This is a genomic window from Serratia sp. P2ACOL2, from assembly GCF_003691565.1.
Taxonomy (GTDB): Bacteria; Pseudomonadota; Gammaproteobacteria; order Enterobacterales; family Enterobacteriaceae; genus Serratia; species Serratia liquefaciens.
The window spans coordinates 4,359,732-5,282,477 of sequence record NZ_CP033162.1 but is presented as its reverse complement, the minus strand read 5'-3'; the positions used below and the strand labels follow the sequence as shown (position 1 = coordinate 5,282,477).

Genomic DNA, 922,746 nt, shown 5'->3' with positions numbered 1-922,746 from the left:
ACTGTTGCACGGTTTTCTTGCCGTGAAGAGAAAAAATCGCCTTGGGAAGTGACAAAATGCCTTCAACGTTGTCAAAACCAGGCACTAAAGTCGTTTGCCCTGGCGAAACGCCCTGCGTAACATAATGCATTCTGTTGATATCAGGCCCGATATTTATGACCAAACCGGCATTTCTCATCACCATTGATACCGAAGGCGACAATCTGTGGCAAAACCACGATCGCATTTCGACCGATAACACGCGCTTTTTGCCGCGCTTTCAGGCGCTGTGTGAGAAATATGGCTTTAAGCCGGTGTACCTCACCAACTATGAAATGGCGATGGATGCAGAATATGTCGAGTTCGCTCGCGATGTGATTGCCCGCGGTACCGGCGAAGTGGGAATGCATCTGCATGCCTGGAACAGCCCGCCGCTGACGCCGTTGACCGAAGATGACTGGCGACACAAACCCTATCTGATCGAATACCCGGCCGAGCAAATCCGCGCCAAGGTCGATCACATGACCAAACTGTTGGAAGACAGCTTCCAGACAAAAATGCTCAGCCATCGCGCCGGGCGTTGGGCGTTTAACGAATACTATGCCGCCTTGCTGCTGGAGTATGGTTATCAGGTGGATTGCTCGGTTACGCCGCGCGTTAACTGGCAGTACTCACCGGGCAACCCGCAGGGTAACGGCGGCACTGACTATCGCCATTTCCCATCGCAGGCCTATTTTATCGATCCGGAAAATATCGCCAAAGCGGGCGCGTCGTCGCTGCTGGAAGTGCCGATGAGCATTCAATATAAGCATTCTGCGCTGATGAATACGCTGAAGCAGGGTTACGATCGGCTGCGTGGCAAACAACGTTCGCCGTCGGTCAACTGGCTGCGCCCAAGCGGCGGCAACCTGGAAAAAATGAAGCTTGTGGCTGAGCGCTGTTTGGCGCAGGGGCATGATTACGTGGAATTTATGCTCCACTCTTCCGAGTTTATGCCGGGTGGCAGCCCAACCTTTAAGACCGAGCAGGATATTGAAGTGTTGTACCGTGATCTAGAGCAGCTGTTCGTCTGGCTGCAGCAGCGTACGGTTGGCATGACGCTGGCCGAGTATTATCAACTTAAAGTGAACTGACATGTCGAAAAAATGGAAAATTAAGGTCGCGGATTGGTTTTTGCGACGTTATACCGCAAAGTCCGGCCGTTTCCAGGATAAGGCGACTTTCGACAGTCGGCTTCAATTTGACAATATCGTCATCTATTCCACGACGGCGTTGGGCGACTTTATGTTTAACACGCCTGCGCTGCGGGCGATGCGTGAACGCTATCCGAACGCGCATATTACTCTGGTGGTTCACAAGAAGAATCAGGAGCTGGTGGAAAACGGCCGCTACTACGATCGCGTGGTGTATTGGGACAGCAAAATCAAAAGTCTACGTCCGCTGTTGAAATCGCTGCGCGAACATCAGCCGGATTTGGCGCTGATCCTGCACTCACATCTGCCGTACGACATTATCAGCGCCGTCTTATCCGGGGCTAAATACATTATCCGGGATAACTACAGCTCCGGAATTTGTGGGCTGGAACCTTGGTTGACCAACTATATCTTCCATTACTACGGCCATTTTATTCGCCGCAAGTTGGAGCTGATTTCCATTTTGGGTTGCCGCAGCGACGATCCCACCATGGAAATTCCCGCGCCGTATCAACCGGGCGTCAAAAGCAGCGAGCACTGTACGATAGGCTTTCAGTTGGGCGCGTCTACCGAATCGCGCTGTTGGCCGGTATCGCATTTTGCCCGGTTGGCCGATGAGCTGGTGGCCAAGCATGCCAATGTGCGCATCGTACTGATTGGCGGGCCTTTCGACGAAGGGAAAGCGCAGCAGTTTCTGAGCCAGGTTAGCCCTCAAACCCGGGAGTGTGTAGACAACCGCATCGGCAAAACGGGGCTGCAGACGTTGCTGACGCTGATCGACAGCTTCCATGTGTTGGTTACCGGCGATACCGGCCCACTGCATTTAGCCGTGGCGCTGAAGGTAAAAACCATCAGCCTGTTTGTCACCGCGGATTCGCGTTCTACCGGACCGATTCAGGATCCGGAGCTGCATCGGATCATTCAGGTTTCCCGTACCGGCTATACTATGGCGCTGGAGGCTGAAAGCCCGATGGGCGTGATCCAACCACAGCGTATTTACGCTGAGGTGGTGGATCATTTATCGCTGAATAAAGAGTGAGTTAGCGCTTTTTCAGTTGCCAGCGCATTTTTGACAGCCAGGTGTCCACTCGTGCGTACCGCATTTGCCGGATCTTTTTTCGCGGTACGCCGCTGTTGCTGCAGACTTCAGCCAGGCGTTTGAAGGTACGTAGTGTTTCCGGTTCATAGTGATAGTAACCGTACAGCGCTTTCGACATCGCTCTGATTTCTGAAAAACAGTTCCCGAGCATCAGAGCCGCCAGCTGGCGCAGTGGCTCGTCATCTCGGTGCTGTTCGACAAAACTCAACATTTTCCCCGTCGCAAAAAGCATGTCCTCAATATCCTTGGGTTTGATATTGCGGGTGATCCCCTGACTGTTATCTCGATAGAAATAGAGCACGTGGTCGAGATGCGCAATTTTGCGCGTCTTGAAATATTGAAAAGGCGTGAAAATGACATCTTCATAGCGTCGGCCGTCTTCGAATCGGTCACCTTCCAACAATGAGCGTCGATAGACACGGCTCCACAGGTGCCACATTGAGTGGGCAAATAACGGAGTGAGACAGGCCAGGCCCTGGCCAGTAAAGTCATAAGTGCTGCTGCGGAGCGCGGTGCCAACAGGCTGTACCGGCGGACTGTCAGCAAACTTCTGATAATTAAAATCGATCAGGTCGTCTTCGTTTGCCAGCAGCAATGGCCGCAGAATGGCCAGATAGTCGCTGCTCAGCAAGTCGTCGCCGTCGAGGAAGGTGACATAGCGCCCGGTAGCCAGCTGCAAGCCGACGTTGCGGGCGTGGGCGATACCGCTATTTTCTTGCGAAATAAAGACCACCTGGGGATGCCGGCGTTCGGCTAACAGTTGGCGCACCAGCGAGGCGGACTTGTCGGTCGAGCCGTCATCAATGATGACCACCTCGATATCATCGCCGATCTGGTTAAACAGCGAGCTCAGGCTGGCAACGACGAAATTTTCGTTGTTGTAAAATGGCACGATAACGCTGAGCAGAGGCGGCGATGAGTTCATGAGGTTAATCCTGAGCGACCGACGTTTTTTTCACTGAAAGCACGCTGGCAACGATCGCCAGGCAAAAAATCGCCGTACCTTCAGTGCTAAAGAATATGACGTCACTGAGCCCATAAACAAACAGGCTGAAGGTCACACCCAGCAACAGTGCATTGCGGTGAGGCTTTAATGAGGAAACAAATAAGCCGATGTACAGCGCCAGTAAAAACAGGGCCCCCCAGACGCCTTTGAGCGAGTAGGTTTCCAGCAGCTCATTGTGCATATGAACATTGATATAAGGCATTACGCCATACAGTTCGGGCTGCTTGGCAACTATAGCTTTGATTTCCTCTCCGCGCTGTTCTGCCGATTGTCCCAACGGAGCCAGGTTTCCGGTACGCACCCCGATTATTTGCATCGTAAGGCGTGACATAATGGAATTGTCGATTTCTGGATTATTCGCTTGCTGCATGTTGGTTTTAAAATCGGCAATACGCTGTTCAATTTGTGGTTTAAAGATGAACCCGCAGGCGACCAACAATAAAGGTACTGAAGCTATCAGCAGGATTTTGTGCTTATGGGAAATCAGGTTTTTCGTCGCCAGTATCGACAGGCCTACCGCGACCGGGTAGACCAGCATTGCCGCCCGGGTGCCGGTCAGCACCAGCGTGGATAAGGTGACCAGAAAGCCGATGATATAGAGCGGAATGCGGTATTTCGTTCGCAGCATCAGAATTGCCTGCAGCATGACCAGATTGATGGCGGTAATCAAATAGGCGGCAACGGTAGCGCGATCGAAGTTAATCTCTACGCGGCCAATATCCAGCCACAAGCCCTGATAAAGGGAATAACCGTTGACCGCAATACCCGTCACCAACGCAATAACAATAAAGGCGCGTTGCATGCAAAGGCGTTCATTTAACGCAATCAGCAGAATAAAGGCGGTGGCGATCTGCAACTTGCCGGTCGACATGTATGAGCGGTAAATATTGATGTAATCGCCCGGTTGTTTAAAGTGCTGCAACCAGAAAATGCTCCCCATGCCTACGCAGAAAAACAGAACGGGTACGATAAGGTTTTTTTTGTTTTTAAAGTAATACTTCAGGTTTAAACACACGGCGATAAATGAGATATAGCTGGCGACATAAAAAAGATTGCGCCCGGTGTCGGAACCGAAGGGGATAGTACAAAACGCGATAGCGCATCCCAAATAGATCAGATAACTGAAGACAGGGTGCGGTGTGGTTTCTTTGAGTAGTTGCATGGGGCTGGGTTTCCGGCTCGCATTAATGTTAAGCAGTAAATGATTTCAGCGCGTCGTCAAATTCTGTTTTGAACATAGCGTAGCTGAAATGTTCAACCGGGTAACGCTGCGCATTTTGACTCATACTTTGATATGTTTCCGGCACTATCAGCTTTTCCACTGCATCTGCGCACTCAAGATGTGACAGCAGTTTCGGCAAGACCAAGGTATCGCTGAGCGGATCATAGACATCGTGAGGGAAATCCACCTTGATACCCGTTAGCCGTTGATGTTCTTCAATCGTTACCGAGGGGAGCAAGCCAATACCGCAGTGCCCATCTTTGATCACCTCTGGCTGACCATCGACCTGCGGGAATATGACCGGCACGCCGAAATACAACGCTTCCATACAGGATAAGCCGAAGGGCTCGGTGATCGGCGTACTCATATAGATATGTGTGCGGTTGAAGAAATCCGCAACGTTATCCTGAAAACCGCTGAAGATGACCCGGTCGCCCAGCTCGAGCTTTTCCGCCAAGGCTTCAAATTCTGCCCTGTCGGGTCCCTTGCCTGCAATTTCCAGAGTGACATCATGCCCGCGGCGCAGCAGTTCCTGCATCATCAGTAACGACACGCTGATGCCTTTCAGGCTGACCAGGCGCGAGGCGGTGCCTATTCTGATCGGCTTGCCAAGTGGTTTCAGGCTATCGCTGATACCGGAGGGCGTTTTCAGTCGGTTGATCACCACGTGATTCGGACAGGGCAAATTAAAGCGCAGTTCCATCACCCGTTTTGAGGCAAATGAAGCCGATATCACCCCGTCCAGCATGGCGAGAAAACGCAAGGTTTTGTGATTCTTCGGGTAGCGCCATGAACAACCGTGATCGTAGTAAACCAGCTTACCGCGTTTAGGTTTGGCGGCCAGACCGGGTACCAGATCCCAAACGATGACCACGTCGGCATTGGCCTTTTCGATTTTACTTTTCAGCAGGTATTTGCGCAAAAACTGCGGGCAGCGCAGTGGCAAAGCGTTCACCAGCCGGTTGGCAAAGGTAACTTTTTGGTCAGGCATTTGCCGGCGGATCTCTTCACCGACCTCGCTACTGATGCAAATCACCTCGTTACTGCCGTCGGTGGTGTCGTTGATATACTGCAGGAACAGGCGTTCGACGCCACCCATCTTCCCTAAATTGATAACGTGCAGCTTTTTCATCCAATAACCTTTTGCAACTCGGCCCAGACTGAACCGGCGGAGAGCGTCGCCATGCTTTTTTCTGGGGAAATCAGAGAATGTTGATTCTGACCGTAACCACCGATCAATCCTGGATCGGTGGGACCAAACAGCGTGATATTCGGCCTGTCTAGCGCGGCGGTCAGGTGGCTAAGGCCGGTATCAACCGAGACCACGCATTTCGCACCGGCCAGCACTTCGGCCACCTGCTGCAGACTGAGCTTGGGTAAAACCTCGACGTGCGGGAAACCTTCCGCCAGACGCAGTGCGCGTTGACGCTCGTGCTCTGCGCCCCACGGTAGTTTGATCTTCAAACCGGTTGGCTCAGTTAACGCGATCAGATCGCGCCAGTGTGTTTCCGGCCAGTGTTTCTCATCGCGAGTGGTAGCATGCAAAAACACCAGATACTGGCCGGCATCGGCCGGCAGATGGCTGAGAAAGCGGGCCGCAATGGCGTAATCGCCGACGCTGTCGGGTTTTTCATAGCCCAGGCTTTTGGCAAACAGCTCGCGCGTACGCTCAACGGCATGTTGCTGTTTGTCGATATCGTAGCGGTGGTTGTAGAACCAGCTGGCGAAGGGCTCACGGGCGCTTTTGCTGTCCTGACCGTGTTTGCTACCTTTGGCGATGCGAGTGATCAGCGCGGCGCTTTTGATTAGCCCCTGGGCGTCGATCACCGCGTCGTAATTTCGCTCCTGCACCACGCGTTTAAAGTCGCAGCGTTGCTGGCGAGTTTCACTGCCAAACCAGTTTTTGCGCCAGCGGCGAATCGCCACTGGGATCACGCGGTCCACCGCCGGATGCCAGGTGGGGATTTGGCTGAAGCTTTCCTCAACCACCCAATCAAAGCGAATACCGGGAATGGCCTGCATGGCGTCGGTTAGCGCAGGTAGCGTGTGGAGTACATCTCCCATGGAAGAGGTTTTTACAATCAACACCTGCATGCTTATTCCTCGCTGGCGGCAAGTAACGGCGTCAGCGCGTCCAACACCTGCTGTGGCTGAATATCGATCAGGCTTTGATGGTAACCCTGATCGGCATCGCCTTTGCGTATCTTATGGTAACCGCTAATTAAGCGGATCACTTTGGCCTTGTCGGACAGCGGCGGCGTGAAGTCCGGGCTGCTCGGGCCGTACAAGGCTATCAGCGGTTTATTCAACGCCGCCGCAACGTGCATCAAACCTGAGTCGTTACTGACCACGGCCGAACAGGAGGCCAACAGGATCACCGCTTGCTCCAGCTGAGTTTCCCCAGCCAGGTTCATGCAAAAGCCGCGGGCGTCGTCATCCAGCGCAGCGCGGATCTGTTCGCCCGCCTCATTATCCTTGGCGGAACCGAACAGGGCGATTTGATAACCCTGATCGATCAGCTTCTGTGCCAGAGCGGCATAGTGATAATGCGGCCAGCGTTTGGCCGGACCGAACTCGGCGCCGGGGCAAAAGCCGATGATCGGCCGATGATCGGTCAGGTTGAAGGCGGCGGTAGTTTCGGCAATCTCTTCGTCGCTGACCTGCAGTTGCGGCCACAGTAGCGGCTGCGGCAGATCTTCTGCGCGTTGAATGCGTTGCTTGTCATAGGCTAGCGCGACATAACGCTGCACCATCAGCGGGAAGGCGGCCTTGTCCAGTACGCGAATATCATTCAGCAGGCCATAGCGCATTTCCCCGCGCCAACCAACGCGCCGTGGCACCTGGGCAAAGAAGGGCACCAGCGCAGATTTGAAGGAGTTCGGCAGCACATAAGCGCGATCGTATCCGTTAGCGCGCAGGGCATGCCCGAGACGTCGACGCTCACCGAGTGCCAATGCGCCGTGGCCTAACGGCATCGACAGGGCCTGGTTGACCTCCGGCATACGCGCCAGCAATGGACGGCACCAGGCCGGCGCCATCACATCAATTTCTGCCGTCGGGTGCTCGGCCTTCAGGGTGCGGTAGAGACTTTGCGACATCATCATATCGCCAACCCATGAAGGGCCGATAACCAGTATTTTCATACCCTACGTTTGTTCCTTCAGCTTAGGCGGTGCGGTTCAACCAGGCCATGTACTCTTTCACGCCTTCGGCGACCGTTTTGAACGGTGCGTCATAGCCGGCGGCGCGCAGCTTGGTCAGGTCGGCCTGGGTAAACGCCTGATAACGACCTTTGAGTTTTTCCGGGAACGGGATGTTTTCCACTGCGCCTTTCTGATGGAAGTCGACTACCGCGTCGGCCACCGCCTGGAAGGTTTCCGCACGGCCGGTGCCGCAGTTGAAGATGCCGGAGACGCCGCTTTTCCAGAACCACAGGTTCACTGCCGCTACGTCGCCGACGTAGATGAAATCACGCTTGAAGTTTTGGCTGCCGTCGAACAGTTTCGGGTTCTCGCCGCGGTTGATCTGGCTGTTCAAGTGGAATGCCACGCTGGCCATGCTGCCCTTGTGGCCTTCGCGCGGGCCGTAGACGTTGAAGTAACGGAAGCCGCAGATCTGCGAGTCTGCCTCAGGCAGAATTTCACGTACGTACTGGTCGAACAGGAATTTCGAGTAGCCGTAAACGTTCAGCGGCTCTTCAAACTGGCGCTCTTCGATAAACTCTTCACGACCGCCGTAGGTGGCTGCAGAAGAGGCGTACAGGAACGGAATTTCGCGATCCAGGCAGTAGTGCAGCAGATCTTTAGAGTACTGATAGTTGTTGTCCATCATGTACTTGCCGTCCCACTCGGTGGTGGACGAGCAGGCACCTTCGTGGAAAACCGCGTCGATTTCACCCAGATCGTCACCGGCCACGATATTGGCGATGAAATCTTCTTTGTCGATATAGTCGGCGATGTCGAGATCGACCAGGTTGGCGAATTTGGTGCCATCTTTCAGGTTATCTACCACCAGGATATCGCGATACCCTGTGTCATTCAGCGCTTTAATGATATTGCTGCCGATCATGCCGGCGCCACCAGTGACGATAATCATTGGGTTACCCCTGTTATTCTGCCCGGTGGGACACGGTGTCCCACGCTCAATGCCGCTTATAATAGCATTTCATGCCGCTGCAAACATCGGACGGGCTCTGAATATCCCGTGATGTCGAGCACTGCAGTACTTTGCCGTGATATCTGCTGCAATTTTCATATTCTCTCCCGCTGATTCTCGTCAGTTTGGTTACAAATCAGTAAAATATGTTGAAAACAGCCCAATCCTGGAGATAACCGAATGTCCGCGTCTTTTTATCAGCAGTTGGAACAACAACTTGAGACCACCCGTAGCGAGGGATTGTTCAAAGAAGAGCGCATTATTACTACCGCTCAGCAGGCTGATATCGCCGTAGCCGACGGCAGCCATGTGATCAATTTCTGCGCCAACAACTACCTGGGCCTGGCTAACCACCCGGCGATGATCGCGGCGGCCAAGGCCGGTATGGACAGCCATGGTTTCGGCATGGCGTCGGTGCGCTTTATTTGTGGCACCCAGGATAGCCATAAACAGCTGGAAAAAAAGCTGGCCGATTTCCTCGGGATGGAAGACGCCATCCTGTATTCCTCTTGTTTTGACGCCAACGGTGGTCTGTTCGAAACCCTGCTGGGTCCGGAAGACGCCATTATTTCTGATGCGTTGAACCATGCTTCGATCATCGACGGTGTCCGCTTGTGCAAGGCGAAGCGCTATCGCTACGCCAACAACGATATGACTGAATTGGCCGCACAGCTGAAGCAGGCCAAGGCTGACGGAGCACGCCATATCATGATCGCCACCGACGGCGTGTTCTCAATGGACGGCGTGATCGCCAACCTGAAAGGCGTGTGCGATTTGGCGGACCAATATCAGGCGTTGGTGATGGTGGATGACTCCCACGCGGTTGGTTTCGTTGGCGCCAACGGGCGTGGCACCCACGAGTATTGCGAAGTGATGGGGCGCGTCGACATCATTACCGGTACCTTGGGCAAGGCGTTGGGCGGCGCTTCCGGCGGGTATACCGCGGCGAAGAAAGAGGTTGTGGAGTGGTTGCGTCAGCGGTCGCGCCCTTATCTGTTCTCCAACTCGCTGGCGCCGGCGATTGTCGCAGCGTCGATCAAAGTATTGGAATTGCTGGAAGAGGGCGATGCACTGCGCGATCGCCTGTGGGCCAATGCGAGCCTGTTCCGTGAAAAAATGACCGCGGCGGGCTTTGAGCTGGCCGGGGCCGATCACGCCATCATCCCGGTGATGTTGGGTGAAGCAAAACTGGCGCAGGAATTCGCCAATGCGTTGCTCAAGGAAGGCATCTATGTAACAGGTTTCTTCTATCCGGTGGTGCCGAAAGGCCAGGCACGCATCCGTACCCAGATGTCTGCCGATCATACCCCGGAGCAAATTGAGCGTGCTGTTGCGGCGTTCATTCGTATCGGTAAAGATCTTGGCGTTATTGCATAAGGTAAAACCATGAAAGCATTGTCAAAACTGAAAGCGGAAGAAGGGATTTGGATGACCGATGTGCCTCAGCCGGAGCTGGGTCATAACGACATCATGATTAAAATCCGTAAAACCGCGATCTGCGGTACCGATGTTCATATCTATAACTGGGATGAATGGTCACAGAAAACCATCCCGGTGCCTATGGTCGTCGGCCACGAATACGTGGGTGAAGTGGTTGCCATCGGCCAGGAAGTCAAAGGGTTCAACGTCGGCGACCGCGTTTCAGGCGAAGGCCATATCACCTGCGGCCATTGCCGCAACTGCCGGGGTGGCCGCACGCACCTGTGTCGCAACACCACCGGTGTGGGCGTGAACCGTCCAGGGTCGTTTGCTGAGTATCTGGTGATCCCGGCGTTCAATGCCTTCAAGATCCCGGACAATATCTCCGATGAACTGGCGTCAATCTTCGACCCGTTCGGCAATGCGGTGCACACCGCGCTGTCGTTTGATTTGGTGGGCGAAGACGTGCTGGTTTCCGGTGCCGGCCCGATTGGCATCATGGCCGCTGCGGTATGTAAGCACGTTGGCGCTCGCCACGTGGTGATTACCGACGTCAATGAATACCGTTTGGATCTGGCGCGTAAAATGGGCGTGACCCGTGCGGTGAACGTCAGCAAAGAAAACCTGAACGACGTGATGGCCGAGTTGGGCATGACCGAAGGGTTTGACGTTGGGCTGGAAATGTCCGGTGCGCCACCGGCGTTTCGTTCGTTGCTCAATGCGATGAACCACGGTGGGCGTATTGCCATGCTGGGTATTCCACCGTCGGATATGTCGATCGACTGGAATCAGGTGATCTTCAAAGGGCTGTTTATCAAAGGGATTTACGGTCGTGAGATGTTTGAAACCTGGTATAAGATGGCGGCGCTGATTCAGTCTGGTTTGGATCTGACGCCTATCATTACTCACCGTTTCTCGATCGACCAATTCCAGCAGGGCTTTGATGCCATGCGTTCCGGCCAGTCCGGGAAAGTGATTTTGAGCTGGGATTAACAGTAAAAAGGGCCGGAATTCCGGCCCTGATTTTATGCTTTAGGTTTGTCTGGCGTTGAGTCCGTCCAGCGTTGCCACTGACGTTTAATGAAGGTCACGGCCGGCGACTGGGTCACGCTTTCGCCGATCACACTCATGACCTTGCCCGCGTTGACTTTTTCCTTCGGCAACTTGACCTTACACTGCTTGATCCCGCCATTGAACGGGTTCTTCGGCTGCGGTTTCTGCGGTTTGACCGGTGGTGGAACATAGCTGCCGCCACTACCGCCGCCCTGTGGTTCGTTCAGCAGCGAGCTGGGTTTCACCAGCACGATGTCGCTTGGCAGCGTAGGCAGCATTTGCTGCAGCACTTTCACCGTCGCCGGCCGCGGGTGGCCAATGGCAATAGCGGAACCGTTGCGCCGTGCCAATTCGACCGCCCGGTTGAACTGGCGGCGAATATCGGCTTCGCTGGCCGTATCGTCCAGGAACACCTTACGCTTGATCACCTTCACATGGGTGCCGGCCGCCGCTCGGGTGGCCTGGCTGTTGCCGATGGTCATGCTGTCGAGGAAATAGAGCTGATAGCTGTCGAGCGCCTGCATGACTTTCTGCATACCTGGCAGGCTGGAGGTCATGGCGCTGCCCATGTGGTTATTCATACCCACCGCATAGGGCACATTATTGACCGCATTGCGGATAATGCGCTGGATCTCTTCGCTGCTCATGGAAGGCTGCAGCGTGTCACGCTCCAGCGGTTGCTTACTGAGCGGAGCCATCGGCATATGGATCAGTACTTCCCGGCCCTGACTGTGGGCGCGGGTGGCCATTAAGCGGGCATGGGGGGCGTTGGGCAGCACTGCAACGGAGATGGCCGTCGGCATTTGCAGCACCGCACTCTCTTCGTGCGGGCGGTAGCCCACGTCATCGATGACGATGGAGAGTTTCCCTGCCTGTGCGGCGCAGACCTGCAGCAGACAGCCAATCAAGACGGCAGTACGGATTTTGTTATAGCGCAAATCTATCTTCCCAACCACGGTAGTGGGTTAACGGCCTGACCCTGGCGACGAATTTCGAAATAGAGCGATGGCGTTCCCTGGCCTCCGCTGGTGCCTACCAGGGCTATCGGTTGGCCGGCGCGCACCTGTGCCCCGACGTTGACCAGTGCACTTTGGTTGTAGCCATACAGACTCATGTCACCCTTACCGTGTTCGATGACGACAACCAGGCCATAGCCCTGCAGCCAGTCGGCCAGTAGCACGCGACCGTCGGCGATAGCTTTCACTTCGCTGCCTTCGGCGGCGGAGATCACCATGCCTTTCCAGCGTAGTTCACCTTGCAGCTGTTCACCGAAACCATGCAACGTGCGGCCGCGGACCGGCCATATTGCCTGCCCACCCGGTCTGCCAAGGCCGCCGGTGCGGGCCATCAGTGAGCGGTCGGCTTCGCTTGGCTTATAGCTGGTGCCGGTTTTCTTCGCCTGCTGTTCTTTGACGCGAACCTGCTCGCGAACCTTGGCGGCCTCACGCGCTTCGCGTTCCGCTCGGGCACGGGCTTCTCGTTCGGCCCGGGCAATCTTGTCGCGCATGCGGGTTTCGTTCTGGCGCAGTTCCACCAGACGCTGCTGATCTTTTTCCAGCGAGGCTTCCAGCGCGGTCAGCGTTTTCTTACGTGCGCCGCGTGCCTGCTCCAGCTTCTGCTGCTGCGTTTGTTGTTCGCCTAGCAGCGATTTCTGTTGGCCCTGCTTGGCCACCAGCGTGGTTTTTTGCTTTGCCAGCTCGGCGCGAGTTTGCTTCAGTTCTTCAATGGTTTGCTGACGCGCGTCGTTCAGGTAGCCGAAGTAAGCCAAAATACGCTCGCTACGCTGGCTCTCTTCACCGCTGAGGATCAATTGCACGGCGCTGTGCTGGCCTTGGCGGAAGGCGGCATCGAGCTGTTTGGCGAGGATTTCCTGCTGGGTGGATTGCTGCTTTTGCAGCTTGGCGATTGAGGCATTCAGGCCGGAGATATCTTTCCCCAGTTGGCTCAATGTGCTTTGGGTGTCACGCAGCAGGCGGCTGGCCTGCGCGATGGTTTTTTCTTGCTGCTTAAGCTGATCCTGCAATGAGCTGCGCTGTTGCTGCTGCTGCTTAACCGCCTTTTCTTTCTCGGCGATGCTTTGCTGGATGTCTTTGAGCTGGGATTTATTGTCTTCCGCCGCCTGGCTGGCTAACGGCAACAACAAGACGCCAGCGTAAAATACGCTGGCGCACAGGGTGGTTAACTTCCTTGGCGCGGTGCGTTCAGGCAGCGGTTGGCTGCCTGGGTTTGCGCTTCGGGTTACCCTTGATAGTGCAAAAAACGCCTTTTCCCTCATAGGGAAGGATTATTCCACGATGAACAGCGGCTTACCAGTCATCTCTTGCGGGATTTCCATTCCCATCAGCGTCAGCATGGTCGGCGCGATGTCCGAAAGCTTGCCGCCGTTGACGGCGCGGGCAGGCTTGCCGATGTAAATCAGCGGTACCGGAAGGCTGGTGTGGGCGGTGTGCGCCTGACCGGTCGCCGGATCGCGCATTTGCTCGGCATTACCGTGGTCGGCGGTGATCAGCAGTTGCCCGTCGACGGCTTTCACCGCTTCGACGACCTGGGCGATGCAGCCGTCCAGCGTTTCCACCGCTTTCACTGCCGCGTCGTAAACCCCGGTATGACCCACCATATCGCCATTTGGATAGTTGCAGATGATGGCGTCGTACTTGCCGCTGTTAATGGCGGTCAGCAGTTTGTCGGTCAGTTCGGCGGCGCTCATTTCTGGCTGCAGATCGTAGGTCGCGACCTTCGGTGAGTTGATCAGCACACGTTCTTCCCCGGCAAACGGCTCTTCAACGCCGCCATTATAGAAGAAGGTGACGTGGGCGTATTTTTCGGTTTCCGAAATGCGCAGCTGGGTTTTGTCGTGCTTCATTAACCATTCGCCGAAGGTGTTATTCAACGATGCCGGCGGATAGGCGCAGGGAACTTTGATGTCGGCAGCGTATTCGGTCAGCATCACGAAATCACCAAAGTTGATGACTTTGGCGCGTGGGAAACCGTCGAAATCCGCATTCACGAAGGCACGAACGATCTGGCGTGCGCGATCGGCGCGGAAGTTCATGAAAATCAGTGCGTCGCCGTCGTGCAGTTCGGCAGTGGCCTCCACGGCAGTCTGGAGAACGGTCGGCTTGACGAACTCGTCGTTCTCGCCGCGCTGGTAAGCGGCCTGCAGGGCAGCAACGGCGTTGTCGGCGACAAAGTCGCCCTTGGCCTGGGTCAGTAAATCATAAGCCAGTTGAACGCGATCCCAGCGGTTGTCGCGGTCCATGGCGTAGTAACGGCCGATCAGCGATGCGATACGCCCGCAGCCGAGGCTGGCAAAGGCATCGCTAAAGCGTTGCAAGGAGGGTTCAGCACTGCGTGGCGGGGTATCGCGACCGTCGAGGAAGGCATGCAGATAAACGGCTTTGGCACCGCGTTGCGCGGCCAGTTCAATCATGGCCAGAATATGGTCTTCGTGGCTGTGCACGCCGCCCGGCGACAGCAACCCCATGATATGCACTGCTTTGCCGGCCTGTACGGCCTTATCGACCGCTGCCGTCAGCGTTGGATTCGCGAAGAAATCGCCTTCTTTGATTTCTTTATCCAACCGGGTCAGATCCTGATAAACGATGCGCCCGGCCCCCAGGTTGACGTGGCCGACTTCCGAATTGCCCATTTGACCGTCAGGCAGGCCAACATCCAGCCCGGATGCGGCGATCAGCGTGTGTGGCTGCTGTTGCCACAGGCGATCCATCACCGGCGTTTTGGCGTTCACAATGGCGTTGTCCTGTTGCTCCTCGCGGTGGCCGTACCCGTCCAGGATCACCAGTACCATCGGTTTTTTGTTGCTCGACATTGCATTAACCTCGTTATGAATTTTAAGTTGTGAATAGCCATCTGCCCGATGCCGGAGTGATGGCTATTCACCCTAAAAACCGGCCGATTTTACAACGCCGACGGTTAAAAAGAGCCCAGAGAGATCAAAGTTGCGGTCAACAAGGGCGGCTTTTAGGCTGTGGCGCAGAGAATTTCTCAGCGTAGCCCGCAGTTTCTGCACTAGCACTTGCTTATTGGCTGTATTTGCTGCACTCGGCAGGTATACTCTGGAACCTTGAGTTATTTTTTCCTTAAACTGACGGGAGTTGTTACACCCCATGCTGCAAGAAATTATGCAATTCGTTAGCAAGCATCCCATACTGAGCCTGGCCTGGATCGCCCTGCTGGTTGCGGTGATCGTCATGACGTTCAAGAGCAGTTTCTCCAAGGTGAAAGAGATCACCCGTGGTGAAGCCACCCGACTGATTAATAAAGAAGATGCCGTTGTGGTGGATACCCGCAGCCGTGATGATTTCCGCAGAGGCCACCTGGCCAACGCCATTAACCTGACCGCCAGCGAAATCAAAAGCGGCAGCCTGGGCGAGCTGGAAAAACACAAGGCTCAGCCAATCATCGTGGTGTGTGCCAACGGCACCACTTCACGTGAGCCGGCAGAAAACCTGCACAAGGCGGGCTTTGAAAACGTCACTACGCTGAAGGACGGGATTGCCGGCTGGAGCGGGGAAAACCTGCCGTTAGTACGCGGTAAGTAATTATTTAACGTAGTTGAGGTGGTAATCCATGGCTAACATTGATATCTACACCAAAGCGACCTGTCCGTTCTGCCATCGCGCTAAAGCGCTGCTGAACAGCAAGGGCGCCGCGTTTAACGAAATCGCCATCGATGGCGATAATGAAAAACGCGAAGCGATGATTGCGCGCAGTGGGCGCACCACCGTGCCTCAGATTTTCATCGATGGCCAACATATCGGCGGCTGCGATGATTTATATGAACTCGATGCTCGTGGTGGTCTGGATCCGCTGCTTTAAGCGGGCCGCTACCGGTTACTGAGTGTCAATAAGGACGTTTAACCAAGGGTATTACACACATGTCAGAACAAAACAGCACAGAGATGGCTTTCCAGATTCAGCGCATTTACACCAAGGATATCTCCTTCGAAGCGCCAAAAGCGCCGCAGGTTTTCCAGCAGGAATGGCAGCCAGAAGTTAAACTGGATCTAGATACCGCTTCCAGCCAGTTGGCTGACGAAGTGTATGAGGTTGTACTGCGCGTAACCGTGACGGCGTCTCTGGGCGAAGAAACTGCGTTCCTGTGTGAAGTGCAGCAGGCGGGCATCTTCTCCGTAGCGGGCATCGACGGCACGCAGCTGGCGCATTGCCTGGGCGCATACTGCCCGAACATTCTGTTCCCGTATGCGCGTGAGTGCATCACCAGCCTGGTTTCTCGCGGTACATTCCCGCAGCTGAACCTGGCACCGGTTAACTTTGACGCGCTGTTCATGAACTATCTGCAGCAGCAGGCGGAAGGCGAAGGTGCCGCACCACATCAGGATGCCTGATGAACAGCGTCAATGCTTCAATGACAGTGATCGGTGCCGGCTCGTACGGCACCGCATTAGCTATTACGCTGGCGCGTAACGGCCACTCCGTGGTGCTCTGGGGCCATAACCCCGAGCAGATTCAAAAAATGCAGCACGATCGCTGCAATCAGGCCTTTCTTCCCGACGTCACCTTCCCCGATACGCTGTTGCTTGAAGCCGATTTGGCCCGTGCGCTGGCGGCTAGCCGCGACGTGCTGGTGGTGGTGCCAAGCCATGTATTCGGTGATGTGCTACGCCAGTTGAAACCGCATTTGCGGCCGGATGCCCGTATCGTTTGGGCGACCAAAGGGCTGGAGGCAGAAACCGGTCGGCTGTTGCAGGACGTGGCGCGCGAAGCACTGGGCGAAGCCATTCCGCTGGCGGTGGTCTCCGGACCGACGTTCGCCAAAGAGCTGGCTGCCGGGCTGCCTACCGCCATTGCGTTGGCCTCTACCGATGCGCAGTTCGCCGATGACTTGCAGCAGTTGCTGCACTGCGGAAAAAGTTTCCGCGTCTACAGCAACCCCGATTTTATCGGCGTGCAGTTGGGCGGGGCGGTGAAAAACGTGATTGCCATTGGCGCTGGGATGTCAGACGGTATCGGGTTTGGTGCTAATGCCCGTACCGCATTGATTACCCGCGGCTTGACGGAAATGACACGCCTTGGCTCTGCGCTGGGTGCCGATCCCTCGACCTTCATGGGCATGGCCGGGCTGGGCGATCTGGTGTTAACCTGCACCGATAACCAATCGCGCAACCGCCGCTTCGGTATTATGCTGGGGCAGGGAAAAGGCGTGCAGGAAGCGCAGGACAGTATAGGTCAGGTGGTCGAAGGCTATCGCAATACCAAAGAGGTATTGGCGTTGGCGCAGCGGCACGGCGTTGAAATGCCGATTACCGAACAAATTTACCAGGTGCTGTACTGCCATAAAGATGCCCGCGAGGCTGCGCTAAGCCTGTTGGGGCGGACCAGAAAAGACGAAAAACACAACGCTTGACCTATAAAATAGAATGCGGGGCGGCATGCTGACCCCGGCAACTGAATTGGGCTGCCTGATTGCTTTGCGATGAGGCAGCCTGTTTTGCAAGGCGGAGAGGAACCTGATGTCGTCAGAAGAGTTAGAGCAGGTCTGGAATAGCATTAAATCAGAGGCGAGAGAGCTGGCTGAGTGTGAACCGATGCTGGCTAGCTTTTATCATGCGACGTTGCTCAAGCACGATAACCTGGGCGGTGCGCTCAGCTATATTCTGGCAAACAAGCTGGCAAATCCCATTATGCCGGCCATTGCGGTGCGTGAAGTGGTGGAAGACGCCTACTTAGCCGACCAGCAAATGATCGCTTCGGCCGCCCGTGACATCCTGGCCGTGCGCCTGCGAGACCCGGCGGTAGATAAATATTCAACGCCGCTGCTGTACCTGAAAGGTTTTCATGCGCTGCAGGCCTACCGTATCGGCCACTGGCTGTGGCTGCAGGGGCGGCAAGCATTGGCGATATACCTGCAGAATCAGATTTCGGTCGCTTTCGGCGTGGATATCCACCCGGCGGCCACGATTGGCTGCGGCATTATGCTTGACCACGCTACTGGTATCGTGATCGGTGAAACTGCCGTAGTAGAAAATAACGTGTCTATTCTGCAGTCGGTTACCCTTGGTGGTACCGGAAAGACCAGCGGCGATCGCCATCCGAAGATCCGTGAGGGCGTAATGATTGGCGCCGGGGCTAAAATTCTCGGCAATATCGAAGTGGGTAAAGGCGCTAAAATCGGTGCTGGCTCGGTGGTGCTGCAGTCTGTTCCTGCGCATACGACCGCCGCGGGCGTGCCTGCACGCCTCGTCGGCCGGCCAGAAAGCGATACGCCGTCGATGGATATGGACCAGTACTTCAACGGTACTAATCACGGTTTTGAATACGGTGACGGGATTTAATCCGGTGAGTTGACGAATAAAATCGGGGGAGCTTTGGCTCCCCCGATTTTTTTCTTCGCAGGGTTAACCCTGTTTAGGGAAGTTGGTGATGTCTTTAACCATGTCGTCGATCGCTGCTTTGACGTCTTCCGCTGTTACCGGTGAGCTGTCGTTGCTGACGGTTTTACCATAGGCTTTACGAGCGACTTCCAATACCGTTTTGCCGGTATCCTGATCGATCAATTCACCTTCGATATACAGCGTGGTGTTTTGGGTTCTGTGACCGCTGGCTGCCATGGTGCTGGCAACCACAGCCGCGACCGGTACCACCTCATAGAATTTCATATCTTCGTTTTCTGCAGACACTGCCGTGATGGCGAGTTTAGCCACCAGCACGCGTGATCCGGCCGGACTATTGAGTACGGTAAAGCGATCTTGAAGCGCGGTTTTAATCCGCTGAGAAGCGTAAGCCTTTATTTTATTCAGCGTTTCTTGGCTAACGCGCGTCGTCGGTTTTTCAGCAGGGAAATAGACTACTGGCTCAAAATACAGGCCGCGGTAGTTGGACTCTTTGTAGCTTGGGTCGATCCAGCGCAGCGTTTTGTGGCCGCTTGGTGATGTGGTTTCCTGCAGTTTGCTGTAGTCAGACAGGAATCCCGAGTACTGATCCGTTTTGGTTACTTTGGACGAACAGCCCGCCAGTAACAGGCCCGCTGCCAAAACCGCCATGGCAACGCCCAAACGTTGTTTTTTCATACGATTTCCTATGATGAATGTCGATTACCCTTACAAAACATAGCTTATTATCCTCCGGGGCAGTGAATGTTTTCGGCGCTCGCCGTGCCCTGTTTCTGCATTCTTTTGACAGTATCGTGATACGCCGCTGGTTTTAGGCACTCAGCGTTCGCGAAAGTGAAAGCAGTGCCTTTTCTGCTTGCTCCCGCGTCGTCTCCAGCGCCATTTGCCACTGCGGCAACAGCGGCCAGAGATCTTGCTGGTTTTCGGCCTGCTGGCACCAGACAAAACGATCGTGCCAATCTCCGAGTGCGCTTTGTGCCGTTTTCAGGCTGGCGACGGTTTCAGGCGTGATGAGGGAGAGTTGAGAATAGGCTTCGGCAAAATAACGCAGACGCTTAACCAGCAGGCGCAGTTGGTGCCGATCGTAATGTATGTCGGCCAATGCCAGGCGTAGCTGTTTTACCTGGAGGCGTAGGCGGAGGGCAACACGACGTTTGATGTGTCGGGGTTGAGTTCGGCGGAAGATTTTTGGCCAGGTATGTAGCAGAGTGGGAAAATGGGTCAGCAACGGGTGTGACATCAGCGCGAGTTTGCGGCGGTACAGCTCGGTTTTGCGCGTATTGGCCTGCCATGCCAACTGATGCAGTTCCAGCTCGGCGATCAGCACTTCCAGATCGCGTATCGGCGTAGTGATTTTTCCCAAGTCGGCAGCAGCGCTGCTGAGGCCAGTTACGCCAGGGATACCGCGTAATGGTCGCAGCAGACTTCTGATACGCTGCAGGTTGATGCGTACGTCGTGCAAGGCCTCAACGTCTGAGGGGGCCTGCAAACGCAGCAGCGCCTGATTCATCGCGCGCTCGAGCCTGCGTATCTGCGCAATAATGCTCTTAGCCAAAGCCATGCGATGTCCCCGGAGAGGAAACCTTTCAGTATTATCGTCTCCGCAGGAGCGGTTGTCATTGATTAAGACTTAATCAGCGCGCCCGCGTAGTCCAACTGCCGCCAGGCTTCGTACACGACTACCGCGACAGCATTGGACAGGTTCATGCTGCGGCTTTGTGCCTGCATGGGGATGCGGATTTTCTGCTGTGCCGGCAAGGCGTCAAGGATCTCGGCGGGCAGACCGCGAGTTTCCGGTCCGAACAACAGGTAGTCGCCGGCCTGGTAGCTGACTGCGCTGTGTGCCGGGGTGCCTTTGGTGGTCAGGGCAAACAGACGCTGCGGATTTTCGCTGGCGATAAAGGCGGCGTAGTCGGCATGACGTCGGATACTGGCGAATTCATGGTAGTCCAGCCCGGCGCGGCGCAGGCGTTTATCATCCCACGGGAAGCCCATTGGCTCTATCAGATGCAGTTGAAAACCGGTATTGGCGCACAGACGGATGATATTGCCGGTATTGGGTGGAATTTCAGGTTCGAATAAAACGATGTTCAGCATGTAAAAAGCCCCTCATGACGAGGGGCGCAGAATAGCAAAATCTTACCGGCCTGTCTTAGGCTATCAGCGTTGGTGGAGCGGTAACCACAGCACCAGACGCAGGCCGCCGAGCGGACTGTCTTCCGCTTTCACCCAGCCACGGTGCTGGTTAACCGCCGCCTCTACGATGGCCAGGCCCAGACCTGTCCCGCCGGATGCGCGATCGCGTGCTTCATCGGTTCGATAGAACGGTCGGAATATTTGCTCGCGATCTTCCGCGCTGACACCGGGACCGTCGTCGTCGACCACAATGGTGATGCCTTGGTTGTCTGCGCTGAACGCCACGGCAATATGGGTGTTCGAATAACGCAGGGCATTACGCACGATATTTTCCAGCGCGCTATCCAGCGCACCGGCGTTACCGTACAGGGTCCACGGGCCGGGAGGGGAGGTGATCTCCAGCTGTTTGCCCATTTGTTCGGCTTCGAAGCTGGCGTCGTCCAGCACGTCGGCCCACAGTTCGTTGGCCAGCAAGCGCTCACGCACCAACTCACTTTTCTGTTGCCCACGCGACAACACCAGTAAATCGTTAATCATCGAGTCCAGGCGCTGTGCTTCGGTTTCGATACGTGCCAGCTCGTGCCCTTCGCCGTGGCGACGGCGCATTAATGCCGTGGCCAACTGCAGGCGGGTCAGCGGCGTGCGCAACTCATGCGAAATATCGGAGATCAGCCGTTGCTGAGCGGTCATCATGCGTTCCAACGCGCTGACCATTTGGTTAAAACTGGCGCCGGTCGCCAGGAACTCTTGTGGCCCGGCCTCCAGCTCAGGATGCTGTTTCAGGTTGCCACGTGCGACATCGTCCGCCGCATTCTTCAGCTTGCGCGCCGGTTTTGCCAGGCTCCAGGCCAGCCATAGCAGCAAGGGGGCGCTGATCAGCATAGTGACGATCAGCAGCAGCAGCGGCCGGTCGAACATCAGGTTGATAAAATCGGATTGTGGGCTGTTGGCAGGGCGGATCAGGTACAGCTGGTAGTTGTCTTCACCATCCCGCACCGAGAAAGGGCCGACCAGTTCGACACGGCCATATTTCTTCTTCTTCGGATGATCGGCGTTATCGGATTGGCCGATAAAATTGCGCACCAACTGCATTTCGTTGCGCTGCATGTTGCCAATCACCCGGCCTTCGCTGGTGACCAGCAGCAGGCGCTGCCCTGGCGGTGCCCATTTTTCAATGGCGCGGAATAAGCGCCGCCACCACATCAGATCGTTGGCCGGATCGTTTTGCAACTCGGCTTCTACGTGTTGTTCCAGCATCAGCCCTTGCCGCTGTTCGCTGTCCAGCAGCGAGGTCATTTGGCGGGAGTCTAACTTGGGCACCATCAACACCAACATCAGCACCAGAGCCAATGTGAACCAGAAAATGGCGAAGATGCGTGCCGTCAAACTGTTGATCATGTTGCAGATACCATTAAGTAACCCCGACCACGCAGCGTTTTGAACCACGGATGACCGTCTTTGCGGTTCGGCAGCTTACGTCGCAGGTTGGAGATGTGCATATCGATAGCGCGATCAAAAGGCGTCAGCCGTTTACCCAGTACTTCCTGGCTCAGCAGTTCGCGTGACACCACTTGACCAAGGTGCTGCGCCAGCAGGTACAGCAGGGTAAATTCGGTGCCGGTGAGATCCAGCGTTTGGCCGTCGAAACTGGCTTCCTGGCGACCCGGATTGAGCTGCAGGCCGTCTACGTCCAGCGTTGGTGCGCCGGTATCGACATTCTGCTGTTGTTCGCTCCAGTTGGAACGGCGCAGAATTGCGCGGATACGTGCCACCAGTTCGCGATCGTTAAAGGGTTTTGGCAGGTAGTCATCGGCGCCCAGTTCCAGGCCCAATACGCGGTCAAGTTCACTGCCGCGGGCGGTCAGCATGATGACCGGCGTCTGGTGATGCTGACGCAGCTCTTTCAACGTATCGATACCGTTTTTCTTCGGCATCATGATATCGAGCAGCAGCAGATCGATGGAGCTGTCCAGTAGCGACAACGCCTGTTCGCCATCGTAAGCAACCACGATGGTAAAGCCTTCCATTTCAAGCAGTTCTTTTAACAGCGAGGTCAGCTCGCGGTCGTCGTCAACTAACAGAATTTTATTCATTATGTTTTACCTCCTGACGCAAAATACGTCATCAACTGTTGGCATTCCATGACTTTACGTAGTTTTACATGCACTGACGCATGTTTGCAGGTGCAGCAGTACACTGCTCCTCGTTGATTCGCAAAGTGAGAAAGCACGAGGAGTTGAAATGCGTAAGGTGACCGCATTAGTTATGGCATCAATGCTGGCAATAGGTTCTACCGCTGCGTTCGCTGCCGACACTACATCGGAAACTGCACCGACTCCCGGAAACGATGCGACCACCAGAACACCTGGCCAACACCACATGTTTGACGGTGTCAGCCTGACTGAGCAACAGCGCCAGCAAATGCGCGATTTAATGCGCCAGGCGCGCCACGATCTGCCAGGTGTCAATGTAGCTGAAATGGAAGCCATGCATAAGCTGGTGACCGCAGACAAATTTGATGAAGCCGCCGTGTATGCCCAGGCGGAACAGATGGCCCAGCAGCAGGTTAAGCGTCAGGTCGAAATGGCCCGGGTACGCAACCAAATGTATAACCTGCTGACACCACAGCAAAAAAGCGTTTTAGACCAGAAACATCAGCAGCGCATGCAGCAGATGGAGCAACAGATTTCTGGTTTGCAGCAAACTTCTGCCCAGAAGTTAAGTACGACTGAGTAGTCCCCTGTTTTTTCCTTGCCATAGACACCATCCCTGTCTTCCCCCGCCATGATGGCGGGGTTTTTTTTATCCATCAATTACAGCTTGATAGCCCGCCAGGCAACTCTGCAAGGTTAAACCACAGAGTATGGACCATGACGACGTTTAGCGCCGGTCGCACGGATTGTTTGCATCGATATGGCGACATCCCTTCGCGATATGCACTGCGTTGGCGACGGTTATCTGAAGGGCTTTTTTGCTCATCATTCCGTTATACTGACCCTCTGAACGTTTAACCGGGATGGGTTATGGAACCGCAATATGCGCGTTTGGTTAAATCCGCCGCGTTAGCGGCCACCGTTTTGGCCTCAACGCTGTTACTGATCAAAATTGTCGCCTGGTACCGCACCGGTTCGGTGAGCCTGTTGGCCGCGCTGGTGGATTCGCTGGTGGATATTGCCGCGTCGTTGACCAACCTGCTGGTGGTACGTTACTCGCTGCAGCCGGCCGATGAGGAACATACCTTCGGGCACGGCAAGGCCGAATCGTTGGCGGCGCTGGCGCAAAGTATGTTCATTTCTGGTTCGGCGCTATTTTTGTTTCTCACCGGTTTTCAGCATCTGTACTCACCGGAAACCTTGCGTGACCCTGGCATCGGTATTGCCGTGACGATAGTGGCGTTGGTCAGCACCCTGCTGTTGGTCACCTATCAGCGTTGGGTGGTAAGAAAAACTCGCAGTCAGGCCGTCCGAGCAGATATGCTGCATTATCAGTCAGATGTCATGATGAATAGTGCTATTCTTATAGCGCTTGCGCTAAGCTGGTACGGTTTTCACCGGGCAGATGCGCTGTTTGCACTGGGAATAGGCGTCTACATTCTTTATAGCGCGCTGCGAATGGGTTATGAAGCCGTGCAATCGCTGCTGGACCGGGCATTGCCGGACAACGAGCGCCAGGCGATTATCGACGTGATCTCCTCATGGCCTGGGGTCAAAGGCGCGCACGATCTACGCACTCGCCAGTCCGGTCCGACGCGTTTTATTCAGCTGCATCTGGAGATGGACGATGCGTTACCGCTGATGCAGGCGCATATTCTGGCTGAACAGGTGGAACAGGCGCTGTTGCACCGTTTCCCGGGGGCTGATGTTCTTATCCATCAGGATCCTTGTTCTGTAGTGCCCGCGGGCCGACAGGGGTGTTGGGAGCTATAATTAATGCAGGACAACGGGAACTCGCACAGCGGATAGATAATGGCATTAGCTCCGCGTGCCATGACGCTTTTTTACCGCAATATTGCGTGACTTGAATCAATTCAGCTGGGTGTTTTTGCTATAATATCCAGCAATAAAGCCGTAAAGCTGGTTTTCTGCAGCCGGAGAGGTTTCAAGACAATCGGCGAATACAGAATTCTTAAGAAATTGCATCTACAGTTCAGAGGTAGTCATGATCAAGAAAATCGGTGTACTGACGAGTGGCGGTGATTCGCCGGGTATGAACGCTGCAATCCGCGGCGTTGTGCGTGCTGCACTTTCGGAAGGTCTGGAAGTTTTTGGTATTTACGATGGCTACCTTGGCTTGTACGAAGATCGCATGGAACAATTGGACCGCTATAGCGTGTCCGATATGATCAATCGCGGCGGCACTTTCCTCGGTTCAGCCCGCTTCCCTGAGTTCAGAGACGACAGCGTACGCGCCAAGGCAATTGAGAATCTGAAAAACCGCGGTATTGACGCGCTGGTGGTGATCGGCGGCGACGGTTCCTATATGGGCGCCAAACGCCTGACGGAAGAAGGTTTCCCTTGTATCGGCCTGCCAGGCACCATCGATAACGATGTGGCCGGTACCGACTACACCATCGGCTTCTTCACCGCGCTAGAAACCGTCGTGGAAGCTATTGACCGTCTGCGCGATACCTCATCTTCTCATCAGCGTATTTCCATCGTTGAAGTGATGGGGCGCTACTGTGGCGATCTGACCCTGGCGGCGGCGATTGCCGGTGGTTGTGAATTTATCGTATTGCCTGAAACCGAGTTCAACCGCGAAGACCTGGTCTGCGAAATCAAGGCCGGTATTGCCAAAGGCAAAAAACACGCGATTGTGGCGATCACCGAACACATCTGCGATATCGATGAGTTGGCTCGCCATATCGAACAAGAAACCAAGCGTGAAACCCGCGCGACCGTGCTGGGCCACATACAGCGCGGCGGCTCGCCGGTAGCTTATGACCGTATTCTGGCTTCCCGCATGGGCGCTTACGCGATTGAGTTGCTACTGCAGGGCTACGGCGGTCGTTGCGTCGGTATCCAGAACGAGAAGATGGTGCACCACGACATCATCGATGCGATCGAAAACATGAAGCGTCCGTTCAAGGGCGACTGGCTGGATACAGCGAAAAAGCTGTACTGATCCCGCATTAATTCAGCTCGAGAAGCCTCCGCACGCGGAGGCTTTTTTTATGCCCGTGGTAGTTATATTCCATAATCGTCTAGCCCAACATTTTTTATTCTTTAATTGGCGGGAAAGTTTCTGGCAGGCTCTGATGCTAAATCAACCGATTGAGGTTGTGATTAATTTTCCTGGGAGAGCGAGTCGATGCGTATGCGTAAATGGGGTGTAGGTCTGACAATAATGCTGTTGGCGTCCGGCGCCATGGCGAAAGATATCCAACTGCTGAACGTTTCGTACGACCCGACACGCGAGTTCTATCAGGAATATAACACCGCATTCGGTAAATATTGGCAGCAGCAGACCGGCGATAAAGTGACGGTACGTCAGTCACATGGCGGCTCCGGCAAACAGGCGACCTCGGTGATTAACGGCATTGAAGCCGATGTGGTCACGCTGGCGCTAGCCTATGACGTGGATGCCATTGCCGAACGCGGACGCATCGATAAAGATTGGATCAAACGCCTGCCGGACAACTCGGCACCTTATACCTCGACCATTGTATTTCTGGTGCGTAAAGGCAACCCAAAACAAATTCACGACTGGCCAGATCTGATTAAGCCGGGCGTCTCGGTGATCACCCCGAACCCGAAAACTTCCGGGGGTGCACGCTGGAACTATCTGGCGGCCTGGGGTTACGCACTACACCAGAACAATAACGATCAGGCCAAAGCGCAGGAGTTCGTTAAAAACCTGTATAAGAACGTCGAAGTGCTGGATTCCGGCGCACGCGGTTCAACCAATACCTTCGTTGAGCGTGGTATTGGCGATGTGCTGATCGCCTGGGAAAACGAAGCTTTGCTGGCGGAGAAAGAGCTGGGTAAAGACAAGTTTGAAATTATCACCCCAAGTGAATCGATTTTGGCGGAGCCGACCGTCTCGGTGGTGGATAAAGTGGTTGATAAGCGCGGTACCCGTGATGTGGCGACGGCTTACCTGAAATATCTGTATACGCCGGAAGGACAAACCATCGCGGCGAAAAACTACTACCGTCCGCGTGACGCGGCTGTGGCGGCCAAGTTTGCCGAGCAATTCCCGAAACTGAAGCTGTTCACGGTGGATGATACCTTCGGCGGCTGGACTCAGGCACAGAAGGTACACTTCGCCACCGGCGGTGTGTTCGACGAAATCAGCAAACGCTGATGCCTTGATGACAATAATAAAAAACCCCGGCAAGCCGGGGTTTTTTATTTAGCAGCCAGAGAAAGAAATCAGGCTTTTTTAGCAGCGGCAGCGGCTTTGACGATCACAGCGAAAGCATCGGCTTTCAGTGATGCGCCGCCAACCAGCGCGCCGTCGATGTCCGGCTGGGTGAACAGCTCGGCGGCATTTTTATCGTTCACAGAACCGCCGTACTGGATGATCACTTCTGCAGCTACTGCAGCGTCCTGTTTGGCGATGTGATCGCGGATAAATTTGTGTACTGCCTGAGCCTGCGCAGGGGTGGCGGATTTACCGGTACCGATAGCCCAGATTGGCTCATAAGCGATAACGGCGCCTTTGAAGGCTTCTGCGCCCTGAGTTTTCAGCACGGCGTCGATCTGGCGTGCACAAACTTCTTCGGTTTTACCCGCTTCGTTTTCTGCGTCGGTTTCACCGATGCACAGCACTGGGATCAGGCCGGCTTTTTTCAGCACGGCAAATTTCTCGGCGATCGCTGCATCGGTTTCTTTGTGGTAAGTACGACGCTCGGAGTGGCCGATGATGATGTATTGCGCACCGATATCTTTCAGCATGTCGGCGGAAACTTCACCGGTGAATGCGCCGGACAGGTTCACGTCTACGTTTTGAGCGCCCAGAGCAATGCGGCTGCCGGCCAGTGCGTGTTTCGCCTGGTCCAGGTACATCACAGGCGGTGCGATAGCGACGCCACAGCCGTCAACGCTGCTCAGCTCATTGCGCAGAGCGGCGATCAGTTCGTTAACCATGTGAGTGCTGCCGTTAAGCTTCCAGTTACCCATAACTAATGGATGACGCATGTTTTTTCCTCCAACAAGGGAACGCGAGAGTCGAAATAACCACTGCCGGACCGGCAGTTTACCTGCCCAACAGTATAGAGATGATTAAGCGCGAAGGCTTTGCTTTTTGTCATTAAATAGCCTGCCGTTACGGCTCGGATAACGTCAGCTTAACCGGTTCAACAGCGAAAGTTACTCCTTTATCGCCGTTGTCTGCCACTACATAGCGGATCGCGCCGACCTGCTGTTGGTAAAAGCGCTGGCCTTTGCCTTTTTCCAGCAGGTTGGCCACTTTACTCAGGCTTTTTTCCACCGTCAGCGTCGGTTCAAACTGGCGCATCAACGCGGCCATATAGCTGACGGCAATGGTGCGAGCGGCTTTTTCTTCGTTGCTCTGCTGTAGCGGCAGGTGGGTAATTTGCAGCGTTTTGATTTTTCCGGTGCCTTTTTCCAGCGCGGTTGAGGCATAGAGATTTTCATTTAGCTTGCTGGCAGCGCGCGTCAACAGCGGCGTATCGTCTTCGGTGGTGGCAATAGCGCGGAATTCGCCGATCGGTAGCGTCGGGTTATCGCGGTTATATTTTTCGCGGAACTTCACCACCGTCAGATCAAACGTTGGCGCTCCGGCCAGCAGGTAGGGCGCGGTAGGCGAAGCGTTGGCGGGGGCATCCGGCGGATCGGCCCAGGCGCTGCCGATGCCCAGCAACAGGCAGGCAATGGCGATGGTTTTTCTCAGCATGGTATACACGGCATCAATGACAAAGATGGCTCCGATTAAAGCGAGAACAGAGGGGGGTGTCAAAGATCCCGCGCCATTATCGCTCGCTGACAAGAAAGCTGTGCGTTACTCCGCGTAATGCAGGGCAGAAATCTTCGCCCGGCAGCGCCTATGTTACACTGCACGGCAGAATATGGGCAGGCAAACAACGCAGGATTCAATGACAATACAACAGTGGTGTTTTTCGTTTAAGGGCCGAATTGGGCGGCGTGATTTCTGGATTTGGATGGTGCTGTGGGTAGTGCTGATGGCGGTGGCTTTTTCACTCGCCAGCAATAAGCTGGTGGATATCCAAACCATCGCCTTTTTTATCGTTGGGCTGCTGTGGCCAACGGCGGCGGTGCTGGTGAAGCGTTTGCATGACCGCAATAAAGCCGGTTGGTGGGCGTTGTTACTGATTGTGGCTTGGTTGCTGGCGGCGGGTAACTGGCAAATGCTGGCGCCGGTTTGGCAGTGGGGCGTGGGGCGTTTTATCCCGACGTTGATCATTGTGATGATGATGATCGATTTGGGCGCGTTTGTCGGCACGCCCGAGGATAATCGTTTTGGTCCGCCGGCCAAACCCGTCAAGTTCGGCGCGGATTAAAACCAGAGGCTATCAATTACCAATAGTGTTCGCTGGTGATATGGCCCGGTTTGCGGCGCAGGTGCTTGCGCATCTGGCGCTGATCTTTCAGCGTTTGCTGGGTATCGCGCACCATTTGCGGGTTACCGCACAGCATGACGTGGTCAGTTTCGGCATCGAGGGTCAAGCCTACCGCCGCTTCCAGCCGGCCATCCTCAATCAGCGCGGGTACGCGTCCCGTCAGCGAGCCGGGGACTTCTTCACGGCTGACGATGGTTTGAATGCGCAGTTTGCCATTGTAACGCTGTTGCAACTGCTGCATCAGCGGCAGGTAGCTGAGATCGCGCGCAAAGCGTGCGGCATGCACCAGCACCAGGTTTTTGAAGCGCTCCAGGCCTTTGCCTTCCTGCAGAATCGACAGGTAAGGGCCGATGGCGGTACCGGTGGCCAACATCCACAGGGTGTCGCATTCCGGCACCTCGTCCAGCACGAAAAATCCGGCGGCCTCTTTGGTCACCATCACGTCCGAACCCGGCTGTAGCTGATTGAGCCGTGGGCTCAGTTTGCCTTCCGGCACGGTAACCAGGTAAAACTCCAGATTCGGATCGCTGGGGGCGTTGACGTAAGAATAGGCGCGCTGCACGCGTTCGCCGTCAACTTCCAGCGCCAGCTTGGCAAACTGCCCGGCAATAAAGGGATCTATGGGGGCGTCGACGATAATGCTGAACAGCCCGTCGGTCCATTGTTTGACTTGCGTAACCTTGCCATTAACCCAATCAGCCATACTCTAAAGCTCCAATGGTCGAATCAAATAAGCGCAATGTCGTGAGCCGGAAATAGCATGCGCAGTACGCTCTATACGATAGCCGTGGCCAAACAGGCGGTGAAACAGCTGCAGCTCCGAGTTGCACAGGCTGCTGCAGGCGGTGGCCGCTACGCCGATGGGGCAGTGGTTTTCCACCAGCAGCACGCCTTGCGGATGCTCAAGCAGTTCGGCCATGTAGCCATCGTGTTGCCGCAGACGCACTAACCGGGCGAGTTTCGCCTGATGACAAGTCTCTTCCGACAGCTCTTCGGCATAGCGCTGATAAAGTTTTTCTTCGCGCGCACTGAGTAACTGTTCAACCGCTTCAGTGCCAAACAGCTGATGGGCGGAATCCAACAACGTCGTCGCCAAAGTATCGTGACCATCGGCAAACCGGCTGTGTCCCTCATGGGTCAGCGACCAGTAGCGCGTCGGGCGGCCCACTTTGGTGCGCGCTTCCTCATAACAAACCAGCTCACGTTTTTCCAGGGATTGCAGATGCTGACGAATGCCCATGGGGGTGATATCCAGATGCTCGGCCAGCATTTTGGCGGAGTGTGGCCCCAGGGTTTTTAACTGCAATAAAATCAGCTCTGGTGTCTTCATTGTCCAAATCCCTATGGTGTTATTTTATTTCAAGATGATGAAAATAATTATCGATTAAATGCTAAAGCTAAACTACTGAAAATTTACCCTTTTTAACCCTTAAGCGGTAGACGTACAGTTTAATTTACGAGGCTGGTTGCCTTTGCTGCCACTGTGACGCAGATCAATATCTGTCTGAAACTCGCTAAAAAAATCAGATTTGTTAGCTTATGCCGCCATAGAGAGCTGCTCGCCGTTCTGGCTGAAAGTGGGGCCATACCGGGACGCTGTGACGAGTTAAAACGTTAACGAAGATAATGAGAAAAATAGAAAACTTTCACCTGCTGGTGATGCTTATCCTGTTGGTGGCCGTCGGTCAGATGGCACAAACCATTTATGTTCCTGTTATTGCTGATATCGCCAAGGATCTGTCGGTGCGCTCCGGCGCAGTGCAGCGCGTGATGGCGGCGTATCTGATGACCTACGGGTTCTCGCAGCTGATTTACGGCCCGTTGTCGGACCGCATAGGCCGCCGTCCGGTGATCCTGGCCGGGATGATGATCTTCCTGATGGGGGCCCTGGGCGCGCTGTTGTCCAACAGCCTGACGATGCTGGTTGCCGCCAGCGCCATTCAGGGGATGGGCACCGGCGTGGCGGGGGTGATGGCGCGTACCATGCCGCGCGACCTGTATGCCGGCACTTCGTTGCGGTATGCCAATAGCCTGCTTAATATGGGCATCCTGGTGAGTCCGCTGTTGGCACCGATCATCGGCGGTGCGTTGGCGATGCTCTTTGGTTGGCGCGCCTGTTATGCCTTCCTGTTGGTATTGTGCGCCGGTGTAGCCTTCTCCATGTTCCGCTGGCTGCCGGAAACCCGGCCGCAGCAAACCGAAAAGCGGCGTATGCTGGCAAGTTTCCGCAAGCTGCTGGCTGACGGCACGTTCAGTTGTTATCTGGTCATGCTGATTGGTGCGCTGGCGGGGATCGCCGTATTTGAAGCCAGCTGTGGCGTGTTGATGGGTGGCGTGCTGGGTCTGAGTGGCCTGACCGTCAGTCTGCTGTTTATTCTGCCGATCCCGGCGGCGTTCTTTGGCGCCTGGTATGCTGGTCGCGACGGTAAAACCTTCCATACTCTGGTGTGGCATTCGGTTATCAGCTGCCTGTTGGCGGGTCTGATGATGTGGATCCCGGGCTGGTTTGGGGTGATGAACATCTGGACGCTGATTGTGCCGGCTGCGCTGTTCTTCTTCGGCGCGGGGATGATGTTCCCGTTGGCCACCACCGGTGCGATGGAGCCGTTCCCCTATCTGGCCGGCGCGGCGGGGGCATTGGTCGGTGGTATGCAGAATATGGGGTCTGGCCTGGCGACCTGGCTTTCTGCCATGCTGCCGCAAACCGGGCAGTTCAGCCTCGGTCTGCTGATGTTTGCCATGGCGCTGCTGATATTGCTGTGCTGGTGGCCGCTGTCGAATCGAATGCAGCATCAGGGCCATACCGCATAAAGCGTGTAGGGAGTTTGATGACAAAGTGGTCTGTGGACCCGAGATACTCGGGCCTAGCGCACCGAGGGGCCATTATGGGACACATCCTTGTGTCCCACCCTACGGGCCGACTGGAAGTCGTTCCCATTTGCTCCCGGCAAATGGGTCGGCGGGCAAGCCGCTACGACCCCATCGGCACGCTCTCCCTAATAACGGGCTTTGTCAGCAGTCTGAGGGCGCCAATCGGCGCCCTGTTTCATTACAGCAGGAACTCGTGCAGCGCCGGGTCTTTGCGATCCAGATAATGGGTCGAACGAATGCGGCGGATAGTGCGTGATTTACCGCGGATCAGCAGGGTTTCCGTGGTGGCCATATTTCCCTGGCGGCTGATGCCTTCCAACAGGTCGCCCTTGGTGATGCCGGTTGCGGAGAAAATAACGTTGTCGTTGCGCGCCATGTCATCCAACACCAGCACTTTGCCGGCTTCGATGCCCATCGCTTTGCAGCGTGCCAACTCTTCTTCGCCAATACGGCGATTTTCGGCGCTGTCGCCTTTCACCTGATGGCGTGGCAGCAGGCGAGCCTGCATATCGCCATCCAATGCGCGGATCACCGCGGCAGAAATTACCCCTTCAGGCGCGCCGCCGATGCCGTACATCACGTCGACTTCGCTGTCAGGCATACAGGTCAGAATAGAAGCTGCTACGTCACCGTCAGGAATGGCAAATACGCGAACCCCGAGTTGTTGCATCTGGGCGATAACGCCGTCGTGACGCGGCTTGGCCAGAATGACCACGGTCAGTTGAGTCAGCGGTTTGCCCAGGCAGGCCGCCACCTTATTCAGATTTTCCGCCAGCGGCAGGTTAAGATCGATAGCGCCGCGTGCCGCCGGGCCAACCACCAGTTTTTCCATATACATGTCCGGCGCGTGCAGGAAGGTGCCGCGATCGCCGACCGCCAGCACCGCCAATGCATTGGGCTGGCCCATGGCGGTCATGCGGGTACCTTCAATCGGGTCGACCGCGATATCTACCGCATCGCCCTGACCGCTGCCGACCTGCTCGCCGATATACAGCATCGGTGCTTCATCAATTTCGCCTTCGCCGATCACGATGCGGCCATCGATATCCACTTTGTTGAGCATAATGCGCATTGCGTTGACCGCGGCGCCGTCGGCGGCATTCTTGTCGCCGCGTCCCAGCCATTTGTAGCCCGCCAGCGCGGCGGCTTCGGTAACACGGGAAAATTCGATGGCTAATTCACGTTTCATGGCAAAACCTGTCTGTGAGAAAGGAAGAAAATATCGGCAAAGTTTATCACAGCGGGCGACGGCGGGGGCGGGGCAAAAAAAACGCGCCGCCCGAAGGCAGCGCGTGATCAGGTTAACCAAGCAAAACAGCGTTAGTCGTGCTCTTCCCACGCTTGTGCGCGGGCAACCGCTTTTTTCCAGCCGCTATAACGGAAGTTACGCTCGGTGGTTTCAATGCTTGGACGGAACTCGCGTTCGATAACCGCCTTGCTCTTCACCTCATCCAGGTCATTCCAGTAGCCGATAGCCAGGCCCGCCAGGAATGCGGCACCCAGCGCAGTCGATTCACGCACTTCAGGGCGCTCGACACGGGTACCGAGGATGTCTGACTGGAACTGCATCAGGAAGTTGTTGGCGACCGCGCCACCGTCCACACGCAGCGATTGCAGACGGGTATTGGAGTCTGCCTGCATGGCATCCAGCACGTCGCGCGTCTGATACGCAATGGATTCCAGCGTTGCACGGATGATGTGGTTGCTGTTCGCGCCGCGGGTCAGGCCGAAGATCGCGCCACGGGCATACGGGTCCCAGTAAGGAGCGCCCAGGCCGGTGAAGGCCGGGACCACATACACGCCGTTGCTGTCTTTCACCTTGGTGGCGAAGTACTCGGAGTCGGCCGCATCGCTGATCAGTTTCAGTTCGTCGCGCAACCACTGGATAGAAGCACCGCCGATGAACACAGCACCTTCCAGTGCGTAATTCACTTCGCCGCGTGGGCCGCAGGCGATGGTGGTCAACAGGCCGTGGCTTGAGCGTACCGCTTCTTTACCGGTGTTCATCAGCAGGAAGCAGCCGGTACCGTAGGTGTTTTTCGCCATGCCCGGTTGAACACACAGTTGGCCGTACAGCGCCGCCTGCTGGTCACCGGCGATACCGGCGATAGGAATACGCGTACCGCCTTTACCACCGATGTTGGTCTGGCCATACACTTCAGAAGAAGGACGGACTTTAGGCAGCATGGCGCGTGGGATATCCAGCGCTTCCAGCATGCGGTCATCCCAATCCAGCTCATGGATGTTGAACATCATGGTACGTGAGGCGTTGGTGTAATCGGTCACATGCACCCGCCCTTGGGTCATTTTCCACACCAGCCAGGTATCGACGGTACCGAACAGCAGCTCGCCGCGTTTGGCGCGTTCGCGGGCGCCTTCAACGTTGTCGAGGATCCATTTTACCTTGGTGCCGGAGAAGTATGGGTCAACCACCAGGCCGGTATTGTGACGGATGTACTCTTCCAGGCCGTCACGCTTGAGCTTTTCGCAGATGTCGGCGGTGCGGCGGCATTGCCAGACGATGGCGTTGTAAATCGGTTTGCCGGTCTCTTTTTCCCAGACGATGGTGGTTTCACGCTGGTTGGTGATGCCGATACCGGCGATCTGATCGGAATTGATATCGGCTTTCGCCAGCACTTCCACCAGCGTGGAGCTCTGTGATGACCAGATCTCCATAGGATCATGCTCAACCCAGCCGGCTTTTGGGTAAATCTGCGTGAACTCGCGCTGGGATACCGCAACAATGTTGGCATCGTGGTCGAGTACTACGGCACGTGAACTGGTGGTACCCTGGTCGAGAGCGACAATGTATTTTTTTTCTACAGTCATGATCTTAGTCCTGCTGTTGTTAACCGTTTTAAAACTGTGCCAATCACGCTTTACGCTGCTGGGCCTTGGCGGCGGGTTGTTCTTCGCCTACACAAACGTCACACGGCAGATTGCGGCCAATGAGCATGCGGTAGCCGAAGGCACCCAGGCAGGCACCGATGATTGGACCAAAGATTGGCACCAGGAAGTACGGAATATCACGTGCACCGGTGAAGGCCACTTTGCCCCAGCCGGCCAGATAAGCGAACATTTTCGGACCGAAGTCACGCGCCGGGTTCAGCGCAAAGCCGGTTAATGGTCCCATAGAGGCGCCGATCACGGCAATCAGAATACCGATCAACAGCGGGGCCAGCGGGCCGCGCGGGATGCCGTTACCGTCATCGGTCAGTGCCAGGATCAGGCACATCAGGATTGCGGTAATGACCGTTTCAACCAGGAACGCCTGGCCAACGGAAATGTGCGCATTCGGGTAGGTAGAGAAGATGCCGGCCAGGGCCAGGCTTTCGTCGCTGCCGCGTACCATATGATTGGCCGCTTCGAAATCGAAGAACAGGTTGTAGTACAACCCGTAGACCAGGGCTGCTGCACAGAAGGCTCCGGCGATCTGCGCGACAATGTAAGGCAGTACTTTGCGTCCGTCAAAGCAGGCGAACAACCACAGCGCAATGGTCACGGCCGGGTTGAGGTGCGCGCCGGAGATGGCAGCGGTCAGATAGATGGCCATGGCGACGCCCAGGCCCCAAATGATACTGATTTCCCATTGGCCGAAGCTGGCGCCTGCCAGTTTCAGCGCGGCAACGCAGCCTACGCCAAAAAAGATCAACAGACCGGTGCCGAGGAACTCAGCGATGCACTGGCCTTTTAGGGTCGGACTGGTGGTTTGGCTCATAATGTTGTTGTCCTGCAAAACGGCGGTTATAGGTTTATAGGCTCGGAAGGTGTATCGATCCGTCCTAGGGGTACAGTTTTTTTCATCTCGTCCAATTATTAATTGAGGACGTGATGTAAATTTATCGTTAACGAACATAAACGAGAAATAGCGAAATCAAAATGTGTGTGCTTCGTCATAAAATTGAGCGAATTCGCGTCGTTCTGTGTTCTTTCTGCTCCATAAAACTGTGATCTGACCAGTGCTTTTATCCCCGACTGTTAACAAATCAATTTATGACCGAGAGGCATTTTCGGTTTTTGCTGATGGTGGGGGCAGGAAAATTGCAACAGACTGCGCGATGAGCCGGATGTTGCTAGACAGCCGGGGACAGGCTACTTACAATCGTTTTTATCGAAAGAAGCGTTTTATCGAGACAGGCGCGTTATTTTCAATAAAAGCGTGTGTCACTTGGCGCGATGCATATTCGCAGCAGTTGCAACCTGAGTTGCGGCCGTTACCTATAGATGTACGCCTTGCTATCATGAGGGGACTGAAGAATGTCATTTGAAGTATTTGAGAAATTGGAATCAAAAGTTCAGCAGGCGATCGATACCATCACCCTGCTGCAGATGGAAATTGAAGAGCTGAAAGAAAAAAACAATACTCTGTCTCAGGAAGTTCAGGCTGCCTCCGGCAACCAGGAATCGCTGGTACGCGAGAACCAGCAACTGAAAGAAGAGCAGCACGTATGGCAAGACCGCCTGCGCGCGCTGTTGGGCAAAATGGAAGAAGTCTGATTCCGTATTGCACGATCGAAAAGGGCGCCTGAGGCGCCCTTTTTCATGTCGGAAGATTACTCGATATCGAGCGGGTCTTCGGACAGAATAATACCGGTGTTGTCGGCATACAGATGATCGCCGGAGAAGAAGGTCACGCCGCCAAAGTTTACGCGGATGTCGCTTTCGCCGATGCTTTCACTGGCTGCGCCGACCGGAATGGCCGCCATCGCCTGAATGCCGATGTCCAGTTCTTCCAGATCGTCCACCTGGCGTACCGCACCGTAAACCACGATGCCTTCCCATTCGTTCTGGGTAGCCAGGCGCGCCAGTTCTGCGTTGATCAGGGCACGGCGAACCGAACCACCGCCATCAATCACCAGAACACGGCCGCGACCGTTTTCTTCAAGCAGCTCGAATAACAGGCCGTTATCCTCAAAGCATTTCACCGTAGTGATTTGCCCGCCAAATGAAGTACGCCCGCCAAAATTGGAGAATAGAGGTTCAACAACGTTTACCTCTTCATGATAGATGTCGCAAAGTTCGGAAGTATCGTATTTCATAGGATTTTACGTCTGTTTGCCGCTGGAATAACCAGTATATCCCTTTATCCGCCCTGTTGGCAAAATCATCAGTTCGATGGCTAACTGAGCACCACGCCAATCGCGAACAACACATTGGCCAACAGCGCCGCTTTGACCATATGTTCCAGCATCGGGCGCATGCCTGCCGGCGTTGGATCGCGTAACACGCGCAGGCCGTGGCGCACCAGTAACGGGATAGCCAGGACAAACAGCCAGCCCCACGGGCTATGCAGGTTAAGCAGCGTGAACAGCGCGAAGCAGGCTACTGCGCCGATCAGCAGCGCCACGTGGTAATAGCGTGCATTCTGTGGCCCAAGGCGTACCGCCAGCGTATTTTTGCCGTTGGCGCGGTCGCTTTCGATATCGCGCAAATTATTGATGTTCAGCACCGCGGTGGCCAGCAGGCCGCAGGCCGTGGCCGGCAACATCACGATACTGTCGAACGCATGGGTTTGCAGGTAGTAGGTGCCCGCCACGCTCAGCCAGCCAAAGAACACCAGCACCGAAATGTCACCCAGCCCCAGATAGCCATAGGGTTTGGTGCCGACGGTATAGGTAATGGCGGCGACGATAGACAGCCCGCCCAGCACCAGGAAGCCCACCACGTCGCTGGGTTGTTCGCAGGCCACGGCGATCAATGAACAGCCGGCAATCGCGATCAACACTACCGTCACCACCAGCGCGCGCTTCATTTGTGCCTGGGTGATCATGCCTTTCTGCATGCCGCGCAACGGCCCGATGCGATCTTCTTTATCGCTGCCTTTTACCGCATCGCCATAGTCGTTCGCCAGGTTGGAGAGGATTTGCAGCAGGCCAGCAGTCAGGAGTGCCAGCAGCGCCACGCCGGGTTTCAGGCTGCCTTGCCAGGCGGCAATGGCGGAACCGACGACGATCGAGGCAAAGGCCAGCGGCAGGGTGCGCGGTCGTAAACTTTCAAGCCAGGCTCTGGCCGGGGAGGTGGTAGTTGATGAGCTCATTTTTCGCTTCAGAGTTAGTGGCTGTGTCCGTTAGAAATAATTGTGGGAGGCAATGCCTCCCACAGATGACTGACTGGACATGATTGAGCGATTATAGGATAAAACGACTCAAATCTTCATCCGCTACCAGTTCATCCAGATGATTACGTACGTAATCCGCATCAATTGTAATGGATTGACCATTAATTTCACTCGCATCATAGGAAATATCTTCCATCAGACGCTCAAGCACGGTGTGCAAACGACGCGCGCCGATGTTTTCGGTGCTTTCGTTAACCTGCCATGCGGCTTCTGCGATGCGGCGGATGCCATCGGCGGTGAAGTCGATATTGACGCCTTCGGTACCCATCAGCGCTTTGTACTGCTCGGTCAGCGACGCGCTTGGCTCGGTCAGGATGCGCTCGAAATCTTCGGTGGTCAGCGCCTGCAATTCAACGCGGATCGGCAGGCGGCCCTGCAGTTCCGGGATCAAATCTGACGGGCTGGCGGTCTGGAATGCGCCGGAGGCGATAAACAGAATGTGATCGGTTTTCACCATGCCGTGCTTGGTGGAGACGGTACAGCCTTCCACCAGTGGCAGCAGATCGCGCTGAACGCCTTCACGTGACACGTCCGGGCCGGAGCTCTGGCCACCGCGCTTACAGATTTTGTCGATCTCGTCGATAAACACGATGCCGTGCTGTTCAACCGCTTCAATCGCCTGTTCTTTCAGCTCTTCCGGGTTCACCAGTTTGGCCGCTTCTTCTTCCACCAGCAGTTTGAAGGCTTCTTTAATCTTCAGCTTGCGCGGTTTCTGCTTTTGGCCGCCGAGGTTCTGGAACATCGACTGCAGCTGGTTGGTCATCTCTTCCATGCCCGGAGGAGCCATGATCTCCACGCCCATCGGCGCGGCAGCCAGATCGATCTCGATTTCTTTATCGTCCAACTGGCCTTCACGCAGTTTCTTGCGGAATGCCTGACGTGCAGCAGAAGGCTCTTGATGCTCTTCCGCCTGGCCCCAGTTGTTCTTGGCCGGCGGGATCAGCACATCGAGGATACGCTCTTCGGCCAGCTCTTCGGCACGGGTGCGGTTCTTGTCGATTGACTGCAGGCGCACCATTTTGATCGCGGCATCGGTCAGATCGCGGATGATGGAATCCACTTCTTTACCGACGTAGCCCACTTCGGTGAACTTGGTGGCTTCAACCTTGATGAACGGCGCGTTGGCCAGCTTCGCCAGACGGCGGGCGATTTCGGTTTTACCGACGCCGGTCGGGCCGATCATCAGAATGTTCTTTGGCGTGACTTCATGGCGCAGCATCTCGTTGAGCTGCATCCGGCGCCAGCGGTTACGCAGGGCGATGGCAACGGCACGTTTGGCTTTGTTCTGGCCAATGATGTAGCTGTCCAGTTCGCTGACGATCTCGCGCGGGGTCATTTCAGACATAGTATTCGATCCTTACGCTTTGGAAGGCAATTCTTCAATGGTGTGGAAATGGTTGGTGTAAATACAGATGTCGCCGGCGATGTTGAGGGATTTATCAACAATTTCGCGGGCGCTCAGTTCGGTATTTTCCAACATCGCACGAGCGGCTGCCTGGGCGTACGGACCGCCGGAGCCAATCGCAATCAAATCGTTTTCAGGCTGGATCACGTCACCGTTACCGGTGATGATCAGCGATGAGTTTTCATCCGCGACGGCCAGCAGCGCTTCGAGCTTGCGCAGCATGCGGTCGGTACGCCAGTCTTTCGCCAATTCAACGGCTGCTTTCACCAGGTGACCCTGGTGCATTTCCAGCTTGCGCTCGAACAGCTCAAATAGCGTGAAGGCATCCGCGGTGCCACCGGCAAAACCGGCAATCACTTTATCGTTATACAGGCGACGTACTTTCTTGACGTTGCCCTTCATTACCGTATTGCCCAAGGTGGCCTGGCCATCGCCACCGATCACTACCTGGCCGTTGCGGCGTACGCTTACAATTGTTGTCACGAGCAGACCCTCGTTGAAGACGGAAAGAAGCCCTCGCAGCATCTGCTTGCGCAGACACTACGAGGCATATTGAGAGTATAGATGGGGGGGATTGACGCTTTTCAACCCCCAACGGAGAGGGGAATGCAACTTGACATGCCTACGCCCTTCAGGCGCGACAGGGTTTTGTCCGCAGCAGCCCGGCTGCTGTATGGGCCAAGTACCACGCGATTCCAGCCTCCGCCGGCGGTAATACGGCTTTCGATACCTTCAAACGCCAGGCGCGCACGTACGGATTCTGCCTGATCGGTGGCGCGGAACGAGCCGCATTGCACCATCCACTTCTGCTTCGATTCTGGCTTGGTTTCCGTTTCCTGCTTGGCCGTTTCCTGTTTCACTTCCGGTTTCGGCTGCGGTTTTGGCTCAGGATGCTTAACCTGCGCAGGCGGCGGTGTGACCGGCTGCGGTTTGGGTTGCGGCTTAGGCTGTTGCTGCACCGGCTGTGTCGTCGCACCGTTGTTAAATGGATTACGCGGCTGAGTCACCTGCGGCTGCTGTTGGACCTGTTGCTGCTGGATTGGCTGCTGTTGCATCTGCTGTTGCTGCTGGCGGTTGTTACGCGCAGCGGCTTGTGAAGGGTCGTTATACGGCACTTCATTGAGCTGCGTCGGGCGCTGTTGCATATCCGCCTGCATTTGATCCAGCAGTTGGCGCTGCTCGGCGGTCAGCTGAGTCTTGGAGTTGGCTTCGCCGCCGGCCGTCGGTTCGGTCGGGGTTTGTACGCCAATCTGGCGATTCTCCAGCTCTTTGATATAACGCCAACGTTCTTCCGGCTTCGGCGGTAGGCCATTGCCCGGACGATTGGTGTGCGCAGGCAGCAGCGGCACGTCATCCGGCTTGTTGTGCGTAATGAAATAGAGGCCACCGACAAATATCACCAGAAGTGCGACGGCCAGCGCCAACACGGTTTTGGAGACCTTCGGAGAACTGCGTTTTTTACGGCTGGGGGTTTTTCGCTTAGCTCCTGCTGCGCGCCCACGGCTTACATAGTCTTTTTGTGCCACTATTATTCCGCTGTGTCCTGATGAGGGGATAAGTCCGTCATGTTACTGAACCCTAAAATGTTTGACTAGCGTTTAGGGGCAGCCGTGCTGCCTCTGATAATCAATTCACTGTCCAAAAGCCGGGAGCCGCTGGCCACGTTCTGTCCGTGCAACTGCTCCAACAGCAACAGCATTGCCTGCTGGCCAATCTGGTAGCGCGGTTGAGCCACCGTGGTTAACGGCGGATCGCAATACTGCGCCAGTTTAATGTCGTCAAAGCCGACGATGGAGAGGTCCTGCGGTACCCGCAGCCCCATTTTTTTCGCCTGCGACAGCACGCCAATCGCCATTACGTCGCTATGGCAGAAGATTGCCGTCGGTGGTTTTGGTTGCGCCATCAGCGCCGCTAGCGCCTGCGCGCCAGCTTCGTAGGTGAAATCACCTCGGGTAATATAGCTGCTTTCGACGCTAATGCCATTACGACGTAGCGCCTGAATGTAACCTTGCAGCCGATAATGGCTCAACGGCATCTGTTCAGGCCCGGCGACACAGGCGATTTGCTTGTGTCCGAGCTGATGTAAATAATGCACGGCCTCGAAGGCGGCGGTCAGGTTATCGATGTGTACCGTCGGCAGTTCCAGCTCCGGGGCAAACTCGTTGGCCATCACCATCGGCGGCAGATTGCGTTGTTCTTCCTTGCTGGCGTCGAACGGCAGGTTGGAGCCGAGCAGCAGCATGCCATCGATTTGCTTGGTGATAATCAAATTGACGAAGGTGCGTTCCTGTTGGTTTTGTTGCGCGCAGTCGCCAATCAGCACCAGATAACCCTGTTGTGCCGCAGTTTGCTCGATCCCCTGGATCACATCGGCGAAAAAGGGATCGCAAATGTCGGGGACGATCACCAGGATGGTGCGGGATTCGTTGCGTTTGATATTACGGGAGAGGGCATGAGGAGAATAGCCTACGGCCAGCACGGCCTGTTCCACTTTCTGACGCGTCGGCGTTGACACCTTTTCCGGATTCATCAACGCACGCGACACGGTTGCCGTTGAAACGCCCGCCATTTCGGCAACGTCTTTCATGGTTGCCATGGATAATTCTTTCTTGTGTTCCAACGCCTTTCTCCTTGCGTTAGCCCCATGCCAACGCGACTACTTCAGTTTGCTCACAAATTCTGGCGTGCGGTGGAGTTGTTATGATTTAGCGCCATCCGCGCTTAAACATTCGGTCACGGTAGTGCAGCGGTGACAAAATTGCCTTCACAGACATTCTAAACAGAATATGTCCTGCCTTTGTTACCTAATTTGCATAAAAAGTGTGACCTGAGGAGGTTTTTTAGCGTTCGCTCGCAATTTCAAGGGTAAACGTTTGCCTGGCAGGAACTGAATCAGACTTTTCTGGGTTCAGCTGTCTATCGGGTCGATGTCCAGCGTCCATTTCACCTTGCGTGCCTGCGGCAGGGTACCGACTAACGGCAGGGTGCTCTTCATCAGCCGTTGTAACACCTGCCGTGAAGGGTGCTGCAACAGCAACTGCCAACGAAAACGGCCGCCGCGTTTTGACTGCAGCGCGGGAACCGGCCCCATCACCCACAGTGAATCGTCCTTCAGCGGGCTGGCTTCCAGCAGATTGCGCAATTGCTGCAGGAATTGCGGAGCCTGTTGGTTGTCGTGATCTTCCGAACGGACAATGATATGGCTGGTATAGGGTGGCAGGAATACGCTGTTGCGCTCTGCCAGCGTCTGTTTGGCAAAGGCGTCGTAGCCCTGTTGCAACAGAATTTGCAGCAGCGGATGTTCCGGATGGTGGGTTTGCAGCAACACTTCGCCGGCTTTACCTGCCCGGCCGGCACGACCGGAAACCTGGGTATACAACTGGGCAAAACGCTCGGCGGAACGGAAGTCGGCCGAGAACAGCGCACCGTCAACGTCCAGCAAGGCCACCAGCGTGACATCCGGGAAATGGTGCCCTTTTGCCAGCATCTGGGTACCGATCAAAATACGCGCTCCGCCGCGGTGAATATCCGCCAGGTGCTGTTCCAGCGAGCCCTTGCGGCTGGTGGTGTCGCGATCGATGCGGGTGATGGGCGTTTCCGGGAACAGCGGCGCCAGTTCGTTTTCCAACTGTTCGGTGCCGACGCCCACCGACACCAGATGCGTCGAACCGCACTGCGGACACTGGTGCGGTACCGGGCGCTGGCTGTCGCAGTGGTGGCAGCGCAGTTGACGTTGGTTTTGGTGGAAGGTGTAATAATGATCGCAGCGCTGGCATTCGGCAATCCAGCCGCATTCGTGACACAGCAACGCCGGGGCGTAGCCACGACGGTTAAGGAACAGCATCACCTGGTTACCGGCCTTCAAATGGTGCTGCATGCTTTTCAGCAACGGCTGCGACAACCCTACCTTCAGCGGCAGGCCTTTCAGATCGATCAGGTGCTGAGCCGCCGGTTTGGCGTTGCCCGCACGCTGGGTGAGTTTCAACTGGCGATATTTGCCCAATTGCACGTTGTGCAACGTTTCCAGCGCCGGTGTCGCGGAGCCCATCACCATCGGGATGTTTTCCTCGCGGGCGCGAAACACCGCCAGATCGCGTGCGTGGTAGCGCCAGCCTTCCTGCTGTTTATAAGAGCTGTCGTGCTCTTCGTCGATGATGATCACGCCCAGGCGTGCAAACGGGGTAAACAGCGCCGAGCGGGTGCCGATGACAATCGCCGCTTCGCCGCTGCGGGCGCGCAACCACACCGACAGCCGTTCGCTGTCGTTAAGACCGGAGTGCAGCACCTCTACCGGCGCGTTGAAGCGTTCGCGAAAGCGGGCGATGGTTTGCGGCGTCAGGCCGATTTCCGGCACCAGCACCAGCGCCTGTTTGCCGGCCGCCAGAATGTTTTCCAGCACGCTGAGATAGACCTCGGTTTTGCCGGAGCCGGTGACCCCGGCCAGCAGCCAGGCGGCGAACTGAGTATCTTCGCTGCGGATGGCACCCACGGCGGTTGCCTGCTCGGTGTTCAATCGTAATCGTTCGCCCAGCACTTCAAAGCCGGGCCGCCAGTCTTGCGTTGCTACCGTCTGGGCCCGTAAATCGACCAGCCCCTTGGTGCGCAAGGCCTGCAAAGCGCTCTCGGTTAACGCCAGTTCATTGACCTGGTGGCGATAAACCGGGCGTTGCAGCAATGCCGCCAGCGCCTGCTGTTGTTTGGGGGCGCGCTTCAGGCTTTCCGGCGGCGTGGCGCGGCCCTGTTCAGTCGCGAACCATTGCCACAGCGGGGCCGTTTCCGCCGCTTTCCCCTGACGCAGCAGGATGGGCAGCGCGTGGAACAGCACTTCGCCGATCGGGTAATGGTAATAGTCGCTGGCCCAGCGAAGAATACGCCACAGGCTGGAGGAAAATAAGGAGGCGTCGTCGATCACGCTGTCGATCGGTTTGAGCTTATCCAGCGGCAATTCGCTGGTTTCGCTGCATCCGGTGACGATACCGATCGCCCGCTGCTTGCCCCAGGGAACGCCTACGCGCGCGCCGACCGCAGGCTGCAGGCCTTGCGGCAGCAGATAGTCGAAGGTGCGGGCGAGGGGTACCGGCAAAGCAACGTGAACAACAGGCATTGAGGTCATCCAGAGTAAAAAAACAGTCCATCAGTTTACACGGCGCATCGGCAAATGTACGGTTCCGATTGCGTGGTACTTTTAATTCTGTATAATTTGCCGCCTTTGGTATAATTCGATACCAAATTTTATTATCAACCACGTGTGGTGTCTGGCGAAACAGGGCTGGATAGCGACACGGCCTTAACTGAGGTTTCCCATGAAACAAGGTATCCACCCAAAATACGAAGAAGTTACTGCTAACTGCTCTTGCGGTAACGTGATCAAAATCCGCTCTACCGTGGGTCACGATCTGAACCTGGACGTTTGTGGCGAATGCCACCCGTTCTACACTGGCAAGCAGCGTGACGTTGCTACCGGTGGCCGCGTTGACCGCTTCAACAAGCGTTTCAGCGTGCCAGGCGCTAAGAAATAAGATTTCTTATCGTCAGATGAAAAAGGCGCCTTCGGCGCCTTTTTTCGTTTCTACCGTCTGCTTTCGCAGACCGGCGCTTAGTATTCCCAGGTATCGGGATCCACACCCAATTCACGCATCAACAGCTTCGCGGCTTCCGGGATTTCATCGCTGCGTTCTTTGCGCAGGTCTTCGTCGTTCGGCAGCGGCTGGCCGGTAAAGGCGTGCAGAAACGCTTCACACAGCAATTCGCTGTTGGTGGCGTGGCGCAGGTTATTGACCTGGCGACGGGTCCGTTCATCGGTGAGGATTTTCAGGACCTTCAGCGGAATGGATACCGTGATCTTTTTGACTTGCTCGCTTTTTTTACCGTGTTCAGCGTAAGGGCTGACATACTCGCCGTTCCACTCAGCCATGGGACACCTTAAATTTGTCAGAAAAATTACAAAATTCTAAAAACCGGCCAATTATGCCCGATCTTCACTGTTCTCACTAAATAAATGTCAATTATACGCGACCAGGGTCACTGAATGCGGACGATCAATAGGTGTCGCCTATGCATTCCGGGTTAACATTGTATCGTCATATCAAACCGGCATAATTTTAGCGGGTATTAGGGCATTGCTCAATCTATACGCAAAGAAGTTTAGATGTCCAGATGTATTGACGTCTATCCTCGCTGCGATTAATCTTTAGGCCTCATTCATCCGAATCCCGAGAGCCGAGCGACCCTATGACGCGTAAACCTGCCACGATTGCCGTACGTAGCGGCCTGAACGATGACGAACAGTACGGCTGCGTTGTTCCGCCGATCCACCTTTCCAGCACCTATAATTTTACCGACTTCAATCAGCCTCGCGCTCATGACTACTCGCGCCGCGGTAACCCGACGCGTGACGTGGTCCAGCGTGCGCTGGCGGAACTGGAAGGCGGTGCCGGTGCGGTGATGACCAGCAGCGGGATGTCGGCGATCCATCTGGTGACCACCGTATTGCTGCAGCCCGGCGATCTGCTGGTGGCGCCGCATGATTGCTACGGCGGCAGCTACCGGTTGTTCGATAGCCTCAGCAAGCGTGGCGCTTACCGCGTGCTGTTTGTCGATCAGGGGAATGAAGAGGCGCTGCAGCAGGCGTTGGCGCAAAAGCCCAAGCTGGTGCTGATTGAAAGTCCAAGTAACCCGCTGCTGCGCGTGGTGGATATTGCGGCGATATGCGATGCAGCGCACGCAGTGGGGGCCTTGACGGTGGTGGACAACACCTTCCTCAGCCCGGCGCTGCAGCAACCCATCGGGCTGGGTGCCGATCTGGTGGTGCATTCCTGCACCAAATATCTTAACGGCCATTCCGACGTGGTCGCCGGTGCGGTGATCGCCAAAGATAAAGATCTGGCGGTGGAGCTGGCGTGGTGGGCCAATAATATCGGCGTGACCGGCGGCGCGTTCGACAGCTATTTGTTGCTGCGCGGCATGCGTACCCTGTCGCCGCGTATCAAGGCGGCGCAACAAAACGCCGAAGCTATTGTCAGTTATTTACAGCAGCAACCCTTGGTGAAAAAGCTGTATCATCCTTCTCTGCCACAGAACCCTGGGCACGAGATTGCACGTCGTCAGCAACGCGGTTTTGGCGCGATGCTCAGCTTTGAACTGGACGGTGATGAAGCGCTATTGCGCCGTTTTCTGTCTGCCCTTGAGCTGTTTACTCTGGCAGAATCGTTGGGCGGCGTAGAAAGCCTGATCTCGCATGCAGCGACCATGACCCATGCAGGTATGGCGGCAGAAGCCCGTGCGGCGGCCGGTATTTCCGAGAGCCTGCTGCGTATCTCCGTGGGTATTGAAGACAGTGAAGATTTGATTGCCGATCTGGAACGTGCCTTCCAGGCGGCGGCAACGAGGTAAGCATGAATGCAATTGCGGTAGCAGGGCCGGTGAGCGGGCGTCAACTGCACAAGTTTGGCGGCAGCAGCCTGGCGGACGTGAAGTGTTATCTGCGGGTGGCCGGGATCATGGCCGAATACAGCCAGCCAGGCGACATGATGGTGGTGTCGGCTGCCGGCAGCACCACCAACCAACTGATTAGCTGGCTGAAGCTGAGTCAGAGCGATCGCCTTTCTGCGCATCAGGTTCAGCAGACGCTGCGTCGTTATCACAGCGATTTGATTAGCGGTCTGTTACCGCCGGAAACCGCTGAACCCTTGATCGCCGAGTTTATTCAGGATCTGGAGCGTCTGGCCGTGTTGCTGGACGAAAAGCTCGACGACGTCATCTATGCCGAGGTGGTTGGTCACGGCGAGATCTGGTCGGCGCGCCTGATGGCGGCGGTACTGAACAAACTGGATATGCAGGCGGCCTGGTTGGACGCGCGCGATTTCCTGCGGGCGGAACGTGCTGCCCAGCCGCAGGTTGATGAAGGCCGTTCTTATCCTCTGCTGCAACAATTGCTGGCACAGCATCCGGGCAAACGCCTGGTGGTGACCGGTTTTATTTCACGCAATGACGCCGGTGAAACCGTGCTGTTAGGGCGTAACGGCAGTGACTATTCCGCCACGCAGGTCGGTGCGTTGGCCGGTGCGGAGCGCGTGACCATCTGGAGCGACGTGGCTGGGGTCTACAGCGCCGATCCCCGCAAGGTGAAAGACGCCTGCCTGCTGCCGCTGCTGCGCCTGGACGAAGCCAGTGAACTGGCACGTTTGGCGGCTCCGGTGCTGCACACCCGTACTTTGCAGCCGGTATCCGGCAGCGATATCGATCTTCAACTGCGTTGCAGTTATCAGCCGGAACAGGGTTCAACGCGTATCGAACGCGTGCTGGCCTCGGGCACCGGTGCGAAGATCGTCACCAGCCATGACGACGTGTGTTTGATTGAGCTGCAGGTTGCCAGTCAGCATGATTTTAAACTGGCGCAGCAAGAGTTGGATTTGGTGCTTAAGCGCGCGCAGATCAAACCGTTGGCGGTCGGGGTTCATCCAGACCGCAGTCTGGTTCAGCTGTGCTACACCTCCGAAGTGGTGAACAGCGTCCTGCACACGCTGCAAAACGCGGGGCTGCCGGGTGAGCTGCAACTGCGCGAAGGCTTGGCGCTGGTGGCGCTGGTAGGTGCCGGCGTTTGTAAAAACCCGCTGCACAGCCATCGCTTCTATCAGCAACTGAAAGACCAGCCGGTAGAGTTTATCTGGCAGGCTGAAGACGGCATCAGCATGGTGGCGGTGCTGCGTCAGGGGCCAACCGCGCTGCTGATCCAGGGCCTGCATCAGACCCTGTTCCGCGCTGAAAAACGTATTGGTCTGGTGCTGTTCGGCAAAGGCAATATCGGCGCACGCTGGCTGGAGCTGTTTGCCCGCGAGCAGAAAAACATCTCCGCCCGCAGCGGCTTCGAATTCAGCCTGGCGGGCGTGGTGGACAGTCGCCGCAGCCTGCTCAATTACGACGGGCTGGACGCCAGCCGCGTATTGGCCTTCTTCGAGGACGAAGCGCAGGAACTGGACGAGGAGTCGTTGTTCTTGTGGATGCGCGCGCACCCGTTTGACGATCTGGTGGTGCTGGACGTGACCGCCAGTGAAAATCTGGCCGAGCAGTATCTGGACTTCGCCAGCTACGGTTTCCATGTGATCAGCGCCAACAAACTGGCGGGAGCGTCGTGCAGCGCCAACTATCGCCAAATTCGCGATGCCTTTGCCAAGACCGGCCGCCACTGGCTGTATAACGCTACCGTCGGTGCCGGTCTGCCGGTCAACCATACGGTGCGCGACCTGCGCGACAGCGGTGACAGCATTCTGGCCATTAGCGGCATCTTCTCCGGGACGCTGTCCTGGCTGTTCCTGCAGTTCGACGGCACGGTGCCGTTCACCGACCTGGTGGATCAGGCCTGGCAACAGGGGCTGACCGAGCCGGATCCCCGCGTCGATCTCTCCGGCCAGGACGTGATGCGCAAGCTGGTGATTCTGGCGCGCGAAGCGGGCTACGACATTGAACCGAATCAGGTGCGGGTGGAGTCGCTGGTGCCAGCGGGCGCAGAGCTTGGCTCCGTGGATCAGTTCTTTGAAAATGGCGATGCGTTGAACCAACAGATGCTGCAGCGTTTTGAGGCCGCCAGTGAAATGGGGCTGGTGCTGCGACATGTGGCGCGCTTCGATGCTAACGGCAAGGCGCGGGTCGGTGTAGAAGCGGTCCGCCCTGAACATCCGCTGGCGTCGTTGCTGCCTTGCGATAACGTATTCGCTATTGAAAGCCGCTGGTATCGTGACAATCCGCTGGTGATCCGCGGACCAGGGGCCGGGCGCGACGTCACTGCCGGGGCGATCCAGTCAGACCTTAACCGTTTGGCGCAGCTGCTTTAATTTTCTTGTGGGCGCGCATCCGTCGCGCCCCTCGTTTTTCCTGCCATAATTCTCTGTGTTGCGAACATGAAATTCCTTCTCTTAACGGGTGAGGATTAATCATCGTATTCCCCTCACTTTCCTGTTGACTCTTTAGCCAACATGCGGCATTTTCTATCTAGACGTCTAAACGTATAGACGCTTATCAAAACAAGCAGAACAGCGATCGACAAGAGGCGGACAGGGTATGAGTTTTTTCCACGCAAACCAGCGGGAAGCGCTGAATCAGAGTCTGGCGGAGTTAAATGGCCAGATTAACGTATCATTTGAATTCTTCCCGCCGCGTACCAGCGAGATGGAAGACACCCTGTGGCAGTCCATTGATCGTCTGAGCAGCCTAAAACCTAAATTTGTCTCCGTGACCTATGGCGCAAACTCCGGCGAGCGCGATCGCACCCACAGCATCATCAAAGGGATTAAGGATCGCACCGGTCTGGATGCAGCCCCACACCTGACCTGCATCGATGCCAGCCCGGCTCAGTTGCGTGAAATCGCGACCGATTACTGGAACAGCGGCATCCGTCATATTGTGGCGTTGCGTGGCGACCTGCCACCGGGCAGCGGCAAGCCGGATATGTACGCGACCGATTTGGTGACGCTGCTGAAAGATGTTGGCGATTTCGATATCTCGGTTGCCGCTTATCCTGAAGTGCATCCGGAAGCGAAAAGCCCGCAGGCGGACCTGATTAACCTGAAACGTAAAATCGATGCCGGCGCCAACCGGGCGATTACCCAGTTCTTTTTCGATGTGGAAAGCTACCTGCGCTTCCGCGATCGTTGCGTCGCTACCGGCATTGATGTGGAAATCGTCCCGGGCATTCTGCCGGTATCCAACTTCAAGCAGCTGCAGCGTTTTGCCACCATGACCAACGTACGCGTACCGAGCTGGATGACCAGCATGTTTGAAGGGCTGGATGACGACGCGGAAACCCGCAAAATGGTCGGCGCCAATATCGCGATGGATATGGTGAAGATCCTCAGCCGCGAAGGGGTAAAGGATTTCCACTTCTATACGCTCAACCGTGCCGAGATGAGCTACGCCATTTGCCATACGCTGGGTGTGCGTCCGGTCGCGGCCTGATTCACTCTATTCATCATCATCGGGAAGGGCGCTGGGTCAATGCAGCGCCCTTTTTGTTGGGCGCAATTTCTTCCAATACCGCTACCGCTGCTGGGCAACCCGTCGAGATGAAGCATCCGTCAGCGAGGGATAAAAAAAAGGCCCCTGCAAGCAGGAGCCATGCTTTTGGCGCTTAACCTAGCCGGTATTGCGCATCCCGGCGGCAACGCCGGCAATGGTGACCATCAGCGCCTGCTCAACGCGGGCGTCCGGGTGCTCCTGCTGGCGCGAACGGTGCAGCAGCTCAGCCTGCAGGACGTTCAACGGGTCGGTGTACACGTTACGCAGCGCAATGGATTCGGCGATCCACGGCAGGTCTTCCATCAGGTGCGCGTCATTGGCGATGGTCAGCACCACCTTGATGTCGCTTTCCAACTGATCGCGCAGCTGCTGGCCCAGTGGCCACAGCGATTTGTCCACCAGGCGTTGGTCGTAATATTCCGCCAGCCACAAGTCGGCCTTGGCGAACACCATTTCCAGCATCGCAATACGGGTGGAGAAGAACGGCCAGTCGCGGCACATGGCTTCCAGCTGATCCTGCTTGCCGGCTTTTACCGCTTCTTGCAAACCGGCACCGGCGCCCAGCCAGGCCGGTAACATCAGACGGTTCTGCGTCCAGGCGAAGATCCACGGAATGGCGCGCAGGCTCTCTACGCCGCCGTTTGGCTTGCGCTTGGCAGGGCGGGAGCCCAGCGGCAGTTTGCCCAGCTCCAGTTCCGGCGTGGCGGCGCGGAAATAAGGCACAAAATCCGGGTTTTCGCGCACGTAGCCACGGTACATTTTGCATGAGGTGTCTGACAGTTCATCCATCAGCGTACGCCACTCTTTTTTCGGCTCTGGCGGCGGCAGCAGGTTGGCTTCCAGGATGGCACCGGCATACAGCGCCAGGCTGCTGATGGTGACTTCCGGCAGACCGAATTTGAAGCGGATCATCTCGCCCTGCTCGGTCACGCGCAGGCCGCCTTTCAGGCTGCCCGGCGGTTGCGACAGCAGTGCCGCATGCGCAGGTGCGCCGCCGCGGCCAATCGAACCGCCACGGCCGTGGAACAGAGTCAGCGCTACGCCAGCCTTTTCGCAGGTTTTGATCAGTGCGTCTTGAGCGCGGTATTGCGCCCAGGAGGCGGCCATCACCCCGGCGTCTTTCGCCGAGTCGGAATAGCCGATCATCACCATCTGTTTGCCCTGGATAAAGCCGCGATACCAGTCAATATTCAGCAACTGGGTCATCACGTCGTCGGCGTTATTCAGGTCGTCGAGAGTTTCGAACAGCGGCGCGACCGGCAGCGGGAACGGACAACCGGCTTCTTTCAGCAGCAGGTGAACCGCCAGCACGTCCGAAGGCGTGCGCGCCATGGAGATCACGTAGGCGGCAATCGAGCCTTCTGGCGCCTCGGCGATCACCCGGCAGGTTTCCAGCACTTCCTGGGTATCGGCGCTCGGTTCCCACTTCAATGGGACCAGCGGGCGTTTGGAATTCAGTTCACGGATCAGGAACGCCTGCTTGTCGGCTTCTGACCAGCTTTCGTAGTCGCCAAGGCCCAGGTAGCGGGTCAGTTCGGCGATGGCTTCGGTGTGGCGCGTGCTTTCCTGGCGAACGTCGATGCGTACCAGCGGCACACCAAAGCAGCGCACGCGACGCAGGGTATCCAGCAATTGGCCGTTGGCGATGATGCTCATGCCGCAGGCTTGCAGCGACTGGTAACAGGCGAACAGCGGTTCCCACAGCTGTTCGTTATTCACCAGCAGATCGTGCGGCTTCAGTACGCGCTCGCCTTTCAGGCGGCCTTCCAGATAAGCCTGAGAGCTCATCAACTGGCTGCGTAGCTGCTTCATGATTTCGCGGTACGGCTCTTGAACCTCGTCGCCACCGGCCCGTGCGCGCAGTTCCGGAGTACATTCGGTCATCGACAGTTCGGACACCAGCACCTGAATATCGCGGGTGAACAGATCGCAGGCTTTCCAGCGGCTCAGCAGCAGCACGTGGCGGGTGATCTCGGCCGTGACGTTCGGGTTGCCGTCGCGGTCACCGCCCATCCAGGACGTGAAACGCACCGGCACCGCTTCCGCCGGCAGGCTGTAATCGATGGAGTTTTCCAACTGTTCGTTGAATTCACGCAGGAAGGCAGGCACTCCTTCCCACAGGCTGTTTTCCACCACCGCAAAGCCCCACTTGGCTTCGTCAACCGGGGACGGACGGTGTTTGCGGATCTCGTCGGTATGCCACGATTGAGCCACCAACTGACGCAGGCGGCGCATGATCTTGTTGCGCTCGTAGTCGGCCAGATCGTTATGGTCGAGCTGGCTGAGGCAGGTGTTCACCTCTACCAGTTTGTGGATCAGGGTGCGGCGGGTGATTTCCGTCGGGTGCGCAGTCAGCACCAGCTCGATAGAAAGTTGAGACACCGCATTCTGCAGCTCTTTGGTGCTGAGCTTTTTGTCTTTCAGCCGGGTGAACAGTTCGGCCAGCGCTTCCGGGTTGCTGGCGGCTTCACCGTTGGGTGAAATGCTGTGGTACTGCTCGGCGGTATTGGTCAGATTGAGAAACTGACTGAAGGCGCGTGCGACCGGCAGCAACTCGTCGTTGGACAGGTTTTGCAAGGTGGAAAGCAGCTCCTGACGGTGCGCTTCATTGCCTGCACGTGAAGATTTGGAAAGCTTACGGATAGTTTCAACGCGATCGAGAATATGCTCGCCCAGCGCTTCTTTGATGGTATCGCCGAGCAATTTGCCGAGCATACTGACATTACTTCGCATTGCCGAATATTGTTCGTTCATATAACCCCTGACCCAGTTCTGTATTTACCCTTCATCTTTCAAGCCACAGCGGTGTTGGCTTCGCGCTCTCACCCCGTTCACTTGGTTGATCCAAGCTCCCGGGGATTCAAGCGTTCGCCGCCTAGCTGCAACTTGAAATCTATTGGGTAGATGATTTTTATCTTGTAAGTAAGTTTCACATGTCAGGCGAAGAGCGCCTGTTTTATCTCGCCACGTTCCTGTCCAATCGTCAATTGACACTATTTTTAGCAAAAAAACATCAAAATCGGCGCATTTTCTGAAATTTAATTACGGCACGCCGGTTATCAGTCTGGCTTATTTCATTGGTTTAATACGTATTTTGAGGTAGGGGAAATGATAAATCATAACCCCTACTTTGTATCAGGTTTATTGACGGCAGAAATGATCGACCAGTTGGCCCAGCAGTTTGCGCGTGGGTTCGATAAAGCCGGTATCGATGTATTCATCCGGCTGATGCGCCTGGTCGATAGAGCCGGGGCCCAGCACCAGGGTCGGACAGACCTGCTGGACGAACGGCGCCTCGGTGCAATAGTTGACCACCTGTGTACGGGTGCCCAGCAGTTTCTCAATCACCGCCACCATCTGATGATCGGTCGGACACTCGTAGCCCGGTACCGAGGCATGCAGTTCTTCAATGCTCAGGCGGCCCGGCCAGCGTTGGCTGATGGGTTCCAGCGTTTGGTGCATCAGTTCGTTGATATTGTCGAGCGTCATGCCCGGCAGCGGACGGATATCCAGATGCAGTTCACAGCAGGCGCAGATGCGGTTAGCGGCATCGCCGCCGCTGATATGGCCGAAGTTCATGGTGGGATAAGGCACGGCGAATGCCGGGTTGTTGTAGCGCTCCTGCAGCGTTTTACGCAGCTCCATCAAACGGCCGATGGTGTCATGCATCAGATCGATGGCGTTCACGCCGCGCGCCGGGTCGCTTGAATGGCCGGATTGGCCGACAATGCGAATGGCGTTGGCCATATGGCCTTTGTGCGCACGCACCGGCTGCAATGAGGTCGGTTCGCCGATAATCGCGAATTCAGGGCGGATGCTGGTCGAGGCGGCGAAGTAACGTGCGCCGGCCATCGTCGTTTCTTCATCTGCGGTGGCCAAAATGTACAGCGGCTTGGTCAGCTGGCTGGCATCGATGTCACGCACCGCATCCAAAATAAAGGCAAAGAAGCCTTTCATGTCCGCGGTACCCAGTCCATACAGCTTATTGTCGTGCTCGGTCAGGGTGAAAGGATCGCGTGTCCAACGGCCTTCATCATAAGGCACGGTATCGGTGTGGCCCGCCAGCAGCAGGCCGCCACTGCCTTCGCCAATGCTTGCCAGCAGGTTGAATTTGTTGCGGCTGTCCGGCACCGGCTGCACGTCGACGCGGAAACCCAAATCGGCAAACCAGCCGGCCAGCAAGTTGATTAACGCTTCATTACTCTGATCGAGGGCACCATCGGTGGCGCTGATCGACGGAGTGGCGATCAACGCCCGGTACAGCTCAATAAATGGAGGTAATTTCATCTTCACTGTTGACAGCCTTTGGTTAGGTTGGTATCAATATTCATGCAGTTATTGTGAATAAAAATACAGTAAGCTGGAGCGTAAGGGAACCCGATTCCCGGATGATTATAAAAACATCAACGCTCGACCTCGTGGGTGAACGGCAAAACAACGCTGGTGAGCCTGGAAACCTGAGTCGAATACGACCAAACGCAAGTCAAGAAGGTGAAAGGCCCCATGTTGAATACGCTGATTGTCGGTGCCAGCGGTTATGCCGGAGCGGAGCTCACGGCGTACCTTAATCGTCACCCACACATGAACATAACCGCTTTAGCGGTTTCAGCGCAAAGTGCAGATGCAGGAAAATTGCTTTCCGATTTGCACCCTCAGTTAAAAGGCATCGTTGATCTGCCGTTGCAACCACTGGTTGACGTTGCGAAAGCGGCTGAAGGTATCGACGTGGTGTTTTTGGCCACGGCGCATGAGGTCAGCCACGATATCGCGCCGGCGTTCTTGGCCGCCGGTTGCGTGGTGTTCGATCTTTCCGGTGCATTCCGCGTAAAAGATACCGCTTTCTACAGCCAGTACTACGGTTTTGAACATCAGCATGCCGAGCTGCTGGAGCAGGCGGTATATGGCCTGGCGGAGTGGCAGAGCGACGAAATCAAACGGGCGCAGCTGATAGCCGTGCCAGGCTGTTACCCAACGGCAGCGCAGCTGGCACTGAAACCGCTGATCGACCAAGGTTTGCTGAACCTCGACCAGTGGCCGGTCATCAACGCCACCAGCGGCGTTAGCGGCGCGGGCCGCAAGGCCAGCGTCACCACCAGCTTCTGTGAAGTGAGCCTGCAGCCGTACGGAATTTTCAACCACCGTCATCATCCGGAAATCGTCGCGCATCTAGGGGCTCCGGTCATCTTTACGCCACATTTGGGTAACTTCCCGCGTGGTATTCTCGAAACCATCACCTGTCGCCTTAAAGCCGGCGTGACCGCGCAGGACGTGGCCGCCGTTTATCACGCTGCCTATGACGACAAACCGCTGGTGCGGCTGTACGACAAAGGCGTGCCGGCGCTGAAGTCAGTGGTTGGGTTGCCTTTTTGCGATATCGGCTTTGCCGTGCAGGGCGAACACCTGATTGCCGTGGCGGTGGAAGACAACCTGTTGAAAGGCGCAGCCGCCCAGGCGGTGCAATGCCTGAATATCCGTTTTGGGTTCCCGGAAACCCAGTCATTACTTTAATAAATCACCAGCGTGGGATGTAAACAGCGATGAACCCGTTAATTATCAAGTTAGGTGGCGTGTTATTAGACAGTGAAGAAGCGCTGGAGCGTTTGTTTACCGCGCTGGACAGCTACCGCCAGCAGCATCAGCGCCCACTGGTTATCGTCCACGGCGGCGGTTGCGTGGTGGACGAACTGATGAAGCAGCTTTCCCTGCCGGTGGTGAAGAAAAATGGGTTGCGGGTCACCCCGGCCGATCAGATCGACATTATCACCGGCGCACTGGCCGGTACGGCCAACAAAACCTTGCTGGCATGGGCGATCAAACACCAGATTAATGCCGTAGGCCTGAGCCTGGCGGACGGCGGCAGCGTCACCGTCACCCCGCTCGATCCGGCGCTTGGCCACGTAGGCAACGCGCAGCCGGGGTCGCCGGCGTTGCTCAATACCTTGCTGGGTGCCGGCTACCTGCCGGTGATCAGCTCTATCGGTATTACCGCCGATGGGAAGTTAATGAATGTAAACGCCGATCAGGCGGCGACCGCGTTGGCCGCCACGCTGGGTGCGGATTTGATCCTGCTGTCGGATGTCAGTGGCATCCTCGACGGAAAAGGGCAGCGCATCGCAGAAATGACGGCGCAAAAAGCGGAACAACTGATTGCCCAGGGCATCATCACTGATGGTATGGTGGTGAAGGTGAATGCGGCGCTCGATGCGGCCCGCACCCTCGGTCGCCCGGTAGATATCGCCAGTTGGCGCCATGCCGATCAGCTTCCTGCACTGTTTAACGGCGTGTCGATTGGCACCCGGATCCTCGCTTAAATTTAGAATTAAAAAGGAAAAGACCATGCAAAACCAAGGCATCAAAAAAATCGTTCTGGCGTACTCTGGCGGTCTGGATACTTCGGCCATCATTCCCTGGCTGAAAGAAAACTACGGCGGCTGCGAAGTGGTGGCGTTCGTGGCAGATATCGGCCAGGAGCGCAGCGATCTGGAAGGCGTGGAGCAAAAAGCCCTGCAATCCGGTGCCTCTGAGTGTCACGTTGTTGATCTGCGTGAAGAATTCATCAGTGATTATGTTTACCCCGTGCTGCAAACCGGTGCTCTGTATGAAGGCAGCTACCTGCTGGGGACCTCAATGGCCCGTCCGATCATCGCCAAGGCGCAGGTTGAGCTGGCGCTGAAGGTCGGTGCTGACGCGCTGTGCCACGGCGCAACCGGTAAAGGTAACGACCAGGTGCGTTTCGAAACCACCTATACCGCACTGGCGCCGCACCTGAAAGTGGTAGCCCCTTGGCGCGAGTGGAACCTGCGTTCCCGTGAAGCGCTGCTGGACTACCTGAAAGAGCGCAACATCCCGACCACGGCGTCGCTGGAAAAAATCTACAGCCGTGACGAAAACGCCTGGCATATCTCTACCGAAGGCGGCGTGCTGGAAAGCCCGTGGAATGCACCGAATAAAGACTGCTGGGTCTGGACCGTCGATCCGCAGGAAGCTCCGGATCAGCCAGAGCAGGTGACTGTCACCGTCGAGAAAGGTCGGGTAGTGGCGGTAAACGGCGAAGCGTTGAGCCCGTACAAGTGCCTGGAAACCCTGAACGTGTTGGGCGCCAAACATGGTGTGGGCCGTATCGATATCGTGGAAAACCGTTTGGTGGGTATCAAATCCCGCGGTTGCTACGAAACCCCGGGCGGCACCATCATGGTGGCGGCACTGCGTGGCGTTGAGCAGCTGGTTCTGGATCGCGATAGCTTCAAATGGCGTGAGCAGCTGGGCCTGGAAATGGCTTACGTAGTGTACGATGGCCGTTGGTTCGCGCCGCTGCGTCGTTCACTGCAAGCATCTGCTGAAGCATTGGCCGAAGAAGTGAACGGCGAAGTAGTGCTGCAGCTGTACAAAGGCCAGGTAACGGCCATTCAGAAGAAATCTGCCAATAGCCTGTACTCTGAAGAGTTCGCCACCTTTGGCGAAGACGAAGTTTACGATCACAGCCATGCCGGTGGCTTTATCCGCCTGTTCTCGCTCTCTTCACGCATCCGTGCGCTGAACGAGAAAAAGAACAAGTAACTTTATTGATTATTCGGCGTGACTTGATAAGGGCGCAGCGTGCTGCGCCCTTATTCGCATAAAATTCAGGAGTAAGGTATGGCACTTTGGGGCGGACGGTTCAGTCAGGCGGCAGATCAGCGGTTCAAGCAGTTAAATGATTCTTTGCGCTTCGATTATCGCCTGGCGGAACAGGACATCGTAGGGTCAGTGGCCTGGTCGAAAGCGCTGGTGACCGTCAACGTATTGACGGCGACCGAGCAGCAACAGCTGGAACAGGCGTTGAGCGTGCTGTTGGAAGAGGTACAGGCCGATCCGCAGGCGATTGTCAGCAGCGATGCGGAAGATATTCACAGCTGGGTGGAGCAAAAGCTGATCGACAAGGTCGGCGATCTCGGTAAAAAGCTGCACACCGGCCGTAGCCGTAACGATCAGGTCGCGACCGATCTGAAATTGTGGTGCAAACATCAAATTGGTGAACTGCATCAGGCCATCGTGCAACTGCAACAGGCGCTGGTGGAAACCGCCGAAGCCAACCAGGATGCGGTGATGCCGGGTTATACCCACCTGCAGCGTGCGCAGCCGGTGACCTTCGCGCACTGGTGTCTGGCCTATGTTGAAATGCTGGCGCGTGATGAAAGCCGCCTGCAGGATACGCTGAAACGCCTGGACGTCAGCCCGCTGGGCAGTGGCGCACTGGCCGGCACTGCGTACCCGATCGACCGTGAGCAATTGGCCGGTTGGCTGGGCTTTGCTTCGGCAACCCGTAATAGCCTGGACAGCGTTTCGGATCGTGACCACGTGCTGGAACTGTTGTCTAACGCCTCCATCAGCATGGTGCACCTGTCGCGCTTTGCCGAAGACCTGATCTTCTTCAACAGCGGCGAAGCGGCCTTTGTCGATCTGTCCGACCGCGTGACTTCCGGCTCCTCGCTGATGCCGCAGAAGAAAAACCCGGATGCGCTGGAGCTGATCCGCGGTAAATGCGGGCGTGTACAGGGCGCATTGACGGGCATGATGATGACGCTGAAAGGCCTGCCGCTGGCGTACAACAAAGATATGCAGGAAGACAAGGAAGGGCTGTTCGACGCGTTGGATACCTGGATGGACTGTCTGCAGATGGCGGCGCTGGTGCTGGATGGCATCCAGGTGAAACGTCCGCGTTGTAAGGAAGCGGCAGAGCAGGGCTACGCCAACTCGACCGAACTGGCGGATTATCTGGTCGCCAAAGGCGTGCCATTCCGTGAGGCGCACCATATCGTCGGTGAGGCGGTGGTAGAGGCGATTCGCCAGGGCAAGGCGTTGGAAGCCCTGCCGTTGGCTGATTTGCAGAAATTCAGCGCGGTGATTGGCGACGACGTATACCCAATTCTGGCACTTCAATCATGTCTGGATAAACGTTCGGCCAAGGGCGGTGTTTCTCCTCAGCAGGTCGCCAGTGCGATCGCCGCAGCGAAACAGCGTTTGGCTTGAGTGGCGTAAGGGCAGCCCGGTGCTGCCCTTTATCGATTATCCCGCCAGCCGTGCGCAAAGATAGCGGTTCAGGCTGACACCTTCCTCTATAGCGTTGATCGCCAGACGTCGATGTTGTTCCGGTGTCATACGCAATACCAGTTTGCCGCTGAAAACTCTCTCGGCCAGCGCCTGTGGCGGTGTTTCACCCTGTGCCAACAGGTCATTGATCACCTCGCTGACCAGTTTTTCAATACCTTCAAGCGCTGCGGTACGCGTTGCGGCCAGCCACGACAGAGAAGGAAATTCTGTGCAGAGGCCGACATATTCGTTGTCCTCTTCCGACCAGGTGATGCGATAAGTGTAATGCTCATGCTTTTCCATGTTCATCCTCCATTTTGACCAATGCGGCAATGACCTGTTTAACCTGATATACCTTTGCCGTGCCTCCATTTCCGCGTTGTATATTAATCCGGGGATCGCCTTGCCAGGGCATGCGGTAAACGTGATGACTGCCGCCGTTCAAACGCGGTGGGCCGAACCAGCGCGTACAAATTGTTACCAACTCAGTGAATCTGATGCTGTTCTGCCGTTGTTGCAGATCTTCAATGGCACTCCTGATTCCTTTCATGCATGCACCTTATTTTAGTATCATTATTGATATCATTTCAATGTGGCGACGTAAAAATGACCTGACATGCGCTGAGCGGCAAGCAGCAAGCGACAAGAGTGGAATTCGAAGCGCAAAAAAAACCGGGCACGAAGGCCCGGTGGGGATAGATAGCAGGGGGAAGAACTACTCGCCCGGACAGCGTTGGCAGCGTTCCGCCTCGGCTTCGCCCAGTTTCAGTTTTGACTGCAAGTCACGCAGTGCGGTACGCAAGCCTTCTTCGATCACCGGGTGATAGAACGGCATGTCCAGCATCTGGTTGATGGTCATTTTCTGCTGATGTGCCCAGGCTAACAGGTGAGCAATGTGCTCGACGTCCGGCCCCATCATTTCTGCGCCGAGGAAACGCCCGGTACCTTGTTCGCCGTAGACGTGCAGGATGCCTTTATTACGCAGCATCACCCGTGAACGGCCCTGATTTTCGAATGACACTTCACCGATTTCGAAACAGCCGCAGGCGCTGAATTTTTCATTCAGCTCACGGAAGGTGGAACCGACCATGGCAATCTGCGGATCGGAAAATACCACCGAGATCGCACTGCGGCGCAGGCCCGGGGTCACTTCCGGGAAGCTCCCGGCGTTGGTTCCGGCAATGCGCGCCTGATCGCTGGCTTCGTGCAATAACGGCAGCTGGTTGCTGGCGTCACCGGCGATAAAGATATGCGGCACGTTGGTTTGCATCGTCAGGCGATCGGCCTGAGGCACGCCCCTGGCATCGAGCACCAGACGGGTGTTCTCAAGACCCAGATTATCGACGTTCGGTCGACGACCGGTGGCTGCCAGGACGTAATCCACCATGATCTCCTGCGGTAAGCCGTTCAGACCCTGATAGCGGATAAAGACCTTGTCGCCTTCGCGCTGCATCATGTCCACTTTCACATCGGCATCCAGATAGAACTCTTCGCCCAACGCTTTGGCGGCATAGTTGCGTACCGTACTGTCGGTTAGCGGCCCAACGGCACCACCAACGCCAAATACTTTGGTTTCGACGCCGAGGCGATGCAGCGCCTGACCCAACTCCAGGCCAATTACGCCGGGCCCGAACACGGCCACCGAGTCTGGCAAATCAGTCCAGTTGAACACGTCATCATTGACAATCAAGCGGTCGCCCAGCGCATTCCATGCTGCCGGCCAGCTTGGGCGGGACCCGGTGGCGATAACGATGCGTTGCGCCACAATGCGGGTGTGATCGTCCACCTGCAAAGTATTGTCGTCGATGAAACGGGCGTAACCCTGAATTTTGTCGGTGGCCGGGATTTCGTCGACACCTTCCAGCACGAAGCCGACGAAACGGTCGCGCTCGCGTTTAACACGGTCCATGACTTCACGGCCGTTAATGGTAGTTTTTCCGGCGGGATACACGCCAAAACCCGGTGCCCGCTCGATTTGATGCACCGCCTCGGCGGCGGCAATCAGCAATTTTGATGGCATGCAGCCAACGCGGGCACAGGTGGTGCCATAAGCTCCGCCTTCGATCATCACCACGCTTGGGGTGGCAAGCTTGGCGGCGCGATAGGCGCCCAGACCGGCGGTGCCGCCGCCGATGACCGCGACGTCAACATTCAACTGTTTCATATCCGCTCCTGAAAGCTAAAAAAAGGGCGGGCCGAAGCCCGCCAAAAGTTCACGTTGGCTTTGTTATTACTTATAAATCAGGCTGACAGGAAGGTTTCCAGGTCATCGCTACCGCCGATATGACGACCGCCGATGAAGACCTGAGGTACGGTTGCACGGCCGGTGACGGCGCGCAGGCTGACGGTGGTGGCGTCCTGACCCAGTACGATCTCTTCATACTGGATGCCACGTTCCTGCAGCATTTGTTTGGCTTTGGCGCAGAATGGGCAGCCCGGTTTGGTGAACAGGGAAACCGACTCCTGTACTTTGAATTCCGGCGCCAGGTATTTCAGCATGGTGTCGGCGTCAGACACTTCAAACGGGTCGCCCGGCTTGTTAGGTTCGACGAACATTTTTTCCACCACGCCGTTGCGCACCAGCATGGAATAACGCCATGAGCGCGGGCCAAAACCCAGATCTGCTTTCTCGACCAGCATGTCCATGCCTTTGGTGAACTCGCCGTTGCCGTCTGGAATGAAGGTGATGTTCTCTGCGTGCTGATCGGCCTTCCAGGCGTTCATTACGAAGGTGTCGTTCACTGAAACGCACAGAATGCTGTCAACGCCGTGCTGTTTGAATACGCTGGACAGTTCGTTGTAGCGCGGCAGATGGCTGGAAGAACAGGTTGGGGTAAACGCGCCCGGCAGTGAAAACACGATGACGGTTTTGTCTTTGAACAGGTCGTCGGTGGTGACGTCAATCCATTGGTCGCCCTGACGGGTGTGGAAGGTAACCTGAGGGACTTTTTTGCCTTCTTGACTGGTAAACATGAATTAACCCCTTAATTAGGAAAAATAATTTTTAGCTGTTAGCGCGGTATCGCTTCGTTGGGTGACATTATTGACGTCGGGGCTTGATAGATCTAATCGCTCATTGCTATCTTATCTATCGCCATGAGCTATCGTGGTCTGGAGGGAAACAATGAATATTCGTGATTTAGAGTACCTGGTCGCTTTGGCCGAGCACCGGCATTTCCGCCGTGCCGCCGATTCTTGCCATGTTAGCCAACCCACGCTGAGTGGGCAGATCCGTAAGCTGGAAGACGAACTGGGTGTGATGCTGCTCGAACGTACCAGTCGCAAGGTGTTATTCACCCAGGCGGGCCTGTTGCTGGTGGAACAGGCGCGTACCGTGCTGCGCGAAGTCAAAGTTCTGAAAGAGATGGCCAGCCAGCAAGGTGAAGCTATGTCGGGGCCGCTGCATATCGGCCTGATCCCCACCGTCGGGCCTTATCTGCTGCCGCAGATCATACCTACGCTGCATAAAACCTTTCCCAAGCTGGAAATGTACCTGCATGAAGCGCAAACCCAACAGCTGCTGGCGCAGCTCGACAGCGGTAAACTTGACTGCGCCATTCTGGCGCTGGTGAAAGAAACCGAAGCCTTTATTGAAGTGCCGCTGTTTGACGAACCGATGAAGCTGGCGGTGTATTCCGATCATCCATGGTCGCAGCGTGACCGCGTGGCGATGCCGGATCTGGCCGGTGAAAAGTTGTTGATGCTGGAAGATGGCCACTGTCTGCGCGATCAGGCGATGGGCTTTTGTTTCCAGGCCGGGGCTGACGAAGATACTCATTTCCGGGCGACCAGCCTGGAAACGCTGCGTAATATGGTTGCGGCTGGCAGTGGGATCACTTTGCTGCCGTCACTGGCGGTACCGCCGCAGCGTGAGCGCGACGGCGTGTGTTACCTGGACTGTTTCAAACCTGAACCCAAGCGCACCATTGCGCTGGTGTACCGCCCCGGCTCCCCATTGCGCAGTCGTTATGAGCAATTGGCCGAGGCGATCCGCGAGCACATGCAAAGCTACATGGGCACCACGTTAAAACAGGCGGTTTAAGCCGTTCAGCGCAGCCACCCGGTAGGCTTCGGCCATGGTCGGATAGTTGAAGGTCGTATTAACGAAGTATTCGATAGTATTGCCTTCACCTTTCTGTTCCATGATCGCCTGGCCGATGTGGATGATCTCTGCCGCACGCTCGCCGAAGCAGTGGATCCCAAGGATCTGCAGGGTGTCGCGATGGAACAGGATTTTCAGGCTGCCGACGTTCATGCCGGCAATCTGCGCGCGGGCCAGATGCTTGAACTGTGCACGACCCACTTCATACGGCACTTTCATCGCCGTCAATTCCTGCTCGGTTTTACCGACGGAGCTGATTTCCGGAATGGTGTAGATACCGGTCGGGATGTCTTCAATCAAATGTCCGCTGGCTTCGCCGGAGGAAATCGCCTGTGCGGCAATGCGGCCCTGATCGTAGGCGGCAGATGCCAGACTCGGGTAGCCAATCACGTCACCCACGGCATAAATGTGCGGCAGCGCGGTCTGGTACATGCTGTTCACTTTCAGCAGGCCACGGCTGTCTGACTCCAGACCGACGTTCTCCAGCCCCAGCGAGTCGGTATTACCGGTGCGGCCGTTGGCGTACAGCAGGCAATCTGCCTTCACTTTCTTGCCGGATTTCAGGTGAACAATCACGCCGTCTTCGGTGCCTTCTATCTTCTCGAACTCTTCGTTGTGGCGGATCACCACGCCGTTGTTCCAGAAGTGATATGACAGCGAGTCCGACATTTCCTGATCGAGGAACGCCAGCAGACGATCGCGGGTGTTGATCAGATCCACCTTCACGTTCAAACCGCGGAAGATAGATGCATATTCACAGCCGATCACCCCGGCGCCATAGATGATGACGTGACGCGGTTCGTGGTTCAGTTCGAGAATGGAATCACTGTTATAAATACGCGGATGGTTAAAATCGACGCTCGACGGGTTGTACGGGCGTGAGCCGCAGGCAATAACGATGTGATCGGCGCGGATGGTGTCCTGGGTGCCGTCCATATAGCTGACGCTAACGGTGTTGGCGTCGATAAAGCGCGCATCGCCGGCAAACAGCTTGCACTGGTTGCGCTCATAGAATCCCTGACGCATCCGGGTTTGCTGATTTATGACGTTATCGGCGTGGCGTAAAATGTCAGGGAATGTCGCGCTGAGCGTGCGTGAATTGTTATAAAGCGGGTTCTGGTTGAATTCGATAATGCGGCTAACGGCGTGGCGGAGGGCTTTGGATGGGATGGTGCCCCAATGGGTACATCCACCGCCTACGTTGTTGTACCGTTCTATCACGGCCACGCGGGCGCCCTGCTTCACCAACCCCATAGCGGCACCTTCACCACCTGGGCCCGAGCCAATGACTATGGCATCAAATTGATAGTGCTGTTGCATAGGGGAGAGACCTGTCTTATACAAAATTACAACGGTATCTTAACATCATAGCGCTGAGTGCCCAATCACCATTAGGCTTTTTGAGGCAAAGCACAAATGGTGCAGGCTGAAACTGTGACAGGGCGCGTTTGTATAAATGCTGTTGCAATAAAATTTGCTATATTGCCGGGTCTACGGCGTTAGACTGAGAAAATGGATCTTATCTGGATATGCATATGGGCGTCAGAGCACAACAAAAAGAACGGACTCGTCGTTCCCTCATCGAAGCGGCCTTCAGCCAACTGAGCGCTGAACGCAGCTTTGCCAGTCTGAGCCTGCGTGAGGTCTCGCGTGAAGCGGGCATCGCGCCGACGTCATTTTATCGCCACTTCCGTGATGTGGACGAGCTGGGGTTAACCATGGTGGATGAGAGCGGCCTGATGCTGCGTCAACTGATGCGGCAGGCGCGGCAGCGTATCGCCAAGGGGGGCAGCGTGATCCGCACCTCGGTCTCCACCTTTATGGAGTTTATCGGCAATAATCCCAACGCCTTCCGCCTGCTGTTGCGTGAACGTTCCGGGACCTCGGCGGCCTTTCGTGCGGCGGTGGCGCGTGAGATCCAACATTTTATCGCCGAACTGGCGGATTACCTCGAGCTGGAAAACCATATGCCGCGCAGTTTCACCGAAGCGCAGGCGGAAGCTATGGTCACCATCGTCTTCAGCGCCGGTGCTGAAGCGCTGGATATCGACATCGATCAACGGCGTCGGCTTGAGGAGCGCTTAGTGTTGCAACTGCGGATGATTTCCAAAGGCGCTTATTATTGGTATCGCCGCGAACAAGAAAAAACTTCTGTATCCCACGTATAAAAAGGTAGAAAGCGATGGAAAAACCAGGCCGTGAGAATGGCACCTTACTGCTGGCGTTGATTGCCGGCCTTTCAATCAACGGTTCGTTCGCCGCGCTGTTCAGCTCGGTGGTGCCGTTTTCGATTTTCCCGATTATTGCTTTGGTGTTGGCGGTGTATTGCCTGCATCAACGGTATCTGCACCGCGCGATGCCGGATGGCATACCTAAGCTGGCGGCGGCGACCTTCCTGCTTGGGGTGCTGCTGTACAGTGCGATAGTGCGTGCCGAATACCCGCAGATCGGCTCTAACTTCCTGCCGGCGATTATTTCCGTGGCGCTGGTGTTCTGGATTGGCATGAAGCTGAAGGCGCGCAAGGCGCTGGATGAGAATACCCCGGCGTAAGGGGAAAACCAGGGGCGCAGCAAGCGCGGCGCCCCTGTGAGATTAAACGCGTTTTTCCAACAGTACGCCGCATTCCATGTGATGGGTATACGGGAACTGATCGAACAATGCCAGACGGCTGATTTGATGAGTTTCCTGCAACGTCTCCAGATTGGCGCACAGCGTCTCCGGGTTGCATGAGATATACAAAATTCGCGGATAAGCCTGCACCATTTTTACCGTTTCATCATCCAGTCCGCTGCGCGGCGGATCGACAAAAATGGTTTCGCAGTTATAGCTGCTCAGATCGATACCCTTCAAACGATTAAACTCGCGTACTCCGTTCATCGCCTGGGTAAAGTCTTCCGCCGCCATACGGATAATCTGTACGTTGTCGATATGATTGGCGGCAATGTTGTACTGCGCCGCGGCAACGGAAGGCTTGGCGATTTCAGTGGCCAGCACCCGCTCGAAGTTACGCGCCAGCGCCAGGGAGAAGTTGCCGTTGCCGCAATACAGCTCCAGCAGATCGCCTTTAGAGCCGGCGGTCACGTCCAGCGCCCATTCCAGCATCTGTATGTTCATCGCCGCATTCGGCTGGGTGAAGCTGTTTTCCACCTGACGGTAAATCATGTCGCGGCCGGCGACCGGCAGGACTTCATCGACGTAATCCTGATCCAGCATGATTTTCATCTTCGACGCACGACCAATCAACTGCAGGTCAAAGCCCTGGGCGCGGAGATCATCCCGCAGCTTTTCTGCCTGCTGCTGCCAGGCGTCGTCCAGCTTACGGTGATACAGCAGCGAGGCGATGATTTTGCCGCTGCGGGTCGACAGGTAATCAATCTGGAACAGCTTGCGGCGCAAAATAGGATCCGGCTTGATGGCGGCGATCAGTGCGCTCATCAGGCGGTTAATCAATTCGCTGGCGGCAGGAAACTGCTCGACGCGGATGCGTTGCTTGGTCTGCTGGTCAAACATGATGTGGTACATCTCGTCTTCATCATGCCAGATGCGGAATTCTGCGCGCATGCGGTAGTGTTCGACTTGCGAGCGGAACACTTCCGGCTCGGGTGCCGTGAACGGTGACATCAGCGTCTTCAGCCGGGCAGTTTTTTCCGCCAGTTGGTCATCGTAACGTTCAATAGGCAAATTCTCGGGCGTCATGTTTCTTCTCGTCAGGCAAATTTGATCAGCGGGGATTGTAGGGAATCAGTCCGTGAAGTCCAGTTTTGTCGTGTTTATTATTTGTAACATTGATAGCAGTCTAGACATCTATTTACATTGATCGTAGCATTGTCGTCCGGCCTCAAGCAGTGAGTGAAAAGGGAATCCGGTGTGAATCCGGAGCTGACGCGCAGCGGTAAGGGGAAGTCACGGCGATAGCGTTTTACGCAGACACTGTCCATTGCAGGACGGGAAGTCATCGCCCGGTGCTGGTAGCTAAGAGGCCGCCCGCAACTCCCAAGCCCGAAGACCTGCCGGTGTTACGTCGCAATGTCCGTGGCCGTCGCGAAATACCGGCCATGATCCTGCGGCATCCGCCAATTAAGTTTGGATGCTTTTTCATGACAATTACAAAAAATACGCTGCTGGCGGTGGTTTCTTCCGTCACGGCTTTTTCTGGCTGGGCGCAAGACAACACCACAGCGAATAACAGCGAAAATCTGGTGGTTTCCGCCAACCGCTTCCCGCAGCCGGTTTCTTCCGTGCTGGCACCCACTTCCGTCGTCACCCGTGATGAAATCGACCGCTGGCAGGCAAAAAGCCTGACCGATGTGATGCGCCGCCTGCCGGGTGTAGACGTGGGGCAGAACGGTGGCCTGGGGCAAAAAAGCTCGCTGTTCATTCGCGGCACCAATTCCAGCCATGTGCTGGTGCTGATCGACGGTATCCGTCTTAATCAGGCCGGTATCAGCGGCTCTTCCGATCTCAGCCAGATCCCGATTTCGCTGGTGCAGAAAGTTGAATATATTCGTGGCCCACGTTCGGCGGTTTATGGCTCCGATGCCATCGGCGGCGTGGTTAACATTATTACCACCCGCGAAAAGAACGGCACTACGCTTTCCGCCGGTGTGGGGTCTAACGGCTACCAGGCCTATGACGCGTCTACTCAACAACAGCTGGGCGACAGCACGGTTGCCACGGTCGCCGGTAACTACACCTATACCAAAGGTTATGATGTGGTGGCCTACGGCAGCACCGGCATGCAAAGCCAGCAGGATCGCGACGGCTTTATGAGCAAGTCGCTATACGGCGCTGTTGATCATCAGTTCAACGAGGCTATCAGCGGTTTTGTTCGTGGTTACGGTTACGATAACCGCACGGCTTACGACGCGTATTACTCTTCGCCTACCAGCGCGCTGGTCGATACCCGCAAGTTGTACAGTCAAACCTGGGATACCGGCCTGCGTTATAAGGAAGGCATCTACGCGACGCAGTTGATTGGCAGCTACAGCCACAGCAAGGATTATGATTACGATCCTCGTCGCGGCATGTATGACAGCTCAGCCAGCCTGGTGGACTCCGAGCAGTACAACCTGCAATGGGGAAATACTCTTCAGGTAGGTCAGGGTACGGTCAGTTCGGGGATTGACTGGCAGCATCAGCAAATCAAGCCAGACTCCACCACGGTTAACGGTGAAAAAACCCAACGCAACGCCGGTGTTTATCTGACTGCGCAGCAGTTGGTCGGGCCGGTCACTCTGGAAGGGGCGGTTCGCGGCGACGATCATTCCGAATTTGGCTGGCATGGCACTTGGCAAACCAGTGCGGGCTGGGAGTTTATTGAAGGGTACCGTTTCATCGCTTCCTACGGCACGGCATTCAAAGCCCCTAATATGGGTCAGCTGTATGGCAACTTCGGCAATAATACCGATCTAAAACCGGAAGAAAGCAAACAGTGGGAAGGGGGCTTTGAAGGTTTGACCGGGCCGGTAACCTGGCGCGTGTCCGGCTACCGCAACGATATTGATAACCTGATTGATTCCACCGGCGAGACCAACTACGTCTATTACAATGTTGGCAAGGCCACAATTAAAGGTATTGAAGCTACAGCTTCATTCGACACGGGTCCGTTAACCCATCACATTGGTTACGACTATGTCGATCCGCGTAATGCCAAAACCAATGAAGTGCTGCTGCGCCGTGCCAAACAGCAGGTGAAGTATGAGCTGGATTGGCAGGTCTATGATTTTGACTGGGCAGTGACCTATCAATACCTGGGTGAGCGTTATGATAAAGACTACAGCACCTATCCAGAGCAAAGCGTCAAACTTGGCGGTGTCAGCCTGTGGGATCTCGCAGTTTCGTATCCTGTCACATCTCATCTGACAGTTCGTGGTAGAATCGCCAACCTGTTTGATAAAGATTATGAGACGGCTTATGGCTACGCTACTCCAGGAAGAGAATACTACCTCACTGGAAGCTATACCTTCTAACACCCCTGCTATGGCCCGTCCGACGGTGCTGGTATTTGATTCCGGCGTCGGCGGGTTATCGGTGTATCAAGAGGTTCGGCAACTGCTGCCGGACCTCCACTATATATACGCCTTCGATAATGTGGCGTTTCCCTACGGCGAGAAATCCGAAGAGTTTATTGTTGAGCGCGTGCTGGAGATTGTCAGCGCGGTGCAGCAACGGCATCCTCTGGCGATAGTCATCATCGCTTGTAACACGGCCAGTACGGTCTCCCTGCCGGCCCTGCGCGAACGCTTTACCTTCCCGGTTGTCGGCGTGGTGCCTGCCATCAAGCCTGCTGCCCGCCTGACCGCCAATGGTGTGGTGGGCCTGCTGGCTACCCGCGGTACCGTACAGCGTACTTATACCCATGAGCTGATCGCCCGTTTCGCTACCGATTGCAAGATCGAGCTGCTTGGCTCCTCTGAGCTGGTGGAACTGGCAGAAGCCAAGCTGCATGGTGAAGCCGTACCGCTGCCGGCGCTGAAGAAAATTCTCCATCCATGGCTGAGCATGCGCGAGCCACCGGATACCGTGGTACTCGGTTGCACCCATTTCCCTTTATTAGCAGAAGAGCTAATGCAGGTGTTGCCTGAGGGAACTCGACTGATCGATTCCGGCGCGGCGATTGCCCGTCGTACCGCATGGCTGATTTCGACGCAGGAAAATCTGGTGTCGACGCAGGAAGAGAATCTGGCGTATTGCATGGCGTTAAATGAAGATACTGACGCTTTATTGCCCGTTCTACAGGGATATGGCTTTAAATCGTTGAAAAAACTGCCTCTTTAAGGCTGTTTTGGTTAAATGTTCAACGGTCGGAAAAAATATTGAAATTAGGGGTTGCGGCCTTCTGAGAACTCCCTATAATGCGCCTCCACTGACCGGGAACAACGACTCCTCTAACGAGAACCAGTCGCCCAGCCAGGAAGAAGCAAGCCGGTGAAAACACCGTTTCTTAATAAGAAAAAAGCTTGACTCTTCAGCGGGAAAGCGTAATATGCACCTCCCGCGTTACCGAGAAATATCTTAGTAACGAACGCTCTTTAACAATTTATCAGACAATCTGTGTGGGCACTCCACAAGACGATATCCAGAACCTTCGGGTTCAAAAAAATATCAAGTCTTGAAGAGTGACCAAGCAGTAATTCATTTAGTTGAATTATTACGAAAGTTAATTTTCGAGCATCGCTTCACGAGTTGAAGCAAATCAAGCTTTTAATTGAAGAGTTTGATCATGGCTCAGATTGAACGCTGGCGGCAGGCCTAACACATGCAAGTCGAGCGGTAGCACAGGGAGCTTGCTCCTGGGTGACGAGCGGCGGACGGGTGAGTAATGTCTGGGAAACTGCCTGATGGAGGGGGATAACTACTGGAAACGGTAGCTAATACCGCATAACGTCTACGGACCAAAGTGGGGGACCTTCGGGCCTCATGCCATCAGATGTGCCCAGATGGGATTAGCTAGTAGGTGGGGTAATGGCTCACCTAGGCGACGATCCCTAGCTGGTCTGAGAGGATGACCAGCCACACTGGAACTGAGACACGGTCCAGACTCCTACGGGAGGCAGCAGTGGGGAATATTGCACAATGGGCGCAAGCCTGATGCAGCCATGCCGCGTGTGTGAAGAAGGCCTTCGGGTTGTAAAGCACTTTCAGCGAGGAGGAAGGGTAGTGTGTTAATAGCACATTGCATTGACGTTACTCGCAGAAGAAGCACCGGCTAACTCCGTGCCAGCAGCCGCGGTAATACGGAGGGTGCAAGCGTTAATCGGAATTACTGGGCGTAAAGCGCACGCAGGCGGTTTGTTAAGTCAGATGTGAAATCCCCGCGCTTAACGTGGGAACTGCATTTGAAACTGGCAAGCTAGAGTCTTGTAGAGGGGGGTAGAATTCCAGGTGTAGCGGTGAAATGCGTAGAGATCTGGAGGAATACCGGTGGCGAAGGCGGCCCCCTGGACAAAGACTGACGCTCAGGTGCGAAAGCGTGGGGAGCAAACAGGATTAGATACCCTGGTAGTCCACGCTGTAAACGATGTCGACTTGGAGGTTGTGCCCTTGAGGCGTGGCTTCCGGAGCTAACGCGTTAAGTCGACCGCCTGGGGAGTACGGCCGCAAGGTTAAAACTCAAATGAATTGACGGGGGCCCGCACAAGCGGTGGAGCATGTGGTTTAATTCGATGCAACGCGAAGAACCTTACCTACTCTTGACATCCAGAGAATTCGCTAGAGATAGCTTAGTGCCTTCGGGAACTCTGAGACAGGTGCTGCATGGCTGTCGTCAGCTCGTGTTGTGAAATGTTGGGTTAAGTCCCGCAACGAGCGCAACCCTTATCCTTTGTTGCCAGCGCGTAATGGCGGGAACTCAAAGGAGACTGCCGGTGATAAACCGGAGGAAGGTGGGGATGACGTCAAGTCATCATGGCCCTTACGAGTAGGGCTACACACGTGCTACAATGGCGTATACAAAGAGAAGCGAACTCGCGAGAGCAAGCGGACCTCATAAAGTACGTCGTAGTCCGGATCGGAGTCTGCAACTCGACTCCGTGAAGTCGGAATCGCTAGTAATCGTAGATCAGAATGCTACGGTGAATACGTTCCCGGGCCTTGTACACACCGCCCGTCACACCATGGGAGTGGGTTGCAAAAGAAGTAGGTAGCTTAACCTTCGGGAGGGCGCTTACCACTTTGTGATTCATGACTGGGGTGAAGTCGTAACAAGGTAACCGTAGGGGAACCTGCGGTTGGATCACCTCCTTACCTAATGATATTGATTCGCGTGAAGTGCTCACACAGATTGTCTGATGAAAAAGTAACGAGCAGAAATACCTTTATAGGCTTGTAGCTCAGGTGGTTAGAGCGCACCCCTGATAAGGGTGAGGTCGGTGGTTCAAGTCCACTCAGGCCTACCACTTCTCGAAGTGGAAAAGGTACTGCACGTGACTGTATGGGGCTATAGCTCAGCTGGGAGAGCGCCTGCCTTGCACGCAGGAGGTCAGCGGTTCGATCCCGCTTAGCTCCACCATATAGTCCTGTATTTCAATACTTCAGAGTGTACTGGCAACAGTATGCTGCGAAGTATTTTGCTCTTTAACAATCTGGAACAAGCTGAAAATTGAAACATGACAGCTGAAACTTATCCCTCCGTAGAAGTATTGGGGTAAGGATTAACCTGTCATAGAGTCTCTCAAATGTAGCAGCACGAAAGTGGAAACACCTTCGGGTTGTGAGGTTAAGTGACTAAGCGTACACGGTGGATGCCTAGGCAGTCAGAGGCGATGAAGGGCGTGCTAATCTGCGATAAGCGTCGGTAAGGTGATATGAACCGTAATAACCGGCGATACCCGAATGGGGAAACCCAGTGCAATTCGTTGCACTATCATACGATGAATACATAGTCGTATGAGGCGAACCGGGGGAACTGAAACATCTAAGTACCCCGAGGAAAAGAAATCAACCGAGATTCCCCCAGTAGCGGCGAGCGAACGGGGAGGAGCCCAGAACCTGAATCAGTTCTTGTGTTAGTGGAAGCGTCTGGAAAGTCGCACAGTAAAGGGTGATAGTCCCGTACACTAAAATGCATTAACTGTGAGTTCGATGAGTAGGGCGGGACACGTGACATCCTGTCTGAATATGGGGGGACCATCCTCCAAGGCTAAATACTCCTGACTGACCGATAGTGAACCAGTACCGTGAGGGAAAGGCGAAAAGAACCCCGGCGAGGGGAGTGAAATAGAACCTGAAACCGTGTACGTACAAGCAGTGGGAGCACCTTCGTGGTGTGACTGCGTACCTTTTGTATAATGGGTCAGCGACTTATATTTTGTAGCAAGGTTAACCGTATAGGGGAGCCGTAGGGAAACCGAGTCTTAACTGGGCGAATAGTTGCAAGGTATAGACCCGAAACCCGGTGATCTAGCCATGGGCAGGTTGAAGGTTGGGTAACACTAACTGGAGGACCGAACCGACTAATGTTGAAAAATTAGCGGATGACTTGTGGCTGGGGGTGAAAGGCCAATCAAACCGGGAGATAGCTGGTTCTCCCCGAAAGCTATTTAGGTAGCGCCTCGTGAACTCATCTTCGGGGGTAGAGCACTGTTTCGGCTAGGGGGCCATCCCGGCTTACCAAACCGATGCAAACTCCGAATACCGAAGAATGTTATCACGGGAGACACACGGCGGGTGCTAACGTCCGTCGTGAAGAGGGAAACAACCCAGACCGCCAGCTAAGGTCCCAAAGTCATGGTTAAGTGGGAAACGATGTGGGAAGGCATAGACAGCCAGGATGTTGGCTTAGAAGCAGCCATCATTTAAAGAAAGCGTAATAGCTCACTGGTCGAGTCGGCCTGCGCGGAAGATGTAACGGGGCTAAACCATGCACCGAAGCTGCGGCAGCGACGCTTAGGCGTTGTTGGGTAGGGGAGCGTTCTGTAAGCCGTTGAAGGTGACCTGTGAGGGTTGCTGGAGGTATCAGAAGTGCGAATGCTGACATAAGTAACGATAAAGCGGGTGAAAAGCCCGCTCGCCGGAAGACCAAGGGTTCCTGTCCAACGTTAATCGGGGCAGGGTGAGTCGACCCCTAAGGCGAGGCCGAAAGGCGTAGTCGATGGGAAACAGGTTAATATTCCTGTACTCGGTGTTACTGCGAAGGGGGGACGGAGAAGGCTAGGCTAGCCGGGCGACGGTTGTCCCGGTTTAAGCGTGTAGGGGGAGTGACCTGGTAAATCCGGTTACTTATCAACCCTGAGGCGTGATGACGATGCACTACGGTGCAGAAGTAGTTGATGCCAAGCTTCCAGGAAAAGCCTCTAAGCATCAGGTAACACAGAATCGTACCCCAAACCGACACAGGTGGTCAGGTAGAGAATACCAAGGCGCTTGAGAGAACTCGGGTGAAGGAACTAGGCAAAATGGTGCCGTAACTTCGGGAGAAGGCACGCTGGCGCGTAGGTGAAGAGACTTGCTCTCGGAGCTGAAGCCAGTCGCAGATACCAGCTGGCTGCAACTGTTTAATAAAAACACAGCACTGTGCAAACACGAAAGTGGACGTATACGGTGTGACGCCTGCCCGGTGCTGGAAGGTTAATTGATGGGGTCAGCCGCAAGGCGAAGCTCTTGATCGAAGCCCCAGTAAACGGCGGCCGTAACTATAACGGTCCTAAGGTAGCGAAATTCCTTGTCGGGTAAGTTCCGACCTGCACGAATGGCGTAATGATGGCCAGGCTGTCTCCACCCGAGACTCAGTGAAATTGAACTCGCTGTGAAGATGCAGTGTACCCGCGGCAAGACGGAAAGACCCCGTGAACCTTTACTATAGCTTGACACTGAACATTGAGCCTTGATGTGTAGGATAGGTGGGAGGCTTTGAAGCGTGGACGCCAGTCTGCGTGGAGCCAACCTTGAAATACCACCCTTTAATGTTTGATGTTCTAACTCGGCCCCATAATCTGGGGTGAGGACAGTGTCTGGTGGGTAGTTTGACTGGGGCGGTCTCCTCCCAAAGAGTAACGGAGGAGCACGAAGGTTAGCTAATCACGGTCGGACATCGTGAGGTTAGTGCAAAGGCATAAGCTAGCTTGACTGCGAGAGTGACGGCTCGAGCAGGTACGAAAGTAGGTCTTAGTGATCCGGTGGTTCTGAATGGAAGGGCCATCGCTCAACGGATAAAAGGTACTCCGGGGATAACAGGCTGATACCGCCCAAGAGTTCATATCGACGGCGGTGTTTGGCACCTCGATGTCGGCTCATCACATCCTGGGGCTGAAGTAGGTCCCAAGGGTATGGCTGTTCGCCATTTAAAGTGGTACGCGAGCTGGGTTTAGAACGTCGTGAGACAGTTCGGTCCCTATCTGCCGTGGGCGTTGGAAGATTGAGAGGGGTTGCTCCTAGTACGAGAGGACCGGAGTGAACGCACCACTGGTGTTCGGGTTGTCATGCCAATGGCACTGCCCGGTAGCTAAGTGCGGAAAAGATAAGCGCTGAAAGCATCTAAGCGCGAAACTTGCCTCGAGATGAGTCTTCCCTGGGCCTTTAAGGCCCCTGAAGGAACGTTTAAGACTAAGACGTTGATAGGCTGGGTGTGTAAGTGCAGCGATGCATTGAGCTAACCAGTACTAATGATCCGTGAGGCTTAACCTTACAACACCAAAGGTGTTTTAGAGAGATTGTAGAGATTTTCAGCGAGTTCCGAGATTGGTTTCAATGGCTACGGGAGTAGCGGTTGGAATGAAACAGAATTTGCCTGGCGGCAATAGCGCGGTGGTCCCACCTGACCCCATGCCGAACTCAGAAGTGAAACGCCGTAGCGCCGATGGTAGTGTGGGGTCTCCCCATGCGAGAGTAGGACACTGCCAGGCATCAAATAAACGTTATCAGCCTGACAACTGGTAATGAGCAGGATCGCCAAGCGCGGTTTTGCCCACATCGAAAGATGTGACGTAAAAGAATCGGTGGAGCGGTAGTTCAGTTGGTTAGAATACCTGCCTGTCACGCAGGGGGTCGCGGGTTCGAGCCCCGTCCGTTCCGCCACTTATTTAAATTATGCCTGCTATCTTAGCGGGCATAATGTTAAGCGAGATTTAGGGGCGTAGCTCAGTTGGTAGAGCACCGGTCTCCAAAACCGGGTGTCGCGAGTTCGAGTCTCTCCGCCCCTGCCATATTAGAAACCCTTTGCGAAAGCGAAGGGTTTTTTTTTGCGTGAAATTTCCCCATCTCCCATAATTCCCCTGAAAGATCGCTTAAAACTCCCACCGAAATCGTTCCCAATTTAGACATTTTTAGCTGGATCCATGTACAAAATGGTTGTTCTGCCGTGATGTGATGCCGCGCATTATTCCTGCCCGATTTTCGACTACACCTTATGTGTGTCCAACCCTAAGGACACCCACTTCACCAGAAAAAATGCAGCATACACAACAACGATAATCCCTGCCCGGTGTGGTTCCATGCCAGGGCAACGCGAGGAGAACAACATGGTTAGACGTCTGCTGTTAGCGGCCGCCATTACTGGCGCTTTGGTAGGTACGGGACAGGCGGCACCGCTGGTCGTCGGCTTTTCACAGATTGGTTCCGAATCGGGTTGGCGTTCGGCGGAAACCAAGGTTTCGAAACAGGAAGCTGAAAAGCGGGATATCACGCTGAAAATCGCCGATGCGCAGCAAAAACAGGAAAACCAAATCAAAGCGGTCAGATCTTTCATTGCTCAGGGTGTTGACGCCATTTTCATTGCACCGGTTGTCGCCACCGGCTGGACGCCTGTGCTGCAGGAAGCCAAGGAGGCCAAAATCCCGGTATTCCTGCTCGACCGAATGATTGAGGTAAACGACCCTTCGCTGTATACCGCGGCGGTGGCTTCTGACAGCGTGCACGAAGGTAAAGTCGCAGGAGAATGGCTGGTGAAAGAGGTCGCCGGCAAGCCTTGCAACGTAGTCGAGCTACAGGGCACCGTGGGCGCCAGCGTTGCCCTCAACCGTAAGAAAGGTTTTGCTGACGGCATAGCCTCCGCCGCCAACGTTAAGATCATCCGCTCGCAATCGGGTGATTTTACGCGCAGCAAAGGTAAAGAAGTGATGGAAAGCTTCATCAAGGCTGAGCAAAACGGCAAAAATATTTGCGCCGTTTATGCACATAACGACGACATGGCAATCGGCGCCATCCAGGCGATCAAAGAGGCGGGCTTAAAGCCGGGCTCACAGATCAAAATCGTTTCTATCGACGGTGTGCCTGACATATTTAAGGCAATGATGAACGGTGAAGCCAATGCCACGGTCGAGCTAACGCCGAATATGGCCGGTCCGGCGTTTGATGCGCTGCTGGCGATGAAAAAAGAAGGTACCCCGCCGCCGAAGTTTATCCAGACCGAGTCCAAGCTGCTGCAACCGGATACGGCTAAACAGGAGTTCGAGCTGAAGAAAAGCATGGGCTATTAATCTACTCACCGACGGAACAGCAGATGGCTAACTCTCAGACGACGTTATTGACGATTAAGGGATTATCCGTTGAATTTCCTGGCGTAAAAGCGCTGGAGCAGGTTGATGTCACGTTGCAGCGCGGAGAGATCATGGCGCTGCTGGGCGAAAATGGCGCGGGGAAATCCACGCTGATCAAAGCGTTGACCGGGGTTTATCAGCGTTCCGCCGGCGAGGTATTACTGGAAGGCATCGCCATTGCCCCGCAGAGCACCGCGCAGGCGCAGATACTGGGCATTGGTACGGTTTATCAGGAAGTTAACCTGCTGGCGAACATCTCGGTGGCCGCCAACCTGTTCATCGGGCGAGAGCCCACGCGCTTCGGCCTGATCGATCAAAAAAAACTGCTGCGTCAGGCTCAGCAACTTTTACTGGGGTATGGGCTGCAGTTGGACGTCAGCCAGCCGCTGGGTAATTACTCCATTGCCATCCAGCAGATTATCGCTATCGCGCGGGCCGTCGATCTGTCCGCCAAAGTCTTGATTCTTGATGAGCCAACCGCCAGCCTGGATGCCAAAGAGGTCAGCATGCTGCTGGACATTCTCAGCCAGCTCCGTAGTCAGGGAATGGGAATGATCTTTGTTACCCATTTTCTCGATCAGGTTTATCGCATCAGCGATCGCATCACCGTACTGCGCAACGGCAAGTTAGTGGGAACGAAAGCCACCGCCGACTTACCGCGTATGGAACTGGTACAGATGATGCTCGGCCACGCGTTTGATGAGTCATTACTGAAACGCAGCGAGCATACGCCCTCAAAGGCGCCATCGTTGGTTGAATTCAGCGGTTATGGGCGGCGCGGGATGGTTGAGCCCTTTGATCTGCAGATTCGCCCGGGTGAGATTGTAGGGCTGGCCGGGCTGCTGGGATCGGGGCGTACCGAAACGGCCCAGCTCATATTCGGTATCAAACCGCGCGACAACGGCAGTGTAAAAGTCGAAGGGCGTGCGGTGAACATCCGGACGCCACGTAACGCTGCCAGCCTCGGCTTCGGGTATTGCCCCGAAGATCGTAAGACCGATGGAATCATCGGCGCTGCGACCGTGCGGGAAAATATCATTTTGGCCCTGCAGGCTCAACGCGGCTGGCTAAGGCCGCTCTCGCTGAAAGAGCAAACCCGCATTACTGAAAGCTATATCCAACTGTTGGGCATTCGTACTCCTGGGCCAGAACAGCAAATCCAGTATCTGTCCGGCGGTAATCAGCAGAAGGTGCTGTTGTCACGTTGGCTGGCGACGAAACCCCGTTTTCTGATCCTGGATGAACCGACGCGCGGCATTGACGTTGGTGCGCATGCCGAAATCATTCGCTTGATCGAAAAGCTCTGTGACGAAGGTCTGGCATTATTGGTGATCTCCTCCGAACTGGAAGAACTGGTGGGTTATGCCGATCGCATCGTTGTGCTTCGAGACCGGAAACACGTAGCGCAGCTTGAACATAACGCCATTACGGTGCCTGCAATCATGCAGGTAATAGCCGCACAACAGGGGGCAGGATGAACCTCAGGAGTCTCTCCATGACCAGTGGGCCGCGTAAAGTCAGGTGGGTCATCCCTGCCGGAGCAACGCAACTGGGGGCGCTGGCGGTGATTTTGCTTATCGACAGTCTGGTCGCCCCGAATTTCTTTTCCCTGCATATTCAAGATGGTCGACTGTTTGGCAGCGTAATCGACATTGTTAATCGCGGCGCACCGGTCGCGTTATTGGCATTGGGCATGACGTTGGTGATCGCCACTGGTGGTATCGACCTTTCGGTGGGAGCGGTGATGGCGATAGCCGGTGCCACGGCGGCAACGCTGACCAGCGCCGGTTATCCGCTGAGCTATGTACTGGCAGCCGCCCTGGCGGTTGGCACACTGTGTGGCCTGTGGAACGGGTTTTTGGTGGCGGTGCTGCAGATACAGCCGATTGTTGCCACGCTGATGCTGATGGTGGCTGGGCGCGGCATTGCCCAACTGATTACCGAAGGGCAAATCGTCACCTTTGAGCGAGAGGGGTTGGCGTGGCTCGGCAGCGGTACGCTGATGTATTTGCCGATGCCGGCGATCATTGCTGCGGTCATGCTGCTGTTGATCTGGCTGTTAACGCGTAAAACGGCGTTGGGACTGTTTATCGAAGCCGTAGGCATCAATCTGCGTTCCGCGCGTAATGCAGGTGTCAGCACCGGCTGGGTGGTGATGGCGGTGTATGTGATCTGCGGGCTGTGCGCCGCCGTTGCCGGCGTTATCGTCACGGCGGACATCCGTGGCGCTGATGCCAACAATGCCGGGTTGTGGTTGGAGCTGGATGCGATCCTGGCGGTTGTGATTGGCGGCGGTTCACTGTTGGGCGGTCGTTTTAACCTGTTGCTGTCGGTAGTGGGGGCATTAATTATTCAGGGGATGAATACCGGCATTCTGCTGTCCGGCTATCGGCCTGAGTTTAATCTGGTGTTGAAGGCGATTGTGGTGTTGGCGGTGTTGATGGTGCAATCGCCCAGCTTCACGCTGCGCCACCTGCTTGGGAGAAGAAAACCATGATCAAACGTAATCTTCCGCTGCTGATTACCGTCCTGGTGTTCCTTCTGGGCTACGCTTTTTGTCTGACGCAGTTTCCCGGCTTTGCCTCAACGCGGGTGTGGTGCGATTTGCTGACCGACAACGCCTTTCTGGGCATCGTCGCGGTCGGCATGACGTTTGTGATCCTTTCCGGCGGTATCGATCTGTCTGTCGGCTCGGTGATCGCCTTCACCGGGGTGCTGCTGGCCAAGTTGATCGGAACTTACGGCATTGCACCGGGTTATGCGTTCATCATCGCGCTGTTGATGGGGGCGTCGTTCGGCGCGCTGATGGGTTGGATCATTGATGTGCTGAAGCTACCGGCGTTTATTATTACGCTGGCCGGAATGTTCTTCGTACGGGGCATGAGTTTTATTGTTTCAGAGGAGTCGATTCCCATCGATCATCCGCTGTATGTGACGCTGGCGAACTATGCCTGGAAAATGCCGGGCGCTGGGCGCTTTACATTGTTGGCGCTGGTGATGCTATTGGTTGTGGCGGTCGGCATGGTGCTGGCGCACCGTACGCGCTTTGGGCATAACGTCTACGCCATCGGCGGTAATCGGGTCTCTGCCGCGCTGATGGGCGTACCGGTACAGCGTACCACCGTACTGATTTATATGCTCTCAAGCACGCTGGCGGCACTATCAGGGATCATTTTCTCGCTGTATACCTCGGCAGGTTATGCCCTGGCGGCCAGCGGCGTGGAGTTGGATGCCATTGCTGCCGTCGTGATTGGCGGTACCTTGTTGACCGGCGGCGTGGGCACCGTTTTGGGCACGCTGTTTGGCGTGCTGATCCAGGGATTGATTCAGAGCTACATTACCTTCGACGGCACGCTCAGTTCGTGGTGGACCAAAATCGTTATCGGTATTCTGTTGTTCTGCTTTATCGGCCTTCAGAAGGCGATAAGCGCGTTTTGGCTCAGCAGGCGAACCCAACCCCGACATCCTCGTTTGAAGCCGTTATAGCGCCTCATGCTGAGGTTTTCAAAGGTATTTTCAGCAGTTGCCGGATCAGCGGCTGCTGGTCGCTATTTTGCAACCAGACGGCGTACAGCGGGCGGATAATGGCCGGGATCTCGGCGATGGCGGTTAACTGCGGGTAATCATTCTCCCACTGACTGGGCAGGAAGGCGCAGCCACCGGTGGTTTCCAGCAGTTGCCGGGTCAGATGCGCAGAGGTAGTGGTGAGCACCGGCAGAGTGTCGCTCTCCAGCATGCGGCTTTCCTGCTGATGGAAATCCGCCCCCCATTCCAGCTTGATATAGGGCATTGGCGCATGTTGATCGCGCAGGGTGGAAGAGAACAGCCGCAACGAGAAATTCCCCAACAGCTGGCTGGCCAGTTCATCCATCTTTGGCGGCTCGGTGGTGATGAGCAAATCGAGCTGTCTTTCATGCAGCTGTTTTACCAAAGAGTGCCGTAGCGCCACCCTGGCCTCCAGCTGCAACGCCTCACGCTGCTGATAGAGCGACTGCAGCCAGGGGGTCAAATAAGCCTCCCACAATGACGCCGTGGCACCGATGGATAACTCGGTATGTTGCAGTGAACGCACCACCTCTTTTTTCGCCAGTTGCCAGGTCATCATCAGGCTCTCTGCATAGGGCAAAAGCCGCTCTCCAGCAGGCGTCAGGCGGATATTGTTGCGGTGACGGGTGAACAGATTCGCGCCCAATTGGTTTTCTAACTGGCGGATGCGGAAACTGACGGCAGACTGCGTTAAGTACAAGGATTCTGCGGCTCGGCCAAAGTGACGCGTTCTACTGACCTCCAAAAAGGTTTTCAGTAATTCGGTATCCACACCCATCTCCAGTAATTTTTATCGTTAAGATTTAAATGTTTTGTTTTACACAATGTCAAGCCTATCTAATACTCCGCGCCATAAACAGCACGGCCATGAGAGAATTAGGAGCGTGTCAGATGGCGGATAGCTTCACCACGACCAGTCGATTTTTTGATAATAAACATTACCCTCGCGGGTTCTCCCGTCACGGCGATTTCACCATTAAAGAAGCGCAATTGCTAGAGCGTTTCGGGTATGCGTTCAACGAGCTGGATACGGGTAAACGCCAGCCGGCCACTGAAGAAGAACAGTTGTTCGTCGCAGTGTGCCACGGTGAGCGCGAGCCGGTTACCGAGCAGGAAAAAGTATGGGCTAAATATCTGGCGCGCACACGTCGCCCGAAAAAATTCCATACTCTGTCCGGCGGTAAGCCGCAGGCTGATGCGGTGGAAGATTACACCGACAGCGAGGATTGATTTTAATGGGGCCTTTGGGCCCCATTATTATTCAAGGCTGCGGTGCAGCTGCAGCAGCAGGCGATCCATACTGCGGTAGCCAAGCGCTTCACTCAAGTGTCGCTTATCAATAGCCCGATCTCCTGCCAAATCCGCCAGCGTGCGAGCCACTTTCAGGATCCGCTGCCAGGCGCGAACCGATAATCCCAACCTGTTTAACGTCGTTTCAAGAAAATCCGCGTCCGCGTCGTTAAGTCGGCAATCCCGTTCGACCTCATGATTGTTCAGCAGGGCATTAATCTTCCCCGCTCGACTGAGCTGCCTTTCACGCGCCAACAGCACTCGTTCCCGTACCTGAGCGCTGTTTTCACCGGCAATGCGCTTTTTGCTAAGCAGGCCTGGTGGCAACAATGGCACTTCAATCGAGAGATCGAAACGATCGAGAAAGGGCCCTGAAAGCCGCCCCAGATAGCGCAGGACTTGCTGTGGCGATGCGCGGTTATGCATGCCCTGGTAATGCCCGGTAGGGCTGGGGTTCATGGCGGCGATCAGCTGTACCCGTGCCGGGAAGCAGACTTTGGCGCTGGCGCGTGAAACCACTATCTCGCCGGACTCCAGCGGTTCGCGCAGCGCATCCAGTACCCGCCTTTCGAATTCGGGCAGTTCATCCAGAAACAGGACACCATTGTGCGCCATGGAAATTTCACCCGGCCTCGGCAGCGAACCCCCGCCGACCAGAGCTGCCATCGAGGCGCTATGGTGCGGTGCGCGAAACGGCCGCTGTCGCCATGGCAGCGCTTGCGCAGCATGATGCAGCAGGCTGGCCACCGCGATGCTTTCCAGTGCTTCCTGATCGGTCAGCGGCGGGAGAAGGCCATTCAAGCGGCTGGCCAACATGGTTTTCCCGGTCCCTGGCGGTCCCACCAGCAGCAGGTTGTGGCCGCCGGCCGCGGCGATTTCCAGCGCGCGCTTTGCCTGTTCCTGACCCAGAATATCCTGCAGATCGGCCGGTTCGGGCGCGTTGTTCATTGCCGGCGGCGCATGGGCTACCGGTAAATCCTCTTTACCCAACACAAAGGCGCACACCTCCAACAGGTGGTCCGCCACCAGGGTTTTGCTCTGCGTAATTAGCCCCACCTCCGGCCCATTGGCGGTCGCCAAAACCAATTGCCGTCCTGACTCCATGGCGGCCAGCGCTGCGGGGATGGCTCCGCTGACGCCCCGTAGAGCGCCAGATAATGCCAGTTCGCCAAGGAATTCATAGTGAGCCAGCTTATCGGCCGGCAGCTGTTCGGAAGCCGCCAGGATAGCCAGCGCAATCGGTAGATCATAGCGACCGCCTTCCTTGGGCAGATCGGCCGGTGCCAGATTGACGGTAATACGCCGTGCGGGAAAGGTGAAACCGTTATTGATCAAGGCGCTGCGCACTCGATCACGCGCCTCTTTAACCGTAGTTTCCGGCAGGCCGACCATCGTCAGGCCGGGCAACCCATTGCTGATATGCACTTCCACCGTAACCGAAGGGGCCTGAACGCCCAGTGTGGCCCGGGTATAGATCACTGCCAGTGACATATTGCTCTCCTTGCTGAAGGCAACATGATGCGGGATGTGTTGCGACGTCGCGCTTTACCCTTGGAATATTTGCGCGATAAGCCGTAATTAAAATTATTGGTTTCAGATAGATAGCCTTTTTTTGTGCAGGGCTTCGCAAAGGGCGGCAATACCCCTTAACAATTACGCGAACGCTGCAACACATTAGCAGGCTAACCATGTTGCGACCGGAGGGGAAATGGGTGTATTTAACAATTGATTAAAATAAAAATCACCTATTTAACACAATCCGACCGCCGCTGCATTCTGCCGCGGCAGCCGCTAAACCTCATGACTTCGTACTCTACGGTAGGGATAACATTATGTTTGGTTGGACACCGCTGCAACGCAATGCAGCTATCGCCAGCTTTTCAAGCTGGACGCTTGATGCTTTCGATTTCTTCGTGCTGGTCTTTCTGCTCAGCGATATCGCGCAATCTTTCCATGTCGGTATGGAAGAGGTCACGCTGGCGATCCTGCTGACGCTGGCGGTACGCCCGATTGGTGCGCTGATCTTTGGCCGTGCGGCGGAAAAATATGGCCGCAAACCGATTTTGATGCTGAATATCGTGTTCTTCTCGGTGTTTGAACTGCTGTCCGCGGCGGCACCCTCGTTGACGATATTCCTGCTGCTGCGGGTACTGTACGGCGTGGCGATGGGCGGGATCTGGGGTGTGGCCTCATCGCTGGCGATGGAAACCATTCCCGATCGTTCACGTGGCCTGATGTCGGGGATTTTCCAGGCCGGCTACCCCTTTGGTTACCTGTTGGCGGCGGTAGTGTATGGCCTGCTGTTTGAAATTATCGGCTGGCGCGGCATGTTCGTGATCGGCGCGGCACCCATTTTATTGCTGCCGTTTATTTACTACTGCGTGCAGGAGTCGCCGGTGTGGCTGGCGGCCCGAGAACGCAAGGAAAGCAGCGCATTGCTGCCGGTGCTGAAGAGCCATTGGAAGCTGTGCGGCTACCTGGTGCTGCTGATGGCGGCGTTCAATTTCTTCTCGCACGGTACTCAGGATATGTATCCGGTGTTTTTGAAAGTTCAGCACGGTTTCGACCCTAAAACCGTCAGTATCATTGCCATTAGCTACAATATCGCGTCAATCATTGGTGGCGTTTTCTTTGGGGCACTGTCGGAAAAAATCGGCCGTAAGAAGGCGATCATCATTGCCGCCTTGCTGGCGTTGCCGGTGATCCCGCTGTGGGCGTTTTCCAGCGGTTCGCTGATGCTGGGGATTGGCGCATTCCTGATGCAGTTCATGGTGCAGGGGGCCTGGGGCGTGGTGCCGACTTACCTTACCGAATTGGTGCCGGCCAATACCCGCGCGGTACTGCCGGGGTTTGTTTATCAATTGGGTAATCTGATTGCTTCGGTCAACGCCACGCTGCAGGCGACGATAGCCGAGCATCATGGCCATAATTATGGGCTGGCAATGGCGATGATTGCCGGTACGGTGGCGATCGTGATTGCGTTGTTGGTGTTCTTCGGCAAGGACACGCGCGGTAAAGCGATCTCGGGTGCCGTGAAGTCCTCAGGCGTGCAGGCTAACGTTTGAATACCGGACATTTTGCGCGAGGTATGACCAGATTGCGCCGAATAATAACGCAAAAAAAGTGTTGTCATGCCGCGCGGGACTATGGTACCTCTGTAGGTATTAGTTCGAAACGAGCACAGTGAACAAACCCATTATGAAAGCCTTTGCCCAAGTGATTAGCCTAGTCGTGATTAGCGTGGTGGTGATTATTATCCCACCGTGCGGGGCTGCACTTGGACGAAGAATGGCTTAGAAAACAAGCCGGAATCGCAAGAGAACCCCCGCACCGAAAGGTCCGGGGGTTTTTTATTGGCAAGAGAAAAGTGAAGCGAGGATAAGAATATGAATAACAGAACAAAATCCTGCAGTTGTCGAAGTAAGGCGGGGAAATAACTATGAACGGGGCTCAGTGGGTAGTACAAGCATTGCGTGCACAGGGAGTTGATAAGGTATTCGGCTATCCAGGTGGCGCAATCATGCCGGTCTACGATGCATTGTATGACGGTGGGGTAGAACACCTACTGTGCCGCCACGAACAGGGCGCCGCAATGGCTGCCATTGGTTATGCCCGCGCAACCGGCAAAGTCGGTGTTTGTATCGCCACCTCTGGTCCCGGTGCCACCAATTTGATCACCGGCCTGGCCGATGCGCTGCTGGATTCGGTTCCGGTAGTGGCCATCACCGGCCAGGTGGGTTCCGCGCTGATTGGCACCGATGCCTTTCAGGAGATCGATGTTCTCGGCCTGTCTCTGGCCTGCACCAAACACAGCTTCCTGGTGGAATCACTGGACGCGCTGCCGGGCATCATGGCGGAAGCCTTTGCCATCGCCTGTAGCGGCCGCCCTGGCCCGGTACTGATCGACATCCCGAAAGACATCCAACTGGCCCACGGCGAGCTGCACCCGCACCTGGTGCCGGTCGTCGAAGAGTTGCATTACCCGGCGGCGGAGGTGGCGCAGGCCGCCGAGTTGCTGGCGCAGGCTCACAAACCGATGTTATACATCGGCGGCGGCGTAGGCATGGCGCAGGCGGTACCGGCACTGCGTGAGTTTATCGCGGTGACTCAAATGCCCAACGTTGTCACGCTGAAAGGGTTGGGCGCGGCGGATGCTGCTCACCCGTATTACCTCGGTATGCTGGGCATGCACGGTACCAAGGGCGCAAACCTGGCGGTGCAGGAGTGCGATCTGCTGATCGCTGTCGGCGCGCGTTTCGACGATCGCGTGACCGGGAAACTGAATGCGTTCGCGCCGCATGCCAAGGTGATCCACATGGATATCGACCCGGCGGAAATGAGCAAATTGCGCCAGGCACACGTCGCGCTGGAAGGCGACTTGAAGGCCTTGCTGCCGGCGTTGCAGCAGCCGCTGAAAATTGCCGCCTGGCAGCAGCGGGTGGTTGAGCTGAAGGAAGCCCACACCTGGCGTTATGATCATCCGGGCCAGCCGATCTACGCGCCGCTGTTGTTGAAACAGCTGTCCGAGCGCAAGCCGGCCAACAGCGTGGTGACTACCGACGTGGGCCAGCACCAGATGTGGAGTGCGCAGCACATGACCTTCGAGCGCCCGGAGAATTTCATCACCTCCAGCGGCCTGGGCACTATGGGGTTCGGCGTACCGGCCGCGGTTGGCGCCCAGATGGCGCGCCCTGAGGATACGGTGATCTGCGTATCGGGCGACGGTTCCTTCATGATGAACGTACAGGAACTGGGCACCATAAAACGCAAACAGCTGCCGCTGAAAATCGTATTACTGGATAACCAGCGTTTAGGCATGGTTCGCCAGTGGCAGCAGCTGTTTTTTGACGGGCGTTACAGCGAAACCAATCTCTCCGATAACCCCGATTTCCTGATGTTGGCCAACGCCTTTGGCATTCCCGGCCAGCGTATCACCCGTAAAGACCAGGTGGCAGACGCGCTCGACGCCTTATTCAACAGCGAAGGGCCTTACCTGCTGCATGTGTCGATCGATGAACTCGAAAACGTCTGGCCGCTGGTGCCGCCGGGTGCCGGTAACGAAACCATGTTGGAGAAAATCTCATGATGCAGCATCAACTCTCGATCCAGGCCCGTTTTCGCCCTGAAATGTTAGAGCGCGTATTGCGCGTCGTGCGTCATCGTGGCTTTCAGGTTTGTGCTATGAATATGGTTTCGGCGTCAAATACCGACAAGATTAATATTGAATTGACCGTTGCCAGCCAGCGCCCGGTGGATCTACTGTCATCTCAGTTGAGCAAACTGATGGACGTCTCCTGCGTTGAGATCCAACAGCAAACATCACAACAAATAAGCGCCTGATGCGTGAGAAGGATAAAGAACAATGACGAAGAAAGCCGATTACATTTGGTTCAATGGTGAGATGGTTCCCTGGGCTGACGCCAAAGTGCACGTGATGTCGCATGCGCTGCACTACGGCACTTCGGTGTTTGAAGGCGTTCGTTGCTATGACTCCCATAAAGGCCCGGTGGTGTTCCGTCACCGCGAGCATATGCAACGCCTGCACGACTCGGCAAAAATCTACCGCATGCCGGTATCACAAAGCGTTGATGAGCTGATGGAAGCCTGTCGCGCTACGCTGCGTAAAAACAACCTGGTCAGCGCTTATATTCGCCCGCTGGTGTTTGTGGGCGACGTCGGCATGGGGGTTAACCCGCCGGCCGGCTACAAGACAGACGTGATTATCGCGGCGTTTCCTTGGGGCGCGTACCTGGGTGAAGAGGCGCTGGAGCAAGGCATCGATGCGATGGTTTCGTCCTGGCACCGCGTGGCGCCAAATACCATCCCCACCGCGGCCAAAGCCGGTGGTAACTACCTTTCCTCCCTGCTGGTGGGCAGCGAAGCGCGCCGCCACGGTTATCAGGAAGGGATTGCGCTCGACGTGCACGGTTATATTTCCGAAGGAGCAGGTGAGAACCTGTTTGAAGTGAAAGACGGCGTGTTGTTCACCCCGCCGTTCACCTCTTCCGCGCTGCCGGGCATTACCCGCGACGCCATCATCAAATTGGCGAAAGACATGGGCTTCGAAGTGCGTGAGCAGGTGCTGTCCCGCGAATCGCTGTACCTGGCCGACGAAGTGTTCATGTCCGGCACCGCGGCGGAAATCACCCCGGTGCGCAGCGTCGACGGCATCCAGGTCGGCATTGGCAAATGCGGCCCGGTGACCAAACAAATTCAACAGGCGTTCTTTGGCCTGTTTACCGGCAAGACCGAAGACAAATACGGCTGGCTGGATCCGGTAAACCCATAAATAACGACGTTACCTGTTAGGGTAAAACGACAGACAGACAAGAATATCCAGGCGGTTCGTTCGCCGCCTGTAATAAATACATTTGGAGTGAAGAGCATGCCTAAGTACCGTTCCGCCACCACCACCCACGGCCGCAACATGGCGGGTGCCCGCGCATTATGGCGCGCGACCGGAATGACCGACGACGATTTTGGCAAACCCATTATTGCGGTGGTCAACTCATTTACCCAGTTCGTTCCGGGCCATGTGCATCTGCGTGATTTGGGCAAGCTGGTTGCAGAACAGATCGAAGCCTCAGGCGGCGTTGCCAAAGAGTTCAACACCATTGCGGTGGATGACGGTATCGCCATGGGCCACGGCGGTATGCTCTATTCCTTGCCGTCACGCGAACTGATCGCCGACTCGGTGGAATACATGGTGAATGCCCACTGTGCGGATGCGATGGTGTGCATTTCCAACTGCGACAAAATCACCCCGGGCATGCTGATGGCGTCATTGCGCCTGAACATTCCGGTGATTTTCGTTTCCGGCGGCCCGATGGAGGCTGGTAAAACCAAGCTCTCCAATCAAATCATCAAGCTGGATCTGGTGGACGCAATGATCCAGGGGGCTAACCCGAATGTCAGCGACGCCGACAGCGAACAAATCGAACGATCCGCCTGCCCGACCTGCGGTTCCTGTTCCGGCATGTTCACCGCCAACTCAATGAACTGTTTGACCGAAGCGCTGGGCCTGTCGCAACCGGGCAACGGCTCGCTGCTGGCGACCCATGCCGACCGTAAGGATCTGTTCCTCAACGCAGGTAAACGCATCGTTGCCCTGACCAAGCGCTATTACGAACAGGACGATGAAAGCGCACTGCCGCGCAGCATCGCCAACAAGGCGGCGTTTGAAAACGCCATGACGCTGGATATCGCCATGGGCGGCTCGACCAACACCGTGCTGCACCTGTTGGCTGCAGCGCAGGAGGGCGAAATTGATTTCACCATGGAAGATATCGACCGCCTGTCACGCAAGGTGCCGCACCTGTGTAAAGTGGCGCCAAGCACCCCGAAATACCATATGGAAGACGTGCACCGTGCCGGTGGCGTGCTGGCGATCCTCGGTGAGCTGGATCGCGCAGGCCTGTTGAACCGCGATGTGAACAACATACTGGGCCTGACCCTGCCACAGACGCTGGAGCGGTATGACATCATGCTGACCAAAGATGAGGCGGTGAAAAAAATGTTCCGCGCCGGCCCGGCGGGCATTCGTACCACCCAGGCGTTCTCGCAGGACTGCCGCTGGGATACGCTGGACGACGATCGCGCAGAGGGCTGTATCCGCTCGCTGGAAAATGCGTTCAGCCAGGATGGCGGCTTGGCCGTGCTGTACGGCAACATGGCGCAGGACGGCAGCATCGTTAAGACCGCCGGCGTCGATAAAGACAACCTGACCTTCCGCGGTCCGGCCAAAGTGTACGAAAGCCAGGACTCGGCGGTGGACGCTATCCTCGGCGGCAAAGTGGTTGCCGGTGACGTGGTGGTGATCCGCTACGAAGGGCCGAAAGGCGGGCCGGGCATGCAGGAAATGCTTTACCCAACCACCTACCTGAAATCCATGGGCCTGGGCAAAGCCTGCGCGCTGATCACCGACGGACGTTTTTCCGGCGGCACCTCGGGCCTGTCAATCGGCCACGTTTCACCGGAAGCGGGCAGCGGCGGCCTGATTGCGCTGATCGAAGATGGCGACATGATCGACATCAATATTCCTCAACGCAGCATGGTGCTGGACGTTTCGGACAGCGAACTGGCGGCACGCCGTGAAGTTGAGCTGGCACGTGGCGATCGCGCCTGGACACCGAAAAACCGTGAGCGTCAGGTTTCCTTGGCGCTGCGTGCCTATGCCATGTTGGCAACCAGCGCTGACAAAGGTGCAGTACGCGACAAGAGCAAGCTGGGAGGCTAAGTATCATGGCGGTATCGCAACCCCTACCCGACGCCCCCTGCGGCGCGGAGTATTTGCGAGCGGTGCTCCGCTCGCCGGTATATGAGGTGGCTCAGGTCACTCCGTTACAGGCCATGAGCAAAATTTCTTCGCGCCTCGGCAACACCATTCTGGTGAAGCGCGAAGATCGTCAGCCGGTGCACAGCTTCAAGCTGCGCGGGGCCTATGCCATGATCGCCAGCCTGAACGAAGAGCAGAAAGCGCGCGGCGTGGTAACGGCTTCGGCCGGCAACCATGCGCAGGGCGTGGCCTACTCCGGAAAACGTCTGGGGATCAAAACGCTGATCGTCATGCCGGTGTCCACCGCAGACATCAAAGTGGATGCGGTACGCGGTTTCGGCGGCGAAGTACTGTTGCACGGCGCCAACTTTGATGAAGCCAAGGCCAGGGCAATTGAGCTTTCGCACAAGCAGGGCATGACCTTCGTTCCCCCGTTCGATCACCCAACGGTGATCGCCGGGCAGGGCACGTTGGCAATGGAGCTGCTGCAACAGGACGCGCATCTCGACCGGGTGTTTGTTCCGGTTGGCGGTGGTGGTCTGGCGGCGGGTGTTGCGGTGTTAATCAAACAGCTGATGCCGCAGATCAAAGTGATCGGCGTGGAGGCGGAAGACTCCGCCTGCCTGCGCGCGGCGCTGGATGCCGGGCATCCGGTAGATTTGGCGCGAGTCGGACTGTTTGCCGAAGGCGTGGCGGTGAAGCGCATCGGTGATGAAACCTTCCGCCTGTGCCGGGAATATCTGGACGACGTGATCACCGTCGACAGCGACGCTATCTGCGCGGCGGTCAAAGATTTGTTTGAAGACGTGCGTGCCATTGCCGAACCCTCCGGCGCGCTGGCACTGGCCGGGCTGAAGAAATACGTTCAGCAGCACAACATCCAGGGCGAGCGCCTGGCGCACGTGCTGTCCGGTGCCAACCTGAACTTCCACGGCTTGCGTTATGTATCTGAACGCTGCGAATTGGGCGAACAACGCGAAGCCCTGCTGGCAGTGACCATTCCTGAGCAGAAAGGCAGCTTCCTGAAGTTTTGCCAACTGCTGGGCGGCCGGTCGGTGACCGAGTTCAACTATCGTTACGCCGATGCGGACAACGCGTGCATCTTCGTCGGTGTCCGCCTGACGCGTGGCCATGCCGAACGCCTGGAAATCATCGATGAGCTGAACGCCGACGGTTATCAGGTGGTGGATCTGTCCGATGACGAAATGGCCAAGCTGCATGTGCGCTACATGGTGGGTGGGCGTCCTTCGAAACCCCTGCGCGAGCGGCTGTACAGCTTTGAGTTCCCGGAGTCGCCGGGCGCGCTGCTGAAGTTCCTGCAAACTCTGGGCACCCATTGGAACATCTCGCTGTTCCATTACCGCAGCCACGGCACCGATTTTGGCCGCGTGCTGGCTGGTTTTGAGCTGTCGCAGACCGAACCTGAGTTTGAGCAGCATTTGCAGGCGCTGGGCTACGACTGCCACGATGAAACCGATAACCCGGCGTTCCGCTTCTTTTTGCAGGGCTAAGGGAACCGACAAGGACGGTGCATGACGGATAAATTTAACGGCTTTAGCCAGCAGGGCCTGAATTTTCTTCAGCAGGTGCGGATCGAGAACGACAAGGAATGGTTTGAGGGCAATCGCGGCGTTTACGAGCGTGAGCTGCTGACGCCGTTCCGCTCGCTGGTGGCTGAGCTTGCCCCGACGATGCTGGCGATCGATCCGCAGTTTGAAACCCGCCCGGCGATCGGTAAAACGCTGTCGCGTATACACCGCGACACGCGTTTTTCTCACGATAAATCACGTTATCGCAGCCGCATGTGGTTGACGTTCAAACGGCCGAGCAAAGACTGGAAGGATGCCCCGGTTTATTTCTTCGAACTGGGGCCGGACATGTTGCGCTATGGGCTGGGTTATTACAGTGCCAACAAGCAAACCATGGATCTGTTTCGTCATACGCTGCAGCGTCGTCCGCAGCCTTTTCTCGAGGTCGCGGCCTGTTGTCAGCCGCCGTTCGAGCTGGTGGGAGAAAGCTACAAACGCCCGCTGGTTAAAGAGCAGGCGGCAGACATTGCCACCTGGTACAACCGCAAATCTTTTGCGGTGATGGCTACCGACAGCCAGGTGGAGACGTTATTCAACGCCGGGCTGACGCAGAAGCTGGCGCAAGCTTTTCAGCAGTTGGAGCCGCTTTACCATTGGTTGATGCAGGTAGAGGCGATGAAACAAGTCGATCCGGCAGATCTCTAAATACCCGTCGTCTTTCAAGCTGCAGCGTTGTTGGCTGCACTAGCTGCAGCATGAAATCCCTGGGGTATTTCTATCTCGCGTTTCAAATGATCGTGTTTAAAAGCAATGGTGTCGTTTTAAGGATTTTTGACCGTTAATAACAAGCGCCAGAAAGCGTCGATCAGCGGATCGCTGAGGCGTTTTTTCTGCACGCAGACGCCCAGTTCGAACGGTTCGACCATAGAGATATTTTCTAACTGTGAGATGCGGTTACGTACCGGCTCGGGGCTGTTGTCCACCACCACGCCGGGGATCAGTGCGATGCCGCAGCCCAGCGCCACCATGGAAACAATCGCCTCGTGGCCGCCGACGGTGGCGTAAATCAGCGGATTGGCGATGCGCTGGCGACGGAACCACAGCTCGATACGTTTTCGCGACGGGCCATGCTCCGGCAGGATAAACGGAATATTGGCCCAGTCGGGCTGCTCGGCAAATGCCTGGCTGCGCACGGCGCAGGGCAGCGCCGGGGCAATCAATACCAGCGGGATCTCGCCGATTTTGGTGAAGGCTACGCTGGTGGGCAGGGTTTCAGGCCGGCCGGCAATGCCCAGATCGGCTTCGTTGGACTGAACCTTATCGACGGCGTCAGCAGCGTCACCGGTGGTGAGTTTAATTTCCACCAGCGGATGTTGCGCGCGGAAGCGATCCAGGATCGGCGGCAGGTGGCTGTAGGCGGCGGTGACCGAGCAGAACAGCCGCAGCTCGCCGCTCAGCGAAGGGCCGTGCTGGCCGAGAGAATGCTTCAGTTGCTGGTATTGCAACAGCGTCTGCTGGGCAAAGTCTTTTAGCTGCTCGCCGGCATCGGTGAGCTGCACGGTGCGGTTATCGCGTAAAAACAGCGGCTGCCCGAGGATCTCTTCCAGCCGTTGGATCTGGCGGGAAAGCGTCGACGGACTGACGTGCATCGCCTTGGCGGTGCGGCCAAAATGGTGGCTTTCGGCCAGATGAAGGAACAGCTTTAAATCACGCAAATCCATATCAGTACGCTCGCAGCAAGAGTGTTGCATAAATTGCAATATCACATTCGTAATATATCAATTTAAGCAACGCGTTTCCTGTTATACATTGAGTTTAACGAATCTCCGCACAGACAGGCGGGGAATGAAAATAACATGCAAGACACAACATCTAACTGGAGTACCACCATGGCTAACTATTTCAACACATTGAACCTGCGTCAGCAGTTGGCGCAATTGGGTAAATGCCGTTTTATGGCACGTGACGAATTCGCTGATGAAGCCGGCTACCTGAAAGGCAAAAAAGTGGTGATTGTCGGCTGTGGCGCACAGGGTCTGAACCAAGGCTTGAACATGCGTGACTCGGGGCTGGATGTGGCTTATGCCCTGCGTAAAGAAGCTATCGACGAAAAGCGTCCTTCATGGCGTAAAGCGACCGAAAACGGCTTTAAAGTAGGGACTTACGAAGACTTGATCCCACAGGCCGACCTGGTGGTTAACCTGACGCCGGACAAGCAGCACACCTCGGTAGTGCGTGCCGTACAGCCGCTGATGAAAGACGGCGCGGCGCTGGGCTACTCTCACGGCTTCAACATCGTTGAAGTGGGTGAGCAAGTACGTAAAGACATTACCGTGGTGATGGTTGCGCCAAAATGTCCGGGCACCGAAGTGCGTGAAGAATACAAACGTGGTTTCGGCGTACCGACCCTGATTGCGGTTCACCCGGAAAACGACCCTAAAGGCGAAGGCATGGCGATTGCCAAGGCATGGGCTGCCGCGACCGGCGGTCATCGCGCCGGCGTTCTGGAGTCTTCCTTCGTCGCCGAGGTGAAGTCTGACCTGATGGGCGAGCAGACCATTCTGTGCGGCATGCTGCAGGCGGGTTCACTGCTGTGCTTCGATAAACTGGTTGCTGAAGGTACCGACCCGGCTTATGCAGAAAAACTGATCCAGTTCGGTTGGGAAACCATCACCGAAGCGCTGAAGCAGGGCGGTATCACCCTGATGATGGACCGTCTGTCCAACCCGGCTAAACTGCGTGCTTATGCGCTGTCCGAGCAACTGAAAGAGATCATGGCGCCGCTGTTCCAGAAGCACATGGACGACATCATCTCCGGTGCCTTCTCCAGCGGCATGATGGCCGACTGGGCAGAAGACGACGTGAAGCTGCTGAACTGGCGTGAAGAGACCGGCAAGTCGGCGTTCGAAAACGCGCCGCAGTTCGAAGGTAAAATCAGCGAGCAGGAATACTTTGACCACGGTGTACTGATGGTGGCAATGGTGAAAGCCGGTGTTGAGCTGGCGTTTGAAACCATGGTTGATGCAGGTATCATCGAAGAATCCGCTTACTACGAATCACTGCACGAACTGCCGCTGATCGCCAACACCATTGCGCGTAAGCGTCTGTACGAAATGAACGTGGTTATCTCTGATACCGCCGAGTACGGCAACTACCTGTTTGCCAACGCGGCAGTGCCATTGCTGAAAGAGTTCATGACTACCCTGCAGGCGGGTGATCTGGGCAAATCCGTGGCCGGGACTTCCGTAGATAACGCGCAACTGCGTGACGTGAACGAAGCGGTGCGCAATCACCCAATCGAATCCGTTGGCCGTAAGCTGCGTGGTTATATGACGGATATGAAACGTATCGCGGTAGCAGGCTAAATACCCGTCGTCTTTCAGGCTGTAGCGTTGTTACCTGTACTATCACACCCCAGTCGCTGACTAAGGTAAGCTCCTGGGGATGAGATAGCTTGGCGCTTGGCTACAACCTGAAATCCATAGGGTATTAAGATGGGTTTTCGAGCCCAATAAAAAGGCCAGCATTATTGCTGGCCTCAGATTGCTGACAAAGTCCTATGCAGTTAAAAACCCTGATCTGAGGACGAATAAAAACAAAGGATTATGTCTTCTGATTTACCCCAAACATCCGAAAACCACGTTTTTCGGGTGTTTGTCATCAGACTAAGGCCAGCATTATTGCTGGCCTTTCGCATTTCTACGGAACAGGATTCATTGCGGCATGGCGGCGAGTGGGATAATGGCGCCACGATGCTGGATCACCGTGCTGGCGGTGAGATGACCGCGCTGCGCCGCCTGTACGGCGTCGCCGCCGGTTAAGCGTACCGCCAGGTAACCCGCGCTGAAAGAGTCCCCAGCCGCCGTGGTATCCACTACTTTTTCTTTCGGCAGCCGTACCGCCGGGATTTCAAATTCGGTGCCTTCGGCGCTGAACACCAGGCAGGCCTCTGCCCCGCGTTTGATCACAATCTCCATTACGCCCAACTGCTGCGTGCGCTGCACCACCTGTTCCACCGGCTGTTTGCCCCATAGCAAATCCTCGTCATCCAGCGTCAGGAAGGCGATATCGGTGCAGGCCAGCACTTCGCGATAAGCCTGCTGCGTTTCTTCCCGATTTTGCCACAGCCGCGGGCGATAGTTGTTATCGAAAATGACTTTGCCACCGTTGGCGCGGCACTGGCGCAGTAATGCCAGCAGCTTGGTGCGGCTGGCCGCGTCGAGGATCGCCACGCTGATGCCGCTAAGGTATAGATAATCGAAGTGGGCCAGTTGTTCGCATAACGTCTCCGCCTGTGGGCTGGCCAGCCAGTAACGGGCGGCGGCGTCATTGCGCCAGTAATAGAAAGTGCGTTCGCCGGCCTCATCGGTTTCGATCACGTACAGGCCCGGCAGCTTGTTTTCCAGCCGTTGAACCAGGCGCGTATTGACCTTCTCCTGTTGCCAGGCGTGCAGCATCTCATCGCTGAAACTGTCGGTGCCGAGCGCGGTAACGTAATGCACCTGCAGCGTGCTTTCTGCCACCTGGCGGGCGATGTATACGGCAGTATTTAGCGTATCGCCGCCAAAGCCGCGGCTAAGGTCCGCGCCTTTTTGCGATAGTTCAATCATGCATTCGCCGATCACGGCAAGATTCTGGGTGGTCATAGTCAACGAGCCCTGGCTGAAAGAAGAAGGTGAATGAATGCGAAACCCATCCAGTCTCAAGGCAAGGGGCGAGGGAGTCAACGAAAATAAAACAACGTTTTAATTTAATTATGACGACGATCGGGAAACTGAAAAATTTCCCGATCCGCAGACAAGAGTCCGCCGTTATTTAGCGGCTGCGCGCAGCTCGGTGACGCATTTGCCGCCGATACCCCAGTTGTCGGTTTCTACTTCATCGATGACGACCACGGTGGTGGCCGGATTCTTCCCCAGCGTATCCACCAGCAGTTGTGTCACGCCGGCGATCAGCTGTTTCTTTTGCTCCGCTGTCGCACCTTCACGGGTAATTTTGATATTTACGTAGGGCATGTTTTTTTCCTTGGTTTTTTGTTATCGCTATTCACTGTAGAAGGCTTTTGCCGCCGCTTAAAGTTTTATCGCCTGCTGCCGATAAACCCAGGGAAGCAATCACGCAGACTGAGCGTTTTCATGTCCCTTCGATGGCGATAGTCCCAATGACAACCAAGATGATTTCTGGTCTGCTGGCGCCATTCCTTGCCGTATGCACACATATAAAAGCACAGCATTTTTGGCGGCAATGCCGGCGGCAGTATACTTTTCAGCCGATCTACCGCACCTGTGGCACTCTGCTGGCACTCGAACTGCTGACGGCGGTGTCTCATCCTGACGCACCGGACAAACCGCTGTCGCCGGAGCACTATTTTGCTGCCCTTGACGTGCGCAAGCGCCTGCAGATCATTCAGGAACAGCTGACGTTGCTCCAGCACTGGCAGCCGTTGTTGACCCGTCACGCGTTGATGGTGTCGGTCAATATCGACGGCATTGCATTGCAGGCGCTTCAGCGGCACGAGGTGTTGCAACGACAGATTGCCAGCATGCCTTATCTGCGCTTCGAGCTGGTGGAGCACGCGGGAATGGCGTTGAACGGCCCGTTGCAGCAAATTGCCGGGGCCGAGCGGCTGTGGTTGGATGACTTCGGTAGCGGGTTGGCGAATTTCTCCGCCGTCAGTACCTGGCGCTATCAATACATCAAGGTGGCGCGTGAATTGTTCACCCTGCTTAAGCAGACGGAGGATGGCATTCAACTGCTCTCCACGCTGGTCAGAATAATGAACCAGCACAGCGAAGGAGTGATTGTTGAAGGGGTGGAAACCGAGCAGGAATGGCTGCTGGTGCAGCGCTCTGGTGCCCTGGCGGCGCAGGGGTACTACCTTTCCCGTCCGGCCCATTTCGACACTCTGCAAACTTTGCCCAGATTGTTTTCCGTGCCGACTGCCTGATCCTCGTCCCCTAAAGCGTGAACTCTGGCCTATCCTCGGCTAGGCTTGATAACAGTTGCTTATCAATTGTTGGCAAGTTTCGCGTTCAGGGAGCCATTATGACAAAAACAGGAAAGGCGTTCACTTGGGTGGGCGGTATTGTGCTGCTGATCATCGTTGCGTTGGTGATCTTTGCGCTGGCCTTCGACTGGAATCGCCTCAAACCGACCATTAATGACAAGGTGTCTGCCGAATTGCACCGTCCGTTCGCTATCCGTGGCGACTTGGGTGTGGCCTGGACACGTGATAAGGATGAAGGCGGTTGGCGTGCCTGGGTGCCATGGCCGCATATTCATGCCGAAGATATCGTACTGGGTAACCCGGAAAATATCCCGGGCGACACTATGGTCCAGTTGCAGCGCGTCGAAGCCAGCATCTCGCCATTGGCGTTGTTGGGCAAAGAGGTGCTGATCCCGCGTATTTGGCTGAAGCAGCCGAACGCGAGCCTGCGGCGTCTGGCCAATGGCGAGAATAACTGGACCTTTAACCTGGCCGGCGATCCCAATCAGCCCCCGTCCGACTGGACGGTGAACGTTCATGACATCGTATTCGATAAGGGTCAGATTGCTTTTAAAGACGCCACGCTGAAGGCCGATTTCCGCGCTGAGATTGACCCGCTCGGCAAACCTTTGCCGTTCAGCGAAGTGACGGGCAAAAAAGACGCCAGCAAAGCCATCACACCTGACTATGTTTTCGGTTGGAAGGTGAAGGGGACCTATAACGGTGAGCCGCTGGCGGGCAGCGGCAAGATCGGCGGTATGCTGTCGTTACAAAGTGCCGACTCGCCATTCCCGCTGCAGGCAGATGTGCGTTCCGGCTCAACCCGGGTGGTGGTAGCAGGTACGCTGTCCGACCCGATGAACCTCGGTGGGCTGGACTTGCAGCTTAAATTCTCCGGTGACAGCCTGGGGAATCTGTATGGCCTTACCGGCGTGCTGCTGCCGAATACTCCGCCTTACTCCACCGATGGTCACCTGAGTGCTCGCCTGCACGAGAAAGGCGGAGCCGTATTCCAGTACCAAAAATTCGACGGCAAAATCGGCGACAGCGATATTCACGGTGATTTGACCTATGTCGCCAGCAAACCCCGGCCGAAGCTAAGCGGTGAGGTACTGTCGAAGCAGCTGCGCTTCGCCGATCTGGCGCCGTTGATTGGTGCGGACTCCAACACCGAAAAAGCCGGACGCGGCGAAAAAAGCCGTCAGCCGGCCGGCAAGGTGCTGCCGGTAGAAAAGTTTGAAACCCAAAGCTGGAAGGTGATGGATGCGGACGTCAAATTCACCGCCAAGCGCATTGAGCACGGCAGCTCGCTGCCGCTGAGCGACCTCTATACCCATCTGCAGTTGAACAACGGCGCTATCCTGATGGATCCGCTGCGGTTCGGCGTGGCGGGCGGTAACCTCAACGCCACCCTGCGCCTCGACGGCAGCAAGAATCCGATGCAGGGTCGGGTGGATATGCACGCGCGGAAATTCCAGCTCAAGCAGCTGTTGCCGAACGTGGGATCGATGAAACGTAGCCTGGGGCAACTGAACGGCGATGCCAAACTCACCGGCACTGGCAACTCGGTGGCGGACTTGCTGGCGACCAGCAGCGGCGATCTGCGGATGGTGATTAACAATGGGGTTATCAGCCGTAGCCTGATGGAAATTCTCGGGTTAAACGTCGGTAACTATCTGGTAGCGCAGCTCTTTGGCGACGACGTCGTGGGCATTAACTGTGCGGCGGCGGACATCGGGATCAGCACCGGTGTGGCGGCACCGCGGCTGTTTGTGTTCGATACCGAGAACGCGATTATCAATATCAGCGGCAATACCAATCTGGCCACGGAGCGGTTGGACCTGTCCATCGATCCGGAAAGTAAGGGGATGCGGGTGCTGACGCTGCGTTCGCCGCTGTATGTGAAAGGCACCTTCGCGCATCCGGACGCTGGGGTGAAGGCTGGTCCGCTGATTGCGCGCGGTGCTGCGGCAGTGGCGCTGGGCGTGGTGTTGACGCCTGCAGCGGCATTGTTGGCGCTGGTTTCGCCGAGCGAAGGCGGTGAGGAAAACCAGTGCGGACAAATTCTGCAGCAGATGAAGAAGAAAAAATGATCGCTAATGGCCCGCACTGCGGGCCATTTTTATTGCAGAACCCGGCAGTCGTGATCCTGAATTTCTTCCGCCGAGGCCAGGGTAAACGGCAGCAGGCTGCGCTCGGTGGCCAGCAGTAGGAAGTCGCCGCCCGGCAATGCGGTCATTGCCAGGCCAAAACTGCCCATACGGCCTTCGGATCGTGGTACCCCTTCTGCCAGCAGGCGGAAAGCCCCCTGTTTTTTCAGATCATTAGCGGTGACCTTGCGCACCAGATAGTCATGCCCCAGTAAACCGCCGGGCATGGGTTCCCACTGTTCACTGTATTCTGTCGCATATCGCGCCAACTGCGTTTTTACCGCCGGTAACAGGCAGGAGATATGAATATGCAACTGATTCTGCGTTCGGCCATATTGCGAGTTAATCGCCAGCGAAATATCGGCGTCATCAATCTCTTTGCCGTATTTATCCGCCATAAAATGCCGTGCGGCCCAGGCTTGCTCAAAGAAGTTTGGGGTGGTGGCTTCCAGCACCTGCGGGCTTTCAATGCCGGTGATTTTGGCCGTTGGCATCAGTAAATACTGCAGTGGCCCGTTGCGATCCTTAAACACCACAAAACCGGCCTGTGGGTCGACCTGCGCGCAGGGGGCGGGGTTGTTATGCGCTTGTTGATTGGGCAGGCACTGTTGGCTGACGATACGCCATAGCGCGTTTGAATTGGAGGGTATTAGCCAGAACCAGCCAGCCAGCGCAATGGCGATCACCACCAATGGCACAACGTACCAAAACAGTCTGCGGCGCAGAGACATTATTGATTTCCATTTCTGTCAAAGAGGAAGGGTTCAGCATAGTCCGATTTTATGACAGGAGACAATACGGGAAGTGCGGCCCACCTGATGGGGGCCGCGTAAGCGGGGTTACAGCGACTTGTCTCGGGTCTCTTTCATCAACAACAGGGCGATCAGCGTCAGGCTGGCCATGGCCGCCAGGTACAGACCGACATAGAACAGGCCGTAGTGCGTTGCCAGCCAGGTGGCGATATAAGGCGCTACCGCGGCCCCGAGGATTGACGCGACGTTATAGGAGAAGGATGCGCCGGTATAGCGAACCTCCGTCGGGAACAGCTCCGGCAGCAGCGCGCCCATCGGGCCGAAGGTCAACCCCATGATGCTCAGGCCGCACAGCAGGAAGCCCATCACCAGAGCCTGGTTTCCGGAACCCAGCATGCTCGGGAACAGGAAAGCGAAGGCGATCATCAGCAGAGTAATGACGATCATGGTCTTGCGACGGCCAAAGGCATCAGCCAGCAGACCGGCAATCGGTACCATAACGCCAAAGCCGATCACCGCCACCATCAGCATCCACAGGAAGCTGTTGCGCGAATAGCCCAAGCCCAGCGGCTGCGGCGTGGTGCCGTAGGTCATCGAGTAGACCGTCATCAGGTAGAACAGCGTATAGGTTGCCAGCATGATGAAGGTGCCGAGGATCGTCACCTTCAGGTGCTTGCTGAGCAGGGTGCCGAGCGGAATTTTCACCTGCTTGCCGGCTTTTGCCACCTTGGCGAATACCGGTGTTTCATGCAGTGACACTCGTACGTACAGCCCGATCAGCACCAGCGCGGCGGACAGAATAAACGGCACGCGCCAGCCCCATTCCATAAACTGCTGGTCAGTCAGCAACCAGGAGAGCAGCAGGAAGGTCCCGTTGGCGAAGAAGAAGCCGATAGGCGCACCCAGCTGCGGGAAGGAACCGTACAGCGCCCGTTTTCTGGCCGGGGCATTCTCGGTGGCCAGCAAGGCTGCGCCGCCCCATTCCCCGCCCAGGCCCAGACCCTGACCGAAGCGCGCCAGCGCCAGCAGGATTGGCGCGAAGATACCAATGGTTTCGTAGCTTGGCAGCATGCCGATCAGCACGGTGGAAATCCCCATGGTCAGCAGTGAGGCGACCAGGGTCACCTTACGCCCAACGCGATCGCCGAAGTGGCCGAACAGCGCCGAACCAATAGGGCGCGCAACGAAAGCGACGGCGAAAGTGGCCAGCGACTGCAGCGTGGCGGTGGTGGGATCGCCCTGTGGGAAGAAGATATGCGGGAAAACGATCACCGCAGCGGTGGCGTAAATGTAAAAATCGAAAAACTCGATAGCGGTCCCGACCAGCGAGGCGACAATCACTTTTCCGCGTGAGTTAACCGGTGTTGACGCGTCGTCGGCGTCCAGAGTTGGTGCGATGGAGGCTTGCATAATATTTCTTATATTTTGAATTTGTAAAAATCCATCTTAGTCACAGCAAAATGCCTTTTCAATGACGAAACTTTGTACAATGCGGCGATTAACCGGTTAAAAAGCTTAATGTTTCATCACTGCGTTTCTGCATAGATTTTAACGTTGCCAAATGAATGATTCGCAGACTGAACATCTGTAAAAGGCGAAAAGAAAAGTTAGGCTGTAGTTTGTTATGCTGATTCTGGCAGGTGAGTTGGTTTCTTATTGGTTTTATATGCTGGTTTAATTGCTTAAATGCAAAATAAAAAACCGGCCACAGGAAAGTGGCCGGTATGATTGCGTTGATTTACGGCGCGGATTGTTCTGAGGTTGGCAGGGTTTTATCCTCTTTATATTGCGCGGTGGCGATCCAGGCGGCGCAAAACAGCGTCAGACGGGCGAAGAAATAGAAAAACGCCATCAGCCCAATCACCGAACCAAAGGCGGCCCCAGAAGGGGATTTGGCCACCTGTGGCAGCGTCATGGTCATCACAAACTTAATCACTTCGAAACCGATAGCGGCAAGCAGCGTACCGCGCAGCAACGCCTTTTTCTTCGGCTTATGCCGTGGCAGCATCCAGAAGATCCACAGAAACAGCAGGTAGTTGGCAAAGATGGAGATCGACAGCGCAATCAGCGTCATGGCCGGCCGCAGCCATTCTATGCCTTCCAGACCCAGCGCCTGCACAATCGCCGCCTGCGCCGAACCGGCAATGGAGGTCAACGTCAGGGTGATAATCAGCGCCACCACCAGACCGGTCAGCGAGATAAAATCGCGGGTGTATTTGAAATAGATTTTTTCCTGATCCTGCGGATTGCGCTCCCAGACGTCACGCGACTGTGCACGGATCGCCTCTCGCAGGTTGCCCATCCAACTGATCCCCGAATACAGCGCCAGCGCCAGGCCGGTCAGCCCCACGGTGGTACGTTGCTGAATGGCGGTATTGACGGTGTTTTTCAGCGTGCCGGCCAGGGTCGGATCGCTGATGCTGCCGACGATTTTATTGATCAGCCCGGTTAGCAGGTCCGGATTGGATGCCAACACAAAACCGACGGCGGCAAATGACACCATCAGAATCGGGATCAGCGAAAGAAACGAGAAATAGGTGATGGCAGCGCCGAATTGGCTGCCCAGGCGATCGTTAAAGCGCTCGGTGGCGCGCAGCAGGTGAGCGATGCTTGGCCAGGCCTTGATGCGTTCGACCAGGCGTGAAAATCCGGAAATGCGCCGGTCAAGGGTCTGGTGGCCGGTCTTGATGTCGATCAGCGGTTTTTGCGGCGCTTCACTGTTGGTCTGACGGGGGTCTTTATCTGATCCTGTAGGCATTACGTCACGATATCCTTAACGATAAATAGGCTGTCTCAATGTGATTATAGCCAAAAGGCTCGCCGTTTTGGCCGCCGGGGCCGGTAACCGGCTAATTTGTGAGCTTAGCGCGTTCACTCCCCAGGTGAAATGTTGCAGCCTGCCGATGGGTAAAATTCTTATGTCAGCCGCGTTCCAGCGCGGTTTTTTTCATTCTCCGACCTTCAATTTTTATCTGTTTCATCACTAAGAAAGCGTTTACTCATGATGTGGCGCGACGGTTTACCAGTCGCCGCGCAACTGCAGCCGTAGGGGTTGGAACGGTTTCAACTGTTAACACGAGAGAAAATGGAAGGTCATATGAAATTACTTAATCACCCCACCTGTCGCCCGTTTACCGAAGCGGGCAATTTGACCCAGATATCCGCCTACTATGAGGAGGAACGGCACATCATGTGGATGCTGCTGCGTGCTGAACCGCGCCCTTGCTTCAATCAGGCGTTAATCGAAGACATCATGACGCTGGCGCAGGCAGCAAAAGAGTCTTCATTGCAGTTTGATTTTTGGGTCACCGGATCGCTGGTGCCCAATATGTTCAACGTCGGTGGCGATCTGCAGTTCTTTGCCGAGGCCATTAAAAACCGCAAGCGCGAGGCGATGATGGCTTACGCACGTGCCTGCATTGACTGCGTGCATGCGGCGGCGCGCGGGTTTGATACCGGTGCGGTAAGCATTGCGATGGTGGAGGGCAGCGCCCTGGGGGGCGGCTTCGAAGCGGCGCTGGCGCACCATTTCGTGCTGGCACAGAACAACGCGCGGATGGGTTTTCCGGAAATTGCGTTCAACCTGTTCCCCGGCATGGGGGGATATTCGCTGGTGGCACGCAAGGCAGGTATGCGCCTGGCGGAAGAGCTGATCTGGGGGGGCGAGTCGCACACCGCGGAATGGTTTGAAAGCCGTGGCCTGGTCGATCAGTTGTTCCAGCCCGGCGATGCTTATGTGGCGACCCGCACCTTCATCGATACCATCCGGCCCAAATTGAACGGGATGCGCGCCATGCTACGCGCCCGTCAGCGGGTATTGCAGCTCACGCGTTCGGAGCTGATGGATATTACCGAGGATTGGGTGCATTCGGCCTTCACCATCGAGGAGAAAGATCGTGCCTATATCGAGCGTCTGGTTATGCTACAAGACCGCCACACGCTAAACCTGCGTCGTGCAGGCTAACATTACCCGGCCCGCATCAGGCTGAGGAGGGATGCGGGCAATAAGATTGCAGCCAATGTTCCAACTGGTCCGGGAGCATTGGCCGCGCAAACAGAAATCCTTGTTTCTCATCCACACCGACTTCATCCAGAAACTGATTCTCGCTTTCGGTCTCTACACCTTCGGCAATCACCCGGAACCTGAGCGCTTCGGCCGCCGCGACGATGGCGCGCACCAGCGACTGCGAAACCGGATTGCAATTCACCCCGCGCACGAAGCTTTTATCCAGCTTGATGGCATCCAGCGGAATGCGGGCCAACTGGGCCAAAGAAGAGTAGCCGGTGCCAAAATCATCGAGATGCACCTGCGCCCCCAGATCGCGTAACCGCGTGATCACTTCGCGGGCACGTTTTTCATCCTCAATCAGGCTGCTTTCCGTGAGTTCGAAGTCGAGCAGGCAGGGGGCCAGGTGATTGCACTGCAATACCTGAGCGAGATCTTCAACGATGGAATCATCAACCAACTGCCGTGCGGAAAGATTCACTGCCACCCGCAGATTCAAGCCTTGTCGCTGCCACTGTGCGGCCTGTCTGGCGGCGGTTTGCAGCACCCAGCGCCCGAGTGGGCCTATCAGACCGGATTCTTCGGCATAAGAGATAAACTGCAACGGTGGGATCAGGCCGCGCTCGGGTGAATCCCAACGCACCAAAGCTTCTACGCTGCACACCTTGCCGCTGAGCGCCTCGATTTTGGGCTGGTAGTACACCACCAGTTGATCTTGTTCCAGCCCCTTTCGCAGGTTGGTATCCAGCCACATGTATTCCGCGACGCGTTTGTTCATTTCCGGCGAGAACACGGTATAGGTGCGTTTGCCGTGTTCTTTGGCGACGTACATGGCGGTATCAGCACTGCGGATCAGGCTGTCGAGATCGTTGCCATGTTCGGGGCATAGCGCAATGCCAATCGAACAGCCGGTATAGACCTCGATAAGGCCGATACGAAAGGGGGTCTTCAAGCGGTCGATAATGCGCTGGGCCAGCCGTTGCAGCATCTCGCGATCGGCCTGCTGGGCAAGCACCAGAAACTCATCGCCCCCCAGGCGAGCCAGGGTTTGGTCTGGTGCGAGACAGCCAAGCACCGCCAACGACACCTCCACCAATAAACGGTCGCCGAACATATGGCCGTAGGCGTCATTCACTTTTTTAAAGTTGTCGAGATCGAGATACACCAGACCGACATGATTGCCGTCGCGTGCGGCGATTGCCTGGGTGATTTTGTCCTGAATGGCATTGCGATTGGGCAGGCCGGTAATAATGTCGGTATTGGCCAACACCCGCAGTCGTTCCTGAGCGCGACGCTCTTCGGTGATGTCGGTGCCGGAGCAAATCAGGAACACCTCATTTTTACCGCTGCCGCTGTGGACGAACTTGTTGCGAAACAAGAACAGCCGTTCCCCCTTCACCGTTTTAATCCAACGTTCCACCTCATAGGATGATCCGTTGCGAAAAAAACCGGCGATGTTTCGCCGCGATGCCGCCGCTTCTTCCGGGCTCATAAACAGCTGAAAGACGTTTTTACCAATAACATCATGTTCGTGCAGGCCGGTGTACTCTTCGCTCAGTCGGTTAAAGCGCTGAATACGGCCGTGCTGGTCAACAATCACAATCACCGAATTGGCTTCTGACACCACCTGTTCGGCAAAAGACAGGCCGTGTACCAGGTCGCGGGCGACCGATTGGGTGTCGCTGAAGGCCGAGGCGGTACCCGCCCATTCCTGATTATTGATCCTGCGCCCGACCAGATGCAGATGTATCGGCTCACCCCCCAGCGTGATGGTGATATCAAGGCTGGCGGTAATGCCGGTCAGACGGCGGATTTTGGCTGCCTGCATGGCGCTGAGCGCCACGGCCATATGGGTTTTGCCTTTCACTGCCGACAGCGCCAGGGCATTGCTGTCAAACGCCAACCGCCAATATGGGCTGTTGGTGCCGAAGTGGGCATTAAGAAGCATAGGGCCTTGGTCTGCGAACATGATGATTCCTCAAAATGGCACGACAGCCAGCCTGTGCGATGGGCACAGCAGCAAATTCTGGCTCGGTAGTGGCCGTAGTGCACGTATCTCCATCATATAACACGTTTTTCACGGGCAGAGGATGAAACTATTATATAACCAATAATTAGTTTTGCAGTGTAAACGTCGCGTTGCCGCCGCTGCAGAAGGCTGCGTTGCGCACCGGATCCTGACGATCTCACTGGGGGTGGATACAATCTTAAGTGTAAGTGAGAACCTGCGCTTTCGAGAGATTCGTACGATTGCTGCTTTCGATGCCGTCGTCATTTTGTTGCAGGACGGTTGCAGTGGATAAGCCTAAATTATAATAAAGACGGGCTTTGACAGGAATAACCCCATCGGGGGGAAAGCAAAATCAGGTGATCGTCAGGCCAGGGGAAACCAAAATTTCCAGATAATAAACAACATCTCCATAATTCATTCATTATTGTCGAATAAACCTGTTTCGGGCTTTAATAAATTTACACACCATCGCATTACTATATGTTTATCGGCCTATTATTATCTCCGACGAAAGATGAGCCTGTTCACGTACAGCGCTCCTGATGAAGAATAATTTTAAGGAAATGATCATGCGTAAACTGACCGCTTTATTTGTCGCTTCTACTCTGGCTCTGGGTTCTGCTTCCATGGCTTTCGCTGCAGATACGACAGCGGCACCTGCGACGACAGATGCCACTCCGATGAAAATGATGCACCACAAGGGCGAGGGTAAAGGCGGGCCATTCGCCGGTCTGAACCTGACTGAACAGCAGCGCCAACAAATGCGCGATATCATGAAAGAGTCGCATCAGAAACGCGGTGCGGGCATGAAAGAGGAGCGTCAGGCCTTGCATAGCCTGGTCGCCTCCGACAGCTTCGATGAAGCCAAAGCGAAAGCCCAAATTGACGCCATCAGCAAAACTCAGTCCGAGCATATGCTGGAGCGCGCCAAAGCTGAAAATAAAATGTACAACCTGCTGACCCCAGAGCAGAAAAAACAATACAATGAGAATTATCAGAAACGCGAACAGAAAATGATGGACCACATGAATAACATGAAGTCGAAAATGACGACTGAACAGAAATAATTTCATGCGGTAAGTAAAAAGGGCCAGATTAATTCTCTGGCCCTTTTTTTGGATTTAAAGAACCTTTTCCGTTGATAAGGCCCGTGGAAGAAACTCATTCGGCACGCCAGTAATCGAGCGGAATTGTTTGATCACGGTCTGGGCAAAATGCGGATCGTTAATATGATAAGCGGTTTTTACCAACACATCTTTTGCTGGTGGGCAGCACGTGGATCCCGGCGCATCGATAAAAGCGGCCAGTGCCTGTGGATCCCGAAACGGCTGCCGCGGCGCGTCCAATGTGGGTCCACCGCCACCCGGGATCATGAAGCGCACTTCGCCTGTGCAGGCATTTATTACTGGCGAAAGCCATTTTTCCGCAAGGTGAAGAAGATGCGATGAACAGCAAAAAACCGTTAGCATGATAATCCAATTTTCAATGGTCTGCTCCGTGTAAACCAGCATATTTCACTGAGTGAATATTGATAATTCTTATAATTAAAAGAAATAATAAACGCATTTTATGCTTTTTTTTAATGGTCGACGGAGGCGAGTTTATCGGCTTTTGTTATTTGATTTATTTCTATTTATCATTTAATTAGCTTTTCCTCTCGCCAGGAGGGGCTCATTCTTCTCGCCCGTTTTCGGCCATTCAAAATCCTTATGTCTTTCCTTCCTTTTTTCTAACAATGACGTTCCCACGTTAGGCGTTTGCCTTATTGACCCATAAGGCGTGCTTGAGATTGTTGTGCTTTATTTATTTGGTGTTACGAAACTGTTACACAAAAAAACCAATAAAACATTTGCAAACAACAATGGACGGTATCTGGGATGGAAAATAAACGTAGAGGAGTCAAGCCTGTTCAGGCGGCCTTCGGCTGGCCTGAAATTGGCGTTAGCCGCGCCCAGTGGAGCGCGATGCTTTTTTGCCTGGCAACCATCGGTGGGGCGCAGGCTGCGCCCTATGTAGAGAGCGGAAAGCAGGGCGATCCCGCCAGTTGGCGCAGTAAGGAATTTAATGCCGAATGGGGGCTGGGGGCCATCCACGCCGATCAGGCCTACGCCGCCGGTTATACCGGCAAAGGCGTTAAGCTCGGCATTTTCGATCAGCCGGTATATGCCAAACACCCGGAGTTCGGCAGTCAGGACAAAGTGATCAACCTGGTCACGACGGGGATCCGCGAATATACCGATCCCTATATCCCGGTGAAGAAAGGCGATGCATTTCGCTATGACGGCACGCCAAGCGTGGATTCCGACGGCACTCTCGGCTCGCACGGGACCCACGTAGGCGGCATCGCCGCCGGTAACCGCGACGGCGGCGAGATGCACGGTGTGGCATTTAACGCGCAAATCATCAGTGCCGAAAACGGGGATCCGGGGCCGGAAGACGGCATCATTCTCGGCAACGATGGCGCGGTATATCAGGCAGGTTGGAATGCGTTGATCGCCAGCGGTGCGCGCATCATCAACAACAGCTGGGGTATCGGCATTACCGAGAAATTTGATCAGGGTGGTAAGGATCCAGCCTATCCGCATTTCACCCTGGCCGACGCGCAGAAACAGTTCGACCAAATCAAACAGATCCTCGGTACTAAAGCCGGTGGTGCTTATCAGGGGGCGATCGATGCGGCGCGCAGCGGCATTGTCACCATCTTTGCCGCCGGTAACGATTACAACCTGAATAACCCGGACGCGATGGCCGGTTTGGCCTATTTCGTGCCGGAGATCGCGCCGAATTGGCTGTCGGTCGCCAGCCTGCAGGATCCGAATAACACCGGTGATTACAGCATCAGCAGCTTCTCCTCCCGCTGTGGCTATACCGCCAGCTTCTGTGTTTCCGCTCCGGGCAGCAAGGTGTACAGCTCGATTATCGAAGGCAACAGCGTAGATAACCTGACCACCGGCTATGCCAAATACAGCGGAACTTCAATGGCCGCACCACACGTGGCAGGCAGCATTGCAGTGCTGATGGAACGCTTTCCCTATATGACCGGCGCACAGGTGGCTTCGGTGCTGAAGACCACTGCGGTTGATATGGGCGCGCCGGGCATCGATGCGCTTTACGGCTGGGGGATGATTGATCTGGGCAAAGCGATCCACGGCCCGGGGATGTTTGTCACCGAACAGGATATCCCGGAGGAGTTCCGCGTGAGCGGTGCCTACGGCCCGGAGCAATTTGTGGTGAATCTGCCAGGCATCGGTGCAGTACTGGACAAAGGCAAACCTACCGAGCGTGTGTGTGACGATATTCATTGCGGGTTGGATGTCTGGAGCAACGATATTTCCGGCCATGGCGGCCTGACCAAATTGGGCATCGGCACACTGGTGCTGACCGGCAATAACAGCTACGCAGGGCCAACCCTGGTCAATCAAGGCCTGCTGGCGGTAAATGGTTCGGTGACTTCGGACGTGACGGTGCAAAGCGCCGGCGTGCTGGGCGGTTCCGGTACGCTGGGTTCGTTAACTGCCCGTAGCGGCGGTACCGTGGCGCCGGGCAATTCGATCGGCACGCTGAACGTGACTCGTGACGTCAGCTTCGAACCAGGCTCCCGTTACGCGGTGGAAGTGGCACCGAACGGCCAGAGCGATCGGATCCAAAGCAACGGATCGGCGACGATCGGCGGCGGTGAGGTGGCGGTATCGCTGGAAAACAGCAGCAACCTGTTGTCGCAAAACGAGGTTCGCAGCCTGCTGGGTCAGCAGTACAACATTCTGACCGCCCAGCAGGGTATCCGCGGGCAGTTTGACTCTGTGGCGCCAAACTACCTGTTCCTGGGCACCGGCCTGACCTATCAGCCGAATCAGGTAACGCTCAACGTCGGCCGTAATGACACCAGCTTCGCCAGCGTGGCGGCAACGCAGAACGAGCGGGCGGTGGCGGCAGCGGCAGATGCGCTGGCGGCGGGCAATCCGGTGTTTGAAAGCATCCTCAACGCCGGTTCGGCGGGGGAAGCGCGGCAGGCGTTCCGTCAGCTGTCAGGGCAGATCCACGCGGATATCGCTTCGGCACAGGTGAACGACAGCCGCTACCTGCGCGACGCGCTGAACGGCCGTTTGCGTCAGGCGGAAGGGCTGGCGACCTCGCCGGACATCAAGGCTGACGACGACGGTGGCGCCTGGGCGCAGCTGTTGGGGGCCTGGGACCACGCGTCGGGCGATGCCAACGCCACGGGCTATCAGGCATCCACCTACGGCGTGCTGGTGGGGCTGGACTCTGCGCTGGCGGACGAATGGCGGTTAGGGGTCGCGACCGGTTATACCCGCACCTCGCTGGACGGCGGTTATGGCTCGAATGCTGACAGCGACAACTACCACCTGGCGGTGTACGGCGGCAAACAGTTCGGTGAACTGGCGCTGCGTGCCGGTGGGGGTTACACCTGGCACCGTTTCGATACCTCACGCTCGGTGAACTACGGCATGCAGTCAGATCGCGAAACCGCGAAGTACAGTGCGCGCACCGAGCAGGTGTTCGCCGAAGCGGGATACAGCATAAAAGCGGCCTGGGTGAATCTGGAGCCGTTCGCCAACCTGGCGTACATCAACTTCCAGAACAACGGCATCGCGGAAGACGGTGGGGCGGCGGCGCTGCACGGTGACAAGCAACACACCGACGCGACGGTCTCGACGCTGGGGCTGCGTGCGGACACCGAGTGGCAGGCGAGCAAAACCACCGCGGTGGCGCTGCGCAGCGAGCTGGGTTGGCAGCATCAGTACGGCGATCTGGCTCGCGGTACTGGGCTGAAGTTCAACGGCGGCAGCTCACCGTTCGTGGTGAACAGCGTGTCGGCGTCGCGTGACGGTGCGGTGCTGAAAGCCAGTGCGGAAGTGGCGGTGAACAAGAACGCCACGCTGTCGCTGGGCTACGGCGGGCTGCTGTCGCAAAACTACCAGGACAACAGCGTTAACGCCGGTTTTACCTGGCATTTCTGATCTTAAAAAACAAACGGAACAACCGTCCCACTGGGGCGGTTTTTACCAAAAACAATAAGGGATAAGGGAATGAAGCAATCTGCAGGAAACAACAAACCGGCATTGGCGCCGACATGGAAACTGAACGCCCTGTTATGCGCGTTGTTGGCCGCCGGTGGTGCACAGGCCGCGACCTATACCGAAGGGGGGAAGAGCGGCGATCCGGCCAGTTGGCGCAGCAATGAATTCAATGCTAACTGGGGGTTGGGGGCTATCCATGCCGACGAGGCTTACGCGGCAGGTTATACCGGCAAAGGGCAAAAGGTGGGGATCTTCGATACCCCGGTGAACCAGCATCCGGAATTTGCCGGTGATGGCAAGCTGACTAACGTTGTCACCGAAGGCTATCGCGCCTATACCGATCCGCATCGTGAGGGGATTAAGGCCGGCGATCGTTTTTACTTTGACGGTACTTTCCATTTTTACAGTGGTTCACAGGGGCAGTTAAGTAACCACGGCGTCCACGTTGCCGGTATCAGCGGTGCCAACCGTGACGGCACCGGCATGCACGGCGTCGCCTTTGATTCGCAAATCATCAGCGTCGATAACGACAATGACGGCCCGGCCTACGGTGAGTTCCTCGGGCTGGATGGCAGCGTGACCAACGCGGGCTGGCAGGCGATGATCAACAACGGCGTGCGGGTGATCAACAACAGTTGGGGCGTCAGCATTCCGGATTTTCTTTCGGATAATGGCAAGAAACCCGATGCGCTGCATTTCGAGCTGAAGGACGCGCAGGAACAGTTTGATCAGGTGAAACCCTTGCTGGGCAGCCTTGCGGGGGCGGGTTATCAGGGGGCTATCGATGCGGCACGTAAAAATATTCTGGTGCTGTTCGCCGCCGGTAACGACGGTAACTACAACCAACCGGATGTGATCAGCGGCCTGGCCTATTTTGTGCCGGATATTGCGCCTAACTGGCTGTCGGTTGCCAGCGTCGCGCAGGATGACGCCTCCACCAACAGCGTGCCTTACACCATCAGCAGCTTCTCTTCGCGTTGCGGCTATACCGCCAGCTTCTGCGTCTCCTCGCCGGGCAGTAAAATCTACAGCACCGTAGCCAACGGTTCAGATCCGAACCAGTTGGTCTCCGACTATGGCAATAAAAACGGTACCTCAATGGCGACGCCGCACGTGACCGGCGCAGTCGCCGTATTGCTGCAGCGTTTCCCGTACATGACGTCGGCGCAAATTGCCGATGTGCTTAAAACGACCGCGACCGATATGGGGGCTCCGGGCATCGATGCCTTGTATGGCTGGGGGATGATCAATCTGGGCAAGGCGATTAACGGCCCGGGCATGTTCTATACCGTCGATGATATCCCCGAGGAGTTTCGTATTCCGGACCCGACGGGCGTGGCTTACGGCTCGTCGCAATTTGTCGCCAACATTCCTGGCATGGGGGCGATCATCGATGAGGGTACGTTGCATGCCAGAGTCTGCGATGACTACCACTGCTCGCTTGAAGTGTATTCCAATGATATCAACGGCCATGGCGGCCTGACCAAAGAGGGCCAGGGGGCGTTGGTACTGACCGGTAACAACACCTACTCCGGCCCGACGTGGGTCAATACCGGCCTGCTGGCGGTAAATGGTTCGGTGACTTCGGACGTGACGGTACAAAGCGCCGGCGTGCTGGGCGGTTCCGGTACGCTAGGGTCGTTAACTGCCCGTAGCGGCGGTACCGTGGCGCCGGGCAATTCGATCGGCACGCTGAACGTGACTCGTGACGTCAGCTTCGAACCAGGCTCCCGTTACGCGGTGGAAGTGGCACCGAACGGCCAGAGCGATCGGATCCAAAGTAACGGATCGGCGACGATCGGCGGCGGTGAGGTGGCGGTATCGCTGGAAAACAGCAGCAACCTGTTGTCGCAAAACGAGGTTCGCAGCCTGCTGGGTCAGCAGTACAACATTCTGACCGCCCAGCAGGGTATCCGCGGGCAGTTTGACTCTGTGGCGCCAAACTACCTGTTCCTGGGCACCGGCCTGACCTATCAGCCGAATCAGGTAACGCTCAACGTCGGCCGTAATGACACCAGCTTCGCCAGCGTGGCGGCAACGCAGAACGAGCGGGCGGTGGCGGCAGCGGCAGATGCGCTGGCGGCGGGCAATCCGGTGTTTGAAAGCATCCTCAACGCCGGTTCGGCGGGGGAAGCGCGGCAGGCGTTCCGTCAGCTGTCAGGGCAGATCCACGCGGATATCGCTTCGGCACAGATGAACGACAGCCGCTACCTGCGCGACGCGCTGAACGGCCGTTTGCGTCAGGCGGAAGGGCTGGCGACCTCGCCGGACATCAAGGCTGACGACGACGGTGGCGCCTGGGCGCAGCTGTTGGGGGCCTGGGACCACGCGTCGGGCGATGCCAACGCCACGGGCTATCAGGCATCCACCTACGGCGTGCTGGTGGGGCTGGACTCTGCGCTGGCGGACGAATGGCGGTTAGGGGTCGCGACCGGTTATACCCGCACCTCGCTGGACGGCGGTTATGGCTCGAATGCTGACAGCGACAACTACCACCTGGCGGTGTACGGCGGCAAACAGTTCGGTGAACTGGCGCTGCGTGCCGGTGGGGGTTACACCTGGCACCGTTTCGATACCTCACGCTCGGTGAACTACGGCATGCAGTCAGATCGCGAAACCGCGAAATACAGTGCGCGCACCGAGCAGGTGTTCGCCGAAGCGGGATACAGCATAAAAGCGGCCTGGGTGAATCTGGAGCCGTTCGCCAACCTGGCGTACATCAACTTCCAGAACAACGGCATCGCGGAAGACGGTGGGGCGGCGGCGCTGCACGGTGACAAGCAACACACCGATGCGACGGTCTCGACGCTGGGGCTGCGTGCAGATACCGAGTGGCAGGCGAGCAAAACCACCGCGGTGGCGCTGCGCAGCGAGCTGGGTTGGCAGCATCAGTACGGCGATCTGGCTCGCGGTACCGGGCTGAAGTTCAACGGCGGCAGCTCACCGTTCGTGGTGAACAGCGTGTCGGCGTCGCGTGACGGTGCGGTGCTGAAAGCCAGTGCGGAAGTGGCGGTGAACAAGAACGCCACGCTGTCGCTGGGCTATGGCGGGCTGCTGTCGCAAAACTATCAGGACAACAGCGTCAATGCCGGTTTTACCTGGAAGTTCTGATCCAACACATTTCACTTTCGGGATTTAAACCCACAGGGCCAGCTTGCTGGCCCTATTTTTTTGCATGGTTTCCCCGCAGGCGGTGTGGAGCGGCAGGGTTAAGATAAAAATAAGGCAAGAAAAAACCGAGACCCTTGCGGATCTCGGTTCAAATGCGGGTAAAACAGATTAGCGCTACGGCTCAAGTTTCGGTGAGGGTCTGTTGCATACATTCTCTCAGTACAGCAACCGAAATGAGCTTTCCCTGGTGTTATTGTGATTATTGGTGATGCGATTTCACTATTGTTATATTTTTATTGTGGTGTTGCTGTGTGTCTCTTCTGATACCATGTTTGACTATATAATGTGGTATGTCAAGCAATGTTTAGATAATACATTGTACCATATACCAGTTTTAGATCGCTTTTTTGCACGGCAAGTATGAAAACGACTGAAAAAACAGCAAAAAAAATCGAAGGAAAAAATGGATAACAATCATCAGAAATTCGATTCACAGTCGATTGCAAACCGGGTCAGGGAACTGTTTGTACATTATGGGATTGGTAAGCGGCAGCATGCCAAGGAGCTCAGCCGTATTCTGGATCTGAGTTTTTCGCATGCGCATCGCAAGCTGAAAGGGCAAAGTCCCTGGACTCTGGAGCAGATTAACGACGTCGCGGCGGCGTTAGGGGAAACGCCGGCTGCGATCGTAGATACCGGAGCTGAACATGACGTCTCCGCGCAAACTATTGCACGTGATGCCATCTTTTACGTGGGCGGGGTGGAATTAGCCTGCGTCGGTTATATCGGCCATGAGCTGATTGGCGGGCGGACTGCGGAATATGTCGCACTTCAGCAGGCTGGGCAATGGGGCATTTATCGCGCGGATGATGCACCGCAGGGGCAACGCTATTGTGTGGAACTGATAGAGGTTCGCCCCGCCGCCGTCGAAGACGAGCGTTTGAGCATTGCGGTGCTCGATGATTCGCATCTGGCGGCCGATGAGTTGACCAAATACCTAAACGGGCGCGGTTTCCATGCCGTGGCATTCTACGACGTCAGCAGCTTTTGTCAGGCACTGCAGCAAAGTCTGTTCGATGGTTACGTGGTCGACTGGTTGATTGGTCAGGAAACGGCAGATCGCTGTATTGAAACCATCCGCGCGTCGGATAACCCAGACGCGCCGGTTTTAGTGCTGACCGGTCAGTTGGGTACCGACCAGCGTGAGTCTGAAATCGCCAGGGCGATGCGTGACTATGACGTTCTGGGTCCCTATGAGAAACCCGTGCGGCTCCACGTTATCGAAGCCGCACTGTTGCGGTGCTTCAACCTTTAGCGGCGAGCAGTGAAGCCAGTGCGGATGACAAGGCGTCCAGCCGAACCGGTTTCATTAAATAGTTGTCGAACAGCGCCCGCTGTTCGACAGACAGTTGCTCAGGGGTGTAGGCGCTGATGCCGATAATCGGGATATGGCGGTTGGGGCCACGTTGGTCACGCAGTTTTTTAGCCAGTGCGGCCCCATCGATTCCCGGCATTTGCAGATCCAGCAGCAACGCGTCGTAAGGACGCCGCAGCAGTTTTTGCAGCGCTCTTTCAGACGAGTTGCACAGCTCATGCTGATAGCCGAGCTTGTCCAGCAGCGCCGAGAAGGCGTCACTCACCGATTTATTGTCATCGACGACCAAGATATGCTGCTGTTTCTGCGGCAAACTTTGCTGGTGGAGCGGTGTTTCACCCAACTTTTCCTCGTTACTGACTTCTACCGGAATGCTGACGATAAAGGTGCTGCCTTTTTTGATTTCGCTGTAGACGGTAATGGTGCCGTTGAGCAGCGTCACCAGCCCGTGCACAATCGCCAACCCCATGCCGACGCCCCCATACTGGCGGGTATGTGATTGATCAAGCTGGGTGAAGGGCCGGAATATCTGATCCAGCATTCCCTTTTCGATACCAATCCCGGTATCGGTGACCTCAATAATCAGCGAACTGCCGGTAGCCTGGCTGCGCAAGCAACTATGCAGCGTGATGGTGCCGCTTTCGGTGTATTTGAACGCATTGGTCAGCAGATTGACGATAATTTGCCGGATGCGCAGCGGATCGGAATGTATCTGCAGATGGCCGCATTCCACTTCACACAGCAAAGTGACCTGATCTTTCTGGCGCAGCGTTTTGATTTCATTCGCCGTTTCTTCAACCAGCCGCTGGGCATCGAAGGGAGCGATACGCAGTTCCATCATACCGCTGTCGAGATGGGCGTAATCGGTCAGGTCTTTCATCTGACTTTCAATTTGCTGTGCGGCGGTTTCCAGCCTTTGGAAAGTGTCCGCGTGCTCGGCCGATACCTGGGTATTCACCAGCACATCAATGGCGGACATGATGCTCTGTAGCGAGGTGCGTAGCTCGTGACCGATGGCGCCCAGAAAGGCATTTTTGGTGCGGGTGGCTTTTTCCGCCTCAATCGCCTTGGCCTGCTGGCGGATAGTCAGGCGCTGCTGACGCAGCACAATCAGCGTGATGGCGATCAGCGCGATCACTGAAAACATCACGATCACCAGACCATAGAAAATGATGTGTCGTTTCTCGATATAGTCTTCGTAGGCCGCGGTGCGCTGCTTCACTTCGGCATGATCGGTCAGGTTAGCCATTTCAATCGCATAGGGCTTGATTTGCTTCATCGCCTGCGAAATCAGAGAGAAATCAATTTTCGGGCTGTTCAGCAAATTATCAATCTGATCCATTTTCTCGCGCATGTGCGTGACGACTTCGGGATAACCCGGTTCGGCATACAGCGGCTGGGTGGATTCGGAGACCGTTTCCAGCACGTAAAAACGCGAATAAAGGATTTCAAATTTGAGCCGAAGGTCTTCGCCATCCACCTGCGGTGCGTTTTTCAACTGTTCGACCAGCGTGTCGAATTCCGCCAGCTTGATCGAGAATTTGGCGATCGACCAGGAGTAATTTTCCTGCGTGCCGGCGATAGCATACAACCCTTTTTTCGACAGGGTCGCGCTGTAGTAATACAGCGTCACCGTAGAGGCAACCAGAAACAGTGCGGCAAAGATAGCCGGGATCGCCAGCCTGCTGCCGCTTTTAAACCCTGTGAGCTTCATTTGATTACGATCCTGTCCACTTGCCAGATGAAGCGCGAGTTGTAGAGCGGAGAATTTAACTCAGGCCCGGCGGCATCCCTCGGGTAAACCAAAAACAGCGGGCCGAAGTTTCTGATCTTCAGCATGACGCCGTCCATTTTGTAAGCCAAAATCATGTTGTATTTTTCGACATCTGACAGCGGCACGTCGATGTAATAATCGTTCAGCGCATAAAATGTCAGCGTGCTGCCTTTGGCGCCGACGCGCGCCAAAATGTCCGCCACGCCAATCCCCTCGAACTTTCTTTGCGGCGTCCAGGAGGTAGAGGTGGTGATGCTGCGCACCGGCATTGCCAACAGTTGTTTATCGGTAAACAGATAGCTTTTCTTTACCGGATCGGTGGTGTTTTCGATGTTTCCCGCGACTTCCAGGGTGAAACTTAGCGCGCTGGTTTGAAGGATGGCCAGCGCAAAAAATGCCCACAGCGTGTTTTTAAACAGATTGAACAGCATCAATGTTCTCCAGAGTCGCGGATGCTTGCATGAGCCTTGCCCATATATCAGGCAAAATAATGGCAGAAAATGAAGGTTTGTGTCGAAGTAAAGGGTAAAGAGGACCAAAAGAAAAGGCCAGGGGGTTAACCTGGCCTGAGTTTTAGCGGGTGCCCAAGCTTAGCGCATGGTCACAAACTCTTCTGCGGCGGTCGGGTGGATCGCCACGGTGTTGTCGAAGTCTTTCTTGGTCGCGCCCATTTTAATGGCTACGGCAAAGCCCTGCAGGATCTCGTCCATGCCGAAACCGATGCCGTGCAGGCCGACGATTTTCTCTTCCTTGCCCACGCAGACCAGCTTCATGCGGCACGGTTGGCGGTGCTGCGTTACGGCGCTGTACATGGCGGTGAAGGAAGATTTGTACACTTTCACGTTGTCCGCACCGAATTTCTCAATCGCTTCCGGTTCGGTCAGGCCAATGGTGCCGATCGGCGGGTGGCTGAACACCACGGTGGCGATGTTGCTGTAATCCAGGTGCTCTTCCGGCTTGTTGTTGAACAGGCGTTCGGACAGGCGACGGCCTGCGGCTACGGCAACCGGAGTCAGTTCGACGGCGCCGGTGTTGTCGCCTACGGCGTAAATCCCTTTTACGTTGGTGTTTTGGTATTTATCGACGTCGATGTAGCCTTTTTCGTTGGTTTTCACCCCGGTAACGGCCAGGTTCAGGTTATCGGTTGCCGGTTCGCGGCCAATCGCCCACACCAGGCTGTCGACGGTGAATTCCTTGCCGTTTTCCAACTGTAACGTCAGGCTGCCGTCGGCGTTTTTGACGATGGCTTTTGGCACGGATTCCGTGTGCAGGCTTGGCCCTTCGGTGTTCATCACTTCCACCAGGGTCTCGACAACCATAGGGTCGAAAGTCCGCAGTGGCGCGTGTTTACGCACGAACAGGTGGGTTTCAGCCCCCAGCGCGTTCAGCACGCCAGCGATTTCTACAGCGATATAACCAGCACCCACCACCGCAACGCGTTTTGGCATGGCGTCCAGATCGAAGAAACCGTCTGAATCGATGCCGTATTCTGCACCCGGAATGTCAGGGTGGCTTGGACGGCCGCCGGTGGCGATCAGGATATGGTCGGCGGTGATTTTTTCACCGTTCACTTCCACCGTGTGGGCGTCGACAAAGCGCGCGAAGCCTTTGATCACGTCGACTTTGTTTTTACCCAGCACGTTGTCGTAGGAATTATGAATGCGGTCGATATAAGCGGTGCGGTTGGCGACCAGCTTCTTCCAGTCAAACGCGTTGACGGTGGTATCGAAACCGTAATCCGGGCCGTACAGGTGGATGGCCTCGGCGATTTGTGCCGCATGCCACATAACTTTTTTCGGTACACAACCCACGTTTACGCAGGTGCCGCCCAGTTCTTTGGCTTCAATCAGTGCGCATTTCTGGCCGTACATGGCTGCCCGGTTGATCGATGCGATGCCGCCGCTGCCGCCGCCAATTGCTAGATAATCGTAATGTTTGGTCATCTGGGATTTCCATGAATTGTGTGAATCGAAGAGCGTAAGAGTTTAACGCCTGATGCAGGTTTGTCGCAAAGATTGCGTCAATGGCTGTGATAGGTGGGGTAAAGGCGCGGCAGGCCGCGCCCCGGAAGCTTATTCCGGCACTACCCAGTTCACCAAATGGTGGCCATTGCCTGACGGCACCAGGGTTTTGTGCAGCCATGGCAGCACGTTTTTCATCTGCTGTTCCAGCTTCCACGGCGGGTTAATCACAATCATGCCTGAGGCGGTCATGCCGCGCTGGTCGCTGTCGGGTCTTACCGCCAGTTCGATCTGCAGAATATTGCGGATGCCGGTGGCTTCCAGGTCTTTCAGCATGCGCTTGATTTGCTGGCGCATCACCACCGGGTACCACAGCGCGTAGGTGCCGGTGGCAAAGCGCTTGTAGCCTTCCTGCAGGCCTTTTACCACGTCCTGGTAATCGGTTTTCATTTCGTACGGCGGGTCCATCAGGATCAGCCCGCGGCGCGACAGCGGCGGCAGTTGGGATTTCAATTGCTGGTAGCCATCGGCGCGTTGCACCTTGGCACGCTCGTCCTTCTGGAACTCACTGCGCAGCAACGGGAAGTCGCTCGGGTGCAGTTCGGTCAGGTGAATTTTATCCTGCGGACGCAGCAGCTGACGGGCAATCAGTGGCGAGCCAGGGTAGTAACGCAGCCTTTCGGTGCGGTTAAAGTTGTGCACTACGCTCATGTAGGCTGCCAGCTCTTGCGGCAGGTCATCACGTTGCCACAGCAGACCGATGCCTTCCAGGTATTCCCCGGTGCGCTCGGCGTGTTCACCGCTCAGCTGATAGCGACCTGCGCCGGAGTGGGTATCCAGGTACAGGAACGGCTTCTCTTTTTCTTTCAGCGATTCGATGATCAGGCTTTGAACGGTGTGCTTAAGCACGTCGGCGTGGTTGCCGGCGTGGAAACTGTGGCGGTAACTTAACATGGCTTGTGGTAATTCCTTGTGCTCCCGACGGAGCCTGCTGAACAGAATAAAGGCTTATATTCTGCACAGTATAAACTGTCTGGGCGGGAAAAAGTGAAATGCGTGACCTCAGCCCTTCAATCAAGGAGAAAGGCGATGACTAAAGCGGCCATTTTGGCTAAATACCCTGGCGCGTCTCGCTGGGCGTTCGGCGACAGCCCCATTCTGGCGGACGAGCTGTTGCAACGGGTGCTCGAAGGGCAAAAAACCGCCACCTGCTGTTCTTATCTTTCATATCGGCAAGAGCAAGAGCCGATGCTCGGGGATTACAACGTCGTGCTTGACGGCCGCGGCGAACCGGCCTGCGTCATCAGGATCCTGTCATTGAAGCTGACTCGCTATTGCGACGTTACGGCCGAGATGGCGGCACAGGAGGGCGAGGGGGATAAAAGCCTCGCGTTCTGGCGACAAGGGCACCAGGATTTTTTTACGCGTGAAGGCACTTTTTCGCCCCAGATGTGGCTGGTGTTTCAACAGTTTGAGCTGGTTGAAGTTTTACAGTGATGTCGATGGGGCCTCCAGGGCGTTAACCACCTGCTCACGCAACCAGCCATGGGCCGGATCCAGGTGCGAGCGTTCATGCCACACCATTACCATGTCATAGCCGGGTATTGCCAAGGGGGCCGGCCAGGTGCGCAGGTCGCCAAGCAGTTCGCCCAGCATGCGTGAAGGCAGCATCGCGACCATATCGGATCTCGCCAGCAGTGCGGGGATGAACAGGAAGTGCGGCAGTGACATCACTACACGCCGCGCTAATCCCTGCGCTTCCAACAGCGTGTCAATCAGGGTGCGAAAACCGCCGCCGTCTTGCGAAACCATCACGAACTCCAATTGACAAAACTGCTCCAGCGATGGGGGGCTTTGCAACAACGGATGGTCACGGCGGCCTACCAGCAGGTACTCCTCGCGAAACAACTGCCGGTGGCGCAGCGCGGCGGGGGCTTCTTCTCGGGACAAAAAACCGAGGTCGATCACGCCGTCCGCCAGATCGCGACTCATGTGTTTCGGCGATGCTTCGCGGATCGCCAGGCGGGATTGGGGTGCTGCCTGCCGCAGTTTGGGCAGCATCGGCAGCAGGATGGCATATTCGGCGGCGTCGGCTGCGGCCAGTTGCCAGGTCATTTCGGCCAGCAGCGGATCAAAGGGGTGTTCCGGCGCCAGCAGGCGGCCGAGGTCGGCCAGCGTCTGGCGCAGCGGCGTCAACAGGCCGAGTGCGCGTGCGGTGGGCAGCATACCCCGTGGGCCGGGCAGCAGCAGGGGATCGTGGTAAATCTCGCGCAGCTTGGCCAGTTGAATGCTGACCGACGGCTGGCTCAGATTGAGGCGCGCCGCCGCCCGCGTCACGTTGCGTTCGCTGAGCAGCGCTTCCAGCGTGACCAGCAAGTTGAGATCGACCCGCTTTAAATTGTTGATAACTATTCCTCGTATTAAATCTATCAATTTCAACTATAGCGCCAATCCTCCTACCGTGGAACGGACGTCGGAAAAGCCGGCGAAACCATAACGGATGAAGGAAGAGACGATGAAACTGAGCGAGTACGTTAGCTACGACGCGCTGGGGTTGGCAGCATTGGTACAGGCGGGTGAAGTCAGTGCACAAGAGCTGCAGCAAACGGCGAGGGCAGCGGTTGAGGCGGTAAACCCGGCGATCAACGCGGTGGTGGAGCATTGGTCGCAGCCGCAGTGGGAGAAGCGGGGCCCGCTGTCGGGGGTTCCCTTTCTGATCAAGGATATCGCTATCAGCATGGCCGGTAAGCGTCTTGAATTGGGGAGCCGGTTGGCGCAGGGGCATATTGCCGCGGAAGACAGCTATCTGATGAGTAATATCCATCGCGCGGGGCTGGTGACCTTTGGCCGAACCACCACGCCTGAGATGGCGTTCAGCACCACCACCGAAGCGGTGTTGTACGGTGCTACGCGCAATCCCTGGAACCCTGATTTCAGCGCCGGAGGTTCCAGCGGCGGAGCCGGTGCGGCGGTTGCTGCCGGGGTTGTGCCTATGGCGCATGCCACTGATGCTGCCGGTTCTATTCGCGTGCCTGCGTCGTCGAATGGGCTGTTCGGCCTTAAACCGACGCGCGGTCGGGTATCACATGGCCCGGCGATGGATGAAGTGTTCAACGGTTTTGGCGTTCAGTTGGGGCTGAGTCGCACGGTACGCGACAGCGCCGCGTTACTGGATGCGCTACAACACCCCCATCCCGGTGAACCTTATTACACGGCACCGCAGGCAGATAGCTGGCTGTCGCAGGTCACCCGAGACCCTGGCCGGTTGCGTATCGGCATAATGACCCAGGCCTGGAATGGCGGGAAAACCGATCCGCAAATCACCCAGGCCACTAACGACACCGCGGTGCTGCTGAGCGAACTGGGCCATCAGGTCACCGAGGCGGAGATGCCGATCGGCGTCAGCTGGCAGGAACTGGTATTCGCCAATGCGCAGATCTGGTGCGCCAATCTGGTCGGTTGGGTCGAGGGGCTGAGCCAAACCACCGGACGGGCGATTTCAACCGAGATGCTGGAGCCGGAAACCTTGGCCTGTTACCGCTACGGATTGACCGCCAGGGCGGTGGATATGGTTGCGGCGCTTGAAGTGCGTAACCGGGTGACTCGTGCCGTGGGCGCCTATTTCCAGCAGTACGATCTGTTTTTGACCCCGACCATGCCTGACTTGCCCTGGCGGATCGGTCGCTACGGTACCGGAACGGCGGACATGAGTGGCCTGGAGTGGACCGCGCACTTGTTCGACCATTCGCCGTTCACACCGGTGTTTAACGTAGCCGGCGTGCCGGCGATGTCGGTACCGCTGGCGCATGATACGCAACATAATCTGCCGATAGGTATGCAATTCGTCGCCGGTTTTGGCCGTGAAGATCAGCTGCTGCAATTGGCAGGGCAACTGGAGCGGGCAGCGCCGTGGCATCAACGGCGTCCGGCCGTTTGGGCGGGAAATGCAGGGGAATAGCAGTCAAAAGGCAAAATATCCGCTATGTTGCTGAAAGGCTTTTTACGGCGAGCTTTTGGCTCGCCGTACCATTCAGGAGGAGACGATGAGCTGCATCTTTTGCGAAATGGTGGCGGGCAGAGTGCCGTGCCATAAAATTTGGGAGGACGAGAGTCATATGGCGTTCCTTTCCATTTATCCGAATACCGAGGGGTTCAGCGTAGTGATCCCCAAGGCGCACTACGAGAGCTACGCCTTTGCGTTGCCGGACGAGGTGCTCAGCGAGCTGATGTTGGCGACCAAGCGGGTGGCGCAGTTGCTCGATCGGGCGTTTGACGACGTGGGACGCTGCGGCATGGTGTTCGAAGGTTTCGGCGTCGACCATGTGCATGCCAAGCTGATCCCGATGCACGGTACCGCTGCGCTGGAACAATGGCAGCCTATCGAATCGACCTCGGCGAAATTCTTCGACCGCTATGAAGGCTACCTTTCGTCCCACGACGCGGCGCGCGCCGACGACCAGCATCTGGCCGCGCTGGCCGCGAAAATCCGCCAGAGTGCCGTTTAAGGCACTATCTATCAACGTCGGGCCATTGATTTTCCTGCTGCTTGGCTCCATGTTAGATATTCATACGCATTTTAAGGCCTTCCCGTCGTGGCGGGCCCCAACGCTAATCAGGACTGCCCTATGACAAATCCGTTGCTGACCCCGTTTTCCCTGCCGCCGTTTTCCGCCATTCGTCCAGAAGATATCGTGCCCGCGGTGCAATCCGCCCTGGATGACTGCCGCGCTACGGTAGAGCGCGTTGTCGCGCAGCCGGGGCCATTTACCTGGGATAATCTGTGTCAGCCGCTGGCGGAGTCTGACGATCGCCTGTCGCGCATCTGGTCGCCGGTGGGGCACCTGAACTCGGTGAAAAACAGCCCGGAACTGCGCGCCGCCTATGAGCAGGCGCTGCCGTTGCTGTCCGAGTACGGCACCTGGGTAGGGCAGCATGAAGGGCTGTACCAGGCGTACCGCAGCCTGAAAGAGGGCGAAGCCTTCGCGCAACTGACCGCGCCGCAGCGCAAGTCGGTAGAAAATGCGCTGCGTGATTTCGAACTGTCGGGTATTGGCCTGTCGCCGGAAAAACAGCGTCGCTACGGCGAGATCGTGGCACGCCTGTCCGAGCTGGGTTCTACGTACAGCAACAACGTGCTCGACGCCACCATGGGCTGGAGCAAGCTGATCACCGATCAAGCCGAACTGAGCGGCCTGCCGGAAAGTGCATTGGCTCAGGCCCAGGCGATGGCGCAGGCCAAAGAGCAGGACGGCTGGTTGCTGACGCTGGATATGCCAAGCTATCTGCCGGTGCTGACCTACGGCGATAACCGCGCGCTGCGTGAAGAGATGTATCGCGCTTTTGCCACCCGCGCCTCCGATCAGGGGCCGAATGCCGGCAAATGGGACAACAGTGAAGTGATGGCGGAAACGCTGGCGCTGCGCCACGAACTCGCCCAGCTGCTGGGCTTTGACAGCTATGCCGACAAGTCACTGGCGACCAAAATGGCGGAAAACCCTGAGCAGGTACTGGGTTTCCTGAGCGATCTGGCCAAACGCGCCCGTCCACAGGCCGAGCAGGAACTGGCGCAGCTGCGTGCCTTCGCCAAACAGCATTACGGTGTGGATGAGCTGGAAGCCTGGGACATTACCTATTACGGCGAAAAGCAGAAACAGCACCTGTTCTCGATCAGCGACGAGCAACTGCGCCCTTACTTCCCGGAACAGCGCGTAGTTGAAGGGTTGTTCGAAGTGGTCAAACGCATTTACGGCATCACCGCCAAAGAGCGCAAAGATGTGGATACCTGGCATCCAGAGGTGCGTTTCTTCGATCTGTTCGATGCTAACGGTGAGCTGCGCGGCAGCTTCTACCTCGACCTGTATGCCCGTGAAAACAAACGTGGAGGCGCCTGGATGGACGACTGCGTCGGCAGCCTGCGCAAGGCTAATGGCGAGTTGCAAAAACCAGTTGCCTACCTGACCTGTAACTTCAACCGCCCGCTGGGCGACAAGCCGGCGCTGTTCACCCATAACGAAGTGACCACGCTGTTCCACGAGTTCGGCCACGGTCTGCATCATATGCTGACCCAAATCGATACCGCCGGTGTTTCCGGGATTAGCGGTGTGCCATGGGATGCGGTCGAACTGCCAAGCCAGTTTATGGAAAACTGGTGCTGGGAGCCGGAAGCGCTGGCGTTTATCTCCGGCCATTATCAAAGCGGCGAACCGCTGCCGAAAGAGATGCTGGACAAGCTGCTGGCAGCGAAAAACTATCAAGCGGCGCTGTTCATCCTGCGCCAGTTGGAGTTTGGCCTGTTCGACTTCCGCATGCACGCCGAATACAGCCCGGAGAAAGGTGCGCAGATCCTGCCAACGCTGGCAGAAGTGAAAAAGAGTGTGGCGGTCGTGCCTTCGCCAAGCTGGGGCCGTTTCCCGCATGCTTTCAGCCATATCTTTGCCGGCGGTTACGCGGCGGGTTACTACAGCTATCTGTGGGCAGAAGTGCTGTCGGCCGATGCCTATTCGCGCTTTGAAGAAGAGGGGATTTTCAACGCCGAAACCGGCAAATCCTTCCTCGACAATATTCTGTCGCGTGGTGGTTCCGAAGAGCCGATGGAACTGTTCAAACGCTTCCGTGGCCGTGAGCCGCAGCTGGATGCTATGCTGCGCCATTACGGCATTAAAGGATAACCCCACCGGTGAGCGTGTGTTTATTGTGTGAAGAAGGCGCCGATCCCGGCGCCTTGTCTATTCTGGCGGAACGCTGGCAGTTGGTTTCGGACGACGACGCGACGATGGCGCTGGTGCTGACGTCGGAACGTCTGGAGTTACGTAAGCGTGACGAACCCAAGCTGGGGGCGATCTACGTCGATTTCATCTCCGGCACTATGGCGCACCGACGCCGCTTCGGCGGCGGGCGTGGCGAAGCGGTGGCGAAAGCGGTCGGCATCAAGGGCAGCTATCGGCCAAACGTGGTGGATGCCACGGCCGGGCTGGGGCGCGATGCCTTTGTGCTGGCATCGCTGGGCTGCCGGGTGAGGATGCTGGAGCGTAATCCTGTGGTGGCTGCCTTGCTGGACGATGGACTGCAACGCGGCTATCAGGATGTGGAAATCGGCGCATGGCTGCGCGAGCGCATGACTCTGCTGCATGCCTCCAGTCTGACGGCGTTAGCCGAGCTCGACTCACCACCCGAGGTGGTGTACCTGGATCCTATGTACCCGCACAAGCAGAAAAGCGCGCTGGTGAAGAAAGAGATGCGGGTGTTCCAGTCGCTGGTGGGCAGCGACGACGATGCCGATGGTCTGCTGGAGCCGGCACGCCGTCTGGCGACCAAGCGCGTGGTGGTTAAACGGCCGGATTACGCTCCACCATTGGCTAACGTGCCCGCGCATGCGGCCTCGACCACCAAGAGTCACCGTTTCGATATTTATATGCCCTATCCCCTTCATACTTGAGGCTGTATCTGTGTTGGCTGCATTACTCGGCCCGGCCACGGGCCTCGCCCCTTAACGGGGCCAACGCAAACGTTGTTCAAATCTGTTCCCGACAGATTTGTTGTGCGCCCCAGTCACTTACTTGAGTAAGCTCCTGGGGACTGACAAACTTGCCGCCTTGATACAACGCCAATTATTTAGGGCATAGAGGGCGAAATAGGGAGGTATTCATTGATCCACCTCCCAATTTTATTTTTTACCTTGCAAAGATACTGGCAAGCTTGTGTTCCAGATCGCATGATTCCTGTTCGTTCCCCTCCCTATAATTAGATGATAATGAAGAAGACACTCCTTGCTGTTTTGCTTTGCCTGGGTACCTCTGCAATGGCTTCTGAACCAGTCAATATCACCATCCTCGGCACGTCCGATCTGCACGGTACCTTTGTGCCCTGGGATTATTCGACCGACACCGAAAACCTGGCCGGCAGCCTGAGCCAAATCGCCACTCAGGTGCAACAGGTACGGGCGAAGCAGCCCAACGTGATCCTGGTCGATGCCGGCGACACCATCCAGGGCAACTTTGTCGAGACTTTTAAAAACGACAAAACCAGCCCGATGATCCTCGGGTTTAACGCGCTGGACTATGACGTCTGGGTGATGGGTAACCATGAGTTCGATTTCGGCCTCAAACCGCTTTCCACCTCACTGAACCAGTTCAAGGGCACGGCATTGGCCGGCAATATTCTGTGGGAGAGCGGCAAACCCTACCTGCCGGCGTATAAAATCATTGAACGTCAGGGAGTGAAAATCGGCATTATTGGCATGGATACGCCGATGACCGCAGAGTTCGCCAAAGGTACCGACCGGGTGAAAGGGCTGAACTTTACCGATCCGGTACAGGCGGTGAAGCAGGTCATTCAGCAAATTCAGGGTGAAGTGGACGCTATCGTGCTGGTGGCGCACATGGGCATCGACAACGAGAACCAGCGCCCTGGCACCGGCGTTGGCGATATCGCTCGTGCGAACCCGGAACTGGCGGCGATCGTCGCCGGGCACATGCACGTAAAAGTCGATAAAGAAGTGATTAACGGCGTGATCGTTACCGAACCGGACAAATATGGCCGTGCGCTGTCGCGCATCGATTTGCAGTTTGAGCAGCATAACGGCAAGTACGTGCTGATCAACAAAGACAGCTATACCTACCCAATCAAAGGCATCGCGTCGGATAAAAAGCTGGAAGAGATTTATCAGCCTTATCACAAGATTTTGCGCGCCAACGCCAACCGGCCGATTGCCCAGCTCAGCGGCCAGGATCTGGTGCCGCCGGATGCGGTGAAGGGGATCCCGCAGGTACACGTGCAGGATACCGGCATCAGCAAACTGTATCAGGAAGCAAGCCGTTACTATGCGCCACAGGCGCAGGTGATCGCGCTGCAGATTGATAATGACCGGCCGAAATTAAACGTCGGTACCATTACGGCCAAAGATATCGCCTTCAATTATCAATATGCCGGCGGCGAGATCACCGTGTACCAACTCAGCGGCAAAGAGCTGAAGAAGTACATGGAATGGTCGGCGGGCTACTTCAATCAGCTGCAGGACGGCGATGTGACCTACAGCTTCAACCCGCAGCGCCGCGCGTCCAAGTATTCCACCAATGATTTCTTCGATGGCGTGACCTATAAAATCGACCTGCGCCAACCGGTCGGGCAGCGTATCCGTGATTTGCGCATGGCCGACGGCACGCCGGTGACTGACAGCATGCCGATCCGTCTGGGCATGAACAGCTATCGCATGGGACACCTGACGCAAAAAGGCGGCGCACTGGAAGGTATGCAGTTCCCGGTATTGTCGGACAGCAAGGCTGAATATGGCGAAGAGGCCGGAACCATCCGCAACCTGACTATCCGTTATCTGACCGAAGTGAAAAAAGGCCAGTATCAGGGACAGGCGGTGCAGCGCTGGCAGTTGGTTGGGTTGGAAGGCTACGAACGTGAGCGTAAAATTGTCGAAAAACTGCTGAACGACGGCAAAATTAGCGTACCTACCAGTGAAGATGGGCGTTACGGTAATGTCGCGTCGTTCAACGTGAAGCCACTGCTGATCGGCGAGCCGAAGGCCCGTCAGCAGCAACAGGCGGCATTGAAGGCAGAATTGGCCGCCGCCAGCGATCCGGTGGCGAAAAAACGCCTGAGCGATCGGTTAGTGATTCTCGAGGCGATTAACAAAGCCTGATAGAGATAATGGGCTCGGCGTAGGTATGCTGAGCCCTACCAACACCCTTGGATTACTTCCCCTGCAGCAAGCGCTTGCCGACGTCACCGCCTGGGTGTACCGCCAGCAACGTTTCTTTGTCGTAGCCACTGCGTTCCATCAGGCAAGTACAGGCCGCGTCGAAGATTGCCAATACCAGCACGATAGACGTTGTTGCCAGCATATTCAGTGGATCTATCTCATTTTCTACCCCGGTGCGGATCACCAACCGTGCTGCTTTGGCGATCGCCGAATCCGGATTTTCCGTCACGCCGATCAGCGGCACACCCTTGGCCTGCAGCGTTGGCAGCAGGCGGGTCAATTCGTCGGAATTTCCACCGCGCGAAATCAGAATCATCAAATCATCGCTGCGCAAAAAGCCCAGATCGCCGTGTGCTGCATCGGTGGCGTTCAGGTAGATGGCTGGCCGTTCCACGCAGGCCAGCATATGGGCTATCTTGCGTGCCGCAATACCGGAAGTCCCGACGCCGGTGACCACGATTTTCCCCCGGCAATCGGCCAATGCCGCCAGCAACCGTTGCCAGCTTTGTGCGTCGATGCGCTGGCTCAGCTGTGCCAGTTCCCGGCTGTAGATTGCCCAGGCTTCAGTGGCCCGCTGCCATTCCTGCTGCATCAGGCTTCCTCCTGCATCAGTTGGCGGTATTTCATGTGGTCGTTATACAGCTCATGGAACACGCGGTATTTACGGTCGTAATAGCGTTTGATTTTGTTGGTCTGTGGCGTCACGGTTTTACCGATGCGACTCATGGCGCTCATGGCTTCCGGCAGCGTGTCGTATACCCCGGCCGCCACCGTGCCCATCATCGCTCCCCCCAACAGCATTGCCTCGCTCTCTTCGGGTAACAGCATGGCGCAGCCGGTGGCATTGGCATGTTCCTGCACGAAAATCGGGTTTTTGGTACCGCCGCCGCTGGCCATGATGGTGTCGATGCTGTAGCCACTTTGGTTCATGGTTTCAATAATATGGCGGGTACCCAGCGCAATCGCCTGGATGGTCGCCAGATAATGCAAGGCCATATCTTCCGGGGTACGCGACAGCTTCAGCCCGGTCAGAGTACCGGTCAACGTCGGGTTGGCACGTGGTGAACGGTTGCCGTGGAAATACGGCAGCATATGAATATCCTGGGTGAGGAAGGCAATCTCCTCCGGTTCACCTGCCATGCGGCGCAGCAGGGCATTCAGCACTTCATAAATCGTCTGTCCCTGGGTTTTTGCCTGTGCCAGCAGCTCCGGGTAGCAAGGATGCGACTGGATCACGTGGTCAATCAGCGCACCGGTGGCGGACTGGCCGCCCTCGTTCAGCCAGTATTCCGGCAGGATCGCCGAGTAATACGGCCCCCATACGCCGCCAATAAAACGTGCGGTACGGGACATCGCCATATGGCCGGTGGAAGTACCGCCAATCAGCGCAACGCGGCGGTTAAAATCTGCCACTTCACCGGAAACCCCGGTAGCGCCAAGCGTGCCGAGCGTCCCGGCGTGGGCGTCAATGATCGAGACGCTGACCGCCGTGCCGGCAATCAGGCCCATTTCACTGGCGGCACGCTGGGTGAGGCCGTGGCCGAGCGGTTCGCCCATCATTTTGACGTCGCTGCCGATCTTGGCGGCATCGTGCTCCAGCACGTCTTCCAGTCCAATCTGTTTGAAATAGCTTTTGTCCCAGCGCTGTTCATGGCCGAGATAGGTCCATTTGCACACCGTCGAACACAGTGAACGGGTGGCGTCCTGGGTGGCCCGCCAGGTGAGGAAGTCCGGCAGGTCAAACAGGTAACCGGCATTGGCCCAGGTGGTCGGCATATGCTGTTTCAACCACAGCATTTTGGGGGTCTGCATTTCCGGCGAAATGATGCCGCCGACGAAATCCAGTACCCGGTGTTTGGTGGCGTTGATGCGTTCGGCCTGGGTGATGGCCCGGTGATCCATCCACACGATGATGTTCTGCTCGGTACGGCCGGACGGGCTGACGGTCAGCGGTTGGCCCTCTTTGTCCAACACCACCAGAGAACAGGTGGCGTCAAAACCCACTCCTTTAACCTGAATCGGGTTGATGTCGGCCTGGTTGACCGCATCGCGCACCGCGTTGCACACCGCCTGCCAGATATTGTCCGAAGACTGCTCAACGAAGTCCGCTTTCGGACGATACAGGTCGATGGTTCGGCTGGCCTGCCCGACCATGTGACCGTTGAGATCGAATACCCCTGCGCGCGCACTTCCGGTGCCTACATCTACGCCAATAAAATAGCTCGCCATTGTTTTTCTCCAGTCAGGCTTTTCGATTCTGTAATGCGATAAACAGGATCAGCACACCGCCCCACAGGGCCATAGTCAGATAGCTGCTGACGCCCAGCAGGTTGAGGCCGCTTTCCAGCATTTGCAGCACAATCAGCGCCAGCACCAGACCCAGCACCCGGCCAAACCCACCGTCCGGGTTAATGCCGCCCAGCACCGAGGCCAAAATGGTCACCAGCAGATAGGATTCGCCGTAACCGGCCTTGGCCGAGTTGAATTTGGCCATCATCAGCAGCGCCGCACCCCAGCCGAGCAGGGCGGACAAAATATAGACCGCAATCTGTACCCGGGCGGTGTTTACGCCGCTAAAACGGGTGGCTTGTTCGTTGGAGCCAATCAGATACAGGCTGCGCCCGAGCGTGGTGTGCTCCAGCAATAGCCACAGGCCAACGGATACCAGCAGGAACAGCAGCAGCGCTACCGGAATGCCGAGCAGACTACCGTTGCCGAGATACTGAATCGCCGCCGGGAAGCCGGAGATCACCGCGCCGTTGGACAGCAGAATATTCAGGCCGGTGATCAGCGTCATGGTGCCGAGCGAAGCGAGGATGGGCGAAACGCCAATCCAGGCGACCAGCACGCCGTTAAGCGCGCCAATGGCGACGGCGACCAGCAGCCCGGCCAGCAGTGCCAGCGCCAGAAACAGCGGTTGGTCCGGGTGGCTGACGATAATGGCTGCCATCACCAGCGAGCAGGCGTTGGCACCGGCGATAATCGACAGATTGATGCCGCCGGTCAGCATGGTAATGCCCATACCGAGCGCCAGCATGCCGAGGATAGGAAGCTGCGAGGCGATCGACTGGAAATTGCCGAGGCTGAAGAAGCGCGATCCGAGCAGCCCGGCGAACAGCAGCGCCACGGCGATAATGATCGCGCTCTGCAGGCGGATGATCCGATCGTTGGGGATCAGACGGGTTAACTGGATCATGTCATAGCTCCTTGGCCAGCTTGCGTTTTTCATTCCAGGCGGTGCTGCTGATGCTGATCAAAATGATCGCGCCGCTGAACACCTGGTGCCAATAGGCCGACACGCTGAGCAGCGTCAGGCCGTTTTGCAGGAAGGCCAACAGCACCACGCCCAGCAGCGTGCCGGTCAAGGAGCCGCGCCCACCGGTCATGCTGGTGCCGCCCAGCACCACCGCAGCCAGCACCGTCAGCTCAAAACCGAGCAGGGAGTTGGGGGCTACCGACTGGGTTATCTGCGCCTGCACCACCGCGGCGATACCCGCCAGAATGCCCATGTAGCCGTAAACGTAGAAGTGCAGCCGCAGCAGGTTCAGCCCCAGGCGCGACGCCGCATCGCGGTTGCCGCCCATGGCGAAAATTTGGCGGCCGAGGCGGGTAAAGTTCATCAGCACGCCGGTGACGATAATTACCGCCAGCAGGCACAGCAGCGGCAGCGTCAGGCCGTAGTCATAACCGTCGGCCCCCTGGAACGAGAACCAGCTGATGCCATCCATAAACCAGTCTGGGAAACCGTACAGCCAGGTGCCGTTGGTGGCGTAAACCAGTAAGCCGTAGAACAGGTTCAGCGTGGCGATGGTGATGATGATCGCCGGCACCTTCAGCCAGTAGACCAGAAAACCGTTCACCAGCCCGAGCAGCAGGCCGACGCCCATTGCCAGTGCGAACGCCAGCGGGAAGCCGCCACCGTGTTGAATGACCCAACTGGCCATCACGTACTGCGCGATGGCGGTGATCGCCGGGAATGAAATGTCGATGCCGCCGGCTATCAGCACCACGAACAGGCCGCAGGCGAGAATGCCGAGAATGGCGTAGCTGGTGGCGACATCCGTCAGGTTACCCAGCGTCAGAAACTCGCTGGTGCTGACGCTCAGGCCTATTGCCAGCAACAACACCAGCAGGCCCAGGTAAAACTCGTGCCGGCCGGCCAGGCGGGCCAATAATGACTTATCCATTCACCACCTCGGCGATCTGTTGTTCGGTGCTGTGGTGCGGCGAAAACTCGGCGATCAGCTCGCCCTTGCGCATCACCATCACCCGATGGCTGTTGTAATAGGCTTCCGGGATTTCGTCGCAGATCATCAGCACCGCCATGCCGAGCGCGGCCAGATCTTTGGCGATCTGGTAGATCCCCTCTTTGTTGGCGATGTCCACTCCGACGGTAGGCGAATCAAGGATCAGGATCTTCGGCTGCGTTGCTACCCATTTGGCGATGGCGATACGTTGCGCATTGCCGCCCGACAGGGTTTTTACCGGCAGTGCGCTGTCGGAAACCTTGATGTTCAGATCGCGAATCAGCCGGTTAACCAGCTCGGTCGCTTTGGCATGGTCCAGCAGCCCGAGCGAGGTGTGCAGTTGATCGAACACCGTGACGATGGTGTTGTCGTAGATCGACTGCTCCATGATCAGCCCTTGCGTAAGACGATCCTCCGACACATAGCCGATACCCTGGCGCACCGCTTCACGGTTGTTGTGCAGTTGGACCGGATGGCCGTCGATGCGAATTTCTCCGCTGTCGGGACGGGTCATGCCGAACAGGCTGAGGCACAGCTCGGTACGGCCCGCGCCAAGCAGCCCGACGATCGAGACGATCTCGCCGCCGTGCAGTGAAAGATTGATGTCCTGGTATTTTCCGCGTCGGCTGAGATTGCGAACCTCGAGCAGCGGTGCGCTGTCGGTGGACGCCAGCGCCGGCAGTTGGCTGTAATGGAAGCGTTGGCCGGTCATCAGGAACGCCAGCTCATGGCTGTCCAACTGGCTGGCGGGATAAGTGCCGACCAGCTTGCCGTCGCGCATCACGCTGATGCGGTCGGCGACCTCCATCACTTCATCCAGTCGGTGGCTGACGAACACCACGCAGATGCCCGCCGCTTTCAGTTCGTTGACCACCCGCAGCAGGCCGTCGACCTCTTGCCGCGTCAGCGAAGCGGTTGGCTCATCCATGATCACCAGCCGTGCGTCGGCGGCAATGGCACGGCATATGGCCACCAGTTGGCGATCGGCAATCGACAGTTTTTCGACTTTCTTGTCGGGATCGATATGCACGCCAACGCGCGCCATGGCATCCAGCGCCGTCTGGCGCATCACCTGCTTGCGCACCCAGAAATGGCCGCCGGGCAGGTAGCGGTGAATGGCGATATTTTCCGCCACGGTCAGGTTGGGGAATAACGACAGATCCTGATAAATTACCTGAATACCGTAATAGCCGGACAGCTGCGGTGTCAGAGAATGAAAAAGTTTACCCTCAAGCGAAATATTGGCGCCTTTTTCCGGCTGATAAACGCCGGAAATAATTTTAATGATGGTGCTTTTTCCGCAGCCATTTTGCCCGGCCAGGCAATGCACTTCGCCAATATTTAGCGTCAGGTTGATCTGGTCCAAGGCCAGCACGCCTGGGAATCTCTTACTGATATTTTCCAGGGTGATAAATGCGGTGGATGTGGTCATAGCGTTAACCTGTGCAGGTTTTTATTATGGTAGTGACTGAAACTCGGGGCGCACTATATTGCGCCCTTCGTTGTTTCATGACTTTCCCGGTGTGGCGTAATATTACTGAAAATTAAAATCCTAGCGATTTGGCATTATCTTTGGTGACTTCAAGAATTTTATTAAACCGAATCACTTTTTTATCCATGTCGACGTCGGCTTTACCCAAACCTTCGATCGACAAATCTTTGGTCACTTCTTTGCCCTGCAAGAGTTGATCGGCCACCGTCACCAGGGCATAACCGGCGTCTTTCGGGTCCCACAACAGGGCTTTCTTGATGTCGCCGCGTGCCAGGTAAGGCGCGGCCTGTGCCGGCATGGCAATACCGACTACGGCGATCTTGTCCTTGGCGCGTTTCTTGGCGACTGCCTGGCCGGCACCGATCGGGCCGAGGGAGCCGAAGCCGATAATGCCTTTCATCTGCGGATAGGTTTTCATCAAATCCAGCGTGGTGGCGTAGGACTTATCGATGCTTTCCGCCACCGGCAGGCGCGAAGTGACTTCGAACATGTCCGGATATTTGGCTTTCTGGTACTTGATGGCGGAATCCGCCCAGGCGTTGTGCAACGGCACGGTCAGCGAGCCGACATAAATGGCATAGCCGCCTTTGCCGCCCATGTCTTTCGCCAGCTCATCGACGTTGGCCTGCGCATACTTCTCGCTGTCGATGGTTTCAATGTCCCACTGGCCAATCTGCTGGTCCGGGGATTCATGCGTCAGCACCACGATGCCTTTCTCGCGCGCCTTCTTCAGCACCGGCTCCAGCACCTTGGCGTCGTTAGGCACCACGATGATGGCGTTGACGTTCTTGGCGATCAGGTCTTCAATCACTTTCACCTGTGCGGCCGGGTCTGGGGTGGACGGCCCGGTCTGGTAGGCATTGACGTCGAGCTTTTTGGCCGCGTCGTTAACGCCGACTTCCATACGGTTGAACCAGGGAATGCCGGTCACTTTGGCAACCACGGCAATCTCGTACTTTTCAGCAGCAAAGGCAGGTGTTGTCGATAACATGCACGCAGAAACCACACATGCATTTAATAATGCGAGGTTAAATTTCATTCGCTGTACCTTTTTTATCTGTAGGGGTGGCTGTTTTTCCACCTGAGCAGATTACAAAGGAATGGAAGAGGGGACGTAACGAGAGTTGGGAAATTGTGATCTGTGCACATTGGAGTAAAAATATGACGGTTTTAATGTTAATTAATTGTTTAATAATTCAGTGGTGGTAATTTTACCACGAAAAATCATCATAAAATTAACAATAAAAACCATAATTATTTACATATATAAAACAAATGAGGCGGGGCAATCGGGTTTTGCAGGGGTAAAAATGCCGGACTGAGCGCCGGCATTGAAGCATTTTAGCAATGTGTGAACAAGATCACCTTATGAACCTGTTACAACACGCCCTGCGCCAGCATGGCGTCGGCTACCTTGACGAATCCGGCGATATTGGCGCCGTGTACGTAGTGGGTTTGCTTACCCTCGCCGCCGTATTCCACGCAGGCGTGATGAATATCCGCCATGATATGTTGTAAACGTACATCCACTTTCTCGGCGCGCCAGCCGATGCGCGCGGCGTTCTGCGCCATCTCCAGCCCGGAGGTAGCAACCCCACCGGCGTTGGCCGCCTTGCCCGGCGCAAACAGCACCCCGGCGTCCAGGAATGCATCGGTCGCCTGAATGGTGGTCGGCATATTTGCGCCTTCCGCCACAGCTTTGACCCCGTTGCGGATCAGCGTCTGTGCGGCAGCCAAATCCAGCTCGTTTTGGGTGGCGCACGGCAGGGCGATATCCACCGGCACGTTCCAGGGCTGCTGGCCGGCCAGATAGGTCAGGCCACGTTCGCGGGCATAATCTTCCACGCGACCATAGCGCTGATTCTTGATCTCCACCAAATGGGCCAGTTTTTCGGTGGTAAAGCCGGCTTCATCGACCAGAGTACCGCCAGAGTCTGATACGGTGATCACACGCGCATCCAGCTCCAGTGCCTTCTCAATGGTGTATTGCGCCACGTTACCTGAACCAGAAACCGCAACCCGCATGCCTTCAAAACCCAGCCCGTGACGTTGCAGCATGGCGTCGGTGAAATAGACCAGCCCATAGCCGGTGGCCTCTGGACGGATCAGGCTGCCGCCGAATGAAAGCCCCTTGCCGGTGAACACGCAGGCGGTGTTGTTGGACAGCTTTTTCATCATGCCGCTCATAAAGCCGACCTCACGACCGCCAACGCCGATATCGCCGGCGGGCACGTCGGTATCCGGCCCGAGGTGACGGTACAGTTCAGTCATCAGCGCCTGGCAGAAACGCATGATCTCCGCCTGGCTTTTCCCCTTGGGATCAAAGTCCGAACCGCCTTTTCCGCCGCCCATCGGCAGGGTGGTCAGGGCGTTTTTAAACGTCTGTTCGAAGCCGAGGAACTTCAGAATCGACAAATTGACCGAAGGATGAAAGCGCATGCCGCCTTTATAAGGCCCGATGGCGGAGTTGAACTGCACGCGCCAGGCGCGGTTAACCTGCACCTGGCCGCGATCGTCGACCCAACTGACGCGGAACTGGATGGTACGCTCGGGCTCTACCAAACGCTCCAGCAGCGCATATTCGCGATAGCGCGGATTACGCTCGATAAAAGGCCACAGCGAAGTGAAGACTTCCCTGACCGCCTGTAAAAATTCCGGCTGGTGGGGATTATGTTGTTGAAGCGAGGACAAGAAAGACTCTACCGATACGGTATTTTCCATGGATAACTCCTTTATACCCGTTTCCTTTCAAGCTGCCGCGTTGTTGCCCGGCTACAGCCCGAAATTCATAGGGTAATACTATTAATTTCCCCCATTATTTTTATAAATATTGGTATGGATAAAACCTGGGGGAGGATGTTGTGTCTTTAGCGACTATATCACTGGAGGGCGGTTGATTATCAAGCGATTATTGATGTCGGCGGAATGAAAAACGCCCGCAATCGCGGGCGTTGGGCAAGTCTGTTTAGCGGCGCCGACTTAATCTTCGGCTTTTTCGTCTTCGTCACGCAGCGGCACAATCAGCATGTCGATGTGCACGGTGTTGATCAACTGACGTGCGGAGGACATCAGCTTGCTCCAGAAATCCTGATGGTGGCCGCACAGGACCAGGTCCATATCGTATTTCTTGATGGCATCAACCAATACCTGCGCCAAATCGCCGCTGCCGCTAAGGGTTTCGGTGATCGGATAGCCGGCATTCTGCGACAGTTCGGTCAATGCGTGGTGAGTTTCTTCGGAAATGCGTTTTTGCATATCGCCGAGATTAACGTCGATCAGGCCGGTATACAGGTCGGAATAGTTAACATCTACGTGGATCAGGGAAACTTTGGCGTTGTACGGACGCGCCATAGATACGGCTTTCTCCACCAGGATTTTACTTTCCGGGGATAGGTCTACCGCAATCAAAATGTGTTTGTAAGCCATGAGAATACTCCTTCCATATAATGCCGATTAAAAGGTTAGCAGGCATTTAGCGTACCAGCCTGGCGCTTCAGGTTTCATTTTATCATTCAGATAACACAATGATATGTTGAGGCGATCACACTGCACCGCATCAAAAAACTCTCTTTATCTTCCTACCGTCAGTTTTACACCCGCTGGGCAGAAAAGCCTATCGCCCATGATGCGGTTGCTGGGTTGACCGATTGAAATATAAGCATTCTTAAACAGAGTATAGCCCCAAATGCCCTTTAGGGCAGTGGAAAACTCCGGCGGCCTCAGGCAGGGCGGTTATCAGTTATAACCAATAGATGGATGACAAATGGATGGCTTGCGGTAAATTTTATCTACTGCTCAGGCCAGTTTGCGTTTCATTAACCTACAATAATGACTATAGGCCTTATCATTTCTCCTCTGTATCAAACCTGCGCGTGTGCATCTGCATGGCGATGGGGTGTTTCCAGAGGCGGTGGGTTATGCGCGGCCTGTGCTGTGCAAAGGGGATCGGAGCGGTAAGCTCCAGCAGTAATGGGTGATAGAGGTAGGGCAGTTGGACCCGGCGGAGCGCCGTGGATAACAACGCCTTGAGGAGGCAATCATGATCAGTACCGTCGCGCTGTTTTGGGCTCTGTGTGTGGTGTGTGTGTTAAACATGGTGCGGTATTACTCTTCTCTGCGCGCGCTATTGGTGGTTCTGCGCGGCTGTGACCCGCTGCTGTATCAATATGTCGACGGCGGTGGTTTCTTTACCGCTCATGGCCAGCCGAGCAAGCAGATACGGCTGGTGCGCTATATCTTCTCGCAGCGTTATGTCGAGCACCATGATCCGGAGTTTATTCGCCGCTGTGAGCGTGTGCGCGGGCAGTTTATGCTGACCTCAGCCCTGTGCGGACTGGTGGTGATCAGCCTGGTTGCGCTGATGATTTGGTATTGAATCCGGCCGATTCTTTCTGCAACAGACAAAGAAAAAGGCGGCCACTAGGGCCGCCTTTCTCATCAGGCAAACTGCTTAGATCACCTTAAGCGCCAACCAGTACAGCGAACCGGAAAGCAGAATCGAGATTGGCAGGGTTAACAACCAGGCCAACAGGATGTTCTTCACGGTTTTGCTTTGCACGCCGCCGCCGTCCACGATCATCGTCCCGGCTACCGCCGAAGAGAGTACGTGGGTGGTGGAAACCGGCATGCCGGTATAGCTGGCAACGCCAATCGACAAGGCAGCGGTCATCTGAGCCGACACGCCCTGAGAGTAGGTCATGCCCTTCTTACCGATTTTCTCGCCGATGGTGGTGGCGACGCGACGCCAGCCAACCATGGTGCCGAGTGACAACGCCAGAGCAACCGAGACGATAATCCAGATCGGTGCATACTCAACGGTTTGCAGCAGATCCTGACGCAGGTTTTTCAGGAAACGTTGGTCCTGGGCCGAAGTTTCCGGCAGCTTGGCGATCTTGTCTGCGGTATCCGTTACGCACATCAGCAGGCGGCGCAGATGACTACGCTGTTCTACCGTCAGTTGATCGTAACTTTGCAGATTGTTCAGCAAGCCCTGAGTCAGCTCAATCGCCGGCATGGCGCGCGCGCTGTCACAGTGGAACTCGATAGGTTTATCCGGCGAGACGTCCTCATCCGGGCTTGGCACCAGTGGGGTCAGAGTGACCACGTGCGCCAAGGCGTCGCTGTGCTGCTGGTAATATTGCTGCAGGTGGGTCACGGCATCACGCGTACGGGTGATGTCATAGCCGGTTGCATTCATATTGACCACGAAGCCGGCCGGCGCAACGCCGATCAGCACCAGCATGATCAAGCCGATGCCTTTCTGACCATCGTTGGCGCCGTGCGAGAAGCTAACGCCGATAGCAGACAGGATCAGTGCGATACGGGTCCAGAACGGCGGCTTGCGTTTGCCGTCGACCTTTTCACGTTCCGCAGGGGTCATGTGCATACGCTGGCGTTTCTTGGTGCCACTCCAATAGCGGCGCAAGGCAAACACCATCAACCCGGCGACCATCATGCCGACCAGCGGCGAGATGAGCAATGACAGGAAAATACCGATCATTTTCGGGACGTTAAGCGCATCCACTACCGAAGTGTGGGTCATCAGTGCGTTGGTTAAACCCACACCGATAATTGCGCCAATCAGCGTATGAGAGCTGGAGGCCGGCAGACCGAAATACCAGGTGCCGAGGTTCCAGATGATAGCCGCCAGCAGCATGGAGAACACCATGGCTAATCCGTGCGCTGAACTGACGTTCAACAACAGATCGGTTGGCAGCAGATGAACAATGGCGTAAGCAACACTCAAACCACCGAGCATAACGCCAAGAAAGTTGAACAAGCCAGCCATCACAACCGCAAGTTGCGAACGCATGGCACGGGTATAAATTACAGTAGCAACCGCATTGGCCGTGTCATGAAAACCGTTGATGGCTTCATAAAACAACACGAACAACAATGCGAGAATTAACATCAGGCCGGTATGGAAATCCAGGCCAGCGAACAAATGCAGCATAAGCGTTACGCCAGTTTGTGGACATGAACGCCGCGCATTATCAGTGACAACCGGGGCCGGGGAAAAGGAAAATATGACGTTTTTTTGATTTCGATATGACGAAATGATGGCGTTGGTATGACAAATACATGAAATATCAGCGCGTTATGCTGAATGTCTCGCTGTAATATTTTCTTACTATGGCGTTGAGGGCGGCATGGCTTTACAATCTGCCGCCGTAAAGTTGTCGGTTACCGGTAGCGATACGGCGTAAAATAGCGGCCTTTTGTCGCGATTGTGGTTTTTATTCAGAGAGGCGCAGGTGGAACAGTTTGATGTCGTGGTAATAGGTGCGGGCGCAGCGGGCATGTTTTGCGCGGCGCAGGCAGGGCAACTCGGCTGCCGGGTGCTGCTGCTCGACAACGGCAAAAAACCGGGGCGCAAAATCCTGATGTCCGGCGGCGGACGCTGTAACTTTACCAACATGTACACGGAGCCTGCCGCTTACCTGTCGAATAACCCGCATTTCTGCAAATCCGCGCTGGCCCGTTACACCCAGTGGGACTTTATCGATCTGATCAACCGTCATGGCATCGCCTACCACGAGAAGACCCTGGGGCAACTGTTTTGCGACGACTCGGCGCAGCAGGTGGTCGAACTCCTGGTGAAAGAGTGCGAGCAGGGTCAGGTGACGACACGCATGCGCAGCGAAGTGCTGGGCGTAGAAAAAACCGCAGAAGGCTTCGAACTGGCGCTGAATGGTGAGAAAGTGAGCGCTCGCTCACTTGTGGTGGCCAGCGGTGGTTTGTCGATGCCGGGCCTGGGCGCGACGCCGTTCGGCTATAAGCTGGCGGAGCAGTTTGGCCTGAAGGTATTGCCAACGCGCGCCGCGCTGGTGCCTTTTACGCTGCATAAACCGCTGTTGGAGCATTTGCAGACCCTGTCTGGCGTCTCTGTGCCGGCAGTGATCACCGCAGAAAACGGCGTCAGCTTCCGCGAAAGCATATTGTTTACCCATCGTGGCCTGTCCGGGCCGGCGGTATTGCAACTTTCCAGCTACTGGCAGCCCGGTGAGTTTGTGAGTGTTAACTTACTTCCTACGCTTGATCTGGCGGGCTTCCTCAATGAGCAACGTCAGGCACACCCTAATCAAAGCCTGAAAAATACCCTGGCGCTGCACCTGCCGAAGCGGTTGGTGGAATGTTTGCAGACCTTGGGCCAACTGCCGGAAGCGACATTAAAGCAACTGAACCCGACGCAGCAGGCAGCGTTGGTGGAAACTTTGCAGAACTGGCGCGTACAACCCAACGGTACCGAAGGCTACCGCACGGCGGAAGTGACGCTCGGCGGCGTCGACACCAAAGAGCTGTCCTCCAAGACCATGGAGGCCGCCAAGGTGCCGGGCCTGTACTTTATTGGCGAAGTGGTGGATGTGACAGGGTGGCTGGGGGGATATAACTTCCAGTGGGCCTGGAGTTCTGCCTGGGCTTGCGCTCAGGCGCTGGCGGCTCAAAAGCAATAATTTCCGCCGGGGTGATGTAAAAGCCGGCATTTGCTGCGTCGGGCGGAACCGACGCAGCAAATAAAATTATGGTGTAAGACCGATAAATAAATCATGCGTACCGCACGAAACAGAGTAATCCGTCGATATTCAATTTATTGTATTTAGTCGTATTTAAATTATTTGTAAATAAAGTTTTTTGGTATTATTTTTAGCTTAATTATTTTGTTTAAATTAATTTAATTAATGATGGATAACTTGATTTTTATTATTTACAGCGAGTGAAAAACCTCATCTATAATTATTTTTCATGTTTTCGAGTGAGAAATTATTATGAGTGGCGTTTTCTTTGTTCGGCAAATACCTATTACCCCAGAACTTCAGGTTACAGAATTAAAAAACCACGCCAATGGTTTCCTGCGCTATAACAATATCAACGATCTGGCACACAGTGGTCCAGAAGCCCTGACCTGGTTCCTGAACCGCGCCAATACGCTGTTTAAAAGCAATTATCCTTCTGCGCTGCCCACTGCCTCATTGCAATTGTCGTATTTGTCGGTTTTTTGCCGTGCGGAACATGAAGCGGATAGCCAGGCATTACCTGTTTACGATTTCCTCAAAATCGATATTCAACCCACAGGAAAAAGCGGCTACGGCGTGATGTTCTCTTCGCAGATGCGCGAGTATTATCGCGATCGGCTTGAAAATGGCATGGATACGTCGGAAATTCCGGTCGATCAGGCGTTCTTCAACTCTATTTTCAAGCAAGACTCGCCCAAGACCGGCGTACTGGAAAGTTATCCGGTGATCATGATCCCCCGTAGCGCAAATGAGCAAGCTCCTTCGCTTACGCATACCTATCTCAGCAGCCTGGGGCTGGATTCCCGGCATGTCCAGCCGCCTGCGTCGGCTTATCCTTTCCGGTTTTACTTCAAACAGGATCTTGCCACGCAGGATCCCGAAGTCATCGCGGCAATCTCAGCCTGCGGGCAGGCGATGTTTGAAATCGTACGCCCGCAACTTTATCCGTTGGATCAGCAGGATATGCCGCGTTTTGACATGGCGCACCTGACGGACATCAAGTGGGAGCAGCACAATACGGCGCGCAGGTGGGTGGCTGAGCATCAGCCCTGCGTCGAGGCGCTGATGGCGCTGCACGGTATCAGGCACTAGGGTTAAGCCGGCGGCGGGAGCCAATCATTCAACTCTGCGGAATATCCTTGCGACGCTACGCCGCTGGGCCTTTCAGCTCCACGCGATTGCCGTCTGGATCGGTGAAATAGAGAGACGGCCCGTCGCCCTCTGCGCCAAATCGGGATTCGGGGGATCAACGCTGATCCCCTGCGATCGCAAATATGCTAACAGTTCGCCCTCGTTGAAAGGATCGATGCGCAAACAGAAGTGATCGACATTCTGCTGGCGAGCGTCGGGATACTGGCCGCCTTTTTTCCCCAGCACGCCCTCGACGTCGACCAGATCAAGCATGGAAACGCCGATGCGCAGATGTACCAGCCCCAGATCGGGACGCCGTCTGGCGATTTCACACCCCAGTATCTGGGTATAAAATTGAAGGCTTTTTTCCAGGTCGGTGACGCGCAGTACCAGGTGATCGATTTTCTTCAGGCTGAATGGGCGCACGCTGATGTCCTCAGATCGACGGATAATTAATCAGTATAATATACCCGTCGCCTTTCACGTTGCAGCGTCGTTACCTGCACTAAGTTACGCGGCCCTACCTGAATTTGTCAGTGCCCGCCATTGCCGGCAAGGGTTGCCACTATGGCTTCCAGCGCGGCATGCGGCGCGGCTGCGAGTGTAGATCCCGCCTGCGCATTTTCCGCCAGCAGCCGCTGCAGCCCGACCAGCCAGTCGTAGATATAGAAGGCGGCATTTTTCGCCGGCGTGGGCGCCAGTTTGGTCAAGCGCTGCTGATTGCCCCAGTCGACCGCGGGCTGCGGTGGTGGGGTAAAGATTGGCTGGCCGGGATTGATGCGGCTGGCGGGGCGTAAAGCCGCCTCGCGCTGCTGGAAGCCCAGCCAGGCAACGAAATCGCTCAATACCGTCAGCGCCTGGCTGACCTGACGATCCTCCCCCTGTTCCGGCAGGGTGCCTGCGGCCAATGCGTGCTCCAGCGTTGCGTCAATCTCCAGGCGGCAGGCGGCGCTAATCAGCGCATCGACCAGCAGTTCCAGCTGCGGTTTTTCGACGCCCAACAGGGCCAGCAGTTGGGCATTGTCCGGCAGGCAACGCAGATGGTTAACCCAGTCGGCGAATACCTTTTGGGCAAAGGAAGAACGCCCATGTTCCACCGAGCCGGTCGCGGCGCTATCTTCCTCACCAAACAGGTCGATCTCCATATCGAACGGCGGTGCGGCGACAGTCGGTGCCGGTGAAGCATGCTGTTGCTGCACGAAGAGTTGGCGCAGCCTGTCGCGCTGCGGCAACAACCATTCCAGCAATTCACCATGCGCCCCAGCCTGCGCCTGCAAGGCTCGCAGCAGTTGTTGGCTGCGCTGTTGCACACGCTGCGGATCCGCTGCGGCAAGCCAGTTGCCGAGCAGGCTTTCACTCAGCTCACGCCGCAATTCTTGTTGCAGTTCCTGAATGCGCGCTTGTTTCAATGCCGGGCGCGCCTGTGCCATCAGATAGTCCGTCATGCGGCGGCAGTCGCGTTCATCCATGGCCAGCAGGGTGGCCCAACTGTCGCCGGGCTCACCGACGTAGCGCTGAACGGCGTCGTCGGGGCGGGCTTTCCCTTCGCGCGACGCGTCGAACGGCGTGATTGCCCAGATTAAACCGGGCTTACGACGGCTGCGTACCGCAGCACTTTCCCCCTGGGTGCGTTTAACCCAGTAGGCCAGCGCATGGCCGGTTCGACTGGCCTCCTGTGGCGTGCCGGCGGCATCGCTGACCAGCAACAGACTGGCCTGCAGATTATCGGCGTAGTGGGTCAGCAGATTGGCGCGTTTGGCCTGTTGCATACGCCATGTCAGATCGCCGTCTGAACGACGGAGACTGGCTGGAATGTCGAGAAGCTCAGCGTCGACGGGCAGCCCAGCGGGCAGAAGTGTTGCCACTTCGGCAGCTAACCACGCCAGATCGGCCTGCGCGACATCCACGACGGCGCCGTTTTCTGTCAGTACGGAAAGTTTCACCTCGGCTGGCGCGGTGACCGCGTGGGCATGCTGAATACCCGTATCGGGATCCAAAGCTTGCAGAGCGGCCTGTACGCGTTCACTGCAGCCCAGCGTCTGGAGGCTATGCGCCAACTGACGATAGAGCATGGTCAGCGCCGGGTCTTCACCCCACAGCGGTGCGAACAGGCGGGCCCGGTCGTCAATGCTCAGATAGGGGGCCAATGAGACGGCCTGCGGCCAGAAGTGGCGGTCCAGCGCCTGTTGCCATTTGCCGCCGTGGTGACGAAGAGTGTCCCACAGCGCCACGATGGCATTGCTGTCCATGCCGTCAATCGCCATGGGCTGGCGATGGCGTTCCAATGTATTCAGGTGTGCGGCAATAGCTCTTGCGTCTCCATCCGGGCGAAAGCCGTTCATCAACGCTGCACTGGCCGTCATGGCGAGCAACTGCGCGTTATCCAGCAAGGTGATGGTCACCGGATAAGCTGGGGATGTTACGACGGCGGGCGCGCAGTAGCGTACTGCCAGCGGGCAATTCTCTGATAGCAGCGCGGCGCCGGGGGCCAATGCCGCCAAGAGGTGGGCTTTGGCAGCCGCGTTATGACCATAAAGGCCGATGGCGACGCGGTGAGGCGTGGCGGTGTCCAACTTCCGCGCCTGATTGTAGCTGCGGCGCAAACGGATCGTCAGGTTATCGGCTTCCCGGTCCAGGCGAGCGGACTGTTGCCGTGCGCCGGCGACCCAGTCAATGGCCTGGATAATTCCGTCGCTGAGGCGGTTTATCGGGTCTGAAGTGATAGGTTTCATCGTTGATAAATGCTCCCACTGTCGATCCAGTAATGGGTTGCACCAGAGGCGCTGGCAGCCAGGGTATTGAGTTTAAGCTGTAGCTGATGTGCGTGAACCGGGCTGCCGTCGGCCAGCATGGCCTGGGCAATTTTAACGCCCTCGGCACCTTGCGCTTCACTGCCGGTAATGGCCAACCGCAGGCTGATGACCGCATCGCCAGCCAGCTTGCGTGCCAACAGGGGATCGGTGATGGTCAGCGTATATAACGGCGATGCCGGCCAGCGCGGGTTGTCCAACTGACGGAACCCAAGGCGCAAAGGACCGCGCAACTGGAAGCAGCCGGCGGGATCCAGCGCAAAATCGGCGCGATCCAGATCGATATCGCGATAGTAGACGTTATCGTCCGCCAGCATGTTATTGCCGTCCAGCATGCCCAGATGGCGAACGGTGGAATAGGGCTGGAAATCCCCAACGTTGAAGTAAAAACTCTCCAGGCGCAGGTCGATGGCCAGCAGGCACAGCATCGCTCCCACGGCGGCGGTGGATTTGGGGTTATCGATACGCCCACGCTTGTTAAACGGATACCAACTGCGGGTGTGATAGCCTTCGAGCGGCAAGATGCGGCTGGCGGGCAGCGGCTGCAGATGGCGCAGCAGGGCCTGGACGCCGGGGAAACGTGCCGGGCGGCCGGTCAGCAGCAACACATCGCAGGCGTACAGCGCCACCACTTCACACAGCAGCCGCAGGCAGCGGCCAATGCCGATCCGGTCAGACAAGAAGGCGCTGTGCAAGTCACCCAGGCGGACGACCAGCGGCGTGTGCAAAATATCGAAAGAAGAAGTGCCGGTTTCGCGCTGGATCTCGCCGTTGATAAACGTCAGCACTTGCGGGGTTGGGGCTTGAGGCAACAGATCGCCCAGGCTGGCGGCCACTTCGGCCTGGGCATCCAGCGGGTCGTAATCCTCATAGGCTGCCAACAACGCACGCCCGACAGGCATGAAAATCTGTAGCGCGGCCTGTTGGCGCAGGGTGGAAAATCCGTCCATGCGGCCTTCATTGCCGAAAAGCTTATCCATCACGGCCACCGGGGCCGCGACCCCAGCGTCCTCGATAGCCTGCTGCACGGCGGGCAAGATAAACAGCTGGATCACGTCCAGCAAAATATCGTCACCGGCGACTTTAAAGCCTTCGCGGAACAGCAGGCGAGGGTTGATCTTGATGTTATTGCCTACGCCATCGTCCAGCCTGTACTGGGTGATTGCCAGATCGGTGGTGCCGCCGCCGATATCGATGGAGGCGATACGCAGCGTTTTTCCTGCCGGTTCATCGGCTGCCAAAGGGCGATCCGGTCGGGCCATGCTGGCAAAAAAGGCGTCGGTACGGCCGGCGAAGTTCACCTGGGTTTCGTTGTACAGATAAACCATCTGGCCGCAGGTCGCCTCGTCCCATTCCATGTGCACCTGCGGAACGGGGAAGCGGGTTTGCTTGCCGTCGAACGGTGCGTCCAGCGGGTGCCAGCCCATGGCTTTCCACACCAGGCCAATCGCCTCCTGCATACGGCGGCGGAAAATTTCCCGTTCCGGTTTCGGCATCGCCGAAGGCAATGTCAGGATGATAGTTCGCAGGCGGCGCGGGGCGGTGGCATTCGGCATTTTTGCCCGTTGGGCGACGCTGTTGATCTGCATCAGCGCCTGCGCCAGCAACTCGGTCAGCATCAGCGTCATAACCGCGCTGCGGCTGTAATGGGCGGCGAATACCGGTAGCCGTTCCGCTAACGGCAGCGCAGAAAGCGGAACGCCTTCATCGTTTAACAGGGTGGTCAAGGGAGCGGCGGTGGCCATCGGCTCCTGCTTGCCGTTAAAACGCCAGCCAGGCGCATAGCGTTCTTCGTCCCACAGGTAGCGGCGGGGGCTGGAAATACCGGTGGTGCCTTCACTGCCCTGCCGTTGTTGCGCCAGCTGTGCGGCCTCGCGGCCCACGCGGGTGATGGAAGGCCAGACAAAGGCGTCGTCGCGCCCGCTCTGGAACGAGAGGCCGGGTTTGCCGAACGAGACCTGAGAAAACTCGACCCGGCTTTCGAACAGTTCGTTGTACACGCAGTGCGGCGCGCTGAGCGAGCGTAGCTGCAGTTCATAGGTCTGCTTCAGGCCGTTGCTTTCTTCCGGATGGTCTTCGACCAGCACGCCGCAGGTGTGGGAGTTGCCGACGTCCAGAATCACGTCCACGTTGACCGCGGGCTGCTGCAGCGTAGCCGCGATGATCTTTATCTGCGGCACCGCCAGTTGGTCGCCGAGCATGTTCAACACGTTAAGGTAGTGCGCCTGATATTCGAAAGTTTTCAACCCGGTGTAGATCTGAGCTTCGGCACGTTGTTCCAGCGTGGTGGCGCCTTCGGTAAAGACTTCGCGCAGCCAGCCGTCCACCCAGGTCAGATCGAGAAACTCGCCCAGATCGTGATTGCGGTGGGCCAGCGCGAAGCTTAGTCCGGTGTCGAGATCGCTTTCGCTCGGGGCTAACGCCTCCTGGCCTGGCGTCGCGATACGGGTATCGAATGCCAGCACCACCCGCAGAGAGTTGCCGTCCTGATCGGGGGTATCCAACTGAAGGATCTGCATGCGCGCCCAGTTGTCCGGCCCGGCCAGAAACGCCCCGGAAGGGGTGTAGCGAAAGAACGGCAGTGGCAGCCAGGTCTTATCCAACAGCCGCAAAGATTGCTGCAGGGGATAACTGAATTCAGGGCGCACCACTTCATCGACCTGCCCCGGCTGCGCGGGCAACAGGTATTTGCCGCTGTCGGCATGCCACTGCAGGCGTAAAAGTGGGCCACTCGCCGTCTGGCGGACAAACTTGCCCGGAAAATCGGCATCCAAAACCGGCGTCAGGGCAAAGTCCAGAAATTGGATGCCGCTGTCCTGAATCAGCGTAATGGCGTTTTTATAGTCCGTAAGGGGGGCCAGCATCATTTACTCTCGCGCTTTAACGTCATGGGATAAACCGTGTCCGCAGCGTAACGGCCGGTGCATTCCGCCGGGCCGGTCTCATTTTGCCTGCAGACGATTTCCGGCAGTGGGTAGCGGCTGCCGTCGCTGCAACGCGCTTTGGTGCGGCTGTTGATCACCAGATTGCCTGACTGCATCAGCCCGGCCTCTATCGGCGCCCGGCAGGTGATGGCGTCGCCGTAGGTGATGCTGGCGGTGCCTTTGCCGTTATTGAGACGGTATTGCAGGCTGGGCCGTTTGCCGGTCAGCGGATCTTTCCACGCCACCGTCGCGCGCCATCTGCCGTTGAGAAAACGGGTGGAGCCGGCCTTGACCGCTTCAGCTGGCAGTACCAGCGAATTTTTGTCCGCCGGCGGCAACACCACCGGGACGGGCGGCGGCGGCATTAGCGTGGCGTGCGCCAATGGCAGATGCAGCGTGGGGATCGGCTTGGCGACACCGACAGGCGAAGGTGGTGGTGCCAGCACCGCCGGAGATGTGGCTGGTGGGGGATTCGTTTGGCTCAGCCAACCCGCCAGCAAGGCCATGATCGCTGCCATCCACACATAGCGGCGCCACGGCCGGCGCACCGGCGTGGGGATAATTTCTGGCGTCAGGGCTTCGGGTTCCGCAGCAGGTTGAGGCTCGGGGGCCGCCTCTACGCGCGGAGTGGCGGCGATTGGCGTCGGTTTTTCTGCCGGCTCTTCGGCTGGGCGCAGGCAGGCCAGCGGATCGTCCTGACACTGTGCCTGTGGCCTGATAAAGCCCCAAAAGGTCAGCACTGGTTTATCGTCGACCAGATAAACATGGTTGGGATCGGGTATTTGCATCGCCTTGCTTAACAAGGCGCCGAAAAGGCGTTGGCTGGGATGGTCGGTCGTCTGTGTCTCGGCGATCAGGGTGTTGAAGGTTGCCAGGCTACGCTCCAACAGGTGCACGGCCTGAGCGCGTTGAGCCTCGTTCGCCGCCAGCCAGGAGGTGACTTTTCCTGGGAAAGGCGAGTACCAGTCAATGTGAGTGCCCGCCTCGTTAGGTTGCGGGATAGCCAGACAATCAGCGGCCAGCTGCTGTTGGCGAATGCGCAGAGTTTCCCGCAGCTGCAACGCGCAGGCGTAAACCGGCTGTCCATTCTCGCCCAATGCAAGCACATCATCCAAACGGCCACTGCGTAAAAAGGGTTTTCCCACTGCCAAGCACCTTGTCCTGTTACCGATAAACGCATAAACGGTCATGGTAACCCGCGAACTAAAGCGGCAAACGGCCAAGGACAGGCGTAAAAAGGCACCTCTTGCTTTAATGGGCGAGGCAGAAAACGCATAGAGCCTGTTTATCGTGGCAATACCGCAGCCTGTTTCCTGATGCCGTGAGGCGAAAACCGACTCATAGGCTAAGCTGGCTTGAAGAGAGTTTTTCATTAGGTGACCCGCATGCAGATCATTCTGGCCCCGACCAATCTGGGGCTGCGCCCTCTGTGGCCCGGCCATATCCCCGGTACCTGGCGAGCGCCACAGGCGCTGATGGCACAGGGGTTGGCTCAACGGCTGGCGGCGGAGGCCATCCATGAGTTAGTGTCGCCGACCTATTCGCCGCTGGCCCCCTCGGGCACCCGCATACGGAATGGCCATGCCATTCGCGCTTTCAATTTAGAGCTGGCTGCAGAGGTGGCCGCGGTGCAAGCGCGTGGTGACTTCCCGCTGGTGATTGGCGGTGACTGCTCAATTTTGTTGGGCGCGCTGGCGGGCGGGCGCCGCGCAGGGCCGCTTTCGCTGGTGCACATTGATGGGCACAGCGACTTTCGTCATCCCGGCAACTACGACCCTCAGCAGATGTTGGGCGCGGTGGCGGGGATGGATCTGGCATTGGCAACCGGCCGCGGGGAGGCGTTGTTGACCGAATGGCCCGGCGTGGCAGGGCCGCTGGTACCGGATCGCCAGGTTTTACAATTGGGTGAGCGAGAGTGCCGCGACGCGGACTTCGCCTGGCCGGATATCAATCAGACTGCCATCACGCGTATCGATGTTTTTGCCGCGAACCTGATGGGCAGGGCGGAAATTATACGGCATATCGACCAGATGCTGGCCGCCGAGCCAGCGTGGCGATTTTGGTTGCACCTTGATGTGGACGTGCTGGATCAGGCCGTGATGCCGGCGGTGGATTCCCCCGGCAGCCCCGGTATCGATCGTCTTTGGCTGGAAAATATCGGGGCTAAGCTGCTGCAAAATCCGCTGTGCTGCGGCATGACGGTATCGGTATTCGACCCGGATCTGGATCCCGATAACCGCTACGCGGCATTGATCGTGGAAATGCTCGCGGCGATGTTCCATCGGCACAAACCTTAAGTCAGGCCTTGTGTGTCGACAGCAGGATGCTGGTTTCGGTGCTGGAAATGCCGGCAATGCGCCGAATTCGCCCCAGGATTTTGTCGAAGTTCTCCAGGCTGTCGGTGCGGATCTCCACCAAAATATCCCATTTGCCGTTGGTGGTGTGCAGGGTAAACACCGCGGGCTCGCCGCGCAGCTGTTGCAACACGCTTTGCGCCTTGGTGCCTTCGACCGCCACGGACATCCAGGCGCGGATGCGGTTATGTTCCACCCCCGGTTTTACACGGATGGTGTAGCCGGTAATGATCCCTTGCGCCTCCAGAGCCTCAATTCTTTTTTGCACCGTAGCGCGTGATACCCGGACCTTATTGGCCAGTTCGGTCACCGAGCTACGGGCATTTTCGCGCAGCAGCGCGAGGATTTGGCGGTCGGTATCGTTCATGGTGTCAAAGTGTCGGTTCGAAGTGGCGATTTGTAAAAATATAGAGCAATTTAGCCAGTTATCACACTGTTTGGCGTCAAATTGATTTTCCATAATAGGGCGGCGTCGCTATCCCGAACCCTGTGAGAAACATCATGCAAACCACCCAATCCGTTTTAATGGTGCGGCCATTCGGCTTCGCCGCCAATCAAGAAACCCGGCACAGCAACTTCTTTCAAAAAATCACGGAACATAATGAAAATCAGGCAACGTTGGCATTAACTGCCTTCAATGATTACGTCGACGCACTGACGCAAGCCGGTATTGACGTTACGGTGATAGAGGATAATGGCGAGCAGGAAACGCCGGATGCGTTATTTCCCAATAACTGGATTGCTCTGCTGGGGGACGGCAGCCTGTTCACCTTTCCGATGGAAGCGAAGAACCGACGACGGGAGCGCCGCCAGGACATTATCGCGCAGCTCGCCAATGATTTTGTGGTTGAACGGCAAATTGATCTTTCCGCCCACGAACTGGCGGGGCGCTTTCTGGAGGGTACCGGATCGCTGATCCTGGATCACCGGCATAAGCTGGCTTACGCCTGCCGGTCTTCACGCAGTTCGCCGGAGGTAGGCCGCGAATTTGAACGACACTCCGGCTACCAGATTGTCTGGTTCGAGGCTGCGGACCGCCATAATCGGCCCATCTATCACACCAACGTGATGCTGAGCGTCGGTGCGGAATATGCCATTGTTTGCCTTGAAAGCATTCGCAACGAAACGCAAAAAAGTGCGCTGATCGTCTCGCTCACACGCAGCGGAAAAACCATTATCGATGTCAGTTTTGCCCAGATGGAGGCCTTTGCGTGCAACGTGCTGGAGCTGCGCGCCAAAGACGGCCACCCGGTTTACGCCATGTCCACCCGGGCCTGGGCTCATTTCACCCCGAAGCAGCAAACGCTGATCGGCAGCTATGCGCGCCTGGCGCTTGGACCTATTGATATCATTGAGGATCTGGGCGGCGGCGGGGCGCGGTGCATGCTGGCGGAAATTTTCCTGCAGCGTAAATTCGCACCGGCCTGACTGCGCCGGCCACTCAGTTCAATCCCAATTGATTCAGCAGCATCTTGTTCAATTCAATGCTTTTGTGGACGTTCAGCTTGCGCATCGCCGAGCGCTTATGGGCGCTGATGGTCTTCTGGCTGCGCTGCAGCATACCGGCGATGGTACAGGCGGACATGCCGGAGCTCATCAGCTTCAGCACCTTCTTTTCGCAGCTGCTCAGGGCGGCAATACGGCACTGTCGGCATTTCCAGATGCCGCTGGCGTGCAGGGCGACCCAGGGCTGCTGGCAGAAGCGCTCCAGCGCCAGCTGCAGTTTTGCGCGAACGACGGCATCATCATCGCGCCGATTAATGCTAAACAGCGCCGGATGCTTGTGCTCGTAGTGAGCATCTCGGTCGTTGAGGATCAGCACGGTCATTTGCCGATGGCGCGGCGTCTGATAAGGGCTCTGGTAGCAGCGGGCACAGCCGCAGCTGTCTTCCAGCGTGCGGAAGACGATTTCTATCGGCTCCATATTTAGCAAATCGGCCGAGGCGCCGCGGCTGCTTGCATTCAGGTTATGGAGGTAATCCTCAACCAGCAGGCGCAGTCCGAGCTGATAAAAGTTATCGCTGCCCAACAGGGTGAACCGGATATTAAGCATAGTTACTCCTCAAAGCGCGCATCGTGCGGAAACAGTCGCTTGGCCTGGCGTTGCAGATCGGCGGCTCGCTGGGGCTGTTGCAGTAGCCGGCTGACCGCCATCAAATTGATGTAAATATTGGCGTCTGGCCGCACGCGGATTTCGTTTTCAGCCCATTGCTGGTAGCTCAGCAACGTAGCCATATCGCGGGTTTGCGGGTATTGCAGCAGCTGTCGCAACTGCATGTCATAGTCGTAACGGACCTGCCAGGGCGTCGGTGTGATGACCTGGCTCATGGGGCCGAATTGCCGCAGGCCGCTTTTTTCCACAGCGGTAATGATCAGCGCGCTGTGCAGGCCATTAAGCAGATACGGCACCATCAATGCAGCGATGCCCGCAGTGGTCAGCCGCAGCGGGAGCTGCGAATGGGAGGGCAGCCGCAAACGGCGTCGGAGGTCGCTAACGCGCAGAATCACCAGCAGCAGCACCGAGTGGGCGGCGGAGAGATAAAGCGGGTATTCCACCATCATGTGCAGCAGGATCGGCAATGCCGCCAGCCAGGGCGCGGGCCGTAGCGGAACGGGGCGGCTGTGCCGCAGCAAACGGCATAGCCCCCAGACGATCAGGGCGATACCGCTCAGGCTCAGCAGACCGCCTTCGACGCCCCACAGCAATATCTCGTTGTGCGGGTGGCTGATGGCAACGCTTTCCATACCGCTGCTGTGAGTGGTGTAAAAATGATGCAGAAAATCGTGCTGAAAATGGCCGTAACCCCAACCTAACCAGGGACGCTCGGCGATCATGTCTAGCGCCTCTTGCCAGTAGGTAAGTCGGTAAAAAATCGGTTCCGGCAGCATAAGCGCCCGCGTAGCGCCATTTAGCATCACCAGCAACAGCCCGGCGCTTACCCCGGCCATCAACAACAGCAGGGCGATGCCGGCGCGGCGGCGGTTAAGGCGGTACAACATCCACAGTTGGAGCGGAGACAGCAGCAGGGCCGCCAGCAGTCCGACGCGGGAGGCGATAACGATCAACAACAGCGGTGCCAGTAGCAGCATGGCGGCGGCCAGCGATTGCAAACTGCGCGACAAAGGGCGACGGGCGCTCAGCAGATACAGCGCCAACGCCAGGCCGGTAGCCATAAAGCTGGCCATCAGGTTCCACTGCTGGAAGATGCCGTAAGGGCGGTTTTTCAGGGTGTTGTAGCCCATCCAGTTGCCCGGCTGCAGCAAACTGTATTGCACCAGGCCCAGCAAGGCTTCGATAACCGTCGCTGCCAGCAGCAGCATCAATAGCCTGCGCCGCCACCGGCGATCGAGCGGGATTTGCAGCAGCGCAAAGTAGGCCAGAACACCCAGCACCAATCCCATCAGGCGCGGCAAGGCTTCGCTTAACCAGGGCTGTTGAGCCCACAATAGCGGCAAGAACAAAATCAGGCTGCCGGACGCCAGCAGGTTAAAGAAGCCGGAGGTGGCCAGCGGCGGACGGCTGAACAGCATCGCACCTATGATCAACAGGGCGATGAAGATCCCGCCGACCAGATTCCACGGCAGATAGAATCCGCTGCCGCCGCGATTGGGCCAGTAAATGTGCATGGCGATCAGGCAATAAAATGCCGCCAACCCGAATAACCAGGCTGCTTTAGATTTGGACATCATGACGTGTTCCTGCGGCGCCGACTTACTGATAAGCCAGTACGAAATTGGCTACCGAGCTGAACTCACCCTCGGTAATGGTTTTATTCTGTATCGCGCTGGGATGGCCCTGCACATAGGCGGTGAAATTCAGAATATTGGCACCGTCTTGCAACGTCACCGCGCTGGTGGCCTGGTTCAAATCAATGTCCGCGCCCTTGCTGTCAAACAGGGCGATCGCGGCACCGTTGGCGCCGTTATTGATCGCCAGCTTGCCCGGCAGTTCGCTGTCCTCGTTCCCGCTGAAGGTGATATTGACGGTTTTAAACACCGCCGTTTTACAGTCGGTCAACTTGATGTTGAACGGCACCGGGTTGCTATGGCCGTAGCGGTACAGGGTTTTGACGATCACCGTGTCCATTTCCACCACCTGATCGGCCGATTGCGGTTCGATATTGCAGGGGCGACTCACCACGGTGCCGTGGAACTGCAGCGGTGAGCCGACCAGCTCGGTATCCGCCAGCGTCGGCAGTGCCGAAAAGAGTAGCGGCGTGCAACTGAGCATCGCTAAAGCGCGTAAACGCATCGTCTGTTTCTCCCTGAATTACTCGAAGGCCGCCACAATGGTGGCAGAGGCGTTGAATTCCCCTTCCGCGATTTCTTTACCGCCGTTGGCCAATGGTGCGGCAACCAGGTTCCAGCTACCGCCGTTACCGATATTTGGCACCGGGTAAAACTCATTCGGGATCACCAACTGGCCGTTATGTTTGATCTCGATACCGAGGTCGGTTTTATCGGTTTTAAATGCGTTATTGGTGAAGGGCGCCGGGGTGCCGGAGACCGCCAGTTTGATGTTCAGCGTACCGTCTTCGAAGCTGCCGCCTTCGCATTGGAAGCGCACCGGGATACTTTGTGGGTAGCTGGCGCCGTTCAGATTGCTGCCGCCGATTTCACCGAACTCGACGTTGATCAGTTGGCCTTCGTTCACCACGCATTTATCCGGCACGTAGAGAATGGCGGACTGAATAAACACCTGCGCCATCGGATTGGGGCCGAAACCGGCGTCGGTTGACCCCAAACGGCCATACATCTCGATGATCTGCCGGTCATTGATCTGTACGCCGTTAATAATTTTTTTGCGTACCCGGAAGGTGACCCGACCTTTGGATCCACTTTCGTAGTTATTGATTTGTGCATATGGCGGATTGCAAGAGTGGTTGGTGTATTCATTTGAGACGTTATAAAACGGCACGGTGACATAGGCTTTTTTATTGCCGGCGATCCAAACCTCGGCTTTTAGGTCCAGATAGTCATTCAGTTTCAAATAGCCGTTGCCGTAGTCGGAGGCGGGCAATGCCGAATCCGACTTATAAAAGTGCGGGCTACGAGGGATCGGCGTATCGCAATAGGCCTTGCCGGTATATTGGCCACCTAACGAATAGGGAAACTCTTTGGTAAAACCGACCTTGTTGGTGATATTGCTTTCATTCAGGTCGATATAAAACGGCTTTGCCCCGCCGTCCGGCGTGACGTAGCCGTTGGCCCACACGGCTGGAGCCGTCAGCGCCAGTGCCAGCGGCAGGCAGGAGTTAAGGTAGGTTTTTTTCATCACGTTTGTGAACCTCACAGGTAAATCACCTGAATGTGCGCCACGCCGGAAAAACCGGCCGCCATCACCGCTCGCTGCGTGGATTCCACGCTGGCGCTGAACCACAGCGTATTGCTGCCGGGCTGCAGAATGTAAGGCCGGCTCTGCTGGTTGAGCGATAGTGCATGGCCCTGCTGATCCTTCAAACGCAGGCCGATGCCCTGTACGCCGCCGTTCAGTTTCAGCAGATCGGGGTTGTTGATATCGCTTTCGCCGAGAAACACCAGCGTGGCGGCCTGTTCACCCTGCAAATAGAGCTGCCCGGCATCGCCGTTACGTTGCCCTGCCGGGTTATCCGCCAAGGCTTTGGCCCCCAGCAGGCAGTTGCGGAACGAGAGGCGAAAACGTACCGGCGCACTCTGATCGCCAGCGTTTTGAAAATCGCGCGCGTTAACATCACCCAAATCAATCGACTGATCCTGGCTGTCCGGCGTCAGGCTGCACGGGGAGCTGAGCAGGCCGCCATGAAAGCTGACGGTGCCGGTGGTGCCTTGGATCACGCCCAGTGGCGTTGCCGCCGTCGCGCTGCCGCTAACCAGCAGCGCGGCGATCAGCAGGGGCCGCAGGCGGCCGCCGGTGAATTCAGCCATGCGGAATCTCCTTATTTTTTGGTCTCGGGCACGGCGTTGCATACGCTGCCGTTACAGGCAAAGCGCAGCTCCGGGTGACCGCCGTAGTCATTGATATAGGTGATGACAAAGCTGTTGAGGCCGTTGTCGCGCACCTTAATGGTTTCGCTCGATTTCGGTTTCAGCATCACCGGCTGGAAGTCGCCCAGCGCGCCGCCGCCCTGTTTCTGCGTTTGGCGGGTCATGCCGGTCAGGGTGATATAAAACGGCGTAGGGTTTTCAACGGTGAAACCGCCGGTGCTTTTGCGAAATACCAGCTTCTCCTGCCACACTTCGCCTTTTGGCGCGACGATGGCTTTTGGCCGATAAAACAGTTTGATCTGGGTTTGCAGTGCCAACTGCATCACGTTGGTTTTACTGCTTTTCGGCGGAATTTCACGCAGGTTGAAATAGAACACCGACTCGCGATCTTGCGGCAGACGATCGGCCTCCGGCGTCTTGGTGATGCGCACCACGCTGCGTTCATTGGCTTCAACCCGCTGCAACGGCGGTAACACCACCAGCGGCGAAGTGATTTTCTGGTGCTGCTCGTTTTCCAGCCAGGACTGCGCCAGGAAAGGCAGTTCCTTGTTTTCATTGACGATATTCAGGCTGATTGATTTCGCGTCGCTGAGGTAAACGGCGCGAGTACGATCCAGCGATATCGCTGCGTTGGCGGCCGGTACTGCTGCGGTCAAAGCCAGGCCCAGCGCGGCCATTTTTGCTAACGGAACGTTGTTCATAATCATCAATTCTCTGCGTTACGGATTACAGTTTGGCGCACGGCAGCAGTAGCTGATCCAGCGGCTTGGCGGCGCCCGGTATAACAATGCGGCACTGGCGTTGGCCTTCCCAGGCGACGTCCAGCTGCTCTTGCGGCTGCACGCCGGTCAGGTAGACCGAGCCGCCGTCGTTCACGACCGCCACCTCACGGCCTTTTTCGCTCAGCACCGTGGCGCCGAACGGCGGCTCGCTGCCATCGGCAAGCTTGATGGTGGCCAGCAGCTTGCTGCCTTTCACCACCTCAAAGTGGCGGTAGCCGATGGCGCCCTCGGTCAGCGTGCCTTGCACTACCGCTCGGGTGGCCTCCACGTCGTCCGCCAGGGTATTGACGTCGATGCGGGTGTCGGTGTTGTAGTAGCTGGTGATATCGGAGATCACCGCCAGGCCGAAGCGGTTGCTGTAGGCGCGGCCGTTGTTGATCGGCACCCCGGCGATGCCGTCGGTGTCCAGCATCATCCGGCTGCCACCGTTGCTGGAGTTCTGGTGGGCGGCGATGCCGTGTCGGGTAGCGGTAATGCCGCTGCGGAAGGTCCCGCCGATCGACGAATAGCTGTCCTGCTGGTAAGAGGCGCTGGCGTTGAGCGAGCCGAACGAGGCGTTATGGCTGTAGTAGCCGCGGGCCAGCGATTTGCCGGACTGGTTAAAGCCGCCGCTGACCTGCCAGGTGTTGTTCGGGTCGGTATAGTCGTTGTAAGACGCCATCTGCGTTACGTCGCTGTTGCTGGTTTGCAGTGAGTAACCGAGCCGGCGGCGATCGCCGATCGGCACGCTGAAGTTCAGCATCACGCTGTCATCGGTGCGGCCGTGATAGGTGGTACGGTAGGCCGACAGCGATGCGGTCACGTTGCTGACATTGCCGACGTTGAACAGCTTGCTGGCGGATAACCCGTAGCGATCCTGCGCCCTGGCATCCCAATAGGTTTGGTGCGAATAGGTCAGGTAAGCGGTGATCGCCTTGGCGCTGTCTTCCGCCATAAAGGTTTTGCTGGCGGTAATGGTGTACAGCTCTTTTTGGCGGCCGTTGTAGCGTTCGTCATAGTCGTTGTAGCGCTCTTGCAGATACTGCGACATGTTCATGAACTTGCGCTGTGAGAAACGGTAGCCGGCGAAGGTGATCTGGCTGTTCAGCTCATCGAAGCGCTTGGCGTAGTTGACCTTGAACGACATGCCGCTGGCGGTAGGCTCATTGGGCAAGCGGGCGATGGACTGCGTCACGTCCACCGACATGGCGCCGAACACGTTAAGATCGCGACCCAGGCCGAGCGCCCAGGCGTTGTAATCGCCGCCGAGCAGGGCGCCGCCGTACAGCGACCAGGCGCTGGTCAGCCCCCAGGAGAAGTCGCTGGCGGAAAACAGTGGCCCTTGCGTGCGGTGATCGTATGCCGAAGGTTTACCCACCGCGACGTTGTAGCGGACATAGCCGGGGCGCGTCAGGTAAGGGATGGTGGCGGTGTCGACCTGGAAAGTGGAGACGCTGCCGTCTTGTTCTTCCACCTTCACGTCTAACCGGCCACGTACCGAACTGTTGAGATCCTGAATGGCAAACGGCCCGGCGGGCACGGTGGTTTCGTACAGCGTACGACCTTCTTGCGAGACGGTGATCTTGGCGTTGCTCTTGGCAATGCCGCGTACTTCCGGCGCATAACCCTGCAGGTTTGGCGGCAGCATGCGCTCGTCGCTGGCCAGATTCAGACCGGTAAAGCGGTAAGAATCAAAGACCCCGGAGTCGAGAAAGATTTCACCGAGCGTCAGCTTGGCAGCCTGCATCGGCAGCGCCCGGTAGGCGTAGATCTGGTTCCAGTCGAAGTTGTTGTCTCGCTCGCCGGCCTGCTGATTGTAATTGGCCTGATAGTCGGCGCGCAGGCGCCAGGCACCCAGGTTGGCCCCCACCGTCCCGTAGCTGCTGAGATTTTCGGCGGTGTTGTTATTGTGGCTCTGCTTGCCGACCTGGCCGCTGATGCTGTAGTCCAGCAGCAGTCCGGGAATGCCGTCGTCCCACTGCTCCGGCGGTGTCCAGTCCGGATCGGAATATTTCATCCAGGCCTGCGGGATGGTGATGGCCAAGACGCCGCCGCCGATGCGGTCGGAGATGGTCGCCCCTTTGATGCCGCTGATATCGGCGCAGCTGTTGTCGTGCCACAGAGTGATTTTTTTGAGGACGTCTTCTTTCAGCGCCATTTTCTCGACCAGATCCGGCGGCAGGCAGACGCGAGAGCGATCCTTTTTATCCGGCGACGGATAATATTGAATGCTGCGCTGCGGCAAGGTTTTCTGGTTGATTTTGATATCCAGCAAATAGGCGCCGGGCATGACGTAATCGGCGTCGGAAAAACGCGATAAATCCACTTTGCTGCGATCGCCAATATCCAATACGTCGGTATTGAATTCCGTGGCGGAAAAAGCCGAATGCACCCAGAGGAAAGATAGAATGACGGTAAGGGGTATTTTTTTCCGTGTCAGTAATGACGTCATAGAATAATCACTCATGGCAAATCCGCGCCCAATAGCAGGTCATCCTGTACGACCTGAATACGTAATACGTGATGTCATTCAGTGCCTGACGGCGGCACCCGCCTAACGAGGCGTTACTTACAGATAAGACAGGGTGAATTTCGCCAGTGAGCTGAATCCGCCGGCCCTGGCCCTGTCGGGATGAATGCGTAACTGAGCGCCAAAGCGCAGCGTGTTGTCGCCGGCGACAATCTGGTAATCCGCGGTGGTACTGCCCAGCGGTATCTGAACGCCGTTGGCGGTCAGTAGCTCAATAGCCACGCCCTGGGCTTCGCCATAAACCCCCAAGAGATCGGGATCTCGGCTGTCGGCGATGCCGTTGAAAGTGACGGTGGCCGCGCGGTAGATAAAGTCGGGTTTCACGATGCTGGCCAATTCGCAGTTCACCAGCTTGATCTCAAAGTTGCGGCGGCTGCCGATCAGTACCGGTTGCGTATCCAATGCCGCATCGGTCATCGAGATCAGGCCGAAATCAACGGTCTGGTCCAGGCTTTCGCTGGCAATCCCGCAGGGGGTTTCGACGATCTCGCCACCCAGGTTGAGTGTGCCGTGGCCCTGATTTTTCGCCGTCGCCTCTGCGCTGCAAAGGCTGAGCGCGATAAGCAGTACGCCCGAAATCCGGTTTGTCATGCTGGCGTCTCCCTGTAGCCGTTGGTCCCGTTACCCAATGTCCGTGCAGGTAAAACGGGGACACCAAAGTGGCGTCCCCGAGGGGGGATTACAGGTAAGCCAGTGTGAAGTTTGCAACGCTGGTGAATTCGCCTGGGACCACGGCGCCAGAAGCGCTGCTGCCTTGCAGATAAGCGGCGAATTTCAGGGAGTTATTACCTTCGGTCAGACCCTGGCCATCGGTTGCGGTGCCCAGTTCAACGTCTTTGGAATGCAGGTTGTCATAGATTCTGATGCCAGCGCCGGTTGCGGTGCCGCTCAGTGCCAGCAGTTTGCTGTTATCTGGATCCGGCGTACCGGTGAAGGTCACCTGGACGTTCTTCATGGTCGCAATAGAGCAATCTTTCAGTTCGATGCTGAATGGCTCAGAGCTGGATTTGCCTTCTTTAGCCAGCAGACGGCTGCTGATTTGGCCCATAGGGACAGTTTGATCAACAGATTCCGGTGCTACGCTGCATGGCGCATCAATAATTTCACCGGTAAAAGTGACTTTACCGCTGCCCTGGTTAGATGCGGCGTGAGCAACAGATGCAGAAGCGAAAGCAATCACGGTTGCCAGCATTAATTTATTCAGTTTCATTTCTCAAGTTCCTGTAGAGAGTATTTAAATAAAAAGAACAGCACATCTAAATCCCCCACAACAGCGGCAACGTCATGTCGCCGACGCCGTAGTTGGAGCCAGATCCTTTTGCTCTGGGCAATACGCCACCCTCCGTTATTCATGAGTGAATAACGAAATATTTTGGAAGTCGTACAAGCGAAATCCATAAAAGAAAAATAGGTATATCACCATAGCGTCTTGCTGGGATTATTATTGCAAATAATAGGTGCGGTTGGAAATAGCTTTTATTAAGTTAAGTCAAATACAGAATATAAAACCAAAAGGAAAAAGAAATATATATAATTGAAAATCAATAGATCGTATACAAATATTATCCAGAATAAATGACTATATAAATAGCAATATGCGAGATATTAGATCGCCAGAATTAGTGTTCGCACTACAATTAGCAATATTGTTTTGATAATATCGCCCTCAGACAGCAGATGATGAATTCTGCGCGTTAATCGCGGGTAAAAAGTTAACTCTTTGTTTTTATTGGTTAACGCGCCGGTAATACTGGCCTTGGATGTGACTTTCATTCATTGTGGCTACGATAATTTCTTTTTGAGTTTTAACAAAAACATAACAATACAGATGTGTATCGGATTATTACCAATACCCGACTGTTATTGTGCGTTTTTGTTATTTAACTCGTTAGGATTAATCAGAAGCAGTCAGATAAAGCAGGGCTTCGCGACATAATAATGACCTAAGTGATAATTAAGGGATGATAAACGGAATGATTACCATAATTAATGATTCAACTCGCCGTTCCACCGTCGCTACGGCGCTGATGATAATGTCCTGTTTACTGCTGTCCGGTTGCGTAGGAAAAAATGGCACCGGCACGGTTGCCATGAAAAAAGTTTCACAGAGTAATCCTAAGGAAAACACTGATGAGCAACGGATCGCGCTTTGTCAGCAACGGGTCAACTCACTTAAGAATATTAATCCGCAAAGCTATCAGAAACGGATTGCTTATTTTAACGGGCTGTTGTCCAACGCCTCGGGGTATGCCGGCATTCGCAGTAATGTCGATGAAAGCACCCGTAAAGCCATAGATGCGCTTTATAAATATAAAACCGAGAAATTCTGCGCCGACGTTGAGCATGAGCTGATGTCCGATCTGTCGAGCCGGGTGGAGAGCCTGTAATCATGAGAAGGTATGCGGAAGGAGCCGCTGCTTTGCTGCTGTTGTTGGTAGGGGGCGCTGCATCGGCGGCAGAGACTGCACCTGGCAAGGATGACGGCATTCCCGCATTGCTGAAATTTGCCGAGCAACAGCAGGCGGTGCCGGTGGTGGAAAGTGCACCTGCAGCGCCTCAGCCGGTGACTGCCAAGCCCAAACCCGCCGCTGTTACGCGCGGAGACAACGCCCGTCTGACTGCGCTGAATCAGGCCCTGCAACGGCAAGCCGAAACCATCCGCCAATTGGAACAGCAGCTGGCGGCTCAGGCTCAACCGGCGGCGCCAGCCCTCAAGGCAACACCCAAACCAGACCCGATTGATATCCGGCCGCTGGTGGCCGCGTTAAAAGGGATCCGTAAGGCCATCGCCACGCCGCCAGACTTGATCGCCATGGCGGCGGCTCTGGCACGGCAGCAGCGGATCGTCACGCAGCAAGAGCAGCAGTTGCAGCAGCTCAACCGTCAGCTAGCCGCGCAGCGACAACCGCCGGAGCTGGCCAGCGATGCCGATAAGCAGGCCTACGCCGCCGGGGTTTCGCTGGGGCGTGACATTCTGCATTTACAGGAAGAGAACCGCCGCTTGGGAATTGAAGCCGATCGCCCGCGCTTGCTGGCGGGCATTGCCGATACGCTGGCGGGGCAGCAACGGTTGGATGATGCCGCCATCGACCGCGCGCTAAAGGCCGCAGACGCTGCCTTGCAGCAGGCCCAACAGCAGCGACAGCAGGCGATACGGGGGGAGGGTAAAACCTACCTCGCCGATTTCGCCAAGCAGCCTGGTGTGCAAAAAGATGCGCTCGGTTTTTATTACCGTGTGGACTATGCCGGCAGCGGGCAGATAAACGCCAATGACAACGTCGATATCGTGGTACGCGAGAGCCTGCCCGATGGGCAAGTGATCAAGGATATGGACTTGGCCGGCACCACTATCTCTTTGCCTTTGTCGCAATATCCACCGCTGTTTCGCGCCGCCATCGGCAAATTGAACAAGCATGGGTCCATGACGCTGGTGGTGCCGCCAGTTCTGGCATACGGCGACAAAGGAAGCCCGCCCGCAATCCCCCCGGGCGCCACGATGATTTACACCTTGCGCGTGGCCGACGTGCTGCCGCAGGACAGGAGCAGGCAAAAGTAACCCAAGGAGTACGCGATGGCCAAGGCGCCGATAACATATGAAATCAGGAAGTCACATATGCTAAACGTGTTACGAAAACTCTGTATGGAGCGCGCGTCGGGGGCAGGGGAACATCACCCTCCGGCACCGGAACACTGGCCTAAAACCAGGGAGCTGGCAGACAAATGCGGTGAAAATATTTACACCACGCGCACGCTGTTATTGGCATTGGAAAAAGAGGGTAAAGTTCGTTGTACTCATCGCAGCATCAATAATTCGTTACGCTGGTATATTTGTGCATCACCCAAAAAAATGTAATTCCTTTCCTGTTTCGTCATTTTGACTACCCTTCACAGCGGATCAACACAGGGCTGACGGAGCGAAAAGCGCCTCAGCCCGACTCCTTTGTTACGACTAATGACCAGCCATTGGCAGTGCAATTTTTGAGGCCGTATACTGAGGGCCTGGGTGCAAATATTTTCATGAGGGATGCGTGCATATAATGAAGGAAAGCAAAGAAATACTGTTATTGGATGATATTCATTATCAAATAGACGAGCAGGTTATTTTAGATTCCGTGTCTTTCGGTCTGAATCAGGGCGAATTTAAACTGATTACCGGCCCGTCTGGCTGCGGAAAAAGCACCCTGCTAAAAATCGTATCTTCCTTGATCGACCCGACCCGTGGAAAAATTATTTTTTCCGGTAAGGCCATTACCGATATACCGCCGGAAGAGTACCGTCAACAGGTGTCGTACTGTTTTCAAACCCCTTCGCTGTTTGGCGACAGCGTGTATGACAATATCGCGTTGCCCTACCAGATTCGCAAACAAAAACCGGACAGGAAAAAGATGCAGGCCGACCTGGTGCGCTTTGGGCTAGCGGAAAATATGCTGGATAAAAGCGTTAACGAATTATCGGGCGGCGAGAAGCAGCGAATTTCGTTGATCCGTAACCTGCAGTTTATGCCCAAGGTTCTGTTATTGGATGAGATCACCAGTGCGCTGGATGAAGATAATAAACGCAACGTTAATGAAATTATTCATCAACTGGTCGCACAGCATGGCGTCGCGGTGTTGTGGGTTACGCATGATAAAGATGAAATCAAACATGCGGATGATGTGATTACTTTGAGTGCGCATGGCGCTCGGGCGCAGGAGACGACCAATGAACCAGCATAACATCAGCAATGAATCTTTGGCTTTGTCGATGGTATTGGTGATTATTGCTATTTTAATCAGCCATAAAGAAAAGCTGGCGCTGGAAAAAGACATTATCTGGAGTATTTGCCGGGCGGTGGTGCAACTGATCATTGTCGGCTACGTGCTGAAATACATTTTTGATGTAAATAACGCCATTCTGACGGTGCTGATGGTGCTGTTTATCTGCTTTAACGCTGCCTACAACGCGCAAAAGCGCAGTAAATATATCGATCACGCATTTATGACGTCGTTTATTGCCATAACCACCGGCGCGGTATTAACGTTGGCGGTGCTGGTACTGACCGGTTCGATTGAGTTTACCCCAATGCAGGTGATCCCGATTTCCGGCATGGTGGCCGGCAATGCGATGGTGGCAGTTGGCCTGTGCTACAACAACCTGGGGCAGCGTTTCAAAAGCGATCAGCAGAAGATTCAGGAGATGCTGAGCCTGGGCGCCTCGCCGAAGTTCGCTTCGGCGGCGCTGATCCGCGACAGTATCCGTGCTTCGTTGATCCCTACGGTGGACTCTGCCAAAACCGTGGGGTTGGTCAGCCTGCCGGGTATGATGTCGGGTCTGATCTTCGCCGGTATCGATCCGGTCAAGGCGATTAAGTACCAGATTATGGTGACTTTCATGCTGTTGTCGACCGCCAGCCTGTCGACCATCATCGCCTGCTACCTGGCCTACCGGAAGTTCTACAACGAGCGCCATCAGCTGGTGGTCAGCACGTTGAAATAATCTGGAGAAAATAAGGGTAGGGGCGCCCGGTTAAATCAGGGGCGAGCATGCTCGCCCCTTTGCGGCCGCTACCCTTGCAGCAGAGCGATGCTCTGACGGATTTCACGTTCTATATCCGCTGCCGTCCAGCTGTCCAGTTGCGACGAAAACGGCTCGAAGGCGTAAATGCCGGTGTAGCCCAGGCGCTCCAGATCCTGCACCTGCTTTTTGCTCTCCAGCCGATCTTTGTCACTCAGCATGATGCGTTCTTCGTCGCTTAATGCGCTTTTAGCACGCAGATCTTCCACCCCGGAAAGGTGCACCAGCCCAATGCCGTCGATCTGAATTTGCGCATCAAATTCAGGCTGCGTGACGTCGCTTAAATAGTGGTGGAAGGTATCCAGCACGATTTTGTACGGCGCGCCAGAATCCCGGATCAGGGACTGCGTCAGCAGCGATGAGCGCAGTGAGCTGATACCGAACCCCAACGGCTCCACATAGCCCTGTACACCGTATTGCCTGAACAGCGGAGCCAGCAGCTTAAGGGCCGCCAGCGTGTCGGTTTTTTTCTGCTCTTCGCTGCGGTTATCGCCCGCGCTGCAATGCGGGCACAGTACCAGCGCCTTGCTGCGGATTGCCTGAGCTTGTGACAACAGCGCCTCGGCGTTTTTCAGCAACGCGGCTTGATCGTCCAGCAGGTTAAACATGCCGAGCGCGTTAATGGTGACGATTTCGATACCGTATTTTTCTGCCAACGCATTTAATTGATCGTTGCTCAGGTTATCGGTCACCTTGCCGCTCGACATATCGTTGCGCAGCTCTACTTTGTTGAGCCCGCACTTTTTCACCAGGCTGAAAAACTGTTCCAAATCGAGATTTGGCGCGATCTTGCGGTTGATGCAAAAACGGTCTGGCGCAATGGTCATGATGCATTACTCCTGAATGAGTTGATAAAGCCTGATATTTACAGGTCTATAGCGGCGTGCGTTGTATTTCGGGTTGAGGTTGGCGATAGCGTTTTGCCATGACCACGTCCTCCATTTTTTCCAGCGATACCCCTCGTGTTTCAGGAATATAGCGGCCGATAAACCAGTAACTGAACAGGCAGCAGACGGCGAACACCCACATCGGGAAGGCACCGTGGAAGCTGGAGAACAGATAAGGGTTATCGTTGATCATCGGGAAGGTCTGAGACACGACAAAGTTGGCCAGCCACATGCAGCCGACGGCAATGCTCATGCCCTGAGAGCGCATGCGATTGGGGAAGATTTCTGACACCAGGACCCAGGCGCCCACGCCCCACGACAGCGCATAGAACACCATAAAGAACAGCATGCCAAACAGCGCGAAGTAGCCGGTGGCCTCGGTATAGAGCGCATAGGAGGTGATCAGCAGGCCGGCGATGACGCCCAGCGTACCCCAACGCATCAGCGGGATGCGGCCCATGCGATCCATCAACATGGCACCGATGACGGAACCGACCAACTGCATCACGCCGATCCAGATGGTTTGGAACAGCGCTTCCTGCGCGTTTACGGTGACGGTTTTCAGCACCACCGGCGCGTAATACATCATTACGTTAACCCCGGTGACCTGCTGCAGCATGGCGATCATGCAGCCAACGAACAGAATGAAGCGTACCCGTTTATCGGCATAGCTGAGTTTTTTCTGGCTGGCTTGTTGATCCTGTTTTATCGAGTCTTTGATTTCCTGCAGCACTTTTTTCGCATGTTCGGCGTTGGACACTTTGGTCAGCATCGCCAGCGCCTGATCGTCCCGGCCGACCATCACGCTCCAGCGTGGCGACTCTGGAATGATAAATACCAAAATGCAAAACAGGATGCAGGGCAGCACGCCGGAGGCGAACATCCAGCGCCAGCCCATCTCCACCAGCCAGGCTTCACTGGCGATGCTGGCGATTTTGAAGTTAACGTAGAAGATCACGATTTGGCCGAACACGATGGCGAATTGCTGCATGCTGAGCGCACGGCCGCGCATGTCTTTGGGTGAGACTTCCGACATGTACATCGGCGAAACGGTCGCGGCGATACCCACCGCCAAACCGCCGATAATGCGGTAAATCACAAACCAGGTGAAAGTTGGCGCCAGTGAAGAACCCACCGCCGAAATGGTGAACAGCACTGCCGCCAGCATCAGGGCCTTCTTACGACCGTATCGCCCGGCCAGTGGCCCGGCGGCAAAGGCACCGACCACGCAGCCGATCACCACGTTGGAAACGGCCCAGCCGGTTTCGGCGGGGCTGAGATTAAAATAGGTTTTCAGGGATTCGATCGCGCCGGAGATCACGGCGGTGTCGTAGCCGAACAAAATGCCGCCAAGTGCCGCAATGCCGCATATTCGCAGTATGTACCCGGTATTATGCTTACGCTGAGATGACATGTGTTGCTCCGATTTTTTTCCTGGCTTCCACCCGCGCTGTTGGTTGTAGGGAAGAGGAGGCGGAAGGGGTTGGACCCTGCCTGTCATTAAGGCGGTGATAGTCGAATTAACGCTTCGGTAAACAAGAACATTTATTTCATAATTAGTGAATAATGAAATATTGATTTTTAGATCCAGTTCAAAAAAAACCGCAAATGCCCCTCAAGCGTTACCGCGCGATCCTTTAGCGTCTGGCCGGGTCGTCTTTCCCCGTGGGCTGCCTGTTTCTGTATAAAAGTCAGGGCTAATTCCCTGCCGTTAGCACGTGAACACAGGGACCGCTTTTTTTCCTTCATGTAATGGCCTTGCACGGTGACGTGGCAAAACTGCGACCTTCCGCACTAAAAACAAATTTTCTAAAATAATTTATTTGAAACTTTTTTTTCAATGAAATAGAGTTTGCTTCATCCGGTCAGGATTTAGCCTGCTTGCGGGCAGTCTCCGGCAAGCGGTGTGATGAAAACGCTACGGCCGCAGACGGTCAGGCGACAGCGGACTTAAAAGAGGGTGAGACATGAAAACCGTGGGTAACTTTATTGGCGGGCAGGTGTGCCTGAGCAGCAGCAATCAAACCGTCGACGTGCATAATCCGGCTTCCGGGCAGGTTGAACGCCGCGTGACGCAGAGCACTGCCGCCGAGGTGAAGCAGGCCATTGACGTGGCCCACCAGGCATTTGCCGACTGGTCGCGCACCACACCGCTGCGCCGTGCGCGCATCATGTTCAATTTTAAGGCGCTGCTGGAACAGCATCGCGACGAGCTGGCGGCGCTGATTGTCAGCGAGCATGGCAAGGTGTATTCCGATGCGCTGGGCGAACTGACCCGCGGCATCGAAGTGGTGGAATTTGCCTGCGGCATTCCACATCTGATCAAGGGCGAATATTCTGCGGACGTCGGCAGCGGCGTTGACAGCTTCTCGCTGATGCAGCCATTGGGCGTGGTCGCGGGTATCACCCCCTTCAACTTCCCGGCGATGGTGCCGATGTGGATGTTCCCTATCGCGCTGGCCTGCGGCAATACCTTTGTGCTCAAGCCCCCGGCGCTGGTGCCTTCGGCCTCGGTTCGCATGGCCGAACTGCTGAAAGAAGCCGGGCTGCCGGACGGCGTATTCAACGTGGTGCATTGCGCAAACGAAGAAGCCGCGCAGCTGTGCACCGATCCCCACATTCAGGCGGTGAGCTTTGTCGGCTCCTCTGCGGTGGCTGAACATATCTATACTACCGCCAGTGCCCACGGCAAGCGGGTGCAGGCCTTCGGCGCGGCGAAAAACCAGGCCATCATCATGCCTGACGCCGATCTGGACGCGACGGTCAATGCCCTGATGGGCGGCGCATTCGGCTCGGCCGGCGAGCGTTGCATGGCGTTGCCGGTGGCGGTGGTCGTCGGCGACGACACGGCCGATAAACTGATTGCCAGACTGAAGCCGCTGATCGCTCAGCTGCGCGTTGGTCCAGGGCTTAAACAGGGTGGCGAAGAAAACGAGATGGGGCCGCTGGTATCCTCGGCGCACCAGAAGAAAGTCCTGGGTTATATCGATCTGGGCGTGGAAGAGGGCGCTACCCTGGTGGCCGATGGCCGCAACTATCAGGTGGCGGGTTACCCGGACGGCTACTACGTTGGCGGTACCCTGTTTGACCACGTTACGCCGGAGATGCGTATCTATCGCGAAGAGATCTTCGGGCCGGTGTTGGGCATTGTTCGCGTGCCGGACTACCAGACCGCCATCGATACGGTGAATGGGCATGAATTTGGTAACGGCAGCGCTATCTTTACCAGTAACGGTCACTACGCGCGCCAGTTCGTGCAGGAAGTGCAGGCCGGCATGGTGGGAGTCAACGTCCCGGTGCCTGTCCCGATGGCGTTCCACAGCTTTGGTGGCTGGAAGCGCTCGGTATTCGGTGCATTAAACGTTCACGGTACCGACGGCGTGCGTTTCTACACCCGGATGAAAACCGCCACCGCCCGCTGGCCAACCGGGCAGCAAACGGTGTCTGAATACAGTATGCCGACGCTGGGTTAAGGCACTATACCCGTCGTCTTTCAAGCCGCGGCGCTGTTACCTGCTTACAAGACCCATCCGTGGGTCTTACCCCTTCGGGGCCGCAGCAAGCAGCGTTCAAATCTGTTCCCGACAGATTTGTCATTCACCTCAGTCACTTACTTAAGTAAGCTCCGGAGGATGAATAAGCTGGGCGCCTGGCTGCAACTTGAAATCCATAGGGTATGTGCATCTACCCTGCATACTTGAAGCCGCATCTGTGTTGGCTGCGTGCATTCGGCCCAGTCACCCGGTAGGGGGCGAATAAATTCGCCCCGGTTAATTCGGGCGCAGCATGCAGCGCCCCTACGATGATGCAACGCCAATTATTTGGGGTCTATTCATACTTAATTGGGAGAATTACCATGTCTTCATTGCTCGCCAAATGTCAGCAGCCAAATGCCGAGGGGCGCATCCAGCACGTCACCCCGGAGAATGCCGACTGGCGCTTTGTCGGGTTTGACGTCTATCGTCTCGAAGCCGGTCAGTCGCTGCAGTTGGAAAGCGGCGACAAAGAACTGTGCCTGGTGCTGGTCGCCGGTATCGCTTCTGTCGCTACCCTGCGAGCGGAATACCCGAGCATCGGTAAACGGATGAGCCCGTTTGAGCGCACCCCGCCTTATGCGGTGTATGTGCCGCATCACGATCGAATTGAAGTGCGCGCGGAAAGTGCGTTGGAGTTGGCGGTTTGCAGCGCGCCGGGCCACGGGCACCTGCCATCGCGGCTGATCACTCCGGCAGACGTGGGCGTAGAGCGGCGCGGTAAAGGGCGCAACCAGCGTCTGGTACACAATATCTTGCCGGACAGCGCGCCCGCCGACAGCCTGTTGGTGGTGGAAGTGTACACGGATGAGGGCAATACCAGCTCTTACCCTAGCCACAAACACGATCAGGAAGATTCGCCGGATGAAACCTATCTGGAAGAGACTTACTATCACCGGATCCAGCCGGAACAGGGCTTTTGCATGCAACGGGTCTATACCGACGACAGGTCGCTGGACGAGTGCATGGCGGTCTATAACCGCGACGTGGTCAAGGTGCCGCGCGGCTACCACCCGGTGGCAACGCTGGCCGGTTACGACAACTACTATCTCAACGTGATGGCCGGGCCGGTGCGCCTGTGGAAATTCACCTGGGAAAAAGACCACGCCTGGATTAATAGCGACGGATACCCAGCGGCGAAATAATTCGCATCAGGCCCGGCTAGCCGGGCCTTGTTGATCCTGCCCGTATTACTCTTCTTTGGCGTTATTCAGCGCCAGCGATACCGCCAGGGTTTGCGCCAGACACATAGAGGCGACCTGGGAGCGGAAACCGTCCACCTGCGCTTCGCGCACCACAAAGCACACGTCGCTGAAGGCGGCCAGCGGGCTGACCTGGCTGTCGGTAATGGCAATCTGCTGTGCGCCACGCTTGGCGCCCAACTCCACCAGTTCCAACGCTTCCTGCGCATACGGCGAATAGCTGATGGCGATCACGACGTCATTGGGTTTCACCATGCTGAGTTGCTCGGTAAACATGCCGCCCAAACCGTCGATCAGAAAGGCCCGGCGCTCCAGGTGACGCAAGGCATAGGTGAGGTACGAGGCGACGCTGAATGAACGACGCAAACCGATCACGTAGATATTTTCGGCGTTGTTCAGCAACTCAACCGCGCGATCCAACTGCTCGGGGCTGGTTTGCATCGCCAGCTGTTGCAGGGCCTGAGCATTGACCATGGTGAAAACGTTAAGAATTTCCGCCGGTTTTTCCGGCGCAACGTTATCGTCGGTAGAGGTCTGGCGAAACAGGCGAGCGCGTTCGGTATAGTTGACCGTTTCTTCCATCAGGTGCTGGCGAAAAACCTGTTTCATTTCGTTGAAACCGCTGAAGCCAAACGCGTTGGCAAAGCGGATCAGGGTCGACGGCGGGACGCTGGCCTGTGCGGCGATGGAGGCGACGGTATCGAAAGCAATGCTGTTACTGTTATCCAAAATGTAACGCGCCACCTGTTTCAAACGCTTGCTCAGCGTTTCATAACGGTGGCGGATCTCGTCCTGTAACAGCGAAAGTTGAGTTGGGTTGTTCATCCATTCGGCTCGCAGTGTGGGCTAAGGCGTATTGGCCTGACGCCTGAATTATTGACAGCTCATTCTAACAGATGGAGCGGAAGTTTCATTTCACCAAAAAGCGATTTATTCGATTGCAAGTTGCGTTACTTCACAGAAAACCGGCAAAAAAATCCCCTTAAAGCGGCGAAAATCGTTTAAGGGGAGGGTTTGTCGATTAAGACGAGTGAGAGGTTGGGCGGTATTGGCGCCAGAAGCCAATCAGCGTCAGGTATTTTTGTTTCACCTGCTCGATTAAGCCGGCGTCATCCAGTTCGCCCTGCAACCAGCGGCGTGAAGGCTGGCCGAAGATGGTGCGGCCGACGGCAAAACCTTTTACCCAACGGGCGTCTGCCGCCGCGGCGAAACCGGCCTTCAGCGTTTCTTCCGGTGAGTCCAGCCCCAGTATCAATACGCCACGGCAGAATGGATCGTTCGCCTCTATCAAAGCCCCCACCCGCTGCCAATTTTCTGCGCTCAGCGGCGGCAATTTCCACCAGTCGGGCTTGATGCCCAGCGTGTAAAAATATTGCAGCATCTCCAGATAGTAGCTTTCGGCCTTGTCGGCGTTGCTTTCCGGCAGGATCACCTCCAGCAACAGTTCGTGGCCGGACTTGCAGCAACCGCGATACACGTCGGCAATCAGTTCATCCTGCTCGCGACGCAGTTCGGCGGCGTCATGCGGATGGTAAAACACCAGGCACTTCACCACGTGCTCCTGCGGCCAGTCGATCAGCTGCGAGCCAATATTGCCGTGCTCCAGTCGTAGCGGGCGTGAACTGGGCAGCTCGATCGGTCGGCCAATCCACCAGCCCTGCCCGGTGATGCTGTTCAGCGCCGCCTGCCCATAGGTGGTATCGGCCAGAATGCCGCTGTTGCCCTGCAACCCGGCAACCTCGGCGGCCTGTTGCGCCGCGGTCAGCAGCAGGGTTTTCAGTTTGGGAATGCGTTCCTCGCTGACGTTGGCTTCTCGCGCCATGTCCGCCAGCTGTTTGCGGTGGTCGAAAGCGAACACGCACAGCTCCGGCCACTGCTGTTTACGGGTAGTGACCCGGTGCAGATGGTTAAGCCGCGCATCGCGATCCGGACGTTTCACTTCCTGCTCGCGCTGCAGGTAGTCATCCAGTTCCTGCTTGGTTGGCATCGCCGGCGCACAGCCGTGACGCGAAACCACCAGTGCGCCGCAGGCATTGGCATAGCGGCAGGCCTGATCCCAACCTTCATCGTTCAGGTAACCGCGCAGCAGGCCGGACATAAAGGCATCGCCCGCACCCAGTACGTTCAGTACCTCAACCCTTACGCCGGAGTGCAGTTTGACCTGCTGCCAGCTTGTCGGGATCTCCGCTTCAAATACCGAACAGCCCTGGGCGCCGCGTTTGCAAACCAGCGTGGCCTGGGTCGCCTTGCGCACGTTTTTCAACGCGGTCAGGGTATCGGTGCTGCCGCCGGCAATATGAAACTCTTCTTCGGTGCCGACGATCAGATCAAAGTGATGCAGCACTTCTTGCAGTTCGCGGGTCACTTTTTCTGACTCGACGAAACGGGTTTCACCGTCGCCCAGCGATGTCAGGCCCCACAGCACCGGCCGATAATCGATATCCAACGCGGTGCGCAGACCGTGGCGTCGGGCGTATTCCAGCGCCTTTAACACTGCCGCGCGGGTGTTCGGATGCGACAGGTGGGTGCCGGTAATGGCCAATGCCCGTGACGATGCAATGTAGGCCTCGTCGATATCGTCCGGCGTCAACGCCATATCGGCGCAGTTTTCGCGGTAGAAAATCAGCGGGAAGGTTTCCTGATCTTTAATGCCGAGGATCACCAGGCCGGTCAGGCGCTGGGGGTCGGTAATCAGGCTTTGGGTGTCGGCCCCAACGCGTTGCAGTTCTTCGCGCAGGAAACGGCCCATATGTTCGTCGCCGACGCGGGCCAGCATGCCGGACTTCAGACCCTGAATGGCCGTGCCGTAAGCCACATTGCCGGAAGAGCCGCCGAGATATTTTGAGAATGTGCTGGCATCTTCCAGGCGTGCGCCGATTTGCTGTGCATAGAAATCGACGGCGATACGCCCGAGACAAATGACATCAAGCTGTTTTTCTTGTGTAGCCATACCCGTTTCCTTCTGTATTAAGCGAAACCCCGACTGCGAAGCATTTTTGGAGTATGAGGAATAAAAATTTCAATTTCAAGATTGAATGAAATTTACACCCCAAAAATGTGATGCATTTAAAACCCCGTTGCTACAACGGTAAAGGGCATCGAAAACCCCGCCCGCCCTGAGGTGAAAACGCCGAGGGTCGGCAAGGGGATCCTTGGTGTCACAGGCTGATGGTGCCAAGGGTTGCTGTGAGTTCAGGCGGTGTTGGATGGACGCCTCAACGGGTGAAAGGGTGGCTAAGTCAGTGAATTCTAAAGGCATGGATGAAACGGGGTTTTCATCATTATGGGATCTTTATCGCAAAATGAAATGTTTCTTCTGTAATGTGATTTTATGAAAAATATATTTGTTTATAATCCCAACACGTTTCAGGTTGTCGGCTTAAGCAGGACACAGCGCTTGCTGACGGCGAGTATCACACAGCTTATCTGGTTCGGCATGTAACTGGTGCCGGCGCGGGCGAGACTAATCTAAAAGGGTGAGTAAATGGGCAAGATCCGGTTAACCATGGCACAGGCACTCGTCAGGTTCCTCGACAACCAGTACCTGTTGGTCGACGGCGTGGAAACCAAATTCGTCAAAGGCATCTTTGCGATTTTCGGCCACGGCAACGTCCTCGGTCTGGGGCAGGCGCTGGAGCAGGACAGCGGTGAGCTGGTGGTGCATCAGGGGCGTAACGAGCAGGGTATGGCCCACGCAGCGACCGGCTTCGCCAAGCAGAAGCTGCGTCAGCAGATCTATGCCTGCACCTCTTCCGTCGGGCCCGGCGCCGCCAATATGATCACCGCCGCCGCGACCGCCACCGCCAACCGCATTCCTTTATTGCTGCTGCCGGGCGATGTTTACGCCTCACGCCAGCCGGACCCGGTGCTGCAGCAGATTGAACAGTCTTACGATCTCAGCATCAGCACCAATGACGCCTTCCGTGCGGTGAGCAAGTACTGGGACCGCATAGTGCGTCCTGAACAACTGATGAGCGCCTGCATCAATGCGATGCGCGTGCTGACCGATCCGGCGGAAACCGGCGCGGTGACGCTGTGCCTGCCGCAGGACGTGCAGGGCGAAGCCTATGACTACCCGGACTATTTCTTCCAAAAGCGTGTGCATCGGCTCGATCGCCGCCCGGCGACTGCAGGCATGCTGGAGGATGCGTTGGCGCTGCTGACCGCTAAACGTCGCCCGCTGCTGGTGTGCGGTGGCGGGGTGAAATACTCGCAGGCCGGCCAGGCGCTGCGTGACTTCGCCGAGCGTTTCCACATCCCGTTTGCCGAAACTCAGGCAGGCAAAGGCACGGTGCCTAGCAGCCATGAATTCAACCTGGGGGGCATCGGTGAAACCGGCTGCCTGGCGGCGAATACGCTGGCACGTCAGGCCGATCTGGTGATTGGCGTGGGCACCCGTTATACCGACTTCACCACTTCGTCAAAATGGCTGTTCCAGGATCCGGACGTCGATTTCCTCAATATCAACGTCAGCGCTTTTGACGCCGGCAAGCTCGACGGCGTGCAGGTGTTGGCCGATGCCCGCGAAGCGCTGTCCGCACTGAGCGAACGGCTGGCACAGGCAGATTATCGAGCCGGCTGGGGTAATGCCATTGCCGACGCACGCAGCGCGCAACAGCAGGAAACCGCCCGGGTTTATGCGGTGGAATACACCGGAGAAGGTTTTGTTCCTGAAATTGACGATCACCTCGATCGTGACCGCGTGTTTGCCGAATTTATCGAAAAGACCGACTCCTTGTTAACCCAAAGCCGGGTGCTGGGGGTACTGAACCAGCATCTGCCGCAGGACAGCGTGATCGTCGCCGCCGCGGGCAGCCTGCCGGGTGATTTGCAACGGGTGTGGCACAACCACGGCGAACAGGGTTATCACGTGGAATACGGCTACTCCTGTATGGGCTACGAGGTCAATGCCGCGCTGGGGGTCAAGCTGGCTGAGCCGAACCGCGAGGTGTATGCGATGGTCGGCGACGGCGCCTTTATGATGCTGCATTCCGAACTGGTCACCTCGATTCAGGAAGGCTGCAAAATCAACGTGGTGCTGCTCGACAACATGACCAACGGCTGCATCAATAACCTGCAGATGGAACACGGCATGGACAGCTACACCACCGAGTTCCGCTTCCGCAACCCGCAGGGCGGCAAGCTCGACGGCAATTTGGTGCCGGTCAACTTTGCCATGCTGGCTGCGGCCTACGGTTGCAAAACCTACAGCGTGACCACCGAGCAGCAGCTGATCGAAGCGCTGGCTGATGCCCGTCGGCAAACCGTGTCGACCCTGCTGGACATCAAGGTGCTGCCAAAAACCATGGTGCACAAATATCTCAGCTGGTGGCGCGTGGGCGGTGCCCAGGTTGCCGACAGCGAAAAAATCGTCGCCGTGGCCCGCAAGCTGCAGGAAAACATCGATAAGGCCCGCGACTACTGATCAGGATCCCGTTTGATTACCCAGACCTTGCGTCTGCCGCAACTATTTGAAGAGGATAACGAAAATGACATTGAACATTGGGGTTATTGGCACCGGCGCAATCGGTCGGGATCACATTCGCCGCTGCAGCAAAGTGTTGCAGGGCAGCCGTATCGTGGCGGTCAACGACATCAATCGCGACAGCGCCGCCAAGGTGGTGAGCGATCTGAAGCTGGACGCCAAGGTGTATGACAACGGCCACGATCTGGTCAATGCGGCGGACGTGCAGGCGGTGCTGGTCACTTCCTGGGGCCCGAGTCACGAAGAGTTTGTGTTGGCCGCGATTGCCGCCGGTAAGCCGGTATTCTGTGAAAAGCCGCTGGCGGTCACCGCTCAGGGCTGCAAAAACATCGTCGAGGCCGAAGCGAAACACGGTAAACGTCTGGTGCAGGTCGGCTTTATGCGCCCTTACGATCAGGGTTACCGCGCGTTAAAACAGGTGCTGACCAGCGGGCAAATTGGCGAACCGCTGATGCTGCACTGTGCACACCGCAACCCGACCGTCGGCGAAGCTTACACCACGGATATGGCGATCACCGACACCCTGATCCACGAGATTGACGTGCTGCGCTGGCTGCTGGATGACGACTATGTCTCGGTGCAGGTCGTGTTCCCGCGTAAAAGCCCCAAGGCGTTCCCGCACCTGAAAGATCCGCAAATTGTGCTGTTCGAAACCGCCAAAGGCACGCGCATCGACGTCGAAATTTTCGTTAACTGCCAATACGGCTATGACATCCAGTGTGAGGTGGTGGGTGAAACCGGCATTGCCAAGCTGCCAGAGCCGTCTTCGGTGCAGATGCGCAGCGGCGCCCGACTGTCTACCGAAATTCTGACCGACTGGAAAGACCGCTTTATCGATGCTTATGACGTCGAGCTGCAAGGCTTTATCAATGACGTCTTGGCCGGCAAGCTGACCGGGCCTTCCGCCTGGGATGGTTATGCCGCTTCTGTCACTGCCGACGCCTGCGTGGCCGCGCAACTCAGCGGTGAAATTGTGCCGGTGACCTTGCCGCCGCGCCCGGCTTTTTACGGCAACTGATGGGTTGAGCGCCGCACTTACGTTTAAAGAGGAATGACCATGAAGATCGCTTTTGATGTGGATGTCATCAGGGACCTTGGCATCACTAAAATGGTTGAGCAGGTGGCGGACTGGGGCTATCAGTATATTGAGCAGTCGCCACACCCGCAGATCAATCCGTTCTACAAGCATCCGAAAGCCGGGCGCGAAGTGATGGCGGAATACAAAAATGCGCTGAAGGCCACCGGCGTGGAGATTTCCTCGTTTATCGTGGTGTATCGCTGGTCCGGTCCGGGGGAAGATCGCCGCCAGGCGGCGGTCAAAAACTGGCGCCGGATGATTGAAATCGCAGTGGAAATGGGCGTACAGGTGATCAATACCGAGCTGGCGGGTAACCCCAATGAGCCGGAGATCTGTGAAGAGCTGTGGTATCGCTCAATGGAGGAGCTGCTGCCGATTATCGAGCGTGAAGGCATCCGCATGGAAATCCAATCGCACCCGTGGGATTTCTGCGAGCTGAGCAACGAAACCGCCGATATCGTCAAGTCGTTACGCAGCGATCACGTGAAGTATCTCTACAGCGTGCCGCACACCTTCTACTACGACAAAGGTCAGGGCGACGTGGCCGGCATGCTGAAATATGCCGGTGACGATCTCTCGCACGTGTTGATCGCCGACACCATGAACCATACCAAGCACTGCCGCTATATCGTCAACCCGCCGGGTGTAGACGCCGCCGTGCACCAGCATATGGGTATCGGCGAAGGGGAAGTGGATTTCGATGCCCTGTTCCAGACGTTGCGCGATATGGAGTTTGCCAATCGTAATTTTAAGGTGGGCGGCGAATCCATTATCTGCACCTCGCTGTTTGGCTATCCGGAACGAATGAAAACTCAGGCGGTAGCGACCCGAGAGCGCATCGAAAAAGAGCTGTTGGGTAAATAAATTTCTCGGCTGCGTGGGTGTGAAATCACCGGCGTGCTGCTCCTATGATTGAGGCTGAAAATGAATAAAGACAACGTAAAACTGGCCATCGCCCCGATTGGCTGGACCAACGACGACATGCCCGACCTGGGCAAAGAGAACACTTTCCAGCAGTGCGTCAGCGAAATGGCGCTGGCCGGGTTTACCGGCAGCGAAGTGGGCAGCAAGTATCCGCGCGATCCGGCGGTGCTCAAGCCGATGCTGGATATCCGCGGCATTCAAATCTGCAACGCCTGGTTCAGCACCTTCTTCGCCGATGGTCTGAAAGAAAAAACCATTGATGAATTTATTAACCATATGAATTTCCTGCATGCGATGGGTGCCAAGGTGATTGGCTGCTCCGAGCAGAGCAAAAGCATTCAGGGCACCACCAAAGGGGTGTTCGAAGAGAAGCCGTATTTCAGCGATGAAGAGTGGCAGCGAGTGGCCGATGGCTACAATGAGCTGGCCAAGATTGCTGCCGGTAAGGGCATGCAGGTCTGTCTGCACCACCATATGGGTACCGGCATTCAAACTACCGCCGAGATCGACCGTTACATGAGCATGGTGAACGACGACGTCTACCTGCTGTTTGATACTGGCCATGCTTACTATTCAGAAGGCAGCCAGCAGGCGATGATGGCGATACTGGAAAAATACCTGCCGCGTATTAACCATGTGCATCTGAAAGATGTGCGTGACGACGTGGTGGCCGAGGTAAAGGCCAACAAACTCAGCTTCCTCGACGGCGTGAAGAAAGGCACCTTTACCGTGCCGGGTGATGGGGTGATCGACTTCCGTCCGGTGTTTAAACTGCTGGATGAGCGCGGTTACAAAGGGTGGATGGTGGTGGAGGCGGAGCAGGATCCGGCGCTGGCCAACCCGTTTGAGTATGCGGTGAAGGCGCGCCGTTATATTAAAGAGACCGCCGGCATTTAATTCGCAGGCGATCGGCAAGGGGCGCTCGAGTCATCGATGCGCCCTTTTTTATTGGCAACGTCAGGCGAGGGTTTTCCAGGTGGTTACCTGTCCGCCGGGCCATGAGGTTGCCGCATAGACACCACGGGCGATGGCCCGTGCCAGGGTGTCCGCCGCCAGTGCACCTATCTGCAGCACCGCCAGCTCTCGGCTGCCTTGTACCTCACGCTGCCCGGTGGATAAGGCAAACACCACATCGCCGTCGAACGGGCTGTGTAGCGGGCGGATGGCGCGTGCCATGCCGTCCTGCGCCATCATCGCCACGCGTTTCAGCTCCACCCGGGTCAACGCCAGATCGGTGGCGATGCAAGCCAGGGTGGTGTTCTTCCTGCCGCCCGTCGGTTCTTCTGGCATCCAGTCTTCGCCCTGGCCATGCAACTGCGCCAGCGCTGCGGCACCGCCATTGCCAAACTCGCCGTCGATTTCATAAGGCGTCGCCCAGAAGGCACGGGTCCCGGGGGCGACGACCGACCCCAGGCTATTGACCGCCACCAGTGCGCCGACGGTAGCGCCATTGGTCGCCACGATCGACGCCGAACCCAGCCCGCCTTTCAGCTTGCCCATGCCGGTCATGGCACCATAGCCTGCACCCACGGTGCCGAGCGGAAAGTCGTGGCCGGCCTTGCCGGCGGCCTCTATCCCCAATTGGCGATAGGGCGGGTCGAGCTGCCAGTTTTTATCGCCAGCGTTGCTTAGATCATACAGGCAGGCGGTGGGTACGATGGGAGAGACCGGTACGCCCGGTGCCGGACGAAGGGCGTAACCACGCCCCTGTTGCCCCAGCCAGGCTGCGACGCCATCTGCCGCCGCCAGGCCATAAACCGAACCGCCGCTCAGCACCAGTGCATCAAGGGTTTGTACCAGATTGTCTTCCCCCAGCGCATCGGTTTCGCGGGTTGCCGGGCCGCCACCGCGCACATCGACGGCGGCGATCGCCGGGCTATCCGGCAGGATCACCGTGGTGCCGGTACGCACCCGGCTGTCCTGAGCGACCCCGACCTTCAGGCCGGGTACGTCGGTAATCAGGTTACGGGTGCCGGTTCGAACGGCGGGAGAACTTGGCATTGCGGCCCCCAGGAAGGTGGTGGGAGAGAGGATGCCGATAGCACCCGTTACGCAGGCCAGCGTTTGCACGAAGGTGCGACGGCTGACGGTGAAGGGGCGGTTTGCCGCCCCTGATTCACTTTTTATCTCACTCATGAGGCTGATTTTTTCTGCTGTTCACTGCGAAAGCGAGCCATATGGTAAGAATCTACCAGTACGCCGTCGCGCATGGCGTAAGCGCGGCTGGTCCCTTCGATTTCAAAACCGAACTTGCGGTATAGCGCGATGGCTGCCTGATTATCGGTAAATACCGTCAGCTCTATGCGTTCGATGTCTGCCCAATTGTCGCACAGGTCAATCATCGCTTTCATCAGGCTGCTGCCGACGCCTTTGCCGTGGTGGTGGTCATCGACGCCGATGCCAAAGCTCGCCACGTGGCGGCGGCGTACACGCTGATTCAGCATCACGCTCAACTGACCGACAATCTGTCCGTCGATGCAGGCCACCAGGCTATGCGTGCCCGGTTCGAGATTGGCGAGGCGCTTGTGCCATAGTTCGACCGACGGTAGCGGAAGATGTAGCGTGTCACGGTAAGCCTTCGGCTGAGAATAGAGTTGATGCAGGGCCTGTGCATCTGCCGTTTCCACGTGACGAACTACGATTTCACTCATTACGCTGCTCCTTTGGCTTACCGGTTGAATAACCTCTGAATTTATCGGTTTATTGTGTCGAGTCAATATTATTCCGGATTGGTTAAAAAAACGCTTTACAGGTGCGAATGATAATGATTATTATTGCGATGCGTTCCGGGGAGAGTATCAACCTTTGATACCCTCGCTGCGAAGGCACGACATTGCTCACATTGCTTCCAAGTATTACTTAGCCAGCTCGGGTGCTGGCTTTTTTTTTGCCTGTTTTCAACTCACCCGCCTTCAACAAATTCCCTGCCAATGGCTTCGCAACTCCATCTAAATTTTTGAACAGAGGGATGAGTTTTTTACGCTTTCATATTCTGCTGTCAGGACTAGACTGTAAAAAACATTGAGGAGAGTTGAATATGATTTATCTACGTAAGGCAGAAGATCGCGGTCATGCCAATCATGGTTGGCTGGATAGCTGGCACACCTTCTCCTTTGCCAACTATTACGATGCCGATTTTATGGGCTTCTCGGCGCTGCGGGTGATCAACGAAGACGTGATCGACGCAGGGCAGGGTTTTGGCACCCACCCGCATAAAGACATGGAAATCCTGACCTACGTGCTGAGCGGCACGGTAGAACATCAGGACAGCATGGGCAATAAAGAGCAGATCCAGGCCGGTGAGTTTCAGATCATGAGTGCCGGCACCGGGGTGCGTCACTCCGAGTACAACGGCAATAACGATCGTCCGTTGCACCTGTACCAGATTTGGATCATTCCCGATCGGGTCGGGCTGGAGCCGCGCTATGAGCAACGCATGTTTGATGCGCCACAGGGCCGCCAACTGGTGTTGTCGCCGGATGCGCGCGACGGTTCACTGAAAGTGTTCCAGGACATGACGCTGTCCCGCTGGGCATTGAAGCAAGACGAACAGGCAGAATGCCCGATTGAAGCCGGTCGTCGCGTGTGGATCCAGGTGGTGCGTGGCAAGGTAGTGGTCAATGGTCAGCAGGCCGGCACCAGCGATGCTTTCGCGGTGTGGGATGAAGCTGCGCTGTCGATTCATGCCGATGAAGACAGTGAAATTCTGCTGTTCGATCTGCCGCCGGTCTGATAAAGCGGTAAATACTGAGGGCTCACACAGTGAGCCCTTTTTGCGTTGTGACGTCCGATAACCAACAATATCGGCAGCGGTTTTTTTTTGCTAAAATGAGCGCCCATTCACGGTTAGCCAGTTCATTGATAATGAAGAAAAAACGGCCGGTACTTCAAGATGTCGCAGACAAGGTTGGCGTTACCAAGATGACGGTGAGCCGTTATCTGCGTAATCCCGAGCAGGTTTCTGCCATCTTGCAGCAAAAAATTGCCGTCGCGCTGGATGAGCTGGGCTACATTCCCAACCGTGCGCCGGATATCCTTTCCAACTCCACCAGTCGCGCCATTGGCGTATTGCTGCCGTCGTTGACCAATCAGGTGTTCGCCGAAGTGCTGCGCGGCATCGAGAGCGTCACCGATGCGCACAATTACCAGACCATGCTGGCGCACTACGGCTATTTGCCGGAGCGCGAAGAACAGCGCCTGACCTCGCTGCTGTCTTACAACATTGATGGGCTGATCCTGTCTGAACGCCACCATACGCCGCGCACCATGAAGATGATTGAGGTGGCAGGGATCCCGGTTGTCGAACTGATGGACTGCGTTTCACCGTGCATTGACCTGGCCGTGGGGTTCAACAACTTTGAGGCGGCACGCCAGATGACCCAGCAAATCATCGCGCACGGTCATCGCCACGTGGTGTATTTCGGGGCGCGTCAGGATGAACGTACCATTATCAAGCAACAGGGCTATGAACAGGCGATGCGTGAATCCGGTCTCGAGCCGTACAGCGTCATGACCGCGCGTTCGTCGTCCTATTCCGCCGGTGGCGAACTGCTGCGTCAGGCGCAGCGCGATTATCCGCAGATCGACAGTATTTTCTGCACCAACGATGACCTGGCGATTGGCGCGACCTTTGAGTGCCAGCGCCAAGGGCTGTCGATCCCCAAAGATATGGCGATTGCCGGTTTCCACGGCCACGATATCGGTCAGGTGATGGTGCCAAAACTGGCGAGCGTCCTGACGCCGCGTGAACGTATGGGGCAGATCGGGGCTGAACGCCTGTTGGCGCGTTTGCGGGGCGAAACGGTCAGCCCGCGCATGGTGGACGTCGGTTTTACCGTGATCCCCGGCGGCAGCATCTGATCGCTTTTAACTCTTTGTTTCATCAATTTTAATTTGAAAATCGCGCCGCCCGGCGCGTTTTGCTAGTCATCTGTAAGCCCACCGCGCGTTACCCCCATAAGTTTGATCTCTATCCCAGAACGCGAATTTTAGCCCGTTACCCGGTTCCGACACTGCTGTTGTTACCGGTATCATGATACCGGTAACAACGAGGTCAATGACCTTGTGGCGGCGCGATAGGGTCGCTACAGGGAGAAATAGAACCCTTGACTCAGCACCACCTACAGCTCGTCTTCTAACACCGGGAAGAGCCTAAAAATACAACAAACGCGCGCTTTACGGCCTATCGTAAAGAGAGTCTGCGATAAAAAGGTTGGAGAAAAATTATGCCATTAGTGATTGTTGCAGGCGGCGTCGCGCTGCTGTTGCTGCTGATGATCCGCTTTAAGCTGAACGGCTTTATCTCTCTGGTTCTGGTTGCTCTGGCGGTGGGTATCGCTCAGGGTATGCCAGTCGATAAAGTGATCGGCTCCATCAAGGCCGGCGTGGGCGGCACCCTGGGCAGCCTGGCGCTGATCATGGGCTTCGGCGCCATGCTCGGCAAGCTGCTGGCGGACTGCGGCGGCGCCCAGCGCATCGCCACTACGCTTATCGAGAAGTTCGGTCAAAAATACATTCAATGGGCGGTGGTACTGACCGGTTTTACCGTCGGTTTTGCGCTGTTCTATGAAGTTGGCTTCGTGCTGCTGCTGCCGCTGGTCTTCAGTATCGCCGCGTCTGCACGCGTGCCGCTGCTGTATGTCGGCGTGCCGATGGCGGCTGCGCTGTCGGTGACCCACGGTTTCCTGCCGCCGCACCCTGGCCCAACGGCGATCGCCACCATCTTCCATGCCGATATGGGTAAAACCCTGCTGTACGGCACGCTGCTGGCCATTCCGACGGTGATCCTGGCCGGTCCTGTCTATGCCCGTTTCCTGAAAGGCATCGACAAGCCGGTTCCTGAAGGCCTGTATAACCCAAAAATCTTCACCGAAGAAGAAATGCCAAGCTTTGGCATCAGCGTTGCCACCTCGTTGGTGCCGGTGATCCTGATGGCGCTGCGTGCGGTAGCGGAAATGGTGCTGCCGAAGGGCCATAGCCTGCTGCGCTTTGCCGAGTTCTTCGGCGATCCGGTGATGGCGACGTTGATTGCGGTACTGATCGCTATCTTCACCTTTGGCTTGAACCGCGGCCGTACTATGGATGAAGTGATGGGTACCATCACCGACTCCATCAAAATTATCGCCATGATGCTGTTGATCATCGGCGGTGGCGGTGCGTTCAAGCAGGTACTGGTCGACAGCGGCGTGGAGAAATACATTGCCGCCCTGATGGAAGGCAGCAACGTCTCACCTATTCTGATGGCCTGGTCGATTGCGGCTGCGCTGCGTCTGGCGCTGGGTTCCGCTACCGTGGCGGCGATCACCGCCGGCGGCATCGTGGCCCCGTTGATCGCCACTACCGGCGTCAGCCCGGAGCTGATGGTGATCGCGGTCGGTTCAGGCAGCGTGATTTTCTCTCACGTCAACGATCCGGGGTTCTGGCTGTTCAAGGAGTATTTCAACCTGAGCATCATGGAAACCATCAAGTCCTGGTCGGTGCTGGAAACCATCATTTCCGTCTGCGGCCTGGTAGGGTGTTTGCTGCTGGCGACGGTGGTCTAATATTCCTGTCGTTTTTCAGGTTGGCGCAGCGTTGACTGCCACTTGAAATGCAAAGGGAATAGCGAGGTTATCCGGCACCCCGTGGGGGTGTCGGACATTCTTTTGAGTTTGGGGCGCATTTGATGGCGCAGGCGGCGTATCCCGTTGCCAGAACGTACATCTGACTCCGTAAGGGCATGACATTATGAGTAATCCACAGCACCACGTATTTATTTTGATGGGCGTTTCAGGCAGCGGAAAGTCTGCCGTCGCCAGCGCCGTTGCCCATGAAGCTCATGCCGCGATGCTGGACGGAGACTACCTGCACCCGCGCGCCAACATTAACAAAATGGCCGCCGGGCATGCGCTGGACGATAACGATCGCGCCCCGTGGTTGGCCGCATTGAATGACGCTATCTTTGCCATGGAACGCACCAATGACGTCTCTCTGCTGGTGTGTTCGGCGCTGAAAAAAAGCTATCGCGACCGTCTGCGTGAAGGCAACCGCAACCTGCATTTCATCTATCTGAAGGGTGACAAGGCGGTGATTGAAGAGCGCCTGAAGCAGCGCAAAGGGCATTTCTTCAAGCCGCAGATGCTGGTTTCCCAATTTGCCACCCTGGAAGAGCCGGGCGCGCAGGAGCCGGATGTGCAGGCGATTGATATCGATCAGCCGCTGGATGGCGTAGTCGCCGATACTCTTGCCTATATTCGGCATGTTGCAGCCGAGTAATCCGGGCTGCCACCCTAAGCCGGCGCCGCACAGGCGCCCGTTTATTCACTACAGCTTCATGTAAGCCCGCACGCCGTCCAGGAACATCTGGGTCGACAGCATCACCAGAATCAGCCCCATCAGCCTTTCCAGCGCGCTCACGCCTTTACTGCCCAGCAGGCGCAGGAACAAGTCCGACATCAGCAAAATAGCGGCAGAAATCCCCCAGGCAATCAGCAGCGCCACTACCAGATGTGAAATCTGGTTCGGATACTGGTGTGAGAGCAGCATCAGCGCCGCCAGAATCGAAGGCCCGGCGACCAGTGGGATGGCGAGCGGGACCAGGAAGGGTTCTTCCCCGGCGGAAAGCCCGCTGCTGTTGCCCTCCTGCGTAGGGAAAATCATTTTGATGGCGATCAGAAACAAAATAATCCCGCCGGAAATGGACACGGTTTCGGTTCGCAGGTTGAGGAACGCCAGAATTTTCTCGCCGGCGAACAGGAATATCAGCATTAACAACAGGGCGATCAGCAATTCGCGGATCACCACCACCCGGCGTCGGCGCGGTTCCAGATGTTTGAGTACCGACATGAAAATCGGCAAGTTGCCTAGCGGATCCATGATTAAAAACAGCAACACCGTGACGGAAATCATCTCTGTCATCATTACCTCTGCATCTGAAAAACGTGTCGGCCATCCCGACCCACGCACTAACCCATCCCCGATGGCTTGAGAGACAACGGGGTATATAAGAAGGATTGCTGAGAATCGTTCAGCTATCGAATAAATTCACTTTGCGCCTGCGCTGACATTTTGTAAGGTGGAGAGATAGTGCACACAACTTATAGCAGTCATCCTCCAAGGCAGGACAGTCATATGAAAAACGTTGGTTTCATCGGTTGGCGCGGAATGGTCGGCTCCGTACTCATGCAACGCATGACGGAAGAGCGCGATTTCGACGCCATTCGCCCGGTCTTTTTCTCCACTTCGCAGCACGGTTCTGCGGCGCCGGCATTCGGCGGCCAGCAGGGCATGCTGCAAGATGCTTACGATGTTGATGCGCTGAGCGCGCTCGACATCATTATTACCTGCCAGGGCGGCGATTATACCAACGAAATTTACCCGAAGCTGCGTGAAACCGGTTGGCAAGGCTACTGGATTGATGCCGCTTCTTCACTGCGCATGCAGGATGACGCGATTATCATTCTGGACCCGGTCAACCGCGACGTGATTCAGCAGGGCCTGGACAAAGGCATCAAGACCTTTGTCGGCGGCAACTGCACCGTCAGCCTGATGCTGATGTCGCTGGGCGGCCTGTTCGCCAACAACCTGGTCGAGTGGGCATCCGTTGCGACCTATCAGGCCGCTTCCGGCGGCGGCGCGCGTCACATGCGTGAGCTGCTGACTCAAATGGGCATGCTGCATGCAGACGTGGCGAAAGAGCTGCAGGATCCGGCATCGGCCATTTTGGATATCGAACGTAAAGTCACTGCGGCCACCCGCAGCGGCAAACTGCCAACCGATAACTTTGGCGTGCCGCTGGCCGGCAGCCTGATCCCATGGATCGACAAGCAGCTCGATAACGGCCAGAGCCGCGAAGAGTGGAAAGGCCAGGCGGAAACCAACAAAATCCTCAACAGCAGCAGCGTGATCCCGGTTGATGGCCTGTGCGTGCGTGTTGGTGCGTTGCGTTGCCATAGCCAGGCATTCACCCTGAAACTGAAAAAAGACGTTTCGCTGCCGGAAATCGAGCAGATGCTGGCGACCCACAATGATTGGGTGCGGGTGATCCCTAACGACCGTGAACTGACCATGCGTGAACTGACGCCGGCTGCGGTTACCGGGACGCTGAATACGCCAGTCGGTCGTCTGCGTAAGCTGAATATGGGGCCGGAATACCTGTCTGCGTTCACCGTGGGTGACCAGTTGCTGTGGGGTGCGGCTGAACCGCTGCGCCGCATGCTGCGTATCCTGCTGTAACCTGAACTGTACTTCCCGAGGGCTGAGCTCTTTCAGCCCTCAAAAGCCTTATTTTCTTCCTTTTTCTCCGTTTCGGCGCGCTATGGACTAAGTCGCTGCAAAGGGGAGAAAGCACACAAGCCATCGGCACTCCACCATGCGGGCAGCAGCGCAAAGACGCTGTCAGGCTGGCAGTTTTCTTAATGAAGCTTTTTCCTGGTAATGCGGCAATGTTTTTAACTGACATTAGCTATGCTTAAAGGGCTGGCGGATAAATTTTCGCCAGCACCAAAAATAAGCATAAAGAGCGGTATTCGGGTCGGTAGGGTGAAAATTGATCAATAACCGACTGTAATCACGCTTTAGAAACCGAATGAATTGCATGATAACCAAAACGGCTATGGATTAAGCGTTACGCCCTGTGGATCTCAAGGTACAGCCAACGCCGCTGTAACCTGAAAGGCGATGGGCTGCGTGGCCTCTTATAAATCATGCTCTTAATCTTAGGAAGAAGACTATGCCTGTACTTCCCGATCGTGACGTGATTGATCAGCTTTTCTCCGGCAACTCTGCCGATCCTTTTTCCCTGCTTGGCATGCATGCGGTCGATAACGGCCTGCAGGTGCGTGCGCTGTTGCCTGACGCCAGCGAAGTCTGGCTGCGGGATCAGCAAACCGGCCGCCGATTGGTGCAGCTGAACTGTGATGATGAGCGGGGTTTTTTCAGCGCCACGGTGCCGCGCCGTAAAACGCCGTTCCGCTATCAGTTCGATGTGCGCTGGCACGATCACCAACAGGTCGTCGACGATCCCTACCGCTTCGGCACCCTGCTGCAGGATATCGACAGTTGGCTGTTGGCTGAAGGGACCCATTTGCGTCCTTATGAACGTTTGGGCGCTCATCTCGCCACGCTCGATGACGTCGAAGGCGTCAGTTTTGCCGTCTGGGCACCCAACGCCCAGCGAGTCTCGGTGGTGGGGGAATTCAACTTTTGGGACGGACGCCGCCATCCGATGCGCCTGCGTCGTGAAAATGGCATTTGGGAGCTGTTTCTGCCGGGCGTGAAGGCCGGGCAGTTGTACAAATATGAAATCATCGACTGCTACGGCAACACCCAGCTCAAGGCCGATCCTTACGCATTTGAAGCGCAGATGCGACCGGACACCGCGTCGTTGGTCACTCCGTTGCCTGAGGTGGTAGAAAACACCCCGCAACGTCAGCGGGCCAATGATTTTGACCGCCCGATTTCTATCTACGAAGTGCATCTTGGCTCGTGGCGCCGCCACACCGACGATAATTTCTGGCTCAGCTACGGCGAACTGGCCGTGCAGCTGATTGATTACGTCAAGGACATGGGATTCACCCATATCGAGCTGCTGCCGATTAACGAGCACCCGTTTGACGGCAGTTGGGGTTATCAGCCTTTAGGTCTGTACGCGCCGACCCGGCGTTTCGGCACTCCGGCCGACTTTAAGGCGTTTGTGGCTGCGGCGCATCGGGCCGGCATTAACGTGATCCTCGACTGGGTGCCGGGGCATTTTCCCAGCGACGCCTATGGCCTGGCGAACTTCGACGGCACCGCGCTGTATGAATACGCCGATCCGCGCGAAGGCTTTCATCAGGACTGGAATACCCTGATCTATAACTATGGCCGCAACGAGGTGCGTAATTATCTGGCAGGTAATGCCCTTTACTGGCTGGAGCGTTATGGCATAGATGCGCTGCGCGTCGATGCGGTAGCCTCGATGATCTACCGTGATTACAGCCGCGCTGACGGCGAATGGGTGCCGAATTACTACGGCGGTAACGAGAATCTGGAGGCCATCGCCTTCCTGCGTTATACCAACCACACCGTCGGCAAGGAGCGCCCCGGCGCGGTGACGCTGGCGGAAGAATCCACCGATTACCCTGGGGTGACGCTGCCGCCGGAATCCAATGGCCTGGGGTTCCATTACAAATGGAACCTGGGGTGGATGCACGACACGCTTAACTACATGAAATGCGACCCGGTGCACCGAAAATATCATCACAATCAGATGACTTTCGGCATGTTGTACGCCTACACCGAGAACTTTGTGCTGCCGATTTCCCATGACGAAGTGGTGCATGGCAAGAAATCGGTGCTCGACCGCATGCCCGGCGATGCCTGGCAGAAGTTTGCCAACCTGCGCGCCTACTACGGCTTTATGTGGGCGCATCCGGGCAAGAAGCTGCTGTTTATGGGCTGCGAATTTGCCCAGGGGCGCGAATGGAACTTCGACAGCAGCCTCGACTGGCACCTGTTGGAAGGGTTGGACGGTTGGCACCACGGCGTGCAACGGCTGGTGCGCGATCTCAACCATTGCTATCAACAGCAGGCGCCGTTGTATGAGCGCGACTATCGCCCTGACGGCTTTGAGTGGCTGGTGGTGGACGACCACGACAACTCGGTGTTCGCCTTTGCCCGTTACGATTCGCAGGGTAATGAGCTGATTGCCGTCAGCAACTTCACTCCGGTACCGCGCCATCATTATCGCATCGGCATTTCGCGTGCCGGCGAATACCGGGAAATCCTCAATACCGACTCGCATCATTATCACGGCAGCAATACCGGCAATCAGGGCCGCGTGGTGTCTGAACCGATAGGCAACCACGGCCGCGAGCATTCGATCAGCGTGACCGTACCGCCATTGGCGACTATCTACCTGCTGCGGGAGGCGCAATGACTGAGCTGACGCCCGGCATCGCCGCGCCTCTCGGGGCGCGCTATGACGGTAACGGCATCAACTTTAGCCTCTATTCCGCCCGAGCCACGGGGGTGGAACTGTGCCTGTTTGACGAGCAGCAGCAGGAGGTTCGGCTGCCACTGACGGCGCGCAGCGGTGATATCTGGCACGGCTACCTGCCGGGCGGTAAACCGGGGCAGCGTTACGGTTTCCGCGTGCATGGTCCGTTTGATCCTGCGCAGGGGTTGCGTTTTAACCCCAACAAGCTGCTGTTGGATCCCGCCGCACGCGCGGTAGAGGGACCGGTTGCAGATGATCCTTACCTGCATGGCGGCTATGACCGGCCGGATCAGCATGACAGCGCCGAACTGATGCCCAAGTGCGTGGTGATTGACGAAGCTTACGATTGGCAGGATGACCGCCCGCCGGCCACGCCCTGGGGCAAAACGGTGATCTACGAAGCGCATGTGCGCGGCCTGACCTTGCAGCATCCGGAGATCCCACCGGTGTTGCGCGGTAGCTTCGCCGCGCTCGGTCACCCGGTGATGATTGCCTATTTCAAGCGGCTCGGCATCACTGCGCTGGAGTTGTTGCCGGTGCAGCAGCACAGTTCTGAACCGCGTCTGCAGCGGCTCGGACTGATTAATTACTGGGGCTATAACGTACTTGCGCCCTTTGCACCGGATAACCGGTATTCCAGCCTGCGCACTGATACGACGCCGCTGCGCGAGTTTCGCGATGCGGTGAAAGCTCTGCATAAGGCCGGTATTGAGGTGATCCTTGACGTGGTGTTCAACCACAGCGCCGAGCTGGATACCGATGGGCCGACGTTGTCGCTGCGCGGTATCGATAACCCGGGCTATTACTGGCTCACGCCCGACGGCGACTATGTGAACGATACCGGCTGCGGTAACACGCTGCGATTGGATCAGCCACAGGGCGTGGCCTGGGTGATGGACTGTCTGCGTTTTTGGGTGGGCGAATGCCACGTTGATGGCTTCCGCTTCGATCTGGGCAGCGTACTTGGCCGTACGCCTGCGTTCGACCGCGATGCGCCGTTGTTCCAGGCGTTGCTGGCGGACGACCTGCTTTCTCGCTGCAAGCTGATCGCCGAGCCGTGGGATATCGGGCCTGGCGGTTACCAGGTGGGCCAATTCCCGGGGCGCTTCGCCGAGTGGAACGACCATTACCGGGACGATATACGTCGTTTCTGGCTGCAGGACGGCATATCGTTGGGGCAGTTCGCCCAACGTTTCGCCGCTTCCAGTGATCTGTTTAACCAACGCGGGCGTGCGCCGTACGCCAGCATCAACATGCTGACCGCTCATGACGGGTTCACCCTGCAGGACTTGGTCAGTTTTAACCGCAAGCACAACCAACTGAACGGTGAAGGTAACCGTGACGGCAGTGATCGTAACTTTAGCAATAACCACGGTGTTGAAGGCCCGATTGCCGACGATGCCATTTTGCAACGCCGCAGGGCCAGCCGACGAGCGCTGCTCGCCACGTTGTTGCTGTCCCAGGGGACGCCGATGCTGCTGGCCGGCGACGAGCATGGACACAGCCAGCAGGGCAACAACAATGCCTATTGTCAGGACAACGCTATCACCTGGCTCGACTGGGCCACGGCAGATGACGCTCTCACCGATTACACCGCGGCACTGATCCGTTTACGCCAACAAATCCCTGCCTTGCAGCAAGACCGCTGGTGGCAGGAGGGTGACGGCAGCGTGCAGTGGCTGAACGCGCAGGGGCAACCCCTCGACGCACAGGAGTGGGAGCAGGGTGAGCTGCGTTTGCAGATCTGTCTGTCGCAACGCTGGCTGGTGGTCGTGAACGCCACGCAGCAGGCGGTGGAGATGACGTTGCCCGTCGGCGATTGGCAGCTTGTCGCTCCCTTTACTCAGGAAGATTCGCGGGCGGTTTTACCCGCCTGGCACCAGGCTGCGCACTCGATTTGCGTGCTGGTAAAGAAAAAATAAAAGGAGTCAGCTATGGTTAGGTTTGAAAATAAAGACCCCCTGATGTTGGCACGCCAACTGCCGATTAAGTCCGTCGCCCTGATCCTGGCCGGTGGCCGCGGTTCGCGTTTGAAAGATTTAACCTCAACCCGGGCCAAGCCGGCCGTCCACTTTGGCGGTAAATTCCGCATTATCGATTTTGCCCTGTCGAACTGTCTGAATTCGGGCATCCGCCGCATCGGCGTGATCACCCAATACCAGTCCCATACTCTGGTGCAGCATATCCAGCGCGGTTGGTCGTTCCTCAACGAAGAGATGAACGAGTTTGTCGATCTGTTGCCGGCCCAGCAACGCCTCAGTACCGAGCACTGGTACAAGGGCACGGCGGATGCGGTGTACCAGAACCTGGATATCATTCGCCGTTACGACGCCGAATATGTGGTGATCCTGGCGGGCGATCACATCTACAAGATGGATTACTCGCGCATGCTGATCGACCACGTGGAGAAGGGCGCGCAATGCACCGTTGCCTGCTTGCCGGTACCCCGTGAGGAAGCCAGCGAGTTCGGCGTGATGGAAGTGGACGAAAACGATCTGATCCTCGAGTTCCTGGAAAAACCCAGCAACCCGCCGCCGATGCCGGGCAACCCGGATATGTCGCTGGCCAGCATGGGGATCTACATCTTTAACGCTGACTACCTGTTCCAACTGCTGGAAGAGGACATGTCGACGCCGGGCTCCACCCACGATTTCGGCAAGGATCTGATCCCGAAAATCACCGCCCAGAAAGCGGCTTGGGCGCACCCGTTCACGCTGTCCTGCGTGACCTCCAACCCCGATCTGCCGCCGTACTGGCGTGATGTGGGTACGCTCGAGGCCTACTGGCGCGCCAACCTCGATCTGGCTTCGGTGACACCAGAGCTGGATATGTATGACCGTGCCTGGCCGATCCGCACTCATATGGAACCGCTGCCGCCAGCCAAATTCGTACAGGATCGTTCCGGTAGCCACGGTATGACCATGAACTCGCTGGTGTCCGGCGGTTGCATCGTCTCCGGTTCGGTGGTGGTGCATTCGGTGCTATTCCCGCGGGTGCGGGTGAACTCGTTCTGCACCATCGACTCTACCGTATTGCTGCCGGACGTTAACGTCGGCCGTTCCTGCCGTCTGCGGCGCTGCATTATCGACCGTGCCTGCCATATTCCCGAGGGCATGGTGATTGGCGAAAACGCCGACGAGGACAGCAAACGCTTTTATCGCTCGGAAGGTGGCATTGTGCTGGTTACGCGCGAAATGTTGTCAAAGTTGTGAGTTAAGGTAGTCGGCAGCAAAAACTGCCGCCTGCCGCTATATATATCCAAAATAATTCGAGTTGCTTGTAGGCGGTAACTGAGTGAATCCCCAGGAGCTTACTCAAGTAAGTGACTGGGGTGAGTGAAGGCAGCCAACACCCAAGCAGCTTGAAGTATGACGGGTATAACGGACTGATGGCTTGCACAACGCGGGATTAACAACAGCGGCAAGCCTGCTTTTCCAGAGTAATTTTGCCGATTCTCAGGAGTGATAATGCAGGTTTTACACGTATGTTCTGAAATGTTCCCCCTGTTGAAAACCGGCGGGCTCGCAGACGTGGTTGGCGCATTACCGGCGGCTCAGATCGCCGAGGGCGGCGATGTTCGGGTGTTATTGCCCGCTTTTCCTGACGTGCGCAACGGCATACCGGACTCGGTGCTGGTGGCAGAAATCGATTCTTTCGCCGGCCGGGTCGGCTTGCGTTACGGCACCTACCACGGCGTGGGCATTTACCTGATTGATGCGCCCTGGCTGTACGAGCGGCCGGGGAGCCCATATCACGACCAATCAATGAATGCCTATTCCGACAACCACCGGCGCTTTGCCCTGCTGGGCTGGATGGCCTGTGAGCTGGCCAAGGGGCTGGATCGGTACTGGCGCCCGCAGATAGTGCATGCCCATGACTGGCATGCGGGGTTGGCCTGTGCCTATCTGGCCGCCAATGGCCATCCGGCGCGATCCATCTTCACCGTGCATAACCTGGCCTATCAGGGGTTGTTCTCCGCCCATCACGTGGCAGAGCTGTGGTTACCGCCTTCGTTCTACAACGTCTATGGCCTGGAGTTTTACGGCCAGATGTCATTCCTGAAGGCGGGGTTGTACTACGCCGACCATATCACCGCCGTCAGCCCGACCTACGCGCGCGAAATCACCCGGCCGGAGTTTGGCTATGGCATGGAGGGGCTGCTGCAGGAACGCCAGCATCAGGGGCGCTTGAGCGGCATTCTTAACGGCGTAGATGACAAAATTTGGGACCCGTCCCACGATCCGCGGCTGACTGCCCGTTACGACGCTGACGATCTGAAGAACAAGGTCAAGAACAAGCTGCACCTGCAAAAAGCCATGGGCCTGAAGGTGGATGAGTCGTTGCCGGTGTTTGCGGTAGTGAGCCGCCTGACCAGTCAGAAAGGGCTGGATCTGGTGCTGGAAGCCCTGCCGGCACTGCTGGAGCAGGGCGGCCAACTTGCGCTGCTGGGGGCCGGCGATGCGGTACTGCAACAGGCGTTTCTCGCCGCTGCCGCCGACTATCCGGAGCAGGTTGGCGTACAGATTGGTTACCACGAAGCCTTCTCGCACCGCATTATCGGCGGGGCCGATGTGATCATGGTGCCGAGCCGCTTTGAACCCTGCGGGCTGACTCAACTCTATGGCTTGAAATACGGCACGCTGCCGCTGGTGCGCCGCACCGGGGGGCTGGCGGACACGGTGGTGGACTGCGCGTTGGAGAATCTGGCCGACGGCAGCGCCAGCGGATTTGTGTTTGATGATTGTGACGCCACCGCACTGGGCAACGCCATTCGGCGCGCCATGGTGCTGTGGAGCAGGCCGAAGCATTGGCGTCACGTCCAGCGCCACGCCATGAGCGTGGATTTTGGCTGGCAGGTCGCGGCAAAGGAATATTTGTCGCTTTATTCCCGTCATATTTGACGCTGCCTCTGTGTTGGCTGCACTCACTTACCCGAATCACTTACCAGTGTAAGCTCATCGGGATAAGTTTTTTTGCCGCCTTGATGCAGCGCCAATTATTTTGGGTATATCAACACCTATTGTAATGCTCTATGAATTTCACGTTGCAGCCAGGCGGCCAGCTTACTCATCCCAGGCGCTTACTTTAGTAAGTAACTGGGTGAGCAAGTGCAGGTAACAACGCTGCGGCTTGAAAGGCGACGGGCAGCCACAAACTTGGGATCGAAAAGCTATGACTTCACCGATTAGTTACACCTCACCCACGGTCAGTGTTGAAGCGCTGAAACACTCCATCGCCTATAAGTTAATGTTTATCGTCGGCAAGGATCCGGCTATCGCCAACCAGCATGACTGGCTGAATGCCGTGCTGTTTGCGGTGCGTGACCGTATGGTGGAGCGCTGGTTACGTTCTAACCGTGCGCAACTTTCGCAGGATGTGCGCCAGGTTTATTACCTGTCGATGGAGTTTCTGATTGGCCGGACGCTGTCCAACGCCTTGTTGTCGATGGGGATTTATCAGGATATCGACGACGCGTTGAATGAGATGGGGCTGAGCCTGGGCGAGCTGCTGGAGGAGGAGAACGATCCAGGGCTGGGCAATGGCGGGCTGGGGCGATTGGCCGCCTGCTTCCTGGATTCGCTGGCGACGCTGGCGCTGCCGGGTCGGGGTTACGGCATTCGTTACGAATACGGCATGTTCAAACAGAATATCGTAAACGGCCAACAGATGGAGTCACCGGACTATTGGCTGGAATACGGCAATCCGTGGGAGTTCCCGCGTCATAACACCCGCTATAAGGTGCGCTTTGGCGGACGGATCCAGCAGGAAGGCGCCAAGGCGCGCTGGGTGGAAACCGAAGAGGTAGTCGCCACCGCTTACGATCAGGTGATCCCCGGTTTTGATACCGACGCCACTAATACGCTGCGGCTGTGGAGCGCGCAGGCCAGTAATGAAATCAACCTGGGTAAATTCAATCAGGGCGATTACTTTGCGGCGGTTGAGGACAAAAACCATTCTGAAAACGTATCACGCGTGCTCTATCCCGATGACTCGACGTATTCAGGGCGTGAGCTTCGCCTGCGGCAGGAGTATTTCCTGGTGTCGGCCACGGTGCAGGATATCCTCAACCGCCATTGGACGATGCATAAAAGCTTCGACAACCTGGCAGACAAGATTGCCATTCACCTCAATGATACCCACCCGGTTTTATCTATCCCTGAGCTGATGCACCGGCTAATCGACGAACATAAGTTCAGCTGGCTGGATGCCTGGGCGGTGGTCGAGCAGGTGTTTTCTTACACCAACCACACGTTGATGAGTGAAGCGCTGGAAACCTGGCCGCTGGACATGATTGGTCGGATCCTGCCGCGTCACCTGCAGCTGATTTTCGAGATTAACGATCACTTCCTCAAACAGGTGCAGGAAGTGGCACCGGGCGACAATGAGCTGCTGGCGCGGGTGTCTATCATTGATGAAACCAATGGTCGCCGGGTGCGTATGGCGTGGCTGGCGGTCGTGGCGAGCCACAAGGTTAACGGCGTTTCAGCGCTGCACTCCGAACTGATGGTGCAATCGCTGTTTGCCGATTTCGCCCGTATTTTCCCTGATCGCTTCTGCAATAAAACCAACGGCGTCACCCCACGCCGCTGGCTGGGGCTGGCTAACCGACCGCTGTCTGACGTGCTGGACGACAGCATCGGTCAGACCTGGCGTACCGATCTCAGCCAACTGAGCGAGATCAAGGCCAATATCGATTACCCCAGCTTCCTGAAGGCGGTGCAAAGCGCCAAACGGCAGAACAAGGAGCGACTGGCGACCTACATCGCCAAAACGTTGAATGTGGTGGTCAACCCGGACGCGCTGTTCGACGTACAGATTAAGCGTATCCACGAGTACAAACGGCAGCTGCTTAACGTACTGCACGTGATCACGCTGTATAACCGCCTGCTGCAGGATCCGGAAACCGAACGGGTGCCGCGCGTGGTGATCTTTGCCGGCAAGGCGGCTTCGGCTTATTACGCCGCCAAACAAATCATCCGCTTGATCAACGACGTCGCCAAGGTGATCAACAACGATCCGCGAGTGCATACGCAGCTGAAAGTAGTGTTCATTCCAAACTACAGCGTCAGCCTGGCGCAAATGATCATTCCGGCGGCGGACCTGTCCGAACAGATCTCGCTGGCAGGCACCGAGGCGTCCGGCACCAGTAACATGAAATTTGCGCTGAATGGCGCGCTGACTATCGGCACGCTGGATGGGGCTAACGTTGAAATGCTGGAACACGTGGGGGCGGAGAACATCTTCATCTTCGGCAATACCGCCGAGCAGGTGGAGGAGCTACGCCGCAACGGTTACAACCCGCATCTGTACTATGAGCAGGATCCGGAGCTGCATCAGGCGCTGACCCAGATTGCCACCGGCGTTTACAGCCCTGAAGAACCCAAGCGCTACAGCAACCTGTTTGATTCACTGGTAAATCTGGGCGATCACTATCAACTGCTGGCAGATTACCGCAGCTATGTGGATACGCAGGACAAGGTGGATGAGGTGTATCGCAATCAGGACGACTGGACGCGTCGGGCGGTGCTGAATATCGCCAATATGGGCTACTTCTCTTCCGACCGCACCATCCAGGAGTATGCGGACGAAATCTGGCACATCAAACCCATCAAGCTGTAATGTAAAAAAGGGCCGGATATCCGGCCCTTTTAACGTTTAGCGGTTTACGATGCCAGAGACAGCGTTTTCGCTTTCGCGTGTTCTGCCAGCCAGGCCTTGACTCGTGCCTGCTGCGTTTCGTCCAGCCACATGCCCAACTTGGTGCGGCGCCAGATAGCGTCATCCAGCTCGACCACCCATTCTTTTTCGATCAGGTAGCGCAGCTCGGCTTCATGCAGGCCGTGACCGAAATCTTCGCCCAGATCGTTGAGGCTGTTGGCACCGGCCAGGATCAGCTCACTGTGGCTGCCGTAGGTGCGTGCAAAGCGACGCGCCAGTGATTCAGGCAGCCAGCTGTGCTCGCGGCGCAGTTTTGCGGCGTAGCTATCGCGATCGCCACCGATGTCGCCGCCTGGCAGCGAACCGTTTTTGGTCCACGCCGGGCCGCAGCCAGGGTAGTAGTGCGACAGTTTTTCCATCGCATGCTCAGCCAGCTTGCGATAGGTGGTCAGTTTACCGCCGAACACCGACAGCAGCGGCGCTTTGCCCTGTTCGTCATGCACGTCCAGCGTGTAGTCGCGGGTGACCGCCTGCGGCGAGTCCGATTCGTCGTCGCACAGTGGGCGCACGCCGGAGTAAGTCCAGACGATATCGTCACGGCCCAGCTGTTTCTTGAAGTGGTCGTTATACACTTTCAGCAGGTAGTTGATTTCGTTATCGTCAATCTTCACGTCTTTCGGATCGCCGTGGTATTCCACGTCGGTGGTGCCGATGATGGAGAACTCGTCATTCCATGGGATCACGAAGACGATACGGTGGTCTTCGTTTTGCAGAATATAGGACTGCGGCTGATCGTGTACGCGCGGCACCACGATGTGGCTGCCTTTGATCAGGCGGATACCGTAAGGTGATTTCAGCTTCAGGCCGTCGTCGAAGAAGTGTTTCACCCATGGGCCAGTGGCGTTCACCAGGCCTTTGGCGCGCCAGGTAAAGGTTTTGCCGCTGTCGACGTCGACCGCTTCTACCATCCACAGGCCATTCTCACGCCATGCGCGGGTGACCTTGGTACGGGTACGCACTTCGCCACCGCGTTTTTCCACTTCCTGGGCGTTCAACACCACCAGGCGAGCATCGTCGACCCAGCAGTCGGAATATTCGAAACCGCGCTTCAATTCAGGTTTCAGCACCGATTCTGGTCCAAAGCGCAAACCCTTGCTGCCTGGCAGGCTGGTGCGTTTGCCCAGGTGATCGTACAGGAACAGACCGATACGGATCATCCAGGCCGGACGCAGGTGCGGCTGGTGCGGCAGACGGAAACGCATAGGGAAGGCAATGTGCGGGGCCAATTTCAGCAGCACTTCACGCTCTGCCAGCGCTTCGCTGACCAAACGGAATTCGTAGTGTTCCAGGTAGCGCAGGCCACCGTGGATCAGTTTGGAACTGGCGGAAGACGTAGCACAGGCCAAGTCTTGCGCTTCCAGCAGCAGTACGGACAGGCCGCGCCCGGCAGCATCCGCCGCGATGCCGGCACCGTTGATGCCGCCACCGATAACGATCAAGTCTTTGGTTTCCACGTCAACTTCCTCCAGATGTTCGAAATAGCTCTTTCATGTTCGTTTTCGCTCATGATTGTAATCAAAAACCAACAAACAAGCCAAGACTTAACCAAACAAAAACATTTAGGCGTGATAGAGGTAACAGTTTGGTGATAGTAGGTATACAAAAAGAAGGGGTATTTCGGATGGCAATGACCGGGGCCAGCAGGCTGAACCCCGGAGAAAACGGCAGGAATAACGGAGGTAAAAGCGGTACCGCAGGGTTAAACGTGACGGAGAGGGCTTAGCACAGTTCGAGCTGTACGTCGTACTGCTCGATGATTTTCATCACGCTTGGCGGTGGCAGTTGGTCGGTAAACAGATAGTCGATCAGGTTCATGTTACCGAGGTTGACCATCGCGTTACGGCCGAATTTGGAGTGGTCGGTCACCAGCATCACGCAGCGTGAGTTTTCGATAATTGCGCGTTTGGTGCGCACTTCGTGATAATCGAATTCGAGCAGCGAGCCGTCCATATCGATGCCGCTGATACCGAGAATGCCGTAATCGAGACGGAACTGGGAGATAAAGTCCAGCGTGGCCTCGCCCATGATGCCGCCATCGCGGGTGCGCACTTCACCACCGGCCAGGATCAAACGGAAATCTTCTTTGGCGGTCAGCAGGGTGGCGACGTTCAGGTTATTGGTCACCACGCGCAGGTTCTTGTGGTTCATCAGTGCATGGGCGACCGCTTCCGGCGTGGTGCCGATGTCGATAAACAGCGTGGCACCGTCCGGGATTTGGCTGGCGACGCGTTGGGCAATACGCGCTTTCTGTTCCGACCACATCACTTTACGATCGTTATACGCGGCGTTCACCGAGCTGGAGGGCAGCGCGGCGCCACCGTGGTGACGTTGGATTTTGTTCTGATCGGCCAGGTCATTCAAATCACGGCGAATCGTTTGCGGGCTGACGTCAAAATGTTCGACCAGTTCTTCCGTGCTGACATACCCCTGCAGGCGCACCAGCTCGATAATTGCGTCATGACGCTGTGTTTGCTTCACGATAATCCCCTAAAACGCCCGGCTTGTACCTGGCTGTTATTGTTCGTTGTGCGCGCGATGACGCGTGTCCCAAAATGCCATCAATAACCCTAACACTAAACCGGCTACGTGTGCCGCGTTAGCGATCGACATTCCTAAAATATCGAAATATCCGGCCACCAGCCACAGAACCGAAAACACCATCAGGCCGCGTGGCAGCATCAGACCGCGTTCCGGTGCACGTTCGCCGCTAAGCCAACAGTAACCCATCAGCGCATAGACTACGCCGGACAGGCCACCGAACAAGGCACCGCTGAACAGCGACTGCGCCCAACCACTGAAAAAGGCCGAGACCACCGCCAGCACGAACAGCTTGCCGGCGCCGAGGCGTTTTTCCATCGGGCCGCCGAGATACCACCACCACATCAGGTTAAAGGTGATGTGCAGCAGCGAGAAATGCAGGAAAGCATGGCTGACCCAGCGCCACAGTTGCGTGTACTGCTCGCTGTTCTGCGGCCAGGACAGCCAGTACATTACCGCGTCGTCGCCCAGTATCTGCATCAGGATATAGACCACAATGCACAGCGCCATCACGCTCAGCGTCAGCGGGCCGGCCTTGCTGCGCAAGGTGTGCAGATAAGAATAGCCCTGGTAGTGCAGCTCGGCGTCGGTCTTGCCGGCCTGCCAACTGGCAGCCCGGTAGCGGCTGTTGAGTGGATCGATCAGAAACTGCTGCAGCTCATGTTGTACCTGCTCCAGATGGCTGTCGTCAGCCAGCCAGATCTCTGCCGCTTCGCCGCTGTTGTGCACCCGTAGCTCGATGCCCTGCGTCGCCATATAGTCGACAAAGGCCTGCGCCAGGCGGGGGTTGGATACGGCGATTACTCTAACCATGGCTTTTCCGTCTAAGTGAATGATTTTAGCCGCCGGTTTACCCCGATGGCGTTGACGGCCGATTATACCGTCGAAATCCTGAGCGCAGGCAGCAGATCTGCGAAAAACCCGCAAAAACACTCACTAAAAGCGCGAAAAAGGAACCCGCCGCAGACGGCGGGGGGAGGATTATGCGGAGGTTTCAACGTCCTGAGGATATTGGCGTGCCCAGGCCTCGAAGCCGCCGTCAATGCTGTACACCGCGTCAAACCCCTGATGCAGCAGGTATTGCGCCGCGCTGCGGCTGCTGTTGCCGTGGTAGCACATCACCATCACCGGACGATCAAAGTCGTTTTGCTGCATAAAGGTCTGCAGGCTGGCGTTGGTCAGGTGGAAGGCGCCTGGCGTGTGCCCGGCTTCAAAACTCTGGGGATCGCGGATGTCGACCAGCGCGGCGCTGTCGTCTTTCCAACGGCTGTGCGCCTGCTCAACGTTGATCGCTTCAAACTGTTCCATAACTGCCAACTGCCTCGTAATAAGAATATGCCGCCATTGTAGTCAATTTCGCGGCAATTAAGACCAGATGAAAATTGTGGTTTATTACACCAGTTGTACTTCAACACCTTGCAGGCGAAGCTGCTCAACGATAGCTGGAGATGCGTCACGGCCAGTGATCACCATGTCGATTTGCTCGGTGCGGCTGAACAGCATGCCTGCGCGCTGACCAATCTTGCTGCTATCGACCAGCACCACCAGTTTACCGACATAGTTCAGCATCTTCTGTTCGGCCATGGCGGTCAGCATATCGGTTTTGTACAAGCCGTCGGCGGTCAGGCCGATACCGCTGGTGAACATCCAGTGGCCGGCATACAGAGAAGCGTCGCCGTCCTGCGGTGCCAGGGTGATGGACTGAGTTTTATTGTACTGGCCACCCATGATCACTACGCTGTCGTGCTCTTGTTCGATCAAGTAGTTGGCCAACGGCAGGTAGTTGGTGATCACCTGCACGTCTTTACCGCACATCTCACGCCCCAGCAGGAAAGCGGTCGAGCCACAGTTAATCACTACGCTTTCGCCCGGCTGGCACAGTTGCGCTGCCGCTTTGGCAATACGCATTTTTTCGTCCAGATGCTGGGCCTGGTGGATATTGAGTGGCGTCCATGCTGCGCGAGGGGTACTGGTGGCTTCTGCGCCATTGCGAACCTTACGCAGTTTACCGATTTCATTCAGTTTGTTGATATCGCGGCGCGCGGTGGCGGGGGATATTTCAAATGCCGTAATCACGTCCGCTACGGAGATCTGCCCCTTATGCTGTAAGAGATCGAGAATGGCATTATGGCGTTGGGACTCAGTCATGCAGGCTCCATCAGGGAGTGGGGACACTTTTTTTGATTATATGCGCACCTTCTGACGATTTGAATCATTGCTGTTCAAAAGTGCGCATAGGTATGACATCAAAATGCCCCATAGCCTGGTTACAGGAAGGATTTGAAAGGCAAATCGGGTTCAAGGGTGAAACAGTCTTCAAAACCGCGTGGGTAGTGGTATTCCAGATTATCTTTATCCAGCGGCCAGGTAAATTTGCCGCCAACCTGCCAGATAAAAGGCTTGAATCCGTATTGGAGCCGATCCTTTTTCATTTCCCAAAGCATGCGGATTTCCTGTGGGTCCGCCTGGAAATTAGACCATATGTCGTGATGGAACGGGATCACCAGTTTGGCGTTCAATGATTCCGCCATGCGCAGAATGTCGGCGCTGGTCATTTTGTCGGTGACGCCACGTGGGTTCTCGCCGTAGGAACCCAGCGCCACGTCGATCTGATGATCATTACCGTGTTTGGCGTAGTAGTTGGAATAGTGCGAGTCACCGCTGTGGTACAAGTTGCCGCCCGGTGTTTTGAACAGATAATTCACCGCTCGCTCGTTCATGCCGTCCGGCAGCACGCCCGCGGCTTTTTGTTCCACCGGCAGCGTGATCAAGGCTGTGCGATCAAAAGCATCCAGCGCGTGGATTTCCACATCCTTGATTTTGATTACGTCCCCCGGTTTTACCGTGATGCAGCGTTCGCGTGGTACCCCCCAGCCGATCCAGATGTCCACGCAGCTTTGCGGCCCGATAAAAGGCACCGAAGCCGCGCAGTTCTGCATCACGGCGGCGGCGACGTTCACGTCGATGTGATCGTTGTGATCGTGGGTGGCCAGGACGGCATCAATGTCCTTGATCGCAAAAGGATCGAGCACAAAGGGGGTGGTGCGCAGGTTGGGTTGTAATTTTTTCACTCCGGCCATGCGTTGCATCTGGTGGCCGTTTTTCATCAATGGGTTGCTATGGCTTTGTTTGCCGGTACCGCACCAGAAATCAACGCACAGGTTTGCGCTTTCCTCCGACTTCAGCCAGATGCCGGTGCATCCCAGCCACCACATGGCGAAAGTGCCTGGCGCGACCTGCTCGCGTTCAATTTCTTCATTCAGCCAGGTTCCCCATTCAGGGAAGGTGTTCAGTATCCAGGATTCGCGCGTAATCGTTGCGACTTTGCTCATGGTTAACCCCTCATCATTTGCAGTTCAGTGTTTTAAATAATCACATTTAATCATTTAAAGATTTAATGTGATCGATTTTGACTGAATCTAGCACCGTTTTTTTATGCTGGCAATGCAGTAAAGCGTTTGGCTTGTCATCGGGTAATCTGCAGGTCATGGATTGAAAATGCGTAAAAGGTAATTTAATTCAATGGGTAATCAGCGGGGTGAATCTTAGGGCGTTGAATCAACATAGAATTGTTTTATATCTTGCGAGGTTGTTCACAAATAATCATTTATAATCTTTTTGTGATTCTTGGTGATTGGTATGGTGAGGCTGTTCCTGCGTGACTGCGACGCCTGGTTTGGTGCTGGTGGCGTCCGCCAATGCGCAACAAGCATGCAAACGCTACCAGGAGAGCCAGATGGACACCCTTTACACCATTTTCACCGTTTTTTTTAATCAGGTGATGACTAACGCCCCGCTGCTGCTGGGGTTAGTCACGCTGCTTGGCTATGTGCTGCTGCGTAAAAGCGCGGCAGTGATCATCAAAGGCACCATCAAGACAATTATCGGCTTTATGTTGCTGCAAGCCGGTTCCGGCATTTTGACCAGCACCTTCAAACCGGTGGTGGCGAAGCTGTCGGAGGTGTACGGCATCAACGGGGCCATTTCTGATACCTACGCCTCAATGATGGCCGCCATTGAGCGTATGGGGGACGCCTACAGCTGGGTCGGATATGCGGTGCTGCTGGCGCTGGCACTCAATACCCTCTATGTCCTGCTGCGGCGCATTACCGGTATCCGCACCATCATGCTCACCGGTCATATCATGTTTCAACAGGTTGGGTTGTTGGCCGTATTTTTCTACATCATGGGCTACGGGATGTGGACCACCGTATTGTGCAGCGCGCTGTTGGCCTCGCTGTATTGGGGGATAACCTCCAACATGATGTTCAAGCCGACGCAGGCAGTAACCGAAAACAGTGGCTTTTCTATTGGCCACCAGCAGCAGTTCGCCTCATGGGTGGCCTATAAAATCGCCCCTTATCTGGGCAAAAAAGAAGACAGCGTGGAAGCATTGAAACTGCCGGGCTGGTTGAATATTTTCCACGACAATATCGTCTCCACCGCCATCGTCATGACGCTGTTTTTCGGCATCATTCTCTGCTCATTTGGCCTGGACACGCTGCAGGTCATGGCCGGGAAAACGCACTGGACGATTTACATTCTGCAAACCGGGCTGATGTTTGCGGTGGCGATTTTCATCATTGTTCAGGGCGTGCGCATGTTTGTGGCCGAGCTGACGGAAGCCTTCAATGGCATTTCTCAACGGCTGATCCCCGGCGCGGTGCTGGCGATTGACTGCGCCGCCATTTATAGCTTCGCACCGAATGCCGTGGTCTGGGGCTTTATGTGGGGCACCATTGGCCAATTGATTGCGGTGGCGGTACTGCTGGCGCTCGGCTCCTCCATCATGATCATTCCCGGTTTTATTCCGATGTTTTTCTCTAACGCCACTATCGGCGTGTTTGCCAATCATTTCGGCGGCTGGCGTGCCGCCATGAAAATCTGCCTGGTGATGGGCATGATTGAGATCTTCGGCTGCGTCTGGGCCGTCAAGCTGACCGGCCTGAGCGCCTGGATGGGCATGGCGGACTGGTCGATTCTGGCACCGCCATTGATGCAGGGCCTGAGCCTGGGCCTGTGGTTTATGGGGGTGGTGATTGTGATTGCACTGCTTTACATGTTCTTCGCCGGGCGCGCCCTGCGCGCGGAAGAAGATGCGGAAAAACAGCTGGCTGAAACGGCCTCACAGTAACGGGAGAGCACCATGACAGTACGAATTTTGGCGGTATGCGGCTGCGGACAAGGCAGCTCGATGATCATGAAAATGAAAGTCGGTCAATTCCTTACCCAGCAGGGCGTTAATCATACGGTGAACAGCTGTGCGGTCGGGGAGTACAAATCCGAACTGGGCGGCGCTGACATCATTGTCGCGTCGACCCATGTGGCGGATGAGATTGTCGTCAGCGGCAACAAGTATGTGGTTGGCGTGCGCAATATGCTTTCTGCGACCGACTTTGGCCCCAAGTTGATGGAAGTGATTGGCGCGCATTTCCCCAAAGACCTGAGCCAGTGAGGGAACGGCCATGAAACTGAGTGATTCACTGGCACAGAACAAATCAGTCCTGCTGCAGGCGGAAGCCACCGATTGGCAGCAGGCGGTGAAATTGGGCGTCGATCTGTTGGTCGCCGCCGAGGTGGTGGAACCCCGCTATTTCAACGCCATCCTCGCCGGCGTTGAACGACACGGCCCCTATTTTGTATTGGCTCCGGGGCTGGCGATGCCGCACGGTCGTCCGGAAGAAGGGGTACTGAAAACCGGTTTTGCTTTGGTCACGTTGAAAACGCCAGTGTGCTTTGGCGATGAGGATAACGACCCGATCGATATCTTGATCACCCTGGCTGCGGTGGACAGCCGTACGCATCAGGAAGTTGGCATTCTGCAGGTGGTAAACCTGTTTGAAGACGAAGCCAATTTTGATCGCGTGCGTGCGTGCCGCACGGTGGTTGAGGTGCTGGATTTAATCAATCAAACATCCGCGGCAGCGGCTACGCATTAACCAGGAGAGCATGATGACCCGACATTTACCTATGCTGCAGGTGGCGCTGGATAACCAGTCAATGGACGATGCCTATCGTACGACACGGCTGATCGCCGACGAAGTCGACATCATCGAAGTGGGCACCATTTTGTGCGTGGCTGAAGGGGTGCGTGCCGTGCGCGACCTGAAAGCCTTGTACCCGGATCGCATCGTATTGGCGGACGCTAAAATTGCCGATGCGGGTCAGATCCTGGCGCGCATGTGCTTTGAGGCGCATGCGGACTGGATCACCGTGATTTGTTGCGCCGATATCAATACCACCAAAGGTGCGCTGGCGGTGGCGAAAGAGTTCGATGGCGACGTGCAGATCGAACTGACCGGTTTTTGGACCTGGGAACAAGCGTTGGCGTGGCGTCAGGCGGGCGTGCAGCAGGTGGTTTATCACCGCAGCCGCGATGCACAGGCTGCCGGTGTGGCCTGGAGCGATGAAGATATCGCCGCTATTCGGCGCCTTGCCGATATGGGCTTCAAGGTGACCGTCACCGGTGGGCTGGCGTTGAGCGATCTGCCGCTGTTCCAGGGCATTCCCATTCATGTGTTCATCGCCGGGCGCAGCATTCGCGATGCTGCGGATCCGGTGGCAGCGGCACGTGAGTTCAAGCGCGCTATTGCTCAACTGTGGGGGTAAATCATGGCTATGTTGCAAAAGGCCGTCCCGTTGGGCATCTACGAAAAGGCACTGCCGGCGGGAGAGGACTGGCTGACGCGTCTGCAACTGGCGGGTGAACTGGGATTTGATTTCGTAGAGATGTCGATAGATGAGAGCGACAGCCGTCAGGCACGGCTGGACTGGAGCAGCGAGCAGCGCCTGGCGCTGGTACAAGCCGTTGCGACCAGCGGCGTACGCGTGCCTTCACTGTGCCTGAGCGCCCACCGTCGGTTTCCTTTAGGCAGCGAGGATGATGGGGTGCGCAACCAGGGGCTGCTGATTATGCAAAAAGCCATCCGGCTGGCGCAGGATCTCGGTATCCGGGTGATTCAATTGGCGGGTTATGACGTTTACTACCAGCAGGCCAATGACAACACGCGCGAGAGGTTCCGCGACGGTTTGAAACAGGCGGTGGAGATGGCCAGCCGTGCCCAGGTGACGCTGGCGATGGAAATTATGGATTACCCGTTGATGAACTCGATCAGCAAGGCGCTGGGCTACGCCCATTACCTGAACAACCCGTGGTTTCAGCTGTATCCGGATATTGGCAACCTGTCGGCCTGGGACAACGACGTGCAGATGGAACTGGTGGCCGGTCGCGGACATATCGTGGCGGTACATGTAAAAGATACCCGTCCGGGCGAGTTTAAAAACGTAGCCTTTGGCGAAGGGGTGGTCGATTTTGAACGTTGTTTTCGTACCTTATTGCACAGTGGCTACCGCGGGCCCTATCTGATTGAGATGTGGAGCGAAACTGCGACCGACCCGTTACAGGAGGTGAGGGCGGCGAAAGCCTGGGTGACTGAACGTATGGCAAGGGCAGGGTTGGCTATAGGAGCTTAGTATGCTGGAACAACTGAAACAGCGGGTCTATGCCGCGAATATGACCCTGCCTGCGCATGGGCTGGTGACTTATACCTGGGGCAACGTCAGCGGCATTGATCGTGAACGGGGGTGGGTGGTCATCAAACCCAGCGGCGTGCCTTATGAAAGCATGCAGCCGGAGGATATGGTGGTGGTAAATATGCAGGGAGAGGTGGTGGAAGGGCATTTACGGCCTTCCTCCGATACGCCCACGCATTTGGCATTGTATCGGGAATATGCACAAATTGGCGGTATCGCGCATACCCACTCTACTCATGCCACCGCCTGGGCACAGGCCGGTAAATCCATACCGGCGCTTGGCACTACCCATGCCGATTATTTTGCCGGGGATATTGCCTGCACTCGTGCCCTGACGGCGGAAGAAGTTGCCGGCGAATACGAGTTGAACACCGGGCAGGTGATAATCGAAACGCTGGGTTGCCATCAGCCGTTGTACACGCCGGGTATTAACGTGTTTCAGCACGGGCCTTTCAGTTGGGGAAGTACGCCGGATGAGGCGGTACATAATGCGGTGGTGCTGGAAGAGGTGGCGAAGATGGCCTGGATCAGCTGCGGCATCAACCCTCAGCTGCGGCGTATTGATGGCCATCTGATGGAAAAGCACTTTAATCGTAAACACGGCGCTGCTGCTTATTACGGGCAGGGGTAAACCAGAAGGAGTTATCCCCGTTGGCGATTACCCTGGGTTGTTATGGCGGGTTCAATCAACGATCTCAGGAAAAGGGCGCCCTTTTCCTGACTCATTAAACTCCCGTTTCGACCGTCATCTTTTCGTAGCGATCGTTGAGGAGCTCTATCTCCGCCGTCACCTTGAACCCTAGCTTGCGATAGAGTGCTTTCAGATGAGGTTTTTTCGTGTCTGCCAGAAGGCCGACTTTATTGAGCCCTTGTCGCCCGGCTTCCTCAACAACACGGCTTATCAGAGATTTTGCTATCCCTCGTCCTCTGCACTCCGGCAGGACGGCCAGGGAATCTATATATATTTCATCGGGGTCTGATTCATTTTCCATTTCAGCTCGATGTTCTGTTATGGCTGTGAACCCTGACTCATCTTCTCCTTTGAAATACAGGATACAGCCAAGTATTTTTTCCTGGTCCCGAGCCACGAAGACGTTTTTATAGCCAAAATAGACATCATGGCGGCCGAAGTTCACTTCGTACTGAAACAGGGCTTCGTTGATATCGTCTTTGCCAGACAGGGCCAGTACCGCATCTTTATCCGCCAGTGCGATAAGCCTTACCACCTCTCCCGCATCAGTTTTTTTAGCGTTGCCAATAATGACATCTTCCATAATCGATGAGTCCTTTCTGTATTCGTCAGGCGCCGTACCCCATCATCTTCAGCAGTTGCTGCGCCTGCTGTACCGCTTCCTGGCGATGGGCTACGCCCAACTTCTGGTACAGGTTACGGATATGGGTTTTGATGGTGGTAGCCGCCACGTCCAGTTCGCCGGCAATTTGATCGTTGCTGTAGCCGGAATAAATCAGCCCCAGAACCTGCCATTCGCGCTGCGTCAGCGGGCTGGTGCGGATCAGTTCCGGTACCTGTGGATGAGTTAGCAGCTTATCGACGAAGTTCTCGTCAAAATGCGCGAACTTATGCCGGTGATGTTGATTGATGTCGCGCAGAATACGTTGGGCGCGATGATTTTCCAACTCCGGCAGCGTATTAAGCTGAATCAATTGGCGCAGTTGCTGCGCCATCGCTTCGCCTTCAATGACGAAATGGCTGATAAATCCGGTACGGCTGGCCAGTGAAAGCGCCTCCATCAGGACCTTCTGCGCGTCGCTTTTACGCTCCATCTGCCAGTAAAGCTGGTTGCTGAGCAACAGGTTACGGTTCAGATCGCTGACCAGGCGCAGGCGGCGGGCATTGTCGTTGAGCTCATCGAGCACCACTTCGGCCTCTTCATACTGGCCCAGCATGATCTGTACCCGGGCAATGTTGCGCCACTGGCCTTGCATAAAGTGGTTGTCCGCCATGCCGGGTTTTTCGGTCTGGCGCAGCCATTGGGCCGCGGCTGCGGTGTCGCCGGTCATCTGCCAGTGGATCACCCGCGGTTTGTCGGCATTGGTCAGCCAGTCGCGGTGGTATTGAGAGCCGTGCAGCAGGACTTCACAACGTTGCATGTGCGCATTGGCGTTATCCAGATCGCCACGCGCCAGCGAGCACTTGGCCAACATGGCCATGCACTGCAGCTGCTGTTGAGGCTGATAGTTGGCCAGGATTTTCAGGCCTTCGCGGGCGGCGTCTTCCGCTTCGTCCAGCCGCGACCAGGACCACAGGATTTGTGAACGGATACGCAGCAGGAACTCATGCATCGGCAGCTGTTCCAGATGCTGTTCGCGCACCAGCTCAAAAGCTTTGTCCTGCGTTTCGTAGGCGGCCTGCAGGAACCCCTGTGCAATCAGAATTTCGCTCTGCTGCAGCAGCGCCCAAAGCGCGTAGTGGTAAGCCTGATGGCGTCGGGCCATCTGCTCGGTCTGCTGCATCATCGGCAGTGCGCGAGCCAGTTCGCCCTTGCAGTGATGGACTTCGCCGGTGACCGAGGTGGCGACGATGCGGCTGTAATAGCTGGAAAGCGGCAGGAATTTCAGCGCTTCGGTGGCCAGGCGTTCGGCCTCTTCCGGCTTGCCGGCGTTGATCGCCACCTGGGCGCGCAGGGCATCAAATTCGGCGTGCAGGGTGCGATCGACGTCAATTTTATGCTCGCGCATTGCCTGTTCGGCGCGCTCCAGCAGGGTATTCACTTCGATATAGCGGTGCTGGCTTTGTGCCAGCCAGGCCTGCAGCAGTGCAAGCTTGGGGTTTTGGATCAGCTTTTCGTAGGGAAGCGCGTTCAGACACTCTTCCAGCAGGGCCAGTTCACTGTGGTGGAACAGCGACCAGGCATGCTGCAACAGGATATCGCGCAGCATGCTGACATCGCTGGCCGCCAGCGCGTGGTGGATTGCCTCCGCCGGATACCCCAGCGCCAGCCAACCTTCGGCGGCGGCCCGGTGCAGGCCCGGCAGTTCCAGCGCCAATTCCCATTGGCAACGCTGACGCAGGAAGGTGGCGAATAACGGGTGGAAACAGAACCACTCGCCGCTGTCGTCCATGCGGTGGATAAATAAGCCCTGACGCTCCAGCTCTTCCAGCCGTTGCTGGCCGTTGTCTTCGCCGGTCAGGCGGACGATCAGCGCATCGTTCATGGAACGCAGCACCGAACAACGCAGCAGGAAGGCGCGCGCCTCGGCATCGACGTGATCCAGCACTTCGTCCACCAGATAATCCGACAGGTGGCTGGCATTAAGCCCCGCCAGGCGTTTGGCCGACTGCTGGGCGGAAGAAGTGGATTGACGGGCGGATAACGCAATGAGCTGCAGCGCGGTAGCCCAACCTTCGACCTCATCGCACAGCCGGCTGCTGTCATGCTGTTCCATGGGGGCCGTCAGGCGGCAGTCAAAGAACTGTTTGGCTTCGTGATGGGTAAACGCCAGCTGTTGCGTGCCCATTTCCAAAAGTTGGTCACGCACGCGCAGATTGGCAATGCCCAACGGCGGCAAGGTGCGGGACAGCAGGATCAGCGTCAGATTTTCCGGCTGGTGGCGCAGGAAAAAGCGCATGGCTTCATGAATCACGTCATTGGTGATCAGGTGGTAGTCGTCAATCACCAGATACAGTGGCTGATGCCAGTCGGAAAGCTCGATAAACAGCTGGGCGAACAGTGCCGACAGGCTGGCGTACTGATGCTTTTGACTCAGTGCTTCGCTTTTGACGCAGTGGCCGCCGCTGGCGTGTTGCAAGGCGGCGATCAGGTAGCTGGCGAAGCGCTCGGGTTGGTTGTCACTTTCATCCAGCGAGTACCAGCCCAGATCTGATTTACCGGCCGCCCACTGTGCGACCAGCGTCGTTTTCCCGTATCCCGCAGGGCAATTGACCAATGTCAGGCGATAGTTGGCCGTGCTGGCTAATTTGGCCAGCAGGCGATCGCGGATCACGGTATTTTGCAGCCGTACCGGACGGCTCAGTTTCGATGGGATCAGCATAGTATTCCAGAGTGAAAATCGCGGTTTCCGTAGCCGTTGGCCTGCCCGTTGGCGTTCATCGCAGCGCGACGCCTGCCGGGATCGGAGTAGGGTTAATTATTTTATGGCTCGTAATTAATCCCCCTCCTAACTTCTGACAACGTTAAACGTATTGCAACAAGGTTCCGCATTGGCTTGGAGTTATATTGCTATTGATCACACTTTTTTACGTTTACAGCTAAAGCCCTGTGGAACCGTGGTGTTTTAGCGCGCTTGAGTGACGCAGGTACAAGAAAGCATTTATGGGCGCGCAGGCGACTGTAGCCTCTGCGATAACTGTGCTAACGTCATTGAACAAGTTTTCGCCTGGTTCTCAGTGCTCGCCGCGTCCGTCGGTGGGCTTTTTTGCATGATGCAAGGGAGTCAAAAAGTGCCTGAGATCACAATTTTAGCTACGCCCCAATCCTCCTCCCCAGCTAATCCCCAGGCGGGATGATGCCTTCACTCTTTCTCCCCGGCACGATAACGCTAATTTGACCCACTTACTGGATAGAGAGTTCTTTATGTCCCAGCCTACGCTTAAAAAGGATGCTTTCCTGGCGGCACTGACCCGTCAGTGGCAAAAGTTTGGCCTCAGTTCTGCACAACAAATGACTCAGCACCAATGGTGGGAGGCAGTAAGCGCGGCGTTGGCCGAGCAGTTGGCTGCGCAGCCTGCACCGCGCAAAAGCAGTAAGCCGCTGCGCCACGTGAACTACATTTCGATGGAGTTTCTGATTGGTCGCCTGACGGCCAACAACCTGATTAACCTGGGCTGGTATGACACCGTCGAGCAGGCATTGGCGGAGCAGGACATCAAGCTGGCGGATCTGCTGGAGCAGGAAACCGATCCGGCGTTGGGCAATGGTGGGCTGGGGCGTTTGGCGGCCTGTTTCCTGGATTCGATGGCAACGGTGGAACAACCGGCCACCGGCTACGGGTTGAATTACCAATACGGGCTGTTCCGCCAGTCGTTTAGCGACGGCCAGCAGCAGGAAGCGCCGGATAACTGGCAGCGCGAAAGCTATCCGTGGTTCCGCCACAACGCCGCGCTGTCGGTGGATGTGGGCATCGGCGGGAAACTGGAGAAATTGGCCGATGGCCGTGAACTGTGGCGTCCGGCATTTACCCTGCGCGGCGAGGCCTGGGATCTGCCGGTATTGGGCTTCCGCAATGGCGTGACTCAACCGCTGCGCCTGTGGCAGGCGACGCATCAGCATCCGTTTAATCTGAGTGATTTCAACGACGGTAAATTCCTGCAGGCGGAGAAGCTGGGCGTTGAAGCGGCCAAGCTGACCAAGGTGCTGTATCCGAATGACAACCACCAGGCAGGCAAGCGCCTGCGCCTGATGCAACAATACTTCCAGTGCGCCTGTTCGGTGGCGGATATCCTGCGTAAGCACCATCTGGCAGGCCGCAAAATTGAAGATCTGCCGAAGTACGAAGTGATCCAGCTTAATGACACTCACCCGACCATCGCCATTCCGGAAATGCTGCGCATTCTGTTGGATGAGCATCAGTTGGAGTGGGATGCCGCCTGGGCCATCACCAGCAAGACCTTCGCCTACACCAACCATACCCTGATGCCGGAGGCGTTGGAGTGCTGGGATGAGAAACTGGTACGCAGCCTGCTGCCGCGCCACTTCTCCATCATCAAGCAGATCAACGCCAACTTCAAAAAGCTGGTGGACAAGCACTGGCCGGGTGACGACGCGGTGTGGGCCAAGTTGGCAGTACACCATAACAAGCAGGTCCGCATGGCTAACCTGTGCGTGGTCAGCGGCTTTGCGGTCAACGGTGTGGCGCAATTGCACTCCGATCTGGTGGTGAAAGATCTGTTCCCGGAATATCACCAACTGTGGCCGAACAAATTCCACAACGTCACCAACGGTATCACGCCGCGCCGCTGGCTGAAGCAATGTAACCCGGCGTTGTCTGGGCTGATTGACGAAACGCTGAAGGTAGAGTGGGCTAACGATCTTGACGCGCTGAAGGGGTTGGAGAAGTACGCCGATGACGCGGCGTTCCGTCAGCGTTATCAGCAAATCAAGCGCGATAATAAAGTCGTATTGGCCAATTACGTGCACGACGTCATGGGGTTGAAACTGAACCCGGACGCGATTTTCGACGTGCAGATCAAGCGCCTGCACGAATACAAACGCCAGCACCTTAACCTGCTGCATATCCTGTCGCTGTATCGTCAACTGCGCGATAACCCGCAGCTGGATATCGTGCCGCGCGTGTTCCTGTTCGGCGCCAAAGCGGCTCCGGGCTATTACCTGGCGAAAAACATCATTTATGCGATCAACCAGGCGGCTGCGAAGATCAACAACGATCCGCTGGTGAAGGATCGCCTGAAAGTGGCGTTTATTCCTGACTACCGCGTTTCTGTCGCTGAGCTGATGATCCCGGCCGCGGATATCTCCGAGCAGATCTCCACAGCCGGTAAAGAAGCTTCAGGGACCGGCAATATGAAGCTGGCGTTAAACGGCGCACTGACCGTCGGCACGCTGGATGGCGCTAACGTGGAAATCGCCGAGCAGGTGGGCGAAGACAACATCTTTATCTTCGGCAATACCGTGGATCAGGTGAAGGCGCTGCTGGCGAAAGGCTACGATCCGCTCAGCTACCGCAAGAAAGACAAACATCTGAAAGCGATTCTGGACGAATTGGCGAGCGGCGCATTCAGCAACGGTGACAAGCATGCTTTCGACATGATGCTGCACAGCCTGCTGGAAGGCGGCGACCCCTATTTGGTGCTGGCGGACTTTGCTTCTTACTGTAAAGCTCAACAGCAGGTAGACGAACTCTATCGTGACCGTGATGAATGGACGCGTCGTACTATTCTTAACACCGCACGCGTTGGGATGTTCAGCTCGGATCGCTCGATCCGCGACTACCAGCAGCGTATCTGGCAAGCCAAGCGTTAAGGAGAGCGAATGGATCGCAAGGTCATCGATCAGGCGGCAGCTCAGGCGGGTATCGCTGCCGATTATATTAACGCCCATGGTCAACAGCAGGCGATCGCTGAAGACACCAAGCGCAGGCTGCTGGACGCCATGGGCCGAAGCGCATCACCGCAGGAGGCTGCGGTGACGCCGCTGCCAGCGGTGAAGGTGTTTTATCAGGGCGCGCCGGTGGCTTTGCCGCTGGCGGGCAGCGGAGAGTATCAGTGGACGCTGCTGCGCGAAGACGGCGGCCGGCAGCAAGGCCGCGCCAGCGCACGCAAAACGTTCACCCTGCCGGCTGAATTGCCAACGGGCTATCATCAACTGACGCTGACACAGGGTGAACAGCAGTGGCAGTGCCGGTTGATTGTGGCGCCGAAACGCTGCTTCGAACCGGATGCCTTGTTGACCGGCAAGAAGCTGTGGGGCGCTTGCGTCCAGCTTTACACTCTTCGCTCCGATCGCAACTGGGGCATCGGTGACTTTGGCGACTTGCGCCAGATGGTGGAGCAGGTCGGTGAACGGGGCGGCGCTTTTGTCGGGCTGAATCCGATTCACTCGCTGTACCCGGCTAACCCGGAAAGCGCCAGCCCGTATAGCCCGTCGTCGCGACGCTGGTTGAACGTCATCTATATTGACGTGAACGCGGTGGAAGATTTCCAGCGCAATGAAGCCGCCCAGCAATGGTGGCTGAAACCGGCAACGCAAAAAAAGTTGGCCGAGGCCCGTGCCAGCGATCGGGTGGATTACGGCAAGGTGACGCAGCTTAAGCTGGCGGCGTTGCAACTGGCATTCCCGCTGTTCCAGGCGCGTAAAGCCGCTGACTCTCAACGTCAGGCATTCGAGCAGTTTGTTATCGACGGCGGCGAAAGTTTGTATCAGCAGGCGGCATTCGACGCGCTGCATGCTCATCTTGCGGCTGCGGATGACAGCCTGTGGGGCTGGCCGGCCTGGCCGGAAGAATATCAGCAGGGTGATAGCGCTGCGGTAAAGCAATTTTGTCAGCAGCAGCAAGAACAGGTGCAATTTTACCTGTGGCTGCAGTGGTTGGCTGCCAGTCAGTTCGCCGATTGTTTCCGCCAAAGTCAGCAACAGCAGATGCCGATTGGCCTGTATCGCGATCTGGCGGTCGGCGTGGCGGAAGGGGGCGCGGAAACCTGGTGCGAACGCGAGCTGTATTGCCTGAAGGCCTCGGTTGGCGCACCGCCGGACATTCTCGGGCCGCTGGGGCAAAACTGGGGGCTGCCGCCGATGGATCCGCATGTGATGGCGGCGCGCGGCTATCAGCCGTTTATCGATCTGCTGCGCGCCAATATGACCAGCTGTGGTGCGCTGCGTATTGATCATGTGATGGCGTTACTGCGTTTATGGTGGATCCCTTACGGTGAAACCGCCGTTCACGGCGCCTACGTGAAATACCCGGTCGATGACCTGCTGGCGGTGCTGGCGCTGGAAAGTCAACGTCACCGCTGCATGGTGATTGGCGAGGACCTCGGTACCGTTCCGGTGGAAATCGTCGGCAAGTTGCGCGACAGCGGCGTTTATTCCTACAAGGTGCTGTACTTCGAACGCGACGGCGAGAACCACTTCCGCGCCCCGCAGGCCTATCCGGTTCAGGCGATGGCGACCATCACCACGCACGACCTGCCGACGCTGCGCGGCTATTGGCAAAGTGGCGATCTGAAGCTCGGCAACAAGCTGGGGTTGTATCCGGATGCGGAGATCCTGAAAGAGCTGTTCGCCGATCGCGAACGTGCCAAGCAGGGGCTACTGGATGGCTTACATCACTATGGCTGTGTGCCGCAGAAAGTGGGCAAAAAGGCGGCGTTGTTGAATATGAGCCCGCTGCTTAATCGTGGTTTGCAGCGCTATGTCGCCGACAGCGCCAGCGCCTTGCTGGGTCTGCAGCCGGAAGACTGGTTGGATATGGCGGATCCGGTCAATATTCCCGGCACCAGCGATCAGTACCCAAACTGGCGGCGAAAACTGACCAAAACGCTGGAGGAGATGTTTGCCGATCAGCAGGTCAATCGCCTGCTGAAGGATTTGGACAAGCGGCGGCGCAAGGTCTCGGTGGGGTAACAGAGAGCCATTGTGGTATTAAAGACGGAGCATGAGAACTTTAGCTCTCATGCAAATGGTAGATACCCAAATTAATTGGAGTTGCAGCTAGGCGGCAAGTGCGAGCATCCCCAGGAGCTTACTCAGGTAAGTGACTGGGGTAAGTGCACGCAGCCAACAACGCTGCAACTTCAAGTAAGAAGGGTATCAGTAGTAAGAGTGCTCGCCGCGCTGGTGCTCGGTCAAATCGCGCACGCCTTTCAGTTCAGGGAACTTCTGCAGCAGCTCTTTCTCGATGCCTTCCTTCAGGGTCACATCGACCATTGAACAACCGTTACAACCGCCGCCAAACTGCAGGATAGCCAGGCTATCGTCGGTGATTTCCATCAGGGTCACACGGCCGCCGTGGCCAGCCAGCTGTGGGTTGATCTGCGACTGCAGCACGTATTCAACACGCTCCATCAGCGGCGCATTGTCGTCTACCTTGCGCATTTTGGCGTTTGGCGCTTTCAGCGTCAGCTGCGAGCCCAGTTGGTCGGTGACGAAGTCGATTTCGGCATCTTCCAGATACGGTTTGCTCAGCTCGTCAATATAGGCGGACAGCTTTTCGAACTTCAGCTCGGTATCTGTCGCTTCAACGGCGTCCGGCGGGCAATAAGAGACACCGCATTCGGCCGTAGGCGTACCCGGGTTGATCACGAATACGCGGATTTGGGTGCCTTCCTCTTGGTTTGCCAGCAGTTTGGCAAAGTGTTCCTGTGCAGTATCTGTTATACGAATCATGGCATTAGCTCGTTAGTTCAAATAGTTGACTTTAATACTAGGTTATAATACGCCCATTGCCCTGGTACTACAACGTGCGGCAAACGCACCAGATCTGGATCGATGCGGCACCCTGCTGCTGCAACAACTTGGCGATTTCCATGACCGTACTGCCGGTCGTCACCACATCATCCAGCAGCGCGACGTGTCGGCCCGCCATGGCTTCATGGCAACGAAACGCACCACGCAAATTGCGCCGCCGCGCGCGGGCCGATAGCCGTTGCTGCGGAGCCGTTTTACGCACCCGGCTCAGGGCGGCGGGGCGGTAATCGCACCCTAACCAGTGGGCCAGCGGCCGCGCCAGCAGATCGCTCTGATTATAGCCGCGCCGCCAGCAACGTTTTGCCTGTAAGGGTACCGCTAAAATGATATCGGGTCTGTTCAGATATTGCTCTCGATGCGCCTGTTGCCAGTTCAGCAGGATTAGCCGCGCCAGCAGCGGGGCCAGTTCCGGCGTGTGCTGAAACTTGAACTTTTTTATCAACTGGCGCAGCGGCGCGGCGTAGTCATTGACGAACACCAGCGCCTGCCAGGGGGGCGGCTGTTGCAGGCAGCGGCCACAGGGCAATCTGGCATCGCCAGCGGGCAGGCCGCAGCGCGGGCAGCACAAAGGTTTGGCGGGCATGTGACGCAGGCAGTAGCTGCAGATACCCTGACCATAAAGACGCAGCGACTGTCGGCATAGCCAACAGCGGCTCTGGATTGATAGCATAACCGTCCTCCCTGACGGATGAGAATGAAAGGACAATAACGGATGAGTGCGTTGTACTGGCAAACAATAGGTGAAGGCGATCGCGATCTTGTGCTGCTCCACGGCTGGGGGCTGAATGCCGAAGTGTGGCATTGCATGATTGAGCGGCTGACGCCGCATTTCCGCCTGCATCTGGTCGACCTGCCGGGCTATGGCCGTAGCCAGGGGTTTGGCCCTATGTCACTCGAACAGATGGCGGAAACCGTGATGGCCGCGGCACCGGCGCAGGCCTGGTGGCTGGGCTGGTCGCTGGGCGGGCTGGTGGCCAGCCAGATTGCGCTGTTGCAGCCGCAACGGGTGAGCGGGTTGATCACCGTGGCTTCATCACCCTGCTTTGCCGCTCAGGATGACTGGCCGGGGATCCGTCCGGAGGTGTTGAGCGGTTTCCAGCATCAGCTGGGGCAGGATTTTCAGCGTACCGTAGAGCGTTTTCTGGCATTGCAGACGCTGGGAACGGAAAGCGCGCGGCAAGATGCCCGCCTGCTGAAATCGGTGGTGCTTAACCAACCGATGCCAAGCGTTGAGGTATTAAACGGCGGGCTGGAAATACTGCGAACGGCCGATTTGCGCCAGCCACTGGCCAAGCTGCCGTTGCCGCTGTTGCGGGTTTACGGTTATCTGGACGGTTTGGTGCCGCGTAAGGTGGCAGAACTGCTTGATGCCAAGTGGCCAAACTCGCCATCAATCATCATTGCAAAAGCAGCTCATGCACCATTCATTTCCCACCCTGATGAATTTGCAGAAATTATTGGCACTTTTGTGGCAGAAAATGGGATCTGACCCAAAATCGCACAATAAAGCGCTAAAAAAAGAGCCGCTTAGTGGATAAAAAATAAACCTGTTCAATACTTAGGTGGGTAACTGCGTTGGCTGCACAATGAAAAAACGCGTGCGTATTTTCATTCGGCGTTTCGTCTCTGGGAAAACGGTCTCGTCAGGGAAAGCAACGAGGTCCGAAGATGTCACGGCAGCCAGTGTTATCGCGCATTTACTCTGGACGGCTTTCATAACAAATAAATTATCCCTTGAGAGGTATGGTAATGAAATCTTTGAAAATGATTGTTGCAGCGTTAGTTGTGGGTTCCGTGTCTTTCAGCACCCTGGCGGCAACCTTGCTGACCAAGGAAGACCTGGATAAGAATCCGGGTAAATATGAGAAGATCGGTACGGTAACTACCACCGCACAAACCACATCGCCGATGGATGCAAAAGAAGAACTGTCCAAACTGGCTGATGAAAAAGGCGGACAATATTACGTGATCCTGGCAGGCCGTGAGCACGGCAAGTTCAGTGCTATCGCCGAAGTGTACAAAGACAAGCAATAATCAAGAAGGGGGCGCGCCTCGTGCCGCGCCCCACCTCTCAGTGTTTTAACCGATATATCACCGTGCTGCTGCACGCTTTGCCTTCCGGACAGCTTTTGCAGCTGCCGCTCAGGCAGGCGCTGTTATCCTGCTCGATGCGCTCCACTTTCCCCATTGCGACCAAACGCTCCAGCATTGCCTGCACCAGCGGCAGCGGAGCCGCCAGCTGACGGCTAAGCTGAAGCGCTTGTACGCTACCGTGCAGCGCCAATGCGTCGCGGATCTGCAGCAGGCCGGCCATCAGTGGCAGTTGCCCTTGGCGCCCTGACAGCAGGCTGCCTGGGTGGCGTTGCTCAGGCGTACCGTGACCCGACTACGTGCCCGGCGCAGGCCGAACAGAATCAGCAGATTGAACAACACCACGATGGCGATCGCCGCCAGACTGTACTGCGGATGCTGGCTGAAGGTGGCAATCTGATAAAACAGCGTGGCCAGCGAGTAGGCCACGTTCAGCCCCCAGAGAATGGAGAAGGTCATCCAGCCGCGACTGGATTCGCGGGCAATGGCCCCCATTACCGAGACGCAAGGGACGTACAGCAACACAAAGATCAGGTAGCTGTAGGCGGAAACCCCGGAGCCGAATTTGCTGCTCATAACGCCCATTGAGCCGACGTCCATTTCCCCATCGCCCTTGCTGGCCTCAATCGGGTTGGACAGTACGCTCAGGCTGAAGGTGTCTTTCAGCCCTTGCCAGGTGGTGTCCAATGCGCCACCCAGTTCATCCAGCAGGTTAAAGTTGGCGGCATCAAATTCGGTACTGTTGATATGTTCGGCGGTGTACAGGGTATTTAGCGTACCGACCACCACTTCTTTCGCCATGGCCCCGGTCACCAGGCCGACGGTAGCCTGCCAGTTGTCACTGTGCACGCCCATCGGTTTCAGCAGCGGCGTCAATACTTTGGACACCGACGCCAGCGCCGAGTCATTAATGTTATCTACCGGCTTGCCGCTGAACGAAAAGCTGTTCAGGCCGCCAATAAAGATGCTGGCAACCACAATCACCTTACCGGCACGCAGCACAAAGCCTTTCAGGCGCTGCCAGGTTTGCAGCAGCAGGCTTTTCAGGTGTGGCACGTGGTAAACCGGCAACTCCATCACGAAGGGGGAAGCTTCACCGCGCATGATGGTGTACTTCAATACCAGACCGGTGAGGATTGCCACCACAATACCCAGCATATACAAAGAGAAAACCACGCCTGCGCCGTCCTGGCCAAAGAAAGCAGCGGCAAACACGGCGAAGATCGCCAGCCGAGCCCCGCAGGACATGAAGGGCGCCATCATGATGGTAATCAGGCGTTCGCGCTGCGCATCCAGCGTACGTGCGCCCATGATCGAAGGCACGTTACAGCCGAAGCCGACGATCAGCGGCACGAAGGACTTGCCGGGCAACCCGAGCGCCTGCATCAGACGGTCCATCACGAATGCCGCACGCGCCATATAGCCGGAGTCTTCGAGGAACGACAGGAACAGGTACATCATGCCGATTTGCGGCACCAGCGGCAGCACGGTGTTGATACCACCTCCGACCCCCTGAGCCAGGAAAATGGTCAACCATTCAGGGAAGTGCAGGGTATAGCCCAGCCATTGAATACCCTGAATAAAAATTGCCGCCGACCCGATATCGAAGATCGGCTGCAGTGCGCCGCCGAGGTTGATGGCCAGCAGGAACATCAAATACATCACCAGCAGGAAGATGGGCACCCCTAACCAGCGGTTGAGGATCACTTTATCCAGCGCTTCGGTCAGACGGTTCGGCATGGCCTGTTGTGAATTGCTCACGGCATCGCACAGGGTGGCGATTGACTGATAACGCGCATCGGCAATCACCAGTGCAGGATCTTCCTGCTGTTGCCGCTGCAGCGCCTGTTTGGCCGCCGGCAGCAGGGCCGCCGCAGGGCCGGCAAGCTGGTGGCTGTAGATATCGCCTTCCAGCATCTGCAGCGCCAGCCAGCGACGTTGTTCGCTTGGCAGGGTATGCGGCATGGCGTCGCTCAGCGTGGTCATTTCCTTGAGCAGCAGCGGCGGGTAGTTCACCAGCGCTTTTAATTCATTGAATTGATGATTGTCGATCATCTGCTTCAGCACGCCAATGCCGTCGGCTTTGGTGGACACCATCGGCACCACCGGACAGCCGAGACGCGCCGACAGTGCCGCGATATCGATATTAATTTTTTGGCTTTTGGCGATATCCAACATATTCAGCGCGACAATGCAGGGGATGCCCAGCTCCAGCAGTTGCAGCGTCAGGTATAGATTGCGTTCCAGATTGGAAGCATCGACCACGTTGATCAGCAGATCGGCATCGCCGCTCAGAATGTAGTGGCAGGCAATTTGTTCGTCGAGTGAGGTTTGCTCCGAGATAGTGGTCAGGGAGTAAGTGCCGGGCAGATCGACCAGTTTGACCTGTGATTGCGGCGTGGTGAACAGGCCTTCTTTGCGTTCTACCGTCACGCCCGCCCAGTTACCGACCCGCTGGCGTGCCCCGGTCAGCTGGTTGAACAGCGTAGTTTTGCCGGAGTTGGGGTTGCCTATTAAGCCAATAGTGAGTTTTTTCATAATTTAGCGTGATATCAGTCAATGGAAATTGGGCCAGGCAAGATGCATGGCCAAGGCAAGGCGGCTCAGGACTAGCCGTCGAGCAGGATCAGGGCCAGATCTTTCCTGCGCAGCACCAGGCTGACGCGGCGGGTTTTTATTTCTATGGGATCACCCAATGGTGCGACGCGTACCACTTCAAAAGACGAGCCCGGCAGCATGCCGAGGGATAAAAGTTTTTGGCGATAAGCCGGGCCGATTTCATTGGCGAAGCCGGCGATCTTATAAGACCGTTTAGGCAGAAGATGCATGTAACCTTCTCTAAGCCCAGGCTATTGGGCTGGTGATGATAAAAGAACGTTCCAATGGCAGTCCCGAGATAAAAACCACGGGCTGCCGACGCTTTCAATCCATGAGGCAATGCAGTGAACACGCAAAATAATAATAGTGAGAATAATTATCGTATTCAATACAAAAAATAGGGGTATTGGTAACCAAAGGTTGTGGCGATCACATTTAGAGAATGCAATTGCCTGACAGCGCTATTTTTATCACCCAGCCTGGTGGGGTGCAAATGCGAATGGTGAGTTAAATCAGTTACGTATTTGTAGTGAATTTTTCCGGTTTGAAAAAAGTAGTGACAGATTCGACAGCTTTGATTCGGTGACGTCAATATCGGTATTTATTAGGCAACATATTGCCGGCTGAATACGAGCGCTAAGCATTTGTGTTTCGCTGAGAAATACCGGAATGAGAATTTAATGTTAATAGAGATGTTAATAAATGGCTATTTAGCGTGGCTTTCAGGCTTAAAACCGGAATTATCAGGGCTGTCGGCGGCAGCGAATAAAAATGCGGGTTTATTGAGGCGGGTCAAAAAATGATGAGGGTATTTAGCGGAAAAGGGAGGGGTTAACCCCCTCCCTGTGTCTCATGCGTTTTCTGCTGGCCGCCTGACTACGACTTTCTGCCAAAGGCCGCCGCCAGTGCGTCACCCATGGCGCTGTTGCCTGCCGAGGTGTTAGCGCCACGCGGTTTGGACTTATTGGCCTGCGGTCGCGAGGTGTTGTCCTTGGCCGGCGCTGAATTGCTACCGCGCCGTGGGGAGCCTTCACCCGGTTGCTCATCCAGACGCATGCTCAATGCAATGCGTTTACGTTGCAGGTCCACTTCCATCACCTTCACTTTGACGATGTCACCGGCTTTCACCACGGTGTGCGGATCTTCGACAAACTTGTCCGCCAGCGAGGAGATATGCACCAACCCATCCTGATGCACGCCGATATCAACAAAGGCACCGAAGTTGGTGACGTTGGTGACCGAACCTTCCAGGATCATCCCCGGCTGCAGGTCGTTGAGGGTTTCCACCCCTTCGGCAAAGGTTGCGGTTTTGAATTCCGGACGCGGATCGCGGCCTGGCTTCTCCAGCTCCTTCAGGATGTCGGTCACCGTCGGCACACCGAACTTCTCGTCGGTAAAGTCGCTGGCCTTCAGGCTGCGCACCGCCGCCGGGTTACCCATCAGATCCTGCAGAGCCTGATGAGTTGCGGCCAGAATGCGTTCGACCACCGGGTAGGTTTCCGGGTGAACGGTTGAGGCGTCCAGTGGGTTGTCGCCGTGGTTGATACGCAAGAAGCCGGCACACTGTTCAAAGGCTTTCGGCCCCAAGCGACTGACTTTCAGCAGCTGTTCGCGGTTGCTGAAGCGGCCATTTTCGTCACGCCAGGTGACGATATTCTGCGCCATCATGCGCGTCAGGCCGGCTACGCGGGTCAGCAGCGGCACCGAGGCGGTATTCAGATCCACACCGACGGCGTTCACGCAGTCTTCGACCACGGAGTCGAGTTTTTTCGCCAGTTGGCTTTGGCTGACGTCATGCTGATACTGGCCGACGCCGATGGATTTCGGATCGATTTTGACCAGCTCGGCCAGCGGATCCTGCAGACGACGTGCGATGGATACCGCACCGCGCAGCGAGACGTCGAGGTTAGGGAATTCCAGCGCCGCCAGTTCGGAAGCGGAGTACACCGAAGCGCCGGCTTCGCTGACGATCACCTTTTGTGCTTTGACTTCGCTGAACTGCTGTTGCAGGTCGAGGTAAAAACGTTCGGTCTCGCGCGATGCGGTGCCGTTGCCGATGGCGACCAGCTCCACTTTATGCTTGATGCACAGTGCGGCGACGATGGCGGCGGCTTTAGCGGCCTGACCGGTGTGCGGGTACACGGTGTCGGTGGCGACCAGCTTGCCGGTAGCATCGACTACCGCCACTTTGACCCCGGTACGCAGGCCCGGATCCAGCCCCATGGTGGCGCGCATACCGGCCGGTGCCGCCATCAGCAGGTCATGCATGTTACGGGCAAAGACGTTGATCGCTTCATCTTCCGCGCGTTCGCGCACCGTGCTCATCAGTTCGGTTTCCAGATGCAGCAGCACCTTGATACGCCAGGTCCAGTTGACCACCGCTTTGCGCCAGGCGTCCGCCGGAGCATCATTCAGGCGCAGATCCAGGTGGCTGATGATGATCTGCTCCGCCTGGCTTTCGCGTGGGGCTTCTTCAAACTGCGGATCGGCATTCAGCGCAAGCTGCAGTACGCCTTCGTTACGGCCGCGGAACATGGCCAGCGCACGGTGCGATGGCACCTGGGCAATGGGTTCATGATGATCGAAATAGTCGCGGAACTTGGCCCCGGCTTCTTCCTTGCCTTCCACCACTTTGGACACCAGGTGCGCATGTTTCCACAGGTAGTTACGGACCTTGGCCAGTAATGCGGCGTCTTCGGCGAAGCGCTCCATCAGGATATAACGCGCGCCGTCGAGGGCGGCTTTTACGTCCGCTACGCCCTTGTCTGCATTAACGTAACCTTCGGCCAACTGTTCAGGTTGTTGCTGAGGATCCTGCCACAGTGTGTCCGCCAGAGGCTCCAGACCGGCTTCAATCGCGATCTGGCCACGGGTGCGGCGCTTCGGTTTGTAAGGCAGGTAGAGGTCTTCGAGTTCGGTTTTGCTTTGCGCGGCGGTGATCGCCGTCGCCAGCTGTTCGGTCAGTTTGCCCTGCTCGTCGATCGATTTAAGGATGGTCTGACGGCGGTCTTCCAGTTCACGCAGATAACCCAGGCGGGTTTCCAGCTGGCGCAGTTGGGTATCGTCCAGACCCCCGGTGACTTCCTTACGATAGCGTGCAATAAAGGGCACGGTATTACCTTCATCCAGCAGACGGATGGCGGAGTCAACTTGCTCCGGCCGGGCCTGCAGTTCTGTTGCAATAATGCGGCTCAGTGGGTCATTCATAAGTCTGGTATCTGTTGAGAACGGTTGGTAAACAGGGGGACAGTTATACGGATTGCGCGGGGAAAATGCCAGTGGAGCGGGCCGCCTCTCGACAGTCATAGCGCGTAAAGCGGCCTGTACTGCGGCGGCGGGCGGTCGCTCGGAAAAAACTGAAATCTTATTTTACGTACTCGATCTCATTCACGTACCACAGGGCATCGCCGACTGGCGTATTAACGGTGGCGGCATCACCCACTTCTTTTTTAAGCAGCGCGCGGGCCATGGGCGAATCGATGGAGATGTAGTCTCGGCGGCCAAAAATCTCGTCATACCCGACGATGCGGAAGCGTTTAGTGTCGCCGTCCTCGTTTTCCACTACCACCCAGGCACCGAAAAACACTTTGCCTTCCTGCTGCGGGGAGTAATCGACAATCTTTAATTGTTCGAGGCATTTGGTCAGGTAGCGTACGCGGCGATCGATTTCCCGCAGCCGTTTTTTGTTGTACTGATAATCGGCATTTTCACTTCTGTCGCCGAGGCTGGCTGCCCAGGTCACTTTTTTGGTGACCTCTGGCCGATCTTCGCGCCAGAGAAAGTCTAATTCCTGCTTTAGCTTGTCGTAACCTTCGCGGGTTATCAGCTGCGTTCTCATCGTGGTTCCGCCTTTAGGGACATATCAAAGGGAAGGACGTCATTGCGTTGGCAAAGTGTCGCACAAACTCGCATCGGGCTGTAGGCTGCTGTTGCACAATCCAATGAGCGTTAATCATCAGCCACGCGCAAAATTGCCGGTGCTCGCGTTTCTTATCGCCCCGGCTGAGTTACACTGCCGAATCAGCCGTCGGGTATGCCGCCAGCCAAAAGACGCAGTGCTTCTAAATTTAACCTATGCGCATCGTGATTTTGGCGAATCGTCGCGGGCATTTTGATGAAAATTGTTGATAAATGGGCAAAAGAATAAGCTTTGTAACAATTTCGTCTAGAATATATACCATTAAACGCTGTCCGAAATGACAGGGTTTTTTAACAATATTCACGTCAGGCAATAAAGCCTTTGGGAGTAATACAATGCAAGAGAATCATAAGATTCTGGTCGTCGATGATGACATGCGCCTGCGTGCGCTTTTAGAGCGTTATTTAACCGAACAGGGTTTTCAGGTTCGCAGCGTAGCCAACGCTGAGCAAATGGATCGCTTGCTGACTCGTGAATCATTCCACCTGATGGTGCTTGACCTGATGTTGCCGGGCGAAGATGGTCTTTCCATCTGCCGCCGTCTGCGCAGCCAAAGCAACCCTATGCCGATCATTATGGTGACCGCCAAAGGTGAAGAAGTCGACCGTATCGTTGGCCTGGAAATCGGCGCTGACGATTACATCCCAAAACCCTTCAACCCGCGTGAATTGCTGGCCCGCATCCGTGCGGTGTTGCGCCGTCAGGCCAATGAACTGCCGGGCGCTCCTTCACAGGAAGAGGCGGTGATCGCCTTTGGTAAATTCAAACTGAACCTCGGCACCCGCGAAATGTTCCGCGAAGACGAGCCTATGCCGTTGACCAGCGGCGAATTCGCAGTGCTGAAGGCGCTGGTGAGCCATCCTCGCGAACCGCTTTCGCGCGATAAGCTGATGAACCTGGCCCGCGGCCGTGAATACAGCGCCATGGAACGCTCCATCGACGTGCAAATTTCTCGTTTGCGTCGCATGGTTGAGGAAGATCCTGCGCATCCACGCTACATCCAGACCGTTTGGGGTCTTGGCTACGTTTTCGTCCCGGACGGCAGCAAGGCATGAGACGATTGCGCTTTTCACCGCGTAGCTCGTTTGCCCGAACCCTGCTATTGATCGTCACCTTGCTGTTCGTCAGCCTGGTGACGACCTATCTGGTGGTGCTGAACTTCGCCATCCTGCCCAGCCTGCAGCAGTTCAATAAGGTATTGGCCTACGAAGTTCGTATGCTGATGACCGACCGACTGCAGCTGGAGGATGGTACTTTGCTGGAAGTACCGCCGGCGTTCCGTCGCGAAATCTATCGCGAACTGGGCATTTCTCTCTACACCAATTCTGCGGCGGAAGAGAGCGGTCTGCGCTGGGCGCAGCACTACCAATTCCTCAGCCAGCAAATGGCGCAGCAGCTCGGCGGGCCCACCGACGTGCGAGTGGAAGTAAACAAAAATTCACCGGTGGTGTGGCTGAAAACCTGGCTGCAACCGGATATCTGGGTGCGTGTTCCGCTGACTGAAATTCACCAGGGCGATTTCTCGCCGCTGTTCCGCTATACCCTGGCGATTATGCTGTTGGCCATAGGTGGCGCCTGGCTGTTTATCCGTATTCAGAACCGCCCGCTGGTGGAGCTTGAGCACGCCGCTTTGCAGGTGGGTAAGGGCATCATTCCACCGCCGCTGCGTGAGTATGGCGCATCGGAAGTCCGTTCGGTAACGCGGGCCTTTAATCAGATGGCGTCGGGCGTCAAGCAGCTGGCGGACGACCGCACATTGCTGATGGCCGGGGTGAGCCACGACCTGCGTACGCCACTGACGCGTATCCGTCTGGCGACCGAGATGATGAGTGCCGAAGACGGCTACCTGGCGGAGTCGATCAATAAAGATATTGAAGAGTGCAACGACATCATTGAGCAGTTTATTGATTATCTGCGCACCGGCCAGGAGATGCAGACAGAAATCAGCGATTTGAATAGCATTCTGGGCGAAGTGGTGGCTGCCGAGAGTGGCTATGAGCGGGTGATTGAAACCGCTTTGGCGCCGGGCGAACTGATGATGAATGTGCATCCGTTGTCGATCAAGCGTGCGGCAGTGAATATGGTGGTGAATGCGGCGCGTTACGGCAATGGTTGGATCAAAGTCAGCAGCGGCCGTGAGCTGCAGCGCGGCTGGTTCCAGGTGGAAGACGACGGCCCGGGCATTAAACCGGAAGAGCTGAAGCATCTGTTGCAGCCATTTGTTCGTGGTGACAGCGCGCGCAGTACCAGCGGGACCGGGTTGGGCCTGGCTATCGTACAGCGTATTATCGATGGGCATCATGGCGCACTGGATATCGGCACCAGCGAACGCGGTGGGCTGTTGATTCGGGCTTATATTCCGTTACCGATGGAGAAAAAAGAGTCGGGCAATGGGCATCAGAACCCGAAGGACAGCGCGTAATCTTTTTGTCTGGGGGCCGCAGTTTGCGCCCCCGTCAGGACTTCCTGCTCATCACGTAGTATTCCGCTGCCTCTTCATGCAGACGCCGGCCCGTCGTGGCCTGCCAGGGATCGATTAACTCAATGCCGCAATGGATAAAGTTTTGGGTATTGCGCGTGGCCAGGGTGGCACCGTAATGCAGGCAGGTGGCGGCGATTTGGGTATCGACGATGCCCATTAACCGGCCCTGACGCTGATTTTTCTCCATAAGTTCCGCGTATTGCAGTGCGCAGAGTGTATCAAATGGCAGGGTTTGCTCATCAAATCTAATCTGCACTGCCTCCGCCAGCTTGTGTTTGAATTCGCGCTGCCGTTTCCCATCAGGCATACAGGCAACTCCACTGAACAACTCGGCGAGAACTATCGCACTCAGATAAAGCTCATCATTGTCTTTTTCATTCAGCCATCTGATGACGTTATAGTGCGGGTTGGGGCGCAACGTTTCTGAAACCACGTTGGTATCGAGAATAATCATAATTGGTCATCGTCGTCGTCAAAGGTGACAATACGCGGCGGCGTGGCATCGCGCGGTGGGATCTCCAGTTCAACCCCGCCCAACTCGGCAAAGTGTTGATGCATCCAGGTGCCTAACCCATAACGCGGCGGTTTCTTCAATAATGCCTGTTTCAAAATCATGCGAGCTTCCTCCTCCATGGAATGGCCATTTTTTGCTGCCGAGACGCGCAGCAACTCCTTTACTTCGTCGTCCAGATTTCTGACGGTTATGGTAGCCATTGAAACCTCCGTTGCTATCAATGATTGCACTGCATTATTATCTCTTTGCGTCGTTCAAGAAACAACCAATAAAAATAAAAAAAGGCGTGATATCCACGCCTTAGCTGAAGCTGTAAAAGGAAGCTATTACAGTTTTGGACCGGCGCTGACCAGCGCTGCACCCGCTGGAGTGTCGGTGTATTTGTCAAAGTTGGTGACAAAACGCTCTGCCAGATCCTGTGCCTTCTCTTGCCATTGCTCAATGCTGGCGTAAGTGGCGCGCGGATCCAGGATATCCGGGTTGACGCCCGGCAGTGAGGTTGGCATCGCCAGATCGAAGATAGGCAGGGTAATGGTTTCTGCCTTATCGATTTCACCGCTGAGGATCGCATCGATAATACCGCGAGTATCTTTGATCGAAATGCGTTTACCGGTGCCGTTCCAGCCGGTGTTGACCAGGTAGGCCTGGGCACCCGCAGCCTGCATGCGCTTCACCAGGACTTCGGCGTATTGCGTTGGGTGCAGCGACAGGAAGGCTGCGCCGAAGCAGGCGGAGAAGGTTGGGGTCGGCTCGGTCACGCCGCGCTCGGTACCGGCCAGCTTGGCGGTAAAGCCGGACAGGAAGTGGTACTGGGTCTGGTTGGCGGTCAGGCGAGAAACCGGTGGCAACACGCCGAAGGCGTCCGCAGTCAGGAAAATCACCTTGGTGGCGTGGCCGGCCTTGGAAACTGGCTTGACGATATTCTGGATGTGATAGATCGGGTAGGAAACACGGGTGTTTTCGGTTTTCGAGCCGTCGTTGAAATCAATCGTACCGTCGGCCAGCACCGTGACGTTTTCCAGCAGCGCATCGCGTTTGATGGCGTGATAGATATCCGGCTCGGCTTCTTCGGACAGCTTGATGGTTTTGGCGTAGCAACCGCCTTCGAAGTTGAACACGCCGTCGTCATCCCAGCCGTGTTCGTCATCGCCAATCAGCTGGCGTTTTGGATCGGTAGACAGGGTGGTTTTGCCGGTGCCGGACAGGCCGAAGAACACCGCCACGTCACCTTTTTCACCCACGTTAGCCGAGCAGTGCATGGAAGCGATGCCTTTCAGCGGCAGCAGGTAGTTCATCATGGAGAACATACCCTTTTTCATTTCGCCGCCGTACCAGGTGCCGCCAATCAGCTGCATGCGTTCGGTCAGGTTGAAAGCGACAAAGTTTTCCGAGTTCAGGCCCTGTTGCTGCCAGTTCGGGTTAGTGCATTTGGCGCCGTTCATCACCACGAAGTCCGGTTCGAAATCCTGCAGTTCTTCTTCCGTCGGGTGAATGAACATGTTTTTGACGAAGTGCGCCTGCCAGGCCACCTCGGTGATAAAGCGGACTTTCAAGCGTGAGTCGGCGTTGGCGCCGCAGAAGGTATCCACCACAAACAGGCGTTTGCCGGAGAGCTGCGTGGTGACCAGCTGTTTCAGGTCAGCCCAAATTTCCGGACTGAGGGGTTTGTTGTCGTTTTTGCCTTTACCCTGATCGGCCCACCAGACGGTGTCGCGGGTGATGTCGTCACGGACGATGTACTTATCTTTCGGGGAACGGCCGGTAAAAATACCGGTGTCGACGGATACAGCACCCAGCTTGGTTACGACCCCACGCTCATAACCTTCCAGAGATGGGTCTGTTTCTTCCTTGAACAGCAAGTCATAACTCGGGTTGTGAACGATTTCGCCGACGTTATGAATCCCATAAGCGGCCAGATCCTGAGGGGTTATACCTTTAACACGCATGTCACTACTCCTTGGTCACAGAATTTCTGGCGCCAATTGTAGGGATTCAGCAGCGAGTAACCGCGATAGGTATCAAATATTTAACGTTTTAGTCGGTTTTTCGTTACGATCTGAGAGATAGCACACGGAAAAAAGCAAACGTGCAAACGAGGTGAATGAGCGGGCGCAGGGCGCGCCCGCCGATATGGGGTGCTACTTAGTGCAACTGATCGCTGTCACCGGTGTTACCAGTGTACAAGGCGGCGACGTCTACGGCGTCAAACACATAGTGATTGCCGCAGTAATCGCAGTGCATATCGATATTGCCATCCTGCTCCAGCATTTGGGCCACTTCGTCGGTTGGCAAGGTGACCAACGCATCAGCGCAGCGCTGACGTGAACAGGTACAACGGAAGATCACGTCCTGTGGTTCATACAGAGTGACTTCTTCCTGGTGATACAGGCGATACAGCACTTCATTGGCCGGCAGGCTGAACAGCTCTTCGCTTTTCACCGTGTTGGTCAGTTGTACCAGATGATCGAAATCATCGGCATTGCCGTCCTGTGCCGGCAGCACCTGCAGCAACATACCGCCCGCGGCCGGTTGGCCTTCGAACTCGCCGGTGCGAATGAACAGACGGGTTGGCAGCTGTTCGGACTGGCGGAAGTAAGCCTCAAGGCATTCGGCCAGCGTTTCGCCTTCCAGTGCCACTACGCCCTGATAGCGCTCGCCTTCGGTTGGCGCGATGGTGATCACCATGACGCCGTTGCCGATCAACTGATGCAGCGTGCTGTCATCGGCGATTTCGCTCTGTACGCGCGCTACGCCACGCATTTCCTGGCGGTTGTTGCCGTTAATCACGGCCAGCTTCAGCGGGCCATCACCCTGTAATTGTACGGTGATATCGCCGTCGAACTTCAAGGTTGCGGTCAGCAGGCTGGTGGCCACCAGCAGTTCACCCAGCAGTTTTTTAACCGGCGCCGGATAATCATGGTTGTTCAGGACCTGCTGATAGGTTTCGCTGACGGTAACCAGCTCACCGCGCACCGCGTAGTTTTCAAACAGGTAACGGTGCAATTGGTCATGGTTAGACATAGTTTTCTCTCATTGCGGCGAGGGGTTATTCCTGCTCACCAAATTTAAATTTAATCAGGTCGCGCCGCTCTTTCTTGTCCGGACGGCGGTCCGGATGCGGCATGGTCAGCGCATTCATCTTGCGTGCGAGCGCCACTTTCTCTCGATTGGCGATGCTGGCTTCGGTTTCCTGATACATTTGCTGCGCCTCGTCGGCGCCGCGCCGTTGGCTGGCCAGAGCCAGAACGATCACCGTGCGTTCATCGTTACCCTGACGCAGCTTGATCTCGGCATTGAGCTCGACATTCTTGCTCGGCTTACCGCGCTGTCCGTTATAGTGCACCTTGCCGCCGTCGATCATGTCCCGCGCCAACGCGCGGGTTTTGTAGAAACGAGCCGCCCAAAGCCATTTATCCAGCCGGACCGCGTCGTCCCGTGTTTCCTTATCTTTCATTGCTCCCCCTTGGCTAACGCCGGTATCAACAGGCGGTAGTCGCGCATTGCCGGGTAGTGTCGAAAGGTTTTCTCCGCCATGCTGGAGTCCGGATTCTGCACGCCCAGGCAATAGCGAATACCGAAGGTGTGGGCAGCATCCAGAATAGGTTCACCGTCGTCGACGAACAGGGTGCGTTGCGGATCAAATCCGGTGTGTTGCTGCACGGCCTGCCACAAACGCTGATCTTCTTTCGGATAACCAAATGTGTGGGTAGAAAGTAATAAATCAAGGTGGCGATCCAAACCGGTATGCTCAATTTTTACCGCCAGGCTGTGCGGATGGGCGTTGGTCAACAGGATAGTCCGGTGACCTGCGGCTCGCAATGCCTGCAAAAAGGGCTCGGTATCCTCACGCAGGCGGGCTCGGCTGCCAACCTCAGTGGTCATGCGGTAAATATCAAGATCCAGCCGTTCGCTCCAGTAGTCGAAGCAGTACCAGTTCATGGTGTGCTGCACCGCCAGATATTCCTGGTGAATGATTTTACGCGCTTCGTCGAAGGGAATAGCACGCTGCTCGCTCAGGGCTTGTGGCACCAGGCTGAGCCAAAAGTGGCTGTCGAACTCCAGATCGAGCAGGGTGCCGTCCATATCCAGCAGCACGGTATCAATTTCACGCCAGTCAAACTCGGGAACCATGAAAACTCCATAGGCGAACCGTCGGGGGTCCGCAGGATAAGGGGAATAGCGTTAGCGTAGCATAAGCGGATGACAGGAAGCAGGCCTGCGAACGACTCAGGGCATTGGCCGCAATGACATCGGGGACAGTTGCGGGTTAAAGCAGCTTTCGTAATAGCGCTGGATATCGGCGGTTCGGTGCTGGTTGATGCGGCGGCGCTGCACCAGTCGCCAGGTGTTGTAACCCAGAACGACGGCGACCGTCAGCAGCAGCAGGCTGGTACCGAGATAGCGCCACAGGGTGATGATATCCGGCTCGCTGTGCAGCGCAATATGGCGTGTACCATTGGCGTCGACGCTGATATTGGTGATCACGCCCTGAGCTTCAAACGGCGTATGCAGCAGCATGCTGGCCAGACGTTGCAGCTCATTCCATTGATCGAGCGCGTTGTACTCGTTTAAGGGGACCGCAGGCTGTGGGTGATTGACCAGCTGCTTGCCTTCATCGCTGCTGATCAGGAACCCGCCAGGTGGAGGGCTGTTGAGCGCGGCGGCAGCCTGTCGGGTTTCGCTGTAGACAAACGACGATGCGGCAACCTTGGTCAGGCTTTCCAGCGATTCGGCACTCACCGGGCGCAGCAACACGTTGACCCCCTGCAAAGCGCCCGACTTGGCGCGTTTTACCAGGGTAGCCCAGTTCTTGACGTTACCTAGGTTCACCAGGGCGTTTTTCAGCCGAACGCAGTCGTTGTCCGCCTGGCACAGATCCTGCGTTTTCAGCACGATATCGGAAAAATCGTCCAGCAGGATCATGCCGGATTTCTCAATCGCGCTGGCCAGCTGCGGGTTGAGTTTCTGATCGGTACCGTCGGGATGTAGCTGGGTATTGACCGTCGCCAGCAACGCTGAAGCTTTGTCGATGATATCGGATTCCGGCTGTGGCAGAGGGGCTGCGTTGTTCCAGTAAATGCCTGAGCAGTCGAAAGGCATAAAGCTGGAGGTGTGCGAACCGTTGACCGGTGGCGGCACATAACACATACCGTTGCCTTGAGCTTTCAGGGTATCACCGATGTGCAAGGTTGCGCCTTCGAGGGCCTGAACGTTGGTCACTTCAATTTTTTGCGCGCCCTGCAGCCAGGCCATGCTCAGCTTAAGCGGCAGGCTTAGCGGAATATAGGTCAGCAGCAGCACCAGCACCAAAAAAGAGCTGGCCATCAGCACCGCGTTTCTGCCCCACTGCTGCAACGGGAAGTTTTTCACCTCATCATGCAGAGAAAGGAAGCGTCCCTGGCGCAACACCTGACGGTTAAGGTAGATATCCACGTCGGTGGTCTTGCCCAGATCCTGGGTGATATAAGGCTGCCAGTGTGGCGGATAAATCAGATCGATGATGCCGAGAGAGATATTACTGATTTGCCCCTGATTGGATTCGCCAAACAGTCCCCAGCGCTTGGGGGTGCCTCGCAGGCAGTGCACTTCTTTCAGTTCTCGCGTTGTCGGCCGACGGAACAGGTTCCAGCAGCCCCAGGCGATCATCAGCACGGCGACCAGGATCATCCAGGGGATAACCACCACCGGGCTTATCAGGCTGAAGAACAGCAGCAGCAGGGCGGCCGAGATAACGGCAGCTTCCTTGATGCCGTTCGGGCGAGTCAGCGCGTGTTCTTCCGGCGTTTCCTTGCGGATATTCACCAGCTCGACATGCTCACTCTCTTCCTTGCGAATGGAGGCATTTTGAATTGGGGGCGCTTTCACCACCGGCGGTTGCGGTCGATCGTGAATATGGTCTTTCAGCGAATGCCCGTTAAGGGAGATAACCAGCGGTAACGTCTGGGTTCTGATCACTTCCACATGGTTATCGGCGCTGATGTACTGTTCCCAGAACGGCGGCAGATGCACCTCTTCGGCGTCCAGATAATAGCGCCACTTGTTGGGTTCATCGCTGGCCAGCCCGTAGCGGGTAATGGCGTGGGTAATGGGGTAGACGTTGTCGCTTTGCGGGGTCAGCGCCAGCTTGGCGGAAGGCAATGAGCTGTTACCGGGCAACAGTTTGTTGCTCAGCTTATTTTGCTGGCCGAGATAATGCTCGACGGCGGCGCGCTCTTCGCCGGTCAGTTTACGGTGTGTGGGTTTGATAAAGGGCAACGCGCGCGTGAGCAGCGGCTGATTGCGGGCTTTAAACCAGAGATACAGGCCGGCGGCAATCAGGCAGGCAAGCACTAAGGCCAATATCAACACTATTGTGCTCATGCTATCCCCATCTTGGACCCGTGAACCTCACCAACCTGATGAATCGTGGCGCATTATACGCAGTCAAATCACCAAGAGACACCCTGAACAGTGACGGGAGGAAAGATTCTCCGCCGGGATCTCATTTATTGATAATAACTGCCCGTTTTATCGCCATGTCTTACCTGTGTGATGATAGCAATCGGGCTCTTCTATCGGTATCGGCATTATCTTATTTTAATGCACTCTTTTTTACCTGAGAAAGACAGAAAATCGGCCTGAGCTGGCTACGGTTGTTAAAAAAAAGTAAATTACTGCTTGTGCTCGTTGCGGCAAAGGTTCTCATTAACGCACAATGTGATCAAGATCGGATTTGGTCAGCGTTTGAACGCAAGTGAACTGCGCGTCACGCCAATCATTATTCTGGTTATCTGCGTCATCACGCATGCTGTTGTGGCCTGCCGCCGGATAACTCATTTGAGGCAATCATGGATAAACACCTGCAAAAACCTAAAATTCTGAAAGTTGAAACGGTCGCACGTTCGCGTTTATTTAACGTTGAGTCCGTCGATTTGGAGTTCAGTAACGGTGTACGGCGGGTGTATGAGCGGATGCGGCCCTCGGACCGTGAGGCCGTGATGATTGTGCCGGTGATTGGCGATGACTTGCTGCTGATCCGTGAATATGCGGTGGGCACTGAATCCTATGAGCTGGGGTTCCCCAAAGGGTTGATCGATCCTGGTGAAGGCGTGCTGGAGGCGGCCAACCGTGAACTGATGGAAGAGGTGGGTTTTGGCGCCAAACGCTTTGATTTCCTCAGCAAGCTGACGATGGCCCCCTCGTACTTTTCCAGCAAAATGAATATCGTGCTGGCGCACGATCTCTACCCGCAGAGTCTGGAAGGGGATGAGCCGGAGCCCTTGCCGCAGGTACGCTGGCCGATTGCCGATATGATGGCGTTGCTGGCCGAACCGGATTTCCGTGAGGCGCGCAATGTCAGTGCGCTGTTCCTGACCGAGGCATTTTTACGCGGTTCACGTTAATCGTTGATTGCTAGATAAAAAAAGGGCCAGATTTCTCTGGCCCTTTTTTTGTTAGAACAGCTCGTGGCTCTCGCCGCCGGGATCCGTCAACGTCGTGCCGGTATCTCGCGATGGGTAGTCCGTTGGCTGAGTCCCTTCGATGAAGTACTCGGAGCGACTGCCGCCGCCGCCGCCAGAAAGCTTGCCGCTGCTCTTGTCGATGGTGACGCTGATGATGCCCGGTGGTGGAGTGACCTTCTGCTCCGGAATGCCTTCCAGCGCGGTTTTCATAAAGTCGTCCCATGCCGGCTGTGCACTCTTCGCACCGCCTTCGCCGCCGGAAATCTGATCCGGTATCGCGCCTGAAGCCGTAGCACGGCCAAGATCACGGCGATGGTCATCAAAGCCAATCCATACCGAGGTCACGGTATCCGGGCCATAACCGGAGAACCAGGCATCTTTCGAGCTGTTGGTGGTACCGGTTTTGCCGCCGATATCACGACGCTTCAGGTCACGGCCCGCACGCCATGCGGTGCCCATCCAGCCCGGTTCGCCGAAAATGTTACTGTTCAGCGCGTCATGCATCAGGAACGCCAGCGGGGTGCTGATCACGTGTGGCGCATACTGCTGATCGCCATCTTGGAGCACCTGAGCCGGAGTCACCTGCTCCAGTTGCGGCATCGGCACGCTGCCATTCTTGCCTTCCTGCGACGTAGCGACATTTTCAATATTGTCTTCAGAAAGTACGGCGGAACGGTGGGTATCACCGTAGATCACCGGCAGATTACAGCTGCTGCAGACAATCTTCGGCTTGGTTTCGAACACCGTGTTGCCGCTATCGTCTTCAATCTTGGTGATAAAGTACGGATCCACCAGGTAACCGCCGTTAGCCAGAACCGCATAGCCGCGCACCAGTTGCATAGGGGTGAACGACGCGGAGCCTAACGCCAGTGATTCGGTGTGCACGATGTTCTGCGCCGGGAAGCCGAAACGCTGCAGGTATTCTGCCGCATAGTCGACGCCCATCGCACGCATCGCACGTACCATTACCACGTTTTTAGACTGCCCCAGCCCCTGACGCAGGCGAATCGGCCCATCGTAGGTTGGCGGTGAGTTCTTCGGTCGCCAGTCAGTACCGGCGCCCGGATCCCAACGGGTGATCGGCAGGTCATTCAGAATGGTTGCCAGGGTGAGGCCCTTGTCCATCGCGGCGGTGTACAGGAAAGGTTTGATATTGGAACCGACCTGACGCAGCGCCTGGGTAACGCGGTTGAACTTGCTCTGGTTGAAGTCGAACCCGCCGACCAGCGCCTTCACGGCCCCGTCATTCGGATTGATCGACACCAGGGCCGAGTTGACGTCCGGCACCTGTGACAGCCACCAATTTTCGCCCACCTTACGTACCCAGACTTGCTGACCGGCCTGCACTACGTCGGTGACGCGTTTCGGCGTTGGGCCCTGCTGAGTATCTGATTTGTAAGGACGCGCCCAACGCATGGTCGTCATCGGTAGCGCAATGTGGCTGCCGTCAGCCATCATCGCCGTCGCTTCTTCGGCGTTGGCCGAGACAATCACCGCCGGAGACAGCGGGCCGTAGTTCGGCAGATTCTTCAACGAATCGACGATCTGTTTTTGATCCCACGCCGCTTCACCAACTTTCCACAGCACGTTGGACGGGCCGCGGTAACCGTGGCGCATATCGTAGGCCAGCACGTTGTTGCGTACCGACTCCTGCGCCGCCAGCTGCAGCTTTTTGGTGATGGTGGTGTAGACCTTGTAACCGTCGGTATAGGCGTTGTCGCCATAACGCTTGATCATCTCCTGGCGCACCATCTCGGAGAGATACGGGGCGGAGAAGCTGATTTCCGGTGCATGGTAGTTGGCCACCAGTTCTTCGCTACGGGCCTGATCGTACTGCGCCTGAGTGATGTAATGCTCATCCATCATGCGCGACAGCACCACGTTGCGGCGCGCAACGGCGCGATCGTGGGAGTAAAGCGGGTTGAAGGTAGACGGTGCTTTCGGCAAGCCGGCGATGGTCGCCATTTCGCTTAAGGTGAGCTGGCTAACGTCTTTACCGAAATAAACCTGAGCCGCGGCACCCACGCCATAGGCGCGATACCCCAGATAGATTTTGTTGAGGTACAGCTCGAGAATTTCGTCTTTGCTCAGCATCTGTTCGATGCGAATCGCCAGGAAAGCTTCCTTGATTTTTCGCATCAGGGTGCGTTCCGGGCTTAAGAAGAAGTTTCTCGCCAACTGCTGGGTAATGGTACTCGCCCCCTGGGACGCATGGCCGGAGACCAGCGCAATAGAGGCGGCACGGAAGATACCGACCGGGTCGACGCCATGATGCTCATAGAAGCGGCTGTCTTCGGTGGCGATAAACGCATGCACCATAACCGGTGGAATTTGGTTCAGCTTCAGCGGAATACGGCGTTTCTCACCGTATTGGGCGATCAGTTCGCCGTCGGCGCTGTAAACCTGCATCGGTATTTGCAGCCGCACATCTTTCAGCGTCGCAACGTCAGGCAACTGCGGCTCGACATATTTGTACAAGCCAAAGATCGAGGCTGCCCCCAACACGATGCAACACACTGCAAGGATTAGTAAATACTTTACGAACTTCACCTGAGATTTCCCATTTTCATGTCATTTGGGCAGTTTATAAACAACCGCGCGGTAGTATAAAGGCAAGCCTGCAACATGGATATGTTCTTTTATCATCTGACGATATGGAGGTCGGGCGAAATATGTTCACTCAAGCATGGCAGGTGGGGCTGGATATACAAAGTCACTGCATTCGCGCCCTGGCGGTACAGCGCCGCCGCAACGGTTGGCAACTGCGTCACTGGTGGCAACAAAGGCTACCGCAACCGGTGTTGCGAGAAGGCTGCCTCGAACACCCCGAGCTGCTGATTCAGGCGCTGCGACAATGGCGAATTCAGTTACCAAGACATATTTCCTTACGCATTGCTTTGCCCGCGCAGCGGGTTTTACAGCAGCAGATGCCGCTGCCGGACGCCAGGCTGAAAGAGCCGGCTCGCGGTGAATACATCACCAACCAGGGATTAAAACAGTTCCCGCTGGACAGCCAGTCGCTGGCTCTGGATTACCGTCCATCACCGGCAGACGCTGCCACTTTGCTGCTTACCGCTGCGCGACAGCAGGAGCTGGAACAGTGGCTGCATTGCTTGCACCAAGCCAATTTGCAGCCGCAGGTAGTCGATATTACCCCTTGCGCGCTTCGCACGATGGCGACAGCGGCAGGCGTGTCGCCCGAAACCGGTTTGCTGCATCGCCTCGAGCTGGAGTGGTTATGGGTTGCATCACCTTCTAGGTCCTTTGCCTATGGGGTTGTCCCAATGGTGGAGGCCGCAGAGGCGGGTCAGGCGCAGGCGGCAATGCATGCCGCCTGCCCGCCACTTGCTACGCAGCAAATTTACTATAGCAGCGTGCTGGATGAGCTGCCTCCGCCAGGATGTTTGTCCTGGTCTCCATTTAGCGCTTTTAGTCAGCTGCGTCCACCGCAGCCCCTTATACCGGCGGCATTTGTATTAGCCGGGGGTTTGGCGCTGCGCACAGAGGACAACTAGCTGATGTATCAGGTTAATCTTTTTCCCTGGCGCACTCGAGCTCAGCGTCGGCGCGCCACTTTCTGGTTGCGCCTGTTGGTGTTGCAACTGGCGCTGGCTGCGGCGGTGCTGACGGGGGTTTTGGGGTTGTTAAACCGTCAGCAGGATCAAGAGTATCTGGCACTTTTGACGCTGGTCCGGCAGCAGACGGAATTGACGGAACGTTTTCAGCAACGGCAACGGGCAATGGCTCGCCTGGCAAGCTTAACCGCGCAGGTGGAGCAACAGGGCATAAATGGGGTGCACAACCGACGTTACCTTCAATTGCTGCAACAGCTGTCGCCCCTGTTGCCCGCAGCGTTGTGGCTTATCGCATTGGATACTAATGCACAAAATATCCGTCTGCGGGGCCTGAGCCGCCGTTATGAGGCGGTGACTCAGTTTGAACAACGGCTAGTTGCGTTGCCGTTGTTGCAGCACGGCCGCCTGACTGAGGTGGTGCAGCGTCAGGATGGTTTGTTTTCATTTACCCTGACGGCACAGTGGGGGGGGGATGAATAAGCCTCTACCGCGCTGGCTAACGAGATGCTTGCACCTGCCGGGGTGGAAGCTGTTGCTGATGCAGTGGCTGGCGTTGAGCGGCCCGATCCTGCTGTTCGGCCTTCTGCTGCTACAGGACAAATGGCAGCAACTGGGGCAGACCCAGGTGGAGCGGCAACGCCTAACGCAACAAATGTCTCCGCTGTGGGCACAATTGGCCCGGATGCCGACAATGGAGGCTCTCAATCAACAACTGCAACAGATTAAGCCCTCACCGGTGGCTAATGAAGCGTTGCTGGACGTATTGCAGCGAGTGGGGGCCGGGCTGCAACGCTGGCAGCAGCAGGAAAATGCCTCGCGGCAAGCCCTACGGCTGCATCTTGAGTACGGCAGCTTATTAAGGCTGCTGGAAAAATTGCCTACCAGGCTACGCATCGATCAGATGACTGTTGAAACGCAGACGGAGGGGGTGTCGGTGCATTTCACTTTCCAGGATGTGGCTGAGGCTGCGCGGGTTGCCCCCTATGAATAAAAACCTTGGATTCTGGCTGTTGTTGCTACCGATGGCGCTGCTGGCGCAGCCACGGGATCCTTTTCGACCGCTGCCTTCCCCCGACTGTCCTGCAGCGGCAGAGTCGCCGGTGAATTGGCGCTTAAAAGGTACCCTCGGACACGAGAGGCTGCGTTTTGCCTGGATAGTTACGCCGGGCGGAAAGTGGTTGCGAGTCAAACCCAGCCAAACGCTACTGGCTGGGCGTTGGCAGGTTGAGCAGATACTGGAGCGGCAAGTGACGTTAAGCGCGGTTCAGAGTAATCCGGCCTGTTCGGTTGCCGAGGATAGGGTGGTGTTGGCGTTGGGAAAGCATAAGGAAGAAAAATGAAAGGATGTCGTTGGCTTGCAGTTTTGCTGTGGGGGAGTGCGTTCGCAAACATAGCACAGGAGCCTGACCCCATTTCTCTGGAGTTTCAGGATGCGCCTGTGGCTGTGGTATTGCAGGCGCTGGCGGATCATCAGCAGCTTAATGTCGTCACCGCCGCAGGCGTGGGGGGAAACCTGACGCTGCGGTTGGATAAGGTACCCTGGCGGCAGGCGCTGGCCGTGATTTTACGCATGGGGAAACTGACTATGACGCTGGAGGGCAACGTGATGATGGTGTTTCCCGAACCAAGCGAACAGGAAAAGCAACGACAACAGCTGGCTTTAGCGCAAAAACAGCCATTACACAGCGTGACCCTGCCGCTGAATCATGCCGACGCGACGGAGATTGCTGAAAATCTGAATGCTCAGGACGGTACCTTGTTGAGTGAGCGGGGCAGCCTGGTGGCGGACAAACGCACCAATGCCGTGCTGCTCCGCGATACCGCGCCGATAGTGGCATTATTGACGCAGCGGATCGCGGAGATGGATGTGCCATTGGCGCAGGTGCAGTTAGCGGCGCATATCGTCACTATTAACAACGAAAGCTTGCGGGAGCTTGGTGTGCGTTGGGGGCTGGCGCCGGACGAGCGGCCAGCAAAGTCGTGGCAATTGGATGGCTTCAACGTGGCGTTGCCGTTGGAGCGTAGCGCCGTCAGCGCCGGTTTTCATCTGGCACGAATCGGTGGCCGTTTGCTCGATCTGGAACTGATGGCGCTGGAACAGGAGAACCGGGTGGAAATTATCGCCAGCCCGCGCCTGCTGACCGCTAATCTGCAGACCGCCAGCATCAAGCAAGGGACGGAAATTCCCTATGAGGTGAACAGCGGTGCCAGCGGGGTGACATCGATAGAATTTAAAGAGGCGGTGCTGGGCATGGAGGTGACGCCAAAAATTTTGCCGAATGGCCGTATTACCCTGACGTTGCAAATCAGTCAGAACATGCCGGGGCGCTCCATCAGCCGCGCGACAGGCGAGACGCTGGCGATAGATAAGCAGGAGATCAAAACCCAGGTGACGGTGAAAGATGGCGAAACCATTGTTTTGGGCGGCGTATTTCAGCGCCATAGCGCCCAGGGAGCAGATAAGGTGCCCGGTATTGGCGATGTGCCACTGCTGGGATCTTTGTTCAAACAGAGCAGCAAGCAGCATAAACGGCGTGAGCTGGTGATATTCATTACTCCGACATTGATTAAGGCCTGAGCGGCAATGTGTCAGGTTCGTGGGAAATCACCTAAAGTTGATGAGCAGATGCACTTTTTTATCGCCTTGGGGGCATCTGCGTTTGACGCTGCGACCGATTTAGCTTACAAGGGTTACCGAATTGAGCACCGAGGTTTTTTTGTTAGCGCCAAGACGCCGTTAAAAACGTATGGTTTCCCTCCTGCGGCGTGGATTGCGATTTATTCGGTTGCCAAACTACCAAGAGTGTTGAGATAATTTTCCGTCTGATCTCGCACTATCGTTCATGAGGTTTCAGTTTAGGTCCCGCCGCTGATTTGATTGGCGGGGCGGGTTAACATTAACGAATTGTCTTAGTAATACCGAAAAACATGGCAGAGAAACGCAATATCTTTCTGGTTGGGCCTATGGGTGCCGGCAAAAGCACTATTGGCCGTCAGTTAGCTCAGCAACTCAATATGGAGTTTTTCGACTCCGATCAAGAAATTGAGCGACGTACCGGAGCTGACGTGGGCTGGGTATTCGACGTGGAAGGTGAAGAAGGTTTCCGCGATCGTGAAGAAAAAGTCATTAATGAACTGACGGAAAAGCAAGGCATCGTGCTGGCTACCGGCGGCGGTTCGGTTAAATCGCGTGAAACGCGTAACCGTCTGTCGGCGCGTGGCGTAGTGGTGTACCTGGAAACCACTATCGAGAAGCAATTGGCCCGAACCCAGCGCGACAAAAAGCGTCCGCTGCTGCAGGTTGATTCTCCTCCGCGTGAAGTGCTTGAAGCGCTGGCGAAAGAGCGCAATCCGTTATACGAAGAAATTGCAGATGTCACCATCCGCACCGACGATCAAAGCGCCAAAGTGGTTGCCAACCAGATTATCAACATGCTGGAAAGCAACTGATTGCGGTTTCCGTGTTCGCCACGGCAAATGCGGAAAGACTGATTGTGTTCCCCGCAGTAGCGGGGATAAACCACACTGAGAACTGAGCGCGACATGGAGAGAATTACCGTAACGCTTGGGGAGCGCAGCTACCCGATTACCATAGCCGCCGGATTGTTCAACGATCCGGCTTCTTTTATGCCGCTGAAGGCGGGTGAGCAGGTTATGCTGGTCACCAACCAAACCCTGGCGCCACTCTATCTGGACCACGTCCGGAAGGTGCTGGAACAGGCTGGCGTCATGGTGGATCAGGTGATTTTACCTGATGGCGAACAGTACAAATCTCTTGCCGTGCTCGAGCAGGTGTTCTCGGCGCTGTTGGAAAAACCGCACGGTCGCGATACCACGCTGATTGCCCTTGGCGGCGGCGTGGTAGGCGATCTAACCGGTTTTGCCGCCGCGTGTTATCAGCGCGGAGTCCGCTTTATTCAGGTCCCTACCACTCTGCTGTCGCAGGTGGACTCTTCCGTTGGCGGTAAAACCGCCGTCAATCATCCGCTCGGTAAAAACATGATCGGTGCCTTCTATCAACCCGCTTCAGTCGTGGTTGATCTGGATTGCCTGAAAACCTTGCCGGCGCGTGAGCTCTCCTCTGGTTTGGCTGAAGTGATCAAGTACGGGATTATTCTCGATCGCGATTTCTTTGTCTGGCTGGAAAACAATATTGATGCTCTGGTGGCGTTGGACATGCAGGCTTTGGCCTATTGCATCCGCCGTTGCTGTGAACTTAAGGCTGAGGTCGTTGCCGCTGACGAACGCGAAAGCGGTCTGCGTGCGCTGCTGAATTTGGGCCATACTTACGGCCATGCTATCGAAGCCGAAATGGGCTATGGTGTATGGTTGCACGGTGAGGCCGTCGCTGCCGGCATGGTGATGGCGGCAGAAACCGCGCACCGTCTCGGTCAGTTCTCCGCCGAAGATATTGAACGTATCAAAGCACTGTTATTACGCGCTGGCTTGCCGGTGTGTGGTCCGCAGGAAATGGCACCGGAATCTTATTTGCCACATATGATGCGCGATAAGAAAGTACTGGCCGGTGAACTACGTCTGGTACTGCCGACGGCCATTGGCCAGGCGGAGGTCCGCGGCGGAGTTGGGCATGAAATGGTGCTTGCTTCCATCGCAGCTTGCCTTCCTGCAGGGAATGCCTAAGTAAATCGGACGAAGTAACAGTGGCTTAGCCGCCGTTTACATCTATATTAATTATGTGCAAAGCAGGCATGGCGTCGCTTTGACATCATCGGGTTAATCTGCCCGTGCCACGGTAGATCTACAGTGGTGGGCTTTTGCCTCTAGTTGGAGGGTTTCAGATGGATGAGTTTAAACCGGAAGACGATCTCAGACCTGATAGCAGCGATCGTCGTCCTGCACGTTCGCGCAAACCGGCTCCGGGACCGCGTTTTGCCGTTTCGCGTCAGCATTTAATGATTGGTATCGGTATTTTGGTGCTGTTATTGCTGATTGTCGGCATTGGCTCGGCGCTGAAAGCGCCAACCAAGCATGAAGCGGCCCAGGAAGGCGCGCAAAATGGCGCGGCCAAAGACATTAACCTGTCCGGTTCTTCGTCGCTGACGGCCGGTAATTCCGGCGTTCCGGGTGGTACTACCGACACCAATGACAATAACGGTGTGAGCAGCAGTTCGCAGCCGCAAACCGTCAGCGTTCCACCGATCGCCAGCACCCCGACGGAAGCGCAACCGCAGCAGCCGCAGGGCGGCGCGCAGCAACGGGTCGATTTGCCGGGCAATATGTCGGACGCGCTGTCGGCCCAGCAGGGGCAGATTGATACCGCGACGCAGGGCATGACGGGGCCGGCTTCGACCCTGCCGACGGCTCCTGCGACTCTGATGAACGGCGCAACGGCGAAAGAAACCGTACGCCCGGTTCAGGGAACGGCGCCACAGCAACACAAAACGCCGGCAAAAACCGTCAGCAAGCCGACGGCTACGACCTCGCAGCACAAAGCGCCAACCACGGTGTATACACCGGCGCCGACCTCTTCCGCCAAAGCGGGAGCGGCAAGTGCCAAGGCGGGAGCCGTAAGCGGCAACGCGGGTTCGCTGCAATCTGCACCGGCAGGCCATTACACTCTGCAACTGAGCAGTGCCTCGCGTTCCGATACGCTCAATGCCTACGCCAAGCAGCAGAAACTGCAGCATTATCTGGTGTACGCAACCCAGCGTGACGGTAAACCTTGGTATGTGCTGGTGAGTGGCAACTATGCCTCTTCGGCAGAAGCGAAGCGCGCAATCGCGACGCTGCCAGCGGATGTTCAGGCGAAAAAACCATGGGTTCGACCTGTACGCCAGGTACAGCAAGATCTGAAAAAGTAACCCGGTAGATTTCAAGCTGCATTCAGTTGGCGAAGGCAGGGATTTCAGACATTTAGGGGCGCAGCATGCTGCGCCCATGTTAATCGGGGCACGCAATTTAGCCCGCGACAGATGACTGAAGTGGCCTGGAAACAGGCTGAACAACCGTGCGTGGCCAGCGATGCTGCGGCTTGAAGTATGAAGGGTATCAATCACTTAAATTTGTGCGCTGATGTGCTGTCTGAAACAGAGTACAATCCGCCGCTCTGAATTGTATAATAAGTAGCTAATTGACGGCATGAAGAAAAACCGCGCTTTTTTAAAATGGGCTGGTGGAAAATACCCGCTGGTGGACGAGATTCGTCGTCATCTGCCAGCAGGCGACTGCTTAATCGAGCCCTTCGTGGGTGCGGGTTCAGTCTTTCTGAACACGGAATACGATGCCTATATTCTCGCCGACATCAACAGCGATCTTATTAACCTGTATAACATCGTTAAGCTGCGTACGGATGACTTCGTGCGTGATGCCCGCCTTCTTTTCACCGATGAATTCAATAAGTCGGATCAGTTTTACCTGCTGCGCGAAGAGTTCAATACTAGTGCCGATCCTTATCGCCGCGCGCTGCTGTTTCTTTATCTGAACCGCCACTGTTATAACGGCCTGTGCCGATATAACCTGCGTGGCGAGTTCAACGTTCCCTTTGGACGTTACAAGAAACCGTACTTCCCCGAGGAAGAGCTGTACTGGTTCGCCGAAAAATCCCGCAACGCCACTTTTGTCTGCGAGCATTACCGGGATACCATGGCAAAAGCCGAGCGTGGTACCGTGGTGTATTGCGATCCGCCGTATGCGCCATTATCGGCTACGGCGAATTTTACCGCCTACCACACCAACAGCTTCAGCATGGCCGATCAACAAAGCCTGGCGTTGATGGCACATCAGCTTTCGGTTGAAAGCCAGGTGCCGGTATTGATTTCCAACCACGATACCGAACTGACGCGTGACTGGTATCAGCACGCCTCGCTGTTTGTTGTGAAAGCGCGTCGCACCATCAGCCGCAATATTCTCGGCCGCAGCAAAGTGAATGAACTTTTGGCGCTTTATCGTTAAACCGGGGTTACGCCCCGGCGTATAACAAATTCGAACCCTACGTTTGGAGATAGCGGATGAAAAAATTTTTGATTGCCCCGTCCATTTTGTCGGCAGATTTTGCTCGCCTGGGTGAAGACACAGCCAACGTGCTGGCCGCAGGTGCCGACGTAGTGCACTTCGACGTGATGGATAACCACTACGTTCCCAATCTGACCATCGGGCCGATGGTTTGTCAGGCGCTGCGTAACTACGGCATCACCGCACCGATTGACGTGCATCTGATGGTGAAGCCGGTAGACCGCATAGTGCCGGACTTCGCCGCAGCGGGTGCCAGTTACATCTCTTTCCATCCGGAAGCCTCCGAACACGTCGATCGCACCATTCAATTGATTAAAGAGCACGGCTGTAAAGCCGGCTTGGTATTCAACCCGGCGACGCCGCTGAGCTATCTCGATTACGTGATGGACAAAATCGACGTGATCCTGCTGATGTCGGTCAACCCTGGCTTTGGCGGCCAGTCGTTTATCCACGGCACTTTGGATAAGCTGCGCCAGGTGCGCAAGCTGATCGACGAAAGCGGTCGCGATATCCGTTTGGAAGTGGATGGCGGCGTGAAAGTCGACAACATCGCCGAAATCGCCGCAGCCGGTGCAGACATGTTTGTCGCCGGTTCAGCCATCTTCGGCAAGCCGGACTATCGCCGGGTGATTGATGATATGCGCAGCGAACTGGCGAAGGTGACGCATGGCTGATTTCAGTGCCATCCGCGCTCTGGCCTTTGATCTCGATGGCACGCTGGTAGACAGCGCGCCGGGATTGGCGGCCGCTATTGATATGGCGCTGGCGGAAATGGGTTTGCCACAGGCCGGCGAAGACCGGGTTAGCACCTGGATTGGCAATGGCGCAGACGTGCTGGTACAACGCGCGCTGCGCTGGGCTGAGGTGGAAGCCACCCCAGAACACTGCCAACAACTGCGCGAACGTTTTGATCACTTCTATGCGCAAACCGTGGACAGCGGCAGCCGCCTGTTTCCGCAGGTGAAGGAAACGCTGGCCCAATTAGCTGCGCAAGGGTATCCAATGGCGCTGGTGACCAACAAACCGACGCCGTTTGTCGCACCACTGTTGGCCACATTGGGCATTCTCGATGACTTTTCGCTGATTATCGGCGGCGATGACGTGGTGGAAAAGAAACCGCACCCGGCACCGCTGTATCTGGTCCTCGGCAAATTGGGCCTGCGCACCAACGAGTTGCTGTTTGTGGGCGATTCCCGCAACGATATTCAGGCGGCGCAGGCGGCTGGCTGCCCTAGCGCCGCGCTGACCTACGGTTATAACTACGGCGAGGCGATTGCCCTGAGCCATCCCGACCGCGTGTTGGAGCGCTTTGCCGATTTGTTGCCCGCTCTTGGGCTGTCATCTTTAGAGAATCAGGAAATTTAAACATGAGTAAGCCCATCGTATTTAGCGGCGCACAGCCGTCCGGTGAACTGACCATTGGCAACTACATGGGTGCCCTGCGTCAGTGGGAGAAAATGCAGGACGATTATGACTGCATCTACTGCATCGTTGATTTGCATGCGATCACCGTACGTCAGGACGCAGAAAAACTGCGCAAAGCTACGCTGGACACGCTGGCGCTGTATCTGGCCTGCGGCATCGATCCGCAAAAGAGCACCATCTTCGTACAGTCTCACGTGCCGGAGCATACGCAACTGAGCTGGGTGTTGAACTGCTATACCTATTTCGGCGAACTGAGCCGCATGACCCAGTTCAAAGACAAATCCGCACGCTATGCGGAAAACATCAACGCCGGCCTGTTCAGCTACCCGGTGCTGATGGCGGCGGATATCCTGCTGTACCAGACCAACCAGGTTCCGGTCGGTGAAGACCAGAAGCAACATCTGGAACTGAGCCGCGACATTGGTCAGCGTTTCAATGCGCTGTACGGTGACGTGTTCAAAGTCCCTGAGCCGTTTATTCCCAAGTCCGGCGCTCGCGTGATGTCGCTGCAAGAGCCGACCAAGAAAATGTCCAAGTCGGACGATAACCGCAACAACGTGATTGGCCTGCTGGAAGATCCGAAAGCGGTGAGCAAGAAAATCAAACGTGCGATGACCGACTCCGAAGAGCCGCCGGTAGTGCGTTACGACGTGGCGAACAAGGCAGGGGTATCAAACCTGCTGGATATTCTCGCCGGTGTGACCGGCAAGAGCATCGCTCAGTTGGAAGCCGAGTTTGAAGGCCAGATGTACGGCCACCTGAAAGGTGCGGTAGCCGAAGCGGTATCAGGCATGCTGGGTGAGCTGCAGGAGCGTTACCACCGTTTCCGCAATGACGAGGCCTTGCTGCAGCAGGTGATGCGTGACGGTGCGGCCAAGGCTCGTGCGCGCGCACAGGAAACGTTGGCCAAGGTTTACCAGGCGGTTGGCTTCGTGTCGCCACAGTGATCCTCGCCATAAAAGAAAAGCGGCCATTGGCCGCTTTTTTTACGTCTGGATCAAGCCATTTGCGCCAGTGGCTGTGGTGATTCCTGGCTGGAGAACCAGTTCAGCTTGCTGCGCAGGCTCACCACGCTGCCGACGATGATCAAACTTGGGCTGGCAGCTCGCAAGGCCAGGGTTCCCAACTGCTTCAGTTCCCCTTCGATCACCCTTTGACGACAAGAGGTGCCGTTTTCTACCAGCGCCACCGGGGTGGAGGCCGGCATACCGTGCGCGATCAGTTGGCGTTGGATCTCTGCCGCCTGCGTCAGGCCCATGTAAAACACCAACGTTTGCTGCCCGGCGGCCAGCGTTGACCAGTTTAACCCGCCATCGCGCTTGGCGTGCCCCGTCACCAGGCGTACGCTTTGCGCATGGTCGCGATGGGTGAGGGGAATACCGCTGTAGGCTGAGCAACCGGAAGCAGCGGTAATGCCCGGCACCACCGAGAACGGAATATTGGCGTCGGCCAACGTTTCCAGCTCTTCGCCGCCGCGGCCAAAGATGAATGGGTCACCGCCTTTCAGTCGTACCACGCGCTTACCTTGTTGCGCCTGCTCGAGCAGGATTTGGTTAATCTGATCTTGCGGCACGCAATGGTTGCCGGCACGTTTGCCGACGAAAATGCGCTCGGCATCGCGACGCACCAGCGTCATGACCTCATCGGAGACCAGGCGGTCATAAACCACCACGTCAGCCTGCTGGATCTGCTGCAGGCCTTTCAGGGTCAACAGGCCAGCGTCACCCGGTCCGGCACCCACCAGTACCACTTCACCGCATTGTTGCTGTTGATGGCTAAACAGCTCTTCGATCTGCCGATCCGCCAGCGGTTGGTCATCATTGGCCAAAGACTGCGCCAGGCGGTCGTGGGCAAACAGTTTTTCCCAAAAACGACGGCGTGCGCCGATGTCAGAGAAGTGCTTTTTTACCCGTTGGCGCAATGAGCCGCCCAGTTGCGCCAGCTTGCCAAGATGCTGAGGCAGCATGGCCTCCAGCTTCTCACGCAGCAGCCGCGCCAGCACCGGCGCTTTACCGCCGGAAGACACCGCGACCATAATCGGCGAGCGATCGATAATCGACGGCATGATAAAGCTGGCGCGCTTGGGATCATCCACGACGTTGCAGAACACCCGTTGCTGGTTGGCGCATTGATACACCAACGCGTTGACTTCCACCCGATCGGTGGCGGCGATTACCAGCCACTTTTCCGCCAGCAACGCCGCGCTGAACTCGCCTTCTGCCAGCGTGACGCGGCCAAGCGCGGCCCATTCGTGAAATTGCGGGCTGAAGCTGCAGGCGTTGACGGTCAACGCCGCGCCGGCATCCAGCAGCAAACGGGCTTTGCGTTCGGCAATCTCGCCGCCACCGACCAGCAGGCAGGCTTTGTGTTGCAGTTGGCAGAAAATCGGCAGGTAATCCATCGGCAATCCTCGGGGCAATCAGCAGTGGGGCGCAAAGCGCCCCGGAATATTATGCGGCTTGACGCGTTACGGCTTTTTCAGCCTGCGGCCGTTCGGCACGCGGTGTGGCGTACCAGTAGCCCAGGCCCATCAGCACCGAGCCGGACAGGATATTACCCAGCGTCACCCACAACAGGTTATGGCCGATGCCACTCAGGGTATAGGCTTCGCTGTGATGGCCGAACCAGGACAGGGCGAACAGCGTCATATTGGCAACCGAGTGTTCATAGCCGGAAGCGATAAAGGCCAGCAGACACCACCAGATGGCGATGAACTTGGCGGCACCTTCCACGCGGATCGCCATCCAAATCGCCAGGCAGACCAGCCAGTTACACAGCACGCCCTTGAAGAACAGCACTTCCGCCGGTGCGGTGGTTTTTGCCAACGCCGCGGTGTGTACCAGACTGGTATCCACCGGCAACAGGCTGCCGCCGCCGTAATAGTACATCAGCGCCACCAGCACCGAGCCCAACAGGTTGCCTAACCAGGTCTGCGGCAAGACCGCCCACATTTGGCCCTGCGTGATGGTGCCGGCCTTGACGCCGAGCGTCAGGAACATGGTGTGGCCAGTGAACAGTTCGGAACCGGCGATGATCACCAGCGTCAGCGCGATGCCGAAGGTGGCCCCCATCACCAGCGGCCGCAGGGAGGGATCGACCAGATTGCCGAGGGTGAAGATCAAAATGATGCCGAGGCCGACGTAGGCCCCGGCCATTGCCGAGCTGATCCAAAAGCCCAGCGGGCTGTGTTTTGCCAGCCGGACGATGCGCGCCGCATTGGCGGCGCATTTGTTGATGGTATCGGTGAACATGCTGCTTCCCCTGAGGTTAAAGTAGAAATATCAGGCCGCGACCTGCACCATGCCGTCCAAAACCCGGCTGGCGAAATGCGCGACGGAGCGGCTGTCATCTTCCAGACAGTAACCGTCGTGCAGGCGGAAATGTTGTTTTTTTAACGGGCTGGCGACCCACAGCTCACCCTGATGTTCGGCGATCAGCCCGCGTGATAACACGCTGGCCTGGGCGAAGGGATCAATATTGCTGATGGCAAAGACCTGATCGTCGGCGTAGGGGCGGAAGATGGCCACCTGTTGGTCGCCAATCAGGGCACACACGCCGGTACCGGGCAGGATATCGCTGATAGGGCAAAGGGTTGTCCACTGGCTCATGCGTTGTTCTCCTCGGTTTCCAGCAGGGTGACGGGAATGCGTTCATCCGGACGTGCCGGGCGGTGCTGCTCGCGTTCGGCGACCACCTGGACGTTCGGATCGCGCTGGCTACTGTTGATAAAGTGGGCGAAGCGGACCTGAGATTCGGGGTGCTCAACGGTTTCTTTCCACTCGCAGATCACCGCATCGCGCAGGCGGGCGATTTCGGCTTCCAGTTGAGCGTTGATGCCCAGTTTGTCGTCAATGATCACTTTGCGCAGGTAATCGATGCCGCCTTCCAGGCTTTCCAGCCATACCGAGGTGCGCTGCAGCTTATCGGCGGTGCGGATATAGAACATCATAAAGCGATCGAGGTAGTGCTCCAGCGTCACGCTGTCGAGGTCAGCCGCCAGCAGATCGGCATGGCGCGGTTTCATGCCGCCGTTGCCGCAGACGTACAGGTTCCAGCCGTTCTCGGTGGCGATAATGCCGACGTCCTTGCCCTGCGCCTCGGCGCATTCACGGGTGCAACCGGAAACGCCAAACTTCATTTTGTGCGGGGTGCGAATGCCTTTGTAGCGGTGTTCCAGCTTGACGCCAAACCCGACGCTGTCGCCGACGCCATAGCGGCACCAGGTGCTGCCAACGCAGGTTTTCGACATGCGCAGCGCCTTGGCGTAGGCGTGGCCGGTTTCAAAACCGGCGGCAATCAGTTTGCTCCAAATAGCCGGCAGGTCGTCTTTTTGCGCGCCGAACATGCCGATGCGCTGAGAGCCGGTCATCTTGGTGTACAGATTGTATTCCTTGGCGATCTGGCCGACCGCCATCAAACCGTCCGGCGTGATTTCACCGCCGGCGGAGCGTGGGATCACCGAATAAGTGCCGTCTTTCTGGATATTGCCGAGGAAGTTGTCGTTGGTGTCCTGCAGCGGCGTATGTTGCGGTTTGAGCACGTACTCATTCCAGCAGGAGGCCAGCAGTGAGCCAACGGTAGGTTTACACACTTCGCAGCCGTAACCCTTGCCGTATTTGGCCAGCAGTTCGTCGAAGGATTTGATGCCTTCGACGCGGATCAGGTGGTAGAGCTCCTGGCGTGAATAAGCAAAGTGCTCGCACAGGTGATGGTTGACTTCGATGCCCTGTTTGGTCAGTTCGGCATTCAGCACCTGGGTGATCAGAGGAATACAGCCACCGCAGCCGGTACCGGCCTTGGTTTCAGACTTGATGGCGGCGACGGTGTGGCAACCCATGCTGACCGCCTTGATGATATCGCCTTTGCTGACGTCGAAGCAGGAGCAGATTTGCGCGGTTTCCGGCAGCGACTCGACGCCAATCGCCGGCTTGCTGCCTGCGTGCGACGGCAGGATCAGACCGTCCGGGTTTTCCGGCAGTTCGATGGCGTTTAACGCCAGCTGCAGCAGGTTGCCGTAGTCACTGGTGTCGCCCACCAGCACTGCGCCGAGCAGGGTCTTGTTGTCTGCGCTGACGACGATGCGTTTATAAATTTCTTTGCTTTCATCCAGATAAACGTAGCTGCGCGCCCCTTCGGTGCGGCCATGGGCATCACCGATGCCGCCGACGTCTACACCCAGCAATTTCAGCTTGGCGCTCATGTCTGCGCCCAGGAAGGTGTTTTCGCGCCCCAGCAGATGGTCAGCCGTTACCTGTGCCATTTTATAGCCCGGTGCAACCAGGCCGAAGGTGCGATCGCGCCATGAGGCGCATTCGCCGATGGCGTAAACGTCCGGATCTGAAGTTTGGCAACTGTCGTTTATCACGATACCGCCCCGGCGTGCGGTGGCTAGCCCACACTGATGGGCCAGTTTGTCCTGGGCACGGATACCGGTGGAGAAGACGATAAAGTCGACTTCCAGTGCGGTGCCGTCGGCGAACTGCATGGTCTTGCGCGCCTGCTCCCCGCCGTTGACGATTTCCTGGGTATTTTTGCCGGTATGGACTTTGACGCCCATGCGTTCGATTTTACGACGTAGCTGATCGCCGCCCATCGGATCCAGCTGTTCTGCCATCAGTACCGGCGCAAACTCAATGACGTGGGTTTCTACGCCCAGGCTTTTCAGCGCGCCTGCGGCCTCCAGACCGAGCAGGCCGCCGCCGACTACGGCACCGCGTTTGCTGCGGCGTGCGCAGGCTTCGATGGCGTTGAGATCTTCAATGGTGCGGTAGACGAAACAGTCCTGGCTGTCTGAACCCTTGATCGGTGGGATCCACGGGTAAGAGCCGGTGGCCATGATCAGCTTGTCGTAGTACACCGTGCGGCCGGTGTTGGAGTGAATGACTTTTTCACTGCGGTTGATGGTGATGGCCCGCTCGCCGACCAGCACTTTTACGCCCTGTTTTTCGTAAAAGCCTTCGCGAACCAGCGAGAGCTCTTCGGCGGTGTGGTGGGAGAAATAAGAAGACAGGTGCACGCGGTCGTAGGCGATGCGCGGTTCTTCACAAAATACGGTGATGTCGAACTGGTCTTTGTCTGCTTTTTCCAACAGATCTTCGATAAACCGGTGGCCGACCATGCCGTTACCGATGACAGCAAGTTTGACTCTGCTCATTATTGCCTCAAAATTCTGATTTCCTAGCGTTACCTTATTCCTCCCTACGGGCAATTTATTGATGCAAATCAATCGCCCCTCCATATACCTCTTATGTGGTATATGGATGATTTTTATCGATATTTGATAAGTTGCGGTTTTTATTCACCTTTAGCTGAAACGAGCCAGTTAATGCGAATTCTACTTATTTGGGAGTAAGGGGTGGGGTAATAACCGCAAGGGCGCTTTGTCAGTCTGATCCGCTGCCAGTATGATGAATAAAACAGGCTGGAACAGCAGAGGTGAAGCGTGGCCAAGAGTCCATTGAAGTTTATCGATAACCTGCGTTTAAGCGGGCATGAAGGGCTGTGGCAACTGGCCATTGAACAGGGGCGCATCGCTCATATCGTGCCGCAGCCGGAAGGGCAGGAGTGGCGCAACGACGTGCTGGATGCGCAGGGCGGGCTGGCGCAGCCGGCATTTGTCGAGCCGCATATCCATCTGGATACCACCCAAACCGCCGGGCAACCGGCCTGGAACCAGTCAGGTACCCTGTTTGAAGGCATTGAACGCTGGGCGGAACGCAAGGCACTGCTGACCCATGAGGACGTCAAGCAACGCGCCTGGCAGACGCTGAAATGGCAGATCGCCAACGGCGTGCAGTACGTGCGTACCCATGTTGACGTTTCGGACCCGACCCTGACAGCGCTACGTGCGATGCTGGAAGTGAAGCAGGAAGTGGCCCCCTGGGTTACGCTGCAAATCGTCGCCTTCCCGCAGGAGGGCATCATGTCTTATCCCAACGGCGAAGCCCTGCTGGAAGAGGCGCTGCGGTTGGGAGCCGACGTGGTAGGGGCCATCCCGCACTTTGAATTCACCCGGGAATACGGCGTGGAGTCGCTGCACAAGGCGTTTGCTCTGGCGCAGAAATACGATCGGCTGGTGGATGTCCACTGCGATGAGATTGACGACGAACAGTCGCGATTTGTCGAGACCGTGGCGGCGCTGGCGCTGAAGCTGGGCATGGGTGCCAGGGTGACCGCCAGCCATACCACGGCGATGCACTCTTACAATGGCGCTTATGCTTCACGGCTGTTCCGCCTGCTGAAAATGTCAGGCATCAACTTTGTTGCTAACCCGCTGGTGAATATCCACCTGCAGGGGCGCTTCGACAGCTACCCGAAGCGGCGCGGCATCACCCGGGTGAAAGAGATGCTGGAGGCGAATATCAACGTCTGCTTTGGTCATGACGATGTGTTCGACCCCTGGTATCCGCTGGGGACCGCCAACATGCTGCAGGTGCTGCATATGGGGCTGCATGTGTGCCAACTGATGGGATACGGCCAGATCGACGACGGGCTGAAACTGATCACCAGCCACAGTGCCCGGACGTTGAACCTGACCGATTACGGCCTGGCGGCAGGGAACAGTGCCAACCTGGTGATTCTGCCGGCGGAAAGCGGTTTTGACGCGGTGCGCCGACAGACGCCGGTGCGCTATTCGATACGGCAGGGGGCGGTGATTGCCGAGACTCAGCCAGCCGAAACCACGCTGTATCTGGCACAGGATGAGAAGGTGGATTTCCGGCGTTAAGGCACCGGTTGCAGCATAAAAAAAGGGCGCCAAGGCGCCCTTTTTACATCACGTCGGCAGGTTAGTGCGTCACGTGACCGTGGCTGCGGTGCTTGGTCACGAAACCGAGCAGCAGACACATGACGAATACCGCCAGGTACAGGCCGTTAGCGGTAGTCAGCGCTGCATGCGCGCCGCCTTTCGCTACGATCGGGCCGGTGACCACGAAGGTCAGCATGGTGCCGATGGTGCCGCAGGTCAGGATGAAGTTAACCAGTTTCGGTGAAGAAACCTTGGTCTGCAGCGAGCCCAGAGTGATCAACGTGGTGTAGATCGCGCTGGAGACGAAGCCCAGAGCCATAATGTAGTAGCCCAGGTGTTCCGGATTGTCGGTGCTGACGAACATGTACATCGCACCGGTCGCCAAAGCGGCCAGAATGGTGACGATGCGCTGCAAATCGAAGAAGCGCAGAATAAAGCTGAACACCCACATGCCCACCATGTATGAGGTCCAGAAATCGCTCACCAGTTTACCGGCCTGGCTGATATCCATACCGAATGACTTGGTGGCGTATTCCGGCACCCACTGGATGAAACCAAGCTGGCCGAGGATGTAGCACAGTGCGGCGATCGACAGGAACAGCACGCCGATACCCCATTTTTCTTTCGCTACCAGCTGGCCGGCGTCGGCGCCTTTGTTGCCCAGCACCGGGAACTCGGAGAACAGGGTCAGCACAAAGATACCTACATACAGCAGGCCGATGCAGGCGTACACCCAGTACCAGCCGATCTGACGAGCCAACAGCATTGCGGCAACAATCGGGAAGATCATCCCGGCCATGCTGAAGAAGGAGTCAGTGAACAGCAGGCGCGAACCGCGTTGGCGGCCGGCGTACATATGGGTGATCAAGAAGGTGCCTATCGACATGGTGATACCGCTGACCACGCCAAGGACGAACATGCACAACGAGAACATGGTCAGGCTTTTGCCGACCATCAACCCGGCGACAGCCAGCACCATCAGCACAAAGCCGAACATCAATTGACGTTTCAGCGGGATGATTTCCATCAGCCAGGCATTGAGGAAGATCGAAATCAAAATACCGGCGTTAAGAAAGGTAAAGGTATTGCTCATGCTGGAAACCGGCAGATTAAAGTACTCTGCAATGTTCCCCATCACCATCCCTGTGACGATAACTAAAGCACCGGTCAGCGCGTAAGAAAAATAGCTGATCCAGGTAAGCCGTAGACGGTTGCTGTCATTCATTATATAGGCCTGATTATGTCTGTTAGGATTATTCCCGTCGCCTTTCAAACCGCAGCGTTGTTACCTGCACTCAGTTACGTGGCCCATCCGTAGGCCACGCCCCTTAAGGGGCCGCTGCAAGCAGCGTTCAAATCTGCTCCTGGCAGATTTGTCCCCCAGTCACTTACCTAAGTAAGCTCCAGGGGATGAGTAAGTTGGGCGTCTAGCTGCAATTTGAAATTCATAGGGTATAACGCTGGATTAAGGCCGCTGGCTTTTCCTGGCAAAAGCAGAAAAAAGTCCCGATCAGGCCACCAGGGAGCGGATCCTAGCACAGACAACGGGAGTTTTTGTGATGGCTGTCGATTTTTTGATGCAATGAATGAGCGGTGGTGAAATATTTTTGTGATCTGTTAGCTCACCGTCACGATGGAATCTCGACTGATGACGATCGGTGAGAAGCTGACCTCAGGCGTGGTCGGATCAATCAGCCGCCTTGCTGCGTATTGCGCCATTTCGGTAATCGGGAAATGTACGCTGGTCAGCGCCGGTCGAACGAAAGGTGCACGTTCGCCGCTGTCGTAACAGATCAGCGAGATATCTTGCGGAACCCGTAGGCGGTGTTCGTTGATTGCCAGCAATGCGCCGATGGCCATTTCTTCGTTGCAGCAATAGATAGCGGTAGGCGTGGTTTTCATTTGCAACAGCAGATCGGCGCAGCGATAGCCGCTTTCCAAATCGTAAAGCCCTTCGACGCAGGCAACCGGTTTGATGTGCGCTGCCTGCATTGCCTGTTCAAATCCCTGCAGGCGCAAGTGGCTGGAGGGGCGATCGCGGGGGCCGCTGATGCAGGCGATGTGTCGGTGGCCGGCATCAATCAACTGTTGGGTCGCCATGCGGCTGGCGCGCGGATGATCGAAAGTGACGCAGCGGTCTTCCAGACCGGGCACCAGACGATCGAGCAGGATAAAAGGGCGTTGCTCTGTTGCCAACTGACGCAGTTGGTCGTCGCTGAGGAAGCGGACATGGAGGATCACACCGTCGCAACGCAGACTGAACAGCCGTTGAATCGCCTGCCATTCGTTTTCGGCGCTGTTGCGGCCCTGGGTCACCAGTAACTGTTTGCCATGGGATTCTGCTTCGGTTTGCACGAAGTCCATCAGCGCGCCGAAGAAGCCGCCGCGATATGAGGTCGTGACTAGCCCGAGGGTATTGCTGTGGCTGGAGGCCAGTGCGCGTGCTGCAGGGTTGGGGGTGTAACCGAGCTGGGCCACCGCGCGTTCCACTTTCTCGCGGGTCTGCCCTTTAACGTTGGTGTCGCCATTCACTACGCGGGACACGGTGGCGCGGGACACGCCCGCCAAGGCTGCGACATCTTCCAGTGTCACCATCATCCGACTCCTGATTACGACAAAAATGGGGTCGACGTATCGACCCCCTACAGATTAGTTATAGCAATGTATCAGCAACCGCGGCTGGCCCGGTGGTTATTTAAACTGTGGCAGATAAGGCGCATTCACCGCCAACACTTCATCCAGCAGCGGCTGGGCCACATTGGCATTACCGACCAGCGGATTGGTCACCAACGCCAGCAGACCACTACGGCGATCGCCATGCACTGCGGCTTCGATAGTCAGACGCTCGTAGGCTTTCACCTGTTGAGTCAGCGCATGCATGGAATCCGGCAGCGTGCCGAAGGTCAGCGGGTGGGCGCCCTGAGCATCGACAATACAGTTGGTTTCTATCACAGCATCGTCCGGTAAACCGCGAATGGCACCACGGTTTGCAGTATTGACGACTAATTGCGTGCCGAGATTATTATGGATCGCACGAATTAGCTCCAGCGCGACTTCCGAATAATATGATCCGCCGCGGAAACTTAATTGTTCCGGTTTGCTGTCGAGGTGCGGATCGGCATACAGCTCAAACAGCTCTCTCTCTACTTTCATCACCTGCTCGGCACGGGTGCCGCGTTCGGCCGCCGCGGCAATTTCTTCGGCCAGCATCTCTTTGGTTTGGTAGAAATAGCGGTGGTACGGGCAAGGGATTGCCCCCACGGCGCGCAGGAAGTCCGGCTGCCAAGGCTCTTCCTTGATGTTGTTCATGGTCAACGCGGCACCATCGCACAGCATGTCGATCACCTTACCGGTGACGTCTTGCCCCTTTTGCAGCACCTGATGAACCCAGACCATATGGTTCAGCCCGGCAAATTGCAGCTGTATTTCTTGAGAAGGGCTTTTCAGCATGTTGGCAATCATATGGTGCATGCTGATCGGTACGTTACACAGCCCGATGATTTTCGCTTTGGTGTAACGTGAGACCGCTTCGGTAACGATGCCGGCCGGGTTGGTGAAATTGATGATCCAGGCATCCGGCGCCAGTTTTTCCACTCTGCGGGCGATATCCAGCATCACCGGTATGGTGCGCAGCGCCTTGGCAAAGCCGCCGACGCCGGTGGTTTCCTGGCCTATCAGATCGTATTTCAGCCCCAAGCGCTCGTCGGCGGCGCGTGCCGGCAACTGGCCGACGCGGAACTGGGTCAGGACGAAGCTCGCGTCCCGAATAGCCTCATCCAGCTCGAAATGCACGCTGACTTTGACCTGCTCCAGGCCATGGCGTGCCAGCATGCGTTCGGTCAGCGCGGCAATGATCTCTACCTTTTCGCGGCCGGGTTCAACATCTACCAGCGCCAGTTCGGTCACCGGCAGTTCTTCGATACGTTGGATCAGCCCATCAACCAATTCTGGCGTGTAACTGCTGCCGCCGCCGATCACGGCGATTTTCAAGGCGCTCATGCGCGAACCTCCATCTGGGCCTGGCGGCGGTAGAGTTCAATCATGTCATCCGCCAGATCCTGGATCACCATAGCGTTCATCAGATGATCCTGGGCATGAACGGTAATCAGGTTGATGGCCAGTTTGCCGCAGCCTTCATCCATGCCGATCAGTTGGGTCTGGATAAGGTGTGCCTTTTTCACCGACTGTTTGGACTCGGCCATGTGCTTGGCTGAGGCGGTAAAGTCACCGGCACGCGCCTGCTGCAAGGCCATCAACGCACTGCTGCGGGCACCACCGGAGAACACCAGCAGCTCCATGATGGTGCTTTCAAAATCGGGGCTGATTTCAGTCATCAATTCACTCACATTATTTCTCCTGTTATTGCGCGGCGGCAATGCCGGCGGATATTCGTTACTTTCGCTGTCATTCTCAAAATGAGAGCGCTCTCATTTCTTTAGATTAACCGGAACAGGAAATGAAACCGGGAGTTGTGTCGCAAAAAGCGAGCAAGGCGTAAAAAGGGCAAAAAATGCGTGATGCAGTTGGCAAAAAGGTCTAAGGCGATCATACTTTTGGCAGTAAAATTCGGGGCTGGCTGAGATAAGTCCCACAATTGCGTAAATATAGGTAAATGGCTGGCACTCGCAGGTTCAGCTCTTTAGAATCAAAGCGCTTTTCCGTTGTTTGTCTCTTAGAGAAAGGACCCGTTAATGTTCAAACGTACTTTAGTGACCCTCGTTGCGCTGTGTTCCCTGACAGCAATGGCACCCGCTGCGCTCGCTGCCGGTGAAACTCATGTCATGCTGACCACCTCAGCAGGGAATATCGAATTGGCGCTCGACAGTCAGAAGGCTCCGGTTTCCACCAAGAACTTCATCGACTACGTGAACAGCGGCTACTACAACAACACTATTTTCCACCGCGTGATCCCGGGCTTTATGGTTCAGGGCGGCGGCTTTACTGCCGATATGCAGCAAAAATCCACCCAGGCACCGATCAAGAACGAAGCGGATAATGGCCTGCGTAACCTGCGTGGCACTATTTCGATGGCGCGTACCGCCGATAAAGACAGTGCTACCAGCCAGTTCTTCCTGAACGTGGCGGATAACGCCTTCCTGGATCACGGCCAGCGCGATTTCGGTTACGCGGTGTTTGGCAAGGTGGTTAAAGGCATGGACGTGGTGGATAAAATTTCCCAGGCGCCGACCGGCAACGTGGGGCCATACCAAAACGTTCCAAGTAAACCTATCGTCATTCTGTCAGCGAAAGTGCTGCCATAATGATTTTGCGCCGGCCCCCGGTGGGCCGGCTGCATTGCTTTCCCCGGAAGCCTTGCCTGCATCACTGTTTTTTTCCCCGTCGCATGCTTTAATCGCCAGCTTATAATCAGACCGGAAACCCGGCGTTCTGCATCTGTTTTGTTAAGGGATGAGCTGCTGCCATGTTTGAATTTAGCCAGGTTCTGCTGCTGCTACAGCAGATGTGCGTCTATCTTGTCATTGCTTATTTACTGAGTAAAACCCCGTTATTCATTCCGCTGACACAGGTGACTATCCGCCTGCCGCACAAGCTATTGTGCTACGTCATTTTCTCGGTGTTTTGCATCATGGGCACCTATTTCGGGCTGCATGTCGAAGGATCGATTGCCAACACTCGCGCGATCGGCGCCGTGCTGGGCGGCCTGTTGGGGGGCCTTCGGTAGGGTTCCTGGTGGGTTTGACCGGGGGCTTGCATCGCTACACGCTGGGCGGCATGACCGACATCGCCTGTGCGGTCTCTACCGTGGCGGAAGGGTTGGTGGGCGGGCTGGTGCACAGCATCGCCATGCGCCGGCGGCGTATCGACCTGCTGTTTAACCCCTTGTTTGTCGCCGGGGTGGCATTGGTGACCGAAGTGCTGCAAATGGCGATTATCCTGGCGATTGCACGGCCGTTTGACGAGGCGCTGCGGCTGGTGGAACACATTGCTTTGCCAATGCTGATTGCTAACACGCTGGGGGCGGCGATGTTTATGCAGATCCTGTTGGACAGGCGGGCGATGTTCGAGAAATACACCGGCGCGTTCTCCGCCAAGGCACTGAAAATTGCCGAACGTACCGAAGGCATCTTGCGCCAGGGGTTCGATCAGGAAAACAGCATGCGAGTGGCGCGGGTGCTTTATCAGGAGTTGGGGATTGGTGCGGTCGCGATAACCGACCGTGAGAAGCTGCTGGCGTTTATCGGCATCGGCGACGATCACCACCTGCCGGGCACGCCGATCTCATCAAAGCATTCGCACCGCGCGATCGACAACAACGAAGTGGTTTACGCCGACGGCAATGAGCTTTCCTACAGCTGCTCGATCAACGCCAACTGCAAACTGGGTTCGACGCTGGTGATCCCGTTGCGCGGTGAGAACCAGCGGGTGATTGGCACCATCAAACTCTACGAGCCGAAGAGCCGTTTGTTCAGCACCATCAACCGCACGCTGGGTGAAGGTATCGCCAACCTGTTATCCGCACAGATCATGGCCGGCCAGTATGAGCGCCACACGCAGCTGCTGGCGCAGTCGGAAATCAAATTGCTGCATGCGCAGGTCAATCCGCATTTCCTGTTCAACGCCCTGAATACGCTGGTGGCGGTGATCCGTCGTGACGGGGACCGGGCCTGTGAGCTGGTGCAGTACCTTTCGACCTTTTTCCGCAAAAACCTCAAGCGTTCGGACGACGAAGTCAGCCTGGCAGACGAACTTGAGCACGTTAACGCCTACCTGCAGATCGAACAGGCGCGTTTTGCCGATCGGCTGGAGATTGCGGTATCGCTGCCGGAAGAGCTGTTGGCGGTACGTCTGCCGGCCTTTTCACTGCAACCAATCGTTGAGAATGCCATCAAGCACGGCACTTCGCAGTTGCTGGGCATCGGGCGTATAGATATTGGCGCTCGGCTCGAAGACGGCTGTCTGTTATTGCAGGTGACCGACAATGCGGGTCTATACCAACCTTTGCCGAACAACAGCGGGCTGGGAATGAACCTGGTAGATAAACGTATTCGCGTACGCTACGGCGACGGCTATGGCGTACGGGTGGCCTGTGAGCCACAAACCTTCACCCGCATTACGCTCAATGTACCCTTGGCGAGGGCTGCCTGATGTTAAACGTACTGATTGTCGATGATGAACCGTCTGCACGCGATAACCTGCGACATTTGCTGGAAGCGGAAGAGGGCATCAGCATTGTCGGCGAATGCGCCAATGCGATAGAAGCCATCAGCGGGATCCATCGCCTGCAGCCGGACGTGGTGTTTCTGGATATTCAGATGCCGCGCATTACCGGGTTGGAGATGGTAGGCATGCTCGACCCTAATCGCATGCCGCATATCGTGTTCCTGACCGCCTATGACGAATACGCGGTGCAGGCCTTTGAAGAGCATGCGTTTGATTACCTGTTGAAACCGGCGGAGCCGAAGCGGCTGAGCAAAACGCTGCAGCGCCTGCAGCAACAGCGCGGGCAGCAAAACATCGCCGCGCTGGACGAAAGCGCCGGCTACCTGAAATACATCCCTTGTACCGGCCACAGTCGCATCTATTTGCTGCGCTTTGACGAGGTAGTAGCGATACGTTCGCGACTGAGTGGCGTATTTGTGGTGCGTAATGACGGCATGGAATGTTTTACCGAGCTGACGCTGCGAACGCTGGAGCTGCGGACACCGCTGGTACGCTGCCACCGTCAGTATTTGGTCAATCTGGAGCAGGTGCGTGAAATTCGCTTCGATGAGGGCGGCGCTGCGGAAATGATCATGCCGGTTGGGGAGCCAGTCCCGGTCAGCCGCCGCTATCTGAAAGCCTTGAAAGAGGAGCTGGGGCTGCGGGGGTGATTAATCCTTTGGCCATTGCCGGCGGGAATGTACGACTGCCAAAATAATAAGAAGGTCATTTTTTACTTCATAAGTCAGTAGGTAAAAATGATGAATGACCCATTCACGTGTACCTGAAACCCGGCCCACTTTGCCACTTGATGGGTTTCGGGATAGTTGGCTTGCCGCCGCAGAAATCAAAGCATCAATCTCTGCGGCAGCTATCGGGTTCTTTGACGCAAGATAGTCATAAATTGCCATACGGTCAGCAATTGCGGGATCCGTCCACTTTAGCTTCACGATATTTCCTTATCGTTTTACCGCATTGATTTTGCCCTGCGCTCGGCGAAATAAGCCTCAACGTCCTCATTATCAACCACTCTTCCTTCCTGGAGCGCTTTTCGGCTTAAATCGACCTTCTCCTGCAACCACTGTTCATACTCTTTTTGCTGCGATTGTCGACTGACAAAATCTCGCATGAAATCGCGTAAAAGCTGAGATGCCGTTCGATCCGCTGCTTTGGCCGCGCTGGCAAAAGCTATTTTTAACTCGTCATCCACGCGGATAACCACGGTAGATTCAGACATGGTAAATACCTCGTATATACAGCGTACTGCTTACTATATCACCGGTGTTTTATTGTTCAAGTGGGTTATGGCATGGCCGCAATGGGCTAAGCGGAATCCTAAATTTACCTGTCCAGTTGGCGGGTTAAGGGGGCGATTTTTGTTTGTCCTTGACGGGGTTAAGTCCCCCTTATAGCTTTATTGACATCAACAGGCGCTTTTTGCGTCGCGTCCAAGGAAAAGAAAATGAGTGAAGCACGGATTATCGCCAAAGCGATGAAAGACGGGAAACCGGTACAGGATCTGGTTATCCTGCCGGCATTGGCGAACCGCCATGGTCTGATCACCGGAGCGACCGGGACAGGTAAAACCGTGACGTTGCAAAAAATGGCCGAGCAGTTTTCGCGCATTGGTGTGCCGGTCTTTTTGTCTGACGTAAAGGGAGACCTGTCGGGTATTGGTACCGAAGCCGTGCCTTCCGAGAAGCTGCAGGCGCGTTTGGCGGCAATTGGCGTCACTGACTGGCAGCCGCAGGCCTGCACTATTATTCCGTGGGACATTTATGGCGAGAAGGGCCACCCGATCCGCGCCACCGTTTCCGATCTGGGGCCGTTGCTGCTGGCCCGCTTGCTGGATTTGAACGAAGTTCAAAGCGGCGTGCTGCAACTGGTGTTCAAAATAGCCGACGACAATGCGCTGCTGCTGTTGGATATGAAAGATCTGCGCGCCATGGTGCAGTACGTTGGGGACAACGCCAAACAGTTCCAAACCCAATATGGCAATATCTCTTCGGCTTCGGTCGGCGCTATCCAGCGCGGATTGCTGACGCTGGAAGAGCAGGGGGCAAACCAGTTCTTCGGCGAGCCGATGCTGGACATCAATGACCTGATGAAAACCGACGCCAACGGCCACGGCATCATCAACCTGCTGGCAGCGGACAAGCTGATTAATCAGCCGAAACTCTATTCGGTGTTCCTGCTGTGGCTGCTGGCCGAGCTGTTCGAACACCTGCCGGAAGTGGGCGATCCGGAGCAGCCGAAGCTGGTGTTCTTCTTCGACGAAGCTCACCTGCTGTTCAACGACGCACCGGCGGCGCTGCTGACGAAAATCGAACAGGTGGTACGCCTGATCCGTTCCAAAGGTGTCGGCATCTACTTTGTTACCCAAAACCCGCTCGACATTCCGGACAGCGTGCTCGGTCAGTTAGGCAACCGCGTGCAGCACGCGCTGCGCGCCTTTACCCCTCGCGATCAGAAAGCGGTGAAAGCCGCGGCGCAAACCATGCGCGCCAATCCGGCCTTCGATGCGGAAACGGCGATCACCGAGCTGGGCGTCGGCGAGGCGCTGGTTTCTTTCCTCGACGAAAAAGGGCGGCCAAACGTGGTGGAACGGGCGATGGTGATCGCGCCGGAATCCAAGATGGGCATGCTGGGGGCGGAAGGGCTGAACAGTGCGATCAATAAATCGCCGCTGTACGGTCGTTATGAGGATATGGTGGACCGCGAGTCCGCCTACGAGAAGCTGTCTGCCGAAGGTTTCGCCACCGTCGGTGCACCGCAAGCGGGCCAACCGGCGCAGCAACCCCAGGCGCAGCAGCAGGCGGGTGGCGGCCTGATGGGCGGCCTGAACGAAATTCTGTTCGGCTCTACCGGCCCACGCGGCGGCAAGCGCGACGGCATAGTTCAAACCGCCGCCAAGAGCATGGCACGCGATCTCGGTCGACAGATCCTGCGCGGCGTGCTGGGCTCGATCATGGGCGGTCGCAAGAAGTAAGCTGAAATTATCGGTAGCGGCAGTATCGTGAGGGCGTTGTATACTGCGCCCGTGTAAATCGGGGCGGCATATTCGCCCCTGCGATTGCGATGATGTCTGTTGGAAACACTATGCTGCTGTTGATCGATAACTACGACTCTTTTACCTATAACCTTTACCAGTACTTCTGCGAATTGGGCACCGAGGTGCTGGTGAAGCGTAACGACGAGCTGCAACTGGCCGATATCGAAAGGCTGGCGCCGCAGCGTCTGGTGATCTCTCCTGGGCCCTGTACCCCGAATGAAGCCGGCATCTCATTAGCCGCCATCCAACATTTTGCCGGCAAGCTGCCGATCCTCGGCGTTTGTCTGGGGCACCAGGCGCTGGGGCAGGCATTCGGTGCCAAGGTGGTGCGCGCCCGCGAGGTGATGCACGGCAAGACCTCGGCGATCCGCCATCTCGACAGCGGTATTTTTCGCGGGTTGAACAACCCGCTGACCGTTACCCGTTACCATTCGTTGGTGCTTGAAGCTGCTACTTTGCCGGATTGTTTTGAAGTTACCGCCTGGAGTGAGCGCGACGGCGTACGCGATGAGATCATGGGCATCCGCCACCGGCAGTTGGCGCTGGAAGGGGTACAGTTCCACCCAGAAAGCATCCTCAGCGAACTGGGGCATCAGCTGTTGGATAATTTCCTTAAAAGTTAATTGCTTAGATTTTTTTTAGTCGCCAAGGTGATTTGCGTTTGCCCTTTAATGGTTTTTTATGCATATTTTGTGATTATATTTTCATTCAATTGCCATTAAAAAACTGAGTTACTTTCAGGGTGGACCCCATAATGACCGAAAAATCTGCAGTAACCCGCAGCACCTTTGATCAGGTTATCCTGCCTGTTTATGCACCTGCTCAGTTTGTCCCGGTCAGGGGCAAAGGCAGCCGCGTATGGGACCAGCAAGGGAAAGAGTACATCGATTTCTCCGGCGGCATTGCGGTGACGGCGTTGGGGCACTGCCACCCGGCGTTGGTTGAGGCGCTGAAACAGCAGGGCGAAACCCTGTGGCATACCAGCAACGTGTTCACCAACGAACCGGCGCTGCGCCTGGCGACCAAGCTAATTAACGCCACCTTTGCCGATCGGGTGTTTTTCGCCAATTCCGGCGCAGAGGCTAACGAAGCTGCCTTCAAACTGGCGCGTCATTATGCGATTACCCGCCACAGTCCGTACAAAACCAAAATCATCGCGTTCTATAACGCGTTTCACGGCCGCACGCTGTTTACCGTCTCCGTCGGCGGACAGGCCAAATATTCCGACGGCTTTGGGCCGAAACCGGCCGATATCGTACACGTACCGTTCAACGATTTGGCCGCGGTGAAAGCGGTGATGGACGACCATACCTGCGCGGTGGTAATGGAGCCGATCCAGGGTGAAGGGGGGATTACCCCGGTAGACGCCGACTTCCTCAAGGGCGTACGCGAACTGTGCGACCAGCATCAGGCGCTGCTGGTATTCGACGAAGTGCAAAGTGGCATGGGGCGCAGTGGCAAACTGTTCGCCTATATGCACTATGGCGTGACGCCAGATATCCTGACCACCGCCAAGGCGCTTGGCGGTGGTTTCCCGGTTAGCGCGATGCTGACCACCGAAGAGATTGCCTCGGTGATGCAGGTGGGCACCCATGGCACCACCTACGGCGGCAACCCGTTGGCCTGCGCGGTGGCGGAGGCGGCGCTGGACGTGATCAATACACCGGAAGTGCTCAGTGGCATTGAACTGCGTCATGGACTGTACGTGCAGGCGTTAAAACAGATTGGCGAGAAATATGGTGTTTTCAGCGATATTCGCGGCATGGGCCTGCTGATTGGTGCCGAATTGACGAAAAATTACCACGGCAAGGCGCGTGATTTCCTGACTGCCGCCGCTGCACGCGGGTTGATGATCCTCAATGCCGGGCCAAACGTGATTCGTTTTGCGCCTTCGCTGGTGGTAGCAACCGAGGATATTGACGAAGGGATGGCGCTGTTTGAACTGGCCGTGCAGGACGTGATTGGCGCTTAATGCATAAGGGCACCGAGGGGCGGTCTCCCTAATAACAAGCTTTGTCAGCAGTCTGAGGGCGCCGGCGGCGCCCTTATTGATCGCGCAGTTTGCGTTTCAGCCAGATACCATGGTGCGGACGCTGGCGCCAGGCCAGTGACGAGATGGTGTGCATGACGCTCAGGTGGGACAAAATCCGCCGCAGATGGCGTTCCATTTCAGTTACCGGCATATCCGGCTGCAAATCCGGTGGCTGCATAATGCCGTTGCCACTGCTCGGCCCGTCGTATTCAAGCCGCTGCTGACAGCTTTGCAGCGCGATTTCACAAGACTGCAGATACTCCTCCGCCAGCTTTGGCGTCAGCATATAGTGCTCGCGCGCCAGAATGGTCATCGCATTCAGGTGTTCGACAATAAACTGGCTGTGCGTAACCCACAGGCGCATATCTGCCAGGTAGCTCGATTCAAAACCCGGCTCCTGCATCGCCTGATTGAGTGAGGTGAACAGCGCGTTATGCGCCTGATTGACCTGCATGCGAGCATAAGCCAGCGCGCTGGGATCGGGTTCTTGCTCTTCCAGCAACAGGCGCAGCGCCTGTTGATCGTTTTCCAACGCCTGATGGGCGTTCTTGCGTAGCAGACCGCTTTGCCACTGTGGCCACAGCCAGATGGTGCTGCCGAACACCAGTACGCAGCCGATCAGCGTGTCGATCAGGCGCGGCACCAGGAAGTGGGTGCCGTTCAGTGCCAACAGTTGCAGGGTGTAAACCGCCGTCACCGTAAAGCCAATTACCGCCAGCCCGTAATTTTTACGTGAAACCAGATAGGCCAGCAGCGTGATCACCAGCATCACGCCCAGCGTCTCAGCCTCGGGCAGTTGCAGCTGCAGTAATCCGGCGGCAATCACCAACCCAACCAAGGTGCCGAGCGCACGGTGCTGGATGCGCACCCGGGTGGCGTTGTAGCCGTTTTGGCTCACCAGCATGATGGTCAGCAAGATCCAGTAAGGTTTTGGCAGATTGAAAATCATCCCCAGGCTGCTGCCCGCCGCCAGGGTGACTCCCAGCCGAGCCGCATTGCGCAGGGCGTTGGATTTGAACGACAGGTAACTGACCAGCGCGGGCCAGAATGGCAGACGGTTTTGATTGGCCATCAGATCGCGTCGGTAGAGTGGGTGCTGGGTGCGCAGCAGGCGGGCGATGCGGCTGAAGTGGTAATAACAGAATTGGCCGACCGGGTTGTCCGGGTGTTGCGCCGCCACTTTTTCCAGGGCTGCCAGCTCATGGTCCATGTTGAAGCGCTGAGAATGCTGATGATAGAGGATATCGTGCGCTACCGTGCGCAGCCGATTGGCAATCACCTGTGCATTGCGGCGGATAATGGCTTCGGCCTGGCTCTGCTCTACCAGTTTTTGGACCTCTTCCGGCAGGTGCAGGCTGACGGTGATATGTTCCTGCAAATCCAGCGCGACCTGAAAGGTGCGTTGCAGGCGCTTTTGTTCGAGATTGCTGGCATGGGGCAGAAAATTAAGCTGCTGATACAGCAAGGTGATCAGATCCATGACCTTTTGCTGGCGCACCAGCAGCGGTGGTAAGGCGGTCTGCGGATCGGTGTGCTGGGTCAACAGCGAATATTTGGCTTCGAAGTAGTCCGCCAGCTCCAGATAGAGCTGATTGAGCGACTCGCGCATCGGTTGCTCTTTCCACAGCTTGAACCAGAACCAGGTAAACAGGCCGTACCAGGCGGTACCCACGATATATAACACCGGCGCGTGCCAAAGCGGCACCGTACCGGCCATGCTGAGGGAGAAGATGGCGGCAACCAGCGCGGCGGGCAGCAGGCGGGCGTGCAGTGGGCTGATTTCGCCGCTGACGCCAAGCAACAGTGCCAGACCGAGCATCAATGCGGGCAGCGGTACTTGCCACAGCAGTGCCTGTTGCAGCAGCAGGCTGCTAAGCGCAAAGAGCGAGCCGCCGACGATCAGGCGTTTAAAGAAGCGTTTGTGGGGCGTGTCCAGCCCGGCGATGTTGCAGCAGGCGGGAACCAGGGAAAATAGTAGGCCGTATTGCAGTTGGCCGATCAGCAGCCCGAGCAGAACCGGCAGGCACAGCACCAGCGTTTGTCGCAGTGCATAGTTGACTTCCGGATGATAAATCAGTCGGCGCCACATGATAAATCGGGGCATAAAAAAACGGCGCGAATTATCGCGCCGTTTTTTCAGTGATTAACGGGTGCCGTAAACGACAATAGTTTTGCCGTGAGCGGAGATCAGGTTTTGATCTTCCAGCATTTTCAGAATACGACCCACGGTTTCACGAGAGCAACCGACGATCTGGCCAATTTCCTGACGGGTGATTTTAATCTGCATGCCATCCGGATGGGTCATGGCATCAGGCTGTTTCGCCAGGTTCAGCAGGGTTTGCGCGATGCGGCCCGTAACGTCCAGGAAGGCGAGGTTACCCACTTTCTCAGAGGTTATCTGCAGGCGGTTTGCCATCTGGGCAGACAGGCGCATCAGGATGTCCGGGTTTACCTGAATCAGCTGGCGGAATTTCTTGTAGGAAATTTCAGCCACTTCACAGGCGGTCTTCGCCCTAACCCAGGCGCTACGCTCCTGACCTTCTTCAAACAATCCAAGCTCGCCGATGAAATCCCCCTGGTTAAGGTAGGACAGGATCATCTCTTTACCTTCTTCATCCTTAATCAGCACCGCGACGGAGCCTTTGACGATGTAGTAAAGCGTTTCGGCTTTTTCACCTTGGTGAATCAGCGTACTTTTGGATGGATATTTGTGGATATGGCAATGAGACAGGAACCATTCGAGAGTAGGGTCTGTTTGCGGTTTGCCGAGAACCATTCGCTGTTATCCTCTGTTGTTATCGCTGCCTTGTGTCACAGGGGTCAGAGTTCCCTGTAAAACGTGCTGTCGCCGTTGTTTTAATGGTGGCTATCAGCAGGTTTTGAGGCGTGTCATAAATATACGCTGTCGCTCTAGCATATTAACTTGCCGGGAGAGCTGCAAGCTACATTCTGTTAACATACCGGTAAAGGAGCCTTTCCCTGGGAGTTTCCCTGAAATCAGTGTCCCGGAAAGATTTATTGCGGCTCTGTTTGTAGCACAGAGTGAGGCGGGTGTCTCGTGTTGTCTCGCTTCAGCATGATTAGCATCAGGTTCCGTTGCCAGTTTCTATGCGAAAGCGTACTCTGATTTTAAGAAATTAACCGGAGTGACCAGCATGCAGGCAAGAGTTAAGTGGGTGGAAGGGTTGACGTTTCTGGGTGAATCCGCGTCTGGCCATCAGGTATTGATGGACGGCAACGCCGGCGATAAAGCGCCCAGTCCGATGGAAATGGTGCTGATGTCAGTAGGGGGCTGCAGTGCTATCGACGTGGTGTCGATCCTGCAAAAAGGACGCAACGACGTGCGTGATTGCGAGGTGAAGCTGACCTCTGAACGCCGCGAAGAAGCGCCACGGTTGTTTACCCACATCAACCTGCATTTTATCGTGACCGGCAAAGATTTGAGCGACAAGATCGTGGAACGTGCGGTCAACCTGTCAGCCGAGAAATACTGCTCAGTTTCACTGATGCTGAGCAAAGCCGCCAGCGTTACCCACAGTTTTGAAATCCGCGACCTGGCGTAACGGATAAAGGGGCGCGGTTGTACCGCGCCCCGTAGATTACTCGATTTTTTTCCCTTCCAGCAGTCGCTGCACCAGCGGCGCCATGATCAGTTCCATCGCCAGCCCCATTTTGCCACCCGGCACCACCAGCGTATTGATATGCGAGATAAAAGATCCCTGCAGCATTGCCAGCAGATAAGGGAAGTCGATCTGGTCCAGCCCGCGGAAGTGGATCACCACAAAGCTCTCGTCCAACGAAGGGATAGCCTTGGCGGCGAACGGGTTGGAGGTGTCTACCGTCGGCACCCGTTGGAAGTTGATATGGGTACGTGAAAACTGCGGCGTGATGTAGTTGATGTAGTCTTCCATCGAACGAACCACCGAATCCATTACCGCTTCGCGGGAGTGACCGCGTTCACCGGTATCGCGGATCAGCTTCTGGATCCATTCCAGGTTTACGATCGGTACTACGCCGACCAGCAGATCGACGTGTTTGGCCACGTCGATGTGTTCGGTCACGACGCCACCGTGGAGCCCTTCGTAGAACAGCACGTCGGTCGGTGCCGGCAAGGCTTCCCATGGGGTGAAAGTGCCGGGAACCTGATTATAGGGTACCGCTTCATCGTAGGTATGAAGATACTTGCGTGAGCGACCGGTGCCGTTTTTGCCGTAGTCGAGAAAGCTTTGTTGCAGCAGGCCGAAGTCATTGGCTTCGGGGCCGAAATAGCTGATATGGCGGCCGAGATCGCGCGCTTTGCGGATCGCCGCGTCCATTTCCGGCCGGGTGTAGCGGTGGAAACTGTCGCCTTCCAGCTCGGCGGCGCGGATGTTCAACTGCTGAAAGATTTTACGGAACGCCACGCTGGTGGTGGTGGTGCCGGCCCCGCTGGAGCCGGTCACTGCGATAACGGGATGTTTGGCGGACATGGTGGTAGGTCACTCCGTGTTAAATGCGCAGGCGTCAGATATGATTATTGGTCTGTTTGACGCCCTTTCGCCAAGGGCAAAATTCCGCGCGTTGGTTTGCAATAACCCATTGTTACCTGATTTTTTCCGTCAGTCATAGAACCGATCGCCACTAAATTTCTTCCTGCCCGGCGCGGAACTGGCCGCGCGGCATGATGTTGACGGTCTCATGCAGTTCTGACCAAACCAGGAGCACCTCGCCGTTTTTCAACTGGCGGCGCACGTCTTCCACTTTCTGTTCCAGCGAGCGTTCGTGCTCGCCGTAGTCGGTGCCTTCGCGTAACACAAAGGACTCGATCAGGCTGTTTAGGGTCTCAGTTTCCAGTTCTTTCCAGGGGATAATCACGTGGTTGTGTCCAGATAAGGGGAAAGCCAGGATGGAATACGGTATTCCAGCCACATTTGGGGGTGTTTCAAGGTACCGCCGACAAAACCGACGTGGCCGCCAAACTCGGTCAACTGATACTCAATGTTGTGCGGCAGCTTGGTGACCTCGGGGATCACTTCGTCGGTCATAAAGGGATCGTCTTTGGCATGGATGATCAATAACGGCGTCTGGATCGCAGGCAACAGCGGCAGGGCGCTGCAACGGCGATAATAATCACTGGCGTCGCTGAAGCCGTGAATGCGCGAGGTAATGGCGTCATCAAAGTCGCGGATCCGGCGCAACGCTTTGAGCTGCGGCAGCTTGAGCGGCAACGTGTCAGGATAGTGCAGCAGCTTGCGGGTGGCATTTTGTTTGAGTTGCCCAAGCAGATAGCGCTGATAAACGCGCGAAAAGCCTTGTTCCATACGCCACGAACAGGGCTCCAGCATCAGCGGTGCCGAGACCACGACCGCCGCCTGCAGCAGACTGTCCGCCCCCTGCTGTGCCAGGTAGCAGGCCAGCATGTTGCCGCCGAGCGAGACCCCGACCGCGGCGGTGGGGGCTTCGCCGTAGGTTGCGCGCAGCCACCTCAGAAAGAAACGCGCATCTTCCGTTTCTCCGGAGTGATAGATGCGCTGCTTGCGGTTCGGCACGCCGCTGCAGCCGCGAAAATGCATCACCACGCCAAGCCAGCCTTTTTCACGCCAGGCGTTGAGTTGACCGTGAGCGTAGGGGCTGTAGAAATTGCCTTCCAGTCCGTGGAACAGCACCACGCGCGGCTTGCCGGCAGCCTGAGCCGGATCTTCGCTCCAGGCGAGATCGACAAAGTCGCCGTCGGGCAATTCCAGCCGTTGCCAATGTGGTTTTAGCTGCACGCGGCGGCGCACCAGCCTTGGCAGCAGCGTCTGCAGATGCGGATTACTGGCCCCGGTCAAAGGGCGAAAGGATTCATGCATAACCTGAGTAAAAATCTTATTGGCGGCTATTGTGGGATTAATAGTGCGCTGTTAGCTTCACTATCCTGAACTGACAATAATACTGCAAAAAATCACCCTGGGTGAGGAGCACCCACCTCATGGAACCGAGTTTATTTCTTTCGATGTTAGGCTTCCTGTGGGTCGCCGCAATCACGCCAGGCCCTAATAATATGTTGCTGACCACCTCCGGCGCCAATTTTGGTTTTATGCGCTCGCTGCTGTTGATGATAGGCATCATGCTGGGGATGCAAAGTATATTGCTGCTGGTGGCGTTCGGGGTCGGCAGCCTGATCCTGGTTTATCCTGCGCTGCACCTGGTGCTGAAAATCCTCGGCAGCCTGTACCTGTTATGGCTGGCGTGGAAAGTGGCCACTGCCGCCTATGAAAAGCTGGAGACCGACGTGGCGCCGCCCAAACCGATACGCTTGTATCAGGGCTGGCTGTTGCAGTTCCTTAATCCCAAGGCCTGGCTGATGGCGCTGGGGGCGGTGGCCAGTTTTAGCCTGGCAGGCGACAGGTACAACACGTCGATTGTGGCGATCTCGCTGGGCATTTTGGTGGTGAATATTGTCGCCGGGGTGATTTGGCTCGGCTTCGGCACGGTGATTGGCCGCCTGTTACGCAGCAAAAAGGCCTGGATCATCTTTAATCTGTCTATGGGGCTGCTGACGGCGGCCTGTGTGTTACTCATCTGGCATTAAGGAGTTGCAGATGGCAGAAAATTACTTCCACGTAGTGGCCTTCACCGGCGAAGGGCTTCGCGGCAATCCGGCCGGCGTATGCCTGCTGAAACAGCCGTTGTCGACCGCCGAGATGCAAGCGATCGCCAATGAGCTGAGCCTGCCTGAAACCAGCTTCGTCTGGGACGATGGCGATATGTCGGCCATCCGCTGGTTTACTCCCCATCGTGAGGTGGATCTGTGCGGCCACGGCACGCTGACGGCGGCGCACGTGATGTTCAGCGCGGTCAATCCGGCGTTGCAGGATATCCGTTTCCGTTCGGCAAGCGGTGATTTGTACGTTAAGCGCGACGCCGAAGATGGCGAACGCTTGATCCTGGATTTTCCGTCCCGACCGCCGCAAAAAATCGCGACGCCTGCCGGGTTGAGTGCGCTGTTGGGTGTTGAACCGCAGGAAGTGTGGCAAGCCAATGCGCTGCTGGTGGTGCTGGAAAACGAAACGCAGGTGCGAGCGTTGCAGCCGGATATCCCGGCGTTGATTGCTTTGGCCGGGCGTGCGGTGATCGCCAGCGCACCGGGCGAAACGGTGGATTTCGTTTCGCGCTATTTCACGCTGGACGGCGGTGAGGATCCGGTTACCGGCTCTGCACACTGCACGTTGATGCCTTACTGGAGCGCACGTCTCGGCCGCCATCAATTACACGCGCGGCAGATTTCGGCGCGCGGCGGTGAGCTGTTCTGCGAACTGAAAGGCGACCGTACCCTGATAGGCGGCTATGCGCAGATTTTTTTGCGTGGCGAACTGCGCCTGTAAGCAGATGGGGTTCGTTTCAACCAGCCACCGCCCGTGACTTTTTATCTTAATGTGAGAACACTGACGCGGGCCCCTAAAAGATTCCCTGGAGGGATTCCGCCACATTGGGATGATTTGATTAAATATTCCCATAAGTAATAACGCAGAGTTTTTTATTCTTTTATAGCTCGCCAACGCTCGGATAAAACTGTCAGCAACTGAACAGACTTTTATCAACGGAGCGATCATGGCGAGCAAACTTTTTTCTCTACGCAGTGCGGCGCTGCTGGTGTTGTCACTTAGCGCAGCCAGCGCCTATGCGGTGGACGTGACCGTGGCCTACCAGACTTCGGCGGAGCCCGCCAAGGTGGCGCAGGCGGAAAACAGCTTCGCCAAACAGTCCGGCGCTACCGTTGACTGGCGCAAATTCGACAGTGGCTCCAGCGTGCTGCGCGCATTGGCTTCGGGTGACGTCCAGATCGGCAACATCGGCTCCAGCCCATTGGCGGTGGCCGCCAGCCAAAAACTCCCTATCGAAGTGTTTCTGATCGCCTCCCAGCTCGGCAGTTCCGAAGCGCTGGTGGTGAAAAAAGAGATTAAAAGCCCGCAGGATCTGATCGGTAAGCGCATCGCCGTGCCCTTTATCTCAACCACGCACTACAGCCTGTTGGCTTCTCTGAAGCACTGGGGCATCAAGCCAGAGCAGGTCAAAATCCTCAATCTGCAACCGCCGGCCATCGCCGCCGCCTGGCAGCGCGGCGATATCGATGGCGCCTATGTTTGGGCTCCGGTGGTCAATGAGTTGGCCAAACAGGGCAAGGTGCTGACGGATTCTGCCCAGGTCGGACAGTGGGGCGCCCCGACGCTCGACGTTTGGGTAGTGCGCAAGGACTTTGCCGAGAAGCATCCTGAAGTGGTGACGGCCTTCGCCGCCAGCGCACTGAACGCCCAAAAAGCCTATTTGGCGCAGCCGGAACAGTGGCTGAAGGACAAGGGCAACCTCAGCACGCTCTCCCGACTGAGCGGCGTGCCGGAAGAGCAGATACCGGTGCTGGTGCAGGGCAATACTTACCTGCCGGTCGCCGAGCAGATCACCCAGCTTGGTCAGCCGGTGGACAAAGCCATTCATGACACCGCCGAGTTCCTCAAACAGCAGGGCAAAATTCCCCAGGTCGACAGCGATTACAGTGCCTATGTCACCGATCGCTTTGTGAAACAGGTGCAGGCTGCGCCGCAGTCGTAAGGGAGCAGAATGCTAAACGTTAACCATCTTTCAGCAGAGTACCAGGGGCGTCCTGCGCTGCGTGACGTCTCGTTCCAGATTGACGCCGGACAACTGGTGGTGGTGCTTGGCCCTTCGGGCTGCGGCAAAACCACGCTGCTGAATTTGATCGCCGGGTTTATCGAGCCTTCAGCTGGCAGCATCACGCTTGACGAAGTTCCCGTTAAAGGCCCCGGGGCCGAGCGGGGCGTGGTGTTCCAGCATGAAGGTTTACTGCCGTGGCGTAACGTGGTGGATAACGTCGAATTTGGCTTGCAGCTGGCTGGGATCGGCAAGCCGCAGCGTCGGGAAGTGGCGCTGCAGATGCTACAGCGCGTCGGCCTGGCCGGTTATGAGCAGCACTTCATCTGGCAGCTTTCCGGCGGCATGCGCCAGCGCGTGGGCATAGCTCGCGCACTGGCGGCCAATCCGCGTTTGCTGTTGCTGGATGAGCCGTTCGGTGCATTGGATGCTTTTACCCGTGAACAAATGCAGGAACTGCTGCTGACCATCTGGCGGGATACCGGCAAGCAGGTGTTGTTGATTACCCACGATATTGAAGAGGCGGTGTTCCTTGCCAGTGAGCTGCTGCTGCTGTCGCCGGGGCCGGGGCAGGTGGTGGAGCGTCTGGCGCTGAATTTCGGCCAACGCTATGCCGACGGTGAGCCTTGCCGTTCGATCAAGTCTGATCCTGAATTTATCGCCCAGCGTGAATACGTGCTGGGTAAAGTTTTCCAACAGCGTGAGGCCTTGTTATGAGCCTGCATTCTGCCCTTAAAGAGGTTGCCCAGCCGAAGGCTGCGGCACCGCGGCGCTTTAGCGTGCCACGCAACGTCTGGTTGAGCAGCGCCACCCTGTTGGTGGTGCTGGCTATTTGGTGGGGCGTGACCGCGTTGAACCTGATCAGCCCGTTGTTCTTGCCGGCGCCGAAGCAGGTGCTGCATCAGTTGATCACCATAGCCAGCCCGCAGGGTTTTATGGACGCCACGCTATGGCAGCATCTGGCCGCCAGCCTGGGGCGCATCCTGGTTGCGCTGCTGGCCGCGGTGCTTATCGGGGTGCCGGTGGGTATTGCCATGGGGCTGAACGAGACGGTACGCGGCATTCTCGATCCGCTGATTGAAATTTATCGCCCGGTGCCGCCGCTGGCCTATTTACCGCTGATGGTGATTTGGTTCGGCATCGGTGAAACTTCAAAGATCCTGCTGATTTATCTGGCGATTTTCGCCCCGGTGACGCTGTCCGCCGTGGCGGGAGTGCGCAGCGTGGCTCAGGTCAGGGTGCGCGCGGCGCGTGCGCTGGGCGCCAACCGCTGGCAGGTGCTGCGTTTTGTGGTGCTGCCGAGCGCCTTGCCGGAGATTTTAACCGGTATTCGCATTGGGCTGGGGGTCGGCTGGTCGACGCTGGTCGCAGCAGAACTGATTGCCGCCACCCGCGGCCTGGGATTTATGGTGCAATCCGCCGGTGAGTTTCTGGCTACCGATGTGGTGTTGGCCGGTATTGGCGTGATTGCGATTATTGCATTTGGGCTGGAGCTGGGGCTGCGTGCCTTGCAGCGTCGATTGACCCCGTGGCACGGAGTACAGCAATGAACGAACGTTTGAGTATCACCCCCCTGGGGCCTTATATCGGTGCGCTGGTGGAGAATGTTGACCTGGCGCGTCCTTTGGGCGACGGCCAGTTCGAGCAGCTCTACCATGCGTTGCTCAAACATCAGGTGCTGTTCTTGCGCAATCAGCCGATCACGCCGTTGCAGCAGCGCAACCTGGCCGGCCGCTTTGGCGACCTGCACATCCATCCGGTCTACCCGCAAGCCGCCGATGTGAAAGAGATTATCGTGCTGGATACCCATGACAATAATCCGCCGGACAACGATAACTGGCATACCGACGTGACCTTTATCGAAAACCCACCGCTGGGGGCGATTTTGGCAGCGAAAACCCTGCCTACCACCGGCGGCGATACGCTGTGGGCCAGCGGTATCGCGGCTTATGAAGCCTTGTCCGCCCCTTTAAAGCAGCTGCTGGCGGGCCTGCAGGCGGAGCATGACTTCACCAAGTCATTCCCGGAATACAAACATCGTGGCAGCGAAGAGGAACATCAGCGCTGGCAGTTGGCGGTACAGAAAAACCCGCCGCTGTTGCATCCGGTGGTGCGCACCCACCCGGTCAGCGGCCGGCAGGCGCTGTTCGTCAATGAAGGTTTCACGACCAGAATTGTTGATTTGGCTCCGAAGGAAAGTGACGCGCTGCTGAACTTCCTGTTTGCTCACATTACCAAGCCGGAGTTCCAGGTGCGCTGGCGCTGGCAGGAGAATGACATTGCCATTTGGGATAACCGCGTGACGCAACATTACGCCAACGCGGATTATCTGCCACAGCGGCGCATCATGCACCGTGCGACCATTCTGGGGGATAAACCCTTTTACAAGGGCTGACATGCAGGGGCGGCAGGCCGCCCCGTAGCCCTTAGGATTCGAACTCTTGCGTGAATCGTTCCAGTTGCTCCTGCGCGTCCAGCCAGGTCATTTCCGTTTCTTCCAAGGCGGACTTGGCCTGACTTTGTTGCTGTAGGCAGAGGGTCAGATCGGCCTTGCGGCTGATGTCGTACAGCGCGGAGTCCGCCAGCTTCTCTTCTACCGCTGCCAGTTCGGCGCCCAGTTTTTCCATCTGTTGTTCCAGCTTGGCAATTTGCTTGCGCAGTGGCTGAGTCTGGCTGCGGAACTCGGCTTCGCGACGCTTCTGGTCTTTACGTGCCTGCGCACTGTTGCCGTTGTTCTCTTTATCCGGGGCGTCCTGCTGATTTTCCTGACGTTGCAGGTCGCTCAGCCATTGCTGGTAGTCGTCCAGATCGCCTTCGAACACTTCCACCTGGCCATCATGCACCAGATAGAGATCGTCCGTGGTGGATCGCAGCAGGTGACGGTCGTGCGAGACCACCACCAATGCGCCCTCGAAATCGATCAGCGCTTCGGTCAACGCCTGACGCATGTCCAAATCCAGGTGGTTGGTCGGTTCATCGAGCAGCAGCAGGTTGGGGCGCTGCCAGACGATCAATGCCAGTACCAGCCGCGCTTTCTCACCGCCGGAGAACCGCTCGGTGGCTTCGGTGACCTTATCGCCCTGGAAGCCAAAGCCGCCGAGGTAATCACGCAGCTGTTGTTCCAGCACCCGTGGGGCGATGCGACTCAAGTGCTGCAGAGGGGATTCGTCGGCCCGCAGGAACTCCAACTGATGCTGGGCGAAGTAACCCAGTTTAATCCCCTTTGCCAGACCAATTTCACCGCTCAGCGGCTCAAGCGAACCGGCCAGCATTTTGATCAGGGTCGATTTACCGGCGCCGTTACGGCCCAGCAAACCAATGCGTGAGCCGGGCACCAGGTTCAGCTTGATCGAGTTGAGGATCACCTTGTCGCCGTAGCCGGCACTGACCTTCTCCATACGCAGCAACGGGTTCGGCAAGCTTTCCGGCTGGCGGAAGCTGAAGCTGAATGGGTTATCCACATGGGCCGGCGCGATCAGCTCCATGCGTTCGAGCATCTTGATACGGCTCTGTGCCTGCTTGGCCTTGGTGGCCTGCGCGCGGAAGCGGTCAATATAGCTTTGCAGATGCGCCACTTTCTCTTGCTGGTTCAGGTACAGCGACTGCTGCTGGGCCAGCTTGGTCGAACGTTGACGCTCGAACGAGGAGTAGTTGCCGGTGTATTCGTTGATGGTCTCTTGTTCGATATGCAGAATTTTATCGACGATCGGATCCAGGAAGTCGCGGTCATGCGAAATCAGCACCAGCGTGCCGGGATAGCCCTTCAACCAGCGCTCGAGCCAGATCACCGCGTCCAAATCCAGGTGGTTGGTCGGTTCGTCGAGCAGCAGCAGGTCAGAACGGCACACCAGCGCCTGCGCCAGGTTCAAGCGCATACGCCAGCCGCCCGAGAAGGCCCTGACTGGATTTAGCAGCTGTTCGTTGGAGAACCCCAGGCCGTGCAGCAGGCTGGCGGCGCGCGAGCGTATGGTCCAGGCGTCGATGGCATCCAGCTTGCCGTGCAGCGTGGCGATGGCGTGGCCGTCGTTTTTGTCGTTTGCCAGCTGCAGGTCGGCTTCAAGCTGGCGGAATTCGCGGTCGCCGTCGATAACATACTCAAGTGCCGGCACGTCGAGCGCCGGCGTTTCCTGGTTTACCCAGGCCAGGGCCCAGTTGCTTGGAAAGGTGTAGCTGCCGCCGTCTGCGGCCATCTCACCCTTCAGCAAGGCCAGCAGGGTAGATTTGCCACAGCCGTTTTTACCCACCAGGCCGACCTTCTGACCTGGATTAACCGTCGCCGTGGCGTTGTCCAGCAGGACGCGGGTGCCGCGTCGGATTTGTAGCGAGGAGAATACAATCATAAAGCGCCGTATGTTCAGAGTATGTTAAATTGAATGGATTCTAAGTTAACAGGACACAGACTGTCCTATTATTAGTCTTTGCGGAGCATGGTAACGGAAAACCGCTACCCTGACGACGCTTTGGAGGGGAATGATGTCGCAGCCGCCCAAGGTCTTGCTGCTGTATGCCCATCCGGAATCCCAGGACTCGGTCGCGAATCGGGTTTTGCTTCGACCGGCACAGCAGTTGGAACATGTCACCGTGCACGATTTATACGCGCACTATCCTGATTTTTTTATCGATATTCACCACGAACAACAACTGCTGCGTGAACATCAGGTCATTGTTTTTCAACATCCTCTCTATACCTACAGTTGTCCGGCCCTGTTGAAAGAGTGGCTGGACCGCGTGCTGTCGCGTGGTTTTGCCAGCGGCATGGGCGGCAATGCGCTGGCGGGAAAGTATTGGCGTTCGGTGATCACCACCGGGGAACCAGAGGGGGCCTATCGTACCGGCGGTTATAACCGCTACCCGATGGAAGATATTCTGCGGCCGTTTGAGTTGACCGCCGCCATGTGTCATATGCACTGGCTGACGCCGATGCTGGTGTATTGGGCGCGCCGTCAAAAGCCGGAAGTGCTGGAAAACCATGCCACGGCGTATGGCGACTGGCTGCGTAACCCGTTGCCGCACGGAGGAAGGTAAACATGGAAGGCTCAACGTTACTGACCGCAATTTTACTGTTTCTGTTCGCCGCCGTGGTCACGGTGCCGATTGCCCGACGCCTGGGGATTGGCGCGGTGCTGGGTTACCTGATTGCCGGTATTGCCATTGGCCCCTGGGGATTGGGTTTCATTCGCGACGTCGACGAGATCCTGCACTTTTCCGAATTGGGCGTGGTATTCCTGATGTTTATCATCGGGCTGGAACTGAACCCGAGCAAGCTGTGGGAACTCAGGCGCTCAATCTTTGGCGTCGGTGCCGGGCAAGTGCTGATCACCGCCGCCGTGCTGGGCGCGCTGCTTTATCTGACGCATTTTGCCTGGCAGGCCGCCGTGATTGGCGGTATCGGGCTGGCGATGTCCTCAACCGCGATGGCGCTGCAACTGATGCGCGAGAAGGGCATGAACCGCAACGAAGGCGGCCAGTTGGGGTTCTCGGTGCTGCTGTTCCAGGATATGGCGGTGATCCCGGCGTTGGCGCTGATCCCGATCCTGGCCGGTGCCGGCGGCAGCAGCGACGATTGGGCACAAATTGCACTCAAGGTGGCAGCATTCGGCGGCATGCTGATCGGCGGACGGTACTTGCTGCGTCCGCTGTTTCGCTATATCGCCTCTTCCGGAGTTCGCGAAATCTTCACCGCTGCCGCCCTGCTGGTGGTGCTGGGGGCGGCGATGTTTATGGATGCCCTTGGTCTTTCTATGGCGCTAGGGACCTTTATCGCCGGCGTGCTGCTGGCCGAAAGCGAATATCGCCACGAGCTGGAAATCTCCATCGAGCCTTTCAAAGGGCTGCTGCTGGGGCTGTTTTTTATCTCGGTGGGCATGGCGCTGAATATCGGCGTACTCTATACCCATCTGGCCGAAGTGCTGCTGGGCGTGGTGCTGTTGGTGGCGATTAAGTCGGGGGTGCTGTACTCGCTGTCGCGCATTTTCGGCCTGCGCAGCTCAGTGCGCTTGCAGTTTGCCGGCGTGCTCAGTCAGGGCGGAGAGTTTGCCTTCGTGCTGTTTTCGGCGGCGGGGGCGCAGAAGGTGTTGCAGTCCGATCAGCTTGCGCTGTTGCTGGTGGTGGTGACCCTGTCGATGATGACTACGCCGCTGCTGATGCAGATTATCGATCGCATCCTGGTGCGCCGTTATAACGCCCGGGATGAGGACGAAGAGACCCCGTATGTGGAAGACGACGATCCGCAGGTGATCATCGTGGGCTTCGGACGTTTTGGTCAGGTGATCGGCCGCCTGCTGATGGCCAACAAGATGCGTATTACCGTCCTGGAGCGCGATGTCAGCGCCGTCGGCGTACTGCGGCGCTATGGTTATAAGGTGTATTACGGTGACGCCACCGAGCTGGAGCTGCTGCGTGCGGCCGGCGCGGCGAAGGCCAAGTCGATTGTGATCACCTGTAATGAGCCGGAAGACACCATGGAAATTGTTCGCCTGTGCCAGCAGCATTTTCCCGAGCTGAGTATTTTGGCGCGGGCGCGCGGCCGTGTGGAAGCGCATGAGTTGTTGCAGGCAGGGGTCAAGCAGTTCAGTCGCGAAACTTTTTCCAGTGCGCTGGAACTGGGGCGCAAGGCACTGATGGAACTGGGCATGCATCCTCATCAGGCCTATCGCGCACAGCAGCACTTCCGTCGATTGGATATGCGGATGTTGCGTGAGCTGATGCCGCCGCATCACGGCGATGTGGCGCAAATTTCCCGCGTGAAGGAAGCGCGGCGCGAGCTGGAAGAACTTTTCCACCGGGAAATGCAAAAAGAGAGTCGCCAGTTCGACGGCTGGGATGAATACGAATAATTTGGAGCACTGAGATGTCTGCAACACGGAAAAGATTTATCGCCGGGGCGGTCTGCCCAAGCTGTAAGGCTATGGATACGCTGGCCGTTTGGCGTGAAGACCAGGTCGAAGTGGTGGAGTGCGTCAAGTGCGGCCATCATCAGCGGCAGACCGAACAGCAGGTGGAAAAGCACGTCCGGCCGCAGGAGCAGGTGATCGGTATTTTCCATCCGGAATAGCGTTATCGAGCGCGTTTTTTTATGCTGGAGGGTACAGCGGGGCAGATTTCCGATACAATCTGTCCGGTAAAGGCGCGGCCTCATGACGGCTGCGTCCAAGTATCCAACGGTAGGAGATATCATGAAAGTAGCAAAAGACTTGGTGGTCAGCCTGGCTTATCAAGTACGTACAGAAGACGGTGTGTTGGTTGATGAGTCTCCGGTGAGTGCGCCGCTGGACTATCTGCACGGGCATGGTTCTCTGATCGCAGGTCTGGAAAAAGCACTCGAAGGCCACGAAGCGGGCGATCGTTTTGACGTTAACGTTGGCGCTAACGATGCGTACGGCAACTACGACGAAAACCTGGTGCAGCGCGTGCCGAAAGACGTCTTTATGGGCGTTGACGAGTTGGAAGTTGGCATGCGTTTCCTGGCTGACACCGATCAGGGCCCAGTGCCGGTCGAAATCACCGAAGTGGACGGCGATCACGTAGTGGTTGACGGTAACCACATGCTGGCTGGTCAGAACCTGAACTTCAACGTAGAAGTTGTCGCGATCCGCGAAGCTACCGCTGAAGAATTGGCGCACGGCCACGTACACGGCGAGCACGATCATCACCACGAACACGGTGAAGGTTGCTGCGGCGGCCATGGCCACGATCACGACCATGACCACGCGCATGATCACGGTCAGGCCAAGAAAGGCGGTTGTGGTAACGGCGGTTGCGGCTGCCACTAATCGCGGCGCAGTAACGGCAAAAAAAAGGGCGGCCCTCAGGCTGCCCTTTTTTATGGCTTATCAATAATGTGGCGGCGGCGTTTCTTCCGACTGCGACGCGATCATCGACGTTTGGGTCGATCGCAGCTTGTCGGTCAGCACGCGCAGGTGATCCTGCAATTTCAGCATTTCAAGCTGGTGTTTCACCACGGTCTGATTGAGCTCTTCAATAGTGACTTCCTGAAAGGCCTGACGACTTTCCAGTTCTTCAAGCCGCAGTAACAGGCTTTGGATATCGGCGTTGTGCATGATGCTACCTCTGACGCGGTTAAATCCTGAATCTGACGCTATGGTAACAGCTGCCGACGGCTTTGCGCTGCGCTATTTCACCCCGCTGTGTGCGGGGGCAGACGGAAAACGCGGGTGCACTGTGTAAAGTGCTGAAAAATAGAGCGCTCGGTGTGGCGGTTTTTGTTACTGTGGATACCACGGGCGCAGGAAAAATCTGACTTATCATACGGGTAGCACATTAAACGAAACTTCTGTTTAAAGCTGGAGTCACACTTTGACTCGATTGGTTACCTGTGTGACTGTTTTGTTTTGTTTCGGACAGCTATAGTAGCCCGGTTATCTTACTTAATGATTGTTTGGGGCACCGCTTCAGACACTGGAGAAATGGATGAAATCTTTGTTTAAAGTCACGCTTCTGGCAACCACCATGGCTTTTGCTTTGAATGCGACCCAGGTCATGGCTGCCGATGCAGCTAAACCGGCAGAAGCAGCTAAAGCCGCAGACGCAGCACCAAGCACCGGCAAGTTCAAGAACGATGACGAGCAAGCGGCTTACGCACTGGGCGCATCCCTGGGCCGTTACATGGACAACTCGCTGAAAGAGCAAGAAAAACTGGGTATCAAACTGGACAAAGACCAGCTGATCTCAGGCGTTCAGGACGCTTTCGCCAACAAGAGCAAGCTGAACGACGCAGATATCGAAAAAACTCTGCAGAGCTTTGAAGCGCGCGTGAAGGCTTCCGCTCAGGCGAAGATGGAGCAGGATGCGAAAGATAACGAAGCGAAAGGCACCAAGTACCGCGACACCTTCGCGAAAGAAAAAGGCGTGAAGAAAACCGAGTCCGGCCTGCTGTATCAGGTAGAGAAGCCAGGTACCGGTTCTGCGCCTAAAGACAGCGATACCGTTGTAGTAAACTACAAAGGCACCCTGACTGACGGCACCGAGTTTGATAACTCCTACACCCGTGGTGAGCCACTGTCATTCCGTCTGGACGGTGTGATCCCAGGTTGGACCGAAGGCCTGAAACACATCAAGAAAGGCGGCAAAATCAAGCTGGTTATCCCACCGGCGCTGGCCTACGGTAAAACTGGCGTTCCGGGCATCCCGGCCAACTCCACACTGGTGTTCGACGTTGAACTGCTGGATGTGAAAGCCGCTCCTAAAGCGGATGCCAAGGCTGAGAAGCCGGCTGACGCAGCGGCAGACGCCAAAGCGCAATAAGCCTGTCTGAGTCCCCACACCGCCGCGAGTTTCCCTCGCGGCGGTGTTCATTTTAATCCGCCAAATCAGCGCTAACTTTCGCTTCCTGCCCACTGATCGCTTGACGCCTGCCGGGCATCGGGCTTAACGTCAATACCACGCGCAAACGCAAGGACTTTACTCTGGCTGTTTTGCTAGACTAATAATCCGGACTTATGAGTCATGCGCCTGCCCCTTAGGGCGTGTACCTAAAACTGTTCCTGGTCATCTCGGCCTGCGGACGCTCGTCGTGCTGTTTCAGACTGATATCAGCCAGCCCATCCCGCGTAACTTCAAGGGTGTGCCGCCTGTGGAAAGGAACCCGCACGAGCAGTTTTAGCTGCGCCCCCTGGCACAGGCGATCTTTGAGGGTGGTATTTTCGATGTCTAATTCGCTTTTATCCAGCGAAGCCAGCGAACTTGATTTGCTGAATGAACGTCCGTTTACCCAGACGGATCATGAAATCCTGAAGTCTTACGAAGCGGTTGTTGACGGCCTGGCGATGTTGATCGGCGGGCACTGTGAAATCGTGCTGCATGCTTTGGAAGATTTGAAATGTTCGGCGGTACGGATTGCGAACGGTGAGCATACCGGGCGGCAGATCGGTTCGCCGATCACTGACCTCGCGCTGCGTATGTTGCATGACATGGCCGGCGATGACAGCAGCGTGTCCAAGGCCTATTTTACCCGTGCCAAGAGCGGCGTCCTGATGAAGTCGGTGACTATCGCCATCCGCAATCGCGAGCAGCGGGTGATCGGTTTGTTGTGTATCAACATGAACCTCGACGTGCCTTTCTCCCAGGTGATGCAGACCTTTATGCCGCCGGAAACTCAGGATGTGGCACCCTCGGTCAACTTTGCGTCTTCCGTTGACGATCTGGTGGCGCAGACGCTGGAGTTTACCATTGAGGAAGTTAATGCCGATCGTAATGTCTCCAACAATGCCAAAAACCGCCAGGTAGTGCTGAATCTCTATGAGAAGGGCATTTTTGATATCAAGGACGCCATTAATCAGGTGGCGGACCGTCTGAATATCTCAAAACACACCGTGTATCTGTACATCCGCCAGTTCAAAAGCGGCGATCTGTTGGGAACTGAGCGCGGATGCTGAATTACTGCCTTTTGGTCACCGGTCCGGCTTACGGCACTCAACAGGCCAGCAGCGCCTATCAGTTCGCGCAGGCTTTGCTGGTCAAGGGACACCACCTCTCCAGCGTGTTTTTTTACCGTGAAGGGGTGTTGAACGCCAATCAACTGACTGCACCGGCCAGCGACGAATTCGATTTGGTACGGGGTTGGGTGCAGTTGGCACAGCAGCATGGCATTGAGCTCAACGTCTGCGTGGCTGCGGCGCTGCGGCGCGGTGTGACCGATGAGCAGGAAGCCGCACAGCAAGGATTGCCCAGCGCCAATCTTCAGCCGGGTTTTACCCTTAGCGGGCTGGGCTCGCTGGCGGAGGCTTCGCTGAGCTGTGACCGCCTGGTGCAGTTCTGAGAGAGTTTATGAAACGAGTCGCTTTTGTTTTTACCCAGAGTCCACACGGCAGCGCCAGCGGCAGGGAAGGTCTGGATGCGTTGTTAGCCACTTCGGCGTTGAGCGAAAATCTGGGCGTGTTTTTTATCGGTGACGGCGTGTTGCAGATTATGCCGGGGCAGCAACCGGAAAAAATTCTGGCGCGCAATTACATTGCCACTTTTGGCGTGCTGCCGCTGTATGACGTTGAACAGTGTTATCTTTGCCAGGCATCGCTACAGGAACGCGGCCTGAGCCAGGTGACCGACTGGGTGCTGGACGCCGAGATTTTGGCACCGGATGCGCTGAGTCGCCAACTGGCCAGCTATGACGTGGTGATGACATTTTAGGAAATCCTGATGCTGTATACCCTTAGCCGTTCCCCCACTCAATGTGATTTGCCCGCGCTGCTGCGTTTGACCGCACCGGGCGATGACCTGTTGCTGTTGCAGGATGGCGTGCTGGCCGGCCTGGCCGGTAGCGTGCACCTTGAATTGCTGCTCAATGCCCCCATATCCCTTTATGCGCTGCAGAACGACCTGGATGCCAGAGGGGTGTCTGGTCATTTTTCACACAAAATCACTGTCATCGGCTATAATCACTTCGTTGAATTAACCGAAAAACATCGCAGCCAAATGGCCTGGTGATGAGAGTGATGTTGTATATTTCTTGACACCTCTACTACTCAGCCATAAAATTCTGCGTCCTCGTACTTTGCCAGTAGTGCATACGAGGGGATTTATCACGTGTTTACGAAGCAAAAACCAGGAGCTTTTTAATGGCAACAATTAATCAGCTGGTACGCAAACCACGCTCTGTGAAGGCTGCTAAAAGCAACGTTCCAGCGCTGGAAGCCTGCCCGCAGAAACGTGGCGTATGTACTCGCGTATATACCACCACTCCTAAGAAACCAAACTCCGCACTGCGTAAAGTATGCCGTGTGCGTTTGACTAACGGTTTTGAAGTTACCTCCTACATCGGCGGTGAAGGTCATAACCTGCAGGAACACTCCGTGATCCTGATCCGTGGCGGTCGTGTAAAAGACTTGCCAGGTGTGCGTTACCACACCGTTCGTGGTGCACTTGACTGCTCCGGTGTTAAAGACCGTAAGCAAGCTCGTTCCAAGTACGGCGTGAAGAAGCCAAAGGCTTAATGGTTCTCCGTTAAGTAAGGCCAAACATTTTCACTTTAATGTCAAAATAAACTCGTAGAGTTTTGGACAATCCTGAATTAACAACGGAGTATTTCCATGCCACGTCGTCGCGTAATCGGCCAACGTAAAATCCTGCCAGATCCTAAGTTCGGATCCGAACTGTTGGCCAAATTTGTAAACATCCTGATGGTAGATGGTAAAAAATCTACTGCAGAAGCAATCGTCTATACCGCGCTGGAGACCCTGGCTCAGCGTTCTGGTAAAGATTACCTGGAAGCTTTCGAAGTAGCCCTCGACAACGTTCGCCCGACTGTAGAAGTTAAGTCTCGCCGCGTTGGTGGTTCTACTTATCAGGTGCCAGTTGAAGTTCGCCCGGTCCGTCGTAATGCTCTGGCAATGCGTTGGATCGTTGATGCTGCTCGTAAACGCGGTGATAAATCCATGGCTCTGCGCCTGGCGAACGAGCTTTCTGATGCAGTTGAGAACAAAGGTTCTGCTGTTAAGAAGCGTGAAGACGTTCACCGTATGGCCGAAGCTAACAAGGCGTTCGCCCACTACCGCTGGTAATTGCCACGCAGTAGTTATGCTAACCAAGCGGGCGCTTCAAGAAGCCAACCCGCTTGGGTTAACCGAACTTGAACGCCTAAGGCAATAGAGGAATCAAATGGCTCGTACAACACCCATTGAGCGCTACCGTAATATCGGTATCAGCGCCCACATCGACGCCGGTAAGACGACCACTACCGAACGTATTCTGTTCTACACCGGTGTAAACCACAAAATCGGTGAAGTTCATGACGGCGCTGCCACCATGGACTGGATGGAACAGGAGCAGGAGCGTGGTATTACCATCACTTCTGCAGCGACTACTGCTTTCTGGTCTGGTATGGCCAAGCAGTTTGAGCCGCACCGCGTAAACATCATCGACACCCCAGGACACGTTGACTTCACCATCGAAGTAGAACGTTCCATGCGTGTTCTTGATGGCGCTGTAATGGTTTACTGTGCTGTAGGTGGTGTTCAGCCTCAGTCTGAAACTGTATGGCGTCAGGCTAACAAATACAAAGTTCCACGCATCGCGTTCGTTAACAAAATGGACCGCATGGGTGCTAACTTCCTGAAAGTTGTTGGTCAGATCAAATCTCGTCTGGGCGCGAATCCAGTGCCATTGCAGCTGGCTATCGGCGCAGAAGAGAAATTCACCGGTGTTGTTGACCTGGTGAAAATGAAAGCGATCAACTGGAACGAAGCTGATGCTGGCGTGACCTTCGAATACGAAGACATCCCTGCTGACATGCAAGAGCTGGCTGAAGAATGGCGCCAGAACCTGGTTGAATCTGCAGCTGAAGCTTCAGATGAGCTGATGGACAAGTACCTGGGCGGCGAAGAGCTGACCGAGGAAGAAATCAAGACTGCTCTGCGTCAGCGCGTGCTGAACAACGAAATCATCTTGGTTACCTGTGGTTCCGCCTTTAAAAACAAAGGCGTGCAGGCGATGCTGGATGCGGTAATTGATTACCTGCCATCCCCAATTGACGTCCCTGCAATCAACGGTATCCTGGACGACGGTAAAGATACTCCGGCTGAGCGTCACGCTAGCGATGAAGAGCCGTTTGCTGCTCTGGCATTTAAAATTGCTACCGACCCATTCGTGGGTAACCTGACCTTCTTCCGCGTGTACTCCGGTATCGTTAACTCCGGTGACACCGTTCTGAACTCAGTGAAGGCTGCTCGTGAGCGTCTGGGCCGTATCGTTCAGATGCACGCTAACAAGCGTGAAGAGATCAAAGAAGTTCGTGCGGGCGACATCGCTGCAGCAATCGGTCTGAAAGACGTGACTACCGGTGACACTCTGTGTGATCCAAACCACGTGATCATTCTGGAGCGTATGGAGTTCCCTGAGCCGGTAATCTCCGTTGCAGTTGAACCAAAAACCAAAGCTGACCAGGAAAAAATGGGTCTGGCTCTGGGCCGTCTGGCGAAGGAAGACCCATCATTCCGCGTATGGACTGACGAAGAATCAGGTCAGACTATCATCGCAGGTATGGGTGAACTTCACCTGGATATCCTGGTTGACCGCATGAAGCGTGAATTCAACGTTGAAGCTAACGTGGGTAAACCTCAGGTTGCTTACCGTGAAGCGATTCGCGCGAAAGTTACCGATATCGAAGGTAAACACGCCAAGCAGTCTGGTGGTCGTGGTCAGTATGGTCACGTTGTGATCGACATGTACCCACTGGAGCCGGGCTCAAATCCGAAAGGTTACGAGTTCATCAATGACATTAAAGGTGGTGTGATCCCAACGGAATACATCCCTGCCATTGATAAAGGCCTCCAGGAGCAGCTTAAGTCTGGTCCACTGGCTGGTTATCCGGTAGTTGATCTCGGTGTGCGTCTGCATTTCGGTTCTTTCCACGATGTTGACTCCTCCGAATTGGCGTTTAAACTGGCCGCTTCTATCGCCTTTAAAGATGGCTTTAAGAAAGCAAAACCTGTTTTGCTTGAGCCTATCATGAAGGTTGAAGTTGAAACGCCGGAAGAGAACACTGGTGACGTCATCGGTGACCTTAGCCGTCGTCGTGGTCAACTGAAAGGTCAGGAATCCAACGCTACTGGCGTTCAGATTCACGCTGAAGTTCCGTTGTCCGAGATGTTCGGATACGCAACTCAACTGCGTTCTCTGACCAAAGGCCGTGCTTCTTACTCCATGGAGTTCCTGAAGTACGATGATGCGCCGAACAACGTCGCTCAGGCCGTTATTGAAGCCCGTGGTAAATAAGCTTTCGGGTTTAACACATTGATCAGTGCTCTCTCCATGAGGGGAGAGCATAAGAGTAAGGAATATAGCCGTGTCTAAAGAAAAATTTGAACGTTCCAAACCGCACGTTAACGTTGGTACTATCGGCCACGTTGACCACGGTAAAACTACCCTGACTGCAGCAATCACCACCGTTCTGGCTAAAACCTACGGCGGTTCTGCACGTGCTTTCGACCAGATCGATAACGCACCAGAAGAAAAAGCTCGTGGTATCACCATCAACACTTCTCACGTTGAGTATGACACCCCGACTCGTCACTACGCGCACGTTGACTGCCCAGGGCACGCCGACTACGTTAAAAACATGATCACCGGTGCTGCTCAGATGGACGGCGCTATCCTGGTTGTTGCTGCGACTGACGGCCCAATGCCTCAGACCCGTGAGCACATCCTGCTGGGTCGTCAGGTTGGCGTTCCTTTCATCATCGTATTCATGAACAAATGCGACATGGTTGATGATGAAGAGCTGCTGGAACTGGTAGAAATGGAAGTTCGTGAACTTCTGTCTGCTTACGACTTCCCTGGTGATGACCTGCCGGTTGTTCGTGGTTCAGCGCTGAAAGCACTGGAAGGCGAAGCTGAGTGGGAAGCTAAAATCATCGAGCTGGCCGGTTACCTGGATTCTTACATCCCAGAACCAGAGCGTGCTATCGACAAGCCGTTCCTGCTGCCAATCGAAGACGTCTTCTCCATCTCCGGTCGTGGTACCGTTGTTACCGGTCGTGTTGAGCGCGGTATCGTTAAAGTTGGCGAAGAAGTTGAAATCGTTGGTATCAAAGACACCGTTAAGTCTACCTGTACTGGCGTTGAAATGTTCCGCAAACTGCTGGACGAAGGCCGTGCTGGTGAGAACGTTGGTGTTCTGCTGCGTGGTATCAAGCGTGAAGACATCGAACGTGGTCAGGTACTGGCTAAACCAGGTTCAATCAAGCCACACACCAAGTTCGACTCAGAAGTGTACATCCTGAGCAAAGAAGAAGGTGGTCGTCATACTCCATTCTTCAAAGGCTACCGTCCACAGTTCTACTTCCGTACAACTGACGTGACCGGTACCATCGAACTGCCAGAAGGCGTTGAAATGGTAATGCCAGGTGACAACGTGAACATGGTTGTTACCCTGATCCACCCAATCGCGATGGACGACGGCCTGCGTTTCGCAATCCGTGAAGGCGGCCGTACTGTTGGCGCTGGTGTTGTTGCTAAAGTTATCGCTTAATCGCGAATAATTTTTCGACACAAAAGAGGGCACTTCGGTGCCCTTTTTTTATGCAATTTGGTCAAATCTTAATTGAAATAAAAAGCATTCCTATTTAGACTTACAGAATTGGTTAAGAAGTGAGTCTCTTATGTACGTATGTCTGTGTAATGCCGTGACTGACAAAGCGATCCGTAAAGCCGTGCGTCAGCACAACCCGCATACCATGAAACAACTGCGTGAACTTGTGCCGATTGGTACCGATTGCGGAAAGTGCATTCGTCAGGCAAGACAGATTATGGTGGAGGAAAGCGGAACCATTATCCCAATGCATGAAGTTGCCTAACTAAAGGTAAGGTTATTTTTTGACTCTTGGCTTACAGCTTCTACACTTTTAGAACTGGCCAGGAGGATTTACCTATGAAAGGCGATAAAAAGATCATTGCTCATCTCAACAAACTGCTCGGTAACGAGCTGGTTGCCATCAATCAATATTTCCTGCACGCCCGAATGTTCAAGAACTGGGGGCTAACACGCCTCAATGAAAAGGAATACCACGAGTCGATCGATGAAATGAAGCATGCCGATCGCTATATCGAGCGTATCCTGTTTCTGGAAGGCCTTCCGAATTTGCAGGATCTCGGCAAGCTGAACATTGGCGAAGATATCGAAGAAATGTTGCGTTCGGACCTGGCCCTGGAATTGGATGGCGCCAAGAATCTGCGTGAAGGCATCGCCTATGCTGATTCTATCCATGACTATGTCAGCCGTGACCTGATGATAGAAATTCTGGCCGACGAAGAAGAACATATCGACTGGCTGGAAACCGAACTGGATTTGATCGCGCGTCTGGGTATCCAGAACTATGCCCAAGCTCAGTTGTAGGCAGTAAATACCTTTTACAACGATGTTCTCCTGCCGGCATGAGTTTCTCCGGCAGGGCAGGGGAGCAGCGACAAAGCCTTGCCCTAATCCCGACGAATTTCCCCCTCGGTTTTCACCCGTTAGTTACCCGCCGGTAAAAAATGCCGATATCCTGAGCATATTTCCATCTGTGCCTTGCTTCTCGCTCTGTTTTGCGTATAATGCGCGGGCTTACCTAATCTTGGTAAGCCTGATTTTAGCGAATCAGTCGATAGGCAGGACTTTCTGCTCTTCGAACAATACTCCCGATATGGGGGTTATATGTTGACGATTACACTCCCCCATCAATCGAAATGGGTGTGAGGAGTAATTATTTACGTTTATAAATAATTGGAGCTCTGGTCTCATGCAGAACCAAAGAATCCGTATCCGCCTGAAAGCGTTTGATCATCGTCTTATCGATCAATCAACCGCGGAAATCGTCGAGACTGCAAAGCGCACTGGTGCGCAAGTCCGTGGTCCGATCCCGCTGCCAACTCGCAAAGAGCGCTTTACCGTTCTGATCTCTCCGCACGTTAACAAAGACGCGCGTGATCAGTACGAGATTCGCACTCACAAGCGTCTGGTTGACATCGTTGAGCCAACCGAGAAAACCGTTGATGCTCTGATGCGTCTGGATCTGGCTGCCGGTGTAGACGTGCAGATCAGCCTGGGTTAATCAGGTCATTGAGCGATTGAGAGGTTGAAACAATGATTGGTTTAGTCGGTAAAAAAGTGGGCATGACTCGTATCTTCACTGAAGATGGCGTTTCTATCCCAGTAACCGTGATTGAAATTGAAGCGAACCGCGTGACTCAGGTTAAAGACCTGGAAAACGACGGGTACCGTGCCGTTCAGGTTACCACTGGTAGCAAAAAAGCTAACCGTGTGACCAAACCGGAAGCGGGCCATTTCGCTAAAGCTGGCGTTGAAGCTGGCCGTGGTCTGTGGGAATTCCGCCTTGCAGAAGGTGAAGAGTTCACTGCAGGTCAAAACATCAGCGTAGAAATCTTCGCTGAAGTTAAAAAAGTCGATGTTACCGGTACTTCTAAAGGTAAAGGTTTTGCTGGCACAGTTAAGCGCTGGAACTTCCGTACCCAAGACGCTACCCACGGTAACTCCTTGTCTCACCGCGTTCCGGGTTCTATCGGTCAGAACCAGACTCCGGGCAAAGTGTTCAAAGGCAAGAAAATGGCTGGCCACCTGGGTGACGAGCGTGTAACCGTTCAAAGCCTGGACGTAGTACGTGTTGACGCTGAGCGCAACCTGCTGCTGGTTAAGGGTGCTGTACCGGGCGCAACCGGTGGCAACCTGATCGTTAAACCAGCTGTGAAGGCGTAAGGGGATAGCAATGGAATTAGTATTGAAAGACGCGCAAAGCGCGCTGACTGTTTCCGAAACTACCTTCGGTCGTGATTTCAACGAAGCGCTGGTACACCAGGTTGTTGTTGCTTATGCAGCAGGTGCCCGTCAAGGTACCCGTGCTCAGAAGACCCGCGCTGAAGTGACTGGTTCCGGTAAAAAACCGTGGCGCCAGAAAGGTACCGGCCGTGCGCGTTCAGGTTCTGTAAAGAGCCCGATCTGGCGTTCAGGTGGCGTGACCTTTGCTGCTAAGCCTCAGGACCACAGTCAGAAAGTAAACAAAAAGATGTACCGCGGCGCGCTGAAAAGCATCCTGTCCGAACTGGTACGTCAAGATCGTCTGATCGTTGTCGAGAAGTTCTCTGTAGAAGCGCCTAAAACTAAGCTGCTGGCACAGAAACTGAAAGATATGGCTCTGGAAGATGTGCTGATCGTGACCGGTGAACTGGATGAGAATCTGTTCCTGGCTGCTCGCAACCTGTACAAGGTTGACGTGCGCGATGTAGCAGGTATCGACCCGGTTAGCCTGATCGCCTTCGACAAAGTGGTTATGACTGCTGATGCTGTGAAGCAAGTTGAGGAGATGCTGGCATGATCCGTGAAGAACGTTTGCTGAAAGTGCTGCGTGCACCGCACGTATCTGAAAAAGCATCCGCTGCGATGGAAAAAAGCAACACCATCGTACTCAAAGTTGCCAAAGACGCGACCAAAGCAGAAATCAAAGCTGCAGTGCAGAAACTGTTTGAAGTCGAAGTCGAAGACGTGAACACCCTGGTAGTTAAAGGGAAAGTGAAACGTCACGGTCAGCGTGTTGGTCGTCGTAGCGACTGGAAAAAAGCTTACGTCACCCTGAAAGAAGGCCAGAACCTGGACTTCATCGGCGGCGCAGAGTAAGTCGGAGGAGTAAGAACAATGGCAATTGTTAAATGTAAACCTACATCTCCGGGTCGTCGCCACGTTGTTAAAGTGGTTAACCCTGAGCTGCACAAGGGTAAACCTTATGCCCCGCTGCTTGAGAAACTGAGCAAAAGCGGTGGTCGTAACAACAATGGCCGTATCACCACCCGTCATATCGGTGGTGGCCACAAGCAACATTATCGTCTGGTTGACTTCAAACGCAACAAAGACGGTGTGGCTGCAGTGGTTGAGCGTCTGGAGTACGATCCGAACCGTTCCGCGAACATCGCGCTGGTTCTGTACAAAGACGGCGAACGCCGTTACATCCTGGCGCCGAAAGGCCTGAAAGCTGGTGACCAGATCCAATCTGGCGTTGATGCTGCAATCAAGGTAGGTAACACCCTGCCAATGCGCAACATCCCAGTGGGTTCAACGGTTCACAACGTAGAAATGAAACCAGGTAAAGGCGGCCAGATGGCTCGTTCTGCTGGTGCCTACGTTCAGATCGTTGCACGTGATGGTTCCTACGTAACTCTGCGTCTGCGCTCAGGCGAAATGCGTAAAGTTCCAGTTGATTGCCGCGCCACCTTGGGTGAAGTCGGTAACGCTGAACATATGCTTCGCGTTCTGGGTAAAGCAGGTGCTGCACGTTGGCGTGGTGTTCGTCCTACCGTTCGCGGTACGGCGATGAACCCGGTAGATCACCCGCACGGTGGTGGTGAAGGTCGTAACTTTGGTAAGCACCCGGTAACCCCGTGGGGCGTTCAGACCAAAGGTAAGAAGACCCGTAGCAACAAGCGTACTGATAAGTTCATCGTACGTCGCCGTAGCAAAAAATAATTAGAGGATAAGCCATGCCACGTTCTCTCAAGAAAGGTCCTTTTATTGACCTGCACTTGCTGAAGAAGGTAGAGAAAGCGGTGGAAAGCGGTGACAAGAAGCCTTTGCGCACTTGGTCCCGTCGTTCAACGATCTTTCCTAACATGATCGGTTTGACCATCGCTGTCCATAATGGTCGTCAGCACGTACCAGTGTTCGTTTCCGATGAAATGGTCGGTCACAAACTGGGTGAATTCGCGCCGACTCGTACTTATCGCGGCCATGCGGCTGATAAAAAAGCTAAAAAGCGCTAAGGTAGGAGGAAGAGATGGAAACTATCGCTAAACATCGCCACGCTCGTTCTTCTGCTCAGAAGGTTCGCCTTGTTGCAGACCTGATCCGCGGTAAGAAAGTGTCGCAAGCTCTGGAAACTCTGACCTACACCAACAAGAAAGCTGCTGGTCTGGTTAAGAAAGTACTGGAGTCTGCCATTGCTAACGCAGAACACAACGATGGCGCTGACATCGATGATCTGAAAGTCACGAAAATCTTCGTAGACGAAGGCCCAAGCATGAAGCGCATTATGCCGCGTGCAAAAGGTCGTGCAGATCGCATCCTGAAGCGCACCAGCCACATTACTGTGGTTGTGTCCGATCGCTGAGACTCTGGAGACTAGCAATGGGTCAGAAAGTACATCCTAATGGTATTCGCCTGGGTATTGTCAAACCTTGGAACTCTACTTGGTATGCGAATACCAAAGAATTCGCTGACAACCTGGACAGCGACTTTAAAGTTCGTCAATTCCTGATTAAGGAACTGGCGAAAGCTTCCGTTTCTCGCATCGTTATCGAGCGTCCTGCGAAGAGCATCCGTGTGACTATTCACACTGCTCGTCCAGGCATCGTTATCGGCAAGAAAGGCGAAGATGTCGAAAAACTGCGTAAGGTCGTAGCGGATATCGCTGGCGTTCCTGCGCAAATTAACATCGCCGAAGTCCGTAAACCGGAACTTGACGCTAAATTGGTTGCTGACAGCATCACTTCACAGCTGGAACGTCGCGTTATGTTCCGTCGTGCTATGAAGCGTGCTGTACAGAACGCAATGCGTCTTGGCGCTAAAGGTATCAAAGTTGAAGTAAGCGGCCGTCTTGGCGGTGCTGAAATCGCGCGTACCGAATGGTACCGTGAAGGTCGTGTTCCGTTGCACACACTGCGTGCGGATATCGATTACAACACATCTGAAGCGCACACCACTTATGGTGTAATCGGCGTTAAGGTATGGATCTTCAAAGGTGAGATCCTGGGTGGTATGGCTGCAGTTGAACAACCGGAACCGGCTGCTCAACCTAAAAAGCAGCAGCGTAAAGGCCGCAAGTAAGGAGAGTCGCTGATGTTACAACCAAAGCGTACAAAATTCCGTAAGATGCACAAAGGCCGCAACCGTGGTCTGGCGCAGGGTACGGATGTTAGCTTCGGCACTTTCGGTCTGAAAGCTGTTGGCCGTGGCCGTCTGACTGCTCGTCAAATCGAAGCAGCTCGTCGTGCAATGACTCGTGCAGTTAAGCGTCAAGGTAAAATTTGGATCCGTGTATTCCCGGACAAACCAATTACCGAGAAGCCGCTCGAAGTGCGTATGGGTAAAGGTAAGGGTAACGTGGAGTATTGGGTTGCCCTGATCCAACCTGGGAAAGTCCTGTACGAAATGGACGGTGTACCAGAAGAGGTCGCCCGTGAGGCATTCAAGCTGGCTGCAGCTAAATTGCCGATCAAAACCACCTTTGTAACTAAGACGGTGATGTAATGAAAGCACAAGAGCTGCGTGAAAAAAGCGTTGAAGAGCTGAACACTGAGCTGCTCAACCTGCTGCGTGAGCAATTTAACTTGCGCATGCAGGCGGCAAGTGGCCAGCTGCAACAAACTCACCTGTTGAAACAAGTGCGTCGTAATGTCGCACGCGTTAAGACTTTACTGACTGAAAAGGCGGGTGTGTAAATGACTGATATTATCCGTACTCTGCAGGGTCGTGTTGTTAGTGACAAAATGGAGAAATCCATGGTTGTTGCTATCGAGCGCACGGTGAAGCACCCGATCTACGGGAAATTCATCAAGCGTACGACCAAGCTGCACGTACATGACGAGAACAACGAATGTGGTATCGGTGACGTGGTAGAAATCCGCGAATGCCGTCCACTGTCTAAGACTAAGTCTTGGACGTTGGTTCGCGTTGTAGAGAAAGCGATTCTGTAATAGAGTAGCTGGCTCTAACTTAATAAACGGCTCAGAAAATGAGCCGTTTATTTTTTCTACCCATACTCTGGAAGCGGTGTTATAATGCTGCGCCCTCGGTTATGGGGCTTTTCAACGACCTAGTAATAGGTCCTAAAGTTGTAGTTGACATTAGCGGAGCACTAACATGATCCAAGAACAGACTATGCTGAACGTGGCCGACAACTCCGGTGCACGTCGCGTAATGTGTATCAAGGTTCTAGGTGGCTCGCACCGTCGCTACGCAGGCATCGGCGACGTCATCAAAATTACCATCAAGGAAGCAATTCCTCGCGGTAAGGTGAAGAAAGGCGATGTGCTGAAGGCGGTAGTGGTGCGCACCAAGAAGGGTGTACGTCGCCCGGACGGTTCTGTCATTCGCTTCGATGGTAATGCATGCGTTATTTTGAACAATAACAGCGAGCAACCTATCGGTACGCGTATTTTTGGGCCGGTAACTCGTGAACTGCGTAATGAGAAGTTCATGAAAATTATCTCTCTGGCACCAGAAGTACTCTAAGGAGCGAACCATGGCAGCGAAAATCCGTCGTGATGACGAAGTTATCGTGCTTACCGGGAAAGACAAAGGTAAACGCGGTAAAGTAAAAAATGTCCTGTCTGCTGGCAAGGTCATTGTTGAAGGTATCAACCTGGTTAAGAAACATCAGAAGCCGGTTCCGGCCCTGAACCAACCAGGTGGCATTGTTGAAAAAGAAGCTGCAATTCAGGTTTCTAACATTGCTCTCTTCAACACGGCTACCGGTAAGGCTGACCGTGTAGGCTTTAGATTCGAAGACGGCAAAAAAGTCCGTTTCTTCAAGTCTAACAGCGAAACTATCAAGTAATTTGGAGTAATACGATGGCGAAACTGCATGATTACTACAAAGACGAAGTAGTTAAAAAACTCATGACTGAGTTTAGCTACGCTTCTGTCATGCAAGTCCCTCGGGTCGAGAAGATCACCCTGAACATGGGTGTTGGTGAAGCGATCGCTGACAAGAAACTGCTGGATAACGCAGCAGCTGATCTGGCAGCAATCTCCGGTCAAAAACCGTTCATCACCAAAGCCCGCAAATCTGTTGCAGGCTTCAAAATCCGCCAGGGCTATCCGATCGGCTGTAAAGTAACTCTGCGTGGCGAGCGCATGTGGGAGTTCTTTGAGCGTCTGATTTCCATTGCTGTTCCACGTATCCGTGACTTCCGTGGCTTGTCCGCTAAGTCATTCGATGGCCGTGGTAACTACAGCATGGGTGTGCGTGAGCAAATCATCTTCCCAGAAATCGACTACGACAAAGTCGATCGCGTTCGTGGCTTGGATATTACCATTACCACTACTGCGAAATCTGATGATGAAGGCCGCGCGCTGTTGGCTGCTTTTAACTTCCCGTTCCGTAAGTAAGGCAGGGTTACTGATGGCTAAGCAATCAATGAAAGCACGCGAAGTCGTTCGCGTGAAACTGGCTGAAAAGTACCGCGCAAAACGCGAGGAACTGAAAGCTATCATTTCTGGTGTGAACTCGTCCGACGAAGAACGTTGGGATGCTGTTCTCAAGCTGCAAACTCTGCCGCGTGATTCCAGCCCGTCTCGTCAGCGTAAGCGCTGCCGCCAAACTGGCCGTCCACATGGTTATGTGGGCAAATTCGGGTTGAGCCGTATCAAGTTACGTGAAGCCGCTATGCGCGGTGAAGTACCTGGCTTGAAAAAGGCTAGCTGGTAATTACCAATTGAATCACGGGAGTAAAGACAGATGAGCATGCAAGATCCGATCGCGGATATGCTGACCCGTATCCGTAACGGTCAAGCCGCGAACAAAGTTGCGGTCACCATGCCTTCCTCCAAGCTGAAAGTGGCAATTGCCAACCTGCTGAAGGAAGAAGGTTTTATTGAAGATTTCAAAATCGAAGGCGACGCCAAGCCTGTTCTGGAACTGGTACTGAAGTACTTCCAGGGCAAGGCAGTGGTAGAAAGCATTCAGCGAATCAGCCGTCCAGGTCTGCGCATCTATAAGAAAAAAGATGAGCTGCCAAAAGTTATGGCCGGTTTGGGTATCGCTGTTGTTTCTACCTCTAAAGGTGTTATGACCGATCGTGCAGCTCGCCAAGCAGGTCTTGGTGGCGAGATTATCTGCTACGTAGCTTAATTCGGGAGGAAAGAATGTCTCGTGTTGCAAAAGCACCCGTCGTCATTCCTGCCGGCGTAGAGGTAAAACTCAACGGTCAGGTTATTTCGATTAAGGGTAAGAACGGCGAGCTGACTCGTACTGTCCACGACGCCGTTGAAGTGAAGCAAGAAGCTAACGCACTGACTTTCGCTCCGCGCGAAGGTTTTGCTAACGCCTGGGCCCAAGCGGGTACTACGCGCGCTCTGCTGAACGCAATGGTAGTTGGTGTTACCGAAGGCTTCACCAAGAAGCTTCAACTGGTAGGTGTTGGTTATCGTGCTGCTGTTAAAGGCAACGTGGTGAATTTAGCCTTAGGCTTCTCTCACCCAGTCGATCACCAGCTGCCAGCAGGTATTACTGCTGAATGCCCAAGCCAAACTGAAATCGTGCTGAAAGGCGCTGATAAACAAGTTATTGGCCAGGTTGCTGCAGATCTGCGTGCCTACCGCCGTCCTGAGCCTTACAAAGGCAAGGGTGTCCGTTACGCCGACGAAGTCGTGCGTACCAAAGAGGCTAAGAAGAAGTAAGGTAACACTATGGATAAGAAATCTGCTCGTATCCGTCGTGCGACCCGCGCACGCCGTAAGCTCAAAGAACTGGGTGCAACCCGCCTGGTGGTACATCGTACCCCGCGTCACATTTACGCACAGGTAATTGCTCCAAATGGTTCTGAAGTACTGGTAGCCGCTTCTACTTTAGAAAAAGCTATCACTGAGCAACTGAAGTATTCCGGTAACAAAGACGCAGCAGCTGCCGTAGGTAAAACTCTGGCTGAGCGCGCGTTGGAAAAAGGGATCTCTAAAGTTTCCTTTGACCGTTCCGGTTTCCAATATCATGGTCGAGTCCAGGCACTGGCAGATGCTGCCCGTGAAGCTGGCCTTCAGTTCTAAGGAAGAGGTTTAAGATGGCTCACATCGAAAAACAAGCTGGCGAACTGCAGGAAAAGCTGATCGCGGTAAACCGCGTATCTAAAACCGTAAAAGGTGGCCGTATTTTCAGCTTTACCGCACTGACAGTAGTTGGTGATGGTAACGGTCGCGTTGGTTTTGGCTACGGCAAAGCACGCGAAGTTCCGGCAGCGATCCAGAAAGCGATGGAAAAAGCCCGTCGCAACATGATGAATGTCGCGCTGAACAGCGGCACCCTGCAGCACCCTGTTAAAGGTGCTCATACGGGTTCCCGTGTGTTCATGCAGCCGGCTTCCGAAGGTACCGGTATTATTGCCGGTGGTGCAATGCGCGCCGTCCTGGAAGTCGCTGGGGTGCACAACGTATTGGCTAAAGCTTATGGTTCCACCAACCCGATCAACGTGGTTCGTGCAACTATTGATGCTTTGGCAAATATGAAGTCCCCTGAAATGGTCGCTGCCAAGCGTGGTAAATCCGTTGCAGACATTCTGGGGTAATTGACCATGGCTAAGACTATCAAAGTAACACAAGTTCGCAGCTCCATTGGCCGTCTGCCGAAGCATAAAGCTACACTGCTCGGTCTGGGTCTGCGTCGTATTGGTCACACCGTAGAGCGCGAGGATACTCCTGCTGTACGCGGTATGATCAACCTGGTTTCCTACATGGTTAAAGTTGAGGAGTAACAGATGCGTTTAAATACTCTGTCTCCGGCTGAAGGTGCCAAGCATGCGCCGAAGCGTGTAGGTCGTGGTATTGGTTCTGGCCTGGGTAAAACCGCTGGTCGTGGTCACAAAGGTCAGAACTCACGTTCTGGCGGTGGCGTACGTCGTGGTTTTGAAGGTGGTCAGATGCCTTTATATCGTCGTTTGCCGAAATTCGGCTTCACCTCGCGCAAAGCTATGATCACGGCAGAAGTTCGTCTGTCTGAACTGGCTCTTGTTGAAGGCGACGTAATCGACCTGAACACGCTGAAAGCCGCTAACGTTGTTGGTACCCAGATCGAATTCGCGAAAGTTATGCTTTCTGGCGAAATCGCTCGTCCGGTTACCCTGCGTGGTCTGCGTGTCACCAAAGGCGCTCGTGCTGCTATCGAAGCTGCTGGCGGTAAAATTGAGGAATAAGTAGCAGATGGCTAAGCAACCAGGATTAGATTTTCAAAGTGCTAAAGGCGGGCTCGGCGAGCTGAAGCGCAGACTTTTGTTTGTCATCGGCGCGCTGATTGTCTTCCGTATCGGCTCTTTTATTCCGATTCCTGGTATCGATGCCACTGTGCTTGCCAAATTGCTTGAGCAGCAGAGAGGCACTATCATTGAAATGTTTAACATGTTCTCTGGTGGTGCCCTCAGCCGTGCTTCTATCTTTGCTCTGGGGATCATGCCGTATATTTCGGCATCGATCATTATCCAGCTGTTAACGGTGGTTCATCCAGCGTTAGCAGAAATCAAGAAAGAAGGGGAGGCTGGCCGTCGCAAGATTAGCCAGTACACCCGCTACGGTACGCTGGTGTTGGCCATATTCCAGTCGATCGGTATTGCTACCGGTCTGCCGAATATGCCTGGTATGCAGGGTCTGGTGTTAAACCCAGGCTTTGCATTCTACTTTACTGCTGTAGTGAGTCTGGTTACCGGGACAATGTTCCTGATGTGGCTGGGCGAACAGATTACTGAGCGCGGTATCGGTAACGGTATTTCGATCATTATCTTCGCAGGTATTGTAGCGGGACTTCCGCCGGCAGTGGCCCATACTATTGAGCAAGCCCGGCAAGGCGACCTGCACTTCCTCCTGTTGCTGTTGGTTGCAGTATTAGTGTTTGCAGTAACCTTCTTCGTTGTTTTCATAGAACGTGGTCAACGTCGTATCGTCGTTAACTATGCGAAACGTCAACAAGGTCGTCGTGTTTATGCAGCACAGAGCACACACTTACCGTTGAAAGTGAATATGGCAGGGGTAATCCCGGCAATCTTCGCTTCCAGCATTATTCTGTTCCCGGCCACGATTGCATCATGGTTTGGGGGCGGTACCGGTTGGAACTGGCTGACAACGATTTCGCTGTATTTGCAGCCAGGGCAACCGCTTTATGTGTTACTCTATGCGTCTGCAATCATCTTCTTCTGTTTCTTTTACACGGCGTTGGTTTTCAACCCGCGTGAGACAGCAGATAACCTGAAGAAGTCCGGTGCCTTCGTACCAGGAATTCGTCCGGGAGAGCAAACGGCGAAGTACATCGATAAAGTAATGACGCGTTTAACCCTGGTGGGCGCGATGTACATTACTTTCATCTGCCTGATCCCGGAGTTCATGCGTGATGCAATGAAAGTACCATTCTACTTTGGTGGTACCTCGCTACTGATCGTGGTTGTCGTCATCATGGACTTTATGGCTCAAGTGCAAACTCTGATGATGTCAAGTCAGTACGAGTCTGCATTGAAGAAAGCAAACCTGAAAGGCTATAACCGCTAATCAGGTGTGTTTGAGAAGTTACGGAGAGTAAAAATGAAAGTTCGTGCTTCCGTCAAGAAATTATGTCGTAACTGCAAAATCGTTAAGCGTAACGGTGTCGTTCGTGTGATTTGCAGCGCCGAGCCGAAGCATAAACAGCGTCAAGGCTGATTATCTCGCATATTTTTCTTGCAAAGTTGGGTTGAGCTGGCTAGATTAGCCAGCCAATCTTTTGTATGTAGCTGCAACATTATTTGAGTATCCTGAAAACGGGCTTTTCAGAATGGTGTTGCCGTATAAAATAGTAGGAGTGCATAGTGGCCCGTATAGCAGGCATTAACATTCCTGATCATAAACATACCGTAATCGCCTTAACGTCGATCTTCGGAATCGGTAAAACCCGCTCACAGTCTATCTGTGCAGCTACGGGTATTGCTGAACATGTTAAGATCAGTGAGCTGTCTGAAGAGCAAATTGAACAGCTGCGTGAAGCAGTCGCCAAATTCACTGTAGAAGGTGATTTGCGTCGTGAAGTTACCCTGAGCATCAAGCGTCTGATGGATCTTGGTACATACCGTGGTTTGCGTCATCGTCGTGGTCTGCCAGTTCGCGGTCAGCGTACGAAGACCAACGCACGTACCCGTAAGGGTCCGCGTAAACCGATCAAGAAATAATCAGGGTGATTGAATAATGGCAAAGGCACCTGTTCGTACACGTAAGCGTGTAAGAAAGCAAGTCTCTGACGGCGTGGCTCATGTCCATGCTTCTTTCAACAACACCATTGTGACTATTACCGATCGTCAGGGTAACGCACTGGGTTGGGCAACTGCCGGTGGTTCTGGTTTCCGTGGTTCTCGTAAGTCAACTCCGTTTGCAGCTCAGGTTGCAGCCGAGCGTTGTGCTGACGCAGTAAAAGAATACGGTATCAAGAACCTGGAAGTTATGGTTAAGGGACCGGGTCCGGGTCGCGAATCAACTATTCGTGCACTGAACGCCGCAGGTTTCCGCATCACTAACATTACTGATGTGACTCCTATCCCTCACAACGGTTGTCGTCCGCCGAAAAAGCGTCGCGTATAACGCTGCTTTTAGGTTAGTTGGAGAAAGAAAATGGCAAGATATTTGGGTCCTAAGCTCAAGCTTAGCCGCCGTGAGGGCACAGACTTGTTCCTGAAGTCTGGCGTTCGCGCGATCGATACCAAGTGTAAAATTGAGCAACCGCCTGGTCAACACGGTGCGCGTAAACCGCGTCTGTCTGACTATGGTGTACAGTTACGTGAGAAGCAAAAAGTTCGCCGTATGTACGGTGTTCTGGAGCGTCAATTCCGTAACTATTACAAAGAAGCAGCACGCCTGAAGGGCAACACCGGTGCAAACCTGTTGCAACTGCTGGAAGGTCGTCTGGACAACGTTGTTTACCGTATGGGCTTCGGCGCTACTCGTGCAGAGTCACGTCAGTTGGTTAGCCACAAAGCAATTATGGTAAATGGTCGCGTTGTTAACATCGCTTCTTATCAGGTATCTCCGAATGACGTAGTCAGCATCCGCGAGAAAGCTAAAAAGCAATCTCGTGTTAAAGCTTCTCTGGAGCTGGCTGAGCAGCGTGAAAAGCCGACTTGGCTTGAAGTTGATGCTGCTAAGATGGAAGGCGTGTTCAAGCGTATGCCTGAACGTACCGATCTGTCTGCGGACATTAACGAACACCTGATCGTCGAGCTTTACTCCAAGTAAGGCTTAGTACCAAAGAGAGGACACAATGCAGGGTTCTGTGACAGAGTTTCTAAAACCGCGCCTGGTAGATATCGAGCAAGTCAGTTCGACGCACGCCAAGGTGACCCTTGAGCCTTTAGAGCGTGGCTTTGGCCATACTCTTGGCAACGCACTGCGCCGTATTCTGCTTTCATCTATGCCGGGTTGCGCGGTGACCGAGGTTGAGATTGATGGTGTACTGCACGAGTACAGCACCAAAGAAGGCGTACAGGAAGATATCCTGGAGATCCTGCTCAACCTGAAAGGGCTGGCGGTGAGAGTTCAAGGCAAAGATGAAGTTATTCTTACCCTGAATAAATCTGGCATTGGCCCTGTGACCGCTGCCGACATTACCCATGATGGTGATGTCGAAATCGTCAAGCCTCAGCACGTGATCTGCCACCTGACCGATGAAAACGCTGCTATCAGCATGCGTATCAAAGTTCAACGTGGTCGTGGTTATGTGCCGGCTTCTGCCCGAATTCATTCGGAAGAAGATGAGCGCCCGATCGGTCGTCTGTTGGTTGACGCATGCTATAGCCCTGTAGAGCGTATTGCCTACAATGTTGAAGCAGCGCGTGTAGAACAGCGTACTGACCTGGACAAGCTGGTAATCGAAATGGAAACCAATGGCACGATCGATCCTGAAGAGGCGATCCGCCGTGCGGCAACCATCCTGGCCGAACAACTTGAAGCCTTCGTTGACTTGCGTGATGTACGTCAACCGGAAGTTAAAGAAGAAAAACCAGAGTTCGATCCGATCCTGCTGCGCCCTGTTGACGATCTGGAATTGACTGTCCGCTCTGCTAACTGCCTTAAGGCAGAAGCTATCCACTACATCGGTGATCTGGTACAGCGTACCGAGGTTGAGTTGCTGAAAACGCCGAACCTGGGTAAAAAATCTCTTACTGAGATTAAAGACGTGCTGGCCTCCCGTGGACTTTCTCTGGGCATGCGCCTGGAAAATTGGCCACCGGCAAGCATTGCTGACGAGTAACCGGATCACAGGTTAAGGTTTTACTGAGAAGGATAAGGTCATGCGCCATCGTAAGAGTGGTCGTCAACTGAACCGTAACAGCAGCCATCGCCAGGCTATGTTCCGTAACATGGCCGGCTCTTTGGTTCGTCATGAGATCATCAAGACGACCTTGCCAAAAGCGAAAGAGCTGCGTCGCGTTGTTGAGCCGCTGATTACTCTTGCCAAGACCGACAGCGTAGCTAATCGTCGTCTGGCATTCGCCCGTACTCGTGATAACGAGATCGTGGCAAAACTGTTTAACGAGCTGGGCCCGCGTTTCGCGAGCCGTGCCGGTGGTTACACTCGCATTCTGAAGTGTGGCTTCCGCGCAGGCGACAACGCGCCGATGGCATACATCGAGCTGGTTGATCGTGCTGAGTCTCAAGCAGAAGTAGCAACTGCAGAGTAATCTGTAGACGCGTAAAAAAACCGGGCTTGCCCGGTTTTTTTACGTCCATAATCAGCCAAACGTGCGTTCTTTCCCCGCCAGGCTTAAGATCCCCCTCCCTATCCGCTATGCTAACGCTATTCATTAGTCAGTTGAGAGAGTATGTTATGTGGCTACTTGATCAGTGGGCGGAGCGCCATATTCTTGATGCGCAGGCGAAAGGTGAGTTAGATAACTTGCCCGGCCAGGGGCAGCTTCTAGAGTTGGATGATGACAGTGCCGTGCCCGCTGAATTGCGAACAGGTTTTCGCCTGCTAAAAAATGCTGGCTATCTACCTGCTGAGCTCGAAGATCGTAAAGAGGCTTTGAACATTGCCCGTTTGCTACAGGGAGTTGATAGCGAACATCCAGACTATGCCGAACTTGGCAAGCGAATGGCCCTGTTGGAACATCGTCTTCGTCAGGCTGGAATGAGCACAGATTTTTTACACGGTGAATATCAGAGAGCATTGAGCAGCAAATTTTCGCCGGAGGAAGAGTGATGTTTAAGATAGGGCAACTGGCAAAACTTGCCGATGTGACGCCGGATACCGTGCGTTATTACGAGAAGCAGGGAATGATGGATCATAACATTCGTACCGAAGGCGGCTATCGCTTGTACAGCGATCAAGACCTGCAGCGGTTGCGCTTTATCCGTTATGCCAAGCAGCTCGGTTTTACGCTGGAAACCATTGCTGAACTGCTGTCGATCCGTGTCGATCCTGAGCATCATACCTGCCAGGAATCGAAGTCGATCGTCGATGCGCGTCTGAGCGAAGTCGAGAACAAGCTTAAGGAATTAACGCGGATGCGTGAGTCGCTAAAGCGCCTTAGTGATGCCTGCTGCGGAAGCGCACATACCAGCAATTATTGCTCGATTCTGGAAGCGCTAGAACAGGGCGCCAGCGATGAAAAAGTGAAAAAGGGTGCCTGACAGGCTTGCCGGCCCTTTAATTTTTATACTGCTGGCAGTATTATCTTCTCGTTTTATAACCATAGACAAATAAGGTGAATTACCATGACTCAATACCGACATACTAAAGGTAAGATCCAGGACAATGCCATTGAGGCACTGTTACATGATCCACTATTTCGCCAACGGGTAGAGAAAAATACCAAAGGGAAAGGCAGCTACCGGCGTAAAGACAAACACGCAAAAGGCGGTAATTGGGAGGCCAGTGGCAAACTATCAAATGATAATTTACCACTGGCCTTCTGGTTTTAAGGCATTAAAAAAGCCATCTGATTTAGATGGCTTTTTATTAGCGCAGGATTAACTGATTTACAGTTTTGGTTGCTGCTGATGACTGAGTAAATCGCGAATTTCAGTCAGAAGCTTCTCTTCTGCAGTTGGCACAGGTGGTGCGGCTGGCGCTTCTTCCTGTTTGCGACGTACTTTGTTCATTAACTTAATTGCCAGGAAAATAGCAAAGGCAACAATAACAAAATCAAAAACGGTTTGAATGAATGAACCGTAGTTCATCACTACTGCAGGCACTGCGCCCTGAGCTTCGCGTAACACCAGGTGGAACTGTTTGAAGTCAACGCCGCCGATCAGTAAACCCAGCGGTGGCATGATGATATCTGCAACGAAAGACGATACGATCTTGCCGAATGCTGCACCGATAATCACACCGACTGCCAAATCAACCACGTTGCCACGCATGGCAAACTCACGAAACTCTTTCATCATACTCATAGAACGCACCCCTTGCAGAATTAATAACTCAAGTTTAACAAAGCAATTTCCCTTTGCCACAATAAGCAGAGAAAAGTTTTTATCTCTTCTTACCCACGGCAACGAATATCAACCTGATTATAGACCATGGGACAATTAATTCGTTCTACAGGAAGAACGGACTTGGTTGGAACAAACGTTCAACGTCAGGAACGAACTTTTTATCGGTAATAAACATAATGACGTGATCGCCCTGTTCGATTTTGCTGCTGCCGTTGGCGATAATTACGTCATCACCGCGGACAATGGCGCCAATGGTCGTGCCCGGCGGTAATTTAATATCTTCAACGATACGCCCAACTACTTTTGAGGTGCTCTCGTCACCGTGTGCAATAGCTTCAATGGCCTCTGCCACGCCGCGCCGTAGCGATGAAACACTGACGATATCTGCTTTACGTACGTGGCCCAGCAACGCTGAGATCGTGGCTTGCTGAGGGGAAATGGCAATGTCGATGACGCTGCCCTGCACCAGGTCAACGTAGGCACGACGCTGAATTAACACCATCACCTTTTTGGCACCCATACGTTTGGCGAGCATGGCAGACATGATGTTGGCTTCGTCATCATTGGTGATAGCGATAAAAACATCTACCTGATCAACATGTTCTTCCGCCAATAACTCCTGGTCGGAGGCATCTCCATAGAACACGATGGTGTCATGCAGTTGTTCGGCCAGCTCCGTGGCGCGTTGTTGATTACGTTCGATCAGCTTCACGTTGTAGGATTTCTCCAAGCGCTGCGCCAGGCCAGCACCGACGTTACCGCCGCCGACAATCATGATGCGTTTATAAGGTTTTTCCAGCCGTTGTAGCTCACTCATTACCGCACGGATATGCTGTGAAGCCGCAACAAAGAACACTTCGTCTCCGGCTTCGATAATTGTAGAGCCCTGTGGGCGGATCGGCCGATCCTGACGGAATATAGCGGCAACGCGGGTATCGATATGCGGCATATGCTCACGCATAGAAGACAGGGCATTACCCACCAACGGGCCGCCGTAATAGGCTTTTACTGCAGCGATGCTGACTTTGCCTTCTGCAAAGTTCACCACCTGTAATGCTCCAGGGTATTCAATTAATTTATAGATGTAATCGATAACCAGCTGTTCAGGCGAGATCAAATGGTCGATGGGCACCGCTTCAGGTTGAAACAGTTTCTCTGATTCGCGGATATATTCAGGCGCGCGGATACGGGCGATTCGGTTCGGCGTATTAAACAGCGAATAGGCAATCTGACAGGCAATCATGTTGGTTTCGTCAGAGTTAGTGACCGCAACCAGCATGTCGGCATCTTCTGCGCCTGCTTCTCGCAGTACGCGTGGATGGGAACCGTAGCCCTGAACAACCCGCAGGTCGAACTTATCCTGCAGCTGACGCAGACGGCCAGAGTCGGTATCCACGACGGTAATGTCGTTGTTTTCGCCCACCAGGTTTTCCGCCAGTGTTCCACCAACCTGACCGGCACCAAGAATAATTATTTTCATTCGCTTCTCTGCTTCACACTGAAACCGCTGAAGGTTTTCTGAAAGGGCGCAACAGCCGCGCCCTGAATACTGAATAGCTACATTTTAATCAGCTTAGCGTAAAAGAAGCCATCTCCATCCTCCGGATGGGGAAGATTCTGTCGGCCAGGCTGCTGTTCATCGCCGGTTTCAACCAGACGGGCTTCGGGATGGCGCTGGAGGAAGGCGGTAATCTGCTCCGCGTTCTCTGCCGGCAAAATTGAGCAGGTAGCGTATACCATCACACCGCCCTTTTTGAGATGTGGCCAAATAGCTTCGATAATCTCGGCCTGCAGCGCAGCCAGTTCAGCGATGTCACTATCGCGACGCAACCATTTGATATCCGGATGACGGCGGATCACACCCGTGGCAGAGCACGGTGCATCCAGCAAAATACGATCGAATTGCTTATCACCACACCAGTCTTGCGGTGTACGTCCATCGCCTTGCCTGACCTCGGCGTGTAAACGCAGGCGTTGCAGGTTTTCTTTGACTCGACTCAGGCGTTGCTCATCGATATCGACCGCCATGACATGAGCTTTGGGCGCAGCTTCCAGAATATGCGTGGTTTTGCCGCCGGGAGCCGCACACAGATCGAGGATCTGTTCTCCGTCTTGCGGATCCAGCAGATCGACACAACCCTGCGCGGAAGCATCCTGCACGGTAACCCAGCCGTCGGCAAATCCCGGGAGGTCGGTAACGGCGCATGGCGCCAGCAGGCGTATTGCATCGCGATATTCGGTATGGGGTTCGGCTGCAATACCCGCCTGCGCCATCAGCTGCAAATAATCTCCACGGGTGTGATGAAGTCGGCTGACACGCAGCCACATCGGGGGCTTCTGATTATTGGCATCGACGATTTGTTCCCACTGCGCGGGGTAGGCTTGCTGGATACGTTTCAAAAGCCAGCTTGGATGCAGATAGCGGCTGTCATTATTGGCGGCGCGTTGCAGCAACTCTTCCTGCTGTCGTTGGAACTGGCGCAATACACCGTTGATCAGCCCTTTAAGCTGCGGCCGTTTCAGCGCGACGGCGCCTTCTACCGTTTCCGCCAGCACTGCATGAGCTGGGATGCGGGTATACAGCAGTTGGTACAGGCCGACCATCAGCAGATAGTGCAGCGTGCGCTGTTTGCCGGTCATTGGCTTGGCCATCAATTGCTGAATACACCATTCCAACTGCGGCAGCACGCGCAGGGTGCCGAAGCATAACTCCTGCAGCAGAGCGCGATCTTTGTCAGAAATGGATTTTTGCAGTGGCGGCAAGACAGTACTGAGAGACTGGCCCTGATCCAGCACCTGGCCGATGGCTTTGGCTGCGATGCTTCGGAGATTGTAGTTGTTTTTCATAGGCTAAAGCGGGTAGCGATCGGCATTAAGAAAGAAACAGCCCGGCGATTATCGGCCGGGCAGTGAGGGCGGCTTATAACCGGTTACCCGGTGTAAACCATTCACGACGTGAGTTCAGCAGATCCTGTGCCGACATGGGTTTTTTGCCCGCGGGCTGCAGCTGAGTCAGGTTAAGGATACCCTCGGCGGTAGCAACCTGGATGCCGTGTTTGTCGGCATGAACGATGGTGCCGGGTTCCGCATTGGCGTTTTGTTCCAACACCGTAGCTTGCCACACTTTTACCGGCTGATCGTCAATGGTGAAATAGCTGACTGGCCACGGGTTAAAGGCGCGGATGCAGCGTTCTAGCTGCACGGCTGACAAGCTCCAGTCGAGGCGAGCTTCTTCTTTGCTCAGCTTCTCGGCGTAGGTGACCAGCGATTCATCCTGCACTTCACGTTTGGCAGAACCTTCAGCCATTTGCTGCAGTGTGGTCAACATGCCCTGCGGGCCGAGCTGCGCCAGTTTGTCATACAGACTGGCACTGGTGTCATCGGCTTCAATCGGGCAGGCGATTTTGTACATCATATCGCCGGTGTCAAGACCTACGTCCATTTGCATGATGGTGACGCCAGTTTCGTTATCGCCGGCCCAGAGTGAACGCTGGATCGGCGCGGCGCCACGCCAGCGTGGCAGCAGGGAACCGTGGACGTTGATGCAGCCAAGTCGCGGCATATCCAGCACCGCTTTCGGCAAGATCAGCCCATAAGCCACGACGACCATCACATCGGCGTTGAGATCGGCCACCAGGTGCTGGTTTTCTTCCGGGCGCAGTGATTTTGGCTGAAATACCGGTAATTGATGCTGCTCGGCCAAAACCTTGACCGGGCTTGGCGTCAGCTTGTTACCGCGGCCGGCGGGGCGGTCAGGCTGGGTGAAAACCCCGACAATCTGGTGCCCAGATGACAACAGCGCGTCAAGGTGACGCGCTGCGAAGTCTGGAGTTCCGGCGAAAATAATCCGTAAAGAGTCAGACACGTTGATTTCCTGATCGGTTAGGCGCGCGCGTTAAACTTGGCCAGTTTTTCCAGTTTCTGGCGGATACGCTGGCGCTTGAGTGGCGACAGGTAATCGACGAACAGTTTGCCAACCAGGTGATCCATCTCGTGCTGAATACAGATGGCCAGCAGATCGTCGGCTTCCAGCTCAAAAGGCTTGCCGTCGCGATCCAGCGCTCTGATTTTCACGTTAGCGGCGCGCGGAACTAAAGCACGCTGCTCAGGAATGGAAAGGCAACCTTCCTCGATCCCGGTTTCGCCGCTTTTTTCCAGCAGCTCCGGGTTGATCAGCACCAGGCGCTGATCGCGGTTTTCAGAAACGTCAATGACGATAATGCGCTGATGGATATCCACCTGTGTCGCAGCCAGGCCAATGCCTTCCTCTGCGTACATGGTTTCAAACATATCATCCACGATGCGCTGGATATTCGCATTGACTTCTTTTACCGGGGCCGCAACTTTGCGCAGCCGGTCGTCTGGGTAATGTAATACCTGCAATACTGACATATATCTTGAGATCTGTATCCGAGTGATAAACGAGGTTTAGCTTCTATTCTAGACATTTCCCGGCCTGATTGACAGCATTGCGCACCAATTGCTCGAATTGGTAATACCACCATTTTTTGCGAGGGAACAGGCGATGCAGGCACAGGAAATCGGCTTACGGATGCGCGGAGTCACTGGGCTTGGCACAGCGCAGGCCAGCCAGATAATACGGCAGTTGATCTGGGCCGGTGGAGAACCTTCCCGCTTGCTGCAAGAACTGGGACTGAATGCCCGACAGCAGGCGCAGTTTCGCCAGGCGGATCCGCGTTATCTGGCTGCCACGCTTGCCTGGCTGGAACAGCCCGACCATTTTCTGTGGATCTACGGTGAGTGCGGCTATCCAGAGCGGTTGCTTCATATCGACGATGCCCCCTTGCTGCTGCTGGTCAAAGGCAACCCGGAAGCGGTGCAGCAGCCGCAAATCGCCATGGTCGGCAGCCGCCAGTTTAGCCACTATGGTGAGCACTGGGGCAATTACTTTACCACCGGTCTGGTTCACTGTGGGTTTACCATCACCAGCGGGTTGGCTCTTGGCATTGATAGCGTCTGCCATCGCGCAGCATTTGCGGCGGGAGGACATACGGTGGCCGTTCTGGGCAGTGGGCTGGCCAATATCTATCCGCGCCGACATCGCCGTCTGGCCGAAGAGATCGCTGATAGTGGCGGGGCTTTGCTCTCAGAATATTTGGTCACCGATTTGCCGATGCCGGACCATTTCCCACGCCGTAACCGCATCATCAGTGGGTTAAGTCTGGGCGTGGTGGTAGTTGAAGCCTCTCTGCGCAGCGGGACGCTGATTACTGCCCGCTGTGCGCTTGATCAGGGACGTGAGGTTTTCGCTTTACCCGGTGCGCTGGGTAACCCAATGAGTGAGGGTACACACTGGCTGATCCAACAGGGTGCTTATCTGGTTACCGGGCCGAAAGAGATCGCGGAACAGCTGGGAAGCGGCCTGCATTGGCTGTCGTTGAACGAAAATACAACTATTTGTGCGTCAGAAGCCGAAGTTGAATTGCCATTTGCCGATGTGTTGGCTAACGTAGGAGATGAGGTGACACCTGTTGACGTCGTCGCTGAACGTGCCGGCCAACCTGTGCCAGAGGTAGTAATCAAATTACTCGATCTGGAGTTAGCAGGGTGGATCGCAGCTGTACCCGGCGGCTATGTCCGAATAAGGAGGGCAGGCCATGTTCGACGTACTGATGTACTTGTTTGAAACTTATATCCACAATGAACCAGAGATGCGCGTCGATCAGGATCAACTGACTGATGATCTCGCTCAGGCGGGGTTTGATCGGGATGATATCTACAACGCGTTGAATTGGCTTGAAAAACTCGCTGACCTGCAGGAAGGCGAAAATGCGCCGTATTTTATGGATGCCGATCCGCTGGCCATGCGGATTTACACCGAAGAAGAAGGCGTGCGTTTGGATGCCAGTTGCCGTGGTTTCCTCCTGTTCCTGGAGCAGATTCAGGTATTGAACCTCGAAACCCGTGAAATGGTTATCGATCGTGTTATGGCTTTGGATAATACGGAATTCGATCTCGAAGATCTGAAATGGGTAGTGCTGATGGTGCTGTTTAATATCCCTGGGTACGAAAGCGCCTATCAGCAAATGGAAGAACTGTTGTTTGAAGTAAACGAAGGTTATCTGCACTGAGCCGATAACATCTATAGAAGAAGTTATGACAAAAGCCGCGATTTTTGCCGCCAGGCAAAATGAACCCTGTCCGGAATGTGGGGCCGAATTGGTGATCCGCAGTGGTCGCCACGGCCCTTTTCTCGGCTGTTCCCGTTATCCTGAGTGCCAACATATTCGACCGCTAAAAGCGCAGGCCGATGGGCATATCGTCAAGATGTTGGACGGGCAGGAATGCCCCAAATGCCAGGCGACGCTGGCATTGCGCCAGGGCCGTTACGGTATGTTTATCGGTTGCAGCAACTATCCGGAGTGCGATCACACCGAAGTCATCGATAAACCGGACGAAACCAGCATCAGCTGCCCGCAGTGTGGTCAGGGCAAACTGCTGCAGCGTAAATCACGCTATGGTAAGGTTTTCCACGCCTGCGATCGCTACCCTGAATGTCAGTTTGTCCTCAATTTTAAACCCGTCGCCGGTGAGTGCGAGTACTGCCACTACCCGCTGCTGATGGAAAAGCGTTCGGCAAAAGGCCCAGTCCTTTGCTGTGCCAGTAAGCTTTGCGGAAAACCCGTAGCAACCACAGAATAATGACGCCATGAACTCAGATACCACTCCTCTCTTTACACCCATTATTGACGCGCTGCATCTTCAGCAGGTTATCGCTTACCCTACAGAAGCCGTATTTGGCTTAGGGTGCGATCCTGACAGTGAACAAGCGGTAAATGCATTGCTGGCCCTCAAACAGCGGCCTTGGGAAAAGGGACTGATCCTGATCGCTGCCGATTATACGCAGTTAGCACCTTATATAGATGACAGTGTACTCAGCGAGCGGCAGCGGGCTGCCATTTTTGCCAGTTGGCCTGGTCCGGTCACATGGGTGATACCTGCTCGTCCGGAAACGTCGCGCTTGTTGACCGGCCGTTTCAACTCTCTGGCTGTACGTGTCAGCGATCATCCACTGGTTCAACAGCTTTGCCGAGGATTCGGGAAACCGCTGGTCTCGACCAGCGCCAACCTCAGCGGGCAAGAGCCTTGCCGTAGCGCCGAGGAAGTGCAGAAGCAGTTTGGCGCCGCTTTCCCGGTGTTAGCCGGCAGCGTTGGTGGCCGCCTTAATCCTTCAGAAATCAGAGATGCCCTGACCGGCGAACAGATCCGTCAAGGCTAGAGGTAATGTGAATGGAGAAGTTTGCGGTATTCGGTAACCCTATCAGCCACAGTAAATCACCGCGCATTCATGCGTTGTTTGCCGCTCAAACTGGCATAGAACATCCCTATGGTACGGTGTTGGCACCGCTGGACGGTTTCGAAACGGCGCTGCAAGCGTTCATTCACGCTGGTGGTCAGGGGGCGAACGTCACAGTACCTTTTAAAGAGCATGCCTACGAGGCTGCGTCTGAATTGAGCGAGCGTGCCTCGTTGGCCGGAGCGGTCAATACGCTCAAGGTGCTGCCGGACGGTGGGTTGCTGGGTGACAATACGGACGGGATCGGCCTGCTGACCGATCTGGAACGCCAAGGGCTGATCAAACCAAAGGATCGCATTTTGCTGGTGGGGGCGGGGGGCGCAGCACGGGGCGTGATCTTGCCGCTGTTGTCTTTTGGTTGTGAGATGACGATCACCAACCGCACTTTCAGTCGTGCGCAAATGCTGGCAGAAAGTTTTCAGCATCTCGGTGAAATCACCGCCTTGCCTCTGGATCAACTCGATCAACAACAGTTTGATTTAGTGATCAACGCTACGGCGTCCGGGATCAGCGGCGAGATCCCGTCATTGCCGGTTGGCACTATCACTGGCAACACGCGCTGTTATGACATGTTTTATCAGCAGGGGTTAACGCCGTTTCTGACCTGGGCACAGCAACAGGGTGCTACAGAATATGCTGACGGATTAGGGATGCTGGTGGGGCAGGCCGCGCATGCGTTCCTGTTGTGGCACGGCGTGATGCCGGAGATAGAACCAGTACTGCGCCAACTGCGCCACGAGTTGGCGGCATAACCTTGTGCCCGTTCTCTTGCCAGGGAACGGGCGTTTGTCAGATGTCTTCAGACAAATATTCGTCTTTCCAACGTACATAGTTAGTAGAAGAGTAGAGCAGCCCTTCCAACTCAGCTGCAGTCAATGGCCTAATCTGACGTGCCGGACTTCCCATATAAAGATAACCGCTCGCCAGACGTTTACCCGGAGCCACCAGGCTGCCGGCACCAATCATCACATCATCTTCTATTACTGCACCATCCAGCAGGATCGATCCCATCCCTACCAATACCCGGTTGCCTATGGCGCAACCGTGCAGCATGGCTTTGTGGCCTACGGTCACGTCTTCCCCGATCAACAGCGGGTAACCTTCTGGGTTATGTTCGGACTTATGAGTCACGTGCAGCACGCTGCCATCCTGAATATTACTGCGCGGACCGATCTTTACCGCGTTGACATCGCCGCGGATGGCAACCAGCGGCCAGATACTGACGTCATCGGCCAGCTTAACGTTGCCGATCACCACGCTGGAAGGGTCGATCATTACGCGTTGACCCAGTTTTGGAGAGTAATGAAGATAAGAACGCACTGCATCGGACATGGTAATAGCCTCACGTCGGGATCATATTTACCGGCAATACTAGACGTTGGCGGTGGAATTACAACCAACTGAAGCTACGGATCTTAAGGAAAATGGCGCTGATCGCGCAAGATCCGCCCGAAAGGGCTGAAAAGTGCGCAAACGGAAAGAAAAGATCAAAAAAGGGGTTGTGCAAAAAACTCGGATCCCTATAATGCGCCTCCATCGACACGGAACATGTGAACAACTTCACAGAGTCTCCGGGGTTCGAAGAGAAAAAATCCTGAAACTTAGGGGTTGACTCTGAAAGAGGAAAGCGTATTATACGCCACCTCGAGATAGCAAGCTACGGCGGCTAACTCACTGCTCTTTAACAATTTATCAGACAATCTGTGTGGGCACTCCACAAGACGATATCCAGAACCTTAGGGTTCAAAAAAATATCAAGTCTTGAAGAGTGACCAAGCAGTAATTCATTTAGTTGAATTATTACGAAAGTTAATTTTCGAGCATCGCTTCACGAGTTGAAGCAAATCAAGCTTTTAATTGAAGAGTTTGATCATGGCTCAGATTGAACGCTGGCGGCAGGCCTAACACATGCAAGTCGAGCGGTAGCACAGGGAGCTTGCTCCTGGGTGACGAGCGGCGGACGGGTGAGTAATGTCTGGGAAACTGCCTGATGGAGGGGGATAACTACTGGAAACGGTAGCTAATACCGCATAACGTCTACGGACCAAAGTGGGGGACCTTCGGGCCTCATGCCATCAGATGTGCCCAGATGGGATTAGCTAGTAGGTGGGGTAATGGCTCACCTAGGCGACGATCCCTAGCTGGTCTGAGAGGATGACCAGCCACACTGGAACTGAGACACGGTCCAGACTCCTACGGGAGGCAGCAGTGGGGAATATTGCACAATGGGCGCAAGCCTGATGCAGCCATGCCGCGTGTGTGAAGAAGGCCTTCGGGTTGTAAAGCACTTTCAGCGAGGAGGAAGGGTAGTGTGTTAATAGCACATTGCATTGACGTTACTCGCAGAAGAAGCACCGGCTAACTCCGTGCCAGCAGCCGCGGTAATACGGAGGGTGCAAGCGTTAATCGGAATTACTGGGCGTAAAGCGCACGCAGGCGGTTTGTTAAGTCAGATGTGAAATCCCCGCGCTTAACGTGGGAACTGCATTTGAAACTGGCAAGCTAGAGTCTTGTAGAGGGGGGTAGAATTCCAGGTGTAGCGGTGAAATGCGTAGAGATCTGGAGGAATACCGGTGGCGAAGGCGGCCCCCTGGACAAAGACTGACGCTCAGGTGCGAAAGCGTGGGGAGCAAACAGGATTAGATACCCTGGTAGTCCACGCTGTAAACGATGTCGACTTGGAGGTTGTGCCCTTGAGGCGTGGCTTCCGGAGCTAACGCGTTAAGTCGACCGCCTGGGGAGTACGGCCGCAAGGTTAAAACTCAAATGAATTGACGGGGGCCCGCACAAGCGGTGGAGCATGTGGTTTAATTCGATGCAACGCGAAGAACCTTACCTACTCTTGACATCCAGAGAATTCGCTAGAGATAGCTTAGTGCCTTCGGGAACTCTGAGACAGGTGCTGCATGGCTGTCGTCAGCTCGTGTTGTGAAATGTTGGGTTAAGTCCCGCAACGAGCGCAACCCTTATCCTTTGTTGCCAGCACGTAATGGTGGGAACTCAAAGGAGACTGCCGGTGATAAACCGGAGGAAGGTGGGGATGACGTCAAGTCATCATGGCCCTTACGAGTAGGGCTACACACGTGCTACAATGGCGTATACAAAGAGAAGCGAACTCGCGAGAGCAAGCGGACCTCATAAAGTACGTCGTAGTCCGGATCGGAGTCTGCAACTCGACTCCGTGAAGTCGGAATCGCTAGTAATCGTAGATCAGAATGCTACGGTGAATACGTTCCCGGGCCTTGTACACACCGCCCGTCACACCATGGGAGTGGGTTGCAAAAGAAGTAGGTAGCTTAACCTTCGGGAGGGCGCTTACCACTTTGTGATTCATGACTGGGGTGAAGTCGTAACAAGGTAACCGTAGGGGAACCTGCGGTTGGATCACCTCCTTACCTAATGATATTGATTCGCGTGAAGTGCTCACACAGATTGTCTGATAGAAACGTAATGAGCAAAAGCGCTACCTGTTGATGTAATGAGTCACTGACTCATGCTGATACGAACCGATTAAGACAGTCAGTTTAATCGGATTTTCGTGTCCCCATCGTCTAGAGGCCTAGGACACTGCCCTTTCACGGCTGTAACAGGGGTTCGAATCCCCTTGGGGACGCCATCCGATAATGAGTGAAAGACATTATCACCGGTTCTTGAAACCGAAAACATCTTAAAGATGACTCTTGCGAGTCGTGTTTAAGATATTGCTCTTTAACAATCTGGAACAAGCTGAAAATTGAAACATGACAGCTGAAACTTATCCCTCCGTAGAAGTATTGGGGTAAGGATTAACCTGTCATAGAGTCTCTCAAATGTAGCAGCACGAAAGTGGAAACACCTTCGGGTTGTGAGGTTAAGTGACTAAGCGTACACGGTGGATGCCTAGGCAGTCAGAGGCGATGAAGGGCGTGCTAATCTGCGATAAGCGTCGGTAAGGTGATATGAACCGTAATAACCGGCGATACCCGAATGGGGAAACCCAGTGCAATTCGTTGCACTATCATACGATGAATACATAGTCGTATGAGGCGAACCGGGGGAACTGAAACATCTAAGTACCCCGAGGAAAAGAAATCAACCGAGATTCCCCCAGTAGCGGCGAGCGAACGGGGAGGAGCCCAGAACCTGAATCAGTTCTTGTGTTAGTGGAAGCGTCTGGAAAGTCGCACAGTAAAGGGTGATAGTCCCGTACACTAAAATGCATTAACTGTGAGTTCGATGAGTAGGGCGGGACACGTGACATCCTGTCTGAATATGGGGGGACCATCCTCCAAGGCTAAATACTCCTGACTGACCGATAGTGAACCAGTACCGTGAGGGAAAGGCGAAAAGAACCCCGGCGAGGGGAGTGAAATAGAACCTGAAACCGTGTACGTACAAGCAGTGGGAGCACCTTCGTGGTGTGACTGCGTACCTTTTGTATAATGGGTCAGCGACTTATATTTTGTAGCAAGGTTAACCGTATAGGGGAGCCGTAGGGAAACCGAGTCTTAACTGGGCGAATAGTTGCAAGGTATAGACCCGAAACCCGGTGATCTAGCCATGGGCAGGTTGAAGGTTGGGTAACACTAACTGGAGGACCGAACCGACTAATGTTGAAAAATTAGCGGATGACTTGTGGCTGGGGGTGAAAGGCCAATCAAACCGGGAGATAGCTGGTTCTCCCCGAAAGCTATTTAGGTAGCGCCTCGTGAACTCATCTTCGGGGGTAGAGCACTGTTTCGGCTAGGGGGCCATCCCGGCTTACCAAACCGATGCAAACTCCGAATACCGAAGAATGTTATCACGGGAGACACACGGCGGGTGCTAACGTCCGTCGTGAAGAGGGAAACAACCCAGACCGCCAGCTAAGGTCCCAAAGTCATGGTTAAGTGGGAAACGATGTGGGAAGGCATAGACAGCCAGGATGTTGGCTTAGAAGCAGCCATCATTTAAAGAAAGCGTAATAGCTCACTGGTCGAGTCGGCCTGCGCGGAAGATGTAACGGGGCTAAACCATGCACCGAAGCTGCGGCAGCGACGCTTAGGCGTTGTTGGGTAGGGGAGCGTTCTGTAAGCCGTTGAAGGTGACCTGTGAGGGTTGCTGGAGGTATCAGAAGTGCGAATGCTGACATAAGTAACGATAAAGCGGGTGAAAAGCCCGCTCGCCGGAAGACCAAGGGTTCCTGTCCAACGTTAATCGGGGCAGGGTGAGTCGACCCCTAAGGCGAGGCCGAAAGGCGTAGTCGATGGGAAACAGGTTAATATTCCTGTACTCGGTGTTACTGCGAAAGGGGTGACGGAGAAGGCTAGGCTAGCCGGGCGACGGTTGTCCCGGTTTAAGCGTGTAGGGGGAGTGACCTGGTAAATCCGGTTACTTATTAACCCTGAGGCGTGATGACGATGCACTACGGTGCAGAAGTAGTTGATGCCAAGCTTCCAGGAAAAGCCTCTAAGCATCAGGTAACACAGAATCGTACCCCAAACCGACACAGGTGGTCAGGTAGAGAATACCAAGGCGCTTGAGAGAACTCGGGTGAAGGAACTAGGCAAAATGGTGCCGTAACTTCGGGAGAAGGCACGCTGGCGCGTAGGTGAAGAGACTTGCTCTCGGAGCTGAAGCCAGTCGCAGATACCAGCTGGCTGCAACTGTTTAATAAAAACACAGCACTGTGCAAACACGAAAGTGGACGTATACGGTGTGACGCCTGCCCGGTGCTGGAAGGTTAATTGATGGGGTCAGCCGCAAGGCGAAGCTCTTGATCGAAGCCCCAGTAAACGGCGGCCGTAACTATAACGGTCCTAAGGTAGCGAAATTCCTTGTCGGGTAAGTTCCGACCTGCACGAATGGCGTAATGATGGCCAGGCTGTCTCCACCCGAGACTCAGTGAAATTGAACTCGCTGTGAAGATGCAGTGTACCCGCGGCAAGACGGAAAGACCCCGTGAACCTTTACTATAGCTTGACACTGAACATTGAGCCTTGATGTGTAGGATAGGTGGGAGGCTTTGAAGCGTGGACGCCAGTCTGCGTGGAGCCAACCTTGAAATACCACCCTTTAATGTTTGATGTTCTAACTCGGCCCCGTGATCCGGGGTGAGGACAGTGTCTGGTGGGTAGTTTGACTGGGGCGGTCTCCTCCCAAAGAGTAACGGAGGAGCACGAAGGTTAGCTAATCACGGTCGGACATCGTGAGGTTAGTGCAAAGGCATAAGCTAGCTTGACTGCGAGAGTGACGGCTCGAGCAGGTACGAAAGTAGGTCTTAGTGATCCGGTGGTTCTGAATGGAAGGGCCATCGCTCAACGGATAAAAGGTACTCCGGGGATAACAGGCTGATACCGCCCAAGAGTTCATATCGACGGCGGTGTTTGGCACCTCGATGTCGGCTCATCACATCCTGGGGCTGAAGTAGGTCCCAAGGGTATGGCTGTTCGCCATTTAAAGTGGTACGCGAGCTGGGTTTAGAACGTCGTGAGACAGTTCGGTCCCTATCTGCCGTGGGCGTTGGAAGATTGAGAGGGGTTGCTCCTAGTACGAGAGGACCGGAGTGAACGCACCACTGGTGTTCGGGTTGTCATGCCAATGGCACTGCCCGGTAGCTAAGTGCGGAAAAGATAAGCGCTGAAAGCATCTAAGCGCGAAACTTGCCTCGAGATGAGTCTTCCCTGGGCCTTTAAGGCCCCTGAAGGAACGTTTAAGACTAAGACGTTGATAGGCTGGGTGTGTAAGTGCAGCGATGCATTGAGCTAACCAGTACTAATGATCCGTGAGGCTTAACCTTACAACACCAAAGGTGTTTTAGAGAGATTGTAGAGATTTTCAGCGAGTTCCGAGATTGGTTTCAATGGCTACGGGAGTAGCGGTTGGAATGAAACAGAATTTGCCTGGCGGCAATAGCGCGGTGGTCCCACCTGACCCCATGCCGAACTCAGAAGTGAAACGCCGTAGCGCCGATGGTAGTGTGGGGTCTCCCCATGCGAGAGTAGGACACTGCCAGGCATCAAATTAGTGTGCTGATATGGCTCAGTTGGTAGAGCGCACCCTTGGTAAGGGTGAGGTCCCCAGTTCGACTCTGGGTATCAGCACCACTTTATTTAAAGTGGGTTTAGAAGTTCGGCAAAAAGAATTAAAAGAATTTGCTTGGCGGCAATAGCGCGGTGGTCCCACCTGACCCCATGCCGAACTCAGAAGTGAAACGCCGTAGCGCCGATGGTAGTGTGGGGTCTCCCCATGCGAGAGTAGGACACTGCCAAGCATCAAATAAGCAACAAGCCCTACGTGAAAGCGTAGGGCTTTTTGTTTTATCTGCTGTATGTCGTTCTGCTCGAGCATGGGCATGCGAAAAGCCCGTCGGGAACGGGCTTTAACGCCGCTTGCGGCGGCCCCGAAGGGGTGAGTCTCAGGATGAGACGAATCGTGTAGGACACTGCCAGGCATCAATTATGCCAAGAGGCCATCCGCAAGGATGGCCTTTTTGCTTTTTAGCGTCCAAAAATACGTTTAACCTCCCGTCATCGCCGCGATGAAACATTTTCACCTTTCCGTTGAACACTCGACATTACGGTAAAAAACCGCTATCTTCGGGCATCTAGAAGTCTAAACGTTTAAACGGATGTGTGGGGATTAAGCAATGCCGATTCGTGTTCCTGATGAGTTACCTGCAGTAAGTTTCTTGCGCAATGAGAATGTCTTTGTGATGACATCCTCACGGGCAAAAACACAGGAAATCAGGCCGTTGAAAGTGCTGATCCTTAACCTGATGCCAAAGAAGATCGAGACGGAAAACCAGTTTTTACGTCTGCTTTCTAACTCGTCTTTGCAAATCGATATCCAGTTGCTGCGTATCGACAGCCGCGAGTCGAAGAACACGCCGGCGGAGCATCTGAACAACTTTTATTGTGATTTTGAAGACATCCAGGATCAGAACTTTGATGGTCTGATCGTGACGGGGGCCCCGCTAGGGTTGGTTGATTTCTGCGACGTTGCTTACTGGCCGCAGATTGAACGCGTAATAGATTGGGCCAAGAATCACGTGACCTCCACGCTATTTGTCTGTTGGGCCGTGCAGGCCGCTTTGAATATTCTGTATGGCATCCCGAAGATGACGCGTGAAGTGAAACTCTCTGGCGTTTACCAGCACCAAACCTTGCAGCAGCATGCCTTGCTGACGCGTGGTTTTGATGAGACCTTCCTGGCCCCTCATTCGCGCTATGCGGATTTCCCTACCGAGATTATTCGGCAGTACACGGATCTGGATATCCTGGCCGAGTCGGAGCAAACCGGGGCCTATTTGTTCGCCAGCAAGGATAAACGGCTGGCGTTCGTGACTGGGCACCCAGAGTATGATGCGCTGACGCTCGCCGGTGAGTACTGTCGCGATAACGAAGCAGGTCTCAACCCGGTAGTGCCGCTCAATTACTTCCCCGACGATAACCCCGAACTTACCCCCAAAGCGACCTGGCGCAGCCATGGCCACCTGTTGTTCGCCAACTGGCTTAACTACTACGTTTACCAGATCACACCTTACGATCTGCGTCATATGAACCCGACCCTGGAATAACATTTTTTGCTTTAACCGGCGGCTGAATCGAGGCCGCCGGCACTCCTCTCCCAGCGCGTTTCTCCTTATTTATCTGCCATTCTTACTAAAACTCATTATCTAACAAACACTTGATATAACCATCGACAGGGAATGGAACCGGTTTCCTTACCCTCTGACATTGTTATTTTCAATAACCAATTGATAATAAAAGGTTAATAAAATATTTAATAATAAAATGGAAATCGTTTTTGATTTTTATTTTTAGTTGAGTATTCTTAGATCCAGCGAGATGAGATCTGACCAGTTGAGGATCATTTTATTCATCCTGATCCGCACTGATTTCTGATGAAGATGTGCCCGCCTGACTTGCAGCGGCGGTGCACAATGATGCGAAGGAGCAAGACAATGACGCAACAGATAGCAGGCACGGAGTTAACGTTTACGCAGGGTTTTACCGCTGCTGAACGGCAGGTGTTGACGGATGACGCGGTCGAATTCCTGGCGGATCTGGTGAGTAACTTTACTCCGCAGCGCAATAAGCTTTTGGCTGCGCGTGCCTGTTGGCAGCAGAAGATCGATCAGGGCGAACTCCCAGACTTTATTTCGGAAACTGATTCCATTCGAAATGGAGAGTGGAAGATCCGCGGCATACCCGAGGGTCTGCGCGACCGTCGGGTCGAAATCACCGGGCCGGTTGAACGCAAAATGGTGATCAATGCCTTGAATGCCAATGTGAAGGTGTTTATGGCGGATTTCGAAGATTCACTGGCGCCGAGCTGGGACAAAGTGATCGATGGGCAAATCAACCTGCATGATGCAGTGAATGGCACCATTTCTTACACCAATGAAGCCGGCAAGATTTATCAGTTGAAGCCTAATCCAGCGGTATTGATAGCGCGCGTACGTGGCCTGCATTTGCCGGAGAAACACGTGCAGTGGCAGGGCGAAGCGATCCCTGGCGGTCTGTTCGATTTCGCACTGTATTTCTTCCACAACTACCGTCAATTGCTGGCAAAAGGCAGCGGCCCTTATTTCTACCTGCCGAAAACCCAATCCTGGCAGGAAGCCGCCTGGTGGAGTGAGGTATTCAGCTTTGCCGAGGATCGTTTCTCCCTGCCGCGCGGCACCATCAAGGCCACGGTATTGATCGAAACGTTGCCGGCGGTATTCCAGATGGACGAGATCCTTTACCACCTGCGCGATCATATCGTCGGGTTGAACTGCGGCCGTTGGGATTACATCTTCAGCTATATCAAAACGCTGAAAAACCACGCTGACCGGGTCTTGCCGGATCGCCAGTCGGTCACGATGGACAAGTCGTTCCTCAGTGCTTACTCCCGGTTGCTGATCAAGACCTGCCACAAGCGAGGCGCTTTTGCCATGGGGGGCATGGCCGCGTTTATCCCTAGCAAAGACGCCGAGAAAAATGCCTGGGTATTGAACAAGGTACGGGCGGATAAAGAGCTGGAGGCCAATAACGGCCATGACGGCACCTGGGTGGCGCATCCGGGGCTGGCGGATACCGTGATGGAAGTGTTCAGCAAAGTGCTCGGCGAACGCCGTAATCAGCTGGAAGTCCTGCGTGAAAACGATGCGCCGATCAGCGCCGCGCAGCTGCTGGAACCCTGTGATGGCGAACGAACCGAAGCGGGCATGCGCGCCAATATTCGTGTGGCGGTGCAATACATCGAAGCCTGGATTTCCGGCAATGGCTGCGTACCGATTTACGGCCTGATGGAAGATGCCGCGACGGCGGAAATCTCCCGTACCTCAATCTGGCAGTGGATCCATCACCAAAAGAGCCTGAGCGATGGCCAGTTGGTCACCAAGGCGCTGTTCCGCCAGATGCTGAAAGAAGAGATGTTGGTGGTACGTGAAGAATTGGGTGAGGCGCGCTTTAACGCTGGCCGTTTCGAAGAAGCTGCGCGCCTGATGGAACGTATCACTACGCAAGACGAATTAATCGATTTTCTGACCTTATCCGGCTATGAGCTTCTGGCCTGAACCTGTTCCTGACCATTAACCCTACATTATTGAAAAGGATAAAAATTATGTCTACCTCTCGTGCTCAACAGATTCAACAACTGGAACAGGAATGGAAATCGGCTCGCTGGGAAGGCATTACGCGCCCATACAGCGCTGAGGACGTGATTAATTTGCGCGGATCGGTCAATCCGGTCTGCACGCTGGCACAAAACGGTGCCGCCAAGCTGTGGGAACTGCTGCATGGTAAATCACGCAAAGGCTATGTCAACAGCCTGGGTGCGCTGACTGGCGGGCAGGCATTGCAGCAGGCCAAAGCCGGCATTGAGGCGATTTATCTGTCTGGCTGGCAGGTCGCTGCGGATGCCAACACCGCGTCGGCCATGTATCCGGACCAGTCGCTGTACCCGGTTGATTCCGTGCCGGCGGTGGTTAAACGTATCAACAATACTTTCCGCCGTGCCGATCAGATCCAGTGGGCCAATAAAATTGAACCGGGCAGTAAGGGTTACACCGACTACTTCCTGCCGATCGTCGCCGATGCCGAAGCCGGTTTTGGCGGCGTGCTGAATGCTTTTGAACTGATGAAAGCCATGATTGAGGCCGGCGCTGCCGGGGTGCATTTCGAAGACCAATTGGCGGCGGTGAAAAAATGCGGTCATATGGGCGGCAAAGTGCTGGTACCAACCCAGGAAGCGATTCAGAAGCTGGTTGCAGCGCGTTTGGCTGCTGACGTGCTCGGGGTGCCAACGCTGGTCATTGCGCGTACCGATGCCGATGCCGCCGATTTATTGACGTCTGACTGCGATCCATACGACAGCGAGTTTGTCTCCGGCGAACGTACTGCGGAAGGTTTCTTCCGTACCCATGCCGGCATTGAGCAAGCAATCAGCCGTGGCCTGGCGTATTGCCCTTACGCCGACCTGGTGTGGTGCGAAACCTCCACGCCGGATCTGCAGGCAGCCAAGCGTTTCGCCGATGCTATTCACGCCAAATTCCCAGGCAAACTGCTGGCATACAACTGCTCGCCGTCGTTCAACTGGAAAAAGAACCTGGACGACCAGACGATTGCCCGCTTCCAGGAAGAGCTGTCGGCGATGGGATACAAATACCAGTTCATCACGCTGGCGGGCATCCACAGCATGTGGTTCAACATGTTCGACCTGGCGCACGCTTATGCACAGGGCGAGGGCATGAAGCACTACGTCGAGAAGGTACAGAAACCTGAATTCGATGCCGTTTCACGCGGCTACACCTTCGCATCGCACCAACAGGAAGTGGGGACCGGCTATTTCGACAAGGTCACTACCATCATTCAGGGCGGCACCTCTTCGGTAACGGCGCTGACCGGTTCGACGGAAGAACAGCAGTTCTGAGGCCGCAGAGCTAACAAAATCTAAATCAGGGCCTGCTTATGCAGGCTCTCTTTTCTGGCGGGAGGTAAGGATGGCGGCGAAACTGGAGCTGTTGATCGCACAGACGATACTGCAGGGTTTTGATGCGCAATACGGCCGCTTCCTTGAAGTGACCGCCGGTGCACAGCAGCGTTTTGAGCGAGCAGACTGGCCGGCGGTGCAACAGGCGATGAAAAAGCGTATTCACCTGTATGACCATCACGTCGGCCTGGTGGTGGAACAACTGAAGTGCATCACCGGGCAAAAGTACTTCGATGCTGATTTCCCCAGCCGGGTGAAGGCGGTGTACACCGAGTTGCTGCCGGAATATCCCCGTTTTGAGATTGCCGAAAGCTTTTTCAATTCGGTTTACTGCCGCCTGTTCAAGCACCGCGATCTGACGCCGGAAAAGCTGTTTGTTTTCAGCTCTCAACCTGAGGGACGCTTTCGCGATATCCCGCGCCCGCTGTCGCGTGATTTCACCGCTAACGGCGACGTGTCGGCGATGCTGTACAACCTGCTGACCGATTTGCCCTTACGGCTACCTTGGGAAAATTTGTCGCGCGACATTGATTACATCACTCGGGCGTTGCAACAGAGCTTTAGCGTGCAGCAGCTGGCGGGGGCGACATTCCAGATCGCCAATGAGCTTTTTTATCGCAACAAGGCCGCCTGGTTGGTGGGTAAGCTGCGCGTGGCGGATACGGTCTATCCTTTCCTGCTGCCGATCCATCACAGCGATTCCGGTGCCTTGTTTATCGATACCTGCCTGACCAGTAAGGCCGAGGCCAGTATCGTCTTCGGTTTCGCACGTTCTTACTTTATGGTTTACGCACCGCTTCCGGCAGCGATGGTAGAGTGGCTGCGAGAAATACTGCCGGGCAAAACCACCGCCGAACTGTATATGGCGATTGGCTGCCAGAAGCACGGTAAAACGGAATGTTACCGTGAATACCTGACGTTTATGGCCGGCTCGCAGGAGCAGTTCATCATCGCGCCGGGGGTGAAAGGCATGGTGATGCTGGTGTTTACCCTGCCGTCGTTCGATCGGGTGTTCAAGGTGATCAAAGACGAGTTCGCACCGCAAAAAGAGGTGACGCAGGCGCAGGTGATGGCCTGTTACCAGTTGGTGAAAGAACACGACCGCGTGGGGCGCATGGCGGATACCCAAGAGTACGAGAATTTTGTCGTCGACAAGGCGCGCCTCAGCCCGGAGCTTTTGGCTGAATTGCAGCGTGAAGTGCCGGACAAGCTGGAGGATCTGGGCGATCGCATCGTGATCAAGCACCTGTATATGGAACGGCGCATGACGCCGCTGAACCTGTATCTGGAGCAGGCCAATGAGCAGCAGATGCGCGACGCTATCGAAGAGTATGGCAATGCGATCAAACAACTGGCCGCCGCCAATATTTTCCCCGGCGACATGCTATTCAAGAACTTCGGCGTGACCCGGCACGGGCGGGTGGTGTTCTACGATTACGATGAAATTTGCTATATGACCGAGGTGAACTTCCGCGATATTCCGCCGCCGCGTTACCCGGAAGATGAACTGGCCAGCGAGCCGTGGTACAGCGTGTCGGCGAACGATGTATTCCCGGAGGAGTTCAGGCATTTTCTGTGTGGCGATCGGCGCATTCGGCAGGTGTTTGAAGAGTTGCACAGCGACCTCTTCGAAGCCGATTACTGGCGCGGGCTGCAGCAGCGCATTCGCGACGGGCATGTGGAGGATGTCTTCGCTTACCGCAAGAAACGGCGTTTTAGCCAGCGCAGCGGGGTGGCACTGCCTGCTACCTCGGCAGCGACGTAAGGGCGCGGCACGCCGCGCCCGATAGCATTAAGCTTTTGCACCCGCAACGGCGGCACGCGCCAATTCGGTGATGCGTGCGTAGTCGCCGCTTTCCAGCGCATCCGCCGGCACCAGCCAGGAGCCGCCGATGCACAGCACGCTTTTCAGCGCCAGATAGTCACGGTAGTTGCTCGGTGAAATACCGCCGGTCGGGCAGAAACGTACCTGCGGGAACGGGCCGCCGATCGCCTGCAGTGCTTTCACGCCGCCGTTGGCTTCCGCCGGGAAGAATTTAAACTCACGCAGCCCATGATCCATGCCCAACATCAGTTCAGACACGGTGCTGATACCCGGAATTAACGGGATTGAACCGGCCGTGGCCGCTTGCAGCAGATCGGCAGTCAGGCCCGGGCTGATGGCGAATTGCGCCCCGGCATCGGTCACTTCCTGCAACTGCTGCGGGTTGATGACGGTACCGGCGCCGATGATGGCATCAGGCACTTCTTTGGCAATAGCACGGATCGCGTCCATTGCGCAGGCGGTGCGCAGGGTGACTTCCAATACCCGGACGCCACCGGCCACCAGGGCTTTCGCCAGCGGGATCGCGTGTTCCAATTTGTTGATGACGATCACCGGGACTACCGGGCCGGCCATCAGGATCTGCTCTGCGCTGGTTTTCCAATTGTTCATTAAGGGTTCTCTCCAGTTATAGCCGTCGCCTTCGGGCTGCCCGGCCATGCTATCGGTTAAAATTTAATGCAGCAGGCGCCCTGTTCGGCACCGGAAAGCTGGCTGCGTAATGCGCCGAACAGTTCACGGCCGCAGCCGATATGTTCGGCGCTCAGGTCCGGTTGGTAAGGCGCTCGCTGGGCCAGAATGTCGGCATCGACCAGTAATGCCAATTCACCGGTGCGGCCGTTTACGCGGATCACATCGCCGTCCTGCACCTTGGCCAGCATGCCGCCGGTATAGGCTTCCGGGGTCACGTGGATAGCGGAAGGGACCTTGCCGGAGGCGCCTGACAGGCGGCCATCGGTGACCAGCGCGACTTTAAATCCGCGGTCCATCAGCACGCCCAGCGGTGGCATCAGCTTGTGCAGTTCGGGCATGCCATTGGCCTGCGGCCCCTGGAAGCGAACCACCACCACGCAATCGCGATCCAGCTTGCCGGCTTCAAATGCCGGCACGATGTCATGCTGGCTGTCAAATATCACCGCCGGCGCTTCGATAATCTGATTGTCGGCCGGCACCGCCGAGGTTTTCATCACCGCGCGACCGAGGTTGCCTGCCAAAACCTTGGTGCCGCCGTGATGTTCGAAAGGCTCCGCCACGCTGGCGATAACCTGGGTATCGAGCGAGCTTTCCGCGCCCTCGCGCCAGGCCAACTGACCGTTATCCAGCCACGGCTCCTGGGTATAACGCGTCAGGCCAAAACCGGCCACGGTGTGTACGTCTTCGTGCAGCAGGCCGTGCTTTAGCAGTTCGCGCACCACTAGGGCGACGCCGCCAGATGCCTGGAACTGATTGATGTCCGCCGGGCCGTTCGGGTAGATACGGCACAGCAGCGGTACGGCGTCCGACAGTTCGGAGAAGTCGTCCCAGTTGATGATGATGCCGGCGGCGCGCGCCATCGCCACCATATGCATGGTCAGATTGGTGGAGCCGCCGGTGGCCAGCAGCGCAACGATGCCGTTAACCACCACCTTTTCATCCACCAGTTTGCCGATTGGCAGATAGTTGCCGGCGGTTTCGGTCAGGCGAGTGACCTGGCGTGCGGCAGCGTCGGTCAACGCATCGCGCAAAGGGGTGTCCGGGTGAACGAAGGAGGATCCCGGCAGGTGCAACCCCATCACTTCCATTACCATCTGGTTGGTGTTGGCGGTGCCGTAGAAGGTGCAGGTGCCGATGCCGTGATACGAAGCGGCTTCGGCCTCCAACAGCGCCAGTCGATCGGCCTTGCCTTCGGCGTACAGCTGACGCACGCGCACTTTCTCTTTGTTCGGTAAGCCGCTGCTCATCGGGCCGGCAGGCACAAACAGCGACGGCAAATGGCCAAATGACAGGGCGGACATCACCAGACCCGGCACGATTTTGTCGCAGATGCCGAGGAACAGCGCGCCGTCGAACATATTGTGCGACAGGCCGATGGCTGAGGACATGGCGATTACGTCGCGGCTCATCAGCGACAGCTCCATACCATCCTGCCCCTGGGTCACGCCGTCACACATCGCCGGTACGCCACCGGCTACCTGACCGACCGCGCCCACGGCATGCAACGCCTGTTTCAGCCGTTGGGGATAGTTTTCGTAGGGCTGGTGGGCAGACAACATATCGTTATAAGCGGTGATGATGGCGATATCACTGCGCACCATGTTTTTCAGTGCGGTTTTGTCGTCCGGCTGACAGGCGGCAAAACCGTGCGCCAGGTTGCCGCAGGCCAGCTGTGCACGGTGCACGGTTTGGGAACGCGCCGCTTCAATGCGTGCCAGATAGGCGGCGCGGCTCTGTTTGGAACGGTCGATGATGCGTTGCGTGACACGGGATAGGGTGGGATTAAGCATACCTTCCTCACATGGCTATTGTTATAGACGCCGCCTGTGGCGGTGCCCCCGGTGGAATATTGCAGCCCTGATGTGCAAAGGCCGGGGGCGGTGTTGTGTCGTTATCGTGATTTAAAACAGGGTGAAAGCAATCATGCCGATGATGCCACCCACGCTGCCAAGGATGGTTTCCATCACCGTCCAGGTTTTTAGCGTTTGCAGCTCATTGGCGCCGGTAAATTTGCCGAACAGCCAGAAACCGGCATCGTTGACGTGGCTGAGCACGATAGACCCCCCGGCAATACAGATAGCCAGCGCGGCCAGCTGCCCACCGCCGAGCCCCAACTGGCTGGTCACCGGCAGCACCAGGCCAACGGTGGTCAGGCAGGCAACGGTGGCGGAGCCTTGGATCACGCGTACCATAGCGGATAATGCAAAGGCGGCTACGGCGATCGGCAAGCCGGTGCCAATCATGGCGTCACCCAGTGCCGGACCTACGCCGGAATCCACCAGGATTTGTTTGAATACGCCGCCGGCACCGGTCATCAGCAGGATGATCCCGGCGGGCTGCACTGCAGCCGAACAGATGGCCAGCGTTTGTTCGTTGGTCATGCCGCGCGGTTTTGCCAGCCCATAAATCACGATCAGACAGGCGATTAAAATGGCGGTGAACGGATGGCCAATAAACTCCAGCCACTGCTGCAACTGAGAACCTGGCGTGACCAGACGTGCACCAATGGTTTTCATGCCGACCAGCACCAGTGGGCAGAGTACCAGCGCCAGGCTAAAACCAAATGACGGCAGGTTGCCTTTGTTGAGTGTCGGTTCGTTTTCGTCTGCCGGCATTGGCCAGTTAACGAAGCGGCTAATAAAGCTGCCGTACAATGGGCCTGCAATCAGCATGCCGAGGACGGCGGCGACCAGGCCGATGGCGATCATCCAGCCGAAGTCGGCTTTCATTTGCGCCGCCAGCAGCATTGGGACCGGCCCCGGCAGCAGGAAGGAAGCCGCAGCGGCGACGCCGGCGAACAAGGGAATGGCCAGCTTGACGATATTGCCGTCGGTGCGACGTGCGACGGCAAACACGATGCCGATCAGCAGTACCACCGCCACGTCAAAGAACAGCGGCAGGGCGCAGATCAACCCGGCGATACCGAGCGCGTAATGGGCTTTACTTTGGCCGAAACGTTTCAGCAAATGTGCCGCAATTTGATCGAGTGCGCCGACCTCATGCAGTATCTTGCCGAACATGGCGCCCAGCGCCACGACGATCGCCAGAAAACCCAGCGTATCGCCCATGCCTTTTTGCATGGTATCGGCGATGCGGTCCAACGGCATGCCGGAAAAAATACCGGCAGCGATAGACACCAACATTAACGCGACGAAGGCATGCATGCGTGCCTTCATCACCAGAAACAGCAGTAATAGAACCGAGCCGACTGCAGTACCGACCAGCGTTACAGTATTCACGCGCACACGTCCTGAGGCAGGAAACTCTGAATATGTCGCACGGTATCGGCGATGACGGCTTCCAGCGGCTGGTTGATGTCCACGGACATGACGTCGCTTTCGTCCGCGCCCGGTTGCTCCAGCGCCGCGAACTGCGTTACCAGCATCTGTGGCTTGAAGAAGTGGCCGTTACGCGCAGCCAGGCGGGCTTCGATCACCGGAAAATCGCCGTGCAGGTAGATGAACGACAGGTTACCGTTACCGGCGCGCAGGCGATCGCGGTAGTGCTTTTTCAGCGCCGAACAGACAATGACCGAAACAGTATTGGTTCGTTGCATCGCAAAGGCAGCATCGTTGAGGGCGGCCAGCCATGGGGCGCGATCGTCATCGTTCAGCGGTTCACCGGCGGCCATTTTCAGGATATTGCTGCGCGGGTGAAGAAAGTCGCCGTCAAGAAACCCGGCAGACAGTTGGCGGGCCGCTGCGGCGGCCACGGCGGACTTGCCGCTGCCGGAAACGCCCATAATGACGTAAATACGGTTTTGATTATTGCTCATGGCTTAGCTCCAAAACGACAAGTGGCGTTACCCTGCATAAGTTGTTACCGGTAACATGTTATCGGTAACATTGTCGAAGGAAGTTTCGCCGGTTGCAATCGGCTTCCGTTGGCAAAGTCATTATTTGTGATCGGCTTCAACTATTTCAGGCTGTCATCCAGACATGAAACCTCGTTGAAGTTGAGCAGTGCGCATGCGTCACGATGGGATAATCGTCATGGAGAAAGGCTTGCGCAGCCACACTCTCTGCGCAAACCTCGGCATTTTTACGATGATGACTTTCGTCTAATGTGCTGGGCAATCAGCGCTAACGTTATTTACTGCCTTGTTTTTTAGCTAATAAGCGGTCGACTTCCAGCTTGGCTTCGCGGAATTGTTTTTGATATTCGGGGCTGGCCTGCAGGCGAGCGAAAGCGCCGGCAGCAAGGAAGCGACCCGCGTTGACATCGCTTTCCCAATGTACGCCGCAGATCAGACGACTACGACCAAACTCATAGCCTTTTTTCATTAACGGGGTTGCCAGCTGTGGCTCCATGGCGGTTAACGTCATGGCCCACATCATCCCGGTGACGGCATGACCAGAGGGATAAGAGCCGCCGTCGTTACTTAACGCGCTATGTTCTTTGGGCGTGCAACTGTCGATACGTAATGCCGAGTAGGGCCGAATTCGGCTAAACGCTTTTTTGGTGTCATTGGAGGCATAACCTGCATCGGTAAAAACTCGGCTGAGCAGCAGGTGCAAATGAGGCGTATTTTTACGTGAAATAGTGATGCCCAGCGCCGGCGAAAATGCGCTGCCAATATGGTTGAAGGAGAGCTTGGCATCTTGGATTGCCAGCTGGCCACGTGGCGTATCGCGCAGCTGTCGTAATTCATGGAACGTTTCAATATCGCTTTTTGCTGCTGCGGAATGCTCTTTTGGCGGCGGCGGCAGAATTTTTGCGCCGTCAGGGTAATCTGCCGGTGTCAGATAACCCTTAATCCACCCTTTGATATAAGGGGAAAAACCCACGTCCGGATAACCGATATCGCTATAATCGGTGCGCCAGGTTTCAGTTGGATCGTTATTGGGTGCAGTATCGTTGTTTGCGTGGGCCGCCGATAAAAATGCCGTAGAACCCAAGAGTAATGCTAATGCTGCAAAGCACTTTGAGCGGGTTGCGTTTTTATTATTCTCTATTTTCATTATGATTCCCCTGTGTTTATATTCCATTTTTGGTCAGACATTCCGTTTAATACACTTGGTTAGCTAACGACGAACAACCCTAAGAAATACAAAATGTTTAATAAAATACCGCATATTATGGTTGCCACTACCGGGGCGGCAATTTTCAATATAGGACGCCCCAGCGCTTCATTAAGGAAGTACAGGGCAGCGGTGATGCTGAAGCCGGTATAGCCCGCCATCTTGATAGAGGCGAAAATAGCGCCGATCAGCAAAGCAAACTCCATCAGCATGTTCATGGCATTGCGGATGCTGTCCGAGGCATTACGAACCGAGGGATAGTTGCTTAACCAACGGCCGATAGTCCGCAACAACAGCACTTCCAACGTGATGGTCAGGGCACCTAAAATGGCGGCTAACCAGGGCGAGGGGGCCAGATAACCGACGGTAAAGACGAAGGTAAAACCGGCGACGGCGTACACCCCAGTGGCTAGCGCGGTGGTTGCGATGAGCGGAATAAAGCCCAAGCCACGCATAAACTCAGCCAGCGCAGCTTGATTGACCAACGCAGCGGATTCTTCCGGTGATACGCCGGGAGCCCAGGCTTTTGCCAGCGTATAAATCGAAACCTCCGAGCCTCCAAACAGCTTAAGGCTGGCAACGGTCGAGATTAACGCACCGGTAATGGCGAGCAGCGGCAGATTCTTGATAATGCGTGAGGTTCTTTCCTCGAAAACGGAGGTGCCATGGTTTTCTTCATGATGCTTGCGCTGTGAGATATCACGAAATATCGCAATCCCCAGCAGCATCACCATTCCGACGAATATCTCAATCGACTCTGGAAAGAGTGAAGGATAAAAGCGCACGACAATGACGCGTGACATCAGTACGGCGACGGCGGCCAGCAGGCTATGGCGCCAGCCGAATTGATAGAAAATAGCCACCAGTGGGAACAGCGCGAAGGCCGAAATAACCGGGCTGGAAAGCTCGCCCAGTGAACCGAGGATATCCACAGGAAGCGCGGTCAGCAGGGTATTGATCGGCACCAAACTGGTCAGCACCAATACTCCCCAGGCCATGCCTAAAGCGAAAGCCAGGTAGCTGTTAAAGGCCAGTACGCCGATGATGTCGGTGGGTAAAAACAGCAACCAACTGTTCAACAGCCCGGTTGAGAGGGTAAAGGAGATCCCGACGGATGCGACGAAGCCGATGCTCAAACCAAATGCAATGCTGCCGGCTTCACGGCGATTCATATTCCCTTCAACCAGCTGCGGCAGAATCGGACGAATGCCGTCGTGAAATACGGCAACGGAACGATGAGAAAGCAGCGAGGTCATTCCCGTTAGCAAAGCGACAATAACAATATGCAAATACTGCTCCATGGATAGCCCCTTAATTCAAATGACCCATCAGCATCGGGATGGCATGTTCAACATGTTCCACCGAAAGGCCAAAGGCCACTTTGCCTTCGTTGACCCATTTTATTATTTGTTCTTCTTTTGCCTGTATTCCCGGTTTGGCAATGGTGCAACAGCGGTTATAACCGATAATCGCGATAGCGATGGATAACGCGGCACCGGCACCGGTATTGCAGGCGCCAATAAAGTAATCCAGCTCGCCACTTTTGACTTTGCTGGCCGCTTCCATGTCGTTTTGAATAAAACACTCAAATTTACCGGGGGCGGCTGATTCGATAGCCTGTTTAATTTGCTCGCGTTGTAAACCTGCAATACCGATCTTTTTCATTATTCTTGTCCTCTGAAGAAAGTGTTTGGGTTGGTGCACAGCATATGGTCAATATCTTGTTGCGGTATCCCAGCTTGCAGCAGCATGGGGACGAATCTATCAATGAGATAACTGAATCCCAGACCGCCATTTGCGGCCAGGTGGGAACGCCGGGTGATATCCATGGAAAGCATTACCTGGCCCAATAGTCCGCGTTGAGAAAGCGCCAGCAATGTCGCCACGCGTTTTTCGTCCGGGTAGTAATCGTTTTTGCCGATCGTGTCGAATTGAATAAAAGCGCCGGTTTCAGTAATCCTCAGCAAGGTGTCCAGCTGATCGCGTAAATCGCAGTGGCCAATGACAATACGTTCGGCGGATACACCATGGCGCATTAATAGCTGCAACTGCTCCAATCCCATGGTGCTGAAGCTGGTATGCGTAGAAATGGGTTTTCCGGTGGCTAAATGTGCCAGGGCAGCAGCATGGAATACTTTCTCTTCCGTTGGGGTAATGGTGCCTTCGCTGCTGCCAATTTCTGCAATTACGCTGGCGCGAAGCGTTGTGCCGTCAATGCCGAGCTCAATTTCGCCGATCATTTCTTGCGCCAACTGCTGCACGCTGTGCTGAGCAACATGTGGCGGATAGAAATCCTGTTGGTAGTAACCGGTTGATGCCAGAATGTTTATGCCGGTTTCTTGCATCAAATCCAGCATAAATTGAGGATTACGCCCCATATAGCGGTTCGTGACCTCGACCAGGTTCAATACACCTTTATTGACCAGCGCTTTCATTTCATCCACGAGGAGTGCGTAACAATCCAGCCGGCAATCTATATTGTGTTTGAACGGCGACAGATCAATGTGCAGATGTTCGTGCGCATAGGTATAGCCACGTCGATCAAATTGCGATGAAGGATTCATGGTTGTCCCTTATTCATTTGCGGGAAGAACGAATGGCCGCTTTGAGGTGCCGGAGCGCCAAAGGCGTCGCAGACCGTAGCCCCGACGTCAGCCAGGGTTGAACGCTCGCCCAAATAGACGCCTTGAACGCCGGGGCGCCAGAAGAGTAATGGTACTTTTTCTCGGGTATGGCGCGAGTGACCAATCGTCGGATCATTTCCATGGTCGGCCATCACCAGCAGGGCGTCGTCTTCGCCGAGTCGAGCCAGTAATTGCGCCAGGTAACCGTCAACGACCTGTAATCGCTCAGCGTAGCGATCGCTGTTTTCGGCATGACCGGCCAGATCTGTTTCCTGGATATTGGTACAGATAAAGGCCTGTCCCGGCTGTTCGACCGCCTGCAAGGTTAATTGCATGATCTCTTCCGAATTGGAAATGCCCTGATAATTTATTCCGTGAGGATTGATGACGATATCTGCGACTTTGCCGATTAACACCGTCGGTACGCCTGATGAGTGCAAACTGGCGGCGGTTTGCTGGCTTGCATCGACGCCATAACCGAGATGGACAACGGTAAAGCCATGGCCATAGACGCCAGACTTGGGGGCGTTGATCCCGACATAGCGCTTTGCGCGGGTTTCGGCGGCCTGGTGCAAAGCGGCATTACTGCCAATGTTGCCGCCAAAGACAATCACCCGGCCGACTTGAACCTGGCTGCGAACGATGTCACCAATGGCGCGAACGGTGGCGAAATCAATGGCATCCAAATTGGCAGTCACATTATAAACCTGGCCGGGATCGGTCTCGAGGTTATCGCCGATGGCGACGCATCCGTTAATTCGCAGGTAGCATAAACCGTCCTCGACCGCGACACGTTCAACCTGGAACCCGGCATCACTGAGCGCCGAAGCCACCTGTTCCCTGACTTGAGAAAAGGGCATCAACAATGGGATGTCAGGACGAGTGCCCATGATTTCCTGATGTCCCATAAAGGAATCGGCCCCCTGATGCTGCAAATTTGCGCTGCCGTAATTTGCCGCCGGATTGGGGTGCATCACATTGTCTGGCTGATATCCCAAAGCGTTAATCAGGCCCAATTTCTCTAATGTCGGTAACCGTAGCAGGCCGTATTTTTGCAAGATATGGCCGCAGGTATTGGCCCCAATATCAAGGGGGCGCTGGTGGGCGACATCGTCCATGGCGCCGATACCGAATCCATCTAAAACAATAACCACAAATTTATTCACCGGGCATCTCCTGAATGGCTGAGTCTGTTTCCCTGGCTGTCGAAGACCCCGGCAAGCTGCGGGGCACCCCGCGAAATACCGCACACCATGGCGACGTCGCTGCGGGTAACGAAAATTTGGGTGCGAAAACACATGATGACTACGCTACCAATAGGGAACGTCCCGCGCAGCCCCAGGTAATAATCAATACTGTGGTCCTCCGGCGGCACCACTTCGGTTTGGCTCATCTGGCCATCAGGGGTGAACACCAGCGCGTGTTGGACGTGGCTGCGGCGATAGTGTCCGCCGCCATAGCAAAAACTGAGATCTTTATAATGATGAGATATTTCAGTCAGATATAGCATTGCCAGGCGTTCTGGCTCAGTACCAAAAACGTTCGCCGGGAAGGTTCCTGTGAACGCGTGCCCCGGCTCTATGTGGGTCACGCCAAGCTGTGCGAGCATCGGCAACGACGAGCAGCTATTGGCGGAGGGGGCATTGATTTGGCAGATCTGGAAGCCGGCCTGACGCAGGCGAGCCACTGCTTCAATCAGGGTGGCAAAGTTGGGGGTCGTCTGCGGGATATCGCCGGCTTGGTGGCTAAGCAGGCAGGGGAAATGGGTGACGCCGACCACCTGCACGTGCCCCAGCTGTGTTATTTGTCTGGCGGCGGTCACGACATCATCAAGCAGAAAGCCGCCCTCTTGCCCAGGGTAGAGGAGGTCGCCTTCCTGATAGACTTTCAGCAACAAGGATTGCGTGGTGCCTATTTTTTTTGCTTGTTCAGCGACGCTGCGGGCTTTTTCAACCGAAAAGACGGTGATCGCTTCTGGCCGCTGCTTCAGAATGGCGGCGATCTCACCGTCAGGGATCTGAACCAGATGCCCTGCATGGCACAAGGGAACGCGATGCTGCATTAGCTGCTGCGCTTCTTTGAAATCGACAGCGGCAGCACCCGGAAAACCCTGATTGATAATGCGTTGGCATAACCAGGGATTGCGGCCAAATTGTTTGCTCATGACATAGGGCGTCAGGTGATGCTGCTGAGCGATTTGCAATATGTGTCGGGCGTTTTCCTCTACGGTATCAACATCGATCACGTAGCTGTCCGGGCGAAGGATTCGCTGTTGCCACAGTGATACGGCAGTGCCGATCAGCGCAGGATTTTGCCGTTGTAACGCAGTAATAAACATCGTTCCCTTTACTCCTGGTTTGTCATCCTTGTGGAAAATATTCATTTATTTGAATATTTAAGAGAAATTATTCATGGCGATTATGCTTTGCTCAAGCTGTACCAATTGACCAGCAGGTAGCCTTCTTCATCGGGATGGAGTTCGAGGGTAAAGTTTTTCATCAGGGCATTATTGAGCTCGCGCAACACTTCCAATTTCCCTGCTTCCGCTATTTCCGCCAATATTTCGTTGTCCAACGGTGAGACGGTTTGCTGCTGCCGGCAACGCATTAGTGCATTGGCCATGTGTGCGATCGCCAACCAGCCTTGCTCTGCGGGTAAGGGGCATTGGCAATGCTGTTGCAGTTGTTCGACGACGGCCAGCATTCCCTGATAAATGTCCTCATCAATCACTTTGGCTTGTCGCAGCGTGTTCAGGCCCTGGTGTATCATTTTATATCCTCATTTTTTTGAATATATAAATGAAATGGTAAGTGAGCGCATAACGGACGACAACGGGGAAGCGATTATTACTTGAACAAGATCACAAACTATAATGAGGCGCCATACCCGACGCCTGCCAATCTCATACCGGATTTACTGGTCATAAGGCGTACTGTAGCCGCTAAAATCATAGACATACTGCAATATGGCCGTTTTGTTCTCATCAGCATGATTTTCATGCTTGACCAACAGGGCGACAACGCCTTCCGCCCCACGTAAATGAGCGCCGGCCAGTAAGCCGGATAAAGTGAGGGTTACCTCATCAGGACGGCCACCGGGTGGGGCTAATTTGGGCTGGCATTCACTCCAGCGTAGCGTACTCCCCAGATAATCATTCAGGGTTTTGCCATGGTCGGCTAACTGCAAAACAATATTTTGGTATTTATTGTCGAAATGGTCGAGGGCAATAAATTCTTGCTTATCCGGATCGATAACATCGGCGAAAGAATTGATGCCATGTTTGCCGGTAAATGTCCCCTTCCAGGTATTCACGTCGGTAACATGGATTTTCCCGTCCGGAAGATCCATTATTTTTTCTCGCACTCCATTGGACCAATTGCTGACGTCGACATCTGAATAGTACATGGGGAGCTGTTCATTATCATAATGGGAGTAATAACCAAGATCCCAAAGGTCATGCTCACTGAATTGATAACCGACAAAACCCAGATAATTCATCACAGCATACTGCATCTGGCGAAACATCTCAGGATCGCTGGAGCCACGCGTATAGAGTTTATCAACGCCAAGCTTAATGAAATAGCCTTTTATTGACGTGGTGCTGTGTAGGGGAACGCCATTTTTATCGCGAATTACGCGGCCTGGATACTCAACTTGTTGATAGGTTACTGCTTTGTCATCTTCATAATGCTTGTCATAATAGTCGGCATCTTTAGGATCAATAGAGCATTCAAAGGTTCTTATTGCCGTTAGAAAATCAGTGTAGTCACCGTGATTATATTTATCTTCGCGTTTCATTTTCACATTCCTTATCTCTATTCCTGACACATTGGATATGATTCCGGAACAAACTAACGCGGTTATTTTATACCTCTTTAAAGGTATTAATATGGCATGAAGGGTTTTATTATCGGAAAGCTGTAAATAACGGCTGGCATTAATTATATACAAAGCCTAATCAGTAAAAAGGTTCTTCCTTTCCCGAAACGACATTTTTCTGGTGTTGCAGCAGTTGCTTCTTGTCAACCTGACGTGCCACAAGACGCTGAATGAGAGCGTCATCGCTGCGAATAAGCAGCACGGCTTCAGAGGCTTGAATATAGGAAGGGTGACCTTGCAAGGGGATCGCGTCCAGGGTGTCACTGGCAAAGTTCTGCACCAGGTTCCAGATAGCTGAATCAATATTGCCTTTTTCTATTTGGTTTAAACAGTCGTGATAAGGCGTATCGACATATTCGATCTCTTGCCCCTGGAAATAGAGTTCGGATAATTGACGTTGATCTGGCGAGCGAGGATCCAGGCCCACACGACGGATGCTGTTTTCTTCGCCACGGCGGTAAACCATCTGGTGGCCTGAAACATAGGATCCCGCGCCTAACTCCAGCGCAATACGGGCTTTGCCCTCCTGTAAGACCTGTCTGGCGGCCAGATGGGATACGACGGCCATATCGTAGATACCATCCAGCAGGCATTCGATACGTACGCTGGCTCCGCGCATATGCGCGTAGTAAAGCGGTATTTGCCCAAACTGTATTTTCAGACCGCTGGCTAAGCCCTCATAAAGTTTGGTGTAGGGCAGTGGCATCGCACAAACAATATTGCCAATATCGGCCTGGGTAAGGAGCGCCTGATAGTTTAACTGTTTTAATTGCGTCCCGTTGCGGCCGCGCCGTTCCAACTGAATGCAGCCACTGCTTTCCAGCGATTTAAGTGCGTTTTGCACAATGCCGACGGAAAGGCCAAAACTTTCAGAGAGTTCATCGATAGTGCGTAACCGGTTCATCGGCTTCTCATCCAGCAAATATCTGGCGAGTTGGATAAGCGCAATACCTTCTTTCTTAATGAATTTATCTCTCATTGGCGGCTCGTTGGGGGCGATAAAACGTCTAATATTCGATTATTTGAAGGTTTAATGCAACGGCATTGCTCCACTTTAACGTACGCCACCGTATTCCAGGCTGATCTCTTTTGCAGCATGGATCACCAAGGCGCCCAGCTCAATCACGCGGTTGTCGGTGATGCGCGATACGGGGCCGGAAATCGAAATGGCAGCGAAGGCTTCGCGGTGCTCGTCAAAAATGCAGGCCGCCACGCAGCGCAGACCCAGCGCATGCTCTTCATCGTCAAACGAGAAACCCTGCTTGCGGATCTGCGCCAGCCCTTCCTTCAGGTTGTGCGGCGTTAGCGTATGCTGGGTATAGGTTTGCATGCCCTTTTTATGCAGCAATTTGGTGACCTGATCGTCCGGCAGGGTGGACAGAAAAGCTTTGCCGGCACCGGAGGCGTGCATCGGCAGTTTGCCGCCGATGGGCGCAGACATGCGCATCAGCGCGGTGCATTGCACCTGGTCGATAATAATCGCCTGGTACTCGCTGGTATCCAGTACAGCCAGGTTAACCGTTTCGCCAGATTCTTCCATCAGGCGACGCAGCGTGGGGTGCACCATCGCCAGCAGATTACGGCTTTGCAGAAAACTGCTGCCCACCACAAAGGCGTGTGAACCTATAGTCCACAGACCCAGATCGCCGACCTGACGCACGAACCCTTGCTGTTGCATGGTGGAAAGCAGACGGTGAGTGGTGGAGTTCGGTAACCCCGCCTGTTGGGCCAGATCGGTCAGCGCCACGTTGCCCTGGGCTTCGGCAATGTATTCCAATAATTTCAGGCCACGGGTCAGCGACTGTACCTGACCGGTTGCCGCACTGGCGCTTGGAGATGCAGCGCGGGGCTTCTTGCCACGTTTGGCGGGAACGGGGGTGACCATGATTCACATTCCTTTTTCCGTATGATGGAATTCATTTTCGTTTTTTACGTGTGAAATGCAAGCCGTCAATCAGCTCATCGGATGTGTTGCCAGACAACCTGAAAAACTCTCAATAACCGCTCACCCCTTTAGCGGCACAACCTGTGCTAGGATGACCGATACCCGTCGTCTTTCAAGCCGCAGCGTTGTTGCCTGCACGTGTTCACCCCAGTCACTTACCTTAGTAAGCTCCTGAGGATGAACAGGCTGGGCGCCTAGCCGCAACTTGAAATCCCTAGGGTATGGGTGATGGTGACATAGTGACCCGGTAATTTTACATAGGGGTCAATATAGCAGTGGCTTGAAAGATAAAGGGGATAGGGGTGGTGAATCGAGTAGAACAACTGCGCCGGCAGTTAGCGCAGCGAATTTTGGTGTTGGATGGCGGCATGGGCACCATGATCCAAAGCTACCGTCTGGAAGAGAGCGACTTTCGCGGTGAGCGTTTTGCCGACTGGCAAAGCGATCTGAAAGGCAATAACGACCTGTTGGTGCTGACCAAGCCCGAGGTCATTACCGCCATTCACTACGGCTATCTGGAAGCGGGAGCCGACATCCTCGAAACCAATACCTTCAACTCCACCTCCATCGCCATGGCCGACTACCATATGGAGTCGCTGTCCGCCGAGATTAACTATCAGGCCGCCTGCCTGGCACGTGCCTGCGCAGACGAATGGACTGCGCGTACCCCAGAGCAGCCGCGCTACGTGGCCGGGGTGCTGGGGCCGACCAACCGCACCGCCTCTATTTCGCCGAACGTCAACGATCCGGCTTTTCGTAACGTTTCTTTCGACGAACTGGTGGAAGCCTACCGCGAGTCGACGCGTGCGCTGGTGGAGGGCGGTGTCGATCTGATCATGATCGAAACCATCTTCGATACCCTGAACGCCAAGGCCGCCGCCTTCGCGGTGGAAACCGAATTCGAAGCCTTGGGCGTTTCGCTGCCGATCATGATTTCCGGCACCATCACCGATGCTTCCGGCCGAACCCTGTCCGGTCAAACCACCGAAGCCTTCTATAACTCGATGCGCCACGTCAAACCGCTGAGCTTTGGCCTGAACTGTGCGCTGGGGCCGGATGAACTGCGTCAATACGTTGCCGAACTGTCGCGTATATCGGAAAGCTACGTCACTGCACACCCCAATGCCGGTTTACCTAATGCGTTCGGTGAATACGATCTGGATGCGCAAGAGATGGCGAGGCAGGTTGGGGAGTGGGCGCAAGCCGGCTTCCTGAATATCATCGGTGGCTGCTGCGGTACCACGCCGGAGCACATTGCCGCCATGGCCAAGGCCGTTGCGGGCGTGCCACCGCGCAAACTGCCGGAGATCCCGGTGGCCTGCCGTCTGGCGGGGCTGGAACCGCTAAACATCGATGCCAAAACGTTGTTCGTCAACGTGGGTGAGCGTACCAACGTGACCGGCTCGGCACGTTTTAAGCGGCTGATCAAAGAAGAGAAATACAGTGAAGCGCTGGCGGTTGCTCGCCAGCAGGTGGAAAGCGGCGCCCAGATTATCGACATCAACATGGATGAGGGGATGCTCGACGCGGAAGCGGCGATGGTGCGTTTTCTCAACCTGATCGCCGGTGAGCCGGATATCGCGCGGGTGCCGATCATGATCGACTCCTCCAAATGGTCGGTGATCGAAAAAGGCCTGAAGTGCATTCAGGGCAAAGGCATCGTTAACTCCATCTCGATGAAAGAGGGCGAAGAGGCCTTTATTCATCACGCCAAGCTGGTGCGTCGTTACGGTGCCGCGGTGGTGGTGATGGCGTTTGACGAAGTGGGCCAGGCCGATACGCGCGAGCGCAAATTCGAGATTTGCCGACGTGCCTATAAAATTCTGACCGAGCGCGTCGGCTTCCCGCCGGAAGACATTATTTTCGACCCGAATATTTTCGCCGTTGCTACCGGTATTGAAGAGCATAACAACTACGCCGTCGACTTTATCGAAGCCTGTGCCGACATCAAAACTCACCTGCCGCACGCGATGATTTCCGGCGGCGTGTCCAACGTGTCGTTTTCATTCCGCGGCAACGATCCTGTACGCGAAGCGATCCACGCGGTGTTCCTGTATCACGCGATCCGCAATGGCATGGACATGGGGATCGTTAACGCCGGGCAGTTGGCGATCTACGACGATCTGACGGCTGAGCTGCGCGATGCGGTGGAAGACGTGATCCTCAACCGTCGTGACGACGGGACCGAACGGCTGCTGGAACTGGCGGAGAAATACCGCGGCAGCAAAGACAACGAAGTGGCGGTACAGCAGGCGGAATGGCGCGGCTGGCCGGTCGAAAAACGGCTGGAATACTCGCTGGTAAAAGGCATCACCGAGTTTATCGAGCTCGATACCGAAGAGGCCCGACAGAGGGCGGATCGCCCGATCGAAGTGATCGAAGGGCCACTGATGGCGGGCATGAACGTCGTCGGCGATCTGTTCGGCGAAGGCAAGATGTTCCTGCCGCAGGTGGTGAAATCCGCCCGCGTGATGAAACAGGCGGTGGCCTATCTGGAGCCGTACATTGAGGCCAGCAAGCAAAAGGGCTCAACGGCAGGCAAAATCCTGCTGGCGACGGTGAAGGGCGACGTGCACGACATTGGCAAGAATATCGTTGGCGTGGTGCTGCAGTGCAACAACTATGAAATTGTCGATCTGGGCGTGATGGTGCCGACGGAGAAAATCCTGAAAACCGCGCGCGAGCAAAATGTGGATATTATCGGCCTGTCCGGACTGATCACCCCGTCGTTGGACGAGATGGTCAACGTGGCGAAAGAGATGGAGCGTCAGGGCTTTACCCTGCCGCTGCTGATCGGCGGCGCTACCACCTCCAAGGCCCATACTGCGGTGAAGATTGAGCAGAATTACAGCGGCTCAACCACCTACGTACAAAATGCCTCGCGTACCGTGGGCGTGGTGTCGGCATTGCTTTCCAGCGCTCAGCGCGACGATTTTGTGGCGCGAACCCGTAAAGAATACGAAACCGTCCGCATTCAGCACGCACGCAAGAAACCGCGAACTCCGCCGGTTGACCTGCAGAAAGCGCGCGCGAATGCCATGGTGCTGGATTGGGAAAATTATCAGCCACCGGTACCGAAGCAACTGGGCGTTTACCCGGTCGAAGCCAGTATCGAGACGCTGCGGCATTACATCGACTGGACGCCGTTCTTTATGACCTGGTCGCTGGCGGGCAAATACCCGCGCATTCTGGAAGATGAAGTGGTGGGGGAAGAAGCCAAGCGGCTGTTTGCGGACGCCAACCAGATGCTGGATATGCTGGCCGCTAACGGCAGCCTCAACCCGCGCGGCGTTTATGGCCTGTTCCCGGCTAACCGGGTCGGTGACGATGTCGAAGTTTATCGCGACGAAAATCGCGATGAGGTGCTGGTGGTCAGTCGCCATCTGCGCCAGCAGACCGAAAAAACCGACTTTCCGAACTATTGCCTGGCCGACTTTGTCGCGCCGAAAAGCAGCGGCACGGCCGACTACTTCGGGGCTTTCGCGGTGACCGGTGGGTTGGAAGAGGATGAACTGGCGGCGGCCTATGACGCGCAGCACGATGATTACAATAAAATCATGGTGAAGGCGCTGTCCGACCGTTTGGCGGAGGCTTTCGCCGAGTACCTGCATGAACAGGTGCGCAAGGTGCACTGGGGCTTTGCCAGCGACGAGAACCTGAGTAACGAAGAGCTGATCCGCGAAAATTACCAGGGCATTCGTCCGGCGCCGGGGTATCCGGCCTGTCCGGAGCACACCGAGAAAGCGGAGATCTGGCGACTGCTGGACGTTAACCGTCATACCGGCATGGAATTGACTGAGTCCTTCGCCATGTGGCCGGGGGCGGCGGTATCCGGTTGGTACTTCAGCCACCCGCAAAGCAAATATTTCGCGGTGGCGCAGATCCAGCGCGATCAGGTTGAAGATTATGCGGCGCGCAAAGGCATGAGCGTCGGCGAGGTTGAGCGCTGGTTAGCGCCTAACCTTGGTTACGACGCCGACTGATCCTCTCCTAGATGGGCGCAGCAATGCGCCCATGTCATTACAACGCTTCGACGTCAATGTGCAGCGCGTCGTATCGCCAGTATTCCAAATCGCAGTCAATCACCCGATCGTGCTGATCGCGGTTAACCCGGGTAATAAATAACGCCGGGCTGCCGTAGGTGACCTTCAGCATGGCTGCCGCTTCCTCCGACAGCAGGGTTGGCAGCATATCGAAACGTACCCGCCCGTAGCGAATGCCGTAGCGTTCGGCATACAGCCCGGTCAGCGACTGGGTTAAATCTGCCTCCAGAATGCCGGCAAAGTAGGCCGGGTTGAGGTAGTGCTCACAATACAGCACCGCGCGGCCATCGATGTAGCGCAACCGACGAATGCGATAGACCTCGCTACCGGACGGTAAAGCCAGTTTTTGGCTCAGATCTTCGCGCAGCGGCACGGTGGCGCTGTCGATCACTTCGGTATGGGCATCACGCCCTTGCTGTTGCGCCATGGCGTGGAAGTGGCTGCGCTGCAGAGGGTTGTAAATCAGCCGCGGCGGCGAGATAAACCAGCCGCGCCTCACCTGACGGTAGATCACACCCTGCGCCTCCAACTGACCGAGCGCTTCCTGCAGCGTAATACGGGTGGTGGAAAACTGTTCGCTCAGAGCACGTTCCGAAGGCAATTTGCCGTCGGCGCTGAACTCCCCCACGGCGATCCGGGCGTTCAGCGTCTGGCAGATGGTCGCCACGGTTGTCGATACTTCACTCATGCAACAGATGCCCCATTTTAGTGCGTTTATCCCCGCTAAAGGTAGACCAGCGAAGGGCTGTCGAACACGCCAAATGCGATAAAACCGCTGCTTTTTTAGACTGACATATAATTATCACATTCGTCCGTTAGATTGGCTTGGTTCTTGCTGGACTAGTCCAGTCACTCCCACACTACCACCCGGAGCATCAGTTATGAAACGTTTGTGCGCTTCTGTGTTAACCAGTGCCATTGTCCTGACCAGTCAAATGAGCTGGGCAGCCGATTCCGATCTGGCGGCGCTGGAACAGGCTGCCAAGAAGGAAGGGGAAGTCAACAGCGTCGGCATGCCGGACAGCTGGGCTAACTGGAAAGATACCTGGCAGGATCTGCTGAGCAAGTACGGCCTGAAGCATGTCGATACCGACATGAGCTCGGCGCAGGAAATTGCCAAGTTTGATGCGGAAAAGAGCAATGCTACGGCGGATATTGGTGACGTGGGCGCGGCATTCGGCCCTATCGCGGTACAAAAAGGGGCGACCCAGCCGTATAAACCTTCCACCTGGGAACAGGTACCTGACTGGGCCAAAGACAAGGACGGCCACTGGGCACTGGCCTATACCGGCACCATCGCCTTCATTATCAATAAAAAACAGGTGAAAGAGATCCCCCACAGCTGGGCAGATCTGTTGAAGGGCACTTATCAGGTCACTATTGGTGACGTCGGCACCGCTTCGCAGGCGGCCAGCGGCGTGCTGGCGGCAACCTACGCGATGGGCGGGAACGAAAAGAACCTGAAACCGGGCCTGGAATTCTTCGGCAAGCTGGCCAAGGCCGGGCGCCTGAGCCTGAGCAACCCGGTGATCGCCTCGCTGGAAAAGGGCGAAGTGCAGGTGGGGGTGGTTTGGGACTTTAACGGTTTGAACTACCGCGACCAGATCGACAAAACCCGCTTTGAAGTGCTGATCCCCTCTGACGGATCTATCACTTCCGGTTACACCACCATTATCAACAAATACGCCAAACACCCGAATGCCGCCAAGCTGGCACGCGAATACATTTTCTCAGACGCAGGCCAAATCAACCTGGCGCGCGGCTATGCGCGTCCAATCCGAGCGGAACACCTGACGTTGCCAGACGATGTCAAAGCCAAGCTGCTGCCGGCCGAACAGTATAAGAATGCTCACCCGATCGCCGATCCGGCGGCCTGGGAGCAAAGTGCCAAAACGCTGCCGCGCCAGTGGCAGGAAAACGTCATTATGTTTATGCAGCAGTGAGTTAAACCATCATGAAAACTATCCTCGTGCTGCTGGACGGTCTGAATTATCAGGTGGCACACGACGCCATGGGCTATCTGCAGGCCGAATGTGCGGCAGGGCGCGGACGGTTGTATCAGTTGGAGAGCGAGTTGCCCTCGCTCTCCAGACCGCTGTACGAATGCATCCTCACCGGTGTGCCGCCGGTGGAGAGTGGCGTGGTGCATAATCAGGTGTCACGCCTCTCGCATCAGCAAAGCGTGTTTCACTACGCTCGTGCCGCGGGCTTGACTACCGCGGCAGCGGCCTATCATTGGTTCAGTGAGCTGTACAATCGTACCCCGTTCGACCCCGCGCGCGATCGCCATACCGACGATGCCGAGCTGCCGATCCAGCACGGCCATTTTTATTACGACGACCGTTACCCGGATTCTCACCTGTTTGACGATGCGGAAAGCTTGCGCCGCCGTCATCAACCCGATTTCTTACTGATCCACCCGATGAACATTGACGACACCGGGCACCGCTTTGGCCTGTCATCGCCGCAGTACCGCAATGCGGCGCGCAACGCCGACGGCGTACTGTCGCGCTATTTGGCCGACTGGCTGAATGCGGGTTATCAGGTGATGGTCACCGCCGATCACGGCATGAATGACGATCGCAGCCACGGCGGCGTGTTGCCGGAAGAGCGACAGGTGCCGCTGTTTGTCTTCGGTGACGCCTTCAGCCAGAGCGACGCTAATCCGCAGCAAACCGACCTGTGTGGCACCCTGTGCGAAGTGCTGCAGATACCGCACGACAAGCCGCGTTGCCGTGCGCTGTTGGCCTAAGGGTGAGCCATGAAAGCTAAGTGGATTGCCGCGCTGTGCCTGCTGCCGTTTATCCTGCTGTTCGGCGCGTTTCAAATTGCGCCGCTGGTGTGGATTGCCGTCAGCAGCTTTTTCAGCCAGACCAGCGGCTGGGGGCTGGGCAACTATGTTGACGTACTGACCTCGCCGTTCTATTTGCAGGCGTTTCAGTTCTCGCTGGAGATCTCTCTTTGGTCGAGCGTTTATGGGCTGCTGATTGCGTTAGTAGGCAGTTACTCACTACGCCGACTCGGTCAGACGCGGTTTCATGATTTTGTGATGTCGTTTACCAACATGACCAGCAATTTCGCCGGGGTCCCCTTGGCGTTTGCCTTTGTCATTCTGCTGGGGTTGAACGGCTGCCTGACGCTGCTGCTGCGCAAATATGGCCTGATGGAAAGCTTCAACCTGTATTCCAAAACCGGACTGATCGTACTTTATACCTACTTCCAGATCCCGCTGGGTGTGCTGCTGCTGTACCCGGCGTTTGACGCGCTGCGCGAGGACTGGCGCGAATCGGCATCGCTGCTTGGCGCCAGTCCGTGGCGCTACTGGCGGCATATTGGCTTGCCGATGCTGGCGCCGGCGTTGATGGGCACCTTTGTCATCCTGCTGGCCAACGCACTGGGGGCTTATGCCACGGTGTATGCGTTGACCACCGGCAATTTCAACGTGATACCGATCCGCATATCGGCGCTGGTCGCGGGGGATATCTCCCTCGACCCTAACCTGGCCAGCGCGCTGGCTATGCTGCTGGTGGTGATGATGGCGTTTATTACTCTGATCCATCAATGGCTGTTGCGCAGGAGCTACCTCAATGCGCGCTCATAATGTTGCGGAGGGCGGCCATGTCGCGCTTTGAAACCGGCTATCACCGCGTAGTAAGCGGTCTGCTGTTGCTGATCCTGCTGTTGCCGCTGGCGGCGACGCTGATTTATGCGCTGGCCACCCAGTGGGGCGCGACTATTCTGCCGGACGGCTTTACCCTGAAATGGTTGGTGGCCTTATGGAGCGATCCCCGCTTCCTGCTGGCGCTGTGGCACTCGCTGCTGATCTGCTTTGGCACCCTGGTGCTGGCGGTGGTGGTGATTTTGCCAACGATGTTTGTGATTGCTTACTATTTTCCCAAACTGGATGCGGTAATGAACGTGCTGATCCTGCTGCCATTTGCCGTGCCGCCGGTAGTGTCGGCGGTCGGGTTGATGCAGCTGTTCGCCGCCGATCCGCTGCCGCTGCTGGGCACGCCGTGGATCCTGATCGGCTGCTATTTTTCTATTACGCTGCCGTTTATTTACCGTGCCATCAGCAACAACATGCAGGCGATCAACCTGCGCGACCTGATGGACGCCGCACATCTGCTGGGCGCCAGCACCTGGCAGGCGGCGCTGCTGGTGGTGCTGCCGAACCTGCGTAAGGGCGGGATGATTGCGGTACTGCTGTCGTTCTCTTTCCTGATTGGCGAATTCGTCTTCGCCAACCTGCTGGTGGGCAGCCAATACGAAACGCTGCAGGTTTACCTCTACAACATGCGTAACGGCAGCGGCCATTTCACCAGCGCACTGGTCATTTCTTATTTCGCCGTGGTGCTGATTGTCACCTGGTTGGCGAATTTGCTGAACAAAAATAAGGGCTAACCGCATGGCTTACCTCAATGTCACCCGCCTCAATAAACACTATGGCCAAACCCAGGTGTTTCAGGATATCGACTTCACCGCCGAGGAGGGCGAGTTTGTCACGCTGCTCGGGCCGAGCGGCTGCGGTAAATCGACGTTGCTGCGCTGTCTGGCGGGGCTGACCCCGGTCGACAGCGGACAGATCCTGCTGCAGGGCCAGGATCTGGTACCGCTCCCCCCGCAAAAGCGCGGTATCGGCATGGTGTTCCAGAGCTATGCGTTATTCCCGAACATGACCGTTGAGGGCAACGTCGCGTTCGGGCTGAAAATGCAAAAGCTGGCGGTCGGTCAGATCCAGCAGCGGGTGCAAGAGGTGCTGGCGTTGGTGGAGCTGACTGAGCTGGCGAAACGCTATCCGCATCAGCTGTCCGGTGGACAGTGCCAACGGGTGGCGCTGGCACGTTCGCTGGTGACCCGTCCGCGGCTGCTGTTGCTCGACGAGCCCCTTTCGGCACTGGACGCGCGTATTCGTAAGCACCTGCGCGAACAGATCCGTCGGATCCAGCGTGAACTGAACCTGACGGCCATCTTCGTTACCCACGATCAGGAAGAAGCGCTGACGCTGTCGGATCGCATTGTCTTGATGAACAAAGGACAAATCGTACAAAGCGGTGACGCGGAAACTCTGTATACCCAGCCGGCCGACGTCTTCGCCGCCGGGTTCATCGGCAACTACAACCTGTTGAGTGCGGAACAGGCGACGACTTTGACCGGCAGCCCTTACCACGGTAAGGTAGCTGTTCGACCAGAGTCCATTACCCTGGTGCCTGCCGGGCAGGGGATTGCCGCGGTGATCCTTAACCACAGCCTGTTGGGCAACGTGGTGCGCTATCGGGTACGGGCCCGCGGTGTGGAGCTGCTGGTCGACGTGCTCAACCGTTCGGTCGAAGATTTGCGGCCCGACGGCAGTGAAATTGGGCTACACTTAGAAACTGTTACATTACGGGAAGTTGCATGACATCGCTGCGGCATTCAATGATAACTCCAGGGTAATTCCTGCCGTTGCGTTAACCCTCCAATAGCGGTCTGCAGCCTGTTGCCGCTGTCCTGCCTTTATGCACGCCTGGCAGGCAGGATAGCCTGCTGTGTCTTGCCGGGCGTGAAGGGAGCGTTCCTTCCGTGTTGACCCTTCTTCACCTGCTTTCTTCCGTTGCCCTTTTGGTATGGGGTACCCACATCGTGCGCACCGGAATTATGCGGGTTTACGGCGCTAATTTGCGCCGGGTATTGAGCGACAGCGTAGAGAAAAAACCGCTGGCGTTCGTCTCCGGTATCGGCGTGACCGCGCTGGTGCAAAGCAGTAACGCCACGGCGTTGCTGGTGACCTCTTTCGTCGCGCAAGGGCTGGTGGGACTGACGCCCGCACTGGTGATTATGCTCGGCGCCGATGTCGGTACCGCGCTGATGGCGCGAATACTGACCTTTGACCTCTCCTGGCTGTCACCGCTGCTGATCCTGGTCGGCGTCTTTCTGTTTCTCAGCCGCAAGCAAACCCGTGTAGGGCAAATGGGGCGCGTGTGTATCGGCCTCGGGCTGATCGTACTGGCGCTGGAGCTGATTGTTGCCGCCGCGACGCCAATCACCCAGGCGGCGGGTGTGAAAGTGTTGTTCTCGTCACTGACCGGTGATGTGATGCTGGATGCCCTGACCGGTGCGCTGTTCGCCATTGTCAGCTATTCCAGCCTGGCGGCCGTACTGTTGACTGCCACTCTGACGGCCTCCGGGGTGATCTCGCTGAAGGTGGCGCTGTGCCTGGTGATCGGTGCCAATCTTGGCAGCGGTCTGTTGGCGATGATCAACACCAGCGGCCAGAATGCCGCCGGTCGTCGGGTGGCGCTCGGCAGCCTGTTGTTCAAGCTGATGGGCTGTGTGCTGGTGCTGCCGTTTGTCTCTTATCTGGCGGACGTGATGACTCGGTTGCCTGGCGGCAACGAAGAGTTGGTTATCTACTTCCACGTGTTCTACAACCTGATCCGTTGCCTGGTGCTGATCCCGTTGGCCGGGCCGATGGCGCGCCTGTGTGAAACGCTGATTGCCGACGTGGCGGCGGACGATCCCCGATTGCGACCGCGGCACCTTGATGCCAGTGCACTGGATACCCCGACGCTGGCATTGGCCAACGCGGCACGTGAAACCCTGCGTATGGGCGACGTGGTGGAGCACATGATGATTCTGCAGCGCGAAGTGCTGCACGGTAAGCAGGGGCAGGATAAAGAGGTTCGCCGGCTGGATGATGACGTCGACGTGCTTTATACCGCCATCAAGCTGTATCTGGCGCAGATCCAGAAAGAGGATTTAGGCGAGGAAGACTCTCGGCGCTGGGCGGAAATCATCGAGATGGCGCTGAATCTGGAACAGGCGGGTGACATTATCGAGCGCATGGCCGGGGACGTGGGGGCGAAATCACACGCGGCGCGGCGAGCATTCTCCACCGAAGGGCTGGCCGAACTGGATGCGTTGCATGAGCGGCTGATAGGCAATCTGCGTCTGGGACTGTCGGTGTTCTTGTCCGGTGACCTTACCAGCGCCAAACGGCTGCGGCGCTCCAAGCATCGGTTCCGGATTTTGGATCGTCGTTACGCCCATGCGCACGTTGATCGCTTGCATCAGCAGAATGTTCAAAGTATTGAAACCAGCTCGCTGCACCTGGGGCTGTTGGGGGATATGAAACGCCTGAACTCACTGTTCTGTTCGGTGGCATATAACGTGCTGGATCAAGATGAAAAGGATGATGAGCGTGAGTGGGAGGATACGCCCAGCACGCTGTAAGTCATGCCCCCGGCGTGGCCGGGGGCAGTACCTCAATTATTTACCCGAAAAGACCCCCGCTTTGGCATCGGCGGCCTGGTTATTGATATAACCGCCGACCGGTGTCTCCAGGTTCACCACGCTTTTACCGGCGATGCCCAGCAGTGCGCCTGCCGAGGCAGCGGCATCGAGATGACCGCCACCCTGATAGCGGTTGCCGGCCACGTCCTGCTGTTCCAGTTTACCGTTACCCAGCGTCACTTCACCTTGCTGGCTGCGGATCTCGCCGCCGGTGAGACGAGTGGTGCCCTGAACGTTGAGCGCAACGTCATTTTTCCCATTGATGGCCGACTGCACGCCTACCGCATCGTTATTGACTACGTCGGCCTTGACCTTGAACTGGCCTTGCAGCCCGGCAGGACCGGTCAGGCTCTCTTTGGATTTGTTGCCCAGGAAGCGAGCGCCGCGATCCCACAGTGGCCCCTTTTCTTTTTCGCCGGCCAGCGTTTCCGGCAGGGTGACCTTACCTTCGGCCTTGCTGAAGCTGACCGCGCCGGTGGTGTCCTGCTTCGGATCGAGGCGACGAGCTACGCTGTTGTACTTGTCGGTGGTGGCGTCAGCGACCTTGTTGATGCCGCCCTCCAGCTTCTCCTTCACCTTACCCGCGTAGTGCGGGGTACCCACTTTCGACAGTTTGCTGGTTATGCTGCTGGCCGGGTCGTTGGTGTGGCTCAGACCGACATCCACATCGACTTTCACGCTGCTTTCGCTGTCTTTGCGACTTTCGACGCGCAGATCGCCACCGATGTTGCCTTGCACGCTGTCGGCATCGATTCGGGCGCCGGCCAACTGGGTGTCTTTACCACTGTTGATCGTGACTTCTCCTGCGCTAATCAGGCTGTTGCCCTGAGTGGTTTTTTGCAGGTTATCCACACCGACTTTCACCCCGGCGCCCAGGGTATGGGTGTCGCTGCCGCTGGTGGTATCCACCTTGCCGTTGGCGTCCTTATTGAAGGATTGGCCGCCTTTGGCGTTAGCCTTCAGTCCCAGGTTCCAGTTGTTTTTCTGCTCCTGGTTTTGCACCGACTCCAGCACCACGCCGCCGTTCTCGGCGTTCAGGCCAACGCTGCTGCCCTTGACCTCGGTTCCCTGCAGATGCAGGGCATGCGCGTCGTTGCCTTTGGCGGTAATGGTCACTGCGCCGCCGCTGGTGATTTTGCCACCTTGCTGGGTCGTCGAGGTCTCATCTACCTTGGCAATGTCAAACGCGCCGCCGAGAGAAAGGCCGCCCGCGCTCTTTTTGTCGTTATCGGTGCTGTTGCCGCCGATATCGATATTGCCGGAGAGCGTATCGTCCTTGCGGGTCTGCTGCGATTGGGCTGCCTGTAGCGCGACCTTGTCTCCCGCTTTCAGCGAAACGTCGCCCTGGCTGGTGACATTACTGCCTTGCAGCGTCAGCCCACGGCCGGCATCCAGTTCTACGCCCTGTTTGCCGCCGATGTTGCTGACTTGCGCGCTGCTGCCGTCACTCTTCCCGTTGCTGTAGCCGCCACCCAGCCCAAGGCCGAAGCTTTTGGTTTCCGGTGTGGTGCCGCCTTTGGCCGACACTTTGACATTGAAGCCGTTGTGGCTTTCATGGCTGGTATCGGTGGCCTGGTCGAAACGGATGTTGCCGTCTTCCGCTTTTACCTTCGCCTTGCCGTCGCCGGCCTCCAACGAAGTCCCCTGATACACCGCATCTTGCTTGACCTTGATGTCGATGCCATTGGCGGCGGTGATGCTACCGGTCACGGCCTGGCTGCCGGTGCTTTCGCTGTGCTTATTGCCGCCTTCGCCTTTGGCATCGACGGTCAGATCGCTGCCGGTGGTGGTATAAACGCGCACGCTGGCGCCGCCGCGAGTTTCGCTGCTGCTTTCCTGCTGGCTGTTTTTCGCCGCTTCACTGTGGTGGCTATCGGCTGTCAGCGCTACGCTCCCTTGAGTCGCCTGATACTGTGTTCCAGTATCCTGCAATTTTCCGCTGGCTTTTACGTCGATGGATCCGGCGGTAATTTTGCTGACTACGGCTTGGGAGCTGCTATTGCTCTTTTCGCTGCTGCCGCCATTGGCGCCAATATCCAGCCCGATATTCGGTGCGCCGATGCCGCCGATCTCGTTAATCACGCCGTTGGCGTCCAACTTGGCGACTTTCCCTACCGCACGCTCTACCGGGCGGGTGACGGCGCTGTAATCGACGTTGGCACCGATGTCTACGCCGACGTCGGTTTTAGTGGTGTTGCTGCTTTCGCTGTTGACGGCGGCCAGGTGATCAACGCTGTTGGCATTCTCCTGATATTTGCCGCCAACCTGGTGCTGCGCACCTTGCTGGGTCAGTTTGTCTTTGGAATTAATCGTCAGATTGCCCGCGATATCGCTGCCGGAAGTCACGGCCTTGCTGCTTTGTGAGTGCGTCTTGCTGTTCTCGTAACCGCCTTCAATGCCGGAGCCAACTTTATCTATGCCGCCGGTGTAGTAGACTCCGCCGCCGATTTTGGTTTTTTCGGTATCGCTGGTGGTCTTGTTGTCGGCTGCCAGGAAGGCCACGTTGTCGCCGCTGATGCTGGCGTCACCCTGGGTGGTCACCAGTTTGGATCCGCTGAAGGTCACGTCCTTGTCTGCTTTCAGCGCGACGCTGCCGCCGCTCAGCGTTGATGACTGTTGTTCGCTGCGGGTGGTTTTCTCGCTGTCGCTGGTATGCTCAATACGTAAACCGGCACGGTATTGCTTGTCGCTTTTCTCGTTGGCATAGCCGTTGATGGCAAGGGCAGTTTTTTGCTCATCAATGTGCTGCTGCTGTTCTCCGCTGCTGACATTGATATTACCGCCGGCATTGACTTCCAGCTTACCGGTGCTGGTCACCTTGCTGCCCACCACGTCGGTATCCTTTTTGCTGACCAACTGCAGGTTGGTATCGGAAACCAATTCGCTGGCGGTGGACTGTTGGTGGCTGTTATTGGACTTTTGCGAGCTGCTGGTGATATTGAAGACGGTGCCGGTACGGGCATCCACCTTGTCAACCGTGGTGCTGAGGGCGTTATCGATCCGCAGACCGCCGTCGGTGGCGGCGACAAAACCGCCTTTGGCGCCCTTCACGGTGCTGCCGGTAATGGTCACGCCCTGTTTGCCGTTCAGCCACAGGGTGCCGTCGGCCGTCACCTGAGAAGCGTTGCTGACTTCGCGACGGTTGCTGTTGTCCTGGTTGTTGCCGCCGCCGATACCGCCCCATGAGGTTTTATTGTCGCGAACGGTTTTCTCATTGGCGGTTTTTTGTACGCCGATATTGATTTGGTCGTTGGCATCCACCTTGAGGTCGCCTGACGCGTACACTTTGGTTCCCTGGCCTACGACGCGATTACCGGCTTTTATCGCCAAATCACCGCCGGAGAAGACGCTGCTGGACTTCAGGCTTTCGGTTTCATTGCTGTTGCTCCAGCTGCCGGTACGCAGGCTGGAGGTATGGTTGCGCTGATTACCGCGCTCGCTGGTTTTTTCTCGCTCGATCAATCCGCTGAGCTGCACGTCGCGCTTGGCGTCGATGTTCAATGCATTGCCCGCCGAAACCTTGGCGCCACGCAGCGTCACATCCTGCTCGGTGGCGATCAGCGTGGCATTTTTCGTGGCCTCAATGTTGCTGGTGGCCTGTTGAAGCTGCTCATTCTCACGGGTGACGTTGTATTTCCAACTGTAGAACCACTGCTCATCGGTGTGGCCCTGAGTCTGCTTCAGTTGCCGACCGTCGAGCGTCAGGCTGGCGCCTTGCAGCGTGATCTCTTCGCCACGAACGTCGGTGGCGGTCAGGTGGTTGCTGTTATCGGCCACCAGGCTGATATTTTTGCCTTTCAGCTCGGTGCGGGCCAGTTGCTGACCGGTGCTGCGGTCGTTGATGTAGATCCCGCCGCGGTAGTTTTGGTAATTCTCGCCGCTATTGCGGTTGCTGCTGCTGTCGTTGACCTGGCTGTCGGTGCGGATGTTGTAAGCTTTCACCCGGATTTCATCACTGCCATCCAGCTTGCCCGCCAGCTTTACGCCGCTGCCGGTGACGGTATGGATGATATTGATGCGCCCTGCCTGCATGCTGCCAAGATAGTAGCTGTCCGTGGTGCCTAATAACTGGTCCCAGACTGTGAGCTCAGGTTGTTCGCTGCTGAGCACCTGTGCATCGCGCGATACGCGATTGTTGCCGCTGATGGCGTTGATCGCCGAGATCATTTTATCGCTTTTTTTATCGTACAGCGGTGCGACGATAACCTCGCCGCGGCTGTTGATTCTCGGCGCGATCAAATCCAGCACGCCGCTGGCGTTCAGCCGGCCATCAAGGCTCAGGGTGTTGCGATTGCCCAACGTGCTGTAGCCCTGCAGCATGCCGTTTTCCACCAGGGGGTTACCCACCACCAGCGACGAGCGGCTGGTATTGATAAAGCCGCAGCCGTCGCAACTGATGCCGTTCGGGTTAGCCAGCACGTAGTCGGCCGCCATGCCGAAGATTTCTTGCTGTCCGTGCAACAGCGACGGGTTGCGGCTGATCACTTCATTGAGGATCACGCTGGCCGCCTGGTTGTTCAGGTTCGGGTTGGCAGCCAGTTGGCCGGCCAACTGAGACCGCCCGGCATCGAGCGAGTTATTCAGCACCGCGCCGGGTTGGTTGACGTTGAAATCCTGATACTGGTTATGTGACAGCCCGTGGTCGTTAGGCGTCACGATATTGACCACCTGCGCGCCGTTACCGGCAGTTGAAACACCGGGCCCGTTAGCGCCGTTGGCCGCTACGATCTCGCCGGCGTACGCGCTGCCGAGGGAGGCGAGAATGATCGCCAGTGAAGCGGCTAACTTGCCCGCTCCCGAGAGCCTGAAGTTATTATTTTTCATCCATGTATCTCCATATATCGCTGTGGTAGTGCAAAAAAACGCAAACTAAAAGGTGTACGAAAAGCGTGCCAGTACCTGTATCGGATCGTCGGGCATTGAGTGGCTGGACAGTAGCCAACCGCGGCTGGCTTCAACGTCGAACATGGCGCGTTGGTAACGCAGGGTGACACCGGCGCTCAACCCCGCGCTGCTTTGCCAACCGGAAGGTCGGTTATCGCGAGGCAGCACCCGGCCGACGTCGCCGCCGATACGTGGAGTGAGGCTGCTCTGGCCCAGGGTGAAGCTGCGGGAAAGGGTGTTTTGCAGATACCAGCCGTTATCACCGGACAGCGTGCTGCGGCTGAAACCCCGGATCGCACTGCGGTCCGTCAAGCTGAGCCATTCCACGCCAGGCAGGCGATCGCGGCTGTATTGCCCGTACAGCAAGTTGCTCAACTGGTAAGTGGTACCGGCAAGCTGGAGGCGTTGGTTGAGGTTGACGAACAGCTTGCCCTTGGTGAATTGGGCATCGGGCAGGCCGGCCCCCTTTTGACGGTCGGCGCCAAACCAGGGCAACCCTTGCTCCACGCTGAGGTTGGCGCTGATCAGCCCGGTAGGCAGGATCTGCAGATGGTTAACGCCCAGCTCAAACAAGCTGAGCGTTGGGCTGCCGAGGCCAATACGTACGGTTTCGAAATAGTTAGTGATGCGCTTATGGGTCAGTTGCCCGTTCAGGGTATTGATCTGGTCGCGATCGCGATAAAACACATAGTCGCCGCGCAGACCGTACTGTTGGGTCTGGCCGTGCAGTTTGTAGCTGTTGAACACCAACTGCTGGTGGTTCAGGTATTGCGAGTAGCTGGCAAAGCCGCTGAAGGTGAAAGCGCCGTAGGGCAGGGAATAGAGCAGGGTATAGGCGCGATTATAGCGTTGCGCCGGGTTGTCCAGCGTGCCGGCAACGTTCAGGCTGGCGAAGTCCGACAGGCCGAAAGGGCTGTCCAGCGTTGCTGTGCTGCGTGCCAGCCACTGGCCGGTATTCTTCTGGCCGTAATTATCCACAGTGGCGGACAGCAACCAGGGTTTAGTATGTTGATTATGCAGCCGAATAATGGAGGTGCCCACTTTGCTGCCCGGCAATATATCCAATCGGGTTTTATTCGATTGCAAACGATTGGCCTGATCTAATCCCTGATCGAGCTGGGTTAATTTTAATGGCTGACCTTCCAATCCAGGGAATAATAATTGGCTGTTAACCCAACGATCGCCCCCCTCTATTTTTTCGATAAATCCTTCTGTGACACGCAGGCCTAATTCACCCTCGGCATTGGGGCGAATAAATTGCACGCGTGCGGTGATATAACCTTTATCCAGGTATAAGCGGGTCAATTCACGCGTCAGGCGATTGATGTCGTTGCTGCTGATGCAGTGCTCTGGCAGTGCACTCAGCGTTGCCAAATCTTTCGCCGACAGCAGCGTTATCCCCTGCAGATACACGCCGCCGATCGGCAGGCATTGAGCCGAAAGTGGCAGTGCCGGTGCAGCGGGTTCGGGGTCTTCCAGCAACTGTTGCTGTTTAAGCTGCTGGTAGCGCCGCTGCTCTATTTGTTGATTCACTTCACGCGTACCGTCTTGCAAAGCGCGACGCGATTCGCTCATCGGTGAGAACCCCCCCATTTCCGGCAGGGTGGCGGCGGGGAGTGCGGTGCTAAACAGCAGCGCCAGGGCGGCGGTTTTTCTGATCATTGTAATCCATTATGAGAAGCCGCTGGGGCGGCCTGCTCAATCCATGAGGTCAATAAACGGACGGCCAACGGCCGGCCCGGAATCGCGAGCGACAATCACATTGCGGGGTTCTTATTCGCCAGTGGAAAATAAGAAGTTGGGTTTTATTTTTCTAAATAATAATTAGGCTGCTTGTTTATATTTTTAATAATTACCCTTCAATTACTCATAATGAGGTAATTAAAAAAGTAAATTAATTGGACTTTTCCGCTCTCGTCGTTATAGGCGGTTATCGGCAGCTCTGGGAAAAATCTGAATTTTTATTTTGTGCGGGGATAATAGAGGATGGGGATAATTCTGACAATCCGACCAGTGGGAAATACGAAATTTCGTAGGAGAGTCCGGGGCGCAAATGTGAACTGCACCCCGAGGTGAAATTATTTTTTAGTGATTGGTCGGCCGGACCAGTAACCCGCCAACAGGGATCCGGACAGGTTATGCCACACTGAGAACAGGGCACCCGGCAACGCGGCCAGCGGTGAGAAGTAGATTTTACCCAGCGTCGCGGCCAGCCCGGAGTTCTGCATGCCGACTTCAATTGCCAGCGTACGGCAGGTCGATTCGTCGAAGCCGAACAGCTTGCCGCCCCAGTAACCACTCAGCAACCCGATGCCGTTGTGCAGGATCACCGCCACGATCACCACCAGCCCGACCGAGGCGATATGGCTCTGGCTGCCGGCAACCACGGCGCTGATGATCGCCAAAATGCAGATCATCGACAACGCCGGCAGGATCGGCTCAATGCGTTTGACGGTTTTGGTAAAGGTGTGATGGACGATCAAACCCAGACCAATAGGGATCACCACGATCTGCAGAATACTCAGCAACATCCCCATGACGTCGACGCTGATCTCGGTATCGACGTACAGGCGGGTCAGCAGCGGCGTCGCGAAGACGCCCACCAGCGTGGAGACTGCCGAAATGGTCACTGACAGCGCCACATCCCCTTTGGCCAGATAGATCATGACGTTGGACGCGGTACCGCTGGCAACGCTGCCAACCAGCACCATGCCGGCGGAAAGATCCGGGGGCATATGGAACAGCATTGCCAGCAGCCAGGCCGCCAGCGGCATGATCAGGTAATGCAAAAAGATCCCCGCGGCAACCGGGCCCGGGCGGGACAGTACGCGTTTAAAGTCATCGAGCCGCAGCGTGACGCCCATGGCGAACATGATCAGCATCAGCAGCGGGCTGACGTAGGGGCCGATACCAGTAAAGGTGGTGGGCGTGCTGTAGGCGGCGACGGCGAGCAGCACCGCCCACAGGGGGAATAATCGGGTAAATTTTGCCAGCATGAGTGAGGTTTTCCTTAGCCAAATAACAACGATGGGGTGATGTTGTGTTTTTTTGCGGGTTCGGTGAATTGAACCCCTACGGTTATGGACTGATTTTTTAGATGTAGGGGCGCAGCATGCTGCGCCCGCAGAGGATGATAATAGTTTATTCGAACAGGTTGTGGTGAAGGGTGCGAACGACTTGTTCGGCGTCGTCGCCCGGTACCAGGAAGCACAGGTTGTAGCTGCTGGCGCCGTAACAGATCATGCGGATATTGAACGGGTCGAGCACGCCGAACACTTCTTTGCCCACGCCGCAGGCCTGGGAAAGCTTGTTGCCGATCAAGGCGACCAACGCCAGGTTTTCTTCCACTTCTACCCGGCACAGTGACGACAGTTCGGTCAGCAATGAAGTGGTCAGCAGGCTGCCGCCGGTGGAGGTGGAACCCGTGGTATCCATGGTCAGCGCTACGCTAACTTCGGAGGTCGTGATCAAGTCCACCGAGATATTGTGGCGCGCCAAAATGCTGAACACCTCGGCCAGGAAACCGCGTGCGTGCAGCATGTTGAGGCTGTGCAGCGTCAGCAGGGTTTGTTTGCGGCGCAGCGCCAGCGCACGGAATAGCGGTGGGTTCTCGGTGGTGTTGCACACCAGAGTACCGCCGGCGGACGGATCTTTGCTGGAGCCGACGAACACCGGGATATCGCTGCGAACGGCCGGTAACAGGGTGGCCGGGTGCAGGACTTTTGCGCCAAAAGTGGCCATTTCAGCGGCTTCTTCGAAGGCGATTTTATCGATGCGTTTTGCCGCCGGAACCACGCGTGGATCGGTGGTGTAGATGCCCGGCACGTCGGTCCAGATATCGACCCGGCTGACGCTCAGCGCTTCGCCCAGCAGGGCGGCGGTGTAATCGCTGCCGCCGCGGCCCAGCGTGGTGGTGCGGCCTTTCGGCTCGCTGCCGATAAAGCCCTGGGTAACCACCAGGGCTTCCTGCAGGCGTGGCTTGAGCAGCGACTGGGCCAGTTGGTTCAGCGCTGCGCTGTCCGGCGTTGCGCGACCGAAATGATCGTCGGTGTGCATCACTTTACGTACGTCAAACCACTCGGCCTGCACATCACGACTGCGCAGGATCTCAACGAACAGCAGGGTAGACATCAGTTCGCCGTGGCTGACCAGTTCGTCGGTCAGCGCCGTGGAGGTGGCCAAGGAGGCCGCTTCGGACAGCATGGCGATATTTTCCAACATACGGTCGATTTCGTCGCGCACTACCGCCGGATTATCGAGGCGATCGAGAATGGCGTATTGAATGCGGCGGATTTCGTCGAGCTGATAGTGACGCTTGTCGGCATCGCTGCCTTCGGCCAGAGCCACCAGCAGGTTGGTGACGCCCGCAGACGCGGACAATACCACCAGACGTACGTTCGGATTGGCGAGAACGACGTCGGCGCTGCGGTTCATGGCTTCATAGTCGGCAACGCTGGTGCCGCCGAATTTGGCGACAACGGTGGCATTCTGGGGTGCTGCTTGGTTCATGTAAAAACCTCGTGTCAGGGTGGCCCTCTTCAGAGAGCACTTTTTTCATAGCCTTGGCACAAGGGGGGAGCGATAAACGGGAGCAGACGTAGAAGTGAAAGCTACGATACACCCAGAAGCGCCCCACCTTGTTGATTGCCCTTACGGACAATTCTGGTGACAACCCAGGGGATTCAGCCCCTGTAGTCGATACGATGAATGCCGCGCATCACCTTACCTCGGCGTCGCTCCCCCTCAAGCGTCGTCATTGGAAAACGGCTCCTCTGACACTCTACCTGGGCGACGCGCCTCTTCTGGCTTGCACACCGGGTGCGCAAGTAGGCTGTTAGGAATAGCCCGATATCGTGCCGCTGTCAACGTCCGGAAGTTGAGGGATTTTCATCTTGTACCAGTGCAATCAGCGTACAGGGCATTGCCGGGACAAAACCGGCGCCGATCGGCTGCAGCGTGCCGTCTTCCCGCTGGCTGAAAAGCGGAATAACGCCATGATTTTTCTCTATATATTCCAACCAGCCAAAGTTCTCGTTCAGCTTGGTGGCTTTGATGGTGGCGCCCTGGGCAATCAGGCTGCTTAGCCGACCGTAGGTGGCCTCTTGATTGAACAGGATCTCATGCCGGCGGAAGCGCGAACTTTCCGCACTGTTGCCGCGGCCTTTCAGCGGGGCGCCGGAGCGGATGGCGAACACCTGTCCTTCGCCAAAAATATGGCCGAAGTGATAGACCGCCAACGCATTTTGGTGGCGGTTGGGAGAGAGCGCCAGTACTTGTGCGGTGTCGCTGAGATCGAGATAGTTTTCGGCATGCTCAGAGTAAGCATGGCCATAATAGGCGGGGATGCCGTCCATACGCGCCTGGCGATAATATTCCCAACTGCTGTCGGTGACGAGCACCGGAATATTCAACTTCATCAGGGCCTGTGCCAGCATACGTGCGACGCTATTGGCGCCGACAATCAGCACCCCACGTGGTTTTTGCTGCTGTACCCGCAGCCAACGCGCCATCATGCCGCTGGTCAGGCTTTGCAGTACCACGGTGCCGATGATCACGGCGAACACCACGGTCACCAGCCGATCGGCTCCCGGATAACCGCTGCGCTGCAGCGTTAGGGCAAACAGCGAACTGACCGCCGCGGCGACGATGCCACGCGGAGCGATCCAGCATAGCAGCAGGCGATCGCGCCAGTGCAGGGAAGAGCGCCAGGTTGATACCGCAATACACAGCGGGCGGGCGACGAACTGCACCACCAGCAACAGGCCCAATAATGGCCAGCCCATGTTCCACAAGGCCTGAATGTCGAGCCGCGCCGCCAAAATGATAAACAGTGCTGAAATCAGGATCGCCGACAGCTCTTCCTTGAACGCCAGAATGTCGCTGGTATCCACATCGCGCATATTGGCCAGCCAAATGCCCATTACGGTAACGGTCAGCAGGCCGGATTCATCGGCAATGGCGTTGGACACGCCAAAGGCGGTGAGCATGATCGCCAGTACCGCCAGGTTTTGCAGGTAGCGCGGCAGCCAGACGCGGCGCAGCGCCAGGCCCAGCAAATAGCCGAACAGCGCGCCAGCCACCAGGCCGACGGCGGCGGTAATGCCCAGCGTCCAGAACAGATGGGTGTAAGATTCTGAATGCTGTTTCAGTACGATAAATTCGAACACCAGCAGGGTAAAAATGGCGCCGACCGGATCGATGACGATGCCTTCCCAGCGCAGTACCTGGTTGATATTGGCATTCGGTCGCACCACGCGCATCAACGGGGCGATCACCGTTGGGCCGGTGACCACCGTGACCGCGCCGATCAGTGCCGCCAACTCCGGTGGAAAGTCCAGCAACCACCAGCAGGCCACGCCGATCACCAGGAAGGTCATCAGCATGCCAATGGTTACCAGGTTACGTACCACGCCGCCGAGGCCGCGTATTTCCTCGACCCGTAGCGTTAGCGCCCCTTCAAACAGAATAATGGCGACCGACAGCGACACTAGCGGGAACAGCAAATCGCCGAACAACGCGTCCGGCTGAACCCAATGCACCACAGGCCCCAGCACGATGCCAAATACCAGCAACGGCAGAATGGCCGGCAGGCGTAACACCCAGGCTAGCCACTGCGCCAGCAATGAGCTCAAGCCAATAACCACCAACATCAATGGGGCAGATAATTCCATAGTCATGTCCTTCGTCGTTCACACCGCAGCCTGGCTGGCCGCGCATCCTTAGCCTAATTACGTCATTGACGTGGTGATAACCTGACACAGTTTAGTGACAGTTAAGCAACCCTGATAACAGGCTGTTATCCAAAAGTATAGGGGAAGTGCTGAAACGATGCGGCGGCAATTGACAGTTAGCGCCTATCGCAAGAAAAGAGATCATAATCACGGTCGAACAGGCTACAATCGGTCAACCACGTCACATTTATTCTCAAGCCTAAGAGTGTTGCTATGAAAAATATCAATCCTAGTCAAACCGCTGCTTGGCAAGCCCTGCAGCAACATTTTGAACAGATGAAAGACGTACAGATCAGCGATCTGTTTGCTCAGGACAAAGAGCGTTTCTCCAAGTTTTCCGCCACCTTCAACGATCAGATGCTGGTGGACTACTCTAAAAACCGCATCACCGCGGAAACCCTGGAGAAGCTGCAGGCACTGGCGAAAGAAACCGATCTGCAAAGCGCGATCAAATCCATGTTCGCCGGCGAGAAAATCAACCGTACTGAAGACCGTGCGGTGCTGCATATTGCCCTGCGTAACCGCAGCAACAGCCCAATCATCGTTGATGGCAAAGATGTGATGCCGGAAGTGAATGCGGTGCTGGCCAAAATGAAACAGTTCTGTGACCGCGTGATTGGCGGTGACTGGAAAGGCTACACCGGCAAAGCGATTACTGACGTGGTAAATATCGGTATTGGCGGTTCAGATCTCGGCCCTTATATGGCTACCGAGGCACTGCGCCCGTACAAAAATCACCTGAACATGCACTTCGTCTCCAACGTTGACGGCACCCATATCGCCGAAACGCTCAAACCGCTGAACCCGGAAACCACTCTGTTCCTGGTGGCGTCCAAAACCTTCACCACCCAGGAAACCATGACCAACGCCCACAGCGCGCGCGACTGGTTCCTGAGCACCGCCGGTGATCAAAAACACGTAGCGAAACACTTCGCGGCGCTGTCCACCAACGGCAAGGCCGTCGGCGAGTTCGGCATCGACACCGCTAACATGTTCGAGTTTTGGGACTGGGTTGGCGGCCGTTATTCCCTGTGGTCGGCGATTGGCCTGTCTATCGCCCTGTCAGTGGGTTACGAGAATTTTGAACAGTTGCTGAGCGGCGCGCACGCGATGGACAAACACTTCGCGCAAACGCCGGCAGAGCAAAACCTGCCGGTGCTGCTGGCGTTGATCGGTATCTGGTACAACAACTTCTTCGGTGCAGAAACCGAAGCTATCCTGCCGTACGACCAGTACATGCACCGTTTTGCCGCTTACTTCCAGCAGGGCAACATGGAATCCAACGGTAAATATGTCGATCGCAACGGCAATCCGGTGGACTACCAGACCGGCCCAATCATCTGGGGCGAGCCGGGCACCAACGGGCAGCACGCGTTTTACCAACTGATCCACCAGGGGACCAAACTGGTGCCTTGTGACTTTATCGCGCCGGCCATCAGCCATAATCCGCTGAGCGACCACCATGCAAAACTGCTGTCGAACTTCTTCGCACAGACCGAAGCGCTGGCGTTCGGTAAATCACTGGAAGTGGTAGAAGAAGAATTCGCCGCCCAGGGCAAAACGCCGGACGAGGTTAAGCACGTAGCGCCGTTCAAGGTATTTGAAGGCAACCGCCCAACCAACTCCATCCTGCTGCGTGAGATTACACCGTTCAGTCTGGGCAGCCTGATTGCTCTGTATGAACACAAGATCTTCACCCAGGGCGCGATCCTCAACATCTTCACCTTCGACCAGTGGGGCGTGGAGCTGGGCAAACAGCTGGCTAACCGTATCCTGCCGGAACTGGCGGGTGATGAAGCGGTCAGCAGCCACGACAGCTCAACCAATGCGCTGATCAACCGCTTCAAGGCATGGCGTTAATTAGCGTCTGAATTGACACCAATAAAAAACCCGCCTTGGCGGGTTTTTTTACGTCTGAAGGAATTACAGATTGATAGGCACTTCGAAACTGATGCCTGCGCCTACGTCATCGGCGGTGCTGGCGTTGTTGTCGGTGTACCACAGGCTGGTATCAAACTTGACCTGAGAGTCGAAGTTGTAACCCCAGCCTAACTGAATGCCTTTCAGCGTGTCGGATTTCGGGAACGCCTTGTTCACGGTTTGGCTGTTCGGATTCACTTTGGCGTACACCAGGCGGGTGCTCCAACGTTGGCCATCGTCCAACACCATCTCTACGCGGCCGGACAGCATTTGCCCGTCGCCGCCCATAGCGTGGCCCAGTGGATAACCTTGCTGGTAGTAGCCACCTTTATAGGTGTAGTGGGTGTAAACATAGTTTTTACGGCTCATATCGGAGCGGGTATCTGCCCCTTCAATAGACCAGTTGATAGTGGTTGGGCCCCATTCAGGATGGCCTTCCAGCCCCAGCAGGTAGGTATTTTGCGATGGCAGGAAGCCCGCTTCATCTTCACCCACTAACTGACCGTACAGGCTGACAGGCAGACCAATCAACGGCTGCATTTTCAGCTTGAAGTCGAAACCGGCGAGCTGGTTGCCGGGATCGTTGCCTTGTCCTGAGTCATCGTTGTCCTTGCCGGTGAAGGCGTCCCAGAAGGAGCTAAAGGACTGTGGTCGGCCGCTGCCGCCCCACTGCATGATGCGCGAAGCACCCAACTCGAGGAAGTTGGTCGGCATCATGGTCAGACGGCCGCCGATCAACTTGGTATCAGGTACGGAAGAGTATTGCGACAGCTGACCCGCCGTCAGTTGGTACTGCCAACGGCCAATCCAGGACAGCCAAGGGGTTTCAAACGGCGATTGGTCGGCGCGCTGCAGCATAAAGCCGGCAACCGGGCGTGCGGCGTCGGAACGGATCAGGCTGCCGTCGTAGCCAGGTCCCCACCACTGGGATACCTCACCGAAGGACAACCACTGGTTCCAGATTTTCACTGCGCCGTAGGAGCCGTTGAGGTTGAATTTGGAACCGTCGCTGACGCGTTGATCGCCTTCGACTGAGCCCTGGAGACGCACGTCCCAGAATTCGCCGTTGGCGCCGGCGCCAACGGTCAGGCTTTGGTCAGCATATTGGTTTTGACCGAAACCCTGTGGCGTGCCGGGCTTATCGGTAGCGGCGTAACCGCTGACGCGGATATTGGCTTTCAGTTCGCCGACGCGGCGTTGAACGCGGTCGATGACGTTTTTCTCGGTATTGGTTACCGGTTTGGCCTGAGAAATGACCGAGCTAATTTCTTCCTGGCTCAGTGGCCAGGTGGACAGGCTGACGTTGATGACGCCGCGATCCGACAACCAGGCAAGGTCGTTGCGCAGGTCATTATCAGGGGTTACCAATCCGCTGGCATGGCCGGTTAATGCACAGGTAAACAGGCCTGCGGCGACCAGTCCGTTAAGCTTAGCGCGCATAAATATTCCCTTGTTAATTCGAGTTGTTTGTTTTATGTAAAGATCTATGACCCATCATAGTTGACATTTCAATTTGCTACAAATATATCCATATGAAACGTTTTATTATAACCTATTGAATAATATTTATTTTTTCTCTGTTTCGTGCAGATGTTAATTTTTAAGATAATGCCTATGTTAGGATGCGCGGATAATTTCAATAAGTTTTATGGGGAATAACTATGGCAAAAACCTCCCGCTCCGTGATGGTGGCCAAAGGGCTGCAACGGGTGCTGAACGTTGGGCTGTTGCTGCTGGCAGCGATCCTGATCGTTTTTTTGGTGAAAGAAACCATTCATTTGGCGAAAGTTTTATTTGTCAACAACGAGGAATCCACGTCTTATCTCTTGATTGAAGGGATTGTGATTTACTTTCTCTACTTTGAGTTTATCGCGTTGATTGTTAAGTATTTTGAATCTGGCTATCACTTTCCGCTGCGCTACTTTATTTATATCGGCATCACCGCAATTATCCGTTTGATCATTGTGGATCATGAAAACCCAATCGATACGCTAATTTATTCCGCCGCGATATTGTTACTGGTGGTGACGCTCTACCTGGCTAATACCGACCGCTTAAAACGCGAATAGCAGAAATAAAAATGGCGGCCCGATAGGGCCGCCGAAGACACAGGTATCGATCGGAAAGAACTGAAGTACATCAAGCGCAGTAGGGCCTCACCCTTGAGTGAAGCCCGAGAAAATCTAACCTTTCACCCCACCTGCCGTCAGGCCTCCTACCAGCCAGCGTTGCGCCAGCAAGAATACGGCGGTAATCGGGATTGCCGACAGCACCGCCGCAGCGGCAAAGTCGCCCCACAGATAGTTTTGTGGATTCAGGTATTGCTGCATGCCCACTGCCAACGTGTAGCTGTTAACGTCACGCAGCAACAGCGAGGCGACCGGCACTTCGGTGATGGCCGCGATAAACGACAGGATAAACACTACCGCCAGGATCGGTACCGACAGCGGCAACAGCACCAGGCGGAACGCCTGCCAAGGGCTGGCACCGTCCAATGCCGCCGCCTCCTCCAGCGAGTTATCGATGGTTTCGAAATAGCCTTTGATCGTCCAGACGTGCAGTGCGATCCCGCCCATGTAAGCGAAGATCACGCCGCCGTGGGTGTTCAGGCCGATAAACGGAATGTATTGGCCCAGACGATCGAACAAGGCGTACAACGCCACCAGCGACAGCACCGCCGGGAACATCTGGAAAATTAGCATGCTTTTCAGCAGCGTGCTCTTGCCGCGAAAACGCATGCGGGCAAAGGCGTATGCGCAGGTGGTGGACAGCGTGACGATGCCGATCGCCGTGATCACCGCGATCTTGATTGAGTTCCACAGCCACAGCAGCACCGGGAACGGCGGCGGGGTAACGCTGCCGTCGGCATGGGTCACGCTCATGCCGAGCGCCAACCGCCAGTGATCCCAGGAAATCTGTTCCGGTATCAGGCTGCCGGTGGCGAAGTTGCCGGAACGCAGCGAGATGGTCACCACCATCAGCAGCGGGAACATGATCAGGGCGATAAAGCACAGCATCAGAATATGGGTCATCCACAGGCGCAGGCGCTGGGACTTAGGTTGGACCATGGCCATTATTTTTCTCCCTAGTCGAAGTTCATCTTGCTGGCTTTCAGATTCAGGATCGCCAGGGCGCCTACCAGCAGGAAGATCAGCGTGGCAATGGCGGCTGCCAGTCCGAAGTCCTGCCCGCCGCCGCCTTCGAAGGCGATGCGGTAGGTATAGCTGACCAGCAGGTCGGTATAACCGGCCGGCGTGGTGGTGCCAATCATGTCCGGCCCGCCGTTGGTCAGCAGCTGAATCAGGACAAAGTTATTAAAGTTGAAGGCGAAACTGGCGATCATCAGCGGCGTCAGCGGTTTGATCAGCAGCGGCAGCGTGATGCGGAAGAAGTTCTGCATCGGGGTGGCGCCGTCCATTGCCGAGGCCTCGTACAGATCGTCGGGTATTGCCTTCAACAGCCCCATGCACAGGATCATCATGTAGGGATAACCCAACCAGGTGTTGACGATCAAAATCATGCTTTTGGCGGTGATAGGGTCGCTGAACCAGGCCGGTTTGATGCCAAACAGATGGCTAAGCATCATGTTGATTTCACCGAAGCTTTGGTTGAACAACCCTTTGAAAATCAGTATCGAAATAAACGACGGTACCGCGTAGGGCAGTATCAGCATCACGCGATAAACCGCTTTGCCTTTCAGCGCTTCCCACTGCACCACGCAGGCCAGCACCATACCCACCGCCACGGTGAGGATCACGGTCATGACCGAGAACACGATGGTCCAGATAAAAATCGACACAAACGGCTTCTTGATGCCTTCGTCCTGCAGCACGCGCAGGAAGTTTTTCCATCCGATGGTGACGGTATAGCCTGGGCTCAGGGTCTCTTTGGCCCAGTTGCCCTCGGCATTCACCGCCTGATAGAAGCCAATGTCAGGGTTTGGGCGGTATTGAGTATGGGTCTGTTGGTCGGTCAGCGTATTGCTGTCCTTGTCCAGCGCGTAGAGCGGGGTGGTGCCGGAAAATTGGCGCAGGGAACTCATGCGCAGCTCGCCGCCGTCCGGAAGTAATGCCACCAGTTGGCTCAGCGCCTGACGATTTTGCGTGATCACTCGCAGCGTGGCGCGTTCGCCGGCCGGTTCTGCGCTTTCCTCCGTCAGTTTCAGCGTTTGCGGCGCACTGGCGTCAAAGCTGAACGGTTCGGAAATCAGTTTTTGGTCACTGTCAGGGTGGGTTAACTGCAGGTGCCAACGTTGATTTTCTGCCGGATACAGCCCGAAGGTGAAGGTTTTGCCGGTTTGGAACTGGCGCTGCATCAGCACCGACTGAGCGCGTTCAAAGGTGAGCTGGTTGGTGCTGCTGTAGTTGGTAAAGGCGATGGCGATGGTGCAAATCAGCGGAAACAGGACAAACAGCCCCATGCCGGCGATGCCCGGATAAACGTAGCGCCAGGCGTAAGCCCGGCGATTGGCGAAGACGTAAAGCCCGGCGCTGACCAGTATCAGCGTCAGAATGGCAAACAGGTATTCACCCTGTGCATACATCAACACAATCAGATAGCAGGTAACCAGGCTGAACAGGCCGATGACCAGCCATTTCAGTACGTCACTCTGCCACCACTTCGACTTTTTGCGCGCAGGCAACCCGGCGTGAGCTAATTGCATAGGGCGTTCCTTTCTGTGAAGCCACAGCGGGGCGCTTCTCCCCTTCATACTTGAAGCGACACCTTTGTTGGCTGCGTCCGCTCACCCCGGTCACATAGCTGTCTATGCTCCCAGGGATGTGCGTACTTACCGTCGCGGTGTAACTCCAATTATTTTGGGGATGCTAATCCCGCACAACGTTGTGTGTTACTTGGTGATACGGGTCTGCACATCATCCAACGCGGCTTTCACCGTCTGGCGGCCGCTGACGGCGTTGATTACCGCGCTGCGTTCGGCGTACCAGAAGGCGCTCATCTGCGGGATATTAGGCATGATTTCGCCGTTTTGTGAGTTTTCCATGGTGGCGGCGATTTTCGGATCCTTCGCCAGTTGCTCCTGGTAGGACTTCAGGGCCACCGCACCGAGCGGTTTGTCCTTGTTGACGTCGGCCAGGCCTTCGTTGGTCAACAGATAGTTTTCCAGGAATTCTGTAGCCAGCTCTTTGTTCGGGCTGGCGGCGTTGATCCCGGCGGTCAGTACGCCAACGAAAGGTTTGGACGGCTTGCCTTTAAAGGTCGGCAGCAGGGTTACGCCGTAGTTGATTTTGCTTTGCTCGATGTTTGACCAGGCCCATGGACCGTTGATGGTCATGGCGGTTTGGCCCTTATTGAAGGCGGCTTCGGCAATGGAGTAATCGGTATCGGCGTTGATCTGCTTGTTTTTCACCAGATCGACGATGAACTGCAGACCGGCCTGCGAACCGGCGTTGGCGACGCCAACGTCCTTGATGTTGTATTTGCCATTTTCATACTTGAAGGCATAACCGCCATCGGCGGCGATAATCGGCCAGGTGAAGTAGGGTTCTTGCAGGTTCCACATGATGGCGCTTTTGCCTTTGGCGCGCAGTTCTTTGTCCAGCGCCGGGATCTCTTCCCAGGTTTTTGGCGCCTGTTTGATCAGGTCTTTGTTGTAAATCAGCGACAGCGCTTCCACGGCGATCGGGTAGCCGATCAGCTTGCCGTCGTAGCGCACTGCGTCCCAGGTGAACGGGAACAGCTTGTCCTGGAAGGCTTTGGAAGGATGGATTTCCGCCAGCAGGCCGGACTGCGCGTAGCCGCCAAAGCGGTCATGGGCCCAGAAGATGATGTCCGGGCCGTCGCCGGTGGCGGCAACCTGCGGGTATTTCTCTTCCAGCTTGTCCGGGTGTTCGATGGTCACTTTGATGCCGGTGTCTTTCTCAAACTTTTTGCCGACCTCGGCCAGGCCGTTATAGCCTTTATCGCCGTTGATCCAGATAACCAGTTTCCCTTCCTCGATCTTGGCGAAGGCGGAAGAGGAAAGCACCAGGGTGGTCAGAGCCGAAAGCACCAGTGTGCGGGCGGTGGTAAAGCTGCGAGTCATAATCCAATCCTTCTTTTTTGTGGGCACGTAAGTCAAGGAGAGAGGTTTCGCGGTAATAGTGGGTCACAAAGCGACACATTCTCATCCTCCCCCCCTCTACGCCCCACGCCTGCGTAGTGTGATCCAGTTAACATTGCTCCCTATTCTGTGGTGTCAGACACAAAATAGGGGGACGATTTTTGCCAGGCAGATCACAGATTTGTCTTAAGCGTGGAACTTCTCGTCCCCGCGGTCGTTCTCTCATCCTCCCATCTCCTCCCCCATGAAAAATCCTGTTACGGATGATTACCCTTTGTGGGGTTTACCGCACTATCGGCCACATTGATTTTATCGCCACGTGCAGCAGGGAACCGGATTTATGTCGCCAATGCCTACCGTCACTCAGCCAACCCTGTACCGGATCCACCCGGTCAGTTTCCGTGATGGAAACGGGGATGGCGTGGGTGATGCTCACGGCATGATTGCGGCGCTGCCCTACCTGAACCAGCTGTCGATAGACGGCCTGGTCCTGCCGCAGCCATTGGCGGAGCAAGAGGGGGCGGCGGTCGCCGCGCAGGGTCTGGCGCTGTGGTATTGCGACGGGCCGCATCACATTCGTCGCGCCGCCGCGTCGCAGCAGTACCTTCGTAGCCCATTGGCGCTGGAGGTCGTGCCCTTCAGCGTAGAGAAACTGATTGAGGTGTTGAATGCTCGCCGCGCCACTCTGGCAGACAGCCTGTGGAGCACCGGTGATGCGGATCAGCCGCGAGTCGTTAGCCATTGGGGCCAGGGTAATCTGCGTTCTGCTGATGCCTTTTTGACGCTGCTGGCGATGTTGCCTGCGCCCATCTGCCTGTATCAGGGCGAAGAATTAGGTCTGCCACACGCCGCCGGCCTGCAGGATCCGCTGGGTGCGCAAACGCCGATGCCCTGGCATGAAGCGCCGGAACAGGTGACCAACGGTGAGATCCACTGGTACCAACAGGTGGCCATCGAACATCGCGCGCTGGCCATCAGCCGCCAGCAGCAGGACAACCAATCCACCTTGCGTTACTGCCAATCTCTGTTGGCGCTGCGCCGCTTGCCGGTGATCCAGCAGGGCCAACTGAGCGTGGCCAGCCAGCATAACGGCGTGGTTCGTTTACTTATTACCCATCAGGATCAATGCCTTGAAGCGCTGATTAACCTGCAGCCTTATACTCAGGCGGCCGCGCCGTCTGAGGCGACCTTGCCACTGGCATGGCAGCACGGTGCGCAGCAAGAGGGTCATCAATGGGTTTTGGCGGGTTTTGCGTCCGCCATTTTTACACGAAATGTTAACTGCGAAAGCAGGGGAGTAACGCATGGCTAGCGTCACATTGCGCAGCGTTTATAAGGCCTTCGGCGAAGCTGTGATTTCCAAAGACGTCAATCTGACGATAGATGACGGTGAGTTTGTGGTGTTTGTCGGGCCGTCGGGCTGCGGCAAATCGACACTGCTGCGCATGATTGCCGGGCTGGAGGACATCACCTCTGGCGACCTGATGATCGGCGATAAACGCATGAATGAGGTGCCGCCTTCCGAGCGCGGCATTGGCATGGTGTTTCAGTCCTATGCGCTGTATCCGCACCTGTCGGTGGCCGACAACATGTCGTTCGGCCTGAAGCTGGCCGGTGCCAAGAAAGCGGAAATCAGCCAGCGGGTCAATCAGGTGTCGGAAGTGCTGCAACTGGCTCACCTGCTCGACAGGCGGCCAAAAGCGCTGTCCGGCGGGCAGCGTCAGCGGGTGGCGATCGGCCGTACGCTGGTGGCGGAACCGGACGTGTTCTTGCTCGACGAGCCGTTGTCGAACCTCGACGCCGCGCTGCGGGTGCAGATGCGCATTGAGATTTCGCGTCTGCACAAGCGCCTGCAGCGCACCATGATTTACGTGACGCACGATCAGGTGGAAGCGATGACGCTGGCCGACAAGATCGTGGTGTTGGACGCCGGGCGTGTCGCCCAGGTCGGCAAGCCGCTGGAGCTGTATCACTATCCGGCCAACCGCTTTGTCGCCGGCTTTATCGGCTCGCCGAAAATGAACTTCCTGCCGGTCAAAGTGACCGCCGCAGAGCCGCAACAGGTCCAGGTCGAGCTGCCTAACCGCCAGTTGGTGTGGTTGCCGGTGGAAGGCTCCGACGTTCAGCCCGGTACCAACATGTCTCTGGGCATTCGCCCGGAGCATCTGCTGCCCAGTGATGCCTCTGAAGTACTGCTTACGGGTGACGTACAGGTGGTGGAGCAACTCGGTAACGAGACGCAAATCCACATCCAAATCCCGGCAATTCGTCAAAACCTGGTTTACCGCCAGAACGACGTGGTGCTGGTAGAAGAAGGTGCAACATTCGCCATAGGCTTGCCGCCTCACCGTTGCCATCTGTTCCGTGAGGACGGTACGGCATGTAAACGGCTGCACCAGGAGCCGGGCGTTTAAAGCATCACAGTCTGTATAACAGGAGAATAATGATGACTACTCTGCGCAAACTTCCTCTGGCACTGGCAATCGCCGCTGGTGTGCTTACCACTCAGGCGATGGCCGTCGATTTTAAAGGCTACGCCCGTTCCGGCATCGGCTGGACCGGCAGTGGTGGCGAGCAACAGTGCTTCCAGGCTACCGGTGCCGGCAGCAAGTACCGTCTCGGCAACGAATGCGAGACCTACGCCGAGCTGAAACTGGGACAGGAAGTGTGGAAAGAAGGCGATAAAAGCTTCTACTTCGATACCAACCTGGCTTACTCCGTTTCACAACGCTCCGACTGGGAAGACGTGACGCCAGGCTTCCGTGAAGTGAATGTGCAGGGTAAAAACCTGATTGAATGGTTGCCAGGTGCCAACATGTGGGCCGGTAAGCGTTTCTATCAGCGTCATGATGTTCACATGATTGACTTCTACTACTGGGATATCTCTGGCCCAGGTGCCGGTCTGGAAAATATCGATCTGGGCTTCGGCAAGTTGTCTGCTGCCGTGACCCGCAACTCAGAATCCGGCGGCTCTTACGGTTACCTGGATAACGAGTGGGATCAACGTCCTACCGTCAACGACACCTTCGACGTGCGTTTGGCCGGGCTCGAGTTGAACCCGGGCGGCACCCTGGAGCTGGGCGTGGACTACGGTCGCGCCAATACTCAGGACGGATACCATTTAGCTGACGGCGCCAGCAAAGACGGCTGGATGTTCACCGCGGAACATACCCAGAGCATCCTGACCGGCTACAACAAGTTTGTGGTGCAGTACGCCACCGACTCCATGACTTCGCAGAACAACGGCCGCAACCAGGGCTCAACCATCGACAACAACGGCAAGATGATCCGCGTGCTGGACCACGGTGCCATCGACTTCAACGATCAATGGGCGCTGATGTACGTCGGTATGTTCCAGGATGTCGATCGTGACAACAATAACGGCACCACCTGGTACACCGTGGGCGTGCGTCCAATGTACAAATGGACGCCAATCATGAGCACCCTGCTGGAAGCCGGTTACGACAACGTGAAATCCCAGCGCACCGGCGATCGCAACGGTCAGTACAAAGTGACCCTGGCGCAACAGTGGCAGGCGGGCAACAGCATCTGGTCACGTCCGGCTATCCGCGTATTCGCGACCTACGCCAAGTGGGATGAGAAGTGGGGCTACGCCAATAACGACTCCGGCGCCGGTTACACCTCGGGCACTGCGTACAACGACACCAGCTTACATACCTTCAGCCGCGGCAATGACGACGAAGTCACCTTCGGCGCCCAGATGGAAATCTGGTGGTAATGAGATAACGGGGAGGGCCAGGTGCTCTCCCCAGCCTGTATTCGCCGGCGTCGTCTCTCTTGCCTGAGCCGCGCCGGATATCATGGGGTATAACAATGAAAAAGAATCTGCTGTCACTTTGCCTGTCACTGGCTCTGACCCTTGGCACACCGCTGGTGGTCAATGCCGATACGCCGGCCAATGTTTCCATCGCGCCGGCCATTAGCGCCAGCACGCTGCAAAGCCTGCCGTGGCAACCGCTGATGCCGCCGGTCAGCCAGGACATCAAACTGGATAATGTCAGCCCACAAATCAATCAGGGTGACATTCAGGGCGCTATTGCCGCTTATACGCTGCCGGCCGATCGCGGTTCGCTGGAAGTCACGCTGAGCAGCATCAGCAAGAACAACTCACTTTACGCGCCGAGCGTGTTGGTGCTGGATGAGCACCTGCGCCCTGCGGCCTATTACCCGAGCAGCTACTTCCCGTATCAACCACCGGGTGCGATGTCATCCGATCGGCTGGAGGGCACGCTGAAACTGACCCCGGCACTCGGTCAGAAACAAATTTATCTGCTGGTGTACACCACCCGTCAGGATCTGGCGAAAACCACGCAACTGACCAACCCGGCCAAGGCTTATGCGCAGGGCGTGGGCAACGCGGTGCCGGATATTCCGGATCCGATCGCCCGGCATAGCACCAGCGGCACTATCAAACTGAAGGTCACGGCAGAGCAGGGCAGCGGCAACATCATGATCGGCATGCTGCAGCCGGCACCGTCGGCGACGCCAGTGGTGGTGGGATCAACGGCCGCCGTCGCAGCAGCACCGGCCCCGGCGCCGACTCAACCGGCGGAACCCATGTTGAATGACACCGAAGCTTACTTTAACAACGGCATCAAACAGGCGGTGAAGGCGGGCGATATCGATAAAGCGCTGAAACTGATGAATGAGGCTGAAAAACTGGGTTCCACCACAGCACGTGAAACCTTTATTGGTAGCGTGAAAGGCAAGGGGTAGTACCCGACGCTGTCGATGCTGGCTCGATGATTGGTGCGCCCCGGCGCACCTTTTTTCATCCGCGGGCCAGGGTGGTGCCGATCAACGCCAGCAGGCGGGCATTATCCACCTGCTGCATCACCCGCAACGGCTTGCCTTCGGGTTCCGGCATGCCGACCGTCAGACGCAGGCTTCCGGGACGCCAGCGGCGAGAACTGCCGCGCGTCATAGCGCCTTCCAGTGCGACATCTACATAATATTCCTCCGTGGTCACCAACTGTGGCTCAAGCAACCAGGCAATCACCAGCGCATCGTGGATCCAGCAACCCGGCAGATGGCGGGTATGGCGGGAATAGTCGATCCAGGGTTGAGTGGTGGTTCGCAGATAGCGACACAGCGGCGTGTCCGGTTGGGTCATCTGCGCCAGGCTTTCCTGAGTCAACATGGTTTGCGTAGTAACGTCCAGTGGGGCGAGCGTAATATTGGCACCGCTGGTCAGCACCTGCCGTGCGGCTTCCGGATCCAGACCAAAATTGGTGTCCTTGATGTAGCCTTCCAGGTTGAAGACTCCGCCCATGATCACAATTTCCTTCACCGCCTGTGCCATCTGCGGGTACAGCTGCAGAGCATGGGCGACGTTGGTCAGGGGGCCGATTGCCGCCAGGGTGATCTCGCCGGGGTTATTGCAGATCAACTCGCCGATCGCCACGGCGGCGTTCGGCGTTGGCGTGGTCGCGGCCTGTGGGTAAGGCGTATTGCGCCATAGTGCCGCCAGATCAGGATCGGCAATCGCGCGGTCGAGGTGGGCGCGCCAGGGTTCTGGCGGTTCGCTCAGCGCGCGCGCCGCGCCGACGGCAATCGGCACCTGATAGCCGGTTTGTTGCAGCAAATGTTGTGCCACGGCAAAGCCAGCGTCACGTGGCGTATTGCCCGCAACAATGCTGATCAACTCCAGTGAGAGTCGCGGGCGGGCCGCCAGTGCCAATGCCAGCGCCAGCCCGTCATCAACGTTGGCGCCGGGAATGCCGTTGCCGGGATCGCAATCAATAATCAAACGCATAGCGGTTACCTGAATCAATAAACTAACAGCCGCACGATCGGCGGATATGCAGTTGGAAAGCGAATTCGTGCAGCTCTGGCTGTGCAGCACCGGCGGCCAGCATGGCGATGGCTCGCTTGGCCATGGCGTCAATCGGTTGTTCGACCGCACTGAGCGGTGGCACGCTGAACTCGGACTGCTGGGTGCCGTTAAAACAAATGATCGCCAGATCGTCCGGCACGCGAAGCCGGTGTTCTGCCAGTGCCGACAGGCAACCGAGCGCCTGTTGTTCGTTAGAGGTGAATATGGCCCGCGGCCGTGGGGCTTGCAGCATTTTCTGGCTGGCCTGATAGCCCCCCTGACGGGTATAGGGCGCTTCGAATATCCACTCTTCGCGTGGCGCAATGCCCGCTTCCTTCAGTGCATCACGCCAGCCGTTAAGGCGGTCCTGCGCGTTGAGCATGGTCAAGGGGCCCACAAAAATGCCGATGTCCTGATAGCCGTGCTGCAACAGATGGCGAGTTGCCTGACAGGCTGCATCACGCTCGTCGACGCGAATGGCGCAGACGCCGGCATGGCTGTCTATGGTGTCAATCATTACGCATGGCGTGCCGGATGCGCGGATCAGATCGAACCAGGGATGGCGATCGACGCTGGTGTACAGCAGCCCGTCAACCTGACGGCGCAGCAGATGATTAATCAGATCGTGCTCGCGCTGGCGGTCGTCACCGGCGTCACCCAACAGCAGTACCCGACCGTGGCTGAAAGCCTCTCGCTGCAACGCCTGGGCCAGGGTGGCAAAAAACGGGTTGGAGATATCGGGTACCACCAACCCGTAGGTCAGGGTGTTGCCTGAAGCCAGTGCCCGGGCGATATCGTTTGGTCGGTAACCGGTTTTTTCGATCGCCTCCAGCACCCGCAGACGGGTGGCTTCCGCCACCGGGCGCGGTCCGTTGTTGATCACGTAGCTGACGACCGCAACCGAGGTGCCCGCTACGCGGGCGACGTCGGCACGGGTGATGCGTCGCGCAGATTGATTATCCAAGTTGGGTTCCTGTGCGCCCTGATTACGCCGCGTCCTGCGGCAGGTTTAGATCGCGGCCGCGTGTTTCCGGTGCAAAGAAGGTGGTGATTAAGCCAATGGCCGCCATTACAACAAAATAGCAGGCGACAGGCCACCAGTGACCGAAGCCGGACAGCAACGCGGTGGCGATCAGCGGAGCGGTACCGCCGGAAAGGATCGACCCCAGCTCCTTGGCGAACGCCATTTTTGAATAGCGATTTTTGACGCCGAACAGTTCCACGCCGTAGGCCGCCTGCACCCCAAAAATGCCGAGTGACGCAATGCACATGCCGACCACAATCACTGAAATGACGGTTGCCGGTTCGCGGCTGTCGAGCAGCCAGAACGCCGGGAAGGCATACAACACCAGCAACAGACAGAACCAGCGGTAAGTGATGCGACGGCCGAAGCGATCGGAAAGCCAACCGGCCAGGGGGATCACCAGGAAACCGCACAGTGAGGCGATCATCACCGCCAGCGCGGGCACCGATTTGTCCACCATCAGCACTTTGGCGACGTAACCGACGATAAAGCCCTGACACAGATAGGAGGGGCCATTCTCACCAATGCGCAGGCCAAGCATGATCCAAAAAGCTTTGGTGCGCTGCAAGTAACTGCGGTTATCCGGCTCGGTGGGGGTATTTTCCAGCATCCGCTGGTGGTTTTGCTGCAGCTCGCGTTCAAACACCGGCGTTTCGCGTACGTGGCGGCGCAGGTACAGTGCTCCTGCGGCGATCAGGATGCTGGCAAGGAACGGAATACGCCATCCCCAGGCGATAAGATCCGCTTTGTCCAACTGCAACACTAACAACCACACCAGCGACGCCAGCAGGGTGCCGCTGTTGGAACCGATGGCGATGATCGACGCGACTAGACCGCGTCGTTTTGCCGGCGCGTATTCTGCCAGCATCACCGCGCCGCCGGAGAGCTCCGCTCCGGCACCGAAACCTTGCGCAAAACGCAGGATCACCAGACAGACAGGCGCCCAAACGCCAATTTGTGCGTAGGAGGGGATCAGCCCGATCAGCGTGGTAGAAACGCCCATCAACGCGACCGTGGTGAGCAGTACCACGCGGCGGCCTTTGCGATCGCCAATCCAGCCAAAGACCAACGCACCGATTGGACGGGCGACAAAGCCGACGGAGTAAGTGGCAAAGCTGGCCAACAGCGCCACTATCGGTGTGGCTTCGGGAAAGAACACGTCGCCGAACACCATACCGGCCGCCAGGCCATACAGTGCGAAATCGACATATTCCATCGCGGTGCCGAGCCAGCAGGAAAAAGTGGCACGCCAGAATTGGCCGCGCCCTTCTTTGGTGGCCAGGCGTTCGTCGGCCGCCAGCGTATCGCCGGCGGCCTGTTGGTGTGCAAGCGTTGTTTCGCTCATGGCATTGATATCCTCTTTTCGTCATGCGCCATAAATGGCGCCGTTAAAGATGGTTTCCCTGGTGTCGGCAAGAAGGTTTGCTGACAAAGTGTTGGACTGATGGCGATTCAACGCTGCGGCACAAGAGTATCTACGCGCGTAGATAAAACAATGTGGCAGAGGCGAAAGTTTGCAGGCGATCACAGAATCCCCATCGCTCCGGTGGACGAAGGTAAAGAAAACAGATGGCAGAAAGATGACATTGCGCCGCTTTTTTGGGCGTTATTTTGCTGCGCGTCACGCCACGAATCAGCCTGCCGCTTTTGAATTTCTGCGTTACAATGGTCGACTGTTAACAGTTTGTCTGGTCTGGCGCGGCCGCAGGGCGCGGCGTCAGGCATGGAGTAGAGCAATGTCTGGCAATAAGGATTCCATCCTGCCGCCGTTGGAGTGGTTATCCGCACAACAATCTCCGCCACCGGCCGCCGTCAGTGATTGGCTGATGGAGTTAGGATCCATGACCCGCCGCTTTGAACGTCACTGCGGGCGCGTGCACGTTGAGCCGCAGCGCGAGTGTTTTATCACCCGCGATCAACTGGGCGAAGAAGCCGACCATCTTCCTGAGAGCCCACGATACTGGCTGCGTGAAATCGTGCTGTTGGGCGACAACCAGCCCTGGCTGCTGGGGCGTACGGTGATCCCGCAGGAAACTCTGACCGGCCCGGATTTGGCGCTGGTGGATTTGGGCACATTGCCGTTGGGGCGCTATCTTTTTAGCAGCGACGAGTTAACTCGCGATTACATCCATATCGGTCGGCAAGATGCGCTGTGGGCACGCCGTTCCCGCCTGCGGCTGGCGGGTAAACCGCTGTTGCTGACCGAACTGTTTCTACCGGCTTCGCCGCTGTACGCCGCGGGCAGTACTGACCCCGAATGATGAGGAGAGGAAATACCTTGGAGGGAAGCGTGATTCAAAGTAAATGGCAGGCTTATAGCCATCTGATGCGCATCGATAAACCTATTGGCACCTTGCTGTTGCTGTGGCCGACGCTGTGGGCGCTGTGGCTGGCGGGGAAGGGCGTGCCGTCGTTGTCTATCCTGCTGGTGTTTGTGGTCGGGGTTTTTCTGATGCGTGCCGCCGGCTGTGTGGTGAATGATTATGCCGATCGCGCCGTCGATGGCCATGTGAAGCGTACCGCCGGACGCCCAATGCCCAGCGGCCGGGTGAGCGAAAAAGAGGCCAAGATCCTGTTTGTGGTGCTGGTGCTGATTTCGTTCGCGCTGGTGCTGACGCTGAATGCGATGACCATCTGGCTGTCTCTGGCGGCGTTGGCGCTGGCATGGGCCTATCCGTTTATGAAGCGGGTCACTCATTTGCCGCAGTTCGTATTGGGCGCCGCGTTTGGTTGGGGCATTCCGATGGCCTACGCCGCCGTCAGCGAATCGCTGCCGCTGAGCTGCTGGCTGCTGCTGCTGGCCAACATCTGCTGGACGGTAGCTTACGATACGCTGTATGCCATGGTCGATCGCGACGATGATCTGAAGATTGGCGTGAAATCCACCGCCATTTTGTTCGGCCGTTACGACAAACTGATCGTCGGCCTGCTGCAGTTCGCCACCTTGCTGCTGATGCTGTGGGTGGGCTATCTGGCACAGTTGAGCGGCGCGTTTTATTGGTCGCTGTTGCTGGCGGGAGCCCTGTTTATCCATCAGCAAAAACAAATTGCCGGTCGTGAACGGGATGCCTGCTTCAAAGCGTTCCTGGATAACAACTACGTCGGGCTGGTACTGTTTATCGGTATTGCGTTGAGTTACTGGCAAAGTTGACCGCGTTCGGACAGTAAAAAAGGCACCCTGGGGTGCCTTTTGTTTTCTTTATCAACGTATTACTGGTCTTTCTCTTCCAGTTCAACCGCTTCTGGCAGAGCGTTGGTTTCCGCCGGCATGCTGACGCTTTCAATGGTCAGTTTGATTTCCGGGGTAATCAGGTCGCTCAGCATGTTGTACACCTCTAGGGTGTGCTCACGCACCGCATCGCCAATATCATTGATGTAGCCCTCTTCACGCAACGTAGCCACCAGAGTGGAGAATACCGCCTTGTCGAAGAACTCCGGTGCGTTGATGCCGTGCAACACGGATAAACGCTGCGCCATGATACGGCTCTCTTTCTCCAGCGCACCGCGGTTAATGCTCGGGTTGGCGCTGAGGATAGACATGGTGATGGCGTAGCGCTGCAAGGTTTCACGGACACCGGCGGCCAGCAGCTGCAACGGACGGATGCGTGCTGGATTCAGTACCAGATCGTCGCCTTTATCGCAGATCAATTGCTGACGGATCATTTCCTCGATCAGCGGTTGCAGCACTTCCGGCAGTTGTTCCTTGTCGTTGTGCAGGAACAGCTCGGCTTTCAGCATCGGGTAAATCAAACCAATCTGGCGCAGCAGTTCAGCGCGAGATACCCGGCGATGGTGCATCACGATAGTGGCAATCAGAGACGGCAGAACCAGCAGGTGATGGATATTGTTGCGGTAATAGGTCATCAGCACCGCCTGCTCGCGCGGCAGAATGATGATATCGCCGATGTTATCCTTCTCCACCTCGAACTTGTTCATGTTCAGCGCGTGATCCAGCAACTCATCCGGCGTTTGAGTCGGCACGGTAACGTCATCGGCATAAGGCACGTTGCGCATCAGTTGCAGATAGCATTCCAACTGTTCAAGCAACTGCTCGCGGGTCAACGAGCGCTGGCGAGAAGCCAGTAACGCCGTGGAACACAGGTTCATGGCGTTGGCCGCTGCGGCATTGTTGATGCGCACCATAATCTTGGCCGCCAGATCGTTGACCGTCGGCGTCAGCCAGCTTGGGCGCTGGGATTCGATCGGGTCAATCGATTCGCGCCACTGCGGCACATTCTGGTTCAGGTAGGTGGTCAACGGCAGGGGATCGCCGAAGTTCACGTAGCCCTGGCCGAGATTACGCAGTTTGCGCAGGCCGCGCAGCATCTGCAGCAGGCTCTCTTTTTCCTTGGTGGCACCACGCAGCTCTTTGGCGTAGGTTCCCACTTCCATCACGTGCTCGTAACCGATGTAGATCGGCACCAGCGTGATAGGGCGGGCCCCGCCGCGCAGCATCGCCTGAATGGTCATCGACAGGGTGCCGGTCTTCGGCTCCAGCAAACGCCCGGTACGGGAACGCCCGCCTTCGACAAAATATTCCACCGAGTAACCGCGGGTAAACAGCTCGCCGAGGTATTCACGGAACACCGTCGAGTACAGCTTGTTGCCTTTGAAGGTCCGGCGGATAAAGAACGCGCCCAGGCGGCGGAAGATCGGCCCGGCCGGCCAGAAGTTGAGGTTAATACCTGCAGCAATGTGCGGCGGCACCAGGCCCTGGTGGTACAACACATAGGACAACAGCAGATAGTCCATGTGGCTGCGGTGACAGGGCACATACACGATCTCGTGGCCGTCCTGCGCCAGCTGACGCACGCGTTCGGCGTTGGTGACGTTGATGCCCTGATACAAGCGGTTCCAGGTCCAGCTCAGCACACGGTCGGAAAGGCGCACCGTCTCATAAGAGAAGTCGGCGGCAATCTCTTCCATCAATGCAATGGCATTTTGCTGGGCTTTTTCGTGGGAGATTTTTTTACTGCGCGCTTCGTCTTCGACCGCTTTTTCGATCGCTTTGGACGCCAACAGCTTGTTGAACAGGTCCTGACGGGCCGGCAGGCTTGGGCCTACGGCGGCCAGACGCTGACGTGAGAAGTGCATCCGGGCTACGCGAGCCAGCTTTTGCGCGATGATCTTGTCCGTACCGTGCTCGGTCGCCATGCGGCGCAGCGAAACGGTATTGGAGAAGCGCACAAAGCTATCGCGGCCGAGCCACAGCACGGCGAAGAATTTCTGCACGCCATTTAGCAAGCGCAGATGCGGTGTGCCGTGGCCTTCGCGCCCCGGAGAGCGGCCAAACATCACCGAAACCGGCAGCATCTGAATATCGAGATCCGGGTTACTGCGGTGCAGATCCAGATAGTCGTGGAACAGTTTTACCGACTCTTCTTTCGGCGTGTAGTAGCGGAATACGCGCGGGCCGTCGTGAATAAACACGTGGCTGGGCAGCACGGTGCCGTCTATTTCCAGCGGTTCGAGAGGATCGGGCAAATCCTGCGCCAGGCACTGGGTGCGCAGCGTCAGTAAATCCGCCTTGGAATTATAAGGTAAAACATACAAAATCGGCCGTGAGGGATCCAACCCTAACTCCGTGACCGGATCTGAAGGGATAACCTTACTTCTTACCAACAATTTGAGTGGTAAATTCAATAGTTTATAATAAATTTTACGCCAACCTGACATAACAACGTGAAGCCTCTTGTTAGCAATGCGCCGCAAGCATACCAGAAACCGGGTAGCAGATCTGTGGTGTTGGAAAACCGGGAGTCGTGAGCGCTTCCTGGCCTAGACTGTTTAATTATGACTTACCTCTGCGAAAGGCACTAAAAACATGACGAACCAAGCAACCGGCCTGACCCGTATTATTAAAGCCGCCGGCTACTCTTATAAAGGTTTTTCCGCTGCCTGGCAGCACGAAGCGGCGTTCCGCCAGGAGTTGGTGGTAACCGTGCTGGCTATCATACTGGCGATTTGGCTGGACGTGGGTGCGATAGCGCGCATTTTACTGATTGGGTCGGTGGTGCTGGTGATGATTGTCGAGATGCTCAACAGCGCGATTGAGGCGATTGTTGACCGGGTGGGGACCGAGTATCACGAGCTGTCCGGCCGGGCCAAGGATATGGGGTCGGCGGCGGTATTGTTGGCGGTGATTTTGGCGCTGTTTGTTTGGGGCACGGTGCTGTGGCAGCACTTTGTCTGAGCAGAGCAAGCTCGTTGCGATCCGGGTCGCTAATCCCTGATTTTTATTCATTCTTCGGTTCCCAAGCCGCACTTACCTGTATATACTCACAGCAAGACTGTATAAACAAACAGGGGGCGGAATGAAAGCACTAACTACCAGACAGCAAGAGGTCTATGATCTGATTCGCGATCATATTTCGTCAACTGGCATGCCGCCGACGCGTGCCGAGATCGCCATGCGTCTGGGGTTCCGTTCGCCAAATGCCGCAGAAGAACATCTGAAAGCGCTGGCGCGTAAAGGCGTCATCGAAATTGTCTCCGGCGCTTCGCGCGGCATTCGGTTGCTGATGGAAGATGAAGAGGGTTTACCGCTGATTGGCCGTGTGGCTGCCGGTGAGCCGCTGCTGGCGCAGCAGCATATCGAAGGCCACTACAAGGTGGATCCTTCCCTGTTCAAACCGAGCGCGGATTTCCTGCTGCGGGTTAACGGTATGTCGATGCGTGATATCGGTATTCTGGACGGTGATCTGCTGGCGGTGCATAAAACTCAGGACGTGCGTAATGGCCAGGTGGTTGTGGCGCGCATCGAAGATGAAGTTACGGTCAAGCGGCTGAAAAAGCACGGTAACGTGGTTGAGCTGCTACCGGAAAACAGTGAATTCCAGCCGATTGTGGTTGATCTGCGTCAGCAGAACTTCACCATTGAAGGCTTGGCGGTCGGCGTGATCCGCAACGGCGACTGGGTTTAACCCATAAGCCTGCACGCTGCCCTTTGATTTAAATCGCCCCAGCTCTGGGGCGATGTCATTTCTGACCGATTAAAACCGCATTGCCACGGGAACATTTCACTATGCGCCTGCTCTCCGCCTTCACCAGCGATACCGATAAAGCCTTGTGGCGCCTGGCGCTGCCAATGATTTTCTCCAATATCACCGTGCCGTTGCTTGGGCTGGTGGATACCGCAGTGATCGGTCACCTCGACAGCCCTGTTTATCTGGGCGGTGTGGCGGTGGGAGCGATGGCGACCAGCTTCCTGTTCATGCTGTTGTTGTTCCTGCGTATGAGCACCACCGGTCTGACTGCGCAGGCTCTGGGCGCACAAAACCCACAGGGATTGGCGCGCGCCTTTATGCAACCGCTGCTGCTGGCGGCGTTGGCCGGTGTGGCCATTGTCTTGCTGCGCCATCCGCTGATCGAACTGGCGCTGAAAATCGTCGGTGGCGACGAGGCGGTGCTGGAGCAGGCCCGATTATTCCTCGAGATCCGCTGGCTGAGCGCGCCGGCGGCATTGGCGAACATGGTTATCCTGGGCTGGCTGCTTGGCGTGCAATACGTACGTGCGCCGGTGATCCTGCTGATTGTCGGCAATTTATTGAATATTGTACTGGATATCTGGCTGGTGATGGGGCTGGGCTGGAACGTGCAAGGTGCGGCGACGGCGACCGCTATTTCTGAGTATGCCACGCTGCTGCTGGGCTTATGGCTGTCCTGGCGGGTCATGCGCCTACGTGGCATTTCCATGCCGATGCTGCGCACTGCCTGGCGTGGCAACCTGCGGCGTTTGCTGGCGCTGAACCGCGACATTATGCTGCGTTCCCTGCTGCTGCAGCTGTGTTTCGCTTCTTTGACCATCTTCGGTGCCCGGCTTGGCGGCGAAGTGGTGGCGGTGAATGCGGTGCTGATGAACTTACTGACCTTTACCGCCTATGCGCTCGACGGTTTTGCCTACGCGGTTGAAGCGCATTCTGGCCATGCCTATGGCGCGCGTGACGATAGCCAACTGCGCAAGGTGTGGCGTGCGGCTTGCCGACAAGCCTGTCTGGTCGCGTTGGCCTTTGGCCTGGTTTATGCCGTTGCCGGTCAGCATATTATCGCCGCCTTGACCTCGTTACCGGAACTGCGTGCGCTGGCCGGCCACTATCTGCCGTGGCAGGTGGTGCTGCCATTGGTGGGCGTATGGTGCTATTTGCTGGACGGCATGTTTATTGGCGCCACCCGAGGAGCAGAAATGCGCAACAGCATGGCCGTGGCGGCGGCCGGCTATGGTTTAACGCTGCTGACCGTACCCGTCTTGGGCAATCATGGTTTATGGCTGGCGCTGGCGGTCTTTCTTTCTCTGCGCGGCATCGCGCTCGGCTGGATTTGGCACCGCCACAGGCTGCGCGGTACCTGGTTTGCCGCGGATCCAACGGCTCACAATGAGACGTTATCATAAAATTAACTAATGTTTTGTATTCATATTGAGTTACATATTATCGCGTCGATTTAGTCCCGCTTACTGACTGTTATTTCGGGTGTTTTACTGCATTTTGTTAGTTTGTTGAATTTTTATTCTGGTTTTTTGTTCTTTATCGATATCTGTTGCTATAGTTAATCATGTGGCTGGCGGAATGAATTGGAATGACATTCCCTTCATTTTAGGTCAATTGACCATGATTATTACTCAGTTAAGCCCAGCGACAAGTTTTTAAAACTGACTAATCACAGGTAACGGAGAGGTTATGAACAAAGATCAAGCCGACGGTAACTGGAAGCAGTTTAAAGGGAAAGTGAAGGAAAAATGGGGCAAGCTGACCGATGACGATTTGACGGTCATTGAAGGGAAACGCGAACAGCTTGTCGGTAAAATTCAGGAACGCTACGGCTACCAGAAAGAGGCGGCCGAGAAAGAAGTGAAATCCTGGGAAGACCACAACAAGTATCGCTGGTAGTGCGATAGGCCGCAGCGGATTGCGGCCGTAAACTATGCTGATGGCCAGGCGTTTCATCCCCTTGACGCTATGGCCGAAGGTACAGGGAGGTACCTGATACCCTCTTATTTCTTCTTGATCGCGATGCTGTGATCGTGTTCGCCGCAATCATGTTTGCTATCGCAGGCTTCTACCTCAACGCAACCCTCACACAGGCCATGGGCTTCTACCACGCTGTGACGCAGGGCAAATCCTGACTCTTTCGCCAGCTTTTGCAGCGTCTCTTCGATCCCTTCGGTCGTACGCTCAGTCACCTGGCCGCAACGATCGCAAATAAACAGTGCGGAAGTATGCATCGGCTGCTCGAAATGATGGCACAACACATAGCTGTTCGCCGATTCCACGCGATGAATAAAGCCTTGTTCCAACAGGAAATCCAATGCACGGTAAACCGTGGGGGGTTTGGCCTGGGGTTCGGCTACGCGCAGCAAATCCAGCAGGTCGTAAGCGCTGATGGCACCGGGCTGTTGTGCCATCAGGCGTAACACTTCCAGCCGCTGCGGTGTCAGCCGCACATTGCGTTGCTGACAGAGTTGTTCAGCCTGCGCCAGCAGCTTTTCCTGGGTGCTTGAGTTCATGGCAAATTTCCCGGTACGTAAAAAAGCCGATTTTACCATGCTTCAGCCAAATCGCCGAGAGTCGACCACTTTTCTGCCAGTATGGCGCATTAAACGTCCGGTTTAGCGCCCGTTGTTAGCCAGAAATGTGATGGTATTCACGATGTTCCGTGCCGTTCTCGCAGGCTATGGCTTTGCGTGGGCTCTTAGGCAGTCAGCGAACGCTGTAATTGACTGGCCAATCTGACCATTTCCACTGCCGGATTATGGCCAATCAGCATGAAACTGTGTCTGCTATCGGACCAATAGACCACATTCATTCCCAGGCGTTGTTCGCTCTCGGCGGGCTGCGACTTGCCCGGTTGCTGGATAATACACAGTGCCAATACACCGTACCGCGCATCCAGCCAGGTCAATTGAGCAATACGGCGATCGTCGTACGCCAGCACACGGGCGTTTTTCAGTTCGGCCCCTTGCAACGTCAGTTGCGACAGAGGAAGCGCGATGCCCAGCCGATCACTGGTGTGCTGTAGTTGATTGGCAATCTGCGCTGCGGAGCCTTCAAAGCCCATCAGCGTTTCCGGGGTGTACAACGCCATATATTGAGCGACCAGGCTCCGCCAGTTGTCATCCGGTTGGCTGAGCTGCAGATAGGCGCGATCGCCTGCGATGCCCAATGCCAGAAAAGCGACGGCGGCGGCAATCAGGCCACGGCGGCTGATAGCGTGCGGTGGCGAGGGGACGATAAGTGGCAATTTTGACTGCAATCTTTGCACCGGCGCTTCATCAAGCAAAGGCGCAAAGGCTTGCTTAAAGGGCAAGCTGCTGCGCTCCAGCAACGACAAGCGTTCTGCCAACGCCGGTTCGCCGGCCAGACGCTGTTCCAGCCGGTGGCGTTGCTGTGGGTCCAACTGATTATCCAGATAGGCGACCAGCAGTTCATCCGTTGCGTAGGCTGAACTCATGATTGTTCTCCTTTTACCTGCGGGGTACGGGTTTGCAGCAGGCTGTCGTTCGCCAACCGCAGCCGTGCCGCCGCCAGACGGCTCATGATGGTGCCAATGGGCACACCCAGCACCTCAGCGGCTTCCCGGTAAGAAAGTTCCTCCACGTACACCAGAAACAACGTATTGCGCTGCGCCTCCGGCAGTTGATTAACCCGTTGCATCACCTCATTGGCCCAAATCGGCTGCTCGCCGTTTTCCGCACCGGCCAGTTCGTCAACGTCGACAAAGCCCTGTCCCTGGCGAATGTGCTGAGAGCGGACCTCGTTCAACCAGATGGAGTGAAGAATGGAAAATAACCAGCGGTCCATACGCGTTCCCACGGCAAACTGTGCGGCGCGTTCCAACGCCCGCACGCAGGTGGCCTGAACCAAGTCGTCGGCTACGTCCCGCCGGTGGGTCAGCACCAAGCCATAGCGCCACAGGCGGGAGAGATATTGGCCGATTTCGTTGCGGATCGCGTCGCTGCTGATGTTTGCCTCCGGGTTTTACGATTCAGGGTGATGATCGATAGCCGCCGCCAGATCTCGGTACTCTTCACAACCGGTACCGCACAGCGATTGAATAACCTTAAGCTGCTCCTTCGCCAGGTCCTGACGCCCTTTGATCATATAAGCCTCACCCAGGTATTCGCGGACTTTGGGGTATTTCGGATCGAGCGCCACTGATTTTAAATAGTAGCCGATCCCTTCGTCGGTGCGGCCGAGCTTGCGGGTGGCATAGCCGCGGTAATTCAGCGCCACGGCAGTGTTGGGATCTTTGAGGGTATTCAGCACATCCAGCGCTTCCTGATAGCGGCCGCTTTTGGCCAGCGCATAGGCATAGTTCGTGCGATCGTTGTCGCTGACCATGCTGCTTTTATCCACCATGCAGGTTTTGGTTTTCGTATCGTATATCTGGCCTTTGGGGCAGGTTGGCGTGGTTTGACCGCTGCCATCGCCGCCCATCGCCAGAGCGGTACAGGAAAACAGCAGTGAACCGGCAATGACTGGCAGCAGCAGGCGTTTAACGAAACTGTTCATGGTTATTTCCTCATCATGAAGGACGCAGAACTGCGGCCTTACAGAGAGAACACCTGACAGCCTCTTTTTATTCGCTTTTGCCGGTGCTTTTTTATCGGCGACACAGCGGTTTTCCCAACGCCGCCGATTGTCGTTATAATAGCCGTTTGCGGCAGCATGCCGTTCGTTGAACCCCAGACAGAATCAGGTAGCCAGTAGCCCAGCATGACGACAGACAATAACGCCCCAAAATACGCCGCCAATCGTTTTTCCATCGCGCCGATGCTCGACTGGACCGATCGTCATTGCCGTTACTTCCACCGCTTGTTGACCAAGGAAACCTTGCTGTACACCGAGATGGTGACTACCGGCGCGATTATCCACGGTAAGGGCGACTATCTGGCCTACAGCGAAGAAGAACATCCTGTGGCGCTGCAACTGGGCGGCAGCGATCCGGCTGCGCTGGCGCACTGCGCCAAACTGGCTGAGCAGCGCGGCTATGACGAGATCAACCTCAACGTCGGTTGCCCGTCGGATAGGGTACAGAACGGCATGTTCGGTGCCTGCCTGATGGGGCAGGCAACGCTGGTTGCCGACTGCATCAAGGCGATGCGCGACGTGGTGTCGATCCCGGTGACGGTGAAAACCCGCATTGGTATTGACGATCAGGACAGCTACGAGTTTCTGTGCGATTTCATCGCCACCGTCGCCGGGCGCGGTGAATGTGACATGTTTACCATTCATGCCCGCAAGGCATGGCTGTCGGGCCTGAGTCCGAAAGAAAACCGCGAAGTGCCGCCGCTGGATTATCCGCGCGTGTACCAGTTAAAAAGGGATTTCCCGACGCTCACTCTGGCGATTAACGGGGGGTGAAAACGCTGGAAGAGGCGAAACAGCATCTGCAGCATCTGGATGGCGTGATGATGGGGCGCGAAGCCTACCAGAACCCGGGCATTCTGGCGCGGGTCGACAGTGAACTGTTTGGCTGCCAAAGCGAAGTTATGGACAGCATAGCGATTATCGAATCGTTGTATCCGTACATTGAACGCGAGCTGTCGAAGGGCACTTATTTGGGCCATATCACCCGCCATATCCTTGGGTTGTTCCAGGGCGTGCCCGGTGCCCGTCAGTGGCGCCGTCACCTGAGTGAGAATGCCCATAAGCCAGGGGCCGATGCACGCGTGGTTGAGCAGGCGCTGGATTTGGTTCGCCTACCGCGCACCGAGATGGCGTAATAGAGATAAAATTCTGACTAACAGTTAGTGTTTTTGACCAGGCATGTTGCGTGATGTGGCATGCCTTTTTTCAATTTCAATAACTTAGTCCTCTCACCATTTTGGCACGCTTCTTGTAATACCTTCGCAGATACTTTGTTTTGCGAAGGAGCAAAATCATGTTGGAACTCTTCTTTCTGGTCGGCTTTGTCGTCATGCTGATGGTGACGGGCATTTCGTTGCTGGGCGTATTCGCGGCGTTGCTGGTGGCCGCGGCATTCATGCTGATTGGCGGGCTGTTTGCGATGGTGATTAAGCTGTTGCCGTGGCTGATTTTGGCGGTGGTTGGCGTTTGGATCTACCGTTCAATGCAGAAGCCTTCAATACGCCGCTATTAATTTTTTGTCGAATAATCAGTCGGTCACGCTGAAAATCGAGCAACAGAGGCGTTCTTAATGCGGCAGCGATCACAGCTTGACGTTTAAACGGCCGGTGCGGCGTATTAGCCATTTTTTTTGCGCCTCGGGGCTGTTAGGATGTTTGCCGATGCAGCGATGCGACCGATTTCATCACCGCAAGAGACAATAATACCCAATACGAGCGTTGCTCAAGCAACCCACTGTCTCTGGCGGACTCTGCTCTACCCCTACAAACGCAGTAACAAAAAGGGCTCCTTACGGAGCCCTTTTTGTTACTGATAATCCAGCAATATTAAGATCTTGGCCAGTTGTCGCTTTCAAGTTGCAACGTACGTTCAATGGTCATGTTCAGTTCGCATGAAGCCGCATCCAACGCATCGCCGGAGCCATGCGGTGCTGCCACCAGCGCCTGGCATTGGCTGTCTTTGAACTTCAGCCAGTTACGCTGTGCCTCACGCCAGGCTTTTGGGGCTGCCTTAAACTTGAGCGCTTCCTTATAGGACTTGTTCAGGCGTGCATCCCAGAGCTTGAACTCTGTTTCAATGCAGGCAGCCATACTTGGTGTATTGAGATCTGGTTTGCTCATACATTGCGTATAGGCGGCAGAGTAAGGGTATTTCATCAATGCGTCTTTTTCTGCGTTTGGCGTCGCTGCCTGCGCTGCGGTGGCCAACGCTGGAGCTGCGGCGAAAACCAGCGCTGTAACCAGCATTTTTATTTTCATTTCAGAGCTATTTCCCTATTGAACAACGTGAATTGCCGGAAGATCATATTCCACTCTTCGCCTTTAGACGATGTACCACCGCACGTTATACCTAATTTTACCGATCTTTTTTCCAACTCAACGACCAGGGATCAGCAGGCTTGAGCCGCTGGTATTACGGCTTTCCAGCACCTGATGCGCACGTTGTGCGTCAGCCAGCGCAAACTTCTGCTCTTCTTTCACGTCGACCTTGATAGCCCCGCTGCCGATCAATGAAAACAGCTCATTGCTGGCAAAGTGCAGCTCCGCGCGGCTGGTGATGTAGCCATTGAGGGAAGGGCGGGTGACATACAGAGAGCCTTTCTGGTTAAGCAATGCCAGATCGACTCCGGTAACCGGGCCGGAGGCATTGCCAAAACTCACCATCAGCCCACGTCGCTTGAGGCTATTGAGCGAGGCTTGCCAGGTACTTTGGCCCACAGAGTCATACACCACGCCGACTTTTTCGCCCTGGGTCAGTTCGGCGACGCGCTGGGCGATGTCTTCCTTATGGTAATTGATGGTGGCCCAGGCGCCGGCACGCTTCGCCAGCTCGGCTTTTTCGTCGGAACCGACGCTGCCGATTAACCTCGCCCCGAGCGCTTTGGCCCACTGGCAGGCAATCAACCCGACACCGCCTGCGGCAGCATGGAACAGGAATACTTCACCCGGCTGCACCTCATGGGTTTGACGCAGCAGGTAATGCACCGTCAGCCCCTTCAGGAATGAGGCTGCCCCTTGCTCGAAACTCAAATTGTGCGGCAGGATGGCCACTTTTTCCTGCGCGACGTTGTGCACTTCGCTGTAAGCACCGAGCGTTGACTGGGCGTAAACCACGCGGTCACCCGGCTTCAGCGCGCTGACTCCTGCGCCGATCTTGGTGACCACCCCGGCCGCCTCGGTGCCCAACCCACTTGGCAGGCTGGCGGGCGGGTATAACCCGCTGCGTATGTAGGTGTCGATATAGTTGATGCCGATCGCCTTGTTCTCGATCTGCACCTCACCGGCTGCCGGGTCTGGTGGGGTAAAATCAACGTATTGCAACACTTCAGGGCCGCCGGTGGCGGAGAATTGAATGCGCTTGGCCATATCAGTACCTCGTGTGGGTGTCTGATTTCACCCTACGCGTTTTAGTATTGGCGATCCAGTTTGTCCGCGCGCGGATTGATACCTTTTTTGCATCGGTTATGCCGCAGGAATCACAGATAAAAATCACGTATACTCTCGCGTCAGGATCCTTCATTCGCAACCGGATTAAGAATACGCTTCATGGCAGGAAAAAAACCAACCAACAAAACAAACGCAGACGAAGCCAGAGAACGTCCACGCGATCGCCAGATGGAAGGGCTGAAGATGCCGCCACATTCGCTGGAGGCTGAGCAGTCAGTGTTGGGCGGTTTGATGCTGGATAACGAACGCTGGGATAACGTGGCGGAACGCGTGGTCTCCAATGATTTCTTCAGCCGCCCGCACCGCCTGATCTTTACCGAGATGCAGCGCCTGCTGGAGATGAGTCGGCCTATCGATTTGATCACCCTGTCCGAATCGCTGGAACAGCGGGGCGAACTGGACTCTGTCGGCGGCTTCGCCTATCTGGCCGAATTATCGAAAAACACCCCAAGCGCTGCCAACATCGGCGCTTATGCGGATATCGTGCGTGAACGTGCGGTAGTGCGCGAGATGATCTCGGTGGCCAATGAGATCGCTGACGCCGGCTACGATCCGCAAGGGCGCAGCAGCGAAGATCTGCTCGATTTAGCCGAATCGCGGGTATTCCAAATCGCGGAAAACCGCGCCAGTAAAGATGAGGGTCCGAAAGGGATCGAGCGTATCCTGGAAGATACCGTTGCGCGTATTGAGCAGCTGTATCAGCAGCCGCACGATGGCGTGACCGGGGTAGATACCGGCTATCAGGATCTCAATAAGAAAACCGCCGGTTTGCAAAAATCGGATCTGATCATCGTCGCTGCCCGTCCTGCAATGGGCAAAACCACCTTCGCCATGAACCTGTGCGAACACGCCGCGATGACGCAGGACAAGCCCGTGCTGATTTTCAGCCTGGAAATGCCCTGCAATCAGATCATGATGCGTATGCTGGCCTCGCTGTCACGTGTGGACCAGACCCGTATCCGTACCGGCCAGCTCGATGACGAGGACTGGGCGCGAATTTCCAGCACCATGGGTATCCTGCTGGAGAAGCGCAATATGTACATTGACGACTCCTCCGGCCTGACGCCAACCGAAGTGCGCTCCCGTGCGCGGCGTATTTTCCGTGAACATGACGGCATCAGCCTGATCATGATCGACTACCTGCAGTTGATGCGCGTGCCGTCGCTCTCCGACAACCGAACGTTGGAAATTGCCGAGATCTCCCGCTCGTTAAAAGCCCTGGCGAAAGAGCTGCAGGTACCGGTGGTGGCGCTGTCGCAGCTGAACCGAAGCCTGGAGCAGCGTGCCGACAAGCGCCCGGTCAACTCCGACCTGCGTGAGTCAGGCTCCATCGAGCAGGACGCCGACCTGATTATGTTCATCTACCGTGATGAGGTTTATCACGAGAACAGCGATCTGAAAGGGATTGCCGAAATTATTCTGGGTAAGCAGCGTAACGGCCCAATCGGTACCGTACGCCTTACCTTTAACGGCCAGTGGTCGCGCTTCGATAACTATGCGGGGCCACAGTATGATGACGAATAATCAGCTAAGGAACTGAAATGAAAGCGGCAACCGCTGTAATCGACCGCCGCGCTCTGCGACATAATCTGCAACAGGTGCGCCGTCAGGCGCCGCAAAGTCGCCTGATTGCCGTTGTGAAAGCAAACGCTTATGGACATGGCCTGCTGGAAACAGCCCACACCCTGCAAGATGCCGACTGTTACGGCGTGGCCCGCATTGGCGAGGCGTTGAAGCTGCGCTCCGGCGGCATCGTCAAACCCATCCTGATGCTCGAGGGCTTCTTCTCGGCCGAGGATCTGCCGGTGCTGGTGGCCAATAACATCGAAACCGCCGTGCACAGTATCGAACAGCTTGAAGCGCTGGAGCAGGCCACGCTGGCGCGTCCGGTGCCGGTGTGGATGAAGCTGGATACCGGCATGCATCGTCTGGGGGTCCGCCCTGAGCATGCCGAGGCGTTTTATCAGCGTCTGAGCGCCTGCCGCAATGTGGTGCAGCCGGTCAATATCATGAGCCACTTCAGCCGTGCCGATGAGCCGAGTTCCGATGCCACGCTCAAACAAATGCAGTGCTTTGAACAGTTTGCCCGCGGCAAACCGGGCCAGCGTTCTATTGCCGCCTCCGGCGGTACCCTGCTGTGGCCGGATGCGCATAACGACTGGGTTCGCCCAGGCATTATCCTGTATGGCGTCTCGCCGATGGAGGACGCCAACGGCAGCCAGTTTGATCTGCAGCCAGCGATGACGCTCAAGTCCAACCTGATCGCGGTGCGTGAGCACAAGGCCGGCGAGTCCGTAGGCTACGGCGGTACCTGGGTCAGTGAAGGTGATACTCGCTTGGGCGTGGTGGCGATGGGTTACGGCGACGGTTACCCGCGCAGCGCGCCTTCCGGTACGCCGGTGTGGCTCAACGGCCGTGAAGTGCCGATTGTGGGCCGGGTGTCGATGGACATGATGTCGGTCGATCTGGGGCCGAACGCGACCGACAAGGTCGGGGATGAGGTGGTGCTGTGGGGGCAGGAGTTACCGGTCGAACGCATCGCCGAATGCACCGGCATCAGTGCTTATGAACTGATTACCAAACTGACGCAGCGCGTGGCGATGGAATATATCGGCGAATAAGTCCATTGAGGGGCCGCCAGGCAGCGGCCCCGTTATATTGAGTTACTTCTTCACTGCCAACCACTGATCGATAATGCTTTGATACTCACCGGTCTCCTTGGCCAGGTGCAGCCACTGATCCACATACAGCTTCCAGCTCAAATCGTCACGCGGCAGCATGTAAGCCTTTTCGCCATACTGCATCGGCTTTTTCGGGTTGACCGCGCACAGCTTCGGATAGCGTTTTTGCTGATACTGCGCCTCGGAAGCGTCGGTGATCATCACATCGGCTTTCTTGTCGACCAACTGCTGGAAAATCCCCAAATTATCATGGGTCAACGTCAGTTTGGCCTTGGGCAGATAGGCGTGGACAAAGGCCTCGTTGGTGCCGCCTGCCGGCTCAAGCAGGCGCACGGACGGTTTATTGATCTGGTCAATGGTGCGGTATTTCTTCACGTCGGTGCAGCGCACCAAAGGGATCTTGCCGTCGGTATCCAACGGGTCGGCGAAGAACACCTGCTTTTGACGTTGCAGCGTGACCGAGATGCCGCCCATGGCGATATCACATTTGCCGGCGACAAAGTCCGGCGTCAGGGTTTTCCAACTGGTTTTCACCCATTTCACCTTGGCGCCCAGGCTTTTTGCCAGCGATTCCGCCATGGCGATATCAATGCCTTCGTAGCTGCCGTCTTCTTTCAGGAAGGTATAGGGTTTGTAATCGCCGGTGGTGCACACTTCCAGCGTGCCTTGTTGTATCACCTTATCCAAATGCGATTGTGCGCTAGCGCTTCCGGCGGCAACCAGCAGTGCGAGAGGGAGAAATCTTTTCATCGGCGTCCTTATTATACATTCGTGGTTTTATGCGCTATTTAACCGCTCATTGTTGCTGACTTGCGCGAGTTACCCGTTTTTTATGCCATTGGCAGGCGGAAACGTCCGGCATTGCTGCTGTGCGCTTCACAACCTCGGCGCGGGAAGGGTATCCACAGTCAAAAAACTGATAGGCTGTAACGTCAACATTTATTAACACAGTTTACAGGTGGCTATGTACAACATTGACGATTTTGATATGAAAATCCTGACGCTGTTACAGGCCAATGGCCGTCTGACCAATCAGGAGCTGAGCGATCTGGTGGGGCTGTCGGCATCCCAGTGTTCGCGGCGGCGTATCAGCCTGGAACAGGCGCAACTGATCCGCGGTTACCACGCGCGACTGGCACCGGAGGCCGTCGGGCTAGGGTTGGTTGGCCTGATAGAAGTGAGCCTGACCCACCATGCTCAGGAGCAGATCGACAGTTTCCATCAGATGCTGGAAGAAGTGAACGCCATTCTTGACGCTTACAAAACCACCGGCGATGCTGATTATCTGCTGAAGGTTGCGGTGGCGGACCTGCCGGCACTGGACGATTTGATCAGCCAGACGCTGTCCCGCCACAAAAGCGTGGCGCATATCAAAACGGCGGTGGTGCTCAACCGAATCAAGGAAAATGGTTTGTTGCCGGTTGCGAGATAAAGCTCAAACTGAACGGCCTTTTCCGTCTATATTAGGAGCGTAACGCTGTGCCTACTCACCATAATCCAGGAGAATAATCCGTGTTCCAGAATGTTGATGCCTACGCAGGTGACCCGATCCTGTCGCTGATGGAAAAATTCAAAAAAGACTCACGTGCGCACAAGGTTAACCTGAGTATCGGCCTTTACTATGATGAGCAGGGCATTATCCCACAGATGAAAGCGGTTGCTGCGGCAGAAGCGCAGCTGAACAGTGTGGATCATGGGGCATCGGTGTACCTGCCGATGGAAGGTCTGCTGCCTTACCGCACGGCGATCCAACATTTGCTGTTCGGTGCCGAACACCCGATGCTGCAGCAAGGGCGCATCGCCACCATTCAAACCGTGGGCGGTTCCGGCGCGCTGAAAGTCGGTGCCGACTTCCTGAAAAGCTACTTCCCGGATTCGCAGGTGTGGGTCAGCGATCCGACCTGGGAAAACCACGTTGCCATCTTTGGCGGCGCTGGGTTCAAAGTGAACACCTATCCGTACTTCGACAGCGAAAGCCTGGGCGTGAAATTTGACGTCATGCTGAGCGCGTTGAAACAGCTGCCGAAGCACAGCATCGCACTGCTGCACCCGTGCTGCCATAACCCGACAGGTTCCGACCTGACCCACACTCAGTGGGATGAAGTGGTCAAAGTGATCGCCGAGCGTGAACTGATCCCATTCCTCGATATCGCTTATCAGGGCTTCGGCGGCGGCATTGCCGATGACGCCTACGCTATCCGCACTATTGCCGCGGCCGGTTTGCCATGCCTGGTGAGCAATTCCTTCTCGAAAATTTTCTCGCTGTACGGCGAACGCGTCGGCGGCCTGTCGGTGGTGTGTGAAAGCGAAGAAGCGGCCGGACGCGTGTTGGGGCAACTGAAGGCCACGGTGCGTCGCAACTACTCCAGCCCGCCGAACTTCGGTGCGCAGGTGGTGGCGAAGGTGCTGAACGACACGCAGCTGAAAGCCCAGTGGTTGGCCGAAGTGGAAACCATGCGTACCCGTATTCTCGAGATGCGCAAGACGCTGGTGGAAGCGCTGAAAATCGCCCTGCCGCAACGGAACTTCGATTATCTGCTGGCACAGCGCGGCATGTTCAGCTACACCGGCTTCAGCGCCGCACAGGTTGATCGCCTGCGTGAAGAGTTCGGCGTGTACCTGATCCACAGCGGACGCGTTTGCATGGCGGGCCTGAACCACCACAACGTGCATCAGGTGGCCGAGGCGTTTGCCGCCGTGCAGTAAAAGCTGTTAGGGTAAACTGACGTTAGCCAGGGAGCGATAGCGATATCGCTCCTTTTTTGTTGTCGGTTTGCCGCCAGAGTTGCCGCAAACTGGAGAGAGAATATACTGATTGAGGGGCGCTCACTTATGTGGCATCAGCAAACGCTAATCCTCAGCGCAAAAGCGCGTGGTTTTCATCTGGTTACCGAAGAGATTACTGACCAGCTAACCCACTTACACCGCCTGCAAACTGGCCTGCTGCATCTGTTATTGCAGCATACCTCGGCCTCGCTGACGCTGAACGAGAACTGCGATCCTACGGTGCGAGCCGACATGGAGCAGCATTTCCTGCGTCAGGTGCCAGAGAACGCACCCTATCAGCACGACTATGAAGGGCCGGACGACATGCCGGCGCACATCAAATCCTCTCTGTTGGGCACGTCGTTGACGCTGCCTGTCGGTCACGGGCGGCTGATGCTGGGCACATGGCAGGGAATTTGGCTGGGGGAGCACCGCATCCACGGCGGTTCACGCCGGGTTGTGGCCACGTTACAGGGGGAATAACCCAATGAATAACACAGCACTGCTGGAATACTGCATGGCGAAGCCGGGCGCGGAACAGAGCGACCAGAACCAGTGGCAGGCCAGTCAGATCAAAGTCGGCGACGTTATGTTCGCCATGGTGTGCGAGGTACAGGGACGACCTGCTTTGGCGGTAAAATCCAGCCCGGAACTGGCGGAAAGCCTACGGGAGCATCACCCGGAGATCGTCCCCTGCGTCGGTCTGAACAAGGCACACTGGAATACGGTGTTTCTTGATGGCAACCTGCCGAACTCGCAGTTCTATACGTTGATCGACAGTTCCTATCAGCTGGTGCTGGAAGGGTTACCCGACCACGTTCGCCAGGAGCTGCGCGCCTAGCCATAAAGGGCAGGTGTAGCGCCTGCCTGAGCCCTTCGTTTATTTCTTCTGTTTTCCCGCCAAACTGTGATCGCGATTCGATATTGGGAACGTTCCCGTTTTATTGTGGATGAGGAAAGACTAGGCTTTTTAATCAATAAGCCGAAATACCAAAGGATGCCGCGAGATGGCGATGAGTGAAGAAAAACGCAAAATGATTGCCGGTGAATTGTACGACGCCGGCGACGAACTGTTGCGCAGCGAGCGCAAGCGCGCACGCCAATTGGTCCACCGTTACAACCATTCGTCACCGGATGAGGGCGACCTGCGTAAACAGGGATTGGCAGAATTGTTGGGCCAGTATCAGGGGGGCACTATCGAGCCGACGTTTCGCTGCGATTACGGCTACAACATCTATCTGGGGAAGAATTTCTACGCCAATTTTGACTGCGTGATCCTCGACGTATGCGAAGTGCATATCGGTGATAACTGCCTGCTGGCACCTGGAGTGCATATTTATACCGCCACTCATCCGCTGGATGCGGAAACCCGCGTGGGCGGGGCGGAGTTCGGCAAGCCGGTGCGCATTGGCAATAATGTGTGGATTGGCGGTCGTGCGGTGATTAATCCCGGCGTTACGCTGGGGGATAACGTGGTGGTGGCGTCCGGTGCGGTGGTGACCAAGGACGTGCCTGCGAACTGCGTGGTCGGCGGCAATCCGGCGCGAGTGATAAAGCAGCTGTAAGAAAATCGGGCGCCGCTGTGGGCGCCCGAGAGGCTTAGGCTCGCAAAGAGTCGATATCCACCACGAAGCGATATTTCACGTCGCTTTTCAGCATCCGCTCGAAGGCTTCATTGATTTGCTGCATCGGGATCAGTTCGATATCCGAGGTAATGCCGTGCTGGCCGCAGAAATCCAGCATCTCCTGGGTTTCTGCAATGCCGCCAATCAGTGAACCGGCGATGCGACGACGCTTCATGATCAGGTTAAACACCTGCGGTGACGGGTGGTCATGCTCCGGTGCGCCAACCAGCGTCAGGGTGCCGTCACGGCGCAGCAGATTGAGGAACGGGTTCAGATCGTGCTGGGCCGCCACCGTGTTAAGAATAAAATCGAAACTGTTGGTGTGCTGCGCCATCTCTTCCGGATTGCGTGAGATCACCACTTCGTGAGCGCCGAGGCGTTTGGCATCTTCGACTTTGGACGCTGAAGTCGTGAACAGCACCACATGCGCTCCCATCGCCCGGGCCAGTTTAACGCCCATGTGCCCCAGCCCGCCGAGACCGACGATGCCCACCTTTTTACCCGGACCGGCGCCCCATTGACGCAGCGGGGAATAGGTGGTGATACCGGCGCACAGTAAGGGGGCGACACCGGCAGGATCGAGGTTTTCCGGTACGCGAAGTACAAAGTCCTGATCTACCACCATATCGGTGGAGTAGCCGCCGTAGGTGGTGGCGCCGGTTTGTCGATCCTCACCGTTATAGGTGCCGGTAAACCCATTTTCACAATATTGCTCCAGACCCTCGTCACAGCTCGGACAGCTGCGGCAGGAGTCCACCATACAGCCCACGCCGACCAAATCGCCGACCTGATAGCGTGACACATGGTTGCCGACGGCACTCACGCGCCCCACAATTTCGTGGCCGGGAACCACCGGAAAAAGGGTGTTGTTCCATTCGTTGCGGGCCTGGTGTAAATCCGAATGGCAGACGCCACAGAACAGAACCTTGATTTGCACATCGTGGTCGCGCAAGGTGCGCGGCGTGTAATCAAAAGGAACTAACGCTGATTTGGCGTCATGCGCGGCATAGGCGTGCGTAATGTTCATGGTAACTCCAGTCATCAGTGTATGGGGGGAACGGCTTCCGGCAGTAGGGTGCCGGTAGACGTGGCCTGAGTACGGCAAAGGGCCACAGAGGGAACATTGATGATAAAAGCTGAGAGCGGGGAGGGAAATGCCTGAAAATGTCTAAATCTTGCCTGTTTCTGTTCAATTTGACCGAAACGGGTAAGCGTGCGGGCCGCTACAGTAACGGCCCGCCTGGCAGGGGATTATTTCTTCTTCAGTAACGGCTTAAGGAAGCGCGCGGTGTGCGACGTTTCGCAGTTAGCCACGGTTTCCGGCGTGCCGGCAACCAGGATCTCACCGCCGCCGCTGCCGCCTTCCGGCCCCAGGTCGACAATCCAGTCCGCGGTTTTAATCACGTCCAGGTTGTGCTCAATCACCACGATGGTATTGCCCTGATCGCGCAGTTGATGCAGCACCGCCAGCAGTTGCTGAATATCGGCGAAGTGCAGCCCGGTGGTCGGCTCATCCAGGATGTACAGCGTTTGACCGGTACCGCGTTTTGACAGCTCACGAGCCAGCTTGACGCGCTGCGCCTCCCCGCCGGACAGCGTGGTCGCCGACTGGCCGAGACGGATGTAAGACAGGCCGACTTCAATCAAGGTTTGCAACTTACGCGCCAATGCCGGTACCGCGTCGAAGAAATCACGAGCCTCTTCGATGGTCATCTCCAGCACTTCGTGGATGCTTTTGCCTTTGTACTTCACTTCCAGCGTTTCGCGGTTATAGCGTTTGCCTTTGCACTGGTCGCACGGCACATAGATGTCCGGCAGGAAGTGCATTTCCACCTTGATCACACCGTCACCCTGGCAGGCTTCGCAGCGGCCGCCCTTGACGTTAAAGCTGAAGCGGCCCGGGTTGTAACCGCGGCTGCGCGATTCCGGCACGCCGGCGAACAGCTCACGCACCGGGGTGAAGATGCCGGTGTAGGTCGCCGGGTTGGAACGCGGCGTGCGCCCGATCGGGCTTTGATCGATGTCGATCACCTTGTCGAAGTGCTCCAGACCGGTCACTTCGCGGAACGGCGCCGGTTCGGCGATAGTGGCACCGTTGAGCTGGCGCTGGGCGATCGGGAACAGCGTGTCGTTGATCAGCGTGGATTTGCCGGAGCCGGATACCCCGGTAATGCAGGTAAATAGCCCCACCGGCAGCGTCAGCGTCACGTCCTTCAGGTTGTTACCGCGAGCACCGCTCAGTTTCAGCACCTTGGTCGGGTCCGCCGGTACGCGTTGCTCCGGAATGGCAATCTCGCGTTTGCCACTGAGGAACTGGCCGGTCAATGACTCAGGCTGCGCCATGATGTCTTCGACGGTGCCTTCCGCCACTACCTGGCCGCCGTGCACGCCGGCACCGGGACCGATGTCGATGACATGGTCGGCGGCGCGGATGGCGTCTTCGTCATGTTCCACCACGATCACCGTATTGCCGAGGTTACGCAGATGGATCAGGGTTTCCAGCAGGCGTTCGTTGTCGCGCTGATGCAGGCCGATTGACGGCTCATCGAGCACGTACATCACGCCCACCAGGCCGGCGCCAATCTGGCTGGCCAAACGGATACGCTGCGCTTCACCGCCGGAGAGGGTTTCCGCCGAACGCGACAGCGACAGGTAGTTCAGGCCGACGTTCACCAGGAATTTCAGGCGATCGCCAATCTCTTTCAGCACTTTTTCGGCGATCTTGGCGCGCTGGCCGCTGAGCTTCATGTTCTGGAAGAAGGTCATCGCATGGCCGATGCTCAGATCGGAAATTTCCGGCAGCGTGGTGTCTTCAACGAACACGTTTCGCGCTTCTTCGCGCAGACGGGTGCCGTGGCACGAGGCGCAAGGACGGTTGCTGATAAACTTCGCCAGCTCTTCGCGCACCGCACTGGATTCGGTTTCTTTATAACGGCGCTCCATGTTGTGCAGCACGCCTTCGAACGGATGGCGGCGCACGGTGGTGTCACCGCGATCGTTGATGTATTTGAATTCGATCGATTCTTTACCGGAGCCGCTGAGCACCGCTTTCTGCACGTTGGCGTCCAGGCTGTTGAAAGGCGCTTCAACGTCAAACGCGTAATGCTCTGCCAGCGAACGCAGCATCTGGAAGTAGTAGAAGTTGCGACGATCCCAACCGCGAATGGCACCGCCGGCCAGCGAAAGCTCGGGGTTTTGCACTACGCGTTCCGGATCGAAGAACTGCTGTACGCCCAGACCGTCGCACGTTGGGCAGGCGCCGGCAGGGTTGTTGAACGAAAACAGGCGCGGTTCGAGTTCGCGCATGCTGTAGCCGCAGATAGGGCAGGCGAAGTTGGCGGAGAACAGCAGCTCATCCGCTTTTTCGTCGTCCATATCAGCCACAATGGCGGTGCCGCCGGACAGCTCCAGCGCGGTCTCGAAGGATTCCGCCAGACGCTGCGACAGATCATCACGCACTTTAAAGCGATCGACTACCACTTCGATGGTGTGCTTTTTCTGCAACTCCAGCTTCGGGGGATCGGAAAGATCGCACACTTCGCCGTCGATGCGCGCACGGATATAGCCCTGGCTCGCGAGGTTTTCCAGCGTTTTGGTGTGCTCGCCCTTGCGGTCTTTTACCACCGGGGCCAGCAGCATCAGGCGTTTGCCTTCCGGCTGGCTGAGCACGTTATCCACCATCTGGCTAACGGTCTGCGCCGCCAGTTCGACATGGTGATCCGGGCAACGCGGTTCGCCGACGCGGGCAAACAGCAGACGCAGGTAATCGTGGATCTCGGTGATGGTGCCGACCGTCGATCGCGGGTTATGCGAGGTCGATTTCTGCTCGATGGAAATTGCCGGTGACAGACCTTCAATGTGGTCGACGTCCGGTTTTTCCATCAGCGAAAGGAACTGGCGTGCATAGGCGGAGAGCGATTCGACGTAGCGACGCTGCCCTTCGGCATACAGGGTATCAAAGGCCAGCGAGGACTTGCCTGAACCGGACAGACCGGTGACGACGATCAGCTTGTCACGCGGGATAATCAGGTTGATGTTTTTGAGATTATGGGTTCGAGCACCACGAACTTCGATATTGTCCATTTACACTTCCCGTCTTGATGATACACCGCGCCTGTCTGGGTGATTTACACACGATTATGTGATCGAACGCGCAAAAAACCGGCACAGCCAGTACGAAACGCATAATTATGACACAAAAAAACCTGAATGAATATCCAGTACATGAATGCAAACAGGTCGATCGAAAGGACAATTCCGGAATACAGCACGCAGTAATCAACACGGGTGTCGTTTCAGGCTGAGCGTGTTAAACTTACTCGTTTATACTGTGTAAAAATCAATCATCAGGAGAGTTCTCATGGCCAGCAGAGGCGTAAACAAAGTAATTCTGGTCGGGAATCTGGGCCAAGACCCGGAAGTCCGTTACATGCCGAATGGCGGTGCAGTGGCCAACATTACCCTGGCAACCTCCGAAAGCTGGCGTGACAAGGCGACTGGCGAGCAGAAAGAAAAGACCGAGTGGCACCGTGTCGTGCTGTTCGGCAAGCTGGCTGAAGTGGCGGGCGAATATCTGCGTAAAGGTTCCCAGGTGTACATCGAGGGCGCGCTGCAGACTCGCAAATGGACCGATCAGGCCGGCGTAGAAAAATACACCACCGAAGTTGTGGTTAACGTTGGCGGCACCATGCAGATGCTGGGCGGCCGTCAAGGCGGTGGCGCACCGGCAGGCGGTGGTCAGGCTTCCGGCGGCCAGGGCGGTTGGGGTCAACCTCAGCAGCCACAAGGCGGCAACCAGTTCAGCGGTGGCCAGCAGGCGCGCCCGGCGCAGAACAACGCACCGGCAGCCAGCAGCAATGAACCGCCAATGGACTTCGACGACGATATTCCTTTCTGATATCAGGTTGTCCTAAGCCCAAAAAAAGCCCCGAAAGGGGCTTTTTGCTTTTCAGAACATTTAAGCCGAAAAACCGCCGTCGATGCTCAGGCTGGCGCCGGTGATATAGCCCGCCTCCGGACCGGCGAGGTAAGCGACAAAGCTGGCGATCTCCTCATCTTTGCCGTAACGGCTGATGGCCATCATGGCTTTTAACTGTTCGGCGAAATCACCGCTGGCCGGATTCATGTCGGTATCGACCGGGCCGGGTTGCACGTTATTGACGGTGATGCCGCGTGGGCCCAGATCGCGCGCCATGCCTTTGGTCAGACCGACCAGCGCGGATTTGCTCATGGCATAAACTGCGCCGCCGGCAAAGGGCATGCGTTCAGCGTTGGTGCTGCCAATATTGATGATTCGGCCACCGTCATTCATATGGCGCGCCGCTTCCTGGCTGGCGACAAATACGCTGCGCACGTTGACAGCCAGCGTGCGATCCAGATCTTCCAGCGGCAGCTCTTCGGTACTGCCCATCGCAAGCACGCCGGCGTTGTTCACCAGAATGTCCAGATTACCCAGGCTGTTTACTGCCTGGCGTACCGCTTGTTGCAGGGCCGCGGCATCGGCACTGTCGGCCTTGATGGCGAGCGCTTTACCGCCGGTGGCGCTGATTTCGGCCACCAGGGCGTCTGCTTTTTCGGCGGAGGCGACGTAGGTGAAGGCTACGGTGGCGCCTTCACGTGCCAGGCGCTTAACGATGGCGGCACCAATGCCACGTGAGCCGCCCTGAATAAATGCGACTTTGTTTTGCAGAGGATGTGCTGTTGTCATGGTGCTTCTCCAGAGTGGGGTGAGGTTAAACATCTACCGGATCAGTATCTGGGAAACACCGGGTCGCCACTAGCCACAAAGAGCTATAATCAGCTTAAACCGTGGGTTTGAAATCAACAGGAGCAACCATGCTTGGCCACCTGGAATGTTTTGTTTGCAGCGCAGAGAACGGCAGTTTTTCCGCTGCCGGGCGCAAGCTGGGCATCAGCTCTGCGGCCGTCGGGAAGAACGTGACCAAGCTGGAGACGATCGTCGGGGTAAGGCTTTTCCAGCGCAATACGCGCAAATTGATCCTGACCGAAGAGGGCGAGCGTTTTTTGCAGGAGGTCAGCGGCGGCCTGTTGTCGATCCAGTGCGCATTAAAAGGAGTAAGCAGCGGCGGCGGGGTGGCGGCCGGCACGCTGAAGGTCAGCATGGGGACGGCGTTCGGCCTGCATTTTGTCATGCCGATGCTGCCCGACTTTCTGGCGCGGTACCCGGCAATTGTCCCCGACTGGCATTTCGACAACCGCAAAGTGGATCTGATTGGTGAGCATTTTGATGCTGCAATGGGGGGCGGTATCGAATTGGCGCAGGGCATGATTGCACGTGAACTGGCTCCAGCCCACGGCGTCCTGGTGGCTTCTGCAGCGTATCTGCAGCGCAACACTGCCATCCGGCAGCCGGAACAACTGGTGAACCATGCGGGCATTTTTATCCGCTCACCGCAAACCGGGCGGATCCGCAATTTGCCGCTGCGCAATGCGGAGAATGAGCAGCGAGCGCCGTCGATGGAAGTCAAAATGATGGTAAACGAACCGGATGCCGCAGCGCAGGCCGCAGAACTGGGATTGGGTATTGCGCTGATCGCCATGCCGAATGCCTTGCCTTATCTGGAAAGCGGCCGACTGGTGCGGGTTTTGCCGGGGTGGTATGTCGATCGCGGCAGTGTGTACCTGTACTTTCCGACCACCAAGTTTCTGCCGACCAAAACCCGGGTGTTTGTCGATTACATGGCCGAGCAGTTTCGTCTGCAGAAGCTGGCGACGCGATTTGATGCCCGCTAGAAACAAGAAATGCCCCTTGCGGGGCTTCTTTCTTCCATCAGTTTACTGTCTGACGATCAGTTGAAGATTTCTGCGGTGCCGTACAGTTTGTTCTGGCCACCGGCGGAGATGATGCGGTAAGAGCTGGCGCCTGATGCAGCGGCTTTGCTGGCCAGTTCATTTTCCAGCGTGCTCAGGTTGGAAGCGCCGCTCACGGACACCACACCGATTTTCTGGGCACCGGCCGCAGGCTGGTTAGCAGGTTGGTCAGCGGCAACGCTGGCGAAAGAAGCGGTGGTCAGCAGAAGAGCGGTAGCAAAAAATTTGATGTTTTTCATGATTCAATCCTCAGGGTATTTTTTAGGTGAGAGGCTGTTGTCTCTCGATGTGTTAGATAATAGGCCGTCATGCCCAAAGAGAAAATCGGAGAGTTTTGAGTATCTCTGTCAAATTTATTGATTTAATTTTGAGCGATAGATGACCTTGTTGGCGGGTGGGATAATTCACCACTACCCTTTAACCAGAAGCCTCGACATATAACGGGTATGGCAACAGAGTGGAGAAGCCCCATGATTATCGTGCACCATCTAAATAACTCGCGGTCGCAGCGCATCCTGTGGTTTTTGGAAGAATTGGGAGTGCCGTACCAGGTGCAGCGCTATCAGCGCGATCCGCAAACCATGCTGGCGCCTGCGGAGTTGAAAAAGATCCATCCGCTCGGCAAGTCGCCAGTGATTGTCGATGGCGATCTGACGCTGGCGGAGTCCGGCGCCATTATTGAATATCTGCAGGAAGCCTACGATGCGCAGGGGCAGTTTATCCCCACCGACTATCATGCCCGGCAACAGTATCGTTACTGGCTACATTATGCCGAAGGGTCACTGATGCCGCTGTTGGTGATGAAGCTGGTGTTTAGCCGCTTGGGCCAGCCGCCCATTCCCTGGCTGTTACGACCAGTGGCAGGGGCTATTGGCAAAGGCGTACAGCGGGAGTATCTGGATAAACAGATTGCTCCGCACCGCGACTATCTTGAACAGCACCTGGCCAAAAGCACCTGGTTTGTCGGCAATGAATTCAGCGCGGCGGACATCCAGATGAGTTTCCCGCTGGAAGCGATGGCGGCACGTGGCGCATTGGATGGCTGTCCAAAGCTACGCGACTATCTCCAGCGTATCCATGCGCGGCCGGCCTACCAACGGGCGCTGGAGCAGGGCGGGCCTTATGACCTGCTGAAATGAGCGGGTGGGCTATACTCGATGAGGTCACTCTTCGTCGGAGGTAGCCCATGGCTACGCAAATTTTTGTTAACCTGCCGGTGGGCGATTTGCCCGTATCCATCGAGTTTTTCACTCGTCTTGGTTTCAGCTTTAATCCACAGTTCACCGATGACACCGCCGCCTGCATGGTGGTGAGCGACAGCATCTATGTGATGCTGTTGACCCACGACAAATTCAAAATGTTCACCCCGAACCCGATCAGCGATGCCAGAAAGGCGACCGAAGTGCTGATATGCCTGTCACAGCCTAACCGGGCAGCGGTGGACGATCTGGTGCGCAAAGCGATCGCCGCCGGCGGCAATACCTATAATCAGCCGCAGGATTATGGCTTTATGTACGGACACGGTTTTCAGGATCTGGACGGACACATCTGGGAACTGATGTACATGGATGAAAAGGCGGCCCAGGCTCAGTAGTCGTTTTGCCCTCCGAAAGGGGGGCCTTCCCATCGGATTTACCTATGAGACAAATACCGTATTTTCGATAATGATTGATCCCAGTGCTTTTCCGCATAAATTGGCGCGATCTTTGGTTGATCAGACGGTATGGAAGGCTGGATAATCGTTTGCCTTGAATAAACCACCATAAATTACCCGCACCATTCACTGTGAGTTAAACGTTTGCCTTTGATGCGACGCCCATTGGCGACGTGAGCAAAGGGCAGAAAAGCAAACGTTACCCTAATGAACATGCGTGGGCGGAATAACAAGCCTCTTTAAACGGGCTGGCAATGAAACACAGGGGACAGCAACATGTCGAATTCTCAAGCGAATAACGCCGTTAAACCAAAAGGCGGGCTTGATGGCTATTTTAATATTTCTGCGCGCGGCAGCACCGTGCGTCAGGAAGTGGTGGCGGGGCTAACCACCTTCCTGGCGATGGTGTACTCGGTGATCGTGGTACCGAGCATGCTGGGCAAAGCCGGCTTCCCGCCTACGGCGGTGTTTGTCGCCACCTGCCTGGTGGCGGGGCTCGGTTCGTTGCTGATGGGGTTATGGGCCAATTTGCCGATGGCCATCGGCTGTGCGATTTCCCTGACCGCTTTCACGGCGTTCAGTCTGGTGCTGGGCCAACACATCAGCATTCCGGTGGCGTTGGGGGCGGTATTCCTGATGGGGGTGCTTTTTACCATTATTTCGGTAACCGGTATTCGCGCCTGGATCCTGCGTAATTTGCCGATGGGCGTCGCTCATGGTACCGGCATCGGTATTGGTCTGTTCCTGTTGCTGATCGCCGCTAACGGCGTTGGCCTGGTGGTGAAAAACCCACTGGACGGCCTGCCGGTGGCTTTGGGCGCATTCACTTCGTTCCCGGTAGTGATGACGCTGCTCGGGCTGGCGGTGATTTTCGGGCTGGAAAAACTGCGCGTTCCCGGCGGTATCCTGCTGGTGATCATCACTATTTCGGTGGTGGGGTTGGTGTTTGACCCGGCGGTGAAATACCAGGGCTTATTCGCGATGCCAAGCCTGGCGGATGCCAACGGCAATTCGTTGATTTTCAGCCTGGATATCATGGGCGCATTGCAGCCGGTGGTCTTGCCGAGCGTGCTGGCGCTGGTGATGACCGCGGTATTTGACGCTACCGGTACTATCCGTGCGGTGGCCGGTCAGGCCAACCTGCTGGATAAAGACGGGCAAATCATCAACGGCGGCAAGGCGCTGACTTCGGACTCCCTGAGCAGCATTTTCTCTGGTCTGGTCGGTGCGGCCCCGGCGGCGGTGTATATCGAATCCGCAGCGGGCACGGCTGCGGGCGGTAAAACCGGTCTGACAGCAACCGTAGTCGGTTTGCTGTTCCTGCTGATCCTGTTCCTGTCGCCGTTGTCTTATCTGGTGCCGGTTTACGCGACCGCACCGGCGCTGATGTACGTTGGCCTGCTGATGCTGAGCAACGTCACCAAGCTGGACTTCAATGATTTTGTCGATGCCATGTCCGGCCTGCTGTGCGCCGTGTTTATCGTGCTGACCTGCAATATCGTCACCGGTATCATGCTGGGCTTCAGCTCATTGGTGATTGGCCGCATCTTCTCCGGCGAATGGCGTCGGCTGAATATCGGCACCGTGCTGATCGCCGTGGCGCTGGTGGCATTCTATGCCGGCGGCTGGGCAATCTAACCGCTATGTCGTTTCCCCCGTCGCTCTGGCGGGGGATGTTTGCCCTCATACCCTATTCAGATAAATCTCCTTCTGCCGATGCTGCATTTTGAAAGGCACAACAAGCTTTAACCGCCGTAAAAAAAGTGATCTACTATCGGGTATACATCAGAGATGTAGTCTGAACCCAAGAGTCTAAGGAAAGCATGGAAATCTTTTTTACAATCCTCATTTTAATCCTGGTGGTCTCCCTGTCCGGGGTGGTGACGCGCATGTTGCCGTTCCAGGTGCCGCTGCCGTTAATGCAAATCGGTATCGGGGCCCTGTTGGCCTGGCCGCATTTCGGGTTGCACGTCGACTTTGACCCTGAACTGTTCCTGGTGCTGTTTATCCCGCCGCTGCTGTTTGCCGATGGCTGGAAAACCCCGACGCGGGAGTTTTTGCACCACGGTCGTGAAATTCTTGGCCTGGCGCTGGTATTGGTGCTGATCACCGTGGTCGGCGTCGGTTATCTGATTTACGCCATGGTGCCGGGCATTCCTCTGGTGGCGGCGTTTGCGCTGGCGGCGGTGCTGTCGCCAACGGATGCCGTGGCGCTGTCCGGTATCGTCGGTAAAGGGCGTATTCCGAAGCCGATCATGGGCGTGCTGGAAGGCGAGGCGCTGATGAACGATGCGTCCGGCCTGGTCTCACTCAAATTCGCTATCGCGGTGGCGATGGGCACCATGGTGTTTACCGTGGGCGGCGCGACGCTCGAATTCCTCAAGGTGGCGATCGGCGGCCTGCTGGCCGGCGTAGCGGTCACCTGGCTCTACAGTAAATCTTTGCGGATCATGAGCCGCTGGAGCGGCGATGACCCGGCGACGCAGATAGTCTTCCTGCTGCTGTTACCTTTTGCTTCTTACCTGATTGCCGAACACATTGGCGTGTCCGGCATCCTGGCGGCGGTGGCAGCGGGGATGACCATCAGCCAGTCCGGCGTGATCCGCAACGCGCCGCTGGCGATGCGCCTGCGCGCCAACAGCGTCTGGGCGATGCTGGAGTTTGTGTTCAACGGCATGGTGTTCATCATGTTGGGCCTGCAACTGCCGGGGATCCTTGAAACCTCCATCCTGCAGGCGGAGCTGGATCCGACCATTCAGACCTGGTACCTGTTTGCCGACGTGGCGATTATCTACGCGGCGCTGCTGGTATTGCGTTTTACCTGGCTGTGGCTGATGAAAAACGCCAGCCGTCGCTTTATGAAAAAACGGCCGTTGCAGTTCGGCGATTACACCACCCGCGAACTGTGGGTAGCGTCGTTTGCCGGGGTACGCGGGGCGATTACGCTGGCCGGTGTGCTATCAATCCCGCTGTTGCTGAGTGACGGCACCGCCTTCCCGGCGCGTTACCAACTGGTGTTTATCGCCGCTGGGGTGATCCTGCTTTCATTGATTGCCGGCGTACTGGCGCTGCCGCTGTTGCTGCGCGGCGTTCAGGTGGCGGATAAGAGCGTCAGCAAAAGCGAAGAGCGGATGGCAATCGCCATGGCGGCTGAAGTGGCGATCGAAAGCATCAACAAAATGGAAGAGCGGTTGGCGGTTGATACCGAGGAAAACCTCGATCCGCAGGTGCTGAAAGAGATCAGTTCGCGAGTGGTGGGGACGCTGCGGCGCCGTATCACCACCAAAGACGATATCGAGAATGCGCTGATGCTGGAAAACCTCGAGCGTCGTTTCCGCCTGACGGCGCTACGCGCTGAGCGCGGTGAGCTATATCACCTGCGCGCTACGCAAAAAATCAGCAACGAGACGCTGCAAAAGCTGTTGCACGATCTCGACCTGCTGGAAGCGCTGTTGATAGAGCGAGAAGGATAATACTCACGGGGCCGCATATGCGGCCCTGATTTGATGAAAAACACCCGAAAAGCGTGGTTTTCGGGTGTTTGGGGTAAAACAGAAGACATCATCCTTTGTTTTTATCAGCACGCAATCCATGACTTTTAAGTACAAAGGAATTATCAGCAGTCTGGGGCCGCATATGCGGCCCTTGTTATTTGTGGTGACTGGTACTGGCTGCGGGCCAGTAGTCGCGGCAGCAGGCTATCCAGGCCTGTGCACTGTGCGACAGGTAGCTGCCCTGCCGCCAGATCAACCCGACTTTCCATTCCATACGGGGTTCCAGCGGCAGCCAGATCAGGTTTTCCTTATCCAGCCATTGGCAGACCGGCTCCGGCAGGGTGGCGATGCCGACCCCGGCCTGTACCATCGAAGCCAAAAAATCCCACTGTCCGCTGCGCACCGCAATCTGTGGCTCAAACCCGGCCTGACGGAACGCTTTCATCAGCATTTTGTACAGCGCGAAGTCCTCGTTATAAAGCAGGATCGGCCAGTTAGCCAACTCGGTGATATTGATGCTGGTGCGATTAAGCCAGTGTGGCGTACGCGGCGCAACCACGCACATGGGGTGGACGAGTAACGGCAGGAAGGTCAGTGGTTGATCCGAATCGACCGGCAGTATGGTCATCGCCAGATCCAGCTCGCCGGACATCACCGCCTGCTCCACCGACAGCCCACCCAGCTCGGAGATTTTCAGTTCGATGCCAGGGTAGGTTTGGCGGAATTGACGGATCAGATCGGCAATCTGCCGGCCGACCATGGGGGGAATACCCAGCCGCAGCACGCCTTTTTTAACCGAACTGATGTCTTCCAGCTCCGCCTCCAATTGGCGGAACTCATCAATGATCGCCAGCCCGCGCTGGTATACCGCTTGCCCGCTGTCGGTCAGGTGCAGTTTGCGGCCTTCGCGGATCAGCAGCGTGCATTCCAGTTCTTCTTCCAAATGGCGCAGCATCTTGCTGATGGTCGGTTGGGTGACGAACAGTTTCTCCGCCGCGCGGGTAAAGCTTTGCTGGCGCACCACTTCCACGAAGTAGCGCAGGGTGCGGACATCCACGTTGGATTCTCCTGGGGGAAGTACCGTCGGGAAACTATTCCCTGATGGCATGATGTCGATAATTTTAATTCATTTCAGGCGAGGTTTCCTGGCTGCGTATACTGTAAACCGTGAATTTTTTGTTTAAGGCCTTCCCCCATGTTATTGGCGTTCCGCCACGCAGCTCCCTCTTTGTTGAACCGGCTGCAGGTGCCGATCCAGGTTGCTTTATATGCAGTGTTATTTTTGATTGCCGACCGATTGGTGCAGCAGTTCCATCTGCCGCTGCCCGCCAACATTGTTGGCATGTTGATGTTGTTGGCGCTGATCCTGTTGCGCATTCTGCCGCTGAACTGGGTCAAGGCCGGTTCGCGCTGGTTGCTGGCCGAGATGCTGCTGTTCTTTGTTCCAGCGGTGGTGGCCGTGGTGAACTATGCCCAGCTGTTAATGGTGGAGGGCTGGAAAATTTTCCTGGTGATTGCCATCAGCACCATGCTAACGCTGGGCGCGACCGGATTGATGGTCGATCGCGTCTATAGACTGGAAGTCTGGCTGCAACGGCGTAAACAACGCGATGAATGATTTTATCCTTAGCCTCGCCTGCTTTCTGGCAACCCTGGTGTTGTACTTCGCCAATAAAAAACTCTACCGACGCCGTCGTACCTTGTTGTTGATGCCATTGGTGTTGACGCCGATGATCCTGGTGCTGCTGCTGGTGGTGACCCATATTTCCTACCAGGACTACATCGGTGAAACGCACTGGCTGCTATGGCTATTGGGGCCGGCGACCATCGCCTTCGCGGTGCCGGTCTACGAAAATCTGCATATCATTCGTCGCCATTGGTTATCGCTCAGCGCCGGGGTGCTAACGGCGGTGTTGGTGGCGGTTTACAGCTCGGTGTGGCTGGCTCGCCTGCTGACCTTGCCGGAAGAAGTGCAACGCAGCTTGGCGGTGCGATCCATCACCACGCCGTTTGCACTGGAGGCCGCCAAACAGATGGGCGGCCAGCCGGATCTGGTGGCGCTGTTCGTGGTGATCACCGGAGTATTCGGTATGGCGGTGGGGGACATCCTGTTTCTGCGGCTGTCAGTGCGCAGCAGTCTGGCGAAAGGGGCCGGGCTGGGGGCTTCGTCGCACGGCGCCGGTACCGCGAAAGCCTATGAGATGGGGCAGGAAGAAGGCGTCGTCTCCAGCCTGGTGATGATGCTGGCGGGGATTATCACGGTGATTGCCGCCCCACTGATAGGGAAACTGATGTGGTGAGCCTGCGGCACAAGCGCCGCAGGCGGGGGAACGTTAACGGATACCGGTCGATGCGGCGGGCGCTCGCGTAGACTCGCGCAGAACACGACCGATTTCCTCATGGCTGAAAATAATAGAGTGGTGGTTACAAGCCAGAGGCTGTATCTGCAAAGACGGGCTGATGGATGACAGCCCGTTGTCGGCAATCGCCAGCAGCTCGCGCCCATCCCCTTGGTCGCTCATACTCAAATTCACGTCTTCCGTGGCTTTGAATAGCGTGATCCGTGCGTGCCTCAATGGCGCACTGAGCCTTTCCTTATTCAAAGATAACTCCGTAGGCTCCGCCCGTAGCGCTCTGGCGGCGACCTCGCCATCAATGCCCAGCATCGCCAGCATGGCCGCCAGCAGGCCCGGTTCGCTGCGGAGCTGGAAGGCGGTTTGGTAGAAGGTATCCAGCAGGAAGACCTGCACGTCACTAAAGCCGCGGCTTTCAAGCTGCGCCGCCATTTCAAGCGCAATCAGCCCCCCTAGCGACCACCCCAAAAGGCGCACGGGTCGGCTGGGAGCCAGTTTCATATGGCCGAGATAATATGATGCCAATTCGCGTAATGACGTGATGGGCGTTGGCATAAACAGGTTGTAATTGTTAATGCCAAAGGCGTTAAACTCACCCTCCAGCGAACTGGCCAGATCGTGGTAAATATCGCAGCCGGTGACCGCAGGATGAACCATCCAGATATCGTTGGCGGCCTGGGTGCGGTTAAGCCGCAGTACCTGCTTGAAGGCCAGGCTGGTTTGGTTCAGTCGCGCCAACAGCTGTTGTAGCGGTGCTGCCGTAATCGGTGCATCAATGTCAGAGTCCTTCTCGCTGGCCAGTGCTTGCGCTTGGGCGCGTAACGACGGATGAGCGAACAGCGTTTTTATCACCACCGGGTAGCCACGGCGTTTCAGTTTGACCAGCAGTTGAATGGCATGCAGCGAGTGGCCGCCGAGCTCAAAGAAATCATCGTCCAGGCCAATTTGCGCAACGCCCAGCAGTTCGGACCAGAGTTCGGCAAGCTGTTTTTCCAACGCAGTTTGGGGCGCTTCATAGCGCAGTGAAACTTGCGTAACCGGTGCGGGGGCAGGCAGGGCTTTGCGATCCAGCTTCCCATTAGGCGAGAGGGGTAATGCTTTCAGCCTGACAAAGCTGGAGGGCACCATAAAATCGGGTAACTGCTGTTGCAACTGCTGACGCCACTGTGTCGAATGGACATTCTCGTCCGGTGCCACCACGTAGGCTATCAGCCGTTTTCCGCCCTGTCCGTCTTCCTTTGCCAGTATTGCAACATCTTCCACGCCTGTGCACTGCCGCAGTTGCTGTTCGATTTCACCCAATTCAATACGTACCCCATGGATCTTGACCTGGAAATCATTTCTGCCAAGGTACTCAATGTTGCCATCCGGCAGCCAGCGGGCGAGATCGCCGGTTTTATACAAACGTGCATCGGACTCGGGGCTAAAGGGGTCGGCAATAAAACGCTCGGCGTTCAATTCCGGGCGATTAAGGTAACCGCGGGCGACCTGGATACCGCCGATATGGAGTTCGCCGGCGACGCCGGGTGGCAGCGGCTGTAGCTGATGGTCCAGAATATGGAGCTGCGTATTGGCTATGGGTTTGCCGATCGGCACCAACGGCCGTTCGTCATTGGGCAGACATTGCCAACTCGAAACATCTACTGCGGCCTCCGTCGGTCCGTAGAGGTTGTACAATTGCGCCTGAGGCAACTGTTGCAGGCAGCGTTGCACTGTCGCCAGGGGCAAGGCTTCGCCGCTGCAGAGTATGCGACGCAGGGACGCGCACTGTGTCATTTCGCCATGCCGCAGGAATAATTGCAGCATCGAAGGGACAAAATGCAGCGTGGTGACGCGGTTTTGTGCGATGCAGGCGCTCAGATAGTCGGGGTCCTGATGGCCGCCGGGTTTGGCAATGACCAGTTGCGCACCCACCATCAGCGGCCAGAAGAATTCCCAAACTGAAACGTCGAAACTGAACGGCGTTTTTTGCAGTATCACGTCGTCATGCGTCAGAGGATAGGCTTGCTGTGTCCAAAGCAGGCGGTTGATCACGCCCCGATGTTCATTCATCACGCCCTTGGGTTTTCCTGTCGAGCCTGAGGTATAAATCACATAAGCCAGGCTGCGTTGCGGATCGGATGCCAAAGGGGCAAGGTTTTCCGTGGCTCCCTGTTGCCAGCGATGACTATCATGCTGCAGGTGCAGACGCGGAATAACGACGTCATGGATCGAATGCAGCGCCTGCTCACCGGCCTCGTCAATCAGCACGAATTTCGCGCCGCAATCCTGCAGCATATGGCGCAAGCGATCCTGCGGGTAGTCAGGATCGATTGGCACATAGGCGGCCCCCGATTTTAAAATGGCATACAGCGCCATCACCATCTCCGGGCTGCGGTTGACGCAAACCGCGATGCGATCGTCCGGCTGTATCCCTTGCTGACGCAAGAATCCGGCAAACTGGTTCGCCTGCTGATTCAACTGCAGATAGCTTACCTGTTGTTGCTCATAGCACAGTGCCGGGGCGTTAGGCGTGCGCAGAACCTGTTGCTCTAAAAATTGATGAATGCCCTGCGGCATGGCCCAGGATTGCTGCGTATGATTCCATTCGCCAAAAATCTGTTGCCGTTCAACGGGCAGTAACAGCGGCAATTGACCCAGGGGCAGGTCAGGATCGCCTTCTAACAGGCTATCGAGCATTTGCAGGATGCGGCTGGCGATACGTTCACCGTCTTTATCGCTAAACCAGGCTTGGTTGAGGTTGAACTCCAGCAGCGGATCGTCACTCGGGTGGTAATGGCGCAGATAGATACCCAATGGCAGCTGTTCATAGCCATGATGGATGTTTTCTACCTTGAACTGGCTTCCCTCCAGCTCGATATCGGTTGGGAAGGCCTCAAGCGAAAAGCTGATATCAAACAGCTGGCGTCTTCCCTGTTGATGCAGGTTCAACTGACGGTTCAGTTCGGCAATGGGAAAGCGCTGGTGGCGATAGCATCTGCGCAGCTCGCTGCCCACTTGTCGCAGCAGGTGGTGAAAGGGCTGCTGCAGATCCACGTCGATATTGAGTGGGATCATGGAGGAGAACATGCCCAGCGTTTGTTTATGATCCTGAGTGCTGCGGTTATGCACCGGGACGCCCAGGGTGACATTATCCATCTGCCAAATTCGGGCGAACCAATTTGCCAACAGAGCCACCATAAAATGCATGGCCGAACCGCCGTGCTGAGCTGCATATTGCTCCAACCGCAGGAAACGTTCACGCGGTAAACGCTTGATGATTTGGCTGCTGGGATAGGCTTGCTGCTCTGAGTAATGTGGTCGCCGCTCCAGCACAGAAGATGGTGCCGTTGCAAAACGTTCCAGCCACCAGTCACGGTCGCGTTGATAACGTAATGATTGGAGATAAGCCTGATCGCTAACGACGAAATCCCCGTAGTGTGACTTGCTGGCCTCACTTTTATCCCCAGCTTTTAATTGCTTATAGCGATCCATGATCATACGGCTTAATAAAGAGATCGAGGTGCCATCGGCAATCAGATGGTGCGAGGCCAATAACCATAGCGTAGTCGAATCATCGATTTTGGTTAAATGGCAGCGCCAGAGCAGGTCTTCATAGAGTTGATAAGGTTGGATAAACATGTCACGCAGATGGTTCTGCGCCAGGCTGGCGGCATCTTCTTGCTGCGAAAAGTCGGTGTAGTGAAGTTCAATGGATCTTTGAGAAAGAGGTTGCTGAATGATGCCTTGCGGTGTTTCCTTCAGGGTGGTTTGCAATGCATCATGTCGTTGCTGAACCTGTTGGATGGCTTCTTTAAACAGAGGGAAAGAGATCTCCCGCTCCACTCGCCATAAACACCCCACATTATAGAGAGGAATATCAGGATTTAATGTCTGGTCGAGCCATACGGCCTGTTGTACCGTCGTGAGAGAATAAGCGGACACGGAACCACCTCCATAAAAATAGGAAAGAGTCGACTTAAATAGGTGCGTAGTCGGTAAGTACTCGAACATTATAAGAGGTGATGGTAAATTCGCCCAATTTCACATTAACTATTTTAAATTGTTTGTTTGAATAATTTAAATTGGATTTGTTTGTGATTGAATTGTTTTGTGTTTAATTGATTTCGTCGTGTATCGTTAGTAACGATATAAATAGCTATTTTCAATTGTTTGACGAGAAAAAATAAGTGGGGTTATCAAGGGGTTTCCTGAGGTCTTGATGGTTTTTTTATGTGTAATATGTTGATTTTAATTGGTTTGTTTTTGTTGTGTTGTCGGCGTTCTTTTTCTGAAAAATTTAGGCGGGGATGTTGTCGTTGTAATGATGGCTTAATTTACTTCTGATCTCCTATCAAAAATGACAATAGTTTATTGCTATTCTTGCTACTTCAGATTTATCGCCAGGTTCTCCGCGAGTACAATTTTTGCATCAAACTGCAGGGTTTCTAATGATATATTATTTAGTAATAAATAAGAGCATTATCAGATTATTGTCGGGTCGGCGTGTGAAAATATGGCATGCGCATGACGGAACAATTAATTTGGAATGAATTAAGTTTCTTTATCACAAACCAGCTTACGCTATCTTATTTTCCTGGCCCTGTTTGGAATTAAGGCAAGGAGGGCCATTATGCCATGACCCTCCCAGGGGCTATCAGGCCGTTGCCGTGGTCCTGATCAGTTCCACCACCAGTGGCGAAAGCTCGTTTCGCAATGCCGCACGTTCGGACTGAAACAGCGTGGCAGCGTAAAAACGGTGTCCCGGTAGTTCTACCGAGCGAACGTCACCTTCACTGTCGTGGCCGCTGATTATCAGCGGGTGCCGTTGCAGATCGGCGACAAACTCCGGGTTGACGCCAAAGTTGCAGTGGTAGCCTTCGTGCGTTTCCAGCTTGCCGTAGACACGGGCTGCCAGCGTATTGGATTGGAAAATAATGACCCCGCTTTTTTCAACCAGCGAACAGCTCAGGGGAGCTATTACCAACCGACCCCCGCTGTCGGTTTCCGCATGCCCGGCATCGTGCCAGCCCATCACGTTACGGGCGTACTCTACGATCGCATATTGGAAACCACCGCAAGAGCCCAGGAAGGGAACGTTTTGCTCGCGCGCATGGCGGATAGCCATAAAGGCACCATCGTCATGATTATACGGGCTGCCGGGTACCACCCAGATGGCATCGTAGTCCTGCAGAACCGACGTGTCGGTAATGGTTTCTGTGGGCAGCCAGTGGGATTGAATGTCGACGTTAAGATGGGAGGCGGTGAGCTGGAGAGCAATGGGGATGGCCTGGTGAGAAATGGCCTGAGGTTGGTAGTCACCGACCAGAGCGATACGGACTTGAGCTTTCATCATTTCCTTTTCCTGTGCGGGTAAAAAAGGAGGTTACAGCAAAGATCGGCGCTCATCCGCAATTTTTTAAATCCGGCGCACAAAAAAGCCCGGCATTGGCCGGGCTCAGACTGTGGAGGGAATTCTGTGTGACTAAAATCATGATGATGATTCGGTTAAAAACAAAGGATTATGCCTTCGGTTTCCCCCAAACATCCGAAAATCCCATTTTTCGGGTGTTTGCCACTAAACTAAGCCCGGCATTGGCCGGGCTGATAAATATGGTTTTTGGGCTCAGTACAATGACGGAGCCCCGACCGGCCGGGTTTTAAAGCGACGATGCAGCCACATGTATTGCTCAGGTGCGCGCATGATCTCTTTTTCCACCACTTTATTCATGTAAGCCGCCGCGGCAATCTCATCGCCGATAGGATAATTTTCCAGCGCCGGTTGGATCAGCAGGTCATAACCCCGACCTTTTTCGCGGCGGATCAGAACCACCGGCACCAGCGCCGGCTTGGCCATGCGCGCCAGCATAAAGGTACCGCTGGTGGTCGCGGCCTGATCGACGGCGAACAGTGGAGCGAACACGCTACCGCGTGGGCCGTAGTCTTGATCCGGGGCGAACCATACGGCCTCGCCGCGCTTGAGGGCATGAACCATGCCGCGCAGATCTTTGCGATCGAGCATCGCCTTGTTGGAACGCATGCGACCTTTGGTCTGCGCCCATTCCATCGCTTTATTGTTGTGTGGGCGGTACATCGCCATCATTGGCTGACACAGGCCCATGGCACGGCCACCCAACTCCAGCGACATAAAGTGCACGCCAATCACCAACACACCGCGCTGGTTCTGCTGCGCCATTTTCAGGTGGTTGATGCCGGAAACGTTGAACCAACGTTTGACGCGCTTATCTGACCAGAACCAGGCCATGCCGGTTTCCAGCAGGCCCATGCCGAGGGATTCGAAGTTGCCGACCACTTTACGCTCGCGCTGAGCCTCGTCCATATCCGGGAAGCACAGTTCCAGGTTGCGGCGGGTGATGGAAACGCGGCGCTTCAGAAAGCGCATCGAGGTGCGGCCCATCCACACGCCGAGCTTGTGCAGCACCGGGTAGGGGAGTTGGACCAACAGGAATAAGCAGGCCAGGCCGAACCAGGTAAACCAGTAGCGCGGATGCAGCAGGGCCGATTTGAATTTTTGCGGACGCTTCATATGAACTCATTTATGCGTTAAGGGGGCAGCAACCTGTAACGCATAAAGATCCACTCAATTGCGATACAACCACTCAGACACCCAGATACCACTATGGTTTAGCCAGATTCCATAATTGACTAAATCTTTACACTCGAAGGGCGGTTCGCGCTGCTATCAGGCTTCGGGAGGAGGGCTGTAGGCCAGCGAAGGCGGTCCAAGACGGGGCATTTTACCACACAACATCAGGGGGAGGATCCGAATATTCCGATTCCCATGGGAAGAGAACGACGCATTTTCGTTGGTTTGCTTTTGTGCAAAACATGCGAGAGAAGATCAAAAAATAAGCATGTAAATGCGCGGAAATACGGTGGGATATAAAGTTTGATCTTTGTTTTATATCATGGCGAAGTCAGTTCATTTGCATTATGCGTTTGTGGATTTTTTCCCCTGCAACAGAAGGTGTTAGTACTATTGATTTTTAATGGTCATCTTTTCTCAAAATTTTGTTTTTATTGTTTTTTTTATTAAAATAAAATCAGAGGGAAACTTTTTGATACAGGGTGATACATTTCATTTTATTTTAATGCCCATTTAAAATTCTCAGCCAGTAAAATTGCGTCTGTGGATTCTTGCACTGGATTTTTATCTCAAGAGGGAATATTGTTTTTGGCGTAGTGCTGGTGGTCAAAATGAAATTTTCAAAAACTCAGTGGGATCGCTCACTGCTACTGCATTGGTAAAACGCCAACTCGTACTCTGACTAGACCCAATCTCGATAAATACCCTATCCAAACTCCTGATAACGCCTGGGGATTATTTCCTGGCGAAAATAGCCATCTGATCAATGAAAACTAATGTGCTGATTCAGCTTTGTTCCTAAGAACAATGGCTGCGGATGGCTATTTCCATTCGCCTGATAAGCAATGGATTGGTTTTCCATCACAAGCAATGAAATGAATAAGGGGCAGAAATGTACTCATGGTATCTCATTTGCTATCGTTCCAGATTACATGCGAAGGTTATTGATGAAATAGAACGTATTGGTGTTGAATGTTATATGCCAATGAAAACCAGGTTAACATTACGTGCCGATCGGAAAAATTCGTTTAGAACTCACACCACTCCATTGTTCCCCGGTTATTTATTTGTGCGATTCTCACCAGAGATCACCCATACCACTTTAATTGCTAAGCAAAGTAGCGTGCAGGGGTTTGTTCGTCTTGGAAGAGAAATTTGCACCGTCCCCCAAAATATTATTGATGCTATCAGACGTCTTTCTTTTCGATTAGAGAATAAGGATGAAAGATTAAGCTATATAGAATGTAAAAATGTTTCTCCTGGCATGTTGAAAGAGATAGAGAAAATAATAAAGGTGGAAAAGCCAGAGGTTAGAACACAAACATTATTGCAATATCTCTCTTATTCAATACAACATCCAACGGCTTTATTGGCAAGCGGTTAATGAACCTCATGGGCATGGCTTGAAATGCCACCTGATATTGGCAGGTGTTATCTCTGGCGCTGTTTTAACCCCGCAATGCTTGAAGTTGCTTCAGGGTTGATGAATGTGTTTATCACCTTGATGCAATGCTCATTATTTGGGGTTTTATTCAATAATAAGGAGTTCTCTAATGAGCGTAAGAACAAGGTTTGCGCCCAGCCCAACGGGTTTTTTACACGTAGGCGGGGCAAGAACAGCTCTCTATTCCTGGCTCTATGCACGCCATAATCACGGCAAATTTATTCTGCGTATTGAAGATACCGACGTGGAACGGGAAAAGGAGGGTGCAGTCGACGCCATCCTGGACTCGATGAAGTGGTTGGGTATGTATTGGGACGAAGGCCCCTTCTACCAGACTAAACGCCTGGAGCGTTACAACGAGGTGGTCGATCAACTGTTGGCGTCTGGGCAGGCCTACCGCTGCTACTGCAGCGAGGAGCGCTTGAATGCACTCAAGGCTCAGCAGGAAAAGAACAAAGAGAACTTCATTTACGACCGCCACTGTCTGCATCATCTGGGGCACGATCCCAGCCTGCCTCACGTGGTGCGTTTGAAAAGCCCACAGCAGGGTATTGTGGCCTGGGACGACATGATCCGCGGACGTATTGAGTTCAGCAACAGCGAGTTTGATGACTTTATTATTCGCCGCACCGACGGTTGGCCAACGTATAATTTTTGTGTGGTGGTCGATGATATCGACATGCAGATGACGCATATCATCCGCGCCGAAGAACATATCAATAATACACCGAAGCAAATTTATGTTTACCGGGCGTTGGGGCTGGAGCCGCCTGTGTTTGCTCATGTTTCGCCAATACTCGGGGATGACGGTAAAAAACTCTCCAAGCGCCACGGTGCAGCCAACGTTATGCAATACCAAGAGGAAGGTTTTTTACCTGAGGCATTGCGTAACTATTTAGTGCGTTTGGGGTGGGGGCATCAGGATAAGGAAATTTTCTCTTTGGATGAGATGATCTCTCTTTTCGATATTAACAATGTCAGCAACTCACCGAGCGCGTTCAATACAGAGAAATTACTGTGGCTCAACAAGCATTATATCGCTGCCGCTACGGCCGAACATTTATTACCCGATTTGCAATGGCAACTCCAACGGCTGGCTATCAGTACGGAGGACGGCCCACCGCTGGAACGGGTTGTTATGCTGTTAAAAACCCGAGCCAGAACGATGAAGGAAATGGCGGAAGCCTGCCGTAGTTATTACGGTGAATATCAGTGTAACAACCAGGAAACTTACGAGCAGTTGCTTGCCTCGGCACATCCGACGGTTTTCTGTGAAATCTATCAGCACTTCTCCACGATAAACGACTGGCAAAGTGCCGAGATTAACCAAGTGATTGGCGATATTTCCAAGGAATTCGGCACGTCGTTAAAAGACATCAATATGCCGTTGCGATTATTTATTCTCGGGGCGAAAGATACACCATCGTTAAATGATTGTCTGGCCGTATTGGGAAAAGAAAAAACGTTGAATCGCTTACATGCGGCAATAGAGAATATGTCGTGTAAATAGCAGGTAATAGGGCCGGCCATCGTAAGATTAATCACGATGGTCGGAATGTATAAGGCTGGGATGACAACCAATATTAATTCCTTAAGGAGGTAAGTCGAAGCGTAATTATTAGCGGTATCCACGGCAACTTTCATGAAAACACATCAAATAAAAAGAGGTGATTTATTATGACTAATCAATATATGCCTATCTATTCCACTGAGGTGGCTCAACACACTTTATCTGAGGGAAAGATCCCAGAATCATCCAGCTGCCCGAGTTCTGTTTTGAATTTGATTAAAGATCGTTTAATGCTAGACGGCAATGAAAAACAGAATTTGGCGACGTTCTGCACCACCTGGTCAGAGCCCGAAGTCGACGAACTGATGAAGCTGGGATCGGTAAAAAACCTGATTGATAAAGAGTTGTACCCAGAAACGGCAAAAATTGAAGTGTGCTGTACAAAAATGCTGGCGGGGTTGTGGCATGCGCCAGACGTGAATAATTCGATTGGTACTTCCTGCGTGGGGTCCAGCGAAGCGGCAATGTTGGGCGGTTTGGCGTTGAAACGCAACTGGCAGCAAAAACGCAAGGCGAAAGGGCTGGACACTTCCAAGCCAAACCTGGTCACTGGCCCGGTACAAATTTGCTGGAAAAAATTCTGCACCTATTTTGAGATCGAGCACCGCGAGGTGCCCATCCGCGAAGGCGCCCTGTGCGCCCACCCCGACGACATGGTTAATTACATCGATGAAAATACCATCGGTGTGGTGCCGACTTTCGGGACGACCTTTACGCTGGTGTACGAAGACGTGCTTGGCCTGTCCAATGCGCTGGACAAGCTACAGAAAGAGCGTGGCCTGGATATTCCGATCCACGTTGATGCGGCATCCGGCAGCTTTATTGCGCCTTTCGTCGAAGAGCAAAGCCACATCGTTTGGGACTTCCGTCTGCCGCGCGTAAAATCCATCAACTCTTCCGGCCATAAATACGGTCTGGCCCCGCTGGGTCTGGGTTGGGTGGTATGGCGTGAAAAACAAGACTTGCCTGACGACCTGGTGTTCTACGTTAACTATCTCGGCGGCAACATGGCGACTTTCGCCCTCAACTTCAGCCGTCCCGGCGGTTCCGTCATTGCTCAGTACTACCAACTGCTGCGTCTGGGCAAAGAAGGTTATTCCGAGATCCAGCAGACCTGTGTGGATACCGGCAAGTTCCTGGCGCATAAATTGGCCGACTTCCCAGAATTTGAAATGCTGTACAGCAGCGAAGGGGGGTTGCCTGGCGTGGTCTTTACCCTGAAAGACGATGTAAAAGGCTTCACCCTGTATGATTTGCAAAACCAGGTGAAACAGCGCGGCTGGCAAACGGCGGCATACCCGCTACCGAGCAACCGTCAAAACACCATCATCATGCGCGTTCTGATCCGCTACGGCGTCAGCACCACATTGATGAACCTGCTGGCGCAGGACATTCGCAACATTGTTGACCAGCTAAAGGCCAACGCCACTACCCATGAGTCCGTGCTCTGCTGAGCGCTTCCTGACGGCATTCACGCCGTATCCCAATGGGGACGTCAAACACACTGACGTCAGTGCTCAGCGTGCCGGCAGGCCCCGTTGCTGCCGATGTTCTGAGCTACTCCCGTCTTTGCTTTGACAGACCTTCTTACTGAGCGTCCGGGCACCTAATGCTGGTGCCTGGGCGTTTTGTCTCGCAAAGGTGAATAATGAGCACTCAAACAACGACCTCGGGCAAAATGAAGTTCGGGACGATAGTCCTGTTCGGCATTAACTGCCTGCTGGGGGCAGGGATCTTCATCACCCCCGGCAAAGCTTATTCTGAACTCGGTATGAACCTGTTTCCGGTACTGGTGGTCTGTGCCGTTCTGGCGCTGATCATGGCATTGGCTTTTGCCGAAATGGCCGGGATTTTTACTAAAACCGGCGGGGTGTACGTTTACGTAAGCGCCACTTTTGGTCCTTTCCTGGGATTTAACATTGGCTTTATGCGTTTTCTTGCCGCCTGCGTAGCATTGGCAGTACAGGTGGCCGCATTGCCGGGGATCATTACGACCGCGTTAGGTATCCATTTGGCGCCAGCCAACTCGGCGATGATCAGTATCGCTTTTGCCTGCGTGCTTTGCGGTATCAACCTGATCTCGGTAAAAGTGATGTCGGTGTTTACCCGCGTGAGCAGTTGGCTGGTATTGGCGGCATTAATCAGTTGCATCCTGGTCTCTTTCAGCCATTTCGACCTGGCTAATTTTACCGATGTGCCAGGGTTGGTGGCACAGTCGACCGGGGTTGAAGTTCCCGCGTTTGGCCATTTGACCTCGGCAGAATTTTCAGGCGGCTTCCTGCTGTTGTTTTACGCGATGGTGGGTTTCGAGAATATTGGCGTGGCCTCGCAAGATATGGAAAACCCTACTCGCGATATCCCAAGGGCGATCATTCTGGTGCTGTTATCGGTCACGGCGCTCTATTTCCTGCTGTTTGCTTCCATTATCGGGTCTATGGGGGGCGAGCATCTGGCGTTTTCCGATAACTCCGTGGCGGACAGCGTGGGGATGGTTCTGGGCAATGGCGCTCGTGCGATCATGTCCTTAGGGTCGGTGGTTGCCCTGTTTGGTATCGGTCTGGCCATGTGCTTTGCCGGGCCGCGAAATCTGGTGCCGCTGGCGGTGGATGGCTTCCTGCCAGAGTCAGCCGGTGCCAATAACAAACGTGGGGTACCGGCCAAGTCGATCATTGCGATGCTGGTGGTGACTATCATCTTTATCGTCTTGGCGAATGCGATGTCGAAAGAGTCCTTTGTACTGCTGGTGGAGGTCGCAACGGTTTGTCGTCTGCTGCAGTATCTGGCGGTGATTGTCGGTATCTTTGTGGTGCGCAAGAAAAAGATGCAAGGGACTTACCGCATGCCGTGGTTCAAGGTACTGGTGCCTATTTGCGTATTGGTTTGCCTCTATCTCGGTTCATGCACCCCGCCAACCGTGCTGTTGATTACGCTTGGGTTGATAGTGATTTCCCTGCTGGTGTACTTCCTGTACGCGCAACCGCGAGCAAAACGGATGGATGAGTCGGGAGATGACGGCCACCACCACGGCCATCATCACGCGGTTTAATAAGGCTTAATAAACACAAAGGCGCTGCTCCTGAGGGAAAAGCGCCTTTTTTGCGTTCTGATGGGACGGCCCACAAGAAAAAGGCGCCGCCTCTTGCGAGGTTGCGCCTTTTCAACATGCCAACTGACTAGTATCAGTTCATGCCGTATTTTTTCAATTTCTTACGCAGCGTACCGCGGTTGATGCCCATCATCAGGGCTGCACGGGTCTGGTTGCCACGGGTGTATTGCATCACCATGTCCAACAGTGGCTGTTCAACTTCAGCCAATACCAGCTCATACAGATCGTTAACGTCTTGACCATTCAGTTGAGCAAAATAGTTCTTCAGTGCTTGTTTAACCGAGTCACGCAGAGGCTTTTGAGTCACTTGATCCTGTGAGTTCACGGTTGAAACGGTCAGTACGTCAGAATTTACGCGTTGTTCGAACATAGTTCTGTCAGCTCTTTTTTGTTACGCAAGATTTTCGAAATATGCCTCCAACGCCTCCAGCTGTTCGCTGGCATCCTCTATGGCGTTGAATGTGCGCCGAAACTGGTCATTCGGGGCGTGCTCCTGGAGATACCAGGATACGTGCTTACGAGCAATCCGGAATCCCTTGCCTTGGCCGTAAAAGCCGTGCAATTCCCGAATATGCCCTATCAACAAACGCTTAACCTCGCCAAGTGGCAGAGGGGGCAGCAGTTCCCCAGTGTCCAGATAATGCTGGATTTCCCGGAAGATCCAGGGTCTCCCCTGAGCAGCGCGGCCTATCATCAGGGCATCAGCCCCAGTGTAGTCGAGCACTGCTCTGGCTTTATGCGGGTCAGTAATGTCACCATTCGCGATAATCGGAATGGAAACATTCTGCTTAACTGCCCGAATGCTGTCGTACTCCGCGTTGCCGTTGAACAGGCAGGCGCGGGTTCGGCCATGAATAGTCAGGGCCTGTATACCACAGTCTTCGGCCAGTTGGGCAATCTCTACACAGTTACGGTGTTCTGGCGCCCAGCCAGTGCGGATCTTAAGCGTTACCGGCACATCCACGGCGTTAACCACCGCGTGGAGGATCTGTTTAACCAGATCCGGGTACTGCAGCAATGCAGACCCTGCAAGTTTCCGGTTCACTTTCTTGGCCGGGCAACCCATATTGATGTCGATGATCTGTGCACCACCGGCCACGTTAATACGCGCCGCTGCGGCCATATCATCCGGATCGCATCCGGCAATCTGCACGGAACGGATCCCTGGTTCATCGCTATGGACCATACGCAGACGCGACTTATCCGTCCGCCACACCTCCGGATTGGAGGAGAGCATTTCGGATACAGCCATCCCAGCACCCATCGCATGACATAGGGTCCTAAATGGGCGATCTGTAATGCCGGCCATCGGGGCCGCAATCAGGCAATTTGTAAGCTGGTGGTGTCCAATGCGCATAGACAAAGAGTAACCATACTGTGTCCGCAAGGGCGCGTATATTACGCATTTTTGCGCTGAGATGAAAGGCCAAACTTTGACCAATTGGCCGCTATTCGCCATTAAAAATGCGGTTTGCCGGGATTCATAAAAATATTATATATACTTAACAATGGCTTGCCTGATTTTGGTTAATTAGTGCGCTATAAAATATTCCCAATACAACAGGATTTTATCTGTAATGAGTCTCGATTCAGCTCGAGAACGGCAGTGATTTAAGTCGTTTCTCAGGGTTTTTCATTGAGAATGGGCTGAATTATGCTGAAATCGCGTGGTGAAGGCTTAGGCAGAAAATATTCAGGGTCACGTGAATTTGGCATGGCGTTTCAAAGGAGCGGGGTGTCGCCGTCGCGTAGACAGGAAAACAAAAAACCACCGCCACGGGCTACGTTGGCGGTGGTTTTTATCAGGGCAGTAAGGGGATTACTTGCGCTGACCGGTGATGCGGCACCACTCTTCACGCTCTGCGACCGGATCCAGCGTGAATTTCTCTTCATAGGCTTGCGCCACGCTTGCCGCTTGTGTTGCCAGCACGCCGGACAGGCCCAGATAACCGCCGGACTTCGGCAGACAGCCGATCAAGGGGGCCAGCTCACGCAATGGGCCCGCCAGGATGTTGGCGACGACCACGTCGGCCTGCAGATCGGCAGGCTGGTCTTTTGGCAGATACAGCTCCAAACGCTCTGAAACGCCGTTACGCTGCGCGTTGTCGCGGCTGGCCTGAATGGCCTGGGGATCGATATCGATGCCGATAGCGCGCGCTGCACCGAGCTTCAACGCGGCAATTGCCAGGATGCCGGAACCACAGCCGAAGTCGATAATGGTTTTACCGGCCAGATCGAGGCCGTCTAGCCATTGAAGGCACAGTGCAGTCGTTGGGTGAGTGCCGGTACCAAATGCCAGGCCCGGGTCCAGCATGACGTTGACCGCGTTCGGGTCGGGCACGTCGCGCCAGCTTGGGCAGATCCACAGACGTTCGCCGAAGCGCATCGGGTGGAAGTTGTCCATCCACTCGCGCTCCCAGTCCTTGTCTTCCAGCTGTTCAATTTTATGGCGGAAGCCGACGCCCAGCAGCGGGTGCTGTTCCAGCATGGCGACCACGTCGGCCATGTCGGTTTCGGCATCGTACAACCCGATCACATCAGTGTCGCCCCACAGCAGGGTCTCGCCCGGCAGCGGTTCGAACACCGGATTGTCGTGGGTGTCCTGGAAGGTGACCGATACGGCGCCGCTTTCAACCAGCGCGTCGCTCAGGTCTTCCGCCTGGCTGCCGGTGGTGTTCAGTTTTAGTTGGATCCAAGGCATAACAATTCTCTTTAAGAGGCTAATGATGACGCCACTCGGCGCTTTTCGCCTATGACGTTACCGATATAAAACGCCAGCAGGCTAAGCAGCAGCGAAGGCACGATAGGGTGCAACCCCGCTAGCTGCAGATTGAAGCTGGCCAATAGCGTATAGCATACCGCACCCGTCACCATTGAGCTAAGTGCTCCCTGCGCATTGGCGCGTTCCCAGTACAGGCCCAGCACCAGTGGCCACAGGAATACCGCTTCCAGGCCGCCAAATGCCAGCAGGTTCAGCCAGATGATCATTTCCGGTGGCCGCCAGGCTGCCAACAGCACCAGCAAGCCCAAAATCAACGTGGTCAGGCTGGAGAAGCGTTTGATCAGGCGCTCGTTCTGCATGTGCTGTGGGCGTACGCCAAGGTAGAGATCTTTGATGATGGTGGCGGAAGATTGCAGCAATTGGGCGTTAATGGTCGACATGATTGCCGCCATCGGCGCCGCCAGGAAAATACCGGCGGCATAAGGCGGCAGCACGGTGATCATCAGCGTCGGGATCACCTGATCGGGGATCTTCAGGTCCGGCAATACCGCACGGCCCAGCGCGCCAGCCAGATGCATGCCAAACATCAGCACCGCGACCACCATGGTGCCGAGGATGATCCCGCGATGCACTGCTTTGCTGTCTTTGTAGGAGATGCAGCGCACCGCCGTGTGCGGCAGGCCAATCACGCCAAAGCACACCAGGATCCAGAACGATGCCATAAACGGCAGGCTGAGGATCTGTTCACCGCCCTGCGGTGATACCAGCGCGGGGTCAATCTGTTGCAGCTTATCCACGGCGCTGTGCAGGCCGCCGGCGGCGTGAATCACCGCAACCAGCAGCAGCACGGTGCCGATCAGCATCACCAGCCCCTGCATGGCGTCATTGAGCACGCTGGCGCGGAAGCCGCCAAAGGCGGTATACAGCGCGATGCTGATACCGAAGATCAGCAAACCGGTGTCGTATGGAATACCGGCTGCGGTTTCCAGCAGGCGCGCGCCGCCGATAAACTGCACCGTCATGGCACCCAGGAACGCCACCAGCAGGCTGAGGCTGGCCAGCCAGACCAACAGACGACTTTGATAGCGGCCGTAAAGCATGTCGTTCAGGGTAATGGCGTTGTAGCGGCGCGCCAGTATGGCAAACTTCTTGCCCAGCACGCCGAGTGAAAGCCAAACCGCCGGCAGTTGGATCATCGCCAACAGCACCCAGCCAAGGCCGTATTTATAGGCGGCGCCGGGGCCCCCGATAAAGGAACTGGCACTGATATAGGTGGCGGTCAAGGTCATGGCCAGTACGAAGCCGCCCATCGATCGGTTGCCCAGAAAATATTCGCTGAGGAAGTTGCCGCTCTGGCGTCGGCTATAGGCGTAAACCGACAGCCCGAACACCAGCACCAGATAGGCGACCAGCGGCAGAATGACTTCAGTTTGCATCGCCGTCCTCCAGCGAAATATCGCGGAATATGCCGCGTACCATTAGCCAACACAGGCCGATGAACAGCAGCGGAACCAACAGGCAGGCCATTTCGAACCAATGCGGCAGACCGGTAATACCGGATGCGCTGTCCGGCAGATAGGCTGCCAGCGACCAGGCCAGCAGATAAAGCAGCGTCAGGCCCAGAGCCCAGCGCGCCTCGCGGTGAGCTTGAATAAAACGTGTGTCCATCCGTTTCTCCAATATACCCGTCATACTTGAAGCTGCCTCTGTGTTGGCTGCGCTCACTTACCCGAATCACTTACTACAGTAAGCTCATCGGGATGCGCTCCTTTGCCGCCTTGATGCAACTCCAATTATTTAGGGTATACAACTATTATGGATTTGATCATCCATTGAGTGACCCAAAGCAGTAAAGAAAAAGGCCGGTGATTAACCGGCCTTCTATCAGGCGATGCGAATAGCTTGCCTTAGGTTTCCTGCAGACCGAGCTTTTTCTCCAGATAGTGGATGTTGGTGCCACCGTGCTGGAAGTTTTCGTCGCTCATGATCCGCTGTTGCAGTTCAACGTTGGTTTTGATGCCATCGATGATCAGCTCAGCCAGGGCGTTCTTCATGCGGGCAATCGCCACGTCACGGTTTTCACCGTAGGTGATCAGTTTGCCGATCATGGAATCATAGTACGGCGGTACGGTATAACCGGCGTAAATATGAGATTCCCAACGCACGCCGAAACCGCCTGGCGCATGGAAACGGGTGATCTTGCCTGGGCTAGGCAGGAAGGTGTTCGGGTCTTCGGCGTTGATACGGCATTCTACCGCGTGGCCGTGAACCTTCACTTCTTCCTGTTTGATCGACAAAGGCTGACCGGCAGCGATACGCAGCTGCTCTTTAATCAGATCCACGCCGGTGATCATCTCGGTAACCGGATGCTCAACCTGAATACGGGTGTTCATTTCGATGAAATAGAACTCGCCGTTTTCATACAGGAACTCGAAAGTGCCCGCGCCGCGGTAACCGATTTCCACACAGGCTTTCGAGCAGCGCTCGCCGATATAACGGCGCATTTCGCTGGTGATGCCCGGTGCCGGAGCCTCTTCAACCACTTTCTGGTGGCGGCGCTGCATGGAGCAGTCGCGCTCGGCCAGATAGATGGCGTTACCCTGACCGTCCGCCAACACCTGAATTTCGATATGGCGTGGGTTTTCCAGGTATTTTTCCATGTAAACCATGTCGTTGTTGAAAGCCGCTTTGGCCTCCGCCTTGGTCATGGAAATGGATTGCTCGAGGTCTTTGTCGCTGCGCACTACACGCATGCCACGACCGCCGCCGCCGCCGGATGCCTTGATGATAACCGGGTAGCCGATGCGCTTGGCGAAGGCACGGTTTTTATCCATGTCGTCGGTCAGCGGGCCATCAGAGCCAGGTACGCAAGGCACGCCAGCTTTCTTCATGGCATTGATGGCAGAAACCTTGTCGCCCATCAGGCGGATAGTTTCGGCTCTTGGGCCAATGAAGATAAAGCCGGAGCGTTCGATCTGCTCGGCGAAATCGGCGTTTTCAGACAGGAAGCCGTAGCCCGGGTGGATCGCCACTGCGCCGGTGATTTCAGCCGCAGAGATGATTGCCGGGATATTCAGGTAACTTTTTACCGATGGCGCAGGACCGATACACACGGTCTCGTCAGCCAGCAGTACGTGTTTCAGATCGCGATCGGCTGTCGAGTGCACGGCAACGGTTTTGATGCCCAGCTCTTTACAAGCACGCAGGATACGAAGCGCGATCTCGCCACGGTTGGCGATAACAATTTTATCAAGCATGTTCGCCTCGTTATTCGATGACGACCAGTGGCTCGTCAAATTCTACCGGTTGGCCGTTCTCTACCAGGATGGCTTTCACCACGCCGGATTTGTCCGCTTCGATCTGGTTCATCATTTTCATTGCTTCAACGATGCACAGAGTGTCGCCGGCGTTCACTTTCTGGCCGACTTCGATGAAGGCTTTCGCATCCGGGCTTGGCGTGCGGTAGAAAGTACCGACCATTGGGGAACGAACGACGTGGCCACTCATGGCCGCTGGTGCTGCAGGCGCTTCGGCTGGCGCGCTGGCAACGGCGGTAGCCAGTGCTGGCTGCGGCTGTGCCGGCATTGCGTATGCCTGTGGCATCATTGGGTAAGCCTGCGCTGGAGCAGCGCGGCTGATGCGAACTGACTCTTCGCCTTCAGAAATTTCCAGTTCAGAAATACCTGATTCTTCAACCAGTTCGATCAGTTTCTTGATTTTACGAATATCCATGAGTGTGATTCCGTACTCTTTTGCGTAGCAATTAGTGGGTTTTCGACAGACGGTTAACCGCTGCCTGTAAAGCAAATGTGTAGCCATCCGCGCCGAGGCCGCAAATCACGCCTACCGCAATATCAGAGAGGTAAGAGTGATGGCGGAAAGGCTCTCGGGCATGCACGTTGGAGAGGTGGATCTCGATAAACGGGATCTGCACCGCCAGCAATGCATCACGCAGCGCCACGCTGGTATGCGTGAACGCGGCAGGGTTAATCAGAATAAAATCTGTGTTGCCGCGCGCCTGATGTATGCGGTCGATCAGCGCATGTTCGGCGTTAGACTGCAGATGGCTCAGGGTAATATCCAGTGCGGATGCCTGGTTTTCCAATCCGTTAACAATCTCTGTTAACGTCGTGCTGCCGTACTTCTCCGGCTCACGCGTCCCCAGCAGATTCAGATTGGGGCCGTTCAGAAGCAAAATGTGAAACTTATCCGCCATTGTGCTGGTATCTCCGGCAATAAAACCATCATCGTAGAAAATAACCCGACGTCACAGATTTGTCACCTGTTAAGGGGAAAATTCACCCTGAGAACAGGAACAAGGTCGGGCATTATAACGATATCGTAGCAATTCGCAGCTAAATACTGGTCTTATCAGCGAAGATATTCAACCCTAAATCAGTAAACTGGCCAGGGCGATATTGCATTATGAGGGGTAGAACACAGAAAAGTTCCGGCTTTTAACGCCACCAATTGCGGAATTTCTTGTATCGCAGCGCCAGTAGCGCGACGGCCAGCAGAGCATAAATGAAGGGCTGCGGCGAAAAGGTTTTTACCGACCACAGGTAGTGAATCGGTGCCAGAATCGCCACCAGATAGACCAGATTATGCAACGTCTGCCATTTGGCCCCCAGTTTACGCATCGCCCACAGCGTGGAGGTTGCGGCCAGCGCCAGCAGGATCAGCCAACTGACAATGCCGAGCGTCAGGTAAGGGCGGGTGACCAGTTCACGCCCCAGCAGGCCGATATTGCTCAGCCCCAGCTCCAGCGTCGAATAGCTTATCAGATGCAGCGTGCCCCAGGCAAAACACCATAGTCCCACCAGACGACGACAGCGAATCAGCAGCGGTTGCCGGGCATAGCGCGCCAGTGGCGCAATCATCAAGGTCGCCAGCAACAGTTTCAACGTCATTCTGCCGGTAAAGTGTTGAATGTCTTTGGCCGGATCGGCGCTGAACCAACCCTGGTCCACCGACAGCACCAGCCAGAGAAAAGGCAGGAATGCCGCCAGATAAATGGCGACCTTAATCCACTTGATATGAGCCGGAGTTAAACGCACCTAAAAATTCTCCCTTAGATCCAGGCCGCGGTACAGCGACGCTACCTGTTCGCCATAGCCGTTAAACAGCAGCGTGGGTTGGCGTTTAACGTCCAGAATGCCGCCGGAGCCGATAAAGCGTTCGGTGGCCTGTGACCAGCGTGGATGATCGACGTTCGGGTTTACGTTGGCATAGAAGCCGTACTCATTCGGCGCAGATTCATTCCAGGTGGTGGGCGGCTGATCGCGCACCAGACGGATATGGACTATCGACTTAATGCCTTTAAAGCCGTATTTCCAGGGGGTGATCAACCGCAGCGGCGCACCGTTTTGCGGCGGCAGCGTTTTGCCGTATACGCCGACGGTCAGCAGGGCCAATGGGTTCATGGCCTCATCGAGACGCAGCCCTTCAACATAAGGGTATTTCAGCCCGCCGCCGATAAAACGATCCTTCTGGCCCGGCATCTGCTCCGGGTCGTACAGCGTTTGGAAAGCGACGTAGCGGGCATTGCTGTTCGGCTCCGCCAGCTTGATCAGCTTACCCAGCTCAAAGCCAATCCAGGGCACGACCATCGACCAGGCCTCCACGCAGCGCATACGGTAGATGCGTTGTTCCAGCGGGAAGCGTTTGATCAAGTCATCGATGTCCAACGTGATCGGTTTGGCGACCTCGCCGTCGATACGCACTTTCCAGCCTTCGGTTTTCAGGCCGCCGGCATTCGCGGCAGGATCGGCTTTATCCAGACCGAATTCGTAGAAGTTGTTGTAACCGGTGACTTTGTCTTCCGGCGTCATGGCCAGTTGCGCCTGCCAGGCCGCAGGCTTGCTGAATGCCAGCGGTTTGCCGGCGGGGGCCTTGGGCCGATCGTTGCCTTTGAACCATGACAGCAAATCGGCCTGCGCATTAAGCGGCAAGGCCAGCGACGCGGCGGTGATACCCAACGCCTGCAGCACTTTGCGCCGCTGATGGAACACGCTCTCGGGCGTGACATCGGCTTCGGTCAATTTAGGGGGCTTTCTCATGGTGTTTTCTCCGCGTTTCATCCCCGCCGCCTTTCAGGTGCGGGTACTCAAACCTGCTCCCGTCAGAGTGACTGTAGGGGGTAACCTTCTGAGCCCGATTAACGCGGACGCAGCATGCAACGCCCCTACAGTATGCTGGGGTATCTGTGTTGTAAGCATGGCGTGAAATCAGGCTATATGCGAGAGGGCGCGGGAAAATATGAAATTTCGCAGGCGAATGTTCCCCCCCGTTGCCGGGGGCGATTTAAGCTTTAGCGGATTTTAACCAGAGTGCGTCCGGTCACTTGATGATTCAGCAGCGCGGCGGCGGTGGCCGGTGCCTGTTCCAAAGTGATTTCCTGGGTGGCCTGTTGGTAGAAACTGTCCGGCAGAATACCCGCCAGGCGCTCCCAGGCGGTCTGGCGGCGATGCAGAGGCGTATGAACCGAGTCCACGCCCTGCAGGCGAACGTTGCGCAGGATAAACGGCATCACCGTGGTGGGCAGGTGATAGCCACCGGCCAGGCCACAGGCGGCGACCGTGCCGTTATAATTCATCTGTGCCAGGACTCGCGCCAGCAGCGTGTCGCCAACGGTATCGACCGCCCCGGCCCACAGTTGCTTTTCCAGCGGACGCGGGGCTTCCAGGTAGCCGTCGCGCGACAGGACTTCTTTGGCGCCCAGCGCTTTCAGATACTCGGTATTGCTCTCGCGGCCGCTGATGGCGGTGACGTGATAGCCCAACGCCGCCAGAATGGCGATGGCCGTGCTGCCTACGCCGCCGCTGGCACCGGTAACCAAAATATCGCCGTCGTCCGGGCGCACGCCACCTTCTTCAAGCGCCATCACGCACAGCATGGCGGTAAAGCCGGCGGTACCCAGGATCATCGCTTTGCGTTCATCCAGCCCGTTTGGCAAGGGCACCAGCCATTCGCCTGAGACTCGTGCCTGTTCAGCCAGGCCACCCCAGTGGTTTTCACCCACGCCCCAACCGGTGAGCACCACGCTTTGGCCTTCTTTAAAACGATCGTCGCGGCTTTCGCGTACCGTACCGGCGAAATCGATGCCTGGCACCATCGGGAAGTTACGCACGATCTTGCCTTTGCCGGTGATCGCCAACGCATCTTTATAGTTAAGGCTGGACCAGTTGACGTCTACCAGGACATCGCCGTCGGGCAGCAGATCGCTGCTGATATCCTTGATGTGAGCCAGAGTTTGATCGCCTTGTTGTTCCAATAACAGTGCACGCATGTCACTCTTCCTCTTGTTTGCATTTTTGCCATGGATGGCTGAACCAGATTTAATTGACTATATGCATATAAGAAATTTATGTCCTGATAAAAGACAAAAAAGGGTGATTGAAGGTTTTCTTCGTTGTCGAGGCTTGGTAGCTTGGGTGGCGTGAACCGACAACGGGTATCGCCGGAGCGGTACCCGCTATTCATTAAAAAAATCAGGATATTGTGTTGGATTCATTTGAGCGGATTCGGGGCCTTTATACTTCCAAAGGTGAAAACTCACGTAACCATACCGGACAAGGCACAGGGATGCGATTCACCACCAAACTCTCTGCATTGATCACCTTGCTTGTTGCTTTGGCGATGTTTTTGATGCTGATGGGCTGCTCATACAGCTTCTTTTACGTCACTCAGGAGCGTCTGGATCGCCGCTTCGATTCGCTGATGACCTCACTCGACCAAGCGATGCTGCACGAATCCCCAGAGGAACAGAAACGCTGGTTGCCGTTGGTGATGCGTCCACTGGGTATTGTGGCGGTCAGCGTGGATACCAGCCACAGTAACCTCCTTTCCTATAAATTGCCGACGCTCAACAAACAGCCCTGGGATCCGCTCAACGGTTACAGGCAGGTGGCTTTGCCGCTGATGCAGCATCCCGGAGCGGCACTGCAAATTACTTATATCGATCCTTTCGCCAGCGACGTACGCTCGTTGCAATCTACTGCCGCCGTGACGCTTTCGATCGTTGTGATGGTGGTGATCTTGCTGTTTAGCCTGCGCTGGCTTCGCGATCAGGCCGACGGAGAGGATCGGCTGGAACGCCGTGCACGACGCATTCTCAACGGCGAAAGAGAGAGCGTGATGCAGGGCGATATGCGCGAATGGCCGGCGAACGTCAGTGGCGCGCTCGATCGCTTGCTGGCAGATTTGGCGGAAGCGCGCGAGGAACGCAATCGGGTCGATACCTTGATCCGCGCCTTTGCCGCTCAGGATGCCAAAACCGGCCTGAATAACCGCCTGTTCTTCGACAACCAGCTAACCACCCAACTGGAAGAAGAGGGCTCGCACGGTATTGTGATGATGGTGCGATTGCCCGATTTTGACACGCTGCGGGAAATTCACGGCAACGGCGCGGTGCAGGAACTGATGTACTCGCTGGTCAATCTGCTGTCGACCTTCGTGATGCGCTATCCGGCGGCGCTGCTGGCGCGTTATTTCCACAGCGACTTCACCGTCCTGCTGCCGCACCGTACGCTGAAAGAGGCGGACGGCATTGCTTCACAGCTGGTCCACGCGATTGACGCCTTGCCTTCAACGGCGCTTATCGATCGTGAAGCATTCCTGCACATTGGCATCGTGGCGTACCGCAGCGGACAAACCACCGAGCAGGTGATCGATTACGCGGAGCAGGCAACGCGCCATGCTACGTTGCAAGGCGAAAACGGCTGGTATGTTTATGACAGCCAGGTGCCGGAAAAAGGGCGCGGCAGCGTCAAGTGGCGCACCCTGCTGGAACAGGTGCTGGCGCGGGGAGGCCCGCGTTTGTATCAGAAACCGGCGGTGACGGTGGAAGGGGAAGTGCATCACCGTGAGATCATGAGCCGGATCTACGATGGCACCCAGGAACTGCTGCCATCGGAGTATATGCCTCTGGTACGGCAGTTAGGGCTGGCGGAAAGCTACGATCGTCAACATCTGAGCCGTATTCTTCCCTTACTGACGCTGTGGCCCGAAGAAACATTGGCTTTTACGCTGAGCGTAGACTCACTGTTGCAGCGTAGTTTCCAGCGTTGGCTGCGTGATAGCCTGTTACAGTGTGAAAAAAGTCATCGTCGGCGAATTCTGATTGAACTTGCAGAGGCAGACGTGTGTCAACATATCGACCGTTTACGTCCGGTACTGAAGTTACTGTCAGGGTTGGGCTGTCGTCTGGCGGTGTCCCAGGCCGGGTTAACCGTGGTAAGTACCTCCTATATCAAGTCCTTACCGGTGGAATTGGTTAAGCTCCATCCGGGTCTGGTGCGGAGTATTGATAAGCGTGATGAAAATCAGCTGTTCGTTCAAAGCCTGACCGGCGCCTGTGAAGGCACCAGCACTCAGGTTTTCGCCGCCAGCGTGCGGACGCGTAATGAGTGGCAGACGCTGAAAGAGCGGGGGATCCTCGGTGGACAGGGCGACTTTTTCGCGTCGCCGGAACCGATAGACGTCGGGCGTAAAAAATATTCGCGTCGTTATCGTGTTTAACCTGAATACCGAACAAAAATTAACGTAGAATGAGCGCCAATTCATCTGGGCTTTTTTCTCTGTCATTTTGGGATAACCCCCAAACTGCCTGCGACAATGACGCCTATTTGATATAGGCTCTTGTCAGTCCTTTTCTGTTGAACGTTGGTAGGTGCTTACCACCAGCGGCAATCAGGGAATATGTTAGATTTTATGAGCTGTGTTACGCCGTTTCGTGCGCTGACAGGGTGGTAAACTGAGCCTTTGTTCAGGGAATTCAGGCCTCATCCAATTTCCGTGCATTCGAGCAGAAACAATACAGACTATTTTTCACCGAAGTAGAACGTTTTTGCGCCTTGTCGCTGCTTCGTGTGGTTGGTAAAGTAGGCGGATTTTATTTTCCGCCCCCAGCTTGCAGGATTATCCTTTAGTTATGTTTAAGAAATTTCGTGGCATGTTTTCCAATGACTTGTCCATCGACTTGGGTACCGCCAATACCCTGATTTATGTTAAAGGGCAAGGCATTGTACTGAACGAACCGTCGGTGGTTGCCATTCGCCAGGATCGTGCCGGTTCACCCAAGAGCGTTGCGGCCGTGGGTCATGAGGCTAAACAAATGCTGGGGCGTACGCCCGGCAACATCGCGGCTATTCGTCCGATGAAAGACGGCGTGATCGCCGATTTCTTCGTGACCGAAAAAATGCTGCAGCACTTTATCAAACAGGTTCACAGCAACAGCTTCATGCGGCCAAGCCCGCGCGTGCTGGTGTGTGTGCCGGTTGGCGCAACTCAAGTTGAGCGCCGCGCCATCCGCGAATCTGCCCAAGGGGCCGGTGCGCGTGAGGTGTTTCTGATTGAAGAACCTATGGCTGCCGCAATCGGTGCCGGCCTGCCGGTTTCTGAAGCGACAGGTTCCATGGTGGTGGATATCGGTGGCGGTACCACTGAAGTGGCGGTGATCTCACTGAACGGTGTGGTCTACTCTTCTTCTGTACGTATCGGTGGTGACCGTTTCGACGAAGCTATCATTAATTACGTGCGTCGTAACTACGGCTCACTGATCGGTGAAGCAACTGCCGAACGTATCAAGCATGGCATCGGTTCCGCTTATCCGGGCGATGAAGTGCATGAAATCGAAGTTCGCGGCCGTAACCTGGCTGAGGGCGTGCCACGTGGCTTTACCCTGAATTCCAATGAAATCCTTGAAGCGCTGCAGGAGCCGTTGACCGGCATCGTCAGTGCGGTGATGGTGGCGCTGGAGCAGTGTCCACCAGAGCTGGCTTCCGACATTTCCGAACGCGGCATGGTGTTGACCGGCGGTGGCGCATTGCTGCGCAACCTGGATCGCCTGCTGATGGAAGAAACCGGTATTCCGGTGGTCGTGGCAGAAGATCCGCTGACCTGCGTAGCCCGCGGCGGTGGCAAGGCGTTGGAAATGATCGACATGCATGGCGGCGATTTGTTCAGCGAAGAATAGTCAGCCCCAAGAAGGAGGAATCGTATCGGGTGAATGCGCAAAGCGAAAATCAGGTACGGTTCCTCTTTCTGTTGTCGAGGAACACGCATAATTTATGAAGCCGATTTTTAGCAGGGGGCCTTCCCTGCAACTACGACTTTTTTTGGCGGTGATCGTGGCCATTGGCCTGATCGTTGCCGATAGCCGTCTCGGTACGTTCGTGAAAATACGTAACTACATGGACACGGCCGTCAGCCCTTTCTATTTTTTGGCCAATGGGCCACGTAAAGTTTTGGACAGCGTTTCAGAAACGCTGGCTACCCGCCAACAGCTGGAGCTGGAAAACCGGGCTCTGCGGCAGGAACTGCTGCTGAAAAACAGCGATATTCTTCTTCTTGGCCAATTCAAGCAGGAAAACGCCCGCTTGCGTGAGCTGTTAGGCTCGCCGCTGCGCCAGGACGAACACAAAATGGTCACTCAGGTGATCTCGACCGGCTCGGATCCTTACAGCGATCAGGTAGTGATCGACAAAGGATCGGATAACGGCGTTTATGAAGGCCAGCCGGTCATCAGTGATAAAGGCGTAGTGGGCCAGGTGGTGGCGGTGGCTAAAGTCACCAGCCGTGTGCTACTGATCTGCGATGCTTCACATGCGCTGCCAATTCAGGTGCTGCGCAACGATATCCGGGTGATTGCTGCAGGCAGCGGCTGTGCCGACGATTTACAGCTTGAACATCTGCCGAACAATACCGATATCCGCGTGGGTGATGTGCTGGTCACATCCGGCCTTGGTGGTCGCTTCCCTGAAGGCTATCCGGTGGCGGTGGTGTCCTCGGTCAAAGTGGATAATCAGCGCGCCTATACCGTGATTCAGGCTCGACCAACCGCAGGGCTACAGCGCTTGCGCTATCTGCTGCTACTGTGGGGGGCCGATCGTAACGGCGACATGCCGTTGCCGCCCGATGAAGTTCATCGCGTCGCCAATGAGCGTCTGATGCAGATGATGCCGCAGGTTCTGCCGCCGGCTGATGCGGTGGGGCCGCAACTGCCTCTGCCTGCTCCGGCAACCGGGGCCGCGGTACAAACCGCTGCTCCTGCTGCGGGAGTCACGCAATGAATCGTTACCGCAGCAACGGGCGCTGGATAATCTGGCTGTCATTCCTGGTGGCGCTGGTGCTGCAAATCATGCCGTGGCCGGAACAGATCTACATGTTCCGTCCCTCCTGGCTGGCTTTGATCCTGATCTACTGGGTGATGGCGTTGCCTCATCGGGTTAACGTCGGCACCGGCTTCGTGCTGGGGCTGATTATGGATCTGATCCTCGGTTCCACGCTGGGCGTACGCGCACTGGCGTTAGGTATTATTGCCTATCTGGTGGCGTTCAAATTCCAGCTGTTCCGCAATATGGCGCTCTGGCAACAGGCGCTGATCGTCGTGCTGCTGTCACTGGCGATGGACGTTGTGGTGTTCTGGGCCGAGTTTTTAGTGATCAACGTTTCTTTCCGCCCAGAGGTGTTCTGGAGTAGTGTGGTAAACGGCATCCTGTGGCCATGGTTGTTCCTGTTGATGCGAAAAATTCGCCGTCAGTTCGCCGTACAGTAAGGGTATAACAATGACTTCGCTTTATCTGGCCTCCGGCTCTCCCCGTCGACATGAATTACTGACCCTGTTGGGCGTCCCCTTTGAAGTTATCCTGACGGATACCGAAGAGCAGCGGCAGGAAGGGGAATCCGCGGAAGCCTATGTGCGCCGTCTGGCGCAGGATAAGGCCAAAGCCGGCGTGGCGCTGGCACCGCAGGCGTGGCCGGTGCTGGGTGCCGATACCATTGTGGTGCTCAATGGCCGGGTGTTGGAAAAACCTCAGGACGAGACGCACGCGGCGCAAATGCTGGCGGCGCTGTCGGGTAAACAGCATCAGGTGATGACTGCGGTGGCGATCGCCGATCGCCATGACGTTCTGTGCCAACTGGTGGTGACGGACGTGACATTCCGCAACCTGTCACAGCAGGATATCTGCGACTATATTGCTACGGGCGAGCCGATGGATAAAGCGGGCGCCTACGGAATTCAAGGAAAGGGTGGTTGTTTCGTCAGAACGATAACCGGGAGTTATCATGCGGTGATGGGCCTGCCGTTAGTCGAAACACATGAGCTGCTCAGTAATTTTGTCGCATTACGTGATGTAAGAACCGGTTGATGGGCGCTGCCATTATCGACCGGCTCTGAGGAGAAGGCATGACAGCTGAGCTACTGGTTAATATCACACCGTCTGAAACGCGGGTTGCCTATATTGATGGCGGCATCCTGCAAGAGATCCATATCGAACGCGAATCCAAGCGCGGCATCGTCGGCAATATTTATAAAGGGCGCGTAAGCCGCGTGTTGCCGGGCATGCAGGCGGCATTCGTCGATATCGGCCTGGATAAAGCGGCCTTCCTGCACGCTTCCGATATCATGCCGCACACGGAATGTGTCGCCGGCGATGAGCAGAAAAATTTCCACGTGCGTGACATTGCCGAACTGGTGCGCCAGGGACAGGATCTGATGGTCCAGGTGGTGAAAGATCCGCTCGGTACCAAGGGCGCACGCCTGACCACCGACATCACTTTGCCTTCGCGTTACCTGGTGTTTATGCCAGGGGCGGCGCACGTTGGCGTTTCGCAGCGTATAGAAAGTGAAGCCGAGCGCGATCGCCTGAAAAAAGCGGTGGCCGGTTACTGTGATGAGCTGGGCGGCTTTATCATCCGCACCGCGGCTGAAGGTATTGGCGAAGAAGAGTTGGCGCAGGACGCCGCTTTCCTCAAACGCCTGTGGACCAAGGTGATGGAGCGTAAAAAACGCAACCAGACCAAATACAAATTATACGGTGAGTTGGCGTTGGCGCAGCGCATTTTGCGTGACTTCGCCGGCGCGGCGCTGGACCGGATCCGCGTGGATTCCCGCCTGACCCACGATCTGCTGGTGGAGTTTACCGGTGAGTACATCCCGGATATCACCGCCAAGCTGGAGCTGTACACCGGCAGCCAGCCAATCTTCGATCTGTACGACGTCGAAAACGAGATACAGCGTGCGCTGGAGCGCAAGGTCGAGCTGAAGTCCGGCGGTTATCTGATCATCGATCAGACCGAGGCGATGACGACCGTGGATATCAATACCGGCGCCTTTGTCGGCCACCGCAATCTCGACGAAACCATCTTCAACACCAATATCGAAGCGACCCAGGCCATTGCCCGCCAACTGCGGCTGCGCAACTTGGGCGGCATTATCATCATTGACTTCATTGATATGAATAATGAAGAACATCGCCGTCGAGTATTGCATTCGCTGGAGCTGGCGCTGAGTAAAGATCGGGTAAAAACCACGATCAACGGCTTCTCTCAGCTAGGCTTAGTGGAAATGACGCGTAAACGTACACGGGAAAGCATTGAACATGTGCTGTGTAACGATTGTCCTACCTGTCAGGGACGCGGCACGGTGAAAACAGTGGAAACCGTGTGCTACGAAATTTTGCGTGAAATTGTGCGCGTGCACCATGCTTATGATTCAGATCGTTTCCTGGTTTACGCCTCTGCGGCGGTGGGTGAGGCGCTGAAAAGCGAAGAGTCCCATGCGCTGGCCGAAGTGGAAATCTTTGTGGGCAAGCAGGTGAAGGTACAAATCGAACCTTTATACAGCCAGGAACAATTTGACGTTGTCATGATGTAGTTCACCCGTTGGTGGCTAAAGTCAGACATGAGTGGGGCTCAGCATACTGAGCCCCATCGTGCATAGATATTCCCGTTGCCAGGCAGCGGAAGCAAGGAGAACTGCGTGAGGCGACTGCCTGGGATTTTGTTAGCTACAGGCGCCACTCTGATTGTCATCGTGGCGTTGCTGATCAGCGGGCTGCGTCTGGCGCTGCCTGAACTGAACAACTATCGCCCTCAATTGCTGGCAAAGGTTGAAAGCCTCTCCGGCGTGCCCGTACAGGTCGATTTCATCCAGGGCAGTTGGGAAACTTTTGGCCCACAGCTTGAAATGCGCAACGTGCGCGCCACGCTGCCCAAAAGCAATCTGAAGATTGAACGCGTGACCTTGGCGCTGGACGTGTGGCAATCGCTGCTGCATTGGCGCTGGCAGTTCCGCGATCTTACCTTTCACCAACTCCAGTTCGATCTTAACACCACGCTGGGCGGCGATGAGCACCAGGGTAGCACCATCGAACCGGGTAAAATCACCGATTTGCTGCTGCATCAGCTGGATCATTTCGACCTGCGCGACAGCCGCATCTCATTCCTGACGCCCGCCGGCGCGCGTGCCGAATTCGAAATCCCGCAGTTGACCTGGCTGAACGGCCGCGATCGTCACCGGGCAGAAGGGCAGATCAGCCTGTCGACGCTGAACGGTCAGCATGGCGTGGTGCAACTGCGCATGGATCTGCGTGATAACCAAGGGCTATTGAATACCGGCACTGTCTATATGCAGGCCGACAATATCGATATGAAGCCCTGGTTCACCCGTTGGCTGCGTGCCAATACCGGGCTGGAAAGCGCAGACTTCAGTCTGGCGGCCTGGCTGCAGATCCAAAATGGTGAAATCGCCACCGGCAGTGCATTACTGAAACAGGGGGCGGCCAACTGGAACGTGGGGACTCAAGCTCATCGGCTCGACGTGGACAACCTGGCGCTGACGCTCAGCCGTCAGGGTACCGGCTGGCAGGTGGACGTTCCGCAGTTGAACCTGGCCACCGACGGTCAGGCCTGGCCACAGGGTAAACTGTCTGCGCTGTGGTTGCCGGAAAACACCGAGTTCCTGGGCCCAGGGCAAACCGAAGAGCTTCGCGTGCGCGCCACTGACATTCAGCTTGAGCGCCTGGCCGCGCTACTGCCGACCTTCTCTTTCCTCAGCCCGGACGTGCTGGATCGCTGGAACGATCTGCAGCCGCAAGGCAAGGTCAACGCGCTGGCGTTGGATATCCCGCTGAAACAACCGGAAAAAACGCGTTTCCAGGCCCTTTGGCAGGATGTCAGCTGGCAGCACTGGAAACTGTTGCCCGGCGTGAATCACTTCTCCGGCGCACTGAGTGGCGGTGTGGAAAATGGTCGTCTGCAGCTTGATCTCAAAAACAGCACCTTGCCGTATGGCGATATGTTCCGGGCACCTCTGGAAATCAGCAGCGCGCGGGGGCTCTGACCTGGCAGAACAATGACCAGGGCTGGGAACTGGCGAGCCAAAACCTGGATGTGAAAGCCAAATCGCTGTGGGTTAACGGTGACTTCCGCTATCAGCAGCCGGCCAAAGGCGACCCGTGGCTGAATATTCTGGCAGGTATCCGCCTGTACGACGGCGCGGACGCCTGGCGCTACTTCCCTGAGCCCCTGATGGGCAAGCATCTGGTGGATTACCTCAGCGGCGCCATCCAGGGTGGGCAGGTGGATAACGCCACGCTGATCTACAACGGCGATCCGCAGCATTTCCCATACCGCAAAAACGAAGGTCAGTTTGAGGTGTTTGTCCCGCTGCGTCATTCCACCTTCCAGTTCCAACCGGATTGGCCGGCGTTGACCGATCTGGCTATCGATCTCGACTTCGCCAATGAAGGGCTGTGGATGAACGCTCCGCAAACCAAATTGGGTAAAGTCGATGGCAAAAATGTCAGCGCCGTCATTCCGGACTACCTGAAAGAGCGTTTGTTGGTGGATGCCGAGGTCGCGGGTCAGGGGGGGAAATCCATGACTATTTCAAACAGACTCCGCTGCACGATTCATTGGGCTCGGCCCTGGACGAACTGCAGATTGGTGGTAATGTCAGTGGGCGCTTACACCTTGATATTCCCTTGAACGGCGAGCTGGTGCGCGCCACCGGTGAAGTTGCACTGAACAATAACTCACTGTTGGTGAAGCCTATCGACAGTGAGCTGCAAAAGGTCAGCGGCAAGTTCCGTTTTGATAACGGCAACCTGAGCAGCGATACCCTGTCTGCCAATTGGTTTGGACAGCCGGTGGCGGTGGATTTCAACACTCAGGAAGGGAAAAACGATTACAAGGTCAACGTTGGCCTGAAAGCTGACTGGCAGCCGGGCAAATTCCCTGGCATCCCGCAGGAAGTGAGCGATGCACTGAGCGGCAGCGCCCCTTGGCAGGGTCAGGTGGCCATCGTCTTGCCTCATCAGGGCGCGGCCAGCTATGACATTGGCGTTGATGCGGATCTTAAGAAAGTAAGTAGTCACTTACCTTCGCCATTAGATAAACCGGCGGGTGAGCCATTGCCGCTGAGCGTAAAAGTGAAAGGTGGCCTGAATGGATTCATGCTGACCGGCAGTGCTGGCAAACAAAACAAATTCAACAGCGAATGGACCTTCGCCAAACAGCAAGTCACGCTGGCACGGGCGGCCTGGCAGACCGCTGGTAGTGGGATCCCACCGCTACCGAACGGAAAATCGCTGACGCTTAACCTGCCGCCGCTGGACGGTGAGAAATGGCTGGGCCTGATGGCACCGGCGCTGAAACAAAGTGGCGGTATGGGCAAGGTGGGCGGATTTAACTTCCCGACCACCGTCGCACTAAAAACGCCACAGCTGCTGCTAGGCGGTCAGGCGTGGCATAAGCTGACGCTGTCGGCAGAGAAGCAGCTGGGGGCCACGCTGGTCAGCGCCAAGGGCGATGAGGTTGACGGCAGTTTGCGGGTGGCGGACCGGGGGCCGTGGCGCGCCGATATCAATTATCTCTATTACAACCCGCAGTTTGACGCCGCTAAGAGCACTCCGACGGCGACCGCAGCTGCGCAGGTGGCCGCAGACAAGGTTTCCTTCCGCGACTGGCCGTCGCTGATGCTGCGCTGTAAGTCGTGCTGGGTGATGGGGCAGAACCTCGGCAAGGTTGAGGCTGATTTGACCAATCAGGGGGATACCCTCCTGCTGACGCACGGGTTAGTCGATACCGGCAAAGGGCGCATGACCGCCAGCGGTTTGTGGAAACAGAATGCCCAGGAAGAGCGCAGCTCGCTGAAAGGTAAACTGCTGGGTGCCAAAATTGATGAAACCGCGGCTTTCTTCGGCATCACCACGCCGCTGAAAGGCGCACCTTATGACGTCGATTTCGATCTCTACTGGCGCGGCCAGCCGTGGAAACCGCAGTTGAATACCCTGAGTGGCGCGCTGAAAATCAATATGGGCAAGGGCGAAATCGACAGCATGGGCGGCGGTCGTGCCGGCCAGCTGTTGCGTCTGGTGAGCTTCGATGCCCTGTTACGCAAGCTACAGTTCGATTTCAGCGATACCTTCGGCAAAGGCTTCTACTTTGACTCCATCCGCAGCACCTCGTGGTTGAAAGATGGCATAATGCATACCGATAACCTTTTGGTTGACGGGCTGGCAGCGGATATTGCCATGAGCGGGCAAATTGACCTGGCGCGTCGGCAGATTGATATGGAAGCGGTGGTGGCGCCGGAAATTTCAGCCACCGTCGGCGTGGCGACGGCATTCGTGATTAACCCGATTGTCGGTGCTGCGGTGTTTGCCGCGTCCAAAGTGCTGGGGCCGCTGTGGAACAAGATTTCGCTGATTCGTTACCATATCGGCGGCAGCCTGGATCAGCCGAAGATCAATGAGGTGTTGCGTAAGCCAAAGGAGGATAAGGCGTCATGAGAAATGCTAACGTTGCGTTGTTACAGTTGTGCAGTGGCGATCGGGTGCGTGACAACCTGGCCCAGATTGAACAGCAGATTAAGCAGCTCAATGCCGGGGTAAAACTGGTAATGACGCCGGAGAATGCGCTGCTGTTCGCCAACTCTGCGGCCTATCGTGAGCATGCGGAGCAACAGGGCGACGGGCCGTTGCAAAACGCGGTGCGTGAAATGGCGCGACGCTATGGCGTGTGGTTGCTGGTCGGTTCCATGCCGCTGGTCAGCCGCGAAAATCCTGCGCTTATCACTACCAGCAGCCTGCTGTTTGACGATCAGGGCGAGATCCGGGCGCGTTACGACAAACTGCACATGTTCGACGTGGACATTAACGACTCCCACGGCCATTATCGTGAGTCGGACACCTATCAACATGGCCAACAGCTCACGGTAGTGGATACCCCGGTCGGTCGGCTTGGCATGACCATCTGCTACGATTTGCGCTTCCCGGCGCTGTTCCAGGCGTTGCGAGCGCAGGGCGCTGAACTGATTTCCGTGCCTGCAGCCTTTACCCGCGTGACCGGTGAAGCGCACTGGGAAATACTGCTGCGCGCAAGGGCGATTGAAAACCAGTGTGTGATCCTCGCGCCGGCGCAGGTCGGCAGCCATGGCCCGACTCGCCGCACCTGGGGCCACTCGCTGGCGGTAGACGGTTGGGGCAAGGTGCTGGCCGAAAACGCGGATGCGGTCTCGGCGTTGAAAGTGCGGGTTGACACTACCGGCCTCAAAACGATTCGTGAGCAGATGCCGGTGTTGCAACACAACAGATTCCAGATGTCGCTGACGGCGCCGTTTGAAAAAAACTCCTCCATTAAAGAGTGAAAAAATTATGAGCCTGACGTTTGTCAGTGAGCAGTTACTTGCTGCGAATAAGTTGAGCCACCAAGACCTGTTTTCCGTCCTGGGGCAACTGGCAGAACGCCGCCTCGATTATGCCGATCTCTATTTCCAGTCGAGCTACCATGAAGCCTGGGTGATTGAAGACGGCATTATCAAGGATGGTTCTTACAATATCGACCAAGGGGTCGGGGTACGCGCCGTCAGCGGCGAAAAAACCGGCTTCGCCTATGCCGATCAGATCACCCTGAACGCTTTGCAGCAGAGCGCTCAGGCGGCGCGCAGCATCGTACGTGACAAGGGCAACGGCCAGGTACATACCCTGGGCGAAATCAGCCATAAGGCGCTGTACCCGCTGCTTGATCCGCTGCAAAGCCTGCCGCGTGAAGAAAAAATCGCCTTGCTGCATCGCGTTGATAAGGTGGCCCGCGCTACCGATAAGCGCGTACAGGAAGTCAGCGCCAGTATCACCGGCGTATATGAGCAGATCCTGGTCGCGGCTACTGACGGCACCCTGGCGGCGGACGTGCGCCCCTTGGTGCGTTTGTCCGTCAGCGTGCTGGTGGAACAAGACGGCAAGCGTGAGCGCGGCTCCAGCGGCGGCGGTGGTCGTTTTGGCTATGACTATTTCCTGGAAATCGTCGAGGGTGACGTTCGCGCCGATGCCTACGCCAAAGAGGCGGTGCGCATGGCGTTGATCAACCTGTCTGCCGTTGCGGCGCCGGCGGGCAATATGCCGGTGGTGTTGGGCGCCGGCTGGCCAGGCGTACTGCTGCATGAGGCGGTAGGCCACGGCCTGGAAGGTGACTTCAACCGTCGCGGTACGTCGGTGTTCAGCGGTCAGATGGGCCAACTGGTGGCCTCCGAGCTTTGCACCGTGGTGGATGACGGTACTCTGCAAGGGCGTCGTGGGTCACTGGCTATCGATGACGAAGGCGTACCGGGTCAGTACAATGTGCTGATTGAGAACGGCATCCTGAAAGGCTACATGCAGGACAAGCTCAATGCGCGCCTGATGGGCGTTGCACCGACCGGTAACGGCCGCCGCGAGTCTTATGCGCACCTGCCGATGCCGCGCATGACCAATACCTACATGCTGGCGGGTAAGTCGACGCCGGAAGAGATCATCGCCAGCGTCGAGTACGGGCTGTATGCGCCTAACTTCGGCGGCGGTCAGGTGGACATTACTTCGGGCAAGTTCGTGTTCTCCACCACCGAAGCCTATTTGATTGAAAATGGCCGCATCACTAAACCGGTGAAAGGCGCTACGCTGATTGGCTCCGGTATCGAGGCGATGCAGCAGATTTCAATGGTCGGCAACGATCTGGCGCTGGATAAAGGCGTTGGTGTATGTGGCAAAGAGGGGCAAAGCCTGCCGGTGGGCGTCGGCCAACCGACCCTGAAGCTGGACACCCTGACCGTTGGCGGTACCGCGTAACCGTCTCCTGGGGCCGGATCCCGGCCCCTATCAAACGCCATTTTGCGGCCTGCATCGCATTAACGGCAATGAGTTGGCTTTGCTTAAATTAAGAGCGATTCACTGTTTTTCCCAGCCTCAGTAAATCAATAAATTAGATTTAACTATTTGAAGCTATTTTCTGCGGTTTTCTCTAAGAGCTTTCTGTATCGATTGCCCTAATTGCCTCTCCAGCTAATGATTCACAGCTTGTTACATTCTTCCTTCCGTCGTTAAAATGCTGAAAAAACACACGGATGATCTTCTGAATGGATTCAGTGACTCAACGGCTTTCGACAGCTTTGCTGTGCATTTTCTTTTCCTCCGCGGCGTGCGCTAACCTGCTTAGCCCGGCAGATCGTGACACCATTCAACAACAGCAGCGTGAATTGCTGGAGCAAAACCAGCAGCAGCGGCAGGAGCTGCAACGTAGCCTGACGCCGGCCTTGCCGCCCCCTGCATCACCCAACGCCAACGCTGGCGGACCTTGTTTTAGCATCACCCATATCCGGCTGGAAGGCGCGGCTCATCTGCCCGCCAGTGCACAACGTAAACTCACGCAGCCTTATCTGCAGCAATGTCTGAATCTGGGCCAAGTCCAGACGCTGGTGCAGCAGATCTCCGATTGGTATATCAACCGTGGCTATATCACCAGCCGCGCATTCCTGACCGAACAGGATCTGTCGCGCGGCGAGCTGCGGTTGCTGGTGCTGGAGGGCAAGCTGGAGAACGTTCTGCTGGAGCAACGAGACGATCGCATGCTGAAAATGGCCTTCCCGGGCCTGCAGGGCAATATTCTTAATCTGCGTGATATCGAACAAGGCATGGAACAGATCAACCGACTGCGTCAGCAGCCGGTACAGATAGAAATTCTGCCGGGTAGCCGGCCGGGTTACTCGGTGGTCAATCTGAGCGCCAAACCTGAGTTTCCTCTGACGCTGGGGGCAGGGTTCGACAACAGCGGGCAAAAAAGTACCGGTGCCGGTCAGATCAACGGATCGCTGACCGGCAATAACCTGCTGGGGCTGGCGGATCAATGGTTTGTCGCCGGTGCCCGCAGCAGCGATTTTGCCAACGATCACAATGCGCGCAGCGTGCAGGCCGGCCTCAGCTTGCCTTACGGCTACTGGACGCTGGATTACAACTATTCCTACAGCGACTACCTGGCTACCCTCAACAACCAAGGCTTTGACTGGCGTTCCAGCGGTGACAGCCAGATCCATCGGTTGGGCGTTTCGCGGGTGTTGTTCCGTGACGGCGAAATGAAAACCGGCCTGTCGCTGGGGGTCACGCACCGCATCAATCGCAATTATCTCAATGACACCCGACTGGAAAGCAGCAGCCGCAAACTGACCAGCGTGACGCTGGGTGTTAGCCACAGCCAAAAGCTGTTGGGCGGTTTCGCCACCCTGAACCCGGCTTACAGCCGCGGGGTGCCGTGGCTAGGGGCAGAGAACGACAGCGGAAAAATCAAGGAAGCCCCCCGCGCCGAATTTCATAAACTTTCGCTTTCCGGCAGCTACTACCTGCCGCTGGCACAGGATTGGACTTACCTCACCAGCCTGTACAGCCAGTGGAGTAATCACCGCTTATACGGCAGCGAACGTCTGACTATCGGTGGTGAGAGCTCGGTACGTGGTTTCAAGGAGCAGTATCTTTCCGGTGACAATGGCGGCTACTGGCGTAATGAAGTTAACCGGGCGCTGGTGACCTTGCCGTATGTCGGCAGTGTTAACGCCCTGGTGGCGGTGGACGGCGGCTATCTGCACCGTGACGCGCTGGATGCCAATGCCTCGGGGACGCTGTGGGGCGGCGCCCTGGGTCTGGGGAGCCGTAGCCGCTATTTCAGCAGTCAACTGACCTTCGGCTGGCCACTGGCTTACCCGGATGGAATGAAGCCGGATCGTGTTTCGGTCTATTACCGGGTCAATATCGTAATTTAACGCTAACGCACAGGAAGGTTTCAAGGATGAAACATAATGATAATCAAAACCTTAATACCACGCAGCGCCTGCTGAGTTATACCCTGTGCACATTGCTGGCGGGGCAACCGTTGCTGCCTGTACTGGCCGAGGGCATTAACGTAGCCGAAGGCAATACCCGAGTGGATCAGGCCGCCAATGGTGTGCCGGTGATCAATATTGCCACGCCGAACCAGGCCGGTATTTCGCATAACAAATACAACGATTTCAACGTTGGCAAAGAGGGGACGATCCTCAACAACGCCACTGGCCAGCTCAATCAGAGCCAGCTTGGCGGGCTGATCCAGAACAACCCCAACCTGCAGGCCGGCGGGGAAGCGCAGGGCATCATCAATGAGGTGGTGGCACCGAACCCCTCACAGCTGCGCGGTTACCTGGAGGTCGCGGGCAAGCAGGCCAGCGTGATGGTTGCCAACCCCTATGGCATCACCTGCGACGGCTGCGGCTTTATCAATACCCCCAACGCGACGCTGACGACCGGCAAGCCGGTGCTGGGTGCTGACGGCAAGCTGCAGGCGCTGGAAGTCACCCAGGGGGCAATCACCATTCAGGGTAAAGGGCTGGACGCCGGCAAGAGCGAAAAATTTGCCTTGATCGCCCGCGCAACCGAGATTAACGCGCAACTGCACGCCAAGGACCTCAGCATCACGCTCGGGGCCAACCGGGTAGATGCTACCGGCAAGGCCAAGGCGATTGCAGGCAGCGGCGACGCGCCCAAGGTGGCGATTGATACTGGTGCGCTTGGTGGCATGTACGCCAACCGCATCCACCTGGTCTCCAGTGAAAAAGGCGTTGGGGTCAACCTCGGCAACCTCAACGCGCGTGAGGGCGATATTCAATTGGATGCCAATGGGCAACTGCGGCTGAATAATACGCTGGCAGAGGGGAGCCTGAATGCTACGGCGGCAGGAATGACGCTGAGCGGCAACCATAAGACTGGCCAGGCGATGAGCCTGAACAGCCGGGGTGAACTGGCTCTGGACAAGGCCGCGTTGAACGCCAAAGGCGATATGCAGCTTGCCGCCGCAGGCAAATTGCAGGCGGGCAAAGCCAGTACTGACGGCAAACTGCAGCTGACCGCAGACACCCTGAGCAGCGCTAAAGACAGCAGCCTGACTGCCGAAGGCGACATCAATATGACGCTTAACGGTGACGGCGACTGGCAGGGCGTTCTGACCGCCGGGCGCGATCTGCACCTGCAAGCCAATAACCTCAGCAGCAGCGGCCAGCTGGCCGCCAACCGCGACAGCCACATTCAGACACAGGGCCTGGACAACAGCGGGCGGATACAGGCACAGGGCACGCAGACGCTGATCGGCGAACGGCTTGATAATCGGGGGCAGCTGCAAGCGGGCGGTGTTCAGCGGATTACGGCCAAAAGCGTCGATAACCAGGGGGCCATCGGGGCCAGGCAGCAGCTTGAGCTGCGCGTGCGCGACAAGCTTAACGTGGCAGGTTCCCTGTCTGCAGATGGCCCCTTAACCGTACAGGCCGGGGAATTCTTGCTGGCGGGCCGCGCCAGCGGCAAACAGGGCATCACCCTCAACGGCGGCATACTGAGCACAGTTGCAGGCTCATTGCTGCTGAGTGATAGCGATATTGTCATTCAGGCTAATGACGTGCGGTTGGGTGGGCTGCTTTCCAGCGAACTCGCCCTGACGATGGACAGCCAGAATTTGTCGACCACCGCAGGCGCCCGCACCCAGGCCAAACAGGGCATGGCGTTAAAAATTACGCAGGATGCGCAGTTGGCGGGCGTGTTTAACACCTTGGGGGATTTGAACTTTTCCGCTGCGACTGCCGATAACAGCGGCCAAATCAACGCACTTAACATTGACTGGCGCGGTGGTTCACTGCGCCAGCGAGGGCATCTGCAGGCCGATAATGGCTTCACGCTGAAGGTAAATCGGCTCGATCAACAAGGCGAACTGCTGGCCGGCAAACGGCTGACGGTGAATGGCACTACCCTGATCAACAGTGGGCAGATCGGCGCCTCCGGAGTAGAGCTGAGCTTTAGTGAAAAGGTGGACAACCAGGGCAAGCTGGTGGCGGACAATACGCTGACGTTAAAGGCTCCAACGTTGAACAATACCGGCACCCTCGCGGCAAACAGCATGAAGCTCACGGCGCAAGACGTGGAGAACAGTGGGCTGATACAGGCCAAGGGGCTGGCGGAGATTACAGCGAAAGATCTGCAAAACCGCGTGGCAGGGCGAGTGCTGGCCGGGGGGGCGTTGGCGCTGCAGGGGGAACGGTTGAATAACGCCGGTAAGCTACAGGGACAGAACATTGATATCGGCGTACAAGGTTGGGCCAACACTGGCAGCACCCTGGGGGAAAATGGGCTGACGGCAACGGTTGAACAGACGTTGCACAACAGTGGGCAAGTGCTGAGCCAGGGGCCACTGAAACTGACGGCTGCTACGCTGAATAATGACGGCAAGGTATTGAGCGAAGGCGCATTACAGCTTTCGGCCGACAGCATCAGCAATCAGGGGGAAGCGCAGGGTGCGGCGACCACCGTCACGGCCAACACGGTGAACAACAGCGGCAATCTGATTGGTCTACGGCAGTTGGCGTTGCAGTTGCAAAAGGATCTGAACAACACGGTAAGCGGCAAGTTGCTCAGCGAAGGGGAACTGACGGTAGGGGCGGCGACCGTCGATAACGACGGAGTATGGCAGGGCGACAGCATCAGGCTGGCGGCTCAGCAGTTGGATCATAAAGGCGTGTTGCAGGCGGGCACGGGAGGGATCCATTTGGATCTCAGTGACAGCCTCAAGACGGAAACCAGCAGCAAGATCTTCTCCAGTGGGAAAATGGATCTGACGGCGCAGACCTTGAACAATCAGGGCCATGTACAGGCGGGCGAGTTGACGTTAAAAGCCGCTGAACTGACCAACACCGGCAGGCTGCAGGGGCAGAAAAATCTGGAGGCCAAGCTGAGCGGCATATTCCATAACCTGGCTGGTGGCACGGTGCGCAGCCTGGGAACCCTGCGGGTAGAGGCGGCAGAGCTAAACAACGCTGGGGATCTGCAGGGAGATGGTGGCAGCGTATTGCGGTTGGATCGCCAGTTGATCAACTCAGGCAAAATGATCGTCGGCGGCGCACTGGATCTTCAAGCGCCTTCGCTGAATAACCTCGGCTGGCTGCAGGCCAATAGCCTGACGTTCAGGGGCACCCGGTTGGATAACAGCGGCACATTGAGCGGTATCGGCGATACCCGGTTTACGCTCGATGTTCTGAATAATATGGGAACCCTGCAGGGCGGCAATTTAACGCTACAGACAGGCAGCCTGGATAATACCGGCACGCTATTGGCGACAAGCCAGATGAGCGTTAACGCGCGGCAGATTGATAACCACCAGAACGGCAAGCTGTTCAGCGGTGGCGATGCGACATTGGTGAGCAGCCTGCTGAATCAGTACGGTCAACTGGTGGCGCTGGGCAATATTACGCTGACGTTAAAGGAAGCCTTCACCCAGAATGGCACCTTGGCGGCAGGTAAAAAGCTGACCCTGAGCAGCGACGGCGATGTTGTGCTGCTGGGTACCCTCCAGGGCCAGAGCATCGATGTGCGTAGCGCTGGCCAACTGACCCATGCCGGTACCCTGCGCGGCGGAAGCGGCGACGTGCGGATCGAAGCCGCCGGCATCACGCAAACCAGCACCGCCAGTCTGCAGTCGGGTGGCTGGGTACAGTTGCTGAGCCGTGGCGACATCAATAATAACGGGTTTATCGGTACCGCCGGCAATTTGCTGCTGAGCGCGGCTAACCATCTGCTCAACATCGGCATGTTGTACGGCGGTGGCGATGTGCAACTGTTGGCGGAACGTATCACTAACCAGCGTGGCGACGTCCTGGCGGGCAACAACCTGTGGATGCAAAAAGACGCGGCCGGCAATGCCAACAGTGAGATCGTCAACACCTCCGGCACCATCGAGACCGAAAATGGCAATATTCAGATCAACACCGCGCATTTGCTCAATCAGCGTGATGGCTGGTCGGTGAGCACCGAAAAGCAGACGACGGCGAAAGATCCGCTGTGGAATGGTCAGACGCTGGTCAATATGAAACTGGGGGATTTGGCTGAAAGCGAGCTCGGTTATTACATCAAAACGGTGCGCACCGGCGGCAGCATGGGGCATGGCAACGGTTCCGTTGATGATTACTATTATTTAGCGCCTAAAGCGCCTGCCATTGATAAAAAGATCCTGGTTGAATCATCCAGCGTAACCGTCACTGCGAACGGGGGCGCTGGGCGAATTGCCGCAGGAAAGGACATTGTCGGCACCATTACGCGTTTTGACAATATTGCCAGCGACATGCTGGCCAATGGTGATATTTCGCTGAGTGGCGGCTCGCTGAATAATGAGAGCACCCAGGCAGGAAGTCAGAATAAATACCTGAATTACCGTTATGACGGCGAAATCGCACAGTATGATTTCGACAAGCACCGCTCGTTGGCTGACTTCAAAAAGAGCGGCCATTACATCAGTGATAACGTCAATACCCCCATTCAGTACCGCTTAACCGGACAGCCAGAGTACCAGAACGAAAACACCGCTGTTTATCGCAGCGTGATCCAGGCCGGTGGTGCCGTTAACGTCCATTTTACCGACGATATCAGCAACAGCATGGTGACACCGAACGCCGGCAGCCTGAGCCATACCCTGGCTAGACCAACGTTGGACAGCCTGCAGCAGCCGGAGGCTATCAGCGGTGTTCAACAGCAGGATCTGGCGGCGGATCAGAGCGTTGCCTTCGGTTCAGCGGAGTGGAAAGACAACCTGCAGGCGGTCCTGGGCTCGCTGGGTAATAACGCCGTAGCCTTGGCGGACTACCCACTGCCGGGCGGGGATAGCGGCCGTTTTGTCGTCAGCGCGGATCCCAATAGCCCATACCTGATCACCACCAACCCGAAACTGGACGGCCTGGGGCAGTTGGATAACAGCCTGTTCAACGATCTCTACGCCATGCTGGGCCAACAGCCGGGTGCCGCTCCGCGTGAAAACGACCGCCGTTTTACCGATGAAAAACAGTTTATCGGTTCGGCCTACTTCCTCGATCGGCTGCGACTTAATCCGGACTACGACTATCGGTTCCTGGGGGATGCGGCGTTCGATACCCGCTATATCAGCAACGCCATGCTCAGCCAGACCGGCAAGCGCTATCTCAACGGTATCGGTTCCGATTTGGCGCAGATGCAGCAGTTGATCGACAACGCCGCACAAGCGCAGAGCGGCCTGAATTTGCAGTTTGGCGTTAGCCTGACGCCGGCCCAGGTTGCGCAGTTGGAGAAAAGCATCGTCTGGTGGGAGAAGGTAACGATCAACGGCCAAACGGTGTTGGCGCCAAAACTCTATTTGGCCAAAGGTGACGCCGCCCAGCTCAACGGCAGCGTGATCACCGGCAATATCGTTAACCTGAACGGCGGCAGTATTCGTAATGACGGCAGCTCGCTACAAGGGGGTGAACGGCTGAACGTTAATAGTAAAACGGGTATCAGCAACCTTAACCAGGGGCTGTTCGACGCCGACGGCAATTTGCAGCTCAGCGCCATTGGCGATATCAGCAATATCGGCTCGACCATCAGCGGCAAACGGGTCGTGATTGAAAGTCTGGATGGCAGCATTATCAATAAAACTCAGGCTCGCCAGTGGGATGCCACAGGGACTCAGGGCGGCCAGACGTTGTCGCTGTCGCGTACCGAAGTTGGCGATACTGCTGTCATTAGCGCAGAAGATGCGTTGATCATGCGTGCCGACAAAAATATCGATGTTATCGGCGCGAGGATCGCCTCTGATGGCACGATGAATCTGCAGGCGACGGGTGATATCAACCTGCTTGTCAATCACACGGAATCCAGTGATAAAACCAGTAATAGCGAGCGCATCAGCAGCGGTGCCGATCGCAGCATCATCACCAGTAGTGGGAATATGACGCTACATGCCGAGCATGATTTGAACTCACAGGCAGCGATGTTGGTGAGCGACAGCGACATCCTCCTGAGTGGCAAGCGAGACGTAAATCTTAACAGCGTGGAAAGCCGGGAGTATCAAGCAAGCTATGGCGGCGGCCAGCAGCGGGTGAAAGAGTCCATACGCCAACAGGTCACCGAAATCGCCGGCGGCAGTTTGCGTGTTGAGGCCGACCAGGATGCCATTTTCAAGGGGACGCAAGCACAGGTCAGTGGCAATTTGGTGGTTAACGCCGACCGTAATATCGTGGTGGACAGCGTCACTGAAAGTGACTACAGCTTCTTCGAAGAGACCAGGGTCAAAAAAGGGTTTATGTCCAAAACCACCACCCATACGGTGGAGGAGGACTACGCGACCCGTGAGAAAGGAGCGGTACTAAGTGGCGACAACGTTTTGTTCAAGGCCACTAACGATCTGACCGTACGGGGCTCGACGGTGGTGGGCGACGGCCAGGTCACATTAAAGGCCGACAATAACATCGGTATTTTTGCCGCCACCGAGGAGCAATCCCGTTACCGGCTGAATGAGAAAAAAACCAGCGGCGTGTTCAGCGGCGGCGGCATCGGCGTGACCCTCGGCAGTAAATCTTCGCGTCATCAATTGAACGAAGATGGCACTACCCAAAGCCAGAGCGTCAGCACCCTAGGTTCGACCGGCGGCAGCGTGGATATCGAAGCGCGCGGCAAGGTGCATATCAGTGGCGCAGATGTGATTGCGGATAAGAACCTTAACGTAGTGGCGGGCGAAATCACTATCGACCCGGGCAGTGACGCGCTGCGCAACAGAGAACGTTATGAGCAGAAGCAAAGTGGGTTAACGCTGTCAGTTTCCAGCCCCATAACCGATACCTTGTTGGCGATTAATGATTCGCTGAAGCGAGCTAATGAAACCGGTGATGACAGGCTGAAAGCTTTATATGCGGTGCAGGCGGTCCGCGCTGGTTGGATAAACTCCGAGGCCAATGCCGATCAGGCGCAAGGGTTGGCGAAAGGTGAGTTTTCCAATAGCGTGAAGTTGCAACTTAGCGTTGGCGCCAGTAAGAGTGTTTCCGAGTCTGAACTGACACAGAACCAGGTGCGCGGCAGTAACGTGGCTGTCGGGGGAGATGCCATCTTTATGGCTACCGGCTCAAAAGGTACCAGCGGCGATCTCCGAGTCAGCGGTAGCGGAATCACCGGCAACAAGGTGACGCTTGTAGCCAAAAATGATCTTCTGGTGGATGCCGCAGAAAACAACCGTGAGCAGACCAGCAAAAATAACAGCAGCGGCTGGAATGCAGGGGTACATATTTCACTTGGCGATGAGACTGGCATTGGCGTTTCGGCCAGTGGTTATCAATCGAAGGGGGCATCCGACGGTAAGAGTACCGAATACGTTAACTCACGGATAAATGCACGAGACGAACTGAGGACGAGCAGCGAACGCAATACTACGCTTGCTGGTGCACAGTTGCTCGGTGACAAGGTCAAGATGGATGTAGGCGGTGAACTGTTTATCGGCAGCTTGCAGGATACCGACGATTATCACAGCTGGCAGAAAGATGTTAGCGGTGGTGCAAGCTTTACCTTTGGTTCAATGAGCGGTTCTGCCTCGCTGAATATGAACCAGACTAAAATCGACAGCAAATATGCCAGCGTCGGCGATCAAAGCGGTGTGTTTGCGGGTGATAAAGGGTTTGAGATCAATGTCACTAATCATACGCAGCTGAATGGTGGAGTGATAGCGTCGACTGCTGACAGCAGCAGAAACCAACTTTCTACGGGGACGCTGGGGTGGAATGCGATAGATAACAAAGCCGAATATAAAGCCAATAGCAGCGGATTTGGTCTTTCGACCAGTGGACCCACTGGTGGCGGTCTGGCGAAGGACAAGGGCAAAGCATCCGGTATCACGCAATCTGCGGTAGCCGCAGGCACTATCACTATTCGCAATGAGACAGAACAGAAGCAGGACGTCGCAACCTTGAGCCGGGATACGGATAATGCCAACGGCCGTATCAATAAAATTTTTGATGAACAGAAAGTTAAGGATAATCTGGCCTTTACCCAAGGAATGACCCAACTGGCGACGCAGTTGGTGAGCGACTACAGCAACAAACAGCTGCTGCAGGCGCAGCGTGCAGCAGCAGAGAAACTGAGTAAGGATCCGGCCTATCTGAGCGCCAGCGCCCAGGAACGCGAGAGAATGCTGGAGGCGTCACCAGAGTACCGGGCAGCGATGAAAGAGTACGGGGTCGGCAGTGATTTTTGGCTGGCGGGCTCAGCCGTCAGCGCGGCGTTGGGTGGGATTAGTGGTGGCAATCTTGGTGCGGCAGCGGGCGGTGCGCTGGCTCCTTATTTGGCGCGTGAAATCAAAGCGAGAACGCAGGGCAATGCGGCGGCGAATCTGGCAGCGCATGCGGTAGCGGGTGCGTTGGCTGCATTGGTTTCGAACAACAGCGCACTGGCAGGTGCGGTAGGGGCGGCAGGCGGAGAACTGGCTGCTAAAATTATCAGCGAGCAGTATTATGGTAAAGATCCGTCGGCGCTGACGGAAGCTGAGAGGAAAAATGTTAGCGCGCTGAGCCAATTGGCGGCAGGGTTGGCAGGCGGGCTGTTGGCAGACAGTGCTGGAGGGGCGGTAACGGCTTCGCAAGCCAGTAAGAATGCGGTGGAGAATAACTTGCTGGGTGGCAATGAAGAGGCCCAGACCAAGTTCGTGCAGGAGCATGGCAAGAATATCGCGTCCTGCGCAGACAATCCGGGGTCAGCGTCGTGCCAGAAAGGGCTGGCGATGAATGATGCGCTGATGGTGGCGTTACCGGCGGGTCTTGGCGGTGGTGTTCTGGCAGCAGCGACTCCGGAACTAGCGGCAGCAGCCAAGGCGGCGATACAAGCCTGTGCGGGTAATGTGGTGCTGTGCCTGAATAATGCCGGTATCCAGATGTCGGAAGCCATCGTGCCGGGTGGTGTTGGGGCTGGCGGTGCGGTAGGTATCGGTAAGACAGCAGCAGAGGCGACGGCGGCTAAGGCTGAAGCTGCGGCGGCCAATACTGCGAAGGAAGTTTGGAAAGGCTCTATCGTTCAGTCCAGGGTCAACCTCAGAAATGGTGATGGTTCGACAGGCTCAGGGCTAGAATATGCTTGGATGAAACACGGTGGTGATTGGGGTTCTAATAAGTCACACTTCACCGTAACGAAGGATGAACTGAAGACGATCTTGCAATCAGATACTGTAGTGAATACATCTGCCCAATATTCTAAAACAACAGGAAATTACATGCGCTTTGTTGATGTAGGGCATCCAATTGGTATTGATGCTAAAAGTGGAGGGGTTCCTACGTCGATAATGACGGTAATAACGGATAAACAAGGAAACCTAGTTAATACGTTCCCTGGCAGAACGGGGGTTAACTAATTATGTTTACGATTGTATTATGGGATATTGAAAAATATCAACAGGTTAAGTTGATAGAAAATTATACTGGTAATGAGGTTTTTTTAGCCCAACCTGATCAAGATAAATATCCGCTTTTATCACAGCTAACATATTGTGATGAAGAATTATTTAGTAATGACGAGTTAATTGAATTATTAAATGAAATTAATAAGTTAAAAATTGAAAGTGTTGATACAGAAATATCGGCATATCTTGAGAGTGTGGAGAATATTATCGACGAGGCTATTAACACGCATAAAAGTATTTTAATAACACCTTTTGTTGATTGAGTTTAACCCCGGCCTTGGCCGGGGTTACTGTATCTAAGCCTTAAAAAACCTCATCTTCCCGCCGCTGCAACCGGATCACACCGGGTGCGACGGTGATCTCCAGTTGTTCCGCATCGGTGATGCCGGACCCGGTCAGCCAGTCCCCACCAATCACCAGTTCGCCGTTCTGCCGTACCCAATCCGCCCCTAAATCTTGCCGCTGCTGGCTGGCTTCGCATAGCGCGTTCCAGGTGGCGTCATCGGTGACGGTGGTGATCCACAGCCCATCGGGCCGCAGGGTGAGTTGCAATGGTTCACCGATGCCAAAACCCAGTTCAGCCAGCACACAGCCTGTGATCGTCAGCTCGGGGATCGGTTCTGGGGTAAAGGTGATGTTCATGCGGCAGTTCCTTCCGTGGTGGGTGTGACGCGGATGATCAACTGGCCCGGCCCTGTGATCACCTCGATCCGCTGGCCGGTGGTAAAGCCCAGCGGTGCCAGCCATTGACCGGCAAGGATCAGCTGTGGCGGCGGGTTGGGTCTGCCGCCGTTGGGGCGGTAGCCGACAATGCACTTGCGTGCTTGGGGTGTGGCGGGTTCTGACGTAGAATCTGTTCTAGCCATAGTAACTACCTCGTATAGTTGCTTGTGGTGAGCAGTAACAGCAGGGTGCAACCTGTTGTTACTGCGTTATTTTCATTTCCCTTCTTTTGTAATCTTTCTTGCTGTGTCCCAACGTCGGGTTTGATAGCGGATAATCAAACTTTCCAGCACTTCGCGGATCACTGCTTGTTCGCTTTCGTTCAACTGACTGGCAGCTTCGAATTGTAATGTCAGTGTATCAATATGCTCACGTTCATGTTCATCAAAGAGCAAGGAGTCAGTACTGACCTGCAATGCTATCGCTATCTTTTTGATGGCATCCAGCGATGGGAGTGACAGTGAGTTTTCATATTTTTTCCAGCTATTTACATGTATTCCAATCATGTCTGCCATAGCTTGTTGGGAAAGCCCTAGCTTTTTACGTAACGCAGTTAATCGGGCACCTAATGACATAGAAACAGAGTCCTGTTAAAAGAAATTACCCAAATAGTACCCGATTGCGACCTTCTGGAAGGTGTTTATATTTTCATTGTAACTTAATGTATAAAGTAACACATCATAGTGTTCTGTTATTTGAGGGGTGCTTCGCAAAACTGTTAAGAGCGAGGAACCTTTACATTGGTATCATGGGGACATGCAGGCGGGATACCCCAGCAGGGCGGTAGCTTTTCTGCGAATTAGGTCCCCGCTCCTTACTGCATCTGCGTCACCGGATAAACAAGCAGGAGACCGACGGCCGACTGGCTGCCCTGCAGGGGGTCAAAGCGGCATTATCCGGCGTGCAGGCCGCTCAGGCGGGTCGACTGGCAAAAGTCGGCGATACCGATACTGAAGAAGGCAGCATGGTAGGGGTCAGTATTTCTCTTGGCGGCCAGAAATCGTCGTCGAAACAGCATCAGGAACAAACTAACGTCGCCGGTTCAACATTCAGTGTCGGTAATAATCTGCAGGTGACGGCAACCGGCAAGGGCAATACCGCTGAAAGCGGTGACATTGTCGTTGTCGGCAGTCAGTTTAAAGTGGCGGGCAACACCGCCTTGGCCGCCGAGCGTGACATCTTGCTGTTGGGCGCAGCCAATACTCAGAAGACCGAAGGAAGCAACAAGAGCAGCGGCGGCAATATCGGCGTCAGCATTGGTTTAGGAAAACAGACGGGATTGAGCGTCTTCGCCAATGCCAACAAAAGCCAGGGCAGTGAACATGGGGATGGAACGTTTTGGACTGAGACAACGATGGACACCGGTGGCGTGATGTCAACGCGCAGTACCCGGGATACTCTTTTGTCAGGGGCACAAATCAGTGGCGAAAGGGTGGAGGTGGATGCCGGCGGTAACCTGATAATGCAAAGCCTGCAGGATAGCGACAACTATGACGCCAAACAAAGCAGCGTCAGTGGTGGTGTCAGTGTGGCTATCTTCGGTGCCGGCGGCTCGGCGAGTCTGAGTATGAGCCGTGACAAATTGCACAGCAATTATGACAGCGTGCAGGAGCAAACCGGTATATTTGCCGGCAAGGGCGGCTATGATATTAAGGTTAACCAGCATACGCAGTTAGACGGCGCGGTTATTGCCAGTACTGCCGCGCCAGAGAAAAACCGTCTTGATACCGGCACCCTGGGCTTCAGTGATATCCATAACCAGGCGGATTTCAAGGCCGAGCATCAGGGGGGCAGCATCAGCAGCGGCGGCCCGGTGGGATCAGATTTGCTGACCAATCTGGCGGGTGCGGTTCTTTCCGGCGCGGGCAATAAAGGGCACGCAGAAGGCACGACCAAGGCTGCGTTGTCGGGCGGTAGCGTGGTTATTCGCGATCGGGCCAACCAGCAGCAAGATATAAATCAGCTGAGTCGGGATACGGATAACGCCAATGGCAGCATCGGGCCGATCTTCGACAAGGAGAAAGAGCAGAACCGGCTGAAGCAGGCGCAGTTGATCGGCGAGATCGCCGGGCAAACGATGGATATTGTCCGTACCGAGGGTGATATCAATGGTTTGCAGAAGGCGAAGGACAAGCACCCGGGGCTGGATGCGAAAGCGTTGCGTAAAACGCCGGAATATCAGGCCGAGATGCAGAAATATGGCACCGGCAGCGATATGCAGCGGGCCGCACAAGCCGTAACGGGCGTGCTGCAGGCTCTGGCGGGGAACAATCTGGCCGGCGCCCTGGCGAGCGGAGCGGCACCGTATCTGGCGAGAGAAATCAAGGCGCGGGTCGGTGAAGATAACGTGGCTGCGAACGCAATGGCGCATGCGTTACTGGGGGCGATAACTGCGCAACTGAACAACCAGTCTGCGGTAGCCGGTGCGGTGGGTGCGGGCGGTGGCGAGCTGGCTGCACGGGTGATAGTAGAGATAAGGTTCCCGGGCCGTGACATAAGCAGCCTGACAGAAGGTGAGAAGCAGGAGGTGAGTGCTTTGAGCCAACTGGCGGCAGGACTGGCAGGGGGGATAGCCTCAGACAGTACGGCAGGGGCGGTAACGGCTTCGCAAGCCAGTAAGAATGCGGTGGAGAATAATGCGCTGAATCCGAATGACTTCGGTAAAAGCATGGCAGACATAGGGATGTCGCAAACCTCGCTCGGTGCTTCCATGCTGCAAAGTGGAGCTTCACCGGATGAAATAGCAGCGGCTCTGGTCAAAAATGCCCAGGGAGATATGCCAGAAGGTCAGGATGCAGTTAAAGGTCTGTTGATTGCCTGGGGCGAGTTCTTCGGGGTGCCGGTCAGTGCATTAACTGCTGATGGAGAAATGACGCCGCAAAGAGCAGCGGAGATCGTGGCAAGCGGTGTGCCGACCAGTGAAGCTAAGTTAGTTCAGTATGTGGCGGCGAAAGCTGTTCTGGCCGTGACGAAGACACCAAGTACAGGCTCTACAAGTACCGCTGAAAATGCGACCAAAACAGTTATTGATCCCAAGAAGTTTGACTATCTCTTTGGCAATGTGAAAAGTAGTGAGCATAACGCTGATCGCTCTACTCAGTTAGCTCAGACAATGAATCGTTTGGGATTAGAAACCAATGAGAAAGGGGCCAGTGTACTTACCGAACACTTAAAGCAGGTAGCAAATACGAAAGGTAATGTTGTAGATACCTATACGAAAGGAAATCAAGCCTTTGAAGTGCGGGAGTCATTGCTTATTGGCCCTTCAGGAAAGGCGGCTAAATTAGAAACTGCTTTTGAGATCATGCCTGATGGTTCTCGTAGATTTGTCACAACTATTCCTAAAGATGGTAAAAAGTAATGTTTATTAAGTCATTCCCTGATGAAATTGATTTATTGGGCTTTTTTGAGTCACAGCCCATGGCAACTAGTGAAGTTGCTGATTTACATTTTGCATATCAAACCAATGATGATAATGGGTTAGAGATTATTTTTTCATTCTGTGCTACGGCTGGCTGGATACAAACGGTCATCTCGTTTAATGGGAAAGAAGTGTCTAAGTACCTTTCCGAAAATGTTAGCGAGATAAAGCTGCAAAAGGATGCTACAGGCGAATATCTATACTCTGAAATTATTACCGATGAGTTAATTACGAAAGTCGTAATACGTGTAAGGCCATATATATCAGTAAGTAGTAGCTCTTTAGTTAGATAAAAAGATCCCGGTCAACTGGCCGGGATCTTCGCTTCTACGCTATAAATCCCCCATCGTCCCGCCACAGCAACCGAATAACACCGGGTGCGGCGGTGAGCTCCAGTTGTTCGGCATCGGTAATGCCCGGCTTGTTAACCGTTTATTAAATCTTCACGTCCCCAATCCTCTCTAGAGCATCCACCACCAAACCCCAGAATTTATCCTGATCCAGCGTTACGGCCACCTGCGTATGGCAGTCGGGCGGCGGCGCTGCGCGGAAATCGGCTACCGTCATGCCCAGCGTCAGGGTGCCGGTGAGTTCGATATCTACCGGGACTTTTCGCACCGTCATCACATCGGGGGCAATAACGTAGGCCACCGCACAGGGATCGTGCACCGGCGGTGCACTGAACCCCTGCGCCTGCTGGTACATTTTGCCAAAGAACTCGAGCAGTTCGCCGACAAACCTGGCCGGCCCGGTGTGGATGGCGGCAATGCGTGCACACACCTCTGGGGTGGCGAGCGCCTGATGGGTCAGATCCAGCCCGACCATGGTCAGCGGCCATTTCTCATTAAAAACGATGTGCGCGGCTTCCGGATCTATCTTGATATTGAATTCCGCTACCGCGCTCCAGTTCCCCACGTGATAGCCACCCCCCATCAGCACCACTTCCTTCACCCGTTCGGCAATCCGTGGTTCTTTACGAACTGCCATGGCGATATTGGTCAGGCCGCCGGTGGGGACCAGCGTCACGCTGCCTGGCGGATGGGCCATGATGGTGTCGATAATCAAATCTACCGCGTGTCGCGTTTCCAGCGTCAGCGTTGGCTCAGGTAAAACCGGGCCGTCCAGGCCGGACTCGCCGTGAATATCGGGCGCGACCTCGATTTGCCGCACCAGCGGCCGTGGGCAGCCGGCGGCGAAGGGCACGCCGGTGATATTGGCGATGCGTGCAACAGCCAGCGCGTTGTGGGTCACCTTATCCAGCGTTTGGTTGCCCACCACGGTGGTGACGGCCAGCAGCTCGATCTGCGGATTGCCCCAGGCCAGCAGCATGGCGATAGCATCGTCATGCCCCGGATCGCAGTCCAGTATGATTTTTTTCATTTTTATTCCTGATGCAGGGAGAGGTCTCCGCAGCATAGCGCACCGGCAACAGGCCAGGTAATGACAGATGATGCTTTTTGCTAGCCACATCAAAGCGTTGCTGCTCTAAGGATGTAATTAAACGTAAATCCCTCTCGCAGCGCTTTACCCTGGAGTTTACTCCAGGGTTTACATTGAGCCCTGGCGTAAAGCAGAGAGGGGAAGTGCGATGAGCATGTTGAAAAAGCTTTTGGGACAAGGTGGCTTTGGTAGCGGCCACTCACGTTCGCGGCACGGGGGCGGACACCATGGTAACCGTTATAACCAGCATGGCGATCAGGGCCCGCAATGCCTGCAATGTCAGGCGCCAAATCGGCCCGGTGCTCGTTACTGCCACCGCTGCGGCCAACCTTTCGGGACGGAGTCAGCGACCTGTCGTGGGTGTTCGGCGCCGCTGCCGCCGGGGAGCCGTTTCTGCCAGCAATGCGGTACGGCGGTCAGCGGAGGGCAACCATGACCAAATCAGGATGGAGTCTGGTCGTCTTGTTGGCGGCCATGGCGTTATGGACGCTGCTGGCCTGGGGAGCTTCCGGCGTGTTGGCCTGGCTGCCGTCGTTGACGGGGCTGGCACAAAGGGGTTCTGCGGAGCTGGCGCCCCCGTTGGCGGGGTTGCTTAGCCTGGTGCCGCAGGCGCTGTTGGAAAGCTGGTTACCGTTGTTGCAGCAACTGGGGGATTGGCTGGCGAGTTATTTCCCGCAGTTGATCACCTGGGCTGGGTATCTTGTCTGGCTGGTTTGGGGGCTGGGCATGCTGGCCTTGCTGTTGCTTGGCGCGTTGGCACGCCGTATTTTGCTCAGCGATACTCCTGATAAACTTCCGCCACGCGCTTGAAGTAATCGCTCAGGTAGTTGATGCACACCTGCACCTTGAGCGGCAGCTTATCTTTCTCGGTGTACACCGCGTACACCGGGCGAGGATCCGCATGATAGCTTTTAAACAGGATCTCGATTTCACCACGTTTGATCTCTTCGATCACCCACATCAGTGGCGCATAGGCGATGCCGGCACCGGCTTTCAGCCAGCGGATCATGGTCTGTGAATCGTTGGTGACAAAACGTCCCTGCGGCGCAATGCGCGTGCTGATGCCTTCGGGTGCGATCAGTTCGAATTCACTATCCGGCCGTACGCTGTATTCCAGCCAGGAAAAATTGACCATGTCGCTGGGCTTCTGCGGCGTGCCGTGCTGGCTGAGATAGCTTTTTGCGGCGCAGACCACCATCGGCATGGAGCCCAGGCGTTTGGAAAACAGGCTGGAGTCCTGCAGCGCACCGGTGCGGATCACCACGTCCAGCCCGTCAGCAATCAGATCCGGCGCCGGAATACCGGTTACCAGGTTCACCGTCAGGCCAGGATATTCTTTCAGCATATCGGCAGTCATGGTCGCCAGCACGTTTTGCGCCATGGTGGAGGAGCTACCAATGCGCAGCGTACCGGTCGGCGTATTGTTAAACGCGTACAGCTGTTCGTGCACCTCGCTCACTTCCAGCAACATGCGCCGACAACCCTGATAATAGATTTTACCGGCTTCCGTCAGGCCAATGCTGCGCGTGCTGCGGTTAAGCAGCTTAACCTGCAGCTCATTCTCCAGTTTGGAGACGGTCTGGCTGATAGACGAAACGCTCATATCGAGTTGGCGCGCCGCCGCAGTAAATGACCCGCATTCAACCACTTTGGCGAATACCGACATCCGTTTTAATCTTTCCATTATTCACTCTGGCTTAAAAGTGATTTAGATCACAGATTGTTGATGAGTTGATAGTAAGCACGCTAATATAACGGGGTCGGGTGGAAAGACCTTACCAACGCGCGAGTGCGATCGGCGCCGACGTCGTGGCCGATCCCTCCGGTATCCTCGCATTCCCTATCGCGGATGTACGCTCCAGAGTTTACCTTTTTTTCAGGTTCGTGGCCTGGACAACCTGTCTGGGGCGGAATTTGTGGTGCGTGTCAGCTAAAATGTAAAGAGAATGTGAATGGAAATAAAGGTTAACGCCCGGTGTAGTGAACAATAAGGAAAAATTGATGAGTTTGCTTCCGGTTATGGTCATTTTCGGACTGTCGTTTCCCCCGGTATTTTTTGAGTTGCTGGTCTCGCTGGCGCTGTTTTTTTTGCTGCGTCGCTTGCTGCAACCTACCGGGATCTACGATTTTGTCTGGCATCCAGCGCTGTTTAATACCGCGCTGTACTGCTGTTTGTTCTATCTGATTTCATGTCTTTTCGTTTGAGGTCGCTGTGAAAAATTTTTCAATAAAAATAACCCGAATCGCGATCACTCTGATTCTGGTCCTTTTGGGGATCGTCGCCGTATTCAAAGCCTGGGTGTTTTACACCGAGTCCCCCTGGACGCGTGATGCCAAGTTTACCGCTGACGTAGTGGCGATAGCGCCGGACGTTACCGGTCTGCTGACCGACGTGCCGCTGGTGGATAACCAGTTGGTCAAGAAAGGACAGGTGCTGTTGGTGATCGACCAGCCGCGCTACCAACAGGCCCTGGCGGAAGCTAACGCTGACGTAGCCTATTACCAGACCCTGGCAGCGGAGAAAAGACGTGAGGCGGGCCGTCGCGTTCGCTTGGGCGTGCAGGCAATGTCGCAGGAGGAGATTGACCAGGCGAATAACGTTTTGCAAACCGTAGAACATCAGTTGGCGAAGGCAGTAGCGACTCGTGAACTGGCGAAGCTGGATTTGGAACGCACCACGGTGCGTGCACCGGCCGATGGCTGGATCACTAACCTGAACGTACATGCCGGGGAGTACATTACCCGCGGTTCTGTCGCTGTGGCGCTGGTGAAGAAAAACAGTTTCTACATTCTCGCCTACCTGGAAGAAACCAAGCTGCATGGCCTGAACAAGGGCGACCGTGCGGAAATCACTCCGCTGGGCAGTAACCGTATCATGCATGGCACCGTCGACAGCGTGGCTGCCGCCGTCAATAACAGCAGCAGCACCGTGAACAGCAAAGGGCTGGCGTCGATCGACAGCAACCTGGAGTGGGTGCGCCTGGCACAGCGCGTGCCGGTGAAAATTCTGCTGGATGACAAAGACCAATTGCATCCGTACCCGGCAGGTACCACGGCTACCGTGGTGATCACCGGCAAGAACGATCGCGCTACCGACAGCGGCTCGCCTTTTGTGCGTTTGATGCATCGGCTGCGTGAGTTCGGTTAATGAATAACCCAACCTTTATCAGGCTGAGATTTGCCTTCAAGCTCAGCTTTGCCATTGTGTTTGCCCTGTTTGTCGGCTTCCACCTCAATCTGGAAACGCCACGTTGGTCGGCGATGACCGCCGCCATCGTGGCCGCCGGCCCGGCCTTTGCCGCCGGTGGCGAACCCTTCTCCGGCGCTATCCGCCACCGCGGCTGGCTGCGTATCATCGGTACCTTTATCGGGTGTTTCGTCGGTCTGGCGATTATCGTCACTACGGCGCGTGCGCCGGTTGTGATGCTGTTGCTGTGCTGCATTTGGGCCGGTTTTTGCACCTGGCTTTCCTCGCTGATTAAAGTCGAGAACTCCTATGCTTGGGGGCTGGCCGGCTATACCGCGCTGATCATTATCGTGACGGTCGCCACCAGCGAAGCCCACCTGCTGGAAGCGCCGCAGTTCGCCATTGAACGCTGTAGCGAGATCGTGCTCGGGATCGTCAGCGCAGTGCTGGCGGATCTGCTGTTCTCGCCGCGTTCGATCAAACAAGATATCGATCGCGCCGTGGATCAACTGCTGGTGGATCAGTACCGGTTGATGCAGATGTGCATCAGCAATGCCGAGAAAGAAGATATCGACCGCGCCTGGAGCAACCTGGTGAAGGGCACCACTGCGCTGAACGGCATGCGCAGCAACCTGATGATGGAGTCTTCGCGCTGGCAAAAGGTGAACCGCCGTGTTCTGGCGTTGCATACGCTGTCGCTGACGCTGATCACCCAGGCCTGTGAGACGTATTTAATCCTGTTGAATCACCCGGATGCGGTGAAAGAAAATATCCGCGAACTGCTGATGGTACCGGCGGACACCCCGCAGGAAATCCATAAACGCATGAAGCTGTTGCGCCAGGTGCTGACCACCAACCGCACTGACGAAACCTTGCTGACCATCACCAGTTGGGTGGGGGCGGCCACGCGTTACCTGCTGTTGGCTAAAGGCGTGCATACCAACAGCAGCATCAGCGCGGTGGAAGAGGGGGTGTTGAGCAGCGAGGTGGTGATCAAACCGACTTCGGCTGAAGGCCACCACGCGATGATTAACGGCCTGCGCACCTTTGTGGCGACGGCCTTTGGCTGCCTACTGTGGCTGTGGACCGGCTGGACCTCTGGCAGCGGCTTTATGGTGATCATTGCGGTGATCACCTCGCTGGCGATGCGTACCCCCGCGCCGCGCATGGTCGCAATGGACTTTGTGCTGGGCATGCTGGCGGCAATCCCGGTCGGTTCGCTGTTCTTTATGGTGATCCTGCCGGCGACCCAGCAAAGCATTTTACTGCTGTGCCTCAGTCTGGGGCTGCTGGCGTTTTTCATCGGTATCGAAGTGCAGAAAAGACGGCTGGGGTCGCTCGGCCTGCTGGCGGGGACCATCAACATTTTGGTGTTGAGTAACCCGATGGAATTCAACGTCACTCAGTTTCTCGACGGTGCGCTCGGTCAGTTCCTCGGCAGCTGCGTGGGGCTGATGGTACTGCTGCTGATCCGCGATAATTCACGTGAACGTACCGGTCGCACGCTGCTGAACCAGTTTGTCGGCAGCGCGGTCTCGGCGTTGACCACCAAGGCGTCGCTGCGTCGACAAAACCATCTGCCGGCGCTGTATCAGCAGCTTAACCAACTGCTGATGATGTTCCCGAACGACATCGCCAAATACCGGCTGGCGCTGAACCTGATCATTGCGCATCAGCGCATGCAGCGGGCAGAGATCCCGGTTAGCGAAGAGCTTTCGGCCTTCCACAAACAGATCCGCAAAACCGCCGACCATGTGGTTTCAGCCAAGACCGACGTGAAGCGTGCCTACTATTACGATCGGCTGTTGGATGAAATGAATGACTATCAGCAAAAGCTGGTGGATTATCAGGCACCGCTCAGCGTTACCGGACCGGTAAAACGTTTGGCCGACATGCTGCACCGCTACCGCCACGCGCTGATCGACTGAGACGCCAAATGCCCCTGCCGGGGCTATACTTGCCTGATAGAGGCCTGTTTCAGAGTTGCACTGAGTGCCAGACGCGCTGCACAATGGCATGATTAGCTTGAACGGGTGTTGCAGGTTGTGGGGCGTGGTTTCCCTGAAGTGAAAACGTTACATGCCAGTCATCTCTGCTTCATCCTCTTCATCTATAAATCCAACTAGCATGGGTGCCAGTGCACCCTTGTCGGCCATAATTCAGGGACAGCAATGAATAAGCGGATCCTCGTGGCGGTAGTCATCGCCGTTGTGATAGCCGGTTTTAGCGCACTGCGTGGTAACGATCGGGCGATTACCAACGTACCGGCGGTGGCCGAAGGCCAGAGTATTGACCAACTGACGCAGCAGAAAAGGGTGGTGAGCTACCTGCAGCAGCATCAGCGGCTGCCGGACTATTACATCACCAAAAAACAGGCGCGCGAGCAGGGATGGGATGCACGTAACGGCAACCTGTGTTCGGTGCTGCCGGGCAAGGCAATTGGTGGCGACCGTTTCTCAAACCGTGAAGGACAACTGCCTGTGGCCCGCAGCCGGGTATGGCGCGAGGCGGATATCAATTACCAATGCGGCCGGCGTGGTGCCGATCGCCTGCTGTATTCCAGTGATGGCCTGATTTTTGTCACGCGTGACCATTATAAAAACTTCATTCGGGTGGAGTGAGCTTGATGGCAAAAGTAGAGTTCGATTTTAATCAGATTAGCGATCTGCCGGCGTTTTACCGCGTTTTTGCGCATAAGTTTGCACTGGATGAGGCTTTTGGTGCCAATCTTGACGCGCTGTGGGACGTGGTGACGGCGGATATCGGCCTGCCGGTCGAGATTGAGTTTACCCATCTCAACGCCCGCAGCAAACGTCGCTTTGGTGCGATTATCCTGTTGTTTGAAGAGGCGGAAGAAGAACTGGAAGGCAGCCTGCGTTTCAATATCCGTGAAAGCAGCGGTGAACCTGCACATCACCGGGGATGAATCGGGTTCATCCCGTGGTGACGGCGGCGATTATTCGGCGGTTTCGGCCAGATCGCGCAGGTATTGGAAAATTTGACGGTAAGCTTTCGGTGGCTTGTTAGCGGCTTTCTCTTTCTGTGCGTTACGCACCAGTGAGCGCAGCTGTTGGCGGTCGGCTTCCGGATACAGCGCCAGAATCGACGGGATCGCGTCATCACCTTCTTCTACCAGACGGTCACGCAGCGCTTCCAGCTTGTGGAACAGCGAAACCTGTTGGTTATGGCGGTTCTTCAGCTTGTCGAGCGCGGTTTGGATCGGCTCTACATCGCGGGCGCGCAGCATTTTGCCAATCAGCTGCAGCTGACGGCGGCGGCCTTCTTTCTTGATTTTCTGCGCCAGCTCAACTGCGGCGCGCAAATCTTCGTCCAGCGGGATGCGTTCCAGCGCGTTTTTACCCAGTTCGACCAGTTCGGTCCCCAGGTCTTTCAGGGCTTCGGCATCACGTTTAATTTCACTTTTACTGACCCAGATAATCTCGTCATCGTCCTCGTCCGTGTTCTCCGGGACATCGTCGAGCCAGTCTTCAGGCTGTTTGTTCATGGTAGGCTCCGTTAAAAAGAGGCTAATCCTAACAGGTTGTCCAGCAACCCGCCAATTGCGCGCCAGAGCAGATTGAGTATAGCTGCCGATGCGACAAGAAATCCGCCTTATTCACCGACAGTTATTTTTTGATTTGTTGTTTTTATCACCACGCGCGTATAAGATTTTATACATATGGAGGTGGGGCTCATGGATGATGAGAATGAAAAGGCCATAGACTGGCGTGGCTCCTCGTTGGCGGATCTATTAGCGTTTCCGGCGGACGCACGTAGAGCTGCCGGGTTTGAATTAAGTAAAGTGCAAAAGGGAGTAGAACCCGGCAATTGGAAACCGATGAAGGGGTGTGGCACCGGCGTTTGCGAAATTCGCTTATATGCCCTTGCAGGAGCTTTTAGAGTGATTTACGTGGCTAAATTTAATGAAGTTATTTATGTTTTGCACAGTTTTCAGAAGAAAACGGCGAAAACCAGTCAGCACGATATTCAGATTATCAAAGCGCGTTATGACGCAGTGATAGAAGAGCGGGGTAAGAAAAAATGACCAAGCCAATTGATACCCATTCCAGGCATGTTACGCCACAAGGTGGCAATGTGTTCGCTGACCTGGGTTTTGCCCCTGACGAGGCGCGGCAGTTGCAGAAGCAATCCAACGCAGAGATTGAACACATCATCGCGCTTAAAAGGCAACTGATGGGAGAAATAAGCGCGTGGATAGAGGACGAAGGGTATCGGCAAGAGGAAGCCGCAAGGTATTTACACACTTCACGACCGCGCGTGTCTGATGTGGTAAACCGGAAAACAGATAAATTTACGCTTGATGCATTGATCAACATGCTCGCCAATATAGGCAAATCAGTAAAATTGGTGATTGAGTGATAAGCCTGCTGTTTTAGCGATCATTCTGTGTCCCTGTTCTCGCTTTATGCGAAATTCCACGCGGTTCCTGTTAGACTCAAAAGTATAAATCACATGATTTTTGCGCGTGACTCCGCGCGCAACCACGCCGCCACGGCACTTTTCTCAACGATTTTCTGATTAAGTATGGCAGATTGATGAAAGTAGTCACTCAAGTTGCAGAACAGCGCAAGGCGCTGGAACAGGCCGTTTCACAGGCTTTGGAACTGGCGCGCGCCGGTTCTGATGCGGCAGAAGTTGCCGTGACCAAATCTACCGGTATCAGCGTCAGCACTCGCTTTGGCGAAGTGGAGAACGTTGAGTTCAACAGCGATGGCGCGTTGGGCATTACCGTCTATCACCAGCAACGCAAAGGCAGCGCTTCTTCCACCGATCTCAGCCCGGATGCCATTGCCCGCACCGTGCAGGCGGCGCTGGATATTGCCCGTTACACCTCGGTAGATCCGAACGCCGGCCCGGCGGAAAAGGACCTGTTGGCGTTTGATGCACCGGACTTGGATCTGTTCCATCCGGCAGAACTGGACGCCGAACGCGGTATCGAATTGGCTGCTCGCGCAGAGCAGGCTTCGTTGGCGGCTGACAAGCGCATCACCAATACCGAAGGCGGCAGTTTTAACAGCCACTACGGCATCAAGGTGTTCGGCAACAGTCATGGCATGCTGCAAAGCTACTGTTCCAGCCGGCACTCGCTGTCGAGCTGCGTGATTGCCGAGCAGGATGGCGATATGGAGCGCGACTACGCCTATACCATCGGCCGTGCGATGGGCGATCTGGAAAGCCCTGAATGGGTGGGTCAGGAATGTGCCCGCCGCACGCTGTCGCGTCTGGCACCGCGCAAGCTGTCTACCATGACCGCCCCGGTGCTGTTCGCTTCTGAAGTGGCTACCGGCCTGTTCGGGCATTTGGTTGGCGCCATCAGCGGCAGCAGCGTTTACCGTAAATCCACCTTCCTGCTGGATTCTTTGGGCAAGCAGATCCTGCCGGACTGGCTGACCATTGAAGAACACCCGCATCTGCTGAAAGGCCTGGCTTCCACGCCGTTCGACAGCGAAGGTGTACGCACCCAACGGCGCGACATCGTTAAAGATGGCGTACTGCAAACCTGGCTGCTGACCAGCTATGCGGCCCGCAAGCTCGGTATGCACAGCACCGGACACGCAGGCGGTATTCACAACTGGCGCATTGCCGGGCAGGGTAATGACTTTGCCGGCATGCTGAAGCAACTGGGCACGGGCCTGGTGGTGACCGAACTGATGGGCCAGGGCGTTAGCGGTATTACCGGTGACTATTCGCGTGGCGCCGCCGGTTTCTGGGTGGAAAACGGCGAGATCCAGTATCCGGTCAGCGAGATCACCATCGCCGGCAACCTCAAGGATATGCTGCGCAACATTGTCAGCGTGGGCAGCGACATCGAAACCCGCAGCAATATTCAGTGCGGCTCCGTTTTACTGCCGGACATGAAAATCGCCGGTCAATAATGTTCGCCACGGCTGGCCGCTCCCGTTGCCAGCCGTTTCCCCTTCCTCTGTTTTAACCTTGCTTACAAATCTCCGGTTTCGGTTTTCTGCTCCCTTGCCTATGTTTAGGCTGTGCTGCGTCATGGCGTGGTCAATGGCGGCGCACGGCCCTAAAAGGGGACCACTAAAACAATAACTGGAAGGTGAGCAAGCATGTCGAACAAACTGAAAGCGCTGATGGCGCTGGCGCTGCTGGGCGCCAGTTCACTGGCGGTCGCGGCCGATCTGGCCGACGATATGGATACCATCGCAGGCAATTACAAAACGGTGCTGAGCACTGACTCCACGGATACCTTGAAGCAAAGTTTGCAGAACATGCGCGCCGCCGCAGTGGATGCAAAGCAAAGCACGCCGCCCAAGCTGGAGGACAAAGCGCCCGATAGCCCGGAGATAAAAGATTTCCACCACGGGCTGGACACGCTGATCGGTCAGATCGACCAATCGCTGGCGCTGGCCAACCAGGGCAAGCTGGCCGAAGCCAAGCAGGTCGCGCAGGGCTTCAAACAAACCCGCGACGCTAACCACAAGAAGTTCCGCTAACCCCTTTCGCGCCGTTCTGAAGCCAGATAGCAGGACGGCGCCTGCCCCAGCACGCGGCGAAACATGGTGGCAAACGCCGCGCTGCTTTCATACCCCAATTCCAGAGCCACCTGCGTCACGCTGCTGCCTTCGGCCAATTGGGCCAGCGCCAACACCACGCAGGCACGCTGACGCCATTGTGAGAAGGACATTCCTGTCTGAGCGCGAAACAGGCGGCTGAAACTGCGGATGCTCATATACAGCCGCGAAGCCCATGCCTGAGGTGAATCGTGCGCGTCAGGGTGTTGCAGGAATTGCTGGCAGAGTTCACTCAGCCGCCGGTCCGCCGGCAGGGGGATATGCAGCGGCAGAGGCGGTAGATTGGCCAGCTCATGCAGCAGCAGGCTAACCAGCGCGCCATCCCGGCCTTGCTCATTGTAATCCAGTGGCATATCGACGGCGGCCATCAACAGTTGGCGCATCAGCGGCGTTACGCTGACCACCTGGCAATCCTGTGGTGGGTCAACCAACAACGCGACCGGTTCAATGTACAGGCTGCGGGTCGTGACGCCGACCATTCTTACTTCATGCGCCATCTGTGGGGGCAGCCACACCGCATGCTGAGGCGGCACAATCCAGTTCCCCTGACGGGTGAACACGTGCATTACCCCGGTGGCGCCGTAAAGCAATTGAGCGCGCCGATGCTGGTGCATAGGCAGCAGGTAACCCCTTGGGTAGTCGGTGCCAATAGCAATCACGGGCCTTTGCACCGAGTCGAGATCGTCAATATGTCGATTGCGCATAAAGCCTTTCGCTGAACAGTTGGCCGAAACGCAATGATAGTTGGCCTTTGATATGAAGCAAGCCAAAAGCCGGTGTTTTATGCTGCCGCTCGACATCTTTACTCAGGAGCGCCTGCGGCTATGGTGGATATTATTTTCGTGCTGTTGACCGGCGTTGTTACCGGTATGACGACCATCGTGTTCGGTTTTGGCGGTGGTTTTGTGGTGGTGCCGCTGGTTTACCATCTGGTGATCGCCTCGGGGGAACAGCCTGGTCAGGCGATGCATATCGCAGTGGCCACCTCGACGGCGGTGATGATTTTCACGGCAGGTTACGCCACTTTTGCCCAGTGGCGCAGTGGCAACCTGCTGCGTGAAACTCTGGTTCCGCTCATTTTTTATATCGGGATGGGGACGGTGCTGGGGGCTTTTGCATCCAGCCTGTTGGCGGACGGCACGGTGCGCTTGTTGTTTGTGATTTACATCCTGGTGACGATTGCGGATTGTCTGTTCAGGCCGGGGTTTTTGGTTAAGCCGGTACGCGCTGCACTTTCACCATCGACTCTGTTGATCGGCGGCCCGCTGATTGGTGTCATCGCGACCCTGCTCGGCGTAGGGGGGAGCGTGATGACGGTGCCTCTGTTGCGTCGCCATGGGTTCGAGATGCGGCATTGCGTCAGTTCGGCCAATGCGTTGTCGATCCCTGTCGCCGTCGTGGGGGCATTGATGTACGTCGGTTTGGGATGGAGGGAAATGACAGGGCCGCACTATCTGGGTTACGTCAATCTGGCCCTGCTCGGGCAGTTGGTGACGAGCGGTGTCGTGGGGACGGTGGTTGCCAGGAAGTGGCTGCCGAAGGTCAATGATCGGCTGCATGCCAGAATTTACGTGCTGTTGCTGATCCTGGTTTTGATCGCCATCGGTGTGTAAGAGACAGAAAGGGCGGCTGGTCACCGCCCTGAAAACCGCTTAGCGGTGGTATTCACCCGCCGCTTCCGGCTGGTACAACAGTTCCAGCACTTCGATACGCGCTTCTTCACCGTTCGGCAACTGCCAGGTAATCTGGTTGCCGATGTGCATGCCCAGCAGCGCTGCGCCCAGCGGCGCCATCACCGACAGCTGTTCGTGGCTATCCTTCAGCGAAGCCGGGTAAACCAGCGTACGCACGTGTTCTTCTGCCGTGTGCAGATCGCGGAAACGTACGCGGCTGTTCATGGTCACTACGTTGGCCGGGATCTGGGACGGCGGCAGAATTTCGGCGCGATCCAGCTCGATGTTCAGCGCAGCCGCGACATCGGTGTTGGCAAAGGCCGGTTGTTCCAATAGCGCATCCAGGCGTTCCGCATCCAGCTCATTAATAGTAATGGTTGGCTTGGTCATTCCACTCTCCAGTCAAATCAAAAGGCGTCGGGTAACGCGCCCATAAATTCGGAAAAACAGCACAAAAGCAAAACCCCCGCGCCAGAGGTACGGGGGTGTTGTTGATGTCGAATTGTCTTACCGATAGTAGGCGGTTAAGCCGGGAAAAGAAAGAGATCCCGATCACGAAGCTTTTCACCTCCCTTGGCTCAACTGGAAACCTTTTGTGGCGATATCTTTTTGTAATCTAATTGAATTATCTGGCAGAGGATTATTTTGCGAAATGGATCCCTGACGGTCACTGAATTTCCACTTTCAACTGGAAAAAAACAGAGTACACAGAATATCTCCCCGGGGTTAGGGTAAAGGCATCAGAGAAGGCGGCTTATTCAGGTGATGCGCTGTGCGACTTACGGAATCATGTTTGGATCTAGGGGAACTGAAAAGTGAATGATGGATCTGCTGCGAGAGAAAATAGTGAACAACCTGACGTCAGCACGGCCGGAGCGATAACCGAACGGGTGCTGGCTGATATTACCGCCATGCTAAACGCCGAAGACATTTATACCAATGCGGTGCAGCAACAGATGCTGGAGTCGCATATTCGCGCCATGGTGTTGCGTTCAATCACCGGCGAGCCATTACCGGAAGTCGATAAATCACTGTTTGACGAGATCTCGGCGGAATCTATGAAAATGGCGGAACGGGTAGTCGACCAGTTCACCACTCTGCCGATTGAAGAGGCCTATTTGCTTTCCGTACATTTTGAAGTGGCAAAAGATAATAACCAATAGTTTTTAGCGAATTAAATTAATCAGGAGAAAATACCATGGGTCAGATTACCGTAGTGATTGGCGATCGTTTGGGTAAAGGTCAGAAAGTGGGTCAGGGCATTGAAAATGCAGGTGGAAAAGCCATCGTGATCCCCGGCGTGGCGGCTGACATGAAGCTGGGCGACGTGATGAAAGCGGAAGGCGCACAGCTGGGGATTTCTTTCTGCGGCAGCGGCGGCGCGGGTGCCATTACCGCACAAACTAAATACGGCTACAAAGCCAAATACGGCATGCGCTCCATTGATGAGGGCGTGACGGCAATAAACGAAGGCTGCACCGTATTGGGTTTTGGTTTTATGGATAAAGAAGAGCTGGGTCAAAGGCTGGTTGAAGCCTACGTCAAAAAACACGGCAACCCGTAATGAAAGAACAATATACAACGTCGGTAAAGGTGGAGGGTAAGGGCGACAGCAAAGCGAAAGCTTTTGCTTCCGCCTTGGCCAATGTGCAGGGCGCGGTATTAAAATCCACCGGTAATATTCTGCTGCGTATTGAACCGCAGGATGTCAGCGTATTAAAAGCAGAAGAGAAAATAACAAAAGAAAAGTTTCTGTTTTTCTTTCTGCCGCGCGAAAGAAAAAGCTACTCCGTGGCTCTGGAAATAACCGTGAACGTGACAATGATCAATACAGAAAAAGTTGTCTTCGTCACGAAATAAAAACGTTAGCATAAATCAAAGGGTATACTGATGTTTTTAATCATCTTATTTAAGTCGCTTATTATCGGCGGACTGGTGGGGGTTGGCGTAGGGGCCGGCGCCGCACGTATGTTCCATGCACCTACGACACAGGGCATGGGGGCTTTCCGCACCCTGGGCGAGCTGAACTCCTGCGAGGGCGATCCGGCTTCCCACTTCTCATTCGGTCTGGGCTTCTTCTTCAACGCCTGGGCGTCTTCCGTGGCGGCAGGGGCCTTCACGCAGGACGTTGACCACCGCATTATTCCACACTGGGGCGCGGCTGCGTTGATGGTTAAAAATCGCAACCTGGCGCAAACGCTGCACGATCCAAAAAAAATGGCTATCGCCTGCGGCATCATCGGCATGCTGGTTGTGGCCTTCCTGAATACCACGGCTTCCGCCGTGCCTGCCGCATTGCAGGTGACGGCGATCAAGGTGCTGGTGCCGGCAGCGAACTTGCTGGTGAATACCGTGATGCCGGTGATCTTCTGGCTGGCGGCGATCGACGCCGGACGCCGTTCCGGCTTCTGGGGCACCATCTTCGGCGGCCTGGCGCAGCTGATCATGGGCAACGCCGTACCGGGTCTGGTGCTGGGCATTCTGATCGGTAAAGGCGTGGAAGAGAGCGGCTGGAACAAAATCACCAAGATCATGATGGCGGTGATCGTGCTGCTGTTCGTGCTGAGCGGGTTCTTCCGCGGCTTTGACATGAAAGTCCTCGAGTCCTTCAGTCTCGGCGTGCCGGGTTGGTTGGACGCAATTCACAACACCCTGAGCGGTAAATAAGGAGCTGGAAAATGGAAGAACAAACCCAAAAAGGCTTCTGGTATGCCGACTGGTCATTCCCGATTTTTGTTGGCCTGCTCTCCTCCGGCGTGTTCGCCGGGACGCACATGTACTACCTGTATGGCATCGGCGCGTTTAACGAAGTCGCCTTCGTTTCTATGCTGCGTGCGGGAATGGACACCGGCGTTTACGGTGCCGTGGCGGCCTTCGGCGCCAGCTTCCTGTTTGCGCGCATCATTGAAGGTTCGCTGGTGGGGATCCTGGACATCGGCGGTGCGATCCAGACCGGCGTGGGGCTGGGGGTTCCGGCGCTGCTGCTGGGGGCGGGGATCATTTTCCCGGTCGCTAACTTTGCCGCCTCGCTGGTGACCGGCCTGGTGATTGGCCTGGCGATTGGCTACCTGATCATTTTGGCGCGTAAATTTACCATCAATCAGAGCAACTCCACCTACGGGGCGGACGTGATGATGGGCGCCGGTAACTCCTCGGGGCGTTTCCTGGGGCCGTTGATCATCTTGTCGGCGATGACCGCTTCCATTCCGATCGGTATCGGCTCGCTGCTTGGCGCCTTGCTGTTCTATATCTGGAATAAGCCGATCACCGGTGGGGCGATCCTCGGTGCGATGCTGTTAGGGGCCATTTTCCCGGTAGCTATCGCCTAATCACGAACGTGATTGCTGGGGGCGGTACCGGGTGCCGTCCCCAGGCTGTAAAAGGAGTAATGCGGTATGTATGACTTAGTAATCACAGGCGCCAGACTGGCGGATGATCGGCTGGTGGATCTGGCGGTCAAAGGCGGCAAGATTGCCGAAGTGGGTCAATTGGCCGACGACGTCCACGCCCATCGAAGACTGGATCTGGCGGGTAACTGCCGCCTGAGCGCCGGCTGGATCGACTCCCACGTGCACTGCTACCCCTCTTCGCCGATTTACCATGACCAACCGGACTTGGTCGGCACGGCCTGTGGCGTCACCACGGTGGTGGATGCCGGCAGCACCGGCACCGACGACGTGGATGCGTTTTATACGCTGACGCGCAGCAGCAAAACCAACGTTTTCGCCTTCCTGAACATTTCGCGCATCGGCCTGCTGCGTCAGAACGAACTGGCTGATTTGGCAGACATCGACAAACAGAAAGTCAGCCGGGCGATCGACAAACATGCCGGTTTTGTCATCGGCATCAAGGCGCGCATGAGCAGCAGCGTCGTTGGCCAGAACGGCATCCGGCCGCTGGTGCTGGCCAAAGAGATCCAGCAAGAAAATAACCTGCTGCCGTTGATGGTTCATATCGGCAATAACCCGCCGGATCTGGATGAAATAGCCGATCTGCTAACCCGTGGCGACATTATCACTCACTGCTACAACGGCAAACCGAATCGCATTCTGACGCCGGCGGGCACGCTGCGTGAGTCTATCCAGCGCGCGCTAAAGCGCGGCGTCCTGCTGGATGTTGGCCACGGCACCGCCAGCTTCAGCTTCGAGGTGGCGCGCCAGGCGATAGCGCTTGGCATTTTGCCGCATACCATCAGCTCCGATATCTACTGCCGCAACCGGATGGCCGGGCCGGTACACAGCCTGGCGACGGTGATGTCCAAATTCTTCAGCGTTGGGTTATCGCTGCCGCAGGTGATTGCCTGCGTTACGGAAAATGCCGCCTCGGCGCTGCACCTGTCCCATAAGGGGCGACTAGAACCGGGCTGCGATGCCGATTTCACGCTGTTCGAGCTCCGTCAGGGGCCACAGGTGTTCGCCGATTCAGAAGGGCAGTCGGCCGAGGGTCAACAATTGCTGGTTCCGCTGGCCGCCGTGGTGGCCGGGGAAATCCTATTAACCGATGAAGGGAAAGCCGCTCATGTCTTCGATTTATGAAAAATATAATTTAAAACAGGTCATCAACACTTCAGGTCGCATGACTGCACTCGGCGTGTCTACGCCGCGCCAGGATGTCATAGACGCCGTGGATTACGGCATGAACCACTACTTCGAAATCAAGGATCTGGTCGACAAAACCGGCGCTTACATCGCCAATTTGCTGAATGTCGAAAGCGCGGTGGTGGTTTCCTGCGCCTCGGCGGGCATTGCCCAGTCAGTGGCGGCGCTGATCGTCAAAGACAACGCCAACCTGTTGGTGAACCTGCACTCCGCACCTATTACCGTTCCGCGCGAAATCGTGTTGCCGCGCGGTCATAACGTCAACTTTGGTGCGCCGGTCGATACCATGGTGGCGCTGGGTGGCGGTAAGGTGGTTGAAGCCGGTTACGCCAACGAGTGTTCCGCCGAACAGCTCGAGGCCTGCATTACGCCGCAAACGGCGGCGATCCTCTATATCAAGTCACACCACTGCGTGCAGAAAAGCATTCTTTCCGTTGAGCAGGCGGTGGTGGTGGCGCGCAAACATAACCTGCCGCTGATCGTCGATGCCGCGGCGGAAGAAGATCTGCTGTGCTACTACCAGATGGGAGCCGACCTGGTGGTTTACAGCGGCGCCAAGGCCATCGAAGGCCCGACCAGCGGTCTGGTGATTGGAAAGAAACAGTACGTCGAATGGGTGAAGCTGCAAACCGGCGGTATCGGCCGGGCGATGAAGGTCGGCAAAGAGGGCATCCTCGGCCTGACGCAGGCGATAGAAAGCTACCTGCGGCTGGAGAAAACCACCGGGCAGCAGATGGTTGAAAGAATGACGCCGTTTATCGACAGTCTGAATACCCTGACCGGTATCAGTGCCAAAACCGTTTGGGACAGCGCCGGGCGTGATATCGCACGGGCAGAAATCACGTTCGACGAAGCGGTGCTGGGATGGTCGACCTACGACATTGTGCAGGCGCTGAAAACCGGCGAGATTGCTATCTACTTCCGTGGCTATAAAGCTAACGAAGGCAAGATTGAAGTGGACGTGCGCAGCGTTGATCAGCAACAGCTGATGACCGTTTTCACCTGTATTAAAAATCTGTTCACGGAGAAACAAGCATGAAGCTGCAACCTAACTACTATCGCGATCGCGTGTGCCTCAACGTGTTGGCCGGTTCGAAAGACAACGCGCAGGAGATTTATGCGGCGGCAGAAGGGCATGTGCTGGTGGGGGTGCTTTCCAAGAACTACCCGGACGTCGACAGTGCAGTTGCGGACATGCAGCGTTATGCGCGTCTGATAGAAAATGCGCTGTCGGTAGGCTTGGGCGCAGGCGATCCTAAACAATCGGCGATGGTCAGCCTGATTTCCCAGCGGGTACAGCCGCAGCACGTCAATCAGGTGTTTACCGGCGTGGGCGCAAGCCGTGCGCTGCTGGGGCAGAATGACAGCGTGGTGAACGGTCTGGTGTCGCCAACCGGCCGCGTTGGCTGGGTAAAAATTTCGACGGGGCCGCTGAGCGCTGCCGCGCCGGACGGCATTGTGCCGGTGGAAACCGCCATCGCCTTGTTGAAAGACATGGGCGGTAGCTCAATCAAATATTTCCCGATGGGCGGACTGGCATGCAGAGAGGAATACGAGTATGTCGCCAAAGCCTGTGCCGAGCATGACTTTATGCTGGAACCGACCGGCGGTATCGATCTGGAAAACTTCGAGCCGATCGTCGAGATCGCATTGGCTGCCGGCGTGAAGCGGGTGATCCCGCACATCTATAGCTCAATCATCGACTCCAGCACCGGTAACACCCGCCCACAGGACGTGAAAACCCTGCTGGCGACCACCAAAAAGCTGGTGGGTTAAAGCACATTATCGGATGACGTAAGGCAGGGAGGCGCAGGCTCTGTATCCCCAGGCGCGGGCACACCGCGCCGCTATCTTTCCCCTCTGGCTTTCAAGTTGCAGCTAACTACGCTGTGGCTTGAAAGATGACGGGTATACCATCAGGATAACTATGCGAAACTGGCAAACATCTTCCACCCTGCGAACTGCAGTCACTCTGGCGCTGCTGGCGATGGCTAGCCCGGCGCTTCATGCTGAGGATGCAATGAAATCTACGTCATCTCATTTTGCTTATATCGGTACTTACAACCCTAACGGCGAAGGCGTTTACCGGGTGCAGGTCGATCCGGTCAGCGGCGCACTGAGCGCCAGAACCCTGGCCAGCAGCCAGCCGAACCCAGCACAGCTTACCGTGGATGCCAAAGGCCAGACGCTGTATGTCGCCAGCGAAGTGGCTGACTTTAACGGGACTCAGCATGGCGGCATTATTGCTTACCGTATCAATCCGACGGACGGCAACCTGACCCAGCTCAATCAGGTTGATGCGCAGGGGGCGGGGCCGGTTTATCTCTTCCTGACGCCAAACGGTCGTCATCTGTTGGTGGCAAACTATGTCAGCGGCACCGTAGCGGCTTTCCCGGTTGAAAGCGACGGCAAGCTGGGCACGGCCAGTTCGGTGCAGCAACAGCAAGGACCGGCAGGGGCCGGCAAGCCGGAGGCGGCGGTGGAGGGCAGCTTTGCTATCAGCGATCACAACGGCCCGCATGCGCATATGATCGCCAGCGATCCGAGCGGCAAGTTTGTGTTCTCCACCGATCTGGGGCTGGATCGTATTTATCAATGGCGCTTTGACGATGCCAGCGGCCAGTTAACGCCGAACGATCCGCCGTGGATCGCGGCATCTTCCGCCGGCGCCGGGCCGCGTCATTTCGTGTTTCATCCGGACGGGAAAACCTTGCTGCTGGTGAACGAAGAGGCTTCCACGCTGACCAGCTACCGTTTTGATAACCAAAAAGGTACTCTGAAACAGTTGCACGTGATCTCTTCGCTGCCAGCCGATTATAAGGGCACCAACTTCGCCGCCGGCCTGGTGCTGAGCGAGGATGGCAAAAATCTGTACGTGGCCAATCGGCTGCATAACAGCATCGCGCAGTTCAGCGTTGGCAGTGGCGGCGAGCTGCATTCGGTGGCGGAAACCTGGACGCGCGGGGATTATCCGCGCTCGTTAACGCTGAGTCCGGACGGGCGCTATCTGTATGCGATGAATCAACGCAGCGATAACGTCACCCGTTTCAGCGTGGATAAGGCCAGTGGCAAACTCAGCTTTGTTGAAGGCTATACGCCGGTCGGCAGCCCCTCGCAAATGGTGTTCTTGCCGCTAGCCAAGTAACTTGTTGCCCGCCGGATCCACCTGGCGGGCACTCTAATTGACGGAAAGAGAATGGTGCGATTTCCCTACCCGCGTTTGGCCTATCTGTTCGATGCTTTGCAGTCTGAAACCTTGCCGCAGGACGAGTTGGCGAAGCGTTTTGCCGTGTCCACCCGAACCGTGCGTGCTGATATCACCGCGCTGAACGATATTTTGGAAAAATATGGTGCGCACTTTGTGCATAGCCGCGGTGCGGGCTATCGCCTGCAGGTGGATGATGCCAGGTTGTTCAGCGCCCTGCAGCATCAGGAGCGTAAAAAACACGCCACGCCACGCAGCGCACAGGAGCGGGTACACTATCTGCTGGTTCGTTTTTTGACCTCAGCCTTTTCTCTGAAGCTGGAAGATTTAGCCGACGAATGGTTTGTCAGCCGCGGCACGCTGCAAAACGACATGGCTGAGGTGAGGGAGCGCCTGGCGCACTATCAGTTGACCATCGAGACCAAGCCGCGCTACGGCATGAAGCTGTTCGGCTCGGAGATGGCGATCCGCGCCTGCCTGACCGACTTGTTATTCCAACTGCATTTGGCCGACGCCGAAAACCCATTGCTTAACAATGAGATCCTGCAGCAACCGCAGGTGGCGACCTTTGCCGGGCTGCTGCATCCGCTGTTGTCTCAATATGCTATTCGTCTGACCGACGAAGGTGAACAGTACCTGATTTTCTACTGTGCGGTGGCATTACGGCGCATTACCGACGGCTATCCGTTGCCGGATTTTGACGTTGAGGACGGTGATGACGCTGTGCGTAAGGCTTCTACCTGGCTAGCCGGGGAGTTACGCAAAGCCAGCGGCAAAGAGGTCTCGATGGCGGAGGAGGCTTATCTACGGGTCAACATCGCCGCGCGTCGTGTGCAGGAGGTGCAGCCGACCGAGATCAACGCCGACGATGAAGAAGCGCTGGTGGATTACATCCTGTCGTATATCAATTCGCACTATAACTACAACCTGCAAGGGGACAAGCAGCTGCGGGCCGATCTGCTCACCCACATCAAAACCATGATCACCCGGGTGAAATACCAGATTAATATCCCCAACCCGCTGTTGGCGAACATCAAGCAGCACTACCCGATGGCCTACGACGTGACGCTGGCGGCCGTATCGAGCTGGGGAAAATACACGCCTTATACCCTGAGTGAAAACGAGATCGGCTATTTGGTGCTGCACATTGGCGTTGGCCTGGAGCGGCATTACAACATCGGTTATGAGCGCCATCCGCAGGTGATGTTGGTCTGCGATACCGGCAACTCGACGGTCCGGATGATCCAGGCGCAAATCGCACGCAAATACCCGCAGTTGGTGATGACGCGCATCGTTTCGCTACGCGATTACGAGGTGCTCAATCATATCGACGAAGACTTTGTCATTTCCAACGCGCGGGTCAGTGAAAAGAACAAACCGGTGGTGGTGATGTCACCGTTCCCGACCGAATACCAGCTAGAACAGTTGGGTAAGCTGGTGCTGGTGGATCGCACCAAGCCCTATATGCTGGAGAAGTTTTTCGACGCCGACCATTTTATGGTGGTGAACGAGCCGCTGACTCAGGCGCAATTGTTCCAGAAAGTGTGCAGCCAGCTTGAGCGCGAAGGCTACGTGGGTGATGACTTTTATCCGTCGGTCGTAGAGCGCGAGGCGATAGTTTCCACGCTGCTGGGCGAGGGGATCGCACTGCCGCACTCGCTGGGCCTGTTGGCGAAAAAAACCGTGGTGGTGACGTTGCTGGCGCCGCAGGGCGTGGTCTGGGGAGAGGGCGAAATCGCCCACGTGATCTTCCTGTTGGCGATCAGCAAAAGCGATTACGAAGAAGCGATGGCTATTTATGAGCTGTTTGTCACCTTTGTACGCGAGCGTTCAATGAGCCGCCTGTTGGGCAGCGACAACTTCGATAGCTTCAAGGCGGTGGCGCTGGACTGTTTGAGCCGGATCTAGGACTGGAGGGCCCTCTCTAACGGGCTTCAGGCAAGAACAAGGCCGGCGGCAGGTTGAAACGTTTTGCCAGCGCCATGATATGGGGTATGGTCAGCGATCGCTTTCCGCTTAGAATTTGGCTCACCAGTGACTTTTTGCCGATCTCGTTTTCGAAGTCGCTTTGACTGAGGCCATATTGCTCCATCAGCACGCTCAGCGCGGCTACACCTTGTGGTAGCTGTGCGATACGCTGATTGAACTCTGCAAAATCAGGGCTGTTATCTTCATACTCGACGATCTTGGCTGCCAGAACGTCAATCAGCGGGTGGCGCTCGTCGGTTTCAAGCAGGTGTTCCACTAACGCCAGAGCATCACGGTAATCCTGTGGCGAGGTGCTGCCACCTAACAAGGGTATGGCGCGTAACAGCTCATGGGTGGCCTTAAGCGCATCGGTGATCATTTTGGGTTCCTCCGGTACTGCTGCAGTAATCTGTCGTACTCTGCATGAGTCACTATCTGTTTAACAAATATTTTCTGGGTATCAAAACTGGCAAAGAATAAGATCCTGAGATGATTTCCTCCGACATCAATGACCCACCATTTTGCTTTGTACTTCATTCTGTCCAGGCTGGGGAAAAGGGATTTTAAATCTTCCGGCGTATGAAATGTCCCCCGGCGCAGCGTTTTGTAGATTGTGTTGAGAGAGGCTGCTTCGTTGGGGTAGCGGATTGCGGCCTCGTTGAACGGTTCCCTTGAAATTATATGCATCTCTCCCTCATCCATGCCCTGTCATCATTGTAGCGGCTGAATCGCTAGTTCACAAATTGTAAACTTCCTTTTTGTCTCTGCGGCGAGCGGCGGCGTAACTTGTCGGTAGGGTTTAGTATTTTGCCGTTGAGAAACCACTATAGATTTATTATTAAATAATAAAATCATGTGATTATGCTTATTACAATCGTTGGGATCGGGTTTGCAGAGAGGCAAGGTGTTTCTATTTAGCATGCATCGGGAATTGGGGATGTCTCACAAATGCTGAACGCGCCTTGATGGGCGCGTTCTTGATATTGGCTTCTTCGCTGCGGGGAAGCTAGTCTTCGTCAAAACCGGAATTAATCAGTTCGATCACCGCGGCCAGCGCTTTCACCTCATCCGGGCCGGTGGCTTCCACCTCGATATGGCGTCCTTGCGCAGAGTCCAGCATCAGCAGCGCAATCACGCTGCTGGCCTCGGCCTCGGTGCCGCTGTCGTTACGCAGCATCACTTCGGCATCAAAACTCTGCACCAGCTCGAACAGCTTCATCGCCGGGCGGGCGTGCATGCCCAGTTTGTTTTTGATTTCAACCGTTTGCTTGACCGTCATTGTTTGCGTTTTTCCAGCGTGCGGTGGCGTGACTGTACGTTCTTGCCGCGTGAGCGGAAGTAATCGGCCAACTGTTCCGCTACGTAGACTGAACGGTGTTTACCGCCGGTACAGCCAATGGCCACCGTCAGATAGCTGCGGTTGTTGGTTTCCAGCATTGGCAACCACTGTTCCAGATAGCTGCGGGTCTGGTAGATAAAGTTGTGCACCTCAGTGTGACGATCGAGGAATGAGGCGACGGGTTTATCCAGGCCGGTCATCGGGCGAAGTTTAGGATCCCAGTGTGGGTTCGGCAGGAAACGTACGTCGAACACGTAATCGGCGTCGATCGGGATACCGTGCTTAAAGCCGAAGGATTCAAACACCATGGTCAGCTCGCGCTCGCGTTTGCCCAGTAAACGGGTACGCAGCATTTCGGCCAGTTCATGCACCGACATTTCCGAGGTGTCGATGATCAGATCGGCTCGTGAACGCAGTGGTTCCAGCAGATCGCTTTCTTCATCGATAGCGCTTTCCAGCGACAGGTTCTTGCTGGACAGCGGGTGCAAACGGCGAGTATCACTGTAACGACGAATCAGCGTGTTGCGATCGGCGTCGAGGAACAGCAACTGCGGCGAAAAGCTGTCCGGCAGTTGGGTCATCGCATATTCAAACACTTCCGGCGATTCCGGCATGTTACGCACGTCGATGCTTACCGCCGCGGAGCTGTTGCGTTCCGCCAGCGTATTGGCAAGCTGCGGCAGCAGTACCACGGGCAGGTTATCAACGCAGTAAAAACCCATGTCTTCCAGCGCCCGCAAGGCGACGGATTTCCCTGAACCGGAACGGCCGCTGACAATCATCAGCACCATGTGGCAACTCCCCCTGGCATCTCAGTGGCGTTTATCGCCACCGTTAGAAACTTTATTATTCCGATCTGAACCGGAATCCATCATGGCTAAACAGTATCGTTATCCGGGCTGGAAGTCACGCCAGCCGGGCGTTACTCGGTGATGATTTGGTAAAGCTCTTCGTCACTTTGCGCCGCGCGCAGGCGGCGGCATACTGTTTTGTCGGCCAGACGCTTGGCGACCAGAGACAGGGTATGCAGATGGGTTTTACATTGGTCGGCCGGCACCAGCAGGGCGAACAGCAGATCGACCGGCTGGTTATCAATGGCGTCGAAGGCGATAGGTTGGTCGAGACGAATAAACACGCCAACGGCCCGCAGTGTGTCCTCTTCCAGTTTGCCATGGGGGATGGCGATACCGTTGCCGATACCGGTGCTGCCCATGCGCTCGCGGGTGAGAACCGCGTCAAATACCACCTGGGGTGGCAGATTGAGCTGTTTGGCGGCCAGTTCGCTGATAATTTCCAAAGCCCGTTTCTTGCTGGTGCAATGTACGGAGCTTCTGGTGCACTCGATATTTAATACCGAGCTTAACTGCATTGTTTCGTTGTTCATCTCATCTTCACTTAAAACCACACCAGCAAGCAGGCTTGTGAGGTGATTTTTCGCCTTGTTTAACCCTGATGGCTTATCGGCGCGTACCCAAACAGGTAACGCGCCGATGGCCGAGGCTACGTTTGAGCCGTACCCGCTGACGGAAACGGCCCAGAATGTCAGTGTTGTTTCAATTTGTCTTTATGTTTGTTCAATTGACGCGCCAGTTTGTCGATCAGGGTATCAATTGCCGCATACATGTTCTCGTCTTCCGAGGTGGCGTGCAACTCGCCTCCATTCACGTGCACCGTCGCTTCCGCAATCTGCTGCACTTTTTCCACACTAAGCACGACATACACCTGATTTATGCGGTCAAAATACTGTTCGAGTTTGGCGAACTTGGTGTTCACGAACTCACGCAAGGGTTCGGTGATTTCGATGTGGTGTCCGGTAATGTTGAGCTGCATAGTGTCTTCCTTCTCAATAGAGGTCAAACCAACTGTTTACGCTGGTTGGACGGCGGGATGGACAAAGACTCTCGGTACTTGGCGACGGTACGCCGCGCCACGATGATCCCCTGATCGGAGAGCAGGGTAGCCAGCTTGCTGTCGCTGAGCGGTTTGGCGGGGTTTTCCGCCGCAATCAATTTCTTCACCACCGCCCGGATCGCCGTAGAGGAAGCTTCGCCCCCGCTGTCGGTATTCACGTGGCTTGAGAAGAAATATTTCAATTCGAAAATGCCGCGCGGACTGTGCAAAAACTTCTGCGTGGTCACGCGTGAGATTGTCGATTCATGCATCTCCACGGCCTGAGCGATATCCGCCAGCACCATGGGCTTCATAAATTCCGCGCCTTGCTCAAAGAACGCCTGCTGCTGCTCGACGATGCAGCGCGAAACTTTCAGCAGGGTGTCGTTGCGGCTTTCCAGGCTCTTGATCAGCCATTTCGCTTCCTGCAAATTGCTGCGGATGTACTGACCGTCGCTGTCGTTACGCGCGCTATTGCCCAGCGCAGCATACTGCTGATTGATCTTCAGCCTTGGGATGCTGTCGCTGTTGAGCTCGACCGTCCACACATCCTGCACTTTGCGTACCAGCACGTCCGGGATCACGTACTCAGATTCGCCGGTGTTGATCGACTGGCCTGGACGCGGATCGAGTGACTGGATCAGCAACATCGCTTCTTTCAGTGTATCTTCTTTTGAGCGCGTTGTTCGCATCAGGCTGCGAAAGTCGTGGTTAGCCAGCAAGTCCAGATGTTCGCTGATGATCAGGCGCGCTTCCGCCAGGTAAGGCGTGTCTTGGGCGTATTGGGATAGCTGAACCAGCAGGCAATCGCGCAGGTCGCGCGCCGCTACGCCAACCGGATCAAACCGCTGTACGCGTTTCAATACCGCCTCGACTTCGTCCATTGTCACATTCTCGTCACCCATGCTCTCCAGAATGTCTTCCAGCGGCACGGTGAGATAGCCGGTGTCATCGACGGCGTCGACGATCGAGGTGGCAATGGCAGCATCGGTATCGGAAAACGGCGTCAGATCCACCTGCCACATCAGGTAATCCTGCAGGGTTTGGGTGGTTTCACCCTGATACACCGGCAGTTCGTCGTCACTGTAATCGGTGCGAGTTCCTGACGGAGTTCCGGCGGTATAGATCTCGTCCCAGGTGGCGTCCAGCGGCAGCTCTTCGGGCATGTCCTTTTGTTCCAGCGCCTCCCGGGTATCCAAACCTTCGGTTTCGGTCGTCTCTTTCGCGTCGATTTCTTCGTGCAGATCGGTCTGTTCAAGCAGTGGATTGCTCTCTAACGCCAGCTGTATCTCCTGCTGGAGCTCAAGCGTGGACAACTGCAGCAGTCGTATGGCCTGCTGGAGCTGGGGGGTCATTGCCAGTTGTTGGCTAAACCTGAGTTGCAAACCTTGCTTCATATTCTTCAGTCTACTTCCGTTAACAGTCGCCCATCAGGACGCGCCGGTACTCAGAGGCGGAATTCTTCGCCCAGATAAACGCGTTTTACCTGCTCATCGGCCAGAATAGCATCCGGCGTGCCGTGAGCAATCAGTTTGCCTTGGCTGACGATATAGGCGCGTTCACACACGTCCAGCGTTTCGCGCACGTTATGGTCGGTGATCAGCACGCCCAGGCCGCTGTCACGCAAGTGCTCGATAATTTTTTTAATGTCGATAACGGAAATCGGGTCAACCCCGGCGAAGGGTTCATCCAGCAGGATGAATTTCGGGTTAGCCGCCAGCGCACGGGCGATCTCCACGCGGCGACGTTCGCCACCGGACAGCGCCTGGCCCAGGTTGTCGCGCAGATGGGAGATATGGAACTCTTCCATCAGCTCCACCGCACGGTCCGCCCGCTGTTCGCTGCTGAGATCGTCACGGATCTCCAGCACCGCCATCAGGTTGTCGTAAACGCTCAGGCGGCGGAAGATCGAGGCTTCCTGCGGCAGATAGCCGATGCCACGACGCGCACGGGCGTGCAGCGGCAGCAGGCTGATGTCTTCTTCGTCAATCACGATACGTCCGGCATCACGCTGAACGATACCGACCACCATGTAGAACGTGGTGGTCTTGCCGGCCCCGTTTGGCCCCAGCAGGCCGACGATCTCGCCGGATTTCACTTTCAGGCTGACGTCTTCAACGACTTTGCGGCCCTTGTAGGCTTTCGCCAGGTTTTCTGCGATGAGTGTAGCCATAAGTGATTAGTTACTCTTGTTTTGCCCGTTTTTGTCTTGCAACTGCGACGGTACCAGAACCGTAGTCACGCGCTTGCCTTTATCGCTAAACGCCTGCATTTGCTGCTGTTGCACCAGGTAGGTGATGCGATCGCCCTTGACGTTGCTGTCGAGCTGTTCCAGGTAGGCGTTCCCGGTCAGGGTCACCAACTGAGACGCCACATCGTAACGCACCTTCTGAGCGTGGCCTTTCACCGGCTTGCCGCTGTCTTGCATCTGATAGAAGGTTACCGGGTTGCCGAAAGCTTCAATATAGGTTTTGTTCTGATCGCCGCCTGGGCGGGTGACCACGACTTTGTCCGCTTTGATATCGATGGTGCCTTGCTTGATCACCACGTTATCGGTAAAGGTGCTGACGTTGCTCTGCATGTCCAGAGACTGTTTCAGCGAGTCGATGCTCACCGGCTGATTGGAGTCGGACTTCAGCGCCCATGCGGGGGCGCTGGCGGCCAAAATCAAGCTGCCGATTAACAGATTACGGCTTGGTTTGTTGGTTTTGAATTTCATAGTTGGTCTTAACCTTATCAATCAGCTCAGCGGTCTTGGCCCGCAGGTTCCCACGCATTTTCATGCCGTTAGAGGTGAAGTTCGTCCCGTAGAGCGTCACTTCGTCATCCGAAGACACATCCTGGGTCACCAGGTTCACCTGAGCATTGTCTGTTTTAATTTTTTCCAGCTGCGACGTGGTGGTCAGGCTGTTCACCTCGACGTGGCCGTAAAGATACAGCATCCGGTCTTTAGTCAGTTTGGCGCGGTCGGCGCGAACTGACCAGGTGGCCACCGCGTTTTCATCAAACAGCGTCATCACCGGCTGGGTGAACCAGCTTAATTCATCGGCGGTGTAGTACTTCACGTCTTCCGCCACCAGCTTGTAACTCAGCTTGCCGGTCGGATTGTACACTATGGTGACCGTATGCTGGCTCTGATAAGTCGGGTCCTGGCTGTTCACCGGTCCCGGAGCAGTATCATCACTGAAATCCGTCATGTTCCAGCCAATCAGCGCCAGTGCGATCACCGCCAGCAGCACGGTGATCCAAAGTTTGGTTTTACTCATATCGATAGCCCTTTGGCGTCTTCCAGCTTGTTTTGAGCCAAAAGAATAATGTCGCACAGCTCACGTACCGCACCGCGGCCGCCGGCAATGCGGGTAACATAATGGGCCCGTGGCGTCAGCAGCGGGTGCGCATCTGCCACCGCGACCGCCAGGCCAACCTGCGCCATCACCGGCCAGTCGATCAGGTCATCGCCGATATAGGCGACCTGATCCGCCGTCAGCGACAGTGTATCCAACAGTTCGCGGAAGGCCAAAAGCTTATCGGATTGCCCCTGATAAAGGTGCGTGATGCCGAGCGTTTTAGCCCGGTCTTCCAATAGCTTGGCGGAGCGACCGGTAATGATCGCCACTTCGATATCCGAGGTTTTCAGGCAGCGGATGCCGTAACCGTCGCGTACGTTGAACGCTTTTAATTCTTCGCCATTGTTGCCCATGAAAATCAGGCCGTCTGACAGCACGCCATCGACATCACAAATCAGCAGGCGGATTTTGCCGGCACGCGCCATGACATCTTGCTCTACAGGCCCGTAGCAGGTTTCAACCAGACTCATTGAGTTCTCTTCCATAGTTAAACGACGCCGGCGCGCAGCATGTCATGCATATGTACCACACCCAGCAATTGGTCGCCATCGGCAACCAGCAACGCGGTGATATGGCGCTGCTGCATCAGGTTCAGCGCGTCGACCGCCAGCAGGTTCGGGCGTACCCGCACGCCGCCGAGCGTCATGACATCGACGATCCGCGCTTCGTTGAGATTGATGCCCATATCGAAAATCCGGCGCAGGTCACCGTCGGTGAAGATACCGGCGATTTTCATCAAATCATCGCAGATAACCGTCATGCCCAGATTTTTGCGGGTAATTTCCAGTAGTGCGTCGCGCAGCGATGCATCGGCGCTGACGTGAGGAATTTCATCGCCGCTGTGCATGATGTCGCAGACGCGCAGCAACAGGCGGCGACCCAGAGCGCCCCCCGGGTGCGATAACGCAAAATCTTCCGGCGTGAAACCGCGCGCCTTTAACAGTGCGACGGCCAACGCATCCCCCATCACCAGCGTAGCGGTGGTGCTGGTGGTCGGCGCCAGGCCGAGTGGGCAAGCTTCCTGTGGCACCTTGATGCACAGGTGAATATCCGCCGCTTTGCCCATCGAACTTTCCGGGTTGTTGGTCATGCAGATCAGCGGGATGCGCTGACGCTTCAATACCGGGATCAGCGCCTGTATTTCGTTAGACTCACCCGAATTGGAAATGGCGAGCACAATATCCTGTGCGGTGACCATGCCGAGATCGCCATGGCTGGCCTCGGCCGGGTGAACAAAGAACGACGGCGTTCCGGTGCTGGCGAAGGTGGCGGCAATCTTGCAGCCGATGTGCCCGGATTTACCCATGCCCATCACCACCACTTTGCCGCTGCATTCGGCGATCAACTCGCAGGCGCGGGTAAAGTCTGCATTGATGTATTGATCGAGCTGGGCCAGCCCGTCACGCTCAATCTGCAGCACTTCTTTGCCTGCCTGCTGAAAATCAAAGCCCGGTTGCAACTGAATGTTCGACATGCTCATTCCCATCGGTCATACCCGTCATCTCTCAAGTTACAGCGCCGTTACCACTCATCCCGGTGACTTACCTGAGTAAGCGCCTGGGGATGAGTGAGCTTGCCGCCTGGCTGCAACTTGAAAGCTAGAGGCTATAGCTAAATGAATTGAAAGGGTTAAAAAACAGCACCGCAAGGTACGCAATAAAACCACATAATAACAGAGCGCCGGCCAGATGGCCGATGCGATGTTTGCGCCCGATGCACAGGGCGCTGAGCACAATGCTGACCGCCAGCATGACCCAGTAATCGCGATGGAAGGCGGCGCCATCGACGGTCCCCGGAGACAGCAGGGCGGGCACGCCCAGCACGATCACCGTGTTGAAAATGTTGGAGCCGATGATATTGCCAATTGCCATATCATCTTCGCCCTTGAGTGCCCCGGCGATGGACGTCGCCAACTCCGGCAGGCTGGTGCCGATGGCGATGACGGTCAGGCCGACCACCAACTCACTCATACCGAAATAGTGCGCGATGACCGTGGCGTTATCGACCACCATTTTGGAAGACAGCGGCAGAATGATAAATGCCAGCACCAGCCACAGTATCGCCACGGTGTTGCTGCTGTCCTGCGGCAATTCGGCGATTTGCTCCACGGTCAGGCTGTCGCTGCCTTCGCGCTGCGCCAACCGGGCAATTTTCAACATCAACAGAATAAATACCGCGGCGGCGGCCAACAGCAGCACGCCATCCAGCCGGCTCAGCGTGCCGTCCATCAGCACGAAACCGCACAATACTGTGACCGCCAACATCAGCGGCAGTTCGCGCCGCAACACTTCGGATCGCGCCGCCAGCGGGTGTATCAGCGCGGCAACGCCGAGGATCAGTAAAATATTCGTGATGTTGGAACCTAGTACGTTCCCCACGGCCATATCTATTTGCCCATTCAGTGCCGCAGTGGTCGACACGAACAGCTCCGGCAGTGAAGTGCCTATGCCGACGATGGTCATACCGATAATCAGCGGTGGCACGCCGAGTGAACGGGAAATTACCGCAGCACCGTAAACTAAGCGGTCTGCACCATATACCAGTAAAAATAAACCAACGATTAATAAAGCTATCGCGAGAAACATGCAGGGTCCTTTGTTGGGTATCATCCCGGTTCGTTGGTTAAAAGCCGTAATTCGGCTATCTTGCTTTGCCCTCCGTTGCGCAGGTTAAAGCCGCAGCAACGGGTTTTCCCGGCTAATATATGAACACTTTCGTTTTTTTTCGTTATGGCGCCAATTTTGACCGGGTGGCGCGTAAAAGTAAAATTAGGCTGTGCTTCTCCTTGTACGGGAGCACCGCTGGTGGCAATTTGAGTGCGCAGCAAGGCGCGAGTCGTGAGATTTGGTGTGCCAAATAAGCGGCTCGTAACACAGGGGCGCGCTCAAATGGCCCCAGCCCTTAGGGTCGCGCCCCAAAAGCCCGTACTCTGCGTTGTCGGGCTTGAACGTAGGTCCACTATGCCCATCACCCTCCGCCTTGATTACGGACTTTTGGGTCTGCGACGGTGCCACGCACAAGGAGAAGCACAGCCTTAGCGCACCATTGGTAGCGAAATGGCGGTAAGTTTTTGTAAAGATGAGACGCATTGCGCCCGTTGCTTTAACATCGTGGGTAGATTTGGCAAAAATGACCCGTGAAGGATCAATTAACATGCACCAGAAGGCAGAGAATCTGGTCGAAGTTCGCGACATGACGTTCACGCGCGGCGATCGACTGATATTCGAAGATATCAACCTGACGGTTCCCCGTGGCAAGGTCACGGCGATCATGGGGCCGTCCGGCATTGGCAAAACGACGCTGCTGCGTTTGATTGGCGGTCAACTGGCACCGGACAGCGGTGAAATCTGGTTTGATGGCGATAACATTCCCGCGTTGTCTCGCCATCAACTGTATGAAGCGCGCAAGAAAATGAGCATGCTGTTTCAGTCTGGTGCGCTGTTCACCGATCTGACGGTGTTCGAAAACGTGGCGTACCCGCTGCGCGAACATAGCCGTTTGCCGGAGCCCATTCTGCGCAGCACGGTGATGATGAAGCTGGAAGCGGTTGGACTGCGTGGCGCAGCCGATCTGATGCCCAATGAATTGTCCGGCGGTATGGCGCGCCGTGCCGCACTGGCGCGAGCGATTGCGCTCGATCCGGAGATGATCATGTTCGACGAACCTTTCGTCGGCCAGGATCCCATCACCATGGGCGTGCTGGTGAAGCTGATCGATGAGCTGAATCATGCACTGGGCATTACCTGCATCGTGGTTTCGCACGACGTGCCGGAAGTGCTGAGCATCGCCGACTACGCTTACATTGTGGCCGATCATCGGGTGATAGCCGAAGGCACGGCGCAGCAATTACAGAACAATCCTGATGCACGCGTGCGCCAGTTCCTGGATGGTATTGCCGATGGGCCGGTACCCTTCCGTTATCCGGCCGGTGATTATCAGGCCGAGCTGTTAGGTTTAGGGAGTAAATAAGCTGATGTTATTTCAGGCGTTAGCGTCGTTAGGACGCCGTGGCATCAACACCAGCGCCAGCTTTGGGCGTGCTGGGTTGATGCTGTTCAACGCGCTGGTCGGGCGGCCTGAGCCGCGCAGGCAGTGGCCACTGTTGCTCAAGCAGTTGCACAGCGTGGGCGTGCAGTCGCTGCTGATCATCGTGGTTTCCGGGTTGTTTATCGGTATGGTGCTGGGGTTGCAGGGTTATCTGGTACTCACCACTTACAGCGCAGAAGCCAGCCTGGGCATGATGGTGGCGTTATCACTGCTGCGTGAACTGGGCCCGGTGGTCACCGCGTTGCTGTTTGCCGGGCGTGCCGGCTCTGCATTGACGGCCGAAATTGGCCTGATGAAGGCAACGGAACAAATCTCCAGCCTGGAAATGATGGCCGTCGATCCGCTGCGGCGTATCGTTGCGCCGCGCTTCTGGGCCGGTTTGATCAGCATGCCCTTGCTGACGATGATTTTTGTCGCTATCGGTATCTGGGGCGGCTCGGTGGTGGGCGTAGACTGGAAGGGCATTGACAGTGGCTTCTTCTGGTCGGCCATGCAGGGCGCCGTTGAGTGGAAAAAAGACTTGCTCAACTGCCTGATCAAGAGCGTGGTATTTGCCATCACCGTGACCTGGATTGCCATCTTCAACGGGTATGATGCCGTACCCACCTCTGAAGGGATAAGCCGGGCAACGACCCGTACCGTGGTACATTCGTCACTGGCGGTGTTGGGATTGGATTTCGTGCTGACAGCACTGATGTTTGGGAATTGATTCGATGCAAACGAAGAAGAGTGAAATCTGGGTTGGGGCATTTATGCTGATTGCGCTGTGCGCCATCGTGTTTTTGTGCCTGCAAGTGGCGAACATTAAGTCGATCGGTAACGAGCCAACATACCGCATCTACGCGACCTTCGATAACATCGGTGGTTTGAAAGCGCGTTCTCCGGTGAAAATCGGCGGTGTGATGATTGGCCGAGTGGCTGATATTACGCTCGATCCTAAAACCTATACGCCGCGCGTAGCCCTGGATATCCAGGATAAATACGACCAGATCCCGGACACCAGCTCACTGGCGATCCGTACCTCCGGCCTGTTGGGGGAGCAATATCTGGCGCTGAACGTCGGTTTTGAAGATCCGGATATGGGCACGGCCATCTTGAAAGATGGCGGCACGATTCAGGACACCAAATCAGCCATGGTTCTGGAAGATCTGATCGGCCAGTTCCTGTATAAGAGCGGCGGTCAGGATGATGCTGCCAAAACGGGAGACGCGGCTGCTCAGCCGGCTGCCGGTGCAGCTCCACAAGCCGCTGCCCCTATTCATTAAGAGAGGAAACCTGCATGTTTAAACGTTTACTTATGGTTGCCCTGCTGGTGGTCGCACCGCTGGCGAATGCGGTCGATCAGACCAATCCTTACAGCCTGATGCAAGACGCGGCTGAGAAGACCTTCACCCGTCTGAAAACCGAACAGCCGAAGATCAAGCAGGACCCTAACTACCTGCGTTCCGTGGTGCATCAGGAGCTGATGCCGTTTGTGCAGGTCAAATACGCCGGTGCGCTGGTGCTGGGCCGTTTTTACAAAGAAGCGACGCCGGCGCAGCGTGAAGCCTACTTCACCGCTTTCCAGGCCTATCTGGAACAGGCTTACGGCCAGGCGCTGGCGATGTACCACGGCCAGACTTATCAGATTGAGCCAGAGAAGCCGCTGGGCGACGCCAGCATTGTGGCGATCCGCGTGACCATCATCGACAACGGCGGTCGTCCGCCGGTGCGTCTGGACTTCCAGTGGCGCAAAAACACCAAAACCGGTCACTGGCAGGCTTATGACATGATCGCCGAAGGCGTCAGCATGATCACCACCAAGCAGAACGAGTGGGCTTCTACGCTGCGTACCCAGGGGATCGACGGCCTGACCAAGCAGCTGCAGGCGGCGGCGGCTCAGCCGATTACTCTGGATCAGAAAAACTGATGTCAGCTGCACTCAGCTTTGAATCGCAGCAACAGACCCTGATCCTGCGCGGTGCGTTGGATCGGGAAACCCTGTTGCCGTTGTGGGAACAGCGGGAAACGTTGCTGGCGGATAAAACCGCTATCGACGTTGCTCAACTGCAGCGGGTGGACTCGTCCGGGCTGGCACTGCTGGTGCATCTGCGCGAACAGCAGCGCCAGCATGGCGTGGAATTAAAAATTTCTGGCGCCGGCGATCGCTTGAAAACGTTGATCGCACTGTACAATCTGCAAGCAATAATGCCTGTCGATACCGCTGGTTAGCCCGATTTTCGACTGGATGAAGACGTTTTCTCCCCAGAAAGCCCCTGTTGTACAGGGGCTTTTTCTTTAGTTTAAGAAAACGTCGTATTCCACTAAGATATCAGGCTGATTATGATCCTTTTGATACAGAACTGGATACTATGGAAAATAGCGAGATTAAAGATGTGCTGATGCGCGCATTGGCACTGGAAGAAGCACATGTTACCGGCGACGGCAGCCATTTTCAGGTGATCGTGGTCGGTGAGCTGTTTGCCGCCATGAGCCGCGTCAAGAAACAACAGGCGGTCTATGCGCCGTTGATGGAATACATTGCGGACAACCGTATTCACGCCTTGTCGATTAAGGCGTACACCCCTGAAGAGTGGCAGCGAGATCGCAAACTCAACGGATTTTAAGGCTGTTTGCCCAGCGGGGCGGGCAGCGTCAGTTTAGATAACAGAGAGTAGTCAAATGGATAAATTTCGTGTGCAGGGCCGGACCCGCCTCAGCGGTGAAGTGGCTATTTCCGGGGCTAAAAACGCCGCCCTGCCGATCCTGTTCGCCGCATTGTTAGCGGAAGAGCCGGTCGAGTTGCAGAATGTCCCGAAGCTGAAGGACATCGACACCACCATTAAGCTACTCAGCCAATTAGGCACCAAGATTGAACGCAACGGTTCCGTATTCGTTGACGCCAGCGGCGTGAACGAATTCTGTGCGCCCTACGATCTGGTGAAAACCATGCGCGCTTCTATCTGGGCGTTGGGGCCGTTGGTTGCCCGTTTCGGCCGTGGTCAGGTTTCTCTGCCGGGCGGCTGCGCCATCGGTGCGCGTCCGGTCGATCTGCATATTACCGGTCTGGAACAGCTCGGTGCAGAGATCAAACTGGAAGAAGGCTATGTTAAAGCCTCCGTCGATGGCCGCCTGAAGGGCGCACACATCGTTATGGACAAGGTCAGCGTTGGCGCTACCGTGACCATCATGAGTGCTGCCACCCTGGCGACCGGTACCACCGTGATTGAGAATGCGGCCCGCGAACCGGAAATTGTCGATACGGCCAACTTCCTCAACACGCTCGGCGCAAAAATCACCGGTGCCGGCAGTGACCGCATTACTATCGAAGGGGTTGAGCGTCTGGGCGGCGGTGTTTATCGCGTTCTGCCGGATCGCATCGAGACCGGTACCTTCCTGATCGCTGCAGCCGTTTCCGGTGGCAAGGTGATGTGCCGTGATACCCGTCCTGATACGCTGGATGCCGTGTTGGCCAAGCTGCGCGAAGCCGGTGCGGATATCGAAGTGGGCGAAGACTGGATCAGTCTGGATATGCATGGCAAACGCCCTAAAGCGGTGACCGTGCGTACTGCGCCACACCCGGGGTTCCCGACCGATATGCAGGCTCAGTTCAGCCTGCTGAACCTGGTTGCGGAAGGCACCGGTGTGATCACCGAAACCATCTTTGAAAACCGCTTCATGCATGTGCCTGAGCTGATCCGTATGGGTGCACACGCTGAGATCGAGAGCAACACCGTGATTTGCCACGGCGTTGAGCAACTGTCAGGGGCTCAGGTGATGGCGACCGATCTGCGTGCTTCAGCCAGCCTGGTATTGGCCGGTTGCATCGCCGATGGCGTGACCGTCGTCGATCGTATCTATCACATCGACCGTGGTTATGAGCGTATCGAAGACAAGCTGCGCGCGCTGGGTGCTAACATCGAGCGTGTGAAAGGCGAGTAATTTGTCTGACGCCGGGGCCTGGCGCCGGCGTAGTCAATGCAGTATTGAGGGCTCGGCATTGCCGGGCCTTTTTAATTGTTATCTTCCGGGAATTCGCCCACCGTCATCTTCAGCGTGATGCGTTTGCCTTCGCGCAGGACCACCACCGGGATTTCTGTACCCGGTCGGATTTCTGCTACCTGGTCCATGGTTTCCAGCACCGATACCGCAGGCTTGTTGTCCACGTTGATGATCACGTCGTTAATATGGAAACCGGCGTTGCCTGCCGGCCCGCCCTGAGTAATTTCAGTCACGATAATGCCCTGCAGGCGATCGATGCCGGAATTGGACGAGCGCAACGGAATAATCTCTTTGCCCTGAATGCCGAAATAACCCCGAATGACGCGGCCGTCGCGGATCAGTTTGTCCATAATCTTGGTGGCCAGCTCGATAGGAATGGCGAAACCCAGGCCTTCCGGCGTTTCACCGTCGGTGATTTTGTCGTAGGTCAGGGTATTGATACCGATTAATTCGCCGAGGGAGTTGACCAAAGCACCGCCGGAGTTGCCGCGGTTAATCGAGGCATCGGTCTGCAGGAAGGTCTGACGTCCGGTGGTGCTCATACTGATACGGCCGGTGGCGCTGAGGATCCCCTGAGTCACGGTCTGGCCGAGGTTATAAGGGTTGCCAATCGCCAGCACGACGTCACCCACGTGGGCGGTGCGCGCGGTATTAATTGGGATCACCGGCAGGTTGCCCTGATCTATTTTCAGGACTGCCAGATCGGTCAGGCTGTCAGAGCCGACCAGCAGCGCCTCATAGCGGCGGCCGTCCTGGACGACCACGGTAATTTGTTGCGCATCCTTGATCACGTGTCGATTGGTCAGGATATAGCCACGTTCATTCATGATCACGCCTGACCCCAGCAACAGCACGTTGGCGGTGCCGTTCATGTTGCGGTTGTAGATATTGACTACGGCAGGCGCGGCACGTCGTACCGCCTTATTGTAACTGACGGGTGTTTCATCAAGGGTACTATCATGTTTTTCTGCGAACAAAGCATTGGAAGAACGTAGCACGGGTAAAGCAACCAGCAGCAGGCCGGCAACGATTAGACCAATAACGACGGAACGCAAGAGCTTAGCAAACATGGAGTTTTAGTACGTAAGATGAAAGATACCGGGAGGATAACATGAGAATACCGAGCGCAGTATGTCACCGCGCCCGGTTTTTAAACAAATATACGATCAGCGCAACAGCAGATAAATGGTTTCGCTGCCACGCACGATGTTCAGCGCCATGACCGGTGGTTTGGCTTCAAGCACCTTGCGCAACGCCGTGATGTTCTCAATTCGCTGGCGGTTGACGCCGATGATCACATCGTCTTTCTGCAGCCCGATTTGTGCCGCCGCAGAGCCTTTATCCACTTTATCGATCTTCACGCCTTTTTCACCGCTTGGGATCGCCCCGTTGCTGAGTGAAACCCCCTGCAGAGCTGGGGAAAGCGTTTCGGCATTGGTTGAGGCGCTTTCGCTGTTATCCAGCGTAACGGAAACTTCCTGCGGTTTGCCGTCGCGCAGCAGGCCGACCTTGATGGTTTTGCCCGGCACAGTGGTGCCGACCTTGGCGCGCAGCTCGGCGAAACTGCTGACAGGCTTGCCGTCCACCGAAACCAGGATATCGCCGGCCTTGATGCCCGCCTTGGCAGCGGCGGATTTCGGCAGCACTTCGCTGACGAACGCCCCGCGTTGCGCGTCGGTATTAAAGGCCTTGGCCATATCGGCGGTCATTTCACTGCCTTTAATGCCCAGTAGCCCGCGTTTCACTTCGCCAAACTCGATCAACTGCTGGCTGAGGTTCTGCGCCATGTTGCTCGGAATGGCAAAACCGATACCGACGTTGCCGCCGCTTGGCGCCAAAATGGCGGTGTTGATACCGATCAGCTCACCGTTAAGGTTAACCAGCGCGCCACCGGAGTTACCGCGGTTGATGGATGCATCGGTCTGAATAAAGTTTTCCAACCCTTCCAGGTTCAGCCCGCTGCGGCCCAAAGCGGAAATAATGCCGGAAGTGGCAGTTTGGCCAAGGCCAAACGGGTTGCCGACGGCCACGGCGAAATCGCCGACCCGCAGTTTATCGGAGTCCGCCATTTTTATAGCGGTCAGTTTTTTCACGTCGTTGAGCTGCAGCAGGGCGATATCGGACTGTTCGTCACGGCCTACCAGCTTGGCGTCCACTTCACGGCCATCGTTCAACTGTACGCTGATTTTATCGGCGTTGTTGATCACGTGGTTGTTGGTCAGCACATAGCCTTTGGCGGCGTCGATGATGACGCCGGAACCCAAGCCTTCAAACGGGCGTGAGCTTTGCTGTTGCCCAGGGCCGCCAGGGCCAAAGAAGCGTCTGAACTCCTCCGGAACTTGCTGGCGCTGTACCTGGGTTCCTTCAACATGCACGCTGACCACTGCGGGCAAGACCTTCTCCAGCATCGGTGCCAGGCTTGGCAGCGGTTGCCCTTGAACGGCGACGGGCATCGCGGCGGTGGCAGCCGGTACGGAGGTCAGTGTGAGGCCAATACTCATTGCCAATGCACTAAGAATTAACGACTTTTTCTTCATTGATAATAGCTCTCTCAATACCTGCCGGTGGAATAGTGATGATAAAGCAGCAGCAATACCATAGTGAAGGGTAAGACCGTGAATTTGCGTGAAAAGTTCACTCAAACGTCTGCGTTAAGGATAGCTCAGCGTGGGGGAAGAAGTATGAGGAGGATCAAAAACCCGTGGGACTGGCCCACGGGCGAAGAACGGCGTTTAGTCGCGACGTGGACGTTCGCCACGCAGCAGGCCTGATGCGCCTTCCGAATAGTCGCGCGGCATTTCTACCGGCGCCTGATCGTTATCCGCTTCGGCTTCGGTCAGGCGATAGCGGAACGGATTTTCCTGCATCGGCAGATCCGGCAGCAGGTTGTTGGAGCTTTTCGCCATATGCTGATACAGCTGGCGATAGTCACGTGCCATGTTGTCCAGCAGCTCGGCGCTGCGGGAAAAATGACCGACCAACTCCTGACGATACTCTTCCAGCTCGGTTTTGCTCTTATCCAACTCGTTCTGCAAAACTTGTTGTTGACGTAATTTACGGTTACCAAAACGCATCGCTACCGCACCAATGACGATACCGACCACCAAACCAATCAGCGCATACTCCCAGGTCATGATGACTCCTATTTTGACTTCGTTGTTCCGCAGGGATTTTTCACTTAATAATATCCACTATAACCGTTAACCTTGTCCGAGTGGAATCCTGATGAGCTTTGACCTGATTTTTACAGGGTTTTCAGCGCCGCTCAGAGTGGGCATTTGTGGCGATATGAGGGCTAACCAGCCGTAATATGTCGCGAAAATGGGCTAAATAATTTCTAAGCGTTCTTAGGGAACATCGAACAGATGCAGGCACAATCACCGTTATCACGCTACCAGCGGCTGCTTGCTGCGGGGGAATACCAGGCCGATGAGGTTCAACGCCAGGCCGTCACTCAACTGGATCATATCTATCAGGCCTTGCAGCAAATACCGGCCGTCAGTGCACCTGCCGGCGGTCTGCGCGGCAAGCTGAGCCGTTTGCTGGGCAAAAGCAGCGAAACGGCAAAACAGCGGCCGGTGCAGGGCTTATATATGTGGGGCGGGGTCGGGCGTGGCAAAACCTGGCTGATGGATATGTTTTTCCACAGCCTGCCGGGTGACCGCAAGCTACGGCTGCATTTCCACCGCTTCATGCTGCGGGTGCACGAAGAGCTGACCGAATTGCAGGGGCAGGAAAATCCGCTGGAAATCATCGCTGATGGGTTCAAGGCGCAAACCGACGTGCTGTGTTTCGACGAGTTCTTTGTTTCCGATATCACCGACGCCATGCTGCTGGCGACGCTGTTGCAGGCGCTGTTTGCCCGTGGCATCACGCTGGTCGCCACCTCCAATATTCCGCCGGACGATCTGTATCGCAACGGTCTGCAGCGCGCGCGCTTCCTGCCGGCGATCGACCTGATTAACGAGTATTGCGATGTGATGAATGTTGATGCCGGCATTGATTATCGTCTGCGCACCCTGACTCAGGCGCACCTGTATCTGACGCCGCTGGATGAACAAACCCGCCAGACCATGGATCAGATGTTCGTGAAACTGGCCGGCAAGAAAGGCGAGGCGGCACCGGTATTGCAGATCAATCACCGGCCGCTGCAGGTTATCCACGCGGTAGACGGCGTGCTGGCCGTTGATTTTCATACCTTGTGCGAGGAAGCACGCAGCCAGCTCGATTACATCGCCTTATCGCGCCTCTACCACAGCGTTATCCTGTATAATGTGCGCGTGATGGGGCCGTTGAAGGAAAATACCGCACGCCGCTTCCTGGCGTTGGTGGATGAATTTTACGAGCGCCACGTCAAGTTGGTGATCGCTGCCGAAGCCTCGATGTTCGAGATTTACCAGGGCGAGCGGCTGAAGTTTGAGTACCAGCGCTGCCTGTCGCGGCTGCAGGAGATGCAAAGCGAGGAGTATCTCAAGTTGCCGCATCTGCCTTGATTGCCCGGGGGCGCCACTGCCGACGTCCCCGATTTTCCGCTGCTGGCGATTAATTGCGTTTCCATTCAAAAAGCGTTCGATCTTTGTGAGCGACTTCTCTATAATCTTGCGACCCCACGTTACAACAAAGTTTTTTTTCCCAAAAACTTTATAGTGCCGGCAATGGCTATTCGAAGGGGTAGGTTTGCTGGACTTGTATGGTCGTGTGAGCCTCAACTGTTTTCGAGCGTTTGGGTGTTCACCAACGTGTAACTAATTATTGGGTAAGCTTTCTAATGAAAACTTTTACAGCTAAACCAGAGAGCGTTCAACGCGACTGGTACGTTGTTGATGCAGATGGTAAAACTTTAGGCCGTCTCGCTACTGAACTGGCTCGTCGTCTGCGCGGCAAGCATAAAGCGGAATACACCCCGCACGTTGATACCGGTGACTACATCATCGTTCTGAACGCAGAAAAAGTTGCTGTAACCGGCAACAAGCGTACAGACAAGGTGTATTACCACCACACCGGCCACATCGGTGGTATCAAGCAAGCGACCTTTGAAGAGATGATTGCCCGCCGTCCTGAGCGCGTGATTGAAATCGCGGTTAAAGGCATGCTGCCAAAGGGTCCGTTGGGTCGTGCAATGTTCCGTAAACTGAAAGTTTACGCGGGCAACGAGCACACTCATGCGGCACAGCAACCGCAAGTTCTTGACATCTAATCGGGATTATAGGCAATGGCTGAAAATCAATACTACGGCACTGGTCGCCGCAAAAGCTCCGCCGCTCGCGTTTTCATCAAGCCGGGCAGTGGTAACATCGTAATTAACCAGCGCAGCCTGGAACAGTACTTCGGTCGCGAAACTGCCCGCATGGTAGTTCGTCAACCGCTGGAACTGACTGACATGGTTGGTAAATTTGACCTGTACATCACCGTTAAAGGTGGTGGTATCTCTGGTCAAGCTGGTGCTATCCGTCACGGTATCACCCGTGCACTGATGGAGTACGACGAGACTCTGCGTGCAGAATTGCGTAAAGCTGGCTTCGTCACTCGTGACGCCCGTCAGGTTGAACGTAAGAAAGTCGGTCTGCGTAAAGCACGTCGTCGTCCGCAGTTCTCCAAGCGTTAATTTTTTACTGCTTCGGCAGTGGAATTTACGCAAAAAACCCGGTGCTTCACCGGGTTTTTTTATGCCTGAAAATCACGTTGCTGCTACTAAAATCTTTGGTATATCAGACAATTCAATACGAATTCGCCGCACAGCCCCCACAAAACAAGCAAAATCTGGTAAACTATCATCCACTTTTGCGCCTGTTCGCCATGCAGCAGTTATCAGTTTACCTCCGAGGCCGGTTTTTATGACCTAAGGTTTAGCTGCGAGTTGCTGGCCTGCGGTCAAGATCATTCAGGATAGCAGCCTGTCAGTGGGCTATTCGCAGTATTTTCTAGATAACTTGGAGGTTTTCATGGCTGTCGCTGCCAACAAACGTTCGGTAATGACGCTGTTCTCTGGCCCGACCGACATTTTTAGCCATCAAGTACGTATCGTACTGGCGGAGAAAGGTGTCAGCGTCGAGATTGAGCAGGTTGAGTTGGATAACCTGCCGCAGGATCTGATTGACCTCAACCCGTACCAGACGGTGCCTACGCTGGTCGATCGCGAACTGACCCTGTATGAATCCCGTATCATCATGGAATACCTTGATGAGCGCTTCCCGCACCCGCCGTTGATGCCGGTTTATCCGGTCGCGCGCGGCGAGAGCCGCCTGATGATGCTGCGTATCGAGAAAAACTGGTATTCGCTGATGTACAAAATCGAGCAGAGCAACGGTCAGGAAGCTGAATCAGCTCGCCGTCAACTGCGCGAAGAGCTGCTGGCGATTGCCCCTATCTTTGGTCAGACGCCGTATTTCATGAGCGAAGAGTTCAGCCTGGTGGATTGCTACCTGGCGCCGCTGCTGTGGCGTTTGCCGCAGTTAGGCATTGAGCTGAGCGGTGCTGGCTCCAAAGAGCTGAAAGGCTACATGACCCGCGTGTTCGAACGCGATGCCTTCCTGGCCTCCCTGACCGAAGCCGAGCGCGAAATGCGCCTGCAGACTCGGGGCTAAGCGTCATGGATATGTCTCAGATGACACCACGCCGTCCGTACTTGCTGCGGGCGTTCTATGACTGGTTGCTGGACAATCAGCTAACACCGCATCTGGTGGTAGATGTGACGCGTCCTGATGTGCAAGTGCCGATGGAATTCGCCCGCGATGGACAGATTGTTCTGAACATTGCGCCGCGTGCGGTGGGCAATCTGGAACTGGGCAACGACGAAGTGCATTTCAACGCACGTTTCGGCGGTGTGCCGCGTCAGGTTTCTGTGCCAATGGCAGCCGTGCTGGCGATCTATGCGCGTGAGAACGGTGCAGGCACCATGTTCGAACCGGAAGCCGCTTATGAAGCGGAAGGCGCGTTTGAAGGCCTGGACAATGAGACGATCCCATCGGAAAGCCTGATGTCGGTGATTGATGGCGATCGGCCGGATCTGAGTGAAGATAATGATTCGGACGATGAACCGCCTCCGCCGCCACGTGGTGGCCGCCCGGCACTGCGCGTGGTGAAATAACCTCGCGGTAGTGAACACCAAAGGTCGCTTCGGCGACCTTTTTTATTGCCTGCGATCCAGCTTGGCTTAGCTTTTCAATGAGGCGATACAGGCGTCACGCGGTGCACTGAGATCGCCGATACGGACGGTGGTGAGTGCATGGGTGGCGCGCTGCTTGAACGTGGTGATAGCGGTATCACCTTGCACTTCCGGCGGCGCGGTACAGATATCGTTGATCGGTAAGTTATTGCCTTTGTCGAGGGCATGCAGCACCGCCGCGGGGTTATAGACCAACGCGGAAGACAGGGCTGACTTCACGCCTGCGGTAAATGAGGCGTTACCCCCATTGGCCAGTTTAGGGGCCAGCGCGATCCAGTTATCGTCGCCCAGTTTGATGTTTTTTTCTACCGCGGCAAGCTGGCCTGCTTTAGCCAGTTGTGCGACCACCGACGCCGCACCGCGTGCCTCAATGTTATAACCCACTTCCTGAGAGTCGAGCGACATGGCCAGTGAATTGAAGCTGACAACCAGCAGTGCGCCAGTCAGTAAGGCAAAGGAGAATTTCATGGTTAGCTATCCTTATCAAGATATCAGACGCAGCAGCGCCCCTGAGTGATGCTAACTCAATACTATAGCGCGTTGGGCAAAAGGGGGTGTCACAAAGCGTGTGGGCTGCGGTGAAAAAACAAAGGCCCGGCAGTTTTGGCTGCGGGCCCTTGGGGGGAAGTCAGCGAAAAATTACACTTCCAGATAGCTCATGATGCCATCGGCGGCTTTACGCCCTTCGGCAATCGCCGTCACCACCAGGTCAGAACCGCGTACCGCATCGCCACCGGCGAAGATTTTCGGGTTGCTGGTCTGGAAGGCGTTATCGGTGCTTTCCGGTGCCACGATACGACCTTGCTTGTCGAGCTCGACGTCGTGGGCAGCCAGCCAGTCCATCTGGTGCGGACGGAAACCAAACGCCATGACCACGGCATCGGCATCGATAACGTGCTCGGAGCCTGGCACCTGTTCTGCAACCTGACGACCATTGGCATCTGGCGCGCCCAGTTGGGTACGAACCATTTTCACACCGGCGACGCGGCCGGCGCTGTTCAGTTCGATGCTCAGCGGCTGCAGGTTGAATTTGAAATCAACCCCTTCCTCACGCGCGTTTTTCACTTCACGCTTGGAGCCTGGCATGTTGGCTTCATCACGGCGGTAGGCGCAGATAACCTCGGTGGCGCCCTGACGGATAGAGGTGCGTACGCAGTCCATCGCGGTATCACCGCCGCCCAGTACCACCACGCGCTTGCCTTCCATGCTGACATACGGTTCATGCTGCTCGGCTTGATAACCCATCAGCTGTTTGGTGTTGGCGATCAGGAACGGCAATGCGTCGTAGACTCCCGGCGCGTCTTCATTCTCCAGACCACCACGCATCGACTGATAAGTACCGACGCCGAGGAACACCGCGTCAAACTCACTCAGCAGCGTTTCCATGGAGATGTCTTTGCCCACTTCAGTGTTGAGTTGGAATTCAATGCCCATCTCACTGAAGATGCCACGGCGCTTCACCATCACTTCTTTTTCCAGCTTGAAGGCCGGAATACCGAAGGTCAGCAGGCCACCGATCTCGGGATGACGATCGTAAACCACCGCTTTCACGCCGTTGCGGGTCAGCACATCGGCACAGGCCAGACCGGCAGGACCGGCACCGATCACCGCCACCCGTTTGCCGGTAGGCAGCACATGGGACATGTCCGGCTTCCAGCCCATTTCGATCGCTTTGTCGCTGATATAGCGCTCGATGTTACCGATGGTCACCGCACCGAACTCATCGTTGAGAGTACAAGAGCCTTCACACAGGCGATCCTGTGGGCAAACGCGGCCGCAGACTTCCGGCAGGCTGTTGGTCTGGTGCGCCAGATCTGCCGCCTCCATGATGCGGCCTTCATTCGCCAGCTTCAGCCAGTTCGGGATGTAGTTGTGAACCGGGCATTTCCATTCGCAATAAGGGTTACCGCAAGACAGGCAGCGGTCCGCCTGCGCTTTCGCCTGAGTTTCCGAAAACGGCTCGTAAATCTCTACAAACTCAATTTTACGGATCTTCAGCGGTTTCTTTGGCGGATCAACGCGCTGCAGGTCGATAAATTGATAAACATTCTGACTCATTTAATGACCTCTTACTGCGCCTGAACCCGCAGCTCGGCTGCGGAACGACTACGGTGACCCAACAATGCTTTGACATCACTGGACTTCGGCTTGACCAGAGCAAACTTCGGTGCCCATTCCGGCCAGTTGGCCAGGATCTCTTCCGCACGCGAAGAACCGGTCGCCTGCACGTGCTCGGTAATCAATCCGCGCAGGTGCTCTTCATGAATTGCCAGTTGGTCGACATCCAACACTTCCACCAGTTCTGGGTTCACTCGTTTACGGAACTCGCCGTCTTCATCCAGCACGTAGGCGAAGCCGCCGGTCATGCCCGCACCAAAGTTGATGCCGGTTTTGCCCAGCACGCAGACGATGCCGCCAGTCATGTATTCACAACCGTTATCGCCGATACCTTCTACCACGGTGATGGCACCGGAGTTACGTACGGCGAAGCGTTCACCCGCACGGCCAGCAGCGAACAGCTTGCCGCCGGTAGCGCCGTACAGGCAGGTGTTGCCGATAATGCTGGCTTCATGACTGCGGAACGCGGAGCCAATCGGTGGACGCACGGCGATACGGCCGCCTGCCATGCCTTTGCCAACGTAGTCGTTGGCGTCGCCGGTCAGGGTCAGTTCTACGCCGCCCGCATTCCATACGCCGAAGCTCTGGCCGGCGGTACCGGAGAAGTAGGCCTTGATCGGATCGGCCGCCATGCCCTGGTCACCGTGCACGGTAGCGATGGCTCCGGACAGGGTAGCGCCCACTGAACGGTCGGTGTTGCGGATATCGAAGTAGAAGGCTTTGCTGCTTTTCGCTTCAATATGCGGTTCCGCCTGTGCCAGCAGATCCTTGTTCATCAACCCTTGGTCGAACGGCGGGTTGCTGCTTTCGGTGCAATGCAGCGCCTTGCCCGGATGCGGCGTGGCGGTTTTCAGCAACGGCGACAGATCCAGCTTGTTCTGCTTGGCGGAGATACCGTCCAGTTCGGTCAGGAAATCGGTACGACCAATCAGATCCACCAGTTGGCTAACCCCTAACTGCGCCATGATCTCGCGGGTTTCGCGCGCGATAAACTGGAAGTAGTTGGTCACGCGTTCCGGCAGGCCGTGGTAATGATCGCGGCGCAGTTTTTCATCCTGAGTTGCCACGCCGGTAGCGCAGTTGTTCAGGTGACAGATACGCAAGTACTTACAACCCAGCGCCACCATTGGACCGGTGCCGAAGCCGAAGCTTTCCGCACCCAAAATTGCCGCTTTCACGATATCCACACCGGTTTTCAGGCCACCATCCACCTGCAGGCGGATTTTATGGCGCAGGCCGTTGGCCACCAACGCTTGCTGGGTTTCCACCAGGCCCAATTCCCACGGACAGCCAGCGTATTTCACTGAAGACAGCGGGCTGGCGCCGGTACCGCCGTCGTAGCCGGCGATGGTGATCAGATCGGCATAGGCTTTCGCCACACCGGTGGCGATGGTGCCCACGCCCGGTTCGGAAACCAGCTTCACCGAGATCATGGCCTTCGGGTTGACCTGTTTCAGGTCGAAAATCAGCTGAGCCAGATCTTCAATCGAGTAGATGTCGTGGTGCGGTGGTGGCGAAATCAGCGTCACGCCCGGTACCGAATAACGCAGCTTGGCGATATAAGGGGTAACCTTATCCCCCGGCAACTGGCCGCCTTCACCCGGCTTGGCTCCTTGCGCCACTTTAATTTGGATCACATCGGCATTCACCAGGTAAGCCGGCGTCACGCCGAAACGGCCGGATGCCACCTGCTTGATGCGCGACACTTTGTTGGTGCCGTAACGGGCCGGATCTTCACCCCCTTCGCCGGAGTTGGAGAAACCGCCGAGGCTGTTCATGGCGATCGCCAACGACTCGTGCGCTTCCGGGCTCAGGGCACCGATGGACATTGCTGCGGTATCGAAACGTTTGAACAGCGATTCAGCAGGTTCAACCTGATCAACCGGAATTGGCGTGCCCTTCGGCGTGATAGCCAACAGGTCGCGCAACATGGCCACCGGGCGCTCGTTCACCAGCTTGGCGTAAGCCTGATAGTCGCTGTATTTGCCGCTGTGCACTGCCGTTTGCAACGTGCTCACCACGTCAGGGTTGTACGCATGGTACTCGCCGTCGTGGACGAACTTCAGCAGGCCGCCCTGTTCCAGCGGTTTACGTTTCAACCACGCACGCTTGGACAGGTTCTGCAGATCCTGTTGGATGTCGCTGAAGCTGGCGCCGCCGATGCGGCTGACCACGCCCTGGAAACACAAATCGGACAGATCGCGGTGCAGGCCGACGGCTTCGAACAGTTTAGCGCAGCGGTAAGAGGCGATAGTAGAGATGCCCATTTTGGACATGATCTTGTACAAGCCTTTATTGATGCCGTTACGGTAGTTCAGCATCACTTCACGGTATTTCTTGTCGATTGCCTGGGTATCTACCAATTTGGCCAGCGTTTCGTAAGCCAGGTAGGGGTAGACCGCCGTCGCGCCAAAGCCTAACAGCACGGCAAAATGGTGCGGGTCACGGGCACTGGCGGTTTCAACAATGATGTTGGCGTCGCAGCGCAGGCTTTTCTCGACCAGACGGGTCTGGATCGCACCAACGGCCATTGGCGCAGGCACCGGCAGGCGTTGGGGGGTGATGGCACGGTCTGACAGCACCAACAGCACGGCACCGTCGCGGACTTTACGTTCCGCTTCGTCGCACAGCGAACGGATGGTCTGCTCCAGATCCTGCTCCGCCGGATCAAAGGTCAGATCGAGCGTGTCGGCCCGATAGTATTCGCCTTCCAGCGTAGTGAGCTGTTTGAAATCGGAGTACAGCAGGATCGGCGATTTGAAGCTTAAACGGTGCGCCTGGCCTTCGGCCTCGCAAAACACGTTCATTTCGCGGCCGATGCTGGTGGCCAGCGACATGACGTGCGCTTCGCGCAGCGGATCGATAGGCGGGTTGGTCACCTGCGCGAACTGCTGACGGAAATAGTCATAGATGATGCGTGGGCGGCTGGACAGCACGGCAAACGGGGTATCGTCACCCATTGAGCCGGTAGCTTCCTGGCCAATCTCGCCCAGTACGCGGATCACCTGATCCAGTTCTTCGCTGCTGTAGCCGAACTGTTTCTGGTAAGTCTCGAGCTGCGAATCGTCAAGCTCACGACTGCCGACCTGATCGGCCGGCAGGTCTTCGAACGGCACCAGCCGCTTGACGTTCTTTTCCATCCACTCTTTATACGGGTGGCGGCTTTTCAGATCGTCGTCGGTTTCGGCAGAGTGCAGGATCTTGCCGCTACGGGTATCGATCACCATCAGCTCGCCAGGGCCCACGCGGCCTTTCTCGACCACTTCATCCGGCTGGTAATCCCAGATGCCGACTTCAGAGGCACAGGTAATCAGCTTGTCTTTGGTGATGACGTAGCGTGCCGGACGCAGACCATTACGGTCCAGGTTACAGGCGGCGTAGCGGCCGTCGGACATCACGATACCGGCAGGGCCGTCCCACGGCTCCATGTGCATCGAGTTGAAGTCGAAGAAGGCACGCAGATCGGTGTCCATATCCGGGTTGTTCTGCCAGGCTGGCGGAACCAGCAGGCGCATGGCGCGGATCAGGTCCATACCGCCTGCCAGCAACAGCTCCAGCATGTTATCCAGCGAGCTGGAGTCGGAACCGGTTTCGTTAACGAAAGGCGCTGCCGTTTGCAGATCCGGGATCAGCGGCGTCTGGAATTTATAAGTACGGGCGCGCGCCCATTGGCGGTTGCCGGTGATGGTGTTGATTTCGCCGTTGTGCGCCAGGTAGCGGAACGGCTGCGCCAGCGGCCAGCGTGGCACGGTGTTGGTGGAAAAACGCTGATGGAACAGGCAGATGGCCGACTCCAGACGCAGGTCCGCCAAATCAAGATAGAAACGGGGCAGATCCGCAGGCATGCACAGGCCTTTATAGATCGTCACCAGATTCGAGAAGCTGCATACATAGAAGCTGTCGTCCTGGACGCGCTTCTCGATACGGCGGCGCGCGATAAACAGGCGGCGTTCCATATCGCGTGGGCGCCAACCGGCCGGGGCGTTAACGAAAATCTGTTCAATACGCGGCAGGGAGGATAGGGCAATTTCACCCAAAACGTCCGGGTTAGTCGGCACTTCACGCCAGCCAACAACCGACAGCGTTTCGTTCTGCAGCTCTTCTTCTACAATGCGGCGGCTGGCACGGGCTTCCTCTTCGTTCTGGCTGAGGAACATCATGCCAACGGCGTAGTTCTTGGCCAAGCGCCAGCTGCGCTCTTCCGCCACCATGCGGAAAAAGCGGTCGGGCTTTTGTAATAACAGGCCGCAACCGTCGCCAGTCTTGCCGTCAGCAAGGATTGCGCCACGGTGCTGCATGCGGGCCAGTGCGTGAATCGCGGTACGCACGACCTTATGGCTAGGTTCGCCTTCTATGTGGGCGATCAGGCCGAAACCACAGTTGTCCCGCTCTTGGGATTTATCGTACAACATATCAGTGAACCTCCCCAGGCTCTGCGTGACTCTCACAACCGACTCACGAGCGGGCTTCTCAACGTCAGGCAGAAGTCCAATCAGCAAGCTGAATATCGCCGATCTGCTTTTCCGCCCTCCGTCAATGGCCTCTCGTGATGGTGCTCACAAGTGGTAAATGACTTGTTTTAAGAGGGAGTCTTAAATTACTGCATAAATATGACGAGACGTTTGCCCGTCCAGAAAGCTTCCAGCGGACTTCCAACTTAGCGAGAAAGAATACGCAGGTCAAATATAGGCCTAAGGGGGTTTTTTAATGAAATAACTGTATTTAATTATTTGATATTAATTGTTTTTTGGCGTTTTTTAAGCTTGCATGGGGGAGTGTCGTCCCCCGAAGAAATGTGAGCTGTCTCACTATAGTGCAACGCCTGAATCTCTGCACCATGCTAGTGCGGGTGGGAATGTCAGAGTTTTATTCTAATAACTTATTCTTTTTTGTTTTTTACAACTATTTTTCATCGCTTTGTCATACTGGCGTTAACGGTTGCGTGGAAATAAGAAAAATTCATCTCGGCCAAGATGATTTTATTTGCATTTATAATGAATAGTTATGCTTGGTGAAGCCTTGCGGAGAAAGCGTTGATCTCTGTCATCGCGGGAAAAGCCGTTTTTTATTAGCATCACGGGCTTTGAGCACAGAGACCCCCAAGATTATGCAGTTGCCGCAATTAGTCAATATGTTTGGTGCCGACCTTCAGCGGCGATACGGCGAAAAGATCCATAAACTCACCCTGCACGGCGGGTTCAGTTGCCCGAATCGCGACGGCACGTTGGGGCGTGGTGGCTGTACATTCTGTAATGTCGCTTCTTTTGCCGATGAACAGATGCAGCATCAAAGCATCGCCGAACAGTTGGCACTGCAGGCCGACAGGGTGAATCGCGCAAAACGCTACCTGGCCTATTTCCAGGCCTATACCAGTACTTATGCAGAAGTGAATCTGCTGGCGGAGATGTACCGCCAGGCTCTGGGACAGGCGGATATGGTCGGCATTTGTGTTGGAACCCGGCCGGACTGCGTGCCACCTGCCGCCCTGGATCTGCTGGCGAGTTACCGCGAAAAAGGCTACGAAGTGTGGCTGGAACTCGGGCTGCAGACGGCGCACGATAAAACGCTAAAGCGCATTAACCGCGGCCACAATTTCTCCTGTTATCAGCGCACCGCCCGGCTGGCGCGCGAACGCGGGCTGAAGGTGTGTAGCCATCTGATTGTTGGGCTGCCGGGGGAAAGCGCCGCCGAACATCTGACCACGTTACAACGGGTGGTGGACAGCGGCGTGGATGGCATCAAGCTGCATCCGCTGCACATCGTGACCGGCAGCACGCTGGCGCGGGCCTGGCAGGCGGGTCGGTTGCCTGAACTGTCGCTGGAGGCATACGCCGCCAGCGCCGGAGAGATGATCCGCCACACGCCGAAGGAGGTGGTATATCACCGTATTTCCGCCAGCGCGCGTCGGCCGACGCTGTTGGCACCGTTATGGTGCGAAAACCGCTGGAACGGCATGCAGGCGGTCGGCGGCTATTTGCAACGCCATGGCGGGCAGGGCAGTCGATTGGATGAAAAGCAGCAATATCGCCCTTGATCGCTGTTTTGATTTGCAATCTTTCCCACACTTCGACGTTTGCTTCCTTATCTCCTCGGTGTTTTACGGTATGATTTAGACGATTCTGTCTGATGGGAGCGGCTATGAAGCAAATCCGGGTGTTAGCCCAGTACTACGTTGATTTAATGGTAAAACTGGGGCTGGTACGCTTTTCGCTGCTGCTGGCGTCGGCGCTGGTGGTGCTGGCGATGGTGGTGCAGATGGCGGTGACCATGCTGCTGCGCGGCGAAGTGGAAAGCATCGACGTGGTGCGCTCAATCTTCTTCGGCCTGTTGATTACGCCCTGGGCAGTCTACTTTCTGTCGGTGGTGGTCGAACAGCTTGAAGAATCACGCCAGCGCCTGGCGCGGCTGGTGGATAAGCTGGAAGAGATGCGCCATCGCGATCTGGAGCTGAACCAGCAGCTTAAGGACAACATCAGCCAGCTGAATCAGGAAATTGCCGATCGTATCAAGGCGGAAGAAGAGCGCCAGCAGGTGATGGACAAGCTGACGGAAGAGATGGAACAGCGCGAACTGGCGCAAATCGAACTGGGCCAGCAGTCGGCGCTGTTGCGTTCTTTCCTCGATGCTTCACCGGATCTGGTGTATTACCGCAACGAAGACAAAGAATTCTCCGGTTGTAACCGGGCGATGGAGCTGCTGACCGGCAAAAGCGAAAAACAGCTGATTGGCCTGACGCCGTATGACGTTTACGGCCAGGAAATCGCCGAAAAGGTGATAGAAACCGATGAGAAAGTGTTCCGCCACAACGTTTCGCTGACCTACGAACAGTGGCTGGTCTATCCGGACGGGCGCAAGGCCTGTTTTGAGCTGCGCAAAGTGCCGTTTTACGATCGCGTTGGCAAACGGCATGGGCTGATGGGCTTCGGCCGCGATATAACCGAGCGTAAGCGCTATCAGGACGCGCTGGAGAATGCCAGCAGGGACAAGACCACCTTCATCTCCACGATCAGCCACGAGCTTCGTACGCCGCTTAACGGCATTGTCGGGCTGAGCCGCATTCTGCTCGATACCGAGTTAAACGACGAACAGTTGAAATACCTCAAAACCATCCATGTCAGCGCCATTACCCTGGGCAATATCTTCAACGACATTATCGAGATGGACAAGCTTGAGCGGCGCAAAGTGCAGCTCGACAATCAACCGGTAGATTTCACCGGCTTCCTGGCGGACCTGGAAAACCTCTCCGGCCTGTTGGCTCAGCCGAAAGGCCTGCAGTTTGTGATGGAGCCGCAGCAACCGCTGCCGCAGCAAATCATCACCGACGGTACCCGCCTGCGTCAGATCCTATGGAACCTGATCGGCAATGCGGTGAAGTTCACGCCGCAGGGGCAAATTGTGGTCCGCGTACGCCGCGAAGAGCAGGATCGGTTGGTGTTTGAGGTGGAAGACTCCGGCATGGGGATTCCGAAGGATGAGCAGGACAAAATCTTCGCCATGTATTATCAGGTCAAGGACCAGCACGGCGGCCGTCCGGCGACCGGCACCGGCATTGGGCTGGCTGTTTCCAAGCGCTTGGCGCAGAGCATGGGCGGCGATATCACAGTCAACAGCGTGCAAGGGCACGGTTCTTGCTTCACTTTGACCATCCAGGCGCCGGCGGTGAAGGAAGCGGAAAGTGAAACGCAGGCGGAGGAGGCCCTGCCATTACCGGCGCTGCATATTCTGCTGGTCGAAGATATCGAGCTGAACGTGATTGTGGCGCGTTCGGTGCTGGAGAAGCTGGGCAACAGCGTCGAAGTAGCGATGAACGGCAAGGATGCGCTGGCGATGTTTGATCCAGACGAGTTCGATCTGGTGTTGCTGGATATCCAATTGCCGGACATGACCGGGCTGGATATCGCCCGGGTGCTGCGAGAGCGCTATGCCGGGCAGGCGCTGCCGCCGCTGGTTGCATTGACTGCCAACGTGCTGAAAGACAAAAAAGAGTATCTCGACGCGGGGATGGACGACGTGCTGAGCAAGCCGCTGTCGGTGCCGGCGCTGACCAAGGTGATTAAACATTACTGGGATCATCAACCCTCTCACACCACAAAGAAAATGGAGCAAAAGACGATGCAGATTAATGAGTCTTTACTGGATACCACCATGCTGGAACAGTACATGGACCTGGTGGGGCCGCAGTTGATCCATCAGAGCCTGGAGATGTTTGAGCAAATGATGCCGGGCTATCTGGCGGTGTTGGATTCCAATATGACCGCGCGTGATCAGAAAGGCATCACGGAAGAAGGGCACAAAATTAAAGGTGCAGCGGGTTCGGTGGGTCTGCGCCATCTGCAACAACTGGCACAGCAAATTCAAACCCCGACGTTGCCAGCGTGGTGGGATAACGTGCAGGACTGGGTGGATGAGCTGAAGCAGGAATGGCGTAACGACGTGCAGGTACTGCGGGCGTGGGTAGCGGAAGCTGAAAAAAAATGACCCCGACCTAGGCCGGGGTGCGCGAATATTGCGCCAACACCAGGGAAATTGTGAACCTGCGTATTGGATTTAGTGTTCTGGTCGAGCAGGTTGTAGAGAATTCCTAAACATCATACAGCCAACAACATAGCAAATGTAAGCGCTCTTGTTAGAAGATTCATTAAAATGTGTGATGTAGATTAGTGTTTGACTACTCCGAGCACTAACCAGTTGACAGTATCAACAGGAGGAAGGGTGATGAAAAACGTGGGTGTAGTGCTGAGTGGCTGCGGGGTTTATGACGGTACGGAGATCCATGAGGCCGTCCTGACGCTGCTGGCGTTGGACCGGGCAGGCGCACTGGCGGTGTGCTTTGCGCCTGATAAACCTCAACTTCATGTTATTAATCACTTATCTGGCGATGAAATGCCAGAGGCGCGCAATGTTTTGCTAGAGTCTGCACGCATTGCCAGAGGCAAAATTCAGCCGCTTTCACAGGCCGATGCCGACCAACTGGACGCCCTGATTGTCCCCGGTGGGTTTGGCGCTGCGAAGAACCTCAGCAGTTTTGCCAACGAAGGGGCGGAATGCTGGATTGATAAAGATTTAGCGAAGCTAACGCAACAAATGCATAAGGCAAATAAACCAATTGGTTTTATGTGCATCGCGCCGGCGCTGCTGCCAAAGTTGCTGGATCAACAAGTGCGGCTGACCATTGGCAACGATCCTGACCTCGGTGAAGTGATTGATGCCATGGGCGGTGAGCCGGTCATTTGCCCGGTTGACGATATCGTGGTGGATATTGATAACAAAGTGGTGACCACGCCAGCCTATATGTTGGCGAAATCGATCGGTGAGGCCGCCCGCGGGATTGATAAGCTGGTTTCACGGGTGCTGGATTTGGCTGAATGAGAAAATCTGTGGGCAAATCGATGCTATCCCGGCCATGGTTTTGGCTGAAACGCGGATTGATCGCAGTGGTTGGTGCCTGGCTGCTGGGTATCCTGGTATTTGCTTTTTTACCGGTGCCTTTTTCTGCGGTGATGGTCGAGCGGCAGATCGGTGCCTGGCTGAGGGGCGATTTTGGCTATGTGGCGCACTCCGACTGGGTGTCGATGGACGAGATTTCCCCGCAGATGGCATTGGCGGTGATGGCGGCGGAAGATCAGAAGTTCCCGGATCACTGGGGTTTTGACGTGGCGGCGATAGAAAAGGCGTTCAGCCACAATGAACGTCGGCCCACGCGCATTCGTGGCGCTTCTACGCTGTCGCAGCAAACCGCGAAGAACCTGTTCCTGTGGGACGGCCGCAGTTGGTTGCGCAAAGGGTTAGAGGCCGGTTTGACCTCCGGCATCGAACTGGTGTGGACCAAGCGTCGGATCCTGACGGTATACCTGAATATCGTGGAGTTCGGCGACGGCGTATTCGGCGTAGAGGAAGCGTCACGGCGCTACTTCAATAAACCGGCCAAGCGTCTGACTGCATCGGAGGCCGCACTGCTGACGGCGGTGTTGCCCAATCCACATCGCTTCAAGGCCAATGCGCCTTCCGGCTATGTCATACAGCGACAGCAGTGGATCATGCGCCAGATGCGCCAGTTGGGTGGGGAAGGTTTCCTGAAAGAGAATAAGCTCGATTAACCTGATGCTCCCCTACCGTTAGGCAGGGGAGCCGTCTCTTTAGCAGTGAATTTTGTATCAGGGTTTTTGACTGATAAACGCACTCAGGTCTGCATGCATCTTTTTGAGCGACGGTTCATCCACGTACGGCATATGCCCGGTGTCATACCAATAGAAACGGATATTGTCGCGTAGCTTGGGCGACACGGGCAGATGGCTCATCTCATATTTGGCGACGAAATAAGGCGTGGCCAGATCGTAAACCCCGCCTATCACCATCACTCTCATTGCCGGATTCATTTTCATCACCCGCGACAGGCTCGGCAACACGTTAAACGATCTGTCGCGGCTGTTGCTGGACATGTTCCAGTCATAGATCTCATCGGAAAATGCGCGATAGTTTTGGTCGGCGCTAAAATGCAGCGTCTTGCCAAGATAATCGTGGAATTGCGCGACGTAGGCGGAAGTAATTGCACTGATGTTGGGATCGTAATTGGACGTTTCGGCGATATTATCCAGCGATGGCCCACGATAGCGGGTATCGATTCTGCCAATGGTCTCGTCCTGGCCGCTCAACAGTTGTTTGGCGAAAACCGGCCCACTCAGGCGCAGATTGGCCTTGAGCCAATAATCGGCCGAAATACCGGTAAATTGGTAAAGTTGCTCGGCGAGCGTTTGGCGATCTTTTTCAGGCAGATTGGCACCTTGCAGCAATGCCTGGGCATAAGTCCCCAGTGCAAACTTCTCGGCCTGGTCTAACAAGGTTTGCAGGCTCTGGTGTTTGTCCGGCAGCCGCTGGTGATACCAGGCGCTGGCCGCGTAGGTGGGGAGTGCCAGGTAGTAAGGCTGATCGACGCCGGGGTTTTGATTGGGATCGTCGACATTGTTGTCATAGTTCAGAAACTGCGACATCAGAATAATGCCGTTAAGATCGATATTCTGATTTTTTAGCGTCTCGGCCAATACCACCGAGCGGGTAGTGCCGTAGCTTTCACCCAATAAATATTTAGGTGAGTTCCAGCGTTGGTAATGCGTTAGAAACTGAACGATAAACTGAGAAAAAGCCTGAGCATCGCCGTTGACGCCATAAACGTTGCTGGCACTCTGTGATTTTTGCTGCGCTCTCTCCGGTTGGCTGGCGGCACTGCTGGAAAAGCGGCTGTAACCCGTTCCGGGGGCATCGATAAATACCAGATCGCTGACGTTGAGCAGGCTGTATTGGTTATCGGTTAGTTGGTAAGGCGCCAGCTGTGTTTTCTCTGGCTGAGTAGCGATAACCCGTTTAGGCCCGAGTGCCCCCATATGCAGCCAAAGCGAGGCGGAGCCCGGCCCGCCGTTGTAGATAAAGGTAATCGGCCTGTTCTCGTTCTTATTCTCATTCTTTTTGAAATACGCGACATAGAACATGCCGGTCACGGGATCTTCCGGGTCGTCTTTACTCAATTCCAGCACCCCGGTTTGCGCCTGATAATTGATTTTTACCTGGTTGACCGTGATCGCGCCTTCGGTAGCAACGGTTTGATCGGCCATCGGGGCTGGGGCGTGCTCGGCGTGGGGCGCTTCCTGTGGCGGATTGGCGGCGGAAACTCCGGCGGTGAATAAAGAAACGGCAGTGAGAAAACCGATTAAAATTCTGTCCATTTGAATTTTATCCGTAATGAAGTGAGAGATGACTTTAAACGCGACTCATTAAACCAGGGTACAACAGCGCGGAGCGTGCAGAAAAGCGGCAAGGGGAATGCCCCTTGCCTGAAGGATCATTTAACGAAGGTGAAGGCGGTGGTGACGTGTTTTACGCCGCTCACCTGGCTGGCGATCTGCGCCGCAGACTGGCCTTCCTGTTGGGTGACCAGGCCCAGCAAGAACACTTCGCCATTTTCAGTGGTCACTTTCACGTTGGATGACTTCACCGTATCGCTGGTGAGCAGCTGTGAACGGACCTTGGTGGTGATCCAGGTATCGGAGGAGGCGGTGCTCAGGCTAACCGGCGTTCCCTGACGGATCTCGTTATACACTTCGGTGGTGCCTTCAACACCCATGGCGATTTGCTTGGCACGAGCCGCCAGATCGGTGCTTGGCGATTGGCCAGTCAGCAGGACTTTACCCTGGTAGGCCGTTGCGACCACCCGAGCCTCTTTTTTCAGCTGCTGATCTTTGCTCAGGGCATTTTCAACCCGGGCTTCCAGCGTCCCATCGTCTACCTGAGTCCCCACGCTGCGTGGGTCGGTGGCCGTTTTAGTGGCGACGGCGGCGCTGCCAACGACAACGCCTGCAATACAACCTTGTAACAGCAGGGCGCTGGACAGCACTGCAAATGTGGCTTTTAGCTTCATCTCAGTTCCTTAATCGTCCTGGTGGGGAAACAACGTATTGTCTATCAGGTCGCATAGGCAATTTACAGTCAGCATATGCATTTCCTGAATGCGTGCACTGCGGTGGGAAGGGATGCGGATCTCGACATCCTGCTGACCGAGCAAGCCGGCCAGTTCCCCACCGTCGTAACCGGTAAGTGCGACAATCGTCATGTCACGCGTCACGGCGGCTTCGACCGCTTTCACAATATCACGGCTATTGCCGCGGGTGGAAATTGCCAGCAGTACGTCGCCGGCGTGTCCGAGCGCACGAACCTGTTTGGCATAGACTTCATCGTGCAGGCGATCGTTGGTGATCGCGGTCAGCACCACGTTATCGGCATTCAGGGCAATGGCCGGCAGGCTTGGGCGCTCGGTTTCAAAGCGGTTGATCATGCTGGCGGCGAAATGCTGCGCATTGGCTGCCGAGGTGCCATTACCGCAGCACAGAATTTTATTGCCGTTAAGTAAGGATTGAACCAGCGTCATTGCTGCACGCGAGATGGCGTCGGGCAAAGCTTCCGCCGCCGCAATCTGGGTTTGGATGCTTTCGGTAAAACAGGCTTTAATTCTATCCAGCACGTTGTATTAATCCACTAAGTCAAAGGGCCGGTCTGCACCGGTAAACCGCGTTTAATCCGCATTGAAGGCATTGGGTATCCATTCTAACTGGCTACCGGTAATGGCCAAAACATCAAAACGGCAAGACGATGTGTCAAAACTGGCTCCGCGCCCCGCCAGCCAAACGGCGGCGGCATGCAGCAACCGCTGTTGCTTGCGATAGGTAACGCTGGCGGCTGCACCGCCAAACGCATCGCTGCGTCGGTAGCGTACTTCAACGAACACCCAGGTTTGGCCATCGCGCATGATCAGGTCGAGCTCACCGCCGCGCAGCGTAACATTGGCGGCGAAGAAAGTGAGCCCGGCGCGTTCCAGATAGTGGCGGGCCTGTAATTCATAGCCCGCCCCTGTGGCGCGTTGACTCAAGAGACCGGAACGACCATGCCCTGGCGGTATTGCAGCCAAGGCAGTTTTCTGTTGATGACGCAACCCGGTGAGGCGGTCAGCATGCCAGTGGTGCCTGAGACCTGGAAGCCGGGCAACTGGCGCATTTCAGCAAAGTGGTTGGACAATGTCCAGGCATCCATCCCCATGGCGTACAGACGCACCAGCGAGTAGTCGTTGCGGAACTGGCTGCTTGCCTGCTGCAACAGCTGCGGGTTGGCACCGGCCAGCAACGGGATATCGCTGAACTGCAGGCCTTCCATTTCCAGACGGAAGTCCGGACCGGCACCGGCCTGGTAGCTGCGTGAACTGGCGTACATCGCCGGCTTGCTGCGCGAGTTGGTGGCCATGTCGATCATCGGTTTGATCAACGTCAGTTGGGACTGGGTCGCGACGATATAGACCGAGTCTACGCTGCCGCCGCTGGCTGCTGGCGTATCGCTCGGTGGCGCAGGGATGGTCAGCCCGGCAATGGTAACGGCCTGCGGTGCCGGCGCGGTGGAGATTGGCGTACCCGACATGCGAATGCCGCCGCTGTTCACCATTTGGCGCAGTTCACCGGCGGAGCCGATATTTTGCTGCAGCACCGTTTGGCCGCCCAGTTTTTGCCACTCCTGATTAAAGGCTTTGGCAACGCGATCGCCGAAAGCACCGCGCGGGATCAGCAACAGCGGTTGCCGTTTCTGCTGTTCCCAAATGTGGCGGGCAGCATCGCGGGCTTCATCTTCCGGTGAAAGCGCGAAGTAACAAATGTTCGGATTGTCCTTCGGCGTTTCCGGCTGGTTGAGCGCCAAGACGTTCAGGGTGGTGGTGCTGCCGGCCAGTTGATCGACATTTTCTTTCAGCAGCGGGCCGACCACCAGGGTGGCACCATCCTGCTGGGCCTGCGTCAGCAGCGCGGCCAGTGGCTGACTGGAGGTATCATACACCTTAATTTGCGCGTTAGCGGCCTGCGGCGGCGTAATTGGCGCGGTAGACGGAGCAGAAGGCTGAGCGGCAGTGACCGGGGCAGCATCTGCTGACGGCGCCGAGGTGCTTACTGCGCCGTTGGCATTGGGATCCGTCGAGGCAGGAGCCTGCACCGGCTCAGTGGTAGGCTGTTGCTGCTGTTGTTGCACCGGAGCGGAAGGCGTCACGCCGTTTTTCGCCGCTTCAAACCCTTTTTGGATCGCGTCGGCGAACACTTTTGCCTGGCCGTTCAACGGCAGCAGCAGTGCGATTTTTGAAGTGGAAGCCTGGGTAAAGTTCAGTACCTGGTTCAACTGAGTGGGCAGGGTTTTCGCCGCCGGATTCTGCGGGTAGCGATTCTGCCAATCTTTAATACCGGCCTTCAGCAGATCGGGATCCTGTTTGTTGTCCTGATAAACGCGCAGCAGATCCAACCAGCCCTGCAGTACATTCTCATTGGCGTTGATCACCAGACTGTTCATGTCCTGCGGTGTCAGCTGCAGCAGGGACAGCCAGGTCTGGTCCAGATTGGTTTGGTGCGCTTTGCCGGTCACCAGCGGTTCTTGTGCGATGTAAGCGCGGATCAGCGGCAGGGAAGGTTTACCCTGATTGGCAGCGATCTGCGCCTGGTAGAAGCGCACCAGCTGGTTGGCCGACAACGAGCCGGTATCCAGATGGCTCAGGGTGGTGCGGGCAGCGACATAGCTTTTGTTCGCCACCTGCAGCTCGGCGCTCAGTAACTGGCGCTCCACCAGTTGAACGCTGCTGAGGTTTTTCGGCAGCTGGTTCAGTTGTTCACTGGCCTGCGGCAGTTTCCCTTCGCGCAGTAACGCGCGAATAGCAAGTAATTGCCAGTCAGCCTTGTTATCATTGCTGCTTTGCTGTAGCTGCTGCAGATAGTAATCGGAACTGGCGCTCGCTTCGTCCTGTATATTAGCGGGCGGCGTCTGCGGGGCCTGACTCGGGCAACCTGCAAGGAAAAGGGCTGCCGCGATAACTGCGGTAAGTCGGACAGGCTTTGAACGCCCTGCTTTGGTACGAACGAATGTTGAGGAAAGCATACTGTATCCAGTGATGTTTTTTTCAAGATGCTTAATATTAAATCGGCAATCCGGATGAAACAATGAATCAACACCAACAATCAGTCATTTCTGCATCAACGCTGTATGTGGTGCCCACCCCAATCGGCAATTTAGGGGACATTACCCACCGTGCGTTAGAGGTACTGAAAAGCGTTGATCTGATTGCGGCGGAGGACACGCGCCACACCGGGTTGCTGTTGCAACACTTTGCGATTAGCGCGCGGTTGTTTGCACTGCACGACCATAACGAACAACAAAAGGCCGATCAACTGCTGGCGAAATTGCAGGAAGGCCAGAGCATTGCGCTGGTTTCCGACGCAGGTACGCCTTTGATTAACGATCCTGGCTATCACCTGGTACGCCGCTGCCGTGAAGCCGGTATCCGCGTCGTACCCTTGCCGGGCGCCTGTGCGGCAACCACCGCGCTGTGTGCTGCCGGTCTGGCTTCAGACCGCTTCTGTTACGAAGGGTTCCTGCCGGCGAAAACCAAGGGGCGTAAGGATACGCTGATGGCGCTGGCAGAGGAACCGCGCACGCTGATTTTCTACGAATCAACCCACCGTCTGCTGGAAAGTTTGCAGGACATGGTGACCGTGTGGGGGCCGCACCGTTACGTGGTGCTGGCGCGCGAACTGACCAAGACCTGGGAATCCATTACCGGTGCGCCGGTCGGCGAATTGCTGGCCTGGGTGCAGGAGGATGAAGTGCGTCGTCGCGGTGAGATGGTGTTGATCGTTGAAGGCCACAAAGTACAGGAAGATGCACTGCCGCTGGAGGCGTTGCGGACGCTGGCGCTGTTGCAAAAAGAATTGCCGTTGAAAAAGGCGGCGGCGCTGGCGGCGGAGATCCACGGCGTGAAGAAAAATGCGTTGTATAAACACGCATTGGAGCAACAAGAACAGTAAAGCGGTTGACCTGCCGTGAGCGCAACGCTACTATCCGCGCCGGAGTTGACCAGACAGTCGCCGCTTCACTGCCGTCCCTTTCGGGGGAGACAGGTGGAGGGGAGGAAAGTCCGGGCTCCATAGGGCAGGGTGCCAGGTAACGCCTGGGAGGCGCAAGCCTACGACTAGTGCAACAGAGAGCAAACCGCCGATGGCCCGCGCAAGCGGGATCAGGTAAGGGTGAAAGGGTGCGGTAAGAGCGCACCGCGCGACTGGCAACAGTTCGTGGCACGGTAAACTCCACCCGGAGCAAGGCCAAATAGGGGTTCACATGGTACGGCCCGTACTGAACCCGGGTAGGCTGCTTGAGCCAGTGAGCGATTGCTGGCCTAGAGGAATGACTGTCCACGACAGAACCCGGCTTACCGGTCAGCTCCCTCTATAAAGAAAACCCCGCGTGACGCAAGTTACGCGGGGTTTTTTCCTTTCAGGATGTGACTCACACCGGCAAGTCGATCAGCAGCGCACGCAGCGGCGTGGCGGCGCGTATCGTCAGGCGGTTTTCATCATGGATAAATGCGCCGTCACCGCACGTCAGGTTCTGGCTGTCCTGATGGTTGCCCTGGGCTTCAATGGTACCGTGGATCGACTGCAAATAGGCACGGGGCCCATTCAATGCCAGCGTCTGCTGCTCGCCTTCCTGTAAATCCAGGTGATGGATCCACACCTGTTGGCGCAGTTGCAGGCTACCCTGAGCGCCGTCCGGCGATGCCAGTAGCGTCACACCCTTCGCCGGCAGCGTCAGGCGCTGCACACGTTCGTTATTGGTGTCTGGACAGGCATCCAACCACAGCTGCAGACGGGTTAGCGGCGTATCGCTGCTGGCGTTTTGTTCGCTGTAACTCATCCCTGGCTGGGTGGCCAGCAGCAAAGCCTCACCGGCCTTGGCGCTCATCGTGTTACCGTCGCTGTCGCGGTATTCGGCCTGGCCTTGCAGGATCAAATTCAGAATGTCCACGCTCGGATAAGTACGCGGCTGCAAGGCTGCGCCCGGCGCCAGGACTTCCTGATTGAGCACCCGCAGCGAGGCGTAACCCATCAGCTTGGGATCGAAGTAATGTCCAAAAGAAAAGGTGTAGCGAGCCTGCAGCCAACCAAAGTCAGCTTGCCCGCATTGTTTTGCTGTTCTGCATGTAATCATGGCAATTGGCTCTCTAAATTCATTATCTAGATGGTAAGCATCTGGACGCCGGATTGTTAGCCAGTTAATCTGGTCGGCATATTCAAATTTCCTGACAGAGAGATTCGATGGCCAGAGATCGGGCGTTAACGCTTGAAGCGTTAAGGGTTATGGATGCGATCGACCGACGTGGCAGCTTTGCTGCGGCAGCCGATGAGCTGGGGCGCGTGCCTTCGGCGCTCAGCTACACCATGCAAAAATTGGAAGAAGAATTGGACGTGGTGCTGTTCGACCGCTCCGGCCACCGCACCAAATTCACCAACGTCGGCCGCATGCTGCTGGATCGTGGACGGGTGCTGCTGGAGGCGGCGGATAAGTTGACCACCGACGCCGAGGCCCTGGCGCGCGGCTGGGAAACCCATCTGACTATCGTCAGCGAGGCCTTGTCGCCGCCAAGCAAGCTGTTTCCGCTGGTTGATAAGCTGGCGCTGAAAGCCAATACCCAGGTGTCTATCTTCACTGAGGTGCTGGCCGGAGCCTGGGAGCGGCTGGAGCAGGGGCGCGCCGATATCGTTATCGCCCCGGACATGCATTTTCGCGCCTCGTCAGAAATCAACACGCGCAAACTGTACAAAGTGACGAGCATGTATGTGGCCGCGCCGGACCATCCGATCCATCTGGAGCCAGAGCCGCTGGCTGAGGCCACGCGGGTGAAATACCGTGGTATTGCGGTAGCGGATACCGCCAGGGAGCGTCCGGTATTGACCGTACAATTGCTGGATAAGCAGCAGCGTCTGACGGTGAGCACCATTGAAGATAAACGTCTGGCTCTGTTGGCCGGTCTGGGCGTGGCGACCATGCCTTACCCGATGGTCGAGAAAGATATCGAAGAAGGGCGCTTGCGGGTGGTGGGGCCGGAATACAGCCGTGAAGTTGACATTATCATGGCCTGGCGGCGCGACAGCATGGGCGAGGCAAAAGCCTGGTTCCTGCGCGAGATCCCAAGGCTGTTCACCCAGTTGGAGCGTCAGTAAGCGCTCCCCCTTGCCGCAGGCAAAGGGGAGTCTGCGTTAACCGAAACGCGTATCGCGACCGTGTGGTTCATCGAGATCCTGCGCCGGCCCAATAGAAATGATGCCGTGCGGATTGATGGTGGCGTGGCTGCGATAATAGTGATTGCGGATGTGCGGCAGACTGACCGTTTCGGCCATGCCCGGCATCTGGTAGATGTCACGCAGGAAGCCGTACAGGTTGAGGTAATCGCTGATGCGGTGTTTGTCGCACTTAAAGTGGGTGACATACACTGGATCGAAGCGTATCAACGTGGTCCACAGACGCAGGTCGGCCTCAGTCAGGCGATCGCCCGTCAGGTAACGCTGTTGTCCCAGAATTTGCTCCAGCCGCGCCAGGGCGTCGAATACCCCGTGTACCGCTTCGTCATAGGCTTCCTGGCTGGTGGCAAAGCCGGCCTTATACACCCCGTTGTTCACCAGGTCGTAAATCCAGCCGTTCAGCTCATCAATTTCCCCGCGTAGCTCTGCAGGATAATAATCGCCGGCGCGCGCGCCAACGCCATCGAATGCGCTGTTGAACATGCGAATGATATCGGCGGATTCATTGCTGACGATGGTCTGCTGTTGCTTGTCCCACAGCACCGGTACGGTTACACGTCCGGTGTAGTGCGGGTCGGCGCGCAGATAAAGCTGATAGAGGAAATCTGAGTGATAGAGGTCGTCGCCGGTCGCTTCAGGAAAATCGGTGCCAAAGGTCCAGCCGTTTTCCAGCATCAGCGGATGTACCACAGAAACAGGAACGATCTGCTCCAGCCCTTTCAATTTACGCATCAGCAGAGTGCGGTGCGCCCAAGGGCAGGCAAGTGAAACGTACAGGTGATAACGATCTTTCTCCGCTTTAAAACCTCCGACGCCGTGTTCGCCCGGCTGACCGTCGGCGGTCACCCAGTTGCGGAACTGAGAGGTTGAGCGCTTGAAACGGCCTCCGGTAGATGAGGTGTCATACCAGATGTCTTGCCAAACGCCATCGACGAGTTGTCCCATGGGGATCTCCTTCGTGTCCGAGTGAAAAAGCAGAAGGGCCCGGCATGCCGGACCCCTGTGTCGGTATTAAAAGCTTACCACTTTTTGTTCAAAAGACGGTCGATGCTGAAACCGCCCGGGCCGGCAACAGCCAGTACCAGGAAACCACCGGCGATGGTCAGGTTCTTCATGAACATCAGCTGGTTTACGCCTTCAGCAAAGTTAGTATGGAACAGTAACGCGGTCAGCACGGTAAAACCGGCGGTGAACAGCGCAACGGTGCGAGTCAGGAAACCGAACAGAATTGCCAGACCGCCGCCAAATTCCAGCAGGATGGTCAGTGGCAGCAGGAAGCCAGGCACGCCCATCGATTGCATGTACTGTTGAGTTCCGGCATAGGCATCACCCATTTTGCCGTAGCCTGCCACGATAAACAGGATCGGCATCAAAATACGCGCAACCAGCAAACCTGTATCTTCTAATTTTTTCATCATTTACTCCAAAGTGATTTTTGTTTGCCAGTCTTGGCGTTTTCATGTCGATGAGCGGTATGCCGGGTATCTGACCCTGTCCTGCCCGTTTCGTGTCGATGGAGTGAATGTTAATCGGGAAGCGTACGCTTTGTTAGCAAGTAAAACTGTCGTATTTTTTCAAAAAAACTGAATCTTTAGCCTGCTAACAAAGAGAGGGGAATCAGAATGTTGCCCAGCCTTCACCGACAGAAACGGGAATTTTCTGTGAAAAGGTGGGCTTAACAACGGAAGAATTGAAGGAATTGCGAAAGGTTATTTGTTGGAAAAGGTTTTCTGGATCAAACGGATAGTGCCAAAGACACCGAAGGCGCGACGTGACCAGCGAATCAGCTTACTCGGATGGCGAATACCGTACAGGGCCATCACGCTGGAACCGATCACCAGGTATTTGCGCAGGCCGAAAATAGTTTGCCAGCCGCGGTCAATGCGCTCGGTCTTTTCCAGCCACAAGGTTTTGTTTTCCGCAAGATCCAGCCTTTGCTGCTGGATCTTGCGGATGAGCTTCTCTTTTCTCCATTCCAGATAGCGGCGACGATTCATTTTTCGTCCTCCAGCTCGGAACGGTCGATCTCCAACTGTTTGCGCGTGGCACCCAGCAACGTGGAGCGTCGAGCCTTGATCAGTGTCCAAATGGCACCGAACACGGCCAGGAACAGCAGCACCCCGGTAGTGGCCCCTAACGCCATCAGGCGGTAGATAGGATCGATGGCCCAGAAAATCAGGATCAACAGGCTCATCAGGCCAAACGCGGTGAACAACAGCGTCATGCCGGCCATGATCAGCAACTGAATGAGGTTGGCTTTCTCCTCTTCCAGCTCGACCACTGCCAGACGGACACGGGTTTCCACCATACCGACCAGAATAGTGATGATGCGCTGGCCGACGTCCAGGACCCCCTTGGCGGGGCCCTGTGCACGAATTTGCGGTTGTTGTTCAGCCATAATTAGCGGCGCGCTAACAGAACGCCCAGCACCACACCGACGGCAGCGCCGATACCGATACCGGTCCACGGATTATCACGAACATACTCGTCCGCCTGACCGGCGATCTGTTTGGTTTGAGAAGCCAGTTTGTCCCCGGCATCGCTCAGGCGAGCACGAGTATCCTTCAGCGCGCCTTCAGCTTTGGAGCGCAGCTTTTCCAGTTCGGCTTTTGGCTTATCGGTGGAAGAGTTCAACACTTCTTCCAGCGTATCGGCTAAGGATTTAAGTTCAGCGCGTAAGTTTTCTGCATTTGAATCATGTGCCATGTGATAATTCCTTAACGTTAACTGAGACAGACTTTTAACATAGCGGATTTTTTCGCCGGAGCAAAGGGCGGATGGCTAGCGGATATCACTAAGCATCTATTTTAAATGCGGTAAAAATCCCGCATGGTGCGGCTCTCAGCGATAAATCCGCTGGTGTAAAAAAGTTATTCCGTTTGGGCTTGCTTAAGCTCGGCTTGAGCTTCAGCCAGCTTTTTCTGTTTCTTGGCCACTTTGTCCAGATTGCCGGTCTGCTGAGCTTCTTTCAGCTCCTGCTGACGTTCGGCTACCTTGCTTTGCTTCTCATCGATTTTTTTCTGGCGATCGGCCTGCAGGCCGGCTTCGGTGCAATTTGTCTGCACTTCGCTCAGCGCCGTTTTCAACCCCGCGACGCGGTGAGTATTGCCGTGCTGGGTGGCGTAATCGATCTGTTTTTGAATCTCTTGCGCTTTGGCGGCACAGCCGCCCTCAGCCGCAAATGACAGGGCCGGGAAGACGAAGAATGGGAGAGCCAGTAACATAGATTGGCGTAATTTCATGCTATCAATTCCTTGTTATTGGGATGCGTTGGCACGTATCCGCTTTCCTGACTGCCGACAGGGGCAGTGCGACAGGAGTCTTACGTGGCTGACTGACGCTAACCTTGAGCATAGCCATAAATCGTGAAGACCCCAAAGAATCCGCCCCGGTTCAGTGTTGAGTGATGATTAATTGAACAGGGCGGTGATATGAAAGGAAACCCCTTCATATGAAAGGGTATTATCCCAGATTAAGGGGGGAGCGCGCAAATTCGCGCACCCAGTGAGTGGGCACTGGGGATTCGCTCAGGGCAATGATGTACCCCGGCGGCAGAATGGTTTGCAAGGCCTCGCGCGCCAGCAACTGCTGTTCCGGCGAGTCCAGGCGGATCACCAGGCCGTCGCCTTCCGGGGTAATGCTCTTGATGCGAATACCGCGCTGATCCAGCCGCTGATAGACATAAAAACCGTCAGGCAGCGAAAGGCCTTGCTGCCCTGCGCGAATGCGTAGCTCGCTCTCGGTGCGCACCATGCAGGGCACCAACAGCGTGGCAAGCGCCAGCAAGGCGAGCGCAATCAGCAACACGTACTGCCAGCGCGGGCGCTTGATCATCACGCCCCTTTCCCCTGGTCCTGGCTATCGGCGCGTTTCTTGCGCCACAAGACGATCAGCGAGCCGACCAGCCCGACGACCAGCAGCACCAACGGCAACAGCATCAGGCAGAACATCAGTTGATCTTCATACTTGCGGAAGACCGGGGTTTTGCCCAGCGCAAAGCCCAGCGAGGTGAGGATCACGACCCACAGCAGGCCGCTCATCCAGTTAAAGAACTGGAAGCGGGCATTGCTCAGGCCAGACAGGCCGGCAATGGTCGGCAGCAGGGTGCGGACAAACGCCAGGAAACGACCGACCAGCAGGGCGGAAAGCCCGTGGCGGTGGAACAGCTGGTGTGCCCGTTGATGATAGTGAGCCGGCAGATGCGACAGCCAGCCCTGTACCGTTCGGGTATTGCCGAGCCACTTGCCCTGTATGTAGCTGACCCAGCACCCCAGGCTGGCGGCGACGGTCAGGATCAGGATGGTGAGCGGGAAATTCATGGTGCCTTTGGCGATCAGGACGCCGACCAGGATCAACAGGCTGTCCCCTGGCAGAAAGGCTGCCGGCAGCAGGCCGTTTTCCAAAAACAGGATCATAAACAGCAGCACGTAGAGGGTCCAGACCAGCGAAGGGTTCGCCAGCGTCTCAAAATCCTGCTGCCATAAGGCATGTAACAGTTCTTTAATGATGTCCATCCGGTGTTCCTAAAACGTCATTGTTTATTTTTATCTCAGCGGCTGATCGAGTGTGGGCCGAAAGCGCGCGGGCGATGCTGGCTGCTGATAATGATGAAACGGCGTTGCTTTTTAGTAGATTCTAGTCGGTGCGACACCGGTCATGAGTGGTAAGTCAGCGTGCCACGGTAAAGCATATTACTTTCTTTCCAGCCGCCTAGCCTGTTTTGCTGCTGCGGGGTGTGCAGCGTCCAGTTGACCTGGGCAAGCCGGTTGAGCGCAGGTGAGTTCTGACGCGGGAGTTTGGTGCGGTGGCCCAGCTCTGCGGCCAGGGTATAGACCGGCGGTAATTGGGCGCAGGTCGACAGCGAGCCGGAGAAAGAATGCAACCGCGGCAATAACAACGGCAATTTACCCGGCTTTTTTCGCTGCAGCTCTGCCGGTGACCGATAAACCTGGTCGTAAGGGGAAAGCAGCGGATCGGAGAGCGAAGGTAAACTGCTCAGCGACGTAGGGGTTGCTTTGGAAGGTGCCGCGCATAGCTTTTGGCCGGAGACCGAACCGGTCCAGCAAAAAAGAGCAATAAGCATGGCAAACAACCAGCGCATGTATTCGCGTCCCGCCCCGTAGCAGAGGGTAAAAAAGTGGCTCAACTTTACCAAAATAGCACGATTGGCAACAGGGAAATCTACGTTGCCAGCGGTGAAATACTACACGGCAAATCGCCGTTCAGGCATCGATTCAGCGGATTTTACAATACCTGACATAACCCGACGATTTTTGACCGCCTGGGCTATTTATTTTCGGCGGCTACGCCATCCAGATGCACCACCGGGTTATCGGCGAACAGGTAGCGGTCGGCATTATATTCAAAATCGTCGCTGGTGGCGTTGAACAGCATCTGCTTGGTGTTTTCCAGGTGTTGCCACATGGCCAACTTGGCGGCGTAAGGATCTTTACGTATCAATGCCTTGAGGATCTGATCGTGGTCGTCGCACCAGCTGGCGATGGAGCGATCGTCGATATGCTCATGCAGCTTGATCCAGTACGGGTTATTCACCCGCTGAACCCACATTTTTTCCACGATGGTAGCCATGGCGGTGTTCTGAGTGGCCAGCGCCACATGCACGTGGAATTTCAGATCCCACTGCGAGTCGCGGAAGCGATCTTCCTTGCGCGCCTGTTCCTGGATCTCCATCAGTTGGACGATGTCCTGCTTGGTAACCTGGGTCGCGGCGAATTCGGCGATGTTGCTCTCAATCAGTTGGCGTGCCTGCAGCAGCTCGAACGGCCCGGCAGTGGCAAATTCAATGCTGTCGCCCGGCACCACCAGATGCTTTTGCTGGTTGGACATCACGTGGATCCCGGAACCTTTGCGTACGTCGACGTAGCCTTCCACTTCCAGCATGATGATCGCTTCGCGTACCACGGTACGGCTGACGTTCATCTCTTCGGCAATGTAGCGCTCGGCCGGCAGCTTATCGCCCACCGGGTATCGGCCGCTTTCGATACGCTGTTTAAGCTCGGCGGCCAGTTGCTGATACAGGCGTCTGGTTTCAGTGAATTCCATAGTGAATGCTCTTTGGATAGGGAGGGGCGCATAGCCATGGATTTGTTATACCACTTATCCGGCAGAGCTGCCAGTAGGCTCCGGGGAGCGCCCGGCGCGATGGCCGGGCTGCGGGGTTAATGGCGCGCGGGGGAGGGGTCCAATACAGCCTCTTCGGATTGCGTAGCGGGGCGATTTTGCAGGACGGTCCAGATAACGATGGCGCCGAGAATATCGAATACCGACAGTGCGGCAAACAGTGGGCTGAAGCCCAGTGTGTCCGCCAGGGCGCCGACCACCAGGGCAAACAGGGTGCTGGCGGTCCAGGCCGCCATGCCGGTCAGGCCGTTGGCGGTGGCCACCTCGTTGCGACCGAAGACGTCAGAAGACAGGGTAATCAGTGCACCAGACAGCGCCTGATGGGCAAAGCCACCGACGCACAGCAGTGCGATAGCCGCATAGGGGCTGGTAAACAGGCCTATCATGCCGGGGCCAATCATCAGCACGGCACCTAGGGTAACCACCAGCTTACGTGAAACAATCAGGTTCACTTTAAAGTGTTTCTGGAAAAACGGTGGCAGGTAACCGCCGACGATACAGCCCAGATCGGCGAACAGCATCGGCATCCAGGCGAACATGGCGATCTCTTTCAGGTTGAAGCCGTAGGCTTTGAACATGAATAACGGGATCCAGGCATTGAAGGTGCCCCAGGCCGGCTCTGCCAGAAAGCGCGGCAGTGCGATGCCCCAGAACTGGCGGTTGCGAACAATCTGCCAGGCGGACATTTTCTTGGCGTTGCCGGTTTGGTGCTGTGCTTCCTGCCCACCCAGAATGTACTCGCGCTCTTCGTCGCTGAGCTTCTTCTGGTCTTTCGGGTGCTTATAGAAAATCAGCCAGCAGACAGCCCAGATCAGGCTCAGCACGCCGGTGATGATGAACGCCATTTCCCAACTGTGCGCGACGATTGCCCAGACCACCAGCGGCGGCGCCAGCATGCCGCCTATCGACGAGCCGACGTTGAAGTAACCCACGGCGATGGAACGTTCTTTGGCCGGGAACCACTCACTGCTGGCCTTCAGCCCGGCGGGGATCATTGCCGCCTCCGCCATGCCCACGGCCCCGCGCGCCAATGCCAGCCCGCCCCAACTGTTGGCCAGAGCCGTGCCCATGCAAAACAGCGCCCACAGGATGGCGAACATGGCGTATCCGACCTTGGTGCCCAAGACGTCCAGCACATATCCCGCCACCGGTTGCATCAGGGTGTAGCAGGCAGAATAGGCCGCGACGATGTAAGAATACTGCTGCGTGGTGATGTGTAAGGTGTCTTCCAGCGTGGGCGCCGCGACGGCGATGGCGTTACGCGTCAGGTAACCCAGCACGGTGCCGATCGTCACCAGTCCGATCATGTACCAGCGTAACCCTTTAATTTTACGCATCCGAAATATCTCCCAGTCTTGAATTGGCGGCGCCCTGTCGGCGACAGCGTTTTAAGGGGTTATCCCTTTATCGTTGATTTGCGCCGGCCTGTTCATTACCGGCGTATTCCCGCCGCAAGCACGACTGGGTGGCGAGACAATAACTTGTCATACAGATTTAAAAGTTGAGTGATATCACAAAAGCCATTTTTCAATTCGGCAATACTGTTTGCCGCATGATTGGGCTGTTTAGGCGCTATCTGACCGCAAAAATGCCGGTAAACGGCCTTTTCTGGGTCATGGCAGCCTGGCTGAAGGCGATATTTTGCTGGACGCCCAATAAAATTGGTGTGATAACTTTGTCGCATTGAACACTGTGTCGAACGGTAAGCAAGGTGAGGAGCCAGCTATGGCGACGTTTTTAAACGAAGATTTCTTGCTGGGCAGCGAATTCGCCCGGCGTTTGTATCATGACTATGCGGCGGAGCAACCGATCTTTGACTATCACTGTCATCTGCCGCCGGAACAGATCGCCGAGAACACCCGTTTCAAAAATTTATACGAAATCTGGCTTAAGGGTGACCACTACAAATGGCGGGCGATGCGCACCAACGGAGTGGCAGAACGGCTGTGTACCGGCGATGCCGGCGATCGTGAAAAATTCGATGCCTGGGCTGCCACCGTACCGCATACCCTGGGTAACCCACTTTATCACTGGACCCACCTGGAGCTGCGTCGTCCGTTCGGTATCACCGACACGCTGCTTTCCCCGATGACGGCGGACGACATCTGGCAGCGAGGCAATGCCCTGCTGGCGCAGGACGATTTCAGGGCGCGCGGCATCATGCAGCAGATGAATGTGAAGATGGTCGGCACCACTGACGATCCTGTCGACGATCTGCGCCACCATAAAGCCATTGCCGCCGACAGCAGTTTCGATATCAAGGTGTTGCCAAGTTGGCGACCGGACAAGGCGTTTAATATCGATGCGCCGGGCTTCAATGACTATCTGCAAAAGCTGGAAGCGGCAGCCGATATTCATATCGGTCGATTCAGCGCGCTGTGTGACGCGTTGAAAAAGCGCATGGATCATTTTGCCGCCCATGGCTGCAAGGTGGCTGACCATGCGTTGGACGTGGTGGTTTATGGAGAGGCGGATGAAGCTGCACTGGATGCGATTTTAACGGCGCGCCTGAGCGGCAAGCTACCTGCGCCAGAGCAGAGTGCCCAATTCAAAAGTGCGGTGCTGCTGTTCCTGGCGGCAGAATATCAACGCCGTGAATGGGTACAGCAATATCACATCGGCGCGCTGCGCAATAATAACAGCCGCATGCTGGCCAGCGTCGGCCCTGATATCGGCTTTGATTCGATAAATGACCGACCGCTGGCGGAGCCACTTTCACGCCTGCTGGATGCCCAGGCGCGTCAAGGGGGCCTGCCGAAGACCATCCTGTACTGCCTCAACCCGCGTGACAATGAAGTGATCGCCACCATGGTCGGTAACTTCCAGGGAGAGGGTACGCCGGGCAAGATGCAGTTCGGTTCCGGCTGGTGGTTCAACGATCAGAAAGACGGTATGCAACGTCAGATGACGCAATTGGCGCAGCTCGGCTTGTTGAGCCGCTTTGTCGGTATGCTGACTGACAGTCGTAGCTTCCTGTCTTATACCCGCCATGAATATTTCCGCCGCATCCTTTGCCAGATGATGGGGCGTTGGGTGGCAGACGGCGAGGCACCGGCAGATATCGCGCTGCTGGGCGAGATGGTGAAAAACATCTGCTTCGACAATGCCAAGAACTATTTCGCCATTGAACTGGCGTAGCCGCTGCCCGAGGTGGGTTTATGCAAAGCATGGTAAAAATTCATTCGCTGGATAATGTCGCGGTGGCACTGCGCGATCTGGCGGCCGATGAAACGTTGATGCTGGACGGCACGGCAATTCGGCTTGCGCAGCCGGTAGCGCGCGGGCATAAGTTTGCGCTACGGCCGATTGCCGCCGGTGAGGCAATCATCAAATATGGCCTGCCGATCGGCCATGCACTGGAGACGATTGCTTCCGGTGTGCATATTCACTCGCAAAATGCCAAAACCAACCTGAGTGACCTGGACAGCTATCAGTATCAGCCGCAATTTTCCGTATTACCGCCGCAGGCTGCGGATCGGGAAGTGCAGCTTTATCGCCGTAGCAGTGGGGAAGTGGGGATCCGCAACGAGCTGTGGATCATACCGACCGTTGGCTGTGTCAACGGCATTGCCCGACAGATCCAGCAGCGTTTCCTCAAGGAAACCCAGGATGCGCAGGGGATCGACGGCGTGCACCTGTTCAGTCATCCGTTTGGCTGCTCCCAACTGGGGCAAGATCATGAGAACACCCGCACTATGCTGCAAAACATGGTGCGCCATCCCAATGCCGGCGCGGTGTTGGTGATTGGCCTGGGGTGCGAGAATAATCAGGTGGATGTTTTCCGCAGTACCCTGGGTGCGGTTGATGATCAGCGGGTGCGCTTTATGGTCTGTCAGCAACAGGACGATGAGGTAGAGGCTGGGTTGGAACAGCTACATGCGCTGTACCAGGTGATGCGCGATGATCGCCGTCAACCGGGCAAGCTGAGTGAATTGAAATTCGGGCTGGAGTGCGGCGGGTCTGACGGGCTGTCCGGCATCACCGCCAATCCGCTGTTGGGGCGTTTTTCCGACTATCTGATTGCCAACGGCGGCACGACGGTACTGACTGAAGTGCCGGAGATGTTTGGCGCCGAACGGATCCTGATGAGCCGCTGCCGCGATCGTGCGACGTTCGACAAGACCGTCAGCATGGTCAACGATTTCAAACAGTATTTTATTGCCCATAACCAGCCGATTTATGAAAACCCTTCGCCGGGCAACAAAGCCGGTGGGATCACCACGCTGGAGGAGAAATCGCTCGGCTGCACGCAGAAAGCCGGGCACAGCCAGGTGGTGGACGTGCTCAAATATGGCGAACGGCTGCGGCAACCCGGTTTAAACCTGCTGAGTGCGCCAGGCAATGACGCGGTAGCGACCAGCGCGCTGGCCGGCGCCGGTTGCCATATGGTGTTGTTCAGCACCGGGCGCGGTACGCCCTATGGCGGTTTCGTACCGACGGTGAAGCTGGCGACCAACAGCGAACTGGCGGCGAAGAAGCCGCACTGGATCGACTTCGATGCCGGCCGGCTGATCCACGGCACCCCGATGGAAAGTCTGCTGGAGCAGTTTGTCGATCTGATCGTGGCGATTGCCAATGGCCAGCCAGCACGCAACGAAACCAATGATTTCCGTGAGTTGGCGATTTTTAAGAGCGGAGTGACATTGTAAGGCGACAGTCGTAAAAAAGGCGCCCGATCACGAGCGCCTTCTGGAACATTTTGGGGATTAACGCACTTTCAGCGGGTCTTCATCCGCTAAACGCTGATCTTCCGCCTGACAGGCAGCTGCGGTGAACAGCACGTCGGTCGAGGAGTTCAGCGCGGTTTCGGCGGAGTCTTGCAGTACGCCGATGATAAAGCCGACTGCCACCACCTGCATTGCCACGTCGTTCGGAATGCCGAACATGTTGCAGGCTAATGGGATCAGCAGCAGTGAACCGCCTGCCACGCCGGAAGCGCCGCAGGCACAGATAGCCGCGACGACGCTGAGCAGCAACGCCGTGGGCACATCAACCGGGATCCCCAGAGTATGCACCGCCGCCAGCGTCAGCACGGTAATGGTGATGGCGGCGCCAGCCATGTTGATGGTGGCACCCAGCGGGATGGAAACCGAATAGGTGTCTTCGTTCAGATTCAGCTTTTTGCACAGCTCCATATTCACCGGGATGTTGGCGGCTGAGCTGCGGGTGAAGAAGGCGGTCACGCCGCTTTCGCGCAGGCAGGCAAACACCAGCGGGTAAGGGTTGCGACGGATTTTCCAGTAAACGATCAGCGGGTTCAGCACCAGCGCCACCAACAGCATACAGCCGATCAGCACCACCAACAGTTGCGCATAGCCCCAAAGCGCACCGAAACCGGTATCCGCCAGCGTCGAGGCCACCAGACCGAAAATACCGAGTGGAGCGCAGCGGATCACCGCGCGTACCACCAGGGTGACCGCATGCGACATATCGTTAATCAGCGATTTGGTGGTTTCAGAGGCGTGGCGCAGCGCCAGCCCCAGACCCACGGCCCAGGCCAGAATGCCGATATAGTTGGCATTAATCAGCGCATGGAACGGGTTGGCGACCACGCTCATCAGCAGGCCTTTCAGCACCTCAATAATGCCGCCCGGCGGGTTGATATCCGCATTGCCGGTTACCAGCGCCAGGTTGGACGGGAACATAAAGCTGACCACCACCGCCACCAGCGCCGCGGCGAAGGTCCCCAGCAGGTAGAGGAACAGGATCGGGCGGATATTGGTTTTTTGCCCGTGCTTGTGGTTGGCGATTGAGGCCATGACCAACACCAGCACCAATACCGGCGCTACCGCTTTTAGTGCCCCGACGAACAGGGCGCCAAGCAGGCCCACCGCAGAAGCTGCTGCCGGTGAGATTAACGCCACGATAATCCCGGCCACCAGGCCGATCATGATTTGTTTAACCAGGCTGCCCTGTACGATCCTGTGTAGTAAGTTTTGCATAATGCTTTTTCCCGATGATGTTGCGTACAGACTTTGTCACCTCGGTGGGAACGCCACCGGACAACTTTATAGGGATCTGTAACCAAGTGTGTTTGCCGAATCAGTATTCAGTAAAGCCTGGATATTGGAAAGGGGAGAGGGTGAAATTCTGAGCGCGGATCAACTCTTTATAACATACTGATTACATTTGTGTGATCGCAATAACATTTGGCGTTTGGGGGGAATTGCCAAACAATCGCGGGGCGGCAAGCCGCCCCGACTAACAGATTATGGTGCTTTATGATTGGCCAGACGGTCGTTACGACGGTTAACCCAGGCGTTGATCACCAACGTTAACGTCAGGATACCGGCCACCACGCCGAGCGAAACGCCGATCGGGATATGGAAGAAGTCGATAATCAACATCTTGACGCCGATAAACATCAGGATAATCGACAGGCCGTATTTCAGCATCGAGAAACGCTCAGCCACGTTAGCCAGCAAGAAGTACATGGCGCGCAGGCCCATGATGGCGAACAGGTTAGAGGTCAGAACGATAAACGGATCCGTGGTCACAGCGAAAATTGCCGGGATGCTATCGACCGCAAAGATCACGTCACTCAGTTCCACCAGGATTAGCACCAGCACCAGCGGCGTAGCGAACAGCAGGCCGTTGCGGCGCACGAAGAAACGTTCACCTTCCAGGTTGTCGGTCATACGCAGGTGGCTGCGCAGCCATTTCACCAGCGGCTTGTCACCAATCGCCGAGTCATCTTCTTTTGCCAGCGCCATCTTGATACCGGTAAACAGCAGAAACGCACCGAACAGGTACAGCAACCACTGGAACTGGGTCACCAGCCAGCTGCCGGCGAAAATCATGATAGTACGCAGCACGATCGCGCCCAGTACGCCAAAGATCAGCACACGGCGCTGCAGGTTAGCCGGAACGGCAAAGTAACTGAACAGCATCAGCCAGACGAAGACGTTATCGACCGCCAGCGCTTTTTCGATCAGATAACCGGTGAGGAAGGCCAACGCCTGGGTGTCGGCGACGGCGCGCCCGGCGGTTTGGTTCAGGTAGTACCAGAAACCCAGGTTGAACAGCAAAGAGAGGCTGACCCACACCAGCGACCAACTGGCGGCCTGCTTGAGCGTCATGGTGTGTGCGCCTTTGCGGCCTTGCAGCAGTAAGTCGATTGCGAGCATCACAACTATGATGGCGGCAAAGCTGCCCCATAACCAAGGTGTGCCAACGGTATTCATCATCAGAGGTATCCTTCAAAAACAAAAACGGCCAACGTCGGAAGACGCTAGCCGCTCTTATGAACGCTGCAAGCAAACCTCGCCTTCCGGCAAGGTCTCACTTACAACGTTGATGAAGGTGCACTGATCGTGCCCGTTACATCATGTTGCCCGGTAACCGGATGCTTACGCATCGTAATGACGATTGACCGGCAATGAAGTTACTCCCCTTTGCACGGCAGAAAGTAATGCAAAATATGTCAGCGGTCAACGTTTATTAAGTTACCCGGCCAGGGCTTTTTGCGCGCCGAGGCTGACGACAAATCCCTGCAGCAGCAGCCGACTGAACGGCGTATCGCTAACCTGCTGTTGCTTAAGCTGATACGCTGCCTGCTGCTCAGGATACAGCTCACCGAGCCAGCTCAGATACTGGTGCATCACCGCGCCGTTAAATTCCGGATGGAACTGGGTCGTCAGCACGCGATCGCCATAACTGAGGATCTGATAGGCATCCTGTTGCGACCGGGCCAGCACGACTGCGCCGGCGGGGGGCGTCAACACGCTCTGCGAGTGGATCAGATTGGCCTTGAAGCGCGGCGGTAACATCGCCATTCGCCGGTCGTTGGCGGCGGCGGGCAGCAATTCGACGTCCAATGTGCCGACTTCCATACCCTGCGGGTGATAACCGACTTCACCGCCAAGCGCATAGGCCAACAGCTGGTGCCCGTAGCAGGCACCGAAGATCGGCAGCTGGATCTGCATCGCCTGGCGCAGCCACTCGGCGGCTTGCTCGCTCCACGGCAGCCGTTCGGTCACCATCGCAGGTGAACCGGTGATCACCACGCCGGCGTAATTTTGCGGCGGCAGCGGCTGCTCGCCTGCGGGAAGGTGCACGATCTGCACGCGATCGGCATCAATGTTCCCCTGTTGCAAGAACATGCCGTCGAAGTTGGCCTTTTCCCGACGGATAACCTCTGGGGCATCGCCGGTTTGCATCAGTAATAAGGGTTTCATGTCACTCTCCGTCGGCAGGGAAGACCACGCCGGTCTGGCGGCGAATTTCGGTCAGCAGGCGGGCGATAATCAGTGAATTCTCCAGCCCCGGGTGTTCCACCTGTCGTTTTTCCACCAGATCGGCGAACACCTGTGCCTCATACAGCATGGTATTGATGTGCTGAGGGCGGGTCAGATCCTGACGATGGCCGCCGCGTGGGGTCAGCACCACGCCCTGACACTCAGAAATTTTCTCAATCACCAGCGTTCCTTCTTCGCCCTGTATCTCACTGGGAATGTCCGAGTTGCTGACTTTGGAGTGGGAGAGGGTGACGTCGAAATCGCCGTAGTTGAGGCAAGCGGTACCGTGGGCATCCACACCGGTATCCAGCAGCGCCGCCCTGGCAATCACCGATTTCGGTTCGCCGAACAGGGCTACGGCGCTGGCCAGGCAGTAATAGCCAATGTCCATGATTGAGCCGTTGGAAAACTGCGGATTGAAGGTGTTCGGATTCTCGCCGGCCAGATAGCGCGGGTAGCGTGACGAGTATTGGCAGTAGTTGAGGAAGGCTTTGCGCAACCTGCCGATTTGCGGCAACGCCTGTTGCAGGGCCAGGAAATTCGGCAGATGAGCGCTTTTGAAAGCTTCGAACAGCACCACCTGATTTTCACGCGCGCAGGCCACCAGCTTTTCGGCTTCACGCAGGTTGGACGCCAGCGGCTTTTCGCAAATCACATGCTTTTTATGGCTGAGGAACAGCAGCGATTGTTGGCAGTGAAGGGCGTTGGGGCTGGCGATGTAAACCGCATCGATGGCATCAGATTGGGCCAATGCTTCAAGGGAATCGAAAAACAGGCTGACGTGGTAGTTGGCGCCAAATTCCTGCGCTTTTTCCAGCTTGCGCGAATAGACGGCGGTCAATTTCAGCTTGCCGCTTTCGTGCGCGGCGTCGATAAAGCGTTCCGTAATCCAGTTTGTGCCCACAACGGCAAAGCGAATCATAGATATCTCCGGTTCCCAGGCGCTGTACCCTATGCGCTTCACGCGTCGTACAGGGTAGAAAGAATCAGATTATCACGGCATTTACAGAAGGCGAATCTCGCTATGCATACAGATCGCCAAACACGGAGAGGTGGGTCAGATACAGCCGGGTGTCGAACTCCAACTGATGGTAATTGGGTTCCATATGGCAGCACAGGCTGTAGAAGGCCTTGTTGTGGTCTTTCTCTTTCAGATGCGCCAACTCATGTACCACGATCATGCGCAAAAACGGCTCAGGCGCCAGCTTGAAGACCGTCGCCACGCGGATTTCCGCCTTGGCCTTCAGTTTGCCACCCTGCACGCGGGAAATGGCGGTGTGCATGCCCAGCGCGTGTTTCATCACCTGAATTTTACCGTCGTAAGCCACCTTGCTCAGCGGTTGAGCGTTGCGCAAATACTGGTTTTTCAGATCGACGGTAAACTGATAAAGCGACTTGTCGGTAGTGCAGTCATGCACTTGCGGATAGCGCTGCAACAGCACATCCCCCAGGCGTCGTTGGTCGATCAACTGCTGCACCTGGCTTTGCAGATGTTCAGGGTAGCCCTGCAGGTAGGTCAGTTCGGACATCATCTTCCCGTTTTGGCCTCAATTGAGCGGGTCATTGTATGATGTTTTTTCGTGCAAAGCCCGCAAAGGGCAATTTATCCGAAAAAACATTTTACTGCCGGACGTTTTTAGGGGATAAACAGCCCAAATTTTATCAGTCAGGAGGGGCAATGAGCCAACTCGATCTGGGAACACAGCAACTTGAGCTGGAACGTTATCCCCAACAGGAAGAATCCACCCAACTGCAGGCGTGGGAAGCGGCGGACGAATATCTGCTGCAACAGCTTGAAAATATAAACATTGGCGATCGCCCGGTGCTGATTTTCAACGACAACTTCGGCACGCTGGCCTGCGCACTGCACGCTCATCAGCCTTACAGCATCAGCGATTCCTACATGAGTCAGTTGGCAACGCGCCATAACCTGAAGCTCAATGAACTGGATCCGGAGCAGGTGACGCTGCTGGACAGCCTGGCCGAACTGCCTGCTTCACCGGCAGTGGTGCTGATCCGCATTCCTAAAGCGCTGGCACTGCTGGAACAGCAACTGCGCTCGTTGCGCAACGTGGTGGCACCGGATACGGTCATTATCGCCGGAGCCAAGGCGCGTGACGTTCACACCTCGACCATGCAGCTGTTTGAAAAGGTGCTTGGCCCAACGCGCACCAGCCTGGCATGGAAGAAAGCGCGTCTGATCCACTGCGAAGTGACGGATATTGTGCCGCCGGTGGCCCCGGAAACCACCAACTGGACGCTGGACGGCATGGATTGGCTTATCCACAACCATGCCAACGTGTTCTCGCGCAGCAATCTGGACATCGGCGCGCGCCTGTTCCTGGAACATCTGCCGAAGGATCTGGAAGGGCATATTGTCGATCTCGGCTGCGGTAATGGCGTGATTGGCCTGACGGCACTGGCGCAGAATCCGCAGGCTCAGGTGACTTTTGTCGATGAGTCTTATATGGCGGTGGCATCCAGCGAGTTGAACGTAGAGCACAACCTGCCGCAGGATCTGGATCGTTGTCAGTTTGAGGTGAACAACTCACTGGCGGGGATTGAGCGTGAAAGCGTGCAGGCGGTACTGTGCAATCCACCGTTCCACCAACAGCATGCGATCACCGATCACACCGCTTGGCAGATGTTCTGCGACGCCAAGCGTTGCCTGCAGGTCGGTGGTGAGTTGCGCATCGTCGGCAACCGTCATCTGGATTACCACCATAAGCTGAAGCGCCTGTTTGGCAACTGCACCGTTGTGGCATCCAACAAGAAATTTGTGATCCTCAGAGCGGTGAAATCCGGCGCACGTTACTGATTGACCGAGGGGCGCGGTGAATGCGCCCCTCCATGATTAGCGAATTAAAGTGCCATTGCCAGCCGCGTACCCTGATCGATAGCGCGGCGGGCATCCAGCTCGGCGGCGACGTCCGCACCCCCAATCAAATGCACGGTTTTTCCCATCTCCAGCAGCGGTTGCTGCAGTTCGCGTCTGGGTTCTTGTCCGGCGCAGATAATCACCGTATCCACCGGTAGGCAGCTTTCCTGTTCGGCGCGTGAAATATGCAGGCCTTCATCATCAATGCGTTGGTAGTTCACGCTGTTGAGCATTTTTACACCGCGCATCGCCAGGCTGGTGCGGTGGATCCAACCGGTGGTTTTCCCCAGGCCTTCGCCCACTTTGCTGGTTTTGCGTTGCAGCAGGTAGATCTGCCGAGCAGGGCGGGCAACCACTGGCCCCTGCACCGCCAGCCCGCCGCGTTGGCTAAGCTGGTCATCGATACCCCATTCACGGTTAAATTCCGCCGGATCCAGACTGCTCGACACCCCGTGTTGGCTGAGGTATTCGGCGGTATCGAAGCCGATGCCGCCGGCACCGATAATCGCCACGCGCTGGCCGACCGGCTTTTTATCGCGTAGCACATCCAGATAGGTCAACACTTTGGCGTTGTCGATACCGGGGATCGCCGGGGTACGCGGCACAATACCGCAGGCAAGGATCACTTCGTCGAACTCCGCCAGATCGGCCGCCGTCACCCAGGTGCCGAGCTTCACATCGACCTCTTGCAGCGTCAATTGGCGACGGAAATAACGCAGCGTTTCATGAAACTCCTCTTTACCGGGGATCTGCTTGGCGATATTGAACTGGCCGCCAATCTGATCGGCGGCATCGAACAGCGTCACCCGGTGGCCGCGGCTGGCTGCGGTGGTGGCAAAGGCCAATCCGGCCGGCCCGGCTCCGATCACCGCCAGCTTTTTCGGCTTCTCCGTTGCCACCAGCGGCATCTCGGTTTCGCGACAGGCTCGAGGGTTCACCAGGCAGGAGGTGAGTTTGCCTTCAAAAATCTGGTCGAGGCAAGCCTGGTTACAACCAATGCAGGTATTGATTTCATCGGCACGCCCTTCGGCGGCTTTCTGCACAAAAGCGGCGTCGGCCAGGAACGGGCGCGCCATTGATACCATGTCGGCGCAGCCGTCGGCCAAGACCTGCTCGGCTACCGCCGGGTCGTTGATGCGGTTGGTCGTGATCAGCGGAATGCGCACCTTACCCATCAGCTTGCGGGTCACCCAACTGAATCCGGCGCGTGGCACCATGGTGGCGATGGTGGGGATACGCGCCTCATGCCAGCCAATGCCGGTGTTGATAATAGTGGCCCCGGCTTGCTCAACGGCCAGCGCCAACTGTTCGATTTCCTGCCAACTGGAGCCATCCTCAACCAGATCGAGCATCGAAAGGCGGTAAATCAGGATAAATTCGTGGCCGACCGCCTGGCGTACCGCCCGGACGATCTCCACGGCAAAACGCATGCGGTTGCTGAAGCTGCCGCCCCATTGATCATCACGCTGGTTGGTGCGTGCGACCAGGAACTGGTTGATCAGATAGCCTTCGGAACCCATCACTTCGACGCCGTCATAACCTGCCTGTTGAGCTAAAGCCGCGCACTGCGCGAAGTCTGCGATAGTTTGCAGAATGTCCGCTTCGCTCAGTGCGGTAGGGGTAAAGGGATTGATCGGCGCCTGTAGCGCGGAGGGGGCTACCGGCTGCGGCTGGTAGCTGTAGCGACCGGCATGCAGGATCTGCAGCGCAATTTTACCGCCGGCCTTGTGGACGGCGTCGGTGACGATGCGGTGATGGTCGACCTGCTCCGGGTGGCTCAGGGTTGAGCCGCCGCGATAGACCACACCTTTTTCATTGGGGGCGATGCCGCCGGTGACGATCAACGCCACGCCGGCTGCGGCGCGCTCGGCATAGAAAGCGGCCATGCGCTCGGGGCCATTCGGCAGTTCTTCCAGGCCGGTGTGCATCGATCCCATCAGCACCCGATTTTTCAGGGTGGTGAAGCCGAGATCCAGCGGCGCCAGCAGGTGTGGGTAATTGCTCATTGCAGTCTCCATCATTCATCCCCTTCATCTTTCAAGCTGCAGCGTTGTTGGCTGCATTCGCTCACCCCAGTCACTTACCTGAGTAAGCTCCTGGGGACTCGCGAACTTGCTGCCTCGCTGCCGCGTGAAAGCTATTGGGTATGATCTGTAGTTATTATTATGTGCGACCTCAAGTGGTCGGATGAGATAAATCTAGCCGTTGTCTCTGTCGTTGGGAATCTGCGTTGCGCTGAATGTGATAGAAGTCATGAATCTGTGCCTCTGTTTGCATGGTGAACAACAAATGGGTTAGCATTTGTTCGTCATAAATTCTCTCTCTACGGAGCCATCACCGAAAATGAACACACACGCCTGCTGATATCTTGTCCCACGTTGCGCACACCGGTGCCTTGTGGGGATGTTTTGATTTCATTCAGGAGTGCTTATGGCTCATTTTGCGCAATCCCCTCATTTTGTTTTACATCACCTGATCTGCCAGTTCGCTGACGGCGAAACGCTGTTCGGTCCCTTGGATTTGACTTTCGATCAGCAACGCTGTGGCCTGGTTGGGCGCAATGGCGTCGGCAAAACGCGCTTGCTGCGTTTGATCGCCGGACTGGATCATCCCGGTGGCGGCCATGTTGAATCCCATGCATCGCTGGCTTACGTCGCGCAACAGCCGGAGCTCTCCCCACAGACTACGCTGGCCCAACTGCTGGGCTACGGTGAGATATTTGCCGCATTGGCCCGCCTTGAGCAGGGGCAACCGCTGGCGGACGATCTCGATCTTTTGGAAGGTCAGTGGGATCTGCGCGATCGTCTGCAGGCTGCCTTTGTCGCCGCCGGGTTACCGGCGTTCGATGCGCAACGCCCCGTGAGCGATTTGAGCGGCGGTGAACGAATGCGGGCCGCGCTGTGTGGGGCGATACTGAGCAACGCGGATTTTTTGTTGCTCGACGAACCGACCAACCACCTCGACGGCCGGGGCCGCGACTGGCTGTATCAACAGGTGGAACAGTGGCGTGGGGGCTTACTGGTGGCCAGCCACGATCGGCAGCTGTTGGCGCGTATGCAGCGCATTGTCGAACTGACGCCGGGCGCACTGCACAGCTACGGCGGCAACTACGGCGACTATCGCCGCCAGCGTGATTTGGAGCAGCAGGCCTCACGAGCCGGGCTGGAACACGCGCGCCAGGAACGTCGGCGCACCCGGGCCCGGCAGCAGAAAGAACACGACATCAGCCAACGGCGCTCTGCGCAAACGCTGAAAACCGTCGATACGCTCAATATCGCGTCTTTTGAGCGTGTGGCCTACAAAGCGGCGGCCAAAGAAAGCCTCGGCACGCTGCGCAAGCAGCATCAGGACCAGAAGGATGCCCTCGATGCCGCCGTGCGCGATGCCTATCAGCGGGTGGAAGACGATTGCCCGGTGATGCTCACCCTGCCGGGCAGCGCCGTGGTAGCGGGCAAACAGGTGCTGGTACTCGAACAGTTGGAACTGCCTTTTATCACCATGCCGCCGCTGAATTTTCGCATTGATGGCCCGATGCGCGTGGCGCTGACCGGCCCGAACGGCTGCGGAAAATCCACGTTGCTGAAGGTGATCCTGGGGCAGTTGGCGGCCAAAGCGGGGAGTTGTCACTGCCCACTGTCGACGGCTTATCTCGATCAAACCCTTTCACAGCTCGATCTTTCGCTGTCTGTGGTTGAACATCTGGGGCTGCAGGACTCACCGCTCAATGAGGGTACGGTACGCAGTCAATTGGCGCAGTTGCAGCTAAACGCCGAACGCGTGCTGCTGCCGATGGCGGTGCTGAGCGGCGGCGAACGACTGAAGGCGGCGCTGGCCTGCATGCTGTGGCGTCGAGAGCCGGCGCAGTTGTTGTTGCTGGATGAGCCGACTAACCATTTGGATCTGGCGTCGTCACTGGCAATCGAGGCTTCGCTGGCCAGCTTCCCCGGCGCGATGCTGGTGGTTTCTCATGATGAAAACTTCCTGCAGGCGCTGAAATTGACCCATCGTTTGCAGTGGCAGGCGGGGGAATGGCACCTACAGAGCTTATGAGGCTCATTAGTGCCTTAGGGCCGCCTTCTGTTTTCAGGGGGATGCACTCCAACAGCAGGGTAAAAGCGGCGGCCATCTGCTCTTCCGGTACGCAGGCAAAGCCCATCAGCAGGCCGCGGCGATGGTTGGGCAACATGTAGTAACGCGACAGCGGCCGTACCAGTACGCCACGCGTATTGGCTGCGGCGGCAATCACCACATCGTCCGCCTGGTCCGGCAGGTTGAGGATCAGGTGCAGCCCGGCATTGTTATTGAATTCACTCAGGGCCTGCTTACCCAGATGCTGCTCGATAAGACCGGTTAGGAAGGCACGCCGCCGGGCATACAGCAGGCGCATGCGGCGGATATGTGCGCTGTAGTGGCCTTCCTGAATAAACTGCGCCAGCGCGGTCTGGATCAGCAAATGGCCGCCGCGATACAGCTCTGCATGTGCGGTTTTCAGCGCCGCCATCAGCGGTTTCGGCAACACCACATAACCCAGTCGCAGCGCCGGATACAGCGTTTTGCTGAAGGTGCCGATATAGATCACCGGCGCGTCGGCTTCCAAGCCCTGCAACGCCGGGATCGGCTGACCGGAAAAGCGAAACTCGCTGTCGTAATCATCTTCAACAATCCAACTGCCGGCGTTGCGCGCCAAGGCCAATAGCCGTTGCCGACGCGCCAGGCTCATCACCGATCCCAATGGGTACTGGTGCGACGGCGTGACGAAAATCAGCCGCGGCGCCTCGGTAGGCTGTTCCGGTGGCACCATACCGGCTTCATCCACCGCCAACGGGCAGATATTCACGTCGTTCATCCGCAGGATATTGCGGATCCCCCAATAGCCCGGTTCTTCAATCCATGCGTCATCGCCCGGATTACACAGCAGGCGCGTCACCAGATCTATCGCCTGATGGATGCCTTCGGTAATCAGAATTTGCTCTGGCGAACAGCGTACCGAGCGCGCTACGCGCAGATAGTCCACCAGCGCATGCTGCAGCTCCGGACTGCCGCCCTGGTTGCTGTAGGTCAACTTCTGCGGGGCCGGACGACGGCTGATACGCGCCTGGATCTTGCTGAATAACTGGTGTGGGAAAGCATTGACGTCAGGCACGCCGGGGATAAAGGCGCCCCACTGTTTGGGGCTGGCGCTGGCGTGGTGCAGCAGGGTGGCACCGCGCGCTGACAGTTCAATCCGTCGCTGTTCCCCGTCACTGCCTGCTGGCGTGCTGACGGTGGATAAACAGCTATCCGGGACGGTTTCGGCGACGAATGTACCGCTTCCGGCGCGCGCCAAGACATATCCTTCCGCCAAGAGTTGTTCATAAACGGTTAATACAGTGTTACGAGAAAGGCTGAGCTCCTGGGCTAAATCCCGTGAGGCGGGCAGGCGGCTGGAGGGCGGCAGGCTACCGTCCAAAATGCTGGTGCGGATCGCATTATAAAGCCGCTTATGCAGCTTATCATCCGGCTGTTCGCCAAGACGTTGCAACAGCAGGTCACCACTCAGTGAGCGCAATTGGATCCCTCAATTAATCGTAACTGGCTCTCGATTATAGGGCCACATCCTGTGTAAATAAACGTCATTGTTTCACGAATGTGAACAAACCGTTTAGCTGGCACCGACTACCGACCTGGAGAGAACAACATGAAAAACGCAGAATTGAATCAACGTCGTCAGGATGCCACCCCACGTGGGGTCGGCGTGATGTGCGGCTTTTACGCCGAACGCGCCGAGAACGCCACGCTGTGGGATGTCGAAGGGAATGAAGTTATCGATTTTGCCTCCGGTATCGCCGTGTTGAATACCGGACACCGTCACCCGAAGGTGATCGCTGCCATTGAGAAGCAACTGAAGGCCTTCACCCATACCGCTTACCAGATTGTCCCTTACGAAAGCTACGTTTCGCTGGCCGAGCGCATCAACCAGTGTGCGCCGATCGAAGGGCCATGTAAAACCGCGTTCTTCACCACGGGGGCGGAAGCGGTAGAGAACGCCGTCAAAATTGCCCGCGCCCACACTGGCCGTCCGGGTCTGATCACCTTCGGCGGCGGCTTCCACGGCCGCACCTACATGACCATGGCGCTGACCGGCAAAGTGGCGCCTTACAAACTGGGCTTTGGGCCATTCCCGGGATCGGTGTTCCACGGCCAGTATCCGAATGCGCTGTATGGCGTGACCACCGAAGATGCGATGAACAGCCTGGAGCGTATCTTTAAAGCGGATATCGATCCCAAGCAGGTTGCGGCCATCGTGCTGGAGCCGGTGCAAGGTGAAGGTGGTTTCAACGTCGCACCGGCCGAGTTTATGCAGGCGTTGCGCACCTTGTGCGACGAACACGGCATTTTGCTGATTGCCGACGAAGTGCAAACCGGTTTTGCCCGTACCGGCAAGCTGTTTGCCATGGATCATTACAACGTCAAACCCGATCTGATCACCATGGCGAAAAGCCTGGCGGGCGGCATGCCGTTGTCGGCCGTAGCTGGTCGTGCAGAGGTGATGGATGCCCCGGCACCGGGCGGGCTGGGTGGCACCTATGCCGGTAACCCGCTGGCGGTGGCGGCAGCGCTGGCGGTGCTGGATGTGATTGAAGAAGAGCAGCTATGCCAACGTTCTCAACGCCTGGGCCAGCATCTGGTGGAGGTGCTGCAGCAGGCCCGTCAGACCAGCCCGGCGATTGCGGATATTCGTGCGCAGGGTTCGATGGTGGCGGTGGAGTTCAACGATCCCAAAACCGGCAAACCCTCGGCCGAGATCACCCGCCAGGTGCAGCAGAAAGCGCTGGAAGAAGGCCTGCTGCTGCTGAGCTGTGGTGTTAACGGCAATGTGATCCGCTTCCTGTACCCACTGACCATTCCTGAAGACCAGTTCACCAAGGCGCTGGGCATTCTTTCCCGCGCGCTGGCTCAATAAGGAGTGACCGGTATGAAATTGAATAACCCCGAGCTGCTGCGCAGCCAGTGCCTGATTAACGGCGAGTGGTGCGATGCGCTGAGCGGTAAACGTGAAGCGGTCATCAATCCGGCGACCGGCGTTGAGCTGGCCAGTATTCCGTTAGTCAGCGGCGAAGAAACTCAACAGGCGATTAACGCTGCGCAGGTTGCGCAGCAAGGTTGGAAACAACTGACCGCCAAACAGCGTTCCGCTCTGATGCTGACCTGGGCCGACAAGGTGCTGGCGGCGCAGGAAGATTTGGCCCAGTTGATGACCGCGGAGCAGGGCAAATCGCTGGCGGAAGCGCGCGGTGAAGTGGCTTATGCCGCCTCGTTTATCATCTGGTTTGCTGAAGAAGCCAAGCGAGTGGACGGCGCGGTACTGCAAGCGCCGCAGGCTTCACAACGTCTGGTGGTGGTAAAACAGCCCATTGGCGTTTGTGCGGCGATCACTCCGTGGAACTTCCCGGCGGCGATGATCACCCGCAAGGTGGCGCCGGCGCTGGCAGCAGGTTGCGCAATTATCGTTAAACCGGCCGAACAAACGCCGCTGACCGCGCTGGCGTTGGGCAAGCTGGCGCAGGACGCCGGCATTCCGGCGGGGGTGCTGCAGATCGTGACCGGCGATGCCGCTCAGGTGGGCAAAGTATTGTGTGACAGCCCGGTGGTACGCAAGTTGAGCTTTACCGGTTCGACCGAGGTCGGCCGCATTCTGATGGCGCAGTGCGCGCCAACCATCAAAAAGCTGTCGCTGGAGCTGGGTGGCAATGCGCCGGTGATCGTTTTCGACGACGCCAATCTGGACGCGGCCGTGGCGGGTATTATGGCCTCCAAATTCCGCAACAGCGGCCAGACTTGCGTCTGCGCCAACCGTATCTACGTGCAGGACGGCATCTATGACCGGCTGGTGGATAAGCTGGTGGCGGCGGTTGAGCAACTGAAGGTCGGTGACGGCAGTCAGGCGGGCACCACTCAGGGCCCGTTGATTGACCAGGATGCGGTGGAAAAAGTGCAAAGTCACATCGACGATGCATTGATCAAGGGCGCGCAAATCGCTATCGGCGGCCAGCCGCACGAGCTGGGTCGTACCTTCTTCCAGCCTACGGTGGTGACCGGCGTGACGCAGAAAATGCGCTTCGCCAAAGAGGAAACCTTTGGCCCGGTGGCGCCGCTGTTCCGTTTCCATGACGAGGCGGAAGCTATCGCCATGGCCAACGATACCGAGTTCGGTTTGGCCGCCTATCTGTTCACGCAGAACGCCTCGCGTCAATGGCGAGTGCCGGAGGCGTTGGAATACGGCATGGTCGGCATCAATACCGGTCTGATTTCCAATGAAGTGGCACCTTTTGGCGGCGTGAAGCAGTCAGGGCTCGGACGTGAAGGATCGCGTTACGGGATTGAAGAATATCTGGAGCTGAAATACCTGTGTATCGATGTGAGCTGTTAACCCCTGGGAAATTAACCAACCCCGGTGGCCGGCGCCGCCGGGAGCCAAAGGATGCTGCATGTCTTCTGAAAACATCTCTATTTCTCCGGCGCTTGCCGCCGGGGTGCGAACGCCTGCACCCGCCAAATCACTGAGTTTCCTTGAAGGGGTGGCGATGATTGTCGGCACCAACATTGGCGCCGGCGTGCTGTCCATCGCCTACGCCTCCAGCAAGGCCGGTTTTCTGCCGCTGTTGTTCTGGCTGGTGCTGGTGGGCAGTCTGACCACTATCACCATGCTGTACGTTGCTGAATCTACCCTGCGTACCCGTGCCCATCTGCAATTGAGCGGACTGGCGAAACGTTATGTCGGCGGTATCGGTGCCTGGCTGATGTTTGCTTCGGTTTGCGTTAACAGCATTGGGGCGTTGACCGCCTACATGAGCGGCAGCGGCAAACTGTTGCAGTCCCTGTTTGGCATTTCCCCGGCAATAGGCAGCCTGCTGTTTTTCGTACCCGCTGCGGGGGTCTTGTACCTGGGATTAAAGGCGATTGGCCGCGGGGAGAAGTTTATCAGCATCGGCATGGTGGTCATGCTGAGTGCGCTGGTGGCGGCCACGCTGCTCAAAGACACCACCCAGATGCGCAACCTGCTGGACGGTGACTGGCGCTTTATGGTGCCGGTATTCAACGTGGTGGTGTTCTGTTTCTCTGCGCAGTATATCGTGCCGGAAATGGCGCGCGGCTTTTCGGACAAGCCGGAACAACTGCCCAAGGCGATTATGGTCGGAATGGCCGTGACCTTTGTGCTGCTGGCGGCGGTGCCGATGTCGGTGATTGCGCTCAGCGGGCTGAATAACATTTCTGACGTGGCGACCATTTCATGGGGCCAGGCGTTAGGGCAGTGGGCCTTCTTCTCCGCCAATATTTTTGCCCTGTGCGCGATGCTGACCTCTTACTGGGGCCTCGGCGGCAGCTTCCTGACCAATATTTTCGACCAGTTCAGGCTGGGCAACGACGAACAGCCACTGCGCCGTTTCGGCGTGCTGATGCTGGTGGTGCTGCCGCCGTTCGCGCTGGCCTACAGCGGGTTGGTGTCATTCGTTAACGCGCTCTATTTCGCCGGGGTTTTCAGCGGGGTGATTTTGTCGATTATGCCAATGCTGATCCTGCGTGGGGCGCGCAAGCATGGCGACCAGACACCGCGTTGGCAGTGTAACTGGATAACCCACCCGCTGTTGCAGATCAGCATCGTGTTGCTGTATCTGGCCAGTGCGGTGTATGCCATCGCGTCGCTGTTAGGCTATCTGCCCGCGGGATGGTGATTTGCCTTCCCTCAAGAAGTGATGTTATTTCTCAGTTGAGAACGGCGGCGTCGTGGCCGCCGATTTTTTATCACCCGCGCATTTTCTCTGGCAGCGCCAACCAGGCCTGCACGGAAGGACGTTGCCACTGTTTGTGAGCGTAGTGGCGAATATTTTCCGGTACCGGATCGCCATGTATCACCAGCCGATTCAGCATCAAAGCCAAATCGGTGTCGGCAATGCACCATTCCCTGAACAGATTATCCTGGCCGTGACTCAGCAGCTTTTCGACGGCGGCAATCAACTTGTTGGCGGCACCCTGCGCGGCGTTGGACAGTGGAGGAAACTTGCCGTTAATGAACACTGCCTCGGTCGGCCGCTCGGCGCGTAGCTGTAGCAGATCGCTGCGCAGCCATGCCTGAACTTCGCGGGCTTTGGCACGGTGTTTTACATCGCGTGGGTACACCGGATGGGCAGGATGGATCTCATCCAGGTACTCATCAATCGCCGAGGACTCCGAAAGCTGAAATTCACCGACCACCAGCGTTGGCACCCGGCGTGTCAATGACAGGGCCGCGTAGGCCGGCTCATGGTTTTTCCCCTGCGACAAATCGACCGGCTTCACGGTGAAGGGAATACCTTTTTCCGTCAGGGTGATAAACGCCGACATGGCATAAGGGCTGAAAAATTCGGCGTCGGTATAGAGTTCGGCAATCGGCTGAGACATTGGGTTTTCCTCAAGGCAAAGGGAGGCGAACTTTGATAATTGACGAGGAGTGGCTAAAGATCAATCTGTTAGCCGAAAGTTATTTTCGTAGTGAAAAGCGCGGCGAGCGGCGACGCCTGGCGTTGTGATATATTTGTTGCCATTAAGTTGAATTTGGCAGCACGAAGTAACATGAAAATGCCGTTGTTTGAAAGAGTGAAAGTAGGGTGCGCACGTTTGTGGCCGCACCCATTGGCGGTGGGCAAAAAAGAGATTTTGCTTTCCAGCGTCGGTGCCGGGCTGGGGCTAATGATTGCCGGCTGGATCAGCCATTTTGTTCTGGGCGAGGTAAACCTGTGGTTTATCGCCCCGATGGGCGCATCGGCCGTATTGCTGTTTGGCGTGCCGAATAGCCCGTTGGCGCAGCCCTGGTCGATCGTGGGCGGCAATATGTCGGCGGCGGCAGTGGGGGTCAGCACCAGTTTGCTGATTGCCGACCCGGGGCTGGCTTGCGGGGTGGCGGCCGCACTGGCGATTGGCTTGATGTTTAAGCTGCGTTGCCTGCACCCGCCCGGTGGCGCAGTGGCGCTGACCGCTATTCTCGGTGGCCCGGGTATTCATCAACTGGGCTATAGCTTTGTGCTGTACCCGGTGCTGTTGAACTCGGTGCTATTGGCGCTGCTGGCGATCGTCTTCAATAACCTGGCCGGGCGACGCTACCCGCACCCTTTGGCGCCGACCGAGGCGAAGACGGCTAATCTGCCGATTGATGCGGTGTCTATCACCCGCGCCGATCTGCACGAGGCGCTGATGCAGGGCGAATTGTTTGATATCGACGAGGACGATCTGCAGGAAATCCTGCTGCGTGCCGAACAGCTAGCGCATCAACGGCAGAGCGGTGGAAGCTGATCACGCGGGCGGATGGAAATAAAAAAGCCACCTTTAGGAAGGTGGCTTTTTTGGCTGTGAAAACAGCGAGATTTGGTGGCCCCTACTGGACTTGAACCAGTGACCAAGCGATTATGAGTCGCGTGCTCTAACCAACTGAGCTAAGGGGCCAAGCGGCGAGATTATACGGCAATCCTTCGACGCAGGTCTACAGTTAACCATCCGTATGTTGCTTTTATGCGCAGTTCTAGCCTGTTGTAATTACTGGCGGATTTTGCGATAACCGCTATAAATCCCCTTTAATGGACTCCCGAACCCTATGGAACTCCTGGCGCCAAACCTGCGGGTGGTGTTTTGCGGCATCAACCCCGGCCTCTCCTCCGCCCACCAAGGCTACCCTTTTGCCAACGGCAGCAACCGCTTCTGGAAGGTGGTGCATCAGGCCGGCTTTACCGAACGTCAACTGGCGCCCGAACAGTGGCAACAGCTGCAGGATACCGGCTGCGGCATCACCGCGCTGGTGGCACGGCCAACGGTCGCCGCCAGCGAAGTGACGCGTGACGAATTGCTCAGCGGCGGCGAGGCGTTAAAAGAAAAAATCTTGCGCTATCAGCCGCGCGCATTGGCTGTTTTGGGCAAGCAGGCGTTCAGCAGCGCCTTTGGGGTAAAAAATGTAGCTTGGGGCCGTCAGGAGATGACGATCGGCAAAACTGAGGTTTGGGTATTGCCGAACCCCAGCGGATTGAATCGTGCCACGCTGGAGCAGCTTACAGAGAGTTATCGCGAGCTGTTTCTGGCATTGAAATAATCTGAGAGGGAGTTGCAGGATGAAAGCGATGATTAAAGCGGGATTGGTCGCTCTGCTGTTGGCAAGCGGCGTTGCCCATGCGGGCAACAGCGCGCAGGAACTGAAGAACAAAAATAACGTGCTGGAGTTTTATCTGCAGGGGCTAAATAACAAGGATTTTGCCGCGGCACGGCCCTTTCTGGGTGACGAGTACAAACAGCACAATCCCAATGCGCAGGATGGGGTGGAAGGGTTCCGCAAGTTTGTCGAGCTGCTCAAAGCGCGTTACCCCGATTCTCACAGCGAAATCAAACAGGCATTTGTCGACGGCAACTATGTGATTTTGCACGTAGAGACCAGCGGACGAGAAAAGGGCAAGACGGCCGCGATTATCGATATTTTCCGGCTTGATGACGCAGGCAAAATCGTGGAGCACTGGGACGTGACCCAATCGGTGCCGGAGAAAACCGCCAGCGGCAACAGCATGTTTTAGGCAATAAAAAACCCCGGCGAGCCGGGGTTTTTTGTCAACAGCTGAACCTTAGTCGTCCAGGAAGCTGCGCAGCACTTCGGAACGGCTTGGGTGGCGCAGTTTACGCAGTGCTTTGGCTTCGATCTGACGAATACGCTCACGGGTAACGTCGAACTGTTTGCCCACTTCTTCCAGCGTATGGTCAGTGTTCATATCGATGCCGAAACGCATACGCAGCACTTTCGCTTCACGGGCAGTCAGGCCGGCCAATACGTCGTGCGTTGCGGAGCGCAGGCTTTCCGAGGTGGCAGAATCCAGCGGCAGCTCGAGGGTGGTATCCTCGATGAAATCGCCCAGATGTGAATCTTCATCATCACCGATCGGCGTTTCCATGGAGATCGGCTCTTTGGCGATCTTCAGCACTTTGCGGATTTTGTCTTCCGGCATCAGCATGCGTTCAGCCAGCTCTTCCGGCGTCGGTTCGCGGCCCATCTCTTGCAGCATCTGGCGCGAAATACGGTTGAGCTTGTTGATGGTCTCAATCATATGTACCGGAATACGGATGGTACGCGCCTGGTCGGCGATAGAACGGGTGATAGCCTGACGGATCCACCAGGTGGCGTAAGTCGAGAACTTATAACCACGACGGTATTCAAACTTGTCTACCGCTTTCATCAGACCGATGTTGCCTTCCTGGATCAGATCCAGGAACTGCAGGCCGCGGTTGGTGTATTTCTTGGCGATAGAAATAACCAGACGCAAGTTCGCTTCAACCATCTCTTTCTTCGCACGGCGGGCTTTCGCTTCACCGATAGACATGCGGCGGTTGATGTCCTTCACCTGCTCGATGGTCAAGCCGGTCTCTTCTTCGATCTGACGCAGTTTCTGCAGGCTGCGCTGCACGTCTTCGGCGACGTCTTTCAGCTTCTCTGACCATGGCTTGGCCATTGCCAGCGCCGCTTCGAACCAGGTGGTGCTGGTTTCGTTGCCGGCGAACAGAGTGACGAAGTTTTTCTTCGGCATTTTGCACTGTTCAACGCACAGCTTCATGATGATACGTTCTTGAGTACGAACGCGGTCCATCATGGTACGCATGCTGTTGACCAGGAAGTCGAACTGTTTTGGCACCAGGCGGAACTGCTTGAACACTTCAGACAGCTTCAGAATTTCTTCTGCTGCGCTGGCGTGGCTGCGGCCGTTCTTTTTGATGACGACACGAGTCGCTTCGTACTGATCGCGCAGGTCGGCGAATTTCTGACGGGCCAGCTCAGGATCGATGCTGTTGTCGTCTTCTTCTTCGTCTTCATCTTCTTCTTCGTCGTCGTCGTTCTGCTCTTCGGTAGACAGCTCAGAACCCACGTGGGTAGCGGTAGGGGCGATGTCCTCTTCCGCATTAGGATCGACGAAGCCGGTGATCAGATCGGACAGGCGAGCTTCGCCCGCTTCGACGCGATCGTACTGTTCCAGCAAATAGGTAATGGCTTCCGGGTACTCGGCAACCGAGCACTGCACCTGGTTGATGCCGTCTTCAATGCGCTTGGCGATGTCGATTTCGCCTTCGCGCGTCAGCAGTTCAACGGTCCCCATTTCGCGCATGTACATGCGCACCGGGTCGGTGGTACGGCCGATTTCAGACTCAACGCTGGACAACACCTGAGCGGCAGCTTCTTCCGCATCTTCGTCCGTGCTGTTTGAGTTTTCAGCAAGCAATAGGTCGTCGGCGTCCGGTGCTTCTTCCAGAACCTGGATGCCCATGTCGTTAATCATCTGGATGATGTCTTCGATCTGGTCGGAGTCGACGATATCTTCCGGCAGATGGTCATTGACCTCAGCATAGGTCAGATAGCCTTGCTCCTTACCACGGGTGACAAGTAGCTTTAGCTGTGACTGCGGGTTTTGCTCCATAAGACGGTATCCACACTTCAGAGTATTTGGGTTGGTGTCGGTCGGCGAAACCGCCAACAATAGCATTTGGGGCGTTTTTGTTGTTGCCGCGGCCCACTGTGGCGGCATATTGCAGGGCTCTGCCCTCGCATTTATCGGCACTTAAGCCGTTTGGTATTCAGTTTTTCTTCGCCAGCACCTGATTCAAAGAACGGACTTCTTCACGTTCTTCCGGGCTGAGGCCATGGGTTCTGGCCTGTGCGATCAATGTCTCCAGCCGCTGCTCCAGTACCGAGTCGTACAGGCTGGCTAAAGTATCCAAAAAAGTCTGTTCAACCATATCCTCAACGATCATATGGTTCCATGTTGCCAAGGTTTCAAGCTGTTGGCTCAATTTGTTGTCGCGATACTGCTCCAACAGTTGGCCGGTTGTCAGCCCTGGCTGAGCCAGACAGGTCTGCACCAGCTCGACAAACAGCGGCAAACCCGCCTGTTTGGTCTGCTCCAATCCCTCAAGCGAAGGGATAAGTGTAGCCAGTTGCGGATTTTGTACCAGTAACCCTATCAGTATACGCATGGTTGTGCGTTTTAGCTGGGGCGCCTGATAAGTATTCGCATTTTCGGCTTGCTTGGGCATCAGCTTGTCCAACTGGCTGTCGTCCAGCAAACCCAGCTTGCTGCCGAGCTGTTGGCGCAGGTACAAGCGCAACGTTTCGCCCGGCACCTGAGTGATCAGCGGCAGTGCCAGCGTGCTCAGCTTGGCGCGGCCGTCCGGGCTGCTCAGGTCTACCTGCGGCATCAGGGTTTCGAACAGGAAAGTGGAAAGCGGCTGCGCCTGCTCCATTCGCTGTTCGAAGGCCTCTTTGCCTTCTTTGCGTACCAATGTGTCCGGGTCTTCGCCGTCGGGCAAAAACATAAACCGCAGTTGACGCCCGTCATTGAGATAGGGCAACGCGGTTTCCAGTGCACGCCATGCCGCTTCGCGACCGGCTCTGTCACCGTCATAGCAACAGACAACGTTGTCGGTGGCGCGGAACAGCAGCTGAATATGTTCGGCCGTTGTCGAGGTGCCAAGCGAGGCGACGGCATAATCGATGCCGTATTGCGCCAGCGCCACCACGTCCATATAGCCTTCCACTACCAGCAATCGCTGCGGGGTAGGGTGGCTCTGTTGCGCTTCATACAGGCCGTACAGCTGACGACCTTTGTGGAAAACTTCGGTTTCCGGTGAGTTCAGGTATTTCGGCATGCCGTCACCCAATACGCGTCCGCCAAAGGCGATCACTCGCCCGCGTTTGTCGCGGATAGGGAACATTACGCGCTCACGGAAACGATCGTACGAGCGTCCTTGATCGTTAGTCACCAGCATGCCTGCATCGTTCAATGCCAGGCGTGACTCGGCGTCACGACCAAAACGCTTTAATGCGTTATCCCAACCGGCAGGTGCAAAACCGATGGCGAAATGACGGATAACGTCGTCACTCAGTCCGCGCTGTTGCAGATAATTGCGCGCCGGCGTGCCGGAGGACTGATGCAGTGACTGTTGATAGAACGCGCTGAGCTGTTCCATCAGTTGATACAGGCTTTGACGCTGATGGCGTTCGATTTGCGTCGGTCCGGAACCCGCCTCGTAAGGCACTTCCAGTCCGTGCATGGTGGCCAGCTCTTCGATGGTTTCGACAAACTCGAGCCTGTCGTAATTCATCAGAAAGTCGACGGCGTTACCGTGCGCACCACAACCAAAGCAGTGGTAAAACTGCTTTTCGCCATTAACCGTAAATGAAGGCGTTTTTTCGTGGTGGAACGGACAGCACGCGTGATAGTTCTTGCCCTGCTTCTTGAGCTTTACCCGGGCATCGATCAGATCGACGATGTCGGTGCGAGCCAGCAAGTCATTGATAAATACGCGCGGAATTCGTCCAGCCATAAGCCCTTACTTTACTAGCCTATAAACGAGAACAAGCCGCGCATTCCTTTCGGAAAGCACGGCCTTCGTATGCAACTACTCGGTCTGCGCGATTTTTAAAATCAGAAATTCACGCGGCGGGGTTGCCCCCGAAGAATTAATACAGACGAGTGCGGCGTGCGTTTTCGCGAGCCAGTTTCTTCGCGTGACGTTTCACAGCAGAAGCTTTAGCGCGCTTACGTTCGGTAGTCGGTTTTTCATAGAACTCACGACGACGAACTTCAGCCAGAACGCCCGCTTTTTCGCAAGAGCGTTTGAAACGACGCAGAGCAACGTCAAATGGCTCGTTTTCACGTACTTTAATTACAGGCATGTGCCTCTCACCTCAATAAAATTCGGTTTGCTGCTGGCCAAGCGCCAGCAATTTCAAAATGGTGCGGAATTTTACTTCAACGGATGCTGCTTTGTAAAGCACCACAGCAAATTGAAACCTGCGGCCACCCTGGTAAAACATGCGCAATTTTGCATCGGGCGCTGATTATAGACTAATCAGAAAAAAATGCTCGTTTTTAATCAAATCGGCATTTGTGGCTGTAATCATCAACATAGCCCAATAATGGTGACAAGCGTGCGCCACGCTGGCGGTAAACAGGCCCGATTGTGCTAAACTGGCGGCCGCACGTGAATGATGGGAAATGTAATGCGAGTACTGGGCATAGAAACCTCCTGCGATGAAACCGGAATTGCAGTGTATGACGATCAGGCCGGTTTATTAGCCAACCAATTGTACAGCCAGGTGAAACTGCATGCCGACTACGGCGGCGTGGTGCCGGAGCTGGCCTCCCGTGATCACGTGCGCAAAACCGTGCCGTTGATTCAGGCGGCATTGAAGGAAGCGAACCTGACCGCGGCGGATATCGACGGCGTTGCCTACACCGCCGGGCCGGGCCTGGTGGGGGCGCTGCTGGTCGGAGCCACCATTGGCCGCGCACTGGCGTTTGCCTGGAATGTGCCGGCGGTGCCGGTGCATCATATGGAAGGCCACCTGCTGGCGCCGATGCTGGAAGATAACCCGCCGGCGTTTCCGTTTGTCGCGCTGCTGGTGTCTGGCGGGCATACGCAGCTGATCAGCGTGACCGGTATCGGCGAATATGAACTGCTGGGCGAATCGGTCGACGATGCGGCCGGTGAAGCTTTCGACAAAACCGCCAAGCTGCTTGGGCTGGACTACCCTGGCGGGCCGATGCTGTCGAAGATGGCGCAACAGGGCACGGCGGGGCGTTTCACCTTCCCACGCCCGATGACCGACCGGCCAGGGCTGGATTTCAGCTTCTCCGGGCTGAAGACCTTTGCCGCCAATACCATTCGCTCCAACGGCAATGACGATCAGACGCGTGCTGACATAGCACGGGCGTTTGAAGATGCAGTGGTGGATACGCTGGCGATCAAATGCAAACGCGCGCTGGAACAAACCGGCTTTAAGCGCCTGGTGATGGCCGGTGGCGTCAGCGCCAACCGTACGCTGCGAACCAAGCTGGCAGAAATGATGCATAAGCGCGGCGGTGAAGTGTTTTACGCCCGACCGGAGTTCTGCACCGATAACGGCGCGATGATCGCTTACGCAGGCATGGTGCGGCTGAAAAGCGGCGCAAATCCGGAGCTGAGCGTTTCGGTACGGCCGCGTTGGCCATTGGCTGAGCTGCCTGCCGTCTAATTGGCCTGGACATTGCCATAGCCAAAAAAAGGCTCCCAGTGGGAGCCTTTTCAGTTTTCAGTCAGGCAATACGCCAACCTTTGGTTCTGTGCCGCTGAGTCAGGAAATGCGCGTAGCGTCCCCCCAGGGCTTCAAGCTGGGCATGGGTGCCGCGTTCAGCAATTTCTCCGTCTTGCAGTACCAGAATTTGATCGGCCATCGCTACCGTCGACAGCTGGTGCGCAATGACAATCAACGTCTTCTTGCCGCGCAGCCGTGCCAGGGTGTCGGCGATGATCGCTTGATTCTCGGGATCCAGTGCCGCAGTCGCTTCATCAACCAGCAGAACAGGGGCGTCTTTAATCAGCGCGCGGGCGATAGAAATACGCTGGCGCTCGCCGCCGGAAAGCCGTGCGCCGCCTTCCCCTACCGGGGTATCCAGCCCCTGGGGCAGCCGTTCGATGATTTCCGCCGCCCCGGCCTGTTCGATGGCCATCAATACTTCCTCATCGCTGGCCGTCGGCTTACCCAGACGGATGTTTTCGCCAATGCTGCCTTGGAACAGGTAGGTATTTTGGAAAATCTGGCTGATCTGATCCGTCAATTGTTCGTTAGGGATCTGGCGTACGTCGGCTCTGCCAATCATCACTGCCCCGCCGGTGACGTCGAAGAAACGCGCAATCAAACGAACCAGGCTGGTTTTACCCGAGCCGGATGCGCCAACCAGTGCGGTCATGGTGCCGGGTTCCACCTTAAAGCTGACCCCGCGCAGTACGGCAGCCTGTTCTGGCGAATAGCTGAACGAAACATCGCGCAGCTCCAGCGAGCCGTCATGTGGCCGTTGCGCCTGTTGAGGTTCGGGCAAGGGGGTAATGGCTAAAATTTCGCTGACGGCATTTAACTGGCCGCGGGCGTTTCGCAGGGCTTCGCCATAACTGGCAACGTCCAGCAACGGGTCGATAAAGCGGCTAACCAGCATCAGGGCGATCACCGTCCCCACGGCGCTACCGATAGCCGGCAGGTTCCCCTGATAATGGCTCAGCAGCGTGGCTCCGGTGACCAAGAGGGTGGCAAACACCAGTTGCACTACCCAGGAGTTGAGCACCACAGAGGCCGTGGAGATATAAATAAGCCGCTTGCCTGACTGATACTGCCGATCGATGGCCTGTTCGAGGAAACGGGTCCCGCCGCCTTCGCCATTGAAGGCGCGCAGTACGGACTGTGCCTGAGCAAACTCCACCATACGTTGGCTGGTGTGGGCGGATGCCTGATGGAAGGCTTCGTCAGCCTGGGTACCGAGCCGCGCTGAGAGCAGGAAAATATCGGCAATCAGGGGGAGGGCCGCCAGCGCCAGTAACCCCATTTGCCACTGCAGGGTGCAGAGCGCTATCACCAGCACCAGCGGCGTGACGACACCGCTGACGATCGGTGTAAAAAGGTGCGCCGGGAGTTGCGCCACATCCATCATCCCCTGAGAAACCACATGACTGAGTCGCGCCGTATTATCAGGAGTGAACCAGCCGATAGGCAAGGTAGCCACATGGTCGCTAATGCGTTGACGGGCGGTCAGTAACAGCGATGAACCTACGTTCATGCCGGCGAAATCGACGCGCCTGCGCAACAGCCAGCTCAAAAGTACGCCGGCGAAAAGCGCTATCAGCCAACCGGCAGCCGTGTAGACTTCACCTTGCAGCAGATAACCGACAATAGGCACCAAGGTGGTGACCGTCAGGCCGCAACACACACCGTAAAGCGCGGCCATGCCGATATAACGACGGAATATGGGAGCATCGTTGCCGAGCAACTGCATAAATGTTTTTAACATGGTTGATCCGCCTGTTTCGTCATGTTTTCGTAACCCCCCGCAGCCCAGAGGCGAGCATAGCGGCCTTGGCCGGCCAACAACTCGGCATGGTTGCCTTGTTCGCGGATCGTGCCGTCCTCAAGCACAACGATATGATCGGCGTGCATGATGGTGTCTAACCGATGGGCAATCACCAGTAACGTACGATTTTTGGCAAAGTTGGAAAGGGCTTCCTGAATCAGGTATTCGTTCTCCGCATCAGCGGCGGCGGTGGCTTCATCCAGTACCAAAATCGGTGGGTTCAACAGCACGGCGCGCGCAATGCTTACGCGCTGCTGTTCACCCCCGGAGAGTTTTGCATCCTCCCCGACCACCGAGTCGTAGCCCCGTGGCAAGCTCAGGATATGATCGTGAATATTGGCAGCCCTGGCGGCGGCTTCGATTTCTTGCATGCTGGCATTGGGGCGACCCAACGCAATGTTTTCTCGCAGGCTGGCGTGGATCAGCTTCACTTCCTGCAACACGAAACCAATGTGTTGATAAAGCTGGGTCGAGCTCATTTCGCGCAGATCGACGCCGCCAAGCGTGATGCGCCCCTGCGTCGGATCGAAGAAGCGCAACAGCAAGCGTGCCAGAGTGGATTTGCCCGCACCGGATGGGCCGACGATGGCGGTTACGCTGCCGGGTTTCAGGCTGAGGTTGATGTCTGCCAGCACGTGACTGTCACTATTGTAGGAATAACCGGTTTGTTCGAAACGGATCTCCGCGTCTTTCAGCATTGGCTGCACTTCCGGCTGTGTGAGGATAGGCGTGTCCAGCAGCGATTGTATGCGTTCCGCTGCCCCTGTGGCATTACGCAGGCCGTGGGTAATAAAGCCCATTAGCAGCAGCGGGGCGGAAATACCCGGTGCGACCAGGGCGAACGGCAAGACGTTAAGCGGTTCAAGCCAGCCCACTGCCACAAACAAGGTACCGAAAACCAACACCACCCCCAATACGGTCACCGGAGCAACGATGGCATTCGCCAGCGCGATGGTCTTGATCACCGGGCTCATGGTACGGGTGAATATCTGGGTAAAGGAGGCGATCGCTTTACGGTAGCTGCTGTGCGCTTTGCCGCCGCCGCTGAAGGTTTTGATCACCGGGATGCCGTTAACGAATTCGGCTACGGCATTATTGATACGGCCTAACCCCTTAACAAACTCGCCCATATGGGGCGCTCCGGCTTTCTGAGCCCTGCCGAAAATGAAGAAGAACAGGAAGAAAGGAATGATCGAGACGATCGCCATCCGCCAGTCCATGACGAACATGTAGATAACCGAGATCAGCATCGCGCCGATTGTGCGTCCCAGCGTGGTGAAAAAGTGGGCGGTGAGATCGTGCAGGGTGCCAATATCGTCCTGCATCGCCTGTTTCACTTCGCCTGAGGCACGGTCGCTAAACCACCCCAAGGGCACCTGTGCCAGACGCCGGGCCGCCGTAATGCGCAGGCCATGGGTAATGCGGTTATCCGCCAGGTGTGCGAGCACTTCGGCCAGGGTGACAATGATTAAGCCGACAAACAGGCTGACCAGGCAGACGACGACGCTGTCGCCAATCCCACCCGCCGCCAGCAACGGAGTAGCGGCTCCTGTTTGTTCCTGATGACCCAAAACAATGACGGCAATATGGGCAATGCCCGCCAACGGCACCAGCGTGAATATTGTGCCGATAGCTGCCAGTACCCCGGCGACAATAAGGCTCCCACGTATAGGCCGCAGCAGTCGCCCGATAGGACCAGGCTTACCGGCCCCCGTTTGATGACTACTCATAATAACTCCCCTGAGGAATATAAATAAGGATTCTTGGCCAAGATTGGCCAAGAAATAGAGTGGCGAAAATCAAACGCCATAATTAAAGCACGACATGTAGCTCAATATAATTTCGGAAGAATAGGACTGTAATATTTGTTATTACCAATGCAATGTTAATGTGGTGAGGATTTGCCGTTCCGCACCCCATGAACAGGTATTGTTGGTAAAGCAAGAGGAAACATAGTGCTTATCAAAAAGATTATTTACGTTTAAAGCAATTTCTGCGTTTTCCAGTCCGGGGATATCATCCAGTTGATATTTTATGGCGGTATCAAAAACCGTATAGCTCGGGACTTTGAAATTATTCCCATCGTCACCCGGGGTGCTTGACACATAACGTGCACCACCGCCGAGGCTCAGCCCATTTAGCCAGCCTTGATTAAAGGTGTAATCGGTCCACAAATTAGCCATATGTTTAGGCACCATGGCTGGAGTATGGCCATTATTACCGGAGTTATCGCGGAACTCTGCATGGGTATAGGTATAGCTTGCGATTAAATTAAGGTTATAAGTGAGTGCGGCCTTACCTTCAATTTCAATCCCGCGAGAGCGGATTTTGCCTTCCTGCACATTGTAATAAGGGTTAAGGGCATCACGGCGTAAATTATTGTCTTTGGTCAGTTGGAATGCGGCGATAGAGGCAGAAACCGGTGCGTTATCAGGGATGAATTTAATCCCTGCTTCATATTGCTTCCCTCGGGAAGGTTTGAAAGCCTGGCCTGATAAACTGTTGCCGCTATTGGGTTCAAATGACTCGCTATAGCTCACGTAAGGTGCGATGCCGTTATTGAAGACATAGTTAACGCCGCCACGCCAGGTGAATTCATTGTCCGTGATGCTGGATGAAGATTCCGCGCCCGTCATATTACTGCTTTCATGGGTTTTTACGACGCTGTGGTCAAAGCGGCCGCCCAGCGTGAATACCCAGTTCTGCCATTCGGCCTGATCCTGCAGATAAGTGCCTAACTGGTGGTTTTTGTTAATCGTATGGGTGTCGCCAAAATAAAGCACATCATGGTTGCCATACTGCGGGTTCACCAGATTGAGCGGCGCGGCAGAGCCCATCTTGTTTTGCAGATCGTTGCGCAGCTGCGAATAGTCGATCCCCATCAACAGGGTGTGGCGCCAACTGCCGGCGTTCAATTTCCCTTCCAGCCGGGTATCCGTTGTTAACCCATTCAATCTCTCGTCGCTGACCATGGTTGCGCGGGACAAGGTGGTGCCGTATTGCTGGGGTGCCACTCCCATGCAGGTCATTGGGTTGCACAGGCCGTTGCCATAGATGCTGCGCCAGTTGACCTTGGTATGCTGATAGCGGACGGCCTGATGGAAGGACCAGGTATCGTTGAAGGCATGATCAAGCTGATAGCCCACCGTGCGCTGCTGGCGTTCGAAACGGTTATAGCTGGGCTCGCCCTCGTTAAACGAAGGAGACAATTTGCCGAATTCGCCGGAAGTCAAAGTTCCTTCGCTCGGCAGCCAGCCGTAATAACCGGTGCGTGGTTCGTTTTGCAAAGACAGCTGAAACAACAGCGAGGTTTTATCCGACGGCTGCCAAAGCAAAGAAGGCGCAATGGCATAGCGTTTTTCGCGCTCGCCCTTTTGCTGGCTGTGCGCTTCGTAATAATTACCGGTTAAGCGGTAAGCCAATGCTTCTTCATCATCAAGAGCGTCGCTGAAATCGAATTGGGTTTTCCATTCGTGATGGTTGCCGGCCTGCAGTTGTAATTCATGCAATGGCTGCTTTTGTGGACGCTTGCTGACGCTGGAAATAACGCCGCCGGGGTTACTTTTGCCATACAGCACCGAGGCCGGACCGCGCAAAACTTCTACCCGCTGTAAAAAATACGGATCCACTTTGCTGTCGGCATACATATCCCCTTGTAATTTCAAACCGTCCAAATAGATATTCTGGCTGACGTTATTGAATCCCCGGATCATGACGCTATCAAATATGCTCGAACTGCCGCTGTTGCCTGTCATTACACCCGGCGTATAGTTGAGCGCATTTTTAATGGTGGCTGGGCGTTTGGTTTGTAATTCTTCTTGCGCAATAACGGAAATAGACTGAGGAGTTTTGATTAATGGGGTGCTGGTTTTTGTTGCCGTAACGCTTTGTTTGGCGGCATAGGTTCCATTGGATCCTATGGCTTCTTCTGCCGTATTTCCCTCGCCGTAAACGGTAATGACACTTTCGTTTTCCCCTGCGGCATAAGCCAATGAACTGGTACATATTCCTGCCAGCAGCATAAAAAGGTTAGGCTGTTTTATTATCAGGCGCCGAATAGTCTTCATAGGCATTTTATTGATGATCCATCTTTAGGGAATGACAATATTTAATTGTCGCTAATGATAATCATTAGCGATGGGGCCATTTGGCAATTCATGCGATTTTGAAAGAGGGATATTATTACAGCAGAGGCGTTACCCTAGCGGGAAAACGCAATATATTCACGACGATAGAGTGATAACTCAAAAAAACGGGCAACGAGGGGAACAGAACCCGGGCTAATTCGGGGCAGGCTGACCTGCCCCTGGCGTTATGAATTACTCTTCTTTTTTGGTTTCCTGCTCAACCGCTTCAGGCTTTTTCTTGCGGAATTTGCCCCAAATTTTTCCTTCCTGCCCACGCCAAAGGCGCTGAATGTTGTCGTGGTGCCGCATCAGGATCAGGCATGACAGCATGGCTACCGGGAAGGTGAACTGCGGTTTGAACCACCAAACGTAGAAGGGGGCAATCAGCGCGCTGACAATCGCGCCCAGCGAAGAGTAACCGCTGAGCAACACGGTCAGCAACCAGGTACCGGTCATCAGACCGGTCAGATCCCAGCCTATCGGTGCTATGGCACCAAATGCCGTTGCCACGCCCTTGCCGCCACGGAAATGGAAGAACACCGGATAGATGTGCCCAACGCAGGCGGCAATTGCCGTCAGCCCCAGGTACAGCGGCGGGACATTAAGCTTGTATGCCAGCCAGACCGGCAGCATTCCTTTGAGAATATCGAAAACCAGCACCGCCGCCGCCGCCAGGCGACCGCCGATGCGCAGGACGTTGGTAGCCCCTGGATTCCCTGAGCCATGTTCACGCGGATCGGGCAGCCTGGCGATCCGACAAACCAGGATCGCACTGGAAATTGAGCCACACAGATACGCGAAGATAATCATGCCAAGCGCGGTAGCACTCATAACGCGGTTCCGTTTAATAAGGGTCGTTTTACTCGCAACATAAAGGGATAATACGCATATTCCGCTGGAAGTGGTATCCGGCAAGGCCAAAAACAGAGAATGACGTGATGGATATCGTATTTATAGAAGAACTTACCGTAATCACCACCATTGGCGTTTATGACTGGGAACAAAACATTCGCCAGAAGCTGGTGTTCGATATCGAAATGGGCTGGGACAACCGCCAGGCAGCTGCCAGCGACGACGTGAACGACTGTCTGAGCTATGCCGATATCAGTGAAGCCATCATCCAGCACGTGGAGCCAAATCGCTTTGCGTTGGTGGAGCGGGTGGCAGAGGAAATATCTGAAATATTGCTCCAGCGCTTCAATTCCCCCTGGGTCCGTATTAAGGTCAGCAAACCGGGCGCTGTTGCACATGCCAGCCGGGTTGGGGTGATTATTGAGCGTGGTACCCGTCCGGTGTGATGTTCTGTCATACAGGTGCAACTAAAGGCCGTTAACCTGGTCTGAACCTGAGAATTGTTTTAGCGGCAATGTATTGAGCACTGCCGCTTTTTTATGTTTATAGCCGTAAATTTATGGGGTGATCGAAGCACATGGCGGACATGCATTCACTGTTTATTGCGTTTGTTCTTGGGGTGGTTGAAGGGTTAACTGAATTTTTGCCGGTATCTTCTACCGGGCACATGATCATCGTTGGCGAGTGGCTGGGTTTTACCGGCGATAAGGCCAAAACCTTTGAAGTGATCATTCAGTTGGGGTCGATTCTTGCGGTGGTGGTGATGTTCTGGCGCCGTCTGTTCGGGCTGATCGGCATTCATTTCGGCGGTAAGCCGGTTGAGCATGAAGGCAAAACGGCGGGCCGGTTGAAACTGGGCCATATCCTGCTGGCGATGATCCCCGCAGTAGTGCTGGGACTGTTGCTCCATGATTTCATCAAATCGCTGTTCGCACCGAAAAACGTGATGTATGCGTTGGTGGTCGGTGGTTTCCTGTTGCTGGCGGCGGAATGGCTGAAGCCGAAAAAACCGAGCGCTGAAGGGCTGGATGACATCACCTACCGCCAGGCGTTTATGATTGGTTGCTTCCAGTGTCTGGCGCTGTGGCCGGGCTTTTCCCGTTCAGGTTCGACCATTGCCGGCGGTATGCTGGTGGGCGTGAACCGTTATGCGGCCTCCGAGTTCTCCTTCATTCTGGCGGTGCCGATGATGATCGGTGCCAGCGGGCTGGACTTGTACAAGAGCCTGCACTTCCTGACGATGGGCGATTTACCGATGTTCGCCGTCGGTTTTGCTACCGCTTTCGTCGTAGCGCTGATCGCGATAAAAACCTTCCTGTCGCTGATCAAACGCATTTCGTTTGTGCCGTTCGCCATCTATCGTTTTATCGTTGCCGCCGTGGTTTACATGGTCTTCATGTAAGCGGCATGCCAATTAAAAACCCCGCGCTGCGGGGTTTTTTTATGCCTGGTCTTTCAGAATATCCTGGGTTTGTTTCCAGTCGGCCAACGCCTGTTGACGACGGCGTTTGAGCTCATCGCGGATCGCCAGCCCTTGCAGGCCGCTGGCCACCACTTCTTTTACCGAGACGGCATTCGCCACCTGAAACGCCTGGCGCAGATAGTCACCCTGCGGGTAGGGATTGTTTTCAAATCCGGTACGGCCGCGAGCATCGGCTTCGCTGGTGAGGATCATCTGCTCCAGCCGCTGAGGCTTGCGCCAGACATCGACCGCATCAAACAGTTTCAACAGGGTCTCCGGGCGCAGTTTGTTAACGGTGTGGATCAGGTCGTGATACTCGGCCACCAGTTTGGCCAGGTCGCGTACCGGGTTGGGGACGCGCAACCGCTGACATAAGGCCTCTACCAGCACAACACCGGCAGGCCCATGGCCGTGGTGGTGAGGCCACAGCTCTTTTGGCGTCTGCCCTTTACCCAAATCATGGCACAGCGCCGAAAAGCGCACGTCGACCTCGGGGCTGAGTTGGGCGGCAATAGCCAGCGTCATCAGCGTGTGAATGCCGGTGTCGATCTCCGGGTGCCACTTGGCGGGGCCGGAACGCCAAATAAAGCATCGATCTCCGGGAACAGTACGCTGAGCGCCTCGCAGTCGCGCAGCACCTGGAAATAGACCTGCGGGCTTTGGCTCTGCAGCGCCTTCTCGGTTTCTTTCCAGACCCGTTCCGGGGTCAGCGCCGCCAGTTCGCCGCTGTTCGCCATCTGACGCATCAACTCCGCGGTTTCCGGGGCGACGGTAAAACCCAGATGAGCGAAGCGGGCGGCAAAGCGCGCCACGCGCAGCACGCGTAACGGATCTTCACCAAAAGCTTCAGATACATGGCGTAACACCCGCGCTTGCAGGTCGGCCACGCCGTTGAAAGGATCGATTAACTCCCCGTCGGCGCTGCGGGCGATGGCGTTGATGGTCAGATCCCGGCGCTGCAGATCCTGTTCCAACGTCACGTCCGGCGCGGCGTAACAGGTAAAACCGGTATAGCCCTGGCCGGATTTCCGCTCGGTGCGCGCCAGCGCATATTCTTCATGGGTCTTGGGATTAAGAAACACCGGGAAGTCTTTACCGACCTGTTGATATCCCAGCGCGATCAGCTCTGACGGCGCGGCGCCCACCACCACCCAGTCGCGGTCGAATACCGGTATCTCAAGCAGGCTGTCGCGGACGGCGCCGCCGACCAGGTAAGTCTTCACTGTTAACTCCTGAATTTATCTTAAGGCTCTGCTGACCAGATTACCTCAATTAGCCGGGCGGTGCCGCAGCCAATAAAAAGGGCGCCCCGCAGGCGCCCGATCTCAAACAGAAGGAGACTGAAATCAGTTCATCCAGCGGTTGTTGCTTTTGCGCCGCGGGATCAGGTGTGGCAACAACAAGCCAAGCAGCAGGCCTACGCCGGCTACGCCACCGCCGTACATGAACCACTGCAGGATAATGGTGCGCTGTTTGTCGTCGAGCTGCAGATTAACCGCGTTAACCTTTTTCTGTGCGACCACCAGCTGATTTTTCAGATCCTGGTTTTCCTGCTGCAGACCGCTGATGGTGCTGTCGCTGCCGGCCACTTTCTGCTGCATTTCTGCCGTGCGCTGGTTCCAGCTGTTGTCGATGTTGGCCAGCTTGTCGGTCAGGGTTTTTACCTGTTGCTCCAGCGCCGGCACTTGGGTGCGCAGGCTTGGCGTCTGGCTCAGCTGATTGAGAGGGATCCAGGTCGTGCGGCCTTTCGCATCGCGGATCTGGCCATAGTTGGTGCTGTCATTTACGCTCAACAGGGTGACTTCTTCACCGGCGTTCAGGGTACCGACGATACGGTACTGATTACCCGGGCCGCTATGGACGTAAGTATTCAATTCATCGGAGATATAGCGTTTATCTTCGGCATGGGCGCCCCAAGTGATGCTGAAGCTCAGCACGGCAAGGCAAATTAGGCGTAATTTCTGCATTAGTTCATCGTTTCTGTGTGAATTTATGGGAACGATAGTAGAGCGTTCAGTCTGACGACGCAACGCAAAAACCGGAATGAGAACTATCTTACTGTGGCAGATTCTGTGAGTTGCGCAGTGTTTTATAACGTAACAGGTTTTTTCTGCAGTTAGCAGGGTTAAGGTGCAGGGAATCGCGGTAAGATAACGGCAACTGTGCGTCATCGGGCAGAGCGTGGCAGGTGAGGCCCGCCGCCGTGAAGGCTGACGCGAATGCGTAACTTATTGGTGTAAAAGACTTATGACCGTTGAAATAGAACTGAAATTTATTGCTACCCCGGATGCGGTTGCCGCTTTGCCGCAGCAGTTGGCTGCCTGGCCTCATCAGCATTCTGCGCCGCAAAAACTGACCAATATCTACTTCGAAACCGCCGATAATTTCCTGCGCAGTCAGGATATGGGGCTGCGTATCCGCGGCTTCGACGACAGTTATGAAATGACCATCAAAACCGCCGGTAAGGTGGTGGCGGGTTTGCATCAGCGCCCGGAATATAATGTGGCTATCACCACGCCGGAGCTGGCGTTGGAACGGTTCCCGGCGGATATCTGGCCGCAAGGCTGTGATGTCGACGCGCTGCAGCAGGCGTTGCAGCCCCTGTTCCGCACCGACTTCGTGCGTGAGAAGTGGGTGGTCACTTACGGTAAGAGCGAGATTGAGGTTGGGCTTGACCAGGGCGAGGTCAGCGCCGGTGAGCTGAGTGAAGCGCTGTGCGAGATTGAGCTGGAGCTTAAAACGGGTAATACCGACGATCTGCTGGCGCTCGCCAACGAATTGGCGATGCACGGCGGCCTGCGTCAGGGCAACCTGAGCAAAGCGGCGCGCGGCTATCATCTGGCGCAGGGCAATGCTCCGCGTGAGCGCCGCCCGCTGGCGGTATTGAAGCCTGCGGCCAAATCCAGCGTAGAACAGGGTATGGTTGCCAGCTTCGAACTGGGCCTGAGCCACTGGCAGTATCACGAAGAGCTGTGGCTGCGCGGTGATACCCAGGCCCGTCGCTCGGTTATGGAGGCGATTGCGCTGATCCGTCAGGCACTGGTGATCTTCGGTGGTCTGGTACCACGCAAAGCCAGCGCCGATCTACGCGCCCGCCTGACCGCACTGGAGCCGCTGTTGATTGATAAGAGCACTCAGCCGCAGGTGTTGTGTTACAGCGCAGAATACCTGCAGTGTAAGTTAGCGCTCACATCATGGTTGGTGACCGGCGCCTGGAAACCCTTTATCGACGCCAAGGCGCAAACCAAGCTCGACGGTTCATTCAAACGTTTCAGCGACATTATGCTGGGGCGCAGCGCGGCCGAGTTGAAAGAGGCCTTCACGCGCACGTTGAACGAGGATGAATACGAGGAACAGCTGCCGCGCCTGACCCGTCAGGTGTCGGCATTTATCCTGCTGTCCGGTGCTTATCCCGATGACGAAACCGGTCCTTATATCGAAAGCTGGCGCGAACTGCAGCAGGCGCTGGCCGAACGTCGTCAAGGCTGGTACGAATCCAGCCGCAAGCAGGCCTTATCGCATGCGCCATTCTGGTTAAACGGCGCGCTCCGCTAATAAAGCTGGCCTGCGAGGCGCAGGCCGCAGAACGGATCCTTCACTATGTTGCCACTCTCGAGCAGGTTACAGGTTCAGGCACAGAGCATCGTGCAGCGTTTTCAGGAAACTCAGGGCGCGGACTGCGTGCTCAGCAGCCAGGAACAGCGGGTTTTGGCGTCGAGCGATTTTGTCTGCGACATGTTGCTCAGTCAGCCGCAATGGCTGGAGACGTTGCGCAAACAGCCACCGGTCGCGGACGAGTGGCAACATTACGCCGCCTGGTTGCAAGACACGCTGGAAGATGTGCGCGACGAAGCGCAACTGATGCGCGCGTTACGTCTGTTCCGCCGCGAGACGCTGGTGAGGATCGCCTGGGCGCAAGCGCAGAATCTGTGCAGCACGCAAGAGACGCTGTTGCAGCTGAGCGGGCTGGCGGAAACGCTGATCGTCAGCGCTCGCGACTGGCTGTATCAAACTTGCTGCCGTGAGTGGGGCACCCCGTGCAACGCCCAGGGCGTACCCCAGCCGTTGCTGATCCTCGGCATGGGGAAACTGGGCGGCGGCGAGCTGAACTTCTCGTCCGATATAGACCTGATTTTTGCCTACCCGGAAAACGGTCAGACCCAGGGAGGACGGCGCGAGTTGGATAACGCGCAGTTCTTTACCCGTCTGGGGCAGCGGCTGATCAAGGCACTGGATCAGCAAACCATCGACGGCTTTGTTTATCGTGTGGATATGCGGCTGCGGCCCTTCGGCGACAGTGGTCCGCTGGTCATGAGCTTCGCCGCCCTGGAGGACTATTACCAGGAGCAGGGGCGCGACTGGGAACGTTACGCGATGGTGAAAGCGCGGCTGATGGGCGGTTCGGAAGACGCCTACAGCGAAGAGTTGCGCAAAACCCTGCGGCCGTTCGTTTTCCGTCGCTATATCGATTTCAGTGTGATCCAGTCGCTGCGCAATATGAAAGGCATGATTGCCCGCGAAGTGCGGCGGCGTGGGCTGAAAGACAACATCAAGCTGGGTGCCGGCGGCATCCGCGAAATTGAATTTATCACTCAGGTATTCCAATTGATCCGCGGCGGGCGAGAGCCGGCACTGCAGGGGCGATCGCTGCTGCCCACGCTGCAGGCGGTGGGGGAACTGGGGTTGCTGGAGCCGCAGCAGGTACAGGCGATGAGCGCCAGCTACTTGTTCCTGCGCCGGCTGGAAAACCTGCTGCAGGCCATTGCCGACCAACAAACGCAGACGCTGCCACAAGATGAGCTCGATCAGGCCCGTTTGGCCTGGGGCATGGGGTTCGACGACTGGTCGACGCTGCTCGCGGCGCTGGACGAGCATATGCAGGCGGTCAGAGCGGTATTTAACGACCTGATTGGCGACGATAGCCCCGATGTGGGCGAAGATCCCGATTATCAGCACTACCACAGCCTGTGGCAGGATGCACTGGAAGAACACGAACTGGCGCCGTTGACGCCACATCTGGATGAAGAAGCGCGCCGGCAGATGTTGCGTACCATCGCCGAGTTTCGTCACGACGTCGACAAACGCACTATCGGCCCGCGCGGTCGCGATGTGCTTGATCAATTGATGCCGCGTCTGCTGGCGGAAGTGTGTCCGCGTCAGGATGCGCCGACGGCGCTGCTGCGGTTGACCCAGCTGCTGTTGAGCATCGTAACGCGTACCACCTACCTTGAGCTGCTGGTGGAATACCACGCTGCGCTCAGCCATCTGATTCGCCTGTGCGCCGCTTCGCCGATGGTCGCCAACCAGCTGTCGCGCTATCCGCTGTTGCTGGACGAACTGCTGGATCCGGCGACGCTGTATCAGCCGGTGGCCCCGGATGCTTACCGCAGCGAACTGCGCCAGTACCTGTTGCGGGTACCGGAAGATGACGAAGAGCAGAAACTTGAGGCATTGCGTCAATTCAAACAGGCGCAGCAATTACGCATCGCAGCCGGGGATATCTCTGGGGCGCTGCCGGTGATGAAAGTGAGCGATCACCTCACCTATCTGGCCGAGGCCATTATCGATGCGGTGGTGCAGCAAGCGTGGAACGACATGGTGGCGCGCTATGGTCAACCGACCCATTTGCAGGAGCGGGAAGGGCGCGGTTTTGCCGTGATTGGCTACGGAAAACTGGGCGGTTGGGAGCTGGGCTACAGTTCCGATCTTGATCTGGTGTTTATTCTGGATTGTCCACCGGACGTGATGACCGACGGCGATCGCTGCATCGACGGCCGTCAGTTTTATCTGCGTTTGGCGCAGCGCGTCATGCACCTGTTCAGTACCCGCACCTCCTCCGGCATTTTGTACGAGGTGGACGCTCGCCTGCGGCCTTCGGGCGCAGCAGGCATGTTGGTCAGCACGGTTGAAGCCTTTGCCGATTATCAGCAGAACGAGGCCTGGACCTGGGAGCACCAGGCACTGGTGCGGGCGCGTATCGTCCATGGCGATCCGGCGCTGCATCAGCAGTTTGACGCGATCCGCCATGAGATCTTGTGCAAACCACGCGACGGCGAAACGCTGCGGCTGGAGGTACGCGAGATGCGCGAGAAAATGCGTAATCACCTCGGCAACAAGCAGCGTGAACTCTTTGATATCAAAGCCGACGAGGGCGGTATCACCGATATCGAATTTATTGCCCAGTATCTGGTCTTAGGCTATGCAAGCACCGAGCCCCGTCTGACGCGTTGGTCTGATAACGTACGCATTTTCGAGTTGATGGCCAATTACGGCATCATGCCGGAAGAAGAGGCGCAGGCGCTCACTCAGGCCTACGTCACCATGCGCGATGAAATTCACCACCTGGCGTTGCAGGAGCATTCCGGCAAGGTCGCCAAGGGGCAATTTGCCGCCGAGCGTGAACAGGTTCGCACCAGTTGGGCGAAGTGGCTGGGTTAGGCAGGCCGGTTGCGCAATACGTTTTGCAGCTATTACAGACGTCTGTGGTAATATCTGCGCCACTAAAATTTTGTACTTTTTTGGAGTTATCGGATGAAAGTTACACTGCCTGATTTTCGCCGCGCCGGGGTATTGGTGGTGGGTGACGTCATGTTGGATCGCTATTGGTATGGGCCGACCAGCCGTATTTCACCGGAAGCGCCGGTGCCGGTGGTCAAGGTTGAAACCATTGAAGAGCGTCCCGGCGGTGCAGCAAACGTGGCGATGAATATCGCTTCGCTGGGTGCCAACTCACGCCTGGTGGGCTTGACCGGTATTGATGACGCGGCGCGTGCACTGAGCGCCAAGCTGAACGAAGTGAACGTGCGCTGTGATTTCGTTTCGGTACCGACGCATCCGACCATCACCAAGCTGCGCGTGCTGTCACGCAACCAGCAACTGATCCGTCTCGACTTCGAAGAAGGGTTCTCCAACGTCGATTCGCAACCCATGCTGGAACGCATCCAGCAGGCGCTGCCGCAAATTGGTGCGCTGGTGCTGTCTGACTACGCCAAAGGCGCGCTGAGCCAGGTACAGAGCATGATCCAACTGGCGCGGGCCGCCAAGGTGCCGGTGCTGATCGATCCAAAGGGTTCCGATTTTGAGCGCTATCGCGGCGCGACGCTGCTGACGCCCAACCTGTCTGAGTTCGAAGCGGTCGTAGGGCACTGCAAAGACGAAGCCGAGCTGGTCGAACGCGGCATGAAGCTGGTGGCGGACTTTGAGCTCTCCGCGCTGCTGGTCACCCGTTCCGAACACGGCATGACGTTGCTGCAATTGGGCGTTCCGCCACTGCACCTGCCAACCCAGGCGCAGGAAGTGTTTGACGTTACCGGTGCTGGCGATACCGTGATTGGCGTGCTGGCTGCCGCGTTGGCCGCCGGTAACACCTTGGAAGAGTCCTGTTTCCTGGCCAATGCCGCCGCCGGCGTGGTTGTGGGCAAACTGGGGACCTCTACCGTTTCCCCGATCGAGCTGGAAAACGCGGTGCGTGGCCGTGCCGAAACCGGCTTTGGCGTCATGACCGAAGCCCAGCTGAAAACCGCCGTGGCGCAAGCACGTCAGCGCGGTGAAAAAGTGGTGATGACCAACGGTATCTTCGACATTCTGCATGCCGGTCACGTTTCCTATCTGGCGAATGCCCGCAAACTGGGCGACCGCCTGATTGTGGCGGTCAACAGCGACGCTTCCACCAAGCGCCTGAAAGGCGAGACCCGTCCGGTCAACGCGCTGGAAAACCGCATGATCGTATTGGGGGCGTTGGAAGCGGTGGATTGGGTTGTGGCATTCGAAGAAGACACGCCGCAACGCCTGATCGCCGATATCCTGCCGGATCTGCTGGTGAAAGGCGGCGACTACAAACCTGAAGATATTGCCGGCAGCGCCGAGGTTTGGGCCAACGGCGGCGACGTCAAGGTGCTGAACTTTGAAGACGGCCTGTCGACCACCAATATTATCAAGGCAATCAAAGACGGGCGTGGCTAACAGACTCTTTTTAGCCTAAATAATTCGAGTGGTATCAAGGCGGTAATCGGGTGAGTAAAAGCAGCCGACGCGGATGCAACTTGAACTATGGCGGATAAAACGGCGGTGGCAGTGAGTGGACTGAAGCAGGAATTGAGTTTGGCGCAGGGCGTTGGGCTATTGTCCACTTCATTGCTGGGAACGGGGGTGTTCGCCGTTCCTGCGCTGGCGGCCCAGGTGGCGCAGGGCGATAGCCTTTGGGCCTGGCCGGTATTGATTGCGCTGGTGTTCCCGATTGCCATCGCTTTTGCTGCTCTGGGCCGGCATTTCCCCAGCGCCGGTGGTGCCGCGCATTTTGTCGGTCTGGCTTTTGGCCCGCGTATGGCAAAAGTGACCGGCTGGCTGTTTTTGTCGGTGATCCCGGTGGGCCTGCCTGCGGCATTACAGATAGCCGCCGGTTTTTGGCAGGCCGCGTTCGGCTGGAACGCCAATGGCCTGCTGCTGGTGCAAATAGCCACGCTGATGGTGATTTGGCTGCTGGGCACGCGCAGCGCCGGTTCCAGCGCCAATATTCAAACGCTGATCGCCATGCTGGTGGTGGCGCTGGTCGCCGCAATTTGGTGGCGTGGCGGCATCTCTCCTGCTCAAATCCCCTGGCCAGCACTCGACGAAATATCTCCCCCTAATTTGTTTCACGCGTTGGCGGTGATGTTCTGGTGCTTTGTCGGTTTGGAAGCCTTTGCGCATCTGGCAACCGAGTTCCGCAACCCTGAGCGCGATTTCCCGCGTGCCCTGCTGTTTGGCCTGCTGGTCGCCGGGGCGGTGTACTGGGGTTGTACCGTGGAGGTGTTGCACTTTCACGCGTACGGTGAACATCAGGCGGCGGCCGCGTCGTTGCCGGGTATCGTGGTGCAACTGTTTGGGCAACATGCGTTGTGGGTAGCCTGCGTCATAGGTTATCTGGCTTGCTTTGCCAGCGTGAATATCTATACCCAAAGCTTCGCCCGGCTGGTGTGGTCGCAGGCGCAGGATCGGCCAGCCAGCGCGTTGGCTAAACTGTCCGCCGGACAGGCACCGGTCAATGCATTAAGCGCGGTGGTGGGCTGTTGCCTGCTGTTTACCCTGCTGATTTATACGCTGAAACTGCCGTTGGATATGCTGTTGGTGTATGCCAATGGCATCTTTGTGCTGATTTACCTGCTGTGTATGCTGGCGGGCTGTCGAATTTTGCACGGACGTTCGCGGTTAATGGCGGCGGTAGGGCTGGGGCTGTGTTTGCTGCTGATGGTCATTATCGGCTGGAAAAGCCTGTATGCGCTGGGGATGTTCGCGTTGATTTGGCTGGTGTTGCCGCGCAGGCCGAAGGCGGCGCTAAAACGGCAGTAAGGGCGCGATGCCGCGCCCTTAGCGGTAACTATTCTGCGTCTGGCTGTTGTGTGGCTGGTGCTGCGTTAAGCTTGCTTTCCAACTCGTTCATGCGCTGTTCCAGCAACGCCAGCTTTTCACGGGTGCGCAGCAGCACCTGTGTCTGAACGTCGAACTCTTCGCGGTTGACCAAATCCAGACGGGTAAGCTGCGACTGCAGCACCTGACGGATTTTCTTCTCAACGTCTTCCCCGAATTCACGTACGCCTTTAGGCATGGATTCATGCACCTGGCGTGCGATCTGTTCAATTTTTTTCGGGTCAATCATGGCGTATCCCTTTCAGAGTTTAATAGCTGTCGTCTAGTGTAATGCGAGTTGCCCGCCGGATAAACTAATAACCGCATTCCCTGTGATTGGCCGAATTGTGCTTTTGCCAATTGCCCTGATTAATCATTAGCGTTATAGTCGAGAAGCTTATTCTCAGGGCGGGGTGCAAGTCCCCACCGGCGGTAAATCACCTTCTACGGTGAAAGCCCGCGAGCGCTCAGCCAGTCTCTTGCAGCTTGGTTAGAGGTCAGCAGATCCGGTGTAATTCCGGGGCCGACGGTTATAGTCCGGATGGGAGAGAGTAACGGTATCTGCCGGGTTTGCGCCCGCTTGCGTTATTTTTTTAGCTATTGCTAGCTACTCCTCAAGATCGCCCTGGTTCTGGTAATCCATAATTTTTTAATGAGGTTTTTTACCATGAATCAGACCCTACTTTCAGATTTCGGCACGCCGGTAGAACGCGTAGAGCGAGCTATTGAAGCATTGCGCAATGGCCGCGGTGTAATGGTGCTCGATGATGAAAATCGTGAAAACGAAGGTGATATGATCTTCGCCGCAGAAACCATGACCGTTGAGCAGATGGCACTGACCATTCGCCACGGCAGCGGTATTGTGTGTCTGTGTCTCACCGAAGAACGTCGTCAGCAGCTCGAACTGCCGATGATGGTGACCAACAACTCCAGCCAGTTCCAGACGGCCTTCACCGTGACTATCGAAGCGGCGCAGGGCGTGACCACCGGCGTGTCCGCTTCCGATCGCCTGACCACTATCCGTGCGGCCGTGGCCGATAACGCCAAGCCAAGCGATCTGAATCGTCCTGGGCACGTTTTCCCGCTGCGCGCGCAGCCAGGTGGCGTGCTGAGCCGTCGTGGTCACACTGAAGCGACTATCGATCTGGTCTCTATGGCCGGTTTCAAACCTGCCGGTGTGCTGTGTGAACTGACTAACGACGATGGCAGCATGGCGCATGCGCCGGAAGTGATCGTGTTTGCCAAACAGCATGATATGACCGTATTGACCATCGAAGATCTGGTGGCTTACCGCCAGGCTCACGAAAAGAAAGCCAGCTGATAACGAACTGACTTTCTGACGATGAAAAAAGCCGCGTAATGCGGCTTTTTTTGTGGCTGAAAACCGTTAACCTATGCCGCCGCTTTGCAACAGCGTCAGGCTGAATCCCATCACCGCCATCCCACACAGCACGCCGTAGCTCGGGTTATTGTGCGGATCGATTTCTTTCGCCAACGGCATCAGTTCATCAACCGACAGCGCCACCATGATGCCGGCAACCGCCGCCATAATCGACGCCATTACCACCGGCGAAATCATCGGGCCAAGCAGCAGGAACGCCAATACGCCGCCGAGAATCTCCGCCATGCCGGAAATACCGGACCACAGCAGGGCTTTGGTCTTGGAGCCGGTTGCGGCATACACCGGGCCAGCCACCGCCAGACCTTCAGGAATATTGTGGATAGCCACGGCCAACGCAATGCCCATGCCCAGTTCCAGGTCGGCGCTGGCGGTGACGAAGGTAGCGATGCCTTCCGGGAAGTTGTGCAGGCTGATGCCCAGCGTCAACAGCACCGCGGTGCGCTTCAGGTTGTGCGGTTTCAGCGGTTGCTGCATCAGATCCTGCGGGTGCTGGTGCGGCAGCATGCGGTCCAGCGCGAAATACCCCAGCAGCCCAAGCATGAACATGCCGTAACCCATCATCGGCGACATGCCGACGGTGTGCAGCGCCGCGGGCAGCATTTCCATCAGCGATATCAGCAGCATAATCCCGGCGGCAAATCCAAGAGCAAAAGCCAGCATTCGGTTGGAAGGCTTCTGGCCAATAATGCCGAACAGGGCGCCGACAAAGGTGGCGCCGCCGGCCAGCAAGGTCAGGAGCAGCGGTACGGACATGGTCGTCTCCTTATATGCTGAAATTATCGTTTATTTTCTGATACTAACAGAGTAAAGGCATAAATCGAGTGGATTTGGCTGATTGTTTCTATCGTTTTAACCGTTCAAATTTATTGAAGATCATCATCACGGTTATCCGGCTGTGTCGCCGTGGCAAACGGCGTAGTCTAGTCCCCATCATGTTTGCGACTGACCAAGGATCTTGTATGAACAGCTCTCGTATGCCTGCACTTTTTCTCGGCCACGGTAGCCCGATGAACGCGCTGGAAGAAAACCGCTATACCCAGGCCTGGCGTCATCTGGGTGAAACGCTGCCGCGCCCGAAGGCCATCATTGCCGTTTCTGCTCACTGGTACACCCGTGGCACCGCGGTGACTGCGATGGAAAAACCAAGAACCATCCATGACTTTGGCGGTTTTCCGCAGGCGCTGTTCGATACCCGGTATCCGGCGCCAGGATCCCCTGCGCTGGCGGCGCAGATCCAGCAAGTGTTGGCGCCGATTACTTTCACGGCAGACGACAGCGAATGGGGCCTGGACCACGGCACCTGGGGCGTGTTGATCAAAATGTATCCCGAGGCGGATATTCCGATCGTGCAGCTCAGCATCGACGGCACCAAACCGGCGGAATACCATTATGAACTGGGCCGTAAACTGGCGGTGTTGCGTGACCAGGGGGTGATGATCGTTGCCAGCGGCAACGTGGTGCATAACCTGCGGATGGTAAAATGGCAGGGGGACGCCACCCCTTATCCGTGGGCCACTTCGTTTGACCGGTTTGTGCGTGATAACCTGAATTATCAGGGGGATAACCACCCGTTGGTCAATTTTATGCAGCACGAAGGCGCAGCGCTGTCTAACCCGACGCCGGAACACTACCTGCCGCTGTTATACGTACTGGGCAGTTGGGACGGCAAAGAGGCGATAACCCTTCCGGTGGAGGGCATCGAGATGAGCGCACTGAGTATGCTGTCGGTGCAGGTTGGCTAAAGGCTCTACGCCGGCCTCAGGCTGGCGTAGATTGATCGGCAAAGCCGCAGGATTGGCGGATCACCAGCGAAGGCGGCAGGATGATGCGTTTGGGCGGTTCATCATTGCCTTGAATGCGGCTATACAGCAGTTCCCCCGCCTTGCGGCCGATCTCGCGGGAGGCCACCGATACGGTGGTCAAACCCGGCTGCACCAGCGACGCTTCGGTAATATCATCAAATCCTATCAACGCGAAATCACGGCCAATCTGGCGCTCGAGTTTGCGTAATGTCTGCATCACACCCAACGCGACAATGTCCTGATAGCATAACGCCGCCGTGATTTCCGGATGGGCCATCAGCAACTGCTCTGCAGTTTTTGCGCCGGAGCTTTGGCTGGCCTCGCTGTCGACGATCCATTCGCCCTTGACCACAATCCCCCGTTCCAGCAGCTTGCTGGTGTAACCCCCAACCGCTGCGCGCGGGTGGTGGAGTTGATGGATCCTCCGATGAAAGCGATATTGCGATGGCCAAGATCCAACAGATGCTGGGTTGCCAACTGTGTGCCAAGGAAGTTATCTGTGCCGACAAAGTCAAAGTGCGCATCAGCCACCGGCCTGACCACCATGATGGCCGGGATCTTGCGGCGTTTCAGCGTTTCAAAAAACAGGCTCGGCGTTTGTCGGGCGGCACACAGCACCATGCCGCTGGCGCTGTTTTGCAGCAGCGAGTCGACAAATTTTTGTTGCCTGTCGGCCGATTCTTCGCTGTTGGCCAGAAACAGCATCAGTTGATGGCGTTCCATTTCCTGGCTCAGCCCGGCGGTCATCTCGGCGTAAAAAGGATTGGTGATGTCATGTAGCAGCAGGCCGACCTGATTGCTGCTGCGATTGCGCAGGTTTGCCGCGGTCTGATTGTAAACGTAGCCCAGATGATCGATGGCGCTCAGCACACGCTTGCGTGTTTCATCCGATATGCGGCCACGGTTGCGCAATACCATCGAAACCGTAGCGGTGGAGACTTTTGCGTATGCGGCGACATCCGCCAAGGTTATGGTGCTCATTTCATCTCCTGTCGATACTGGCTTTTACATCAAGGTATATCGATTAACCTTTTTCTGTGTAATTCCGTTAAATAGAGTGTGACGACGATCGCGATTTATAAGCTTTTTAGCAGGTTATTATCCGTTATATGAGGTTAATCTCGTTAATCAGCCTGTTTGTTATGGGGTTAATCGATTAATCTTTTTCTATCTATTCAGTGCATAGGCAGAAGGATATGACAGAGCAACAGCGCAACGCAACAAGCTATGACAAACACCCGGAAGTGGCGGTTCAGGGATTTGATCATGCCGCCTGGCAAGGTTGGCCGGCGGTGGTCGAGGCTGTCAGCCGCAAGGTTGCCGCCCTCGGGTTACGCAAAACCCTGTTAGTGGTGGATTGCTACCCTGGGGTGAATTTGGCAGAGCTGAGCGAGAATTTTATCCATCCGCTGCAGCCCGCCAGCAGTATTAACGCCGAGTCTGCCAAATATGATGAATCGCATATTCACGCGATGATTGAGCGCAACTTAACCGATGATCGTGTTTTTGGCGTGCTGTCATGCCATCAACTGCCTGAGTTTTTTGATGATGAGCGTGTGCAGCAACTGCGCGATCAAATTGCGAGCGTCGAAAGTGGTCTGGTCGTGATTTATGGGCCCGGCGCGGCGTTGATCGCCGAGGGCGATGTGCTGGTGTATGCCGACATGGCTCGCTGGGAAATCCAGCAACGTTTTCGCCGTGGCGAACTGGGCAACTGGGGCGTAACCAATGTTGACGAAGACGTGTTGCGTCGTTACAAGCGGGCCTTTTTTGTGGAGTGGCGGGTGTTTGATCGCCATAAAACCCCGTTGTTGCAGCGTGCGGACCTGGTGTTGGACACCAACCTGGCGGGTGAGCCCAAGGCCGTGAGCGGCGAAGCATTCCACGCTGGTTTGCAGCAGGTTACCCAACGCCCGTTCCGCGTCGTGCCCTTTTTTGACCCCGGCATCTGGGGCGGTCAATGGATGAAACAACAGTTCGATCTCGACCCGACGGCAGCCAACTACGCGTGGTGTTTTGACTGCGTGCCCGAGGAAAACAGCCTGCTAATGCGTTTTGGTGACGTCCGGGTTGAGATCCCCTCACAGGATTTGGTGCTGTTATACCCGAGACCCCTGCTGGGCGATTGTGTACACGCCCGTTTCGGCGCCGAATTCCCGATCCGTTTTGACCTGCTGGATACCGTCGGCGGGCAAAACCTCAGCTTCCAGGTGCACCCGCTGACGGAATACATCCAACAGCATTTCGGCATGCATTACACCCAGGATGAAAGCTATTACATTCTGGCGGCAGAACAGGACGCCGAGGTGTATCTGGGGATGAAAAACGGCACCGATCCGCAGGCGATGATGGCCGATCTGGCGGCCGCCCAAAGAGGCGAAAAGGCGTTCGACGATCGCCGTTTTGTGAACCGCTTCCCGGCGCGTAAACACGATCACTTCCTGATCCCGGCAGGGACGGTGCACTGTTCAGGTGCGGGAACCATGGTGCTGGAGATCAGCGCTACGCCGTACATTTTCACCTTCAAACTGTGGGACTGGGGCCGTGTGGGATTAGATGGCCTGCCGCGTCCGGTGCATTTGCAGCACGGTGAGCAGGTGATCAACTGGCAATGCGACACCGACTGGGCAACGGAGAACCTGGTCAACCACGTTGAACCGGTTGCTGAAGGGCAAGGCTGGCAGGAAGAGCGAACCGGCCTGCACGAGCGCGAATTTATCGAAACCCGCCGTCACTGGTTCAGTGAACCGGTGTTGCACCACACCGAAGGGCGAGTGAACGTGCTGAATCTGGTGGAAGGGGAAGAGGCAGTGGTTGAAAGCCCTGAGGGCCATTTTGCTCCCTTTGTGGTGCATTACGCGGAAACCTTCATCGTCCCGGCTGCGGTCGGGGCGTATCGCATCAGCCCACATGGCCGCAGCCTGGGTAAAACCCTGGGCACCATCAAAGCCTGGGTAAGGGGATAAACATTATGTTGAGAGTGATTGTGACTTCTCATGGGCCGCTGGCCGAGGCGTTACTGAGCAGCGCGCGCATGGTTTACGGCGAGTTGCCGGGGACCAGTCATGTCGGTCTGAGTGAAGGCGCCGGCATCGAGGCTTTTAAGCAGGACTTTGCCGACGAACTGCGTCGGGTGAGCGCAGGGGCTGACGGTGTGTTGATACTGTGCGACATGCTGTGCGGTACGCCGTACAACGTGGCCTGTCGTCACGCCTTTGATCCCAATGCGCCAGTGCCGATGGCGGTAGTGACCGGCGTGAATTTCCCGATGTTGCTGATGAGTGCCGAATTGCTGGAAGGAAAGGATGTTCAACTGGCGGCACAGGAGCTGGTGGCGCAGGGCGGTGAGGCGATTGCGCTTGCCCGTCCTGCGGTGACGGCGCAAATGGACGATTTCTGAGGAGAGAGTATGGCTATTTCATTCGTACGTATCGACGACCGGGTCATTCACGGTCAACTGGTGACCCGCTGGGCGAAAGAGCTGCCCTGCGACGGCATCGTGGCGATTGATGATGAGGTCGCGGCAGATCCGCTGTTGTCATCGGTGATGAAAGGGGCGGTGCAGGACACCAAGGTATGGCTGTTCACCGTACAGCAGGCGATAGAAAAATTGCCGAAGGTGATCGCCAGCGACAAGCAGTACTTCGTGATTGGTAAATCGCCGGTCACGCTGCGCCGACTGATGGAAGCAGGGATCGATCTCAGTAATCGCAACAAGAAAATCAACGTCGGCCCTATGTCTGCCCGCAAGGACACGGTGACTATCGGCCCGAATCAATCCGTGACGGTAACAGAGTCGGAAGCCTTCGACTTTCTGGCCGAACACGGCCATGCCATCGAATTCCGTTTAGTCCCGGATGCCAGCCATTTCAGTTGGCTGGACGCAAAAAAGAAACTCAAATAAGCCTGAACGGCAGGAGTGAACTATGTGGTTTGAAGCGACGCTTATCGGGATACTTTGCTATCTCGGCGCGCTGAGCAGCCCCTGGCTGCTGGGACTGACCGGAGGCTGGTATATTCTCAGCCGTCCGCTGGTCTCCGGCATGCTGGTGGGGGCTATTCTCGGCGATGTACAGACCGGCATCATCATCGGTGTGGCGGTACAGGCGGTTTATATCGCCATGGTGACACCGGGCGGATCGATGCCGGCCGACCTCAACTTTGTGGCCTTCCCGGCGATTGCGCTGGGCATTCTTTCCGGTAAAGGGCCCGAGGTGGCCGTCGCCCTGGCGGCAACTATCGGCATCATGGGCACCGTGCTGTTCAATGCCATGATGGTACTCAATTCCTACTGGAACCACCGTGCGGATCTGGCGGTAGAACGCGGGGATGAACAGGGCATTTACCTCAACAGCGCCATCTGGCCACAGGTCACCAACTTCCTGTTGCGCTTTGTGCCGACGTTTATCGCCGTCTTTTTCGGGGCGCGCTATATCAACGCCTTTATGGACAGCTTGCCGACGCTGGTGCTGACTACCATGAACGTGGTCGGCGGCATTCTGCCTGCGGTCGGTATCGCCATTCTTCTTAAGCAGATTATCAAAAGCTACAGCATGCTGATTTACTTCCTGGTGGGGTTTATCTGCATTGTTTTCCTCAAGCTGAATATGGTGGCGCTGGTGATTGTCGGCGCGCTGCTGGCATTGATTCACTACAACTATAAGCCAGAGCCGCAGGTGGTTGCCGCACAGGCCGCGCCTCAGGCTGACGATGAGGATGAATTCTGATGGATACGCCAACACCAAAATTGAATAAGCAGGACCTGCGTCGTTGCTGGCGCAGTTGGATGATGTACAACCTGTCGTCGATGAGCTTTGAACGTCTGGAATCTTACGGTTTCTGCCTGAGCATGATGCCAGCGCTGAAAAAGCTGTACCCGGAAAAACAACAGCGCATTGAGGCCATTCGCCGCCACACCTCGTTCTATAACACCGAGCCGCAGCTGGGCGCGATTGTTAACGGCATGGTGATCGGGCTGGAGGAAAAACGTGCCAACGGCGAGCCGATCGACGGTGAAACCATCAATACGCTCAAGGTCGGCCTGATGGGGCCGGTGGCCGGTATCGGCGACTCCATGGTGCCGGGCATGCTGTTGCCCATTTTGTTGAGCATCGGTATGGCGCTGGCAGCCGGCGGCAGCGTGATTGGCCCGTTATTCTATATTATGGCGTTCAGCCTGATCGTCATTCCCGGCTCTTACTGGCTGTTTATGAAGGGCTACCATATGGGCTCCGGCTCGGTGGAAATGCTGGTCAGCAGCAAGTCCTCACGCCTGCGAGAAGCGCTTTCCCTGCTGGGAGTGTTCGTTATGGGCGGCGTAGCCGCGAGCTACGTCAAACTGGGTACCGGCCTGGAGTTCATCACCAAAGACGGGGTGAATATTCACCTGCAGCAAATGCTGGACGGCATTTTCCCTAACCTGATGCCGCTGATCGTGGTGCTGATGACCTGGTATCTGATGGCCAAGCGGGGATTGTCACCGGTGAAAGCGATGTTGGGGCTGTTGGCCCTGGCAGCGGCGGGGGTGGCCTGCGGCTTGTTCTCCTGATACCCGTCGCCTTTCAAGCTGCAGCCAGGCGCCTAGGCTGCAGCTTGAAACTCATAGGGTAGAAATTTCCTATTATTGAATTAGACAGTAATCTTTAGGGCTCAAACCGCTGCCATTTTTCCGCTACGCTGCCCGGTTTGGAAATGAACTGGAAGCGCGCCGGATCGGTTTCAAACTGCGAGTAGAGCGGGGCATCACTCAGACCGAATTCATGGTATTGGCGTGGGCCGATGGCGTGCAGCCGGCCGGATTGATAACGTGGGTTCTGTTGCCAGATTATATTGTCGCCCTGCAATAGCGGGTACCACGCCAGTCCTTTGTATTCACGCACGGCATCGTATTCAAAGCCATATTCACGATCGCACCAGGCAGCGAAGGTCAGCGGCTGGTGAGGATCGGCAGAAATCGTGGCGTGGGCCCAACCCGGCGGCACCAGCACTTTCTCGCCGGGTCCGGCGTGGACGGCGAAGCAGCGGCCCGGTTCATATTCCACCTGTTCCTGCATGTAAATGATCGCCTTTCCCTGCCAGATTTCATACAGCTCCGGCGGTGACCAACCGCTGTGCGCGCTGATACGGTGTACGTGTCCCTGGCTGCGTATCGGCTCCTGGCCCAATTGCCCTTGGGCATAGGTGACAATGCCGAACAACAGCATGCGTTTCTTCAATTCGGCCAAATGTTGCTGTTTCGCGACGTCCATCGCGATGGCATAAACCTGCTCTGGTCCCTGGCAGTCAGGGTCGCGCAGGGAACGGCGGATTTGCTCCAGCGTGCGTATCTCCGGCAAGGGGCCAATCACGTCATTGCCATAGCCAAATCCCATCGGGCTGTCGCTAATACGGACATCAAGCCCAAATCGCAGCATTGAGTCACTCATATTGCGCCTCCGCCTTCCAGCCATCGCCATCGGCAAAGACCCGCAGCTTGAAACCCTGAGGCTGCAACGCATCGTAGTTGTGGCCGGCGACCGTTGGCCACACCGCCAGCGCAGAGAGCACGTCATTGCCGGTATTGATCAAACGGTGGGCAGTAAAGGAGGGGATATGATGAACGCTACCGGGGGAAACCTGTTCCAGCGTACAAGCGCCGTCCTGGTGTTGCAGCAACAGCAAACCTTGGCCCCGTAGGCCAAAATAGAACTCGGCCTGTTCTGGCCGCTGGTGAATATGCCCGCGGGTCATAAAGAATTCGTCGCCCACCCGGCCAGGTTGCAGATGAGTTGTGCCGACAAACAGCTCGCCTTCCTGCTGCACGGAAGGCAGCATTTCAACCTGATAGACGGCAAGCTCCGCCGGTAAGCTTTGCCAGGCCACGGCATCGGCAAAGATCCCCGCCAGGCTGCCCAGCGTCGTGGATTTGCGTTGAACATCAGGTGCGGTAAAGCATCCGTCCGCCAGGTTGACCTGCGGTGGGATCATGGACGTCAGTTTCATATCTGGTTGCTCCGCCCGAGGAGAACAGACGCTTTGAGTATAGAAGGTTAATCGATTAATCACCAGATGGAGTGTATAAAAAAAGCGCGATAAGATCGCGCTTTTTACCCAAGAACTGAGCCGTTAGCCGAGAATGATATGCGGATAGAAACGCGACAGATCCTGGGTGATCAGTTCACGATCTTCGCGCAGGCCGATCCCGCAGGGTTGATCGTCCACCAGCCAACTGCCGATCAGCGTATAGCTGCCTTCGAACTGGGGCAGCGGGTGGAACTGCTGCACGATCATGCCTTCTTCGCCGTAAGGGCCATCGACGCTCGCGACCTGCTGGCCGTTCTGCACGATCTGGATATTGGCGCCTTCGCGTGAGAACAGCGGCTTGGTGACGTAGTGGTCAAGCTGCGGGTGCTCGTCTTCTGCAAAGTAGGCCGCCAGCAGATTTGGATGATCCGGGAACATTTCCCACAGCATCGGCAGCAGTGCCTTGTTGGAAATGATGCTTTTCCATGCCGGCTCCAGCCAGCGTACGCCGGCGTCTTCCAGCTTGGTGGAAAACATCTCGCGCAGCATGAACTCCCACGGATAAAGCTTGAACAGGTTACCGATGACCTGGTTCTGCAGGTCAGTAAACTGGCCTTTTTCACCCAGGCCAATCTCTTCCATAAACAGGAATTCGGTCGGCACGCCGGCTTCCAGCGCGCAATCTTGCAGATACTGCACTGTCCCGCGATCTTCTTCGCTGTCCTGGCAACAGGCCATATGCAGCAGGCCAAAACCGTGGTGCGCTTTCAGATCGGCGAAACGCTCGATCAGCTTTTCCTGCAGGCTGTTGTACTGATCGGATTCCGGGCTAAGGTTGCCTGCATTGATCTGATCTTCCAGCCACAGCCATTGGAAAAAGGCTGCTTCATACAGCGAAGTTGGCGTATCGGCGTTGTTCTCCAGCAGCTTGGGCGGGTTAACGCCGTCGTAGGCCAGATCGAGACGCGAATACAGCGAAGGCTGGTTGGTGCGCCATGAGCTGCGCACAAATTCCCAGGTGTGTTTCGGGATGCGGAACTTGGTCATCAGCGCGTCGCTGCTGACCACTTTCTCTACCACCTGCAGGCACATCTGGTGCAATTCAGCGGTGGCGTTTTCAATTTCTTCAATCTGCGCCAGCGTGAATTGGTAATAGGCATCCTCACACCAATAGGGTTCGCCGTACATGGTGTGGAAGCGGAAGCCAAATTCGGTGGCTTTTTCGCGCCAGTCCGGACGCTCGGTAATCGCAACGCGTTTCATGCATTAACCGCCCATGCTGCGTGAGCCGGAATTGGACGTTGCGCTGCTGCGCTGCATGCTGGTTTGCTTGGCCACGGATTCACCGAAGCCACCGCGGGTGACGGTATTGGTCACTGCCGGTTTTGGCGCCATCGCGGTTTTCGGCACCGTCATGGTGCGGCCGCCGGCTGTGGCTGGGCCGTAGCTCTTGCCACTGGCGTCAACAAACTTGCCGTTTGCCGGGCTGGCTGCATTTTTCGAGGTGAACAGCGGTTGCTGAGCAAAACCGGAGCCGCCCATCATGCGGCCCATCATGTAACCGGCCATCAGCGGCATCCAGAAGCTGCCGCTGCTCTGCGACTCTGCGGCCATGCCGGCCTGGGCCGGAGCAGGTGCCTGAGTACATTGAGCTTCGCCGAACTCGGCGACGCAGTCTTCGCGGGTTGCGTATTTCGGCGCCGTTTTCTCGGCTTCTTTCAGGGCGTTGTTATAGGCGGTGGTGCACTGCTCGCTCATGGAAGGGTTGTTGCGCGAACAGTCGTCGGCATTCTGATACATGGAGACAGTTTCATCGCTCTTCTCGCAGCCGGCCAGCATAAAGACTGCGCTGATCGCCAAAGCCACGGGGGCAACACGGTAGTTGCGCCAGGATTTGCGGAACGTCTCTTGGTTGATGTTTTTTGTCCGTTTCATCGTTAGTAATCCCATCAGTCGGGCTGTTTTCGCCCTTTCCCAGTAGTGGCCGTAAGAATAGGGGAAAGATGGTCAAAATTAAAGCTGAAACGCCCACAGAATCCACTCTTTACGCAGTTATACGTTGGGCTGTGCGCCAGCTCGCTTTACTGACTAAAAAAGCGGCGTCAGGGTTTCATTATGGAACGTACAGGGGAAAGTAATGTTCCATAATGAAACAAAAAATCCCGAGATCGCAAAGCAAGCGGCAAGCCCTATAGTCAGTCCATAACAACGCGGCGGCACAAGACCGACGCAGCATCACCTGATATCTGAACGTTACCATCGCCAATTTCCCTACAAGGATCCGGTTATGTTGAGAATCATCCAGTCTCCAGGCAAGTACATTCAGGGCGCCAACGCATTGGCCGCCGTGGGCGAATACGCCAAAAACCTTGCTGACCATTATTTCGTGATTGCCGACGACTTCGTGATGAAGCTGGCGGGCGATACCCTGATGGGCAGCCTGCAGCAGCACGGGGTGAAGCACCATGCCTGCGTGTTCAACGGCGAATGCTGCCATAAGGAAATCGACCGGCTCGGCCGGGAGCTCAAGGCTCACGGTTGTCGCGGAGTGATTGGCATCGGCGGTGGCAAAACGCTGGATACCGCCAAAGCGATTGCGTATTACCAGCATCTGCCGGTGGTGCTGATCCCGACCATCGCCTCTACCGATGCGCCGACCAGCGCGTTATCAGTGATTTATACCGAACAGGGCGAATTTGCCGAATACCTGATTTACCCACGCAATCCCGACATGGTGGTGATGGACAGTGCAATTATCGCCAAGGCCCCGGTGCGGCTGCTGGTGGCGGGTATGGGCGATGCGCTGTCGACTTATTTTGAGGCGCAGGCGTGTTTCGATGCGCAGGCCACCAGTATGGCGGGCGGCAAATCGACGCTGGCAGCCCTCAGTCTGGCGCGCTTGTGTTATGAGACGCTGTTGGCGGAGGGCGTCAAAGCCAAGCTGGCGGTCGAGGCCGGAGTGGTGACGGAGGCGGTCGAACGCATTATCGAGGCCAATACCTACCTGAGCGGCATCGGCTTTGAAAGCAGCGGATTGGCGGGAGCGCATGCCATCCACAACGGCTTTACCGTGCTCGAAGAGTGCCATCATCTGTACCACGGCGAGAAAGTGGCTTTTGGCACGCTGTCGCAGCTGGTGCTGCAAAACAGCAGCATGGAGCAGATCGAAACGGTGCTGGATTTCTGTCAGCAGCTCGGTTTGCCGATCACGCTGGCGCAAATGGGGGTTAGCGGCGATGCGGCAGAGAAAATCATGGCGGTTGCCGAAGCCAGCTGCGCTGCCGGCGAAACTATCCACAATATGCCGTTCAAGGTCACGCCGGCCAGCGTTCAGGCGGCTATTCTGACGGCAGATCGGCTGGGCAATGCCTGGCTGCAACGACACTCAAGCTGATGCCGCAGGGGCGCAGCAGGCTGCGTCCCGTGGGCCAAACGAGGAAATAACCGTGAAGAAACTGATTAATAAGGTGGAATCGGTACTGGAAGAGCAACTGCTGGGGCTGGCAGAGGCGCACCCGGAGCTGTTGGTGCATCAGGAGCCGGTGTTCGTCACTCGCGCCGACGCGCCGGTCGCGGGCAAAGTGGCGATCCTGTCCGGCGGCGGCAGCGGCCATGAGCCGATGCACTGCGGTTTTGTCGGCGAAGGCATGCTCGACGGTGCCTGCCCGGGCGAAATTTTCACCTCGCCAACGCCGGACAAAATGTACGAGTGCGGCCAGGCGATCGACGGTGGTGCCGGGGTGTTGTTGCTAATAAAAAACTATACCGGCGACGTGCTGAACTTTGAAACCGCCACCGAGCTGCTGCATGACAGCGGCGTCCAGGTGGCGACGGTGCTGGTGGACGATGACGTGGCGGTCAAAGACAGCCTGTTCACCGCCGGACGTCGCGGGGTGGCCAATACCGTGCTGATGGAAAAATTGCTCGGTGCGGCAGCGGCGCGCGGCGACGATCTGGATAGCCTGGTGACGCTGGGCCACAGCATCAACAATCACGGGCATTCGATCGGTATTGCGTTGGGGGCCTGTACCGTACCGGCCGCCGGCAAGCCCTCGTTCGTGCTGGCGGAAAACGAGATGGAGTTTGGCGTCGGCATTCACGGCGAGCCGGGCATTGCGCGGCGTCCGTTTACCACCCTCAATGCGGCGGTGGACGACATGTTTCATACCCTGATAGACCATGGCCATTACCAGCGCACCCTCCGCGTTTGGGATCGTCAGCAGGGGGAATGGCGTGATGAAGCGCAAACCAAGCAGCCGCTGACGCGCGGCGATCGCGTGATTGCATTGGTGAATAACCTGGGTGCGACACCTTTGTCCGAGCTGTATGGCGTCTATCACCGTCTGACGGAGCGTTGTGCCGAAGCAGGCCTGATCGTCGAACGCAGCCTGATCGGTTCTTACTGCACGTCGCTGGACATGCAAGGGGTTTCAATCACGCTGCTGAAGGTGGATGACGAGTTGTTGTCCCTGTGGGATGCGCCGGTGAAAACGCCTGCGCTGCGTTGGGGTTGCTGAGGAGGAATTATGGCGTTAACCAAACAACAAGTGGTCGATTGGCTGATGCGTTGCGGCGAAGTGTTTACTCAGCAGCGCGATTTCTTGACCCGGCTGGATACCGAGATCGGCGACGCCGACCACGGGCTTAATATGAACCGCGGCTTCAACAAGGTGGTGGAGAAACTGCCTTCGGTGGCGGACAAAGACATTGGTTTTATCCTGAAAAACACCGGCATGACGCTGCTGTCCAGCGTGGGCGGCGCCAGCGGTCCGCTGTTTGGCACCTTCTTCATCCGTGCGGCGCAGGCGGCGAATGCCAAACAGAGTCTGGATCTGGCAGAGCTGCATCAACTGATGCAGGAAGGCGTTGACGGCGTAGTGATGCGCGGCAAGGCGGAACCGGGTGATAAAACCATGTGCGATGCCTGGTGGGCGGTGGTGGACAGCCTTGGTCAGTCGGTTGAGCAGCAGCTTGGCGTCGCGGAAGCCCTGCAGCGCGCCAGTGAGCGGGCAGAGCAGGCGGTCGAAAGCACTATCACCATGCAGGCGCGCAAAGGGCGAGCCAGCTATCTGGGTGAGCGCAGCATCGGTCATCAGGACCCGGGCGCGACTTCGGTGATGCTGATGATGAAAACGCTGGCAGAGGTCGCCGGCCAATAGCAGGAGGCGAGATGATCAATATCGTTGTTGTTTCACACAGTGCGCAGTTGGCTCGCGGCGTTGAGGAACTGGCATTGCAGATGATGCGTGGCGACGGCTGCAAACTGGCGCTGGCAGCGGGTGTCGATGATGCGGAGCATCCGATAGGCACCGATGCGATCAAGGTGATGGAGGCGATAGAGTCGGTGGCCGAGGGCGCGGGCATTGTGGTGCTGATGGACCTGGGCAGCGCGCTGTTGAGCGCCGAAACCGCCATCGATCTGCTGGATCCTGCGCTGGCCGCCAAAGTCAGGCTGTGTTCGGCGCCGTTGGTTGAAGGGACGCTGGCCGCCGTGGTTGCCGCAAATGCCGGCGCGGGGCTGGAGCAGGTGCTGGCCGAGGCGCAGGGCGCGCTGCAGGCCAAGCAGGCGCAACTGGGCGAGGGTACTGCGCCCGTGGTCAAAAAGGTTGAATTACCGCTGACGCAGGGGAAAAGCGTCAGTTGGACGGTGCAGAACCCACATGGGCTGCACGCCCGCCCGGCGGCCCGACTGGCGGAAGCGCTGGCGCCGTTCGATGCCGAACTGGTGCTGGAAAAGCAGGGGCAGTGCGCCAATCCTCGCAGCCTTAACCAACTGGCATTGTTGCAGGTGCGTCATGGCGACACCATCCGGCTGATTGCCGACGGTGCGCAGGCCGACCAGGCGCTGGCGGCCTTTAGCGCATTGGCGGAGCAGCACTTTGGCGAAACCGTCTCTGAGCAAAGTTTACCTTCGCTGCACGGTATCCCGGTGGCGGAAAGCGTCACCAGCGGCCCGGTTTGGCAGGCGTACAGCTTCTGCCCGGCGATCACCGAACGCCAGATTGGCGCCGATGACGTACTCAACGAACAGCAGCGGCTGCGTGAAGCGCTGCAACATACGCTAAGCGATTTGAACCGCCTGGCGGAGCGCACCGGCTCGTTGATTGGCAAGCCGCAGGCGGCGATTTTTGGCGCGCACAGCATGTTGCTGGACGATCCGGACCTGCAACAGGCGGCCTATACCCGCATTGCCCGTCAGCAATGCAGTGCCGAGCAGGCCTGGCAGCAGGAGATGGAAGCGATAGCCGAGGAGTATCGCGCACTGGACGACGAATATATGCGGGCGCGTGAGCTGGATGTGCGCGACATGCTGCGCCGCACCTTGAGCCATTTGCAGCAGCAGCCGTTGCCGTTAATCACGCTGACCACACCGTCGATTCTGGTGATGGACGAACTGATGCCGTCTGACGTGGTGATGTTAGATCGCCGGCTGGTGCTGGGCATCTGTCTGAGCGGTGGCAATGCGCTGTCGCACAGCGCGATCCTCGCTAAGGCGATGGGGATCCCGATGGTGATTGGCATGCACGACTGCATGAGCAAAACCCGCAACGGCCAAAAAGCGATGCTGGATGCGGCACGCGGGGTATTGCAGCTCAGCCACTGACGGCCGCTTCAGGCGCGCAGCTTAAACTGGCGGATATCAATCTGATACTGTTTGATTTTCCGCCACAGCGTAGTGCGGCCAATCCCCAGCAGCTGCGCCATTTCATTCAACTGCCCGCGGCTGACGTTGGCCGCGCGAATGATCGCCTGGCGCTCCATTTCCGCCAATGTTAACAGCGGCATACCCGGCTGCGGATCGCTTTCCAGTAAGGGCTGTTGACCGAGCAGGTGCTCGGGCAGATCGGCCAGTTGCAGGTGGTGGCCGTGGCACATCATCGCCGTGCGTTCCACCACGCCTTTCAGCTCCAGATCGTTGCCGGGCCACAGATAGAGCCCAAGTTGGGTCATCACCTCGTCGTCTACCCGGAAGCGGCACTGGAAATGCTGTTCCAGCGCACGCAGATGATGCTTCACCAACAGTGGAATATCGCTTAGGCGCTGGCGTAACGCCGGGATCTGGATCTCGAACGCCTGCAGGCTGTAAAACAGCTGACGGCGAAAGCGATTTTGCTGCACCAGCAATGGCAGATCGGCGGCGCTGCTGGCGATCACCCGCACGTCGACGGGGATCACCCGGTTAGAGTTGAGCCGCATTACCACGCCGGTTTTCAGCACCTGTAACAGTGCCGACTGCATTTCCATCGGCAAATACTCAATCTGCTCCAGGTACAGCGTCCCGCCGTTAGCCAGTTCAAACTTGCTGAGCTGGCCCGCTTCCTCTTCGTTGGCGTCGCTGCCCAGCAGCTCGCGCAGCCCCTGGGCCTCCGGCAATAGCTGACAGTTGAGGGCGATATAGGGCCCGGCGGCGCGATCGCTGGCATTGTGGATCGCCTGACTGAGTTGTTCCTTGCCGACGCCTTCTTCGCCACACAGCAAAATGGGATGCTGCCCCTTCGCCGCCTGTTGGCCATAGCGGATCAAGCGACGCATCTCCAGTGAGGCGGACGGCATCTGTTCAAAGCTGTGGCTGACGCGCCCCAATTGGCTGCTGACATACTGGCGCAGCCTTTCCAGCGGGTGCAGCAGGGCGATAAAGCTGCAGCGCTCGCCGTCGAAGATCGGCTTCAGGGTCAATAGCGTTGCGATAAACTGCCGCTGGCTCTCAAAAGTGACTTCAACGTGCTGCAGCGCCTGACGCTGGGCGATAGCTCGGTTGAGCAACGCGGGCAGCGTCAGCAGCTGTGTCAGCGGTTTGCCCTGGCTTTGCTGCTCATTCAGTTTCAACAGGGTGGCGGCACGCTGGTTGATGTACTGCAGGTAGCCGCGGTGGTCCCAGGCCATAACGCCGTCATCCACGCCGTCGAGCAGGCCGTAAAGCTGGTTCAGGTGGCGGTTGGACTCGGCGAGGAGGCCGTCGGCATTCAGCGAATTGCCGATTTCGCGTGCCAGTGCCAGCGTCAGGGACAGATCGCCGGCGGCGCAGTCGGCCAGCAGACAGCCCAGCGCAATTGACCCGCGTTGACGGCCGCTGTTGTCATAGACCGGGGTGGCGCAGAATGACCAGTCGTGCAGCGCCTGACGCACGTGCTCGCTGCCGCGTACCTGTATCGGATGCCCCTCCGACGCCGCCAGCGACGGTGCATTGGTGCCGATATCACCTTCCGCCCAGTAGGCGCCGGGGGTAAACCCCAACAGCTGCAGACGTTCGCGAGTCAGGACATCGCCGCACAGCCACAGCATGCAGCCGCTTTCGTCGAGGATAGCCAACAGGCAGCGGCGCTGTTCCATGTATTCGCAGGCGTCCTCCAACGCTGCCTGGCCGAGCGTCAGCAGATCGTTCTTACGCTGGCAGATTGACGCAAAAGTCGCGCCCAGCGCGCAGTGGGGGGCTTTCCACACAGCAGGCTGCATCAGGCTGCGACAACGTAGCCAGGAAGCATAAATTGCCGGAGCAGGGCGCTGGGCCGGCGGCAGTTCGCCTTCGATCAGGCGTTGCCAGCGTGAAGTGTTCTCCATCGGATCCCATCCAAACGAGATAAAGCGATAGCCGTGATGATATCACCCCCTCTTCTTTTCGACGGTTTGCCGTTGCCATATTGACGATGAAGATCACATCGCAGTGATTTGCCGCTTTTCTGTTATTTTTATTTCTCATAACCTGTCATACAGGTTGATAGCTTCTGCCTGAGGGGCAGGGTACGAATCCGTAATCGGTGATAAATAAAATTTTTTTCTTCAGGAGATAAGGTGATGAAACTGGGTTTCGGTCTGTACAAGCATATGCTGGATGATGAGCACTTTGCCTTTGCTCGCCAGTGCGGTGCGACGCATGTCGTGGTGCACATGGTGGATTACTTTCATCGAAACGATCGTTTTTCTCGTTCGAATCAGCCCGTGGGCGATACTCAAGGGTGGGGAACGGCACAGGCGGAGATCTGGAGCACGGAAGATCTGCTCGATATTCGTGCCCGGATGGAGAAATTCGGCCTGACATTTTTTGCCATCGAAAACTTCGATCCCTGTCATTGGGACGACATTCTGTTTGATGGCCCCAAAAAAACTCAGCAGATAGAAACGGTTAAAAAAATTATTCGCAATGTGGGTGCCGCCGGTATTCCCGTTTTTGGCTATAACTTCAGCCTGGCCGGGGTCGCCGGTCGAATAGAGGAAAATAAAGCGCGTGGCGGAGCAAAAACCGTTGGGCTAAACGGAGCCAATGAGCAAACAGAAAGCCCGCTACCAGCCAGCATGGCGTGGAATATGGTGGTGGATGAAAACGCTACAGGCTTGAGAGAGGTGACGACGAAAAAGCAGCTTTGGCAGCGTCTTGAGTGGTTCCTGGCGCAGATTGTCCCGGTGGCAGAAGAGGCTGGCGTCAGGCTGGCAGCGCATCCGGATGATCCACCGCTCGAGTTTGTACGCGGTCAGCCACGATTGGTCAATCAACCGCATTTGTATCAAAAATTGCTGGATTTGCAACCCAGCCACGCGAATGCGCTGGAATTCTGCCTTGGCACTATCGCCGAAATGTCAGAGGGGGATGTTTACCAGGCGGTGGAGCAGTACGCACAACAGGATGCCATTGCTTATATCCACTTTCGCAATGTGAAAGGCAAAGTGCCGTACTACCATGAAACCTTTATCGATGAAGGTGACATAGACATGCCGAAGGTGTTGCGAGTGCTGAAAGAGTGCAAATTTGACGGTGTATTGATCCCCGATCATTCGCCGCAGATGAGCTGTGAGGCGCCATGGCACTCGGGTATGGCCTATGCGATGGGATACATGAAAGCACTTATGCAGGTTATTTGAGCCTTTTCTCGATTTTCAGCCAGTTCTTCTGCCCAAACGCCCAGAAGTGAATTCCTGCTATTGGGGCTGAGGATCCAAATCTATAAGCCGAGACAAAAAAAACGGGGCTGGCAAATGCCATACCCCGTTTTCAATGCTGTGCGCGAATCAGTTGCGGAATGGATTACCGCTGTTGCGTACAGGCGGAGTGGTTGTGCTCACCGGCGCAGAGGTCCGGGTAGCGGCAACCGGTGCCAGCGCTGCGCTTTGCTGTGCAGGCGCATTATCCTGATAACCGTCGGCATAAGCGTCTTGCGCCGTGGTCGGTGGCGCTACCACGTCTTGCGAGGTAGAGATTGGTTTGCCCAATGCACCGTTCAACAGCATCAGGTCGTTCTCGTTCAAGGTACCGAGTGCGAACTTGATGTTCAACTGGTTGATCAGATAGGTATAACGCGCGCTGGAGAGCTGTTGCTTGGCGTTATACAGCGTAGTGGTGGCATCCAGCACGTCGACGATGGTGCGGGTACCGACCTGATAACCTGCTTCCATTGCATCCAGTGAACTCTGAGCCGACACCACTGCCTGTTTGTAAGCGTTGATGCTACTGATCGAGGCGTTCACGTTATTGAATGAGGAACGAACAGTCTGCACCACATTGCGGTGTGCACTTTCCAGTTGCTCACTGGCGCCCACGAAGTTGTACTGTGCTTGTTGCACCTGCGAGTTGGTCTGGCCACCGCTGTACAGAGGCAAGTTAAAGCTGATGCCAACTTTATTCTGACCGTCATCGGAATCGCTGTAACGTGATGAATTACTAGTAGCGGAACCGTTATATTTGGTATTGCTGATACCGGTAGATGCGCTGACGTCTATTGTTGGCATATAGCCGGTTTGTGCGGAGCGGATCTGCTCGCGGGCCAGATCCTGGCTCAGGCGAGCGGATAACAGGCTCAGGTTGCGGCTTTCGGCCTCTTTCAGCAGATTATTCACTGCTTCCGGACGCTGGGTGCTGAAACGGTCGGTATTCAGCGAAGCCAGTTCCGGGTAGAAGGTGCCGGTGACCTGGCGCAGTTTTTCCAACGCGTTATCCAGCGTGTTACGGGCAGTGACTTCCGCCGCCAGCACCGTATCGTAGTTGGAACGGGCGTTCTGCACGTCGGTGATTGCTACCAGACCAACGTTAAAGCGCTGAGTGGTTTGATCCAGGGTGCGATATACCGCCTGTTTCTGCGCTTGGGTATAGGACAGTGAATCGATGGCGCTCAGCACGTTGAAATAGGCGGTGGCGGTATCGAGGATCAGCTGTTGCGACGAAGTCTGGAAGGTCACGTCGGAGATGCCGGCGGTTTTTTCCTGCAGCGTCAGCGCGCGCCATTTCGACATGTCGAAGATGGTCTGGGTCAACGCCAATGAGCCGCTGGTGACGTTACTGTTTACGCCATTGCTGTCACGATAACCGTTGGTGTAATCGTAACCTGCGGTTAACCCCAGCTGTGGCAGTAAGGGGCTGCGCGCTTCGTTGATTTTTTCGAATGCGGCGTCACGGTCAGCGGCGGTTTTGCGCAGATCCGGGTTACTTTCCCTGGCCTGTTTGTAGACCTGCAGCAGGTTCTCTGCCTGGCTCATTGCACTGAAGCCGCCCAGGCTCAGTCCGATAAGAAGGGGGAGCAGTTTCTTCATTTGCATTCCTTGTTGTGCAGCAATATTGCTATGTAGTTAGCGCTGACGATAGACGAAATAGTTGCCGATTCTAACAGAGTCTGTTGTACGCATAAGGTGGCGGAATGTGCCATCTTGCGTAACTTTTACCTTTCAGGCCGCCTGTTTACCTTAGTTCAACTGGCTGCGTACGTCACACCTGATATCATGGCTCACAATCTATCATAAAGCCGCGGAAGATTATCCCGCCGTTTCTGTCATCAAAACTGTTTATTTTATCGGCATACTCACGCAGGAGAATTCGCTTATGAGCCACTCGCAGCCATCGCCCGTTACTCTCGATAAAAATGATGTAGAAATTATTGCACGTGAGACACTTTACCGTGGTTTTTTTTCACTCAATTTATATCGCTTTCGTCACCGTTTATTCAACGGCGATATGAGCCCGGAGATTAAGCGCGAAATTTTCGAGCGTGGGCACGCGGCGGTGCTGCTGCCTTATGACCCGGTGCGTGACGAAGTGGTGCTGATTGAACAACTGCGCATCGCTGCGGTCGATACCAGTAGCTCGCCCTGGCTACTGGAAATGGTGGCGGGTATGATCGAAACCGGCGAAAGCGTTGAAGACGTGTGCCGCCGCGAAGCGCAGGAAGAAGCCGGCGTGACGGTCGGGCGCTGCAAGCCGGTGCTGAGTTATCTGGCGAGCCCAGGCGGCACCAGCGAGCGCTTGTCGATCATGGTCGGCGAGGTGGACGCCACCACGGCGGAAGGTATCCATGGACTGGAAGAAGAGCATGAAGATATCCGTGTCCATGTGGTCAGCCGCGAACAGGCTTACCGCTGGGTTGAAGAGGGCGCGATTGATAACGCGGCATCAGTGATTGCATTGCAGTGGCTGGCGTTGCACCATGAATCGTTGAGAAAAGAGTGGGCCAACTAATGAAACAGCGCTATACCCCTGATTTCCCCGAAATGATGAGATTGTGCGAAACCAACTTCGCGCAATTGCGCCGCTTGTTGCCGCGCAACGATGAAGTGGGCGAAACGGTGACTTATCAGGTGAGTGGCGCCAGTTATCGTCTGACTATTGTTGAATCCACACGCTATACCTCGCTGGTGCAGATTGAGCAGACCGTCCCGGCGGTCAGCTACTGGAGCCTGCCTGCCATGACGGTGCGCCTGTATCATGACGCGATGGTTGCGGAAGTGTGTTCAAGTCAGCAGATCTATCGCTTTAAAGCGCGTTATGATTATCCCAACAAAAAGTTGCATCAACGCGACGAAAAGCATCAAATTAACCAGTTTCTTGCTGATTGGTTGCGCTACTGTTTGGCGCATGGAGCGATGGCGGTTCCGGTTTGTTAGACAGACTGAGATAACAAAGGACACCATTTGGAAAGCCTGTTTAAACCGACCGTGGCAAGTGGGGCCAGGGTCAGGATTCTGCAAATAACAGATACCCACCTTTTTGCCGGCGAAAATGAGACTTTGCTCGGCATCAATACCTATCGCAGCTATCACGCGGTGTTGGACGCCATTTTGGCGCAGCAGCGTGATTTTGATTTGGTCGTCGCCACCGGTGATTTGGCCCAGGATCATTCATTGGCTGCCTACCGGCATTTTGCCGAAGGTATTGCCCGTCTGCCGGCGCCTTGCGTCTGGTTGCCGGGTAACCATGACTTTCAGCCGGCGATGGTCGACGCATTGGCCGCCGCCGGTATCGCCCCGTCAAAGCAGGTGCTGGTGGGCGACCACTGGCAGGTGTTGCTGCTGGACAGTCAGGTTTTCGGCGTGCCGCACGGCGAACTGAGCGAGTACCAGCTTGAGTGGATGGAGCGCTGCCTGCAGGCCTATCCCGAGCGCTATACCCTGATGCTGCTGCACCATCATCCGCTGCCTTCCGGCTGCACCTGGCTCGATCAGCACAGCCTGCGCAACCCACACATGCTGGGTGCTGTGCTGCTGCGCTACCCGAAAGTGAACACGCTGCTGTGCGGGCATATTCACCAGGAGCTGGATCTGGAGTGGCAGGGGCGTCGTCTGCTGGCGTCTCCCTCTACCTGCGTGCAGTTCAAACCGCACTGCACCAATTTTACCATCGACGATGTTTCGCCCGGCTGGCGCTATCTTGACTTGCTGCCGGACGGCCGTATCGAGACGCAGGTTTTCCGATTGGAAAACGACGACTTCCGCCCCGACATGGATTCGGATGGGTACTGATGCCTTCTACGCTGCTCTATCTGCACGGTTTTAACAGTTCGCCGTACTCGGCCAAAGCGACGTCCTTCAAGGCGTGGCTGGCCGAGCATCATCCGCATATCGAAATGTTGGTGCCACAGCTGCCAGTCTTTCCAGCTGAAGCCGCCGAAATGATCGAGAATCTGGTGATGGAGCGTGCCGGGCAGACGATGGGCCTGGTTGGTTCCTCGCTGGGTGGCTACTACGCGACCTGGCTTTCGCAGTGTTTTTCACTGCCAGCGGTAGTGGTTAACCCTGCCGTGAAGCCGTTTGAGCTGCTGATTGACTACCTTGGCGAAAACGAGAACCCCTACACCGGCCAGCAATATGTGTTAGAGTCACGACACGTTTACGATCTGAAAACGATGCAGATCGATCCCTTGGAGTCACCGGATTTAATCTGGTTGCTGCAACAAACGGGCGATGAAATTCTCGATTATGGGCAAGCGGTGGCCTATTACACTGCGTGCCGTCAGACGGTGGAATCGGGTGGAAACCACGCTTTCGTCGGTTTCGAGCACTACTTCCCCCAGATTGTGGATTTTTTAGGGCTCAACGCTGTCTGAGCAGACGGTTCCGGCACCTTCCTTTAACCACGAAAAAATAATCAACGATGACTCAATCCAGCTATAACGCTGATGCCATTGAAGTACTCAGCGGTCTAGAACCAGTGCGCCGTCGTCCCGGCATGTATACCGACACGACGCGCCCCAATCACCTCGGCCAAGAGGTGATAGATAACAGTGTCGATGAAGCTTTGGCCGGTCACGCCAAGCGCATCGACGTGATTTTGCACGCCGATCAGTCACTGGAAGTGATCGACGACGGCCGCGGCATGCCGGTGGATATCCACCCTGAAGAAGGCGTACCTGCGGTTGAGTTGATCATGTGTCGTCTGCACGCCGGCGGTAAATTCTCCAATAAAAACTACCAGTTCTCCGGCGGTCTGCACGGCGTGGGGATCTCGGTGGTTAACGCCCTGTCGAAACGGGTGGAAGTCAACGTCAAGCGTGACGGTAACGTCTACAGCATTGCCTTCGAAAACGGCGACAAGGTACAGGAATTGGCGGTGACCGGCAGCTGCGGCAAGCGCAATACCGGCACCAGCATCCACTTCTGGCCTGACGAGCAGTTCTTCGACAGCCCGCGTTTCTCGGTATCGCGCCTCAGCCACCTGCTGAAGGCCAAAGCGGTGCTGTGCCCCGGCGTTGAAATTTACTTCATCGACAAGCTGAACAATACCGAGCAACGTTGGTGCTATCAGGACGGCCTGACCGATTACCTGATGGAAGCGGTCAACGGCTTGATCACCCTGCCGGAAGCGGCCTTTGTCGGTAACTTCTCCGGTGATACCGAAGCGGTGGACTGGGCGTTGCTGTGGCTGCCGGAAGGCGGTGAACTACTGACCGAAAGCTACGTCAACCTGATCCCGACCATGCAGGGCGGTACCCACGTCAACGGCCTGCGTCAGGGCCTGCTGGACGCGATGCGTGAGTTCTGCGAATTCCGCAATATTCTGCCGCGCGGCGTTAAGCTGTCCGCCGAAGATATCTGGGACCGCTGCGCCTATGTGTTGTCGGTCAAGATGCAGGATCCGCAGTTCGCCGGCCAGACCAAAGAACGTTTGTCTTCGCGCCAGTGCGCGGCCTTCGTTTCCGGCGTGGTGAAAGACGCCTTCAGCCTGTGGCTGAACCAGAACGTTCAGGCGGCGGAACAATTGGCCGAGTTGGCGATTTCCAGCGCCCAGCGGCGTTTGCGTGCCGCCAAAAAAGTGGTGCGCAAGAAGCTGACCAGCGGGCCGGCATTGCCGGGCAAACTGGCCGACTGTACGTCGCAGGATCTGAACATGACCGAACTGTTCCTGGTAGAAGGGGACTCGGCGGGCGGTTCAGCCAAGCAGGCGCGCGATCGCGAATATCAGGCGATCATGCCGTTGAAAGGCAAAATCCTCAATACCTGGGAAGTGTCTTCGGACGAAGTGCTGGCCTCGCAGGAAGTGCACGACATTTCCGTGGCGATCGGCATTGACCCGGACAGCGAAGATCTTAGCCAACTGCGTTACGGTAAAATCTGTATCCTGGCGGATGCGGACTCCGACGGTTTGCACATCGCCACGCTGCTGTGCGCGCTGTTCGTGCGTCATTTCCGTTCGCTGGTGAAGGGCGGCCACGTGTATGTGGCGATGCCGCCTCTGTACCGTATCGATCTGGGCAAAGAGGTGTACTACGCGCTGGACGAAGAAGAGAAAGCCGGCGTGCTGGAGCAGTTGAAGCGCAAAAAAGGCAAGCCTAACGTTCAGCGCTTTAAAGGGCTGGGCGAGATGAACCCATTGCAGCTGCGTGAAACCACGCTCGATCCGAATACCCGCCGTCTGGTGCAATTGACGGTGAGTGACGACGATGTCGATCAGACGCTGGCGATGATGGACATGCTGCTGGCCAAAAAGCGTTCAGAAGACCGCCGTAACTGGCTGCAGGACAAAGGCGATATGGCTGAGCTTTCTGTCTGACTGTCAGGCCCGGCTTCTCCGCCGGGCCTTCTTTCCGCAGGGGCGCTGCGTGTGGCACCCGACCACTCTGGGCGGCATGCATGAAAATCACCCTCGAAGAGTTACTGGCCTTTACCACCGTCGTTGACAGCGGCTCCATCACTGCCGCAGCCGAACAGCTCGGTCAGACCACCTCCGGCATCAGCCGCGCACTCAGCCGGTTGGAAAAAAAACTCGATACGACCCTGATGCGCCGCACCACGCGTCGACTGGAGCTGACCGAAGAAGGCCAGAATTTTCTCAGCCACGCGCGTGAGATTATCCATTCGGTGGAAAATGCCGAAGAGCAAATGGCGTTGCGCAGGTTGATCCCTGCCGGGAAACTGCGGGTCAACGCTGCCGCTCCGTTTATGGAACACGTGATCGTGCCGCTGGTGGCCGGCTTCCGGCAAAGCTATCCGCAGATTGAGCTGGAACTGAATACCGATAACCTGATCATCGATCTGCTGGAAAAGCGCACCGACATTGCCATTCGCATTGGCGCGCTGCGGGACTCGACCATTCATGCACGTCTATTGGGCTCCAGCCGCTTGCGTATTCTCGCCAGCCCGGAATACCTCGCGCGTTATGGTACGCCGGGCAGCGTGGAAGCGCTGCGCGAGCACTGCCTGCTCGGGTTCACCCAGCCGGAGTCGCTCAACCTGTGGCCGTTGCGCTATCAGCAGGCGCAGCATTTTGCCATTACCCCGACAATCTCGGCTTCCAGCGGTGAAACCCTGCGTCAGTTGGCGTTACGGGGGGAAGGGATAGTGCAATTGGCGGATTTTATGACGCGAGACGATCAGCGTGCGGGGCGACTGATACCCTTGCTGGAACAGGAAACGCTGGATGTGCGCCAACCGATTAATGCGGTGTATTACCGCAATACCCAGTTGGCGGCGCGTATTACCTGTTTTCTGGACTACGTCAGTGCGCATATTGATGCGCAGACGCTGTAGAAAACGACTGGCTGTTCCCAGCCGGTCTTACAGGGCGTTGCCCAGCACGTGAATGGTCACGCCCAGCACGCTGTCTTTGATGGTGTCACGATGGCGGTGCATGTGAGCGATATCCAGATGCTTTTCCAGATGCGCCTGACTGGCCCATTTCTCCAGCATAAACACCGAGTCCGGCGACAGCTTCTGCCATGGCGCCTGGGTGTGGCTGTCGATCATCGGCGTGTATTCGCTACAGCCATCTTCTGCCAGTACCAGCGGGACCAGTTTCTCAATCGCCTTCAGAACCGTTTCACGGTGGCCCGGCTTGGTTTTGATTTCTGCAATTACGGTGATCATCATTACCTCATTGGTTGACGTGTATTCCCATCATACTTCAAGCCGCCTCTTTGTTGGCTGTCCGTATTTACCCCGGTCACGTACCGCTTGTACGCTCCCGCGGATGCGTTTGGTTGCCGCCTTGATGCAACTTGAATTATCTCGGGAATAGCCTATCAGTTAAGCAAAAATTTCGGTCAGATGCGCGCGATAACGTGCGATGTCGCTGTCGATATCCGGTTGTTTAATCACATCATTACAGATAAAGGTCGGCAGCGCTTCCATTCCCAGGAACTGATTGGCCTTATGGAAATGCAGATACACGCCGTCGACGCCGACGCCATGGAAGAACTGGTCCGGGTCGGTAAAGGCTTCCAGTGGGGCGTTCCAGGTCAGGCTCAGCATGTATTTCTTGCCCTGGATCAGGCCGCCGGAGCCGTACTTCTTGCCGGCGTCTGAGCGGGTACGACCGTCACTGGCGTACAGGCTGCCGTGCCCGGCGGTGAACACTTCATCGATGTATTTTTTCAGGATCCACGGCTCGCCCATCCACCAGCCCGGCATTTGATAAATCACCACGTCGGCCCACAGGTATTTTTGCACCTCGGCTTCGATGTCGTAACCGTCGTCGACGACGGTGACCTGCACCTGGTGCGGTACATCGCGCAGGAAGCTTTCCGCCACGTCGCTCAGGGTTTGATTGAGTTCGCCGTTGGAATGGCCAAACTGCTTTTTAGCATTGATAATCAGGATATTGCTCATTATTCACGGCTCCTGTCAGAATTAGAATGTGTGATGTTCTCCGCGCCGGGGGCGGGAAACATTTCGCTGAGAAGCAGTGTAATCGTTAGCAATACAAGTAAAAATGCGATCCAGCGCACAACAGTGTTGACTGTGAGTCAATAAATGCGCCACCGCATAGCGCTATTTTGCACAAAACTGCCTGATACACCGGCTTCGCCGGATGATTGCTGCGCCATCTGTGACAGCTACCCTGCTGATGGGTTACTATCGCAGGCAGAATCAACCCTTTGTCGTCCAGGGATTGCCAAGCCACGGTCTGAGGATAATTGAGTAATGAGTGATCTGACTCATGACGGTGTAGAGCGTTTACCGCTGCACACATTCACTGAAAACGCCTATCTGAACTATTCCATGTACGTCATCATGGATCGGGCGTTGCCGTACATCGGTGACGGTTTGAAGCCGGTACAACGCCGCATCATCTACGCCATGTCGGAACTGGGGCTGAGCAACAGCGCCAAATTCAAAAAATCCGCCCGTACCGTCGGTGATGTGCTGGGTAAATACCATCCGCACGGCGACAGCGCCTGTTATGAAGCTATGGTATTGATGGCGCAGCCATTCTCTTATCGTTATCCGCTGGTAGACGGCCAGGGGAACTGGGGGGCGCCGGACGATCCGAAATCCTTCGCCGCGATGCGTTATACCGAATCGCGCCTGTCCAAATATGCGGAAGTGTTGCTGGCCGAGCTGGGTCAGGGCACCGTTGACTGGGTGCCGAACTTTGACGGCACTATGCAAGAACCGAAGATGTTGCCGGCACGTCTGCCCAACATTCTGCTGAACGGCACCACCGGCATTGCCGTGGGCATGGCGACCGATATCCCTCCGCACAACGTGCGTGAAGTGGCCGCCGCTGCGGTGGAGCTGCTCGAGCGGCCGGGCGCTTCGCTTGAAGACCTGCTCGAGTTCGTGCAGGGGCCGGACTTCCCGACCGAAGCCGAGATCATCACGCCGCGCGACGAAATTCGCAAAATCTATCAAAATGGCCGCGGTTCAGTGCGTATGCGCGCCGTTTGGAAGAAAGAAGACGGCAGCGCGGTGATTACCGCCTTGCCGCACCAGGTTTCCGGCGCCAAGGTGCTGGAGCAGATTGCCAGCCAGATGCGCGCCAAAAAGCTGCCGATGGTTGAAGATCTGCGTGATGAATCCGATCACGAGAACCCAACGCGGCTGGTGATCGTGCCACGTTCCAACCGTATCGATTTGGAACAGGTGATGAACCACCTGTTTGCGACCACCGATCTGGAACGCAGCTACCGCATCAACATGAACATGATCGGTCTGGACAACCGCCCGCAGGTCAAGGGGCTGGTAGAAATCCTGACCGAGTGGCTGGCGTTCCGTCGCGATACGGTACGCCGTCGCCTGAATTACCGCCTGGAAAAAGTGCTGAAACGCCTGCACATCCTCGAAGGTTTGCTGGTGGCGTTCCTCAATATCGATGAAGTGATCAACATCATCCGCAGTGAGGACGAGCCCAAGCCGGTACTGATGGCGCGTTTTGGCATTTCAGACACCCAGGCCGAAGCCATCCTCGAACTGAAACTTCGCCATTTGGCGAAGCTGGAAGAGTTCAAGATCCGCGGTGAACAGGATGAGTTGGCCAAAGAGCGCGATCAGCTGCAGGCGCTGCTGGCCTCCGAGCGCAAACTGAACACCTTGATCAAGAAAGAAATCCAGGCCGATGCATTGGCCTACGGCGACGATCGCCGCTCGCCGATTACCGAGCGTGCGGAAGCCAAGGCGATGAGTGAGCACGACTTCGTGCCTTCTGAGCCGGTGACCATTGTGCTGTCTGAAATGGGCTGGGTGCGCAGCGCCAAGGGCCACGATATCGATCCAAGCGGCCTGAGCTACAAGGCGGGCGACAGCTTCCGCAGCGCAGCGCGCGGCAAGACCAACCAGCCGGTGGTGTTTATCGACTCCACCGGACGCAGCTACGCGCTGGATCCGTTGACGCTGCCTTCGGCACGTGGGCAGGGCGAGCCTCTGACCGGCAAGCTGACGCCACCGCCGGGTGCCACCATCGAGCAGGTGCTGATGGCAGCGGACGACCAAAAACTGCTGATGGCTTCCGACGCCGGTTACGGCTTCGTTTGTACCTTCAACGATTTGGTGGCGCGCAACCGTGCTGGCAAGGCGATGATAACCCTGCCGGACAACGCCAAAGCGCTGGCGCCGATGGAAATTCACGGCGACGACGATATGCTGCTGTCGATTACCGCGGCGGGCCGCATGCTGTTGTTCCCGGTTGCCGATCTGCCTCAGTTGTCGAAGGGCAAAGGCAACAAGATTGTCTCTATCCCATCGGCGCAGGCCGCCTCCGGTGAAGACAAGCTGACATGGTTGTTCGTGTTGCCGCCGCAGACTTCCGTGACGCTGCATGTGGGTAAACGCAAGCTGACGCTGCGTCCGGAAGATTTGCAGAAGTTCCGTGCGGAGCGGGGCCGTAAAGGCACCTCACTGCCACGCGGCCTGCAGCGTATCGATCGCGTGGAGATCGACGCCCCTGCGCGAGCGCCAACGGGCGACAGCGAAGAGTAACCCTGAGGGAATAACCAGCGGGCGCAGCATATTGCGCCCGCTTTTTTTCACGCCACCGGCAATTATTTTCAAATAGTTAACATTTCTCTGCATAAAATTATTGTGCGTATCGCCGGCTGGCGGGAAAATAGCAAAAAAATGCAGGGCAGGTTTTCAGCCCCTGCAATCAAAGAATGAGTTTACCCAAAATAATTGGAGTTGCATCAAGGCGGCAAGGCCGTAAATCCCTGGGAGCTTAGTAAACTAAGTGACTGGGGTGCGCGGACGCAGCCAACACAGATGCAACTCCAAGTATGAAGTGAAAAAGGGACCTGCGCAGCGTTTCAGGCTGTGTCGGCAGTGTGCTAATGAGGTTGTTATGTTATTAATTTTGCGTGCCATTCTTGCCACTCTGTATTGTATTTTGGTGTGCATCTTCGGTTCTATTTACTGTTTGTTCAGCCCGCGCGATCCTCGCCATGTGGCGACCTTCGGTCATCTGTTTGGCCGCCTTTCCGGGTTATTCGGTTTGAAGGTGGAAGTCCGCGTACCGGCCGATGCGGCCAAAAATGGCAACTGCATTTATATCGCCAACCACCAGAATAACTACGATATGGTGACCGCCGCCAAAGCGGTGCAGCCGCGTACCGTGACCGTGGGTAAAAAGAGCCTGCTGTGGGTGCCGTTCTTTGGTCCACTGTATTGGCTGACCGGTAACCTGCTGATTGACCGTGATAACCGCGCCAAAGCGCACGGCACCATTGCACAGGTCGCCGAACAGTTTAAAAAACGCGACATTTCGATCTGGATGTTTCCTGAAGGCACCCGCAGCCGCGGGCGCGGGCTGATGCCGTTTAAAACCGGCGCATTCCATGCGGCAATCGCCGCCGGGGTGCCGATTGTGCCCATCTGCGTTTCCACCACCAGCGGTAAAATTAATCTTAACCGTTGGAATAATGGTCATGCGATCGTCGAAATGTTGGAGCCGGTCGATATTAGCGGCTACGGTAGAGAAAATGTGCGTGAGCTGGCGGCCCATTGCCATGAGCTGATGCTGGCGAAAATCGCCGAGCTGGATGCGGAAGTCGCCCAGCGCAATGCCGCCGGAAAATAATATTCCTACCGGCTTCAAAGAATGAACTTTTAAACGGCGCCAAATGCCGTTAACGCCGGGGCTCCTGCTAATCTGATTAACAGGGGCCCGGTCTTTGCACACGGTTTAGTCATTGCTTTTCATGGAGAAAATATGTCACTCAGTCGACGTCAGTTTATTCAGGCATCGGGCTTGGCGCTGTGCGCGGGAGCCGTGCCGCTGAGGGCTGAGGCGAGCGGAACGCAGACCCCGTTACCTGTCCCCCCGTTGCTGGAATCCCGCCGTGGGCAACCGCTGTTTTTAACCTTACAGCGTGCCCACTGGGCATTTATGGATAACCGCAAGGCGTCGGTGTGGGGCATCAACGGCATGTACCTTGGGCCGACGGTGCGGGTTTACAACGGTGATGACGTAAAGCTGATTTACAGCAACCGCCTGCCGGAGCCGGTGGCGATGACCATCAGCGGCCTGCAAGTGCCGGGTACGTTGATGGGTGGCGCGCCGCGCATGATGTCTCCCAACGTTGACTGGTCGCCGGTGCTGCCGATCCGCCAGAATGCGGCCACCTGCTGGTATCACGCCAGCACCCCCAACCGCATGGCGCCACATGTTTACAATGGCTTGACCGGGCTGTGGCTGGTCGAAGACGAGGTCAGCAAATCGCTGCCTTTGCCGAATCACTATGGCGTAGATGACTTCCCGCTAATTATTCAGGACAAGCGCCTCGATAACTTTGGCACGCCGGAATACGACCCGCCGTCACAGGGGGGCTTTGTCGGCGATACGCTGTTGGTTAACGGCGTGCAAAATCCGTACATCGAAGTTTCCCGCGGTTGGGTGCGCCTGCGCCTGCTTAATGCTTCCAACTCACGTCGCTACATGCTGCAACTGAGTGACGGCCGACCGCTCAACGTGATCGCCAGCGATCAGGGCTTTTTACCTGCGCCGGTCGCGGTACAGCAACTTTCGCTGGCACCGGGCGAACGCCGTGAAGTGCTGATCGACATGTCAAAAGGCGATGAGGTGACGATCACCGCCGGCGAAGCGGCAGGCATTATGGATCGCCTGCGCGGCTTGTTTGAACCTTCGAGCATTCTGGTCTCTACCCAGGTGCTGACGCTGAAACCGACCGGGCTGTTGCCGTTGGTGACCGATAACCTGCCGATGCGCCTGTTGGCCGATCAACTGTTGGACGGCAGCGTCAGCCGCACCCGCGAGTTCCGTTTGGGCGACAGCCAGGCTGGGATCAACGGGGCGATCTGGGACATGAACCGCATCGATGTGCAAACTCAGCAGGGGAGCTGGGAGCGCTGGAATATCCATGCGGATACCCCGCAGGCGTTCCACATTCAGGGCGTACAGTTCCTGGTCAAGCGCGTTAACGGTGCGCAGCCAATGGCAGAAGATCGCGGTTGGAAAGACACGGTATGGATCGACGGAGACGTTGAGCTGTTGGTTTACTTCAATCAGTCCACCTCAGAACATTTCCCGTTCCTCTACTACAGCCAGACGCTGGAAATGGCAGATCGCGGCAGCGCAGGCCAGTTTATGGTGCAGCCGGCGCTGTAAATTCGCCGGTACGTCGCTAAGTCGCCTTACGCAGCATCGCCAGAAAAGCCTGCACCACCGGCGTCGCACTGTCGGCATGGTAAATGGCGTACAAATCCGCTGACGGTGCCTGCTGCAGCGGGCAAAAACGCACGCCGGGCCACGGAATGCGGCCGTAGCTGTCCGGCAACAGCGTGATGCCATAGCCTTCGGCCACCAGCGCCATCAGGGTTTGCGGTTCGTTGACCTGATAGGCGATATCCGGTTTGAACCCCTGCTGCAAACACAGGTTGTGCAGATATAGCCCCAGACTGGCCTCATGAGGCGGCAGCACGATGAATTTTTCATGCCGCAGTGCCGCCAGCGGCAGGCTTTCCGCCTGTGCCAGCGGGTGATCGAGCGGTAGCACCAGCGCAATGTTCTCCCGTGCCAGCAGTTGGCATGCCAGCCCCGGCAGTATCTGTTCCCTGGCTTCCCGCCAGACGCCAATATCGATATGACGCTTTTGCAACGCGGTGATCTGCTGGCTGGGCGTCAGTTCGTTCAACGCCCAGGTGACGTTGGCCGTTTGTTCGGTAAAGCGCTTCAGCGCCGGTATCAGCCCACCCCACACCGATGTGCCGACCATGCCAATCACCATATGGCCCGCTTCGCCACGCCCCAATTGCTGCACCTGATTGAGTGCATTACCCGCCTGATCCAATAGCATCTCGACGTTGTGAAACAAGGTTCGGCCCGCCAGCGTCAGCGCCATCGAGCGGGTGGTGCGTTTGAACAGCTCTACGCCCAGTTGGCTCTCCAGCTCTTTGATGTGTTTGCTGAGCGGGGGTTGGGAGATGTTCAGCCGCAGTGCGGCCTGGGTGAAGTTCATCTCTTCCGCCACCACGCGAAAATAGTGCAGCAGGCGGAAGTTAATCCGGCTGGGATCCGGCAGTTGCTGTGGCTGCTTTAGGTTGATGATGGCCCCCTGATGCGAGCAATTTATAGGTGAATGGAATAAATCAGCCGCCAATAATGTATTGGTCGCCGGTGCGCATCGCTCTCTACTATGGGGATTATTTCACCCTTCCACAGAAGAGAATACTATGTTTAATCAAGAAGATGCTTTTTCCTGTGCTGAAACTATCCGCGCCCGCCTGCCGGGCTTCCAACCGCGGGCGGCTTTGATTCTGGGCTCCGGCTTGGGGGCGTTGGCGGAGGTGATGACCGACACCCTGACCATCGACTACGCCGAACTGCCGGGTTTCCCGGTCAGCAGCGTGGTGGGGCATGCCGGCCAGTTGGTTGCCGGCTGGCTGGAAGGTGTTCCTGTCGTGTGCATGAAAGGGCGCGGTCATTACTATGAAGGGCGCGGTATGCAAGTGATGACCACCGCCGTACGTACCTTCAAACTGTTGGGCTGCGAATTCCTGCTGGCGACCAACGCCGCCGGTTCGTTGCGCCAGTCGGTGCCGCCGGGCAGCCTGGTGGCCCTCACCGATCACATCAACTTTATGCCCGAGTCGCCGTTGGTTGGCGATAACGATGAGCGTTTTGGTCCGCGCTTTTTCAGCCTGGCCAATGCCTACGATCGCGATTTGCGTGCTCAACTGACGCAGGTGGCCCAGCGCGTGGGTATTCCGCTGGCGGAAGGGGTGTTTGCCGCTTACACCGGGCCCAACTTCGAAACCCCGGCTGAAATTCGCATGATGCAAACGCTGGGGTGCGACGTGGTCGGCATGTCCATCGTGCCGGAAGTGCTCTCTGCGCGCCATTGCGGGCTGAAAGTGCTGGTGGTTTCGGCGATGACCAACTACGCCGAAGGGCTGTCCGATACGCCACTGTCCCACGAGCAAACGCTGAGCTGCGCGGCCCTGGCGGCAGAAGACTTTATGCGCCTGATCCGTGAGTTTTTCAAAACGCGGTAACGCTGCAAATTCCCCCGCGGCGAGGTGCAGGGGCCTGGCCGCGTGAATCATCGTTTTAATCAAAATAATAAGGTGATGGTGATGGCAATAAAAACGCGACTGAAGGTAATGGTTTTTCTGCAGTTTTTTATTTGGGGTGCCTGGCTGGTTACGCTGGGATCTTACATGATTAATACCCTGCATTTCAGCGGGCTGCAGGTGGGCATGGTGTACAGCGCCAAAGGCGTCGCGGCGCTGATTATGCCGGGGCTGGCGGGCATTCTTGCCGACCGCTGGATCAGGGCCAATTACCTGTACGCGCTCTGTCATCTGTTCGGTGCGCTTGCGCTGTATTGCGCCGCCCAGGTTGAGCAGCCGATGGTGATGTTCTGGGTCATGTTGTTTAACGCCATGGTGTATATGCCGACCATTTCGCTCTCCAACGCCATTGCCTATTTCTGCCTGGAAAAGCACGGTTACGACACGGTGAAAGATTTCCCCCCGGTGCGGGTGTACGGCACCTTGGGCTTTATTGTGGCGATGTGGCTAATCGGCTTTAGCCGAATTGAGCTGAGCAATATGCAGCTGTATCTGGCTTCTGCCGTGTCACTGTTGCTGGCCTGCTATTCTCTGACGCTGCCGAATTGCCCGACCAGCAACGTCGAAAAATCGAAAAGCTGGTTCAGCGTGCTGGGGCTGGACGCGTTGGTGCTGTTTCGCCAGCGGCGTATGGCGCTGTTTTTCCTGTTTGCCATGCTGTTGGGCGCGGCACTGCAGATCACCAACACCTTCGGCAATCCCTTCCTGCATGATTTCGCGAGCAACCCGCTGTATCAGGACAGCATAAGCGTCAGATACCCGGCGGTGCTGTTGTCGTTGTCACAAATCTCCGAGGTGTTCTTTATCCTCACCATTCCGTTCTTCCTGCGTCGATACGGCATCAAACAGGTGATGCTGATCAGCATGGCGGCCTGGACGCTGCGCTTCCTGTTCCTGGCCTATGGGACCCCGGTTGGTTTCGGCTTTGTGCTGCTGCTGCTGTCGATGATCGTTTACGGCTGTGCCTTTGATTTCTTTAATATCTCCGGGGCCATCTTCGTTGAGAAAGAGGCCGATAGCCGCATCCGCGCCAGTGCGCAGGGGCTATTCATGACCATGGTCAACGGTATCGGCGCGTATCTGGGGGCGATAGCCAGCGGCGAAGTGGTGGATTTCTTCACCCACGACGGCGTCAAAGATTGGCAGAGCATCTGGTTGATCTTCGCGCTGTATACGTTGGTGCTGGGGATCATTTTTGCGCTGACCTTCAACTATCAGCACCGGCCGGAAGAATATGTCGGGCCGGTAGAGCGAGCGCATTAGAAAAAGAAGAGGGGCGCGCAAACCGCGCCCATTAGGCATCAAACGTCGGGGAAACGCTGTTGCAGCTGTTGCCAGTCTGGCACGTCGCTTGCACCTTGGGTTGCTACCACGCAGGCGGCCACGCGGTTAGCCAGATCGACCGCTTGCGGCAATGGCCAACCGGCGGAGAGCCCGGCCAGCAGGCCAGCGCAGTGGGCGTCGCCCGCACCCAGAGTGTCGACGACGTTCACCGGATAGGCCGCTATTTGGAGCGGCGGGGTGTCGCCACGGCAAATCCAGACGCCATCGCAATCCAACCGACAGATCAGCGTGATATTGTGCGCGGTGGCAAACTGCTGGGCCAGAGTGAGCGCATCGCCTGCGCCGCAGAGCGTGACCACTTCATTTCGGTTCAGCGTCAGCAGGGTGTGGCTGTCGCTGAGCATGGCAAAGAAATCTTCATCCAATTGAGCGATGCCCGGGCCGGGATCAATCAGCCGCCACTGGTCAAACGGCAAGCGTGTTAACCATTCACGTACCGCCTCGCCGCTTTCTCCGGCCAACTGCTCGCCGCTGATGTAAATCAGCGTGTCTTCGCTCAGGGGCAGCGTGCCCAACTGGGCTTTATTCCACTGGGTTTCGCAGCCGGGCTCGATCACCGACAGCGACTCGCCGTTGGGTTGCATCTGTGACAGACGGCGGCCGTTGTCCATCTGGCCATGGCGCAGCAGCACCTGCAGGCCTAAACTTTCCATCTCGGCTTCAATCGCCGCGCCCCATACTCCATTGCCGACCGGCATACCGTTGAGCACCGGGACCTGCAGGCGCTTGAGCGCCCGCGCAACATTAAACGCGCAGCCACCTATTTTTTGCTCCTGCGTCAGCGTCACCTCAACGATCGCGCTGCCCAGGGCCAGAATCGGTTTTACTGCTAAAAACTCACTCATTGATCTCCTCCGCTGTCGGCCGGTGGGCCGAACAGAATGCGCTATGATGACCGCGCAGGCGCGTGGAGTCGAGAGGGAAGCCCGAGATGCTGTGGTGAAGGCGTGAAATAACCATGCTCTTTTTGTCACTAGTGCGTATAATCGCCGCCCGGCGATTAATTAACCTGTGAAAGAGCACCAGAATGAGCACTACCAGCCTGATCCAACCCGATCGTGAATTGTTTTCCTATAAGCCTTATTGGGCCGAATGTTATGGCACCGCGCCATTTTTACCGATGTCGCGCGAAGAGATGGATCAACTGGGCTGGGATAGCTGCGATGTGATCATTATCAGTGGTGACGCCTATGTCGACCACCCGAGTTTTGGTATGGCGATCATCGGCCGCATGTTGGAAGCGCAGGGCTTCCGCGTCGGCATCATTGCGCAGCCGGACTGGAGCAATAAAGAAGATTTCATGCGGTTGGGCAAACCGAACCTGTTCTTCGGCATCACCGCCGGCAACATGGACTCGATGATCAACCGTTATACCGCCGATCGAAAACTGCGTCACGATGATGCCTACACCGCCGGCAACGTGGGCGGCAAACGTCCGGATCGCGCGACGCTGGTTTACAGTCAACGCTGTAAAGAAGCCTATAAAGACGTACCGATCGTGCTGGGCGGCATCGAAGCCAGCCTGCGTCGTATCGCTCACTACGATTACTGGTCTGATACCGTACGCCGTTCGGTGTTGGTGGACTCCAAAGCTGACATGCTGATTTACGGCAACGGCGAGCGTCCGCTGGTGGAAGTGGCGCACCGCCTGGCTGCGGGCGAGAAAATCAGCGAGATCCACGACATCCGCAACACCGCGGTGATGCGCAAGGGTGCGTTGCCGGGCTGGACCGGGGTGGATTCTACCCGTCTGGACAAGCCGGGCCGCATTGAGCCTATCCCGAACCCTTACGGCGACGATCTGCCGTGTGCTGACGGCGGTAAACCGGAGCCGGAGGCCAAACCGGTCACCGTGCGCGCCGCCAAGCCCAAGCCGTGGGAAAAAACCTACGTGTTGCTGCCGTCATTTGAAAAGGTGAAGGCCGACAAGGTCCTGTATGCGCACACTTCGCGCATTCTGCACCATGAAACCAACCCTGGCTGTGCCCGTGCGCTGATGCAGTCGCACGGCGACCGTTACGTGTGGATCAACCCACCGGCGATCCCGCTGACCACGCCGGAAATGGACAGCGTGTTTGCCCTGCCGTACCAGCGTATTCCGCACCCTTCCTACGGCAAGGAAACCATTCCTGCCTATGACATGATCCGCTTCTCGGTCAACATCATGCGCGGTTGCTATGGCGGCTGTTCATTCTGTTCGATCACCGAGCACGAAGGGCGCATCATCCAGAGCCGTTCGGAAGACTCCATTATTCGCGAGATCGAAGAAATTCGTGACAAAGTACCGGGCTTTACCGGTGTGATCTCCGATTTGGGCGGCCCGACCGCCAACATGTACATGCTGCGCTGTACCAACCCGCGCGCTGAGCAGACCTGCCGCCGCGCCTCGTGCGTGTACCCGGAAATCTGCACCTACATGGACACCAACCACGAACCGACCATCAAGCTGTATCGCCGTGCGCGCTCGCTGGAGGGCATCAAGAAGATCCTGATCGCCTCTGGTGTGCGTTACGATCTGGCGGTGGAAGATCCGCGCTATATCAAAGAGCTGGCTACCCACCACGTTGGCGGCTACCTGAAGATTGCGCCGGAACACACCGAAGAAGGCCCGCTGTCGAAAATGATGAAGCCGGGCATGGGCAGCTACGACCGGTTTAAACAGCTGTTTGACCATTACTCCAAGCTGGCGGGCAAAGAGCAGTATCTGATCCCGTATTTCATCTCCTCGCATCCGGGCACCCGCGATGAGGATATGGTGAATCTGGCGCTGTGGTTGAAGAAAAACCGTTTCCGTCTCGATCAGGTGCAGAACTTCTATCCGTCACCGATGGCGAACTCCACCACCATGTATTACAGCGGCAAGAACCCGTTGAGCAGAGTGGGTTATAAGAGTGAGGATGTGGTGATACCGAAAGGCGATCGTCAGCGTCGCCTGCACAAGGCGCTGTTGCGTTACCACGACCCGGCCAACTGGGCGATGATCCGCACCGCCCTGGAAGAAATGGGCATGAAGCACCTGATCGGCAGCCGTCGCGAGTGTCTGGTGCCGGCTCCGAGCATTGACGAACAGCGCGAAGCCAAGCGCTTGCAGCGTCATACCCGCCCGGCGCTGACCAAGCACACCGACATCACCCGTCAGCGTACGCCGTCCAACAAGCCGCCGCGCAAGCCGATTCGTAACGGCAAGCCATAACGGCTCGGCACTGGCTTAAATGAAAAGGAGAACCCTCGGGTTCTCCTTTTTTGCTTTTGAAAATCAGAGCTGCTCGTAGGCCGCTTCTACCTTCATCAAGTGGCGCGGCGCCTGCGGGGCGGGATGATACTTGCGCACGTGCCAGTTAAAGGCTTCCGGTGACAAATTGTTAATCATCGAAATGGCTTGCTGGCGGTTGCTGGAGAAGGTCCGCAGCAGCGCACCGGTGCCGTTGACGTAGGCGATGATGGTGGCATAACGCAGCGTGACAGGATCGTCGATGCCTTTAAGCTGCTGTTTTTGCAACACGGCCAGATAGGCTGCGCCGAGGTCGATATTGGTATCCGGATCCAGCAGATCGTCGTCGTCCGGACAGCCACGTTTCCCTTTGTAGCGATAGGCGTCACAGCCGGCGGTGTCGGCTTTCAACTGCATCAACCCGATAGCATTGGAGCGGCTGATTGCCGCCGGGTTAAAACCGGACTCGACCTTGATCATCGCAGCGATCAGTTTTTGATCGACATCGTATTTATCCGCAGCATCCTCAATCGCGTCGTCAAAGGCATGAGCATCATAGCTGGTACGCGGTTTTTTGCTGGAACAACCGGCCAGGATCAGCATCAGGCATATCACGCCTGCGCGCGACCAGTGTCGTAGGGTGGGTTTCATGGTGCTCCGTATTGTTTTTGCTGGGATAAAAGTCGGCATCATAGCATCTCCGTCAGTGCCTGTTCGACATACAGATAGCCAATTCCCATCACCTGCTGCGCGCGCGTGAGTTGGCCAAAGCCGATATGCGTGGCCTGAGTCTGGATCTGATCGTGACGATCGAAGGGGTTGAACCCGGTCTGGCTGATGATGGTCTCCAGCCAGGCCTGACCAAAGCCACAGCTGCGGCCATAAAGATAAATACGGTTAATATTTAAGATGTTAAGGAAGTTATACAGGCTAAGGCCAATCGCTTGGGCGGCGCGTTGCACCAACACTTGCAACGCGGGGTCCCCTTGATGATAGCGGGCGATCAGCTCGGCGGTGGTGGGGGTTTTAAGCCTTTCGCCTTCGTGTTGCGCTCTGGGGGTGACTTTTAGCTGAATGCGCGCTTTTTTCTTCAGTGCCGACAGTGATGCAATGGTTTCCAGACAGCCGTAACGGCCGCAGGAGCACAGGCCACCATCGGGATCGACGATGGTGTGGCCAATCTGGCCGCTGCCGAACAGGCTGCCCCGGTAAATCTGCTGGTTGATCACGAACGACGAGCCGATGCCGTAATCGACGTTAATCACGCAGAAGTCCTGCGCGTTAGCGTTATTTTGCCACTTTTCTGCCAGCCCCAGCATCACGCAGTCGTTATCCAGCAGGACCTCGGTCTTCAGGCGCTCTTCCAGCAGGTATTTTATCTCCACCGGGCCTTCCCAGGGGGCCTGTGGCATGCGCTGCGACACCCCGGTGAGCGGGTTTACCTGGCCGTGGATCGACAGCGCTATTTTCAGCGGCATCCCCTGTTGTCGGCTGTGCAGGTGATAGATCTGCACCATTTCCTGCAGCATCGCCTGTGGCGTGGTGGCAACGATCGGTTGCGGCGTGAAGGCGCTGCACGGCGTGATCAGGCCATCCACCACGATGCTTTCAATCAGATAGGGCGACACGTTCAGGCACAGGATCCGTTGCTCAGAGGCAGCGATGCGGTAACTGCCGCCGCCCAAACCGCGGCGGTGCAAATTCTGCTGGTCGTGTTCAACCCGGCGTTCTTCCTGCAGCTCATCGAGAATTTTGCCGACGGCAGGAATAGACAGCTGTGAAAGCCGCGCCAGCGTCGATTTACTGGCCACCTTTTCCCGATACAGCAACGCGCACAGCACCCGTTTATTAAAATTGCGCACCCGTTGGTTATTCAACCCTTGCAATGCCATTCATTAAACCCCGTTTACTGTATTGCGTGATGGTAGCGCGTAAAGTAGCCGATTCTGTCATTTAGACTGCCTGAAAAGCAACCTTCAGTATTTTTAGTGAGGAAAACATGCACGGGACAGTCAAGGTTTGGCAAGAGCAGGTTGAATTACCCACTTACGGCACGGGCGAGCAGGATTCGCACCCGATGTTCCTGGAAAACCGCGTCTATCAGGGATCGTCCGGTGCGGTTTATCCCTATGGCGTTATTGACACCCTGAGCGGTGAAAAATCTCTGCGTCGCTATCAGGCGGTATATCTGGAAAACGACTACCTGCGCGTGATGCTGTTGCCGGAACTGGGCGGGCGTATTCATCGGGCTTACGACAAAGTGCAGCAGCGCGATTTTGTCTATCACAACGAGGTAGTGAAACCGGCGCTGGTGGGGTTATTGGGGCCGTGGATCTCAGGGGGGATCGAGTTCAACTGGCCGCAACACCACCGTCCGACCACCTATATGCCGGTGGACTGCCAGATCCAGCAGCACGATAACGGGGCGCAGACCGTCTGGCTGGGGGAGGTGGAGCCGATGCGCGGGCTGCAGGTGATGGCCGGTTTCACGCTGTATCCTGACCGCGCGCTGATTGAAATCAGCGCCAAGATTTTTAACCCTAACCCGACGCCGCGCCATTTCCTGTGGTGGGCCAACCCGGCGGTGAAAGGTGGAGACGATCACCAGAGCGTATTCCCGCCGGATGTGACCGCCGTTTTTGACCATGGCAAGCGCGATGTCTCTTCGTTCCCTATTGCCACCGGCACCTACTACAAGGTGGATTATTCGGCCGGTGTGGATATTTCGCGCTACAAGAATATCCCGGTACCGACGTCTTACATGGCGCATAAGTCGGACTATGACTTTGTGGGCGCTTACAGCCACGATGAGCAGGGCGGGTTGCTGCATATCGCCGATCGCCACGTGTCGCCCGGCAAGAAACAGTGGAGCTGGGGCCACGGCGAATTTGGTCAGGCCTGGGATCGCAGCCTGACCGACAATAACGGTCCTTACATTGAGCTGATGACCGGGGTTTACACCGATAACCAACCGGATTTCACCTGGCTCGATGCCTACGAAGAAAAATGCTTCGTGCAGAATTTCCTGCCCTACAACACCCTGGGCATGGTGCAGAACGCCAACACTCGTGCAGCGCTAAAACTGGAAAGCGACGGGCGGCAGCTGGTGTGGGGATTGTATGCGGTCGCGCCACTGGCACAGCACCGCTTGGTGATCCGCAGCGACAGCGACCAGCAGCTGCTGCTCGACCGGCGTGTCGATCTCACCCCAGGTGCGGCGTTGCTGGAGACCATGACCGGCGATTTCTCCGGTCGCCTGACGATTGAATTGCAGGACGCGCAGGGCAGCTGTGTACTCAGCTATCGCCAGCATCAGGCGAGTGAAAGCGCCGAGTTGCCGCAGCCTGCCAGGGCACCGTTGGCGGCAGAGCAGATCGCCAGTGCCGATGAGGCCTGGTTTATCGGCCAGCATCTGGAGCAGTATCACCACGCCAGCCGTTCGGCGTTCGATTACTACCAGCGGGGTCTGGCGTTGGATCCTCTTGATTACCGCTGCAATCTGGCACTGGCCACGCTGGAATATAACCGCGCCAATTTTAAACCTGCCATTGCCTACGCGGATGACGCGCTGGCGCGGGCCCACAACCTTAACCGTAACCCACAGTGCGGGTTAGCCAGTCTGATCCGTGCCTGCGCTCAGGAACAATTGGGCAACGACGATGCCGCCTACGAAGATTTCTACCGTGCCATCTGGAGCGGTAATGGCAAACCGGGCGGTTTCTATGGCCTGGCGCGAATTGCGGCGCGGCGCGGGGAGTATCAGCAGGCGCTGGAGTTTTGTGAAAGTAGCCTGAGCGTGAACGCCAGCCATTATCCGCTGATTGCCCTGAAGGCGCTGCTGTTGCAACGCTTGGGGAAAGGGACACAGAGCCTGGACTACATCGATGACCAGCTTGTCGCCCGTCCGTTGCATTACAGCCTGTACTACCTGCGCTATGCGCAAACCCGCGCGGAGGCCGATCTGCAACGCCTGAAGGCGGTGACCGGCTGCCGCGGGATCAATGCGTTGACCATCGCCGGCCAACTTGGTGAATGGGGAGCCAAAGAACAGTCGATTGAATTATTGACGCTGTTGGACAGCCAGGAAACCTTGCCGCGCTATATGTTGGCCAGCCTGCGCAAAGGCGCGGTAAGCGACGAGGAATACCAACGGTTATTGACGCAGGCGCGCAACGGCTTTGCCCGGCAGGTACGCTTCCCCAATACCCTGAATGAAGTGCATATGCTAAGCCAACTGCCGGAGTGCGATTTTGCGCAGTATCTGCTGGCCTGTTTCCATTACAGCAAACGCAACTATCCACAGGCGGTAGCGCTGTGGCAGCAATGCGTGGAGCGGCAACCGACGTTTGCCGATGCCTGGCGCAATCTGGGGATCTACGCCTTCAATAAGCTCAAACAGCATGATGTGGCGCTGGCTCATCTGCAGCGGGCTTTTGCCCTGCAGCCTGATGACGCTCGCCTGCTGTTCGAACTGGATCAGCTAAACAAGCGCCTGGGTACTGCGCCTGGGCAGCGGCTGGCGATGTTGGAGCAACATTTGCCGGTAGTGGCCCGGCGGGACGACCTGACCGCCGAATTACTGAGCCTTTACAACCAATGCGGTCGGCTGAGCGATGCGCAGCGGATCCTGCAACAGCGTGAGTTCCACCCGTGGGAAGGCGGTGAAGGCAAAGTGACCGGTCAGTATCTGATCAACCTGCAGCGGCTGGCATTCCAGGCATTGCAACGGGGGGAACCGCAGCAGGCGCATGAGTTGCTGCAGGCGGCATTGCACTACCCGCAGAATCTGGGGGAAGGTCGCCTGGCCGGGCAAAGCGACAACGATATCTACTATTGGCTGGGTATCTGCGCCGCGCGACAAGGCAAGCTCGATGCGGCCGCCGGCTATTGGCAACGGGCCTGCGCGGGGCACAGCGAACTGGCTGAAAGTCGCTACTACAACGACCAACCGGTGGATTATTTGTTCTATCGCGGCATGGCGCTCAAGCAACTGGGGCAGTCAACACAGGCCGAACAGCAGTTCACCCAAATGCAGCAATGGGCAAGCCAGCAGTCTGCAGTGTCGCCTGGCGCCGATTTCTTTGCCGTTTCGCTGCCGGATTTGATGGCGTTGGACAATGACCTGCAACAGGCGCATCAACAGCACTGCCTGCTGGTGACGGCTTTGGCGCAACTGGGGTTAGGGCAGTTAGCCGCAGCGCAGCAAACGTTAAGCGAGCTGCTGGCGATAAATCCTGCGCATGACAAAGCGCGTTTATTCACCGTGCTGGCCGAGACTTTAGCCAACTGATGCCCAAAAGGGGACCAATGTGACGAATAAACTGAACATGCCCTATGTCTGGACTATCTGCCTGGTCGCCGCTTGCGGTGGCCTGTTGTTCGGCTACGACTGGGTGGTCATAGGCGGGGCCAAGCCTTTCTACGAGGCCTATTTTGGCATCACCGATCCCGCCCAGTCAGGCTGGGCGATGAGTTCGGCGCTGGTGGGCTGTATTTTCGGCGCGGTGATCTCGGGCCTGCTGTCGGATCGTTTTGGCCGCAAGCTGCCGCTGGCGATTGCCGCCTTGACCTTCGTGATCTCGGCCTGGGGCACCGCCGTGGCCACCAGTTTTGACGCCTTTATCATTTACCGCATTGTCGGCGGGGTCGGCATTGGCCTGGCTTCGGCGCTGTCGCCGGTGTATATCGCCGAAATCAGCCCGGCGGCACAGCGGGGTCGCTTCGTTGCGGTGAACCAATTGACCATTGTGATCGGGGTATTGGCAGCGCAGTTGATCAACCTGCTGATCGCCGATCCGGTGGCGGCCAATGCCGGTCAGGCGGAGTTGTTGGCCAGCTGGAACGGACAGGTTGGCTGGCGTTATATGTTTGGCGCCGAACTGGTACCGGCGCTGGCCTTCCTGCTGCTGATGCTGGCAGTGCCGGAGTCGCCGCGCTGGCTGGCGAAGGTCGGCCGCCACGAGCAGGCGCAGAAGGTCTTGCGACGCATCGGCAATGAAAGCTATGCGCAGCAAACGCTAAAGGAGATCCGTCAAACGCTGGACAAGGATAGCGGCAAGGTGCCGCTCAGTGCGCTGCTGCGCAGCGATGTACGGCCGGTGTTGGTGATAGGCATTGTGCTGGCGATATTTCAGCAGTGGTGCGGTATCAACGTGATCTTTAACTATGCGCAGGAGATCTTCGCGTCGGCAGGGTTCGATATTAACGATACGTTGAAGTCGATCGTCGCCACCGGGTTGATCAACCTGATCTTCACCTTGCTGGCTTTACCGCTGGTGGATCGCATTGGCCGACGCCGGCTGATGCTGATAGGTGCCTGTGGATTAACGGTGATCTACCTGCTGATGGCGGCGGCTTACGCCTATGGTTTGCTGGGGCTGCCGGTGTTGTTACTGGTGTTGGTCGCCATCGCTATCTATGCCGTCACGCTTGCCCCCGTTACCTGGGTACTGCTGTCTGAAATCTTCCCCAATCGCATTCGCGGAGCGGCCATGGCCGCCGGCACCTTTGCGCTGTGGGTGGCCTGTTTTGTTCTGACCTATAGCTTCCCGTTGCTGAATGCCGCATTAGGCGCAGCGGGCAGTTTCCTGTTGTATGGCGTCATTTGCCTGGCCGGTGCGGGGTTCATTTACGCCAGAGTGCCGGAAACCAAAGGCATTACTCTGGAAGCACTGGAAGAACAGCTCAGTGCAGCAGGTACGGATCGCGCCAGGGAGAAAAAGTTTACTTAACCCTGTTTAGTTTAATGCGTGATCCTGTGGCGGTAAGTAATCAGTTTGATCATTTAGTGTAATGAGTCTGTGCTCCGCCTGAGGGCGAACAGCGGTAAAGCCTTCAGGCGGGATAATAAAAATAGGCAGCAAGAGGTTAATGAACATTAACTGGAGAATAACGATGTTGCTAAAAAAAATAAAACACGTGCTGTTAGCCATTACCGGGGGCCTGATTATTTTCAGTGCAGGCGCACAGGCTAAAAACGACAAAACCGCCATCGGCGCTATTTATCTCGATACCCAGGGGTATTACGCCGGGGTCCGCTGGGGCGTGCAAGACGGCGCCGCCAAGGACAAAGGGAAAATTGAAATCATAGAAACCAATGCGCAGGGGGATGTTTCTAAAGAAAGTTCGTTTATCGATACCATGATTGCGCGCGACGTGAATGCCATCGTGCTTTCCGCCGTTTCGGTGAATGGCAGCGTGCGGGCCATCAAGCGTGCCAACGAAGCCAGCATTCCGGTGATTTGTTACAACACCTGCATTAATGAGAAAGGCGTAGATAAATATGTTTATGCCTATTTGGTCGGCGATCCCTACGAGTTTGGCAAAAAACTGGGTAATACCGCCGCCGATTACTTCATTGAAAAGAAAATAACCGAGCCTGCAATCGCCGTTATTAATTGCGAAGCCTTCGAAGTTTGCGTGCAACGGCGTAAAGGATTTGAAGAGGCGTTAAAAGCGAAAGTACCGGGCATGAAAATCGTCGCTAATCAGGAAGGCACCGTGCTGGACAAGGCGATATCGGTCGGCGAGAAACTGCTGATTTCCTCCGGGAAAGTCGATGCCATTTTCGGCGAATCCGGCGGCGCTACGCTCGGGGCGGTTAAAGCCGTGCGCAACCAGAACAAGGTCGGCCAAACGGTGGTATTCGGCTCGGACATGACCACCGAAATCGCACAGGAACTGGTGAACCGTCAGGTACTGCAGGCGGTGGTGGATATCTCGGGCAAGAAAATGGGGGCGTTGGTCTTTACTCAGGCGATGAACGCCATCAACCAGCGGCCGGTCGGCCAAAAGGTGGTGCAGGTGCCGATCGATCTCTACGCCTCGTCGCAGAGCGCTACTGATTGGCTGACGACTCACAAAGACGGCTTACCTTAGAGCCTATTCCATTAGGCTATTTTATTTGTCCGTTTGGCCCTGGGCAGTGCTCAGAATCCTCACGTACTCTGTGTACGCTCCGGTTCTTCCGCGCTGTCCTTGTCCAAACTGCCTGCAACAATGACGCCTACTGGGATAGGCTCTTAATGTCGGTGGCTTGCATGAGTGACAGAGCCTTAAACGAATTGGCGCAGCAACCGGTCGTGGTCCGCATTCAATCGGGGCATAAGCGTTACCCGGGGGTGGTGGCGCTGCAAGATGTGAATTTCACGCTGCGGCGTGGCGAGGTGCGCGCTCTGCTGGGGAAAAACGGCGCGGGTAAGTCCACCTTGATCCGCATGTTGACCGGCAGTGAGCGGCCGGACGCCGGGCAAGTGTTTATCGGCGATCGACTGCTGGAGGGGCCAGATGCGCTGTTGACGCGCCGGGCCGGTGAGCTTGGCGTGCGTGCCGTCTATCAGGAGCTAAGCCTGGTACAGGACATGAGCGTGGCGGAAAACCTGTGTTTGGGGGCCTGGCCGCAGCGCGCCGGCGTGATTGACGCGCCAGGCATGCTGGCGCACGCCCGGCACGCGTTGGCGCTGCTCGGGGTGGACATCGATCCTCAACAATGGGTTCGCGATCTCAGCCCGGCGCAGCAGCAGCTGGTGGAGATCGCCCGGGCCTGCCAGGGGGATCCCAAAGTGGTGATCCTCGACGAGCCAACCAGTTCGCTGGCCAACGCCGAGGCCGATCTGGTCGCGGCGGCAGTGATGCGCCTTTCCGCCGCCGGGATTGCAGTGGTGTATGTCAGCCACCGAATGAATGAGATCCGCCGGCTGGCGTCCTCCTGCACCATTATGCGCGACGGCCGCGTGGCGGGTGACGTGGCGCTGGACAACACCTCAACTCAGCAAATTGTCGACCTGATGCTGGGCCATCAGGACCACCATACGCAAACCGTCACGGCCCCGAAGGGCGGGGACAAGGTTTTTGAAGTTAAACAATTATCGCTGCCGCCCAAATTGCATCAGGTCAGTTTCGAGCTGCGGCGGGGCGAAGTACTGGGTATTGCCGGGTTGTTGGGCGCAGGCCGCAGTGAATTGCTGAAAGCCATCGTTGGCCTGACGCCGTTCGTCGAAGGCGAGCTGATCCTCGACGGTGAAACGCTGATCTGCCCGAATTACGCCCAGATGCTCCAGCGCGGTATGGCGTACACGCCGGAAAACCGAAAGGCGGAGGGCATCATGCCGTTGCTGGGCGTGGATGAAAATACCGTGATGACAGACAGCCGCTCCGTCAGCCGCTTTGGCGTGCTGAATTGGCAGAAGATCAAACAGGCAACCTCGGCGATCGTCAGCCGGATGCGGGTGAAAACCGCAGAAACCGGCACGCCGATCATGACGCTTTCCGGCGGTAACCAGCAGAAGGTGGTGATCGGCCGTTGGGTTTACGCCAGAAGCCGGATCCTGTTGCTGGATGAGCCGACGCGCGGCGTGGATGTCGAAGCGAAAAATCAAATTTACCGTATTGCGCGTGAGCTGGCGGCAGAGGGTAAAAGTATCATTTTCGTATCGAGCGAAGTGGAGGAATTACCCCAGGTCTGCGACCGGATCTTGTTGTTGCAGCAAGGCACGATAGTGAAGGAGTTTATCTCGCCCGTGGATGTTGAACAGCTGATGTCTGAAGTGCTGATGATCCAATAATTCTGCCCACATTCGAAGGCACCGGAGGTAATACAATGTCCACATTGGTACCGGAAGTAAAAATAACCCGAACCCGAAAATTATCGAAGCACGCCAATGAACTGGGCCTGCTGGCAATTATTGTCGTGCTTTACCTGGTATTTTCTATTTATGCCACCGGGTTTATTTCGCTGAATAACCAAATGAATATCTTACGCGATGCCGCCACCATCGGCATTGCCGCCTGGGCCATGACGCTGATTATTATTTCCGGGGAAATAGACGTCAGCGTTGGCCCGATGGTGGCCTTCATTTCGGTGATCCTGGCTTATTTGATGCAATACGCCATCCCGCTGCCATTAGCGTTGATCCTGGCTTTGTGCCTGGGGGCGGCATTAGGCTCGGTTGCCGGAGTATTACGTGGCTGGTTCAACGTGCCCAGCTTTGTCGCCACGCTGGGACTTTGGAGCGCTTTACGCGGTATGGGGTTGTTTATGACCAACGCCTTGCCGGTGCCGATCGACGAAAATACGGTGCTGGACTGGCTGGGCGGACAGGTGTTGGGCCTGCCGGTTTCGGCGGTGATTATGCTGATCCTGTTCGTGGTTTTTCAGTTTATCAGCAAGAAAACCGCCTTTGGCCGCTCGGTGTACGCCATTGGCGGCAACGCCAGCGCCGCCCAGCTGTGCGGCATTAACGTCAAACGCATTCGTATCCTGCTGTTTACCCTGGCCAGCCTGTTGGCGGCCGTCACCGGTATTCTGCTGGCGGCGCGCCTGGGCTCCGGTAATGCCGGTGCGGCCAGTGGCCTGGAGTTTGACGTGATTGCCGCCGTGGTGGTCGGGGGACAGCCTTGTCCGGCGGGCGCGGTTCGATGCTCGGCACTCTGCTCGGCGTGCTGGTGATCACCCTGATTGGCAACGGCCTGGTCTTGCTGGGAATTAACTCCTTTTTCCAACAGGTGGTCAGAGGGGTGATTATCGTACTGGCGGTGCTGGCCAATATTATCGTGATGCAGAAGAACAATAAGCAATAGCCTCATATGCCACTAAAAATAACGCATTAAATCTGGAAGGAAAATATTATGGGAAAAATGTTGGCGGCTTATTTACCCGGAAATTCCACGGCAGAGCTGCGCGAGGTGGATATTCCGCAACCGGGTATTGGCCAGGTATTAATTAAAATGAAGTCGTCCGGTATTTGCGGCAGCGATATTCATTATATTTATCATCAGCACCGTGGCACGGCTGCCGCACCGGATCAGCCCTTGTACCGGGGATTTATTAACGGCCACGAACCTTGTGGGCAGATTGTCGCGTTGGGGGCCGGTTGCCGGCACTTTCGCGAGAGTGACCGCGTGCTGGTGTACCACATTTCCGGCTGCGGCTTTTGCAGCAACTGTCGCCGGGGCTATCCGATTTCCTGTACCGGCGTTGGCAAGGCTGCCTATGGCTGGCAACGGGATGGCGGCCACGCCGACTACCTGTTGGCGGAGGAAAAGGATCTGATCCATCTGCCGGATTCGCTCAGCTACGAAGACGGCGCTTTTATTTCCTGCGGCGTCGGCACGGCCTATGAAGGCATTGTGCGCGGCGAGGTGTCCGGCAGCGATCACGTGCTGGTCGTAGGGTTGGGCCCGGTCGGCATGATGGCGATGATGCTGGCGAAGGGGCGGGGGGCGAAAACGGTGATTGGCGTAGATGTCATACCGGAACGTCTGGCGACTGCGAAGCGGTTGGGGCTGATGGATCACGGTTTTCTGACCGGCGAGGGGGTGACAGAGCGCATTCGCGAATTGACCGCGGGCGGCGCCAACGTCACCCTCGACTGTTCCGGTAACGCTAAAGGACGGCTGCTGGCGCTGCAGGCCTCCTCGGACTGGGGAAGGGTTGTCTACATCGGTGAAACCGGCAAGGTGGAATTTGAGGTCAGTGCAGACCTGATGCATCACCAACGACGAATTATCGGCTCATGGGTCACCAGCCTGCACCATATGGAAAAATGTTGTACCGACCTGCACGACTGGAAAATGCATCCGCATCACGCGATTACCCACCGCTTTGCCCTTGAACAGGCTGCCGATGCTTATGCGCTGATGGCTTCCGGGCAGTGTGGCAAGGTGGTGATTAACTTCGCCGATTAACGCCAGGGGGCACTATGGCACTGTTTAGTTTGGATAACGGCTGCGTCTCGCTGGTGGTTTCCTCGTTGGGCGGCAGCGTGCTGAAATTTACCGCTTACACACCGGAGGGAGAGCTCCCTCTGCTGCGGCCTGCGGTAGTGAGTGACGCTACGCCAGCGCTGCAATCGGGATGTTTTCCTCTGGTCCCCTTCGGCAATCGGGTCAATCAAAACCGCTTCAGCTTCGAGCAGCAAGACTACCGGCTCAGCGCCAATACCGACTGGGATCGGCATTATCTGCATGGTGACGGCTGGCTGCAGGAATGGCAATGTGTTGAGCAAGGCGACGAAGTCCTTCACTTGCGCTATCAGCATGAGAATGGCCCTTATCGTTATCAGGTAGAACAATACTTTACCCTGCATCAGCACCAACTCAGCATCGAACTGGCGGTAGAGCACACCGGTGAAAAGCCGATGCCCTATGGGCTGGGTTGGCATCCGTACTTTCCGTTAACCGCGCATACCCGGGTACAGGCTTCCGCCGCGGCCTATTGGCGGGAGGCCGAAGACTGGCTGGCGGGCGAGCAGGCGGCGCTGAGCGAAGAAATGGATTTCAACCAGCCGGGGCCATTGCCGCGTCATTGGGTGAACAACGGCTTTAGCGGCTGGAACGGCGAGGCGGAGATCCAGTGGCCGGAGCAGGGAGCTCGGTTACGAATGAACACTCAGCCGGCCTGTCCGGTTTATTTCCTGTTCGTCTCGGATCCGGCGTTCGATCCGGGTTATCAATTCGACTTTTTCTGTCTGGAACCCATGTCCCACGCGGCCAACGGGCATAACATGGCTGACCTGGGCGGGCTGCGCCGCCTGGCTAAAGGGCAGCGGTTTAGCCAGACGATGTTGCTCAGTTATTCCGCGTTTTAAGCCCGAAAATTAAAATTCGGATCTCCTTCACAGAACCCATTCAAACTCTGCAACCGGTTACTGAAACCGGTTGCGGTTTTCTCGTTTTTGAAACCATACTCATTCTTCAACTGAATCATTTGTACCTATGCCTCCAGGAGAACGGATGAAAAAAATATTCTTATGCTGCGCCGCAGGAATGTCGACCAGCATGGTGGTGAATAAAATGAAAAAGTCTGCCGAACAGCAGGGGATTGAGGTTGATATTATCGCCGTCGGCCTGGAGGAATTTGAATCCACGTTGGCGAATTACCAATGTTGCCTGCTTGGGCCGCAGGTGAAATATAAGTTCGCCGATTTTAAAAAGATTGCCGACAGGGAAAATAAGCCGATAGCGGTAATAAACAGCATGGATTACGGCATGATGCGCGGCGATAAAATTCTCGCCGAAGCCTTACAGATGATCGCACAACACTGATCCCACCGGGCCGCCGGCATCAGGCCGTTTCCGCCGGTTTTCCCATCCTGTGACCATTGACTCAGCACCTCCCGAGGGTTGGACCATGAGTATCAGCCAGGCCGCATTCAATTTTATCGAAAACCGCATCAGCCCGATTGCCGGGAGATTATCGACTCAGCGACATATTATGGCGATCCGCGACGGTTTCATTTCCGCGATGCCCTTTATGATCGTCGGCTCATTCTTGCTGGTGTTTGCCTATCCGCCCTTTTCCGCCGACAGCAGTTGGGGCATTGCCCAATGGTGGCTGGGGGCGGCGGAAAAACATCAGGTCGCTATTCTCACCCCGTTTAATATGACGATGGGCATTATGTCCATCTATATCACCGCCGCCATTGCCTACAACCTGGCGCAGAGTTATAAGCTCGATCCCTTTATGGCGGCGATGCTGGCATTGATGTCTTTCTTGCTGGTGGCCGCGCCGCAAAGCGAAAAAATGCTGCCGACCGCCGCACTGGGCGGCGTGGGGATCTTCACCGCCATTTTGGTGGCGATATACACCACCGAACTGATCCGCTTCCTCAAGGCGCACAATATCGGCATCTCATTACCGGAGCAGGTGCCGGCCAAGATCAAGCAGTCGTTCGATCTGCTGATCCCGATCCTGGCGGTGGTGATCACGCTGTATCCGCTGAGCCTGCTGGTGCAGCACCAGTTCAACCTGCTGTTGCCGCAGGCGATCATGGCGCTGTTCCAACCCTTGATCTCTGCTGCGGATTCGCTGCCGGCGATCTTGCTGGCGGTGCTGATCGGTCATCTGCTGTGGTTTGCGGGTATCCACGGCGCGGTGATCGTTTCCGGCATGCTGCAGGCCTTCTGGCTCACCAACCTGGGGATTAACCAAGACGCGCTGGCCGCCAACCAACCGATGCCGCACATCTTTATGGAGGCCTTCTGGACCTTCTTTATCGTCATCGGCGGATCCGGCGCCACCTTTGGGCTGGTACTGCTTTATCTGCGCAGCCGTTCGGCGCACCTGCGTTCGATCGGCAAGCTGAGCCTGGTGCCGAGTTGTTTCAACATCAACGAACCGGTGATCTTCGGCACGCCGATCGTGATGAACCCTACCTTCTTTATTCCGTTTATTACCGCGCCGATCGTCAATTCGATCATCGCCTACGCGGCGGTGAAGCTGGATCTGATCGGGCGGGTGATCTCGGTGGTGCCCTGGACCGCTCCGGCGCCGATTGGTGCCGCCTGGGCTACCGGTTGGGATCTTCGCGCCGCGCTGTTGGTGCTGCTGCTGGCGGCGGTTTCGGCGTTGATCTACTACCCGTTCTTCAAAGTCTATGAGCAACAGCTGCTGGATCAGGAAGTGAGCGAAGCGGAGCAGATTGAACAGACGCAAGGAGTCACCGAATGATGGACATGGAAACGGCGGTAATGGAGCTGATCATCAACGCCGGAGAGGCGCGCAGCTGCGCCATGCAGGCGCTGTATGCGGCGCGTAAGTACCAATGGGACCAGGTGGATATTCTGCTGGCGGAATCGCAACTGGCGGCCAAGCGTGCCCACGCCACCCAAACCGAGCTGATCGGTTTTGACGAGGGGGAGGGCAAGCTGCCGGTCAACCTGATTATGGTGCACGCGCAGGACCACATCATGAATGCCATGCTGGCGCGCGATCTGGTGGAGGAACTGGTGAGAATTTACCGATTACTGGAGCAAAACGGGGTGAAAAACCAATGAGCGTATTTCCGAAAGACTTTCTCTGGGGTGCCGCGACCGCGTCTTATCAGGTCGAAGGCGGCTATGATGCCGACGGCAAAGGCCTGTCCAACTGGGACCTGTTCTCTCACCTGCCAGGCACCACCTATCAGGGGACTAACGGCGACGTGGCGGTCGATCACTATCATCGCTTCCGTGAAGATGTGGCGCTGATGGCCGAGCTGGGTATGCAGACCTACCGATTCTCGATTTCCTGGCCACGGCTGCTGCCACAAGGCCGGGGAGAAGTGAACGAGGCCGGGATCCAATTCTACAGCGATCTGATCGACGAACTGCTCAAGCACAATATCAAACCGATGATCACCCTGTACCACTGGGATCTGCCGCAGGCGTTGCAGGACGCATTTGGTGGTTGGGAATCACGAGAGATCGTCGATGCTTTTGATGAATATGCGCGTCTGTGTTACTCGCGGTTTGGCGACCGGGTCGAACTCTGGTCCACGTTCAATGAAACCATTGTGTTTATCGGCATGGGCTATTTCACCGGGGCGCACCCACCCAAACTGACCGATCCGAAAAAGGGCATTCAGGCGTGTCACCATGTGTTCCTGGCCAACGCCCGTGCGGTAAAAAGCTTCCGTGAAATGAAGATCAACGGCCAGATCGGCTTCGTCAACGTGCTGCAACCGAACGATCCGATCAGCGATTCGCCACAGGATCGCCGCGCCTGCGAAATAGCCGAAGGGATCTTCACCCACTGGCTGTACGATCCGGTGCTGAAGGGCGAATACCCGTCAGAGCTGCTGGCGATGGCGCAGCAGGCCTTTGGCGTGCCGCATTTCGCGCCGGGCGATGAGGCATTGCTGAAAGAGAATATCGTCGATTTTATCGGTCTGAATTACTACAAGCGTGAAATGGTCGCGCACAACGATGACGTGGACGGTTATACCATCAACACCAGCGGGCAGAAGGGCAGCGGGCGCGAGCTGGGCTTCAAGGGGTTGTTTAAACAGGTTCGCAATCCGCACGGCGTCTACACCGACTGGGATTGGGAGGTCTATCCGCAGGGGTTGACCGATGCCATTGGCCGTATCGTCAAACGCTACGGCAATATCCCAATCTACATTACCGAGAACGGGCTGGGAGCCAAGGATCCGATCGTCGAAGGTGAGGTGCGCGATCAACCACGTATTGATTATTTACGCGATCATATCCAGGCGATCGGCGCGGCGATCGAGCAGGGCGCGGATGTTCGTGGTTATTACCCGTGGTCATTTATCGATCTGCTCTCCTGGCTCAACGGCTATCAGAAACAGTACGGCTTTGTGTATGTCGATCACGACAACAATCTGGCACGTAAGAAGAAGCAGAGCTTTGGCTGGTACCAGCGGGTGATCGCCACCAACGGCGAACGGTTGTAGCTCGCCAACAGGGCGCGGGTCAGTACAGCGATCCGTGCTCCTGATTCAGGTGTAGCAACTGTTGCTCGACCACCCGCAGGACTTTTTTCAGTTGTTGCGAGTTCAGGTTGCCAAAGCCAAAGAAAATGGGCGACGCGTGGCAACCCGCTCGCCAGGTGGTTTCCGAGCCGTTTTCCAGCTCACGTAAGGTATCGAAGCGGACCCCGGCCTGAAGACAACGCTGACGAAGTCGTTGAATAAAATCTTCGGCCATGGACGTGATTAATGTCAGATGCAGCCCGGCGGCGTGACCCCAGAGTTGCCCTTCGGGAAACAGGCGCTTCAGCTCTTTACGCAATAGGTTCTGACGCATCTCGTATTCGCAGGTCAACTTGCTCAGATGGGTATAAAACACCTGACTGTGCATAAACTCCGCCAGAAATTGCTGCAATAGCCAATTGCTCCCGCTGTTGCTTAGGGCCTTCATATTCTGTACTGAGGGCAAAATGGCATCGGGACAGACCAAATACCCCAGGCGTATCCCTGGCCCCAAGGTTTTTGAAAAGGTGCCGGCATAAATCACCCGATCCTGGCTGTCCATCGCTTTGAGCGGGGGCAGCGGTTTCTGTCCCCAGGAAAAAACCGCATCGTAATCATCCTCGATGACGTAAGCCCCCACCCGCTGTGCCCACAGCAGCAAGGTTTTGCGCCGCGAGAGAGAAAGTTGGCTACCCAGAGGATACTGGTGCGAAGGCGTGACATAGCACAATTGTGTGGAGCGCTCCGGAAGATGCGATACGCACATGCCCTGTTTGTCGACGGCCAGCGTGGTGACCTGCGCTCCATAACAATTGAACAGATGCCAGGCGCCGGAATAGCAGGGCGACTCGGTCACAATATGACAGGGGATATGCGGCGACGTCGTTCGCTTGAGTACGAAGAGCTGACTCAAGAGCGACAACCCTTCCTGAACGCCGTTGGTAATGATGATATTTTCTGGCCGGGTATCGATGCTGCGCGAGAGGCGTAAATAGCGTGCGATCTCCTGGCGTAGTGGCTGTAACCCATGAGGGGAGTGATAACGCGTCACCAGTTGTTCTTTGAGACAGGACGGTGAGTTGTTCCATTTGCGCCAGCTTGCCCAAGGGAAAGCGTTGGGGTCGGGGATGCTCATGCGGCAATAAAGTTCGGGCGTCGGCTGGCTGTAGAGATCGCCGGGCACCTCTGCGGTCAGCAATCGGGTGGGGGCCGGCCCTTTGAAATAGGGGGGAGTGTGCCGGACGGGTTTTACCTGACGGTCAAATACCACCTGGTAACCAATGCCCGGTCGGCTTTTAATGTAGCCGCTAATCACCAACTTTTCATAGGCCAGTACCACGGTGATGCGCGCGACCTGCAGCTTGCCGGCCAGCTTACGGATGGAAGGCAGCATATCACCGCAAACGTAGCTACCCCGCGTGATGGCTTGATAATAGTATTGAAAAATCTGCAGTTGCAGGGGCGTATCACAAACTCTGTCGAGCTCTAATTCCCACATAAAATCCCTTTGTCGCAAACTTTCAGCCCCTGCACCTTACGCTAACCGCGTACGGCAATAATTGACCCTAAACAAAGTGTGTTATCTGGCCTTATTGCTGAAGCTGGCCGTATCTATTTGGCCGCCTGTTTTTTGTTTTAGCGTAGCCACTAAATAACGAGAATCGAGGCAATCTCATAATGTCGTGGATACGCAAGAAATCACTTTGGCTGATGGTCGCGGGGGCTGGGGTCATGTTGCTTCTGCTGTGGGCGGGATGGCAGGGCGTTCATCAAACCAGTTCGACGGCGTTCTGTTTGTCCTGTCACTCGATGAGTACCGTCGGGCAGGAATATAAGGAAAGTATTCATTTTAAAAATGCATCCGGGGTGCGGGCCGAGTGCAGGGATTGCCATATTCCACCAGGGATCGTGGCGACGGCGGTGCGCAAAATCGCCGCGCTGAACGATCTGTACCACGAGTTTATCTCCCCTTCTATCGCGACGCCGGAGGCATTTGAGCGCAAACGCGCTGAACTGGCGCAGCGGGAGTGGGCGCGCATGACCGAGAACCGTTCTGCCGCTTGCAAGGCCTGCCACAGTTACGACGCCATGGATCACGATAAGCAATCTTCCGAAGCGGCGGCCCAAATGACCACGGCCGCGTTGAAAGACAGCAACTGCATTGATTGTCACAAGGGCATTGCGCACCACAAACCGGATATGAGCCAGGGGTTTCGCAGCCAATTTAAAACGCTGCAGCAGCAGAGTATGGCGTTGCCTGCGGCGACCACCTTGTATTCTCTTGGCGAAAAATCCTTGAGCGCATCGGCCGATAAACCGGCTGACAAGGCAGTGCTGATGCCCGCCACGCAGGTTAGCGTGCTGCAAAAACAGGGTGACAAAGTGCAAATCCAGATTGTGGGATGGCGTGAGAGCGCCGGTCGTGGGCGTGTAATCACGCAGTACCCAGGTAAGCGGGTATTCACCGCTGTCCTGGATGCATCATTACTCCCCACGATCAAGATCCTGAAAACCCAGGTCGATCCGGCATCACATCAGGAATGGCAGCAAATCAGCGTAGCAGCCTGGACCTCCAACGACGGATTTAATGCCAGCCTTGAACCCGTGTGGCAATACGCCGATCGGATGCTGCAATCCACTTGCAGCGCCTGCCACAGCGTACCGCCCGCAACTCGTTATACCGCCAACGGTTGGATCGCCGGGTTAAAGGCCATGTCCACCTATTACCGTCTTAGTTCGCAAGAAGAGCGAACCCTGCTGAAATATTTGCAAACCCACGCCAGTGATACCGCTGACAGCGCAAAAAAATAAAATAAGGAGTCACCATGGATATTCACGATTTCAACCCTTCTCGCCGACGGTTTATAGCCGGCGTACTGGCCGCAGGGACGGCCAGCATGCTGGGCCCCCATCCTCTTCTGGGCAAGGTATGGGCAGCAGGCGAAAATCCTGAGCGATGGATCCAGTCAGGATCGCATTTCGGGGCTTTTGAGGCCAAGGTGGTCAACGGCGAATGGATCGACACCCGCCCGTTCAAACACGATAAATATCCGTGCGATATGCTCAAGGCGGTGCGTGAAATCGTCTATAACCCGTCGCGAGTACGTTACCCCATGGTTCGGCTGGACTGGCTGCGTAAACGCGAGCATTCCGACCGCAGCCAACGCGGCGATAACCGCTTTGTGCGAGTGAGCTGGGATCAGGCACTGGATCTGGTCTATCAGGAGTTGGAACGGGTGCAAAAAAACCATGGCTCATCCGGCGTGTTTACCGGGCTGGCAGATTGGCAGATGGTGGGCAAGTTGCATAAGGCCGGTGGTGCAATGGATCGCGGGCTTGGCCTTCATGGTAGCTATGTCACCACTATAGGTGACTATTCGGCCGCGGCGGCGCAGGTGATCTTGCCCCACGTAATAGGATCATTGGAGGTGTATGAGCAACAAACCTCGTTGCCTTTGGTGATTGAAAATACCCAGACCATCGTGCTGTGGGGCTGCGATCCGATCAAAAACCTGCAGATCGAATACCTGGTCCCCGATCACGAGCCCTTTGGCTATTGGCAGCAGATTAAAGAGCGTGTGCAGCAAGGCACAATGCGGGTGATCAGCGTCGATCCAGTGTGCAGTAAAACGCAGAACTATCTCGGCTGCGAACAACTGGCCTTGAACCCGCAGACGGACGTAGCCCTGATGCTGGGTCTGGCGCATACGCTGTACCAGGAAAAAATCTATGACGCTTCATTTATCAAAGATTATTGCGTGGGTTTTGAGCAGTTCCTGCCTTATTTGATGGGGGAGACGGATCAACAGCCTAAAGATGCGCAGTGGGCCGCAGGCCTGTGTGGGCTCACTCCCGAGCAGATCCGCGAATTTGCACGGCTGCTGGTCAAAGGGCGTACCCAGTTTATGGGGGGCTGGTGCGTTCAACGTATGCATCATGGGGAACAATACCCGTGGATGCTGGTGGTATTGGCCAGCATGGTGGGGCAAATCGGCCTGCCTGGCGGCGGCGTCGGCTTTGGCTGGCATTACAACGGTGGCGGTACTGTGACCTCTCTGGGCCCGGTACTTTCCGGATTAGGTAGCCTGTCCAACCCACCTGCACCGATCCATGCCGCCGATTTCCGTGGCGCTTCCGAGCATATCCCTGTGGCACGTTTCATCGATTGCTTGCTCTCGCCCGGCAAGACCCTGGCATTTAATGGCGAGACGCTGACTTACCCGGACATCAGGTTAGCGCTCTTCAGCGCCGCCAATCCGTTCCATGCCCAACAGGATCGCAATCGCATGATCGAGGCCTGGAAGAGGCTGGAAACGGTGGTGGTACTGGATCACCAGTGGACGGCGTCCTGCCGTTTTGCCGATATTGTGCTGCCGGTGACCACGCGTTTTGAGCGTAACGATATCGAACAGTTCGGCACGCATTCCAACAAAGGGCTGATGGCCATTCGCCAGATAGTGAAGCCGCAGTATGAGGCTCGCCACGACTTTGACGTGTTTAGCGAACTCTGCAAACGTTTTGGCCGCGATCAGGTTTACACCGAAAAGCGTAACGAGATGCAGTGGATCAAGGCTATCTATGAGGAAGGGGTGAAACAAGGGGCTGCGATGGGGGTGAAGATGCCCAGTTTTTCCACCTTCTGGGATGGAGAAGGCTATATCGAATATCCGGCAGGCCAACCCTGGGTGCGTCACGGCGATTTTCGCGAACAGCCCGATCTCTACCCTTTGGGAACGCCGTCTGGCCTGATTGAAATCTACAGTAAGACCATTGCCGCTTTTAACTATCAGGATTGCCCTGGCCATCCATTGTGGATGGAGCCTTTTGAACGCAGCCACGGGGGAAAAGGTGCAGAGAAATATCCGCTGCATCTGCAATCCTGCCACCCGGACAAGCGGCTGCATTCGCAACTGTGCTCCAGCGATAACTATCGCGCGACCTATGCCGTAGCGGGGCGTGAACCTTTATATATAGGTCCAGAGGATGCAAAAGATCGTGGTTTGAAAGCCGGTGACGTAGTTCGCGTTTTTAATGCGCGCGGGCAGGTGCTGGCCGGGGTGGTCATTAGCCCAGATTACCCACGCGGCGTTGTGCGTATCCACGAGGGGGCATGGTATTCCCCTTTGGTAGGCGGTAAAGCCGGAACGCTTTGCACCTATGGCGATCCTAACGTCTTAAGCGCCGATATTGGCACTTCGCAGTTGGCACAAGGGACTTCGGCCCATTCAGCACTGGTTCAGGTAGAGCGCTATCAGGGCCCGCTGCCGAAGGTGACGGGGTTTGGTGGGCCACAGGAAATGAAACCGGATACCAAAGAGGCCTCTCATGTCGTTGCTGGATGAAGTGGCCCGTCAACGGGCGATAATTTACCGCTGGTTTTCTCAGTTGCTGTTTCAGGAACTGTCTGACGAAGGGCTACTCAGGCTGCGAAACAAGGAGAACCTGGCGTTATTGAACGCCCTCAAATCAATACCCGAACTTTCGCTGCTCGTGACGCATTTTCAACGACGACTGCGGGCGATGCAAAAGCGGGAAGCGTGCCAGTTGGAGTTGGCGGCCGATTTCGCCTCCCTGTTTTTACTGCCGCCTCCGACCGGAGTATCGCCTTATTCCGGGCATTATCCGCATACGACCTCACCCGAAGAGCGTAAAACGTTACGGCAAAAGTTGGTTGAGCTCCGGCTTACGCCACAAAATAACGAGGCAGCCGACCATCTCGCTATCCAGCTTGCCTTGATTGCCACGTTGATCGAAGAGGACGCGGAGTTGGATCAGCAGGACCTGTTTTTGAATCGGCATCTGCTGAGCTGGTTGCCGCTTTGCACCAAACGTTGCTACCAGCGCGATCGTTTTGGTTTCTATGCTGCCGCTATGGGGTTACTGACCGGGTTTGTGCAGCAAGATGCCGAATGGCTTACTGCCTGCCGGCTTGCTACTCAAGTTTAAGCGAGGAAATTTTTTTTGAATAAACGGCCGTATTCGGTATAAAACAGCGGAAACGGGGCCGCCCTGGCGGCTCTGTTTTCAGGTCAAGTTGCTCGAATTCACCTCTCTTTTGCCGATCTGCCTGCTGAACGTCTCTTCCTCAAAATCCCCTTTTGCTATTCCATTTCGGCATACCCGTGTTGTGACTATTCATTACTCACCGCCTATAAAAACGCCATATAGTCAAATTATTGCCTTACCGTACCATCACAAACAGGAGGGGGGAGATGAGCGATTTCCCGCTTGAACCGCCACACAATTTTCCTCGCCGGCTGGCAGAGCATAAGCATCTACTACAGTTCTTGTGGGAAACGGCCTAATCTGGCCGGACCGCCATTCACCCCTGCATCCCACTTTCTGCATGATGAGGGAACAAGCATGAGCATGAAAACGATAACGCTGGGCAGCAATTCATTCGACTACCAGGACAGCGGCAGCGGGGACACCACCCTGCTGTTGCTTTCCGGTTGGTGCCAGGATCACCGGCTTTTTAAACACCTAATACCGCTGCTGGCGCAACACTATCGCGTACTTAATATTGATTGGCGCGGGCACAATGCCGCACGCAGTTATGACGGCGATTTTGGTATGGATGATCTCACGGCCGATCTGGTTCTGTTTCTTGACCGGCTGGATGTTGAGCGCTTGATTCCGCTCTCTACATCCCATGGCGGCTGGGCCAACATCGCTTTAAGCCAGCAACTGGGCCCGTTGCGGGTACCGAAAACCATCGTGGTGGACTGGTTGATGACCGGAGCTTTTACCGATCTGCTGCAAAATTTACAGCAGAGCCAGCGGCCGGAAAGCTGGCAACAGGCGCGAGATGCCCTGTTTGCGGAATGGGTAGCCCATACGGATAACCAGGATGTGATCAACCATGTCCAACAGGAAATGGCCGGATTCGATCAGGAGATGTGGATCCGTTCTTGTCGGGAAATCGAGTTGGCCTATGGGCAATTTGGCTCTCCCCTGCAACGCCTGGAACAGCTCACCCCTGAGCGTCCGGTAATGCACCTCTATTCACAACCGCATAGCGCAGAGTATGACCAGTTGCAGCGCGAATTCGCTCAACGCCACCGCGGGTTCAATCCGGTAAAAATTGCGGGGGCGAGTCATTTCCCCACCCTGGAATCGCCGGACAAAGTGGTGATGGAAATCCGGTCATTTATTGGCTAGGCAACATCCCGCCGTAGCAACAGCGCTCCTAATGATGAGCAGATTCATAAGAATGTGCGTAGCCGTATTTATGTCGTTCGGCCTGTCTGCCGTGATTAAACCACCGACATTGTGCACGCCTGTTTTCCAGTGGGTAATCAGGAGGTAAAACATGAGCATGCAGGTCGATCGTAAGGTCATCACTGGCGGTCATATTATCACCATGGATGCAGAGTATGGGGAACTGCCCCAGGGGGCGCTGCTGATTGAAAATGGCCGGATCGCAGCGCTGGCGGAAAACGCAAAGGCGTTTAGTCATCTGGATGCCGAAGTGATCGATGCGCGTGGTGCGATCGTGTTGCCGGGTATGATCGACAGTCATCGCCACACCTGGATGTCGTTGTTTCGGGGGATCTCCGGCGATATGTCGTTGCCGGAATTTCTGGCGAATACGTTTTATGGGCTGGGGGCCTTGGTGACCGCCGAGGATTTGTCCACTGCCACCCTGGTGGGGGCGCTCGAGGCCATAGACAGCGGGGTCACAACCATCCTCGACTGCTGTGACTGTGTGAATAGCCCGGATCATGCCGTCGCGGCGATCGAATCACTGCAACAATCCGGTATCCGTGGTGTGTATTCCTATGGATTTCAGGTTTATGATTTTCAGCCCGCCGGTTTTTCCAGCCATCAAGAACGCGTCAATTTTGCCGCTGAATTGCGCGAGCGTTATTTTAGCGACGATCAGGGTTTGTTGCGTATGGGGACCTTGCTCAGCGATTTTGGCACCGTGCCCTTTACGCAGACTGCGGCGGAGATCCGCATGGCGCAGCAGCAGGATATCCTGATTGCTTCTCATACCGGCGCACTGCCGAATAGCCGGTTATTGAAAGGGTTACAGGAGCTTGACGATCATCAATTGCTGCAGCCCGGTCACCTGCATATTCACTGTTCCGGTCTGACCGATCCCGAATGGCGGCTGTTGGCTAAAACCGGCGCTAAAGTCAGCATCGCCCCCGAAACTGAAATGCAAATGGGCATGGGCTTTCCTCCCATCAGAGCCTGCCTGGATCACGGGATAGCCCCGGCGATCAGCACTGACATTGTCTGCGTGGGGTCTGGGGATCTGTTTTCGCAGATGCGGCTGGGGCTGCAAACCCAGCGCTGCCTGGATAACCATCAGCACCATATCCGTGGGGAAGTGGTTTCTGAACTTTCTCTCTCGGTGGGGGATGCGTTGCGTTGGGCGACCCACGGCAGCGCGGCTGCGCTGGGAATGGAGACAAGTATTGGTTCGCTGACGCCGGGAAAACAGGCCGATGTGATTATGCTTAAACATCAGCGGGCGATGGTGCCTTCTTCTTTCCCAAGGGCGAGCAGCGTGTTGCAGTCCCATGCCGCCGATGTAGATACGGTGATCATCAACGGCCAGATCCGCAAGCGGCATGGCGAACTGGTGGGACAGGATATGGCCGCCATCCGGCAACGTGCCGCTCAGACGCTGGCGCGTATTCAGCAGGCGGCGCTCGGGCGCGCAGAGATCACCGGAGCAGAAGCGGTTGCCTGGCTTAGGGAGGCGGAGCGGAGAGCGTCGGTAAATCTGGCGGAGGCCTATCGCCGATAAGCGTATTTTGGATGATGCTGCGCCCGACCGAAGCCGGGCGCAGGGAGATTACAGTGAGTCCGGATCCGGCCCCAGGCGGTTGCCGATATCCAGTTTGGCAATTTCGCCCAGTTCGTCTTTATCCAGTTTGAAGTCGAAGACTTCGAAGTTTTCACGAATGCGCGCTGGCGTGACCGATTTCGGGATCACGATCAGCCCGCTGTCCAGGTGCCAGCGCACCACGATTTGCGCCGGGGTTTTCTCGTATTTTTCCGCCAGGTTTTTGATCACCGGTTGGTCGAATACCCCTTCGCCACCCTGTGCCAGTGGGCTCCAGGATTCGGTCGCAATATGGTGGGTTGCGTTCCAGGCGCGTAGCTGACGCTGTTGCAGCAACGGGTGCAGCTCGATTTGGTTAATCACCGGTGCGACATTGGTTTCGTCCAGCAGGCGCTGCAGGTGCGGGGTGTGGAAATTGCATACCCCGATGCTTTTGACCAACCCCTGCTCGCGCAGTTTGATCAGCCCGCGCCAGGCGTCGACATATTGGTCCTGCTGCGGCTTTGGCCAGTGGATCAGATACAGATCGACGTAATCCAACTTGAGTTTTTCCAGGCTGGTTTCCAGCGCGCCTTGCGGGTCGCCCTGATCGTCGTTCCACAGTTTGGTGGTGATAAACAGCTCATCGCGTGGTATTGAGGTGGATTGCAGCGCTGCGCCAACCCCTTCCTCATTCTTGTAGATTGCAGCGGTATCGATCGAGCGATAGCCCACCTCCAGTGCTTTAAGCACCGCCTGGGTGGTTTCTGAAATACTCGCCTGCCAAACGCCGAGACCCAACTGCGGCATCAGATTACCATCGTGGAGTTTGATGATGGGTTGTTGCGTTGTCATGCGTATCTCCTTGTCAACGGATTGCCCGGTGCTGCATGCACCGGAAACGGCTATTAATAAATTCTAGTTGGCAAATTGGGGGAGTGCTGAGTTTGCTAACCAAATTCCAGCGCTGTCGGGATAGGGCGGCTACAGGTCATGTTTTCTCCCATGGGTTAATCAGATGAGGATCGGCAGCGCGAATAGCGCATTGAACTGCGCCCGATGAAGCGTCGGGCGCAGGAGAGAAGTTGAAACTAAAGCCTAGCAGGAAATAGGCGGTTTGCGATTAACGCGCCGCGTTATAAATGCGTTGGCTGACTTCGAGGGTGATGTCTTGATGTTCGCCAAGTGCTGTCATGCCGTGCTGATGCAGTTTATCAAGCAACGCCGGGATAGAGCTGCCGTCGAGCTGGTAATCCGCCATGCGGGTCGGTACGCCCATTTGTTCGAAGAAGGCACGAGTGGCGGCGATGGCACCGTCGATACGGCTGTCTTCACTGCCATCGCGCAGGCCCCAAACGCGGTCGGCGTACTGCAGCAGTTTTTCGCGTTTCTGCGCTTTTTTCTCGATCAGCAGCGCAGGCAGAACAATCGCCAGCGTCTGGGCATGATCCAAACCGTGCATGGCGGTCAATTCGTGGCCCAGCATGTGGGTTGCCCAATCCTGCGGCACACCGGCGCCGATCAGACCGTTCAAGGCCATGGTTGCGCTCCACATCACGTTGGCGCGCACCGCATAGTTTTCCGGCTCGGACAGCGCGCGCGGACCATCTTCCAACAGCGTCAGCAGCAGGCCTTCGGCAAAGCGATCTTGCACTTTGGCATCGACCGGGTAGGTCAGGTACTGCTCAATGGTGTGGACAAAGGCATCGACTACGCCATTGGCGATTTGGCGCGGCGGCAGAGAGTAGGTTACTACCGGATCCAGCACCGCGAACAGCGGTTGCACGTGTGGCGAGAAGAAATGCTGTTTGTCGCCGCTGCTTTTGCGGGTGATCACTGCGCCGCTGTTGGACTCAGAGCCGGTGGCCGGCAGTGTCAGTACGCAGCCCATTGGCACCGCGCCTTTGATTTCACTGCCCACGGTTTTCAGGATGTGCCATGGATCGGCATCCGCCTGATAATGGGCCGCTGCGGCAATAAACTTGGTGCCATCAACCACGGAGCCGCCGCCGACCGCCAGCAGGAAATCGATATTCTCTGCGCGCACCACTTCGACCGCTTTCATCAGCGTTTCGTAGGTTGGGTTAGGCTCAATGCCGGAAAACTCCTGCACGTTGCGGCCCGCCAGTGCGGCATAAACCTGATCCAGCACGCCATTTTTCTTCACGCTGCCGCCACCGTAGGTGATCAGAATGCGTGCGTCGGCAGGGATCTGCTGTGCCAGGCCGGCGATTTGGTCTTGGCCGAACAGGATTTTGGTTGGGGTATGAAGAATAAAGTTTTGCATGGGTAATTTCTCTTCTGCATGTGGCAAGCGCCGCTGGCGCAAAATATCTGAGCTGTATTGTCAGTAACTTGGCTCAGCAGCACAATGCACATTCCTGCCCGAGTCTTGCCTATTCCTACAAAGCGTTGTAGAAAAATAGAGTTTTAAACTATTATTTATGCCGAATTATTCTTAATGTAAGAGGGTGTTTCCGTGAGCGAAATCGATGAACTGCGCGGCCGCATGGCGCGCCAGGCGGCCTGCTTTGCCGAGAGCAACGGTTACACGCCCTCGCCGGTGCCGCTGGTGAAAATTCTTTATGTCGATCGTCATTGCCCGCGCCAGCCGGTGATGTATGAGCCGGGTGTAGTGATCATTTTCCAGGGGCACAAGGTCGGCTACTGCGGTAATCGGGTTTTCCAGTATGACCCGCGCAATTATCTGTTGATGACGGTGCCGTTGCCGTTTGAGTGCGAAACCTTCGCCAGCCCGGAATTGCCGCTGGTGGGGTTGTCGGTGAACATCGACAGCCAAATGCTGCAGGACCTGTTGATCGACATCGGCGATGACGACTACCTGGTGAAGCCGCGCAGAGAAAGCAGCGGGGTGAACCTGGCCGAGCTGTCGGAAGAACTGTTGTGCGCTACCGAACGCCTGCTGGATGTGATGGCCAAACCGCTGGATGCACGCGTACTGGGGCCGCAGATTGTACGTGAAATTCTCTACCACGTACTGCGCGGAGCCTGTGGCGCCTCATTGCAGGAATTGGTTAACCGCCATACCCACTTCAGCCAAATCGCCAAGGCGCTGCGGCGTATTGAGAACCAATATGCGGACAACCTCAACGTTGAGCAGTTGGCGGGGGAGGTGAATATGAGCATCTCGGCGTTTCACCATAACTTCAAGGCGGTGACCAACACCTCGCCGCTGCAATATGTGAAATCCTATCGCTTGCACAAGGCGCGTTTGCTGATGGTACACGACGGTTTGAAAGCCAGTACCGCGGCGATCCGTGTCGGCTACGAAAGCGCTTCGCAGTTCAGCCGCGAGTTCAAACGTTTCTTTGGCGTGACGCCGAGTGACGAAGTTGCCCGACTGCGCGAAAACCCTCCTTTAATGATGGAAGGTTAATCTCGCCGCCGGGCAGTGATTCAGCGCGTCAGCACAATTTTACCGAATGCTCCGCGATCGAGGTGATCGAGCGCCTGCGGCAATTGATCAAAGCGGTAGCGCTGGTCGATCACCGGCTGTAGGGCATTAACGTCCACCGCACGCACCAGATCTTCCAGTGCGCGGCGGTGGCCGACACCAATACCCTGAATGACCGGCGATTTCATCAGCAGCGGCCCTGCGGGAGCCGAAACTTCAAAGCCCTCCAGCGCCCCGATCACCGAGATACGCCAGTGCACCGCAACGGCGCGTACCGAATTACCGAGATTAGGGCCACCCACGGTGTCAATCACGTGGTCGATGCCGCGATCCTGGGTCAACTGGTACACCCTTTCTACCCAGTCCGCAGTCAGACGGTTAATGCCATGATCGGCACCCAAGGCTTTGGCTCGCGCCAGTTTTTCATCGCTGCCGGAGGTAACATAGACCTCGGCACCCAGCATTTTGGCGATTTGCAGCCCGAATAGAGCCACGCCACCAGTGCCCTGTACCAGCACCGATTCTCCGGCGTGCAGCTGGCCCTGTTCCACCAGCGCGAACCAGGCGGTCAGTCCGGCACAGGGCAGGGTACTGGCCTGCGCATCGTCCAGCGAGGTGGGCGCAGCCGCCAACCAGTCTTCGTGCAGCACTACGTATTCCGCCAGCATGCCCTGATAAAAGCCGCCCAGAGTGCGGTAGGGTGGGATGCGCGCATTACCATAGGGTTTTTGCCGGCCATCGATCCAGCCGGGGCTAAAGGTGGAAATCACCCGTTCGCCGGGCTGAAAACGGGTGACGTCGGGCCCAATGGCGTCGACTTCACCGGCCATGTCGGAGGCTGGCGTGAAGGGCTGCGGCAGTTCTAGTCCCATGCCGGTTTCAATGACCAGTTTGTCGCGGTAATTGAGCGATACCGCATTCACTTTCACTCTGATCTGGTGCGGTCCCGGTTGCGGTATGACGCTTTCGTTCAGTTGCAGGTGTTGGCGCCCCAGGGCGTCCATTGTCCAGCGTTGCATTGTTTCGGCCATGATTGACTCCAAAGTCAGCGATAAACAGACCTGCTGATAATATCGTTGATAGAAGTTCGCCAGTGGCGATAAGATTTCCTTTGATTGTTTCTTTCAGGGCTACAAATCATGAGCGATCGATTGAACGGCATTTCGGTATTTGTCACCGCGGTGGAGGCAGGCAGTTTTGCGCTGGCGGCCAGCCGGCTACACCTTTCGCGTTCGGCGGTGGGGAAAACCATCGCCCGCCTGGAGCAACGGTTGGCCGTTCGCTTGTTTCATCGCACGACCCGCAGCCTGAGCCTGACCGACGACGGTGCGCTGTTTTACGAACGTTGTCTGCGGGCACTGGAAGAGATACGTACCGCAGAAATGCTGCTGGAGTCGGGGAAGCAGCAGGTCAACGGCAGGCTGAGGGTGTCGATGCCGGTGCTGTTTGGCCGCATGTGCATTGCGCCGCTGTTGACCAGTATGGCGCGTGAGCATCCTGGGCTGGAGCTGGAGCTGTCATTCAACGACCGCGTGGTGGATTTGATTGAGGACGGTTTTGACCTGGCGATCCGCAACGGTACGCTGGTCAGTAGCAGTGGGTTGGTGGCACGGCGCGTTGGCGACCACCGTATGACATTGTGCGCGGCTCCGGAATATCTGTTGCGCAGCGGCGAACCCAAAACCCTCGAACAGTTGGCACAACATGATGCGGTGACCTACATGCGCGCCGGCGTGGTTCTTAACTGGACGCTTCTGGATGCCTGCGGAAAAGAGCAGGAGGTGATACCGAAGAAAGGGTTACAGATGGATGACCTGCAGGCGATTGCGGATGCCACGGTAGCGGGGTTTGGCATAGCCTGGTTACCTTGCTGGCTGGTGCGCGAAGCGTTGTTGAAAGGGGAATTGGTCAGGCTGATGCGCAATCGGCCCGGCATGTCATTCGACGTTCACGCGGTTTGGCCGCAAACGCCGCATTTGCCTTTGAAGGTTCGATTGGCGGTGGATACGCTGGTGAGCAAGCTGCCTCCCAGCCTGGCGTTGGTTGAAAAAGCGCTTTAGGGCGACGATGGCCGCCCGTCTGGGTATCAGGAAGAGGCGGCGCGTTTTTTACGCCAGATAACCAGCATGCCGCCCAGCAGGCCAACCAGCAGCAGCACCAACGGCAGGATCATCAGCCCGGTCATCACCTGGCTCTCATAGCGTTTAACCAAAGGGATCTGGCTGAAGGCGTAGCCGAGGCCGACCACTGCACCAACCCAAATCACCGCGCTTAGCCAGTTAAAGAACTGAAAACGGGTGCTGTTCAGGCCAGAAATCCCGGCCATGGTGGGCAGCAGGGTGCGAACAAAACCCAGAAAACGGCCGATGACCAGCGCCGTCAGGCCATGGCGGTTAAACAGGTTGTGTGCACGTTGGTGATACTGAGCGGGCAGTTGCAGCAACCAGCCTTTGACCAGATTGGTATGGCCCAACCAACGGCCCTGCAGGTAGCTCAGCCAGCAGCCCAGGCTGGCGGCGACGGTCAAAATGATCAGCGTCGGCACAAAGGCCATCACGCCTTTGGCGATCAGCGCGCCGGATAACAGCAGCAGGCTGTCGCCGGGTAAGAAGGAAGCTGGCAGTAGTCCGTTTTCTAAAAATAGAGTGGTGAAAAGCACCGCATAAACCACCCAAATTACGCTGGGATCGGCAAGGGCAATGAAGTCCTGCTGCCAAAGCGCATGAACAATCTCTCGTAATACATCCATTATTTATCCTGTTGCATACCGGTTGCGCCTGGCTTCAGGGTATCCAGGGCACAGTGTTGGCCGTATCTGACAGTTACCCGCCTAGTGTAACGCTAATAGCTTAAGCACACATTAAACAAGGCGAATAAAGTTGCCGATGCAAGCAGGCGTTCTGTTAGCGCGTATTGGCAATTCGGTCGAACCCGGCGGCGAGATCGGCGATCAGATCCTGCACATTTTCCAGGCCGATATGCAGGCGTACCAGAGTACCGGAGAAGTCTATGCCACCCGCTGGGCGAATGGCTTCCAGTTCTTCCGGTTGGTTAGCCAGGATCAAGGATTCAAAGCCGCCCCAGGAATAGGCCATGCTGAAGTGGCTGAAATTATCGAGAAACTCGGCTAACTGCACGTCGCTCAGGCGCTTTTTCAGCACGAAAGAAAACAGGCCGTTGCAGCCGTTGAAATCGCGCAGGTAAAACTCGTGGCCCTTGCAACCAGGCAGCGCCGGGTGATTGACCACCGCCACCTCTGGTCTCTGGGCCAGCCAATGGGCGACTTCGATGCTGCTCTGCTGGTGCTGCTTCAGGCGTATGCCCAGGGTGCGCAAACCGCGGCTGGCCATATAAGCGGTATCGGCGTCTACCATCTGGCCCATCAAATAAGAGTATTCACGCAGTTGGTCCCAACAGCGCTCGTTAGCCACGGCGGTGCCGAGCATGTAATCGGAATGGCCGATAATATATTTGGTGCCAGCCTGAATCGAAATGTCGATATCAAAATCCAGCGCCTTGAACAAGATGCCGGCCGCCCAGGTGTTATCGATCATGATCACCACTTCAGGTGCCACGGCGCGAATCGCCTGCACCATCGCCGGGATATCCTGGATCTCCATAGTGATCGAGCCGGGTGATTCAAGGAACACCACACGGGTATTGGGTTGAATCAGTCCGGCGATATCGGCGCCGATCAGCGGGTCGAAATAGGTGGTTTCCACATTCATGCGGCTCAGAATATGGGTACAAAAGTCCTGCGTCGGCTCATAGACGGAGCCGGTCATCAGCAGATGGTCGCCCGCGCCGACAAAGGACAGAATGGCGTTGGAGACCGCCGCCGCGCCGCAAGGATAGAGCACGCAGCCTGCGCCGCCCTCCAGCTCGACCATCGCATCCTGCAACGCGAAGTGGGTCAGGGTGCCGCGTCGGCCGTAAAACAGCTCGCCATGAGCACGTTTGGCGGTGGCCTCTTTTTTGGCCGCCACGGAGTCAAATACCAATGAAGAAGCGCGTTGGGTGACGGGGTTGACGGAGCCCTGGGTATAGCGCTTGCTGCGCCCGGCGCCAATCAGGGTAGTTTCGATGTTTTTAGACGTCATAGGAGCGGGCTCACCTTTGCTTGATCTTCACGGGCCATTTGCAATAGCCCTTACGTTAGCATGACACCTTATAGCCATCCAGACGTTTTAACATCCAAATGTAGAAACGGCTATAATCTTCTGCCCAATCGTGCTCTCGCATGCCATCCTTCTGCCTGACGGCGATAACCAAGTGGGTTTATCGGTGAGACCGGGATGTAACAGTAAAATGCGACAAATCCCCTGTCTTTGTTGCAGCCCTGTGCGGTAAAAGTGACGAAATAGCCCTATAAAGGGTACATATAGGCTCGAACAGGCGGCGAATGGGTTCGCCAGGGAGCCATAAGTGCGCCGCAGGAGTAATTTTCCCGATTATTTGGTAAATAATAATGAGAACTACTATCAATCCCTGATTGGTTTGATATGATCGCACGCTGAATTATTCCTCAATTTTGATCGGTAACGGGTGGAGGCACAGCGTGAAAACGGCTGGCAAGAATTTAAATCAAGGATCGTTCGGTCAGGGCCGGGCGCAATGGGGCCAGGCGTTCGGCCGTGGTCTGTTAGCTTCAATGGTATTGGTGGCAGGTCTGGCCGGCAGTGCTCATGCGGCACCGGCGACTAATCCGGCCGTTACCGAAAGCGTGGCTCCGGCTGCCAGCGCGCCTGCCGCGGCAGCGCCTGAAACCCTCACTCCGGTCAACCCGCAACCGACCATCCAGCCGCCGGAAACCCGCGGTATGGACCTGTCCGTCTGGGGTATGTACCAGCATGCGGACATCGTGGTGAAAATCGTGATGATCGGCCTGGTGCTGGCGTCTATCGTCACCTGGACCATCCTGTTCTCCAAGGGCAGCGAACTGTTCCGCGCCAAGCGCCGTCTGCGCCGCGAACAGCTGGCGTTGGCCAACGTACGCTCGCTGGACGAAGCGTCCGAATTGGCGCAGAGCTTCTCGGAAGAAAGCATCAGCTCCGTGTTGCTGAACGATGCGCAAAACGAACTGGAGCTGTCGGCGGCGTCCAACGACAACAACGGCATCAAGGAACGTACCGGTTTCCGTCTGGAGCGTCGCGTAGCGGGCTACAGCCGTAACATGGGACGCGGCAATGGCTTCCTGGCGACCATCGGTGCCATTTCGCCGTTTGTCGGTCTGTTCGGTACCGTTTGGGGCATCATGAACAGCTTTATCGGCATCGCCCACTCACAAACCACCAACCTGGCCGTGGTTGCGCCCGGCATCGCAGAAGCGCTGCTGGCTACCGCGCTGGGCCTGGTCGCCGCTATTCCTGCGGTGGTGATTTATAACATCTTTGCGCGTGTGATCAGTGGTCACCGCGCTCAGGTTGGCGACGTAGCGGCACAGGTTCTGCTGTTGCTGGGCCGTGATTTGGATCTGGCCGCCACGGCGGAAGCCAAACGCTCACAGCATTCACACCAACTGCGGGTGGGGTGAGTTATGGCGATGCGCTTAAATGAAGATCTGGACGACAGCGGCGAACTGCATGAAATCAACGTGACGCCGTTTATCGACGTCATGCTGGTGCTGTTGATCATCTTTATGGTGGCCGCGCCGCTGGCAACGGTAGATATCCGTGTCGATCTCCCGGCGTCCTCCGCCAAACCTCAGCCGCGTCCGGAAAAACCGGTGTTCCTGTCGGTGAAAGCGGACAAACAGCTCTACGTTGGTGAGCAGGCGGTCAGTGCAGATCAACTGACGTCGGTGCTGGATCAACGGACGCAGGCGAACAAAGAGACCACCATCTTCTTCCAGGCGGATAAGAGCGTGGACTACGAAACGCTGATGAGCGTAATGGATACGCTGCGTAAAGCCGGCTACCTGAAAGTGGGGCTGGTGGGGATGGAAGGCACCGGCAAGTAGCGGGCTGGTATCACCCAGGATTAGAAGGGCGCTCAGGCGCCCTTTTTTATTGACTGAATTTTGTACCGGGGCTTGACGCATTGCCGACAAATGAAAATACTAATAGATAGTAATTAACACTACTTTCCGGAGTCGGCCATGCCAACCAGCATTGCTTTAAGCCCTCATTTTGAAAAGTTCGTTCATGAGCAAATTGACAGCGGACGTTACGGCAACGTCAGCGAAGTGATACGGGCAGGGCTGCGTCTGCTTGAAGAACATGAGCGAGCGATGAAAATTGAAGAGTTGCAAGTGGCCATTGTACAGGGAGTTGAAAGTGGTGAGGGAGTCCCGGCGGATGAGGCGTTTGCGCGCTTGCGGGCTAAATACCAACGGATGGTGGATAACGGAAGTGACTGATTAGGCTAACAATATCGCCGGCAGCGATATATGACATTGAAAGTATTGGCGATCATATTGCACAGGATAACCCGGCCCGGGCGCTGAGTTTTATTTCTGAACTGTATAAACAATGCCAGCGAATCGGCGAGTCGCCGGAAACCTACCAAAAGCGACCTGAGCTTGGCCGGGACGTCAGGATCAGCGCCTACGGCAAATACCTAATCGTTTTCACAGCGATACAACGTAATGTCAGGATCGAGCGAGTACTTCACGGTGCGAGAAATATTTTGCGTCTGCTGGCTCATCGCTAGGCCATCAAGGCCGCTCAAACGAACCGCGGCCCTGGCGTTGTTTAGCGTTTTTAACCGCGAGCGTGCGCTGCAGCACGGGCGATTTGCTCATCGGTAGGACGTACGCCGGTGTAGAGGACAAACTGTTCCAGCGCCTGCAACGCAATCACTTCTGCCCCGGTAATCACCTGTTTGCCGTGCTCACGTCCGTAACGGACCAGCGGGGTTTCCGCAGGCAGTGCCACCACGTCGAAGACGATTTTCGCCGCATCGACAGTCGCGGGCGCGAAAGCCAATTGCTCCGCTTCTGCACCGCCGGCCATGCCGATTGGCGTTACGTTGATCACCATATCCACTTTTAGCTCATCGACTTGTGCCTGCCACTGATAGCCGTATGCACTGGCCAGAGCCTGTCCGGCCTGCGGGTTACGGGCGATGATATAGCCATTTTTAAAACCGGCGTCACGCAGTGCCGCGGTCACCGCTTTTGCCATACCGCCGCTGCCGCGCAGGGCAAAGGCGGTTTCTGTCGGGATTTGGTACTGGGCCAGCAATTTGGCGATGGCGATATAATCCGTGTTATAGGCCCGCAAAAAACCGGCGTCATTGACGATGGTATTGACCGATTCAATCGCCGTTGCGGAAGCGTCCAGCTCATCGAGGAAAGGGATGCAGCTCTCTTTGAACGGCATGGAAACCGCGCAACCACGGATGCCCAAAGCCCGTACGCCGCCCACTGCCGCCTGGATATCCTGGGTAGTGAACGCCTTGTAGATAAAGTTCAGATCCAGTTCCTGATACAGATAGTTATGAAAGCGAGTACCGAAGTTGCCTGGGCGACCGGCCAGCGACATGCACAGCTGGGTATCTTTGTTAATCTCACGGCTCATGCTGAGCTCCTTAAGCGGAAAAAGAAAAACCTCAAGTCAGGGCTGGCCGAGCAGCGCCTTCGAACCGGCGTGGCGCCAGTGGATATTGCCCGGCAGGTAAAGCGCGTTCTGTTCCAGGGGCCGCTCGTCAATCAGCGCGCTGACCATGTCGAAGCTGTGTTGCGCCAGGGCACGACAGTCTTGGGCCACGGTGTCGATTTTCAGCGTCAGGCCATCGAACAGGTAGTGATCGTCGAAACTGCACAAATGCAGGTCGCTCTCCATCAACTGGTGCTGATTCAGGTAGCGCAACACCCCTTCCAGCAGACCACAGGCGGCGGTAAATAACGCTTTTGGCGGACGGCCCAACTGTGCGCACAACTGGGCGAACATCTCGTAGCCGGAGCTGGGGTGATAATTGCCGTTGATGATCCATTCCGGTTTACACACCACGCCGGCGCGCTCAAGGCCGAGCTGAAAACCGGCCAATCGATCGCGGGTTGGCGAGATGCGCGGTTGCCCGCCAAGGAAATAGAACTCGTCAGGATGCTGGCGCGCGACGTTCTCCACCAGCGTAGCGGTCGAGGTCAGCGAGTCGGTGATCACCAGCGGCAGTTCGGAGCCGGTAATCAAGCGGTCCATCTGCACTACTGGCAGGCTGGCGTTAATCTTTTGGTATTCCGCATCGTTGAGCTGGCTGGAGGCGACAATCAGGCCGTCGACCTGACGCTGCACCAGGCTGTTCACCGCCATCATTTCCTGCGCCGGGTTTTCGTCGGTACAGGCGATCAGCAACTGCAAACCGGCCTCGCGGCACAGGGTTTCCAGCTCGCGTGAAATCACCGCAAAACCGTAGTTGGTCATTTCCGGCACCACCAGCCCCAGAGTATGGCTGCGGGAGGAACGCAGCGAGCGGGCATGGAAGCTGGGCTGGTAATGGTGCTCGCCAGCCAGCGCCAGGATGCGATCGCGGGTATCGTCGGACACCCGATACTCCTTGCTGCGGCCATTAAGCACCAGGCTGGCGGTCGATTTCGACACGCCGGCCAGTGCGGCAATATCACTGATGGTTATGCGTTTATTTTTTTTCACTGACGGCATCTGAATTCATCGAAGGATGCGTCATTCTAGCATGCATGGCGTCAGCGACCAGTGCTCGAGCGCCAGCTGCGCTTTACCGCTCAGGTGTAGCAAGGGTTGTGGGCCGGGGAAGTAGCGCGAACTCATGGTCGCTTCGCCGTGATTGATAAAAATCTCCACGCTCGAACGGTCGAACAATATCTGCAGCTGAGTCAGCTCACCGCGCCAGTAACGGTGTTCCGGCTGCCCGCTGCGCAAGTTGTTGCGCGTCAGCCGCAGCACGGTGCCATCCCAATTCAGGGTCATCGCCCCGCCAAAGTCGGCGTTGAACGCGCCGTTTGGCGCCAGCAGCAGTTCCGCGCTGTCGATAGGCCAGCAGGGCGCGTCGTCGGCGGTGCCCTGCCATTGGCGGTTTTCGCCCCTCAGCTGTTGCAGTTCACGTGCCGGACGTTGGCAGAGTCTGCCGTTATGCAACGACAGCTCCCGTGGGCAGGTCAGAATATGGATCCAGCCATACTGCAGGGTCGGGTGGCAATCCTCGTCTTGCTCCGGCACGCCCATCCAGCCAACCAGTAGCCGGCGACCGTCTTCGGTCAGGGTGGTCTGCGGCGCGTAGAATTCAAACCCGGCATCCAGTTCGTGGAAATCCTGATGGTCGAAAGTGGCCTGTCGATAGTCCAGCCTGCCGGTGAAATACCCCGCCTGGTAAACATTGAGATAGCGTTCGGCCTCCGCCGCCAGGCCTTGCGGACAGCAGATAAGCACCTCGGCACCGTCCAGCGTAAACAGATCCGGGCATTCCCACATATAGCCGAAGTCACCGATGCCGTTCAGCTGTGAGCCGGCGATTTCACCCAGCAACTGCCAGTTGCGCAGCTCGGCGGAACGCAGCAGTAAAACCTTACCGCGATCCTGCAGGTCACGGGCGCCGAGCACCATGTACCAGTTGTCCTGATGGCGCCAGACCTTCGGATCGCGCACGTGGCCGCTATAACCCGGCGGCAGCGGCAATACAGGCCCGAGCTTGTCATAACCGCCGTGAGCATTTTCCTGGGCCAGGCATTGATAGGCGGTGCGCGAGCCGTCGGGATATTTTACGTTGCCGGTGTAGGCCAGCATGATTTTGCCGTCTGCCACTACCGCCGAGCCGGAATAACAGCCATGGCTGTCGTAGCAGGCTCCCGGCACCAGCGCCACCGGTTGGTGCTGCCAGTGGACCAGATCCGTCGACTGCCAGTGACCCCAGCATTTGTTGCGGTGATCGCAGCCCAGCGGGTTCCACTGATAGAACAGGTGGTAAACCCCGTTATGCTGAATAAAGCCGTTGGGATCGTTGAGCAGCCCGACGCTGGGGGCCAGGTGCCACGCCGGTCGGTGCGGATCGCGCAGCGCCTTGGGCATGCCGCTCATCATCGCCTGAACGGCCTGTTTCATCAGGTTTAGTTCTTCCATCATTCACTGTCCGTTTTGTATTTCAGCAACAACGAGAGGGTAAAGGCGCTGCCAAAGGCGATCACCAGACCAATGATATAACTCACCAGCGAACTGGCCTGCACGATTGCCATTCCCGGAATGGCCGTGAGCCCGACGGCGTTCATGCCGACATGATTGGCCACCACCCAGGCTCCACCGAGCGCACCGCCCGCCAGAGCCGCCAAAAACGGTTTCACAAAGCGCAGGTTGATGCCGAAAAGCGCCGCTTCGGTAATGCCAAGCATGGCGGAAAAGGCCGAAGGTACCGCAATGGCTTTGATTTTTGCGTCACGGGTTTTGAAATACACCGCCAGACAGGCGCCACCCTGGGCGATGTTGGCCATTGACCAGATCGGCAGCAGGAAGTTAACGCCGATATTCGGGTTACCGAGCAGTCCGGCTTCGACGGCGTGGAAGCTGTGGTGAATGCCGGTGATCACGATAGCGGAATAGAGGCCGCCGAACAGCAAGCCGGCAAACCAACCGGCGTGGGTAATCAACGTGCTGAGGACAAAGGAGATGCCGTCACCCAGTGCGCGCCCGGCGGGGCCGATAAACAGCATGGCGACGAAACCGGAGATCACCACCGTCAGGAACGGCGTCAGGATCAAATCCAGCGCGTTGGGGATCACCTTGCGCAGCTGTTTTTCCAGTACGCTCATAAACCACACCGTCAGCAGCACCGGGAATACCGTGCCCTGATAGCCGATCATGGCGATCTCCAGCCCGAAGAAATCCATGGTATGGAAACCACCGGCCACGCCCCAGGCGTTGGTCAGCGCCGGATGCGTCAGAATGCCGCCGAGCGTGGCACCCAGATAGGGGTTACCGCCGAACTCGCGCGCCGCGGTGAAACCGATCAGGATCGGTAAAATGATGAACGCCGCCGAACTGAACATGTCCAGCATCACGAACAGGGCGCTGTTGGCATCGGCCCAGCCGTAGGTTTTCACCATGCCGAGCAGGCCCATCAGCAGGCCGGAGGCGACGATGGCCGGAATGATCGGCACGAAGATATTCGACAGCAGGCGGGCGATACGTTGCAGCGGATTAAGTTTTTTAGCGGCTATATCGGCGGCTTCCGATTTACTGGATTCGCTGACGCCGGCCGCTTTGATAAATTCCGCGTGCACCTTGTTGACCAGCCCGGTACCGAAAATCACCTGGATCTGCCCGGCGTTGCTAAAGCAGCCTTTCACCCCGTCCAGCTTGCCGATCGCCACTTTGTCTACCTTGCTGTCATCCACCAGCACCAGACGCAGGCGCGTGGCGCAGTGGGCGGCACTGGCGATATTTTCTTTACCGCCGAGCAGCGGCAATAGCGCGTTGGCGGTTGCGGTTATGTCCATGTTCACTCCCTTCATAAATAAAAATGCCGCCGCGGTTTTTCGCGGCGGAAATCAGTTCATCCGCGTCAGAAGAAGTACTTGAATCTGGCACGTACGCCATAGCGCTGATCGTTATTGGCGTTGGCTATCTTGTTCTCGGCATTGGCCTCCAGCATCGAAACGTAGGCGCCGAGGTACAAATTGAAATTCTTCATATTCATGATGTTAGGTATCTGATACGAAGTATGGATTGTGTGGATGTCATACTTGCCCGGTTCGCTGAGCGGGTTGCTGATATCGGCCGTCATTCCGGCAGTGTTGAACTCTTTGATGTTGTTGTGAGCATAGATATAACCCACTTCAAAGCGGCGCCACAGCACGTTGACCCCGGCGGTAAAGTCCTGCTCGCCGGAGGCGTCAAGATAGGCAGTGCTCAGGTTGGCGACCACGCCGTTGTTCGGATGAGTGGCGGTGTTGTTCCAACTGAGGGTCATGCCATAGCCGTTGCGCTTGGATTGGTCGACGAATTGTCCCTGACCGTCATGGTAGCCATAGGCGTTGTTGACCACGTTGCTTTCCATCGCCACCGCCGCGCTGAGCCGATCTTTTTTCCAGGCGATCACCGGCCGCAGGTAGGCGACATTCTTTTTGTTATCCAGGCTGTTGCCGTGATAAGCGTCGTCCTGAAACAGCGAAGTACCGTCTTCGACCAGCGTATTCAGCTCGAAGTAGAAGTCGCCGGCGTACTTGCTCAGCATCAGGTTACCGCCGCTGCTGCTACGACCGCGGCCTTCTTTCATCATGTAGATATAACCGAAGCCATCAGCATACAAATCGTTGGCGGTATTGCCGGAATACTGGATTAAGGTGTCCTGATTGAGCGGGAACATGTCGTAGGCTTCAAAGCGACCAATCTTGGTTTGCCAGTTCTTTTCGTTACCGAAGAAGAAGGCGGCATCGTCGAGGTTCATTTTGCCGGTCATGTCTGCCAGCGGTTGCACGCTGAAACCAGAAAAGTTGCCATCCGGGTTGCGGCGATAACCGTCCACGCCGACCAGTATGCGACCGTTGATATCCCACTTTTCTTTGTTACCGGGCTTCCAGTCCTTGTTGTCGCTGCCTTTCAGCGACGTCAACTGGCCGCTGCGGCTGGCGCCGTCAAGGTTGAATTCGACGTCGCCGTACAGCTTGAGATCGGTTAAGCCGGTGAGCTTCAGGTTGCTGGCCGGTGCGGCGTGGGTTTCCAGCGTCGCGGTACGCTGCGCCACTTGTACGGTTTGCCGCTCGGTGTTGGCGGTACGCTGCTCCAACTGCTGAGCCTTGCGCTCCGCCGCCGTGGCGCGCGTTTCTGCCTGGCTCGCCCGTTGTTCGGCCTGCTGCAGCCGCTGTTCCAACGCATTGAGGCGCGCTTCGATGCTGTCGTTGGCGCCTGCCGCTGCGGCAGAGGTAGAGATGAGAAGCCCTGTAGTGATGGCCAGATAGCTAAGTTTTTTCATGATTTTCTATCATCCGGGAAGGTTGTTATTATTTTTTGCTAAATTGCTAAACCGGTTTTTCAGGATGAAAGATAGTGAGTTGCTGTGCGGCTGGCAATCAAGTTTGCTAACCCGATTCAGCTATTGTGATCGACTCCGCAAATTGTGCCTGAACTGGCAAGGGCGAATGTGGCCCCGATATTGTTTGCTTAATCTCGGGTCTTGTCGGGGCCAGTTTTACTGTGGGCGGCTCAGCGGCGAAGGAAGGCCCTGAGCTCGTCGGCATGCGGCAGCGCGGTCATCGCACCTTTGGCGGTAGTCGCCAATGCGCCGCAGGCCTGAGCCTGAGCGATCACCGCTGGCCATTGTTCCTCCTGCGGCAAAGCGCCGATCTGCGCCAGCGCCGCCAGCAGGCCGGCAACAAAAGCGTCGCCTGCACCGGTGGTGTCGACAGGGGTGATTGTGGGGGCACGGAAATGCCGGATCTGCTTGCCGTCGTGTACGCATACACCGTTGCCGCCCAGCGTCACCAGCAATAAACGCAGCGGGTAGCGTTGCATCATCCAGTCAATGGCACTCTCCAACTCACCGATATTGCTGATAAAACTCAGCTCTTCCAGCGAGATTTTCACCACGTCTGCCAGCAGCAGGGCCTTTTGCAAACAGGTGCGCAGCGCATCCGGTTGACGCCAGACCTCTTCACGAATGTTCGGGTCAAAGCTGACCCAGCCGCCGGCCGCCTTGATGTTCTCCATGGCGGCAAACGTGGTGCTGCGGCTGGGCTCCTGCGACAAGGCAATAGAGCAGACGTGCAGCCATTCATCGGCGTTGAATTCAGGCAGATCTTCAGGCTGCAGGAACAGGTCGGCACTGGGATTGACCATGAAAGTGAAGGAGCGCTCGCCCGACAAATCAAGGTCCACTACCACGGTGGAGGTGTGGTGATCGGGGTCCTGGAACATATGGCCAATATCCACCTGTTCTTCGCTCAGTACCTGTTGCAAGAAGGTGCCGAAACTGTCTTGGCCAACCCGGCCGATAAAGGCGCTGTCGCCGCCCAGGCGGGCAATGCCAACCGCCACATTGGCAGGCGCACCACCGGGACACTTAAGGTAACTGTTTGAGTTTTCAGGCACCAGGTCGACGACTGCATCACCCAGAACCCATACGCGATTAACCATGTTCAACCTCTGTTTTCACCCGTGTCAGATGGCGAGCTAAAATAGAAGAACCGGTTTAGCATTGCAACGAAAGAATCTGTCGCACCAGGCGAAAGGCAGCAGACTGCGAGGTGGCTATGACCTGATGGCGGAATAAGTTATATCGATTGTGAATAAGTAACGCATTGACAAATATAATTAAAAAACAGCATGGCAATTAATGGCGAATTTGATTTCTGGTGGGAACTAATAAAGTGGTTAATCGTATTTGAAATAGGAAATTTCTTAAAGGTGGTGACCTGTTTAGCGTTAATGACTCGGTGATGAATAATTGCATTGTTTAGATGCAATTATTCATGAATATGAATGTCGATTAAAATGGAGATATAAATATAGTGATTAAAAACAGTTTGTTAGTTGTTATTTTTGGCTTGGCTTAACAGCGCTGGCATTAGCATTGCAGATCCTTCTTATTAAGCATTTTGTTACCCAGCGCCCATTACCGAGCAAAATTAAGTTGATCGTGAGCTATTCGTGCGCATAATGTTTGCGTTTATTTACAATTCTTATCTTTTATTTGTCTTTCGACAGGGAAAAAGTAATGCGCCACTCCGCTTACTCTTCGCTCGGCCTTGCTGTGCGCAAGGGCTGTATTCCATTTGGCTTCGTTGTCTTGCCGCTATTTATATTCAGCCAACCATTGCTGGCGGCAACATCAAACAGCGAACAGCTGATCATACAGCAGCAGCGGCAAAAGGCGCTGGAGCAACAGCTGACCCCTCCGACGCCGGATGTGCGCTTGTCGCCACCTTCATCCAGTTTTGGACGTATTGCTTTCCCGCAGGAAAAACCCTGCTTCCCTATCGATCAGGTCGAATTGAGTGGCCAGGACAAACTCCCGCATTGGCTGCCGTTACAGCGCATCGCTAATCAGGCGCAGGGGCGCTGCCTGGGCGGGCAGGGCATTAACCTGTTGATGAGTACCCTGCAAAACCGGCTGGTGGATCACGGCTACATCACTACGCGCGTGCTGGCGCCGACGCAGGATCTGAAAAGCGGCAAGCTGCGGCTGGTGGTGGTGCCGGGCTACGTGCGGCAGGTGAAACTGACGCCTGACAGCGGCCATTACATTCAGCCTTACAGCAGCTTCCCGGCCCATGCGGGCAACCTGCTGGACCTGCGCGATATCGAACAGGGGCTGGAGAACCTGCAGCGCCTGCCGACGGTGCAGGCCAATATGGAAATCATCCCCGGCGAACAGCCCGGCGAAAGTGACATCGCCCTGAGCTGGAAGCAGGAACGCATGTGGCGTATTGGTGCCTCGCTGGATGATTCCGGCACCAAGAGTACCGGGCGCTATCAGGGTGGTTTAACGCTGTCGCTGGATAACCCGTTTTCGCTCAGCGATCTGTTCTATATCTCCGGCTCTACCGATCTGCAAAACCAGGGCGGCAAGGGATCGAAGAACATCACCGGGCACTATTCGGTACCGTTCGGTTACTGGATGGCCGGGGTTACCGCCAACAGCTATGACTACCACCAGACCATTGCCGGTCAGAATCAGGATTACCGCTACAGCGGCAAAAGCAAGAATCTGGATTTCCAACTCAGCCGGGTGCTGCACCGCAACGGCAGCCAGAAAACTACGCTGACCTATGACGTGCTGGCGCGCGAGTCCAGTAACTACATCAACGATACCGAAGTGGAAGTGCAGCGCCGACGCACCTCGGGCTGGCGCCTGGGGCTGCAGCACCGCCACTACATCCAACAAGCTACGCTGGACGCGGGTGTCAGTTATCAGCGCGGTACCCGTTGGTTCGGCGCATTGCCTGCGCCGGAAGAGACCTTTGGCGAGGCCACGGCGCTCAGCAAAATTGTGCAGCTTAACGCCCAGCTCGACGTGCCATTCAGCCTGTTCAGCCAGAATTTCCGCTACAACGTGCAATACCAGCGTCAGATCAGCGATACGCCGCTGACGCCGCAGGATCAGTTCGCTATCGGCAACCGTTGGACGGTGCGCGGCTTTGATGGCGAACGCACCCTGAACGCCAATCACGGCTGGTTCGTCCGTAACGATCTGGCCTGGCGAACACCGTTGCAGGGGCAAGAGTTGTACCTCGGCGCCGACTACGGCGAAGTGGGCGGTTACGGTTCCGACTATCTGGTTGGGCAGCACCTGGCCGGTGGCGTGGTGGGGCTGCGCGGCTACGCCTTCAAGGTCGGTTACGATCTGTTCGCCGGCGTGCCGTTATCCAAACCCGAGGGGTTCAGCACCAGCCCGGTCACCCTGGGCTTTAACCTGAGCTGGAACTACTGAGGGCACGACCATGCGCATAGGCGAATACGATATCAGGGCGCCGTTGATCCTCGGCGGCGAAGACAGTGAGGCAGAAGCCTTTGGTGCGGCGGTATGGCTGTGGATGCATTCACCGATGCACCGCGACGCCCCGCTGCACACCCTGCCGACCCTGCTGCTGCCGATCATCAAGCGACAGCAATATGTGCTGGCGTCGCACCAGAATCAGCCGGTGTTTTTCCTCAGTTGGGCCTGGATGAATCAAGAGGCCGAGGCGCGGTATTTGACGCAGCCTGCGGTGAATATGCTGGAAAGTGATTGGAACAGTGGCGATCGTCTGTGGTTCTGCGACTGGATAGCGCCCTTTGGGCACACGCGAGAAATGCGCAATCTGATCGCCCGGGAAATCTTCCCGCACCTGTGCATGCGGGCGCTGTATCACCGCGGAGAGCAGCGCGGAAAGCGCGTGGTGAACTTTAAAGGCGCGCAGGTTAGCCATCAACAGGCGCAGCAATGGTGGGCGAGCCACCCGTTAGCCGTCGAGCCGTCAGAAATCCAATAAGGACATTGCCATGAACAAGAACCTGTATCGTATCGTTTTCAACAAAGCGCGTGGCATGCTGATGGTGGTGGCGGATATCGCCCGCTCCGGCCGTGCCGGGTCAGCCCGTTCGTCTGGTTTGGGGCATACCCTGAGCCAGTGCATAGGCAAGATGAACGCCGTCAGCTTTAGCCTGCTGATGGCGCTGGGGGCTATCCAACCGGTGCAGGCGGCGATTATTGCTGACGGCAATGCGCCGGGCGGCCAGCAGCCGACCATCGTCAACAGCGCTAACGGTACGCCACAGGTCAATATCCAGACGCCAAGCGCCGGTGGGGTTTCTCGCAATACCTACAGCCAGTTTGACGTCGACAAACAGGGTGCGATCCTCAACAACTCCCACAAAATGACTCAAACCCAGCAGGGCGGCTGGGTCGACGGTAACCCGTGGCTGGCGAAAGGCGAAGCCAAGGTGATCCTCAACGAGGTCAACTCACGCGATCCCAGCCGTTTGAATGGTTATATCGAGGTTGCCGGGCAGCGTGCTCAGGTGGTGATCGCCAACCCGTCAGGCATTACCTGTAACGGTTGCGGCTTTATCAACGCCAACCGCGCCACCCTGACCACCGGGCAGGCGCAGATGAACAACGGTAACCTGACCGGCTTTAACGTCGAACGCGGTGAAGTGGTGGTTGAAGGCGCCGGTATGGACAGTTCGCGCCAGGATTACACCGAGATCATTGCACGTTCGACGAAGATTAATGCCGGACTGTGGGCGAACGATCTCAAAGTCACCACCGGTCGCAACAAGGTGGATGCTGCGCATCAACAGATCGACAAACAAAGCGACGAGCCGGCCACCCGTCCACAACTTGCGGTGGACGTGGCTAAGCTGGGCGGTATGTACGCCGGTAAGATCCGCATGATCGGCACCGAAACCGGCGTTGGGGTACGTAACGCCGGTAACATCGGTGCGCAGGCCGGCAGCGTGATAGTCACTGCCGATGGCCGTATTGAAAACAGCGGTAAAATTAGCAGCGGCGCTGATACGCAACTGGCCTCGAAGGGCGGCGTCAGCAACAGCGGTTCGCTGTTCGCGGCGGGCCATGCCGATGTCAGCAGCGACGGTGAGGTACAAAACAGCGGTTCTATTGCGGCCCGCAATAATGTGCGTATCCAGGCAGCCAGCCTGAACAGTGGCAAAGGCAGTACGCTGGCGGCCGGTGTGCAACAGGATGGTCGGCTTGGCGGCAGCGGCGAACTGGCGCTAACCACCAGCGGAAAACTGACTGTGCAGGGCCAAAATCTGGCAGCAGGCAACCTGCGTGCCAATGGGCAGGGCGTGGACATCAGCGGCAGCCGTACCGCGGCTACCCAGGTCACGCTGGAAGCCGGGGCCGGCGATTTGTCCACGGCCAATGCGCAGGTTGAAGCCGCGCAACAGCTCACCGCCAGCAGCGGCAAGCGGTTCAATAATGACGGTGGCAAGCTGGCGGCGAATAAACTGGCGCTTAATGCGCATGACTTATCCAACCGCAAGGGGGAGATCACCCAGCTTGGCGAAGACAACCTCCGGTTGAACCCACAGGGCAAACTGGATAACGCCGGTGGCCGTATTGCCAGCAACGGCAATGACTTGACGTTGGAAGCGGGTCTGATCGACAACCAGGGCGGGCAAATCGTCCATGCCGGTAAAGGTGCGCTGGCGGTGAATACCGGTCGCTTGCAGGGCGATGGTGGCAAGCTGCTGTCCAACGGCCAGCTCAGCATGCAGGGCGGCGACTACGTATTGGACGGCGGCACCACTTCGGCACAGCAGATCGCGTTGGATGCCGGCAGTCTGTCTAACCGCAACGGCCAACTGGTGCAGAGCGGCAAGGGTGAGATGCGCCTCACTACCCGCGAGGGGATTGATAACCAGGGCGGCCAACTGGCGGCTAACGGCAACGTCGCGCTTAACGCCGCGCGGTTGAACAACCAGAGCGGCAAAGTGATTGCTGCGCAGGACGGCAGCCTGAAGGCACAGGTCAGCGGCGCTATCGATAACCGACAGGGACAACTGGCGGCCAGCGGCCATACTCAGCTGCGGGCGGACAAGCTGGATAACCGCAAGGGGCTGGTTTCCGCCGCGACGGGCAATGCTGAGGTTACGGCGCGACAGGCGCTGGATAACCGCGGCGGCCGTATTGAGGCCAAACAGGCTCTGCAACTGACCGGTACCGGGCTGGAGAATCAGGCCGGGCAGGTCGTGGGCGGCGCGCTTTCGCTGGCGCTGGGCAAAGGGGCGCTGAACAACCAACAGGGCGTTATCGCCGCCAGCGGAGATCTGGGCCTGAGCAGCGGTGTGTTGAACAATGACGCTGGCCTGCTGCAAGCCGCCGGCAATATGAATATTGACACCCAGGGCGCGGCGTTGAGCAACCGCCTGAGCGGTGAAACCGGCGGCATCCTCAGCCAGGGGACGTTGACGATCCACAGCGGCGCGCTGGACAACAGCCAAGGGATGCTGGTGGGTGCCGGGACGACCGATCTGTTCACCGCCCAGCTTGATAACAGCCAGGGCACTCTGGTCGGCAAGCAGAAGCTGAATATCGACAGCCTGGCACTGACCAACGACGGTGGACTGTTGCAGGCGGGCGGCGATGCGCGCATCGATACCCACGGTCAGGCGTTGAGCAATCGCGACAGCGGCAAGAATGGCGGTATCAGCAGCCTGGGCAAACTGACGATCGCCAGCGGTGCCGTGGATAACCAGGCCGGTTTTATCGCCAGTTCGGGTGACCTGCAGCTGCATGGCGAGCAACTGGATAATCGCCGCGGCACGCTGGCTTCAGAGAAGCAGCTGTCGGCCTCCGCCAGGGTGATCAATAACCAGGGCGGGGCGATCAAGTCCGGTCAGGATATGACGCTGGATGCCAAAGAATTGCTGGATAACAGCAATCTTGGGGTGATTGGCGCAGGCAAAAAACTGCAGCTGGACAGCGCGCATTTGGTGAACAATCAGGGCACGCAGGTCAGCGCCGATGTGGCGAAGATTAACTTCGGCCTGCTGGAGAATCAGGGCGGCCAGTTGGCGGCACAGACGGCGCTGGAGCTGCACGGCAATAGCCTCAATAACAACGACGGTGGCCTGATCCAGAGTGGTGAGGGGTTAGATCTGACCGTTGAGCGGCTGACCAACGCCAACAGCGGCGACAAGGGCGGCATCACCAGCCAGGGTGCGATGAACCTCACTACCGGCGTATTCGATAACGGCCAGGGCGTGGTGATTGCCGGCAAGGGCTTGCAGCTCGATGCCGAAGCGCTGCTGAACGGTGGCGGCAAACTGGTGGCACAGCAGGCATTGGTGCTGAATACCACCGGCGCAGGCGGCCTGAATAACCAGGGTGGATTGGTGCAGTCGGGCGCGGATATGCATGTCGATACCCACGGCCAGCGGCTGGATAACCAGAACGGTACCCTGCACAGCCTGGGTAAACTGCAGCTCAGCAGTGGCGACGTCAATAATCAGGGCGGAACGCTGGGGGCCAAAGGTGACTTTGCCCTGGCGGCGCTGAAATTGGACAACAGTAACGGCGGGCGGGTTATTGGCGAACAGGCGGTTCAACTCGCCAGCGCCGGTCTGGATAACCGCAACGGACAAATTCAGGCGGTCGGCAACCTGTTGCTGGACAGCGCTCAGGGGGTTATCGACAACGCCCTGGGGCTGATCCGCAGCGGCGCCACCGTGACGCTCAATGCCCTGCAGTTCATCAACGACGACACCAAGGCGGAAAATAAAGGGCTGGAAGGCCAAGCCGTGGCGTTGAACACCGGCTCGTTGAGCAACCGTGGCGGCAGCATTCTGGCTAACCAACAGCTGACTATCACCAACGGCGGTCAGTTGGATAACAGCGCAGGCCAACTGGCCGCCAGCGAAAACCTGCGGTTGCAGGGCGCGGCGCTTAACCTGCTGAACACCGGCGGTATCGTTAAAGCGGGCAAGCTGCTGGACATCAACGCAGCAGCGGTCGGCGGCGACGGGCAATTGCTGTCGCTGGGCGATATGAACCTGGTCAGCGCACAGGGCATCAATAACAGCGGTGAGATGATTGCCAACGGTAATTTCAACTTCACTACGCCGGGCGATGTGACCAACAGCGGCAAACTGCTGGCGGGTGCCAAGCTCGATCTGCGCGCCAATAATCTGTTCAATGCCGCCAACGGGGAGATAAACGCCGGGCAGGACTGGCTGACGGTCAACGGTACCTTGACCAACTATGGTCTGATTGACGGCAAACATACGTTGATCCAGGCCAATACGCTGACCAACATTGGCACCGGCCGTATTTATGGCGATGCTATTGGCGTGCAAACCGTCACCTTTAACAACCTGGCGGAAAACGGCACCGCTGCCACGCTGGCCGGGCGCGAACGGGTGGATATCGGCACCCAAACGCTGAATAACTACGATCATGGGTTGATCTACAGCGGCGGGGACATGGCGATTGGCGGCCAGCTTGACGCCAACCACCTGGCCACTGGCCAGGCCGGCACCCTCAATAATCACAGTTCGACCCTTGAATCTGCGGGCAACATGGCTATTTCGGCCGGACAGATCAACAACGTCAACGACCGCTTTACTACCGAACTGGTCACCGTTTCCAACGGAAAAATTACCGAGTATCAGCAATCGGGCGACCCGGTACGCTGGATGGCCGGAGAACCGGGCGTTTTCGTTGACCGCAATTCATCAGACTCGCTGTTGAACCTGAATACCCCAGGGAAAACTGGGCATAACAACGACAGATTTACGCAATACGACTACAACCGCACGGTGCAGGAAACCCAGGTCAAGGAAAGCGATCCGGCCAAAATCATCGCGGGTGGCGATATGGCGATCAACGCCGGGCATCTGCTGAACGACAAGAGCCAGGTGATCGCGGGCGGCACGCTGGCGATTAATGCCGGCAGCGTGGATAACGTGGCGGTGCCGGGCCAGCGCCTGACCACCGACGTCGGCGAAGTGACCAGTTACTACCGCATCAAGAAGAAGGGTAAAGATAAGCAGGGGCACAATGCCACGGCCTATACGCCACCGACCACCATTCAGACCATTTCGCTGAAGCCGAGCCAGCTGATTGACCACGGGCAGGTGGCAGGTAACCCAATCGCCATTGCCCCGCTGACGCAGCAGGGCACCAATACCACTATCGGCGCTGCCGGTGGGGTCAATACGGTGGTCAGCGGCAGTGATATTTCCGCCGGCCTGCAGACTATTGGCAGCGGCGCTCTGCCGGTGATCCAGGCCGTAGCGTTGCAGCCGGGCCAGCAGTTCGAAGTCGCCAACAAGGTCAATAACCAGCAGGGCGACGCGGCGGACAGCGTGGTGCGCATTGTCGGGCCAGACACCCGTTTACCGGACAACAGCCTGTTCAAGACCAATCCGGCGCCGGGCGGCCAGTATCTGGTGGAGACCGATCCGCGCTTCACCAACCAGAAATCCTGGTTGGGCTCGGATTACATGATGGGTAAAGTGACCAATAATCCGGATAACGTGTTGAAGCGCCTGGGTGACGGTTACTACGAGCAGCGGCTGATCCGCGAACAGGTGATCAACCTGACCGGCCAGCGCTATCTGGACGGTTTCAACAACGACGAAGAGCAGTTTAAGGCGCTGATGGATCAGGGGCTGGCATTCAGCCAGCAATATAACCTGAAGGTGGGCGTGGCGCTGACGGCTGAGCAGATGGGGTTGTTGACCCAAGATATCGTTTGGCTGGTGAACGCCAAAGTCACCTTGCCGGACGGCAGTCAGCAAAACGTCCTGGTACCGCAGGTGTATGCCCGCATGCAACCGGGCGATCTGGACGGCTCCGGTGCGCTGATTGCCGGGCGTAACGTCAATCTCAATCTGGGCGAAGGCCTGTTCAACAGCGGCCATATCGCTGGGCGTGAAGTGGTGAAACTGAGCGCCGCCAACATCACCAACGTGGCGGGCCAGATTCAGGGGGCCGACGTTGGCCTGACTGCCCGTACCGACATTAACAATATCGGCGGGGTGATCCAGGGCAACAACTCGCTGCTGGCCAGCGCCGGGCGTGATATCAACGCCATCAGCACTACCCGTACGGCGCAGAGCGTTAACGGTGCCAACAGCTTCGAACGCACCAACATCGACAGCGTGGCAGGCATGTACGTGCAGGGAGCCGACGGCAAGCTGATGCTGCAGGCCGGTCGCGACATCAAGTTGGATGCGGCGCAGGTGGTTAACAGCGGTGAGAATGGCCAAACCCTGCTGAGTGCCGGCCGCGATCTCACCCTGAATACGGTGACTACGGCCAGCCGCGACAACCTGATCTGGAATGGCGACAACAGCCTGAAACAGGGCAACAGCCAGCAGGTCGGCAGCGAAGTGGTGGGCAAAGGGGCCGTGACCCTCAATGCCGGGAACGATATTACTGCCCATGCGGCAACGGTTTCGGCCGGCGATGCGCTGAACCTCAATGCCGGCCATGACATCAATATTCTCAGCGGCGAGAACACCCTCGATCTGGACGAGCGACACAAGGTGACTGGCGGTAACGGCCTGATGTCGAAAACCACTACCACCACCCGCGACACTCTGGATCGCCAGACCGTACAGGGCACTACCCTGAGCGGCGACAGCATTAATGTGTTGGCGGGCAATGATTTACGGGTTCAGGGCAGCAGCGTGGCCGGGACTCAGGACGTGAAACTGCTGGCAGGGAACGATCTGAGCATCACCGGCGCGACCGAAAGCAACAGTGAACTGCACCTCAAGCAGGAGAAAAAATCCGGCCTGATGAGCAGCGGTGGCATCGGCATCAGCTACGGCACCGAAAGCCTGAAAACCACGGATACCGCGCAGGGGCTGACCAATCAGGGCAGCACCGTCGGCAGCGTAAACGGCAACGTCACCCTGGGGGCCGGTAATAACCTGGCGGTGACCGGGTCCGAACTGGTGGCCGGCAAGGACATGGCGCTGAGCGGCAAGAATGTGTCGGTGACGCAGGCGCAGGATCAGAACAGCCAGACTCACAAGGTCGAACAGAAGAAATCCGGCCTGACGCTGGCACTGTCCGGCACGGTCGGCAGTGCGCTGAACACTGCGGTAGAAACCTCGCAGCAGGCGAAATCCACCGACGACAGTCGCCTGGCGGCATTGCAGGGAACCAAGGCGGCGCTGAGCGGCGTACAGGCGGTGCAGGCGGCGCGTTTGGCGCAGGCGCAGGGTGCCGACCCGGCCAATAACAACATGGTGGGGATCAGCATTTCCTACGGTACCCAGTCTTCCACGTCTACTCAAAACAGCGGGCAGAGCACCTCGCAGGGCAGCAGCCTGACGGCGGGCAACAACCTGAGCATTACCGCCAGCGGCAACGGCGTGAAGGGCCAGGACGGCGACATCCTGGTGCAGGGCAGCCAGTTGCAGGCGGGCAAGGACGTTACCCTGAATGCTAACCGCGACGTGAATCTGCTTTCCGCCGAGAACACCCAGTATCTGGACGGTAAAAACGAGAGCCAGGGCGGCACGCTGGGCGTGGGTATCGGTGTCGGTTCCGGCGGTATTGGGCTGAGCGTTTCCGCCAGCGTCAACAAGGGCAAGGGTAACGAGAAGGGCAACGGCACCAGCCACACCGAAACCACGGTTAACGCCGGTAATCAGGTCAAGATTACCAGCGGGCGCGATACCAACCTGATCGGTGCACAGGTCACCGGCGAATCGGTCAAGGCCGACGTGGGCCGCAATCTGCTGCTGGAAAGCCAGCAGGACAGCGATCGTTACGATTCCAAACAGCAAAACGCCAGCGCTGGCGGCAGCTTCACCTTCGGTTCGATGACCGGTTCGGGCAGCATCAGCCTGAGCAAAGACAAGATGCACAGCAATTACGACAGCGTTCAGGAGCAGACGGGCATTTTCGCCGGTAAGGGCGGTTTTGACCTGACGGTGGGCGAACATACCCAGCTTAACGGCGCGGTGATCGGCAGTACCGCTACCGCCGACAAAAACAAGCTCGATACCGGCACGCTGGGCTTTAAGGACATCCACAATCAGGCTGATTTCGAAGTGGAGCACCAGAGCGTAGGCGTCAGCTCCGGCGGCAGCATCGGCAGCCAGTTCGCCGGCAACATGGCCAACGGCCTGCTGGTGGGCGCCAACAACAGCGGACACGACAGCTCAACCACCCATGCGGCGGTGAGCGACGGCACCATCATCATCCGCGATCGGGACAAACAAACGCAGGACGTCAACGACCTGAGCCGCGACGTGGAGCACGCCAACCAGACGTTAAGCCCGATCTTCGACAAAGAGAAAGAGCAGAAGCGGCTACAGCAGGCGCAACTGATCGGCGAGATCGGCAATCAGGCGATGGACATTGCGCGGACCGAGGGGGCGATCGCCGCAACCAAAGCCGCCAACGAGAAAATGAATAACGTTACCGATGCCGATCGCAAGGCCGCGGCAGATAAGCTGGCGAAAGAAAAACCCGGCAAGATCATCACCGATAAGGATATCAACGAGCAGATTTACCAGACGGCGTATAACCAGGCGTTCAGCGAGTCGGGTTATGGCACGGGCGGTAAGGTTCAACGTGCGATGCAGGCGGCCACGGCAGCCGTTCAAGGATTGTCTGGTGGTGATTTGACGGGCGCACTGGCTAATGGAGCCGCACCTTATATTACTAAAGTCATAGCCGACAGTATCGAAGATCCAGCCGCGCGAGTCCTGGCGCATGCAGCGGTTAATGGTGCGTTGGCAGCAGCGCAGGGCAACAATGCCTTGGTTGGCGCGGGTGGCGCTGCGACGGGGGAACTTATCGGCATGATTGCGAGCGATGCCTACGGCAAGCCGGTAAGTGAACTGAGTGAAACAGAGAAGCAGACGGTTTCAGCATTGGCTACACTGGCAGCGGGCCTGGCTGGTGGCTTGATTGGTGATAGCAGTGCTGATGCAATCGCGGGTGCGCAGACCGGTAAGACGGTGGTGGAGAACAATGCGATTAGCGATATTGTGGAGAATAAATTCTCTGGAATAACGCAGGAAGAAAAATACCAAAGAGCGCAGGATGAGCTTAAAGCGGCAGTAGAGGCCTACCAGCAGAAAACCTGTGCTGGGTTGAGTCCAGATGCTTGTTCGGCCAAGTTGCAGGCTAACAGAGATGAAATGCTGAAAGGTGCCGCTGGTTTTGGTATAGACTTTGTACCTGTGGTGGGGGATATCAAGAGCTTTGCGGAAGCGCAGAGCGCACTGGATTACCTGGCCGCGACAGTAGGGTTGGTTCCTGTACTGGGCGATGGTGCCGGTAAGTTCATCAAGGCGGCAGAGAAAGCGCTGGCAAAAGGTGATGTTGCTGACGCATCGAAGTTACTCAATAAGGCCAGTGATGAAGTAAGCAGCGCCAAGTACTTCGGCCAAGAAAGGAAGTATTGGTCTGCTGAACCAATACAATTTAATGGTAACAAGGTCTATCAGCGGAATGATTTGTTTGATCCTAATGCTGTAGATGCCAGGGGGCGAAGCAATATTCAAAGGATGGAAAAAGGGTTGGCACCACTTGATGCAAATGGAAACTCTGTGAATTTACATCATATGTTGCAACGTCAAGATGGCCCTATAGCGGAGGTAACTCAAGCTTTCCATAAAGAGAATCATGGGGTTATCCATATCAATGATAACAGTATTCCTTCTGGCATTAATCGGACTGAGTTTGACAAATGGCGTTCTAATTACTGGAAAGAACGTGCTCAGGCTTTTAAAAGGTAGATGATATGAGTTTGAACGATATGAAAAATGCCATTGATATTATTAATGGTAAGATTGACGAGGCAGACTTTGATGGGCCTAAAGATGATGCGCTCATTAAATCTGCTGAGAAGGTACTTGGCTTAAGCTTTCCTATAACATATCGATTCTTTTTAGAGAATTTAGGATGTGGGGATATAGCGGGTCAAGAGTTTTATGGGCTAATTAAATCTGATTTTTTTAACTCAAGTGTTCCTGATGCTGTTTGGATAACGATCCAAGAACGAAATAACTCTAATTTACCAGATAATTATATAATTGTCAGTGCTACGGGAGATGGGGATTATGTGGTCTTGGATTGTGCTCAATCAGGCTCAGAAGCTCCTGTTAAGCTATGGTCTCCTGGAGTGAATGATCATCAGCTCGCATTTAAGCCATTAGCAAATGATTTTGGCGAGTTTTTTTATAAACAAATGCAAAGTATAAGTTGATCTAATTCCCCCGGCTTTAGCCGGGGTTAGTATTTTTAAGCCTGAAACCCTTTCGCGGTATGCGAAGCGGGTACTCAGGCGAAATGGACTGCAATAGATGCGGGCCAGGATGGCAGCTTTGCTGCGGGAATTGTCGCGGGCGTGCCTGCTTCACTGTACGAAACGGTAGAAGGCATTGTGAAAATGGGCTTAAGCCCAGTGGACACATGGAACTCAATCTCTGCTTTATTCGACGGTGATGGTGTATTAAGTAATGTTAGCGGCGCAGTAAAACAATCTTATATCGACAGAATAGATAAACTGACCACTGAGTATCAAAAGGCGGGAGCCAGCGGCTAATTCAATGCTGGGGGCGAGGGTGGTAAACTACTGACTGATATTGCATCCTTGGCTGCCGGTGGTGCTGGGCTGGCCAAGGGCGGTGTGGTACTGACGGAGAAGGTTGTAGCTAAGGTTGCGAGTAAGGCTGAGTCGGCAGCTATGAATGCTGGAAAATTATCAGCTGAAAAAGAAGCATTAGAAAAAATCGGGCAAAATGCGAAAAATAGTTCTGATTTAAGTGGAAAACCATCTGGGGCGATATTACAGCAGCAAGCAGTGAAAAAAATTGATGACCTTGCCACTCAGTTTAATAATCCGGCAGTACATCCGAAGGACTTCCAGTTAAATATTAATGGGAAAACAATGGTTGCAGATCCACAGTTAAGTTTAGGTGCTCCTGTGTTTAAAGGAGCTACTGACGCTGATGTTATGACTTACTTTAAGCAACTTTCGGGGTCAGAGAATATGCCATCAGCTAAGGTGGTTCCTGGTAAAGGTACGGTGTATTCGATAAAGGTCACAGAAGGACCTTCTGCTGGTAGCACTTTGACATTGAGAGACTTTTCAACGTCAGCGCAACAAACTGGTGCTAAATGGACCATAGATTTAATGACTCCATCTATAAATGGTGGAAGAAGGGTGGAGATTAAATTTAAATGATTAAAAATATCAATGAGATATATAAATCTGTTGCCGAAAGTTCTTATGGATTGTCTTTGGGGGCTATATGGCAACATATCAGTGTTGAATGTTCTGAGTTGCCTGATAACTACTCTTTCAGGAAAAAAATATTTTTTGTTGTTTTAGGTAAGTTATTGAATGATAGGAGAATTAAACTAGCTACGAATGGCGTGTTTTTGACTGCTCCTGTTGAGCAACAAATAAAAATGTTGCAAGAGGCCTGGCCTGCTTACCCATATGAAGATGAGGATGATGATTTAGATGAATATGGAATGTGGTTTTTAGTTAAGGCACCTGTTGGGGTCGTTTGGCTAACACCTGATGGTGGAGAGCTATGGACTTGAAATAATCCCGGCTACCGAGCCGGGATCCTTTTATCAGCCGTTACCAGCACCATCCGTCACGGCGCTTGAACACCGGCCCATCGCCGATATCGTTCAGCGGGCCCGGAAAATCCTTCAGCCACAGGGCCACCTTCTTGCGGTTGTCGAGAATCACTATCTGAGCAGTAAGCAGATAGATGCATGGTCTGCTGAAATGAAATTCTGTCAGACCAGCGGCGGTAAGCGACGGCATCATCATCATCCGCGATCGGGACAAACAAACGCAGAACGTCAACGACCTGAGCCGCGACGTGGAGCACGCCAACCAGACGTTAAGCCCGATCTTCGACAAAGAGAAAGAGCAGAAGCGGATACAGCAGGCGCAGCTGATCGGCGAGATCGGCAATCAGGCGATGGATATTGCGCGGACCGAGGGGGCGATTGCCGCAACCAAAGCCGCCAACGAGAAAATGAATAACGTTACCGATGCCGATCGCAAGGCCGCGGCAGATAAGCTGGCGAAAGAAAAACCTGGCAAGGTCATCACCGATAAGGATATCAACGAGCAGATTTACCAGACGGCGTATAACCAGGCGTTCAGCGAGTCGGGCTATGGTACGGGCGGTAAGGTTCAACAGGGTATGCAGGCGGCGGTTGCCGCAGTGCAAGGGTTAGCTGGTGGCGATCTACAAGCCGCGATTGCCGGTGGGGCTGCGCCGTATCTGGCTGAACAGATACATCGTCTGGCACCGAATGAGGAAAGCCGAATTATCGCACATGCCGTGGTGGCTGGCGCGCTGGCTGAACTGCAAGGCCAATCGGCCGCAGCGGGAGCTGCGGGCGCTGCGACAGCCGCATTAGGCACCAAAGCGATTGCCGAGGCGATGTTCGGTACCAGTGACTTCAGCAAAATGAGCGAAGAGCAGCGCCAGACTGTTTCCGCGTTGGCCACGCTTGCTGGTGGTTTGGCCGGCGGCCTGGCAAGCGGTGATACGGCGGGGGCGGTCGTTGGTGGACAATCTGGTAAGAATACTTCTGAGAATAATGACCAGTTTAACTTCCCTATACCACCAGCCGTCCAGCAGGATGCATCGCTGGCGTTTTGGATGGCACAGCAAGGGGCCGGACCAGAGGCTATTGATCAGGCAGTCAAAGACTCACATCTTGGTCCTTCAGTTGGTGTTACATATAAAGTTAAACCTTACGGTAAAGTTGAGGCTGCGGTTGGTGCCGGCTATGGCCTTTATGTAGACGGGACAGTCGACACAACGCAAATATCGCTTAATCAGGGGGAGACACTTGCTCTGGGCGGACGAGTAGCTGGCCAAATAGGTATACAGCTGGGGCCATACTTTGCTAATACGCTTGATATGGAAAGAAATAACTCATTAGACTTTGGTTTTGGGATTGCCGGTGTGGGGATTTCGTATGGTAAAGATGGTGTAGGGTTAAGCTTGGGTGTAGGACCAGCTATCGGCTGGACCGGAATATCAAAAGAAACTGGAGTTGGTAATGTTGATATAAATGGTTCCTCCGGGACTGAGTTCTATCACTATGATTTTGAAAAAAAGTGAGATAGATAATGATGTTAATTTACTTTCAAATATTAATCATTGCCATTTTTTTTGTCTCTTTTATTGTTTTTTGTAAAAAAACGGGGCTCTCTTATTCGGCTCCTTCATCAATGTCAGTGTTCTTTGATGCCATTTTTTTTGTTGGTAAAGAAAACGTTACAGCTATGACTGCGAGGATTGTTCTTCTATTGGTCATTCCTGCATCTTTTTTACTGCGTTTTGATATAGAGGCTAGAAGTACATATCAATTTATTCTGATAGCTGGGGCATGGGCTTTTCTCATGTATTGCTATTATTACAAGGGTGAGATTAAGCCGGGAAGAATAAAAAACTCAGCAATCTTTAGTGAGGTTTTTTTTGCCAAAAGAGCTGGCTTACGGGGTTTGGCCTTGTGGAGTATTAGGGTAATATATGTTGTTGGTATTATCTTTCATTTTTTAAGTTAAGTTTTATGCTTCATTTTAACTTAATATAGTAGAGGGTAATTCCATTGGATTATTATTGAGCGTTTTCCGGATAAATATATTGCCGGGTATCAGGAGGAGAGGCTATGAAAAGGTTTTACAAGACAGCCCTACCATTGGTGACCGGCGGTTTTATATTGCTTGGCTCCTTGGACTCTAGTGCTGTCACACGCGAAGAAATGCGGACACTCGATGCCGCCTATCCGCCTGGCAGTATTGTTAACTGCGAGGCCGAACTTGCCGGGAATGGTAAAAATCTATTGCCTATGACCACAAAAATTCGTGGGCATATCATAAGTAGAGCGGAAAATCTAAGCCACGCCGATGTCCGTGTGATGTTCATTCCTCATGGCTCATCAACGGCAACAATTACTCTGAGCTATCGGCAGAAAGTGATTATGGAAGAGAATGGTCAGCGGGTTTATATCGATCCGGAAAGCCTGAAAGTCTCAATGCCGGTCAGCCCTTCGAGTGAGGCGATTGTAGCCAAAGGATTTCGGGATCGGCTTCCAGCAACGCAAGAAGTCCAGCCCTATCAGACGACAGAAATCACCGATTTCCCGTCTTATGTGGTCAGGGTTCCGGGTGAATCCCCCCTTTATTGCCATAAAGTAGAGTAGGGAATAGTTTGAAAGCGAATAGACAGTTCCCAGCGACTAAAGACAGCGTGATTGTTCTTTCTAAAAGGCGGTTAGCAAATTGCACGTTCAACTAATTAATAATAAACAGGGTTTGCTATAATCTAATTTTATCAACCAATTTTTCTTGATAATGAAAAATTAATGATTTATGCCTCCAATACGATATGGATAGTTATTTTTTTACCAATGTTGTTCCACTTACGATTAAGGAAGATTGCATGAAAAAATTAATCATCTCCACTTTGGTTCTTTCCACTCTGGGTTTCGGCATGGCTGCCCATGCCGGGCAAAGTACCATCACTGCCGGTTATGCACAGAGCAAGGTGCAGGACTTCAAGAATATCAACGGCGTGAACGTTAAGTACCGTTACGAGTGGGATTCGCCAATCAGCGTTATCAGCTCATTTACCTATATGAGCGGTGACAAGGACGAGTCTTACAATGTCTATCGCGACAAGGTTAATAATCATGCCGAAGTTAAATATTACTCACTGTCCGTTGGTCCGGCATACCGTTTTAATCAATTTGTCAGCGTTTACGGGCTGCTGGGTTTGAATTATAACAAGGTGGATTACAAGTCCTCCTGGAGTAATTACGCATACAACACTTACGAATATATGGGTGAAGAGAGCGGTAACCAGAAGAAAACCTCCTTTATGTACGGTGTTGGTTTCCAGGTTAACCCGATGGAAAATCTGGCGGTAGATATCGGTTATGAAGGCTCCAAACTGGATGCCGGTGGTAAAAATCGCTCTATCAACGGTTTCAATATCGGCGTTGGCTATCGTTTCTGATAGTTGAACGCTTCCGGCCTCCCGATATCAAGAGGCCGGTAATCTTTACCCCATCTTCGGATAGACCCCCGGACCGATCGGCAGGCCGAGTGCGTACCACGCCAGCAACAGTAAAATCCACACGGCAAAGAACACCAGCGGATACGGCAGGATCAGCACGTAATAGGTGCCGAGCTGGGCGTCTTTGCGGTAACGCTGCAGGAAACCGAGGAACAGCGGCAGGAACGGCGACATCGGTGCCAGCGGCAGCACCGAGGAGTCGGCAATGCGGAAGATCATCTGCGCGAATGCCGGGTGGAAGCCGAGCAGCATAAACATCGGGACAAAGATCGGTGCCAGAATCGACCAGATGGCCGAACCGCTGGCGATAAACATGCACAGGAAGGCGGAGAGGAACATCAGACCGAGGAACGCCGGTGCGCCGCTCATGCCGGCGGCTTCCAGCATGTCGGTCAGGCCGATGGCCATAAACTTGCCCATGTTGCTCCAGTTAAAGAACGCCACGAACTGCGACAGCGGAAACACCATCACGATAAAGCCGGCCATGCTCTTCATCGGCTCTATCAGGTGGTGGGGAATATCGTCTGGCCGTCGGATCTGTTTGGTCACCACGCCGTAGGTAATACCGACGGTGAAAAAGAACAGGATGATGATCGGTACAATGCCTTTGATGAACGGCGAGGGGATCACCGAACCGGTTTTCGGATCGCGCAGCGGGGCGGCTTCCGGTACCACCAGCGCGGCGATAATGGCGATAAACACCAGTGCGGCAATGCCGCTCATCATCAGCCCACGGTTTTGTAGCGGGGTCAGCGCTTCAATTTTGTCTTCCGCGCTGCCGCGCCACTCCGGCAACCTGGGTTCAATAAACTTATCGGTCAGCAGTGCGCCGGCGATGGTCAGCACGATCACCGAGGTGGCCATAAAGTACCAGTTGTCGATCACGCTGACGTGAACGGTGGCGTCTACCGCTTTGGTGGCCTCGGTACTGATACCGGACAGCAGCACGTCGGTGGTGACGATCAGCAGGTTGGCGGTAAAGCCGGAAGCGACCCCGGCGATCGCGGCCAATAGCCCGGCAATGGGATGGCGGCCCACGGCAAGGAACATCAGTGCGCCGAGCGGCGGCATCACCACCAGCGCGGCATCCGATGAAATGTGGCTGAAGAAGGCGATAAACAGCACCATGTAACTGGCATAGCGTGCGCTAACGCGTGAGGCCATTTTATACATCAGCGCCTGCAACAGCCCGACTTTCTCTGCCAGCCCAGCGCCGATGACCAGTGCCAGAATGGCCCCCAGTGGCGCAAAGCTGCTGAAGTTATGGATGATGTTCGGGAAAATCCACTGCATGCCCGCTACGCTCATCAGGTTATTCACCTTGATCAGCTCGCCGGTGGCCGGGTTCTTCACCGCTACGTCCAGCCAGGAGAACAGCGCCGTGGCCAGCATTAAAACAACGATTAAATAGACGAACAGTAAAAATGGATTGGGGATTTTATTCCCGATGCGTTCTACCCAGTAAAAAACGCGACCGGGGCTTTTATTGACTGACGTTGTGGCCTCACTCATTGTCTTACCCTCTGTGTTTGTCCTGTTGTGTTTATTTTTTATTATTTGATTTATTTATAATTATTTTCACAGACCCGTGGGCGGGCCTGCGCAGTTCTGTCTTTATTTTAACGGCGAAGGGTTAACCCCTGGCGGGATTGGGCAACTGTACGGCTGTTCTGTGCGTTGGCGTTCGAACTCGCGGCGGCACTCCGCCAGCAGTGCGCTGTCGCTCAACAGGTCGATGGCGGTGGCCGCCATCACCTTGCCCGCCAGGCACATGCCCTTGTGCGCGATAGAGGTGCGGCCCTGCGCCACCAGTTGCCAGGTGTGCAGCGGGGTGCCGAGCGCAAAGCACGGGCTGAAGCACTGAGCGGTCGGCGTCACCCAACTGACGTCGCCGACGTCGGTGGAGCCGTACAGCAGATCTTCCGAGGCCACATAAGGCGCGACTTCATCCATCAGTACCTTGTCGCCCAGGTTTTGCACCCATTCACGGCCGGCCGCCCCGCCAGTCCGGGCGATATTCAACTTGGCATTACGCAGGTCGTCCTTGTTCAGCGTTTGGCGGATCTCGGTGGCGAAGCTGCGCTCCTCCTCGCTGTACTCCGGCAGACCGAAGTCACAGACGTGGCGATACATCACCTGCTCCAGGCTGCGGTTTGGCACATAGTTGGAGCAGGCCTTGTCGAAACGTACCGTCATTTGGGTGTCGGTCATTAGCGCTGCACCCTTGGCGATGTTGATCACTCGCTGGTAAATATCTTGCGCTTGATCGAGCTGCGGCGCGCGGATCAGATACAGCACTTCGGCGTCGGCTTGCACCACATTGGGCGAACTGCCGCCGGTATTGGTAACTGCATAGTGCAATCGCGCTTCCTGCACGATGTGCTCACGCAGGAAGTTGGCACCGGTGTTCATCAATGTCACGGCATCCAGCGCGCTGCGGCCAAGGTGGGGTGAGTTGGCGGCGTGCGCGGCGACCCCCTTGAACTGAAACGCCGCCTGAATATTGGCCAGGGTGCTGGTATTGAACATGCCGCTGAAGCCTTCGGGGTGCCAGGTGAGTGCGGCGTCGACATCATCGAACAGCCCTTCGCGTACCATAAAGGTTTTGCCGGAACCGCCCTCTTCGCCAGGGCAGCCGTAGAAACGCACGGTGCCGGTCAGGTGCTGTTGCTGCATCCAGGCTTTGACCGCGAAGGCTCCCGCCAATGCGGCGGTGCCCAACAGGTTGTGACCACAGCCGTGACCGTTCCCGTTTTCGACCAGCGGTTGCGGCGTGGCGCAGCCTGACCGTTGGCTTAATCCGGCAAGGGCGTCGTACTCGCCCAGCAGGGCGATCACCGGCTGGCCGCTGCCATAGCTGGCGATAAATGCGGTTTCAATGCCACCGACGCCGCGTTCAAGCGTAAAACCTTCTTGCTCCAGCGCATCGGCCAGCAAATTGGCGGAATAGGTTTCGGTAAAGCGTGTTTCCGGGTGATCCCAGATGCTGTCGCTCAGTGCGCTAAAACGCGGCTGGTGTTGGTCAATGTAGTGATGGATAAACTTCAGCAGCTGTGGATGGCTCATGCTTGGCTCCCAAAAGTAGGCAGGTTAAGCGCCAGCGACGCCAGCGTTTTCACTGCCACCGCCATGACCTGTTCGTTAAAATCAAACTTCTCATTGTGGTGCCCGGCGCTCAGCTCGGTGCCGAAGATCACGTACGAGGCCTGTCCACCGTGCGATTTCACCCGTTCCATCATGTAGGTTGCGTCTTCTGAACCGGCGGCCTGCTCGCGGCGGTCGACCACCGAACTCAGTTCGGCAATGCCCTGCGCCTGTCGGTGAATGTAGTCCACCCACGGCTGGGTCGGTTTGCTGCTCTGCGCCGCGCCCATCAGTGCGATATCGCACTCAACGCCGTGCATTTTTGCCGCGCCCTCAATCACGTTCAGTGCCTGCTGGTAGACAAATTCGTTGATGGCATTGGTGGCGCCGCGAGTTTCTACTTTCATAAATGCGTGGTCGGCGATCACATTACGACCGGTCCCTGCCTGCAGCACACCGACGTTGATGCGCGAGCTGCCTTCGCTGTGGCGTGGAATGGCGTACAGCCCCAGCGTGGCCTGTGCCGCCGCCAGCAGCGCATTGCGGCCATCTTCCGGTTTGGCCCCCGCATGGGCGGCCACGCCACGGTAGGTGACGTCGAGTTTGCTGGTCGCCATAAAGCTGTCGCTGCCGCACACCAGTTCGCCGGCCGGTACGCCGGTGCCGATATGCACCGCAGTGAAGAAATCAACGTCGTCCACTACGCCGGCTTCCACCATGGATTTTGCGCCGCGGGTGCCTTCCTCCGCCGGTTGGAAAATCAGTTTGATGGTGCCGTTGAGCTGAGGCTCCAGGCTTTTGAAAACGTGTGCCAGTCCCAGGCCGATGGTGGTGTGGCCATCGTGACCGCATGCATGCATCATGCCGCTGTTGCAGGAGGCAAAACCTTCGCGAAACGGCAGGTGATCCGGCTGCAGCTTTTCGTTGAGATCGAGCGCGTCCATGTCAACGCGATAGGCGATCACCGGCCCGGGGCGGCCGGTGTCCAGCGTGGCGACAATACCGGCGAAACCGCCGGAAAAATGTGGCAGCCATTTTTCCAGCGCACCCTGCTCGCGGGCGCGCTGCTCCTGAGCCTGCAGAGCCTCGGCCGACGGCAACCCCATGCGGGCGTCGGCGTTAATCACTTCACGGCCCAGTTGCAGGCGGTAGCCCAGCCGATCCAGCTCTTCCGCCACCAGGGTAGCGGTGCGGAACTCAAACCAGCCGGACTCGGCGTAGCGGTGAAAGTCACGCCGCCAGGCCTGCAGCTGTGGGTACAGATCGGTCACCAACATCGAAAGCGTATTATTCATTTTGATATCTCATAAGTTATCGCGCCCAGGCAAATGCCGGGCAGCAGTGGTGCGCTGAACCAAATCAGACGGTGATGCTATTTAATGAAAAAAAGACGTATTTAGTGACTAACTGCCGTGAATAGCGCTTATCGGCGCAGAAAATGCGCTTAATTAAGCGAAATAAGAATTTGGTTATATATTCTATTTTTTTCGAATGTACACAATGGAATCAGGCTAAATAAGATGCCAATATCTTGCTATTGATAAACAACGGTTATCGCCATTTTCCTATGCCAGCCTCAATAAAATTGCACCAATTACGTGCGTTTGTAGAAGTCAGTCGTCAGGGCAGCATCCGCGCCGCCAGCCGCACTTCACGCCTTTCCCAGCCTGCGTTAACCAAGTCTATTCAGGAGCTGGAGCAGGTGCTGGGGGCCAAGCTGTTTATTCGCCGCAGCCAGGGCGTGGTGCTGACCGACTGCGGCGATAACTTTTTCCAGCATGCCAGCCTGATCCTCGAAGAGCTGCGGGTGGCGCAGGAGGATATTCAGCAACGGCTGGGGCTGGCGGGTGGTTCGGTGAATATCGGCGTAGGCGGTAGCATTGCGCGCACCGTCATGCCGCAGGTTATCACCCAGTTTCATCGTGAATACCCGAAGGTCAAAGTACGGATTGTCGAAGGACAGCTGGTGTCGATGATCCCGGAACTGCGCCAGGGTGAGCTGGATTTTACCGTCAATACCTATTACCCCAGCAGCCTGGACAATGAATTACAGTACGAACGGCTGATGGAAAAAGAGTACAAGGTGGTGGTGCGCAAGGGGCATCCGATGGAAGGGGCGACGTCCCTGAAACAGCTGCAACACTGCGACTGGACCATGCCGACGCCCAAAGGCAGCTACTACCGCCTGCTGCACGATTTGTTCGGGGATTTGGGAATGGCGCCGTCAATCAGCGTGACCTGCGAGACGTTTATGGCCTGCACCAGCCTGGTGGCGCAAAGTGATTTCGTCAGTATTTTATCGGTAGATGTGATCTCTGATCCAATACTGGGTAAGCATCTGGTACCGCTGGCACTGGAAGAAAGCTTACCTAAGGCGACGTTTTATCTGATTCAGCGTAAGGATACCACGCTGACGCCGATGGGCGCACACCTGGCGCGCCTGTTTCGTTTGCACTGTCGCTGAGATTAGCGCCCCCCGAAGAGGGCGCTGATGATTAGAACGCCACGGAACCCTGCACGAAGAAGGTGCGCGGTTCACCGACGTATTTGCCGAAGTTGTTGTCGTTGGAGCGGGTGAAGTAGCGCTGATCGAACAGGTTTTTCACCCCGGCACCCAGCGTCAGGTTCGACAGCTGCGGCCCGAAGTTATACTCCCCACGCATATTCCACACCATATACCCGGCGATGTTGCCAAACTGGCCGTCGGCGCTTTCCTGCGTGACGTAATCCGGCCCGGTGCCCGGCGAGTGCTGCCTGGACTGGGCATAGCTGTCCAGATTCCACACCCAACTGCCGGTGGCGTAGCGGGTGCCGACGGTATACACCTGGCGTGAATAGAACGGCAGATCCTTACCGGCGAAGTCGCCCTTGTCGGTGCTGGCTTTGGTATAGGTGTAGCTGGTGTAGACGCTTACGCCATCCAGCGCGCGGTTCAGTTCGCTGAGATCGTAGCTGAGCGCCAGCTCGATACCCTTGTGCTTGGTGGCGCCCATGTTGGTCCAGCCGACGTCGTTGCTGATGTACTGCAGCTGGTTATCGAAATCGATATAGAACAGCGTGGCTTCGGCTTTGACGATGGTGTCGTCGTAACGGGTACCGAACTCATAGGTATGGGCTTTTTCCGCCGTCAGGCCCGGTGCGGGTTGGTTGCCGTTGCCGCCCTTGGTCAACTGGAAGTACTGCATGCTGCCGAACGAGGTGTTGGCGTTGGCGAACAGCTTCCAGGCGTCGGACATGTGGTACATGACATTCAGTGACGGCAGCGGTTCGCTGTAGCTCTTCTCGCGGCTGATATTGTTGAACGAATCGTCTACATGGGTGCGGATGCTTTCATAGCGCAGGCCCGGCGTAACCGTCCAGTTGCCGACGTTGATGGTGTCGTCTATGTACAGCGCGTGGGCTGCGGTGCCGCCGGAGGTGTGCTGATAGTAATCCGGCGTTTCCGGCGTAGAACCGATATCTGCCGGGTTGTACCAGGCAGAACGGGACGCTTTTTCATCCATGGTTTCGTTCAGGTAGCGATAACCGAGGGTGATCTCGTGCGCCATGTCCCAGAAACGGAAGACCTGCGAGTAGCTGGGTTCAATCGCCCAGGTGGAGTAGTGGCGCGGGTAAGACACCATACGCTTCATCCCGGCGTTTTTACCGGTGCCTTCCGATTCGATGCTGCTGCCGCGATAGCTGTCGGTGAAATAGGTCAGCACTTCGAACTGCTTGTCGTCTTCCTGGTGCTTATATTTGAACGACATATCCTTGCGGCGGCCTTCGAACTGATCCCATGGGCGGGTCGACTGGAACGGGTTTTGCGCATACTGCGCGCTGCTCAGCCCGCCCGGCATGCCGGATTTTGCGTCGTAATAGTGGAAATTGGCCAGCAACTCATCACGATCGGTAAACGCATAGCGCGTTTTCAGCATGAAATCGTCGATGTCGGTATTGTCGTTGTTGTCGCGATAGCCCTGGCCGTGCAGGCCGGAATACAGCAGCTCTGCGCCGAAGCCGTTGTCGGCGGTGCCGCCGAGCGAGGTGCTGGTCAGGGTTTTCAGGCCGCCGTGGCTGGCGCCCTGGGTCTGGACGCTGGCCGCGCCGCCGAAGGTTTTCGGGATGTCCTTGGTGGCGAAGTTAATTACGCCGCCAACGTTTTGCGGCCCGTAACGTACCGCGCCACCGCCGCGCACCACGTCAACCGATTGCAGGCTGCCAATCGACAGCGGTGCCATCGACAGCTGCGGCTGGCCGTAAGGCGCGACCGCCAAGGGGACGCCGTCCATCAAAATGGTGGAGCGAGGTGAAAGACGAGAAGTCAGGCCACGTACGCCGACGTTGAGCGAAATGTCGCTGCCGCCGGTACCGTTGCTGTCGCGCACCTGTACGCCAGGCACGCCGCGCAGGGTATCGGCAATGGTCTGGTCGCCTTGTTCATGCATTTGTTGTTCGGTCACGATGGAACGTGCGCCGGGGTGGTTGAGCAACACCGAACTGGTATCCGGGTTATCCAGCCAGTTGCCGACGACGGTAATATTGTCGGCAGGCGCATCATTTTGAGATTTATTATCAGCAGCAAGGACTGGCAGCGCCATGGCAACGGAAGCAGCCAACAGCGAAAGACGAAAAAGAATTGACATAATAATGCCTTAAAAGTTTCGAACCCGGATGTGTTTTTTTAGAAATGACAATCTTAATGATAATTATTGGCAAGTAAATAGCTTTGTTGCGGAATAATTCAACCGGTAAGCAAGCGGTGTGGAAAGGTGTCGGAGCCCGGCCGGCGGGCCCCGAGCGGGGGTTATTTTGCGGTGACCCAAAACACGCCGCTGTAATCCAGCGCCGTGAATTTATGGTGCACCATTTCAATATCCGCTTGCGGATCAATATCTTTAAATAAGTCCGGATGCAGGAATTTGGCGATGGCCTCGACCGCAATAAAATTCAGCGGCGTGTCATAGAACTGGTGGTAAATCGCCATCACGCGTTTTTCCTTTACCGCCTTCAGCACGTTGAGGCCGGTGCGGTTCATCAGTACCGCCAGCTTTTTCTCTGTGGTGGCGGTATCGGTGGCATAGCCCAAGGGAACCGCCAATGTACCTTTATGACCGCGGCTCCAGTCGGCGCCGGTCATCAGATAGAAATCCGGGTTGCTGGCGATCATCTGTTCCACGTTCACCTCACCGCCCATTTCCGGGAACAGTTTGCTGCCGATGTTGTTGCCGCCGGCGGTATCGATAAATTGGCCAAAGCTGCCCTTGCCGAAGGTGTTGCAGCACTGCTCGCCTTTCATGCCGGCGCTGCGTTCGATAAACACGCTGGGGCGCTGTTCCGGCTTCAGCGTAGCCACCCGCTGGCGTACCAGATCCAGACGTTGCTGGTAGAGCTGGATAAAGGCGTCGGCATTTTGCTGCTCGTCAAACACCTTGCCCAACAGTTGCATGCTGGCGACGGTGTTGGTCAGCGGCTGCTGACGGAAGTCGATAATCAGTACCGGGATGCCGATTTTTTCCAACTGGGCCAGCACGCCGCTGTCCTTCAGCTTGCTCAGCAGGCCGATGTCGAAAATGATCAGATCCGGCTTACGGACAACGGCGCTTTCTACGCTGAAATCGCTGACGTAAGGATTATCGAAGGTGGGGATCTGCATCACCTGCGGGAATTTTTTCGCGTAGGCCTCCACCAGATCCGGTGCCTTCACCTTCAGCGAGTTATCCCAGGCGATGATATTTTTCAACGGCTCCTGCGGATGCAGGATATTCAGTGCCAGCAGCGCGCGGGCATCGGCCAGGATCACCCGTTGGGCGGGCTGCTGCAGGGTGACTTCTCGACCCGCGACATCGGTGACGACGATCGGTGCGGCCTGTACGGCGCTGACCATCAGCAGGGCGCAGGCGGCCAGCCAACGGCTGGCTTTGGCAATAAGAACGGCAGGCATGGAGATCCTTGGGCATGGGGTGTTGAATAAAGAGGCTAATGATAATCCATATCCTTTCGCTTTTTGAACACCCCCGTGCGGATATCTTAGGCTTTGCCCATTAGCGGATCGCTGACGCTGTGCTCGCCGCTTTCTAGCCGCCCGGCCATGCGGCGTTGCCAACCGTCAGAAGCCTGCAGTGAAATATCGTACCAACCTCCGCTGGCCCTGGCGTCAAAGGCCTGCTGGTGGCGCTCTCCTGCCGGCAGCTCAATCGACCAGGGGCCGTTTTGCGTATAAGGGCAGCGGGCGATAGTCACGGTTATAGCCTGGCGGGCGGGGTTAGTGAGGGTTAATGACAAGTGGTCGCCTTGCGGCGTCAGGCGGACTTGCGGCTGCGGTTGCCCAATGGCGCCGCGCAGTTCACGATGAAAGCCGTTCGGGCCCAGCAGCCACAGGTGATACTGATCCGTCACGGACCAGTTATCGCTGAGCGCTTTGCCGGCCTCGACGGTATAGCGCCGTGGGATCTGGTTCAAATCCAACCGGTCGTAAACGTGAAATACCACCCCCTGTGCCCCGGTGTTGTACAGGTTGAGCGTCAGTAATTGCTGGCCGGGGGAGAGAGTTTCTTCAACATGCAATTGGTAAGGCAGGGCGCGTGATGGGCGTGCCAGCCGTGCCTGATGCGGCAACTGTTGTTTGTCTGCTGCAGGCAGAGGCACCTGCGGCAATTGCTCCTGCCGCTGGCGCAGGCTGTCGGCGGAATGGCGGCTGGTGGCGGGCAGATTGGGCAAGGTTTCCCCGTTGGGATCGACAAAGTTGAAGGCCGAAGTGAGATCGCCACATACCGCGCGTCGCCAGGCGCTGATATTGGGTTCGTGTACCTGGAAGCGCTTCTCGAGAAATTGCAGCACTGAAGTGTGGTCGAACACCTGTGAATTAACCCAGCCACCGCGGCTCCAGGGCGACAGCACCAGCATGGGCACACGCGGGCCGGGGCCATAGATGCGGCCGTCCGGCGGCGGTTGTTCCTGTGAGCCTGGCGGGGCGACATGCTGAAAGATTTCACTGTCGAACGGCACCGTCGATTTACCGGCGAAGGTGCCATCTTCACGCAGTGACGGTGCGGAGGGCGACGGCATATGATCGAAGAAGCCGTCGTTCTCGTCGTAATTGACCAGCAGCACGGTTTTACTCCACACCTCGGGATTCTCCGTCAGCGCATTGAGGATCTCCTGGGTAAACCACCCACCCTGCACCGGGCTGGAAGGCCCGGGGTGTTCCGAGTAGGCCGCCGGAGCGATGATCCAGCTTACCTGCGGCAATTTGCCTTGCTGCACGTCGGCGCGGAAACCGGCCAACATGGCCTCTAAATCGTTGCCGTCCGCCGCCGGCAGCGTATTGCCATTGCCTTTGTATAACGGCGCTTGGGCGTTCAGCTTGTCGCGGTAGGGGACAAAGGCAGTAAAGTCCTTCGGCGGCTGCGCCGGATTGCCCACTTTCACGCTGGCCGCACGGTACTGACGGAACCCCGCCAAAGGGTTGTCGGTGAAGTTATCCGGTAAAAACTGGTAGAGCTTCCAACTGACGCCGCTGGCTTCCAGCCGTTCGGGATAGGTTTGCCATTGGTAGCCTACGTCGGGTGGGCCTGGGCTGTCCCATTCGTTGACCACTACGGCGACCTCGGCTGCCGTCGGGCCGTTAGTGCCGGTCCAGTGGAACAAGCGATTGGTGTTAGTGCCGGCGTGGATCGAGCAATGATAGGCGTCGCACAGGGTGAAGGTTTCGGCCAGGGCAAACTGGAAGGGCAGCTCATGCCGACGGTAATAACCCATCGAGGTCGGCGTTTTGTAGGTTGGCCAGGCGCTCATGCGGCCGCTGTCCCAGGCAGCTTGCTCATCCACCCACGAGTGCGGCGTGCCGCTCACCCGCTGGGCATTGCCACGTTTGCTGTCCAGATGGTAAGGCAGCACCAGTCGATCTTCCCCTTGCTGTTGCCAGACGTGACGGTTGTCGGGCAAAGGAATGGTTATGCGATCGCTAAAGCCGCGTACGCCGGGCAGCGTGCCGAAGTAATGGTCGAAGGAACGGTTTTCCTGCATCAGGATCACCACGTGTTCGACATCGTTGATGGTGCCGGTGCGGTTATTGGCTGGGATCGCCAAGGCTTTGCGGATCGACGCGGGTAACAGTGAAAAAGCCGATCCGATGGCGGCAGCCCGCAGTATTTCTCTGCGCGAAAAGTCAGGCATGCGTCGTTAAACTCCCTGAGGTTTGCTTTGAAGATAGTTGCTAACGACGGTAATAGCGAAAAATAACAAGGAGATGAACAGGGGAAAAATAATACCCCGCAGGGGGCATTGAGACAGCTGACAAACATATAATGTTTGTCAGCTGGCGTTAAAGGTTTTGAAAATAAATCAGGAAAATCAATTTATTGATTTTCGGCTGGCAACACACAAAGGGGGAAAAACCACGCTTTTATCCCCCTTTGTCAACAACCTGAATGCCCCGCATGGGGGCATTGATGGGGAAGCTTATTGTCGGATCAGACGACCGAGGGTTGGCGCCGTTTCGAAGTCGCTGCGGAACGGGTTGATGTCCAGGCCGCCGCGGCGGGTATAGCGGGCAAAAACGCTGAGCTTTTCCGGTTGGCAGCTTTGCTTGATGTCGTTGAAAATGCGCTCGACACACTGCTCGTGGAACTCGTTATGCTGGCGGAAGGAGATCAGGTAGCGCAGCAGGCGCTCACGATCGATTTTCCGGCCCTGATAGTGGATCACCACGCTGCCCCAGTCCGGCTGGTTGGTGACCAGACAGTTGGATTTCAGCAGGTTGGACGACAGGGTTTCGGTCACGATGTCCCCATGTTGGTCTGCTGCACCGTGCAGATATTCCGGCTTAAAGTCGAAATCATCGACGGCAATATCCAGATCGTCGATATTGATGCCTGGCAGGCTATCGATCTGCGGCGAATATCCGTCCAGACCCGGATAGAGCTTAACCCCAACCTGGCCGTTTGCCGCTTGCGACAGGTCTTTTTGCATCGCGGAACTCACCTGTTCCACGCTGTCGAAGCGCGTCTGGTTAAAGCTGTTGAGATAAAGTTTGAATGACTTGGACTCGATCAGGTTGGTGGAAGAATGGGGCAGGGTGAATTCACCAATGCCCACCACCGGCTTGCCTTTGGCGTTGAGCCAGGAAAGCTCGAAGGCGGTCCACAGATCAAAGCCGCTGAACGGCAGGTTTTGTTCATCTACACCGATCAGATCCCGACCGCGTGAGCGTGGCAGGGCCTCGAGCAATTCGGGAGCGTACTGGTCCGGATAATCGGAGTTTGCGCCAAGATGGGTGATTTTATCTTGTTTTTTGATATGCATATTCATTGCTCCTTGCATGATCGGTATTGATATAGCGGTTAAACAGGCTGCGAGCGGCGTAAATCGGCCCGACACCCACCAGGGCGTAGACCACCTTGATCAAGAATTGTGACAGGATCATGGTCTTGATGATATCCCAGCTCAGAACGTTGTAGAACGCCAGCGTGCAAAACACCACGCTGTCGATGGCCGAGGCGACCACGGTGCTGGTGATCACGCGCACAAACAGGTAGCGGGAGTTGGTCAGCTCTTTGATTTTGCACAGCAGGTAAGAGTTGACGTTCTCGGAGATTAAATAGGCCGCAGACGACGCCACCAGGACCGCCATGATGCTGTGGACGATGCCGTCATAGGTCTTGCTGAACTCCCACTGCGGAATACTGGGTACCAAGGTGGTGACCCAGACGCCCAGCACGAAAATCAGGTTTGCCATAAACGAGATGATGATGGTGCGCCTGGCCAGTCGCAGCCCGTAAAACTCGTTCAGAATATCCACCAGGATAAAGGTGAGGGGGTAAATAAAAATCGCCGGAGGAGTGATGAGGTTCAATGCGGGAATTTGAATCGGTTTGACGCCACACAGGGTTGAGAAGATATAAATCACGCTGAGTGCGACGGTAATGATCAGATAGGCGTACCACGATCGTTCATGGCGATCGCTGAGCTCATAGGCGGTTTGCTGCTGATTGTTACCGTAGATTTTGCGGTACAGCGCCTGCAGCTCATGCCGGCTCAGATCTTCCGATATTTCGCTGTCGGCCAGCTCATTGAGCCCCATGGTGATGGTTTTGCCGGTGGCCAATATCATGACATTGGCGGCGAGGGTGCCATGCCGGGTAAAGCCCAATAGCTTGAACTTTTGATTCGGTTCCATTTATAGCCGTTCTCCAAAGATATAACCCAGGAATTGCACGGTATCCTGATGATTTTTTTCCATGCAGTAATCTTCTTTGTCGTTAACCACAAAGAAGCCATTTTTTCCCGAGTGATACAATAAAGGCGAATCGCAAACCAGCACCGGCGGGCGTTTTATAATAATCACCTCGCCTGGAATAAATGAACCTTTTATTTCGGTCTCTATTTTCATTGCTACCATATTTGACTCATCGCCGAAGAAATAAGTCAAAGGGAACTCCGTCACCAGTTGGCCGACTTTCCAACCGGCAACTGCTAAAAAACGCGACTGAGGAATAACGGGCACTGCGGAAGGGTTTTTATTGCCTTCGGTAGAGAGCGTTTCATTGAGCAGTTCCAGCTTGGCCAGATCATAATCTTCGATCTCTTCACAGGAAACGCCAAAGAAATCTGAAATCCGGTTGACGGTGGCCTGCTGCACGTTGTTAACCCGGCCGTCGAGAATTTTATAGATGGTGGTACGCGTCAGGCCAGTGCGGTTAGAGAAGGATGCTTTAGTTTCGCCCCGGGTGCGCATCAGATATTCAATATTCTTAATGATGTTGATTTTGCGCTGCGCGTTAGTGGTCTTCATAAGCATTCCTTACAATATTCTGGCCGGCATTACTATATCGCACGCGCCGACATTGTCCAGAACTGACGCTGAGGTAGGGGCGGTAACCGGCTGATTAATCATTGGAAATGGGCTTTGATCTCTCACGTATCATACCAGCTGATGCTTTTATCATGATGAGTAAAATGTAAAACAAAGGTAATTAAATATAAATCAATTGGTTAGGTTTAAGACTGGGAAAAGTAGACACAAAAGTGAGTTTTGTGTCTACTTTTGTGTTGACCATAGTGGTTTCCGTGAGCTAATGTTCACCCACACTGAAGTGTTTCTTGACGATCAAAACGGTTAATAAACGATTGTCTGACAACTTCTATAATAAAAAGCTCGGGGAGGGAGGCGTTTCCATTCTCTGGGTATTAAAGGATGTTTTAGCTACCGACACCAGGGATCCCCACTACGTCTTCAGTTTTAGCACCGCAGTAAAAAACCCGCTTTCGTATTGATGCCAGTCGGCTTTTAGCCGACCGATATCAATTTGTTGTTGCGCCAAAAAGAGGCTGCGGCAATATCACCGAACACCCTTTCTGTTCCGATTATCCCCACTTCCCAGAGCGGGAGAGCAGGGATATCAATCAGCTTTGCGCCGGCGCCGGCTTCAGGGAACGGCTCATGGCCAACTTAAATACCCAATAGATCAGGCTGGCGGCCAGCAGTGAGTTGATGGTCGGCACGCCCCACTCGGTTACCAACCCGACGATGCTGCCGACGATGCTGGCAATGATCGCCGCCCAGCCGATAGTCGGCGTCTGGTCCGGCAATTTCCCTTCGCGACGGCTCTCGTCGAGAATTTTACGGTGGGTGCGCAGCAGATAATAATCCACCAGCATGACGCCGATAATCGGCGGGAACACCACGCCAAGCACCGTCAGGAAGTCGACGAAGCGGTCGAGGATCCCCAGCACCGATAATGTGGTGCCCAGCACGCCGATCACCAGCGTGGTGGCGGTGTACTTCAGTCTTTTGCCCGTCATGCCTTCGACGGCGTTAACGATGCCTAGCGAAGAGGAATACAGGTTGAGGTCGTTAACCCTGAGGGTAGAGAACACCACGACCAGCAGGCCTGCACCACCGGCGACCTGTGACATGATGGTGACCACATCCGCCGTGCCCAAGGTTTTGGCGATCAGTATCGCCAGGCCGTTAACCACGAATTCCCCGGCGATAATGGTAAAAATGGTTACGCCGAAAACATGCTTGCCGTTCTGGGAGTAGCGCGTCAGATCGGGCGTCATCAGGCTGGCGACAATCGCACCGCCGACCACGATAGTGATACCGGCGCTGATCGACAGCGGTTCGCCTGGTGGCACCAATTGGATAATTTCAGGCAGATTGTGGCCGGTGAGGGTGATGATGGAGATATAGGCCACCAGCATAATAAACATCGGTACCGCAATCCTGGCGGCGATGCGCAGCGCCTTGAAGCCGAAGGCCACCAGAATGGTCAGCAGGGTGCCGGACAGGCCGGCCGCCAGGCCAAAGCCCAGCTTGTTCCCCAGAGCAAAATCCAGCGACTTGGCGAAGATGGCGTTTTGAATGCCAAACCAGCCCAGCAGGCTGACGGCGACCACCACCCCGATCAACACCGAGCCCAGCCGACCAAAGCCGCACCAACGGGCCAGCAGGCTGCCGGAGATCCCTTCACGCATGCCCGCCAGGCCAAGGCCATAGGTCACTACGCCAAAAATCAGGCTGCCGATGAAAATTGCGGTAAATGCATCGAGCAGCGTCATGGAATGGCCCAATACGGCACCCAGCATAAACTGATCCAGTGCGGTCAACATGCCCATATGCACTATGGCCACGCTTAGAAACGAGACTCTTTTATCCTGAGGTACCCGGGTTAACGGGTAGTCTTCGATTTTGATCACGGTGAGGTATTCCTTGCTATTTAAATAAACTGGATGCCTTTAGCTATCAGGCGATCGGGAATGTAGCTGTCCAGCCGCGCATATTTGCAAAACTCCTCAAACTGCTGCTGTGTGTGGACATCAGATTTCTGATAAATGTTATATATTCTATTTTCTATGGTCTTATTGCTGATGTTATATATTTTGGCGATTTCTTTCACCGATAGCCGTTGCAGCATTAAAAATATAACGTCAAGCTCAGCCCGGGTAAAAATGGTGCTGTTGGTTTCGGTGGTCAGTACGCTGGGTTTTTGATGGTTGATATAATTAAGCGGGGATAAGGTGTTAAGCGGTTTGGCATTCCACATTACCCCGAAGACTTCTTTCTTATCGTTGTAGATAGGCAGTTTTTCGCTGATAAACGGTGTCAGGCTGTCTTTCCCGTACCAATAATGCGTTTCTATTACGGCGACCCGATCCCGCGAGATTTCGGTCATTTTGTCATGTTCTACAAAATCGGCCGCAGATTCGGCCCAGTCGGCGGGGAACTCGTCGTCTCGCTTACCGGCTATATCAAAGCTCAATGGCGTGTTGGTATAGAGGTAGGCGGCCCGGTTCATGTAAAGATGACGGGATGCCAGGTCCTTAATGCCCCAGGGCTCACTTAAGTGCTCCATCATGGCAATCAGGCCTTTCAAATAGAATTCATTACTTTTATCGGGCGAATCCATTCTGACCTCACCGACTGAAATTGGGTTAAATCTTTTTCGCCAGGTAGTGACGCGTATGCTGTTTGGCATAGTCGCCTAAGTTGCCGTAAACCTGATAGCCCAATTTTTCATAAAAGCCTCGGGCCTGAAAATCGAAAGTATCGACATAAGCCATGTGGCAACCGCGTTTCTTGGCTTCTTCCTCGGCCTGTACCATCAGTTGACGGCCGTAACCGCTTTTACGGTATTGATCGCTGACCCAAAGATACTGCACTTCAAGCCCGCCCCACCAGGTTCTGGCTACCAAGCCGGCGACGATTGCGCCTTCGTCATCGGTCACGGTCAGGAATAAAGGGTGGATGTCCACGGGCTCGATTTTGGCGTTATGGGCCCAAAGACTGTCAATCACAAACTCTTCGTCTTTCGGATTTGGCTGGTCGGTAATATTGATATTCATCGTTATAATATAATTCCCTGTGATAATTATTTGGCAGTGCAATAAAACTGAGGCTGCCCCAACCGGTTTAACTATCACTTTTCATAATGTATTACAAGGGTGGTTTTCACCCGTTCCCGTGATGTGCTCAAGCGTTTATATTAGCTGCGACAGGGCCAGAAAATAACGTAATACGCGGTAATAAATAGCCTTTGGTCCTGCTCAGTCAATCTATTCCTATTGTGCCTCACCAGGGCCCCATCCAGGGAATACATTAGTTATTCAGGCTCCACCGGTAGAGCAAGCTAACTTGCCAAAGGGGAGCCGCCGCGTACAGCCTTTTCCCGAAACCCGCTTTTAAACCCTTATTTACCCGCCGCTTCGCCTTTGGTTATGCCTTCCAAAGCCGGCGGTATGGCCGCACCGAACATTGCCCCATGGTCTAAACCGGGCCATTCCCGATAGTCAACCTTAAGTCCGTCAAGTGTCGCCAGCCGTGTGGCCAGGCCATGAGCCGCATCTGCGGGTAACTGACTCTGCCTGATAATCGGCGGGGCTTCACGCATTTTCTCCGCACCGCCGATCCACAACTGCAAATGGGCGGACAAAGACGGATGCCTATCCATAACACGTTGCGCTTCTTGCAGGATAAAGCCTTTCCCCCACCACAGCGAAGGTTCCACCGCGATGTAATTCTGGAAAGTAGCAGGTTGGGTTAACAGAGTATGCAGAACGAAAAGGCCACCATAAGAGTGCCCCCACAGCGTTTGCTGCTGCGGGTTAACGGTGACCTGAGCGGCCACGGCAGGCTTAATCTGGGTTTCGATCAGTTTAAGGAAAGCGTCTGCACCGCCATGGGGCTGCTTTCCTGAACCTTGTTGCGAAGCCGGTGTGTAGTCGTAACTGCGGCCTCTGGAGTCGATGCGCAGATCGTTGTCATAGCTGAGTAGCACCAGAACCGGTGGCTGTTTTTGTACGGCAAGCTGAGCCAGCAAATGGGCATTCAGCTCCATTAATACCGCGTTACCGTCCAGAAAGTAGATCACCGGATAGCCGGCAGACGGTGGGGCAATGCGTGGCTGCGCTATGCGGATACGGTAACGACGCTGACCGTCTGCGGATGTGAGCCGCAGATCGCTGAATTGATAATCAGGTGATAGGCTATCGGCAACGGTAGTGCCAATGGTACGTTCCAGATCGGGCCTGGCCTGGACCAGCACTGGGGTGGCAACGCCGATAATCAGTGCGATAACAAGGGTTAGAAAGCGACGATAAGACGAAGGCATGCTGGATTCTATTTATCGAGAAAAGGCGATATTAGCATTTATGCCGGAAAGCAAAAAACCTGTCTTTCGACCCTATCTTTGCATAGGAAACCGACCTTGGACGGCCGGCGTTAGCGGTGGGTTGTACGATTATCCTGCAATGAGAGGCGCTGGCCGAGGGAAAATATCCTTTAAGGAGTTATGCCCCCGGCCAACGCTGACATCAGTCAGGAGTGCATTTTAGAAAAGATATTTCACGCCAAGCGCAGCCTGGGTGTCGCTGTAGCCTTTATCCCCCATTTGTTGCCCAATGTTTGCCCACAGATTCAGATTGTTACCGAGTTGCCCTTCCACACCCGTTTTTATTTCGCCGATGTGGCGAGTGCCGGCCATAGAGACCCTGGTGTCATCCAGGGTTACGCCGAAGTTTTTACTGTTGTGGAGCCAGTTGGCTTCGACAAACGGCTGGAATGTCCGATCCTTACCTTCGTCGATAGCGCTGTGCCCTTTAAGGTACGCTTTGGCACCAAGGCGGGTGCGGATGTTGTTTTGTCCGTCGCCCTGCACGCGAGTGCCATTGGATTCGGTATGTTCCTTCGCTTTCACGCCCATCCAGGTAACCTGAGCCTGAGGTTGTAACCAGAAGGTTCTGATCATTCCCTGGCGGCTCTTGCTTTCACCGAGAAGGAAGCTATAACCGCTGGCTAATGAGGCGGTAAATCCACGGGATTTATATTTCTCGGCGTCGAGGTTGTCGCCATTCACCTCGTTGTTAAACCACTGGTATTGCAGCCAGCCATCCATATAAAGCCCTGACTTATTTGCCGCATTCGCATACCAGGTGCCGTAAATACCAGTGGAGTAACCATCAATATTCCCACGTGAGCCATAGCCGGTAACTGATGAGTGCGTATGGCTTTTCTGGTTGGCATAGCCTGACATCACACCCAAGTGGTAACGGTTAAGCCCGTCGCTGCTCCACTGTGCGAGATCCGCACCCAACTGCACCACATAACGGTTGGCCTGAGTCTTGTTCTGACCATCAGCCATCTGGCTGCGTTGATGCCCACCCTGGTTACGTAACCACATGCTGGTCACTTTTTTCTCACCGGTAAGCACGTCGGTGTACTGGGTTTCACCCAAACGGTCGTGCAGCGAGAGAGTAAACAGCGTATTGGCGGCCAGCATATTTGTGGCATAGCTGCCTGTTTCTGGGCGGAAGATATGCTCGGTAGGGCGTGCTGGTTCCAGCGGACTTACCGGGGGGATCGGTGTTGCAGGATCCGCCGGTATTACAGGTTTGTCCTCTGTCCCTGGGTCGACAGGGGGGATTACTGGTTTTTCTTCCGATACGCCGGGGTTGACAGGGTTTGCCTGCATGCTGGTCAGATACCAGTTTTTGTTTTTTTTCACCAGATCGTAATCATAGGCGCCGGCAGCAATACGCCCTGATTTGGTGAAAACACCTTCAGACTTTCCACCTACGGAAATCAGCTCAATGCCTTCGACCGTTTGTGCGCCGTTGCCGCCGGCCTTGTTAACCTGAACGTTTGAATTACCCGCTGAGTCGCCGGTGATCACCAGCCTGTCAGTTTGCGACTTATCGTCACCCAGCAGGGTATTGAAAATCAGAGTGCCATTGTTCCCGGTGTAGTTTTGGGTGGTGAGTGTCTTAAACTGCCCGCCGGTCGGGGCAGAGAAGGCGAGGGTGCCGGCGTTGCTGACAGACTGTGATACCGAGGAATTATCGGTTACCGTCCAGACTCCGCCTTGGTCGAGAGCCATATTAGTGGCATTTTTGGCTGCGCCGGTGAGGGTGGCATCTTCCAGCCTTACCGATACCACGTTTTCTGGGGCGGCAATGATATCACCATAGAGGTTGGAGTTTTTTGCAGTGAAATTGACAGCGGCATGCTCACCGGGATCTGCATCAAAGGCGTTAATCAGCAGGCCGCTGCCGGAGCGTGGGGCAATGACATTGTTGAAATTCACATCGATTGCAGCCCCTTTTGAATGAAGCATATTACCCTGAGAGGCCGTTATTGTGCTGTCAGTTATACTGACGGTGCTGGTATCGTCAGCATTTGATAGATCGTCCCTGTTGGCAAAAATAACAGCGGCATTTCTTCCTTCGGTCTGGATTTGAGTACCGGTGACGCTTAACTGGCCGCCGTTATATACGCCAAGGCCGTGAGCTATTTCGCCGGTTGTTGTGATACTTCCTCCAACCAGAGTAACTTCTCCTTTATTACCAGCTACGGCACCTGCCGAGTTGAGTCCCTTTGTTTCGATGATTGCATTAGTCGCAGATACCGATGAACCCACATCCGCCGCACCTACCCCGTAGCCTCGGGTATTGAACGTTTTTATAGTGCCATCATTGATAATAACCTTACCGCTTTTATAGGCAGCCGCTCCATAAGAGTCTTTACCGGTTGTTTCGGTATTTACGTTAAACGTCTCAATAACGGCATTATTGTTCTTGGCCAGGATCCCTACGCCTTCTTCTCCGGCGGTTTTTATGCTGCTATTACGAAGAGTGACTTTGGCATTATTCAGAGACACTGCCCCTACAGCGTTGTTCCCGATGGTTTTAATGGTCGTATTGATAGCTTCTGCAGATGATCCCGTATCCGTAGCGGCAATACCGTGGCCGTTAATATCTGCGGTTTTTATAGTGCTGTCGTTAATGATAAGTTTTCCGCTTTGATATGCCGCCACACCATAAGAATCTTTGCCTGTTGTTTCTATACCGGCATCGGAGATTTCAATGGATGAATCGGTATCGCTGACATAGGCCCCATGGCTTATTTCTCCAGCGGTTTTTATATTCCCACCGCTGACGACGTTTTTCCCGCCCTGGTAAGCCGCTGCACCATAGGCTTCATTTCCAGTTGTCTCTACGTCGACATTTGATGCGTTAACGGAAGAACCGGCGCCAAATGCATGGAACCCATTACCCATCTCCCCCGCGGTTTTTATACTGCCGCCGTTAAGGGTAATTGTCGCGGCACTCTGAGCCATGGCCCCCTTGGTGCCATCTCCTCTGATATCCAGCGTGGTACCAGAGGTACTGATAGTCGAGCCGTTACCCGACGCCACAAGCCCTGCCCCCATCTTTCCAAGGGTGGTAATGCTTCCATCCGTCAGCGATATTTGCGACTTGTCAGTGGCAATCGCGCCAGATCTATAATCTGAGTTAGGGGTAAGTACAGTTATATTTCTCCCCGTGATATTACTACCCTCGCCAGAAGTGATAAGGCCGCCATATGTTTTATTTTCCACATCGCTTTGCTTACCATTCATAGAAACTAGCATGCCTGCAAAAGCATTCGGTAGACTAGGTAAAAAACACGAAGTTCCTAATATTAGCGCGCCATTAATGGCGTAAGCTATTTTTTTAACTTTGAAGCTGAGCATGGTATTAACGTCCCTTATGTTAATTTAAATATGATTGATATTTTATTTGGTTTAGGGAGAGTGGATCGAGGAGTGGGGTGGTAATGCATCCATTTATTTGATGTCAGTTGTTGTCACTCTCGAAATTTAGGCGTGACTAAAATAGCTCAACTTCAAACTGGGGTAAAGCTTTCGGTTCTGATTTGTGTTTATTATTTAAAGTGGGTTAGACTACTTGATGTTATTTGTTTCAGTTATGAATTGATATGTGATGCGATTACTTTTTATTTTTAATTTGTTTTTTAATTTAAGTCAAAGGGTTGTGGGGTTTGTAAGGGCTGGATTACGCGGGCATTAACGTTGAAAACTAAAGTGCTCTTGTATGTTTTTGATTGAGTTAATAATTAATTGGTTTATAAGAAAGTAGAGTTATTTATATCATTATTTAAACAAATGTGCTGGATGTGTACGGCTGTAATTATAATTTTATAGTGTGTGATATATGAGAGATAATATAGTCATTTAGACAAGCTATTTAAGAATGGTGATTGTTCCCTTCTGTGGGGGAAATATGCGTGTTCTAGCGTTGGCCCGCAGGGGGAGGCCTTTAGGCCGAATAATCGAACTTGTTCGATGAAGAGTCCTACTCCAGAAAGCAAAAAACCCGCCATAGGCGGGTTCTTCTAAATATGGTGCCCGGACTCGGACAACCGGTGCTTGCGCCGGATTGAACAACGCTTTAGCGTTGGCCCGCAGGGGGAGGCCTTTAGGCCGAATAATCGAATTTGTTCGATGAAGAGTCCTACCCCAGAAAAGCAAAAACCCAGCCATTGGCTGGGTTCTCTAAATATGGTGCCGGACTCGGAATCGACTTATTGAATCAATTGGTTGTAATTTAACGTTTATTTTTGATTTGATGTTTTTTGTACCCTCATTTATACCCTCAGTCCTTAATGATAGACATACGGAATAGAATCGAGCACGGGATTGAGACTAACCTTGAGTCAAAAATATCAAGCCCCCAGAGTAGCCAATGTTGCTAAGGGTTTTGAATGGCGTTTCTGACATGTCCACGGTACATTTGAACGTCCCCCCGAACAACACGCCAGAAACGCCAGTACAACGTTGTACATGCGCCGCATCATTCACGCAAGTCTGCCATTGTCTCTTGCCGGTAAAACAACAACGTTCAGGACCGGGGAGGTAATGTTGCGGGAAAATGCTTTGCTACAATGTCGTTCATCTTATCAATCAGTTCCGGTCTTTTAAAGGTGATGTGGCCCGTACCTTTCTGGAAATACTTAATCCTGAACAGCGTATCGTCATAGCTGTCTGCCGATTTATGCTGACTGATATGATCGCCAAGACGACAAGCAACATCTGCACGATTATCTGGCAGTGGCTTACCATCCAATAACATCAACATGCGTTCAAGATCGACCAGTTGATCGCGCCGCCAACCCCCGTTGAGGCTGAAACCCCAGCGGGTGTGGCTGACCAATCCCTCTACAATGATTTTCTTGCCAAACTTACAAGGCGAATTCGACTTGTAATCCCAGCTTAAACGCTTGAAGACATTGATCACCCCACGCTCAAATACATCGCCTTTGCTCTGATGCAACTGTTCAAACGTGCTGAGGATATTGGCTTCGCTGATGGCAGGAATGTCATCCTTTTCCAGGCTGTTGTACCACTGGTCGCGTGCCTGGGCATCCATCAGGCTAAGCATCCCTGACCGTTTCATTAAATCACGCCATATACCGCGATCGAGATTGCGGGTAATGGCTTTCATCGCCGTTTCTGATTTCTCCATTAACCAGCAACCGCAGCGAAAGTCCTGCCTCATGGCCCAGTCCAGGGCGGTTTTGCCGCCGATACTGCGGGTCAGCGTCGAGATATCGGTAAGCTGCTGGATGAGCATCTCAATCTGCCCCAACGCAGCGTTACGTCCGGTGACGATACGTTCAATGCTGGTGGAGCAAATCACGTCGGTGTGTTCGGTATATACTTCGGGTTCAGTATGAGCGAGTCCAGTCATTAATTTTTCCTTATATAAAAGTAAAACGCCAGCCGGTAAGGGCTGGCGTTATGCGGTATTAATAAAAATAGGGTTCGAGAAAATGGTGTCAGCGATATTGCAGGGGTTACCAATCAAACGTGGCAAATCCCGGCAGGAGGTCGCCCGCCGCATCCAGATGCAGGAAGGTGATGTGGTGTTGTCGCATCAGGGTGGTAACTACCCGACGGCTGGCTTTCGACAACCCCAATCGTTTAAGCCGCAGTACCGGATGCCGCCAGGCATTGAGTCGTATCAGGTACCCCGTACCGGTGAAATGGCACCACTCGCCGCTACCGTAGTCTTCCTGCTGGTGTGAGGCGTGGTACAGCAGCGTGTTATCGCCGTCGGTGATGTGAGCGGTACTGCACTGGATACCGGTGAGCAGCATACTGGCAGGCAGCCTGTGTCGGTTCATGGGCGCTTTTCCCCCTGGAGGGTCTGCGTAATGGTGCGGTAACCACGTCGGGTCATCAGGCCACAGGCCCGTCGAGCGCGAAGAATATCGATGGCGGTGACGAAAGGGGATTGTTCGCGGCAGGAAAACCCCGTTCGATCGGTGCGAACCAGATCAAACTTCTCCACAATAAAATTCAACGCATCGGCCAGCGAGATGCCGGCATCGATGTGTTCCAGGATGACGGTATCATCGCTGAACGCGGTATCGCTCAGCGTCAGGCCGTAATGCTGCGCCAGCAGGTGTGTGAGCAAGGATTGCCAGACGGCAACAGGTGACGGGCAGGGCTGAGTCTCCCGTTTTGGGGATGCTGATACTGTTTGCATAAGGGGTATCTCTTTGTTGGGTAGGAAAAAGGAGTTGATGCGTAGAAGGGGGATTCAGTTTTTCGTGGGTGCTTCGTGTGTCGGATAAATCGATATATAGATGTAGCCGTGCGATCCGAGGCTGTCTGCCTCGCACGTCAATCCGTCACGGTACAGCGTGACGCCGTGCTGATACCGGGGATTGAGTTCCCCGGACAACAGCATCAGTTCCAGATGGTTGATAAACTGCGGGAAGGCAGTATCCAGTGAACGGGCCTGCACTTCACTGAAGGTACCGCAGATGCCGGCACGGTCGGTCAGATAATGGAGTCGGTTACCTTGCTGTACCAGGCGGGCACCCAACTGCGGAGTGATGCTGCGTTTCAGGCCCCAGGCGGGGACATTGATTGAAGGCATGTTGCTTTTCCTTATAAAAGTCCGTGTTCAGCAAACGAGTACACCGTCATACCGCCAACAATACAGTGGTCCAGGACTCTGACCTCTACCAATGCCAGCGCGGCTTGTATCCTGTGGGTGATTTGCCGATCGGCAACGCTGGGGTCTGCATGTCCCGAGGGGTGACAGTGCGCCAGCAGGACCGCCGCGGCGTTGTGCTTCAGCGCCGATTTCACGATTTCGCGGGGATGGACTTCGGTACTGTTAATGCTGCCGGTGAACAAGGTTTCATGGGCCAACAGGCGATGCTGATTGTCGAGAAAAAGTACCCTGAATTCTTCACGCTCCAGCCTGGCCATATGCAGCCGCAACCAGTCGCGAGTGGCATTGGCGGAGGCGAAAGAAACACCCGGTTTACGCAGATGCTGCTCCAGCAATGCCAGCGCGCGCTGAATGGTACGTTGGGTGGGTAATGGCAGTTCCGCCAACGGGGATAGGATTGTATTCATCATGATGATGGGTGTTTCCGTAGAGAGTATGAAGGGTTAGTCGATGATGCGCATGATAGCGCTGCACTCGGGGTGGTTGAGCGCGTAATCCCGCAGACGGTAATAGTGTTCCGTCATCGCATCGCACTCCGTGCGACAGGCGTGGTGGCTGTAGGTTATCAAGCAGGCGATGATGCCGGCGGCTTCATGACCGACGGTGGCGCTATTCCCGTTAAGTGCGTTAAAGAGTGCGTACTCCCGTGCGGTGGACGGGATAATAAATGCCCCACCGTTACTGAGGGTGTAGAACTCCCAATAATCTCCGTGATAGTCCTTAGACAAAAGGTCGAGCCAGGAGAATATCGGTGACTCAATACGGAGCCAGTGCGGGATGTCGCCAAAATGCTGCAGCCAAAATGACTGACGATCAGCGTCAGGAACGAGCGTCGCCGTCAGTGTGGGGAGAGCGTTTATCGGGGATGTCGAGGGTGTGCTGTTGGCAGTCTTATTTTTCACGGGAATTATCCTTGAGTTAATGGGCGGTCTCGGCGAAGTTGGCTCACCTGACCCAAGCAGCGGGTTAATGGCAACCGTTCTTTATTCAACGGTATAAAGCAAACAGGCCCTGCTCCCGAAGGGGCAGAGCCTGCTGATAAAGGTGTGTCGTGTTGCCGGGTGTTAAAAAGAGGTCAGTCGTAAAGCGGTGTCACTACACTGCAACGGTTTTCGGGCTATTGCCAGTTAAAGGTAAAGTCACCTTTATCGGTCTGTACCGTCAGTTCCAGCGGGCGGCACTGACTGAAGCCACTGTTACTGGGAGTCGTGAAAGAGAGTGTCTGACCATATCCCAGCCGCTTGTTCACGTTTTTCCCTCGTCCTGCCATGGAAATCAGGCAGTTGCCTCGGTTTAACGTGAGCGACTGAAGGGTAATGTCGTTCTCCAGGCTGGTCAGCGTCAGTTCCCAGACGGGGAGGTTGCGGTTATTGATGAGGTACGTTGCTTGAGCGTTCACAGACAACGGGGTTGTGCCGGCAAGAGCAGAGACGCTACCGACGAGCAGTACGGCGGCAAGTGCGCTTTTAATCATGACGGTTATTCCTTATTGATAAATTTCCAGGAGAAGATTGCATACTTGTATGGTGCTCACGTGATTTTTTTCAGCACGATGCAGCACGGCGTTATTCCACCTCGCACTGCACGCGGAGATAACGTTATTGGCATTGATTGTGTTTTCCTTGTGGGCACCCATCACAGGCTGTCTGATTCAGGGATACCGTCTTCGGCAAGCCCGTGGCTGATGTTGTTCACCACCGTTTCCGGATCGAGCTTTATTTCTGCCAGTCGTTTCCCGTTTTCCGGAGTGCCTTTGTACACATCCAGTGACGCAATGGGCTGACCTTCATCGTTCGTTCCGACCGCTATCTGGTACGTGGTGTCACCGTTGTGGACGGTGAACGCCTGGATACTGATGACCTGATTGCTTTGGTACGCGTACGTGGTATTACCCGCTGGAACGGTGATATTCATCTCTTTGTTTTTTGCGCCGGTCTTTCCGAACGAATACGAGACAGACGGGGTGACGATACAAATCTCCACCTCTTTTTTATGGTTTCCGGTCTGGGCATAAAACACAGGTTTTTCACAACGCTGATAATGTGCCTGGCGGAGCGTATCCAGGGTCGCAGCATAAGAAACTGGCGTGGTGGCGAATAACATCATCGCCTTCAGCAGGCACCGGCAGGTGATAATATTGACGGCTTTCATCTTCTTTATTCCCCTGCTTCGGGTAAGACGACATACACATCCCTGCCCCTGACCTCAATGGTCACGGGGTGCTTAATGCCCGTATTCATCAGCGCCTGCGCCCGCCAGAATCGGCCACTGACCTCTTCCTTCATCTCCGTCACGCGAATACATCGTTCATCACTGTCGTCATCCCGCATGATTTGTGTCACCACCGTGCATGCACTGTGCGCCAGCTGATCGACACCGGATTGTGTTTTAAAATGGTTACCAGCCACGGCTGACAACACCGTGCAAATCAACCATACCTGTAACAAGCGCCAGGGTTTCCCCTGACGCTCATCACGTTGGCGCAGATACACCATCGGCAGCAGGAACCACCCCAGTGAAGGGGCCGTTATCTCCTGTTTCATCAAACTCAGTCGGTCGAGCAGCACCCAGACCAGGGAGCACAGCATATAAAAGCCAAGCGCCACCTTTTGTGGGAGGAAGATAGCGGAGAGCCCCCAGATGACCGGAAGACCAATGGATAAGCACCAGGCGTAGGTGTCCTGCTTGAGAAACGGATAAGGTTTCAACATAGTGGAATAGTCCTTTATTAATCATTGAGTAGAAAAACGTTGGGATTAAACGACCTCCCCAGCGAGGGGATCGTATCGGGATGTAAAGAGGAGGGATAATCGTTAGTGATGATCAATAAACCGAAACCGATCGTTGAAATCTATCGTCAAAAACGATTGTTATTTAATTATTGATAGTTTGTGACTATTAAATGGTTATCTTCGATCGGCGAAACAGATCGAACGCATGGCAGGTTTTTAGACATGCATTAAAAGCAGCGATGCCACAGCAGTTTGGCCAGAGAGAGCAATCGATAACGGATCCGTATTAACCAGGTTCTGAGTGTGTGAGACTCCAGCAGGGCCTCTACGCTTTCGTCAAAGATATCCCCCACCACACGGGCAAAGCCCTCCTTAGCTGTGTCGGTCACCTTTTCGGTCCGATACGCCGGCTCCAATTGTCGGGTTACCCCACTGCTGGCTTTATCCGGTAATGCGGTGATCAGGGCCTCAACCCACCGAGTGATATTGAACCCCTCCGGTGCGGAAACGGCTAAAACAGGGTGGACCGGTGTAAATACCGCATTCACCTGAGCCACTTTCTCCTGCAGGTGCTGCTGCTGGCGTAATGAGGGCTGATGCGCAACGGTATCCCATTCCCGGCAGGGGTCTATTTTATCGGCCTGGTTAAGTACAAAAAGAAACCGGGTCGGATTGGCACCTTGCGACACCAATTGTCGGTAGCAGCGGATATCGTCATTCCAGGCACGGTCGTCGGCTTTTAGCACCCAAACAATCAGGTCCAGTCTATTCAACCAGCGCTGGTAGAGACGTGCATAAACCCGGTCGAGCACCGGTGTTTCACCGATCCCCGGGAAATCCACGATAAGCAGGGCATGGTTGGCCAGGCTGAAGGAGTAAGGCTGCACGTGCCGCGTACACCCCCGAACGGCACTGACCCGGGCAGGTGGTGGCGTAAACAGAGCATTGCACAGGCTGGACTTTCCTGCCCCGCACTTGCCCATCATGCCAATCGTAGGCTCATAGTGAATGGATTGCCGTAGTCGACCCAGGATAGTCGCGGAGAGATACGCGGGGAGTAGGGAGAGTTGTTGTTTCAGGATGTCTAAGGCGTGTTCAGGATTGTCGGGCACGAAGGTCTCCATAAGATAAGCATGCACAGCAGCAACCGTTGCTGCAGTCTTCACTCAGGTAATATCGGCCTCATGTTTTTTGGAGATGAATACTCAGTCAAACCTCGTTTGTTTAACCCATTAAATTTTCATGAATTAGTCAGGTTAGCGGTTACGAATTTCTCTTCTATTTTATGTGAAGAAAGTCATGATTTTATATCCATTCAATAACTAACTTGAGAGTGAATCCCCCATGTCTTTTAATAAAATACTGGTTGTCTTTGGCATTCTTTTCTTTTATTGCATTTTTATCATATAACACTATTTGACTGTCGGGTTGGTATTATTACTATATAGAAGAGAATATATATACGGAGAGTAATAACAATCTAATTATTAGTGATGAATGATATCTGCTTAAGTAAATAAAACCAACACAATACTCCCCTTGTCATAAGTTTTATTTTTCATTGAAGAGCCCAATTCTATTGCCCCCATTTAAAAGGAAAATACCATGGAGATAAACCACGCGAGCCTGGGCCCCCTGAACTCGAGGTATGTGACACGCATTCAAGATACGTTATGTAAGGCTCTGAATGAGTACCCGAGAACGCTGGTGTTAAGAATTGACCTCAGACTACCGGATAACAATCTCACTCATGAATACTCACTGGACTCCACGCTTATCACCCGCTTTATCGTCTCTCTGAAAGCACAGATTGACGCGGATTTATTGCGAAAGAAAAATAACGGGAAAAGAACCTTTCCCTGCCGGGTTCGTTATGTCTGGGCCCGGGAGTTTGGTGAGAGTGGGAAAAAACACTACCATCTGGCCTTATTCTTGAACAAAGATGCGTATGCCTACCTGGGTAATTATATCCCCACCGACAAAGGGTATCCTCATAACCTGGGTGTCATGATTATGGAGGCCTGGGTACGAGCATTGAATTTACACGATGACGATGATTATCAACAATACTATCCGCTAGTACACTTCCCTAAACCAAGCTATGCCCATCTGAATAAGACCAGTACCAATTTTAACAATGACTATACCGCAGTCATTAATCGAGTGTGCTATCTGGCCAAGGAGTACAGTAAAGACAGTTCAGATAAACAACGTAACTTTGGCTGCAGTCAGTATTGAGTCATTATTTTATTACGGAGGCAAACCATGTTATGGCGGAGTGCTAATTAATATCATTATCGATAATACACGCACTCCTGTCTTTTACTCAACTTAAAGACAGCGAGATATCGTCATGACAAACCTCAATAACACACCTGACTTGATGAATGATAAACTGGTGGATATGGTCTTCATCACCGAATTTACTGGATTAAGTAACAAATGGTTCTATAAGCTCATCCAGGAGGGGGCATTTCCCAAGCCTATAAAAATGGGCAGGAGCTCACGCTGGCTACAGAGTGAGGTTGAAAACTGGGTTCAGCAACGTATTACTCATTCCAGAGGGTAAATTAACTAACCTGATGTTGGTTAGGATGAATTATCCCCACCATCAAACTGCCTGTAAGCCGTTCTGCGCCCTTAAAGTAAACATCACAACGATTGCCCTCCCCCCCGCTGTAAATGGCTTCAGAAATCCATACAGTGAATTTCAATCGCAGGATGCAAGGGAATACATTGAGCGTGTCTATGATGGTCAGGGGGCAGGGGCTTATAAGTTTCTTAAAATATCCCCATCGATATAAATATACATTTTCCAGCAAGAACAATAAACACAATGCAATCGCGGTTTTTATGGGTTAATTAAGTGTAAATTAAATTATATTGAGAAGAGAAGTAACACCGTTAGATTGAATAAAAGACTGGAATATTAACCATCACCGTTTACTAAAAGAGTATCAGGCTGTATATCCACACCCCATTTCTGATGGTGGTTGGATGTGTTTTATCAGGGAAGCCATAGATAACACGCTTGCTGATAGAAGGTACGTACGGCTCATTACCAGAAACAAACTCGCAACAAAATCCCGCAGGGTAGCACGTCATGATGCATTGGTGATTATCACTTCCATGGTTTACATTTGGTTGTTGTTTGTGCAATGAAAGTACGGTGCATTTACTACATGTGCCGCTAAAGCTGCTAAAATTTATTTATTAGCAGCTTTAGCGGGGCGTGGAGATTTTTTATGATTATCACCCGCGTAACCAATGTGTTGCTCAGGTCACCTGCTTATCGGGTACAAGATGTAAAGTCACATCTTAGGGATACAAACAAAAAAACACAATCACGTAACAACCAATGCTCATCATTGCCACTGTAGTTTCGTGGAGTCATAGTTATTGAGAACAGGCTCAACGCTACTTCTATGATTAATGACATTGCAAAAGTATGGGGCATTAATTGCTGAAAAACTACCGAAACTATCATAACTAACCATTGAAATATGAATCGCTTTGCTCGGTGGGTAAATTATAGTCACTATCAATCCCAGCCCAATGAGTTGATTAAGTACTGGGGTTAACTTGTCTACTTTTCTCAGTTTTGCTGGTCCATACATTTCTATCTCATTCTTTAAGAATGGCTGCCAGGGTTGGAGCTTTATTTCCTGAGGTTGACCTGTTTGTTGGTTTACAATTTTAATGCTTCCTACTGGGTTAGCAAAGCGTCTTTTAATCCAGTCAAATAGCATATATACATCCTGCTGGAGTTGATACTGCTCACTTAATGTATAAAAATACGCACCAGCCTGATTCAAATGCCACGCTGTGATCGTGAAAGCATCGTTTAATGTTGACTCAGAAATGCCATCTTTAGAAGGGTAACTGAATAATGCGGCAATTCTTATAGCTTGATTGTTCGCCTTTGATACGAACTCGGGGATATGCTCCCATGGCTGATTTTTACCGATATTAAACTGGAATTTATTTACTTTAGCTTTAAAGAGATTTTTTGCATTGTCAGTCAACGTTAGCGTTTCTTTAGGAAGACTGTCATCGTAAAAACGTATTTTTTGCCTTTCGAGTAATGCGTTAAACTGTTCAAACAACACGTCCAATGCTCGGTCTGATTTTTCTTGGTTAAGATTTACGTTTCGTTGTCCTATCGTACTCATTGTATTAGTGAATAAAAACCGCGCCAGAAAACCGCTCGAGACAGCACGTTTGCCATTTTTTTCTAAATACTCGTCAAATATTTCAGGTTGAACCATCAGTAAAAAAGTCAAGTATGCATTGAGCCTGATGCTCCCTTCTTTTTTTCTGGTGAGCGAGACGGGTTCATTTTTCCATATTTTATTAATTAACCCCAGATTGTTCTTCAGATGTCCTGTGAAGAACAAAATGGCCTCGTCAGAAAAAACGCCCGCGTAAGGATATTCTCTCAGCCCCTGCACAATACCCGCTGACGTAGTATCCTCATAAAACATTTCAAAAGCTCTGGGTTTTTCTGGCTTCGTCGAAAGGTGTTCCCGCAAGCGCATTTCTTCCTCTTCGCTGTCCTCCCCGTCTTTCGATGCTTTCTGCAATGACCGGTTTAGGGCCTTTTCTATGGATGTCCAGATCGCATAATCCTCTTTATAGGTATTATGCAAATCTTCATACTCTTTTTGCATCTGTAAAACAAATTCATCAAACGGTGCCATGATACGATCGCGTAGGGGGCTTTTCCCCTCACCGGACTTGGCTAGCGTAAGAAAATACAGTGAGCAGGGCTCCACTTTATTACTACCAAAAGGTGAGTTCACTTCAATAAGAGGTTGCAAAGCCAGGGACAAAGCTGCCAAGACCGTACTGCCAATCATTTCGATGGGCATTTGGGTATCTTCATGTAATGTATTAATCACATCACGTAAAACAGAAGGAAATGCGTCGACAGGGTAATTATTCGTATTGCTCATTGTTATTGCTCATTTTTCTGATTCAGGATACGTATTCAGTAGGATAAAACAAAGCGGACATAAAAAGCGAGTGAGAAGCCATTCACCTGTGTTGGTTTATCTCCTACGGCCATAGAATCACTGCATCGTCACCACGCCCTCTATTTTACTTTGCATCAGCCGGCTGGCTCCCTGCATTTGCACCGACCAGTCTTTTGTTATTTATTCAGAAGCATGACGCCGCTTTGGTGACTCTATGCAGGCGTACATGTGGTCCTGAGGGATGCGATGCTGCAGCGAGAATCAGCGATCCGGTGCAGACGGACGTGATGTATTTACTGGCAAGACTTTTTTCCCGGATAAAGGACAGTACTTCTTCGTCCTGCATCATTTCGACAGTGCCAGGTCCGCCGGGGACAAATATAATATCCAGATCGTTAGGGCAGTCGGCAAAAGTGCAATTTGGATTGATGGAAAGGTTGGTATCGGTTTGTGCGGGCTTAATATTTTTCCAGACGAGATAAATTTCTGAGAATTTGCTAAATACCGTTTCTGGTCCGAGCAAATCTAATAGCGTCATGTCAGGGTAGCAGAGCATAGCGATCTTTAATTTTTTGGTGTTCATGTCCATATGGTCCTAAATCTAGTATTTCATGCTGAAGGTTTAATAGTGCTGAGCTCGTGGCTCACAATAATTTTGATGTGATGAATCACGTTTTCCAGGGAAGCGACACTCCGGCTCACCAAAGCTTGCACCAAAGCGCCTTCAATTAAGGTGACGATGATGTCGGCTAGCCGTTTTGCTTTCTCTTCCCCAACATCCATTTTAAACAAGCGGTTCGCATAAATTTTCTTCCAACTTTCGTAGACCTCCATGCACGCTTGTCTTAGCCGAGGACTGACCTGTGACGCTTCGGCAGACACCCAAAAACACACGGGTGTGGAACTGTTGAAATCACACTTCTGGAAAAAAGAGATGGTGGAACGGATAAAGTTCACTACCCCTGTTTCGAAACTAGCGGCACTCAATGCTTGTTCAATGGTTACCGACACATCTGCTTTTACCCGTTCGATACAAGTAAGTGCGATCTCTTCTTTTCCATCAGGGAAGAAGTAGTAAAGCGAACCTTTAGGAGCCCCACTTTGCTCGATGATTTTGTTGATCCCTGTAGCGCTATAGCCTTGTTGCAGAAACAAGCCCATGGCGGTATCAACGATCTGTGTTCTCCGGTCGATGGTACTGTTCATTGATTACATTCCTATATAGACCGATATCTATAATGTGAGTTCAACGATGAATGTCAATCTTGTACACTGATCAAAAATGCTCCCGTCAAAAGTAGGGTTGGCGCGGGTATTAGCACAGCCTCACAACCTGTCTTGCTAAGTCAGTTTGTTTAACATTCATTAGCCTACAGCGGCTTATCATCATGAACAAGATAGACAAGGAGTGTCAGATGAAAAATTTACTATTTTTATTCGCTTTCATATTGTTATCCGGATGTTCCGGCCCTTTAGGCGGAGCGTGGGGAGTTATACCGCAAAATACGGATGTGTGCCCTCAGGGGCGAGATGCGGTCTCTGGTGTATGCCGATGACAAAACGAATTGATAAATATATAGTTTATTGAATCAAGCCGCTCTCAATGAGAGCGGCTCAAACACAAACCTGAACGATGAGTGACTATGCGTTCGTTTCTGCTTCAGCGATCATTTTTAACGCCAGAGATAGTTTTATTATTCCACTATCCTCCAGATAGTGCCCCTGACAGGTTTCAAACCTGACATGAGTTTCAAGAACATAAAATGCTCGTTTAGCGCCGTTAAAGGCCTTTTTCCAGTCAATGATATTTTCGCCGTTTAATGGATATAGTGAATTTTCTATTTGTCGAAAATTGGCAATAAACTCGCGAACGACATGTTTTAACAGATCCAGGTTGTTTTCTGTGATCTGTTCTGCTTGTTCTATTTTCATATAAAAGTCACATAAGGTGTTTTTTAGTAACAGGTAATCCATAAATAAATTGCTGAGCAGGTTGCTAGGTTTGTTAACGTGCGTATTGATGATGAAGGGAAGTTCCCTGTGCTGTAAAATATAATGATAAAGCCCATTGATCGCCGTAGTTGGTTTTATACCAAGGCTACGTAATATTTCATCGACTTCATCTTTCAAGTTCTTGTCTACCTTTACACCAATTTGTGCTTGTTCACCCATTTTAGCATCCTTATTATAACAAATGGTTATTAACAATTTGTTATTTTCGATCCTTACTCATAAATAATGTTTAATGTGGCGTTGGTGTTTATTTTCCCTTTCCCCGCTGCGGATAAGTTATAGGGGAAATAATACACGCCCATGGTCATTGTGAATTGGGCATCCAAGGTGTCACCTGCGTTAGCTTTAAACAGTGAGGTTGCGTTGCCTTTATGGGTCGTAGAAGTTGACATTATTACCGGTGTTGAAGGTGCGCTCTGCTGAGCAAGACGGATGCCGATACCTTTGGCCGATCCTGCACTGGTATCTATCATCACGCTGTTATCTGAAGCCAGCAAATTGTTGCTGGATAAAAACATTTCTATGCCTCTGTCCGAAGTTCCATTCTCCAGTCTGTTTTCACAGCGCATATTCAGGGTGAAGGGGGTATAGCCGGGGCGAGTCTGGCTGGCTAATTGGGCAATGCCCAAACGTGGCAACTGCACCGCCAGGCCGGCATTCTCAAACTGGCAGGTTGTGGCTTTCGGCGTGTAGAGAATAGTTAGCGGCTGCATATACATATCACGTTGGTCTACAGGCCAGCCATTGCCCATCAGCCAGGATAAAAATTTACCTGCCTGCTTGATAGGCCAGGTAATGGTCTCCCAAAGTGACATTCCGCTCCAGTCGGATACCATCATCGAGTTATCAATGTAATAACGATTACTGGCGGTGATATTGCCGGATTTTTTTACCAGGGTTGCCTTAACGGTATAGCCTATATTGAGTTCGGTTGCCGAATGTTGGCCCTTTTCTGCGAGGATGATTTCGCCTTTTTCAGGCGCAGAGGTTTGGATCTTAATCCAGTGTTTACCATCACCAAAACCGACAACCAACGTATTGTTGGCTGTATCGGCGATGGGGGAAAAATAACCCAGTTTGCTGTTTTTTTTAGTGCAATTGAAATTTCCCGAGAATTGAGAATGCACTTGCCCGGTCCATTCTGGCGAATTGGCGCTGAGTTTATCTGACAGATCGATTGCGATGGTGCGTGCGGTTCCTAAAGGATTTCCGTAGCATTTTGCCTGGCTTTCGCCAGCGTAAAGACCGGCGATTAAAATGGATAAATATAACGTTTTCATAATGACCTCAATCACACGGAGTTAGTGGCAAATTGCTTTGTTCACCGTTGTATTGTCGCCGGTAGTCAGATCGATGACGCACTGGCGTGCATTCCCCCGGTTGAGTTTGACTTCGAGGTGTTTCGGCATCTGTTCACTTTTGATATACAGCACGCTGGCCTGGCCGACATAACCGACCGGGAGCCCGGTTTGGTCAACCACCTCAGTACCGAATGGCAGGGGTTTGCCGTCGGGGAGGGTGGCGGTCAGGGTATAAGAGTGGCGCAGATCGGTAGCAAATTTGACGCGATTGACCGCACCATAGAACGGCACGGTATAACCGATGTTATTGGTAATTTCAGCGCCGGTTGCGTCGTTGGTGTCTGAGAGCGTGAGTATGTTTTGGCGATACGGCGTGGCGTAGGGAACCAGTGCCAATCCGTCCCGGTTGGTGATAATGCTTTCATCGCCATTAACCATCAGACCGGCAGCCTGTGGAGCGTCGACTACCGTTAGGGTATGGCCAATTTCATTGGTGGCCAGTAAATCCCAAGGAATAGCGACCAGGCTGCCGCGCGCGCTAAGGCCCGCCTGCCGATAATCACTCGCTTCGCTGTAAGATCCGCCGAGGGTTGAAAGCGACGTACGGTAACTGGCGCTTACTCCGGCCATATTTTCACCGCCGGGCTGATTGGTGCCGGACAGCGTATAACTCAATTGGTTGGCGTCGCCGGATACGCCGCTGACGCTGAGCTGACTCTGCTGGTAATGGCTGTCCGTCATTGACAGGCTGCTGCTTAAATAGGCGGTGTGTTCGAAAGCATTGAAGGGCACATTGATCGACAGATAATACCGGGTTTCTTCCTCATGGCTGTCATTACGAACACGGCTGGCGGATAGATTGTAATCTACTTTTCCGAAGGTGTTGGAATAACCCAGTTGGTATTCGCGACTGTTGCCCTGTTCGGTCCAATAATCACGTTGAGTACCAGAGAAAAATAGTGTGCCCAGATTGTCGCCTAGCCGTTGGTTCAGGCTCAGGTTAAAGGTATTACGTGGACGGGCTGAACGCAGCGCATCCATCGTATTCATATCCAACTGATCCTCGGACCATTCTCCTGGTTGGCCCTGAACATCGGGTTGCCGATCGGCCAGTTGACGATAGCCGTCGTGGGTGTAAATAGCGTCGGAAAAGCTGTAATAGCCCTTGGTCGAATAACGATAGGCGGCCAAGGTAAAGTTGGTGGCGGTGGTGTCCAGGAATTTACTGTAGGCGATTCGGTAGCTTTGTCCGCTTTCACTTCTGCCCGGGAAATGAGCGTCCGCTTGGGTGACATCCACTGATACGGCCCCAAAGGGTAGGTTCCAGCCGCTTCCCAGCAGGTAAGAACGGTAATCGTTGCCGATAAGTACGCCGGCATAACCGGTAACTAAATTGTTGAAGCCGTATTGCAACGAGCTTTGCAAGAAATCTGGACTGTAACGAGTATTACTTTGCTTGACGTTACCGGCCAACAGAGCGTATTTGGCGATCCCCGGTTTCAACATATTCGGCACGGCGGAAAAGGGCACGGTGAAAGACTGTTCACTACCGTCTGCCTCTTTCACGATCACCAGCAGATCGCCGCCGGAGCCGGTGGGTTGAATGTTGTCGAGGCTAAAAGCCCCTGGCGGGACGTTTTCCTGGTAAATCACGTTACCGCTTTGCATCACTTTTACCAGAGCATTGGTTTGCGCTACGCCGTGAACCACGGGTGAAAATCCCTGTTGGGAATTGGGTAACATGTTGGTATCGGAAGCCAGTGAGATCCCCCGCAAACGGATGGAGTCAAACATATTGCCAGGTGAATAGAAATCTCCTCCGGTTAGCGTTGAGGTAATAGATGAAAACCCGCGCTGCAAATAACGGGTATTGTTACGCCATTGGCTGTCGCGGCCGGAATAATGTGAAAAGGTACTGTTATCGCGGAATTGCCAGCCTTCAAGGTTGAAGCCTGAATTCAGCCCGGCGTACAGATCGTCCCGAGTGGCGGTATTGCCGGTTTTAAATTGTGAACGGTAGTAGGTGGTATTGTAGGAAAACAGCAGGGCAGATTCGCCCTGTTGCCAGAACTGCGGATCAACATAGCCGTTTTCCGCATGAATAATATGCGCCTGCGGTACCGACAGTTTCATGCTGAGCGTATCGGTTTCCTGTGTGACGCTGCCGCCTTGAACCAGTGCGTTTAAGGGCAGAAGTTGCATAACCTTTTGCTGTTTGGGCAAGGCGCTGAGATCGATCCCCAACATGGCGGCATCCTCATAGCGCATTGCGATCTGCTCAGGCTGCTCCCCCAGTTGCAGCGGGAAACGGCCCTTCCAGTTGCCATTAACATAGATATCAAAGGTATGTTGCCCAGCGGGGAGGTCTGACTGGCGATAAAAGCGTGAAAGGTCGGCTTCTTGCGACGCCCCTGCCAGTAAACGGGTGTCGAACTCGACAGCCACTGCCCGGTTAGTCAGCAAAATTGACGTCAATGTCAGCAGCGAAGTGAGGGTTTTATTTATCGTCATCGTTGCTTAACCTCATCAATGAGACGTTATGATTTTTTCTTTATAGGCGCCAAGGTCATCAACATATTTTAGCGATAGCCTGTCATTGGCTTTTAGTGAGTGCCGGGTTTGCGCCGTTGCGCTGGAAAATGGTGGGATCATGATGGCATCGGTCAACAAATTCATCTGGTTAGCACGGTCGATATTGGCCAGGGTAAAGTGATAGGGAGCATTATTTTTGACCGTCACAGAGTTACCGCGTGAATACAGTTCAATATGATTGGCTACGGAATCAGGATTGATCTGCAGATCCTTAGGACGATAAAAAAGCTTTATCCGCGACTTCACAGCCAGTTGTAGAGTATTTTGTCCCTGTAGGTTCTCGGGCACTGGTGGAATATCCAATACGTTCAGATAGAACACTGATTCGCGATCGGAAGCGAGCTTCGGACCAAATTTTTTAATGCGTAATTGCTGACCACTGTTAGCTGAAACTTTAACTACCGGAGGTGACAGTAGAAAAGGAACATTGGCAGTTTCCGGCGTGGAGTTCATATCACCATCATCGATCCAGGCCTGGACTAATGACGGGTCATTACCGTTATTGATCAACTGAACAACAACGTCCTTATTGCTTTCCTGATAAATAACTCGGGTGGTGTTTATTACCACGTTGGCACAGGCGTGAGTCGTCACCAGGGCTAACCCGGCTAATAGAATATTCTTTATCATACTTCTCCCGATAGCCAGGCTCATCCGTTGAGCCTGGCGAATAGCTAAATTACAGGTAAGAAATGGTATAGGTCACGTTAGAATGCAGTGCGCCGACTTTGGCTGCTGCAGTATTGGTTTTGTAGTAATACGCGTCCAGCGTGAGGGTTTCCGAGTCCGGATCGGCGCTGTTGCCGAGAATATCAGTTACGAAAGGCTGATTCAGCGCAATGGGGGTTGAGGAGTTGGCGTTGGCCAGAGAGAAACCGACATTTTTGGCGACCGCAGTATCCTGCTCGTTGGCAGTATCATTCAGCAGATATTTGCCGTCGGTGGAAATATTGTCAGCGGAAGAGAAATAGATCTTTAACGGTTGCCCAGAGGTGCCGGAGGCCGGGGAACAGTTAGAGAAAGTGAGAGAAAAAGACTTTTTGTTTTTGATAATTGGCCCCACGGTGTTACCGGCATCGGTGACCGAAATCGGGCTGAGTGCAACGGTGAAATCAGCGCTTTTACCGCCATTAATGGTACAGGTGGTATCGGTAATCGCTCCAGAGAACGAAATAATGCCACCGGCGGATTGATCTGCCGCCAGCACGCTGCCTGAGCTTAGCGTAGCGGCCAATACTGTGAGAGAAAGGATTTTATTAACCATATTGACTCCAAATTCCATATAGAGAGTTATAGGTATATATGAAAATATATATTGTTTTATTAAACCAACAAAGAAACACCAGGTTTCTGTTCTGTTTAATATAGGGTTGGTATATATAAACATGCCTATTTTATTTGACGCTGTATAACTGTCTGAGCATGCAATGCTTACTCAGTGGTATCATGATAAATCATATGGGTTTCAAATCAACATAAACACAATGGTTTTTAATGGGTTGGTTTTGTTTTTTATTTTCTTTAAAAACAAATTGTTATGATGGGAGTTTTATTGCGGTGTCGGCATAATGTTAGTGTTCATCCAGCTAAATCCTGAGGTATAGTTGTTTGTATATAAAATAATATACATTTTTTACTGTTGGTTACTTCCATATTGAGATAATGATCCCTATGACGGTGAACAAAAATAGTAGGGGGCCACCAATAATTAATAGGTGATATTTTCTGCGAGCATGGTGTTTTGACTCAACTTTATTTAATGGTTTTTCATAATGATTCATTGAAATTTTATCCTTTATAAAAATTAGTGATAATGTTTGTGGGGTAGTTAGTTATAACGAAAAAACGGCTGCTGACGAAGGAGTGGGGTCGTCAGCAGCCAATGGCGATTTACCAGAGAACATGAGGCTACCGGGATGGTTCTATAGTGTCCTGCGCCTCCTTTTTTTTCTGTGTTTCGGGGTATATTTCAGCAATGCGTAGTTGGTACACCATGGTGGCGTTGGGCGGTACGCTTGGCGGATAACCTTTTTCTCCGTACGCCAGCTCAGGTGGCACCACCAGGGTTAATGAGCCGTGATTTTTTAATTGCTTCAGTGCGTCGGAAAATAACGGTGGGAACTGCGCCAGAGGTTGTGATAACACGGCACCGCTGGCATCCATATCCTGGATCACTGTGCCATCGGTGAGCGTTTCTTTTATTATCACGTCCAGGGTGGCACCGGTAGGGATCGGCGTGTCGCCAGTATAGTCAATGCGATACCAGGCTCCGGAAGCGGTGGTTTTGACCCGTTTATCTTTTTTGAAATTGCTCAGGTAGGCGTTGCCCTGTTTTGCTTGAGTTGACAGCACCTTATCCCTGGCCTTTGTCACCTGTTGCTCTGAGTCAGAGAGTGCGCGATTGAGCGCTTCATCATCCAGTTGTCGCTGCCCGGAGAAGGTGTCAGTCAGCCCGGCCAGCAACACCTGCTTATCGATTTGTACCCCCCATTTTTGGCGTTCATCCCTCATTTGCAACATCTCTTCACCCAGTGAAATGCCAGCAGCGTATGCCTGACGCACTGCGGGCTGTTTCATTCGGTCTGCCGGAATTTTTAAGGGGGCTGTCTTTTGTAAAGCTCCAAGCTCGGCCTTCAGATTGGCGACCTCGGCGACTTGCCCATCCAGTTCGGATTGCAGGGTATGGCGCTGTTGCTGCAGTTCATTATGCTGCTTTTGCGTTTGCGCCTGTGTTTCACGCAGTTCAGCCTCAGTGGTTTTCAATCTAGCCAGCTGCGCTTTAACATTTTCGCTGGCGGCGGTCAGCGTTTGGTTGCTTTTCTGTGCTTCAGACAAGTGGGTTTGCAGCGTAGCCTTGTCCTGCTCGGCTTGTTGTAACTGAGCGGTAAGACTGCTCCTCGCTTCGATTGCAGACTTTTTACTTTGTGCCTTCACGGTGGCAAGCTGATTGTTAAGCAAAAGGTTTTCCGTACGCAGGTTTTTCTCGGCTGCCTGCGCCAGTGACATTTGCTGCTGCGTCTGCCGCAACCGTTCTTTCACCTGAACTTCTTCTGGCGTTAACGATAGTGCTTTACGTACCCCCTGAGCTAACTTTCTTAACGCCTGAACATCAAGTGCTGTTTGAGGAGCAGGCGCCGTGCTCGCCCGATTTTTATCCAGCGTACTGATTTGTTGCTCAAGCCGCGCAATAGTGTTCTGCAGACGTCGTATCTTGGCGTCTTTCGTTTGCCAGCTTGTGGCAACGGCAGTGTTTTCCCGCGTTGCGGCTTTATTGGCGGTTTTTTTTGCCTGGTTGCTAATGGTTTTTTCCACCGGTTTGGTTACCGGCGGAACCGCGTCGGTAGATTGTTGCTGGTACTGTTCGGCAAACTGCAACAAGGCGGGCACCCCAGCTTGCGGTGCGGCTTGAAGGGGGCAGGAGGTGAGCAGACCGAGAGCTATTAGGATCACAGACAGCGGCGGCAGCAAGCTGGGCTGAGTTTGTGCAACGACATGACTCATGGTGCTCCACCCTGCTCAGCCAATTTATTGAGAACGTTTTGATTGATTTGTGAACAAAGTAAATTGACACGATAACGGTATAACGCGTCCACGGTGTCCTGCGTGTTTTCATTGACGTTGGTGCGCAGACCAGCGTACTGGGCGGCACCACGCATCAGCTGATCAAAGCTGCGTTGGAGTCCTGGGTAGCTGGCGGCCTGTAAGGTGTTGAGTGCTTTCAACTGCTGTTGGCATTGGCGCAGGCGCTGCACTTCTTGTCCCTTCTGCTGCTCGGACTGCTGGAGGGAGGGCGTTCCTGATGTTGTGGTGCGCACTGGCGATTTGCAACCGTTTAGCGAGGCAGTCAACAGCAGCACAAACAGGGGCAGTAGGGCGATTTTAGACATAATCATTCTCGGGTCAATTTTGTAGTTGTTTGCTTTGCCGATACGGCAGTAATAAAAGCGGGGGATTACCCTGACATAACGAATTCGCTGAGGTATTCCATCGGTGACTGGCTGGCAAGCACTGTGTTGCCAATTGCCCAATGCCACCACGGATCAACCAGTAGTTCAGGTCTGAAGTCCGGGTTATCCCCAGTTTTGCCATGGCATTGCGTTTATGGCCGCTCACGGTTTTGGCACTGATGTGCAAGTAATGACTTATCTCGCAGGCGCGCTGACCATTGGCAAGATAACGTAAAATCTCTACTTCCCGGTCAGTCAGGGAGAGCTGGTGAGTGACTGAGGGACTTTTATGCGCGTTTGGTAGCGTTAGGTTGTGCAGCCCTTGTGTTGCAATTTGCATGGCCCAGCTCATGCTCTGATGGCGATAAAAAATACCATCTAAGTTTTTGAACTGAGTGCTGTCGTACTGGCCTGGCTTCTCTTTGAACACAAAAATACGCTGGTGAGATGGTGTAGTTCGCCGTTGGGTCAGATAGCGCAATCTGGCGGTATCCTGCTCTGCGGCCAGAAACACCATATCGCAATGGTTTTTATCCAACAGGTTTTCACTGATGTGAACATCGACCCCAAGATTGTTAAAATGCATTCTCAATCCCTGTGAAAAACCCAGAGCGAAATACAAATTAGGCTCGACGAGCAATATCGTTACATTCGGTTTCATGTTTGTTTTCCCTCATGAAAAACCAGTCGGGTTAAACCGTACAGGTCTTAGTGGTAATCTATGTCAGGCAACTGAAAAACCTTTTTTATCAGAATATTAGTCATTTCTAGTTGTCTGTTTCATGTCAGGGCAGACATACCAGCGCAGGGCATTATTTATTGGCTGTGGCGTCACTTGTACCCAGCCCTTTTTGGCCATTTTCAGCAATAAATACCGGGTCTTATAGATGCTGAAATCACAATCTTCGGCGATATCTCTTGTACTGGCCCATGTGGCAGGCACGTCTGCACGGCGTAGTTCTTTAGCGGCACATAACTTTATGATGGTCTCCGCGACCAGTTCGAAATCCTCGTGCTGCAATTGACGGGCGGAGGTTTTATTTTCGTGTTCACTCATTTCTCTGCTCACTCCTTTGATGAATGAGATTGTGCGTGGGGTTAACTGGTCAGGAGACCAATGGAAATAATTGTTTTCTCAATAATTGCGTTTTTTCGAAAGATGATTTCTTTATAAATCAAAGGTGTTGCTTGTGTGAGGATATCGGGCACAGCCTTAAAAACACCTAATGTCAGATGATTATATCGTGATTTTTAAATTAGCGATCTATGATGTTGGTGTTTTATTTATATTTGGTTTTATATACTGATGTTGGCTTTAGTTGCGATATTAAAGATCGCCAGTATTAGTTATTGTAAATAAAAGTGGTTTTATATCTCGTATTTATTGGTTTTTTGTTTTTTGTGTTTTCAAATTAATTTCCATTTGTAATAATTGTTTCCGCTGAGGGAGGTGGAATCTCTTTGTTTTTATCTGATTGAATATGTCTACGTGCGTGTTTGTTTTCTTGCTGTTTTATTTGATGCTTTTTGTGAGATTTAATTCAGTGTTTAGCACAAGGATTTTCAATGTAATAAATATCACCACTTTTTTGAGTGAATATTTGTTGTATGAAACGCATTTGCAATTCGTGAATGTGAAAGGGTTCCCATACGCCAATGTTATTGGGGGAGCAAAGTGTAAGTGAATGAACTCGAGTTCATCATTATTAATAACTTAAGGAAAGAAAATGAAATTGAATAAAATCATGATGGCGGCAGTAGTGGCGTTTGGTATGTCTTCTATGGCTCATGCAGACGAAGGCCACGGTAAAGTGAACTTTACCGGTTCTATCGTTGATGCTCCATGCTCTATTACCCCAGAGACTGTCGATCAGACCGTGAACCTGGGCCAGGTTTCCAACGTGGCTCTGAAAGACGGTGGCCGTTCTACACCGAAAAATTTCCAGATCGATCTGGAAAACTGCACCGTAGAGACCGGTAAAACCGTTCAGGTTACTTTCACCGGCGCTAAAGCGCAGGAAACCAATAAAAATCTGTTGGCTATCACCGGTTCTGCCAGTGGTGCAGGTATTGCCATGACTGACACCAGCGGTGCGCTGGTTGAGCTGGGTAAAGCCGGTACTGCGCAGATGGTGCAGAACGGCAATAACACTTTGCAATTCTCAGCCTACATGCAAGGTCTGACGGCTGCTGGCGAAGGTGGCACAGCTATTGATGTGGTGCCAGGCGACTTTGCCGCCGTGACTGATTTTACCCTGACTTACCCGTAATAGCGTCAACACCGGTTATGCAACATGCGGGGTAACCCGCATGTTTTTTCCTTATAAAGCCGAGCCATGGCATGGAGTGCATTAATGAAGCGATTAACCGGTTATGTGGCGATTTCCCTATTGACGGTGCTATTGACCAGTTTGCCAGCAGTGGCTGCATCAGCTCCTGCGGGCTGGGGCAGGGTCAATATGGAAGGCGCTATTCTTGATACCGCCTGTGCAATTGAGGCCGGGAGCCGGGACCAGAGCATCGATATGTCTACCTTGCCGATCAGCCAGATTATTCGTGATGGGCAGGGGCTGACAAAGCCATTCACCATCCGCCTGGTGAACTGCGTGTTGTCCCGTGCAACGGCAGATTTGCCAGACTGGCAGCGATTTCAGGTGACCTTTGATGGCGATGGACGCAACGGGTTGTTTCAGGTACGTGGTGAAGCGCGAGGTGTGGCGCTGCAAATCATCGATGCACGAGGCAATATCGCATTACCTGGGAAGCCTTTGCCTATGAATGAAGTGATACCTGGAAATATGGACCTGAATTATTTCCTGCGTTTAGTTGGTGATCAGAATGTGTTACGGGCGGGTGAATACTACTCTGCCGTGCGTTTTAAACTTGATTATTACTGATAATAATAAAGGGGCAGTAGTTATGGCGTACTTATCTCCTGCGCCCAGGATATTTCGCGCGCGTTTGTTGTGTATTTTTATCGTGGTTGCCTTGGGTGGGGAAGTTATATTCGCTCAGGCAGGGGAAGATATTCAGTTCAATACCGATATTTTGGATTTAAAAGACCGGGCCAATATTGATTTAAGCCAGTTTGCTCAGGGCGGGTTTATTATGCCCGGCACCTATCCGATGGTAGTACGGATCAATGAGCAGGATTTACCGGAACAGCCGGTAGTATTTCGTGCACCTGATAATGACCCTAAGGGCAGTTTAGTCTGTTTGTCTCCCGAACTGGTTGGGCAACTAGGGTTAAAGCCCGACATGGCCGAAGGATTAACCTGGTGGCACGATGGGCAATGCCTGGAGCTCAGCAGCCTGAAGGGGATGGAAGCGCGCGGCAACTTAAGTAATGGGGTGTTGTATCTGAGCATCCCGCAGGCGTATCTGGAATACACTTCCGATAACTGGGACCCACCCTCACGCTGGGATGACGGCATTCCCGGATTGTTGCTGGATTATAACTTCAATGCGCAGACCCGGCGCCAGCAGACGCAGGGCGATAAAGGGTACAGCCTGAGCGGCAACGGTACGGCGGGCGCCAACCTTGGCGCTTGGCGTTTACGTGCGGACTGGCAGACACGGCTTGAGCATCAAACCGGGGCGGGGCAGAGCAACCAGCAAAGCTGGGAGTGGAGCCGTTATTACGCTTACCGCGCCATCCGCAGCCTGGGGGCACGTTTAACACTGGGTGAAGATTATCTCAGCTCCGAAGTGTTCGACAGCTTCCGCTTTAGCGGCCTGAGCCTGAACTCAGACGACAACATGCTCCCGCCTAACCTGCGCGGCTATGCGCCGGAAGTCACCGGGATCGCCCGCAGTAACGCAAAAGTCACCATCAGTCAGCAGGGGCGCGTGCTGTATGAAACCCAGGTAGCCTCGGGACCTTTTCGGATCCAGGACATCAATAATGCGGTGAACGGAAAGCTGGATGTCCGGGTAGAAGAGCAGGACGGCACCGTACAGAAATTCCAAATGGACACCGCCAGTGTGCCTTATCTGACGCGTCCGGGGCGGGTGCGTTACAAGCTGGCAAGCGGTAAACCTTCAGACTGGCAGCATCGCAGTGACGGCCCGCTGTTCGCCATGGGGGATTTCTCCTGGGGCATTAACAACGGTTGGTCGCTTTACGGCGGTGGCCTGGCGGCGGGTGATTACAATGCGGCGTCGATTGGTTTCGGGCGAGATCTGCTGGTGTTGGGCGCGTTGTCATTTGACGTTACCCAGTCGCGGGCAGTGCTGGATCGGCTGGGGACATTAAGCGGACGTTCCTACCGACTGAGCTATTCCAAAACGTTCGACGAATACGACAGCCAGGTGACTTTTGCCGGATATCGCTTCTCAGAACGTAACTTCATGCGTATGGGGGAGTATTTGGAGGCGCGGCGAGACAGTTCTTTGCTCAATCAGAGCAAAGAGATGTACACGGTCTCATTCAACAAGCAGTTCCGCGATCTGGGGGTGAGTGCCTATCTGGATTACCAGCACCAGACCTATTGGGACCGCCCGGCCAACGATCGGCTAAGCCTTTCGGTGTCGCGCTACTTTGATATTGGCGAGTTTCGCAACCTGAGTCTGTCGCTGTCGGCTTATCGCAATACTTACAACGGGGTGAATGACGACGGCATGTACCTCTCGCTGTCGATGCCATTCGGCAACAACGGTTCGGTGAGTTACAACGCAGCAACCAGCCGCAATGACACTACTCACCGGGTAGGCTATTACGACCGGGTGGACGATCGCACCAACTATCAGCTTAATGCCGGTACCGCCCGCAGCGGTGAGTCGTTGAGTGGTTACGTCAGCCACCGGGGTGATTTGGCGCAGGTTAATGCCAGTGCCAGTTATCAGGCAGGCCAGTATTCATCGATGGGGCTTTCCTTACAGGGGGGAGCTACGGCAACGCTGGAAGGTGTGGCATTGCATCGCTCAGGGATGGCGGGTGGGACGCGGCTGTTAATTGACACCGACGGTGCGCCAAACGTGCCGGTACGCGGTTATGGACCCAGCGTGCGCTCCAACACCTTCGGCAAAGTGGTGGTGGCGGATATCAGTAGCTACTACCGCAGCAAGGCGAGTATCGATCTGGACAAACTGGATGAGAACACGGAAGCGACCAACTCGGTGACCCAGGCAACGTTAACGGAAGGGGCCATCGGCTATCGACACTTTGAAGTGATCTCGGGAATGAAAGCGATGGCCATTATCCGGCTGGCGGATGGCAGCACCCCGCCGTTTGGTGCCACGGTGCGCAACAGCAAAGATCAGGATACCGGCATCGTTAACGAAGACGGCAGCGTTTACCTGAGCGGTATCAAGGCCGGGCAAATGATGTCGGTCAACTGGGATGGCCGCAGACAATGCGAGATTACCCTGCCGGAGACGTTGCCGCAGGGCGACCAAACGAATTTACTGCTGCCGTGTCATGCGGTGGTGACTACAGAAAAAACAGGTAACGAATCATGAAAATGAACCAAATATTGTCCCTTTCTGCGCTGCTGCTGAGCGTGGGAGTGACAGCACAACAGGCAAGCGCGGCGATTTCCCTGGACCGTACCCGGATCGTGTTTGACGGCGGAGAGAAATCACAGAGTCTGACGGTGAGCAACCAGAACAAGCAGTTGCCCTATCTGGCGCAGGGCTGGCTTGAAGATGCACAAGGCAACAAAATCCAGACCCCGCTGACCATTTTACCGCCGGTACAGCGCATTGAGCCAGGGGCCCAGAGCCAGATTAAAATTCAGGCGCTGCCTGCCGCTAACCTGTTGGCGCAGGATCGCGAGTCGCTGTTTTATTTCAACCTGCGGGAAATCCCGCCGAAGAGCGACAAACCCAATACGCTGCAAATAGCGTTGCAAACGCGGATTAAGTTGTTTTATCGGCCGGCAGCAATAGTGCCAACCAAAACGCAAATGGCTAACCCGTGGCAGGAAAAGCTGACGCTGACCCGCCAGGGCGACAGCTACCAGCTTAACAACCCGACGCCATACTTTATTACGCTAGTAGATGCGGGCAGTAAACCGGGTGTGGAAGGCGTTAAGGGCTTTGAACCGGTGATGATACCGCCGAAAGGGCAGGCTCCGTTGGGCATTAACGCTGGCGTACTGGGCGCTAACCCGGTGTTAACCTACATCAATGACTACGGCGGCCGACCACAGTTGAAGTTTACCTGTAACGGCGCCACTTGCACCGCCAAGCCGATTAAAGATAGCCAGTAAATCTGAGTGAATGCCTTTGCAAGGAGGGAAAGATGAGACGACAAAACGAAGCTGTCCGTTTGCCGCCGTCACGCCATGAACGGCTGTACCGGTGGTGTTTGGCCGCATTGGTGATGATGGTGCCGGTGGTAATGGTAGTCGGCTGGTTGTTGATCCCCTCGGCACGGGCGGCGGACTGGGTATTAACCGAACATGGTGATGTGGAAGGTAGCAGCGGCCAACTGTGGGTGCACGGCGCGCTGACAGAAAGCGCCTGCCGGCTGGATATGGAGTCCGCCTATCAGGACGTAAATCTGGGTGATGTGGGGACCGGGCGCTTGCAGAATGTCGGTGACCGCGGCACGCCGGTGGCGGTGCAGTTACACCTGCGTGATTGTCTGCGCATGTCCGGCGGCAGCCAGGATAGCCGAACTGGTAATCTGACCTGGAGCGCCAGCCAGCCGGTGGTGTCGGTGAGCTTTATCGCACCGACGGATCCAGACTCCCCAGGATTGGTGCAGGTGCGTGGCGCAAAAGGGATCGGGTTGCGGTTGCTGGACGAACAACTGCGAGATGTGCGCCTGGGGGAGCCTGGACCGTCACAATGGGTGACGCCAGGATTGGCCACGTTGACCTATACGATTGCGCCGGAGCGGACCGCCGCACCCTTGCAGGCAGGGGCATACCGCGCGACGGTGGATTTTCGGCTGAACTATGACTGAGGCGCGGACAATGACACAGCCTGAAGCTAAAAAAGTCGGGAAATTGCTGCTATTGCTTTTGCCTTTGTTAACGGTAGGCCCTTTTGGGCGTGCGGCTACGACGCTGCCGGACATGAACGTGCTAATTAGCGGCACCGTAGTCGCTGCCGCATCCTGCCAGATAAATAACGGCAACGATATTCAGGTGGATTTTGGCGAAGTGGTCAATTCCCAAATTGACGGCGTGAATTACAAAAAAACATTCGACTTAAATCTGAATTGCCGGGGCGGGAGCTCGAACTCTGTACGACTGAAGTTTAACGGAACAGTGCATCCGCAGTTGCCAAGTGCCTTATCTGTTTCTGGCAACCCAGGGATGGGAATACAAATGATGAGCGGGGGCTCGGCATTTGCGCCAAGCACCTGGCTAAAGTTTGACTACTCGAACCTGCCGATATTCTCTGCGGTGCCGGTGAAAGTGCCGGGAGTTGCTATTGTCGGTGGGTATATTGGCGCAACGGTTGTTATTGAGATTGATTATCAATAAGGGGCGACAATGAATGATATTCGGGTTGGACAGCGTAGTTATCGGGCCAGGTCATGTGCTCTGCTATTACTGCTGTCATGTGGGCTACCCCAGGCTAAGGATGTGTTGAATTTTACCGGTAAGGTGATAGAAGCCCCACCGTGCAATATCAACAATGGTCAGGTTATTGAGGTGAATTTTGGTGACGACCTGCAAACCACCCGCATCGACGGTGAGAATTACAGGAAGAACATCGACTATGTCCTGGATTGTCGCGAAGCAGGCAGCAATGCGATTCGGATGCAGATACGGGGGCCCGCAGCTTCTTTTGATAACAGGATGTTGGCGACGGTAGAACGGCCTGAACTGGGGATCTCCATAAAACTCGCCAATATCATGATTTTTTCCGTTAACGACTGGCTGCGGATGGATAGTTCATCGATAAAACCGGCACTCACGGCGGCACCAGCAAAGGCGCCGAACAGCGAACTGCAGCCGGGGAATTTTTCCGCTGGCGCCACCATGGTGTTTGAGTATCAATAAGGGGCAGAAAATGCGGCATACACAAATTTTGCGGGTGGCCTCCGCCTGCGTTCTGGTGGCATGGTTGGGGGGGGACCCGCGCAAGCGGAGGATAACATGCGTTTTTATGGAACCTTGATCGCCCCACTACCCTGCATTATCAATGGCGGACAAGTGATTGAAGTGAATTTCGGCGATGACCTGGTGACCAGCCGCATCGATGGCCGGAATTACCGCAAGGACATCGAATATACCCTGGATTGTCGCAATGCCGGCGCTAATACAGTGCAAATGCAAATACAAGGAACCGGCGCTTCATTTGATGGAAAGGTGCTGGCGACCCTTGAACGCACTGATCTGGGGATTGCTTTGAAGACTGATGATGGCCCGTCAAATTTTTTAAACATTAATACCTGGTTAAAAATTCAGTTTGGCACGACGCCGAGATTAGGGGCAGTGCCGGTGAAGGCTGAGGGCAGCCAGTTGCAGCCCGGAAGTTTTTCCGCCGGGGCCACCATGTTGATTGAGTACCAATGAGGGGCTGAAGAGTGATGGTAAAACAGGTTGGCAGGGCTGTATTTTTTTGCTCGCTGGTCACGACATTAGCCCCTTTGCCGGTCTTGGCGGAAGAGAACATGCGTTTTCGGGGCGAGTTGATTGAGCTGCCGCCGTGCGTCATCAATGGTGGTGAGCAAATCGAAGTCAACTTTGGGCGTATTGGAGTAGGTAAAGTCGATGGCGTGAACTATATGCAAACGGTGGATTACCGATTGGAGTGTGCGCCTGGTAGCGGTGGTTCGGGCCTTGGGCTTACGTTGATATCCACGAATAGTCCGCGTGGTCAAGACATTATGGTGACTAATCTTATGGGATTAGGTCTTCGAATGACGCTTAATGGCAAGCCGCTTAATCTTAATCAACGGGTGTTGATTGATTCCGAAAATCCGCCGGTGATGCAAGCGGTGCCGGTAGAGGATCTCGATCCCGGCTGGCATTTGTCAGTAGGGACGTTTGAAGTGCTGGCGACCCTGCTGGCAGATTATCAATAAGGAAACGCAATGCAAACGCAAAAAAAATGGCGAGTGTTGCCGGCGGCGTTGAGCCTGGCGCTGGGGGGCTGAGTGTAACCCCAGCGCAGGCGGATAATATGCGTTTGTTCGGCGCCCTAGTGGACGAGCCCTGTGCGCTGTTGCCGGGGGATGAGAACATCTCGCTGGATTTCGGCACTGTGCTGGAGAAATACCTTTACCTGAATCAGCGCACGCACGGCAAACCCTTTCAACTGCATTTGACGGGCTGTGATGTTCAACCCGGCAGCGGTGTCACCCTGACCTTCAGCGGCACGCCCAATGTTGCCTTGCCCGGGTTGCTGGCGCTGGACGGTGGCAGCCAGGCTGGCGGTATCGCTATCGGTATGGAGACGGTGGAAGGAAAGATGCTGCCGTTTAACGAGACCAGCGAGGTTTACCCGCTGACGCCCGGTGATAACGTGGTGACCCTGCAGGCTTATGTGCAGGCTGAACCGGATGCCCTCAATAATCAACGGATCCGGCATGGTAATTTCAGCGCGGTGGCCACTTTCAGCCTGGCGTATCCCTGACTCCGAGTCGCGATCACTGGCAAGCCGCTTACTATTGGCTATGCCGTGCGCGTTCACATGCGCCAGCGGGGGCCTGCGTATGGCACTTACGGTTTCACTGGGGTGAGCAGGGCGCCCGTTTGCAGCAACAGGTTGAACGTGGCTACTATCGACTTTCGCCAATGCAGTTGGTGGGACGGAAAGGAAAGGGAGAAGCGAGGCTGGCGCAGTGGAGTGCGCAGGACGCGCTGGTGCTGAAATGGGTGGCGTTGCGGGTTGAGGGGCTACTGCCCACTCACGCCAGATGTGCGCACTTAAAAGGCCACGGCGGGGGTAGGGAGTCGGTCAGGCAAACCGCACGTGCGCTGGCGAGCGGGGAGTTTAATTTTGTTTACCGCACCGATATTCGTGGCTATTACCGCCATATACGCAAAGAGCAACTGCTGAAGCAGATACAGCAGTATGTGGCAGATCCGGTATTACGTGAATTATTACGACAGTATTTGTATTACAGCGTTGAAGACGGCGGTGAATTTCATACGCCTAAACAGGGAATTTGCCGCAGTTGCCCACTGAGTCCGCTGTTCGGCGCCAGTTTGCTTTACCACGTGGATGCGCATTTTAGCGCGCAGACAGGGATTTTTTATACTCGGTATATGGATGATTTTTTGCTGTTGACCCGAACCCGGTGGCCATTGCGCAGGTCGGTGAAGCAGTTGCATCAATTTTTTAACCAGGGTGGTTTTGAAACGCATCCGATCAAAACTCAGTTGGGGCGAATTGAACAGGGATTCGACTGGCTGGGAGTAGAGTTTAGCGACGCGGGGCCCGTTATAGCACCGCGCGCATTATCGAACCATCACGCCCGACGCCTGCGGCTTTACGAGCAGGCCCGCAGATGTGGGTTGTCGGCAGCGGCAACCCAGGCGCGGGTGCAGGCGTATGAGGCGCGATGGCAAATATGGGCGGATGGGCTGCTGTGTGCCGCGGCTGTTCGCTGTGTGATGTAGATTACCCAATGTAGGGGTGGCTGGAATGTTAATACGTCTGTTGCTGGGGTCCGTCTCTGCGGTAGCTGCAACCATGTGTGTTGTGCCTATTTCTGCGCACGCGTTTTCTTACGAGAGAACGATCGGTGATAGAGGATACCTGCAATCTATCACGATGTGGGGGGGCGTTACCTCCGCGGGATGTGTCCGCAGGTACTATCCGAAGGGGACGCAGGGGGCGTCTTCCCATATCTTGGCGACCACGGATACTACCGTAGGATACACCTATAGGTTCCATGATCAAGACCCATTTCCGAAGGATTGGGACGCGACGGACTGCGAGACGGCGGCCGGGCATGTTAACAGGGGTAATGTGTGGGGTGTCCGCCTCGGTGTGGTTAATAATACTGGTGGTTGCTGCTTTAAGTACAATTCTGTTGTCATCGTTTTTGTGTCGAGGGCCTATACCTTCACATGGACGTTCCGGCAGGACCCGGGTCCTGGGATTCCCCCGCCCGCCACGTGCTATGCCACCCAACCCATGAGCATAGATTTTAAAACCATGAGCGCGAACGATATACCCACGAGTCGTTATGGATCTATTATTAACGTATCCTGCACTCAGGACACCAAAGTGAGGGCTAAATTCGTCTTTGCGAATGGAGCAGATCTGTCTGCCCTTAGTAATGGGCTGAATGTCAAACTCCGTGTTTCAGGGTGGTCTGGCGCTACCGGGTTTAGTTTTAATGCGGTTAAAGACGTCCCTCTTGCTATCGATGTAAATGCATCAATCAGCGCTGATGGTAAGGTGACAGAAGGAACATTCTATACAAATGGCGTTGTTAAGTTGAGCTATGACTGATAGCCTTTTTATCTATGCCCGACATGCTTGAAGCTACATCTATGTTGGATTGGGACTCACCCCTGACGTGGTCGCTGCAAGCCGCGTTCAAATAGGTTCCCGACCGACTTGTCCCTTACGCGAATCACTTGCTACAGTGGGCCGCCGGGATGTGGTCCCTTGCCGCCTCAATGCAACTCTAATATTTTTTTGGTAAGGTGGTAAAAGTTATGCTTATTTAAAACTCATGGTTTTAAGTTCATTTAGTGACTTGGTGGCTGGCAAGAATAATCTGAATGGTTTCTTTTTTTCTGGATGAAATTTAAATAGAGCCATATGACTTGAATTTAACCCTCGGTGGATTTTTCGCTAATTTTAGGTGAAAGATGGAAAAAAAAGACCAGGTTGCTTCCGGTAAATAGCTGTGCTTATAGTGTGATCTCTGCCGAAAGTGGGCTTACTAACGAGTGGCGATGCAATGAAAAAGAAGATATTAACCCTGATTGAGATTCTAGCCCTGACAGTTGTGATCATGGGGGAAGTTTGCGCAGAGGTATCGGTTACGGCGACTGACACCGGCGAGGTGGCCGGTAATTGGGCGGGGAAGAAATGGAACTATGTTTCCGGCCATGTTCTCTGGCGAGAGCAAAACGACTCAGCGGCCCATGTTAGTTGTACGGCGGTGTTGGATTGTGCGTTAGCGGTTGGAACAGTGTATGACGGTAAATTTTACCCCCGCTACGGTTTTGTTACTATTAGCCGCGGCGTAAGTTGGGAAGATGCATATTCAGTATGGCGCTACCAGCATGGCACAGAGACTACTTTTAAATATCCTGAACCGGTGGAGCGCATATCTGCTAGTGGTATCTGTACGCTTATAGGTTTGTACTGGGGCGTAGATGAGAGCGGCGGTTATCAAAGCTGGTTGCCGGTACCCGGGGGTCATTGCGCACCTATTAGTCGTTCTTAATGACTGCGCATCCAAAGAGCAATATTTTTTATTGGCCTTTGCAGGTGGGTGAAAAATTGTTGTTGCAACCAGGCCAGGAGGCTATCTGCAAGATAGCCCCCTGGCCTGGAGTAAAGTAAATCGGCGATTGTTTTCACAAAGGGTTCAAACGATGGCCATTTAATATTCTTCAGGTGCGTATATCATAGTTGAACATTCCTTGATCGCTAAACAATCCTACCCTTTGATCTTCATCTTTAGGGACAGGTTTCAATAGGTTCATGTTTAAACATATGCCATATTTCGGCATGGTGATGATGGTATCCTCCGGGAACCCACCTCTCGCCAATATGGCCTTGGTTCGGAATAATAATTGAGTGTAGTTATCCTCTTTGGATTTTGATTTTGTTCCAGACCAAATGGCCTCAATGATATGGTTTTTATCATTCACTTCATTTAACAAACAAATAACTAATTTTATCTGATTTTTACTCAATACGACTTTTCTGCCGTTAGCTTTGAGTAGTAATCTGTTATTTACTAAAGAAATAGCGTCGTTTTCAAAAATTACTTTATGGGTAAAATGACAGTTCATAATATTTTTCTGGCGTAAAAGGTGACCCTGGGAAGCGCTTCCCAAATATGGATTTCTATTTTTTGTGTGGCGTCAGGGTAGAGCGATCTACCGTTGCCCCTATGTTTTACGTTGTCGGGTTTTCTTCTTTGGCTAGGAGGTTCCTCTGTTGGTGTGTTGAGAATAATCTTAGCACCGAGAGAGTTACTATGGTCATATATAATGAGATAATACTCGTTAATAGGTTTTTATTCTTTTATTTTTTATGTAATAGGTTTATATTCTTTATTTTTTGGGTTGGGTTCTATGTCTTAAGGCCTGTAAGGGTTCAAACTCCGTGGTTGATAGCGAATTTCTTTTAAAATTCAGTTTGATTTTTAGTCGAGGAGGGAAGGTAACTGCATTTTTTTCCGGTTTTGCATCATCTTGCGGGGGAAAGGAAAGTAGATATAATAAAATATATTTAGATACTAGGTGCATTATGGAGTTTATTGTTAACGGTGTTGTAAAGTACAACTCCTCAGATGGGACATTATTTTGTCCTGATAACACTGTGGATATGATCACTTTGACGAGGGTGACCAGTGAGCTTTTGTTATTGTTTATTAATAACAATCATGTTTCTTTGCGCAGAGAGGACATTTTAAGTGAGTTGTGGGAGAAGAGGGGGTTAAGCGCTTCGAGCAATAACTTAAACAATTATGTCTCGATGTTGAGGAAGGCCCTGGAACAATGTGGTCTTGTCGGGCTAATCACCACCATCCCTAAGCATGGGTTTATATTTGATGCCGACATTATATTGATGACTCAAGGTGAGGATGTTAAAGGTAATCAACAAGTGGTTGAACATGCATTGTTAGCGCCATTTCCTGCTAATGATGAAACAATTGTGGTGCCGTCCTCGCGTAGCCATAGTTCGCCACTCAAGGTAAAAGCGATTGCGCTTCTTGTTACGGTCATAGTGATGATCGTCTCACCCAGCTTTTATAATTATATAAGGTTGAAACTTATCCGAACGGAAATTTTCAGCATGGACAGTTGTAACTTCTATCTTCTCGACGACAAAATTGATGGTGCTGTTGGGCAGGAATATATTAATAATGTCAAGGCTATTGCGATTAAAGAGAAATTAAATTGCAAGGTTAAAGCCAATGTCTATTACTTTAGCGAGGAAATGCTAGATGTGTTAGGGCGAGATTTCGTCAGTAAATTGCTTATCTATTGCCCATATAAAAATAAACTCCCTTGTGAAAACTACCACTTACAATATTATGAAAAATAAAAATAGAACATTTATACTCTTCCTGCTAGGGATACTGGCGACTTTTTTTTCCTATCTGTGGTGGAAAAGCGAGGTGAATAGTGCTGGTTTTGAATGCAGAGCTAAGATGCATATCAACATGACAGTTAATATCTGTGATAGAGGGTACAGTGATTTTGATATATTCCTCTCCATGCAGGATAACGGGCGCGGGTATTATATGGTTTTAGGGACTTATACTTGCCCTAACTCACCACCGAAAGTTGTTGATAGTACGTTTCACTTTACCTATGAACAGAGCGGGCAGTATTACTCCTTATATCTTGATAAGCGAGAACCTGGGGTTTCTAATATGGTTAAGATATTTAAATATGATGAATTAAAGATTAAAATAAATAAGATCGATAATTTTGAATATATTGTTTATTTGCCTTTTGAGCAACCGATGATTTGCAAACAGGATTGATTTCGTGTTTTTCCGATAATAACAGGCGAACACATCGGTGTGATGGTATCTGCGGATGTAAAATATGGCGATCATTAGATCGCCACAAGCCTATTAAAATTCAATTTGATTAGTTCAAGCGGTGCAGCTGCGTGTTGATGTAAGCTCGGAACTGGGCATGCGTAACAAAATAAACTTTCAGTTGCCCTTTTAATTCTACACCCATCACCCGCAACATATTACGGTTAACTTCACTTTGTTGCTTGTTAACGTCTCGTAAATGATAGCTAAGTTCGTGGTCTTCAGAAAAGTTAACGTATTCGTGATCGCTTATACTCATTTTATATTCTCCTTTGTTAGGGGCTGTGACTCTTCATGAGCACATTTTTAATTTTATGAACCAATTCTTATCAGGTCAATAGTGTTTGTGTGGGTTTATTTTTTTTTGATTTTAAAATTTAATGTTGAAATGGTTTTTTTGAGATCTATTCATGACGACTTTATATTTAATAATATATAAAAATTTCAATGGCGATGATTTTATAAGGCCGCAATAATTTTTATGAAGGGTTTTTAAATCGTCTATCGTTGATGTTATCAATATACATTGTAACTCCTGCATAACTCATCTACTACTGTCCACTAAGGGCAGAATGTTGGACTAAAGCCCCTCGATACTGCGACAATTAGATGAGAGGATGCTCTAATATTGCGATATAAAATTTTTTTATAACGACAAGTAAAAAAACATTGTTAACATGAAATATAATGAATTAGACTGTTTTCAGTATTGGTATTGAACCAATATAAATAAGCAGTGAACCCTTTTAACCCTGAGATGATTCTGTCGTCCCAGTTTTTTATTTTTTAGAATGAGCATGTGAAGTTGAGCTGTCTTGTTACTACTGTTTTTAGGTCGTTCGTTTTTCCAATTAATTCAAGCCCTGCCATTGCAGGCAGGGCTTGAATTAATTGCCGGTCTTTCCCGGCGGTCAGCAATTAACCCTAGTTGTACCGTACCATGTGCAATATATCTATTGCACTCCTAAGATTGTCGGTCTTTCCCGACGGTCACGTTACATTGGTGGGAACAAATTTCCACCCTCTGGATAGGGATTGATATTGCGTGAACAATCAAATGCGCCCACCTGATGATTTGGAACTACAGTGTCGGGTGCCTCCCGATGAGCCTTTGGCCAGCATCCTTGACTCACGTCTTGTAAACATTGACTTAACTTGCTGATTCGTCCCTCCGCTAGGGGGATTCACCGTAGAAATAACAGCTTAACCCAGGAACAATTTAAAAAAAACAAACACGCCAAATTTTCAGAAAGCTCTTGGTGAGCAAGTATAAAATCGTGGTAATAAGGCCAGGGCTTAGACTTGGTGCCGATTTTTCCTGGCGGTCACGTATCGAGGGACGGAGCCCGTAAACACAAAGTAGGGGCCGACATTTTGGGTGACCGTTGAAACTATTGCTGTAAGTACTACGGTTATTGATAATTGCTTTTATGAGTAATTGCAGCAGCCAGGGTTTCTTTATAGTCAGGTGTTTCTTTAGCCAGATACATCGCTGTAATTGCTTTCGCCTGGTCAGTTAATTTGGGGGCCGCCAGCTGTGGAGTGCCGGTGTTGAAGGGGGATCATAGTGGATAAAGAGTTGCGTTAACTCAGCGGTAGGCTTTCCTTTTAATAAGGAAAGTAAATACAGGCCAAAATCAATGCCGGCCGTCACTCCGCCACCCGTTATCCTGTTTCGGTCAATAGTGACGCGTTCATCCGAAGGAAGCGCCCCCAATGCTGCCAATGTGTCTTGAAAGGCCCAGTGAGTTGAGGCCTTATAGCCATTAAGCAAGGCAGCAGCGGCAATAATGATACCGCCAGTACATACGCTAGTGACGTACTCTGCACGCTTGCCGACGGTATTGATCCAATCCAGCATTTTTTTATCAGCGATAGCATTAAAAGGATTATGCGTCCCTGTCACGCAAAGGATATCGACTGAGCTTAACTCCGAAAAAGTAGCCGTAGGCATCAATGAGAGGGGACTGATCTCTGTAGGTATTGGATTTTTATCGTGCCATACGTACTCAATGTTGAAATCATGATTTTGCAGCACAGTGACAGGTCCAACGATATCCAACGGTGTCATATCCAGGAAAAGTACGAAGGCAATAGTTTTAGCATTAGGATCTTTTTTCTTTTCACGTCCGGAGTTGGGGGCGACTGTGGCCGTAGAAGATATTCCTTGTGCACTGTAAGTTGCAGCAAGAGTAGTGGTTGCCAATACTGACTTTACGATAAAATCGCGTATTTCCATGTTAGCCTCTGAGTTAAGATAGTAGCCGTTAATAATACGATGCCAGTAAAAATGGTCTATTGCAAATGAAACGGATATAACTTAAAAGATGGTAGCAATTAAATGCGTGCGAGTTAAGTGGTATAAGAAGAATCTGTTTAATTATGTTCAATGAAATATTTTATCCTTTAATGTGAAATTTAATAATTACTCATTTATTACACCATTTGCTAATATTTGTAATTCCATCTGTCGGTGATTTTTTTATTGGGGCTGTAGCTATATGATTGTCAATTTTGTGAATTGTTCATGCGCCAAAAAAACAATTTTTTTCAAGCGTGATGTTTTATTTTTTCTGTTTTTTCAAGTCTCTATTTTGTTAATGTCGATTTTTAGATCGGCAAGCATTAGGTTTATGTATTTGTACGCTAAAGTTAGCCAGGGTGGTATCAATAACAGTGTCCTCCACTCATTGATACTTGTCTTGGTTGTAAAAATTAGTGCACTGCCTATTATCACTGTCTACGAAAGAAACATTGAGTCAGCACTGCTCCGGCGAAGGATGTCCTGATTTTCGGCCGTGGTTTTAAGATACCCAACATCATTGACGGTTTTAATCACGAAAGGTTGCCGAATAAATTCCTCTTGAATCTCTCCACATGCAAAATGTTATCCGCTCTGGATTAAATACTTTCTCATTGTGTTATGAGTGCCACCGCGCCTTACTCTTTCAACCAAATTAATTAGTCATCATCTTTGCATCTGGTTATTGGTTTTTGCATAATCGAAAGGAGAGATAGTTTTTTGCTGATTTGCCCCCAAAAAGTCTGCCCACCACTGTAGCATCAATCTACGCTCGTCCAGATGCTCTGCCTTATGGATATACGCAGCACGAACATTGTTACGTTCTTGGTGGCTCATCTGCCGTTCAACCGCATCTCTCGACCACAACCCGGACTCAATCAACGAACTGCAGGCCATGGCCCTAAAGCCGTGGCCGCAAACATCTACTTTTGTATCATATCCCATTAAACGCAGCGCGTTATTCACTGTATTTTCACTCATTGGCTTCCAAGGATTATGGTCACCGGTAAAAACCAGTTCGTGTTCACCGCTGATACAGTGTATCTGTCTCAGAATCACTATCGCCTGCTTAGAGAGTGGAACCAAGTGAGGAGCACGCATTTTTGCACCCCTGTGCGAGTATTTGACGCCTTCAATAGGTTTCCGCTCCGGAGGGATTGTCCACATGGCTTTTTCGAAATCGATCTCGGACCAACGAGCGAAACGGAGTTCACTGGAGCGAATGAAGATCAACAGGGACAGTTTTGTCGCCATACGGGTGAGGGGTTGCCCCTTATACGAATCCAAACGTTCAAGCAGCTCAGGAATGCGGTTAAGCGCAAGGGCAGGGCGGTGCTGGCGTTTGACCGTAGTGAGCGCACCCGCCATGTCTACCGCCGGGTTGTAGCTGATAATGCCTGATTGCGCGGCATACCGCATGATTGCAGAAATTCGTTGCTGCAGGCGCGAAGCCACTTCGTAAATCTCTTTTGTTTCGGCTGCTTTGACGGGAACAAGTAAATCGGGGGTTTTCAGGCTGGTGATATCTCGTGAACCGATAAACGGGAACACGTGTGTTTCGAGGCTCGTCAACGTTTTCTCTGCGTGTGACTCGGACCATTTTTTATTGCTGCTGTGCCATTGGCGGGCGATAGCTTCAAATGTTTGCGCAACGTCGGGGACTGATTTCTTCACCCGCTTTTGCTCACAAGGATCGATGCTTTCTGCAATAAGCTTTCTGGCTTCATCACGTTTTAATCGTGCTTCAGATAATGACACTTCGGGATATACGCCGAGAGCGAGGGTTTTTTCCTTTCCCAGAAATCGATAACGGAGCCGCCAGTATCGGGAGCCGTTAGGATGAACAAGCAAAAACATGTTGCCGCTGTCAGCGAGTTTATAAGGTTTTTCATCCGGTTTTGCTGCTCGGATCTTTGCGTCAGTGAGCGCCATGGATAGGCCTCCTCAGAGTGAAAAGGGGTATAAATTTTATCGAATTAGACTATACCCTCATTTGTACCCGCACAAGTGGCTTGATGCGGGTAGAATTAGGTAGAGTTCGGTGGAAATCTGGAAGGTAGGAACGTTGATTTTTGCGGGCTTAGAATGCAAAAACGGACCTCCATGGAGGTCCGTTGATATGAATTTGGTGCCCGGACTCGGAATCGAACCAAGGACACGGGGATTTTCAATCCCCTGCTCTACCGACTGAGCTATCCGGGCAACGGGGCGCATTTAACCCTATTGGCCGGATATCGTCAATCGCTTTCTGTCACAAAGCCGATCAGTTGCTCTATTTTCATGCAGTGACGATCGAAGCCTGCGGTGTTTTGGGGCATCAACACCCGGTAAGTATGCAAAAAATTCGTGTATTTATACCGTTTTGATTTTTCTGTATTTTATTTTTATTCTTTTTATAACAGTTGGTTACGTTGGTGTTTCCAAGTGAGTGAACAGCATAATAGTTACTTGAACCTCATAAAAAAACATGCAATCATTGCGCAAATTTTAGCACTCTACGTTCCCTAACGGCGTTTCCGCTCATTTAAGTCAGAGGGTTGCAGGCATGACTGGTATGGTTCCTCAAGCGCCACTGCACACCAGACATCTGATGATGCCGCTACTTCGCCGCTATCTTTCCCGAACGCCGTCCTCCAGAAACGCCCAGCCCAGCATGCGGTAAGGCAACTTCATGCTCGCTGTTAGGCATTATTAAAAATAGAGCTGTGGCTCTGATTTTACTGATGTCTATCGGACGCTGCCGATACCAGTTCCCGATAGTGGCCTGATAATCTTAAGAGAGTCAGCCGGTCACGCATGCGCTCTATGCTGCCACCCCGGACATCAAGTTGCCGGGATAACCTTTGTTATCTCATCACCGTGCCTTGTGGCACAGCCTCATCCTTAACCGTTTGAGAGTTAGCACTATGAAAGAATTGAAGATAGCCACCAGCGCCAGCCTGGTCGCCGCCATTGAAACGCTGCGCCAGATTGTCCGCGTCGAGCAGACGGATTATACCGACGTTGCGGCATTGGTCGTGTCGGTTGATGACGTCAACGCCGGCATCCTGGCACAGCTTAAAGCCACCGGGTTCGAGATCCCCACCTTTGTGGCGGTGGCCGGTGACGAGCATCTCTCGCCGGACTACCTGCCGTTTATCAGCGGCGTTTTCGCGCTGGACGGTGCCAGCAAGGCGTTTTATATGGCGCAGTTGGAAGCCGCGGCGGATGCTTACGAGCAGGCGCTGCTGCCGCCGTTTTTCAATACCTTGAAAACCTATGTGGAAATGGAGAACTCGACCTTTGCCTGTCCGGGGCATCAGGGCGGGGAGTTTTTCCGCAAGCATCCGGCGGGCCGCAAGTTTTTCGAGTTTTACGGTGAAACGCTTTTTCGTTCCGACATGTGCAACGCCGACGTTAAATTGGGCGATTTGCTGATCCACGAAGGCTCGGCCAAGGACGCCCAAAAGCATGCGGCACGGGTGTTCAACGCCGATAAAACTTATTTTGTGCTCAACGGCACCTCGGCCGCCAACAAGGTGGTAACCAACGCGCTGCTGACCCGTGGCGATCTGGTGCTGTTCGACCGTAACAACCATAAGTCCAACCACCATGGTGCGTTGATCCAGGCCGGTGCGACACCGGTGTATCTGGAAACCGCGCGCAACCCGTTTGGCTTTATCGGCGGTATCGACTCCCGCTGCTTTGACGAGCGTTATCTGCGCGAACAAATTCGTCAGGTAGCGCCGGAGAAGGCCGAGGCAGCGCGTCCTTTCCGCCTGGCAATCATTCAGCTCGGCACCTACGACGGCACTATTTATAATGCGCGTCAGGTGATCGACACCATTGGTCACCTGTGCGACTACATCCTGTTTGATTCGGCCTGGGTGGGTTACGAAGGGTTTATCCCGATGCTGAAAGAGTGTTCACCGCTGCTGTTGGAGCTGGACGAGCTTGACCCGGGCATCTTTGTTACCCAGTCGGTACACAAACAGCAGGCCGGCTTCTCGCAAACCTCGCAGATCCACAAGAAAGACGACCATATCAAGGGCCAGAAGCGTCACTGCAACCACAAGCACCTGAACAACGCTTTCATGCTGCACGCCTCTACCAGCCCGTTCTATCCGCTGTTTGCGGCGCTGGACGTCAACGCCAAGATGCATGCCGGGGCCGCCGGTCGCCGTATGTGGATGGACTGCGTGAAGCTTGGCATCGAGACGCGCAAGCAACTGTTGGAACGCTGTTCGCAGCTCAGGCCGTTTGTCCCCCTGCAGATCGCGGGCAAGAACTGGCAGGATTACGACACCGATTTGATCGCCAACGACGCCCGTTTCTTCAATTTTGTGCCGGATGAGAAATGGCACGGTTTTGAAGGTTACGCGCAGGACCAGTATTTGGTCGATCCGTGCAAACTGCTGCTGACCACGCCGGGTATTGATGCCGCCACCGGCCAATACACCGAGTTTGGCGTGCCGGCCACCATTCTGGCCAATTTCCTGCGCGAGAACGGTATCGTGCCGGAGAAGTGCGATCTTAACTCGATCCTGTTCCTGCTGACGCCGGCGGAAAACCCGGCCAAGATGCAACAACTGGTGGATATGCTGGTGCAGTTCGAACGTTACGTGGAAGAGGACGCGCCGCTGAGCCAGGCGCTACCAACGGTATATCGCAAGAACGAGCAGCGTTATCGCGGCTATACCCTTCGCCAGCTGTGCCAGGAGATGCACGATTTATACGTCAGCTTCGACGTTAAGCAGCTGCAAAAAGAGATGTTCCGTCAGCGTCATTTCCCGCAGGTGATGATGAACCCACAGGACGCCAACGTGGAGTTTATCCGCGACAACGTTGAACTGGTGCCGATCGGGCAGGCCGAAGGGCGCATTGCGGCAGAGGGCGCGTTGCCTTACCCACCGGGCGTGCTATGCGTAGTGCCGGGCGAAGTCTGGGGCGGGGCGGTACAGCGTTATTTCATGGCGCTGGAAGAGGGCATCAACCGGCTGCCGGGCTTCTCGCCGGAGTTGCAGGGCGTTTATATCGAGAAAAAGGATCACGGCTGGAAACGCATTTTCGGCTATATGATCAAGCAATAGAAAATAAGGGCCGGTTTGCACCGGCCCTTTTCATTGATAACGCCACCGCAAATTATCTTCTGCGGTAACTCTTCTGGGCGTTGTTCACCTTCACCAGGTAACGGCGAGATTCGCCGGCCGGATGCTTGGTGGTCAGCGTCTGATAGACGTCGCCCGGCTGCATGCCGTTGATGATGCTCACCGCACGGGTCCTGTCGCTAGAGAACACGCGCAGCACGCTGCCGGCGCCGCCGTTATAGGCAGTGATAACCGCGTAGCGGCGTGAGGTCGGGTTTTGAATCCCTCCCAAATAGTTATTCTGCAAAATGGCCAGATAAGCCGTACCGGTATCGATGTTGTTTTCCGGATCGAACAGGTAACTGCGGCTTGGTTTGCCCCATTTCCCACGCATCTGGAACACATCCTTACCGGCAGTGTGCTGCACCACCTGCATCAGGCCCAACGCATCTGAACCGCTCACCGCATACGGGTTAAAGCTCGATTCGGTCTGCATGATCGCCAGGATCAGCGACTCTTCTACGCCGTATTTTTCCGATGCCTTGCGCACCATCGGCAGGTATTTGTGGGCACGTTTGTCCAGGTGGTTTGGCACCAGCTGAATAGTGACCGAGTAAATTACGTGCAGGCCGGAGGTGCGTTTTTGCAGCTTGGTCTGCAACAGATAGTCGGCGAAGTGCGCCGCACGCCATTCCCAACGGATCGGCGCACCTTTGTTATCCAGTACCTGGCCGTACAGGAACGGCTCTTTACTGATCTGGATATCGTTGACGTCGGAATAGAGATCGATAGAACCCGGGTCGTCCCCCATCAGCAAGGTGCTGATAATCGCCTGACGCAGGTGAGCGGCAGGATCGGTGGTGGCGATGGTTTCAATAGTGATGGCACCAGAATCAAAGTTGATGTGGCTACGGGTTTGATACTGGTCGGTGTATTTAACGTAATCTTTCGGCCCGGCGATCAGAACTTCGTTCAGACCCCAGATATTCTCGATGTTGTGGGCGAACTGACCCATCAGGATTTCGAAGCCGTTGGTGTCTTTGACCCAGGCTTCGTTGACTTCAGTGCTTTTTTTGCCGGAACAGGATATCAGCAGGGGCGCTATCACTAGCAAAGCTAAAATTTTCTTCATCTTAAAGCCGTATACGAGAAGTATTGGAAGGGCCAGCGCCTGGCCCCAACAGCATTATTCGCTTGGTGGCGTATAGCCTTCGATATGGACGTCATGCCCTTCGAACAGGAATTTGATCATTTCCGCTTCCAGCAATTTGCGGTCGTCAACGTTCATCATGTTCAGTTTTTTCTCGTTGATCAGCATGGTTTGTTTTTTCATCCATTCTGCCCAGGCTTCTTTCGAGATCTCGTTATAGATGCGTTTGCCGACTTCCCCTGGATAAAGCTGGAAGTCCTGCCCTTCGGCGTCACGCTGCAGGAAGGTACAAAAAATGGTTCTGCTCATGCTAATTCCTCATCAATGGCGCTATTGCCAATAAACCCGTCATACTTTGAGCTGCAGGTGTGTTGGCTGCCTTTTCTCACCCGAATCACTTACCTCAGTAAGCTCATCGGGACTCGCTCAGTTGCCGCCTTCCTGCAACTCGAATTATTTAGGCTATAAACCCTGTCGGCGCGGGGACTGTTTTGCCAACTGTTGCAACAGGCGGTCAACCGGTGCGGCCAGCCCGACCGATGGCGGCTGCGCTAAGTTATACCAGAGACCGGCGCCCTCATCCATGCTGCTGCCTGCGGCGTCCATTTCCAGCCATATTGGCACGATATCAAGATGGAAATGACTGAAAGTATGACGAAATGCGGTCAGTTGCTCCCGGCGATTGTTTTTCAGACCGCGCTGTTGCAGCCAGAGTTCCATCTCTTCACGTTCGCTGAACTGCGGGAAGCAGAACAGACCGCCCCACAGACCGATGGCGGGGCGCTGCTCCAGCCAGGCGCGTTCGCCGTGCTGCAGCAATAAAAAGTAGGCGGTTTTTTCCGGCAGGGTCTGCTTGGGCTTTTTACCCGGGTATTTTGCCCAACTGTGGTGGGCATAGGCGATGCAGCCGAGGCTGAGTGGGCACAGTTCGCATTTCGGCTTGGAGCGGGTGCAGACCATCGCCCCCAGATCCATCATCGCCTGATTGAACTGGCCAACGCCCTTGGCCGGTGTAACGTTTTCGCTGATTTCCCACAGTCGGTTTTCTACCTCTTTCTTGCCCGGCCAGCCTTCGACGGCATAGCAGCGGGCCAGGACGCGTTTTACGTTGCCGTCGAGGATTGGGTAGTGTTGGCCGAGCGCCAGCGACAGCACTGCGCCTGCCGTTGAACGGCCAATACCGGGCAGGGCGTGGATTTCTTCAAAGGTTGTCGGGAACTCACCGCCGTGCTGTGCGACAATAGCCTGCGCCGCCTTATGCAGATTGCGCGCACGGGCGTAGTAGCCCAGGCCGGTCCACAGGTGCAGCACTTCGTCCAGCGGCGCTTCAGCCAGCGCACGCACGTTGGGAAAACGTGCCATAAAGCGCTGGAAGTAAGGGATCACGGTGGCAACCTGAGTTTGTTGCAACATGACCTCAGAGAGCCATACTTGATAGGCGGTCTTATCAAGCTGCCACGGCAGGGTTTTACGGCCGTAACGCTGGTACCAGTCAAGCACCACCTGTGCGAACTGCTGTGCTTGCATCATAAGCTGATTCGATATCCGGCAGAAAATGAAGCGCGATTGCAGCATAGAGTCATGATGCTGTAAACCGGAACTTTCCGACGTCGCACGGCAGGTACATTAGATGAACACTTGCTAAACCAATGTATCTTTGCATAATGCGCGTTTCCCTAATTGGCAGCCAAACAGACAGAAAGCACTATGATTAATGACGTCATCTCCCCGGAATTTGATGAGAACGGCCGCGCGATGCGCCGTATCCGCAGTTTTGTCCGCCGCCAGGGGCGGTTGACCAAAGGCCAACAGCACGCGTTGGACAACTATTGGCCGGTGATGGGCGTGGAGTATCAGGCTGAACCTGTCGATATCGCCGCACTGTTCGGGCGCGACGCGCCGACCGTGCTGGAGATCGGTTTTGGCATGGGCGCCTCGCTGGTGACCATGGCGGGCAATAACCCGCAGCAGAATTTCTTGGGGATAGAAGTCCATTCGCCGGGCGTGGGTGCCTGCCTGGCCGACGCTACCGAAGCGGAACTGAGCAACCTGCGCGTAATGTGTCACGACGCGGTTGAGGTGTTGGAGAATATGATCCCGGACGGCTCGCTGGACATGGTTCAGCTGTTTTTCCCCGATCCGTGGCACAAAGCGCGCCACAACAAACGCCGCATCGTACAGACGCCGTTTGTTGAACTGGTGCGTCGCAAACTGAAAGTCGGCGGCGTCTTCCACATGGCCACCGACTGGCAACCTTATGCAGAACATATGTTAGAGGTTATGAACGGGATCTCAGGCTATCGCAATCTTTCCAGCGATAATGATTATGTGCCGCGTCCGGATTCACGCCCACTGACAAAATTTGAATTACGCGGCCAGCGTCTGGGACATGGCGTTTGGGACTTGATGTTTGAGAGGAAAGAATAATGGCTAAGAACCGCAGTCGTCGTTTACGTAAAAAGTTACACATTGAAGAGTTTCAGGAGCTGGGCTTCTCCGTTGCATGGCGCTTTGCCGAAGGCACCGCGGTTGAAGATATCGACAGCACGCTGGACGCTTTTATCGACGAAGTGATTGAGCCGAACGGCATGGCCTTTGACGGTAGCGGCTACCTGCAGTGGGAAGGCTTGATCTGTCTGCAGACCATCGGTCACTGCACTGACGAGCAACGCGAACTGGTCAAAAAATGGCTGGAAGCGCGTAAACTGACCGACGTTAAGGTCAGCGATCTGTTCGATATCTGGTGGGACTGATTTTCCTGCCTGATAAGCGCGGCCTGGCGTCGCGCTGAATCTATTGATTTAAGGTGCCTTTACGGCACCTTTATTTTGTCCGGAGTGTGACCGCGGTGGTAACAACATTGGATAACGCGTTGCTGGATGAGATCCTGCAACAGGTGCGCCCGCTGATTGGCCAGGGCAAGGTGGCGGACTATATACCGGCGTTGGCGGAAGTGGCGGCCGATCGTCTGGCGATCGCCGTTTGCACCGTCGACGGCGAAATGTTCCAGGCCGGTAACGCCGACGAGCGTTTCTCTATTCAGTCGATCTCCAAGGTGTTGAGCCTGACGCTGGCGCTGACGCGCTACCAGGAGGCGGAGATCTGGCGTCGGGTTGGCAAGGAGCCTTCCGGTCTGCCGTTCAACTCGCTGTTGCAGCTGGAGATGGAGCAGGGCAAACCGCGCAATCCGTTTATCAACCCCGGTGCGCTGGTGGTGTGCGACATGCTGCAAACCCGGCTCAGCGCGCCCAAGCAGCGAATGCTGGAAGTGGTGCGTCAACTGGCCGATGAAGATGACCTGGCCTATGATTCGCGGGTGGCCCGTTCCGAGTTCGAACACTCCGATCGCAATGCGGCGATAGCCTACCTGATGAAGTCGTTCGGCAATTTCGAAAACGACGTGCTTACCGTGCTGCAAACCTATTTCCACTACTGCGCGCTGCGAATGAGCTGTGAGGAGCTGGCTCGCAGCTTTGTTTATCTGGCCAATCACGGTCGTGATCTTAGCGGACGCGAGGTGATAAGCCCCCTGCAGGCGCGCCAGATTAATGCGCTGATGATGACCAGCGGCATGTACGACGGCGCGGGGGAATTTGCCTATCGCGTGGGCATGCCGGGCAAGTCCGGCGTGGGTGGCGGTATTGTCGCTATCGTCCCCGACGAGCTGTCGATCGCCGTCTGGTCGCCGGAACTGGATGCTTCCGGTAACTCATTGGCGGGAACTGCGGCGCTGGAACTGTTGTCTCAACGGATTAGCCGTTCGATTTTTTAGCCCCACCACGGAAGGGCGTCAGGAGAATATATGTTAAAGAAAACCGGGTTAGCCTTACTGCTGTTGACTGCTTCACAGGCCCATGCCGAGTATCAGTGCAACGTTAAACCCCAGGACGACGTGATTATCAGCCCGCAGAACGTACAGGTGACCGGGGCCAGCGGCAATCTGCAGATTTCACCGGATGGCGATGTAACCCGCAATGGCCAGGCGTTGAGCCTGACAGACAGCCAGCGACAGAAGGCCTTCAGTTACCAGAGCGCATTGCGCAAAGAGTTGCCGTGGATCGACAACGGCGCTCAGCAACATCTGGAAAAAGCGCGGGTGGCGTTGGACAAGGTGATCGTCAAAGAGTTGGGCAGCGACAGCAACGTGCGTAACCGCCTGACCACGTTGAACGGTCAGCTTAAGCAACAGATGAACCGTATCATTGAGCACCGCAGCGACGGCCTGACCTTCCATCACAAGGCGATTGATCAGGTTGAGCAGGATGGCCGCAATATCGTCCAGCAGAGCATGGGCGGCGTATTGCAGGACAGCCTGAATGAGATGGGCGTCAAGCAGGCAGCCAATAGCGGCGGCAACCCGCTGCAGGCGATCATGGGCAATCTGGGCGGCCTGCAGAAGGCGATTCAGAACGAATGGAATAACCAGGAGCAGGATTTCCAGAACTTCGGCCACGACGTGTGCAACCGCGTTACCGGCCTGGAAACCCAGCGCAAAGATTTGCTTAATGCATTGAAGTAACATGAAATCACAGTGGATAGCGTGTTTTTTGACCTCCTGACGGTTATCTGACAGACTGGTTAAACTACGTACAGATTCATGGGTGTTTACGGAGAACGCTATGAGCCATACTCGCTACGAAACTGATGTTGTCGCCTGGGCAAATGAACAGGCAGCTCTTTTGCGCTCCGGAAAATTGTCTGAGATCGATGTTGAAAAGATCGCCGAGGAGATTGAGGACGTGGGAAAGAGCGAGCAAAGGGAACTTGCGAGCCGAATGACGGTGCTGATAGCACACTTGCTGAAATGGAAATACCAGCCGGCTCGGCGCGGAACCAGTTGGGAAAGAACGATTAAGGCACAGCGTAAAGAGGTGCTTTATAGCTTGAAAGAGTCGCCCAGCTTAAAAAGCAAACTCGGCGATGCAGACTGGCTGGATGTGGTATGGTCAAAAGCAGTCGCCTTTGCCACCACGGAGACCGGATTGGATGTTTATCCGGAAAACGGTATTTGGGACATTCAGCAAGTCCTTGCTCAAGATTTTTACCCAGATTGATTCAAATAAAAAAGCGCTGAAAACTCAGCGCTTTTTTTCATTCATCCGCCAGGAACAACTCCAGTAGCGAATTAAGGAACAGTTTGCCTTTCTCGGTGATCTGCCAATATTCCGGCGTTTCTACCAGATAACCTTTCGCCAGCGCTTCGTCCAGCGCAGCACGGATCGCGCTTTCATCCAGCCCGGTGTAGTTGACGAATTCAGCACGCGGTGCGGCTTCCAGCAGGCGGAAGCGGTTCATAAAGAATTCGAACGGCCGGTCCGCCGCCGTCACCTCATGCTGCTTGTCCATATACTTGCCCTGCATAAAACCACGCGGATGCTTGGTTTTCGCGGTGCGCAGAATGCGGCCGTCGCTGAAGGTTAACTTGCCGTGCGCGCCGCAGCCAATCCCCAGATAGTCGCCAAAGCGCCAGTAGTTGAGGTTATGTTGGCACTGATAGCCCGGTTTGGCGTAGGCCGAAGTTTCATACTGCTGATAGCCGGCGGCGCTCAGCAATTCATGGCCCCGCTCGAAAATGTCCCACAGCGCGTCGTCGTCCGGTAGCACCGGCGGGCGTGAACTGAAAAGCGTATTGGGCTCGATAGTCAGTTGATACCACGACAGATGCGGTGGATTGAGGGCGATTGCCTGGCGCAGATCGTCCAGCGCCTCTTCCAGCGACTGGTCCGGCAGGCCGTGCATCAGATCCAGGTTAAAACTGCGCAAACCCAGGCCGGTAGCCAGGTGAGCTGCGCGTTTGGCCTCTTCCGGGCCGTGAATGCGACCCAGGCGAGTCAATTTCTCGGCGCTGAAGCTCTGCACGCCGATAGAAATGCGGTTCACACCGGCGCGCTGATAGCCGCTGAAGCGATCGGCCTCCACGGTACCCGGGTTGGCCTCCATGGTGATCTCGGCGCCGTCAATCACCGGAATGCGTGCCCGCACGCCGTCCAGCAGCGATTGCATCGCTTCGGCACTCAACAGGCTGGGGGTGCCGCCGCCGATAAAAATGGTGCTGATTTCGCGACCACTGACCAGCGGCAGATCGGCATCCAGATCCGCCAGCAGGTGATCGACGTATTCCTGATGCGGCACTTCGCCCTTCAACGCATGCGAGTTGAAGTCGCAGTACGGGCATTTCTGCACGCACCACGGAATATGAATGTACAAACTCAGCGGGGGCAACTTAAGCATTGCGCATCGCTTCCAGCATCAGCTTCAGGGCTTTACCACGGTGTGATACGGCGCGCTTTTCGTCACGGCTCAGCTCGGCAGCGGTGCGGCCCAGCTCCGGAACGTAGAAGATAGGATCATAGCCAAAACCGCCTTCACCGGCGGCGGCATCGGTGATTTCACCGGCCCAGCTGCCGTGGAACACCAGCGGTGTCGGATCTTCTGCGTGGCGCATATACACCAGCACGCAGTGGAACTGTGCGCCACGGCTGCCCTTGGGCACGTCTTTCAGCGCAACCAGCAGCTTGTCGAGGTTTTGCTGGTCAGAGGCGTCTACACCCGCGTAACGTGCAGAATAGATGCCTGGCGCGCCGCCCAGCGCATCAACCGCCAGACCCGAGTCGTCGGCGATCGCCGGCAGACCGGTGATTTGCGCCGCATGGCGGGCTTTCAGAATGGCATTTTCGATAAACGTCAGGCCGGTTTCCTCGGCGGACTCCACGCCCAATTCGGTTTGAGCGACCACGTTCAGGCCGAAATCGGCCAACAGGTCGGCGAGTTCGCGCACTTTACCCGGGTTACCGGTGGCAAGAACGACTTTTTGCATGATGACTACCTTGAAATTTATTCGATTAGCGCCGCGACCACGGCGGGGATCTGTTGCGGATTAACGATGCGTAACTGTTTATGCCGCCCCAGCTCGCCTTTCTCTATGGTGACGTTGCTTTTCGCCACTTTGAACTGCTTGGCGAGAAACTTGATCAGATGAGCGTTGGCCTGGCCGTCTACCGGCGGGGCGGTAATGGCGACTTTAAGTTCGTCGCCATGCAAACCGACAATCTGGTCGCGGCTGGCTTTCGGCTGAATATATAGCCTGATTGCCAGCCCGTCCAGCACGGGGGTGACTGCACTCACAGCAGGAACCAGATCTCACCGAACAGATCCATACCCAGGTAGTTGATCAGATACAGGATCAAGATCACTACCATCGCTGAAAAATCAATGCCGCCCATTGCCGGAAGAATACGGCGGATTGGCGCCATCAACGGTTCGGTCAGTTGATACATCAACTGATCAATCGGGCTGCGGCCCTGACTTATCCAGCTCATCAGCGCGCGGATAATCATCACCCAGAAGATCAGATAACCGGCCGACTTCACCAGAGAGATCAAGCCAAACAGCAGGTTATACGGGCTGAGTGACATCGCGCCGCCCTGAATCAGCAGCAACAGCGGATACTTGATGGTCATCAGCAGGAAAGCCAACAGCAGTGATGCGCTGTCAATTGGTCCCATTGACGGGATAATACGGCGCAGCGGGCCAATCACCGGCTGGGTGATCTTCACGATAAACTGCGCGAATGGGTTGTAAAAGTCAGCGCGTGTCCACTGCATCCAGATGCGCAGCAGCAGTACCATGACGTAAAGATCAATAACGGTTTTGACCAAAAAAGTCAGCGTTAGCATGAAGTCGTCCTTCTCCTTAACTCTCGATTATTTAAAATGATTTTTCCATTTCCTGCGCACGGGAAACTGCCGCCTGCATGGCTTTGGCCACGGTTGCCGGCAGTTGTTGCTCGTTGAATACCCGCAGCGCTTCGGCGGTGGTGCCGCCTTTGGACGTTACCTGCTCACGCAAGGTCGACAACGGCGTCTCCGGGTTGGCTTCCACCAGCGCAGCGGCGCCGGATGCCGCTTGTTGCACCAGCGCACGGGCCGTCTGGCTGTCGAAGCCCATACGTTCGGCTTCCTGCTGCATGGCTTCCATAAACAGGAAAAAATAGGCCGGGGCACTGCCCGCAGCGGCGATCACGCTGTTGATGCCGTTTTCGTCATCCACCCAACATACCTTGCCGACTGACGCCATCAAATCACTGGTGTAGTCACGATCCTGTTGGCTGACCTGCTGCGGCGCATACAGGCCACTCATGCCTTTACCCACCAGCGATGGCGTGTTTGGCATGATGCGTACGATATTCAGATTGTCGGCCAGCAGCTGGTAAAAACGGCTGACCTGAATGCCTGCGGCGATCGACAGCACCAGTTTGCCGCTGAAATCGATCTGATCGCGCAACGGCTGGCAGACATCTGCCATCATCTGTGGCTTTACCGCCAGTACGATGACGTCGGCCTCGCGTGCGCAGGCAAGGTTATCGCCGCTGCTGACGATGCCGTAGTCGGCAGCCAGCGCATCACGGTTTTTAGCCGAAGGCGCGCAGACGCTGATGGATTTGGCCGGGTAACCGCCCGCCACCAGGCCGGCGATGATTGCGCGGGCCATGTTGCCGGCGCCAATGAAGGTAATCTTACGGTGTTGCATTAAAATTCCTCGTCAGTGTGTCAGGACTGCGAATAATCTCGCGCGCCAAAAATGGCGGTACCGATACGAACCAGAGTGCTGCCTGCGGTAACGGCCGCCGTCATGTCATCGGTCATGCCCATAGACAGCGTGTCCACCTGCGGATAATGCTGTTGCAGCGCCTGGAAGGCGTCGTGCATCTGGCGGAATACCGCCAATTGGCTCTGGTAGTCTTCTTGCGGAGCCGGAATCGCCATCAGCCCGCGTAAACGAACGTTCGGCAAGGCGACAACCGCTTCTGCCAGCGCCGGCAGTTCAGCCAGTACAATGCCAGATTTACTCTGTTCATCGCTGATATTTATTTGGATCAGAACGTTAAGCGGCGGCATGTCTGCCGGGCGCTGGTCGCTTAACCGCTGGGCGATACGCAGCCGATCGACGGTATGGCACCAGGCAAAGTGCTCTGCCACCAGCCGGCTCTTATTGGATTGCAAAGGGCCGATAAAGTGCCAATCCAGCGTTGCGCCTTCCGGCAGCGCGGCAAAATGCTGAACCTTATCCACGCCTTCCTGTACATAGTTTTCCCCGAAGGTTCGCTGGCCTGCCGCGATGGCTTCTGCGATCGCCGCCACAGGTTTGGTTTTACTCACTGCAAGCAGCGTCACTTCTTCTGGAGCGCGAGCGCAGCCTTGAGCGGCCGCGGCAATGCGGTTTCTGACATCCTGCAGATTCTGTTGGATAGTGCTCATCATTGACCCAGGAGATTGATATGGATATCGGTGAATTCGTGGCCCTTAGTGTAAAGCATAATGCTTCCGATCTGCACCTTTGTACGGGGCATCAGCCGATGTTGCGCATCGATGGCGAATTACAGCCGCTGGCAGGTGCGGAAAAACTGACCGAGACCAAGATGCATCGCTTGTGCAACGCGCTGCTGCAACCCCAGCAGCGGCAGCAATTGCAACAGCAGGGGCAGCTTGATCTGGCGCTGACGCTTGCGGGCGATATTCGGCTGCGCGCCAATTTCTTTCTGCAAAGCCTCGGGGTTTCGCTTGCCTTGCGGCTGATTGCCGGCGAGTGTCCGACGCTGGCGGCGTTGGCAGCACCAGACATCATTCCGGCCCTGGTGCGCAGGGAGGATGGCCTGATTTTGGTGACCGGCGCGACCGGCAGTGGTAAATCCACCACCCTGGCGGCAATGATTGACGACATCAATCAGCACCAGCGGCGGCATATCCTTACGCTGGAGGATCCGATCGAATTTATTCACCGCAGTCGACACTCTTTAATTCAGCAGCGCGAATTGGGCCGCGACAGCCACAGTTTTGACGACGCATTACGTGCTGCCCTGCGTGAAGATCCAGATGTCATCTTGCTGGGGGAGCTGCGTGACACCACAACCATCAGGCTGGCGCTTACCGCTGCGGAAACCGGCCATCTGGTACTGGCGACGCTGCATACCCGTAGCGCGACGCAGGCGGTCGATCGGCTGGTGGATGTTTTCCCGGCGGAAGAAAAGCCCTACGTGCGTGCACAGTTGGCCGGTAGCCTGCAGGCGGTGATTGCACAGAAGCTGTTGAGTCGGCCCGGGGGCGGCAGGGTGGCGATTTTTGAGGTGCTGACGGCGACGGCGGCGGTCAGCAGCATGATCCGCGAGGGCAAAACCCATCAGCTTGCCAGCGTGCTGCAAACCGGTGGGCAGTCCGGCATGCAGACCTTTGAGCAAGGTCTGCAACAGCGGATCTGTGCGGGATTACTGGGCGGCGCGGAGGGGACTTTGCCAAGGGATTAACCCAATTGCCGTTCGAACCAGCTTTCCAGGATTACCACCGCCGAGGCGGAATCCACGCTGCCCTTGTCCAGGGCGCGGAAGCCGCCGCGATCAAACAGGTTGGCGCGGGCTTCGACGGTACTGAGACGCTCATCATGCAGCGCGATCTGCACGCCAAAGCGGCCGTGCAGGCGGTTGGCGAATTTGCGCGCTTGCTCGGTGACCGGCTGTTCGGTGCCGTCCATGTTCAGCGGCAGACCGACTACCACCAAGTCCGGTTGCCACTCTTTCAGCAACTTCTCGATCTTCTGCCAGTCCGGCGAACCGTCCTGTGCTTTGAAAGCCGCCAGTGCACGGGCGCTGCCGGTTAGCTCCTGGCCAATGGCCGCGCCAATGCTTTTGGTGCCGAAGTCGAAGGCGATAATGGTGCGGTTGGTCATCAGGCGTGTCCTGCATGGTTGGCAATGCTGCGGATATCAATGCCAAGGCGATTGGCGGCCTCACGCCAGCGGCTGGCGATCGGCGTATGGAACAAAATGTCGGTGTCGGCTTCGATGGTCAGCCAGGCGTTTTCCAGCACTTCCTGTTCCAACTGGCCTTTCTCCCAGCCGGCATAGCCGAGCGCGACCAGTACGTCCTCCGGCTGTTCCGGCGTGCCCAAGGTTTCCAGTACGTCTTTCGAGGTGGTGATCATGGTATCCGGCGAGATCTGGATACTGGAGCCGAAGCCTTTGCACGGCGTATGTAGGATAAAACCGCGATCGTCAGCCAGCGGGCCGCCGGCAAACACCGGTTTATCCAGACTGATGGCCGGATCGCGCGCCTGTGGCATGATCTTCAGTTTGCTCAGCACTGTTTCCACCGTGAACTGTTCCACCGGTTTATTGATCACCAGGCCCATGGCGCCGTCTTCATTGTGCTCGCAGACATAAATCACCGAGCGTTTGAAGCGAGGATCCTGAAGTGATGGCATAGCGATAAGAAAATGGTGTTGTAAATTCATGGTGTTATTTAAGGTATTTGATTGGTGAGAAGTTAAACAGCCGCCAGTATGCGGCTATCCCCATCGCCTTTCAAGCCGCGACTCGGTTGACGCGGGCTGACAGCGTCATTCAGGGAGGTCGGGAAGGCGGGCGACGCAAGTCACCCGCATTTCGATTACTTCGCTGCCAGACGCTTCTCGATTGCATCCATCAGCATACCGGTGATGGAAACCGGGAAGGCCGCTTCTATTTCACGCGCACAGGTTGGGCTGGTGACGTTGATTTCAGTCAGGCGATCGCCAATCACGTCCAGGCCCACAAAGATCAGCCCTTTTTCTTTCAGCGTCGGGGCTACCGCACGCGCAATTTTCCAGTCGCTTTCGCTCAGTGGACGCGCTTCACCACGGCCGCCGGCCGCCAGGTTGCCACGGGTCTCGCCCTGCGCCGGGATGCGCGCCAGGCAGTAAGGTACTGGCTCACCGTCAACCACCAGAATGCGCTTATCGCCCTCCTTGATTGCCGGCAAGAAGTTCTGCGCCATGCAGAAACGGCTACCGTGCTCGGTCAGGGTTTCGATAATCACCGACAGGTTAGGGTCGTCCTGCTTCACGCGGAAGATAGACGCGCCGCCCATGCCGTCCAGCGGTTTGAGAATAATGTCGCCGTGCTGCTGGTGGAATTTGCGGATGTGCGCCGCGCTGCGGCTGACCAGGGTGTCCGGCGTCAGTTCCGGGAACCAGGCGGTAAACAGCTTTTCGTTGCAGTCACGCAGGCTCTGCGGCTTGTTAACTACCAGCGTGCCTTTGACCTCTGCGCGTTCCAGAATATAGGTCGCGTAGATGTATTCGGTATCGAAAGGGGGGTCTTTGCGCATCAGGATCACGTCCAGATCATGCAGCGCCAGATCCTGCTCGCTGCCAAAGCTGAACCAGCTCTCTTTATCTTCCTTCACGCTCAGCAGCCGAGTGCGGGCGCGGCCGTCACCGGCGTGCAGATAGAGATCGTCCATCTCCATGTAGTGCAGTTCCCAGCCACGGCGCTGCGCTTCGAGCAGCATGGCGAAGCTGGTGTCTTTTTTGATGTTGATGGAGGCGATAGGGTCCATCACGATGCCGAGCTTAATCATCTTTTCTCCTTTAACCCAGATCGCCGAAACGTACCTGCAAAGCGGTAATTGCGGTGAGCGCTGTGGTTTCTGTACGCAGAACGCGTGGCCCAAGCAGGATATCAGTAAATCCGTGGCCTGTGGTCATCGCAATTTCGTCGGCGGATAAACCGCCTTCCGGCCCAATCAGCAGGCGGACATGTTCCACCGGCAGCGGCAGGGTATTGATACTGTGGTTGGCGCGTGGATGCAGGTTGAGTTTCAGGCTGCCATCTTGCTCGGCGCACCAGTCTTCCAGTTTCATCGCCTCGCGAATTTCCGGAATACGGTTGCGGCCACATTGTTCGCAGGCGGCGATGGCAATCTTCTGCCATTGCTGGATTTTTTTCGCCAGACGTTCGCCGTCCAACTTCACACCGCAGCGCTCGGAAAACAGCGGAGTAATGACGTTGACCCCGAGCTCGATGGATTTCTGAATGGTGAATTCCATCTTCTCACCGCGAGAAATCACCTGGCCCAGATGCAGATTGAGTGGCGATTCACGGTCTTCCGGTTGGCCGGCGGCTAGCCGCACCAGCACGTTTTTTTTGTCGACCTGGGTGATCTCGGCGTCAAATACCTGGTTGCTGCCGTCGAAGAGCTGCAGTGCCTGGCCGGCGCTCATACGCAGTACACGCCCGATGTGGTTGGCGGCGTCTTCGCTCAGTGCGATTTCTGCATGGTCGATTAACGGCTGCGGGTGATAAATACGGGGTATACGCATTGAATATTCGATCCTGACTAATATGCAGTCATCAGTGCTGCAGCTTGAAAAAAAAGAGTATATACCCAAAGTAATTGAAGCTGCAGCAAGGCGGCAAGTGAGTGCATCCCGATGAGCTTACTTAAGTAAGTGATTCGGGGGCGCTCACGCAGTCAACACCGCTGCAGTTTTAAGTACGAAGGGGATTTAGCCCTTTCGTTGCTGGCAAGCCTGTTGAATATAGAGGTTATGGTTGCCCTGTACCTTAGCGATGCGTGCCTCCCGCAGGCATTCCCATTGGCTGACCGGATACTGACGGTTCCACACCTCGAAAAGCTGGGTCTGTTGGCGGGAAAGCCGTAGTTGATAGCGATCGCGCATATAAAAATAGGTGCGGGCGATCGCGCCGCGAGCGCGTGCGGGCGGTTCGGCCTGCTTATTTTTAAAGTCCACTTTCATTGGGCACTGGCCATACTGACCTTCGCCGCCTTTCCATTGGCTGTACATGAAATTATTGCGATCGCCGTTCACTTCGCCAATCGCCGGCTGCAGGTTGTGCAGGTCAGTTTCGATTTGGCGATAGCTCGCGTCTTTGTTGCAGTTTTTGCGGCCACCCTGTTGCCAGCACTGCAATTGGTGGCCGAACTGCCAGGCCGGTACCACATGTTCCCATTCGATACGCTGTGCGCGTTGGGCGTTCTTGCGTGGTTGATAGCCACAACTGTTTAAATCTGGGATGCCTTTCTTGCCCTGCCAGGTGATCTGGCAGCCGCAGTAGAAAGAACCGGGCGCATCTTGGTTGATTTTGGCCGCTGCCGCCTTGGCCTGAGAAAAATTATTGATGCCGTGCGCCTGTACGGCGCCGGTGGTGAAAATAACCGTAAACAAAATTTTGCGAAGCATATTCCAAAACTGCTCAAAATTGGAAAGGCAGGCAGGGTAGCGGAAGTCAACGGCAGTGGCAAACGACGGGCGTTAACCCCGTGACTTTTCAAGCCAGCGCCGGAGTCTGGCTGTAACTTGGGACGTAGGGAGCAGAGGTTGGATTTTTCGCTTAAACAGACTCACCGGCGATAAATTTCAATTTTTCGCCGCACTGACGGCAGCGGTATTCGCTTTCTCCGCGAAGCACCCGATTATGCCTACGTACGGTGAGCTGATGTTGTTGGCAACGACAGAGGTAGGGGAAGGTTTTGCTTTGCACCGAGGCAATTTCAAACTGGTGGGTGCGGCTGGCCGGTACCTGCAACACGCTTTCCATCATCCAGCGCCATTCGCGTCCATGCGGGGCCACGCGGCCAAACTGGCGGAAGACTAACAGGTGCGCCAGTTCGTGCGGCACCACTTCGTCGATAAACGGCTGTTGGTTTTCCATCAGCAAAACCGGATTCAGCCGAATTTCCCAGGCTTGCAGCCAGGCGGTGCCCGCACTGGTTCCGCGTTGCTGGTAAACGACTTTGGGTTCCGGAAACTCGACGGAAAAATGCTGACGCGCCAGCAGAAGTTTTTCACGCAGGCAGCGCATCACCGCCTGTTGCAGCGCTATGGGGATTCTTACTTTGTTCATTGCGGCTAGCTTAAGCAATGGCGCGACGGCTGGCAATAAGACGAAAAACTAATTCTCATCCCGCCTGTCGGGCCGGTTTTTCATCGCATTGATAACCCGATCGACGCTGATGGATTGTAATCAATGTGTTAACTGCGGGATAATAAACCGTACATGCTGAGTCTGTACCCGCAGCGCTCACAGAAAAGATTGAAAAGCATCCCGAGAAAATACCTTTCTAACGCAGGGGTTATTATGCGATTTAGCGCAATAACCGACTGATTAAAAATACGTAAGGTGTGGGAAGTTTTTTGACGCGGCCTGCCCCGAGCTGGCTGAGTAAGTGTGAATTTAACGCAGCTGATGTTGCAAGTGAGAGATCAATGTCGAATAAACCGTTCCATTATCAAGATCCGTTCCCGCTGAAGAAAGACGATACCGAATACTATCTGTTAAGCCGCGATCACGTTTCCGTGAGCGAATTTGAAGGCCAGGAAGTTCTGAAAGTAGCCCCTGAAGCGTTAACCCTCCTTGCCCAGCACGCGTTTCATGACGCCTCATTTATGCTGCGCCCGGCGCACCAGCAGCAGGTTGCCGATATCCTCAAGGATCCGGACGCCAGCGAAAACGACAAATACGTTGCGCTGCAATTTTTGCGTAACTCAGAAATCGCCGCCAAAGGTATTTTGCCGACCTGTCAGGACACCGGTACCGCCATTATCGTCGGTAAAAAGGGCCAGCGCGTCTGGACCGGTGGCGGCGACGAAGAAGCGTTGTCACGCGGGGTGTACAACACCTTTATCGAAGACAACCTGCGCTATTCGCAAAACGCCGCGCTGGATATGTATAAAGAGGTCAACACCGGCAGCAACCTGCCGGCGCAGATCGACCTCTACAGCGTCGACGGTGAAGAATACAAATTCCTGTGTATTGCTAAAGGCGGCGGTTCTGCCAACAAAACCTACCTTTATCAGGAAACCAAAGCGCTGCTGTCTCCGGGCAAGCTGAAGGATTATCTGGTAGAGAAAATGCGTACGCTGGGCACCGCGGCTTGCCCGCCGTACCACGTGGCGTTCGTTATCGGCGGCACCTCGGCGGAAGCAACGCTGAAAACCGTAAAACTGGCGTCGACCAAGTACTATGACGGCCTGCCGACCGAAGGCAATGAGCACGGTCAGGCATTCCGCGACGTGGCGCTGGAAGAAGAGTTGCTGAAAGAAGCGCAGAACCTGGGCTTGGGCGCGCAGTTTGGCGGCAAATACTTTGCGCATGACGTTCGCGTGGTGCGTCTGCCGCGCCATGGCGCATCCTGCCCGGTGGGAATGGGGGTTTCCTGCTCCGCTGACCGTAACATTAAAGGCAAGATCAACCGTGACGGCATCTGGCTGGAGAAGCTGGAGCATAATCCTGGCAAATTCATCCCGCAGGAGCTGCGTCAGGCCGGTGAGGGTGAGGCAATCAAGATTGACCTTAACCGCCCGATGGCCGAGATCCTCAAGCAGCTGTCGCAATACCCGGTATCCACCCGCCTGTCCTTGAGCGGCACCATCATCGTGGGCCGCGACATTGCGCATGCCAAGCTGAAAGAGCGCCTGGACAGAGGCGAAGGTCTGCCGCAATACGTTAAGGATCATCCGATTTATTACGCAGGCCCGGCCAAAACGCCGGACGGCTACGCCTCTGGTTCACTGGGGCCAACCACTGCCGGGCGCATGGATTCTTATGTCGACCTGCTGCAGTCTCATGGCGGCAGCATGATCATGCTGGCGAAAGGTAACCGCAGCCAGCAGGTGACCGACGCCTGCCACAAGCACGGCGGCTTCTACCTCGGCAGCATCGGTGGCCCGGCGGCGGTACTGGCGCAGCAGAGCATCAAGAGCCTGACCTGCGTCGAATACCCGGAGCTGGGTATGGAAGCGATCTGGAAAATCGAAGTGGAAGATTTCCCGGCGTTTATTCTGGTGGATGATAAAGGCAATGACTTCTTCCAGAAGATCCAGTCTGGCCAGTGTTCTCGCTGCGTGAAGTAACCGCCGAAAGGATTTGCCGCCCGCAGTGGGGCGGCAAATTTCAGGTTTTATCAACCCCTGTGTAAATTACTGTAGCCCGCTGGACGCGATGTTTTAACCTGTATACCCTACGCGCAAAGCACTAATACGCGCATAAAGGCATATTTGGAACAGAAGGTTCGGCAAACTCATGGAAACGCAGGAAAGTCATATCAGGGAATTGCTAGTCTGGATTGAAGACAACCTAACCAATCCCTTGTCATTGGATATCGTTTCTGCCAAATCAGGCTACTCGAAATGGTATCTGCAGCGAATGTTCAAAAAGCAGACCAGTTTGTCGCTGGCTTCCTATATTCGCGCGCGCCGCTTGTACCTCGCCGCTTTCGCCTTGCGTTATACGCAAAAAAGCATTCTTGATATTTCTATTGAATATCAATTCGATAACCAACAAACCTTTTCTCGCTGCTTCAAAAAGCACTTTGCCGAATCTCCCAGTGTTTATCGCCATGCGCGTAAACAGGACTTCAGCCATCTGGTTCGCTCGCTGTCGGTGAATCAGCCGGGGGATATCAAGGTCGATCGCATCAAGGTCGCCAAGGGGCAGTATGCTATCCGAGGGAAGAGTTACCCTTACCATCTGGACATTACCGATCTGGATAAGTCGCACCTTCCCATCCGCAGCAAAATCAAAGAGACGTTCTATGCTCTGCTGGGTGAGCGCCCTGCATTGACCTATTCGCTGGCCCAGTTTGTGCCGGATGGGGAACGAGTGCGGGTGGATTATACCCTGGGCGTTGCGGCAGACTGCCCGGTCAGTGACGGTGCCGGGCTTGAAGCGCTGCCGGATATCTCCGGTGATTTTTGTCGTTTTTGCTATGCCGGCAAGCCAGTGGCCCTGAACGATCATATTGTGCAGATGTACACTCAGGTCTTGCCGCAACTTGGCCTGGCTCGCCGGGAAGGGCCTGACCTGACGATGTTCAACTATTCGCTAAATGAGCGGGAGGAGCTGCATCTTGAGCTCCAACACCTGGTGCCGGTGACTCCCCTTGACTGAGCGGGGTGGCAGAGCGGTTCTTTTGCTGCACGATATCTGCCATCACCGCCAGCGCGATTTCAGCCGGGGTCTTGCTGCCGAGTGGTAAGCCAATCGGGGCATGAATTCGCTCCAGCTCTTGTGGACTGAATTCGGCAATCTGCTGCAGGCGTTGGCGGCGACGCGCGCTGTTGCGCAACGATCCCATGGCGCCGATATAAAACGCCGGGGTATGGATAGCCTCCATTAGCGTCAGATCGTCCATGCGGGGATCGTGCGTCAGCGCGACAATCGCGGTATTGGCGTGACAGCCGCCGTCTTCAATAAACTTGGCAGGAAACTGACGCAGTAGCGTCACGTTGGATCTCAGCTGCGGGGCGAAATTTTCCAGCGCCTCCGGACGGTTCTCGCACACTAACACTTCAAACCCCAGCGAACTGGCGAAATCGGCGCAGTACAATGCCACGCTGGACAGACCGGCGATCAGCAAACGCGGGGCTGCGGCAATATGCAGGGTAATTTGCGGGCCGCGGCGTTCCACCTGGGTCGCACTGGCGAAATCGGTCAACGTCAGGCTGCCGCAGGCATCCGGCAAAGTGAGGCGTTTGACCAGCGCATGGTGTCCGTTTAACGCGCCGGCGAGGGTTGTCAGGTAATCGATGCTCTCGTCGCCCGCCGGCAAATACTCAATCAGCACCTCCAGCACGCCGCCGCAGGGCAGCGCTACGTTGGGCTCCAGACCGCCCTCACCGTAACGAATGACCTGGCTGGCGGCCTGATACTCCCCGGCCGCCAGGCGCCGCAGAAAGTCTTCTTCCACGCATCCTCCGGACAGCGAGCCGCAATAATGTCCGTCCTGCGTGGCGGCCAACAGCGCCCCCGGCGATCGCGGTGAGGAGCCGTAAGTGCTCAGCACGGTGCACAGCCACACCGGTTGTTGTTTCAGCCAGTTTATCGCCTGGCTGACCACGGTGATATCGAGATGTTGCATAGATGAGTTACTCGCTGACCGGTAGCTGCGACGGAAGATCTATATCCTGCACGGCAGTGGGTTGATCAAGATTAAGCCAGTGTACCGCCTGCTCTTTAAGCAGATCGCGTGCACCATTATCGCCACGTAATTGGCTCAGTTGTTTGCGCAATAGAGCGGAAAACCCAACCGGGTGACCCGGCTGTTGTTCAAAACGGGGACGGACAATGGCGTGGTGCTGCAACGCGCTGGCTACCTGCTGGAAAACCGCCGGGGTAACGAACGGCATATCCGCCAAATGAACCAACCAGCCTTGCCAGTGCGGCGCGGCGTTAACGCCGGCGGCAATGGAATCGCCAAGGCCGACGCTGGCCAGCAGCGTGACCGGAACCTGATAGGCGGCGCAAATCTGTTGAACCTGGCGGTTGTCTGGCCGGGTGACCACCCATATGGGCAGGCCGGAAGCCAACGCTTGACGCAGCGTCTGTTCAAATAGCGAACGTTGGCGGCCTGTGGCATCCGCAAACTCGGCATTTAATTTATTGCCTGCGCCACCGGCCTGAGAGAAGCGTTCTCCACGTCCGGCAGCGGCGATCACTATGCCTGTTGTCATCTTATCCGCCCGAATTTGCGCAACTTCTAATTACCTTACTAAAAATATGTGTTGTTGAGATGTGTTTTTATTGAAAATCGCATGTTAATCATCACATAATTTTGGTTATAAGCATATGCTTATGACGTCTACGGCAAGGTCGTCAGCGTTTGCGCAACACCACCGCTGAACACAAAACTACAATAAAGATGCAAAGGACTTTTTATGAGCAATTTCAACCCGTCGCGGCGTCGCTTTATCAAAAGCGCCGTGATAGCGGGGGTCTCCGTGTACCTCGCGCCCCTGTACAGCCGTGCCTATGCCGCGCTGTTTGAGCAGAAGATCCTCCAGTCCCCGAACTGGGATGCCCACGAGAAACGTATACGCTTTCGTATCGATGGCCGTGCCAAGGTCATGGGGCAGAAGGTCTTTGCCCGTGATATTCGCGCGGTGGATATGCCGCACTGGCCACAGCAGCAGGCGCACGCCTTTATTTTGCGTGTCACTCAAGCAGACAAGCTGTTCGAAGGTATCGATCTCTCATTGCTGGGCGACGACCTGCAGCCCGATCGGCTGGTAACCGCCGAGGATTTGGCGCGCGACGGTTTGGCCTTCCCGGCATTTTACGGCGACGACATGCTGCTGCCGATTGGCAAAACCCCGGCTTACCTGGGCCAGGCGGTGGCAATCCTGATTTATCACGATTTTGCCCGTTTCCGCTTTGCCAAAGACAAGCTGAAATTCCGCGAAGGCACGATTAAATACGGGGCGCAAACCGGTCCGCTGCAGCGCGACCCTTGGGGCACTTTCCGATATGTGCGGGTGGGGGGAGACAAGCCGTTCGATGACGACCGTTTTTCCAGCCTGAAGGATACCCCGATTTTCCCGGTTTCGATGAAGAAACACCTGCCGGTCTGGCCGGAAGGACGCGAAGGCGGCAAGCTGGATCAGGAAGGCATGTATTACGCCGGCATGATTGCCGATGAGTTGAAAACGCCGCCGGATGAGTGGCTGGTGATGTCACGCCGCTATACCACGCAGTCCGTCGACACCTCCGCGCTGGAGCCGGACAACGCCAACGGCTGGTTCGATGCCGAGACGCAAACGTTGCATCTGGTGGTGCCGACTCAATCGCCGCAGGAAGTGGCCAATGAAATGCCGCGCATGCTGGCAAAACGCAATCCGCCGGTTAAACAGCTGATTCTGCACCCGTGCTACACCGTCGGTTACGGCTCAAAAGATCACTTTAATTTCCCGTATTACGGCGCGGTGGCGGCGATGTACGGCGACGGGCACCCGGTTCGGCTGGCCAACGACCGTTTCGAACAGTTCCAGACTGCGCTGAAACGCCATGCCTTCGACATGAATTACCGCATTGCGGTAAACCGCCAAACCGGCGTGCTGCAGTCATTCCATGGTGAGATGACGGCAGACGGCGGTGGCCGCAGCAACTTTACGCCTTCGGTGGTGATGGTGGCGGCGACCGCGGCGCAGTCGATTTATTACTTCCCGAAAAGCGATTTATCTGCGGTGGGGCTGGCTTCGCGCGCCATCGACGCAGGGTCGGCACGGGGTTACGGCACGCTGCAAAGCATGGCCGCCACCGAAATGATGGTCGATGAGCTGGCTGCCGAACTGAAGATTGACCCGATTGAATTTCGTTTGCGCAACGTACTGAAATCCGGCATGAAAAATACGCAGGGGGCCATTCCTGCCGGGGCTATTCGCGCCGATGAAGTGCTGGAGAAGGCGGCGAAGCATGAGATGTGGCTGCAACGCGCCAAGCGCAAGGCGGAGTTTGAAAGCCAGCATCCGGGCAAACGCTATGGCGTAGGCTTTGGCTGCGTGCAAAAAGACTTCGGTACCGGTGCCGAAACTTCATTCGCCCGCGTCGAGCTGGGTGAAGACGGGCGCATTATGCTGCATCACAGCGGTGCCGAGATGGGCACCGGCATGTCGACCTCACAATCGGTGTTGTGCGCACAGTGGCTGGGCAAACCGGCAGACGAGGCTCACTTCTCGGTGACCGACTGGTCAGTGCTGCCGATGGTTACCAGTGGCGATCCCTACGTTATGTCGCAGGCCGATCAGGATCGGTTGCAAACCAATCCGGCCTGGACGCCAAGCTACTGCTCACCTTCCAGCGCCAGCAACTCGGCGTATTACTTCTCGCACAGTACGCGCGAAGCGGCGCGGCTGATATTCGATCATGGCCTGTGGCCGGCAGCGATGGCCATTTGGCAATCCGGCCCCGGTGGCGGCCAGGCGGCACCTTTAGTGGTGCGCCGAGAGGATGCGCGTTGGGTGGAGGGGGGATTGACCGCTGCCGGTATGGAGGTGTTGAGCCTGGAGCGGCTGGCAAAACAACTTTACCAGATGGGCGGGATCGCAGGCGCAGCGGTGCACGTTTTCAACCGCTGGCAGTGGGCGGAAGCGGACTTTACCCTGAGCGGCAATAGCGAACGCCTGCCGATTGATGGCCTGGCTGTGCGCAACGCCGGTGGCGAGTTCAAAACGCTGCCACGTAATCAGGTCTATTATCCCCCGACTCAACGCAATAACGCGGCGGTGACCTATTACAGTGCCGTCGGAACCCTGGCGGAAGTGGCGGTGGATATCGCCACCGGCCAGGTAGAACTGCTGAATCACCATTCAATCATGGAGTGCGGCAACCTGATTGTGCCGGAACTGGTTTCCGGCCAGTTGCAGGGCGGGTTGGCGATGGGAATTGGTCATGCACTGCACGAATATTTACCGCTGTACGAAGACGGGCCCGGTAACGGTACCTGGAACTTTAACCGTTACCACCTGCCACGCGCCAGCGATGTGGCGGTCTGGAAACAGACTGATGACATCCTGCCCGCGCTGTCGGAAACCGATCCGCCCAAAGGCATGGCCGAAGTGGTGATGATCCCGGTGGTCGCGGCCTTGGTCAACGCCATCGCCGACGCCACTGGCCACCGTTTCCGTGATTTGCCCGTTCGTGCAGAAAATATTCGTGAGGTATTACAATGAGCATCAAAACCCAGCCGATTTCCCTGACCATCAACGAAAAGCAATACGGCCCGATCGACGTACCTGAAGGGCTGATGATGATCGATTTCCTGCACGAGTATCTCGATCTGACCGGCTCGCGTCTTGGCTGCGGGCAGGGTATCTGCCACGCCTGCGTAGCAATTGTCGATCACCCAAGCGGTACCAGCGAAGAGGTGCGTACCTGTATCACCGGCGCGCACTTCTTCAGCGGCAAAAAAGTCCGCACCGTAGAGGGGCATGCCAAGGTGGATGCGCAGGGCGAAGTGGTGGAGTTGTCATCTATCCAGCAGGCGTTTCTGGAGCATTACAGCTTCCAGTGCGGCTACTGCACGCCGGGCTTTGTCAACGCCGCCACCATTTTTGTGGAAAAACTCAAGCGTGAACCCATTGCCCGTGAGCAACTGGAAAGCGCCATTGAACAGGCGCTGGACAGTCATATCTGCCGCTGTACCGGCTATGTTCGTTACTATGAAGCGGTTCGTGACGTGGTGCTCAAAACCCCGGGCCTGCTGAAGGAGACGGCGCAATGAAAAAACGTCTCGCACTGTTGATCCTGCTGGTGGTGATTATTGTCATCGCCGTGCTGTGGTGGCGGGAAAACCGCCGTTACGATGGCCCGGTGCAGCAGGTAACCGCCAGCACGGAACAGGTTGCCCGCGGTCGCTATCTGGCGCAGGCCGCCGACTGCGCCGCCTGCCATACCGCCAGCGGCGGCGCGCCCTTGGCCGGGGGCTATCCGCTGGAGACGCCGTTCGGCACTATCTATGGCAGTAACCTGACGCCTTCGGCCGATCATGGCATTGGCCGCTGGACCAAAGACGATTTCTTCCTGGCGCTGACTCAGGGCGTGGCACCGGGCGGGCGTCATCTGTACCCGGCGATGCCCTATACTTCGTATAAAGGTATTTCACGCCAGGATGCCGATGACATCTACGCCTATCTGATGACCCGACCGGCGGTGGATGTTGCCATTCCTGAAAACGACATGCCGTTCCCGTTTAATCAACGCATGGCGCTGATCGGTTGGAACCTGCTGTTCCGCAGCCAGGCGCCGTTGCCAGCCAGTTCACAAGGCAATTCGGCGCAGTGGCAACGCGGCCGTTACCTGGCGGATACGCTGGGTCACTGCGGGGAATGCCATACGCCACGCGGCATGCTGGGGCAGATGAATCTTGGCAAGCCGATGCAGGGGGGCGATTTGGGGCGCTTTATGGCACCGGACATCACGCCGCACGGATTGGCCCAGCGCGGCTGGACGCCGGATGACCTCAACCGTTTCCTGGCAACCGGGATGGCACCTCAGGGATCTGCGTTCAGTGAGATGCACATGGTGGTGGATCTCAGCACCCGTCATCTGACGCCGGAAGACCATCAAGCACTGGCGACCTATCTGATGGGTGAACAGCCGCCGGCCGCAGTGCCGGTTAAAATCGGCCAGGGCAGCGATGCCGGGCGTATCAGCTATCTGGATCAGTGCTCCGGCTGCCATGCACGGGAAGGTGAGGGCAAACCGCACGTAGCGGTGGCGATGCGCGATAACGCCACGCTGCGCCAACCGGATGCCAAGAATCTGATTGTCTCGGTGCTGGACGGTTTACCGGCGCAGCAATTCCCCAACGGCGAAAGTATGCAGAGCATGCCGGCCTTTGGCGAACGTCTGGACGATGCGCAAGTGGCGGAGCTGGTGAACTATCTGCGCGTAACCTGGGGGGGCTTGCCGGCGGATATCACCGCCGAGCAGGTGAAGGCCCTGCGCAAGAAGTAGCCTAAGTCAGGCTAAAAAAATGGCCCGCAGTTTTACACTGCGGGCCATTTTGTTTTTGGCGTGAACTAGCTGCGGCTGGTTGCGCTCATTGCACGCTGGCTACGTTGCTTGACGATATAGCCAATGGCCAAAATTGCCACCCAAACCGGGATCAGCAACACCGAGATTTGAATGCCCGGCGTCAGGTACATGATCACCAGGATGCCGGCCATAAACACCAGGCACAGGTAGTTGCTGAACGGATACCAGAAGGCCTTGAACTTCGGCTCTACGCCTTCGCGGTTCTTGGCTGCGCGGAACTTCAGGTGCGCCAGGCTGATCATCGCCCAGTTGATCACCAGCGCCGAGACCACCAGCGCCATCAGCAATTCGAATGCGCGACCGGGGATCAGGTAGTTAATCAGCACGCAGAACGCCGTGGCCGTGGCGGAGACGGCGATAGCGATAACCGGTACGCCGCGGCCGTCCACCTTCAGCAGGCTCTTCGGACCGTTGCCTTGCTTCGCCAGGCCGTACAGCATGCGGCTGTTGCAGTAAACGCAGCTGTTGTACACCGACAGGGCGGCGGTCAACACCACGATGTTCAGCACGGTTGCTACCAGGTTGCTGTTCAGCGCGTGGAAGATCAGCACGAACGGGCTGCCGCCTTCCACCACTTTGCCCCAAGGGTACAGCGACAGCAAAATGGTCAGTGAGCCGATATAGAACAGCAGGATGCGGTAGATCACCTGGTTGGTGGCTTTGGGAATGCTTTTCTGCGGGTTGTCGGCCTCCGCGGCGGTAATACCCACCAGCTCGAGCCCACCAAACGAGAACATGATCACCGCCATTGCCATCACCAGCCCCATGATGCCGTTCGGGAAGAACCCGCCCTGTGCCCACAGGTTGGTTACGGTGGCTTCCGGGCCGCCCAGGCCGCTGAACAGCAGGTAGGCACCGAACACGATCATGCCGATAATCGCCACGACTTTGATGATGGCAAACCAGAATTCCATCTCGCCGTAGACCTTAACATTCGCCAGGTTGATGGCGTTGATGGCCAGGAAAAACACCGCCGCCGATACCCAGGTTGGGATCTCCGGCCACCAGTACTGCACATAGATACCGACCGCGGTCAGTTCCGCCATCGCCACCAATACATACAGCACCCAGTAGTTCCAGCCGGAAGCAAAGCCGGCAAAATTGCCCCAGTATTTATAGGCGAAGTGGCTAAAGGAACCGGCTACCGGCTCTTCCACTACCATTTCACCCAGTTGGCGCATGATCAGAAATGCGATAAAGCCGCCAATGGCATAGCCGAGAATGACCGAAGGACCGGCCATTTTTATTGTTTGCGCGATCCCGAGAAATAGCCCGGTACCAATAGCGCCCCCTAGAGCAATAAGCTGAATATGGCGGTTTTTCAGGCCGCGCTTCAGCTGGTCGCCATGCTGTTGACCATCCATCAATGAAACCCTCTGTCGTTGCAGAATTACTCACATGCTGTAAAGCAGTGGTTACGATGTGTGTTTTATTTTATTTACGGCGTTATATCTATTAATTCCACGGAGCCGCTACCGTTTGGCAAAGAATAATGTTATGCGCGTCAGTTTGCACCTGCTTTATAGGGTGAGTGATTAAGATTTCAGCAGTTTAGGAAACAAAATGCGGGTTGTGTGACGGCAGGGGGGATTCAGTGCATGAAATAAGCAGCAAATCACATAATGCGCAAAAATAATTTAGCGCTGGTCACTTTGGTTCGGCGAAATATTGACCGGTTGAGCGCACCTTATGCGCTGCAAATAGCTATTCGTTAAAGCTTAATAAACATGCAATAAAATCCTGCCTTTGATGCTTCAGTCTGCCTGACGGCAGGTTTCGCAAAAGTTAAATCAAAAACCTACCTCGTAAATGGTATTACCAAGCGTGCGTTAGCGGTTTGCAGCAGCTCTGGTATTGAGGTGTTAAAATGTGCGGGTAACCTGATTTCGATCAAGGCCCATATGGACAGGAGGTGAATACTTTGTTACTTTACCGTCACGTTTTTGAAATTGGTATTACCAATTGACTCCGCGCCATTCGCAGAGAAGAATTCACCCATGGCCTACAGCAAAATCCGCCAACCCAAGTTGTCAGATGTTATCGAGCAGCAGCTCGAACACCTGATCCTCGAGGGAACACTGCGTCCAGGCGAAAAACTGCCACCGGAGCGCGAGCTGGCGAAACAATTTGATGTTTCCCGTCCTTCTCTGAGAGAGGCCATCCAGCGCCTGGAAGCCAAAGGGCTGCTCCTGCGCCGTCAGGGCGGTGGTACCTTTGTGCAAACTAATCTGTGGCAGAGCTTCAGCGATCCTCTGGCTGAACTGTTGGCCGACCACCCTGAATCACAATTCGATCTGTTGGAAACCCGTCATGCCCTCGAAGGCATTGCTGCCTATTACGCGGCGTTGCGCGGCACCGACGAAGATCTGGCGCGCATCCGCGATTGCCACATTGTGATCCAGCAGGCCCAGGAAAGCGGCGATCTCGACGCCGAAGCCGACGCGGTCATGCAGTATCAAATCGCCGTGACCGAAGCTGCCCACAACGTTGTGTTACTTCACCTGCTACGCTGCATGGGGCCGATGCTGGAACAGAACGTACGTCAGAACTTTGAATTGCTCTACTCGCGCCGTGAGATGTTGGCAAAGGTGAGCAGCCACCGCGCCGGAATTTTTGAGGCGATTGTGGCACGCGAGCCGGAAAAGGCCCGTGAAGCCTCGCACCGCCATTTGGCGTTTATCGAGGAAATCTTGCTGGATCTCAGCCGGGAGCATACTCGGCGCGAGAGATCGCTACGGCGTCTCCAGCAACGCAAGGATTAAGAGCGTTCTCTTCAGGGCACACCAGCCTGCGGAGCTTTCGTTCGAAGTGCTTAGTTAAGCATTTAAGCGGCAACTAAACTGATGGGCCTGTCTTCGTGTGTTTTGCCTCAGAACACAGGAAGACAGGCTCCAAAACAAACCATTAGACAGATAAGGAATACCACCATGTCAGAACGTTTAAACAATGACGTGGATCCGATCGAAACCCGCGACTGGCTGCAGGCGATCGAATCGGTCATCCGTGAAGAGGGTGTTGAGCGAGCTCAGTTTCTGATTGATCAGGTATTGGGTGAAGCCCGTAAAGGCGGTGTTAGCGTTGCAGCCGGTGCTGCGGCTCACAACTACGTCAACACCATCGCGGTGGAAGACGAACCTGCTTACCCTGGTAACCTGGATCTTGAGCGTCGTATCCGCAGCGCTATCCGCTGGAACGCGGTAATGACCGTGCTGCGCGCTTCCAAGAAAGATCTGGACCTGGGCGGCCACATGGCTTCCTTCCAATCTTCCGCGACCTTCTATGAAGTCTGCTTCAACCACTTCTTCCGTGCACGCAACGAGCAAGACGGCGGCGATCTGGTTTACTTCCAGGGCCACATCTCTCCGGGCGTTTACGCACGTGCCTTCCTTGAAGGCCGCTTGACCGAAGACCAAATGAACAACTTCCGTCAGGAAGTTCACGGTAAAGGCCTGTCTTCTTACCCGCATCCTAAACTGATGCCTGAATTCTGGCAGTTCCCAACCGTTTCCATGGGCCTGGGCCCAATCAGCGCCATCTACCAGGCGAAGTTCCTGAAATATCTGGAACACCGTGGCCTGAAGAACACCTCTGCTCAGACCGTTTACGCCTTCCTGGGCGACGGTGAGATGGATGAGCCGGAATCCAAAGGTGCGATCACTATCGCCACCCGTGAGAAACTGGACAACCTGGTGTTCGTCATCAACTGTAACCTGCAACGTCTGGACGGCCCAGTCACCGGTAACGGCAAGATCATCAATGAACTGGAAGGTATCTTCTCCGGCGCAGGCTGGCAGGTACTGAAAGTGATTTGGGGCGGTCGTTGGGACGAACTGCTGCGTAAAGACACCAGCGGCAAGCTGATCCAGCTGATGAACGAAACCCTGGACGGCGACTACCAGACCTTCAAATCCAAAGACGGCGCTTACGTACGTGAGCACTTCTTCGGCCGCTTCCCGGAAACCGCCGCCCTGGTCAAAGACATGACCGACGACGAAATCTGGGCGCTGAACCGCGGTGGTCACGATCCGAAGAAAGTCTTCGCTGCACTGAAAAAAGCGCAGGACACCCAAGGCAAACCAACCGTTATCCTGGCCCATACCATTAAAGGTTACGGCATGGGTGAAACCGCGGAAGGTAAAAACATCGCTCACCAGGTGAAGAAAATGAACATGGAAGGGGTTCACCACTTCCGCGATCGTTTCAATGTGCCAGTTGCCGATGCCGACATCGAAAAACTGCCGTACATCACCTTCGAGAAAGACTCTGAAGAGTACAAATACCTGCACGAACGCCGTCAGGCGCTGAAAGGTTATGTACCGACCCGTCTGCCAGCCTTCACCCAGAAGCTGGAAATGCCGGCTCTGGAAGACTTCAGCTCACTGCTGGAAGAGCAGAACAAAGAAATCTCCACCACCATCGCCTTCGTGCGTGCCCTGAACGTGATGCTGAAGAACAAGTCGATCAAAGATCGTCTGGTTCCAATCATCGCTGACGAAGCGCGTACCTTCGGTATGGAAGGTCTGTTCCGTCAGATCGGTATCTACAGCCCGAACGGTCAGCAATATACCCCGCAGGACCGTGAGCAGGTTGCTTACTACAAAGAAGACGAAAAAGGTCAGATCCTGCAGGAAGGCATCAACGAACTGGGCGCAGCATCTTCATGGCTGGCCGCAGCGACTTCCTACAGCACCAACGATCTGCCGATGATTCCGTTCTACATCTACTACTCGATGTTCGGTTTCCAGCGTATCGGTGACCTGTGCTGGGCAGCAGGCGACCAACAGGCGCGCGGCTTCCTGATCGGCGGTACTTCAGGCCGTACCACCCTGAACGGTGAAGGTCTGCAGCACGAAGACGGCCACAGCCACATTCAGTCTCTGACTATCCCTAACTGTATCTCTTACGATCCAGCTTATGCATACGAAGTGGCAGTGATCATGCACGACGGTCTGGTCCGCATGTACGGCGACGCGCAAGAAAACGTCTACTACTACATCACCACGCTGAACGAAAACTACCACATGCCGGCCATGCCGCAGGGCGCAGAAGAAGGTATCCGCAAAGGTATCTACAAGCTGGACACTCTGGCAGGCAGCAAAGGCAAGGTTCAGTTGCTGGGTTCAGGTTCTATCCTGCGTCACGTACGTGAAGCGGCGAAGATCCTGGCAGACGATTACGGCGTGGGTTCTGACATCTACAGCGTGACTTCCTTCACTGAACTGGCGCGTGATGGCCAGGACTGCGAGCGTTGGAACATGCTGCACCCAACCGAAACTCCACGTGTACCGTACATTGCTCAGGTGATGAACGATGCGCCGGCGGTTGCGTCTACCGACTACATGAAGCTGTTTGCAGAACAGGTTCGTACTTACGTTCCAGCCAGCGACTATCGCGTACTGGGTACTGACGGCTTCGGTCGTTCAGACAGCCGCGAAAACCTGCGCCACCACTTTGAAGTTGACGCTTCTTACGTTGTGGTTGCTGCACTGGGTGAACTGGCTAAACGCGGTGAAATTGAAGCTTCTGTGGTAGCTGATGCGATTAAGAAATTCGACATCAACCCAGAAAAAGTTAACCCGCGTCTGGCATAAGAGGTACAGAAGAAATGTCTATCGAAATCAAAGTACCGGACATCGGTGCAGACGAAGTGGAAATCACCGAGATTCTGGTGAAAGTGGGCGATAAAGTTGAAGCTGAACAATCGCTGATCACCGTTGAAGGTGACAAAGCTTCCATGGAAGTCCCTTCCCCGCAGGCGGGTGTGGTTAAAGAGATCAAAGTTGCCGTCGGTGATAAAACCGAAACCGGCAAACTGCTGATGATCTTTGAAGCGGAAGGGGCGGCTCAGGCCGCACCTGCTGCCAAGGCTGAAGAAAAACCGGCTGCGGCACCTGCTGCTCCGGCTGCCGCGGCTGCCAAAGACGTTGCCGTACCGGACATCGGTGCTGACGAAGTGGAAGTGACCGAGATCCTGGTGAAAGTGGGCGACAAGGTGGAAGCCGAGCAGTCCCTGATCACCGTTGAAGGCGACAAGGCTTCCATGGAAGTCCCTGCACCGTTCGCAGGCACCGTGAAAGAGATCAAAATCGGCACTGGCGACAAAGTCACCACCGGTTCTCTGATCATGGTATTCGAAGTGGCTGGCGCAGCTTCTGCTGCCGCTCCGGCTGCGACTGAAACGCCTGCTGCTCCAGCGGCACCGGCTGCCTCTGCGGCCAAAGACGTTGCCGTACCGGATATCGGTGGCGATGAAGTAGAAGTGACCGAAGTGATGGTGAAAGTGGGCGACAAAGTTGCCGCTGAGCAGTCACTGATCACCGTTGAAGGTGACAAGGCTTCTATGGAAGTGCCGGCACCGTTCGCAGGTACCGTGAAAGAAATCAAAATCAGCGCCGGCGACAAAGTGAAAACCGGCTCCCTGATCATGGTGTTCGAAGTTGAAGGCGCTGCACCAGCGGCTGCTCCTGCTCAAAAAGCAGAAGCAGCGCCGGCACCGGCTGCCAGCGCGGCACCAGCCAAACAGGCTGCTCCAGCTGCCAAAGGTGAGTTCGCCGAGAACGACGCTTATGTGCATGCCACCCCGGTCATCCGCCGTCTGGCGCGTGAGTTCGGTGTAAACCTGGCGAAAGTGAAAGGTACCGGTCGTAAAGGCCGCATCCTGCGCGAAGACGTTCAGACTTACGTGAAAGACGCGGTCAAACGTGCAGAAGCGGCGCCAGCTGCTGCTGCCGGTGGCGGTCTGCCAGGCATGCTGCCATGGCCGAAAGTGGACTTCAGCAAGTTCGGTGAGATCGAAGAAGTTGAACTGGGCCGCATCCAGAAAATCTCGGGTGCCAACCTGAGCCGTAACTGGGTGATGATCCCGCACGTGACTCACTTCGACAAAACCGACATCACCGATCTGGAAGCTTTCCGCAAGCAGCAGAACGAAGAAGCGGCCAAGCGTAAGCTGGATGTGAAGTTCACCCCGGTGGTGTTCATCATGAAAGCCGTTGCTGCCGCTCTGGAGCAGATGCCGCGTTTCAACAGTTCTCTGTCCGAAGATGGTCAGAAGCTGACGCTGAAAAAGTACATCAACGTCGGTGTTGCGGTTGATACGCCAAACGGCCTGGTGGTTCCGGTATTCAAAGATGTGAACAAGAAGAGCATCACCGAACTGTCCCGTGAGCTGATGGCTATCTCCAAAAAAGCGCGTGACGGTAAACTGACCGCCGGCGAAATGCAGGGTGGCTGTTTCACCATCTCCAGCCTGGGCGGTATCGGGACAACTCACTTCGCGCCGATTGTGAACGCGCCGGAAGTGGCTATCCTGGGTGTCTCCAAGTCTGCTATGGAGCCGGTCTGGAACGGTAAAGAGTTCGTGCCGCGCCTGATGATGCCAATGTCGCTCTCCTTCGACCACCGTGTTATCGATGGTGCAGATGGTGCGCGCTTTATTACCATCATCAACAACATGCTGGCTGATATCCGCCGTATGGTGATGTAATGAAAAAAGGGCGCAGCATGCTGCGCCCTTATCGCTTCTGTAGCAGTTTTGTCGGTTTTTGCACGACTCGACAAAATTGTTGAGACACGGGTCACTCGAACACGCTTTGCAGATTATTAACAATTCTGTAAACTGCTCGCGGTGTAAGCGTCCCGGTGGATGAAGGGCGTTATGAGATCGATTAGCAATAAAAATGACGTCTGACCCGCCGGACAATCAATTAAGAGGTCATGATGAGTACTGAAATTAAAACTCAGGTCGTGGTACTTGGGGCGGGCCCGGCAGGTTACTCTGCTGCCTTTCGTTGCGCTGACTTAGGTCTTGAAACCGTTCTGGTTGAACGTTATTCCACGCTGGGCGGTGTTTGCCTGAACGTGGGATGTATCCCTTCCAAAGCACTGCTGCACGTAGCCAAAGTGATCGAAGAAGCCAAGGCGCTGGCCGAGCACGGCATCGTTTTCGGCGAGCCGAAAACTGACATCGACAAAGTGCGCGTCTGGAAAGAAAAAGTCATCAATCAGCTGACCGGCGGTCTGGCTGGCATGGCTAAAGGCCGTAAAGTGAAAGTGGTTAACGGCCTGGGCAAGTTCACCGGCGCTAACACCCTGGTTGTTGAAGGCGAAAATGGTCCAACCACCATCAACTTCGACAATGCCATCATCGCTGCAGGTTCTCGTCCGATCCAACTGCCATTCATTCCTCATGAAGATCCACGCGTGTGGGACTCTACCGATGCACTGGAGCTGAAAACTGTCCCAGAGCGTCTGCTGGTTATGGGCGGCGGTATCATCGGCCTGGAAATGGGCACCGTATACCATGCGCTGGGTTCACAGATCGACGTTGTCGAAATGTTTGACCAGGTGATCCCGGCGGCTGACAAAGACGTGGTGAAAGTCTTCACCAAGCGCATCAGCAAGCAGTTCAACCTGATGCTGGAAACCAAAGTGACCGCGGTAGAAGCCAAAGAAGACGGCATCTATGTCACTATGGAAGGCAAAAAAGCGCCTGCAGAACCACAGCGTTATGACGCGGTGCTGGTGGCTATCGGCCGCGTGCCGAACGGTAAGCTGCTGGAAGCGGGTAAAGCCGGTGTGGAAGTTGACGAGCGTGGCTTCATCAACGTCGACAAACAGCTGCGTACCAACGTGCCGCACATCTTCGCTATCGGCGACATCGTCGGTCAACCGATGCTGGCGCACAAAGGCGTGCATGAAGGCCACGTTGCCGCTGAAGTTATTGCCGGCATGAAGCACTACTTCGACCCGAAAGTGATCCCATCGATCGCTTACACCGAGCCGGAAGTTGCCTGGGTGGGTCTGACCGAGAAAGAAGCGAAAGAAAAAGGCATCAGCTACGAAACTTCCACCTTCCCGTGGGCAGCTTCTGGCCGTGCTATCGCTTCCGACTGCGCAGACGGCATGACCAAACTGATTTTCGACAAAGAAACTCATCGTATCATCGGTGGCGCGATTGTCGGCACCAACGGTGGCGAGCTGCTGGGTGAAATCGGTCTGGCTATCGAGATGGGTTGCGACGCAGAAGACATCGCGCTGACTATCCATGCTCACCCAACCCTGCACGAATCCGTAGGCTTGGCGGCAGAGATCTTTGAAGGCAGCATCACCGATCTGCCTAACCCGAAAGCCAAGAAGAAGTAATTCTGCTGGTTTGAAAGGTGAATAAGCGGCTCCTGAAAAGGGGCCGTTTTTTTATGCACGGCATCCAGGTAAAAGGCCGCTCGATGAGCGGCCAGTAGCTTACTTGTTCTGGAATATCACGTTGAACGTGAGGCTGTTGCCGTTAACCGACCAACCGCCTTTGCTTACGCCAAACGCCGATCCCAGTACAATGAGCAGGATAAACATGGAACTCCCTTTCATTGCGCGATCCTTGTGGAACCACGACCACCGCGACTTCACCGGAAAAATCCCGGCGGAACAAGCGCTTTGTGGCGCCTGTATCGCAGTTGTTGCAGCACTGTTCTCAAGCCCGATGACCGACTGCTAAACCGGCAGAACAGACCCGGCTAAATATTACGTTGAAATGAATTTTCAGACATTCTTTTTGTTGATTTTTTAATCATCGTTGCGCACAATGTCCCTGCTTTGTGGCGCTTGTATCGTTCTTAACGATGTAAGAAATCCGTGAGGTGCCTGCTAACACCGAACGGAACAACAGAACCGCCTTAATGGCGGTTTTTTTGTGCCTTCCGCTCTCAAATTTTACTATTTGCGACCAATAACCATTGTAAGAGAATGGTTATTGTGTTGTGCTCGTCAGGCTGATGTATGTTGGGAACGGAACCTTCCTGCAGCCCCGTCGGGCCTGTGTCGCAGCCGATTACACTGCGCTCAACGATTCAGCAAAGATTTAATGTTGCTTTTATGTGAACGAATTAACAACCAATTCAAATCCTGATATGCTGGCTGAGCGGAACCGGGCACTGTACTTACAGTCCAGGACATCGACAGCAGTGCCCCGTCAGGATCAATGGCATCAACACCGTGCGCTAAACCCGGTTTGAATAGAGAACGCCAGGCACAATAAATGACAATGAGAGCGAGGAGAATGTCGTGCTAGAAGAATACCGTAAGCACGTAGCCGAGCGTGCTGCAGAGGGCATCGTCCCTAAGCCGTTAGACGCCACCCAAATGGCAGCGCTGGTTGAATCATTAAAGAATCCGCCAAAAGGCGAAGAAGAATTCCTGTTAGACCTGCTGATTAACCGTGTGCCACCGGGCGTCGACGAAGCCGCCTATGTAAAAGCCGGTTTCCTGGCAGCCATCGCCAAAGGCGAAGCGACCTCCCCCCTGATTACCCCCGAGAAAGCCGTAGAGCTGTTAGGCACCATGCAAGGTGGCTATAACATTCATCCGCTGATCGACGCGCTGGATAACGAAAAATTGGCTGCGATTGCCGCCAAAGCGCTGTCCCATACGCTGCTGATGTTCGACAACTTCTACGACGTGGAAGAAAAAGCCAAGGCGGGTAACCCGCACGCCAAGCAGATTATGCAGTCCTGGGCCGATGCCGAGTGGTATCTGTCTCGTCCGCAACTGGCGGAAAAAATCACCGTTACCGTATTCAAAGTCACCGGTGAAACCAACACCGATGACCTGTCGCCGGCTCCGGATGCCTGGTCACGCCCGGATATCCCACTGCACGCTCTGGCGATGCTGAAAAACGAACGTGAAGGCATAGTGCCGGATCAGCCGGGCAGCGTTGGGCCTATCAAGCAAATCGAACTGCTGAACAAGAAAGGTTTCCCGCTGGCTTACGTCGGTGACGTTGTCGGCACCGGTTCTTCTCGTAAATCCGCCACCAACTCGGTGCTGTGGTTTATGGGCGACGATATCCCTTACGTGCCTAACAAGCGCGGTGGCGGTGTAGTGCTGGGCGGTAAAATCGCGCCTATCTTCTTCAACACCATGGAAGATGCCGGTGCATTGCCGATTGAAGTGGACGTCAATGACCTGAACATGGGCGACGTGATCGACATTTACCCGTACAAGGGTGAAGTGCGCAACCACGAAACCGGTGAGCTGATTGCCAACTTCGAACTGAAAACCGACGTACTGCTCGACGAAGTGCGTGCCGGTGGCCGTATTCCGCTGATCATCGGTCGCGGTCTGACCACCAAAGCGCGTGAAGCGCTGGGCCTGCCGCACAGCGACGTGTTCCGCATTGCCAAAGAAGTGGCTGTCAGCAGCAAAGGCTTCTCCCTGGCGCAGAAAATGGTTGGCCGCGCCTGTGGCGTTGCCGGCGTGCGCCCGGGCGAATACTGCGAGCCCAAGATGACCTCTGTCGGTTCACAGGACACTACCGGCCCGATGACCCGTGACGAGCTGAAAGATCTGGCTTGTTTGGGCTTCTCCGCCGATCTGGTGATGCAGTCGTTCTGTCACACCGCTGCGTACCCGAAACCGGTTGACGTGACGACCCACCACACGCTGCCGGACTTCATCATGAACCGTGGCGGCGTGTCGCTGCGTCCGGGTGATGGCGTTATTCACTCCTGGCTGAACCGTATGCTGCTGCCGGATACCGTAGGCACCGGCGGTGACTCCCACACCCGTTTCCCAATCGGTATCTCCTTCCCGGCGGGTTCCGGCCTGGTTGCCTTTGCCGCCGCTACCGGCGTGATGCCGCTGGATATGCCAGAGTCTGTCCTGGTGCGCTTCAAAGGCAAGATGCAGCCTGGCATTACTCTGCGTGACCTGGTACACGCAATCCCTTACTACGCCATCCAGCAGGGCCTGCTGACCGTAGAGAAGAAGGGCAAGAAGAACATCTTCTCCGGCCGCATTCTGGAGATCGAAGGCTTGCCGGATCTGAAAGTCGAGCAGGCATTCGAACTGACTGACGCTTCGGCCGAACGTTCCGCTGCCGGCTGTACCATCAAGCTGGATAAGGCACCGATTGAAGAGTATCTGAACTCTAACATCGTGCTGCTCAAGTGGATGATCTCCGAAGGCTACGGCGATCGTCGTACCCTGGAGCGTCGTATTCAGGGCATGCAAAAATGGCTGGCGGATCCGCAACTGCTGGAAGGCGATGCGGATGCAGAATACGCTGCGGTGATCGACATCGATCTGGCAGAGATCACTCAGCCAATCCTGTGTGCACCAAACGATCCGGATGACGCGCGTCTGCTGTCCGACGTGGCCAACAGCAAGATCGATGAAGTGTTTATCGGTTCCTGCATGACCAACATCGGCCACTTCCGCGCGGCCGGCAAGCTGCTGGATCAGCACAAAGGCCAGTTGCCGACCCGTCTGTGGGTGGCTCCGCCAACCAAGATGGATGCGGCTCAGTTGACCGAAGAAGGCTACTACAGCGTATTCGGCAAGAGCGGTGCACGTATCGAGATCCCAGGTTGTTCACTGTGCATGGGTAACCAGGCGCGCGTGGCCGACGGTGCGACGGTGGTTTCCACCTCGACCCGTAACTTCCCGAACCGTCTGGGGACCGGTGCCAACGTGTATCTGGCTTCTGCAGAACTGGCGGCGGTGGCTTCGCTGCTGGGTCGTCTGCCAACGCCGGACGAGTACCAGACGTACATGGCACAGGTCGATAAGTCAGCGGCGGATACCTACCGTTATCTGAACTTTGACCAACTGGGTCAGTACACGGAAAAAGCCGACGGCGTGATCTTCCAAACCGCTGTTTAAGTCGCTATATTGCGCAACTGTTTAACGGGAGGCCTTGGCCTCCCGTTTTATTTTTCTCAGTTGCCAACTTTGCGAGCGCTCACTGAGTTAGTCATGAATTAATGTTTACACTAAGAGAAAGGGCTCAGGAGGGCGTGCTATGGATTACGAATTTCTGCGTGACGTTACCGGTCAGGTAGTGGTCAGATTTTCGATGGGGCATGAGGCGATTGGCCACTGGATCAACGAAGAACTCAAAGGCGACTTCAACCTGCTCGATCGCATCGAAGCCGGGGCGGCGCAAGTGAAGGGCAGCGAGCGTCAATGGCAGCTGGAAGGCCATGAATACACGTTGCTGATGGACGGGGAAGAAGTGATGATCCGCGCTAACCTGCTGGAGTTCGAGGGCGACGAGATGGAGGAGGGGATGAATTACTATGACGAAGAAAGCCTCTCATTCTGCGGCGTCGAAGACTTTTTGCAGGTATTGAAGGCCTACCGTTCTTTTATGCTGAAATACTGAACGTAAGGGCGCGGCGTGCCGCGCCCGATACAGATTACAGATGCGGAATATTGCGGCCGTAATAGATTTCCTGCATCTCTTTCCACAGCAGATCGGTAATCTCTTTACGCTCGGCTTCGCTCAGCGCGTCCGGTTTGGCATTAAACAGGTAGTGCTTCAGATCGAAATCCTTCAGCAACATCTTGGTATGGAAGATGTTTTCCTGATAAACATTCACGTCCATCATGTGGTACAGCGCCTTCATATCATCAGACATAAAGTTCTGGATCGAGTTGATCTCATGATCGATGTAATGCTTCAAGCCGTTTACGTCGCGGGTAAAACCGCGCACGCGGTAATCCATGGTGACGATGTCAGATTCCAACTGGTGGATCAGATAATTCAACGCTTTAAGCGGTGAAATCACGCCGCAGGTGGACACTTCGATATCGGCGCGGAAGGTGCAAAGACCGCCTTCCGGATGGCTCTCCGGATAGGTATGAACGCAGATGTGGCTCTTGTCCAGATGTGCGACTACCGTCTTTGACAGTGGGCCCGGGTGTTCTGAAGTATCGACATCGTCCGGGTCGACCGGCTCTTCGCTGACCAGAATGGTGACGCTGGCGCCCTGAGGCTCGTAGTCCTGACGTGCGATGTTGAGAATATTGGCGCCAATGATCGAGCAGGTCTCGCTGAGGATCTCGGTCAGGCGGTTGGCGTTGTATTGTTCGTCAATGTAGGCGATATAGCCAGCGCGGTCGTCCGCGGTTTTGGCGTAACAAATATCGTAAATACAAAAACTCAGGCTTTTGGTCAGGTTGTTGAAGCCGTGCAGTTTTAGCTTATGCAATTTGGTTCACCTCCTTTATCTTCTCGCTTAACGTGAAACGTTCAGTGCGTCGAGCAAATACTGCGGCAGAGCAAAGCTGCCCGCGTGAATTGCCGGGTTATAATAACGACAGTTTAAGCCGCTTTGATGAAAGCGATGTTGCAGCGTTGGCAAGTCGAGCTGACGCAGTGCCGGGTTTTGGCTGGCCCAGGCGAAGGTCATAATGCCGCCGTAATAGGTCGGGATCGCCGCCTGGTAGAAACTGACGTCCTTGAAGTATTGGCTCAGCTTGGTGTGGCTATTGACCGCTTCGTCTTGCTGCAGGAAGCACACGCCGTTCTGCGCAACAAAAATGCCGCCCTCGTTCAGGCAGCGTGCGCAGCCTTCGTAGAATGCCGAGGTGAACAGGCTTTCGCCGGGGCCGATAGGATCGGTGCAGTCAGAGATAATCACATCGAATTTTTCATCGGTCTGATTAACAAAGTTGACGCCGTCGTCGATCACCAGCTTAAAGCGTGGATCGTCGTAAGCACCGGCATTGTGATTAGGCAGGTATTGGCGGCAGAATTCCACCACGCCGGCGTCAATCTCGACCATGGTGATTTGTTCAACGCCCTGATGACGGCTGACTTCGCGCAGCATAGCGCCGTCACCACCGCCGATGATCAGGATTTTCTTCGCCTGGCCGTGAGCCAGCAGCGGTATGTGGGTCATCATCTCGTGATAGATGAACTCATCGCGCTCGGTGGTTTGCACCACGCCGTCGAGCGCCATAACGCGCCCCAGAACCGGGTTTTCAAAAATCACCAAATCCTGATGCTCGGTCTTCTCACGATACAGCACGTTCTCTACCGAGAAGTACTGGCCGAAGTTGGCATGCAGTGTTTCATACCAAATTTCTTTCTGGGTCATGTGCGGGAACTCCGTAATAACAGCCATGAAAAATTGGCGCAACATCATAGCTAACTCTGCCTGGTGATGCACGGCTGAATTTCAAACAGAGATAGCGGAAGGCGGGGGATTAGTTAGCGTAGGCCAGCAGGCTTAGCGAGTCGCGTGCCAGAGATTTGCATTTGTTCGGGGTAGGAATGGCGATACCACTGAGATCGCGATAGCTGTCTTCACCCAGAGCCTTCATATTAAAACTATTATAGTTGGTCAGATCCCAACGGTTTTGCTGCGCGAAATAAACGATGGCGCGTTTGATTTGTGCATTGGGCAAGTCGTTGTAGCCGCAATCGTTTTTCAAATAAATAAACACCGCCGTCAGATCGGCCAGATCTTCCGCTTCGGACTCATTCAGCGCCAGACTGGCGTTGGAGAACCCCAGCATGGTGAGCAACAGCACCAGTAAACTTGTTTTTTTCATCATGAAAATAGACCTGTTTGTTGTCTACAGACGTTATCACACTTGCCTGTAAAGGCACCAAATTTTATTACTCACAGGTAGCATAACCGGCAGCAAAGGCTTGACCTTCCGCTAAGGGGAGGGTTTAGGCTGACGATTAGATGAGTTAGATCACTGAGAAAAGGGAGTCAGCGATGTTACGCCGTGATTTTATCAAACTGACCGCTGCGCTGGGCGCGGCAAGCGCTTTACCGTTGTGGAGCCGGGGCGCGTGGGCGGCTGAATTGCCGGCGTTACCGATCCCGCCACTGCTGATGCCGGACGCACAAGGGAACATTGCTCTGGCGCTGCAGACCGGTGAGGTGAACTGGCTGCCGGGCAAGGCGACCCAAACCTGGGGCTTTAATGGCGCGTTGCTGGGGCCGGCGGTGCGCCTGCAGCGTGGCAAACCGGTCACGGTGGATATCCGCAATGCGTTGCCGGAAGCCAGCACCGTTCACTGGCACGGTCTGGAAATCCCCGGTGACGTAGACGGCGGGCCACAGGCGCTGATTCAGCCAGGCGCAACGCGCCGGGTGCAGTTCACTATCGAGCAGCCTGCAGCTACCTGCTGGTTCCATCCGCACACCCACGGCAAGACCGGCCAGCAGGTGATGAAGGGCTTGGCCGGGCTGGTGCTGCTGGAAGATGACGAAAGCAGTAAGCTGCCGCTGCCGAAAACCTGGGGACAGGATGATATTCCGGTGATCCTGCAGGACAAGCGGCTGGGCAAGGACGCGCAAATTGAATACCAACTGGACGTGATGAGTGCTGCCGTTGGTTGGTTTGGCGACCGCATGTTCACCAACGGCGCTCAGTATCCCCGCCACGTGGCCCCTCGCGGCTGGCTGCGTCTGCGTTTCCTCAATGGCTGTAATGCACGCTCGCTAAACCTGGCCGCCAGCGATAACCGTCCACTCTATGTGATTGCCAGTGACGGCGGTTTTTTGGCCGAGCCGGTCAAATTAACCGAATTGCCGATGCTGATGGGCGAACGTTTCGAAGTGTTGGTGGATGCCTCTGACGGCAAAGCTTTCGATATCGTCACGCTGCCGGTCAAACAGATGGGCATGACGCTGGCACCGTTCGACCAGCCGCTGCCGGTATTGCATATCCAGCCTTCGCTGGCGCAGGGCATCAAGACGATGCCGGACAGCCTGGTGAAACTGCCAGCGCTGCCTGCGGTGACCGGCATTCAGGAGCGTTGGCTGCAGCTGATGATGAACCCGCAGTTGGATAAGCTGGGTATGCAGGCGCTGATGGATCGCTATGGCCATCAGTCCATGGCCGGCATGAGTATGGATCACGGTGGCATGGGCAAAGGCGACAGCGGTGATATGTCCGGTATGCAAGGGATGGATCACGGCAGCATGAAGGGTATGGATCACGGCAGTATGAAGGGCATGGACCACGGCAATATGAAAGGCATGGATCACGGCGCGAAGCCGTTCGATTTCAGCCATGGCAATATGATCAACGGTAAGGCCTTCGACATGACCAAGCCGATGTTTGAAGCCAAACGCGGCAAGTACGAAAAGTGGACCCTTTCCGGCGAAGGCGACATGATGCTGCACCCGTTCCATATTCACGGCACTCAATTCCGCATCCTGTCGGAAAACGGTAAACCGCCGGCGGCCCATCGCAGCGGCTGGAAAGATACGGTGCGCGTAGAGGGTTGGCGCAGTGAAGTGTTGGTGCGCTTCGATCACCTGGCCAATAGCGATCACGCCTATATGGCTCACTGTCATCTGCTGGAACACGAAGATACCGGCATGATGATGGGCTTTACGGTAGCTGACTGATCTCCTCGTTGTCTTTCAAGTGGCGGCGCACTCGCGTCGCCACCGGCTTCAGGCTATGCTAAACTCTGCGCCCTTCTTCCGGCAACTGACCTGAAAACTATGAAACACACTGTAGACGTAATGATTTCCGAGCAGGAAGTTAAGACCCGTATTGCCGAACTTGGCCGCCAGATCACCGAACATTACCGCGACAGCGGCAGTGATATGGTGCTGGTCGGGCTGCTGCGCGGCTCCTTCATGTTCATGGCTGACCTGTGTCGCACCATCGAAGTGCCGCATGAGGTCGACTTTATGACCGCTTCCAGCTACGGCAGCGGCATGTCCACGACTCGCGACGTGAAAATCCTTAAGGATTTGGATGAAGATATCCGCGGCAAAGACGTGCTGATCGTGGAAGACATCATCGACTCCGGCAATACGCTGAACAAAGTGCGTGAAATTCTGGCGCTGCGTGGGCCGAAATCCTTGGCGATTTGCACCCTGTTGGACAAGCCTGAACGTCGTGAAGTGGAAGTGCCGGTTGAGTACGTCGGTTTCTCAATCCCGGACGAATTCGTGGTGGGTTACGGCATTGACTACGCTCAGCGCTACCGCCATTTGCCGTACGTCGGCAAAGTGGTGCTGCTGGACGAGTAAACTGCTGTGGGCGCGGCATGCCGCGCCCTATGAGCTTTAGATGCCTTTATCCTGTTGCAGCGTGGCCATGGCTTTGCGATAGCCCATTTCCAGGCTTTCGCGGCTGGTCGCAGCCACTTCCAAATCGCGCAGGCGGCCGTCCTGGATCCCGTACACCCAACCGTGAATCATCACTTTCTGGCCGCGTTTCCATGCTGATTGCATGATGGTGGAATGGCCCAGGTTGTAGACCTGCTCAATAACGTTGATTTCACACAGCACGTCGAGACGTTGTTCCGGTTCCAGTTCACCCAGCAGTGAGCTGTGTTTGTACCACAGGTCGCGAATGTGCAGCAGCCAGTTATTGATCAGCCCCAGTTCCGGGTTCTCGACCGCCGCTTCCACGCCGCCGCAGCCCAGGTGACCGCAGATAATAATATGCTCGACTTCCAACACGTCGACGGCGTATTGCACCACCGACAGGCAGTTTAAATCGGTGTGGATCACCAGGTTCGCCACGTTACGGTGAACAAACAGTTCACCCGGCTCCAATCCGGTCAGTCTTTCCGCCGGTACGCGGCTATCAGAACAACCTATCCATAAAAAACGGGGCTTTTGCGCCTGTGCTAAGCGTTCAAAAAAGTTTGGGTCTTCCTTGCTGATGTTAGCTGACCAGGTGTGGTTATTGGCGATAAGCTTTTCGATCTCTTTCATGGCGGTTATAGGCCTGTAACGAACAGATTGCGTTGGGGTAATATAGGACAAGCGTCACAATTTGGATATCGGAACAGTGGCGCCGGGCGATATTCGGCCACTTTTTATTCAATATGGCGGGATGGAACCTGAATATACCGCACGGATTTGCCTCAGTGAAAACGCTGCTGATGATAAGATCATCTTCATTACAAAAACGCAGCAGCATACTCATCGTCACAAGGTACTTTTTAACTTATGAATTATGCACTGGAATTAGCGCAGTTAACCAAGACTTACGCCGGTGGCGTCAAGGCGTTGCGCGGGATCGATCTCAATGTCGAAGCGGGGGATTTCTATGCCCTGCTGGGGCCGAACGGCGCCGGAAAATCCACGACCATCGGCATCATCAGTTCGTTGGTTAACAAAACCTCCGGCAGCGTACGGGTGTTCGGCTACGACATCGACAAAGACATCGTTAACGCCAAGCGTCAGCTCGGGCTGGTACCGCAGGAGTTCAACTTTAACCCGTTCGAAACCGTGATGCAGATTGTGGTCAATCAGGCGGGCTACTATGGCGTGACCCGCCGCGAAGCCTTGGCTCGTGCAGAAAAATACCTGACTCAGCTGGATTTGTGGGGCAAGCGCGAAGAACGCGCTCGCATGTTGTCCGGCGGCATGAAGCGCCGCTTGATGATCGCCCGGGCCTTGATGCATCAGCCAAAACTGCTGATCCTCGATGAACCGACTGCCGGGGTGGATATCGAGCTGCGTCGCTCTATGTGGGGCTTCCTGAAAGAGCTTAACGCCCAGGGCACCACCATTATTCTCACCACTCACTATCTGGAAGAAGCAGAAATGCTGTGCCGTAATATCGGTATTATCCAGAACGGTGATCTGGTGGAGAACACCTCGATGAAGGGCCTGCTGGCCAAGCTGAAGTCCGAAACCTTTATCCTCGATCTGGCGGCGAAAAGCCCGCTGCCGAAGCTGGACGGCTACCGTCATCGCCTGACGGACACCTCGACGCTGGAGGTGGAAGTGATGCGCGAGCAGGGCCTGAACGGCCTGTTTACCCAACTTAGCGCACAGGGCGTCCAGGTCCTGAGCATGCGTAACAAGGCCAACCGGCTGGAAGAGCTGTTTGTCACCCTGGTTAACGGTAATGGAGAAAAAGCATGACGCGTTTGTATTGGGTGGCTTTGCAGAGCATTTGGGCTAAAGAGATCAACCGATTTGCCCGTATCTGGATCCAGACCCTGGTGCCGCCGGTGATCACCATGACGCTGTATTTCATCATCTTCGGCAACCTGATTGGTTCACGTATCGGCGAAATGCACGGTTTCGATTACATGCAGTTTATCGTTCCCGGCCTGATCATGATGGCGGTGATCACCAACTCGTACGCCAACGTGGCCTCGTCGTTCTTCAGCGCCAAATTCCAGCGCAATATCGAAGAACTGCTGGTGGCTCCTGTGCCGACGCACGTGGTGATTGCCGGTTACGTCGGCGGCGGCGTGGCGCGGGGTATCTGCGTCGGCGTGTTGGTGACCGTGATCTCGCTGTTCTTTGTGCCGCTGCAGGTGCATGCCTGGTGGGTGATTGTGGTCACGCTGCTACTGACGGCGATCTTGTTCTCGTTGGCGGGCCTGATTAACGCGGTGTTTGCCACCACCTTTGACGATATCAGCCTGATCCCGACCTTCGTGCTGACGCCGTTGACCTACCTGGGCGGGGTATTCTACTCGCTGACGCTGCTGCCGCCGTTCTGGCAGGCGGTGTCCAAGCTGAACCCGATCGTCTATATGATCAGCGGTTTCCGCTACGGTTTCCTGGGTATCAGCGATGTACCGTTGGCGTTCACCATGGCGGTGCTGGTGGCGTTTATCGCGGTGTTCTATCTGCTGGTCTGGTTCCTGATCGAGCGCGGCCGCGGTTTGCGCACCTGATAGTATGGCGTCCCCGGGCAGACGTACGGGGACGCGTTTATCAATCTGCGGCAAGCATCCCGTAAATCAATAAAATTGCTCGAATAACCCCTTTCTCCCCGCTGTTCAAATCGTGCTATGCTGACGCTCCACATTTTCTCCATTTTGTTATATACCCTATGAATTTCAAGTTGCAGCCAGGCGGCCAGCTCACTCATCCTCAGGTAAATCATGAGATGATCGAGTGCAGGTAACAACGCTGCGGTCTGAAATACGACGGGTATTACGTACTCGTAAGTAGAATATAACCATGCGGTCTACACACAAGATAGCGGCTGGAGTACTCGGCATCCTGTTGTCGTTTGCTTCCCCGGCCGGCCTGGCAAGTTTGTTGTCGGAAGACAGCGCCGTTAAATCCGAATATATGGAAGCGCAGCGCGACAGCGAGGTTTATTCGCTGATTGGCGAACACGTTATTCCGGTCGGCGAAGTGAAGCAGGGGCAGCTGATTCAGGTGTTCCCGGCGGATGCGGAGTATTACGAGTTCAAATTCGGTCACGGCACCGGGTTTATCGATAAAGACGATGTGCGCGATCTTAAAAAATCGCGCAAGGTGAAGGACGATCTTGGCGAGCTGAATAAGCCGCTGACCAACCAGAACCTGATCACTCAAAAGGCGATCAACGTCTATACCGATGCGGATAACACCAGTGATGTGTTTGGCGTGCTGGAAGAGAATCTGCGCTACCCGATTATCGGCAAGCTGAAGGATCGGCTCAACAATACCTGGTATGAGATCAATATTGGCGATCGTCTGGGTTATGTCAGTGAGCTGGACTGCGAGATCGACACCGGTATTCCGGTGCTGACCTACCATCACCTGCTGAAAAACGAAGAGAACAAGCGTTTCCGCCATACCTCGACCACCACTTCCGACGTGGCGTTCAGCAATCAGATGACCTACCTGAAGCAGGCGGGCTACGACACGATTTCCCTGTATCAGTTGGAAGCCTATCTGAACAACCAGATCAACCTGCCCGGCAAGGCTGTGGTGCTGACGTTTGATGACGGGCTGAAATCGGTCTACCGTTACGCTTACCCGGTATTGAAGAATTACGGCTTCCGCGCCACGGCGTTTATTATTTCCTCACGCATCAAGCGCCACCCGCAAAAGTGGAATCCAGATTCGCTGCAGTTTATGAGCATTTCCGAACTGAAGCAGATCCAGGACGTGTTCGACGTGCAGTCGCATACGCATTTCCTGCATCGTACCGACGGCAATCGTCAGCCGATCCTGCTGAGCCGTTCGCTGCACAACATAGAATTCGATTTTGAGCATTCGCGCCGCGCGCTGTCGCAGTTTAATCCGCATGTGCTGTATGTGTCATACCCGTTTGGCGGCTATAACCAACGGGCGATACAGGCGGCGAAGGATGCCGGTTTCCATATGGCGGTGACCACGGTGCAGGGCAAAGTGAAGCCGGGGGACAACCCCTATACGCTGAAGCGGTTGTACATTCTGCGTACCGACTCGATTCAGACCATGGCGGACAGAATCGCCAACAAGCCGGGAACGCTGGTGGTGCAGTAATCAGGAAGAAACGGGCGCCGACGGCGCCCGTTGTGACTTTTAGGCGACCTGAACCGGCACGGCTTTCGCCTTGCGCTGCAGGTTATTGTCGCCTTCGAAGTAGGCCACTTTCGGATGGTGTTGACGGGCATCGGCATCGCTCATCTGCACGTAAGAACAGATGATCAGTTTGTCGCCGACGCAGGCGCAACGCGCTGCCGCCCCGTTGACCGAAATAATGCGCGAGCCGCGTTCGGCGGCGATGGCATAGGTTGAGAAACGCTGACCGTTATCAACGTTATAAATATCGATAGCTTCATATTCCAGAATGCCTGCGGCCTCCAGGAAGTCCTGATCGATGGCGCAGGAACCTTCATAGTGCAAGTCGGCCTGAGTCACTTTCACCCGATGCAGCTTGCCTTGCAGCATAGTACGTATCATAACTTTACCTAACTGAGTATCCGCCTTCACAGGCGATTGAGGTTGAACATCCATCCGGCGTTTATCGTCACCGATAAGTCCCTCCATGTCTACTTTCAGAGGGGCTGTAACAGTGACGACTGCACAAAAAGTAGCTTACAGCGTCAGATCAACCTGCTGGTTGTCAATCAAGCGCGCCTTGCCGAGCCAGGCGGCCATCAGCACCACTGCCCGTTGGCTTTCCACGCCCAGCGGTTGCAGGCTGTCGGCGTCACGGATAAACAGTTCGTCCGGTGTGAAACCAGCGCTGCGCAACTGAGCGGCGGTGTGTTCCAGCAACTCGTCGACATGCCGTTCGCCGTTGCTGAGCTGCTCTGCCAGCGCATTCATGATCTTGCTGAGTTGAGGGGCGATTTTACGCTCTTCGGCGGTCAGGTAGCCGTTGCGTGAACTGAGCGCCAGGCCATCCTTAGCGCGTACGGTAGGCACGCCGACGATGTCGATGTCGTAACCCATGTCCGCCACCATTTTGCGGATCAACGCCAGTTGCTGATAATCCTTCTCGCCAAAACAGGCCAGATCCGGCTGCACCAGGTTGAACAGCTTGCTGACAATGGTCGCGACGCCGCGGAAGTGGCCCGGACGGCTGGCCCCTTCCAATATGGAGGACAGGCCAGGTACGTCGACATAGGTTTGTTGCTCCAGCCCCTGCGGGTAGATATCGGCCGGCGCGGGTGCAAACACCAGCTCTACGCCGCGACGGGTCAGCTTTTCGCTGTCCTCTTGCAGGGTGCGCGGGTAGCGCGCCAAATCGTCAGGGCGTTCGAACTGCATCGGGTTGACAAAAATACTGACCACCACGACATCGGCACGTGCACGTGCTTCATCGACCAGCGTCATATGGCCTTCGTGCAGGTTGCCCATGGTCGGCACCAGCGCGATGCGTTTACCCTCTTGACGCCAGCGGCGGATCTGCTGACGCAACAGAGGCAGGGTTTCGATAATTACCATTCCATAACTCCTTGATAGGCTATTTTGCTTGCCTGATTGCGATTGGGCAGTGCTCGTTCTCCTCACGTACTAGGTGTACGCTCCGGGAACTGCGCGCTGGCCGCACTCAACCAGGCGGCGCCAATCACGCCTATTTAAACCATGCCGTTAATTAAATGAGTGCTCTTCAGCGGGGTAAATTCCTTGCTCCACGTCCTGAATATAGTGTTGCACCGCCGAGCGGATATCGCCGCTTTGCGCCAGGAAGTTTTTAGCGAATTTAGGCGTGTGGCCGCCGGTGATGCCGAACGCGTCGTGCATCACCAGGATTTGGCCATCGGTGGCATTGCCAGCACCGATGCCAATCACCGGAATGGTCAGTTCTTCGGTGATCTTACGCGCCAATTCGGTTGGCACGCATTCCAGCACCAGTAGCTGCATGCCGGCCAGCTCCAGATTTTTGGCATCTTCCAGCAGTTGCTTGGCGGCAAGCTCATCACGGCCTTGCACTTTGTAGCCACCAAACACGTTAACGGATTGCGGCGTAAGCCCGAGGTGGCCGCACACCGGCACCGCACGTTCCGTCAGCATTTTTACCGTTTCGCACAGCCAGCTGCCGCCTTCCAGCTTCACCATGTTAGCACCGGCCTGCATCAGCTCGGCGGCATTGGCACAGGCCGATTGTGGCGTGGCGTAACTCATAAAAGGCATATCGGCCAGCAACAGACAAGCTGGGGCGCCGCGGCGGACGGCGCGAGTATGATAGGCAACGTCGGCGACGGTGACCGGCAGCGTGGAGTCGTGGCCCTGCAGCGTCATCCCCAGCGAGTCGCCTACCAGCAACACTTTAACGCCTTGCTCTTCAAACAGTTTGGCAAAGCTGGCATCGTAGGCGGTGAGGGAAGCAAACTTGCGTTGTTCCTGCTTCCACTGGCGCAAATGGGTCACGGTGGTGGGTTTCATCACTACGTCTCCTGAATAGGGCCGAGCGGTATGCGCAGGGCCCTGGCTGCAAAAAAGTGCTGTCATTCTACTGTAACCCTAACGGGGTGGGTAGCGCAGATCATCATGCTTAAGAGCTTCTTAAGAACCTTGTGGTGTAATGGGCGGCAATGGCTAAAAAAGGACGCACATGCGAATTTTGCTGATAGAAGATGACAAGTTAATTGGCGACGGCATCAAGGCCGGTTTGACCAAACTTGGCTTTAATCTGGACTGGTTTACCGATGGTCTGGTGGGGAAAAATGCGCTGGAAAGCGCGCCTTACGACGCGGTTATTCTCGATCTCAGTCTGCCGGGTCTCGACGGTTTGGATCTGCTGCGACAGTGGCGGCAGGCTGGCCACGACGTGCCGGTGCTGATCCTCACCGCGCGTGATGCGTTGGAGCAGCGGGTCAGCGGCCTGCAGAGTGGTGCCGACGATTACCTGTGCAAGCCTTTTGCCCTGGCGGAAGTTGCGGCTCGCCTGCAGGCGTTGATCCGTCGTCGCCACGGCCAACTGATGCCGCAGCTGGTGCATGGCAATGTGGTGTTTGACGCCGCCACCCGCAGCGTGAGCTGCAACGGTGAACCGGTCACGCTGACACCGCGCGAGCTGGCGGTGCTGGAACTGTTTCTGCACAACAAGGGGCGGGTGCTGGCGCGGCCGCTGATCCAGGAAAAATTGTACAACTGGGACGACGAGGTCAGCAGCAACGCGGTAGAAGTGCATATTCACCACCTGCGACGCAAGTTGGGCAATAGTTTTATCCGCACCATTCACGGCGTGGGTTATACCCTGGGGGATGTGCCGTGAAACATCTTAGTCTGCGGTTGCGGCTGATCCTGATCTGCAGCCTGTTGGCATTATTGACCTGGTGCTCCGCCAGTTTGGTGGCGTGGATGATGACGCGCAACAACATCAACGAAGTGTTCGATACCCAACAGATGTTGTTCGCCAAACGCCTGGCGACCGCCAATCTGGGGGATCTTTTAGCCGACGAAAATGCACGCAGCCTGCCGAAAACCAAGAAGCTGGTGCATCACGGTAAACGCGGCGAGCAGGATGACGACGCGCTGGCGTTCGCCATTTTCGACCGTAACGGCAAGATGTTGCTCAATGATGGCGAGAACGGGGCGGATTTCCTGTTTGATGGCGAGCGAGAAGGCTTTACCGATGGTGAACGCAAAGGCGATGACGATAGTTGGCGGCTGCTGTGGCTGACCAGCCCGGACGGGCGTTATCGCATCGTCGTGGGGCAGGAGTGGGACTATCGGCGCGATATGGCGTTGGGCATGGTGACCGGGCAACTGGTGCCCTGGCTGGTGACGCTGCCGATCCTGATGCTGCTGATTGCCTTGATGGTCGGGCGAGAACTGAAGCCATTGCGCACGGTCGCCGCTGGACTGCGCAAGCGCGCTCCGGATGACGCCACACAGCTGGACGCGCGCCAGGTACCTACCGAAGTGCGCCCACTGGTGGATGCGCTTAACGCGCTGTTTGCCCGCATTAATGCGCTATTGGTGCGTGAGCGGCGCTTTACCTCCGATGCGGCCCATGAGCTGCGCAGCCCGCTGGCGGCGCTGCGGGTGCAGACGGAAGTGGTGCAACTGGCGGGTGATGATGAACAGATGCGCGAGCATGCGCTGGAAAACCTGACGGTGAGTATCGATCGCGCGACCCGGCTGGTGGATCAGCTGCTGACGCTTTCGCGGCTGGATTCACTGTCTGATCTGGCCGAACTGGAAGCGGTCGACTGGGGGCAACTGGTGCCGATGACCCTGGCCGAACAGGATCGTCATGCCCATGCCGCAGGTGTCACGCTGCGCTATGAACAGCAGGGCACACCACCGCCGTTACAGGGGCAAGCGCTGCTGCTGTCGCTGCTGGTGCGCAATCTGGTGGATAACGCAGTGCGTTACACACCGGCAGGCGGCACCGTTACGGTGAAGCTGACAGAGCGGATGCTGAGGGTCGAAGACGATGGTCCGGGCGTGACGGAGGAACACCTGACAAGGCTGGGGGAACGTTTTTATCGCCCACCAGGACAGGAACAAACCGGCAGCGGGCTGGGATTATCCATAGTGCAGCGTATCGCCAGTTTGCACGCTCTGCGCGTCAGCTTTGCCAATCGGCCGGAAGGGGGATTTGTCGCGCAGGTGGTGCTGTGAGGGCGCCGTATATGAACTGCGCACGACGCTGGCGTTTACTTGGGTTTATGCCACAGTTCCATGCCGTTTTCCGGCACGCGCTTCAGGCAACTGGTCAGCGACTCGCCGTCCGGGAAAATCAGGTCAGGGGCGATTTCCGCCAGCGGGTAGAGCATGAACTCGCGTTCTTTCAGGCCGTAATGCGGCACCGTCAGGCGATCGGTATGAATAACCTGATCGCCGTACAGCATGATGTCTAAATCGAGGGAGCGTGGGCCCCAGCGCTCATCTTTGCGCACGCGGCCCTGATTGCGTTCTATCGCCTGGGTATGATCCAGCAGCTGTTCCGCAGGCAGCAAGGTATCCAGCGCCACCACCGCATTGAGAAAGTCCGGCTGGTTTTGCGGCCCCAGCGGCTTGGTACGGTAAAACGAAGAACAAAGGATCAACCGGGTGCGCGGGAGATGCTCCAGCGCTTCCAGTGCGGCCTTGACCTGTTGCAACGGGTGCGCCAGGTTACTGCCCAGCGCGATATAAACGCGGATCATTATTCCCCTTCTTTACGCGGCGTCCGACGGCGAGGGCGGCGTTGACGCGTGCGGCGCGGCGCCGGATCGTCACCCAAGGTACTCAACATGTTCTTTTGGCGCGCCGGGGTGGCTTCCTGGAACTCGCCCCACCATTCGGTCAGACGCAACATCTCCTGGTTTTCTTCCACTTCGGCACGCAGCGCCAGCAGATCGTAAGCGGCGCGGAATTTCGGGTGTTCCATCAGCTTGTGCGCGCGCTTGCCCTGGCGGCGAGACAGACGGAGCTGCAACTGCCAGATATCGCGAACCAGCGTGGTAATGCGTTTCGGGATCGCCAATGAACGGCATTGCTCGTCCAGCACGTCATTCATGGCCAGTGCGAAGGCGTCGTAGTACGCCAGACCGCTTTCCTGCGCCAGTTTCTGCGCATGTTCCAGCAGCGGATACCAAAGCATAGCAGCAAACAGGAATGCCGGATTGACGCGCATGTCGTTTTGCAGACGGTAGTCGGTGTTCTTCAGCACCTGAACCAGAATACGCTCCATTGGCGTGTCATGGGTCGGGGTGAAATGACGTGCGATCTGCGGGAACAACGGCTGGAACAGCTGGTATTCACACAGCTTCAGATAGGTTGGGTAACCGTAGCCTGCCTGCAGCAGTTTCAGCGACTCTTCAAACAGGCGCGCCGGTGGGATCTCATGCAGCAGCGAGGCCAGACGCGGGATCGGCTCGGCGGTTTCGTCACTGATGGTCATGTCCAGCTTGGCGGCAAAGCGCACCGCACGCAGCATGCGCACCGGGTCTTCGCGGTAGCGGGTTTCCGGATCGCCAATCAGACGAATCACGCCCTGCTTCAGGTCGCGCAGGCCGTCGACGTAATCACGCAGGGTGAAGTCCGCCACGCCGTAATACAGGCTGTTGATGGTGAAGTCGCGACGCTGAGCATCTTCTTCGATCGAACCGAAGATGTTGTCGCGCAGCAGCATGCCGTTTTGGGCCTGCTGGGAAGAGTTTTTGTCAGAATCCGGCGTTTGCTGTTCGTGGTGGCCACGGAAGGTGGCAACCTCGATGATTTCCGGCCCGAACATCACGTGCGCCAGGCGGAAACGGCGGCCCACCAGGCGGCAGTTACGGAACAGCTTGCGCACTTGCTCCGGCGTGGCGTTGGTGGTGATGTCGAAATCTTTCGGTTTTTTGCCCAGCAGCAGGTCACGTACACCGCCGCCGACCAGATAAGCTTCGAAGCCGGATTTATTCAGGCGGTACAGCACCTTCAGCGCGTTCTCACTGATGTCTTTACGTGAGATGGAGTGCTGATCGCGGGGGATAACGGTCATTGGGCCGGTTCCCTCTGCGGCAGGAAAAGGTGGGCGTTTACGCGGTGCCTGCCGGCGGGCAGGAGTATCTCTGCCGCGATCGGCGGAACGTTGCTGCGGCGCAGACGGCTTCGCAGCCACCGCGCTTTCTTCGCGGACTACGTTTGTATCGCTGACCGGCGCATCGTCACGCGGCAGCTTGTCATCGCGGGTTAGCACCTTACGGCAGAAATTGGCTACTCGGGTAAAAATGGTACACCTCGATAGTGTCTGAAAAAAATGGCGCTAACAAAAAATAGCGGCTAATCATAGCTCACCATGGCTCTTTTGAGAATGCTGATGTGTTTTCGTCCAGGGGAATAGCCTCCTGACGCGGCACATCATCCAGCTTCCAGTGTGCGATCGCCCAGCTCAATAATAACGGCAGGTCAAGATCTTGCCAGCTTTCCGGCAGCGGTTGGCGCAGAAACTTCAGTGCGGCAACCAGCACCGGGCGCGGATCGCCTGCGGGCAGCGCGGGCGCATGGTTTTGCTTCGACAATTTGATGCCGTTGGCACCCAGCGCCAACGGCAGATGAACATAGGCGGGCACCGGCGCCTGTAACTGACGGTACAACGCAATCTGACGCACGGTAGGTTCGATCAGATCGGCGCCGCGCACGATTTCGGTCACGCCCTGAAAATGGTCATCAACCACCACCGCCAGGTTATAAGCGAACAGCCCATCGCGTCGACGGATAATGAAGTCTTCCCGCGCCAACGCCGGATCGGCCTGCAATTCACCCTGCAGGCGATCGTGAAAGGCATAAACCGGGCTGGATTGGCGCAAACGGATGGCGGCGCCCTGCGGGCCGAGATTCAAAGCACGGCAATGACCATCATAAAGACCGCCAATCTGCTGGATACGACTGCGGGTGCAGTTGCAGAAATAGCTCAGTCCCTGCTGATGCAGGTGTTCCAGAGTGGCGCGGTAAGCTTCGTGACGTTGGGATTGATAGATGACCTGGCCGTCCCAGTGGAGACCATAGTGTTCCAGAGCGGATAAGATACGATCGGCCGCACCGGCGACTTCGCGCGGGGGATCGATATCTTCAATGCGAACCAGCCATTGCCCGTGTTGGGCACGAGCCTGGAGGTAGCTTCCCAGAGCGGCAATCAGCGAACCGAAATGCAGATCCCCGGAAGGCGATGGGGCAAAGCGCCCCACATAATGTCTTTCTTGCATATCAGAGGGGAAACTTTCCCTTTTCTCTGTGCGGCGCACACTGACGCGCACGCCGCAGCGATAACAACTGTATTAGCCGGCCATCTGCTTTTCGCGGATTTCGGCCAGAGTCTTGCAGTCGATGCACAAATCGGCAGTCGGACGCGCTTCGAGGCGACGAATGCCAATCTCCACGCCGCAGGATTCGCAGTAGCCGAAATCTTCGTCTTCTACTTTTCGCAGCGTTTTCTCGATCTTTTTGATCAGTTTGCGTTCGCGATCGCGGTTACGCAGTTCAAGGCTGAATTCTTCTTCCTGAGTGGCACGGTCGGCCGGGTCAGGGAAGTTTGCTGCCTCATCCTGCATATGCGATACAGTACGGTCCACTTCATCCCTGAGCTGGTTGCGCCATGCTTCAAGAATGCGCTTGAAATGCGACAACTGGGCGTCGTTCATGTACTCTTCGCCCGGCTTCTCTTGGTACGGCTCCACCCCAGCGATGGCGAGAATGCTCAAGGACGAGGTTTTACGGGTTTGCCCTTCTTGCATGTTGCTTCTCCTACATACACACGCACTATCGAATCCCCAATGCGGGGGAAAAACAGGCCGCTATAAATACCAGATGGGGAGTAGGTTGGCAATTATTCCTGTCGCCTGCTTGACAATGGTGTGAAGGAAGGCGTATTTGGCGATGCGATAACCGGTAGTCGGATTATTTGTACCCGGTCAGCGCTAATCGATAAAAAACGGTAACTTATCGCAGAGAGATATACCGTCAGGTGATAATTTAGCCCCATAACAAACCACTTCTACGCCCAACTGCTGAACCTGTGCCAACAGTGCCGCATAACGCTCATCTATATGATGTGCCGGTGCGACCTGCTCAATACCGCTATGTAACACAGCAAAGAACAATACCGCCCGTTGCCCGCTTTCAACCACGCTTTGCAACTCACGCAAGTGTTTCTGTCCTCTGAGCGTTACCGCATCAGGAAAGTAACCACGTTGTTGTTGCAGTAATGTGACTGACTTAACTTCAATATAGCAGTTGGCTCGATTTTCTGCCTGTAATAACAAATCGATACGGCTATTTTCACTGCCATATTTTACTTCGCTGCTGATTTTACTGTAACCGGATAATTCATTGATTAGATTCTGTTCGATTGCCTCGCGTACCAGCCCATTGGCACGCAGGGTATTTACGCAGATCCAATCCCCCTGTTGGGTATGCGTCAGTTCCCAGCTGTGGGCGTATTTGCGTTTGGCATTATCCGAGGTGGAGTACCAAACGGTGTCGCCGGGAGTCGCACAGCCGGTCATGGCCCCGGTATTGGCGCAGTGCAGCGTGAAGGTTTCCCCTTCTGGCGTGACGACGTCCGCCAGAAAGCGTTTGTAACGTTTAATCAGCGTGGCATGGCGCAGGGGGGGCGTAAAAATCATGGGGTGTCCTGAGGGGCTAAGGGCCATTGTTCAAGCATCTGATAACGCGTGCGGCCGTTTTCAAAAACTGACTGGTATAAGGCGAATTCGTTGGCGCTGAAGTGCCAGCCCGGCGTTGCGGGCGGTATGGCGACCGGCTGGGTCGCGGAGCGCAGCAGGGTGATATGCGGATGAAACGGCATTGGGCTTTGGTAGCAGCCGCTGCGCGCCGCCTGCGAGCGCAGCAATTCCGCCAGTTGCAACAGCCCACGTGGTGCGCGCCGGGTGCCAAGCCAAACGACGCCGGGACGCGGCCAGTGACCGAGATCATCGAGCACCATGCTGAAACCGGGCTGACTGATGCGACCCGCCAGTTTTTTCAACGCCGTTTCTTTCTGCGCCGTGACGTCGCCGAGAAAGGCCAGCGTCAGGTGCAAATTGGCGGCCGCGACCGGCCGACCGGCTTCCGGCGTAAAGGCATCGGCACGCCAGCGGATCACCTGCTGCTGCAGCGCATCAGGCAAGGTCAGGGCGAAAAACAGGCGGCGCGAACTGGACATAGATACCCGGCAAGTAAATGAAACGCAGAGTCTAATGCTACAATGTGCGCCGTCTAATGTTAACCACTACGGAGAGTTCTGTGTCTTCACTGCCCGTCAGCGCGGTTCTTGATGAATTGCTTACTGCGCTGCAATCCGCTCCGCAGGTTCTGCTGCATGCGCCGACCGGCGCCGGTAAATCGACCTGGCTGCCATTGCAGATCCTGGCTAAAGCCGGATTGCCTGGCCGCATTATCATGCTCGAACCCCGGCGGTTGGCGGCGAAGAACGTGGCGTACCGGCTGGCGCAGCAGTTAGGGGAAGAACCCGGTCAGACCGTGGGCTACCGCATGCGCGCCGAAAGCAAAAGCGGGCCGGAGAACAAGCTGCTGGTGGTGACCGAAGGCATTCTCACCCGCATGCTGCAGCAGGATGCCGAGCTGCAGGGCGTTTCGCTGGTGATCCTCGACGAATTCCACGAGCGCAGCCTGCAGGCCGATTTGGCGTTGGCGCTATTGCTGGACGTACAACAAGGGCTGCGCGACGATCTGAAACTGCTGATCATGTCGGCGACGCTGGATAATGCCCGTTTGGCGCAGCTGTTGCCACAGGCACCGGCGGTGGTATCTGCCGGGCGCAGCTTCCCGGTCGAGCGCCAGTATCAGCCCCTGGCCAGCCACCAACGGCTGGAGGACGGCGTGGCGGCGGCGGTGAAGCGCCTGCTGTCTGAGCAAACGGGGTCGCTGCTGCTGTTCCTGCCCGGCGTGGCAGAAATCAACCGGGTGCTGGAGCGGTTGAACGGTGAAGTGGCGGCCGATACCGAGCTGTGCCCACTGTACGGCGCTTTACCGCTGGCGCAGCAGCAGAAGGCGATTCAACCGGCGCCGACCGGTCGCCGTAAAGTGGTGCTGGCGACCAATATTGCCGAAACCAGTCTGACCATCGAAGGTATTCGGTTGGTGGTGGACAGTGGCTTGGAACGCGTTGCGCGTTATGACGTGCGCAATGGTCTGACGCGGCTGGTGACTCAGCGAGTCAGCCAGGCGTCGATGATCCAGCGTGCAGGCCGCGCCGGGCGTCTGGAACCGGGCATCTGCTGGCATCTGTTTGCCAAAGAGCAGGCTGAACGGGCGGCAGAGCACGCCGAGCCGGAAATCCTGCAAAGCGATCTCGCCGGTTTTTGGCTGGAACTGCTGCAATGGGGTTGCCATGACGTCGGGCAACTGACCTGGCTCGACCGTCCGCCGGAAACGGCGCTGACCGCTGCAAAAAGGCTATTGCAGCAGCTTGGCGCCACCGATGACGCCGATAAGCTCACGGCGCGGGGCCGACAAATGGCTGTTCTGGGCTGTGAGCCGCGTTTGGCGGCGATGCTGACCCACGGCGCAGAACTGGGGGCGGATGGGTTGGCGACGGCCGCTGCTTTGGCTGCGTTGCTGGAGGAACCCCCGCGCGGTGGGCAAATGGATATCGGCTACTGGCTGAGTCGTCCGCAGCCAAATTGGCAGCGCCGCGCCACACAGCTAGCTCGCCGTCTGCAGGTGAAAGCGGGGCGGATCGATGTCGAACTGGCACCGCGGCTGCTGGCATTGGCGTTTACCGATCGCATTGCCCAACGACGGGGGCAGGATGGCCGCTATCTGCTGGCCAATGGCATGGGCGCGGCGATGAATCAGGATGAAGCATTGTCACGTGCCCCCTGGCTTATCGTGCCAAGCCTGCTACAGGGGCACAACAGCCCCGATGCGCGTATCCTGCTCGCGTTGCCGGTGGAAATTGATGCACTGGCGGCGCAGTTGCCGGCGATGGTTTCCCAGCAAACGGCGGTGGAATGGGATGAAGAAAAGGGCACTTTGCGCGCCTGGAAACGCCAGCAAATTGGTCGTCTGACGCTGCGTGCTCAACCGTTGGCCAAGCCGGCGGACGAAGAGCTGCAGCAGGCATTGATTAACTGGGTTCGCGCTCAGGGCATAGCGGTACTCAACTGGGATACCGCCGCCGAACAGCTGCGGCTGCGCTTGCAGTGCGCGCAAAACTGGTTGCCGGAGGCCGCCTGGCCGCCGGTCGACGATGAGTCGCTGTTGGCCTCGCTGGAGCAGTGGTTATTGCCGTCGCTCGGTGGCGTGCGGGACATGCGCGGATTAAAACAGGTGAATATCGCCGAGGCTTTGGCGCGGTTGCTGAACTGGCAGCAAAAACAGCGGCTGGATAATGCGCTACCCACTCATTACACTGTGCCGACCGGCAGCCGCTTGCCCATCCGTTATGATGCCGGAAAACCTCCGGCGCTGGCGGTGCGTTTACAGGAAGTGTTCGGTGAACAGCGCAGCCCGATGTTGGCCGAAGGTCGCATCCCGGTGGTGCTTGAGTTACTCTCACCGGCGCACCGGCCGTTGCAAATTACCGGCGATCTGGCGGCGTTCTGGCAGGGGGCTTACCGGGAAGTGCAAAAAGAGATGAAAGGGCGCTACCCGAAACACGTGTGGCCGGACGATCCGGCGAATACCGCCCCGACGCGGCGCACGAAAAAATATCAGTAGCCTCGTCATATTTGACGCCGCATCTGTGTTGGCTGTGTTCACTTACCCGAATCACTTACTAGAGTAAGCTCATCGGGATAAGCTCTCTCACCGCCTTACTCGGCAGAGCCTCGCCCCGTTGGGGCCAGCGCAAGCGCTGTTCAACAAAACCGTTGGTTTTGTTGTGATACAACGCCAATTATTTAGAGGAAGAATTCAGATGTTTCTTCTGTTCAGCGGCTTGACGCCGCGACAGATTAAGCGACTCATAATGGCCGGCAGTGCCGCCAAGTCTGGAGAACAACAGCAATGGCTGGGGATGACCGCGAGCCCATCGGGCGCAAAGGGAAACAACCAACACGCACCGCGTCGCGCAAGCCGCCGCGCCGTCGTCGAGATGACGATTACGATGATTACGAGGAAGACGAGTACCAGGATGACGATGATGATTATGAAGACGAGGAAGAACGCATGCCGCGTAAGGTAAAAGCGACTCCGCCGCGTAAAAAACGCCGTTGGCTCGGCCTGCTGATCAAACTGATTCTGGTGGTTGCCGTGCTGTTGGCGATCTACGGCGTGTACCTGGATTCGCAGATCCGCAGCCGCATCGACGGCAAGGTCTGGCAGTTGCCGGCGGCGGTTTATGGCCGCATGGTCAACCTGGAACCGGGCATGCCGTACAGCAAAAAGGAAATGGTCAATTTACTCGAGGGCATGCAATACCGCCAGGTAAGCCGCATGACGCGCCCGGGTGAGTTTACCGTGCAGGCCAACAGCATCGAGTTGCTGCGTCGTCCGTTTGATTTCCCGGACGGCAAAGAAGGGCAGATCCACGCGCGTCTGAATTTCCAGAACAACCGTCTCGCGAATATCGAGAACATGGAAAACCAGCGCAGCTTCGGCTTCTTCCGTCTCGATCCGCGTCTGATCACCATGTTGCAGTCGCCGAACGGCGAACAGCGGCTGTTCGTGCCGCGCGCCGGTTTCCCTGACCTGCTGGTGGATACGCTGATTGCCACCGAAGACCGTCACTTCTATGAGCATGACGGTATCAGTCCTTACTCCATCGGTCGTGCGGTGCTGGCTAACCTGACCGCCGGACGTGCGGTGCAGGGCGGCAGTACCCTGACGCAGCAGTTGGTAAAAAACCTGTTCCTGACCAACGAGCGTTCGCTGTGGCGTAAGGCCAATGAAGCCTACATGGCGTTGTTGGTGGATTACCGTTACAGCAAGGATCGCATCCTTGAGCTGTATCTGAACGAGGTTTATCTCGGCCAGAGCGGCAACGATCAAATTCGTGGTTTCCCGTTGGCCAGCCTGTACTACTTCGGCCGTCCGGTGGACGAACTGAGCCTGGATCAGCAGGCGCTGCTGGTGGGCATGGTCAAGGGCGCGTCGTTGTATAACCCTTGGCGTAACCCGAAGCTGGCGCTGGAACGTCGTAACCTGGTGCTCAAACTGTTGCAGAACCAGGGCGTTATTGATGCTGAACTGTACGACATGCTCAGCGCTCGTCCACTGGGCGTGCAGCCGAAAGGTGGGGTGATCACACCGCAGCCGGCGTTTATGCAGATGGTGCGTCAGGAGCTGCAAGCCAAGCTGGGCGACAAGGTTAACGACTTGTCCGGGGTGAAAATCTTCACCACGCTGGATCCGGTGTCGCAAGATGCGGCGGAAAAAGCGGTTGAAGACGGCGTGCCGGCCCTGAAGGCGGCTCGTCATGTTCAGGATCTGGAAGCGGCGATGGTGATTGTCGATCGTTTCAGCGGCGAAGTTCGCGCCATGGTCGGCGGTGCCAACCCGCAGTTTGCCGGGTTTAACCGTGCCATGCAGGCGCGTCGCCTGGTCGGTTCACTGGCCAAGCCGCCGACGTACCTGACTGCGCTGTCTGAGCCGGACAAATATCGTCTGAACACCTGGCTGGCGGATCAGCCGCTGACGCTGAAATTGTCGAACGGCACCGTCTGGCAGCCAAACAACTATGACCGCAAGTTCCGCGGGCAGGTGATGCTGGTGGATGGCCTTGCCTTTTCACTCAACGTACCGACGGTAAACCTGGGTATGTCGGTTGGCCTGGATCAGGTCAGCGCAACGCTGCAGCGTTTGGGCATTCCGAAAGCTGAAATCAATCCGGTGCCTTCGATGCTGCTCGGCGCGATTGGCCTGACGCCGATGGAAGTGGCGCAGGAATACCAGACCATTGCCGGTGGCGGTAACCGTGCTCCGCTGTCTGCGGTGCGTTCGGTGATTGCTGAAGACGGCTCAGTGCTGTACCAGAGCTTCCCGCAGGCGGAACGCGTGGTACCGGCCCAGGCGGCTTACCTGACGCTGTATGCGATGCAGCAGGGCGTAGCGCGCGGGACTTCCCGCTCATTGTCGGTGAAATTCCCCAACTACAATCTGGCGGCGAAAACCGGTACCACCAACGACCTGCGCGACAGCTGGTTTGCCGGTATCGACGGTAAAGAAGTGGCTATCGCCTGGGTAGGGCGCGATAACAACGGCCCAGCCAAGCTGACCGGTGCCAACGGTGCGCTGACGCTGTATCGCCGCTATCTGGAAAACCAGACGCCGCTGCCGCTGATGCTGCAACCGCCGGAAGGTATCAACCAGATGACTATCGACGGCAGCGGTAACTTCGTCTGTGGCGGCGGTGGGCGTACCATTCCGGTATGGACCGATAATCCGCAGGGGTTGTGCCAGGCGAGTCAGGCCGCTCAGCAGCAGCAACAAGAGCAGCAGCAACAGCCAGCGGGCGAACAAAAAGATGCTGACGGTGTTGCCGGCTGGATCAAGGACATGTTCGGCAAGTAAGCGACCTTGCATGTCACCGCTCAGGTGAAAAGTTTTTCTTTATTATTAAGCCCGTAACTTCCCGTTGCGGGCTTTTTTATTTCTCTGCGCAGTTTATTTCCACCTGCTTGATGTGGCTAAGCGGTTAATCGCACACCAATTTACCGGCTGAATTCGACTTGCAGTTTAATTTAGCTTCTGCATAAAATGCCGCGATTATAATAATTATTATCGTTTACATTCGTTATCAAATAATTCATCAGAGAAACCACCTATGTCGACCAAGCGTCTTCCTTCCGCGGCCAAGCAGAGCCGTTCTCACGTCAGTGGGTTAGCGATGACTATCGCTGCCGCCCTTGGCACGCTGGCTATGCCGGCATTTTCCGCCGATACCAAGTCCGCCGCCAAGGAAGAGACCCTTACCGTGGTAGGCAGCAGCCAATCGCAGCAGGAAAACGCCTGGGGGCCGGTAGGGACCTACGCGGCCAAACACAGTGCCACCGGTACCAAGACCGACACGCCGATTGAAAAGACTCCGCAGTCGGTTTCCGTCGTGACGCGTGAAGAGATGGATATGCGCCAGCCGGATACGGTAAAAGGCGCACTGGCTTATACGCCGGGCGTGATGGTGGGCAACCGCGGCGCCTCTACCGCTTATGATGCCGTAAATATTCGTGGTTTCAGTTCGGTAGGTACCAACATGTACCTGGATGGGCTGAAGCTGCAGGACGATAACTATTCCATTTACCAAATTGACCCTTACTTCCTGGAACGTGCGGAAGTGTTGCGCGGTCCTTCGTCGGTGCTTTACGGCAAGAGCAACCCGGGCGGGGTTGTCGCCTTGGTCAGTAAGCGGCCGACCACGGAAACCCTGCGTGAAGTTCAGTTTAAAATGGGTACCGACAATCTGTTCCAGACCGGCTTCGACTTTGGCGGGGCATTGGATGATGACGGCATTTATTCCTATCGCTTGACCGGTCTGGCGCGAGATGAAGATCAGCAGCAGGTCGGTGAGAAGAGCAAACGCTATGCGATTGCGCCTTCTTTCAGCTGGCGGCCGGATGATCGTACGTCACTGACATTCCTCAGCAGTTTCCAGGATGACCCAAGCGTGGGCTTCTATGGCTGGCTGCCGAAAGAGGGGACGGTACAAAATGGGATTAACGGCAAGTTGCCAACCAGTTTCAACGACGGTGAGCCGGGTTATAACAACATCTCGCGTAAGCAACAGATGGTGGGATACGCCTTTGAGCATGGCTTTGATGATGTGTGGACCCTGCGTCAAAACCTGCGTTATTCCAAGATGGACGTGGACTACCGTTCTATCTATGGCCAGGGCATCAGCGCGACCAATCCTGCAGAGTTGACGCGTGGGGTGATGAACTCGAAAGAGCATTTGTCGAGTTTTGCAGTGGACACTCAGGCGCAGGCAAAGTTTGCGACGGCAGCGGTTGCTCACACCTTGCTGATGGGTGTGGACTACATGCGTATGCGTAACGACGTCGTTTATCAGTATGGCAGTGCTTCTAGCCTTAATGTGGTGGCGCCGCAGTACGGCAATCAAAGCTATACCATTACCGGCGGCGCCAGTCAGGTTAACCGCCAAGAGCAGACCGGGCTTTACGTGCAGGATCAGGCCGAGTGGAACAACTGGGTACTGACCATGGGCGGGCGTTATGACTGGAGCGACACCAACAGCACCAACCGCCTGAAACAGAATTTGGTATCAAAACAGAAGGACAACGAGTTCACCGGCCGCGCGGGTTTGAACTATGTATTTGAAAACGGCATTGCGCCCTATGTCAGCTACAGTGAATCCTTTGAACCTACTTCAGGGACTGACTTTAGTGGCAATACCTTCGCCGCTTCCAAAGGCAAGCAGTATGAAGCCGGGGTGAAGTTTGCACCTAAAGATCGCCCAATTACTGCCAGCATTGCGATTTATCAGCTGACCAAAACCAACAATAAGGTGGCGGATCCCGATCCGGATCACTCGTTTGCTAGCGTGCTAGGAGGGGAGATCCGCTCCCGCGGGGTAGAGCTGGAAGGCAAAGCCGCACTGACGGCCAACGTCAACCTGCTGGGGTCTTATACCTACACGGATGCCGAGTACACCAAGGACACCACGCTACAGGGCAATACCCCGGCGGCGATTCCAAAACATATGGCTTCAGTGTGGGCGGATTACACCTTCCATGAAACCGCACTCAGCGGGTTGACCCTGGGCTCCGGCGTTCGCTATGTCGGTTCCAGCTATGGTGATGAAGCCAACACCTTTAAAGTAAAGGACTATACGGTTGTAGATGCGGCGATAAAATACGATTTGGCGCGTTTCAATCTGCCAGGCTCCTCGATTGGCATCAACGTGAACAACCTGTTTGATAAAGAATACGTTTCCAGCTGCTTTGCCACCTATGGCTGCTACTGGGGCGCTGAACGCCAGGTGGTCGCCACCGCAACCTTCCGCTTCTAATCGGATTACCGGGGCGGCGCCATGTCGCCCCGGACAGAGTAGGACCTATGCAGGATAAACACCTCAATCACGACGCCACCTTTACCCTGGACAGCGCCAGCTTTGCCGTTCCCGGCCGCGTGCTGCTACAACCCTTGTCGTTGACCTTTCCCGTGGGGAAAGTCTGCGGGCTGATCGGCCACAACGGCTCCGGCAAATCGACCTTGCTGAAAATTCTCGGTCGCCACCAAAATCCAACCGCCGGTACGGCGCGGCTTAACCAGCAGTTGCTTAGCCAATGGGACAGCAAGGCCTTCGCACGTCAGGTCGCTTATCTCCCTCAACAATTGCCCGCCGCGGAAGGGATGACGGTGCGCGAACTGGTGGCGATTGGCCGCTACCCCTGGCACGGCGCCTTGGGCCGCTTTGGCGTTAACGATCGCCAGCAGGTGGAAGAGGCGATTGCGCTGGTGGGGCTGAAGCCGTTTGCCAACCGCCTGGTCGACAGCCTGTCCGGCGGCGAGCGTCAACGCGCCTGGCTGGCGATGATGGTGGCGCAAGACAGCCGCTGCCTGTTGCTGGACGAGCCGACCTCGGCGCTGGATATTGCCCATCAGGTTGAGGTACTGGCTTTGATCCAACGTTTGAGCCATGAGCGTGGCCTGACGGTGATTGCGGTGCTGCATGACATCAATATGGCCGCACGCTACTGCGACCATCTGGTGGCGTTGCGCGGCGGCGAGATGATTGCCCAGGGCACCCCGCTGGAGTTGATGCAGGGTGACGTGCTGGAGCAAATCTACGGTATTCCTATGGGTACGCTGCCGCATCCAAGCGGCGGCGCGCCGGTGAGTTTTGTCTACTGATGCCTGATTCTTCTGATTTTCATCATGATGCCGTTCGCCGTCGCCTGCTGACGGCCATGGCGCTGTCGCCCCTGCTGTTTTCCTTGCCGAGCCAGGCGGCGGCAACGCCACCCGATCTTGCGCGCATTGTGGCGCTGGAGTGGTTGCCTGTCGAGCTGCTGCTGGCGCTGGGGATCACGCCGCTGGCCGTCGCGGATATCCACAACTACAACCTGTGGGTAGAAGAGCCGAAAATGCCGGCGTCGGTGATCGACGTCGGTCAACGCACCGAACCGAATCTGGAATTGCTGCAGCAGCTGCGCCCCTCGCTGTTGCTGCTGTCGCAGGGATACGGGCCGACGCCGCAAAAGCTGGCCCCTATCGGCCCGACCATGAGCTTCGGCTTCAATGACGGCAGCGGCAAACCGCTGACGGTGGGCCGGAAGTCGCTAGTGCAACTGGCGCAGCGGCTGGGCCTTGAGGCACGGGCAGAGCAGCACCTGATCCAGTTCGACCGATTTATCCAGGATGCGCGTCAGCGGCTGCAGTCTTACAGCCGACAGCCGCTGCTGCTGTTCTCCCTGCTGGACACGCGCCATGCGCTGGTCATTGGACAGAAAAGCCTGTTCCAGGAGGTGATGGACCAGCTTGGGATCCAAAATGCCTGGGAGGGGGAAACCAATTTCTGGGGTACGGCGGTAGTGGGCATTGAGCGCTTGACGGCGGTAAAAAATGCGCGCGCGATTTATCTCGATCACGGCAATCAGGCCATGATGGAAAAAGTCAGTTCTACCCCACTGTGGCAGGCATTGCCGTTTGTCAGGCAGAACCAATTGCGTCAGGTGCCGGCAGTGTGGTTTTACGGCGCGACGCTGTCAGCGATGCGTTTTTGCCATCTGCTGGAGCAGGCGCAGGAGAGTTATTCATGAGCGCACGCATTCGCGCATTACCGCTGACATTGCTACTGTTACTGTTGGCGGCGGCGGGCGGCCTGACGATCTACAATCTGCTGCAACAGCTGCCTTGGGCACTGTGGGGACAGGCGCTGAGCGCGCCGAACATCGACGATGTGCGCCAAATGTTGTTCCACTACAGCCTGTTGCCACGGCTGTCGGTGTCTCTGTTGGCCGGTGCCGGCTTGGGGCTGGTTGGCGTACTGTTCCAGCAGGTGCTGCGCAATCCGCTGGCGGAACCGGCGACGCTCGGCGTGTCAGCTGGGGCGCAGCTTGGGCTGACTATTGCCACTTTGTGGATGTTGCCGGGCGGTGAGGTGACCCGGCAACTGGCGGCAATGGCTGGCGCCATCCTGGTCGGCGGGCTGGTGTTCGGCGTGGCCTGGGGCAAACGTATGTCCCCGGTGACGCTGATCCTGGCCGGGCTGGTGCTGGGGCTGTATTGCGGGGCGGTCAACAGTCTGCTGGCACTGTTCAATTATGATCAACTGCAGGGTCTGTTCCTGTGGAGCACCGGTGCGTTAAACCAGCAGGACTGGAGCACCGCGCAGTTTATCCTGCCGCGCCTGCTGATTGCCGGGGTGTTGGCTGTGCTGCTGTTGCGCCCGCTGACCTTGCTGGGGCTGGACGATGGCGTTGCGCGCAATCTGGGTTTAGGGTTGTCGATGGCGCGTTTTTGCGCGCTGGCGGTGGCGATAATTTTCAGTGCGATGTTGGTGAATGCGGTAGGCGTCATTGGCTTTATTGGCCTGTTTGCACCGCTGATGGCAAAAATGCTGGGCGCGCGCCGTCTGGCGCATCGCATGATGCTGGCGCCGTTGCTGGGGGCGCTGCTGCTGTGGTTGACCGACCAGGTGATGATCGGGTTGACGCAGGTCTGGCGTGAGATCCCGACCGGGGCGGCAACGGCGCTGTTTGGTGCTCCGCTGTTGCTGTGGTTGTTGCCGCGGTTGCGCAGTGCCGCTACGCCGCCACCAATGAACCTGGGTGACAGGGTACCTGCCGAACGCGGTCATCTGTGGGGGTGGGCAGCACTGGCAGCGACGGTGTTGCTGGCCGGCATTGCCGTGGCATTGATGTTTGGTCAGAACGCCACAGGCTGGCACTGGAGCCAGGGCGCAGAGCTGGAGTCATTGATGCCGTGGCGCTGGCCACGCGTGCTGTCAGCGCTGGCTGCGGGCATGATGCTGGCGGTGGCGGGGACCTTGATCCAAAAGCTGACCGGCAACCCGATGGCCAGCCCGGAAGTGCTGGGTATCAGCTCCGGCGCGGCCTTTGGCGTGGTGGTCATGCTGTTTATCGTGCCGGGGGATGCCTTTGTCTGGCTGCTGCCGGCCGGCAGCCTGGGGGCAGCGGCGACGCTATTGGTGATTATGATCGCCGCCGGGCGCGGTGGTTTTTCCACCGAACGCATGCTGCTGGCCGGTATTGCGCTCAGCACGGCCTTTACCACCACTATTTTCCTGCTGCTGGCAAGCGGCGATCCGCGTATGGGCGGGTTGCTGACCTGGATTTCAGGTTCCACCTACTCGGTGACGCCGGAACAGGCGATACGTACGGCGGCCATTGCTGCGCTGCTGATCGCGTTGGCGCCATTGTGTCGCCGCTGGCTCAGTATTCTGCCTTTGGGCAGTGCCACGGCCCGTTCGGTGGGGATTGCGCTGACGCCGGTGCGAGTGGTCATTCTGCTGCTGGCTGCTACGCTGACGGCGATGGCGACGTTGACCGTGGGGCCGTTGAGCTTTATCGGCCTGATGGCGCCGCATATGGCACGTATGCTGGGCTTCCGCCGTGCGTTACCGCAAATGGTGATAGCTGCGCTGTTGGGGGGCTTGCTGATGGTGTTTGCCGACTGGTGTGGCCGCATGGTGATGTTCCCGTACCAGATCCCTGCCGGGCTGCTGGCCACCTTTATCGGGGCGCCGTATTTCGTTTATTTGCTGCGTAAGCAAACCTCGTAACCGACGTCCTTCCTGCCGTTTCTATCCTCCAAGGCTCAGCATCGCTGGGCCTTTATTTTTTCGTCTTTTCATACCATTGCAAAGCTTTGCGTGCGGCTGCGCAGTACGGGTATTCAGTGTGGAAAGAGGGCTGAGATCTGAGGGGCGATGCATATACTGCGTGCGGGGCTCAGGATCCTATCTTGAGTGCCCATACTCACGTTAACTTGGTGTACATAGTACATTTCGTGGTGTACTTTGTACCTTAAATGGAGAGGGTGCCAGTGAGTCATGCGTTAGTATTTATTGAGACCCCGATGTTTACGCGGCAGATCAAGCTAATAGCCACGGACGACGAGCTAAAAGAACTCCAGAAAGAACTCATCGAATCACCGGGTAAAGGCGATTTGATACAGAAAACCGGCGGGTTGCGGAAAGTCAGAATGGCAACAGGCCCCCAGGGAAAAAGGGGAAGTGCCAGAGTGATTTACTTTCTGGCGACCAAAGAGGTGATCTATCTGGTGATGGCCTATCCGAAAAGCATTAAAGACAGTCTGACCGATATGGAAAAATCAGAGCTGAAGAAATTAACGAAATTGTTGAAAGATGAGGTGTGACATGAGCTTTTTTGACGATATTAAAACGTCTCTTGAAGAAGCTGTCGCCATTAAGAACGGGGTTAAGTCCCCTGCTAATGTTACGCGTTATGATATCGCAGATGTGAAGGCGATCAGGGCGCAGCTTAATGTTTCTCAGAGCGAAATGGCAAAGGTATTGGGTACCAGCGTTGATACCATTAAGAGCTGGGAAACCAAAAGACGTAACCCAACCGGGCTGGCTGCAAAAGTGTTGGCGGCGATCCAGGCTAACCCCGCTTTCTTCCGTGAGCTTGCCTCACACTAGACGATCTCCGGTGTTCTTATCCACGATGAAAGTGTCTGGGATGAGTAGATCATTACAGTCAAGTAAAGCCAGAAAATTGCTGGGTACACTTAAGCGCTAACAGCCAACTGTTGGCGCTTTTTATTTTCGTATTTTCATACCATTGCAAAGCTTTGCGTACGGCTGCGCAGAACGGGTATTCAGTGTGGAAAGGGGGCTGAGATCTGAGGGGCGGTGCATATACTGTGTGCGGGTGCTCTGGAGCTTTCGTCCCGAGCATTCGTAAGGGATAGAAAGAGAAAAGCCCCGTGTCGATATACATCAACCCGAGGCCAACTCTAACGCCAGACAACGTTAGGTTAGCTTCTTACCCGCCGAGAGGCAAGGAGAAGGAGGCATGATGCCGAACAAAGGGAGTGTCCTAAAACTGGTCGTTATTTGTGCCACTGTAATATCACTGGCATGGATAACACGCAGCAAACTTTGTGAGCTGCGGATCCGATCGGGCAACACGGAAGTTGCGGCCATTCTGGCTTACGAATCCAAAAGGTAAGGCAACCCAACGGCGGGAGTATTGCTCCCGCCTGTTGGTTGTTTGAGCGTGGATCCACGAGCACCCATCCGCTAAAAACAAAAACGGCAAGCCAAGGCTTGCCGTTTTCACATTCGATACGCAGGCTTATTTCAGGCCGGCAGCATCGCGCAGCAATTCTGCTTTGTCGGTCGCTTCCCAAGGGAAGTGCTCGCGGCCGAAGTGACCGTAAGCTGCAGTTTCGCGGTAGATCGGCTGCAGCAGATCCATCATCTGGATCAGGCCGTATGGACGCAAATCGAAGAACTCGCGTACCAGCAGGGTCAGCTGTTCGGTAGGGACTTTCTCGGTACCGAAGGTTTCCACCATGATGGAGGTTGGCTCCGCCACGCCGATAGCGTAGGAAACCTGGATCTCACAGCGGTCAGCCAGGCCGGCGGCAACGATGTTTTTCGCCACGTAGCGCGCTGCGTAAGCCGCTGAACGGTCAACCTTGGACGGATCCTTACCGGAGAACGCACCGCCACCGTGACGAGCCATGCCGCCGTAGGTATCAACGATGATTTTACGTCCGGTCAGGCCGCAGTCGCCCATTGGGCCACCGATAACGAAACGGCCGGTCGGGTTGATGTGGTATTTGGTGCTGGCGCTCAGCCATTCTGCAGGCAGAACCGGCTTGATGATCTCTTCCATCACCGCTTCTTGCAGATCTTTCAGAGAGATATCTTCGGAATGCTGGGTGGACAGTACCACCGCATCGATACCGACGATTTTGCCGTCGTCATATTGGAAGGTGACCTGGCTTTTCGCATCCGGACGCAGCCACGGCAGAGTGCCGTTTTTACGGACTTCGGACTGGCGCTGCACCAGACGGTGCGCGTAGGTCACCGGTGCCGGCATCAGCACTTCGGTTTCGTTGGTAGCATAGCCAAACATCAGGCCCTGGTCGCCAGCACCCTGTTCCAGAGGATCGGTACGGTCAACACCCTGATTGATATCCGGGGATTGCTTGCCGATGGCGCTCAGTACGGCACAAGAGTTGGCGTCGAAGCCCATATCCGAATGAACATAGCCGATTTCGCGCACGGTTTTACGGGTGATCTCTTCGATATCTACCCAGGCGCTGGTGGTGATTTCGCCGCCAACCAGAACCATGCCGGTTTTCACGTAGGTTTCGCAGGCTACGCGTGCTTTAGGATCCTGTTCCAGGATGGCGTCGAGAACGGCATCGGAGATCTGGTCAGCAATTTTATCAGGATGTCCTTCGGAGACGGATTCGGACGTGAATAGGTGTTTAGCCATGGTGTTCTTTACCTTGCATAAGACGGGTTAGAAATTACTGCACAGCGCTGGAGATCCGGCATCAAAGCGAAGGGTCTTCCGCTGATGGCGCGAGATGCTTCCTGCAACGCCCCTCAGGCAAAGCCGTTAAGCAGTTTATCAGTTAACCAGTATAGATGGATTAACATCTGGACGTCTATTTTAGGTCAGGCCTTAGCCGGATTGCCAGTATTTTTTTGCCCTTTCGCTCTTTTGCGCAAAGCTTCCGGCGCCATTTTCATCGCTTGAAACAGTTTCCGACAAATTTTCATTTTGCATTTTCCCCGTGTTATCGGTATAAACTGCGCGCGCGGCTCATTTGGTGCACAGTGCGGGGTACGAAGTTGTAAACTTCTGTGACGCCTCCACGGGTGGTCTGATTGTCAGCCGCAGACGCCAACCTTTGGCGTCGCCGCTTCATAGAACGGTCACGTTCTTACACTATTAATAGAGGCTCAGTCGTTCATAGAGGGCGACGTGCGTGGAGGTGGTTGGATTAATGATCCGTTGTCTACCGGTTGTTGGTTCTCAACAGCAGTGCCGTTCTGGCGCACATTCTTCTGCTATTTCCCGTCTTGTCTCTACACCACCTTCCAGGTGTGATAAACACTTGGGCGCTACTCAGGATTCTCGGGCCGGTTAACGGTCGTCTGAAGAACTGAACAAGGGTAGCCTGCAGCCTTCCTGTGGGATGTTTCTTGACCCGATTCACGAGGTTTGAACAGGGTGTCTTACAATTATATGAGTAATAAACCGATCGCTGACCGCGAACGGCAGTTTTATTCGCTGCCGCAAGGGCGGTTTGTTGGGTTGTTCTCGCGGGTTGTAGCTGCGATAGTGGCTGACTGTATCGTCAGTACGCGATGTGAGGCGAGTAATGTCTGATGATCTTTTGATTCACCGTCCGTCAGCAACGGGCGAATCTATATCTTTGCGCTCCATGCAGGAGGTTGCCATGAATGATCGTGATGCCAGCAAGATGCTGCGCACTTATAACGTCGCCTACTGGGGCAACAATTATTATGACGTCAATGAACTGGGCCACATCAGCGTGTGCCCGGATCCGGACGTCCCGCAGGCACGTGTCGATCTGGCCGAGCTGGTGAAGCAGCGTCAAAACGACGGTTTACGCCTACCGGCACTGTTCTGCTTCCCGCAGATCCTGCAGCACCGTCTGCGTTCGATCAATGCCGCGTTCAAACGTGCGCGTGAGTCGTTCGGCTATGAAGGTGGCTATTTCCTGGTTTACCCGATCAAGGTAAACCAACATCGCCGCGTGATTGAATCTCTGGTCAATTCCGGCGAACCGCTGGGGCTGGAAGCCGGCTCCAAGGCCGAACTGATGGCGGTGCTGGCGCATGCTGGCATGACCCGCTCGGTGATCGTGTGTAACGGCTATAAAGACCGTGAATATATCCGTCTGGCGCTGATCGGCGAAAAGCTGGGGCACAAGGTGTACCTGGTGATCGAGAAGATGTCCGAGATCAACATGGTGCTGGAAGAGGCCGAGCGGCTGAACGTGGTACCACGCCTGGGCGTGCGTGCGCGTCTGGCGTCGCAAGGCTCCGGTAAATGGCAGTCGAGCGGCGGCGAAAAGTCCAAGTTCGGTCTGGCAGCCATTCAGGTACTGAAGCTGGTGGAAACCCTGCGTGAAGCGGGCCGTCTCGACAGCCTGCAACTGCTGCACTTCCACCTGGGTTCGCAACTGGCCAATATTCGCGATATCGCCACCGGCGTACGTGAGTCGGCGCGCTTCTACGTCGAACTGCATAAGCTGGGCGTGAACATCCAGTGCTTCGACGTGGGCGGCGGTCTGGGCGTAGATTATGAAGGTACCCGTTCGCAGTCCGACTGTTCGGTGAACTACGGCCTGAACGAATACGCCAACAACGTGATCTGGGGCATCGGCGACGCCTGTAATGAACACGGTTTGCCGCACCCGACGGTGATCACCGAATCCGGTCGTGCAGTGACCGCGCATCATACGGTGTTGGTATCCAACGTGATCGGCGTTGAACGCAACGAATTCAGCGAACCATTACCGCCTGCTGAAGACGCGCCACGTGCGCTGGAAAGCATGTGGGAAACCTGGCAGGAAATGAACGAGCCGGAAAATCGCCGCTCGCTGCGTGAATGGCTGCACGACAGCCAAATGGATCTGCACGACGTTCATACTCAATATGCACACGGCATGTTGGATCTGACCAAGCGTGCCTGGGCTGAGCAGCTGTATCTGAACATCTGCAACAAGATCCAGCAGCAGTTGGATCCGAGCAACCGTGCACACCGCCCAATCATCGACGAACTGCAAGAGCGTATGGCTGACAAGTTCTACGTCAACTTCTCGCTGTTCCAGTCGATGCCGGACGCCTGGGGTATCGATCAGCTGTTCCCAGTACTGCCGCTGGAAGGCCTGGATAAGCCGCCGGAAGGCCGCGCGGTGCTGCTGGACATCACCTGTGACTCGGATGGCACCATCGATCACTACATCGACGGTGACGGCGTGGCGACCACCATGCCAATGCCGCCGTACGATCCGGAAAACCCGCCGGCGCTGGGCTTCTTTATGGTTGGCGCCTATCAGGAGATCCTCGGCAACATGCACAACCTGTTCGGCGACACCGCCTCGGTTGACGTGTTCGTGTTCCCTGACGGTACGGTAGAAACCGAGTTGTCCGATGAAGGCGATACCGTTGCCGATATGCTGGAATACGTGCAGCTTGACCCTACCGCACTGTTGGCCAAGTTCCGCGATCAGGTGAAAGAAACCGATCTGGACAGCGAACTGCAGGCGCAGTTCCTGGAAGAGTTCGAAGCCGGTTTGTACGGTTATACTTATTTAGAAGATGAATGAATAAGTAGAGCGCTTCTGAAAGGCCGGGCATCCAACGGATGTCCGGCCTTTTTTATACCCTGATGCCTGACCGGCTATTTTATTTACTCATCTTTCAATTTTAGGACGTGTTTTTTCCACCAGCGGCTGGTAACGAATAAATATCCAGACGCGATAAGGAAAGAGTAACCTAGCGTTTTAAGCATTATGCCGGTGCTAATGGTTTCCCCTTTAACCAGAAAGACAAGCGCATAGCAAAGAAAGAAAAGCGAAAATATTTTGAGAAATTTTATAATCACTACCGCCCCCTACAGATGCTGATAAGCGCGTTCATTACTACCACAGCGCTTGTTCACCCACAAGGCGCTGATAAAAATAGTCTACGGCGATCATGGATACGGGAACATAGATAAGCACTACCTCTATGGATATTTCATTCAGTGAGTCAAATTTAGAACAAAGATAACCCAACGGAATACTTGATAAGAAAGTGAGAGTTTCTAGCGTGATATAAAGTTTTTTGTTTTTAATTATTCGCCGTTGGCGCACAGGCATAATATTAAACATGGCTTTACTGATCTCGTGTTATCTAAAGGTGTAAAAATTACTTGTTAACATTTCTGTTGAACTATTTTTAATAAAGTGGGTTGCATAATTAACCTATATATTTTTCTTGCCAGCTAAAGGGATCAAAATCACATAGTTCAAACCTCGGCGGACGGCAACGGTCACACGACGGTAGGATTCAGGGTATATACTGGCTAACGACGAGCAGCCGATATGATGATGTGCGCTCTTGAAGCGCGAGCGAAATGCGGCGATAATCTGCTGCATAGGCAGTACTGAAACAGATTTCGAATGGATCCCTTTCTCGTCGGGCTAACGACGCGGGAGGGATTTTTTTTTGCCAGCGTCTGTGTGATTTTTCAACAGGCGAAACGTTGAAATATGAGGGTTTACTATGAGTACCTTAGGCCATCAGCCCGATAATTCCTTAGTGTCCAATGCCTTTGGTTTCCTGCGCTTTCCGCTGAACTTTATGCCTTACGACAGCGATGCAGAGTGGGTCATCACCGGCATTCCATTTGACATGGCAACCTCCGGCCGCGCCGGTGGCCGTCACGGTCCGGCGGCAATCCGTCAGGTTTCCACCAACCTGGCCTGGGAAGGCAACCGCTGGCCGTGGAACTTTGACCTGCGCGATCGTCTGAATGTCGTCGATTGCGGCGACGTGGTGTTCAACTTCGGCGATGCTCAGGACATGAGCGACAAGCTGCAGGCGCACGCGGAAAAACTGCTGAAAGCCGGCAAGCGCATGCTCTCCTTCGGCGGCGACCACTTTGTGACTCTGCCGTTGTTGCGCGCACACGCCAAACATTTCGGCAAACTGGCACTGGTGCACTTTGATGCCCATACCGACACCTATGCTAACGGCAGCCAATACGATCACGGCACCATGTTCTTCCATGCGCCGAACGAAGGCCTGATCGATCCAACTCGCTCGGTGCAGATCGGTATCCGTACCGAGTTCGACCATGACAACGGCTTCACCGTACTGGACGCGGCACAGGTTAACGATCGTAGCGTTGACGATCTGCTGGCTCAGATCAAACAGATCGTCGGTGATATGCCGGTTTATCTGACCTTCGACATCGACTGCCTGGATCCGGCATTCGCACCGGGTACCGGTACGCCGGTCATCGGCGGGTTGACGTCCGATCGTGCACTGAAACTGGTGCGCGGCATGCAGTCGCTGAACATCGTCGGTATGGACGTGGTAGAAGTCGCCCCGGCGTATGACCAGTCCGAAATTACCGCGCTGGCTGCGGCGACCCTGGGTCTGGAGATGCTGTATCTGCAAGCGGCTAAAAAAACCAAATAAGTTCCTAATAGTATTAACAGGCGGTTATGGGCGGTAAGCCGAGTCGCTTGTAACGGTACCATAGAGAAATACACACAACCGGTATCTATATACCCTATGGATTTCAAGTCGCAGCTAGGCACCCAGCTCGCTCATCCCCAGGAGCTTACTTTTGTAAGTGACTGGGGTGGGGGAGTGCAGGTAACAACGCTGTGACTTGAAAGACAACGGGTATGGAGAAAACATGCTGACCAAGCCTTCCACACGTCTTAACAAATATATTAGCGAGAGCGGCATCTGCTCTCGCCGCGACGCCGATCGTTATATCGAACAAGGCAACGTTTTTATCAATGGCAAGCGCGTTACGCTTGGCGATCAGGTATTCCCAGGGGACGTCGTCAAGGTCAACGGTCAGCTGATTGAACCTCGTAACGAAGACAACCTGATCTTTATCGCGCTGAACAAGCCGGTCGGGATCGTCAGTACCACTGAAGAGGGCGAGAAAGACAATATCGTCGATTTCGTCAACCACAGCACCCGTATCTTCCCGATCGGACGCTTGGACAAAGACTCGCAGGGGCTGATCTTCCTCACCAATCACGGCGATCTGGTGAACAAGATCCTGCGTGCGGGCAACGACCATGAAAAAGAATACCGGGTGACGGTCAACAAACCGGTCACCGACGACTTTATCCGTGGTTTGGGTGCCGGCGTGCCAATGCTGGGTACGGTGACGAAAAAATGCAAAGTGAAGAAAGAAGCGCCCTTTGTGTTTCGCATCGTGCTGGTACAGGGGCTGAATCGTCAAATTCGCCGCATGTGCGAGCATTTCGGCTATGAGGTCACCAAGCTGGAACGCACTCGCATCATGAATGTGAGCATGGCAGGTTTGCCACCGGGTGAATGGCGTGATTTAACCGACGACGAACTGGTCGAACTGTTTAAGTCGATAGAGGGTTCCACTTCGGAGGCCAAACCGGCGAAGAAAGCCAAACCGGCAGTGAAAAAACCGGCCGGCGGCGGGGCGAAAAGCGCCGACAAGCCCAGCAACAGCGCGCCTGCGCGCAAGCGCTTTGCTCAGCCGGGTCGTAAAAAGAAAGGGCGCTGAGGCCCGGTAACATAAATACGGATCGGGGCGCATGTGCGCCCCGACTGCTTTACGCCCGCCTGGCTTCTCGCGTCATCCGCATCCGGCCAAACAGCACACAGCCCGCCAACAGCGTCACTAGCTGCGACACCATTAGCACCGCAAATCCTGAAGACACCTTGCCCTGGCTAGCCATTACCATGCCCATAATCATCGGCACAAACGCCGAGAACATATTGCCGATGCCGTTAATCAGTCCGTAGGCGCTGCCGACCGCCTGCGGCTGCGCATAATGTTGCAACAGGGTTGGGATCGCCGCCCCCTGAGCCCCCCAGCAGGCATTGGCCGCCAGCAGGAAGAAAGCAATCCAGCCGAGCTGATGACTGTGCATCACGCCATAGATACACAACGCAGTTGCCGCACCGCCAAAGGCGAAAATCAACGGTGCCTGATAGGGGCGAATGCGGTCAAGCAGCACGCCGCCGAGATATTTGGAGGCGATGCTGACGATAAACGGCAGCGAAGCCATCCAGCCCATCTGTTTGATGGAGAATCCTTTCTCGTCGGTCAGGTAAGCCGGCAGCCAGGAACTGGAGCCCCACAGGTAGCTCAGGGTCGCGATCTCGATCAGCATGATCCAACCCAGCATCGGGGTATGCCAGGCCAGGGCGAAGGTGTGCCAGACACGGCTCAGAACCGGCTGAGGATCGACGGCGCTCAGCGGTAACGAGCGCGGATGGATAAACAACCGCACCAGCGCTAGCCCCAGCAGCAGGTTGATCAGCGCCAGCAGATAGAAAGAGACCGCCCAGCCGAAGTGTGCCATCAGGAAACTGACCAGTGGAAAGCCAATCACCAGGCCCAGAGAAACGCCCAATGTGCTGACGGCATTGGGTTTACCGCGCTCATCGGCGGCGAAGTGATCGCCGATGTACATGGTTTTCAATGAGAACAGCGGCCCTTCGCTGACGCCAAGCAGTGCGCGTACCGCAAACAGCAGCAATAACGACCCCGCCAGCGGTGAGGCGGCAGTCAGTAGCGCCCAGAGCACAATGCTGAGCGTCAGCGCGCGGCGATAGCCCATCAGGGTTTCCAGAAAGGGCGTCAGCAGCATGGCGGAAAGCCCGTAACCGAGCAAAAACACCGTCATCAGCATGCCCTGATGCGCACGGTTACCGTCGAGCTGAAAGTGTTGCAAGAAGTCGGGGTTGACCAGCATCACGGCAATATTGACCCGATCGGCATAGGCGATGACGATCAGAAACAGCAGGGCCACTACCCCGAACCAGCGTTGACGTTGTTGCACAATGCGCTCCATGTACGCTCCTTTGGCGGGCGAATAACGAATTTAGACAGCAGTAAACTAACCCGCTGATTTCACAGTGGTGAAAAGCAGGTTTGAGCCGTTTTTATGTAAATTTATTGTTATCAAAAAGGGTGTTTCAGACAGCGAGATAGCACTTTTACTCGCATTGCATTAGCCAGATCAACGTCTTTTTATCCATGAATTAGTGATAGAAAGCACAGATTTCATCAGTTTTTCATATCGATGCATTTTTTCGTGATCCTTCCCGCATTTGTCATGTTTAAACAACTTTCCATTAACAATTGCCGCTTTGCTCTCTTGACGAAAGTTTCACCAGACTTATAGTGAGTGTATTAAATAAGAAACTGAGTTTCATATATGAAACAATCAGATAGAGGACAAAAGCAATGAGCTGGACGAAAGTGTGTGAAGTGTCTCAGGTGAAAGAAGATTTTCCTTTCTCCGCCAACGTGGAAGGGAAAGAGGTCGGGGTGTATCTGATCGACGGCAACTATTACGCGCTGGAAGACGTTTGCCCACATGCCTATGCCTTGCTCAGCCAGGGGTTTGTTGATGACGGCAAGGTCGAATGCCCGTTGCACGAAGCATTGTTCGACGTACGTACCGGCCAATGCCTGCGTGAGCCAGGCGGCCGCGATCTGCAAACCTATGCCACCCGGGTGATCGACAATCAAATCCAAATCACCTTTATTGCGGAGGAGTAATCATGCAGCACATCACCGATTTCAATCCCTGGCTGCCGGACACCCAACAGGTGATCCCGGCGCGCGAAGGCGGCAATGGCCAAATCCATCAGCCGGGCCAATTTCAGAACGTCATCTGGCAAACCCGCGCTCGCGTACCCGACGGTTTCGAGACTGCGTTGGTCACGGCGCTGGAAGAGATCTTCGATCAGGGTGCAGAAGAGCTGGAGCAGATCGTTAGCGCCCTGAATCAGCGTCGCCTGTTCGATCGCAATGGCCAGCCGTGGAATCAGACGGCGTTCCGCGAATTCCTTCACGTTAACGGTTTCTGAGCAGCATCCGGGAGAAGACAATGACAGCAAACACAACATCCTCCGCACAGACCTTACAGGACTATCTCGACCAGGGGCTGCGCGGCATGTGGTATCCGGTGCTGGCCAGTTGGGAAATCGGCAATAACCCGGTGGGCATTACGCGGCTGGAGCAACAGATTGTGGTGTGGCGCGACGGCGACGGCGCGATCCATGCGCTGGAAGATCGCTGCCCGCATCGCGGTGCGCGCCTTTCTATGGGCTGGAACCTGGGCGATCGCATCGCCTGCTGGTATCACGGCGTGGAAGTGGGTGGCGACGGTACGGTAAAAGACGTGCCGGCGGTCGATCGTTGTCCGCTGGTGGGGCAGAAATGCCTGCGCTCTTACCCAGCCAAAGAAGCCTACGGTGCGGTGTTCCTCTATTTCGGTGTGACGGCGGATGAAGAGCCAGCTGAATTGACCTTCCCGCCGGAACTGGCGGACGAAGCGGCCTACAGCAACTTCCTGTGCACCGCCAGTTGGGACTGCAATTACCAGTACGCGCTGGAAAACGTGATGGATCCGATGCACGGCACCTACCTGCATTCGTCCTCGCACTCGATGGCGGAAGGGGATCGCAAGGCGGACATGGCGTTGGAGCCGACCGACAACGGTTTCATCTTTAAGAAGAATGGTCAGATCGGCGTTAACTTTGACTGGGTGGAGTTTGGCAGCAGCGGCGCCTACTGGATGCGTTTGTCGATCCCGTACAAAAAGCGCTTCGGGCCGGGCGGTCACTTCTGGATCATCGGCATGGTGGTGCCGGAAGATAAGGATCACTGCCGGGTGTTCTTCTGGCGTATCCGTAAGGTGAAAGACTGGCAGCGTGACATGTGGCGCTTTATGTATCGCAACCGCCTGGAGTCGCTGCACTGGGACGTACTGGAGCAGGATCGTATCGTGCTGGAAAATATGGCCCCGAACGCGCGTGGCCGCGAGTATCTGTATCAGCATGATGTGGGGCTGTCTCGCTTGCGCCGCATGATGCAAAAAGAAGCGCAGAAGCAGCTGGCGAAACTCAGTGAGCTGGAGGCGGCGCAGTGAACGGCTTGCTGACGGGAAAACGCATTGTGGTGACCGGCGCGGCGCGCGGGCTGGGGCGGAGTTTCGCCGCAGCCATCAGCGAGGCCGGTGCCAGAGTGGTGATGTGCGATATTCTGGCGGATGAACTGGCAGACAGCGCCGCGAACCTGCGCGAGCAGGGCGCACAGGTTGAAACGCAGGTGATCGATTTGGCCGAACCGGCGTCGATCAGCGCGGCATTCAACGCCATTGCCGAAGGCGGTGCGATCGACGGGTTGGTGAACAACGCGGCGCTGGCTACCGGCGTCGGTGGCAAAACCATGATGGAATACGATATCGATCTGTGGGATCGGGTGATGCAGGTCAACGTACGTGGTACCTGGCTGGTGAGTCAGGCAGCGGTACCCCTGTTGGCGCAAACCCCACATGCCAAGATCGTTAACGTGGCTTCGGATACCGCACTGTGGGGCGCACCGCGCCTGATGGCTTACGTGGCCAGCAAAGGAGCGATCATCTCCATGACCCGCTCAATGGCGCGTGAACTGGGTCCGCAGGGGATTTGCGTGAACGCAATCGCACCGGGACTGACGCGGGTAGAGGCCACCGAATACGTGCCCGCCGAGCGTCATCAACTGTACGAACAAGGGCGTGCATTGGCCGGGGCACAGCACCCTGACGACGTTAATGGCTCGGTGCTCTACCTGCTGTCGCCGTTGGCGAATTTCGTGACCGGCCAACTGTTGCCGGTTAACGGCGGCTTTGTTTTTAACTAATCAACCTTTAGCCAGGAGCAGCACATGGCGGACGATCAAGCGTGTAAATATCTGATCCCAGGACTGGATCGCGGGTTACAACTGTTGCTGGCGTTTGGCGAGCAGCATAAGGAAATGACTTTTGCCCAATTGCATCGCCTGGTCGACATGCCAAAGGCTACCGCCTATCGCGTGGTGCAAACTCTGGAGCATCTGGGTTTTCTGGAGCGCAACCCACGGACCAACACCTTTGCGCTGGGCATCAAAGTGCTGCGCCTCGGCTTTGAATATATCGCTTCTCTGGACGTTGCCCAGGCCGGTCAGCCGGTGATAGAGCAACTGCGCGATCGCAGCCAGTGCAGCAGTCATCTGGCGATCCGTGATGAGCGCGACGTGATCTACATCGCCCGCGTCAGCGCCGCCGGTTCGCAAATCAATCAGGTCAGCGTCGGCACCCGCCTGCCGGTGCACCAAACCTCACTGGGCCGCATGCTGCTGACCAGCGCTACCCGCGACGAATTCGACCAGCTCTATCCGCAGGAACAATTGCCGGGCAGCGGTCCGGGGACCCCGGCAGATCGTGAAGCGCTGTGGCAGATGGTGCAGCAGGATAAGGCGCGCGGTTATGTGATTGGCGAGTCGTTTTTCCGCCATGGCATCTCTTCGATCGTCTATCCAATCTTTAACCGCGAGCAGCGGGTCGAGGCCGTGGTCAGCATCATGGTGCCGTTCGATGAGATCCCAAAAGCAGATCGCGAACGGCTGCGCATGGAAGTGCGTGACGCCGCAGAGAAAATCTCCGGCTTTCTGGGCGCGCCGCCGCAGGCTAACGTCGGCTAACTGACAACCCCTTGTTTTCGTAGGGGGGCTGCAAGCCGCGTTCGCATTAATCGGGGCGACTGTATTCGTCCCCTACCAATGAATCAGGCAGGGATAAGGCTCATGGCAAACAGGGGCCGGGGTTTGTCATGCCTGAAAACCGCATTCAGCGAGAACGTGAGGCACAACAATGAGCGTAATCGGAATCGAAAAACTGGAATTTGGCGTCGAAGATCTGCCAACCTGCGAAAAATTCATGCAGGACTTCGGCCTGCAGGCGGCACAACAGCACTGGGGCGAACGCCAACGTGAATTCACCACCCTGAGTGGGGCGCGCGTGGTGCTGCATCCGTTGCAGAGCGAGACCTTGCCGGCGGCGTTTGAGGGCGGTTCGACTCTGCGCCGCATGACCTGGGGCGTGGGCAGCCCGGCGGAATTGGCCGCTTTGCAGCCGCTGTTGGCGCAGATGCCGGGCTTCCGTCAGGTGGGGGAAGAGCTGGAATGTATCGATCCGAACGGTATGACGCTGCGCTTTAGCGTCAGCCAACAGCGCGAAGTCGATTTACCGGTATCGCCGATCAACCAATGGGGAGATGTGCGCCGCATCGATCAGCCCAGCCCGGTATATGCGCAGGCACAGCCGATCAATATTGGCCACGTGGTGTTCTTCGTCGAAGATCTGGCCGCCACCGAACGTTTCTACCGTGAGGTACTGGGCTTCCAGGTCTCGGATCGCTATATCGATCGGGCAGTGTTCCTGCGCACTCAGGCGCGCGGCGGGCATCACAACCTGTTCCTGCTGAAATTGCCGAATCGTCCACGTGGCCTGAATCACGTAGCTTTTACCGTGCGCGACATCCACGAGGTGATCGGCGGCGGTATCGCCATGAACAAAGAGAAGTGGAGCACCTTTATCGGCCCCGGTCGCCATCCGATTTCCTCAGCCTATTTCTGGTACGTCAACAGCCCGACCGGCGGCGCGTTTGAGTACTACACCAACGATGACTATCTGACTGAAAACTGGCAGCCGCGCGAGCTGGAACACTCGCTGGTGTCGTTTACAGAGTGGGCGGTGGAAGGGGGGATCGACCACGATACGCGCCGCCAGCAGAAAAAACCGGAGGCGCTATGAGCCAGCCAGAAGCGGCGGGGATCGTCATTATCGGCGGTGGCCAGGCCGGCGGTTGGGCGGCGAAAACGCTGCGCGATCGTGGCTATGCGGGCCGGCTGACGGTGATCAGCGACGAACCCTATGACTTTTATGAACGCCCGCCGCTTTCCAAGGCGGCGTTGCTGGACGGCGAAGCGCCGCTCAGCCGATTGTTCAGCGAACAGGTGGTCGCCGGGTTGAATCTCAACTGGTGCCGGCCGTTACGTGCCGAATCCATTGATGCAAAAAAACAAATCGTCAGCCTCAGCGACGGTCGGCAGCTGCAGTTTGATCAACTGCTGATTGCCACCGGTGGCCGGCCGCGCCTGCCGGACGCCCGTTGGGCCAGTCACCCTCGGGTGATGACGCTGCGTTCCTGGGATGATGCGGCGAAGCTGCGTCAGACGCTGCAAGGATGCCGTCGACTGGCGATCGTCGGTGGTGGCTGGATTGGGCTGGAGATTGCCGCTTCGGCGCGGCGCCTCGGTGCTGACGTGACGGTCTTTGAACGCCAGCCAGCGCTGTGCATGCGCAGTGTCGGCGCGGATGTCTCCCAAGCGCTACTGGAATTGCATCAACAGCAAGGCGTGACCCTGCACTGCGGCTGCGGTGACATTCAGCTGGAAGATCGTGACGGTAGCGCCTGGATCGGCAGCGGCGTCAGCGATCCTCAGCCGTTTGACCTGGTGGTGGTGGGGATCGGCGTCGAGTTGAATCTGGAACTGGCGCGCAGTGCCGGGCTGAAGATTGACGTGGGGATCGTGGTTGACGGCCAGGGGCGCACCAGCCACCCGGCGATTTTCGCCGCCGGCGACGTGGCGCGTCACCCGACGCTGGGCCTGTGCCTGCAGTCCTGGGCCTATGCGCAGAATCAGGCGATCAGCACCGCTTGCGCGATGCTGGACGCCTTTGCCGCCCCTTACGATGACGTGGCCTGGCTGTGGTCGGATCAATACGATGCCAATATCCAGATCCTCGGCGTGCCGACCGGTGGCGTGCACCATGTGGTGCGGCGTACGCCGCAATCGCAGGTGTTCTTTACGTTAAATGCCGATCGTCAGTTGGTGCAAATGGTGGCGTTTAACGACGCTCGTACCATCAAGCTGGGCAAACGCTGGCTGGCCAGTGGGCGCGTGCTGGAACCGCAGCAGTTGGCGGATGCGGAGTTTTCTTTGATGGCGTTGAAATAACGCCCGTAACCTCGGGAGCGTTTCATGACTACGCAAGAGATTGACGCCCGCGCTGAACGGGTGGGGGATGGTGTTGCCGAAAATCCGCAGCAACGAGTGCGCTGGTCGGTGCCCATCGCGCTGTTTGCCTGCGTGCTGCTGGCGTTTTTCGACAAGATCAGCATCGCGGCGCTGTTTTCCGATACTGAATTCCAGCAGGCGCTGGGCATCAGTTTTGACCCGGCGCGGCTGGGGTTGCTGATGAGCGCGTTTTTGTTCTCCTACGGCATCTCTTCGATGTTGCTGAGCGGAATTGGCGACCGCTTGAACCCGGTCAAGGTGCTGATTGGCATGATGGTGGTGTGGGGCGTACTGATGGTGCTGATGGGCATGACGCGCTCTTATCACAGCATGATGACGCTGCGCATTTTGCTCGGCATTGCCGAAGGTCCGCTGCTGCCAATGGCCTACGCCATCATTCGCCAGGCCTTCCCGCAGCGCCTGCAGGCACGCGCCACCATGTTGTGGCTGCTGGGTACGCCATTGGGCGCCGCGCTCGGCTTCCCGGTTACGCTGTACATCCTTAACACCTTTGACTGGCAGACCACCTTCTTCTTTATGGCGTTCCTGACGCTGCCGGTGATGCTGCTGGTGCTGTTCGGCATGCGTCATCTCAACGTGTCACGCCCCGCGGCGGCTAGCGTTTCCAAACCGGCTATTGCCGAACGTAAACAGCATCGCCATGAACTGCTGCGCAATCCGCATTTTTGGATGATCTGCCTGTTTAACATCGCCTTCCTGACCTACCTGTGGGGCATGAACGGCTGGCTGCCGAGCTACCTGATCAAGGGCAAAGGTATTCATCTGGAACACGCCGGTTATCTGTCATCGCTGCCGTTTATCGCCATGCTGCTGGGCGAAGTGGTCGGCGCCTGGCTGTCGGACAAGCTGGATCGTCGCGCGCTGGCCTGTTTTGTCTCGCTGTGCGGCGCCGGGCTGGGGCTGGCCGTGGTGCTGCAGCTGCAGGGCACCTACAGCGTGATCGCCGCCATGGCTTTCAGCACCTTTATGTGGGGGGCCGGTGCGCCAAACATCTTTGCCCTGCTGGCGAAAGCCACCAGCAGCAAGGTCAGCGCCACCGCCGGCGGTATTTTTAACGGATTGGGCAATTTTGCCGGTGCGCTGGCACCGGTGCTGATGGGGGCGCTGATCGCCGCCACCGGCAACATGGATAACGGCTTGCTGTTCCTGGTGGTGATGGCCCTGATCGGCTGCATCATTCTGCTGCCGTTACTGAAGAAGTATTGATTTAACCGTTTGATTCAACAGAGGAGTTACAACATGTCCCAGGTTGAGAAGCAAGCTGGCGTCAAGCCGCAGGATCAATCGATTGAGCATTGGGTGGAATCGCGTATCGCCCGCTTTGAAGGCCGTAAATATGACTGGAACGCGTTGAAGTTTCAGGCCGATTACGACCCGAAATACCGCCGTGCGCAGATGCGCTACATCGGTACCGGCGCCACCGGGGTAGCCAGCGACACCAATACCATTCCGGCAGGCAACTTCACCTTCTCCACCATGGTGCTGCCTTCGAAGTGCGAGGGCCCGTTGCACCTGCACGATGACGTGGAAGAGGTGTTCTTTATGCTGAAGGGCAGCATCACGCTGATGATCCAGGACGGTAGCGAATATTACGAAACCAAGCTGAAAGAGCGCGATCTGATCTCGGTGCCGGCCGGAGTCTACCGTGGGTTGTTCAACCACGGCGAAGAAGAGGCGTTGATGTGCGTGATGCTCGGTACCGCCAAACCGGAAACCCCGACCTACCCGGCGGATCACCCGTTATCCAAAGTGAAACGCAACTGATGAACGGCCTGGCGCAACGTCAGCAGGCGCGCTGCGGGGAGTTTACCCTGAGCTGGCGCGAGGCGGGTCACGGTCGCCCGGTGGTGTTGCTGCACGGCATCAGTTCCGGTTCGGCTTCGTGGATCAAGCAGTTCAATGACTCGGGGCTGGCCGACGGTCATCGCTTGCTGGCCTGGGACGCCCCAGGCTACGGCGGCAGCCTGCCGCTGACGATCAGCGAGCCGGATGCCGCAGCCTACGCCGCCGCGCTGGCGGCGCTGGTGGCGCACTTGCAGTTGGAGCAACCGCTGATCGTCGGCCACTCGCTCGGTGCCTTGATCGGTAGCGCCTATGCTGCCGGTTATCCCGACGGATTATGTGGGCTGGTGCTGGCGGATCCGGCGCAGGGCTACGCCAACGCACCGCTGGAGAAACGCCAACAGGTTTATAGCCAGAGAAAACAGATGATTGAGCAGCTTGGGCCGCAGGGCTACGGCGAGCAGCGGGCGGCGGCGTTACTGCGTGAAGCTGCGGATCCCCAAGATATTGCCTGGGTACGCAACGGCATGCAGCAGCTGGATCCCGAGGGGTTTCTTAATGCCGCCTGGATGCTGGCCAACGACGATATCGGCCGCTATCTGGCGCAGTACCGCGGCCCGTTGCAGGTGTGGTGCGGTGACTGCGATCGGATCACGCCACCGGAAGCGGCGGCGGTGCTGGCGCAACAGCAGGACGCGGCACTGCGCCTGATTGAGGGGGCCGGGCACGCCAGCTATCTCGATGCGCCGGGGCAATTTAACCGCTATCTGCAGGATTTTACGGGAGCAATTCAACCATGAATTTTCAGCTTGAGAAACGGGTCGCGGTGGTCACCGGCGGTTCGTCGGGCATCGGTTTCGAAACCCTGCGTCTGCTGCTGGCGGAAGGCGCGAAGGTGGCATTTTGCGGCCGCAATCCGGACAAACTGGCCGGTGCCGAAGCCAGCCTGCGCCATGAGTTTCCGCAGGCGGAGATCCTGGCACTGTGCTGCGACGTGCTGGATGAGTCGCAGGTAACGCAGTTTGCCGCCCAGGTGACTGCACGCTTCGGCGGCGTAGATTTGTTGATCAACAACGCTGGCCAGGGGTTCGTTGCGCATTTTGATCAAACGCCGCGCACCGCCTGGCTGCATGAGGCGGAGCTAAAGCTGTTCGGCGTGATTAACCCGGTGCAGGCATTTTTGCCGGCGTTGGAGCGTTCGGATATCGCTTCCATCACCTGTGTGAATTCGCTGCTGGCCTTGCAGCCGGAAGAACACATGATCGCTACCTCGGCGGCGCGTGCGGCACTGCTAAACATGACGCTGACGCTGTCGAAAGAGCTGGTGGACAAGGGCATTCGCGTCAACTCGATCCTGTTGGGCATGGTGGAGTCCGGCCAGTGGCGTCGCCGCTTCGACGAGCGCAGCGATAAAGATCAAAGCTGGGAGCAGTGGACGGCGGCGATTGCCGAACGACGCGGCATCCCGATGAAACGCCTGGGGAAACCGCAGGAGCCCGCACGGGCGCTGTTGTTCCTGGCTTCGCCTATGGCGTCCTTTACCACCGGGGCCGCGCTGGACGTCTCCGGCGGCTTTAACCGCCATCTTTAACCGCAGAGGCTGAAAAGATGAAGAAGATCATGATGATTGGTTACGGCGCAATGGCCACAGAGGTGCTGTCCCGCCTGCCGGACGGGGTGAGCGTTGGCTGGATTGTCGCGCGTGCGGCTCATCATGCGGCGATTGCCAACGCCTTTGGTGGCCAGGTGCAGGCGTTGACCCACCCCGACCACTGTGCTGAAAAGCCGGATCTGGTGCTGGAGTGCGCCAGCCAGCAGGCGGTGGCGGAGTTCGGTGAGGCGGTGGTCACGCGCGGTTGGCCTTTAGCGGTGATCTCTACCGGCGCATTAGCGGATGCCGCGTTGCAGCAGCGTTTGCAGCAAGCCTGTCGGCAGCATCGGGGCCAGGTGATCGTGCTGTCCGGTGCGGTGGCGGGCATGGACGGCTTGGCGTCGGCACGTGAGGGCGGTCTGGACAGCGTCACTTATCAGGCGTGTAAAAGTCCGGCCAGCTGGCGCGGCAGTATGGCAGAGCAATTGATTGATCTCGATGCGGTAAGCGAGGCGCAGGTGTTTTTCGAAGGCTCGGCGCGGGAGGCGGCGCGGTTATTCCCGGCGAACGCCAATGTGGCGGCGACCATTGCGCTCAACGGCCTGGGAATGGACGCCACCCGGGTGCGGTTGCTGGTCGATCCCGCGACCCGACGCAATACCCACCGGCTGCAGGTGTGCGGCAATTTCGGTGAGTTTCATATTGAGCTGAGCGGCAACCCGCTGGCAAGCAATCCCAAGACATCAACCCTGGCGGCGCTGAGCGCGGTACAAGCCTGCCGCCGTCTGATCGACGGTGGTTTTATTGCCTGAACGGCAGGAGCGAGTATGGAAAGGTTAAAGATTTTTGTGGCTGGGCGTTGGTGTGAAGGGCGTGGCGATGAAATGGCCTCGCAGTTCCCGGCCGACGGCAGCGTGAATGCGCGGCTGCGTGCCGCCAGTATTGAAGACGTCAATGATGCGGTAGCCGCGGCGGAACGCGCCTGGCGGGCCCCCGAGTGGCGTGGGCTGGTGCCGCATCAGCGAGCCAACATTCTGTACCGCGTCAGCAACCTGATTATGGCGCAACTGGAAGAGCTGGCGCAGCTGCAGACCCGCGACAACGGCAAACCCCTGGCGGAAACCCGTGGGCTGGTGGCCAGCGCGGCGGCGACGGCTCGCTACTTTGCCGCTGCCTGCGAGGTGCTGGAGGGCGAACTGCCGACCCAGCGCAGCGCGGAGATCATGACGTTGAGCCAGTATCAGCCGCTGGGCGTGATCGCGGCCATTACGCCGTGGAACTCGCCGATCGCCAGTGAGATGCAAAAGGTGGCCCCTGCACTGGCGGCGGGCAATGCGGTGATCCTCAAACCGGCCGAAGCGACACCGCTGATGGCGCTAAAACTGGCGGAACTGTTTGAGCAGGCAGGCCTGCCCGCCGGACTGCTTAGCGTGCTGCCGGGCAAAGGCTCGGTGATTGGCGAGGCGCTGGCGCGTCACCCGTTAGTGAAAAAGATTTCTTTTACCGGGGGGACCAATACCGGTCGCCATTTGGCGCATATCGCCGCCGAGAAGCTGATCCCTACCTCGCTGGAGCTGGGCGGCAAGTCGCCGACCATCGTGCTGGAGGACGCCGATTTGGAACAGGCGGCTCGCGGGATCTGCTACGGCATTTTCAGCTCCGCCGGCCAGGCCTGCATTGCCGGCTCGCGGCTGTTTGTGCACCGCTCGCTATACCAGCCGCTGCTGGCGCGCCTGAGTGAACTGGCGGCCGGGCTGCGGGTCGGCAATCCGCTGACGCCGGGCGTGCACCTCGGCCCGCTGATTAACGACAAGCATCGCCAAAGCGTGGCGGATTATGTGGCGCTGGCGCAGCAAGAAGGCGGCCGGGTGGTGATAGGCGGCGAAGCGCCGGCCGATCCGCTGCTGGCCGGCGGCAGCTATTACCTGCCAACGATTATCGAAGGGTTGAGTAACCGTGCCCGCGCTTGCCAGGAAGAGATTTTTGGCCCGGTACTGGTGGCACTGCCGTTCGATAACGAACAACAGTTGATCGAGCAAGCCAACGATTCGGTGTACGGGTTGGCCGCCGGGATTTGGAGCCGGGATTTCCCGCGGGCGATGGCGCTGGCGGAACAATTGGAAACCGGCACCGTGTGGATCAACACCTACAAAACATTCTCTATTTCTACGCCTTTCGGCGGTTTCAAAGAGAGCGGTCTGGGCCGCGAAAAGGGTCTGCACGGCATCAAGGCCTATATGCAGCAGAAAAGCCTTTACCTGGCGCTGAGCCATCAGGCGAACCGCTGGAGCGATTAGCTTTGATCGACGGTGCGTACCCCCTACAACGAACACAATAAGAAGGCAGATGATGAGCGATAAAATAACGGTTGGCGAGGCGATAGCCCGGACTCTGGAACAGTACGAGGTGTCGGCGATGTACGGCATCATTTCGATTCATAATCTGCCGATTGCCGATGCGGTAGGGCAACGTGGCAACATCCGTTTCGTACCGGCGCGTGGCGAAGCGGGCGCGGTCACCATGGCCGATGCCCACGGCCGTTTCTCCGGTCTGGGCGTAGCCTTGACCAGTACGGGCGCGGGGGCCGGCAATGCGGTCGGTGCCATGATCGAAGCGCTGAATGCCAACACGCCGTTGCTGCACATTACCGGCCAGGTGGAGAAGGCCTATCTGGATGCCGACGCCGGGTTCATTCATGAGACCCGCGATCAGTTGGGTTTCCTGCGCGCCTGCTCCAAACGCGCATATCGGGTCAACTCAGCGGAACAGGCGGTGGCCGTGATCCAGCGGGCTATCCTCGATGCGCAGACGGTGCCTTGTGGCCCGGTGGCGGTCGAGATCCCGATCGATATTCAAAGTAGCCTGGTTTCCAGTTCGGTGCTGAGCCAGCCCGTGGCGCCAGCGCCGCTGCCGGCGGCCAGTGACGAGGCGGTTGAGCGCCTGTATCAGCGGATGAAACAGGCCAAACGCCCATTGATGTGGTTGGGTGGCGGTGCGCTGGCCTGCGCCGATGCGGTACGCAAACTGGCGGATGCCGGCGTGGTGGTGATCTCCAGCACCCATGGGCGCGGTATCCTGCCTGATAGTCATCCGCGCAGCCTGCGTGCGTTCCACAACTCACCGAGCATTGAGGCGATCCTGACGCAGTGCGATTTGACGCTGGTGGCCGGTTCACGCTTGCGCAGCAATGAGACACGTACCTGGACGCTGCCGCTGCCGCGCCCGCTGGTTCAAATTGATATCGATCCGGCGGCGGCCAACCGCAACTATCTGGCCGACGAGCAAATCAACGGTGACTGCGGCGCCTTGCTTAACGCGCTGGCTGCTCGTTTGAGTCCGGGTGAAAAAGTGAATGCCGAGTGGGATGCCGAGATAGCCACGGCGATACAGCAGGCGGAAAGTGCGCTGCGCCAGCAGTCGGGAGAGTATGCAAAATTGAACGACGCCATCGCCGCTGCGTTGCCGCAGGACGGTCTGTTGGTGCGTGATATCACCGTTTCCGGCAGCGTGTGGGGCAGCCGTTTGTTCCGCGCCATTTCGCCGCTCTGCAACATTCACTCGCTGGCCGGGGCGATTGGCATGGGTCTGCCAATGGCGATTGGCACGGCGATCGCCAACCCGCAGCGCAAGGTGGTGGGGCTGGTCGGGGACGGGGGGCTGGCGTTAGGCCTGGGCGAACTGGCAACCATGGCGCAGGAGCAGGCCAATATTACCCTGTTGATCATGAACGACGGCGGTTACGGCGTGATGCGGGGCATTCAGGACAAGTATTTTGCCGGCCGTCAGTATTATAACGAACTGCACACTCCCGCATTTACCCAGGTTGCCGAGGCGATGGGGCTGAAGGCGTGGAAAGTGGACAGCGCGGCGCAGTTCAACGGCGTGCTGGCGGAAGCGATTAATTATCCGGGGCCGTCGGTGGTGGAAGTGGATATGAACAGCATCGGGCCGCTAACCTTCGCCGGGCCACCGCAAAAGACATTGTACTGATGAAATGAAAAACGCCCGGCATCTGTCGGGCGTTGTGTTTTACTTGCCTGCTGCGATGCGCTCGCGAATATGCTGTGCGCGCGCTTCGGAAGCGGGGTGATCGTCGAACATGCTGCTCTGACGGCCGGCCTCCATTTTAGCCAGTTTTTCAAAGCTGGTGACCAGGCCGTTCGGGTCGATGCCGCGTTGTTTCAGCAGATCGAACGAATAGTCATCGGCTTCACTTTCCTGTTTTTGGGAGAACTGAGCGTTAACCAGCTTCTCGCCCATATCCGCCAACTGTGACTGCGACAGCGAACCTATGATGCCGCCGGTCGAGGCCGCTGCGGTACGCAATGCCACGGTGCCGTAAGCGACCTGCATTGCTTTGCGGGTATGGCCCAGCGCCACGTGGCCCATTTCGTGGCCCAGCACGCCTTCCACTTCATTGTCGGTCATCATGTCCATCAGCCCGCTGTAAACGCGGATACAGCCGTTGGCCATTGCCCAGGCATTCACGTCTTTTGTGACGTAGACCTTATAGTTGGCCGGCGTGCCGTTGATATTATCTCCCAACGCCGCTGCGATTTTGTTCAGGCGTTTGGCATAGGTACTGTCGGCCGGCGCGATTTGTGCCTTGCTGTCCATCTCTGCGCAGGATTTATCACTCAGGATTTTTACGTCGTTATTGCTCAGCGTCGCGGCCTGGAACGCCTGCGCGCCAGACTGCATCAGGGTATCGGTGTTCAGGTTTTGACAGCCGCTTACCAAAGTGGCAATGCTTAATGCAATCAAAGAGGTACGGATCTTCATAAAGCCATTTTCCTGTGAGAGTAACAAGGGGGTCGTGTCATTTTAGTTTAGGGAAATCTTGCCGCTTGAGACTAGTGTACGCCGACAATCGGGAAAATAGTGTTATTCCGAAAAACCGACCAATTGTGCTAATAAGTTGTGAACTCGCTCTCATTTGGTATTAGGGATTGCCGTTTTAATGCGGAGTCTGAGAAAATAGAAAACTTGACTGATTTTTTAATCCGACCTGGAGTAAAACATGTCCTCTCGTAAAGAGCTTGCCAACGCCATCCGCGCACTCAGCATGGACGCCGTACAAAAAGCAAATTCCGGCCACCCGGGTGCACCTATGGGCATGGCGGACATCGCCGAAGTCCTGTGGCGTGACTACCTGAACCACAACCCGACCAACCCGCACTGGGCTGACCGTGACCGCTTCGTCCTCTCCAACGGCCATGGCTCCATGCTGATTTACAGCCTGCTGCACCTCACCGGCTACGACCTGCCGATGAGCGAGCTGGAAAACTTCCGCCAGCTGCACTCCAAAACCCCGGGTCACCCGGAATACGGCTACACCCCAGGCGTGGAAACCACCACCGGCCCACTGGGCCAGGGCATCGCCAACGCCGTCGGCTTCGCCATTGCCGAACGCACCCTGGCCGCGCAGTTCAACCGCCCGGGCCATGACGTGGTCGACCACCACACCTACGCCTTTATGGGCGACGGCTGCATGATGGAAGGCATCTCTCACGAAGTCTGCTCCCTGGCCGGTACCCTCAAGCTCGGCAAACTGACCGCGTTCTACGATGACAACGGCATCTCCATCGACGGTCACGTGGAAGGCTGGTTCACCGACAACACCGCCGAGCGCTTTGAAGCCTACGGCTGGCACGTGGTGCGTCACGTGGACGGCCACAACCCGGATGCCATCAAGGCCGCGATTGAAGAAGCCCGCAAGGTCACCGACAAGCCGTCCCTGCTGATGTGCAAAACCGTGATTGGTTTCGGCTCCCCGAACAAGGCCGGTACCCACGACGTGCACGGTGCTGCGCTGGGCGCCGCCGAAGTGGCCGCCACCCGCGAAGCCCTGGGCTGGAAATACGCCGCCTTCGAAATCCCGCAGGACATCTATGCCCAGTGGGACGCCAAAGAAGCCGGCAAGGCGAAAGAAGCGGCCTGGAACGACAAGTTCGCCGCCTACGCCAAGGCCTTCCCGGAACTGGCTACCGAGTTCAAACGCCGCATGAACGGCGAACTGCCGGCCAACTGGAAAGCCGACGCCAAAGCCTTCGTCGAGCAGCTGCAGGCCAACCCGGCCAACATCGCCAGCCGCAAGGCCTCGCAGAACGCGCTGGAAGCCTTCGGCAAGGTGCTGCCTGAGTTCCTCGGCGGCTCCGCTGACCTGGCGCCAAGCAACCTGACCATGTGGTCCGGCTCGAAAGCGCTGAACGTTGACCCGGCGGGTAACTACATCCACTACGGCGTGCGCGAGTTCGGCATGACCGCCATCACCAACGGCATCGCGCTGCACGGCGGCTTCCTGCCGTACTCCGCGACCTTCCTGATGTTCGTGGAATACGCCCGTAACGCGGTGCGCATGGCGGCGCTGATGAAAATCCGCAACGTGTTCGTTTATACCCACGACTCCATCGGTCTGGGCGAAGACGGCCCGACGCACCAGCCGGTTGAGCAGATTGCCAGCCTGCGCGTGACCCCGAACATGAGCACCTGGCGTCCGTGTGACCAGGTGGAATCGGCGATTGCCTGGCAGTACGGCATCGAGCGCAATGACGGCCCGACCACGCTGATTTTCTCGCGTCAGAACCTGACCCAGCAGCCGCGTACCGCGGAGCAGCTGGCCAACGTTTACCGCGGCGGCTACGTGCTGAAGGACTGTGCCGGTACGCCGGACGTCATCCTGATTGCCACCGGTTCGGAAGTGGGCATCACCGTGGAAGCGGCAGACAAGCTGAGCGCGGCGGGCACCAAGGTGCGCGTGGTCTCGATGCCGTCTACCGACGCCTTTGACAAGCAGGATGCGGCTTACCGTGAATCCGTGCTGCCGGCGGCGGTCACTGCCCGCGTGGCGGTGGAAGCGGGTATCGCGGACTACTGGTACAAGTACGTGGGCCTGAACGGCGCTATCGTGGGCATGACCACCTTTGGTGAGTCGGCACCGGCAGAGCAGCTGTTCAAAGAGTTCGGCTTCACCGTGGATAACGTGGTGGCCAAGGCGCAGGCACTGCTGAAATAAGGCATCTCGCGTCGCATTACCCCAGGCCCGGCACCTTGCCGGGCTAGTCTAATGACAAACAGCCGAAAAACGTGGTTTTCGGCTGTTTGGGGTAAATCTGAAGACATAATCCTTTGTTTTTATTCGTCCCAAGATCGGAATTTTTAACTGCAAAGGACTTTGTCATCAATCTGAGCCCGGCATCTTGCCGGGCTTTTTCTTGCCCAAAAATCGCCCAACCTCACAAAATACGAAGATAAGAAATCAACGGCGTTGCTTAAGAACACTTATTAACTATATGTTAATTTTTAGTTTATTAAATGTAACCAGGAGTTGATTATGTTAACAAGAATCGGCGCGTCGGTGGTGGCGATGGCGGTACTGGGTGCAGTGCCTGCTTACGCTGAGTTCCCTGCAGGCTATCCAGCCGACTATCAGAAAATTGTGGATGGCGCGAAGAAAGAGGGCAAGGTAGTGGTGTATTCCACCACGGATACCAAAGCCGCAGGACCGTTGATTCAGGGGTTCGAAGCGTTGTATCCGGGCGTTAAGGTCGAATACAACGACATGAACAGCACCGAGCTGTATAACCGCTATATCAGCGAACAGGCGGCGGGTGGCACCAGCGGTGACGTGGTGTGGAGTTCGTCGATGGATACCGCGCTGAAGCTGGCAACCGACTATGCGCAAGAATACGCCTCGCCTGAACAGGGCCAACTGCCCAAGTGGGCGGTCTGGAAAGAGAGAGCCTACGGCACCACCTATGAGCCGGTGGTCTTCATTTATAACAAACGGCTGATCCCGCAGGGGGATGTGCCGGACTCGCACGCTGCGCTGGCAAAGCTGATCGCCAGTCAAACCGACAAGTTTAAAAAGAAAGTCACGACCTATGACATTGAAAAATCAGGGTTGGGCTTCATGCTGTCGGTGCAGGACTTCAAGGCCGATCCGAACTATTTCGCTACGTTGGCTGACGTTGCCAAAGGCGGTCTGGCCGTGCAGTCGTCCACCGGTACCATGATGGAAAGGGTATCGTCCGGTGAAAACCTGATTGGTTTCAACATTCTGGGTTCCTACGCCGAAGCCCGCGCCAAAACTGACCCTTCTCTGGGCATCGCTTACCCGAAAGATTACACCCTGGTGCTGTCGCGCGTGTCCTTTATCAGCAAAGAGGCTGCCAACAGCAACGCGGCAAAACTTTGGCTTAACTACGTCTTGTCGGAAAAGGGCCAGAGCATTCTCGCCAACCAGGCGGATATTCCCTCTATCCGTAATGACATTGAAGGCAAAAATGACATCGACGGCATGACCAAAATGCTTGGCAACGCGCTGAAGCCTATTCCGGTGGACGAGAGCCTGTTGGAGTACCTGCAGCCGGCCAAACGACTGGACTACATCAAGCAATGGCGTACCGCCGCGGCAAAATAAATTAGGACAGGCTCCGGACGCGCGTCTGCCAGGGAGGCGCGCGCCCTTTGGTGGTCGATGTTTACAACCATTGGGATAGATTATGAATACATGGCGCAGAAAGTGGCAGAGCCTGCCGCGTGGCTTGGTGGTGGTGATAACCGCGCTGGTTATCTATGTGCCGCTGTCATTTATCGTGATTCAAAGTTTTCTCTCCGCACCTTTTTTTTCGCCCTCCAAGGTTTTTAGCCTTGAGGCGTTCGAGTTTATTTTTACCGATCCCGACTTTTACAAGGCGCTGAAAAGTGGCTTTATCCTGGCCTTTGGCTTAGTGGTGATCGCCATTCCGCTTGGAGGTATTCTGGCCTTTTTGATGGTCAGAACCGATTTGCCCGGTCGTCGGTTTATTGAACCGCTGATCCTGGTGCCGATCTTTGTCTCACCGATGGTGCTGGGCTTTGGCTACGTGGTGGCCGCCGGGCCGGTCGGCTTCTTCTCGCTGTGGGCGGAATCGCTGCTGGGCTTTGTGCCCTGGAATATCTATTCGATGGCCAGCATTGTGGTCATTGCCGGGTTAACCCACGTGCCGCACGCTTATCTTTATATTTCCTCGGCCTTGCGCAGCGTCGGCTCCGACGTGGAGGAGGCCGCTCGTACGGCAGGGGCTTCGCCCTTGCAGGTCATGACGGCCGTCAGCTTGCCGATGGTACGCCCTTCGATTCTGTATGCCGGCGTATTGCTATTCTTTCTCGGGCTGGAGGTGTTCGGCCTGATGCTGGTGCTGGGCGATCCGGAAGGGAACCTGGTGCTGGCGACCTACCTGTATCAACTGACCAACAAGCTGGGCACGCCGTCTTACCACCTGATGGCGGCAGTGGCGGTGGTGCTGATTTGCATCACCATTCCGCTGGTAATGTTGCAGCGCCGTCTGATGCGTACCGCCAACCGTTTTGTCACCGTCAAGGGCAAGGCGTCGCAGGCGCGGGCGCTGCCGCTGGGCAAATGGCGCTGGGTCGCCGGTGCGGTGGTGGTGTTTTGGCTGACGGTGACCATAGGTGTGCCACTGGTTGGCGTGGTGCTGCGTGCCTTTATTTCCAACTGGGGCGTGGGTGTTTCTATCTGGGACGAGCTGTCGCTCAATACCTTCCGCACCATCTGGCAGCAACCCAACCTGTTGCGAGCCATCGTCAACTCGATGGCGATAGGGGTGATCGGCGGTGCTCTGGCGGTAGTCTGTTATCTGTTCATCGGCATTGCCATGCACCGCAAACCCGATGGCGCTACCCGTTTTCTCGATTACAGCGTGCTGGTACCGCGTGCGGTGCCGGGTTTGCTGGCGGGGCTGGCGTTCCTGTGGGTGTTCCTGTTCCTGCCGATGTGGCTGGACAAGTCGCTGAAAGAGGGCTGGTTATCGGCCCTGCCGGTCGCCGAATGGCTGCGGGAAAACCTGATTGTCTGGCTACGTTCTTTGCGCAGCACCATCTTCAGCGTTTGGCTGGCGTATACCGTGGTGTGGATGGCCTACGGCCTGAGGTTGATCTCCTCGACGCTGTTGCAGGTCGGCCCTGAACTGGAAGAGGCTGCGCGCAGTGCCGGTGCCTCCAGTGGGCAGATCACTCGTCACGTGACTATTCCGCTGTCGCGCTACGGCCTGATCGGCTCGTGGTTGCTGATGTTCCTGATTTTCGAACGAGAGTATTCCACCGGGGTTTACCTGTTGTCTCCAGGCACCGAAACCATAGGTTCGATGCTGGTTTCGCTGTGGGCGGCGGGTGCCATTGATATCGTGGCCGCGCTCTCCTTCATTAACATCCTGCTGGTGGTGCTGGGGCTGGGGATCGCCTTGCGCTTTGGAGTGAAATTACATGATTGAACTTTCGGTAGAGAACCTGCATTTGACCTACGGCGACAACCCGGTGCTGAAAGGCGTTTCGATGCAGCTAAAGCGCGGCGAGGTGGTTTCGCTGCTGGGGCCGTCGGGCAGCGGTAAAACGACGCTGTTGCGGGCGGTCGCCGGGCTGGAGAAGCCAACGCAGGGCAGCATTATCATTGGCAGCAATAAGGTGTATGACGGCACTGCGCGCAGCGAGATCCCGGCGGAGGAGCGCAACCTCGGGCTGGTATTTCAGTCCTATGCCCTGTGGCCGCATAAAACCGTATTTGAGAACGTCGCCTATCCGCTGAAATTACGCAAAGTTTCCACGGCGGAAATTACCCAGCGGGTGCAAGGGGTGCTGGATCAACTGGGGCTGGGACATCTGGGCAAACGCCATCCGCATCAGCTGTCCGGCGGCCAGCAGCAGCGCGTGGCGATTGGTCGGGCGTTGGTGTACAACCCGCCGGTGATCCTGCTGGATGAGCCGCTATCCAACCTGGATGCCAAGCTGCGCGAAGAGGCGCGGGTGTTCCTGCGTGAACTGATTATCAAGCTGGGGTTGTCGGCGCTGATGGTGACCCACGATCAGAACGAGGCGATGGCCATTTCCGATCGCATTTTGTTGCTCAACAACGGCAAGATCGAACAGCAGGGCACGCCGCAGGAAATGTACGGCTCCCCCTCGACCCTGTTTACCGCCGAGTTTATGGGCAGCAATAACCGCCTGTTCGGCAAAATCACCGAGATGAGCGAGGGCAAGGCGCGCATCGAAGGGAAAGATTGGGCGCTGTGGGGCATGGCAGGCGCAGGGGTAAAGGTTGGCGATGAAGCCACGGCGGTGATCCGGGTAGAACGCGTGCGCCTGGGTGAGGATCCCCAGGGCAACCAGCTGGAGTTGCCACTGCTGACCAGCATGTACCTGGGCGATCGTTGGGAATACCTGTTCCGCACCGTTGCTGAAGATTTCGTGGTGCGGGCTTATGGCACCGAAGTGCGTGGACAGACGCTTTGCCGGCTGTCCTTGCCGGCAGAGCACCTGTGGATTTTCCCCAAGGCCTAGCTTCAACAATAACCGCGCCTGTGGCGGGCGCGGTTGGTTGAACTACAAATCCAGTACCAGCCGTTGCCCCTTGGCCCTTGAGCAGCATATCAATAGGCTCTGCTGCGCTTCTCGTTCCTCCTCGCTCAGATACTGATCGCGGTGGTCAGCTTCCCCTTCAATAATTCGCGTTTCACAGGTGCCGCAAATACCTTCCCGGCATAGGCATTCCACTTTCGCTGCCTTGCTGTTTTCCAGCACCTGCAGAATGGTCATCTCTGGTGCCACTTCCAGCTCAATCCCTGAGCGAGCCAATACCAGCGTAAAGGCTTTCCCTTGGCTGTCAGTGACGGCAAAGGCCTCGCGGTGCAGACGTGCCTTCTCAATCCCGTGCGCGGAAGCCGCCTGCAATACCGCATCGTTCAACGCCGGTGGGCCACACACGTAAATATGGGTTGCAGGTTCGATGTCTGCCAGCAGGCGTGCCAAATCTAAACGGCTACCCTGGGTGGAAACATGGTAGTGGACATGTTCAGCAAAGGGGGAAGTCAGCAGCTGTGCCTGAAAAGCATTCTGTTCTTCGCTATGGAAACAATAGTGCAGCCGGTAACGTTGACCGCGCTGGTGCAGTTCATGCAGTTGTGCCATAAACGGCGTAATGCCGATGCCGCCGGCAATCAGCAGGTGTTGTTCCGCCGTCGGTGCCAATGCAAACAGATTGTTCGGCGTACTTATGGTCAGCGTATCGCCTACCTGCAGGTTGTTATGCATAAAGTTGGATCCGCCTTTCGAGGGCGACTCGCGCCGTACGGCGATCTGATAGTGCTGCAAGTCGAAAGGGGAACTGAGCAGGGAGTAGGCATTACTGTAGCGTTGTTCCCCCTGTTGCATCTGCACGATGATATGGCTGCCGCCACTGAAGGCCGGCAACGGCCGCTGCATCGGGTCCGCCAGAGTAAAACGCTTTACCTGCGCGGTAATGGTTTCGATTTCGATCACGCGGACATCAAACATCCGATAACTGGACATGTTATTCACTCCAGAGCACGGGCTGCGCCCGCGCATAACAGGTTATACCGCCTGGCACAGATATTTCAGTTCCAGATAATCGTCTATGCCATAGGTGGAGCCTTCACGCCCCAGACCGGACTGTTTGACGCCACCGAACGGTGCCACCTCGTTGGATATCAGGCCAGTGTTGATGCCTACCATGCCGTATTCCAACTGCTCCGAAACCCGCCAGATGCGCGCAGCATCGCGCGTGTAGAAATAGGCCGCCAGCCCATAGATCGTGTCATTTGCGCGTTGCAGCACTTCTGCTTCATCGTCAAAGACCACCAGCGGTGCGACCGGGCCGAAAATCTCTTCTTCCAGCAAGAGTGAGCTGGCTTGAACGTCCCCCAGTACCGTCGGCGTGAAGAAATTGCCGCCCAGCGGGTGCGGATGACCGCCGGTGAGTAGGATGGCCCCTTTGTTTTGTGCATCGTTCAGCAGTTCCATGACCTTGTCTCGTGCTTTACGGTTGATTAACGGACCTATTTGCACATCGTGATCGAAGCCGTTACCCACTTTCAGCGCCGCTACCCGAGCGACAAATTTTTCTGTGAACTGCGGGTAAACGTCACGGTGGATATAGAAACGGTTAGCGCAAACACAGGTTTGCCCCGCGTTACGGTATTTGGCGACTAATGCACCCTCAACGGCAGCGTCGATATCCGCATCCTTGAACACGATAAAGGGCGCATTGCCACCCAGTTCCAGAGAGACCTTTTTGATGGTGTCGGCGCTTTGGCGCATCAACACGCGACCAACCGGGGTGGAACCGGTAAAGCTCAGCTTACGGACCAGCGGATTGCTGGTCAGCTCGGCACCGATGATCTGTGAATTGCCGGTGATCACGTTGAAAACCCCAGCGGGAATGCCCGCACGGTTAGCCAGCTCCGCCATTGCCAGCGCCGAATAAGGCGTTTCATTGGCGGGCTTAACGATCAGCGTGCAGCCGGCCGCCAGTGCCGGTGCCGCTTTTCGGGTGATCATCGCCGCTGGGAAGTTCCACGGCGTAATGGCGGCACAAACGCCGATGCCTTGTTTGATCACCATCAGGCGCTTGTCAGCACTGGGTGAAGGAATGATATCGCCGTTGGTGCGCTTTGCCTGTTCGGCGAACCACTCGACAAACGAAGCGGCATAGCGGATTTCGCTCAACGATTCTGCCAGCGGTTTACCTTGTTCCTGCGTCATTAGCGACGCCAGATCCTGCTGGTGCTCCAGCATCAATTCGAACCAGCGGCGCAGATGCAGTGCCCGTTGTTGGGCTGGCAGACTACGCCAGCCTGCCAGCGCTTGTTGTGCGCAGGCTATGGCGTGTTGTGCTTCGGGTTGTGCCATGTTCGGCACCTGGCCTATAAGTTGGCCGGTCGCCGGATCGCTGACCGGCAAGGTTTCGTGATTGGATGCATCGCACCATTGGCCGTTAATAAACGCCTGCTGGCGGAACAGTGATTGATCGGAAATATTCACCGGATGACCTCATGGGTTAACGGGGCCGAGGGGCCCCTGTACATTTAAGGTTGGAAGACCTGCGCCAGCAGGTTGTGGAAGTGCGCGATACCATGTTCGCTAACGCCGCTGCCCGCACCGTCAACCATGATGCGTCCTTGCCCGCGATAGCCACGTGACTTCAGCCCTTTCTGCACACTTTCCACCAGCCGCAGATCCTCTGGGCGAAACACGTCGCGATACCATTCGATCAACTTCTGTTGTTCGGCGGTCAGCTCCTCGTTGGTGAAATAAATGTCATAGTGTTGCAGGGTGGTTTCCGCATCGACCGGGAACTCATAAATCACCGTCATCATGCCTTCCAGCGGCGGGATGTTGAACATGGTGCATGGCCATAGCCAGATGCCGTGGAAGCTGGCGTCTTTGCCTTCTTCGAATTTGAATGACTGCTCGGAAGGGCGCGCGTAGCCAAACTGCATCGTCCAGTTGCCGTGCAGGGTGTGCCAGTAGCGATCGACCTGCACCGAATCGGCAAAGCCGGGGTGCGCCGGGGCACAGTGATAACATTCGAGATAGTTGTCGACGATGTTCTTCCAGTTGGCCGGGGTGAGGGTGGTGAAACGTGCTGCCAGCTTCAGGTCGTCTACCGCCGGGCAGGCTTCGCGCACCTTGGCCGCCAGGCCGGGCAGTTGATCTTCTACGCTGCCGGCCTGCGGGTTCATATTGATAAAAATAAATCCGCCGTATTCCTCTACCCGTACCGGCGTCAGATGGGCGATGTCTTTATTGAAGTTATGCACGTTCTCGCAGTTGCGCGCATGGGCCAGTTCGCCGTCGAGCTTGAACGCCCAGGCGTGGTACGGGCAGGTAATGACGTTTTTGGCCTTGCCGTCGCCGGACAACAATTGGTGTCCACGGTGTGGGCAAACGTTGTAAAAGGCGCGCAACACCTTGTCGCGACCGCGTACCACCAGGATATTTTCGCCGATGATCTCGCGGGTGATGTATTCATTCGGCTGCGCCACTTCACTGCCGTGCGCCACGCAGATCCAGCTGTTGGCGAACACCCGTTCTTTTTCATGATCGAATGCGGCCGGGTGAGTATAAAACTGAGCCGGAATGGTATACGCCTCGCGGGCATCGGCGCAGAAGTCTTTGGGTAACGTCAATGCGGGGATTACTGTGCTCATAATAACCTTCCTCTTCTTTATTTTTATTCCACGGGAGTGTTTCAGACGACGGTTGTGTTGTTTAACGGGTTAACGGCCGGAGGTTCTGACGGTGTGCTCAACGTCGGCCGGCTGACGTCGATCAGGTGCGCCGGTATCGCGGCGTAGTCCTGTTTCAGCCAGCGGGCGAACCCGTAAGTTTTGACCAATAGCACCAACAGAAACGGTAAGGCGGTTAGGACAACGGTGGTTTTCATGGTGTCGAGCGAGGCACCGGTGAACAGAATCGACAGCGGGATCAGCGTGATCACCACACACCAGAACAGGCGCAGCATCGGGCTGGGATCCTGCCCCTCTTGCAGATTCCGGGTGCTGGTGGCCGCCATGGTGTAGGCGACGGCATCCATATGCGACGCCAGAAAAATAATCATGATAAACAGGTAGCCCGCCAGGAACAGTTTGCCGAGTGGTAGCGACATCAGCAGCATTTGCACCGCCGTTTCTCCGCCCTGAACGTTGAGGATCTCCGGTACGTTCAACTGCCCGCTGATGAATTGATGCATGGCGAAGCTTTCCAGCGAACCGAAGAAGAACCAGCAACCGAGGGTGCTGCCGAGCAGCAGGGCCCAAATCACCTCTTTGATCTTGCGCCCGCGAGAAACCCGGGTCACAAACATGGCCACGCCAGGCGTATAGGAAATCCACCACAGCCAGTAGAACACTGTCCAACTGCGGCTAAAGCTGCCGTCTCCCATGGGGTCGGTAAACAGGCTCATCTGCAGGAAATTCTGCGCCGTCAGACCGATAGCGTTAACGGTGTTATTAATGGTGAATTCGGTCGGGCCGACCAACAGTACCAGTGCGGCGAAGATAAACGCCCCCCAGCCGACCATTTTGCTCAGCCGCTGCATGCCGCCGTCGATACCAATGTACGAACTGAGGCAGAAAATTACTGCGGCCAATAGGATCACTGTGGCCTGTAATGCGAAGGTGTCTGGAATACCGGTTAATGCCGTCAGCCCGCGGGTGAAGGTGGAGGCGGTTAACACCAGTGAAATAGTCAATGCACCCACGGTAGCAACCAGGAAAATAAGATCTACCGCTCGCCCTATAGGGCCGTCGGCGCGTGCACCTGTGATGGCCGAGATAATGCCGGACAGGCTCAAGCCTTTATTTTTACGGACATGAAAGTGATAGGCCATGATCAGTGAGGCCAAGGCATAGGTTGCCCAGGCGCTCAGCCCCCAGTGGAAGAACGAGTAGCTGATGCTGTATTCCAATGCTTTTGGCGTGTGTGGCGCGATATTCAGCCCGGGCGTTTGATAGTAATAGGCCCATTCCATTACGCCCCAGTACAGGGTTGAGGAACCCAGCCCAGCGCAGATGAACATAAACACCCAGGCTAGAGTGGGGTACTGCGGCTTGCCTTCACCAAGGCGGATATTGCCATATTTGCTTAAGGCCAGATAAAGCACCACCAGCAGTGCCATCAGTACCAGCACCTGAATGGTCGAACCGAACAGGCGGGTGACAGCGTTAAAAATGGTGGTGGCTACCAGTGCGGATTGTGCAGGAAATAGCATCAGGCAGATAGCGATCAGCGTGATGCTGCACAGACTGATCGCGATGAGCATGACATCCTTTTTAGGCGTGCTCTGCATGGGAGTGAACTCCTGTTATTTGTGGTTGGCCGTTGCGTGCAATCAGCACGCTTATCGGCCTTATTGATTGGCGTTAAGCCGTTTGTTAGACCACGTAGGGCAGGTATCTCGACACGCTAGATGTCATGAGTTTTTACCCTTCATTAACATTTGAGAGTGTGCACAAATTACCCAACTGCCACAATTGAGGTATCTGTGAAGGGATAAAACACGGTATGTAAATAATTTGTTGTGATCTTGACCGGAGAATTAGTGTGGCTTTTCGGGGGCTTTTCAGCGAATTACGATGAGAATTTATGGAGGAATACAAAATTAGCACGTGACTATGCAGAGCGATATATATCGCTCTGCATAGTCATTTATGGTGTGAATGTTTAGGTTAAAGCAGGGAGGCGATCGCCTGACCGACCTGCTGGGTGGTGGCATCGCCGTGCATGTCCGGGGTACGTGGCCCGCAGGCGATAACCTGTTCGATGGCGGCGAGAATACCGTCGTGCGCCTGGCGATAGCGTGGTTCATCCTTACCGAGGAAGTCCAGCATCATGGCACCGGCCCAGATCATGGCGACAGGGTTGGCGATTTTTTTGCCGAAAATATCCGGTGCGGAACCGTGCACCGGCTCGAACAATGACGGAAAATTGCGCTCGGGGTTCAGGTTGGCCGAAGGCGCGATACCGATAGTGCCGGCGCAGGCCGGGCCAAGATCGGACAGGATGTCGCCGAACAGGTTGGAGGCTACCACCACGTCGAAACGTTCGGGTTGCAGCACGAAGCGCGCGCAAAGAATATCGATATGCTGTTTGTCCCAGCGAATGTCCGGATACTGCTGCGCCATGGCGGCTACACGTTCATCCCAATACGGCATGCTGATCGCCATTCCGTTGGATTTTGTGGCGGCGGTGAGCGTCTTGCGCGGGCGTTGTTGCGCCAGCTCAAAGGCGTATTTCAAAATGCGGTCGACGCCGTGGCGGGTGAACACCGACTCCTGGATCACCATTTCGCGTTCTGTGCCTTCAAACATTCGGCCGCCGAGCGACGAGTACTCCCCTTCGGTATTTTCACGCACCACGTAAAAATCGATATCCCCCGGGTTCTTATTTGCCAGCGGGCAGGGCACGCCGGGGAACAAGCGCACCGGACGCAGGTTGACGTACTGATCGAAATCGCGACGGAATTTTAGCAATGAGCCCCACAGCGAGATATGGTCCGGCACCTTGTCCGGCCAGCCGACGGCACCAAAATAGACGGCGTCAAAGCCTTGTAGTTGCTCGAACCAATCGTCCGGCATCATCTGGCCGTGCTGCAGGTAATAATCGCAGCTGGCCCATTCGAAGGTTTCAAACTCCAGGGACAAATCCCAACGCGCGGCAGCAGCTTGCAACACCCGAATGCCTTCCGGCATCACTTCCTGGCCAATACCGTCTCCCGGTATGGCGGCGATTTTATAGCTTTTGCTCATAGGATCTCACTTGTGAAGAGGGGCGATTGACATCCCTTCCATCCTATAATTGACTAACTGTTAATCAATGCTGGAAACGGTGAAACATAAAACACGAATCATGAATAATCTACCTATCCTGAGTGACCTGCGGGTGTTTGTGTTGGTGGCGCGACGCGCCGGTTTTGCCGCCGCCGCCGACGAGCTGGGCGTTTCACCGGCATTCATCAGCAAACGTATTGCGCTGTTGGAAAAGGCGCTGGACGTGTCGTTGCTGCACCGCACTACGCGCCGGGTGGCGATCACCGAAGATGGCGAGCGCATTTACGAGTGGGCACAACGCATTCTGAACGACGTCGATCAAATGATGGATGAGCTTTCCGACGCCCGTAAGGCACCGCAAGGTACGTTGCGTATTGTCAGCAGTTTCGGCTTCGGTCGGCGTTTTGTCGGCCCTGCACTGTCGGCGCTGGCGCTGGAATACCCGGCGCTTGAACTGCGGCTGGACGTTTCCGATCGGCTGGTGGATTTGGTCAGCGAAGGTTTTGACCTGGATATCCGCATCGGTGATGACATTGCCCCCAATCTGATTGCCCGCAAGCTGGCGCAGAACCAACGCATTTTGTGCGCGTCTCCGCAATACCTGCAGCGTTACGGCACACCGAAAACCTTGAGCGAGCTTTCCGGACGCGCATGTCTGGCAATTAAAGAGCGTGACCATCCTTTTGGGCTGTGGCGACTGCAGGGGCCGCAAGGGGAGGAGGCGGTGAAGGTGACCGGCGGGCTGTCATCCAACAACGGTGAAATTGTGCATCAATGGTGCCTGGACGGACAGGGTGTTGCGCTGCGTTCTTTCTGGGACGTACGGGAGAGTATTGAAAATGGCTGGCTGGTGCATATCCTGACGGACTACTACCAGCCGGCAGATATTTGGGCGGTGTACGTTTCACGCCTGGCGACCTCGGCGAAGGTGCGGGTGACCGTCGAATTTTTGCGCGATTATTTCCGCCAACACTATGGCGAAGCCTCGTTGTTGTCGGAATACCTGGCGTGTCGCTAGGGCAAGGAGGAGGCAAAAGTGTGCGCCAGATCATTTTATTCCCGCAAAGTGTCGATCAGTTGTCAGGCGAGCTGTCGCATCTGTTCCTTTTGGCAAAACTTTGGTTTATGCTCAGCTGAAGCGTTTCAGTTGCATCAGGATTCAACTGAAACGCCGGAGTGAAGGTGATGAACACGCGGCTGATGGAAGGAATAATGCGACGTGGCGATTCACAGCAGGCGGTGCGCTAAAGTACTCTATGCGAGTGAGCTTGATAACCTATCAGCGCTCTCTCAGATAGGGTGAGCATGCCCGGTGTGAGAAGGCCCTTTTTCAGGAGCAGCATGACAATCCGCATAGCGATAAACGGCTTTGGCCGCATAGGCCGCAGCGTTTTACGCGCACTGTATGAGTCGGGACGAAGAGCGGAAATTTCCGTGGTGGCGATCAACGAATTGGCGAACGCCGAGGGGATGGCCCACCTGCTGAAATACGACTCCAGCCATGGCCGTTTTGCCTGGGATGTTCGCCAGGAATGCGACATGTTGACCGTCGGGGACGATACCATTCGTTTGCTGCACCAGCCGGCGGTGGAACAGCTTCCCTGGGGCGAGCTGGGCGTTGACGTGGTGCTGGACTGCAGCGGCGTGTACGGCAGTCGGGCGGATGGCGAGGCCCATCTGGCGGCGGGGGCGAAAAAAGTGTTGTTCGCTCACCCCGGCGGCAACGATCTGGACGCCACCATCGTGTTTGGCGTCAACCATCAGACGCTGCTGGCGGAACACCGCATCGTGTCCAATGCGTCATGCACCACCAACTGCATTATTCCGGTGATCAAACTGCTGGACGATGCCTACAGCATCGAGTCGGGCACGGTGACCACCATTCACTCCTCAATGAACGATCAGCCAGTGATAGACGCCTATCACCAGGATTTGCGGCGCACCCGCGCGGCGAGCCAGTCGATTATTCCGGTCGACACCAAGCTGGCCGCCGGTATTACCCGCGTTTTTCCGCAGTTTTGCGATCGTTTTGAAGCGATTTCCGTACGTGTACCGACCATCAACGTGACGGCCATCGATCTCAGCGTCAGCGTCAGTTCGGCGGTGAAAGTGGCAGAGGTCAACCAGCTGTTGCAAATGGCCGCACGGGGATCTTTTCGTGGTATAGTTGACTATACGGAACTACCATTAGTCTCGATCGATTTTAACCATGACCCGCACAGCGCTATCGTCGACGGTACGCAGACTCGGGTCAGCGGACAACACCTGATCAAGACCTTGGTCTGGTGTGATAATGAATGGGGCTTTGCCAACCGGATGTTGGATACAACACGGGCAATGGCCGCAAGCGGTTTCTAGTACGGCGGCATCGGCACTGGCCGGTGCGCCGCTCAGGCAACTTTATAGAGAATCAACCAAGAGGGTTCACCATGTCTGTAATTAACATGTCCGATCTGGATCTGGCAGGTAAACGCGTTCTGATCCGCTCCGATCTGAACGTTCCAGTGAAAGACGGTAAAGTGACTTCCGATGCACGTATCCGTGCCTCCCTGCCGACTATTGAAGCTGCGCTGAAACAAGGCGCCCGCGTGATGGTAACTTCCCACCTGGGTCGTCCTACCGAAGGCGAGTACAACGAAGAATTCTCCCTGCTGCCTGTTGTCAACTATCTGAAAGAACACTTGAAAAACCCGGTACGTCTGGCTAAAGACTACCTGGATGGCGTTGATGTTGCAGAAGGCGAGCTGGTCGTGCTGGAAAACGTCCGTTTCAACAAGGGCGAGAAAAAAGACGACGAAACCCTGTCCAAGAAATATGCGGCACTGTGTGACGTGTATGTGATGGACGCCTTCGGCACCGCACACCGTGCACAGGCTTCCACCCATGGCGTGGGCAAGTTCGCGCCTGTTGCCTGTGCCGGCCCGCTGCTGTCTGCAGAGCTGGAAGCGCTGGGTAAAGCGCTGGGCAACCCAGCCCGTCCGATGGTTGCCATCGTGGGTGGTTCTAAAGTTTCCACCAAACTGACCGTACTGGATTCCCTGTCCAAAATCGCCGATCAGCTGATCGTCGGTGGCGGCATCGCCAACACCTTCGTGGCGGCGCAGGGCAACAACGTGGGCCAGTCTCTGTACGAACCTGATCTGATCGACAACGCCAAGAAACTGCTGGAAACCTGCGACATTCCGGTTCCGACCGACGTGCGCGTGGCGACCGAGTTCTCTGAAACTGCGGTTGCAACCGTGAAGCAGGCGAACGAAATTCAGGACAACGAGCAAATTCTGGATATGGGCGACGTCTCAGCCGAGCGTCTGGCCGTTATCCTGAAGAACGCCAAAACCATTCTGTGGAATGGCCCGGTTGGCGTATTCGAGTTCCCTAACTTCCGTAAGGGCACCGAAATTGTCGCTCGCGCTATCGCAGACAGCGAAGCCTTCTCTATCGCAGGCGGCGGCGACACCCTGGCAGCAATCGACCTGTTCGGCATTGCTGACAAGATTTCCTACATCTCAACCGGCGGCGGCGCCTTCCTGGAATTCGTGGAAGGTAAAGCGTTACCGGCGGTCGTGATGCTGGAAGAGCGCGCTAAGCAGTAATTCAGACAACGGGAGGCGAAAGCCGCCCGTTTGTTTTATACCGCGCGGCATAATGCGGCGCGGCATGAAAAATCGATTTACATCCATCTACGGCCGACGAAACAGGACAAAGTAACATGTCTAAAATTTTTGATTTCGTAAAACCGGGTGTCATCACTGGTGATGACGTTCAGAAAGTATTCGCAGTAGCTAAAGAGAACAACTTTGCTCTGCCAGCAGTGAACTGCGTAGGTACCGACTCCATCAACGCCGTGCTGGAAACAGCAGCGAAGGTGCGTGCTCCGGTTATCGTACAGTTCTCTAACGGCGGTGCCGCGTTCATCGCCGGTAAAGGCGTGAAGACTGACGTTCCTCAGGGTGCAGCAATTCTGGGCGCTATCTCTGGTGCACATCATGTTCACCAGATGGCTGAGCATTACGGCGTGCCGGTTATTCTGCACACCGACCACTGTGCGAAGAAACTGCTGCCATGGCTGGACGGCCTGCTGGACGCTGGCGAGAAACACTTCGCGGCTACCGGTAAGCCACTGTTCTCTTCTCACATGATCGACCTGTCTGAAGAGTCCCTGGAAGAAAACATCGAAATTTGCAGCAAATACCTGACTCGCATGGCGAAGATCGGTATGACCCTGGAAATCGAACTGGGCTGCACCGGCGGTGAAGAAGATGGCGTGGACAACAGCCATATGGACGCATCCGCTCTGTACACCCAACCGGAAGACGTGGCTTACGCGTACGAAAAACTGAACGCCATCAGCCCACGCTTCACCATCGCAGCGTCCTTCGGTAACGTGCACGGCGTATACAAGCCAGGCAACGTTAAACTGACTCCGACCATCCTGCGTGATTCTCAGGACTACGTGTCCAAGAAATTCAATCTGCCGCACAACAGCCTGAACTTCGTGTTCCACGGCGGTTCCGGTTCTACCGACGCAGAGATCAAAGAATCCGTAGGTTACGGCGTGATCAAAATGAACATCGATACCGACACCCAATGGGCAACCTGGGACGGTATCCTGCAGTACTACAAAGCGAACGAAGCTTACCTGCAGGGCCAGTTGGGCAACCCGAAAGGCGCCGACCAGCCGAACAAGAAATACTACGATCCACGCGTATGGCTGCGTTCAGCCCAGACTTCCATGATTACTCGTCTGGAACAGGCTTTCAAAGATCTGAACGCAGTAGACGTTCTGTAATCTCGGTCAGCTGTTAGCCATATTGAAAGGCTCCCTTCGGGGAGCCTTTTTCGTTGCTAGCCCAACAGACTGGCGCCGACGTTAATCGACAGCCCCAGGATCACCAGGTTGAAAACAAAGGAAATCACCGATTGCAGTAGAGCGACTTTGCGCACCTCGGCCGCACCGACGGCCACGTCGGCAGTTTGCGAAGCCACCGCGATGGTAAACGAGAAATAGGCAAAGTCCCAATAGGTCGGCTCCTTAAGGTCGCCGGGAAACAACAGCGGCAGCGGATCCTGCTGTGCACCCTGACGATAAAACTGATGGGCATAGTGCATGGTAAATGCCGTGGGCAGCAATAACCAGGACACCACCAGCGTCGCGCCGGTCAGCGCCAGATGCAGCGTCTTCAGAGAATCGCTGACCTGTTTGGCGGTGCTCAGCTCAAACAGAATGGATAAAATGCTCACCAGACAACCGATGCTGACCAGTGCCAGCACCATACTGGCGCTCTCATCCTGTGCCCGTGCCAGTTGGCGGATGTGCTTTGGCGTGCTGATCAGCATCAGTCGCCAGAGAAACAGCAGATAGCACCAGGCCAAAACGTTCCAGCCGAGCATCAGTCGCTGCAGCTCAGAAAGCGTGGCGGGCAGCAGCAGGTAGCACAAAATGCCCGCACCGACGGACAGCAGCAGCCTTGGCCGAACCTGCCAGTAGTGTTTGATTGACGATGGAATGTGCATAACCGATGAAGTTCCTTATCGTTATAAAGGCGATAGCGCTGTGTTCAGCATAGAAGAAGCGTGGCGGCTGTTTCGGCTATTTTTGACGCTTACGGTTGGCATGCGGTGGAAATGTTGGTTAACCTAAGGCGGTGGTTTCCGACTGACGGCTGATGTCAGTTTTTTTGCGAGTTTATCCCCTTAGGGACAAGTTAGGACGACACGAATGAAAGATCTGAATGTAGTAGATGGCATTAATGGTGCCGGTAACTGGCTGGTGCAGAACCAGGACTTATTGATTCAGTACGCGGTGAACATCGTCGCGGCGATCGTTATTTTCATCATCGGTTCGATCATTGCACGCGTAGTCAGCAATGCATTAAGCCGGGTGATGAAGCTGCGCGGTATTGACGCCACGGTTGCCGACTTCCTGTCTGCCATGGCGCGTTACGGCATTCTGGCCTTCACCTTTATCGCCGTGCTGGGGCGCGTTGGCGTTCAGACCACCTCGGTGATCGCCGTGTTGGGTGCCGCAGGTTTGGCCGTCGGCCTGGCGCTGCAGGGCTCACTGTCCAACTTCGCTGCAGGCGTGCTGCTGGTGGCCTTCCGTCCACTGCGTGCCGGTGAATATGTCGATCTGGGCGGCGTAGCCGGTACCGTCGACCAGGTGCAGATTTTCTCCACCACGCTGCGTACCGCAGACAACAAAACCATCGTGGTGCCGAACGGCAAAATCATCGCCGGCAACATCATCAACTATTCTCGCGAGCCAAACCGCCGCGTAGACATCGTGGTTGGCGTGGCTTATAACGCCGATATCGACGTGGTGAAAAAAGTGTTGGGTGATGTGATCGCTGCCGACAAGCGCATCATGCACGCCAAAGGCGTAACCGTACGCTTGAACGAGATGGCGCCATCTTCACTGAACTTTGTCACCCGTTCCTGGACCACCAACGCGGAATACTGGAACGTATACTTCGATCTGATGGAGAACTTCAAGCGCGCGCTGGATGCCAACAATATCGGCATTCCGTTCCCGCAGATGGATGTTCATCTGTACCGCACTGAAGAAGCGGCTACCGCTAAAGCGGAATAAAGCAGAACAAGAGAAAAGGGGCCACGGCCCCTTTTTTTATTGCCGGCCGAGGCTGCATCCTGCGGATGTCGCCTCGGCTTTTTCGTTTTATCAGTTTGATAACGCGGAGTCTGGCACAGGGACGCGGCGGTTCACGCTGAGCCGGTAGAGCAGGAAAATAGCGGCAGAGCCCACCAGTACCGGCAGCGCCAGCCAGATGAAGAACATCTCCGACGTCCCTGCCGCGACAATCATCCAGGCGCCAAGCATTGAACCGACTATCGAGCCGAAGCGACCGCTCGCCATCGCCCAGCTGACTCCGGTGACGCGAGCGGCGGTAGGGTAAAGGGTAGCGGAGACCAGATTCAGGCCGTTCTGCGCACCGGCCACGCCGAAACCGATGAGGAATACGGTGACCGCCAGCGTATAGGCGTCCCCCATCAGATAACCGGTAGCGCCAATCACCAGCGCGGCACCCAGGTACGACAGGGCCAATACCCGGTAGGGGCCGACGCGGTCCATCAGCAGCGCCATAAGGATGGCACCGAGGGTTCCGCCCAGCGGCACCATCGCCCCGATGCGCGAAGCGTGGACGATATCGTACCCGGTATCCTTGAGGATGCTCGGCAGCCAACTGGTGAGCAGATAAAATACAAACAACGAGCAGAAGAATGCCACCCACAGCAGCAAAGTGCGCACTGCGCGACCTTCGATGAACAGGTGGGAGATTGGCGATCTGGCCAGCGCGGGGCGTTCATCATCGATAATCGTCACGCTGGCCCAACTTTTGCCGGTGATACGCTCGACCACCTGGCGCAGGCTATCGGCATGTTTCGGGCTGGCACTCATAAAGCGCGCTGACTCGGGCATCTGCCAGGCCAGCAACGGCAACAGCAACAATGGCGCGATGCCGCCGAGCATCAGCAAACCACGCCAGCCGAAGGCCGGAATAACCTGCCCGGCAAGGATGCCGCCCAGCGCCAGACCGGCGGTGAAGCCGCTCCAACTGAGGGTGACCATGATCATCCGCCGACGTGCCGGCGAATATTCCGAGCTCAGGGTGATGCAGGTGGGCATCGCCCCGCCCAAACCGATACCGGTGATTAAACGCAGCAGGGTCAACGACTCGATTGAGCTGGTATAGGCCGAGGCCAGAGTGCCTCCGCCAAAGATCAGTATGGAGGCGAGCAGCACGCGCTTGCGCCCTATGGCATCGGCAACCGGGCCGAAGATCAGGCTGCCGAGCAGCAGGCCGAACAATCCCGCGCCAAACGTCGGCGATAACTGGGCAGGCAGCAGTTGCCACTCTTCGCGTAACGCCGGGGCGATATAGCCGATGATGGCAGTGTCAAAACCGTCCAGCAGGACGATCAGGAAACACAGGGTAAGGATCAGGATTTGATAGGGCGAGATTTTCGCGTTGTCGATGATCTCGCTGATACGAGCGGTATTTTGGCTCATGGGGGTTCCACTTTAATTAGGCTTGTGTGGAGCTGGCTGGAGGGCTGTGCAGGCGTCAGGCTCTTGCTGAAACGGGCCTGAACCAAAGCCGCTGTGGCTGGCATGGTGCAGAAAGTCTGAGTATACACCAGAGCCAGCGGCTTGCAGCGATGCGCTGAGATGAGCCGTTCTGTTTCAGACAAAACGGCTTAAATACTCTGTTCTCAGAACGGGCAAGCATGGTGGGCTTTGATCTTCTCTGCGCTGACAGGATGAACGAAATGCAGTTCGCTGGCGTGCAGCATCAATCGCGGCGTCCATTCGGTGCCTGGCAGCAGACGGCCGCCATACAGGTCACAGCCCAAAATAGGATGGCCCAGATGCTGGCAGTGGATACGCAGCTGATGGGTGCGTCCGGTCTCCGGGATTAACTGTACCCGCGTCAACGGCAGTAACGTCCCGTCTGTCAACTCGCGATAAGTGCGTTCAACGACCCGATAGCGTGAGCGAGCGGGCTTGCCGTGGAGTGAGCAAATCGACATCAGCGGGAACAGCGCCGGGTCTTTGGCAATTGCGGCATCTATCACCCCTTCGTCGTCGTTCAGGTGCCCGCAAAGCAATGCGCTGTACACCTTGGTGACGGTACGCTGACTGAACTGTTGGCAAAGGGCGGCATTGATCGCTTTATTACGCGCTATCACCATCAGCCCGGAAGTGCCGAAATCAAGGCGGTGGACCAGCGTACAGCCAGGAAATAGCTGCACCAGCCGATGATGTACCGAATCGAGGTTTTGCGGGTTTTTCCCTGAGAGGCTTAGCAGCCCGGCGGGTTTATTGATAAGCACCAGACTCTCGTCCTGATACAACGTCTCTATCTGGTCATGGCACGGCGGGGCAATAAAGGTATCGATAATCTTAGACATCAGGCTGCCCGACGGGAAAGTGGGAGCGGATAATAACGAATTTTTGGCCGCCAGTCAGTTGTCGCTGCCCGGCCCCTTGCCAAAGGAGGGTGAACGGCTAACCCGGCAGAGGGGCTTTCACCAGACGCCGAACGGCGTCTGGCTGCCAAAAGAATTACTGAAAGGCGTTGCCGGCTTATTGCCCGTAGTAGGCATTTTTGCCGTGTTTGCGCAGGTAATGTTTATCCAGCAGTGCCGGTTGCATGCTGTGAATGCCCGGCGTCAGCTGACGTGAAAAAATCCCCATGTAGGCAATTTCTTCCAGCACCACGGCGTTATGCACCGCGCTGTGCGCGTCCTTTCCCCAGGCGAACGGCCCGTGTGAATTGACCAATACTGCCGGAATGGCGTTCGGGTTGATGCCGCGACGGCGGAAGGTATCGATAATGACCTTGCCGGTTTCCAGCTCGTATTCATGCTCAATTTCGTCTTCGGTCATCAGGCGGGTACAGGGAATCGCACCGTAGAAGTAATCGGCGTGGGTGGTGCCCCAGGCGGGGATATCCAATCCTGCCTGCGCCCAGATGGTAGCGTGGCGCGAATGGGTATGAACGATACCGCCGATATCGGCGAATTCACGGTACAGCGCCAGATGGGTAGCGGTGTCAGAAGAGGGCTTTTTGGTGCCCTCGACGGTGTGCCCGTTGGCGAGATCGACCACCACCATGTCCTCCGCAGTCATGTGTTCATACTCCACGCCGGAAGGTTTGATCACCACCAGCCCGCGTTCGCGATCCACGGCGCTGACGTTACCCCAGGTGAAGGTCACCAGGTTATGGCGCGGCAGGTCTAGGTTGGCTTCCAGCACCTGTTGTTTAAGCTGCGGCAGCGTTAGCATGTCATACCCCCTTGTTGCATTTTCTGTTCGATCCACCGGCGGGCCTGCACAATCTCGGCCACTGGCTCTTCGGCTTTTTCGGTCCACATTTCAATCAGGAAAGCACCACGGTAGTTAAGCTGTTTCAGGGTGCGGAATACGGCGACAAAATCGACGCAGCCTTCGCCAAACGGCACGTCGCGGAACTGTCCCGGCGAGCTGTCGGTAACCGGGTAAGTGTCCTTCAAATGGATGGCGGCGATGCGGTCAATGCCCAGCGCCAACTCCTGCGCCACGTCATTGCCCCAGGCGCTCAGATTGCCGACGTCCGGATAAACCGTGAACCAGGGGGAGGCCAGGCAGGCGTCCCAGGCCTTCCATTTGCTGATGGAGTTCATAAAGGCGGTGTCCATGATCTCTACCGCCAGCATCACCTGCGCTGCGGCGGCGCGCTCGACTGACCACTGCATACCCTCGGTGAAGCGGGCAAGAGTGCTTTCGTCCTGCGGCTCGTAATAGACGTCATAGCCGGCGAGCTGAATGGTGCGGATGCCGACGTCCTTCGCCAGTTGAATCGCCTGTTCCATCATCTCGAAGGCACGCTGACGCAGCGCATCGTCATGGCTGCCGAAGGGAAAGCGGCGATGACCGGACAAGCACATCGACGGGATGCTGATGCCGGTTTCCAGCATGGCGCTGACCAACGACAACCGCTGCTCCTTGCTCCAGCTCAGACGTGCCAGCCGCTCGTCGCTTTCATCCACCGACATTTCGACAAAATCAAAACCGCAGGCCTTGGCCAGCGCCAGCCGCTCGGGCCAGGTCAGGTGCTTCGGCAAGGCTTTTTCATAAATTCCCAAGGGGTGCTGACGCATATCAACTTCTCCAGATGTCATCAATGGCCGAGCGGAACTGACCGGCAGCGGCCAGCGGATCGGCAGCCTCCGCCAGCGCTCTGCCGACGATAAAAGCGGTCACGGCGATGTCTTTAAACAGCGGCAAATCGGTCGGCGTGATACCGCCGGTCACCGACAATTCAATGCCCAGATCAGACAAGGCCTTCATCAGATCCAAATCTTGATGGCTCCAGGTTTGCCCGCTGGCCTGCGCGTCGCGGCCACGGTGGTATATCGCCTGGCGGATACCGAGATCGCGCCACTGTTGGGCATCCTCCAACGTCCAGCGGCCGAACAGCTCAATCTGGATCTCGCCCTGGTGTCGTTGCGCCACTTCCAGCGCACTGGCCATGGTGGCCAACGGGGCGGCGCAAATGACGGTCATCCAGTTGGCACCGTGGCCGAAGGCCTGTTGCGCCAACGTGCCACCGGCATCGGCCACTTTCAGGTCGGCCACCAGCGTATGTTGCGGGCAGCGCTCGCGCAGTGCGCTCACCGCCTGAATACCGGCGCTGATGCATAAGATGGTGCCGGCCTCGATGATGTCGACGTGGGGCCGCAGGCGTTCTGCCGTCTGCAGAGCGGCATCTAACCGGGTGTGATCGAGCGCCAGCTGCAGGCGCGGTTTATTGCTCATAAAGCCTCCTTACTGTGCGGATTGCAGCGTTTGCAGCGCGGCAATCAGCGCCTGATAACGTTGGTATTTTTTGCCGTAGGCCGCGCTTGCTGAAGCATCCGGCAACACCCGCTCAATACGTGGCGCCAGCTCGCGTTGGGCAGCGGTGAAGTCGCTGAATGCGCCGCTGCCGACCATCGCCGCCATCGCGGCGCCCAGGCAGCCGGTTTCTTCCACCTGCGGCAGTTCGACCGGCAGGCCGCTGACGTCGGCAAACATCTGCATCCAGGGCACTGACTTGGCTGGGCCACCGGTGACGCGCAGCGCGGTGGCCGCAGGGAAACGTTGCCGCATGCGGTTGAGATGGGTCATATGGCAGAACACCACCCCCTCGTAAATCGCCTGCACCAGGTGCTCGCGCTGGTGGAAAGCCTGCAGGCCGTGGAAGCTGGCGCTCAGGCCCAACCCGGCGTTGGAGCCATACAGGAAGGGCGCGAACAGCAGGCTGCTGTCGGCCTTGGGCAACGCCGCTACCCAGTCATTGAGTTGGGCGTAGTCTTGCAGGCCCCATTGTCGGCAGAACCACTCCAGGTTGGCGGCGGAGGTGGGGCTGGCTTCATGCACGATGTATTTGCCGGCTTCGGCATGACGGCCATAAACAAAGGGATGATCGAACCCTGCGGTAATGCGGTCGGTGATGCCGCTGGTGACCGACCAGGTACCCATCACCGCATTGAGTCGGGTTTCGTCCTGCAGCCCGGCGCACAGTGCGGTGGACACCACGTCAAACAGCCCGCCAACCACCGGCGTTCCCGGCAGCAGCCCGGTGGCCGCGGCAGCGGTAGCGTTGACGCGCCCGGCGATTTCGGCGGAACCGACGATCGGTGGCAGCGCGGGCATGATGTCGCCAATCCCCAGCAACTGCGCCAGCGCCGGGTCATAGCGGCCGTCGGCCATCTGATAAAGATTGGATTCGGAAATATTGGTCTCTTCGCAGGCCAGCTCGCCGGTCAGGCAGTGGCGCAGATAATCGTGCGCCATCAAAACGCTGCCAATTTGGCGATAGCGTTCCGGCTGGTGTTGCCTGACCCAGCGCAGCAATGACACCGGATGGCCGGTCCACAGCGTTTGTCGGGTCTGCGGGTAGAGCGCCTGCGGCACGCCCTGTTTTTGCCACTCCTGCACCAGTGTCAATGCGCGCTGATCGGAAGACAGCATGGCGTTGCCCAGCGGCAGGCCGCGTTTATCCAATAAAAACGCGCCCTTGCCCTGTGCCGAGATGCCGATTGCCTGAATATCGCCGGCGGCAATCTCGTTGCGGGCCAAGACTTCCCGGATCACCTCGGCGGCGGTGCTCCACAGCGCGTGCATATCCCGTTCCGCCCAGCCGGGCTGTGGCGCGATAATCTCAAGATTACGGCGGGCAATATCCAGCTCGCTACCTCGGCGGTCATACAGTCCGGCTTTGATAAAGGTGCCGCCGCAGTCCAACCCCAACCAATATTCCATTATTCGGCCCCCGCTTTCTGGTCGCATTTATTCGGCAACATCAGTGCCAGTACCGACGCGATGGCCAGCGATACCGCCAGGCTGTAAACGCCGACATCCTTGCTGAACAGGCTGATCAAGACGCCGACCATGTACGGGCCGCAGAAGCCGCCCAGGTTGCCCAGTGCGTTGATCACGCCGCGTGCCCCGCCGGCCACTTCGGCGTTAAACAGTTTGGGAGGAATGGTCCAAAACACCCCGGCGGCGGCCTGGATAAAGACGCCGCAGCCAACCAGCGCTGCGTAAGACCACCAGATGTGATCTTTTAACAGCACTGACAGCGCCATACAGATGGCGAAGCAGGCCAGCGGCAATGCGACGAACACTTTGCGTTTGCCGGTACGATCGGACAGGGTGGAGATGATCAGCATGCCGAAGATGGCGCCGATATAGGGCAGGATGGCCAGCATGCCGACCTGCTCCATGTTGCCGTTGGTCAGCCCCTTGAGGATGGTCGGCAACCACAGGGTGTAGCCGTAGATCCCGGTTTGATAGAAGAAGTTCACCATGATCAACTGCCACATGATCTTGTCGCCCAGCACCCGGCGCAGCGAGGCGTTACGCACCGTCTTGCCTTTGATCAGCAGCTGTTCGTCATGCAACGTTTTGATCAGGTAGTCTTTTTCAGCCTGTGAAATCCACTTGGCCTCCTGCGGGCGGTTGCTGATGGTGAAATACCACAGCACCATCACCACCAGCGACAGCGCGCCTTCCACCAGGAACAGCATGCGCCAGTCCCAGGCGGTGATGATCCAACCGGACAGCGGCGCGGTGAGAATACCGGCAATGGGCACGAACATAATTACGATGGCGTTGGCGCGCCCGCGCTCCTTGTCCGGGAACCAGTTGCTGATCATGGTCAGCACCACCGGCAGCATGCCGCCCTCGGAGACGCCCAGCGCGAAACGCAGGAATAACAGCTGATATTGATTGCTGACCAGCCCGGTCAGTACCGAGATCACCGCCCAGGCCAGCAGTGACCAGCCGATGAATTTCTTGCCGTTGCCATACACCGCCAGCTTGCCACCCGGCACCTGCAAAAACAGATAGCCGATAAAGAAGATGCCGCCGGCCAGGCCGGCCATGGAAGCGGTGATGCCGAGTTCATCGTCCATGCCGCCGGGCATGGCGAAGGCAATATTCACCCGGTCCATGTAGGAGATGATGCAGGTAATAAGAATAGGCGGCACTATTCTCAACCAGCGTAATTTGGGAATGACCTGGCTGCGGCTAACGGAAACAGAGGCTGTATTCATCTATACACCTTTCGCTATTTTGTAGGGTCGGGCTTTATTGTTTTGGTTTGCGTTGGGCACAAGGGCGCCCGCACCGGCCTGAGGACCGGTGTTTTTTGCAGGTTTTCGTTTGCTGCTAATTAAGCGCTAAATAATGCCAGCGGTATTTTCACCACCACTTTGCGAATATCGCCGGGCTGTTGGTTAATACAGGCCGGGCGATGCACATCCTGCGGGAAAAATACCGCAAAATTTCCGGGCCGCAGGGTTAACCAGGATTCATCGGCGACGTCCTGATAAAAAAGAATGTCGCGCTGCGCCAGCAAATCCTGGTGGATCGGGTTATTACCACGATCTGCCGCCACACCGATCAATTCGGTGCCGCTGACCAGAAACTGCACGTCGACGTTTTCCCGGTGTACCTCCGGTCGCAGATCGCTCGGCTGGTGGGTCTGCAGATCCAGCACCTGTACCACGTAGCCGGTGGCAGGATCCTGATACCGACCAGTGGGCAGGGCGCTGAAATCGGTGCTTTGCAGATAGGCGATGGCTTTGGCCACCGGCGCTGGGTACTGCTCCGGCGAAGTATGGGCAATATGGCCGAATATCATGGTGACTCTCCTGTTAAAGCGCCTGAATACGCGCCCAGACGCGCTCATCCACGGGAATGCCGTCACGCATGTTTTCCGCGTGAATACGTGGGAATTTATGGCCCGGCAGGCGAATGGCTATCTCCGGGTTGTCGCGTTCTGCGCTGGTGATGTAGTCCATGATGCGCTGCAGTTTGGCATCGCGGGTGGCGCCGTCGATCAAGCGTTCGATCTCAATGGCGATGAAGACCTGCGACACGCCATACTCTTCGCGGTTGTCTTCGGTCACTTCCGCCACTGAGGATCCGCCAGACAGCAGGGTGGCAATCATATCGAGCACGATCGACAGCGCGGATCCTTTCCAGTAGCCCATCGGCAAAATGCGGCGGTTCTCTTCAATGGTGGCCGGATCGCGCGTCAATTGACCGTCGTTGTCGAAACCGCCGTCCACCGGCAGCGTTTTGCCCGCCAGCCGATTTAGCTCCAGTGCACCATAGGAGAACATCGACATCGACATATCCACCATGGTGATGGGGTTGCCCGGCACCGCGACGATCAGCGGGTTGGTGCCGATCCGGCACTCCTTGGCGCCCCAGGGTGGCATAACGGCAATTGAGTTGGTCCAGCAGATACCGATATAACCTTTCTCCGCCGCCTGCCAACCGAAACCGCCGCCGCGCATCCAGTGGTTGGCATTGCGCAGGGCCACCAGACCTATGCCGTGGCTGTCGGCCAACTGCATGGCGCGATCCATCATCCGGCGCGCCGTGAGATTGCCGATACCCTGATGCGCGTCCCATTGTTCAATGGCTCCGAGTGACAACAGCTTGCTGGGTTCGGCGTCCGGCACGATATCGCCGGCGTCCAACTGCTGAATAAAGCGTGGGAAACGGTTAACGCCGTGGGAGTAAACGCCGTTGGCAGAGGTGTCGGCGAACATGCCCGCACAGTCATCGGCGGTGGCTTCCGCCACGCCCCGCGACAGCAGCACGCGTTTGAATTCCTGTTTCAGATCGGTGTAACTCACTCTCATGCTGGTTCTCCGCTACGGCATTTTTGTTTGTTTTATGTTCTTTGAATTTCAATATGCGAAATTGCATTTCAAATAAATGCTATACCTGCGGCCAGGTGAAGTCAAAGCGAGGGAAGAGAAAGTTATTTATATAAAACAAGTGGTTAAATTAACTTGGTGGTTTTGTGATCGCAGACACGTTTTTGGCCGTTGCGGTGTTTTAGGCGTGGCAAAGCAGAGCGGTAACTGCCCGCTCTGCTTTGGCCTTTATGACTAATTACCCTCACGTATTCAGTATTTTGCGGTACAGCGAAGTGGTGGCGGTGATGTACAACTCATTGCCGTCTGGTCCGCCAAACGTGCAGTTGGAAACCCGCTCCGGCACTTCGATCTTACCGAGCTGTGTTCCCTGACTGTCGAAGATCAGTATGCCGTCGGCACAGCTGCAAAAAATGTTTCCTAACGCATCGACACAAAAACCGTCCGGGAAGCCGGGGGCCACGGTGGCAAAACGGCGTCCGGCGTTCAGATCACGTCCGTTAACCTGATACACCCGCAGCTCTCTGCGGCCCAGGGTTGGGAAATCGACGATCGACATATCCGCCACGTACAGCAGAGACTCATCCGGCGAGAACGCCAGGCCGTTAGGGCGCTGCAGATCGCTGGCCGCGATGTTCAGCGAACCGTCGCGGGGATCGAAGCAGTAAAGGTAACAGCCAACGATCTGGCTTTCCGACTTGTAACCTTCCTCGTCACCGATAATGCCGTAGGGCGGATCGGTAAACCAAAGGGTGCCGTCGGAACGTACCGCCAGATCGTTGGGTGAGTTGAAACGCTTGCCGTCAACGCGATCGACCAGCATTTGCACCTCACCGTTGTTTTCGGTTCGGCTGATGCCGCGTCGTCCGTGCTCGCAGCTGACCACGCGGCCTTCGGCATCCCGTGCGTTGCCGTTGGCATAATGCGACGGGGAGCGCCACAGGCTCAGTTCCCCCTGTCGCGACCAGCGGAACATGCGATTGCCTTTCACATCGCTGAACACCACCGCATTTTGCGCGGGCAGCCACACCGGCCCCTCGGCCCAAATGGCCGGTGAGCACAGGCGTTCGAGCGGCGGGCCCGCCATCAGTTCGTTCATGCTGACCTCCGCTTACTTCACGCCCCAAATGGCTTTGTAATGGCCCTGATAATCATTTTGCGGGTCATACAGGTTACTGGCGCCGCCGTCGGCGGTGATGTTGTCGCGGGTCACCAGGTGCGCCGGGGTCACGTAGCCGGAAGGTGGCTGTTTGGCGAAGGCGCGGTTGAACTCATCCAGCAGTTGCCAGCCGTGCAGTTTAAGCGGCTCCGGCACCGTGGCCGACTGGCTGCCGCCTGAACGAATGCGCTGATAGGCCGAAATCGAGCCGTCGCCGGCGGAAATGCTGTATGGCGCATGGGTACCGCCCTTACCGGCGGTTTTCAGTGCCGGTGCCATAAAGTCAAAATACAAATCGTTAATCGCCAGTGCGTACTGGAATTGATCGCCGTATTTCTGCAGCAGGCTGAAGGTCATGGCGGGCATGCGGTTGGCGGTGTCCGCCAGTGGGGTATCGATAAACTCAACCACCTTGCAGCCGCTGCATTTGCCGATCTCCTCCTTCATCACGTTGGCTTTGTCCAGCGCGATTTGGTACAGCGAATCGGTGAAGATCAGCACGCTGGCTTTGCCGCCGGACTGCACCACGGCATATTGGGCGGCAATGCGCGCCACTTCGTCAGAGTCAGAGGTGACGTTATAGAACACGTTGTACTTGGCGATTGGCCCCGGCTCCGGCACCGCGTGCCAGGCCGTCAGCACTATGCCTTGTTGAATGGCCTTTTTCAGCGGGATCTTGGCGACGTTAGGGTTCCAGCCGCCGATCACTATGCCGTCCGGCTTTTGGGCAATCGCCTGATTGAGCGAGGCCAGCTGATCTTTCACCGAGCCACCGCCGTCGAGGGTTTCGAGCTTCCAGCCCGCGGCTTTCGCCGCTTCGCTCAGGCCTTCCTGCACCCCTTGCACACCGCCGTTTTTCATGTCCGAAGCGATAAAGATGATTTTCTTGTTGGCTTGCAGCTGTGGCCCGCTGGTGGGGCCGTCCCACTGAGTCACGCTGGCAGTCGCCTTGGCGACCGCTGCGGTGGCCTGATCCAGATAGGCGTCGGCCCAGGCGGATGAAGCAGCGCTGGCCAGCAGCAGGGTAGTCGGTAATATCCAAAGACGTTTCATTCGGTGCACTCCTGGTTAAGGATTGATCGCTTTTTGGTTATTTTTATCAGCCGTAGCGGCTGGGCTGCGTTGTACCGCTTTTTGATTGAGTAACCGGCGGCGTTGGGCATAGCCCGCCAGGGTGATCGACAGCAACAGCGTCGCACCGTTGAACAGTGGCTCGACCCAGAATTCACCGCCGAACTGTTGGATACCGGCGATGCCGATAGCCAGAATGGCAATGCCAACCACGGTGCCCCAGACGTTAACCCGGCCCGGGCGAATGGTGGTGCTGCCGAGGAAGGCGCCGACCAGCGCCGGCAGCAGGTAGTCCATGCCGACGCTGGCCTGACCAACGCCCTGTTCGGCGGCGATCAGTACGCCACTGAAGCCGGTCAGCACGCTGGAGGCGATAAAGGCGCCAATGGTGAAGCGATTGACCGAGATGCCGTTCAGCCGTGCCGCCGCCGGATTGCCGCCCACGGCGTACATGCAGCGGCCAAGCGGGGTATGTTCGGTGATCAACCACAGCACCACGGCGACGATCAGCACGTAGAATGCGACGATCGGGATCCCGCCGATCTCGGTATGGTGCAGGGCGATGAAAGCATCCGGCAGATCGCCGACGATCTGCCTCCCGCCGGAGTGCCACAGCGCAATGGCATACAGCACGGTGCCGGATCCGAGCGTGGCGACGAAGCTGTCGATGTCCGCCAGTGCCACCAGAATGCCGTTCAGCAGGCCGTACAGAGCGGAAAGGGCCAGCACCGTCAGTACCGCCATCTGCCACGAAAAGCCGTATTCCACCTGCAGGGTGATGGCCAGGATATGCCACAGCACGATGCCGAAACCGACGTTAAGGTCAATTTTGCCGACGATCATCGGGATGGTCGCCGCCAGTGCCAGCAGCGCAATCTTGGCTTTGCTGGAGAGGATTGCCTGCAGCGTCAGCATGGACGCGAAAGACGGTGCGATCAGCGAAAATAGCACCACCAGCGCAACGCACAGCAGCAGCAGGCCGTAGCGGGTGAGAACCTGCATCAGCCAGGGGCCGGCACCGTCCTGCGACAGGCTGACTCTTTGCTCCAGTGCCGTTGATTTAACAGATGTTTTAGACATGGCCTACCTCAGATTCTAACGTTGTCGCGAGGGGTTCCCCGGAGCTGGCGGAGGCCAGTTCCAATAAATTGGCGAATGACACCTGCTGATTTTTCAGCTCGCCGACCACTTTTCCCCGGTTGAATACCAGTGCGCGGTTGCAGATATGGGCGATCTCTTCAAAGTCATTGGAGATCACCAACACCGCCACGCCCTCCGCCAGGGATTTATTTAACAGATGGTAGATTTCCGCCCGGGCCCCTACGTCTACACCGGCGGTGGGATCTTCCAGGATCAGCAATGGGGCACCGAGGTGCATCCAGCGCGCCATCACCACCTTTTGCTGGTTCCCGCCGGACAGGGCGCTGATATCGATATTGACGTCCTTGGGCCGCACGTCGAACAGCTGTACTTTCCACCAACTGGCGCCGATTTCGGCCCGGCGGCTGTAGCGGGAAAGCAGCTTGTGGCCACTGGCACAAGGGTTGATAAACAGGTTTTCACGCACGCTCATCGACATCACCAGGCTTTCGCCGGTACGGTCACCCGCCACCAGCGAAACGCCGCAGGCCATGGCCTGTTGTGGGCTACTGGCGCTATAGGGTTGGTCGCGAAAGCGGATTTCACCTTCATCGGCATGACGCAGGCCGAACAGCAGGCGGCCAATCTCTTCTTGGCCTGCGCCGCGCAGGCCGGCCAGCGCCAGCATTTCACCGGGCTGCAGGTTAAAGCTGACCGGGCCGATATCGCCCACCACCACGTGATTGAGCTGCAACACCGGCGGCTGATTTTCCGGCAGGGGCTCGCGCTGATCTTCTGCCATTGCCTCACCGACGATCATCTGCACCAGATCCCGCAGCGAATAGTCGGCGGTATTGCCGCCCGCCACATAGCGGCCGTCGCGCATGACGCATACCCGGTCGGCAATCTCGATCACTTCGTCCAGCCGATGGGTGACGTAAATCATGCCGACCTTTTTGTCGCGCAGCCGGTTAATGACGGCAAACAGATGACGCACATCGTTGGCGGGCAGCGAGGCGGTCGGCTCATCCAACACCAGCAGTTCGGCGTTAACGGCCACCGCCCGGGCGATCGCCAGCAGGGATTTCTCGGTGCGCGACAGTTCGAACACCCTGGCATCGGGATCCAGCGCGATGCCGACATCCTGCAGCGCCTGAGCAGCGCGGCGGCGAATGGCTCGCCAGTCGATCAGGCCGAAGCGGCGTGGGAATCCCATCACCAGCGCCATGTTCTCCGCTACCGTCATCCATTCGATCAGCCCGAGATCCTGATGAATAAAGGCAATAGGCTGGCGACTGTCACTTTTTATCGCCGCGGCGGAGGCTATGCTGGTGCCCTGAAACTGAATGTCGCCGCCATCGCGTGGATACACCCCGGCCAGCACTTTGATCAGCGTCGATTTGCCGGCGCCATTTTCGCCCAGCAGGGCCAGGACTTCGCCAGGCATCACCTGCAGACTGACGTCGTTTACCGCGACGTTGCCGCCAAAGCGCTTAACGATATGGCTGAGGGTTAGAATGGGTTGTTCCGCATTATCTGGTGTCATGTGATGCGCCCCTGGTAGTGAAATACGCAATCGGATTTATGCTTTCTGGTGTTTATATGTCCGTTAAATTTCAATATGCGAAATTCAATTTCAAAAATAATATGCCGAACGCCAATCTAAAGCAAAGCCGGAGGTGTTTTAATTATTGTTTTAAATCAATTGGTTATTTATGTCTTTGCGGAATTGTGACGTACAACTCACTTCAGGGGTTAGCAGAATGTTGCGCATTTTTAACCTGCTGCTGACAATGAAACGGCGTTCCGTCTTCACCTGATGCGGGCCTTGGGGTAACATTCCCGGCAAAGGGGCCGTTTGCCACGCCGTGGCGTTGGCCGGCGGTTCGACACTGGAGAAATTGCGCAATGAGCTTGAAAGCTGTCGAAGAGAAAGATGACAAGAAAGACAAACCCCTGGGCAGTCAAAGCCTGTTCCGCGGATTGCAACTGATTGAGATCCTGAGCAACTTCCCTAACGGCTGCCCACTGGCGCATCTGTCTGAGTTGGCCGGCATGAACAAAAGCACCGTCCATCGCCTGCTGCAAGGGTTGCATACCAGCGGATATGTGACACAGGCGCCGTCGCCCGGCAGCTATCGCCTGACCACCAAGTTCATTTCGGTCGGCCAGAAAGCGCTTTCTTCGCTGAATATTATCCACGTTGCCGCACCACATCTGGAGCAGCTCAATCTTGAGGTGGGGGAGACGGTAAACTTCTCCAGCCGTGAAGACGACCACGTTATTTTGATCTACAAGCTGGAGCCCACCACCGGCATGATGCGCACTCGTGCCTATATCGGTCAGCATATGCCGCTGTACTGCTCGGCGATGGGCAAGATATTTATGGCCTACGGCAACAGTGATTATCCGGAACACTACTGGCAGACACATCAGCATGAGATCCAGACGCTGACGCGCAATACCATTACCGAATTACCGAAGATGTATGAGGAATTGGCCGACATTCGCAAACAGGGCATGGCGATGGATCGCGAAGAAAATGAGCTGGGCGTGTCCTGCGTAGCGGCGCCGGTGTTTGATATCCAACAGCGGGTGCCCTACGCGGTATCGGTATCGTTGCCGACCGCCAAACTGCAGCAAATCGGCGTTAAAGCCCTGATTAAGCCAGTGCTGGCAACCGCACAGCGCATTTCTCAGGAGCTGGGTTTTGTCATTCCCGCCTGATTATTAGCATTGCTGATAGTTGATTAGAAATATCAATTTCACCTAATAATTTTTTCCTCCTATGATGCGCGTGTTGACCGACACGCGCCGCTGACCGGCGCACTCTTTCTGTGAGGAATACCATGCTAGCTGTCTTTCTGCAGGGCTTTGCCCTGAGCGCCGCGATGATCCTGCCGCTGGGCCCGCAAAATGTTTTTGTCATGAACCAGGGCATCCGCCGTCAGTATCATCTGATGGTCGCCTCACTGTGCGCATTGAGCGATGTTGTGTTGATTTGCGGGGGGATTTTCGGCGGGAGCGCGTTGTTGAGTCGTTCGCCGTTGCTGCTGGCGTTGGTCACCTGGGGCGGGGTTGCCTTTCTGTTGTGGTACGGCTGGGGGGCGTTTCGCACCGCGTTCAGCCGCCAATTGGCGCTGGCAACGGCCGAGGAACTGAAGCAGAGTCGCTGGCGGCTGGTGGTGACCATGCTGGCGGTAACCTGGCTTAATCCGCACGTTTATCTCGATACTTTTGTGGTGTTGGGCAGCCTGGGCGGTCAGTTGGCGCCGGACGTTCGTTCCTGGTTTGCGCTGGGGGCGGTGAGCGCGTCGATTCTTTGGTTCTTCGCGCTGGCGCTGTTGGCTTCCTGGCTGGCACCCTGGTTGAAGACCCAAATGGCACAGCGCGTCATCAATACGCTGGTCGGCGTGGTGATGTGGGGCATCGCATTGCAATTGGCCTGGCAGGGCGCAAGTTTATAAGAATTTGTCACTAATCCGAATTCAAAAGCCCGTGCGATATGCTACGTTTGATGCCAAGGAACCGGCCGTTTTCAGTCGAGAAAGGCCGGTAATCAGTTACAGCCTGTCATCAAGGAGACTCTGTGAAGCTTAAAGCATTGGCTATGGCCGCAATGATTGGATTAGGGACGTTACCGCTGGCGTTGCAAGCGGCTGAAGTGCCGGAAGGGCCGCACGTGGTGACCTCTGGCACTTCAAGCGTTGATGCCACTCCAGATATCGCCACCCTGGCGATCGAGGTCAGCGTTTCTTCTAAAGACGCGGCACAGGCGAAGAAGCAGGTCGATGAGCGCGTAGCGCAATATTTTGATTTCCTGCAGAAAAACAATATCGAGAAGAAAGACATCAGCGCCGCAAATCTGCGCACCCAGCCGGAATACGATTACCTGAAAACCGGTGAGTCGGTGCTGAAAGGCTACCGTGCAGTTCGTCAGGTGCAGGTAACTCTGCGTCAGTTGGATAAGTTGAACGAGCTGCTGGACGGCGCGTTGAAGTCTGGCCTGAACGAGATCCGCGCCGTTGAGTTGGGCGTAGCCAAACCGGATGTTTACCGCGAGCAGGCGCGTCAGAAAGCCATCGAGAACGCCACGCAGCAGGCGGCTTCACTGGCGAAAGGCTTCAACGCGAAACTGGGGCCGGTTTACAGCATTCGTTATCACGTCGCCAACTACCAGCCGATGCCGGTAGCGCGCATGTACAAAGCGGCGGGAGCTGCTGCGGAAAGCGACGTGGCGCAAACCTACGAGCAGCAGAGCATTCACTTTGACGATCAGGTCGATGTAGTCTTCGAGCTGCAGCGCAACACGGCGCAGTAACATACCCGTCATACTTGAAGCTGCATCTGGGGTGACCGCCCTGGCCGCGTTACTCGGCAAAGCCTCGCCCCGTCGGGGCCAACGCAAGCGCATCACAACAAAACCCTTGGTTTTGTTGTGATGCAACTCCGATTATTTAGGGTATAAGTCAGGTTTTTCAAACTGCTGATAAAACCTGTTATTAGCGAGAGCGTGCTGACGTGGTCGTTACGACCTTGGCCGTTGACCAATTTGCCGGGAGCAAATTGGAATGACTTCCAGTCGGCCCGAAGGGGGGATACAGGGATGCATCCCGTAATAGCCCCTCGGTACGCGAGATCCGGGAATCTCGGACTTAAAACAGCTTTGTTAGTAATCTGAGGTTCGCTGCGGCGAACCTTTTTACCTTTTAATCCTGACGCAGAACCTGACGACCATGCTCCAGCAGGGCATCGGTCACTTTACGCATCATGCGGCTTTCCGGCGCGAAGCGGTGCCAGAACAGCATGCGGCGCTGGAACAGACCCGGCGTCAGGTCGATAAGCTCGCCCGATTCCAACTCTCTCTCAATCTGCAGATGCGGGATCATACAGCAGGTGGTGCCCTGACGAGCCAACTGCACGAAGGCTTCCGATGAGTTCACGATATGGCAGGGAACGCTGCCCGGCGACAGATCAAAGTTCTGCTGCAGGAAAGCCTGGTGCATGTCATCGAGATGGTCGAACGCCACCGCCGGCGCTTTCAGCAGCGCAGAACGCGTGACGCCGTTCGGGAAGTAGCGCTCGGCAAAACCTTTCGAGGCGACAAACAGATAGTCCAGCGCGCCCAACCGGTCGACCAGGCAGCTCGGCAGCGGCTGTGGTTGGATACTCACCGCGCCTACCACTTCACCGCGCCGCAGGCGTTCCTGGGTACGGGTTTCGTCTTCCACCTGCAGGTTCAGGCGGATAGGGGAGTCCGTCAGCACCGGTTTTAACGCCGGCAGCAGCCAAGTGGCCAGACTGTCGGCGTTGACCGCCAGCGACAGCAGCAACGGCGTGTCGATACCGGTGTCGTTGCCCAGCCACTCTTCTTCCAGCAACTCGACCTGGTGCAGCAGCGCCAGCAATTTTTGGCCCTGCTCGGTCGGGCGCGGCGGTACGGTGCGCACCAGCAGCGGTTGGCCGAACAGGTTTTCCAACTGCTTGATGCGCTGGGATACTGCCGATTGGGTGATGCAAAGCTTTTGCGCGGCGCGCTCAAAGCCGCGCTCACGGATCACCGCGTCCAGCGCTTGTAGCGTTCGATAGTCTGGGCGTTTCATCGGAAAGATATCCCTTACAGTAATAGATACAGGCACTATGCCACATCTGAGGTGTTTTACAGGTGGAAAATCACCGCGCGACTTTGCCGCGACGCGCCTAAAAATGCGGCTTAGGGTGAAGAAGTGTGATCCTGCCTGAGTGAAAAATAGCGATTTACCCTATAATACGCACACGTTTTCGTACAGAGGCAATGGACATATTATGACGCAGGATGAACTGAAAAAAGCGGTTGGCTGGGCCGCGCTGGATTACGTAACCCCTGGCACCATCGTTGGGGTAGGTACCGGCTCCACCGCCGCCCACTTTATTGATGCGCTTGGCTCAATCAAGCACCAGATCGAAGGGGCGGTGTCCAGCTCTGACGCCTCCACCGCCAAGCTGAAAAGCCTCGGTATCCACGTGTTCGACAGCAATGAAGTGGATTCGCTGGATATTTATGTCGATGGCGCGGATGAAATCAACCGCCAGATGCAGATGATCAAAGGCGGCGGTGCCGCATTGACACGCGAAAAAATCATTGCCGCCATCGCGCGCAAGTTTATCTGCATCGTCGATGCCAGCAAGCAGGTCGATGTGCTGGGCAAATTCCCGTTGCCGGTCGAAGTGATCCCGATGGCGCGTTCCTATGTGGCGCGTGAACTGGTGAAGCTGGGTGGCTTGCCGGAATATCGTCAGAATGTGCTGACCGATAACGGCAACGTGATCCTCGATGTGCACAACCTGAGCATCGTCGACGCCATCGCGCTGGAAAACAAAATCAACGGTATCGCCGGCGTGGTGACCGTCGGTTTGTTCGCCAACCGCGGCGCCGATGTGGCGTTGGTCGGCACGCCTGAAGGTGTGAAAGTCGTCGTATAACCGCATGTGTTAGCAGGGGCGTCGCTATGGCGCCCCTCTGGAATACGATCTTGGATCCCAGCGGACCGCATAATTCACTGGCTAAAATATCTTTTCTTTAAAGCGCCAAATTTGGTGACATATGTCACATTGTCAGCGTTAGCTCCACAAAGCTTCTGTCTATTTCTTTCCCTATGGCATTTTCTGCCACAAACCGCCAACATCGCTGAGCCTTGTACTGACGGGCGGGCAATCGTTTGTATTGCCGCCCGCGTTATTTTTGTTATGTTGGATGCGTGCTGTTAACAACAGCCGCTTCTGAAGTCTGAACATAGGGTCGGGTAAATGGCAAAAGTATCATTGGAGAAAGACAGGATTAAATTCCTGTTGGTGGAAGGGGTTCATCAGAGCACGGTAGATAATCTGCTGGCAGCCGGATATACCAACATTGAATATCACAAAGGTGCGTTAGACACCGAAGCGCTTAAGGCATCCATCCGCGATGCTCACTTCGTCGGCATCCGATCGCGTACGCATCTGACCGAAGAAGTCTTCGCCGCTGCAGAAAAGCTGGTGGCGGTAGGGTGTTTCTGCATCGGCACTAACCAGGTTGATCTGAAGGCGGCGACCAAACGCGGCGTTCCGGTGTTTAACGCACCTTTCTCTAATACCCGATCCGTGGCCGAAATGGTGCTGGGCGAACTGCTGCTGATGCTGCGCGGCATTCCATCCGCCAACGCCAAAGCGCACCGCGGCGAATGGCAAAAATTGGCCGTGGGCTCGTTTGAAGCGCGCGGCAAGAAGTTGGGGATTATCGGCTACGGCCATATCGGTACCCAACTGGGCATCCTGGCCGAAGGCCTGGGCATGAAAGTGTTCTTCTACGATATCGAGAACAAGCTGCCGTTGGGCAATGCTCAGCAGGTGCGCCACCTGTCAGACTTGCTCAATATGAGCGATGTGGTGACGCTGCACGTGCCGGAAACCCCATCAACCAAAAACATGATGGGTGCAGAAGAGCTGGCACTGATGAAGCCGGGCTCGATTCTGATCAACGCCTCGCGCGGCACCGTGGTGGATATTCCGGAACTGTGCAAGGTATTGGCCAGCAAGCACTTGGCCGGCGCGGCGATCGACGTCTTCCCGGAAGAGCCTGCGACCAACAGCGAGCCGTTCAACTCACCGCTTTGCGAATTCGATAACGTGATCCTGACCCCGCACATTGGCGGCTCCACTCAGGAAGCGCAGGAGAATATCGGTGACGAAGTGGCCGGCAAGCTGGCGAAATATTCCGACAACGGCTCAACCCTGTCGGCGGTAAACTTCCCGGAAGTGTCCCTGCCGGCGCATGGGCCTAACGCCAGCCGCCTGCTGCACATCCATGAAAACCGTCCGGGTGTACTGACGCAAATTAACCAGATCTTCGCTGAAGAAGGGGTGAACATCGCCGCGCAGTACCTGCAAACCGGTGCGGAAATCGGCTATGTGGTGATCGATATTGAAGCGGAAACCGAGCGTGCCGATGCGGCATTGCAACGTATGAAGGCGATTGACGGCACTATCCGTGCTCGCTTGCTGTTCTGATTGAACGTGCTGTAACTAATAAAGGCCGGATTTATCCGGCCTTTTGCTATTTAACGATCTGCCAAACCCAATTCTGCGCGGGGGTCACAATCTCCGGCAGCGGAATATCCCAGTGTTCCACTGGCACCTGTTCGACCTGCTGGCAATCATGGGCCAGGCCTATCGGATAAGGGCCACGGTGTTGCCAGTTTTGCAGCGTGCGATCGTAGAAGCCCCCCCCATCCCCAGGCGCTGGCCCGCGCTGTCAAAGGCCACCAACGGCGTCAGTACCACGTCGAGCGAGCCCAATGGCAGCACGTGGCGCACGTCGAGCTCGGGCTCGAGAATATTGAAGCGGTTGTGCACCAGCGGCGTTTCAGGGGTGTAATGCAGGAATAACAGATTACCCTTGCTGAACGGGTGCAACACGGGCAGATACACCTGCTTGTCCAACTGCCACAGCCGTTCAATCAACGGGCGGGTATTTAGCTCACCGTCGAACGACAAAAATACCGCGATATTCTGCGCTGCCAGGATGCGTGGATGTGCAGCGATGCGTTCAGCTATCTGCAGGGAGGATTGTTGTTGTTGTTCAGGCGTTAGAGCGCGTCTACGCTGACGGATTTGATTTCGGATATTTTGCCGCTGCTGGGCATACTGGGCTTGAAAAGACATAGTCAGCACACATACCGCTGAGGAAGGGGGAATCTCCGAGATGCCGTCGCAGGCTGTAACCCTTGAACCCATGGTTCAAGGTGAACGTGCTGTCGCAATCTTAAGGCTTCTCGGCGGGCCGAGCATGCACACCGATCGCGGATCATCACATTCTGTTGGTACTAAATATCGGCTCAGGGGACTGGCCCGCTGGCGAACATCTCAGAGAAATTTTTTACTCATTGCCAAAACCTGAGGTTTCAGCAACTTAAGTTATTCGAATTGTGCATCCTGACGTTCAGAGATGCGACCTTGTTCAAGCAAAGCCTGTTCAATGGTCTGTTGCAGCATGCGAATGCGTTGTTCCATATTGGACGCATAATCACGGGTTTTCAACCGTTCTTGAGCAAGTTCATGACAAACGTTCAATGCTGCGATGAAAACGAGCTGCTCAGTATTTGTGACTCTAGTGCGAACTTTAAGATCTTGCAACCGTTCGTTAAGATCGACCGCGGCCATGTTCAACGCATCTTGTTGTTCTGGCGGGCAATTGACTCTTAAAGAGCGACCAAAAATTTGAATATCTACCGGTTGTGCAGACATGCCACCTTCCTGCCTAAATTTCGCGCCAGCCCCAGCTTGCCCTGACCGGGCCAACCAAAGCGGGCGCCACTATATATACCTCGGTACCAAGATACAACCCCTTTTTCAGTACCTGGTTGTAATCTACTGCGTCAGACATTACCAGTCAAAAAAGGGTTTCAAAATGCGTATTTAGCGTCATTTCGTCCCCTGCCGGCAGCGTGTGAGTTCTGACACATCACGATTATAACTAGCCACTGAGGTGTCGCGCTTATCTGGTACAGCGACGGACCTTGGTGGTAGCATAACACGAACTTATCCTGCCAACGATGACGAATGCGCATGTCTATACAGAATACATTTCCAAGTTACCAATCTTTGACCGTTGCTCTCAACCAGCAAGCGGTGGCGTTAACCGCAGCAGAAATGCACGGCCTGATCAGCGGCCTGCTGTGCGGTGGCAGCCGCGACGCCGGCTGGCAATCGCTGGTCTACGATCTGACCAATGAAGGCGTGGCCTTCCCGCAGGCGCTGAGCCTGCCGTTACAGCAACTTCATGAAATCACGCGTGAAACGCTGGAAGACGACGACTTCATGTTCCAATTGATGATGCCGGAAGGCGAAACCGTCAGCGTGTTTGACCGCGCCGATGCGCTGGCCGGTTGGGTGAATCATTTCCTGCTGGGGCTGGGCATGATGCAACCCAAGCTGGCGCAGGTGAAAGACGAAGTGGGCGAGGCGATCGACGATCTGCGCAATATCGCTCAGCTCGGTTATGACGAAGACGAAGACCAGGAAGAGCTTGAGCACTCTCTGGAGGAAGTGGTGGAGTACGTGCGTGTGGCGGCCATTTTGTGCCACACCGAATTTACCCGCCATAAGCCGACGGCGCCGGAAAATGCCAAACCGACCTTGCACTAAACACCCGATTTCACGTCCTTAGCGGCCGTGAGCACAGGCAGATTGATTTCAGGAGAAGGTGATGACTCAGCAGGAATTCAACGGCCGCCGTCAGGCGCTGTTGGCTAAAATGGCTCCGGCCAGCGCGGCAATTATTTTCTCTGCGCCGGAAGTGACGCGCAGTGCAGATACCGAATATCCCTACCGTCAGAACAGCGATTTCTGGTATCTGACCGGCTTCAACGAACCGGGTTCGGTGTTGATTCTGGTCAAGAGCGACGAGACGCACAACCACAGCGTGCTGTTCAACCGGGTGCGCGACCTGACGGCGGAAATCTGGTTTGGCCGTCGCCTGGGGCAAGAAGCGGCTCCGGCGAAACTGGGCGTGGACCGCGCGCTGCCGTTCGATGAAATCAACGATCAATTACCCCTGCTGCTCAATGGCCTGGACGTGGTTTACCACGGGCAGGGCCAATACGACTACGCCGATAAAATCCTGTTCGACGCGCTGGACAAGCTGCGTAAGGGTTTCCGCCAGAATCTTCAGGCACCGGCGACCGTGACCGACTGGCGTCCGTGGGTGCATGAAATGCGCCTGTTCAAATCGTCTGAAGAGCTGGCGATCATGCGCCGCGCCGGTGAAATCAGCGCGCTGGCCCATACCCGCGCGATGCAGAAATGCCGCCCCGGCATGTTCGAATACCAGCTTGAAGCGGAAATTCATCACGAATTTACCCGCTTTGGCGCTCGTTATCCGTCTTACAACACCATTGTCGGCGGCGGTGACAACGCCTGCATTTTGCACTACACCGAAAATGAAAGTGAATTGCGCGATGGCGATCTGGTGCTGGTCGACGCCGGCTGTGAGTATAAAGGCTACGCGGGCGACATCACTCGTACCTTCCCGGTCAATGGCAAGTTCAGCCGGCCACAGCGCGCGGTGTATGACATCGTGCTGGCATCGCTGACGCGTGCCCTGGAGCTGTTCAAACCGGGTACCAGTATCCGTGAGGTCAATGATGAGGTGGTACGCATCATGATCACCGGGCTGGTGGAACTGGGGATCCTGAAGGGCGAAGTGGAGCAGCTGATTGCCGAACAGGCCCATCGTCAGTTCTACATGCATGGACTTGGCCACTGGCTGGGGCTGGATGTGCACGACGTCGGGCATTACGGCACGCCAAACCGCGACCGCACGCTGGAGCCGGGCATGGTGTTTACCGTCGAGCCAGGGCTGTACATCGCGCCGGATGCCGACGTGCCGGAAGAGTACCGCGGCATGGGCATTCGCATTGAAGACGACATTGTGATCACTGCCAACGGTAATGAAAACCTGACCGCCAGCGTAGTGAAAGACGCAGACGTCATCGAAGCACTAATGGCGGCGGCAAGGTAACGGCATGAGCGTAATTATTGTTGGCGGCGGCATGGCGGGCGCGACCTTGGCGCTGGCCATTTCATCGCTCACTCAGGGAAGAATGGCGGTTGATCTGGTCGAAGCCACCCGACCGGACGATCGTAGCCATCCGGGATTTGACGCCCGCGCCATTGCCTTGGCGCAGGGCACCTGCCAACAGTTGACGCGTATCGGCGTTTGGCCGGCATTGCGCGATTGTGCGACGGCCATCACCGAGGTACACGTCAGCGATCGCGGTCACGCCGGGTTCGTTAATCTGTACGCGCAAGATTATCAGGTTGACGCGCTAGGGCAGGTGATTGAACTGCACGACGCCGGGCAACGGTTGTTTGCGTTGCTGGCCAAGGCACCCGGCGTCACGCTGCATTGTCCGGCCAGAGTGGTCGATGTAGTGCGCACGGCGGAGCAGGCCGAGGTAGTGCTGGATAATGGTCGGCGTATCAGTGGAAAATTGCTGGTGGCAGCGGACGGCTCGCGCTCGGCGCTGGCTCAGGCCTGTAATCTGCAATGGCAGCAAAGTGACTATCCGCAGTTTGCCACCATCGCCAACGTAACCACGGCAGTGCATCCGCAAGGGCGTGCCTTTGAGCGTTTCACCCGCTACGGGCCTTTGGCGCTGTTGCCAATGTCCCAGGGGCGTAGCTCATTGGTGTGGTGCCATGCACGCGAAGATCGTGAACAGGTTGATGCGTGGGACGATGCACGCTTTATCAATGAATTGCAGCAGGCGTTCGGCTGGCGATTGGGGCGGATCCTGCGTGCCGGTAAGCGCCACAGCTATCCGCTCAGTCTATTGACCGCTAATCAGCACGTCAGCCATCGGCTGGCTCTGGTGGGCAATGCCGCCCAGACGTTGCATCCGATCGCCGGTCAGGGGTTCAACCTTGGCCTGCGCGACGTGATGTCGCTGGCGGAAACGCTGGCCCAGGCACAGCAGGACGGAGAAGATCCCGGTGGCTATGCGTTGTTGAGTCGTTATCAACAACGCCGCCAGCAGGATCAGCAAGCGACGATTGGCGTCACCGACGGTTTGATCCGGCTGTTCGCCAACCGTTACGGTCCTTTGGTGGTCGGACGTAATCTCGGTCTGATGGCGATGGCCCAATTGCCGGCGGTGCGTGATGCCTTTGCCAAGCGGACTTTGGGCTGGGTAGATCGCTAGGCGATATTCAGTAGCGGCGCAGCGTGTTGCGCCCAAAAGCGCTGGGCAATCACTGCGCAGCGCGTCATTTAAGGAAATTAAGCAGCATGCAATCATTTGACGTGGTTATCGCCGGTGGCGGTATGGTGGGGCTGGCACTGGCTTGCGGATTGCAGGGCAGCGGCCTGCGCATTGCGGTGCTGGAGCATCAGCAACCGGATATGACACCGCCGTCGCCACAGCCGGCACTGCGCGTATCCGCCATCAACGCCGCCAGCGAGCGCCTGCTGCAGCATATTGGCGTCTGGGACGAGATCCTCAATCTGCGCGCCAGTGCCTATAACGCGATGGAAGTGTGGGATCGCGACAGCTTCGGCAAGATTGCCTTCCGCGGTGACGAATGCGGCTTCAGCCACCTCGGCCACATCATTGAAAACTCGGTGATCCAGCAGGCGTTGTGGAAACGGGCGGCAAGCCTGAGCGATGTCACGCTGATTACCCCGGCGGCGCTCAAACAGGTAGCCTGGGGCGAAAACGACGCGTTTATCACCCTTGAGGACGGCCGCATGCTGACTGCCCGGCTGGTGATCGGCGCCGACGGCGCTCACTCCTGGCTGCGTCAGCATGCCGATATCCCGTTGACCTTCTGGGACTACCGCCATCATGCGTTGGTGGCCACCATTCGCACCGAAGAGCCGCATTTGGCGACGGCGCGTCAGGTATTCCACGGCGACGGCATTCTGGCATTTCTGCCGTTCAGCGATCCGCATTTAAGCTCCATCGTCTGGTCGGTTGCTCCTGAAGAGGCCGAACGCCTCAGGCAATTGGAGCCCGAGCAGTTTAACCGTGAGTTGGCGATGGCCTTCGATCTGCGCCTTGGCGCCTGCCAGTTGGAAAGCGAACGCCAGACCTTCCCGTTGACCGGGCGCTATGCGCGTAGCTTTGCTGCACACCGTCTGGCATTAGTGGGCGATGCTGCCCATACCGTACATCCGTTGGCTGGCCAGGGGGTCAACCTGGGCTTTATGGACGCCGCCGAGCTGATCGCCGAATTGCGCCGCCTGCAACGTCAGGGCAAGGACATCGGTCAACACCTGTATCTGCGCCGCTATGAGCGTCGTCGCAAACACGGTGCAGCGGTCATGCTGGCCAGCATGCAAGGGTTCCGCGAACTGTTTGACGGCAATCACCCGGCGAAGAAGTTGCTGCGCGATGTCGGGCTGCGGCTGGCTGACAGCCTGCCGGGCGTGAAGCCGAAGCTGGTGCGCCAGGCTATGGGCCTGAACGATCTGCCGGATTGGCTGGCCTGATCACCGCCTGAGAGAGACCGGTTTGCCGGTCTCTCTGTCTTGTTTTCCCGTAGCGTTATCGCTCTCCAAAGGCGCAGATCTGCGCCTTATGCCCATAGCTTTTCCTTATATAACCCTTCATTTGAAATAATCTAATTTCAGGCTGTTTTTACCATTACTTTTTCTAATTCCATAACCGGTTATCAAAAGTCGAAATTCCGTCTCTGGCCGTGGGTTTGTTATATAACTTCGGATTTTTGGTGCTCTAATTGTTGGTTTTGTGCCTTAAAGCGCAGTTTTCCAGTTTAAAACTCTGCACACTAGCCCAGCTTTTTACTGGCGCAGAACGCCGCCCAGCCTATTTTAACTTATGGTTAATGTGGTCGTTCGGTGATAACGTCAGAGCAAAGGTATCGTTTGCGTCGCGGCGATTTGCCGCAGTTTTTGTCAATTTCGACGCAGCGTTTCTGTTGGGCAGTCAGTGCGCCACGCAATCCGGCCACGAGCCATAATCTGACGTATTGCGTAGCAGCACCCTATCTTCAGCTTCTGAGTGGAATGAGGGAAAAGATGGCAAAGCAAACCCCACTGTACGACCAGCACGTGGCGTGCGGTGCGCGCATGGTAGATTTTCATGGCTGGATGATGCCGCTGCATTATGGCTCCCAGATCGATGAGCACCACGCCGTGCGTCAGGATGCCGGTATGTTCGACGTCTCCCATATGACCATTGTTGATTTGCGCGGTGCCCGTACCCGTGAATTCCTGCGTTACCTGCTGGCGAACGATGTCGCCAAGCTCACCCAGCCTGGCAAAGCGCTGTACACCGGCATGCTGAACGCGTCCGGCGGCGTGATCGACGACCTGATCGTTTACTTCTTTACTGAAGACTATTTCCGCCTGGTGGTGAACTCCGCCACACGCGACAAGGACCTGGCCTGGATCGAAGAGCACGCAGCGCCGTATGGCGTAACGCTGACGGTGCGTGACGATCTGGCGCTGATTGCAGTGCAGGGCCCACAGGCCAAAGAACGCGCGGCTACCTTATTCACCCCGGAACAAAAAAACGCGGTTGAAGGCATGAAGCCTTTCTTCGGCGTGCAGGCAGGGGATCTGTTTATCGCCACCACCGGTTATACCGGCGAAGCGGGTTATGAAATCGCCCTGCCGAAAGAGCAGGCGGCGGATTTCTGGCAGCAACTGCTGGCGGCGGGCGTTAAGCCAGCCGGGCTGGGCGCGCGTGACACGCTGCGTCTGGAAGCTGGCATGAACCTGTATGGCCAGGAGATGGATGAAAGTATTTCGCCGTTGGCCGCCAACATGGGCTGGACCATCGCCTGGCAGCCGGAAGATCGTCAGTTCATCGGTCGTGACGCGCTGGAAAAACAGCGTGAGCAGGGCACCGAACAACTGGTCGGCTTGATCATGACGGAAAAAGGCGTATTACGTAATGAGCTGCCGGTGCGTTTCACCGATGCGGCAGGCCAGACGCATGAAGGGGTGATCACCAGCGGTTCATTTTCACCGACCCTGGGCTTCAGCATCGCCCTGGCCCGCGTCCCTGCCGGTATCGGCGAACAGGCTATCGTACAGATCCGCAACCGTGAAATGCCGGTCAGGGTCACCAAACCTGGCTTTGTGCGTGCCGGTAAATCACTGATTAATTAATTTTTGTTTATTGATTCTTTATTTCTTCGAAGGAGTAGCTGGCGATGAGCAATGTGCCAACAGAATTGAAATACGCATCCTCCCACGAGTGGGTTCGTTCAGAAGGTAACGGCGTTTACACCGTAGGTATCACCGAACACGCGCAGGAACTGCTGGGCGATATGGTGTTTGTCGATCTGCCGGAAGTGGGCCGCAAAGTCGCCGCCGGTGAAGATTGCGCTGTGGCGGAATCCGTCAAGGCGGCATCGGACATTTACGCGCCAATCAGCGGCGAAATCGTGGCGGTGAACAGCGAGTTGGAAGGCTCCCCGGAGCTGGTCAACAGCGAACCTTACGGTGACGGCTTCCTGTTCCAGATTAAAGCCTCAGACGAAGGCGAGCTGGCGAGCCTGCTGGACGCCGCTGCTTATCAGGCTTCTATCGACGAGTAATCCATGCAACGCCCCAGGCCTTTCGGCCGGGGCGTTTTAGTTCAGGCTATATCCCGTACCACGCCAGAATTCAGGAATTTGTAGCAATGACTCAGACACTCAGCCAACTTGAACACAGCGAAGCGTTCATCGAACGCCACATCGGCTCTTCTGCAGAACAACAGCAGCAGTTGCTGGAAGCGGTGGGCGCACGCTCGCTCAGCGCGCTGATCCAACAGATTGTGCCGGCAGACATTCAGCTGCCTGCGCCGCCGCCGGTGGGCGATGCGGCAACTGAACATCAGGCGCTGGCCGAACTGAAGGCGATTGCCTCGCAGAATCAGCGCTACAAATCCTATATCGGTATGGGTTACAGCGCGGTGCTGACGCCGCCGGTGATCCTGCGCAACATGCTGGAAAACCCGGGTTGGTACACCGCTTATACCCCGTATCAGCCGGAAGTGTCGCAGGGCCGTCTTGAGGCGCTGTTGAACTTCCAAACCCTGACCCTGGATTTGACCGGTTTGGATCTGGCATCCGCCTCGCTGTTGGACGAAGCCACCGCGGCGGCCGAAGCGATGGCGCTGGCCAAACGCGCCAGCAAGTTGAAAGACGCCAACCGCTTCTTCGTGGCTGATGACGTACATCCTCAGACGCTGGACGTGGTGCGTACCCGCGCCGAAACCTTCGGTTTCGAAGTGATCGTGGATAAAGCCGAGAAAGTGCTGGAGCTGCAAGGCGTGTTCGGCGTGCTGCTGCAACAGGTAGGCACCACCGGTGAACTGCACGACTACAGCGCGCTGCTGGCCGAATTGAAGAACCGTAAAATCGGCACCAGCGTGGCAGCCGACATTATGGCGTTGGTGCTGCTGACCGCACCGGGCAAACAGGGAGCCGACGTGGTGTTCGGTTCTGCACAGCGTTTCGGCGTGCCGATGGGCTACGGCGGCCCACATGCCGCCTTCTTTGCCTGTCGCGACGAGTTCAAACGCTCAATGCCGGGTCGTATCATTGGCGTTTCCCGCGATGCCGCCGGTAACACCGCGCTGCGCATGGCGATGCAAACCCGTGAGCAACATATCCGCCGCGAAAAAGCCAACTCGAATATCTGTACCTCGCAGGTGCTGCTGGCCAACATAGCCAGCCTGTATGCGGTGTACCATGGCCCGCAGGGCCTGCAACGCATCGCCGGGCGCATCCATCGTCTGACCGACATTCTGGCCGCCGGGCTGCAACAAGCCGGGCTGGCATTGCGCCATAAAACCTGGTTCGACACCCTGACGGTGGAAGTGAAGGACAAGGCCGCCGTACTGGAACGTGCATTGAGCTTCGGCATCAACTTGCGTACCGACATTCACGGTGCCGTAGGCATTACGCTGGACGAAGCGACCTCACGTGAAGACGTGCAGACGCTGTTTGCCTTGCTGGCGGGTGACGACCACGGTCTGGACATCGACGCGCTGGACGCCGCGGTGAGTAAAAACAGTCAGTCGATCCCGGCAGCCATGCTGCGTCAGGATCCGATCCTGACTCACCCGGTGTTTAATCGTTATCACAGCGAAACCGAGATGATGCGCTATATGCACCGTCTGGAACGCAAGGACCTGGCGCTCAATCAGGCGATGATCCCGCTGGGCTCCTGCACCATGAAGCTCAATGCCGCGGCGGAAATGATCCCGATTACCTGGCCTGAATTCTCCGAGCTGCACCCGTTCTGTCCGCCAGAGCAGGCGGCAGGTTACCAGCAAATGATCGGCCAACTGTCGCAGTGGTTAGTGCAACTGACCGGTTATGACGCAGTTTGCATGCAGCCTAACTCCGGTGCTCAGGGCGAATACGCCGGTTTGCTGGCGATCCGTCGTTACCATGAAAGTCGCAATGAAGCGGGCCGTCATATTTGCCTGATCCCAAGCTCTGCGCACGGCACCAACCCTGCTTCCGCGCAAATGGCGGGCATGAGCGTGGTGGTGGTCGCCTGCGACAAGAACGGCAACATCGATCTGCATGACCTGCGCGTCAAGGCAGAACAGGCGGGCGAAGAACTGTCTTGCATCATGGTGACCTACCCGTCGACCCACGGCGTGTACGAAGAAACCATCCGTGAAGTGTGCCAGATCGTTCACCAGTTCGGCGGCCAGGTCTACCTCGACGGCGCCAATATGAATGCGCAGGTGGGCATCACCACCCCAGGTTACATCGGGGCGGACGTTTCGCACCTTAACCTGCATAAAACCTTCTGTATCCCTCACGGCGGCGGTGGTCCAGGCATGGGCCCTATCGGCGTGAAAGCCCACCTTGCCCCGTTCGTTCCAGGCCACAGCGTGGTGCAGATCGACGGTGTGACCACCCAGCAGGGCGCAGTCTCCGCTGCGCCGTTCGGCAGCGCTTCTATCCTGCCAATCAGCTGGATGTACATCCGCATGATGGGCGCGGAAGGCTTGAAGCAGGCCAGCCAGGTGGCAATCCTTAATGCCAACTATATTGCGACCCGTTTGAAGGACGCTTACCCAGTGCTGTATACCGGTCGCGATCATCGCGTGGCGCATGAATGTATTCTCGATATTCGTCCGCTGAAGGAAGAAACCGGCATCAGCGAAATGGATATCGCCAAACGTCTGATCGACTACGGCTTCCATGCGCCGACCATGTCGTTCCCGGTGGCGGGCACGCTGATGGTTGAGCCAACCGAGTCGGAAAGCAAGGTCGAGCTGGATCGCTTTATCGATGCGATGCTGGCGATCCGCGGCGAGATTGTTCGGGTGGCAAAAGGCGAATGGCCATTGGAAGATAACCCGCTGGTAAATGCCCCACACGTGCAGGCGGAGCTGGTCAGCGACTGGCAGCATGCCTACAGCCGTGAGCTGGCGGTGTTCCCGATTGCTGGCGTGCGTGAGAACAAATACTGGCCGAGCGTGAAGCGTCTGGATGACGTTTACGGCGATCGTAACCTGTTCTGTTCCTGCGTGCCGATGAGCGACTACGAATAAGCTTATTCGTGCAGGTTTGCCTTTATGAAGCAGCGCATTATGCGCTGCTTTTTTATGGCTAGTCTCTAAGAGTCTTCTTATTGATATATTTGATTTATTAGCGATTTTTTTATTTTCCCGCGCTTTGCCTCCCTTATTTTTTAAGACTCTCTCCGGTTTAATTTGCGTTTACATCCACACGTCTAAATTGTCATCAGCAAACTATTTTGCAGGGAAGAACCATTGACAAGGAGTGCACGATGAAAAAGTTGGCTATCGCAATCATTGCGGCTTTACCTCTCTGTTCCGCGCAGGCGGTCGAGAGCTACGAGGTTCGAAATAACAGCGGCCAAACGGTGTTTAAACTGAATTTCTACGGTCCGAGCGACGACAGCTACTTTAATATGGAGGGTACCCCTCAGTATGCCTCCTGGGGGTTGAATGATGTGCAAAAGGCTCAGGTGATCAGCGCCGCGCAACGCTGGGCCGATATTATCCAGCCCAGGCAGGGTCAATTGCCGGGGGTGATTAACGTCGGCACGTTTGACGACGAGAACGCCGGAGCGATGAGCCCAGACGTCAGTGATGCCGCATTTAGCCTGACCCAGCTTCAGGCAGTGTTGCAGGGCCAGGATGCCGGCGAATTGAACAGCGGTGCCCATGCCGTCGTCCAGATCGGGAAAATGGATTTTACCCCTGGTCAGGCTTCGCCGGCACTGATCCCCACCGATCACCGTGCCGATCTGGAAGTCATCATTTTTCATGAAATAGCTCATGCATTAGGCATCAGCGCTGATGCCGGTGTGGCTGATGGTGTGACCCAATTTGGCCCGACGTTTGGCAGCTGGAGTTCGCACCTGTTTGATGACAATGGCAATCCGGCGCAGCCGGGGCAGGCTATCTTGTGCACTAAGTGTGAGGGGCCAGACGATTCTTCTGCCTTTGACGTGCGTAAAGATCGCGGTTATTTCGCCGGCAGCCACGTTAAAGAGGTGTTGGACGGTGCCATGCCGGGTGTCCCGGTGCGTATTCTCGATGTGATGGGCGATCTGGATGATGATTACATGTCCCACATTGAACTGGATCGCAGCTTGATGAGCCACCAAGACTACCGCAATTACACCATAATGATGGAAGCCGAGCTGGCGCTGCTGCAGGACATGGGGTACGGCATCGACCGCCGTAACTTCTTTGGTCACTCGGTGTACGGCAGCGGTCTGGATATGGTTAACCAACAAGGATATTTTGCGCGCAACGCCGCAGGTACTGGGTATATCGACGGCAAGGCCAATACCGCAGCCCGAGGTGTCGGGTTGCACATTTATGGCAGTAATAATCGGGTCGAGCAGCGCGGCGATATTTTGGCGGATGGTGTTGCCGCTGCAGGTATCAGAATTGATGGCGCAGGGAATACGCTCAGTATTGCACCTGGCGTGCGGGTGCAGGCCAACGGCGATTACGGCACCGGCTTATTGGTTGCTTACGGAGATAGCCACAGCATTATTCAACGCGGCAGCCTGGAAGCGACCGGTAAAGAAGGCATCGCCGCCAGGCTGGATTTCGGCAACAACCTGCTGGGCAACGAAACTGAATACCGTGGCTCGTATATCTGGCAGTGGGCTGGGGTCGACCTGTCCCAATACCGCGCTGCGCCGTTGGTGTCTAACTTCGATATCACCGGCTCGTTGAAAGGGGCCAAAGCGGCCATCTACCAGTCGGTGAATGCATTGGCCGGTGCGATTAACGTGATGCGCGGCGCCGATATTCAGGGCGACATAATTTCCGATTATGCGCAACGGGACGAAAATAACCAGGCTCGCCTCACTCGCTTGACCTTCGGCCTGCAGCCAGATGCGCAGGGGCAGGTCACTGCGGTGGCGGATAACGGTTTTGATTTCACCTATAACGGCAACATTCGGGGTAAGGAAAACCTGGCGCTGGTGGCCGAAGGTGGAAAAACCACCCTGAACGGTAACCATCAGGTCTATAGCGTGGATATCCAGCCGGGTGCCCAATTGGCGGGTAATAGCCGCTACGCGCTGTCGGATGCCGGGCTGTTCACCAATAACGGCTTGCTTACCGCCGGGGGGCCTTTTGGCCAGTTGTCGATCGACGGTAATTATTCCCAGGGGCCACAGGGGCGCTTGCAATTGATGTTCGACAGCCAAGGGCAGGGGGATCGGGTACAAATTAGCGGTAAATCCAGCTTAAGCGGAACCCTGACGTTGATGCCGGTAAAAGGCTGGTATACCTCTGGCTGGCAGATGAACAGTGCTTCCCTGCTGCAATTAGGCCAGGTCAGCGGTGAATTCGAGCAGCTCAGCGTTCAGACGGCATCACCGACGCTGAGCTTCCATGTTACTCCGTTGGCAGCCGGACAATACCAATTCAGCGCGACCCGTGAGGTATCGGCCTACAGCCAATATGCGCAGAATGCGAATGAACGAAATGTGGGTCTGGCGTTAGCCCGGGCTGCGGCGACGGCGGGGAACGACCTGCGGCCGTTACTGACCGCACTGGATTTCTCCAGCCCCGAAGGCCGGCAGGTGAACAGCGCGCTGGCTCAGCTGGAGCCGTCGGCTTATAACAGCCTGATTCAGACCTCATTCGACCGCGAACGCCAGTTAACCCGTGCCTTGACCGCACCGGAGCGCAATTTGACGTTGGCACCAACGAGCGACGAGCAAGATTGGATCAGTTTTGCCCTGCCGTACGGCGGCGGTAATTGGCAAAGCAATACGGGCAATATCGCCGGTTACAACGCATCGCGTTATGGCGTGCTGTTCGGTGCCGAGAAACGTAATGGGCTGCTACCGGGCCTGACCACAGGTTTCCACGCGGCGGTCGGCGGGCAAACGGTCAACGCCAAAAGCGCCGATCGAGCGCGCACGCACAGCACCTCCTTTGATGTTGGCTTGCAGTTCAACTACGCGCAGGACGCCATGGCTGGGCCGTTTGCCTATGGTCTGGGACGCCTAGGGGCGGAGGATAATCAGATGAAGCGCCAGTTTGATGTGGCCGGCATAAGCGGCACCCGCAAGAGCGACTGGACGGCCTGGAACGGTTCACTAACCTTGGGCGGTGGCTATCATTTTGCGTTAACCGAGGCATTTAGCCTCGGCCCGGTGGCAGCGCTGGACTATACCGCGACCACCCATCGCACGATCCAAGAGTCCGGTTTGGGTAACGCGCCGTCGATGCAGATTAAGGGTCGTTATGCCGATTCGCTGCAAAGCACGCTGGGTGTGGAAGCGCTGTACCGGCAGCCGCTGCAGGGCTCACAGGCATTGTCCGCCACTCTGCGCCTTGGCTGGCAACATGAGTTGTTAAACAACAAGCTGAGCCAGCGTGCTCAGTTTGTGGGTTATAACGCCTCAGCTTTTGATAGTGAAAGCACCTTGGCCGGGCGCGATGCGTTGGCCGCGCAGGCCGGTGTGCAGTATCAGCTAAACCAGGCCGTCTCTTTGGGCGCCGGCATTTCCAGCGAACTGTTACGTCAGGGCGGCCATTCGTTAGAGGGCAACGTTGCCGTGACCTGGCGTTTCTGATGTTTAAATCAGCTTGCCGGTGAGCGAGTATCAATAACACTTTTCGGCTAGATGTATTATCAGGGGACACGGCATGATGCCCTGTCCCTTTTTTATTGTCGCAGCAGGGCAAACCTAAATGACATGAGGATCCAAAATGAGAGCAGCAACCGTAAACGCATTGGGGCAGGCCCCGGCACTCGGTAATGTGGATGAGCCGGTAGCGCGGGAAGGGGAAACGCTGATCGCGGTGAGCGTGGCCGGCATCAAGCAATTGGATCGCGCCATAGTAGCCGGAACGCATTACTCAAGCCCGAAAAGCTTGCCGATCGTACCCGGCACCGATGGCGTTGGCTATGCGCCGGACGGTCAACGGGTCTATTTTGCCTCCTTCCGGCAACCGCACGGTGCGCTGGCAGAACGAGCGCTCGCCTCCTGGACTGTACCGGTACCTAAAGGGGTGGATGACGCGACGGCCGCCGCGTTGATTAACCCGGCGTTTGCTGCCTGGTTGCCACTGCACTGGCGTGCCGAGTTGCAGGCGGGTGAAACGGTGCTGATTATCGGGGCTACCGGGACCTCAGGTAAGCTGGCGGTGGCGGCCGCACGTCAGGCGGGAGCGGGGCGAATTGTCGCTGCCGGTCGCCGTCAGAGCGTGCTGGATGCGCTGGACGTTGATGCTACGGTCGATCTTGGGCTGGAAGGAGCGGCATTGACACAGGCTTTCGCCGCCGCAGCGGGGCCGCATGGTTATCAGGTGATTGTCGATTATATCTGGGGTGCCGCGACCGAAGCCTTGCTTGCCACGCTTAACAACCACGATTTGTCTTCCTACGCCGGTGGGCGCGGCATACGTTTGGTGAACGTCGGGTCGATGGCCGGGCCGGATATCCGCCTGCCGGCGGCGGTGCTGCGCAGCAATCAACTGCAGATCATGGGCAGCGGCACCGGCAACTTCCCGCCGGTAGCCGAGATGCAAAGGTATGCCAGCGAAATCCTGGCCTTGGCGGCAGCAGGGCAGATTTCGGTCGAAACCCAGGAACACGGCTTATCAGAGATCGCCGAAGTCTGGGATCTGAACAAGAAAAGCGACGTGCGTTCGGTGATCCGAATTGCCCAATAGGCGGCTACCGGCAATAGCAAACCAGGTGGATATCTTCCGGCTCGCGGGCGAACAGCTCGTCATCAGGCTGATCAATCAAGCGGCAGCCCTGCGACAGGTAGAAATCCACGGTGTTTTTATTGGGGATAGAAGATACGTACAACCCCAGCGCGCCCTCTTTTCCGGCCTGCTGCAGGCAGTGGTTGAACAGGATCTTGCCCAGTCCTTTACCGCGCTGGGCGGCACCGACGTAGAAAAAAAGCAGTTGGAGCAAGTCCTGTTGCGGGCCGCGCGGCAAGGTATCTACCGCCGCCGCGGCAACAATTTTATCTTGCTCTAACAGAGCGAAAAACGAGCCGCCGCGGGCAAAGCATTGTTCATGGATCGGCGTATAGGTTTCCCGATCGTGCGGATCCCAGCCGCGCACATCGTAATAGTCGGCATAAGGCCGTAGCTCTCCGTCTTGCAGGCGATAGAGGGTATCGATAATTTCACTGCGGTCGATCTGCCACAGGGCATCAAGCTGGTGCTGCTGCAGCAAAATAGGGGTGGTCATGGCGGGTTAGTTCTCCGTCGGTATCAGGTAATTTTCCGGCAGATCGATGACAAATCCGATGCCGCGCTCATCAAGCCCTTCGGTGATCCGTAGCTGTGCACCGATTTTATCGGCCAGGTTTTTGGCAATGGCCAGCCCCAGGCCGCTGCCTGTCTGCTGGACGCCAGGAACGCGATAAAAACGCTCGAACAGGCGTTTTTGGTATTCCCGGCTAACGCCAGGGCCATTGTCACGCAGGGTAATATAGCAGCCCAGGGGGGACAACGAGCGGATATTGGCTTCGATCCTGCCGCCGGGCGGGGCGTATTTGATGGCGTTTTCCAGCAGGTTGGTAAAGATGGTGATCAGCGAATGGCGATCGGTATCGATCATCACGTTTTCACTGCCCTCCAGCGAAAGCTCAACGTTCTTTTCCATCGCATAGGGCACGTGCTGAGCAATGCATTTGCTGACTTCTGCGTAGATATCTACCGCCTCAATCTTCAGCGGAAAGTCTTCCGACTCCAGCTTGGCCAGATCAATCAGCTGACGCGACAGCGATGCGGCGCGATCCAGCCCCAGCTGCATGTCCCCAATGATTTCTTGCCGTTCGGTTTTATCCGCTACCTGAGTCAGCAGGTGCAACTGTGCCAGCACGGCGGCGATCGGGGTACGCAGTTCGTGGGCGGCGTCCGCCATAAAGCGTTTTTCACGCTGGTTGGCGGCGTCGATACGCGTCATCAGCTTATTGATTTCCAGCACGACAGGCCGAATTTCCTGGTACTGCGCCCGTACATTGATCGGCGATAAGTTGCCTGGCTTGCGGTCAGAGATGGTTCTGGCAATTTGCCGCAGCGGCCGCAGGCTGAAATAGGCGGTGATCAGCAGCGTGACGATGATCGCCGCCAGGATCACCAGCAAAGGGATTGCGGTGCTTTCCGCCGGGTTGCCGAAAATGGTGGTGCGGTTGTCGAAAGATTCGCCGACGATCACCCTAAACTTCTGCTTGTCACTCCAGCTGCCGGCGATATGCCACTTCACGTTGGCGTAGCTGATGGTGCCGGACAGCACCGACGGGGGCAAAACCAAAGGTTTATCTTGAGCGGGAGAGGCATAAAGCATCTGATTATTACGAACGAAAACGACAAACAGCGGACGATAATCTATTTCGTCTTCCATCCCGTTTTTAATCGAATCGATGTACATTATTTCGATATCTTTAATGATATCGGAATAATTATTGTTGGTAACGTCAGTCTTGTCGAGAATGTTGGCGATGCCTTGTGCAACAATACGCTGCTGATTATCCAGATACTTTTCAGCATCCGGGTAATAAAGGTATTTGACCCAACCCAGCAATATACCCCAGAGTACCAGTATGGCCATCACCTGGAAAACAATGGTTCGCATGAAAAAGGATTTGAAGCTAATCATCCCTGAGACTCTTTTTTCAATAAATAACCTATTCCGCGTACGGTAATAATTCTCTCCTTGCCAATTTTTCGCCGCAGATTATGCATGTGCACCTCAAGAGAATTACTTTCTACATTATCGCCATTGCCGAATAGGCGCTGTTCCAGGGCCGCCTTGCGCACCACGGTACCGGCGCAACGCATCAGTTCGTGCAACAGGCGGTACTCTTTTTTCGACAGCAGCAGCAGTTCGTCGTCCAGCGTGACCTGGTGGTTCATGGGATCCAGATACAGGTTGCCCAGGCTCCAGGTTTGGGAGGCAAACCCCGCCATGCGCCGGTTTACCGCCTTCACGCGGGAGATCAGCTCAGGCAGGGCAAAAGGCTTTGCCAGAAAGTCATCCGCGCCGGAATCCAGGCTATTGACCAGGCTTTCTATGCGGTCACGGGCGGTCAGAATAATGATCGGAATATTTTGGCCCGCAGCGCGCCATTCAATCAGCTTTTTCAAGCCATCGCCGTCGGGCAGGGTGAGATCCAGCAGCATTAAGTCGAAGCTGCCTTCAGATAATTTATGTTGTGCATCATGGACTAACCGTACCCAGCACAAATCGAACCCTGCCAACTCTAAAGCTCGGCACAGGGCTTTGCCCAATTGCAGATCGTCTTCCACAAGCAATATGTTCACGGGGTATCCGGTTTAGGTCACGGCGCTGGCGGCTATATAACTACAACCGCAGGGGGAAGACAACGGCGCGCTCCTGTTTGTTCACCCCTTCTTAAGCAAACCTTAATCTGGGATTAATTTGACGTTAAGGGAACACCGTCCTCTTTCAAGTACGCTCAGCCCTGAATAAATCATTCAGGTGAGAAAAAATGCGTATCGACAATCTTTCAATGAAGGCTGCCCGCTTAGGCGCAATTTTATTGTTGGTATTGACCATGCTGTCTTTCCGTGTCGATGCGCAAGGTGGGGATCATGGTGGCACATTGTTACCCAACCTGCCTGTTATTCAGCATACGGAGTCATCGGATTTTTATAAAAGCTTAAAGCCACGCATTAAAAAACAATTGCGGCGCCTGGTGGCGCTATAAACTTTTATTAAATAATAAGGCAGATACGGTGAAAAATACCCTGGGTTATTCCGCGGCGACGTTATTGGTGTTATTCCCTCTGCAGGGGCTGACGCAAGATGGCGCAGAGGCGTCATTGAAATTCAGCGGCGGCATGGCCGTGGCGCCGGACTATCAGGGAGCTTCCGACTATAGTGCCGTGCCGCTATACGATATGGAGGTCGGTTACGAGAAGTCTGCCTGGGGTGACTTCAGCCTGGGTTTGCAAAACGGTGCCCGCTGGCAGTTGCCGTTATCGGGGCCCTTCGGCATTGCCCTGTTGGCCGGCTATGACGCCGGGCGTGATGAAGAGCTGAAAACGCTGCGAGGCCACAATAAGCGGCTAAAAGGCATGGGCGATCTGAAGGGAGCCCTGGAAGCCGGCATTGAGCTGAGCTATAAATTTGCCCCTTTTCGCACTTACGTCAAGGGGATGCAGGCCACCAAAGCGCGCCGTTATGGGGATGAGGATCTCGGGCATACCGCCTATGTCGATCTGGGTATCGCGGCAGTTTATCCGCTGAGCGAGGCATTGACGTTTTCAACCGATTTGAGCACCACCTGGGCCAATAAGGGTTACCAGCGTGGTTATTTTGGCGTGACGCAGCAGCAGGCACAGCAAACTTCATTCACCGCTTACCGACCGGGCAGCGGCTTTAAGCAAGCCACGCTTACCGGCGTACTGAACTACCAATTGACGCCAGAAATTGCCTTTCAGGGCGGTGTGAGTCTCTATACTCTGTTGGGCGACGCGGCCAAAAGCCCCATCGTCGAGAAAAAAACGGCCGGCATCGTCTTCCTGAGCGCCAGCTACAGTTTCTGATTTCCCAACCAGAGAAAGGAACGACATGACGAAAGTTGCATTGGTCACCGGCGCCAGCCGCGGTATTGGGCGCGCCACGGCGCTGCTGTTGGCCAGTAAGGGGTATGCGGTCGGCGTTAACTATCTGAAAAATGAAGCGGCAGCAGCGCAGGTGGTGGCGGAAATCGAAGCCATGGGCGGCCGGGCGCTGGCGCTAAAAGCGGATGTGGCCGATGAAAATCAGGTGGTGGCGATGTTCAATGCGCTGGATGCCGGCCTTGGCCCGATAAGTGCGCTGGTCAATAACGCCGGCATCTTGTTTCAGCAGACGGGGATTGAGCAACTGACCGCCGAGCGAATCAACAAGGTATTGTCTACCAACGTTACCGGCTATTTTCTCTGTTGCCGCGAGACGGTGAAGCGCATGGCGCAGCGTCATGGCGGCCAGGGCGGGGCGATCGTCAACGTCTCTTCCGCTGCCGCGCGCCTCGGCGCTCCGGGAGAATACATCGACTATGCCGCCTCCAAAGGGGCGGTAGACACGCTTACCACCGGGCTGGCGCTGGAGGTGGCTGCGCAGGGCATCCGCGTAAATGCCGTGCGGCCAGGGCTGATTTATACCGAAATGCATGCCAGCGGCGGCGAGCCGGGGCGCGTTGATCGGGTAAAAAGCAGCCTGCCGATGCAGCGTGGCGGCACCCCGGAAGAGGTGGCGGAAATCATCGTCTGGTTACTGTCCGATGCCGCTTCTTACGTCACCGGCAGCTTTATTGAAGCCGCCGGCGGCCGCTGACGGCGGCTTATCCCTCGTGCAGTAGCGCACTGCGGAATGAGAGTATGTGCGCCTGCGCCGCATTGGCGGCTGCATCATCGTCCTGCGCGGCCAGTGCGGCGATAATCGCCCGATGCTCCTCTATCACCTCTCGCATGTGGCCTTCGCGTGATAGCGTGCTGGCCCAAAAGCGCTGTGCTCGGGCATGCAGTACGCTCAGAATGTCGGCCAGCATATTATTACCGGCGATTTGCGCCAACTGCTGGTGGAATTGATGATCCAACGTCATCATTTTTACTCGATCGCGTTGCTGACTGGCGGCTTCGATTTGTTGATTGAGATCCGTAAGCTCGGCGATCTGGGGGGCCGTAATTCTCTTGCTCGCCAACCGCATACACAGCATTTCATTGGCCAAACGTACTTCAATCAATTCCAGCGCATCATCCATCGAAAGCGGCGCAACCATCACCCCTTTACGCGGGATCACCTGCAGCAATCCTTCATTGGCCAGCCGGTGGATCGCCTGATTGATCGGCGTTCTGCCCATGTCCAGCTCGCTCATCACCTGAGCGGTATTGAGATATTCACCAGGTTTATAACTTAACGTCACCAGCGCCTGCTTAAAGCGTCGGTAGGCGAGTTCATTCAGTGACAGCCCGGCTTCCTCTGCCGTCGGGAGTTCCGGGCTCTCTGCGTCAAGGGTCATCACGTTCTGCTCCTGCAAGACGAAAGTTTTTAGACATAGTACACAAAAACATGGCACGGAAATCGCTTATTTGGTAACTAAAGATATAGTGAAATTTCACAGTATTTTAACCAAAGAGGCACAAACGCCATGAGACTGACCTTTACTTTACCCGAATCCAGCGGCACTGGGGTGTTGGATGTCGAGATCGATCACCTGGTGATTGCCGGCTGGACCGGCCGGGATCGCGAGGCGATCCTGCACCATATCAGGGAGCTGGCCGAGCTCGGCGTGCCCCAACCCAGTGCAATTCCTCTGTTTTACCGGGTGGCGGTTAACCAGCTCAGCCAGAGCGAACGTATCGAAGTTATTGGCAATGCCAGCTCCGGCGAAGCGGAACCGTTGATCTTCACACATCGCGGTGAATTGTATGTCTCGCTGGCTTCGGATCATACCGATCGTCAGTTGGAGGCGCACAGCGTGGCCCTGTCCAAACAGCTCTGCGTCAAGCCGGTGGCTCGTGCCGCCTGGCCGTTGCGTGAGGTGATCGCGCACTGGGACTCGTTGATCCTGCGCTCGTGGATCAAGGAAAACGGCGAATTCCAGCTCTATCAGCAGGGCCGTCTGGCCAGCCTGCGTACTCCGGGCGATCTGCTGGATCGCTACCTGAGCGGCCAACAGTTACCGGAAAGTGGGCTGACAGTGCCGCAGCCGCAAGACGGTCTGGCGATGGCCTGCGGTACGGTGGCGGCGATTGGCTGCATCCGGCCGGCGACCGAATTCCGTATGGAACTGGTGGATGAGGTGCTGGGGCGGACCATCAGCCACCATTACAGCAGCATTGAGCTGCCGGTGGTGGCCTGATGAAAAAGCTGACGTTATCCCAGGCCGCTTCAGGCCTGTCCAACGGCGAATTTACCGCCGCGCGGTTAACCGCTGACGCATTGTCACAAATTGCGGACGAGCAGGGAGAGGGGCGGCGCACCTTTACTCATGTGTATGCTCTATGGGCTCAGGAGCAGGCCCTGGCGGCCGATCGGCGGCGTGCCGCGGGTAACCCGTTGTCGGCGCTGGACGGCGTACCGGTGTCGGTCAAAGACCTGTTTGATGTTGCAGGGGAAGCCACCGCGGCCGGGTCGCGCGTACTGGCCAGTGCGCCAGTGGCTAATGCCCATGCCGCCGTGGTGGCGCGTTTGTTGCAGGCGGGCGCGGTGGTGATGGGCAAAACCAACATGACCGAATTTGCCTATTCCGGGCTGGGGATCAATCCCCACTACGGCACGCCCGCTAATCCCTGGGATCGCAGCGCTCGTCGTATTCCCGGCGGTTCGTCCTCGGGGGCTGCGGTGGCGGTGAGCGACGGCATGTGCTTCGGCTCGATAGGCAGCGACACCGGCGGTTCGGTGCGGATCCCGGCGGCCTTCTGCGGCCTGACCGGCTATAAGCCCACCGCCAGCCGCATTAGCAGCGGCGGCCTGCTGCCACTTTCCCCTTCACTGGATTCGATAGGCGTAATTGCTCATGACGTTGCCGGGTGCCTGGCGCTGGATACGGCAATCGCCGATCGGCCGCTGCAACCGCAGCAGAAAAATTTGAGTCAGGCATGCTTCGCCGTCCCGCAAACCCTGGTGCTGGATGGCCTGGATCGGGAGGTCACCACCGCGTTTCATCTCAGCCTGCAACGTTTGACGCAGGCTGGGGCGCAAATTGAATTTATTCCCTGTCAGGAGTTCGCCGAGCTGGCGGCGATCAATGCCGAAGGCGGTTTTAGCGCGCTGGAGTCCTGGCACTGGCACCGGGCTTTGATTGCCGAACATGCCGATGCTTATGACCCTCGGGTGCTGTCACGCATTCGTCGCGGCCAAACGCTGGATGAAAACAACCTGCAGCAATTACGGTCACAGCGCGCCGATTGGCAGCGGCGGGTGAGTGCCGCAGTGCAAGGATTCGATGCGTTGCTGATGCCGACGGTGCCCTTCGTTGCCCCGACCCTTGCCGAGTTGGAAGCAGATGAAGAAGCCTATTTCCGTATCAATGGCGCCGTGCTGCGTAATCCTTCGGTGATCAATTTCCTCGACGGCTGTGCATTGTCACTGCCGTGCCAGCAGGCCGATGCGGCACCGGTTGGCCTGATGGTGGCCGCACTGCCTTTGCATGACGAAGCGCTGCTGGGGTGGGCGCTGGCAATCGAACGTTGCCTCGCCGGCGCGTGATTTTTACTTTGAGCTAACAGGAGAGTCCCCATGACCGGTTCCCCGAACGGAATGCTGTTTGTCGCAACAGATATCGCCACGCAGGATGAGGCGGATTTCAATCAGTGGTACGACCGCGAGCACGTGGAAGAGCGAGTACGGGTGCCTGGTTTTTTGTCGGGCACCCGTTATCAGGCGCTGCACGGCGGGCGTAAATATCTTGGCCTGTACAAAACCGAATCACTGGCCAGTTTTACCTCAGCGGCCTACCGCGCTGCGTTTACCCAGCAAACGCCCTGGTCGGTGGCGAGCCTCGATAAAATGCGTGACCCGATGCGCCGGGTGTGTGCGGTGGAGGCGGTGACCGGTCAGGGCTGCGGCAGTTACCTGGCTATCGTTAACCTTGCACCGGCGCAGCCGGAGGTATTGAAAGCCAGCATCAGCCATTTGGGGGCTCTGCTGGCCGAGCAACCAGGCTTTGTGCGCAGTAGCCTGCTGTCGCCGGACGCAGAGCTCAGTTCGCCGTTGCCGAAAGAGTCGCGTGAGAATCGCCATCTGTTGCCGATGCTGCTGATCGAAAGCAGCAGCGCCGAGGCTGGCCAGCGGCTGAGCGAACTGGCCTGCCGCCAACTGAAAATCCCCGCTGCCGAAGCCCTGCATTATGCCCTTGGCTGGCAACTGACCACTCAGGAGCTGTCATCATGAGCACTTCAACCACCGAAACGCCGACCTTGAACCTGTCCGCTGACGACTCTGCCGCTCACCCACCGAAAACCGGCAGGCTGGCGGCCGCCAGCTCTATCGGCACCGCGTTGGAATGGTACGATTTCACCGTTTACAACATCATGGCGGCGCTGATTTTCAATCACGTATTTTTCCCGTCTTTCGATCCGCTGGTGGGTACCATTCTGGCGTTTTCCACCTATGCGGTCGGTTACGTTTCAAGGCCGATTGGCGGCATCGTGTTCGGTCATCTCGGCGACGTGCTGGGACGGCGCTTTGTGCTGGTGACGACGCTGGTGATCATGGGCGTGACTACTGCGCTGATGGGGCTGTTGCCCGGTTACGCCAGTTGGGGCATCTGGAGCCCGCTGCTGTTGGTGACGCTGCGCTTTATTCAGGGGATTGCGTTGGGAGGCGAATGGGCCGGTGCGGTACTGCTGTCGATGGAGCACGGCAAACCGCACCAGCGGGGGCGCAATGCCTCCTTTGCTCAGGTCGGTCCTTCCTGCGGCACGCTGATTGGCACCGGCCTGATCACGCTGGTGACGGTGGCAATGTCGGCAGAAGATTTCCAACAGTGGGGCTGGCGTATCCCCTTCCTGCTGAGCCTGGTGCTGGTGGTGTTTGGCCTGTGGTTGCGCCGTGGGGTAGGGGAAACGCCGGCGTTTCTGAAACTGGAAGCTTCGAAGGACGTTACGCATGCGCCAATCCGTGAGGTTTTCATCCAACATCGGCGTCCGCTGTTGATTGCCGGCGGTTCACGTATCGGCTCCGACGTGCTCTATGCGCTGGTGGTGGTCTTCACGCTGACCTACGTCACCACGGTGCTGAACCTGCCGCGCCCGCTGGCGCTGACTGCCACCATGCTGGGGGCGATCGGCAACGCGATTACCGTCCCCATGTTTGGCGCACTGTCGGATCGTTTTGGCCGCAGGCCGGTGTATATCGGCGGAGCGCTGGCGGCGATGGTATGGGCGTTTGTGTTCTTCGTGCTGCTCGACAGCAGCCAGCCGGTGCTGATCTGCCTGGCGGTGGTGGTCGGTTTGTTGATCCATGCGGCGATGTACGGCCCGCAGGCGGCATTTATCACCGAACAGTTTCCGACAAGGGTGCGCTATGCGGGATCGTCGTTGGCCTATACGCTGGCGGGTATTATCGGCGGTGGGTTTGCGCCGCTGATTATCGCTTCACTGTTCAAGTCCTACGACAGCACGCTGGCGATCTCGGCCTACGTGGTGGTGGCGTTGCTGATCACGTTGTGGGCGGTGATTGCCGCAAAGGAAACGGCGCACAAGCCGCTGTGAAGGTGGGGCCGGGTGAGGGATGCACCCGGCCTGCATCGAGTTACTTCAACCAGCCCTTGCGCTGGGCGTCCTGCAGGTGGTGCAGCAGGTGTTTCCACAGCTCAGGGTAAACTTCTTCAATCATCGTATTGCGTGACAACACCTGTTCCAGGCTGATGCCGTTTTCGACCCAGCTTTGGCCTTCATTATGCAGGTTCATCAGCATCGGCATGGTGCGGTCCAGCACCAGCGCAAAGCGTGCGTCAGCGCTCTCGCCATCTTCATATTCCTGCCACAAAGCGGTGAAATACTCGCGTTGAGCCTCCGGCAGCATGCCAAACAGGCGCCGTGCCGCGGCAACCTCTTGATCGTGGATCGCTGCACGTGCCGCCAGATCGTATACCAGCACGTCGCCGGCATCGATCTCAACGATGTCATGCAGCAGCGCCATTTGGATCACCCGCTGAATATCTACGTCTTTACCGGCGTAAGGAGCCAGACTCATGGCGCCTACGGCAAAGTGCCAACTGTGTTCGGCGGAGTTTTCCTGGCGTTGGGTGCCCAGCACCTTGGTGCGGCGTTGCACGCTTTTCAACTTGTCGATTTCCATCAGGAACTGGATGACCTGGGTCATGGAGCCGAAATCTAACGCGGGTACAGCGGATGACATGGTGTAAACCTCAAGGTAGATGGGTTGAAGCGGATCGATTGTAGACCAGCGAGCGGGGGATTTCGATGGTTACACGCGTACACAGTTTTATTTTAGCGTACACGTGTACACTGAAATTATTCTCAGTTAAGCTGCTTTGCGGTAATTTCGAACAATGTTGAGCGTTTTGAGGGGTTGTGCTTTATGGGAAAAACGGGTGTAGTGAAAGCCGGGACTGAAAAAATCGCCGCTGCGGCCTATCCGTGGGCGGAGGAGATAGCCAACAGCATCAGCCACGGTATCGGGTTGGTTTTTGGCATTGTCGGCCTGGTATTGCTACTGGTGCAGGCGGTCGACAGCGGTGCCGATGTCACGGCCATTACCAGCTACAGTCTTTATGGCGGCAGCATGATCCTGCTGTTCCTGGCCTCCACGCTGTACCATGCGATCCCCCATCAAAAGGCCAAGCATTGGCTGAAAAAGTTTGACCACTGCGCCATTTACCTTTTGATTGCCGGTACCTACACGCCGTTTCTGTTGGTGGGGTTGAACTCACCCTTGGCCAAGGGGTTGATGGCGGTTATCTGGGGCCTGGCGCTGCTGGGCGTGCTGTTCAAACTGGCGTTCGCCCACCGTTTTGAAGCGCTGTCGCTGGTGACCTATCTGACCATGGGCTGGCTGTCGCTGATCGTGATCTATCAGTTGGCGACGCGTCTGGCCTTAGGCGGCGTGACGCTGCTGGCGGTCGGCGGCGTGGTTTACACCCTGGGGGTGATTTTCTACGCCTCGAAGCGATTCCGCTTTGGACACGCCATCTGGCATGGCTTCGTGCTCGGCGGCAGCCTGTGCCACTTTATGGCGATTTATCTTTACGTCTGACGGGCACCCCTGCAGCGTTAGTATCATGTTGATTAAGCGTTTCTTTTAAGTTAAAAAAGAGGCGCTTGTTTCTTTCGGGTATCCAGCAAGCCCATTTTTCTGTTTATTCCTGAGCCCGACTTTGCACCTTCGGTGTTTACGTTAATCTTTCAGGACTCATCAATATGATTATTCGCTTATCCAAAGCGCTGCTGGTGTGCGCGATTGCGCTATTTGCCACCCTGGTGGCTTTCGGCAATATTACGGATTACGGTTCCAACTTCGCCTTTGTGCGTCATGTCTTTATGATGGACACCATTTTCCCAGATGCCACCATCACCTACCGTTCCATACAGTCTCCCTGGCTGCATCATGCCGGTTACATCGGCATTATTTTCTTGGAAAGCCTAACGGCACTGCTCTGCTGGGTGGGCGGTGTGCGCCTGCTGTGTGGTCTGAAACTGCCCGCCGTGGCGTTCAACAGAAAGAAAAAACTGGCGGTGGTGGGGCTGACGCTCGGTTTTCTGACCTGGCAGGTGGGGTTTATGTCGGTGGGGGGCGAATGGTTCGGCATGTGGATGTCGAAACAATGGAACGGAGTGCCGGACGCCTTTCGGTTCTTTGTCACCATTATTCTGGTGCTGATTTACCTGGTGCAACGCGATGGGGAGTTAGACGAGTAACGGATATGTCAGCAGGGGCGCAACAGGTTGCGCCCCCAGATAAAGCCGGGAGGTACTCTAGGCTTCCAGTGAATACGGCAGCGGTCTGATCGCCAATTCGCTGCTGGCATCATCGCGCACGCGCAGCTTGCTGTCGGCTTCCAGATCGTTATTCAACACCACCTGTACCCACAGCGTGCCGTCGGCAAGTTTGGCGGCGCTCAACACCGTGCCGGTACGGCGCCAGTTTTCACCCAACTGCAGTTCCAGATCCTCGGCCGGCTGTGGCACCCGTCCGGCTTTGCCTTCCAGCCAGTACAGCGCCCGCTTGTTGGCGCCGCGGAATTTGGCGCGCGCCACCATTTCCTGACCGGTGTAGCAACCTTTGCTAAAGCTGATGCCTTCCAGTGCCTGTAGATTGGTGGCCTGTGGGATCAATTGCCCGCTATTGGCGGCGTCAATGACCGGATAACCGGCTTCGATATCCAGCGTCAGCCACTGTTGGCTGTCGTTGAGTTCCGCCTGTTCGTGCAGCCTGGCGACCAGTTGTTCGGCTACCGCTGCGGTGGTAACCAACAGAAAACGTTCCGCCGGTAAAGTGAAGTGCAGCAGGGTGGTTTCACCGTCCTGCACCACCGGATGTTCCGCGTCCGGCAGGCTGTTGAAAATACCCGTCAGCGCCGCACGCGCCTGAAAACCGGCTACGCCCAGCAGCACCGCTTCGTTATCGGCGGCGATGGTGAGTTTGGAAAACACCGCATATTTTTTGATTTCAGCCAGTTGGCTGTCCAGCACGCTGCGGCGTTCCAGATAGGCAAAGCCTTCGCCACGGTGGAACAGACGCAGGTTGCTCCACATTTTGCCTTTGGCGTCGCAGTGGCCGCACAGCACGTGTTGGTCCGCCGCCAGCGCTTCGATGTCAGCGGTCACCTGGCCCTGAAGGTATTTTACCGTGTCGGGCCCGTTCAGCGTCACCAGTGCCCAATCTTCCAGCGAGATTAAGGTCAGGGGCAGATGGGAAGAGGCGGAAGGCTGACGGGGTGGAAATGGAATTTTATACGCCATAGTAAGATCCTGCTTAACGTTAGCTTACCTGAAGGTGTGTTGGCCCCATGGTAAAAGAGGCGGCGGGCTTTGCAAACTGTTATTCACGCTTGTCGCTGCAGCAGCGCTTTTTTTGACATTTAGCGCTTAATTACGTTTTAGGCAGAGAACGTCCTTCCCGGCGAGTATGTCAAATTGTTACTCTATAGGCTTGCGGCCAAAGGTTACCCTTGCAGACAGATCTTTGGCTGATGGAATTATATCGCGCCGGTGTTGCCATACAGTGTGTCGGTTGAACCCTGCGATGGCGTTGCCACGCTGAAAAGAGGTTAGTCATAACAACATGGATATTAATAACAAAGCACGTATTCACTGGGCTTGTCGCCGTGGCATGCGTGAGCTGGACATCTCGATCATGCCGTTCTTCGAATATGAGTACGATCGGTTGAATGACACAGACAAAGCGCTGTTTATCCGCCTGCTTGAGAGTGACGATCCCGATTTGTTCAACTGGCTGATGAATCATGGCGCTCCGCAGGACAGTGAACTGCAGAGAATGGTGACACTGATCCAGACGCGAAATAAAGACCGTGGCCCAGTGGCGATGTGATGTTCGTATTTCCTGGCGCACCCAGTTACTTTCGCTGTTGACGCATGGCGTTCTGATCCTGCTGATCCTGATTTCACCCTGGCCGGAAGGCTACGGGCCAATCTGGCTGGTGTTGCTGACGCTGGTGGTGTTTGAATGCATACGTAGCCAAAAACGCATTGCGTCGCGTCAGGGGGAGTTACGCCTGCTGGAGCACCAGCGTGTGGGCTGGCAAGGCCAGGAATGGCAGTTGGCCAAGCAACCCTGGATGCTGCGCTTCGGTATTCTGCTGACGTTGCAACCGATGCAGGGGAAAAAGCGTCGTCGCTTATGGTTGGCCTCCGACAGCATGGCCAAGGCCGAATGGCGACATTTGCGCCAACAGCTGTTGTATCCACCGGCCAGTGATGATGAGGAACCCTGATGAAGCCGACGCTGTGGCTGGTGGAGGATGAACCCAGCATTGCCGATACGCTGATTTATACCCTCGAGAGCGAAGGCTTTCAGGTGCGCTGGTTCGAACGTGGCGAACCGGCCTTGCAAGCATTGGCGCAAGGGGCGCCCGCGTTGGCTATCCTCGATGTCGGCTTGCCGGATATCAACGGTTTTGAACTGTGTCGCCGTCTGCTGTCGCAGGCGGCGGATTTGCCCATTCTTTTTCTTACGGCTCGCAGCGACGAGCTCGATCGCCTGATCGGGCTGGAAATCGGTGCCGACGACTACGTCGCCAAGCCTTTTTCCCCGCGAGAGGTCAGCGCCCGCGTTCGTACCATTTTACGTCGTTTGCAAAAACAACAGCGCTTGCAGCAGCCCACGCTGTATAACTTCGGCCCTTTTGGGCTGGATGAACCGGCGGCGACCATTTATTACCATCAGCAGCCGTTACTGCTGACCCGCTATGAGTTCCTGCTGTTAAAAACCTTACTGCTGGCGCCCGGCCGGGTATTTTCCCGTCAACAGCTGATGGACAGCGTTTGGGCCCAGGCGGAAGAGAGCCTGGACCGCACTGTCGACACCCATATCAAAACCTTGCGCGCCAAGCTACGTCAGATCGATCCGGGCGAACCGCCCATTCATACGCATCGTGGCTTGGGCTATAGCGTGAGCCGCCAACCATGAGAATAGGCCTGCGCCTGCTGCTGGGGTATTTCCTGATTGTGGCGGTCGCGGGCTATTTCGTGCTGAGCATTTTCGTGCAGGAAGTGAAGCCTGGCGTGCGGCGCGCAACCGAAGGCACGCTGGTGGATACCGCCAACCTGCTGGCGCAAATCGCGCGTCTGGACATGCAGCGTACTGACGTCGCACACGGCCAGTTGGCGCAGGCATTCGCCCAACTCAATCAACGGCCCATTGGCGCCAATATTGCCGGTATTCGAAAAGATCGCAGCGAATATCATGTCTATCTTACCGATCGGCAGGGTAAGGTCATTTTTGACTCTAGCGGCAGGGCATTGGGTCAGGATTATTCTCGCTGGAATGACGTGTATCTGACGCTGCGCGGCCAGTATGGCGCCCGCAGTACGCGAAGTGATCCACAGGATGAAAACAGCTCGGTGATGTATGTCGCCGCGCCGGTGCTGGAGCAAGGCAAGATAATCGGCGTGCTTAGCGTCGGAAAACCCAACAGCACCATGGCGCCGGTGATCAAACGCAGCGAACGCCGCATTCTTTGGGCTGGGGCGCTGCTGCTGGGCATTGCATTGCTGATTGGTTTGGGTTTTGTCTGGTGGATTAACCGGTCGATTGGTCGATTGGTGCGTTACGCCGACGGTGTCGCGCAAGGTGAAAGCGTGCCTCTGCCAAAAATGGGCGGCCATGAGCTGACGCAACTGGCGCAGGCGCTCGAAAGCATGCGGGTGAAGCTGGAGGGCAAAGCCTACATCGAACAGTATGTGCACACTCTGACCCACGAGTTAAAAAGCCCCTTGGCGGCGATCCGCGGCGCAGCGGAGCTGTTGCAGGAGTTCCCACCCCCGGCTACCGCTCAGCGCTTTCTGACCAATATCGAACAACAGAGTACGCGCATCCAGCAACTGGTGGACAAGCTGCTGGTTCAGGCGCGGCTGGAAAGCCGCCCCGGGCTGGAACCGGCACCGATCGCGATGGCGGCGTTGGTGCGTCAGGCGGTAGCCGGCAAGGAAGCGCAGGCGGTACGGCGCGGTATTTTATTGCAGGTAGACGCTCTAGAAGAGATCACCCTGACCGGCGATGGGTTACTGATCGGCCAGGCATTAACCAATTTGCTCGACAATGCGCTGGATTTCACCCCCGCGGGCGGCACGATCAGCGTGCGTGGCGAACGCGATGAAGGCCATTACCGGATCACCGTCAGCGACGACGGCAGCGGTATCCCGGATTACGCGTTGGACAAAGTGTTCGAGCGTTTCTATTCGCTGGCACGGGCCGACAAGCCGAAAAGCAGCGGCCTGGGCCTGAGCTTTGTACAGGAAGTGGCGCGTTTGCACCGGGGATCTATCCGGTTGCACAATCGTCAACCGCACGGCGTGGCGGCTATTTTCACCTTATCTCTCTGACTTCACTTTCCCTTCACATAACCACATCCTGCTTTCACCGAAGGCCATTATCGTGGCGCCATTACCTACAAGGAGCGCGCAGCGATGATGAAATCGGTACTGTTTTGGAAAATAGCCACCCTGCTGGGATTGATGATTTTGATGATTATCCCGGTGACGCAGTTAATGAATGTGATTGAAGAGCGCAGCGGCTACCGCCAGAGCGTGGTGGGGCAGGTAAGTGAAAGCACCAGCCGCGCACAGCGTATTTTGGGGCCGTTGATTGTCATTCCTTACACCGAAAGGGAAGAAAAGACCGACGATAAGGGGCAGAAAGTGGTGCAAATGGTCAGACATCATCGCTATCTGCTGCCGGAAAACCTGCAGGTGAACGGCAAGCCGAACGTGGAAGTGCGCAAGCTGGGGATTTACCAAACGCAGGTGTACCAAGGGCCGCTGAAGTTTCAGGTGAAATTCGGTCAGCCGGATTTGAGTGACCTGCAACGCAGCAATGTCGTGATTGGCCAACCTTTCCTGTTGGTCTCGTTGAGTGATTCACGTGGTATCAAGAGCATCTCGCCGCTTATCAGCACGCAGTCGCAGACGACCTTCGAACCGGGCACTCAGGTAAACGTGTTGCCGCAGGGGATCCATGCTCCGCTAACATTGGCTTCGCTGCAGAAATCCGGATTGGATGCCGATTTCACCCTTACGCTGGCGGGAACCAGCAGCCTGTCATTGGTGCCGCTTGGGCGCAGCAGCGAATTGACGCTGCAGAGCAACTGGCCACATCCGAACTTCCTCGGCAACTTCTTGCCGGACGAGCGCAAAGTAACGGAGAAAGGATTTAGCGCCCGCTGGCGCAGCACCTGGTTCGCTAACAATATCAACAGTGCTTTTCACTACGATGACGGGATCCTCGACGAAGACAAACTGCCGGCTTTTAGCACCAGCCTGATCGAGCCGGTAGATCACTATCAACTGACCGAACGCGCGGTGAAATACGCAGTGCTGTTTATCGGCCTGACGTTTATGGCGTTCTTCCTGTTCGAAACCCTGACCGGGCTGCGGGTGCATCCGATTCAATATCTGTTGGTCGGCGCGGCGCTGGTGCTGTTCTACCTGATCCTGCTGGCGTTCTCTGAACATTTCGGTTTCGCCACTGCCTATCTGCTGGCCAGTATCGCCTGCAGTGGACTGATCGCCTTTTATCTCAGTGCGGTTCTGCGCGGCCGGTTACGCGGTACGCTGTTCGCCGTCAGCCTGCTGATGCTGTATGGCGTGCTGTACCTGCTGCTGCAGTCGGAAGATAACGCATTGGTGCTGGGCGCGGGGTTGCTGTTTGCGATTTTGGCGGGGATTATGCTGCTGACGCGCAAGCTGGACTGGTATCAGGTGGCCGACCCGGCACGTTTGAGCGGCGAGACGCCAGCAG

The 922,746-nt window shown here is 55.8% G+C and carries 815 protein-coding genes, 8 tRNA genes, 7 rRNA genes, 2 other RNA genes, 10 pseudogenes and 3 riboswitches (1 of these 845 cut by a window edge); of the genes and pseudogenes, 466 read left to right on the top strand and 376 right to left on the bottom strand.

Annotated elements, in window-relative coordinates; all coding sequences use genetic code 11:
* Positions 1–155: 155 nt before the first annotated feature.
* Positions 156–1,112 carry a polysaccharide deacetylase family protein gene (locus EBA31_RS25310; protein WP_122080465.1) on the top strand — a complete coding sequence of 319 codons (957 nt, stop codon included), beginning with the start codon at positions 156–158 and terminating at the stop codon, positions 1,110–1,112.
* A 1-nt stretch (position 1,113) separates the two neighbouring features.
* On the top strand, positions 1,114–2,211 hold the full coding sequence (locus tag EBA31_RS25305) for a glycosyltransferase family 9 protein (protein WP_122080464.1): 1,098 nt from the start codon (positions 1,114–1,116) through the stop codon (positions 2,209–2,211).
* Position 2,212: 1 nt separating this feature from the next.
* Here EBA31_RS25305 and EBA31_RS25300 read toward each other — a convergent pair whose 3' ends face one another.
* Genes EBA31_RS25300 through rfaD form a run of 6 tightly spaced genes read right to left on the bottom strand, consistent with a single transcriptional unit; the run spans position 2,213 to position 8,594 of the window.
* On the bottom strand, positions 2,213–3,196 hold the full coding sequence (locus EBA31_RS25300) for a glycosyltransferase (protein WP_122080463.1): 984 nt from the start codon (positions 3,194–3,196) through the stop codon (positions 2,213–2,215).
* 4 nt (positions 3,197–3,200) lie between these two features.
* Complete coding sequence (locus EBA31_RS25295) at positions 3,201–4,439, bottom strand: O-antigen ligase (protein ID WP_122080462.1); 1,239 nt, start codon at positions 4,437–4,439, stop codon at positions 3,201–3,203.
* Positions 4,440–4,467: 28 nt separating this feature from the next.
* Positions 4,468–5,631 carry a glycosyltransferase gene (locus EBA31_RS25290; RefSeq protein WP_122080461.1) on the bottom strand — a complete coding sequence of 388 codons (1,164 nt, stop codon included), beginning with the start codon at positions 5,629–5,631 and terminating at the stop codon, positions 4,468–4,470.
* Entirely contained in the window at positions 5,628–6,593 is a 966-nt protein-coding gene (gene rfaC, locus EBA31_RS25285) for a lipopolysaccharide heptosyltransferase RfaC (RefSeq protein ID WP_020837592.1), read from the bottom strand. The genes EBA31_RS25290 and rfaC overlap by 4 nt, the downstream gene beginning before the upstream one ends.
* Before the next feature lie 2 nt (positions 6,594–6,595).
* Positions 6,596–7,642: an ADP-heptose--LPS heptosyltransferase RfaF gene (rfaF, locus tag EBA31_RS25280; RefSeq protein ID WP_020837591.1), complete on the bottom strand. Its 1,047-nt coding sequence runs from the start codon at positions 7,640–7,642 to the stop codon at positions 6,596–6,598.
* A gap of 22 nt (positions 7,643–7,664) precedes the next feature.
* Positions 7,665–8,594, bottom strand: a complete 930-nt coding sequence (gene rfaD / locus EBA31_RS25275) for an ADP-glyceromanno-heptose 6-epimerase (RefSeq protein WP_020837590.1) — start codon at positions 8,592–8,594, stop codon at positions 7,665–7,667.
* Positions 8,595–8,834: 240 nt separating this feature from the next.
* Between rfaD and kbl the strand changes: the two genes are divergently transcribed.
* Both kbl and tdh read left to right on the top strand, forming a co-directional pair.
* Positions 8,835–10,031 (top strand): glycine C-acetyltransferase, encoded by a 1,197-nt coding sequence (kbl, locus tag EBA31_RS25270; RefSeq protein ID WP_046374879.1) that lies wholly within the window; start codon positions 8,835–8,837, stop codon positions 10,029–10,031.
* 9 nt (positions 10,032–10,040) lie between these two features.
* On the top strand, positions 10,041–11,066 hold the full coding sequence (tdh, locus tag EBA31_RS25265) for an L-threonine 3-dehydrogenase (protein WP_044554904.1): 1,026 nt from the start codon (positions 10,041–10,043) through the stop codon (positions 11,064–11,066).
* A 32-nt stretch (positions 11,067–11,098) separates the two neighbouring features.
* Here the strand turns inward: tdh and EBA31_RS25260 are convergent, their stop codons facing one another.
* From EBA31_RS25260 to gpmM, 3 genes are read right to left on the bottom strand one after another with little or no spacing between them, the layout of a single operon-like run.
* A complete protein-coding gene (locus EBA31_RS25260) occupies positions 11,099–12,064 on the bottom strand; it encodes a divergent polysaccharide deacetylase family protein (RefSeq protein ID WP_122080460.1) in 966 nt (321 codons plus the stop codon).
* A gap of 2 nt (positions 12,065–12,066) precedes the next feature.
* Positions 12,067–13,401, bottom strand: a complete 1,335-nt coding sequence (gene envC, locus EBA31_RS25255; RefSeq protein WP_116691556.1) for a murein hydrolase activator EnvC — start codon at positions 13,399–13,401, stop codon at positions 12,067–12,069.
* Positions 13,402–13,410: 9 nt separating this feature from the next.
* Positions 13,411–14,955, bottom strand: a complete 1,545-nt coding sequence (gpmM, locus tag EBA31_RS25250) for a 2,3-bisphosphoglycerate-independent phosphoglycerate mutase (RefSeq protein WP_122080459.1) — start codon at positions 14,953–14,955, stop codon at positions 13,411–13,413.
* Positions 14,956–15,253: 298 nt separating this feature from the next.
* Between gpmM and EBA31_RS25245 the strand changes: the two genes are divergently transcribed.
* From EBA31_RS25245 to cysE, 5 genes are all read left to right on the top strand, one after another.
* Positions 15,254–15,688: a rhodanese-like domain-containing protein gene (locus EBA31_RS25245; RefSeq protein ID WP_020837580.1), complete on the top strand. Its 435-nt coding sequence runs from the start codon at positions 15,254–15,256 to the stop codon at positions 15,686–15,688.
* 28 nt (positions 15,689–15,716) lie between these two features.
* Positions 15,717–15,965, top strand: a complete 249-nt coding sequence (gene grxC, locus EBA31_RS25240) for a glutaredoxin 3 (protein WP_012147490.1) — start codon at positions 15,717–15,719, stop codon at positions 15,963–15,965.
* 59 nt (positions 15,966–16,024) lie between these two features.
* Entirely contained in the window at positions 16,025–16,495 is a 471-nt protein-coding gene (gene secB, locus EBA31_RS25235) for a protein-export chaperone SecB (protein WP_020837579.1), read from the top strand.
* Positions 16,495–17,514, top strand: coding sequence for an NAD(P)H-dependent glycerol-3-phosphate dehydrogenase (gene gpsA / locus EBA31_RS25230; protein WP_020837578.1), 1,020 nt, complete (start codon positions 16,495–16,497; stop codon positions 17,512–17,514). Before secB ends, gpsA begins: the two co-directional genes overlap by 1 nt.
* Positions 17,515–17,620: 106 nt before the next feature.
* The gene (gene cysE, locus EBA31_RS25225; protein ID WP_046374883.1) at positions 17,621–18,442 is read left to right on the top strand and encodes a serine O-acetyltransferase; all 822 of its coding nucleotides are present in this window, start codon (positions 17,621–17,623) and stop codon (positions 18,440–18,442) included.
* A gap of 63 nt (positions 18,443–18,505) precedes the next feature.
* Here cysE and EBA31_RS25220 read toward each other — a convergent pair whose 3' ends face one another.
* The 5 genes from EBA31_RS25220 to cpxR all read right to left on the bottom strand — a co-directional run bounded on the left by EBA31_RS25220 (position 18,506) and on the right by cpxR (position 22,728).
* Positions 18,506–19,177: a DUF3313 domain-containing protein gene (locus EBA31_RS25220; RefSeq protein ID WP_122080458.1), complete on the bottom strand. Its 672-nt coding sequence runs from the start codon at positions 19,175–19,177 to the stop codon at positions 18,506–18,508.
* A gap of 133 nt (positions 19,178–19,310) precedes the next feature.
* Entirely contained in the window at positions 19,311–20,060 is a 750-nt protein-coding gene (locus EBA31_RS25215) for a CHAD domain-containing protein (protein ID WP_122080457.1), read from the bottom strand.
* 62 nt (positions 20,061–20,122) lie between these two features.
* Entirely contained in the window at positions 20,123–20,596 is a 474-nt protein-coding gene (gene trmL, locus EBA31_RS25210; RefSeq protein WP_020837573.1) for a tRNA (uridine(34)/cytosine(34)/5-carboxymethylaminomethyluridine(34)-2'-O)-methyltransferase TrmL, read from the bottom strand.
* Positions 20,597–20,659: 63 nt separating this feature from the next.
* Positions 20,660–22,033, bottom strand: a complete 1,374-nt coding sequence (gene cpxA / locus EBA31_RS25205) for an envelope stress sensor histidine kinase CpxA (protein ID WP_020837572.1) — start codon at positions 22,031–22,033, stop codon at positions 20,660–20,662.
* Positions 22,030–22,728, bottom strand: a complete 699-nt coding sequence (gene cpxR / locus EBA31_RS25200; RefSeq protein WP_004953234.1) for an envelope stress response regulator transcription factor CpxR — start codon at positions 22,726–22,728, stop codon at positions 22,030–22,032. The genes cpxA and cpxR overlap by 4 nt, the downstream gene beginning before the upstream one ends.
* Positions 22,729–22,876: 148 nt before the next feature.
* On the opposite strand from cpxR, the gene cpxP reads away from it, so the two are divergent.
* The 4 genes from cpxP (at position 22,877) to EBA31_RS25180 (ending at position 26,938) form a co-directional block, all read left to right on the top strand.
* Positions 22,877–23,371 (top strand): cell-envelope stress modulator CpxP, encoded by a 495-nt coding sequence (gene cpxP / locus EBA31_RS25195; protein WP_041415106.1) that lies wholly within the window; start codon positions 22,877–22,879, stop codon positions 23,369–23,371.
* Between the two features lie 287 nt (positions 23,372–23,658).
* The gene (gene fieF, locus EBA31_RS25190) at positions 23,659–24,561 is read left to right on the top strand and encodes a CDF family cation-efflux transporter FieF (RefSeq protein ID WP_122080456.1); all 903 of its coding nucleotides are present in this window, start codon (positions 23,659–23,661) and stop codon (positions 24,559–24,561) included.
* Positions 24,562–24,793: 232 nt separating this feature from the next.
* A complete protein-coding gene (pfkA, locus tag EBA31_RS25185; RefSeq protein WP_020837567.1) occupies positions 24,794–25,756 on the top strand; it encodes a 6-phosphofructokinase in 963 nt (320 codons plus the stop codon).
* Positions 25,757–25,948: 192 nt separating this feature from the next.
* A complete protein-coding gene (locus EBA31_RS25180; protein WP_046375108.1) occupies positions 25,949–26,938 on the top strand; it encodes a sulfate ABC transporter substrate-binding protein in 990 nt (329 codons plus the stop codon).
* Between the two features lie 68 nt (positions 26,939–27,006).
* Here the strand turns inward: EBA31_RS25180 and tpiA are convergent, their stop codons facing one another.
* Complete coding sequence (gene tpiA, locus EBA31_RS25175; RefSeq protein ID WP_041415104.1) at positions 27,007–27,774, bottom strand: triose-phosphate isomerase; 768 nt, start codon at positions 27,772–27,774, stop codon at positions 27,007–27,009.
* Between the two features lie 127 nt (positions 27,775–27,901).
* A complete protein-coding gene (locus EBA31_RS25170) occupies positions 27,902–28,492 on the bottom strand; it encodes a DUF1454 family protein (RefSeq protein ID WP_020837562.1) in 591 nt (196 codons plus the stop codon).
* A gap of 199 nt (positions 28,493–28,691) precedes the next feature.
* Here EBA31_RS25170 and EBA31_RS25165 point away from each other — a divergent pair, with 199 nt between their 5' ends.
* Complete coding sequence (locus tag EBA31_RS25165; RefSeq protein ID WP_041415101.1) at positions 28,692–29,117, top strand: DUF805 domain-containing protein; 426 nt, start codon at positions 28,692–28,694, stop codon at positions 29,115–29,117.
* A 16-nt stretch (positions 29,118–29,133) separates the two neighbouring features.
* On the opposite strand, the gene fpr is transcribed toward EBA31_RS25165, so the two are convergent.
* Together fpr and EBA31_RS25155 are read right to left on the bottom strand one after the other, a co-directional pair.
* A complete protein-coding gene (fpr, locus tag EBA31_RS25160) occupies positions 29,134–29,880 on the bottom strand; it encodes a ferredoxin--NADP(+) reductase (protein WP_122080455.1) in 747 nt (248 codons plus the stop codon).
* 3 nt (positions 29,881–29,883) lie between these two features.
* Positions 29,884–30,507: a metalloregulator ArsR/SmtB family transcription factor gene (locus EBA31_RS25155; RefSeq protein ID WP_122080454.1), complete on the bottom strand. Its 624-nt coding sequence runs from the start codon at positions 30,505–30,507 to the stop codon at positions 29,884–29,886.
* Positions 30,508–30,803: 296 nt separating this feature from the next.
* On the opposite strand from EBA31_RS25155, the gene emrD reads away from it, so the two are divergent.
* The gene (gene emrD / locus EBA31_RS25150; protein ID WP_020837551.1) at positions 30,804–31,988 is read left to right on the top strand and encodes a multidrug efflux MFS transporter EmrD; all 1,185 of its coding nucleotides are present in this window, start codon (positions 30,804–30,806) and stop codon (positions 31,986–31,988) included.
* Positions 31,989–32,226: 238 nt separating this feature from the next.
* Here the strand turns inward: emrD and glpX are convergent, their stop codons facing one another.
* The 3 genes from glpX to EBA31_RS25130 all read right to left on the bottom strand — a co-directional run bounded on the left by glpX (position 32,227) and on the right by EBA31_RS25130 (position 35,766).
* Positions 32,227–33,237 (bottom strand): class II fructose-bisphosphatase, encoded by a 1,011-nt coding sequence (gene glpX / locus EBA31_RS25140; RefSeq protein WP_020837550.1) that lies wholly within the window; start codon positions 33,235–33,237, stop codon positions 32,227–32,229.
* Positions 33,238–33,368: 131 nt separating this feature from the next.
* Entirely contained in the window at positions 33,369–34,877 is a 1,509-nt protein-coding gene (gene glpK, locus EBA31_RS25135; protein WP_020837549.1) for a glycerol kinase GlpK, read from the bottom strand.
* A gap of 43 nt (positions 34,878–34,920) precedes the next feature.
* On the bottom strand, positions 34,921–35,766 hold the full coding sequence (locus tag EBA31_RS25130; RefSeq protein ID WP_122080452.1) for an MIP/aquaporin family protein: 846 nt from the start codon (positions 35,764–35,766) through the stop codon (positions 34,921–34,923).
* Positions 35,767–36,305: 539 nt separating this feature from the next.
* On the opposite strand from EBA31_RS25130, the gene zapB reads away from it, so the two are divergent.
* Positions 36,306–36,545, top strand: a complete 240-nt coding sequence (gene zapB, locus EBA31_RS25125) for a septal ring assembly protein ZapB (RefSeq protein WP_020837547.1) — start codon at positions 36,306–36,308, stop codon at positions 36,543–36,545.
* Between the two features lie 56 nt (positions 36,546–36,601).
* Here the strand turns inward: zapB and rraA are convergent, their stop codons facing one another.
* From rraA to priA, 7 genes are all read right to left on the bottom strand, one after another.
* The gene (gene rraA, locus EBA31_RS25120; RefSeq protein ID WP_020837546.1) at positions 36,602–37,087 is read right to left on the bottom strand and encodes a ribonuclease E activity regulator RraA; all 486 of its coding nucleotides are present in this window, start codon (positions 37,085–37,087) and stop codon (positions 36,602–36,604) included.
* A gap of 80 nt (positions 37,088–37,167) precedes the next feature.
* Entirely contained in the window at positions 37,168–38,085 is a 918-nt protein-coding gene (locus EBA31_RS25115; protein ID WP_020837544.1) for a 1,4-dihydroxy-2-naphthoate polyprenyltransferase, read from the bottom strand.
* A gap of 91 nt (positions 38,086–38,176) precedes the next feature.
* On the bottom strand, positions 38,177–39,511 hold the full coding sequence (gene hslU, locus EBA31_RS25110; protein ID WP_020837542.1) for an HslU--HslV peptidase ATPase subunit: 1,335 nt from the start codon (positions 39,509–39,511) through the stop codon (positions 38,177–38,179).
* 12 nt (positions 39,512–39,523) lie between these two features.
* A complete protein-coding gene (gene hslV / locus EBA31_RS25105) occupies positions 39,524–40,054 on the bottom strand; it encodes an ATP-dependent protease subunit HslV (RefSeq protein WP_012147466.1) in 531 nt (176 codons plus the stop codon).
* Positions 40,055–40,155: 101 nt separating this feature from the next.
* Positions 40,156–41,097, bottom strand: coding sequence for a cell division protein FtsN (gene ftsN, locus EBA31_RS25100; protein WP_020837536.1), 942 nt, complete (start codon positions 41,095–41,097; stop codon positions 40,156–40,158).
* A gap of 65 nt (positions 41,098–41,162) precedes the next feature.
* Positions 41,163–42,191: a DNA-binding transcriptional regulator CytR gene (cytR, locus tag EBA31_RS25095; protein WP_122080451.1), complete on the bottom strand. Its 1,029-nt coding sequence runs from the start codon at positions 42,189–42,191 to the stop codon at positions 41,163–41,165.
* Positions 42,192–42,479: 288 nt separating this feature from the next.
* Positions 42,480–44,675, bottom strand: a complete 2,196-nt coding sequence (priA, locus tag EBA31_RS25090) for a primosomal protein N' (RefSeq protein WP_020837534.1) — start codon at positions 44,673–44,675, stop codon at positions 42,480–42,482.
* Positions 44,676–44,874: 199 nt separating this feature from the next.
* Between priA and rpmE the strand changes: the two genes are divergently transcribed.
* Positions 44,875–45,090, top strand: a complete 216-nt coding sequence (gene rpmE / locus EBA31_RS25085) for a 50S ribosomal protein L31 (protein WP_012147462.1) — start codon at positions 44,875–44,877, stop codon at positions 45,088–45,090.
* Between the two features lie 77 nt (positions 45,091–45,167).
* On the opposite strand, the gene metJ is transcribed toward rpmE, so the two are convergent.
* Positions 45,168–45,485 carry a met regulon transcriptional regulator MetJ gene (gene metJ, locus EBA31_RS25080; protein WP_012147461.1) on the bottom strand — a complete coding sequence of 106 codons (318 nt, stop codon included), beginning with the start codon at positions 45,483–45,485 and terminating at the stop codon, positions 45,168–45,170.
* Positions 45,486–45,802: 317 nt separating this feature from the next.
* On the opposite strand from metJ, the gene metB reads away from it, so the two are divergent.
* From metB to metF, 3 genes are all read left to right on the top strand, one after another.
* Entirely contained in the window at positions 45,803–46,963 is a 1,161-nt protein-coding gene (metB, locus tag EBA31_RS25075; protein WP_020837533.1) for a cystathionine gamma-synthase, read from the top strand.
* A gap of 2 nt (positions 46,964–46,965) precedes the next feature.
* Complete coding sequence (locus EBA31_RS25070; protein ID WP_020837532.1) at positions 46,966–49,401, top strand: bifunctional aspartate kinase/homoserine dehydrogenase II; 2,436 nt, start codon at positions 46,966–46,968, stop codon at positions 49,399–49,401.
* A gap of 226 nt (positions 49,402–49,627) precedes the next feature.
* The gene (gene metF / locus EBA31_RS25065; protein WP_044554925.1) at positions 49,628–50,521 is read left to right on the top strand and encodes a methylenetetrahydrofolate reductase; all 894 of its coding nucleotides are present in this window, start codon (positions 49,628–49,630) and stop codon (positions 50,519–50,521) included.
* A gap of 177 nt (positions 50,522–50,698) precedes the next feature.
* Here metF and ppc read toward each other — a convergent pair whose 3' ends face one another.
* Together ppc and argE are read right to left on the bottom strand one after the other, a co-directional pair.
* Complete coding sequence (gene ppc, locus EBA31_RS25060) at positions 50,699–53,335, bottom strand: phosphoenolpyruvate carboxylase (protein ID WP_122080450.1); 2,637 nt, start codon at positions 53,333–53,335, stop codon at positions 50,699–50,701.
* A gap of 387 nt (positions 53,336–53,722) precedes the next feature.
* Positions 53,723–54,868, bottom strand: a complete 1,146-nt coding sequence (argE, locus tag EBA31_RS25055; protein WP_162302922.1) for an acetylornithine deacetylase — start codon at positions 54,866–54,868, stop codon at positions 53,723–53,725.
* A 216-nt stretch (positions 54,869–55,084) separates the two neighbouring features.
* Between argE and argC the strand changes: the two genes are divergently transcribed.
* The 4 genes from argC to argH all read left to right on the top strand — a co-directional run bounded on the left by argC (position 55,085) and on the right by argH (position 59,590).
* Positions 55,085–56,089: an N-acetyl-gamma-glutamyl-phosphate reductase gene (argC, locus tag EBA31_RS25050; protein WP_122080448.1), complete on the top strand. Its 1,005-nt coding sequence runs from the start codon at positions 55,085–55,087 to the stop codon at positions 56,087–56,089.
* A gap of 29 nt (positions 56,090–56,118) precedes the next feature.
* Positions 56,119–56,892 carry an acetylglutamate kinase gene (gene argB, locus EBA31_RS25045; RefSeq protein WP_020837527.1) on the top strand — a complete coding sequence of 258 codons (774 nt, stop codon included), beginning with the start codon at positions 56,119–56,121 and terminating at the stop codon, positions 56,890–56,892.
* A gap of 25 nt (positions 56,893–56,917) precedes the next feature.
* Complete coding sequence (locus EBA31_RS25040) at positions 56,918–58,138, top strand: argininosuccinate synthase (protein ID WP_020837526.1); 1,221 nt, start codon at positions 56,918–56,920, stop codon at positions 58,136–58,138.
* A 78-nt stretch (positions 58,139–58,216) separates the two neighbouring features.
* Entirely contained in the window at positions 58,217–59,590 is a 1,374-nt protein-coding gene (gene argH / locus EBA31_RS25035) for an argininosuccinate lyase (RefSeq protein ID WP_020837524.1), read from the top strand.
* A 36-nt stretch (positions 59,591–59,626) separates the two neighbouring features.
* Here argH and EBA31_RS25030 read toward each other — a convergent pair whose 3' ends face one another.
* The 4 genes from EBA31_RS25030 to EBA31_RS25015 all read right to left on the bottom strand — a co-directional run bounded on the left by EBA31_RS25030 (position 59,627) and on the right by EBA31_RS25015 (position 62,623).
* A complete protein-coding gene (locus EBA31_RS25030; RefSeq protein ID WP_020837523.1) occupies positions 59,627–59,953 on the bottom strand; it encodes a type II toxin-antitoxin system HicB family antitoxin in 327 nt (108 codons plus the stop codon).
* The gene (locus EBA31_RS25025) at positions 59,940–60,200 is read right to left on the bottom strand and encodes a toxin HicA (protein WP_122080447.1); all 261 of its coding nucleotides are present in this window, start codon (positions 60,198–60,200) and stop codon (positions 59,940–59,942) included. The genes EBA31_RS25030 and EBA31_RS25025 overlap by 14 nt, the downstream gene beginning before the upstream one ends.
* Before the next feature lie 165 nt (positions 60,201–60,365).
* Entirely contained in the window at positions 60,366–61,814 is a 1,449-nt protein-coding gene (locus EBA31_RS25020; protein ID WP_115060810.1) for a dihydrolipoyl dehydrogenase, read from the bottom strand.
* A 77-nt stretch (positions 61,815–61,891) separates the two neighbouring features.
* Entirely contained in the window at positions 61,892–62,623 is a 732-nt protein-coding gene (locus EBA31_RS25015; RefSeq protein WP_044554933.1) for a glutathione peroxidase, read from the bottom strand.
* A gap of 151 nt (positions 62,624–62,774) precedes the next feature.
* Between EBA31_RS25015 and oxyR the strand changes: the two genes are divergently transcribed.
* Positions 62,775–63,692: a DNA-binding transcriptional regulator OxyR gene (oxyR, locus tag EBA31_RS25010; protein ID WP_020837516.1), complete on the top strand. Its 918-nt coding sequence runs from the start codon at positions 62,775–62,777 to the stop codon at positions 63,690–63,692.
* Here the strand turns inward: oxyR and sthA are convergent.
* A complete protein-coding gene (gene sthA, locus EBA31_RS25005) occupies positions 63,675–65,072 on the bottom strand; it encodes a Si-specific NAD(P)(+) transhydrogenase (RefSeq protein ID WP_020837515.1) in 1,398 nt (465 codons plus the stop codon). The genes oxyR and sthA overlap by 18 nt on opposite strands.
* A gap of 215 nt (positions 65,073–65,287) precedes the next feature.
* Between sthA and fabR the strand changes: the two genes are divergently transcribed.
* Both fabR and EBA31_RS24995 read left to right on the top strand, forming a co-directional pair.
* Positions 65,288–65,920: an HTH-type transcriptional repressor FabR gene (gene fabR, locus EBA31_RS25000; RefSeq protein ID WP_020837514.1), complete on the top strand. Its 633-nt coding sequence runs from the start codon at positions 65,288–65,290 to the stop codon at positions 65,918–65,920.
* A 14-nt stretch (positions 65,921–65,934) separates the two neighbouring features.
* Positions 65,935–66,303 (top strand): YijD family membrane protein, encoded by a 369-nt coding sequence (locus tag EBA31_RS24995; protein WP_020837513.1) that lies wholly within the window; start codon positions 65,935–65,937, stop codon positions 66,301–66,303.
* A 42-nt stretch (positions 66,304–66,345) separates the two neighbouring features.
* Here EBA31_RS24995 and trmA read toward each other — a convergent pair whose 3' ends face one another.
* Positions 66,346–67,449, bottom strand: a complete 1,104-nt coding sequence (gene trmA / locus EBA31_RS24990; RefSeq protein WP_020837512.1) for a tRNA (uridine(54)-C5)-methyltransferase TrmA — start codon at positions 67,447–67,449, stop codon at positions 66,346–66,348.
* A gap of 120 nt (positions 67,450–67,569) precedes the next feature.
* A riboswitch (cobalamin riboswitch) is annotated at positions 67,570–67,783 on the top strand.
* A 67-nt stretch (positions 67,784–67,850) separates the two neighbouring features.
* Here trmA and btuB point away from each other — a divergent pair.
* The 13 genes from btuB to yjfF all read left to right on the top strand — a co-directional run bounded on the left by btuB (position 67,851) and on the right by yjfF (position 81,212).
* On the top strand, positions 67,851–69,722 hold the full coding sequence (gene btuB / locus EBA31_RS24985; protein ID WP_115060808.1) for a TonB-dependent vitamin B12 receptor BtuB: 1,872 nt from the start codon (positions 67,851–67,853) through the stop codon (positions 69,720–69,722).
* Complete coding sequence (murI, locus tag EBA31_RS24980) at positions 69,667–70,530, top strand: glutamate racemase (protein WP_122080446.1); 864 nt, start codon at positions 69,667–69,669, stop codon at positions 70,528–70,530. Before btuB ends, murI begins: the two co-directional genes overlap by 56 nt.
* Positions 70,531–70,957: 427 nt before the next feature.
* Positions 70,958–72,498: ribosomal RNA gene (locus EBA31_RS24975) — 16S ribosomal RNA — on the top strand.
* Between the two features lie 75 nt (positions 72,499–72,573).
* Positions 72,574–72,650 (top strand) — tRNA-Ile (locus EBA31_RS24970).
* Between the two features lie 37 nt (positions 72,651–72,687).
* Positions 72,688–72,763: transfer RNA gene (locus tag EBA31_RS24965), tRNA-Ala, on the top strand.
* 205 nt (positions 72,764–72,968) lie between these two features.
* Positions 72,969–75,876, top strand: a 23S ribosomal RNA gene (locus tag EBA31_RS24960).
* A 102-nt stretch (positions 75,877–75,978) separates the two neighbouring features.
* A 5S ribosomal RNA gene (gene rrf, locus EBA31_RS24955) occupies positions 75,979–76,094 on the top strand.
* The 16S, 23S and 5S rRNA genes sit together here with 4 tRNA genes alongside, the layout of an rRNA operon.
* A 95-nt stretch (positions 76,095–76,189) precedes the next feature.
* Positions 76,190–76,266: transfer RNA gene (locus tag EBA31_RS24950), tRNA-Asp, on the top strand.
* A gap of 52 nt (positions 76,267–76,318) precedes the next feature.
* Positions 76,319–76,394: transfer RNA gene (locus EBA31_RS24945), tRNA-Trp, on the top strand.
* A 315-nt stretch (positions 76,395–76,709) separates the two neighbouring features.
* Positions 76,710–77,666, top strand: a complete 957-nt coding sequence (gene ytfQ, locus EBA31_RS24940) for a galactofuranose ABC transporter, galactofuranose-binding protein YtfQ (protein WP_122080445.1) — start codon at positions 76,710–76,712, stop codon at positions 77,664–77,666.
* Between the two features lie 23 nt (positions 77,667–77,689).
* Positions 77,690–79,204 (top strand): galactofuranose ABC transporter, ATP-binding protein YtfR, encoded by a 1,515-nt coding sequence (gene ytfR / locus EBA31_RS24935; protein ID WP_122080444.1) that lies wholly within the window; start codon positions 77,690–77,692, stop codon positions 79,202–79,204.
* Between the two features lie 17 nt (positions 79,205–79,221).
* Entirely contained in the window at positions 79,222–80,223 is a 1,002-nt protein-coding gene (gene ytfT / locus EBA31_RS24930; protein WP_162302921.1) for a galactofuranose ABC transporter, ATP-binding protein YtfT, read from the top strand.
* On the top strand, positions 80,220–81,212 hold the full coding sequence (gene yjfF, locus EBA31_RS24925) for a galactofuranose ABC transporter, permease protein YjfF (protein ID WP_122080442.1): 993 nt from the start codon (positions 80,220–80,222) through the stop codon (positions 81,210–81,212). Before ytfT ends, yjfF begins: the two co-directional genes overlap by 4 nt.
* A gap of 4 nt (positions 81,213–81,216) precedes the next feature.
* Here the strand turns inward: yjfF and hdfR are convergent, their stop codons facing one another.
* Positions 81,217–82,044: an HTH-type transcriptional regulator HdfR gene (hdfR, locus tag EBA31_RS24920; protein ID WP_041415741.1), complete on the bottom strand. Its 828-nt coding sequence runs from the start codon at positions 82,042–82,044 to the stop codon at positions 81,217–81,219.
* A gap of 119 nt (positions 82,045–82,163) precedes the next feature.
* On the opposite strand from hdfR, the gene EBA31_RS24915 reads away from it, so the two are divergent.
* A complete protein-coding gene (locus EBA31_RS24915) occupies positions 82,164–82,502 on the top strand; it encodes a DUF413 domain-containing protein (RefSeq protein ID WP_020837497.1) in 339 nt (112 codons plus the stop codon).
* Between the two features lie 27 nt (positions 82,503–82,529).
* On the opposite strand, the gene EBA31_RS24910 is transcribed toward EBA31_RS24915, so the two are convergent.
* On the bottom strand, positions 82,530–84,053 hold the full coding sequence (locus EBA31_RS24910; RefSeq protein WP_122080441.1) for a YifB family Mg chelatase-like AAA ATPase: 1,524 nt from the start codon (positions 84,051–84,053) through the stop codon (positions 82,530–82,532).
* A gap of 341 nt (positions 84,054–84,394) precedes the next feature.
* Here EBA31_RS24910 and EBA31_RS24905 point away from each other — a divergent pair, with 341 nt between their 5' ends.
* The 8 genes from EBA31_RS24905 (at position 84,395) to EBA31_RS24870 (ending at position 93,071) form a co-directional block, all read left to right on the top strand.
* Positions 84,395–85,627, top strand: a complete 1,233-nt coding sequence (locus tag EBA31_RS24905; RefSeq protein WP_122080440.1) for an MFS transporter — start codon at positions 84,395–84,397, stop codon at positions 85,625–85,627.
* A gap of 133 nt (positions 85,628–85,760) precedes the next feature.
* Positions 85,761–85,859 carry an ilv operon leader peptide gene (ilvL, locus tag EBA31_RS24900; RefSeq protein WP_015962288.1) on the top strand — a complete coding sequence of 33 codons (99 nt, stop codon included), beginning with the start codon at positions 85,761–85,763 and terminating at the stop codon, positions 85,857–85,859.
* Between the two features lie 142 nt (positions 85,860–86,001).
* Positions 86,002–87,648 (top strand): acetolactate synthase 2 catalytic subunit, encoded by a 1,647-nt coding sequence (ilvG, locus tag EBA31_RS24895; RefSeq protein ID WP_020837490.1) that lies wholly within the window; start codon positions 86,002–86,004, stop codon positions 87,646–87,648.
* On the top strand, positions 87,645–87,902 hold the full coding sequence (gene ilvM / locus EBA31_RS24890) for an acetolactate synthase 2 small subunit (protein WP_020837489.1): 258 nt from the start codon (positions 87,645–87,647) through the stop codon (positions 87,900–87,902). The genes ilvG and ilvM overlap by 4 nt, the downstream gene beginning before the upstream one ends.
* 22 nt (positions 87,903–87,924) lie before the next feature.
* On the top strand, positions 87,925–88,851 hold the full coding sequence (gene ilvE / locus EBA31_RS24885; protein WP_020837487.1) for a branched-chain-amino-acid transaminase: 927 nt from the start codon (positions 87,925–87,927) through the stop codon (positions 88,849–88,851).
* A 96-nt stretch (positions 88,852–88,947) separates the two neighbouring features.
* Positions 88,948–90,798: a dihydroxy-acid dehydratase gene (ilvD, locus tag EBA31_RS24880; RefSeq protein WP_048762615.1), complete on the top strand. Its 1,851-nt coding sequence runs from the start codon at positions 88,948–88,950 to the stop codon at positions 90,796–90,798.
* Between the two features lie 5 nt (positions 90,799–90,803).
* Complete coding sequence (gene ilvA / locus EBA31_RS24875) at positions 90,804–92,348, top strand: threonine ammonia-lyase, biosynthetic (protein WP_041415091.1); 1,545 nt, start codon at positions 90,804–90,806, stop codon at positions 92,346–92,348.
* 21 nt (positions 92,349–92,369) lie between these two features.
* Positions 92,370–93,071 (top strand): DUF2461 domain-containing protein, encoded by a 702-nt coding sequence (locus EBA31_RS24870; protein WP_122080439.1) that lies wholly within the window; start codon positions 92,370–92,372, stop codon positions 93,069–93,071.
* A gap of 116 nt (positions 93,072–93,187) precedes the next feature.
* On the opposite strand, the gene ilvY is transcribed toward EBA31_RS24870, so the two are convergent.
* Positions 93,188–94,087 carry an HTH-type transcriptional activator IlvY gene (ilvY, locus tag EBA31_RS24865; protein ID WP_020837481.1) on the bottom strand — a complete coding sequence of 300 codons (900 nt, stop codon included), beginning with the start codon at positions 94,085–94,087 and terminating at the stop codon, positions 93,188–93,190.
* A 168-nt stretch (positions 94,088–94,255) separates the two neighbouring features.
* Here ilvY and ilvC point away from each other — a divergent pair, with 168 nt between their 5' ends.
* A complete protein-coding gene (ilvC, locus tag EBA31_RS24860) occupies positions 94,256–95,731 on the top strand; it encodes a ketol-acid reductoisomerase (RefSeq protein ID WP_044548793.1) in 1,476 nt (491 codons plus the stop codon).
* Between the two features lie 348 nt (positions 95,732–96,079).
* On the opposite strand, the gene EBA31_RS24855 is transcribed toward ilvC, so the two are convergent.
* A complete protein-coding gene (locus EBA31_RS24855) occupies positions 96,080–97,012 on the bottom strand; it encodes a sugar kinase (RefSeq protein ID WP_046374903.1) in 933 nt (310 codons plus the stop codon).
* Positions 97,013–97,177: 165 nt separating this feature from the next.
* On the bottom strand, positions 97,178–97,381 hold the full coding sequence (locus tag EBA31_RS24850) for a 2-hydroxymuconate tautomerase family protein (protein WP_020837477.1): 204 nt from the start codon (positions 97,379–97,381) through the stop codon (positions 97,178–97,180).
* A gap of 146 nt (positions 97,382–97,527) precedes the next feature.
* On the opposite strand from EBA31_RS24850, the gene pdeH reads away from it, so the two are divergent.
* Positions 97,528–98,313, top strand: a complete 786-nt coding sequence (gene pdeH, locus EBA31_RS24845; protein WP_122080438.1) for a cyclic-guanylate-specific phosphodiesterase — start codon at positions 97,528–97,530, stop codon at positions 98,311–98,313.
* Between the two features lie 98 nt (positions 98,314–98,411).
* Positions 98,412–100,445, top strand: coding sequence for an AsmA family protein (locus EBA31_RS24840; RefSeq protein WP_061068962.1), 2,034 nt, complete (start codon positions 98,412–98,414; stop codon positions 100,443–100,445).
* Between the two features lie 29 nt (positions 100,446–100,474).
* Here EBA31_RS24840 and EBA31_RS24835 read toward each other — a convergent pair.
* The 3 genes and pseudogenes from EBA31_RS24835 to yhjD form a co-directional block, all read right to left on the bottom strand.
* Positions 100,475–101,242: pseudogene (locus EBA31_RS24835) on the bottom strand (CDP-diacylglycerol diphosphatase); the annotation flags it as partial.
* A 99-nt stretch (positions 101,243–101,341) separates the two neighbouring features.
* Positions 101,342–102,664: an MFS transporter gene (locus EBA31_RS24830; RefSeq protein WP_122080436.1), complete on the bottom strand. Its 1,323-nt coding sequence runs from the start codon at positions 102,662–102,664 to the stop codon at positions 101,342–101,344.
* 328 nt (positions 102,665–102,992) lie between these two features.
* Positions 102,993–104,012 carry an inner membrane protein YhjD gene (gene yhjD / locus EBA31_RS24825; RefSeq protein WP_116691611.1) on the bottom strand — a complete coding sequence of 340 codons (1,020 nt, stop codon included), beginning with the start codon at positions 104,010–104,012 and terminating at the stop codon, positions 102,993–102,995.
* Positions 104,013–104,351: 339 nt separating this feature from the next.
* On the opposite strand from yhjD, the gene EBA31_RS24820 reads away from it, so the two are divergent.
* The gene (locus EBA31_RS24820; RefSeq protein ID WP_020837470.1) at positions 104,352–105,218 is read left to right on the top strand and encodes a crotonase/enoyl-CoA hydratase family protein; all 867 of its coding nucleotides are present in this window, start codon (positions 104,352–104,354) and stop codon (positions 105,216–105,218) included.
* A gap of 16 nt (positions 105,219–105,234) precedes the next feature.
* Here the strand turns inward: EBA31_RS24820 and pdeR are convergent, their stop codons facing one another.
* Positions 105,235–107,229, bottom strand: a complete 1,995-nt coding sequence (gene pdeR / locus EBA31_RS24815; protein WP_046374906.1) for a cyclic di-GMP phosphodiesterase — start codon at positions 107,227–107,229, stop codon at positions 105,235–105,237.
* A 611-nt stretch (positions 107,230–107,840) separates the two neighbouring features.
* On the opposite strand from pdeR, the gene spy reads away from it, so the two are divergent.
* Positions 107,841–108,338 (top strand): ATP-independent periplasmic protein-refolding chaperone Spy, encoded by a 498-nt coding sequence (gene spy, locus EBA31_RS24810; RefSeq protein ID WP_020837467.1) that lies wholly within the window; start codon positions 107,841–107,843, stop codon positions 108,336–108,338.
* Between the two features lie 54 nt (positions 108,339–108,392).
* Here spy and EBA31_RS24805 read toward each other — a convergent pair whose 3' ends face one another.
* Positions 108,393–108,782: a Tm-1-like ATP-binding domain-containing protein gene (locus tag EBA31_RS24805; RefSeq protein ID WP_122080435.1), complete on the bottom strand. Its 390-nt coding sequence runs from the start codon at positions 108,780–108,782 to the stop codon at positions 108,393–108,395.
* A 453-nt stretch (positions 108,783–109,235) separates the two neighbouring features.
* On the opposite strand from EBA31_RS24805, the gene EBA31_RS24800 reads away from it, so the two are divergent.
* From EBA31_RS24800 to EBA31_RS24790, 3 genes are all read left to right on the top strand, one after another.
* Positions 109,236–112,250 carry an autotransporter outer membrane beta-barrel domain-containing protein gene (locus tag EBA31_RS24800; RefSeq protein ID WP_122080690.1) on the top strand — a complete coding sequence of 1,005 codons (3,015 nt, stop codon included), beginning with the start codon at positions 109,236–109,238 and terminating at the stop codon, positions 112,248–112,250.
* A gap of 69 nt (positions 112,251–112,319) precedes the next feature.
* Positions 112,320–115,421, top strand: coding sequence for an autotransporter outer membrane beta-barrel domain-containing protein (locus EBA31_RS24795; protein ID WP_122080434.1), 3,102 nt, complete (start codon positions 112,320–112,322; stop codon positions 115,419–115,421).
* Between the two features lie 463 nt (positions 115,422–115,884).
* Entirely contained in the window at positions 115,885–116,736 is an 852-nt protein-coding gene (locus tag EBA31_RS24790) for a helix-turn-helix domain-containing protein (protein ID WP_044554851.1), read from the top strand.
* Here EBA31_RS24790 and EBA31_RS24785 read toward each other — a convergent pair.
* The 4 genes from EBA31_RS24785 to EBA31_RS24770 form a co-directional block, all read right to left on the bottom strand.
* Positions 116,726–118,510, bottom strand: coding sequence for an ATP-binding protein (locus tag EBA31_RS24785; RefSeq protein ID WP_122080433.1), 1,785 nt, complete (start codon positions 118,508–118,510; stop codon positions 116,726–116,728). The two genes, EBA31_RS24790 and EBA31_RS24785, sit on opposite strands and share 11 nt — an antisense overlap.
* Positions 118,507–119,001 (bottom strand): molybdopterin-dependent oxidoreductase, encoded by a 495-nt coding sequence (locus EBA31_RS24780; protein ID WP_020837458.1) that lies wholly within the window; start codon positions 118,999–119,001, stop codon positions 118,507–118,509. The genes EBA31_RS24785 and EBA31_RS24780 overlap by 4 nt, the downstream gene beginning before the upstream one ends.
* 159 nt (positions 119,002–119,160) lie before the next feature.
* Positions 119,161–120,513, bottom strand: a complete 1,353-nt coding sequence (gorA, locus tag EBA31_RS24775; RefSeq protein ID WP_046374911.1) for a glutathione-disulfide reductase — start codon at positions 120,511–120,513, stop codon at positions 119,161–119,163.
* 129 nt (positions 120,514–120,642) lie between these two features.
* Positions 120,643–121,485, bottom strand: coding sequence for a 23S rRNA (adenine(2030)-N(6))-methyltransferase RlmJ (locus EBA31_RS24770; protein ID WP_020837454.1), 843 nt, complete (start codon positions 121,483–121,485; stop codon positions 120,643–120,645).
* Positions 121,486–121,620: 135 nt separating this feature from the next.
* On the opposite strand from EBA31_RS24770, the gene EBA31_RS24765 reads away from it, so the two are divergent.
* Positions 121,621–122,028 (top strand): ASCH domain-containing protein, encoded by a 408-nt coding sequence (locus tag EBA31_RS24765; protein ID WP_122080432.1) that lies wholly within the window; start codon positions 121,621–121,623, stop codon positions 122,026–122,028.
* Here the strand turns inward: EBA31_RS24765 and EBA31_RS24760 are convergent.
* Positions 122,020–122,937 carry a LysR family transcriptional regulator gene (locus EBA31_RS24760; RefSeq protein ID WP_202914233.1) on the bottom strand — a complete coding sequence of 306 codons (918 nt, stop codon included), beginning with the start codon at positions 122,935–122,937 and terminating at the stop codon, positions 122,020–122,022. The two genes, EBA31_RS24765 and EBA31_RS24760, sit on opposite strands and share 9 nt — an antisense overlap.
* A 109-nt stretch (positions 122,938–123,046) precedes the next feature.
* On the opposite strand from EBA31_RS24760, the gene EBA31_RS24755 reads away from it, so the two are divergent.
* The 5 genes from EBA31_RS24755 (at position 123,047) to EBA31_RS24735 (ending at position 130,180) form a co-directional block, all read left to right on the top strand.
* Positions 123,047–124,489: an amidase gene (locus EBA31_RS24755; protein WP_122080430.1), complete on the top strand. Its 1,443-nt coding sequence runs from the start codon at positions 123,047–123,049 to the stop codon at positions 124,487–124,489.
* 85 nt (positions 124,490–124,574) lie between these two features.
* Entirely contained in the window at positions 124,575–125,036 is a 462-nt protein-coding gene (locus tag EBA31_RS24750; protein ID WP_122080429.1) for an HIT family protein, read from the top strand.
* A gap of 120 nt (positions 125,037–125,156) precedes the next feature.
* The gene (gene prlC, locus EBA31_RS24745) at positions 125,157–127,199 is read left to right on the top strand and encodes an oligopeptidase A (protein WP_122080428.1); all 2,043 of its coding nucleotides are present in this window, start codon (positions 125,157–125,159) and stop codon (positions 127,197–127,199) included.
* Positions 127,200–127,207: 8 nt separating this feature from the next.
* A complete protein-coding gene (gene rsmJ, locus EBA31_RS24740; RefSeq protein ID WP_122080427.1) occupies positions 127,208–127,966 on the top strand; it encodes a 16S rRNA (guanine(1516)-N(2))-methyltransferase RsmJ in 759 nt (252 codons plus the stop codon).
* A gap of 315 nt (positions 127,967–128,281) precedes the next feature.
* Positions 128,282–130,180 carry a bifunctional UDP-sugar hydrolase/5'-nucleotidase gene (locus EBA31_RS24735; RefSeq protein WP_122080426.1) on the top strand — a complete coding sequence of 633 codons (1,899 nt, stop codon included), beginning with the start codon at positions 128,282–128,284 and terminating at the stop codon, positions 130,178–130,180.
* 52 nt (positions 130,181–130,232) lie between these two features.
* Here EBA31_RS24735 and EBA31_RS24730 read toward each other — a convergent pair whose 3' ends face one another.
* The 8 genes from EBA31_RS24730 to uspA form a co-directional block, all read right to left on the bottom strand.
* The gene (locus tag EBA31_RS24730; RefSeq protein WP_122080425.1) at positions 130,233–130,832 is read right to left on the bottom strand and encodes an SIS domain-containing protein; all 600 of its coding nucleotides are present in this window, start codon (positions 130,830–130,832) and stop codon (positions 130,233–130,235) included.
* Positions 130,832–132,469 (bottom strand): FGGY-family carbohydrate kinase, encoded by a 1,638-nt coding sequence (locus EBA31_RS24725; protein WP_122080424.1) that lies wholly within the window; start codon positions 132,467–132,469, stop codon positions 130,832–130,834. The genes EBA31_RS24730 and EBA31_RS24725 overlap by 1 nt, the downstream gene beginning before the upstream one ends.
* 13 nt (positions 132,470–132,482) lie before the next feature.
* Positions 132,483–133,436: an ABC transporter permease gene (locus tag EBA31_RS24720; protein ID WP_020837442.1), complete on the bottom strand. Its 954-nt coding sequence runs from the start codon at positions 133,434–133,436 to the stop codon at positions 132,483–132,485.
* Between the two features lies 1 nt (position 133,437).
* Positions 133,438–134,427, bottom strand: coding sequence for an ABC transporter permease (locus EBA31_RS24715; RefSeq protein WP_046374939.1), 990 nt, complete (start codon positions 134,425–134,427; stop codon positions 133,438–133,440).
* Positions 134,420–135,919, bottom strand: a complete 1,500-nt coding sequence (locus EBA31_RS24710) for a sugar ABC transporter ATP-binding protein (protein WP_046374940.1) — start codon at positions 135,917–135,919, stop codon at positions 134,420–134,422. The genes EBA31_RS24715 and EBA31_RS24710 overlap by 8 nt, the downstream gene beginning before the upstream one ends.
* Before the next feature lie 112 nt (positions 135,920–136,031).
* A complete protein-coding gene (locus tag EBA31_RS24705; RefSeq protein WP_020837439.1) occupies positions 136,032–137,018 on the bottom strand; it encodes an autoinducer 2 ABC transporter substrate-binding protein in 987 nt (328 codons plus the stop codon).
* Positions 137,019–137,356: 338 nt separating this feature from the next.
* A complete protein-coding gene (gene gdhA / locus EBA31_RS24700) occupies positions 137,357–138,700 on the bottom strand; it encodes an NADP-specific glutamate dehydrogenase (RefSeq protein WP_020837438.1) in 1,344 nt (447 codons plus the stop codon).
* Positions 138,701–138,958: 258 nt separating this feature from the next.
* Complete coding sequence (gene uspA, locus EBA31_RS24695; RefSeq protein ID WP_012147365.1) at positions 138,959–139,405, bottom strand: universal stress protein UspA; 447 nt, start codon at positions 139,403–139,405, stop codon at positions 138,959–138,961.
* 613 nt (positions 139,406–140,018) lie between these two features.
* Here uspA and uspB point away from each other — a divergent pair.
* Positions 140,019–140,354 (top strand): universal stress protein UspB, encoded by a 336-nt coding sequence (gene uspB / locus EBA31_RS24690; RefSeq protein ID WP_020837437.1) that lies wholly within the window; start codon positions 140,019–140,021, stop codon positions 140,352–140,354.
* 75 nt (positions 140,355–140,429) lie between these two features.
* On the opposite strand, the gene pitA is transcribed toward uspB, so the two are convergent.
* Positions 140,430–141,932 (bottom strand): inorganic phosphate transporter PitA, encoded by a 1,503-nt coding sequence (gene pitA / locus EBA31_RS24685; protein WP_020837436.1) that lies wholly within the window; start codon positions 141,930–141,932, stop codon positions 140,430–140,432.
* 301 nt (positions 141,933–142,233) lie between these two features.
* Here pitA and EBA31_RS24680 point away from each other — a divergent pair, with 301 nt between their 5' ends.
* Positions 142,234–143,433: an NAD(P)/FAD-dependent oxidoreductase gene (locus EBA31_RS24680; protein ID WP_122080689.1), complete on the top strand. Its 1,200-nt coding sequence runs from the start codon at positions 142,234–142,236 to the stop codon at positions 143,431–143,433.
* A gap of 312 nt (positions 143,434–143,745) precedes the next feature.
* Positions 143,746–144,585: a putative oxygenase MesX gene (locus tag EBA31_RS24675; protein WP_122080423.1), complete on the top strand. Its 840-nt coding sequence runs from the start codon at positions 143,746–143,748 to the stop codon at positions 144,583–144,585.
* Between the two features lie 72 nt (positions 144,586–144,657).
* Here the strand turns inward: EBA31_RS24675 and EBA31_RS24670 are convergent, their stop codons facing one another.
* From EBA31_RS24670 to EBA31_RS24655, 4 genes are all read right to left on the bottom strand, one after another.
* Positions 144,658–145,050, bottom strand: coding sequence for a VOC family protein (locus tag EBA31_RS24670; RefSeq protein WP_238387488.1), 393 nt, complete (start codon positions 145,048–145,050; stop codon positions 144,658–144,660).
* 107 nt (positions 145,051–145,157) lie between these two features.
* The gene (locus tag EBA31_RS24665) at positions 145,158–147,356 is read right to left on the bottom strand and encodes a virulence factor SrfC family protein (protein ID WP_122080422.1); all 2,199 of its coding nucleotides are present in this window, start codon (positions 147,354–147,356) and stop codon (positions 145,158–145,160) included.
* Positions 147,353–150,298 (bottom strand): virulence factor SrfB, encoded by a 2,946-nt coding sequence (locus EBA31_RS24660; RefSeq protein WP_122080688.1) that lies wholly within the window; start codon positions 150,296–150,298, stop codon positions 147,353–147,355. Before EBA31_RS24660 ends, EBA31_RS24665 begins: the two co-directional genes overlap by 4 nt.
* The gene (locus tag EBA31_RS24655) at positions 150,298–151,503 is read right to left on the bottom strand and encodes an SrfA family protein (protein ID WP_122080421.1); all 1,206 of its coding nucleotides are present in this window, start codon (positions 151,501–151,503) and stop codon (positions 150,298–150,300) included. Before EBA31_RS24655 ends, EBA31_RS24660 begins: the two co-directional genes overlap by 1 nt.
* Positions 151,504–151,743: 240 nt before the next feature.
* On the opposite strand from EBA31_RS24655, the gene EBA31_RS24650 reads away from it, so the two are divergent.
* The gene (locus tag EBA31_RS24650) at positions 151,744–152,655 is read left to right on the top strand and encodes an arginase family protein (RefSeq protein WP_122080420.1); all 912 of its coding nucleotides are present in this window, start codon (positions 151,744–151,746) and stop codon (positions 152,653–152,655) included.
* Position 152,656: 1 nt separating this feature from the next.
* On the opposite strand, the gene EBA31_RS24645 is transcribed toward EBA31_RS24650, so the two are convergent.
* Positions 152,657–153,172 carry an Lrp/AsnC family transcriptional regulator gene (locus tag EBA31_RS24645; protein ID WP_020837427.1) on the bottom strand — a complete coding sequence of 172 codons (516 nt, stop codon included), beginning with the start codon at positions 153,170–153,172 and terminating at the stop codon, positions 152,657–152,659.
* A gap of 41 nt (positions 153,173–153,213) precedes the next feature.
* On the opposite strand from EBA31_RS24645, the gene ctlX reads away from it, so the two are divergent.
* On the top strand, positions 153,214–154,140 hold the full coding sequence (gene ctlX, locus EBA31_RS24640) for a citrulline utilization hydrolase CtlX (protein WP_122080419.1): 927 nt from the start codon (positions 153,214–153,216) through the stop codon (positions 154,138–154,140).
* Positions 154,141–154,153: 13 nt separating this feature from the next.
* Here the strand turns inward: ctlX and EBA31_RS24635 are convergent, their stop codons facing one another.
* The 9 genes from EBA31_RS24635 to EBA31_RS24595 all read right to left on the bottom strand — a co-directional run bounded on the left by EBA31_RS24635 (position 154,154) and on the right by EBA31_RS24595 (position 163,177).
* A complete protein-coding gene (locus EBA31_RS24635) occupies positions 154,154–154,765 on the bottom strand; it encodes a LuxR family transcriptional regulator (protein WP_122080418.1) in 612 nt (203 codons plus the stop codon).
* 2 nt (positions 154,766–154,767) lie between these two features.
* Positions 154,768–156,402 (bottom strand): PglL family O-oligosaccharyltransferase, encoded by a 1,635-nt coding sequence (locus EBA31_RS24630; RefSeq protein WP_122080417.1) that lies wholly within the window; start codon positions 156,400–156,402, stop codon positions 154,768–154,770.
* 22 nt (positions 156,403–156,424) lie between these two features.
* Positions 156,425–156,964, bottom strand: coding sequence for a fimbrial protein (locus EBA31_RS24625; RefSeq protein WP_122080416.1), 540 nt, complete (start codon positions 156,962–156,964; stop codon positions 156,425–156,427).
* 18 nt (positions 156,965–156,982) lie between these two features.
* Positions 156,983–157,987 carry a fimbrial protein gene (locus EBA31_RS24620; RefSeq protein ID WP_048760453.1) on the bottom strand — a complete coding sequence of 335 codons (1,005 nt, stop codon included), beginning with the start codon at positions 157,985–157,987 and terminating at the stop codon, positions 156,983–156,985.
* 14 nt (positions 157,988–158,001) lie between these two features.
* Positions 158,002–158,616 (bottom strand): fimbrial protein, encoded by a 615-nt coding sequence (locus EBA31_RS24615; RefSeq protein WP_116691625.1) that lies wholly within the window; start codon positions 158,614–158,616, stop codon positions 158,002–158,004.
* Between the two features lie 11 nt (positions 158,617–158,627).
* Positions 158,628–159,383: a molecular chaperone gene (locus tag EBA31_RS24610; protein WP_020837416.1), complete on the bottom strand. Its 756-nt coding sequence runs from the start codon at positions 159,381–159,383 to the stop codon at positions 158,628–158,630.
* A gap of 19 nt (positions 159,384–159,402) precedes the next feature.
* Entirely contained in the window at positions 159,403–161,904 is a 2,502-nt protein-coding gene (locus tag EBA31_RS24605; RefSeq protein ID WP_162302920.1) for a fimbria/pilus outer membrane usher protein, read from the bottom strand.
* Positions 161,905–162,006: 102 nt separating this feature from the next.
* A complete protein-coding gene (locus tag EBA31_RS24600; RefSeq protein ID WP_048760457.1) occupies positions 162,007–162,558 on the bottom strand; it encodes a fimbrial protein in 552 nt (183 codons plus the stop codon).
* 88 nt (positions 162,559–162,646) lie between these two features.
* The gene (locus EBA31_RS24595; RefSeq protein WP_020837413.1) at positions 162,647–163,177 is read right to left on the bottom strand and encodes a fimbrial protein; all 531 of its coding nucleotides are present in this window, start codon (positions 163,175–163,177) and stop codon (positions 162,647–162,649) included.
* Positions 163,178–163,940: 763 nt separating this feature from the next.
* Here EBA31_RS24595 and EBA31_RS24590 point away from each other — a divergent pair.
* The 5 genes from EBA31_RS24590 (at position 163,941) to fetB (ending at position 167,442) form a co-directional block, all read left to right on the top strand.
* Complete coding sequence (locus EBA31_RS24590; RefSeq protein ID WP_122080414.1) at positions 163,941–164,354, top strand: hypothetical protein; 414 nt, start codon at positions 163,941–163,943, stop codon at positions 164,352–164,354.
* 2 nt (positions 164,355–164,356) lie between these two features.
* Positions 164,357–165,523, top strand: coding sequence for an FKBP-type peptidyl-prolyl cis-trans isomerase N-terminal domain-containing protein (locus EBA31_RS24585; protein WP_122080413.1), 1,167 nt, complete (start codon positions 164,357–164,359; stop codon positions 165,521–165,523).
* Positions 165,524–165,538: 15 nt separating this feature from the next.
* On the top strand, positions 165,539–165,820 hold the full coding sequence (locus EBA31_RS24580; RefSeq protein ID WP_041415077.1) for a FaeA/PapI family transcriptional regulator: 282 nt from the start codon (positions 165,539–165,541) through the stop codon (positions 165,818–165,820).
* 184 nt (positions 165,821–166,004) lie between these two features.
* On the top strand, positions 166,005–166,682 hold the full coding sequence (gene fetA, locus EBA31_RS24575) for an iron ABC transporter ATP-binding protein FetA (protein ID WP_122080412.1): 678 nt from the start codon (positions 166,005–166,007) through the stop codon (positions 166,680–166,682).
* Positions 166,669–167,442 (top strand): iron export ABC transporter permease subunit FetB, encoded by a 774-nt coding sequence (fetB, locus tag EBA31_RS24570; RefSeq protein ID WP_020837408.1) that lies wholly within the window; start codon positions 166,669–166,671, stop codon positions 167,440–167,442. Before fetA ends, fetB begins: the two co-directional genes overlap by 14 nt.
* A 68-nt stretch (positions 167,443–167,510) precedes the next feature.
* Here fetB and EBA31_RS24565 read toward each other — a convergent pair whose 3' ends face one another.
* Both EBA31_RS24565 and EBA31_RS24560 read right to left on the bottom strand, forming a co-directional pair.
* The gene (locus EBA31_RS24565) at positions 167,511–168,347 is read right to left on the bottom strand and encodes a TIM barrel protein (RefSeq protein WP_122080411.1); all 837 of its coding nucleotides are present in this window, start codon (positions 168,345–168,347) and stop codon (positions 167,511–167,513) included.
* Between the two features lie 46 nt (positions 168,348–168,393).
* Positions 168,394–169,821, bottom strand: a complete 1,428-nt coding sequence (locus EBA31_RS24560; protein WP_046372444.1) for a sugar porter family MFS transporter — start codon at positions 169,819–169,821, stop codon at positions 168,394–168,396.
* A gap of 553 nt (positions 169,822–170,374) precedes the next feature.
* Here EBA31_RS24560 and EBA31_RS24555 point away from each other — a divergent pair.
* Together EBA31_RS24555 and iolB are read left to right on the top strand one after the other, a co-directional pair.
* The gene (locus EBA31_RS24555) at positions 170,375–171,880 is read left to right on the top strand and encodes a CoA-acylating methylmalonate-semialdehyde dehydrogenase (RefSeq protein ID WP_048760466.1); all 1,506 of its coding nucleotides are present in this window, start codon (positions 170,375–170,377) and stop codon (positions 171,878–171,880) included.
* 383 nt (positions 171,881–172,263) lie between these two features.
* Positions 172,264–173,085, top strand: coding sequence for a 5-deoxy-glucuronate isomerase (gene iolB / locus EBA31_RS24550; RefSeq protein ID WP_020837401.1), 822 nt, complete (start codon positions 172,264–172,266; stop codon positions 173,083–173,085).
* A gap of 45 nt (positions 173,086–173,130) precedes the next feature.
* Here iolB and EBA31_RS24545 read toward each other — a convergent pair whose 3' ends face one another.
* Together EBA31_RS24545 and iolC are read right to left on the bottom strand one after the other, a co-directional pair.
* Positions 173,131–173,967, bottom strand: coding sequence for a MurR/RpiR family transcriptional regulator (locus tag EBA31_RS24545; RefSeq protein WP_020837400.1), 837 nt, complete (start codon positions 173,965–173,967; stop codon positions 173,131–173,133).
* Between the two features lie 196 nt (positions 173,968–174,163).
* A complete protein-coding gene (gene iolC / locus EBA31_RS24540; RefSeq protein ID WP_122080410.1) occupies positions 174,164–176,092 on the bottom strand; it encodes a 5-dehydro-2-deoxygluconokinase in 1,929 nt (642 codons plus the stop codon).
* Between the two features lie 534 nt (positions 176,093–176,626).
* On the opposite strand from iolC, the gene iolD reads away from it, so the two are divergent.
* From iolD to iolE, 4 genes are all read left to right on the top strand, one after another.
* On the top strand, positions 176,627–178,567 hold the full coding sequence (gene iolD, locus EBA31_RS24535; RefSeq protein ID WP_122080409.1) for a 3D-(3,5/4)-trihydroxycyclohexane-1,2-dione acylhydrolase (decyclizing): 1,941 nt from the start codon (positions 176,627–176,629) through the stop codon (positions 178,565–178,567).
* 64 nt (positions 178,568–178,631) lie between these two features.
* Positions 178,632–179,645, top strand: a complete 1,014-nt coding sequence (locus EBA31_RS24530) for a Gfo/Idh/MocA family protein (protein WP_046372447.1) — start codon at positions 178,632–178,634, stop codon at positions 179,643–179,645.
* A 39-nt stretch (positions 179,646–179,684) separates the two neighbouring features.
* Entirely contained in the window at positions 179,685–180,569 is an 885-nt protein-coding gene (locus tag EBA31_RS24525; RefSeq protein ID WP_044554812.1) for a sugar phosphate isomerase/epimerase family protein, read from the top strand.
* 60 nt (positions 180,570–180,629) lie between these two features.
* On the top strand, positions 180,630–181,526 hold the full coding sequence (gene iolE / locus EBA31_RS24520) for a myo-inosose-2 dehydratase (RefSeq protein WP_046372448.1): 897 nt from the start codon (positions 180,630–180,632) through the stop codon (positions 181,524–181,526).
* Between the two features lie 60 nt (positions 181,527–181,586).
* Here the strand turns inward: iolE and EBA31_RS24515 are convergent, their stop codons facing one another.
* Complete coding sequence (locus EBA31_RS24515) at positions 181,587–182,765, bottom strand: P1 family peptidase (RefSeq protein ID WP_122080408.1); 1,179 nt, start codon at positions 182,763–182,765, stop codon at positions 181,587–181,589.
* Positions 182,762–183,280 (bottom strand): GNAT family N-acetyltransferase, encoded by a 519-nt coding sequence (locus EBA31_RS24510; protein ID WP_122080407.1) that lies wholly within the window; start codon positions 183,278–183,280, stop codon positions 182,762–182,764. The genes EBA31_RS24515 and EBA31_RS24510 overlap by 4 nt, the downstream gene beginning before the upstream one ends.
* Positions 183,281–183,666: 386 nt before the next feature.
* On the opposite strand from EBA31_RS24510, the gene EBA31_RS24505 reads away from it, so the two are divergent.
* The 4 genes from EBA31_RS24505 to gntK (EBA31_RS24490) all read left to right on the top strand — a co-directional run bounded on the left by EBA31_RS24505 (position 183,667) and on the right by gntK (EBA31_RS24490) (position 187,883).
* Entirely contained in the window at positions 183,667–184,362 is a 696-nt protein-coding gene (locus tag EBA31_RS24505; RefSeq protein ID WP_122080406.1) for a pirin family protein, read from the top strand.
* Positions 184,363–184,493: 131 nt separating this feature from the next.
* A complete protein-coding gene (gene gntR / locus EBA31_RS24500) occupies positions 184,494–185,489 on the top strand; it encodes a gluconate operon transcriptional repressor GntR (RefSeq protein WP_020837390.1) in 996 nt (331 codons plus the stop codon).
* Positions 185,490–185,854: 365 nt separating this feature from the next.
* Positions 185,855–187,171 (top strand): gluconate transporter, encoded by a 1,317-nt coding sequence (gntT, locus tag EBA31_RS24495; protein ID WP_046372451.1) that lies wholly within the window; start codon positions 185,855–185,857, stop codon positions 187,169–187,171.
* A 184-nt stretch (positions 187,172–187,355) separates the two neighbouring features.
* On the top strand, positions 187,356–187,883 hold the full coding sequence (gene gntK, locus EBA31_RS24490; protein WP_122080405.1) for a gluconokinase: 528 nt from the start codon (positions 187,356–187,358) through the stop codon (positions 187,881–187,883).
* 48 nt (positions 187,884–187,931) lie between these two features.
* On the opposite strand, the gene EBA31_RS24485 is transcribed toward gntK (EBA31_RS24490), so the two are convergent.
* Positions 187,932–188,525, bottom strand: a complete 594-nt coding sequence (locus EBA31_RS24485) for a YhgN family NAAT transporter (protein ID WP_041415736.1) — start codon at positions 188,523–188,525, stop codon at positions 187,932–187,934.
* A gap of 213 nt (positions 188,526–188,738) precedes the next feature.
* Between EBA31_RS24485 and asd the strand changes: the two genes are divergently transcribed.
* The 6 genes from asd to glgP all read left to right on the top strand — a co-directional run bounded on the left by asd (position 188,739) and on the right by glgP (position 200,205).
* Positions 188,739–189,842, top strand: a complete 1,104-nt coding sequence (gene asd / locus EBA31_RS24480) for an aspartate-semialdehyde dehydrogenase (protein WP_122080404.1) — start codon at positions 188,739–188,741, stop codon at positions 189,840–189,842.
* A 496-nt stretch (positions 189,843–190,338) separates the two neighbouring features.
* Positions 190,339–192,525 (top strand): 1,4-alpha-glucan branching protein GlgB, encoded by a 2,187-nt coding sequence (glgB, locus tag EBA31_RS24475; protein WP_122080403.1) that lies wholly within the window; start codon positions 190,339–190,341, stop codon positions 192,523–192,525.
* A complete protein-coding gene (glgX, locus tag EBA31_RS24470; protein ID WP_122080402.1) occupies positions 192,522–194,507 on the top strand; it encodes a glycogen debranching protein GlgX in 1,986 nt (661 codons plus the stop codon). Before glgB ends, glgX begins: the two co-directional genes overlap by 4 nt.
* Before the next feature lie 12 nt (positions 194,508–194,519).
* Positions 194,520–195,797, top strand: coding sequence for a glucose-1-phosphate adenylyltransferase (gene glgC / locus EBA31_RS24465; RefSeq protein ID WP_020837383.1), 1,278 nt, complete (start codon positions 194,520–194,522; stop codon positions 195,795–195,797).
* Between the two features lie 255 nt (positions 195,798–196,052).
* Positions 196,053–197,486, top strand: coding sequence for a glycogen synthase GlgA (gene glgA, locus EBA31_RS24460; protein ID WP_020837382.1), 1,434 nt, complete (start codon positions 196,053–196,055; stop codon positions 197,484–197,486).
* A gap of 271 nt (positions 197,487–197,757) precedes the next feature.
* Positions 197,758–200,205 carry a glycogen phosphorylase gene (gene glgP / locus EBA31_RS24455; protein WP_046372455.1) on the top strand — a complete coding sequence of 816 codons (2,448 nt, stop codon included), beginning with the start codon at positions 197,758–197,760 and terminating at the stop codon, positions 200,203–200,205.
* 44 nt (positions 200,206–200,249) lie between these two features.
* Here the strand turns inward: glgP and glpD are convergent, their stop codons facing one another.
* The 6 genes from glpD to ulaG all read right to left on the bottom strand — a co-directional run bounded on the left by glpD (position 200,250) and on the right by ulaG (position 206,174).
* Entirely contained in the window at positions 200,250–201,758 is a 1,509-nt protein-coding gene (glpD, locus tag EBA31_RS24450; RefSeq protein ID WP_046372456.1) for a glycerol-3-phosphate dehydrogenase, read from the bottom strand.
* A gap of 265 nt (positions 201,759–202,023) precedes the next feature.
* Positions 202,024–202,782 (bottom strand): DeoR/GlpR family transcriptional regulator, encoded by a 759-nt coding sequence (locus tag EBA31_RS24445; RefSeq protein ID WP_020837378.1) that lies wholly within the window; start codon positions 202,780–202,782, stop codon positions 202,024–202,026.
* Positions 202,783–202,818: 36 nt separating this feature from the next.
* Positions 202,819–203,655, bottom strand: a complete 837-nt coding sequence (glpG, locus tag EBA31_RS24440) for a rhomboid family intramembrane serine protease GlpG (protein WP_020837376.1) — start codon at positions 203,653–203,655, stop codon at positions 202,819–202,821.
* Between the two features lie 168 nt (positions 203,656–203,823).
* Positions 203,824–204,150 (bottom strand): thiosulfate sulfurtransferase GlpE, encoded by a 327-nt coding sequence (gene glpE, locus EBA31_RS24435; RefSeq protein ID WP_020837374.1) that lies wholly within the window; start codon positions 204,148–204,150, stop codon positions 203,824–203,826.
* Positions 204,151–204,234: 84 nt separating this feature from the next.
* Entirely contained in the window at positions 204,235–204,990 is a 756-nt protein-coding gene (gene ulaR / locus EBA31_RS24430; RefSeq protein ID WP_046372459.1) for an HTH-type transcriptional regulator UlaR, read from the bottom strand.
* 119 nt (positions 204,991–205,109) lie between these two features.
* Complete coding sequence (ulaG, locus tag EBA31_RS24425) at positions 205,110–206,174, bottom strand: L-ascorbate 6-phosphate lactonase (protein WP_122080401.1); 1,065 nt, start codon at positions 206,172–206,174, stop codon at positions 205,110–205,112.
* Positions 206,175–206,578: 404 nt separating this feature from the next.
* Between ulaG and ulaA the strand changes: the two genes are divergently transcribed.
* The 6 genes from ulaA to EBA31_RS24395 are packed head-to-tail and all read left to right on the top strand — an operon-like array spanning position 206,579 to position 211,006.
* Positions 206,579–207,976 carry a PTS ascorbate transporter subunit IIC gene (ulaA, locus tag EBA31_RS24420; protein ID WP_046372461.1) on the top strand — a complete coding sequence of 466 codons (1,398 nt, stop codon included), beginning with the start codon at positions 206,579–206,581 and terminating at the stop codon, positions 207,974–207,976.
* A 12-nt stretch (positions 207,977–207,988) separates the two neighbouring features.
* Positions 207,989–208,297 carry a PTS ascorbate transporter subunit IIB gene (ulaB, locus tag EBA31_RS24415; protein ID WP_046372462.1) on the top strand — a complete coding sequence of 103 codons (309 nt, stop codon included), beginning with the start codon at positions 207,989–207,991 and terminating at the stop codon, positions 208,295–208,297.
* 10 nt (positions 208,298–208,307) lie between these two features.
* Positions 208,308–208,781 carry a PTS ascorbate transporter subunit IIA gene (gene ulaC, locus EBA31_RS24410; protein ID WP_122080400.1) on the top strand — a complete coding sequence of 158 codons (474 nt, stop codon included), beginning with the start codon at positions 208,308–208,310 and terminating at the stop codon, positions 208,779–208,781.
* A 13-nt stretch (positions 208,782–208,794) separates the two neighbouring features.
* Positions 208,795–209,451: a 3-keto-L-gulonate-6-phosphate decarboxylase UlaD gene (locus EBA31_RS24405; RefSeq protein ID WP_116691638.1), complete on the top strand. Its 657-nt coding sequence runs from the start codon at positions 208,795–208,797 to the stop codon at positions 209,449–209,451.
* Positions 209,452–209,460: 9 nt separating this feature from the next.
* Complete coding sequence (locus EBA31_RS24400) at positions 209,461–210,315, top strand: L-ribulose-5-phosphate 3-epimerase (protein WP_046374948.1); 855 nt, start codon at positions 209,461–209,463, stop codon at positions 210,313–210,315.
* Positions 210,316–210,319: 4 nt separating this feature from the next.
* Positions 210,320–211,006: an L-ribulose-5-phosphate 4-epimerase gene (locus EBA31_RS24395; RefSeq protein WP_122080687.1), complete on the top strand. Its 687-nt coding sequence runs from the start codon at positions 210,320–210,322 to the stop codon at positions 211,004–211,006.
* Between the two features lie 94 nt (positions 211,007–211,100).
* Here the strand turns inward: EBA31_RS24395 and EBA31_RS24390 are convergent, their stop codons facing one another.
* Positions 211,101–211,649 carry a GNAT family N-acetyltransferase gene (locus EBA31_RS24390; RefSeq protein ID WP_020837372.1) on the bottom strand — a complete coding sequence of 183 codons (549 nt, stop codon included), beginning with the start codon at positions 211,647–211,649 and terminating at the stop codon, positions 211,101–211,103.
* Between the two features lie 25 nt (positions 211,650–211,674).
* Entirely contained in the window at positions 211,675–214,389 is a 2,715-nt protein-coding gene (gene malT, locus EBA31_RS24385; protein ID WP_122080399.1) for an HTH-type transcriptional regulator MalT, read from the bottom strand.
* A 542-nt stretch (positions 214,390–214,931) separates the two neighbouring features.
* Here malT and malP point away from each other — a divergent pair.
* Together malP and malQ are read left to right on the top strand one after the other, a co-directional pair.
* Entirely contained in the window at positions 214,932–217,337 is a 2,406-nt protein-coding gene (gene malP, locus EBA31_RS24375) for a maltodextrin phosphorylase (protein ID WP_122080398.1), read from the top strand.
* Between the two features lie 9 nt (positions 217,338–217,346).
* A complete protein-coding gene (gene malQ, locus EBA31_RS24370; protein WP_122080397.1) occupies positions 217,347–219,437 on the top strand; it encodes a 4-alpha-glucanotransferase in 2,091 nt (696 codons plus the stop codon).
* Between the two features lie 186 nt (positions 219,438–219,623).
* Here the strand turns inward: malQ and nfuA are convergent, their stop codons facing one another.
* Entirely contained in the window at positions 219,624–220,199 is a 576-nt protein-coding gene (gene nfuA, locus EBA31_RS24365; RefSeq protein WP_006328556.1) for a Fe-S biogenesis protein NfuA, read from the bottom strand.
* A gap of 67 nt (positions 220,200–220,266) precedes the next feature.
* Complete coding sequence (gntX, locus tag EBA31_RS24360) at positions 220,267–220,950, bottom strand: DNA utilization protein GntX (protein ID WP_046372467.1); 684 nt, start codon at positions 220,948–220,950, stop codon at positions 220,267–220,269.
* Positions 220,951–220,992: 42 nt separating this feature from the next.
* Between gntX and bioH the strand changes: the two genes are divergently transcribed.
* Positions 220,993–221,769 carry a pimeloyl-ACP methyl ester esterase BioH gene (gene bioH, locus EBA31_RS24355; RefSeq protein ID WP_122080396.1) on the top strand — a complete coding sequence of 259 codons (777 nt, stop codon included), beginning with the start codon at positions 220,993–220,995 and terminating at the stop codon, positions 221,767–221,769.
* 260 nt (positions 221,770–222,029) lie between these two features.
* A complete protein-coding gene (locus EBA31_RS24350) occupies positions 222,030–222,314 on the top strand; it encodes a YdgH/BhsA/McbA-like domain containing protein (RefSeq protein WP_046372469.1) in 285 nt (94 codons plus the stop codon).
* Between the two features lie 37 nt (positions 222,315–222,351).
* On the opposite strand, the gene EBA31_RS24345 is transcribed toward EBA31_RS24350, so the two are convergent.
* The 5 genes from EBA31_RS24345 to greB form a co-directional block, all read right to left on the bottom strand.
* Complete coding sequence (locus EBA31_RS24345) at positions 222,352–222,594, bottom strand: FeoC-like transcriptional regulator (RefSeq protein ID WP_044554790.1); 243 nt, start codon at positions 222,592–222,594, stop codon at positions 222,352–222,354.
* Positions 222,594–224,909: a Fe(2+) transporter permease subunit FeoB gene (gene feoB, locus EBA31_RS24340; RefSeq protein WP_122080395.1), complete on the bottom strand. Its 2,316-nt coding sequence runs from the start codon at positions 224,907–224,909 to the stop codon at positions 222,594–222,596. The genes EBA31_RS24345 and feoB overlap by 1 nt, the downstream gene beginning before the upstream one ends.
* Positions 224,910–224,980: 71 nt before the next feature.
* Positions 224,981–225,199, bottom strand: a complete 219-nt coding sequence (feoA, locus tag EBA31_RS24335) for a ferrous iron transporter A (RefSeq protein WP_020837362.1) — start codon at positions 225,197–225,199, stop codon at positions 224,981–224,983.
* Positions 225,200–225,845: 646 nt separating this feature from the next.
* A complete protein-coding gene (locus EBA31_RS24330; RefSeq protein WP_122080394.1) occupies positions 225,846–228,176 on the bottom strand; it encodes a Tex family protein in 2,331 nt (776 codons plus the stop codon).
* 157 nt (positions 228,177–228,333) lie between these two features.
* Positions 228,334–228,807 (bottom strand): transcription elongation factor GreB, encoded by a 474-nt coding sequence (gene greB / locus EBA31_RS24325; protein ID WP_020837359.1) that lies wholly within the window; start codon positions 228,805–228,807, stop codon positions 228,334–228,336.
* A gap of 416 nt (positions 228,808–229,223) precedes the next feature.
* On the opposite strand from greB, the gene ompR reads away from it, so the two are divergent.
* Positions 229,224–229,943 (top strand): two-component system response regulator OmpR, encoded by a 720-nt coding sequence (gene ompR / locus EBA31_RS24320; protein WP_004709363.1) that lies wholly within the window; start codon positions 229,224–229,226, stop codon positions 229,941–229,943.
* Positions 229,940–231,310 carry a two-component system sensor histidine kinase EnvZ gene (gene envZ / locus EBA31_RS24315; protein WP_046372472.1) on the top strand — a complete coding sequence of 457 codons (1,371 nt, stop codon included), beginning with the start codon at positions 229,940–229,942 and terminating at the stop codon, positions 231,308–231,310. Before ompR ends, envZ begins: the two co-directional genes overlap by 4 nt.
* A gap of 34 nt (positions 231,311–231,344) precedes the next feature.
* Here the strand turns inward: envZ and EBA31_RS24310 are convergent, their stop codons facing one another.
* The 7 genes from EBA31_RS24310 to EBA31_RS24280 all read right to left on the bottom strand — a co-directional run bounded on the left by EBA31_RS24310 (position 231,345) and on the right by EBA31_RS24280 (position 238,244).
* Entirely contained in the window at positions 231,345–231,824 is a 480-nt protein-coding gene (locus tag EBA31_RS24310; RefSeq protein ID WP_046372473.1) for a type II toxin-antitoxin system VapC family toxin, read from the bottom strand.
* Positions 231,821–232,084, bottom strand: a complete 264-nt coding sequence (locus EBA31_RS24305; protein ID WP_046372474.1) for a plasmid stabilization protein — start codon at positions 232,082–232,084, stop codon at positions 231,821–231,823. The genes EBA31_RS24310 and EBA31_RS24305 overlap by 4 nt, the downstream gene beginning before the upstream one ends.
* 126 nt (positions 232,085–232,210) lie before the next feature.
* On the bottom strand, positions 232,211–233,830 hold the full coding sequence (gene pckA / locus EBA31_RS24300; RefSeq protein ID WP_122080393.1) for a phosphoenolpyruvate carboxykinase (ATP): 1,620 nt from the start codon (positions 233,828–233,830) through the stop codon (positions 232,211–232,213).
* A gap of 196 nt (positions 233,831–234,026) precedes the next feature.
* Positions 234,027–234,905 (bottom strand): Hsp33 family molecular chaperone HslO, encoded by an 879-nt coding sequence (hslO, locus tag EBA31_RS24295; protein ID WP_020837350.1) that lies wholly within the window; start codon positions 234,903–234,905, stop codon positions 234,027–234,029.
* Between the two features lie 25 nt (positions 234,906–234,930).
* Positions 234,931–235,338, bottom strand: a complete 408-nt coding sequence (gene hslR / locus EBA31_RS24290; protein ID WP_020837348.1) for a ribosome-associated heat shock protein Hsp15 — start codon at positions 235,336–235,338, stop codon at positions 234,931–234,933.
* Entirely contained in the window at positions 235,335–236,015 is a 681-nt protein-coding gene (gene yrfG / locus EBA31_RS24285) for a GMP/IMP nucleotidase (RefSeq protein ID WP_122080392.1), read from the bottom strand. The genes hslR and yrfG overlap by 4 nt, the downstream gene beginning before the upstream one ends.
* 96 nt (positions 236,016–236,111) lie before the next feature.
* Positions 236,112–238,244 (bottom strand): intracellular growth attenuator family protein, encoded by a 2,133-nt coding sequence (locus tag EBA31_RS24280; RefSeq protein WP_122080391.1) that lies wholly within the window; start codon positions 238,242–238,244, stop codon positions 236,112–236,114.
* A 467-nt stretch (positions 238,245–238,711) separates the two neighbouring features.
* On the opposite strand from EBA31_RS24280, the gene nudE reads away from it, so the two are divergent.
* Positions 238,712–239,266: an ADP compounds hydrolase NudE gene (gene nudE, locus EBA31_RS24275; RefSeq protein WP_006319109.1), complete on the top strand. Its 555-nt coding sequence runs from the start codon at positions 238,712–238,714 to the stop codon at positions 239,264–239,266.
* Positions 239,267–239,317: 51 nt separating this feature from the next.
* Here the strand turns inward: nudE and mrcA are convergent, their stop codons facing one another.
* Complete coding sequence (gene mrcA / locus EBA31_RS24270) at positions 239,318–241,876, bottom strand: peptidoglycan glycosyltransferase/peptidoglycan DD-transpeptidase MrcA (protein ID WP_122080390.1); 2,559 nt, start codon at positions 241,874–241,876, stop codon at positions 239,318–239,320.
* 122 nt (positions 241,877–241,998) lie between these two features.
* Between mrcA and pilM the strand changes: the two genes are divergently transcribed.
* The 13 genes from pilM (at position 241,999) to trpS (ending at position 252,245) form a co-directional block, all read left to right on the top strand.
* Positions 241,999–242,841, top strand: a complete 843-nt coding sequence (pilM, locus tag EBA31_RS24265) for a type IV pilus biogenesis protein PilM (protein ID WP_122080389.1) — start codon at positions 241,999–242,001, stop codon at positions 242,839–242,841.
* Between the two features lie 3 nt (positions 242,842–242,844).
* On the top strand, positions 242,845–243,381 hold the full coding sequence (locus EBA31_RS24260; RefSeq protein ID WP_122080388.1) for a PilN domain-containing protein: 537 nt from the start codon (positions 242,845–242,847) through the stop codon (positions 243,379–243,381).
* Positions 243,374–243,892 carry a hypothetical protein gene (locus EBA31_RS24255; RefSeq protein WP_122080387.1) on the top strand — a complete coding sequence of 173 codons (519 nt, stop codon included), beginning with the start codon at positions 243,374–243,376 and terminating at the stop codon, positions 243,890–243,892. The genes EBA31_RS24260 and EBA31_RS24255 overlap by 8 nt, the downstream gene beginning before the upstream one ends.
* Positions 243,885–244,241, top strand: coding sequence for a HofP DNA utilization family protein (locus tag EBA31_RS24250; RefSeq protein WP_116691646.1), 357 nt, complete (start codon positions 243,885–243,887; stop codon positions 244,239–244,241). Before EBA31_RS24255 ends, EBA31_RS24250 begins: the two co-directional genes overlap by 8 nt.
* Positions 244,238–245,479, top strand: a complete 1,242-nt coding sequence (hofQ, locus tag EBA31_RS24245) for a DNA uptake porin HofQ (RefSeq protein ID WP_122080386.1) — start codon at positions 244,238–244,240, stop codon at positions 245,477–245,479. The genes EBA31_RS24250 and hofQ overlap by 4 nt, the downstream gene beginning before the upstream one ends.
* A 6-nt stretch (positions 245,480–245,485) precedes the next feature.
* On the top strand, positions 245,486–245,716 hold the full coding sequence (locus EBA31_RS24240) for a hypothetical protein (RefSeq protein WP_020837331.1): 231 nt from the start codon (positions 245,486–245,488) through the stop codon (positions 245,714–245,716).
* A 113-nt stretch (positions 245,717–245,829) separates the two neighbouring features.
* The gene (gene aroK / locus EBA31_RS24235; protein WP_004391482.1) at positions 245,830–246,351 is read left to right on the top strand and encodes a shikimate kinase AroK; all 522 of its coding nucleotides are present in this window, start codon (positions 245,830–245,832) and stop codon (positions 246,349–246,351) included.
* 93 nt (positions 246,352–246,444) lie between these two features.
* Entirely contained in the window at positions 246,445–247,542 is a 1,098-nt protein-coding gene (gene aroB / locus EBA31_RS24230) for a 3-dehydroquinate synthase (RefSeq protein WP_020837329.1), read from the top strand.
* 158 nt (positions 247,543–247,700) lie between these two features.
* On the top strand, positions 247,701–248,723 hold the full coding sequence (locus EBA31_RS24225; RefSeq protein WP_122080385.1) for an SPOR domain-containing protein: 1,023 nt from the start codon (positions 247,701–247,703) through the stop codon (positions 248,721–248,723).
* Positions 248,724–249,000: 277 nt separating this feature from the next.
* The gene (dam, locus tag EBA31_RS24220; RefSeq protein ID WP_020837327.1) at positions 249,001–249,813 is read left to right on the top strand and encodes an adenine-specific DNA-methyltransferase; all 813 of its coding nucleotides are present in this window, start codon (positions 249,001–249,003) and stop codon (positions 249,811–249,813) included.
* Between the two features lie 56 nt (positions 249,814–249,869).
* On the top strand, positions 249,870–250,547 hold the full coding sequence (rpe, locus tag EBA31_RS24215; protein ID WP_020837326.1) for a ribulose-phosphate 3-epimerase: 678 nt from the start codon (positions 249,870–249,872) through the stop codon (positions 250,545–250,547).
* Positions 250,540–251,238, top strand: coding sequence for a phosphoglycolate phosphatase (locus tag EBA31_RS24210; protein ID WP_048760514.1), 699 nt, complete (start codon positions 250,540–250,542; stop codon positions 251,236–251,238). The genes rpe and EBA31_RS24210 overlap by 8 nt, the downstream gene beginning before the upstream one ends.
* A 2-nt stretch (positions 251,239–251,240) precedes the next feature.
* Positions 251,241–252,245: a tryptophan--tRNA ligase gene (gene trpS / locus EBA31_RS24205; RefSeq protein ID WP_020837324.1), complete on the top strand. Its 1,005-nt coding sequence runs from the start codon at positions 251,241–251,243 to the stop codon at positions 252,243–252,245.
* Between the two features lie 50 nt (positions 252,246–252,295).
* Here the strand turns inward: trpS and cysG are convergent, their stop codons facing one another.
* The 4 genes from cysG to nirB are packed head-to-tail and all read right to left on the bottom strand — an operon-like array spanning position 252,296 to position 257,452.
* Positions 252,296–253,699: a siroheme synthase CysG gene (gene cysG / locus EBA31_RS24200; protein ID WP_115060724.1), complete on the bottom strand. Its 1,404-nt coding sequence runs from the start codon at positions 253,697–253,699 to the stop codon at positions 252,296–252,298.
* Positions 253,700–253,748: 49 nt separating this feature from the next.
* Positions 253,749–254,549, bottom strand: coding sequence for a nitrite transporter NirC (gene nirC / locus EBA31_RS24195; protein ID WP_046372484.1), 801 nt, complete (start codon positions 254,547–254,549; stop codon positions 253,749–253,751).
* 30 nt (positions 254,550–254,579) lie between these two features.
* The gene (nirD, locus tag EBA31_RS24190; protein WP_020837321.1) at positions 254,580–254,906 is read right to left on the bottom strand and encodes a nitrite reductase small subunit NirD; all 327 of its coding nucleotides are present in this window, start codon (positions 254,904–254,906) and stop codon (positions 254,580–254,582) included.
* Positions 254,903–257,452, bottom strand: coding sequence for a nitrite reductase large subunit NirB (gene nirB, locus EBA31_RS24185; RefSeq protein ID WP_020837319.1), 2,550 nt, complete (start codon positions 257,450–257,452; stop codon positions 254,903–254,905). Before nirB ends, nirD begins: the two co-directional genes overlap by 4 nt.
* Before the next feature lie 303 nt (positions 257,453–257,755).
* Between nirB and EBA31_RS24175 the strand changes: the two genes are divergently transcribed.
* Entirely contained in the window at positions 257,756–259,024 is a 1,269-nt protein-coding gene (locus tag EBA31_RS24175) for a cytosine deaminase (protein ID WP_369982366.1), read from the top strand.
* Positions 259,025–259,085: 61 nt separating this feature from the next.
* Here EBA31_RS24175 and tsgA read toward each other — a convergent pair whose 3' ends face one another.
* The 4 genes from tsgA to EBA31_RS24155 form a co-directional block, all read right to left on the bottom strand.
* Positions 259,086–260,270, bottom strand: coding sequence for an MFS transporter TsgA (gene tsgA / locus EBA31_RS24170; RefSeq protein WP_122080383.1), 1,185 nt, complete (start codon positions 260,268–260,270; stop codon positions 259,086–259,088).
* A 392-nt stretch (positions 260,271–260,662) separates the two neighbouring features.
* Positions 260,663–261,640, bottom strand: coding sequence for a LacI family DNA-binding transcriptional regulator (locus EBA31_RS24165; RefSeq protein ID WP_115061143.1), 978 nt, complete (start codon positions 261,638–261,640; stop codon positions 260,663–260,665).
* A 96-nt stretch (positions 261,641–261,736) separates the two neighbouring features.
* On the bottom strand, positions 261,737–263,044 hold the full coding sequence (locus EBA31_RS24160; protein ID WP_122080382.1) for a 6-phospho-beta-glucosidase: 1,308 nt from the start codon (positions 263,042–263,044) through the stop codon (positions 261,737–261,739).
* Entirely contained in the window at positions 263,041–263,379 is a 339-nt protein-coding gene (locus tag EBA31_RS24155) for a PTS lactose/cellobiose transporter subunit IIA (RefSeq protein ID WP_041415733.1), read from the bottom strand. Before EBA31_RS24155 ends, EBA31_RS24160 begins: the two co-directional genes overlap by 4 nt.
* A gap of 357 nt (positions 263,380–263,736) precedes the next feature.
* Between EBA31_RS24155 and ppiA the strand changes: the two genes are divergently transcribed.
* From ppiA to btsR, 3 genes and pseudogenes are all read left to right on the top strand, one after another.
* A complete protein-coding gene (gene ppiA, locus EBA31_RS24150) occupies positions 263,737–264,306 on the top strand; it encodes a peptidylprolyl isomerase A (protein WP_020837308.1) in 570 nt (189 codons plus the stop codon).
* Positions 264,307–264,467: 161 nt separating this feature from the next.
* Positions 264,468–266,152 (top strand): annotated as a pseudogene (locus EBA31_RS24145) (LytS/YhcK type 5TM receptor domain-containing protein).
* Positions 266,152–266,877: a two-component system response regulator BtsR gene (gene btsR, locus EBA31_RS24140; protein WP_020837306.1), complete on the top strand. Its 726-nt coding sequence runs from the start codon at positions 266,152–266,154 to the stop codon at positions 266,875–266,877. The pseudogene EBA31_RS24145 and the gene btsR overlap by 1 nt, the downstream one beginning before the upstream one ends.
* Here the strand turns inward: btsR and EBA31_RS24135 are convergent, their stop codons facing one another.
* Both EBA31_RS24135 and EBA31_RS24130 read right to left on the bottom strand, forming a co-directional pair.
* Positions 266,878–267,156 carry a type II toxin-antitoxin system RelE/ParE family toxin gene (locus tag EBA31_RS24135; protein ID WP_122080381.1) on the bottom strand — a complete coding sequence of 93 codons (279 nt, stop codon included), beginning with the start codon at positions 267,154–267,156 and terminating at the stop codon, positions 266,878–266,880.
* 17 nt (positions 267,157–267,173) lie between these two features.
* Positions 267,174–267,443: a hypothetical protein gene (locus EBA31_RS24130; protein WP_020837302.1), complete on the bottom strand. Its 270-nt coding sequence runs from the start codon at positions 267,441–267,443 to the stop codon at positions 267,174–267,176.
* A 225-nt stretch (positions 267,444–267,668) separates the two neighbouring features.
* Between EBA31_RS24130 and EBA31_RS24125 the strand changes: the two genes are divergently transcribed.
* The 3 genes from EBA31_RS24125 to EBA31_RS24115 all read left to right on the top strand — a co-directional run bounded on the left by EBA31_RS24125 (position 267,669) and on the right by EBA31_RS24115 (position 271,230).
* The gene (locus EBA31_RS24125; protein ID WP_115060716.1) at positions 267,669–269,195 is read left to right on the top strand and encodes a helicase HerA-like domain-containing protein; all 1,527 of its coding nucleotides are present in this window, start codon (positions 267,669–267,671) and stop codon (positions 269,193–269,195) included.
* 110 nt (positions 269,196–269,305) lie between these two features.
* Entirely contained in the window at positions 269,306–269,881 is a 576-nt protein-coding gene (locus EBA31_RS24120; RefSeq protein WP_122080380.1) for an aminodeoxychorismate synthase component II, read from the top strand.
* 131 nt (positions 269,882–270,012) lie between these two features.
* Complete coding sequence (locus EBA31_RS24115) at positions 270,013–271,230, top strand: aspartate aminotransferase family protein (RefSeq protein ID WP_115060714.1); 1,218 nt, start codon at positions 270,013–270,015, stop codon at positions 271,228–271,230.
* Between the two features lie 73 nt (positions 271,231–271,303).
* On the opposite strand, the gene EBA31_RS24110 is transcribed toward EBA31_RS24115, so the two are convergent.
* Together EBA31_RS24110 and crp are read right to left on the bottom strand one after the other, a co-directional pair.
* Entirely contained in the window at positions 271,304–273,379 is a 2,076-nt protein-coding gene (locus EBA31_RS24110; protein ID WP_041415732.1) for a YccS/YhfK family putative transporter, read from the bottom strand.
* A 54-nt stretch (positions 273,380–273,433) separates the two neighbouring features.
* A complete protein-coding gene (gene crp / locus EBA31_RS24105; protein ID WP_004718520.1) occupies positions 273,434–274,066 on the bottom strand; it encodes a cAMP-activated global transcriptional regulator CRP in 633 nt (210 codons plus the stop codon).
* A gap of 379 nt (positions 274,067–274,445) precedes the next feature.
* Between crp and EBA31_RS24100 the strand changes: the two genes are divergently transcribed.
* The gene (locus EBA31_RS24100; RefSeq protein WP_020837287.1) at positions 274,446–274,853 is read left to right on the top strand and encodes an OsmC family protein; all 408 of its coding nucleotides are present in this window, start codon (positions 274,446–274,448) and stop codon (positions 274,851–274,853) included.
* A gap of 36 nt (positions 274,854–274,889) precedes the next feature.
* On the opposite strand, the gene EBA31_RS24095 is transcribed toward EBA31_RS24100, so the two are convergent.
* The 3 genes from EBA31_RS24095 to EBA31_RS24085 all read right to left on the bottom strand — a co-directional run bounded on the left by EBA31_RS24095 (position 274,890) and on the right by EBA31_RS24085 (position 277,121).
* Positions 274,890–275,759, bottom strand: coding sequence for a phosphoribulokinase (locus EBA31_RS24095; RefSeq protein ID WP_020837286.1), 870 nt, complete (start codon positions 275,757–275,759; stop codon positions 274,890–274,892).
* Positions 275,760–275,910: 151 nt separating this feature from the next.
* Positions 275,911–276,144, bottom strand: coding sequence for a YheU family protein (locus EBA31_RS24090; protein WP_020837285.1), 234 nt, complete (start codon positions 276,142–276,144; stop codon positions 275,911–275,913).
* A complete protein-coding gene (locus EBA31_RS24085) occupies positions 276,141–277,121 on the bottom strand; it encodes a hydrolase (RefSeq protein WP_122080379.1) in 981 nt (326 codons plus the stop codon). The genes EBA31_RS24090 and EBA31_RS24085 overlap by 4 nt, the downstream gene beginning before the upstream one ends.
* A 119-nt stretch (positions 277,122–277,240) precedes the next feature.
* Between EBA31_RS24085 and EBA31_RS24080 the strand changes: the two genes are divergently transcribed.
* The 6 genes from EBA31_RS24080 (at position 277,241) to tauD (ending at position 282,313) form a co-directional block, all read left to right on the top strand.
* Positions 277,241–277,843: a LysE family translocator gene (locus EBA31_RS24080; RefSeq protein ID WP_020837282.1), complete on the top strand. Its 603-nt coding sequence runs from the start codon at positions 277,241–277,243 to the stop codon at positions 277,841–277,843.
* A gap of 10 nt (positions 277,844–277,853) precedes the next feature.
* Positions 277,854–278,636, top strand: coding sequence for a PhzF family phenazine biosynthesis protein (locus tag EBA31_RS24075; RefSeq protein WP_122080378.1), 783 nt, complete (start codon positions 277,854–277,856; stop codon positions 278,634–278,636).
* 226 nt (positions 278,637–278,862) lie between these two features.
* A complete protein-coding gene (gene tauA, locus EBA31_RS24070) occupies positions 278,863–279,858 on the top strand; it encodes a taurine ABC transporter substrate-binding protein (protein ID WP_122080377.1) in 996 nt (331 codons plus the stop codon).
* A gap of 9 nt (positions 279,859–279,867) precedes the next feature.
* Positions 279,868–280,635 carry a taurine ABC transporter ATP-binding subunit gene (tauB, locus tag EBA31_RS24065; protein ID WP_122080376.1) on the top strand — a complete coding sequence of 256 codons (768 nt, stop codon included), beginning with the start codon at positions 279,868–279,870 and terminating at the stop codon, positions 280,633–280,635.
* Positions 280,632–281,468 carry a taurine ABC transporter permease TauC gene (gene tauC, locus EBA31_RS24060; protein WP_122080375.1) on the top strand — a complete coding sequence of 279 codons (837 nt, stop codon included), beginning with the start codon at positions 280,632–280,634 and terminating at the stop codon, positions 281,466–281,468. The genes tauB and tauC overlap by 4 nt, the downstream gene beginning before the upstream one ends.
* Complete coding sequence (gene tauD / locus EBA31_RS24055; protein WP_122080374.1) at positions 281,465–282,313, top strand: taurine dioxygenase; 849 nt, start codon at positions 281,465–281,467, stop codon at positions 282,311–282,313. Before tauC ends, tauD begins: the two co-directional genes overlap by 4 nt.
* Positions 282,314–282,344: 31 nt before the next feature.
* On the opposite strand, the gene EBA31_RS24050 is transcribed toward tauD, so the two are convergent.
* On the bottom strand, positions 282,345–284,258 hold the full coding sequence (locus EBA31_RS24050; RefSeq protein ID WP_122080373.1) for an ABC transporter ATP-binding protein: 1,914 nt from the start codon (positions 284,256–284,258) through the stop codon (positions 282,345–282,347).
* 133 nt (positions 284,259–284,391) lie between these two features.
* On the opposite strand from EBA31_RS24050, the gene kefG reads away from it, so the two are divergent.
* The 4 genes from kefG to slyD all read left to right on the top strand — a co-directional run bounded on the left by kefG (position 284,392) and on the right by slyD (position 287,690).
* Complete coding sequence (gene kefG, locus EBA31_RS24045) at positions 284,392–284,943, top strand: glutathione-regulated potassium-efflux system ancillary protein KefG (RefSeq protein WP_041415731.1); 552 nt, start codon at positions 284,392–284,394, stop codon at positions 284,941–284,943.
* Between the two features lie 2 nt (positions 284,944–284,945).
* Positions 284,946–286,754, top strand: a complete 1,809-nt coding sequence (gene kefB / locus EBA31_RS24040) for a glutathione-regulated potassium-efflux system protein KefB (RefSeq protein WP_122080372.1) — start codon at positions 284,946–284,948, stop codon at positions 286,752–286,754.
* A gap of 14 nt (positions 286,755–286,768) precedes the next feature.
* A complete protein-coding gene (locus tag EBA31_RS24035) occupies positions 286,769–286,972 on the top strand; it encodes a YheV family putative zinc ribbon protein (protein WP_004951224.1) in 204 nt (67 codons plus the stop codon).
* A gap of 121 nt (positions 286,973–287,093) precedes the next feature.
* Positions 287,094–287,690 carry a peptidylprolyl isomerase gene (gene slyD, locus EBA31_RS24030; RefSeq protein WP_020837261.1) on the top strand — a complete coding sequence of 199 codons (597 nt, stop codon included), beginning with the start codon at positions 287,094–287,096 and terminating at the stop codon, positions 287,688–287,690.
* A gap of 60 nt (positions 287,691–287,750) precedes the next feature.
* Here slyD and EBA31_RS24025 read toward each other — a convergent pair whose 3' ends face one another.
* On the bottom strand, positions 287,751–287,978 hold the full coding sequence (locus tag EBA31_RS24025) for a SlyX family protein (RefSeq protein WP_020837259.1): 228 nt from the start codon (positions 287,976–287,978) through the stop codon (positions 287,751–287,753).
* A 370-nt stretch (positions 287,979–288,348) separates the two neighbouring features.
* Here EBA31_RS24025 and fkpA point away from each other — a divergent pair, with 370 nt between their 5' ends.
* From fkpA to EBA31_RS23810, 42 genes are all read left to right on the top strand, one after another.
* Positions 288,349–289,182: an FKBP-type peptidyl-prolyl cis-trans isomerase gene (gene fkpA, locus EBA31_RS24015; RefSeq protein WP_020837258.1), complete on the top strand. Its 834-nt coding sequence runs from the start codon at positions 288,349–288,351 to the stop codon at positions 289,180–289,182.
* Between the two features lie 401 nt (positions 289,183–289,583).
* A complete protein-coding gene (locus EBA31_RS24010) occupies positions 289,584–290,312 on the top strand; it encodes a transcriptional regulator (protein ID WP_020837257.1) in 729 nt (242 codons plus the stop codon).
* Positions 290,306–290,695, top strand: coding sequence for a sulfurtransferase complex subunit TusD (gene tusD, locus EBA31_RS24005; RefSeq protein WP_116691663.1), 390 nt, complete (start codon positions 290,306–290,308; stop codon positions 290,693–290,695). Before EBA31_RS24010 ends, tusD begins: the two co-directional genes overlap by 7 nt.
* Positions 290,696–290,703: 8 nt before the next feature.
* A complete protein-coding gene (tusC, locus tag EBA31_RS24000; protein WP_122080371.1) occupies positions 290,704–291,063 on the top strand; it encodes a sulfurtransferase complex subunit TusC in 360 nt (119 codons plus the stop codon).
* A gap of 9 nt (positions 291,064–291,072) precedes the next feature.
* Positions 291,073–291,360, top strand: a complete 288-nt coding sequence (tusB, locus tag EBA31_RS23995) for a sulfurtransferase complex subunit TusB (RefSeq protein ID WP_122080370.1) — start codon at positions 291,073–291,075, stop codon at positions 291,358–291,360.
* A gap of 131 nt (positions 291,361–291,491) precedes the next feature.
* Positions 291,492–291,866, top strand: coding sequence for a 30S ribosomal protein S12 (gene rpsL, locus EBA31_RS23990; protein WP_004930426.1), 375 nt, complete (start codon positions 291,492–291,494; stop codon positions 291,864–291,866).
* Positions 291,867–291,962: 96 nt separating this feature from the next.
* Complete coding sequence (gene rpsG, locus EBA31_RS23985; protein WP_020837252.1) at positions 291,963–292,433, top strand: 30S ribosomal protein S7; 471 nt, start codon at positions 291,963–291,965, stop codon at positions 292,431–292,433.
* 97 nt (positions 292,434–292,530) lie between these two features.
* Positions 292,531–294,645 (top strand): elongation factor G, encoded by a 2,115-nt coding sequence (gene fusA / locus EBA31_RS23980; protein ID WP_020837250.1) that lies wholly within the window; start codon positions 292,531–292,533, stop codon positions 294,643–294,645.
* A gap of 70 nt (positions 294,646–294,715) precedes the next feature.
* A complete protein-coding gene (gene tuf / locus EBA31_RS23975; protein ID WP_020828747.1) occupies positions 294,716–295,900 on the top strand; it encodes an elongation factor Tu in 1,185 nt (394 codons plus the stop codon).
* A gap of 130 nt (positions 295,901–296,030) precedes the next feature.
* Positions 296,031–296,225: a bacterioferritin-associated ferredoxin gene (gene bfd / locus EBA31_RS23970; protein ID WP_013814795.1), complete on the top strand. Its 195-nt coding sequence runs from the start codon at positions 296,031–296,033 to the stop codon at positions 296,223–296,225.
* Positions 296,226–296,299: 74 nt separating this feature from the next.
* Positions 296,300–296,764, top strand: a complete 465-nt coding sequence (bfr, locus tag EBA31_RS23965) for a bacterioferritin (protein ID WP_044554945.1) — start codon at positions 296,300–296,302, stop codon at positions 296,762–296,764.
* Positions 296,765–297,149: 385 nt separating this feature from the next.
* The gene (gene rpsJ / locus EBA31_RS23960; RefSeq protein WP_001181005.1) at positions 297,150–297,461 is read left to right on the top strand and encodes a 30S ribosomal protein S10; all 312 of its coding nucleotides are present in this window, start codon (positions 297,150–297,152) and stop codon (positions 297,459–297,461) included.
* 32 nt (positions 297,462–297,493) lie between these two features.
* Positions 297,494–298,123: a 50S ribosomal protein L3 gene (gene rplC / locus EBA31_RS23955; RefSeq protein WP_020837245.1), complete on the top strand. Its 630-nt coding sequence runs from the start codon at positions 297,494–297,496 to the stop codon at positions 298,121–298,123.
* A gap of 10 nt (positions 298,124–298,133) precedes the next feature.
* A complete protein-coding gene (gene rplD / locus EBA31_RS23950; protein ID WP_004929779.1) occupies positions 298,134–298,739 on the top strand; it encodes a 50S ribosomal protein L4 in 606 nt (201 codons plus the stop codon).
* Positions 298,736–299,038 (top strand): 50S ribosomal protein L23, encoded by a 303-nt coding sequence (gene rplW, locus EBA31_RS23945; protein ID WP_004951179.1) that lies wholly within the window; start codon positions 298,736–298,738, stop codon positions 299,036–299,038. The genes rplD and rplW overlap by 4 nt, the downstream gene beginning before the upstream one ends.
* 18 nt (positions 299,039–299,056) lie before the next feature.
* Positions 299,057–299,881, top strand: a complete 825-nt coding sequence (rplB, locus tag EBA31_RS23940) for a 50S ribosomal protein L2 (RefSeq protein WP_020837243.1) — start codon at positions 299,057–299,059, stop codon at positions 299,879–299,881.
* Positions 299,882–299,895: 14 nt separating this feature from the next.
* Positions 299,896–300,174 carry a 30S ribosomal protein S19 gene (rpsS, locus tag EBA31_RS23935; RefSeq protein WP_004929772.1) on the top strand — a complete coding sequence of 93 codons (279 nt, stop codon included), beginning with the start codon at positions 299,896–299,898 and terminating at the stop codon, positions 300,172–300,174.
* Positions 300,175–300,188: 14 nt separating this feature from the next.
* Positions 300,189–300,521 carry a 50S ribosomal protein L22 gene (gene rplV / locus EBA31_RS23930; protein ID WP_002223844.1) on the top strand — a complete coding sequence of 111 codons (333 nt, stop codon included), beginning with the start codon at positions 300,189–300,191 and terminating at the stop codon, positions 300,519–300,521.
* A 17-nt stretch (positions 300,522–300,538) separates the two neighbouring features.
* Positions 300,539–301,237, top strand: coding sequence for a 30S ribosomal protein S3 (gene rpsC, locus EBA31_RS23925; protein ID WP_004951172.1), 699 nt, complete (start codon positions 300,539–300,541; stop codon positions 301,235–301,237).
* A gap of 12 nt (positions 301,238–301,249) precedes the next feature.
* Complete coding sequence (gene rplP / locus EBA31_RS23920) at positions 301,250–301,660, top strand: 50S ribosomal protein L16 (RefSeq protein WP_004951171.1); 411 nt, start codon at positions 301,250–301,252, stop codon at positions 301,658–301,660.
* On the top strand, positions 301,660–301,851 hold the full coding sequence (gene rpmC, locus EBA31_RS23915; protein WP_004951169.1) for a 50S ribosomal protein L29: 192 nt from the start codon (positions 301,660–301,662) through the stop codon (positions 301,849–301,851). The genes rplP and rpmC overlap by 1 nt, the downstream gene beginning before the upstream one ends.
* Positions 301,852–302,106 carry a 30S ribosomal protein S17 gene (gene rpsQ, locus EBA31_RS23910; RefSeq protein WP_020837241.1) on the top strand — a complete coding sequence of 85 codons (255 nt, stop codon included), beginning with the start codon at positions 301,852–301,854 and terminating at the stop codon, positions 302,104–302,106. It begins immediately after the preceding gene.
* A 166-nt stretch (positions 302,107–302,272) separates the two neighbouring features.
* A complete protein-coding gene (gene rplN, locus EBA31_RS23905; protein ID WP_020837240.1) occupies positions 302,273–302,644 on the top strand; it encodes a 50S ribosomal protein L14 in 372 nt (123 codons plus the stop codon).
* A 10-nt stretch (positions 302,645–302,654) separates the two neighbouring features.
* A complete protein-coding gene (gene rplX, locus EBA31_RS23900) occupies positions 302,655–302,969 on the top strand; it encodes a 50S ribosomal protein L24 (RefSeq protein WP_020837239.1) in 315 nt (104 codons plus the stop codon).
* Positions 302,970–302,983: 14 nt separating this feature from the next.
* Entirely contained in the window at positions 302,984–303,523 is a 540-nt protein-coding gene (rplE, locus tag EBA31_RS23895) for a 50S ribosomal protein L5 (RefSeq protein WP_020837238.1), read from the top strand.
* Positions 303,524–303,536: 13 nt separating this feature from the next.
* Positions 303,537–303,842, top strand: a complete 306-nt coding sequence (gene rpsN / locus EBA31_RS23890) for a 30S ribosomal protein S14 (RefSeq protein ID WP_041415050.1) — start codon at positions 303,537–303,539, stop codon at positions 303,840–303,842.
* Positions 303,843–303,872: 30 nt separating this feature from the next.
* The gene (rpsH, locus tag EBA31_RS23885) at positions 303,873–304,265 is read left to right on the top strand and encodes a 30S ribosomal protein S8 (RefSeq protein WP_020837236.1); all 393 of its coding nucleotides are present in this window, start codon (positions 303,873–303,875) and stop codon (positions 304,263–304,265) included.
* A gap of 14 nt (positions 304,266–304,279) precedes the next feature.
* Positions 304,280–304,813: a 50S ribosomal protein L6 gene (rplF, locus tag EBA31_RS23880; protein WP_020837235.1), complete on the top strand. Its 534-nt coding sequence runs from the start codon at positions 304,280–304,282 to the stop codon at positions 304,811–304,813.
* A 9-nt stretch (positions 304,814–304,822) separates the two neighbouring features.
* On the top strand, positions 304,823–305,176 hold the full coding sequence (gene rplR, locus EBA31_RS23875; protein ID WP_020837234.1) for a 50S ribosomal protein L18: 354 nt from the start codon (positions 304,823–304,825) through the stop codon (positions 305,174–305,176).
* 14 nt (positions 305,177–305,190) lie between these two features.
* Positions 305,191–305,691 (top strand): 30S ribosomal protein S5, encoded by a 501-nt coding sequence (gene rpsE, locus EBA31_RS23870; RefSeq protein WP_004956164.1) that lies wholly within the window; start codon positions 305,191–305,193, stop codon positions 305,689–305,691.
* Between the two features lie 6 nt (positions 305,692–305,697).
* Positions 305,698–305,877 (top strand): 50S ribosomal protein L30, encoded by a 180-nt coding sequence (gene rpmD / locus EBA31_RS23865; RefSeq protein ID WP_004956161.1) that lies wholly within the window; start codon positions 305,698–305,700, stop codon positions 305,875–305,877.
* 3 nt (positions 305,878–305,880) lie between these two features.
* Positions 305,881–306,315, top strand: a complete 435-nt coding sequence (rplO, locus tag EBA31_RS23860; RefSeq protein WP_020837232.1) for a 50S ribosomal protein L15 — start codon at positions 305,881–305,883, stop codon at positions 306,313–306,315.
* Between the two features lie 7 nt (positions 306,316–306,322).
* The gene (gene secY / locus EBA31_RS23855; RefSeq protein ID WP_004929740.1) at positions 306,323–307,654 is read left to right on the top strand and encodes a preprotein translocase subunit SecY; all 1,332 of its coding nucleotides are present in this window, start codon (positions 306,323–306,325) and stop codon (positions 307,652–307,654) included.
* 33 nt (positions 307,655–307,687) lie between these two features.
* On the top strand, positions 307,688–307,804 hold the full coding sequence (gene rpmJ, locus EBA31_RS23850; protein WP_002227352.1) for a 50S ribosomal protein L36: 117 nt from the start codon (positions 307,688–307,690) through the stop codon (positions 307,802–307,804).
* 146 nt (positions 307,805–307,950) lie between these two features.
* Positions 307,951–308,307: a 30S ribosomal protein S13 gene (rpsM, locus tag EBA31_RS23845; protein WP_020837231.1), complete on the top strand. Its 357-nt coding sequence runs from the start codon at positions 307,951–307,953 to the stop codon at positions 308,305–308,307.
* Positions 308,308–308,323: 16 nt separating this feature from the next.
* Positions 308,324–308,713, top strand: coding sequence for a 30S ribosomal protein S11 (gene rpsK / locus EBA31_RS23840; RefSeq protein WP_004951128.1), 390 nt, complete (start codon positions 308,324–308,326; stop codon positions 308,711–308,713).
* Between the two features lie 30 nt (positions 308,714–308,743).
* Positions 308,744–309,364, top strand: a complete 621-nt coding sequence (gene rpsD / locus EBA31_RS23835; protein WP_004951125.1) for a 30S ribosomal protein S4 — start codon at positions 308,744–308,746, stop codon at positions 309,362–309,364.
* Between the two features lie 25 nt (positions 309,365–309,389).
* Positions 309,390–310,379, top strand: coding sequence for a DNA-directed RNA polymerase subunit alpha (gene rpoA, locus EBA31_RS23830; protein WP_002919219.1), 990 nt, complete (start codon positions 309,390–309,392; stop codon positions 310,377–310,379).
* Between the two features lie 40 nt (positions 310,380–310,419).
* Positions 310,420–310,809, top strand: coding sequence for a 50S ribosomal protein L17 (gene rplQ / locus EBA31_RS23825; protein ID WP_004929726.1), 390 nt, complete (start codon positions 310,420–310,422; stop codon positions 310,807–310,809).
* A gap of 146 nt (positions 310,810–310,955) precedes the next feature.
* Positions 310,956–311,330: a DUF1992 domain-containing protein gene (locus EBA31_RS23820; RefSeq protein ID WP_122080686.1), complete on the top strand. Its 375-nt coding sequence runs from the start codon at positions 310,956–310,958 to the stop codon at positions 311,328–311,330.
* Positions 311,330–311,761 carry a Zn(2+)-responsive transcriptional regulator gene (gene zntR / locus EBA31_RS23815; RefSeq protein ID WP_020837229.1) on the top strand — a complete coding sequence of 144 codons (432 nt, stop codon included), beginning with the start codon at positions 311,330–311,332 and terminating at the stop codon, positions 311,759–311,761. Before EBA31_RS23820 ends, zntR begins: the two co-directional genes overlap by 1 nt.
* An 84-nt stretch (positions 311,762–311,845) precedes the next feature.
* Positions 311,846–312,052: an alternative ribosome-rescue factor A gene (locus tag EBA31_RS23810; RefSeq protein ID WP_020837228.1), complete on the top strand. Its 207-nt coding sequence runs from the start codon at positions 311,846–311,848 to the stop codon at positions 312,050–312,052.
* A gap of 57 nt (positions 312,053–312,109) precedes the next feature.
* Here EBA31_RS23810 and mscL read toward each other — a convergent pair whose 3' ends face one another.
* From mscL to def, 5 genes are all read right to left on the bottom strand, one after another.
* On the bottom strand, positions 312,110–312,526 hold the full coding sequence (mscL, locus tag EBA31_RS23805) for a large-conductance mechanosensitive channel protein MscL (RefSeq protein ID WP_020837227.1): 417 nt from the start codon (positions 312,524–312,526) through the stop codon (positions 312,110–312,112).
* Between the two features lie 145 nt (positions 312,527–312,671).
* On the bottom strand, positions 312,672–314,048 hold the full coding sequence (gene trkA / locus EBA31_RS23800; protein WP_020837226.1) for a Trk system potassium transporter TrkA: 1,377 nt from the start codon (positions 314,046–314,048) through the stop codon (positions 312,672–312,674).
* Positions 314,049–314,125: 77 nt separating this feature from the next.
* Positions 314,126–315,415: a 16S rRNA (cytosine(967)-C(5))-methyltransferase RsmB gene (gene rsmB, locus EBA31_RS23795; RefSeq protein WP_122080369.1), complete on the bottom strand. Its 1,290-nt coding sequence runs from the start codon at positions 315,413–315,415 to the stop codon at positions 314,126–314,128.
* Between the two features lie 73 nt (positions 315,416–315,488).
* Entirely contained in the window at positions 315,489–316,433 is a 945-nt protein-coding gene (fmt, locus tag EBA31_RS23790; protein ID WP_048761140.1) for a methionyl-tRNA formyltransferase, read from the bottom strand.
* Between the two features lie 17 nt (positions 316,434–316,450).
* On the bottom strand, positions 316,451–316,960 hold the full coding sequence (def, locus tag EBA31_RS23785) for a peptide deformylase (protein ID WP_020837223.1): 510 nt from the start codon (positions 316,958–316,960) through the stop codon (positions 316,451–316,453).
* 133 nt (positions 316,961–317,093) lie between these two features.
* Here def and dprA point away from each other — a divergent pair, with 133 nt between their 5' ends.
* From dprA to aroE, 5 genes are read left to right on the top strand one after another with little or no spacing between them, the layout of a single operon-like run.
* The gene (gene dprA / locus EBA31_RS23780; RefSeq protein WP_122080368.1) at positions 317,094–318,215 is read left to right on the top strand and encodes a DNA-protecting protein DprA; all 1,122 of its coding nucleotides are present in this window, start codon (positions 317,094–317,096) and stop codon (positions 318,213–318,215) included.
* The gene (gene smg / locus EBA31_RS23775; protein ID WP_046372501.1) at positions 318,187–318,660 is read left to right on the top strand and encodes a DUF494 family protein Smg; all 474 of its coding nucleotides are present in this window, start codon (positions 318,187–318,189) and stop codon (positions 318,658–318,660) included. Before dprA ends, smg begins: the two co-directional genes overlap by 29 nt.
* Positions 318,661–318,685: 25 nt before the next feature.
* Positions 318,686–319,231, top strand: coding sequence for a type I DNA topoisomerase (locus tag EBA31_RS23770; RefSeq protein WP_020837220.1), 546 nt, complete (start codon positions 318,686–318,688; stop codon positions 319,229–319,231).
* Positions 319,232–319,238: 7 nt separating this feature from the next.
* Positions 319,239–319,808, top strand: coding sequence for an L-threonylcarbamoyladenylate synthase type 1 TsaC (tsaC, locus tag EBA31_RS23765; protein WP_122080367.1), 570 nt, complete (start codon positions 319,239–319,241; stop codon positions 319,806–319,808).
* Positions 319,809–319,819: 11 nt separating this feature from the next.
* Positions 319,820–320,638: a shikimate dehydrogenase gene (gene aroE / locus EBA31_RS23760; protein WP_122080366.1), complete on the top strand. Its 819-nt coding sequence runs from the start codon at positions 319,820–319,822 to the stop codon at positions 320,636–320,638.
* A gap of 37 nt (positions 320,639–320,675) precedes the next feature.
* Here the strand turns inward: aroE and EBA31_RS23755 are convergent, their stop codons facing one another.
* On the bottom strand, positions 320,676–321,218 hold the full coding sequence (locus tag EBA31_RS23755) for a gamma carbonic anhydrase family protein (RefSeq protein ID WP_122080365.1): 543 nt from the start codon (positions 321,216–321,218) through the stop codon (positions 320,676–320,678).
* A 522-nt stretch (positions 321,219–321,740) separates the two neighbouring features.
* On the opposite strand from EBA31_RS23755, the gene EBA31_RS23750 reads away from it, so the two are divergent.
* The 10 genes from EBA31_RS23750 (at position 321,741) to aceK (ending at position 333,588) form a co-directional block, all read left to right on the top strand.
* Positions 321,741–323,281: ribosomal RNA gene (locus EBA31_RS23750) — 16S ribosomal RNA — on the top strand.
* Positions 323,282–323,426: 145 nt separating this feature from the next.
* A tRNA-Glu gene (locus EBA31_RS23745) sits at positions 323,427–323,502 on the top strand.
* 232 nt (positions 323,503–323,734) lie between these two features.
* Positions 323,735–326,643, top strand: a 23S ribosomal RNA gene (locus EBA31_RS23740).
* Between the two features lie 102 nt (positions 326,644–326,745).
* Positions 326,746–326,861, top strand: a 5S ribosomal RNA gene (gene rrf, locus EBA31_RS23735).
* Between the two features lie 13 nt (positions 326,862–326,874).
* Positions 326,875–326,950 (top strand) — tRNA-Thr (locus EBA31_RS23730).
* A 51-nt stretch (positions 326,951–327,001) separates the two neighbouring features.
* Positions 327,002–327,117 (top strand): 5S ribosomal RNA (rrf, locus tag EBA31_RS23725).
* Positions 327,118–327,492: 375 nt separating this feature from the next.
* The gene (metA, locus tag EBA31_RS23720) at positions 327,493–328,422 is read left to right on the top strand and encodes a homoserine O-succinyltransferase (RefSeq protein WP_041415044.1); all 930 of its coding nucleotides are present in this window, start codon (positions 327,493–327,495) and stop codon (positions 328,420–328,422) included.
* A gap of 387 nt (positions 328,423–328,809) precedes the next feature.
* Entirely contained in the window at positions 328,810–330,408 is a 1,599-nt protein-coding gene (gene aceB / locus EBA31_RS23715) for a malate synthase A (protein WP_122080364.1), read from the top strand.
* Positions 330,409–330,455: 47 nt separating this feature from the next.
* The gene (gene aceA, locus EBA31_RS23710) at positions 330,456–331,763 is read left to right on the top strand and encodes an isocitrate lyase (RefSeq protein ID WP_122080363.1); all 1,308 of its coding nucleotides are present in this window, start codon (positions 330,456–330,458) and stop codon (positions 331,761–331,763) included.
* A 70-nt stretch (positions 331,764–331,833) separates the two neighbouring features.
* Positions 331,834–333,588 (top strand): bifunctional isocitrate dehydrogenase kinase/phosphatase, encoded by a 1,755-nt coding sequence (gene aceK, locus EBA31_RS23705; protein ID WP_122080362.1) that lies wholly within the window; start codon positions 331,834–331,836, stop codon positions 333,586–333,588.
* Between the two features lie 27 nt (positions 333,589–333,615).
* Here the strand turns inward: aceK and EBA31_RS23700 are convergent, their stop codons facing one another.
* The 14 genes from EBA31_RS23700 to iclR all read right to left on the bottom strand — a co-directional run bounded on the left by EBA31_RS23700 (position 333,616) and on the right by iclR (position 347,747).
* Positions 333,616–334,257, bottom strand: a complete 642-nt coding sequence (locus EBA31_RS23700) for a bifunctional 4-hydroxy-2-oxoglutarate aldolase/2-dehydro-3-deoxy-phosphogluconate aldolase (RefSeq protein WP_046372506.1) — start codon at positions 334,255–334,257, stop codon at positions 333,616–333,618.
* A gap of 56 nt (positions 334,258–334,313) precedes the next feature.
* Complete coding sequence (gene edd, locus EBA31_RS23695; RefSeq protein ID WP_020837211.1) at positions 334,314–336,128, bottom strand: phosphogluconate dehydratase; 1,815 nt, start codon at positions 336,126–336,128, stop codon at positions 334,314–334,316.
* 111 nt (positions 336,129–336,239) lie between these two features.
* A complete protein-coding gene (gntU, locus tag EBA31_RS23690; protein WP_020837210.1) occupies positions 336,240–337,577 on the bottom strand; it encodes a gluconate transporter in 1,338 nt (445 codons plus the stop codon).
* Positions 337,574–338,113, bottom strand: coding sequence for a gluconokinase (gntK, locus tag EBA31_RS23685; RefSeq protein WP_044553850.1), 540 nt, complete (start codon positions 338,111–338,113; stop codon positions 337,574–337,576). Before gntK (EBA31_RS23685) ends, gntU begins: the two co-directional genes overlap by 4 nt.
* Positions 338,114–338,426: 313 nt before the next feature.
* The gene (locus EBA31_RS23680; protein ID WP_122080361.1) at positions 338,427–339,299 is read right to left on the bottom strand and encodes a phosphatase PAP2 family protein; all 873 of its coding nucleotides are present in this window, start codon (positions 339,297–339,299) and stop codon (positions 338,427–338,429) included.
* Positions 339,300–339,358: 59 nt separating this feature from the next.
* Positions 339,359–340,660 carry a YhfT family protein gene (locus EBA31_RS23675; protein ID WP_122080360.1) on the bottom strand — a complete coding sequence of 434 codons (1,302 nt, stop codon included), beginning with the start codon at positions 340,658–340,660 and terminating at the stop codon, positions 339,359–339,361.
* A gap of 10 nt (positions 340,661–340,670) precedes the next feature.
* The gene (locus EBA31_RS23670; protein ID WP_020837206.1) at positions 340,671–341,024 is read right to left on the bottom strand and encodes a DUF2620 domain-containing protein; all 354 of its coding nucleotides are present in this window, start codon (positions 341,022–341,024) and stop codon (positions 340,671–340,673) included.
* Positions 341,024–341,923, bottom strand: coding sequence for a phosphotriesterase-related protein (locus EBA31_RS23665; protein ID WP_122080359.1), 900 nt, complete (start codon positions 341,921–341,923; stop codon positions 341,024–341,026). The genes EBA31_RS23670 and EBA31_RS23665 overlap by 1 nt, the downstream gene beginning before the upstream one ends.
* Entirely contained in the window at positions 341,920–343,149 is a 1,230-nt protein-coding gene (locus EBA31_RS23660; RefSeq protein WP_122080358.1) for a phosphopentomutase, read from the bottom strand. The genes EBA31_RS23665 and EBA31_RS23660 overlap by 4 nt, the downstream gene beginning before the upstream one ends.
* A complete protein-coding gene (locus EBA31_RS23655; RefSeq protein WP_122080357.1) occupies positions 343,146–344,321 on the bottom strand; it encodes a YhfX family PLP-dependent enzyme in 1,176 nt (391 codons plus the stop codon). The genes EBA31_RS23660 and EBA31_RS23655 overlap by 4 nt, the downstream gene beginning before the upstream one ends.
* An 80-nt stretch (positions 344,322–344,401) precedes the next feature.
* The gene (locus tag EBA31_RS23650; RefSeq protein WP_020837202.1) at positions 344,402–344,752 is read right to left on the bottom strand and encodes a hypothetical protein; all 351 of its coding nucleotides are present in this window, start codon (positions 344,750–344,752) and stop codon (positions 344,402–344,404) included.
* 144 nt (positions 344,753–344,896) lie between these two features.
* Complete coding sequence (locus EBA31_RS23645; protein WP_122080356.1) at positions 344,897–345,781, bottom strand: hypothetical protein; 885 nt, start codon at positions 345,779–345,781, stop codon at positions 344,897–344,899.
* Between the two features lie 160 nt (positions 345,782–345,941).
* A complete protein-coding gene (gene yhfZ / locus EBA31_RS23640) occupies positions 345,942–346,841 on the bottom strand; it encodes a GntR family transcriptional regulator YhfZ (RefSeq protein WP_020837200.1) in 900 nt (299 codons plus the stop codon).
* Positions 346,842–346,916: 75 nt separating this feature from the next.
* Entirely contained in the window at positions 346,917–347,747 is an 831-nt protein-coding gene (gene iclR, locus EBA31_RS23635; protein WP_020837199.1) for a glyoxylate bypass operon transcriptional repressor IclR, read from the bottom strand.
* A gap of 362 nt (positions 347,748–348,109) precedes the next feature.
* Between iclR and metH the strand changes: the two genes are divergently transcribed.
* A complete protein-coding gene (gene metH, locus EBA31_RS23630; protein WP_122080355.1) occupies positions 348,110–351,790 on the top strand; it encodes a methionine synthase in 3,681 nt (1,226 codons plus the stop codon).
* 37 nt (positions 351,791–351,827) lie between these two features.
* Here the strand turns inward: metH and EBA31_RS23625 are convergent, their stop codons facing one another.
* Entirely contained in the window at positions 351,828–352,538 is a 711-nt protein-coding gene (locus tag EBA31_RS23625) for a UTRA domain-containing protein (RefSeq protein ID WP_122080354.1), read from the bottom strand.
* Between the two features lie 193 nt (positions 352,539–352,731).
* Here EBA31_RS23625 and EBA31_RS23620 point away from each other — a divergent pair, with 193 nt between their 5' ends.
* The 6 genes from EBA31_RS23620 (at position 352,732) to EBA31_RS23595 (ending at position 359,062) form a co-directional block, all read left to right on the top strand.
* On the top strand, positions 352,732–353,793 hold the full coding sequence (locus EBA31_RS23620) for an ABC transporter substrate-binding protein (RefSeq protein WP_122080353.1): 1,062 nt from the start codon (positions 352,732–352,734) through the stop codon (positions 353,791–353,793).
* 11 nt (positions 353,794–353,804) lie between these two features.
* Positions 353,805–354,602, top strand: a complete 798-nt coding sequence (locus EBA31_RS23615; protein ID WP_020837195.1) for an alkaline phosphatase family protein — start codon at positions 353,805–353,807, stop codon at positions 354,600–354,602.
* A 9-nt stretch (positions 354,603–354,611) separates the two neighbouring features.
* The gene (locus EBA31_RS23610) at positions 354,612–355,451 is read left to right on the top strand and encodes an ABC transporter permease subunit (RefSeq protein ID WP_122080352.1); all 840 of its coding nucleotides are present in this window, start codon (positions 354,612–354,614) and stop codon (positions 355,449–355,451) included.
* 17 nt (positions 355,452–355,468) lie between these two features.
* Positions 355,469–356,254, top strand: coding sequence for an ABC transporter permease (locus EBA31_RS23605; protein WP_020837193.1), 786 nt, complete (start codon positions 355,469–355,471; stop codon positions 356,252–356,254).
* Positions 356,255–356,258: 4 nt separating this feature from the next.
* Complete coding sequence (locus EBA31_RS23600) at positions 356,259–357,251, top strand: ABC transporter ATP-binding protein (RefSeq protein ID WP_122080351.1); 993 nt, start codon at positions 356,259–356,261, stop codon at positions 357,249–357,251.
* A 161-nt stretch (positions 357,252–357,412) separates the two neighbouring features.
* Positions 357,413–359,062 carry a Na/Pi cotransporter family protein gene (locus EBA31_RS23595; RefSeq protein ID WP_122080350.1) on the top strand — a complete coding sequence of 550 codons (1,650 nt, stop codon included), beginning with the start codon at positions 357,413–357,415 and terminating at the stop codon, positions 359,060–359,062.
* A 36-nt stretch (positions 359,063–359,098) separates the two neighbouring features.
* On the opposite strand, the gene EBA31_RS23590 is transcribed toward EBA31_RS23595, so the two are convergent.
* From EBA31_RS23590 to EBA31_RS23570, 5 genes are all read right to left on the bottom strand, one after another.
* Entirely contained in the window at positions 359,099–363,946 is a 4,848-nt protein-coding gene (locus EBA31_RS23590) for a hemagglutinin repeat-containing protein (protein WP_122080349.1), read from the bottom strand.
* A gap of 45 nt (positions 363,947–363,991) precedes the next feature.
* Positions 363,992–365,668 (bottom strand): ShlB/FhaC/HecB family hemolysin secretion/activation protein, encoded by a 1,677-nt coding sequence (locus EBA31_RS23585; protein WP_122080348.1) that lies wholly within the window; start codon positions 365,666–365,668, stop codon positions 363,992–363,994.
* A 416-nt stretch (positions 365,669–366,084) separates the two neighbouring features.
* Positions 366,085–367,002 (bottom strand): ketopantoate/pantoate/pantothenate transporter PanS, encoded by a 918-nt coding sequence (gene panS, locus EBA31_RS23580; protein WP_020837188.1) that lies wholly within the window; start codon positions 367,000–367,002, stop codon positions 366,085–366,087.
* 145 nt (positions 367,003–367,147) lie between these two features.
* Positions 367,148–368,515 (bottom strand): lysine-sensitive aspartokinase 3, encoded by a 1,368-nt coding sequence (gene lysC, locus EBA31_RS23575; protein ID WP_122080347.1) that lies wholly within the window; start codon positions 368,513–368,515, stop codon positions 367,148–367,150.
* Positions 368,516–368,623: 108 nt separating this feature from the next.
* A riboswitch (Lysine riboswitch) is annotated at positions 368,624–368,816 on the bottom strand.
* Between the two features lie 52 nt (positions 368,817–368,868).
* A complete protein-coding gene (locus tag EBA31_RS23570; protein ID WP_020837186.1) occupies positions 368,869–370,677 on the bottom strand; it encodes a sodium:proton antiporter in 1,809 nt (602 codons plus the stop codon).
* 273 nt (positions 370,678–370,950) lie between these two features.
* Here EBA31_RS23570 and pgi point away from each other — a divergent pair, with 273 nt between their 5' ends.
* Positions 370,951–372,597 carry a glucose-6-phosphate isomerase gene (pgi, locus tag EBA31_RS23565; RefSeq protein WP_122080346.1) on the top strand — a complete coding sequence of 549 codons (1,647 nt, stop codon included), beginning with the start codon at positions 370,951–370,953 and terminating at the stop codon, positions 372,595–372,597.
* A 63-nt stretch (positions 372,598–372,660) separates the two neighbouring features.
* Here pgi and EBA31_RS23560 read toward each other — a convergent pair whose 3' ends face one another.
* A complete protein-coding gene (locus tag EBA31_RS23560; RefSeq protein WP_122080345.1) occupies positions 372,661–374,097 on the bottom strand; it encodes a capsule assembly Wzi family protein in 1,437 nt (478 codons plus the stop codon).
* Positions 374,098–374,318: 221 nt separating this feature from the next.
* On the opposite strand from EBA31_RS23560, the gene psiE reads away from it, so the two are divergent.
* Positions 374,319–374,726 carry a phosphate-starvation-inducible protein PsiE gene (gene psiE, locus EBA31_RS23555; RefSeq protein WP_020837183.1) on the top strand — a complete coding sequence of 136 codons (408 nt, stop codon included), beginning with the start codon at positions 374,319–374,321 and terminating at the stop codon, positions 374,724–374,726.
* A gap of 114 nt (positions 374,727–374,840) precedes the next feature.
* On the opposite strand, the gene malG is transcribed toward psiE, so the two are convergent.
* The 3 genes from malG to malE all read right to left on the bottom strand — a co-directional run bounded on the left by malG (position 374,841) and on the right by malE (position 378,700).
* Positions 374,841–375,731, bottom strand: coding sequence for a maltose ABC transporter permease MalG (gene malG / locus EBA31_RS23550; protein WP_020837182.1), 891 nt, complete (start codon positions 375,729–375,731; stop codon positions 374,841–374,843).
* 11 nt (positions 375,732–375,742) lie between these two features.
* Complete coding sequence (gene malF / locus EBA31_RS23545; protein ID WP_122080344.1) at positions 375,743–377,320, bottom strand: maltose ABC transporter permease MalF; 1,578 nt, start codon at positions 377,318–377,320, stop codon at positions 375,743–375,745.
* Positions 377,321–377,506: 186 nt separating this feature from the next.
* Positions 377,507–378,700, bottom strand: a complete 1,194-nt coding sequence (malE, locus tag EBA31_RS23540; protein ID WP_020837180.1) for a maltose/maltodextrin ABC transporter substrate-binding protein MalE — start codon at positions 378,698–378,700, stop codon at positions 377,507–377,509.
* 358 nt (positions 378,701–379,058) lie between these two features.
* Between malE and EBA31_RS27275 the strand changes: the two genes are divergently transcribed.
* From EBA31_RS27275 to malM, 4 genes are all read left to right on the top strand, one after another.
* Positions 379,059–380,030, top strand: a complete 972-nt coding sequence (locus tag EBA31_RS27275) for an alpha-amylase family glycosyl hydrolase (RefSeq protein ID WP_122080343.1) — start codon at positions 379,059–379,061, stop codon at positions 380,028–380,030.
* Entirely contained in the window at positions 380,023–381,132 is a 1,110-nt protein-coding gene (gene malK / locus EBA31_RS23530; RefSeq protein WP_122080342.1) for a maltose/maltodextrin ABC transporter ATP-binding protein MalK, read from the top strand. The genes EBA31_RS27275 and malK overlap by 8 nt, the downstream gene beginning before the upstream one ends.
* Before the next feature lie 32 nt (positions 381,133–381,164).
* Positions 381,165–382,457, top strand: coding sequence for a maltoporin (locus EBA31_RS23525; protein ID WP_046372520.1), 1,293 nt, complete (start codon positions 381,165–381,167; stop codon positions 382,455–382,457).
* Positions 382,458–382,552: 95 nt separating this feature from the next.
* Positions 382,553–383,455, top strand: a complete 903-nt coding sequence (malM, locus tag EBA31_RS23520) for a maltose operon protein MalM (protein ID WP_122080341.1) — start codon at positions 382,553–382,555, stop codon at positions 383,453–383,455.
* A gap of 55 nt (positions 383,456–383,510) precedes the next feature.
* Here the strand turns inward: malM and EBA31_RS23515 are convergent, their stop codons facing one another.
* Genes EBA31_RS23515 through EBA31_RS23505 form a run of 3 tightly spaced genes read right to left on the bottom strand, consistent with a single transcriptional unit; the run spans position 383,511 to position 386,923 of the window.
* Positions 383,511–384,494, bottom strand: coding sequence for a nucleoside hydrolase (locus tag EBA31_RS23515; RefSeq protein ID WP_122080340.1), 984 nt, complete (start codon positions 384,492–384,494; stop codon positions 383,511–383,513).
* Positions 384,495–384,516: 22 nt separating this feature from the next.
* Positions 384,517–385,518 carry a LacI family DNA-binding transcriptional regulator gene (locus tag EBA31_RS23510; RefSeq protein ID WP_122080339.1) on the bottom strand — a complete coding sequence of 334 codons (1,002 nt, stop codon included), beginning with the start codon at positions 385,516–385,518 and terminating at the stop codon, positions 384,517–384,519.
* A 22-nt stretch (positions 385,519–385,540) separates the two neighbouring features.
* Entirely contained in the window at positions 385,541–386,923 is a 1,383-nt protein-coding gene (locus EBA31_RS23505) for an MFS transporter (protein WP_044553806.1), read from the bottom strand.
* A gap of 391 nt (positions 386,924–387,314) precedes the next feature.
* On the opposite strand from EBA31_RS23505, the gene ubiC reads away from it, so the two are divergent.
* Positions 387,315–387,839 carry a chorismate lyase gene (gene ubiC / locus EBA31_RS23500; protein ID WP_122080338.1) on the top strand — a complete coding sequence of 175 codons (525 nt, stop codon included), beginning with the start codon at positions 387,315–387,317 and terminating at the stop codon, positions 387,837–387,839.
* Complete coding sequence (ubiA, locus tag EBA31_RS23495; protein WP_041415038.1) at positions 387,836–388,729, top strand: 4-hydroxybenzoate octaprenyltransferase; 894 nt, start codon at positions 387,836–387,838, stop codon at positions 388,727–388,729. Before ubiC ends, ubiA begins: the two co-directional genes overlap by 4 nt.
* 59 nt (positions 388,730–388,788) lie before the next feature.
* On the opposite strand, the gene plsB is transcribed toward ubiA, so the two are convergent.
* The gene (plsB, locus tag EBA31_RS23490) at positions 388,789–391,254 is read right to left on the bottom strand and encodes a glycerol-3-phosphate 1-O-acyltransferase PlsB (RefSeq protein ID WP_041415036.1); all 2,466 of its coding nucleotides are present in this window, start codon (positions 391,252–391,254) and stop codon (positions 388,789–388,791) included.
* Between the two features lie 148 nt (positions 391,255–391,402).
* Between plsB and EBA31_RS23485 the strand changes: the two genes are divergently transcribed.
* From EBA31_RS23485 to EBA31_RS23470, 4 genes are all read left to right on the top strand, one after another.
* Positions 391,403–391,771 carry a diacylglycerol kinase gene (locus tag EBA31_RS23485; protein WP_020837169.1) on the top strand — a complete coding sequence of 123 codons (369 nt, stop codon included), beginning with the start codon at positions 391,403–391,405 and terminating at the stop codon, positions 391,769–391,771.
* A gap of 121 nt (positions 391,772–391,892) precedes the next feature.
* The gene (gene lexA, locus EBA31_RS23480; protein WP_037416119.1) at positions 391,893–392,501 is read left to right on the top strand and encodes a transcriptional repressor LexA; all 609 of its coding nucleotides are present in this window, start codon (positions 391,893–391,895) and stop codon (positions 392,499–392,501) included.
* A 101-nt stretch (positions 392,502–392,602) separates the two neighbouring features.
* On the top strand, positions 392,603–393,967 hold the full coding sequence (gene dinF / locus EBA31_RS23475; protein ID WP_020837168.1) for an MATE family efflux transporter DinF: 1,365 nt from the start codon (positions 392,603–392,605) through the stop codon (positions 393,965–393,967).
* A gap of 286 nt (positions 393,968–394,253) precedes the next feature.
* Positions 394,254–394,463 carry a CsbD family protein gene (locus tag EBA31_RS23470; protein ID WP_017894203.1) on the top strand — a complete coding sequence of 70 codons (210 nt, stop codon included), beginning with the start codon at positions 394,254–394,256 and terminating at the stop codon, positions 394,461–394,463.
* Positions 394,464–394,567: 104 nt separating this feature from the next.
* Here EBA31_RS23470 and zur read toward each other — a convergent pair whose 3' ends face one another.
* From zur to EBA31_RS23450, 4 genes are all read right to left on the bottom strand, one after another.
* A complete protein-coding gene (gene zur / locus EBA31_RS23465; RefSeq protein WP_041415728.1) occupies positions 394,568–395,080 on the bottom strand; it encodes a zinc uptake transcriptional repressor Zur in 513 nt (170 codons plus the stop codon).
* 185 nt (positions 395,081–395,265) lie between these two features.
* Positions 395,266–396,024, bottom strand: coding sequence for an anti-sigma factor (locus EBA31_RS23460; protein ID WP_122080337.1), 759 nt, complete (start codon positions 396,022–396,024; stop codon positions 395,266–395,268).
* Positions 396,021–396,509, bottom strand: coding sequence for an RNA polymerase sigma factor (locus tag EBA31_RS23455; RefSeq protein ID WP_122080336.1), 489 nt, complete (start codon positions 396,507–396,509; stop codon positions 396,021–396,023). The genes EBA31_RS23460 and EBA31_RS23455 overlap by 4 nt, the downstream gene beginning before the upstream one ends.
* Positions 396,510–396,551: 42 nt before the next feature.
* On the bottom strand, positions 396,552–397,085 hold the full coding sequence (locus EBA31_RS23450) for a tetratricopeptide repeat protein (RefSeq protein ID WP_020837164.1): 534 nt from the start codon (positions 397,083–397,085) through the stop codon (positions 396,552–396,554).
* Between the two features lie 204 nt (positions 397,086–397,289).
* On the opposite strand from EBA31_RS23450, the pseudogene dusA reads away from it, so the two are divergent.
* Together dusA and pspG are read left to right on the top strand one after the other, a co-directional pair.
* Positions 397,290–398,299: pseudogene (gene dusA / locus EBA31_RS23445) on the top strand (tRNA dihydrouridine(20/20a) synthase DusA).
* A gap of 158 nt (positions 398,300–398,457) precedes the next feature.
* Positions 398,458–398,676 carry an envelope stress response protein PspG gene (gene pspG / locus EBA31_RS23440; RefSeq protein ID WP_020837162.1) on the top strand — a complete coding sequence of 73 codons (219 nt, stop codon included), beginning with the start codon at positions 398,458–398,460 and terminating at the stop codon, positions 398,674–398,676.
* A gap of 313 nt (positions 398,677–398,989) precedes the next feature.
* Here the strand turns inward: pspG and EBA31_RS23435 are convergent, their stop codons facing one another.
* Entirely contained in the window at positions 398,990–399,421 is a 432-nt protein-coding gene (locus EBA31_RS23435; protein WP_041415033.1) for a lysozyme inhibitor LprI family protein, read from the bottom strand.
* 117 nt (positions 399,422–399,538) lie between these two features.
* Positions 399,539–400,528, bottom strand: a complete 990-nt coding sequence (locus EBA31_RS23430) for a quinone oxidoreductase (RefSeq protein WP_122080335.1) — start codon at positions 400,526–400,528, stop codon at positions 399,539–399,541.
* Between the two features lie 180 nt (positions 400,529–400,708).
* On the opposite strand from EBA31_RS23430, the gene dnaB reads away from it, so the two are divergent.
* Positions 400,709–402,133, top strand: coding sequence for a replicative DNA helicase (dnaB, locus tag EBA31_RS23425; RefSeq protein WP_020837159.1), 1,425 nt, complete (start codon positions 400,709–400,711; stop codon positions 402,131–402,133).
* Positions 402,134–402,150: 17 nt separating this feature from the next.
* Positions 402,151–403,230 (top strand): alanine racemase, encoded by a 1,080-nt coding sequence (alr, locus tag EBA31_RS23420; protein WP_122080334.1) that lies wholly within the window; start codon positions 402,151–402,153, stop codon positions 403,228–403,230.
* Between the two features lie 42 nt (positions 403,231–403,272).
* Here alr and EBA31_RS23415 read toward each other — a convergent pair whose 3' ends face one another.
* On the bottom strand, positions 403,273–404,040 hold the full coding sequence (locus EBA31_RS23415; protein ID WP_122080333.1) for a transporter substrate-binding domain-containing protein: 768 nt from the start codon (positions 404,038–404,040) through the stop codon (positions 403,273–403,275).
* A 214-nt stretch (positions 404,041–404,254) separates the two neighbouring features.
* Here EBA31_RS23415 and EBA31_RS23410 point away from each other — a divergent pair, with 214 nt between their 5' ends.
* The 5 genes from EBA31_RS23410 to maa all read left to right on the top strand — a co-directional run bounded on the left by EBA31_RS23410 (position 404,255) and on the right by maa (position 407,621).
* Complete coding sequence (locus tag EBA31_RS23410; protein ID WP_122080332.1) at positions 404,255–404,722, top strand: Lrp/AsnC family transcriptional regulator; 468 nt, start codon at positions 404,255–404,257, stop codon at positions 404,720–404,722.
* 80 nt (positions 404,723–404,802) lie between these two features.
* Entirely contained in the window at positions 404,803–405,996 is a 1,194-nt protein-coding gene (locus EBA31_RS23405; protein ID WP_122080331.1) for an amino acid aminotransferase, read from the top strand.
* Positions 405,997–406,122: 126 nt separating this feature from the next.
* Complete coding sequence (locus EBA31_RS23400) at positions 406,123–406,539, top strand: secondary thiamine-phosphate synthase enzyme YjbQ (protein ID WP_017894193.1); 417 nt, start codon at positions 406,123–406,125, stop codon at positions 406,537–406,539.
* A gap of 4 nt (positions 406,540–406,543) precedes the next feature.
* Positions 406,544–406,897 carry an MmcQ/YjbR family DNA-binding protein gene (locus tag EBA31_RS23395; RefSeq protein ID WP_020837154.1) on the top strand — a complete coding sequence of 118 codons (354 nt, stop codon included), beginning with the start codon at positions 406,544–406,546 and terminating at the stop codon, positions 406,895–406,897.
* A gap of 166 nt (positions 406,898–407,063) precedes the next feature.
* Entirely contained in the window at positions 407,064–407,621 is a 558-nt protein-coding gene (gene maa, locus EBA31_RS23390) for a maltose O-acetyltransferase (RefSeq protein ID WP_020837153.1), read from the top strand.
* Positions 407,622–407,655: 34 nt separating this feature from the next.
* Here maa and EBA31_RS23385 read toward each other — a convergent pair whose 3' ends face one another.
* A complete protein-coding gene (locus tag EBA31_RS23385) occupies positions 407,656–408,708 on the bottom strand; it encodes an NAD(P)-dependent alcohol dehydrogenase (protein ID WP_020837152.1) in 1,053 nt (350 codons plus the stop codon).
* 224 nt (positions 408,709–408,932) lie between these two features.
* Positions 408,933–411,764 (bottom strand): excinuclease ABC subunit UvrA, encoded by a 2,832-nt coding sequence (uvrA, locus tag EBA31_RS23380; RefSeq protein ID WP_020837151.1) that lies wholly within the window; start codon positions 411,762–411,764, stop codon positions 408,933–408,935.
* Between the two features lie 277 nt (positions 411,765–412,041).
* On the opposite strand from uvrA, the gene ssb1 reads away from it, so the two are divergent.
* A complete protein-coding gene (gene ssb1 / locus EBA31_RS23375; RefSeq protein WP_020837150.1) occupies positions 412,042–412,578 on the top strand; it encodes a single-stranded DNA-binding protein SSB1 in 537 nt (178 codons plus the stop codon).
* A 60-nt stretch (positions 412,579–412,638) separates the two neighbouring features.
* Here the strand turns inward: ssb1 and EBA31_RS23370 are convergent, their stop codons facing one another.
* On the bottom strand, positions 412,639–413,388 hold the full coding sequence (locus EBA31_RS23370) for a 3-oxoacyl-ACP reductase family protein (RefSeq protein WP_046372533.1): 750 nt from the start codon (positions 413,386–413,388) through the stop codon (positions 412,639–412,641).
* Positions 413,389–413,516: 128 nt separating this feature from the next.
* On the opposite strand from EBA31_RS23370, the gene EBA31_RS23365 reads away from it, so the two are divergent.
* A complete protein-coding gene (locus tag EBA31_RS23365) occupies positions 413,517–414,434 on the top strand; it encodes a LysR family transcriptional regulator (RefSeq protein ID WP_122080330.1) in 918 nt (305 codons plus the stop codon).
* 56 nt (positions 414,435–414,490) lie between these two features.
* Here EBA31_RS23365 and EBA31_RS23360 read toward each other — a convergent pair whose 3' ends face one another.
* A complete protein-coding gene (locus EBA31_RS23360) occupies positions 414,491–414,751 on the bottom strand; it encodes a YdgH/BhsA/McbA-like domain containing protein (RefSeq protein ID WP_020837147.1) in 261 nt (86 codons plus the stop codon).
* Positions 414,752–414,982: 231 nt separating this feature from the next.
* Here EBA31_RS23360 and EBA31_RS23355 point away from each other — a divergent pair, with 231 nt between their 5' ends.
* The 4 genes from EBA31_RS23355 to EBA31_RS23340 all read left to right on the top strand — a co-directional run bounded on the left by EBA31_RS23355 (position 414,983) and on the right by EBA31_RS23340 (position 419,639).
* Positions 414,983–415,651: a glutathione S-transferase family protein gene (locus tag EBA31_RS23355; RefSeq protein ID WP_020837146.1), complete on the top strand. Its 669-nt coding sequence runs from the start codon at positions 414,983–414,985 to the stop codon at positions 415,649–415,651.
* A gap of 47 nt (positions 415,652–415,698) precedes the next feature.
* The gene (locus tag EBA31_RS23350) at positions 415,699–416,106 is read left to right on the top strand and encodes a VOC family protein (protein ID WP_020837145.1); all 408 of its coding nucleotides are present in this window, start codon (positions 415,699–415,701) and stop codon (positions 416,104–416,106) included.
* A 336-nt stretch (positions 416,107–416,442) separates the two neighbouring features.
* Entirely contained in the window at positions 416,443–417,804 is a 1,362-nt protein-coding gene (locus EBA31_RS23345) for an NCS2 family permease (protein WP_020837144.1), read from the top strand.
* A 185-nt stretch (positions 417,805–417,989) separates the two neighbouring features.
* Positions 417,990–419,639 carry a Na+/H+ antiporter gene (locus EBA31_RS23340; protein WP_020837143.1) on the top strand — a complete coding sequence of 550 codons (1,650 nt, stop codon included), beginning with the start codon at positions 417,990–417,992 and terminating at the stop codon, positions 419,637–419,639.
* Positions 419,640–419,814: 175 nt separating this feature from the next.
* On the opposite strand, the gene EBA31_RS23335 is transcribed toward EBA31_RS23340, so the two are convergent.
* A complete protein-coding gene (locus EBA31_RS23335) occupies positions 419,815–420,717 on the bottom strand; it encodes a LysR family transcriptional regulator (RefSeq protein ID WP_020837142.1) in 903 nt (300 codons plus the stop codon).
* Positions 420,718–420,855: 138 nt separating this feature from the next.
* On the opposite strand from EBA31_RS23335, the gene EBA31_RS23330 reads away from it, so the two are divergent.
* Together EBA31_RS23330 and EBA31_RS23325 are read left to right on the top strand one after the other, a co-directional pair.
* Positions 420,856–421,278 (top strand): CidA/LrgA family protein, encoded by a 423-nt coding sequence (locus tag EBA31_RS23330; protein ID WP_122080329.1) that lies wholly within the window; start codon positions 420,856–420,858, stop codon positions 421,276–421,278.
* Entirely contained in the window at positions 421,271–421,960 is a 690-nt protein-coding gene (locus EBA31_RS23325) for an LrgB family protein (RefSeq protein ID WP_122080328.1), read from the top strand. Before EBA31_RS23330 ends, EBA31_RS23325 begins: the two co-directional genes overlap by 8 nt.
* Positions 421,961–421,993: 33 nt before the next feature.
* Here the strand turns inward: EBA31_RS23325 and EBA31_RS23320 are convergent, their stop codons facing one another.
* The 3 genes from EBA31_RS23320 to lpxP form a co-directional block, all read right to left on the bottom strand.
* Positions 421,994–425,938: a non-ribosomal peptide synthetase gene (locus EBA31_RS23320; RefSeq protein ID WP_122080327.1), complete on the bottom strand. Its 3,945-nt coding sequence runs from the start codon at positions 425,936–425,938 to the stop codon at positions 421,994–421,996.
* Between the two features lie 712 nt (positions 425,939–426,650).
* Positions 426,651–427,346, bottom strand: coding sequence for a CTP synthase (locus EBA31_RS23315; RefSeq protein WP_122080684.1), 696 nt, complete (start codon positions 427,344–427,346; stop codon positions 426,651–426,653).
* 273 nt (positions 427,347–427,619) lie between these two features.
* Complete coding sequence (gene lpxP, locus EBA31_RS23310; RefSeq protein ID WP_122080326.1) at positions 427,620–428,540, bottom strand: kdo(2)-lipid IV(A) palmitoleoyltransferase; 921 nt, start codon at positions 428,538–428,540, stop codon at positions 427,620–427,622.
* Between the two features lie 952 nt (positions 428,541–429,492).
* Between lpxP and EBA31_RS23305 the strand changes: the two genes are divergently transcribed.
* The 4 genes from EBA31_RS23305 (at position 429,493) to EBA31_RS23290 (ending at position 434,660) form a co-directional block, all read left to right on the top strand.
* On the top strand, positions 429,493–429,984 hold the full coding sequence (locus EBA31_RS23305; RefSeq protein ID WP_122080325.1) for a transcription termination/antitermination NusG family protein: 492 nt from the start codon (positions 429,493–429,495) through the stop codon (positions 429,982–429,984).
* A gap of 169 nt (positions 429,985–430,153) precedes the next feature.
* Positions 430,154–431,554 carry a glutamate--tRNA ligase gene (gene gltX / locus EBA31_RS23300; protein ID WP_122080324.1) on the top strand — a complete coding sequence of 467 codons (1,401 nt, stop codon included), beginning with the start codon at positions 430,154–430,156 and terminating at the stop codon, positions 431,552–431,554.
* A gap of 167 nt (positions 431,555–431,721) precedes the next feature.
* Positions 431,722–433,068, top strand: coding sequence for a glutamate decarboxylase (locus EBA31_RS23295; protein WP_122080323.1), 1,347 nt, complete (start codon positions 431,722–431,724; stop codon positions 433,066–433,068).
* Between the two features lie 194 nt (positions 433,069–433,262).
* On the top strand, positions 433,263–434,660 hold the full coding sequence (locus tag EBA31_RS23290) for an APC family permease (protein ID WP_122080322.1): 1,398 nt from the start codon (positions 433,263–433,265) through the stop codon (positions 434,658–434,660).
* A gap of 133 nt (positions 434,661–434,793) precedes the next feature.
* On the opposite strand, the gene fis is transcribed toward EBA31_RS23290, so the two are convergent.
* The 11 genes from fis to EBA31_RS23235 all read right to left on the bottom strand — a co-directional run bounded on the left by fis (position 434,794) and on the right by EBA31_RS23235 (position 444,730).
* The gene (gene fis / locus EBA31_RS23285) at positions 434,794–435,090 is read right to left on the bottom strand and encodes a DNA-binding transcriptional regulator Fis (protein ID WP_000462905.1); all 297 of its coding nucleotides are present in this window, start codon (positions 435,088–435,090) and stop codon (positions 434,794–434,796) included.
* A gap of 21 nt (positions 435,091–435,111) precedes the next feature.
* On the bottom strand, positions 435,112–436,077 hold the full coding sequence (dusB, locus tag EBA31_RS23280; RefSeq protein WP_044553902.1) for a tRNA dihydrouridine synthase DusB: 966 nt from the start codon (positions 436,075–436,077) through the stop codon (positions 435,112–435,114).
* 462 nt (positions 436,078–436,539) lie between these two features.
* Complete coding sequence (prmA, locus tag EBA31_RS23275) at positions 436,540–437,421, bottom strand: 50S ribosomal protein L11 methyltransferase (RefSeq protein WP_020832090.1); 882 nt, start codon at positions 437,419–437,421, stop codon at positions 436,540–436,542.
* Positions 437,422–437,432: 11 nt separating this feature from the next.
* A complete protein-coding gene (panF, locus tag EBA31_RS23270) occupies positions 437,433–438,878 on the bottom strand; it encodes a sodium/pantothenate symporter (protein WP_122080321.1) in 1,446 nt (481 codons plus the stop codon).
* Positions 438,868–439,110 (bottom strand): YhdT family protein, encoded by a 243-nt coding sequence (locus EBA31_RS23265; RefSeq protein ID WP_020832087.1) that lies wholly within the window; start codon positions 439,108–439,110, stop codon positions 438,868–438,870. The genes panF and EBA31_RS23265 overlap by 11 nt, the downstream gene beginning before the upstream one ends.
* Positions 439,111–439,349: 239 nt before the next feature.
* On the bottom strand, positions 439,350–440,699 hold the full coding sequence (gene accC, locus EBA31_RS23260; protein ID WP_020832086.1) for an acetyl-CoA carboxylase biotin carboxylase subunit: 1,350 nt from the start codon (positions 440,697–440,699) through the stop codon (positions 439,350–439,352).
* Positions 440,700–440,709: 10 nt separating this feature from the next.
* Positions 440,710–441,174: an acetyl-CoA carboxylase biotin carboxyl carrier protein gene (gene accB / locus EBA31_RS23255; RefSeq protein ID WP_122080320.1), complete on the bottom strand. Its 465-nt coding sequence runs from the start codon at positions 441,172–441,174 to the stop codon at positions 440,710–440,712.
* Between the two features lie 31 nt (positions 441,175–441,205).
* On the bottom strand, positions 441,206–441,658 hold the full coding sequence (aroQ, locus tag EBA31_RS23250; RefSeq protein ID WP_020832079.1) for a type II 3-dehydroquinate dehydratase: 453 nt from the start codon (positions 441,656–441,658) through the stop codon (positions 441,206–441,208).
* Positions 441,659–441,899: 241 nt separating this feature from the next.
* A complete protein-coding gene (gene msrQ / locus EBA31_RS23245; protein WP_020832077.1) occupies positions 441,900–442,499 on the bottom strand; it encodes a protein-methionine-sulfoxide reductase heme-binding subunit MsrQ in 600 nt (199 codons plus the stop codon).
* Positions 442,500–443,501 (bottom strand): protein-methionine-sulfoxide reductase catalytic subunit MsrP, encoded by a 1,002-nt coding sequence (gene msrP / locus EBA31_RS23240; RefSeq protein WP_041415723.1) that lies wholly within the window; start codon positions 443,499–443,501, stop codon positions 442,500–442,502.
* A gap of 251 nt (positions 443,502–443,752) precedes the next feature.
* Entirely contained in the window at positions 443,753–444,730 is a 978-nt protein-coding gene (locus tag EBA31_RS23235; protein WP_122080319.1) for an oxidoreductase, read from the bottom strand.
* Positions 444,731–445,026: 296 nt separating this feature from the next.
* Here EBA31_RS23235 and csrD point away from each other — a divergent pair, with 296 nt between their 5' ends.
* From csrD to EBA31_RS23175, 12 genes and pseudogenes are all read left to right on the top strand, one after another.
* Positions 445,027–446,961, top strand: coding sequence for an RNase E specificity factor CsrD (csrD, locus tag EBA31_RS23230; RefSeq protein WP_122080318.1), 1,935 nt, complete (start codon positions 445,027–445,029; stop codon positions 446,959–446,961).
* Positions 446,962–447,373: 412 nt separating this feature from the next.
* Entirely contained in the window at positions 447,374–448,417 is a 1,044-nt protein-coding gene (gene mreB / locus EBA31_RS23225; RefSeq protein ID WP_012147106.1) for a rod shape-determining protein MreB, read from the top strand.
* Positions 448,418–448,511: 94 nt separating this feature from the next.
* Positions 448,512–449,513 (top strand): rod shape-determining protein MreC, encoded by a 1,002-nt coding sequence (mreC, locus tag EBA31_RS23220; RefSeq protein WP_041415027.1) that lies wholly within the window; start codon positions 448,512–448,514, stop codon positions 449,511–449,513.
* Positions 449,510–449,998, top strand: a complete 489-nt coding sequence (gene mreD, locus EBA31_RS23215) for a rod shape-determining protein MreD (RefSeq protein ID WP_012147104.1) — start codon at positions 449,510–449,512, stop codon at positions 449,996–449,998. The genes mreC and mreD overlap by 4 nt, the downstream gene beginning before the upstream one ends.
* Before the next feature lie 10 nt (positions 449,999–450,008).
* Entirely contained in the window at positions 450,009–450,593 is a 585-nt protein-coding gene (locus EBA31_RS23210) for a nucleoside triphosphate pyrophosphatase (protein ID WP_020832069.1), read from the top strand.
* Positions 450,594–450,631: 38 nt separating this feature from the next.
* Complete coding sequence (gene rng / locus EBA31_RS23205; protein ID WP_020832068.1) at positions 450,632–452,101, top strand: ribonuclease G; 1,470 nt, start codon at positions 450,632–450,634, stop codon at positions 452,099–452,101.
* A gap of 105 nt (positions 452,102–452,206) precedes the next feature.
* Positions 452,207–456,020 (top strand): annotated as a pseudogene (gene yhdP, locus EBA31_RS23200) (AsmA2 domain-containing protein YhdP).
* Positions 456,017–456,877, top strand: a complete 861-nt coding sequence (nit1, locus tag EBA31_RS23195; RefSeq protein ID WP_020832065.1) for a deaminated glutathione amidase — start codon at positions 456,017–456,019, stop codon at positions 456,875–456,877. The pseudogene yhdP and the gene nit1 overlap by 4 nt, the downstream one beginning before the upstream one ends.
* A gap of 7 nt (positions 456,878–456,884) precedes the next feature.
* Positions 456,885–458,330 carry a metalloprotease TldD gene (gene tldD, locus EBA31_RS23190; RefSeq protein ID WP_046372542.1) on the top strand — a complete coding sequence of 482 codons (1,446 nt, stop codon included), beginning with the start codon at positions 456,885–456,887 and terminating at the stop codon, positions 458,328–458,330.
* Positions 458,331–458,617: 287 nt separating this feature from the next.
* The gene (locus EBA31_RS23185) at positions 458,618–460,291 is read left to right on the top strand and encodes a ShlB/FhaC/HecB family hemolysin secretion/activation protein (RefSeq protein WP_122080317.1); all 1,674 of its coding nucleotides are present in this window, start codon (positions 458,618–458,620) and stop codon (positions 460,289–460,291) included.
* A gap of 26 nt (positions 460,292–460,317) precedes the next feature.
* Positions 460,318–469,710 carry a hemagglutinin repeat-containing protein gene (locus tag EBA31_RS23180; protein WP_122080316.1) on the top strand — a complete coding sequence of 3,131 codons (9,393 nt, stop codon included), beginning with the start codon at positions 460,318–460,320 and terminating at the stop codon, positions 469,708–469,710.
* Between the two features lie 2 nt (positions 469,711–469,712).
* Positions 469,713–470,021 (top strand): hypothetical protein, encoded by a 309-nt coding sequence (locus EBA31_RS23175; protein WP_122080315.1) that lies wholly within the window; start codon positions 469,713–469,715, stop codon positions 470,019–470,021.
* Positions 470,022–470,061: 40 nt separating this feature from the next.
* Here EBA31_RS23175 and EBA31_RS23170 read toward each other — a convergent pair whose 3' ends face one another.
* From EBA31_RS23170 to EBA31_RS23160, 3 genes are all read right to left on the bottom strand, one after another.
* Positions 470,062–470,400: a hypothetical protein gene (locus tag EBA31_RS23170; RefSeq protein WP_122080314.1), complete on the bottom strand. Its 339-nt coding sequence runs from the start codon at positions 470,398–470,400 to the stop codon at positions 470,062–470,064.
* The gene (locus EBA31_RS23165) at positions 470,397–470,624 is read right to left on the bottom strand and encodes a SymE family type I addiction module toxin (RefSeq protein WP_122080313.1); all 228 of its coding nucleotides are present in this window, start codon (positions 470,622–470,624) and stop codon (positions 470,397–470,399) included. Before EBA31_RS23165 ends, EBA31_RS23170 begins: the two co-directional genes overlap by 4 nt.
* 72 nt (positions 470,625–470,696) lie before the next feature.
* Entirely contained in the window at positions 470,697–471,056 is a 360-nt protein-coding gene (locus EBA31_RS23160) for a helix-turn-helix domain-containing protein (protein WP_122080312.1), read from the bottom strand.
* A 266-nt stretch (positions 471,057–471,322) separates the two neighbouring features.
* Between EBA31_RS23160 and EBA31_RS23155 the strand changes: the two are divergent.
* A pseudogene (locus EBA31_RS23155) lies at positions 471,323–473,842 on the top strand (hemagglutinin repeat-containing protein); the annotation flags it as partial.
* Entirely contained in the window at positions 473,842–474,195 is a 354-nt protein-coding gene (locus tag EBA31_RS23150) for a hypothetical protein (protein ID WP_122080311.1), read from the top strand. The pseudogene EBA31_RS23155 and the gene EBA31_RS23150, both read left to right, overlap by 1 nt.
* Before the next feature lie 142 nt (positions 474,196–474,337).
* On the opposite strand, the gene EBA31_RS23145 is transcribed toward EBA31_RS23150, so the two are convergent.
* The gene (locus tag EBA31_RS23145; protein ID WP_044553712.1) at positions 474,338–475,282 is read right to left on the bottom strand and encodes a nucleoside hydrolase; all 945 of its coding nucleotides are present in this window, start codon (positions 475,280–475,282) and stop codon (positions 474,338–474,340) included.
* A 208-nt stretch (positions 475,283–475,490) separates the two neighbouring features.
* Between EBA31_RS23145 and EBA31_RS23140 the strand changes: the two genes are divergently transcribed.
* Both EBA31_RS23140 and EBA31_RS23135 read left to right on the top strand, forming a co-directional pair.
* Positions 475,491–475,778 carry a zinc ribbon domain-containing protein gene (locus EBA31_RS23140; protein WP_122080310.1) on the top strand — a complete coding sequence of 96 codons (288 nt, stop codon included), beginning with the start codon at positions 475,491–475,493 and terminating at the stop codon, positions 475,776–475,778.
* Positions 475,775–476,152: a hypothetical protein gene (locus EBA31_RS23135; RefSeq protein WP_048759907.1), complete on the top strand. Its 378-nt coding sequence runs from the start codon at positions 475,775–475,777 to the stop codon at positions 476,150–476,152. The genes EBA31_RS23140 and EBA31_RS23135 overlap by 4 nt, the downstream gene beginning before the upstream one ends.
* Here the strand turns inward: EBA31_RS23135 and aaeR are convergent.
* Complete coding sequence (gene aaeR / locus EBA31_RS23130) at positions 476,115–477,026, bottom strand: HTH-type transcriptional activator AaeR (RefSeq protein ID WP_122080309.1); 912 nt, start codon at positions 477,024–477,026, stop codon at positions 476,115–476,117. The two genes, EBA31_RS23135 and aaeR, sit on opposite strands and share 38 nt — an antisense overlap.
* Before the next feature lie 317 nt (positions 477,027–477,343).
* On the opposite strand from aaeR, the gene aaeX reads away from it, so the two are divergent.
* The 5 genes from aaeX to EBA31_RS23105 all read left to right on the top strand — a co-directional run bounded on the left by aaeX (position 477,344) and on the right by EBA31_RS23105 (position 481,455).
* The gene (aaeX, locus tag EBA31_RS23125; RefSeq protein ID WP_004936952.1) at positions 477,344–477,547 is read left to right on the top strand and encodes a p-hydroxybenzoic acid efflux pump operon protein AaeX; all 204 of its coding nucleotides are present in this window, start codon (positions 477,344–477,346) and stop codon (positions 477,545–477,547) included.
* A gap of 7 nt (positions 477,548–477,554) precedes the next feature.
* Complete coding sequence (gene aaeA / locus EBA31_RS23120; RefSeq protein WP_020831905.1) at positions 477,555–478,490, top strand: p-hydroxybenzoic acid efflux pump subunit AaeA; 936 nt, start codon at positions 477,555–477,557, stop codon at positions 478,488–478,490.
* Positions 478,490–480,457, top strand: coding sequence for a p-hydroxybenzoic acid efflux pump subunit AaeB (aaeB, locus tag EBA31_RS23115; RefSeq protein ID WP_122080308.1), 1,968 nt, complete (start codon positions 478,490–478,492; stop codon positions 480,455–480,457). Before aaeA ends, aaeB begins: the two co-directional genes overlap by 1 nt.
* Positions 480,458–480,700: 243 nt before the next feature.
* Entirely contained in the window at positions 480,701–481,150 is a 450-nt protein-coding gene (locus tag EBA31_RS23110; RefSeq protein ID WP_122080307.1) for a ribonuclease, read from the top strand.
* Between the two features lie 5 nt (positions 481,151–481,155).
* Entirely contained in the window at positions 481,156–481,455 is a 300-nt protein-coding gene (locus EBA31_RS23105; RefSeq protein ID WP_122080306.1) for a barstar family protein, read from the top strand.
* Positions 481,456–481,485: 30 nt separating this feature from the next.
* Here EBA31_RS23105 and yjgA read toward each other — a convergent pair whose 3' ends face one another.
* The gene (gene yjgA / locus EBA31_RS23100) at positions 481,486–482,034 is read right to left on the bottom strand and encodes a ribosome biogenesis factor YjgA (protein ID WP_020831901.1); all 549 of its coding nucleotides are present in this window, start codon (positions 482,032–482,034) and stop codon (positions 481,486–481,488) included.
* Between the two features lie 189 nt (positions 482,035–482,223).
* On the opposite strand from yjgA, the gene EBA31_RS23095 reads away from it, so the two are divergent.
* The 4 genes from EBA31_RS23095 to cybC all read left to right on the top strand — a co-directional run bounded on the left by EBA31_RS23095 (position 482,224) and on the right by cybC (position 485,005).
* Positions 482,224–482,574 carry a type II toxin-antitoxin system RelE/ParE family toxin gene (locus EBA31_RS23095; RefSeq protein ID WP_122080305.1) on the top strand — a complete coding sequence of 117 codons (351 nt, stop codon included), beginning with the start codon at positions 482,224–482,226 and terminating at the stop codon, positions 482,572–482,574.
* The gene (locus tag EBA31_RS23090; RefSeq protein WP_122080304.1) at positions 482,571–482,909 is read left to right on the top strand and encodes a helix-turn-helix domain-containing protein; all 339 of its coding nucleotides are present in this window, start codon (positions 482,571–482,573) and stop codon (positions 482,907–482,909) included. The genes EBA31_RS23095 and EBA31_RS23090 overlap by 4 nt, the downstream gene beginning before the upstream one ends.
* A gap of 176 nt (positions 482,910–483,085) precedes the next feature.
* Entirely contained in the window at positions 483,086–484,426 is a 1,341-nt protein-coding gene (gene pmbA, locus EBA31_RS23085; RefSeq protein WP_020831900.1) for a metalloprotease PmbA, read from the top strand.
* A 192-nt stretch (positions 484,427–484,618) separates the two neighbouring features.
* Positions 484,619–485,005: a cytochrome b562 gene (gene cybC / locus EBA31_RS23080; RefSeq protein ID WP_020831899.1), complete on the top strand. Its 387-nt coding sequence runs from the start codon at positions 484,619–484,621 to the stop codon at positions 485,003–485,005.
* Here cybC and EBA31_RS23075 read toward each other — a convergent pair.
* A complete protein-coding gene (locus EBA31_RS23075) occupies positions 485,002–485,787 on the bottom strand; it encodes a helix-turn-helix domain-containing protein (RefSeq protein WP_122080683.1) in 786 nt (261 codons plus the stop codon). The genes cybC and EBA31_RS23075 overlap by 4 nt on opposite strands.
* A gap of 120 nt (positions 485,788–485,907) precedes the next feature.
* Between EBA31_RS23075 and EBA31_RS23070 the strand changes: the two genes are divergently transcribed.
* A complete protein-coding gene (locus EBA31_RS23070) occupies positions 485,908–486,696 on the top strand; it encodes a sulfite exporter TauE/SafE family protein (RefSeq protein ID WP_122080303.1) in 789 nt (262 codons plus the stop codon).
* A 39-nt stretch (positions 486,697–486,735) separates the two neighbouring features.
* Here the strand turns inward: EBA31_RS23070 and rnk are convergent, their stop codons facing one another.
* On the bottom strand, positions 486,736–487,146 hold the full coding sequence (gene rnk, locus EBA31_RS23065; RefSeq protein WP_020831894.1) for a nucleoside diphosphate kinase regulator: 411 nt from the start codon (positions 487,144–487,146) through the stop codon (positions 486,736–486,738).
* A 425-nt stretch (positions 487,147–487,571) separates the two neighbouring features.
* On the opposite strand from rnk, the gene EBA31_RS23060 reads away from it, so the two are divergent.
* From EBA31_RS23060 to EBA31_RS23015, 10 genes are all read left to right on the top strand, one after another.
* The gene (locus EBA31_RS23060; protein ID WP_122080302.1) at positions 487,572–487,919 is read left to right on the top strand and encodes a glycine dehydrogenase; all 348 of its coding nucleotides are present in this window, start codon (positions 487,572–487,574) and stop codon (positions 487,917–487,919) included.
* Between the two features lie 35 nt (positions 487,920–487,954).
* Positions 487,955–488,320 (top strand): glycine-rich SFCGS family protein, encoded by a 366-nt coding sequence (locus EBA31_RS23055; protein ID WP_012147075.1) that lies wholly within the window; start codon positions 487,955–487,957, stop codon positions 488,318–488,320.
* The gene (locus EBA31_RS23050; protein ID WP_044553684.1) at positions 488,320–488,616 is read left to right on the top strand and encodes a DUF4312 family protein; all 297 of its coding nucleotides are present in this window, start codon (positions 488,320–488,322) and stop codon (positions 488,614–488,616) included. The genes EBA31_RS23055 and EBA31_RS23050 overlap by 1 nt, the downstream gene beginning before the upstream one ends.
* 30 nt (positions 488,617–488,646) lie before the next feature.
* Positions 488,647–489,423: a DUF4311 domain-containing protein gene (locus EBA31_RS23045; protein WP_012147073.1), complete on the top strand. Its 777-nt coding sequence runs from the start codon at positions 488,647–488,649 to the stop codon at positions 489,421–489,423.
* An 11-nt stretch (positions 489,424–489,434) separates the two neighbouring features.
* A complete protein-coding gene (locus EBA31_RS23040) occupies positions 489,435–490,085 on the top strand; it encodes a DUF4310 family protein (protein WP_017894152.1) in 651 nt (216 codons plus the stop codon).
* A 66-nt stretch (positions 490,086–490,151) separates the two neighbouring features.
* Positions 490,152–491,291, top strand: coding sequence for an amidohydrolase/deacetylase family metallohydrolase (locus EBA31_RS23035; protein ID WP_122080301.1), 1,140 nt, complete (start codon positions 490,152–490,154; stop codon positions 491,289–491,291).
* Positions 491,275–492,393 carry a DgaE family pyridoxal phosphate-dependent ammonia lyase gene (locus EBA31_RS23030; protein ID WP_020831886.1) on the top strand — a complete coding sequence of 373 codons (1,119 nt, stop codon included), beginning with the start codon at positions 491,275–491,277 and terminating at the stop codon, positions 492,391–492,393. The genes EBA31_RS23035 and EBA31_RS23030 overlap by 17 nt, the downstream gene beginning before the upstream one ends.
* Positions 492,390–493,130, top strand: coding sequence for a KDGP aldolase family protein (locus tag EBA31_RS23025; RefSeq protein ID WP_122080300.1), 741 nt, complete (start codon positions 492,390–492,392; stop codon positions 493,128–493,130). The genes EBA31_RS23030 and EBA31_RS23025 overlap by 4 nt, the downstream gene beginning before the upstream one ends.
* Before the next feature lie 151 nt (positions 493,131–493,281).
* A complete protein-coding gene (locus EBA31_RS23020) occupies positions 493,282–494,499 on the top strand; it encodes a lactonase family protein (RefSeq protein WP_122080299.1) in 1,218 nt (405 codons plus the stop codon).
* Positions 494,500–494,550: 51 nt separating this feature from the next.
* Entirely contained in the window at positions 494,551–496,467 is a 1,917-nt protein-coding gene (locus tag EBA31_RS23015; RefSeq protein WP_116691073.1) for a transcription antiterminator, read from the top strand.
* A gap of 16 nt (positions 496,468–496,483) precedes the next feature.
* On the opposite strand, the gene EBA31_RS23010 is transcribed toward EBA31_RS23015, so the two are convergent.
* The 13 genes from EBA31_RS23010 to EBA31_RS22950 all read right to left on the bottom strand — a co-directional run bounded on the left by EBA31_RS23010 (position 496,484) and on the right by EBA31_RS22950 (position 505,688).
* Positions 496,484–496,906, bottom strand: a complete 423-nt coding sequence (locus EBA31_RS23010) for a type II toxin-antitoxin system HigA family antitoxin (protein WP_020831880.1) — start codon at positions 496,904–496,906, stop codon at positions 496,484–496,486.
* Positions 496,903–497,214: a type II toxin-antitoxin system HigB family toxin gene (locus EBA31_RS23005; RefSeq protein ID WP_041415720.1), complete on the bottom strand. Its 312-nt coding sequence runs from the start codon at positions 497,212–497,214 to the stop codon at positions 496,903–496,905. The genes EBA31_RS23010 and EBA31_RS23005 overlap by 4 nt, the downstream gene beginning before the upstream one ends.
* Before the next feature lie 319 nt (positions 497,215–497,533).
* Positions 497,534–497,806 (bottom strand): PTS phosphocarrier protein NPr, encoded by a 273-nt coding sequence (gene npr / locus EBA31_RS23000; RefSeq protein ID WP_020831874.1) that lies wholly within the window; start codon positions 497,804–497,806, stop codon positions 497,534–497,536.
* On the bottom strand, positions 497,803–498,657 hold the full coding sequence (gene rapZ / locus EBA31_RS22995; protein ID WP_012147065.1) for an RNase adapter RapZ: 855 nt from the start codon (positions 498,655–498,657) through the stop codon (positions 497,803–497,805). The genes npr and rapZ overlap by 4 nt, the downstream gene beginning before the upstream one ends.
* Before the next feature lie 131 nt (positions 498,658–498,788).
* On the bottom strand, positions 498,789–499,250 hold the full coding sequence (gene ptsN / locus EBA31_RS22990; RefSeq protein ID WP_115060613.1) for a PTS IIA-like nitrogen regulatory protein PtsN: 462 nt from the start codon (positions 499,248–499,250) through the stop codon (positions 498,789–498,791).
* A gap of 158 nt (positions 499,251–499,408) precedes the next feature.
* The gene (gene hpf, locus EBA31_RS22985; RefSeq protein WP_004948547.1) at positions 499,409–499,696 is read right to left on the bottom strand and encodes a ribosome hibernation promoting factor; all 288 of its coding nucleotides are present in this window, start codon (positions 499,694–499,696) and stop codon (positions 499,409–499,411) included.
* 23 nt (positions 499,697–499,719) lie between these two features.
* Entirely contained in the window at positions 499,720–501,153 is a 1,434-nt protein-coding gene (rpoN, locus tag EBA31_RS22980) for an RNA polymerase factor sigma-54 (RefSeq protein ID WP_020831868.1), read from the bottom strand.
* Positions 501,154–501,203: 50 nt separating this feature from the next.
* Positions 501,204–501,929 (bottom strand): LPS export ABC transporter ATP-binding protein, encoded by a 726-nt coding sequence (gene lptB, locus EBA31_RS22975; RefSeq protein WP_020831867.1) that lies wholly within the window; start codon positions 501,927–501,929, stop codon positions 501,204–501,206.
* A 6-nt stretch (positions 501,930–501,935) separates the two neighbouring features.
* The gene (gene lptA, locus EBA31_RS22970; protein WP_020831865.1) at positions 501,936–502,475 is read right to left on the bottom strand and encodes a lipopolysaccharide ABC transporter substrate-binding protein LptA; all 540 of its coding nucleotides are present in this window, start codon (positions 502,473–502,475) and stop codon (positions 501,936–501,938) included.
* Positions 502,444–503,022, bottom strand: coding sequence for an LPS export ABC transporter periplasmic protein LptC (gene lptC / locus EBA31_RS22965; RefSeq protein WP_115060611.1), 579 nt, complete (start codon positions 503,020–503,022; stop codon positions 502,444–502,446). Before lptC ends, lptA begins: the two co-directional genes overlap by 32 nt.
* Positions 503,019–503,573 carry a 3-deoxy-manno-octulosonate-8-phosphatase KdsC gene (gene kdsC / locus EBA31_RS22960; protein ID WP_122080298.1) on the bottom strand — a complete coding sequence of 185 codons (555 nt, stop codon included), beginning with the start codon at positions 503,571–503,573 and terminating at the stop codon, positions 503,019–503,021. Before kdsC ends, lptC begins: the two co-directional genes overlap by 4 nt.
* 17 nt (positions 503,574–503,590) lie before the next feature.
* On the bottom strand, positions 503,591–504,577 hold the full coding sequence (gene kdsD, locus EBA31_RS22955; RefSeq protein WP_044553673.1) for an arabinose-5-phosphate isomerase KdsD: 987 nt from the start codon (positions 504,575–504,577) through the stop codon (positions 503,591–503,593).
* A 124-nt stretch (positions 504,578–504,701) separates the two neighbouring features.
* Positions 504,702–505,688 carry a calcium/sodium antiporter gene (locus EBA31_RS22950; RefSeq protein WP_122080297.1) on the bottom strand — a complete coding sequence of 329 codons (987 nt, stop codon included), beginning with the start codon at positions 505,686–505,688 and terminating at the stop codon, positions 504,702–504,704.
* Between the two features lie 568 nt (positions 505,689–506,256).
* Here EBA31_RS22950 and mlaF point away from each other — a divergent pair.
* From mlaF to murA, 7 genes are all read left to right on the top strand, one after another.
* On the top strand, positions 506,257–507,072 hold the full coding sequence (mlaF, locus tag EBA31_RS22945) for a phospholipid ABC transporter ATP-binding protein MlaF (protein WP_020831858.1): 816 nt from the start codon (positions 506,257–506,259) through the stop codon (positions 507,070–507,072).
* 4 nt (positions 507,073–507,076) lie between these two features.
* Complete coding sequence (mlaE, locus tag EBA31_RS22940) at positions 507,077–507,859, top strand: lipid asymmetry maintenance ABC transporter permease subunit MlaE (RefSeq protein WP_046372552.1); 783 nt, start codon at positions 507,077–507,079, stop codon at positions 507,857–507,859.
* Between the two features lie 4 nt (positions 507,860–507,863).
* On the top strand, positions 507,864–508,415 hold the full coding sequence (gene mlaD, locus EBA31_RS22935; protein ID WP_041415008.1) for an outer membrane lipid asymmetry maintenance protein MlaD: 552 nt from the start codon (positions 507,864–507,866) through the stop codon (positions 508,413–508,415).
* A 14-nt stretch (positions 508,416–508,429) separates the two neighbouring features.
* Positions 508,430–509,059, top strand: a complete 630-nt coding sequence (gene mlaC / locus EBA31_RS22930; RefSeq protein ID WP_044553666.1) for a phospholipid-binding protein MlaC — start codon at positions 508,430–508,432, stop codon at positions 509,057–509,059.
* Positions 509,059–509,361, top strand: coding sequence for a lipid asymmetry maintenance protein MlaB (gene mlaB / locus EBA31_RS22925; protein ID WP_020831851.1), 303 nt, complete (start codon positions 509,059–509,061; stop codon positions 509,359–509,361). The genes mlaC and mlaB overlap by 1 nt, the downstream gene beginning before the upstream one ends.
* Before the next feature lie 140 nt (positions 509,362–509,501).
* Positions 509,502–509,756, top strand: a complete 255-nt coding sequence (gene ibaG, locus EBA31_RS22920) for a BolA family iron metabolism protein IbaG (RefSeq protein WP_020831850.1) — start codon at positions 509,502–509,504, stop codon at positions 509,754–509,756.
* Positions 509,757–509,811: 55 nt separating this feature from the next.
* Positions 509,812–511,071, top strand: coding sequence for a UDP-N-acetylglucosamine 1-carboxyvinyltransferase (gene murA / locus EBA31_RS22915; RefSeq protein WP_020831849.1), 1,260 nt, complete (start codon positions 509,812–509,814; stop codon positions 511,069–511,071).
* Positions 511,072–511,142: 71 nt separating this feature from the next.
* Here murA and degS read toward each other — a convergent pair whose 3' ends face one another.
* From degS to zapG, 3 genes are all read right to left on the bottom strand, one after another.
* Positions 511,143–512,201, bottom strand: a complete 1,059-nt coding sequence (degS, locus tag EBA31_RS22910) for an outer membrane-stress sensor serine endopeptidase DegS (protein ID WP_122080296.1) — start codon at positions 512,199–512,201, stop codon at positions 511,143–511,145.
* A 96-nt stretch (positions 512,202–512,297) separates the two neighbouring features.
* Positions 512,298–513,668, bottom strand: a complete 1,371-nt coding sequence (gene degQ, locus EBA31_RS22905; protein ID WP_122080295.1) for a serine endoprotease DegQ — start codon at positions 513,666–513,668, stop codon at positions 512,298–512,300.
* A gap of 195 nt (positions 513,669–513,863) precedes the next feature.
* Positions 513,864–514,265: a Z-ring associated protein ZapG gene (gene zapG / locus EBA31_RS22900; RefSeq protein WP_122080294.1), complete on the bottom strand. Its 402-nt coding sequence runs from the start codon at positions 514,263–514,265 to the stop codon at positions 513,864–513,866.
* 231 nt (positions 514,266–514,496) lie between these two features.
* Here zapG and zapE point away from each other — a divergent pair, with 231 nt between their 5' ends.
* The 5 genes from zapE (at position 514,497) to sspB (ending at position 518,218) form a co-directional block, all read left to right on the top strand.
* Complete coding sequence (gene zapE, locus EBA31_RS22895; RefSeq protein WP_020831842.1) at positions 514,497–515,624, top strand: cell division protein ZapE; 1,128 nt, start codon at positions 514,497–514,499, stop codon at positions 515,622–515,624.
* Between the two features lie 275 nt (positions 515,625–515,899).
* Positions 515,900–516,328: a 50S ribosomal protein L13 gene (gene rplM / locus EBA31_RS22890; protein WP_020831840.1), complete on the top strand. Its 429-nt coding sequence runs from the start codon at positions 515,900–515,902 to the stop codon at positions 516,326–516,328.
* A gap of 15 nt (positions 516,329–516,343) precedes the next feature.
* A complete protein-coding gene (gene rpsI / locus EBA31_RS22885; protein ID WP_020831838.1) occupies positions 516,344–516,736 on the top strand; it encodes a 30S ribosomal protein S9 in 393 nt (130 codons plus the stop codon).
* A gap of 337 nt (positions 516,737–517,073) precedes the next feature.
* Positions 517,074–517,715, top strand: coding sequence for a stringent starvation protein SspA (sspA, locus tag EBA31_RS22880; protein ID WP_012147043.1), 642 nt, complete (start codon positions 517,074–517,076; stop codon positions 517,713–517,715).
* Positions 517,716–517,720: 5 nt separating this feature from the next.
* Positions 517,721–518,218 carry a ClpXP protease specificity-enhancing factor gene (gene sspB / locus EBA31_RS22875; protein ID WP_046372555.1) on the top strand — a complete coding sequence of 166 codons (498 nt, stop codon included), beginning with the start codon at positions 517,721–517,723 and terminating at the stop codon, positions 518,216–518,218.
* 66 nt (positions 518,219–518,284) lie between these two features.
* Here sspB and EBA31_RS22870 read toward each other — a convergent pair whose 3' ends face one another.
* The 3 genes from EBA31_RS22870 to gltB form a co-directional block, all read right to left on the bottom strand.
* Positions 518,285–518,764, bottom strand: a complete 480-nt coding sequence (locus tag EBA31_RS22870) for a hypothetical protein (RefSeq protein WP_020831834.1) — start codon at positions 518,762–518,764, stop codon at positions 518,285–518,287.
* 171 nt (positions 518,765–518,935) lie between these two features.
* On the bottom strand, positions 518,936–520,354 hold the full coding sequence (locus EBA31_RS22865) for a glutamate synthase small subunit (RefSeq protein ID WP_122080293.1): 1,419 nt from the start codon (positions 520,352–520,354) through the stop codon (positions 518,936–518,938).
* Between the two features lie 11 nt (positions 520,355–520,365).
* Complete coding sequence (gltB, locus tag EBA31_RS22860; protein ID WP_020831832.1) at positions 520,366–524,826, bottom strand: glutamate synthase large subunit; 4,461 nt, start codon at positions 524,824–524,826, stop codon at positions 520,366–520,368.
* A gap of 695 nt (positions 524,827–525,521) precedes the next feature.
* On the opposite strand from gltB, the gene EBA31_RS22855 reads away from it, so the two are divergent.
* From EBA31_RS22855 to mtgA, 4 genes are all read left to right on the top strand, one after another.
* Positions 525,522–526,448, top strand: a complete 927-nt coding sequence (locus EBA31_RS22855) for a TIGR01212 family radical SAM protein (RefSeq protein WP_122080292.1) — start codon at positions 525,522–525,524, stop codon at positions 526,446–526,448.
* Positions 526,449–526,552: 104 nt separating this feature from the next.
* On the top strand, positions 526,553–528,892 hold the full coding sequence (gene arcB, locus EBA31_RS22850; RefSeq protein ID WP_046372558.1) for an aerobic respiration two-component sensor histidine kinase ArcB: 2,340 nt from the start codon (positions 526,553–526,555) through the stop codon (positions 528,890–528,892).
* 237 nt (positions 528,893–529,129) lie between these two features.
* A complete protein-coding gene (gene elbB / locus EBA31_RS22845; RefSeq protein WP_122080291.1) occupies positions 529,130–529,783 on the top strand; it encodes an isoprenoid biosynthesis glyoxalase ElbB in 654 nt (217 codons plus the stop codon).
* Positions 529,780–530,511, top strand: coding sequence for a monofunctional biosynthetic peptidoglycan transglycosylase (mtgA, locus tag EBA31_RS22840; protein ID WP_122080290.1), 732 nt, complete (start codon positions 529,780–529,782; stop codon positions 530,509–530,511). The genes elbB and mtgA overlap by 4 nt, the downstream gene beginning before the upstream one ends.
* Before the next feature lie 57 nt (positions 530,512–530,568).
* Here mtgA and EBA31_RS22835 read toward each other — a convergent pair whose 3' ends face one another.
* The 5 genes from EBA31_RS22835 to EBA31_RS22815 form a co-directional block, all read right to left on the bottom strand.
* Positions 530,569–532,131, bottom strand: coding sequence for a S10 family peptidase (locus tag EBA31_RS22835; protein WP_122080289.1), 1,563 nt, complete (start codon positions 532,129–532,131; stop codon positions 530,569–530,571).
* 116 nt (positions 532,132–532,247) lie between these two features.
* The gene (gene dolP / locus EBA31_RS22830; RefSeq protein WP_020831822.1) at positions 532,248–532,823 is read right to left on the bottom strand and encodes a division/outer membrane stress-associated lipid-binding lipoprotein; all 576 of its coding nucleotides are present in this window, start codon (positions 532,821–532,823) and stop codon (positions 532,248–532,250) included.
* 9 nt (positions 532,824–532,832) lie between these two features.
* Positions 532,833–533,423, bottom strand: a complete 591-nt coding sequence (diaA, locus tag EBA31_RS22825) for a DnaA initiator-associating protein DiaA (protein ID WP_020831820.1) — start codon at positions 533,421–533,423, stop codon at positions 532,833–532,835.
* Positions 533,424–533,474: 51 nt separating this feature from the next.
* On the bottom strand, positions 533,475–533,828 hold the full coding sequence (locus tag EBA31_RS22820; RefSeq protein ID WP_020831818.1) for a YraN family protein: 354 nt from the start codon (positions 533,826–533,828) through the stop codon (positions 533,475–533,477).
* Positions 533,825–535,855: a penicillin-binding protein activator gene (locus tag EBA31_RS22815; RefSeq protein WP_122080288.1), complete on the bottom strand. Its 2,031-nt coding sequence runs from the start codon at positions 535,853–535,855 to the stop codon at positions 533,825–533,827. The genes EBA31_RS22820 and EBA31_RS22815 overlap by 4 nt, the downstream gene beginning before the upstream one ends.
* A 62-nt stretch (positions 535,856–535,917) precedes the next feature.
* On the opposite strand from EBA31_RS22815, the gene rsmI reads away from it, so the two are divergent.
* Together rsmI and rnpB are read left to right on the top strand one after the other, a co-directional pair.
* Positions 535,918–536,781, top strand: coding sequence for a 16S rRNA (cytidine(1402)-2'-O)-methyltransferase (rsmI, locus tag EBA31_RS22810; protein WP_020831815.1), 864 nt, complete (start codon positions 535,918–535,920; stop codon positions 536,779–536,781).
* A gap of 41 nt (positions 536,782–536,822) precedes the next feature.
* An RNA gene (rnpB, locus tag EBA31_RS22805) (RNase P RNA component class A) lies at positions 536,823–537,201 on the top strand.
* A 58-nt stretch (positions 537,202–537,259) separates the two neighbouring features.
* Here rnpB and EBA31_RS22800 read toward each other — a convergent pair.
* A complete protein-coding gene (locus tag EBA31_RS22800; protein WP_046372563.1) occupies positions 537,260–537,961 on the bottom strand; it encodes a pirin family protein in 702 nt (233 codons plus the stop codon).
* A gap of 107 nt (positions 537,962–538,068) precedes the next feature.
* On the opposite strand from EBA31_RS22800, the gene EBA31_RS22795 reads away from it, so the two are divergent.
* Positions 538,069–538,974, top strand: a complete 906-nt coding sequence (locus tag EBA31_RS22795; RefSeq protein WP_041414994.1) for a LysR family transcriptional regulator — start codon at positions 538,069–538,071, stop codon at positions 538,972–538,974.
* A 36-nt stretch (positions 538,975–539,010) separates the two neighbouring features.
* On the opposite strand, the gene EBA31_RS22790 is transcribed toward EBA31_RS22795, so the two are convergent.
* From EBA31_RS22790 to EBA31_RS22740, 11 genes are all read right to left on the bottom strand, one after another.
* Positions 539,011–539,997, bottom strand: a complete 987-nt coding sequence (locus EBA31_RS22790) for a glutathione S-transferase family protein (RefSeq protein ID WP_122080287.1) — start codon at positions 539,995–539,997, stop codon at positions 539,011–539,013.
* 74 nt (positions 539,998–540,071) lie between these two features.
* Entirely contained in the window at positions 540,072–540,467 is a 396-nt protein-coding gene (locus tag EBA31_RS22785; protein ID WP_122080286.1) for a DoxX family protein, read from the bottom strand.
* 294 nt (positions 540,468–540,761) lie between these two features.
* The gene (locus tag EBA31_RS22780; protein ID WP_122080285.1) at positions 540,762–541,049 is read right to left on the bottom strand and encodes a YqjK-like family protein; all 288 of its coding nucleotides are present in this window, start codon (positions 541,047–541,049) and stop codon (positions 540,762–540,764) included.
* The gene (locus EBA31_RS22775; protein ID WP_122080284.1) at positions 541,046–541,450 is read right to left on the bottom strand and encodes a phage holin family protein; all 405 of its coding nucleotides are present in this window, start codon (positions 541,448–541,450) and stop codon (positions 541,046–541,048) included. Before EBA31_RS22775 ends, EBA31_RS22780 begins: the two co-directional genes overlap by 4 nt.
* A 2-nt stretch (positions 541,451–541,452) precedes the next feature.
* Complete coding sequence (locus tag EBA31_RS22770) at positions 541,453–541,758, bottom strand: YqjD family protein (RefSeq protein ID WP_020831805.1); 306 nt, start codon at positions 541,756–541,758, stop codon at positions 541,453–541,455.
* A gap of 164 nt (positions 541,759–541,922) precedes the next feature.
* Positions 541,923–542,294, bottom strand: coding sequence for a DUF1090 domain-containing protein (locus tag EBA31_RS22765; RefSeq protein ID WP_122080283.1), 372 nt, complete (start codon positions 542,292–542,294; stop codon positions 541,923–541,925).
* Positions 542,295–542,514: 220 nt separating this feature from the next.
* Positions 542,515–542,886 carry an EnvZ/OmpR regulon moderator MzrA gene (gene mzrA, locus EBA31_RS22760; protein WP_020831802.1) on the bottom strand — a complete coding sequence of 124 codons (372 nt, stop codon included), beginning with the start codon at positions 542,884–542,886 and terminating at the stop codon, positions 542,515–542,517.
* The gene (locus tag EBA31_RS22755) at positions 542,886–543,566 is read right to left on the bottom strand and encodes a DedA family protein (RefSeq protein WP_020831800.1); all 681 of its coding nucleotides are present in this window, start codon (positions 543,564–543,566) and stop codon (positions 542,886–542,888) included. Before EBA31_RS22755 ends, mzrA begins: the two co-directional genes overlap by 1 nt.
* Positions 543,567–543,706: 140 nt before the next feature.
* Positions 543,707–544,153 carry a hypothetical protein gene (locus tag EBA31_RS22750; protein ID WP_020831799.1) on the bottom strand — a complete coding sequence of 149 codons (447 nt, stop codon included), beginning with the start codon at positions 544,151–544,153 and terminating at the stop codon, positions 543,707–543,709.
* Between the two features lie 185 nt (positions 544,154–544,338).
* Complete coding sequence (gene exuR, locus EBA31_RS22745; protein ID WP_122080282.1) at positions 544,339–545,115, bottom strand: transcriptional regulator ExuR; 777 nt, start codon at positions 545,113–545,115, stop codon at positions 544,339–544,341.
* Positions 545,116–545,231: 116 nt separating this feature from the next.
* Positions 545,232–546,530, bottom strand: coding sequence for an MFS transporter (locus tag EBA31_RS22740; RefSeq protein ID WP_020831796.1), 1,299 nt, complete (start codon positions 546,528–546,530; stop codon positions 545,232–545,234).
* 388 nt (positions 546,531–546,918) lie between these two features.
* Here EBA31_RS22740 and uxaC point away from each other — a divergent pair, with 388 nt between their 5' ends.
* Together uxaC and EBA31_RS22730 are read left to right on the top strand one after the other, a co-directional pair.
* Positions 546,919–548,331, top strand: a complete 1,413-nt coding sequence (uxaC, locus tag EBA31_RS22735; RefSeq protein ID WP_122080281.1) for a glucuronate isomerase — start codon at positions 546,919–546,921, stop codon at positions 548,329–548,331.
* 20 nt (positions 548,332–548,351) lie between these two features.
* Complete coding sequence (locus tag EBA31_RS22730; RefSeq protein WP_122080280.1) at positions 548,352–549,842, top strand: UxaA family hydrolase; 1,491 nt, start codon at positions 548,352–548,354, stop codon at positions 549,840–549,842.
* 57 nt (positions 549,843–549,899) lie between these two features.
* On the opposite strand, the gene sstT is transcribed toward EBA31_RS22730, so the two are convergent.
* The 5 genes from sstT to EBA31_RS22705 all read right to left on the bottom strand — a co-directional run bounded on the left by sstT (position 549,900) and on the right by EBA31_RS22705 (position 554,959).
* Positions 549,900–551,135: a serine/threonine transporter SstT gene (gene sstT / locus EBA31_RS22725; RefSeq protein WP_020831792.1), complete on the bottom strand. Its 1,236-nt coding sequence runs from the start codon at positions 551,133–551,135 to the stop codon at positions 549,900–549,902.
* Positions 551,136–551,402: 267 nt separating this feature from the next.
* The gene (locus EBA31_RS22720; RefSeq protein WP_020831791.1) at positions 551,403–552,380 is read right to left on the bottom strand and encodes a TerC family protein; all 978 of its coding nucleotides are present in this window, start codon (positions 552,378–552,380) and stop codon (positions 551,403–551,405) included.
* 258 nt (positions 552,381–552,638) lie between these two features.
* Complete coding sequence (locus EBA31_RS22715; protein WP_122080279.1) at positions 552,639–553,370, bottom strand: glutamine amidotransferase; 732 nt, start codon at positions 553,368–553,370, stop codon at positions 552,639–552,641.
* A 1-nt stretch (position 553,371) separates the two neighbouring features.
* Positions 553,372–554,352 carry a Gfo/Idh/MocA family protein gene (locus EBA31_RS22710; protein WP_122080278.1) on the bottom strand — a complete coding sequence of 327 codons (981 nt, stop codon included), beginning with the start codon at positions 554,350–554,352 and terminating at the stop codon, positions 553,372–553,374.
* 100 nt (positions 554,353–554,452) lie between these two features.
* The gene (locus EBA31_RS22705) at positions 554,453–554,959 is read right to left on the bottom strand and encodes a M48 family metallopeptidase (protein WP_122080277.1); all 507 of its coding nucleotides are present in this window, start codon (positions 554,957–554,959) and stop codon (positions 554,453–554,455) included.
* A 149-nt stretch (positions 554,960–555,108) separates the two neighbouring features.
* Between EBA31_RS22705 and rlmG the strand changes: the two genes are divergently transcribed.
* Entirely contained in the window at positions 555,109–556,248 is a 1,140-nt protein-coding gene (rlmG, locus tag EBA31_RS22700) for a 23S rRNA (guanine(1835)-N(2))-methyltransferase RlmG (RefSeq protein ID WP_122080276.1), read from the top strand.
* A 44-nt stretch (positions 556,249–556,292) separates the two neighbouring features.
* Here rlmG and EBA31_RS22695 read toward each other — a convergent pair whose 3' ends face one another.
* Entirely contained in the window at positions 556,293–558,314 is a 2,022-nt protein-coding gene (locus tag EBA31_RS22695) for an FAD-dependent oxidoreductase (RefSeq protein WP_122080275.1), read from the bottom strand.
* A 424-nt stretch (positions 558,315–558,738) separates the two neighbouring features.
* Between EBA31_RS22695 and EBA31_RS22690 the strand changes: the two genes are divergently transcribed.
* Positions 558,739–560,358, top strand: a complete 1,620-nt coding sequence (locus tag EBA31_RS22690) for an ABC-F family ATP-binding cassette domain-containing protein (RefSeq protein ID WP_122080274.1) — start codon at positions 558,739–558,741, stop codon at positions 560,356–560,358.
* Positions 560,359–560,398: 40 nt separating this feature from the next.
* Here the strand turns inward: EBA31_RS22690 and EBA31_RS22685 are convergent.
* Positions 560,399–561,856, bottom strand: a pseudogene (locus EBA31_RS22685) (PLP-dependent aminotransferase family protein); the annotation flags it as partial.
* A gap of 129 nt (positions 561,857–561,985) precedes the next feature.
* Between EBA31_RS22685 and EBA31_RS22680 the strand changes: the two are divergent.
* Genes EBA31_RS22680 through EBA31_RS22670 form a run of 3 tightly spaced genes read left to right on the top strand, consistent with a single transcriptional unit; the run spans position 561,986 to position 566,021 of the window.
* Positions 561,986–563,251, top strand: a complete 1,266-nt coding sequence (locus tag EBA31_RS22680; RefSeq protein WP_122080273.1) for a 4-aminobutyrate--2-oxoglutarate transaminase — start codon at positions 561,986–561,988, stop codon at positions 563,249–563,251.
* A 12-nt stretch (positions 563,252–563,263) separates the two neighbouring features.
* Entirely contained in the window at positions 563,264–564,718 is a 1,455-nt protein-coding gene (locus EBA31_RS22675) for an NAD-dependent succinate-semialdehyde dehydrogenase (protein ID WP_122080272.1), read from the top strand.
* A gap of 58 nt (positions 564,719–564,776) precedes the next feature.
* Positions 564,777–566,021: an amino acid permease gene (locus EBA31_RS22670; RefSeq protein WP_046372578.1), complete on the top strand. Its 1,245-nt coding sequence runs from the start codon at positions 564,777–564,779 to the stop codon at positions 566,019–566,021.
* Between the two features lie 70 nt (positions 566,022–566,091).
* Here the strand turns inward: EBA31_RS22670 and yfcF are convergent, their stop codons facing one another.
* Positions 566,092–566,727 carry a glutathione transferase gene (yfcF, locus tag EBA31_RS22665; protein WP_020831776.1) on the bottom strand — a complete coding sequence of 212 codons (636 nt, stop codon included), beginning with the start codon at positions 566,725–566,727 and terminating at the stop codon, positions 566,092–566,094.
* Positions 566,728–566,898: 171 nt separating this feature from the next.
* Here yfcF and EBA31_RS22660 point away from each other — a divergent pair, with 171 nt between their 5' ends.
* Positions 566,899–567,615, top strand: a complete 717-nt coding sequence (locus EBA31_RS22660; protein WP_122080682.1) for an HPP family protein — start codon at positions 566,899–566,901, stop codon at positions 567,613–567,615.
* Between the two features lie 73 nt (positions 567,616–567,688).
* Here the strand turns inward: EBA31_RS22660 and EBA31_RS22655 are convergent.
* Positions 567,689–567,765, bottom strand: a tRNA-Ile gene (locus EBA31_RS22655).
* Positions 567,766–567,913: 148 nt separating this feature from the next.
* Here EBA31_RS22655 and mug point away from each other — a divergent pair.
* Positions 567,914–568,402 (top strand): G/U mismatch-specific DNA glycosylase, encoded by a 489-nt coding sequence (mug, locus tag EBA31_RS22650; protein ID WP_116691708.1) that lies wholly within the window; start codon positions 567,914–567,916, stop codon positions 568,400–568,402.
* A gap of 28 nt (positions 568,403–568,430) precedes the next feature.
* Positions 568,431–568,874, top strand: coding sequence for a nuclear transport factor 2 family protein (locus EBA31_RS22645; protein WP_369982365.1), 444 nt, complete (start codon positions 568,431–568,433; stop codon positions 568,872–568,874).
* Positions 568,875–568,922: 48 nt separating this feature from the next.
* On the opposite strand, the gene rpoD is transcribed toward EBA31_RS22645, so the two are convergent.
* The 3 genes from rpoD to rpsU form a co-directional block, all read right to left on the bottom strand.
* A complete protein-coding gene (rpoD, locus tag EBA31_RS22640; RefSeq protein ID WP_020831770.1) occupies positions 568,923–570,758 on the bottom strand; it encodes an RNA polymerase sigma factor RpoD in 1,836 nt (611 codons plus the stop codon).
* Positions 570,759–570,915: 157 nt separating this feature from the next.
* Positions 570,916–572,664 (bottom strand): DNA primase, encoded by a 1,749-nt coding sequence (dnaG, locus tag EBA31_RS22635; protein ID WP_046372583.1) that lies wholly within the window; start codon positions 572,662–572,664, stop codon positions 570,916–570,918.
* 136 nt (positions 572,665–572,800) lie between these two features.
* Entirely contained in the window at positions 572,801–573,016 is a 216-nt protein-coding gene (gene rpsU, locus EBA31_RS22630; protein ID WP_001144069.1) for a 30S ribosomal protein S21, read from the bottom strand.
* A 327-nt stretch (positions 573,017–573,343) separates the two neighbouring features.
* Here rpsU and tsaD point away from each other — a divergent pair, with 327 nt between their 5' ends.
* Complete coding sequence (gene tsaD, locus EBA31_RS22625; RefSeq protein WP_020828723.1) at positions 573,344–574,357, top strand: tRNA (adenosine(37)-N6)-threonylcarbamoyltransferase complex transferase subunit TsaD; 1,014 nt, start codon at positions 573,344–573,346, stop codon at positions 574,355–574,357.
* 61 nt (positions 574,358–574,418) lie between these two features.
* Here tsaD and EBA31_RS22620 read toward each other — a convergent pair whose 3' ends face one another.
* The 4 genes from EBA31_RS22620 to plsY form a co-directional block, all read right to left on the bottom strand.
* Positions 574,419–576,161 (bottom strand): ABC transporter ATP-binding protein, encoded by a 1,743-nt coding sequence (locus EBA31_RS22620; RefSeq protein WP_122080270.1) that lies wholly within the window; start codon positions 576,159–576,161, stop codon positions 574,419–574,421.
* The gene (locus tag EBA31_RS22615; protein WP_122080269.1) at positions 576,155–577,951 is read right to left on the bottom strand and encodes an ABC transporter ATP-binding protein; all 1,797 of its coding nucleotides are present in this window, start codon (positions 577,949–577,951) and stop codon (positions 576,155–576,157) included. Before EBA31_RS22615 ends, EBA31_RS22620 begins: the two co-directional genes overlap by 7 nt.
* Positions 577,952–578,092: 141 nt before the next feature.
* Positions 578,093–580,288 (bottom strand): ferrichrome porin FhuA, encoded by a 2,196-nt coding sequence (gene fhuA / locus EBA31_RS22610; RefSeq protein WP_122080681.1) that lies wholly within the window; start codon positions 580,286–580,288, stop codon positions 578,093–578,095.
* Between the two features lie 252 nt (positions 580,289–580,540).
* Complete coding sequence (plsY, locus tag EBA31_RS22605; RefSeq protein ID WP_046372586.1) at positions 580,541–581,179, bottom strand: glycerol-3-phosphate 1-O-acyltransferase PlsY; 639 nt, start codon at positions 581,177–581,179, stop codon at positions 580,541–580,543.
* Positions 581,180–581,286: 107 nt separating this feature from the next.
* Here plsY and folB point away from each other — a divergent pair, with 107 nt between their 5' ends.
* On the top strand, positions 581,287–581,646 hold the full coding sequence (gene folB / locus EBA31_RS22600) for a bifunctional dihydroneopterin aldolase/7,8-dihydroneopterin epimerase (protein ID WP_006320572.1): 360 nt from the start codon (positions 581,287–581,289) through the stop codon (positions 581,644–581,646).
* A 131-nt stretch (positions 581,647–581,777) separates the two neighbouring features.
* Complete coding sequence (bacA, locus tag EBA31_RS22595) at positions 581,778–582,602, top strand: undecaprenyl-diphosphate phosphatase (RefSeq protein WP_004948342.1); 825 nt, start codon at positions 581,778–581,780, stop codon at positions 582,600–582,602.
* Positions 582,603–582,641: 39 nt separating this feature from the next.
* Here bacA and EBA31_RS22590 read toward each other — a convergent pair.
* Both EBA31_RS22590 and EBA31_RS22585 read right to left on the bottom strand, forming a co-directional pair.
* Positions 582,642–583,885, bottom strand: a pseudogene (locus EBA31_RS22590) (multifunctional CCA addition/repair protein).
* A 123-nt stretch (positions 583,886–584,008) separates the two neighbouring features.
* A complete protein-coding gene (locus EBA31_RS22585; RefSeq protein ID WP_020828715.1) occupies positions 584,009–584,629 on the bottom strand; it encodes a TIGR04211 family SH3 domain-containing protein in 621 nt (206 codons plus the stop codon).
* A 280-nt stretch (positions 584,630–584,909) separates the two neighbouring features.
* On the opposite strand from EBA31_RS22585, the gene EBA31_RS22580 reads away from it, so the two are divergent.
* The 4 genes from EBA31_RS22580 to yjeH all read left to right on the top strand — a co-directional run bounded on the left by EBA31_RS22580 (position 584,910) and on the right by yjeH (position 591,989).
* On the top strand, positions 584,910–586,217 hold the full coding sequence (locus EBA31_RS22580; protein WP_048759828.1) for an inorganic triphosphatase: 1,308 nt from the start codon (positions 584,910–584,912) through the stop codon (positions 586,215–586,217).
* Positions 586,218–586,262: 45 nt separating this feature from the next.
* The gene (gene glnE, locus EBA31_RS22575) at positions 586,263–589,100 is read left to right on the top strand and encodes a bifunctional [glutamate--ammonia ligase]-adenylyl-L-tyrosine phosphorylase/[glutamate--ammonia-ligase] adenylyltransferase (protein WP_122080268.1); all 2,838 of its coding nucleotides are present in this window, start codon (positions 586,263–586,265) and stop codon (positions 589,098–589,100) included.
* Between the two features lie 93 nt (positions 589,101–589,193).
* Positions 589,194–590,624, top strand: a complete 1,431-nt coding sequence (gene hldE / locus EBA31_RS22570; RefSeq protein WP_020828712.1) for a bifunctional D-glycero-beta-D-manno-heptose-7-phosphate kinase/D-glycero-beta-D-manno-heptose 1-phosphate adenylyltransferase HldE — start codon at positions 589,194–589,196, stop codon at positions 590,622–590,624.
* 111 nt (positions 590,625–590,735) lie between these two features.
* Positions 590,736–591,989: an L-methionine/branched-chain amino acid transporter gene (yjeH, locus tag EBA31_RS22565; protein ID WP_122080680.1), complete on the top strand. Its 1,254-nt coding sequence runs from the start codon at positions 590,736–590,738 to the stop codon at positions 591,987–591,989.
* Positions 591,990–592,017: 28 nt separating this feature from the next.
* Here yjeH and ubiK read toward each other — a convergent pair whose 3' ends face one another.
* Positions 592,018–592,296: a ubiquinone biosynthesis accessory factor UbiK gene (ubiK, locus tag EBA31_RS22560; RefSeq protein WP_020828710.1), complete on the bottom strand. Its 279-nt coding sequence runs from the start codon at positions 592,294–592,296 to the stop codon at positions 592,018–592,020.
* A gap of 145 nt (positions 592,297–592,441) precedes the next feature.
* A riboswitch (FMN riboswitch) is annotated at positions 592,442–592,603 on the top strand.
* Positions 592,604–592,713: 110 nt separating this feature from the next.
* Here ubiK and ribB point away from each other — a divergent pair.
* Complete coding sequence (gene ribB / locus EBA31_RS22555; RefSeq protein ID WP_020828709.1) at positions 592,714–593,367, top strand: 3,4-dihydroxy-2-butanone-4-phosphate synthase; 654 nt, start codon at positions 592,714–592,716, stop codon at positions 593,365–593,367.
* A gap of 66 nt (positions 593,368–593,433) precedes the next feature.
* On the opposite strand, the gene zupT is transcribed toward ribB, so the two are convergent.
* The gene (gene zupT, locus EBA31_RS22550; protein WP_020828708.1) at positions 593,434–594,201 is read right to left on the bottom strand and encodes a zinc transporter ZupT; all 768 of its coding nucleotides are present in this window, start codon (positions 594,199–594,201) and stop codon (positions 593,434–593,436) included.
* Positions 594,202–594,407: 206 nt separating this feature from the next.
* Between zupT and ygiD the strand changes: the two genes are divergently transcribed.
* Complete coding sequence (gene ygiD, locus EBA31_RS22545) at positions 594,408–595,190, top strand: 4,5-DOPA dioxygenase extradiol (protein ID WP_122080267.1); 783 nt, start codon at positions 594,408–594,410, stop codon at positions 595,188–595,190.
* Between the two features lie 16 nt (positions 595,191–595,206).
* On the opposite strand, the pseudogene EBA31_RS22540 reads toward ygiD, so the two are convergent.
* A pseudogene (locus EBA31_RS22540) lies at positions 595,207–596,231 on the bottom strand (LacI family DNA-binding transcriptional regulator).
* Positions 596,232–596,446: 215 nt separating this feature from the next.
* Here EBA31_RS22540 and EBA31_RS22535 point away from each other — a divergent pair.
* From EBA31_RS22535 to EBA31_RS22515, 5 genes are read left to right on the top strand one after another with little or no spacing between them, the layout of a single operon-like run.
* Positions 596,447–598,216 carry a class I mannose-6-phosphate isomerase gene (locus EBA31_RS22535; protein ID WP_122080266.1) on the top strand — a complete coding sequence of 590 codons (1,770 nt, stop codon included), beginning with the start codon at positions 596,447–596,449 and terminating at the stop codon, positions 598,214–598,216.
* Positions 598,217–598,221: 5 nt separating this feature from the next.
* On the top strand, positions 598,222–598,650 hold the full coding sequence (locus tag EBA31_RS22530; RefSeq protein ID WP_122080265.1) for a PTS sugar transporter subunit IIA: 429 nt from the start codon (positions 598,222–598,224) through the stop codon (positions 598,648–598,650).
* Positions 598,651–598,659: 9 nt separating this feature from the next.
* Entirely contained in the window at positions 598,660–599,154 is a 495-nt protein-coding gene (locus tag EBA31_RS22525; RefSeq protein ID WP_122080264.1) for a PTS sugar transporter subunit IIB, read from the top strand.
* 22 nt (positions 599,155–599,176) lie between these two features.
* Complete coding sequence (locus tag EBA31_RS22520; RefSeq protein ID WP_122080263.1) at positions 599,177–599,977, top strand: PTS sugar transporter subunit IIC; 801 nt, start codon at positions 599,177–599,179, stop codon at positions 599,975–599,977.
* On the top strand, positions 599,977–600,798 hold the full coding sequence (locus EBA31_RS22515; protein ID WP_020828701.1) for a PTS system mannose/fructose/sorbose family transporter subunit IID: 822 nt from the start codon (positions 599,977–599,979) through the stop codon (positions 600,796–600,798). Before EBA31_RS22520 ends, EBA31_RS22515 begins: the two co-directional genes overlap by 1 nt.
* A 94-nt stretch (positions 600,799–600,892) precedes the next feature.
* Here EBA31_RS22515 and EBA31_RS22510 read toward each other — a convergent pair whose 3' ends face one another.
* From EBA31_RS22510 to EBA31_RS22495, 4 genes are all read right to left on the bottom strand, one after another.
* Positions 600,893–601,675 (bottom strand): glucose-6-phosphate isomerase family protein, encoded by a 783-nt coding sequence (locus tag EBA31_RS22510; protein ID WP_122080262.1) that lies wholly within the window; start codon positions 601,673–601,675, stop codon positions 600,893–600,895.
* Positions 601,668–602,231: a glucose-6-phosphate isomerase family protein gene (locus EBA31_RS22505; protein WP_122080261.1), complete on the bottom strand. Its 564-nt coding sequence runs from the start codon at positions 602,229–602,231 to the stop codon at positions 601,668–601,670. Before EBA31_RS22505 ends, EBA31_RS22510 begins: the two co-directional genes overlap by 8 nt.
* A 123-nt stretch (positions 602,232–602,354) precedes the next feature.
* Positions 602,355–603,515 (bottom strand): glutathionylspermidine synthase family protein, encoded by a 1,161-nt coding sequence (locus EBA31_RS22500; RefSeq protein ID WP_020828698.1) that lies wholly within the window; start codon positions 603,513–603,515, stop codon positions 602,355–602,357.
* A 3-nt stretch (positions 603,516–603,518) separates the two neighbouring features.
* Positions 603,519–604,187, bottom strand: a complete 669-nt coding sequence (locus EBA31_RS22495) for a DUF1190 family protein (RefSeq protein ID WP_020828697.1) — start codon at positions 604,185–604,187, stop codon at positions 603,519–603,521.
* Between the two features lie 352 nt (positions 604,188–604,539).
* On the opposite strand from EBA31_RS22495, the gene EBA31_RS22490 reads away from it, so the two are divergent.
* Genes EBA31_RS22490 through dhaM form a run of 4 tightly spaced genes read left to right on the top strand, consistent with a single transcriptional unit; the run spans position 604,540 to position 608,856 of the window.
* Positions 604,540–605,646, top strand: a complete 1,107-nt coding sequence (locus EBA31_RS22490; RefSeq protein WP_046372598.1) for a glycerol dehydrogenase — start codon at positions 604,540–604,542, stop codon at positions 605,644–605,646.
* A gap of 52 nt (positions 605,647–605,698) precedes the next feature.
* Positions 605,699–606,769 carry a dihydroxyacetone kinase subunit DhaK gene (dhaK, locus tag EBA31_RS22485; RefSeq protein ID WP_122080679.1) on the top strand — a complete coding sequence of 357 codons (1,071 nt, stop codon included), beginning with the start codon at positions 605,699–605,701 and terminating at the stop codon, positions 606,767–606,769.
* A 9-nt stretch (positions 606,770–606,778) separates the two neighbouring features.
* Complete coding sequence (gene dhaL, locus EBA31_RS22480; protein WP_020828694.1) at positions 606,779–607,411, top strand: dihydroxyacetone kinase subunit DhaL; 633 nt, start codon at positions 606,779–606,781, stop codon at positions 607,409–607,411.
* Between the two features lie 11 nt (positions 607,412–607,422).
* Complete coding sequence (dhaM, locus tag EBA31_RS22475; protein WP_122080260.1) at positions 607,423–608,856, top strand: dihydroxyacetone kinase phosphoryl donor subunit DhaM; 1,434 nt, start codon at positions 607,423–607,425, stop codon at positions 608,854–608,856.
* An 8-nt stretch (positions 608,857–608,864) separates the two neighbouring features.
* Here the strand turns inward: dhaM and dhaR are convergent, their stop codons facing one another.
* Positions 608,865–610,811, bottom strand: coding sequence for a dihydroxyacetone kinase operon transcriptional regulator DhaR (gene dhaR, locus EBA31_RS22470; RefSeq protein ID WP_122080259.1), 1,947 nt, complete (start codon positions 610,809–610,811; stop codon positions 608,865–608,867).
* Positions 610,812–611,045: 234 nt separating this feature from the next.
* Between dhaR and EBA31_RS22465 the strand changes: the two genes are divergently transcribed.
* Positions 611,046–612,107 carry a mannonate dehydratase gene (locus EBA31_RS22465; protein WP_122080258.1) on the top strand — a complete coding sequence of 354 codons (1,062 nt, stop codon included), beginning with the start codon at positions 611,046–611,048 and terminating at the stop codon, positions 612,105–612,107.
* A gap of 147 nt (positions 612,108–612,254) precedes the next feature.
* Here the strand turns inward: EBA31_RS22465 and tolC are convergent, their stop codons facing one another.
* The gene (gene tolC, locus EBA31_RS22460; RefSeq protein ID WP_122080257.1) at positions 612,255–613,769 is read right to left on the bottom strand and encodes an outer membrane channel protein TolC; all 1,515 of its coding nucleotides are present in this window, start codon (positions 613,767–613,769) and stop codon (positions 612,255–612,257) included.
* Positions 613,770–614,055: 286 nt separating this feature from the next.
* On the opposite strand from tolC, the gene nudF reads away from it, so the two are divergent.
* From nudF to EBA31_RS22430, 6 genes are all read left to right on the top strand, one after another.
* Positions 614,056–614,688 carry an ADP-ribose diphosphatase gene (gene nudF, locus EBA31_RS22455; protein ID WP_020828689.1) on the top strand — a complete coding sequence of 211 codons (633 nt, stop codon included), beginning with the start codon at positions 614,056–614,058 and terminating at the stop codon, positions 614,686–614,688.
* On the top strand, positions 614,688–615,113 hold the full coding sequence (locus EBA31_RS22450) for a DUF1249 family protein (protein WP_020828688.1): 426 nt from the start codon (positions 614,688–614,690) through the stop codon (positions 615,111–615,113). The genes nudF and EBA31_RS22450 overlap by 1 nt, the downstream gene beginning before the upstream one ends.
* 27 nt (positions 615,114–615,140) lie before the next feature.
* Complete coding sequence (cpdA, locus tag EBA31_RS22445) at positions 615,141–615,968, top strand: 3',5'-cyclic-AMP phosphodiesterase (protein ID WP_020828687.1); 828 nt, start codon at positions 615,141–615,143, stop codon at positions 615,966–615,968.
* Complete coding sequence (yqiA, locus tag EBA31_RS22440) at positions 615,968–616,552, top strand: esterase YqiA (protein ID WP_020828686.1); 585 nt, start codon at positions 615,968–615,970, stop codon at positions 616,550–616,552. Before cpdA ends, yqiA begins: the two co-directional genes overlap by 1 nt.
* Before the next feature lie 47 nt (positions 616,553–616,599).
* Complete coding sequence (parE, locus tag EBA31_RS22435) at positions 616,600–618,495, top strand: DNA topoisomerase IV subunit B (protein ID WP_020828685.1); 1,896 nt, start codon at positions 616,600–616,602, stop codon at positions 618,493–618,495.
* A gap of 80 nt (positions 618,496–618,575) precedes the next feature.
* Positions 618,576–619,472: a LysR substrate-binding domain-containing protein gene (locus EBA31_RS22430; RefSeq protein ID WP_046372605.1), complete on the top strand. Its 897-nt coding sequence runs from the start codon at positions 618,576–618,578 to the stop codon at positions 619,470–619,472.
* Positions 619,473–619,499: 27 nt separating this feature from the next.
* Here the strand turns inward: EBA31_RS22430 and EBA31_RS22425 are convergent, their stop codons facing one another.
* Both EBA31_RS22425 and EBA31_RS22420 read right to left on the bottom strand, forming a co-directional pair.
* On the bottom strand, positions 619,500–619,808 hold the full coding sequence (locus EBA31_RS22425) for a putative quinol monooxygenase (RefSeq protein ID WP_020828683.1): 309 nt from the start codon (positions 619,806–619,808) through the stop codon (positions 619,500–619,502).
* Between the two features lie 159 nt (positions 619,809–619,967).
* Positions 619,968–620,549 carry an NAD(P)H-dependent oxidoreductase gene (locus EBA31_RS22420; protein WP_020828682.1) on the bottom strand — a complete coding sequence of 194 codons (582 nt, stop codon included), beginning with the start codon at positions 620,547–620,549 and terminating at the stop codon, positions 619,968–619,970.
* 315 nt (positions 620,550–620,864) lie between these two features.
* Between EBA31_RS22420 and parC the strand changes: the two genes are divergently transcribed.
* The 3 genes from parC (at position 620,865) to ftsP (ending at position 625,779) form a co-directional block, all read left to right on the top strand.
* Complete coding sequence (gene parC / locus EBA31_RS22415; RefSeq protein WP_122080256.1) at positions 620,865–623,138, top strand: DNA topoisomerase IV subunit A; 2,274 nt, start codon at positions 620,865–620,867, stop codon at positions 623,136–623,138.
* 358 nt (positions 623,139–623,496) lie between these two features.
* Complete coding sequence (locus EBA31_RS22410; protein WP_020828680.1) at positions 623,497–624,231, top strand: 1-acylglycerol-3-phosphate O-acyltransferase; 735 nt, start codon at positions 623,497–623,499, stop codon at positions 624,229–624,231.
* A 132-nt stretch (positions 624,232–624,363) separates the two neighbouring features.
* Positions 624,364–625,779: a cell division protein FtsP gene (gene ftsP, locus EBA31_RS22405; RefSeq protein ID WP_020828679.1), complete on the top strand. Its 1,416-nt coding sequence runs from the start codon at positions 624,364–624,366 to the stop codon at positions 625,777–625,779.
* 16 nt (positions 625,780–625,795) lie between these two features.
* On the opposite strand, the gene EBA31_RS22400 is transcribed toward ftsP, so the two are convergent.
* Positions 625,796–626,692 carry a LysR family transcriptional regulator gene (locus EBA31_RS22400; RefSeq protein WP_122080678.1) on the bottom strand — a complete coding sequence of 299 codons (897 nt, stop codon included), beginning with the start codon at positions 626,690–626,692 and terminating at the stop codon, positions 625,796–625,798.
* 151 nt (positions 626,693–626,843) lie between these two features.
* Between EBA31_RS22400 and xapA the strand changes: the two genes are divergently transcribed.
* The gene (gene xapA, locus EBA31_RS22395; RefSeq protein ID WP_020828677.1) at positions 626,844–627,665 is read left to right on the top strand and encodes a xanthosine phosphorylase; all 822 of its coding nucleotides are present in this window, start codon (positions 626,844–626,846) and stop codon (positions 627,663–627,665) included.
* A gap of 81 nt (positions 627,666–627,746) precedes the next feature.
* Entirely contained in the window at positions 627,747–629,006 is a 1,260-nt protein-coding gene (locus EBA31_RS22390) for a nucleoside permease (protein ID WP_122080677.1), read from the top strand.
* Between the two features lie 38 nt (positions 629,007–629,044).
* On the opposite strand, the gene EBA31_RS22385 is transcribed toward EBA31_RS22390, so the two are convergent.
* Entirely contained in the window at positions 629,045–629,932 is an 888-nt protein-coding gene (locus EBA31_RS22385; protein ID WP_122080255.1) for a PfkB family carbohydrate kinase, read from the bottom strand.
* Positions 629,933–630,114: 182 nt separating this feature from the next.
* Between EBA31_RS22385 and EBA31_RS22380 the strand changes: the two genes are divergently transcribed.
* Positions 630,115–632,280 (top strand): YgiQ family radical SAM protein, encoded by a 2,166-nt coding sequence (locus EBA31_RS22380; protein ID WP_020828674.1) that lies wholly within the window; start codon positions 630,115–630,117, stop codon positions 632,278–632,280.
* Positions 632,281–632,343: 63 nt separating this feature from the next.
* Here the strand turns inward: EBA31_RS22380 and EBA31_RS22375 are convergent, their stop codons facing one another.
* Positions 632,344–632,949, bottom strand: a complete 606-nt coding sequence (locus EBA31_RS22375) for a transglycosylase SLT domain-containing protein (protein ID WP_041414972.1) — start codon at positions 632,947–632,949, stop codon at positions 632,344–632,346.
* A 38-nt stretch (positions 632,950–632,987) separates the two neighbouring features.
* Positions 632,988–634,190 carry an ROK family protein gene (locus EBA31_RS22370; RefSeq protein ID WP_020828672.1) on the bottom strand — a complete coding sequence of 401 codons (1,203 nt, stop codon included), beginning with the start codon at positions 634,188–634,190 and terminating at the stop codon, positions 632,988–632,990.
* 107 nt (positions 634,191–634,297) lie between these two features.
* Here EBA31_RS22370 and EBA31_RS22365 point away from each other — a divergent pair, with 107 nt between their 5' ends.
* The 11 genes and pseudogenes from EBA31_RS22365 (at position 634,298) to EBA31_RS22315 (ending at position 648,473) form a co-directional block, all read left to right on the top strand.
* A complete protein-coding gene (locus EBA31_RS22365; protein ID WP_122080254.1) occupies positions 634,298–637,588 on the top strand; it encodes a DUF5107 domain-containing protein in 3,291 nt (1,096 codons plus the stop codon).
* Positions 637,589–637,607: 19 nt separating this feature from the next.
* Entirely contained in the window at positions 637,608–639,029 is a 1,422-nt protein-coding gene (locus tag EBA31_RS22360) for a sugar porter family MFS transporter (RefSeq protein ID WP_020828670.1), read from the top strand.
* Positions 639,030–639,192: 163 nt separating this feature from the next.
* Entirely contained in the window at positions 639,193–640,176 is a 984-nt protein-coding gene (locus EBA31_RS22355) for a substrate-binding domain-containing protein (RefSeq protein WP_115060513.1), read from the top strand.
* A 146-nt stretch (positions 640,177–640,322) separates the two neighbouring features.
* Positions 640,323–641,861: a sugar ABC transporter ATP-binding protein gene (locus tag EBA31_RS22350; RefSeq protein WP_122080253.1), complete on the top strand. Its 1,539-nt coding sequence runs from the start codon at positions 640,323–640,325 to the stop codon at positions 641,859–641,861.
* A gap of 35 nt (positions 641,862–641,896) precedes the next feature.
* Positions 641,897–642,876 (top strand): annotated as a pseudogene (locus EBA31_RS22345) (ABC transporter permease).
* Between the two features lie 48 nt (positions 642,877–642,924).
* Entirely contained in the window at positions 642,925–643,983 is a 1,059-nt protein-coding gene (locus tag EBA31_RS22340) for a zinc-binding dehydrogenase (RefSeq protein WP_122080252.1), read from the top strand.
* 14 nt (positions 643,984–643,997) lie between these two features.
* Entirely contained in the window at positions 643,998–644,885 is an 888-nt protein-coding gene (locus tag EBA31_RS22335; RefSeq protein ID WP_122080251.1) for an aldose 1-epimerase, read from the top strand.
* Positions 644,886–645,030: 145 nt separating this feature from the next.
* Entirely contained in the window at positions 645,031–645,342 is a 312-nt protein-coding gene (locus EBA31_RS22330) for a PTS sugar transporter subunit IIB (RefSeq protein ID WP_020828663.1), read from the top strand.
* Positions 645,343–645,427: 85 nt separating this feature from the next.
* Positions 645,428–646,747, top strand: a complete 1,320-nt coding sequence (locus EBA31_RS22325; protein WP_122080250.1) for a PTS sugar transporter subunit IIC — start codon at positions 645,428–645,430, stop codon at positions 646,745–646,747.
* Positions 646,744–647,073 (top strand): PTS lactose/cellobiose transporter subunit IIA, encoded by a 330-nt coding sequence (locus tag EBA31_RS22320; RefSeq protein WP_020828661.1) that lies wholly within the window; start codon positions 646,744–646,746, stop codon positions 647,071–647,073. The genes EBA31_RS22325 and EBA31_RS22320 overlap by 4 nt, the downstream gene beginning before the upstream one ends.
* Positions 647,070–648,473 (top strand): GH1 family beta-glucosidase, encoded by a 1,404-nt coding sequence (locus tag EBA31_RS22315; RefSeq protein ID WP_020828660.1) that lies wholly within the window; start codon positions 647,070–647,072, stop codon positions 648,471–648,473. The genes EBA31_RS22320 and EBA31_RS22315 overlap by 4 nt, the downstream gene beginning before the upstream one ends.
* Before the next feature lie 19 nt (positions 648,474–648,492).
* Here EBA31_RS22315 and EBA31_RS22310 read toward each other — a convergent pair whose 3' ends face one another.
* Positions 648,493–649,989: a PLP-dependent aminotransferase family protein gene (locus EBA31_RS22310; protein ID WP_122080249.1), complete on the bottom strand. Its 1,497-nt coding sequence runs from the start codon at positions 649,987–649,989 to the stop codon at positions 648,493–648,495.
* A gap of 179 nt (positions 649,990–650,168) precedes the next feature.
* On the opposite strand from EBA31_RS22310, the gene torC reads away from it, so the two are divergent.
* The 5 genes from torC (at position 650,169) to EBA31_RS22285 (ending at position 657,252) form a co-directional block, all read left to right on the top strand.
* Entirely contained in the window at positions 650,169–651,302 is a 1,134-nt protein-coding gene (gene torC / locus EBA31_RS22305) for a pentaheme c-type cytochrome TorC (protein ID WP_122080248.1), read from the top strand.
* 14 nt (positions 651,303–651,316) lie between these two features.
* Positions 651,317–653,833, top strand: coding sequence for a trimethylamine-N-oxide reductase TorA (gene torA, locus EBA31_RS22300; RefSeq protein ID WP_122080247.1), 2,517 nt, complete (start codon positions 651,317–651,319; stop codon positions 653,831–653,833).
* Positions 653,817–654,437 (top strand): molecular chaperone TorD, encoded by a 621-nt coding sequence (torD, locus tag EBA31_RS22295; RefSeq protein ID WP_122080246.1) that lies wholly within the window; start codon positions 653,817–653,819, stop codon positions 654,435–654,437. The genes torA and torD overlap by 17 nt, the downstream gene beginning before the upstream one ends.
* Before the next feature lie 417 nt (positions 654,438–654,854).
* Entirely contained in the window at positions 654,855–655,652 is a 798-nt protein-coding gene (locus EBA31_RS22290) for an alpha/beta fold hydrolase (RefSeq protein ID WP_122080245.1), read from the top strand.
* A 151-nt stretch (positions 655,653–655,803) separates the two neighbouring features.
* A complete protein-coding gene (locus EBA31_RS22285; RefSeq protein WP_122080244.1) occupies positions 655,804–657,252 on the top strand; it encodes an amidohydrolase family protein in 1,449 nt (482 codons plus the stop codon).
* A 48-nt stretch (positions 657,253–657,300) separates the two neighbouring features.
* Here EBA31_RS22285 and dkgA read toward each other — a convergent pair whose 3' ends face one another.
* Positions 657,301–658,125: a 2,5-didehydrogluconate reductase DkgA gene (gene dkgA, locus EBA31_RS22280; RefSeq protein ID WP_046372615.1), complete on the bottom strand. Its 825-nt coding sequence runs from the start codon at positions 658,123–658,125 to the stop codon at positions 657,301–657,303.
* 268 nt (positions 658,126–658,393) lie between these two features.
* A complete protein-coding gene (yqhD, locus tag EBA31_RS22275; RefSeq protein WP_020828656.1) occupies positions 658,394–659,557 on the bottom strand; it encodes an alcohol dehydrogenase in 1,164 nt (387 codons plus the stop codon).
* A gap of 222 nt (positions 659,558–659,779) precedes the next feature.
* Here yqhD and EBA31_RS22270 point away from each other — a divergent pair, with 222 nt between their 5' ends.
* Positions 659,780–660,667, top strand: coding sequence for an AraC family transcriptional regulator (locus EBA31_RS22270; RefSeq protein WP_218167687.1), 888 nt, complete (start codon positions 659,780–659,782; stop codon positions 660,665–660,667).
* Positions 660,668–660,687: 20 nt separating this feature from the next.
* Here EBA31_RS22270 and EBA31_RS22265 read toward each other — a convergent pair whose 3' ends face one another.
* Positions 660,688–661,716, bottom strand: coding sequence for an NAD(P)-dependent alcohol dehydrogenase (locus EBA31_RS22265; protein ID WP_122080243.1), 1,029 nt, complete (start codon positions 661,714–661,716; stop codon positions 660,688–660,690).
* Positions 661,717–661,824: 108 nt separating this feature from the next.
* On the opposite strand from EBA31_RS22265, the gene EBA31_RS22260 reads away from it, so the two are divergent.
* Complete coding sequence (locus EBA31_RS22260; RefSeq protein WP_122080242.1) at positions 661,825–662,745, top strand: LysR family transcriptional regulator; 921 nt, start codon at positions 661,825–661,827, stop codon at positions 662,743–662,745.
* Positions 662,746–662,771: 26 nt separating this feature from the next.
* Here the strand turns inward: EBA31_RS22260 and EBA31_RS22255 are convergent, their stop codons facing one another.
* Together EBA31_RS22255 and metC are read right to left on the bottom strand one after the other, a co-directional pair.
* Entirely contained in the window at positions 662,772–663,434 is a 663-nt protein-coding gene (locus EBA31_RS22255; protein WP_020828652.1) for a DedA family protein, read from the bottom strand.
* Positions 663,435–663,588: 154 nt separating this feature from the next.
* The gene (gene metC, locus EBA31_RS22250; protein WP_122080241.1) at positions 663,589–664,785 is read right to left on the bottom strand and encodes a cystathionine beta-lyase; all 1,197 of its coding nucleotides are present in this window, start codon (positions 664,783–664,785) and stop codon (positions 663,589–663,591) included.
* 458 nt (positions 664,786–665,243) lie between these two features.
* On the opposite strand from metC, the gene exbB reads away from it, so the two are divergent.
* The 4 genes from exbB (at position 665,244) to EBA31_RS22230 (ending at position 667,336) form a co-directional block, all read left to right on the top strand.
* Entirely contained in the window at positions 665,244–666,218 is a 975-nt protein-coding gene (gene exbB, locus EBA31_RS22245) for a tol-pal system-associated acyl-CoA thioesterase (RefSeq protein ID WP_122080240.1), read from the top strand.
* A 3-nt stretch (positions 666,219–666,221) separates the two neighbouring features.
* Positions 666,222–666,644, top strand: a complete 423-nt coding sequence (exbD, locus tag EBA31_RS22240; RefSeq protein WP_122080239.1) for a TonB system transport protein ExbD — start codon at positions 666,222–666,224, stop codon at positions 666,642–666,644.
* 138 nt (positions 666,645–666,782) lie between these two features.
* Positions 666,783–667,043 carry a type II toxin-antitoxin system ParD family antitoxin gene (locus tag EBA31_RS22235; protein ID WP_046372621.1) on the top strand — a complete coding sequence of 87 codons (261 nt, stop codon included), beginning with the start codon at positions 666,783–666,785 and terminating at the stop codon, positions 667,041–667,043.
* Complete coding sequence (locus EBA31_RS22230; protein ID WP_122080676.1) at positions 667,043–667,336, top strand: type II toxin-antitoxin system RelE/ParE family toxin; 294 nt, start codon at positions 667,043–667,045, stop codon at positions 667,334–667,336. Before EBA31_RS22235 ends, EBA31_RS22230 begins: the two co-directional genes overlap by 1 nt.
* Before the next feature lie 50 nt (positions 667,337–667,386).
* Here the strand turns inward: EBA31_RS22230 and EBA31_RS22225 are convergent, their stop codons facing one another.
* From EBA31_RS22225 to EBA31_RS22200, 6 genes are all read right to left on the bottom strand, one after another.
* Positions 667,387–668,205 carry a shikimate 5-dehydrogenase gene (locus tag EBA31_RS22225; protein ID WP_122080238.1) on the bottom strand — a complete coding sequence of 273 codons (819 nt, stop codon included), beginning with the start codon at positions 668,203–668,205 and terminating at the stop codon, positions 667,387–667,389.
* Positions 668,206–668,241: 36 nt separating this feature from the next.
* Entirely contained in the window at positions 668,242–669,285 is a 1,044-nt protein-coding gene (locus tag EBA31_RS22220; RefSeq protein ID WP_122080237.1) for a LacI family DNA-binding transcriptional regulator, read from the bottom strand.
* A 21-nt stretch (positions 669,286–669,306) separates the two neighbouring features.
* Complete coding sequence (locus EBA31_RS22215; protein WP_122080675.1) at positions 669,307–670,716, bottom strand: sucrose-6-phosphate hydrolase; 1,410 nt, start codon at positions 670,714–670,716, stop codon at positions 669,307–669,309.
* Positions 670,716–672,086 (bottom strand): sucrose-specific PTS transporter subunit IIBC, encoded by a 1,371-nt coding sequence (locus EBA31_RS22210; protein WP_020828643.1) that lies wholly within the window; start codon positions 672,084–672,086, stop codon positions 670,716–670,718. Before EBA31_RS22210 ends, EBA31_RS22215 begins: the two co-directional genes overlap by 1 nt.
* Before the next feature lie 65 nt (positions 672,087–672,151).
* Positions 672,152–673,561: a carbohydrate porin gene (locus EBA31_RS22205; protein ID WP_122080236.1), complete on the bottom strand. Its 1,410-nt coding sequence runs from the start codon at positions 673,559–673,561 to the stop codon at positions 672,152–672,154.
* Between the two features lie 230 nt (positions 673,562–673,791).
* Positions 673,792–674,721, bottom strand: coding sequence for an aminoimidazole riboside kinase (locus EBA31_RS22200; protein WP_048759785.1), 930 nt, complete (start codon positions 674,719–674,721; stop codon positions 673,792–673,794).
* A gap of 580 nt (positions 674,722–675,301) precedes the next feature.
* On the opposite strand from EBA31_RS22200, the gene EBA31_RS22195 reads away from it, so the two are divergent.
* The 7 genes from EBA31_RS22195 (at position 675,302) to EBA31_RS22170 (ending at position 689,122) form a co-directional block, all read left to right on the top strand.
* Positions 675,302–677,017, top strand: coding sequence for a ShlB/FhaC/HecB family hemolysin secretion/activation protein (locus EBA31_RS22195; RefSeq protein ID WP_122080235.1), 1,716 nt, complete (start codon positions 675,302–675,304; stop codon positions 677,015–677,017).
* 10 nt (positions 677,018–677,027) lie between these two features.
* Positions 677,028–677,558, top strand: coding sequence for a toxin-activating lysine-acyltransferase (locus EBA31_RS22190; protein WP_020828639.1), 531 nt, complete (start codon positions 677,028–677,030; stop codon positions 677,556–677,558).
* A gap of 10 nt (positions 677,559–677,568) precedes the next feature.
* Positions 677,569–687,306: a hemagglutinin repeat-containing protein gene (locus EBA31_RS22185; protein ID WP_122080234.1), complete on the top strand. Its 9,738-nt coding sequence runs from the start codon at positions 677,569–677,571 to the stop codon at positions 687,304–687,306.
* A gap of 5 nt (positions 687,307–687,311) precedes the next feature.
* Complete coding sequence (locus tag EBA31_RS22180; protein ID WP_020828634.1) at positions 687,312–687,776, top strand: SMI1/KNR4 family protein; 465 nt, start codon at positions 687,312–687,314, stop codon at positions 687,774–687,776.
* Positions 687,777–687,917: 141 nt separating this feature from the next.
* Positions 687,918–688,115, top strand: a complete 198-nt coding sequence (locus EBA31_RS26980) for a hypothetical protein (protein WP_197022798.1) — start codon at positions 687,918–687,920, stop codon at positions 688,113–688,115.
* A gap of 48 nt (positions 688,116–688,163) precedes the next feature.
* On the top strand, positions 688,164–688,757 hold the full coding sequence (locus EBA31_RS26975; protein WP_202914213.1) for a hypothetical protein: 594 nt from the start codon (positions 688,164–688,166) through the stop codon (positions 688,755–688,757).
* Positions 688,754–689,122, top strand: coding sequence for a DUF596 domain-containing protein (locus EBA31_RS22170; protein WP_044553464.1), 369 nt, complete (start codon positions 688,754–688,756; stop codon positions 689,120–689,122). The genes EBA31_RS26975 and EBA31_RS22170 overlap by 4 nt, the downstream gene beginning before the upstream one ends.
* A 40-nt stretch (positions 689,123–689,162) precedes the next feature.
* Here the strand turns inward: EBA31_RS22170 and EBA31_RS22165 are convergent, their stop codons facing one another.
* A complete protein-coding gene (locus tag EBA31_RS22165; RefSeq protein WP_162302859.1) occupies positions 689,163–689,363 on the bottom strand; it encodes a hypothetical protein in 201 nt (66 codons plus the stop codon).
* 49 nt (positions 689,364–689,412) lie between these two features.
* Between EBA31_RS22165 and EBA31_RS22160 the strand changes: the two genes are divergently transcribed.
* The 4 genes from EBA31_RS22160 (at position 689,413) to EBA31_RS22145 (ending at position 692,574) form a co-directional block, all read left to right on the top strand.
* Positions 689,413–690,675 (top strand): polymorphic toxin type 25 domain-containing protein, encoded by a 1,263-nt coding sequence (locus EBA31_RS22160; RefSeq protein WP_231478988.1) that lies wholly within the window; start codon positions 689,413–689,415, stop codon positions 690,673–690,675.
* An 8-nt stretch (positions 690,676–690,683) separates the two neighbouring features.
* The gene (locus EBA31_RS22155) at positions 690,684–691,121 is read left to right on the top strand and encodes a hypothetical protein (RefSeq protein ID WP_044553462.1); all 438 of its coding nucleotides are present in this window, start codon (positions 690,684–690,686) and stop codon (positions 691,119–691,121) included.
* A gap of 104 nt (positions 691,122–691,225) precedes the next feature.
* Positions 691,226–691,759, top strand: a complete 534-nt coding sequence (locus tag EBA31_RS22150) for a hypothetical protein (protein ID WP_122080231.1) — start codon at positions 691,226–691,228, stop codon at positions 691,757–691,759.
* 239 nt (positions 691,760–691,998) lie between these two features.
* Positions 691,999–692,574 carry an Ail/Lom family outer membrane beta-barrel protein gene (locus EBA31_RS22145; protein ID WP_044553460.1) on the top strand — a complete coding sequence of 192 codons (576 nt, stop codon included), beginning with the start codon at positions 691,999–692,001 and terminating at the stop codon, positions 692,572–692,574.
* Between the two features lie 45 nt (positions 692,575–692,619).
* Here the strand turns inward: EBA31_RS22145 and abgT are convergent, their stop codons facing one another.
* The 3 genes from abgT to EBA31_RS22130 all read right to left on the bottom strand — a co-directional run bounded on the left by abgT (position 692,620) and on the right by EBA31_RS22130 (position 697,013).
* Positions 692,620–694,146, bottom strand: a complete 1,527-nt coding sequence (gene abgT, locus EBA31_RS22140) for a p-aminobenzoyl-glutamate transporter (RefSeq protein ID WP_044553459.1) — start codon at positions 694,144–694,146, stop codon at positions 692,620–692,622.
* 102 nt (positions 694,147–694,248) lie between these two features.
* On the bottom strand, positions 694,249–695,700 hold the full coding sequence (locus EBA31_RS22135; protein WP_122080230.1) for a M20 family metallopeptidase: 1,452 nt from the start codon (positions 695,698–695,700) through the stop codon (positions 694,249–694,251).
* Positions 695,697–697,013, bottom strand: coding sequence for a M20 family metallo-hydrolase (locus EBA31_RS22130; RefSeq protein ID WP_122080229.1), 1,317 nt, complete (start codon positions 697,011–697,013; stop codon positions 695,697–695,699). Before EBA31_RS22130 ends, EBA31_RS22135 begins: the two co-directional genes overlap by 4 nt.
* A 272-nt stretch (positions 697,014–697,285) precedes the next feature.
* On the opposite strand from EBA31_RS22130, the gene EBA31_RS22125 reads away from it, so the two are divergent.
* Entirely contained in the window at positions 697,286–698,182 is an 897-nt protein-coding gene (locus EBA31_RS22125) for a LysR family transcriptional regulator (RefSeq protein WP_041414962.1), read from the top strand.
* 31 nt (positions 698,183–698,213) lie between these two features.
* On the opposite strand, the gene EBA31_RS22120 is transcribed toward EBA31_RS22125, so the two are convergent.
* The 21 genes from EBA31_RS22120 to EBA31_RS22020 all read right to left on the bottom strand — a co-directional run bounded on the left by EBA31_RS22120 (position 698,214) and on the right by EBA31_RS22020 (position 721,360).
* Positions 698,214–700,343, bottom strand: coding sequence for a TonB-dependent siderophore receptor (locus tag EBA31_RS22120; protein WP_122080228.1), 2,130 nt, complete (start codon positions 700,341–700,343; stop codon positions 698,214–698,216).
* A gap of 161 nt (positions 700,344–700,504) precedes the next feature.
* On the bottom strand, positions 700,505–701,584 hold the full coding sequence (locus EBA31_RS22115; RefSeq protein WP_369982364.1) for an ABC transporter substrate-binding protein: 1,080 nt from the start codon (positions 701,582–701,584) through the stop codon (positions 700,505–700,507).
* Positions 701,585–701,727: 143 nt separating this feature from the next.
* Positions 701,728–703,875: a phosphocholine-specific phospholipase C gene (locus EBA31_RS22110; protein ID WP_122080227.1), complete on the bottom strand. Its 2,148-nt coding sequence runs from the start codon at positions 703,873–703,875 to the stop codon at positions 701,728–701,730.
* A gap of 285 nt (positions 703,876–704,160) precedes the next feature.
* The gene (queF, locus tag EBA31_RS22105) at positions 704,161–705,003 is read right to left on the bottom strand and encodes an NADPH-dependent 7-cyano-7-deazaguanine reductase QueF (protein ID WP_122080226.1); all 843 of its coding nucleotides are present in this window, start codon (positions 705,001–705,003) and stop codon (positions 704,161–704,163) included.
* Positions 704,981–705,877, bottom strand: coding sequence for a queuosine precursor transporter (locus EBA31_RS22100; protein ID WP_020828622.1), 897 nt, complete (start codon positions 705,875–705,877; stop codon positions 704,981–704,983). The genes queF and EBA31_RS22100 overlap by 23 nt, the downstream gene beginning before the upstream one ends.
* Positions 705,878–706,492: a helix-turn-helix transcriptional regulator gene (locus tag EBA31_RS22095; RefSeq protein ID WP_020828621.1), complete on the bottom strand. Its 615-nt coding sequence runs from the start codon at positions 706,490–706,492 to the stop codon at positions 705,878–705,880. It abuts the gene before it with no gap.
* A 611-nt stretch (positions 706,493–707,103) separates the two neighbouring features.
* Entirely contained in the window at positions 707,104–708,399 is a 1,296-nt protein-coding gene (locus EBA31_RS22090) for a cytosine permease (protein WP_122080225.1), read from the bottom strand.
* Positions 708,400–708,419: 20 nt separating this feature from the next.
* Positions 708,420–709,109 (bottom strand): PAS and helix-turn-helix domain-containing protein, encoded by a 690-nt coding sequence (locus EBA31_RS22085; RefSeq protein WP_044553451.1) that lies wholly within the window; start codon positions 709,107–709,109, stop codon positions 708,420–708,422.
* Between the two features lie 25 nt (positions 709,110–709,134).
* Complete coding sequence (locus EBA31_RS22080) at positions 709,135–709,545, bottom strand: GNAT family N-acetyltransferase (protein ID WP_044553450.1); 411 nt, start codon at positions 709,543–709,545, stop codon at positions 709,135–709,137.
* A 344-nt stretch (positions 709,546–709,889) separates the two neighbouring features.
* Entirely contained in the window at positions 709,890–710,810 is a 921-nt protein-coding gene (locus tag EBA31_RS22075; protein WP_122080224.1) for an alpha/beta hydrolase, read from the bottom strand.
* 219 nt (positions 710,811–711,029) lie between these two features.
* Complete coding sequence (locus EBA31_RS22070; RefSeq protein ID WP_122080223.1) at positions 711,030–714,209, bottom strand: autotransporter outer membrane beta-barrel domain-containing protein; 3,180 nt, start codon at positions 714,207–714,209, stop codon at positions 711,030–711,032.
* 1,168 nt (positions 714,210–715,377) lie between these two features.
* Positions 715,378–716,226 (bottom strand): DUF4942 domain-containing protein, encoded by an 849-nt coding sequence (locus EBA31_RS22065; RefSeq protein ID WP_122080222.1) that lies wholly within the window; start codon positions 716,224–716,226, stop codon positions 715,378–715,380.
* Positions 716,227–716,332: 106 nt separating this feature from the next.
* Positions 716,333–716,662 (bottom strand): DUF5983 family protein, encoded by a 330-nt coding sequence (locus EBA31_RS22060; RefSeq protein ID WP_122080221.1) that lies wholly within the window; start codon positions 716,660–716,662, stop codon positions 716,333–716,335.
* Complete coding sequence (locus EBA31_RS22055; protein WP_122080220.1) at positions 716,659–717,027, bottom strand: TA system toxin CbtA family protein; 369 nt, start codon at positions 717,025–717,027, stop codon at positions 716,659–716,661. The genes EBA31_RS22060 and EBA31_RS22055 overlap by 4 nt, the downstream gene beginning before the upstream one ends.
* Before the next feature lie 54 nt (positions 717,028–717,081).
* Entirely contained in the window at positions 717,082–717,423 is a 342-nt protein-coding gene (locus tag EBA31_RS22050; protein WP_122080219.1) for a type IV toxin-antitoxin system YeeU family antitoxin, read from the bottom strand.
* Between the two features lie 11 nt (positions 717,424–717,434).
* Positions 717,435–717,911 (bottom strand): RadC family protein, encoded by a 477-nt coding sequence (locus EBA31_RS22045; protein WP_122080674.1) that lies wholly within the window; start codon positions 717,909–717,911, stop codon positions 717,435–717,437.
* Positions 717,912–717,947: 36 nt separating this feature from the next.
* Positions 717,948–718,415 (bottom strand): antirestriction protein, encoded by a 468-nt coding sequence (locus EBA31_RS22040; protein WP_369982363.1) that lies wholly within the window; start codon positions 718,413–718,415, stop codon positions 717,948–717,950.
* A 206-nt stretch (positions 718,416–718,621) separates the two neighbouring features.
* Positions 718,622–718,978 (bottom strand): hypothetical protein, encoded by a 357-nt coding sequence (locus EBA31_RS22035; RefSeq protein ID WP_122080217.1) that lies wholly within the window; start codon positions 718,976–718,978, stop codon positions 718,622–718,624.
* Between the two features lie 161 nt (positions 718,979–719,139).
* Complete coding sequence (locus EBA31_RS27130) at positions 719,140–719,610, bottom strand: hypothetical protein (protein WP_369982362.1); 471 nt, start codon at positions 719,608–719,610, stop codon at positions 719,140–719,142.
* A 50-nt stretch (positions 719,611–719,660) separates the two neighbouring features.
* Positions 719,661–720,215, bottom strand: a complete 555-nt coding sequence (locus EBA31_RS22025) for a hypothetical protein (protein ID WP_122080216.1) — start codon at positions 720,213–720,215, stop codon at positions 719,661–719,663.
* Between the two features lie 248 nt (positions 720,216–720,463).
* Positions 720,464–721,360 carry a GTPase family protein gene (locus EBA31_RS22020; RefSeq protein ID WP_122080215.1) on the bottom strand — a complete coding sequence of 299 codons (897 nt, stop codon included), beginning with the start codon at positions 721,358–721,360 and terminating at the stop codon, positions 720,464–720,466.
* A 481-nt stretch (positions 721,361–721,841) separates the two neighbouring features.
* On the opposite strand from EBA31_RS22020, the gene EBA31_RS22015 reads away from it, so the two are divergent.
* Together EBA31_RS22015 and EBA31_RS22010 are read left to right on the top strand one after the other, a co-directional pair.
* Entirely contained in the window at positions 721,842–722,474 is a 633-nt protein-coding gene (locus EBA31_RS22015) for an inovirus Gp2 family protein (protein ID WP_122080214.1), read from the top strand.
* A gap of 115 nt (positions 722,475–722,589) precedes the next feature.
* Positions 722,590–722,805, top strand: coding sequence for an AlpA family transcriptional regulator (locus EBA31_RS22010; RefSeq protein ID WP_122080213.1), 216 nt, complete (start codon positions 722,590–722,592; stop codon positions 722,803–722,805).
* A 796-nt stretch (positions 722,806–723,601) separates the two neighbouring features.
* Here the strand turns inward: EBA31_RS22010 and EBA31_RS22005 are convergent.
* The 12 genes from EBA31_RS22005 to EBA31_RS21950 form a co-directional block, all read right to left on the bottom strand.
* Positions 723,602–725,191: a YfjI family protein gene (locus tag EBA31_RS22005; RefSeq protein WP_122080212.1), complete on the bottom strand. Its 1,590-nt coding sequence runs from the start codon at positions 725,189–725,191 to the stop codon at positions 723,602–723,604.
* A 205-nt stretch (positions 725,192–725,396) separates the two neighbouring features.
* Positions 725,397–725,795, bottom strand: a complete 399-nt coding sequence (locus tag EBA31_RS22000) for a DJ-1/PfpI family protein (RefSeq protein ID WP_162302919.1) — start codon at positions 725,793–725,795, stop codon at positions 725,397–725,399.
* Between the two features lie 26 nt (positions 725,796–725,821).
* Complete coding sequence (locus EBA31_RS21995; protein WP_122080210.1) at positions 725,822–726,418, bottom strand: TetR/AcrR family transcriptional regulator; 597 nt, start codon at positions 726,416–726,418, stop codon at positions 725,822–725,824.
* Positions 726,419–726,853: 435 nt separating this feature from the next.
* Positions 726,854–727,384: a type II toxin-antitoxin system RelB/DinJ family antitoxin gene (locus EBA31_RS21990; protein ID WP_122080209.1), complete on the bottom strand. Its 531-nt coding sequence runs from the start codon at positions 727,382–727,384 to the stop codon at positions 726,854–726,856.
* A gap of 53 nt (positions 727,385–727,437) precedes the next feature.
* Complete coding sequence (locus EBA31_RS21985; protein ID WP_122080208.1) at positions 727,438–728,505, bottom strand: fimbrial protein; 1,068 nt, start codon at positions 728,503–728,505, stop codon at positions 727,438–727,440.
* 21 nt (positions 728,506–728,526) lie between these two features.
* On the bottom strand, positions 728,527–731,037 hold the full coding sequence (locus tag EBA31_RS21980) for a fimbria/pilus outer membrane usher protein (RefSeq protein ID WP_122080207.1): 2,511 nt from the start codon (positions 731,035–731,037) through the stop codon (positions 728,527–728,529).
* Positions 731,038–731,052: 15 nt separating this feature from the next.
* A complete protein-coding gene (locus EBA31_RS21975; protein ID WP_122080672.1) occupies positions 731,053–731,748 on the bottom strand; it encodes a molecular chaperone in 696 nt (231 codons plus the stop codon).
* 49 nt (positions 731,749–731,797) lie between these two features.
* Positions 731,798–732,382 carry a fimbrial protein gene (locus EBA31_RS21970; protein ID WP_122080206.1) on the bottom strand — a complete coding sequence of 195 codons (585 nt, stop codon included), beginning with the start codon at positions 732,380–732,382 and terminating at the stop codon, positions 731,798–731,800.
* 644 nt (positions 732,383–733,026) lie between these two features.
* Positions 733,027–734,586, bottom strand: coding sequence for an FKBP-type peptidyl-prolyl cis-trans isomerase N-terminal domain-containing protein (locus tag EBA31_RS21965; protein ID WP_162302918.1), 1,560 nt, complete (start codon positions 734,584–734,586; stop codon positions 733,027–733,029).
* A gap of 29 nt (positions 734,587–734,615) precedes the next feature.
* Entirely contained in the window at positions 734,616–735,005 is a 390-nt protein-coding gene (locus EBA31_RS21960) for a hypothetical protein (RefSeq protein WP_238387485.1), read from the bottom strand.
* 13 nt (positions 735,006–735,018) lie between these two features.
* Complete coding sequence (locus EBA31_RS21955) at positions 735,019–735,726, bottom strand: response regulator transcription factor (RefSeq protein ID WP_122080203.1); 708 nt, start codon at positions 735,724–735,726, stop codon at positions 735,019–735,021.
* Positions 735,727–735,822: 96 nt separating this feature from the next.
* Positions 735,823–736,122, bottom strand: a complete 300-nt coding sequence (locus EBA31_RS21950) for a FaeA/PapI family transcriptional regulator (protein ID WP_238387484.1) — start codon at positions 736,120–736,122, stop codon at positions 735,823–735,825.
* Between the two features lie 670 nt (positions 736,123–736,792).
* On the opposite strand from EBA31_RS21950, the gene EBA31_RS21945 reads away from it, so the two are divergent.
* From EBA31_RS21945 to EBA31_RS21885, 12 genes are all read left to right on the top strand, one after another.
* A complete protein-coding gene (locus tag EBA31_RS21945; protein ID WP_122080201.1) occupies positions 736,793–737,335 on the top strand; it encodes a fimbrial protein in 543 nt (180 codons plus the stop codon).
* Between the two features lie 84 nt (positions 737,336–737,419).
* Positions 737,420–737,962 carry a fimbrial protein gene (locus EBA31_RS21940; RefSeq protein ID WP_122080200.1) on the top strand — a complete coding sequence of 181 codons (543 nt, stop codon included), beginning with the start codon at positions 737,420–737,422 and terminating at the stop codon, positions 737,960–737,962.
* A 22-nt stretch (positions 737,963–737,984) separates the two neighbouring features.
* Positions 737,985–740,525, top strand: a complete 2,541-nt coding sequence (locus EBA31_RS21935) for an outer membrane usher protein (RefSeq protein ID WP_122080199.1) — start codon at positions 737,985–737,987, stop codon at positions 740,523–740,525.
* Entirely contained in the window at positions 740,522–741,277 is a 756-nt protein-coding gene (locus EBA31_RS21930) for a fimbria/pilus periplasmic chaperone (RefSeq protein WP_122080198.1), read from the top strand. Before EBA31_RS21935 ends, EBA31_RS21930 begins: the two co-directional genes overlap by 4 nt.
* A 32-nt stretch (positions 741,278–741,309) precedes the next feature.
* Positions 741,310–741,978: a fimbrial protein gene (locus tag EBA31_RS21925; protein WP_122080197.1), complete on the top strand. Its 669-nt coding sequence runs from the start codon at positions 741,310–741,312 to the stop codon at positions 741,976–741,978.
* 10 nt (positions 741,979–741,988) lie between these two features.
* Entirely contained in the window at positions 741,989–742,504 is a 516-nt protein-coding gene (locus EBA31_RS21920) for a fimbrial protein (protein WP_162302917.1), read from the top strand.
* Positions 742,505–742,606: 102 nt separating this feature from the next.
* Positions 742,607–743,026, top strand: coding sequence for a fimbrial protein (locus EBA31_RS21915; protein ID WP_238387483.1), 420 nt, complete (start codon positions 742,607–742,609; stop codon positions 743,024–743,026).
* A gap of 96 nt (positions 743,027–743,122) precedes the next feature.
* Positions 743,123–743,542, top strand: coding sequence for a fimbrial protein (locus tag EBA31_RS21910; RefSeq protein ID WP_162302916.1), 420 nt, complete (start codon positions 743,123–743,125; stop codon positions 743,540–743,542).
* A gap of 14 nt (positions 743,543–743,556) precedes the next feature.
* On the top strand, positions 743,557–744,054 hold the full coding sequence (locus EBA31_RS21905) for a fimbrial protein (protein WP_122080193.1): 498 nt from the start codon (positions 743,557–743,559) through the stop codon (positions 744,052–744,054).
* Between the two features lie 26 nt (positions 744,055–744,080).
* Complete coding sequence (locus EBA31_RS21900; RefSeq protein ID WP_122080192.1) at positions 744,081–744,605, top strand: fimbrial protein; 525 nt, start codon at positions 744,081–744,083, stop codon at positions 744,603–744,605.
* Positions 744,606–744,724: 119 nt separating this feature from the next.
* The gene (locus tag EBA31_RS21895; protein WP_238387482.1) at positions 744,725–745,594 is read left to right on the top strand and encodes a reverse transcriptase domain-containing protein; all 870 of its coding nucleotides are present in this window, start codon (positions 744,725–744,727) and stop codon (positions 745,592–745,594) included.
* Between the two features lie 1,298 nt (positions 745,595–746,892).
* A complete protein-coding gene (locus EBA31_RS21885) occupies positions 746,893–747,384 on the top strand; it encodes a hypothetical protein (RefSeq protein ID WP_122080189.1) in 492 nt (163 codons plus the stop codon).
* A 169-nt stretch (positions 747,385–747,553) separates the two neighbouring features.
* Here EBA31_RS21885 and EBA31_RS21880 read toward each other — a convergent pair whose 3' ends face one another.
* Positions 747,554–747,958 carry a hypothetical protein gene (locus EBA31_RS21880; protein ID WP_122080188.1) on the bottom strand — a complete coding sequence of 135 codons (405 nt, stop codon included), beginning with the start codon at positions 747,956–747,958 and terminating at the stop codon, positions 747,554–747,556.
* A 316-nt stretch (positions 747,959–748,274) separates the two neighbouring features.
* Between EBA31_RS21880 and EBA31_RS21875 the strand changes: the two genes are divergently transcribed.
* Both EBA31_RS21875 and EBA31_RS21870 read left to right on the top strand, forming a co-directional pair.
* A complete protein-coding gene (locus tag EBA31_RS21875) occupies positions 748,275–749,219 on the top strand; it encodes a helix-turn-helix domain-containing protein (protein ID WP_162302915.1) in 945 nt (314 codons plus the stop codon).
* Positions 749,185–749,664, top strand: a complete 480-nt coding sequence (locus tag EBA31_RS21870; RefSeq protein WP_162302914.1) for a hypothetical protein — start codon at positions 749,185–749,187, stop codon at positions 749,662–749,664. Before EBA31_RS21875 ends, EBA31_RS21870 begins: the two co-directional genes overlap by 35 nt.
* Positions 749,665–749,773: 109 nt before the next feature.
* Here EBA31_RS21870 and EBA31_RS21865 read toward each other — a convergent pair whose 3' ends face one another.
* The 4 genes from EBA31_RS21865 to EBA31_RS21845 all read right to left on the bottom strand — a co-directional run bounded on the left by EBA31_RS21865 (position 749,774) and on the right by EBA31_RS21845 (position 754,228).
* Positions 749,774–749,983 (bottom strand): hypothetical protein, encoded by a 210-nt coding sequence (locus EBA31_RS21865; protein WP_122080185.1) that lies wholly within the window; start codon positions 749,981–749,983, stop codon positions 749,774–749,776.
* A gap of 1,257 nt (positions 749,984–751,240) precedes the next feature.
* The gene (locus tag EBA31_RS21860; RefSeq protein ID WP_122080184.1) at positions 751,241–751,963 is read right to left on the bottom strand and encodes a DJ-1/PfpI family protein; all 723 of its coding nucleotides are present in this window, start codon (positions 751,961–751,963) and stop codon (positions 751,241–751,243) included.
* 729 nt (positions 751,964–752,692) lie between these two features.
* Positions 752,693–753,958 carry an integrase arm-type DNA-binding domain-containing protein gene (locus EBA31_RS21850; RefSeq protein WP_122080182.1) on the bottom strand — a complete coding sequence of 422 codons (1,266 nt, stop codon included), beginning with the start codon at positions 753,956–753,958 and terminating at the stop codon, positions 752,693–752,695.
* Between the two features lie 194 nt (positions 753,959–754,152).
* A tRNA-Phe gene (locus EBA31_RS21845) sits at positions 754,153–754,228 on the bottom strand.
* Positions 754,229–754,932: 704 nt separating this feature from the next.
* Between EBA31_RS21845 and speF the strand changes: the two genes are divergently transcribed.
* Positions 754,933–757,095: an ornithine decarboxylase SpeF gene (speF, locus tag EBA31_RS21840; protein WP_122080181.1), complete on the top strand. Its 2,163-nt coding sequence runs from the start codon at positions 754,933–754,935 to the stop codon at positions 757,093–757,095.
* Between the two features lie 52 nt (positions 757,096–757,147).
* Here the strand turns inward: speF and mltC are convergent, their stop codons facing one another.
* From mltC to mutY, 3 genes are all read right to left on the bottom strand, one after another.
* Positions 757,148–758,224: a membrane-bound lytic murein transglycosylase MltC gene (gene mltC, locus EBA31_RS21835; RefSeq protein WP_020828615.1), complete on the bottom strand. Its 1,077-nt coding sequence runs from the start codon at positions 758,222–758,224 to the stop codon at positions 757,148–757,150.
* Between the two features lie 54 nt (positions 758,225–758,278).
* Positions 758,279–758,551, bottom strand: coding sequence for an oxidative damage protection protein (locus EBA31_RS21830; RefSeq protein ID WP_020828614.1), 273 nt, complete (start codon positions 758,549–758,551; stop codon positions 758,279–758,281).
* Positions 758,552–758,704: 153 nt separating this feature from the next.
* The gene (gene mutY / locus EBA31_RS21825; RefSeq protein ID WP_238387481.1) at positions 758,705–759,772 is read right to left on the bottom strand and encodes an A/G-specific adenine glycosylase; all 1,068 of its coding nucleotides are present in this window, start codon (positions 759,770–759,772) and stop codon (positions 758,705–758,707) included.
* Between the two features lie 177 nt (positions 759,773–759,949).
* On the opposite strand from mutY, the gene trmB reads away from it, so the two are divergent.
* From trmB to EBA31_RS21800, 5 genes are all read left to right on the top strand, one after another.
* Positions 759,950–760,669: a tRNA (guanosine(46)-N7)-methyltransferase TrmB gene (gene trmB / locus EBA31_RS21820; RefSeq protein WP_020828612.1), complete on the top strand. Its 720-nt coding sequence runs from the start codon at positions 759,950–759,952 to the stop codon at positions 760,667–760,669.
* Positions 760,669–760,995: a YggL family protein gene (locus EBA31_RS21815; protein WP_020828611.1), complete on the top strand. Its 327-nt coding sequence runs from the start codon at positions 760,669–760,671 to the stop codon at positions 760,993–760,995. Before trmB ends, EBA31_RS21815 begins: the two co-directional genes overlap by 1 nt.
* 95 nt (positions 760,996–761,090) lie before the next feature.
* Positions 761,091–762,014: a glutaminase B gene (gene glsB, locus EBA31_RS21810; protein ID WP_122080671.1), complete on the top strand. Its 924-nt coding sequence runs from the start codon at positions 761,091–761,093 to the stop codon at positions 762,012–762,014.
* A 30-nt stretch (positions 762,015–762,044) separates the two neighbouring features.
* Complete coding sequence (locus tag EBA31_RS21805; RefSeq protein ID WP_044553444.1) at positions 762,045–762,761, top strand: DUF2884 domain-containing protein; 717 nt, start codon at positions 762,045–762,047, stop codon at positions 762,759–762,761.
* A 100-nt stretch (positions 762,762–762,861) separates the two neighbouring features.
* Positions 762,862–763,296, top strand: coding sequence for a DUF29 domain-containing protein (locus EBA31_RS21800; RefSeq protein ID WP_122080179.1), 435 nt, complete (start codon positions 762,862–762,864; stop codon positions 763,294–763,296).
* Positions 763,297–763,333: 37 nt separating this feature from the next.
* Here EBA31_RS21800 and hemW read toward each other — a convergent pair whose 3' ends face one another.
* The 6 genes from hemW to EBA31_RS21770 are packed head-to-tail and all read right to left on the bottom strand — an operon-like array spanning position 763,334 to position 767,499.
* Positions 763,334–764,473 (bottom strand): radical SAM family heme chaperone HemW, encoded by a 1,140-nt coding sequence (gene hemW, locus EBA31_RS21795; RefSeq protein WP_046372639.1) that lies wholly within the window; start codon positions 764,471–764,473, stop codon positions 763,334–763,336.
* Positions 764,466–765,059 (bottom strand): XTP/dITP diphosphatase, encoded by a 594-nt coding sequence (locus tag EBA31_RS21790; RefSeq protein WP_046372640.1) that lies wholly within the window; start codon positions 765,057–765,059, stop codon positions 764,466–764,468. The genes hemW and EBA31_RS21790 overlap by 8 nt, the downstream gene beginning before the upstream one ends.
* A 17-nt stretch (positions 765,060–765,076) precedes the next feature.
* Entirely contained in the window at positions 765,077–765,367 is a 291-nt protein-coding gene (gene yggU, locus EBA31_RS21785; RefSeq protein WP_020828604.1) for a DUF167 family protein YggU, read from the bottom strand.
* Positions 765,364–765,918, bottom strand: a complete 555-nt coding sequence (locus EBA31_RS21780) for a YggT family protein (protein WP_044553435.1) — start codon at positions 765,916–765,918, stop codon at positions 765,364–765,366. Before EBA31_RS21780 ends, yggU begins: the two co-directional genes overlap by 4 nt.
* A 31-nt stretch (positions 765,919–765,949) precedes the next feature.
* The gene (gene proC / locus EBA31_RS21775) at positions 765,950–766,771 is read right to left on the bottom strand and encodes a pyrroline-5-carboxylate reductase (RefSeq protein WP_020828602.1); all 822 of its coding nucleotides are present in this window, start codon (positions 766,769–766,771) and stop codon (positions 765,950–765,952) included.
* A 20-nt stretch (positions 766,772–766,791) separates the two neighbouring features.
* Positions 766,792–767,499 (bottom strand): YggS family pyridoxal phosphate-dependent enzyme, encoded by a 708-nt coding sequence (locus tag EBA31_RS21770; RefSeq protein WP_122080178.1) that lies wholly within the window; start codon positions 767,497–767,499, stop codon positions 766,792–766,794.
* Positions 767,500–767,519: 20 nt separating this feature from the next.
* On the opposite strand from EBA31_RS21770, the gene EBA31_RS21765 reads away from it, so the two are divergent.
* Positions 767,520–768,542: a type IV pilus twitching motility protein PilT gene (locus EBA31_RS21765; protein WP_020828600.1), complete on the top strand. Its 1,023-nt coding sequence runs from the start codon at positions 767,520–767,522 to the stop codon at positions 768,540–768,542.
* Here the strand turns inward: EBA31_RS21765 and ruvX are convergent.
* The 6 genes from ruvX to EBA31_RS21735 form a co-directional block, all read right to left on the bottom strand.
* Complete coding sequence (gene ruvX / locus EBA31_RS21760; protein ID WP_020828599.1) at positions 768,539–768,961, bottom strand: Holliday junction resolvase RuvX; 423 nt, start codon at positions 768,959–768,961, stop codon at positions 768,539–768,541. The genes EBA31_RS21765 and ruvX overlap by 4 nt on opposite strands.
* Positions 768,961–769,524 (bottom strand): YqgE/AlgH family protein, encoded by a 564-nt coding sequence (locus EBA31_RS21755; protein ID WP_041414955.1) that lies wholly within the window; start codon positions 769,522–769,524, stop codon positions 768,961–768,963. The genes ruvX and EBA31_RS21755 overlap by 1 nt, the downstream gene beginning before the upstream one ends.
* A gap of 155 nt (positions 769,525–769,679) precedes the next feature.
* Positions 769,680–770,630: a glutathione synthase gene (gshB, locus tag EBA31_RS21750; RefSeq protein WP_020828597.1), complete on the bottom strand. Its 951-nt coding sequence runs from the start codon at positions 770,628–770,630 to the stop codon at positions 769,680–769,682.
* Between the two features lie 10 nt (positions 770,631–770,640).
* The gene (gene rsmE, locus EBA31_RS21745; protein WP_020828596.1) at positions 770,641–771,372 is read right to left on the bottom strand and encodes a 16S rRNA (uracil(1498)-N(3))-methyltransferase; all 732 of its coding nucleotides are present in this window, start codon (positions 771,370–771,372) and stop codon (positions 770,641–770,643) included.
* A gap of 186 nt (positions 771,373–771,558) precedes the next feature.
* On the bottom strand, positions 771,559–772,254 hold the full coding sequence (endA, locus tag EBA31_RS21740; protein ID WP_122080177.1) for a deoxyribonuclease I: 696 nt from the start codon (positions 772,252–772,254) through the stop codon (positions 771,559–771,561).
* Between the two features lie 151 nt (positions 772,255–772,405).
* Positions 772,406–772,918 carry a SprT family zinc-dependent metalloprotease gene (locus EBA31_RS21735; RefSeq protein ID WP_122080176.1) on the bottom strand — a complete coding sequence of 171 codons (513 nt, stop codon included), beginning with the start codon at positions 772,916–772,918 and terminating at the stop codon, positions 772,406–772,408.
* 362 nt (positions 772,919–773,280) lie between these two features.
* Between EBA31_RS21735 and fumA the strand changes: the two genes are divergently transcribed.
* On the top strand, positions 773,281–774,927 hold the full coding sequence (fumA, locus tag EBA31_RS21730; protein ID WP_020828593.1) for a class I fumarate hydratase FumA: 1,647 nt from the start codon (positions 773,281–773,283) through the stop codon (positions 774,925–774,927).
* 169 nt (positions 774,928–775,096) lie between these two features.
* Positions 775,097–775,963: a helix-turn-helix domain-containing protein gene (locus EBA31_RS21725; RefSeq protein ID WP_046372645.1), complete on the top strand. Its 867-nt coding sequence runs from the start codon at positions 775,097–775,099 to the stop codon at positions 775,961–775,963.
* On the opposite strand, the gene EBA31_RS21720 is transcribed toward EBA31_RS21725, so the two are convergent.
* Both EBA31_RS21720 and EBA31_RS21715 read right to left on the bottom strand, forming a co-directional pair.
* A complete protein-coding gene (locus EBA31_RS21720) occupies positions 775,887–776,933 on the bottom strand; it encodes an XdhC family protein (protein ID WP_020828591.1) in 1,047 nt (348 codons plus the stop codon). The two genes, EBA31_RS21725 and EBA31_RS21720, sit on opposite strands and share 77 nt — an antisense overlap.
* A gap of 7 nt (positions 776,934–776,940) precedes the next feature.
* Positions 776,941–777,525: an NTP transferase domain-containing protein gene (locus tag EBA31_RS21715; protein WP_122080175.1), complete on the bottom strand. Its 585-nt coding sequence runs from the start codon at positions 777,523–777,525 to the stop codon at positions 776,941–776,943.
* 204 nt (positions 777,526–777,729) lie between these two features.
* Here EBA31_RS21715 and EBA31_RS21710 point away from each other — a divergent pair, with 204 nt between their 5' ends.
* The 3 genes from EBA31_RS21710 to EBA31_RS21700 are packed head-to-tail and all read left to right on the top strand — an operon-like array spanning position 777,730 to position 782,305.
* Positions 777,730–780,519: a xanthine dehydrogenase family protein molybdopterin-binding subunit gene (locus tag EBA31_RS21710; RefSeq protein ID WP_122080174.1), complete on the top strand. Its 2,790-nt coding sequence runs from the start codon at positions 777,730–777,732 to the stop codon at positions 780,517–780,519.
* The gene (locus tag EBA31_RS21705; protein ID WP_122080173.1) at positions 780,516–781,070 is read left to right on the top strand and encodes a (2Fe-2S)-binding protein; all 555 of its coding nucleotides are present in this window, start codon (positions 780,516–780,518) and stop codon (positions 781,068–781,070) included. The genes EBA31_RS21710 and EBA31_RS21705 overlap by 4 nt, the downstream gene beginning before the upstream one ends.
* Positions 781,067–782,305: a cytochrome c gene (locus tag EBA31_RS21700; RefSeq protein WP_020828587.1), complete on the top strand. Its 1,239-nt coding sequence runs from the start codon at positions 781,067–781,069 to the stop codon at positions 782,303–782,305. Before EBA31_RS21705 ends, EBA31_RS21700 begins: the two co-directional genes overlap by 4 nt.
* 65 nt (positions 782,306–782,370) lie before the next feature.
* On the opposite strand, the gene EBA31_RS21695 is transcribed toward EBA31_RS21700, so the two are convergent.
* Positions 782,371–783,750 (bottom strand): amino acid permease, encoded by a 1,380-nt coding sequence (locus EBA31_RS21695; RefSeq protein WP_046372651.1) that lies wholly within the window; start codon positions 783,748–783,750, stop codon positions 782,371–782,373.
* A 633-nt stretch (positions 783,751–784,383) separates the two neighbouring features.
* Between EBA31_RS21695 and pdhR the strand changes: the two genes are divergently transcribed.
* The 7 genes from pdhR to yacL all read left to right on the top strand — a co-directional run bounded on the left by pdhR (position 784,384) and on the right by yacL (position 795,545).
* Positions 784,384–785,148, top strand: coding sequence for a pyruvate dehydrogenase complex transcriptional repressor PdhR (pdhR, locus tag EBA31_RS21690; RefSeq protein ID WP_020828585.1), 765 nt, complete (start codon positions 784,384–784,386; stop codon positions 785,146–785,148).
* A gap of 165 nt (positions 785,149–785,313) precedes the next feature.
* Positions 785,314–787,977 carry a pyruvate dehydrogenase (acetyl-transferring), homodimeric type gene (gene aceE / locus EBA31_RS21685; RefSeq protein WP_020828584.1) on the top strand — a complete coding sequence of 888 codons (2,664 nt, stop codon included), beginning with the start codon at positions 785,314–785,316 and terminating at the stop codon, positions 787,975–787,977.
* Positions 787,978–787,991: 14 nt separating this feature from the next.
* Complete coding sequence (aceF, locus tag EBA31_RS21680; protein WP_020828583.1) at positions 787,992–789,872, top strand: pyruvate dehydrogenase complex dihydrolipoyllysine-residue acetyltransferase; 1,881 nt, start codon at positions 787,992–787,994, stop codon at positions 789,870–789,872.
* Positions 789,873–790,105: 233 nt separating this feature from the next.
* The gene (gene lpdA / locus EBA31_RS21675) at positions 790,106–791,530 is read left to right on the top strand and encodes a dihydrolipoyl dehydrogenase (RefSeq protein ID WP_020828582.1); all 1,425 of its coding nucleotides are present in this window, start codon (positions 790,106–790,108) and stop codon (positions 791,528–791,530) included.
* Between the two features lie 205 nt (positions 791,531–791,735).
* Entirely contained in the window at positions 791,736–791,879 is a 144-nt protein-coding gene (locus EBA31_RS26855; RefSeq protein ID WP_153263149.1) for a hypothetical protein, read from the top strand.
* A 566-nt stretch (positions 791,880–792,445) separates the two neighbouring features.
* Entirely contained in the window at positions 792,446–795,043 is a 2,598-nt protein-coding gene (acnB, locus tag EBA31_RS21670; RefSeq protein WP_046372654.1) for a bifunctional aconitate hydratase 2/2-methylisocitrate dehydratase, read from the top strand.
* Between the two features lie 139 nt (positions 795,044–795,182).
* Positions 795,183–795,545, top strand: coding sequence for a protein YacL (gene yacL / locus EBA31_RS21665; RefSeq protein ID WP_020828579.1), 363 nt, complete (start codon positions 795,183–795,185; stop codon positions 795,543–795,545).
* A 34-nt stretch (positions 795,546–795,579) separates the two neighbouring features.
* Here yacL and speD read toward each other — a convergent pair whose 3' ends face one another.
* The 3 genes from speD to EBA31_RS21650 all read right to left on the bottom strand — a co-directional run bounded on the left by speD (position 795,580) and on the right by EBA31_RS21650 (position 797,722).
* Positions 795,580–796,374: an adenosylmethionine decarboxylase gene (gene speD, locus EBA31_RS21660; RefSeq protein WP_020828578.1), complete on the bottom strand. Its 795-nt coding sequence runs from the start codon at positions 796,372–796,374 to the stop codon at positions 795,580–795,582.
* 27 nt (positions 796,375–796,401) lie between these two features.
* Positions 796,402–797,265, bottom strand: a complete 864-nt coding sequence (speE, locus tag EBA31_RS21655; protein WP_041415683.1) for a polyamine aminopropyltransferase — start codon at positions 797,263–797,265, stop codon at positions 796,402–796,404.
* Between the two features lie 109 nt (positions 797,266–797,374).
* Entirely contained in the window at positions 797,375–797,722 is a 348-nt protein-coding gene (locus tag EBA31_RS21650; protein WP_041415681.1) for a YacC family pilotin-like protein, read from the bottom strand.
* Positions 797,723–797,895: 173 nt separating this feature from the next.
* On the opposite strand from EBA31_RS21650, the gene cueO reads away from it, so the two are divergent.
* Together cueO and hpt are read left to right on the top strand one after the other, a co-directional pair.
* Positions 797,896–799,542 carry a multicopper oxidase CueO gene (gene cueO, locus EBA31_RS21645; protein ID WP_122080172.1) on the top strand — a complete coding sequence of 549 codons (1,647 nt, stop codon included), beginning with the start codon at positions 797,896–797,898 and terminating at the stop codon, positions 799,540–799,542.
* A 99-nt stretch (positions 799,543–799,641) separates the two neighbouring features.
* Entirely contained in the window at positions 799,642–800,178 is a 537-nt protein-coding gene (hpt, locus tag EBA31_RS21640) for a hypoxanthine phosphoribosyltransferase (RefSeq protein ID WP_071827054.1), read from the top strand.
* Between the two features lie 36 nt (positions 800,179–800,214).
* Here the strand turns inward: hpt and can are convergent, their stop codons facing one another.
* On the bottom strand, positions 800,215–800,871 hold the full coding sequence (can, locus tag EBA31_RS21635; protein ID WP_012146699.1) for a carbonate dehydratase: 657 nt from the start codon (positions 800,869–800,871) through the stop codon (positions 800,215–800,217).
* 237 nt (positions 800,872–801,108) lie between these two features.
* On the opposite strand from can, the gene EBA31_RS21630 reads away from it, so the two are divergent.
* The 3 genes from EBA31_RS21630 (at position 801,109) to EBA31_RS21620 (ending at position 804,369) form a co-directional block, all read left to right on the top strand.
* On the top strand, positions 801,109–802,032 hold the full coding sequence (locus EBA31_RS21630) for an ABC transporter ATP-binding protein (protein ID WP_020828573.1): 924 nt from the start codon (positions 801,109–801,111) through the stop codon (positions 802,030–802,032).
* Positions 802,029–802,799 carry an ABC transporter permease gene (locus tag EBA31_RS21625; RefSeq protein ID WP_020828572.1) on the top strand — a complete coding sequence of 257 codons (771 nt, stop codon included), beginning with the start codon at positions 802,029–802,031 and terminating at the stop codon, positions 802,797–802,799. The genes EBA31_RS21630 and EBA31_RS21625 overlap by 4 nt, the downstream gene beginning before the upstream one ends.
* 289 nt (positions 802,800–803,088) lie before the next feature.
* Positions 803,089–804,369 carry a polysaccharide deacetylase family protein gene (locus tag EBA31_RS21620; protein ID WP_046372656.1) on the top strand — a complete coding sequence of 427 codons (1,281 nt, stop codon included), beginning with the start codon at positions 803,089–803,091 and terminating at the stop codon, positions 804,367–804,369.
* 39 nt (positions 804,370–804,408) lie between these two features.
* Here EBA31_RS21620 and panD read toward each other — a convergent pair whose 3' ends face one another.
* The 3 genes from panD to panB form a co-directional block, all read right to left on the bottom strand.
* Complete coding sequence (panD, locus tag EBA31_RS21615; protein WP_037416822.1) at positions 804,409–804,789, bottom strand: aspartate 1-decarboxylase; 381 nt, start codon at positions 804,787–804,789, stop codon at positions 804,409–804,411.
* Positions 804,790–804,924: 135 nt separating this feature from the next.
* Positions 804,925–805,779, bottom strand: a complete 855-nt coding sequence (gene panC / locus EBA31_RS21610; RefSeq protein WP_048760036.1) for a pantoate--beta-alanine ligase — start codon at positions 805,777–805,779, stop codon at positions 804,925–804,927.
* 147 nt (positions 805,780–805,926) lie between these two features.
* Complete coding sequence (gene panB, locus EBA31_RS21605; protein ID WP_020828568.1) at positions 805,927–806,721, bottom strand: 3-methyl-2-oxobutanoate hydroxymethyltransferase; 795 nt, start codon at positions 806,719–806,721, stop codon at positions 805,927–805,929.
* 169 nt (positions 806,722–806,890) lie between these two features.
* On the opposite strand from panB, the gene qseB reads away from it, so the two are divergent.
* Positions 806,891–807,553: a quorum sensing response regulator transcription factor QseB gene (gene qseB, locus EBA31_RS21600; protein ID WP_020828567.1), complete on the top strand. Its 663-nt coding sequence runs from the start codon at positions 806,891–806,893 to the stop codon at positions 807,551–807,553.
* Positions 807,550–808,908, top strand: a complete 1,359-nt coding sequence (gene qseC / locus EBA31_RS21595; RefSeq protein ID WP_122080171.1) for a quorum sensing histidine kinase QseC — start codon at positions 807,550–807,552, stop codon at positions 808,906–808,908. The genes qseB and qseC overlap by 4 nt, the downstream gene beginning before the upstream one ends.
* A 35-nt stretch (positions 808,909–808,943) precedes the next feature.
* Here qseC and folK read toward each other — a convergent pair whose 3' ends face one another.
* The 6 genes from folK to thpR form a co-directional block, all read right to left on the bottom strand.
* Positions 808,944–809,435, bottom strand: a complete 492-nt coding sequence (folK, locus tag EBA31_RS21590) for a 2-amino-4-hydroxy-6-hydroxymethyldihydropteridine diphosphokinase (RefSeq protein WP_020828566.1) — start codon at positions 809,433–809,435, stop codon at positions 808,944–808,946.
* The gene (gene pcnB / locus EBA31_RS21585) at positions 809,435–810,985 is read right to left on the bottom strand and encodes a polynucleotide adenylyltransferase PcnB (protein WP_071844533.1); all 1,551 of its coding nucleotides are present in this window, start codon (positions 810,983–810,985) and stop codon (positions 809,435–809,437) included. The genes folK and pcnB overlap by 1 nt, the downstream gene beginning before the upstream one ends.
* A 61-nt stretch (positions 810,986–811,046) precedes the next feature.
* The gene (gene gluQRS, locus EBA31_RS21580) at positions 811,047–811,958 is read right to left on the bottom strand and encodes a tRNA glutamyl-Q(34) synthetase GluQRS (protein ID WP_020828564.1); all 912 of its coding nucleotides are present in this window, start codon (positions 811,956–811,958) and stop codon (positions 811,047–811,049) included.
* Positions 811,959–812,030: 72 nt separating this feature from the next.
* Complete coding sequence (gene dksA, locus EBA31_RS21575; protein ID WP_020828563.1) at positions 812,031–812,486, bottom strand: RNA polymerase-binding protein DksA; 456 nt, start codon at positions 812,484–812,486, stop codon at positions 812,031–812,033.
* Positions 812,487–812,669: 183 nt separating this feature from the next.
* Positions 812,670–813,377, bottom strand: a complete 708-nt coding sequence (sfsA, locus tag EBA31_RS21565; RefSeq protein WP_048760032.1) for a DNA/RNA nuclease SfsA — start codon at positions 813,375–813,377, stop codon at positions 812,670–812,672.
* Positions 813,374–813,916: an RNA 2',3'-cyclic phosphodiesterase gene (gene thpR / locus EBA31_RS21560; RefSeq protein ID WP_020828561.1), complete on the bottom strand. Its 543-nt coding sequence runs from the start codon at positions 813,914–813,916 to the stop codon at positions 813,374–813,376. Before thpR ends, sfsA begins: the two co-directional genes overlap by 4 nt.
* 56 nt (positions 813,917–813,972) lie before the next feature.
* Here thpR and hrpB point away from each other — a divergent pair, with 56 nt between their 5' ends.
* From hrpB to EBA31_RS21515, 9 genes are all read left to right on the top strand, one after another.
* Positions 813,973–816,435 carry an ATP-dependent helicase HrpB gene (gene hrpB, locus EBA31_RS21555; protein WP_238387480.1) on the top strand — a complete coding sequence of 821 codons (2,463 nt, stop codon included), beginning with the start codon at positions 813,973–813,975 and terminating at the stop codon, positions 816,433–816,435.
* Positions 816,436–816,723: 288 nt separating this feature from the next.
* Positions 816,724–819,228, top strand: coding sequence for a bifunctional glycosyl transferase/transpeptidase (mrcB, locus tag EBA31_RS21550; RefSeq protein ID WP_046372662.1), 2,505 nt, complete (start codon positions 816,724–816,726; stop codon positions 819,226–819,228).
* Positions 819,229–819,481: 253 nt separating this feature from the next.
* Positions 819,482–821,680 carry a ferrichrome porin FhuA gene (gene fhuA / locus EBA31_RS21545; protein ID WP_122080170.1) on the top strand — a complete coding sequence of 733 codons (2,199 nt, stop codon included), beginning with the start codon at positions 819,482–819,484 and terminating at the stop codon, positions 821,678–821,680.
* Positions 821,681–821,727: 47 nt separating this feature from the next.
* The gene (gene fhuC / locus EBA31_RS21540; RefSeq protein ID WP_046372664.1) at positions 821,728–822,525 is read left to right on the top strand and encodes a Fe3+-hydroxamate ABC transporter ATP-binding protein FhuC; all 798 of its coding nucleotides are present in this window, start codon (positions 821,728–821,730) and stop codon (positions 822,523–822,525) included.
* A complete protein-coding gene (gene fhuD / locus EBA31_RS21535; protein ID WP_046372665.1) occupies positions 822,525–823,433 on the top strand; it encodes a Fe(3+)-hydroxamate ABC transporter substrate-binding protein FhuD in 909 nt (302 codons plus the stop codon). Before fhuC ends, fhuD begins: the two co-directional genes overlap by 1 nt.
* Positions 823,430–825,418: a Fe(3+)-hydroxamate ABC transporter permease FhuB gene (gene fhuB / locus EBA31_RS21530; protein WP_122080169.1), complete on the top strand. Its 1,989-nt coding sequence runs from the start codon at positions 823,430–823,432 to the stop codon at positions 825,416–825,418. Before fhuD ends, fhuB begins: the two co-directional genes overlap by 4 nt.
* Positions 825,419–825,681: 263 nt before the next feature.
* The gene (locus EBA31_RS21525) at positions 825,682–826,014 is read left to right on the top strand and encodes a type II toxin-antitoxin system RelE/ParE family toxin (RefSeq protein WP_046372667.1); all 333 of its coding nucleotides are present in this window, start codon (positions 825,682–825,684) and stop codon (positions 826,012–826,014) included.
* A gap of 1 nt (position 826,015) precedes the next feature.
* Positions 826,016–826,300: a NadS family protein gene (nadS, locus tag EBA31_RS21520; protein WP_122080168.1), complete on the top strand. Its 285-nt coding sequence runs from the start codon at positions 826,016–826,018 to the stop codon at positions 826,298–826,300.
* A gap of 379 nt (positions 826,301–826,679) precedes the next feature.
* A complete protein-coding gene (locus EBA31_RS21515) occupies positions 826,680–826,832 on the top strand; it encodes a Hok/Gef family protein (RefSeq protein ID WP_041415673.1) in 153 nt (50 codons plus the stop codon).
* A 126-nt stretch (positions 826,833–826,958) separates the two neighbouring features.
* Here the strand turns inward: EBA31_RS21515 and metK are convergent, their stop codons facing one another.
* Positions 826,959–828,113: a methionine adenosyltransferase gene (gene metK / locus EBA31_RS21510; RefSeq protein WP_020828554.1), complete on the bottom strand. Its 1,155-nt coding sequence runs from the start codon at positions 828,111–828,113 to the stop codon at positions 826,959–826,961.
* A 759-nt stretch (positions 828,114–828,872) separates the two neighbouring features.
* Here metK and EBA31_RS27270 point away from each other — a divergent pair.
* The 4 genes from EBA31_RS27270 (at position 828,873) to rluF (ending at position 833,933) form a co-directional block, all read left to right on the top strand.
* Positions 828,873–829,016: a virulence promoting factor gene (locus tag EBA31_RS27270; RefSeq protein ID WP_115058053.1), complete on the top strand. Its 144-nt coding sequence runs from the start codon at positions 828,873–828,875 to the stop codon at positions 829,014–829,016.
* Positions 829,009–830,985, top strand: coding sequence for a biosynthetic arginine decarboxylase (gene speA / locus EBA31_RS21495; protein ID WP_041414938.1), 1,977 nt, complete (start codon positions 829,009–829,011; stop codon positions 830,983–830,985). The genes EBA31_RS27270 and speA overlap by 8 nt, the downstream gene beginning before the upstream one ends.
* 940 nt (positions 830,986–831,925) lie before the next feature.
* The gene (speB, locus tag EBA31_RS21480) at positions 831,926–832,846 is read left to right on the top strand and encodes an agmatinase (RefSeq protein ID WP_044553357.1); all 921 of its coding nucleotides are present in this window, start codon (positions 831,926–831,928) and stop codon (positions 832,844–832,846) included.
* Positions 832,847–833,069: 223 nt separating this feature from the next.
* Positions 833,070–833,933, top strand: coding sequence for a 23S rRNA pseudouridine(2604) synthase RluF (gene rluF / locus EBA31_RS21475; RefSeq protein WP_020828550.1), 864 nt, complete (start codon positions 833,070–833,072; stop codon positions 833,931–833,933).
* 49 nt (positions 833,934–833,982) lie between these two features.
* Here rluF and EBA31_RS21470 read toward each other — a convergent pair whose 3' ends face one another.
* The gene (locus tag EBA31_RS21470) at positions 833,983–835,230 is read right to left on the bottom strand and encodes an MFS transporter (protein WP_046372669.1); all 1,248 of its coding nucleotides are present in this window, start codon (positions 835,228–835,230) and stop codon (positions 833,983–833,985) included.
* Between the two features lie 395 nt (positions 835,231–835,625).
* On the opposite strand from EBA31_RS21470, the gene EBA31_RS21465 reads away from it, so the two are divergent.
* The 14 genes from EBA31_RS21465 (at position 835,626) to EBA31_RS21400 (ending at position 848,652) form a co-directional block, all read left to right on the top strand.
* Positions 835,626–835,943, top strand: coding sequence for a non-heme iron oxygenase ferredoxin subunit (locus EBA31_RS21465; protein WP_020828548.1), 318 nt, complete (start codon positions 835,626–835,628; stop codon positions 835,941–835,943).
* A 2-nt stretch (positions 835,944–835,945) separates the two neighbouring features.
* Entirely contained in the window at positions 835,946–836,254 is a 309-nt protein-coding gene (locus EBA31_RS21460) for a recombinase-like helix-turn-helix domain-containing protein (RefSeq protein ID WP_122080167.1), read from the top strand.
* A 20-nt stretch (positions 836,255–836,274) separates the two neighbouring features.
* Positions 836,275–837,318: an aromatic ring-hydroxylating dioxygenase subunit alpha gene (locus EBA31_RS21455; RefSeq protein ID WP_041414935.1), complete on the top strand. Its 1,044-nt coding sequence runs from the start codon at positions 836,275–836,277 to the stop codon at positions 837,316–837,318.
* Positions 837,315–838,070, top strand: coding sequence for an SDR family oxidoreductase (locus tag EBA31_RS21450; RefSeq protein WP_020828545.1), 756 nt, complete (start codon positions 837,315–837,317; stop codon positions 838,068–838,070). The genes EBA31_RS21455 and EBA31_RS21450 overlap by 4 nt, the downstream gene beginning before the upstream one ends.
* A gap of 24 nt (positions 838,071–838,094) precedes the next feature.
* Positions 838,095–838,889, top strand: a complete 795-nt coding sequence (locus EBA31_RS21445) for an IclR family transcriptional regulator (protein WP_020828544.1) — start codon at positions 838,095–838,097, stop codon at positions 838,887–838,889.
* A gap of 169 nt (positions 838,890–839,058) precedes the next feature.
* Positions 839,059–840,000 carry a VOC family protein gene (locus EBA31_RS21440; protein WP_115058058.1) on the top strand — a complete coding sequence of 314 codons (942 nt, stop codon included), beginning with the start codon at positions 839,059–839,061 and terminating at the stop codon, positions 839,998–840,000.
* Positions 839,997–841,208, top strand: coding sequence for an NAD(P)/FAD-dependent oxidoreductase (locus EBA31_RS21435; RefSeq protein WP_122080166.1), 1,212 nt, complete (start codon positions 839,997–839,999; stop codon positions 841,206–841,208). Before EBA31_RS21440 ends, EBA31_RS21435 begins: the two co-directional genes overlap by 4 nt.
* 24 nt (positions 841,209–841,232) lie before the next feature.
* Positions 841,233–842,495, top strand: a complete 1,263-nt coding sequence (locus tag EBA31_RS21430; RefSeq protein ID WP_122080165.1) for an MFS transporter — start codon at positions 841,233–841,235, stop codon at positions 842,493–842,495.
* Positions 842,496–842,528: 33 nt separating this feature from the next.
* Positions 842,529–843,053 carry a cupin domain-containing protein gene (locus tag EBA31_RS21425; RefSeq protein WP_020828540.1) on the top strand — a complete coding sequence of 175 codons (525 nt, stop codon included), beginning with the start codon at positions 842,529–842,531 and terminating at the stop codon, positions 843,051–843,053.
* Positions 843,053–843,871 (top strand): alpha/beta fold hydrolase, encoded by an 819-nt coding sequence (locus EBA31_RS21420; protein ID WP_122080164.1) that lies wholly within the window; start codon positions 843,053–843,055, stop codon positions 843,869–843,871. The genes EBA31_RS21425 and EBA31_RS21420 overlap by 1 nt, the downstream gene beginning before the upstream one ends.
* The gene (locus EBA31_RS21415) at positions 843,868–844,662 is read left to right on the top strand and encodes an SDR family oxidoreductase (protein WP_122080163.1); all 795 of its coding nucleotides are present in this window, start codon (positions 843,868–843,870) and stop codon (positions 844,660–844,662) included. The genes EBA31_RS21420 and EBA31_RS21415 overlap by 4 nt, the downstream gene beginning before the upstream one ends.
* A gap of 17 nt (positions 844,663–844,679) precedes the next feature.
* Positions 844,680–845,474 carry an aspartate dehydrogenase gene (locus tag EBA31_RS21410; protein WP_115058061.1) on the top strand — a complete coding sequence of 265 codons (795 nt, stop codon included), beginning with the start codon at positions 844,680–844,682 and terminating at the stop codon, positions 845,472–845,474.
* A gap of 15 nt (positions 845,475–845,489) precedes the next feature.
* Entirely contained in the window at positions 845,490–846,959 is a 1,470-nt protein-coding gene (locus EBA31_RS21405) for an aldehyde dehydrogenase (RefSeq protein WP_020828536.1), read from the top strand.
* Between the two features lie 52 nt (positions 846,960–847,011).
* The gene (locus tag EBA31_RS21400; protein ID WP_122080162.1) at positions 847,012–848,652 is read left to right on the top strand and encodes a thiamine pyrophosphate-binding protein; all 1,641 of its coding nucleotides are present in this window, start codon (positions 847,012–847,014) and stop codon (positions 848,650–848,652) included.
* Positions 848,653–848,691: 39 nt separating this feature from the next.
* Here the strand turns inward: EBA31_RS21400 and EBA31_RS21395 are convergent, their stop codons facing one another.
* Positions 848,692–849,444, bottom strand: coding sequence for a M48 family metallopeptidase (locus EBA31_RS21395; RefSeq protein ID WP_020828534.1), 753 nt, complete (start codon positions 849,442–849,444; stop codon positions 848,692–848,694).
* Positions 849,445–849,682: 238 nt separating this feature from the next.
* Here EBA31_RS21395 and tkt point away from each other — a divergent pair, with 238 nt between their 5' ends.
* The 4 genes from tkt (at position 849,683) to EBA31_RS21375 (ending at position 855,999) form a co-directional block, all read left to right on the top strand.
* A complete protein-coding gene (gene tkt / locus EBA31_RS21390; protein WP_115058064.1) occupies positions 849,683–851,677 on the top strand; it encodes a transketolase in 1,995 nt (664 codons plus the stop codon).
* 351 nt (positions 851,678–852,028) lie between these two features.
* Positions 852,029–853,084, top strand: a complete 1,056-nt coding sequence (locus tag EBA31_RS21385; protein WP_369982361.1) for an ABC transporter substrate-binding protein — start codon at positions 852,029–852,031, stop codon at positions 853,082–853,084.
* Between the two features lie 82 nt (positions 853,085–853,166).
* Positions 853,167–854,936 carry an iron ABC transporter permease gene (locus EBA31_RS21380; protein WP_122080161.1) on the top strand — a complete coding sequence of 590 codons (1,770 nt, stop codon included), beginning with the start codon at positions 853,167–853,169 and terminating at the stop codon, positions 854,934–854,936.
* Positions 854,929–855,999, top strand: coding sequence for an ABC transporter ATP-binding protein (locus tag EBA31_RS21375; protein WP_046372679.1), 1,071 nt, complete (start codon positions 854,929–854,931; stop codon positions 855,997–855,999). Before EBA31_RS21380 ends, EBA31_RS21375 begins: the two co-directional genes overlap by 8 nt.
* A gap of 42 nt (positions 856,000–856,041) precedes the next feature.
* On the opposite strand, the gene EBA31_RS21370 is transcribed toward EBA31_RS21375, so the two are convergent.
* From EBA31_RS21370 to EBA31_RS21350, 5 genes are all read right to left on the bottom strand, one after another.
* Positions 856,042–857,007 (bottom strand): PDR/VanB family oxidoreductase, encoded by a 966-nt coding sequence (locus EBA31_RS21370; protein ID WP_122080160.1) that lies wholly within the window; start codon positions 857,005–857,007, stop codon positions 856,042–856,044.
* A 42-nt stretch (positions 857,008–857,049) separates the two neighbouring features.
* Positions 857,050–858,498, bottom strand: coding sequence for an NAD-dependent succinate-semialdehyde dehydrogenase (locus tag EBA31_RS21365; protein WP_122080159.1), 1,449 nt, complete (start codon positions 858,496–858,498; stop codon positions 857,050–857,052).
* A gap of 44 nt (positions 858,499–858,542) precedes the next feature.
* Entirely contained in the window at positions 858,543–859,667 is a 1,125-nt protein-coding gene (locus EBA31_RS21360) for an aromatic ring-hydroxylating dioxygenase subunit alpha (RefSeq protein ID WP_020828528.1), read from the bottom strand.
* Between the two features lie 41 nt (positions 859,668–859,708).
* Positions 859,709–861,307, bottom strand: a complete 1,599-nt coding sequence (locus tag EBA31_RS21355) for a BCCT family transporter (RefSeq protein ID WP_122080158.1) — start codon at positions 861,305–861,307, stop codon at positions 859,709–859,711.
* 379 nt (positions 861,308–861,686) lie between these two features.
* Entirely contained in the window at positions 861,687–862,766 is a 1,080-nt protein-coding gene (locus EBA31_RS21350; protein WP_122080157.1) for a tartrate dehydrogenase, read from the bottom strand.
* Between the two features lie 79 nt (positions 862,767–862,845).
* On the opposite strand from EBA31_RS21350, the gene EBA31_RS21345 reads away from it, so the two are divergent.
* From EBA31_RS21345 to fbaA, 4 genes are all read left to right on the top strand, one after another.
* Positions 862,846–863,805 (top strand): LysR substrate-binding domain-containing protein, encoded by a 960-nt coding sequence (locus EBA31_RS21345; RefSeq protein WP_162302913.1) that lies wholly within the window; start codon positions 862,846–862,848, stop codon positions 863,803–863,805.
* 323 nt (positions 863,806–864,128) lie between these two features.
* Complete coding sequence (epd, locus tag EBA31_RS21340) at positions 864,129–865,145, top strand: erythrose-4-phosphate dehydrogenase (RefSeq protein ID WP_020828524.1); 1,017 nt, start codon at positions 864,129–864,131, stop codon at positions 865,143–865,145.
* A gap of 71 nt (positions 865,146–865,216) precedes the next feature.
* Entirely contained in the window at positions 865,217–866,380 is a 1,164-nt protein-coding gene (gene pgk / locus EBA31_RS21335; protein ID WP_020828523.1) for a phosphoglycerate kinase, read from the top strand.
* A gap of 116 nt (positions 866,381–866,496) precedes the next feature.
* Positions 866,497–867,576, top strand: a complete 1,080-nt coding sequence (gene fbaA / locus EBA31_RS21330) for a class II fructose-bisphosphate aldolase (protein WP_020828522.1) — start codon at positions 866,497–866,499, stop codon at positions 867,574–867,576.
* 56 nt (positions 867,577–867,632) lie between these two features.
* Here fbaA and EBA31_RS21325 read toward each other — a convergent pair whose 3' ends face one another.
* A complete protein-coding gene (locus tag EBA31_RS21325) occupies positions 867,633–868,301 on the bottom strand; it encodes a DUF1345 domain-containing protein (protein ID WP_020828521.1) in 669 nt (222 codons plus the stop codon).
* 205 nt (positions 868,302–868,506) lie between these two features.
* Here EBA31_RS21325 and mscS point away from each other — a divergent pair, with 205 nt between their 5' ends.
* Positions 868,507–869,376 (top strand): small-conductance mechanosensitive channel MscS, encoded by an 870-nt coding sequence (gene mscS, locus EBA31_RS21320; protein WP_020828520.1) that lies wholly within the window; start codon positions 868,507–868,509, stop codon positions 869,374–869,376.
* A gap of 90 nt (positions 869,377–869,466) precedes the next feature.
* On the opposite strand, the gene EBA31_RS21315 is transcribed toward mscS, so the two are convergent.
* From EBA31_RS21315 to EBA31_RS21255, 13 genes are all read right to left on the bottom strand, one after another.
* Positions 869,467–870,816, bottom strand: coding sequence for an aromatic acid/H+ symport family MFS transporter (locus EBA31_RS21315; RefSeq protein ID WP_020828519.1), 1,350 nt, complete (start codon positions 870,814–870,816; stop codon positions 869,467–869,469).
* A gap of 203 nt (positions 870,817–871,019) precedes the next feature.
* Positions 871,020–871,718, bottom strand: a complete 699-nt coding sequence (locus tag EBA31_RS21310) for an RluA family pseudouridine synthase (protein WP_122080155.1) — start codon at positions 871,716–871,718, stop codon at positions 871,020–871,022.
* A gap of 175 nt (positions 871,719–871,893) precedes the next feature.
* Positions 871,894–872,595 carry an L-ribulose-5-phosphate 4-epimerase gene (araD, locus tag EBA31_RS21305; protein WP_020828517.1) on the bottom strand — a complete coding sequence of 234 codons (702 nt, stop codon included), beginning with the start codon at positions 872,593–872,595 and terminating at the stop codon, positions 871,894–871,896.
* Positions 872,589–873,449, bottom strand: a complete 861-nt coding sequence (locus EBA31_RS21300; protein ID WP_122080154.1) for an L-ribulose-5-phosphate 3-epimerase — start codon at positions 873,447–873,449, stop codon at positions 872,589–872,591. Before EBA31_RS21300 ends, araD begins: the two co-directional genes overlap by 7 nt.
* A gap of 1 nt (position 873,450) precedes the next feature.
* Positions 873,451–874,107, bottom strand: a complete 657-nt coding sequence (ulaD, locus tag EBA31_RS21295; RefSeq protein ID WP_020828515.1) for a 3-keto-L-gulonate-6-phosphate decarboxylase UlaD — start codon at positions 874,105–874,107, stop codon at positions 873,451–873,453.
* A 9-nt stretch (positions 874,108–874,116) separates the two neighbouring features.
* The gene (locus tag EBA31_RS21290) at positions 874,117–875,595 is read right to left on the bottom strand and encodes an FGGY-family carbohydrate kinase (protein WP_122080153.1); all 1,479 of its coding nucleotides are present in this window, start codon (positions 875,593–875,595) and stop codon (positions 874,117–874,119) included.
* Complete coding sequence (locus EBA31_RS21285; RefSeq protein WP_044553291.1) at positions 875,595–876,890, bottom strand: MFS transporter; 1,296 nt, start codon at positions 876,888–876,890, stop codon at positions 875,595–875,597. The genes EBA31_RS21290 and EBA31_RS21285 overlap by 1 nt, the downstream gene beginning before the upstream one ends.
* Before the next feature lie 119 nt (positions 876,891–877,009).
* Positions 877,010–877,480, bottom strand: a complete 471-nt coding sequence (locus tag EBA31_RS21280; protein WP_122080152.1) for a YhcH/YjgK/YiaL family protein — start codon at positions 877,478–877,480, stop codon at positions 877,010–877,012.
* Between the two features lie 13 nt (positions 877,481–877,493).
* Positions 877,494–878,492: a 3-dehydro-L-gulonate 2-dehydrogenase gene (yiaK, locus tag EBA31_RS21275; protein ID WP_046372691.1), complete on the bottom strand. Its 999-nt coding sequence runs from the start codon at positions 878,490–878,492 to the stop codon at positions 877,494–877,496.
* Positions 878,493–878,754: 262 nt separating this feature from the next.
* A complete protein-coding gene (locus EBA31_RS21270; protein WP_122080151.1) occupies positions 878,755–879,609 on the bottom strand; it encodes an SMP-30/gluconolactonase/LRE family protein in 855 nt (284 codons plus the stop codon).
* A gap of 12 nt (positions 879,610–879,621) precedes the next feature.
* Positions 879,622–880,722: a substrate-binding domain-containing protein gene (locus EBA31_RS21265; protein WP_122080150.1), complete on the bottom strand. Its 1,101-nt coding sequence runs from the start codon at positions 880,720–880,722 to the stop codon at positions 879,622–879,624.
* A 15-nt stretch (positions 880,723–880,737) separates the two neighbouring features.
* On the bottom strand, positions 880,738–881,820 hold the full coding sequence (locus EBA31_RS21260) for an ABC transporter permease (protein WP_046372694.1): 1,083 nt from the start codon (positions 881,818–881,820) through the stop codon (positions 880,738–880,740).
* Positions 881,813–883,366 carry a sugar ABC transporter ATP-binding protein gene (locus tag EBA31_RS21255; RefSeq protein WP_122080149.1) on the bottom strand — a complete coding sequence of 518 codons (1,554 nt, stop codon included), beginning with the start codon at positions 883,364–883,366 and terminating at the stop codon, positions 881,813–881,815. Before EBA31_RS21255 ends, EBA31_RS21260 begins: the two co-directional genes overlap by 8 nt.
* 362 nt (positions 883,367–883,728) lie before the next feature.
* On the opposite strand from EBA31_RS21255, the gene EBA31_RS21250 reads away from it, so the two are divergent.
* The 3 genes from EBA31_RS21250 to EBA31_RS21240 all read left to right on the top strand — a co-directional run bounded on the left by EBA31_RS21250 (position 883,729) and on the right by EBA31_RS21240 (position 886,141).
* On the top strand, positions 883,729–884,547 hold the full coding sequence (locus tag EBA31_RS21250) for an IclR family transcriptional regulator (protein ID WP_020828506.1): 819 nt from the start codon (positions 883,729–883,731) through the stop codon (positions 884,545–884,547).
* Positions 884,548–884,669: 122 nt separating this feature from the next.
* Positions 884,670–885,287: an arginine exporter ArgO gene (gene argO, locus EBA31_RS21245; protein WP_020828505.1), complete on the top strand. Its 618-nt coding sequence runs from the start codon at positions 884,670–884,672 to the stop codon at positions 885,285–885,287.
* Positions 885,288–885,409: 122 nt separating this feature from the next.
* Positions 885,410–886,141, top strand: coding sequence for an oxidative stress defense protein (locus EBA31_RS21240; protein WP_071888896.1), 732 nt, complete (start codon positions 885,410–885,412; stop codon positions 886,139–886,141).
* A gap of 388 nt (positions 886,142–886,529) precedes the next feature.
* Here the strand turns inward: EBA31_RS21240 and EBA31_RS21230 are convergent, their stop codons facing one another.
* Positions 886,530–887,423 (bottom strand): LysR family transcriptional regulator ArgP, encoded by an 894-nt coding sequence (locus tag EBA31_RS21230; RefSeq protein WP_044553276.1) that lies wholly within the window; start codon positions 887,421–887,423, stop codon positions 886,530–886,532.
* 202 nt (positions 887,424–887,625) lie between these two features.
* On the opposite strand from EBA31_RS21230, the gene rpiA reads away from it, so the two are divergent.
* On the top strand, positions 887,626–888,282 hold the full coding sequence (gene rpiA, locus EBA31_RS21225) for a ribose-5-phosphate isomerase RpiA (RefSeq protein WP_122080148.1): 657 nt from the start codon (positions 887,626–887,628) through the stop codon (positions 888,280–888,282).
* Positions 888,283–888,606: 324 nt separating this feature from the next.
* The gene (gene serA / locus EBA31_RS21220) at positions 888,607–889,845 is read left to right on the top strand and encodes a phosphoglycerate dehydrogenase (protein WP_020828501.1); all 1,239 of its coding nucleotides are present in this window, start codon (positions 888,607–888,609) and stop codon (positions 889,843–889,845) included.
* 46 nt (positions 889,846–889,891) lie between these two features.
* Here the strand turns inward: serA and EBA31_RS21215 are convergent.
* From EBA31_RS21215 to zapA, 3 genes and pseudogenes are all read right to left on the bottom strand, one after another.
* A pseudogene (locus tag EBA31_RS21215) lies at positions 889,892–890,499 on the bottom strand (5-formyltetrahydrofolate cyclo-ligase).
* Between the two features lie 28 nt (positions 890,500–890,527).
* Positions 890,528–890,710: non-coding RNA, 6S RNA (gene ssrS, locus EBA31_RS21210), on the bottom strand.
* Between the two features lie 41 nt (positions 890,711–890,751).
* Positions 890,752–891,081 (bottom strand): cell division protein ZapA, encoded by a 330-nt coding sequence (zapA, locus tag EBA31_RS21205; RefSeq protein WP_012146623.1) that lies wholly within the window; start codon positions 891,079–891,081, stop codon positions 890,752–890,754.
* 321 nt (positions 891,082–891,402) lie between these two features.
* On the opposite strand from zapA, the gene EBA31_RS21200 reads away from it, so the two are divergent.
* From EBA31_RS21200 to EBA31_RS21155, 9 genes are all read left to right on the top strand, one after another.
* On the top strand, positions 891,403–891,981 hold the full coding sequence (locus tag EBA31_RS21200; protein WP_041414927.1) for a YecA family protein: 579 nt from the start codon (positions 891,403–891,405) through the stop codon (positions 891,979–891,981).
* 61 nt (positions 891,982–892,042) lie between these two features.
* Entirely contained in the window at positions 892,043–893,356 is a 1,314-nt protein-coding gene (gene pepP, locus EBA31_RS21195) for a Xaa-Pro aminopeptidase (RefSeq protein ID WP_122080147.1), read from the top strand.
* A 4-nt stretch (positions 893,357–893,360) separates the two neighbouring features.
* Positions 893,361–894,539, top strand: a complete 1,179-nt coding sequence (gene ubiH, locus EBA31_RS21190; RefSeq protein WP_122080146.1) for a 2-octaprenyl-6-methoxyphenyl hydroxylase — start codon at positions 893,361–893,363, stop codon at positions 894,537–894,539.
* Between the two features lie 86 nt (positions 894,540–894,625).
* Complete coding sequence (ubiI, locus tag EBA31_RS21185; protein WP_122080145.1) at positions 894,626–895,828, top strand: FAD-dependent 2-octaprenylphenol hydroxylase; 1,203 nt, start codon at positions 894,626–894,628, stop codon at positions 895,826–895,828.
* 549 nt (positions 895,829–896,377) lie between these two features.
* A complete protein-coding gene (gene gcvT / locus EBA31_RS21175; protein ID WP_048760857.1) occupies positions 896,378–897,475 on the top strand; it encodes a glycine cleavage system aminomethyltransferase GcvT in 1,098 nt (365 codons plus the stop codon).
* Positions 897,476–897,519: 44 nt separating this feature from the next.
* Positions 897,520–897,906, top strand: a complete 387-nt coding sequence (gene gcvH, locus EBA31_RS21170; protein WP_044553267.1) for a glycine cleavage system protein GcvH — start codon at positions 897,520–897,522, stop codon at positions 897,904–897,906.
* Between the two features lie 86 nt (positions 897,907–897,992).
* Positions 897,993–900,872 (top strand): aminomethyl-transferring glycine dehydrogenase, encoded by a 2,880-nt coding sequence (gene gcvP / locus EBA31_RS21165; RefSeq protein WP_122080144.1) that lies wholly within the window; start codon positions 897,993–897,995, stop codon positions 900,870–900,872.
* Positions 900,873–901,111: 239 nt separating this feature from the next.
* A complete protein-coding gene (locus EBA31_RS21160; RefSeq protein ID WP_122080143.1) occupies positions 901,112–904,399 on the top strand; it encodes an autotransporter domain-containing protein in 3,288 nt (1,095 codons plus the stop codon).
* Between the two features lie 136 nt (positions 904,400–904,535).
* Positions 904,536–905,501 carry a zinc-binding alcohol dehydrogenase family protein gene (locus EBA31_RS21155; RefSeq protein WP_122080142.1) on the top strand — a complete coding sequence of 322 codons (966 nt, stop codon included), beginning with the start codon at positions 904,536–904,538 and terminating at the stop codon, positions 905,499–905,501.
* A 4-nt stretch (positions 905,502–905,505) separates the two neighbouring features.
* Here the strand turns inward: EBA31_RS21155 and EBA31_RS21150 are convergent, their stop codons facing one another.
* From EBA31_RS21150 to EBA31_RS21140, 3 genes are read right to left on the bottom strand one after another with little or no spacing between them, the layout of a single operon-like run.
* Entirely contained in the window at positions 905,506–906,036 is a 531-nt protein-coding gene (locus EBA31_RS21150) for a GNAT family N-acetyltransferase (RefSeq protein WP_122080141.1), read from the bottom strand.
* A gap of 6 nt (positions 906,037–906,042) precedes the next feature.
* A complete protein-coding gene (locus EBA31_RS21145) occupies positions 906,043–907,449 on the bottom strand; it encodes an ATP-binding protein (RefSeq protein WP_122080140.1) in 1,407 nt (468 codons plus the stop codon).
* On the bottom strand, positions 907,446–908,114 hold the full coding sequence (locus tag EBA31_RS21140; RefSeq protein WP_048760848.1) for a response regulator: 669 nt from the start codon (positions 908,112–908,114) through the stop codon (positions 907,446–907,448). The genes EBA31_RS21145 and EBA31_RS21140 overlap by 4 nt, the downstream gene beginning before the upstream one ends.
* 188 nt (positions 908,115–908,302) lie before the next feature.
* Between EBA31_RS21140 and EBA31_RS21135 the strand changes: the two genes are divergently transcribed.
* The 3 genes from EBA31_RS21135 to EBA31_RS21125 are packed head-to-tail and all read left to right on the top strand — an operon-like array spanning position 908,303 to position 910,134.
* The gene (locus tag EBA31_RS21135; protein WP_122080139.1) at positions 908,303–908,521 is read left to right on the top strand and encodes a hypothetical protein; all 219 of its coding nucleotides are present in this window, start codon (positions 908,303–908,305) and stop codon (positions 908,519–908,521) included.
* Between the two features lie 28 nt (positions 908,522–908,549).
* On the top strand, positions 908,550–909,362 hold the full coding sequence (locus EBA31_RS21130; protein ID WP_122080138.1) for a MipA/OmpV family protein: 813 nt from the start codon (positions 908,550–908,552) through the stop codon (positions 909,360–909,362).
* A gap of 25 nt (positions 909,363–909,387) precedes the next feature.
* A complete protein-coding gene (locus EBA31_RS21125) occupies positions 909,388–910,134 on the top strand; it encodes an SDR family oxidoreductase (protein ID WP_122080137.1) in 747 nt (248 codons plus the stop codon).
* A 7-nt stretch (positions 910,135–910,141) separates the two neighbouring features.
* Here the strand turns inward: EBA31_RS21125 and EBA31_RS21120 are convergent, their stop codons facing one another.
* On the bottom strand, positions 910,142–910,819 hold the full coding sequence (locus tag EBA31_RS21120; protein ID WP_046372709.1) for a GntR family transcriptional regulator: 678 nt from the start codon (positions 910,817–910,819) through the stop codon (positions 910,142–910,144).
* A 129-nt stretch (positions 910,820–910,948) separates the two neighbouring features.
* Here EBA31_RS21120 and EBA31_RS21115 point away from each other — a divergent pair, with 129 nt between their 5' ends.
* The 4 genes from EBA31_RS21115 to EBA31_RS21100 are packed head-to-tail and all read left to right on the top strand — an operon-like array spanning position 910,949 to position 915,017.
* On the top strand, positions 910,949–911,662 hold the full coding sequence (locus EBA31_RS21115) for a DUF2848 domain-containing protein (protein WP_122080136.1): 714 nt from the start codon (positions 910,949–910,951) through the stop codon (positions 911,660–911,662).
* Positions 911,662–913,011, top strand: coding sequence for an amidase (locus tag EBA31_RS21110; RefSeq protein ID WP_122080135.1), 1,350 nt, complete (start codon positions 911,662–911,664; stop codon positions 913,009–913,011). Before EBA31_RS21115 ends, EBA31_RS21110 begins: the two co-directional genes overlap by 1 nt.
* Positions 913,012–913,041: 30 nt before the next feature.
* The gene (locus EBA31_RS21105; protein ID WP_122080134.1) at positions 913,042–913,695 is read left to right on the top strand and encodes a DUF4286 family protein; all 654 of its coding nucleotides are present in this window, start codon (positions 913,042–913,044) and stop codon (positions 913,693–913,695) included.
* The gene (locus EBA31_RS21100; protein ID WP_122080133.1) at positions 913,692–915,017 is read left to right on the top strand and encodes an MFS transporter; all 1,326 of its coding nucleotides are present in this window, start codon (positions 913,692–913,694) and stop codon (positions 915,015–915,017) included. Before EBA31_RS21105 ends, EBA31_RS21100 begins: the two co-directional genes overlap by 4 nt.
* A gap of 40 nt (positions 915,018–915,057) precedes the next feature.
* On the opposite strand, the gene EBA31_RS21095 is transcribed toward EBA31_RS21100, so the two are convergent.
* Entirely contained in the window at positions 915,058–915,666 is a 609-nt protein-coding gene (locus tag EBA31_RS21095) for an HD family hydrolase (RefSeq protein ID WP_122080132.1), read from the bottom strand.
* Between the two features lie 183 nt (positions 915,667–915,849).
* On the opposite strand from EBA31_RS21095, the gene EBA31_RS21090 reads away from it, so the two are divergent.
* Positions 915,850–916,524: a hemolysin III family protein gene (locus EBA31_RS21090; protein WP_020828479.1), complete on the top strand. Its 675-nt coding sequence runs from the start codon at positions 915,850–915,852 to the stop codon at positions 916,522–916,524.
* A 164-nt stretch (positions 916,525–916,688) separates the two neighbouring features.
* Positions 916,689–917,186 carry a DUF2165 family protein gene (locus EBA31_RS21085; RefSeq protein ID WP_020828478.1) on the top strand — a complete coding sequence of 166 codons (498 nt, stop codon included), beginning with the start codon at positions 916,689–916,691 and terminating at the stop codon, positions 917,184–917,186.
* Between the two features lie 57 nt (positions 917,187–917,243).
* On the opposite strand, the gene ygfZ is transcribed toward EBA31_RS21085, so the two are convergent.
* Complete coding sequence (gene ygfZ, locus EBA31_RS21080) at positions 917,244–918,230, bottom strand: tRNA-modifying protein YgfZ (RefSeq protein ID WP_122080131.1); 987 nt, start codon at positions 918,228–918,230, stop codon at positions 917,244–917,246.
* Between the two features lie 322 nt (positions 918,231–918,552).
* Here ygfZ and sdhE point away from each other — a divergent pair, with 322 nt between their 5' ends.
* The 5 genes from sdhE to creD form a co-directional block, all read left to right on the top strand.
* Positions 918,553–918,819 (top strand): FAD assembly factor SdhE, encoded by a 267-nt coding sequence (sdhE, locus tag EBA31_RS21075; RefSeq protein ID WP_020828476.1) that lies wholly within the window; start codon positions 918,553–918,555, stop codon positions 918,817–918,819.
* Positions 918,800–919,222: a protein YgfX gene (locus EBA31_RS21070; protein ID WP_122080130.1), complete on the top strand. Its 423-nt coding sequence runs from the start codon at positions 918,800–918,802 to the stop codon at positions 919,220–919,222. The genes sdhE and EBA31_RS21070 overlap by 20 nt, the downstream gene beginning before the upstream one ends.
* Positions 919,222–919,917, top strand: coding sequence for a two-component system response regulator CreB (gene creB, locus EBA31_RS21065; protein WP_046372714.1), 696 nt, complete (start codon positions 919,222–919,224; stop codon positions 919,915–919,917). The genes EBA31_RS21070 and creB overlap by 1 nt, the downstream gene beginning before the upstream one ends.
* Complete coding sequence (gene creC / locus EBA31_RS21060) at positions 919,914–921,332, top strand: two-component system sensor histidine kinase CreC (protein ID WP_046372715.1); 1,419 nt, start codon at positions 919,914–919,916, stop codon at positions 921,330–921,332. Before creB ends, creC begins: the two co-directional genes overlap by 4 nt.
* An 84-nt stretch (positions 921,333–921,416) precedes the next feature.
* Positions 921,417–922,746 carry the 5' portion of a cell envelope integrity protein CreD gene (gene creD / locus EBA31_RS21055; RefSeq protein ID WP_122080129.1) on the top strand. 35 nt of this gene lie beyond the right edge of the window, so only the first 1,330 of its 1,365 coding nucleotides appear in the window; its start codon is at positions 921,417–921,419; its stop codon lies beyond the right edge, outside the window.

Coding starts and splice junctions, on each gene's coding strand:
- EBA31_RS25310 (WP_122080465.1), top strand. CDS start 156: ATGACCAAACCGGCATTTCTCATCACCATTGATACCGAAGGCGACAAT.
- EBA31_RS25305 (WP_122080464.1), top strand. CDS start 1,114: ATGTCGAAAAAATGGAAAATTAAGGTCGCGGATTGGTTTTTGCGACGT.
- EBA31_RS25300 (WP_122080463.1), bottom strand. CDS start 3,196: ATGAACTCATCGCCGCCTCTGCTCAGCGTTATCGTGCCATTTTACAAC.
- EBA31_RS25295 (WP_122080462.1), bottom strand. CDS start 4,439: ATGCAACTACTCAAAGAAACCACACCGCACCCTGTCTTCAGTTATCTG.
- EBA31_RS25290 (WP_122080461.1), bottom strand. CDS start 5,631: ATGAAAAAGCTGCACGTTATCAATTTAGGGAAGATGGGTGGCGTCGAA.
- rfaC (WP_020837592.1), bottom strand. CDS start 6,593: ATGCAGGTGTTGATTGTAAAAACCTCTTCCATGGGAGATGTACTCCAC.
- rfaF (WP_020837591.1), bottom strand. CDS start 7,642: ATGAAAATACTGGTTATCGGCCCTTCATGGGTTGGCGATATGATGATG.
- rfaD (WP_020837590.1), bottom strand. CDS start 8,594: ATGATTATCGTCACTGGTGGCGCCGGCATGATCGGCAGCAATATCATT.
- kbl (WP_046374879.1), top strand. CDS start 8,835: ATGTCCGCGTCTTTTTATCAGCAGTTGGAACAACAACTTGAGACCACC.
- tdh (WP_044554904.1), top strand. CDS start 10,041: ATGAAAGCATTGTCAAAACTGAAAGCGGAAGAAGGGATTTGGATGACC.
- envC (WP_116691556.1), bottom strand. CDS start 13,401: ATGAGGGAAAAGGCGTTTTTTGCACTATCAAGGGTAACCCGAAGCGCA.
- gpmM (WP_122080459.1), bottom strand. CDS start 14,955: ATGTCGAGCAACAAAAAACCGATGGTACTGGTGATCCTGGACGGGTAC.
- EBA31_RS25245 (WP_020837580.1), top strand. CDS start 15,254: ATGCTGCAAGAAATTATGCAATTCGTTAGCAAGCATCCCATACTGAGC.
- grxC (WP_012147490.1), top strand. CDS start 15,717: ATGGCTAACATTGATATCTACACCAAAGCGACCTGTCCGTTCTGCCAT.
- secB (WP_020837579.1), top strand. CDS start 16,025: ATGTCAGAACAAAACAGCACAGAGATGGCTTTCCAGATTCAGCGCATT.
- gpsA (WP_020837578.1), top strand. CDS start 16,495: ATGAACAGCGTCAATGCTTCAATGACAGTGATCGGTGCCGGCTCGTAC.
- cysE (WP_046374883.1), top strand. CDS start 17,621: ATGTCGTCAGAAGAGTTAGAGCAGGTCTGGAATAGCATTAAATCAGAG.
- EBA31_RS25220 (WP_122080458.1), bottom strand. CDS start 19,177: ATGAAAAAACAACGTTTGGGCGTTGCCATGGCGGTTTTGGCAGCGGGC.
- EBA31_RS25215 (WP_122080457.1), bottom strand. CDS start 20,060: ATGGCTTTGGCTAAGAGCATTATTGCGCAGATACGCAGGCTCGAGCGC.
- trmL (WP_020837573.1), bottom strand. CDS start 20,596: ATGCTGAACATCGTTTTATTCGAACCTGAAATTCCACCCAATACCGGC.
- cpxA (WP_020837572.1), bottom strand. CDS start 22,033: ATGATCAACAGTTTGACGGCACGCATCTTCGCCATTTTCTGGTTCACA.
- cpxR (WP_004953234.1), bottom strand. CDS start 22,728: ATGAATAAAATTCTGTTAGTTGACGACGACCGCGAGCTGACCTCGCTG.
- cpxP (WP_041415106.1), top strand. CDS start 22,877: ATGCGTAAGGTGACCGCATTAGTTATGGCATCAATGCTGGCAATAGGT.
- fieF (WP_122080456.1), top strand. CDS start 23,659: ATGGAACCGCAATATGCGCGTTTGGTTAAATCCGCCGCGTTAGCGGCC.
- pfkA (WP_020837567.1), top strand. CDS start 24,794: ATGATCAAGAAAATCGGTGTACTGACGAGTGGCGGTGATTCGCCGGGT.
- EBA31_RS25180 (WP_046375108.1), top strand. CDS start 25,949: ATGCGTAAATGGGGTGTAGGTCTGACAATAATGCTGTTGGCGTCCGGC.
- tpiA (WP_041415104.1), bottom strand. CDS start 27,774: ATGCGTCATCCATTAGTTATGGGTAACTGGAAGCTTAACGGCAGCACT.
- EBA31_RS25170 (WP_020837562.1), bottom strand. CDS start 28,492: ATGCTGAGAAAAACCATCGCCATTGCCTGCCTGTTGCTGGGCATCGGC.
- EBA31_RS25165 (WP_041415101.1), top strand. CDS start 28,692: ATGACAATACAACAGTGGTGTTTTTCGTTTAAGGGCCGAATTGGGCGG.
- fpr (WP_122080455.1), bottom strand. CDS start 29,880: ATGGCTGATTGGGTTAATGGCAAGGTTACGCAAGTCAAACAATGGACC.
- EBA31_RS25155 (WP_122080454.1), bottom strand. CDS start 30,507: ATGAAGACACCAGAGCTGATTTTATTGCAGTTAAAAACCCTGGGGCCA.
- emrD (WP_020837551.1), top strand. CDS start 30,804: ATGAGAAAAATAGAAAACTTTCACCTGCTGGTGATGCTTATCCTGTTG.
- glpX (WP_020837550.1), bottom strand. CDS start 33,237: ATGAAACGTGAATTAGCCATCGAATTTTCCCGTGTTACCGAAGCCGCC.
- glpK (WP_020837549.1), bottom strand. CDS start 34,877: ATGACTGTAGAAAAAAAATACATTGTCGCTCTCGACCAGGGTACCACC.
- EBA31_RS25130 (WP_122080452.1), bottom strand. CDS start 35,766: ATGAGCCAAACCACCAGTCCGACCCTAAAAGGCCAGTGCATCGCTGAG.
- zapB (WP_020837547.1), top strand. CDS start 36,306: ATGTCATTTGAAGTATTTGAGAAATTGGAATCAAAAGTTCAGCAGGCG.
- rraA (WP_020837546.1), bottom strand. CDS start 37,087: ATGAAATACGATACTTCCGAACTTTGCGACATCTATCATGAAGAGGTA.
- EBA31_RS25115 (WP_020837544.1), bottom strand. CDS start 38,085: ATGAGCTCATCAACTACCACCTCCCCGGCCAGAGCCTGGCTTGAAAGT.
- hslU (WP_020837542.1), bottom strand. CDS start 39,511: ATGTCTGAAATGACCCCGCGCGAGATCGTCAGCGAACTGGACAGCTAC.
- priA (WP_020837534.1), bottom strand. CDS start 44,675: ATGCCTGTTGTTCACGTTGCTTTGCCGGTACCCCTCGCCCGCACCTTC.
- rpmE (WP_012147462.1), top strand. CDS start 44,875: ATGAAACAAGGTATCCACCCAAAATACGAAGAAGTTACTGCTAACTGC.
- metJ (WP_012147461.1), bottom strand. CDS start 45,485: ATGGCTGAGTGGAACGGCGAGTATGTCAGCCCTTACGCTGAACACGGT.
- metB (WP_020837533.1), top strand. CDS start 45,803: ATGACGCGTAAACCTGCCACGATTGCCGTACGTAGCGGCCTGAACGAT.
- EBA31_RS25070 (WP_020837532.1), top strand. CDS start 46,966: ATGAATGCAATTGCGGTAGCAGGGCCGGTGAGCGGGCGTCAACTGCAC.
- metF (WP_044554925.1), top strand. CDS start 49,628: ATGAGTTTTTTCCACGCAAACCAGCGGGAAGCGCTGAATCAGAGTCTG.
- ppc (WP_122080450.1), bottom strand. CDS start 53,335: ATGAACGAACAATATTCGGCAATGCGAAGTAATGTCAGTATGCTCGGC.
- argE (WP_162302922.1), bottom strand. CDS start 54,868: ATGAAATTACCTCCATTTATTGAGCTGTACCGGGCGTTGATCGCCACT.
- argC (WP_122080448.1), top strand. CDS start 55,085: ATGTTGAATACGCTGATTGTCGGTGCCAGCGGTTATGCCGGAGCGGAG.
- argB (WP_020837527.1), top strand. CDS start 56,119: ATGAACCCGTTAATTATCAAGTTAGGTGGCGTGTTATTAGACAGTGAA.
- EBA31_RS25040 (WP_020837526.1), top strand. CDS start 56,918: ATGCAAAACCAAGGCATCAAAAAAATCGTTCTGGCGTACTCTGGCGGT.
- argH (WP_020837524.1), top strand. CDS start 58,217: ATGGCACTTTGGGGCGGACGGTTCAGTCAGGCGGCAGATCAGCGGTTC.
- EBA31_RS25030 (WP_020837523.1), bottom strand. CDS start 59,953: ATGGAAAAGCATGAGCATTACACTTATCGCATCACCTGGTCGGAAGAG.
- EBA31_RS25025 (WP_122080447.1), bottom strand. CDS start 60,200: ATGAAAGGAATCAGGAGTGCCATTGAAGATCTGCAACAACGGCAGAAC.
- EBA31_RS25020 (WP_115060810.1), bottom strand. CDS start 61,814: ATGAAACAGTTGAATGTTGACGTCGCGGTCATCGGCGGCGGCACCGCC.
- EBA31_RS25015 (WP_044554933.1), bottom strand. CDS start 62,623: ATGTTTACCAGTCAAGAAGGCAAAAAAGTCCCTCAGGTTACCTTCCAC.
- oxyR (WP_020837516.1), top strand. CDS start 62,775: ATGAATATTCGTGATTTAGAGTACCTGGTCGCTTTGGCCGAGCACCGG.
- sthA (WP_020837515.1), bottom strand. CDS start 65,072: ATGCAACAGCACTATCAATTTGATGCCATAGTCATTGGCTCGGGCCCA.
- fabR (WP_020837514.1), top strand. CDS start 65,288: ATGGGCGTCAGAGCACAACAAAAAGAACGGACTCGTCGTTCCCTCATC.
- EBA31_RS24995 (WP_020837513.1), top strand. CDS start 65,935: ATGGAAAAACCAGGCCGTGAGAATGGCACCTTACTGCTGGCGTTGATT.
- trmA (WP_020837512.1), bottom strand. CDS start 67,449: ATGACGCCCGAGAATTTGCCTATTGAACGTTACGATGACCAACTGGCG.
- btuB (WP_115060808.1), top strand. CDS start 67,851: ATGACAATTACAAAAAATACGCTGCTGGCGGTGGTTTCTTCCGTCACG.
- murI (WP_122080446.1), top strand. CDS start 69,667: ATGGCTACGCTACTCCAGGAAGAGAATACTACCTCACTGGAAGCTATA.
- ytfQ (WP_122080445.1), top strand. CDS start 76,710: ATGGTTAGACGTCTGCTGTTAGCGGCCGCCATTACTGGCGCTTTGGTA.
- ytfR (WP_122080444.1), top strand. CDS start 77,690: ATGGCTAACTCTCAGACGACGTTATTGACGATTAAGGGATTATCCGTT.
- ytfT (WP_162302921.1), top strand. CDS start 79,222: ATGACCAGTGGGCCGCGTAAAGTCAGGTGGGTCATCCCTGCCGGAGCA.
- yjfF (WP_122080442.1), top strand. CDS start 80,220: ATGATCAAACGTAATCTTCCGCTGCTGATTACCGTCCTGGTGTTCCTT.
- EBA31_RS24915 (WP_020837497.1), top strand. CDS start 82,164: ATGGCGGATAGCTTCACCACGACCAGTCGATTTTTTGATAATAAACAT.
- EBA31_RS24910 (WP_122080441.1), bottom strand. CDS start 84,053: ATGTCACTGGCAGTGATCTATACCCGGGCCACACTGGGCGTTCAGGCC.
- EBA31_RS24905 (WP_122080440.1), top strand. CDS start 84,395: ATGTTTGGTTGGACACCGCTGCAACGCAATGCAGCTATCGCCAGCTTT.
- ilvL (WP_015962288.1), top strand. CDS start 85,761: ATGAAAGCCTTTGCCCAAGTGATTAGCCTAGTCGTGATTAGCGTGGTG.
- ilvG (WP_020837490.1), top strand. CDS start 86,002: ATGAACGGGGCTCAGTGGGTAGTACAAGCATTGCGTGCACAGGGAGTT.
- ilvM (WP_020837489.1), top strand. CDS start 87,645: ATGATGCAGCATCAACTCTCGATCCAGGCCCGTTTTCGCCCTGAAATG.
- ilvE (WP_020837487.1), top strand. CDS start 87,925: ATGACGAAGAAAGCCGATTACATTTGGTTCAATGGTGAGATGGTTCCC.
- ilvD (WP_048762615.1), top strand. CDS start 88,948: ATGCCTAAGTACCGTTCCGCCACCACCACCCACGGCCGCAACATGGCG.
- ilvA (WP_041415091.1), top strand. CDS start 90,804: ATGGCGGTATCGCAACCCCTACCCGACGCCCCCTGCGGCGCGGAGTAT.
- EBA31_RS24870 (WP_122080439.1), top strand. CDS start 92,370: ATGACGGATAAATTTAACGGCTTTAGCCAGCAGGGCCTGAATTTTCTT.
- ilvY (WP_020837481.1), bottom strand. CDS start 94,087: ATGGATTTGCGTGATTTAAAGCTGTTCCTTCATCTGGCCGAAAGCCAC.
- ilvC (WP_044548793.1), top strand. CDS start 94,256: ATGGCTAACTATTTCAACACATTGAACCTGCGTCAGCAGTTGGCGCAA.
- EBA31_RS24855 (WP_046374903.1), bottom strand. CDS start 97,012: ATGACCACCCAGAATCTTGCCGTGATCGGCGAATGCATGATTGAACTA.
- EBA31_RS24850 (WP_020837477.1), bottom strand. CDS start 97,381: ATGCCCTACGTAAATATCAAAATTACCCGTGAAGGTGCGACAGCGGAG.
- pdeH (WP_122080438.1), top strand. CDS start 97,528: ATGACAACCAAGATGATTTCTGGTCTGCTGGCGCCATTCCTTGCCGTA.
- EBA31_RS24840 (WP_061068962.1), top strand. CDS start 98,412: ATGACAAAAACAGGAAAGGCGTTCACTTGGGTGGGCGGTATTGTGCTG.
- EBA31_RS24830 (WP_122080436.1), bottom strand. CDS start 102,664: ATGCAAGCCTCCATCGCACCAACTCTGGACGCCGACGACGCGTCAACA.
- yhjD (WP_116691611.1), bottom strand. CDS start 104,012: ATGCCTACAGGATCAGATAAAGACCCCCGTCAGACCAACAGTGAAGCG.
- EBA31_RS24820 (WP_020837470.1), top strand. CDS start 104,352: ATGAAATTACTTAATCACCCCACCTGTCGCCCGTTTACCGAAGCGGGC.
- pdeR (WP_046374906.1), bottom strand. CDS start 107,229: ATGTTCGCAGACCAAGGCCCTATGCTTCTTAATGCCCACTTCGGCACC.
- spy (WP_020837467.1), top strand. CDS start 107,841: ATGCGTAAACTGACCGCTTTATTTGTCGCTTCTACTCTGGCTCTGGGT.
- EBA31_RS24805 (WP_122080435.1), bottom strand. CDS start 108,782: ATGCTGGTTTACACGGAGCAGACCATTGAAAATTGGATTATCATGCTA.
- EBA31_RS24800 (WP_122080690.1), top strand. CDS start 109,236: ATGCTTTTTTGCCTGGCAACCATCGGTGGGGCGCAGGCTGCGCCCTAT.
- EBA31_RS24795 (WP_122080434.1), top strand. CDS start 112,320: ATGAAGCAATCTGCAGGAAACAACAAACCGGCATTGGCGCCGACATGG.
- EBA31_RS24790 (WP_044554851.1), top strand. CDS start 115,885: ATGGATAACAATCATCAGAAATTCGATTCACAGTCGATTGCAAACCGG.
- EBA31_RS24785 (WP_122080433.1), bottom strand. CDS start 118,510: ATGAAGCTCACAGGGTTTAAAAGCGGCAGCAGGCTGGCGATCCCGGCT.
- EBA31_RS24780 (WP_020837458.1), bottom strand. CDS start 119,001: ATGCTGTTCAATCTGTTTAAAAACACGCTGTGGGCATTTTTTGCGCTG.
- gorA (WP_046374911.1), bottom strand. CDS start 120,513: ATGACCAAACATTACGATTATCTAGCAATTGGCGGCGGCAGCGGCGGC.
- EBA31_RS24770 (WP_020837454.1), bottom strand. CDS start 121,485: ATGTTAAGTTACCGCCACAGTTTCCACGCCGGCAACCACGCCGACGTG.
- EBA31_RS24765 (WP_122080432.1), top strand. CDS start 121,621: ATGACTAAAGCGGCCATTTTGGCTAAATACCCTGGCGCGTCTCGCTGG.
- EBA31_RS24755 (WP_122080430.1), top strand. CDS start 123,047: ATGAAACTGAGCGAGTACGTTAGCTACGACGCGCTGGGGTTGGCAGCA.
- EBA31_RS24750 (WP_122080429.1), top strand. CDS start 124,575: ATGAGCTGCATCTTTTGCGAAATGGTGGCGGGCAGAGTGCCGTGCCAT.
- prlC (WP_122080428.1), top strand. CDS start 125,157: ATGACAAATCCGTTGCTGACCCCGTTTTCCCTGCCGCCGTTTTCCGCC.
- EBA31_RS24735 (WP_122080426.1), top strand. CDS start 128,282: ATGAAGAAGACACTCCTTGCTGTTTTGCTTTGCCTGGGTACCTCTGCA.
- EBA31_RS24730 (WP_122080425.1), bottom strand. CDS start 130,832: ATGCAGCAGGAATGGCAGCGGGCCACTGAAGCCTGGGCAATCTACAGC.
- EBA31_RS24725 (WP_122080424.1), bottom strand. CDS start 132,469: ATGGCGAGCTATTTTATTGGCGTAGATGTAGGCACCGGAAGTGCGCGC.
- EBA31_RS24720 (WP_020837442.1), bottom strand. CDS start 133,436: ATGATCCAGTTAACCCGTCTGATCCCCAACGATCGGATCATCCGCCTG.
- EBA31_RS24715 (WP_046374939.1), bottom strand. CDS start 134,427: ATGGATAAGTCATTATTGGCCCGCCTGGCCGGCCGGCACGAGTTTTAC.
- EBA31_RS24710 (WP_046374940.1), bottom strand. CDS start 135,919: ATGACCACATCCACCGCATTTATCACCCTGGAAAATATCAGTAAGAGA.
- EBA31_RS24705 (WP_020837439.1), bottom strand. CDS start 137,018: ATGAAATTTAACCTCGCATTATTAAATGCATGTGTGGTTTCTGCGTGC.
- gdhA (WP_020837438.1), bottom strand. CDS start 138,700: ATGGAAAATACCGTATCGGTAGAGTCTTTCTTGTCCTCGCTTCAACAA.
- uspA (WP_012147365.1), bottom strand. CDS start 139,405: ATGGCTTACAAACACATTTTGATTGCGGTAGACCTATCCCCGGAAAGT.
- uspB (WP_020837437.1), top strand. CDS start 140,019: ATGATCAGTACCGTCGCGCTGTTTTGGGCTCTGTGTGTGGTGTGTGTG.
- pitA (WP_020837436.1), bottom strand. CDS start 141,932: ATGCTGCATTTGTTCGCTGGCCTGGATTTCCATACCGGCCTGATGTTA.
- EBA31_RS24675 (WP_122080423.1), top strand. CDS start 143,746: ATGAGTGGCGTTTTCTTTGTTCGGCAAATACCTATTACCCCAGAACTT.
- EBA31_RS24665 (WP_122080422.1), bottom strand. CDS start 147,356: ATGAAACCTATCACTTCAGACCCGATAAACCGCCTCAGCGACGGAATT.
- EBA31_RS24660 (WP_122080688.1), bottom strand. CDS start 150,298: ATGCTGGCCCCCCTTACGGACTATAAAAACGCCATTACGCTGATTCAG.
- EBA31_RS24650 (WP_122080420.1), top strand. CDS start 151,744: ATGCAGATCATTCTGGCCCCGACCAATCTGGGGCTGCGCCCTCTGTGG.
- EBA31_RS24645 (WP_020837427.1), bottom strand. CDS start 153,172: ATGGAAAATCAATTTGACGCCAAACAGTGTGATAACTGGCTAAATTGC.
- ctlX (WP_122080419.1), top strand. CDS start 153,214: ATGCAAACCACCCAATCCGTTTTAATGGTGCGGCCATTCGGCTTCGCC.
- EBA31_RS24635 (WP_122080418.1), bottom strand. CDS start 154,765: ATGCTTAATATCCGGTTCACCCTGTTGGGCAGCGATAACTTTTATCAG.
- EBA31_RS24630 (WP_122080417.1), bottom strand. CDS start 156,402: ATGATGTCCAAATCTAAAGCAGCCTGGTTATTCGGGTTGGCGGCATTT.
- EBA31_RS24625 (WP_122080416.1), bottom strand. CDS start 156,964: ATGCGTTTACGCGCTTTAGCGATGCTCAGTTGCACGCCGCTACTCTTT.
- EBA31_RS24620 (WP_048760453.1), bottom strand. CDS start 157,987: ATGAAAAAAACCTACCTTAACTCCTGCCTGCCGCTGGCACTGGCGCTG.
- EBA31_RS24615 (WP_116691625.1), bottom strand. CDS start 158,616: ATGGCTGAATTCACCGGCGGCCGCCTGCGGCCCCTGCTGATCGCCGCG.
- EBA31_RS24610 (WP_020837416.1), bottom strand. CDS start 159,383: ATGATTATGAACAACGTTCCGTTAGCAAAAATGGCCGCGCTGGGCCTG.
- EBA31_RS24605 (WP_162302920.1), bottom strand. CDS start 161,904: ATGAGTGATTATTCTATGACGTCATTACTGACACGGAAAAAAATACCC.
- EBA31_RS24600 (WP_048760457.1), bottom strand. CDS start 162,558: ATGACAAACCGGATTTCGGGCGTACTGCTTATCGCGCTCAGCCTTTGC.
- EBA31_RS24595 (WP_020837413.1), bottom strand. CDS start 163,177: ATGAAACTGAATAAATTAATGCTGGCAACCGTGATTGCTTTCGCTTCT.
- EBA31_RS24590 (WP_122080414.1), top strand. CDS start 163,941: ATGATTACCATAATTAATGATTCAACTCGCCGTTCCACCGTCGCTACG.
- EBA31_RS24585 (WP_122080413.1), top strand. CDS start 164,357: ATGAGAAGGTATGCGGAAGGAGCCGCTGCTTTGCTGCTGTTGTTGGTA.
- EBA31_RS24580 (WP_041415077.1), top strand. CDS start 165,539: ATGGCCAAGGCGCCGATAACATATGAAATCAGGAAGTCACATATGCTA.
- fetA (WP_122080412.1), top strand. CDS start 166,005: ATGAAGGAAAGCAAAGAAATACTGTTATTGGATGATATTCATTATCAA.
- fetB (WP_020837408.1), top strand. CDS start 166,669: ATGAACCAGCATAACATCAGCAATGAATCTTTGGCTTTGTCGATGGTA.
- EBA31_RS24565 (WP_122080411.1), bottom strand. CDS start 168,347: ATGACCATTGCGCCAGACCGTTTTTGCATCAACCGCAAGATCGCGCCA.
- EBA31_RS24560 (WP_046372444.1), bottom strand. CDS start 169,821: ATGTCATCTCAGCGTAAGCATAATACCGGGTACATACTGCGAATATGC.
- EBA31_RS24555 (WP_048760466.1), top strand. CDS start 170,375: ATGAAAACCGTGGGTAACTTTATTGGCGGGCAGGTGTGCCTGAGCAGC.
- iolB (WP_020837401.1), top strand. CDS start 172,264: ATGTCTTCATTGCTCGCCAAATGTCAGCAGCCAAATGCCGAGGGGCGC.
- EBA31_RS24545 (WP_020837400.1), bottom strand. CDS start 173,967: ATGAACAACCCAACTCAACTTTCGCTGTTACAGGACGAGATCCGCCAC.
- iolC (WP_122080410.1), bottom strand. CDS start 176,092: ATGGCTACACAAGAAAAACAGCTTGATGTCATTTGTCTCGGGCGTATC.
- iolD (WP_122080409.1), top strand. CDS start 176,627: ATGGGCAAGATCCGGTTAACCATGGCACAGGCACTCGTCAGGTTCCTC.
- EBA31_RS24530 (WP_046372447.1), top strand. CDS start 178,632: ATGACATTGAACATTGGGGTTATTGGCACCGGCGCAATCGGTCGGGAT.
- EBA31_RS24525 (WP_044554812.1), top strand. CDS start 179,685: ATGAAGATCGCTTTTGATGTGGATGTCATCAGGGACCTTGGCATCACT.
- iolE (WP_046372448.1), top strand. CDS start 180,630: ATGAATAAAGACAACGTAAAACTGGCCATCGCCCCGATTGGCTGGACC.
- EBA31_RS24515 (WP_122080408.1), bottom strand. CDS start 182,765: ATGAGTGAGATAAAAAGTGAATCAGGGGCGGCAAACCGCCCCTTCACC.
- EBA31_RS24510 (WP_122080407.1), bottom strand. CDS start 183,280: ATGAGTGAAATCGTAGTTCGTCACGTGGAAACGGCAGATGCACAGGCC.
- EBA31_RS24505 (WP_122080406.1), top strand. CDS start 183,667: ATGATTTATCTACGTAAGGCAGAAGATCGCGGTCATGCCAATCATGGT.
- gntR (WP_020837390.1), top strand. CDS start 184,494: ATGAAGAAAAAACGGCCGGTACTTCAAGATGTCGCAGACAAGGTTGGC.
- gntT (WP_046372451.1), top strand. CDS start 185,855: ATGCCATTAGTGATTGTTGCAGGCGGCGTCGCGCTGCTGTTGCTGCTG.
- gntK (WP_122080405.1), top strand. CDS start 187,356: ATGAGTAATCCACAGCACCACGTATTTATTTTGATGGGCGTTTCAGGC.
- EBA31_RS24485 (WP_041415736.1), bottom strand. CDS start 188,525: ATGACAGAGATGATTTCCGTCACGGTGTTGCTGTTTTTAATCATGGAT.
- asd (WP_122080404.1), top strand. CDS start 188,739: ATGAAAAACGTTGGTTTCATCGGTTGGCGCGGAATGGTCGGCTCCGTA.
- glgB (WP_122080403.1), top strand. CDS start 190,339: ATGCCTGTACTTCCCGATCGTGACGTGATTGATCAGCTTTTCTCCGGC.
- glgX (WP_122080402.1), top strand. CDS start 192,522: ATGACTGAGCTGACGCCCGGCATCGCCGCGCCTCTCGGGGCGCGCTAT.
- glgC (WP_020837383.1), top strand. CDS start 194,520: ATGGTTAGGTTTGAAAATAAAGACCCCCTGATGTTGGCACGCCAACTG.
- glgA (WP_020837382.1), top strand. CDS start 196,053: ATGCAGGTTTTACACGTATGTTCTGAAATGTTCCCCCTGTTGAAAACC.
- glgP (WP_046372455.1), top strand. CDS start 197,758: ATGACTTCACCGATTAGTTACACCTCACCCACGGTCAGTGTTGAAGCG.
- glpG (WP_020837376.1), bottom strand. CDS start 203,655: ATGGTTAGAGTAATCGCCGTATCCAACCCCCGCCTGGCGCAGGCCTTT.
- glpE (WP_020837374.1), bottom strand. CDS start 204,150: ATGGAACAGTTTGAAGCGATCAACGTTGAGCAGGCGCACAGCCGTTGG.
- ulaR (WP_046372459.1), bottom strand. CDS start 204,990: ATGACTGAGTCCCAACGCCATAATGCCATTCTCGATCTCTTACAGCAT.
- ulaG (WP_122080401.1), bottom strand. CDS start 206,174: ATGAGCAAAGTCGCAACGATTACGCGCGAATCCTGGATACTGAACACC.
- ulaA (WP_046372461.1), top strand. CDS start 206,579: ATGGACACCCTTTACACCATTTTCACCGTTTTTTTTAATCAGGTGATG.
- ulaB (WP_046372462.1), top strand. CDS start 207,989: ATGACAGTACGAATTTTGGCGGTATGCGGCTGCGGACAAGGCAGCTCG.
- ulaC (WP_122080400.1), top strand. CDS start 208,308: ATGAAACTGAGTGATTCACTGGCACAGAACAAATCAGTCCTGCTGCAG.
- EBA31_RS24405 (WP_116691638.1), top strand. CDS start 208,795: ATGACCCGACATTTACCTATGCTGCAGGTGGCGCTGGATAACCAGTCA.
- EBA31_RS24400 (WP_046374948.1), top strand. CDS start 209,461: ATGTTGCAAAAGGCCGTCCCGTTGGGCATCTACGAAAAGGCACTGCCG.
- EBA31_RS24390 (WP_020837372.1), bottom strand. CDS start 211,649: ATGGAAGATGTCATTATTGGCAACGCTAAAAAAACTGATGCGGGAGAG.
- malT (WP_122080399.1), bottom strand. CDS start 214,389: ATGCTGATCCCATCGAAACTGAGCCGTCCGGTACGGCTGCAAAATACC.
- malP (WP_122080398.1), top strand. CDS start 214,932: ATGTCCCAGCCTACGCTTAAAAAGGATGCTTTCCTGGCGGCACTGACC.
- malQ (WP_122080397.1), top strand. CDS start 217,347: ATGGATCGCAAGGTCATCGATCAGGCGGCAGCTCAGGCGGGTATCGCT.
- nfuA (WP_006328556.1), bottom strand. CDS start 220,199: ATGATTCGTATAACAGATACTGCACAGGAACACTTTGCCAAACTGCTG.
- gntX (WP_046372467.1), bottom strand. CDS start 220,950: ATGCTATCAATCCAGAGCCGCTGTTGGCTATGCCGACAGTCGCTGCGT.
- bioH (WP_122080396.1), top strand. CDS start 220,993: ATGAGTGCGTTGTACTGGCAAACAATAGGTGAAGGCGATCGCGATCTT.
- EBA31_RS24350 (WP_046372469.1), top strand. CDS start 222,030: ATGAAATCTTTGAAAATGATTGTTGCAGCGTTAGTTGTGGGTTCCGTG.
- EBA31_RS24345 (WP_044554790.1), bottom strand. CDS start 222,594: ATGGCCGGCCTGCTGCAGATCCGCGACGCATTGGCGCTGCACGGTAGC.
- feoB (WP_122080395.1), bottom strand. CDS start 224,909: ATGAAAAAACTCACTATTGGCTTAATAGGCAACCCCAACTCCGGCAAA.
- feoA (WP_020837362.1), bottom strand. CDS start 225,199: ATGCATCTTCTGCCTAAACGGTCTTATAAGATCGCCGGCTTCGCCAAT.
- EBA31_RS24330 (WP_122080394.1), bottom strand. CDS start 228,176: ATGAATGACCCACTGAGCCGCATTATTGCAACAGAACTGCAGGCCCGG.
- greB (WP_020837359.1), bottom strand. CDS start 228,807: ATGAGAACGCAGCTGATAACCCGCGAAGGTTACGACAAGCTAAAGCAG.
- ompR (WP_004709363.1), top strand. CDS start 229,224: ATGCAAGAGAATCATAAGATTCTGGTCGTCGATGATGACATGCGCCTG.
- envZ (WP_046372472.1), top strand. CDS start 229,940: ATGAGACGATTGCGCTTTTCACCGCGTAGCTCGTTTGCCCGAACCCTG.
- EBA31_RS24310 (WP_046372473.1), bottom strand. CDS start 231,824: ATGATTATTCTCGATACCAACGTGGTTTCAGAAACGTTGCGCCCCAAC.
- EBA31_RS24305 (WP_046372474.1), bottom strand. CDS start 232,084: ATGGCTACCATAACCGTCAGAAATCTGGACGACGAAGTAAAGGAGTTG.
- pckA (WP_122080393.1), bottom strand. CDS start 233,830: ATGCGTGTTAAAGGTATAACCCCTCAGGATCTGGCCGCTTATGGGATT.
- hslO (WP_020837350.1), bottom strand. CDS start 234,905: ATGTCTAACCATGACCAATTGCACCGTTACCTGTTTGAAAACTACGCG.
- hslR (WP_020837348.1), bottom strand. CDS start 235,338: ATGAAAGATAAGGAAACACGGGACGACGCGGTCCGGCTGGATAAATGG.
- yrfG (WP_122080392.1), bottom strand. CDS start 236,015: ATGGTTCCCGAGTTTGACTGGCGTGAAATTGATACCGTGCTGCTGGAT.
- EBA31_RS24280 (WP_122080391.1), bottom strand. CDS start 238,244: ATGAGCACAATAGTGTTGATATTGGCCTTAGTGCTTGCCTGCCTGATT.
- nudE (WP_006319109.1), top strand. CDS start 238,712: ATGGATAAACACCTGCAAAAACCTAAAATTCTGAAAGTTGAAACGGTC.
- pilM (WP_122080389.1), top strand. CDS start 241,999: ATGTTCACTCAAGCATGGCAGGTGGGGCTGGATATACAAAGTCACTGC.
- EBA31_RS24260 (WP_122080388.1), top strand. CDS start 242,845: ATGTATCAGGTTAATCTTTTTCCCTGGCGCACTCGAGCTCAGCGTCGG.
- EBA31_RS24255 (WP_122080387.1), top strand. CDS start 243,374: ATGAATAAGCCTCTACCGCGCTGGCTAACGAGATGCTTGCACCTGCCG.
- EBA31_RS24250 (WP_116691646.1), top strand. CDS start 243,885: ATGAATAAAAACCTTGGATTCTGGCTGTTGTTGCTACCGATGGCGCTG.
- hofQ (WP_122080386.1), top strand. CDS start 244,238: ATGAAAGGATGTCGTTGGCTTGCAGTTTTGCTGTGGGGGAGTGCGTTC.
- EBA31_RS24240 (WP_020837331.1), top strand. CDS start 245,486: ATGTGTCAGGTTCGTGGGAAATCACCTAAAGTTGATGAGCAGATGCAC.
- aroK (WP_004391482.1), top strand. CDS start 245,830: ATGGCAGAGAAACGCAATATCTTTCTGGTTGGGCCTATGGGTGCCGGC.
- aroB (WP_020837329.1), top strand. CDS start 246,445: ATGGAGAGAATTACCGTAACGCTTGGGGAGCGCAGCTACCCGATTACC.
- EBA31_RS24225 (WP_122080385.1), top strand. CDS start 247,701: ATGGATGAGTTTAAACCGGAAGACGATCTCAGACCTGATAGCAGCGAT.
- dam (WP_020837327.1), top strand. CDS start 249,001: ATGAAGAAAAACCGCGCTTTTTTAAAATGGGCTGGTGGAAAATACCCG.
- rpe (WP_020837326.1), top strand. CDS start 249,870: ATGAAAAAATTTTTGATTGCCCCGTCCATTTTGTCGGCAGATTTTGCT.
- EBA31_RS24210 (WP_048760514.1), top strand. CDS start 250,540: ATGGCTGATTTCAGTGCCATCCGCGCTCTGGCCTTTGATCTCGATGGC.
- trpS (WP_020837324.1), top strand. CDS start 251,241: ATGAGTAAGCCCATCGTATTTAGCGGCGCACAGCCGTCCGGTGAACTG.
- cysG (WP_115060724.1), bottom strand. CDS start 253,699: ATGGATTACCTGCCGATTTTCTGCCAACTGCAACACAAAGCCTGCCTG.
- nirC (WP_046372484.1), bottom strand. CDS start 254,549: ATGTTCACCGATACCATCAACAAATGCGCCGCCAATGCGGCGCGCATC.
- nirD (WP_020837321.1), bottom strand. CDS start 254,906: ATGAGCCAGTGGACAACCCTTTGCCCTATCAGCGATATCCTGCCCGGT.
- nirB (WP_020837319.1), bottom strand. CDS start 257,452: ATGAGCAGAGTCAAACTTGCTGTCATCGGTAACGGCATGGTCGGCCAC.
- tsgA (WP_122080383.1), bottom strand. CDS start 260,270: ATGAATGACAGCAACCGTCTACGGCTTACCTGGATCAGCTATTTTTCT.
- EBA31_RS24165 (WP_115061143.1), bottom strand. CDS start 261,640: ATGGTGACACTGGAAGATGTCGCAGCCTTGGCGGGCGTGTCCCGCGCC.
- EBA31_RS24160 (WP_122080382.1), bottom strand. CDS start 263,044: ATGAGCGCCTTGAAAATCGCCGTGATCGGCGGCGGCAGCAGTTACACG.
- EBA31_RS24155 (WP_041415733.1), bottom strand. CDS start 263,379: ATGACTGAAATCAGCCCCGATTTTGAAAGCACCATCATGGAGCTGCTG.
- ppiA (WP_020837308.1), top strand. CDS start 263,737: ATGTTCAAACGTACTTTAGTGACCCTCGTTGCGCTGTGTTCCCTGACA.
- btsR (WP_020837306.1), top strand. CDS start 266,152: ATGTTAAACGTACTGATTGTCGATGATGAACCGTCTGCACGCGATAAC.
- EBA31_RS24130 (WP_020837302.1), bottom strand. CDS start 267,443: ATGTCTGAATCTACCGTGGTTATCCGCGTGGATGACGAGTTAAAAATA.
- EBA31_RS24125 (WP_115060716.1), top strand. CDS start 267,669: ATGAGTGAAGCACGGATTATCGCCAAAGCGATGAAAGACGGGAAACCG.
- EBA31_RS24120 (WP_122080380.1), top strand. CDS start 269,306: ATGCTGCTGTTGATCGATAACTACGACTCTTTTACCTATAACCTTTAC.
- EBA31_RS24115 (WP_115060714.1), top strand. CDS start 270,013: ATGACCGAAAAATCTGCAGTAACCCGCAGCACCTTTGATCAGGTTATC.
- EBA31_RS24110 (WP_041415732.1), bottom strand. CDS start 273,379: ATGTGGCGCCGACTGATTTATCATCCGGAAGTCAACTATGCACTGCGA.
- crp (WP_004718520.1), bottom strand. CDS start 274,066: ATGGTTCTCGGCAAACCGCAAACAGACCCTACTCTCGAATGGTTCCTG.
- EBA31_RS24100 (WP_020837287.1), top strand. CDS start 274,446: ATGCAGGCAAGAGTTAAGTGGGTGGAAGGGTTGACGTTTCTGGGTGAA.
- EBA31_RS24095 (WP_020837286.1), bottom strand. CDS start 275,759: ATGTCCGCCAAACATCCCGTTATCGCAGTGACCGGCTCCAGCGGGGCC.
- EBA31_RS24085 (WP_122080379.1), bottom strand. CDS start 277,121: ATGCATGAATCCTTTCGCCCTTTGACCGGGGCCAGTAATCCGCATCTG.
- EBA31_RS24080 (WP_020837282.1), top strand. CDS start 277,241: ATGGAACCGAGTTTATTTCTTTCGATGTTAGGCTTCCTGTGGGTCGCC.
- EBA31_RS24075 (WP_122080378.1), top strand. CDS start 277,854: ATGGCAGAAAATTACTTCCACGTAGTGGCCTTCACCGGCGAAGGGCTT.
- tauA (WP_122080377.1), top strand. CDS start 278,863: ATGGCGAGCAAACTTTTTTCTCTACGCAGTGCGGCGCTGCTGGTGTTG.
- tauB (WP_122080376.1), top strand. CDS start 279,868: ATGCTAAACGTTAACCATCTTTCAGCAGAGTACCAGGGGCGTCCTGCG.
- tauC (WP_122080375.1), top strand. CDS start 280,632: ATGAGCCTGCATTCTGCCCTTAAAGAGGTTGCCCAGCCGAAGGCTGCG.
- tauD (WP_122080374.1), top strand. CDS start 281,465: ATGAACGAACGTTTGAGTATCACCCCCCTGGGGCCTTATATCGGTGCG.
- EBA31_RS24050 (WP_122080373.1), bottom strand. CDS start 284,258: ATGATTGTATTCTCCTCGCTACAAATCCGACGCGGCACCCGCGTCCTG.
- kefG (WP_041415731.1), top strand. CDS start 284,392: ATGTCGCAGCCGCCCAAGGTCTTGCTGCTGTATGCCCATCCGGAATCC.
- kefB (WP_122080372.1), top strand. CDS start 284,946: ATGGAAGGCTCAACGTTACTGACCGCAATTTTACTGTTTCTGTTCGCC.
- EBA31_RS24035 (WP_004951224.1), top strand. CDS start 286,769: ATGTCTGCAACACGGAAAAGATTTATCGCCGGGGCGGTCTGCCCAAGC.
- slyD (WP_020837261.1), top strand. CDS start 287,094: ATGAAAGTAGCAAAAGACTTGGTGGTCAGCCTGGCTTATCAAGTACGT.
- EBA31_RS24025 (WP_020837259.1), bottom strand. CDS start 287,978: ATGCACAACGCCGATATCCAAAGCCTGTTACTGCGGCTTGAAGAACTG.
- fkpA (WP_020837258.1), top strand. CDS start 288,349: ATGAAATCTTTGTTTAAAGTCACGCTTCTGGCAACCACCATGGCTTTT.
- EBA31_RS24010 (WP_020837257.1), top strand. CDS start 289,584: ATGTCTAATTCGCTTTTATCCAGCGAAGCCAGCGAACTTGATTTGCTG.
- tusD (WP_116691663.1), top strand. CDS start 290,306: ATGCTGAATTACTGCCTTTTGGTCACCGGTCCGGCTTACGGCACTCAA.
- tusC (WP_122080371.1), top strand. CDS start 290,704: ATGAAACGAGTCGCTTTTGTTTTTACCCAGAGTCCACACGGCAGCGCC.
- tusB (WP_122080370.1), top strand. CDS start 291,073: ATGCTGTATACCCTTAGCCGTTCCCCCACTCAATGTGATTTGCCCGCG.
- rpsL (WP_004930426.1), top strand. CDS start 291,492: ATGGCAACAATTAATCAGCTGGTACGCAAACCACGCTCTGTGAAGGCT.
- rpsG (WP_020837252.1), top strand. CDS start 291,963: ATGCCACGTCGTCGCGTAATCGGCCAACGTAAAATCCTGCCAGATCCT.
- fusA (WP_020837250.1), top strand. CDS start 292,531: ATGGCTCGTACAACACCCATTGAGCGCTACCGTAATATCGGTATCAGC.
- bfd (WP_013814795.1), top strand. CDS start 296,031: ATGTACGTATGTCTGTGTAATGCCGTGACTGACAAAGCGATCCGTAAA.
- bfr (WP_044554945.1), top strand. CDS start 296,300: ATGAAAGGCGATAAAAAGATCATTGCTCATCTCAACAAACTGCTCGGT.
- rpsJ (WP_001181005.1), top strand. CDS start 297,150: ATGCAGAACCAAAGAATCCGTATCCGCCTGAAAGCGTTTGATCATCGT.
- rplC (WP_020837245.1), top strand. CDS start 297,494: ATGATTGGTTTAGTCGGTAAAAAAGTGGGCATGACTCGTATCTTCACT.
- rplD (WP_004929779.1), top strand. CDS start 298,134: ATGGAATTAGTATTGAAAGACGCGCAAAGCGCGCTGACTGTTTCCGAA.
- rplW (WP_004951179.1), top strand. CDS start 298,736: ATGATCCGTGAAGAACGTTTGCTGAAAGTGCTGCGTGCACCGCACGTA.
- rplB (WP_020837243.1), top strand. CDS start 299,057: ATGGCAATTGTTAAATGTAAACCTACATCTCCGGGTCGTCGCCACGTT.
- rpsS (WP_004929772.1), top strand. CDS start 299,896: ATGCCACGTTCTCTCAAGAAAGGTCCTTTTATTGACCTGCACTTGCTG.
- rplV (WP_002223844.1), top strand. CDS start 300,189: ATGGAAACTATCGCTAAACATCGCCACGCTCGTTCTTCTGCTCAGAAG.
- rpsC (WP_004951172.1), top strand. CDS start 300,539: ATGGGTCAGAAAGTACATCCTAATGGTATTCGCCTGGGTATTGTCAAA.
- rplP (WP_004951171.1), top strand. CDS start 301,250: ATGTTACAACCAAAGCGTACAAAATTCCGTAAGATGCACAAAGGCCGC.
- rpmC (WP_004951169.1), top strand. CDS start 301,660: ATGAAAGCACAAGAGCTGCGTGAAAAAAGCGTTGAAGAGCTGAACACT.
- rpsQ (WP_020837241.1), top strand. CDS start 301,852: ATGACTGATATTATCCGTACTCTGCAGGGTCGTGTTGTTAGTGACAAA.
- rplN (WP_020837240.1), top strand. CDS start 302,273: ATGATCCAAGAACAGACTATGCTGAACGTGGCCGACAACTCCGGTGCA.
- rplX (WP_020837239.1), top strand. CDS start 302,655: ATGGCAGCGAAAATCCGTCGTGATGACGAAGTTATCGTGCTTACCGGG.
- rplE (WP_020837238.1), top strand. CDS start 302,984: ATGGCGAAACTGCATGATTACTACAAAGACGAAGTAGTTAAAAAACTC.
- rpsN (WP_041415050.1), top strand. CDS start 303,537: ATGGCTAAGCAATCAATGAAAGCACGCGAAGTCGTTCGCGTGAAACTG.
- rpsH (WP_020837236.1), top strand. CDS start 303,873: ATGAGCATGCAAGATCCGATCGCGGATATGCTGACCCGTATCCGTAAC.
- rplF (WP_020837235.1), top strand. CDS start 304,280: ATGTCTCGTGTTGCAAAAGCACCCGTCGTCATTCCTGCCGGCGTAGAG.
- rplR (WP_020837234.1), top strand. CDS start 304,823: ATGGATAAGAAATCTGCTCGTATCCGTCGTGCGACCCGCGCACGCCGT.
- rpsE (WP_004956164.1), top strand. CDS start 305,191: ATGGCTCACATCGAAAAACAAGCTGGCGAACTGCAGGAAAAGCTGATC.
- rpmD (WP_004956161.1), top strand. CDS start 305,698: ATGGCTAAGACTATCAAAGTAACACAAGTTCGCAGCTCCATTGGCCGT.
- rplO (WP_020837232.1), top strand. CDS start 305,881: ATGCGTTTAAATACTCTGTCTCCGGCTGAAGGTGCCAAGCATGCGCCG.
- secY (WP_004929740.1), top strand. CDS start 306,323: ATGGCTAAGCAACCAGGATTAGATTTTCAAAGTGCTAAAGGCGGGCTC.
- rpmJ (WP_002227352.1), top strand. CDS start 307,688: ATGAAAGTTCGTGCTTCCGTCAAGAAATTATGTCGTAACTGCAAAATC.
- rpsK (WP_004951128.1), top strand. CDS start 308,324: ATGGCAAAGGCACCTGTTCGTACACGTAAGCGTGTAAGAAAGCAAGTC.
- rpsD (WP_004951125.1), top strand. CDS start 308,744: ATGGCAAGATATTTGGGTCCTAAGCTCAAGCTTAGCCGCCGTGAGGGC.
- rpoA (WP_002919219.1), top strand. CDS start 309,390: ATGCAGGGTTCTGTGACAGAGTTTCTAAAACCGCGCCTGGTAGATATC.
- rplQ (WP_004929726.1), top strand. CDS start 310,420: ATGCGCCATCGTAAGAGTGGTCGTCAACTGAACCGTAACAGCAGCCAT.
- EBA31_RS23820 (WP_122080686.1), top strand. CDS start 310,956: ATGTGGCTACTTGATCAGTGGGCGGAGCGCCATATTCTTGATGCGCAG.
- zntR (WP_020837229.1), top strand. CDS start 311,330: ATGTTTAAGATAGGGCAACTGGCAAAACTTGCCGATGTGACGCCGGAT.
- EBA31_RS23810 (WP_020837228.1), top strand. CDS start 311,846: ATGACTCAATACCGACATACTAAAGGTAAGATCCAGGACAATGCCATT.
- mscL (WP_020837227.1), bottom strand. CDS start 312,526: ATGAGTATGATGAAAGAGTTTCGTGAGTTTGCCATGCGTGGCAACGTG.
- trkA (WP_020837226.1), bottom strand. CDS start 314,048: ATGAAAATAATTATTCTTGGTGCCGGTCAGGTTGGTGGAACACTGGCG.
- rsmB (WP_122080369.1), bottom strand. CDS start 315,415: ATGAAAAACAACTACAATCTCCGAAGCATCGCAGCCAAAGCCATCGGC.
- def (WP_020837223.1), bottom strand. CDS start 316,960: ATGTCAGTATTGCAGGTATTACATTACCCAGACGACCGGCTGCGCAAA.
- dprA (WP_122080368.1), top strand. CDS start 317,094: ATGCAGGCACAGGAAATCGGCTTACGGATGCGCGGAGTCACTGGGCTT.
- smg (WP_046372501.1), top strand. CDS start 318,187: ATGTTCGACGTACTGATGTACTTGTTTGAAACTTATATCCACAATGAA.
- EBA31_RS23770 (WP_020837220.1), top strand. CDS start 318,686: ATGACAAAAGCCGCGATTTTTGCCGCCAGGCAAAATGAACCCTGTCCG.
- tsaC (WP_122080367.1), top strand. CDS start 319,239: ATGAACTCAGATACCACTCCTCTCTTTACACCCATTATTGACGCGCTG.
- aroE (WP_122080366.1), top strand. CDS start 319,820: ATGGAGAAGTTTGCGGTATTCGGTAACCCTATCAGCCACAGTAAATCA.
- EBA31_RS23755 (WP_122080365.1), bottom strand. CDS start 321,218: ATGTCCGATGCAGTGCGTTCTTATCTTCATTACTCTCCAAAACTGGGT.
- metA (WP_041415044.1), top strand. CDS start 327,493: ATGCCGATTCGTGTTCCTGATGAGTTACCTGCAGTAAGTTTCTTGCGC.
- aceB (WP_122080364.1), top strand. CDS start 328,810: ATGACGCAACAGATAGCAGGCACGGAGTTAACGTTTACGCAGGGTTTT.
- aceA (WP_122080363.1), top strand. CDS start 330,456: ATGTCTACCTCTCGTGCTCAACAGATTCAACAACTGGAACAGGAATGG.
- aceK (WP_122080362.1), top strand. CDS start 331,834: ATGGCGGCGAAACTGGAGCTGTTGATCGCACAGACGATACTGCAGGGT.
- EBA31_RS23700 (WP_046372506.1), bottom strand. CDS start 334,257: ATGAACAATTGGAAAACCAGCGCAGAGCAGATCCTGATGGCCGGCCCG.
- edd (WP_020837211.1), bottom strand. CDS start 336,128: ATGCTTAATCCCACCCTATCCCGTGTCACGCAACGCATCATCGACCGT.
- gntK (WP_044553850.1), bottom strand. CDS start 338,113: ATGAGCAATAATCAAAACCGTATTTACGTCATTATGGGCGTTTCCGGC.
- EBA31_RS23680 (WP_122080361.1), bottom strand. CDS start 339,299: ATGAAAATAGAGAATAATAAAAACGCAACCCGCTCAAAGTGCTTTGCA.
- EBA31_RS23675 (WP_122080360.1), bottom strand. CDS start 340,660: ATGGAGCAGTATTTGCATATTGTTATTGTCGCTTTGCTAACGGGAATG.
- EBA31_RS23670 (WP_020837206.1), bottom strand. CDS start 341,024: ATGAAAAAGATCGGTATTGCAGGTTTACAACGCGAGCAAATTAAACAG.
- EBA31_RS23665 (WP_122080359.1), bottom strand. CDS start 341,923: ATGAATCCTTCATCGCAATTTGATCGACGTGGCTATACCTATGCGCAC.
- EBA31_RS23655 (WP_122080357.1), bottom strand. CDS start 344,321: ATGTTTATTACTGCGTTACAACGGCAAAATCCTGCGCTGATCGGCACT.
- EBA31_RS23650 (WP_020837202.1), bottom strand. CDS start 344,752: ATGATACACCAGGGCCTGAACACGCTGCGACAAGCCAAAGTGATTGAT.
- EBA31_RS23645 (WP_122080356.1), bottom strand. CDS start 345,781: ATGAAACGCGAAGATAAATATAATCACGGTGACTACACTGATTTTCTA.
- yhfZ (WP_020837200.1), bottom strand. CDS start 346,841: ATGAGAGATAAATTCATTAAGAAAGAAGGTATTGCGCTTATCCAACTC.
- iclR (WP_020837199.1), bottom strand. CDS start 347,747: ATGGTCACCCCCGTTCCCGCCAAACGTGGCAAGAAGCCCCGCGCTGCA.
- EBA31_RS23625 (WP_122080354.1), bottom strand. CDS start 352,538: ATGAGTGAAGTATCGACAACCGTGGCGACCATCTGCCAGACGCTGAAC.
- EBA31_RS23620 (WP_122080353.1), top strand. CDS start 352,732: ATGAAACGTTTGTGCGCTTCTGTGTTAACCAGTGCCATTGTCCTGACC.
- EBA31_RS23615 (WP_020837195.1), top strand. CDS start 353,805: ATGAAAACTATCCTCGTGCTGCTGGACGGTCTGAATTATCAGGTGGCA.
- EBA31_RS23610 (WP_122080352.1), top strand. CDS start 354,612: ATGAAAGCTAAGTGGATTGCCGCGCTGTGCCTGCTGCCGTTTATCCTG.
- EBA31_RS23605 (WP_020837193.1), top strand. CDS start 355,469: ATGTCGCGCTTTGAAACCGGCTATCACCGCGTAGTAAGCGGTCTGCTG.
- EBA31_RS23600 (WP_122080351.1), top strand. CDS start 356,259: ATGGCTTACCTCAATGTCACCCGCCTCAATAAACACTATGGCCAAACC.
- EBA31_RS23590 (WP_122080349.1), bottom strand. CDS start 363,946: ATGAAAAATAATAACTTCAGGCTCTCGGGAGCGGGCAAGTTAGCCGCT.
- EBA31_RS23585 (WP_122080348.1), bottom strand. CDS start 365,668: ATGATCAGAAAAACCGCCGCCCTGGCGCTGCTGTTTAGCACCGCACTC.
- panS (WP_020837188.1), bottom strand. CDS start 367,002: ATGCTGGCAAAATTTACCCGATTATTCCCCCTGTGGGCGGTGCTGCTC.
- lysC (WP_122080347.1), bottom strand. CDS start 368,515: ATGAACCAAGCAGCACCCCAGAATGCCACCGTTGTCGCCAAATTCGGC.
- EBA31_RS23570 (WP_020837186.1), bottom strand. CDS start 370,677: ATGGAATTATCTGCCCCATTGATGTTGGTGGTTATTGGCTTGAGCTCA.
- pgi (WP_122080346.1), top strand. CDS start 370,951: ATGAAAAATATCAATCCTAGTCAAACCGCTGCTTGGCAAGCCCTGCAG.
- EBA31_RS23560 (WP_122080345.1), bottom strand. CDS start 374,097: ATGCGCGCTAAGCTTAACGGACTGGTCGCCGCAGGCCTGTTTACCTGT.
- psiE (WP_020837183.1), top strand. CDS start 374,319: ATGGCAAAAACCTCCCGCTCCGTGATGGTGGCCAAAGGGCTGCAACGG.
- malG (WP_020837182.1), bottom strand. CDS start 375,731: ATGGCCATGGTCCAACCTAAGTCCCAGCGCCTGCGCCTGTGGATGACC.
- malF (WP_122080344.1), bottom strand. CDS start 377,320: ATGCAATTAGCTCACGCCGGGTTGCCTGCGCGCAAAAAGTCGAAGTGG.
- malE (WP_020837180.1), bottom strand. CDS start 378,700: ATGACTCGCAGCTTTACCACCGCCCGCACACTGGTGCTTTCGGCTCTG.
- EBA31_RS27275 (WP_122080343.1), top strand. CDS start 379,059: ATGTCGCCAATGCCTACCGTCACTCAGCCAACCCTGTACCGGATCCAC.
- malK (WP_122080342.1), top strand. CDS start 380,023: ATGGCTAGCGTCACATTGCGCAGCGTTTATAAGGCCTTCGGCGAAGCT.
- EBA31_RS23525 (WP_046372520.1), top strand. CDS start 381,165: ATGACTACTCTGCGCAAACTTCCTCTGGCACTGGCAATCGCCGCTGGT.
- malM (WP_122080341.1), top strand. CDS start 382,553: ATGAAAAAGAATCTGCTGTCACTTTGCCTGTCACTGGCTCTGACCCTT.
- EBA31_RS23515 (WP_122080340.1), bottom strand. CDS start 384,494: ATGCGTTTGATTATTGATTGCGATCCCGGCAACGGCATTCCCGGCGCC.
- EBA31_RS23505 (WP_044553806.1), bottom strand. CDS start 386,923: ATGAGCGAAACAACGCTTGCACACCAACAGGCCGCCGGCGATACGCTG.
- ubiC (WP_122080338.1), top strand. CDS start 387,315: ATGTCTGGCAATAAGGATTCCATCCTGCCGCCGTTGGAGTGGTTATCC.
- ubiA (WP_041415038.1), top strand. CDS start 387,836: ATGATGAGGAGAGGAAATACCTTGGAGGGAAGCGTGATTCAAAGTAAA.
- plsB (WP_041415036.1), bottom strand. CDS start 391,254: ATGTCAGGTTGGCGTAAAATTTATTATAAACTATTGAATTTACCACTC.
- EBA31_RS23485 (WP_020837169.1), top strand. CDS start 391,403: ATGACGAACCAAGCAACCGGCCTGACCCGTATTATTAAAGCCGCCGGC.
- lexA (WP_037416119.1), top strand. CDS start 391,893: ATGAAAGCACTAACTACCAGACAGCAAGAGGTCTATGATCTGATTCGC.
- dinF (WP_020837168.1), top strand. CDS start 392,603: ATGCGCCTGCTCTCCGCCTTCACCAGCGATACCGATAAAGCCTTGTGG.
- EBA31_RS23470 (WP_017894203.1), top strand. CDS start 394,254: ATGAACAAAGATCAAGCCGACGGTAACTGGAAGCAGTTTAAAGGGAAA.
- zur (WP_041415728.1), bottom strand. CDS start 395,080: ATGAACTCAAGCACCCAGGAAAAGCTGCTGGCGCAGGCTGAACAACTC.
- EBA31_RS23460 (WP_122080337.1), bottom strand. CDS start 396,024: ATGAGTTCAGCCTACGCAACGGATGAACTGCTGGTCGCCTATCTGGAT.
- EBA31_RS23450 (WP_020837164.1), bottom strand. CDS start 397,085: ATGAACAGTTTCGTTAAACGCCTGCTGCTGCCAGTCATTGCCGGTTCA.
- pspG (WP_020837162.1), top strand. CDS start 398,458: ATGTTGGAACTCTTCTTTCTGGTCGGCTTTGTCGTCATGCTGATGGTG.
- EBA31_RS23435 (WP_041415033.1), bottom strand. CDS start 399,421: ATGAAAATAAAAATGCTGGTTACAGCGCTGGTTTTCGCCGCAGCTCCA.
- EBA31_RS23430 (WP_122080335.1), bottom strand. CDS start 400,528: ATGGCCAAGCGCATTCAATTCTCCGCCACCGGCGGCCCTGAAGTGTTG.
- dnaB (WP_020837159.1), top strand. CDS start 400,709: ATGGCAGGAAAAAAACCAACCAACAAAACAAACGCAGACGAAGCCAGA.
- alr (WP_122080334.1), top strand. CDS start 402,151: ATGAAAGCGGCAACCGCTGTAATCGACCGCCGCGCTCTGCGACATAAT.
- EBA31_RS23415 (WP_122080333.1), bottom strand. CDS start 404,040: ATGAAAAGATTTCTCCCTCTCGCACTGCTGGTTGCCGCCGGAAGCGCT.
- EBA31_RS23410 (WP_122080332.1), top strand. CDS start 404,255: ATGTACAACATTGACGATTTTGATATGAAAATCCTGACGCTGTTACAG.
- EBA31_RS23400 (WP_017894193.1), top strand. CDS start 406,123: ATGTGGCATCAGCAAACGCTAATCCTCAGCGCAAAAGCGCGTGGTTTT.
- EBA31_RS23395 (WP_020837154.1), top strand. CDS start 406,544: ATGAATAACACAGCACTGCTGGAATACTGCATGGCGAAGCCGGGCGCG.
- maa (WP_020837153.1), top strand. CDS start 407,064: ATGGCGATGAGTGAAGAAAAACGCAAAATGATTGCCGGTGAATTGTAC.
- EBA31_RS23385 (WP_020837152.1), bottom strand. CDS start 408,708: ATGAACATTACGCACGCCTATGCCGCGCATGACGCCAAATCAGCGTTA.
- uvrA (WP_020837151.1), bottom strand. CDS start 411,764: ATGGACAATATCGAAGTTCGTGGTGCTCGAACCCATAATCTCAAAAAC.
- ssb1 (WP_020837150.1), top strand. CDS start 412,042: ATGGCCAGCAGAGGCGTAAACAAAGTAATTCTGGTCGGGAATCTGGGC.
- EBA31_RS23370 (WP_046372533.1), bottom strand. CDS start 413,388: ATGACAACAGCACATCCTCTGCAAAACAAAGTCGCATTTATTCAGGGC.
- EBA31_RS23365 (WP_122080330.1), top strand. CDS start 413,517: ATGCTTGGCCACCTGGAATGTTTTGTTTGCAGCGCAGAGAACGGCAGT.
- EBA31_RS23360 (WP_020837147.1), bottom strand. CDS start 414,751: ATGAAAAACATCAAATTTTTTGCTACCGCTCTTCTGCTGACCACCGCT.
- EBA31_RS23355 (WP_020837146.1), top strand. CDS start 414,983: ATGATTATCGTGCACCATCTAAATAACTCGCGGTCGCAGCGCATCCTG.
- EBA31_RS23350 (WP_020837145.1), top strand. CDS start 415,699: ATGGCTACGCAAATTTTTGTTAACCTGCCGGTGGGCGATTTGCCCGTA.
- EBA31_RS23345 (WP_020837144.1), top strand. CDS start 416,443: ATGTCGAATTCTCAAGCGAATAACGCCGTTAAACCAAAAGGCGGGCTT.
- EBA31_RS23340 (WP_020837143.1), top strand. CDS start 417,990: ATGGAAATCTTTTTTACAATCCTCATTTTAATCCTGGTGGTCTCCCTG.
- EBA31_RS23330 (WP_122080329.1), top strand. CDS start 420,856: ATGTTATTGGCGTTCCGCCACGCAGCTCCCTCTTTGTTGAACCGGCTG.
- EBA31_RS23325 (WP_122080328.1), top strand. CDS start 421,271: ATGAATGATTTTATCCTTAGCCTCGCCTGCTTTCTGGCAACCCTGGTG.
- EBA31_RS23315 (WP_122080684.1), bottom strand. CDS start 427,346: ATGAAAGCTCAAGTCCGTATCGCTCTGGTCGGTGACTACCAACCTCAG.
- lpxP (WP_122080326.1), bottom strand. CDS start 428,540: ATGAAGCGTCCGCAAAAATTCAAATCGGCCCTGCTGCATCCGCGCTAC.
- EBA31_RS23305 (WP_122080325.1), top strand. CDS start 429,493: ATGTACTCATGGTATCTCATTTGCTATCGTTCCAGATTACATGCGAAG.
- gltX (WP_122080324.1), top strand. CDS start 430,154: ATGAGCGTAAGAACAAGGTTTGCGCCCAGCCCAACGGGTTTTTTACAC.
- EBA31_RS23295 (WP_122080323.1), top strand. CDS start 431,722: ATGACTAATCAATATATGCCTATCTATTCCACTGAGGTGGCTCAACAC.
- EBA31_RS23290 (WP_122080322.1), top strand. CDS start 433,263: ATGAGCACTCAAACAACGACCTCGGGCAAAATGAAGTTCGGGACGATA.
- fis (WP_000462905.1), bottom strand. CDS start 435,090: ATGTTCGAACAACGCGTAAATTCTGACGTACTGACCGTTTCAACCGTG.
- dusB (WP_044553902.1), bottom strand. CDS start 436,077: ATGCGCATTGGACACCACCAGCTTACAAATTGCCTGATTGCGGCCCCG.
- prmA (WP_020832090.1), bottom strand. CDS start 437,421: ATGCCTTGGATCCAACTAAAACTGAACACCACCGGCAGCCAGGCGGAA.
- panF (WP_122080321.1), bottom strand. CDS start 438,878: ATGCAAACTGAAGTCATTCTGCCGCTGGTCGCCTATCTGGTGCTGGTG.
- EBA31_RS23265 (WP_020832087.1), bottom strand. CDS start 439,110: ATGGACACACGTTTTATTCAAGCTCACCGCGAGGCGCGCTGGGCTCTG.
- accC (WP_020832086.1), bottom strand. CDS start 440,699: ATGCTTGATAAAATTGTTATCGCCAACCGTGGCGAGATCGCGCTTCGT.
- accB (WP_122080320.1), bottom strand. CDS start 441,174: ATGGATATTCGTAAAATCAAGAAACTGATCGAACTGGTTGAAGAATCA.
- aroQ (WP_020832079.1), bottom strand. CDS start 441,658: ATGGCGGATAAGTTTCACATTTTGCTTCTGAACGGCCCCAATCTGAAT.
- msrP (WP_041415723.1), bottom strand. CDS start 443,501: ATGAGAAAGCCCCCTAAATTGACCGAAGCCGATGTCACGCCCGAGAGC.
- EBA31_RS23235 (WP_122080319.1), bottom strand. CDS start 444,730: ATGCGTGCACTGTTATTGGAACAACAAGGCGATCAAACTCTGGCTCAC.
- csrD (WP_122080318.1), top strand. CDS start 445,027: ATGCGATTCACCACCAAACTCTCTGCATTGATCACCTTGCTTGTTGCT.
- mreB (WP_012147106.1), top strand. CDS start 447,374: ATGTTTAAGAAATTTCGTGGCATGTTTTCCAATGACTTGTCCATCGAC.
- mreC (WP_041415027.1), top strand. CDS start 448,512: ATGAAGCCGATTTTTAGCAGGGGGCCTTCCCTGCAACTACGACTTTTT.
- mreD (WP_012147104.1), top strand. CDS start 449,510: ATGAATCGTTACCGCAGCAACGGGCGCTGGATAATCTGGCTGTCATTC.
- EBA31_RS23210 (WP_020832069.1), top strand. CDS start 450,009: ATGACTTCGCTTTATCTGGCCTCCGGCTCTCCCCGTCGACATGAATTA.
- rng (WP_020832068.1), top strand. CDS start 450,632: ATGACAGCTGAGCTACTGGTTAATATCACACCGTCTGAAACGCGGGTT.
- nit1 (WP_020832065.1), top strand. CDS start 456,017: ATGAGAAATGCTAACGTTGCGTTGTTACAGTTGTGCAGTGGCGATCGG.
- tldD (WP_046372542.1), top strand. CDS start 456,885: ATGAGCCTGACGTTTGTCAGTGAGCAGTTACTTGCTGCGAATAAGTTG.
- EBA31_RS23185 (WP_122080317.1), top strand. CDS start 458,618: ATGGATTCAGTGACTCAACGGCTTTCGACAGCTTTGCTGTGCATTTTC.
- EBA31_RS23180 (WP_122080316.1), top strand. CDS start 460,318: ATGAAACATAATGATAATCAAAACCTTAATACCACGCAGCGCCTGCTG.
- EBA31_RS23175 (WP_122080315.1), top strand. CDS start 469,713: ATGTTTACGATTGTATTATGGGATATTGAAAAATATCAACAGGTTAAG.
- EBA31_RS23170 (WP_122080314.1), bottom strand. CDS start 470,400: ATGAACATCACCTTTACCCCAGAACCGATCCCCGAGCTGACGATCACA.
- EBA31_RS23165 (WP_122080313.1), bottom strand. CDS start 470,624: ATGGCTAGAACAGATTCTACGTCAGAACCCGCCACACCCCAAGCACGC.
- EBA31_RS23160 (WP_122080312.1), bottom strand. CDS start 471,056: ATGTCATTAGGTGCCCGATTAACTGCGTTACGTAAAAAGCTAGGGCTT.
- EBA31_RS23150 (WP_122080311.1), top strand. CDS start 473,842: ATGTTTATTAAGTCATTCCCTGATGAAATTGATTTATTGGGCTTTTTT.
- EBA31_RS23145 (WP_044553712.1), bottom strand. CDS start 475,282: ATGAAAAAAATCATACTGGACTGCGATCCGGGGCATGACGATGCTATC.
- EBA31_RS23140 (WP_122080310.1), top strand. CDS start 475,491: ATGAGCATGTTGAAAAAGCTTTTGGGACAAGGTGGCTTTGGTAGCGGC.
- EBA31_RS23135 (WP_048759907.1), top strand. CDS start 475,775: ATGACCAAATCAGGATGGAGTCTGGTCGTCTTGTTGGCGGCCATGGCG.
- aaeR (WP_122080309.1), bottom strand. CDS start 477,026: ATGGAAAGATTAAAACGGATGTCGGTATTCGCCAAAGTGGTTGAATGC.
- aaeX (WP_004936952.1), top strand. CDS start 477,344: ATGAGTTTGCTTCCGGTTATGGTCATTTTCGGACTGTCGTTTCCCCCG.
- aaeB (WP_122080308.1), top strand. CDS start 478,490: ATGAATAACCCAACCTTTATCAGGCTGAGATTTGCCTTCAAGCTCAGC.
- EBA31_RS23110 (WP_122080307.1), top strand. CDS start 480,701: ATGAATAAGCGGATCCTCGTGGCGGTAGTCATCGCCGTTGTGATAGCC.
- EBA31_RS23105 (WP_122080306.1), top strand. CDS start 481,156: ATGGCAAAAGTAGAGTTCGATTTTAATCAGATTAGCGATCTGCCGGCG.
- yjgA (WP_020831901.1), bottom strand. CDS start 482,034: ATGAACAAACAGCCTGAAGACTGGCTCGACGATGTCCCGGAGAACACG.
- EBA31_RS23095 (WP_122080305.1), top strand. CDS start 482,224: ATGGATGATGAGAATGAAAAGGCCATAGACTGGCGTGGCTCCTCGTTG.
- EBA31_RS23090 (WP_122080304.1), top strand. CDS start 482,571: ATGACCAAGCCAATTGATACCCATTCCAGGCATGTTACGCCACAAGGT.
- pmbA (WP_020831900.1), top strand. CDS start 483,086: ATGAAAGTAGTCACTCAAGTTGCAGAACAGCGCAAGGCGCTGGAACAG.
- cybC (WP_020831899.1), top strand. CDS start 484,619: ATGTCGAACAAACTGAAAGCGCTGATGGCGCTGGCGCTGCTGGGCGCC.
- EBA31_RS23075 (WP_122080683.1), bottom strand. CDS start 485,787: ATGCGCAATCGACATATTGACGATCTCGACTCGGTGCAAAGGCCCGTG.
- EBA31_RS23070 (WP_122080303.1), top strand. CDS start 485,908: ATGGTGGATATTATTTTCGTGCTGTTGACCGGCGTTGTTACCGGTATG.
- rnk (WP_020831894.1), bottom strand. CDS start 487,146: ATGACCAAGCCAACCATTACTATTAATGAGCTGGATGCGGAACGCCTG.
- EBA31_RS23055 (WP_012147075.1), top strand. CDS start 487,955: ATGGGTCAGATTACCGTAGTGATTGGCGATCGTTTGGGTAAAGGTCAG.
- EBA31_RS23050 (WP_044553684.1), top strand. CDS start 488,320: ATGAAAGAACAATATACAACGTCGGTAAAGGTGGAGGGTAAGGGCGAC.
- EBA31_RS23045 (WP_012147073.1), top strand. CDS start 488,647: ATGTTTTTAATCATCTTATTTAAGTCGCTTATTATCGGCGGACTGGTG.
- EBA31_RS23040 (WP_017894152.1), top strand. CDS start 489,435: ATGGAAGAACAAACCCAAAAAGGCTTCTGGTATGCCGACTGGTCATTC.
- EBA31_RS23035 (WP_122080301.1), top strand. CDS start 490,152: ATGTATGACTTAGTAATCACAGGCGCCAGACTGGCGGATGATCGGCTG.
- EBA31_RS23030 (WP_020831886.1), top strand. CDS start 491,275: ATGTCTTCGATTTATGAAAAATATAATTTAAAACAGGTCATCAACACT.
- EBA31_RS23025 (WP_122080300.1), top strand. CDS start 492,390: ATGAAGCTGCAACCTAACTACTATCGCGATCGCGTGTGCCTCAACGTG.
- EBA31_RS23020 (WP_122080299.1), top strand. CDS start 493,282: ATGCGAAACTGGCAAACATCTTCCACCCTGCGAACTGCAGTCACTCTG.
- EBA31_RS23015 (WP_116691073.1), top strand. CDS start 494,551: ATGGTGCGATTTCCCTACCCGCGTTTGGCCTATCTGTTCGATGCTTTG.
- EBA31_RS23010 (WP_020831880.1), bottom strand. CDS start 496,906: ATGATCACCGATGCGCTTAAGGCCACCCATGAGCTGTTACGCGCCATA.
- EBA31_RS23005 (WP_041415720.1), bottom strand. CDS start 497,214: ATGCATATAATTTCAAGGGAACCGTTCAACGAGGCCGCAATCCGCTAC.
- npr (WP_020831874.1), bottom strand. CDS start 497,806: ATGACGGTCAAGCAAACGGTTGAAATCAAAAACAAACTGGGCATGCAC.
- rapZ (WP_012147065.1), bottom strand. CDS start 498,657: ATGGTGCTGATGATTGTCAGCGGCCGTTCCGGTTCAGGGAAATCCGTC.
- ptsN (WP_115060613.1), bottom strand. CDS start 499,250: ATGAACAACGAAACAATGCAGTTAAGCTCGGTATTAAATATCGAGTGC.
- hpf (WP_004948547.1), bottom strand. CDS start 499,696: ATGCAGCTCAACATTACCGGACACCACATCGAAATCACCGAACCCTTG.
- rpoN (WP_020831868.1), bottom strand. CDS start 501,153: ATGAAGCAAGGTTTGCAACTCAGGTTTAGCCAACAACTGGCAATGACC.
- lptB (WP_020831867.1), bottom strand. CDS start 501,929: ATGGCTACACTCATCGCAGAAAACCTGGCGAAAGCCTACAAGGGCCGC.
- lptA (WP_020831865.1), bottom strand. CDS start 502,475: ATGAAATTCAAAACCAACAAACCAAGCCGTAATCTGTTAATCGGCAGC.
- lptC (WP_115060611.1), bottom strand. CDS start 503,022: ATGAGTAAAACCAAACTTTGGATCACCGTGCTGCTGGCGGTGATCGCA.
- kdsC (WP_122080298.1), bottom strand. CDS start 503,573: ATGAGTCTGGTTGAAACCTGCTACGGGCCTGTAGAGCAAGATGTCATG.
- kdsD (WP_044553673.1), bottom strand. CDS start 504,577: ATGTCGAACATTCAGTTGCAACCGGGCTTTGATTTTCAGCAGGCAGGC.
- EBA31_RS22950 (WP_122080297.1), bottom strand. CDS start 505,688: ATGTTTCTCGCGATAGCTTTATTAATCGTTGGTTTATTTTTACTGGTA.
- mlaF (WP_020831858.1), top strand. CDS start 506,257: ATGCACCAGAAGGCAGAGAATCTGGTCGAAGTTCGCGACATGACGTTC.
- mlaE (WP_046372552.1), top strand. CDS start 507,077: ATGTTATTTCAGGCGTTAGCGTCGTTAGGACGCCGTGGCATCAACACC.
- mlaD (WP_041415008.1), top strand. CDS start 507,864: ATGCAAACGAAGAAGAGTGAAATCTGGGTTGGGGCATTTATGCTGATT.
- mlaC (WP_044553666.1), top strand. CDS start 508,430: ATGTTTAAACGTTTACTTATGGTTGCCCTGCTGGTGGTCGCACCGCTG.
- mlaB (WP_020831851.1), top strand. CDS start 509,059: ATGTCAGCTGCACTCAGCTTTGAATCGCAGCAACAGACCCTGATCCTG.
- ibaG (WP_020831850.1), top strand. CDS start 509,502: ATGGAAAATAGCGAGATTAAAGATGTGCTGATGCGCGCATTGGCACTG.
- murA (WP_020831849.1), top strand. CDS start 509,812: ATGGATAAATTTCGTGTGCAGGGCCGGACCCGCCTCAGCGGTGAAGTG.
- degS (WP_122080296.1), bottom strand. CDS start 512,201: ATGTTTGCTAAGCTCTTGCGTTCCGTCGTTATTGGTCTAATCGTTGCC.
- degQ (WP_122080295.1), bottom strand. CDS start 513,668: ATGAAGAAAAAGTCGTTAATTCTTAGTGCATTGGCAATGAGTATTGGC.
- zapG (WP_122080294.1), bottom strand. CDS start 514,265: ATGACCTGGGAGTATGCGCTGATTGGTTTGGTGGTCGGTATCGTCATT.
- zapE (WP_020831842.1), top strand. CDS start 514,497: ATGCAGGCACAATCACCGTTATCACGCTACCAGCGGCTGCTTGCTGCG.
- rplM (WP_020831840.1), top strand. CDS start 515,900: ATGAAAACTTTTACAGCTAAACCAGAGAGCGTTCAACGCGACTGGTAC.
- rpsI (WP_020831838.1), top strand. CDS start 516,344: ATGGCTGAAAATCAATACTACGGCACTGGTCGCCGCAAAAGCTCCGCC.
- sspA (WP_012147043.1), top strand. CDS start 517,074: ATGGCTGTCGCTGCCAACAAACGTTCGGTAATGACGCTGTTCTCTGGC.
- sspB (WP_046372555.1), top strand. CDS start 517,721: ATGGATATGTCTCAGATGACACCACGCCGTCCGTACTTGCTGCGGGCG.
- EBA31_RS22870 (WP_020831834.1), bottom strand. CDS start 518,764: ATGAAATTCTCCTTTGCCTTACTGACTGGCGCACTGCTGGTTGTCAGC.
- EBA31_RS22865 (WP_122080293.1), bottom strand. CDS start 520,354: ATGAGTCAGAATGTTTATCAATTTATCGACCTGCAGCGCGTTGATCCG.
- gltB (WP_020831832.1), bottom strand. CDS start 524,826: ATGTTGTACGATAAATCCCAAGAGCGGGACAACTGTGGTTTCGGCCTG.
- EBA31_RS22855 (WP_122080292.1), top strand. CDS start 525,522: ATGCAGTTGCCGCAATTAGTCAATATGTTTGGTGCCGACCTTCAGCGG.
- arcB (WP_046372558.1), top strand. CDS start 526,553: ATGAAGCAAATCCGGGTGTTAGCCCAGTACTACGTTGATTTAATGGTA.
- elbB (WP_122080291.1), top strand. CDS start 529,130: ATGAAAAACGTGGGTGTAGTGCTGAGTGGCTGCGGGGTTTATGACGGT.
- mtgA (WP_122080290.1), top strand. CDS start 529,780: ATGAGAAAATCTGTGGGCAAATCGATGCTATCCCGGCCATGGTTTTGG.
- EBA31_RS22835 (WP_122080289.1), bottom strand. CDS start 532,131: ATGGACAGAATTTTAATCGGTTTTCTCACTGCCGTTTCTTTATTCACC.
- dolP (WP_020831822.1), bottom strand. CDS start 532,823: ATGAAGCTAAAAGCCACATTTGCAGTGCTGTCCAGCGCCCTGCTGTTA.
- EBA31_RS22815 (WP_122080288.1), bottom strand. CDS start 535,855: ATGCTTTCCTCAACATTCGTTCGTACCAAAGCAGGGCGTTCAAAGCCT.
- rsmI (WP_020831815.1), top strand. CDS start 535,918: ATGAATCAACACCAACAATCAGTCATTTCTGCATCAACGCTGTATGTG.
- EBA31_RS22800 (WP_046372563.1), bottom strand. CDS start 537,961: ATGATTACATGCAGAACAGCAAAACAATGCGGGCAAGCTGACTTTGGT.
- EBA31_RS22795 (WP_041414994.1), top strand. CDS start 538,069: ATGGCCAGAGATCGGGCGTTAACGCTTGAAGCGTTAAGGGTTATGGAT.
- EBA31_RS22790 (WP_122080287.1), bottom strand. CDS start 539,997: ATGGGACAACTCGTCGATGGCGTTTGGCAAGACATCTGGTATGACACC.
- EBA31_RS22785 (WP_122080286.1), bottom strand. CDS start 540,467: ATGAAAAAATTAGAAGATACAGGTTTGCTGGTTGCGCGTATTTTGATG.
- EBA31_RS22780 (WP_122080285.1), bottom strand. CDS start 541,049: ATGAATCGTCGCCGCTATCTGGAATGGAGAAAAGAGAAGCTCATCCGC.
- EBA31_RS22775 (WP_122080284.1), bottom strand. CDS start 541,450: ATGGCTGAACAACAACCGCAAATTCGTGCACAGGGCCCCGCCAAGGGG.
- EBA31_RS22770 (WP_020831805.1), bottom strand. CDS start 541,758: ATGGCACATGATTCAAATGCAGAAAACTTACGCGCTGAACTTAAATCC.
- EBA31_RS22765 (WP_122080283.1), bottom strand. CDS start 542,294: ATGAAATTACGCCAATCTATGTTACTGGCTCTCCCATTCTTCGTCTTC.
- mzrA (WP_020831802.1), bottom strand. CDS start 542,886: ATGATCAAGCGCCCGCGCTGGCAGTACGTGTTGCTGATTGCGCTCGCC.
- EBA31_RS22755 (WP_020831800.1), bottom strand. CDS start 543,566: ATGGACATCATTAAAGAACTGTTACATGCCTTATGGCAGCAGGATTTT.
- EBA31_RS22750 (WP_020831799.1), bottom strand. CDS start 544,153: ATGCGCTGGTTGTTTGCCATGCTTATTGCTCTTTTTTGCTGGACCGGT.
- exuR (WP_122080282.1), bottom strand. CDS start 545,115: ATGGAATTCACTGAAACCAGACGCCTGTATCAGCAACTGGCCGCCGAG.
- EBA31_RS22740 (WP_020831796.1), bottom strand. CDS start 546,530: ATGCGTAAAATTAAAGGGTTACGCTGGTACATGATCGGACTGGTGACG.
- uxaC (WP_122080281.1), top strand. CDS start 546,919: ATGGCGACGTTTTTAAACGAAGATTTCTTGCTGGGCAGCGAATTCGCC.
- EBA31_RS22730 (WP_122080280.1), top strand. CDS start 548,352: ATGCAAAGCATGGTAAAAATTCATTCGCTGGATAATGTCGCGGTGGCA.
- sstT (WP_020831792.1), bottom strand. CDS start 551,135: ATGCAAAACTTACTACACAGGATCGTACAGGGCAGCCTGGTTAAACAA.
- EBA31_RS22720 (WP_020831791.1), bottom strand. CDS start 552,380: ATGATGAATACCGTTGGCACACCTTGGTTATGGGGCAGCTTTGCCGCC.
- EBA31_RS22715 (WP_122080279.1), bottom strand. CDS start 553,370: ATGAAACCCTTATTACTGATGCAAACCGGCGATGCCCCAGAGGTTATC.
- EBA31_RS22710 (WP_122080278.1), bottom strand. CDS start 554,352: ATGATTCGCTTTGCCGTTGTGGGCACAAACTGGATTACGGAACGCTTT.
- EBA31_RS22705 (WP_122080277.1), bottom strand. CDS start 554,959: ATGTCCGAACTGACCTACCTGCAGGGCTACCCTGAACATCTGCAAAGC.
- rlmG (WP_122080276.1), top strand. CDS start 555,109: ATGAGCCAACTCGATCTGGGAACACAGCAACTTGAGCTGGAACGTTAT.
- EBA31_RS22695 (WP_122080275.1), bottom strand. CDS start 558,314: ATGAGCAATTACCCACACCTGCTGGCGCCGCTGGATCTCGGCTTCACC.
- EBA31_RS22690 (WP_122080274.1), top strand. CDS start 558,739: ATGGCTCATTTTGCGCAATCCCCTCATTTTGTTTTACATCACCTGATC.
- EBA31_RS22680 (WP_122080273.1), top strand. CDS start 561,986: ATGAAAAACGCAGAATTGAATCAACGTCGTCAGGATGCCACCCCACGT.
- EBA31_RS22675 (WP_122080272.1), top strand. CDS start 563,264: ATGAAATTGAATAACCCCGAGCTGCTGCGCAGCCAGTGCCTGATTAAC.
- EBA31_RS22670 (WP_046372578.1), top strand. CDS start 564,777: ATGTCTTCTGAAAACATCTCTATTTCTCCGGCGCTTGCCGCCGGGGTG.
- yfcF (WP_020831776.1), bottom strand. CDS start 566,727: ATGTCTCAGCCGATTGCCGAACTCTATACCGACGCCGAATTTTTCAGC.
- EBA31_RS22660 (WP_122080682.1), top strand. CDS start 566,899: ATGAAAATGCCGTTGTTTGAAAGAGTGAAAGTAGGGTGCGCACGTTTG.
- mug (WP_116691708.1), top strand. CDS start 567,914: ATGGAACTCCTGGCGCCAAACCTGCGGGTGGTGTTTTGCGGCATCAAC.
- EBA31_RS22645 (WP_369982365.1), top strand. CDS start 568,431: ATGATTAAAGCGGGATTGGTCGCTCTGCTGTTGGCAAGCGGCGTTGCC.
- rpoD (WP_020831770.1), bottom strand. CDS start 570,758: ATGGAGCAAAACCCGCAGTCACAGCTAAAGCTACTTGTCACCCGTGGT.
- dnaG (WP_046372583.1), bottom strand. CDS start 572,664: ATGGCTGGACGAATTCCGCGCGTATTTATCAATGACTTGCTGGCTCGC.
- rpsU (WP_001144069.1), bottom strand. CDS start 573,016: ATGCCTGTAATTAAAGTACGTGAAAACGAGCCATTTGACGTTGCTCTG.
- tsaD (WP_020828723.1), top strand. CDS start 573,344: ATGCGAGTACTGGGCATAGAAACCTCCTGCGATGAAACCGGAATTGCA.
- EBA31_RS22620 (WP_122080270.1), bottom strand. CDS start 576,161: ATGTTAAAAACATTTATGCAGTTGCTCGGCAACGATGCTCCCATATTC.
- EBA31_RS22615 (WP_122080269.1), bottom strand. CDS start 577,951: ATGAGTAGTCATCAAACGGGGGCCGGTAAGCCTGGTCCTATCGGGCGA.
- fhuA (WP_122080681.1), bottom strand. CDS start 580,288: ATGAAGACTATTCGGCGCCTGATAATAAAACAGCCTAACCTTTTTATG.
- plsY (WP_046372586.1), bottom strand. CDS start 581,179: ATGAGTGCTACCGCGCTTGGCATGATTATCTTCGCGTATCTGTGTGGC.
- folB (WP_006320572.1), top strand. CDS start 581,287: ATGGATATCGTATTTATAGAAGAACTTACCGTAATCACCACCATTGGC.
- bacA (WP_004948342.1), top strand. CDS start 581,778: ATGGCGGACATGCATTCACTGTTTATTGCGTTTGTTCTTGGGGTGGTT.
- EBA31_RS22585 (WP_020828715.1), bottom strand. CDS start 584,629: ATGCAGAAATTACGCCTAATTTGCCTTGCCGTGCTGAGCTTCAGCATC.
- EBA31_RS22580 (WP_048759828.1), top strand. CDS start 584,910: ATGACCGTTGAAATAGAACTGAAATTTATTGCTACCCCGGATGCGGTT.
- glnE (WP_122080268.1), top strand. CDS start 586,263: ATGTTGCCACTCTCGAGCAGGTTACAGGTTCAGGCACAGAGCATCGTG.
- hldE (WP_020828712.1), top strand. CDS start 589,194: ATGAAAGTTACACTGCCTGATTTTCGCCGCGCCGGGGTATTGGTGGTG.
- ubiK (WP_020828710.1), bottom strand. CDS start 592,296: ATGATTGACCCGAAAAAAATTGAACAGATCGCACGCCAGGTGCATGAA.
- ribB (WP_020828709.1), top strand. CDS start 592,714: ATGAATCAGACCCTACTTTCAGATTTCGGCACGCCGGTAGAACGCGTA.
- zupT (WP_020828708.1), bottom strand. CDS start 594,201: ATGTCCGTACCGCTGCTCCTGACCTTGCTGGCCGGCGGCGCCACCTTT.
- ygiD (WP_122080267.1), top strand. CDS start 594,408: ATGAACAGCTCTCGTATGCCTGCACTTTTTCTCGGCCACGGTAGCCCG.
- EBA31_RS22535 (WP_122080266.1), top strand. CDS start 596,447: ATGACAGAGCAACAGCGCAACGCAACAAGCTATGACAAACACCCGGAA.
- EBA31_RS22530 (WP_122080265.1), top strand. CDS start 598,222: ATGTTGAGAGTGATTGTGACTTCTCATGGGCCGCTGGCCGAGGCGTTA.
- EBA31_RS22525 (WP_122080264.1), top strand. CDS start 598,660: ATGGCTATTTCATTCGTACGTATCGACGACCGGGTCATTCACGGTCAA.
- EBA31_RS22520 (WP_122080263.1), top strand. CDS start 599,177: ATGTGGTTTGAAGCGACGCTTATCGGGATACTTTGCTATCTCGGCGCG.
- EBA31_RS22515 (WP_020828701.1), top strand. CDS start 599,977: ATGGATACGCCAACACCAAAATTGAATAAGCAGGACCTGCGTCGTTGC.
- EBA31_RS22510 (WP_122080262.1), bottom strand. CDS start 601,675: ATGAGTGACTCAATGCTGCGATTTGGGCTTGATGTCCGTATTAGCGAC.
- EBA31_RS22505 (WP_122080261.1), bottom strand. CDS start 602,231: ATGAAACTGACGTCCATGATCCCACCGCAGGTCAACCTGGCGGACGGA.
- EBA31_RS22500 (WP_020828698.1), bottom strand. CDS start 603,515: ATGAAACGCGTTGCGATTACCGAGCGTCCGGACTGGCGCGAAAAAGCC.
- EBA31_RS22495 (WP_020828697.1), bottom strand. CDS start 604,187: ATGAAACGGACAAAAAACATCAACCAAGAGACGTTCCGCAAATCCTGG.
- EBA31_RS22490 (WP_046372598.1), top strand. CDS start 604,540: ATGTTGAGAATCATCCAGTCTCCAGGCAAGTACATTCAGGGCGCCAAC.
- dhaL (WP_020828694.1), top strand. CDS start 606,779: ATGGCGTTAACCAAACAACAAGTGGTCGATTGGCTGATGCGTTGCGGC.
- dhaM (WP_122080260.1), top strand. CDS start 607,423: ATGATCAATATCGTTGTTGTTTCACACAGTGCGCAGTTGGCTCGCGGC.
- dhaR (WP_122080259.1), bottom strand. CDS start 610,811: ATGGAGAACACTTCACGCTGGCAACGCCTGATCGAAGGCGAACTGCCG.
- EBA31_RS22465 (WP_122080258.1), top strand. CDS start 611,046: ATGAAACTGGGTTTCGGTCTGTACAAGCATATGCTGGATGATGAGCAC.
- tolC (WP_122080257.1), bottom strand. CDS start 613,769: ATGAAGAAACTGCTCCCCCTTCTTATCGGACTGAGCCTGGGCGGCTTC.
- nudF (WP_020828689.1), top strand. CDS start 614,056: ATGAGCCACTCGCAGCCATCGCCCGTTACTCTCGATAAAAATGATGTA.
- EBA31_RS22450 (WP_020828688.1), top strand. CDS start 614,688: ATGAAACAGCGCTATACCCCTGATTTCCCCGAAATGATGAGATTGTGC.
- yqiA (WP_020828686.1), top strand. CDS start 615,968: ATGCCTTCTACGCTGCTCTATCTGCACGGTTTTAACAGTTCGCCGTAC.
- parE (WP_020828685.1), top strand. CDS start 616,600: ATGACTCAATCCAGCTATAACGCTGATGCCATTGAAGTACTCAGCGGT.
- EBA31_RS22430 (WP_046372605.1), top strand. CDS start 618,576: ATGAAAATCACCCTCGAAGAGTTACTGGCCTTTACCACCGTCGTTGAC.
- EBA31_RS22425 (WP_020828683.1), bottom strand. CDS start 619,808: ATGATCACCGTAATTGCAGAAATCAAAACCAAGCCGGGCCACCGTGAA.
- EBA31_RS22420 (WP_020828682.1), bottom strand. CDS start 620,549: ATGAGCAATATCCTGATTATCAATGCTAAAAAGCAGTTTGGCCATTCC.
- parC (WP_122080256.1), top strand. CDS start 620,865: ATGAGTGATCTGACTCATGACGGTGTAGAGCGTTTACCGCTGCACACA.
- EBA31_RS22410 (WP_020828680.1), top strand. CDS start 623,497: ATGTTATTAATTTTGCGTGCCATTCTTGCCACTCTGTATTGTATTTTG.
- ftsP (WP_020828679.1), top strand. CDS start 624,364: ATGTCACTCAGTCGACGTCAGTTTATTCAGGCATCGGGCTTGGCGCTG.
- xapA (WP_020828677.1), top strand. CDS start 626,844: ATGTTTAATCAAGAAGATGCTTTTTCCTGTGCTGAAACTATCCGCGCC.
- EBA31_RS22390 (WP_122080677.1), top strand. CDS start 627,747: ATGGCAATAAAAACGCGACTGAAGGTAATGGTTTTTCTGCAGTTTTTT.
- EBA31_RS22385 (WP_122080255.1), bottom strand. CDS start 629,932: ATGAGTGAGTTTTTAGCAGTAAAACCGATTCTGGCCCTGGGCAGCGCG.
- EBA31_RS22380 (WP_020828674.1), top strand. CDS start 630,115: ATGAGCACTACCAGCCTGATCCAACCCGATCGTGAATTGTTTTCCTAT.
- EBA31_RS22375 (WP_041414972.1), bottom strand. CDS start 632,949: ATGAAACCCACCCTACGACACTGGTCGCGCGCAGGCGTGATATGCCTG.
- EBA31_RS22370 (WP_020828672.1), bottom strand. CDS start 634,190: ATGGCATTGCAAGGGTTGAATAACCAACGGGTGCGCAATTTTAATAAA.
- EBA31_RS22365 (WP_122080254.1), top strand. CDS start 634,298: ATGCACGGGACAGTCAAGGTTTGGCAAGAGCAGGTTGAATTACCCACT.
- EBA31_RS22355 (WP_115060513.1), top strand. CDS start 639,193: ATGTTGCTAAAAAAAATAAAACACGTGCTGTTAGCCATTACCGGGGGC.
- EBA31_RS22350 (WP_122080253.1), top strand. CDS start 640,323: ATGTCGGTGGCTTGCATGAGTGACAGAGCCTTAAACGAATTGGCGCAG.
- EBA31_RS22340 (WP_122080252.1), top strand. CDS start 642,925: ATGGGAAAAATGTTGGCGGCTTATTTACCCGGAAATTCCACGGCAGAG.
- EBA31_RS22335 (WP_122080251.1), top strand. CDS start 643,998: ATGGCACTGTTTAGTTTGGATAACGGCTGCGTCTCGCTGGTGGTTTCC.
- EBA31_RS22330 (WP_020828663.1), top strand. CDS start 645,031: ATGAAAAAAATATTCTTATGCTGCGCCGCAGGAATGTCGACCAGCATG.
- EBA31_RS22325 (WP_122080250.1), top strand. CDS start 645,428: ATGAGTATCAGCCAGGCCGCATTCAATTTTATCGAAAACCGCATCAGC.
- EBA31_RS22320 (WP_020828661.1), top strand. CDS start 646,744: ATGATGGACATGGAAACGGCGGTAATGGAGCTGATCATCAACGCCGGA.
- EBA31_RS22315 (WP_020828660.1), top strand. CDS start 647,070: ATGAGCGTATTTCCGAAAGACTTTCTCTGGGGTGCCGCGACCGCGTCT.
- EBA31_RS22310 (WP_122080249.1), bottom strand. CDS start 649,989: ATGTGGGAATTAGAGCTCGACAGAGTTTGTGATACGCCCCTGCAACTG.
- torC (WP_122080248.1), top strand. CDS start 650,169: ATGTCGTGGATACGCAAGAAATCACTTTGGCTGATGGTCGCGGGGGCT.
- torA (WP_122080247.1), top strand. CDS start 651,317: ATGGATATTCACGATTTCAACCCTTCTCGCCGACGGTTTATAGCCGGC.
- torD (WP_122080246.1), top strand. CDS start 653,817: ATGTCGTTGCTGGATGAAGTGGCCCGTCAACGGGCGATAATTTACCGC.
- EBA31_RS22290 (WP_122080245.1), top strand. CDS start 654,855: ATGAGCATGAAAACGATAACGCTGGGCAGCAATTCATTCGACTACCAG.
- EBA31_RS22285 (WP_122080244.1), top strand. CDS start 655,804: ATGAGCATGCAGGTCGATCGTAAGGTCATCACTGGCGGTCATATTATC.
- dkgA (WP_046372615.1), bottom strand. CDS start 658,125: ATGACAACGCAACAACCCATCATCAAACTCCACGATGGTAATCTGATG.
- yqhD (WP_020828656.1), bottom strand. CDS start 659,557: ATGCAAAACTTTATTCTTCATACCCCAACCAAAATCCTGTTCGGCCAA.
- EBA31_RS22270 (WP_218167687.1), top strand. CDS start 659,780: ATGGCGCGCCAGGCGGCCTGCTTTGCCGAGAGCAACGGTTACACGCCC.
- EBA31_RS22265 (WP_122080243.1), bottom strand. CDS start 661,716: ATGGCCGAAACAATGCAACGCTGGACAATGGACGCCCTGGGGCGCCAA.
- EBA31_RS22260 (WP_122080242.1), top strand. CDS start 661,825: ATGAGCGATCGATTGAACGGCATTTCGGTATTTGTCACCGCGGTGGAG.
- EBA31_RS22255 (WP_020828652.1), bottom strand. CDS start 663,434: ATGGATGTATTACGAGAGATTGTTCATGCGCTTTGGCAGCAGGACTTC.
- metC (WP_122080241.1), bottom strand. CDS start 664,785: ATGACGTCTAAAAACATCGAAACTACCCTGATTGGCGCCGGGCGCAGC.
- exbD (WP_122080239.1), top strand. CDS start 666,222: ATGGCGATGCGCTTAAATGAAGATCTGGACGACAGCGGCGAACTGCAT.
- EBA31_RS22235 (WP_046372621.1), top strand. CDS start 666,783: ATGCCAACCAGCATTGCTTTAAGCCCTCATTTTGAAAAGTTCGTTCAT.
- EBA31_RS22225 (WP_122080238.1), bottom strand. CDS start 668,205: ATGAGCCGTGAGATTAACAAAGATACCCAGCTGTGCATGTCGCTGGCC.
- EBA31_RS22220 (WP_122080237.1), bottom strand. CDS start 669,285: ATGCCGTCAGTGAAAAAAAATAAACGCATAACCATCAGTGATATTGCC.
- EBA31_RS22215 (WP_122080675.1), bottom strand. CDS start 670,716: ATGGAAGAACTAAACCTGATGAAACAGGCCGTTCAGGCGATGATGAGC.
- EBA31_RS22210 (WP_020828643.1), bottom strand. CDS start 672,086: ATGGACATAACCGCAACCGCCAACGCGCTATTGCCGCTGCTCGGCGGT.
- EBA31_RS22205 (WP_122080236.1), bottom strand. CDS start 673,561: ATGAAAAAACTTAGCTATCTGGCCATCACTACAGGGCTTCTCATCTCT.
- EBA31_RS22200 (WP_048759785.1), bottom strand. CDS start 674,721: ATGGTTAATCGCGTATGGGTTCTGGGTGATGCAGTCGTCGACCTGGTG.
- EBA31_RS22195 (WP_122080235.1), top strand. CDS start 675,302: ATGCGCCACTCCGCTTACTCTTCGCTCGGCCTTGCTGTGCGCAAGGGC.
- EBA31_RS22190 (WP_020828639.1), top strand. CDS start 677,028: ATGCGCATAGGCGAATACGATATCAGGGCGCCGTTGATCCTCGGCGGC.
- EBA31_RS22185 (WP_122080234.1), top strand. CDS start 677,569: ATGAACAAGAACCTGTATCGTATCGTTTTCAACAAAGCGCGTGGCATG.
- EBA31_RS22180 (WP_020828634.1), top strand. CDS start 687,312: ATGAGTTTGAACGATATGAAAAATGCCATTGATATTATTAATGGTAAG.
- EBA31_RS22170 (WP_044553464.1), top strand. CDS start 688,754: ATGATTAAAAATATCAATGAGATATATAAATCTGTTGCCGAAAGTTCT.
- EBA31_RS22165 (WP_162302859.1), bottom strand. CDS start 689,363: ATGATGATGATGCCGTCGCTTACCGCCGCTGGTCTGACAGAATTTCAT.
- EBA31_RS22155 (WP_044553462.1), top strand. CDS start 690,684: ATGATGTTAATTTACTTTCAAATATTAATCATTGCCATTTTTTTTGTC.
- EBA31_RS22150 (WP_122080231.1), top strand. CDS start 691,226: ATGAAAAGGTTTTACAAGACAGCCCTACCATTGGTGACCGGCGGTTTT.
- EBA31_RS22145 (WP_044553460.1), top strand. CDS start 691,999: ATGAAAAAATTAATCATCTCCACTTTGGTTCTTTCCACTCTGGGTTTC.
- abgT (WP_044553459.1), bottom strand. CDS start 694,146: ATGAGTGAGGCCACAACGTCAGTCAATAAAAGCCCCGGTCGCGTTTTT.
- EBA31_RS22135 (WP_122080230.1), bottom strand. CDS start 695,700: ATGAGCCATCCACAGCTGCTGAAGTTTATCCATCACTACATTGACCAA.
- EBA31_RS22130 (WP_122080229.1), bottom strand. CDS start 697,013: ATGAATAATACGCTTTCGATGTTGGTGACCGATCTGTACCCACAGCTG.
- EBA31_RS22125 (WP_041414962.1), top strand. CDS start 697,286: ATGCCAGCCTCAATAAAATTGCACCAATTACGTGCGTTTGTAGAAGTC.
- EBA31_RS22120 (WP_122080228.1), bottom strand. CDS start 700,343: ATGTCAATTCTTTTTCGTCTTTCGCTGTTGGCTGCTTCCGTTGCCATG.
- EBA31_RS22115 (WP_369982364.1), bottom strand. CDS start 701,584: ATGGTCAGCGCCGTACAGGCCGCACCGATCGTCGTCACCGATGTCGCG.
- EBA31_RS22110 (WP_122080227.1), bottom strand. CDS start 703,875: ATGCCTGACTTTTCGCGCAGAGAAATACTGCGGGCTGCCGCCATCGGA.
- queF (WP_122080226.1), bottom strand. CDS start 705,003: ATGCATATCAAAAAACAAGATAAAATCACCCATCTTGGCGCAAACTCC.
- EBA31_RS22100 (WP_020828622.1), bottom strand. CDS start 705,877: ATGGAACCGAATCAAAAGTTCAAGCTATTGGGCTTTACCCGGCATGGC.
- EBA31_RS22095 (WP_020828621.1), bottom strand. CDS start 706,492: ATGAAGACCACTAACGCGCAGCGCAAAATCAACATCATTAAGAATATT.
- EBA31_RS22085 (WP_044553451.1), bottom strand. CDS start 709,109: ATGGATTCGCCCGATAAAAGTAATGAATTCTATTTGAAAGGCCTGATT.
- EBA31_RS22080 (WP_044553450.1), bottom strand. CDS start 709,545: ATGAATATCAATATTACCGACCAGCCAAATCCGAAAGACGAAGAGTTT.
- EBA31_RS22075 (WP_122080224.1), bottom strand. CDS start 710,810: ATGCCTTCGTCTTATCGTCGCTTTCTAACCCTTGTTATCGCACTGATT.
- EBA31_RS22070 (WP_122080223.1), bottom strand. CDS start 714,209: ATGCTCAGCTTCAAAGTTAAAAAAATAGCTTACGCCATTAATGGCGCG.
- EBA31_RS22065 (WP_122080222.1), bottom strand. CDS start 716,226: ATGACTGGACTCGCTCATACTGAACCCGAAGTATATACCGAACACACC.
- EBA31_RS22060 (WP_122080221.1), bottom strand. CDS start 716,662: ATGAACCGACACAGGCTGCCTGCCAGTATGCTGCTCACCGGTATCCAG.
- EBA31_RS22055 (WP_122080220.1), bottom strand. CDS start 717,027: ATGCAAACAGTATCAGCATCCCCAAAACGGGAGACTCAGCCCTGCCCG.
- EBA31_RS22050 (WP_122080219.1), bottom strand. CDS start 717,423: ATGCCTTCAATCAATGTCCCCGCCTGGGGCCTGAAACGCAGCATCACT.
- EBA31_RS22045 (WP_122080674.1), bottom strand. CDS start 717,911: ATGAATACAATCCTATCCCCGTTGGCGGAACTGCCATTACCCACCCAA.
- EBA31_RS22035 (WP_122080217.1), bottom strand. CDS start 718,978: ATGATTAAAAGCGCACTTGCCGCCGTACTGCTCGTCGGTAGCGTCTCT.
- EBA31_RS27130 (WP_369982362.1), bottom strand. CDS start 719,610: ATGATGTTATTCGCCACCACGCCAGTTTCTTATGCTGCGACCCTGGAT.
- EBA31_RS22025 (WP_122080216.1), bottom strand. CDS start 720,215: ATGTTGAAACCTTATCCGTTTCTCAAGCAGGACACCTACGCCTGGTGC.
- EBA31_RS22020 (WP_122080215.1), bottom strand. CDS start 721,360: ATGGAGACCTTCGTGCCCGACAATCCTGAACACGCCTTAGACATCCTG.
- EBA31_RS22015 (WP_122080214.1), top strand. CDS start 721,842: ATGGAGATAAACCACGCGAGCCTGGGCCCCCTGAACTCGAGGTATGTG.
- EBA31_RS22010 (WP_122080213.1), top strand. CDS start 722,590: ATGACAAACCTCAATAACACACCTGACTTGATGAATGATAAACTGGTG.
- EBA31_RS22005 (WP_122080212.1), bottom strand. CDS start 725,191: ATGAGCAATACGAATAATTACCCTGTCGACGCATTTCCTTCTGTTTTA.
- EBA31_RS22000 (WP_162302919.1), bottom strand. CDS start 725,795: ATGAACACCAAAAAATTAAAGATCGCTATGCTCTGCTACCCTGACATG.
- EBA31_RS21995 (WP_122080210.1), bottom strand. CDS start 726,418: ATGAACAGTACCATCGACCGGAGAACACAGATCGTTGATACCGCCATG.
- EBA31_RS21990 (WP_122080209.1), bottom strand. CDS start 727,384: ATGGGTGAACAAGCACAAATTGGTGTAAAGGTAGACAAGAACTTGAAA.
- EBA31_RS21985 (WP_122080208.1), bottom strand. CDS start 728,505: ATGAAAACGTTATATTTATCCATTTTAATCGCCGGTCTTTACGCTGGC.
- EBA31_RS21980 (WP_122080207.1), bottom strand. CDS start 731,037: ATGACGATAAATAAAACCCTCACTTCGCTGCTGACATTGACGTCAATT.
- EBA31_RS21975 (WP_122080672.1), bottom strand. CDS start 731,748: ATGATAAAGAATATTCTATTAGCCGGGTTAGCCCTGGTGACGACTCAC.
- EBA31_RS21970 (WP_122080206.1), bottom strand. CDS start 732,382: ATGGTTAATAAAATCCTTTCTCTCACAGTATTGGCCGCTACGCTAAGC.
- EBA31_RS21960 (WP_238387485.1), bottom strand. CDS start 735,005: ATGTCTAAAATCGCCCTACTGCCCCTGTTTGTGCTGCTGTTGACTGCC.
- EBA31_RS21955 (WP_122080203.1), bottom strand. CDS start 735,726: ATGAAACCGAATGTAACGATATTGCTCGTCGAGCCTAATTTGTATTTC.
- EBA31_RS21950 (WP_238387484.1), bottom strand. CDS start 736,122: ATGAGTGAACACGAAAATAAAACCTCCGCCCGTCAATTGCAGCACGAG.
- EBA31_RS21945 (WP_122080201.1), top strand. CDS start 736,793: ATGAAATTGAATAAAATCATGATGGCGGCAGTAGTGGCGTTTGGTATG.
- EBA31_RS21940 (WP_122080200.1), top strand. CDS start 737,420: ATGAAGCGATTAACCGGTTATGTGGCGATTTCCCTATTGACGGTGCTA.
- EBA31_RS21935 (WP_122080199.1), top strand. CDS start 737,985: ATGGCGTACTTATCTCCTGCGCCCAGGATATTTCGCGCGCGTTTGTTG.
- EBA31_RS21930 (WP_122080198.1), top strand. CDS start 740,522: ATGAAAATGAACCAAATATTGTCCCTTTCTGCGCTGCTGCTGAGCGTG.
- EBA31_RS21925 (WP_122080197.1), top strand. CDS start 741,310: ATGAGACGACAAAACGAAGCTGTCCGTTTGCCGCCGTCACGCCATGAA.
- EBA31_RS21920 (WP_162302917.1), top strand. CDS start 741,989: ATGACACAGCCTGAAGCTAAAAAAGTCGGGAAATTGCTGCTATTGCTT.
- EBA31_RS21910 (WP_162302916.1), top strand. CDS start 743,123: ATGCGTTTTTATGGAACCTTGATCGCCCCACTACCCTGCATTATCAAT.
- EBA31_RS21905 (WP_122080193.1), top strand. CDS start 743,557: ATGGTAAAACAGGTTGGCAGGGCTGTATTTTTTTGCTCGCTGGTCACG.
- EBA31_RS21900 (WP_122080192.1), top strand. CDS start 744,081: ATGGCGAGTGTTGCCGGCGGCGTTGAGCCTGGCGCTGGGGGGCTGAGT.
- EBA31_RS21885 (WP_122080189.1), top strand. CDS start 746,893: ATGAAAAAGAAGATATTAACCCTGATTGAGATTCTAGCCCTGACAGTT.
- EBA31_RS21880 (WP_122080188.1), bottom strand. CDS start 747,958: ATGAACTGTCATTTTACCCATAAAGTAATTTTTGAAAACGACGCTATT.
- EBA31_RS21865 (WP_122080185.1), bottom strand. CDS start 749,983: ATGAGTATAAGCGATCACGAATACGTTAACTTTTCTGAAGACCACGAA.
- EBA31_RS21860 (WP_122080184.1), bottom strand. CDS start 751,963: ATGGAAATACGCGATTTTATCGTAAAGTCAGTATTGGCAACCACTACT.
- EBA31_RS21850 (WP_122080182.1), bottom strand. CDS start 753,958: ATGGCGCTCACTGACGCAAAGATCCGAGCAGCAAAACCGGATGAAAAA.
- speF (WP_122080181.1), top strand. CDS start 754,933: ATGAAAGAATTGAAGATAGCCACCAGCGCCAGCCTGGTCGCCGCCATT.
- mltC (WP_020828615.1), bottom strand. CDS start 758,224: ATGAAGAAAATTTTAGCTTTGCTAGTGATAGCGCCCCTGCTGATATCC.
- EBA31_RS21830 (WP_020828614.1), bottom strand. CDS start 758,551: ATGAGCAGAACCATTTTTTGTACCTTCCTGCAGCGTGACGCCGAAGGG.
- mutY (WP_238387481.1), bottom strand. CDS start 759,772: ATGATGCAAGCACAGCAGTTCGCACAGGTGGTGCTTGACTGGTACCAG.
- trmB (WP_020828612.1), top strand. CDS start 759,950: ATGATTAATGACGTCATCTCCCCGGAATTTGATGAGAACGGCCGCGCG.
- EBA31_RS21815 (WP_020828611.1), top strand. CDS start 760,669: ATGGCTAAGAACCGCAGTCGTCGTTTACGTAAAAAGTTACACATTGAA.
- EBA31_RS21805 (WP_044553444.1), top strand. CDS start 762,045: ATGTTAAAGAAAACCGGGTTAGCCTTACTGCTGTTGACTGCTTCACAG.
- EBA31_RS21800 (WP_122080179.1), top strand. CDS start 762,862: ATGAGCCATACTCGCTACGAAACTGATGTTGTCGCCTGGGCAAATGAA.
- hemW (WP_046372639.1), bottom strand. CDS start 764,473: ATGCTTAAGTTGCCCCCGCTGAGTTTGTACATTCATATTCCGTGGTGC.
- EBA31_RS21790 (WP_046372640.1), bottom strand. CDS start 765,059: ATGCAAAAAGTCGTTCTTGCCACCGGTAACCCGGGTAAAGTGCGCGAA.
- EBA31_RS21780 (WP_044553435.1), bottom strand. CDS start 765,918: ATGCTAACGCTGACTTTTTTGGTCAAAACCGTTATTGATCTTTACGTC.
- proC (WP_020828602.1), bottom strand. CDS start 766,771: ATGCAACACCGTAAGATTACCTTCATTGGCGCCGGCAACATGGCCCGC.
- EBA31_RS21770 (WP_122080178.1), bottom strand. CDS start 767,499: ATGAGCACTATCCAACAGAATCTGCAGGATGTCAGAAACCGCATTGCC.
- EBA31_RS21765 (WP_020828600.1), top strand. CDS start 767,520: ATGGATATCGGTGAATTCGTGGCCCTTAGTGTAAAGCATAATGCTTCC.
- ruvX (WP_020828599.1), bottom strand. CDS start 768,961: ATGACCAACCGCACCATTATCGCCTTCGACTTCGGCACCAAAAGCATT.
- EBA31_RS21755 (WP_041414955.1), bottom strand. CDS start 769,524: ATGAATTTACAACACCATTTTCTTATCGCTATGCCATCACTTCAGGAT.
- gshB (WP_020828597.1), bottom strand. CDS start 770,630: ATGATTAAGCTCGGCATCGTGATGGACCCTATCGCCTCCATCAACATC.
- rsmE (WP_020828596.1), bottom strand. CDS start 771,372: ATGCGTATACCCCGTATTTATCACCCGCAGCCGTTAATCGACCATGCA.
- endA (WP_122080177.1), bottom strand. CDS start 772,254: ATGCTTCGCAAAATTTTGTTTACGGTTATTTTCACCACCGGCGCCGTA.
- EBA31_RS21735 (WP_122080176.1), bottom strand. CDS start 772,918: ATGAACAAAGTAAGAATCCCCATAGCGCTGCAACAGGCGGTGATGCGC.
- fumA (WP_020828593.1), top strand. CDS start 773,281: ATGTCGAATAAACCGTTCCATTATCAAGATCCGTTCCCGCTGAAGAAA.
- EBA31_RS21725 (WP_046372645.1), top strand. CDS start 775,097: ATGGAAACGCAGGAAAGTCATATCAGGGAATTGCTAGTCTGGATTGAA.
- EBA31_RS21720 (WP_020828591.1), bottom strand. CDS start 776,933: ATGCAACATCTCGATATCACCGTGGTCAGCCAGGCGATAAACTGGCTG.
- EBA31_RS21715 (WP_122080175.1), bottom strand. CDS start 777,525: ATGACAACAGGCATAGTGATCGCCGCTGCCGGACGTGGAGAACGCTTC.
- EBA31_RS21710 (WP_122080174.1), top strand. CDS start 777,730: ATGAGCAATTTCAACCCGTCGCGGCGTCGCTTTATCAAAAGCGCCGTG.
- EBA31_RS21705 (WP_122080173.1), top strand. CDS start 780,516: ATGAGCATCAAAACCCAGCCGATTTCCCTGACCATCAACGAAAAGCAA.
- EBA31_RS21700 (WP_020828587.1), top strand. CDS start 781,067: ATGAAAAAACGTCTCGCACTGTTGATCCTGCTGGTGGTGATTATTGTC.
- EBA31_RS21695 (WP_046372651.1), bottom strand. CDS start 783,750: ATGGATGGTCAACAGCATGGCGACCAGCTGAAGCGCGGCCTGAAAAAC.
- pdhR (WP_020828585.1), top strand. CDS start 784,384: ATGGCCTACAGCAAAATCCGCCAACCCAAGTTGTCAGATGTTATCGAG.
- aceE (WP_020828584.1), top strand. CDS start 785,314: ATGTCAGAACGTTTAAACAATGACGTGGATCCGATCGAAACCCGCGAC.
- aceF (WP_020828583.1), top strand. CDS start 787,992: ATGTCTATCGAAATCAAAGTACCGGACATCGGTGCAGACGAAGTGGAA.
- lpdA (WP_020828582.1), top strand. CDS start 790,106: ATGAGTACTGAAATTAAAACTCAGGTCGTGGTACTTGGGGCGGGCCCG.
- EBA31_RS26855 (WP_153263149.1), top strand. CDS start 791,736: ATGGAACTCCCTTTCATTGCGCGATCCTTGTGGAACCACGACCACCGC.
- yacL (WP_020828579.1), top strand. CDS start 795,183: ATGGATTACGAATTTCTGCGTGACGTTACCGGTCAGGTAGTGGTCAGA.
- speE (WP_041415683.1), bottom strand. CDS start 797,265: ATGACCCAGAAAGAAATTTGGTATGAAACACTGCATGCCAACTTCGGC.
- EBA31_RS21650 (WP_041415681.1), bottom strand. CDS start 797,722: ATGAAAAAAACAAGTTTACTGGTGCTGTTGCTCACCATGCTGGGGTTC.
- cueO (WP_122080172.1), top strand. CDS start 797,896: ATGTTACGCCGTGATTTTATCAAACTGACCGCTGCGCTGGGCGCGGCA.
- hpt (WP_071827054.1), top strand. CDS start 799,642: ATGAAACACACTGTAGACGTAATGATTTCCGAGCAGGAAGTTAAGACC.
- can (WP_012146699.1), bottom strand. CDS start 800,871: ATGAAAGAGATCGAAAAGCTTATCGCCAATAACCACACCTGGTCAGCT.
- EBA31_RS21630 (WP_020828573.1), top strand. CDS start 801,109: ATGAATTATGCACTGGAATTAGCGCAGTTAACCAAGACTTACGCCGGT.
- EBA31_RS21625 (WP_020828572.1), top strand. CDS start 802,029: ATGACGCGTTTGTATTGGGTGGCTTTGCAGAGCATTTGGGCTAAAGAG.
- EBA31_RS21620 (WP_046372656.1), top strand. CDS start 803,089: ATGCGGTCTACACACAAGATAGCGGCTGGAGTACTCGGCATCCTGTTG.
- panD (WP_037416822.1), bottom strand. CDS start 804,789: ATGATACGTACTATGCTGCAAGGCAAGCTGCATCGGGTGAAAGTGACT.
- panC (WP_048760036.1), bottom strand. CDS start 805,779: ATGGTAATTATCGAAACCCTGCCTCTGTTGCGTCAGCAGATCCGCCGC.
- panB (WP_020828568.1), bottom strand. CDS start 806,721: ATGAAACCCACCACCGTGACCCATTTGCGCCAGTGGAAGCAGGAACAA.
- qseB (WP_020828567.1), top strand. CDS start 806,891: ATGCGAATTTTGCTGATAGAAGATGACAAGTTAATTGGCGACGGCATC.
- folK (WP_020828566.1), bottom strand. CDS start 809,435: ATGATCCGCGTTTATATCGCGCTGGGCAGTAACCTGGCGCACCCGTTG.
- gluQRS (WP_020828564.1), bottom strand. CDS start 811,958: ATGCAAGAAAGACATTATGTGGGGCGCTTTGCCCCATCGCCTTCCGGG.
- dksA (WP_020828563.1), bottom strand. CDS start 812,486: ATGCAAGAAGGGCAAACCCGTAAAACCTCGTCCTTGAGCATTCTCGCC.
- sfsA (WP_048760032.1), bottom strand. CDS start 813,377: ATGATTTTTACGCCCCCCCTGCGCCATGCCACGCTGATTAAACGTTAC.
- thpR (WP_020828561.1), bottom strand. CDS start 813,916: ATGTCCAGTTCGCGCCGCCTGTTTTTCGCCCTGACCTTGCCTGATGCG.
- hrpB (WP_238387480.1), top strand. CDS start 813,973: ATGTTAACCACTACGGAGAGTTCTGTGTCTTCACTGCCCGTCAGCGCG.
- mrcB (WP_046372662.1), top strand. CDS start 816,724: ATGGCTGGGGATGACCGCGAGCCCATCGGGCGCAAAGGGAAACAACCA.
- fhuA (WP_122080170.1), top strand. CDS start 819,482: ATGTCGACCAAGCGTCTTCCTTCCGCGGCCAAGCAGAGCCGTTCTCAC.
- fhuC (WP_046372664.1), top strand. CDS start 821,728: ATGCAGGATAAACACCTCAATCACGACGCCACCTTTACCCTGGACAGC.
- fhuD (WP_046372665.1), top strand. CDS start 822,525: ATGCCTGATTCTTCTGATTTTCATCATGATGCCGTTCGCCGTCGCCTG.
- fhuB (WP_122080169.1), top strand. CDS start 823,430: ATGAGCGCACGCATTCGCGCATTACCGCTGACATTGCTACTGTTACTG.
- nadS (WP_122080168.1), top strand. CDS start 826,016: ATGAGCTTTTTTGACGATATTAAAACGTCTCTTGAAGAAGCTGTCGCC.
- EBA31_RS21515 (WP_041415673.1), top strand. CDS start 826,680: ATGCCGAACAAAGGGAGTGTCCTAAAACTGGTCGTTATTTGTGCCACT.
- metK (WP_020828554.1), bottom strand. CDS start 828,113: ATGGCTAAACACCTATTCACGTCCGAATCCGTCTCCGAAGGACATCCT.
- EBA31_RS27270 (WP_115058053.1), top strand. CDS start 828,873: ATGAGTAATAAACCGATCGCTGACCGCGAACGGCAGTTTTATTCGCTG.
- speA (WP_041414938.1), top strand. CDS start 829,009: ATGTCTGATGATCTTTTGATTCACCGTCCGTCAGCAACGGGCGAATCT.
- speB (WP_044553357.1), top strand. CDS start 831,926: ATGAGTACCTTAGGCCATCAGCCCGATAATTCCTTAGTGTCCAATGCC.
- rluF (WP_020828550.1), top strand. CDS start 833,070: ATGCTGACCAAGCCTTCCACACGTCTTAACAAATATATTAGCGAGAGC.
- EBA31_RS21470 (WP_046372669.1), bottom strand. CDS start 835,230: ATGGAGCGCATTGTGCAACAACGTCAACGCTGGTTCGGGGTAGTGGCC.
- EBA31_RS21465 (WP_020828548.1), top strand. CDS start 835,626: ATGAGCTGGACGAAAGTGTGTGAAGTGTCTCAGGTGAAAGAAGATTTT.
- EBA31_RS21460 (WP_122080167.1), top strand. CDS start 835,946: ATGCAGCACATCACCGATTTCAATCCCTGGCTGCCGGACACCCAACAG.
- EBA31_RS21455 (WP_041414935.1), top strand. CDS start 836,275: ATGACAGCAAACACAACATCCTCCGCACAGACCTTACAGGACTATCTC.
- EBA31_RS21445 (WP_020828544.1), top strand. CDS start 838,095: ATGGCGGACGATCAAGCGTGTAAATATCTGATCCCAGGACTGGATCGC.
- EBA31_RS21440 (WP_115058058.1), top strand. CDS start 839,059: ATGAGCGTAATCGGAATCGAAAAACTGGAATTTGGCGTCGAAGATCTG.
- EBA31_RS21435 (WP_122080166.1), top strand. CDS start 839,997: ATGAGCCAGCCAGAAGCGGCGGGGATCGTCATTATCGGCGGTGGCCAG.
- EBA31_RS21430 (WP_122080165.1), top strand. CDS start 841,233: ATGACTACGCAAGAGATTGACGCCCGCGCTGAACGGGTGGGGGATGGT.
- EBA31_RS21425 (WP_020828540.1), top strand. CDS start 842,529: ATGTCCCAGGTTGAGAAGCAAGCTGGCGTCAAGCCGCAGGATCAATCG.
- EBA31_RS21420 (WP_122080164.1), top strand. CDS start 843,053: ATGAACGGCCTGGCGCAACGTCAGCAGGCGCGCTGCGGGGAGTTTACC.
- EBA31_RS21415 (WP_122080163.1), top strand. CDS start 843,868: ATGAATTTTCAGCTTGAGAAACGGGTCGCGGTGGTCACCGGCGGTTCG.
- EBA31_RS21410 (WP_115058061.1), top strand. CDS start 844,680: ATGAAGAAGATCATGATGATTGGTTACGGCGCAATGGCCACAGAGGTG.
- EBA31_RS21405 (WP_020828536.1), top strand. CDS start 845,490: ATGGAAAGGTTAAAGATTTTTGTGGCTGGGCGTTGGTGTGAAGGGCGT.
- EBA31_RS21400 (WP_122080162.1), top strand. CDS start 847,012: ATGAGCGATAAAATAACGGTTGGCGAGGCGATAGCCCGGACTCTGGAA.
- EBA31_RS21395 (WP_020828534.1), bottom strand. CDS start 849,444: ATGAAGATCCGTACCTCTTTGATTGCATTAAGCATTGCCACTTTGGTA.
- tkt (WP_115058064.1), top strand. CDS start 849,683: ATGTCCTCTCGTAAAGAGCTTGCCAACGCCATCCGCGCACTCAGCATG.
- EBA31_RS21385 (WP_369982361.1), top strand. CDS start 852,029: ATGGCGGTACTGGGTGCAGTGCCTGCTTACGCTGAGTTCCCTGCAGGC.
- EBA31_RS21380 (WP_122080161.1), top strand. CDS start 853,167: ATGAATACATGGCGCAGAAAGTGGCAGAGCCTGCCGCGTGGCTTGGTG.
- EBA31_RS21375 (WP_046372679.1), top strand. CDS start 854,929: ATGATTGAACTTTCGGTAGAGAACCTGCATTTGACCTACGGCGACAAC.
- EBA31_RS21370 (WP_122080160.1), bottom strand. CDS start 857,007: ATGTCCAGTTATCGGATGTTTGATGTCCGCGTGATCGAAATCGAAACC.
- EBA31_RS21360 (WP_020828528.1), bottom strand. CDS start 859,667: ATGAGCACAGTAATCCCCGCATTGACGTTACCCAAAGACTTCTGCGCC.
- EBA31_RS21355 (WP_122080158.1), bottom strand. CDS start 861,307: ATGCAGAGCACGCCTAAAAAGGATGTCATGCTCATCGCGATCAGTCTG.
- EBA31_RS21350 (WP_122080157.1), bottom strand. CDS start 862,766: ATGAGCAAAAGCTATAAAATCGCCGCCATACCGGGAGACGGTATTGGC.
- epd (WP_020828524.1), top strand. CDS start 864,129: ATGACAATCCGCATAGCGATAAACGGCTTTGGCCGCATAGGCCGCAGC.
- pgk (WP_020828523.1), top strand. CDS start 865,217: ATGTCTGTAATTAACATGTCCGATCTGGATCTGGCAGGTAAACGCGTT.
- fbaA (WP_020828522.1), top strand. CDS start 866,497: ATGTCTAAAATTTTTGATTTCGTAAAACCGGGTGTCATCACTGGTGAT.
- EBA31_RS21325 (WP_020828521.1), bottom strand. CDS start 868,301: ATGCACATTCCATCGTCAATCAAACACTACTGGCAGGTTCGGCCAAGG.
- mscS (WP_020828520.1), top strand. CDS start 868,507: ATGAAAGATCTGAATGTAGTAGATGGCATTAATGGTGCCGGTAACTGG.
- EBA31_RS21315 (WP_020828519.1), bottom strand. CDS start 870,816: ATGAGCCAAAATACCGCTCGTATCAGCGAGATCATCGACAACGCGAAA.
- EBA31_RS21310 (WP_122080155.1), bottom strand. CDS start 871,718: ATGTCTAAGATTATCGATACCTTTATTGCCCCGCCGTGCCATGACCAG.
- araD (WP_020828517.1), bottom strand. CDS start 872,595: ATGCTAACGCTGCCGCAGCTTAAACAACAGGTGCTGGAAGCCAACCTA.
- EBA31_RS21300 (WP_122080154.1), bottom strand. CDS start 873,449: ATGCGTCAGCACCCCTTGGGAATTTATGAAAAAGCCTTGCCGAAGCAC.
- ulaD (WP_020828515.1), bottom strand. CDS start 874,107: ATGAGCAATAAACCGCGCCTGCAGCTGGCGCTCGATCACACCCGGTTA.
- EBA31_RS21290 (WP_122080153.1), bottom strand. CDS start 875,595: ATGGAATATTGGTTGGGGTTGGACTGCGGCGGCACCTTTATCAAAGCC.
- EBA31_RS21285 (WP_044553291.1), bottom strand. CDS start 876,890: ATGAATACAGCCTCTGTTTCCGTTAGCCGCAGCCAGGTCATTCCCAAA.
- EBA31_RS21280 (WP_122080152.1), bottom strand. CDS start 877,480: ATGATATTCGGCCATATTGCCCATACTTCGCCGGAGCAGTACCCAGCG.
- yiaK (WP_046372691.1), bottom strand. CDS start 878,492: ATGAGAGTGAGTTACACCGATCTGAAACAGGAATTCAAACGCGTGCTG.
- EBA31_RS21270 (WP_122080151.1), bottom strand. CDS start 879,609: ATGAACGAACTGATGGCGGGCCCGCCGCTCGAACGCCTGTGCTCACCG.
- EBA31_RS21265 (WP_122080150.1), bottom strand. CDS start 880,722: ATGAAACGTCTTTGGATATTACCGACTACCCTGCTGCTGGCCAGCGCT.
- EBA31_RS21260 (WP_046372694.1), bottom strand. CDS start 881,820: ATGTCTAAAACATCTGTTAAATCAACGGCACTGGAGCAAAGAGTCAGC.
- EBA31_RS21255 (WP_122080149.1), bottom strand. CDS start 883,366: ATGACACCAGATAATGCGGAACAACCCATTCTAACCCTCAGCCATATC.
- EBA31_RS21250 (WP_020828506.1), top strand. CDS start 883,729: ATGAGCTTGAAAGCTGTCGAAGAGAAAGATGACAAGAAAGACAAACCC.
- argO (WP_020828505.1), top strand. CDS start 884,670: ATGCTAGCTGTCTTTCTGCAGGGCTTTGCCCTGAGCGCCGCGATGATC.
- EBA31_RS21230 (WP_044553276.1), bottom strand. CDS start 887,423: ATGAAACGCCCAGACTATCGAACGCTACAAGCGCTGGACGCGGTGATC.
- rpiA (WP_122080148.1), top strand. CDS start 887,626: ATGACGCAGGATGAACTGAAAAAAGCGGTTGGCTGGGCCGCGCTGGAT.
- serA (WP_020828501.1), top strand. CDS start 888,607: ATGGCAAAAGTATCATTGGAGAAAGACAGGATTAAATTCCTGTTGGTG.
- zapA (WP_012146623.1), bottom strand. CDS start 891,081: ATGTCTGCACAACCGGTAGATATTCAAATTTTTGGTCGCTCTTTAAGA.
- EBA31_RS21200 (WP_041414927.1), top strand. CDS start 891,403: ATGTCTATACAGAATACATTTCCAAGTTACCAATCTTTGACCGTTGCT.
- pepP (WP_122080147.1), top strand. CDS start 892,043: ATGACTCAGCAGGAATTCAACGGCCGCCGTCAGGCGCTGTTGGCTAAA.
- ubiH (WP_122080146.1), top strand. CDS start 893,361: ATGAGCGTAATTATTGTTGGCGGCGGCATGGCGGGCGCGACCTTGGCG.
- ubiI (WP_122080145.1), top strand. CDS start 894,626: ATGCAATCATTTGACGTGGTTATCGCCGGTGGCGGTATGGTGGGGCTG.
- gcvT (WP_048760857.1), top strand. CDS start 896,378: ATGGCAAAGCAAACCCCACTGTACGACCAGCACGTGGCGTGCGGTGCG.
- gcvH (WP_044553267.1), top strand. CDS start 897,520: ATGAGCAATGTGCCAACAGAATTGAAATACGCATCCTCCCACGAGTGG.
- gcvP (WP_122080144.1), top strand. CDS start 897,993: ATGACTCAGACACTCAGCCAACTTGAACACAGCGAAGCGTTCATCGAA.
- EBA31_RS21160 (WP_122080143.1), top strand. CDS start 901,112: ATGAAAAAGTTGGCTATCGCAATCATTGCGGCTTTACCTCTCTGTTCC.
- EBA31_RS21155 (WP_122080142.1), top strand. CDS start 904,536: ATGAGAGCAGCAACCGTAAACGCATTGGGGCAGGCCCCGGCACTCGGT.
- EBA31_RS21150 (WP_122080141.1), bottom strand. CDS start 906,036: ATGACCACCCCTATTTTGCTGCAGCAGCACCAGCTTGATGCCCTGTGG.
- EBA31_RS21145 (WP_122080140.1), bottom strand. CDS start 907,449: ATGATTAGCTTCAAATCCTTTTTCATGCGAACCATTGTTTTCCAGGTG.
- EBA31_RS21135 (WP_122080139.1), top strand. CDS start 908,303: ATGCGTATCGACAATCTTTCAATGAAGGCTGCCCGCTTAGGCGCAATT.
- EBA31_RS21125 (WP_122080137.1), top strand. CDS start 909,388: ATGACGAAAGTTGCATTGGTCACCGGCGCCAGCCGCGGTATTGGGCGC.
- EBA31_RS21120 (WP_046372709.1), bottom strand. CDS start 910,819: ATGACCCTTGACGCAGAGAGCCCGGAACTCCCGACGGCAGAGGAAGCC.
- EBA31_RS21115 (WP_122080136.1), top strand. CDS start 910,949: ATGAGACTGACCTTTACTTTACCCGAATCCAGCGGCACTGGGGTGTTG.
- EBA31_RS21110 (WP_122080135.1), top strand. CDS start 911,662: ATGAAAAAGCTGACGTTATCCCAGGCCGCTTCAGGCCTGTCCAACGGC.
- EBA31_RS21105 (WP_122080134.1), top strand. CDS start 913,042: ATGACCGGTTCCCCGAACGGAATGCTGTTTGTCGCAACAGATATCGCC.
- EBA31_RS21100 (WP_122080133.1), top strand. CDS start 913,692: ATGAGCACTTCAACCACCGAAACGCCGACCTTGAACCTGTCCGCTGAC.
- EBA31_RS21095 (WP_122080132.1), bottom strand. CDS start 915,666: ATGTCATCCGCTGTACCCGCGTTAGATTTCGGCTCCATGACCCAGGTC.
- EBA31_RS21090 (WP_020828479.1), top strand. CDS start 915,850: ATGGGAAAAACGGGTGTAGTGAAAGCCGGGACTGAAAAAATCGCCGCT.
- EBA31_RS21085 (WP_020828478.1), top strand. CDS start 916,689: ATGATTATTCGCTTATCCAAAGCGCTGCTGGTGTGCGCGATTGCGCTA.
- ygfZ (WP_122080131.1), bottom strand. CDS start 918,230: ATGGCGTATAAAATTCCATTTCCACCCCGTCAGCCTTCCGCCTCTTCC.
- sdhE (WP_020828476.1), top strand. CDS start 918,553: ATGGATATTAATAACAAAGCACGTATTCACTGGGCTTGTCGCCGTGGC.
- creB (WP_046372714.1), top strand. CDS start 919,222: ATGAAGCCGACGCTGTGGCTGGTGGAGGATGAACCCAGCATTGCCGAT.
- creC (WP_046372715.1), top strand. CDS start 919,914: ATGAGAATAGGCCTGCGCCTGCTGCTGGGGTATTTCCTGATTGTGGCG.